The organism is Streptomyces sp. HUAS MS02 (assembly GCF_055702265.1).
Map to the genome: position 1 here is coordinate 7,465,615 of NZ_CM146747.1, position 909,721 is coordinate 8,375,335.

General features: G+C 71.4%; 789 protein-coding genes, 9 tRNA genes, 6 rRNA genes, 16 pseudogenes and 3 riboswitches (1 of these 823 cut by a window edge). Of the genes and pseudogenes, 493 read left to right on the plus strand and 327 right to left on the minus strand.

All coding sequences use genetic code 11. From position 1 onward, the window contains the following. Positions 1–478 precede the first annotated feature (478 nt). Together ACZ9QC_RS32105 and ACZ9QC_RS32110 are read left to right on the plus strand one after the other, a co-directional pair. Complete coding sequence (locus ACZ9QC_RS32105) at positions 479–1,402, plus strand: DMT family transporter (RefSeq protein ID WP_472921870.1); 924 nt, start codon at positions 479–481, stop codon at positions 1,400–1,402. Between the two features lie 185 nt (positions 1,403–1,587). Next, the gene (locus ACZ9QC_RS32110; protein ID WP_472916300.1) at positions 1,588–1,833 is read left to right on the plus strand and encodes a hypothetical protein; all 246 of its coding nucleotides are present in this window, start codon (positions 1,588–1,590) and stop codon (positions 1,831–1,833) included. 150 nt (positions 1,834–1,983) lie between these two features. Here ACZ9QC_RS32110 and ACZ9QC_RS32115 read toward each other — a convergent pair. Next, positions 1,984–2,175, minus strand: a pseudogene (locus tag ACZ9QC_RS32115) (MBL fold metallo-hydrolase); the annotation flags it as partial. A 246-nt stretch (positions 2,176–2,421) separates the two neighbouring features. Beyond that, positions 2,422–2,844: a RidA family protein gene (locus ACZ9QC_RS32120; RefSeq protein WP_472916301.1), complete on the minus strand. Its 423-nt coding sequence runs from the start codon at positions 2,842–2,844 to the stop codon at positions 2,422–2,424. 72 nt (positions 2,845–2,916) lie between these two features. Here ACZ9QC_RS32120 and ACZ9QC_RS32125 point away from each other — a divergent pair, with 72 nt between their 5' ends. Next, a complete protein-coding gene (locus ACZ9QC_RS32125; RefSeq protein WP_472916302.1) occupies positions 2,917–3,819 on the plus strand; it encodes a LysR family transcriptional regulator in 903 nt (300 codons plus the stop codon). Between the two features lie 80 nt (positions 3,820–3,899). Here the strand turns inward: ACZ9QC_RS32125 and ACZ9QC_RS32130 are convergent, their stop codons facing one another. Continuing rightward, complete coding sequence (locus ACZ9QC_RS32130; protein WP_472916303.1) at positions 3,900–4,556, minus strand: MBL fold metallo-hydrolase; 657 nt, start codon at positions 4,554–4,556, stop codon at positions 3,900–3,902. Between the two features lie 9 nt (positions 4,557–4,565). Then, positions 4,566–5,294 (minus strand): maleylpyruvate isomerase family mycothiol-dependent enzyme, encoded by a 729-nt coding sequence (locus tag ACZ9QC_RS32135; RefSeq protein WP_472916304.1) that lies wholly within the window; start codon positions 5,292–5,294, stop codon positions 4,566–4,568. Positions 5,295–5,519: 225 nt separating this feature from the next. Between ACZ9QC_RS32135 and uvrA the strand changes: the two genes are divergently transcribed. Beyond that, positions 5,520–8,597, plus strand: coding sequence for an excinuclease ABC subunit UvrA (gene uvrA / locus ACZ9QC_RS32140; protein ID WP_472916305.1), 3,078 nt, complete (start codon positions 5,520–5,522; stop codon positions 8,595–8,597). Positions 8,598–8,723: 126 nt separating this feature from the next. Here the strand turns inward: uvrA and ACZ9QC_RS32145 are convergent, their stop codons facing one another. The 3 genes from ACZ9QC_RS32145 to ACZ9QC_RS32155 all read right to left on the minus strand — a co-directional run bounded on the left by ACZ9QC_RS32145 (position 8,724) and on the right by ACZ9QC_RS32155 (position 11,543). Continuing rightward, on the minus strand, positions 8,724–9,701 hold the full coding sequence (locus ACZ9QC_RS32145; protein WP_472916306.1) for a carbohydrate kinase family protein: 978 nt from the start codon (positions 9,699–9,701) through the stop codon (positions 8,724–8,726). Positions 9,702–9,956: 255 nt separating this feature from the next. Beyond that, complete coding sequence (locus tag ACZ9QC_RS32150; RefSeq protein WP_472916307.1) at positions 9,957–10,940, minus strand: hypothetical protein; 984 nt, start codon at positions 10,938–10,940, stop codon at positions 9,957–9,959. A gap of 228 nt (positions 10,941–11,168) precedes the next feature. Then, the gene (locus ACZ9QC_RS32155; protein ID WP_472916308.1) at positions 11,169–11,543 is read right to left on the minus strand and encodes a response regulator; all 375 of its coding nucleotides are present in this window, start codon (positions 11,541–11,543) and stop codon (positions 11,169–11,171) included. 204 nt (positions 11,544–11,747) lie between these two features. On the opposite strand from ACZ9QC_RS32155, the gene ACZ9QC_RS32160 reads away from it, so the two are divergent. From ACZ9QC_RS32160 to pgi, 16 genes are all read left to right on the plus strand, one after another. Then, complete coding sequence (locus ACZ9QC_RS32160; protein ID WP_472916309.1) at positions 11,748–13,142, plus strand: ABC transporter substrate-binding protein; 1,395 nt, start codon at positions 11,748–11,750, stop codon at positions 13,140–13,142. Then, positions 13,139–14,539 carry an ABC transporter substrate-binding protein gene (locus ACZ9QC_RS32165; RefSeq protein WP_472916310.1) on the plus strand — a complete coding sequence of 467 codons (1,401 nt, stop codon included), beginning with the start codon at positions 13,139–13,141 and terminating at the stop codon, positions 14,537–14,539. Before ACZ9QC_RS32160 ends, ACZ9QC_RS32165 begins: the two co-directional genes overlap by 4 nt. 135 nt (positions 14,540–14,674) lie before the next feature. Beyond that, positions 14,675–17,353, plus strand: coding sequence for a PAS domain S-box protein (locus ACZ9QC_RS32170; RefSeq protein ID WP_472921871.1), 2,679 nt, complete (start codon positions 14,675–14,677; stop codon positions 17,351–17,353). 308 nt (positions 17,354–17,661) lie between these two features. After that, positions 17,662–18,333, plus strand: coding sequence for a response regulator transcription factor (locus tag ACZ9QC_RS32175; RefSeq protein WP_215454519.1), 672 nt, complete (start codon positions 17,662–17,664; stop codon positions 18,331–18,333). Positions 18,334–18,399: 66 nt separating this feature from the next. Continuing rightward, positions 18,400–20,463: an excinuclease ABC subunit UvrC gene (gene uvrC / locus ACZ9QC_RS32180; protein WP_472916311.1), complete on the plus strand. Its 2,064-nt coding sequence runs from the start codon at positions 18,400–18,402 to the stop codon at positions 20,461–20,463. Further along, positions 20,460–21,530 carry an RNase adapter RapZ gene (gene rapZ / locus ACZ9QC_RS32185; protein WP_472916312.1) on the plus strand — a complete coding sequence of 357 codons (1,071 nt, stop codon included), beginning with the start codon at positions 20,460–20,462 and terminating at the stop codon, positions 21,528–21,530. The genes uvrC and rapZ overlap by 4 nt, the downstream gene beginning before the upstream one ends. Then, positions 21,527–22,606, plus strand: coding sequence for a gluconeogenesis factor YvcK family protein (locus ACZ9QC_RS32190; protein ID WP_472916313.1), 1,080 nt, complete (start codon positions 21,527–21,529; stop codon positions 22,604–22,606). Before rapZ ends, ACZ9QC_RS32190 begins: the two co-directional genes overlap by 4 nt. After that, entirely contained in the window at positions 22,597–23,586 is a 990-nt protein-coding gene (gene whiA / locus ACZ9QC_RS32195; protein WP_033526623.1) for a DNA-binding protein WhiA, read from the plus strand. The genes ACZ9QC_RS32190 and whiA overlap by 10 nt, the downstream gene beginning before the upstream one ends. A gap of 190 nt (positions 23,587–23,776) precedes the next feature. Then, the gene (locus tag ACZ9QC_RS32200) at positions 23,777–26,731 is read left to right on the plus strand and encodes a M14 family metallopeptidase (protein WP_472916314.1); all 2,955 of its coding nucleotides are present in this window, start codon (positions 23,777–23,779) and stop codon (positions 26,729–26,731) included. A gap of 269 nt (positions 26,732–27,000) precedes the next feature. Beyond that, on the plus strand, positions 27,001–28,011 hold the full coding sequence (gap, locus tag ACZ9QC_RS32205; RefSeq protein WP_215454515.1) for a type I glyceraldehyde-3-phosphate dehydrogenase: 1,011 nt from the start codon (positions 27,001–27,003) through the stop codon (positions 28,009–28,011). A gap of 136 nt (positions 28,012–28,147) precedes the next feature. Further along, a complete protein-coding gene (locus ACZ9QC_RS32210; RefSeq protein ID WP_472916315.1) occupies positions 28,148–29,359 on the plus strand; it encodes a phosphoglycerate kinase in 1,212 nt (403 codons plus the stop codon). A gap of 6 nt (positions 29,360–29,365) precedes the next feature. Further along, positions 29,366–30,142 carry a triose-phosphate isomerase gene (gene tpiA / locus ACZ9QC_RS32215; RefSeq protein WP_472916316.1) on the plus strand — a complete coding sequence of 259 codons (777 nt, stop codon included), beginning with the start codon at positions 29,366–29,368 and terminating at the stop codon, positions 30,140–30,142. A gap of 145 nt (positions 30,143–30,287) precedes the next feature. Then, positions 30,288–30,518, plus strand: coding sequence for a preprotein translocase subunit SecG (secG, locus tag ACZ9QC_RS32220; RefSeq protein WP_029181151.1), 231 nt, complete (start codon positions 30,288–30,290; stop codon positions 30,516–30,518). 276 nt (positions 30,519–30,794) lie between these two features. Continuing rightward, positions 30,795–31,082: an RNA polymerase-binding protein RbpA gene (locus ACZ9QC_RS32225; RefSeq protein WP_004002138.1), complete on the plus strand. Its 288-nt coding sequence runs from the start codon at positions 30,795–30,797 to the stop codon at positions 31,080–31,082. 40 nt (positions 31,083–31,122) lie between these two features. Continuing rightward, positions 31,123–31,257: a hypothetical protein gene (locus tag ACZ9QC_RS32230; protein ID WP_472916317.1), complete on the plus strand. Its 135-nt coding sequence runs from the start codon at positions 31,123–31,125 to the stop codon at positions 31,255–31,257. 73 nt (positions 31,258–31,330) lie between these two features. Next, complete coding sequence (gene pgi, locus ACZ9QC_RS32235; RefSeq protein WP_472916318.1) at positions 31,331–32,986, plus strand: glucose-6-phosphate isomerase; 1,656 nt, start codon at positions 31,331–31,333, stop codon at positions 32,984–32,986. Between the two features lie 66 nt (positions 32,987–33,052). On the opposite strand, the gene fabG (ACZ9QC_RS32240) is transcribed toward pgi, so the two are convergent. The 14 genes from fabG (ACZ9QC_RS32240) to ACZ9QC_RS32305 form a co-directional block, all read right to left on the minus strand. Then, positions 33,053–33,769: a 3-oxoacyl-ACP reductase FabG gene (fabG, locus tag ACZ9QC_RS32240; protein WP_472916319.1), complete on the minus strand. Its 717-nt coding sequence runs from the start codon at positions 33,767–33,769 to the stop codon at positions 33,053–33,055. Positions 33,770–33,849: 80 nt separating this feature from the next. Then, entirely contained in the window at positions 33,850–35,415 is a 1,566-nt protein-coding gene (locus tag ACZ9QC_RS32245; protein WP_472916320.1) for an MFS transporter, read from the minus strand. Then, the gene (locus ACZ9QC_RS32250) at positions 35,412–36,878 is read right to left on the minus strand and encodes a nitrosuccinate lyase (RefSeq protein WP_472921872.1); all 1,467 of its coding nucleotides are present in this window, start codon (positions 36,876–36,878) and stop codon (positions 35,412–35,414) included. The genes ACZ9QC_RS32245 and ACZ9QC_RS32250 overlap by 4 nt, the downstream gene beginning before the upstream one ends. 5 nt (positions 36,879–36,883) lie before the next feature. After that, complete coding sequence (locus ACZ9QC_RS32255) at positions 36,884–39,001, minus strand: FAD/NAD(P)-binding protein (protein WP_472916321.1); 2,118 nt, start codon at positions 38,999–39,001, stop codon at positions 36,884–36,886. Beyond that, positions 38,998–39,924: an NAD-dependent epimerase/dehydratase family protein gene (locus ACZ9QC_RS32260; protein ID WP_472916322.1), complete on the minus strand. Its 927-nt coding sequence runs from the start codon at positions 39,922–39,924 to the stop codon at positions 38,998–39,000. The genes ACZ9QC_RS32255 and ACZ9QC_RS32260 overlap by 4 nt, the downstream gene beginning before the upstream one ends. Positions 39,925–39,927: 3 nt before the next feature. Next, a complete protein-coding gene (locus tag ACZ9QC_RS32265) occupies positions 39,928–40,503 on the minus strand; it encodes a hypothetical protein (RefSeq protein WP_472916323.1) in 576 nt (191 codons plus the stop codon). Beyond that, a complete protein-coding gene (locus ACZ9QC_RS32270; protein WP_472916324.1) occupies positions 40,500–42,191 on the minus strand; it encodes a class I adenylate-forming enzyme family protein in 1,692 nt (563 codons plus the stop codon). The genes ACZ9QC_RS32265 and ACZ9QC_RS32270 overlap by 4 nt, the downstream gene beginning before the upstream one ends. Continuing rightward, complete coding sequence (locus ACZ9QC_RS32275; RefSeq protein WP_472916325.1) at positions 42,178–43,026, minus strand: hypothetical protein; 849 nt, start codon at positions 43,024–43,026, stop codon at positions 42,178–42,180. Before ACZ9QC_RS32275 ends, ACZ9QC_RS32270 begins: the two co-directional genes overlap by 14 nt. Then, positions 43,023–44,408 carry a beta-ketoacyl-[acyl-carrier-protein] synthase family protein gene (locus ACZ9QC_RS32280; protein ID WP_472921873.1) on the minus strand — a complete coding sequence of 462 codons (1,386 nt, stop codon included), beginning with the start codon at positions 44,406–44,408 and terminating at the stop codon, positions 43,023–43,025. The genes ACZ9QC_RS32275 and ACZ9QC_RS32280 overlap by 4 nt, the downstream gene beginning before the upstream one ends. Beyond that, the gene (locus tag ACZ9QC_RS32285; protein WP_472916326.1) at positions 44,398–44,748 is read right to left on the minus strand and encodes an acyl carrier protein; all 351 of its coding nucleotides are present in this window, start codon (positions 44,746–44,748) and stop codon (positions 44,398–44,400) included. The genes ACZ9QC_RS32280 and ACZ9QC_RS32285 overlap by 11 nt, the downstream gene beginning before the upstream one ends. After that, complete coding sequence (locus ACZ9QC_RS32290) at positions 44,745–45,029, minus strand: acyl carrier protein (protein ID WP_177261679.1); 285 nt, start codon at positions 45,027–45,029, stop codon at positions 44,745–44,747. The genes ACZ9QC_RS32285 and ACZ9QC_RS32290 overlap by 4 nt, the downstream gene beginning before the upstream one ends. 75 nt (positions 45,030–45,104) lie before the next feature. Next, complete coding sequence (locus tag ACZ9QC_RS32295; RefSeq protein WP_472916327.1) at positions 45,105–46,523, minus strand: class I adenylate-forming enzyme family protein; 1,419 nt, start codon at positions 46,521–46,523, stop codon at positions 45,105–45,107. A 6-nt stretch (positions 46,524–46,529) separates the two neighbouring features. Further along, a complete protein-coding gene (locus ACZ9QC_RS32300) occupies positions 46,530–47,729 on the minus strand; it encodes a 3-dehydroquinate synthase II family protein (protein WP_472916328.1) in 1,200 nt (399 codons plus the stop codon). Then, a complete protein-coding gene (locus ACZ9QC_RS32305) occupies positions 47,726–48,577 on the minus strand; it encodes a 2-amino-3,7-dideoxy-D-threo-hept-6-ulosonate synthase (RefSeq protein WP_472916329.1) in 852 nt (283 codons plus the stop codon). Before ACZ9QC_RS32305 ends, ACZ9QC_RS32300 begins: the two co-directional genes overlap by 4 nt. A 451-nt stretch (positions 48,578–49,028) precedes the next feature. Between ACZ9QC_RS32305 and ACZ9QC_RS32310 the strand changes: the two genes are divergently transcribed. Next, positions 49,029–50,411, plus strand: coding sequence for an MFS transporter (locus ACZ9QC_RS32310; protein ID WP_472916330.1), 1,383 nt, complete (start codon positions 49,029–49,031; stop codon positions 50,409–50,411). Positions 50,412–50,591: 180 nt separating this feature from the next. Here the strand turns inward: ACZ9QC_RS32310 and pgl are convergent, their stop codons facing one another. From pgl to tkt, 5 genes and pseudogenes are all read right to left on the minus strand, one after another. After that, the gene (gene pgl / locus ACZ9QC_RS32315) at positions 50,592–51,374 is read right to left on the minus strand and encodes a 6-phosphogluconolactonase (protein ID WP_472916331.1); all 783 of its coding nucleotides are present in this window, start codon (positions 51,372–51,374) and stop codon (positions 50,592–50,594) included. 407 nt (positions 51,375–51,781) lie between these two features. After that, positions 51,782–52,741, minus strand: a pseudogene (gene opcA, locus ACZ9QC_RS32320) (glucose-6-phosphate dehydrogenase assembly protein OpcA); the annotation flags it as partial. Then, a complete protein-coding gene (zwf, locus tag ACZ9QC_RS32325) occupies positions 52,738–54,270 on the minus strand; it encodes a glucose-6-phosphate dehydrogenase (RefSeq protein ID WP_472921874.1) in 1,533 nt (510 codons plus the stop codon). The pseudogene opcA and the gene zwf, both read right to left, overlap by 4 nt. After that, a complete protein-coding gene (tal, locus tag ACZ9QC_RS32330; protein ID WP_472916332.1) occupies positions 54,267–55,385 on the minus strand; it encodes a transaldolase in 1,119 nt (372 codons plus the stop codon). Before tal ends, zwf begins: the two co-directional genes overlap by 4 nt. 33 nt (positions 55,386–55,418) lie before the next feature. Next, a complete protein-coding gene (gene tkt, locus ACZ9QC_RS32335; RefSeq protein ID WP_472916333.1) occupies positions 55,419–57,506 on the minus strand; it encodes a transketolase in 2,088 nt (695 codons plus the stop codon). Positions 57,507–57,879: 373 nt separating this feature from the next. On the opposite strand from tkt, the gene ACZ9QC_RS32340 reads away from it, so the two are divergent. From ACZ9QC_RS32340 to ACZ9QC_RS32355, 4 genes are all read left to right on the plus strand, one after another. Then, the gene (locus ACZ9QC_RS32340; protein ID WP_472916334.1) at positions 57,880–58,836 is read left to right on the plus strand and encodes a heme o synthase; all 957 of its coding nucleotides are present in this window, start codon (positions 57,880–57,882) and stop codon (positions 58,834–58,836) included. A 147-nt stretch (positions 58,837–58,983) separates the two neighbouring features. Continuing rightward, a complete protein-coding gene (locus ACZ9QC_RS32345; protein ID WP_472916335.1) occupies positions 58,984–59,346 on the plus strand; it encodes a hypothetical protein in 363 nt (120 codons plus the stop codon). Between the two features lie 57 nt (positions 59,347–59,403). Continuing rightward, on the plus strand, positions 59,404–60,510 hold the full coding sequence (locus ACZ9QC_RS32350; protein WP_472916336.1) for an amidohydrolase family protein: 1,107 nt from the start codon (positions 59,404–59,406) through the stop codon (positions 60,508–60,510). 45 nt (positions 60,511–60,555) lie between these two features. Continuing rightward, entirely contained in the window at positions 60,556–61,329 is a 774-nt protein-coding gene (locus ACZ9QC_RS32355) for a nucleotidyltransferase (RefSeq protein ID WP_472916337.1), read from the plus strand. A gap of 1 nt (position 61,330) precedes the next feature. Here the strand turns inward: ACZ9QC_RS32355 and ACZ9QC_RS32360 are convergent, their stop codons facing one another. From ACZ9QC_RS32360 to ACZ9QC_RS32375, 4 genes are all read right to left on the minus strand, one after another. Then, positions 61,331–62,365, minus strand: coding sequence for a COX15/CtaA family protein (locus ACZ9QC_RS32360; protein ID WP_472916338.1), 1,035 nt, complete (start codon positions 62,363–62,365; stop codon positions 61,331–61,333). 71 nt (positions 62,366–62,436) lie between these two features. Continuing rightward, a complete protein-coding gene (locus tag ACZ9QC_RS32365) occupies positions 62,437–63,216 on the minus strand; it encodes an ABC transporter permease (protein WP_472916339.1) in 780 nt (259 codons plus the stop codon). Next, a complete protein-coding gene (locus tag ACZ9QC_RS32370; RefSeq protein ID WP_472916340.1) occupies positions 63,213–64,136 on the minus strand; it encodes an ABC transporter ATP-binding protein in 924 nt (307 codons plus the stop codon). Before ACZ9QC_RS32370 ends, ACZ9QC_RS32365 begins: the two co-directional genes overlap by 4 nt. A gap of 10 nt (positions 64,137–64,146) precedes the next feature. Then, positions 64,147–64,980, minus strand: a complete 834-nt coding sequence (locus ACZ9QC_RS32375; RefSeq protein ID WP_472916341.1) for an AAC(3) family N-acetyltransferase — start codon at positions 64,978–64,980, stop codon at positions 64,147–64,149. A gap of 161 nt (positions 64,981–65,141) precedes the next feature. On the opposite strand from ACZ9QC_RS32375, the gene ACZ9QC_RS32380 reads away from it, so the two are divergent. The 8 genes from ACZ9QC_RS32380 (at position 65,142) to ACZ9QC_RS32415 (ending at position 71,731) form a co-directional block, all read left to right on the plus strand. After that, positions 65,142–65,873 carry a helix-turn-helix transcriptional regulator gene (locus ACZ9QC_RS32380; protein ID WP_472916342.1) on the plus strand — a complete coding sequence of 244 codons (732 nt, stop codon included), beginning with the start codon at positions 65,142–65,144 and terminating at the stop codon, positions 65,871–65,873. Beyond that, positions 65,870–67,294, plus strand: a complete 1,425-nt coding sequence (sufB, locus tag ACZ9QC_RS32385; RefSeq protein ID WP_184895554.1) for a Fe-S cluster assembly protein SufB — start codon at positions 65,870–65,872, stop codon at positions 67,292–67,294. Before ACZ9QC_RS32380 ends, sufB begins: the two co-directional genes overlap by 4 nt. An 88-nt stretch (positions 67,295–67,382) precedes the next feature. Next, a complete protein-coding gene (gene sufD, locus ACZ9QC_RS32390) occupies positions 67,383–68,576 on the plus strand; it encodes a Fe-S cluster assembly protein SufD (RefSeq protein ID WP_472916343.1) in 1,194 nt (397 codons plus the stop codon). Next, positions 68,573–68,890 carry a non-heme iron oxygenase ferredoxin subunit gene (locus ACZ9QC_RS32395; RefSeq protein WP_048585098.1) on the plus strand — a complete coding sequence of 106 codons (318 nt, stop codon included), beginning with the start codon at positions 68,573–68,575 and terminating at the stop codon, positions 68,888–68,890. Before sufD ends, ACZ9QC_RS32395 begins: the two co-directional genes overlap by 4 nt. A 7-nt stretch (positions 68,891–68,897) precedes the next feature. Further along, the gene (gene sufC / locus ACZ9QC_RS32400; RefSeq protein WP_472916344.1) at positions 68,898–69,662 is read left to right on the plus strand and encodes a Fe-S cluster assembly ATPase SufC; all 765 of its coding nucleotides are present in this window, start codon (positions 68,898–68,900) and stop codon (positions 69,660–69,662) included. After that, positions 69,659–70,915: a cysteine desulfurase gene (locus ACZ9QC_RS32405; RefSeq protein WP_230214440.1), complete on the plus strand. Its 1,257-nt coding sequence runs from the start codon at positions 69,659–69,661 to the stop codon at positions 70,913–70,915. Before sufC ends, ACZ9QC_RS32405 begins: the two co-directional genes overlap by 4 nt. A 16-nt stretch (positions 70,916–70,931) precedes the next feature. Next, positions 70,932–71,402 carry a Fe-S cluster assembly sulfur transfer protein SufU gene (gene sufU / locus ACZ9QC_RS32410; RefSeq protein WP_184895563.1) on the plus strand — a complete coding sequence of 157 codons (471 nt, stop codon included), beginning with the start codon at positions 70,932–70,934 and terminating at the stop codon, positions 71,400–71,402. Beyond that, positions 71,399–71,731, plus strand: coding sequence for a metal-sulfur cluster assembly factor (locus ACZ9QC_RS32415; protein ID WP_020130530.1), 333 nt, complete (start codon positions 71,399–71,401; stop codon positions 71,729–71,731). Before sufU ends, ACZ9QC_RS32415 begins: the two co-directional genes overlap by 4 nt. 70 nt (positions 71,732–71,801) lie before the next feature. On the opposite strand, the gene ACZ9QC_RS32420 is transcribed toward ACZ9QC_RS32415, so the two are convergent. Further along, entirely contained in the window at positions 71,802–72,716 is a 915-nt protein-coding gene (locus ACZ9QC_RS32420) for an AbfB domain-containing protein (protein WP_472916345.1), read from the minus strand. A gap of 296 nt (positions 72,717–73,012) precedes the next feature. On the opposite strand from ACZ9QC_RS32420, the gene ACZ9QC_RS32425 reads away from it, so the two are divergent. The 7 genes from ACZ9QC_RS32425 to ACZ9QC_RS32455 all read left to right on the plus strand — a co-directional run bounded on the left by ACZ9QC_RS32425 (position 73,013) and on the right by ACZ9QC_RS32455 (position 77,764). Continuing rightward, complete coding sequence (locus tag ACZ9QC_RS32425) at positions 73,013–73,333, plus strand: DMT family transporter (RefSeq protein ID WP_316729457.1); 321 nt, start codon at positions 73,013–73,015, stop codon at positions 73,331–73,333. Beyond that, positions 73,333–73,869 carry a TetR/AcrR family transcriptional regulator gene (locus tag ACZ9QC_RS32430; RefSeq protein ID WP_472916346.1) on the plus strand — a complete coding sequence of 179 codons (537 nt, stop codon included), beginning with the start codon at positions 73,333–73,335 and terminating at the stop codon, positions 73,867–73,869. Before ACZ9QC_RS32425 ends, ACZ9QC_RS32430 begins: the two co-directional genes overlap by 1 nt. 308 nt (positions 73,870–74,177) lie before the next feature. Then, positions 74,178–74,318, plus strand: coding sequence for a hypothetical protein (locus ACZ9QC_RS32435; protein WP_472916347.1), 141 nt, complete (start codon positions 74,178–74,180; stop codon positions 74,316–74,318). Positions 74,319–74,466: 148 nt separating this feature from the next. Continuing rightward, positions 74,467–75,456, plus strand: a complete 990-nt coding sequence (gene dapD / locus ACZ9QC_RS32440; RefSeq protein ID WP_472916348.1) for a 2,3,4,5-tetrahydropyridine-2,6-dicarboxylate N-succinyltransferase — start codon at positions 74,467–74,469, stop codon at positions 75,454–75,456. 104 nt (positions 75,457–75,560) lie between these two features. Then, a complete protein-coding gene (locus ACZ9QC_RS32445) occupies positions 75,561–75,785 on the plus strand; it encodes a hypothetical protein (protein ID WP_472916349.1) in 225 nt (74 codons plus the stop codon). A gap of 189 nt (positions 75,786–75,974) precedes the next feature. Then, positions 75,975–76,532 carry a SigE family RNA polymerase sigma factor gene (locus tag ACZ9QC_RS32450; protein ID WP_316731840.1) on the plus strand — a complete coding sequence of 186 codons (558 nt, stop codon included), beginning with the start codon at positions 75,975–75,977 and terminating at the stop codon, positions 76,530–76,532. Beyond that, complete coding sequence (locus ACZ9QC_RS32455; RefSeq protein ID WP_472916350.1) at positions 76,529–77,764, plus strand: WD40 repeat domain-containing protein; 1,236 nt, start codon at positions 76,529–76,531, stop codon at positions 77,762–77,764. Before ACZ9QC_RS32450 ends, ACZ9QC_RS32455 begins: the two co-directional genes overlap by 4 nt. Positions 77,765–77,781: 17 nt before the next feature. On the opposite strand, the gene dapA is transcribed toward ACZ9QC_RS32455, so the two are convergent. After that, a complete protein-coding gene (gene dapA / locus ACZ9QC_RS32460; protein WP_472916351.1) occupies positions 77,782–78,726 on the minus strand; it encodes a 4-hydroxy-tetrahydrodipicolinate synthase in 945 nt (314 codons plus the stop codon). A gap of 181 nt (positions 78,727–78,907) precedes the next feature. On the opposite strand from dapA, the gene ACZ9QC_RS32465 reads away from it, so the two are divergent. Further along, on the plus strand, positions 78,908–79,369 hold the full coding sequence (locus tag ACZ9QC_RS32465; RefSeq protein ID WP_472916352.1) for a phage holin family protein: 462 nt from the start codon (positions 78,908–78,910) through the stop codon (positions 79,367–79,369). Further along, a pseudogene (locus ACZ9QC_RS32470) lies at positions 79,366–79,527 on the plus strand (DUF3618 domain-containing protein); the annotation flags it as partial. The gene ACZ9QC_RS32465 and the pseudogene ACZ9QC_RS32470, both read left to right, overlap by 4 nt. A 315-nt stretch (positions 79,528–79,842) precedes the next feature. On the opposite strand, the gene ACZ9QC_RS32475 reads toward ACZ9QC_RS32470, so the two are convergent. Continuing rightward, positions 79,843–80,949, minus strand: coding sequence for a YihY/virulence factor BrkB family protein (locus tag ACZ9QC_RS32475; RefSeq protein WP_472916353.1), 1,107 nt, complete (start codon positions 80,947–80,949; stop codon positions 79,843–79,845). A 113-nt stretch (positions 80,950–81,062) separates the two neighbouring features. Between ACZ9QC_RS32475 and ACZ9QC_RS32480 the strand changes: the two genes are divergently transcribed. The 3 genes from ACZ9QC_RS32480 to ACZ9QC_RS32490 all read left to right on the plus strand — a co-directional run bounded on the left by ACZ9QC_RS32480 (position 81,063) and on the right by ACZ9QC_RS32490 (position 83,393). Then, positions 81,063–81,779 (plus strand): antibiotic biosynthesis monooxygenase, encoded by a 717-nt coding sequence (locus tag ACZ9QC_RS32480; RefSeq protein ID WP_472916354.1) that lies wholly within the window; start codon positions 81,063–81,065, stop codon positions 81,777–81,779. A 148-nt stretch (positions 81,780–81,927) separates the two neighbouring features. Next, positions 81,928–82,581, plus strand: coding sequence for an ArsR/SmtB family transcription factor (locus ACZ9QC_RS32485; protein WP_472916355.1), 654 nt, complete (start codon positions 81,928–81,930; stop codon positions 82,579–82,581). Between the two features lie 20 nt (positions 82,582–82,601). Continuing rightward, positions 82,602–83,393 (plus strand): SRPBCC family protein, encoded by a 792-nt coding sequence (locus ACZ9QC_RS32490; protein WP_472916356.1) that lies wholly within the window; start codon positions 82,602–82,604, stop codon positions 83,391–83,393. Here the strand turns inward: ACZ9QC_RS32490 and ACZ9QC_RS32495 are convergent. Beyond that, positions 83,383–85,206: an endonuclease/exonuclease/phosphatase family protein gene (locus tag ACZ9QC_RS32495; RefSeq protein ID WP_472916357.1), complete on the minus strand. Its 1,824-nt coding sequence runs from the start codon at positions 85,204–85,206 to the stop codon at positions 83,383–83,385. The genes ACZ9QC_RS32490 and ACZ9QC_RS32495 overlap by 11 nt on opposite strands. 400 nt (positions 85,207–85,606) lie before the next feature. Here ACZ9QC_RS32495 and ACZ9QC_RS32500 point away from each other — a divergent pair, with 400 nt between their 5' ends. The 6 genes from ACZ9QC_RS32500 to ACZ9QC_RS32525 all read left to right on the plus strand — a co-directional run bounded on the left by ACZ9QC_RS32500 (position 85,607) and on the right by ACZ9QC_RS32525 (position 93,011). Then, positions 85,607–87,172, plus strand: coding sequence for a hypothetical protein (locus tag ACZ9QC_RS32500; protein WP_472916358.1), 1,566 nt, complete (start codon positions 85,607–85,609; stop codon positions 87,170–87,172). 385 nt (positions 87,173–87,557) lie between these two features. After that, positions 87,558–89,042, plus strand: coding sequence for an alkaline phosphatase PhoX (locus tag ACZ9QC_RS32505; RefSeq protein WP_472916359.1), 1,485 nt, complete (start codon positions 87,558–87,560; stop codon positions 89,040–89,042). Positions 89,043–89,085: 43 nt separating this feature from the next. Continuing rightward, positions 89,086–89,164, plus strand: a tRNA-OTHER gene (locus ACZ9QC_RS32510). Between the two features lie 314 nt (positions 89,165–89,478). Further along, entirely contained in the window at positions 89,479–91,065 is a 1,587-nt protein-coding gene (locus ACZ9QC_RS32515; RefSeq protein ID WP_472916360.1) for a TROVE domain-containing protein, read from the plus strand. A gap of 102 nt (positions 91,066–91,167) precedes the next feature. Then, the gene (locus ACZ9QC_RS32520; protein WP_472916361.1) at positions 91,168–91,968 is read left to right on the plus strand and encodes a GntR family transcriptional regulator; all 801 of its coding nucleotides are present in this window, start codon (positions 91,168–91,170) and stop codon (positions 91,966–91,968) included. A 23-nt stretch (positions 91,969–91,991) separates the two neighbouring features. Further along, on the plus strand, positions 91,992–93,011 hold the full coding sequence (locus ACZ9QC_RS32525) for a 1-aminocyclopropane-1-carboxylate deaminase (protein ID WP_472916362.1): 1,020 nt from the start codon (positions 91,992–91,994) through the stop codon (positions 93,009–93,011). Between the two features lie 78 nt (positions 93,012–93,089). Here ACZ9QC_RS32525 and ACZ9QC_RS32530 read toward each other — a convergent pair whose 3' ends face one another. After that, positions 93,090–94,316, minus strand: a complete 1,227-nt coding sequence (locus ACZ9QC_RS32530) for a TerD family protein (RefSeq protein ID WP_472921875.1) — start codon at positions 94,314–94,316, stop codon at positions 93,090–93,092. A 270-nt stretch (positions 94,317–94,586) separates the two neighbouring features. Between ACZ9QC_RS32530 and ACZ9QC_RS32535 the strand changes: the two genes are divergently transcribed. Continuing rightward, entirely contained in the window at positions 94,587–95,465 is an 879-nt protein-coding gene (locus ACZ9QC_RS32535; protein WP_472916363.1) for a thermonuclease family protein, read from the plus strand. A gap of 32 nt (positions 95,466–95,497) precedes the next feature. Here the strand turns inward: ACZ9QC_RS32535 and ACZ9QC_RS32540 are convergent, their stop codons facing one another. The 7 genes from ACZ9QC_RS32540 to ACZ9QC_RS32570 all read right to left on the minus strand — a co-directional run bounded on the left by ACZ9QC_RS32540 (position 95,498) and on the right by ACZ9QC_RS32570 (position 103,110). Continuing rightward, positions 95,498–96,379, minus strand: coding sequence for a hypothetical protein (locus tag ACZ9QC_RS32540; RefSeq protein WP_472916364.1), 882 nt, complete (start codon positions 96,377–96,379; stop codon positions 95,498–95,500). 507 nt (positions 96,380–96,886) lie between these two features. Continuing rightward, positions 96,887–97,876, minus strand: coding sequence for a zinc-dependent alcohol dehydrogenase family protein (locus ACZ9QC_RS32545; RefSeq protein WP_472916365.1), 990 nt, complete (start codon positions 97,874–97,876; stop codon positions 96,887–96,889). Next, entirely contained in the window at positions 97,873–98,796 is a 924-nt protein-coding gene (locus ACZ9QC_RS32550; protein WP_472916366.1) for a carbohydrate ABC transporter permease, read from the minus strand. The genes ACZ9QC_RS32545 and ACZ9QC_RS32550 overlap by 4 nt, the downstream gene beginning before the upstream one ends. Further along, complete coding sequence (locus ACZ9QC_RS32555) at positions 98,793–99,731, minus strand: carbohydrate ABC transporter permease (RefSeq protein WP_230214407.1); 939 nt, start codon at positions 99,729–99,731, stop codon at positions 98,793–98,795. Before ACZ9QC_RS32555 ends, ACZ9QC_RS32550 begins: the two co-directional genes overlap by 4 nt. Further along, on the minus strand, positions 99,728–101,095 hold the full coding sequence (locus ACZ9QC_RS32560; RefSeq protein WP_472916367.1) for an ABC transporter substrate-binding protein: 1,368 nt from the start codon (positions 101,093–101,095) through the stop codon (positions 99,728–99,730). Before ACZ9QC_RS32560 ends, ACZ9QC_RS32555 begins: the two co-directional genes overlap by 4 nt. 121 nt (positions 101,096–101,216) lie before the next feature. Then, entirely contained in the window at positions 101,217–101,978 is a 762-nt protein-coding gene (locus ACZ9QC_RS32565; protein WP_472916368.1) for a DeoR/GlpR family DNA-binding transcription regulator, read from the minus strand. A gap of 322 nt (positions 101,979–102,300) precedes the next feature. Beyond that, the gene (locus ACZ9QC_RS32570) at positions 102,301–103,110 is read right to left on the minus strand and encodes an NAD-dependent epimerase/dehydratase family protein (protein ID WP_472916369.1); all 810 of its coding nucleotides are present in this window, start codon (positions 103,108–103,110) and stop codon (positions 102,301–102,303) included. 265 nt (positions 103,111–103,375) lie between these two features. On the opposite strand from ACZ9QC_RS32570, the gene ACZ9QC_RS32575 reads away from it, so the two are divergent. Both ACZ9QC_RS32575 and ACZ9QC_RS32580 read left to right on the plus strand, forming a co-directional pair. Next, a complete protein-coding gene (locus ACZ9QC_RS32575) occupies positions 103,376–104,332 on the plus strand; it encodes a 5-dehydro-4-deoxyglucarate dehydratase (protein WP_472916370.1) in 957 nt (318 codons plus the stop codon). Continuing rightward, positions 104,329–105,495, plus strand: a complete 1,167-nt coding sequence (locus tag ACZ9QC_RS32580; protein WP_472916371.1) for a hypothetical protein — start codon at positions 104,329–104,331, stop codon at positions 105,493–105,495. The genes ACZ9QC_RS32575 and ACZ9QC_RS32580 overlap by 4 nt, the downstream gene beginning before the upstream one ends. Before the next feature lie 35 nt (positions 105,496–105,530). Here ACZ9QC_RS32580 and ACZ9QC_RS32585 read toward each other — a convergent pair whose 3' ends face one another. Together ACZ9QC_RS32585 and ACZ9QC_RS32590 are read right to left on the minus strand one after the other, a co-directional pair. Then, positions 105,531–106,139: a dihydrofolate reductase family protein gene (locus ACZ9QC_RS32585; RefSeq protein ID WP_472916372.1), complete on the minus strand. Its 609-nt coding sequence runs from the start codon at positions 106,137–106,139 to the stop codon at positions 105,531–105,533. 21 nt (positions 106,140–106,160) lie between these two features. Next, on the minus strand, positions 106,161–107,375 hold the full coding sequence (locus tag ACZ9QC_RS32590) for an MFS transporter (RefSeq protein WP_472916373.1): 1,215 nt from the start codon (positions 107,373–107,375) through the stop codon (positions 106,161–106,163). Positions 107,376–107,591: 216 nt separating this feature from the next. Between ACZ9QC_RS32590 and ACZ9QC_RS32595 the strand changes: the two genes are divergently transcribed. The 18 genes and pseudogenes from ACZ9QC_RS32595 (at position 107,592) to ACZ9QC_RS32680 (ending at position 126,126) form a co-directional block, all read left to right on the plus strand. Beyond that, positions 107,592–108,185, plus strand: a complete 594-nt coding sequence (locus ACZ9QC_RS32595) for a TIGR03086 family metal-binding protein (RefSeq protein ID WP_472916374.1) — start codon at positions 107,592–107,594, stop codon at positions 108,183–108,185. 90 nt (positions 108,186–108,275) lie between these two features. Then, positions 108,276–109,025: an MBL fold metallo-hydrolase gene (locus tag ACZ9QC_RS32600; RefSeq protein WP_472916375.1), complete on the plus strand. Its 750-nt coding sequence runs from the start codon at positions 108,276–108,278 to the stop codon at positions 109,023–109,025. A gap of 172 nt (positions 109,026–109,197) precedes the next feature. Then, positions 109,198–109,863, plus strand: a complete 666-nt coding sequence (locus ACZ9QC_RS32605; RefSeq protein WP_472916376.1) for a GntR family transcriptional regulator — start codon at positions 109,198–109,200, stop codon at positions 109,861–109,863. Positions 109,864–109,960: 97 nt separating this feature from the next. After that, positions 109,961–110,872: a dihydrodipicolinate synthase family protein gene (locus tag ACZ9QC_RS32610; RefSeq protein WP_472916377.1), complete on the plus strand. Its 912-nt coding sequence runs from the start codon at positions 109,961–109,963 to the stop codon at positions 110,870–110,872. Then, positions 110,869–112,608: an L-arabinonate dehydratase gene (gene araD, locus ACZ9QC_RS32615; RefSeq protein ID WP_472921876.1), complete on the plus strand. Its 1,740-nt coding sequence runs from the start codon at positions 110,869–110,871 to the stop codon at positions 112,606–112,608. Before ACZ9QC_RS32610 ends, araD begins: the two co-directional genes overlap by 4 nt. Before the next feature lie 176 nt (positions 112,609–112,784). Next, a complete protein-coding gene (locus ACZ9QC_RS32620; RefSeq protein ID WP_472916378.1) occupies positions 112,785–113,729 on the plus strand; it encodes a carbohydrate ABC transporter permease in 945 nt (314 codons plus the stop codon). Continuing rightward, on the plus strand, positions 113,726–114,628 hold the full coding sequence (locus ACZ9QC_RS32625; protein WP_472916379.1) for a carbohydrate ABC transporter permease: 903 nt from the start codon (positions 113,726–113,728) through the stop codon (positions 114,626–114,628). Before ACZ9QC_RS32620 ends, ACZ9QC_RS32625 begins: the two co-directional genes overlap by 4 nt. Further along, entirely contained in the window at positions 114,625–114,852 is a 228-nt protein-coding gene (locus ACZ9QC_RS32630; protein ID WP_472921993.1) for a hypothetical protein, read from the plus strand. The genes ACZ9QC_RS32625 and ACZ9QC_RS32630 overlap by 4 nt, the downstream gene beginning before the upstream one ends. Further along, positions 114,849–116,024: a Gfo/Idh/MocA family protein gene (locus tag ACZ9QC_RS32635; protein WP_472916380.1), complete on the plus strand. Its 1,176-nt coding sequence runs from the start codon at positions 114,849–114,851 to the stop codon at positions 116,022–116,024. The genes ACZ9QC_RS32630 and ACZ9QC_RS32635 overlap by 4 nt, the downstream gene beginning before the upstream one ends. A gap of 2 nt (positions 116,025–116,026) precedes the next feature. After that, positions 116,027–116,869 carry a DUF6807 domain-containing protein gene (locus tag ACZ9QC_RS32640; protein ID WP_472921877.1) on the plus strand — a complete coding sequence of 281 codons (843 nt, stop codon included), beginning with the start codon at positions 116,027–116,029 and terminating at the stop codon, positions 116,867–116,869. A 189-nt stretch (positions 116,870–117,058) separates the two neighbouring features. Beyond that, positions 117,059–117,596, plus strand: a pseudogene (locus tag ACZ9QC_RS32645) (beta-xylosidase family glycoside hydrolase); the annotation flags it as partial. 24 nt (positions 117,597–117,620) lie between these two features. Further along, positions 117,621–117,794, plus strand: a complete 174-nt coding sequence (locus ACZ9QC_RS32650; RefSeq protein ID WP_472916381.1) for a hypothetical protein — start codon at positions 117,621–117,623, stop codon at positions 117,792–117,794. Between the two features lie 86 nt (positions 117,795–117,880). Next, positions 117,881–119,227 (plus strand): ABC transporter substrate-binding protein, encoded by a 1,347-nt coding sequence (locus ACZ9QC_RS32655; RefSeq protein WP_472916382.1) that lies wholly within the window; start codon positions 117,881–117,883, stop codon positions 119,225–119,227. Between the two features lie 131 nt (positions 119,228–119,358). Continuing rightward, positions 119,359–120,261: a rhamnogalacturonan acetylesterase gene (locus ACZ9QC_RS32660; protein ID WP_472916383.1), complete on the plus strand. Its 903-nt coding sequence runs from the start codon at positions 119,359–119,361 to the stop codon at positions 120,259–120,261. 46 nt (positions 120,262–120,307) lie between these two features. Beyond that, positions 120,308–121,615, plus strand: a complete 1,308-nt coding sequence (locus tag ACZ9QC_RS32665; RefSeq protein ID WP_472916384.1) for a pectate lyase family protein — start codon at positions 120,308–120,310, stop codon at positions 121,613–121,615. After that, a complete protein-coding gene (locus ACZ9QC_RS32670) occupies positions 121,615–122,799 on the plus strand; it encodes a pectinesterase family protein (protein WP_472916385.1) in 1,185 nt (394 codons plus the stop codon). The genes ACZ9QC_RS32665 and ACZ9QC_RS32670 overlap by 1 nt, the downstream gene beginning before the upstream one ends. A 238-nt stretch (positions 122,800–123,037) precedes the next feature. Continuing rightward, entirely contained in the window at positions 123,038–124,657 is a 1,620-nt protein-coding gene (locus tag ACZ9QC_RS32675; protein WP_472916386.1) for an esterase/lipase family protein, read from the plus strand. Positions 124,658–124,974: 317 nt separating this feature from the next. Further along, positions 124,975–126,126, plus strand: a complete 1,152-nt coding sequence (locus ACZ9QC_RS32680) for a right-handed parallel beta-helix repeat-containing protein (protein ID WP_472916387.1) — start codon at positions 124,975–124,977, stop codon at positions 126,124–126,126. 149 nt (positions 126,127–126,275) lie between these two features. On the opposite strand, the pseudogene ACZ9QC_RS32685 reads toward ACZ9QC_RS32680, so the two are convergent. The 4 genes and pseudogenes from ACZ9QC_RS32685 to ACZ9QC_RS32700 all read right to left on the minus strand — a co-directional run. Beyond that, positions 126,276–126,554 (minus strand): annotated as a pseudogene (locus tag ACZ9QC_RS32685) (polysaccharide lyase family protein); the annotation flags it as partial. Positions 126,555–126,571: 17 nt separating this feature from the next. Continuing rightward, a pseudogene (locus ACZ9QC_RS32690) lies at positions 126,572–127,088 on the minus strand (pectate lyase). A gap of 113 nt (positions 127,089–127,201) precedes the next feature. After that, complete coding sequence (locus ACZ9QC_RS32695; protein WP_472916388.1) at positions 127,202–128,074, minus strand: hypothetical protein; 873 nt, start codon at positions 128,072–128,074, stop codon at positions 127,202–127,204. Then, positions 128,071–128,673 (minus strand): SigE family RNA polymerase sigma factor, encoded by a 603-nt coding sequence (locus tag ACZ9QC_RS32700; protein WP_472916389.1) that lies wholly within the window; start codon positions 128,671–128,673, stop codon positions 128,071–128,073. Before ACZ9QC_RS32700 ends, ACZ9QC_RS32695 begins: the two co-directional genes overlap by 4 nt. Before the next feature lie 269 nt (positions 128,674–128,942). On the opposite strand from ACZ9QC_RS32700, the gene ACZ9QC_RS32705 reads away from it, so the two are divergent. After that, positions 128,943–130,394 carry an NCS2 family permease gene (locus ACZ9QC_RS32705; protein ID WP_472916390.1) on the plus strand — a complete coding sequence of 484 codons (1,452 nt, stop codon included), beginning with the start codon at positions 128,943–128,945 and terminating at the stop codon, positions 130,392–130,394. An 85-nt stretch (positions 130,395–130,479) separates the two neighbouring features. On the opposite strand, the gene ACZ9QC_RS32710 is transcribed toward ACZ9QC_RS32705, so the two are convergent. Further along, on the minus strand, positions 130,480–131,931 hold the full coding sequence (locus ACZ9QC_RS32710; RefSeq protein WP_472916391.1) for a peptidoglycan D,D-transpeptidase FtsI family protein: 1,452 nt from the start codon (positions 131,929–131,931) through the stop codon (positions 130,480–130,482). Between the two features lie 118 nt (positions 131,932–132,049). Continuing rightward, a complete protein-coding gene (locus ACZ9QC_RS32715; RefSeq protein ID WP_215454434.1) occupies positions 132,050–132,823 on the minus strand; it encodes an IclR family transcriptional regulator in 774 nt (257 codons plus the stop codon). Between the two features lie 154 nt (positions 132,824–132,977). Between ACZ9QC_RS32715 and ACZ9QC_RS32720 the strand changes: the two genes are divergently transcribed. The 6 genes from ACZ9QC_RS32720 (at position 132,978) to ACZ9QC_RS32745 (ending at position 139,255) form a co-directional block, all read left to right on the plus strand. After that, positions 132,978–134,507, plus strand: a complete 1,530-nt coding sequence (locus tag ACZ9QC_RS32720; protein ID WP_472916392.1) for an aldehyde dehydrogenase (NADP(+)) — start codon at positions 132,978–132,980, stop codon at positions 134,505–134,507. Between the two features lie 118 nt (positions 134,508–134,625). Further along, positions 134,626–135,234, plus strand: coding sequence for a DUF1349 domain-containing protein (locus ACZ9QC_RS32725; RefSeq protein ID WP_472916393.1), 609 nt, complete (start codon positions 134,626–134,628; stop codon positions 135,232–135,234). 214 nt (positions 135,235–135,448) lie between these two features. After that, complete coding sequence (locus ACZ9QC_RS32730; RefSeq protein WP_472916394.1) at positions 135,449–136,165, plus strand: DsbA family oxidoreductase; 717 nt, start codon at positions 135,449–135,451, stop codon at positions 136,163–136,165. 191 nt (positions 136,166–136,356) lie between these two features. After that, positions 136,357–137,415, plus strand: a complete 1,059-nt coding sequence (locus tag ACZ9QC_RS32735; protein WP_472916395.1) for an aminotransferase class V-fold PLP-dependent enzyme — start codon at positions 136,357–136,359, stop codon at positions 137,413–137,415. Between the two features lie 45 nt (positions 137,416–137,460). Continuing rightward, positions 137,461–138,069: an RNA polymerase sigma factor gene (locus tag ACZ9QC_RS32740; RefSeq protein ID WP_472916396.1), complete on the plus strand. Its 609-nt coding sequence runs from the start codon at positions 137,461–137,463 to the stop codon at positions 138,067–138,069. Positions 138,070–138,145: 76 nt separating this feature from the next. After that, positions 138,146–139,255, plus strand: coding sequence for a maleylpyruvate isomerase family mycothiol-dependent enzyme (locus ACZ9QC_RS32745; protein WP_472916397.1), 1,110 nt, complete (start codon positions 138,146–138,148; stop codon positions 139,253–139,255). Between the two features lie 87 nt (positions 139,256–139,342). On the opposite strand, the gene thpD is transcribed toward ACZ9QC_RS32745, so the two are convergent. Then, complete coding sequence (gene thpD / locus ACZ9QC_RS32750) at positions 139,343–140,257, minus strand: ectoine hydroxylase (RefSeq protein WP_472916398.1); 915 nt, start codon at positions 140,255–140,257, stop codon at positions 139,343–139,345. Between the two features lie 276 nt (positions 140,258–140,533). On the opposite strand from thpD, the gene ACZ9QC_RS32755 reads away from it, so the two are divergent. Beyond that, entirely contained in the window at positions 140,534–141,754 is a 1,221-nt protein-coding gene (locus ACZ9QC_RS32755) for an RNA-guided endonuclease InsQ/TnpB family protein (protein WP_472916399.1), read from the plus strand. Positions 141,755–141,789: 35 nt separating this feature from the next. Here the strand turns inward: ACZ9QC_RS32755 and ACZ9QC_RS32760 are convergent, their stop codons facing one another. From ACZ9QC_RS32760 to ACZ9QC_RS32775, 4 genes are all read right to left on the minus strand, one after another. Further along, complete coding sequence (locus ACZ9QC_RS32760; RefSeq protein WP_472916400.1) at positions 141,790–142,194, minus strand: ectoine synthase; 405 nt, start codon at positions 142,192–142,194, stop codon at positions 141,790–141,792. A 56-nt stretch (positions 142,195–142,250) separates the two neighbouring features. After that, entirely contained in the window at positions 142,251–143,522 is a 1,272-nt protein-coding gene (gene ectB / locus ACZ9QC_RS32765; RefSeq protein ID WP_472916401.1) for a diaminobutyrate--2-oxoglutarate transaminase, read from the minus strand. A 130-nt stretch (positions 143,523–143,652) separates the two neighbouring features. After that, the gene (ectA, locus tag ACZ9QC_RS32770) at positions 143,653–144,183 is read right to left on the minus strand and encodes a diaminobutyrate acetyltransferase (RefSeq protein ID WP_472916402.1); all 531 of its coding nucleotides are present in this window, start codon (positions 144,181–144,183) and stop codon (positions 143,653–143,655) included. Positions 144,184–144,527: 344 nt separating this feature from the next. Beyond that, a complete protein-coding gene (locus ACZ9QC_RS32775; RefSeq protein ID WP_472916403.1) occupies positions 144,528–145,628 on the minus strand; it encodes a pyridoxal-phosphate-dependent aminotransferase family protein in 1,101 nt (366 codons plus the stop codon). A 174-nt stretch (positions 145,629–145,802) separates the two neighbouring features. On the opposite strand from ACZ9QC_RS32775, the gene ACZ9QC_RS32780 reads away from it, so the two are divergent. From ACZ9QC_RS32780 to ACZ9QC_RS32795, 4 genes are read left to right on the plus strand one after another with little or no spacing between them, the layout of a single operon-like run. After that, complete coding sequence (locus ACZ9QC_RS32780) at positions 145,803–146,663, plus strand: transporter substrate-binding domain-containing protein (protein WP_472916404.1); 861 nt, start codon at positions 145,803–145,805, stop codon at positions 146,661–146,663. Positions 146,664–146,665: 2 nt separating this feature from the next. Then, positions 146,666–147,499 (plus strand): amino acid ABC transporter permease, encoded by an 834-nt coding sequence (locus tag ACZ9QC_RS32785; protein WP_472921878.1) that lies wholly within the window; start codon positions 146,666–146,668, stop codon positions 147,497–147,499. Beyond that, positions 147,496–148,317, plus strand: coding sequence for an amino acid ABC transporter ATP-binding protein (locus ACZ9QC_RS32790; protein WP_472916405.1), 822 nt, complete (start codon positions 147,496–147,498; stop codon positions 148,315–148,317). Before ACZ9QC_RS32785 ends, ACZ9QC_RS32790 begins: the two co-directional genes overlap by 4 nt. Positions 148,318–148,327: 10 nt before the next feature. Beyond that, the gene (locus ACZ9QC_RS32795) at positions 148,328–149,419 is read left to right on the plus strand and encodes an amidohydrolase family protein (RefSeq protein ID WP_472916406.1); all 1,092 of its coding nucleotides are present in this window, start codon (positions 148,328–148,330) and stop codon (positions 149,417–149,419) included. Between the two features lie 34 nt (positions 149,420–149,453). On the opposite strand, the gene ACZ9QC_RS32800 is transcribed toward ACZ9QC_RS32795, so the two are convergent. Both ACZ9QC_RS32800 and ACZ9QC_RS32805 read right to left on the minus strand, forming a co-directional pair. Next, on the minus strand, positions 149,454–149,843 hold the full coding sequence (locus ACZ9QC_RS32800; protein WP_316729556.1) for a hypothetical protein: 390 nt from the start codon (positions 149,841–149,843) through the stop codon (positions 149,454–149,456). Between the two features lie 6 nt (positions 149,844–149,849). Next, complete coding sequence (locus ACZ9QC_RS32805; protein ID WP_472916407.1) at positions 149,850–156,800, minus strand: golvesin C-terminal-like domain-containing protein; 6,951 nt, start codon at positions 156,798–156,800, stop codon at positions 149,850–149,852. A gap of 310 nt (positions 156,801–157,110) precedes the next feature. On the opposite strand from ACZ9QC_RS32805, the gene ACZ9QC_RS32810 reads away from it, so the two are divergent. Next, complete coding sequence (locus ACZ9QC_RS32810; RefSeq protein WP_472916408.1) at positions 157,111–157,323, plus strand: hypothetical protein; 213 nt, start codon at positions 157,111–157,113, stop codon at positions 157,321–157,323. 140 nt (positions 157,324–157,463) lie between these two features. Here the strand turns inward: ACZ9QC_RS32810 and cobC are convergent, their stop codons facing one another. From cobC to ACZ9QC_RS32825, 3 genes are all read right to left on the minus strand, one after another. Continuing rightward, entirely contained in the window at positions 157,464–158,603 is a 1,140-nt protein-coding gene (gene cobC / locus ACZ9QC_RS32815) for an Rv2231c family pyridoxal phosphate-dependent protein CobC (RefSeq protein ID WP_472916409.1), read from the minus strand. Beyond that, on the minus strand, positions 158,593–159,534 hold the full coding sequence (locus tag ACZ9QC_RS32820; protein ID WP_472916410.1) for a sirohydrochlorin chelatase: 942 nt from the start codon (positions 159,532–159,534) through the stop codon (positions 158,593–158,595). The genes cobC and ACZ9QC_RS32820 overlap by 11 nt, the downstream gene beginning before the upstream one ends. A 129-nt stretch (positions 159,535–159,663) precedes the next feature. Continuing rightward, a complete protein-coding gene (locus ACZ9QC_RS32825) occupies positions 159,664–160,140 on the minus strand; it encodes a cobalamin biosynthesis protein (RefSeq protein ID WP_472916411.1) in 477 nt (158 codons plus the stop codon). Positions 160,141–160,279: 139 nt separating this feature from the next. Here ACZ9QC_RS32825 and ACZ9QC_RS32830 point away from each other — a divergent pair, with 139 nt between their 5' ends. Beyond that, positions 160,280–161,008 carry a ZIP family metal transporter gene (locus ACZ9QC_RS32830; RefSeq protein ID WP_472916412.1) on the plus strand — a complete coding sequence of 243 codons (729 nt, stop codon included), beginning with the start codon at positions 160,280–160,282 and terminating at the stop codon, positions 161,006–161,008. A 134-nt stretch (positions 161,009–161,142) separates the two neighbouring features. On the opposite strand, the gene ACZ9QC_RS32835 is transcribed toward ACZ9QC_RS32830, so the two are convergent. From ACZ9QC_RS32835 to ACZ9QC_RS32860, 6 genes are all read right to left on the minus strand, one after another. Further along, positions 161,143–162,507 carry a cobyrinate a,c-diamide synthase gene (locus tag ACZ9QC_RS32835; RefSeq protein ID WP_472916413.1) on the minus strand — a complete coding sequence of 455 codons (1,365 nt, stop codon included), beginning with the start codon at positions 162,505–162,507 and terminating at the stop codon, positions 161,143–161,145. A 4-nt stretch (positions 162,508–162,511) separates the two neighbouring features. After that, positions 162,512–163,111 (minus strand): cob(I)yrinic acid a,c-diamide adenosyltransferase, encoded by a 600-nt coding sequence (gene cobO / locus ACZ9QC_RS32840; RefSeq protein ID WP_467340089.1) that lies wholly within the window; start codon positions 163,109–163,111, stop codon positions 162,512–162,514. Beyond that, complete coding sequence (locus tag ACZ9QC_RS32845) at positions 163,111–165,192, minus strand: putative cobaltochelatase (protein WP_472916414.1); 2,082 nt, start codon at positions 165,190–165,192, stop codon at positions 163,111–163,113. Before ACZ9QC_RS32845 ends, cobO begins: the two co-directional genes overlap by 1 nt. A gap of 177 nt (positions 165,193–165,369) precedes the next feature. Then, positions 165,370–166,896, minus strand: coding sequence for a cobyric acid synthase (locus ACZ9QC_RS32850; protein ID WP_472916415.1), 1,527 nt, complete (start codon positions 166,894–166,896; stop codon positions 165,370–165,372). Next, positions 166,893–167,834, minus strand: a complete 942-nt coding sequence (locus ACZ9QC_RS32855; RefSeq protein WP_472916416.1) for a cobalamin biosynthesis protein — start codon at positions 167,832–167,834, stop codon at positions 166,893–166,895. The genes ACZ9QC_RS32850 and ACZ9QC_RS32855 overlap by 4 nt, the downstream gene beginning before the upstream one ends. Before the next feature lie 107 nt (positions 167,835–167,941). Next, a riboswitch (cobalamin riboswitch) is annotated at positions 167,942–168,084 on the minus strand. Positions 168,085–168,189: 105 nt separating this feature from the next. Next, the gene (locus ACZ9QC_RS32860) at positions 168,190–168,411 is read right to left on the minus strand and encodes a hypothetical protein (protein WP_472921994.1); all 222 of its coding nucleotides are present in this window, start codon (positions 168,409–168,411) and stop codon (positions 168,190–168,192) included. On the opposite strand from ACZ9QC_RS32860, the gene ACZ9QC_RS32865 reads away from it, so the two are divergent. Next, entirely contained in the window at positions 168,356–168,478 is a 123-nt protein-coding gene (locus tag ACZ9QC_RS32865; protein ID WP_472921879.1) for a DUF397 domain-containing protein, read from the plus strand. The genes ACZ9QC_RS32860 and ACZ9QC_RS32865 overlap by 56 nt on opposite strands. 271 nt (positions 168,479–168,749) lie before the next feature. On the opposite strand, the gene ACZ9QC_RS32870 is transcribed toward ACZ9QC_RS32865, so the two are convergent. From ACZ9QC_RS32870 to ACZ9QC_RS32890, 5 genes are all read right to left on the minus strand, one after another. Continuing rightward, positions 168,750–169,256 carry a hypothetical protein gene (locus ACZ9QC_RS32870; protein ID WP_472916417.1) on the minus strand — a complete coding sequence of 169 codons (507 nt, stop codon included), beginning with the start codon at positions 169,254–169,256 and terminating at the stop codon, positions 168,750–168,752. Positions 169,257–169,297: 41 nt separating this feature from the next. Further along, a complete protein-coding gene (locus tag ACZ9QC_RS32875; protein ID WP_472916418.1) occupies positions 169,298–170,155 on the minus strand; it encodes a helix-turn-helix domain-containing protein in 858 nt (285 codons plus the stop codon). 245 nt (positions 170,156–170,400) lie between these two features. Continuing rightward, entirely contained in the window at positions 170,401–170,622 is a 222-nt protein-coding gene (locus ACZ9QC_RS32880) for a hypothetical protein (protein ID WP_472916419.1), read from the minus strand. Between the two features lie 31 nt (positions 170,623–170,653). Next, positions 170,654–171,910 (minus strand): inorganic phosphate transporter, encoded by a 1,257-nt coding sequence (locus tag ACZ9QC_RS32885; protein WP_472916420.1) that lies wholly within the window; start codon positions 171,908–171,910, stop codon positions 170,654–170,656. 190 nt (positions 171,911–172,100) lie between these two features. After that, positions 172,101–172,850 (minus strand): lysozyme, encoded by a 750-nt coding sequence (locus ACZ9QC_RS32890; RefSeq protein ID WP_472916421.1) that lies wholly within the window; start codon positions 172,848–172,850, stop codon positions 172,101–172,103. A 208-nt stretch (positions 172,851–173,058) separates the two neighbouring features. On the opposite strand from ACZ9QC_RS32890, the gene ACZ9QC_RS32895 reads away from it, so the two are divergent. The 3 genes from ACZ9QC_RS32895 to ACZ9QC_RS32905 all read left to right on the plus strand — a co-directional run bounded on the left by ACZ9QC_RS32895 (position 173,059) and on the right by ACZ9QC_RS32905 (position 176,808). Then, a complete protein-coding gene (locus ACZ9QC_RS32895) occupies positions 173,059–173,808 on the plus strand; it encodes a class II aldolase/adducin family protein (RefSeq protein WP_472916422.1) in 750 nt (249 codons plus the stop codon). A 258-nt stretch (positions 173,809–174,066) separates the two neighbouring features. Continuing rightward, complete coding sequence (locus tag ACZ9QC_RS32900) at positions 174,067–175,194, plus strand: alpha/beta hydrolase family protein (RefSeq protein WP_472916423.1); 1,128 nt, start codon at positions 174,067–174,069, stop codon at positions 175,192–175,194. Positions 175,195–175,410: 216 nt separating this feature from the next. Next, entirely contained in the window at positions 175,411–176,808 is a 1,398-nt protein-coding gene (locus tag ACZ9QC_RS32905; protein WP_472916424.1) for a hypothetical protein, read from the plus strand. A gap of 22 nt (positions 176,809–176,830) precedes the next feature. Here the strand turns inward: ACZ9QC_RS32905 and ACZ9QC_RS32910 are convergent, their stop codons facing one another. Next, a complete protein-coding gene (locus tag ACZ9QC_RS32910; protein ID WP_472916425.1) occupies positions 176,831–177,244 on the minus strand; it encodes a VOC family protein in 414 nt (137 codons plus the stop codon). A gap of 254 nt (positions 177,245–177,498) precedes the next feature. On the opposite strand from ACZ9QC_RS32910, the gene abc-f reads away from it, so the two are divergent. From abc-f to ACZ9QC_RS32925, 3 genes are all read left to right on the plus strand, one after another. Then, complete coding sequence (gene abc-f / locus ACZ9QC_RS32915) at positions 177,499–179,097, plus strand: ribosomal protection-like ABC-F family protein (protein WP_184895717.1); 1,599 nt, start codon at positions 177,499–177,501, stop codon at positions 179,095–179,097. A gap of 336 nt (positions 179,098–179,433) precedes the next feature. After that, positions 179,434–179,655 carry a helix-turn-helix domain-containing protein gene (locus ACZ9QC_RS32920; protein ID WP_006123601.1) on the plus strand — a complete coding sequence of 74 codons (222 nt, stop codon included), beginning with the start codon at positions 179,434–179,436 and terminating at the stop codon, positions 179,653–179,655. Positions 179,656–179,780: 125 nt separating this feature from the next. Further along, positions 179,781–180,572 (plus strand): enoyl-CoA hydratase/isomerase family protein, encoded by a 792-nt coding sequence (locus ACZ9QC_RS32925; protein WP_472916426.1) that lies wholly within the window; start codon positions 179,781–179,783, stop codon positions 180,570–180,572. Between the two features lie 170 nt (positions 180,573–180,742). Here ACZ9QC_RS32925 and ACZ9QC_RS32930 read toward each other — a convergent pair whose 3' ends face one another. After that, positions 180,743–181,561: a nucleopolyhedrovirus P10 family protein gene (locus ACZ9QC_RS32930; RefSeq protein WP_472916427.1), complete on the minus strand. Its 819-nt coding sequence runs from the start codon at positions 181,559–181,561 to the stop codon at positions 180,743–180,745. An 86-nt stretch (positions 181,562–181,647) separates the two neighbouring features. On the opposite strand from ACZ9QC_RS32930, the gene ACZ9QC_RS32935 reads away from it, so the two are divergent. From ACZ9QC_RS32935 to amaP, 5 genes are all read left to right on the plus strand, one after another. Beyond that, positions 181,648–182,133 carry an Asp23/Gls24 family envelope stress response protein gene (locus tag ACZ9QC_RS32935; RefSeq protein WP_472916428.1) on the plus strand — a complete coding sequence of 162 codons (486 nt, stop codon included), beginning with the start codon at positions 181,648–181,650 and terminating at the stop codon, positions 182,131–182,133. A 74-nt stretch (positions 182,134–182,207) separates the two neighbouring features. Next, the gene (locus tag ACZ9QC_RS32940) at positions 182,208–182,393 is read left to right on the plus strand and encodes a hypothetical protein (RefSeq protein WP_472916429.1); all 186 of its coding nucleotides are present in this window, start codon (positions 182,208–182,210) and stop codon (positions 182,391–182,393) included. Next, positions 182,390–182,773, plus strand: a complete 384-nt coding sequence (locus ACZ9QC_RS32945) for an Asp23/Gls24 family envelope stress response protein (protein WP_472916430.1) — start codon at positions 182,390–182,392, stop codon at positions 182,771–182,773. The genes ACZ9QC_RS32940 and ACZ9QC_RS32945 overlap by 4 nt, the downstream gene beginning before the upstream one ends. Next, positions 182,770–183,555 (plus strand): DUF6286 domain-containing protein, encoded by a 786-nt coding sequence (locus tag ACZ9QC_RS32950; protein WP_472916431.1) that lies wholly within the window; start codon positions 182,770–182,772, stop codon positions 183,553–183,555. Before ACZ9QC_RS32945 ends, ACZ9QC_RS32950 begins: the two co-directional genes overlap by 4 nt. A gap of 6 nt (positions 183,556–183,561) precedes the next feature. Further along, a complete protein-coding gene (gene amaP, locus ACZ9QC_RS32955) occupies positions 183,562–184,140 on the plus strand; it encodes an alkaline shock response membrane anchor protein AmaP (RefSeq protein ID WP_472916432.1) in 579 nt (192 codons plus the stop codon). A gap of 36 nt (positions 184,141–184,176) precedes the next feature. On the opposite strand, the gene ACZ9QC_RS32960 is transcribed toward amaP, so the two are convergent. The 5 genes from ACZ9QC_RS32960 to ACZ9QC_RS32980 form a co-directional block, all read right to left on the minus strand. Then, positions 184,177–184,932, minus strand: coding sequence for an SDR family oxidoreductase (locus tag ACZ9QC_RS32960; protein WP_472916433.1), 756 nt, complete (start codon positions 184,930–184,932; stop codon positions 184,177–184,179). A gap of 5 nt (positions 184,933–184,937) precedes the next feature. After that, positions 184,938–186,740, minus strand: coding sequence for a glycoside hydrolase family 15 protein (locus ACZ9QC_RS32965; protein WP_472916434.1), 1,803 nt, complete (start codon positions 186,738–186,740; stop codon positions 184,938–184,940). Positions 186,741–186,806: 66 nt separating this feature from the next. Beyond that, positions 186,807–187,115: a hypothetical protein gene (locus ACZ9QC_RS32970; protein ID WP_472916435.1), complete on the minus strand. Its 309-nt coding sequence runs from the start codon at positions 187,113–187,115 to the stop codon at positions 186,807–186,809. After that, positions 187,112–187,819 carry a sigma-70 family RNA polymerase sigma factor gene (locus tag ACZ9QC_RS32975; RefSeq protein WP_472916436.1) on the minus strand — a complete coding sequence of 236 codons (708 nt, stop codon included), beginning with the start codon at positions 187,817–187,819 and terminating at the stop codon, positions 187,112–187,114. The genes ACZ9QC_RS32970 and ACZ9QC_RS32975 overlap by 4 nt, the downstream gene beginning before the upstream one ends. Further along, positions 187,816–189,372: a sodium:solute symporter family protein gene (locus ACZ9QC_RS32980; RefSeq protein ID WP_472916437.1), complete on the minus strand. Its 1,557-nt coding sequence runs from the start codon at positions 189,370–189,372 to the stop codon at positions 187,816–187,818. The genes ACZ9QC_RS32975 and ACZ9QC_RS32980 overlap by 4 nt, the downstream gene beginning before the upstream one ends. 195 nt (positions 189,373–189,567) lie before the next feature. On the opposite strand from ACZ9QC_RS32980, the gene ACZ9QC_RS32985 reads away from it, so the two are divergent. The 3 genes from ACZ9QC_RS32985 (at position 189,568) to ACZ9QC_RS32995 (ending at position 192,265) form a co-directional block, all read left to right on the plus strand. Then, positions 189,568–189,825: a DUF3311 domain-containing protein gene (locus tag ACZ9QC_RS32985; RefSeq protein ID WP_472916438.1), complete on the plus strand. Its 258-nt coding sequence runs from the start codon at positions 189,568–189,570 to the stop codon at positions 189,823–189,825. Positions 189,826–189,929: 104 nt separating this feature from the next. Continuing rightward, positions 189,930–192,080, plus strand: a complete 2,151-nt coding sequence (locus ACZ9QC_RS32990) for a carbon starvation CstA family protein (protein ID WP_472916439.1) — start codon at positions 189,930–189,932, stop codon at positions 192,078–192,080. Next, positions 192,077–192,265: a YbdD/YjiX family protein gene (locus ACZ9QC_RS32995; protein ID WP_472916440.1), complete on the plus strand. Its 189-nt coding sequence runs from the start codon at positions 192,077–192,079 to the stop codon at positions 192,263–192,265. The genes ACZ9QC_RS32990 and ACZ9QC_RS32995 overlap by 4 nt, the downstream gene beginning before the upstream one ends. A gap of 252 nt (positions 192,266–192,517) precedes the next feature. Here ACZ9QC_RS32995 and ACZ9QC_RS33000 read toward each other — a convergent pair whose 3' ends face one another. The 3 genes from ACZ9QC_RS33000 to ACZ9QC_RS33010 all read right to left on the minus strand — a co-directional run bounded on the left by ACZ9QC_RS33000 (position 192,518) and on the right by ACZ9QC_RS33010 (position 194,705). Then, on the minus strand, positions 192,518–193,333 hold the full coding sequence (locus ACZ9QC_RS33000) for an SURF1 family cytochrome oxidase biogenesis protein (protein WP_472916441.1): 816 nt from the start codon (positions 193,331–193,333) through the stop codon (positions 192,518–192,520). Positions 193,334–193,392: 59 nt separating this feature from the next. After that, the gene (locus tag ACZ9QC_RS33005) at positions 193,393–193,626 is read right to left on the minus strand and encodes a hypothetical protein (RefSeq protein ID WP_078853751.1); all 234 of its coding nucleotides are present in this window, start codon (positions 193,624–193,626) and stop codon (positions 193,393–193,395) included. Positions 193,627–193,706: 80 nt separating this feature from the next. Next, positions 193,707–194,705: a DEDDh family exonuclease gene (locus ACZ9QC_RS33010; protein ID WP_472916442.1), complete on the minus strand. Its 999-nt coding sequence runs from the start codon at positions 194,703–194,705 to the stop codon at positions 193,707–193,709. A gap of 190 nt (positions 194,706–194,895) precedes the next feature. Between ACZ9QC_RS33010 and ACZ9QC_RS33015 the strand changes: the two genes are divergently transcribed. After that, entirely contained in the window at positions 194,896–195,855 is a 960-nt protein-coding gene (locus tag ACZ9QC_RS33015; RefSeq protein ID WP_472916443.1) for a sterol desaturase family protein, read from the plus strand. After that, positions 195,852–196,592, plus strand: a complete 741-nt coding sequence (locus tag ACZ9QC_RS33020) for a lysoplasmalogenase (protein ID WP_472916444.1) — start codon at positions 195,852–195,854, stop codon at positions 196,590–196,592. Before ACZ9QC_RS33015 ends, ACZ9QC_RS33020 begins: the two co-directional genes overlap by 4 nt. Positions 196,593–196,628: 36 nt before the next feature. Here ACZ9QC_RS33020 and ACZ9QC_RS33025 read toward each other — a convergent pair whose 3' ends face one another. From ACZ9QC_RS33025 to ACZ9QC_RS33040, 4 genes are all read right to left on the minus strand, one after another. After that, positions 196,629–197,669 carry a CopD family protein gene (locus ACZ9QC_RS33025; RefSeq protein ID WP_472916445.1) on the minus strand — a complete coding sequence of 347 codons (1,041 nt, stop codon included), beginning with the start codon at positions 197,667–197,669 and terminating at the stop codon, positions 196,629–196,631. 100 nt (positions 197,670–197,769) lie between these two features. Further along, the gene (locus ACZ9QC_RS33030) at positions 197,770–199,197 is read right to left on the minus strand and encodes a CoA transferase (RefSeq protein ID WP_472916446.1); all 1,428 of its coding nucleotides are present in this window, start codon (positions 199,195–199,197) and stop codon (positions 197,770–197,772) included. A gap of 70 nt (positions 199,198–199,267) precedes the next feature. Further along, complete coding sequence (locus tag ACZ9QC_RS33035) at positions 199,268–200,797, minus strand: S8 family peptidase (protein ID WP_472916447.1); 1,530 nt, start codon at positions 200,795–200,797, stop codon at positions 199,268–199,270. 37 nt (positions 200,798–200,834) lie between these two features. Continuing rightward, positions 200,835–202,364 carry a S8 family serine peptidase gene (locus ACZ9QC_RS33040; protein WP_472916448.1) on the minus strand — a complete coding sequence of 510 codons (1,530 nt, stop codon included), beginning with the start codon at positions 202,362–202,364 and terminating at the stop codon, positions 200,835–200,837. Between the two features lie 431 nt (positions 202,365–202,795). On the opposite strand from ACZ9QC_RS33040, the gene ACZ9QC_RS33045 reads away from it, so the two are divergent. From ACZ9QC_RS33045 to moaA, 3 genes are all read left to right on the plus strand, one after another. Then, on the plus strand, positions 202,796–203,152 hold the full coding sequence (locus tag ACZ9QC_RS33045) for a DUF485 domain-containing protein (RefSeq protein WP_472916449.1): 357 nt from the start codon (positions 202,796–202,798) through the stop codon (positions 203,150–203,152). Beyond that, complete coding sequence (locus ACZ9QC_RS33050; RefSeq protein WP_472916450.1) at positions 203,149–204,774, plus strand: solute symporter family protein; 1,626 nt, start codon at positions 203,149–203,151, stop codon at positions 204,772–204,774. The genes ACZ9QC_RS33045 and ACZ9QC_RS33050 overlap by 4 nt, the downstream gene beginning before the upstream one ends. 185 nt (positions 204,775–204,959) lie before the next feature. Beyond that, positions 204,960–205,949, plus strand: coding sequence for a GTP 3',8-cyclase MoaA (moaA, locus tag ACZ9QC_RS33055; protein ID WP_472916451.1), 990 nt, complete (start codon positions 204,960–204,962; stop codon positions 205,947–205,949). Between the two features lie 32 nt (positions 205,950–205,981). Here moaA and ACZ9QC_RS33060 read toward each other — a convergent pair whose 3' ends face one another. Next, positions 205,982–206,221, minus strand: coding sequence for a hypothetical protein (locus ACZ9QC_RS33060; RefSeq protein WP_215454369.1), 240 nt, complete (start codon positions 206,219–206,221; stop codon positions 205,982–205,984). A 230-nt stretch (positions 206,222–206,451) separates the two neighbouring features. Then, entirely contained in the window at positions 206,452–206,847 is a 396-nt protein-coding gene (locus ACZ9QC_RS33065) for a DUF3099 domain-containing protein (RefSeq protein ID WP_472916452.1), read from the minus strand. Positions 206,848–207,095: 248 nt separating this feature from the next. On the opposite strand from ACZ9QC_RS33065, the gene ACZ9QC_RS33070 reads away from it, so the two are divergent. After that, complete coding sequence (locus ACZ9QC_RS33070; RefSeq protein WP_472916453.1) at positions 207,096–207,374, plus strand: GlsB/YeaQ/YmgE family stress response membrane protein; 279 nt, start codon at positions 207,096–207,098, stop codon at positions 207,372–207,374. 80 nt (positions 207,375–207,454) lie between these two features. On the opposite strand, the gene tyrS is transcribed toward ACZ9QC_RS33070, so the two are convergent. From tyrS to ACZ9QC_RS33085, 3 genes are all read right to left on the minus strand, one after another. Then, complete coding sequence (tyrS, locus tag ACZ9QC_RS33075; protein WP_472916454.1) at positions 207,455–208,726, minus strand: tyrosine--tRNA ligase; 1,272 nt, start codon at positions 208,724–208,726, stop codon at positions 207,455–207,457. Positions 208,727–208,776: 50 nt separating this feature from the next. Continuing rightward, positions 208,777–210,177, minus strand: a complete 1,401-nt coding sequence (locus ACZ9QC_RS33080; RefSeq protein ID WP_472916455.1) for a metallopeptidase TldD-related protein — start codon at positions 210,175–210,177, stop codon at positions 208,777–208,779. Positions 210,178–210,259: 82 nt separating this feature from the next. Further along, complete coding sequence (locus ACZ9QC_RS33085; RefSeq protein ID WP_472916456.1) at positions 210,260–211,783, minus strand: TldD/PmbA family protein; 1,524 nt, start codon at positions 211,781–211,783, stop codon at positions 210,260–210,262. Positions 211,784–212,034: 251 nt separating this feature from the next. Between ACZ9QC_RS33085 and fabG (ACZ9QC_RS33090) the strand changes: the two genes are divergently transcribed. From fabG (ACZ9QC_RS33090) to ACZ9QC_RS33100, 3 genes are all read left to right on the plus strand, one after another. Further along, entirely contained in the window at positions 212,035–212,739 is a 705-nt protein-coding gene (gene fabG, locus ACZ9QC_RS33090) for a 3-oxoacyl-[acyl-carrier-protein] reductase (RefSeq protein ID WP_472916457.1), read from the plus strand. A 5-nt stretch (positions 212,740–212,744) separates the two neighbouring features. After that, entirely contained in the window at positions 212,745–213,512 is a 768-nt protein-coding gene (gene fabI, locus ACZ9QC_RS33095; RefSeq protein WP_045560796.1) for an enoyl-ACP reductase FabI, read from the plus strand. Between the two features lie 181 nt (positions 213,513–213,693). Beyond that, positions 213,694–214,077: a hypothetical protein gene (locus ACZ9QC_RS33100; protein ID WP_472916458.1), complete on the plus strand. Its 384-nt coding sequence runs from the start codon at positions 213,694–213,696 to the stop codon at positions 214,075–214,077. Here ACZ9QC_RS33100 and ACZ9QC_RS33105 read toward each other — a convergent pair. Then, positions 214,052–214,765, minus strand: a complete 714-nt coding sequence (locus ACZ9QC_RS33105) for a FadR/GntR family transcriptional regulator (protein ID WP_472916459.1) — start codon at positions 214,763–214,765, stop codon at positions 214,052–214,054. The two genes, ACZ9QC_RS33100 and ACZ9QC_RS33105, sit on opposite strands and share 26 nt — an antisense overlap. 82 nt (positions 214,766–214,847) lie before the next feature. Between ACZ9QC_RS33105 and ACZ9QC_RS33110 the strand changes: the two genes are divergently transcribed. The 4 genes from ACZ9QC_RS33110 (at position 214,848) to ACZ9QC_RS33125 (ending at position 217,344) form a co-directional block, all read left to right on the plus strand. Next, entirely contained in the window at positions 214,848–216,161 is a 1,314-nt protein-coding gene (locus ACZ9QC_RS33110) for a CynX/NimT family MFS transporter (protein WP_472916460.1), read from the plus strand. A gap of 48 nt (positions 216,162–216,209) precedes the next feature. Next, positions 216,210–216,326: an SGM_5486 family transporter-associated protein gene (locus tag ACZ9QC_RS33115; protein WP_005477623.1), complete on the plus strand. Its 117-nt coding sequence runs from the start codon at positions 216,210–216,212 to the stop codon at positions 216,324–216,326. Positions 216,327–216,512: 186 nt separating this feature from the next. After that, on the plus strand, positions 216,513–216,728 hold the full coding sequence (locus ACZ9QC_RS33120) for a hypothetical protein (RefSeq protein WP_472916461.1): 216 nt from the start codon (positions 216,513–216,515) through the stop codon (positions 216,726–216,728). 97 nt (positions 216,729–216,825) lie between these two features. Continuing rightward, on the plus strand, positions 216,826–217,344 hold the full coding sequence (locus ACZ9QC_RS33125) for a SixA phosphatase family protein (protein ID WP_472916462.1): 519 nt from the start codon (positions 216,826–216,828) through the stop codon (positions 217,342–217,344). Positions 217,345–217,454: 110 nt separating this feature from the next. Here the strand turns inward: ACZ9QC_RS33125 and serB are convergent, their stop codons facing one another. Further along, entirely contained in the window at positions 217,455–218,663 is a 1,209-nt protein-coding gene (gene serB, locus ACZ9QC_RS33130) for a phosphoserine phosphatase SerB (RefSeq protein WP_472916463.1), read from the minus strand. 542 nt (positions 218,664–219,205) lie between these two features. Next, entirely contained in the window at positions 219,206–221,266 is a 2,061-nt protein-coding gene (locus ACZ9QC_RS33135) for a streptophobe family protein (protein WP_472916464.1), read from the minus strand. A 241-nt stretch (positions 221,267–221,507) separates the two neighbouring features. Between ACZ9QC_RS33135 and ACZ9QC_RS33140 the strand changes: the two genes are divergently transcribed. Then, a complete protein-coding gene (locus ACZ9QC_RS33140) occupies positions 221,508–224,027 on the plus strand; it encodes an ABC transporter ATP-binding protein/permease (RefSeq protein WP_472916465.1) in 2,520 nt (839 codons plus the stop codon). Between the two features lie 79 nt (positions 224,028–224,106). Here the strand turns inward: ACZ9QC_RS33140 and ACZ9QC_RS33145 are convergent, their stop codons facing one another. The 3 genes from ACZ9QC_RS33145 to ACZ9QC_RS33155 all read right to left on the minus strand — a co-directional run bounded on the left by ACZ9QC_RS33145 (position 224,107) and on the right by ACZ9QC_RS33155 (position 226,854). Further along, a complete protein-coding gene (locus tag ACZ9QC_RS33145) occupies positions 224,107–224,775 on the minus strand; it encodes a transglycosylase SLT domain-containing protein (RefSeq protein ID WP_472916466.1) in 669 nt (222 codons plus the stop codon). A gap of 325 nt (positions 224,776–225,100) precedes the next feature. Continuing rightward, on the minus strand, positions 225,101–226,162 hold the full coding sequence (locus ACZ9QC_RS33150) for an S-adenosylmethionine:tRNA ribosyltransferase-isomerase (protein ID WP_472916467.1): 1,062 nt from the start codon (positions 226,160–226,162) through the stop codon (positions 225,101–225,103). After that, a complete protein-coding gene (locus tag ACZ9QC_RS33155) occupies positions 226,159–226,854 on the minus strand; it encodes an SDR family NAD(P)-dependent oxidoreductase (RefSeq protein ID WP_472916468.1) in 696 nt (231 codons plus the stop codon). Before ACZ9QC_RS33155 ends, ACZ9QC_RS33150 begins: the two co-directional genes overlap by 4 nt. Positions 226,855–227,136: 282 nt before the next feature. Here ACZ9QC_RS33155 and ACZ9QC_RS33160 point away from each other — a divergent pair, with 282 nt between their 5' ends. The 4 genes from ACZ9QC_RS33160 (at position 227,137) to ACZ9QC_RS33175 (ending at position 229,835) form a co-directional block, all read left to right on the plus strand. Beyond that, positions 227,137–228,282 (plus strand): GAF domain-containing sensor histidine kinase, encoded by a 1,146-nt coding sequence (locus ACZ9QC_RS33160; protein ID WP_472916469.1) that lies wholly within the window; start codon positions 227,137–227,139, stop codon positions 228,280–228,282. Further along, on the plus strand, positions 228,275–228,916 hold the full coding sequence (locus ACZ9QC_RS33165) for a response regulator (RefSeq protein WP_472916470.1): 642 nt from the start codon (positions 228,275–228,277) through the stop codon (positions 228,914–228,916). The genes ACZ9QC_RS33160 and ACZ9QC_RS33165 overlap by 8 nt, the downstream gene beginning before the upstream one ends. 157 nt (positions 228,917–229,073) lie before the next feature. Next, a complete protein-coding gene (gene chpE, locus ACZ9QC_RS33170) occupies positions 229,074–229,322 on the plus strand; it encodes a chaplin ChpE (protein WP_033529228.1) in 249 nt (82 codons plus the stop codon). 273 nt (positions 229,323–229,595) lie between these two features. Beyond that, positions 229,596–229,835, plus strand: a complete 240-nt coding sequence (locus ACZ9QC_RS33175; protein WP_472916471.1) for a chaplin family protein — start codon at positions 229,596–229,598, stop codon at positions 229,833–229,835. A gap of 179 nt (positions 229,836–230,014) precedes the next feature. Here ACZ9QC_RS33175 and ACZ9QC_RS33180 read toward each other — a convergent pair whose 3' ends face one another. Then, positions 230,015–230,800, minus strand: coding sequence for a hypothetical protein (locus tag ACZ9QC_RS33180; RefSeq protein WP_472916472.1), 786 nt, complete (start codon positions 230,798–230,800; stop codon positions 230,015–230,017). A 149-nt stretch (positions 230,801–230,949) separates the two neighbouring features. Here ACZ9QC_RS33180 and ACZ9QC_RS33185 point away from each other — a divergent pair, with 149 nt between their 5' ends. From ACZ9QC_RS33185 to ACZ9QC_RS33195, 3 genes are all read left to right on the plus strand, one after another. Then, complete coding sequence (locus ACZ9QC_RS33185; protein ID WP_184895826.1) at positions 230,950–231,741, plus strand: ABC transporter ATP-binding protein; 792 nt, start codon at positions 230,950–230,952, stop codon at positions 231,739–231,741. A 145-nt stretch (positions 231,742–231,886) separates the two neighbouring features. Continuing rightward, entirely contained in the window at positions 231,887–232,318 is a 432-nt protein-coding gene (locus ACZ9QC_RS33190) for an NfeD family protein (protein WP_472916473.1), read from the plus strand. A 185-nt stretch (positions 232,319–232,503) separates the two neighbouring features. Beyond that, positions 232,504–233,451 carry an SPFH domain-containing protein gene (locus ACZ9QC_RS33195; protein ID WP_467318447.1) on the plus strand — a complete coding sequence of 316 codons (948 nt, stop codon included), beginning with the start codon at positions 232,504–232,506 and terminating at the stop codon, positions 233,449–233,451. A 162-nt stretch (positions 233,452–233,613) separates the two neighbouring features. Here the strand turns inward: ACZ9QC_RS33195 and ACZ9QC_RS33200 are convergent, their stop codons facing one another. The 3 genes from ACZ9QC_RS33200 to ACZ9QC_RS33210 form a co-directional block, all read right to left on the minus strand. Continuing rightward, positions 233,614–234,120: an HNH endonuclease gene (locus tag ACZ9QC_RS33200; protein WP_033529234.1), complete on the minus strand. Its 507-nt coding sequence runs from the start codon at positions 234,118–234,120 to the stop codon at positions 233,614–233,616. Between the two features lie 151 nt (positions 234,121–234,271). Then, entirely contained in the window at positions 234,272–234,811 is a 540-nt protein-coding gene (locus ACZ9QC_RS33205) for a YbhB/YbcL family Raf kinase inhibitor-like protein (RefSeq protein WP_217177205.1), read from the minus strand. 52 nt (positions 234,812–234,863) lie between these two features. After that, entirely contained in the window at positions 234,864–235,646 is a 783-nt protein-coding gene (locus ACZ9QC_RS33210; RefSeq protein ID WP_472916474.1) for a sporulation protein, read from the minus strand. A gap of 211 nt (positions 235,647–235,857) precedes the next feature. Between ACZ9QC_RS33210 and ACZ9QC_RS33215 the strand changes: the two genes are divergently transcribed. From ACZ9QC_RS33215 to ACZ9QC_RS33235, 5 genes are all read left to right on the plus strand, one after another. After that, positions 235,858–236,499, plus strand: coding sequence for a DNA-3-methyladenine glycosylase (locus ACZ9QC_RS33215; RefSeq protein WP_472916475.1), 642 nt, complete (start codon positions 235,858–235,860; stop codon positions 236,497–236,499). A 543-nt stretch (positions 236,500–237,042) separates the two neighbouring features. Beyond that, positions 237,043–238,568 (plus strand): 16S ribosomal RNA (locus tag ACZ9QC_RS33220). Between the two features lie 300 nt (positions 238,569–238,868). Continuing rightward, a 23S ribosomal RNA gene (locus ACZ9QC_RS33225) occupies positions 238,869–241,992 on the plus strand. 105 nt (positions 241,993–242,097) lie between these two features. Next, positions 242,098–242,214 (plus strand): 5S ribosomal RNA (rrf, locus tag ACZ9QC_RS33230). Together the 16S, 23S and 5S rRNA genes form the textbook arrangement of a ribosomal RNA operon. Before the next feature lie 1,336 nt (positions 242,215–243,550). Beyond that, positions 243,551–244,420, plus strand: coding sequence for a tetratricopeptide repeat protein (locus ACZ9QC_RS33235; protein WP_472921880.1), 870 nt, complete (start codon positions 243,551–243,553; stop codon positions 244,418–244,420). Between the two features lie 101 nt (positions 244,421–244,521). Here ACZ9QC_RS33235 and ACZ9QC_RS33240 read toward each other — a convergent pair whose 3' ends face one another. Then, on the minus strand, positions 244,522–245,814 hold the full coding sequence (locus ACZ9QC_RS33240; RefSeq protein WP_472916476.1) for a DUF1015 domain-containing protein: 1,293 nt from the start codon (positions 245,812–245,814) through the stop codon (positions 244,522–244,524). 127 nt (positions 245,815–245,941) lie between these two features. On the opposite strand from ACZ9QC_RS33240, the gene ACZ9QC_RS33245 reads away from it, so the two are divergent. The 4 genes from ACZ9QC_RS33245 (at position 245,942) to ACZ9QC_RS33260 (ending at position 250,110) form a co-directional block, all read left to right on the plus strand. Then, positions 245,942–246,970 carry an HAD hydrolase-like protein gene (locus tag ACZ9QC_RS33245; protein ID WP_472916477.1) on the plus strand — a complete coding sequence of 343 codons (1,029 nt, stop codon included), beginning with the start codon at positions 245,942–245,944 and terminating at the stop codon, positions 246,968–246,970. A 109-nt stretch (positions 246,971–247,079) separates the two neighbouring features. After that, on the plus strand, positions 247,080–248,123 hold the full coding sequence (locus tag ACZ9QC_RS33250; RefSeq protein WP_472916478.1) for a FecCD family ABC transporter permease: 1,044 nt from the start codon (positions 247,080–247,082) through the stop codon (positions 248,121–248,123). A 29-nt stretch (positions 248,124–248,152) separates the two neighbouring features. Further along, positions 248,153–249,202 carry a FecCD family ABC transporter permease gene (locus tag ACZ9QC_RS33255; RefSeq protein WP_472916479.1) on the plus strand — a complete coding sequence of 350 codons (1,050 nt, stop codon included), beginning with the start codon at positions 248,153–248,155 and terminating at the stop codon, positions 249,200–249,202. Beyond that, complete coding sequence (locus ACZ9QC_RS33260; protein WP_472916480.1) at positions 249,199–250,110, plus strand: ABC transporter ATP-binding protein; 912 nt, start codon at positions 249,199–249,201, stop codon at positions 250,108–250,110. Before ACZ9QC_RS33255 ends, ACZ9QC_RS33260 begins: the two co-directional genes overlap by 4 nt. Here ACZ9QC_RS33260 and ACZ9QC_RS33265 read toward each other — a convergent pair. After that, on the minus strand, positions 250,094–250,441 hold the full coding sequence (locus ACZ9QC_RS33265) for an SCP2 sterol-binding domain-containing protein (RefSeq protein ID WP_472916481.1): 348 nt from the start codon (positions 250,439–250,441) through the stop codon (positions 250,094–250,096). The two genes, ACZ9QC_RS33260 and ACZ9QC_RS33265, sit on opposite strands and share 17 nt — an antisense overlap. A 42-nt stretch (positions 250,442–250,483) precedes the next feature. Here ACZ9QC_RS33265 and ACZ9QC_RS33270 point away from each other — a divergent pair, with 42 nt between their 5' ends. The 5 genes from ACZ9QC_RS33270 to ACZ9QC_RS33290 all read left to right on the plus strand — a co-directional run bounded on the left by ACZ9QC_RS33270 (position 250,484) and on the right by ACZ9QC_RS33290 (position 255,931). Then, positions 250,484–250,789: a hypothetical protein gene (locus ACZ9QC_RS33270; RefSeq protein WP_472916482.1), complete on the plus strand. Its 306-nt coding sequence runs from the start codon at positions 250,484–250,486 to the stop codon at positions 250,787–250,789. Positions 250,790–250,844: 55 nt separating this feature from the next. Continuing rightward, entirely contained in the window at positions 250,845–251,660 is an 816-nt protein-coding gene (locus tag ACZ9QC_RS33275; protein ID WP_472916483.1) for a TlyA family RNA methyltransferase, read from the plus strand. Beyond that, a complete protein-coding gene (locus ACZ9QC_RS33280) occupies positions 251,657–252,562 on the plus strand; it encodes an NAD kinase (RefSeq protein ID WP_033528902.1) in 906 nt (301 codons plus the stop codon). The genes ACZ9QC_RS33275 and ACZ9QC_RS33280 overlap by 4 nt, the downstream gene beginning before the upstream one ends. Before the next feature lie 168 nt (positions 252,563–252,730). Further along, positions 252,731–254,458 carry a DNA repair protein RecN gene (recN, locus tag ACZ9QC_RS33285; protein ID WP_472921881.1) on the plus strand — a complete coding sequence of 576 codons (1,728 nt, stop codon included), beginning with the start codon at positions 252,731–252,733 and terminating at the stop codon, positions 254,456–254,458. A gap of 336 nt (positions 254,459–254,794) precedes the next feature. After that, complete coding sequence (locus tag ACZ9QC_RS33290) at positions 254,795–255,931, plus strand: glycosyltransferase family 4 protein (protein ID WP_472916484.1); 1,137 nt, start codon at positions 254,795–254,797, stop codon at positions 255,929–255,931. A 21-nt stretch (positions 255,932–255,952) separates the two neighbouring features. Here ACZ9QC_RS33290 and ACZ9QC_RS33295 read toward each other — a convergent pair whose 3' ends face one another. From ACZ9QC_RS33295 to ACZ9QC_RS33305, 3 genes are all read right to left on the minus strand, one after another. Further along, positions 255,953–257,602, minus strand: coding sequence for a PucR family transcriptional regulator (locus ACZ9QC_RS33295; protein WP_472916485.1), 1,650 nt, complete (start codon positions 257,600–257,602; stop codon positions 255,953–255,955). Positions 257,603–257,623: 21 nt separating this feature from the next. Beyond that, positions 257,624–259,006: an FAD-binding protein gene (locus ACZ9QC_RS33300; RefSeq protein ID WP_472916486.1), complete on the minus strand. Its 1,383-nt coding sequence runs from the start codon at positions 259,004–259,006 to the stop codon at positions 257,624–257,626. Positions 259,007–259,275: 269 nt separating this feature from the next. Beyond that, entirely contained in the window at positions 259,276–261,078 is a 1,803-nt protein-coding gene (locus ACZ9QC_RS33305) for a glycoside hydrolase family 15 protein (RefSeq protein WP_472921882.1), read from the minus strand. 566 nt (positions 261,079–261,644) lie between these two features. Here ACZ9QC_RS33305 and ACZ9QC_RS33310 point away from each other — a divergent pair. From ACZ9QC_RS33310 to ACZ9QC_RS33365, 12 genes are all read left to right on the plus strand, one after another. Next, positions 261,645–263,303 (plus strand): CTP synthase, encoded by a 1,659-nt coding sequence (locus tag ACZ9QC_RS33310; protein WP_472921883.1) that lies wholly within the window; start codon positions 261,645–261,647, stop codon positions 263,301–263,303. 96 nt (positions 263,304–263,399) lie between these two features. Beyond that, positions 263,400–264,026: an NUDIX domain-containing protein gene (locus ACZ9QC_RS33315; RefSeq protein WP_472916487.1), complete on the plus strand. Its 627-nt coding sequence runs from the start codon at positions 263,400–263,402 to the stop codon at positions 264,024–264,026. A gap of 333 nt (positions 264,027–264,359) precedes the next feature. Then, positions 264,360–266,459, plus strand: a complete 2,100-nt coding sequence (locus ACZ9QC_RS33320; RefSeq protein WP_472916488.1) for a tetratricopeptide repeat protein — start codon at positions 264,360–264,362, stop codon at positions 266,457–266,459. A gap of 166 nt (positions 266,460–266,625) precedes the next feature. Beyond that, positions 266,626–267,750, plus strand: a complete 1,125-nt coding sequence (ald, locus tag ACZ9QC_RS33325) for an alanine dehydrogenase (protein WP_472916489.1) — start codon at positions 266,626–266,628, stop codon at positions 267,748–267,750. Between the two features lie 402 nt (positions 267,751–268,152). Beyond that, positions 268,153–269,280, plus strand: a complete 1,128-nt coding sequence (locus ACZ9QC_RS33330) for a ParA family protein (protein WP_472916490.1) — start codon at positions 268,153–268,155, stop codon at positions 269,278–269,280. Further along, positions 269,265–269,837 (plus strand): hypothetical protein, encoded by a 573-nt coding sequence (locus tag ACZ9QC_RS33335; protein WP_472916491.1) that lies wholly within the window; start codon positions 269,265–269,267, stop codon positions 269,835–269,837. The genes ACZ9QC_RS33330 and ACZ9QC_RS33335 overlap by 16 nt, the downstream gene beginning before the upstream one ends. 18 nt (positions 269,838–269,855) lie before the next feature. Continuing rightward, complete coding sequence (locus ACZ9QC_RS33340) at positions 269,856–271,163, plus strand: segregation and condensation protein A (RefSeq protein ID WP_472916492.1); 1,308 nt, start codon at positions 269,856–269,858, stop codon at positions 271,161–271,163. Then, complete coding sequence (gene scpB, locus ACZ9QC_RS33345; RefSeq protein ID WP_472916493.1) at positions 271,160–271,825, plus strand: SMC-Scp complex subunit ScpB; 666 nt, start codon at positions 271,160–271,162, stop codon at positions 271,823–271,825. The genes ACZ9QC_RS33340 and scpB overlap by 4 nt, the downstream gene beginning before the upstream one ends. After that, a complete protein-coding gene (locus ACZ9QC_RS33350) occupies positions 271,825–272,985 on the plus strand; it encodes a pseudouridine synthase (protein ID WP_472916494.1) in 1,161 nt (386 codons plus the stop codon). Before scpB ends, ACZ9QC_RS33350 begins: the two co-directional genes overlap by 1 nt. A 217-nt stretch (positions 272,986–273,202) precedes the next feature. Beyond that, on the plus strand, positions 273,203–273,928 hold the full coding sequence (locus ACZ9QC_RS33355; RefSeq protein WP_230218777.1) for an NUDIX hydrolase: 726 nt from the start codon (positions 273,203–273,205) through the stop codon (positions 273,926–273,928). Then, entirely contained in the window at positions 273,928–274,950 is a 1,023-nt protein-coding gene (locus ACZ9QC_RS33360) for an ADP-ribosylglycohydrolase family protein (RefSeq protein WP_472916495.1), read from the plus strand. Before ACZ9QC_RS33355 ends, ACZ9QC_RS33360 begins: the two co-directional genes overlap by 1 nt. A gap of 3 nt (positions 274,951–274,953) precedes the next feature. Further along, positions 274,954–275,727, plus strand: coding sequence for a nucleotidyltransferase domain-containing protein (locus ACZ9QC_RS33365; protein WP_472916496.1), 774 nt, complete (start codon positions 274,954–274,956; stop codon positions 275,725–275,727). Here ACZ9QC_RS33365 and ACZ9QC_RS33370 read toward each other — a convergent pair. After that, a complete protein-coding gene (locus ACZ9QC_RS33370; protein ID WP_472916497.1) occupies positions 275,644–276,441 on the minus strand; it encodes a nucleotidyltransferase domain-containing protein in 798 nt (265 codons plus the stop codon). The genes ACZ9QC_RS33365 and ACZ9QC_RS33370 overlap by 84 nt on opposite strands. 22 nt (positions 276,442–276,463) lie before the next feature. After that, positions 276,464–276,889: a Rieske (2Fe-2S) protein gene (locus tag ACZ9QC_RS33375; protein ID WP_472916498.1), complete on the minus strand. Its 426-nt coding sequence runs from the start codon at positions 276,887–276,889 to the stop codon at positions 276,464–276,466. 219 nt (positions 276,890–277,108) lie between these two features. Here ACZ9QC_RS33375 and aroH point away from each other — a divergent pair, with 219 nt between their 5' ends. The 6 genes and pseudogenes from aroH to der all read left to right on the plus strand — a co-directional run bounded on the left by aroH (position 277,109) and on the right by der (position 282,004). Then, a complete protein-coding gene (gene aroH, locus ACZ9QC_RS33380; RefSeq protein WP_033528887.1) occupies positions 277,109–277,471 on the plus strand; it encodes a chorismate mutase in 363 nt (120 codons plus the stop codon). Next, positions 277,468–278,553, plus strand: a complete 1,086-nt coding sequence (locus ACZ9QC_RS33385) for a prephenate dehydrogenase (protein WP_472916499.1) — start codon at positions 277,468–277,470, stop codon at positions 278,551–278,553. The genes aroH and ACZ9QC_RS33385 overlap by 4 nt, the downstream gene beginning before the upstream one ends. A gap of 111 nt (positions 278,554–278,664) precedes the next feature. Further along, a pseudogene (locus tag ACZ9QC_RS33390) lies at positions 278,665–278,784 on the plus strand (prephenate dehydrogenase); the annotation flags it as partial. A gap of 282 nt (positions 278,785–279,066) precedes the next feature. After that, the gene (gene cmk, locus ACZ9QC_RS33395) at positions 279,067–279,729 is read left to right on the plus strand and encodes a (d)CMP kinase (protein ID WP_472921884.1); all 663 of its coding nucleotides are present in this window, start codon (positions 279,067–279,069) and stop codon (positions 279,727–279,729) included. Beyond that, positions 279,726–280,436 carry a lysophospholipid acyltransferase family protein gene (locus ACZ9QC_RS33400; protein ID WP_472916500.1) on the plus strand — a complete coding sequence of 237 codons (711 nt, stop codon included), beginning with the start codon at positions 279,726–279,728 and terminating at the stop codon, positions 280,434–280,436. The genes cmk and ACZ9QC_RS33400 overlap by 4 nt, the downstream gene beginning before the upstream one ends. 107 nt (positions 280,437–280,543) lie before the next feature. Next, positions 280,544–282,004, plus strand: coding sequence for a ribosome biogenesis GTPase Der (gene der / locus ACZ9QC_RS33405; RefSeq protein ID WP_217185137.1), 1,461 nt, complete (start codon positions 280,544–280,546; stop codon positions 282,002–282,004). 95 nt (positions 282,005–282,099) lie between these two features. Here der and ACZ9QC_RS33410 read toward each other — a convergent pair whose 3' ends face one another. Then, a complete protein-coding gene (locus tag ACZ9QC_RS33410) occupies positions 282,100–282,483 on the minus strand; it encodes a hypothetical protein (RefSeq protein WP_472916501.1) in 384 nt (127 codons plus the stop codon). A gap of 225 nt (positions 282,484–282,708) precedes the next feature. Then, the gene (locus tag ACZ9QC_RS33415; protein ID WP_472916502.1) at positions 282,709–283,479 is read right to left on the minus strand and encodes a hypothetical protein; all 771 of its coding nucleotides are present in this window, start codon (positions 283,477–283,479) and stop codon (positions 282,709–282,711) included. A 535-nt stretch (positions 283,480–284,014) separates the two neighbouring features. Between ACZ9QC_RS33415 and ACZ9QC_RS33420 the strand changes: the two genes are divergently transcribed. Continuing rightward, on the plus strand, positions 284,015–284,683 hold the full coding sequence (locus ACZ9QC_RS33420) for a LysM peptidoglycan-binding domain-containing protein (protein ID WP_472916503.1): 669 nt from the start codon (positions 284,015–284,017) through the stop codon (positions 284,681–284,683). Positions 284,684–284,763: 80 nt separating this feature from the next. Here the strand turns inward: ACZ9QC_RS33420 and ACZ9QC_RS33425 are convergent, their stop codons facing one another. Genes ACZ9QC_RS33425 through ACZ9QC_RS33435 form a run of 3 tightly spaced genes read right to left on the minus strand, consistent with a single transcriptional unit; the run spans position 284,764 to position 288,709 of the window. After that, a complete protein-coding gene (locus tag ACZ9QC_RS33425) occupies positions 284,764–285,405 on the minus strand; it encodes an ATP-binding cassette domain-containing protein (RefSeq protein ID WP_472916504.1) in 642 nt (213 codons plus the stop codon). After that, positions 285,402–288,224, minus strand: a complete 2,823-nt coding sequence (locus ACZ9QC_RS33430) for an ABC transporter permease subunit (RefSeq protein ID WP_472916505.1) — start codon at positions 288,222–288,224, stop codon at positions 285,402–285,404. Before ACZ9QC_RS33430 ends, ACZ9QC_RS33425 begins: the two co-directional genes overlap by 4 nt. Beyond that, the gene (locus ACZ9QC_RS33435) at positions 288,224–288,709 is read right to left on the minus strand and encodes a hypothetical protein (RefSeq protein WP_472916506.1); all 486 of its coding nucleotides are present in this window, start codon (positions 288,707–288,709) and stop codon (positions 288,224–288,226) included. The genes ACZ9QC_RS33430 and ACZ9QC_RS33435 overlap by 1 nt, the downstream gene beginning before the upstream one ends. A 131-nt stretch (positions 288,710–288,840) precedes the next feature. On the opposite strand from ACZ9QC_RS33435, the gene ACZ9QC_RS33440 reads away from it, so the two are divergent. From ACZ9QC_RS33440 to ACZ9QC_RS33460, 5 genes are all read left to right on the plus strand, one after another. Beyond that, on the plus strand, positions 288,841–289,419 hold the full coding sequence (locus ACZ9QC_RS33440; protein WP_472916507.1) for an MTB12 C-terminal domain-containing protein: 579 nt from the start codon (positions 288,841–288,843) through the stop codon (positions 289,417–289,419). Next, the gene (locus tag ACZ9QC_RS33445) at positions 289,394–290,686 is read left to right on the plus strand and encodes an ABC transporter substrate-binding protein (protein WP_472916508.1); all 1,293 of its coding nucleotides are present in this window, start codon (positions 289,394–289,396) and stop codon (positions 290,684–290,686) included. Before ACZ9QC_RS33440 ends, ACZ9QC_RS33445 begins: the two co-directional genes overlap by 26 nt. 172 nt (positions 290,687–290,858) lie before the next feature. Next, entirely contained in the window at positions 290,859–292,121 is a 1,263-nt protein-coding gene (locus ACZ9QC_RS33450; protein ID WP_472916509.1) for a glycosyltransferase family 4 protein, read from the plus strand. Further along, the gene (locus ACZ9QC_RS33455) at positions 292,118–292,957 is read left to right on the plus strand and encodes a hypothetical protein (protein ID WP_472916510.1); all 840 of its coding nucleotides are present in this window, start codon (positions 292,118–292,120) and stop codon (positions 292,955–292,957) included. Before ACZ9QC_RS33450 ends, ACZ9QC_RS33455 begins: the two co-directional genes overlap by 4 nt. Positions 292,958–293,012: 55 nt before the next feature. Continuing rightward, positions 293,013–294,023 (plus strand): helix-turn-helix transcriptional regulator, encoded by a 1,011-nt coding sequence (locus ACZ9QC_RS33460; RefSeq protein WP_472916511.1) that lies wholly within the window; start codon positions 293,013–293,015, stop codon positions 294,021–294,023. Here ACZ9QC_RS33460 and ctaD read toward each other — a convergent pair. After that, positions 293,932–295,662, minus strand: a complete 1,731-nt coding sequence (ctaD, locus tag ACZ9QC_RS33465) for an aa3-type cytochrome oxidase subunit I (protein ID WP_472916512.1) — start codon at positions 295,660–295,662, stop codon at positions 293,932–293,934. The two genes, ACZ9QC_RS33460 and ctaD, sit on opposite strands and share 92 nt — an antisense overlap. Positions 295,663–296,046: 384 nt before the next feature. On the opposite strand from ctaD, the gene ACZ9QC_RS33470 reads away from it, so the two are divergent. Next, complete coding sequence (locus ACZ9QC_RS33470) at positions 296,047–296,262, plus strand: I78 family peptidase inhibitor (protein WP_230218798.1); 216 nt, start codon at positions 296,047–296,049, stop codon at positions 296,260–296,262. Between the two features lie 104 nt (positions 296,263–296,366). Here ACZ9QC_RS33470 and ACZ9QC_RS33475 read toward each other — a convergent pair whose 3' ends face one another. Then, complete coding sequence (locus ACZ9QC_RS33475; protein ID WP_472916513.1) at positions 296,367–297,392, minus strand: phosphatase PAP2 family protein; 1,026 nt, start codon at positions 297,390–297,392, stop codon at positions 296,367–296,369. Positions 297,393–297,620: 228 nt separating this feature from the next. Further along, positions 297,621–298,829: a glycosyltransferase family 39 protein gene (locus ACZ9QC_RS33480; RefSeq protein ID WP_472921885.1), complete on the minus strand. Its 1,209-nt coding sequence runs from the start codon at positions 298,827–298,829 to the stop codon at positions 297,621–297,623. Between the two features lie 498 nt (positions 298,830–299,327). Between ACZ9QC_RS33480 and ACZ9QC_RS33485 the strand changes: the two genes are divergently transcribed. Both ACZ9QC_RS33485 and ACZ9QC_RS33490 read left to right on the plus strand, forming a co-directional pair. After that, positions 299,328–300,938, plus strand: a complete 1,611-nt coding sequence (locus ACZ9QC_RS33485) for an MFS transporter (RefSeq protein WP_472916514.1) — start codon at positions 299,328–299,330, stop codon at positions 300,936–300,938. Between the two features lie 132 nt (positions 300,939–301,070). Continuing rightward, positions 301,071–302,240, plus strand: a complete 1,170-nt coding sequence (locus ACZ9QC_RS33490; protein ID WP_472916515.1) for an acyl-CoA dehydrogenase family protein — start codon at positions 301,071–301,073, stop codon at positions 302,238–302,240. A 53-nt stretch (positions 302,241–302,293) separates the two neighbouring features. Here the strand turns inward: ACZ9QC_RS33490 and ACZ9QC_RS33495 are convergent, their stop codons facing one another. Continuing rightward, a complete protein-coding gene (locus tag ACZ9QC_RS33495) occupies positions 302,294–302,737 on the minus strand; it encodes a cell division protein SepF (RefSeq protein ID WP_184895921.1) in 444 nt (147 codons plus the stop codon). 303 nt (positions 302,738–303,040) lie between these two features. Between ACZ9QC_RS33495 and ACZ9QC_RS33500 the strand changes: the two genes are divergently transcribed. The 6 genes from ACZ9QC_RS33500 (at position 303,041) to ACZ9QC_RS33525 (ending at position 311,765) form a co-directional block, all read left to right on the plus strand. Beyond that, positions 303,041–304,303 (plus strand): DUF5685 family protein, encoded by a 1,263-nt coding sequence (locus tag ACZ9QC_RS33500; RefSeq protein ID WP_472916516.1) that lies wholly within the window; start codon positions 303,041–303,043, stop codon positions 304,301–304,303. 399 nt (positions 304,304–304,702) lie between these two features. Beyond that, positions 304,703–306,532 carry an FAD/NAD(P)-binding protein gene (locus tag ACZ9QC_RS33505; RefSeq protein ID WP_472916517.1) on the plus strand — a complete coding sequence of 610 codons (1,830 nt, stop codon included), beginning with the start codon at positions 304,703–304,705 and terminating at the stop codon, positions 306,530–306,532. Between the two features lie 92 nt (positions 306,533–306,624). Next, entirely contained in the window at positions 306,625–307,608 is a 984-nt protein-coding gene (locus ACZ9QC_RS33510) for an LLM class flavin-dependent oxidoreductase (protein ID WP_472916518.1), read from the plus strand. 604 nt (positions 307,609–308,212) lie between these two features. Further along, positions 308,213–309,115, plus strand: coding sequence for a trypsin-like serine protease (locus ACZ9QC_RS33515; protein ID WP_184895925.1), 903 nt, complete (start codon positions 308,213–308,215; stop codon positions 309,113–309,115). A gap of 198 nt (positions 309,116–309,313) precedes the next feature. Next, a complete protein-coding gene (locus ACZ9QC_RS33520) occupies positions 309,314–310,189 on the plus strand; it encodes a slipin family protein (protein WP_472921886.1) in 876 nt (291 codons plus the stop codon). 496 nt (positions 310,190–310,685) lie between these two features. Next, positions 310,686–311,765, plus strand: a complete 1,080-nt coding sequence (locus ACZ9QC_RS33525) for a S1 family peptidase (protein WP_472916519.1) — start codon at positions 310,686–310,688, stop codon at positions 311,763–311,765. Positions 311,766–311,808: 43 nt separating this feature from the next. Here the strand turns inward: ACZ9QC_RS33525 and ACZ9QC_RS33530 are convergent, their stop codons facing one another. Beyond that, positions 311,809–312,864 carry an ABC transporter permease gene (locus ACZ9QC_RS33530; RefSeq protein ID WP_472916520.1) on the minus strand — a complete coding sequence of 352 codons (1,056 nt, stop codon included), beginning with the start codon at positions 312,862–312,864 and terminating at the stop codon, positions 311,809–311,811. Between the two features lie 187 nt (positions 312,865–313,051). Between ACZ9QC_RS33530 and ACZ9QC_RS33535 the strand changes: the two genes are divergently transcribed. The 3 genes from ACZ9QC_RS33535 (at position 313,052) to ACZ9QC_RS33545 (ending at position 318,707) form a co-directional block, all read left to right on the plus strand. Next, positions 313,052–316,672, plus strand: a complete 3,621-nt coding sequence (locus ACZ9QC_RS33535; protein WP_472916521.1) for a DNA polymerase III subunit alpha — start codon at positions 313,052–313,054, stop codon at positions 316,670–316,672. Then, a complete protein-coding gene (locus ACZ9QC_RS33540; protein WP_472916522.1) occupies positions 316,669–317,637 on the plus strand; it encodes a DNA polymerase Y family protein in 969 nt (322 codons plus the stop codon). Before ACZ9QC_RS33535 ends, ACZ9QC_RS33540 begins: the two co-directional genes overlap by 4 nt. A gap of 200 nt (positions 317,638–317,837) precedes the next feature. Further along, positions 317,838–318,707 carry an esterase/lipase family protein gene (locus tag ACZ9QC_RS33545; RefSeq protein WP_472916523.1) on the plus strand — a complete coding sequence of 290 codons (870 nt, stop codon included), beginning with the start codon at positions 317,838–317,840 and terminating at the stop codon, positions 318,705–318,707. A gap of 64 nt (positions 318,708–318,771) precedes the next feature. Here ACZ9QC_RS33545 and ACZ9QC_RS33550 read toward each other — a convergent pair whose 3' ends face one another. Beyond that, a complete protein-coding gene (locus ACZ9QC_RS33550; RefSeq protein WP_472916524.1) occupies positions 318,772–319,812 on the minus strand; it encodes a lytic polysaccharide monooxygenase auxiliary activity family 9 protein in 1,041 nt (346 codons plus the stop codon). Between the two features lie 231 nt (positions 319,813–320,043). Between ACZ9QC_RS33550 and ACZ9QC_RS33555 the strand changes: the two genes are divergently transcribed. Continuing rightward, positions 320,044–320,814: a dienelactone hydrolase family protein gene (locus ACZ9QC_RS33555; RefSeq protein WP_472916525.1), complete on the plus strand. Its 771-nt coding sequence runs from the start codon at positions 320,044–320,046 to the stop codon at positions 320,812–320,814. A 106-nt stretch (positions 320,815–320,920) separates the two neighbouring features. On the opposite strand, the gene ACZ9QC_RS33560 is transcribed toward ACZ9QC_RS33555, so the two are convergent. Further along, on the minus strand, positions 320,921–321,055 hold the full coding sequence (locus ACZ9QC_RS33560; RefSeq protein WP_472916526.1) for a hypothetical protein: 135 nt from the start codon (positions 321,053–321,055) through the stop codon (positions 320,921–320,923). Positions 321,056–321,192: 137 nt separating this feature from the next. Here ACZ9QC_RS33560 and ACZ9QC_RS33565 point away from each other — a divergent pair, with 137 nt between their 5' ends. Then, on the plus strand, positions 321,193–321,852 hold the full coding sequence (locus tag ACZ9QC_RS33565; RefSeq protein ID WP_472916527.1) for a class I SAM-dependent methyltransferase: 660 nt from the start codon (positions 321,193–321,195) through the stop codon (positions 321,850–321,852). A gap of 17 nt (positions 321,853–321,869) precedes the next feature. Here ACZ9QC_RS33565 and ACZ9QC_RS33570 read toward each other — a convergent pair whose 3' ends face one another. Both ACZ9QC_RS33570 and ACZ9QC_RS33575 read right to left on the minus strand, forming a co-directional pair. Beyond that, positions 321,870–322,382: a ribonuclease FAU-1 family protein gene (locus ACZ9QC_RS33570; protein WP_472916528.1), complete on the minus strand. Its 513-nt coding sequence runs from the start codon at positions 322,380–322,382 to the stop codon at positions 321,870–321,872. Next, on the minus strand, positions 322,363–323,292 hold the full coding sequence (locus ACZ9QC_RS33575) for a GNAT family N-acetyltransferase (RefSeq protein ID WP_472916529.1): 930 nt from the start codon (positions 323,290–323,292) through the stop codon (positions 322,363–322,365). The genes ACZ9QC_RS33570 and ACZ9QC_RS33575 overlap by 20 nt, the downstream gene beginning before the upstream one ends. Positions 323,293–323,363: 71 nt before the next feature. Between ACZ9QC_RS33575 and ACZ9QC_RS33580 the strand changes: the two genes are divergently transcribed. Beyond that, entirely contained in the window at positions 323,364–323,732 is a 369-nt protein-coding gene (locus tag ACZ9QC_RS33580; protein ID WP_184895946.1) for a GntR family transcriptional regulator, read from the plus strand. A 186-nt stretch (positions 323,733–323,918) separates the two neighbouring features. Here ACZ9QC_RS33580 and ACZ9QC_RS33585 read toward each other — a convergent pair whose 3' ends face one another. Together ACZ9QC_RS33585 and ACZ9QC_RS33590 are read right to left on the minus strand one after the other, a co-directional pair. Next, positions 323,919–324,689 carry a DUF72 domain-containing protein gene (locus ACZ9QC_RS33585; protein WP_472916530.1) on the minus strand — a complete coding sequence of 257 codons (771 nt, stop codon included), beginning with the start codon at positions 324,687–324,689 and terminating at the stop codon, positions 323,919–323,921. A 26-nt stretch (positions 324,690–324,715) separates the two neighbouring features. Beyond that, entirely contained in the window at positions 324,716–325,810 is a 1,095-nt protein-coding gene (locus tag ACZ9QC_RS33590) for a DUF5925 domain-containing protein (RefSeq protein ID WP_472916531.1), read from the minus strand. Between the two features lie 135 nt (positions 325,811–325,945). Between ACZ9QC_RS33590 and ACZ9QC_RS33595 the strand changes: the two genes are divergently transcribed. Beyond that, entirely contained in the window at positions 325,946–327,361 is a 1,416-nt protein-coding gene (locus ACZ9QC_RS33595) for a GH39 family glycosyl hydrolase (protein ID WP_472921887.1), read from the plus strand. Positions 327,362–327,388: 27 nt separating this feature from the next. Here ACZ9QC_RS33595 and ACZ9QC_RS33600 read toward each other — a convergent pair whose 3' ends face one another. The 7 genes from ACZ9QC_RS33600 to ACZ9QC_RS33630 form a co-directional block, all read right to left on the minus strand. Beyond that, a complete protein-coding gene (locus tag ACZ9QC_RS33600; protein WP_472916532.1) occupies positions 327,389–331,264 on the minus strand; it encodes a lipopolysaccharide biosynthesis protein in 3,876 nt (1,291 codons plus the stop codon). Next, entirely contained in the window at positions 331,257–332,078 is an 822-nt protein-coding gene (locus ACZ9QC_RS33605) for a polysaccharide deacetylase family protein (RefSeq protein ID WP_472916533.1), read from the minus strand. Before ACZ9QC_RS33605 ends, ACZ9QC_RS33600 begins: the two co-directional genes overlap by 8 nt. Then, the gene (locus ACZ9QC_RS33610; RefSeq protein WP_472916534.1) at positions 332,075–333,124 is read right to left on the minus strand and encodes a glycosyltransferase family 2 protein; all 1,050 of its coding nucleotides are present in this window, start codon (positions 333,122–333,124) and stop codon (positions 332,075–332,077) included. The genes ACZ9QC_RS33605 and ACZ9QC_RS33610 overlap by 4 nt, the downstream gene beginning before the upstream one ends. Next, positions 333,121–333,954, minus strand: a complete 834-nt coding sequence (locus ACZ9QC_RS33615; protein ID WP_472916535.1) for a glycosyltransferase family 2 protein — start codon at positions 333,952–333,954, stop codon at positions 333,121–333,123. Before ACZ9QC_RS33615 ends, ACZ9QC_RS33610 begins: the two co-directional genes overlap by 4 nt. 352 nt (positions 333,955–334,306) lie before the next feature. Next, positions 334,307–335,428 (minus strand): GNAT family N-acetyltransferase, encoded by a 1,122-nt coding sequence (locus ACZ9QC_RS33620; RefSeq protein ID WP_472916536.1) that lies wholly within the window; start codon positions 335,426–335,428, stop codon positions 334,307–334,309. Between the two features lie 3 nt (positions 335,429–335,431). Then, complete coding sequence (locus tag ACZ9QC_RS33625) at positions 335,432–335,821, minus strand: hypothetical protein (RefSeq protein WP_472916537.1); 390 nt, start codon at positions 335,819–335,821, stop codon at positions 335,432–335,434. A gap of 205 nt (positions 335,822–336,026) precedes the next feature. After that, a complete protein-coding gene (locus ACZ9QC_RS33630) occupies positions 336,027–337,232 on the minus strand; it encodes a S8 family peptidase (protein WP_472916538.1) in 1,206 nt (401 codons plus the stop codon). Between the two features lie 313 nt (positions 337,233–337,545). Between ACZ9QC_RS33630 and ACZ9QC_RS33635 the strand changes: the two genes are divergently transcribed. Further along, positions 337,546–338,352, plus strand: coding sequence for an SGNH/GDSL hydrolase family protein (locus ACZ9QC_RS33635; protein WP_472916539.1), 807 nt, complete (start codon positions 337,546–337,548; stop codon positions 338,350–338,352). Positions 338,353–338,391: 39 nt separating this feature from the next. On the opposite strand, the gene ACZ9QC_RS33640 is transcribed toward ACZ9QC_RS33635, so the two are convergent. From ACZ9QC_RS33640 to ACZ9QC_RS33655, 4 genes are all read right to left on the minus strand, one after another. Beyond that, positions 338,392–340,119 (minus strand): serine/threonine-protein kinase, encoded by a 1,728-nt coding sequence (locus tag ACZ9QC_RS33640; protein WP_472916540.1) that lies wholly within the window; start codon positions 340,117–340,119, stop codon positions 338,392–338,394. 72 nt (positions 340,120–340,191) lie between these two features. Continuing rightward, the gene (locus ACZ9QC_RS33645; protein WP_472921888.1) at positions 340,192–342,039 is read right to left on the minus strand and encodes a nickel transporter; all 1,848 of its coding nucleotides are present in this window, start codon (positions 342,037–342,039) and stop codon (positions 340,192–340,194) included. Next, the gene (locus ACZ9QC_RS33650; protein WP_472916541.1) at positions 342,039–343,625 is read right to left on the minus strand and encodes a tetratricopeptide repeat protein; all 1,587 of its coding nucleotides are present in this window, start codon (positions 343,623–343,625) and stop codon (positions 342,039–342,041) included. The genes ACZ9QC_RS33645 and ACZ9QC_RS33650 overlap by 1 nt, the downstream gene beginning before the upstream one ends. Positions 343,626–343,763: 138 nt before the next feature. Continuing rightward, entirely contained in the window at positions 343,764–345,287 is a 1,524-nt protein-coding gene (locus ACZ9QC_RS33655) for a DUF4331 domain-containing protein (protein WP_472916542.1), read from the minus strand. Between the two features lie 233 nt (positions 345,288–345,520). Between ACZ9QC_RS33655 and ACZ9QC_RS33660 the strand changes: the two genes are divergently transcribed. From ACZ9QC_RS33660 to ACZ9QC_RS33670, 3 genes are all read left to right on the plus strand, one after another. After that, a complete protein-coding gene (locus tag ACZ9QC_RS33660) occupies positions 345,521–346,063 on the plus strand; it encodes a sigma-70 family RNA polymerase sigma factor (RefSeq protein WP_472916543.1) in 543 nt (180 codons plus the stop codon). Between the two features lie 34 nt (positions 346,064–346,097). After that, the gene (locus ACZ9QC_RS33665; RefSeq protein ID WP_472916544.1) at positions 346,098–346,928 is read left to right on the plus strand and encodes an anti-sigma factor; all 831 of its coding nucleotides are present in this window, start codon (positions 346,098–346,100) and stop codon (positions 346,926–346,928) included. 115 nt (positions 346,929–347,043) lie between these two features. After that, positions 347,044–347,310 carry a hypothetical protein gene (locus ACZ9QC_RS33670; RefSeq protein WP_472916545.1) on the plus strand — a complete coding sequence of 89 codons (267 nt, stop codon included), beginning with the start codon at positions 347,044–347,046 and terminating at the stop codon, positions 347,308–347,310. 40 nt (positions 347,311–347,350) lie between these two features. Here ACZ9QC_RS33670 and ACZ9QC_RS33675 read toward each other — a convergent pair whose 3' ends face one another. From ACZ9QC_RS33675 to ACZ9QC_RS33685, 3 genes are all read right to left on the minus strand, one after another. Further along, on the minus strand, positions 347,351–348,574 hold the full coding sequence (locus tag ACZ9QC_RS33675; protein WP_472916546.1) for a CaiB/BaiF CoA transferase family protein: 1,224 nt from the start codon (positions 348,572–348,574) through the stop codon (positions 347,351–347,353). Between the two features lie 106 nt (positions 348,575–348,680). Further along, the gene (locus ACZ9QC_RS33680) at positions 348,681–349,463 is read right to left on the minus strand and encodes an ABC transporter permease (RefSeq protein ID WP_472916547.1); all 783 of its coding nucleotides are present in this window, start codon (positions 349,461–349,463) and stop codon (positions 348,681–348,683) included. Further along, on the minus strand, positions 349,460–350,455 hold the full coding sequence (locus ACZ9QC_RS33685) for an ATP-binding cassette domain-containing protein (RefSeq protein ID WP_472916548.1): 996 nt from the start codon (positions 350,453–350,455) through the stop codon (positions 349,460–349,462). The genes ACZ9QC_RS33680 and ACZ9QC_RS33685 overlap by 4 nt, the downstream gene beginning before the upstream one ends. A 63-nt stretch (positions 350,456–350,518) precedes the next feature. Here ACZ9QC_RS33685 and ACZ9QC_RS33690 point away from each other — a divergent pair, with 63 nt between their 5' ends. Then, a complete protein-coding gene (locus tag ACZ9QC_RS33690) occupies positions 350,519–351,226 on the plus strand; it encodes a TetR/AcrR family transcriptional regulator (protein ID WP_472916549.1) in 708 nt (235 codons plus the stop codon). A gap of 27 nt (positions 351,227–351,253) precedes the next feature. On the opposite strand, the gene ACZ9QC_RS33695 is transcribed toward ACZ9QC_RS33690, so the two are convergent. Genes ACZ9QC_RS33695 through hmgA form a run of 3 tightly spaced genes read right to left on the minus strand, consistent with a single transcriptional unit; the run spans position 351,254 to position 354,590 of the window. After that, positions 351,254–352,474 carry a type ISP restriction/modification enzyme gene (locus tag ACZ9QC_RS33695; protein ID WP_472916550.1) on the minus strand — a complete coding sequence of 407 codons (1,221 nt, stop codon included), beginning with the start codon at positions 352,472–352,474 and terminating at the stop codon, positions 351,254–351,256. Between the two features lie 12 nt (positions 352,475–352,486). Next, positions 352,487–353,236, minus strand: a complete 750-nt coding sequence (locus ACZ9QC_RS33700) for a GntR family transcriptional regulator (RefSeq protein WP_472916551.1) — start codon at positions 353,234–353,236, stop codon at positions 352,487–352,489. Positions 353,237–353,264: 28 nt separating this feature from the next. Further along, positions 353,265–354,590, minus strand: coding sequence for a homogentisate 1,2-dioxygenase (hmgA, locus tag ACZ9QC_RS33705; RefSeq protein WP_472916552.1), 1,326 nt, complete (start codon positions 354,588–354,590; stop codon positions 353,265–353,267). 372 nt (positions 354,591–354,962) lie between these two features. Between hmgA and ACZ9QC_RS33710 the strand changes: the two genes are divergently transcribed. From ACZ9QC_RS33710 to ACZ9QC_RS33755, 10 genes are all read left to right on the plus strand, one after another. Beyond that, positions 354,963–355,580, plus strand: coding sequence for a TetR/AcrR family transcriptional regulator (locus ACZ9QC_RS33710; RefSeq protein WP_472916553.1), 618 nt, complete (start codon positions 354,963–354,965; stop codon positions 355,578–355,580). A gap of 213 nt (positions 355,581–355,793) precedes the next feature. Next, complete coding sequence (locus ACZ9QC_RS33715) at positions 355,794–358,049, plus strand: molybdopterin oxidoreductase family protein (protein ID WP_472916554.1); 2,256 nt, start codon at positions 355,794–355,796, stop codon at positions 358,047–358,049. Positions 358,050–358,170: 121 nt separating this feature from the next. Continuing rightward, on the plus strand, positions 358,171–359,643 hold the full coding sequence (locus ACZ9QC_RS33720; RefSeq protein WP_472916555.1) for a CitMHS family transporter: 1,473 nt from the start codon (positions 358,171–358,173) through the stop codon (positions 359,641–359,643). Between the two features lie 78 nt (positions 359,644–359,721). Next, positions 359,722–361,005 carry an MFS transporter gene (locus ACZ9QC_RS33725; RefSeq protein ID WP_472916556.1) on the plus strand — a complete coding sequence of 428 codons (1,284 nt, stop codon included), beginning with the start codon at positions 359,722–359,724 and terminating at the stop codon, positions 361,003–361,005. A gap of 100 nt (positions 361,006–361,105) precedes the next feature. After that, positions 361,106–361,732 (plus strand): hypothetical protein, encoded by a 627-nt coding sequence (locus tag ACZ9QC_RS33730; protein ID WP_472916557.1) that lies wholly within the window; start codon positions 361,106–361,108, stop codon positions 361,730–361,732. Between the two features lie 58 nt (positions 361,733–361,790). Next, positions 361,791–362,717, plus strand: coding sequence for a class F sortase (locus ACZ9QC_RS33735; RefSeq protein ID WP_472916558.1), 927 nt, complete (start codon positions 361,791–361,793; stop codon positions 362,715–362,717). 159 nt (positions 362,718–362,876) lie between these two features. Further along, positions 362,877–363,419, plus strand: a complete 543-nt coding sequence (locus ACZ9QC_RS33740; protein WP_472916559.1) for a DUF3574 domain-containing protein — start codon at positions 362,877–362,879, stop codon at positions 363,417–363,419. 190 nt (positions 363,420–363,609) lie between these two features. Then, positions 363,610–364,998, plus strand: coding sequence for an aldehyde dehydrogenase family protein (locus tag ACZ9QC_RS33745; RefSeq protein WP_472916560.1), 1,389 nt, complete (start codon positions 363,610–363,612; stop codon positions 364,996–364,998). A 26-nt stretch (positions 364,999–365,024) separates the two neighbouring features. Beyond that, positions 365,025–366,110 carry a Zn-dependent alcohol dehydrogenase gene (locus ACZ9QC_RS33750; RefSeq protein ID WP_472916561.1) on the plus strand — a complete coding sequence of 362 codons (1,086 nt, stop codon included), beginning with the start codon at positions 365,025–365,027 and terminating at the stop codon, positions 366,108–366,110. 258 nt (positions 366,111–366,368) lie between these two features. Further along, the gene (locus ACZ9QC_RS33755) at positions 366,369–367,694 is read left to right on the plus strand and encodes an MFS transporter (RefSeq protein WP_472916562.1); all 1,326 of its coding nucleotides are present in this window, start codon (positions 366,369–366,371) and stop codon (positions 367,692–367,694) included. A 97-nt stretch (positions 367,695–367,791) separates the two neighbouring features. On the opposite strand, the gene ACZ9QC_RS33760 is transcribed toward ACZ9QC_RS33755, so the two are convergent. Beyond that, positions 367,792–368,430, minus strand: a complete 639-nt coding sequence (locus ACZ9QC_RS33760) for a TetR/AcrR family transcriptional regulator (protein ID WP_472916563.1) — start codon at positions 368,428–368,430, stop codon at positions 367,792–367,794. Positions 368,431–368,503: 73 nt separating this feature from the next. Between ACZ9QC_RS33760 and ACZ9QC_RS33765 the strand changes: the two genes are divergently transcribed. The 5 genes from ACZ9QC_RS33765 (at position 368,504) to ACZ9QC_RS33785 (ending at position 372,457) form a co-directional block, all read left to right on the plus strand. Next, entirely contained in the window at positions 368,504–369,655 is a 1,152-nt protein-coding gene (locus ACZ9QC_RS33765; RefSeq protein ID WP_472916564.1) for an acyl-CoA dehydrogenase family protein, read from the plus strand. Between the two features lie 117 nt (positions 369,656–369,772). Beyond that, positions 369,773–370,060, plus strand: coding sequence for a YiaA/YiaB family inner membrane protein (locus tag ACZ9QC_RS33770; protein WP_033531601.1), 288 nt, complete (start codon positions 369,773–369,775; stop codon positions 370,058–370,060). Between the two features lie 125 nt (positions 370,061–370,185). After that, positions 370,186–370,812: a TetR/AcrR family transcriptional regulator gene (locus ACZ9QC_RS33775; RefSeq protein WP_472916565.1), complete on the plus strand. Its 627-nt coding sequence runs from the start codon at positions 370,186–370,188 to the stop codon at positions 370,810–370,812. 203 nt (positions 370,813–371,015) lie between these two features. Beyond that, positions 371,016–371,714 carry a glycoside hydrolase family 11 protein gene (locus ACZ9QC_RS33780; RefSeq protein ID WP_472916566.1) on the plus strand — a complete coding sequence of 233 codons (699 nt, stop codon included), beginning with the start codon at positions 371,016–371,018 and terminating at the stop codon, positions 371,712–371,714. 104 nt (positions 371,715–371,818) lie between these two features. Further along, the gene (locus ACZ9QC_RS33785; protein ID WP_472921889.1) at positions 371,819–372,457 is read left to right on the plus strand and encodes a polysaccharide deacetylase family protein; all 639 of its coding nucleotides are present in this window, start codon (positions 371,819–371,821) and stop codon (positions 372,455–372,457) included. Between the two features lie 147 nt (positions 372,458–372,604). Here the strand turns inward: ACZ9QC_RS33785 and ACZ9QC_RS33790 are convergent, their stop codons facing one another. Beyond that, positions 372,605–373,066, minus strand: a complete 462-nt coding sequence (locus ACZ9QC_RS33790; protein WP_472916567.1) for a MaoC family dehydratase — start codon at positions 373,064–373,066, stop codon at positions 372,605–372,607. Between the two features lie 107 nt (positions 373,067–373,173). Between ACZ9QC_RS33790 and soxR the strand changes: the two genes are divergently transcribed. After that, positions 373,174–373,659 carry a redox-sensitive transcriptional activator SoxR gene (gene soxR / locus ACZ9QC_RS33795; RefSeq protein ID WP_472916568.1) on the plus strand — a complete coding sequence of 162 codons (486 nt, stop codon included), beginning with the start codon at positions 373,174–373,176 and terminating at the stop codon, positions 373,657–373,659. A 29-nt stretch (positions 373,660–373,688) separates the two neighbouring features. On the opposite strand, the gene ACZ9QC_RS33800 is transcribed toward soxR, so the two are convergent. After that, positions 373,689–374,765, minus strand: coding sequence for an RNA ligase (ATP) (locus ACZ9QC_RS33800; RefSeq protein WP_472916569.1), 1,077 nt, complete (start codon positions 374,763–374,765; stop codon positions 373,689–373,691). A gap of 254 nt (positions 374,766–375,019) precedes the next feature. On the opposite strand from ACZ9QC_RS33800, the gene ACZ9QC_RS33805 reads away from it, so the two are divergent. Next, positions 375,020–375,541, plus strand: coding sequence for a hypothetical protein (locus ACZ9QC_RS33805; RefSeq protein ID WP_472916570.1), 522 nt, complete (start codon positions 375,020–375,022; stop codon positions 375,539–375,541). Between the two features lie 79 nt (positions 375,542–375,620). Here ACZ9QC_RS33805 and ACZ9QC_RS33810 read toward each other — a convergent pair whose 3' ends face one another. Beyond that, positions 375,621–376,223, minus strand: a complete 603-nt coding sequence (locus ACZ9QC_RS33810; protein WP_045557032.1) for a hypothetical protein — start codon at positions 376,221–376,223, stop codon at positions 375,621–375,623. Positions 376,224–376,578: 355 nt separating this feature from the next. Between ACZ9QC_RS33810 and ACZ9QC_RS33815 the strand changes: the two genes are divergently transcribed. Continuing rightward, positions 376,579–379,395 carry a penicillin acylase family protein gene (locus ACZ9QC_RS33815; protein WP_472916571.1) on the plus strand — a complete coding sequence of 939 codons (2,817 nt, stop codon included), beginning with the start codon at positions 376,579–376,581 and terminating at the stop codon, positions 379,393–379,395. A gap of 85 nt (positions 379,396–379,480) precedes the next feature. Here ACZ9QC_RS33815 and ACZ9QC_RS33820 read toward each other — a convergent pair whose 3' ends face one another. Together ACZ9QC_RS33820 and ACZ9QC_RS33825 are read right to left on the minus strand one after the other, a co-directional pair. After that, a complete protein-coding gene (locus ACZ9QC_RS33820; protein ID WP_472916572.1) occupies positions 379,481–380,800 on the minus strand; it encodes an alpha/beta hydrolase family protein in 1,320 nt (439 codons plus the stop codon). Positions 380,801–380,910: 110 nt separating this feature from the next. Further along, positions 380,911–382,167 carry an exo-beta-N-acetylmuramidase NamZ family protein gene (locus ACZ9QC_RS33825; RefSeq protein ID WP_472921890.1) on the minus strand — a complete coding sequence of 419 codons (1,257 nt, stop codon included), beginning with the start codon at positions 382,165–382,167 and terminating at the stop codon, positions 380,911–380,913. 238 nt (positions 382,168–382,405) lie between these two features. Here ACZ9QC_RS33825 and ACZ9QC_RS33830 point away from each other — a divergent pair, with 238 nt between their 5' ends. Continuing rightward, entirely contained in the window at positions 382,406–383,170 is a 765-nt protein-coding gene (locus ACZ9QC_RS33830; RefSeq protein WP_472921891.1) for an SDR family oxidoreductase, read from the plus strand. A 140-nt stretch (positions 383,171–383,310) separates the two neighbouring features. After that, positions 383,311–383,904 carry a TetR/AcrR family transcriptional regulator gene (locus ACZ9QC_RS33835; RefSeq protein WP_184896035.1) on the plus strand — a complete coding sequence of 198 codons (594 nt, stop codon included), beginning with the start codon at positions 383,311–383,313 and terminating at the stop codon, positions 383,902–383,904. Between the two features lie 268 nt (positions 383,905–384,172). Here ACZ9QC_RS33835 and ACZ9QC_RS33840 read toward each other — a convergent pair whose 3' ends face one another. The 7 genes from ACZ9QC_RS33840 to ACZ9QC_RS33870 all read right to left on the minus strand — a co-directional run bounded on the left by ACZ9QC_RS33840 (position 384,173) and on the right by ACZ9QC_RS33870 (position 389,249). Beyond that, positions 384,173–385,387, minus strand: a complete 1,215-nt coding sequence (locus ACZ9QC_RS33840; RefSeq protein WP_472916573.1) for an acyl-CoA dehydrogenase family protein — start codon at positions 385,385–385,387, stop codon at positions 384,173–384,175. A gap of 5 nt (positions 385,388–385,392) precedes the next feature. Next, entirely contained in the window at positions 385,393–386,427 is a 1,035-nt protein-coding gene (locus ACZ9QC_RS33845) for a phosphotransferase family protein (RefSeq protein WP_472921892.1), read from the minus strand. Between the two features lie 150 nt (positions 386,428–386,577). Beyond that, entirely contained in the window at positions 386,578–387,489 is a 912-nt protein-coding gene (locus ACZ9QC_RS33850) for an MBL fold metallo-hydrolase (RefSeq protein WP_472916574.1), read from the minus strand. Positions 387,490–387,585: 96 nt separating this feature from the next. Next, entirely contained in the window at positions 387,586–387,882 is a 297-nt protein-coding gene (locus ACZ9QC_RS33855) for a hypothetical protein (protein WP_472916575.1), read from the minus strand. Between the two features lie 102 nt (positions 387,883–387,984). Then, positions 387,985–388,317 carry a DUF202 domain-containing protein gene (locus ACZ9QC_RS33860; RefSeq protein WP_472916576.1) on the minus strand — a complete coding sequence of 111 codons (333 nt, stop codon included), beginning with the start codon at positions 388,315–388,317 and terminating at the stop codon, positions 387,985–387,987. Continuing rightward, on the minus strand, positions 388,314–388,706 hold the full coding sequence (locus tag ACZ9QC_RS33865; RefSeq protein WP_472916577.1) for a YidH family protein: 393 nt from the start codon (positions 388,704–388,706) through the stop codon (positions 388,314–388,316). The genes ACZ9QC_RS33860 and ACZ9QC_RS33865 overlap by 4 nt, the downstream gene beginning before the upstream one ends. A gap of 30 nt (positions 388,707–388,736) precedes the next feature. Beyond that, complete coding sequence (locus ACZ9QC_RS33870) at positions 388,737–389,249, minus strand: NUDIX hydrolase (RefSeq protein WP_472916578.1); 513 nt, start codon at positions 389,247–389,249, stop codon at positions 388,737–388,739. 267 nt (positions 389,250–389,516) lie between these two features. Between ACZ9QC_RS33870 and ACZ9QC_RS33875 the strand changes: the two genes are divergently transcribed. The 3 genes from ACZ9QC_RS33875 to ACZ9QC_RS33885 all read left to right on the plus strand — a co-directional run bounded on the left by ACZ9QC_RS33875 (position 389,517) and on the right by ACZ9QC_RS33885 (position 392,686). Continuing rightward, positions 389,517–391,172 carry an FAD-binding dehydrogenase gene (locus ACZ9QC_RS33875; protein ID WP_472916579.1) on the plus strand — a complete coding sequence of 552 codons (1,656 nt, stop codon included), beginning with the start codon at positions 389,517–389,519 and terminating at the stop codon, positions 391,170–391,172. A 115-nt stretch (positions 391,173–391,287) separates the two neighbouring features. Further along, positions 391,288–392,079, plus strand: coding sequence for a molybdopterin-dependent oxidoreductase (locus ACZ9QC_RS33880; protein WP_472916580.1), 792 nt, complete (start codon positions 391,288–391,290; stop codon positions 392,077–392,079). Continuing rightward, complete coding sequence (locus ACZ9QC_RS33885; protein ID WP_472916581.1) at positions 392,063–392,686, plus strand: cytochrome b/b6 domain-containing protein; 624 nt, start codon at positions 392,063–392,065, stop codon at positions 392,684–392,686. Before ACZ9QC_RS33880 ends, ACZ9QC_RS33885 begins: the two co-directional genes overlap by 17 nt. Before the next feature lie 156 nt (positions 392,687–392,842). Here the strand turns inward: ACZ9QC_RS33885 and ACZ9QC_RS33890 are convergent, their stop codons facing one another. Together ACZ9QC_RS33890 and ACZ9QC_RS33895 are read right to left on the minus strand one after the other, a co-directional pair. Further along, positions 392,843–394,240, minus strand: a complete 1,398-nt coding sequence (locus ACZ9QC_RS33890) for a GntT/GntP/DsdX family permease (RefSeq protein WP_472916582.1) — start codon at positions 394,238–394,240, stop codon at positions 392,843–392,845. 122 nt (positions 394,241–394,362) lie between these two features. Then, entirely contained in the window at positions 394,363–394,881 is a 519-nt protein-coding gene (locus ACZ9QC_RS33895) for a gluconokinase (protein ID WP_472916583.1), read from the minus strand. 143 nt (positions 394,882–395,024) lie between these two features. On the opposite strand from ACZ9QC_RS33895, the gene ACZ9QC_RS33900 reads away from it, so the two are divergent. After that, positions 395,025–395,750, plus strand: coding sequence for a FadR/GntR family transcriptional regulator (locus ACZ9QC_RS33900; RefSeq protein ID WP_472916584.1), 726 nt, complete (start codon positions 395,025–395,027; stop codon positions 395,748–395,750). Positions 395,751–395,794: 44 nt separating this feature from the next. On the opposite strand, the gene ACZ9QC_RS33905 is transcribed toward ACZ9QC_RS33900, so the two are convergent. The 4 genes from ACZ9QC_RS33905 to ACZ9QC_RS33920 all read right to left on the minus strand — a co-directional run bounded on the left by ACZ9QC_RS33905 (position 395,795) and on the right by ACZ9QC_RS33920 (position 401,965). Next, a complete protein-coding gene (locus ACZ9QC_RS33905; protein WP_472916585.1) occupies positions 395,795–396,241 on the minus strand; it encodes a YchJ family protein in 447 nt (148 codons plus the stop codon). 19 nt (positions 396,242–396,260) lie between these two features. Beyond that, positions 396,261–397,643 carry a M1 family metallopeptidase gene (locus tag ACZ9QC_RS33910; RefSeq protein ID WP_472916586.1) on the minus strand — a complete coding sequence of 461 codons (1,383 nt, stop codon included), beginning with the start codon at positions 397,641–397,643 and terminating at the stop codon, positions 396,261–396,263. Positions 397,644–397,720: 77 nt separating this feature from the next. Beyond that, positions 397,721–401,596, minus strand: a complete 3,876-nt coding sequence (locus tag ACZ9QC_RS33915) for a Pls/PosA family non-ribosomal peptide synthetase (RefSeq protein WP_472916587.1) — start codon at positions 401,594–401,596, stop codon at positions 397,721–397,723. A gap of 284 nt (positions 401,597–401,880) precedes the next feature. Beyond that, positions 401,881–401,965: transfer RNA gene (locus ACZ9QC_RS33920), tRNA-Leu, on the minus strand. Between the two features lie 199 nt (positions 401,966–402,164). Between ACZ9QC_RS33920 and ACZ9QC_RS33925 the strand changes: the two genes are divergently transcribed. The 3 genes from ACZ9QC_RS33925 to ACZ9QC_RS33935 all read left to right on the plus strand — a co-directional run bounded on the left by ACZ9QC_RS33925 (position 402,165) and on the right by ACZ9QC_RS33935 (position 404,971). Next, positions 402,165–403,490: a M20/M25/M40 family metallo-hydrolase gene (locus tag ACZ9QC_RS33925; protein WP_472916588.1), complete on the plus strand. Its 1,326-nt coding sequence runs from the start codon at positions 402,165–402,167 to the stop codon at positions 403,488–403,490. A 154-nt stretch (positions 403,491–403,644) separates the two neighbouring features. After that, entirely contained in the window at positions 403,645–403,878 is a 234-nt protein-coding gene (chpH, locus tag ACZ9QC_RS33930; RefSeq protein WP_033531632.1) for a chaplin ChpH, read from the plus strand. Positions 403,879–404,011: 133 nt separating this feature from the next. Further along, positions 404,012–404,971 carry a chaplin gene (locus tag ACZ9QC_RS33935; protein WP_472916589.1) on the plus strand — a complete coding sequence of 320 codons (960 nt, stop codon included), beginning with the start codon at positions 404,012–404,014 and terminating at the stop codon, positions 404,969–404,971. 70 nt (positions 404,972–405,041) lie between these two features. Here ACZ9QC_RS33935 and ACZ9QC_RS33940 read toward each other — a convergent pair whose 3' ends face one another. Then, complete coding sequence (locus ACZ9QC_RS33940; RefSeq protein WP_005485166.1) at positions 405,042–405,230, minus strand: DUF5703 family protein; 189 nt, start codon at positions 405,228–405,230, stop codon at positions 405,042–405,044. Between the two features lie 48 nt (positions 405,231–405,278). On the opposite strand from ACZ9QC_RS33940, the gene ACZ9QC_RS33945 reads away from it, so the two are divergent. Further along, positions 405,279–405,968: a hypothetical protein gene (locus tag ACZ9QC_RS33945; protein ID WP_472916590.1), complete on the plus strand. Its 690-nt coding sequence runs from the start codon at positions 405,279–405,281 to the stop codon at positions 405,966–405,968. A 177-nt stretch (positions 405,969–406,145) separates the two neighbouring features. On the opposite strand, the gene ACZ9QC_RS33950 is transcribed toward ACZ9QC_RS33945, so the two are convergent. After that, a complete protein-coding gene (locus tag ACZ9QC_RS33950; protein WP_472916591.1) occupies positions 406,146–408,470 on the minus strand; it encodes a helix-hairpin-helix domain-containing protein in 2,325 nt (774 codons plus the stop codon). Beyond that, positions 408,467–409,450 carry an aldo/keto reductase gene (locus ACZ9QC_RS33955; RefSeq protein WP_472916592.1) on the minus strand — a complete coding sequence of 328 codons (984 nt, stop codon included), beginning with the start codon at positions 409,448–409,450 and terminating at the stop codon, positions 408,467–408,469. Before ACZ9QC_RS33955 ends, ACZ9QC_RS33950 begins: the two co-directional genes overlap by 4 nt. Positions 409,451–409,650: 200 nt before the next feature. Between ACZ9QC_RS33955 and ACZ9QC_RS33960 the strand changes: the two genes are divergently transcribed. Together ACZ9QC_RS33960 and ACZ9QC_RS33965 are read left to right on the plus strand one after the other, a co-directional pair. Next, positions 409,651–410,706 (plus strand): LLM class F420-dependent oxidoreductase, encoded by a 1,056-nt coding sequence (locus ACZ9QC_RS33960; RefSeq protein WP_472916593.1) that lies wholly within the window; start codon positions 409,651–409,653, stop codon positions 410,704–410,706. A gap of 280 nt (positions 410,707–410,986) precedes the next feature. Next, a complete protein-coding gene (locus ACZ9QC_RS33965) occupies positions 410,987–411,775 on the plus strand; it encodes a ferritin-like domain-containing protein (protein WP_472916594.1) in 789 nt (262 codons plus the stop codon). 109 nt (positions 411,776–411,884) lie between these two features. On the opposite strand, the gene corA is transcribed toward ACZ9QC_RS33965, so the two are convergent. Further along, positions 411,885–412,880 carry a magnesium/cobalt transporter CorA gene (corA, locus tag ACZ9QC_RS33970; protein WP_472916595.1) on the minus strand — a complete coding sequence of 332 codons (996 nt, stop codon included), beginning with the start codon at positions 412,878–412,880 and terminating at the stop codon, positions 411,885–411,887. A 128-nt stretch (positions 412,881–413,008) separates the two neighbouring features. Between corA and ACZ9QC_RS33975 the strand changes: the two genes are divergently transcribed. From ACZ9QC_RS33975 to ACZ9QC_RS33995, 5 genes are all read left to right on the plus strand, one after another. Then, positions 413,009–413,695 carry a histidine phosphatase family protein gene (locus ACZ9QC_RS33975; RefSeq protein ID WP_472916596.1) on the plus strand — a complete coding sequence of 229 codons (687 nt, stop codon included), beginning with the start codon at positions 413,009–413,011 and terminating at the stop codon, positions 413,693–413,695. Between the two features lie 96 nt (positions 413,696–413,791). Continuing rightward, positions 413,792–414,382, plus strand: coding sequence for a DUF3090 domain-containing protein (locus ACZ9QC_RS33980; protein WP_033531640.1), 591 nt, complete (start codon positions 413,792–413,794; stop codon positions 414,380–414,382). Beyond that, positions 414,346–415,206, plus strand: coding sequence for an SCO1664 family protein (locus tag ACZ9QC_RS33985; protein WP_472916597.1), 861 nt, complete (start codon positions 414,346–414,348; stop codon positions 415,204–415,206). Before ACZ9QC_RS33980 ends, ACZ9QC_RS33985 begins: the two co-directional genes overlap by 37 nt. A 148-nt stretch (positions 415,207–415,354) precedes the next feature. Further along, the gene (gene mshC, locus ACZ9QC_RS33990; protein ID WP_230218940.1) at positions 415,355–416,584 is read left to right on the plus strand and encodes a cysteine--1-D-myo-inosityl 2-amino-2-deoxy-alpha-D-glucopyranoside ligase; all 1,230 of its coding nucleotides are present in this window, start codon (positions 415,355–415,357) and stop codon (positions 416,582–416,584) included. 405 nt (positions 416,585–416,989) lie between these two features. Continuing rightward, a complete protein-coding gene (locus ACZ9QC_RS33995; protein WP_472916598.1) occupies positions 416,990–417,997 on the plus strand; it encodes an SMP-30/gluconolactonase/LRE family protein in 1,008 nt (335 codons plus the stop codon). 120 nt (positions 417,998–418,117) lie between these two features. Here ACZ9QC_RS33995 and ACZ9QC_RS34000 read toward each other — a convergent pair whose 3' ends face one another. Together ACZ9QC_RS34000 and ACZ9QC_RS34005 are read right to left on the minus strand one after the other, a co-directional pair. Next, positions 418,118–419,131, minus strand: a complete 1,014-nt coding sequence (locus ACZ9QC_RS34000; RefSeq protein ID WP_472916599.1) for a PAC2 family protein — start codon at positions 419,129–419,131, stop codon at positions 418,118–418,120. Between the two features lie 158 nt (positions 419,132–419,289). Next, entirely contained in the window at positions 419,290–419,961 is a 672-nt protein-coding gene (locus ACZ9QC_RS34005) for a FadR/GntR family transcriptional regulator (RefSeq protein ID WP_472916600.1), read from the minus strand. 216 nt (positions 419,962–420,177) lie between these two features. Here ACZ9QC_RS34005 and mtnA point away from each other — a divergent pair, with 216 nt between their 5' ends. Further along, positions 420,178–421,209 carry an S-methyl-5-thioribose-1-phosphate isomerase gene (gene mtnA / locus ACZ9QC_RS34010; RefSeq protein ID WP_472916601.1) on the plus strand — a complete coding sequence of 344 codons (1,032 nt, stop codon included), beginning with the start codon at positions 420,178–420,180 and terminating at the stop codon, positions 421,207–421,209. 108 nt (positions 421,210–421,317) lie between these two features. Here the strand turns inward: mtnA and mtnB are convergent, their stop codons facing one another. The 3 genes from mtnB to ACZ9QC_RS34025 are packed head-to-tail and all read right to left on the minus strand — an operon-like array spanning position 421,318 to position 423,253. Then, complete coding sequence (gene mtnB / locus ACZ9QC_RS34015; protein WP_472916602.1) at positions 421,318–421,926, minus strand: methylthioribulose 1-phosphate dehydratase; 609 nt, start codon at positions 421,924–421,926, stop codon at positions 421,318–421,320. Beyond that, on the minus strand, positions 421,923–422,657 hold the full coding sequence (mtnC, locus tag ACZ9QC_RS34020) for an acireductone synthase (RefSeq protein ID WP_472916603.1): 735 nt from the start codon (positions 422,655–422,657) through the stop codon (positions 421,923–421,925). The genes mtnB and mtnC overlap by 4 nt, the downstream gene beginning before the upstream one ends. Continuing rightward, positions 422,654–423,253, minus strand: a complete 600-nt coding sequence (locus ACZ9QC_RS34025; protein WP_472916604.1) for a 1,2-dihydroxy-3-keto-5-methylthiopentene dioxygenase — start codon at positions 423,251–423,253, stop codon at positions 422,654–422,656. The genes mtnC and ACZ9QC_RS34025 overlap by 4 nt, the downstream gene beginning before the upstream one ends. A gap of 534 nt (positions 423,254–423,787) precedes the next feature. On the opposite strand from ACZ9QC_RS34025, the gene ACZ9QC_RS34030 reads away from it, so the two are divergent. From ACZ9QC_RS34030 to mtnK, 4 genes are read left to right on the plus strand one after another with little or no spacing between them, the layout of a single operon-like run. Continuing rightward, positions 423,788–424,897, plus strand: a complete 1,110-nt coding sequence (locus tag ACZ9QC_RS34030; protein WP_472916605.1) for a substrate-binding domain-containing protein — start codon at positions 423,788–423,790, stop codon at positions 424,895–424,897. After that, positions 424,884–426,437, plus strand: a complete 1,554-nt coding sequence (locus ACZ9QC_RS34035; RefSeq protein WP_472916606.1) for a sugar ABC transporter ATP-binding protein — start codon at positions 424,884–424,886, stop codon at positions 426,435–426,437. Before ACZ9QC_RS34030 ends, ACZ9QC_RS34035 begins: the two co-directional genes overlap by 14 nt. Before the next feature lie 52 nt (positions 426,438–426,489). Next, positions 426,490–427,536 carry an ABC transporter permease gene (locus ACZ9QC_RS34040; protein ID WP_472916607.1) on the plus strand — a complete coding sequence of 349 codons (1,047 nt, stop codon included), beginning with the start codon at positions 426,490–426,492 and terminating at the stop codon, positions 427,534–427,536. 15 nt (positions 427,537–427,551) lie between these two features. After that, a complete protein-coding gene (gene mtnK, locus ACZ9QC_RS34045) occupies positions 427,552–428,730 on the plus strand; it encodes an S-methyl-5-thioribose kinase (protein WP_472916608.1) in 1,179 nt (392 codons plus the stop codon). 342 nt (positions 428,731–429,072) lie between these two features. Here the strand turns inward: mtnK and ACZ9QC_RS34050 are convergent, their stop codons facing one another. The 4 genes from ACZ9QC_RS34050 to ACZ9QC_RS34065 form a co-directional block, all read right to left on the minus strand. Beyond that, positions 429,073–430,689 carry a glycerol-3-phosphate dehydrogenase/oxidase gene (locus ACZ9QC_RS34050; RefSeq protein ID WP_472916609.1) on the minus strand — a complete coding sequence of 539 codons (1,617 nt, stop codon included), beginning with the start codon at positions 430,687–430,689 and terminating at the stop codon, positions 429,073–429,075. 56 nt (positions 430,690–430,745) lie between these two features. Further along, on the minus strand, positions 430,746–432,284 hold the full coding sequence (gene glpK / locus ACZ9QC_RS34055; RefSeq protein ID WP_472916610.1) for a glycerol kinase GlpK: 1,539 nt from the start codon (positions 432,282–432,284) through the stop codon (positions 430,746–430,748). 100 nt (positions 432,285–432,384) lie between these two features. Next, positions 432,385–433,182, minus strand: coding sequence for an MIP/aquaporin family protein (locus ACZ9QC_RS34060; protein WP_472916611.1), 798 nt, complete (start codon positions 433,180–433,182; stop codon positions 432,385–432,387). Between the two features lie 289 nt (positions 433,183–433,471). Further along, entirely contained in the window at positions 433,472–434,236 is a 765-nt protein-coding gene (locus ACZ9QC_RS34065) for an IclR family transcriptional regulator (RefSeq protein ID WP_472916612.1), read from the minus strand. A 405-nt stretch (positions 434,237–434,641) separates the two neighbouring features. Here ACZ9QC_RS34065 and metH point away from each other — a divergent pair, with 405 nt between their 5' ends. From metH to ACZ9QC_RS34085, 4 genes are all read left to right on the plus strand, one after another. Further along, positions 434,642–438,169, plus strand: a complete 3,528-nt coding sequence (gene metH / locus ACZ9QC_RS34070) for a methionine synthase (protein WP_472916613.1) — start codon at positions 434,642–434,644, stop codon at positions 438,167–438,169. Positions 438,170–438,297: 128 nt separating this feature from the next. Further along, positions 438,298–439,002, plus strand: a complete 705-nt coding sequence (locus ACZ9QC_RS34075; protein WP_472916614.1) for an HAD family hydrolase — start codon at positions 438,298–438,300, stop codon at positions 439,000–439,002. Between the two features lie 406 nt (positions 439,003–439,408). Next, entirely contained in the window at positions 439,409–441,013 is a 1,605-nt protein-coding gene (locus tag ACZ9QC_RS34080) for an ABC transporter substrate-binding protein (RefSeq protein ID WP_472916615.1), read from the plus strand. Between the two features lie 91 nt (positions 441,014–441,104). Continuing rightward, a complete protein-coding gene (locus ACZ9QC_RS34085) occupies positions 441,105–442,688 on the plus strand; it encodes an ABC transporter substrate-binding protein (protein ID WP_472916616.1) in 1,584 nt (527 codons plus the stop codon). 96 nt (positions 442,689–442,784) lie between these two features. On the opposite strand, the gene ACZ9QC_RS34090 is transcribed toward ACZ9QC_RS34085, so the two are convergent. Both ACZ9QC_RS34090 and ACZ9QC_RS34095 read right to left on the minus strand, forming a co-directional pair. Further along, entirely contained in the window at positions 442,785–443,456 is a 672-nt protein-coding gene (locus tag ACZ9QC_RS34090; RefSeq protein WP_472916617.1) for a response regulator, read from the minus strand. A gap of 15 nt (positions 443,457–443,471) precedes the next feature. After that, positions 443,472–444,395, minus strand: coding sequence for a RecB family exonuclease (locus ACZ9QC_RS34095; RefSeq protein WP_472916618.1), 924 nt, complete (start codon positions 444,393–444,395; stop codon positions 443,472–443,474). Between the two features lie 218 nt (positions 444,396–444,613). On the opposite strand from ACZ9QC_RS34095, the gene ACZ9QC_RS34100 reads away from it, so the two are divergent. From ACZ9QC_RS34100 to ACZ9QC_RS34110, 3 genes are all read left to right on the plus strand, one after another. Then, complete coding sequence (locus ACZ9QC_RS34100) at positions 444,614–446,278, plus strand: site-2 protease family protein (RefSeq protein WP_472916619.1); 1,665 nt, start codon at positions 444,614–444,616, stop codon at positions 446,276–446,278. Positions 446,279–446,335: 57 nt separating this feature from the next. Continuing rightward, complete coding sequence (locus tag ACZ9QC_RS34105; protein ID WP_045557089.1) at positions 446,336–447,238, plus strand: tRNA (adenine-N1)-methyltransferase; 903 nt, start codon at positions 446,336–446,338, stop codon at positions 447,236–447,238. Between the two features lie 196 nt (positions 447,239–447,434). Then, positions 447,435–448,010: a hypothetical protein gene (locus tag ACZ9QC_RS34110; protein ID WP_472916620.1), complete on the plus strand. Its 576-nt coding sequence runs from the start codon at positions 447,435–447,437 to the stop codon at positions 448,008–448,010. A gap of 90 nt (positions 448,011–448,100) precedes the next feature. Here the strand turns inward: ACZ9QC_RS34110 and ACZ9QC_RS34115 are convergent, their stop codons facing one another. Further along, the gene (locus tag ACZ9QC_RS34115) at positions 448,101–448,400 is read right to left on the minus strand and encodes a ferredoxin (protein WP_472916621.1); all 300 of its coding nucleotides are present in this window, start codon (positions 448,398–448,400) and stop codon (positions 448,101–448,103) included. 269 nt (positions 448,401–448,669) lie between these two features. Here ACZ9QC_RS34115 and arc point away from each other — a divergent pair, with 269 nt between their 5' ends. From arc to prcA, 6 genes are all read left to right on the plus strand, one after another. Next, entirely contained in the window at positions 448,670–450,436 is a 1,767-nt protein-coding gene (gene arc, locus ACZ9QC_RS34120) for a proteasome ATPase (protein ID WP_472916622.1), read from the plus strand. Between the two features lie 234 nt (positions 450,437–450,670). Further along, entirely contained in the window at positions 450,671–452,182 is a 1,512-nt protein-coding gene (gene dop / locus ACZ9QC_RS34125; protein ID WP_338133446.1) for a depupylase/deamidase Dop, read from the plus strand. 188 nt (positions 452,183–452,370) lie between these two features. Continuing rightward, positions 452,371–452,586 carry a ubiquitin-like protein Pup gene (locus tag ACZ9QC_RS34130; RefSeq protein ID WP_005485230.1) on the plus strand — a complete coding sequence of 72 codons (216 nt, stop codon included), beginning with the start codon at positions 452,371–452,373 and terminating at the stop codon, positions 452,584–452,586. A 49-nt stretch (positions 452,587–452,635) separates the two neighbouring features. Beyond that, positions 452,636–453,235, plus strand: a complete 600-nt coding sequence (locus ACZ9QC_RS34135; RefSeq protein ID WP_472916623.1) for an endonuclease VII domain-containing protein — start codon at positions 452,636–452,638, stop codon at positions 453,233–453,235. Further along, positions 453,187–454,032 (plus strand): proteasome subunit beta, encoded by an 846-nt coding sequence (prcB, locus tag ACZ9QC_RS34140; protein ID WP_472916624.1) that lies wholly within the window; start codon positions 453,187–453,189, stop codon positions 454,030–454,032. The genes ACZ9QC_RS34135 and prcB overlap by 49 nt, the downstream gene beginning before the upstream one ends. A 71-nt stretch (positions 454,033–454,103) precedes the next feature. Then, positions 454,104–454,847, plus strand: coding sequence for a proteasome subunit alpha (prcA, locus tag ACZ9QC_RS34145; protein WP_184896125.1), 744 nt, complete (start codon positions 454,104–454,106; stop codon positions 454,845–454,847). 102 nt (positions 454,848–454,949) lie between these two features. Here prcA and ACZ9QC_RS34150 read toward each other — a convergent pair whose 3' ends face one another. After that, a complete protein-coding gene (locus ACZ9QC_RS34150; RefSeq protein ID WP_472916625.1) occupies positions 454,950–455,969 on the minus strand; it encodes a LacI family DNA-binding transcriptional regulator in 1,020 nt (339 codons plus the stop codon). A gap of 108 nt (positions 455,970–456,077) precedes the next feature. Between ACZ9QC_RS34150 and ACZ9QC_RS34155 the strand changes: the two genes are divergently transcribed. The 11 genes from ACZ9QC_RS34155 (at position 456,078) to ACZ9QC_RS34205 (ending at position 467,566) form a co-directional block, all read left to right on the plus strand. Continuing rightward, positions 456,078–457,337, plus strand: a complete 1,260-nt coding sequence (locus ACZ9QC_RS34155) for an MFS transporter (RefSeq protein ID WP_472916626.1) — start codon at positions 456,078–456,080, stop codon at positions 457,335–457,337. Positions 457,338–457,346: 9 nt separating this feature from the next. Beyond that, positions 457,347–458,708 (plus strand): Pup--protein ligase, encoded by a 1,362-nt coding sequence (gene pafA / locus ACZ9QC_RS34160; protein WP_013004876.1) that lies wholly within the window; start codon positions 457,347–457,349, stop codon positions 458,706–458,708. Between the two features lie 109 nt (positions 458,709–458,817). Beyond that, positions 458,818–459,762 carry an FKBP-type peptidyl-prolyl cis-trans isomerase gene (locus ACZ9QC_RS34165; RefSeq protein ID WP_472916627.1) on the plus strand — a complete coding sequence of 315 codons (945 nt, stop codon included), beginning with the start codon at positions 458,818–458,820 and terminating at the stop codon, positions 459,760–459,762. A 62-nt stretch (positions 459,763–459,824) separates the two neighbouring features. Continuing rightward, on the plus strand, positions 459,825–460,196 hold the full coding sequence (locus ACZ9QC_RS34170) for an FKBP-type peptidyl-prolyl cis-trans isomerase (RefSeq protein WP_184896133.1): 372 nt from the start codon (positions 459,825–459,827) through the stop codon (positions 460,194–460,196). Positions 460,197–460,346: 150 nt separating this feature from the next. Then, a complete protein-coding gene (locus tag ACZ9QC_RS34175) occupies positions 460,347–461,327 on the plus strand; it encodes a helix-turn-helix transcriptional regulator (RefSeq protein ID WP_472916628.1) in 981 nt (326 codons plus the stop codon). 15 nt (positions 461,328–461,342) lie between these two features. Beyond that, a complete protein-coding gene (locus tag ACZ9QC_RS34180; RefSeq protein ID WP_472916629.1) occupies positions 461,343–462,341 on the plus strand; it encodes a helix-turn-helix transcriptional regulator in 999 nt (332 codons plus the stop codon). Positions 462,342–462,541: 200 nt separating this feature from the next. Then, a complete protein-coding gene (locus ACZ9QC_RS34185) occupies positions 462,542–462,802 on the plus strand; it encodes a hypothetical protein (RefSeq protein WP_037702271.1) in 261 nt (86 codons plus the stop codon). A gap of 22 nt (positions 462,803–462,824) precedes the next feature. After that, entirely contained in the window at positions 462,825–463,019 is a 195-nt protein-coding gene (locus ACZ9QC_RS34190) for a hypothetical protein (protein ID WP_472916630.1), read from the plus strand. Between the two features lie 258 nt (positions 463,020–463,277). Then, entirely contained in the window at positions 463,278–463,565 is a 288-nt protein-coding gene (tatA, locus tag ACZ9QC_RS34195) for a Sec-independent protein translocase subunit TatA (RefSeq protein WP_472916631.1), read from the plus strand. A gap of 50 nt (positions 463,566–463,615) precedes the next feature. Further along, positions 463,616–464,566 (plus strand): twin-arginine translocase subunit TatC, encoded by a 951-nt coding sequence (gene tatC / locus ACZ9QC_RS34200; protein WP_472916632.1) that lies wholly within the window; start codon positions 463,616–463,618, stop codon positions 464,564–464,566. Between the two features lie 150 nt (positions 464,567–464,716). Continuing rightward, complete coding sequence (locus tag ACZ9QC_RS34205; RefSeq protein ID WP_472916633.1) at positions 464,717–467,566, plus strand: DEAD/DEAH box helicase; 2,850 nt, start codon at positions 464,717–464,719, stop codon at positions 467,564–467,566. Between the two features lie 153 nt (positions 467,567–467,719). On the opposite strand, the gene atzF is transcribed toward ACZ9QC_RS34205, so the two are convergent. From atzF to ACZ9QC_RS34225, 4 genes are all read right to left on the minus strand, one after another. Beyond that, positions 467,720–469,378: an allophanate hydrolase gene (atzF, locus tag ACZ9QC_RS34210; RefSeq protein ID WP_472916634.1), complete on the minus strand. Its 1,659-nt coding sequence runs from the start codon at positions 469,376–469,378 to the stop codon at positions 467,720–467,722. A 195-nt stretch (positions 469,379–469,573) separates the two neighbouring features. After that, a complete protein-coding gene (locus tag ACZ9QC_RS34215) occupies positions 469,574–473,098 on the minus strand; it encodes a 5-oxoprolinase/urea amidolyase family protein (RefSeq protein WP_472916635.1) in 3,525 nt (1,174 codons plus the stop codon). Then, the gene (locus ACZ9QC_RS34220; RefSeq protein ID WP_472916636.1) at positions 473,095–473,736 is read right to left on the minus strand and encodes an urea amidolyase associated protein UAAP2; all 642 of its coding nucleotides are present in this window, start codon (positions 473,734–473,736) and stop codon (positions 473,095–473,097) included. Before ACZ9QC_RS34220 ends, ACZ9QC_RS34215 begins: the two co-directional genes overlap by 4 nt. Further along, the gene (locus ACZ9QC_RS34225) at positions 473,733–474,557 is read right to left on the minus strand and encodes an urea amidolyase associated protein UAAP1 (protein WP_472916637.1); all 825 of its coding nucleotides are present in this window, start codon (positions 474,555–474,557) and stop codon (positions 473,733–473,735) included. The genes ACZ9QC_RS34220 and ACZ9QC_RS34225 overlap by 4 nt, the downstream gene beginning before the upstream one ends. 192 nt (positions 474,558–474,749) lie before the next feature. On the opposite strand from ACZ9QC_RS34225, the gene ACZ9QC_RS34230 reads away from it, so the two are divergent. The 6 genes from ACZ9QC_RS34230 to ACZ9QC_RS34255 all read left to right on the plus strand — a co-directional run bounded on the left by ACZ9QC_RS34230 (position 474,750) and on the right by ACZ9QC_RS34255 (position 480,385). Then, entirely contained in the window at positions 474,750–475,385 is a 636-nt protein-coding gene (locus tag ACZ9QC_RS34230) for a TetR/AcrR family transcriptional regulator (RefSeq protein WP_472916638.1), read from the plus strand. Between the two features lie 312 nt (positions 475,386–475,697). Continuing rightward, positions 475,698–477,356 (plus strand): sensor histidine kinase, encoded by a 1,659-nt coding sequence (locus ACZ9QC_RS34235; RefSeq protein WP_472916639.1) that lies wholly within the window; start codon positions 475,698–475,700, stop codon positions 477,354–477,356. Further along, a complete protein-coding gene (locus ACZ9QC_RS34240) occupies positions 477,353–477,760 on the plus strand; it encodes a roadblock/LC7 domain-containing protein (protein WP_033531682.1) in 408 nt (135 codons plus the stop codon). Before ACZ9QC_RS34235 ends, ACZ9QC_RS34240 begins: the two co-directional genes overlap by 4 nt. Then, a complete protein-coding gene (locus ACZ9QC_RS34245) occupies positions 477,757–478,206 on the plus strand; it encodes a DUF742 domain-containing protein (protein ID WP_472916640.1) in 450 nt (149 codons plus the stop codon). Before ACZ9QC_RS34240 ends, ACZ9QC_RS34245 begins: the two co-directional genes overlap by 4 nt. Further along, the gene (locus ACZ9QC_RS34250) at positions 478,187–478,825 is read left to right on the plus strand and encodes a GTP-binding protein (RefSeq protein ID WP_472916641.1); all 639 of its coding nucleotides are present in this window, start codon (positions 478,187–478,189) and stop codon (positions 478,823–478,825) included. The genes ACZ9QC_RS34245 and ACZ9QC_RS34250 overlap by 20 nt, the downstream gene beginning before the upstream one ends. Positions 478,826–478,918: 93 nt before the next feature. Further along, complete coding sequence (locus tag ACZ9QC_RS34255; RefSeq protein ID WP_472916642.1) at positions 478,919–480,385, plus strand: cytochrome P450; 1,467 nt, start codon at positions 478,919–478,921, stop codon at positions 480,383–480,385. A gap of 8 nt (positions 480,386–480,393) precedes the next feature. Here the strand turns inward: ACZ9QC_RS34255 and ACZ9QC_RS34260 are convergent, their stop codons facing one another. From ACZ9QC_RS34260 to ACZ9QC_RS34270, 3 genes and pseudogenes are all read right to left on the minus strand, one after another. Further along, entirely contained in the window at positions 480,394–481,359 is a 966-nt protein-coding gene (locus ACZ9QC_RS34260; RefSeq protein WP_472916643.1) for an RluA family pseudouridine synthase, read from the minus strand. A gap of 78 nt (positions 481,360–481,437) precedes the next feature. Further along, positions 481,438–482,349: a terpene synthase family protein gene (locus ACZ9QC_RS34265; protein ID WP_472916644.1), complete on the minus strand. Its 912-nt coding sequence runs from the start codon at positions 482,347–482,349 to the stop codon at positions 481,438–481,440. Between the two features lie 217 nt (positions 482,350–482,566). Continuing rightward, positions 482,567–482,719, minus strand: a pseudogene (locus ACZ9QC_RS34270) (hypothetical protein); the annotation flags it as partial. Between ACZ9QC_RS34270 and ACZ9QC_RS34275 the strand changes: the two are divergent. Further along, complete coding sequence (locus tag ACZ9QC_RS34275) at positions 482,696–482,920, plus strand: hypothetical protein (RefSeq protein WP_472921995.1); 225 nt, start codon at positions 482,696–482,698, stop codon at positions 482,918–482,920. The pseudogene ACZ9QC_RS34270 and the gene ACZ9QC_RS34275 overlap by 24 nt on opposite strands. 272 nt (positions 482,921–483,192) lie before the next feature. Here the strand turns inward: ACZ9QC_RS34275 and ACZ9QC_RS34280 are convergent, their stop codons facing one another. Continuing rightward, on the minus strand, positions 483,193–484,710 hold the full coding sequence (locus ACZ9QC_RS34280; RefSeq protein WP_472916645.1) for an amino acid permease: 1,518 nt from the start codon (positions 484,708–484,710) through the stop codon (positions 483,193–483,195). Between the two features lie 444 nt (positions 484,711–485,154). Here ACZ9QC_RS34280 and ACZ9QC_RS34285 point away from each other — a divergent pair, with 444 nt between their 5' ends. Next, complete coding sequence (locus tag ACZ9QC_RS34285) at positions 485,155–486,003, plus strand: N-formylglutamate amidohydrolase (protein ID WP_472916646.1); 849 nt, start codon at positions 485,155–485,157, stop codon at positions 486,001–486,003. On the opposite strand, the gene ACZ9QC_RS34290 is transcribed toward ACZ9QC_RS34285, so the two are convergent. The 3 genes from ACZ9QC_RS34290 to ACZ9QC_RS34300 form a co-directional block, all read right to left on the minus strand. Next, entirely contained in the window at positions 485,990–486,163 is a 174-nt protein-coding gene (locus tag ACZ9QC_RS34290) for a hypothetical protein (RefSeq protein WP_472916647.1), read from the minus strand. The genes ACZ9QC_RS34285 and ACZ9QC_RS34290 overlap by 14 nt on opposite strands. Before the next feature lie 445 nt (positions 486,164–486,608). Beyond that, a complete protein-coding gene (locus ACZ9QC_RS34295; protein ID WP_472916648.1) occupies positions 486,609–487,454 on the minus strand; it encodes a siderophore-interacting protein in 846 nt (281 codons plus the stop codon). A 173-nt stretch (positions 487,455–487,627) separates the two neighbouring features. Beyond that, positions 487,628–488,557, minus strand: coding sequence for a 5'-3' exonuclease (locus tag ACZ9QC_RS34300; RefSeq protein WP_472921893.1), 930 nt, complete (start codon positions 488,555–488,557; stop codon positions 487,628–487,630). A gap of 69 nt (positions 488,558–488,626) precedes the next feature. Between ACZ9QC_RS34300 and ACZ9QC_RS34305 the strand changes: the two are divergent. The 3 genes and pseudogenes from ACZ9QC_RS34305 to ACZ9QC_RS34315 form a co-directional block, all read left to right on the plus strand. After that, positions 488,627–488,834: pseudogene (locus ACZ9QC_RS34305) on the plus strand (glycine betaine ABC transporter substrate-binding protein); the annotation flags it as partial. A 735-nt stretch (positions 488,835–489,569) separates the two neighbouring features. Beyond that, the gene (locus ACZ9QC_RS34310; protein ID WP_472916649.1) at positions 489,570–490,151 is read left to right on the plus strand and encodes a helix-turn-helix domain-containing protein; all 582 of its coding nucleotides are present in this window, start codon (positions 489,570–489,572) and stop codon (positions 490,149–490,151) included. A gap of 7 nt (positions 490,152–490,158) precedes the next feature. Further along, the gene (locus tag ACZ9QC_RS34315; RefSeq protein ID WP_472916650.1) at positions 490,159–490,914 is read left to right on the plus strand and encodes a helical backbone metal receptor; all 756 of its coding nucleotides are present in this window, start codon (positions 490,159–490,161) and stop codon (positions 490,912–490,914) included. On the opposite strand, the gene ACZ9QC_RS34320 is transcribed toward ACZ9QC_RS34315, so the two are convergent. Beyond that, positions 490,841–492,037: a TDT family transporter gene (locus tag ACZ9QC_RS34320; RefSeq protein ID WP_472916651.1), complete on the minus strand. Its 1,197-nt coding sequence runs from the start codon at positions 492,035–492,037 to the stop codon at positions 490,841–490,843. The genes ACZ9QC_RS34315 and ACZ9QC_RS34320 overlap by 74 nt on opposite strands. A gap of 70 nt (positions 492,038–492,107) precedes the next feature. On the opposite strand from ACZ9QC_RS34320, the gene ACZ9QC_RS34325 reads away from it, so the two are divergent. Next, positions 492,108–493,034: a LysR family transcriptional regulator gene (locus ACZ9QC_RS34325; RefSeq protein WP_472916652.1), complete on the plus strand. Its 927-nt coding sequence runs from the start codon at positions 492,108–492,110 to the stop codon at positions 493,032–493,034. 191 nt (positions 493,035–493,225) lie between these two features. On the opposite strand, the gene ACZ9QC_RS34330 is transcribed toward ACZ9QC_RS34325, so the two are convergent. The 3 genes from ACZ9QC_RS34330 to ACZ9QC_RS34340 all read right to left on the minus strand — a co-directional run bounded on the left by ACZ9QC_RS34330 (position 493,226) and on the right by ACZ9QC_RS34340 (position 496,277). Further along, a complete protein-coding gene (locus tag ACZ9QC_RS34330) occupies positions 493,226–493,903 on the minus strand; it encodes a gamma-glutamyl-gamma-aminobutyrate hydrolase family protein (protein WP_472916653.1) in 678 nt (225 codons plus the stop codon). A gap of 63 nt (positions 493,904–493,966) precedes the next feature. Continuing rightward, positions 493,967–495,406: an ethanolamine permease gene (eat, locus tag ACZ9QC_RS34335; protein ID WP_472916654.1), complete on the minus strand. Its 1,440-nt coding sequence runs from the start codon at positions 495,404–495,406 to the stop codon at positions 493,967–493,969. A 124-nt stretch (positions 495,407–495,530) separates the two neighbouring features. Then, positions 495,531–496,277, minus strand: a complete 747-nt coding sequence (locus ACZ9QC_RS34340; protein WP_472916655.1) for a FadR/GntR family transcriptional regulator — start codon at positions 496,275–496,277, stop codon at positions 495,531–495,533. Positions 496,278–496,382: 105 nt separating this feature from the next. Between ACZ9QC_RS34340 and ACZ9QC_RS34345 the strand changes: the two genes are divergently transcribed. The 4 genes from ACZ9QC_RS34345 to ACZ9QC_RS34360 all read left to right on the plus strand — a co-directional run bounded on the left by ACZ9QC_RS34345 (position 496,383) and on the right by ACZ9QC_RS34360 (position 501,041). After that, complete coding sequence (locus tag ACZ9QC_RS34345) at positions 496,383–497,741, plus strand: glutamine synthetase family protein (RefSeq protein ID WP_472916656.1); 1,359 nt, start codon at positions 496,383–496,385, stop codon at positions 497,739–497,741. Positions 497,742–497,749: 8 nt separating this feature from the next. Then, entirely contained in the window at positions 497,750–499,123 is a 1,374-nt protein-coding gene (locus ACZ9QC_RS34350) for an aldehyde dehydrogenase family protein (protein ID WP_472916657.1), read from the plus strand. Further along, positions 499,120–499,911 carry a 3-oxoacyl-ACP reductase gene (locus ACZ9QC_RS34355; RefSeq protein WP_472916658.1) on the plus strand — a complete coding sequence of 264 codons (792 nt, stop codon included), beginning with the start codon at positions 499,120–499,122 and terminating at the stop codon, positions 499,909–499,911. The genes ACZ9QC_RS34350 and ACZ9QC_RS34355 overlap by 4 nt, the downstream gene beginning before the upstream one ends. A 200-nt stretch (positions 499,912–500,111) precedes the next feature. Continuing rightward, positions 500,112–501,041 (plus strand): DUF2510 domain-containing protein, encoded by a 930-nt coding sequence (locus tag ACZ9QC_RS34360; RefSeq protein ID WP_472916659.1) that lies wholly within the window; start codon positions 500,112–500,114, stop codon positions 501,039–501,041. 72 nt (positions 501,042–501,113) lie between these two features. Here the strand turns inward: ACZ9QC_RS34360 and ACZ9QC_RS34365 are convergent, their stop codons facing one another. Then, on the minus strand, positions 501,114–502,316 hold the full coding sequence (locus tag ACZ9QC_RS34365; RefSeq protein WP_467294571.1) for an amino acid deaminase/aldolase: 1,203 nt from the start codon (positions 502,314–502,316) through the stop codon (positions 501,114–501,116). Positions 502,317–503,224: 908 nt separating this feature from the next. Here ACZ9QC_RS34365 and ACZ9QC_RS34370 point away from each other — a divergent pair. Together ACZ9QC_RS34370 and mycP are read left to right on the plus strand one after the other, a co-directional pair. Beyond that, positions 503,225–504,997 carry a hypothetical protein gene (locus tag ACZ9QC_RS34370; protein ID WP_472916660.1) on the plus strand — a complete coding sequence of 591 codons (1,773 nt, stop codon included), beginning with the start codon at positions 503,225–503,227 and terminating at the stop codon, positions 504,995–504,997. After that, on the plus strand, positions 504,994–506,334 hold the full coding sequence (gene mycP, locus ACZ9QC_RS34375) for a type VII secretion-associated serine protease mycosin (protein WP_472916661.1): 1,341 nt from the start codon (positions 504,994–504,996) through the stop codon (positions 506,332–506,334). The genes ACZ9QC_RS34370 and mycP overlap by 4 nt, the downstream gene beginning before the upstream one ends. A 31-nt stretch (positions 506,335–506,365) precedes the next feature. On the opposite strand, the gene ACZ9QC_RS34380 is transcribed toward mycP, so the two are convergent. Beyond that, a complete protein-coding gene (locus ACZ9QC_RS34380) occupies positions 506,366–507,487 on the minus strand; it encodes a serine hydrolase (protein ID WP_472916662.1) in 1,122 nt (373 codons plus the stop codon). A 149-nt stretch (positions 507,488–507,636) separates the two neighbouring features. Here ACZ9QC_RS34380 and ACZ9QC_RS34385 point away from each other — a divergent pair, with 149 nt between their 5' ends. Beyond that, positions 507,637–508,368 carry an SseB family protein gene (locus ACZ9QC_RS34385; protein WP_472916663.1) on the plus strand — a complete coding sequence of 244 codons (732 nt, stop codon included), beginning with the start codon at positions 507,637–507,639 and terminating at the stop codon, positions 508,366–508,368. Between the two features lie 18 nt (positions 508,369–508,386). Here the strand turns inward: ACZ9QC_RS34385 and ACZ9QC_RS34390 are convergent, their stop codons facing one another. Next, positions 508,387–508,743: a DUF1844 domain-containing protein gene (locus ACZ9QC_RS34390; RefSeq protein ID WP_033531706.1), complete on the minus strand. Its 357-nt coding sequence runs from the start codon at positions 508,741–508,743 to the stop codon at positions 508,387–508,389. 371 nt (positions 508,744–509,114) lie between these two features. On the opposite strand from ACZ9QC_RS34390, the gene infC reads away from it, so the two are divergent. From infC to ACZ9QC_RS34440, 10 genes are all read left to right on the plus strand, one after another. After that, complete coding sequence (gene infC, locus ACZ9QC_RS34395; protein ID WP_472921894.1) at positions 509,115–509,801, plus strand: translation initiation factor IF-3; 687 nt, start codon at positions 509,115–509,117, stop codon at positions 509,799–509,801. 131 nt (positions 509,802–509,932) lie between these two features. After that, a complete protein-coding gene (gene rpmI, locus ACZ9QC_RS34400) occupies positions 509,933–510,127 on the plus strand; it encodes a 50S ribosomal protein L35 (RefSeq protein WP_003977225.1) in 195 nt (64 codons plus the stop codon). Between the two features lie 101 nt (positions 510,128–510,228). After that, entirely contained in the window at positions 510,229–510,612 is a 384-nt protein-coding gene (rplT, locus tag ACZ9QC_RS34405; RefSeq protein ID WP_033531708.1) for a 50S ribosomal protein L20, read from the plus strand. A 275-nt stretch (positions 510,613–510,887) separates the two neighbouring features. Beyond that, positions 510,888–511,742 (plus strand): TrmH family RNA methyltransferase, encoded by an 855-nt coding sequence (locus ACZ9QC_RS34410; RefSeq protein WP_472916664.1) that lies wholly within the window; start codon positions 510,888–510,890, stop codon positions 511,740–511,742. A gap of 53 nt (positions 511,743–511,795) precedes the next feature. After that, positions 511,796–512,932: a sensor histidine kinase gene (locus tag ACZ9QC_RS34415; RefSeq protein ID WP_472916665.1), complete on the plus strand. Its 1,137-nt coding sequence runs from the start codon at positions 511,796–511,798 to the stop codon at positions 512,930–512,932. A gap of 135 nt (positions 512,933–513,067) precedes the next feature. After that, the gene (gene pheS / locus ACZ9QC_RS34420; RefSeq protein WP_472916666.1) at positions 513,068–514,189 is read left to right on the plus strand and encodes a phenylalanine--tRNA ligase subunit alpha; all 1,122 of its coding nucleotides are present in this window, start codon (positions 513,068–513,070) and stop codon (positions 514,187–514,189) included. After that, positions 514,189–516,711 (plus strand): phenylalanine--tRNA ligase subunit beta, encoded by a 2,523-nt coding sequence (gene pheT, locus ACZ9QC_RS34425; protein ID WP_472916667.1) that lies wholly within the window; start codon positions 514,189–514,191, stop codon positions 516,709–516,711. Before pheS ends, pheT begins: the two co-directional genes overlap by 1 nt. 333 nt (positions 516,712–517,044) lie before the next feature. Further along, complete coding sequence (locus ACZ9QC_RS34430) at positions 517,045–517,968, plus strand: PP2C family protein-serine/threonine phosphatase (RefSeq protein WP_472916668.1); 924 nt, start codon at positions 517,045–517,047, stop codon at positions 517,966–517,968. Between the two features lie 211 nt (positions 517,969–518,179). Beyond that, positions 518,180–519,520: a transcriptional regulator gene (locus ACZ9QC_RS34435; RefSeq protein ID WP_472916669.1), complete on the plus strand. Its 1,341-nt coding sequence runs from the start codon at positions 518,180–518,182 to the stop codon at positions 519,518–519,520. Positions 519,521–519,617: 97 nt separating this feature from the next. Continuing rightward, positions 519,618–520,163: an NUDIX domain-containing protein gene (locus ACZ9QC_RS34440; RefSeq protein WP_467294589.1), complete on the plus strand. Its 546-nt coding sequence runs from the start codon at positions 519,618–519,620 to the stop codon at positions 520,161–520,163. Positions 520,164–520,193: 30 nt separating this feature from the next. Here the strand turns inward: ACZ9QC_RS34440 and ACZ9QC_RS34445 are convergent, their stop codons facing one another. After that, the gene (locus ACZ9QC_RS34445; RefSeq protein ID WP_184896212.1) at positions 520,194–520,451 is read right to left on the minus strand and encodes a hypothetical protein; all 258 of its coding nucleotides are present in this window, start codon (positions 520,449–520,451) and stop codon (positions 520,194–520,196) included. Positions 520,452–520,657: 206 nt separating this feature from the next. Then, positions 520,658–521,533 carry a 3-hydroxybutyryl-CoA dehydrogenase gene (locus ACZ9QC_RS34450; protein ID WP_472916670.1) on the minus strand — a complete coding sequence of 292 codons (876 nt, stop codon included), beginning with the start codon at positions 521,531–521,533 and terminating at the stop codon, positions 520,658–520,660. 178 nt (positions 521,534–521,711) lie between these two features. Here ACZ9QC_RS34450 and ACZ9QC_RS34455 point away from each other — a divergent pair, with 178 nt between their 5' ends. Then, positions 521,712–522,971 carry a glycoside hydrolase family 10-like protein gene (locus tag ACZ9QC_RS34455; RefSeq protein ID WP_472916671.1) on the plus strand — a complete coding sequence of 420 codons (1,260 nt, stop codon included), beginning with the start codon at positions 521,712–521,714 and terminating at the stop codon, positions 522,969–522,971. 54 nt (positions 522,972–523,025) lie between these two features. On the opposite strand, the gene ACZ9QC_RS34460 is transcribed toward ACZ9QC_RS34455, so the two are convergent. Both ACZ9QC_RS34460 and ACZ9QC_RS34465 read right to left on the minus strand, forming a co-directional pair. Further along, on the minus strand, positions 523,026–523,223 hold the full coding sequence (locus ACZ9QC_RS34460; protein ID WP_472916672.1) for a DUF1918 domain-containing protein: 198 nt from the start codon (positions 523,221–523,223) through the stop codon (positions 523,026–523,028). Positions 523,224–523,332: 109 nt separating this feature from the next. After that, positions 523,333–524,277 carry a DMT family transporter gene (locus ACZ9QC_RS34465; protein WP_472916673.1) on the minus strand — a complete coding sequence of 315 codons (945 nt, stop codon included), beginning with the start codon at positions 524,275–524,277 and terminating at the stop codon, positions 523,333–523,335. Between ACZ9QC_RS34465 and ACZ9QC_RS34470 the strand changes: the two genes are divergently transcribed. The 3 genes from ACZ9QC_RS34470 to ACZ9QC_RS34480 all read left to right on the plus strand — a co-directional run bounded on the left by ACZ9QC_RS34470 (position 524,276) and on the right by ACZ9QC_RS34480 (position 526,889). Then, positions 524,276–525,742 carry an aminotransferase-like domain-containing protein gene (locus tag ACZ9QC_RS34470; RefSeq protein WP_472916674.1) on the plus strand — a complete coding sequence of 489 codons (1,467 nt, stop codon included), beginning with the start codon at positions 524,276–524,278 and terminating at the stop codon, positions 525,740–525,742. The two genes, ACZ9QC_RS34465 and ACZ9QC_RS34470, sit on opposite strands and share 2 nt — an antisense overlap. After that, positions 525,739–526,182 carry a GNAT family N-acetyltransferase gene (locus tag ACZ9QC_RS34475; RefSeq protein WP_472916675.1) on the plus strand — a complete coding sequence of 148 codons (444 nt, stop codon included), beginning with the start codon at positions 525,739–525,741 and terminating at the stop codon, positions 526,180–526,182. Before ACZ9QC_RS34470 ends, ACZ9QC_RS34475 begins: the two co-directional genes overlap by 4 nt. A gap of 131 nt (positions 526,183–526,313) precedes the next feature. Beyond that, positions 526,314–526,889, plus strand: coding sequence for a histidine phosphatase family protein (locus ACZ9QC_RS34480; protein ID WP_472916676.1), 576 nt, complete (start codon positions 526,314–526,316; stop codon positions 526,887–526,889). A gap of 26 nt (positions 526,890–526,915) precedes the next feature. Here the strand turns inward: ACZ9QC_RS34480 and ACZ9QC_RS34485 are convergent, their stop codons facing one another. Beyond that, on the minus strand, positions 526,916–527,365 hold the full coding sequence (locus ACZ9QC_RS34485) for a DUF6314 family protein (protein WP_472916677.1): 450 nt from the start codon (positions 527,363–527,365) through the stop codon (positions 526,916–526,918). 97 nt (positions 527,366–527,462) lie between these two features. Here ACZ9QC_RS34485 and ACZ9QC_RS34490 point away from each other — a divergent pair. Then, positions 527,463–527,737 (plus strand): annotated as a pseudogene (locus tag ACZ9QC_RS34490) (carbohydrate binding domain-containing protein); the annotation flags it as partial. Between the two features lie 306 nt (positions 527,738–528,043). On the opposite strand, the gene ACZ9QC_RS34495 reads toward ACZ9QC_RS34490, so the two are convergent. Continuing rightward, on the minus strand, positions 528,044–528,823 hold the full coding sequence (locus tag ACZ9QC_RS34495; RefSeq protein ID WP_472916678.1) for a LysR family transcriptional regulator substrate-binding protein: 780 nt from the start codon (positions 528,821–528,823) through the stop codon (positions 528,044–528,046). A gap of 139 nt (positions 528,824–528,962) precedes the next feature. Between ACZ9QC_RS34495 and ACZ9QC_RS34500 the strand changes: the two genes are divergently transcribed. Together ACZ9QC_RS34500 and ACZ9QC_RS34505 are read left to right on the plus strand one after the other, a co-directional pair. Next, positions 528,963–529,364 carry a DUF5997 family protein gene (locus tag ACZ9QC_RS34500; protein WP_215450903.1) on the plus strand — a complete coding sequence of 134 codons (402 nt, stop codon included), beginning with the start codon at positions 528,963–528,965 and terminating at the stop codon, positions 529,362–529,364. 174 nt (positions 529,365–529,538) lie between these two features. Continuing rightward, the gene (locus ACZ9QC_RS34505) at positions 529,539–531,074 is read left to right on the plus strand and encodes a hypothetical protein (protein ID WP_472916679.1); all 1,536 of its coding nucleotides are present in this window, start codon (positions 529,539–529,541) and stop codon (positions 531,072–531,074) included. 77 nt (positions 531,075–531,151) lie between these two features. Here ACZ9QC_RS34505 and ACZ9QC_RS34510 read toward each other — a convergent pair whose 3' ends face one another. Then, positions 531,152–531,892, minus strand: coding sequence for a VOC family protein (locus ACZ9QC_RS34510; RefSeq protein WP_472916680.1), 741 nt, complete (start codon positions 531,890–531,892; stop codon positions 531,152–531,154). 109 nt (positions 531,893–532,001) lie between these two features. On the opposite strand from ACZ9QC_RS34510, the gene argC reads away from it, so the two are divergent. The 5 genes from argC (at position 532,002) to ACZ9QC_RS34535 (ending at position 536,963) form a co-directional block, all read left to right on the plus strand. Next, the gene (gene argC, locus ACZ9QC_RS34515; protein ID WP_472916681.1) at positions 532,002–533,030 is read left to right on the plus strand and encodes an N-acetyl-gamma-glutamyl-phosphate reductase; all 1,029 of its coding nucleotides are present in this window, start codon (positions 532,002–532,004) and stop codon (positions 533,028–533,030) included. Between the two features lie 109 nt (positions 533,031–533,139). Further along, positions 533,140–534,294, plus strand: a complete 1,155-nt coding sequence (argJ, locus tag ACZ9QC_RS34520; RefSeq protein ID WP_472916682.1) for a bifunctional glutamate N-acetyltransferase/amino-acid acetyltransferase ArgJ — start codon at positions 533,140–533,142, stop codon at positions 534,292–534,294. Further along, a complete protein-coding gene (argB, locus tag ACZ9QC_RS34525; protein ID WP_472916683.1) occupies positions 534,291–535,199 on the plus strand; it encodes an acetylglutamate kinase in 909 nt (302 codons plus the stop codon). The genes argJ and argB overlap by 4 nt, the downstream gene beginning before the upstream one ends. Next, positions 535,196–536,413, plus strand: a complete 1,218-nt coding sequence (locus tag ACZ9QC_RS34530) for an acetylornithine transaminase (protein ID WP_472916684.1) — start codon at positions 535,196–535,198, stop codon at positions 536,411–536,413. The genes argB and ACZ9QC_RS34530 overlap by 4 nt, the downstream gene beginning before the upstream one ends. Positions 536,414–536,420: 7 nt before the next feature. Then, on the plus strand, positions 536,421–536,963 hold the full coding sequence (locus ACZ9QC_RS34535) for an arginine repressor (RefSeq protein ID WP_472916685.1): 543 nt from the start codon (positions 536,421–536,423) through the stop codon (positions 536,961–536,963). Between the two features lie 148 nt (positions 536,964–537,111). Here the strand turns inward: ACZ9QC_RS34535 and ACZ9QC_RS34540 are convergent, their stop codons facing one another. From ACZ9QC_RS34540 to ACZ9QC_RS34560, 5 genes and pseudogenes are all read right to left on the minus strand, one after another. Beyond that, positions 537,112–537,906, minus strand: coding sequence for an FAD:protein FMN transferase (locus ACZ9QC_RS34540; RefSeq protein WP_472916686.1), 795 nt, complete (start codon positions 537,904–537,906; stop codon positions 537,112–537,114). Between the two features lie 4 nt (positions 537,907–537,910). Beyond that, the gene (locus tag ACZ9QC_RS34545) at positions 537,911–539,017 is read right to left on the minus strand and encodes an FMN-binding protein (RefSeq protein ID WP_472916687.1); all 1,107 of its coding nucleotides are present in this window, start codon (positions 539,015–539,017) and stop codon (positions 537,911–537,913) included. A gap of 156 nt (positions 539,018–539,173) precedes the next feature. Beyond that, entirely contained in the window at positions 539,174–540,511 is a 1,338-nt protein-coding gene (locus ACZ9QC_RS34550) for a ferredoxin reductase family protein (RefSeq protein ID WP_184898706.1), read from the minus strand. A gap of 168 nt (positions 540,512–540,679) precedes the next feature. Then, complete coding sequence (locus ACZ9QC_RS34555) at positions 540,680–541,267, minus strand: pyridoxamine 5'-phosphate oxidase family protein (RefSeq protein ID WP_472916688.1); 588 nt, start codon at positions 541,265–541,267, stop codon at positions 540,680–540,682. Positions 541,268–541,988: 721 nt separating this feature from the next. After that, positions 541,989–542,807 (minus strand): annotated as a pseudogene (locus ACZ9QC_RS34560) (hypothetical protein); the annotation flags it as partial. A gap of 218 nt (positions 542,808–543,025) precedes the next feature. On the opposite strand from ACZ9QC_RS34560, the gene argH reads away from it, so the two are divergent. From argH to ACZ9QC_RS34580, 4 genes are all read left to right on the plus strand, one after another. Continuing rightward, positions 543,026–544,459 (plus strand): argininosuccinate lyase, encoded by a 1,434-nt coding sequence (gene argH / locus ACZ9QC_RS34565; protein WP_472916689.1) that lies wholly within the window; start codon positions 543,026–543,028, stop codon positions 544,457–544,459. A gap of 413 nt (positions 544,460–544,872) precedes the next feature. Further along, positions 544,873–545,844, plus strand: coding sequence for an aldo/keto reductase (locus tag ACZ9QC_RS34570; RefSeq protein ID WP_472916690.1), 972 nt, complete (start codon positions 544,873–544,875; stop codon positions 545,842–545,844). A gap of 107 nt (positions 545,845–545,951) precedes the next feature. Continuing rightward, on the plus strand, positions 545,952–546,518 hold the full coding sequence (locus ACZ9QC_RS34575) for a TetR/AcrR family transcriptional regulator (protein WP_472916691.1): 567 nt from the start codon (positions 545,952–545,954) through the stop codon (positions 546,516–546,518). Continuing rightward, positions 546,515–548,038 (plus strand): MFS transporter, encoded by a 1,524-nt coding sequence (locus tag ACZ9QC_RS34580; RefSeq protein ID WP_472916692.1) that lies wholly within the window; start codon positions 546,515–546,517, stop codon positions 548,036–548,038. The genes ACZ9QC_RS34575 and ACZ9QC_RS34580 overlap by 4 nt, the downstream gene beginning before the upstream one ends. Positions 548,039–548,353: 315 nt before the next feature. Here ACZ9QC_RS34580 and ACZ9QC_RS34585 read toward each other — a convergent pair whose 3' ends face one another. Beyond that, positions 548,354–549,028: a lysophospholipid acyltransferase family protein gene (locus ACZ9QC_RS34585; RefSeq protein WP_184896260.1), complete on the minus strand. Its 675-nt coding sequence runs from the start codon at positions 549,026–549,028 to the stop codon at positions 548,354–548,356. 331 nt (positions 549,029–549,359) lie between these two features. Here ACZ9QC_RS34585 and ACZ9QC_RS34590 point away from each other — a divergent pair, with 331 nt between their 5' ends. The 3 genes from ACZ9QC_RS34590 to ACZ9QC_RS34600 all read left to right on the plus strand — a co-directional run bounded on the left by ACZ9QC_RS34590 (position 549,360) and on the right by ACZ9QC_RS34600 (position 551,726). Further along, on the plus strand, positions 549,360–550,568 hold the full coding sequence (locus ACZ9QC_RS34590) for a glycerophosphodiester phosphodiesterase (protein WP_472916693.1): 1,209 nt from the start codon (positions 549,360–549,362) through the stop codon (positions 550,566–550,568). Between the two features lie 108 nt (positions 550,569–550,676). Next, on the plus strand, positions 550,677–551,183 hold the full coding sequence (locus ACZ9QC_RS34595) for an RNA polymerase sigma factor (protein ID WP_472916694.1): 507 nt from the start codon (positions 550,677–550,679) through the stop codon (positions 551,181–551,183). Positions 551,184–551,228: 45 nt separating this feature from the next. Beyond that, positions 551,229–551,726 (plus strand): GNAT family N-acetyltransferase, encoded by a 498-nt coding sequence (locus ACZ9QC_RS34600; protein WP_472916695.1) that lies wholly within the window; start codon positions 551,229–551,231, stop codon positions 551,724–551,726. An 84-nt stretch (positions 551,727–551,810) separates the two neighbouring features. Here the strand turns inward: ACZ9QC_RS34600 and ACZ9QC_RS34605 are convergent, their stop codons facing one another. Together ACZ9QC_RS34605 and ACZ9QC_RS34610 are read right to left on the minus strand one after the other, a co-directional pair. After that, positions 551,811–552,263 carry a hypothetical protein gene (locus ACZ9QC_RS34605; protein WP_215450922.1) on the minus strand — a complete coding sequence of 151 codons (453 nt, stop codon included), beginning with the start codon at positions 552,261–552,263 and terminating at the stop codon, positions 551,811–551,813. Continuing rightward, a complete protein-coding gene (locus ACZ9QC_RS34610; protein WP_472916696.1) occupies positions 552,244–552,603 on the minus strand; it encodes a hypothetical protein in 360 nt (119 codons plus the stop codon). Before ACZ9QC_RS34610 ends, ACZ9QC_RS34605 begins: the two co-directional genes overlap by 20 nt. Positions 552,604–553,057: 454 nt before the next feature. On the opposite strand from ACZ9QC_RS34610, the gene ACZ9QC_RS34615 reads away from it, so the two are divergent. From ACZ9QC_RS34615 to ACZ9QC_RS34650, 8 genes are all read left to right on the plus strand, one after another. Beyond that, positions 553,058–554,134 (plus strand): methionine ABC transporter ATP-binding protein, encoded by a 1,077-nt coding sequence (locus tag ACZ9QC_RS34615; RefSeq protein WP_472916697.1) that lies wholly within the window; start codon positions 553,058–553,060, stop codon positions 554,132–554,134. Further along, the gene (locus ACZ9QC_RS34620) at positions 554,131–554,868 is read left to right on the plus strand and encodes a methionine ABC transporter permease (RefSeq protein ID WP_472916698.1); all 738 of its coding nucleotides are present in this window, start codon (positions 554,131–554,133) and stop codon (positions 554,866–554,868) included. The genes ACZ9QC_RS34615 and ACZ9QC_RS34620 overlap by 4 nt, the downstream gene beginning before the upstream one ends. Positions 554,869–554,946: 78 nt before the next feature. Then, positions 554,947–555,780 (plus strand): MetQ/NlpA family ABC transporter substrate-binding protein, encoded by an 834-nt coding sequence (locus tag ACZ9QC_RS34625; protein ID WP_472916699.1) that lies wholly within the window; start codon positions 554,947–554,949, stop codon positions 555,778–555,780. Positions 555,781–555,949: 169 nt separating this feature from the next. Further along, positions 555,950–556,588 (plus strand): GNAT family N-acetyltransferase, encoded by a 639-nt coding sequence (locus ACZ9QC_RS34630; protein WP_086803080.1) that lies wholly within the window; start codon positions 555,950–555,952, stop codon positions 556,586–556,588. A gap of 125 nt (positions 556,589–556,713) precedes the next feature. Beyond that, on the plus strand, positions 556,714–557,925 hold the full coding sequence (cbiE, locus tag ACZ9QC_RS34635) for a precorrin-6y C5,15-methyltransferase (decarboxylating) subunit CbiE (protein ID WP_472916700.1): 1,212 nt from the start codon (positions 556,714–556,716) through the stop codon (positions 557,923–557,925). A 347-nt stretch (positions 557,926–558,272) separates the two neighbouring features. After that, a complete protein-coding gene (gene cobT, locus ACZ9QC_RS34640; RefSeq protein ID WP_472916701.1) occupies positions 558,273–562,709 on the plus strand; it encodes a nicotinate-nucleotide--dimethylbenzimidazole phosphoribosyltransferase in 4,437 nt (1,478 codons plus the stop codon). 278 nt (positions 562,710–562,987) lie between these two features. Beyond that, positions 562,988–564,220, plus strand: coding sequence for a uroporphyrinogen-III C-methyltransferase (gene cobA, locus ACZ9QC_RS34645; RefSeq protein ID WP_472916702.1), 1,233 nt, complete (start codon positions 562,988–562,990; stop codon positions 564,218–564,220). Between the two features lie 105 nt (positions 564,221–564,325). Next, on the plus strand, positions 564,326–565,150 hold the full coding sequence (locus ACZ9QC_RS34650; protein ID WP_472916703.1) for a TrmH family RNA methyltransferase: 825 nt from the start codon (positions 564,326–564,328) through the stop codon (positions 565,148–565,150). Positions 565,151–565,244: 94 nt separating this feature from the next. Here ACZ9QC_RS34650 and ACZ9QC_RS34655 read toward each other — a convergent pair whose 3' ends face one another. Next, complete coding sequence (locus ACZ9QC_RS34655; RefSeq protein ID WP_472921895.1) at positions 565,245–566,564, minus strand: serine/threonine-protein kinase; 1,320 nt, start codon at positions 566,562–566,564, stop codon at positions 565,245–565,247. A gap of 196 nt (positions 566,565–566,760) precedes the next feature. On the opposite strand from ACZ9QC_RS34655, the gene ACZ9QC_RS34660 reads away from it, so the two are divergent. From ACZ9QC_RS34660 to ACZ9QC_RS34675, 4 genes are all read left to right on the plus strand, one after another. Beyond that, a complete protein-coding gene (locus ACZ9QC_RS34660) occupies positions 566,761–567,000 on the plus strand; it encodes a hypothetical protein (RefSeq protein WP_033532621.1) in 240 nt (79 codons plus the stop codon). 266 nt (positions 567,001–567,266) lie between these two features. Continuing rightward, positions 567,267–567,467: a hypothetical protein gene (locus tag ACZ9QC_RS34665; RefSeq protein WP_215450932.1), complete on the plus strand. Its 201-nt coding sequence runs from the start codon at positions 567,267–567,269 to the stop codon at positions 567,465–567,467. A 320-nt stretch (positions 567,468–567,787) separates the two neighbouring features. Then, positions 567,788–568,741: a phosphotransferase family protein gene (locus ACZ9QC_RS34670; RefSeq protein WP_472916704.1), complete on the plus strand. Its 954-nt coding sequence runs from the start codon at positions 567,788–567,790 to the stop codon at positions 568,739–568,741. 87 nt (positions 568,742–568,828) lie between these two features. Continuing rightward, a complete protein-coding gene (locus ACZ9QC_RS34675; RefSeq protein WP_184898708.1) occupies positions 568,829–569,140 on the plus strand; it encodes a TFIIB-type zinc ribbon-containing protein in 312 nt (103 codons plus the stop codon). An 80-nt stretch (positions 569,141–569,220) separates the two neighbouring features. Here ACZ9QC_RS34675 and ACZ9QC_RS34680 read toward each other — a convergent pair. From ACZ9QC_RS34680 to ACZ9QC_RS34700, 5 genes are all read right to left on the minus strand, one after another. Next, a tRNA-Val gene (locus ACZ9QC_RS34680) sits at positions 569,221–569,292 on the minus strand. Between the two features lie 32 nt (positions 569,293–569,324). Beyond that, a tRNA-Val gene (locus ACZ9QC_RS34685) sits at positions 569,325–569,396 on the minus strand. 40 nt (positions 569,397–569,436) lie between these two features. Next, a tRNA-Val gene (locus ACZ9QC_RS34690) sits at positions 569,437–569,508 on the minus strand. A 1-nt stretch (position 569,509) separates the two neighbouring features. After that, positions 569,510–569,583: transfer RNA gene (locus tag ACZ9QC_RS34695), tRNA-Cys, on the minus strand. A 40-nt stretch (positions 569,584–569,623) separates the two neighbouring features. Next, positions 569,624–569,696: transfer RNA gene (locus ACZ9QC_RS34700), tRNA-Gly, on the minus strand. Between the two features lie 157 nt (positions 569,697–569,853). Between ACZ9QC_RS34700 and ACZ9QC_RS34705 the strand changes: the two genes are divergently transcribed. The 3 genes from ACZ9QC_RS34705 (at position 569,854) to ACZ9QC_RS34715 (ending at position 572,620) form a co-directional block, all read left to right on the plus strand. Beyond that, the gene (locus tag ACZ9QC_RS34705) at positions 569,854–570,897 is read left to right on the plus strand and encodes a chorismate-binding protein (protein ID WP_472916705.1); all 1,044 of its coding nucleotides are present in this window, start codon (positions 569,854–569,856) and stop codon (positions 570,895–570,897) included. After that, the gene (locus tag ACZ9QC_RS34710) at positions 570,894–571,715 is read left to right on the plus strand and encodes an aminotransferase class IV (RefSeq protein ID WP_472916706.1); all 822 of its coding nucleotides are present in this window, start codon (positions 570,894–570,896) and stop codon (positions 571,713–571,715) included. The genes ACZ9QC_RS34705 and ACZ9QC_RS34710 overlap by 4 nt, the downstream gene beginning before the upstream one ends. Before the next feature lie 80 nt (positions 571,716–571,795). Next, a complete protein-coding gene (locus ACZ9QC_RS34715; protein WP_472916707.1) occupies positions 571,796–572,620 on the plus strand; it encodes a GNAT family N-acetyltransferase in 825 nt (274 codons plus the stop codon). A gap of 132 nt (positions 572,621–572,752) precedes the next feature. Here ACZ9QC_RS34715 and ACZ9QC_RS34720 read toward each other — a convergent pair whose 3' ends face one another. Continuing rightward, a complete protein-coding gene (locus ACZ9QC_RS34720; RefSeq protein ID WP_472916708.1) occupies positions 572,753–573,271 on the minus strand; it encodes a DsbA family protein in 519 nt (172 codons plus the stop codon). Positions 573,272–573,463: 192 nt separating this feature from the next. Here ACZ9QC_RS34720 and ACZ9QC_RS34725 point away from each other — a divergent pair, with 192 nt between their 5' ends. Together ACZ9QC_RS34725 and ACZ9QC_RS34730 are read left to right on the plus strand one after the other, a co-directional pair. Beyond that, positions 573,464–573,919, plus strand: a complete 456-nt coding sequence (locus ACZ9QC_RS34725; protein ID WP_215450938.1) for a hypothetical protein — start codon at positions 573,464–573,466, stop codon at positions 573,917–573,919. Positions 573,920–574,099: 180 nt separating this feature from the next. After that, positions 574,100–574,252, plus strand: coding sequence for a hypothetical protein (locus ACZ9QC_RS34730; RefSeq protein ID WP_189785967.1), 153 nt, complete (start codon positions 574,100–574,102; stop codon positions 574,250–574,252). A gap of 84 nt (positions 574,253–574,336) precedes the next feature. On the opposite strand, the gene ACZ9QC_RS34735 is transcribed toward ACZ9QC_RS34730, so the two are convergent. Further along, a complete protein-coding gene (locus tag ACZ9QC_RS34735; RefSeq protein ID WP_472916709.1) occupies positions 574,337–574,897 on the minus strand; it encodes a CGNR zinc finger domain-containing protein in 561 nt (186 codons plus the stop codon). 317 nt (positions 574,898–575,214) lie between these two features. Beyond that, positions 575,215–575,628 carry an SsgA family sporulation/cell division regulator gene (locus ACZ9QC_RS34740; RefSeq protein ID WP_004002642.1) on the minus strand — a complete coding sequence of 138 codons (414 nt, stop codon included), beginning with the start codon at positions 575,626–575,628 and terminating at the stop codon, positions 575,215–575,217. A gap of 191 nt (positions 575,629–575,819) precedes the next feature. Between ACZ9QC_RS34740 and ACZ9QC_RS34745 the strand changes: the two genes are divergently transcribed. The 7 genes from ACZ9QC_RS34745 to ACZ9QC_RS34775 all read left to right on the plus strand — a co-directional run bounded on the left by ACZ9QC_RS34745 (position 575,820) and on the right by ACZ9QC_RS34775 (position 583,764). Beyond that, positions 575,820–576,299: a TIGR02611 family protein gene (locus ACZ9QC_RS34745; RefSeq protein ID WP_472921896.1), complete on the plus strand. Its 480-nt coding sequence runs from the start codon at positions 575,820–575,822 to the stop codon at positions 576,297–576,299. A 78-nt stretch (positions 576,300–576,377) separates the two neighbouring features. Continuing rightward, positions 576,378–576,449 (plus strand) — tRNA-Val (locus tag ACZ9QC_RS34750). Between the two features lie 537 nt (positions 576,450–576,986). Further along, positions 576,987–578,276, plus strand: coding sequence for an ABC transporter substrate-binding protein (locus tag ACZ9QC_RS34755; RefSeq protein ID WP_472916710.1), 1,290 nt, complete (start codon positions 576,987–576,989; stop codon positions 578,274–578,276). Further along, positions 578,276–579,280: a carbohydrate ABC transporter permease gene (locus tag ACZ9QC_RS34760; RefSeq protein ID WP_472916711.1), complete on the plus strand. Its 1,005-nt coding sequence runs from the start codon at positions 578,276–578,278 to the stop codon at positions 579,278–579,280. Before ACZ9QC_RS34755 ends, ACZ9QC_RS34760 begins: the two co-directional genes overlap by 1 nt. Beyond that, positions 579,280–580,179 carry a carbohydrate ABC transporter permease gene (locus tag ACZ9QC_RS34765; RefSeq protein WP_472916712.1) on the plus strand — a complete coding sequence of 300 codons (900 nt, stop codon included), beginning with the start codon at positions 579,280–579,282 and terminating at the stop codon, positions 580,177–580,179. Before ACZ9QC_RS34760 ends, ACZ9QC_RS34765 begins: the two co-directional genes overlap by 1 nt. Before the next feature lie 13 nt (positions 580,180–580,192). Further along, positions 580,193–580,816 carry a hypothetical protein gene (locus ACZ9QC_RS34770; protein ID WP_472916713.1) on the plus strand — a complete coding sequence of 208 codons (624 nt, stop codon included), beginning with the start codon at positions 580,193–580,195 and terminating at the stop codon, positions 580,814–580,816. A 200-nt stretch (positions 580,817–581,016) separates the two neighbouring features. Further along, on the plus strand, positions 581,017–583,764 hold the full coding sequence (locus tag ACZ9QC_RS34775) for an exo-rhamnogalacturonan lyase family protein (protein ID WP_472916714.1): 2,748 nt from the start codon (positions 581,017–581,019) through the stop codon (positions 583,762–583,764). Positions 583,765–583,868: 104 nt separating this feature from the next. Here the strand turns inward: ACZ9QC_RS34775 and ACZ9QC_RS34780 are convergent, their stop codons facing one another. Then, on the minus strand, positions 583,869–586,370 hold the full coding sequence (locus tag ACZ9QC_RS34780; RefSeq protein WP_472916715.1) for an SCO7613 C-terminal domain-containing membrane protein: 2,502 nt from the start codon (positions 586,368–586,370) through the stop codon (positions 583,869–583,871). Positions 586,371–586,472: 102 nt separating this feature from the next. Here ACZ9QC_RS34780 and ACZ9QC_RS34785 point away from each other — a divergent pair, with 102 nt between their 5' ends. Together ACZ9QC_RS34785 and ACZ9QC_RS34790 are read left to right on the plus strand one after the other, a co-directional pair. Then, positions 586,473–586,931, plus strand: a complete 459-nt coding sequence (locus ACZ9QC_RS34785) for an SRPBCC family protein (protein WP_472916716.1) — start codon at positions 586,473–586,475, stop codon at positions 586,929–586,931. Positions 586,932–586,970: 39 nt separating this feature from the next. Next, positions 586,971–587,042, plus strand: a tRNA-Val gene (locus tag ACZ9QC_RS34790). Positions 587,043–587,082: 40 nt separating this feature from the next. Here ACZ9QC_RS34790 and ACZ9QC_RS34795 read toward each other — a convergent pair. After that, on the minus strand, positions 587,083–587,811 hold the full coding sequence (locus ACZ9QC_RS34795) for an exonuclease domain-containing protein (RefSeq protein ID WP_472916717.1): 729 nt from the start codon (positions 587,809–587,811) through the stop codon (positions 587,083–587,085). A gap of 168 nt (positions 587,812–587,979) precedes the next feature. On the opposite strand from ACZ9QC_RS34795, the gene ACZ9QC_RS34800 reads away from it, so the two are divergent. The 3 genes from ACZ9QC_RS34800 (at position 587,980) to thrS (ending at position 591,903) form a co-directional block, all read left to right on the plus strand. Further along, on the plus strand, positions 587,980–588,546 hold the full coding sequence (locus tag ACZ9QC_RS34800; protein WP_472916718.1) for a DUF4365 domain-containing protein: 567 nt from the start codon (positions 587,980–587,982) through the stop codon (positions 588,544–588,546). Positions 588,547–588,596: 50 nt separating this feature from the next. Further along, positions 588,597–589,820 (plus strand): hypothetical protein, encoded by a 1,224-nt coding sequence (locus ACZ9QC_RS34805; protein WP_472921897.1) that lies wholly within the window; start codon positions 588,597–588,599, stop codon positions 589,818–589,820. Positions 589,821–589,926: 106 nt separating this feature from the next. Further along, the gene (gene thrS, locus ACZ9QC_RS34810; protein ID WP_215450950.1) at positions 589,927–591,903 is read left to right on the plus strand and encodes a threonine--tRNA ligase; all 1,977 of its coding nucleotides are present in this window, start codon (positions 589,927–589,929) and stop codon (positions 591,901–591,903) included. Between the two features lie 70 nt (positions 591,904–591,973). On the opposite strand, the gene ACZ9QC_RS34815 is transcribed toward thrS, so the two are convergent. Continuing rightward, positions 591,974–592,630: a potassium channel family protein gene (locus ACZ9QC_RS34815; RefSeq protein ID WP_472916719.1), complete on the minus strand. Its 657-nt coding sequence runs from the start codon at positions 592,628–592,630 to the stop codon at positions 591,974–591,976. Between the two features lie 67 nt (positions 592,631–592,697). On the opposite strand from ACZ9QC_RS34815, the gene ACZ9QC_RS34820 reads away from it, so the two are divergent. Continuing rightward, positions 592,698–593,258, plus strand: a complete 561-nt coding sequence (locus ACZ9QC_RS34820) for an HIT family protein (RefSeq protein ID WP_472916720.1) — start codon at positions 592,698–592,700, stop codon at positions 593,256–593,258. Positions 593,259–593,414: 156 nt separating this feature from the next. Here the strand turns inward: ACZ9QC_RS34820 and ACZ9QC_RS34825 are convergent, their stop codons facing one another. Then, positions 593,415–595,085, minus strand: coding sequence for a hypothetical protein (locus tag ACZ9QC_RS34825; RefSeq protein ID WP_472916721.1), 1,671 nt, complete (start codon positions 595,083–595,085; stop codon positions 593,415–593,417). 282 nt (positions 595,086–595,367) lie between these two features. Continuing rightward, positions 595,368–597,566 (minus strand): elongation factor G-like protein EF-G2, encoded by a 2,199-nt coding sequence (locus ACZ9QC_RS34830; RefSeq protein WP_472916722.1) that lies wholly within the window; start codon positions 597,564–597,566, stop codon positions 595,368–595,370. A gap of 229 nt (positions 597,567–597,795) precedes the next feature. On the opposite strand from ACZ9QC_RS34830, the gene pgsA reads away from it, so the two are divergent. From pgsA to ACZ9QC_RS34905, 15 genes and pseudogenes are all read left to right on the plus strand, one after another. Beyond that, positions 597,796–598,548: a phosphatidylinositol phosphate synthase gene (gene pgsA / locus ACZ9QC_RS34835; RefSeq protein WP_472916723.1), complete on the plus strand. Its 753-nt coding sequence runs from the start codon at positions 597,796–597,798 to the stop codon at positions 598,546–598,548. Next, positions 598,545–599,546 carry a phosphatidylinositol mannoside acyltransferase gene (locus ACZ9QC_RS34840; protein WP_472916724.1) on the plus strand — a complete coding sequence of 334 codons (1,002 nt, stop codon included), beginning with the start codon at positions 598,545–598,547 and terminating at the stop codon, positions 599,544–599,546. The genes pgsA and ACZ9QC_RS34840 overlap by 4 nt, the downstream gene beginning before the upstream one ends. Then, complete coding sequence (locus ACZ9QC_RS34845; RefSeq protein WP_472916725.1) at positions 599,543–600,703, plus strand: glycosyltransferase family 4 protein; 1,161 nt, start codon at positions 599,543–599,545, stop codon at positions 600,701–600,703. Before ACZ9QC_RS34840 ends, ACZ9QC_RS34845 begins: the two co-directional genes overlap by 4 nt. A 101-nt stretch (positions 600,704–600,804) precedes the next feature. Then, complete coding sequence (locus tag ACZ9QC_RS34850; RefSeq protein WP_472916726.1) at positions 600,805–601,344, plus strand: LemA family protein; 540 nt, start codon at positions 600,805–600,807, stop codon at positions 601,342–601,344. A 365-nt stretch (positions 601,345–601,709) separates the two neighbouring features. Further along, entirely contained in the window at positions 601,710–602,558 is an 849-nt protein-coding gene (gene pdxS, locus ACZ9QC_RS34855; protein WP_230220229.1) for a pyridoxal 5'-phosphate synthase lyase subunit PdxS, read from the plus strand. 6 nt (positions 602,559–602,564) lie between these two features. Beyond that, positions 602,565–603,173 (plus strand): pyridoxal 5'-phosphate synthase glutaminase subunit PdxT, encoded by a 609-nt coding sequence (pdxT, locus tag ACZ9QC_RS34860; protein ID WP_472916727.1) that lies wholly within the window; start codon positions 602,565–602,567, stop codon positions 603,171–603,173. A gap of 48 nt (positions 603,174–603,221) precedes the next feature. Continuing rightward, a complete protein-coding gene (locus ACZ9QC_RS34865; protein ID WP_184896346.1) occupies positions 603,222–603,974 on the plus strand; it encodes a YebC/PmpR family DNA-binding transcriptional regulator in 753 nt (250 codons plus the stop codon). A 117-nt stretch (positions 603,975–604,091) separates the two neighbouring features. Beyond that, complete coding sequence (gene ruvC / locus ACZ9QC_RS34870; RefSeq protein WP_472916728.1) at positions 604,092–604,622, plus strand: crossover junction endodeoxyribonuclease RuvC; 531 nt, start codon at positions 604,092–604,094, stop codon at positions 604,620–604,622. Further along, a complete protein-coding gene (gene ruvA / locus ACZ9QC_RS34875; protein ID WP_472916729.1) occupies positions 604,619–605,224 on the plus strand; it encodes a Holliday junction branch migration protein RuvA in 606 nt (201 codons plus the stop codon). Before ruvC ends, ruvA begins: the two co-directional genes overlap by 4 nt. Before the next feature lie 87 nt (positions 605,225–605,311). Beyond that, positions 605,312–606,382 carry a Holliday junction branch migration DNA helicase RuvB gene (ruvB, locus tag ACZ9QC_RS34880; RefSeq protein ID WP_472916730.1) on the plus strand — a complete coding sequence of 357 codons (1,071 nt, stop codon included), beginning with the start codon at positions 605,312–605,314 and terminating at the stop codon, positions 606,380–606,382. A gap of 175 nt (positions 606,383–606,557) precedes the next feature. Further along, positions 606,558–607,067: a preprotein translocase subunit YajC gene (yajC, locus tag ACZ9QC_RS34885; RefSeq protein ID WP_472916731.1), complete on the plus strand. Its 510-nt coding sequence runs from the start codon at positions 606,558–606,560 to the stop codon at positions 607,065–607,067. 133 nt (positions 607,068–607,200) lie between these two features. Continuing rightward, the gene (secD, locus tag ACZ9QC_RS34890) at positions 607,201–608,979 is read left to right on the plus strand and encodes a protein translocase subunit SecD (protein ID WP_472916732.1); all 1,779 of its coding nucleotides are present in this window, start codon (positions 607,201–607,203) and stop codon (positions 608,977–608,979) included. Between the two features lies 1 nt (position 608,980). Next, positions 608,981–609,829: pseudogene (gene secF, locus ACZ9QC_RS34895) on the plus strand (protein translocase subunit SecF); the annotation flags it as partial. A gap of 251 nt (positions 609,830–610,080) precedes the next feature. Beyond that, entirely contained in the window at positions 610,081–610,611 is a 531-nt protein-coding gene (locus ACZ9QC_RS34900; protein WP_472921898.1) for an adenine phosphoribosyltransferase, read from the plus strand. 306 nt (positions 610,612–610,917) lie between these two features. Continuing rightward, complete coding sequence (locus tag ACZ9QC_RS34905; RefSeq protein ID WP_472916733.1) at positions 610,918–613,479, plus strand: RelA/SpoT family protein; 2,562 nt, start codon at positions 610,918–610,920, stop codon at positions 613,477–613,479. A 69-nt stretch (positions 613,480–613,548) separates the two neighbouring features. On the opposite strand, the gene ACZ9QC_RS34910 is transcribed toward ACZ9QC_RS34905, so the two are convergent. Both ACZ9QC_RS34910 and ACZ9QC_RS34915 read right to left on the minus strand, forming a co-directional pair. Continuing rightward, on the minus strand, positions 613,549–614,778 hold the full coding sequence (locus tag ACZ9QC_RS34910) for a DUF349 domain-containing protein (protein WP_184896362.1): 1,230 nt from the start codon (positions 614,776–614,778) through the stop codon (positions 613,549–613,551). A gap of 134 nt (positions 614,779–614,912) precedes the next feature. Next, a complete protein-coding gene (locus ACZ9QC_RS34915) occupies positions 614,913–615,758 on the minus strand; it encodes a peptidylprolyl isomerase (protein WP_472916734.1) in 846 nt (281 codons plus the stop codon). Between the two features lie 167 nt (positions 615,759–615,925). Here ACZ9QC_RS34915 and ACZ9QC_RS34920 point away from each other — a divergent pair, with 167 nt between their 5' ends. The 18 genes from ACZ9QC_RS34920 to nusB all read left to right on the plus strand — a co-directional run bounded on the left by ACZ9QC_RS34920 (position 615,926) and on the right by nusB (position 634,600). After that, positions 615,926–616,642, plus strand: coding sequence for an MBL fold metallo-hydrolase (locus ACZ9QC_RS34920; protein ID WP_472916735.1), 717 nt, complete (start codon positions 615,926–615,928; stop codon positions 616,640–616,642). A 13-nt stretch (positions 616,643–616,655) separates the two neighbouring features. Then, on the plus strand, positions 616,656–617,918 hold the full coding sequence (hisS, locus tag ACZ9QC_RS34925; RefSeq protein WP_472916736.1) for a histidine--tRNA ligase: 1,263 nt from the start codon (positions 616,656–616,658) through the stop codon (positions 617,916–617,918). Between the two features lie 146 nt (positions 617,919–618,064). After that, on the plus strand, positions 618,065–618,703 hold the full coding sequence (locus ACZ9QC_RS34930; RefSeq protein ID WP_472916737.1) for a vitamin K epoxide reductase family protein: 639 nt from the start codon (positions 618,065–618,067) through the stop codon (positions 618,701–618,703). Positions 618,704–618,784: 81 nt separating this feature from the next. Beyond that, the gene (locus tag ACZ9QC_RS34935; protein WP_472916738.1) at positions 618,785–620,140 is read left to right on the plus strand and encodes a replication-associated recombination protein A; all 1,356 of its coding nucleotides are present in this window, start codon (positions 618,785–618,787) and stop codon (positions 620,138–620,140) included. Positions 620,141–620,443: 303 nt separating this feature from the next. Next, positions 620,444–621,058, plus strand: a complete 615-nt coding sequence (rpsD, locus tag ACZ9QC_RS34940; protein WP_033532580.1) for a 30S ribosomal protein S4 — start codon at positions 620,444–620,446, stop codon at positions 621,056–621,058. 229 nt (positions 621,059–621,287) lie between these two features. Beyond that, entirely contained in the window at positions 621,288–621,734 is a 447-nt protein-coding gene (locus ACZ9QC_RS34945) for a DUF948 domain-containing protein (RefSeq protein ID WP_472921899.1), read from the plus strand. A gap of 7 nt (positions 621,735–621,741) precedes the next feature. After that, positions 621,742–622,116 carry a hypothetical protein gene (locus ACZ9QC_RS34950; protein WP_472916739.1) on the plus strand — a complete coding sequence of 125 codons (375 nt, stop codon included), beginning with the start codon at positions 621,742–621,744 and terminating at the stop codon, positions 622,114–622,116. Next, positions 622,116–624,788 carry an alanine--tRNA ligase gene (gene alaS, locus ACZ9QC_RS34955; RefSeq protein WP_472916740.1) on the plus strand — a complete coding sequence of 891 codons (2,673 nt, stop codon included), beginning with the start codon at positions 622,116–622,118 and terminating at the stop codon, positions 624,786–624,788. Before ACZ9QC_RS34950 ends, alaS begins: the two co-directional genes overlap by 1 nt. 38 nt (positions 624,789–624,826) lie before the next feature. Further along, the gene (gene ruvX / locus ACZ9QC_RS34960) at positions 624,827–625,291 is read left to right on the plus strand and encodes a Holliday junction resolvase RuvX (RefSeq protein ID WP_472921900.1); all 465 of its coding nucleotides are present in this window, start codon (positions 624,827–624,829) and stop codon (positions 625,289–625,291) included. A 124-nt stretch (positions 625,292–625,415) separates the two neighbouring features. Next, positions 625,416–627,230, plus strand: a complete 1,815-nt coding sequence (gene mltG, locus ACZ9QC_RS34965) for an endolytic transglycosylase MltG (protein ID WP_472916741.1) — start codon at positions 625,416–625,418, stop codon at positions 627,228–627,230. Then, positions 627,227–628,066: a shikimate dehydrogenase gene (locus tag ACZ9QC_RS34970; protein WP_472916742.1), complete on the plus strand. Its 840-nt coding sequence runs from the start codon at positions 627,227–627,229 to the stop codon at positions 628,064–628,066. The genes mltG and ACZ9QC_RS34970 overlap by 4 nt, the downstream gene beginning before the upstream one ends. 235 nt (positions 628,067–628,301) lie before the next feature. Then, positions 628,302–629,486, plus strand: coding sequence for a chorismate synthase (gene aroC / locus ACZ9QC_RS34975; RefSeq protein ID WP_472916743.1), 1,185 nt, complete (start codon positions 628,302–628,304; stop codon positions 629,484–629,486). 32 nt (positions 629,487–629,518) lie between these two features. Next, complete coding sequence (locus ACZ9QC_RS34980) at positions 629,519–630,001, plus strand: shikimate kinase (RefSeq protein WP_472921901.1); 483 nt, start codon at positions 629,519–629,521, stop codon at positions 629,999–630,001. Continuing rightward, a complete protein-coding gene (gene aroB / locus ACZ9QC_RS34985; protein WP_472916744.1) occupies positions 629,998–631,089 on the plus strand; it encodes a 3-dehydroquinate synthase in 1,092 nt (363 codons plus the stop codon). The genes ACZ9QC_RS34980 and aroB overlap by 4 nt, the downstream gene beginning before the upstream one ends. A gap of 177 nt (positions 631,090–631,266) precedes the next feature. After that, positions 631,267–632,259, plus strand: coding sequence for an AAA family ATPase (locus tag ACZ9QC_RS34990; protein WP_472916745.1), 993 nt, complete (start codon positions 631,267–631,269; stop codon positions 632,257–632,259). A 171-nt stretch (positions 632,260–632,430) separates the two neighbouring features. Continuing rightward, positions 632,431–633,537, plus strand: a complete 1,107-nt coding sequence (locus tag ACZ9QC_RS34995; protein ID WP_472916746.1) for an aminopeptidase P family protein — start codon at positions 632,431–632,433, stop codon at positions 633,535–633,537. A 59-nt stretch (positions 633,538–633,596) separates the two neighbouring features. Continuing rightward, positions 633,597–634,163, plus strand: coding sequence for an elongation factor P (efp, locus tag ACZ9QC_RS35000; RefSeq protein ID WP_220650011.1), 567 nt, complete (start codon positions 633,597–633,599; stop codon positions 634,161–634,163). A 2-nt stretch (positions 634,164–634,165) separates the two neighbouring features. Beyond that, complete coding sequence (gene nusB / locus ACZ9QC_RS35005; RefSeq protein WP_472916747.1) at positions 634,166–634,600, plus strand: transcription antitermination factor NusB; 435 nt, start codon at positions 634,166–634,168, stop codon at positions 634,598–634,600. Between the two features lie 207 nt (positions 634,601–634,807). Here nusB and bldD read toward each other — a convergent pair whose 3' ends face one another. Continuing rightward, positions 634,808–635,308 carry a transcriptional regulator BldD gene (bldD, locus tag ACZ9QC_RS35010; protein ID WP_045557247.1) on the minus strand — a complete coding sequence of 167 codons (501 nt, stop codon included), beginning with the start codon at positions 635,306–635,308 and terminating at the stop codon, positions 634,808–634,810. 219 nt (positions 635,309–635,527) lie between these two features. On the opposite strand from bldD, the gene pyrR reads away from it, so the two are divergent. The 14 genes from pyrR (at position 635,528) to ACZ9QC_RS35080 (ending at position 652,256) form a co-directional block, all read left to right on the plus strand. Next, on the plus strand, positions 635,528–636,124 hold the full coding sequence (gene pyrR / locus ACZ9QC_RS35015; protein ID WP_215450985.1) for a bifunctional pyr operon transcriptional regulator/uracil phosphoribosyltransferase PyrR: 597 nt from the start codon (positions 635,528–635,530) through the stop codon (positions 636,122–636,124). A gap of 89 nt (positions 636,125–636,213) precedes the next feature. Next, positions 636,214–637,194: an aspartate carbamoyltransferase catalytic subunit gene (locus ACZ9QC_RS35020; RefSeq protein WP_045557249.1), complete on the plus strand. Its 981-nt coding sequence runs from the start codon at positions 636,214–636,216 to the stop codon at positions 637,192–637,194. A 4-nt stretch (positions 637,195–637,198) separates the two neighbouring features. Beyond that, positions 637,199–638,485, plus strand: coding sequence for a dihydroorotase (locus tag ACZ9QC_RS35025; RefSeq protein WP_472916748.1), 1,287 nt, complete (start codon positions 637,199–637,201; stop codon positions 638,483–638,485). After that, the gene (locus ACZ9QC_RS35030; RefSeq protein WP_472916749.1) at positions 638,482–639,048 is read left to right on the plus strand and encodes a PH-like domain-containing protein; all 567 of its coding nucleotides are present in this window, start codon (positions 638,482–638,484) and stop codon (positions 639,046–639,048) included. The genes ACZ9QC_RS35025 and ACZ9QC_RS35030 overlap by 4 nt, the downstream gene beginning before the upstream one ends. Next, positions 639,045–640,187 carry a glutamine-hydrolyzing carbamoyl-phosphate synthase small subunit gene (carA, locus tag ACZ9QC_RS35035; RefSeq protein ID WP_472916750.1) on the plus strand — a complete coding sequence of 381 codons (1,143 nt, stop codon included), beginning with the start codon at positions 639,045–639,047 and terminating at the stop codon, positions 640,185–640,187. Before ACZ9QC_RS35030 ends, carA begins: the two co-directional genes overlap by 4 nt. Then, on the plus strand, positions 640,180–643,488 hold the full coding sequence (gene carB, locus ACZ9QC_RS35040; RefSeq protein WP_472916751.1) for a carbamoyl-phosphate synthase large subunit: 3,309 nt from the start codon (positions 640,180–640,182) through the stop codon (positions 643,486–643,488). Before carA ends, carB begins: the two co-directional genes overlap by 8 nt. A gap of 55 nt (positions 643,489–643,543) precedes the next feature. Then, positions 643,544–644,650, plus strand: a complete 1,107-nt coding sequence (locus tag ACZ9QC_RS35045; protein WP_472916752.1) for a quinone-dependent dihydroorotate dehydrogenase — start codon at positions 643,544–643,546, stop codon at positions 644,648–644,650. Further along, positions 644,647–645,498 carry an orotidine-5'-phosphate decarboxylase gene (gene pyrF, locus ACZ9QC_RS35050; RefSeq protein ID WP_472916753.1) on the plus strand — a complete coding sequence of 284 codons (852 nt, stop codon included), beginning with the start codon at positions 644,647–644,649 and terminating at the stop codon, positions 645,496–645,498. Before ACZ9QC_RS35045 ends, pyrF begins: the two co-directional genes overlap by 4 nt. 254 nt (positions 645,499–645,752) lie before the next feature. Further along, entirely contained in the window at positions 645,753–646,076 is a 324-nt protein-coding gene (locus tag ACZ9QC_RS35055; RefSeq protein WP_003977346.1) for an integration host factor, read from the plus strand. Between the two features lie 60 nt (positions 646,077–646,136). Continuing rightward, entirely contained in the window at positions 646,137–646,730 is a 594-nt protein-coding gene (gene gmk, locus ACZ9QC_RS35060; protein ID WP_472916754.1) for a guanylate kinase, read from the plus strand. Between the two features lie 64 nt (positions 646,731–646,794). Further along, complete coding sequence (gene rpoZ, locus ACZ9QC_RS35065) at positions 646,795–647,064, plus strand: DNA-directed RNA polymerase subunit omega (RefSeq protein ID WP_005485492.1); 270 nt, start codon at positions 646,795–646,797, stop codon at positions 647,062–647,064. A 146-nt stretch (positions 647,065–647,210) separates the two neighbouring features. Continuing rightward, positions 647,211–648,413, plus strand: coding sequence for a bifunctional phosphopantothenoylcysteine decarboxylase/phosphopantothenate--cysteine ligase CoaBC (gene coaBC / locus ACZ9QC_RS35070; protein ID WP_472916755.1), 1,203 nt, complete (start codon positions 647,211–647,213; stop codon positions 648,411–648,413). Positions 648,414–648,653: 240 nt separating this feature from the next. Beyond that, positions 648,654–649,877, plus strand: coding sequence for a methionine adenosyltransferase (gene metK, locus ACZ9QC_RS35075; RefSeq protein ID WP_472916756.1), 1,224 nt, complete (start codon positions 648,654–648,656; stop codon positions 649,875–649,877). A 186-nt stretch (positions 649,878–650,063) separates the two neighbouring features. After that, the gene (locus ACZ9QC_RS35080) at positions 650,064–652,256 is read left to right on the plus strand and encodes a primosomal protein N' (RefSeq protein WP_472916757.1); all 2,193 of its coding nucleotides are present in this window, start codon (positions 650,064–650,066) and stop codon (positions 652,254–652,256) included. A 79-nt stretch (positions 652,257–652,335) separates the two neighbouring features. Here the strand turns inward: ACZ9QC_RS35080 and ACZ9QC_RS35085 are convergent, their stop codons facing one another. Then, complete coding sequence (locus tag ACZ9QC_RS35085; RefSeq protein ID WP_215450997.1) at positions 652,336–652,905, minus strand: hypothetical protein; 570 nt, start codon at positions 652,903–652,905, stop codon at positions 652,336–652,338. 394 nt (positions 652,906–653,299) lie between these two features. Here ACZ9QC_RS35085 and fmt point away from each other — a divergent pair, with 394 nt between their 5' ends. Further along, positions 653,300–654,232 (plus strand): methionyl-tRNA formyltransferase, encoded by a 933-nt coding sequence (gene fmt, locus ACZ9QC_RS35090; RefSeq protein ID WP_184896410.1) that lies wholly within the window; start codon positions 653,300–653,302, stop codon positions 654,230–654,232. A gap of 146 nt (positions 654,233–654,378) precedes the next feature. Next, complete coding sequence (locus ACZ9QC_RS35095; protein ID WP_472916758.1) at positions 654,379–655,806, plus strand: RsmB/NOP family class I SAM-dependent RNA methyltransferase; 1,428 nt, start codon at positions 654,379–654,381, stop codon at positions 655,804–655,806. 12 nt (positions 655,807–655,818) lie between these two features. On the opposite strand, the gene ACZ9QC_RS35100 is transcribed toward ACZ9QC_RS35095, so the two are convergent. Further along, complete coding sequence (locus ACZ9QC_RS35100) at positions 655,819–657,972, minus strand: MMPL family transporter (protein WP_472916759.1); 2,154 nt, start codon at positions 657,970–657,972, stop codon at positions 655,819–655,821. 161 nt (positions 657,973–658,133) lie between these two features. On the opposite strand from ACZ9QC_RS35100, the gene rpe reads away from it, so the two are divergent. The 5 genes from rpe to ACZ9QC_RS35125 all read left to right on the plus strand — a co-directional run bounded on the left by rpe (position 658,134) and on the right by ACZ9QC_RS35125 (position 663,981). Next, complete coding sequence (rpe, locus tag ACZ9QC_RS35105; protein WP_215451001.1) at positions 658,134–658,820, plus strand: ribulose-phosphate 3-epimerase; 687 nt, start codon at positions 658,134–658,136, stop codon at positions 658,818–658,820. 159 nt (positions 658,821–658,979) lie between these two features. Further along, on the plus strand, positions 658,980–660,023 hold the full coding sequence (locus ACZ9QC_RS35110) for a sugar-binding transcriptional regulator (RefSeq protein ID WP_467294776.1): 1,044 nt from the start codon (positions 658,980–658,982) through the stop codon (positions 660,021–660,023). 247 nt (positions 660,024–660,270) lie between these two features. Further along, positions 660,271–661,713, plus strand: coding sequence for a GuaB1 family IMP dehydrogenase-related protein (locus ACZ9QC_RS35115; protein ID WP_472916760.1), 1,443 nt, complete (start codon positions 660,271–660,273; stop codon positions 661,711–661,713). Between the two features lie 338 nt (positions 661,714–662,051). Continuing rightward, positions 662,052–663,518 carry an amino acid permease gene (locus ACZ9QC_RS35120; RefSeq protein ID WP_472916761.1) on the plus strand — a complete coding sequence of 489 codons (1,467 nt, stop codon included), beginning with the start codon at positions 662,052–662,054 and terminating at the stop codon, positions 663,516–663,518. Positions 663,519–663,528: 10 nt separating this feature from the next. Continuing rightward, positions 663,529–663,981, plus strand: coding sequence for an Lrp/AsnC family transcriptional regulator (locus tag ACZ9QC_RS35125; protein WP_045557267.1), 453 nt, complete (start codon positions 663,529–663,531; stop codon positions 663,979–663,981). Between the two features lie 92 nt (positions 663,982–664,073). Here the strand turns inward: ACZ9QC_RS35125 and ACZ9QC_RS35130 are convergent, their stop codons facing one another. Continuing rightward, positions 664,074–664,814: a GntR family transcriptional regulator gene (locus ACZ9QC_RS35130; protein ID WP_319105963.1), complete on the minus strand. Its 741-nt coding sequence runs from the start codon at positions 664,812–664,814 to the stop codon at positions 664,074–664,076. A 227-nt stretch (positions 664,815–665,041) separates the two neighbouring features. Between ACZ9QC_RS35130 and ACZ9QC_RS35135 the strand changes: the two genes are divergently transcribed. The 8 genes from ACZ9QC_RS35135 (at position 665,042) to ACZ9QC_RS35170 (ending at position 674,772) form a co-directional block, all read left to right on the plus strand. Beyond that, entirely contained in the window at positions 665,042–666,196 is a 1,155-nt protein-coding gene (locus tag ACZ9QC_RS35135; RefSeq protein ID WP_472916762.1) for an ABC transporter substrate-binding protein, read from the plus strand. Further along, the gene (locus ACZ9QC_RS35140; RefSeq protein ID WP_472916763.1) at positions 666,193–667,095 is read left to right on the plus strand and encodes an ABC transporter permease; all 903 of its coding nucleotides are present in this window, start codon (positions 666,193–666,195) and stop codon (positions 667,093–667,095) included. The genes ACZ9QC_RS35135 and ACZ9QC_RS35140 overlap by 4 nt, the downstream gene beginning before the upstream one ends. Then, positions 667,083–667,931 (plus strand): ABC transporter permease, encoded by an 849-nt coding sequence (locus ACZ9QC_RS35145; RefSeq protein WP_472916764.1) that lies wholly within the window; start codon positions 667,083–667,085, stop codon positions 667,929–667,931. Before ACZ9QC_RS35140 ends, ACZ9QC_RS35145 begins: the two co-directional genes overlap by 13 nt. Before the next feature lie 3 nt (positions 667,932–667,934). Continuing rightward, positions 667,935–669,017, plus strand: a complete 1,083-nt coding sequence (locus ACZ9QC_RS35150; RefSeq protein ID WP_472916765.1) for an ABC transporter ATP-binding protein — start codon at positions 667,935–667,937, stop codon at positions 669,015–669,017. A gap of 66 nt (positions 669,018–669,083) precedes the next feature. Beyond that, positions 669,084–670,544: an HAD-IA family hydrolase gene (locus ACZ9QC_RS35155; protein ID WP_472916766.1), complete on the plus strand. Its 1,461-nt coding sequence runs from the start codon at positions 669,084–669,086 to the stop codon at positions 670,542–670,544. 221 nt (positions 670,545–670,765) lie between these two features. After that, positions 670,766–671,962 carry an MFS transporter gene (locus tag ACZ9QC_RS35160; RefSeq protein WP_472916767.1) on the plus strand — a complete coding sequence of 399 codons (1,197 nt, stop codon included), beginning with the start codon at positions 670,766–670,768 and terminating at the stop codon, positions 671,960–671,962. A 268-nt stretch (positions 671,963–672,230) separates the two neighbouring features. Further along, a complete protein-coding gene (locus tag ACZ9QC_RS35165) occupies positions 672,231–673,019 on the plus strand; it encodes a carbon-nitrogen hydrolase family protein (RefSeq protein WP_472916768.1) in 789 nt (262 codons plus the stop codon). Between the two features lie 55 nt (positions 673,020–673,074). Continuing rightward, positions 673,075–674,772, plus strand: a complete 1,698-nt coding sequence (locus ACZ9QC_RS35170) for a flavin monoamine oxidase family protein (RefSeq protein WP_472916769.1) — start codon at positions 673,075–673,077, stop codon at positions 674,770–674,772. Here ACZ9QC_RS35170 and ACZ9QC_RS35175 read toward each other — a convergent pair. Then, entirely contained in the window at positions 674,769–675,506 is a 738-nt protein-coding gene (locus ACZ9QC_RS35175; RefSeq protein ID WP_472916770.1) for a DUF5995 family protein, read from the minus strand. The two genes, ACZ9QC_RS35170 and ACZ9QC_RS35175, sit on opposite strands and share 4 nt — an antisense overlap. 209 nt (positions 675,507–675,715) lie before the next feature. Between ACZ9QC_RS35175 and ACZ9QC_RS35180 the strand changes: the two genes are divergently transcribed. Further along, complete coding sequence (locus ACZ9QC_RS35180) at positions 675,716–676,879, plus strand: glycoside hydrolase family 6 protein (protein ID WP_472921902.1); 1,164 nt, start codon at positions 675,716–675,718, stop codon at positions 676,877–676,879. Between the two features lie 64 nt (positions 676,880–676,943). On the opposite strand, the gene ACZ9QC_RS35185 is transcribed toward ACZ9QC_RS35180, so the two are convergent. Then, the gene (locus ACZ9QC_RS35185; protein WP_472916771.1) at positions 676,944–678,155 is read right to left on the minus strand and encodes an MFS transporter; all 1,212 of its coding nucleotides are present in this window, start codon (positions 678,153–678,155) and stop codon (positions 676,944–676,946) included. Between the two features lie 480 nt (positions 678,156–678,635). On the opposite strand from ACZ9QC_RS35185, the gene ACZ9QC_RS35190 reads away from it, so the two are divergent. Continuing rightward, positions 678,636–679,850 carry an ROK family transcriptional regulator gene (locus tag ACZ9QC_RS35190; RefSeq protein ID WP_472916772.1) on the plus strand — a complete coding sequence of 405 codons (1,215 nt, stop codon included), beginning with the start codon at positions 678,636–678,638 and terminating at the stop codon, positions 679,848–679,850. Between the two features lie 88 nt (positions 679,851–679,938). Here the strand turns inward: ACZ9QC_RS35190 and ACZ9QC_RS35195 are convergent, their stop codons facing one another. Then, positions 679,939–680,697, minus strand: coding sequence for an SDR family oxidoreductase (locus ACZ9QC_RS35195; protein ID WP_472916773.1), 759 nt, complete (start codon positions 680,695–680,697; stop codon positions 679,939–679,941). 357 nt (positions 680,698–681,054) lie between these two features. Then, positions 681,055–681,185, plus strand: a riboswitch (FMN riboswitch). Positions 681,186–681,339: 154 nt separating this feature from the next. On the opposite strand from ACZ9QC_RS35195, the gene ACZ9QC_RS35200 reads away from it, so the two are divergent. The 9 genes from ACZ9QC_RS35200 (at position 681,340) to ACZ9QC_RS35240 (ending at position 688,947) form a co-directional block, all read left to right on the plus strand. Continuing rightward, positions 681,340–681,960, plus strand: coding sequence for a riboflavin synthase (locus tag ACZ9QC_RS35200; protein WP_184896457.1), 621 nt, complete (start codon positions 681,340–681,342; stop codon positions 681,958–681,960). Beyond that, positions 681,957–682,589: a nicotinamide mononucleotide transporter family protein gene (locus ACZ9QC_RS35205; protein ID WP_472916774.1), complete on the plus strand. Its 633-nt coding sequence runs from the start codon at positions 681,957–681,959 to the stop codon at positions 682,587–682,589. The genes ACZ9QC_RS35200 and ACZ9QC_RS35205 overlap by 4 nt, the downstream gene beginning before the upstream one ends. Continuing rightward, complete coding sequence (locus tag ACZ9QC_RS35210) at positions 682,586–683,875, plus strand: bifunctional 3,4-dihydroxy-2-butanone-4-phosphate synthase/GTP cyclohydrolase II (protein WP_472916775.1); 1,290 nt, start codon at positions 682,586–682,588, stop codon at positions 683,873–683,875. The genes ACZ9QC_RS35205 and ACZ9QC_RS35210 overlap by 4 nt, the downstream gene beginning before the upstream one ends. A 58-nt stretch (positions 683,876–683,933) precedes the next feature. Further along, positions 683,934–684,419, plus strand: coding sequence for a 6,7-dimethyl-8-ribityllumazine synthase (ribH, locus tag ACZ9QC_RS35215; protein ID WP_033532534.1), 486 nt, complete (start codon positions 683,934–683,936; stop codon positions 684,417–684,419). Between the two features lie 34 nt (positions 684,420–684,453). Then, positions 684,454–684,726 (plus strand): phosphoribosyl-ATP diphosphatase, encoded by a 273-nt coding sequence (locus ACZ9QC_RS35220; RefSeq protein ID WP_003988914.1) that lies wholly within the window; start codon positions 684,454–684,456, stop codon positions 684,724–684,726. Positions 684,727–684,826: 100 nt separating this feature from the next. After that, complete coding sequence (hisG, locus tag ACZ9QC_RS35225) at positions 684,827–685,684, plus strand: ATP phosphoribosyltransferase (RefSeq protein ID WP_184896465.1); 858 nt, start codon at positions 684,827–684,829, stop codon at positions 685,682–685,684. Between the two features lie 20 nt (positions 685,685–685,704). Further along, entirely contained in the window at positions 685,705–686,169 is a 465-nt protein-coding gene (locus ACZ9QC_RS35230) for a PH domain-containing protein (protein WP_472916776.1), read from the plus strand. A 220-nt stretch (positions 686,170–686,389) separates the two neighbouring features. Beyond that, positions 686,390–687,862 carry a hemolysin family protein gene (locus ACZ9QC_RS35235; RefSeq protein ID WP_472916777.1) on the plus strand — a complete coding sequence of 491 codons (1,473 nt, stop codon included), beginning with the start codon at positions 686,390–686,392 and terminating at the stop codon, positions 687,860–687,862. Then, entirely contained in the window at positions 687,859–688,947 is a 1,089-nt protein-coding gene (locus tag ACZ9QC_RS35240; RefSeq protein ID WP_472916778.1) for a hemolysin family protein, read from the plus strand. Before ACZ9QC_RS35235 ends, ACZ9QC_RS35240 begins: the two co-directional genes overlap by 4 nt. A 238-nt stretch (positions 688,948–689,185) precedes the next feature. On the opposite strand, the gene ACZ9QC_RS35245 is transcribed toward ACZ9QC_RS35240, so the two are convergent. Both ACZ9QC_RS35245 and ACZ9QC_RS35250 read right to left on the minus strand, forming a co-directional pair. After that, positions 689,186–691,063 carry an AAA family ATPase gene (locus tag ACZ9QC_RS35245; RefSeq protein ID WP_472916779.1) on the minus strand — a complete coding sequence of 626 codons (1,878 nt, stop codon included), beginning with the start codon at positions 691,061–691,063 and terminating at the stop codon, positions 689,186–689,188. A gap of 434 nt (positions 691,064–691,497) precedes the next feature. Next, the gene (locus ACZ9QC_RS35250) at positions 691,498–692,151 is read right to left on the minus strand and encodes a uridine kinase family protein (protein WP_472921903.1); all 654 of its coding nucleotides are present in this window, start codon (positions 692,149–692,151) and stop codon (positions 691,498–691,500) included. Between the two features lie 195 nt (positions 692,152–692,346). Here ACZ9QC_RS35250 and ACZ9QC_RS35255 point away from each other — a divergent pair, with 195 nt between their 5' ends. The 3 genes from ACZ9QC_RS35255 (at position 692,347) to ACZ9QC_RS35265 (ending at position 694,792) form a co-directional block, all read left to right on the plus strand. Beyond that, complete coding sequence (locus tag ACZ9QC_RS35255; RefSeq protein ID WP_472916780.1) at positions 692,347–693,732, plus strand: peptidase C39 family protein; 1,386 nt, start codon at positions 692,347–692,349, stop codon at positions 693,730–693,732. Between the two features lie 150 nt (positions 693,733–693,882). Beyond that, positions 693,883–694,029, plus strand: coding sequence for an SCO1431 family membrane protein (locus ACZ9QC_RS35260; protein WP_184896477.1), 147 nt, complete (start codon positions 693,883–693,885; stop codon positions 694,027–694,029). 103 nt (positions 694,030–694,132) lie between these two features. After that, positions 694,133–694,792, plus strand: coding sequence for a TetR/AcrR family transcriptional regulator (locus ACZ9QC_RS35265; protein ID WP_472916781.1), 660 nt, complete (start codon positions 694,133–694,135; stop codon positions 694,790–694,792). A gap of 87 nt (positions 694,793–694,879) precedes the next feature. Here the strand turns inward: ACZ9QC_RS35265 and ACZ9QC_RS35270 are convergent, their stop codons facing one another. Continuing rightward, on the minus strand, positions 694,880–696,127 hold the full coding sequence (locus ACZ9QC_RS35270; protein WP_472916782.1) for a glycoside hydrolase family 18 protein: 1,248 nt from the start codon (positions 696,125–696,127) through the stop codon (positions 694,880–694,882). A gap of 279 nt (positions 696,128–696,406) precedes the next feature. On the opposite strand from ACZ9QC_RS35270, the pseudogene ACZ9QC_RS35275 reads away from it, so the two are divergent. Next, a pseudogene (locus ACZ9QC_RS35275) lies at positions 696,407–697,099 on the plus strand (DUF4158 domain-containing protein); the annotation flags it as partial. Positions 697,100–697,154: 55 nt separating this feature from the next. Next, positions 697,155–697,391: a Tn3 family transposase gene (locus ACZ9QC_RS35280; RefSeq protein WP_472921904.1), complete on the plus strand. Its 237-nt coding sequence runs from the start codon at positions 697,155–697,157 to the stop codon at positions 697,389–697,391. A gap of 60 nt (positions 697,392–697,451) precedes the next feature. On the opposite strand, the gene ACZ9QC_RS35285 is transcribed toward ACZ9QC_RS35280, so the two are convergent. Together ACZ9QC_RS35285 and ACZ9QC_RS35290 are read right to left on the minus strand one after the other, a co-directional pair. Next, the gene (locus ACZ9QC_RS35285) at positions 697,452–698,840 is read right to left on the minus strand and encodes a hypothetical protein (RefSeq protein WP_472916783.1); all 1,389 of its coding nucleotides are present in this window, start codon (positions 698,838–698,840) and stop codon (positions 697,452–697,454) included. Between the two features lie 254 nt (positions 698,841–699,094). After that, positions 699,095–700,068, minus strand: a pseudogene (locus tag ACZ9QC_RS35290) (site-specific integrase). A gap of 420 nt (positions 700,069–700,488) precedes the next feature. Here ACZ9QC_RS35290 and ACZ9QC_RS35295 point away from each other — a divergent pair. Further along, positions 700,489–701,667, plus strand: a complete 1,179-nt coding sequence (locus tag ACZ9QC_RS35295; RefSeq protein WP_472916784.1) for an acyl-CoA dehydrogenase family protein — start codon at positions 700,489–700,491, stop codon at positions 701,665–701,667. Here the strand turns inward: ACZ9QC_RS35295 and ACZ9QC_RS35300 are convergent. Next, positions 701,630–701,929, minus strand: a complete 300-nt coding sequence (locus ACZ9QC_RS35300; protein ID WP_472916785.1) for a hypothetical protein — start codon at positions 701,927–701,929, stop codon at positions 701,630–701,632. The genes ACZ9QC_RS35295 and ACZ9QC_RS35300 overlap by 38 nt on opposite strands. 133 nt (positions 701,930–702,062) lie before the next feature. Beyond that, a complete protein-coding gene (locus ACZ9QC_RS35305; protein ID WP_472916786.1) occupies positions 702,063–702,521 on the minus strand; it encodes a hypothetical protein in 459 nt (152 codons plus the stop codon). A gap of 268 nt (positions 702,522–702,789) precedes the next feature. Here ACZ9QC_RS35305 and ACZ9QC_RS35310 point away from each other — a divergent pair, with 268 nt between their 5' ends. From ACZ9QC_RS35310 to fxsA, 4 genes are all read left to right on the plus strand, one after another. Continuing rightward, positions 702,790–703,230, plus strand: a complete 441-nt coding sequence (locus ACZ9QC_RS35310; protein WP_033532524.1) for an Lrp/AsnC family transcriptional regulator — start codon at positions 702,790–702,792, stop codon at positions 703,228–703,230. 232 nt (positions 703,231–703,462) lie between these two features. Further along, positions 703,463–705,067, plus strand: a complete 1,605-nt coding sequence (locus ACZ9QC_RS35315; RefSeq protein ID WP_472916787.1) for an amidohydrolase — start codon at positions 703,463–703,465, stop codon at positions 705,065–705,067. Positions 705,068–705,660: 593 nt separating this feature from the next. Then, a complete protein-coding gene (locus ACZ9QC_RS35320) occupies positions 705,661–706,479 on the plus strand; it encodes a polyprenol monophosphomannose synthase (RefSeq protein ID WP_316730200.1) in 819 nt (272 codons plus the stop codon). A gap of 46 nt (positions 706,480–706,525) precedes the next feature. Then, positions 706,526–707,125 (plus strand): FxsA family membrane protein, encoded by a 600-nt coding sequence (gene fxsA, locus ACZ9QC_RS35325; RefSeq protein WP_472916788.1) that lies wholly within the window; start codon positions 706,526–706,528, stop codon positions 707,123–707,125. A 345-nt stretch (positions 707,126–707,470) separates the two neighbouring features. Here fxsA and ACZ9QC_RS35330 read toward each other — a convergent pair whose 3' ends face one another. From ACZ9QC_RS35330 to yczE, 4 genes are all read right to left on the minus strand, one after another. Next, entirely contained in the window at positions 707,471–707,845 is a 375-nt protein-coding gene (locus ACZ9QC_RS35330; protein WP_003977404.1) for an RNA polymerase-binding protein RbpA, read from the minus strand. 266 nt (positions 707,846–708,111) lie between these two features. Further along, entirely contained in the window at positions 708,112–709,467 is a 1,356-nt protein-coding gene (locus ACZ9QC_RS35335) for an MFS transporter (protein ID WP_472916789.1), read from the minus strand. 41 nt (positions 709,468–709,508) lie between these two features. Next, on the minus strand, positions 709,509–710,276 hold the full coding sequence (locus ACZ9QC_RS35340; protein ID WP_472916790.1) for a glycerophosphodiester phosphodiesterase: 768 nt from the start codon (positions 710,274–710,276) through the stop codon (positions 709,509–709,511). Continuing rightward, the gene (yczE, locus tag ACZ9QC_RS35345) at positions 710,273–710,893 is read right to left on the minus strand and encodes a membrane protein YczE (protein ID WP_472921905.1); all 621 of its coding nucleotides are present in this window, start codon (positions 710,891–710,893) and stop codon (positions 710,273–710,275) included. The genes ACZ9QC_RS35340 and yczE overlap by 4 nt, the downstream gene beginning before the upstream one ends. A 214-nt stretch (positions 710,894–711,107) precedes the next feature. On the opposite strand from yczE, the gene ACZ9QC_RS35350 reads away from it, so the two are divergent. Next, a complete protein-coding gene (locus ACZ9QC_RS35350; protein WP_472916791.1) occupies positions 711,108–712,607 on the plus strand; it encodes an SCO1417 family PLP biosynthesis transcription factor in 1,500 nt (499 codons plus the stop codon). 72 nt (positions 712,608–712,679) lie between these two features. On the opposite strand, the gene ACZ9QC_RS35355 is transcribed toward ACZ9QC_RS35350, so the two are convergent. Then, positions 712,680–714,230 (minus strand): hypothetical protein, encoded by a 1,551-nt coding sequence (locus ACZ9QC_RS35355; RefSeq protein WP_472916792.1) that lies wholly within the window; start codon positions 714,228–714,230, stop codon positions 712,680–712,682. A gap of 37 nt (positions 714,231–714,267) precedes the next feature. Further along, positions 714,268–714,462, minus strand: coding sequence for a hypothetical protein (locus tag ACZ9QC_RS35360; protein ID WP_005485586.1), 195 nt, complete (start codon positions 714,460–714,462; stop codon positions 714,268–714,270). A 272-nt stretch (positions 714,463–714,734) separates the two neighbouring features. Here ACZ9QC_RS35360 and ACZ9QC_RS35365 point away from each other — a divergent pair, with 272 nt between their 5' ends. From ACZ9QC_RS35365 to ACZ9QC_RS35385, 5 genes are all read left to right on the plus strand, one after another. Further along, positions 714,735–715,127, plus strand: a complete 393-nt coding sequence (locus tag ACZ9QC_RS35365) for an ankyrin repeat domain-containing protein (RefSeq protein WP_472916793.1) — start codon at positions 714,735–714,737, stop codon at positions 715,125–715,127. Positions 715,128–715,429: 302 nt separating this feature from the next. Then, positions 715,430–716,848: a HEAT repeat domain-containing protein gene (locus tag ACZ9QC_RS35370; RefSeq protein ID WP_472916794.1), complete on the plus strand. Its 1,419-nt coding sequence runs from the start codon at positions 715,430–715,432 to the stop codon at positions 716,846–716,848. A 139-nt stretch (positions 716,849–716,987) separates the two neighbouring features. Further along, on the plus strand, positions 716,988–718,112 hold the full coding sequence (locus tag ACZ9QC_RS35375; RefSeq protein ID WP_472916795.1) for a glycosyltransferase family 4 protein: 1,125 nt from the start codon (positions 716,988–716,990) through the stop codon (positions 718,110–718,112). Beyond that, positions 718,109–719,293: a glycosyltransferase gene (locus ACZ9QC_RS35380; protein WP_472916796.1), complete on the plus strand. Its 1,185-nt coding sequence runs from the start codon at positions 718,109–718,111 to the stop codon at positions 719,291–719,293. The genes ACZ9QC_RS35375 and ACZ9QC_RS35380 overlap by 4 nt, the downstream gene beginning before the upstream one ends. Further along, complete coding sequence (locus ACZ9QC_RS35385; protein ID WP_472916797.1) at positions 719,290–720,138, plus strand: SGNH/GDSL hydrolase family protein; 849 nt, start codon at positions 719,290–719,292, stop codon at positions 720,136–720,138. Before ACZ9QC_RS35380 ends, ACZ9QC_RS35385 begins: the two co-directional genes overlap by 4 nt. Before the next feature lie 43 nt (positions 720,139–720,181). Here ACZ9QC_RS35385 and ACZ9QC_RS35390 read toward each other — a convergent pair whose 3' ends face one another. From ACZ9QC_RS35390 to ACZ9QC_RS35410, 5 genes are read right to left on the minus strand one after another with little or no spacing between them, the layout of a single operon-like run. Beyond that, a complete protein-coding gene (locus ACZ9QC_RS35390; protein WP_472916798.1) occupies positions 720,182–721,054 on the minus strand; it encodes a 5-oxoprolinase subunit C family protein in 873 nt (290 codons plus the stop codon). After that, positions 721,051–721,662 carry a 5-oxoprolinase subunit B family protein gene (locus tag ACZ9QC_RS35395; protein ID WP_472916799.1) on the minus strand — a complete coding sequence of 204 codons (612 nt, stop codon included), beginning with the start codon at positions 721,660–721,662 and terminating at the stop codon, positions 721,051–721,053. The genes ACZ9QC_RS35390 and ACZ9QC_RS35395 overlap by 4 nt, the downstream gene beginning before the upstream one ends. After that, the gene (locus ACZ9QC_RS35400) at positions 721,659–722,417 is read right to left on the minus strand and encodes a LamB/YcsF family protein (RefSeq protein ID WP_472916800.1); all 759 of its coding nucleotides are present in this window, start codon (positions 722,415–722,417) and stop codon (positions 721,659–721,661) included. The genes ACZ9QC_RS35395 and ACZ9QC_RS35400 overlap by 4 nt, the downstream gene beginning before the upstream one ends. A gap of 26 nt (positions 722,418–722,443) precedes the next feature. After that, the gene (locus tag ACZ9QC_RS35405; protein ID WP_472921906.1) at positions 722,444–723,319 is read right to left on the minus strand and encodes a putative hydro-lyase; all 876 of its coding nucleotides are present in this window, start codon (positions 723,317–723,319) and stop codon (positions 722,444–722,446) included. 5 nt (positions 723,320–723,324) lie between these two features. Beyond that, positions 723,325–724,644, minus strand: coding sequence for an MFS transporter (locus tag ACZ9QC_RS35410; RefSeq protein ID WP_472916801.1), 1,320 nt, complete (start codon positions 724,642–724,644; stop codon positions 723,325–723,327). A gap of 139 nt (positions 724,645–724,783) precedes the next feature. Here ACZ9QC_RS35410 and ACZ9QC_RS35415 point away from each other — a divergent pair, with 139 nt between their 5' ends. The 4 genes from ACZ9QC_RS35415 (at position 724,784) to ACZ9QC_RS35430 (ending at position 733,040) form a co-directional block, all read left to right on the plus strand. Beyond that, positions 724,784–725,482 carry a GntR family transcriptional regulator gene (locus ACZ9QC_RS35415; protein ID WP_472916802.1) on the plus strand — a complete coding sequence of 233 codons (699 nt, stop codon included), beginning with the start codon at positions 724,784–724,786 and terminating at the stop codon, positions 725,480–725,482. Positions 725,483–725,584: 102 nt separating this feature from the next. Beyond that, positions 725,585–727,108, plus strand: a complete 1,524-nt coding sequence (locus ACZ9QC_RS35420) for a hypothetical protein (RefSeq protein WP_184896515.1) — start codon at positions 725,585–725,587, stop codon at positions 727,106–727,108. Between the two features lie 148 nt (positions 727,109–727,256). Then, positions 727,257–728,135, plus strand: a complete 879-nt coding sequence (locus tag ACZ9QC_RS35425) for a hypothetical protein (protein WP_472916803.1) — start codon at positions 727,257–727,259, stop codon at positions 728,133–728,135. Positions 728,136–728,270: 135 nt separating this feature from the next. Next, the gene (locus ACZ9QC_RS35430) at positions 728,271–733,040 is read left to right on the plus strand and encodes a hypothetical protein (protein ID WP_472916804.1); all 4,770 of its coding nucleotides are present in this window, start codon (positions 728,271–728,273) and stop codon (positions 733,038–733,040) included. 71 nt (positions 733,041–733,111) lie between these two features. Here the strand turns inward: ACZ9QC_RS35430 and ACZ9QC_RS35435 are convergent, their stop codons facing one another. The 4 genes from ACZ9QC_RS35435 to ACZ9QC_RS35450 form a co-directional block, all read right to left on the minus strand. Further along, a complete protein-coding gene (locus ACZ9QC_RS35435) occupies positions 733,112–734,662 on the minus strand; it encodes a GMC family oxidoreductase (protein ID WP_472916805.1) in 1,551 nt (516 codons plus the stop codon). Between the two features lie 68 nt (positions 734,663–734,730). Continuing rightward, positions 734,731–736,323 (minus strand): APC family permease, encoded by a 1,593-nt coding sequence (locus ACZ9QC_RS35440; protein ID WP_472916806.1) that lies wholly within the window; start codon positions 736,321–736,323, stop codon positions 734,731–734,733. 66 nt (positions 736,324–736,389) lie between these two features. Beyond that, positions 736,390–737,856, minus strand: coding sequence for an aldehyde dehydrogenase family protein (locus ACZ9QC_RS35445; RefSeq protein WP_472916807.1), 1,467 nt, complete (start codon positions 737,854–737,856; stop codon positions 736,390–736,392). A gap of 221 nt (positions 737,857–738,077) precedes the next feature. After that, positions 738,078–738,629 carry a hypothetical protein gene (locus ACZ9QC_RS35450; RefSeq protein ID WP_472916808.1) on the minus strand — a complete coding sequence of 184 codons (552 nt, stop codon included), beginning with the start codon at positions 738,627–738,629 and terminating at the stop codon, positions 738,078–738,080. 419 nt (positions 738,630–739,048) lie between these two features. Here ACZ9QC_RS35450 and ACZ9QC_RS35455 point away from each other — a divergent pair, with 419 nt between their 5' ends. From ACZ9QC_RS35455 to ACZ9QC_RS35470, 4 genes are read left to right on the plus strand one after another with little or no spacing between them, the layout of a single operon-like run. After that, positions 739,049–741,832, plus strand: a complete 2,784-nt coding sequence (locus ACZ9QC_RS35455; protein ID WP_472916809.1) for a sensor histidine kinase — start codon at positions 739,049–739,051, stop codon at positions 741,830–741,832. Beyond that, a complete protein-coding gene (locus ACZ9QC_RS35460; protein ID WP_472916810.1) occupies positions 741,829–742,263 on the plus strand; it encodes a roadblock/LC7 domain-containing protein in 435 nt (144 codons plus the stop codon). The genes ACZ9QC_RS35455 and ACZ9QC_RS35460 overlap by 4 nt, the downstream gene beginning before the upstream one ends. A gap of 9 nt (positions 742,264–742,272) precedes the next feature. Continuing rightward, entirely contained in the window at positions 742,273–742,668 is a 396-nt protein-coding gene (locus tag ACZ9QC_RS35465; protein ID WP_472916811.1) for a DUF742 domain-containing protein, read from the plus strand. A 58-nt stretch (positions 742,669–742,726) separates the two neighbouring features. Next, positions 742,727–743,332, plus strand: a complete 606-nt coding sequence (locus ACZ9QC_RS35470; protein WP_472916812.1) for a GTP-binding protein — start codon at positions 742,727–742,729, stop codon at positions 743,330–743,332. A gap of 108 nt (positions 743,333–743,440) precedes the next feature. Here ACZ9QC_RS35470 and glpK (ACZ9QC_RS35475) read toward each other — a convergent pair whose 3' ends face one another. The 4 genes from glpK (ACZ9QC_RS35475) to ACZ9QC_RS35490 all read right to left on the minus strand — a co-directional run bounded on the left by glpK (ACZ9QC_RS35475) (position 743,441) and on the right by ACZ9QC_RS35490 (position 747,808). After that, a complete protein-coding gene (gene glpK / locus ACZ9QC_RS35475; RefSeq protein ID WP_472916813.1) occupies positions 743,441–744,961 on the minus strand; it encodes a glycerol kinase GlpK in 1,521 nt (506 codons plus the stop codon). Positions 744,962–745,007: 46 nt separating this feature from the next. Next, positions 745,008–745,793 carry an MIP/aquaporin family protein gene (locus ACZ9QC_RS35480; protein WP_472916814.1) on the minus strand — a complete coding sequence of 262 codons (786 nt, stop codon included), beginning with the start codon at positions 745,791–745,793 and terminating at the stop codon, positions 745,008–745,010. A 402-nt stretch (positions 745,794–746,195) separates the two neighbouring features. Next, positions 746,196–747,386: a lipid-transfer protein gene (locus ACZ9QC_RS35485; protein WP_472916815.1), complete on the minus strand. Its 1,191-nt coding sequence runs from the start codon at positions 747,384–747,386 to the stop codon at positions 746,196–746,198. Continuing rightward, positions 747,383–747,808 carry a Zn-ribbon domain-containing OB-fold protein gene (locus ACZ9QC_RS35490; RefSeq protein WP_472921907.1) on the minus strand — a complete coding sequence of 142 codons (426 nt, stop codon included), beginning with the start codon at positions 747,806–747,808 and terminating at the stop codon, positions 747,383–747,385. Before ACZ9QC_RS35490 ends, ACZ9QC_RS35485 begins: the two co-directional genes overlap by 4 nt. 260 nt (positions 747,809–748,068) lie before the next feature. Here ACZ9QC_RS35490 and ACZ9QC_RS35495 point away from each other — a divergent pair, with 260 nt between their 5' ends. Continuing rightward, entirely contained in the window at positions 748,069–748,605 is a 537-nt protein-coding gene (locus tag ACZ9QC_RS35495; protein ID WP_472916816.1) for an NUDIX domain-containing protein, read from the plus strand. 30 nt (positions 748,606–748,635) lie between these two features. Here the strand turns inward: ACZ9QC_RS35495 and ACZ9QC_RS35500 are convergent, their stop codons facing one another. Continuing rightward, positions 748,636–751,002, minus strand: coding sequence for a glycoside hydrolase family 31 protein (locus ACZ9QC_RS35500; protein WP_472916817.1), 2,367 nt, complete (start codon positions 751,000–751,002; stop codon positions 748,636–748,638). A 214-nt stretch (positions 751,003–751,216) separates the two neighbouring features. Between ACZ9QC_RS35500 and ACZ9QC_RS35505 the strand changes: the two genes are divergently transcribed. Beyond that, positions 751,217–753,184, plus strand: coding sequence for an acetoacetate--CoA ligase (locus tag ACZ9QC_RS35505; protein ID WP_472916818.1), 1,968 nt, complete (start codon positions 751,217–751,219; stop codon positions 753,182–753,184). A 78-nt stretch (positions 753,185–753,262) separates the two neighbouring features. Next, entirely contained in the window at positions 753,263–754,171 is a 909-nt protein-coding gene (locus tag ACZ9QC_RS35510; protein WP_472916819.1) for a hypothetical protein, read from the plus strand. Between the two features lie 62 nt (positions 754,172–754,233). On the opposite strand, the gene ptsP is transcribed toward ACZ9QC_RS35510, so the two are convergent. Further along, positions 754,234–755,904: a phosphoenolpyruvate--protein phosphotransferase gene (gene ptsP / locus ACZ9QC_RS35515; protein ID WP_472916820.1), complete on the minus strand. Its 1,671-nt coding sequence runs from the start codon at positions 755,902–755,904 to the stop codon at positions 754,234–754,236. A 78-nt stretch (positions 755,905–755,982) separates the two neighbouring features. Then, a complete protein-coding gene (locus ACZ9QC_RS35520; protein WP_472916821.1) occupies positions 755,983–756,432 on the minus strand; it encodes a PTS sugar transporter subunit IIA in 450 nt (149 codons plus the stop codon). A 567-nt stretch (positions 756,433–756,999) separates the two neighbouring features. Between ACZ9QC_RS35520 and ACZ9QC_RS35525 the strand changes: the two genes are divergently transcribed. The 13 genes from ACZ9QC_RS35525 (at position 757,000) to ACZ9QC_RS35585 (ending at position 772,493) form a co-directional block, all read left to right on the plus strand. After that, positions 757,000–758,525: ribosomal RNA gene (locus ACZ9QC_RS35525) — 16S ribosomal RNA — on the plus strand. Positions 758,526–758,825: 300 nt separating this feature from the next. Beyond that, positions 758,826–761,949, plus strand: a 23S ribosomal RNA gene (locus ACZ9QC_RS35530). Between the two features lie 95 nt (positions 761,950–762,044). Continuing rightward, positions 762,045–762,161: ribosomal RNA gene (rrf, locus tag ACZ9QC_RS35535) — 5S ribosomal RNA — on the plus strand. Positions 762,162–762,272: 111 nt separating this feature from the next. Next, a complete protein-coding gene (locus ACZ9QC_RS35540; protein ID WP_472916822.1) occupies positions 762,273–762,881 on the plus strand; it encodes a CDP-alcohol phosphatidyltransferase family protein in 609 nt (202 codons plus the stop codon). A 112-nt stretch (positions 762,882–762,993) separates the two neighbouring features. Next, the gene (locus ACZ9QC_RS35545; RefSeq protein WP_472916823.1) at positions 762,994–765,489 is read left to right on the plus strand and encodes a sugar phosphate nucleotidyltransferase; all 2,496 of its coding nucleotides are present in this window, start codon (positions 762,994–762,996) and stop codon (positions 765,487–765,489) included. A 98-nt stretch (positions 765,490–765,587) separates the two neighbouring features. Then, complete coding sequence (locus ACZ9QC_RS35550; protein ID WP_472916824.1) at positions 765,588–766,493, plus strand: DUF881 domain-containing protein; 906 nt, start codon at positions 765,588–765,590, stop codon at positions 766,491–766,493. Beyond that, a complete protein-coding gene (locus ACZ9QC_RS35555) occupies positions 766,490–766,822 on the plus strand; it encodes a small basic family protein (RefSeq protein WP_009343209.1) in 333 nt (110 codons plus the stop codon). The genes ACZ9QC_RS35550 and ACZ9QC_RS35555 overlap by 4 nt, the downstream gene beginning before the upstream one ends. Positions 766,823–766,827: 5 nt before the next feature. Continuing rightward, complete coding sequence (locus tag ACZ9QC_RS35560; protein ID WP_472916825.1) at positions 766,828–767,703, plus strand: DUF881 domain-containing protein; 876 nt, start codon at positions 766,828–766,830, stop codon at positions 767,701–767,703. 61 nt (positions 767,704–767,764) lie between these two features. Then, positions 767,765–768,736, plus strand: a complete 972-nt coding sequence (locus tag ACZ9QC_RS35565) for an FHA domain-containing protein (protein WP_215451069.1) — start codon at positions 767,765–767,767, stop codon at positions 768,734–768,736. A gap of 42 nt (positions 768,737–768,778) precedes the next feature. After that, complete coding sequence (gene ftsR, locus ACZ9QC_RS35570) at positions 768,779–769,534, plus strand: transcriptional regulator FtsR (RefSeq protein WP_472916826.1); 756 nt, start codon at positions 768,779–768,781, stop codon at positions 769,532–769,534. 84 nt (positions 769,535–769,618) lie between these two features. Continuing rightward, positions 769,619–770,092: a bifunctional nuclease family protein gene (locus ACZ9QC_RS35575; RefSeq protein WP_005475662.1), complete on the plus strand. Its 474-nt coding sequence runs from the start codon at positions 769,619–769,621 to the stop codon at positions 770,090–770,092. A gap of 302 nt (positions 770,093–770,394) precedes the next feature. Beyond that, positions 770,395–771,039, plus strand: coding sequence for a MerR family transcriptional regulator (locus ACZ9QC_RS35580; protein WP_472916827.1), 645 nt, complete (start codon positions 770,395–770,397; stop codon positions 771,037–771,039). 92 nt (positions 771,040–771,131) lie between these two features. Beyond that, positions 771,132–772,493, plus strand: a complete 1,362-nt coding sequence (locus tag ACZ9QC_RS35585) for a DNA polymerase IV (protein ID WP_472916828.1) — start codon at positions 771,132–771,134, stop codon at positions 772,491–772,493. Positions 772,494–772,642: 149 nt separating this feature from the next. Here the strand turns inward: ACZ9QC_RS35585 and ACZ9QC_RS35590 are convergent, their stop codons facing one another. Continuing rightward, positions 772,643–773,011, minus strand: a complete 369-nt coding sequence (locus ACZ9QC_RS35590; RefSeq protein WP_316730258.1) for a PRC-barrel domain-containing protein — start codon at positions 773,009–773,011, stop codon at positions 772,643–772,645. A 124-nt stretch (positions 773,012–773,135) separates the two neighbouring features. Further along, positions 773,136–773,232: riboswitch (glycine riboswitch) on the plus strand. 172 nt (positions 773,233–773,404) lie between these two features. On the opposite strand from ACZ9QC_RS35590, the gene gcvP reads away from it, so the two are divergent. Continuing rightward, complete coding sequence (gene gcvP / locus ACZ9QC_RS35595; RefSeq protein ID WP_472916829.1) at positions 773,405–776,290, plus strand: aminomethyl-transferring glycine dehydrogenase; 2,886 nt, start codon at positions 773,405–773,407, stop codon at positions 776,288–776,290. A gap of 116 nt (positions 776,291–776,406) precedes the next feature. Here gcvP and ACZ9QC_RS35600 read toward each other — a convergent pair whose 3' ends face one another. Both ACZ9QC_RS35600 and ACZ9QC_RS35605 read right to left on the minus strand, forming a co-directional pair. Further along, positions 776,407–776,607, minus strand: a complete 201-nt coding sequence (locus ACZ9QC_RS35600) for a DUF5999 family protein (RefSeq protein ID WP_013005137.1) — start codon at positions 776,605–776,607, stop codon at positions 776,407–776,409. A gap of 409 nt (positions 776,608–777,016) precedes the next feature. Further along, the gene (locus tag ACZ9QC_RS35605) at positions 777,017–777,601 is read right to left on the minus strand and encodes a hypothetical protein (protein ID WP_472916830.1); all 585 of its coding nucleotides are present in this window, start codon (positions 777,599–777,601) and stop codon (positions 777,017–777,019) included. 568 nt (positions 777,602–778,169) lie between these two features. Here ACZ9QC_RS35605 and ACZ9QC_RS35610 point away from each other — a divergent pair. Further along, on the plus strand, positions 778,170–779,684 hold the full coding sequence (locus ACZ9QC_RS35610; protein ID WP_472916831.1) for a glutamate-cysteine ligase family protein: 1,515 nt from the start codon (positions 778,170–778,172) through the stop codon (positions 779,682–779,684). 143 nt (positions 779,685–779,827) lie between these two features. Further along, on the plus strand, positions 779,828–780,628 hold the full coding sequence (locus tag ACZ9QC_RS35615) for a CPBP family intramembrane glutamic endopeptidase (RefSeq protein WP_472916832.1): 801 nt from the start codon (positions 779,828–779,830) through the stop codon (positions 780,626–780,628). Between the two features lie 34 nt (positions 780,629–780,662). On the opposite strand, the gene ACZ9QC_RS35620 is transcribed toward ACZ9QC_RS35615, so the two are convergent. The 3 genes from ACZ9QC_RS35620 to ACZ9QC_RS35630 form a co-directional block, all read right to left on the minus strand. Then, positions 780,663–781,472, minus strand: coding sequence for a PhzF family phenazine biosynthesis protein (locus ACZ9QC_RS35620; RefSeq protein WP_472916833.1), 810 nt, complete (start codon positions 781,470–781,472; stop codon positions 780,663–780,665). Between the two features lie 256 nt (positions 781,473–781,728). Continuing rightward, complete coding sequence (locus ACZ9QC_RS35625) at positions 781,729–782,508, minus strand: SDR family NAD(P)-dependent oxidoreductase (protein WP_472916834.1); 780 nt, start codon at positions 782,506–782,508, stop codon at positions 781,729–781,731. Between the two features lie 157 nt (positions 782,509–782,665). Beyond that, entirely contained in the window at positions 782,666–783,886 is a 1,221-nt protein-coding gene (locus ACZ9QC_RS35630; RefSeq protein WP_472916835.1) for a metallophosphoesterase, read from the minus strand. Positions 783,887–784,150: 264 nt separating this feature from the next. On the opposite strand from ACZ9QC_RS35630, the gene ACZ9QC_RS35635 reads away from it, so the two are divergent. Further along, positions 784,151–784,795: a PadR family transcriptional regulator gene (locus ACZ9QC_RS35635; protein WP_472916836.1), complete on the plus strand. Its 645-nt coding sequence runs from the start codon at positions 784,151–784,153 to the stop codon at positions 784,793–784,795. Positions 784,796–784,895: 100 nt separating this feature from the next. Here the strand turns inward: ACZ9QC_RS35635 and ACZ9QC_RS35640 are convergent, their stop codons facing one another. Both ACZ9QC_RS35640 and ACZ9QC_RS35645 read right to left on the minus strand, forming a co-directional pair. Next, positions 784,896–785,324, minus strand: coding sequence for a type II toxin-antitoxin system Rv0910 family toxin (locus tag ACZ9QC_RS35640; protein ID WP_472916837.1), 429 nt, complete (start codon positions 785,322–785,324; stop codon positions 784,896–784,898). A 113-nt stretch (positions 785,325–785,437) separates the two neighbouring features. Further along, on the minus strand, positions 785,438–785,626 hold the full coding sequence (locus ACZ9QC_RS35645; protein WP_472916838.1) for a hypothetical protein: 189 nt from the start codon (positions 785,624–785,626) through the stop codon (positions 785,438–785,440). Between the two features lie 198 nt (positions 785,627–785,824). Between ACZ9QC_RS35645 and ACZ9QC_RS35650 the strand changes: the two genes are divergently transcribed. Continuing rightward, positions 785,825–786,349 carry a peptidase gene (locus ACZ9QC_RS35650; protein ID WP_472916839.1) on the plus strand — a complete coding sequence of 175 codons (525 nt, stop codon included), beginning with the start codon at positions 785,825–785,827 and terminating at the stop codon, positions 786,347–786,349. Positions 786,350–786,460: 111 nt separating this feature from the next. Continuing rightward, positions 786,461–787,468, plus strand: a complete 1,008-nt coding sequence (locus ACZ9QC_RS35655; RefSeq protein ID WP_472916840.1) for an EamA family transporter — start codon at positions 786,461–786,463, stop codon at positions 787,466–787,468. Positions 787,469–787,606: 138 nt separating this feature from the next. On the opposite strand, the gene ACZ9QC_RS35660 is transcribed toward ACZ9QC_RS35655, so the two are convergent. Next, positions 787,607–788,308 (minus strand): pyridoxamine 5'-phosphate oxidase family protein, encoded by a 702-nt coding sequence (locus ACZ9QC_RS35660; protein WP_472916841.1) that lies wholly within the window; start codon positions 788,306–788,308, stop codon positions 787,607–787,609. Between the two features lie 35 nt (positions 788,309–788,343). Between ACZ9QC_RS35660 and ACZ9QC_RS35665 the strand changes: the two genes are divergently transcribed. Next, a complete protein-coding gene (locus tag ACZ9QC_RS35665) occupies positions 788,344–789,675 on the plus strand; it encodes an aminotransferase class I/II-fold pyridoxal phosphate-dependent enzyme (protein WP_472916842.1) in 1,332 nt (443 codons plus the stop codon). A gap of 150 nt (positions 789,676–789,825) precedes the next feature. Here ACZ9QC_RS35665 and ACZ9QC_RS35670 read toward each other — a convergent pair whose 3' ends face one another. Next, entirely contained in the window at positions 789,826–790,755 is a 930-nt protein-coding gene (locus ACZ9QC_RS35670; protein ID WP_472916843.1) for a DMT family transporter, read from the minus strand. A 74-nt stretch (positions 790,756–790,829) separates the two neighbouring features. Between ACZ9QC_RS35670 and ACZ9QC_RS35675 the strand changes: the two genes are divergently transcribed. Continuing rightward, positions 790,830–791,738, plus strand: coding sequence for a LysR family transcriptional regulator (locus ACZ9QC_RS35675; RefSeq protein WP_472916844.1), 909 nt, complete (start codon positions 790,830–790,832; stop codon positions 791,736–791,738). Between the two features lie 33 nt (positions 791,739–791,771). Here ACZ9QC_RS35675 and ACZ9QC_RS35680 read toward each other — a convergent pair whose 3' ends face one another. Next, positions 791,772–792,239, minus strand: a complete 468-nt coding sequence (locus ACZ9QC_RS35680; RefSeq protein WP_472916845.1) for a pyridoxamine 5'-phosphate oxidase family protein — start codon at positions 792,237–792,239, stop codon at positions 791,772–791,774. A 107-nt stretch (positions 792,240–792,346) separates the two neighbouring features. Here ACZ9QC_RS35680 and ACZ9QC_RS35685 point away from each other — a divergent pair, with 107 nt between their 5' ends. Beyond that, positions 792,347–793,033, plus strand: a complete 687-nt coding sequence (locus tag ACZ9QC_RS35685; RefSeq protein WP_472916846.1) for a cysteine hydrolase family protein — start codon at positions 792,347–792,349, stop codon at positions 793,031–793,033. Here ACZ9QC_RS35685 and ACZ9QC_RS35690 read toward each other — a convergent pair. Then, positions 793,030–793,530 (minus strand): Rieske (2Fe-2S) protein, encoded by a 501-nt coding sequence (locus tag ACZ9QC_RS35690; RefSeq protein ID WP_472916847.1) that lies wholly within the window; start codon positions 793,528–793,530, stop codon positions 793,030–793,032. The genes ACZ9QC_RS35685 and ACZ9QC_RS35690 overlap by 4 nt on opposite strands. A 201-nt stretch (positions 793,531–793,731) precedes the next feature. Here ACZ9QC_RS35690 and ACZ9QC_RS35695 point away from each other — a divergent pair, with 201 nt between their 5' ends. The 7 genes from ACZ9QC_RS35695 (at position 793,732) to ACZ9QC_RS35725 (ending at position 799,931) form a co-directional block, all read left to right on the plus strand. Next, the gene (locus ACZ9QC_RS35695; protein ID WP_472916848.1) at positions 793,732–794,487 is read left to right on the plus strand and encodes a HipA family kinase; all 756 of its coding nucleotides are present in this window, start codon (positions 793,732–793,734) and stop codon (positions 794,485–794,487) included. Beyond that, positions 794,484–794,894 carry a DUF3037 domain-containing protein gene (locus tag ACZ9QC_RS35700; protein ID WP_472916849.1) on the plus strand — a complete coding sequence of 137 codons (411 nt, stop codon included), beginning with the start codon at positions 794,484–794,486 and terminating at the stop codon, positions 794,892–794,894. The genes ACZ9QC_RS35695 and ACZ9QC_RS35700 overlap by 4 nt, the downstream gene beginning before the upstream one ends. Positions 794,895–795,041: 147 nt before the next feature. Further along, positions 795,042–795,803: a 3-oxoacyl-ACP reductase FabG gene (gene fabG / locus ACZ9QC_RS35705; RefSeq protein ID WP_086801416.1), complete on the plus strand. Its 762-nt coding sequence runs from the start codon at positions 795,042–795,044 to the stop codon at positions 795,801–795,803. Between the two features lie 12 nt (positions 795,804–795,815). Then, complete coding sequence (locus ACZ9QC_RS35710; protein WP_472916850.1) at positions 795,816–796,583, plus strand: SDR family oxidoreductase; 768 nt, start codon at positions 795,816–795,818, stop codon at positions 796,581–796,583. A 186-nt stretch (positions 796,584–796,769) separates the two neighbouring features. After that, positions 796,770–798,350 carry an ABC transporter substrate-binding protein gene (locus ACZ9QC_RS35715; protein ID WP_472916851.1) on the plus strand — a complete coding sequence of 527 codons (1,581 nt, stop codon included), beginning with the start codon at positions 796,770–796,772 and terminating at the stop codon, positions 798,348–798,350. Positions 798,351–798,482: 132 nt separating this feature from the next. Further along, positions 798,483–799,166, plus strand: coding sequence for a uracil-DNA glycosylase (locus ACZ9QC_RS35720; RefSeq protein ID WP_472916852.1), 684 nt, complete (start codon positions 798,483–798,485; stop codon positions 799,164–799,166). A gap of 219 nt (positions 799,167–799,385) precedes the next feature. Further along, a complete protein-coding gene (locus ACZ9QC_RS35725) occupies positions 799,386–799,931 on the plus strand; it encodes a hypothetical protein (protein WP_472916853.1) in 546 nt (181 codons plus the stop codon). Between the two features lie 106 nt (positions 799,932–800,037). Here ACZ9QC_RS35725 and ACZ9QC_RS35730 read toward each other — a convergent pair whose 3' ends face one another. Then, on the minus strand, positions 800,038–800,544 hold the full coding sequence (locus ACZ9QC_RS35730; protein ID WP_472916854.1) for a hypothetical protein: 507 nt from the start codon (positions 800,542–800,544) through the stop codon (positions 800,038–800,040). Between the two features lie 716 nt (positions 800,545–801,260). After that, on the minus strand, positions 801,261–801,773 hold the full coding sequence (locus ACZ9QC_RS35735; protein WP_472916855.1) for a DinB family protein: 513 nt from the start codon (positions 801,771–801,773) through the stop codon (positions 801,261–801,263). Between the two features lie 73 nt (positions 801,774–801,846). On the opposite strand from ACZ9QC_RS35735, the gene ACZ9QC_RS35740 reads away from it, so the two are divergent. Further along, positions 801,847–802,755 (plus strand): Gfo/Idh/MocA family protein, encoded by a 909-nt coding sequence (locus ACZ9QC_RS35740; RefSeq protein ID WP_472916856.1) that lies wholly within the window; start codon positions 801,847–801,849, stop codon positions 802,753–802,755. On the opposite strand, the gene lnt is transcribed toward ACZ9QC_RS35740, so the two are convergent. Both lnt and ACZ9QC_RS35750 read right to left on the minus strand, forming a co-directional pair. Then, positions 802,676–804,280, minus strand: coding sequence for an apolipoprotein N-acyltransferase (lnt, locus tag ACZ9QC_RS35745; RefSeq protein ID WP_472916857.1), 1,605 nt, complete (start codon positions 804,278–804,280; stop codon positions 802,676–802,678). The two genes, ACZ9QC_RS35740 and lnt, sit on opposite strands and share 80 nt — an antisense overlap. 285 nt (positions 804,281–804,565) lie before the next feature. Beyond that, complete coding sequence (locus tag ACZ9QC_RS35750; RefSeq protein WP_472916858.1) at positions 804,566–805,060, minus strand: nuclear transport factor 2 family protein; 495 nt, start codon at positions 805,058–805,060, stop codon at positions 804,566–804,568. A 476-nt stretch (positions 805,061–805,536) separates the two neighbouring features. Between ACZ9QC_RS35750 and ACZ9QC_RS35755 the strand changes: the two genes are divergently transcribed. Beyond that, positions 805,537–807,123: a M48 family metallopeptidase gene (locus ACZ9QC_RS35755; protein ID WP_472916859.1), complete on the plus strand. Its 1,587-nt coding sequence runs from the start codon at positions 805,537–805,539 to the stop codon at positions 807,121–807,123. Here the strand turns inward: ACZ9QC_RS35755 and ACZ9QC_RS35760 are convergent, their stop codons facing one another. From ACZ9QC_RS35760 to ACZ9QC_RS35775, 4 genes are all read right to left on the minus strand, one after another. Then, positions 807,124–807,279: a hypothetical protein gene (locus ACZ9QC_RS35760; protein ID WP_472916860.1), complete on the minus strand. Its 156-nt coding sequence runs from the start codon at positions 807,277–807,279 to the stop codon at positions 807,124–807,126. Positions 807,280–807,459: 180 nt separating this feature from the next. Beyond that, complete coding sequence (locus ACZ9QC_RS35765; protein WP_472916861.1) at positions 807,460–808,053, minus strand: DUF4291 domain-containing protein; 594 nt, start codon at positions 808,051–808,053, stop codon at positions 807,460–807,462. Between the two features lie 161 nt (positions 808,054–808,214). Further along, a complete protein-coding gene (locus tag ACZ9QC_RS35770; RefSeq protein ID WP_472916862.1) occupies positions 808,215–809,381 on the minus strand; it encodes a hypothetical protein in 1,167 nt (388 codons plus the stop codon). Between the two features lie 169 nt (positions 809,382–809,550). After that, a complete protein-coding gene (locus ACZ9QC_RS35775) occupies positions 809,551–809,946 on the minus strand; it encodes a hypothetical protein (RefSeq protein WP_472916863.1) in 396 nt (131 codons plus the stop codon). Positions 809,947–810,088: 142 nt separating this feature from the next. On the opposite strand from ACZ9QC_RS35775, the pseudogene ACZ9QC_RS35780 reads away from it, so the two are divergent. Beyond that, positions 810,089–810,415: pseudogene (locus ACZ9QC_RS35780) on the plus strand (DUF4291 family protein); the annotation flags it as partial. A gap of 12 nt (positions 810,416–810,427) precedes the next feature. On the opposite strand, the gene ACZ9QC_RS35785 reads toward ACZ9QC_RS35780, so the two are convergent. Continuing rightward, the gene (locus tag ACZ9QC_RS35785; protein WP_472916864.1) at positions 810,428–811,708 is read right to left on the minus strand and encodes a serine hydrolase domain-containing protein; all 1,281 of its coding nucleotides are present in this window, start codon (positions 811,706–811,708) and stop codon (positions 810,428–810,430) included. A gap of 316 nt (positions 811,709–812,024) precedes the next feature. Continuing rightward, on the minus strand, positions 812,025–812,993 hold the full coding sequence (locus ACZ9QC_RS35790) for an expansin EXLX1 family cellulose-binding protein (RefSeq protein WP_472916865.1): 969 nt from the start codon (positions 812,991–812,993) through the stop codon (positions 812,025–812,027). Between the two features lie 195 nt (positions 812,994–813,188). Here ACZ9QC_RS35790 and ACZ9QC_RS35795 point away from each other — a divergent pair, with 195 nt between their 5' ends. Beyond that, positions 813,189–813,929, plus strand: coding sequence for an SDR family NAD(P)-dependent oxidoreductase (locus ACZ9QC_RS35795; protein ID WP_472916866.1), 741 nt, complete (start codon positions 813,189–813,191; stop codon positions 813,927–813,929). A 79-nt stretch (positions 813,930–814,008) separates the two neighbouring features. Here ACZ9QC_RS35795 and ACZ9QC_RS35800 read toward each other — a convergent pair whose 3' ends face one another. The 3 genes from ACZ9QC_RS35800 to ACZ9QC_RS35810 all read right to left on the minus strand — a co-directional run bounded on the left by ACZ9QC_RS35800 (position 814,009) and on the right by ACZ9QC_RS35810 (position 815,769). Next, positions 814,009–814,602: a chloramphenicol phosphotransferase CPT family protein gene (locus tag ACZ9QC_RS35800; RefSeq protein WP_472916867.1), complete on the minus strand. Its 594-nt coding sequence runs from the start codon at positions 814,600–814,602 to the stop codon at positions 814,009–814,011. Beyond that, complete coding sequence (locus ACZ9QC_RS35805) at positions 814,599–814,778, minus strand: hypothetical protein (protein WP_472916868.1); 180 nt, start codon at positions 814,776–814,778, stop codon at positions 814,599–814,601. Before ACZ9QC_RS35805 ends, ACZ9QC_RS35800 begins: the two co-directional genes overlap by 4 nt. A gap of 115 nt (positions 814,779–814,893) precedes the next feature. Then, a complete protein-coding gene (locus ACZ9QC_RS35810; protein WP_472916869.1) occupies positions 814,894–815,769 on the minus strand; it encodes an undecaprenyl-diphosphate phosphatase in 876 nt (291 codons plus the stop codon). Positions 815,770–816,126: 357 nt separating this feature from the next. Here ACZ9QC_RS35810 and ACZ9QC_RS35815 point away from each other — a divergent pair, with 357 nt between their 5' ends. The 3 genes from ACZ9QC_RS35815 to ACZ9QC_RS35825 are packed head-to-tail and all read left to right on the plus strand — an operon-like array spanning position 816,127 to position 819,043. After that, entirely contained in the window at positions 816,127–817,404 is a 1,278-nt protein-coding gene (locus ACZ9QC_RS35815; RefSeq protein WP_472916870.1) for a Gfo/Idh/MocA family protein, read from the plus strand. Then, positions 817,401–818,336, plus strand: coding sequence for a DUF6807 domain-containing protein (locus ACZ9QC_RS35820; protein ID WP_472916871.1), 936 nt, complete (start codon positions 817,401–817,403; stop codon positions 818,334–818,336). The genes ACZ9QC_RS35815 and ACZ9QC_RS35820 overlap by 4 nt, the downstream gene beginning before the upstream one ends. Then, positions 818,330–819,043, plus strand: a complete 714-nt coding sequence (locus tag ACZ9QC_RS35825; RefSeq protein ID WP_472916872.1) for a cupin domain-containing protein — start codon at positions 818,330–818,332, stop codon at positions 819,041–819,043. Before ACZ9QC_RS35820 ends, ACZ9QC_RS35825 begins: the two co-directional genes overlap by 7 nt. Before the next feature lie 108 nt (positions 819,044–819,151). Here ACZ9QC_RS35825 and ACZ9QC_RS35830 read toward each other — a convergent pair whose 3' ends face one another. Beyond that, positions 819,152–819,619, minus strand: a complete 468-nt coding sequence (locus tag ACZ9QC_RS35830) for a winged helix-turn-helix transcriptional regulator (protein WP_472916873.1) — start codon at positions 819,617–819,619, stop codon at positions 819,152–819,154. Between the two features lie 112 nt (positions 819,620–819,731). Between ACZ9QC_RS35830 and ACZ9QC_RS35835 the strand changes: the two genes are divergently transcribed. After that, complete coding sequence (locus ACZ9QC_RS35835) at positions 819,732–820,901, plus strand: thiolase family protein (RefSeq protein WP_472916874.1); 1,170 nt, start codon at positions 819,732–819,734, stop codon at positions 820,899–820,901. Between the two features lie 97 nt (positions 820,902–820,998). Here the strand turns inward: ACZ9QC_RS35835 and ACZ9QC_RS35840 are convergent, their stop codons facing one another. Then, on the minus strand, positions 820,999–821,781 hold the full coding sequence (locus tag ACZ9QC_RS35840; protein WP_472916875.1) for a TVP38/TMEM64 family protein: 783 nt from the start codon (positions 821,779–821,781) through the stop codon (positions 820,999–821,001). A 512-nt stretch (positions 821,782–822,293) separates the two neighbouring features. Here ACZ9QC_RS35840 and tuf point away from each other — a divergent pair. Further along, entirely contained in the window at positions 822,294–823,463 is a 1,170-nt protein-coding gene (tuf, locus tag ACZ9QC_RS35845) for an elongation factor Tu (RefSeq protein ID WP_472916876.1), read from the plus strand. Positions 823,464–823,560: 97 nt separating this feature from the next. Further along, positions 823,561–824,406, plus strand: coding sequence for a spermidine synthase (locus ACZ9QC_RS35850; RefSeq protein ID WP_472916877.1), 846 nt, complete (start codon positions 823,561–823,563; stop codon positions 824,404–824,406). Here the strand turns inward: ACZ9QC_RS35850 and ACZ9QC_RS35855 are convergent. Together ACZ9QC_RS35855 and ACZ9QC_RS35860 are read right to left on the minus strand one after the other, a co-directional pair. Further along, positions 824,368–825,747 carry an MFS transporter gene (locus ACZ9QC_RS35855; RefSeq protein WP_472916878.1) on the minus strand — a complete coding sequence of 460 codons (1,380 nt, stop codon included), beginning with the start codon at positions 825,745–825,747 and terminating at the stop codon, positions 824,368–824,370. The two genes, ACZ9QC_RS35850 and ACZ9QC_RS35855, sit on opposite strands and share 39 nt — an antisense overlap. Positions 825,748–825,903: 156 nt before the next feature. Continuing rightward, on the minus strand, positions 825,904–826,959 hold the full coding sequence (locus tag ACZ9QC_RS35860) for a DUF8017 domain-containing protein (protein WP_472916879.1): 1,056 nt from the start codon (positions 826,957–826,959) through the stop codon (positions 825,904–825,906). Positions 826,960–827,208: 249 nt separating this feature from the next. Between ACZ9QC_RS35860 and ACZ9QC_RS35865 the strand changes: the two genes are divergently transcribed. After that, positions 827,209–827,646: a DUF4442 domain-containing protein gene (locus ACZ9QC_RS35865; protein ID WP_184898743.1), complete on the plus strand. Its 438-nt coding sequence runs from the start codon at positions 827,209–827,211 to the stop codon at positions 827,644–827,646. Positions 827,647–827,905: 259 nt separating this feature from the next. Next, the gene (locus ACZ9QC_RS35870; protein ID WP_472916880.1) at positions 827,906–828,556 is read left to right on the plus strand and encodes a DedA family protein; all 651 of its coding nucleotides are present in this window, start codon (positions 827,906–827,908) and stop codon (positions 828,554–828,556) included. Between the two features lie 129 nt (positions 828,557–828,685). On the opposite strand, the gene ACZ9QC_RS35875 is transcribed toward ACZ9QC_RS35870, so the two are convergent. After that, a complete protein-coding gene (locus ACZ9QC_RS35875) occupies positions 828,686–829,228 on the minus strand; it encodes a gamma carbonic anhydrase family protein (RefSeq protein WP_472916881.1) in 543 nt (180 codons plus the stop codon). A gap of 130 nt (positions 829,229–829,358) precedes the next feature. On the opposite strand from ACZ9QC_RS35875, the gene ACZ9QC_RS35880 reads away from it, so the two are divergent. The 3 genes from ACZ9QC_RS35880 (at position 829,359) to ACZ9QC_RS35890 (ending at position 831,458) form a co-directional block, all read left to right on the plus strand. Beyond that, positions 829,359–830,102 carry an acyltransferase gene (locus tag ACZ9QC_RS35880; protein WP_472916882.1) on the plus strand — a complete coding sequence of 248 codons (744 nt, stop codon included), beginning with the start codon at positions 829,359–829,361 and terminating at the stop codon, positions 830,100–830,102. A 178-nt stretch (positions 830,103–830,280) separates the two neighbouring features. Further along, positions 830,281–830,853 carry a helix-turn-helix domain-containing protein gene (locus ACZ9QC_RS35885; RefSeq protein WP_184896732.1) on the plus strand — a complete coding sequence of 191 codons (573 nt, stop codon included), beginning with the start codon at positions 830,281–830,283 and terminating at the stop codon, positions 830,851–830,853. Positions 830,854–830,897: 44 nt separating this feature from the next. Beyond that, entirely contained in the window at positions 830,898–831,458 is a 561-nt protein-coding gene (locus ACZ9QC_RS35890) for a YbaK/EbsC family protein (RefSeq protein WP_472916883.1), read from the plus strand. A gap of 78 nt (positions 831,459–831,536) precedes the next feature. Here the strand turns inward: ACZ9QC_RS35890 and ACZ9QC_RS35895 are convergent, their stop codons facing one another. Continuing rightward, positions 831,537–832,097, minus strand: coding sequence for an NAD(P)H-dependent oxidoreductase (locus tag ACZ9QC_RS35895; protein WP_472916884.1), 561 nt, complete (start codon positions 832,095–832,097; stop codon positions 831,537–831,539). A 160-nt stretch (positions 832,098–832,257) separates the two neighbouring features. On the opposite strand from ACZ9QC_RS35895, the gene ACZ9QC_RS35900 reads away from it, so the two are divergent. From ACZ9QC_RS35900 to ACZ9QC_RS35910, 3 genes are all read left to right on the plus strand, one after another. Further along, positions 832,258–832,914: a TetR/AcrR family transcriptional regulator gene (locus ACZ9QC_RS35900; RefSeq protein ID WP_472916885.1), complete on the plus strand. Its 657-nt coding sequence runs from the start codon at positions 832,258–832,260 to the stop codon at positions 832,912–832,914. An 82-nt stretch (positions 832,915–832,996) separates the two neighbouring features. Then, positions 832,997–833,953, plus strand: coding sequence for an AAA family ATPase (locus ACZ9QC_RS35905; protein WP_472916886.1), 957 nt, complete (start codon positions 832,997–832,999; stop codon positions 833,951–833,953). Positions 833,954–834,054: 101 nt separating this feature from the next. After that, positions 834,055–835,554, plus strand: coding sequence for a VWA domain-containing protein (locus ACZ9QC_RS35910; RefSeq protein WP_472916887.1), 1,500 nt, complete (start codon positions 834,055–834,057; stop codon positions 835,552–835,554). A 4-nt stretch (positions 835,555–835,558) separates the two neighbouring features. On the opposite strand, the gene ACZ9QC_RS35915 is transcribed toward ACZ9QC_RS35910, so the two are convergent. Continuing rightward, on the minus strand, positions 835,559–835,930 hold the full coding sequence (locus ACZ9QC_RS35915; protein ID WP_472916888.1) for a VOC family protein: 372 nt from the start codon (positions 835,928–835,930) through the stop codon (positions 835,559–835,561). A 76-nt stretch (positions 835,931–836,006) separates the two neighbouring features. On the opposite strand from ACZ9QC_RS35915, the gene ACZ9QC_RS35920 reads away from it, so the two are divergent. The 4 genes from ACZ9QC_RS35920 (at position 836,007) to ACZ9QC_RS35935 (ending at position 844,491) form a co-directional block, all read left to right on the plus strand. Further along, complete coding sequence (locus ACZ9QC_RS35920; protein WP_472916889.1) at positions 836,007–836,969, plus strand: universal stress protein; 963 nt, start codon at positions 836,007–836,009, stop codon at positions 836,967–836,969. Positions 836,970–837,210: 241 nt separating this feature from the next. Then, positions 837,211–840,387, plus strand: coding sequence for an FtsX-like permease family protein (locus tag ACZ9QC_RS35925; RefSeq protein ID WP_472921908.1), 3,177 nt, complete (start codon positions 837,211–837,213; stop codon positions 840,385–840,387). A gap of 71 nt (positions 840,388–840,458) precedes the next feature. Next, positions 840,459–843,350: an ABC transporter permease gene (locus tag ACZ9QC_RS35930; protein ID WP_472916890.1), complete on the plus strand. Its 2,892-nt coding sequence runs from the start codon at positions 840,459–840,461 to the stop codon at positions 843,348–843,350. A 97-nt stretch (positions 843,351–843,447) separates the two neighbouring features. Continuing rightward, on the plus strand, positions 843,448–844,491 hold the full coding sequence (locus ACZ9QC_RS35935) for an ABC transporter ATP-binding protein (protein ID WP_472916891.1): 1,044 nt from the start codon (positions 843,448–843,450) through the stop codon (positions 844,489–844,491). A gap of 11 nt (positions 844,492–844,502) precedes the next feature. Here the strand turns inward: ACZ9QC_RS35935 and ACZ9QC_RS35940 are convergent, their stop codons facing one another. Together ACZ9QC_RS35940 and ACZ9QC_RS35945 are read right to left on the minus strand one after the other, a co-directional pair. Next, entirely contained in the window at positions 844,503–845,195 is a 693-nt protein-coding gene (locus ACZ9QC_RS35940) for an ABC transporter ATP-binding protein (RefSeq protein WP_472916892.1), read from the minus strand. Between the two features lie 127 nt (positions 845,196–845,322). Continuing rightward, positions 845,323–845,730, minus strand: a complete 408-nt coding sequence (locus ACZ9QC_RS35945) for a CoA-binding protein (RefSeq protein ID WP_472916893.1) — start codon at positions 845,728–845,730, stop codon at positions 845,323–845,325. 208 nt (positions 845,731–845,938) lie between these two features. On the opposite strand from ACZ9QC_RS35945, the gene ACZ9QC_RS35950 reads away from it, so the two are divergent. Both ACZ9QC_RS35950 and ACZ9QC_RS35955 read left to right on the plus strand, forming a co-directional pair. Next, positions 845,939–846,688 carry a hypothetical protein gene (locus tag ACZ9QC_RS35950; RefSeq protein ID WP_472916894.1) on the plus strand — a complete coding sequence of 250 codons (750 nt, stop codon included), beginning with the start codon at positions 845,939–845,941 and terminating at the stop codon, positions 846,686–846,688. After that, positions 846,685–847,272 carry a SixA phosphatase family protein gene (locus ACZ9QC_RS35955; protein ID WP_472916895.1) on the plus strand — a complete coding sequence of 196 codons (588 nt, stop codon included), beginning with the start codon at positions 846,685–846,687 and terminating at the stop codon, positions 847,270–847,272. The genes ACZ9QC_RS35950 and ACZ9QC_RS35955 overlap by 4 nt, the downstream gene beginning before the upstream one ends. A 227-nt stretch (positions 847,273–847,499) precedes the next feature. Here ACZ9QC_RS35955 and ACZ9QC_RS35960 read toward each other — a convergent pair whose 3' ends face one another. Further along, positions 847,500–848,009, minus strand: a complete 510-nt coding sequence (locus ACZ9QC_RS35960) for a GNAT family N-acetyltransferase (RefSeq protein ID WP_472921909.1) — start codon at positions 848,007–848,009, stop codon at positions 847,500–847,502. 163 nt (positions 848,010–848,172) lie between these two features. Between ACZ9QC_RS35960 and ACZ9QC_RS35965 the strand changes: the two genes are divergently transcribed. Both ACZ9QC_RS35965 and ACZ9QC_RS35970 read left to right on the plus strand, forming a co-directional pair. After that, complete coding sequence (locus ACZ9QC_RS35965; protein WP_472916896.1) at positions 848,173–848,799, plus strand: YigZ family protein; 627 nt, start codon at positions 848,173–848,175, stop codon at positions 848,797–848,799. Positions 848,800–849,044: 245 nt separating this feature from the next. Continuing rightward, on the plus strand, positions 849,045–850,910 hold the full coding sequence (locus tag ACZ9QC_RS35970; protein ID WP_472916897.1) for an ABC transporter ATP-binding protein: 1,866 nt from the start codon (positions 849,045–849,047) through the stop codon (positions 850,908–850,910). 735 nt (positions 850,911–851,645) lie between these two features. Here the strand turns inward: ACZ9QC_RS35970 and ACZ9QC_RS35975 are convergent. From ACZ9QC_RS35975 to ACZ9QC_RS35985, 3 genes are all read right to left on the minus strand, one after another. Beyond that, entirely contained in the window at positions 851,646–852,590 is a 945-nt protein-coding gene (locus ACZ9QC_RS35975; RefSeq protein ID WP_472916898.1) for a fumarylacetoacetate hydrolase family protein, read from the minus strand. Further along, positions 852,587–854,188 carry an MFS transporter gene (locus tag ACZ9QC_RS35980; protein ID WP_472916899.1) on the minus strand — a complete coding sequence of 534 codons (1,602 nt, stop codon included), beginning with the start codon at positions 854,186–854,188 and terminating at the stop codon, positions 852,587–852,589. The genes ACZ9QC_RS35975 and ACZ9QC_RS35980 overlap by 4 nt, the downstream gene beginning before the upstream one ends. 125 nt (positions 854,189–854,313) lie before the next feature. Then, the gene (locus tag ACZ9QC_RS35985) at positions 854,314–855,252 is read right to left on the minus strand and encodes an MBL fold metallo-hydrolase (RefSeq protein WP_472916900.1); all 939 of its coding nucleotides are present in this window, start codon (positions 855,250–855,252) and stop codon (positions 854,314–854,316) included. A gap of 141 nt (positions 855,253–855,393) precedes the next feature. Between ACZ9QC_RS35985 and ACZ9QC_RS35990 the strand changes: the two genes are divergently transcribed. Next, complete coding sequence (locus ACZ9QC_RS35990) at positions 855,394–856,041, plus strand: TetR/AcrR family transcriptional regulator (protein WP_472916901.1); 648 nt, start codon at positions 855,394–855,396, stop codon at positions 856,039–856,041. 890 nt (positions 856,042–856,931) lie between these two features. Here the strand turns inward: ACZ9QC_RS35990 and ACZ9QC_RS35995 are convergent. The 4 genes from ACZ9QC_RS35995 to ACZ9QC_RS36010 all read right to left on the minus strand — a co-directional run bounded on the left by ACZ9QC_RS35995 (position 856,932) and on the right by ACZ9QC_RS36010 (position 862,350). Then, positions 856,932–858,467 (minus strand): carotenoid oxygenase family protein, encoded by a 1,536-nt coding sequence (locus tag ACZ9QC_RS35995; RefSeq protein WP_472916902.1) that lies wholly within the window; start codon positions 858,465–858,467, stop codon positions 856,932–856,934. Positions 858,468–858,522: 55 nt separating this feature from the next. Then, on the minus strand, positions 858,523–859,992 hold the full coding sequence (locus ACZ9QC_RS36000; protein ID WP_472916903.1) for a benzaldehyde dehydrogenase: 1,470 nt from the start codon (positions 859,990–859,992) through the stop codon (positions 858,523–858,525). A gap of 93 nt (positions 859,993–860,085) precedes the next feature. Next, the gene (locus tag ACZ9QC_RS36005; protein ID WP_472916904.1) at positions 860,086–860,625 is read right to left on the minus strand and encodes a DoxX family protein; all 540 of its coding nucleotides are present in this window, start codon (positions 860,623–860,625) and stop codon (positions 860,086–860,088) included. Between the two features lie 90 nt (positions 860,626–860,715). Then, positions 860,716–862,350: an MFS transporter gene (locus ACZ9QC_RS36010; protein WP_472916905.1), complete on the minus strand. Its 1,635-nt coding sequence runs from the start codon at positions 862,348–862,350 to the stop codon at positions 860,716–860,718. Positions 862,351–862,572: 222 nt separating this feature from the next. Here ACZ9QC_RS36010 and ACZ9QC_RS36015 point away from each other — a divergent pair, with 222 nt between their 5' ends. From ACZ9QC_RS36015 to ACZ9QC_RS36030, 4 genes are all read left to right on the plus strand, one after another. Next, positions 862,573–863,067 (plus strand): VOC family protein, encoded by a 495-nt coding sequence (locus ACZ9QC_RS36015; protein WP_472916906.1) that lies wholly within the window; start codon positions 862,573–862,575, stop codon positions 863,065–863,067. Between the two features lie 5 nt (positions 863,068–863,072). Beyond that, positions 863,073–864,737 carry a bifunctional 3-(3-hydroxy-phenyl)propionate/3-hydroxycinnamic acid hydroxylase gene (locus ACZ9QC_RS36020; RefSeq protein WP_472916907.1) on the plus strand — a complete coding sequence of 555 codons (1,665 nt, stop codon included), beginning with the start codon at positions 863,073–863,075 and terminating at the stop codon, positions 864,735–864,737. Further along, positions 864,734–865,576, plus strand: a complete 843-nt coding sequence (locus tag ACZ9QC_RS36025; protein ID WP_472916908.1) for a fumarylacetoacetate hydrolase family protein — start codon at positions 864,734–864,736, stop codon at positions 865,574–865,576. The genes ACZ9QC_RS36020 and ACZ9QC_RS36025 overlap by 4 nt, the downstream gene beginning before the upstream one ends. Positions 865,577–865,641: 65 nt before the next feature. Beyond that, the gene (locus tag ACZ9QC_RS36030; RefSeq protein WP_472916909.1) at positions 865,642–866,427 is read left to right on the plus strand and encodes an IclR family transcriptional regulator; all 786 of its coding nucleotides are present in this window, start codon (positions 865,642–865,644) and stop codon (positions 866,425–866,427) included. A 191-nt stretch (positions 866,428–866,618) separates the two neighbouring features. Here the strand turns inward: ACZ9QC_RS36030 and ACZ9QC_RS36035 are convergent, their stop codons facing one another. Together ACZ9QC_RS36035 and ACZ9QC_RS36040 are read right to left on the minus strand one after the other, a co-directional pair. Next, positions 866,619–866,957 (minus strand): hypothetical protein, encoded by a 339-nt coding sequence (locus ACZ9QC_RS36035; RefSeq protein ID WP_472916910.1) that lies wholly within the window; start codon positions 866,955–866,957, stop codon positions 866,619–866,621. Further along, a complete protein-coding gene (locus ACZ9QC_RS36040; RefSeq protein WP_472916911.1) occupies positions 866,954–867,262 on the minus strand; it encodes a hypothetical protein in 309 nt (102 codons plus the stop codon). The genes ACZ9QC_RS36035 and ACZ9QC_RS36040 overlap by 4 nt, the downstream gene beginning before the upstream one ends. Positions 867,263–867,971: 709 nt before the next feature. Here ACZ9QC_RS36040 and ACZ9QC_RS36045 point away from each other — a divergent pair. Together ACZ9QC_RS36045 and ACZ9QC_RS36050 are read left to right on the plus strand one after the other, a co-directional pair. Beyond that, complete coding sequence (locus tag ACZ9QC_RS36045; protein WP_472916912.1) at positions 867,972–869,135, plus strand: exonuclease SbcCD subunit D; 1,164 nt, start codon at positions 867,972–867,974, stop codon at positions 869,133–869,135. After that, positions 869,132–872,122, plus strand: coding sequence for an AAA family ATPase (locus tag ACZ9QC_RS36050; protein ID WP_472916913.1), 2,991 nt, complete (start codon positions 869,132–869,134; stop codon positions 872,120–872,122). The genes ACZ9QC_RS36045 and ACZ9QC_RS36050 overlap by 4 nt, the downstream gene beginning before the upstream one ends. Before the next feature lie 56 nt (positions 872,123–872,178). Here the strand turns inward: ACZ9QC_RS36050 and ACZ9QC_RS36055 are convergent, their stop codons facing one another. Further along, on the minus strand, positions 872,179–872,634 hold the full coding sequence (locus ACZ9QC_RS36055; protein WP_472916914.1) for an Lrp/AsnC family transcriptional regulator: 456 nt from the start codon (positions 872,632–872,634) through the stop codon (positions 872,179–872,181). 132 nt (positions 872,635–872,766) lie between these two features. Between ACZ9QC_RS36055 and ACZ9QC_RS36060 the strand changes: the two genes are divergently transcribed. After that, positions 872,767–873,252, plus strand: a complete 486-nt coding sequence (locus tag ACZ9QC_RS36060) for a rhodanese-like domain-containing protein (protein WP_472916915.1) — start codon at positions 872,767–872,769, stop codon at positions 873,250–873,252. A 94-nt stretch (positions 873,253–873,346) separates the two neighbouring features. After that, positions 873,347–873,877, plus strand: a complete 531-nt coding sequence (locus ACZ9QC_RS36065) for an immunity 21 family protein (RefSeq protein ID WP_472916916.1) — start codon at positions 873,347–873,349, stop codon at positions 873,875–873,877. 156 nt (positions 873,878–874,033) lie between these two features. Here ACZ9QC_RS36065 and ACZ9QC_RS36070 read toward each other — a convergent pair whose 3' ends face one another. Together ACZ9QC_RS36070 and ACZ9QC_RS36075 are read right to left on the minus strand one after the other, a co-directional pair. Beyond that, entirely contained in the window at positions 874,034–875,725 is a 1,692-nt protein-coding gene (locus tag ACZ9QC_RS36070; protein ID WP_472916917.1) for a DUF885 domain-containing protein, read from the minus strand. Between the two features lie 140 nt (positions 875,726–875,865). Then, positions 875,866–876,357 carry an Lrp/AsnC family transcriptional regulator gene (locus ACZ9QC_RS36075; protein ID WP_472916918.1) on the minus strand — a complete coding sequence of 164 codons (492 nt, stop codon included), beginning with the start codon at positions 876,355–876,357 and terminating at the stop codon, positions 875,866–875,868. 60 nt (positions 876,358–876,417) lie between these two features. Between ACZ9QC_RS36075 and ACZ9QC_RS36080 the strand changes: the two genes are divergently transcribed. Then, on the plus strand, positions 876,418–877,644 hold the full coding sequence (locus ACZ9QC_RS36080; protein WP_472916919.1) for a trans-sulfuration enzyme family protein: 1,227 nt from the start codon (positions 876,418–876,420) through the stop codon (positions 877,642–877,644). A gap of 238 nt (positions 877,645–877,882) precedes the next feature. Here ACZ9QC_RS36080 and ACZ9QC_RS36085 read toward each other — a convergent pair whose 3' ends face one another. From ACZ9QC_RS36085 to pdxR, 5 genes are all read right to left on the minus strand, one after another. Then, positions 877,883–879,193 carry a GNAT family N-acetyltransferase gene (locus tag ACZ9QC_RS36085; protein ID WP_472916920.1) on the minus strand — a complete coding sequence of 437 codons (1,311 nt, stop codon included), beginning with the start codon at positions 879,191–879,193 and terminating at the stop codon, positions 877,883–877,885. 136 nt (positions 879,194–879,329) lie between these two features. Further along, the gene (locus ACZ9QC_RS36090; RefSeq protein ID WP_472916921.1) at positions 879,330–881,990 is read right to left on the minus strand and encodes a DUF7824 domain-containing protein; all 2,661 of its coding nucleotides are present in this window, start codon (positions 881,988–881,990) and stop codon (positions 879,330–879,332) included. Then, a complete protein-coding gene (locus ACZ9QC_RS36095; protein WP_472916922.1) occupies positions 881,987–883,390 on the minus strand; it encodes an SWIM zinc finger family protein in 1,404 nt (467 codons plus the stop codon). The genes ACZ9QC_RS36090 and ACZ9QC_RS36095 overlap by 4 nt, the downstream gene beginning before the upstream one ends. 81 nt (positions 883,391–883,471) lie before the next feature. After that, positions 883,472–885,067 carry an alkaline phosphatase D family protein gene (locus ACZ9QC_RS36100; protein ID WP_472916923.1) on the minus strand — a complete coding sequence of 532 codons (1,596 nt, stop codon included), beginning with the start codon at positions 885,065–885,067 and terminating at the stop codon, positions 883,472–883,474. A gap of 365 nt (positions 885,068–885,432) precedes the next feature. After that, on the minus strand, positions 885,433–886,890 hold the full coding sequence (pdxR, locus tag ACZ9QC_RS36105; RefSeq protein WP_472916924.1) for a MocR-like pyridoxine biosynthesis transcription factor PdxR: 1,458 nt from the start codon (positions 886,888–886,890) through the stop codon (positions 885,433–885,435). A gap of 47 nt (positions 886,891–886,937) precedes the next feature. Between pdxR and ACZ9QC_RS36110 the strand changes: the two are divergent. Next, positions 886,938–887,759, plus strand: a pseudogene (locus ACZ9QC_RS36110) (DMT family transporter); the annotation flags it as partial. Positions 887,760–887,870: 111 nt separating this feature from the next. On the opposite strand, the gene ACZ9QC_RS36115 reads toward ACZ9QC_RS36110, so the two are convergent. Then, positions 887,871–888,704, minus strand: coding sequence for an alpha/beta fold hydrolase (locus tag ACZ9QC_RS36115; protein WP_472916925.1), 834 nt, complete (start codon positions 888,702–888,704; stop codon positions 887,871–887,873). Between the two features lie 160 nt (positions 888,705–888,864). Here ACZ9QC_RS36115 and sigJ point away from each other — a divergent pair, with 160 nt between their 5' ends. Both sigJ and ACZ9QC_RS36125 read left to right on the plus strand, forming a co-directional pair. Further along, positions 888,865–889,755, plus strand: a complete 891-nt coding sequence (gene sigJ / locus ACZ9QC_RS36120; protein ID WP_472916926.1) for an RNA polymerase sigma factor SigJ — start codon at positions 888,865–888,867, stop codon at positions 889,753–889,755. A 162-nt stretch (positions 889,756–889,917) separates the two neighbouring features. After that, entirely contained in the window at positions 889,918–890,679 is a 762-nt protein-coding gene (locus tag ACZ9QC_RS36125) for a GntR family transcriptional regulator (protein WP_472916927.1), read from the plus strand. 87 nt (positions 890,680–890,766) lie between these two features. Here the strand turns inward: ACZ9QC_RS36125 and ACZ9QC_RS36130 are convergent, their stop codons facing one another. Further along, a complete protein-coding gene (locus ACZ9QC_RS36130) occupies positions 890,767–891,924 on the minus strand; it encodes an ROK family transcriptional regulator (RefSeq protein WP_215451192.1) in 1,158 nt (385 codons plus the stop codon). 267 nt (positions 891,925–892,191) lie between these two features. Here ACZ9QC_RS36130 and ACZ9QC_RS36135 point away from each other — a divergent pair, with 267 nt between their 5' ends. Then, the gene (locus ACZ9QC_RS36135) at positions 892,192–892,632 is read left to right on the plus strand and encodes a hypothetical protein (RefSeq protein WP_472916928.1); all 441 of its coding nucleotides are present in this window, start codon (positions 892,192–892,194) and stop codon (positions 892,630–892,632) included. Between the two features lie 12 nt (positions 892,633–892,644). Here ACZ9QC_RS36135 and mug read toward each other — a convergent pair whose 3' ends face one another. The 12 genes from mug to ACZ9QC_RS36195 all read right to left on the minus strand — a co-directional run bounded on the left by mug (position 892,645) and on the right by ACZ9QC_RS36195 (position 908,879). Next, positions 892,645–893,142 (minus strand): G/U mismatch-specific DNA glycosylase, encoded by a 498-nt coding sequence (gene mug / locus ACZ9QC_RS36140; RefSeq protein WP_472916929.1) that lies wholly within the window; start codon positions 893,140–893,142, stop codon positions 892,645–892,647. Between the two features lie 44 nt (positions 893,143–893,186). Further along, positions 893,187–894,629: an adenylosuccinate lyase gene (purB, locus tag ACZ9QC_RS36145; RefSeq protein ID WP_184896805.1), complete on the minus strand. Its 1,443-nt coding sequence runs from the start codon at positions 894,627–894,629 to the stop codon at positions 893,187–893,189. A 92-nt stretch (positions 894,630–894,721) separates the two neighbouring features. Continuing rightward, the gene (locus ACZ9QC_RS36150) at positions 894,722–896,359 is read right to left on the minus strand and encodes an FAD-dependent monooxygenase (protein WP_472916930.1); all 1,638 of its coding nucleotides are present in this window, start codon (positions 896,357–896,359) and stop codon (positions 894,722–894,724) included. Positions 896,360–896,493: 134 nt separating this feature from the next. Then, positions 896,494–897,336 (minus strand): 3'-O-demethyl-staurosporine methyltransferase StaMB, encoded by an 843-nt coding sequence (gene staMB, locus ACZ9QC_RS36155; protein WP_472916931.1) that lies wholly within the window; start codon positions 897,334–897,336, stop codon positions 896,494–896,496. Positions 897,337–897,493: 157 nt separating this feature from the next. Next, complete coding sequence (locus ACZ9QC_RS36160) at positions 897,494–898,114, minus strand: dTDP-4-dehydrorhamnose 3,5-epimerase family protein (protein ID WP_472916932.1); 621 nt, start codon at positions 898,112–898,114, stop codon at positions 897,494–897,496. 55 nt (positions 898,115–898,169) lie between these two features. Then, positions 898,170–899,279 carry a DegT/DnrJ/EryC1/StrS family aminotransferase gene (locus ACZ9QC_RS36165; protein ID WP_472916933.1) on the minus strand — a complete coding sequence of 370 codons (1,110 nt, stop codon included), beginning with the start codon at positions 899,277–899,279 and terminating at the stop codon, positions 898,170–898,172. A gap of 70 nt (positions 899,280–899,349) precedes the next feature. Continuing rightward, positions 899,350–900,336, minus strand: a complete 987-nt coding sequence (locus ACZ9QC_RS36170) for an NAD-dependent epimerase/dehydratase family protein (protein WP_472916934.1) — start codon at positions 900,334–900,336, stop codon at positions 899,350–899,352. 1 nt (position 900,337) lies between these two features. Further along, positions 900,338–901,756: an NDP-hexose 2,3-dehydratase family protein gene (locus ACZ9QC_RS36175; RefSeq protein WP_472916935.1), complete on the minus strand. Its 1,419-nt coding sequence runs from the start codon at positions 901,754–901,756 to the stop codon at positions 900,338–900,340. A 19-nt stretch (positions 901,757–901,775) separates the two neighbouring features. Beyond that, positions 901,776–902,606: a 3'-O-demethyl-4'-N-demethyl-staurosporine methyltransferase StaMA gene (gene staMA, locus ACZ9QC_RS36180; protein WP_472916936.1), complete on the minus strand. Its 831-nt coding sequence runs from the start codon at positions 902,604–902,606 to the stop codon at positions 901,776–901,778. Positions 902,607–902,706: 100 nt separating this feature from the next. Continuing rightward, a complete protein-coding gene (locus ACZ9QC_RS36185) occupies positions 902,707–903,966 on the minus strand; it encodes a cytochrome P450 (RefSeq protein WP_472916937.1) in 1,260 nt (419 codons plus the stop codon). 39 nt (positions 903,967–904,005) lie between these two features. Continuing rightward, a complete protein-coding gene (locus tag ACZ9QC_RS36190) occupies positions 904,006–907,368 on the minus strand; it encodes a ferritin-like domain-containing protein (RefSeq protein ID WP_472916938.1) in 3,363 nt (1,120 codons plus the stop codon). Beyond that, positions 907,365–908,879 (minus strand): flavin monoamine oxidase family protein, encoded by a 1,515-nt coding sequence (locus ACZ9QC_RS36195; RefSeq protein WP_472916939.1) that lies wholly within the window; start codon positions 908,877–908,879, stop codon positions 907,365–907,367. The genes ACZ9QC_RS36190 and ACZ9QC_RS36195 overlap by 4 nt, the downstream gene beginning before the upstream one ends. A 412-nt stretch (positions 908,880–909,291) precedes the next feature. Here ACZ9QC_RS36195 and ACZ9QC_RS36200 point away from each other — a divergent pair, with 412 nt between their 5' ends. Continuing rightward, positions 909,292–909,721: the 5' end (the start) of a glycosyltransferase gene (locus tag ACZ9QC_RS36200; protein ID WP_472916940.1), read on the plus strand. Its footprint extends 830 nt past the window's final position; only the first 430 of its 1,260 coding nucleotides appear in the window; it begins with the start codon at positions 909,292–909,294; its stop codon lies off the right edge, out of view.

Sequence of the window (909,721 nt, forward strand, 5' to 3'; positions counted from 1 at the left end):
GGCGTGGTCGCGCCCCCTGCCGTTGGCCTCACCAACTGGCTTGCGGCACCGCAGAGTTCACCAGCCCCGTGCGCGCCACTCCGGCAGGTACGGCCTACACCCCGCCCGGCCCGTACGACAGCGCGCTCCGTCTTGCTTCGGATGGCCTCTCACGGTGCTTGAAGAACGCGTGGGTCACACGAGGGGATCGGCCCCCGAGCGGTGGGCGGGTCCAGGTCCGTGCCGGGACGCCCGCCCTTTGCCGGGTAGCGTGATCACATGCAGCTGATTCTGACGCCTCCGCCGCCCGCCGCTTGAGGCGGGCAGTCATGCAGAGCCGTCCCGGGGTTGCCGGGGTGGCTGCGCGGGTTGCCCACGGAGACATCGTGATGGCAATCGACCGAGGAGATCTCAGTTGCAGTCCTCTTCTGCCCTGCCCGTTCGGCAGGGTGTTCTCTATGTCGCGATCGCGGCCACAGCATGGGGCACTGGCGGTGCGGTGGCCGCCGAACTGTACGGCGTCGGCGGAGTCGGTCCGATCTCTGTTTCCTTCTGGCGGTTCCTGACCGGACTCGGGCTGCTCTTGGCGGCTCACCTGGCGCGACGGTGCCGGCGGCCCGAGACGGCGCTGTCGCTGCGTGCAACGTTCGCCGCGAACCCGCGGCGAGCCTTGATCACAGGCTTCGGGCTGGCGGTGTACCAGACGGCATACTTCGCCTCCGTACAACAGGCCGGGCTGACCGTGGCCACGGTGGTGACCCTGGGCTCGGGTCCGTTACTGGTCACCGTCGGAGCCCGGCTCGCGCTGGGCGAGCGCACCGGCGTCGCCGGAACCGCCGCGGTGACGAGCGGCGTCGCCGGTCTGGTGCTGCTGATGGGGGGTGCGGACGGGAGCACTGGCCCGGCTCCCCTCCTGGGCGTCGGATACGCGTTGCTCTCCGCCGTCGGCTACGCGGGCGTGACGTTGCTGGGCCGCTTCTCCGGCCGAGAGAACGCGGGTGGCGCGTTCGAGTCCACGGTGACCGGCTTCGCGGTGGGCACGGTCTGCCTGCTACCGATGGCTCTGCTGGAAGGCCTGCTGCCCGACATGGAGCGTCCGGCATGGACCCTGGGCCTGATCCTCTACCTGGGGGCCGTGCCGACGGCGCTGGCGTACACGTTGTTCTTCTTCGGCCTCGGCGTCGTACGGGCGACTACGGCCTCCGTCGTCGCCTTGGTGGAACCGCTCACCGCGGCAGTCATCGGCATCCTGGTCTTCGGCGAGCGGCTCAACGCGATCGTCCTCACCGGCACGGCTCTTCTGCTGTTCGCCGTGCTGTTCCTCGCCGCCGGGGAGGGGGGCGGTCGAGCGGTTTCCCGAAGGACGCCGAGTGCTGACCAGGGTCGGCGCACGTCGCCTCCGGCGATGCGGGCCAGGGACTGACGACAGCGAAGGGGCCATGCGCAAGGCGGGCGACGGGTCAGTGCTTTCTCGTGATCGTGCAGACCGGTGCGGATGCGCTCTGCCTCTGCCGGGGTGAGGCTGGCGGCATGGCTTCCGCCCGTGGTCGTACCCGCCCGACGAGGACGGCAGGCCGGAAGAGTGGGGTTACCACCAGGGAGACAACCATGACTGTCCGTACCTACGTCTCGACGACTGTGCGAAACGACCGTGTCGACGACGTTCTCCACGCGCTGGAGGATGTGGATCCGGATGCGATCGTGGCTGCCGTCAACCGCTCGGACGCTCCCGACGTCCCCGCCGGGGTATCGGTCTCGCTGACCGGTGATGCCCGTGAGGCGGTGACGAAGCAGCTTGAAGTGATTCCCGATCTGGAGTGGGAGATCGACGTGCGGGACACCGAGGATCTGTGAGCCGGACATGCGGATGGCCCCCGCCCGGTCTTGGTGACCAAGCGGGGGGCATCCGCCACGGCGACCAGGAAGACTCGGCGCGCCGACGGGCCTGGACGCGCGGCCGTCCCCGCTTCGGGTTGGAAGCGGAGACGGCCGCGCGTTGGACGGTCACCAGCCCCGTGCGCGCCACTCCGTGAGGTGGGGGCGTTCCGTGCCGAGGGTGGTGTCGTTGCCGTGGCCGGGGTAGATCCACGTCTCGTCGGGCAGGACGTCGAAGAGCTTGGTCTCCAGGCCGTCCATCAGGGAGTTGAACTCCTCCGGCTGTATTGTCCGACCAGGCCCCCCGGGAAGAACGCGGTCACGGGCCACACCCTTCCTCGTCGCTGGTGTCCCCGAGCTTGAAGCCTGCCGACGCCGGGGGTGCGGTGCACTCCGCCCGGTTCCACGGTCGGTCTTTCGCCAGCTCTTTCCCCTCCCGCTTGGGTGCGGATGCGCCGTCCGGGCGATCTACCGCCGCCGCGATCCGGCTCCGGCACCACCCGGGAAACGCCAGCCCGTTCGATATGAGGCTGTGGCGGGGCGGTCGCTGAGCTGGTGTCGCCCGCGCTATTGCGCCGCGTGGTGCGCGGCGTCGGTCCGAGGCGGGATGCGACGCCGCGCGTACACCTCTATCTCGATCTTCATCCGCGGGTCGGCGAGACCGCACACGAGCATCGTGGCTGCCGGCCGAACCTCGCCGAAACAGCGGCGCAGGACCGGCCAGCAGGGTTCGAAGTCCTCGCGACAGGGCAGCAGGTAGCGCACACGCATCACGTCGGCGAAGCCGCATTCCGCCTCGGCCAGTGCGGCCTCGATGTTGCGCAGGCACTGCTCCGCCTGCTCCACCACGTCGTCGGAGATCGTCATCGTGACGTAGTCGAACCCGGTCGTGCCGGACACATGCACCCAGTCGCCGTCGACCACAGCGCGGGCATAGCCGATCTGCTCCTCAAAGGCCGAGCCACTGAGGATCGCGTGTCGCTCTGTCATGCGCCGAACGCTAAATGGCCAGCAATGATACGTCTAATACGGCTGCATGCATGACCTGATATCTCTGAGCGTATGGAACGCCCCGAACTTCCCCTGCTGCAACTGCACGCCTTCGTGGTGCTCGCGGAGGAACTCCACTTCGGGCACGCGGCCGCCCGTCTCGGCATCGCCCAGCCGCCGCTGAGCCAGCAGATCCGCCGCCTGGAGGACAAGGTCGGCCACGCACTGTTCACCCGCGCTCCAGGGCATGTCACCCTCACCCCGGCCGGCAGCGAGCTGCTGCCCGCCGCCCGGCGGGCCCTGGCCGACCTCGCGGACGGTCTGGCCGCGGCGCGAGCCGTCGGCGATGGCCGGGCCGGGCGCCTGCGGATCGGTTTCGCAGCCTCTGTCGCCCTGACGGTCCTGCCCGGGCTGCTGCGCACTTTCCGTCACCGGTTTCCTGACGTGCACCTGGACATCCGCGAGATGACCACCACCCCGCAGATCGCCGCCCTGCATGACAGGACCATCGACATCGGTCTCCTCCGCGAACCTCCCGCCGACGAGACGGAGCTCCGATTCAGAACGGTACTCAGCGAGCCTTTCGTGGCCGTGCTGCCGTCGACCCACCATCTGGCAGCCCAACGGTCCGTACAGCTTGCGCAGTTGGCGGACTCGCCCTTCGTGCTGCTTCCCCGCGTGGTCGGACCGCCACTGCACGACCAGATCATCGGCCTGTGCATCGCAGCGGGGTTCACACCGCAAGTGGTCCAGCACGCGGTGGAGTGGCAAACCGTATGTGCCCTCGTGGAAGCCGGCCTGGGCGTCTCCCTGGCCCCGGCGAGCATCCGACGCATCCGCCTCACGGGCGTCGCCTTCCGCAGGATCGAGCCCGGCACCGCCCGTACCCGAGTGGCTGTTGCCTGGCGGGACAACGACCATCATCCCCTGGTTGCACACCTGCTGGCGACCATCAGCCAGGATCCGCCGGCATGACGCTGCCCAAGCGCCGACGGGCCTGAACGCGCGGCCGCCCCCGCTTCGGTTGGAAGTGGGGGCGGCCGCGCGTTGGACGGTCACCAGCCTCGTGCGCGCCACTCCGCGAGGTGGGGCCGCTCCGTGCCGAGGGTGGTGTCGTTGCCGTGGCCGGGGTAGACCCATGTCTCGTCGGGCAGGACGTCGAAGATCTTCGTCTCCACGTCGTGGATCAGGCTGGCGAACGCCTCCGGGTCCTTACGGGTGTTGCCCACGCCGCCAGGGAAGAGGCAGTCCCCGGTGAACACGTGCGGATGTCCGTGCGGGTCGTCGTAGACCAGGGCGATCGAACCCGGCGTGTGTCCCACCAGGTGGCGCGCGGTGAGCTCCACGCGCCCCACCCGGATCGTGTCGCCGTCGTCGACCGGTACGTCGGTCGGCACCGGGATGCCCTCGGTGTCCTCCCGGCCGGCGTACGTACGCGCGCCGGTGGCCGCCACGACCTCGGCGAGCGCCTGCCAGTGGTCGCCGTGCCGGTGTGTGGTGACGACGGACGCGATCCCGTCGTCACCGATCAGGGTGAGCAGCGTGCCGGCGTCGTTCGCGGCGTCGATCAGCAACTGCTCGTCGGTGGCCCGGCAGCGCAGCAGATACGCGTTGTTGTCCATCGGGCCCACCGCGACCTTGGAGATCATCAGGTCCGGCAGCTCGTGCACATCCGCAGGACCGCCGACCTTCACCGCTCCGCTGTACGTCATGGGGGCAGCCTATAGCGGGGGCAGCGAGGGGAGCGTGCCTCCTTCGACGCGCAGGCCGGTGCCGTCGCGGCGGCCGGCCAGCCAGCCGAGGAGGTCGGCCCGGGTGCCGGTGACCGTGAGATCCGGCAGCGGTGGCCGGTAGCCGCTGTCGAGCTGTTCGGCCGTGACGCCCTCGACGGCTCCGGTGAGGAGCAGACGCCCGTCGTCCTGCTTGATCGTCAGGGCGGGGACGTCGGGGTGCTTCGAGAACCGGTGGGCGAGGAAGTTGATCTCGCGCTGCGCGAACTCCCCCGGCAGATCCTCCAGCTCGTACCCGGTCCCCAGGTCCACGTGATGCAGCTCCACCTCGATCCAGCGCCGCCAGGGCAGCCAGTCCGCGGTGTCGAGGACCCCGTTCCGCAGCTCGACCGTGCGGGACCAGTCCTGGGAGAGCGAGGCCGCGTCCTGGAAGCGGTGCGCGCTGTCGCGCACGTCGGCGAGGTGGGTCTTCAGGGGGCGCGGCGCGTCCCGCTCGATGTCGGCGTCCCGGGCCTCGCCGGAGACGTACATGGGGCGCCCCTCGAAGACGTTCACCAGGGCGTCCGCGTTGCGGGCGAGGTGGGCGAGGACGTGACCACGGGTCCAGCCGGGCAGTCGTGACGGCTCGGTCACAGCCGCCTCGTTCAGGTCGGCGACCGCGCTGAGTAGCCGGTCCGTGGCTTCACACACAGAGGCCAGGTCACGAGCGTGATCCATCATGCCGCCGACCCTAGCCCCGGCCACACCTTCGGGTGAAGTGGGCGGACCAGGGCCGTAAATCGAATGCACGTGCTATATGGTCGGAGGCGGCGTCGGGCATGCTGGAAGGCCCGGGATTGTTGTGGAACGGGGAAACAGGACCGGCGCTGTCAGTGGCTCCCCCTAGTCTGTGGAGGACGGGGGCTTTGGCCCCTGTCACTTCACTCAAGAAAGGTGCGGACCGGCGTGGCCGACCGTCTCATCGTCCGTGGCGCGCGCGAGCACAACCTGAAGAACGTCTCGCTCGACCTGCCACGCGACTCGCTCATCGTCTTCACGGGCCTGTCGGGGTCGGGCAAGTCCTCGCTGGCCTTCGACACGATCTTCGCCGAGGGGCAGCGTCGGTACGTCGAGTCGCTCTCCTCCTACGCCCGGCAGTTCCTCGGGCAGATGGACAAGCCGGACGTCGACTTCATCGAGGGTCTGTCCCCGGCGGTCTCCATCGACCAGAAGTCGACCTCGCGCAACCCGCGCTCGACGGTCGGCACCATCACCGAGGTCTACGACTACCTGCGTCTGCTCTTCGCGCGCATCGGCAAGCCGCACTGTCCGCAGTGCAGCCGGCCGATCTCCCGCCAGTCGCCCCAGGCGATCGTCGACCGGGTGCTGGAGCTGCCGGAGGGCAGCCGCTTCCAGGTGCTGTCCCCGCTCGTGCGGGAGCGCAAGGGCGAGTTCGTCGACCTCTTCGCGGACCTCCAGACCAAGGGGTACAGCCGGGCCCGGGTGGACGGCGAGACCGTTCAGCTCTCCAACCCGCCCACGCTGAAGAAGCAGGAGAAGCACACCATCGAGGTGGTCGTCGACCGCCTCACGGTGAAGGAATCCGCCAAGCGCCGCCTCACCGACTCCGTGGAGACCGCCCTCGGCCTCTCCGGCGGCATGGTCGTGCTCGACTTCGTCGACCTCCCGGAGGACGACCCCGAGCGCGAGCGCATGTTCTCGGAGCACCTGTACTGCCCGTACGACGACCTGTCCTTCGAGGAGCTGGAGCCCCGCTCCTTCTCCTTCAACTCGCCCTTCGGCGCCTGCCCCGACTGCTCCGGCATCGGTACGCGCATGGAGGTCGACCCCGAGCTGATCGTCCCGGACGAGGACAAGTCGCTCGACGAGGGTGCCATCCACCCCTGGTCGCACGGCCACACCAAGGACTACTTCGGCCGCCTCGTCGGAGCCCTCGCGGACGCCCTGGGCTTCCGGACCGACATCCCCTTCGCCGGTCTCCCGCAGCGCGCGAAGAAGGCCCTGCTGCACGGCCACAAGACCCAGATCGAGGTCCGCTACCGCAACCGGTACGGCCGCGAGCGCGTGTACACCACGGCCTTCGAGGGCGCCGTCCCCTTCGTGAAGCGCCGGCACAGCGAGGCCGAGAGCGACGCGAGCCGTGAGCGCTTCGAGGGCTATATGCGCGAGGTGCCCTGCCCCACCTGTGAGGGCACCCGCCTGAAGCCGATCGTCCTCGCGGTCACGATCATGGAGAAGTCGATCGCCGAGGTCGCCGCCATGTCGATCAGCGACTGCGCGGACTTCCTGGGCGAGCTGAAGCTCACCGCCCGCGACAAGAAGATCGCCGAGCGGGTGCTGAAGGAGGTCAACGAGCGGCTGCGGTTCCTGGTCGACGTAGGCCTGGACTACCTGTCGCTGAACCGCGCGGCCGGCACGCTCTCCGGCGGCGAGGCCCAGCGCATCCGCCTGGCCACCCAGATCGGCTCCGGCCTCGTCGGTGTGCTCTACGTCCTCGACGAGCCCTCCATCGGTCTGCACCAGCGGGACAACCACCGGCTCATCGAGACCCTCGTCCGGCTGCGCGACATGGGCAACACGCTCATCGTCGTCGAGCACGACGAGGACACCATCAAGACGGCCGACTGGATCGTCGACATCGGCCCCGGCGCGGGTGAGCACGGCGGCAAGGTCGTGCACAGCGGCTCCCTGAAGGAACTGCTGGGCAACGCCGAGTCGCAGACCGGGCAGTACCTGTCGGGCCGCAAGGCCATCCCGCTGCCCGACGTCCGCCGCCCGCTCGACCCGACCCGGCAGCTCACGGTGCACGGCGCCCGGGAGAACAACCTCCAGGACATCGACGTGTCCTTCCCGCTGGGTGTCTTCACCGCCGTCACCGGTGTGTCCGGCTCCGGCAAGTCCACGCTGGTCAACGACATCCTGTACACGCACCTGGCCCGCGAGCTGAACGGCGCCCGCAGCGTCCCCGGCCGCCACACCCGCGTGGACGGCGACGACCTCGTCGACAAGGTCGTGCACGTCGACCAGTCGCCGATCGGCCGTACGCCCCGGTCCAACCCGGCCACGTACACCGGCGTCTTCGACCACGTCCGCAAGCTGTTCGCCGAGACCACCGAGGCGAAGGTCCGCGGCTATCTGCCCGGACGCTTCTCCTTCAACGTCAAGGGCGGCCGCTGCGAGAACTGCGCGGGCGACGGCACGATCAAGATCGAGATGAACTTCCTCCCGGACGTCTACGTCCCGTGCGAGGTCTGCCACGGCGCCCGGTACAACCGGGAGACGCTGGAGGTCCACTACAAGGGCAAGTCCATCGCCGATGTGCTGAACATGCCGATCGAGGAGGCGACCGACTTCTTCGAGGCCGTCCCCGCGATCGCCCGCCACCTCAGGACGCTCAAGGACGTCGGCCTCGGCTACGTCCGCCTCGGCCAGTCCGCGACCACCCTGTCCGGCGGTGAGGCGCAGCGCGTCAAGCTCGCCAGCGAGCTGCAGCGCCGGTCCACCGGTCGCACGGTCTACGTCCTGGACGAGCCGACCACCGGTCTGCACTTCGAGGACATCAGCAAGCTCCTCAAGGTGCTGTCCGGCCTGGTCGACAAGGGCAACACGGTGATCGTCATCGAGCACAACCTCGACGTCATCAAGACCGCCGACTGGGTCGTGGACATGGGGCCCGAGGGCGGCGCCGGAGGCGGCCTCGTCATCGCGGAGGGCACGCCCGAGCAGGTCGCCGGGGTTCCGGCCAGCCACACGGGCAAGTTCCTGCGGGAGATCCTCGGCGCCGACCGGATCAGCGACGCGGCCCCGGTGAAGGCCCCGCGCAAGGCCACGGCGAAGAAGGCCGTCGCCGCCGGTTCGACGGCGCGGAGGACGGCGACAGCCCGGACCACCACGGCCGCCGGGACCACGTCGGCCGGAACCACGGCAGCCAAGAAGGCCGCCGCTCCCGCCAAGAAGGCTGCCGCGACCGCCACCAAGAAGGCCGCTCCCGCCAAGAAGGCCACGCGGGCGCCCAAGGCCTGAGTGAGGCGGCCCGGCGACAGCAGTCGCCGCTTCGAGCAGAACACGGCGGCCCGCGGGAACTCCCCGCGGGCCGCCGCCGGTCGACTCGTCGGCCTGCGCGGCGACCCGCCGTGTTCCGCGCGACCGTCAGCCCTCGTGCACCTCGTGCACCTCGTGCACCTCGTGCACCTCGTGCACCTCGGGTACGAGGGACCACGGCTCGCCCACCTCCGCCGCGTACGGCGGTTCGGCGCCCGCCCGGGAGCAGGTGATCGCCGCCGCGCGGGCCGCGAAACGCAGCAGGCGGATCCAGTCGTCGGCGCCCAGCGTCGCGAGGGCGGAGTCGGAGAGCGCGTCCTGGGCCGCCAGGCCGTGCAGGAGGGCCGCGTTGACGGTGTCACCGGCGCCGATGGTGTCGACCACGTCGACCTTCTCACCCGGTACGGAGTACTCCGCGCCGGTCCGGGTGTGGACGGTCAGGCCGTCGCCGCCGTGGGTGACGACGACGGCGGCGGGGCCGGATTCCAGCCATAGACGCGGGGTGCCGCCCAGCCACCGCGCGTCCTCCTCGGAGAGCTTGAGCAAGGACACCGACGGCAGCCAACTCAGGAAGCGGGCCCGATACGCGTCCGCGTCCGGGATCAGACCCGGCCGGACGTTGGGGTCGAGGGCGGTGAAGACGCCCTGGGCGGCGGTCGAGTGCAGCAGCTTCTCGTACGCGCTCGCGCCGGGCTCCAGGACGAGTGAGCAGGTGCCGAAGGAGACGGCCCGGGTCCCCCGGGGAAGCCGGTCGGGGGTCTCGAACAGGCGGTCGGCGCTGCCCTCGACGTAGAAGGAGTACCGGGCCGAGCCGTCCGTGCCGATCGAGGCCAGGGCGAGGGTCGTGGGCTCGGAGCCCCGCTGCACGGCGGCCACGTCCACGCCGGCCTCGCGCAGGCCGTCCAGCAGGGCCTCTCCGTAGACGTCGTACGACACCCGCGAGCAGAAGGCGGTGGGGGAGCCGAGGCGGCCGAGCGCCACGGCCGTGTTGTAGGGGCCGCCGCCGCGGGCCGGCCGCAGATCCACGAGCGCGCCCGCGCCCTGCGGGACGAGGTCGATCAGGGCTTCACCGGCGACGACGATCACGGGACGATCCTCTCTGGGGGCTCTCGGCCGGAAAGTATCGCAAAGGCTCCCGTCTCACGCCGGGCTCCCGCCCCACGCTGGGCTGCCGCCCCCGCCCCCGCCCCCGCCCCCGCCGCCGGGCCCGTCCGCCCCGCCCCCGCTCACCCCGGCCGTGGACGCCCCGGCGCAAGCCCAGCTCAGCCTCCGTGACCGCTCGCCCTCCGGCCCGACAATGGCCTCAGCCGCCGCGAGGCCCTCACCCCCCGGTCGGCCCGCTCACTCCCAGTCCCAGCCGATGCCGACGATGCCCGTGCGTACCCGCGGTTCGACGAGGTGCACCGAGCGGTGGAGGTCGCTCAGGGCGAGGTTCTGCCGGCCCCCGCGCGGGGCCGCGGCGGAGTGCTGGCTGAAGCGGTGGCAGCGCAGCGGCAGGGCACGTTCGTCGAAGCGGACCTGGAGGGCGTACTGGCCGCCGGTGGAGCGGAACCCGCGGACGTACTCCGTGCAGACACCGGCCGTGCCGTCGTCGAAGCCGTAGCGGAAGAGGTGGGTGTCGCCGCTGCGCAGCCGGGTGTCGAAGAGCAGCTCGGCGACCAGAACACCGGTGTCCTGGTCCCAGCGGACCCGTCCCCTGCGGCAGTTCTCCAGGGCGCGGACGGCGATCCGCTCCGGTGCGCAGCCCGGATCGCCGTGGTGGACGGCCACATAGCGGTCCACGCCGTCCCGGTGGGAGCGCACGATCTGCTGCGACTCGCGGCCGAGCAGCTCGCGGCGGGCGCCGATGCGGACCCGTTCGTGGTGGCCGACGGTGTGCACCCCGCCGTCGCGCGGCGCCCCCAGTTCGGCGAGCAGCCGTTCGAGGACGCCGGTGGCCTCCACGACGGAGCGGTACGAGCGGCCGGCGGGCCGGGCCGGACCGGACTGCTCGTCGGCCCGGGCGAGCAACCGGATCAGCGACTCGTCCGGGAGCTGGAGGATCTCCTCCAGGGCGCGCACGGCCCGCAGCGACTCGGGGCGCTGCGGACGCCGGGCGCCCTGCTGCCAGTAACTGAGGCTGGTGACACCGACCTTGACGCCGTGCCGCGTCAGATGGTGCTGCACGCGCTGCAGCGGCAGTCCGCGGGCGGCGATCGCGGCGCGCAGGGCGACATGGAAGGGGCCGCCCCGCAGGACCGACTCCAGCTCCGCCGTGGCGACGTCCGCGACGGCTGCGGCGTCCGTGACCGCCGCGACGTCCGCGTGCTCTGTGGCGTGCCGCATGCAGGAACCTTTCCGTAGACGAGTGCTGTGCGCGACGTGTGCTCGGGACCGCGCGTGCCGATCGGGCGCCCGGCGGACGCTCGGGGCTCCAGGAACCCTCGGCGACCGTCCGTCTTCACATCCGTACGGCCGCGTTCCTCACCCCGAGTTCCTCCGCATTGAAGCGTGTTGACCAAAGTCCCGACAACACCTGCCGTGCGACATGGCCGGACACCGTCGCCGAGTTCCTCACAGCGCCGGCGGCCCCGGATCGGGCCCCGACAGGTCCCGCAGCGCCTGGCCCGAGAGCTTCGACTTGTGCAGAAAACCGCGGGCGGGACTGGCGGCGACGAGCTCCTGGATGTCGTCCAGCGGGTGCGTGGAGATGAGGACGATGACGGAGGCGGCCGAGCGCGCGAGCCTCGGCGCGAGCTCCAGTCCGCTCTCGCCGTCGAGGTCGACGTCCAGCAGCACCAGATCCGGGGCCAGCTCCACGGTCCGTGCCAGCGCCTCCGCGCCCGTGGACGCCACGCCGACGACCTGCACGCCGTCGTGTTCCAGCAGCGTACGGGCGGACTCCAGGAACCGGGCACTGTCATCGACGATGAGACAGCGCATGGACATGGGCACAGCCTCCCAAGGGGGTCAGGGGCATACATTCCGGCTAGCCGTAAAGTGTCGTCGCCGACGGACGCCCGTCGGCGGGAATGTGCTGAAGTCCTGTGCCGGGTGGACGGGTTCACTCTCACTCAGGGAATCGCACACGACACGAGGAGTAGCATGTCGTCGCCCTGGGGGCCGTACCGTCCGGTCGAGTGGGGGTGTGCGATGCAGACGCAACGCCGGGACCTCGGAAAACGTCCTCTCCGCCGTGCCCTGATGTCGGGCGCGGCGGCCGCCCTGCTGCTCCTGTCCGGCTGCGGCGCGGGCGACGGCGACGGCCGGGTGGACGAGAAGGACAAGGCGGCGGGCGACACGACCTGCGACGGCAGGATCGACGGCACCGCCCACATCACGATGTGGTTCCACGCGGGCCAGAGCGGTGAGCAGACCACGCTGAAGAGCCAGGTCAAGGAGTTCAACCGAGCCCAGGAACAGGTGCGGGTCGAACTGGTCACCCTGCCCGAGCAGCGCCCGTACACCGAACTGGTGCTGTCCGCGGCGGCCAGCGGCGATCTGCCGGACCTGCTCGACTTCGACGGCCCGAACCTCTACAGCTACGCCTGGTCCGGCACCCTCAGGCCGATCGACTCCTGCGTGCCCGCGAGGACCAGGAAGGACCTGCTGCCCTCCCTGCGGGAACAGGGCACGTACGACGGGCGGTTGTGGGGGATCGGTACGTTCGACTCCGGGCTCGGCCTGTACGTACGGCCGTCGGTGCTGGAGGACGCGGGCGTGCGCATCCCGAAGGGCGTCGACGACGCCTGGACCGCCGACGAGCTGACGGAGATCCTTCGTACGCTGCGCAAGGCGGGCTACGAGGCGCCGCTCGACCTGAACTTCACCGACTCGAAGCTCGCCGACGAGTGGAACACCTACGCCTTCGCCCCGGCCGTGTGGTCCGCCGGCGGTGACCTCATCGACCCCGAGGAGTTCCGCACGGCCGACGGGTTCCTCAACGGCCCCGAGTCCGTCGAGGCGCTCACCACCATGCAGCGCTGGGTGGAGGAGGGGTACGTCGACAGGGACCGCGAGAAGGACAAGAGCGCCTTCGTCAAGGGCCGCACGCCCATCTCCTGGATGGGGCACTGGAAGTACGGCGAGTACAGCGAGGCGCACCCCGGCGACGTGGCGATCGTGCCGCTGCCCGACTTCGGCACGGGCACCGTCACCGGCATGGGGTCCTGGCAGTGGGGCATCCCCTCCGGGGAGGCCGACGGCGACGCGGTGTGGCGCTTCCTGGAGTACCTGCTGCGACCTGGACAGGTGGCCAGGATGAGCGAGGCCAACGGCGCGATCCCGGGGACCGAGGGAGCGGTGAAGCGCTCCCCGCTGTACGGCGAGAACGGCGCGGAGCGGCTGTTCATCGAGCAGTTGCGCGGCGGGACCGCCCGGCCCAGGCCGCAGACACCGGCGTACCCGGCGGTCACCGCCGCCTTCTCGCACGCGGTCGCCGACATCGTCTTCTCCGGAGCGCCCGTCGAGAAGACGCTGGACAACGCGGTCGAGGCCATCGACCAGGACCTCGCCGCCCACGACGGTTACCCGAAGAGCGGTCCGTGAGGCGCGCCGCCCGGCCCCGGCGGGGCGCTCCCCGGGGCACCGGGTGGCTCGGCGCCCCGAGGACGTCCCGCGCCCGCGCGGCGCTGCTGCTCTGCATGACCCTGCTGCTCTCGGGCTGTGAGGCGGGCGGGGGCGACGGCGAGCGCCCCCGACGGGCCGCGGACGCGACCTGCGACGGACGGATCGACGCCCCCGCGCAGATCACGATGTGGTTCCACCAGCCGTCGATGCCCGGTGAACTGGACGCCGTGCGCGCCCAGGTCCAGGCGTTCAACACCGGCCAGGACGAGGTGACGGTCCGCCTCGTCGACCTCCCCCGGGGCGACTACGACGACCTGGTCCGCACGGCCGCCGCCGACGGCGAACTGCCCGACCTGCTCGACTTCGACGCGCCGAAGCTGTTCAGCCACGCCTGGTCCGGCCACCTCCGGCCGATCGACTCCTGCCTCCCGAAGTCGCTGCGCGCGGACCTGCTGCCGTCCGTCCTCGAACAGGGCACCTACCGGGGCCGGCTGTGGGGCCTCGGCACGTTCGACTCCGGACTCGGCCTGTACGTACGGCCGTCGGTGCTGAAGGAGGCAGGGATACGCATCCCGAAGGGCGTCTCCGACGCCTGGACCGCCGACGAGTTCACCGGCATCCTGAAGAAGCTGCGCGCCCTGGGCTACGACAGGCCCCTCGACCTCCAGCTGTCATGGGCTGGCACCGAATGGGGCACGTACGGTTTCGCGCCGGCCGTCTGGTCGGCGGGCGGCGACCTGATCGAACGCTCCACCTATCGCACGGCCGACGGAGTGCTCAACGGGCCGCGCACGGTCGAGGCGCTGACGACGCTCCAGGGCTGGGCGAAGGCGGGATACGTGGACGCGAACAAGGACTCCGAGGCCTTCCAGAAGGGCCGCAGTCCCGTGTCCTGGACCGGCCACTGGTGGTACGGGCACTACACCGAGGCCCACCCGGGCGACGTGGCGATCGTGCCGCTGCCCGACTTCGGCACGGGCAGCGCCACCGGGATGGGGTCCTGGCAGTGGGGCGTTCCCGCGGGCGCGGCCGACGGCGACGCCGTCTGGCGCTTCCTGTCCTTCCTGCTGAGCCCCGACGAAGTGCTGCGGATGACGGACGCCAACGGCGGCATCCCCGCCACCGGCACCGCGATCGAGCGCACCGACGCGTTCGCCGAGGGCGGGCCCGCCCGCCTCTACATAGAGCAGCTGCGCGGCGGCACCGCCCGCCCCCGGCCGCAGACCCCCGCCTACCCGGCGATCACCGACGCCTTCGCCGAGGCGTTCACGAAGATCATGCGGGGAGCGGCGGTACGGCCCGCCCTGGACGAGGCCGTGCGCGCCGTCGACAAGGACCTGGCGGACCACGACCACTACCCCCCGACCGGACCGTGAGGCCCGGCCGTGCTCCGCCCCCCGCCCAGCCGACCGACCCCCGCCCCGCACCCAGCGGCGGAGCCGGCACCCCGCCGCGCCACGGCCGTGGACCCCGTCCCGTTCCTGGCCCGGCTGCGCGTCGGTCCCAAGCTGATGCTGCTCGTCATGCTGCCGGTCACCGTCCTGCTGGCCGTCACGGCGTTCGCCGCCGCCGCCCAGTGGCAGGAGGCGCGGACCCTGGGCGACTTCGACACCGCGATCGAGGTGTCCTTCGAGATCAGCGAGGCCGCCGACGCCGTCGCCCGCGAGCGGATCGTGGCCGTGGAAGCCCGGCTGAACGCCGAACCGGACACCCTGGGCGCGCGGGCTGAGGCCCAGCGGATCACCGACCACGCGCTGCGACGGGCCTTCGAGGAGACCGTCGGCCGGACCCGGTCCGACGACGCCGGGATCCTCGACGCCGTACGCCGTCAACTGCACGCCGTGCGGGTCCAGACGGGCACCGGGTCGCTCCCGGCGCAGACCGTCGCCCAGCGGTACGAGGCCATCGAGAACAAGGTTCTCGACATCGTCGCCGACCTCGAATCCGGGCGTCCCACCAGGGCCTCGGGCCGGGCGGCGGACGCCCACATCGCCATGCTGCGGGCCGTCGCCGCCGCCGAGAGCGAACGCGCGGAGCTCGCCATCCTCTTCCACTCGCCCGGCGACGGACACGCCACCGCCGCCGCCGGCCGCTGGACCGAACTGGAGAAGGCCCAGTTCAGGGCGTTCCAGCAGACCGCGTCGGACACGCTGAAGGCCGAACTGCACACCGTGAAGTTCCGGGCTCCCGGACGCGCGGTCCGTAACGCCCGCGACCTGGTCGCCGACCCCGCCCCCCAGCCCGTCGAATGGCCCTCCTACGACGACTGGCTCAGCGAGTCCGCGCGGTACACCGACGCCCTGCGCGGCATCCGGGACCGGGCCGCCCGGGAACTCGACGACACCGCCCACCGCGACCTGCGCGCCACCCGCGCCCGGACCTACACCGAACTGACGATCTGTGTCGTCGTCCTGGCCCTCGTCACCTTCCTCGCGCTGGCCCTGCGCCGCTCGATCACCCGCCCCCTCGGCCAGGTCTCCGAGGGCGCCCGGGCCCTGTCGGACGGCGACCTCTCGTACGACATCCGCTACGCCGGACGCGACGAACTCGGCGACGTCGCCGACACGTTCCGCGAGCTGCGGGTGACCAGCGAGCGGCTGGCGGGCGAGATCCGGGACATGAACACGGCGATCGACGCGGGCCGGCTCGGACACCGGGCCGACGTCGACTCCTTCGACGGCACCTGGGCCCAGCTGCTGGGCGGGATGAACGGCACCATGGCGTCCTTCGCCGCGGCGCACGGCCGGCGCCGCCGGGCCGAACGGGAACTGGAGGGCATCTTCAACCTCTCCCTGGACCTGCTCTCCATCAGCGGCGTCGACGGCTACTTCAAGCGCGTCAACCCGGCCTTCGAACGCACCCTGGGCTATCCCGTCCGGACCCTGACCTCCCGGCCGTTCCTCGACTTCGTCCACGAGGACGACCGCGACCGCACCCGGGCGGCCGTGGCGCTGCTGGCGAGCGGCGCCGAGGTCGCCGAGTTCGAGAACCGCTACATCCGTGCCGACGGCAGCGAACGCTGGCTCCAATGGAGCGCCCGGTCGGTGCCGGAGGAGGGCCTCATCTACGCCGCCGCCCGCGATGTGACCGAGAGCCGCCGGGCCGCGCTCGAACAGGCCGCGCTGCGTCGGGTCGCCACCGCTGTCGCGCGCGGCGTGCCGCCGTCCGACGTGTTCGCGACGGTCGCGGAGGAGGTCGCCTCGCTGCTGGGGACGGCGGCGGCCGTCATCCGCTACGAGCCCGACGGCAGCGTCAAGGTCCTCGGGATCGCGCACGCGCGCGTGGACGACGGCGACGACTGCCTGACCCGCCGGGGAACGTCCGCCAGGACCATCGACGAGGTCGCCAGGACCCGGCGCGCGGCCCGGTCGGAGACCTCCGTGGGCGCCCCCATCGTCGTCGACGGAAGGATCTGGGGAGTGGTCGTGGCGGCCTCGCTGATCGATCCGCTGCCCCGCGGTGCCGAGGCCCGGCTCGCCGACTTCACCGGACTGATCGCCACCGCGATCGCCAACGCCGACAGCCGCGACCAGCTGACCGCCTCACGCGCGCGCGTGGTGGCCGCCGGGGACGCCTCTCGGCGCCGCATCGAACGCGATCTGCACGACGGCGTCCAGCAGCGGCTGGTCTCCCTCCAGCTGGAGCTGCGGATGACGGAGAGCCTGGTGGACGACGCCTCCTCGGAACTCGCCCGGCGGCTGGACCAGCTGGCCAAGGGCCTGGACGACGCCTTCCAGGACCTGCTCCAGGTGGCCCGGGGTATCCACCCCTCCGTCCTGTCCAAGGGCGGCCTGGGCCCCGCCCTGCGCGCCCTGGCCCGCCGTGCCGCCGTCCCCGTGGAGCTCGACCTCGGCTTCACCCGCACCCGATTCCCCGAACAGGTCGAGGTGGCCGCGTACTACGTCACCTCCGAGAGCCTCACCAACGCCGTCAAGCACGCGCGCGCGAGCGTGGTGACCGTGACGGCCGAGGAACGCTCGGGGGTGCTGGAGCTGATCATCCGGGACGACGGCGTCGGAGGAGCCGAACCCGGCAAGGGATCGGGCCTGATCGGGCTCATCGACCGGGTGGAAGCGATCGGCGGCAGGTTGACGGTCACCAGCCCGCCCGGCGGCGGGACCACGCTGAACGTGCGGCTGCCGGTCAGCCCGCCCGAGGAGGCCGCGACGGCCGTCGCGAAGCGCCCGTGACCGCCCGAAGCGCACGCGGTGAGGCCCGTTCAAGGGGGGAGTCCGGGTCTCGGTACGGGTGTGCGTTCCGGGCGGTCGAATCGGACGGCGGAGACGGCCGTCCGGCTCTGCGGGCATGCGGATGTCTCGCCGTCTCTCGTCAGAGGCGCCGGTTCCCACCCGCGGCTGCGCTTCTTCGAGCATCGCGGCCAAACGTTCAGGTGTCTTCACGGCCCGCCCCCAACTAGGCTTCCTGCTAGCCGTAAGACCGAGTTCAGGCAGGCTGTCGGGACGAACAGGACAGGTCGGGCAAGGGGGAGACCGAGACCATGGAGGCCGATCAGCATCCGGTGCGCGGGCGGGTGGTGCTCGCGGACGACGACGTGCTCCTGCGGGAGGGCCTGGCGAGCCTCTGCGAGCGCGTCGGCTACGAGGTGGCCGGGCAGGCCGGCGATGCCGCCGGGCTGCTGGAGCTGGTGGAGAACGAGCTGCCGGACATCGCGATCGTCGACATCCGGATGCCGCCGACGCAGTCCACGGAAGGGCTGAAGGCCGCGCGGGAGATCCGGGAGCGATATCCGTCGGTCGGGATCCTGGTGCTGTCGGCGTTCGTCGAGGTCGAGGACGCGCTGGAGCTGCTGGCCGGCGGGCGCAGCATCGGATACCTGCTCAAGAGCCGCATCACCGTCGTGGACGAGTTCCTGGAGACACTCGACCGGATCCGGCGCGGGGGATCGGTGGTGGATCCGTCGCTGGTGCAGGAGCTGGTCGCCGCGCAGCGACGCGACGATCCGCTGTCGATGCTCAGCAACCGGGAGCGGGAGGTTCTCGGGCTGATGGCCGAGGGCCGGTCCAACGCCGGGATCGGCCGTCGGCTGTGGGTCACCGAGGGGACGGTCGAGAAGCATGTGCGGAGCATCCTGGGGAAGCTGAGGCTCCCCGAGGAGCCGGACGACCACCGCCGGGTACTGGCCGTGCTGACCTTCCTGGAGACGCGCTAGGGGACGGGATCGGCGCTTGTCCACAGGGCGCCCGGGTTGTCACTCCCCGCCAGTAGGGTGTGGAGCATGGCCGATCCCTCCAGCTACCGCCCCAGTCCGGGGCAGATCCCGGACTCCCCCGGGGTGTACAAGTTCCGTGACGAGCACCGCCGGGTGATCTACGTCGGGAAGGCGAAGAGCCTGCGCCAGCGTCTGGCCAACTACTTCCAGGACCTGGCCGGCCTCCATCCGCGCACCCGCTCGATGGTCACCACGGCCGCCTCCGTGGAGTGGACCGTGGTGTCCACGGAGGTCGAGGCGCTTCAGCTGGAGTACTCCTGGATCAAGGAGTTCGACCCCCGGTTCAACGTCAAGTACCGCGACGACAAGAGCTACCCGTACCTCGCGGTCACGATGAACGAGCAGTACCCGCGCGTGCAGGTGATGCGCGGTCACAAGAAGAAGGGCGTGCGGTACTTCGGGCCGTACGCGCACGCGTGGGCGATCCGGGACACCGTCGACCTGCTGCTGCGCGTCTTTCCCGTGCGCACCTGCTCGGCCGGGGTGTTCAAGAACGCGGCCCGCACCGGCCGCCCCTGTCTGCTCGGCTACATCGGCAAGTGCTCGGCCCCCTGCGTCGACCGGATCTCCGCCGAGGACCACCGCGAACTGGCCGACGAGTTCAGCGACTTCATGGCCGGCCGCACGGGCACCTACATCCGCCGGCTGGAGAAGCGGATGACGGACGCGGCCGAGGAGATGGAGTACGAGCGGGCCGCCCGGCTGCGCGACGACATCGAGGCCCTGAAGAAGGCCATGGAGAAGAACGCGGTCGTGCTCGCCGACGCGACCGACGCCGACCTGATCGCCGTCGCCGAGGACGAGCTGGAGGCCGCCGTCCAGATCTTCCACGTCCGCGGCGGACGGGTGCGCGGCCAGCGCGGCTGGGTCACCGACAAGGTCGAGGCCGTCACCACCGGTGACCTGGTCGAACACGCGCTCCAGCAGCTGTACGGCGAGGAGACCGGCGACTCCGTGCCCAAGGAGGTCCTGGTCCCGGCGCTGCCCGACCCCGTCGGGCCCGTGCAGGAGTGGCTCACCGAGCGGCGCGGGGCCCAGGTGTCCCTGCGCATCCCGCAGCGCGGGGACAAGAAGGCGCTCATGGAGACCGTCGCGCGCAACGCGCAGCAGTCGCTCGTGCTGCACAAGACCAAGCGCGCCTCCGACCTGACCACCCGCTCCCGCGCCCTGGAGGAGATCGCCGAGGCCCTCGACCTGGACAGCGCCCCGCTGCGGATCGAGTGCTATGACATCTCCCACCTCCAGGGCGACGACGTCGTGGCCTCCATGGTCGTCTTCGAGGACGGGCTGGCCCGCAAGAGCGAGTACCGCCGCTTCCAGATCAAGGGCCGGGTCGGGGACACCCAGGTCTGGCACGGCGAGGGCCAGGACGACGTCCGCTCCATGCATGAGGTCATCGCCCGCCGCTTCCGGCGCTACCTCGCGGAGAAGGAGAAGACCGGCGAGTGGGTGGAGGAGGAGAACGCCTTCACCGAGGAGGACGGCCGCCCCAAGCGGTTCGCCTACCCGCCCCAGCTCGTCGTCGTCGACGGCGGACAGCCGCAGGTGGCCGCCGCGCGCCGGGCGCTCGATGAACTGGGCATCGACGACATCGCCGTCTGTGGCCTCGCCAAGCGACTGGAGGAGGTCTGGGTGCCCGGCGAGGACGACCCGGTGGTCCTGCCCCGCACCAGCGAGGGCCTCTATCTGCTCCAGCGCGTGCGCGACGAGGCCCACCGCTTCGCCATCACCTACCAGCGGACCAAACGTGCCAAGCGTTTCCGGGCGAGCCCCTTGGACGACGTGCCCGGCCTCGGGGAGGCTCGCAAGCAGGCGCTGCTGAAGCACTTCGGCTCGCTGAAGAAGCTGCGTTCGGCGACGATCGAGCAGATCTGCGAGGTACCCGGCATAGGGCGCAAGACGGCCGAGACGATCGCCGTGGCCCTCGCCCGGACGGCTCCGGCCGCCCCCGCCGTGAACACGGCGACCGGAGAGATCATGGAGGAAGAGGAGCCCGGTACGACGGCGGACCCCTCTGGGGAGCCCGTGGCCGCGGGCACCCCGGACCGGCGGCGAGGGCAGGAGACATGACCGAGCACGACGAGCGCCCGGGACTCCCGGAACACGCGCAACCCCCGGAGCGCGAAGAGCGTCCGGAGCAACAGCACCACGAGCACACAGCGGAGCGCGGGGAGGCCCACAGCGCGGTGGGCGACGATGTCCCCCGCCCCCCAGCGCCACAGGAAGACGGAGCACACGTGAGTACGGGCATCGAAACAGCCGGGGTCCCCGAGGCGGCCATCCCCGAGCTGGTCATCATCTCCGGCATGTCCGGCGCCGGACGGTCCACGGCCGCCAAGTGTCTGGAGGACCTCGGCTGGTTCGTCGTCGACAACCTGCCACCCGCGCTGATCCCCACCATGGTGGAGCTGGGCGCCCGCTCCCAGGGGAACGTGGTCCGGATCGCGGTCGTCGTCGACGTCCGAGGCCGCCGCTTCTTCGACAACCTGCGTGACTCCCTCTCCGACCTGGAGACGAAGAACGTCACCCGGCGGATCGTCTTCCTGGAGTCCTCCGACGACGCCCTGGTGCGCCGCTTCGAGTCGGTGCGCCGCCCGCACCCCCTCCAGGGCGACGGTCGCATCACCGACGGGATCGCCGCCGAGCGGGAGCTGCTGCGCGAGCTGCGCGGCGACGCCGACCTGGTCATCGACACCTCCAGCCTGAACGTGCACGAACTGCGCGCCAAGATGGACGCCCAGTTCGCGGGCGAGGAGGAGCCCGAGCTGCGGGCGACCGTCATGTCCTTCGGCTTCAAGTACGGCCTCCCGGTCGACGCCGACCTGGTCGTGGACATGCGCTTCCTGCCCAACCCGCACTGGGTCCCCGAGCTGCGCCCGTTCACCGGCCTCAACGAGGAGGTCTCCGCGTACGTCTTCAACCAGCCCGGCGCGAAGGAGTTCCTCGACCGCTACACCGAGCTGCTCCAGATGATCGCCGCCGGCTACCGCCGCGAGGGCAAGCGGTACGTGACCATCGCGGTCGGCTGCACCGGCGGCAAGCACCGCTCGGTCGCCACCTCCGAGAAGCTCGCCGCCCGCCTCGCCTCCCAGGGCGTCGAGACCGTGGTCGTGCACCGGGACATGGGGCGCGAGTGACCGGACCCACCGTGCCGCGGCCGAGCAGACTGAGCAGGCTGCGCCGGGTCGTCCCCGAGGGCCGCGAGAGCAGGCCCGTCGAGGCCCGCGGCGCCCGCCCGCGCCGCCGGGGCGCCCAGCCCAAGGTCGTCGCGCTCGGCGGCGGCATGGGCCTGTCGGCCTCGCTCGCGGCGCTGCGCCGGATCACCGGCGACCTCACCGCCGTCGTCACCGTGGCCGACGACGGCGGCTCCAGCGGACGTCTCCGGGACGAGCTGGGCGTCCTGCCTCCCGGCGATCTACGCAAGGCGCTGGCCGCGCTCTGCGGCGACGACGACTGGGGCCAGACCTGGGCCCGCGTCATCCAGCACCGCTTCCAGTCCCAGGGCGACCTGCACGAGCACGCGGTCGGCAATCTGCTGATCGTGGCCCTGTGGGAGCAGCTCGGCGACCACGTCCAGGCACTCGACCTGGTCGGCAGGCTGCTGGGCGCCCAGGGCCGCGTCCTGCCCATGTCGGCCGTACCCCTGGAGCTCCAGGCCCTGGTCAAGGGCCACGACCCCGCCCGCCCGGACGAGGTCGACACCGTGCGGGGGCAGGCGACCGTCGCGCTCACCCCCGGCGAGGTGCAGTCCGTGCACGTCGTGCCGCACGACCCGCCCGCCGTCCCCGAGGCGGTGACGGCGGTTCGCGACGCCGACTGGGTGGTCCTCGGCCCCGGCTCCTGGTTCTCCTCGGTGATCCCGCACCTGCTCGTGCCCGAGCTGCTCGACGCCCTCACCGAGACCAAGGCCCGGCTCGTGCTGTCGCTGAACCTCGCCCCGCAGCCGGGAGAAACCGATGGCTTCTCCCCGCAGCGTCATTTGGAGGTTTTGGCACGACACGCCCCTAAACTCGCCCTGGACGTGGTGCTGGCCGACGAGGCCGCCGTGCCCGACCGCGACTTGCTGACCGACGCCGCCAAACGGTTCGGCGCCGCGGTCGAGCTGGCGCCGGTTGCCCGGACCGACGGATCTCCGCGGCATGATCCGGAGCTGTTGGCCGCCGCGTACGACCGTATTTTTCGGATGCATGGAAGGATCGGCCCATGGCGATGACGGCAGCGGTGAAGGACGAGATCTCCCGGCTACCCGTCACCCGGACCTGCTGCAGAAAGGCGGAGGTCTCGGCGATCCTGCGGTTCGCGGGCGGGCTGCACCTGGTGAGCGGCCGCATCGTGATCGAGGCGGAGCTGGACACCGCGATGGCGGCCCGCCGCCTCAAGCGGGACATCGCGGAGATCTTCGGGCACGGCTCCGAACTGATCGTGATGGCGCCCGGCGGTCTGCGCCGCGGTTCCCGTTACGTCGTCCGGGTGGTCGCCGGCGGTGACCAGCTGGCCCGCCAGACCGGTCTGGTGGACGGCCGGGGCCGCCCGATCCGCGGTCTGCCGCCCCAGGTGGTCTCCGGTGCCACCTGCGACGCGGAGGCGGCCTGGCGCGGTGCCTTCCTGGCCCACGGCTCGCTCACCGAGCCCGGTCGCTCCTCCTCGCTGGAGGTGACCTGCCCGGGTCCGGAGGCCGCCCTCGCGCTGGTCGGCGCCGCCCGTCGGCTGTCGATCGGGGCGAAGGCCCGCGAGGTGCGGGGAGTGGACCGGGTCGTCGTACGGGACGGGGACGCCATCGGCGCGCTCCTGACCCGGCTCGGCGCCCACGAGTCGGTGCTGGCGTGGGAGGAGCGGCGGATGCGCCGCGAGGTCCGGGCCACCGCGAACCGGCTCGCCAACTTCGACGACGCCAACCTGCGCCGCTCGGCCCGTGCCGCCGTCGCCGCCGGTGCCCGGGTCGGCCGCGCCCTGGAGATCCTCGCCGACGACGTCCCCGAGCACCTCGCGGCCGCCGGACGCCTGCGTATGGAGCACAAGCAGGCATCCCTGGAGGAGCTGGGCGCGCTCGCCGACCCGCCGCTGACCAAGGACGCCGTGGCGGGCCGGATCAGGCGGCTGCTCGCCATGGCCGACAAGCGCGCGTCGGACCTCGGCATCCCGGGGACCGAGGCCAGCCTCACCGAGGAGATGGCCGAGAATCTCGTGGGGTGACAGAACGACCGGAGACCTCCCGGAGATCTCAACTCGCCGGTGCCGAAGCTCATTTGGAGCTGTCGGCACCGGCTTCCGGCTTTCTGCGTGAATTCCGTGATTGGCTGGTGAGGCCTCCTTGACTTGTCCCAGATCTGACATGAGCCTGGCGTCTGTTCGCTACTGGGGCGAACCACTGCAAGGGGGGCTCATGAGACGAAGAGCGAGATCGATCCTCGCTGCCGGCGCGCTCCTGCTGGGCGGTGGTGCGGGACTCGCACCGCTCGCTCAGGCGGCCGAGAACGACGGCTCGGACGCGGAAGAGGTCAAGGTCTTCCGGGCCGAGGTGACGAAGAAGCAGATACCGCTGCTGCTCGCGGCCGGGCAGGACGGGCACGAGCTCAGCGAGCAGGCGCCGGAGAAGGGCACCGCCTCGGTCGAGGTCTACCTCACCGACAAGCAGGCGGACGCCCTGGAGGAGCAGGGCGTCGAGCTGACGGAACACCGCCTCACCAGCAAGGCCGAGGCCCGCGTCGAAGCCGCGGGCGACGGGGTCTACCGCCCCTACAGCGGCGCGGGCAACCTCAAGGAGGAGATCCTCCGGACGGGTCAGGAGCACCCCTCCCTGACCAAGGTGGTCTCCCTCGGCAAGTCCCTGCGGGGCCAGGACATCCTCGCGGTCAAACTGACCAAGAACGCGAAGAAGACCAAGGACGGCGCCAAGCCGTCGGTGCTGTACCTGTCCAACCAGCACGCCCGTGAGTGGATCACGCCGGAGATGACCCGGCGTCTGATGCACCACTACCTGGACAACTACAAGACGGACAAGCGGATCAAGAAGATCGTCGACTCCACCGAGCTGTGGTTCGTGATCTCCGCCAACCCGGACGGCTACGACTTCACCCACCGGGCCGACGGCAACCGCCAGTGGCGCAAGAACCTGCGGGACGTCAACGGCGACAACGCCATCACCGTCGGCGACGGCGTCGACCTCAACCGCAACTTCGCCTACAAGTGGGGCTACGACAACGAGGGTTCCTCCCCGTTCCCCACCAGCGAGACCTACCGCGGCGACGGCCCGAACTCGGAGCCCGAGACCAAGGTCCTGGACGCCTTCGAGAAGCGCATCGGCTTCGAGTACGGCATCAACTACCACTCGGCCGCCGAACTCATCCTCTACGGCGTCGGCTGGCAGGTGGCCAGCCCCAGCCCGGACGACGTGCTCTACAAGTCGCTGGCCGGCACCCCGGAGAACCCCGCGATCCCCGGCTACCACCCGCAGCTCTCCTCCGAGCTGTACACGACGAACGGCGAGGCGAACGGCCACGCCTCCAACGTCAACGGCGCGGCGTTCTTCACCCCCGAGATGTCGACCTGCCAGACCGCGTCGAACATCGACCCGGACGACGCCTGGAAGCCCGAGGACTGCGCCTCGGTCTTCACGTTCCCGGACGACGAGAAGCTGATCCAGCAGGAGTTCGAGAAGAACATCCCGTTCGCGCTCTCCGTCGCCGAGTCCGCGGTCAAGCCCGACCAGCCGAAGTCCTCGGTCGGCATCGACGCCCCCGACTTCACCCCGGCCGCCTTCACCACGTCGTACTCGCGCGGCGCCGACCAGACGATCTCCGTCGTCGCCCGCAAGTCCGTGCGCGACAAGGAGCTGAGGTACCGGATCAACGGCCGCGGCCCCACGTACGACCAGACGCTCAAGGCGTGGAAGGGCGGCGAGACGTTCGGCGGCGCGGACAACCTGTACTTCGACGAGTACCGGGCCAAGGTGCAGGACGGCGAGCCGGGCGACAAGGTCGAGGTCTGGTTCACCGGTGAGACCAGGAGCGGCAAGCCCACGAAGAGCGAGCGCTTCACCTACACGATCGCCGAACGCCCCAAGGCCGACACGCTCGTCGTCGCCGAGGAGGGCGCGACCGCGACCCAGACGCAGGTCTATGTGGACGCGCTGAAGGCCAACGGCAAGAAGGCGCTCGTCTGGGACGTCGCGCCCCAGGGCGCGCCCGACGCGCTCGGCGTACTGAAGCACTTCAAGCAGGTCGTGCACTACACGGGCGCCGTCCGGCCGGGCGTCGCCACCCAGCTCGCCCTGCGCGCCTATCTCAACGAGGGCGGCAAGCTGATCGAGGCGGGCGAGAGCGCCGGCGGCTCCGTCGACCTCGGCGGCGGCACCCTGTCGAACGATTTCAGCCAGTACTACCTGGGTGCCTACAGCCGTACCTCCCTGCCGAACGCCACCGCCTTCGCCGGTCTCGCGAAGCTCGACGGCTTCTCGGGAACCCTCGGCGACGCGCCCGGCAACCCGCTGAACACCGCCGGATCGTTCGGCGTCACCTCCGACGCGCTGCCCGTGGAGACGTTCCCGCAGTTCGCGAGCGCCGGCGCGGGCCAGTACCCCGGGACGGTCAACCCGTACGGCCCCTACGAGGGCGCGTCCATGGCGGCCGCCACGCACACCGACTACGCGTGGAACCGCCTCACCCGCACCGTCGACCTCACCTCGGTCACCGCGGCGGACAAGCCGACCCTGCGCACCCAGCTGCTGTGGAGCACGGAGGAGGGCTACGACCACGCCCTCCTGGAGGCGCACACCGTCGGGGCGGACGACTGGACGACGCTGCCGGACACCGGCGGCGCCACCTCCACCGCCGTGCCCACCGAGTGTGAGGCCGGGTTCTTCGTCCAGGGTCACCCGGCGCTGAAGCGGTATCTGACCGTGGGCTCCGGGGGCTGCACGCCCAGCGGCACCAGCGGCTCCTGGAACAGCTTCACCGGGGCCTCGGACGGCTGGCAGCAGGTCGAGTTCGACCTGTCCGCGTACGCCGGCAAGAAGGTCGAGGTGTCGCTCAGCTATGTCACCGACCCCGGCAGCGGCGGCCGCGGTCTCCTCGCCGACAACGCCACCGTCGTCATCGGCGGCACGCCCGGCACGGTCGAGGGCTTCGAGACCTCGCTCGGCGCCTGGAGCACCCCCGGCCCGCCGGCGGGCAGCCCGGCCGTCGTGAAGGACTGGGGGCTGTCGGGTGAACTGTTCAAGACCTTCGGCGCGGTCACCACGGACGACACGGTGCTGCTGGGCTTCGGTCTGGAGCAGGTCGTCTCGGCGGCCGACCGCAAGGCACTGGTCGGCAAGGCGCTGGCGGCGCTGAGGAACTGAGCGCCGACTGGGCCGAACGGCTGAGGAACGACCTCGTGGGCGGCCCTCCGGACGTCTGAAATCAGATGATCGGGGGGCCGCTCAAAAGGTAATCACCTTGTAAAACCCGGGCGGTCCGTACCCCTACCGGTGAGTACGGACCGCACCGGCATGTATAGGGCATCTCGATGTCACTCGACGGGTGTCGGGGAGGTAGGGTCGTAGGCGGTCGGGGACATCCCATACAGCTCGCCGGCACTGAGCCGGCGTACCAACGAGGAGATCGGTTCGTGACGATCCGCGTAGGCATCAACGGCTTTGGCCGCATCGGTCGTAACTACTTCCGCGCGCTGCTGGAGCAGGGTGCGGACATCGAGATCGTGGCTGTCAACGACCTGGGTGACACCGCGACCACCGCTCACCTGCTGAAGTACGACACCATCCTGGGCCGTCTCAAGGCCGAGGTGTCGCACACCGCCGACACGATCACCGTGGACGGCCACACCATCAAGGTCCTCTCCGAGCGCAACCCCGCGGACATCCCGTGGGGCGAGCTGGGCGTCGACATCGTCATCGAGTCCACCGGCATCTTCACGAAGAAGGCCGACGCCGAGAAGCACCTCGCCGGCGGCGCCAAGAAGGTCCTCATCTCGGCTCCGGCCAAGGACGAGGACATCACCATCGTGATGGGTGTCAACCAGGACAAGTACGACCCGGCGAACCACCACGTCATCTCCAACGCCTCCTGCACCACCAACTGTGTGGCGCCGATGGCCAAGGTCCTCGACGAGAACTTCGGCATCGTCAAGGGTCTGATGACGACGGTCCACGCCTACACCAACGACCAGCGCATCCTGGACTTCCCGCACTCGGACCTGCGTCGCGCCCGCGCCGCCGCCGAGAACATCATCCCGACCACCACGGGTGCCGCGAAGGCCACCGCGCTGGTCCTGCCGCAGCTGAAGGGCAAGCTCGACGGCATCGCGATGCGCGTCCCGGTCCCGACCGGCTCGGCCACCGACCTGGTCGTCACGCTGCAGCGCGAGGTCACCAAGGACGAGGTCAACGCCGCGTTCAAGAAGGCCTCCGAGGACGGCGACCTCAAGGGCTACCTGGCCTACACCGAGGACCCGATCGTCTCCTCGGACATCGTCAGCGACCCGGCCTCCTGCACCTTCGACTCCTCCCTGACCATGGTCCAGGAGGGCAACTCGGTGAAGATCCTCGGCTGGTACGACAACGAGTGGGGCTACTCCAACCGCCTCGTCGACCTCACGGTCTTCGTCGGCGGCCAGCTCTGATCGGCAGAGCGGGCACTTCCGTGTGAGAGCAGGGCTCGGGCGGCGCAAGGACGCGTCGCCCGAGCCCTGACTCACGTACACAAGCTGTTCCTCCTACGATCACGAGCACCACAAGTCCTCCTCGGGAGCCCTCTCCATGAAGACGATCGACGAGCTCCTCGCCGAGCCAGTCGCCGGCCGGCGGATCTTCGTCCGCGCCGACCTCAACGTGCCGCTCGCCGGCACCACCATCACCGACGACGGCCGGATCCGCGCCGTCCTGCCCACCGTGAAGGCACTGGCCGAGGCGGGCGCCCGCGTGGTCGTCGCCTCGCACCTGGGCCGCCCCAAGGGCGCCCCGGACCCGGCCTTCTCCCTCGCCCCGGCCGCCGCCCGCCTCGGTGAACTCCTCGGCGCCGACGTGGCGTTCGCGACCGACACGGTCGGCGAGTCCGCCACCGCCACGGTCGCCGGTCTGACCGACGGTCAGGTCGCGGTCATCGAGAACCTCCGCTTCAACGCCGGAGAGACGAGCAAGGACGACGCCGAGCGCGGCGCCTTCGCCGATCAGCTGGCCGCCCTCGCGGACGTCTACGTCGGCGACGGCTTCGGCGCGGTGCACCGGGGGCACGCCTCGGTCTTCGACCTCCCGGCCCGGCTGCCGCACTACGCCGGGTACCTCATCGCCACCGAGGTCGGCGTCCTGAGGAAGCTCACCGACGACGTCCAGCGGCCCTACGTGGTCGCCCTCGGCGGCGCCAAGGTCTCCGACAAGCTCGCCGTCATCGACCAGCTGCTCGGCAAGGCCGACCGCATCCTCATCGGCGGCGGCATGGCCTACACCTTCCTCAAGGCCAAGGGCCACGAGATCGGCAGCTCGCTCCTGCAGGAGGACCAGCTCGACGCGGTCACCGAGTACCTGGAGCGGGCGGAGAAGACCGGTGTCGAGCTGGTCCTGCCCGTCGACGCCGTCGTCGCGCCCGCCTTCCCGGACCTGAAGAGCAAGGCCCCGGCCGACGCCACCTCGGTCGCGGCGGACGCCATGCCCACCGATCAGATGGGCCTGGACATCGGTCCGGAGTCCCGCAAGCTCTACGCCTCGAAGATCGCGGACGCCGCCACCGTCTTCTGGAACGGCCCCATGGGCGTCTTCGAGCACCCCGATTTCGCCGAGGGCACCAAGGCCGTCGCCCAGGCGCTCCTCGACTCGGACGCCTTCACGGTCGTCGGCGGTGGCGACTCCGCCGCGGCCGTACGGATCCTGGGCTTCGACGAAAACGCATTCGGCCACATCTCTACCGGTGGCGGCGCCTCCCTCGAATACCTCGAGGGCAAGACGCTCCCCGGCCTCGCCGCACTGGAGGACTGACCCTCAATGAGCACGCGTACGCCCCTGATGGCGGGCAACTGGAAGATGAACCTCAACCACCTCGAGGCCATCGCCCACGTCCAGAAGCTCGCCTTCGCCCTCGCCGACAAGGACTACGAGGCCTGTGAGGTCGCGGTCCTGCCGCCCTTCACCGACCTGCGCTCGGTCCAGACCCTGGTCGACGGCGACAAGCTCAAGATCAAGTACGGCGCCCAGGACCTCTCGGCCCACGACTCCGGCGCCTACACGGGCGAGATCTCCGGCCCGATGCTGGCCAAGCTCAAGTGCACGTTCGTGGCGGTCGGCCACTCCGAGCGCCGCCAGTACCACGACGAGACCGACGAGATCGTCAATGCCAAGGTCAAGGCCGCCTTCAAGCACGGCCTCACCCCGATCCTGTGCGTCGGCGAGGAGCTGGAGGTCCGCGAGGCGGGCAACCACGTCTCCCACACCCTCGCGCAGGTCGAGGGCGGCCTGAAGGACGTTGCCGCCGAGCACGCCGAGACCGTCGTCATCGCCTACGAACCCGTCTGGGCCATCGGCACCGGCAAGGTCTGCGGCGCCGAGGACGCCCAGGAGGTGTGCGCGGCCATCCGCGGCAAGCTCGCCGAGCTGTACGGGCAGGAGCTGGCCGACCGGGTCCGCATCCAGTACGGCGGCTCCGTCAAGGCCGGGAACGTCGCCGAGATCATGGCCCAGGCCGACATCGACGGCGCCCTCGTCGGCGGTGCCTCGCTGGACGCCGACGAGTTCGTCAAGATCGTGCGCTTCCGCGACCAGTGAGTCACCGGATCGGAGCGCCCCGGCGGCGAACCGAAGACCAGTGAGTAGGCGGTAGCAGCGAGACGTCGTACTCTTGCGGGGACCGGCCGCCGCGGCCGGTCCCCGCAGTCCATCAGAATCCGAGGAAGTTGGTCCAGCCGTGGTTATGGGGTTCTCGATCGCCCTGATCGTCTTCAGCCTGCTGATGATGCTGCTGGTGCTGATGCACAAGGGCAAGGGCGGCGGCCTCTCCGACATGTTCGGTGGCGGTATGCAGTCCTCCGTCGGCGGCTCCTCGGTCGCCGAGCGCAACCTCGACCGGATCACCGTCGTGGTCGGTCTGCTCTGGTTCGCGTGCATTGTCGTACTCGGCATCCTGATGAAGGTCAACAACTGACCCTCAGGCCGACACCGGCGAACAACGCGTCACGGACGCACCATTCCGCACGTAAAGCCCCATGCCGGGTACGCGACTTCGAGCGCGGCCTATCATGGGGCTTGCGTCTGTGGGCGGGATGTAACTCCAATCACTGGACGCGCGTTGGGCCTTACGTAGACTGAGGCGCTCGCAGCGAAGCGAAACGCCGACTCGCTTCGCCGCACCATCACGCAGGGAGTTACGACCGTGGCAAGTGGCAACGCGATCCGAGGAAGCCGGGTCGGGGCGGGGCCGATGGGCGAAGCCGAGCGCGGCGAGTCCGCACCCCGGCTGCGCATCTCCTTCTGGTGCTCCAACGGACACGAGACCCAGCCGAGCTTCGCCAGCGACGCACAGGTCCCCGACACCTGGGACTGCCCGCGCTGCGGCTTCCCGGCCGGACAGGACCGGGACAACCCGCCGGACCCACCGCGCACCGAGCCCTACAAGACGCACCTCGCGTACGTCCGTGAGCGGCGCAGCGACGCGGACGGCGAGGCGATCCTCGCCGAGGCGCTCGCCAAACTGCGGGGCGAGATCTAGCAAGTGACACCGGCCGGGCACCGAGGGTGCCCGGCCGGATGTGTTCGGGGCGGTCGACCTGCTCGCCGCCGCCTTCTTCGTCCTGTCCGTCGTCGCGCTGACACCGGTGCTCCAGGCGGACGTATCTGTTGTTGTGCCGTACGACCGGGGTACGACAGCTCGTGTTCCGTCGTGATCAATTAGGTTGGAACGGCAGCGGGGCAAGGTACGCAGGCAGGACCAGGTAGGAAAGAAGGCTGAAGTCCGAGATGAACGCAGAAAGCCGTACCAGGCTCAACCAGACGCCCGAGTGGACCGCGCTGGCCGAGCACCGGGAGCAGCAGGGCGACGTCCAGCTGCGCGAGCTGTTCGCGGCCGATCCGGGACGCGGCGCCGGGTACACACTGGAGGTCGGCGATCTGCACGTCGACTACTCCAAGCATCTGGTCACCGACGAGACACTGCGGCTGCTGCGCGAGCTGGCCGCCGCGACCGACGTGTTCGGGCTGCGGGACGCCATGTTCCGCGGCGAGAAGATCAACACCACCGAGGACCGTGCCGTCCTGCACACCGCGCTGCGCGCCCCGCGCGACGCGGTGATCGAGGTCGACGGCGAGAACGTGGTGCCCGGTGTGCACGCCGTGCTCGACAAGATGGCCGGCTTCGCCGAGCGCATCCGCTCCGGTGAGTGGACCGGCCACACGGGCAGGCGCATCAAGAACGTCGTCAACATCGGGATCGGCGGCTCCGACCTCGGCCCGGCGATGGCGTACGAGGTGCTGCGCTCCTACACCGACCGCGATCTGACGGTCCGTTTCGTGTCCAACGTGGACGGGGCCGATCTGCACGAGGCGGTGCGGGACCTGGACGCCGCGGAGACGCTGTTCATCATCGCCTCCAAGACGTTCACCACGATCGAGACGATCACCAACGCGACCTCCGCGCGCGACTGGCTGCTCACCGAGCTGAAGGCCGGCCCCGAGGCCGTCGCCAAGCACTTCGTGGCGCTCTCGACCAACGCCCAGAAGGTGTCGGACTTCGGTATCGACACGGCCAACATGTTCGAGTTCTGGGACTGGGTCGGCGGGCGGTACTCCTACGACTCGGCGATCGGGCTGTCCCTGATGATCGCGATCGGTCCCGACCGCTTCCGGGAGATGCTCGACGGGTTCCACCTCGTCGACGAGCACTTCCGCACGGCACCCGCCGAGTCCAATGTGCCGCTGCTGCTGGGCCTGTTGGGGATCTGGTACGGCAACTTCCACGACGCCCAGTCGCACGCCGTGCTGCCGTACAGCCACTACCTGTCCAAGTTCACGGCCTACCTCCAGCAGCTGGACATGGAGTCCAACGGCAAGTACGTGGGCCGGGACGGGGTGCCGGTGGAGTGGCAGACCGGGCCGGTGGTCTGGGGCACGCCGGGGACGAACGGGCAGCACGCGTACTACCAGTTGATCCACCAGGGCACGAAGCTGATCCCGGCGGACTTCATCGGATTCGCCGAGCCGGTCGGTGAGCTCAGCGACCCGCTCAAGGCCCAGCACGACCTCCTGATGGCCAACTTCTTCGCGCAGACCCAGGCGCTGGCCTTCGGCAAGACGCCGGAGGAGGTGCGGGCGGAGGGCGTGCCGGAGGAACTGGTGCCGCACAAGACGTTCAAGGGCAACCACCCGACGACCACGATCCTGGCCAAGGAGCTGACCCCGTCGGTCCTCGGCCAGCTCATCGCGCTGTACGAGCACAAGGTGTTCGTCCAGGGTGCCGTCTGGAACATCGACTCCTTCGACCAGTGGGGTGTCGAGCTGGGCAAGGTCCTCGCCAAGCGCGTCGAGCCGGCGCTCACGGAAGGCGCCGAGGTGCCGGGTCTGGACGAGTCCACGAAGGCCCTGGTCGCCAAGTACCGGGCGCTGCGCGGGCGGAGCTAGCGGGATGTGGGGTGGGGAAACGGGCGGCCGCGCGACGTCCGCTTCCCCACCCGGTTCCGGTGGGCCTCAGTGGCCCATGCCGGCGCCCCCGTCGACCGGGATCACGGCGCCGCGTACGTAACCCGCGCCGGCCAGGAAGGCCACCGCGTCGGCGACCTCCTCCGGGGTGCCCAGGCGCCCTGCGGGGGTGGTGCTCAGCAGTGCGCGGCGCTGTTCCGGGGTGAGGGCGCGGCTCATGTCCGTGTCCGTGAGCCCCGGGGCGACGACGTTGCAGGTGATGTCCCGGGGACCGAGCTCCCGCGTGAGGGAGCGGGCGAAGCCGACGAGGCCGGCCTTCGCCGCCGCGTAGTTGGTCTGGCCCGGCGAACCGTTCAGGGCGGCCGTGGACGAGATCAGCACGATCCGGCCGTGGCCCACCCGCAGCATGCCGCGCACCGCCCGCTGCGTGACCCGGAAGGCCCCGGTGAGGTCGGTGTCGACGACGGAGGTGAAGTCCTCCTCGGACATCCGCAGCAGCAGCCGGTCCCGGGCGGCGCCCGCGTTGGCGACCAGGACGGTGACCGGGCCGTGGGCCGTCTCGGCCTCCTTGAACGCCTGGTCGATCCCGCCGCCGTCGGTCACGTCGCACCGTATGGAGAGGAAGCCCTCGGAGGCGGGCGGCGCGTCGTTGCGGTAGGTCACCGTCACCCGGTCCCCGGCCCCGGCGAAGCGGCGGGCTATGGCGAGTCCGATGCCTCTGTTGCCACCGGTGACGAAGACCGAGCGGGGGGTGGGCCGTGTCATGGAATGCTCCCTTCTGGTATGTGCGGGGGCTCAGGTTCGTCGGTGTACGTGGCTCGGGTTCGTCGGTGTACGTGCGGAGCTCAGGTGTGTCGTCGGGGGTGGCCCGGCGGGGAGCGCAGGCCCGCCACCGCCACCGCGCAGCCGACGAGGGCGAGGGCGGCGACGGAGAGCGTTGCCGCGTACATGGCGTCGAGGAAGGCGCGGTCGGCCGTGGTCGCCAGGGAGGGCAGGTTCAGGGAGTCGGCCAGGGAGCGGGCGGCCTCGGCGGAGGTGCGGGCCTGTTCCTCGGCGGCGGGCGACAGGCCCTGGGTGGGGGAGGGCAGTTCTGCGTCGGCCATCCGGTGCCGGTAGACCGCCGAGAGGATCGAGCCGGCCATGGCCACGCCCAGGGTGCCGCCCACCTGCCGGGTGACGCTGTTGACGGCGGAAGCGGCGCCGGCGAGCTGGGGCGGCACCCCGCGCATCATCACGGCCGTGACCGGGGTACCGACCAGACCCATGCCGAAGCCCTGGATCCACAGCAGTGCGGCGACGCACCAGAGCGGGGTCCGCCCGTCGAGCCAGGCGTACGCGACATAGGTGACGGCGGTGGCCAGGACCCCGGCGGCGACGGTCCAGCGGGCCGACAGCCGACGGCTCAGCGCCGGAGAGGCCTGGCTGCCCAGGACGATGCCGATCGCGGCGGCGATCATGACCGTCCCGGCGTCGGCGGGGGAGAGGCCCCGGGGGCCCTGGAGATAGAAGGCCGCGTAGAACAGGTGACCGGCCAGCGCCATGAAGGCGATCAGCAGGACCACGCTGCCGGCCGTGAAGCCGGGCTGCCGGAACAGCCGCAGATCCAGGCTGGGCGTCGCGGACCTGCGCTGACCGGCGACGAAGACGGTCAGCACCACACCGCCCAGCACCAGGGGCAGCAGCACGTGCGGGCCGTACCAGGCGCTGCCGCCGCCGAGTTCGATGATGCCGTAGACCACCCCGCCCAGGCCGAGCACCGACAGGACGAGACCGGGCAGGTCGAGCACACGGCGTCGGGAGCCGCCCAGGTCGGGGACGACGGCCAGGACCGCCGGCAGGCACAGGGCGACGATCGGCACGTTGACCAGGAACACCGAGCCCCACCAGAAGTGGCTGAGCAGTGCCCCGCCCACGACCGGGCCGATGGCCACGCCGAGACCGCTCGACGAGCTCCAGATCGCGATCGCCCGGGTGCGTTTCTCCTCCGGGGTGCTCTGCACGATGACCGTCAGCGTCGCCGGCATCAACAGGCCGCTGCCCGCGCCCATGAAGGCGCGGGCCACGATCAGCCACGCCGGGCTGTCCACGAACGCGCCCGCACCGGAGGCCACGCCGATCAGCGCGAGCCCGGCGAGCAGGGTGTTCCGGGGGCCGAAACGGTCCGCGAGCGCGCCGCCCGCGAAGAGGGTGCAGGCGACGACCAGGGTGTAGGCACTCGCCACCCACTCCAGTTCGCCGGGGGTGGCGCCCAGGCCGGCCACCGGGTCGGCGAGGGTGGTGACGGCCACGTTGAGGATCGAGGTGTCCAGCCAGATCAGCATCTGCGCGCAGACCACGACCACGAGGACCGGCCAGGAGCGGGTGGGTGGGGCGTCCTGCGGGGTCCCGGTCGTCCGGCTCACGGTGCTCACAGGGTTCCTCCGCCGGTCGTCTCGTGGTCGCGCACGTCGTCGTATCTGCGCAGGGCGCGGTCGATCAGGGCGTCGGCCGCGCCGGTGTAGCGGGCCGGGTCGAGCAGTTCCGCCAGGTGGGCGGAGGGCAACCGGGCGGACAGCTCGGGGTCGGCGATCAGCAGTTCGCTCAGGGGCCGGCCGGTGTCGGCGGCCTCGGCCGACGCGGCGGTCAGCAGCTTCTTCGCGCGGGCCTTGCCGAGCGCCGGGGCCAGGGCCACGGCCAGCCGTTCGGCGACGATGGCACCTCCGGTCAGATCGAGGTTGGCCCGCATGCGCTCCGGGTGGACGACCAGGCCCTCCGCCAGCTCGACGGCGGTGTGCGCGGCCCCGCCCGCCAGCCGCAACGCCTCCCGCAGCGGCTGCCATTCGGCGTGCCACGCCCCGGCGGGCCGTTCGTCCTCGGCGAGCAGACACTGCGCCAGCACGAGCGCGTGCGCGGGTACCTGCCGGGCGGCCGACACGATCAGGGTGGCCAGCGCGGGATTCCGCTTCTGCGGCATGGCCGAGGAGGCCCCGCGTCCGGCCGCCGCCGGCTCTGACAGCTCACCGATCTCGGTACGGGACAGCGTCTGCACGTCCAGCGCGAACTTCCCGAGCGCCCCGGTGACGAGCTGCAGCACGGCCCCGAGCTCGGCGACGGGGGTGCGGACGGTGTGCCAGGGGAGGGTGGGTTCGGCGAGGCCCAGAGCCGAGGAGAAGGGGCCCAGCAGCTCCAGACCGCCCGCGTCGGGGGTGCGATCGGCCCTCGCGGGCCCGCGGCCGTCCCTCTCCCGGCGGCCCGCGCGGTCCACCACCGCGTACTCCCGGTACGCGGCCAACGTCCCACCCGCTCCGCCCAGTTGAGCCGGAAGCCCGGACGCCACCGTCCGCACCCGTACCGCCGCGTCGACCACCAGCTCCAGCCACCCCGCGGCCTTCAGCCCGAAGGTCGTCGGCACGGCGTGCTGGGCCAGGGTGCGCCCGGCGAGGACGGTGTGCCGATGAGCGTCGGCCAGTGCGGCGAAGGCCGCGGCGACACGAGACAGGTCCCCGCCGATCAGCCCGAGGACCCGGCGGGCGATCACCATCGCCGCCGAGTCCAGGATGTCCTGACTCGTGGACCCCCGGTGCACATACTCCGCGGCGCCCGGATCCTGCGCGGCGACGACCTCGGTGAACGCGGTCACCAGCGCGACCACCGGATTGGCGGCGGCCCGGGCGGCACGGGCCAGGGCGGGCAGGTCGAGCCGTTCCACCCGGGCCGCCGAGGCGATCGTCTCCACCACGGCCGCCGGTGTCAGCCCGACCGCGTGCTGGGCGCGGGCCAGCGCCACCTCGGCGTCCAGCATGGCCTGCAGCCACGCCTCGTCGGTCACCTCCGCCGCGGCGGGCGTACCGGCCCAGGTGGGGGCGAGCAGGCCCGCGTCGGTGCCCACGGACATCGCGTTCACGCTCCTCGACTCCCTCCACCTGCTGTCCGGCCTGCCGCCGGGGCGAGCCCGAGCGCCGCCCGGGCGATCGCGTCCGCGTCCTCCAGCGTCACCGAGCCCACGCCGGGCCTGATGCCGACCGCCGTCACCCAGCGCACGCCCTCCACCGGCACCCCGAAGGCATACCGGCGCGGATGCGGTCGGCCCCCGGCGTCCACGAGCCGGGGCGGGCCGTCGGTCACCGCCAGCCCGCCGGGCTCGTACCCCGCGTCGCCGCCGAGCCGGTACGGCGCGCACGCACCGGCCCGGAACAGCGCCCGCAGCAGCGGGTCGGTGCTGCGCCGCAGATCGACGGCGGGCAGCCGCGCCTCGATCAACGCGGCGACCCGGACCGGGGGTTCGTCCACCAGCTCCGCGTCCACCAGGAAGCAGCCCGGGCCGGGGCCGCCTCCGTCGGAACCGGGTCCGTCGGAACCAGGTCCGTCAGGGCCGGGTCCCTCGGGACCGGGTTCACCGGGACCGCCGTCGGACGACCAGGCCCGGACGCGGATGCCCGGGCCCAGCACGTGCAGCACGTCCGCCTCGATCAGCGCGATCAGCTGCTCGATCCGGAAGGCGGGCGGGCCGATCGAGGTGAAGGCGTTCAACGGGGTGTACCAGTCGTCGAGTTCGGCGCGGTACGAGTCGCCGGAGACCCCACCGTGGTCGACGACGAGCCGGATCTCGTTGCGGAGGTCCCGCAGTGCGTCCAGCGCGGCCTTCAGCGGACCGCTCACATTGCCCAGGCGGGCCTCGGCGACATCCCGGCGCAGATGGTCCAGCAGCCACTGCCGGAAGTCGGCCCGGTCGCTGAACATCCGCTCGCCGTAGGGCTGTTCGATCCGCGCCCAGTCCCACCGCTCGTCGGCCGGGACGCCGTGCTCGTCGAGCAGAGCCGCCTCCGCGCCCTCGTCACCCGGGGCCGCGAGGTACGACCGTACGAACGCCGCGGCCGCCTCCGGCCCCCGGGTGGCGCGGATGCGGGCCTCGTGGTGGACGGTCCGTACCTCGCGGTCGACGAGGGGCCAGAGGGCGTCGCGGAAGCCGAGGGGGTGGCCGGCGGTCACGCGGTGCCGTAGCTCCGCGATGACGTCCGGCGTCAGGAAGCGCGGCTCGTGGCGGCCGAGGGCGCCCTTCTCGTTCTCGCCCCGGGCGTGGTACGGGACGCCACGCCGCGAACCGGCGTACAGGACGGGCTCGTTGCCGCTCGGCAGATAGACGAGACCGGACTCGCCCTCCTTGAACGTGCCGCCGCGACCCTCGGTGAGCAGGGCCAGGCAGTCGAAGAAGTTCAGGCCCAGGCCGCGCAGGGCGACCGGGGTGCCCGGGGCGATGCCGCTCAGGTCGATGTCGGCCGGATTGGCGGGGGCCACGTAGGTGAGGCCGTGGCGGTCGGCGAAGGAGCGCAGCGCGCGTTCCTCCGGCGACGGGGTCAGGGTGCCGTGGCCGAGGGCCAGCACCACGCCGGACAGTCCGGTCAGCCGTTCGCCGTTCGCCAGGGTCACCGTCTGCGGCCCGTCCGGGATGTCCTCGCCGAGGCCGATCGCGGTGGTCCGGTGCGTGTGGACGGTGACATGGGCGGGAGCCGTGCGTAACAGGTGGCTGAGGACCCACTCCAGGTAGTGGCCGTGGAACGCGCGGGTCGGATAGGTGTCCGGGCCGAGCCGTCGGGCCTCGACCAGGACGCGGGCCGGGAGATCGTGGCCGACGCCCCCGTCCCGGACCGCGCACGCCCACTCGTACAGGCTGGGGCCCGGCACCGTCGGCCCCGCGCAGTCCACGCTCGCGTCGGTGAACAGGGTCACCTGGGAGGCGACCGTGTTCATCAGCAGTTCGCCCGGCTGGTCCGTCCGCCAGACCGCGCCCGCGCCCGGCGGGTACGGGTCCACGAGGTGCACCTCGACCGGCCGGACCATCCCCCCGGCGTTGGCACAGATCCGCTCCAGCACGGACAGCCCCCGGGGGCCGGCACCGACCACACAGACGGTGAGGGGGCCGTCGGGGCCGGGGCCGGGGGCGCCGGGCGGTGCGGCGGCCGTGTCGGTCCCGCCGGGCAGGGGCGTGTCGGGTGCGGCGGTCTCGTCGGGGCCGGTCATTCCTGACCCAGTCCGTCGCGCCAGCTCGGTCTGGCCGGCTTCCAGCCGAGCGCCGTGCGGGCCCGGTCGTTGGCGGCGCCGTGCGCCGAGGTGAGCTGGTGGGCCATGAACCAGCCGAGGAGACGGGGCGCGAGGGCCGCGGGGACCGTGCGCGGGGAGGGCGCGGCGAGCATCCGGGCGAGGTGGGGCAGCCACTGCGCGGCCGGCGCCGGATCGGCGTCCGTCACATGGAACACCCCGCTCGCGTCGGCCTCGACGGCCGTCACCGCTGCCCCCACGGCGTCCTCGACGTGCAGGAACGACATGATCCCCGCCCCGCTGCCCGGCAGCGGCAGCCGCCCGGCCCGAACGGAGTGCGCGGTCGCGCCGGTACGGGCGTACGCGGTGCGGGGGCCGTACAGCGTGCCGTAGCGCAGCACCACGCCCTCCAGGCCGTTGTCCCGGTCCGTCACCCGCTGTTCCAGCTCGGCGACGGCCCGCACGGTCGAGGCCCAGCCGGGGTCGGGGGCGTCCACGTACAAGGGCGCGTCCTCGTCGAGGACCGGGTCCCCGGCCGGGGCGGCGGCGAACGCGATGGACTGGGCGACCAGTCGGCGTGCGCCGGCCGCGCGGGCCGCCTCGACCAGATGGGCGGTGCCCTCGGTGCGCAGCCGGGCGGTGAGGGCGAAGGCCCCCGGCGGGTCGTCGCGCAGCAGCCGCAGCGCCGTCATCTGGTGGACGACGACCTCGGGCCGGGCGGCCGACACCGCCGCCAGCACGGCCTCACGGTCCAGGGCGTCGGCGACCACCACCTCGTCCGCCTCCGGGACCCGGTCCCTGGACCTCTGCCGGACCAGTGCGCTCACCTGGTGGCCCCGGGCCCGTAACGCGCCCACCAGCGGATGGCCGACCACTCCGGTGGCCCCGGCGACGAGTACACGCATGCCTCAGCCCTCCGAACCGGGTGCGACGGGAGCGGCGACGCGCATCAGCAGACGGCACGCCGCGTCGCCGTTCCGCAGACAGCTCTCGGCCCTGTTCTCCGTGAGGGTCACGCCGAGCCCCTCGGACCAGCCGGCGTGGACGGCCGTGCACGGGCAGCGGTAGCCCTCCAGGGAACCGGCCATCCGGACCATCGTGATCGCGAAGTTCCGCTTCAGCGTCAGCACGATCAGGTCGTCGTCCTCGACCTCGGTGGCGGCGTTGCGCAGCTCCGGCGGGAACATCCGGTCGCCGCAGTCGTCGTAGCGGCGGCGCAGCTCCTCCAGGTCCTTGCGGACGTCACCGGTGTCGGGGAGCGGCCCGTACAGCCGGGCGACCCGCTGCCCGACGTGCAGGGCGACCTTCCCCATCGCCTCCGCGTTGATCTCGTTCGCGGCCTCCTGCCCGAACCGCGCGGCCACGCCCTGGTACCAGTTGGCGTCGTGCTGCCACCACAGCCGGTACGCCTCGCTCGCGCGGGCGCGGTGGTTGACTCCGTCGCCGCCGGCCGCGCCCCCGGTCGCTGTCGTCGTCGTGCTCATGCGTGCTGCTCCTCGGCGGCGACGGTGTCGGCCATGTCGGCGGCCAACCGGTCGCGCATCACTCGTTTGAGAACCTTGCCGGTGGCCCCCTTGGCCACGTCGTCGGGCTTCATCCGCAGGGCCCGGGACACGGGCGGGAAACCGGCCTCCGTCAGCACGGAGTTGACGCGCCCGGTCCACTCCTCGTCACCGGTGTCGCCGTTCTCCTCGGCCGGCTGGAGCAGCACATACGCCTCGGCCTCCCCGTCTCCGTCCCAGTCCGCGCGGACGCCGTCCGGGGCGACCGCGACCACCGTGCAGTCGGCGAGGCCCGGCAGCTCGGCCAGGAGGAGTTCCTCGGTGCGGGTGCTGAAGACGATCCCCGCGCGGGTGCGGATGGCGTCCGGGGCCCGGTCGAGGTGGTAGAAGTTGCCCGCCTCGTCCTGGCGGGCGAGGTCCCCGGTGAGCCAGTAGCCGCCGAGCCGCATCCGGTTCCAGGTGAGCGAGTCGTTCCAGTAACCGGGAGTCAGGGTGGGCGACTTGAGGCCCAGGCGGCCGATCTGCCCGGGTGGCAGCGGGGTGCCGTCCTCGGCGAGCACGGCGGCTTCGGCGAAGCTGATCGGCTTGCCGACGCAGCGGGAGTAGGCGGAGGTGTCCTTGGTGTGCCGGTTGTGGAAGACCGAGTAGCCGGCCTCCGACGAACCGAGCCCGTCCACGAAGACCGAGCCCTCGACCCGGACACGGCTCAGGTCGCGCCGGATCTCGATCCGGCTCCCGTGCCGGACGAGCGCCCGGATGTGCGCCTCGTGCGCCGCGTCCCCGGTGTTGAACCACACCTGCACGCTGGACAGATCACGTGCCGTCAGATCCTCCGCCGCCATCTCGCCGAAGGTCCCGGCGAAGGCCAGCACGGTCGTCGGCCGGAACTCCTCGATCGCGTCGAGGACGTCCGCGCCCCGCTGGCTGGAGAGCAGCCTGATGTCCGTGCGCAGCAGCAGGCAGTACAGCAGCGTCGCCACCATCGCGTTGTGCGCGCCCGGCAGCCCGACCAGCGTGCGTTCCATGTCGGCGCCGGTCGAGAACCGCAGCCGGTGCAACTGGGCGTACATCAACGTCCGGTGGGTGTGCGGCACCCCCTTCGGCAGACCGGTCGTGCCGGAGGAGTGGGAGATCAGAACGGGGTCGGTCGGATCGTGCCGGTACGGGTACGCCGGCGGCAGCGACGCGCGGTGCTCCGGCCGGATCAGGTCGGCGGTCGCGTGGAAGCCGAGAACCGACTCGCCCCCGGCCAGCACCTCCCGGTGCGCCTCGTCCGTGAAGGCGCCCACCGCGCCCTGGCGGCGGACGTACTCCCGGGCGATCTCCGGCGACAGGTTGCCGTTGACGAACGACGGGATCGCGCCGAGCGAGGTCAGCGCCAGGAAGTTCACCGCGAACTCGGCGGCCGAGAAGGAATGGATGGCCACCGGGTCGCGGGGGCGTACACCGTGGGCCGCGTACCAGCCCGCGTAGGTCTCCACCACCTCGTACAACTGCCCGAGTGTCAGCACCTCGGGCCGGCTGCCGTCCGGTGCGCGCCAGGTGCCGTCGGTGCGCAACACCGGCTCGTCGAGCGGGCGTTCGTACGCCCGCAGCCGGTGCAGGACGTTGCCGGCGCCGAGTTCCGGGTCGGAGCAGATCCGCGCCCGCTCCTGCCTACTGATGAGCATGGGTCTCCGTCTCGTCTCGATCGCCGTCCCGCAGGAGCCGACGATGGGCGGCGGCCAGGTCGAACAGGCCTTGCACGCTGCCGGTGTGCGGAGCCGCCGCCGGGTGTTCCCCGGCGTACGTCTCCGTCGGCACGGTGGTGATGGGGGCGCCGGAACCGGGGCGGCCGAGCAGGACGGCCGCGGCCACGGCGGCGGAGGCGGGCAGGTCCGGGACCGGGCGGCCGTGGTCCGCGGACAGCTCCCGGTGCACGGCGGCCCATCGCTCGCCGCCGCCCAGTTCCACGCCCACCACCAGGACCCGGTCCAGCTCCGGGTCCTCCAGGAGGAGGTCGGCCATGGCCAGCAGCTCGGTCACCGGGTCGTCGAGCGTGGACAGGCTGAACATCTGCCCGGTGATCCCGAACTCCCGGCTGAGGTGCCCCAGCACGGAGTTGGCGGTGGCCTGCATGAACAGCAGCGGGTTGTGCACCCGGCCCGAGACCACCCGCCGGCTCGCGAGATCGGCCGTGGTGGTGTCGCCCATCAGGCTCGCCAGCGCGACGGCCGTACGGGAGCCTGCCCCGCTCTCGGCCTCGCCCGAGCGGGAGGTGTCCCCACCGGGCCGTTCGGTCAGGCACCGCGCGGCGACCTCGTACACCAGTGGGCTGAACGCCGACTCCACGAACCCGGGCAGGCGCGGCAGCGGGATGTCGCCGTCCCGCCCGGTGCCATGGGTCGCGGTGGCGGCGGCCAGGACCCCGAGCGCCGGACGCGACGCCGTCACGTCGGCCGCCGGGGTCTCGGTCCGGTCGGCAGCCCGGGTCTCGGCTTTCCTTTCCAGGTCCGTCTTCGTCACGGTCGCTCCAGGACGAGTGCGGTGTTGGCGCCCCCGAAGGCGGCGTTGATGGTGAGGGCCCGGCGGAGGTCGGCCCCGCGGGGGCTGTTCGGGACGTAGTCCAGGTCGCACTCCGGGTCCGCCCGCGTGAAGTTGGCGGTCGGCGGCAGCACGCCCTCCGTCAGGGCCAGCATCGTGATCACGAACTCCACGACTCCGGCGGCCTCCAGGAGATGGCCCGTGGTGCTCTTGGTGGAGCTGACCGGGATCGACTCCGCTCGCTTCCCGAGGGCGGCGCGCAGCCCCCGGGTCTCGGCGCCGTCGTTGTACTTGGTGCCGGTGCCGTGGGCGTTGACATAGCCGAGGCTCGCCCCGTCGGGGTCCCCGGCCAGCCGCAGGGCCTGGCGGGTCGCGTGGGCCAGGCCGACGCCGTCCGGGTGCGGCTGGGCGATGTGGTGGGCGTCGGTCGCCGCACCCCAGCCGACCACGTTCGCGAGCGGCAGTGCCGCGCGCCGCCGCGCGTGCTCGGCGGACTCCAGCACGACCGCCGCGACCCCGTCGCCGAGCAGCAGTCCTGTGCGGTCGGCGCTGAACGGCCGCACCGTACCGTCGCGCGACAGCGCCCGCCCGGAGTCGAACTTCCCGAACGTCTCCTCCTCCACCAGATAGCCGCCGGCGCACACCGCCACGTCGATCCGCCCGCTGGAGATCAGCCGGCAGGCATGGATGATCGCGGCGGCGGAGGCCACACAGGCGTTGGTGAAGGTGAGCCGGGGCCCGGTCAGCCCGAGGCCCCCGGCCAGCGACTCGGCGAGATGGGCGGGGACGGCGTCCGCGAGCCGGGCTGCCGCCGCGTCGGCCGACGCCACGGCGAGCCCCGCCGCCCCGACGGATCCGGCTCCGGCGCTGGCGACGGATCCGGCTCCGGAGAGGCCGCGCTCCGGGGCGGTGCCGGTGAGCCCGGCGGCTCGGGTCGAGTCCCGGCCCGTACTGATGCGCCCCGGGGCTCGGATCGCGTCTCGGCCCGTGTCGGTGCCGTCGTTCTCATCGGTCCCCGCTCCCGCTGCCCCCGCTGCCGCCGTCTCCCGCCAGTACCGCGTGATGCTCGTGCAGTCGCCCGCGATGCCCAGCAGGACCGCCGCCTCGGTGCCCCTCGGGAGGCCCGCCATGTCGAGGGCCTCCGCGCCGCATCGGGCGAGGGCGGGACGCAGCGCCCAGTGCTCCGTCCCGTCGGGGCCGTCGGGGGCGGCGCCGGCCATCGGGGTGCGGTAGGGGCCGGTGTCGAACCGGGTGGTGGGGGCGAAGGAGGGGACACCGGCGAAGACACCGCGCCGCAGGGCGTCCGGCCCCGTGCCGAAGGCGGTGCGCACGCCGAACCCGGTCACCGTCACCTCACCGGCCAACGCGCTCACCCCCGTCCGCCGCCTCCGGCGTTCCCGCCGCGCCCAGGAACTCGGTGAGCCGCCGGAGCGAGGTCAGGTCGGCGATGTCCTCGTCGCCGGGCTCCACGACCAGGCCGTACCGTTCCTCCACCACATGCAGCAGCCACACCAACCCCAGCGAGTCCAGGACCAGTTCGGCGTCCTCGTCGAGATCGTCCGGGACACCGGGGAAGATCTTGCGGTCGGACAGCAGCTCCCGGACGAGCCCGGTGGTGAGGACGGTCGGGCCGACGGCGGCCGACGGGGACGCGCCCCGCGCGGCCGCTTCCGTGACGGACGACGTGGTGGTCTCCGCGTTCATGCCTTCGCCCCGCGCCCGACGACCTCGGCGACGAGCCCGCCGAGGGTCAGCGAGGCCAGCGGCTCGATGTCGGTGTCCGGGATCTCCACGCCGAACCGCGATTCCAGCCGCAGCGTCAGCTCGATGAGACTCAGGGAGTCAAGCTCCAGACCGCCGACGGTCACCGGACTCTCGTCGGTGATGCCGTCCCGGCTCAGCAGGATGTTCATCTCGTCGATGACCGTGGTCAGGACGAACTCGCGGATCTCGTTGTCCAGGGTGGACGTGCTCATGATCGCCATCTCCAGGAAGAATGTCGTGAGAAGGTCGTGCGAAAAGTCATCGGGGCTGTGCGCCCGGGGCTGTCTGCCGAGCCGTCACACGCCGCCGCCCGCCGCCGCCTGGAGCGTCGCCGCCCGGCGGACCAGCTTCCCGTTCGACGTGCGGGGCAGGTTCTCCAGCAGCCGGATCACCCGGGGCAGCTTGTAGTCGGCCAGCCGCTCCCGGCACCAGCGCAGCAGCTCCTCCGCCGACGGACTCCCCGCCCCGGCGGCGAGGGCCACGTACGCCTCGGTGACGTCCTCGTGGACCAGGACCGCCTGCTCGACGGCCGGGTGCGCGCGCAGCACGTGCTCGACCTCGGTGAGGTCGACCTTGAGGCCGCCGATGACGACGAGGGAGTCGGCGCGGCCGCCCACGGTGACCGTTCCGTCGGGGCCGACCGTCGCCCGGTCACGGGTGTGCAGCCAGCCGTCGGTGTACTGCGTGCCGCCGGAGTCGAAGAGGTACGGCGACTCGGCGAGCGCGACGTCCAGTTCGCCCTTGTGCGCGCGGACCACCACCCCCGGCGCGGGCCGGCCCACGGAGGGCCGCAGCGTGCCGCCGACGTCGATGGCGACGATGCCGGTCTCGGTGGTGCCGTAGGCCTCACCGACCGTGACGCCGTACCGTTCGGCGAACCGCGCGGCGACCTCGGGAGGCATCAGCTCACCGCCGGAGACGGCCGTCCGCAGCGCGGGCAGCGCGGGCGGATCGAGGGCGGACGCGAGCAGTTCGTAGTGCATCGGCACCCCGAACAGGGCGGTGATCCGGTGGTCGAGAGAGGTCCGCAGGATGTCGCGGGCCGAGACCCGGGGCGCGAAGACGACGGAGACCCCGGCCGCCAGCGCGTGCAGCAGCCCGCCGACCAGCCCGAAGCTGTGCGCGGTGGAGCTGAGCAGCAGCAGCCGGTCGCCCTCGACCGGCATCCCGGCAACCGCCGCGAACGACTCCAGCTCGGCGGCGATCGACCCGGCGCTCCGGCCGATCACCTTCGGCCGCCCGGTCGACCCCGAGCTGAACTGGACCAGCCGGTGCCCGCCGTCGGCCGCCCGCCCCGCCCTGCGGCACTCGGTGGCGACCTCGTACTCGGACCGGAAGCCGAACGCCGCCCGGACGTTGGCGCCGGCCCGGACCATGAACTGCGGCCGGCAGACGGCGCACAGCGCGTCGACCTCGGCGGGCTTCAGCCGGAAGTCGAACAGCATCACCTGCGCGCCCAGCCGCCACAGCGCGAGCAGGACCTCGACCTGGGTGAAACTGGGCGGGGTCCGCAGCCCCACCGTGCTGCCGGGGCCGATGTCGTAACCGGCGAACACGGCGGCCTGCTTGGCCACCCGCTCCCGTAACTCCCCGCGGGTGACGGTCTCCCGCTGGTGCGTCAGATAGGGCAGACCGTCGTCCCGCGCGTCGAACAGCCGCTGGACCAGGGCACCCATCCCGTCCTCGCCGGCCGCGGCCGCCACGAGCTCGCCCATGGGGTCTCAGACCTCCTTGCAGAACTCGCCGATGGGCAGGCCCACATGGCGCTTGTCCTGGGCCAGATACCCGAGCAGCTCGTCGCCGGTCCGCAGCTCGGTGACGTTGAGGACCTTGCCGCCCGGCCCGAGGACCCGGACATGCCAGTCGTCCTGCACGGTGAGGCTCACCAGCCGCCCGTCCTCCGCGTGGGTGCGGATCTCCAGCAGCGGCCGGGACTCCAGCTTGGCCCGCCCGACCACCACGCGCCGGGTGCGGCCGTCGGCGCCGACCGCCAGCAGGGCGCTGCCGGAACCGACCTCGCTGAGGTAGTTGGTGCGGTTGTCGGGACCCAGCGTGTACGAGTGCAGGGCACCGGCGTTGACCCGGAAGGGCCGGGTCGGCATGTACGGCAGCGGGTGGGTCTCGCTGCAGCAGAGCACGAACCCGGAGGAGTACGAGCCGACCAGGATGCCCTCGTCCTCCTCGAAGTGCGAGCAGGTGTCGACGCAGACCCGGTCGCCGAGCCCGACGTGCCGGATGCTCTCGACGGTGAGCGTGGACAGCTCCAGCTGCGGGGTGGTCGCCTCCAGCAGCCGGGCCAGCGCGAACACGTCGTCCGCGCTCCGGGGGGTGAACAGGATGCCGTCCGAACCGCGTTCGAGGACGTCGAAGACGATGGCCGCCTCCTCCAGGTCCCCGACGACGGTCACCAGCTTCCCCTCGGCCGACTCGGCCGCCGCGAGCACGATCTCCAACGGGATCTTCGTCGGATCGGCGAAGTGGATCACCGTGTACGGCAGTGCCATCGCGCCCACGCACGACAGCTGGAGGGTGCGGTCGTCCCGTACGTCGACGAAGCCGGCGACCGGGGTGCCGCTCGCGCCCCGGTTCTCCGCGGCGAGGGCGTCCAGCTCGTCCTGGACGGTGAACTTCCGCAGCAGGAGGTCGACTCCGGCGCCGGCGGGGGTCTTGTCCGCGGACTTGGCGTCGGCCGCGGCCTTCGCCTCCTTGTCGCCCCTGTCGCCCTTGTCGGCGGGCTTCTTCGCGGGAACGGCGGCCGGGGCTCCGCCCGCCAGCACCCGGGTCACCGTCGGCGGCAGCGTCCCCAGCAGCTCGGCGTCGGCGGAGACCACCCCCGCCATCCGGGCGTGGACGGCCGCGTCCACCACCGCCTGGAGCTGCGGACGGGGGACTTCACGGAGATCGATCCACGCGAACCTCATGCGACACCTGCCACGATCGTCGAGTAGGGGGAAGGGGTCGTGCCTGTATGTGCCATGCTCATGCCATCCATAGGGTCCGTGTCGCCGTGCCCCTCCCCGTGCACCACGGCGGCGAGCCGGGACACCAGGGAGGCGGGGGAGGCGGAGGAGAAGACGCGGCGGCCGACGGCCAGACCGCGGCAGCCGGCGGCCATCACGGCGGTGCCGTACTCGATGAGGTCGGAGCCGTCGGGCGGGCCGCCGGCGGCGAGAACGGGGATGGGGCTGTGGGCCACCACCTCGGCCATCCGGTCGAGCGGCAGGGCCACCGAGGTCTTCACCATGTCGGCGCCCAGGTCGGCGGCGACGTTCACGATGTGCGCGAGGAGCGCGGGATCGTGCGGATTCTCGATCCGGGGACCCCGGGGGTAGACCATCGCGATCAGCGGCATGCCCCAGGTGTCGCAGGATCGGGCCACCGCGCCCAGGTCCGCGAGCTGACGCCCCTCGGTGTCCGAGCCGATGTTCACATGGACGCTGACCGCGTCGGCGCCGAGGGCCACCGCCTCCTCCACGTCGCCGACCAGCACCTTGGCGTCGACGTCGGCGGAGCAGGCCGTGCTGGCGCTCAGATGCACCACCAGCGCGCAGTCCCTGAGGAGGGCGGGGTCGAGGGTGCGGGCCCGCCCTTTGTGGACGACGATCCCGTCGGCGCCGCCGGCCACCAGGGCCTTCAACAGCTCTTCCCACTGACCCGCAGGAGCGACCGGACCGTCCGAGACACTGTGGTCGAGCGGTATCAGCAAATGCCGGTCGTCGCCGGCCAGGGAAAGTCTTCTCCAACGTAATGGCTTGCCACTTTTCAGCATGGGAAAAGCCTTCCGCTCCATGTCCGAAAAACGATGGTCGTAGAACTTTCAAGTTCTGCCGGGCGACAGCATTCCCTGCGTGATCGGCCGTTGGCAAGGCGTGACCGTCGGCAAATTTTTATGCGTCCTTCCGCATGAATATTGACAGTGATCTGACAGGAGTTACGGGCTTGACGGGCCCCAAGGGTGCTGTTCGTGACGTATTTTGACGATCTGTCAGCACGCATAGCGGGATCACAAGTTTAAATGGGCGTTGTCCCGTGTAATCGACGCGTATTCCGCCTTCGAAAGAATTCGACGAAGTCGGCGGGCGTTCTTTCCCGGGGTTCCTTGTGGGATTCGAATTTCCCGGCCTAGGGTGACAGCCGCACTCCGGTTCGTGTTTCATGCGTGGCCGTCCCCCATCTGGGCCCGGACCATTCGTCTCCGGGCGTACCGGAAGTGAGCCCCCATGCCCGAATCCCCGTCCAGGACCGTCGCCGAGGCCGCGGCCCCCAGCCCCGCCGCCTTACCCGCCTCCCCGTCGGCCGGGTCGAGCAAGCCGTCCCGGGTCGCCGCCGCGAGTCTCATCGGCACGACCATCGAGTACTACGACTTCGCCGTCTACGGCACGGCCTCCGCGCTCGTCCTCGGCCCCGCGTTCTTCCCCTCCGGCAACCCGACCGTCTCCACCCTCGCCGCGTTCCTCACCTTCGCCGCGGCCTTCCTGTCCCGCCCCCTCGGCGTCGTGCTGTTCGGCACGATCGGCGACCGGCTGGGCCGACGGCGCGCCCTGGTCGCCTCCCTCCTGCTCATGGGCGTCGCGACGGTCGGCGTCGGCCTGCTCCCGACCTACGAGACCGCCGGACTCCTCGCCCCCGTCCTCCTGGTGACCCTCCGTCTGCTGCAGGGCGTCAGCATGGGCGGCGAGTGGGGCGGCGCGGTCCTGCTGGCCGCCGAGCACGCCCCGCCCGGCCGGCGGGCCCTGTACGCCGCCGTCCCGAACGTCGGCCCCTCCCTCGGGTTCCTGCTCTCCAGCGCCGTCATCCTCCCGACCCTGAACATCGTGGGCCGCGACGGCTTCGCCGACTGGGCCTGGCGGGTGCCGTTCCTGCTCAGCGCGGTGCTCGTGGTGGTCGGGCTGTGGGTGCGCTCGACGGTGTCGGAGTCGCCGGTCTTCCAGGGACGGTCCTCGGCGGGAACGTCCGCGGGGTCGTCGGGGTCCCCGGCGGCACCGGTGTCACGCTTCCCGCTCGGCACGCTCGTCACGCGCCACCCCGGGCGGCTGCTGCTCGGCACCGGCGCGGCGATCGGCGGGTCCGCCGTCTACTACCTGACGATCGTCTACAGCCTGTCCTACGGGCCGAAGTCGCTCGGCATCCCGCAGAACACGATGCTCACCGCGGCGAGTGTGGGGGCGGCGGCGGGGATCGCGATCACCCTGCCCGTCGCCCGGCTGGCCGACCAGGTCGGGCGCCGTCCGCTGATGCTGGCGGGCGCGGCCGGGTCCGTCGTGTGGGCCGTGCCGATGTACGGGTCGCTCAGCACGGGCAACGCGTTCTTGATCACCGGTGCGTACACGGTGGGTCTCGGGCTGCTCGCCCTGATGTTCTCGCCGATGGCGGCGTTCCTGGCGGAGCTGTTCCCGGCATGGCTGCGCTACACCGGGGCGTCGGCGGCGTTCATCCTGGCCAACACGCTCGGGGGCGGGTTCGCTCCGCTCGTGGCGACGTGGCTGAACAGTCAGTGGTCGTCGCCGTTGGTGCTGGGGTTCTACTCGGGTGGGCTGTGCCTGGTCAGTCTGGTGTGCGTGGTGGCGCTGCCGGAAACCCGTGAGGACGACTTCACCTCCTGAGACTCGCGGCTCCGCCCCGGACCCCGTTCGCGCGGTTCCCCGCGCCCCTGTCAGGGGCGCGGGGAACCGCGCGAGAAGCCCCACCGGACCCGCGGACGAACCACACGCGAGCGGGGCCGAAGGGGCGCAGCCCCTGGAGATGGGAACGGGTAGGGGGCGGCGGGGGCGAGAGCCGACCCCTTACGGCGAGGCCGGCGGATACAGCGAGCGTGGCAGGCGGGACGCCGCCGCCGCGTCGAGCAGCCACAGCGTCCGTGCCCTCCCGCTCGCCCCGGCCGCCGGCGCCTGGATCTCCCCGGCTCCGGACAGCGCGATCGCCGCCGCCCCGGCCTTGTCCTCCCCGGCCGCGAGCAACCACACCTCACGCGCCGCCCGGATCGCCGGCAGCGTCAGCGTGACCCGCGTCGGCGGCGGCTTCGGCGCTCCGCGCACCCCCACCACCGTCCGCTCGGTCTCCCGCACGGCGGGCAGCTCGGGGAAGAGCGAGGCCACATGGGTGTCCGGCCCGACCCCCAGCATCAGCACGTCGAACGTCGGCACCGACCCGTGGTTCTCCGGCCCCGCCGCCCGCGCCAGCTCCTCGGCGTACGCCGAGGCCGCCGCGTCCACATCGGCACCCCACGGCCCGTCCGAAGCCGGCATGGCGTGCACCCGCTTGGGGTCCAGCGGCACCGAGTCCAGCAGCGCCTGACGGGCCTGGGTGACATTGCGCTCGGCGTCGCCCTCGGGCAGGAACCGCTCGTCGCCCCACCACAGGTCCAGCCGGCCCCAGTCGATCGCGTCCCGGGCGGGCGCCGCCGCCAGCGCGGCGAGCAGGCCGTTGCCGTTGCGGCCACCCGTGAGGACGACCGAGGCGTAGCCGCGCGAGGCCTGCGCGTCGACGACCTTGGTGATCAGCCGGGCCGCCGCGGCCTGCGCCATCAGCTCCTTGTCGCGGTGCACGACCAACTGCGGGGTGCTCATGACGTGGTCGCCTTCTTCACGGGTGGCATCTGCGCCGGAGTGGGCCGTTCGGAGTCACCGTCACCGTCACCGGCGGACCCGGTCGATCCCTCCGTCCCCGAAGGGGTGGACGACGGAGCGGCCGGCGGCAGCGCCGCGGCAGCCCGCGCCGCGGAAGCGGCCGACGCGACGGCCGCACCCAGCCCGGGACCCGAGCCGGAGACGGCACCCGGGACGGACGCCGAGACATCCCCGGGCCGGCCGGCCGAGGCCACCGACCCGGAACCCTGCGCCCCGGCACCCTCGGAAGCCGTGCTCACAGAGGCAGTCCCGCCAGCGGCACCACGCGCCACCCCACCGGAGGCAGCGCCCCCAGCCGTGGCCCCGGCACCCGCGGACCCTGAGCCCACGGATCCCGCCGCGGTCGCCGCCGACGACGCGCTGCCCGGCGCAGTGCTCAGCCCGCCGCCCAGCCGGTCCACCCCGAACCGCAGGGCCGACGCGTACGTGTCGTCGGGGTCGAGCCTGCGCAGCTCCTCCGCCAGCAGCTCGGAGGTCTCGCGGCGCTTCAGCGCCACGGCCCGGTCCGGCTGGCCCTCCAGCGTGAGCAGCGCCAGCCCGCCGTTCGGCCGGTAGAGCCGGATGGGGCCGGTGCTGGTCAGCATCCGCACCTCGTTGAGGCCGGGCCCGGCCGACACCCCACGCCGTACGTGCACATGGAGCCGGTCCGCCAGCCACATGGCCAGCAGTTCCACGCTCGGGTTGTACTGCTCGCCCTGCACCTCCGCGGAGATGACCTCGCAGTCCACCTGGTCGAGCGCGGCGGCCAGCATGGAGCGCCAGGGGGTGATCCGGGTCCAGGCCAGGTCCGTGTCGCCGGGCTCGTAGTTCTCCGCGCGGGCCCGCAGCTCGTCGATCGGCTTCTCCGCGGCGTAGCTGTCGGTGACCCGGCGCTGGCCGAGCGCGCCCAGCGGGTCGCGGGCCGGGTCGAGCGGCGCGTTGACCGGCCACCAGACGACGACCGGCGCGTCCGGCAGCAGCAGCGGGAGCACGACCGACTGGGCGTGGTCCGCGACCTCGCCGTAGAGCCGCAGCACGACCGTGTCACCGGTGCCGGCGTCCGCGCCCACCCGTACCTCGGCGTCGAGCCGGGACTTCGTACGGTCGCGCGGCGAGCGGGAGACGCGCTTGATCACCACGATCGTGCGCGAGGGGTGCTCGCGGGAGGCGTCGTTGGCGGACTTGAGCGCGTCGTACGCGTTCTCCTCGTCCGTCACGATGACCAGCGTCAGCACCATGCCGACCGCCGGGGTGCCTATCGCCCGGCGGGCTTTCACCAGCGCCTTGTTGATCTTGCTGGCCGTGGTGTCCGTGAGGTCTGTCTTCATGGCCGGCGCCAGCTCCGTCCGTCTCGCTCGAGCATCTCGTCCGCCTCGACGGGACCCCAGGTGCCCGCCTGGTACTGCGCGGGCCTGCCGTGCTTGTCCCAGTACTCCTCGATCGGGTCGAGGATCTTCCAGGACAGCTCGACCTCCTCGGTGCGCGGGAAGAGGTTCGAGTCGCCCAGGAGGACGTCGAGGATCAGACGCTCGTACGCCTCGGGCGAGGACTCCGTGAAGGACTCGCCGTAGGCGAAGTCCATCGACACGTCCCGGATCTCCATCGAGGTGCCCGGCACCTTCGAACCGAAGCGGACCGTGACACCCTCGTCCGGCTGGACGCGGATGACGATCGCGTTCTGGCCCAGCTCCTCGGTGGCGGTGGAGTCGAAGGGGGAGTGCGGGGCGCGCTGGAAGACCACCGCGATCTCGGTGACCCGACGGCCCAGCCGCTTGCCGGTGCGCAGGTAGAAGGGGACGCCCGCCCAGCGGCGGTTGTCGACCTCGACCTTGATCGCCGCGTAGGTGTCGGTCTTCGACTTGCGGTCGATGCCGTCCTCTTCGAGGTAGCCGATGACCTTCTCGCCGCCCTGCCAGCCGGCCGCGTACTGCGCGAACACGGTGTCCCGGCCCAGGTCCTTCGGCAGCCGCACCGCGCCCAGCACCTTGGTCTTCTCGGCGGCGAGCGCGTCCGCGTCGAAGGAGGCGGGCTCCTCCATCGCGGTCAGCGCCATCAGCTGCAGCAGGTGGTTCTGGATGACGTCACGGGCCGCGCCGATGCCGTCGTAGTAGCCCGCACGGCCGCCGATGCCGATGTCCTCGGCCATCGTGATCTGCACATGGTCGACGAAGGACCGGTTCCAGATCGGCTCGAACATCGTGTTGGCGAAGCGCAGCGCCAGGATGTTCTGGACGGTCTCCTTGCCCAGGTAGTGGTCGATGCGGAAGACCTGGTCCGGGGCGAAGACCTCCGCCACGGTCGCGTTGAGGTCCTCGGCGGACGCCAGGTCGTGGCCGAACGGCTTCTCGATGACCGCGCGCCGCCAGGACCCGCCCGACTGGTCCGCCAGCCCGTGCTTCTTCAGCTGCTGGATGACGACCGGGAACGCGGACGGCGGAACGGAGAGGTAGAAGGCGAAGTTGCCCCCGGTGCCCTGGGCCTTGTCCAGTTCCTCGATGGTGTCGCGCAGGCGCTCGAAGGACTCGTCGTCGTCGAAGGTGCCCTGGACGAACCGCATGCCCTGGATGAGCTGCTGCCAGACCTCCTCGCGAAAGGGCGTCCGAGCGTGCTCCTTGACCGCGTCGTGCACCTCCTGCGCGAAGTCCTCGTGAGCCCATTCCCGGCGCGCGAAGCCGACGAGCGAGAAGCCCGGCGGCAGCAGTCCGCGGTTGGCGAGGTCGTACACGGCAGGCATCAGCTTTTTACGTGACAAATCGCCTGTGACGCCGAAGATGACCAGGCCCGACGGCCCCGCGATACGCGGGAGCCGTCGGTCCGCGGCGTCACGCAGCGGATTGCTGCTCGACAAGGTGTTCAGCCCTCCGAGGGTGCGAGGCGCTGCAGCTCCGCCTCGGTCGACTTGAGCAGGTCGTTCCAGGACGCCTCGAACTTCTCGACGCCCTCGTCCTCCAGCAGCTGCACGACCTCGTCGTACGAGATCCCGAGCTTCTCGACCGCGTCCAGCTCGGCACGCGACTGCTCGTACGTACCCGCGATCGTGTTGCCGCGGATCTCACCGCTCGCCGCGGTGGCCTCCAGCGTGGCCTCCGGCATGGTGTTCACCGTGTTCGGCGCGACCAGCTCGTCGACGTACAGCGTGCTCTTGTACGCCGGGTCCTTGACGCCGGTCGAGGCCCACAGCGGACGCTGCTTGTTGGCGCCCGCGCTCTCCAGGGCCGCCCAGCGGCCGTCCGAGAAGACCTCCTCGTACGCCTGGTAGGCGAGTCGGGCGTTGGCGACGCCGGCCTTGCCGCGCGCGGCCTTGGCCTCGTCGGTGCCGAGCGCGTCGAGGCGCTTGTCGATCTCGGTGTCCACCCGGGACACGAAGAACGACGCCACCGAGTGGATCTTCGACAGGTCCAGGCCGCGCTCCTTGGCCTTCTCCAGACCGGCCAGGTAGGCGTCCATGACCGCGCGGTAGCGCTCCAGCGAGAAGATCAGCGTGACGTTGACGCTGATGCCGAGACCGATGGTCTCGGTGATCGCGGGCAGGCCCGCCTTCGTCGCGGGGATCTTGATCAGGGTGTTCGGACGGTCCACCAGCCACGCCAGCTGCTTGGCCTCGGCGACCGTCGCCTTGGTGTTGTGCGCCAGGCGCGGGTCGACCTCGATGGAGACCCGGCCGTCCTGGCCGCCGGTCGCGTCGAAGACCGGGCGCAGGATGTCGGCGGCGTCACGGACGTCCGCCGTCGTGATCATGCGGATGGCCTCTTCGACGGTGACCTTGCGGGCGGCGAGGTCGGAGACCTGCTGCTCGTAGCCGTCACCGCTGCTGATCGCCTTCTGGAAGATCGACGGGTTGGTGGTGACGCCCACGACGTGCTGCTGGTCGAGCAGCTCGGCGAGGTTGCCGGACGTGATGCGCTTGCGCGACAGGTCGTCCAGCCAGATCGCCACGCCTTCCTCGGAGAGGCGCTTGAGTGCGTCTGTCATGGAATTACATCTCCTACGTGTCGTGTGTAAGCGTCAGCGCTGAGCGGCGGCGAGGGATTCCTGCGCGACCGCTGCCACGTTCTCGGCAGTGAAGCCGAACTCGCGGAAGAGGACCTTGCCGTCGGCCGAAGCGCCGAAGTGCTCCAGCGAAACGATGCGGCCGGCGTCCCCGACGTACCGGTGCCAGGTCAGCCCGATCCCGGCCTCGACCGCGACACGCGCCTTGACGGACGGCGGCAGAACGCTGTCCCGGTACCCCTGGTCCTGCTCCTCGAACCACTCCACGGACGGCATGGACACGACGCGGGTGGGCACCCCGTCGGCCTCCAGCCGCTCGCGGGCCTCGACGGCCACGTGCACCTCGGAACCGGTGGCGATGAGCAGCACCTCCGGCGCACCGTTCGACGCCTCGAAGAGCACGTAACCACCCTTGGCGGCGCCCTCGTTGGCCTCGTACGTCGGCACGCCCTGACGGGTCAGCGCCAGACCGTGCGGGGCGCCCTTGCCGAACTCCTTGGTGTACCGCTTGAGGATCTCGCGCCAGGCGATCGCGGTCTCGTTGGCGTCGGCCGGGCGGACCACGTTCAGGCCCGGGATCGCCCGCAGCGCGGCCAGGTGCTCGACCGGCTGGTGCGTCGGACCGTCCTCGCCCAGACCGATGGAGTCGTGCGTCCACACGTACGTCACCGGCAGGTGCATCAGCGCGGACAGCCGCACCGCGTTGCGCATGTAGTCGGAGAACACGAGGAACGTGCCGCCGAAGATACGGGTGTTGCCGTGCAGCGCGATGCCGTTCATCTCCGCGGCCATGGCGTGCTCACGGATGCCGAAGTGGATCGTCCGGCCGTACGGGTCCGCCTCCGGCAGCGGGTTGTCCGCCGGCAGGAACGAACTCGTCTTGTCGATCGTGGTGTTGTTCGACCCCGCGAGGTCGGCGGAGCCGCCCCACAGCTCGGGGATCACCGCGCCCAGCGCCTGGAGGACCTTGCCGGACGCGGCACGCGTCGCGACGCCCTTGCCGGTCTCGAACTCCGGCAGATGCGACTCCCAGCCCTCGGGCAGCTCGCCCGCGCTGATCCGGTCGAACTCCGCGGCGCGCTCGGCGTTGCCGTCCCGCCACTCCTGCAGCTGCTTCTCCCAGACGGCACGGGCGTCACGGCCGCGCTCGCCCAGGGCACGCGTGTGCGCGATGACCTCGTCGGCGACCTCGAAGTCCTTCTCCGGGTCGAAGCCGAGGATCCGCTTGGTGGCGGCGACCTCGTCCGCGCCGAGCGCCGAGCCGTGCGCGGCCTCGGTGTTCTGCGCGTTCGGGGCGGGCCAGGCGATGATCGAACGCATCGCGATGAACGACGGCCTGTCGGTGACGGCCTTCGCGGCCTCGATCGCCGCGTACAGCGCGGCCGGGTCGAGGTCGCCGTTCGCCTGCGGCTCGACGCGCTGCACGTGCCAGCCGTACGCCTCGTACCGCTTGACCGTGTCCTCGGACACGGCCGTCTCGGTGTCGCCCTCGATGGAGATGTGGTTGTCGTCCCACAGCAGCACGAGGTTGCCGAGCTTCTGGTGACCCGCGAGCGAGGAGGCCTCGGCGGAGATGCCCTCCTGGAGGCAGCCGTCACCGGCGATCACGAAGACATGGTGGTCGAACGGAGACTCGCCGACGGCGGCCTCCGGGTCGAACAGACCGCGCTCGTAGCGGGCGGCCATCGCCATGCCCACGGCGTTGGCGACACCCTGGCCGAGCGGTCCGGTCGTCGTCTCGACGCCCTTGGTGTGCCCGTACTCGGGGTGGCCCGGGGTCTTCGAGCCCCAGGTCCGGAAGGCCTCCAGATCAGCCAGCTCCAGGCCGAAGCCGCCCAGGTACAGCTGGATGTAGAGGGTCAGCGAGGAGTGGCCGGCGGACAGGACGAACCGGTCACGGCCCACCCAGTCGGGGTCGGCGGGGTCGTGGCGCATCACCTTCTGGAAGAGGGTGTACGCGGCGGGCGCGAGGCTCATCGCCGTGCCCGGATGGCCGTTGCCGACCTTCTGGACGGCGTCGGCGGCCAGGATCCGGGCGGTGTCGACGGCCCGCTGGTCCAATTCGGTCCACGCGAGGTCTGTAGTGGTCGGCTTGGTGCTCACCCTGGGTCAGGGCTCCTCTCCACATGTCTCGTGCCGGTGTTCTTCACGGCACCGGCCGTTGTCGAGCCTACCCCCGTGGGAACGCGCATTTTTTCGAGTCATTCCAGACTGCCGGGACTGGGTCCGGTCCGCCTCCCGACCCGTGTTCCGCATGGTGAGACCTGGGGGTTCCGTTGTTCGACATCTGAATACGGAGCCGCTCATCCGACTGCTCAACCGAAGTGTGTTCGGCTCGCCGGAGGCCGCCTCCCAACACGACCCCACCCCCTTGAAAGGCTGGCTCTGGGCAACGTCTACAGTGGCGTGGTACGCGCGAGCCGTCACGGGGAGTTCACATCCCAAGGCTTGCTGGGAGTCTCTGTCAGGGGTGTGCGTGACGGCCGTCGAATCCCGTCCACCGGGAGTGCTGGGCGCGAGCAACACGAGCAGCAGCCGGGGTCAGCGGCCGATCGGGGCCCGCGTCAAGGCGTTCGTGGCGCTGACGAAGCCGCGGATCATCGAACTGCTGCTGATCACCACCGTTCCGGTGATGTTCCTGGCGGAGCAGGGTGTCCCGGACCTCTGGCTGGTGCTCGCCACCTGTGTCGGCGGCTACCTCTCGGCGGGCGGCGCCAACGCGCTCAACATGTACATCGACCGCGACATCGACGCCCTCATGGAGCGCACCTCCCAGCGTCCGCTGGTCACCGGCCTCGTCACCCCGCGTGAGGGCCTGGTCTTCGGCATCACCCTCGCGGTCGTCTCCACGGTCTGGTTCGGCGTCCTCGTCAACTGGCTGTCCGCGTGGCTGTCGCTCGGGGCGCTCCTCTTCTACGTCGTCGTCTACACGATGATCCTCAAACGGCGTACGTCGCAGAACATCGTCTGGGGCGGCATCGCCGGCTGCATGCCGGTCCTCATCGGCTGGTCCGCGGTGACGAACTCGATGTCGTGGGCCGCGGTCATCCTCTTCCTCGTCATCTTCTTCTGGACCCCGCCGCACTACTGGCCCCTCTCCATGAAGGTGAAGGACGACTACGCCCGTGTCGGCGTCCCCATGCTCCCGGTCATCGCCTCCAACAAGGTCGTGGCCCGCCAGATCGTCCTCTACAGCTGGGTGATGGTCGCGGTCTCCCTCCTGCTCACCCCCCTCGGCTACACCGGCTGGTTCTACACCGCGGTCGCCCTGGTCACCGGCGGCTGGTGGCTCTGGGAGGCGCACGCCCTCCAGACCCGCGCGAAGAACGGCGCGACCGGCGCCAAGCTGAAGGAAATGCGCCTCTTCCACTGGTCGATCACGTACGTCTCCCTGCTGTTCGTGGCGGTGGCGGTGGACCCCTTCCTGCGCTGAGGCCTCGCCCTGAAGGGGCGCGGGGAACTGCGCGAGCAACCACGACGCACCCGAACGCGCCCACTCGCCGCAACCCACAACGGCGAGTGGCAAAGCCCACTCACCCCACCATCGCCGCCCGCCCTACCCCTCGGTAGCATCCTGACCATGTCAGACACCAAGCAGGCAGACGAGGCCAAGGACGCCAAGGCCGCCGCGAAGGCGGACCGTAAGGCGGCCAAGCTCGCGCAGCAGATCGGCGCCTTCGCCAAGGCCCACGGAGGCGCCGAGGCCCAGGTCGCCCACATTGGCCAGCTCGGCGCACGCGTCGTCCTGGTCGGCGAGGACGGCGGCTGGGGCGACCTCGTGGCCCCGACGTACGCGATCGCCGAGGCGGCCGTCGCCAAGGCCGGCGTCACCGTCCACGAAAACTTCGACGGCGAGTTCGCCGCCAAGGTGCGCACCGGCCCGTACGAGTGGTCGCGCATGGCCGGAATCCAGGTCGGCGGCCCCAGCAACAGCAACACCTGAGCCCGGCTCACCCGTTAGGACCTGTGGGAGTTCACAGGTCCAGCCTCGGGGAGCCCGATGATCGACACGCCGTCCCTCGTGGACCAGTACTGCCACGGCGTACTGCGCACGGAGCTGGGCCTCGGCACCTTCGAGGCCCACCTCGCCCGCAGCGAGGGCCCACCGGCCCCCGGCACCACCTTCTTCGACACCCAGACGGGCTTCGCCGTCCGCCGCTGGTGCCCGCCCCTGCTGGGCCTCGAACCGCACTGCCCACCGGCCCGCTATCTCGCCCGGCGCCGCGAGCTGGGCGTCCTGGAAGCCGGCCGCAGACTCCTGCGCGGCAGCGGGGTCACCACCTACCTCGTCGACACGGGCCTGCCGGGCGACCTCACCGGCCCCCGCGAGATGGCCTCCACCGCGGACGCTGACGCACACGAGATCGTCCGACTCGAACTCCTCGCCGAACAGGTCGCCGACACCTCCGGCACCGTCGAGTCGTTCCTGGCCAATCTCGCCGAGTCCGTGCACGCGGCCGCTGTGAACGCCGTCGCCTTCGCGTCGGTCGCGGGTGTGCGGCACGGCCTGGCGCTCGCGCCCGAGCCGCCCGGGCCCGGCGAGGTGCGCGGCGCGGTGGGACGCTGGCTGGCCCACCGGCCGGTCGGCGGATCGCTCACCGACCCCGTCCTCCTGCGCCACCTGCTGTGGATCGCCGTCGCCTCGGGCCGCCCCCTCCAGCTCCACGCGGGCCTCGGCGAACCGGGCCTGCGGATCGACGCCACCGACCCCGTCCTGCTCACCGACTTCGCCCGCGCCACGGCGGGCCTCGGCACCGACCTGATCCTGCTGCACGGCTACCCGTACCACCGCCACGCCGCCCACCTCGCCGCCGTCTTCCCGCACGTCTACGCCGACCTGGGCGCCGAACTGGTCCGCACCGGCGCACGGGCCACCGCCGTGCTCGCCGAGGTCCTGGAACTCGCCCCCTTCGGCAAGCTCCTCTTCTCCAGCGGCGCCCACGGCCTGCCAGAACTGCACGTGGTCGGGGCCCGGCTGTTCCGCGAGGCGCTGGCACGGGTGCTGGGGACGTGGGTGGCGGAGGGCGCCTGGGCGCTCACGGACGCCCAGCGCGTGGCGGGACTGATCGCCGCCGACAACGCCCGACGGGTGTACGGGCTGGAGTGAGCCGTCGGGTGTACGGAGCCCCCACCGGCTGTACAGACTGGGCGCATGACACGCAGCGACGCGACCGCCGGCTTACCCGGCCAGGTCACCGACACCGACACCGCGGCTCTGCTCGGGCACTTCCTCGACGAACTCCGCGCGCTCGCCCCGCTCGCCGTCTGGGCCCACGGCTCGCTCGGCGGCGGCGACTACCGGGAGGGCCGCAGCGACCTGGACCTGATCGCCGTCCTGGACGGCCCGGTCACCGCCCGCACCGCCTGGCGGGTCGGCCGGCTGCACGCCCGGCTGCGCCACGAGCGCCTCGCCGCCCTGCTGCACTGCACCTATCTGACGCCCGCCACGGCGTCCGACGCCGAGCGCAGACACCTCACCTGGGCGCACGAACAGCTGTTCCGGCGGACGGTCACCCCCGTCACCCGGCGTGAACTGCACACCTTCGGCCTCGTCCTGCACGGCGAGGCGCCCAAGGCCCTGCTGCCGCCCGTCTCCGACATCGAGCTGGACGCCTTCGTCGTCCGCGACCAGAAGGAGTTCTGGCGCCCGGCCGTGGACAGGGCCCCTCTGTGGGAGCGGGACGTCTGGGTCGACCTCGGCCTGCTCACCTTCGCCCGCGCCACGGCCACCCTGCGCGAGGGCCGTCTGATCTCCAAGCGGGAGGCCCTGGACCTGCTGCCCACGCTGGGCGCACCCGCCGAGGTGGTCGAGGACGTCCGGCGGCGCCGCTACGGCGGACCGGGCGAGCAGGTGCCCCACCGGGCCGAGCTGACCCGGCTCTTCCTCGGACCCGCGATCGACGACCTCGTGGCCGCGTACGGCTGACTCAGCCGCGCGCCGCGACCGGCGCCTCGGCCGCCGCGGCGGGCACGTCGACCCCGTCCACCGGCCGCTCCCGCAGCGACAGCAGCACCCGCAGGGTCGCGATCCAGACCAGGCAGGAGCCGAACATGTGGGCGCCGACCAGCACCTCGGGGAGGTCGGTGAAGTACTGCACATAGCCGAGGAGGCCCTGTGCGAGGAGGATCAGGAACAGGTCGCGGGTGCGGCGCAGCGGTGCGGCGGAGGCGTCCACGGCCTTGAGGACGAACCACAGGGCGAAGGTCAGCGTCACCACGATCCAGGCCAGCACGGCGTGCAGCTTGGTGACGTTCTCCCAGTTCAGCGGGATCCGCTCGACCTCGCTGGAGTCACCCGCGTGCGGGCCCGCGCCGGTGACGACCGTGCCCACCGCGATCAGCAGCAGCGTCACGCCGACCAGGACCCACACCAGCTGCCGCACCGCCTGGCCGACCAGCGGACGCGGGGCCGTGTCGCCCTCGCCGGTGCGGTGCCACATCACGGCGGCGACGGCGATCAGCGCGGTCGACAGCATGAAGTGCGCGGCCACCGTGTAGGGGTTGAGGCCGACCAGTACGACGATGCCGCCGAGCACCGCGTTGCCCATGACGACCCAGAACTGCGCCCAGCCCAGCCGGGTCAGACTCCGCCGGTACGGCTTCTGGGAGCGCGCCGCGACGATGGCCCAGCCGACCGCCGCGCACAGCACGTACGTCAGCATGCGGTTGCCGAACTCGATGGCACCGTGCACGCCCATCTCACGGGTGGCGGTGAGCGAGTCGTCGGTGCACTTGGGCCAGGTCGGGCAGCCGAGGCCCGACCCGGTGAGCCGTACGGCGCCGCCGGTCACCACGATGACCACCGCCATGACGAGGGCGGCGAGAGCCGCGCGCCGGACCGTTCTGGGGTCCGGGGTCCAGCGTTCGGCGATGAAGGCGAGCGGGTTGCGCGCAGCGGAGACGAGGTCGTCGCGGGTCACTTTCGGCACGCCCCCATCGTAGGCCGCCGCTTGTGCACGCATTCACGAGGGGTGTGGCCCCGAGGTGCGGCGGGCGTGACCTGCCGCAGTCCGCACGCGGGGGTGACCTACCGCTATTCCCAGCGGAAGAAGCGGGCCGCCGCGCCCAGCCCGAGCACCGCCCACCCGGCGAGGATCCCGAGGTCGCCCCACGGCATCCCGGCGCCGTGCTGGAGGACGTCCCGCAGCCCGTCCGACAGGGCCGCGATCGGCAGCAGCCCGAGCACGCTCTGCGCCGCGTCCGGGAACTTCTCCAGCGGGACCACGACACCACCGCCCACCAGCAGCAGCAGGAAGACGAGGTTCGCCGCCGCCAGCGTCGCCTCCGCCTTGAGCGTGCCCGCCATCAGCAGCCCGAGGCCCGAGAACGCGGCCGTGCCGAGGACCAGCAGGAGCAGCACGGCGAAGGGGTTGCCGTGCGGGTTCCAGCCCATCGCGAAGGCGATCACCGTGAGCAGGGCGACCTGGAGGACCTCTGTGACCAGTACGGACAGGGTCTTCGCCGCCATCAGGCCCCAGCGGGGGAGCGGGGAGACCGCCAGCCGCTTCAGCACGCCGTAGCGGCGCTCGAAGCCCGTGGCGATGGCCTGCCCGGTGAACGCCGTCGACATCACGGCGAGCGCCAGGACGCCGGGCGCCAGGAAGTCGACCGCCTCGCCCTCACCGGTGTCGACGATGTCCACCGAGCCGAACAGCACCAGCAGCAGCGTCGGGATGACGACGGTCAGGAGCAGCTGCTCGCCGTTGCGCAGCAGCATCTTCGTCTCCAGCGCCGCCTGCGCCGCGATCATGCGGGGGAGGGGGGCGGCACCCGGCTTCGGTGTGTAGGAGCCCGTGCCCGTACGCGCGGTCATGAACGCAGCTCCTTGCCCGTGAGCTCCAGGAAGACGTCTTCGAGGGTGTGCCGCTCCACCGAGATCCGGTCCGGCATCACCCCGTGCTGGGCGCACCAGGAGGTGACGGTCGCCAGGAGCTGCGGATCGACCTTGCCGGTCACCCGGTACACACCGGTGGTCAGTTCGACGGCGGTGGAGTCCGCCGGGAGCGCCTTCAGCAGGGAGCCCACGTCGAGGGCGGGCCGGCCGGTGAAGCGCAGGGTGTTCTCGGCGCCGCCCCGGCACAGCTCCTCGGGCGAGCCCTGGGCCATGACCCGGCCGCCGTCGATGATCGCGACGTCGTCCGCGAGCTGCTCGGCCTCGTCCATGTAGTGCGTGGTGAGGATGACCGAGACGCCGTCCGCGCGCAGGTCCCGGATCAGCTCCCAGGTGGCCCGCCGGGCCTGCGGGTCCAGGCCCGCGGTCGGCTCGTCCAGGAAGACCAGCTCGGGCCGGCCGACGACGGCCATCGCGAGGGCGAGCCGCTGCTGCTGACCGCCGGAGAGCCGTCGGTACGTCGTACGGCCGCAGCTGCCGAGGCCCAGGCGCTCGACGAGGGCGTCCACGTCGAGGGGGTGGGCGTGCAGCCGGGCCACGTGGCGGAGCATCTCCTCGGCGCGGGCGCCCGAGTAGACACCGCCGGACTGGAGCATCACGCCTATCCGGGGGCGCAGTGCGGCGGCCTCGCGGACCGGGTCGAGGCCGAGGACGGACACCGAGCCGGAGTCCGGCTCGCGGTAGCCCTCGCAGGTCTCGATCGTGGTCGTCTTGCCCGCGCCGTTCGGGCCGAGCACGGCGGTCACGCCCGCCCCGGCCACCAGGTCCAGGCCGTCCACCGCGGTCTTGTCGCCGTACCGCTTCACCAGGGACCGGACCTGGACCACGGGGTCACTTCGCATGGGCCCGAGTCTAGGTACGCGGCCGGGTGCCGAGACCGGCGGGTCCGGAGATCTCCTCCTCACGGGGACGGTGCACGGGGAGCCAGCGCTCGGCGTACGCCACGGCGTCCACCACCGGGAACAGACGTACGTCCGCCCCGCCCACCCTGGTCCGGCGGATGCCGCGGTCGCGCTCGAAGTCGTACCCGAGCTCGTCGAAACGGTCCGAGTCGATGGACACCTCGGTCACCACCTCCCAGCCGTCCGGCCCCGGCCGGCCGACCTCGACCAGGGGTGCGGGGATCCGGTACTCGGCCAGGTGGAAGCAGGTGCAGCAGTCGTAGCCCGCGCCGAGCAGCAGCACCCGGGCGCCCGCCGCCTCCAGCCGGGCCAGGGGGCTGCGCTCGCCCAGGCGGCAGTCGGGGGCGTGGTCCGCGAGGATCGCCGCCGCGCCCGGGCCGATCGCCGCGAAGGAGGTCTGCGGGTGCGCGCTGCGCAGGGCGCCCGGCCAGGTCCGTACCGTCTCGGGGATCACCCCGACCCCGCGGGTGGGGGTGGTCGCCGGGTCGTAGCGGGGCATGGTCGCCCGAATGGTCTCCCACCACTCCTCGGGCACCGGCGGACGCCCCCAGAGCGCGGGGTCCGAGAGGTCGCCGGACTGGCTGGGGACGACCAGGGTGCCGTCCGGTCCGAGGGCGTCGAGCAGCGCGTGCACCACCGTCACGGGGCCTCCACAGACCCACCCGAGCGAGCTGAGCGAGGAGTGCACGAGGAGGGTCTCGCCGGGCTCGACACCGGCGGCGCGCAGGTCCGCCGCCAAGCCGGCGCGGGTGACAAGAGGGCCGGTGGGAGGGGTTGTCGACATGGTGTGGCAGTCTTCCCGAGCGGCTTCGGCGACGCCACCGGTTTGATCGATCAGTGATCGTTTCCCCAGGTCATCTTAGGTATGCCTAAGTGATGCACGGCACCGCCCGCCCGTCCGGGCGCGGCTTGCCCAGCTCTGAGGAATTACGCAACAATGGCGTTGTGAAAAACGTCGGCGAGGCTCCGCAGGAGGAACTCGCGACCGGTGAGCGGTCCACCCGCAACCGGGTCGCGCGGTCCATCCTGTCCCACGGCCCGTCCACCGTGGCCGACCTCGCCGGGCGTCTGGGGCTGACTCAGGCGGCTGTCCGCCGACACCTCGACGCCCTGGTCTCCGACGACGTCGTACAACCCCGTGAACAGCGCGTCTACGGCACGCGTACGCGTGGGCGCCCGGCCAAGGTGTTCGCCCTGACGGACTGCGGACGGGACGCCTTCGACCAGTCGTACGACAAGCTCGCCGCCGACGCGCTCCGCTGGATCGCCGACCAGGAGGGCGGGGAGCAGGCGGTCGCCGCCTTCGCCCGCGCCCGGGTCGCCGCCCAGGCCGGGGCCTACCGCAAGGCCGTCGAGGCCGCGGGGCCCGATGAGAAGACCGAAGCCCTGGCCAGGGCCTTGAGTGCCGACGGGTACGCTGCTACGGCACGCAGTGCCCCCCACCCGCACCAGGGTGAGCAGCTCTGCCAGCACCACTGCCCGGTGGCCCATGTGGCCGAGCAGTTCCCGCAGCTCTGCGAGGCCGAGACCGAACTCTTCGCCGAACTGCTCGGTACACACGTCCAGCGGCTGGCCACCATCGCCCACGGCGACGGCGTCTGCACGACGTTCATCCCCAGAATTTCCAAGACAGCCACCAACGCATCCACAAGCACGGCCGGGAGGAACCCCGCATGACTCTCCCCATCGAGGAGACAGCCCACCCCGAGCTCGAGGGCCTGGGTAAGTACGAATACGGCTGGGCGGACTCCGACGAGGCCGGCGCCTCTGCCAAGCGTGGCATCAACGAGGACGTCGTCCGGGACATCTCCGCCAAGAAGAACGAGCCGGAGTGGATGACCAAGCTCCGTCTCAAGGGCCTGCGCCTGTTCGAGAAGAAGCCCATGCCGAACTGGGGCTCGGACCTGTCGGGCATCGACTTCGACAACATCAAGTACTTCGTGCGCTCCACGGAGAAGCAGGCGGAGTCCTGGGAGGACCTGCCCGAGGACATCAAGAACACGTACGACAAGCTCGGCATCCCCGAGGCGGAGAAGCAGCGCCTCGTCGCCGGTGTCGCGGCCCAGTACGAGTCCGAGGTCGTCTACCACCAGATCCGCGAGGACCTGGAGGAGCAGGGCGTCATCTTCCTCGACACCGACACCGCGCTGAAGGAGCACCCCGAGCTCTTCAAGGAGTACTTCGGCACCGTCATCCCGGTCGGCGACAACAAGTTCGCGTCGCTGAACACCGCGGTGTGGTCCGGCGGCTCCTTCATCTACGTGCCGAAGGGCGTGCACGTGGAGATCCCGCTCCAGGCCTACTTCCGTATCAACACGGAGAACATGGGCCAGTTCGAGCGGACGCTGATCATCGTCGACGAGGACGCCTACGTCCACTACGTCGAGGGTTGTACGGCCCCGATCTACAAGTCGGACTCCCTGCACTCCGCGGTCGTCGAGATCATCGTGAAGAAGGGCGCCCGCTGCCGCTACACGACCATCCAGAACTGGTCGAACAACGTCTACAACCTGGTCACCAAGCGCGCCGTGGCGTACGAGGGCGCGACCATGGAGTGGATCGACGGCAACATCGGCTCCAAGGTCACCATGAAGTACCCGGCCGTCTACCTGATGGGCGAGCACGCCAAGGGCGAGACCCTCTCCATCGCCTTCGCGGGCGAGGGCCAGCACCAGGACGCCGGCTCCAAGATGGTCCACATGGCGCCGAACACCTCCTCCAACATCGTCTCGAAGTCGGTGGCGCGCGGCGGTGGCCGTACGTCCTACCGCGGTCTCGTCGAGATCGGTGAGGGCGCCGCCGGATCCAAGTCGAACGTGCTGTGCGACGCGCTGCTCGTCGACACCATCTCCCGCTCGGACACGTACCCGTACGTCGACGTCCGCGAGGACGACGTGTCCATGGGCCACGAGGCGACCGTCTCCAAGGTCTCCGAGGACCAGCTCTTCTACCTGATGAGCCGTGGCCTCAGCGAGTTCGAGGCGATGGCGATGATCGTGCGCGGCTTCGTCGAGCCGATCGCGAAGGAGCTGCCGATGGAGTACGCGCTGGAGCTCAACCGGCTGATCGAGCTGCAGATGGAAGGCGCGGTCGGCTAAGCACCGCCCTCCGGTCCAGCAGCAGGCGGCCCGCCTCTCCGGGGCGGGCCGAAGATCGAAAACGTAGGAAGAGAGCAGACCGACAGCCATGGCTGAGGCTCAGAACATTCCGGTGGGCTCCACCACCGCCGGCTCGATCGCGGTGGCCGCCGAGTCGACCGTCGCCACGCGCATGAGCGCGCCCCCGTCCTTCGACGTGGCGGACTTCCCCGTGCCGCACGGCCGCGAGGAGGAGTGGCGGTTCACCCCGCTGGAGCGCCTGCGCGGGCTGCACGACGGCACCGCCGTCGCCACCGGCGACGGCCTGAAGGTCGACGTCCAGGCACCCGAGGGCGTCACCGTCGAGGCCGTCGGCCGCGACGACGCCCGCCTCGGCAGGGCCGGCACCCCGGTGGACCGCATCGCCGCCCAGGCCTACTCGGCGTTCGAGAAGGCCGGCGTCATCACCGTCCCCAAGGAGACGGTGCTCGCCGAGCCGATCCGGATCGCCGTGCACGGCGAGGGCGGCACCGCCTTCGCCCACCAGGTGATCGAGCTGGGTGCCTTCGCCGAGGCCGTCGTCGTCATCGACCACACCGGTGACGCGGTGCTCGCCGCCAACGTCGACTACGTCCTGGGCGACGGCGCCAAGCTGACCGTCGTCTCGGTCCAGGACTGGGACGACAAGGCCGTGCACGTCGCCCAGCACAACGCCCTCATCGGCCGCGACGCGAGCTTCAAGTCCGTGGTGGTGACCTTCGGCGGCGACGTCGTGCGCCTCCACCCCCGGGTCGCCTACGCCGGCACCGGCGGCGAGGCCGAGCTGTTCGGGCTCTACTTCACCGACAAGGGGCAGCACCAGGAGCACCGCCTCCTGGTCGACCACAACACCCCGCACTGCAAGTCGAACGTGGTCTACAAGGGCGCGCTCCAGGGCGACGGCGCCCACGCGGTCTGGATCGGCGACGTGCTGATCGAGGCCAAGGCCGAGGGCACCGACACCTACGAGATGAACCGCAACCTGGTCCTCACGGACGGCGCCCGGGTCGACTCGGTGCCGAACCTGGAGATCGAGACCGGCGAGATCGTCGGCGCCGGCCACGCCTCGGCGACCGGCCGCTTCGACGACGAGCAGCTCTTCTACCTGATGGCCCGCGGCATCCCGGCCGACGAGGCCCGCCGACTCGTCGTCCGCGGGTTCTTCGCCGAGCTGGTCCAGCAGATCGGTGTCGACGACATCGAGGAGCGCCTCCTCGCGAAGATCGACGAGGAGCTGGAGACCGTGTCTGGATCAGGCCGATGACCTTCGTACGCGCCTGTGGGCTGAGCGAGCTGGAGGAGGACACCCCGAAGCGGGTGGAACTCGACGGCACGCCCGTCTCGGTCGTACAGACCGAGGGGGAGGTGTTCGCCATCCACGACATCTGCTCCCACGCGAACGTCTCGCTCTCCGAGGGCGAGGTGGAGGACTGCCAGATCGAGTGCTGGCTGCACGGCTCCAGCTTCGACCTCCGCACCGGCAAGCCGTCCGGCCTTCCCGCGACGCGCCCCGTCCCCGTATACCCCGTAAAGATCGAAGGGGACGACGTGCTCGTCTCCCTCACCCAGGAGTCCTGAGGCACCCATGGCAACGCTTGAAATCCGAGACCTGCACGTCACCGTCGAGGCCGACAACGCCACGAAGGAGATCCTCAAGGGCGTCGACCTCACCGTGAAGCAGGGCGAGACGCACGCCATCATGGGCCCCAACGGCTCCGGCAAGTCGACCCTCGCCTACTCGCTCGCGGGTCACCCGAAGTACACGATCACCGGCGGCACCGTGCTGCTCGACGGCGAGGACGTCCTGGAGATGTCCGTCGACGAGCGCGCCCGCGCCGGCCTGTTCCTGGCGATGCAGTACCCGGTCGAGGTCCCGGGTGTGTCCGTGTCGAACTTCCTGCGGACCTCCGCCACTGCCATCCGCGGCGAGGCCCCCAAGCTGCGCACCTGGGTGAAGGAGGTCAAGGAGGCCATGCAGCGCCTCAACATGGACCCCTCCTTCGCCGAGCGCAACGTCAACGAGGGCTTCTCCGGCGGTGAGAAGAAGCGCCACGAGATCCTCCAGCTGGAGCTGCTCAAGCCGAAGGTCGCGATCCTCGACGAGACGGACTCCGGTCTGGACGTCGACGCGCTCCGGGTCGTCTCCGAGGGCGTCAACCGCGTCCGCGAGACCGGCGAGGTCGGCACCCTGCTGATCACGCACTACACGCGCATCCTGCGCTACATCAAGCCCGACCACGTGCACGTCTTCGCGAACGGCAGGATCGTGGAGTCCGGCGGCCCCGAGCTCGCCGACAAGCTGGAGAACGAGGGCTACGAGGCATACACGAAGGGTGGCGCATCCGCGTGACACAGCTGCCGGGCCTCCTCGACACCGAGGCGATCCGCAAGGACTTCCCCATCCTGGACCGTCAGGTCCACGACGGCCGGAAGCTCGTGTACCTGGACAACGCGGCGACCTCGCAGAAGCCGCGCCAGGTGCTGGACGCCCTGAGCGAGTACTACGAGCGCTACAACGCCAACGTCCACCGCGGTGTGCATGTGCTCGCCGAGGAGGCCACGGCGCTGTACGAGGGCGCGCGGGACAAGGTCGCGTCCTTCATCAACGCGCCCAGCCGCGACGAGGTGATCTTCACCAAGAACGCCTCCGAGTCGCTGAACCTCGTGGCGAACATGCTGGGCTGGGCCGACGAGCCCTACCGCGTGGACTCCGAGACCGAGATCGTCATCACGGAGATGGAGCACCACTCCAACATCGTGCCGTGGCAGCTGCTCTCGCAGCGCACCGGCGCGAAGCTGAAGTGGTTCGGGCTGACCGACGACGGCCGCCTCGACCTCTCCAACATCGACGAGATCATCACGGAGAAGACGAAGATCGTCTCCTTCGTGCTGGTGTCCAACATCCTCGGCACCGTGAACCCCGTCGAGGCGATAGTGCGCCGCGCCCAGGAGGTCGGTGCCCTCGTCTGCATCGACGCCTCGCAGGCCGCGCCGCACATGCCGCTGGACGTGCAGGCCCTGCAGGCCGACTTCGTGGCCTTCACCGGCCACAAGATGTGCGGTCCGACGGGCATCGGCGTGCTCTGGGGCCGCCAGGAGCTCCTGGAGGACCTGCCCCCGTTCCTCGGCGGCGGCGAGATGATCGAGACGGTGTCGATGCACTCGTCGACGTACGCTCCCGCCCCGCACAAGTTCGAGGCGGGCACCCCGCCGATCGCGCAGGCGGTCGGCCTCGGCGCGGCGATCGACTATCTGAACTCCATCGGCATGGACAAGATCCTCGCCCATGAGCACGCGATCACCGAGTACGCGGTGAAGCGGCTGACGGAGGTTCCGGACCTCAGGATCATCGGCCCCGCCACGGCCGAGGACCGGGGCGCGGCGATCTCCTTCACCCTCGGCGACATCCACCCGCACGATGTGGGCCAGGTGCTCGACGAGCAGGGCATCGCGGTCCGGGTCGGCCACCACTGCGCCCGCCCGGTCTGCCTGCGGTACGGAATTCCCGCGACCACCCGAGCGTCGTTCTATCTGTACTCCACGCCGGCCGAGATCGACGCCCTGGTCGACGGTCTGGAGCACGTACGGAACTTCTTCGGCTGAGGGGACGAGCGATCGCATGAAGCTGGACTCGATGTACCAGGAAGTCATCCTGGACCACTACAAGCACCCCCACGGGCGGGGCTTGCGGGACGGTGACGCCGAGGTACACCACGTGAACCCGACGTGCGGCGACGAGATCACCCTGCGAGTGAAGTACGACGGCACGACCATCGAGGACGTGTCGTACGAGGGCCAGGGCTGTTCGATCAGCCAGGCCTCGGCCTCCGTGCTGAACGACCTCCTCGTCGGCAAGGACCTTGACGACGCGCGGAAGATCCAGGAGACCTTCCTGGAGCTGATGCAGTCCAAGGGGAAGATCGAGCCGGACGACGCGATGGAGGAGGTGCTGGAGGACGCGGTCGCGTTCGCCGGTGTCTCCAAGTACCCCGCCCGGGTCAAGTGCGCCCTCCTCAGCTGGATGGCGTGGAAGGACGCGACGGCCCAGGCGCTGGGCGCCGACGCCGACGTCGAAAGGAAGACGGCATGAGCGAGACCCTGGAGATGAAGCCGGCCTCCGAGGAGGAGGTCCGCGAGGCCCTGTACGACGTCGTCGACCCCGAACTCGGCATCGACGTCGTCAACCTCGGCCTGATCTACGGCATCCACATCGACGACGCGAACATCGCGACGATCGACATGACCCTGACCTCGGCGGCCTGTCCGCTGACGGACGTCATCGAGGACCAGGCCAAGTCCGCCACGGACGGCCTCGTCAACGAGCTGCGCATCAACTGGGTCTGGATGCCCCCGTGGGGCCCCGACAAGATCACCGACGACGGCCGTGAGCAGCTTCGGGCGCTCGGGTTCAACGTCTGAGACGTGACATGGGTGTGGCCCCCGGCGATTCGCCGGGGGCCACACCCATGTCCGCGGTGGTGTCCTCCGGTCAGGAGAAGCCCTTCACCAGGTTGAACGTGGCGTCCGCGTAGAAGGAGCCGCTGTTTTCGGCGCGCTCCAGGCGGAGCTGGAAGCTGCGGTGGCGGACGAAGTGGCCGGGGTAGTTCACCGACTCCAGCAGGATCGAACCCGAGTAGCCCGAGCGGGGGCAGAAGGTGGCGTCCTGCTGGAAGAGGCGGGAGCCGTCGTTGCCGGACGCGCGGAGCACGAAGTTCTGGTGGCGCACATAGCGGCCGTCGGCCATGCGGAACGAGTAGCAGGAGGAGTTCGCGAGGCCGGAGACGACCTTGAAGGAGGAGTCCTCCTTGGTCTCGCTGCCGCTGCGGGAGCTCACCTGGTCCAGCTGGATCACACCGTCGCGCAGATGCCAGTAGCGGTCCGGGTAGTTGACGGACCGTACGGACTTGCGCGTGGTCGAACTGGACGGCGGCTTCTTCGTGGGCGCCTTCGACGGCTCGGAGGTCGGCTTCGCGCCGCCCTGCTGCTTGTCGTCGGACGCGCCGGAACCCTTGGAACCGTCGGCGCCCTTGTCCTTGCCCTCGCCGTTCTTCGCGTCGGCCTCGGAGCCCTGCGGCTCCGACAGGCCGCTCTTGCCGTCCGGTGCCGAGGTCGCGGGGGGCGACGTGGGCGGCAGCGAGAGGGCGGGGAGCACCCGGTCGTCGGCGGCGGTGGTGCGCCCGTTCTTCTCCGACGAGTCGTCAGGTCCGTTGCCCTGGAGGGTGATCGCGGTGACGCACGACGACACGACGGCGAGGGCCAGGGCGCCGGCCAGCCAGAGGCGGCGCGTGCCCGGTATTCGGGTGTCGTTCGGGGTGACACCCGTCTCCCACACCTTCGCGGATCTGAGCACCGGAAGGTGGGGCGTGGTCTGTTCCGGATCAGGTCCGGGCTTTCTTGGCGGCATGCGCGGTTCCTTCGGCGTCGCCAAAGTGCGGACGCGAATCGTCATGCGGATCAGGGAGGGTGGTACGTGTCACCCGTGTGTGCAAACCCTGGCGGTCGTCACACAATCGGGAGATTGACCGTTGAAACAGTAGTGGACCAAGGGGTGTGCGGGGAGCCCTTTCCGAGAGCGCTTCCATAACGGAACGGCCCCGAATCCAGGGCCTCTTGGGCTTCCGTGGCGGTCAATTCCGCCCATAAGCGCGCCTGTGCCGCGCGATGTGTACAGGCGTACGCATCATGTGTACGATCGTACACATGGGATATCTGTTGCTCGCCGCGGCCATAGCCGCCGAAGTGGCCGCCACCACCGCCATGAAGTACAGCGAGGGCTTCAGCAAGCTGTGGCCCTCCCTGGTGACCGGGGTGGGGTACCTCATCTCCTTCGTCCTGCTCGCCCAGGCGCTGAAGTCGATGTCGATCGGCACCGCGTACGCGATCTGGTCCGGCGTCGGCACCGCGACGGTCGCCGCCCTCGGACTGGTGCTCTTCGGGGAGGCGTTGAGCTTCGCCAAGGTCGCCGGGATCGTGCTGATCATCGCGGGGGTCGTGGTGCTGAACCTGGGAGGCGCCCACTGATGGCACGGCGCTACGATCCCGAGCGGCGACAGCGGATCATCGACGCGGCGATCCGCGTCGTGGGGGAGAAGGGCATCGCCGGGCTGAGCCACCGCACCGTGGCCGCCGAGGCGGATGTCCCGCTCGGCTCGACGACGTACCACTTCAAGACCCTCGACGACCTCATGGTCGCCGCGCTGCGACAGGCCAACGAGCGGTACGCGAAGGCCGTCGCCGCCCGCGAGGCCCTGCGGGACCCCGGCACCGATCTCGCCGCCGAACTGGCCGCGCTGGGCGGCGAATGGTTCGCCGGCGACCGTACGGGCCTGGAGGTGGAGTACGAGCTCTACCTCGCCGCCCTGCGCCGCCCCGCCCTCCGGCCCGTCGCCGACGAGTGGGGCCGGGGCTTCGCCGAGTGCCTCGCCGAGCGCACCGACCCGGTCACCGCGCGGACCCTCGTCGCCCTCGTCGACGGCATCTGCCTCCAGGTCCTGCTGACCGGGGCGCCCTACGACGAGGAGTACGCGCGGGAGGCGCTGGCACGGGTGATTCCCTGAACCGCGAACCTTTTCCGGCTCATCGGCGAACAGGGGGTGACACGGAAGCCGGCGGGGGAGAGCGGTTGTGACGAGCGGGGGGAGGACCCGGTGAGCGGACCTCCGCCTCGGGCAGGCGGCACGGCGGACGGGCGGCACGGCGGGTGGGCGGCACGGCGGGTGGGCGCGAGGCGAGGCGGACGCCGCCGGGATCGCCGCCCTCCTTGACGCCGACGTCAAGCAGCCCCGGCTTCAAGCAGCCCCGCCTTCAAGCCGTCCCGGGGTCTGGCCGGCATCGCGGGCGCCGTGCCATCGCGCTGAGCCAGGGCATGGCCGGCGGCCGGCGCTGGCTGATCGACCCGGAGACGTACGACGTTCTCGGTACACAGCACATCGAGGACGGCAAGGTGCTCGGCGGCGACTCGCGCATCGCCACAGCCGTCGTGGACGAGGCGGGCGAGCGCGGCTGACGTTCGCCGCCCGGGCCGGGCGGCCCGTCCCACGGGGGTGGGCGGGCCGACCGGCTCCGTATGTCCGTATGTCCGTAAAGTGCCCGGCCCCTGAGATGTCCCCGGCGCGGGTTGGCCCGGATGCGCCCCGGGCGGTTAGGTTGCCCTCATGACCGACACGACTGCTCCTCGTACCACCGGCGCCGTGGCCGCCGGCCTCGCCACGATCGCCGCCGACGGCACCGTCCTCGACACCTGGTTCCCCGCGCCCGAGCTCGCCGCCGAGCCGGGCCCCTCCGGCACCGAGCGGCTGACTGCCGAGCGTGCCGCGGAGCTGCTGGGCGGCGGCGCGACCGCCGCGATCGGGCAGGACACGCGCCGCGGTGTCGAGGTCGTCGCGGTCCGCACGGTCATCTCCTCGCTCGACGAGAAGCCGATCGACACGCACGACGCGTACCTGCGCCTCCACCTGCTCTCCCACCGCCTGGTCAAGCCGCACGGCCAGAGCCTGGACGGCATCTTCGGCCTCCTCGCCAACGTCGCCTGGACCTCGCTCGGCCCGGTCGCCGTGGACGAGCTGGAGAAGGTGCGCCTCAACGCGCGCGCCGAGGGCCTGCACCTCCAGGTGACGTCCGTCGACAAGTTCCCGCGGATGACGGACTACGTGGCCCCCAAGGGCGTCCGGATCGCCGACGCCGACCGCGTCCGGCTCGGCGCGCACCTCGCCGAGGGCACCACGGTCATGCACGAGGGCTTCGTCAACTTCAACGCGGGCACCCTCGGCACATCGATGGTCGAGGGCCGGATCTCCGCCGGTGTCGTCGTCGGTGACGGCTCGGACATCGGCGGCGGCGCCTCCACGATGGGCACGCTCTCCGGCGGCGGCAACGTCGTCATCTCCATCGGCGAGCGCTGCCTGGTCGGCGCCGAGGCGGGCGTCGGCATCGCGCTGGGCGACGAGTGCGTCGTCGAGGCCGGCCTCTACGTCACCGCCGGCACCCGTGTCACCATGCCCGACGGCCAGGTCGTCAAGGCCCGCGAACTCTCCGGCGCCTCGAACATCCTCTTCCGCCGCAACTCGGTCACCGGCACGGTGGAGGCCCGCCCCAACAACGCGGTCTGGGGCGGCCTGAACGAGATCCTGCACAGCCACAACTGACCCCGTAAGGGTTGCTTGGCGTGACTTTCGCGCGGTGTAGGCAGATGAACTGTCGGACGCAGTGTCCGATGAGTCGCCGAACCGATGAGATGAGGGGCCGAGGGATGAGGAACGACCGGGCGAGGACCGTGGCGCGAGTGGTCATGGCAGGGCTGGCCGCGGTGCTGGTGTGCGGGGTGTCGGCCGGGACCGCGCACGCCGACGAGACCAACCACGCCTCGCACAACGGTCCCCGGATCGGACTCGTCAACGTCGGGCAGGTCGACGACCCCATGGAGGACGTGCTGGAGCACACCCTGCTGTTCGGCGACGGGTACCGCTGGGGCTGATCGCACGCCGGTACGGCCGGCACGGCTTGCCGTCACAGGGTCAGGGGCCCGTACGCGTTCACGCGCGTACGGGCCCCGAGCCGTTCCCCGGTACTTTTCTTCGCCGGCCCGGCATAGCGGTGGGCGGGGCGGCGCGTCTCAAGGGGCACAGGGCGGACACAGGGGCCGCCGGGGGAAGAGAAGGTGACGATGGATGCCGCGGGGCAGGAGAGTTTCCGGGAATTCGTGGCCGGGCGGTCGTCGGCGCTGCTGAAGACGGCCGTGCTGCTGAGCGGCGGGGACCGGCACGCCGCCGAGGACCTGTTGCAGAACGCGCTGATCAAGGCGGCCGGGCGCTGGCAGCGGATCGACGAGCCGGAGGCGTACGTACGGCAGATCCTCTACCGGCAGCAGGTCAGCCGCTGGCGGCTGAAATGGCGGCGGCGCGAACTGACCGTCGCCGAGCCGCCGGAGAGCGGCGGCGGTGTCGACGGCGTGGCCGGTGTCGAGCTGCGGCTGGTGATGCGCGGGGCGCTGGCCCGGCTGACCGCCCGGCAGCGGACCGTACTGGTGCTCCGCTACTTCGAGGACCTGCCGGAGGGCGAGGTGGCCCGGATCCTCGGGTGCTCCGTGGGGACCGTACGGTCCACGACCCACCGCTCGCTCGCCCGACTGCGCGAACTCGCGCCCGAACTGGCCGCGCTCGGATTCGCCGCGGCCGAGCAGCAGCCGTCCCGTGACTTCTCGCCCGTGGAGGTGCGTCCGTGAACGTCGATGAACTGGTGCGCGACTCGCTGCGCGAGCAGGCCGCCGAACAGCCGCCCCTGGCAGTGGACTTCGCCGAACGGGTGCTCACCGTCCGGCGCCGCCGCCGGACCCGCAGGCTCGCCACCGTCGCCGCGGCCACCGCCGCCGTGGTCGCCGTCGCGGTGGCCGTGCCCCTGCTGGACTCCGGCAAGGACCAGGTACGGCTCGCCACCGAGATGAACAAGAGCGACATCATCGCCCACCCCGACCAGTCGCCGCCGCGCGACCTGATCGCGGCCGGGGACGTGGCGCTGGCCGCGTACTGGACCTGGGACACCCTGATCGACAAGAAGAAGGACACCGGCGTCCGGAAGCGTTCCTACTCGATCCTCGACCAGAAGACCGGCAAGTACGTAGCGGACTCCCGCTGGTCCATGATCGCGGTCGCCCCCGGCATGCGAACCGCCGCCGTCCTGGAGACGGAACTGCCCGCCAAGCGGATCGGGTTGCTCGACCTGCTCACCGGCGAGGTCGAGCGCTGGATCCCGGTGGACCGGGGCGTGGCCAGCGTGGAGTTCTCGTCCGACGGCACCACGCTCGTCGCCACCACCTACAGCAAGAACCCCGATGTGCTGACCAAGGCGGCCAACGACGCCGACGGCGACGGCAAGAAGAACGACTACATGCCGGTGTTCTCCGAGTCGTACCGGACCGGCTTCTACATCGTCGACGTCGACTCCGGTAGCAGCGAGTGGAGCGCGGTCCCGCCGGAGAAGGAGGAGGACCTGTTCTTCGTCAACTCCCGTCAGGACTTCTCCTTCAGCGGTGACGGCAAGCTGGTCCGCTCCGGGCTCAGCATGGAGCCGCACGACCAGTACTACGACCTGAAGGGTGACAAGGTCGCCAAGCCGGCCGACGAGAAGTACCTGAGCTGGTCGGTGGAGGCGCGGCTCTCCCCGAACGGCAAGCTCGCCGCCGGTGGTTTCGCGGGCGGCGCCAAGACAACCGCCTCCGAGATCCTCGACCCCCGCACCGGCAAGCGGCTCCACAAGGTCCGCGGTCAGCAACTGCTCGCCTGGGTCGACAACGAGCGGCTCATCGCCTGGGACATCGCGGCCGACGGCAGCAACGAGTTCCACAACGGTCTGGTCCTCGTCACCATCGGCAGCGACAGGACGATCCCGCTCAGCGGCGCCCGCAAGGGCAACGACGGGGCTCCCGGGCGCTGGAACCCGGTCTTCGCCACCCGCTGACCGACCGGCGTCGGATCTCAGGCGTTCACCAGCCGGTCGTACGCCGCCTGCAGCCCGTCGGTCACTTCCTGACCGGCGGGCCGCAGCGGTGCGCGGACCGGGCCGGAGGGGAGACCGAGTCGGCCGAGGAGCGCCTTGGCCGTGACGGAGCCGGGCAGGCCGGAGGCCATCATCAGCTCGGTGAGCGGTAGGGTCAGCCGCTGGAGGCGGGCCGCCTCGCCCGCCTCGCCCGCGTCGAACGCGTCGAGGATCGAGCGGAAGTGGCGCGGCACCGCGTTCGCGACCGTCCCCACGTAACCGGACCCGCCGATCGCGTAGAGCGCGAGGACGTACTCGTCGCAGCCGGTGTAGTACGCGAGCCCCGTCTCGGCCAGCACCCTCTGGGTGCCGAGGAGGTCGTACGCGCAGTCCTTCACCGCCACGATCCGGGGGTCGTCCGCGAGCCGGATCATGGTCTCCGGTTCGATGCGGGTACCGGTGCGGCCAGGGATGTCGTACAGGGCCACGGGCAGCCCCGTGGCGTCGGCGAGCTCGCGGAAGTGGGCCTCGACGGCGTCCTGCGGGGGCCTGCTGTAGTACGGCGTGACCGCCAGCAGGCCGTCCGCGCCCGCCTTCTCGGCCGCCAGCGCCAGCTCCACCGTGTGCCGGGTGTCGGCGGTGCCCACCCCGGCCACGATCGCGGCCCGCTCGCCCACCGCCGCGCGCACCGCGCGGATCAGCTCCGCCTTCTCCGTGTCCGTCGTCGTCGGCGACTCGCCCGTCGTACCGGACAGCACCAGCCCGTCGCACCCCTCCCGCACCAGCCGGTCGGCCAGCAGCTGGGCCCCGTCCAGGTCGAGCGCGCCGGACGCCGTGAAGGGCGTGACCATCGCGCAGAGGGCGCGGCCGAAGGGGGTGGGGCGGTGGACGCGAGCCAGAGGAGCCGTGAAAGCCGTGGGAGCCAAGGGAGTGAAGGGAGCCATGGGGGTAGTCTCGGCGGGCCCATTGTGAAGCTCCACTTAATTCTCCTACGAAATATGCGGAAGTCTTGCTACGAGGAGGAGGGTCGGCTGCCTGGCCACGGGTGGATGTGCTGGTGAGCGGAGGGGTAGTGCGAGCCGGTGGGGGTACTCGGGGCGTCCCGATGTGTGAGGAGGCGACACCGTGACCGGGACCACCGAGACCAGGCCCACGCGATTCGTGCGCTCTGTGCGATCCGCGCGTCCGGGGCCGACGGAACACGACCATCACTCCGTGGGCGAGCTCGTGGGGCAGGCCACCGAGCAGCTCTCCCAGCTCGTACGACAGGAGGTCGCCCTCGCGAAGGAAGAGCTGGCCGAGAAGGGGCGGCGCGCGGGGCGCGGCGGTGGGCTCCTCGGCGCCGCCGGCGCCGTCGCCTACGTGGGGTTCATGACCCTTGCCGCGGCCGGGGTCGCGGCGCTGTCGCTGGTGCTGGACGTGTGGGCCGCCGCGCTCATCGTCATGGCCGTGCTGTTCGTGATCGCCGGCGTACTGGCCGCCTTGGGGCGCGCGCAGCTGCGTCGGGCCACACCGCCCCGGCCGGAGCTGGCGCTCGACAGCGTCAAGGCCGACGTGGACGAGATCAAGGGGAGGGCCCGGCGATGACGCACGCATCCGGTACGGCCGGTGCTTCCGGCGGCGCGACCAATGGTTCCGTGGGCGCCAAGGGGCCCGACGAACTGCGGCGGCAGATCGAACAGACCCGGGCGCAGCTCGGTGACACGGTCGAGGAGCTGGCCGCCAAGGCCGATGTGAAGGCGAGGGTGCACTCCGCGTGGGAGCGGGTGCCGCGGGAGGCGGTGGTGGTGGGCGGCGCGACCGTCGCGGTGGCCGCGGCGGGGGTGCTGGCCTGGCGCCACTACCACTAGGGCGGCGGCTGACTCCCGGCTGGCTCTTCCGGCGGGGGTGACTGACGTCTGCGCCGCATGGCTTGCGGCGCGGACACCTGACGCCTGCGCGGCTCACCCCGGCGGCTCACCCCGGTGGTCGCCCGACCGGTGGTCGCCCGACGCCTGCGCGGCTCACCCCGGTGGTGGCCGGTGGTGGGCATGCGCGGGCGTCGGGCGGTGGCTGTTGGCTCACTCCTCGGCCGACGAGCCCGGCGTGCCCGTCGTGCCCGTCGTGCCCGTCGCGCCCGTCGTGCCCAGCGCGCCCGTCGCGCGAGCGCGGGCCTCGCGCAGGGCGCGTAGGCGGGGCGGCCAGGTGCGGGTGTCGCGGGGTTCCACGTAAGGCTCTTCCATGGGGGAGCGGCCGTCGGCGATGGCGCGTTCCCGGGAGAGTTCCGCGTCGAACTCCAGGCCCAGGAGGATCGCCAGGTTGGTGAGCCAGAGCCAGATCAGGAAGACGACGGCTCCGGCGAGCGTGCCGTAGGTCCTGTTGTACGAGCCGAAGGTGGCGGCGTAGACGGCGAAGCCCGCGGACGCGGCGAGCCAGATCAGTGTCGCGAGGACTCCGCCGGGGCTCACCCAACGGAAGCCCCGGCCACGGACGTTGGGCGCGGCCCAGTACAGCAGCGCGATCATCAGCGTCACCAGGACCAGCAGGACCGGCCACTTGGCGATGTCCCACAGGGCGATGGCCGCGTCGCCGAGCCCGATCGTCGTGCCCGCGCGTTCGGCCAGCGGACCCGTGAAGACGACGATCAGCGCGCTCGCCGCCAGCATCAGCATCAACACGAGGGTCAGGACGATCCGCAGTGGCGTGAGCTTCCACACCGGGCGGCCCTCCGGCAGGTCGTACACCGCGTTGGACGTACGGATGAACGCCGCCACATATCCCGACGCCGACCACACCGCCGCCAGCAGACCGACGATCGCCAGCACCCCGCCCGTACCGCCGCTGTCTCCCAGTTGCACGACCGCGTCCCGCAGGATGTCCCGCGCGGGGCCCGGGGCGAGGTCGCCGATGTTGTCCAGGATCCTGTCCGTCGCGCGCTGTCCGACGACCCCCAGCATCGACACCAGCACCAGCAGCGCGGGGAAGAGCGACAGGACACCGTAGTACGTCAACGCGGCTGCCCGGTCGGCGAGTTCGTCGTCCTGGAACTCCTTGACGGTGCGCCGCACCACCGCCCACCACGAGCGCCCCGGCAGTCCGGTGAGACCGCCCTCCGCGCCCTCCGCGCCCTCCCCGCCGGTCCCCGGCGCCTTTCCCACCCGCTCGGCCTCCGGCCGCCTCTGCTCCATGACCGGCGGGTCTCCCGAAACCCGGCCCCGAATCGCGGACTTGACCTGAATCTTGGTTGAGGTTGAAGGGTGGTCGGTGCGCGCACGCCGAGTACCGATCATGGGAGAGCAGCATGAGCACGACCCGTCGTACGGACCTCCACCCCGCCCTCGACCGCCCCGACGTCGGGGCGTCCCTCTTCAGCACCTGGGAGGTGGGCACCCCCGAGCGGCAACGCCGGACCGTCGAGGCCATCGCCGACACCTGGGAGCGGCGGCCGTGGCCGACGGAAGGGTTGTTGGGGTACTTCGTCTACACCGCCGAGGACGGTTCCGGCCTGCTGCACCATTCGCAGTGGGCCGACGAGCAGGCGTACGAGGCCTTCGTCAAGACGCGGCGGCAGGAGCGCAACGACGCCATCGACACCGCTGTCCCCGGGATCGAGCGGGTGTGGCTCGGGCGGTACCGGCGGTACCGCAGCCTCACGGGCGGCGAGGGCCGTGCCGCACGCGTGCCGGGCTGCGTGGTGATCGTCGACGTCGAGTTCGACGGTCCGGACCCGGCGCGGCAGCGTGCCTGGGTGGACGCCGTGGCGGAGGCGCTCGCCGCCGAGCCGGACGCGCATCCCGGCGGTATCTCCGCCCACTTCCACCTCGGCACCGACGGCACCCGCGTCCTCAACTACGCCGAGTGGGAGACCGCCGAGCATCACATCGACGCCATGGCGGCGCCCGGCGAAGGCGTCGGCTCGCTCTCGCCGCTCTGGCAGCGCGTACAGACCTGGCCCGGACTGCTGGAGACCGGCTCGGTCAAGCGGTACGCGTACGCCCTCGGCCTCGTCCCCGACTGAGTCCGGCGGCTCCCGTCCCGGAGTCGACGGGCGTGTAGCGACCGGCGGCGATCGTCAGCCGGTGGTCGCCGACCGGGACCACCGCTCCCTCACTCACCGAAAACTCGAACAGTCTGGACAAAAAAGTTTTCGGTGAGACGGTGGAGCCATGTTGGACGTCACCGTGATCGAGGACCCCGAGGCAGCGGCCGTCTCGCTGGACCCCATACGCGCCCGGCTGCTCGCCGAGCTGGCGGCCGGGCCCGCGTCGGCGGCCATGCTGGCCGGGAAGGTCGGGCTGCCCAGGCAGAAGGTGAACTATCACCTGAAGGCACTGGAGAAGCACGGTCTGGTCGAGCTGGCGGGGGAGCGCCGCAAGGGCAACGTCACGGAGCGGCTGATGCGGGCCACGGCCGCGTCGTACGTGATCTCGCCGCTCGCGCTCGCCGCCGTACAGCCGGATCCGGACCGTTTCCGGGACCAGCTCTCCGCGCGCTGGCTGCTGGCACTCGGCGCCCGGCTGGTCCGGGACGTCGGCACGCTGATCACCGGCGCGGCCAAGGCCCGCAAGCGCCTCGCGACCTACGCCCTCGACGGCGAGGTCACCTTCGCCTCGGCCGCCGACCGGGCCGCCTTCGTCCAGGAACTGACGGCCGGGGTGAGCGCGCTCATCAGCAAGTACGACGCCCCCGACGCCCAGGGCGGCCGGGGCCACCGGATCGTGGTCGCCGTCCACCCGACGGTCAGGCCGCAGCCCGCCGATGAGACCGACCGGCCCGACCGGCCCGCACTCCCCGCCCAGCCCGAACCGCCCGCCCGGTGAGACCCGTTGAGGAGCACGTCATGCCCAAGGAATTCGAGATCGCCCGTGAGTTCGAGGTCGACGCCACCCCCGAGGAGGTGTGGGAGGCCGTCACCGCCGGAACCGGCGGGTGGCTGTGGCCGATGGAGGCACCCGAGCCGCGCGTCGGCGGCAAGGGGCCGTTCGGCTCCGAGGTGACCGCGTGGGACCCGCCGCGCCGGTACACCAACCGCGTCGAGGACGTGGAGGGGATCTCCGAGCAGACCCTCAACCAGCTCGACTACACGATCGAACCGCGCGACGACGGCCGGCGCGCCTGGGTGCGGTACGTGCACAGCGGCGTCTTCGTCGACGACTGGGACAACCAGTACGACGGCGCCGCCAAGCACACCGCCTTCTACCTGCACACCCTGCGCCAGTACCTGACGCGCTTCGCCGGCCGGAAGATCACCGCGTTCGCCACCTTCGACGGCCCCGAGGCGTCCGGCGGCGCGGACGCGCTCGCCGTCGTGGGAAGGGCGCTCGGCCTCGCGGACGACACCGCCGAGGGCGCCCGCGTCCAGGCCGAGGGGCCCGGCGGGCAGCGCTTCGAGGCCGTCGTCGACTATCGCGACCCGTACTTCATCGGTCTGCGCACCGACGACGCCCTCATCCGCTTCTTCGGCCGCAACCACTGGGGCCACCGCGTCGGCATGAGCGTTCACGACTTCGCGCCGGGCGCCGACGCGCAGGCCGACGAGACCGCGTGGAAGGGCTGGCTGAACGGAGTGTTCAGCCAGCCCCGAGAACCGGTCGCCGCTGTGCCGGCCCGACGCGCCGCCGTTACGGCCTGAAGCGCAGCACCTGCGGGTCGTGGTCGCTGATCTGGTCGTTGAACTCCGCGTTGGTGTGCACGCTGTCGTACGTGAAGTCGCACGAGCGCCGGATCGACGGACTGATCAGGATCTGGTCGAGGACCTGTGTGTTGCCCTGGAAGACGTACGAGTAACGCTCGCTCCTCGGCAGCGACTTGACCGCCGACCACAGGGCGCCGTCGTCCTCCAGCAGCTCGGTGGTCTCGGAGAACTCGAAGTCGTTGATGTCACCGAGGGCGATGACGTCCGCGTTCCTCTCCTTCGCCAGGATCTCCTTGACGAAGGTGTTCACGGCGGTCGCCTGAAGGTGACGCTGGGTCTCCGAACTCCGCTTCGGCGGCTGGAATTCCGAGTGCAGCGACTGGTCGCCGCCCTTGGACGCGAAGTGGTTCGCGATCACGAAGACGGACTTGCCGCGGAAGGAGAACTCGCCGACCAGTGGCTTGCGGCTGTCCGTCCAGGCGGCGTTCGCCGGGTCGATACGGCCGGGGGAGACCGTCAGCCGTGCCTTGCCGTACGCCTTCGTCACCCCGACGGCGGTCGTCGCGTCGCCGCCGGCACGGTCGGTGAAGGAGACCCGCTCGGGGTTGAACAGGAAGACCTGGCGGATGTTGCCGCCGGGCGCACCGCCGTCCGCGAGGTTCACCGGGTCGATGGAACGCCAGTCGTACGTCGGGCCGCCGGCCGCCGCGATCGCGTCGATCAGCTTCCGTACCGTCTGGTCGGCGGCGACCGTACCGTCGTTGGTGGCGCCGTTGTTGTCCTGGATCTCCTCCAGGGCCACGATGTCGGGCGACTGCAGGTTGTGCACGATCGCCGCCGCGTGGTCCGCGAACGAGGCGTCCGAGGGGTCCAGGTTCTCGACGTTGTACGTCGCCACCGCCAGCTCGCCACGCCCCTGCTTACGGGTCGTCTCGCGCTCCAGCCCGCCCTGCTCCAGCGTGCCGAGCCGGCCCGCGACCAGGGTGTAGCCGCCGAACTGGTTGTAGTCCAGGGGACCGGCCGTGGCGCCCTTCAGGGTGTCTCCGACGTTCGCCTTCGGGAAGTCGGCGACCGCGCCCAGCGACTGGATCTGCAGCCGGCCGGTGTTCTGGGAGGTGTAGGAGCTGTACACCGTGCCGCCGCGGCGGTTGGCGTTCTCCCAGGGCTTGACGGTGACCCACAGCTCGGTGAACGGATCGGTGGCGCCCACCACCCGGGCGTCGGCGACCTGGACGTTCATGCCCTCCAGGGACTCGTAGCGGTCCAGGGCGTACGTGCCGGGGGCGAGGGTGAGGCCGTTGACCGAACCGTCGGCGGCGGTGTCACCTGTCGGGGCGTACCGGTTCGGCACCGTCCTGGCGTCGACGACGGTCGGGGCGGGGACGGCGTTGCCCGTGGAGACCACCGTGATCGTCGGGCGGGTGATCTGCGTCACGGACTGGTTTCCGGACGAAGTGCCGCCCGGCACGAACTCGGAGACCGTGCCCGCGACCGACACCGCGTCGCCCACGGAAACGGTCGGCCGGGAGCTGGTGAAGACGAAGACGCCCTCACTCGTGGCCGGGTTCGAGTCCGCCTGGGTGTCCTGGATCCAGAAGCCGCGCGAACCGTAGGTGCGGACGCCCGTGACGATCCCCTCGACCCCGGTCACCTGCTGGCCGGCGAGCGGGGACGTCCGGGTCGTGCCCTGGATGTCGTGGATGCGTATGGAGTCCGCCTCGGCGGGCGAGGTCAGGACCACGGCGGACACCGTGGAGCAGATGGTGGCGACGGTCAGCGCGCCGATGCGCGCGGTTCTCTTGCTCGGCAAGGGGATCCCTCCGGGGACGTACGTGAGCGCCGGGACGAGAGTGGACGGGGGGTGGCCTGCGACCTGTGGGGCGGTGCGACGCGCGTAGAACCCCGACGGACGCCGACGGGGTTCGGTGAACCCGGGCGGTCGCGCCAGTGGGCGGCCCTGTGATCCGCGCAGGGCTACCCGTGAGTTTCTACGCGCGTCAATCTCCTGCCTGGTCACGCCAGTTGTCAAGGTTTCAGCCACACCCAACTCCTGGCAGGTACATGAACCGGGCGGCATGGGTTCAAATCCGTCTAGGCTGAGCGGCTGCGTACTCGTACACGTATCGCCCTCGGGCGCCGTCTCCCGGCGGCCCCGAACCGCTCGGCCGCTGTTCGTCACTTGTTCCGATGTTCCGAGGAGATCCCCGCCGATGTCAGACAGCTCGCCTCTCCCGCCGGTGCGGCTCCTCTCCGAAGCGGAACTGGCGCGGGAGGCGCTCGCCACGCCGCTGCTCTCGCGCGCCGCGCGACTCGCCCGCTGGGCCGGACCGGACACACGGGTGGGCGCCGGGGGCGAACTCGTCGACGAGCAGCTGCCGGCGGCCGCCGGGGTGCTCGGGCTCACGGGTGAGAGTGCGGGGAGCGTCAGGAACGCGGGGAGCTCCGCGAGCGCCGGGGACACCGGGAGCGCCGGCGGTGGCGTCGGAGGCGCCGGCGAGGTGGACGGTGAGGACGCGGCGGCCCTGGCGAGCGAGGCGTGGCGGGTGGCCATGGACACCGGGCTCGTCGAGATCGTGGACGAGGAGGCCGGGACGGTCACCGTCGGCGAGGACCTCGCGCTCCTCACCGCGGGCGGACCGCAGGACGTGCTCGGCATCTGGCTCACCGCCCTGGAGACCACCCTCGCCGACGCGAGCGTGCCCGACCTCGACGGCCTGGTCGAGGCCATGGACTCCGGCGGCGAGATCGACTTCACCCAGCTGGACTGGGACCCCGACGCCGAGGCGGACTTTCTCGACGGGGTGCTCCGCAACCTCTACCTCCTCACCGTCAGCGAGGACGGCCCCGAGGGGCCGGTCCCGCTGCCCGCCCTCGCCGCCTCGATGATCGTCCCCGACGACATGGGCGAGCCCACCAACGACGTCCTGGAACAGGTCTCTGACGCCATGATGCGGCTCGACGACCAGTTCAGGGTGCTGGAGCCGATCGGGCTGGTGGAGTACCAGCCGGTGGACGAGGCGCTGATGAGGGACGCGGAGGAGGCCGTGGCCGCCGCCGAGGGGCCGGGCGCGCCTGTCGTCGACGACACCGATGTCACCCGGTACGGCATGGTCCGGCTCACCCCGCTGGGGCTGTACGGGGTACGGGCGCGGCTCCAGGAGGCCGGCGTGGTGGCGCCCGCCGTCGGGGACCTCGTGGACAAGGGCGCGGACGTGCTGCTCGACGGCACCGCCGCGTTTCCGCCCGCGGCGGCCCAGGCCGAGACCGAGCAGTGGCTCGCCCGTCGTGAGTCGCTGGACGCGGCGCGGGAGCTGCTGGCCGCGGCGCGTGGGTCCGACGCGGGTGCTCCGCTGCGGCGGCTGCGCTGCCAGCAGGCACTGTCCCTCGTGGGGGCGGTGGCCGAGCCGGCCCTCCGGGACGTGCTGGACGACCCCGAGCTGGGCGGGCTCGCGCGGGTGTGGCTGACCGAGCGCGGTGCCGCGGACGTGCCGACGCCGTCCGAGGCGATGGTCTTCTGGCTCACGATCGACACGGTGGCCGCGCAGTTGGCCGCGGAGGGGAACTCGGCGGAGCTCCGGGCGCTGGTGGAGGGGCTGGCCGCGCAGCACGGGTCGTTCTTCGCGGCGGCGTGGCGGGTGGATCATCCTGCGACGCCGGATGTGCTGGAGGCGATGGGGAGGATCCACCCCGACAAGAAGGTGGCGAAGGAGGCCCGGAAGGCGGCGTTCAAGGCGCGGTCGCAGATGGGGCCGGGGGGTGGGGGCGCGGGCGCCTGACAGGTCGGGGGTGCGGGTGATGTCTGTGGGGTGCGCCTGACAGCTCGGGGTGTGGGTTCGTCGGCGGGTGCGGCTCCGGTGGGGCCTCTCGCGCAGTTCCCCGCGCCCCTGAAAAGCCGGGGCTGCCCCCCGTGCTTTTCAGGCCCGCAGGGCCTGGTCTTTCAGGGGCGCGGGGAACTGCGCGACCAGCCCCCACGCACCCGCACCCGACGACGAACCCGAACCCCGCACCGAACCCCGCCCCCGGCAACGCACCCAGAGCCGCCCACGCCCCGGCACCCCCGAGCCACGGCGTGTTCAACCGGTGTTCAGGCGGGAGCGCGAGCGTGTGGCTCGATACCCCGGGTCCGCCCCCATGGTCAGCCCACGCCACGCAGGAGACAGCATGTCGCTCACCCGCAGGGACTTCGCCAGACGATCCGCGGCCACCACAACCGGTGTCGCCCTGGCCGGCAGCGTGGGCGCACTCGCCACCGCGCCGAACGCCCTCGCGTCGACGGACACGGAGACCGACGACACGGCCCTCGACGGCGACGGCGACGGCAACGGCGACACCGCGCGCGGGGCGGACCGCGGCGGCGTCGGCTACGGCCCCCTCGTGCCCGACCCCCAGGGCATCCTGGCGCTGCCCGCCGGGTTCACGTACCGGATCATCACGTACAGCGGAAAGACGAAGCTGGAGTCGGGCGAGTTCACCCCGGGCAAGCACGACGGCACCGCCGCCTTCCCCGGCCCGCGCGGCACCACTCTCCTCGTCAACAACCACGAGCTGAAGGGCCCCCGGGCCAACTGGCAGTTCCCGGTGCCGCTCACCGAAGGGCTCGTCTACGACCCCGCGGCGGCCGGCGGCTGCACCGTGGTGGAGGTACGGCCCGACGGCCGGGTCGCCGAGTGGGTCGGCATCGCGGGCACCTCCACCAACTGCGCGGGCGGCAGCACTCCTTGGAACACCTGGCTCACCTGCGAGGAGAACTCCGACCGGGCCGGCGTCAACGGCATGACCAAGGACCACGGCTACGTGTTCGAGGTCGACCCCTGCGACCGCCGCGCCAACCGCGCCCCGAAGCCGCTGAAGTTCTTCGGCCGCTACGACCACGAGGCCGTCGTCATCGACCCCCGGCGCGGCCACGCCTACCTCACCGAGGACGCGGCGGGCCCCAACGGCCTCCTCTACCGCTGGACCCCGCCCAAGGGCTTCACCTACGGCCCCGGCAGGTTCCGTACCCTCGCCGACGACGCGGGCGTCCTCCAGGCCCCCCGGTGCTACGACTCCGGCGGCCGGTTCGTCGACGACCTGTCCCGCGCCACGCGGATCGGCACGGTGTACGGGGTCGACTGGATCGACGTCCCCGACCGCGACGCCAAGTCCGTCGCCGTGCGCAAGCAGTTCGGCGACACCGAGATCACCCGCGCCCGCAAGTTGGAGGGCATGTGGTGGGGCGACGGCGGCGCGTACGTCGTCTCCTCCTACGCCCGGGCCGAGAGCCCCGGCGCCGCGCACGACGGCCAGGTCTGGTTCTACGACCCCAAGCGCCGCACCCTCACCCTGAAGATCCTCCTCGGCGTCAACCCGGACCCGTCCGCCGACGGCGCCCTCGACGGCCCCGACAACATCACGGTCTCCCCGTACGGCGGCATCGTCCTCGCCGAGGACGGCGAAGGCGTCCAGCACCTGTTCGGCGCCACCGACAGCGGCCGCACCTACCCGATCGCCCGCAACGACCTGAACATCGGCACCGACGAGGAGCCGGAGTACAGCGAGTTCGCCGGTGTCACCTTCTCGCCCGACGGAAAGACGCTGTACGCCAATATCCAGACCCCGGGAATCCTGCTCGCCATCACCGGGCCCTGGAAGCGGCAGAAGCGGTGAATTAATTGGTTGGCCCGGCCCGTGACCCCGCTCCTAGAGTGATGCCTGTCCAGGTGCGAAGGCAGGACCTACTTCCACTCATAATGGGGCGCGCGCGGGTTCGAGTCCCGCCACCGGCACCAACACGCCGGTGTAGCTCAGGGGTTAGAGCACCTACGTCGGTTCCGCCGAATTCGATCTCTGGACACCCAAAGCTTTACGCACCTCCCGGTGCGACACGATCTCGGGAGGCGCGGCAGATGGTGGGTGCCCGGTGCGCAGGCAGCGGATACTTCGGGAACTGGTGGGGAGAAATCCCCGTGCGGGTTCGAATCCCGTCATCGACCAAGGGTCGGTGTGGCGGAACGGAAGACGCGCCAGTTATAAGCACCGCCGCCGAATTCGACCTCGGTCACCCTCCATCTGCCGCGCCTCGAAGAATTCGGGGGAATTCATCATGGCGCGATTCAACACGAAGGCAGGCAAGGCACAGCCCACCTCCCGGGTCACCTCGACGGGGCGAGTGCTCCGTACGTACGAGGGCGGCCGGGGCCGTGAGCGGGACGAGCGCTCGGAGCTGTTCCTGCTCTCGCTCGCCAACTTCGTCGCGCAGAAGACCTTCTACGAGAGCGGTGAGACCCGCGACGACCGGTTCGCCGCGCTCGTACGCCGACTCGCCGTCACCGACCCGGTGTGGACGGCCGGCCTGCTCGGCTGGCTGCGTGGGGAGGGAAACCTCCGTACGGCCTCGATCGTGGGCGCCGCCGAGTACGTGAAGGCACGGCTCGACGCGGGCGTCACCGACGGGCCCACCAACCGCCAGGTCGTCGACTCGGTGCTGCGGCGTCCGGACGAGCCCGGCGAGCTGCTCGCCTACTGGACCTCGCGGTACGGGCGCGCCCTGCCCAAGCCCGTGAAGCGTGGCGTCGCCGACGCCGTGCGACGGCTCTACCACCCCAAGTCGCTGCTGAAGTACGACACCGCGTCCAAGGGCTACCGCTTCGGCGACATCCTGAACCTGGTGCACGCGGCGCCGGACCCGGCCAAGCCGTGGCAGGGCGACCTGTTCCAGTACGCCCTCGACCGGCGCCACAACCCGGACACGGCGGTCGTGCCCAGGTCGCTGCCCGTGCTCGCGGCACACCGTGACCTGATGGAGCTGCGGCCCGCGAAGCGGCGCAGGGTCGTGACCGGCTCGGGGGGCGCCCAGCGGCTCGCGGACGCGGGCATCACCTGGGAGGCGCTGGCCGGTTGGCTGCAGGGGCCGATGGACAGGGCGGCCTGGGAGTCGGTCATTCCGTCCATGGGGACCATGGCTCTGTTGAGGAACCTGCGGAACTTCGACGAGGCGGGCGTCTCCGACGAGGTCGCGGCCCAGGTGGCGGCGCGGATCAGCGACCCGGCGGAGGTCGCGCGGTCGCGGCAGTTCCCGTTCCGCTACCTCTCGGCGTACCGGCACGCGCCCTCGCTGCGGTGGGCGTACCCCCTGGAGCAGGCGCTCGGCCATTCGCTGGCCAACGTTCCCGCGCTCCCCGGCCGGACCCTGGTCCTGGTCGACCGCTCGGGTTCGATGTTCTACTCGCGGCTGACCGACCGCTCGTCGCTCACGTACGCCGACGCGGCGGCGATCTTCGGCACGGCGCTCGCGCTGCGGGCGGCCGACGCGGATCTCGTCGAGTTCGGGAGCACGAGCCGGGTGGTGAGGTTCGACGCGGGCGAGTCCGTGCTGAAGATCATCGGCCGCTTCGGCGATCTGGGCGGCACCGACACCACCGAGGCCGTCCGCCGCCACTACAGGAAGCACGACCGGGTGCTCATAGTCACCGACGAACAGGCCACCTACAGCCACTACGGCGACCCGACCGCGCAGGTGCCGGCCGACGTCCCGGTCTACACCTGGAACCTCGCCGGGTACCGGGCGGGCCACGGCCCCTCGGGAAAGGCGAACCGGCACACCTTCGGCGGCCTCTCGGACGCCGCCTTCCGGATGGTTCCGCTGCTGGAGGCGGCTCGGGACGCCGACTGGCCGTGGGCGGTCGACTGACCTCGGTCCGCCGGCCGACGGGGAGAGTGTGGCCCGTGTCCCAGTGGGGGCACGGGCCACACTCTTGTTCGTAGCCCGTACTGACATCTAACATTTCAGTTCATGGAGGCCATGCGACCGGTCGGGCGGACCCTGCTCAGGGACCGTGCCTACCAAGCCATCCGGGACGCCATCGTGGCCGGGGAGATCGAGCCCGGTGCGGTGGTGCGCGACGCCGAGTTCGCGGAGTTGCTGGGGCTGTCCCGGGCGCCGGTGCGGGAGGCGTTCTCAAGGCTGGTGGACGAGGGGCTCCTGGAGAGCAAGCCGCAGAGCTACACGCGGGTCACGCCCGTCGTGGCCGCCGATGTGCGGGACGCCGCGGCCGTGGTCGGGGCCATGCACGAACTGGCCACCCGGACGGCCGTGCCCCGGCTGTTCGCGGCGGACGTCGAGACCATGCGCTCGGCCAACGAACGGTTCGCCGCGGCCGTCCGCACCGGAGACGTGGACGCCGCCCTCGTCGCCGACGACGAACTCCACGACGTCCTCGTCCGGGTCAGCGGCAACCGCGCCGCGGCCGCCACCATCGCCCGCTACACGCCTCTCATCCGCCGGCTGGAGCGCCGACGCTTCGGCGAGGGCGGCAACTGCCGCTCGGCCGGACTGCACGAGCAGCTGATCGAGGCCTGCGCGGCCGGCGAGACCGACGAGGCGGTCCGTGTGACGGCGGAGATCTGGCACGGCCTGGCCGCGCTCGTCGACGAGGTCGACGAGGTCCACGAGCGCGACGAGGCCGAGAAGGCCGAGAAGGCTGAAGAAGCCGAGAAAGCCGAAATAGCCGAGGAAGCCGAGGAAGCCGAGGGAGCAGGCGGACCCCGGGCCGAGGCCGTCGACCAGCAAGCCGCCGGCGCGGCGGACCACTGACCCACTCCACCCCGGGAGGACCCGTGTCCCTTTCTTCCTTCGAGCGCTATCCGCTCCTCTTCGGGCCCTCACCGGTGCACCCGCTGGAGCGCCTGACCGCCCATCTGGGCGGCGCCGCCGTCTGGGCCAAGCGGGAGGACTGCAACTCCGGTATCGCCTACGGCGGCAACAAGACCCGCAAGCTGGAGTACCTGGTCGCCGACGCGCTCGCGCAGGGCTGCGACACCCTCGTCTCCATCGGTGGTGTGCAGTCCAACCACACCCGTCAGGTCGCGGCCGTGGCCGCCCGCGCCGGGCTCAAGTGCGTGCTCGTGCAGGAGAGCTGGGTGGACTGGCCGGACGCCGTCTACGACAAGGTCGGCAACATCCTGATCAGCCGACTGGCGGGCGCCGACGTACGGCTCGTCCGGGCCGGCTTCGGCATCGGCTTCAAGGAGAGCTGGGAACTGGCGCTCAGGGAGGTCGAGGAGGGCGGCGGCAAGCCGTACGCCATCCCGGCCGGCGCCTCCGACCATCCTCTCGGCGGCCTGGGCTTCGCCGGCTGGGCGTACGAAGTGGCCGAGCAGGAGCGGGAGTTGGGCGTCTTCTTCGACACGGTGATCGTGTGCTCGGTGACCGGCTCGACCCAGGCCGGCATGGTGGCCGGCTTCGCCGCGCTGGAGGAGGCGGGTGGGCGGTCGCGCCGGGTCATCGGCATCGACGCCTCGGCCAAGCCGGACAGCACCCGTGAGCAGATCGCGCGGATCGCGCACAACACCGGACAGCTCATCGGTCTCAAGCGGGAGTTGACCGTCGCCGACGTGGAACTGGACGAGCGGTACCACGCCGGGATCTACGGCGTCCCGGACGACGCCACACTCGTCGCCATGCAGCTCGCGGCACGTACCGAGGGCATGGTCACCGACCCCGTCTACGAGGGCAAGTCCATGGCGGGGATGGTCGACCTGATCGAGCGCGGCGAGATCGACGCGGACTCCACCGTGCTCTACGCGCACCTCGGCGGGCAGCCGGCGCTGAACGCGTACAGCGGGGTGATCCAGTAGCCGGGCGGGGCCCGGCCTTTCTCGACGAAACGCCGGGCGCCCTCCGTGTGGGGGCGCCCGGCGTTTCGTACGCGTGCCTCAGAGGGCTTGGGCCGCCGGCTTCACCATCCCCCTGACCGTGCGGGACTTCACGAAGTCGCCCATGGCCGTCATGTCCCACTCGCCGGAGAACTGCTTGATCAGCTTGGCCATCATCACGCCGGTCTGGGCCTCGGCGTTGGTGAGGTCGAAGCGGACCAGCTCCTCGCCGGTCGCGGCGTCGAGGAGGCGGCAGTAGGCCTTGGCGACCTCGGTGAACTTCTGGCCGGAGAAGGAGTTGACGGTGAAGACCAGCCCGGTGACCTCCTGGGGGAGCCGGCCGAGGTCGACCACGATCACCTCGTCGTCGCCCCCGCCCTCACCGGTGAGGTTGTCGCCGGAGTGCTTGATCGCACCGCCCACGATGGACAGCTTGCCGAAGTAGCAGCTGTCGATGTGGTTGCGCTGGGGGCCGTACGCGATGACCGACGCGTCCAGGTCGATGTCCTTGCCCCGGTACGCCGGCTCCCAGCCGAGGCCCATCTTGACCTGCGAGAGCAGCGGGCGGCCGCCCTTGACCAGGGAGACCGTCTGGTTCTTCTGGAGACTGACGCGGCCCTTGTCCAGGTTGATCTTCCCGGCGCCGGGCGCGGGCGGGGCCGGAGGGGCGGGGGGCGCCGGGGGCGCGGCGACGCGGGGGTCCATGGCCGGGGCGGCGGGCGGGGCAGGCGGGGCGGCAGGCGGCCGCATGGCGGGGGCGGGCGGGGTGACGGGCTGGGCCGGGGTCGGGGCGGGTTCCTCCACGCTGACGCCGAAGTCCGTCGCGATGCCCGCGAGGCCGTTCGCGTACCCCTGGCCGACCGCGCGCGCCTTCCACGCGCCGTTGCGCAGATAGACCTCCACGATCACCAGGGCCGTCTCCGAGCCCAGCTGCGGCGGGGTGAACGTGGCGATCACCGCGCCGCCTGCCGCGTCGCGGATCGTGGCCGTCGGTTCGATGCCCTGGAAGGTCTGGCCGGCCGCGTCGGGGCTGGCCGTGACGACGATCTTCTCGATGCCCGGGGGCACGGCCGCCGTGTCCACCGTGATCGAGTCGGGGGTCGTGCCGCCGCCGGAGCGGTACGTCACGCCCGGGCCGCTCGGCTGGTTGTAGAAGATGAAGTCGTCGTCCGAGCGCACCTTGCCGTCGGCGGTGAGCAGCAGGCACGAGACGTCGAGCCGCACGGGCGCGGCGACGTCCACCGCGACGCGGGTGACGGGCAGCGGGATGTTCGAGCCGGGGGTCATAGCGGTCATGCCGGGTGAACGATTCAAGCCGCTTTACCGTTCCCTTACCGAACGGGTTGGGGCCGTGTGGGTGGGGCGCTGTGGGTGAGGGCTCCCCGGAGGGTGAAGGGCCCCTGTGCGAGGGCGGCGGGATTCGGCCGCTGGGAGACGCGATCGGTCCACCGGGAGAGCCGGTTAGTGACTCTTGTCCTAGTTTGGGGATCGCGTCACGGGCGTGTGCCGTCCGTGATGAATGGACACCCCGGTGACATCGCGAGGAGAGGCGCCGCCATGGCCATGCTGCTGATCAGAGGAAGGTTCAAGGTGGAGGGGGGCGCCAAGCCGGACGGTGACACCCTCCCCTTCATCCCGGACGACGTGGACGACTGGAAACTGGTCCCCGGGGACACGCGGATCGTGCCCAAGGCCGACGGGCGCGCGAACATCCGGCTCGAAGGGATCGACGCCCTGGAGACCCACTACGGCGAGGGGCCGCGCCCGCAGCACCAGCCACGGGGCCTCGCCCACGAGGCCGCCGACCAACTGCTGAGGTTCCTCGACTTCAAGACCGTTCTCCGGGACGACGACGAGACGGTCGCCACCGTGCCGGACAGTGTGCCCGGCTGGATCCTCACCCGGGGCGCCGATGCCTACGGCCGCTGCGTGGCCTTCGTCGGCAGGGGCACCCCGCCCGTCCACAGCGGCTACTGGACGGGCGTCGACGACGACCTGTTGGAGCGCACCGCCAACCACCGCCTGCTGCTGCTCGGTCTGGCCTACCCGACCTTCTACTCGGGCCTGCCCGAGTACCTGCGCGAACTGCTCACCGAAGCCTCGGAGAAGGCGAGGGCGTCCGCGAGCGGGGTGTGGAAGGTCGACAGGACCCTCGACGGCGTGAAGGTCATGGGCATGGCCTCGCTGACGGACGATGCGACCGGCGCGGTGATCCTGCCGAAGCTGTTCCGCCGGCTGAAGGACTACCTGGACTTCAAGGGCAAAGACCCCTCACTGGAGTGCTTCCGCGCCTTCCTGGCCGGGGTCCAGGACGAGTACCGCCTCCCGGACTCCGGCCGACTCCACCGAGGCCTCCACCACATCGTCGAGGTCACCGAAGACAACACGGTGAAGATGACCCGCCCGGCCAGGGACATCGTCTTCGTGGAGAAGTGAGCACGGGGTGGGCCGCGGGCGACGACATGCCTCTACCGCACGCCCGGCGTGAGCTCGATGCGCACCCCTTCGCTCTCTCTGAGGACGTAGACGTGGTCGGTCCGTGCCTGCCAGCCGACGGGCACGGCGTAGTAGCGCCCCCCACGCTCCACGATGAGCCGTAGTCCCCAGTAGCGGTGGCGGAGGTGTGTGCCCTCTTCGAGGAGCCGGTACCGCAGTCCGGGCGACCGTGACGAAAGGCTCAGCGGCTCGGCACTGTGAACCACCAGGCCGGTGCGCAGGATCACTTCGCGGGCATCGTTCCTGGCGTTCCGTTCGCCGAGCTGGCCGGAGACAAGGGTGACCGCCCAGAGGAGGAACAGCCCGGAGGCGAGAACGAGCACCGCCGTCTCCCACGGGTTCGCGGGGTGGACGGGGCCGGTGCGGCGCACCACGCCGAGCAGCAGTCCGAAGCCGACGAGGAGTGGGCCGGCCCAGCGGTACGGCAGGAGCACCTGCCACTGCCACCACAGGATGAGCAGGAGCAAGCCCACGGCCACCATGATCAGATGGTGGCGCGCCACGGCCGACACCCCGCGGGCGACGCCGTGCATCAAGCCGCCGTGCGACTGCGCGGGCCGCTGTCCGGCGACCGCGACCACCAGTAGCAGAGCGGCGGCGCCGACAAGCACCGGAAAAGTGACCAGGTGCAGGCTGTACAGCACGAATTCACCGAAGCCGAAGCCGAGCGCGAAGGGGGAGAGGTGGAAGTGGCCGTAATACGCGCCCGCGTAGATCACCCCCACGTAGAACATCAGTGCGGCGATGAATGACGCCTGCGCGACCACGAGGTTGATCAGCGTGGTCGGGGGCGTCTGGGAGGCCTGGTCCGTGTCGCCGAGACGCTTAGGCGGAGAGGGCGCCGGTTCGTTCACGTACCGTCCGGTGAGGGCGGGCAGCCCGGGTCACCCGGGCAGACCGGGGCGAGCGTTTGAGACGGTGTGACGCCGGGGCCGTCGGTTTTCGAAGGGCCGGTGTTCGACGGCACGCGGTCGGGCGGATCGATCGGCTCACCGCCGTGAGAGGGAGATCCCTCGGGCGGCGACGACGATGGTGACGGCGTCGGTGACTGGGAGGAGGGTGTGGGACTCGAGGACGAAGGAGTGGAGGTCGCCTCCGGGGCGTCGGACCCTCCTTCCGACCCGCACGAGACGAGCAGTCCGAGGACCGCCGCGCACACGCTCAGGCGGGCTGCCGAGCCAAGTCCGTGCCTCATACCTCTCCCCGTGTCACGTGCCCGTGCCCTGCTGGTGCGGGCAGTCAGGGAGCGTAGTGACGAGCCCGCTCATCGTCGGGGGCCCGGCAGGAGAGTCGGCTCCGTACCACTCGGCCGGAGTACCGCCCGCCCGCCCCACACACTGCCCGGGGCGGGCGAGTCAGGTTCACGGCACCACGACGATCTTCCTGCCCACCCCCGACGCGAACTGCTCCAGTGCCTGGGGGTACTCCTCCAGCGGTACCCGGTCGCTGATGAAGATGTCCGGGTCCAGGACGCCGGCCGCGAAGAGTTCCGCCGCGCGTTCGAAGCTGTGCAGGACGGCCATGGAGCCGGTGATGGTGATCTCCTGGTTGTAGATGCGGTAGGGGTCGATCGTGACCCGGGTCGCGTAGTCCGCCACTCCGAACTGGAGGAACGTGCCGGCCTTGGCGACCCGGTCCAGGCCGTCCTGGATGGCGGCGGCGTTGCCCGTCGCGTCGATCACCACGTCCCAGCCCTGGGGGCGGTCCAGTTCGTCGGGGCCGGCGGCGGACGCCGAGACGCCCAGCCGGCGGGCGGTCTCCAGCCGGGAGGGGTTCACGTCGACCACGTCCACGCTCGCCGCGCCCGTCCGCTTCGCGAGCTCCAGCATCATCAGGCCCATCGTGCCCGAGCCGTAGATGAGGACATGGGCGCCGAGGCGGGCGCGCAGGACGTCGTAGCCGCGTACGGCGCAGGACAGCGGTTCCACCAGGGCCGCGTCCTGGGTGCGGACGTGCTCCGGGAGCCGGACGCAGTTGGCCACCGGCGCCACCGCGTACTGCGCGGCGCCGCCGGCCGTGGTGACCCCGATCGCGGCCCACCGTTCGCAGAGGTTGTTGTGGCCGGTGCGGCAGTAGCGGCACTCGTGGCAGTACAGGGACGGGTCGACGGCCACCCGGTCGCCCACGGAGAGTTCCGTGACCCGGCTGCCCACGCCCACCACCTCGCCCGCGAACTCGTGCCCCGGCACGATCGGGAGCTTCGGGGCGAACTCGCCCTGGAGGATGTGCAGATCGGTGCCGCACAGACCGCACGCGGCGACCTCGACGACGACCTCGCGGGGTCCCGGTGTCGGGTCCGGGACCTCGGCGACGACGGCCTTGCCCACGGACTCGATGACGGCGGCCTTCATTTGACGGCTCCCAAGGAGAGGCCCTGGACCAGCTTGTCCTGGGCGGCGAACCCCGCGGCGAGCACCGGCAGGGAGATCACGAGCGAAGCGGCGCACACCTTGGCCAGGAACAGGCCCTGGCTGGTGATGAAGCCGGTCAGGAACACGGGCGCGGTCTCGGCGACCACGCCGGTCAGCACCCGTGCGAACAGCAGCTCGTTCCAGCTGAAGATGAAGCAGATCAGGGCGGTCGCGGCGATGCCGGGGGCCGCTATCGGCGCCACCACCCGGGCCAGCACCGTGGGGAGCCGGGCGCCGTCCAGGTGGGCGGCCTCGATCACCGCCACCGGGACCTCCGCGAGGAAGGACTGCATCATCCAGACGGCGATCGGCAGGTTCATGGAGGTGTAGAGGAGGACGAGGAGCCAGATGTTGTCCAGCAGGCCCGTGTTCTTCGCGAAGAGGTAGAGGGGGAGCAGGCCCGCCACCACCGGCAGCATCTTCGTGGAGAGGAAGAAGAACAGGACGTCCGTCCACTTCTTCACCGGGCGGATCGACAGCGCGTACGCCGCCGGGAAGGCGAGCAGCAGGACCAGCAGCGTCGAGGCGAGGGACGCCACCGTCGAGTTGATCAGGGCCGGCCAGGGGCTGGCGCCGCCGTCCACGCCGAAGAACTCGCGGTAGCCGTCGAGGGTGAGGGAGGCCGCCCAGGACGGCGGGTTGGTCGCCGCGTCCGGCTCCGAGTGCAGCGAGGTCAGGGCCATCCAGGCGATGGGGAGGAAGAACAGGAGACCGAGCAGCCAGGCGGCCACCCCGAGGCCGGCGCCCCGGGCTCCGCGGGCACGCGCCGGACGTGTCCGCCTCGTCGTGCGGCGCGCGGTCGGCGCCGTGCCGTCCGCATCCGCCGTCGTGTCGCGTATGTCTGTCGTCGTGTCGCTCATCCGCGCGACACCTCCTCGCGGAACAGCGACGACACCACGCGCAGGGCGAACGTCGCGATGATGATCGAGCCGATGACGACCAGGACCCCGGCGGCCGAGGCGAGGCCGTTCTCGTGGGCCTGGTAGAAGGTCTGGTAGACGGTGTACGGCAGGTTCGCGGTGCCCAGGCCGCCCGAGGTGATCGTGAAGACCGCGTCGAAGTTCTGCACGATGTAGATCGAGCCCAGCAACGCGCCCAGTTCGAGGTAGCGGCGCAGGTGCGGGAGGGTCAGATGGCGGAAGATCTGCCAGTCGCTCGCCCCGTCGACCCGGGCGGCCTCGATCTGCTGGTGGTCCCTGGACTGCAGTCCCGCCAGCAGGATCAGCATCATGAACGGCGTCCACTGCCACACCAGGGAGGCCTCGACGGCGAGCAGCGGGGTGTCCGAGATCCAGTCCGGCTGGGGCCCGCCCACGTAGTGCAACAGCCCGTTGAACAGGCCGTACTCGGGGTTGTAGAGCACGTGTTTCCAGAGCAGGGCGGCCGCCACCGGGACCACCAGGAAGGGGGCGATGAGGAGGGTGCGGACGATGCCGCGGCCCCGGAATCTCCGGTCCAGCAGCAGGGCGAGCAGCAGACCGAGGACCAGGCTGGCGAGGACCACGGCGACCGTCAGCAGGATCGTCGTCCACACCGAGCGGCGCAGGTCGGGATCGGTGAGCACCTCGCCGTAGTTGGCGAAGCCGGCGAAGGAACGGGCGTCCGGGTAGAGGGAGTTCCAGTCGAGGAAGGAGATCACCAGCGTGGCCACGAACGGGAGTTGGGTCACGGTGATCATGAAGATCAGGGCGGGCAGGAGCGGGGCGCGGGTGGCCCAGGCGCGCAGCCGGGCGTTCGGTGTGCCCTGGGTGCGTACGGGGGTCGCCGCCCTCGGTGCTGTCGTGGTCGCGGTCATCGTCCCTCGTACTCCTCGGAGATCTGCTCGGCGAGCTCCTGCGATTTCCTGAGGGCCGACGCGACGGACTGGCGTCCGGCGATGGCCGCGCTGATCTCCAGGGAGACCTTGGTGCCGAGGTCGGTGAACTCGGGGATGCCGACGAACTGGATGCCGGGCGCGGGGCGCGGCTGCACCCCGGGGTCGGTGGGCCGGGCGCCCTCGATGGCCTCGCGGGTCATCTCCTGGAAGGCGGCGGCCTCCTGGCGGTAGTCGGGGTTCGCGTACGTCGACTCCCGTTTGCCGGCGGGGACGTTCGACCAGCCGATCTGTTCGCCGACCAGTTCCTCGTACTCCTTGCCGGACGCCCAGGAGACGAACTTCCATGCCTTGTCGGGGTTGCGGGAGGCCTGCTGGATGCCCCAGGCCCAGGTGTAGAGCCAGCCGGAGGACTCGGTCTTCTCGACCGGCGCCGGTGCGTATCCGACCTTGCCCTTCACCGGGGAGTCGTCCGCCTCCAGGGAACCGGCCGCGGACGTGGCGTCGTACCACATGGCGACCTTGCCCTGGGTCATGTTGTTGAGGCACTCGGCGAAGCCGGCCTGGGCGGCGCCGGATTCGCCGTGCTCGCGCACGAGGTCGACGTAGAACCTGGTCGCCCGCTCGAACTCGGGGGAGTCGAGCCGGGCTTTCCAGTCCTTGTCGAACCAGGTGCCGCCGAAGGTGTTCACGACGGTGGTGAGGGGCGCCATGACCTCGCCCCAGCCGGGCAGTCCGCGCAGACAGATGCCCTTCATGCCGTCCTCGGCCCCGTCGGTCTTCGCGGCGAGGTCGGCGACCTCCTGCCAGGTGGGGTGGTCGGGCATGGTGAGCCCCCGCTCGGCGAAGACGTCCTTGCGGTACATCAGGAAGGACGACTCGCCGTAGAACGGCTCTCCGTAGAGTTTGCCGTCGTCGCCGGTCAGGGACTGGCGCATCGGCTTCAGGACGTCCTGCTGGTCGAAGGCCGGGTCCTTCGCGACGTACGGGTCCAGCTGCTCCAGCCAGCCGTTGCGGGCGTAGATGGGGATCTCGTAGTTGCTGAGGGTGGCCACGTCGTACTGGCCCGCCTGGTTGGCGAAGTCCTGGCTGATCTTGTCGCGGACGTCGTTCTCCGGCAGCACGGTGAAGTTCACCCTGATGCCGGTCTTCCTGGTGAAGTGCGTGGCGGTGAGCTTCTGCAGCTCCTGCATCTGGGGGTTGTTGACCATCAGTACGTTGATGGCGTCGCCGCCGGATCCCGCCCCGCCCGCCCCGGTCCAGCAGCCGGAGAGAAGCGGGGCGAGCAGCGTCCCTGCGGCGACCGCGGCGAGTGCGCGCGGCCTCCGTCGGCTCGGGATTCGCATGGATCGCTCCTGGACGTATGGGGACATAAGGGGCATGGGGAGGTAGGGGAGGCTGTGCGGGGAGGTAGGGGGGCGGTGCGGGCAGGGAGGGAAGGGGCCGTGGAGTCGGTCGGTCCTGGGGTCAGACGCGGATGACCTGGGGCCCCAGCAGCGAGTACCTGTGGGCCTCGGAGGTCGGCAGCAGCGTGCTCGTGACGATCGCGTCCAGGCCGCCGACCTCGGCGAACCGGCAGAAGCTGACGGCGCCGAACTTGGTGTGGACGCCCGCGAAGACCGTGCGCCGGGAGGCGCGGATCGCCTGGGCCTTGACCTCGCTGACGGCCGGGTCGGGGGTGGTGAGGCCGTGTTCGCGGGTGATGCCGTTGGCGCCGATGTACGCCAGGTCGATGACGAAGCCGGCCAGCATCCTGGTCGTCCAGTGGTCGACGGTGGCGAGGGTGCCGGGGCGCACCCGGCCGCCGAGCAGCAGAACGGTGGTGTTGCCGGCCTCGGCGAGGGCGCCCGCCGTGGCGAGCGAGGCGGTGACCACGGTCAGCGGCCGGTCCCGGGGCAGCGCCTCGGCGATGAGCTGCGGGGTGAAGCCCTCGTCGACGAAGACGGTCTCCGCGTCGCCGAGCAGTTCGGCCGCAGCGGCGGCGATCCGGCGCTTCTCGGGCACGTGGCTGGTGGCGCGGAAGGCGAGCGTCGTCTCGAAACCGGCGCTCTCCACGGGATACGCGCCGCCGTGCGTACGCCGGACCAGGCCGTGGTCCTCCAGGGCGCGCAGATCACGCCGTACGGTCTCCTTGGCGACGCCCAGCGTGACCGCGAGTTCGGCGACGTCGACCGCGCCGGTGCTGCGGGCGGCCCTGACGATCTCGCGCTGCCTTTCTTCCGCGCTCATGGCCGACACCTGCTCTCCTCGCCGTAGTGCTGCCCGTTCGGGCCCGGTGCGGGCCTTGAGGGAAGTTCTACAGGGGGTGCGCGGCGCCGACCAGGTCTGTCACGGGTCCGATGCTGCCCGTCCCTGACCGTTTCGCGGGGCCGCCGCCCGTGGCGGACCTGGGGCGGACGTGGCATCGGGCAACGGGCGTGCCCGAATGCGGGAGCGGGCGGGCCCGTTCGGTGCCCGCCCGCCCCTTCCGTACGACGCACGGCCCTCGTTTCCCGTGCGACGCACGAACCCGCAGAAACCCTCGGGAACCCTTGGGTCCTCGCCGGTCCGGTCAGTACGGCCAGATCGGGGGGTCGCTGACGAAGTGGCCGCCGAGGTGGGCGTGAGCCTCGTTCCCGGGGGACAGTTCGCCCTGGTCGGCGATGAGTTTCTCGGCGTACTGCTCGGAGTCGTCCTGCGGCTCGTAGCCGAGGGCGCGGGCGGTGGAGAGGTCCCACCACAGGCGGGTGTTGGCGGAGGAGCCGTAGACGACGGTGTGGCCGACGTGCTCGGCGGTCAGAGCCGCGTGGAAGAGGCGGGCGCCGTCGGCCGGACTCATCCACAGGGAGAGCATGCGGACGCTGGTGGGTTCGGGGAAGCAGGAGCCGATGCGCACCGAGACCGTCTCCAGGCCGTGCTTGTCCCAGTAGAGCTGGGCCAGGTCCTCGCCGAAGGCCTTGGACAGGCCGTAGAAGGTGTCGGGCCGGTGCGGGGTGTCGATCGGGATCAGCGGGTCGCCGTCCCCGGGGCGGGGGGTGAAGCCCACCGCGTGGTTGGAGGAGGCGAACACGATCCGGGGCACGCCCTCCGCGCGCGCGGCCTCGTACAGGTGGTAGGTCCCCTCGATGTTGGCCTTGAGGATCTTCTCGAAGGAGGCTTCCAGCGAGATGCCCGCGAGGTGGATGATCGCGTCGACGCCCCGTACGGCCTCGCGCACGGCCTCCCGGTCGGCGAGGTCGGCCGTGATCGCGTCCGGCGCGCCCTCGACGGGCAGCAGGTCCATCAGGCGCAGTTCGTAGCCGTATGCCGGGAGCAGGTCCCGCATCAGGGTGCCGAGGCCACCGGCGGCGCCGGTGAGCAGAACGGTGCGGGGAGCGGGCATCCGTGGATCTCCTTGCATCGCCAGCTGTGCATATGGGCGTCCGATATTCACATTCATGGACACGCTAGGGAGCGCGGTCGCGGGCGTCAAGTGTGGCGCGAGGGCGGGAAATCGCTGGTGCGGCGGCGGGTGTCCGGCTTGACCGGCGTCGCGGGGGCGCCTTAGCGTGCTCTTGTTCAGAAATGTAAACATTGATCAGTGACATGGACCTGCGCGTCGAGGTCGACTCGGACGATCGACTTCGGCTCGGACTTGGGAGCGCCCCGTGACGTCAGCCCCTCTCACCGCCCGGCTCAGGGTCCCCAGCGGGCCGCTGTTCTTCCCCGTCACGGCGTACGGCCCGGACGGCGCGGTCGATCTCGACGCCTGCCGCGCGCACGTCCGCCAGGGCGTCGACGCCGGGGCGGCCGCCGTCTTCGTCTGCTGCGGCACCGGCGAGTTCCACGCGCTCACGCCCGAGGAGTTCCAGAGCTGCGTCCGGGCCGCCGTCGCGGAGACGGCCGGCCGGGTGCCCGTGGTGGCCGGCGCGGGCTACGGCACCGCCCTCGCCGTGCGCTACGCGCGCCTCGCCGAGGAGGCCGGCGCCGACGGTCTGCTCGCCCTGCCGCCGTACCTCGTCGTGGCCGCCCAGGAAGGGCTGCTGCGCCACTACCGGGAACTGGCCGCCGCGACCTCCCTGCCGGTCGTCGTCTACCAGCGCGACAACGCGGTCCTCACCCCGGAGACCGTCGTCGAACTGGCCCGCACGGAAGGCATCGTCGGCCTCAAGGACGGCGTCGGCGACCTGGACCTGATGACACGGATCGTCAGCGCGGTACGCGCCGAGGGCCCGGCCACCGCCGACTTCCTCTACTTCAACGGTCTGCCGACCGCCGAGCTCACCCAGCCCGCGTACCGGGCTGTAGGGGTCCCCCTGTACTCGTCGGCCGTCTTCTGCTTCGTCCCGGAGATCGCCCTCGCCTTCCACCGGGCGCTCGAAGCCGGTGACCGTGCGATCGTGGAACGGCTCCTCGACGGGTTCTACCGGCCCTTCGTGGAACTCCGTGCCAAGGGCCGCGGCTATGCCGTGTCACTGGTCAAGGCCGGGGTACGGCTACGGGGACTGGACGTGGGCGGGGTACGGCCGCCGCTGCACGAGCCGGCCGAGGAACACGTCAAGCAGCTGGGCCAGTTGATCGAGCGCGGACACGCGCTGCTGGAAGAGCGCCAGGAGGACATGTGAAGGCGTCGACGTTCGTCTACCCGTGGGACGTCAACGGGGACCCGGCCGCCGCGGAACGCATCGCGGGGCTGGGCGTCCGACAGGTGACGCTCGCCTCCGCCTACCACTCCACCCGCGCGCTCACCCCCCGCCACCCCCGGCACCGCATCGTCACCGCCGAGCACGCGGCCGTGCTGTACCCGCCCGGGGTGCGCTGGGAGGGCCGGACGCTGCGGCCCCACCCGGCGGGGGACTGGGCGCCGGGTGACGCGTTCGGCGAGGCGGCGACGGCACTCGCGCACGCCGGGCTCGACGTGCACACCTGGGTCGTCCTCGCCCACAACTCCCGGCTCGGCGCCGAGCACCCCTCGACCTCCGTGGTCAACGCCTACGGCGACCGGTATCCGTGGGCCCCGTGCGTCGCGCAGGAGGCCACCCGCGAGTACCTCGTCGACCTGGCCGTGGAGGCGGCGGTCCGGCCGGGCGCCCGCGGCACGGAACTGGAGTCGCTCGGCTGGTACGGGATCTCCCACCTCCACGCCCACGACAAGACGGGCGGCGTCGGGCTCGGGGATGCCGGGCAGTACCTGATGTCGCTCTGCTTCTGCGTGACCTGCCGCGCCGGTTACGCCGACGCCGGGCAGGACCCCGACGAGCTGGCCGCGGCCGTCCGGGACGCGCTGGAGCCGCTGTGGCGGGGGGAGGCGGTCGACGAGGGCTGGCCGGCCGTGGAGAAGCTGCTCGGCGCGGACCGGGCGGCGGCCACGCGCGTGTGGCGCGACGCGATCGCCCGCTCCCTCCAGGAGACGGCGGTCGAGGCGGTACGGGCCGCCGCGCCCGCCGGGTTCCAGATCCTGCTGCACGCGGACCCGGTGACGTACCACTGCGGGGCGAACCCCGGGGTCGACCCCGCGCACATCCTCGGCGTGGCGGACGGCGTGGTCGTCCCGTGCGCGGGCGGCCCGGGACTGCTGCCGGCCTTCGCCGAGGCCGGGGCGGAGGGCGCCGTCCTGGCCGCCAACCTCGGCATCGTGTCGGGCATGGGCGGCAGCCCGGTCACCCTGGCCGAGGACGCAGGCCGCGCGGCGGAGCTGGGCGCGACGGAACTCCGCCTCTACCACGCGGGCCTGGCGTCGGACCAGGACCTGACGGCGGTGAGGGAAGCACTGAGGGCGGTGGGGTGAGCCGGGGGCCGGGTGGATCGCGGCGCCCTCCCCTCTCAGCGCAGCACCTGGTAGGTCAGGTGGGTGACCAGGCTTGTCGGGCGGGCGGTCAGTTGTCTCAGGGGCAGTGGGGGGACGCCGTCGAAGAGCCGGGTGCCGGAGCCGAGCGTGAACGCGGCGATGTGCAGCCGTAGTTCGTCGACGAGGCCGGCGGTCAGGTACTGGTTGACGGTGGTCGCGCCGCCCATGACCGTGACATCGCCGTCGCCGGCCGCCGCGCGGGCCCGGTCCAGCGCGGCGGTGACCCCGTCGGTGACGAAGTGGAACGTGGTGCCGCCGTCCATCGGCTGCGGGTCGCGCGGGTGGTGGGTGAGGACGAACACCGGGGCGTGGAACGGCGGATCGTCGCCCCACCAGCCGTTCCACGGCCGGTCCCACGCGCCGCGCACCGGACCGAACATGTTGCGCCCCATGACGAAGGCCCCGGCGGTGTTCAACCGGTCGATCTCGATCCGGTTCTCCTCGGGAGCGTCGAACATCCAGGCGTGCAGCGCGGCGCCGGAGCCGTCGCCGCCGTCGTCGCCGAACGGCCGTTCCTCGGTCTGGTGGTGCCCCGCCGCGTAGCCGTCGAGCGAGATCGTGATGTCGCAGATCACCTTGCCCATGCGTCCAGGGTCTCCCATGGGTCAGCGATGGCGCAGCAGTACGGCCGCGGGAAGCAGGCAGACGGCCCCCACCGTCACCGCCAGGACCCGGAGGTCGACCGGTCCCACCAGGGCGGCGCCGATCGCCATGCCCACCGCCGTCGGGGCGAACAGCAGGGTCTGGGCGGTGGCCGTGGCGCGGCCCAGCAGGTGGGGTGGGGTGTCGCGCTGGACCGCGGTGAGCGTGGCGACGAGGACGCACGGCAGCCCGGCGCCGATCGCCGCGCCGCACACGAGGGCCACGGTGTCCTCCGGTACGGCGCGCAGTGCCACGGCCACCCCTGTCAGGGCGATCCCGTACGCGGCGAAGCGGCGTTCGCCGAGGCGGCGCAGGAGGGGGCCGGTGGTCAGGCCGACGGCGATCGACCCCACGCCCTGGGCGACGTGGAGGAGGCCGGCGTAGGCGGGGGAGCGGCCGAGGGCTTCCACCACCGCGAAGACGAGGGAGCCGTTGATGCCGGACAGCAGCATGGTCAGGCCCCCGGCCAGGACGAGCGGACGCAGGCGCGCGTGGGCCAGCAGGTGCCGGGCGCCTTCGGATGTGCGGGCGGTCAGGGAGGTGGGGTCGGCCTGGGTGGTGGGGTCGGCGCGAGTGGCGCGGCCGGCCCGCTCCCGTACCAAGCCGTACAACCCCGCCGCCGCCACGAACGTCACCGCGTCCAGCAGGGCCACCGTCGCTCCGCCGTACGCCGCGTACAGGCCCGCCCCCGCCAAGGGGGCCAGCAGCTTCATGCTCTCGTTCGCCGTCATGCGCAGGCCGTTGAAGTCGCCGAGGAGGGAGGGGGCGACGGTGGTGGCGACGAGGGCCGACTCCGCCGCGTCGTGGACGACGCCCGCCGCGCCGTAGACGAGGAGGACCGCGTACAGGAGCCACAGGTCACCCGGGGCGTCGACGGTGAAGAGGGTGAGGAGGAGGGCGGCCAGGGCGAGGTCGGTGGTGATGAGGAGAGCGCGGCGGTGGGGGCGGTCCGCCAGGGCGCCCAGCAGGGGGCCGGCCAGGAGCGGGGCCCACAGGGCGAAGGCGCACAGCGCCGCCAGCGCGTCCGAGCCGGTGAGGTCCTTGACCCAGACCCCCGCGACCAGCCACAGCGCGGTCGAACCGAGGCCCGAGACCACCACCGCGGCCAGATACAGCCCCGCGTCGCGGTCCCGCAGCACCCGTCCCACCGCCCACGTCGTCGGTGTCGTCGATGTCATGGCTGGTGAGCGTGGTGCTAAGGACCCGGCGCGCGGATCGGGCGGATGCCCTGGGAAACGTCACCGGGAAAGGTGGGTGCTCCCTCGGCGATGAGTTCTCGGGATGCCGGGGGTCTACCGAACAAGAGCCACGCACCACGCACACGCACCACGCACACGCACCACGCACCACGAACACGCACCACGAACGAGGACAGACCGGTGAAGGAGTACCGCATGACCGACCACGGCCCGATCCCCCTCGACCTCGGCCCGCAGACCCGGGCCGTCGCCCGGCTCGTCGCGGCCGTCCGGGACGACCAGCTCGCCGGCCCCACCCCGTGCCCCGAGTACGCGGTGCGCCACCTCCTCGGGCATCTGCTCGGACTCGCCATCGCCTTCCGGGACGCGGGCCGCAAGGATCTGGGACCGACGACGGACACCGACCCCCAGGCCGCGCTGCCCGACATCGGGCCCGGCTGGCGCGAGGCTCTGCCGCAGGTGCTCGACGAACTGGCGGAAGCCTGGCGGGACCCGGCCGCGTGGACGGGTGAGACCCGGGCGGGCGGGGTGTCGCTGCCGGGGGCGGTCGCCGGAGCCGTGGCGACGGACGAACTCGTCGTGCACGGCTGGGACCTCGCACGGGCGACCGGGCAGCCCTACGAAGCCGATCCGCCGGCGCTCACCGCGACGCACGCCTTCCTGGAGGCGTCGGTCGACGACCCCTCGCGCGGCGAGATCTTCGGCCCCGTGGTGCCCGTCCCGGACGACGAGCCGCTGCTCGACCGCGTGATCGGTCTGAGCGGACGTGATCCCGAGTGGAAGCCATAGCGGCAGCCCCGCGAACAACACCATGAGCGACCCACGAAAGAACGCACAAACCCGGCGCGCGCCCCCGTCCGCGTCCGTACGCTCCCGAGCATGCCCCTGAGCCTCACCGTCCTCGGCACCGCCTCACCGCACCCCGGCCCCGGCAGGCCCGCCTCCGGGTATCTGCTGCGCGGCGGCGGCGCCGAGGTATGGGTGGACGCGGGCTTCGGCACGTTCGCCGAGTTGCAGCGGCACACCGATCCCACCCGGCTCACGGCGATCTGGATCTCCCATCTGCACGCGGACCACAGTGCGGATCTGGTGGCCGCGCTGTACGGGTTCGCCCACGGCGGACTCACCCTGCCGGCGCCGCTGCCGGTCTACGCGCCCGGCGGCTGCGCGGCTCGCGTCGCGGGGTTCCTCGGACGGTCGGACCCCGCCCCCCTGAACGGGGTGTTCGACTTCCGCCCCCTGTACGACGGCCACACCGTCCGGCACTGGAACCTCACGCTCACCGCCCGCGCGGTCGTCCACGACGTGGAGGCGTACGGCCTGCGCGCCGAGTGCCAGGGGCGGGTCCTCGCCTACTCGGGGGACAGCGGGCCGTGCGACGCGCTGGGCGCTCTCGCGGGCAGCGCCGACCTGTTCCTGTGCGAGGCGGACGTCGACACGCATCGCGAAGGCGAACGCCAGGTGCATCTCACTCCGGAGGAGGCCGGGTCGTACGCCAAGGGCGCGAGCCGGCTGCTGATCACCCATGTGGGGCCCACGCTCACCCCGGAGGGGGCGACCAGCCGGGCTGCCGTCGTCTTCGGCGGCCCGACCGAGAGCGCGCGCGTGGGTGACACCAAGACCGTGTGACGGCGCGATCGCAAGATCATGTGACGGCAGGCACATCTATTTCTGTCGGAAGCGTTGACGAACCACGGGCCCCCTCCTACCTTCAACGCGTCGTACTTCGTACGTCATATATGAGACGCGATATGGGAGATCCCATACGTGAGATCGCATACGTGAGATCCGAGAGGCGCGCATGACCGCTGTGCCCACGCCGATCCCGTCCCGCACGCAGTTCGTGCTGGAGGGGATCAAGCACCGCATCCTCACCGGGCAGCTGACGCCCGGTCAGGCCCTGGTCGAGACCGAACTGGCCGCGCAGTTCGGGGTGTCCAAGACGCCCGTGCGCGAGGCCCTGAAGACACTGGCCGGGACCGGGCTCGTCGTGATGAGTCAGTACAAGGGCGTCACGGTGCGCATGGTGGACGCGGACATGGCGCGCGAGGTCTACGACGTACGGCTGCTCCTGGAGCCGGAGGCGTTGCGCCGCTCGGTGCGGCGCGGTGCCCCGTGGGACGCGGCGAGCGACGCGCTGACCAGGGCCGACGAGGCCACGGACACCGCCGAACGCTCGCTGGCCAACCGGGAGTTCCACCGCGCGCTGTACGTACCGTGCGGCAATCCGCTGCTCGGCCGGATGCTCGACGAGGTGCGCGACCAGGCCGCCCTGGTCTCGGCCGTCGCCTGGGCCGCCGACCCCTCCTGGGAGCGGGAGGCCGCCGAGCACCGGGAGATCCTGCGGCTCGCCCTCGACGGCGACGCCGACGGTGCCGCCGCCGCCCTGTACGCGCACATCGCCTCCTTCGTCGAGCGGGCCTTCCCGGAGGCCCGAGTGGAAGCACAGGGCCCACCGGCCCGGTGAGCCCCCGAGTCCACGAGGCACGGCGGAGCCGCCCGACGTGGTGGCCCCGCCCGCCCTCCGCAGTCCTCCAAGAACTCCTTGCAGAGGAAGGTCATCCATGGGCAGCGTGACGTTCGAGACCCAACGGACGGCTCTGGCCGACGTGGTGGCGATCCCGGTGACTCCGTTCGCCGAGGACGGCACCGTCGACCAGGTCGCCCACCGGGCCCTGCTGCGTCGGCTGCTCGACGGCGGGATCACCACCCTCACCCCGAACGGCAACACCGGCGAGTTCTACGCGCTCACCCCGGACGAGCGCCGCCTCGTCACCGAGCTGACCATGGACGAGGTCGGCGACCGCGCGGTGCTCCTGGTCGGCGTCGGACACGACATCCCGACCGCGATCGCCTCCGCCGAGCACGCCCGCGCGATCGGCGCCCAGATGGTGATGGTCCATCAGCCGGTGCACCCCTACGTCTCGCAGAGCGGCTGGGTCGACTACCACCGGGCGATCGCGGAGGCCGTGCCCGAACTGGGCGTCGTGCCCTACATCCGCAACGCCCAGCTCACCGGTGAACGGCTCGCCGAACTCGCCGACGACTGCCCGAACGTGATCGGCGTCAAGTACGCCGTGCCGGACGCCGCACGCTTCGCCGCCTTCGCCCGCGACGCCGGCCTGGAGCGCTTCGTCTGGGTGGCCGGACTCGCCGAACCGTACGCGCCCTCCTACTTCTCGGCCGGCGCCACCGGTTTCACCTCGGGGCTGGTGAACGTCGCCCCGGCCGTCTCGCTGAACATGATCGAAGCGCTTCGATCGGGTGACTTCCCGGCCGCCATGAAGGTCTGGGAGCAGATCCGCCGCTTCGAGGAGATGCGCGCCGCCAACGGCTCCGCCGACAACGTCACCGTCGTCAAGGAGGCCCTCGCCTCCCTCGGCCTCTGCCGCCGCGACGTCCGGGCCCCCAGCAGGCGGCTGCCCGAGGACGAGCGCGCCGAGGTCGCCGCCATAGCCGCCGGATGGTCGATATGAACAAGCCCGTCGACAGGAAGAAGCCCGAGGACCTCCGCAGCCACCAGTGGTACGGCACCGACGGCCTGCGCTCCTTCAGCCACCGGGCCCGTACCCGTCAGCTCGGCTATCTCCCCGAGGAGCACCTCGGCAAGCCGGTCATCGCGATCCTCAACACCTGGTCGGACATCAATCCCTGTCATGTACACCTCCGGGATCGCGCGCAGGCGGTCAAGCGGGGTGTCTGGCAGGCGGGCGGATTCCCGCTGGAGTTCCCGGTCTCGACCCTCTCCGAGACCTTCCAGAAGCCGACCCCCATGCTCTACCGCAACATGCTCGCCATGGAGACCGAGGAGCTGCTGCGCTCCTACCCGGTCGACGGGGCCGTGCTGATGGGCGGCTGCGACAAGTCCACGCCCGCGCTGCTCATGGGTGCCGCCTCCGTCGACCTGCCGACAGTGTTCGTGCCCGCCGGGCCCATGCTGCCGGGGCACTGGCGAGGCGAGGTCCTCGGCTCCGGCACCGACATGTGGAAGTACTGGGACGACAAGCGCGCCGGGCTCATCGGCGACTGCGAGATGACGGAGCTGGAGTCCGGTCTCGCGCGCTCGCCGGGGCACTGCATGACCATGGGCACGGCCTCCACGCTCACCGCCGCCGCCGAGGCCCTCGGGGTCACCGTCCCGGGCGCCTCCAGCATCCCGGCCGTCGACTCGGGGCACGACCGCATGGCGGCCGCCGCCGGTCTGCGCATCGTCGAACTGGTCCACAGGGAACGGAAGTTGAGCGACATCCTGACCGCGGACGCCTTCGAGGACGCCGTCACCACCGTCCTCGGACTCGGCGGCTCCACCAACGCGGTCATCCACCTCATCGCGATGGCCGGCCGCGCGGGCGTCGAGCTCACCCTCGACGACTTCGACCGCATCGCCCGCACGGTCCCGGTGCTCGCCAACGTCAGGCCCGGCGGGCAGACGTACCTGATGGAGGACTTCCACTTCGCGGGCGGCCTCCCGGGGTTCCTGTCCCGGATCACCGATCTGCTGCACCTGGACCGGCCGACCGTCTCGTACGACACGATGCGCGAACAGCTCGACGGCGCGCTCGTGCACGACGACGACGTCATCCGGACCCGCGAGAACCCCGTCGCCACCGAGGGCGGGGTCGCCGTCCTGCGGGGCAACCTCTGTCCGAACGGCGCGGTCATCAAGCACATCTCGGCCGAGCCGCACCTGCTCAAGCACACCGGCCCCGCGGTCGTCTTCGACGACTACAGGACCATGCAGCGGACCATCGACGACCCCTCGCTCGACATCACCGCGGACACCGTCCTGGTGCTGCGCAACTCCGGTCCGAAGGGCGGGCCGGGGATGCCCGAGTACGGGATGCTGCCCATCCCCGACCACCTGCTGAAGCAGGGCGTCCGGGACATGGTGCGGATCTCCGACGCCCGGATGAGCGGCACGAGCTACGGCGCCTGCGTCCTGCACGTCGCACCGGAGTCGTACGTCGGCGGGCCCCTCGCCCTGGTCCGCACCGGCGACTCCATCACCCTCGACGTCGAGGCCAGGACCCTGCAACTCAACGTGGAAGACGATGAGTTGGAGCGCCGCCGGGCCGAGTGGACGCCACCGCCCACCCGCTACGAACGCGGCTACGGCGCCCTCTACAACGACCAGATCACCCAGGCCGACACCGGCTGCGACTTCGAGTTCCTGGCCAGACCGGGCAAGGTCCCGGACCCGTACGCGGGCTGAGCGCCCCGTAAGGGGCGCGGGGAACTGCGCGAGAAACCACAACGCTCCCGCACTCGCCGACGCACCACACGTGGCACCCCGTACCGCGCACCCAAGCACCCCTGCGCATCGAGAAAGCGCTTCCTGCAGGCCGCAGGACCAGGCACCACGACGTACCCAGAAACGGAGCCCCAGTCATGGCCCAAGCCGCAGCCGTGGCGAAACCCCCTACGCCACCCCGGCGGAGCCGTGCGCGCCGTGCTTCTGCGACCCCGCGCAGGCTGCCGTACCTGCTGATCGCCCCGGCCGCCCTGCTCATGCTGGGCTTCATCGCCTACCCGGTCATCAGCGTCTTCTACTACAGCCTGCAGCACTACAACCCCACGAAACCCTGGCGGAACGGCTTCGCCGGCTTCGAGAACTTCGTCCACGCCTTCACCGAGGACCCCCTCTTCTGGGACACCCTCGTCTTCAGCGCCAAGTGGGTGATCGTCGAGGTCTCGCTGCAGCTGCTCTTCGGTCTCGCCCTCGCGCTCATCGTCAACCAGACCTTCGTCGGCCGGGCCCTCGGCCGCGCCCTGGTCTTCTCCCCGTGGGCCGTCTCCGGCGTGCTGACCTCCGCGATCTGGGTGCTCCTCTACAACTCCCAGACCGGCATCACCCGGTACCTCGCGGACATGGGCATCGGCGAGTACGGCACCAGCTGGCTCTCCGACACCTCCACCGTCTTCTCGGCGGCGATCGTCGCCGACCTGTGGCGCGGTGTCCCCTTCTTCGCGATCCTCATCCTCGCCGACCTCCAGTCCATCTCGAAGGACCTGTACGAGGCCGCCGAGGTCGACGGCGCCAGCCGTATCCGGCAGTTCGTGCACATCACGCTGCCGCACCTGAAGGACGCGATCATCCTCTCCACGCTGCTGCGCGCGGTGTGGGAGTTCAACAACGTCGACCTGCTGTACACCCTGACGGGCGGCGGACCGGCCGGAGTGACCACGACCCTCCCGCTGTACATCGCCAACACCTCCGTCGACGCCCACAACTTCGGCTACGCGTCCGCCCTGACCACGGTCGCGTTCGTGATCCTGCTCTTCTGCTCGATGGTCTATCTGCGGCTGAGCAAGTTCGGAGGCGAGTCCAAGTGATCACCAAGGACGCCGAGAGGACCGTACCGGTCACGCCCGCGCCCCCGGCCGAGGAGCCCCCGCAGCGGCCCGGCAAGGCCCGCCGCGCCTGGGACGAGGTCCCCCGCTGGCAGATCTACCTGCCGCTGTCGATCTACCTGGTCTTCACCCTCGTCCCCTTCTACTGGATCCTGCTCTTCGCGCTCCGCAAGCCCGGCTCGACCTCGCTCGTGCCCTGGCCCGTCACCTTCGAGCACTTCGAGAAGGTGTGGAACGAACGCAGCTTCGGCACCTACTTCCAGAACAGCGTGCTCGTCGGGGTCGTCACCCTGCTGATGACCACGCTCGTCGCGCTGGCCGGCGGCTACGCCCTCGCCCGCTTCGACTTCAAGATCAAGCGCGGGTTCATGCTGGCGCTGCTCTGCTCCCAGTTCGTGCCGGGCGCGCTGCTCCTGGTCCCGCTGTTCCAGATCTTCGCCGAGCTGCGGATGATCAACTCGCTCGGCAGCGTCATCCTCGCCGAGACGGTCTTCCAGCTGCCGCTGTCGATCATCCTGATCAGCAACTTCATCAAGAACGTGCCCTACTCCCTGGAGGAGGCGGCCTGGGTGGACGGCTGCAACCGGTTCACCGCGTTCCGGGTGGTCGTGCTGCCGCTGCTGCGGCCCGGTCTGATCGCCGTCGGCTCCTTCGCCTTCGTGCACTCCTGGAACCACTTCCTGTTCGCCCTGATGTTCCTCAGCAACCAGGAGAAGCAGACCATCCCGGTCGGCCTGAACACCCTGCTCAGCGCGGACAGCGTCGACCTCGGCGCACTGGCGGCCGGCGGCATCATCGCCGCCGTCCCGGTGGTCATCGTGTTCGCCTTCATCCAGAAGTGGCTGATCACGGGCTTCAGCGCGGGGGCGGTGAAGGGATGAGAAAAGTCCAACCGGTCGTCGTGCTCGGGCTGTTGGGCGTCCCGCTCACCACCCCGGCCGGGGCCGAGGCCCAGGGTGCCGGGCGGGACACCGGCCGCGACATCAGCCGGGACACGCTCGCGGCGGACGTCGGCTGGACGCCTACCCTGCACCAAAAGATCGACAGCGCCGGGGAGGCCGACCGAGAGGTGGCACGCGGCGCGGGCGCAGGGAGGATCCCATGAAGACCACGACGCACGAAAGCCCGCTTCCGCTCGTCCTCGCCGGGGCCCGCGGCCACGGCCGCTGGCACCTGGAGAACATCCGGCGGCTGGCGGACAAGGGGATCGTCCGGCTCGCCGGGATCTGCGAACTGACGCCGCTGGACGCGGACGAGATCCCCGACGGACTCGGCACGCCCGAGCAGTCCGCCGACTTCGGGGCGCTCCTCGACTCCACGGGCGCGGCGATCGCCGTGATCTGCACGCCCATCCCCACCCACACCGATCTGGCGCTGACGGCCGCCGAGCGGGGCGTCCACGTGCTGCTGGAGAAGCCGCCGGCCCCGTCGTACGCCGAGTTCCGCCGGATGGCCGACGGGGTGGCGGCGGCCGGAGTGGTCTGCCAGATCGGCTTCCAGTCGTTGGGCTCGCACGCCCTGCCCGCCATCCACACGATGGTCGCCGACGGACTGATCGGCGAGGTCGTCGGCGTCGGCGGCGCCGGCGCCTGGGCCCGCGCCGAGGCGTACTACCGGCGCGCGCCCTGGGCCGGGAAGCGGCGCCTGAACGGCGTGGACGTCATCGACGGGGCGCTCACCAACCCCCTCGCGCACGCCGTCGCCACCGGGCTCGCGCTCGTCGGCGCACCCCGTGCCGAGGACGTCGCCACCATCGAGACCGAGCTGCTGCGCGCCAACGACATCGAGTCCGACGACACCTCCTGCGTACGGATCACCACCGCCGACGGCGGCCGGGTCACCGTCGCCGCGACGCTGTGCGCCGAGGACCCGGACGAGCCGTACAACGTCGTCCACGGCACCAGCGGCCGGATCACCTTCTGGTACAAGCAGGACCGCGTGCTCGTCCAGCGCGCCGGACACGGTCCGGAGGAGATCGAGTACGGCCGCACCGACCTGCTGGAGAACCTCGTCGACCATCTCGTCGACGGCACCGACCTGCTGGCCCCGCCGGAGCTGACCGGCGCGTTCATGAAGGTCGTCGAGGCGATCCGGGTCGCCCCGGACCCGGTCGCGCTGCCGGCCGACGCCTGGCACCGGCTGCCCGACGAGGATCGCCGGGTCGTCGACGGGATCGACGGCCTGGTCGCGGCCGCCGCCGACGACCTCGCCCTCTACTCCGAACTCGGCGCCCCCTGGGCGCTCCCCGAAGCACCGGCGAAAGAGGTGAGCACGTGACGATCACCGGCGACTCCCTGGTCCTGCGGGTGGCGGGCCGCCCCGTGGGCCGCCACCTCACCCGGCCCGAAGTGCCGGACCGGCTCTCCCCGCGCCCCTGTCTGCATCCCGTCACCACCCTGTCCGGTACGGCGGTCACCGAGCTGAGTCCCGCCGACCACCTCCACCACCTCGGCGTCGGTGTCGCCGTTCCCGACGTCGAGGGGCACAACTTCTGGGGCGGGCGGACCTATGTCCGCGACCAGGGGCCGACCGAGCTCGACAACCACGGCTCCCAGCGCCACACCGCCTTCCCGCTGCGCGACCCCGACGGCTTCGTCGAGGAGCTGCGCCGGGTGGCGGCCGGCCGGGAGCTGCTGCGCGAGCGCCGCACCGTCGCGGCCACCGAACTCACCGACTCCGCCTGGGCGCTGGACTTCACCTTCTCCCTCACCAACATCACCGACGCCCCGGTGTCGATCGGCAGCCCCGCCACCAACGGCCGCCCCGGCGCCGCGTACGGCGGCTTCTTCTGGCGGGCCCGCAAGGAGGCCGCCGCACCCCGTGTCTTCACCGCCGGGGCGGAGGGCGAGACCGAGGTCCACGGCAGCCGCGCCGACTGGCTCGCCCTGGTCGGCGACACCTGGACGCTCGTCTTCGCCGGGGCCACCGACATCACCCGCCGCGACCCCTGGTTCGTCCGCGCCGACGAGTACCCGGGCGTCGGCTACTCCCTCGCCCACACCTACCGCCTGCCGATCGCGCCGGGCGGCACGGTCGTACGCCGGATCGTCACCGTCGTCGCCGACGGCACCCTCGACCGGGGCGGGGCCGCGGCCCTCGTACGGAAGGCGGTGAGCCCGTGACCACCTCGGTGAGCGCACCCGCCTTCTCCGCCGGCCTGGGCGACGGCACCTACCGCACCCCGGTCCTCGACGCCGACTGGTCCGACCCCGACGTCCTGCGGGTGGCCGACGACTTCAACCTGACCACCTCCGGCTTCGGCCGGGTTCCGGGCCTTCCGCTGCCGCACCCCCGGGACCTGGTCAGCACTCGGGGACGGGCTACGGCTCATGAGCGTGCTCCGTGCACGCGCACGACCTGCGGAAACTGGCGAATGAGCTCACACAGCGGCTGCCGGGGACCCCGGCCGTGATCGAGGTGGGGCTGAGGCTCGACAGCGAGGAACCGGGGGCCCGCGCCGGGCTCGCCGTGCTCGGGGACGCCTTCCGCTGGATCGGGTTCCAGCGAGGCCCCGACGGGACCGTGCACCTCGTCCACCGGTTCGCCGAGACCGTCGCCACGGGGGCACCTCCCACGCCTCTCGGGCAGCGGGGGAGGGAACGGGACGCCGATCACGCGTGCCCGGCGCCCGGGGGACGCGCCCGCCTGCGGATCGAGACCTCGGCAGGGGCACGCTGCCGGTTCTCCTACGACGTGGGGGAGGGGTGGCAGCCCTCGGGACAGGTCTTCGCCGCCACCTCCTGGCGCTGGGTCGGCGCCCTGCTCGGCCTCTTCGCGGTCGCACCCACCGGCGGGGGCCACGCCGGAGCGGCCACGTTCACGCAGTTCAGGATCACCCCTTCCGCGTAACTCGTACGCCTGTTTGGAGCCGCAATGACGCACCTCCGTAGCAAGCGCTTGCCAGGTGGGAGGAGGACCCTGGCCGCCGACGGCACGGGCGGCGACCGGCCGCCGCTCGACCGCGCGGACGCCTCGGCCCGCACGGTCGCCAAGTACCTCGCGGGGAAGGACGGCCGGGCGTCGCACCGCGGTCGCGCCGGCCACTGAGTCCGCCCCGGAGACAGCACAGATCCCCCCACAACGCCCCCCCGGCAACTTCATAACCCTCGTATCCAGAAGAAGAGAGCCGTTCAATGAAGATCAGCAATCGCAGAAGCAGGCGTGCCGCCGTGGCCGTCGCCCTCGGATCCGTCCTCGCCCTGACCGCCACCGCCTGCGGTGACGACGGCAGCGGCACGGGCGGGGACAACGGCTCCGAGGGCAGCGGCAAGGGCGAGATCGTCTTCTGGGACAACAACGGCGGTGTCCGCACCGAGATCTGGAAGGAGGTCATCGCCGACTTCGAGAAGGCCCACCCGGACATCGACGTCCAGTACGTCGGGATCGCCTCCACGGAGTACCAGTCCAAGGTGGACACGGCCATCCAGGGCGGCGGCCTGCCGGACGTCGGCGGTGTCGGCGCGGCCATGGCCGCCGGATTCGCCGCGCAGGGCGCGCTGGAGCCGCTCGACGACCGGCTCTCCAAGTCCTCCCTCAGCGGCAAGCTCAACGCGTCGATGGTCGAGTCGCTGAAGTCCGCCGGCGGCGGCGACGCCCTCTACTCGATCCCGACCTCCGCCAACAACGGTGTCCTGTACTACCGCACCGACCTGTTCAAGGCGGCGGGCCTGGCCGAGCCGACCGACTGGGACAGGTTCTACGACGCCGCCGAGAAGCTCACCGACAAGGACAGGAACAAGTTCGGCTACACCATCCGCGGTGGCGCCGGCTCCATCGCGCAGGCGCTGGACGCGATGTACGGGCAGTCGGGGATCACCGCGTTCTGGGACGCGAGCGGTGAGCAGACCACCGTGAACGACCCGAAGAACGTGGAGGCCCTGGAGAAGTACGTCGGCCTCTACAAGAAGGTCACGCCCGCGGCCGACCTCAACAACGACTTCACCAAGATGGTCGCGCAGTTCGACTCCGGCACGATCGGGATGCTGAACCACAACCTGGGCTCCTACCAGGACCATGTGAAGGCGTTCGGCGACAAGTTCCGCGGCATCCCGCAGCCGACCGGGCCCGGTGGCAAGCGGGTCCAGGTGTCCAACCCGGTCGACGGGCTCGGTCTGTTCAAGAGCTCGAAGAACAAGGAAGCCGCCTGGAAGTTCATCGAGTTCGCCACCTCGCACGAGGAGAACTCCAAGTTCAACAAGTCGGCCGGGCAGGTGCCGTCGAACAACGACGCCGCGAAGGACGCGTGGATCTCGCAGGCCGAGCCGACGAAGCTGGCCGCCGCCGCGCTGACCGACGGGTCGACGACGATCGTGCAGCTGCCGTACTACCTGCCGGACTGGAACACGATCTCGAAGGCCGACAACGAGCCGGCCTTCCAGAAGGTGATGGACGGGCAGAGCACGGCGAAGGACTTCCTGGACACGCTGGCCGAGCAGCTGAACAAGGCGCAGGCCGAGTGGAACGAGCAGAAGAAGGGCTAGGAACTCGGGCCGGTTCGCTCGTGGCCGGCCGCAGGTTCGTTGTGGTCGATCGCGCCCACGCGGCGGAGCCGCATATGTGACAGTCCCGCGCCCCTGTGGGGCGCGGGGCCCTACTGGAAAGGCACCCGCACGTGTCACTCACCCGTAGACAGGTCACCACCGCGGCGCTCGCCGCCGTTCCGCTCGCAGTCGCCACCACCGGGCCCGCCTCGGCCGCGTCCTCGCCCGGCGGGGCCCGGCGTGCGCGCACCCTCTACATCGCCGGCGACTCCACCGCCGCGCAGAAGTACGCCGACGCCGCGCCCGAGACCGGCTGGGGGACGGCGCTGCCGTTCTTCCTCGGGAAGGGGCTGGCGGTCTCCAACCACGCCGTGAACGGGCGGAGTTCGAAGAGCTTCATCGACGAGGGCCGGCTGGACGTGATCCTCGGGGCCCTTCGGCCCGGGGACTTCCTGGTCGTCCAGTTCGGGCACAACGACTCCAAGATCGCCGATCCCACGCGGTACACCGAGCCGTGGACGACGTACCAGGATCACCTGCGCCAGTACATCGACGGTGCGCGGGCGCGGGGCGCCCGGCCCGTCCTCGCCACCTCCGTCGAGCGCAGAAGGTTCGACGCGAGCGGCAACGCCGTGCCGACGCACGGCGACTATCCGGCAGCGGCGATCGCTCTCGCCGCGCAGGAGGGTGTCGCCCTCCTCGACATCCAGGCGCTGTCGATCGCGTTGTGGCAGCGGCTCGGGGTCGAGGAGACCAAGAAGTACTTCAACTGGACACCGACCGAGCAGGACAACACGCACGTCAATCCGCCGGGGGCCATCGCCGTGGCCCGGCTCGTGGCGGGTGAGTCGCTGCGTCGGCGGGTGCTTTCGCCGCGGGACGTTCGTCGCTTGGGCGAGGAGATCCCCGAGTCGTGGATCACCTGGCCGGAAGCGCCGTGCTCCGCTCTTGGACCGGTTGCCGGCTGCGGGTCCGTTGTGGCTGGTCGCGCCCACGCGGCGGAGCCGCATACGGCCGCAGCCCCGCGCCCCTGACGGGGCGGGGCTCACCATCTCCCCTGCTTTGAAAGGAACCGCATCCATGCGTCCTCGTATATGGCATGCCCATGTCATGACAGCCGTCGTCGGCTGTACCGCGCTCGTGCTCGGGGTCACCGGTACCGGGGTCGCCCAGGCCCAGGGGAGCGACCTCGGCCGCCAGGTCCTCGGCGCCGGTGACGGCTGGGGCTCGGCCGAAGGCGGAACCACCGGCGGCTCGGCGGCCGACGCCGAGCACGTCTACACCGTCACCACCTGGGCGGAGTTCAGGGCCGCGCTGCGGGACGGCGGTGACGCGCCGAAGATCATCAAGGTGAAGGGGATGATCGACGCCGTCTCCGAGGGCTGCGCGGCCTTCGTCACCGGCGGCTACGACCTTCAGCAGTACCTCAAGGACTACGACCCGGCCGTCTACGGCAACGACCAGGTCGCCAAGGGGCCGCAGGAGGACGCGCGGGTCGCGTCCATGGCCAACCAGGACTCGGCGATCAAGGCCGACATCCCGTCCAACACCACCATCGTCGGCGTCGGCAGGAACTCCGGCATCCTCGGCGGCAGCCTCCAGATCAAGGGCGTCTCGAACGTCATCATGCGCAACCTCACCATCGAGGCGCCGCTCGACTGCTTCCCCAAGTGGGACCCGACCGACGACGACAACACCGGCAACTGGAACTCCGAGTACGACGCCGTGGTCGTCTTCGGCACCGACCACGTCTGGCTCGACCACAACACCTTCACCGACGGGCGCTACCCGGACAGCGAGCGGCCGGTCCACTTCGGCAAGGTCTTCCAGCAGCACGACGGCCTGACCGACATCGTGCGCGGCTCCAACTACGTGACCGTCTCCTGGAACCGCTTCCAGGACCACGACAAGAACATGCTGATCGGCAACAGCGACAGCACCGCCGCCCTCGACGCGGGCAAGCTCAAGGTCACCCTGCACCACAACCGCTTCGACGGGATCCTCCAGCGTTCCCCGCGCGTGCGGTTCGGCCAGGTCGACGTCTACAACAACCACTACGTGGTGAGCGAGGAGCAGAAGGACGACTACTACATCTTCGGTGTCGGCCTCTCCTCGCAGCTCCACGCCAGCGACAACGCGATCACCCTGCCGGCGGGCGCGAGCGTCGGCAAGGCCCTGAAGAGGTGGAACGACTCCCCGCTCACCGCCGAGAACAACCACGTCAACGGCAGGCCGACGGACCTGATCGCCGTCCACAACGCCGAGATCCCCTCGGAGTTCCTGCGGTCGGGTGCCGGGTGGACGCCCACCCTGCGGACCAAGGTCGACTCGCCGCGCGCCGTGCCCGGCATCGTCGCGAACCGCGCGGGCGCCGGGAAGGTCTGCTGATGACCGGGCGCCAACCGGGGCCCAGCAGACGGTCGTTCGTGGCCGCCGGGGTCGGAACCGCGCTCGCGCTCGCCGTCACGACCCCGGCCCAGACCGCCCAGGCGGCACCGGAGACCCGGGCCGACCGTGCCGCCCGTGACCGCCGGGCCTTCGGGCGGTACGGATCGCCCGCCGCCCGCCTCGACGAGCGGACCCTGTACGTGGACGCCGGCGGCGCCGGCGACTTCACCACCGTCCAGGCCGCCGTCACCGCAGCTGGGGGTACCTCCCAGGCGTTCAGCACCGGGGGAGGTTCCGGATACACCCTGGTCCTCGCGCCCGGCGTGTACCGGGAGACCGTCGCCGTCGGCGTCGCCCGTACGGAGATGACCTGGATCGGGGCCTCCGGGAACGCCCGGGACGTCGTGGTCGTGTACGACAACGCGGCCGGCACCCCGAAGCCCGGCGGTGGCACCTACGGCACCACCGGATCCGCCACCACCCTGGTGCAGGCCGACGGCTTCACCGCTTTGGACATCACCTTCGCCAACGACTGGCTGCGCGCCGACCACCCCGGGATCAGCGGCACCCAGGCCGTCGCCCTCAAGGTGCAGGGAGACCGGTCGGCGTTCCTGCGCTGCCGGTTCCTGGGGCACCAGGACACCCTGTACGTCGACTCGATGGCGCTCGGCACCTTCGCGCGGCAGTACTTCCGCGACTGCTACGCCGAGGGAGACGTGGACTTCGTCTTCGGACGGGCCACCGCCGTCTTCGAAAGCTGCCACTTCCACACCCTGACCAGGACCGACCTGGCCTCCGCGCCCTACGGGTTCGTCTTCGCGCCCTCCACCGCGGGCGCCAACCCGCGCGGCTGCCTGGTGACCCGGAGCCGGATCACCAGCGAGGCCCCGGACGCCTCCTACAAGCTGGCCCGGCCCTGGGTGCCCAGCTCGGACACCACCGCCCGGCCCATGCTCACCGTGCGCGAGACCCGCCTCGGTGCCGGGATCGACGCGGTCGCGCCCTACACCGACATGTCGTCGGGCTTCCCCTGGCAGGACCAGCGGTTCGCCGAGTACCGCAACACCGGACCCGGCGCCGTCGTCTCCGTCCCGGAGAACCGGCCCCAGCTCACGGACGCCGAAGCCGCCTCCGCCACCCGTGAGGCGTACCTCGGTGACTGGACCCCGTGGGAGGGGTGCTGAGATGCGCCTACGCACCCTGCTCGGCGGAATCGCCGGCGGCCTGGGGCCGTCGAGCGGCACCCTGCCCGCGCCCACCTTCCTCACCACGGGCAGTACGACGATCGGCCGGGCGATGAACTGACCGGTGCGAAGCTCTCCGGCACGCCGGGCAAAACGATTCTGTCGACTCGGAGCGGGTGCGACCCCACACAGTGTTCCGCGACGAACAGCGCATGCGCACTTGAGTGGAGTGGTCCTCGTGGTCGGTAGTCCTCGCCCGCTGATCCTGATTCGCGGATTCGGCGGCCCCGGTGTGTCGGACGAGCGGCGTGACGCCTATCAGGGATTCAACAACGGCACCGTCTACGGAAAGCGCTACGGCGAGAACTTCATCTACGAGGGCTTCGTCCTGCGCGCCCTCAAGTCGTCGCTCCACCCGTACCGGGACGCCACCAACGTGGTCGGCTACTACGAGGAGGAACAGAAGCCCGGACCCGGAGAGCGCGACGGATGGCCCGAGCACCTGCTCACCGGGACGATGGTGGTGGACGTCCCCATGGCGCGCGAGGTACTGGGTCAGGGCGCCATGGGAACCCTGTGGATCTACCGCTACTACGACCTCGTCCCCCGCAAGATCGACCGCTTCGGGGAAGGGCTGGTCAGGCTCATCGAGATCATCCGGCACGGCATGCGGCCGGACGAGGAGTTCACCGGCGTGGACATCGTCGCGCACAGCATGGGCGGCCTCGTCACCCGGGCCGCCCTGAGCCGTCTGGGGGACCAGAGCGCGGACGTCATCCACCGCATCGTCACCCTGGGCACACCGCACCGGGGGATCGCGTTCCAGTACATGCCCGACGCGCTGGTCAAGTGCCTGCCCGACTCGGTCGCGGACGAGATCGCCGCCTTCGACCCGGACCGCACGGACATCCGGGCCATCCCGTTCCCCGTCAGGAGGATCCTGACGGTGGTCGGCACGGACTACCGTTCCTACGGAGCCAAGTTCGCCACCCTGGGCAACCGTATCGCCGGCCTGATGGACGAGGGCACGCTCACCTACAACCGCAGCGACGGCCTGGTCAAGCAGTCCTCCGCCCAGATCCCGGGCGCGCCCCGGACCTTCGTCCACAAATGCCACGGCGGCAACGACTCGCTGGTGACCTCGCGCGAGGCGTACGAGATCGCCATGCGCTTCTTCCACGGCACGCACCACGTACAGCTGCGACTGGACCGGGCCGAGGTGACCCGGGGCCGGGACCTCTTCGGCCGCAGCGAGTTCTACTTCGGGGTGTCCGTCAAACCCCGCTTCGTCGACTTCGAGCTGTGCCACCAGAGCAGCGACGCCGAGAACTACTACGGCCCGTTCCGCAAGGACGACCTCACCGACGAACTGCCCGACCTCGCCGAGGAGTTGAGCAAGCCGCTCTCGGCACCGGGGGACGCCACCACCGGGTGGGCGGACGGGAACCGGCTGATCTGGGAGGGCTGGGTCGATGCCGCCGCCAAGCCCGAGGGCGCGGGCGACCGGTCGGTCGTCCTCCGCCTCGGCGTCCATGTGTACGAGCGGGACAGCCTCGGTATCGGATTCTCCGACAACGAGGTCTTCCGCAAGCAGTACTACGTCCAGGCGGTGCCCGGCGACGACGGGGCGTGGTCGCTGTACCTCCACACCACCGAGCGTTACCTGGCGCCGGGAGTGAGCACCGAGGAAGGGCACGCCGCCGCGGAGGACAAGGAGATCGCGGAGGTGTGGCCCATGCGGCCCACCGACAAGGGCGGGCCCGGCACCTGGGCCTTCGAGGTCGGAGGGACCGGCTTCAAGGCGGACCTGCTGCTGACGGTGACCGACGAACGGACCACGGGCGCCGCACCGGCCTGATCGGCCACGGGGATCGGCTGCGGGGTCGGCAAAGCCCCGACCGTCCGGACGCGCTTCGTGTCGTCGGCCGCGGTGACCGTGCACTTCCGCGGCCCGCGGAAGTCACGGCGGTGCCCGACCCCGGGAAACCAGTGCGGTTCCGGGCGTCAATCGGTGTGCGTGTGAAGACTCCCAGCGAAACTTTCGCGTGATTTCGCGGGGCGCGGCAACCCTTTCCCCGTGGGCGGCAACCAGTGAACAGAAGCGGGCCGGGGTGGGCCCTCCGGCCCGCTTCGTTCCTCGTCTCCCGAAGACGCCTCCCCTGCGAAAGGAACCCCGTGCGTCAGACCTACGGACGCCATCGACGGACCCGGACCCTGTCGATCGCCGCCGCCGTGTCCGTCGCCGCGGGGGCGGGCGGCGTCCACCTCGGCCTCGCCCAGGACGGCGCCCAGGCCGCCACCACCGTCACCGTCTCCAGCACCGCCGCGTTGGAATCGGCCGTGGCGAACGCCGTCGCCGGTACGACGATCCAGGTGCGCGGCGGCACCTACAAGCCGACGAAGACCCTGAAGTCCACCGCGAACGGCACCCCTTCCGCCCGGATCACGCTCACCGCGTACGGCAGCGAGAAGGTCGAGGTCGACGGGTCCGCACTGCCCGCCGGCTCCTGGCTCGCCGGGATCTACGGCGACTACTGGACCGTCTCCGGCCTCACCTTCCAGAACTCCCCGGCCCAGGGCTTCGTCGCCACCTCCTCGGTCGGCGGCGTCTTCCAGAACCTCGTGACCGCGAACAACGGCGACTCCGGCTTCACCCTGCGCGGTGACGGCACCACGGACAACCTCGTGCGCAACCTGGACAGCCACGGCAACTACGACGCCGCGAACCACGGCCAGAACGCCGACGGCATCGCCGTGAAGTTCGGCTCCGGCACCGGCAACAGGATCACCGGGGCGCGCCTGTACGACAACGCGGACGACGGGCTCGACCTCTGGCAGTTCTCCTCGCCCGTCACCGTCGACCACTCCTGGGCCTTCGGCAACGGCAGAAACCGCTGGAAGGACCCCGCGTTCGAGGGCAACGGCAACGGGTTCAAGCTGGGCGGCGGCGGAGCCTCGGTCGCGCACTCCGTCAACAACAACGCGGCCTGGGACAACACGCTGCACGGGTTCACCGAGAACTCCAACACCGGCGCGATCCTGCTGAACCGCAACACGGCCTACGCCAACAAGGAGAACGGGTTCTCCTTCGCCGCCGGCAAGGCCCGGCTGGCGCGGAACCTCGCGGTGGGCAACGGGACGGGGAAGGCGAAGCTGGGCTCGGGCACGGTCTCGGCCGCCAACAACTGGGACAGCGGCGTCACGGCGCCGGCCTTCCGTTCCAGGGACGCGGCCACCGCGTACGCGGCCCGGCGGACGGACGGTTCCCTGCCGATCACGACGTTCCTCACCACGGGCTCCAAGGCCATCGGCGCGACGATGAACTGACCTGCCGCGCGGGGCGAGACTCCGGGAAGAGGCGAGGACACAGGGAGCGAGAAGAAGGCGCCCCCCGCCGGTCGTCACCGGCGGGGGGCGTTTTTCGTGCCGACCCCGAGGGGGGCTCCGGTCGGCACCTGCTGCTGGCCGAGGGGGGCTCAGGCCAGCAGGTCCACGCAGTCGAACGAGGTGCCCGGGCTGAGGAAGCCCGTGCCGCTCGAACCACTGCCGATGTCGAGTGTCAGTACGCTGTACTCACTGGTGTTCGACTTCCACGCACTGGAAGGGACGCTGTAGAGGAAGGTGTGGTTGTTTCCCCGGTACGAACCCGTGGTGAGCGAACGGGTGGACGGCTGTCTCGGGGTCGCCGGGAACGGCGAGACCCGGTCATTGATGGATACCCGCGGTCGCCCGCCCGTGAACGCGTCCGTGACGCCGTCGTTCGAAGCCCGGATCATTTGTACGTGACGGCAGTTGACGAGAACTTGCAGGTGGTTCCGTCCGCGCCCACACCGGTCCGGGCCGGCTCCCTGCCCGAGCTGTCGCCCTTGAAGCGCACGCAGGTCTTGACCTTCTTCTTCGGGTCGCCGTGGATGCGGATCCTCGACAGCGTCGCGGTGTCGCCGTGGTCGGCGTTCACGCCGACCGATGATCACGTTCTTCAGCACGGCGCCGTCCGCCAGTTCGAAGATCGGGTCCTGGCCCTCGTCCTGGCTGCCGTCGCCGAGCGCGCCCTTGCCGAAGAATTTCCTCAGCCTGCCGTCGTACGTGCCCTTCACCTCGATCGTCGAGGAGACCGCCTTGCTGTCCTTGGCCGTCGGCCAGGTGGTGGCGGCGCCGGCGGAGGACAGCGGCGACGTCGTGGCGCGCGCCCCGCCCGTGAGGGCGAGGGCGGCCACCGACCCGATCACGGCCCGCCGGCCGGTGACCCGACGGCGGTGCCGGACGCGCTGTTCTGCAGGTGCGGTCATGTACCCGGTTCCTCGCTGGTGGTGACTCTTGCGCCTACTGGTCGCCACCGGCGGAGAAAGGGTTGCCGCGCTCGCGGATTTTTTTCGAGCCGCGCCTCGCCCTCGACCGCGAGTTACGAATCGCCCTTGTCCGAGGGGTCGTCGACCTCGTCCCGGGCCTCGAAGTCGCCGCCGACCGTGAGGTCCTCGCCGCCCGCCTGCGCGGTGATCGTGTAGCGGTCGCCGCTCGCGTCACGGCCGCCGCGCTCGTGGTTGTACTGCCCGGCGAAGACGAACTCGCCCTTCGGGACCGTGCGTCCGTCCTTGAGCACCCAGGTGTAGACCAGGAACCCGTCGCCCTCCTCGACCGTGAGGTCGAAGTCCTGCTCCGGCAGCGACCGCCAGGCACCGGACGAGGAGACCCCGCCGGTCTGGGCGACCCTCAGCTGGACGGTCAGCTCGGTGAGCTGTTCGCTCGTCCTCAGGGTGAGGTTGCTCTGCGCCCAGAACTCGTTGCTGTGCGGGTCGACCGAACCCTCGGACCAGAGCGGCCCGTCCTCCTCGTTCTTCGAGGTGGGCAGGTTCGGCGCCGTCGTGCCCTTGGGCGACGCGCTCTTCGACGGCGTCGAGCTGGGCTTCTCCTCGCGCTTCCCGTCGACGCCGGGGGTCGGGCGGTCCGGCGGGGCCGGGGCCCGGCTGGTCGCGGCGGGGGAGTCGACCGGAGTCGGGGAGACCACGACCGTCCGGTCGGCGGGGGGCGTCGGTTCGCCCTTCACCGCGGAGGCGACCGCGTAGCCGCCGACCGCGAGCACGCCCGCGACACCGGCCGTGGCGGTGACCACCCGTACCCAGCCCCACAGCGGCGGCCGGGTCGCCCTGCGGCTCCGGTGCTCCTCGGGGGCGGCCATACCGCGCTCGATCCGGGCCAGGATGCGGGCGCGGTCGGGCTCGTGCGCCTCGGCCGACTCGCGCAGCCGGGCGCGCAGCTCCTCGTGCACGTCCCTCATCGGTCCCTTCCTCCGGTGCCGGTCACTCCCGCGCGGGTCACGCGCGGTTTGGTGACGCCCCCGCCCGCGATGCCCGCGTGCGTCCGCTTCGGCGAGTCCTCGGTGCCGAGCAGCTTCTGCAACTCGGCCATCCCCTTGGACGTCTGGCTCTTCACCGTACCGACCGAGACGCCGAGGGCGAGCGCCGTGTCCTTCTCCGAGAGGTCGAAGGCGTGGCGCAGGACCACACAGGCCCGCTTGCGGAACGGCAGCCTGCGCAGCGCCGACTGGACGTCGACCACGCCGGGCACATCGGGATTCTCCGTCTTCTCCTCGCGCTGCGACCAGAACAGCGTGACCCTGCGGCGCTCACGGACCGCGCTGCGGATCCGGGTGCGGGCCAGGTTGGCGACGACGCCACGGGCGTACGCAACCGGATGATCCGCCGCGCGGACCCGGTCCCAGCGGTGCCACATCGCGAGCAACGCGTCCGCGGCCAGGTCGTCGGCGGCGTCCGCCTCACCCGTCAACAGGTGTGCGAGGCGCGACAGTTCGGCGTAATGCCGTTCGAAGAAGGCGTGGAACTCCACGGAGGCTGCGTCGTCGACGACTGTGCCCACGGGGACCTCTCTTCTCGCTGCGGCCACAGCAGCCGAGCCGGCTGACTGTGCGTGTCACGTGGATGACATGTGATCGTCCGGGGTCGACCCCCGACGAGATCCGGAAGAGTAGCAGTGATCGTGAAGGAGGTTCGTACGCGGCTTCGAACGCCGTCTTGCAGGGAGAACTCCGATTCCGTAACACGGAGAAAACCTGAATCGGGTTCAACGGGGGAACAATCCAGCCAGCATCCGCGCGTAGTCCACGCACGTCACTAGGAGCACCGTTCATGTCCGACGCACAGAAGGTGGCCGACCGCCCCGCGACCGAGCCGCCCGGGGCGAACAGCGTCGATCGCTTCTTCAAGATCAGCGCCCGAGGGTCCACCTTCGCCCGTGAGATACGCGGCGGCTTCGCCACATTCTTCACGATGGCGTACATCCTTGTCCTGAATCCCATCATTCTGGGCAGCGCGAAGGACAAGTACGGCCACACCCTCGACGGCGCCGAACTCGTCACCGCCACCGCCCTCGTGGCGGCCGTGATGACGATCATCATGGGCGTCGGAGGAAACCTTCCTCTCGCGCTCGCCGCGGGCCTCGGCCTCAACGCGGTCGTCGCCTTCCAGATAGCCCCGCTGATGAGCTGGTCCGACGCGATGGGCCTGGTCGTCCTGGAGGGCCTGCTGATCTGCGTCCTGGTGGTCACCGGCCTGCGCGAGGCCGTGATGCACGCCATTCCGCAGCCGCTGAAGCAGGCGATCAGCGTCGGCATCGGCCTGTTCATCGCCTTCATCGGCTTCGTCGACGCCGGGTTCGTCACCCGCATCCCGGACATCGCGAACACCACCGTGCCGGTCCAGCTCGGCGCCGGCGGCGCGCTGTCCGGCTGGCCCATCCTGGTCTTCTGCGCCGGCGTGCTGCTGACCGTCGCGCTCCTCGCCCGCAAGGTGAAGGGTGCCATCCTGATCAGCATCCTGACGATGACGGTCGTTGCGATCGTGATCAACTCGGTGGCCGACATCAAGAGCTGGGGCCTGACCACCCCGAAGGTCCCCGACGACATCGTCGCCGCCCCCGAGTTCGGACTGATCGGCGACTTCAGCCTCTTCGGCTCGTTCGGGGAGACCACCGTCATCACGGTCGTCCTGCTGATCTTCACGCTGCTGCTCTCGGACTTCTTCGACACCATGGGCACGGTCGTCGGCATCACCGCCGAGGCGGGCCTGCTCGACGAGGAGGGCAAGGTCCCGAACCTCGGCCGGGTCCTCCTCATCGACGGCGCGGCGGCCGTCGCGGGCGGCGCCTCCTCCTCGTCCTCCGCGACCTCCTACATCGAGTCCGCGGCCGGCGTCGGCGAGGGCGCCCGCACCGGCTTCTCCAACCTGGTCACCGGCGGCCTCTTCGCGGTGGCGCTCTTCCTCACCCCGCTGCTGACCATCGTCCCCATGCAGGCCGCCGCGCCCGCGCTCGTCGCCGTCGGCTTCCTGATGATGACCCAGGTCAAGAACATCGACTGGGACAAGTACGAGATAGCCATCCCGGCGTTCCTCACCATCGCGGTCATGCCGTTCACGTACTCCATCACCAACGGCATCGGCGCGGGCTTCCTCGCCTTCGTCCTCATCAAGACGGTCCTCGGCAGGGCGAAGGAGATCCACTGGCTGCTGTGGGCCACCTCGGCGCTGTTCCTGGTGTACTTCGCGATCAACCCGATCCAGCAGCTGTTCGGCGTGAAGTAGCCGAGACGAAGACGAAGGGCCGCCCTCCGGGGGGAGTGAGGGCGGCCCTTCCTATTCAGGTGGTTCCTGGTGGACCCGTGGTCCTTCACCCCTTCAACGCCGCCTCCATCACAGCCCTCGCGACCGGCGCGGCCAACCCGTTGCCGCTGACCTCCGAGCGCGCCGCGTTCGACTGCTCGACGACGACCGCGACGGCGACCTCCTTGCCGCTGGCCTTCGCGTACGACGTGAACCAGGCGTACGGCGTCTTGCTGTTGTTCTCGCCGTGCTGGGCCGTACCCGTCTTGCCGCCCACCGTCGCCCCGCTGATCCGCGCGTTGGTGCCGGTGCCGTCCTCGACGACCGTCCGCATCGCCGACTGCAACTGCTCGGCGGTGTCGGAGCTCATGATCTCCTTCGAGCCCGCCTCGGAGTCGTAGTCCTCCAGGACGTCGCCACCGCCGTTGGTGATCTGCGACACCATGTGCGGCGCGACCAGCTCACCGCCGTTGGCTATCGCCGCCGACACCATCGCCATCTGGAGCGGCGTCGCGGTGACGTCGTACTGACCGATGCCCGTCAGAGCCGTGGAGGGCTTGTTCATGTCCGACGGATAGACGCTCTCGTACGCCCGCACCGGCACGTCCTGCGTGTTGTCGTCGAAGCCGAACTTCTCGGCCGTCTCCCGCACCTTGTCCTGACCGAGGTCGACGGCCATCTTCGCGAAGACGTTGTTGCACGAGTACTGCAGCGCCGTACGGATCGTGGCGTTCTCGCAGGGCGCGCTCGGGTTCTCGTTGGACAGCTCCGTCTCGGTGTCCGGGAGCGTGTACGGGTCCGGGCTGACCGTCCTCTCGTCCACTGACGAGTACAGCCCGTCCTCCAGCGCGGCCGCCGCCACGACCAGCTTGAACGTCGACCCCGGTGGCAGCGGCTGGCGCAGCGCCCGGTTGGTCAGCGGCTTGTCCGGGTCCGCGTTGAGCTTCTTCCAGGCATTGCCGGCGGTGTTGGCGTCGGTGAGCGAGGACGGGTCGTACGAGGGCGTCGACACCACCGCGAGGATCCGCCCCGTCGACGGGTCGATCGCGACGGCCGCGCCCTTCTTGTCGCCCAGCGCGTCGTACGCCGCCTTCTGCACGGCCGGGTCGATCGTGGTGATCACGTTGCCCGGTTCGGCGCGCTGCCCGGTGACCGTGTCCATCACGGTCTGCAGCCGCAGGTCGGTGCCGTCGAGCAGGTCCTGGTAGACGCCCTCCAGTTGGGTGGGGGCGTAGGCCTGCGAGGCGTACCCGGTGACCGCCGCGTACAGCTCGCCGTCCTTGTACGTGCGCTTGTACGCGAGGTCGCTGTTCTTGGCGCGGGCCGAGCCGGTGATTGAGTCGCCGGCCACGATGATGTTCCCCAGCGGGTCGGCGTAGGTCCGGATCGCGTTGCGCCGGTTGTCCTGGTCGTCCGCGAGCGCCGTCCCCTCGTAGAACTGCACCCATGTCGCCCTGGCCAGCAGGGCGAGCACGAGCAGCAGGGTGAAGACGGCGGAGCGCCTGATCGTCTTGTTCATCGCACCCGGAAGGACGAGCGGGATGCGATCAGTCGTTCCCTTCGCCCGGTTTTCTCATGGGGTCTTCATGAAACCGGGCTTGCCATCGGCGCGCCGGGCGGGGTCGCCCGGCGCCGGATCAGAGTCTGCGGGTCGCCAGGGTCAGCCGGTCGCGGGCGTCGAACAGGGCGTCCTTGACCAACTGCTCGTGCGCCGGGGTCAGCCGGGCCACCGGGACCGAGCAGCTGATCGCGTCGCGGGCCGGGGTGCGGTAGGGGATCGCCACCCCGAAGCAGCGCAGCCCGAGGGTGTTCTCCTCGCGGTCCACCGAGAACCCCTGCTCGCGGATCTGGCGCAGCTCCTCGATCAGCTGTTCCCGGTCGGTGATCGTGTGCTCCGTCAGCGCGGGCAGGGTTTCCGGGAGCAGCTTGCGGACCTGCTCGTCGGTGTGGGTGGCCAGCAGCGCCTTGCCGAGCGAGGTGGAGTGGGCCGGCAGCCGGCGGCCGACCCGGGTGAAGGGGCGCAGATAGTGCTGGGACTGGCGGGTGGCCAGATAGACGACGTTGGTGCCGTCGAGCCGGGCCAGGTGGATCGTCTCCGTGGTGTCGTCCGACAGCCGGTCCAGCGTCGGCCGGGCCAGCGCCACCACCTCGTCGCCGTCGATGTACGACGTGCCCACGAGCAGCGCGCGCACGCCGATGCCGTACCGCGTTCCGGTCGCGTCGGTCTCCACCCAACCCAGCTCCACAAGGGTGCGCAGCAACATGTAGAGACTCGACTTGGGATATCCGACGGCTTCCTGGACCGCGGCCAGGGAATGCATACCGGGGCGCCCGGCGAAGTATTCGAGCAGCTCAACGGTCCTTACCGCCGATTTGACCTGTGCCCCGCCGCCCGTCTCCACTGCCGACATCGCCCTTGACCCCTTCGTTCGGCGAGAAGCTGAAGATATAGTCTCCGACAGAATATTCATCATCAGAGACGGTGTTCAGCATATCGAACGCCGCTGGTGAATGACCCAGATATACCCCTGGGAATCGACCCAGAAATACGTGGAGGAACCCGCGGTGGCAGCAGCACCAGTCTGGAGTGTCGACCCCCGAACCGGGAAGCAGCGCGAGCAGGTTGCGGTGGAGGCCACAGCCCAGGAGGTCGACGCCGCCGTCCGCGCGGCGCACGCCGCCCGCGCCTCCCTCGCCGACCGCACGGTCCGCGCGGCCTTCCTGCGCACCGCCGCCGACCAGCTCCAGGCGGCCAAGGACCAGCTCGTCGAGGTCGCCGACGCCGAGACCGCGCTCGGCCCGGTCCGGCTCACCGGCGAACTCGCCCGCACCTGCTACCAGCTGCGGGCCTTCGCCGACATCGTCGACGAGGGCGCCTTCCTCGACGTGGTGATCAACCACCCCGACGACACCGCCACCCCGCCCATCCCGGACCTGCGCCGCTACAAGGTCCCCCTCGGCGTCGTCGCCGTGTACTCGGCCTCCAACTTCCCCTTCGCCTTCTCCGTCCCCGGCGGTGACACGGCGAGCGCGCTGGCCGCCGGCTGCCCGGTCGTCGTCAAGGCCCACCCCGACCACCCGGCCCTGTCCGAGCTGGTCGCGATCGTGCTGCGCCGGGCCGCCGCCGAACACGGCATCCCCGAGGGCGTCCTCGGCCTCGTGCACGGCTTCGAGGCGGGCGTCGAGCTGGTCAAGCACCCGCTCGTCACCGCCGCCGGCTTCACCGGTTCGGTACGCGGCGGCCGTGCCCTCTTCGACGCGGCGGCCGCGCGCCCCGTGCCGATCCCGTTCCACGGCGAGCTGGGCTCCCTGAACCCCGTCCTCATCACCGAGGCCGCCGCCGCCGAGCGGGCCGAGGCGATCGGCACCGGGCTCGCCGGGTCGATGACGCTCGGCGTCGGCCAGTTCTGCGTCAAGCCGGGCCTGGTGCTGGCGCCCGCCGGTGACGCCGGCGACCGGCTGCTCAAGTCGCTCACCGACGCGGTCAGCGACGTCGACTCCGGGGTCCTGCTGGACCACCGGATGCGTGACAACTTCCTCGCCGGTGTCGCCGAGCGCGCTGAGCTGCCGGACGTCGAGTCGCCGGTGACCGCCGGCGCGGGCGGCGAGCACACGGTCAGCCCCGGGTTCCTCACCGTGCCCGCGCGGAAGCTGGCGGTCGAGGGCGAGCACGACCTGCTCCTGGAGGAGTGCTTCGGGCCGCTCACGGTCGTGGCCCGCTACGAGGACGAGGACGAGGCCAAGTCGGTGCTGTCCCGCCTGCCGGGCAACCTCACCGCGACGGTGCACGTGTCGGGTGAGGAGGCGGCCGAGGGCGGGCGCGGGCCGGAGCTGTTGGCCGAGCTGACGCCGCTGGCCGGGCGCGTGCTCGTGAACGGCTGGCCGACGGGTGTGGCCGTGGCGGCTGCCCAGCACCACGGTGGGCCCTACCCGGCCACGACGTCGACGTCCACGTCGGTGGGCGGCACGGCCATCGAGCGGTGGCTGCGGCCGGTGGCCTACCAGGGTGCGCCCGAGGCGCTGCTTCCGCCGGAGCTGCGGGACGAGAACCCGCTGGGGCTGCCGCGGCGGTTCAACGGCGTTCTGGAACGGTGACGGCAGCGCCGTAGGGGTTCGGTTCGGTTTCGGGCTGCGCGTGCGTCGTGGTTGCTCGCGCAGTTCCCCGCGCCCCTGAAGGGCGCGGTAGTGGGCCGGGAGCTGCGAGAATCCCCCAATGGACGTCGAGATCCCCGAACTCCCCTTCCCTCTTCGCACCTATGGCCCCGACGGGCACTGGTCCTACGAGGACGGGGTGCTCACCGGGTGGGCCGGTGCCCGGCAGGACCGGTTCGTGCCGCCCACCGGCGAGGGGCTGGACCCCGCCTCGGACGCGCCCCGGCTGCTGGGCTCGCCGGAAGGGGACTTCCAGCTGATCGCCCGCGTCACCGTCGGCTTCGCCGCCGGGTTCGACGCGGGCGTGCTGTACATACACGTGGGGGAGCGGGCCTGGGCGAAGCTCTGCCTGGAGAACTCCCCCGACGTGCCGACCGTGTGCACGGTGGTCACCCGGGGGCACTCGGACGACGCCAACTCCTTCACCGTCGAGGGCAGTTCGGTCTGGCTCCGGGTCAGCCGCACCGGCCGCGCCTTCGCCTTCCACGCCTCCCGCGACGGCAAGCGCTGGACCTTCGTCCGCCTCTTCACCCTCGCCGGCGAGCGGGAGAGCGGCGCCGCCCTGATCGGCTTCATGACGCAGTCCCCGATGGGCGAGGGCTGCGTGGTCACCTACGACGAGATCGAGTTCCGCCCGAACTGGCCGGAGGACCTGAGAAACGGCAGCTGAGGCCGCGCCCCGAAGGGGCGCGGGGAACTGCGCGACCAGCCCCCACCGGACGGACGTCCGGGGTCGAAGGGGCGCAGCCCCTTCAGGACGGGACGGGTGGGGGCGGCGGGGGCGAAAGGCTCCCGGCCGGGAATGACCGCCGCTGCTTGAACGTTCATCCACCGTAGAAGCGGAGGCCGTCTCCGTACCCGTACGACCTGGAGAGAGCTGAACCATGCGCGTCGAGATCTGGAGCGACATCGCCTGCCCCTGGTGCTACGTGGGCAAGGCCCGCTTCGAGAAGGCGCTCGCGGCCTTCCCACACCGTGACGGCGTCGAGGTGGTGCACCGCTCCTTCGAACTCGACCCGGGCCGCGCCAAGGGCGACATCCAGCCCGTGCTCACCATGCTGAGCAAGAAGTACGGCATGAGCCAGGCGCAGGCCCAGGCCGGTGAGCACAACCTCCGGGAGCAGGCGGCGGCCGAGGGGCTCGCCTACCGGACGGAGGGCCGTGACCACGGCAGCACCTTCGACATGCACCGCCTGATCCACTTCGCCAAGGAACAGGGCCGGCAGAGCGAACTGCTCCAGGCCTTCTACCGGGCGAACTTCGCCGAGGAGCGGTCCGTGTACGCCGACGCGGACGACTACCTGATCGAGCTGGCCGTCGAGGCCGGGCTCGACGAGGAGGCCGCGCGCAGGGTGCTGGCCGACCCCGACGCGTACGCGGACGCCGTCCGCGCGGACGAGCGGGAGGCCGCTGCGCTCGGCGCGAACGGAGTGCCGTTCTTCGTGCTGGACCGGAAGTACGGGGTGTCCGGGGCGCAGCCCGCTGAGGTGTTCGAGAAGGCGCTCGCTCAGGCCTGGGGGGAGCGGCCCGCGCCGCTCACTGTCGTGGCGGCGGACGGTGCGGAGGCTTGTGGGCCGGAGGGGTGCGCGGTGCCTCAGTAAAGGGCGCCGGGCAGGCCGTAGGAGTGCGGTGGCTCGCGGGCCGCGGGTCCGTAGTGGTTGCTCGCGCAGTTCCCCGCGCCCCTAAAGGGGGCGCCGCGGCGCAGGTCAGGCGCCATGCATAAGCGTTGCTTGGGGACAGGGCGCAAAACTTCTCAATGGACGTGGGATGCGCCCGGCCCCACAGTGGTCCCATGGAAACCTTCGAGAGCCTCGTTCGTGCCGAGTTCGTCCCGAAGAACACCTATCTGAACACGGCCAGCACCGGCCTGCTGCCCGCCCGAGCGGTCGACGCGATGAAGGCGGCCGTGGAGTCCGTGGCCGCCGGGCAGCCGCAGGACATGTTCGCCGACGTGGAGGCCGCGCGGGCGGCGTTCGGCCGGATCACCGGAGTGCCGGACCGCCGCGTGGCGGCCGGCGCCTCGGTCGCCGTCTACAGCGGTCTGGTCGCCGCCGCGCTGCCGGCGGGAGCCGAGGTGCTGACGGCCGAGGGCGAGTTCGCGTCCCTGGTGAACCCCTTCCACGTGCGCGGCGACCTCAAGGTGCGCCAGGTGCCGCTGGAGCGCGTCGCCGAGTCGGTGCGGCCCGGCACGGCACTCGTCGCGGTGAGCGCCGCGCAGTCCGCCGACGGCCGGGTCGCCGACCTGGACGCGATCCGCGCGGCGGCCCGGGAGCGGGGAGCGCGTACGTTCGTCGACGCGTCGCAGTCCGCCGGCTGGCTGCCGATCGAGGCGGACGCGTACGACTACGTCGTCGCCGTCGCCTTCAAATGGCTGCTGTGTCCGCGCGGGGTCACCTTCCTCGTCGTCCCGGAGGACCTCGGCGGGCTCACCCCCCTCTTCGCCGGCTGGGTCGCGGGGGAGAGGCCGTGGGACAGCTGCTACGGCCCGGTCGAGGAACTCGCCCACTCCGCCCGTCGGTTCGACGAGAGCCCCAGCCTGTTCTCGTACGCCGGCGCCCGCCGCTCCCTGGCGCTGATCGAGGAACTGGGCGTGGCACGGGTTCGGGACCACGACCTCGCCCTGGCCGACCGGTTCCGCGCGGGTCTCGCCGCGCTGGGCCACGAGCCGGTGCCCGCGCCCGGGTCGGCGATCGTGTCGGTGCCCGGACTCGGGCGGTGCCAGGCGGAATTGAGCCGCGCGGGGATCGAGGTCTCCGATCGCGCGGGTCATCTGCGGGCCGCCTTCCATCTGTACAACACGCCGGCGGACGTCGACCGGCTTCTGGACGTCCTGTCCGACCGACTTCCCTGACCCACTGGCGCGGACCGCCCCAGGACGCTAGGAAGGCATCACGAGGTGGTGGTGCCGGTGGAGCCGACGCTCGAACAGCCGTCCATCGATGTGGAGTTGCATCGGCGGCTGGTGTACGGGGACGAGTCCGCGCTGCGTGAGGTGTACGCGGCGTACGGGGGACTCGTCCGGCGGGTGGCCGCCCGGGTCACCCGCAGCCCGGCGGCCGCCGAGGACGTGGCGCAGGAGGTCTTCGCCCAGCTCTGGAGCAGGCCGTACGGCTTCGACGCGCGCCGGGGCTCGCTGCGCACCTGGCTGTCCATGGTCGCCCACCGGCGGGCCGTGGACTGGGTGCGCGGCGAGGCCCGGCAACGCAAGGACGTCCGCGCGGACGACTCGGCGCTGCACGCCATCCCCGACGCGAGTCCCGACCCGGCCGAGGCGCTCGTCGAGCGCGAGCGCTCCCTGAAGCTGCACACCGCCCTCGCCGAACTCCCGCGCCCCCAGCGGGAGGTGGTCCACCTCGCCTACTTCGCGGGCCGCACCTACCGCCAGGCCGCCGTCGAGCTGGGGATACCCGAGGGCACCGCGAAGACCCGCCTCCGCTCGGCGCTGCGCAAACTGGCGGAGTCCCTCGCGGACCCACCGGACCCGGCAGCGGCAAGGGGCGCGTGATGGGGGCGCACGCGACCGTCCGAAGCGCGCGGCACCTGCGTATCGTGGACGTGGCAGGGCGAAAGGGCGGCGCGCGATGACCAACGACCACGACGGCGTACGGGAGTTGCTGGCCGCCTGGGCCGTCGGCGCGCTCCCGCCCGGCGACCTGCGCAGAGTCACCCCGCACCTGGACGCCTGCCCGTCGTGCGCGGCGGAGGCGGAACGCCTGCGCGACACGGTAAGACTGCTGGACGGATCGGCGGACGGGCACCCGGGCGGTGCGGTGAACGGGCAACCGGACGGCGCGGCGGCCGGGCACTCGGGCGGTGCCGTGGCCGGTCGCCCGGGCGTGGACGCGGGCCCGGGCGGTGGCGTGGGCGCGGGCGCCGACGGCGTCCTCTCGCTCGCCCTCCGCTCCCGCCGCCCCCGGGCCGCCGAGATCGCCCACCACGCGGCGCCCTACGCCGCGGCCGTGGCCGGACTCCAGGCGCTGGTACCGGAGGTGGAGGGCCGCTGGGGCGTCCCGGTCGTGCACGACTGGGACGCGCAGGCGACCGTCGCCCACCTCATCGCCGCCGACGAACACCTGGCCGTATGCCTGGGCGTCGACACAGGGCTGCCCGTCTCGCACATCCCGGAGCAAATCCCCGCCGGGGAGGCCTGGGCCCGGCGCACCGCCGACGTCATCGCCCATGAGCACCGGCGCACGCCCGCGCAGACGGTCGCCACGTGGGCCGCGCAGGCCGCCGCGCTGCTCGCCACCCCCGAGGCCGCCGACCCCGAACTCGCCGCCCGCCCCGTCACGGTGCTGGGCCTGCGGCTGCCGGTCGCCGACCACTTCGTGATCCGCGCCTTCGAGGCCTGGATCCACACGGACGACATCGGCCGGGCCCTCGGCCTCCCCGTGCCGCCTCCCCCCGACGAGCACCTGTGGTCCCTGGTCCGGCTGGCCGTCCGCATCCTCGGCCCGGCCCTGCACGACGCGCCGCCCGTCCTCTTCGAGGTCACCGGCCCCACCGACACCAGCTGGATCCTCGGCGACGACACCGGCCCCGTGCTCGCCGAACTCAGCCTGGATCCGGTCGACTTCTGCCTCCTCGTCGGCGGCCGCCACACCCCGGATGAGGTACCGAGGGGCATCACGGGCGACGAGGACGCGGCACGGAACGTACTGGAGCGGGCGGCGTCGTTGGCATGGCTCTAGAGAGGCGGGGCCGCGCAGGCATGCGGAAGGGGCCGGGCGGTCGCTCAGGTGTTGCGATCGCCCGGCCCCGTGAGGGGGACGGTGGACTCACCGCACCGGGGTGAAGTCCCGTGCGCCGATGAACTCCGGCCGGCGTACCGGCGCGGCGAACGGCTCCACGGCCGCGTTCTCCACGCTGTTGAAGACGATGAAGACGTTGCTGCGCGGGAACGGTGTGATGTTGTCGCCGGACCCGTGCATGCAGTTGCAGTCGAACCAGGTCGCCGAACCGGCCTTGCCCGTGAACAGCTTGATGCCGTACTCGGACGCCATGGCCGTGAGCGCCTCGTCGGACGGGGTGCCGGCGTCCTGCATCTGCAGCGACTTCTTGTAGTTGTCCTTCGGGGTGGCGCCCGCACAGCCGAGGAACGTCCGGTGCGACCCCGGCATGATCATCAGACCGCCGTTGGTGTCGTAGTTCTCGGTCAGCGCGATCGAGACGGACACCGTCCGCATGTTCGGCAGCCCGTCCTCGGCGTGCCAGGTCTCGAAGTCGGAGTGCCAGTAGAACCCGGACGCGCCGAAGCCCGGCTTCACGTTGATCCGCGACTGGTGGACGTAGACGTCCGAGCCGAGGATCTGCCGGGCCCGCCCGACGACCCGCTCGTCCCGCACCAGCCCCGCGAACAGCTCGCTGATCCGGTGCACCTCGAACACCGACCGGATCTCCTGCGACTTCGGCTCGACGATCGAGCGCTCGTCGGCGCGGATCGCCGGATCGGCGACGAGCCGCTCCAGCTCCTGCCGGTACACGGCGACCTCGTCGGGCTCGATCAGCTGCTCGACGGGGAGGAAGCCGTCGCGCTCGTACGCCTGGAGCTCGGCGAGGGAGACGGGGCCGGGCGTGCCGGGGGAACCCCAGACGACCGGGTCCTGACGCGGGACCGCCACCTCGGTGGCCCCACGGCTGGGGTAGAGGTCGGGGACGGTGGTGGCAGTGTGCGTCGTGGTGGTCGTGGTCATGGTGATGTCACCTGCTTTCTTGCGAGGAGGCCCCGGCGTCCGTGCCGGGACGGAATCGCCTCGGGGGTGTCGCGACGCGGAGCGTCGTCGTGTCAGGCCTGGGCCCGGGTTGGCCTTAGGCGCTGTCGGTATTGCCGGGATGACACGAACGTGTGTGCCTGTGGTCGCTGGTCGGGGTGGTGGTCGTGGGATCGGGGGGCGTTTGTGCGGCTGTCGTACGTATGGTCCTTCGCAGGGTTCGGGACGTGTCCCGGACGCGGGCTGTGAGGGGGCGAGATGACACAGGTGGGGGCGGCTGCGGAGGCGGGACATGCCCGTTATACGTACCGGCTTCGCGTGTCGTCCTCTGCCCATGCCGCGCTCGCGGCGGAGTGGGACCGATGCCGGTGGGTGTGGAACGAATGCGTCGCCAAGTCCAGGGCCGTGCACCTGCACAACAGGGCCACCGGCCAGAAGGCCACGTGCGGCCCGGCTCAGCTCGACAGGATGCTGACCGAAGCCCGGGCCCGTACGCCGTGGCTGCGTGAGGGCTCGTCGGTTGTCCAGCAACAGGTCATCCGCGACTTCGGCCGCTCCCGAGCCAAGGCACACAAGGACATCGGAGCGCGTCTGCCCATGGCACGCCGGGCGGGGATGCCCACGTACAGGAAGAAGCGCGAGGCGCTGCCGACCCTCAACTACACCAGGCGCGGGTTCCGGCTGAAAGACGGCCGGCTCCACCTGGCGGGCGGCACCGTCGTAGCGGTGGTGTGGTCGCGGCACCTGCCGGCGGAGCCGTCCTCGGTGCGCGTGTACCAGGACAGCCTCGGACATTGGTACTGCTCGTTCGTCGTCTCCGCCCAGGTCCAGCCCCTGCCGGAGACCGGCCACGTACTCGGCGTCGACTGGGGGGTGAAGGAGGCCGCGACCACCACGTCCGACGCGCACGATCTGCCGCACCCACAGCACGGCAGGAAGGCGCAGGCGAAGCTGACCCGGTACGACCGGATGATGGCCCGCCGTAAGCCGAAGAAGGGCAGGCCCGGATCGAAAGGCTACCGGGCGGCGAAGAAACTGCGGGCGAAGGCGCACAAGAAGGTCGCGAGGCAGCGTGAGGACACGGGGCGCAAGTGGGCCAAGAAGGTGGTCCGTGACCACGATGCCATCGCGGTCGAGGACTTCCGCCCGAAGTTCCTGGCCAAGAGCACCATGGCCCGCAAGGCCGCTGACGCCGCCATCGGCGCCACCAAGGCCGCTCTGATCGAGATGGGCCGCAAGCACGGACGGGACATCCGCCTCGTCCACCCCGCGCACACCACCATGGACTGCGCATCGTGCGGAGCGAGAACCAAGCACGCACTGCCTCTTTCGGAACGTACCTACACCTGCACCGCGTGCGGAGCCGTGTCCCCACGGGACGAGAACTCCGCACGTGTGATGCTCGTCCGGGCTGGTCTCAACCCGGCTGGCGCTGATGGCGGAAGACCTCCTGGAGCGCTGCTCCAGGAGGCGGCCTGAGCCAGGAATCCCCTTCCCTTCAGGGAGGGGAGGATTCAAACCTCCTCGCGCTCGGTGAGCAGCGGGTAGACGCCGTTCTCGTCGTGGTCCTCCCGTCCGGTCACGGGCGGGTTGAACACACAGATGCAGCGGAAGTCCTCCTTGATTCGCATCGTGTGCCGCTCGTGCCCGTCGAGGAGGTACATGGTCCCGGGCGTGATCGTGTACGTGCGCCCGGTCTCGTCGTCGGTCAGCTCGGCCTCGCCCTCGACGCACACCACGGCCTCGATGTGGTTCGCGTACCACATCGACGTCTCCGTGCCCGCGTAGAGGACCGTCTCGTGCAGGGAGAAGCCGACCCTCTCCTTGGCGAGGACGATGCGCTTGCTCTCCCACGTGCCGGACGCGGCTTTGACGTGCCGGTCGGTGCCTTCCAGGTCCTTGAAAGAACGGACGATCACGGTGCTGCGATGCCTCCTGGCTAGATGAATTCCCGTACGGGGTCGGATGGTTCGCGTCAGACGGTTTCCCGTACGGCGCGGGCGAGGACGCGCAGGCCCTCGTCCAGCTCGTCGGGGGTGATGGTGAGGGCCGGCAGCAGTTTGACGACCTCGCTCTCCGGGCCGGACGTCTCGATCAGCAGCCCGAGTTCGAAGGCCCGCTTGGCCACCCGGCCCGCGCGCTCCTTGTCGTGGAACTCCAGCCCCCACACCAGACCACGGCCCCGGTACTCCTTCACGTCGGCGAGGTTCTCCTCCGTGATGGAGATGAGCGCCTGCTCGATCTGCTCACCGCGCTTGCGGGTCTGCTTCTCCATGACGGAGCCGTCGGCCCAGTACGCCTCCAGGGCGGCCGTCGCCGTCACGAACGCGGGGTTGTTGCCGCGGAAGGTGCCGTTGTGCTCGCCCGGCTCCCAGATGTCCAGCTCCGGCTTGAACAGGCAGAGAGACATCGGCAGCCCGTAGCCGCTGATGGACTTCGAGACGGTGACGATGTCGGGCGTGATGCCCGCCTCCTCGAACGAGAAGAAGGCGCCCGTACGACCGCAGCCCATCTGGATGTCGTCGACGATGAGCAGCATGTCCTGCCGCTCGCACAGCTCGGCGAGCGCGCGCAGCCACTCCGGGCGGGCGACGTTGATGCCGCCCTCGCCCTGCACGGTCTCCACGATCACCGCGGCGGGCTTGTTGAGCCCGGAGCCCTGGTCCTCCAGGAGCCGCTCGAACCACAGGAAGTCCTCGACCGCGCCGTCGAAGTAGTTGTCGAACGGCATCGGGGTGCCGTGCACCAGCGGGATCCCCGCCCCGGCCCGCTTGAAGGCGTTGCCGGTGACGGCGAGCGAACCGAGGGACATGCCGTGGAAGGCGTTGGTGAACGACACGATGGCCTCGCGCCCCTTCACCTTCCGCGCCAGCTTCAGCGCCGACTCCACCGCGTTGGTGCCGGTCGGCCCCGGGAACATGACCTTGTACGGCAGGTCGCGCGGCCGCAGCACCAGGTTCTGGAAGGACTCCAGGAACGCCCGTTTGGCCGTCGTCGACATGTCGAGCCCGTGGGTGACGCCGTCCCGTTCCAGATAGTCGATGAGGGCGCGTTTGAGCACGGGGTTGTTGTGGCCGTAGTTGAGTGAACCGGCGCCGGCGAAGAAGTCCAGGTACGTGTGGCCGTCCTCGTCGAACATCCGGCTGCCCTGCGCGCGGTCGAAGACGGTGGGCCAGCCGCGGCAGTAGCTGCGCACCTCGGACTCCAGGGTCTCGAAGACGCTCAGGTCGGGCTGGGTGATGGTCACGTCGAATCGCTCCTCGGTGCGTGGGGGGTGAGGGGAGAAGGGGGAGTGGGGGTGCGGAGAAGGGGGCGGGTCCTCCGGCGGCGGGGATCCCGCACGGGCCTCGGGCGGAGCCCCCGGACGGACGGCGTGCTCAGGGGGACAGCGGGCCGATGCGGTGGAGCACCTCGGGCTGGTGCGGGCCGTCGGGGAAGTCCCCCGCCTCGAACAGGACCTTCCGCTCGACGCTCGCCCCGTGCCGTTCGGCGAACGCGGCGAACAGGCGCTCGGACGCGGTGTTGCCGGGGGTGATGGTGGTCTCCAGGGTGGTCAGGGGGTGCCGTCGCGCGACCCGGGCGGTGAGCCCGTCCAGCAGCGCGCCCGCGAGCCCCAGCCCCCGGTGCGCCTCGTCGACGGCCACCTGCCACACCAGCAGGGTGTCGGGCCGCTCCGGCCGCACGTACCCGGTCACGAACCCGACCGGCTCCCCGGACTCGTCCCGCGCCACCGCCGAGGTGTCCGCGAAGTCCCGGCACCACAGCAGATAGCTGTACGAGGAGTTCAGGTCCAGGGCTCCGGAGTCGCCGGCGATGCGCCACAGCGACGCGCCGTCCGACACGTCCGGGCGATCGATCCGAATCCCTTCCGCGATTTCCGTCAGTGGTTCTGCTTGTGCGGCAGTCATGGGGCTTGAATTTACCCATGGGAATTTCGAATTGCATCGCCGCGTGGGGTTACGTATGCGCCGTTCACGTGTTATCACGCGGGCGTGAGGGACCCCCGAACCACTGGTCGTTATGGTGGGTTTCGCCCGTAAATTACCGCACAAAACGGGCGCGTTGTGGAGTCGGTCACACGTACGTAACCCTCACGACTTCTGCTCGAATCGGCCCCACCGGTGTTCGCGAAATCTTTGCGTTTAGACGGGGGAGGAGCGGGCAGAAGAATACGGGATCCTGTTCTTCGAATTCCACCTGTATTTCTGCCGGAAAAGCCTGAGCAATTCCCCCGGTGCAGTGCAGCGCTCTTCTACTCCCAGGCCGCCGCGGCCGCCCGCCGGGCCCCCTCCAGGTCCACGCTCGCGCCGAACTCCGCCAGGGCCGCGCCCAGCCCCGCGAGGGCGGAGTGCACGACGCCCGGGGTGGCGTCGGGGCCGTAGTGATTCACCCGGATCATCTCCGCGGCCAGAGCCCCGCCGCCGGCGGCCAGCGGCAGCGCCGGATCCGTGGCCAGCGCCTTGGCGACCAGCTCGGAGGCGTCGACCCCGGCGGGCGCCCGCAGGGTCGTGGCGACCGGCGCGGCGTCGGCCGCCTCGCGCACGTACGGCTCCAGGCCGCCGCCCAGCGCGAGCGCTCCCGCCCGGGTCGCCGTGGCGGCGGACGCGTGCCGGGACATCAGGGTCTCCAGCCCCTCCGCCTCGATGCGTTCCAGGCAGGCCTCCAGGGCGAGCATCTCCAGCTGGGCGGGGGCGTGCAGAAGAGCCCGGCGGCCGCCGTCGATCCAGCGCTCCTTCCAGTCCAGCAGCGAGAGGTACGAGCGGCGCGGCGCCCGCGGGTTGGCTGCCATCCGCGCCCACGCCCGCTCGCTCACGGAGATCGCCGACACCCCGGCAGGCCCGCCCATCGCCTTCTGCGCCCCGATGACGCACAGATCGACACCCCACGCGTCCGGCAGCACCGGCTCGGCGCCGACGGAGGCCACCGCGTCCAGGTAGAACAGCGCCCCGTGCGCACGGACGACCTCGCCGATCTCCGCAACGGGGTTGGTGTTGCCGGTCGCCGCCTCCGCGTGGACCAGCGACACGAAGTCGATCGCCGGGTGCTCGGCGAAGGCGTCCCGGATCTGCCCGGCCGTCACCGCCGTGTGGAAGGGCACCGCCAGGTCGACGACCGTCGCCCCGCAGTCCCGCAGCCAGTTCCCGAAGGTCTGCCCGTACGGACCGGTGATCACGTTCAGCGCGGTCGTGCCGGGCCCGGCGGCCCCGCGGATCGCGCCCTCCAGCGGCAGCAGCGCCTCACCCTGGGTGATCACGACGTCCTGCTCGGTGGAGAGCAGCCGGGCCACCCGGTCCTCGATCGAGGCGAAGTGGGACGCGCTCAGCGGGGCCAGATCCAGAAACGGGTGTGTCACGGGGTGCTCTCTTCACCGACGGGGTAGATGGTGTCGAGGGTACCGACGGCACCCGTGCGCCCCTCACCAGCGACATCGGAGGCCAGAGTGCCCGGTAGCCATCGGAATAGTTTGAGCAGGCCAAAGATTTCCTTATCATCGGTTGTCTCAGTTTTCTCAGCAGGAGGTCTCCCCGTGAACTCGGTCCCCGGACGCCGGACCCGCATCCTGGCCGCCACCACCGCCGCGGCCGGACTGCTGCTCGTGGCCGGCTGTTCCTCGGACGACGGCGGCAGCGGCGGCACCAAGACCGCGGCCGGCGGGGTCGAACTGGTGAAGGCCGGTCAGCTCACGACCTGCACCCACCTGCCCTACCCGCCGTTCCAGTCCGAGATCGACGGCAAGGTGCAGGGCTTCGACGTGTCCCTGATCGACCTCGTCGCCGAGGACCTGGGGGTGAAGCAGGACATCGTCGACACCCCGTTCGAGAACTTCAAGACGGGCGCCTTCCTGAACTCCGGCCAGTGCGACCTCGCCGCGGCCGGTATGACGATCACCGAGGAGCGCAAGAAGAACGTCGACTTCTCCGACCCGTACTTCGAGGCCACGCAGGCCGTGCTCGCCGCCAAGAAGGCCGACATCCGTTCCTTCGCGGATCTCAAGGGCGACGGGGACTACAAGGTCGGGACCCAGGCACAGACCACCGGCGAGGACTACGCCAAGAGCAAGGGCCTCGACCCCGTCTCCTTCGAGTCCTCCGACGCCGTCCTCAACGGGCTGCGCACCGGCCAGGTCGACGCCGTCGTCATCGACTACCCGGTCGTCCAGGGCTGGCTCAAGGACGCGGTTCTCGCCGACGCCTACACGGTGGCCGAGCAGCTCAACACCGGCGAGCAGTACGGCTTCACGGTCAAGAAGGGCAACACCAAGCTCCTCGCCGCGATCAACAAGGCGCTGGCGGAGGCCAAGGCCGACGGCACGTACAAGGACCTGTACGAGCAGTGGATCGGCCCGTACGACGAGAGCGCCGCCTCCGCCTCCCCGTCCGCCTCATGAGCGTGACCGACCCCGACACACCGCTCCAGCCGAAACGCAAGGGCCTCAGCCGGAGCCGCAAGCGTGCCCTCTCCCGGGGCGCGCAGTACGCGCTGTTCGTCGCCGCCGTCGTCGCCTTCGCGGTGTCGGCGGACTGGGCCCGGCTGAAGAACCAGTTCGCCCAGTGGGACATCGCCGAGCAGATGTTCCCCGACGTCATCACGCTGGCCCTGAAGAACACCGTGCTGTACACGCTGTCCGGCTTCGTGTTCGGACTCGTCCTCGGCATGCTCATCGCGCTGATGAGGCTGTCGTCGGTGGGCCCGTACCGCTGGTTCGCCGGCGTGTACATCGAGATCTTCCGGGGCCTGCCCGCCCTGCTGATCTTTATCTTCATCGGCGTCGCCGTCCCGCTGGCCTTCCCCGGCACGGAGATCCCCGGCGGCACGTACGGCAAGGTGGCGCTCGCGCTCGGTCTGGTGGCCGCCGCGTACATGGCGGAGACGATCCGGGCGGGCATCCAGGCGGTCCCCAAGGGGCAGCTGGAGGCGGCCCGTTCCCTGGGGTTCTCGCCCGCCAGGGCGATGGTCTCGATCATCATCCCGCAGGCGTTCCGGATCATCCTCCCGCCGCTCACCAACGAGTTGGTCCTGCTCTTCAAGGACTCGTCGCTGGTGCTGTTCCTCGGCGTCACCCTGGAGGAGCGCGAACTGTCCAAGTACGGCCGTGACCTGGCCAGCACCACCGCCAACTCCACGCCGATCCTGGTCGCCGGCCTCTGCTACCTGCTGGTGACCATCCCGCTCGGCTTCGTCGTACGCCGTATGGAGGCGAAGGCCCAGGAGGCCGTGAAATGAGCGAGAAGTCTCTCGGCGACGGCCCCGAGATCCAAGTCCGGGGCCTGCACAAGTCGTTCGGCGACAACGAGGTGCTGAAGGGCATCGACCTGGAGATCACCCGGGGCGAGGTCGTCTGTGTCATCGGCCCGTCGGGATCGGGCAAGTCGACCCTGCTCCGGTGCGTGAACCTCCTGGAGGAGCCGACGAAGGGGCAGGTCTTCGTCGGCGGCACCGAGCTGACGGACCCCGACGTCGACATCGACGCCGTACGCCGCCGCATCGGCATGGTCTTCCAGCAGTTCAACCTCTTCCCGCACCTCACGGTGACCGAGAACCTCACGCTGCCGCAGCGCCGGGTGCTCAGGCGGGACAAGGCGACGGCGGCGAAGGTCGCGGCGGAGAACCTGTCCCGGGTGGGCCTGTCGGAGAAGGCGGACGCCTACCCCGCCTCCCTCTCCGGCGGCCAGCAGCAGCGTGTGGCGATCGCCCGCGCGCTGTCGATGGGCCCCGAGGTGATGCTCTTCGACGAGCCGACCTCGGCGCTCGACCCGGAACTGGTGGGTGACGTCCTGGCGGTCATGCGCATGCTCGCCCAGGACGGCATGACCATGATGGTGGTGACCCACGAGATGACCTTCGCGAAGGAGGTCGCCGACCGGGTCGTCTTCATGGACGACGGCGTGATCGTCGAGGACGGCACCCCGGCCCGGGTCATCGGCAGCCCGAGCCACGAGCGCACCCGCCACTTCCTCTCCCGCCTCCTGGACCCGGCGATGGCGGAGGTGGAGGAGGAGACCTCGGACCAGGTGGGCAAGGCCGAGCAGCCGGGTGGCTAGTCTGCGGTGCATGAGCGATGAGCCGGTGCTGCATGTGAAGGGCCGGGTGCTGGTCGGCCCCGAGGCCGTCCGCGACGAGCTGTGGGTCGTGGACGGCCGCATCACCTACGACCGTCCCGTGAACGCCAGGGACATCCGCACGGTGTCGGGCTGGGCCCTGCCCGGCCTGGTCGACGCGCACTGTCACGTCGGCCTCGGCCCCCAGGGCCCCGTCGATGTCGACGAGGCGGAGAAACAGGCCCTGACCGACCGCGACGCGGGCACCCTCCTCATCCGCGACGCGGGCTCCCCCTCCGACACCCGCTGGATCGACGACCGCGACGACCTGCCGCACATCATCCGGGCCGGCCGCCACATCGCCCGCACCCGGCGCTACATCCGCAACTTCGCCCACGAGATCGAGCCGGACGAACTGGTCGCGTACGTCGCCCAGGAGGCCCGGCGCGGAGACGGCTGGGTGAAGCTGGTGGGGGACTGGATCGACCGGGGGCTGGGCGATCTGGCGCCGTGCTGGCCGCGTGAGGCGGTCGAGGCGGCGATCACGGAGGCGCACCTGCTGGGCGCCCGGGTGACGGCCCACTGCTTCGCCGAGTCGTCCCTGCGCGACCTCGTCGAGGCGGGCATCGACTGCATCGAGCACGCGACGGGCCTGACGGACGACCTGATCCCCCTCTTCGCCTCCCGGGGCGTCGCGATCGTCCCGACCCTGGTCAACATCGCCACCTTCCCGACGATGGCGGACGGCGGCGAGGCCAAGTTCCCGAACTGGGCCGCCCACATGCGCCGCCTGCACGAACGCCGCTACGACACCGTCCGCAACGCCTACGACGCGGGCATCCCGGTCTACGTGGGCACGGACGCGGGCGGCTCCCTGGCCCACGGCCTGGTCGCCGCCGAGGTCGCCGAACTGGTCACCGCCGGAATCCCGCCGACCGAGGCGGTGGCGGCGACCACCTGGCACGCCCGCGAATGGCTGGGCCGCCCCGCCCTGACCGAGGGCGCCCCCGCGGACCTGGTGGTGTACGAACGGGACCCCCGCACGGATGTTCGCGTGCTGGGGGCCCCGTCGAGGGTGGTGCTGAACGGGCGGGTTGTCGGCTGAGGTCCTGCCGGATCACCTCCGGCGGGACCTCAGCTCAGGGGGCCGGGCTCCCTGTCTTCTGAAGCGCCGCACAGATCGCCCATCCCACAGCCTGCACGTTCTCGCTGTAGAAGCCGTATCTGTGGTGAAACGCCTCTTCCGACGAGCGATTCAAGAAGGCGAATGCCAAGGCGCCGTACAGGATGCGAAGGTCGGAGTGGCTCACGTGCACCTCGATATTCCTTCGGGCCTGGAAATCTGTCTCCCGCCCCCTCAGTTCGAGTAGTTCCGCCGAGGCTTCGCCGACCACGACGGCAATCACCTCCGGAGCGTGACTACCGCCGTATAGATCGAGAAGAATCCTCCTGACCAGCTCGAACTGAGTCGGTGTGAGGGAGAGGAGGTACCCGTCGTCCGAACTCCTGAGGCCGACTCTGCGGTACATCCGATCTCACCTCAGTATGTTGAAGATGCTGTTGAACTCGTCCAGTGACTGATGGTAGGCGTGCACCATGTAGGAGTTCTGGACGATCGTGACGCCTCGACCGTTGGCGTCCACTGTGCTCTCGTCGCGCCGTGCGGTCGTCCCGGGCTTCCTCCGGTCGACGTGTGTCATACCCAGATTGCGCTGACCCGCCAGGTACTGGGCCAAGCGGTCCGCGTTGGCACCGATTCCCTGGAGAGTGTGATCGGCGGCATCACTGGCCGAGTTGCACGTCGGGCACATGCGCTGGAGGTTGTAGTCGACTCCGTCGGCGATGTCGTTCCCCAGAGAGTCCTGGATCCGTGCATGAGCGGCATCGTCGAGTCCTCCGCAGTTGTGGACGAGGACTGAAGTCCGTCCCGCCAGCACATGGTAAGTGTGGAGACCTTCGACGGTCAGGTTGTGGACGGTCGCCTGTGCTTTCCGCTCCTTGACAGCCGTGATGCGAATCCAGCTGCCGCTGCCCGTGCTGAGCCACTGGCCGGGCTCCAGGTCGCCGGCTTCGACCCACTGACCCACGTCGGGCAGCCAGAAGGGGTGGTTCTCCGTGGCCGTGATCGTGGAGGTGACGTCGCCCGACCGGCCGTCCGTGTCGACCGTGATCGTCACCAGGCGCTTCTTGCCCTCACCCTTGATCGTGCGGGTCACCGTGCGGGCTTGCGCGTCGTCCGTCTCCACGTCCGACGCCGTGACCTCGTCGCCCGTGTCGACGTCCTCGATCGGCTTCGTCGTGCCGTCGGCCATCAGGACCTTGGTGCCGGGGACGAAGCTGTTCTTGCAGGCCGGCGGCGCGTCCGGGGCCTTCGGGGCCGCTGGAGCCGGGGCGGGTGCCGGGTCGGCCGGGGCCGGGTCCTTCGGCGTCGCCGGGGCGTCCGGGGTACCGCCCGTCGGGGGCGGGTCCGCCGCCCGCCCCGCGTCCGCCACGTTGTCCGCCGCGCGGGCCGTGTCGCTCGCCGTGTCGATGGCGTCCAGCGCCTTGTCGCCGTACCGCGCCGCCTTCGCTGCCGTCGCCCCGTACCCCGCGAACGGGATCGCCGAGGCGCAGGACAGGGCCGCGTCGACGTATTCGCCCTCGGCCGCGTACCAGCCGCAGTTGGCCAGGTCCGCGGCCTCGCCCACGACCGGGATCAGGCCGACCACATCCAGCGCCGCGTGGCCGATGTCGGACCAGGAGAGGCCGAACAGGTGGCCGTCGATCTCGATGAAGGAGATCGGGTTGCCGCCGGCGAACGCGTAGCGGTTGCCGGTGTACGGGTCCATCGTCAGGCCCATGTCGGCCAGGGCCCCGCCGTACATGTCACGGGTGAGGAAGCGGTTCAGGCCCGGGTCGTAGGTGCGGAAACCCATGTCGTACGTGCCCGACGCCGTGTCGTAGCGCTTGGAGTTGAAGCGGTACGAGTTGTACGGCTCCGACGGCTCCTCGCCGCCAGCCCCCGGCTTGTCCGCGCCCGTGAACTGGGCCGTGTCGTTCTTGCCGTACGCCGTGTAGCCGTACGTCGTCTTGGTGTTGCCGTCCTTGTCCGTCAGTGCCTCCACGTCGCCGTGCGGGTGGTAGAGGTACTGCGTGGTCTCCGGGTCCTTGTCCTCTTCGTCCTTGATCTGGGTCAGCTTCTGGCCCCAGGAGGCGTACTGGAAGGACGTGACACCCTCGTCGGTCACCTCCTCCCTCAGGGAGTTCGAGGTGATGCCCAGGTAGGTGAAGAGCGTGGTCTTCGCGTCGTCGCCGCTGCCGACCGACTCCTTCACCGTGCGGTCGAACGCGTCGTACGTCAGACGGGTCGTCCGCGCCGCGCCACCGGCGCCCGACGTGATCGACTCCGGCCGGTCGAAGCCGTCGTAGCGGTACTTCTGGATCGTCTCGCCGCCGAAGGAGACGGTGTCGAGGCGCCCGAGGGGGTCGTAGTTGTACGTGGACGACGCGCCGTCCTCCGTCGACGTCAGGAGGCGGTTGCGGTCGTAGCGGTGGGTCGTCGTCGTGTCGTCGACCGTCTGCCGGACCACGTTGCCGGCCGCGTCGTGCCGGTACTCCTCCGTCTTCTCGTCGTCGCCGGTCTTGGCGACCTTGGCGATGCGGTCCTGCGGGTCGTACGTGTACGCGTACGTGTTGTCGATCGTCGAGCCGTGGTCGTCGGCGTCCATCAGCTTCAGGACGTCCTCGACTTTGTGGCCGTTGGCGTTGTACTTCAGGGTGTGCTCGGCGACGAGGGCGTCGTCGGACTGCCGCTCCGTGGTCTTCCTCGTCGCGCCGTCGAGGTAGTAGTCGACGGTAAGGACGTTGCCGTTCGGCTTCGTCTGCTTCGCCAGCTCGCCCCGGGCCGTGTACTCCACCGAGGTCACCTGGCGGTCGTCCGCCGTCGGCGACGCCGCGTTGGTGATGCGCTCGACCCGGTCCAGCTCGTCGTAGTCCAGTTTGCTCCAGGTCAGGTCATGGGTCGTGGTGAGCGTGTTGCCGTTGGCGTCGTAGGTCAGCGCGGTCGTGTCGCGGACGCTGTCCCCGTCGTGCTCCACCACCTCGGTGAGCTGGTTGAGTTCGTCGTAGGCCAGGGTGTAGCGGTCTGTCTCGACGCCGGGACTGTTGTCGACGATCTCGATCTGGTTGCCGTTGGCGTCGTAGCGGTAGGAGAAGTCCTTCTTCTCGTTGTCGGTGTCGCCCTCGTAGTCCCGGACCAGCCGCACCGCGTCCGCGACCACCGTGCCGGTCGCCTTGTCGGTGAGGGTGATGGCCTGACCCGTGTCCTCGGCGAAGGCGTACTTGCCCAGGGAGCGCCACTCACCGGGGAGTTCGCTCTGGTCGAGGATTTTGGTCTCGGCGCCGTCCTTGTGCTTGATCTCGTACGCGGCGTCCTTCGCCGCCCCGTCGACCTTCGGGTACCGGACGTAGACCGTGTAGTCACCGGCCTGCGGAATCGTCAGCTGCCAGACGAAGCGGTCCTCGCCCGCACCGGCCGCGTGCGTCTGCGCGTCGTAGCCGTACGAGCCCTCGGCGTCGACCGCGGCCCATGTGCCCTGCTGCGCCGTGTTGTTGATGTCGCTGTTGTCGACCAGGGCGACCTGGAGGCCCACCGGGACCCCGTCGTCCGAGCGGGACTTGAGGGCGCCGCTCGGGTAGAAGGAGGAGTCGAGGGTGCGGGAGACCGCGCCGCCCGCGCTGCTCAGGGTGTTCTGGATCTGCTGGCCGAGGTCGTTGTACCGGTAGGAGTTCTTGATGTCGAAGGCGTCGACCGACGTCCTGATCCAGCCGGTGTCGAAGTAGGTGTACTCCGTCTCGTTGCGGACGCTCTGTCCTTCGGACGGCGGGGCACTGACCTTCTTCACCCGGCTCAGCGCGTCGTACTCGTACGTCGTACGGTCGGGGGTGTTGTAGCGGTCGTCGTCCGGGTCGAAGGGGCTCAGGGTCTCCTTGACGCGGTTCAGCTCGTCGTAGACGGTCTCGGAGGCGAAGTCCTTCGGGTCCTCGGTCTCCATGCCGCGCGGGGTGACGACCCGGGTCTGGTTGCCGACCTCGTCGTACTCGAAGCGGGTCCTGCGCACCACGCCGTCGTCGTGCGGGACCCGTGCCTCGGCCAGGGCGCCGCGGGCGTCGAGGACCAGCTCGGTGCGGTTGCCCTCGGCGTCCGTGGTGGCGGTCGTCAGACCGTCCCAGTCGTAGGTGCTCGTCGTCGACTTGCCGATCGCGTCGGTCGTCTCCAGGAGCCGGTGGTCGAGGTCGTAGCGGAACCTGGTGGTGTAGTCGTCGGGGTCCTCGGTCTCGTTCTTGCGGGCGTCGACGACCTTCACCAGGTCACCGACGTCGTTGTAGACGGCGGAGGCGCGCCTGCCCGCCGCGTTGACCGCCTCGATCGGCTGGTACACCTCGTCGTAACGCGTCGTCGAGGTGAAGTCGCCGGGCTCCTCGGTCAGGTTGCCCTTGGGCTCCGTCGAGGTCAGCTGGTTGCCGACCTTGTCGTACGTGAAGGTCGACACCCGTGCGGGCGCCCCCTCCTCGTCACCCGGCTGGCTGGACTTCAGCAGCTGGTCGGCCGCGTCGAACGCGCTGCTGCTCGACACCCCGTTGGGGGCGGTGAACACGAGCGTGTTGTCGTTGGCGTCGTACTTCGGCGCGGGCGTGACGATGAACTCGCCCGCCTGCTGGTCCTTCGGCCTGCGGTTCTCCAGCGGACGCGCGAACACGTCGTACGTCTGTGTGGTCGTCGCCCCGTCGGCCTCCTCGACCTCGATGACGTTGCCGCGCACGTCGTACGTCGTCAGCGTGCGGTTGCCGAGGGCGTCGACGATCACCCGCGGATAGCCGGACGGGTCGTAGTCCTCGAACTTCGTGGTGTGCTCGTTCGCGTCGGTCGCGGAGACGAGCCGTCCCCGGGCGTCGTAGGCGTTGGTGGAGGTGTAGTCGTCCGCGGGCTCGCTCGCCACGCCCTTCGGGTCGGTGACCGAGGTCATGTTGCCGCGCGCGTCGTAGCCGAACCGCCAGGTACGGCCCTCCGGGGAGACCCGGCTCACCAGGTCGGCGATGTAGCCGTTCTCACCGGTCGCGTAGGTGAGCGTGGCGGCGGGCCGGTCGTTCTTCACCGACTCCGCGTCCCGGCTCTCCAGCGGATAGCCCGTCTTCGGGTCGTACTTCCAGGTGCGGGCGGCGCCGTTGTTCTCCTCCAGGCGCGTGACGTTGTTGTCGGCGTCCCAACCCAGCTTCGTGGTCCGCTTCTTGGCGTCGGTGAGCTTCACGGGCCGGCCGTAGCCGTCCAGCCGCTGGGTGCTGGGGTTGCCCTCGGCGTCGGTGACGACGGTCTCGGTCCCCTTGCCGTCATGGCCGTCGGGGTCCTTGTAGCGGTACTCGGTCACACCGCCGAGCCGGTCCGTGACCGCCTTGGTGTACCCGAGGTAGTGCAGCTGGTCCTTGTCGTCGTGCGGGCCGACGTAGTCCACCTTCGAGGAGTTGCCGCGCGGGTCGGTGACCTCGACCAGCTTCACGCCGGGGTGGTCGAACTCCTTGCCGTACTGGAACGTGAAGACCTTGCGCAGCTTCTCGGTTGCGTTCGCGCCGTCCGTCAGCCGCGCCAGCAGGCCCTTCTCCGTGAAGGTGAAGTCGACCCGGCGCCCGGAGACGTCGGTGACCGAACGGACCTTGTCGATGATGAACGGATTGAGGAGGTGCTTGCCCTCCTTCACCTTCCCGTCCTTGTCGACGTACGAGTACGCCTCGCCCTTCTGCCAGTAGTCGACGGCGAGTGTGCGCCGGCCATCGGCGTCGGTGACGTACTTCAGCAGCTTCGACGGGTGCCCGAGCAGCCGCTCCTCGTACGTGAACTCCATCCGGTTGCCGTTCTTGTCCACCTGGGCGCTCGGGTAGCCCTGGCAGTCGAAGAGGAACCGGGTGCGGTCCGGGCGCAGGAACTCCCAGGCCTCGCGCTGGTGGGGGTGGAGCAGACAGTCCTTCTCCAGCTGCCTGACCCGGAAGTGGACGCCGGCGGGGGAGTCCCACTCGCCCTTCTTGTTCTTGCTGAAGACGTGGCTGGTGCCGTCGCCGTCGGTCAGCGTGATCTGCTTGGGCAGCAGCGCGGCCGGGTGGAAGTCCAGGGGACTGCCCAGCCGGACCGGCGAGGAGGCCTGCAGCGACCAGCCGTAGCCGGCCGGAGTGCTGGACGCGTCCTGCGAGTTGTAGGCCAGCCGCAGGAAGGTCGAGAAGCCGAGCGACGGGTTCGAGAAGGCGTTGTACGACCACACCGCGTTGCCCGCGTGAAGGTTGCTCATCAGCGCCGAGCCCGCGCCGGTGTTCTTGCCGGCGTAGGAGTGGAAGTCCTCCAGGCCGAGCTGGTCGGAGGTCGGGTACTCGGCGGTGACCTGGTGCTCGGAGGGCGGCACCCCGTCCGTCTCGGACAGCCAGTCGCCGGTGGCCCTGTCCCTGAGGTCCCACTCCAGGCCGAACGTCAGCCGCTTGTCGAGCGGGTCGACGAGTACCGGGGACTTCAACTCCGCGTCGAAGGTGACTGTTTCGCCGGGGGCCACATCATCGGGCAGCCCGGTCGCGTCCTTGCTGAGGAGGTTGGTGACGTCCTTGCCGTCCAGGTACCAGCGGTACGAAAGGGCCCGCTCGCCCTTCTTCCACACCGTGTCCGTGGTGTTGGTGAGGGTCGCCTCGACGGTTGCCTTCTCGCCGGGGATCATCCGCGCCGGCGTGTAGGGCAGGAAGTAGGTCTCGTCCTCGGGGGCGGCGAGCAGCTTCGCCCCCTCGGCGACCTGGCCCGGCGGCGGCAGTTCGACCGTGCGGGCGGGGCCGGCGAGCAGCTGGTCCTGCTGGGTGCGGACGACGATCCGGTAGTGGTACGTCTTGCCCTCGGCCTTGCCCGCGCCGTCGGTCGCCGGGGGCGCGGTGCGGTCGGCGAAGGTGCGGGTGTCGCGGTCGACGGGGGCGAGGAGGGTCTCGTCGGTCGGGGTGAAGTCCTTCTTCGTGGCGCGGTGGACCTCGTACTCCCGCAGGTCCTTGCCCCGGTACGCGCTCCAGGAGAGGTCGGCGCCGGTGGCGTGCCTGGTGCGGGGCGCGGCGATGCGGACACCGTCGGCGTCGCCCGAGACGCCCCGGTGGGTCAGGGAGGACGAGCCCCGGGAACGGTCCAGCCGGATGCGGGGCGGCTTGTGGTCGTCGCCTCGGTCGATCTCCTCGCCGTCCTCGTCGTCACCGAAGAGACGATCGAGGAGGCCAGGGTCGTCCTCGTCCTCGGCGAGTTCGCTGGCGGGTCTCCAGCCCTCGCGGGGGTCGCTGCTGTCGGGTTCGGCCGCGGCGGCGGGTCTCACCCCGCCGGTCCCGGCGGGGGTGGCCGGTGCGCTGCCGATGATCAGGGCCGTCGCCACGGTACCGACCAGGGCGGCGCGGAGGCGGAGGCGGCGGAGGCGGATACGGACGCGGGTGTGGTCTAAGGCTGCCATGAAGGGCTCCTTGTTCCCCGTGAGCACAGGGGTCGCACAGGAATCGCCGGGCGCAACTGTCTACCAAGGTCACCCAAAGCCGTGTCAATGACATGTCAAATAGAGGGGCGAGTTCCGGACTGCGAACGTTGCGGAGAAGTTCTGGACGGACAGGTGAGGCGGTGTGAAGCCGAGGTGGCGGGGTGGACCGGCCACTCCCTCAGGGGCAGTGGCCGCAGGGACAATGTCGGCGAACCCGACGACTGGCGCTTCCACGTGAAGCCCAACAACGCCAAGTACATCGGCCGGCCGTGGAAGGCTCAGTGAGCCGATGCAGGAGCGAAATCGGTGCTTCAACTGCGCGTTCCCGGTGGAGAACGCGCCGAAGAAGCACCCCGAGGAGGGTCGGCTGATCAAGCTGAAGGCCTGCGCGGCCGGGCCCTTCGGCTGCCGGAACGCGCCGGTGAAGTTCTACACGAAGGGCGTGAAGAACAGCTGGTACTTCGTCGCACAGAAGGGCCACTTCGACGGCGCGGGCTCCTAGGTTCCTTCCAGTTCTGCAACGACAAGATGGGCGTGAAGATGCACTGCAAGCACAGCTCGCAGGGCTGACCCTCGCCCCGCTCACGCCCTGACACCCGAACCACCCGGCCGTCGAGCCGGCGGAGCGCTGAGCCCCTCCGCTCAGCGGTCCGCCAGCGTCATCGCCTGGTCCAGTGCCTGGAGGAACCCGTTGACCGTGGCTCGGTCGCGGACCGCCAGGCGCAGCCATGCGTCGTCCAGCCCCGGGAAGGTGTCACCACGCCGGACGGCGAAGCCGAGAGTGCGCAGATGCCGTCGTACGGCGGTCGCGCGGGGCAGCCGGATCAGCACGAACGGGCCCTCGGCGGGCTCGGCCACGACCAGGCCGTCGGGCGCGAACTCCCGCAGCCCGGCGACCAGATGCGCCCGGTCGGCGACGATACGGTCGGCGACCTCGGCGGCCTCCGCCAGCGCCCGGTCCGAGACACACGCCTCGGCCGCCGCGAGGGCGGGCGTGGACACCGGCCACAGCGGCTGGGCGCGCTGCAGCCCGGCGATCGTCCCGGGCTCGGCGAGGACGTAACCGATCCGCAGCCCGGCCAGCCCCCAGGTCTTGGTGAGGCTGCGCAGGACCACGAGGCCGGGCACGTCCGTCCGCCCGGCCAGCGCCTCGCGCTCACCCGGCACCGCGTCCATGAACGCCTCGTCGACCACCAGCGTCCGCCCCGGCCGGGCGAGCCGGGCGAGGGACTCCGCCGGGTGCAGCACCGATGTCGGATTGGTCGGGTTGCCCACGACCACCAGGTCCGCGTCCTCCGGCACGGCCGCCGGATCCAGCCGGAAGCCCTCCGACTCCCGCAGCAGCACGCGGTCCACGGTGTGCCCGGCGTCCCGCAGCGCGGCCTCGGGTTCGGTGAACTGCGGGTGCACGACCACCGGATGGCGGACCCGCAGGGCACGCGCCAGCAGGACGAAGGCCTCGGCGGCGCCCGCGGTGAGCAGGACCCGCTCGGCCGGCAGCCCGTGCCGGGCCGCCACCGCCGCCCGCGCCTCCCGTCCGTCGGGGTAGGCGGCCAGCCCGGTCAGCGACCCGGCTATCCGCTCCCGCAGCCAGGCGGGCGGTGTGTCGGCCCGGACGTTCACGGCGAGGTCGATGAGCTTCGCCCCGTCGTCCCGCACCTCGGCGTCGCCGTGATGCCGCAGGTCATGACCGGCGATCGGCAGGTCCCTGCCCGCGTTCGGAGACTCGTCGTCTCCGTCGTGCAGGCCGTGCCTGCTCCCGGAGTCGGATTCAGTGTGCATGGGAGTGTGTGTGTCCCCATTGGTGATGATCGTGACCGTCGTACCCGTTGTCGTCCGGGCGGACGCGTGGCTGCCGAGGCAGCCCCGGGCTGTTCCCGCCGCCGGGCGGAGTGCCGCCGGGGCCGGCGGGGCCGTGGGAATCGCGGTGCATGCGCGGGTCGCCCTCCAGCGCCTCCCGGTACCGCTCCACGATCAGGTCGAGCAGCTCCGGCTCCGGTCCGATGACATCGGCCGACCGTACCTCGATCTCCGGGCGCGCGGCAGCCCAGCCCTCGGTCTGCTGCCGCACCCGGTCCGCCGGCCCGCCGTCGAGCGCGAAGTAGGGCAGGACGACGATCCGCCGCGCGCCCAGCCGTACGCACCGGTCGAGACCGCTCGGCACGTCAGGCGCCGCCGACGACAGGAACGCCGTCTCCACACCCGCGTACCCGCGCCCCTCCCACAACAACCGGGCCACCCTGTGCACCTCGGCGTTGGCCTCGGGATCGGTGGACCCGTGCCCGACGAGCAGAACGGTCACCTCGGCCCGGTCGCCCGGGGTCCTCGGCGCGGACGACCCCAGCGCCTCCTCCACCCGCCGCTCCAGCAGGTTCAGCAGCGCGGGGTGCGGACCCGGGGGACGGCCGCGGCCGTACGACACCTCCGGGTGCCGCTCCCGTACGCGGTCCAGCGCCGCCTCGACGTCCGCGTCCGCGCGCCCGGCGGTCTCCCACGCCAGCGGGACGACGACGAACCGCCGTACGCCGTGCTCCACCAGCTCGGTCACGGCCTCGCCCAGCGGCGGCCGGAACGGCTCGGCGAAGCCGCCCCCGACGGGCAGCCCGGGGTGGCGGCGGCCCAGCTCGCGCAGTAAGACGCGCAACACCTCGGCTCCGGAGTCGTCCCGGGTGCCATGACCGGCGATGAGCAGGGCGGGCGGCGGGGTGGTCACGGTGTCTCCTCGGAAGCGGTGGGTGTGGGGGCGGGGGCGAGCGTGGGGGTGGGGGCGGGGCGGGTGCAGAGGCTCGGGCGGTCGGGACTCGGGGGCGTTCGGGGCGGGTCGGCGGCGGTCACACGCTCATCATGTCTCGTGACGGCCGCGGCCACTGCCACGACGATCATCATGCCGACCCCCGCCGGGCCCGGTGCGGCCAGGGCTGGCGGTCGCGACGGCACACGTCACCCTCCCCGCCCGCCCGTCCACCGGCTCCGACTTCCGCTTCGGCACGAGGAGTTCACCCCCGCCGACGAGCGCGGCGGCCTCCGCGACGGACCGGGTACCGACGGCGGCGAGAGCCAAGTCGGAGGGGTTGGGCACCGTCACGGCGGCCAACTCCGCTGCGGAGTGGGTGACCAGGGGGACCCCGATCCGCTCGGCGGCCTGGACGATGCCCGGTTCACCGGCCCTGGACTCGACGGTGACGAGCGCGACGACCGCGTCGGGGGACAGCCCCGCATCCCGCAGAGCCCTCTCGACCAGGGAGACAACCTCTGCCACCGGCACACCTCGGGCAGCACCCACACCGACCACCAGCGCCTGGAACCCCCGATCAACCACGACCGCCCCTGTCTTTGAGGGGCGCGGGGAACTGCGCGACCAGCCCCCACCGACCCGCGGCCAAAACCCGACCTTCTCGCCGATCACTCACCCGGGGCGCCGCTGCCACCACCGTCCACTCATCCGGTAGCAAAGACCCATGGCGGTCTTCGTGGCACTCGGCGCGTTCCTGATGACCCTGCTCGGCGGCTGGACGGCACAACGCGTGACGGACCGCCGTCACCTCGTGCTCGGCCTGGCCGGCGGCCTGATGCTGGGCGTGGTCGGCCTCGACCTGCTCCCCGAGGCACTGGAGGCCGCCGGCGACGAGGTCTTCGGTGTCCCCGCCGCGCTGCTGCTGTTCGTCGCCGGGTTCCTCCTGGCCCACCTGGTGGAACGCCTGCTGGCCGTCCGCCAGGCGGCACACGGCGCGGAGGAGCACAACGGCCGTACGCCCCAGGTGGGTCTGACGGCCGCGGCCGCGATGGTCGGACACAGCGCCATGGACGGCGTCGCGATCGGCGCGGCCTTCCAGATCGGCGAGGGCATGGGCATCGCCGTCGCGCTCGCGGTGATCGCCCACGACTTCGCGGACGGCTTCAACACGTACACACTCACCAGCGTGTACGGCAACGCCCGTCGCCGTGCGCTCGCGATGCTGTTCGCGGACGCGGCGGCCCCGGTGGTGGGAGCCGCCTCCACGCTGCTGTTCACGATCCCGGAGGGCCTGCTCGGCTGCTACCTCGGCTTCTTCGGCGGCGCCCTGCTCTATCTCGCCGCCGCCGAGATCCTCCCCGAGGCCCACCACGCACACCCGGCCCACTCCACCCTGCTGTGCACGGTCGCCGGAGCGGCGTTCATCTGGCTGGTGGTGGGCGTGGCGGAGTGAACGGGACGGTCCACCGGGACCTCTCGCCGACGAACCACTCGCTCCGCCGCTCACGACCCCCGGCGAACCGCTCACAAGGCCCGAAGTACCGCTCACAAGGCCCGAAGAACCGCTCACCACCCCCGACCGACCGCTCACGACACCCGGCATCTCTCCACGAACCGCCGTGCGACCCCTGGCTCCGCCGCCCAGTGCGTGTGCAGATAGCTCGCGTGCACCCCTCCCCGCACGAATCCCTCGACCCGCGGCCGAGGGGACCGTATGCCCCAGGCGGGAGCGGGCCCGGCCCCCGGCTCGACGACCGTCCGGTGGAACTCGTGGGCCCGCATCCGGGTCCCGGCAGGCGCCAGCACACTGTCGCCCACGGCGACGGCGTCGCGGTACCCGAGGGTCAGCCGCTCGTCCATGCGCGCCGTCGCGTCGAGCACACCGCACATGGGCCGCCCGTCCAGCTCCCGGCACAGATAGAGCAGCCCGGCGCACTCGGCGGCCACCGGAGCCCCGCCGAACGCCAGCTCGGCGACGGCCTTGCGCAGCGGCTCGTTGGCGGACAGCTCGGCGGCGTATATCTCGGGGAACCCGCCGCCGATCACCAACCCGCTCGTCCCGTCGGGCAGTTGCTCGTCGCGCAGCGGATCGAAGACGACCACCTCGGCACCCGCGGCGGTCAGCAGCTCGGCGTGCTCGGCGTAGGAGAAGGTGAACGCGGGCCCACCGGCGACGGCGACCACCTCCCGTCGGCCCGTGGCCGCGACGGGCGGCTCCCACGCCGGCCCCGACAACGCCCCGGCACTGCGGGCGAGCGCCACCAGTGCCTCCAGATCGCACCCGGCCCGGACCTGCGCGGCCATCGCCGCCACGGCCTCCAGCGCGGCGGCCTGCCGCTCGGCGACCGGGACCAGTCCCAGATGCCGGGACGGGGTGTCCACCTGCGGAGCGCGCCGCAGCACCCCCAGCACGGGCACACCGGTCGACTCCAGGGCGTCCCGCAGCAGTTCCTCGTGCCGGTCCGAGGCGACCTTGTTGAGGATCACGCCCCCGATCCGCACCTCGGGGTCCCAGGAGGCGAACCCGTGCACCAGCGCCGCCACCGACCGCGACTGCGACGACGCGTCCACGACCAGCACCACCGGCGCCCGCAGCAACTTCGCCACATGCGCGGTGGACGCCAGCTCCCCCTGCCCGGAGGCGCCGTCGAACATCCCCATCACACCCTCGACGACGGCGATGTCGCAGCCGCGCGCGCCGTGCGCGAAGAGCGGCGCGACCAGCTCGGGCCCGCACAGGTACGCGTCGAGGTTGCGCCCCACCCGCCCGCTCGCGAGCGCGTGGTAGCCGGGGTCGATGTAGTCCGGCCCCACCTTGTGCGGGGACACGGCGAGCCCCCGCTCGGTGAGCGCGGCCATCAACCCCGTGGCCACGGTGGTCTTGCCGCTGCGCGACGAGGGCGCGGCGATCACCAGCCGGGGCACGGAGGCCGTCGAGGCGAAGGAGGTCACGTCGTCACCACTCGATGCCCCGCTGGCCCTTCTGGCCCGCGTCCATGGGGTGCTTGACCTTCGACATGTCGGTCACGAGGTCCGCGAAGTCGACGAGCTTCTCGGGCGCGTTCCGCCCCGTGATCACCACATGCTGGGTGCCGGGACGGTTGCGCAGCACGTCGATCACCTCGTCGGTGTCGATCCACCCCCAGTGCAGCGGGTACGCGAACTCGTCGAGCACATACAGCTTGTACGTCTCGGCCGCCAGGTCCCGCTTGACCTGCTCCCAGCCCTCCCGGGCCTTCTCCTCGTTGTCCATCTGACCGTCGCGCTGGACCCACGACCAGCCCTCGCCCATCTTGTGCCAGTCGACGGACCCGCCCTCACCGGACGCCCCGAGCACCCGCAGCGCGTTCTCCTCGCCGACCTTCCACTTCGCCGACTTGACGAACTGGAACACCCCGATCGGCCACCCCTGGTTCCAGGCCCGCAGCGCGAGCCCGAACGCGGCGGTCGACTTGCCCTTGCCGATCCCCGTGTGCACGAACACCAGCGGACGGTTGCGGCGCTGACGCGTCGTCAGCCCGTCGTCCGGTACGACACTCGGCTGTCCCTGCGGCATTACGCGGCCCTCCTCGAAGTCCCCTGCGATCCCTGCACATCCCGTACCAGCCCGGCGATGGAGTCCGCCCGCAGCTCGTCCAACGTCACCGCCGTACCGCCCAGTTCACCCGCCAGCCGCCCGGCGAGCCCCAGCCGGACGTGGCCCGACTCGCAGTCCACGACCACGGACGCGAGGCCCTCGGCCGCGAACAGCCGTGCCGCCCGCCCGGCGAGCGCGACGGGCTCCGGCCCGCCGGTCGCCCGGCCGTCGGTGACCACCACGAGCAGCGGCCGGCGCGCGGGGTCCCGCAGCCGCTCGACCCGCAGCACGTCGTGCGCCTTGAGCAGCCCGGCCGCCAGCGGCGTCCGCCCGCCCGTCGGCAGCGACTCCAGCCGGGCCGCCGCCGCGTCCACCGACGAGGTCGGCGGCAACGCCACCTCGGCGGCCGACCCACGGAACGTCACCAGGCCCACCTTGTCCCGCCGCTGGTAGGCGTCGAGCAGCAGCGACAGCACCGCGCCCTTGACGGCGCCCATCCGCTGCCGGGCCGCCATCGATCCGGAGGCGTCGACCACGAACAGCACGAGATTGCCCTCGCGCCCCTCCCGGGTCGCCTGCCGCAGATCGTCCCGGCGTACCACCAGCCCCGGTCCGGACCGCCCCCGGGTCCGCTGATGCGGGGCGGCGGCCTGCACGGTCGCCGCCAGATGCAGCTTGGTCAACGTGCCACGGGGCCTGCGCGCCCCGGTCGTGCGCCCGTGCTCGGTCCGCGCGCGCGAACGCCGCCCGGCGGCACCCTCCCCGAGCCCCGGCACACTGAGCACCTTCGTACGGAACGGCTCGGCGGCCCGTACGGCGGACTGCTCCCCGGCGGCCGGAGCCTGCGCCGGCACGCCCTCGCCGGACTCGGGCGGCGTGCCACCCTCGCCGCCCTGCGGCCCGTCGGACTCCGGAGCGGGCGGTCGTCCGCCGCCACCGGGCCCGTCCGGCCCGGGGTCGGGATCCTCGTCCGGCGAGTCGTCAGGGTCGCCGGAGTGGTCGTGGTCGCTCGGGTCGGTCGAGTCGCTCGGATCGTGCGAGTTCTGCGGCGGCTCCGCGAACTCCTCCAGCGTCTCGTCGAGCTTGTCCTCGTCGAGCCCCGGCGCGTCGAACGGGTTCCGGCGGCGCCGGTGCGGCAGCGCGAGCAGCGCCGCCCGGCGCACGTCCTCCGCGAGCACCTCGGTCCGCCCGGCCCACGCGGCCAGCGCGGTCGCCGTCCGGGCCATCACGATGTCGGCCCGCATCCCGTCCACCTCGAAGGCCGCGCAGGTCGCCGCGATCTGCAGCAGCGCCCCGTCGCCCAGCACCACCGACGGCAGCAACTCCCGTGCCGCGACGATCCGTTGCCGTACGTCGGCCTCCTCGTCCGCCCAACGGGCCGCGAAACCGGCCGGATCGTCGTCGTAGGCGAGCCGCCGCCGGACGACCTCCACCCGCTGGTCCGGCTCCCGCGAGGCCGCGACCTCCACGGTCAGCCCGAACCGGTCGAGCAACTGCGGCCGCAGCTCGCCCTCCTCGGGGTTCATCGTCCCGACCAGCAGGAACCGCGCGGCATGCCGTACGGAGACGCCCTCGCGCTCCACGTACGAGGCACCCATCGCGGCCGCGTCGAGCAGCAGGTCGACGAGGTGGTCGTGGAGCAGGTTCACCTCGTCGACGTAGAGGATGCCCCGGTGCGCGTCCGCGAGCAGCCCGGGCTCGAACGCCTTCACGCCCTCGGAGAGCGCCCGTTCGATGTCGAGGGCGCCGACGAGCCGGTCCTCGGAGGCGCCGACGGGCAGCTCGACCATGCGGGAGGGCCGGGTCTCGAACGCCGGCTCGTGCGGCCCGTCCGGACAGGCCGGGTCCGGCTTCACGGGGTCGCAGGAGAACCGGCAGCCGACGACGACCTCCACCTCCGGCAGCAGCGCCGCGAGCGCCCGCACGGCGGTGCTCTTGGCGGTGCCCTTCTCACCGCGCACGAGCACACCGCCGATGCGCGGGCTGATCGCATTGAGGAGCAGGGCGAGTTGCAGGTCGCCCTGCCCGACGACGGCGGTGAAGGGGAAGTGCGTGCTCACGCGGTGGGCCCTCCTACGGGTGAATGGGTGAGATGCGGGCGGCTCGACGGCTCGTGCGCGGTCAACCTGGTGCTGTGCTCCCCGCCTGAGCGGGGATGGCCCGGCGATGAGCCCGCGCATGGGCGGCGTTCTGGTGTCTCCCCGCCCCTGCGGGGACAGCCGGAGACGGCGGCGCCCTCATCCCGGCACCCCCGGCACCCCCGGCGCCCCCGGCGGAACGAACGGCAGCCCGCTGGGCGCACCCGACTCGATGAGCCGCCACAGCGCGTCCGTGTCCGCGTGCTCCTCGATCAGGTCGCCGAGCCGGTCGAGCTGCTCCTCGCGCAGCGCGGCGAACGAGGTGTCCGGGGCCGGTACGAACCGGCGCCCCGAGGCGGCGGCCACCTCGCGCAGGAAGGCCCGCCGGAACCCGTCCGACTCCAGCGACCCGTGCCAGTGCGTGCCCCAGGTCTGCCCGACCCGGCACCCGTCCAGGAACGGCTCGCCGCCCAGCACCTCGGCGACCCCGTGATGGATCTCGTACCCCTCGACCCGCTCCCCGAGGGCCTCCCCGACGGGCCGGGTGAGCGTCTTCTCCGGGGCGAACCGCACCCGGACGGGAAGCACCCCGAGCGCCGGGACATGCCCCCGGCGGCTCTCGACGTCGTCCTCGATGTGCTCCCCGAGGACCTGGAAGCCCCCGCAGATGCCGAGGACCGGCCGCCCCTCGGCGGCCCGGCGCAGCAGCGCCTCGGCGAGTCCCCGTTCCCGCAGCCACTCCAGCGCCCGGACCGTGCCCCGGGTCCCCGGGACGACGACGAGATCGGCGTCGGCCAGTTCCTCGGCCCGGTCCACGAACCGCACGACCACACCGGGTTCGGCGGCGAGCGCGTCCACATCGGTGAAGTTGGACATCAACGGCACCGCGCACACGGCGACCCGCAGCACGTCCTCCCCGACGGGCGGCGCGACGTTCGACTCCCGCACCGTCCCCCGCAGCGAGACCCGCAGCCCGTCCTCCTCGTCGATGCCGAGCCCGTGCCGGAACGGCAGCACCCCGTACGTCCGCCGCCCGGTGAGCCCGTGCAGCATGTCCAGCCCCGGCTCCAACAGGGAGACGTCGCCCCGGAACTTGTTGACGAGGAACCCGGCGACGAGGGCCTGGTCCTCGGGGGAGAGCAGCGCGACCGTCCCGAAGAACGACGCGAACACCCCACCGCGGTCGATGTCGCCGACCACGAGCACGGGCAGCCCGGCGTTCCGGGCGATCCCCATGTTGACGATGTCGGTCCGCCGCAGATTGATCTCGGCCGGAGAGCCGGCCCCCTCGCAGATCACCGCGTCATACGTGCCCCGCAGCTCGGTGAGACAGTCCAACACGGTCCCGAGCAGCCGCTGTTGCCGCCCGCCGTGATAGCCGCGCGCACTCATCTCGCCCACGGGCTTCCCCAGCAGCACCACTTGACTGCTGCGCTCGCCCCCGGGCTTGAGCAGCACGGGGTTCATGAGCGCGGTGGGCTCCACCCGGCAGGCCTGGGCCTGCATGGCCTGCGCCCGCCCGATCTCGGCTCCCTCCTTCGTCACGAAGGAGTTGAGCGACATGTTCTGCGCCTTGAACGGCGCGACCTTGACGCCCCGGCGCACCAGCCACCGGCAGATCCCGGCGGTGACCACGCTCTTCCCGGCGTCGGAGGTGGTCCCGGCGACCAACAGCCCGCCACTCATCCCTGACTCCTCGACCGCAGCAGCGACACACCCGCACCGATCCCGAGCGCCAGCCATCCGACCCGCCGGGACAACCGCACGGCCCGCTCGATGTCGCCCACGTCGACGGCGCGTCCCTCCCCATTGAGCACAGGCCGATGCTCGACCCGCCCCCCGTACGACAACGTGCCCCCCATCCGTACTCCGAGCGCCCCCGCGAACGACGCCTCCACGGGCCCCGCGTTGGGGCTCGGATGTCTGTGCGCGTCGGCGCGCCAGGCCCGTACGGCCCCCCGGGCATTCCCGCCGGAGGCCGCGGCCAGCATCGCCGTCAGCCGTGCTCCCGGCCACCCCACCACGTCGTCCAGCCGCGCGGAGGCCCATCCGAACCGCCGGTACCGCTCCGACCGGTGGCCGACCATGGCGTCCAGCGTGTTGACGGCCCGGAACCCCAGCAGCCCGGGCACACCCGCCACGGCTCCCCACACGAGCGCCCCCACCACGGCGTCCGACGTGTTCTCGGCGACGGACTCCACGACCGCCCGCGCGATCCCGTCCGCGTCGAGCGCCTGGGGATCCCGTCCGCACAGATGCGGCAGGCGGTCCCGCGCGCCGTCGACGTCCCCCGCCTCCAGGGACCGCCCGATCGCCCGGGCCTCCCGCCCGAGCGAAGTCCCCCCGACGACGGCCCAGGTGGCGGCGGCGGTCAACGCGACGGAGGCGGTACGCGACTGCCGTACGGCGGACGAGGCGACGGCCCCGAGCGCCACGGCGCCGCCCGCGCACACGGCGGTGTGCAGCGCGCCCCACCCCCGGTGGTCCCGCCACAGCACCCGCTCCACGGCGCCGGCGGCCCGCCCGAACGCGGCGACCGGATGCCCCCGGCGAGGATCACCGAGCAGCAGGTCACCGAGGACTCCGGCGGTGGCGCCGTACGCGAACACGCGATCGGCACGCACGGGTTCAGCCGTTCACGGGGTCGGGCAGGGGGCGGGCGTCGAGCCCCGAACGGCAGCCGCGCATGGCGCACATGGCGTTGTGTCCTCACTCAGGGTGTCCACGCCCTGGTTCGACGAGACCGACGGCGAGAGTTCCTGGCTCCCGGGAGGTTCTTCCCCGGTGACAGTGGCGGGACCGCGCCGGACTCGCACCGGCTTCCTCTCCTGCCGTCGTAGATGGCCCCGGCAGTCCACCACGCTCCCGGAAGACCCGTCAACTTGCTGTTGACCTGCGAAGCAACGGTGTGCCGAGCCCCACACCGCTGAAATCGCGTCACTCGCCCGAATCGGCTCTTTCCGTGCTCTTCCCCGGCGCTCAAGCTGGGAACACTTGAGGGAACGACAGGGTGGACGCCGTGTCGGTGCGCTGACTCGTGGGCTGGGAGGAGGTCGGTGTGATCGGCAGGGAGTCGCCCGGACCGGTGTGGATCAGGAGCAGCCATTCCGGCAACCAGGGCGGGGAGTGCGTCGAGTTGGCCGTCTTGGACACGCGGGTGATGATCCGTGACTCGAAGTCGAACCAAGACGCTGTGCTCACCTTCCGCTACGCGGCGTGGTGTGGTTTTCTGGCGGGGCTTGTGGACCCGGGAGCGGGCGGCTCGTGACGATCCGCCCGGGGGACGGGAGGTACGCACATGGGAAACCGGTCGAAAGGCTCTTCCTCGGCGCGCACGGGAAAACCAAGCACGAGGGGAACACGTGTCGCGGCCGCCGCGCCGTTGGCGCTCTACTGCTCGGTGATGGGTGTCCTGGCCGTCGGGGCCGGTGCCGTCGCCGCGCTGCTGGTACCCGCCGGTGAGGCCCGCGGACTGGTCTGGTTGGCGGTGACCGTGCTCATCGCCGGCGGCGCCGGTCTGTGGTGGGGGATCACCCCGGTCACGGAGCGGGTCCGGGTTCTGAACCGGGCCCTGGCGTCGGCTCAGCCCCGGAGGTCGCAGCGCCACTGACCGGAGCGCCCGGTGCGCCCCCGGAGCGGTGACGCAGCGCGCTGCCCAGCCCCGCGCCGAGCGCGGTGACCAGGGCGGCCCCGAGCGCGCCGATCACGACCGTGGCGAGCGGTGTCGCGGCCGCGAAGGACACACCGGGGGCGACGCGTGCCGCCGCGGCGATGCTGAACAGCAGGATGCTGCCGCATGCCGTGCCCAGCAGGAGCCTGGTCGACAGCAGACGTATCTCCCCGTCCACCCGGGCGTTCTCCACCCGGATCAGTGAGTCCGCCCAGTCGGACCGCTGCATGGCGTACGCCTTGAGGGTGCAGTCGTCGACGGGAAGCGGTTCTTCCTCTTCCATGGACTCGGGAGGGACTCGGGAGGCCTCGCCCGCCGGAACGGCGCGGGCCGTGCGGAGCCGGCGCCACCACTCTCGTATCTCGAAGACCGCCATCGGCCCTCCCCCGAATCCGCCCGGGCCGTGCCGCCCCGGGATCAGCTATTGTCCAGACTCTCCTTGACCGTGTCGATCAGCTCGATCATCCGGTCACCGTGATAGGCGATGGTGCTGATTTCCTCGAAGCACTCCTGGTAGCGGGCCGTGAGGTCGAGGTCCTCGCGGCTGGTGAGCCCGCCCTGCGGACTCTCCAGGTACAGCAGGTCGTCGTCGTCCTTGAAGCCGAGCAGGATGAACGTGGCGGTGATGCTGAAGTGCGCCCCCGCCGAGAAGGGCAGCACCTGCAGGTTCACCCGGGGGTGTTCCGTCAGGGTCTTCAGGTGTTCCAGCTGGCGGCGGTGCACCGATGGGCCGCCGATGACGCGCCGAATGGACGCCTCGTCGAGGACCACGTCCACGTGCGGCCCCCCGTCGCCGTCGAAGTAGCGCTCCTGGCGGGTCGCCCGCAGCTCGATCTGCCGCCGTAGGGTCGGGCCCGGGTCGCCGGTGGAGATCACCGCGGCCGCGTAGTCCTCGATCTGCAGCAGGCCGGGCAGCAGGATGGGGTTGTACATCCGGATGCTGTTGGCGGCCCCCTCGTAGCCGAGGTATCGGGCGTACTGGGTGGACACGACCTCGCTGTACGGAGCCCACCAGGACGGCCCCTTGGAGCCCCGGGCGGCGTCCTCGAGCTCGGTGACCAGAGCCGGCTCCGAGACGCCGTACTGCTGCAGCAGGGCCCGCAGATCCGTGACGCTGACGCTGACGATGCCGTTCTCGATCCGGATGAGTTTGGAGAGTGACCATTCCAGGCCATTCGCGGCATCCTGCTGGGTCAGTCCGGCCCGCTCGCGGGCCTTCCGCAGCTCGATTCGCAGCCTGCGTCGATTCAGGCTCGGATCGATGTCCCTGGCCATGGTGCTCCCTGCCACATGTCGTCGTTGACTCGTCAGGCGGCCACCGTCGAACAGCAACTACCCCATCAGAGTAGGGCAGTTGAGCGGGTGCCACCAGCCGTCGTCAGTATGACATGTGGCTTTCCGGCAGGGTCGTTCTGCTGCTCCGAATGCAGAGAAAACCCCCGTAAGCGTCACAAGACGCCCACGGGGGTTGAATCTGAAGTTGTCGGTGTCGGCCCTAGGGGACCCTGGGATTTCCGGTCTCAGGTCATGATCAGGGAAATTCCGTACGCCACTGCCGCCGCGCACAGCGCGAAGCACACGTACGCCCCAGTGGTCGCGAGCGCCACCGAGTCGCCCCGGGTTGACGCCGCCTCCCGCTTGGAGAGGCCGACGATTCCCAGGGTGAAGAGGCCGACGAGGGCCACGGTGACCACGAGGCTGACTCCGAAGACGGAGCCGAGGGCTGCCCAGTCGATGTGCATGGTGGTGTTCTTCCTCAGGAGGTCGCGGGGCTCAGACGGCGGGCGTCGGCGTGGACGAGTTCGCCGGGGCCGTGGTCTCGGCGGCGACCGCGGGCGCGGGGACGGTCGCCGTGAGGTGCTCGGTCACGGTGCCGAGGGGCGGCGGTGTCACGGCGGCCATCGCCGTGGTCACCACACCGGGCGGCTCCTCGGTGTCGTTCACGTTGGTGTGGTCGACGACCTCGCGGCGGGAGATCACCCAGATCGCGGCGCTGGAGGCGATGAGGAAGACCGCGACGACGGCCGTGCCCCAGCTGCCGAAGGACGTCACCCACTCGGCGAGCGCGGCGACCAGCGCGGCGGCCGGCAGGGTCAGACCCCAGGCCACGAACATCCGGGTGGCGGTGGACCAGCGGACCACGCCGCCCTTGCGGCCGAGACCCGCGCCCATCACCGCACCGGAGACCGAGTGCGTCGTGGAGAGCGAGAAGCCGAGGTGCGAGGAGGCCAGGATGACCGTGGCCGCGCTGGTCTGGGCGGCGAAGCCCTGCTGCGGCTGGAGGTCGGTGAGGCCCTTGCCCATCGTGCGGATGATGCGCCAGCCGCCGAGGTAGGTACCGAGCGCGATGGCGACACCGGCGGAGACGATGACCCACACCGGCGGGTCGGAGTCGGGCGCGAGGGCGCCGCCGGCCACCAGGGCGAGGGTGATGATGCCCATCGTCTTCTGGGCGTCGTTCGTGCCGTGGGCCAGGGAGACCAGGCCCGCGGAGGCGATCTGACCGGCGCGGTAACCCTTGCCGGAGGCCTTCTCGCTCGTGTGCTGTCCGAGCTTGTACGTCAGCCGGGTGGCCAGCATCGCCGCGATGCCGGCGACCAGCGGGGCCGCGACGGCGGGGATCAGCACCTTGGTGACGAGCACGTCGCCGTGCACACCCCCGAGGCCGACCGAGGCGATGGTGGCGCCGACGAGACCGCCCATCAGGGCGTGCGAGGAACTGGACGGGAGCCCGACCAGCCAGGTCAGCAGGTTCCAGAGGATGGCGCCGACGAGCGCCGCGAATATGACCTCTGGCTGGATCCCGGACTCGTCGACGAGTCCCTTGGAGATGGTATTGGCGACCTCGATGGACAGGAACGCGCCGACAAGGTTGAGCACGGCGGACATGGCCACCGCGACCTTGGGCTTCATGGCGCCGGTCGAGATGGTGGTGGCCATCGCGTTGGCGGTGTCGTGGAAACCGTTCGTAAAATCGAACGCGAGCGCGGTGATGACCACGATCGCGAGGATCAGCGAGAAGTTTTCCATTTACCCGGGCTTCTTTCGGACGTCAGTGGCATGTCGACCGTAGGCAACCTGGGTGAACGGAAGATGAACTGAGGCAGGCGTGCGGGTGTAATGAACGAGGTGTCGCCACTCCGCTTGGCGGCCGGCGGGAGGCCGGGGCTGCGCGGAGTGGCGGTGCGGCCTTCGAACGGAGGCGGAACACCGGGGTCCGCTACCCCCGGGCGAACTCCTTCAGCCGGTTCGTGGACCCGTTGAAGAGATTCTGGTCACCCGGCAGGCTCCCGCTGCCGTTGTCGTACTGCCAGATCGTCCAGAACTTCCACCCCGCGGGCAGTTCCCCCGCCCCGGCGGAGTCGTACCGGGCCAGCCACAGCGCGTGATTCCCGCCGAACGCCGGGCTGTTGCCGGTGCAGGTCTTCCACCAGTGGGTGGTCGTGTAGATCACCGGACGGCGGCCCGTGAGGCGCTTCACCTCGTCGCTGAACGACCGGATCCAGCCGACCATCGCGTCGTCGCTCAGTCCGTAGCACTTCCTCTTCCGGTCGTACGGGTTGTATTCGATGTCGAGCGCCGGCGGCAGCGTCCAGCCGTCCGCGCGCCAGCCGCCCCCGTTGCCCACGAAGTAGCGGGCCTGGGTCTTCCCGGACGACTGGTGGGGCAGGGCGAAGTGGTACGCGCCGCGGATCAGGCCCGCCTCGCGCGAGCCGTTGTACTGCTGGGCGAAGTACGGGTTGCGGTAGGTGGTGGACTCGGTCGCCTTGACGTAGACGAACCGGGCGCCCTTCGACTTCGCGCTCGACCAGTCCACCTTCTTCTGGTGCGAGGAGACGTCGTGCCCCCTGGGCTTGGCTGCGGCCGAGGCGGGCGGCTCGACGAGCGCGGTTCCCCCCAGGGTCAGGGCCGCGACGGAGACGGCGAACACGCGGTTGCGGAGACGGGACGACTTGGGATCGGTGGCCATACTTCCCCCCGGAATGGCGTTTGTGCGACAAAACACCCGGAGATTACTGGAAGATCACTGGATCCCGGTCGATCATCGGCCAATCACCAACTCCACGTGAACTATGCGCATATGGACCCGTTGCCGGACCGCGTACCGCTGCGTACACAGGCCTGGCCCTCCGCCGGGCCGGGACCGGCCGTCGCCGGCCGCCTGGCAGGATCGCGGCATGGTCGAGCAGCAGGGGAACGCCCGCGGCGAGCGGGGCGATGCGGTCGAGGGTCCACGGGGCGCGCGGGAGGTGCGGCGGGGCGGAGTGCCGGACGACGTGGCGCGCGCCTGGGACGACCTCGTCGGGACGGCCCGCCGGACGGTGGCCGACGGGCTGGTCGTGGGCACCTCCGGGAACGTGTCCGTGCGGGTCGGGGACACCGTCCTGGTCACCCCGACGGGAGTGCCGTACGACCGTCTGACGCCGGACGACGTGACGGGCGTGGACCTCTCCGGCCGACAGGTCCTCGGTACGCTCCGCCCGACGAGCGAGCTCCCCATGCACCTGGCGATCCACAACACCACCGACGCGCGGGCCGTCGTCCACACCCACGCGGTCCACGCGACGGCCGTCTCCACCCTCGTGAGCGAGCTGCCGCTGATCCACTACATGTCCGCCGCCCTCGGCGGACCGGTCCGGGTCGCCCCCTACGCGACCTACGGCACCCCGGAGTTGGCCGAGAACATGCTCCGCGCATTGACAGGGCGCACCGGCTGTCTCCTCCAGAACCACGGCACGATCACCTACGGCCACACGCTCGCCGAGGCCTACGACCGCACGGCCCAGCTCGAATGGATGTCCAGAGTCTGGCTGACGGCGTCCTCCGTCCCGGGCCGCACCCCGCACCTCCTGACCCCCGCCCAACTGACGACAGCCGCCGCCCGCCTCCACGACTACGGCCAGCCGAACGAGACCTCCAGCACCTGACGGCCCTCCGGCCGCCCAGGTCCGATCTCGGTCGCAGCCAACGACCCCTGTGGACCAGTTCGACGTGAACCAGTTCGACGATGCGCGGACCGGCGGCGGCCGCCACGCGGTCGTGGTCGGCCCGGCTCGTTCTGCCCTCTCGACGGCCGTCGGCCCCCGCGGGCGCACTCGCGCCTCAGGTCCGCGCACCCGCCACCCCGGTCACTCCGGTGTCGGTGCCCACTGGCCGGGGGCGGGGTCGGCCAGGACACTGGAGGTGTGGGTGCAGTCAAAGCGGCGGTCGCCGCGGTCGGGGTCGCGTTCGCGGCCGGTGCGGCCAGTGTCGCAGCGGGCCGGCTGGCGAGCGACGTCGCGCTGAAGGCGCCGCCGGGCGAACCGCTGCCCACGGAACCCCGGCTGACGGTGCACTCCACCGCCGCCGGCCGCATCACCCTGACCCGCGCGTTCGCCTCCCAGCGCCCCGGCACCTACGGCCTCACCGGCGGCGACTCTCACGCGGTCGTCGGCGCCGTCCTGGACGGCGCCCCGCACGCCCCCGACACGGTCGTACGCCGCCTGGAGCGCGTCACCCACGGCACCCTGGAACCCGGCGACAAGGTGTGGCTCACCCCCGCCCTCCACCGCGGCGACCCGCGCACCGCGCTCGGCCTCGACCACGACGACGTCGAGATCCCCGGCGAACTCGGCACCCTGCCCGCCTGGTTCACACCCGCGCACCGGGACATCTGGGTGATCGCCGTGCACGGCCTGGGCACCACCCGCGAACACCCCCTGAACCTCCTGGAGTTCCTGCACCGCCACCGCTTCCCGGTGCTCACCCTCGCCTACCGCGGCGACCCGGGTGCCCCCCGCTCCCCGGACGGCCTGAACCACCTCGGCGAGACCGAGTGGCGGGACGTGGACGCCGCCCTGCGCCACGCCGTCCGGTTCGGTGCCGAACGGGTCGTGCTGCTCGGCTGGTCCACCGGCGCCACCATGGCCCTGCACGCCGCCACCCGCTCCGCCCTGCGCGACCGCGTCACCGGACTCGTCCTCGACTCACCGGTGCTCGACTGGACCGCCACCCTCCGCGCCCTCGCGGCCGCCCGGCGCACCCCCGGTGCCCTGCTGCCCCTCGCGGTCCGCGCCGCCCAGGGCCGCACCGGACTGCGCGCCGCATCCGGCGACCAGTGCTCCGACATCTCGGGGCTCAGGACCCCGACCCTGCTCTTCCACGGCCCCGACGACACCGTCGCCCCCTGGGACCCCTCCCGGCGCCTCGCCGCCCGCCGCCCCGACCGGGTCAGCCTCCGCACGGTCCGCCACGCCCCGCACGGCGCCATGTGGAACGCCGACCCCCAGGCCTACGAAGAGGCCCTGCGCCGCTTCCTCACCCCACTGATGTAGGTCCACTGAGGTAAGCCCACGGCACGGTCGGCGCGGGACCGGGGGAAAGGCCGCGGCCGGACCGTCAGGGAGAGGTACGCCACATTCCGTTTAGCGTTGCATCAAGGCGATCCGCCTCGGTGCGGACCCCTGGGAGAACCCGTGCGTTGGCCACCCCTGTCGCCCGCTGTGACATTCCGTTTGGGTTTTCGGACCGTCAACCGGAAGACTGCCCCCGTGACGTCCCGTAATCCGCGCGACTCCAGGCTCCGACTCGTCAGCCCGCGAACCCTGGCCGCCGCTCCCCGAGCAGCAGTGACCCAGCGCCGCCGACCGGCTCCCCGGCCCCCGGAGGGCACACCGCCGCCCGTGGAACTCGCCCGCATGGCCCGCGCCGTCCTGGCGGACGCGGCCCGCGTCGCCCGCTGGGCCGATGCCGCCCTGCGCCCCGGCCGTGAGGGCGCGAGCCCCGACGGCAAGGGCACCCTCTCCGCCGCGACCGCCGAACGGGCCGCCGCCGACCTGGGGCTGACCCCGGATCAGGTCCGCCACGACTGGGACACGGCACGCCTGGCCGGGCTCGTCGAGGTGCACGGCGACAGCGCGCGCCCCGGCTGGCGCCTGCGTGCCTGGAACCGCGACGACAGCGCCGTACTGCGCGGCTGGGTCGCGTTCTTCGACGCCTGGTCCATCGCCTATCCGGAGCCCGAGGACCGGGAGCCGGCGGCGGTCGCCGAGGTCGTCTCGGCCATGCCCCAGGTCCTCTCGTTCCTCCAGCTCTCCGCAGGGCCCGTCCCCGTGGAGCAGCTCCTCGACCTCCTGGAACAGCGGGTCACCGAACTGCGCACCGAGCGCTGCGAGGTCCCCTACGGACCGCAGCCCGAGCCCGGGGCGGAACCCGCCGCCGAGGACACGCCCCTCGCCCCGCTCCTCGACTGGTCGCTGCGCGCCCTCGCCTCCGTCGGCGCCCTCACCTACGGCGACGGCCAGGCCACCCTCACCCCGCTCGGCAGCTGGGCGGTCTGGGTCAAGCTCGAACAGATCTGTGTCGCCGCGCAGAGCCCCGCCGGGAACATCGAGGTCTCCGCCGAGGACATGCTCAGAGGCTGCGCCCAGCTCCGCCCGAACGCGGCCCGCGCCGAATACCGCGCCTGGCTCGCCGCCCGCCCCGTCGGCGGCGCCGTCACCGAACTCATCGACGCCGCCCGGGGCGAGGACGCCCTCATCCGGGGCCTCGCCTTCGAGGCCCTGCGGGTCGTCGGCGCCCCTGCGGAACCCGACGTCCGCACCGTCGCCGACGAGACCCCGCTGCGCCCCTACGCCCTGCTGTGGCTCGCCGAGCACGACGGCGCCGACCCCGAGGACGCGCACGAGGTCCTCACCCGGGAGGAGTCCACCTGGCTCTGGGTCGACACGGCCGCCGCCGTCGCCGACCACGGTGAGGCCCCCCTGCTCGTACGGCATCTGGAGTCCGCCGTGCAGCCCACGGTCCCCGCGCTGCTCGACGAGGTCCGCGCGGTCGGCCACCCCCGCACCGTCCAGGTCCTGGTGGCCCTCGCCGCGGCCCACCCCGACCCGGCCCTCGCCAAGGCCGTGCGCCGGGCCGCCTTCCAGGTGCACACCGGGGGCGGTTGACCCGGAAGGGGGCGGGAGGGCGTCAGCCGCCGGTCTCGGGGGCGTACGTGCCGAAGCTCCACACATTGCCCTCGGCGTCCCGGGCCATGTAGTCCCGCGAGCCGTAGTCCTGGTCCGTCGGGGGCATCAGGATCTCCACGCCGTGCTCCACGGCCCGCCGGTGGTGGGCGTCCACGTCGTCCACGACGACGTACACGCCGGTGGGCCCCGCGCCCTTCATCGCGCCGTCGAAGACGCTGCCGCTGCCCTTGGAACCGATCATCACCGCGCCGTTGCCCTGGGTGAGTTCGGCGTGCCGCACGATGCCGTCCTCGCCCTCGTACACCGAGAGCTCGGTGAAGCCCAGCGCCTCCGTGAGCTGCCTGATGGCGGCCCGGGCGTCCGCGTAGAGCAGCGTCGGATAGATGCTCGGGAGTTCGTCGCCCCTGCTCGTCATACCGATCACATCCTCTTCTGTCGTCCGGAAAACGACTCACTGCCCAGCTTTGCACCCGCCACTGACAATGCCCCGCCGAGCGGACGCGGAGGCGGGTCCGGTGACCGAGACCACGTGATCCCTTGTCGCACGGGCGGAAAACCGCTTGCTGCCCCCAGTTAGAATCGGCCCATGGCCATTCTCCTCGCGCATTAGACGGCGGGAACGTCCTCAGCCGTCCACACCCGCCACCCAATCCGCCCTGGAGTCTGTCCGTGATCTCCGCCTCCGCCGTCGAGCTGCGCGCCGGTGCACGCGTTCTGATCGAGTCCGCCACCTTCCGTATCGCCAAGGGCGACCGCATCGGCCTGGTCGGCCGCAACGGCGCCGGCAAGACCACCCTCACCAAGTGCCTGGCCGGCGAGGGCATCCCGGCCGGCGGCACCATCACCCGCTCCGGCGAGGTCGGCTATCTCCCGCAGGACCCCCGCACCGGCGACCTCGACGTCCTCGCCCGTGACCGCATCCTCTCCGCGCGCGGCCTCGACGTACTGATCCGCAAGATGCGCGACAACGAGCAGAGGATCGCGAACGGCCAGGGCGCGACCCGGGAGAAGGCGCTCAAGCAGTACGAGCGCCAGGAGACGGAGTTCCTCACCAAGGGCGGGTACGCCGCCGAGGCCGAGGCCGCCACCATCGCCGCCGCGCTGAACCTGCCCGACCGGGTGCTCGGCCAGCCGCTGCACACCCTCTCCGGTGGTCAGCGCCGCCGTATCGAGCTGGCCCGGATCCTGTTCTCCGACGCCGACACCCTGCTCCTGGACGAGCCGACCAACCACCTCGACGCCGACTCGATCGTCTGGCTGCGCGACTACCTCAAGACCTACCGCGGCGGCTTCATCGTGATCTCCCACGACGTCGACCTGGTCGAGACGGTCGTCAACAAGGTGTTCTACCTGGACGCCAACCGCGCCGAGATCGACGTCTACAACATGGGCTGGAAGCTCTACCAGCAGCAGCGCGAGGCCGACGAGAAGCGCCGCAAGCGCGAGCGGCAGAACGCCGAGAAGAAGGCCGCCGCCCTGCACTCGCAGGCGGACAAGATGCGCGCCAAGGCCACCAAGACCGTCGCCGCGCAGAACATGGCCAAGCGCGCCGACCGGCTGCTGGCCGGCCTGGACGCCGTCCGGGTCTCCGACAAGGTCGCCAAGCTGCGCTTCCCCGAGCCCGCGCCCTGCGGCAAGACCCCGCTCACCGCCGAGGGCCTGTCGAAGTCCTACGGCTCGCTGGAGATCTTCACCGACGTCGACCTGGCCATCGACAAGGGCTCCCGGGTCGTCATCCTCGGCCTCAACGGCGCGGGCAAGACCACCCTCCTCCGCCTCCTCGGCGGCGTCGAGAAGCCCGACACCGGCCAGGTGATCGAGGGCCACGGCCTCAAGCTCGGCTACTACGCGCAGGAGCACGAGACCCTCGACCCCGAGCGCACGGTCCTGGAGAACATGCGCTCCGCCTCGCCCGACCTGGACCTGGTCGAGATCCGCAAGACGCTCGGCTCGTTCCTGTTCTCCGGCGACGACGTCGACAAGCCGGCCGGGGTCCTCTCCGGCGGCGAGAAGACCCGTCTCGCGCTCGCCACCCTGGTGGTGTCCTCCGCGAACGTCCTTCTGCTCGACGAGCCGACGAACAACCTCGACCCCGCCAGCCGCGAGGAGATCCTCGGCGCCCTGCGCACCTACAAGGGCGCGGTCGTCCTCGTCACCCACGACGAGGGCGCGGTCGAGGCGCTCCAGCCGGAGCGGATCATCCTGCTGCCGGACGGTGTCGAGGATCTGTGGGGCGCGGACTACGCGGATCTCGTCGCGCTCGCTTGATCGAATACGTTGATCAACTGCCGCTGGATCATTCGGCCCATCGGTGATCCATCATCTGTGTGAGATCTCCTCGTACCGAGGTGTGTCCTACATCGATTTCACGGCCGAGTCCTTCTGCGCGAAGGGCTCGGCCGTCGTGCGTCTCTGACCTGGGGCTTCACGGAACAACCCGTTCGGCCGTACGGACACGGCCGGGCGGAATCACAGGTTCCGATCGTGGGGACGCGCTCCTGTCGTCAAAACCTTGTCGCACGGACCTTGCCGAATGGGTGGCCAACCCGCCCCGGAGGGGTGATCATGAGGAGACCAGAGCGCACTTCCCATGAGGAGGACCGGGTGGCCGAGACTCTGAAGAAGGGCAGCCGGGTTACCGGCGCCGCGCGCGACAAGCTCGCGGCAGACCTGAAGAAGAAGTACGACTCCGGTGCGAGCATTCGGGCGCTGGCCGAGGAAACCGGCCGCTCGTATGGCTTCGTACACCGGATGCTCAGCGAGTCGGGCGTCACGCTCCGAGGGCGTGGCGGCGCGACGCGGGGCAAGAAGGCCGCGTCGGCCTGACGCCGGGCGGCCCATCGGCTTCGATGGTGGCCACCCGGTCGGTCGGCTGATCGACCGGGTGGTTACTGTGCAGTCACTTAGTGATGTTCCATCGCTCTGCTGACCGCACTCATCGGAGGCGCCCCATGGCTTCGCTCGAACCGCTGCTCGACAAGGACGGCGTACGGCTCACCGTCGACGACGCCATCGCCACGGTGACGCTGACCAATCCGGACAAGCGCAACGCGCAGAGCCCTGCTCTGTGGCGGGCGCTCACCGAGGCCGGGCGGTCGGTGCCGGGCTCCGTCCGCGTGGTCGTGCTGCGTGCCGAGGGCAAATCGTTCTCCGCCGGACTCAACCGGCAGATGTTCACGCCCGAAGGCATCGAAGGGGAGCCGTCGTTCATCGAGCTCGCGCGTCGTGACGACGCCGGGCTCGACGCGACCATCGCCGAGTACCAGGAGGCGTTCACCTGGTGGCGGCGCAACGACATCGTGTCCGTCGCCGCCGTGCAGGGACACGCCGTCGGAGCGGGCTTCCAGCTTGCCCTCGCCTGTGACCTGCGCGTCGTCGCCGACGACGTGCAGTTCGCCATGCTCGAAACCAGCCTGGGACTCGTGCCCGACCTCACCGGGACGCACCCCCTGGTGAGCCTCGTCGGGTACGCCCGCGCGCTGGAGATCTGTCTCACCGGACGGTTCGTCCAGGCGGACGAGGCCCAGCGGATCGGCCTCGCGAATCTCGCGGTGCCCGCCGACCAGCTCGACGACGCGGTGCGCGACCTCGCCGGTGCGCTGGTGACCGCGCCCCGGGACGCGGTCGTCGAGACCAAGGCGCTGCTGCGCGGTGCCCAGGGCCGCGACTACGACGAGCAGCGGGCGGCGGAGCGGGCGGCCCAGGCCCGACGCCTGCGGGACCTCGCGGGCATCGGGGAGTAGACGGTCGGGTCCCCTGGGACTCAGGGGCCGACCGCCACGCTTCGGGAGCACGCGCCGATCGCCCGATGCGAGATCATGCTCCGACCGTCCGACGCGAGATCACGCGCCGACCGTCCGACGCGGTACGCGGGATCAGGCGCGGGATGCGGGATCGGGCGCGGTACGCGGGATCAGGCGTCGACGGCCGTGATGAGGACCGCCACCGACGGGTGGTCCGGCAGCGCGTCGCTCACCGCCGCCCGTACCTCGCGGGCCACGTCCAGGGCACGGCGTTCCCCCGTCACCGCCAGTTCCACGCGGACATGGCGGCGGGGGAGGGCCGGCCCGGCGGCGATGTCGACCGCACGACCGAGACCGCCGATACCGCCGAGGCCATCCGGGACACCGGCACCCCCGAGGCCGGCGGTCAGACGCGCGACGCCCGGGACGGCCAGCGCCGCCGCGGCCACCCGGGACTCCTCGTCGTCGCCCGTCGGCGCCACCGCGGCGGCGGGCGGTGGTCCGGGCGCCGGGCCGGACGGCGTCGCGTCTGCCTCCGGCGGGGACGCCCCCGCGTCATCCTCCACCAGATGCGTCACCCGGAGATCAACCTCGGCCACCGCCAGCCCGAGGCGTTCCCCGGCAGCCGTGAACAGGGCCGTCCGCAGCCGGGCCGCCGTGGCCGGGAGGGGCTCGGCGGCCGGGCCCGCCGAGGCCGCGAGGTCGGCCGTGACCCGGAGCGGACCGGGCGGCAGGGCACTCGGGGGCGGGGGCACCGCTGTCTCGTGCCCGGAGCCTGCCGCGTCCTCACCCCTCTCCTCACCGGCGCCGACGGGAGAGATCCGGAGTCCGCCGAGCGTCAGCCCGCGCAGGGACGCGGTCGCGCGGCGCAGGGCCGTCCCCGCAGCGCTCTCCGTGATCCACGCGCCGTCGTGCGGGCCGCCCAGGGGGAGTACACGGCCGAGCCCGAGCTGTCGGCGCACCGCCTTCGTCCATCCGTCAGCCGTCATTCCTCCAGCCTGCCGCATCCCCGGCGCGCGGTGCCGCAACCGCGCTTACTGTGGCTTGAGGGGGACGACCGGAAGGGACTGACGGCATGACTGACATGACGGAGCGGAACCGGACGGAAGGGCCCGACACCACCAAGGAGCCGACGCAGGTCGGACGCAGGGCTACCCGGCGCGGCGGCGGTGATCCGGCGGAACGGGGGCGCACCACCATCGCCGACGGCGTCGTGGAGAAGATCGCCGGTATGGCCGCGCGGGAGGTGGTGGGCGTCCACGCCATGGGCAGCGGACTGTCCCGGACCTTCGGCGCCATGCGCGACCGGGTCCCCGGCGGGGCCAAGTCCGTGACCCGGGGTGTGAAGGTCGAGGTCGGCGAGGTGCAGACCGCGCTCGACCTGGAGATCGTCGTCGACTACGGGGTGTCCATCACTGATGTGGCCCGTGATGTGCGCGAGAACGTCATCGCGGCCGTCGAGCGGATGACCGGCCTGGAGGTGGTCGAGGTCAACATCGCCGTCAGCGATGTGAAGCTGCCGGACGAGGAGGACGAGGAGCCGGAGTCCCGGCTGCAGTGAGCCGTCTCCACCGCCAAGGGGTCGCGAACCCCGTCCTTCCATGACAGGAGTCTCCGAGTCGCTAGGAGCGCAGCATGAGCTTGGCCGTGATCTGCATGGTCGCCGGGATGGCGCTGGGCTTCGCCGGATACTTCGGCGGATTCGGGGCCTTCCTGCTGGTGGCCGCGCTGGGTGCCGTCGGCTTCGTCGTAGGCCGGTTCCTGGAGGGGGACCTGGACCTGGGCGACTTCTTCCGCCCGCGTGACGACCGACGCCGATGAACCCGGTGGACGGCGGGCATCCCCCCAAGACGCGGGAGACGGGCACCGTCGCGCCCGGTGGACGCGGGGCGACCCGGATCGCCGACCGGGTGGTCGCGAAGATCGCCGCCCAGGCGGCGCGCGAGGCACTGGAGGCGCCGGCGCCCGCCTCCGCGCCCCCGAACGCCACCGTCGTGGTCCATCACGAGACCGCGCGCGTCCGCGTCACGCTCGGGCTTCCCTACCCCTCGGACATCGGTGGCCAGTGCGCTGCGGTGCGTCGCCATGTCGTCGAGCGGGTAGGGACGTTGGCGGGAATGCGCGTGACGGAGGTGGCCGTCCAGGTGGAACGGCTGCACCTGGCACACGCACACGACGTGGCACAGGGGAGGACGCGATGAGCGAACCCCAGCGCACCGAAGGCACGACGCGACGACTACCCGTCATCGAGAAGGCCGCAGAAGAGGCCACGGAGAAGGCCGCCGAGAGGACCGCCGAGCAGCGGCCCGAGGAGCGGGGCGGCGACCCGGTCGACGCGACCGTCGGCGACAAGGCGGCCGGCCGCGATCCGGACCAGTCCGCGTCCGCCTCCGCCTACCACCCGCCGCCCGCACCGGACGGCGAGAAGGGCGAGAACGGCGGCGAGCGGCGCTTCTGGTCCGCGCGCAGAGTCCCCGCGGGCGTCCTCGCGGTACTGCTCCTCGCGGGCGCGGGCCTCCTCCTGTACGACGTCGTCGCCGTCCGTGCCGACCGGCCCGCCATGGCGTGGCGCCGCTCGCTCGCCCGGGAACTCGCCGAGCGGCCCCTCGACGACACCTGGGTGCTCGCGGGCGCCGCGCTCGCCGTGCTCCTCGGTCTCTGGCTGCTGGTCCTGGCCACCACCCCCGGGCTGCGTGACATCCTGCCGATGCGCCGCGTCCACCCCCACGTACGGGCCGGGCTGCACCGGGGCGCCGCCGCGCTGGCCCTGCGCGACCGGGCCATGGAGGTGTCCGGCGTGCAGTCCGTACGGGTCCGGGCCGGGCGCAAGCGGGTCGACGTCCGCGCGGTGTCCCACTTCCGGGAACTCGACGACGTACGGGCCGACCTGGACGTCACGCTCGCCGACGGCATCCGGGGGCTGGGCCTGTCCCGGCCACCGGCGCTCTCGGTGCATGTCCGCCGCCCCGGCCGGAAGGGGTGACGCGCGATGCTGAGGATCGTCAACCGGGTACTGCTCGGACTCGTCGGGCTCGTGCTGGTCGTGGTCGGCGGCGCCGTCCTCACGGTCGGGCTCGGCGTGCACCCGCCCTCCTGGTGGCCGTACGACGGCCGCGGGGACGTGCTGCTCAGCGACGCCGACCGGACGCGCTGGCGCGACTCCGGCTGGTGGTGGCCCACCGTGATCGCGGTGCTCGCCGTCCTCGTCCTGCTCGCCCTGTGGTGGCTGACGGCCCTGCTGCGCCGCCACCGTCTCGCCGAGGTGCTCGTCGACACGGGCGACGGCGAGGGCGCACTGCTGCGAGGGCGCGCGCTGGAGAACGTTCTCACCGCCGAGGCTGCCGACTCGGACGGCGTCGAACGCGCCCACGCCCGGCTGACCGGCCGCCGCAACGCGCCCGAGGCCCGGGTCCGCCTCCTCCTCCAGCCCCATGTGAACCCGGGGGACGCCCTCCACACGCTGACGACGGAGGCACTGGACCACGCCAGGGAGTCGGCGGGACTGGCCGCGCTGCCGGCGGAGGTCCGGCTGCAAGGAGCCAAACACCGTGCGGAGAGGGTGAGTTGAGGGTCGGCCGGTCGGCCGGCCCGCCCCGGCCGCGGTTCAGAATCCGTGCCGCATCCCGCCGTCGACCGGCAGCATGATGCCCGTCAGATAGGAAGCGGCGGGAGAGAGCAGGAAGGCCCCCGCGCGCCCGAACTCCTCCGGGCGCCCGTACCGCCGCAGCGGGATCCGCGACTCGTGCGCCGCCCGCGTCGCCTCCGGATCGGCCGACATGCCGTCCAGCTCGCGCACCCGGTCCGTGTCGATACGGGCCGGGAGCAGGCCGACCACGCGGACACCGCGCGGCCCCAGCTCGTCGGACAGCGACTTGGCGAACCCGGCGAGCCCCGGCCGCAGCCCGTTCGAGATGGTCAGGCCGGGGATCGGCTCGTGCACGGACCCGGACAGCACGAAGCCGATGACGCCGCCCTCGCCCAACTCCTCGGCCGCGGCTCGCGCCAGGCGCACCGCCCCCAGGAACACCGATTCGAACGCGGCGGTCCACTGCTCGTCGGTGTTGTCGGCGACGAACCCCGGCGCCGGTCCGCCCACGCTGACCAGGATGCCGTCGAAGCGCCCGAAGTGCTCACGGGCGGCGGCGATCAGCCGCCCCGCGGTCTCGGGGTCCGCGTTGTCCGCGGCCACCCCCACCGCGTTCGCCCCGAGCGCGGCGGCCGCCGCACCCACCTTCTCCTCCTCGCGGCCCGTGACGACCACCTTCGCGCCGTCGGCGACGAGTTCCCGCGCGACCGCGTTGCCCAGTCCGCGGGTCGCACCGGTGACGATGTAGACACGGTCCTTCAGCCCAAGATCCATGGCCCCTATCCTGCCTTCTTCCCGTCGTAGAGGGCGAGGGCGGTGCCGACGAGTCCGACGTGGCTGAACGCCTGCGGGAAGTTCCCCAGCTGACGGCCCGCGACGGGGTCGTACTCCTCCGCGAGCAGGCCCACGTCGTTGGCCAGTCCCACCAGCCGCTCGAACAGGTCCTGCGCCTCCCGCGTGCGGCCGGTCAGATGCAGGGCGTCCGCCAGCCAGAACGAGCAGACGAGGAACGTGGCCTCGCCGCCCGGCAACCCGTCGACGGAGCCCGTCGCCGCCGTCAGGGGGTCGGCGCTGTAACGGCGGACGAATCCCTCGTGGCACAGCTCCTCGCGGATCGTGTCGACCGTGCCGACGACCCGGGGATCGTCCGGCGGCAGGAAGCCCATGAGGGGGATGAGCAGCAGCGCGGCGTCCAGTTCGCGGGAGCCGTAGGACTGGGTGAACGTGCCCCGGTCGGCGTCGTAGCCGCGTTCGCAGACCTCGCGGTGGATCTCGTCGCGCAGCGCCCGCCAGCCTTCGAGGTCCCCGCCGTCCAGGGTCGGGTCGTCCTCCAGGGTGCGCACGGCCCGGTCGGCGGCTACCCAGCACATCACCTTGGAGTGCGTGAAGTGACGGCGCGGCCCGCGCACCTCCCACAGCCCCTCGTCCGGCTTCCGCCAGGCCGTCCGCAGGTACTCCATCAGCGCGCACTGCATCCGCCACATGTCGGGCTTGTCCGGGAGGCCCGAACGCCGGGACACGAACAGGGAGTCGATGACCTCGCCGTACACGTCCAGCTGCAACTGCCGTACGGCGTCGTTGCCGATCCGGACCGGGCGCGAGTCCTCGTAGCCGGACAGCCACGGCAGTTCGTACTCGGGGATCCGGCGCTCACCGGCGAGGCCGTACATGATCTGCAGGTCGGCCGGGTCGCCCGCGACCGCGCGGAGCAGCCAGTCGCGCCAGGCCTCGGCCTCCTCGTGGTAGCCGCAGGACAGCAGCGCGCCGAGGGTGAGCGTGGAGTCGCGCAGCCAGCAGTGCCGGTAGTCCCAGTTGCGGACGCCGCCGATCTCCTCGGGCAGGGAGGTGGTGGCCGCCGCGACGATGCCACCGGTCGGGGCGTAGGTGAGGGCCTTGAGGGTGATCAGCGAGCGGACCACGGTGTCCCGGTGCGGGCCGTCGTACCGGCAGCGCGCCGCCCACGCCCGCCAGTCGTGCAGGCTGGACCGCAGCGCCTCGTACGGGTCGACCCGGCGGGGGCGGGGCTCGTGCGAGGGGTGCCAGGTCAGCACGAACGCGACCCGCTCGCCCGGCTCCACCGTGAACTCCGCGTACGTGGCCCGGTCCTCGCTCCACGACCGCACCCGGGGTTCGCTGCGCAGCCACACCGAGTCGGGGCCGGCGACCGCCACCCGGTGACCGTCCGACCGGCGCATCCAGGGAACGGCCGAGCCGTAGTCGAACCGCAGACGCAGGGTGCTGCGCATCGTGACCCGGCCGGACAGGCCCTCCACGATCCGTACGACGTCGGGGGCGCGGTCGCGTTGCGGCATCAGGTCGGTGACGCGTACCGCGCCCTCGTCCGTCTCCCACTCGGTGTCGAGCACGAGCGAGTCGTGCCGGTACGACCGCCGGGTGCAGACGCCGCCCTCGCCGGGCGCGATCCTCCAGTGGCCGTTCTCCTCGTCACCGAGCAGCGCGGCGAAGCACGCGGCCGAGTCGAACCGCGGCAGGCAGAGCCAGTCGATGGAACCGTGGCGACTCACCAGCGCGGCCGTCTGGTGATCGCCGATCAGGGCGTAGTCCTCGATGTGGGGATGCACGAGGTGCGGGTTCCCGGGGTGGGGGGTGATCAGTCCCGGCGAATGAAAGGGCGCAGCCCAGCCCCGTCAGCCCGGCCCGGTGCCCGCCGTCGTCCCTCCCACCCCCGAGAAGATCACCCCGGAGCTGGAGGGTGCCTGGTTGAGGACCCAGAGGCCGAGCAGCGTGGCCAGGGCGAAGACGACCAGGACGAGGACGGCCAGGACCAGCCGGCGGCGGCGTTCCCGGCGCAGCCAGTCCCCGCGGGCCGTGCGGTAGGCGTCGGGCGCGGCGTGCACCCCGCCCGCCAGCGCGGCGAGCGCCGCGGCCAGTTCCCGCTCGGTGCGGTCCTGACCGGTGTCGTGGCCGGTGGTGTCATTGCCGGTGGTGTCGTTCATCGCCGGGCCTCCATCGCCTGGGTGAGGGCGGCGAGGCCGCGTGCGGTGTGGGTCTTGACCGAGCCGCAGGAGATGCCCATCGCGGCCGCGATCTCGCTCTCCTTCAGCCCGAGCCAGTGGCGCAGCACCAGCGCCTCCCGCTGCCGGGCGGGCAGCTGCTGGAGCGCGCCGATCAGCACCCGCTGGTCGTCGTGGAGCAGCGCGGTGCTCTCGGCGGAGGCGACCGGCTCCTCCACCGCCGGCGTCTCCACATGCCTGCGGGCGACCTGGAGGTGCCGTATCCGCATCCGGGTCAGGTTGCAGACCGTGGAGCGGAGGTACGCCTCCGCCGCCTCGGCGTCCCGCAGGCGCCGCCATTTCCGGTAGATCTGGTAGTACGCCTCGGCCACCACGTTCTCCGGGTCGTCGGCACCCAGCAGCACCGCGAGCCGCAGCATCGAGGAGTAGTGCAGCTCGAACAGCCGGGCGACACCCGCCTCGCGCTCCACATCGGCGGGGTCCCCGAGCGCACCCGGCGGCAACGCGGGGTGCGGGACCGGAGGGGAGTCCGGGCCCGGCGCCGGACGGGGGAGCAGGGCCTCGGCACGGGGGGCCGGGGTTTCGGCCGCGGCCGGAGCCGGTACCTGCCCCAGCGGCTCGGCGGCGGTCAGCGGTGCGGAGGCCGCCGGGGTGACCGGCATACGCATGTGCGGTCTGCGTCTCACGGGTTGCTCGCTCCCGTCTCGGGGCGCCGCCTGACGGTCAGGCGGGACGGTAGGTCGGTCGCGTCGGCACCACGCGGGACACCGAGCCGTTCGAGGACCGTGGTGCCGAGCACGGCCAAGGTCAGATTGAGGAGGAGGGCGAGCAGACCGGCGTAGATCTCCAGAGAACCGCCGCCCAGCAGGACGATGGACGAGAACCCCTCGCGCACCACCAGGAAGGTGCCGGTCACCATGCCGGCGCCCCACCCCGCGAGCAGCGCCCGGGGATGCAGCCGCCCGGTGAACAGGCCGACCGCCACCGCCGGGAAGATCTGCAGGATCCACACCCCGCCCAGCAGCTGGAGGTTGATGGCGTCCTGGTCGCGCAGTCCGAACACGAACGCCACCGCCCCCACCTTCGCGGTCAGCGACACCACCTTGGCGATGCGCACCTGACGCTTGGGTGTGGCGGTGGGCTGGAAGTACTCGACGTACACGTTGCGGACGAAGCCGGTGGCCGCCGCGATGGACATCACCGCCGCCGGGACCAGCGCGCCCACGGTGATCGCGCCGAACACCAGTCCGGCCAGCGGGCCCGGCATCAACCGGTCCACCAGCATCGGCACGGCCGCCTCGGCACCGCCCTCGGGTGCCCGGACCCCCGACGCGAGCGCCGCGACCCCGAGGAAGCCGAAGAGGGCCAGCAGCCCTGTCCAGGCGGGCAGCGCCACGGCGACCTTGCGGACCGTGCGCGGCCCGTCGGCGGCGAACCCGGCGGTCAGTACGTGCGGGTACATCAGCAGGGCCAGTGCCGAGCCGAGCGCGAGGGTGGCGTAGGCGGGCTGCTGGCCGGGGGAGAGGAGGAGCGCGGAGTCCTCGACGCTCGTGCCGCCGAGCCGTCGTGCCGCACCCTCGAAGACCGCGCCAGGACCGCCGAACCGTTTCAGCACCAGCCAGCACACGGCGGTCAGCGACACGAACACGGCCACCGCCTTCAGCGCCGAGATCACGGCCGGTGCCCGCAGTCCGTGCCGGTACGTGGCCACCGCGAGCCCCGCGAACAGTGCGACCATCACCAGATCACCGGCCGCACCCCTCGGATACAGCCCTCCGGCCGTCAGCACCGCCCTTATGCCGAGCAGCTGCAACGCCAGGTACGGCATCGTCGCCAGGATCCCGGTCAGCGCCACCACCAGGGCGAGCGGCGCCGACCCGTACCGGCCGCGCACGAAGTCCCCGGCGGTCACGTACCCGTGCCGCCGGGCCACCTCCCACAGCCGGGTCAGCAGGACGAAGGCCAGCGGGCAGACGATCACCGTGTACGGCACCGCGAAGAACGCGGGCGCCCCGTTGCCGTACGCCAGTCCCGGTACGGCGGTGAAGGTGTACGCGGTGAAGATCGTGCCGCCGAGCAGCAGCCAGGTCCACACCGGGCCGAGGCCGCGGTCGGCCAGCGCCCAGCTCTCCAGCGAGGGCAGGCGGTCGGTGGGGCGCAGCCGGCGCGCGGTGACGGCGAGCAGCGACGCTCCGCCGATCACGGCGAGGAACGTCGCGGTCATGGCAGCGTCCGCCATGGGTCACCGTCCTTGGTGTGCCTGGGCCCCCGGCTGTACCTCGGCCCTCGCGTGTTGGTTGCGTGGACGGCCGGTTCGGATGACACGAATCGGCGGGAAATCTTTCGGAATTCTTCTGAAATTCGCTGTCAACCGGATCCGCCGGGTGGGCAACTCTTGCACAGACCCCCAGCGATCGGGAGAGGAGCAGAGCCCATGGCACACCACGCTCACCAGCGACTACGGCGCGTCGCGACCGCCGTCCTGCTGCTCGCCCCCGCCGCGGGACTGCTCTGGGTCCCCTGGTACGCCGGTGCGGAGCCACGGCTCGCGGGAACGCCGTTCTTCTACTGGTACCAGCTCGCCTGGGTCCCGGGCTGCGGTCTGTGCCTGCTCGCCGCGTACGCGCTGACGGCCCGACATCGCCCGGACCGCCGCCGCCCGGGCGGGCCGCGCCCGGACCGACATCGCTGAGCCGCACACCCCCGCCCCCTCACCCTTCTCTCCTTCTCCCAGTCGCTCTTCCTTCCTTCGTTCTGCCTCTCTCGCCGCACATCCGTCGAATTGCAGGAGCCGCCATGTCTACGTCAGCCATGCCCGAATCCGGTCCCGGGACGCCGGAAAGATCCCGAATGTCGCCGAAATCGATCGCGCTCTGGATAGCCGTCGCTCTAGTCGGAGCGGTCGGCTGGGCCGTGCTCGCCCTCTCCCGGGGCGAGGAGATCTCGGCCGTCTGGCTGCTCATGGCGGCCCTCGGTTCGTATGCGATCGGCTACCGCTTCTACTCGCGGTTCATCGCCCGCCGGGTCCTCCAGGTCGACGACACCAGGGCCACCCCGGCCGAGCGGCTGGAGGACGGCGTCGACTATCACCCGACCGACAAGCGGGTGCTGTTCGGCCACCACTTCGCGGCCATCGCCGGCGCGGGCCCGCTGGTCGGACCGGTGCTCGCGGCCCAGATGGGCTATCTGCCGGGCACCATCTGGATCATCGCGGGCGTGATCTTCGCCGGCGCGGTCCAGGACATGATCGTCCTGTTCCTCTCCATGCGCCGGGACGGAAAGAGCCTCGGCCAGATGGCCCGGGACGAGATCGGCAGGGTCGGCGGCGCCGCCGCGCTGATCGGTGTCTTCGCCATCATGATCATCCTGCTCGCGGTGCTGGCGATGGTCGTCGTCAACGCCCTCGCCGAATCCGCGTGGGGCACCTTCTCGGTCACCATGACCATCCCGATCGCCCTCTTCATGGGCTTCTACCTGCGCTATCTGCGGCCGGGCCGGGTCGTGGAGACCAGCTTCATCGGCGTGGCCCTCCTCCTGCTCGCCATCCTCGGCGGCGGCTGGATCCAGGACTCCTCGCTCGCCGAGTACTTCGTCTGGAGCCCCGAGACCCTGGTCTTCTGCCTGGTCGGCTACGGCTTCGTCGCCTCCGTGCTCCCCGTGTGGATGCTGCTGGCCCCGCGTGACTACCTCTCCACCTTCATGAAGGTCGGCACCATCGTCCTGATGGCCGTCGGTGTCGTGGTCGCCGCCCCGAACCTCCGCGCCGAGTCGGTCACCGAGTTCGCGCACACGGGCGCCGGACCGGTCTTCGCCGGCTCCCTCTTCCCCTTCCTCTTCATCACGATCGCCTGCGGCGCCCTGTCCGGATTCCACGCCCTGGTCTCCTCCGGCACCACGCCGAAGCTGATCCAGAAGGAGTCCCAGGTCCGCATGATCGGCTACGGCTCCATGCTCACGGAGTCCTTCGTCGCGGTGATGGCCCTGATCGCCGCGTGCGTCCTGGAGCCGGGCCTCTTCTACGCCATGAACTCCCCGGCCGCGCTGCTCGGCCCGACCGTCGACACGGCCGCCGAGGCGGTCAGGAACCTCGGCTTCACCATCACACCCGAGCAGCTCACCGCGGCGGCCAAGGCCGTCGAGGAGGAGACCCTCGTCGGCCGCTCCGGCGGCGCGCCGACTCTGGCGGTGGGCATGTCGGAGATCTTCGCCGGGGTCTTCGGCGGCGCCGGGATGAAGGCCTTCTGGTACCACTTCGCGATCATGTTCGAGGCGCTGTTCATCCTCACCACGGTGGACGCCGGCACCCGCGTCGGGCGCTTCATGCTCCAGGACATGCTCGGCAACGTCTGGAAGCCCATCGGCCGCGTCACCTGGAAGCCGGGCATCTGGATCACCAGCGCCCTGGTCGTCGGCGCCTGGGGGTACTTCCTCTACGCCGGTGTAACCGACCCCCTCGGCGGAATCAAGCAGCTGTTCCCGCTCTTCGGCATCGCCAACCAGCTGCTCGCCGCGGTCGCGCTGGCCGTGACCACGACCGTCCTCATCAAGTCGGGCAAGCTGCGCTGGGCCTGGGTCACCGGCATCCCGCTGGCCTGGGACGTGGCCGTCACGTTCACGGCGGGCTGGCAGAAGATCTTCTCCGACAACCCGGCCATCGGCTTCTTCGCCCTCCGGGACAAGTACGCGGCGGCCATCGACAGGGGCGAACTCCTGCCGGGCGCCACGACCATGGACGACATGCACACGATCGTCACCAACAACACGGTCGACGGCGTGATCATGGCGATCTTCCTGCTGCTGGTCCTCACGGTCCTGGTCAACTGTGCCGTCGTCTGCGTCCGCGCCGTTCGCTCCCCGGCCCCTCTCCCCTCGACCGAGGCCCCGTACGTCGAGTCCCGCATCGACGAGGAGGGCTCCGAGAAGGAGCTGGTGGGGGCCCGAAGGTGACCGTCCGGAACTGGGTGCGTGGGGTCCGCTGGTACCTGCGGGAACTCACGGGAGAGGCCGAGTACGACCGCTACTGCGACCGTCACCGCCGACACCACCCGAAGGCCCCGCTCCCGACCCGCAGGGAGTACGACGCCCAGCGGACCCGGCGGAGAGAGGAACACCCGGAGGGCCGCTGCTGCTGAGAGCCGCGGCCTGCTGAGCCGGCCCAAGGTGCGTTGTCGGGTGCGGGGGCGTGGGGGCTGGTCGCGCAGTTCCCCGCGCCCCTGAAAAGCAGGGGCTACGCCCCATGCTTTTCACCCCGCAGCCCCGTGGCCTTTGAGGCCCGCAGGGCCTGGTCCTTTAGGGGCGCGGGGAACTGCGCGAGAAGCCCCACCGGACCCGCACCCGACAACGCACCCGAACCAACCCGAACCCACCCGGGGGCTGTTGCGCACCTACACCGGAGCCGCCGCGGTCTCCTTCTCTCCTTCGGCCTCTCCCTCGGCCTCCGCCGAGGCCGCCGCCTCCGCGCGGTCGCGGCGCTCCCGGCGGGCGAGGACGACATAGCCGACGGGAACGCCGAGGGCGAAGAGCCACCACTGCAGGGCGTAGGCGTAGTTCAGCGCGGCGTTCTCGTCGCCGGGGCTGCCCAGCTGTTGCGGGGTGTCGCCCTTAGGGTCGGGCGCGGTCTGCGCGAGATAGCCGCCGAGCACCTGGACCCCGAGGCGCTTCGCCTCCCGCTCGCTGTCGATCAGCATGATCTGCCGGTCCGGCAGGCCCTGGAGGTCCTTGATGCCGCTCGCCTCGGTCGTCTCGTCGGGCATCAGGCGCCCGGTGACGGTGACCTCGCCGGCGGGCGGGGCGGGGATCTCGGGGAACGCGCTCTGGCTCGGACCGTTCGCGGGGATCCAGCCCCGGTTGACGAGCAGCACCCTGCCGTCGTCGAGCACGAACGGGGTCAGGACGTGGAAGCCGACCTCGTCGTCGGCGTTGACCCGACGGCGGACGACGACCTCGTCATCGGTGTCGAACCGGCCCTTCGCGGTCACCGTGCGGTAGCGCTCGGCGCTGGTGACGGTGTGCCCGGGCGAGGTCAGCCGCTCCACGGGCACCGGCTTCGCGGCCAGCGCGTCGGCGACGAGCTGGTTCCGCGCGCTGCGCTCCTCGTAGCGATCCATCTGCCAGAAACCCAGCCTGACCATGGTCGGGATCAGGACGAGGGCGACCAGCGTGAGGATCACCCACTGCCGGGACAACAGGAAGCGGTACACCCCACGACCGTACAACTCGGTCGTGGGGCGTGTTCGGGCGGGTGCGCACTCGGAGGTGCTCAGACTTTGTCGACGATGCCCGCCTTCCCCTCGGCCCGCGCGCAGTGGGCACCGCAGTACCAGTGGCCGTCGACGTCGACGCCCTGGCCGATGATCTGCACCCGGCAGTGCTCGCAGATGGGGGCCATGCGGTGGATCGCGCAGGAGAAGCAGTCGAAGACGTGCACCGCGCCCTGGGCGTGGACCTCGAAGGTCATTCCGTAGTCATTGCCGCAAACTTCGCATCTCGCCATGCGCCACAGGGTGAGCCGTCGTCACCGCGTGGGCGAGCGGACGCCGGGCGAGTCGCCCGGCAATCACCCGTCCGTACGGGTCACTCGTCGGCGGGCGCGACATCGCGGAGCAACTGCCCGAACGCGGCCTCGTCCACCACCGGCGTCCCGTACTGCCGGGCCTTGACCACCTTCGACGTGTTCGAATCGGGGTCGTTGGTCACGAGCAGACTGGTCACCCGGGACAGGCTCGTCGCCACATGCAGCCCAGCCTCGATCGCACGGTCCTCCAGCAGATCGCGCTCGACCGACGTGTCCCCGGAGAAGGCGACCCGCATGCCCTGTTTGAGCGGTTTGCCGTCCTCGAAACGCCCGGGGTTGGGGTAGGGGCACGCGGGCCGCTTCCGCGCGGGCCGCCAACTGGTGGGCCGGTAGCCGCCGTAGCCGCCACCGTGGCCCGCCTGCTGGCCGATGCGGGGCGCGGCGGGGCTGTCCCGCCACTCGGTCAGCGGCCGGCACTCGTGCAGCGGCAGCCGTACACCGCTCGCGGCGGCGACCCGCAGACTCGGCCGGAACGCCTCCGCCAGCACCCGGGCGTCGTCCAGCGCGTGGTGCGCCCGCTGCTGCACGACCCCGAAGTGCGCCGCCAGCGACTCCAGCTTGTGGTTGGGCAGAGGCAGCCCCAGCTCCTTCGACAGTGCGATGGTGCACAGCCGTTGGCGCACCGGTGCCTCGGTCTCCGCGCGCGCGTACTCCCGGGCGATCATCGACCAGTCGAACACCGCGTTGTGCGCGACGAGCACGCGGTCCGCGAGCCGCGCGGAGAACTCCTCCGCGATCTCCTTGAACAGCGGCGCCCCTTCGAGCACATCACTCGTCAGCCCGTGGATCCACACCGGCCCCGGGTCCCGCTCCGGGTTCACCAGCGTGTACCAGTGGTCCTCGACCTCGCCCCGCGCGTCCAGTCTGTACACAGCCGCGGAAATTATCCGGTCGTCCCGGGCCAGCCCGGTCGTCTCCACGTCCACGACCGCGTACCCCTGTGGGTACGCGGCCGGCCAAGGCGCTTGCGACGCTGCGGTCGTGTGGTCTTCGAGCATGGTCCCTGAGGATACGGGCCCCGACTGACAGCTCGTTACCCGGCGCCGGAGCCGCACAAGTGACGGAGCGACAGCTGCCGCCCCGTCCCCCGGTTTGGTGGAGAACGCCAAGAAGCAAGCGCGTACCCCTGGAAATACTTGTCAGTAACAACGTCTAGCCCCCGTCGACCAGCGGTTCTACCGTGCCCCCATGCCGAACCTGCCCGATGTCGTGCTCTGGTCGATACCCGCCTTCGTGCTGCTCACCGTCATCGAGGTGATCAGCGTCCGGATCCATCCGGACGAGGATGCCGCGGGGTACGAGGCGAAGGACGCCGCGACGAGCGTCGGTATGGGGCTCGGGAGCCTCGTCTTCGACTTCCTCTGGAAGATCCCGATCGTCGCGATCTACACCGCGATCCACGAACTGACCCCGCTGCGCGTCCCGGTCCTGTGGTGGACGATCCCGCTGATGCTGCTCGCGCAGGACTTCTTCTATTACTGGTCCCACCGCGGCCACCACGTGATCCGGATCCTCTGGGCCTGTCACGTCGTCCACCACTCCAGCCGGAAGTTCAACCTCACCACCGCCCTCCGGCAGCCGTGGACGACCTGGACGGTCTGGCCCTTCTACGTCCCGCTCATCGCCCTCGGCGTGCACCCGGCCGCGCTCGCCTTCTGCTCCTCCGCCAACCTCGTCTACCAGTTCTGGATCCACACCGAGCGCATCGGGAAGCTGCCTCGCGCCTTCGAGTTCGTCTTCAACACGCCCTCGCACCACCGGGTCCACCACGCCTCCCAGGGCGGCTACCTGGACCGTAACTTCGGCGGCATCCTCATCGTCTGGGACCGGCTCTTCGGCTCGTTCGTCGAGGAGACCGAGCGGCCGGTGTACGGCCTGACGAAGAACATCGACACGTACAACCCACTGCGGGTCGCCACGCACGAGTACGTCGCCATCGCCAAGGACCTGAGGCGGGCGAACGGTTGGGGCGAGCGGGCGGGCCGGGTCTTCGCGGGCCCCGGCTGGAAGCCCGCACAGCCGATCCCGGCCCCCACCCCGTCCCCGAGCCCGACCCAGGCCCCGGCCCCGACCCTGCCCTCTTCCTCGTCCTCTACTTCGTCGTCCTCGCCTTCGTCTTCGTCCTCGTCCTCGAAGACCGTCGCGTGAGGCGGGGCAGGGAGTCCGTCCTCCTCATCGCCTTCGGGGTCGTCGCCGGCGTCGACCTCGGGTCCCTGGCCGCCGGGTTCGACGTGGGGCACCTCGTCGCCAAACCCCTGCTGATGCCCCTGCTCGCGGCGTACGCGTACACGCGCGGCGCACCCCGCCTGCTGATCGTCGCCCTGCTGTTCGGCTGGGGCGGCGACGTTCTGCTCCTCTCCGACGCCGAACCGGCCTTCCTCGCCGGGATGGCCTCCTTCGCGGCGGGACACGTGTGTTACCTCTTGCTGTTCGCCGGACTCGGCAGGGAGCGCACAGAACGCACAGAACGCAGAGTGCGCAGGGACCCTGGGCCCGGCCAGCCGGCGCACGCTGCCGCCTTCGGTGTCGCGTTCGGTGTCGCGTACGGCCTCGCCCTGGTCGTCGCCGTCGCGAGTCTGTGGCCCGGTCTGCCGGCCGAGCTGCGCCTCCCCGTCGCCGGGTACAGCGCCCTGCTGACCACGATGGCGTGGGGCGCCTCCCGGCTCGGGCTCGTCGCGGGGCTCGGCGGCGCGCTCTTCGTGGTGTCGGACATGCTCATCGCGACCGGCGTCGCCGAGTGGCCGCAGCCGCCCCGCCCCGACCTGTGGATCATGCTCACCTATCTGGCGGCGCAGTATCTGCTGACAAGGGGCGTCCTCGGTACCCCCGGCGCGCGCCCCGAGGGCACCCCGGCGGAGGGGGAGGTGTCCCGGCCCACGGTGTGACCGGCCCGCGCGGCGCACCCCCGCCGTGTGTCGCCCTCACCAGCGGATCGGCAGCGGCAACGCCGTCAACAGCGCCGACACCGCGACGACCGCGCCCAGCACCACCACCTCCGCGCGCGCGGGAGCGCATGCGTCGAGGGGATCGTCGCTCGCGCGGCGCAGCCGCAGCCGCGCCCAGAGGGCCAGCACGGCGACGCCGACCACGAGCAGGACCTTGGCGAACAGGGCGCGCCCGTACGCCGTCTCCGTGAGCTGGTCGAGGACCGTGCCCGGCGGCATCCGGCGCAGCGTGCTCCACACCCCGGTGGCGGTGACGGCGGCGAGCAGAACGGCGGCCACGCGCGCGTAGAGCCCCAGCAGCGCGGTGCCCCGCCCCGACGAGTGCCACGCGCGCGTGCGCAGGGTCCGCAGCACGTGCGGCAGCCCACCCGCCCACAGTGCCGCGCACGTCAGGTGAACCACGGTCAGGGCGGTGCCGACCAGCGGGTCGTGGTGGTCCGTGGTCGGGTGGGCGCGCAGTGCCTCCGCGACCACGACGGCGGCCAGGGGCAGCGCCTGGGCGGCCGGCCGACGGGACAGCGCCAGCAGACCGGCCGCCGCGAAGGCGTTGACCTCCAGGAGGGCGAGCTTGCCGTCCCGGGTCTCGTAGAGGCCGCCCACGTCGATGTCGGCGGGGGAGTCCGGCACCAGATTGCCCGTGGCCACGACCGAGGCGAGCCCCAGCGAGGCCAGGAGACCGGCCCCGGCGGCCCAGGGCGCCCAACTGCGCGGCGTCTGCCCGGGCGCGCCGGGCACCCGCCGCACCAGCAGCGCCACGAACAGCTCACCCGCCGGTACGCACAACGCCGCCAGCAGCACGGTCCGCAGCAGGGCGATCCCACCGGCCCCGGGTGCCCCGGCCTCACCGGTGCCGTCCAGCGCCACCCGGGGCCCCAACAGGGGTATCAGCGCCCCCGCGGCGACCAGGACGAGCATCACGGCGGCCCGCCAGGTCCCTCTCCCGGTCCGTTCTGACCGCCGCTCAGGCCCCTCCGTCTCCGCTTCCGTCGCTGCCGCTGTGCGTCTCGTCAGGTTCACCCCGGAAAGTTCACCAGCCCTACCAGAACAGGGCAAGTGCCGGAAAGCAATCGTCAGTTCGATATTTCGCCCATGTGTGCGGTTCCGGGCTGCGGGTGACTCAACGCCGGCTCGGCTCGACGCGACCCCAGCGCGCCTCGTCCGCTCCCCAGACCCCGGGCGGCCGTGTCCAGTCCTCCGGCCCGCCCTCGAAGGAGACCGGCGACCGCGCGTACCGCAGCCGTCCCAGCGGGCTGTCCCGCTCGGCGAGCCACGCCCCAGGGCCCTCGTAGCCCGCGTGCTCGTCACCGCTCCCGTGGCTGTCCGGGCCGGGCTCGACGTCGTCCGTCAACCAGGCCGCCGTACGCGCGAGCGCCAGCCGCACGACGCGACCGCCGCCCCCGTCCACCCGCTCGGAGAGCGCTCGCAGCACGGCCGCCGCCAGCAGATAGCCCGTCCCGTGGTCCAGCGCCTGCGCGGGCAGCGCGCCCGGCTGTTCCCGGGACCCCTCGACCGCCGCGATGCCCGTGGCCACCTGCACCAGACTGTCGAAGCCCCGCCGCCCCGCCCACGGCCCGTACGCGCCCCACGCCGAGAGCTGGGCCACGACCAGCCCGGGCCGCCGCTCGACCAGCGCCTCGGGCGACAGCCCGAACCGGTCGAGCGCGCCGGGCCGGTACCCGGTGACGACGACGTCCGCCTCCGCGAGCAGTGCCTCGAAGGCCTTGGGGTCCGTGGTCAGATCGAGCGTCGCCGACCGCTTCCCGAAACCGGTGTCGGCGTGCTGGTCGAGGATCTCGGGCATCCCCGGCGGGTCGATCCGCAGCACGTCCGCGCCCAGCAGGGCGAGCGTGCGGGTGGCGACCGGGCCCGCTATGACCCGGGTCAGGTCCAGGACACGCACCCCGGCGGTCGGCGCGGACACCTCCGCCCCGGTACCGAACACACACGCGCGTGACGCGTCGGCGCCGTCCCACCGCCGCCACTCGACCAGCGGACGCTCCCGCACGGCCGCCGCCTGCTCGTGCGCCGCCCACTCCTTCGGCGTCCGCAGGGCGAACGCCAGACCCCCGGCCGCGCACACGGCCTCCTCGACCTCCAGGGACGACCGTTCGGCGAGTGCCGACCCGACGGCGGGCACCCCCTCGTCAGGCAGCTCACCGACACGCACCCCCAGCGCGGACAGCAGCCGCTCCCGGTGATGCGGATAGTTCGCGTGCGTCCGCACCCAACCGTCCGCCGTCCGCCAGAACCGCGACAGCGGCGCGAAGTTGACCGGCGCCCGCCCGTCGACCAGCAGATGACGTTCACTCACGAAGGCGGTGCCGACCGCGCCGTCGTCCACCCGCACCCGGGGGACCTCGGCGAGCCCGGCCCGGCGCGCGCCCAACTCGGCCGCCGCCAGCGCGCACACCCCGACGCAGGTCCGCGCCAGCTCCCGTACCGGCAGCCGGGCGTCGAGCACCCCGCTCCGTACGACGGTCGAGACCCTCGGCAGCAGAGCGGGATCGCCGCCCAGGGCCGCCCACACACCATCCATGTCAGTCATGATCCGAACCTACGCAACGAAAGGGCCGGGCGGTGTACCACCGCCCGGCCCGACTTCCGTGGAGAGATCCCTACCTGGTCACCGCGTCCAGCGCGTCCGTGGTGCCGAAGCCGTAGAAGCCGTTGTAGTTCCTCGGCCCCTCGCAGACCGCGTCGACCTTGCCGTCCCCGTCGATGTCGTACGGGTCGGTGCAGGGCGTGGCGTCGGCCTGGGCGTACAGCAGCGCCTTGACCAGGGCGGCCGGAGCGTGCGGGTGGGTCGACTTGATCAGGGCCGCGACGCCCGCGACGTGCGGCGACGCCATCGACGTACCGGCCATGTAGCCCCACCTGCCGCCGGGCAGCGGGCCCAGGATCAGTCCGCTGGTGGCGGGCGGGGCCGGGGTCTGGAAGCGGGTCGAGTCGCCGCCGGGTGCGGCGATGTCGATCACGCCCAGACCGTGGTTGGAGAAGGACGACTTGATGCCCTTGGCGCCGGTCGAGGCGACCGTGACGACACCCGGCAGCTGGGTCGGGATGTCGAGGCACTCGGACGGGTCGATCACCCGGTCCGACGGCGTCGAGTCGTTGGGGGAGACCGGGTCGGTGATCTCGTCGGCCGCGAGGTCGTAGTTCTCGTTGCCGGCCGCGGCGACATTGACCGCGCCCTTCTTCTCCGCGTACTTCGTCGCCCGGGCCAGGGCCTCCACCAGCGCCTTCTGGTCCGGGTCGTTCTTGCAGTTGAAGTACCACGGGTCGGTGTAATAGCTGTTGTTGGTGACGTCCACACCGTGCTCGGCCGCCCACATGAAGCCGCAGACCACGGCCTCCGTGTAGAAGTAGCCGGCGGTGGTCGACACCTTGATGCCGGACACCTTCACCCCGGGCGCCACGCCCGTGACACCGACGCCGTTCTTCGCGGCGGCGATCTCACCGGCCACATGGGTGCCGTGCGCGCTTTCCGTGGGCCCCGGCCGCCAGGCCCCGTCGCTGGTGTCGGGCTTGCCCGTCACACAGTTGACGGAGGCGTCGCGGTCGAAGTTCGGCGCGATGTCCGGGTGCGTGTCGTCGACCCCGGTGTCGATGACGGCGACCGTGACATCGCGGCTGCCGAGCGACACCTCGTGGGCCTTGTCGGCCTTGATGGCCGGCAGGTCCCACTGCAACGGCTCCAGCGGGTCCTGCCCCTCCGCCGCCTCGACGTCCGCGACCTCCTCGGCGGTCAGCACCTTGGGGGTGCCCACGTCGGTGGTCGACTGGGCGGGCAGCGGCGCGGTGCGGGTGGCACCGGCCGACTGCACCCCGCGCACCTCACGGATCTCCGCGGCGAAGCCGGGGTTCGTGGAGTGGACGACCACGACCCCGATCCGGTCGTACGACGTCACGATCGTGCCGCCGGCCTCCGCGATCGCCTTCTTCACGTGCGCGGAGGGCCCGTGCCCGGCGCGCACGTTGACGACATAGCTGAGCCCGGGCGCGTCGGCCTGCCCGGCCGTTGCGGCCGATCCTGCCGACTCGGCCGCCGAGGCCGTGACGTTCGGTACGACGACCAGCGCGGTCGCCATGGCCATCCCCAGCGGGATCGCGGTCAGACGACGGGAGCGCTTGAGAGGCGCTGTCATGCTGTCTCCAGTTCGCCGTGGCTGCTCGCCGCTGCGGTTACTTGACGGCCTTCAGTGCGTTGACGATGCCGAACCCGTAGAAACCGTTGACGCTGGGGCTGCCTTCGCAAACCGCGTCCTGGACGCCGTCGCCGTTCTGGTCGTACGACGTCGGGCAGGCCTGCTCGTCCGCCTGGGCCTTCAGCAGCCACTGCAGCTGCTTCGGGGAGGCCCACGGGTGGGTGGACTTCAGCAGAGCGGCGACACCGGCGGCGTGCGGCGACGCCATGGAGGTGCCCTGGAGGTAGCCGTACTCGCCGTTCGGCATGGTGGACAGGATGCGGCCGTTCTTCGACGGCGTGTCCGGGATCTGGTAGCGGCTGTCGCCACCCGGGGCCGCGATGTCGACGACGCCGTTGCCGTACGTGGAGTAGAACGACTTCTCGTTCTTCACGCCCGTCGCGCTGACCGTGACGATGCCCGGCAGCTGGGTCGGCACGTCGAAGCACTCGCTCGGGTCGATGGTGCGCTCGACCGGCGTGGTGTCGTTCGGGCTGGACGCGTCCAGGATCGCGTCGGAGGCGAGATCGTGGTTGGAGTTGCCGGCCGAGGCCAGGTGCAGGGTGCCCTTCTTGGTGGCGTACTTCTGCGCCCGGTTCACCGCGTCGACGATGGCTTCCTGGTCCGGGTCGTCCACGCAGTTGTAGAGCCACGGGTCCACGTAGTAGCTGTTGTTCGTGATCTCCACACCGCGGTCGGCGGCGAAGACGAACGCGCAGACGACCGACTCGGCGTAGAAGAGGCCGCTGGCGCGGTCGGTCACGTTGATGCTGGAGACCTTCACACCCGGCGCGACACCGGCGACACCGACGCCGTTGCGGGCCGCGGCTATCTCACCGGCCACATGGGTGCCGTGGTAGTCCTGCGGGGTGTACGGCCGCCAGGAGCCCTCGCTGGTGTCCGCGACACCGCCGTTGCAGTTGGCGGACTGGGACTTGGAGAAGTTCGGCGCGAGGTCCGGGTGGGTGTCGTCGACGCCCGTGTCGATGACGGCGACCGTGACCTTCTTGCTGCCGTCGTCGATCTTGGCGGCCTTGTCGGCGCCGATCGAGCGCAGGTCCCACTGGTCGGCCTCAAGAGGCTCGGCGTCGGGGATGTCCGCCGAGGCGGCCTTCACCTTCGCGGCCTCCGCGCCCGTCAGCATGTCGACGGCGCCCAGGTCCGTCGTACCGGCGGGGGTCAGCGGCGAGGTCCGGGTGGCACCGGCGGACTGCACCCCACGCACCGCGCGGATCGTCGCACCGAACGCCGGGTCGGTCGAGTGGACCACGATCACGCCGATCTTGGCGTAGGTGACCACTATCTTGCCGTCGGCCTCGGTTATCGCCTTCTGCACGGAGGCGATCGTGTGCTTGTCCGTCTTCGTGTTCACGACGTACGACAGGTTCGGGCCCTCCGCGGTCGCGGCGGTGGACTCCGTGACCGGGGCCGCCGAGGCGACACCCGGCAGGAAACCGAGCGAGGCGGTCAGCGACAGGACGACCGGCACCGCGAGTGCGAGCTGTCGCCTGGAGCGCAGATGAGCCATGGGATCTCCACATCATCCTCAAAGAAACCGGCCCGAGACACACGGGTGCCCGGGCAGGTACATGACGTTGGTGGTGCAGCCCGAAGCTATCCCTGGTCGTCGCCGGCCAGCAATGACTTCACGGGCGGGAGGCCGAAGTAGAGGGGTAACCCTCGAAGTCACCGCACCTCCCGGCCGTTTCCCCACGGCCGTGTGCCGAACGTGTACGGCTCCCGCGGCGCTTTCCGAATCGGTTTTCGAAAGAAACACGCACGGTTGAACCGGTCCTCGTGCGCCGCCGTGACGTTGAGCAGGGAGCGCGAGCACGATCGCGCACCCGTCATCGAAGGAACAGAGCCGACCCCATGTCCGAACCCAGTCCGTCCCCCGATCCGACGGCGAAAAAGTCACCGCCCACCGTCGCGAAGGCGGCTCAGACGCGAGGAGACTCCGTGGCAACCGACGCACCGCCCCCAGCGAAGGCTGAGCATCACCTCCCCTCACCCGAGGAGTTCGCCGCGGTCCAGGAGAGCGCCGAGTTCGCCGAACTGCGCCGCTCCTACCGCTCGTTCGCCTTCCCGCTGACCGTGGGCTTCATCGCCTGGTACCTGCTGTACGTCCTGCTCTCCAACTACGCGGGCGACTTCATGGGCACCAAGCTCTTCGGCAACATCAACGTCGCCTTCATCCTCGGCGTCGCACAGTTCGTCACCACGTTCCTCATCGCCTGGTGGTACTCGAAGCACGCCGCCGCGAAGCTCGACCCCAAGGCCGAGGCGATCAAGTCCCGGATGGAGGGCGGCGCATGAGCTCCGTACAGCAGACGTTCCTCGCGGCCAACGAGGCGAGCCAGCACCGGCCGCTCATCATCACCCTGTTCGCGCTGTTCGTCCTGGCGACCCTCGGCATCACCATCTGGGCCGGCCGCCAGACCAAGGACGCCGCCGACTTCTACGCGGGCGGCCGCCAGTTCAGCGCCTTCCAGAACGGCCTCGCCGTCTCCGGCGACTACATGTCCGCCGCGTCGTTCCTCGGTATCGCGGGCGCCATCGCCCTCTTCGGCTACGACGGCTTCCTCTACTCCATCGGCTTCCTGGTCGCCTGGCTGGTCGCCCTGCTCCTGGTCGCCGAACCGCTGCGGAACTCCGGCCGCTACACCATGGGCGACGTGCTCGCGTACCGCATGCGCCAGCGCCCCGTGCGCACCGCCGCCGGTACCTCCACGATCGTCGTGTCGATCTTCTACCTGCTGGCCCAGATGGCGGGCGCGGGCGTCCTCGTCTCGCTGCTCCTCGGCATCACCTCCGACGCGGGCAAGATCCTCATCGTCGCCCTCGTCGGCATCCTGATGATCGTCTACGTCTCCATCGGCGGTATGAAGGGCACCACCTGGGTCCAGATGGTGAAGGCCGTGCTGCTCATCGGTGGCACGCTCCTCATTACGTTCCTGGTGCTGCTGAAGTTCAACTTCAACATCTCCGATCTGCTCGGCACCGCCGCCGAGAACAGCGGCAAGGGCGCCGCCTTCCTGGAGCCCGGCCTCCAGTACGGCGCGACCGGCACCTCCAAGCTGGACTTCATCTCCCTCGGCATCGCCCTGGTCCTGGGCACCGCGGGTCTGCCGCACATCCTGATCCGCTTCTACACGGTGCCCAACGCCAAGGCCGCCCGTAAGTCCGTGAACTGGGCCATCGGCATCATCGGCGGCTTCTACCTGATGACCATCGCCCTCGGCTTCGGCGCCGCCGCGCTGATCTCCCAGGACGAGATCATCGCCTCCAACCCATCGGGCAACACGGCCGCCCCACTGCTCGCCCTGCACCTGGGCGGCGTCGACTCGGCCTGGGGCGCGATCCTGCTCGCCACCATCTCGGCGGTGGCCTTCGCGACGATCCTTGCCGTGGTCGCCGGCCTCACCCTCGCCTCGTCGTCCTCCTTCGCGCACGACATCTACGCCAACGTCATCCGCAAGGGGCAGGCATCCGGCGCCGAGGAGGTCCACGCGGCCCGCTGGGCGACCGTCTTCATCGGCATCGTCTCCATCGGCCTGGGCGCCCTCGCCCGCGACCTGAACGTGGCCGGCCTGGTCGCCCTCGCCTTCGCGGTCGCGGCCTCCGCCAACCTGCCGACCATCCTCTACAGCCTCTTCTGGAAGAAGTTCACGACCCAGGGCGCGCTGTGGTCGATCTACGGCGGTCTCATCGTCGCCGTCGGACTGGTGCTGTTCTCGCCCGTGGTCTCCGGCGACCCGAAGGCGATGTTCCCGGACGTCGACTTCGCCTGGTTCCCGCTGAAGAACCCCGGCATCATCTCCATCCCGTTCGGCTTCCTCATGGGCTTCCTCGGCACGGTCCTGTCCAAGGAGAAGGCAGACGAGGCCAAGTACGCCGAGCTGGAGGTCCGCTCCCTCACGGGCACCGGCGCGCACTGATCCGGCCCACCGCGCACGGGGCCGCCGTAGATCCCTACGGCGGCCCCGCGTGCTGTCCGCGTCGTAGGGATCTACGGCGATTACTCGCCGCGTCTCGTGCGATCGGGCCGGTGATGTTGTCAGCGCGGTCACGTAGGCTCGCAGATGTCGAACGATTGTGATCCGCCGCGAGGGAGGGGGCCCACGTGCTCATCGACACCTACGGCCGAGTGGCCACCGACCTGAGGGTCTCGCTGACCGACCGGTGCAATCTGCGCTGTACGTACTGCATGCCCGAGGAGGGCCTGCAGTGGCTGGCCAAGCCCGACCTGCTCGACGACGACGAGATCGTCCGTCTCATCGACATAGCCGTCCGCGTCCTGGGAGTCGAGGAGGTCCGCTTCACCGGCGGTGAGCCGCTCCTGCGCCCCGGCCTGGTCGGCATCGTGGAGCGCGTGGCGGCCCTCGCCCCCCGCCCCCAGATGTCCCTGACCACCAACGGCATCGGCCTCAAGCGCACGGCGCCGGCCCTGAAGGCGGCCGGCCTGGACCGGGTGAACGTCTCCCTGGACACCCTGCGCCCGGACGTCTTCAAGACCCTCACCCGCCGCGACCGCCACCGGGACGTCCTCGACGGCCTCGAAGCCGCCCGCGACGCCGGTCTGACCCCGGTGAAGGTCAACTCGGTCCTGATGCCCGGCCTGAACGACAACGAGGCCCCGGACCTCCTCGCCTGGGCCGTCGAGCACGACTACGAGCTGCGTTTCATCGAGCAGATGCCCCTGGACGCCCAGCACGGCTGGAAGCGCGACGGCATGGTGACCGCCGGCGACATCCTGACCTCCCTGCGCACCCGCTTCGCCCTCACCCCCGAGGGCCAGGACGAACGCGGCTCGGCCCCGGCGGAACGCTGGCTGGTCGACGGCGGCCCCCACCGCGTGGGCGTCATCGCCTCCGTCACCCGCCCCTTCTGCTCCGCCTGCGACCGCACCCGCCTCACCGCCGACGGTCAGGTCCGCACCTGCCTCTTCGCCCGCGAGGAGACCGACCTGCGCGCCGCGCTGCGCTCCGGCGCCCCGGACGAGGAGATAGCCCGTATCTGGCGCCTGGCGATGTGGGGCAAGAAGGCGGGCGCGGGCCTCGACGACCCCTCGTTCGTCCAGCCCGACCGCCCGATGTCGGCGATCGGAGGCTGACAGCCGCGCCCCAGCCCCCTGTCCCTTGGGCGCTACCCCTTGGGCGCTTCCCACTTCTCCAGCTCGACGACATCCTTCAGAAAGCCCCGCACACCCAGGAACTGCGACAGATGCTCCCGATGCTCGTCGCACGCGAGCCATGTCTTGCGCCGCTCGGGCGTGTGCAGCTTCGGGTTGTTCCAGGCGAGCACCCAGACCGCGTCGGCCCGACAGCCCTTGGCCGAACAGATGGGGGAGGACGGATCGGAGCCGGGGACGTTGAGGATGTTCACACGTCGACCCTAGCCGCAGGGATCCGGCCGTAGAAAAGGCGACGCCGAGCAGCCACGGGGGGAGCTGCCCGGCGTCGGTCTGTCGCTCCGACGGGGGATGCGGAGCGCGTACGAAGTATGTCACGGGTAGGCCTCTGCCCGGCACAGGAACTACATGATTGATCTGAGCATTTCTTGAGCTTGGCGGGTGGCCGGATTCCGCTTCGTACGGACGGTCTCAGGGCCCGAGCTCAGGCCCGCTCGCGCGGCTCGCTCCGCCTGCCCGCCGCGCGATCGGCCGCGGGGTCGGTCGCAGGGTCGGTCGCGGAGTCCTCCGGGACGGATTCCGCGGGCGGCGTGATCATCGGTCGCATGGGCGCCCTCACGAACGTGGACGGCAGCGAGGGCGCGTTCTCCCGGCCCGCGTTGGCGATCACCACGGCGATGTACGGCAGCACCGCGCCGAGCACCAGCGCGACGACCGCGACGTGCCGTTCGACGTTCCAGAGGACCGCGGCGGCGATCACCGCGAGGGTGCGCACGGACATCGAGATGATGTAGCGACGCTGACGGCCGCGGACGTCCTCGGCGAGGCCCTGCCGGGCACCTGTGATCCGGAAGACCTCGACGTCGCTCTGCTTCCGCATCGCGTTCCACCACCCGCTCTGTATCGGACGCACCCCGGCCCGTGCCCCGCCCGTGTCCGCTCCAGGGAACGCGGTCCGGACAGGCTCAACGTTACGCCGCGTCTGCGTCGCCTACGAGACCGGGTCACCTTCCACGGAGAGTGCGCGAAATGCGCCGTAGCGCGTACAGCGCTGCCCGACATGCGGCGTACCGCAGGCGGGCCGACACTGGGCGTAATGCTCACGTCGAGCCGTACGAGGAGGCAGCCATGGGCTGGTTGTGGGCGATCATCGTGGGATTCGTACTGGGCCTGCTGGCCAAGGCGATCCTCCCGGGCAAGCAGCACAGCCCGCTCTGGCTGACGACGATCTTCGGCATGCTGGGCGCCGTCGTCGGCAACGCGATCGCACGCGGCTTCGGCGTCGAGGAGACCTCCGGCATCGACTGGAGCCGCCACATCTTCCAGCTGGTCGCCGCCATCGCCATCGTGGCCCTGGGCGACATGGCGTACATGGCAACCCTGGGCAAGAGAAAACAACGCACCTGAGCCCCGTAAGGGGCGCGGGGAACCGTGCGAGCAACCACAACGCAGCGGCACTCGCCGACTCACCCACGCCCCTACGGTGCCTAGGCCTCGGCGGCCACCTCGACCGCGGCCAGGTTCTTCTTCCCCCGCCGCAGCACCAGCCACCGCCCGTGAATGAGGTCCTCCGACGCCGGCACGGCGTCCTCCGCGGTGACCTTCACGTTGTTCACGTACGCCCCGCCCTCCTTCACGGTCCGCCGCCCCGCCGACTTGCTCGGCACCAGCCCGACCTCCGCGAGGAGATCCACGACCGGCGCCAGCTCGCTCACCTTCGCGTGCGGCAGCTCGGACAGCGCCGCGGCCAGTGTCTTCTCGTCCAGCTCCGCCAGCTCGCCCTGACCGAACAGGGCCCGGGACGCGGCGATCACGGCGGCCGTCTGCCGCTCCCCGTGCACCAGCGTCGTCAGCTCCTCGGCCAGCGCCCGCTGCGCGGCCCGCGCCTGCGGCCGCTCCTCCGTCTGCTTCTCCAACTCCTCAAGCTCCGTACGGGACTTGAAGGACAGGATCCGCATGTACCGGCTGATGTCCCGGTCGTCCACGTTCAGCCAGAACTGGTAGAACGCGTACGGCGTGGTCATCTCCGGGTCGAGCCAGACGGCGCCGCCCTCGGTCTTGCCGAACTTGGTGCCGTCCGCCTTGGTCATCAGCGGGGTGGCCAGCGCGTGCGCCTCCACCCCGGGCTCCAGCCGGTGGATCAGGTCCAGGCCGGCCGTGAGGTTGCCCCACTGGTCGCTGCCGCCCTGCTGGAGCGTGCAGCCGTACCTGCGGTAGAGCTGGAGGAAGTCCATGCCCTGGAGGATCTGGTAGCTGAACTCGGTGTAGCTGATGCCCTGGTCGGACTCCAGGCGGCGGGCGACGGAGTCCTTCGTCAGCATCTTGTTGACGCGGAAGTGCTTGCCGATGTCCCGCAGGAACTCGATGGCGGACAGGCCCTCGGTCCAGTCGAGGTTGTTGACCATGACGGCCGCGTTCTCGCCCTCGAAGGACAGGAACGGTTCGATCTGGCCGCGCAGCTTCCCGACCCAGCCGGCGACGGTCTCCGGGTCGTTCAGCGTGCGCTCCGCCGTCGGCCGCGGGTCGCCGATCAGGCCCGTCGCACCGCCGACCAGCGCCAGCGGCCGGTGACCGGCCTGCTGGAGCCGGCGCACGGTGAGCACCTGCACCAGATGTCCGACGTGCAGGGACGGCGCGGTCGGGTCGAAACCGCAATAGAACGTGACGGGACCGTCCGCGAGCGCCTTGCGCAAGGCGTCCTCGTCGGTGGACAGGGCGAACAGGCCCCGCCACTTCAGCTCGTCGACGATGTCCGTCACGGTTCTCGTGTCTCCTCGAGTGGGTCGCACCAGGTGAATCAGGTACGAGGTTATACGCCCTGGCTGACAGAACTCATATTGAAATCCGGCACCCGCAGGGCGGGCATCGCGGCCCTGGTGAAGTAGTCGCTCCACTCGCGCGGCAGCGTCTTCTCCGTGCGCCCCGCCTCCGTGGCTCGGCCCAGCAGGTCCACCGGCGACTCGTTGAACCGGAAGTTGTTGACCTCGCCCGTCACCTCGCCGTTCTCCACCAGGTAGACGCCGTCCCGGGTCAACCCGGTCAGCAGCAGCGTCGCCGGGTCGACCTCGCGGATGTACCAGAGGCAGGTCAGCAGCAGCCCGCGCTCGGTGTCCGCGACCATCTCCTCCAGGGAACGGTCCGCGCCGCCGTCCAGGATCAGGTTGCCGATCGTCGGCACCACCGGCAGGCCCGTCAGACCCGCGCTGTGCCGGGTGGTCGGCAGGTGCGCGATCTCGCCGCCGCTGATCCACTCGGTCGCCTTCAGCGGCAGCCCGTTGTCGAACACCGAGCTGTCGCCGCCGGAGGAGTGGGCCAGCACGAAGGGCGCGCATTCCAGGCCCGGCTCGTCCGGGTCGCTGCGCAGGGTCAGCGGCAGCTCGGTCAGCCGCTCGCCGATCCGGGTGCCGCCGGGCTTGCTGAACACCGTCCGGCCCTCCGCCGCGTCCCGTGCCGACGCCGACCACATCTGGTAGATCAGCAGGTCGGCCACGGCCGTCGGCGGCAGCAGCGTCTCGTACCGCCCGGCGGGCAGCGGCACCCGCCGCTCGGCCCAGCCCAGGCGCACGGCCAGCTCCGCGTCCAGGGCCGCCGGGTCGACGTCCTTGAAGTCCCGCGTGGAACGCCCCGCCCAGGCGGAACGCTTGCGGTCCGGGGACTTGGCGTTCAGCTCCAGCGTCCCGTTCGGCTGGTCGTGGCGCAGCCGCAGCCCGGTGGACGTGCCGAGGTAGCTCGACACCAGCTCGTGGTTGGCGAAGCCGTACAGCTCACGGCCGCCCGCCCGCGCGCGTGCGAAGGACTCGCCGAGGGCCGGCGCGAAGTCGGCGAACACCGCGGAGGAGGTCTCGGCGGGCGCGTCCGTGAAGTCGGGGGAGTGCCGCACCCCCGTGACCAGCGGCTGGGCGTCCTCGGCCGGACCGGCGCCGCGTGCGGCGGCCTCGGCGGCCCGCACCAGAGGCTCCAGCTCCTCGGCGGTGACGGCGGCCCGCGACACGACGCCGGAGGCGGTGCCCTCCTTGCCGTCGACGGTGGCGACGACGGTCACCGACCGGCCCCGGGTGACCCCGTTCGTGGTCAGCGCGTTGCCGGCCCAGCGGAGGTTCGCCGTCGAGTACTCGTCGGCGATCACCACACAGCCGTCGGCCCGGGAGAGTGCGAGGGCCCGCTCGACGATCTCGTGCGGCTTGTGCGCCTTGCTGTTGCGCGCGCTCATCGACCGGCCTCCTGCGTGGTGTTCAGGCTGTGCTCGCCCGGGGGACGACCCCCGGACCCCCAGCAGATCCCGTGGTGCGCGCTCATCGACCGGCCTCCTGCGTGGTGTTCAGAATGTTGACGCCCTTGAAGAGGGCCGACGGGCAGCCGTGCGACACCGCGGCGACCTGACCCGGCTGGGCCTTCCCGCAGTTGAACGCGCCGCCCAGGACGTAGGTCCCCGGCCCGCCGACGGCCGCCATGGAGCCCCAGAAGTCGGTCGTCGTCGCCTGGTAGGCGACGTCCCGCAGCTGCCCGGTGATCCGGCCGTTCTCGATCTTGAAGAACCGCTGCCCGGTGAACTGGAAGTTGTACCGCTGCATGTCGATGGACCACGACCGGTCCCCGACGACGTACACGCCCCGGTCGACCCCGCCGATCAGATCCTCCGTCGACATCCCGGCCGGATCGGGCTTCAGCGACACATTGGCCATGCGCTGCACCGGAACGTGCCCGGGGGAGTCCGCGTACGCACAGCCGTTGGAGCGGCCGAGGCCCGTCAACTTCGCGATGCGGCGGTCGAGTTGGTAGCCGACCAGGGTGCCGTCGCGGACGAGGTCCCAGCTCTGGCCGGCCACGCCCTCGTCGTCGTACCCGATGGTCGCCAGACCGTGCTCGGCGGTGCGGTCACCGGTGACGTTCATCAGCTCGGAGCCGTACCGGAGCTTGTCGAGCTTGTCGAAGGTGGCGAAGGACGTGCCGGCGTACGCGGCCTCGTAGCCGAGCGCCCGGTCCAGCTCGGTGGCGTGGCCGATGGACTCGTGGATGGTCAGCCACAGGTTGGAGGGATCGACGACCAGGTCGTAGACGCCCGCCTCGACGCTCGGCGCCCGCATCTTCTCGGCGAGCAGCTCCGGGATGCGCGCCAGCTCGTCGTCCCAGTCCCAGCCGGTGCCCGTCAGGTACTCCCAGCCGCGCCCGACCGGCGGTGCCAGCGTCCGCATCGAGTCGAACTCGCCGCTGGACTCGTCCACCGACACGGCGGTCAGCGACGGGTGCAGCCGTACCCGCTGCTGGGTGGTGACGGTCCCCGCGGTGTCCGCGTAGAACTTGTTCTCGTGGACGGTGAGCAGCGAGGCGTCGACGTGGTTGACCCCGTCGGCCGCCAGCAGCCGCGTGCTCCAGTCCGCCAGCAGCGCGGACTTCTCCTCGTCGGGGACGGTGAACGGGTCGATCTCGTACGAGGAGATCCAGGTCTTGTCCGCGTGCACCGGCTCGTCGGCGAGTTCCACCCGCTCGTCCGAGCCGGCGGCCTTGATGACCTGCGCGGAGAGCTTGGCCATGGCCACGGCCTGCGAGGCGACCTTCGCGGCGGCGTCCATCGTCAGGTCCACCCCGGACGCGAACCCCCAGGTCCCGCCGTGCACCACCCGCACCGCGTACCCGAGGTCGGTCGTGTCCGACGATCCGGCCGGCTTCGCGTCCCGGAGCCGCCAGGACGCGCTGCGCACCCGCTCGAACCGGAAGTCGGCGTGATCGGCGCCGAGGGCACGGGCGCGGGCGAGCGCGGCGTCGGCCAATGCCCTCAGCGGTAGTGCCGTGAAGGCTTCGTCGATGGAATGAGGCACCGAGGTCTCCCTGTTGCCGAACGGTGGTGGTGGCCTGTCGGGTCCGATCATGTCGCGCCCACGGGCGGCCGGACCACATCTTTCCGGCTGCGGCCGGCCGGCTTTCTGTAGGGACCCCACAGTGACTCCCCCGAGCCACTGTCACAGCTGGAATGCCCGCCGGAAGAAGCGGACCGATAGGTTTCGAGGGAAGGCGCCTGCCGTCCAGGCATGTGGGCAGGCGTTCAGACCGCTAAGGAAAGGGTGATCCGTTGAGCCGCTCGGTTCTCGTCACCGGAGGCAACCGGGGCATCGGCCTCGCCATCGCCCGCGCGTTCGCCGACGCCGGCGACAAGGTCGCCATCACCTACCGCTCGGGGGAGCCGCCGGCCGGCTTCCTGGCCGTCAAGTGCGACATCACCGACTCCGAGCAGGTGGAGCAGGCCTACAAGGAGATCGAGGCCGAACACGGCCCGGTCGAGGTCCTGATCGCCAACGCCGGCGTCACCAAGGACCAGCTCCTGATGCGTATGTCCGAGGAGGACTTCACCTCGGTCATCGACACCAACCTCACCGGCACCTTCCGCGTCGTCAAGCGCGCCAACCGCGGCATGCTGCGCGCCAAGAAGGGTCGGGTCGTCCTCATTTCCTCGGTCGTGGGCCTCTACGGCTCGCCCGGCCAGGCCAACTACGCCGCCTCCAAGGCGGCCCTGGTCGGCTTCGCGCGCTCCCTCGCCCGTGAGCTGGGCTCGCGCAACATCACCTTCAACGTCGTCGCCCCCGGCTTCGTCGACACCGACATGACCAAGGTGCTCACCGACGAGCAGCGGGCGGGCATCGTGCAGCAGGTGCCGCTCGGCCGGTACGCGCAGCCCGAGGAGATCGCCGCGACGGTGCGGTTCCTCGCCTCGGACGACGCCTCGTACATCACTGGAGCCGTCATCCCCGTAGACGGCGGACTGGGAATGGGTCACTGATCACCATGAGCGGAATCCTCGAGGGCAAGCGCGTCCTGATCACCGGTGTGCTGATGGAGTCCTCCATCGCCTTCCACACCGCCAAGCTGGCCCAGGAACAGGGCGCCGAGATCATCCTCACGGCCTTCCCCCGGCCCACGCTGACCGAGCGCATCGCCAAGAAGCTCCCCAAGCCCACCAAGGTCATCGAGCTCGACGTCACCAACGACGAGCACCTCGGGCGCCTGGCCGACATCGTCGGCGAGGAGCTGGGCGGTCTCGACGGTGTCGTCCACTCCATCGGCTTCGCGCCGCAGGACGCCCTCGGCGGCAACTTCCTGAACACGCCCTTCGAGTCCGTCGCCACCGCGATGCACGTCTCGGCGTACTCCCTGAAGTCGCTGACCATGGCCTGCCTGCCGCTGATGCAGAACGGCGGTTCGGTCGTCGGTCTGACCTTCGACGCGAAGTTCGCCTGGCCGCAGTACGACTGGATGGGCCCGGCCAAGGCCGCCCTGGAGGCCACCAGCCGTTACGTCGCCCGGGACCTGGGCAAGCAGAACATCCGCTGCAACCTGGTCTCCGCCGGTCCTCTCGCCTCCATGGCCGCCAAGTCCATCCCGGGCTTCGGCGAGCTGGCCGCCGTGTGGGACGACCGTTCGCCGCTGGAGTGGGACCTCAAGGACCCCGAGCCGGCCGGCCGCGGTGTGGTCGCCCTGCTCAGCGACTGGTTCCCCAAGACCACCGGCGAGATCATCCACGTGGACGGCGGGCTGCACGCGATCGGCGCGTGAGCGTCGCCGCTCCACGCTCCGCCACGGTTCGAGGGCGCGCATCCATTCGGGTGCGCGCCCTCGGCGTACTCCTGTCCGCCGGGATCATCACTCGTTCGGCTCATCCGGCGGGCCTACGGGACCGGTTGCCGCGCACGCTGGACGTGCACCGCTCAGCCACTCGGCCGAGGAGGTCCCCCTTGTGCGCATCTCCCGCAGCATCGCCCCAGCTGTCGTCGCCCTGGTTCTCGTCCTCACCCTCCCGTCCGAATCGGCACCGCACGCGCGCGAGGAGGCCGGGCAGCGGCACACGCGCGTAGTGGTGGACGACAAACCCGAAGAGCGCGATTCGTTCGGGGCGGCCTGCTACAGCACCGTCACCGGTTCCCAGGTGGTCGGGTACTGCTTCAACCCCCACTCGGTCATCGACCACGTCCGTCTGCACATCGAGTGCGCGCGGTGGTGGGACATCGACAGCGACAGCGCCGCGGTCGAGACCGCTCCCGCGCGGACGGTACGGCTCACCGGCCGCTGCTGGAAGGAGGTCCGCTCGGTGTGGTTCAGCCACCAGCGGGGGGAGGGCTGACAGCGGGCGGAGGGCCGACCCGGCCGGGACGGCAGTGGAACGGATAGCCGGCCGCCTCCGCCGCGGCGGTCCGCGCGTCACCCGCGCGGATCGCGTCCACCAGCCGGGCGTGGTCCAGGTACGCCTCCGGCGTCAGCTCCTCGCCCACGTCACCGCGCAGCCAGTCCCGCAGGACCTCGCCCAGGTCCGCGTAGACCGTCGTCACGACGTCGTTGTGGGACGCGGCCACGACCGCCATGTGGAAGGTCGCGTCGGCGGCCACGAAGGCCTCCGTGTCGCCCGAGGCCCACGCCTGCTCGCGGCGCGCCAGGAGCGCGTCGAGCTGTCTGAGGTCCTTGTCGGTGCGCCGCTCGGCCGCCAGCTTCGCCGCGCTCGACTCCAGGGCGGAGCGCAGCTCGGCGATGTGGCTCGGGTCGGCGTCCGCGAAGCGGCGGTGCATCACGCCCGCGAGCTCGCTGGTCGCGACGACGTAGGTGCCGGAGCCCTGGCGGATGTCCAGCAGGCCGTTGTGCGCGAGCGCGCGGACGGCCTCACGGACGGTGTTCCGGGCGACGCCCAGCTCCTCGACCAGCTCGGGCTCGGTGGGGATGCGTGAGCCGACGGGCCACTCGCCCGAGGTGATCTGGTTCCGCAGCGCGGCGATGACCTGCTCGGACAGCGCCGATCGGCGGGGATGGCTCAGCGGCATGGCACACCTTCGCACGAAGTGACCGGCCGGGAGCAGCCGACCCATGGACAACCAATCATCCTATGATTCTATGATGGGTGCCATGGTGAGCGAGGAGACTTCGACGACCTTCACACCGGAGCGGGCACCGTCCGGAACACCCGTGTCCGACCGCGCCGCGGCCGATCCCCCGGCGTCCTCCACGCGCGCGTGGACGACCCGCCTGATGGTCGTCGGCATCGTCCTGACAGCCCTCAACCTCCGCCCCGCCATCACCAGCCTCGGCGCCCTCCTCGAAGAGGTGCGCGCCGGGCTCGGCATGAGCGGCACCGTCGCCGGGCTCCTCACCTCCGTGCCCCCGCTCTGCTTCGCCCTCTTCGGCGTCATGGCGCCCCGGCTCGCCCGCCGGTTCGGTCCGGCCACCGTCGTCTGCGCGGGCATGGCCGCCGTCGCCGCCGGCCTGCTGATACGGCCGTACGTCGGCGGCACGGCCGGATTCGTGGCCGCGAGCGCCCTCGCCCTGATGGGCATCGCCGTCAGCAACGTCCTGATGCCGGTCATCGTCAAGCGCTGGTTCCCCGACCGGGTCGGCTCCATGACGGGCCTCTACTCCATGGCCCTGGCCCTCGGCACCTCCTCCGCCGCCGCCGTCACCGTGCCCATGACCGAGGCGCTGGGCGGGAGTTGGCGGACCGGGCTGGCGGTGTGGGCGCTGCTCGCGACGGCGGCCGTGGTGCCGTGGCTCCCCTCGCTCCGGGACCGCGACCGGGGCGCGCGCCCCGCGGAGCACCCCGGGGGAGCGTCGCGCACCGCGCGCGAGGCGGCGCCCGCCCTGCGGATCACCCGGAGCCGTACCGCCTGGGCGCTCGCCGTCTTCTTCGGCCTCCAGGCGACCGCCGCCTACATCGCGATGGGGTGGATGGCGCAGATCTTCCGCGACGCCGGGGTCCCGGCCGGCACGGCGGGGCTGCTGCTGGCCGTCACCATGGTGATGGGCGTGCCGCTGGCCTTCGTGATCCCCCGGCTCGCCACCCGCCTGCCCCACCAGGGGCCGATCGTGGTCGTCCTGGGCGTCTGCGGCCTCCTCGGGTACGGCGGCCTGCACCTCGCCCCGGCGGAGGGCGCCTGGGCGTGGGCGGTGCTGATCGGTATCTCCAACTGCTCCTTCCCGCTCGCGCTCACCATGGTCGGCATGCGGGCCAGGACCGGCGCGGGCGTCGCTCAGCTGTCCGCCTTCGCGCAGAGCACGGGCTACCTGATCTCCATCCCCGGCCCGCTCCTCGTCGGCGTCCTCTACCAGCACAGCGGCGGCTGGGGCCTGCCCCTCGCCCTCATGGCCGCCCTGATGCTCCCGCAGATCGCCGTGGGCGTCCTGGCGGGCCGCGACCGGGTGGTGGAGGACGAGGCGGCCCGCTGAGGCGGACCCGGCGCCCCCACCCGGGGACAGGGGTGCGAGACTGGGCGCATGCCAGTGCTCGACCCGAACCCCCAGAACGGCCAGAAGAAGATGCTCCTGGTCTTCGGCTCGTTCCTCGCCATCTTCGTCGTCATCGGGATCATCGCGGCCATCGCGTCACCCTGACCGCTCGGACCCCCGGTGGTGGGGATAACCCCCCGTCCCCTAGGGGGCGAGTCTCAGGGTGAAGTGGGTGGATCACCGGATGGGGCTGACCGCCCCCGTTCCGTAACGTCGAGATCGTGGCCGCAGGGGACCCGCGAGGGCCCACGGAGGACCCGGCCACGAGGACTCGCAGACCACGGAGGCGGCATGTCGGCCCGTACGCACCCCCGGCCCCACCCAGCGCCCACGAGCGGCGTCGGCGTCCGCCTCCCCTGGTGGGCGGTCGCCCTGCCCGCCCTCGCCTTCGTCACGCTCCTGCTGCTGATCTCGGACCCCGCGCAGGCCCAGGCGGCGAGCGGAGACCCCGTGATCGCCGACCTCCTGGAGCGCATACGGAACGCCCTGGCGAGCCACACACCGTGACGAGCGTCCGGCCCACCGGAAGCACATGTACCGGTGTCGGGTATCCGCACTTCAACTCCCTGCGCCCCGTGGCCTGTTTCGTGCGAAGCTGGGACGCATGAGCGTCGCAGAATCCCGCAGGATTGTCCTCTTCCGGCATGCGAAGGCCGACTGGCCCCAGGTTTCCGACCACGAGCGGCCGCTCGCCGACCGGGGCCGCATGGACGCCGCCGTCGCCGGGCGCAAGTTGGCCGACTCCGGAATCCCCTTCGACCTTGCCCTCTGCTCCACCGCCGTCAGGACCCGCGAGACCTGGAAGCTGGCCGTTCATGAACTGCCCGAGCGGCCGAAAACGGTCTACGAGGAGCGGATCTACGAGGCCTCGCCCGGTGAGTTGATCGCCCTGCTCAACGAAACCCCGGACGACACGCTGAACGTCGTGCTGATCGGCCACAACCCCGGAATCCAGGGCCTCGCCGACATCCTCGCCGGCAGTTCCGAGGGCGACGCACGCGAGCGCATGAACCGCCACGGGTTCCCGGCCGCCGCCTTCGCCGTGCTCACCTTCGAGGGAGCCTGGAAGAGCCTGGAACCGGGCGTGACCACCCTGGCCGACTACTGGGCGCCCACCGAGTAACTCCGTCGCGTAGCCGACCCCCGGCACGCGGGACCCGGCACGACAGGGGCCCGGCACCATCTGGTGCCGGGCCCCTGTCGTGCGCCTCGTCTCGTCTCGCCCTACTCGCCCTACTCGTCGTGCGTGTCCGCCGCCTCGACCTCTTCACGGGTCACCCCGAGGAGATACAGCACGGTGTCGAGGAAGGGGAAGTTCACCGCGGTGTGCGCGGCCTCGCGCACGACCGGCTTGGCGTTGAAGGCGACGCCCAGACCGGCCGCGTTGAGCATGTCGAGGTCGTTCGCGCCGTCGCCGATCGCCACGGTCTGGGCCAGCGGGACCCCCGCCTCGGCGGCGAACCGGCGCAGCAGCCGTGCCTTGCCCGCCCGGTCCACGATCTCGCCCACGACCTTGCCGGTGAGCTTGCCGTCGACGATCTCCAAGGTGTTGGCCTGCGCGAAGTCGAGGCCCAGCCGCTCCTTCAGGTCGTCCGTGACCTGGGTGAACCCGCCCGAGACGACACCGACTTGGAAGCCGAGCCGCTTCAGTGTACGGATCAGCGTGCGCGCGCCCGGGGTGAGCCGGACCTCGCTGCGCACCTTCTCCACGACCGAGGCGTCCAGCCCCTCCAGCAGCGCCGCGCGCGCGTGCAGCGACTGCTCGAAGTCCAGCTCGCCGCGCATCGCCTTCTCCGTGACCTCGGCGACCTCCTTCTCGCATCCGGCGTGCGCCGCGAAGAGCTCGATCACCTCGTCCTGGATGAGCGTGGAGTCCACGTCCATCACCACCAGCCGCTGGGCCCGGCGGTGCAGCCCCGCCGCGACCACGGCGACGTCCACGCCGAGCGCCACCGACTCGGTGACCAGCGCGGTCCGCAGCGTCTCCGGCTCCGTGCCGGACACGGCGAACTCCACTGCCGTGACCGGGTACTTGGCGAGCCGGAAGATACGGTCGATGTTGCCGCCGGTGGCCGTGATCCGGGCGGCGATCCGGGCGGTGGACTCGGCGGTCAGGGGGTGGCCGAGCACGGTGACGTGGGAGCGGCCGAGACCGCGGGGCCGGTTGTCGCCCAGGCCGGAGATGATCTCCGCCTGCATCTTCATCGACTCGGCCCAGCTGTGCACGGTCGCGCGCAGGTCGCCCTCCTGCCCGGCGGGCGGCTCGGTCACAAGCGCGCACAGCACGATCCGGCCACGGGTGACGACCTGCTCGATGTCGACCACGTCGACGGAGTACGCGGCGAGGGTGTCGAACAGCCCGGCGGTGATTCCCGGCCGGTCCTTGCCGAAGATCTTGACGAGGAGGGTGGGGATGTCAGAGGAGGTCTGCGAAGCGCTCATGATGTGCCAACCGTATCCGGCGCCCTGTGCCTTTTGCCCCTGAGGTCCGCCCAGCGGACGGAGAACACTGGGTTACAAGCGGCTGAAGCGCACCGGGATCCCGCACGACACCTCGGAGGCCGACCTCCGCTCGAGCACGGCTCCTGGCCCGCAGGGGCGCGGCCGGGCGGTCGCCGCAGGCCGGAGCGCATGCCTGACGTGGCTCCGTACGTGCCTCCGGCCCCGCCTCGTGCGGCCCCGTTCGTGGCCGGGGGCCCGTCCGGCTGACCGTGCCACCCGTAAGGGGCCGGTCGGGCCGACCCAGCCACTGTAGGGCGCCCGTCCGGCCCACCCCCGCCGCTGGAAGCAGGGGCCCGTCTGCCGACCCGCCGCCGCGGAGGGCCTGGCGGCGTGACTCCGCCGCGGAGGGTCTGCCCGGCGTGACTCCGCCGCCGTTGGGCACGACTGGCTGACCCCGCTCCGTCCGGCTGGAGGCTCCGTGCCCCGCGGGGCCAATCGCCCCCGGCCCCGGAGGCATGTCCCCGCGACTCTCTCGGGGCCTCTCACCGCCCGCGTGGGCCTCGCGGCGGGGGCGGCCTCTCCTCCGGTGGAGGCGGCGGTGCAGGCCAGGTGCCTGATCCTGATCCTGAACGCGACCCTGATCCCGAGCCCGTCCCTGATCCCGAGCCCGTCCCAGATCCTGATCCCGACCCTGATCCTGAGCCCGTCCCGGACCCAGAACCAGCCCCCGAGCCCGGCCGCTGCCCCGGCCGTCGGGGCGGCGGTGTGAACCGCCGGGCCACCGTGGGCGCCCCGTACACATCGGGAGGCTCCGGTACACCCTCCGACGCTGAGCCCCCGGAGCCCCCCGCACCCCGCCCGCCCCCTCCTTGCCTGCCCCGGCTCTCCCCGCCCGACCCGTCGCCGTCCCGCCCAGCCGACCCCGGCCCGGACTGGCGACGCTCCCCGTACTCCCCGTACTCCCCGGGCCCCCGGAAACCCCGAGCCCCCGGCGCCCCCTGAGCCCCAGGCGTCCCCAACGGCCCCCGCAGCTCCTCCGGCAGTCGCAGGTACGGATTGGTGTCCGGGTTCGGCGGGCGGTACGGCGTAGCGGGCGTGTACGGTCCGGACGGCGTGCCGACTCCGTGGGACCCGGCGGTCGCCGCCGCCCCGCCCGCACCTCCGTCCCCACGAGCCAACGGCGACGCCCGCAGCCCGGCTGCCCGTGTCGCGCAGGCCAGTACCGCTCCGACGGCCCCCGCCCCGGCACCCCACAGCGCGCCCAGCACCACCGCCGTCGCCGCCCGGCCCCGCAGCTCCACCCCCGCGTCGAACGCGTCGATGCCGAACAGAGCCAGCGAGGCGTCCACCGAAACCTGCGTCAACCACACGAGCAGCGGCAGTGCCACCGCCGTCGCGACCCCCAGCCGAAGCGCGCAGCGCCCGATGAAGCCGAGCACGCTCCCGCCCCGTGCATCCGCACCGGACACACCTCCGGCAGCGGCGGCAGCCGGCCCCCGTACGAACGGCGTACGCACGGCGGTCAGCACCCCCGCGTACAACATCATCAGCGCCGCCGCGAGGCCGAGCAGCCAGAGCCGCCCGTCCAGTTCGGCGAGGCGGCCGAGGGTGACGGGTTCGCTCGCGTCGACGCGCAGCAGTTCCCCGAGCGGGTCCGGCAGGAGGTCGGCCAGCCCCCCGGTCGCGCCGCCGTCCCAGGGGACGAGGAGGCCGAGGGTGACGCCCAGCCAGACCCCGTTCGGAGCGCCGAGGAGGGCCGCGCCGGCGATCCGCCTCGGGTGGGGGTCGCCGACCGCCGCGTACACCGCCGCGGCAAGCCCGGCCAGGACCGCCACCAGGAGCACCGTGACCATCGCGGACACGGCGGGCCGTACGACCCGGTGCATCCAGTCGAGTCCGGGCGGCAGGGGAGTGCGGCGCGAGGCCAGCAGGGCGATGAGCAGCACGCCGAGGCACCAGGTCAGGCCGCCGAGGACGGTCGGCACGGTGTCGACCGTGAAACCGACCTTGGCCTCGGTCGCGGCGAGGTCGCCCAGCCGGTCCGGCAGCAGACCGCCGCCCAGGTCGCCGAGGTCGCCGAGCCCGGGGATCTCGACGTTGTCGAGGTCGCCGCCGCCCGGCAGCTGTTCGTCGATGCCGAGGCGGCTGCCGTCGAGGGTGATGACCGCGTTGCCGGCCCAGGCCAGCCCGCCCATCAGGGCCACGAACAGCGCGAGCACCGCGCCCGCGCGCGCGATGAGTTCGCCGACCGGGACGACAACTCCCGTGCCGCGCAAGGAGCGTAGGAAGAACCAGGACAGCAGGAGCGCACCCACGAGGCTGACACCCAGTGGCGTGATCTCGATGGCGGTGGTCGCCTGAGCCCCTTCCAGGCCCATCACGGACACATCGCCGGACGGGGTCACCGACCCACCCGCCCCGAGTGCCACAACCGCCGCGGTCATGGGCCCGAGTTGGCCCGCCGCGTCGGCGCCCAGCAGATGCAGACCGAGCGCCGCCGCACCGGCCATGCCGATCAACGCCCAGCTCACCGCCGCGATCGCGGAGAACACCACGTCCCCCCACGGCACGCGCCTGCCATGGTCAACATACCGGTCGCTCATGGTCGGACCCCCCGATCCGCATCGCGGTGTTGCACCGCTGATGTCCCCCTCGTGGGGGATTACCACTCTCCGGCCCGGTTTCAACCCCGTCAACGGGACGGGGAGATGCCCTCGTACGTTCTCTTCACAAGGCCCGACTTTCGGTCAGGGGGCCGAGCCTGAAATAGTTCCCCCCGATGTTCGACATCCCTAGACTCCCTGTGATGGGGGTAATTCGGGGGACAACTCAGTGGGGCATGGAGTGCCGGAACTCGTACTGGAATTGAACGGACAAACCTGGACGCTCGATCCGTCCAGGGCATACACCCTCGGACGTGATCCGCAGGGGGACATCGTGTTCGACGACGCCAGGGTGTCCTGGCGTCACGCCACGATCAGCTTCGGCGGCCGTAGTTGGGTGATCGAGGACCACGGCAGCACCAACGGCACCTTCGTGCAGGGGCAGCGGATCCACCAGCTGGAGATCGGCCCTGGCTCGGCCGTGCACCTCGGCAACGCGACCGACGGACCGAGACTCAGCCTCTCGGGCACCGCCGCGTCCGTCGCGCAGCCCCAGCAGCAGCCGTACGCGGCGCAGGGCGCGAGCGCCGGATACGCCGGCCAGCAGACCCCGCAGCCGCAGGCGCCGCAGGCGGGCTGGCAGCAGCCGCCGGCGGCACAGGTCCCGCAGCAGCAGGGCTTCCCGCAGCAGGGCCCCGGTGGTGGCGCGGGGGCGCCGCCGGTCTACGGCGACCGCAGCCCGACCACGTTCCACCAGCTGGCCCTCGGCCGGGTGATGCGGATCGGTCGTGCGCTGGAGAACGAACTGGTGGTCTCCGACCTCCAGGTCTCGCGTCACCACGCCGAGTTCCACGCGACGCCCGACGGGCGCTTCGAGATCCGCGACCTCGGCTCGCACAACGGCACGTTCGTCAACGGTATGCCGATCGCCAAGGGCGGCTCGGCCCTCCTCGGCCCGAACGACATCGTCGGCGTCGGCCACTCGACGTTCCGTATCGTCGGCGACCGACTCGAAGAGTTCGTCGACACCGGTGACGTCTCCTTCTCCGCACGCCATCTGACGGTCACCGTCGACGGCGGCAAGCAGATCCTGAAGGATGTCTCCTTCGGTGTCCCGGAGAAGTCGCTCATCGCGGTCATCGGACCGTCCGGTTCCGGCAAGTCCACCCTGCTGAAGGCGCTCACGGGCTACCGCCCGGCCAACCAGGGTGACGTCCTCTACGACAACCGGAACCTGTACAAGCAGTTCGCCGAGCTGCGGCAGCGCATCGGTCTGGTCCCGCAGGACGACATCCTGCACAAGGAGCTGACCGTCAAGAAGGCCCTCAAGTACGCGGCCAAGCTGCGCTTCCCGGCCGACACCACGGCCGCCGAGCGCGACGCCCGGATCGACGAGGTGCTGCGCGAGCTCAAGCTCGACATCCACAAGGACAAGAAGGTCACCTCCCTCTCCGGCGGCCAGCGCAAGCGTGTCTCGGTCGCCCTGGAGCTGCTGACCAAGCCGTCGCTGATCTTCCTGGACGAGCCGACCTCCGGCCTCGACCCGGGCATGGACCGCGACGTCATGCAGCTGCTGCGCGGCCTCGCCGACGACGGCCGTACGGTCCTGGTGGTCACCCACTCGGTGGCCGAGCTGGCGATCTGCGACAAGCTCCTGGTGATGGCCCCGGGCGGTTCGGTGGCGTACTTCGGTCCGCCCGAGGAGGCCCTGAACTTCTTCGGCTACGAGACCTGGGCCGACGTCTTCTCCGCCTTCGAGAACTACCGCGACTACGACTGGGCGGGCCGCTGGAAGGGCTCGCAGCACTACCAGATGTACGCCGCGGACATCGACGCCGTCGCCCCGCAGTCGGTGCACATGCCGCCGCCGCAGGCGATGCGTCCGCCGAAGCCACAGGGCTGGTTCTCCCAGCTCGGCACCCTGGTCCGGCGCTATGTCTCCGTCATCGCGTCCGACAAGGGCTTCCTGGCGCTGACGGTGATCCTGCCGGCCGTCCTCGGCGCGGTGAGCCTGCTCATCGACCCGGACAAGGACCTGCTGGTGCGGGGGGTGAACAAGGCGACCGGCCTGCCCGTCCCGAACGGCACGGCCACCACGGTGCTGCTGATCCTCGCGGTCGGCGCGTGCTTCGCGGGCGCCGCCAACTCCGTCCGAGAGCTGATCAAGGAACGGGTGATCTACGAGCGGGAGCGGGCCACCGGTCTGTCTCGCTCGGCGTACCTGATGTCCAAGGTGATCGTCCTGGGCGCAGTGACAGTGTTCCAGGGCGCCATGGTCGGCGCGATCGGGTTCTCCAGCCGGACCATCCCGGACGAGGCGCTGATCTTCGGCGAGGGCAAGGTCGCCGTGATGCTCGAACTCTCCATTCCGATCATGGGGCTCGGCTTCACGTCCATGATGTTCGGCCTGGTCATCTCCTCGCTGGTGAAGACCGCCGAGAAGACGATGCCGCTGCTGGTCATGTTCGCGATCGTCCAGGTCGTCTTCACCGGCTGCCTCTTCGCCCTGCACGGCAGCCCCGGTGTCAACGAGTTCTCGTACCTGATGCCGTCCCGCTGGGCGGTCGCCGCCGCCGGTGCCACGCTGGACTTCAACAACATCAGCCCGCCGAAGGAGGCCGGCGACACCGACCCGCTGTGGGACCACACGGTCGGCGCGTACAGCCTCGACATGATCGCCCTCATCGTGCTCGGCGTGATCTGCGGCTTCCTCGTGGCACGCTTCCTGCGCCGCCACGAGCCCGAGGTCATGCGGAAGTAGTCCACGGGCAGTGACGTACGAGGGGCGGCACCCGTACCGGGTGCCGCCCTTCCGCGTTCTCAGAGGTCCCGCGCGGGCCTCAGTACGCGCTGTTGACGTTGTCGATCGAGCCGTAGCGGTCGGCGGCGTAGTTCGCGGCGGCCGTCAGGTTGGCGACGGGGTCGTACTGGCTCTTCTTCGTGCCCGGGACGTGGTAGGCGTCGAAGGTCGGCTTGATGACCTGCAGCAGGCCGATCGACGGAACGCCGTTCTGGGCGTTGATGTCCCAGTTGTTGATGGCGTTCGGGTTGCCCGAGGACTCCCGCATGATGTTCTTGTGCAGGCCGTTGTAGGTGCCCGGGATCTTGTGCTTCTTCATGATGTCGAGCGCCTCGCGGATCCAGCCGTCGAGGTTGTTCGGGTACGACTTCGCGGCGGCGGCCTTGACCTGGGCGGCGCGCTTGGCGGACCGGCTCGCGGCTTCCTTCTTGGCGCGCTCCTGCGCGGCCTTCTTCTGCGCGGCAGCGGCGGCGGCCTTCTTCTCGGCGTCGGCGGCCTGGTTCGTCACGCTGGCCTTCGCGGCAGGGGCCGGGTTCTGGCTGAACGCCGCCGGAGCCGCGGACACCGTCTGCGTGGCGGTCTGAGCCTCGGCCGGCACCAGCGAGAACGCGAGGGCGGCGGCGCCGAAGGCGGCCACTCCCGCGAACGAGAGCTTGTGGGTCTTGGTCAGCGCGAGACTGTGGCCGGGGATCTTGGCGTTCTTGAGCATGAGTGATGGACCTCTTCGAATAGCGCGGAGGTCGCTCTGCGTGCCGGGTGGGGGACACAGCTCTTCCAGCACAAACGCCGCGGGATGACCCACGGCGCCGAGCGACGGTTGCCATTCTTAGCGGCCGCAAAATCGCGTGGCAAAGGTGTGACGTACGATGCCGCTTAGTTGTACGGGAACCGGCAAAACGGGACAGACCGCACCGTCCTTCCCGCTCATACCGCCCGTATGCATCTCCTAGGCTCCTTCGTACGTGATGTGTGCCCTATGGGGGGCCTCACACGGCCCGGACGCTTTGTTCACAGTCGGTTGCTGACGCAATGCTCTACGTGAGGCCCGTCTCCGGCAGGATCAGATGCACGTCCCCGAACTCGTGCCACAGATAGCGCCCCGCGACCGCGGCCTCGTACGCGCCGTCGATCGCCGCCCGCCCCGCGACCGCCTCCAGCATCAGCAGGTGCGAGGCCTCCGGCTCGTGCAGCCCGGTCAGCAGTCCGTCGACCGCCCGCACCCCGCGCTCCGGCGTCACCACCAGATCCGTCCAGCCCTCCCGGGCCCGTACGACACCGTCGGACCCGGCCGCCGACTCCACGGCCCGCACCGCCGTCGTCCCCACCGCCAGGACCCGCCCCCCGCCCGCCCGTGCCGCGTTGATCAGCCGCGCCGAGACCCCGGACACCGCGAACCGCTCCGGGTACGGCGGCTCGTGCGCCTCCGCCGAAGCGACCCCGGTGTGCAACGCAACCGGCGCGAACAGCACCCCCCGGCTCACCAGCTCCGCCACCAGCCGGGCCGTGAACGGCCGCCCCGCACTCGGCATCTCCGCACTGCCCGCCCCGTCCTCGGACGGCAACGCGAACACCGTCTGGTACACGGACATCGGCTGGTCCCGCTCGGTGTAGGAGTAACGGATGGGCCGCCCGTGCTCCCGCAGCAGCCCGGCGACGGCCGACGAGGACACCCGGGCCCACCACAACCGCTCCCCCCGCCCGCTCAGGGGCTCCTCCAGGACCAGCCGAACGCCACGGGGCAGCCGCACCTCCGTCCCCGCCGGACCGCCCGCACGCGCGCGCGTGGTGCCGCGCCCGTCCGGATCCCGCAGCTCCACCGCCCACCGCCCGTCGTCGCCCCGCGTGGAGAAGTGCACCACCACGCGCGCGTGCCCGATCCTCCCGTCCACCGCCGCCGCCAGCGTCGGCGAGGTGTTGACCACCAGCACATCGCCCGCCGACAGCAGCCCCGGCAGCGCCGCGAACGCGTGGTGCGACACCCGCGTCCCCCGCGACACCAGCAGGCGCACGCCGGCCCGGTCGAGGCCCGGCCCCCGCTGCTCGGCGGGCACACGCGCGTGCAGCTCGTCCGGCACCCGCACCGCCACCGTCGTCATCGCCCCTCCAGCAGCGAGGCCGCCCCGTAGCGGCCACTGGCCGGCCGCTCGTCGAGCAGCCGCAGGAAGGCCGGCACCACACCGGCCGGCGCCGGCCGTGGATCGTCGTCCTCCGGTACGGCCGCCGCGTACAGGTCCGTGGCCATGTCCCCGGGATCGACGGCCCACACCCGCAGCCCCGGCTCCTCCTCCGCCAGCACCGCCGACAACTGGTCCAGCGCCGCCTTCGAGGCCCCGTACCCACCCCACGTCGCGTACGCCTCGGCCGCCGCGTCCGAACTGACGTCGATCACCGTGCCCGCACCCGAGGCCCGCAGCAGCGGCAGCGCCTCCTGGACCAGCCCCAGCGCCGCGACCACATTCACCTCCAGCGCCCGCCTCAGCCCGTCCAGGGGCAGCTCCTCCAGCCTTACGAGCGGCTCGGCGCCCAGCGCACTCGCGTTGTTCACCAGCAGGTCCACCCCGCCCAGCGCACGCGCGGCCGTCACCAGCTCCGCCCGGTGCCCGGCGTCCGTGACGTCCCCCGCCAGGGCCTCCACCCGCGTCCCGTGGGCCGACAGCTCCGCCGCCGTCTCTTTCAAGGGCCCGGCGGTCCTGGCGTCGAGCACCAGATCCCACCCGCGCTCCGCCAGCGCCGCGCCCAGTGCCCGGCCCAGCCCCTTCGACGCCCCCGTGATGATCGCTACCGGCATGACAACCGTCCCCTCGTCCTCACCCGCCTCCGAACCCGGCGGCGGTGATCCCAACGTAGGAACCGCACCGCCCCCACCGCCTCGTACGCGGGCCGCAGAGCCCCGGGGCCATTCGCCCTAGGCCACCGGGCCGGGCCCAGGGGCCTAGGCCCGGTCGCAGGCCGCCCGACCCGGCCCCCCGGACCTAGGTCCGGTCGTAGGCCCAAGGCCTAGGTCCGAGGCCCCGGTGAGGCCTCCGGCGGTCCGATCCGCGGTGTCGGACCCCGCCGGTACGGTGAGGTCATGAGTCAAGGTCCACGGTCCGGCCTCGCCGCGGTGAGCAGTGCCCTGCTGGCCATGAGCAGGCACCTGGAGGTGCGCGACGTCCTCAAGACGATCGTCGCCTCCGCGCGTGAGCTGCTGGACGCGGAGTACGCCGCGCTCGGCGTCCCCGACGACCACGGAGGCTTCGCCCAGTTCGTCGTCGACGGCGTCAGCGACGCCCAGTGGAAGGCCATCGGCCCGCTGCCGCGCCAGCACGGCATCCTCGCCGCGATGCTCCACCAGGCCACCCCCGAGCGCCTGGCCGACGTCCGCGAGGACCCCCGCTTCGAGGGCTGGCCCAGCGCCCACCCCCACCTGATCGACTTCCTGGGCCTGCCCGTCCGCGACGGCGACGAGGTCATCGCCGCCCTCTTCCTCGCCAACAAACGCTGCCCCAAGCCCGAGGGCGGCTGCGGCTTCACCGAGGAGGACGAGGAACTGCTGTCGATCCTCGCCCAGCACGCCGCCATCGCCCTGACCAACGCCCGCCTCTACGAGCGCAGCCGCGAGCTGACCATCGCCGAGGAACGCTCCCGGCTCGCCCACGAACTCCACGACGCCGTCAGCCAGAAGCTGTTCTCCCTGCGCCTGACCGCCCAGGCCGCCGCCACCCTGGTCGACCGCGACCCCTCCCGCGCCAAGGGCGAACTCCAGCAGGTCGCCGCCCTCGCCGCCGAAGCCGCGGACGAACTGCGCGCCGCCGTCGTCGAACTCCGCCCCGCCGGGCTCGACGAGGACGGCCTGGTCGCCACCCTGCGCACCCAGGTCCACGTCCTGGACCGCGCCCACAGCGCCCGCGTCACCTTCTCCGGCCGCGGCGCCCGCGCGCTGCCCGCGGCCCAGGAGGAGGCCATGCTGCGCGTCGCCCAGGAGGCCCTGCACAACGCTCTGCGGCACTCGGGGGCGAAGCGGGTCGACGTCACGCTGGACCGGCACGGAGGCGGCGCCGTCCTGCGGGTCACCGACGACGGCGACGGCTTCGACCCCCAGGCCGTCCGCCGCGCGGGACGCCACCTGGGCCTGGTGTCCATGCGTGACCGGGCGAGCGGGGTCGGCGGGAGGCTGGCCGTGGAATCGGCGCCCGGCAAGGGCACGACCATCGAGATGGAGGTCCCCGGTGGCTGACGCGATCAAGGTGCTCCTCGTCGACGACCACCAGGTGGTCCGCCGCGGACTGCGCACCTTCCTGGAGGTGCAGGACGACATCGAGGTCGTGGGCGAGGCCGCCGACGGCGCCGAGGGGGTCGCCCGCGCCGAGGAGCTGAGGCCCGACGTCGTCCTCATGGACGTCAAGATGCCCGGCATGGACGGCGTCGAGGCGCTCCGCAGACTCCGCGAACTCGACAACCCCGCGCGCGTGCTCATCGTCACCAGCTTCACCGAGCAGCGCACGGTCGTCCCCGCCCTGCGGGCCGGGGCCGCCGGGTACGTCTACAAGGACATCGACCCCGACGCCCTGGCCGGCGCCATCCGCTCGGTGCACGCCGGACACATCCTCCTGCAGCCCGAGGTCGCCGACGCCCTGCTGTCCCAGGAGGAGGCGGGCTCCGGGCAGGGGAGAGGCGGTTCGCTGACCGAGCGGGAGCGCCAGGTGCTGGGCCTGATCGCCGACGGCCGCTCCAACCGCGAGATAGCCCGTGCGCTGGTGCTGTCCGAGAAGACGGTGAAGACCCACGTCTCGAACATCCTCATGAAGCTCGACCTGGCGGACCGGACCCAGGCCGCACTCTGGGCGGTACGCCACGGTGTGACCGGATGATGTGCGGATTGTCCGGCAACACGGAGGGTTCCGCTCCGGGCCGAGATTCATACTGTCGGGTGTATGTCCCCCGGGTGGCGCATCCTGCCGGGACCCCCGGCGTTCTTCAGTGCGTGCTGCGTGCGACCGCCGCAGTGATCGCAAGGAAGGGCTCAAAGTGAAGAACCTGAAGAAGGCCGCCGCTGTCACGATGGTGGCCGGTGGCCTCGTCGCCGCCGGTGCCGGTATGGCCTCCGCCACCGACGGCGGGGCGCACGCCGACGGCAAGGCCATCGGTTCGCCGGGCGTCGTCTCGGGCAACGTCATCCAGGCCCCGGTCCACATCCCCGTGAACGCGGTCGGCAACAGCGTGAACGTCGTCGGCATCCTGAACCCGGCCTTCGGCAACCTGGGTGTCAACCACTGACGTTCCCTCCCCGGAACACCCGTGACCACCGGCCTTCCAGGCACTCCCTGGAAGGCCGGTCAGGTTTGTCCGAAGTCGTTCTCTTCCTGTGGTCGTTTTGTCCTGTGGTCGTCTCGGCCCGCAGTCGTCTCGTCCTGTGGTCGTTCCATCGCCCCAATGCGCCGAAGGGGCCGTTCCCGTCCTTCGCGCGTACCACCGCGGACCCACCGGGCGTTGATCAGCGCACGGCCCGTGGGCGGGCCGGATCCGTACGACGCAGGAGGAACGCAGCTCATGAACTTCGCCAAGAAGGCCGCCCTGACCGTCACCGCCGCCGGTCTCGCCGCGGGCGCCTCGTCCGGTGCCGCCGTCGCCGACTCCTCCGCGGACAGCGCTGCCGTACATTCCCCCGGTGTCGGCTCCGGCCTCGACGTCCAGGTCCCCGTCGACGTCCCCGTCACGGTCACAGGCCTCAGCGCCAACCTCATCGCCGCGCTCAACCCGACGTTCGGCAACGTCAGCGCCAACCACTGACACTCCGCCGCGCTGGGCCCACCCAGCCGTCCCAACTGCGGGCAGTCGTGCCGCTGGGGAGATGGGGGAGGGTGGGCGCAGGCGGCACCTCGTAGCGCCGAGTTGCGCAGCCGACCCCCGCTCAGCCGCAGCCGCCGGGCACCACACAGCCAAGGGCCCAGCTCACCCACCCCGCCGAGCTACCGCCCCCGCTCCCGCTCCTCCACGAACGCGTTGTACGCCGCCACCTGCGCCCGCCGAGCCGTCCGCTCCACCGGCCGCAGCGCCGCCGTCCGCGAGGCCATCTCGGAGGCGCTCACCGCCCCGCCGTGCCCGTTCTCGAACGCCACGGAGATCAGCAGCCCGATGCGCTGCGCCAGCTCCAGCACCCGCACCGCGCGCGGCGGATACCCGGGCGCCAACACCTCCCGCCCCAGCTCGGCCCGAGCCCGGTACGCGTCGATCGCCGCCTCCGCCACCGGCCCCGAGGCCGCCACGTCCAGCCGCGACAGCACCGCCGTCGCCTCCCGCAGTGCCTCCGCCAGCTCCCGTTCGGCCTCCCCGAGCGAGGGCACATCGGCCGGCGGCGCCTCCCGTACCTCCAGGCAGTGCCAGACGACCTCGACGTGCTCGTCGCCCTCGGGCCCCACCGAGGACACCTCCGGCACCAGCCCGAGCGCACCACCGTGGCAGACGACCGCCTCCTCCGCCTCCAACGCCAGCTTGTTGAACTCCGGCGGACCGCTCAGCCCCAGCGGATGCCCCGGCGCCGGCAGCGCGACCCGCAGTCCGGTCGCCCCGAGCGCCCGCAACCGCCCCAGCCCGAGCGTCAGCCCGACGGGCCCCGACTCGCCGGGCAGCCCTTCCACCCGGTGCACCGCGTCCTCCCCGACGATCGCGAGCACGGCGTCATCCGGTGAGACAAGTCCGGCAATAAGGGCATTTCCCCATGAGGCGAGGCGTCCTGAGCGTGGTTCGGAGAGCATGCCCCCACCCTAAGGACGACCGAGGCGATGGGTGGCCCGACCGGTGGCGTAGATTTCCCTATGGGCTGCGCCCACCCGGCGGTGGCTCCAACCACAGGCGTACGCGACAGCCGAGACAGGCCGACACTGCAAGGGGAGACAGCGCGCTCATGAGCGATGTTCTGGAGCTGGAGGACGTATCCGTGGTCCGCGAGGGCCGGGCTCTGGTGGACCAGGTCTCCTGGTCGGTCAAGGAGGGCGAGCGCTGGGCCATCCTCGGACCGAACGGCGCGGGCAAGACCACCCTCCTGAACATCGCGTCCAGCTACCTGTACCCCAGCAAGGGCACCGCCACGATCCTCGGCGACACCCTGGGCAAGGTCGACGTCTTCGAACTGCGCCCCCGCATCGGCATGGCCGGCATCGCCATGGCGGAGAAGCTCCCCCGGCGCCAGACCGTCCTGCAGACCGTGCTGACCGCCGCGTACGGCATGACGGCCACCTGGAACGAGGACTACGAGGAGGTCGACGAGCTGCGCGCCCGCGCCTTCCTCGACCGCCTCGGCATGACCGAGTACGTCGACCGCAAGTTCGGCACCCTCTCCGAGGGCGAGCGCAAGCGCACCCTCATCGCCCGTGCCCTGATGGCCGACCCCGAGCTGCTCCTCCTCGACGAGCCCGCCGCCGGCCTCGACCTCGGCGGCCGCGAGGACCTCGTACGCCGCCTCGGCCGCCTCGCCCGCGACCCGATCGCCCCCTCCATGATCATGGTCACGCACCACGTCGAGGAGATCCCCCCGGGCTTCACCCACGTCCTGATGATCCGTCAGGGCAAGGTCCTCGCCGCGGGCCCCCTGGAGCTGGAGCTCACCTCCCGCAACCTCTCCCTCTGCTTCGGCCTCCCCCTCGTCGTCGACCAGCTCGGCGAGCGCTGGACCGCCCACGGCCTGCCGCTCACCTGACCTCCAACTCCCACCCGACTTCCGCCGGCCGGACGCGCCGGGGCCACAACCCGGCCCGGGCGCACCCGACTTGGGAGCCCCCTGTACGCGATCTTTGACCGTGCGCTCTGTTCGGCGGCCCGATCGCGGTTCTACCATTGCCGATGTGGACAGCATCGACGCATGGGTGTGGTGGCTGATCGGCGCGACCGGGCTCGGGATCGCCCTCGTCGTGACCGCGATGCCCGAGTTGGGAATGCTCGCCCTGGGCGCGGTCGCCGGAGCCGTGGTCGCGGGGCTGGGCGGTGGGGTCGTACTCCAGGTCGTCGTCTTCGCGATCGCCTCCGTCGCGCTCATCGCCGTCGTCCGGCCCATCGCGGCCCGGCACAGATCGCAGCGACCACAACTCGCCACCGGGATCGACGCGTTGAAGGGCAAACACGCCGTCGTCCTGGAACGGGTCGACGGCGCGGGCGGCCGCATCAAGCTGGGCGGCGAGGTCTGGTCCGCCCGCGCGCTCGACACCGGCCAGGCTTTCGAAGTGGGCCAGGAAGTGGACGTCGTCGAGATCGAGGGAGCCACGGCGATCGTCATGTGACCTCGCACGACGTGGTCACGAGGCGATGACGCTATGGCGTGAACGCCCCACCGGGCAGGCGGTGTTCTGCCAGACTCGACCACAAGATCCTCAACGGCCTCGACAGGCATAGGATCTTCAAGATCTTGAGGACCTTCAAGATCTTCAGGAAGCGACACGGCGGAGAAGGGCTCGGGGAGCAATCGATGGAACCGATCATCATCGTCCTGATCATTCTGGTGGTGTTGGTCTTCATCGCCCTGATCAAGACCATCCAGGTGATCCCACAGGCCAGCGCGGCCATCGTCGAGCGGTTCGGCCGCTACACGCGCACACTCAACGCGGGCCTCAACATCGTGGTCCCGTTCATCGACTCCATCCGCAACCGCATCGACCTGCGTGAACAGGTCGTGCCGTTCCCGCCGCAGCCGGTGATCACCCAGGACAACCTGGTCGTGAACATCGACACGGTCATCTACTACCAGGTCACCGACGCCCGCGCCGCGACCTACGAGGTCGCCAGCTACATCCAGGCGATCGAGCAGCTCACCGTCACCACCCTGCGCAACATCATCGGTGGCATGGACCTGGAGCGGACCCTGACCTCCCGCGAGGAGATCAACGCGGCCCTGCGCGGCGTCCTCGACGAGGCCACCGGCAAGTGGGGCATCCGCGTCAACCGCGTCGAGCTGAAGGCGATCGAGCCGCCCACCTCCATCCAGGACTCGATGGAGAAGCAGATGCGCGCCGACCGTGACAAGCGCGCCGCGATCCTCACCGCCGAAGGTACGCGCCAGGCGGCCATCCTCACCGCCGAGGGTGAGAAGCAGTCCCAGATCCTGCGCGCGGAGGGCGAGGCCAAGGCCGCCGCCCTGCGCGCCGAGGGCGAGGCCCAGGCGGTACGTACGGTCTTCGAGGCCATCCACGCCGGCGACCCGGACCAGAAGCTCCTGTCCTACCAGTACCTCCAGATGCTCCCGAAGATCGCCGAGGGCGACGCCAACAAGCTCTGGATCGTCCCCAGCGAGATCGGCGACGCCCTCAAGGGCCTCTCCGGCGCCATGGGCAACTTCGGCAACCTCGGCGGCGGCCCGACCGTCCCCAGGCCGACGGACGGCAACAGCGAACGCCGCGAGAAGCCGGCGATCGACTAGGCACACGACATCGGGCCCACCCTCGAAGCAGAGGGTGGGCCCACGTCTTTGTCTCATGGCTGTCAGGGGCGCGGGGAACCGCGCGAAGCCACGACGCACCCGCAGTCCGCACACAGCAGAAGCCGAACGACGCTGGAGAGGACGGCGTTTCCGGGCGGAGCCCTACGCGGCGCCCTGCGAGAGCCAGGCGGGCAATGCATCGAAGTCATCGTGCCCCAGAGACAGCAGCATCGCATCCGCCGGCGTCGGCTCGAACGGCTGCCTCAGCAACGGCATCCCCGCCTGCTCCGGAGTCCGGTCCGCCTTGCGGTGATTGTCCTCGGCGCAAGAAGCCACCGTGTTCAGCCAGGTGTCCCCACCGCCCCGCGACCGCGGCACCACGTGGTCCACGGTCGTCGCCCGACGGCCGCAGTACGCGCACCTGTGCCTGTCCCGTACCAGCACACCCCGCCTCGACCACGGCGCTTGTCTTCGGAACGGCACCCTCACGTACCTGCAGAGCCTGATCACCCGGGGCGCCGGTATGTCGACCGCGGCTCCGCGCATGCGCAGCTCGGGGTGGGTCTGCTCGACGACGGCCTTGTCCTGCAGTACCAGCACGACGGCTCGGTTGAGCGTCACCGTCGACAGCGGCTCGAAGCTCGCGTTCAGTACCAGCGTGTCCCGCATTCCAGCCCACCTCCTGTGCCAGCCCACCCCCCGGCGGGCTTGGATCAACTCTGGCCGGGCACGCCGAGATGGACAACGCAATAAAAAATGCCCGTCTCTGATCACTTCCAAGACCAGAGACGAGCAAACGTTCAATGAACGTCCGGCTTCGTTACTTTTCCGCCACGGCGGCGTACTCACCGATGAGTTGGGCGCGGGCCAGCGTGTGGAACCGCAGGTTGAACCCGACCACCGCGGGAGAAGCGTCCGAATCCGGACCGAGCTTCTCCTGGTCCACGGCGTACACCGTGAACACGTACCGGTGCGCCGGATCGCCGGGCGGCGGCGCGGCTCCGCCGAAGTCCTTCGTCCCGTAGTCGTTGCGCGCCTGGACGGCGCCCTCGGGCAGTCCCTCGAACTTCCCCGAGCCGGCGCCCGTCGGCAACTCCGTCACCGACGCCGGGATGTCGAACACGACCCAGTGCCAGAACCCGCTCCCCGTGGGGGCGTCCGGGTCGTAGCACGTCACGGCGAAGCTCTTGGTCTCCGGCGGGAAGCCCTCCCAGCGCAGCTGCGGCGAGGTGTTCCCCTCCGCGTAGACCTGGGCGTCCTTGAGCGTGGAACCCGCCTCGACGTCCTCGCTCGCGACCGTGAAGGACGGCACGACCGGGTGGAAATCGTGGGGGAGCGGCGGCCTCTTCGGCTCGGTCACCTGGATACCTCCTGATGGATCCGGGATGGGTGTGGTTCCGGTGGTACCGAGCCTAGAACCAGCTGCGCTTGCTGCCGACCTCGGACAGCCACTGGTTGAGGTACGCCGCCCAGTCCGTGCCCTGGTAGTCGTGCAGACCCACCCTGAAGGAGCGGAACGAGTCGCTGCCCTCGCTGAACAGACCCGGCTTCTTGTCCATCTCCAGCACGACGTCCATCTCGCGCTCGTCGGCGACGAAGCTCAGCTCCACCTGGTTGAGGCCGTGGTACTGCTGCGGCGGGTAGAACTCGATCTCCTGGTAGAACGGCAGCTTCTGCCGGGTCCCCCGGATGTGCCCGCGCTCCATGTCCGCGTTCTTGAACCGGAAGCCCAGCTGGATGAAGGCGTCCAGGAGAGCCTGCTGCGCGGGCAGCGGGTGCACGTTGATGGGGTCCAGGTCACCGGAGTCGACCGCGCGCGCGATCTCCAGCTCGGTGGTCACACCGATGTGCATCCCGGGCAGCGGCTGCCCCTGGATGGTGGTGATCGGCGTCTCCCACGGGATCTCCAGCCCGAACGGCACCACGTGGACGGCCCCGGCCTTCAGCTCGAAGGCGCCACCGAGCCGCTGCTTGGTGAACTCGATGTCCTGCTTGTACTCCGCGTCCTGACCCTCGACCTCGACCTTCGCCTGCAGTCCGACGGACAGCGCCTCGATCTGCTGGTCCACGGAGCCGCCCTGGATCCGCACCTCACCCTGGACGACACCACCCGGGACGACGTTGATCTCGGTCAACACCGTCTCGACCGAAGCGCCACCGGCTCCCAGGCTCGCGAGCAGCCGCTTGAACCCCATGTCTGTTCCTCCCGTCAGGCGAAAGCCTGCGTATCTGCGTGGTTCTGTGTTCTCTGTGGTGTGGATCGCTCTGCGTGGCGCGGAGCCTTGATCCCTACAAACGCAAACCGACGACGCCCGGTTCCGCGCCCTCCAGCTCCTTCACCCTTCCAAGGAGGACGCCCCCACGCCACCCGTCGGCACGCACCCGTCTGGACTACGCTCGTACGCCATGATCGCGAGCCCCGACCGTACGCCCCTCGCCCGCGAGTTCTTCGACCGCCCCGTACTGGAGGTGGCGCCGGACCTCCTCGGGCGCATCCTCGTCCGCACCACCCCGGAGGGTCCGATCGAACTCCGTCTCACGGAAGTCGAGGCCTACGACGGAGCGAACGACCCCGGCTCCCATGCCTACCGCGGTCGCACGGCCCGCAACGGCGTGATGTTCGGCCCGCCCGGACACGTGTACGTCTACTTCACCTACGGCATGTGGCACTGCATGAACCTCGTGTGCGGCCCGGAGGGCCGGGCGAGCGCGGTCCTGCTGCGCGCCGGCGAGATCACCGAGGGCGTCGACCTCGCTCGCAAACGTCGAATCTCAGCCCGAAATGACATAGAACTGGCCAAAGGCCCGGCCCGGCTGGCCACGGCCCTGGAGGTGGACCGAGCCCTGGACGGCACGGACGCCTGCGCCCCCGAGCCCACGCCCCTGACCGTCCTGACGGGTACTCCGGTCAGCTCTGACCAGGTACTGCACGGCCCCCGCACCGGAGTCTCCGGCGACGGTGGCGTCCACCCCTGGCGCTTCTGGATCGCCAATGACCCGACGGTCAGCCCTTATCGGGCCCATGTCCCCCGCCGGCGCTCAACTTGACTCGCCCCCGGGCGATCCGTAACGTAGCCCGAGCCGCTTGAACCGGTTACGGCGATCAGCCAGCAGCCGAGAGCGGCCAACCCACTACCTACGACATCCCCTCGGCGGGGGCGAATTAGGCGTGCCCTGATTCCAGCCCGCACCACTCAATTATGAGTTGCCGAGGGAATCGGCTAACGTAGTGAATGTCGAAAGGCCGCAAGGGAAACCGCGAGGCCAATAGGCAGCCGAAAGGCAAATCCCGCCGACAGGGAATCGGATCGGAAAAGGATCTGATAGAGTCGGAAACGCAAGACAGCAAGACCGAAGGGAAACTGCCCGGAGGAAAGCCCGAGAACAGCTTGGGTGAGTACAAAGGAAGCGTCCGTTCCTTGAGAACTCAACAGCGTGCCAAAAATCAACGCCAGATATGTTGATACCCCGTCTCCAGCATCTGCTGGGACGAGGTTCCTTTGAAACAAACACAGCGAGGATGCTGTGAACCATCGGATTATTCCTCCGGTGGTTCCGCTCTCGTGGTGTCGACCCGATCACGGGTAAACATTCACGGAGAGTTTGATCCTGGCTCAGGACGAACGCTGGCGGCGTGCTTAACACATGCAAGTCGAACGATGAACCACTTCGGTGGGGATTAGTGGCGAACGGGTGAGTAACACGTGGGCAATCTGCCCTTCACTCTGGGACAAGCCCTGGAAACGGGGTCTAATACCGGATACGACACTCTCGGGCATCCGATGAGTGTGGAAAGCTCCGGCGGTGAAGGATGAGCCCGCGGCCTATCAGCTTGTTGGTGAGGTAACGGCTCACCAAGGCGACGACGGGTAGCCGGCCTGAGAGGGCGACCGGCCACACTGGGACTGAGACACGGCCCAGACTCCTACGGGAGGCAGCAGTGGGGAATATTGCACAATGGGCGAAAGCCTGATGCAGCGACGCCGCGTGAGGGATGACGGCCTTCGGGTTGTAAACCTCTTTCAGCAGGGAAGAAGCGAAAGTGACGGTACCTGCAGAAGAAGCGCCGGCTAACTACGTGCCAGCAGCCGCGGTAATACGTAGGGCGCGAGCGTTGTCCGGAATTATTGGGCGTAAAGAGCTCGTAGGCGGTCTGTCGCGTCGGATGTGAAAGCCCGGGGCTTAACCCCGGGTCTGCATTCGATACGGGCAGACTAGAGTGTGGTAGGGGAGATCGGAATTCCTGGTGTAGCGGTGAAATGCGCAGATATCAGGAGGAACACCGGTGGCGAAGGCGGATCTCTGGGCCATTACTGACGCTGAGGAGCGAAAGCGTGGGGAGCGAACAGGATTAGATACCCTGGTAGTCCACGCCGTAAACGGTGGGAACTAGGTGTTGGCGACATTCCACGTCGTCGGTGCCGCAGCTAACGCATTAAGTTCCCCGCCTGGGGAGTACGGCCGCAAGGCTAAAACTCAAAGGAATTGACGGGGGCCCGCACAAGCAGCGGAGCATGTGGCTTAATTCGACGCAACGCGAAGAACCTTACCAAGGCTTGACATACACCGGAAACGGCCAGAGATGGTCGCCCCCTTGTGGTCGGTGTACAGGTGGTGCATGGCTGTCGTCAGCTCGTGTCGTGAGATGTTGGGTTAAGTCCCGCAACGAGCGCAACCCTTGTTCTGTGTTGCCAGCATGCCCTTCGGGGTGATGGGGACTCACAGGAGACTGCCGGGGTCAACTCGGAGGAAGGTGGGGACGACGTCAAGTCATCATGCCCCTTATGTCTTGGGCTGCACACGTGCTACAATGGCAGGTACAATGAGCTGCGATGCCGTGAGGCGGAGCGAATCTCAAAAAGCCTGTCTCAGTTCGGATTGGGGTCTGCAACTCGACCCCATGAAGTCGGAGTTGCTAGTAATCGCAGATCAGCAGTGCTGCGGTGAATACGTTCCCGGGCCTTGTACACACCGCCCGTCACGTCACGAAAGTCGGTAACACCCGAAGCCGGTGGCCCAACCCGTAAGGGAGGGAGCTGTCGAAGGTGGGACTGGCGATTGGGACGAAGTCGTAACAAGGTAGCCGTACCGGAAGGTGCGGCTGGATCACCTCCTTTCTAAGGAGCATCTAGATCTCGCAAGAGATCCAGGGCCACAACGTCGGCGAACGTCCGACGGTGGTTGCTCATGGGTGGAACGTTGATTATTCGGCCGGTTTCACGGGCCGGAGGCTGTTAGTACTGCTCGCAAGAGCGTGGAAAACATGATCTCCGGACGGGACCCGGTCGGGCACGCTGTTGGGTGTCTGAGGGAATGAACTTCCTTCAGTGCCGGCCCCAGTGCACTCGAACCGCTGGTTCGGGGTGATGGGTGGTTGGTCGTTGTTTGAGAACTGCACAGTGGACGCGAGCATCTGTGGCCAAGTTTTTAAGGGCGCACGGTGGATGCCTTGGCACCAGGAACCGATGAAGGACGTGGGAGGCCACGATAGGCCCCGGGGAGTCGTCAACCAGGCTTTGATCCGGGGGTGTCCGAATGGGGAAACCCGGCAGTCGTCATGGGCTGTCACCCGCTGCTGAACACATAGGCAGTGTGGAGGGAACGCGGGGAAGTGAAACATCTCAGTACCCGCAGGAAGAGAAAACAACCGTGATTCCGGGAGTAGTGGCGAGCGAAACTGGATGAGGCCAAACCGTATGCGTGTGAGACCCGGCAGGGGTTGCGTATACGGGGTTGTGGGATCTCTCTTCTGTTGTCTGCCGGCAACAGGACGAGTCAGAAACCGTTGATGTAGGCGAAGGACATGCGAAAGGTCCGGCGTAGAGGGTAAGACCCCCGTAGCTGAAACGTCAACGGCTCGTTTGAGAGACACCCAAGTAGCACGGGGCCCGAGAAATCCCGTGTGAATCTGGCGGGACCACCCGCTAAGCCTAAATATTCCCTGGTGACCGATAGCGGATAGTACCGTGAGGGAATGGTGAAAAGTACCGCGGGAGCGGAGTGAAATAGTACCTGAAACCGTGTGCCTACAAGCCGTGGGAGCGTCGGACATCAAGCTTGCTTGGTGTCTCGTGACTGCGTGCCTTTTGAAGAATGAGCCTGCGAGTTTGCGGTGTGTTGCGAGGTTAACCCGGGTGGGGTAGCCGTAGCGAAAGCGAGTCCGAACAGGGCGGTTTTAGTAGCACGCTCAAGACCCGAAGCGGAGTGATCTAGCCATGGGCAGGTTGAAGCGGAGGTAAGACTTCGTGGAGGACCGAACCCACCAGGGTTGAAAACCTGGGGGATGACCTGTGGTTAGGGGTGAAAGGCCAATCAAACTCCGTGATAGCTGGTTCTCCCCGAAATGCATTTAGGTGCAGCGTCGTGTGTTTCTTGCCGGAGGTAGAGCACTGGATAGGCGATGGGCCCTACCGGGTTACTGACCTTAGCCAAACTCCGAATGCCGGTAAGTGAGAGCGCGGCAGTGAGACTGTGGGGGATAAGCTCCATGGTCGAGAGGGAAACAGCCCAGAGCATCGACTAAGGCCCCTAAGCGTACGCTAAGTGGGAAAGGATGTGGAGTCGCAGAGACAACCAGGAGGTTGGCTTAGAAGCAGCCACCCTTGAAAGAGTGCGTAATAGCTCACTGGTCTAGTGATTCCGCGCCGACAATGTAGCGGGGCTCAAGCGTACCGCCGAAGTCGTGTCATTCCAGCATGAGGGCCAACGCCCGCTGGGATGGGTAGGGGAGCGTCGTGTGCCGGGTGAAGCAGCCGCGGAAGCGAGTTGTGGACGGTTCACGAGTGAGAATGCAGGCATGAGTAGCGATACAAACGTGAGAAACGTTTGCGCCGATTGACCAAGGGTTCCTGGGTCAAGCTGATCTGCCCAGGGTAAGTCGGGACCTAAGGCGAGGCCGACAGGCGTAGTCGATGGATAACCGGTTGATATTCCGGTACCCGCTGTGAAGCGTCAAACATTGAACCAGGCGATGCTAAGTCCGTGAAGCCGCCCCGGATCCTTCGGGTGAAGGGGAGTGGTGGAGCCGACGAACCAGACTTGCAGTAGGTGAGTGATGGGGTGACGCAGGAAGGTAGTCCATCCCGGGCGGTGGTTGTCCCGGGGTAAGGGTGTAGGACGGTGTGTAGGTAAATCCGCACGCCATTAAGTCTGAGACCTGATGCCGAGCCGATTGTGGTGAAGTGGATGATCCTATGCTGTCGAGAAAAGCCTCTAGCGAGTTTCATGGCGGCCCGTACCCTAAACCGACTCAGGTGGTCTGGTAGAGAATACCGAGGCGTTCGGGTGAACTATGGTTAAGGAACTCGGCAAAATGCCCCCGTAACTTCGGGAGAAGGGGGGCCACACCTGGTGATCCGATTTACTCGGTGAGCTGGGGGTGGCCGCAGAGACCAGCGAGAAGCGACTGTTTACTAAAAACACAGGTCCGTGCGAAGCCGTAAGGCGATGTATACGGACTGACGCCTGCCCGGTGCTGGAACGTTAAGGGGACCGGTTAGTCACTCTTCGGGGTGGCGAAGCTGAGAACTTAAGCGCCAGTAAACGGCGGTGGTAACTATAACCATCCTAAGGTAGCGAAATTCCTTGTCGGGTAAGTTCCGACCTGCACGAATGGCGTAACGACTTCTCGACTGTCTCAACCATAGGCCCGGTGAAATTGCACTACGAGTAAAGATGCTCGTTTCGCGCAGCAGGACGGAAAGACCCCGGGACCTTTACTACAGTTTGATATTGGTGTTCGGTTCGGCTTGTGTAGGATAGCTGGGAGACTGTGAAGCTCGGACGCCAGTTCGGGTGGAGTCGTCGTTGAAATACCAGTCTGGTCGTGCTGGATGTCTAACCCGGGTCCGTGATCCGGATCGGGGACAGTGTCTGATGGGTAGTTTAACTGGGGCGGTTGCCTCCCAAAGGGTAACGGAGGCGCCCAAAGGTTCCCTCAGCCTGGTTGGCAATCAGGTGGTGAGTGTAAGTGCACAAGGGAGCTTGACTGTGAGACCGACGGGTCGAGCAGGGACGAAAGTCGGGACTAGTGATCCGGCGGTGGCTTGTGGAAGCGCCGTCGCTCAACGGATAAAAGGTACCCCGGGGATAACAGGCTGATCTTCCCCAAGAGTCCATATCGACGGGATGGTTTGGCACCTCGATGTCGGCTCGTCGCATCCTGGGGCTGGAGTCGGTCCCAAGGGTTGGGCTGTTCGCCCATTAAAGCGGTACGCGAGCTGGGTTTAGAACGTCGTGAGACAGTTCGGTCCCTATCCGCTGCGCGCGCAGGAATATTGAGAAGGGCTGTCCCTAGTACGAGAGGACCGGGACGGACGAACCTCTGGTGTGCCAGTTGTTCTGCCAAGGGCATGGCTGGTTGGCTACGTTCGGGAGGGATAACCGCTGAAAGCATCTAAGCGGGAAGCCTGCTTCGAGATGAGTATTCCCACCCACTTGATGGGGTAAGGCTCCCAGTAGACGACTGGGTTGATAGGCCAGATATGGAAGCCTGGTAACGGGTGGAGTTGACTGGTACTAATAGGCCGAGGGCTTGTCCTCAGTTGCTCGCGTCCACTGTGTTAGTTCTGAGACAACGAACAGTTGTCGGCTAGAGCTGAACCACACAACAGAAGAGTGTGCTTGTTCGCTCGAAACCATTAGGGTTTCGGTGGTCATAGCGTGAGGGAAACGCCCGGTTACATTTCGAACCCGGAAGCTAAGCCTTACAGCGCCGATGGTACTGCTGGGGGGACCCTGTGGGAGAGTAGGACGCCGCCGAACAATCTTTGGAAAGGACCCCTGGTCCCAGCGTTCAGCTGGGACCAGGGGTCCTTTTGTTTCTAGAATGTCTGCAGTACCGAAGACAGGAGTCACCATGTCCACCAACTCTCCCGACGATCGACCGGAGCGCGACCAGCGGCGACGGGACAGTGGTGACCGTGGCGGCTATCGCGGTGGACCGCGCCGAGACAACGACCGGCGCGACAACGACCGTGGTGGCTACGGCCGGCGTGACGATCGTCGTAGCGACGACCGCCGTGGGGATGACCGTCGGGGTGACGATCGAGGCGGGTTCCGGCGCGACGACCGGCGCGACGACCGTGGTGGCTTCCGCCGTGACGACAACCGTGGTGGCGGGTTCCGTGGCCGTGACGACCGTCGGGACGACCGCCGTGAGGGCGACCGGGGGCCTCGCCCCGCGTTCCGCCGCGACGACCGCCCCGGGGCGCCCCGTCGTGACGACCGGGATCGCGATCGTGGCTTCCGCCGCGACGGCGACCGGCCGGCCTTTCGTCGCGACGACCGCCGTGACGACCGTCCCCCGTTCTCTCGTGACGATCGTCGTGACGACCGGCGGGACAGCGGGGACCGTGGTGATCGTGGCGGCTTCCGTCGCGACGACCGGGACCGTGGGTTCCGTCGTGACGACCGCCCGGCTCGTCCCGAGCGTCGTGAGGGTGACCGTCCCTCGTACCACCGCGATGACGACCGCGGTGGTTTCCGCCGTGACGACAGCCGTGGTGACCAGCGCGGCGGCGGCTTCCGCGGACGCGACGACCGCGGCCGTGACGAGCGCCGTGGCGACGACCGCGGTGGGCGTCCGCCCTTCCGGCGTGACGACCGCCGCGACGGTGACCGACCGCCTTTCCGGCGTGACGACCGCCGCGACGACTTCCGTCGTGACGACCGCCGTGACGGTGACCGCGGTGACCGGCCGGCCTTCCGTCGTGACGACCGGCGTGACGACCGTCCCGCGTTCTCTCGTGACGACCGTCGTGACGACCGCCCGGCTCGTCCCGAGCGTCGTGAGGGTGACCGTCCCTCGTACCGCCGCGATGACGACCGCGGTGGTTTCCGCCGTGACGACAGCCGTGGTGACCAGCGCGGCGGCGGCTTCCGCGGGCGCGACGACAGCCGTGGGGGTGAGCGCCCCGGCGGGTTCCGTGGGCGCGACGACCGCGGCCGGGACGACCGTGGCCGTGGTCCCCGGCGGGACGACCGTGGGGGTCGGCCCGGTGGCTTCCGTGGCCGCGACGACCGGCGCGGCGGCGACGACCGACGTGGTGACGGGCGTTTCCGCGACGAGCGGGACCGGGACCGTGAGCCGATCAAGCGGCTGCCCATCCCGGAGGACGTCACCGGTGAGGAGATCGACAAGGATGTACGGCAGGAGCTCCAGAGCCTGCCGAAGACGCTCGCGGACGACGTCGCCAAGAACCTGGTGATGGTCGCGCGGCTCATCGACGAGGACCCCGAGGGCGCGTACGGCTACTCCAGGGTCGCGCTGCGGCTTGCCTCGCGTGTGGCGGCCGTACGGGAAGCGGCCGGCTTCGCCGCGTACGCGAACCAGAAGTACAGCGAGGCGCTCGCGGAGTTCCGTGCGGCCCGGCGGATGACCGGCAACGTCGAGCTGTGGCCCGTCATGGCGGACTGCGAGCGTGGTCTCGGGCGGCCCGAGAAGGCGCTCGACATGGCCGGGGCGCCCGAGGTGCACAAGCTGGACAAGGCGGGTCAGGTCGAGATGCGGCTCGTCGCGGCCGGCGCTCGGCGTGACATGGATCAGCTCGACGCGGCCATCGTGACGCTGCAGAGCCCCGAGCTGGCCTCGAACTCCGTACAGCCGTGGACCGCGCGCCTGCGGTACGCCTATGCCGACGCGTTGCTCGCGGCCGGGCGTGAGGACGAGGCCCGGGAGTGGTTCGCCAAGGCCGTCGAGGCCGACAAGGACGGCAGCACGGACGCGTCGGACCGGCTGGCGGAGATGGACGGTGTCGAGTTCGTGGACGTCCTCGTCGAGGACGAGGACGTGGACGACGACGAGGACCAGGACGACACCGCGGCCGAGAGCGTCGACGAGGACCACCGCGCTGACCTCAAGGACCACGAGGATGACGGGGACGCCGACGTGAAGGACGCGGACGCTGACGTGGACACGGACCAGGACACGGATGTCGACGTCGACGTCGACGTCGAGGGCAAGGACTGACGTCCCGGGAAGACGGTGAAGGGCGGGATCCCGTGCAGGGGTCCCGCCCTTTTGTATGGTCCGAATCGCCCGGCTCCCCGGTCACCCCGGAAGCCGCCGCTTCAGCACTCCAGCGCGCGCAGGACCAGCCCCGACGCCGGCTTGGGGCCGAACGACGTGGACTTGCGGGGCATCGTGACCCCCTGGCGGGCCAGCTCGCGTACGACCTCCTCGCGGACCGGGTGCATGAGGACGGCCGTGCCGCCGTCGCGTCGGGCCTTCTCCACCGTCGCCGCCGTGTCGTGGATGTAGGCGACATGCGCCGGGGAGTCCTCGGGGATGTGCCACACGTGGTCGAGGAGGGTGGCGTGCAGGACCGTCGCGTCCAGGGTGCGCCAGGCCGGTGGGCGGTCGGCGGGGATCGTACGGGCGAGGAGGTCCGGGTCCGGGCGGTCGACGAGGTGGAAGGGGCCGTCACCCGCGAGGACGAAGGCGTTGCCGGTGGCGGCCGCGTCCGCCAGGGCATCGAGGGCCTCGGGGAGCGCGACGTCGAGACGGCGCACGCGGAACAGGCCGTCCAGGGCGGTGAGGGCGTCCGGGAGCGGGAGTTGATGGAGGAGGCGGTGGATCGCGCGCACACGCAGGGGGTAGCGGGCGGTGTCCACCAGCAGGACCAGGCCGTAGTCCCAGGGGCTCGGGGACGGGTGCTCCGTGCGGAGCCGGAGGTAGGTCGCCCAGCGGTGGTGGCCGTCGGCTATCAGGGCCTGGTGGCGGGCCAAATCCGACTGGATCTCGGCGACGTCGGCGGGGTCGGTGACCGCCCAGAGGCGATGGCTGAAGCCGTCCTCCGTGGTCGTGGCGAGGAGCGGGGTGCGTTCCGTGGTGCGTTCGACCACGGCTGTCGCTCCGGCCCCGGTGCCGTCCCCCCGGTACGTGAGGAGCAGGGGCTCCATGTTGGTGCCGGTCGCGCGCATCAGGGCCGCGCGGTCCGCGATGACGTGGGGGATGACGTCCTCGTGGGGGAGGACCACGCCGGCGGAGGGCTCGGAGAGGCGCAGGGCGCCTATGAGACCGCGTTGGAGGATGCTGCCGTCCGCCTGCTCGTACACGTAGAGGCCGGGCTCGGGGTCGGCGGCGAGGACACCGTCGGCGAGCCAGCGGCGCAGTGTGTCGGCCGCCTGTTCGTCACGGGCGCCGGGGGTACTGGCCTGGGGGAGTATCAGGCGGACGATGTTGTGGGGATCGGCGGATTCGAGGTGGAGCAGACCGTCCGGCCGTACGACGACGTCGTACGGCGGTGATGTCACGGCGGCCAGGCTGCCGACCCGGTCGGGGTCGTAGCGAAGCCCCCGGAACGGGGTCAGTTCCAGGCCGCTGCGCGCCGGGATCTCCTCCGCGGGACCTGCGTAGTTCATTGATGCATCGTATGGGTGTCGGTGCCGTGAGGGATGATCGGGGAAAGTGACCTGACCGATTGTCGACCCATGGCCGTCCGACCCGGCCAGTGGGGCGACCGTCGGACCGAGCGAGGAGCGGAGCACGATGAGCCAGGCAGTCAGGACGCGGCCCGACGGCAGTGGGCAGGCCCTGAGCGAGGCGTACGACACGGCTCTGCTCGATCTGGACGGTGTGGTGTACGCGGGAGGGAGCGCGATCGCGTACGCCGTGGAGTCGCTGAGCACGGCGCGCGCCGGTGGTATGCACCTCGCGTACGTCACCAACAACGCGCTGCGGACGCCCGACACGGTCGCCGCGCATCTGACGGCCCTCGGCATACCGACCGAGGCCGGTGACGTCATCACCTCGGCGCAGGCCGTGGCCCGGCTGATCAGCGAGCAGCTGCCGGCCGGGGCGCGGGTGCTGGTCATCGGTGGTGAGGGGCTGCGCGTGGCGCTGCGCGAGCGGGGTCTGGAGCCGGTCGAGTCGGCGGACGACGATCCGGCGGCGGTGGTGCAGGGGTACGGCGGCCCCGAGCTGCCCTGGGGGCGGTTCGCGGAGGCCTGCTACGCCATCGCGCGCGGGGTGCCGTGGTTCGCGTCCAACACCGACCTGACGATCCCGAGCGCGCGCGGGATCGCGCCGGGCAACGGGGCGGCGGTGCAGGTGGTCCGGATCGCGACGGGCGCCGAGCCGCAGGTGGCGGGCAAGCCGCTGCCGCCGATGCACCGCGAGACGATCCTGCGGACCGGTGCCGAGCGGCCGTTGGTGGTGGGGGACCGGCTGGACACGGACATCGAGGGGGCGTTCAACGGCGGGGTCGACTCACTGCTGGTGCTGACGGGTGTCACCGACGGGGCACAGCTGCTGGCCGCGCTTCCGCAGCACCGGCCCACGTACGTCGACGCCGATCTGCGGGGCATGCTCACCGGGCAGCCGGAGGTCGTCGAGGCGGGCACCGGGTTCCGCTGCGGTGGCTGGACGGCCACGGCGGGACCGGAGCGGCTGGAACTCGACGGCGAGGGTGGGGCTCTGGACGGGCTGCGGGCGCTGTGCGCGGCGGCCTGGACGGCGGCGGGCGAGGGCTCGTGCGAGCTGGACGGGGAGAAGGCGCTGGCCCGGCTGGGACTGTGAGGGGACAGGAGGGGCTGGGACCGTCGACCGTCGTCCGTCCTCCGCGCCGCGTGCGGGGTGTTCGTGGACGCGGTCGAGCCATGAAGGGAGGGTAGGCTAACCTAACCGGGTGTTGGTCGACAGTCCTCCTGAACCGCGCGCGGAGACCGCCCCCGCGCCACCGAATCGCCGGGCGGTACGAGCCGTCGGGCTTCTCGTGGCCCTCGTGATCCTCGCCCTGGTCGCCCTGACGAGTATCGCGATCGGCGCGAAAGAACTCTCCCTGGAGCAGGTCTGGCACGGCCTGTTCGAGGACACGGGGACCTACGGCGACGCCGTGGTCGGGGAGCGGATCTCGCGCACGCTCCTCGGTCTGCTCGCGGGAGCCGCGCTCGGGCTGGCCGGTGCTGTCCTCCAGGCACTCACCCGGAACCCGCTGGCCGACCCGGGCCTGCTCGGCATCAACGCGGGCGCGTCCGCGGCCGTGGTCACCGCCATCACCTACTTCGGCGTCACCTCGCTGAGCGGGTACGTGTGGTTCGCGTTCGCCGGCGCCGCCCTGGTCGGGGCGCTGGTCTGGTTCCTCGGCGGCAGCCGCGGGGCGACTCCCGTGCGGCTGGCGCTCGCGGGTACGGCCATCAGCGCCGCGCTCTACGGCTACCTCCAGGCCGTGATGATCATGGATGACGCGGCACTCTCCAAGATGCGTTTCTGGACGGTCGGTTCGCTGGCCTCGGCGACCGACGAGACCATCACCCAGGTGCTGCCGTTCCTGGCCGTCGGTACGGTCGTCGCGCTGCTGCTCGCCCGCCCGCTGAACGCGATGGCCATGGGCGACGACACCGCCCGCGCGCTCGGCGCCAACCTCAGCCGCACCCGCGCGCTCTCCATGGCCGCCGCCACCGTGCTGTGCGGCGCCGCGACGGCGGCCTGCGGGCCGATCGTCTTCGTCGGGCTGATGGTCCCGCACGTCGTGCGGTCCTTCACCGGGCCCGACCTGCGCTGGATCCTGCCGTACGCGACCGTCCTGTCGCCGGTGCTGCTGCTCGGCGCCGACGTGCTCGGGCGCATGGTGGCGCGGCCCGCGGAACTGCAGGTCGGCATAGTCACCGCGATCCTGGGCGGTCCGGTCTTCATCTTTCTCGTACGACGGCGGAGGACGGCCCAGCTGTGAAGACGCAGGCCACGAGGGAGACCCACGTCATGAACGAGCCCGCCGGGCGCGGCCGCGCGCTCCGTACGCCCGGCGGCCTGTCCGTCCGGCTGGACGTGCGGGCGTTCACGGTCGTCGTCCTGCTGCTGTTGGCGGCGCTGACCGCGAGCGTCGTGCTGATCGGGACCGGCGACTTCCCGATCCCGGCCGACGACGTCCTGAGGACGCTGCTGGGCGACGGGGACGCGGGCCAGGAGTTCATCGTCAACGAGCTGCGGCTGCCGAGGGTTCTGGTCGGACTCCTCGTCGGGGCCTCGCTCGGGCTCGGCGGGGCGCTGTTCCAGTCCGTCTCCCGCAATCCGCTGGGCAGTCCGGACGTGCTCGGTCTCTCCCAGGGAGCCACCGCCGGGGCCCTGGTCGTGATCGTGCTGTTCTCCGGCAGCGCGAACCAGGTCGCCCTCGGGGCGCTCGTCGGCGGTCTGGTCACCGGCATCGCGATCTATGTGCTGGCCTGGAAGCGGGGCGTGCACGGCTATCGGCTGGTGCTGGTCGGCATCGGTGTCTCCGCGATCGTCACGGCGGTCAACGGCTATCTGATCACCAAGGCCGACCTCGTCGACGCGGGCCGCGCGGTCGTCTGGATGACCGGTTCCCTCGACGGCCGTGACTGGGCCCAGGTCCGGCCGCTGCTGATCATGTGCGCGATCCTCGTCCCGCTGGTGCTCGGCAACGCGCGCGGGCTGCGGATGATGGAGATGGGCGACGACGTGTCGTACGCCCTCGGGGTGAGTGTCGAGCGTGTACGGCTGCTGCTGATGGTGTCGGCCGTGCTGCTCACGGCCGGGGCCACCGCCGCCGCCGGGCCGGTCAGCTTCGTCGCCCTCACCGCGCCCCAGCTCGCCAAGCGGCTGACCCGTTCCCCGGGCCCGAACCTGGTGCCCGCGATGTGCATGGGCGCGACCCTGCTGGTCGTCGCCGACCTGGCCTCGCAGCGGGCCTTCGGGGCCGACCGGCTGCCGGTCGGCGTGGTCACCGGCGTACTCGGTGGCGTCTATCTGCTGTGGCTGCTGGTCACCGAGCGGAAGGCCGGGCGGATATGAACGAGATCGACGGTGTGTCGGCGCATGCGAACGACGGCGCTTCGGCGCATGTGAACTACAAGAGGAGCACCGTGAACCGCCTGTCCGCCGAGAACGTCACTCTCGCCTACGACCAGCGGGTCATCGCCGAACAGCTGTCGGTGGAGATTCCCGACAACTCGTTCACCGTGATCGTCGGCCCCAACGCCTGTGGCAAGTCCACGCTGCTGCGAGCCCTCTCCCGGATGCTGAAGCCGTCCCAGGGGCGGGTGCTGCTCGACGGGCAGGTCATCCAGTCGATGCCCGCGAAGAAGGTCGCCCGGACGCTCGGGCTGCTGCCGCAGTCGTCGATCGCGCCCGACGGGATCACCGTCGGCGACCTCGTGGGCCGTGGCCGGTACCCGCACCAGGGGCTGCTGCGGCAGTGGTCGGCCGAGGACGAGCGGATCGTCCGGGAGTCCATGGAGTCGACCGGGGTCGCCGAGCTGGCCGACCGCTACGTCGACGAGCTGTCCGGAGGGCAGCGCCAGCGGGTCTGGATCGCCATGGCGCTCGCCCAGCAGACCCCGCTGCTGCTGCTCGACGAGCCGACCACCTTCCTCGACATCCAGCACCAGATCGACGTGCTCGACCTGTGCGCCGAACTCCACGAGGAGCAGGGGCGCACGCTGGTCGCCGTACTGCACGACCTCAACCACGCCGCCCGCTACGCCACCCACCTCATCGCCCTGCGCGGCGGCTCGGTGATCGCCGAGGGCGCCCCCTCCGAGATCGTCACGGCGGAGCTGGTCGAGGAGGTGTTCGGACTGCGCTGCCAGGTCATCGACGACCCGGAGACGGGCACCCCCTTGGTGGTACCGGCGGCGCGCAAGGCACGGTCCGGCGAGTCGAGGGCCGAGAAGGTGACGGCCGCTAGAGGAGCTTCCTGAGCTGGAGCAGGTCGCGGAAGCCCGCCTCCAGCTTGACTCGGCCCGAACCCCAGGCCTTGGCGAAGTTCAGTTCCCCGTCGACCAGGGCCACCAGGTCGTCGCCCGTCATCGCGAGCCGGATCTGCGCCTTCTCGGCGGGCGGTCCCTGAAGGGTGTCGTGCACCTCGATCCGGCCCTCGCGCATCCGGCCCACGAAGGTGACGTCGAGATCCTTGATGTGGCAGCTCACCGAACGGTCGAGGGCCGTCGCCTCGCGCACGTGTCCGTCGGCGCCTGCCATGTTGTCCGAGAGCTTTTCGAGCGCGGCGCGGCACTCATCGATCGTTGCCATCGCGACCGACGGTACCCCAGAGCTTCGCGGTAGCGTCTGGGCATGAGCGACTCTTTGCGCGAGGTCGTGGCGGAGGCGGACGCGGCGGTTCCGGAGCCGCCGGCGGAGGTCGGGCCCGAGGACGACCCCGCCGCCCCGGCCCCGCTGGACGTTCCCCGCACCGCCACCGGCCACCCGGAGGTCGACACGGCCCTCGACCGGCTGGCCGACACCGACCACCTCGCCACCGACGGCCATGTGGAGGTGTACGAGGATGTACACCGAGGGCTGCGCGACGCGCTCACCGCGCTCGACGCCCGCCCGGGACCTCCGGTTCCCACCCGTCACCCGACCACCACCCCTCAATGAGACCCTTCGGGTCACACCTATCGATCGCCGCACGAGAGCAGGAGCTGAACCGAACGTGGCAGGAGTCGCACGCCGTCGTCTGGACGCCGAACTGGTCCGGCGGAAGCTCGCGCGGTCGCGTGAGCACGCGAGCCAGCTGATCGCCGCCGGTCGGGTCACCGTCGGCAGGACCGTCGCGACCAAGTCCGCCACCCAGGTGGAGACCGCCGCCGCGATCGTGGTCGTGAGCGACGACAGCGACCCCGAGTACGTGTCCCGGGGCGGTCACAAGCTCGCGGGCGCGCTGGAGGTCTTCGTCCCGCGGGGGCTGGCCGTCGAGGGGCGGAGGGCGCTGGACGCCGGAGCCTCCACCGGCGGGTTCACCGACGTACTGCTGCGGGCCGGGGCCGCGCACGTCGTCGCCGTGGACGTGGGATACGGACAACTCGCCTGGACCTTGCAGAGCGATGAACGCGTCACCGTCAAGGACCGTACGAACGTACGCGAGTTGACGCTCGAAGCGATCGATGGGAAGCCTGTGGATCTTGTCGTGGGGGATCTGTCCTTCATCCCGCTCGGCCTGGTGCTGCCCGCCCTGGTGCGGTGCGTGAAGCCGGACGCCGATCTGGTGATGATGGTCAAGCCGCAGTTCGAGGTGGGGAAGGAGCGGCTGGGCAGTGGGGGAGTCGTACGGAGTCCGGAGCTGCGCGCCGAGGCGGTGCGCGAGGTGGCCCGGCGGGCCGGGGAGCTGGGGCTCGGGGTGAAGGGTGTGACGGCCAGTCCGCTGCCCGGTCCCTCGGGCAATGTCGAGTACTTTCTGTGGCTGCGTGCCGGGGCACCCGCGCTGGACCCGGCCGACGTCGACCGAGCAGTGGCGGAGGGGCCGCGGTGACTCAGGACCGATCTCGAACTGTCTTCCTGCTCACCCACACCGGGCGGCCGGCGGCGATCCGCAGTGCCGAACTCGTCGTCAAGGGGCTGCTGCACCACGGCATCGTCGTGCGCGTCCTGGAGTACGAGGCCGAGGACATCCCGCTGCCGGAGGAGGTGGAACTCGTCAAGGAGGCCACCCCGCAGTGCCTCGACGGGTGCGAGCTGCTCATCGTCCTGGGTGGTGACGGCACGCTGCTGCGCGGCGCCGAGTTCGCCCGCGCGTCCGGGGTGCCGATGCTCGGCGTCAACCTCGGCAGCGTCGGCTTCCTCGCGGAGGCCGAGCGGGACGACCTCGACAAGGTCGTCGACCGCGTGGTGACCAAGTCCTACGAGGTCGAGGAGCGGATGACCGTCGATGTCGTCGTTCACCAGAACGGGGACATCGTCCACACGGACTGGGCGCTCAACGAGGCGGCCGTGCAGAAGGCCGGCGCCGAGAAGCTGCTCGAAGTCGTCCTGGAGATCGACGGGCGGCCGGTGACCGGGTTCGGGTGCGACGGCATCGTGCTGTCGACCCCGACCGGGTCGACGGCGTACGCGTTCTCGGCGGGCGGGCCCGTGGTGTGGCCCGAGGTCGAGGCGCTGCTGATGGTGCCGATCTCCGCGCACGCGCTGTTCGCCAAGCCGTTGGTGACGTCGCCGAACTCGGTGCTGGCGGTGGAGGTGCTGCCGCACATTCCGCCGGGCGTGCTGTGGTGCGACGGGCGGCGGACCGTCGAGCTGCCGCCGGGGGCGCGGGTGGAGGTGCGGCGGGGGGCCGTGCCGGTGCGGCTGGCTCGGTTGCACCACGCGTCGTTCACGGATCGGCTGGTGGCGAAGTTCGCGCTGCCCGTTTCCGGGTGGCGGGGGGCTCGGCACTAGCGCGACGTGGGGGGCGGGGACCGTCAGTGGCTGCGGGTTTGTCGTGGTTGCTCGCGCAGTTCCCCGCGCCCCTGAGGGCGCGCTGTAGCTCGCCGGGGTGACATAGGTGCCGGGGGGCGTCGCGGTCTCCCTCCCCGACCTCGTAAGGTCGTGTCCGTGTTGGAGGAGATGCGGATACGGTCGCTCGGAGTCATCGACGACGCTGTCGTCGAGTTGTCGCCCGGCTTCACCGCCGTGACGGGTGAGACGGGCGCGGGCAAGACCATGGTGGTCACCAGCCTCGGCCTGCTGCTCGGCGGGCGGGCGGACCCGGCGCTCGTGCGGATCGGTGCGAAGAACGCCGTCGTGGAGGGCCGGATCGCCGTGCCCGAGGGCGCGGCGGCGGCGGTCCGGGCCGAGGAGGCCGGGGCCGAACTCGACGACGGGGCGCTGCTGATCAGCCGTACCGTGTCCGCCGAGGGACGGTCCCGGGCGCACCTGGGCGGGCGGTCCGTCCCCGTGGGCATGCTCGCCGAGCTGGCCGACGAACTCGTCGCCGTGCACGGGCAGACCGACCAGCAGGGGCTGCTGAAGCTGTCCCGGCAGCGGGCTGCGCTCGACCGGTACGCGGGCGACGCGGTGGCCGTACCGCTCACGAAGTACGGCGAGGCCTACCGGCGGCTGCGGGCCGTGGCGACCGAACTCGACGAGATCGTCACCCGTGCGCGGGAGCGGGCCCAGGAAGCCGACATGCTGCGGTACGGCCTGGACGAGATCGCCGGCGTCGAACCCCGGGCCGGCGAGGACGTGGAACTGGCCGAGGAGGCCGAGCGGCTCGGGCACGCGGAGGCGCTGGCCTCCGCTGCGGCGGCCGCGCACGCCGCGCTCGCGGGCAATCCCGAGGACCCGGAGGGCGTGGACGCCACCACCCTCGTCGCGGGCGCGCACCGCGCGCTGGAGGCCGTGCGGGCGCACGACCCGGCGCTGGCCGTGCTCGCCGAGCGGATCGGGGAGGTCGGGATCCTGCTGGGCGATGTGGCGGGCGAGCTGGCGGGGTACGCCGACGACCTGGACGCCGACCCGCTGCGGCTCGCGGCCGTCGAGGAGCGGCGGGCCGCGCTGACGGCGCTGACGCGCAAGTACGGCCGGTACGGAGAGGACATCGCCTCGGTGCTGTCGTGGGCCGAGGAGGGCGCTCAGCGGCTCACCGAACTCGACGGCGACGACGAGCGCATCGAGGAGCTGACCGCCGAGCGGGACGCGCTGCGGGGCGAGTTGGGGGGCCTCGCCCAGGCGTTGACGGACGCCCGTGCCGAGGCCGCCGAGCGGTTCGCCGCGGCCGTCACCGCCGAGCTGGCCTCGCTCGCCATGCCGCACGCGCGCGTGTCGTTCGAGATCCGGCAGACGGACGACCCCGAGGGCGTCGAGGTGGGCGGGCGTACGGTCGCGTACGGGCCCTCCGGCGCGGACGAGGTCGAGCTGCTGCTCGCGCCGCATCCGGGGGCGCCGCCGAGGCCCATCGCCAAGGGCGCGTCCGGTGGTGAGCTGTCGCGGGTGATGCTGGCCGTGGAGGTGGTGTTCGCGGGGACGGACCCCGTGCCGACGTATCTCTTCGACGAGGTCGACGCCGGTGTCGGCGGCAAGGCCGCGGTCGAGATCGGCCGGCGGCTCGCTCGTCTCGCCCGATCGGCGCAGGTCGTGGTGGTCACGCACCTGCCGCAGGTGGCGGCCTTCGCGGACCGGCAGTTGCTGGTGGAGAAGACCAACGACGGTTCGGTGACCCGGTCCGGTGTGAAGATCCTGGAGGGCGAGGAGCGGGTGCGCGAGCTGTCGCGCATGCTCGCCGGCCAGGAGGACTCGGAGACGGCCCGGGCCCACGCGGAGGAACTGCTGGCGGCGGCCCGCGCGGACGCCTAGGCGGGACGGGCAGGCGCCCGGACGGGAGGAGTCGATGCCCGGAGACGGGACGGTCGGTGACGCCCTGGCGGGACGCGAGTCGTGTGGAGGGGCAACCTCGTGCGGGAGTTCACTCTTGTGGGTGACGCTGGGTCCGGGGTTGCCCGCCCCTCCGGCCCGTGCCCCGTCCGGCTGTCCCGGAACACCCTTGCGGCCTGGCATCCTTGGACAGGAACGACGTAGCGGGACGTGCTGCGTGGACCGTGCGGAAGCACCTCGTACGGGCCACTCCCACCGCGGGACCCTTCTGCACGTTCCTTCGTGACCGTCCGACCCCGAACCAGGAGCCCCGGCCACGTGAGCCACGTGAGCAGCCACTCACCACACGGCCAGTCGCCGCTGCGGACCGTGCAAGTGCTCGGCGGCGGCAGCGCGGTGAGCAGCGCGCATGTGCGATCGCTGGCCTCGGGGCTGGTCGCCAGGGGCGTGCGGGTCACCGTCTGCGCCCCCAGTGAGACGGACGGGCAGTACGACTTCACCGGCGTCGGCGCCCGCCACGTCCATGTGCCCCGCAGCAGCGACCCGGCCTCGGTGGCCAGTCTGCGCGGCGCCTTCGCCGACGCCGACCTGGTGCACGCGCACGGACTGCACGCCGGCTTCCGCGCCACCCTCGCGCTCGGCCGGCGCACCACCCCGCTCGTCGTCACCCTGCACACGCGGTCGTACGCCGAGGGCGCGCGGGCGCATCTGCTGCGGCTGCTGGAGCGGCGGGTCGCCAAGGCCGCCGCCGTGGTGCTCGGCACCTCCTCCGACCTGGTCGACCGGGCCCGCAGCCGGGGCGCGCGCGACGCCCGGCTCGCCGCCGTCGCGCTGCCGGTGCCGCGCCCGACCGTCCCCGGTGGGGATCCGGACCGGCCCGCGTCCAAGGTCAGGGCCGAACTGGGCGCCACGGAACGCCCGTTGCTCATGGCCGTCGGCACGCTCGACCGCCGACGGGGGTACGACACCCTGCTCGACGCCGCCCGTCGGTGGCGCGGTCTCGACCCGGCGCCGCTGGTCGTCGTCGCGGGCGAGGGGCCGCTGCGGGGCACGCTGCAGCGGCGTATCGAGGACGAGGAACTGCCGGTTCGGCTCGTCGGGCGGCGCGACGACGTCTCCGAACTGATCGCGGCCGCCGACCTCGCGCTGCTGCCCGGTGGTGCCGAGGGCCGCTCGGTCCTCGCGCAGGAGGCGCTCCACGCGCGCGTGCTGCTGGTCGCCGCCGCCGTCGGATCGGTGCCCGACCTGGTCGGCGACGGCGCGGAACTCGTCCCGTACGGCGACGCCGAGGCGCTGGCCGGGGCCGTCGAGCGCCTCCTCTGCGACCCCGCCCGGTGCGAGACGCTGCGGGAGCGCGGCACCCGGCAGGCGGCCACCTGGCCGACCGAGGACGAGACGGTGGCCCAGGTGCTCAGCGTGTACGACGAGTTGACGCGGCTCAGGCCCCTGACCTGACGGTCGCGAGGGGCCGGGGCCTCAGCCGACGTGTCTGCGTGCCCGCAGGGCCAGGCTCAGAGCCAGCACCGCCTGGGGGTCGTCCAGGTCGGTGCCGAGCAGTTCACCGATCCGCGCGAGGCGGTTGTAGAGGGTCTGGCGGTTGAGATGCAGTTCGCGGGCGGTCTCCGCCTTGCGGCCCGCGTGCGCGAGATACGTCTCCAGGGTGGGCAGCAGCGAGGGCTTGGCCCGGTCGTCGTGGTCGCGCAGGGGGCCGATCGCGCGGTCCACGAAGGCGGCCAGGTCGGGGTGGTCGCGCAGCCGCCACAGCAGCAGGTCGATGTCCAGGCGCCGGGCGTCGTACCAGGGGCGGTCGGCCAGGCCCTGTGCGGCCGTCGCCGCCTCCGCCGCGTGCCGCAGGCCCGCCGAGGCGGCCGCCCAGCCGCCGGGCACCCCGACGACCACCACGGGAGGCCGCCCGCCCGGCCGCAGCGTCCCGGCGCGCTCCACGCCGGCCCGCAGCGCCGCCGCGACCTTGTCGGCCACCGCGGTGCGCTCCGACTCCGCGCGCAGGGCCAGCAGCAGCGGTACACGGCCCTCGACGGGGCGCACGCCGAGCAGCGCGGGTACGCCGACGGAGGCCAGCTCCTCGGCCACCGCGCGGGCCAGGACGGCCCAGCCGCCGCCGGGGGAGAGGCCGTCGGCGAGCCGCATCACGACGGGCAGCAGGGGGCCGGACCCCGGCTTGAAACCGAGGACGCGGGCCTGCGCGGGGGCGTCCTCGGCCTGGACGCGGCCCTCGGCGAGGTCGGTGAGGAAGTCGCCGCGCCCCCGCGCGGCCAGCTCCTCCTCCTGACGGGCCTGCATCAGGACGACGGCGAGGATGCCGGCCGCGCGTTCGGCCGCCATCCGGTGGACGGGCGCCAGGGGTGCGACGACGGGCAGCAGGACCAGCCGGGCCCGTACGGCGCCGGTGCCGGGGCCGCCGCCCGGTACGTCGACGAGGGTCGTCCCGGCCGGCGGCTCGTCCTGGTGCCGGCCGCGCAGCCCCTCCCACACCTGGAGGGGATCGGTGTCCGCGGGCCCGGTCCCCGCGGCGTACAGGAGCTGTCCGTCAGGGGTCTCCAGGAAGACCGGGTTGCCGCTGAAGTCGGCCAGGATGCCGAGGACCTGCGGGACCCCGCCGCCGCCGAGCAGGGCCTCGGTGCAGCGGCGGTACACCTCCTCGGCCCGCTGGAGGAGCGCGTAGTGGCCGTTGACGATCTCGGTGTGGATCTCCTCGGTGACCGTCACGAAGGCCACCTCGCGGTGGAGTTGGACGAGCGGGAGCCCGGCCGCGCGCGCTGTCTCGACAAGGGCCGCCGGGAGCCGGGCGAAGCGTGGGCCCAGTTCGACCACCAGGGCCGAGATGCCGCGTTCGGCGAGGGTCCGGACGAACGCGCGCTGGTCGGCGGGGCGGGTGCCGAGCCCGTACCCGGTGGTCAGCAGCAGCTCGCCGCCCTTGAGGAGCGAGGCGATGTTCGGGACCTCGCCCGCGTGCACCCAGCGCACGGTGCGGTGCAGCCGGTCGGCGCCCGCGAGGATCTCCGGCAGCCCGCCGCGCAGTCCGGGCAGCTCCAGCGCCCGCCGCACGGTGATGCCGCCCTGCGCCTCACGGCCGTGACCTGCTTCGCGGCCTCCACGGGTGTCCATGGAGCGGACGGTACCCGGTCGTCAGGCCGGCGGGATGTTGTGGTTGAAGCGGAAGACGTTGTCGGGGTCGTAGGTGGTCTTCACCGCCGTCAGCCGCCGGTAGTTGTCGATGCCGAGTCCGGCGACGACCCGGTCGGCGCCCTCGTCGCCGACGAAGTTGAGATAGACGTCGCCGGTGCTCCAGGGCCGGGCGTCGGCGCGCACGTCCCGTACCCACCGCATGCACCGGTCGTCGTCCTCGGGGTCGGCCCAGACGCCGAAGGGATGCACGACCCAGGGGGAGTCCCGGTAGGGCACGGGGTAGTGGGCGGGGCCCTCCGCTATCGCGCCGCCGAGCGGGAAGAGCACGTGCTGGGTGCCGGTCGGCACGGGCATCGACCAGGCGCGGTCGGCGAGCACGTCCACCAGCTCGTCCGGCAGACCGGTCAGGTACTCCGCCGACCAGTAGTTCCGCATCCCCGGCGGGTCGTCGATCATGCACTGCACGTCCGCGTACGGCATCGCGCCGACGATCTCGGCCTCGTGCGGCATCGCCAGGAGTGGCTGGGCGACCTTGCGCATGTCCTCCTCGGTGCCCGCGTACGTCAGGAGGATCGCGCAGGCGAGCCCGCCGACCAGATGCTCGGGGACGAACTCCTCGGGCGGGGCGGTGAGATAGAGGACGCCGCCGCCCGCCTCCCGCGGGCCGGCCTCGATGACGTCGCGGTACACGCGCATCACCTCGGGGCCGTGTTCGGGGCGGTAGAGGAGCAGGGCGATGGCGAAGGCGGGCAGCTCGTGCAGCCGGAGGGTGAGCGCGGTGGCCACGCCGAAGTTCCCGCCGCCGCCGTGCAGCGCCCAGAACAGGTCCGGGTTCTCCTCGGAGTTCGCGCGGACGGTGTGTCCGTCGGCGGTCACCAGGTCGACGGCGAGCAGGTTGTCGACGGCGAGCCCGAAGGTGCGGTCCAGCCAGCCGCTGCCGCCGCCGAGGACGAAGCCGCCCACCCCCGTGGTCGAGGCGCGGCCGCCGGTGGTCGCGAGGCGGTGGGGCTCGGTGGCGCGGTCGAGGTGGCTCATGGTGGCGCCGCCGCCGACGCGTGCGGTCCTGGACGCGGGGTCGACCGTGACCTCGTGCATCCGGCGGAGGTCGATGACGAGCCCGTTGTCGTTCAGTGCCATTCCGGCCACGCTGTGGCCGCCGCCGCGTACCGCGATCGGCAGGTCGAGGTCGCGGGCGAAGCGCACCGAACGGACGACGTCGGTCTCGTCGGCGCACTCGGCGATCACGGCCGGACGCCGGTCGATCATGGCGTTGAAGACCGTGCGGGCGTCGTCGTACCCGGGGTCGTCCGGCGCGTACACCTCGCCGGACAGATCCTCGCGCAGTGCGGCGAGGGCCGCCCGCGCCTTCGAGAGGGGAGCCATGGTGAGCCGCCCCCTTTCGGTCGGGGGACAGGGCTCCTTCCAGGCTAGGCGGGGGCGGCGGACGGGGCCTGTTCGGGGCTCGTGCGGCACCCGCGGCGGGGCCTGCGGCCGGCAGGCGGGTCGGCGCGAGCACCCGTACCAGCGAGCGCAAGCGCTTGCCGTGTGCGCCTGCGGACGCTCCGGTCCGCCGCCGTGCGCGCCGGACCGGAGGGCGCGCACGGCAGGCCGTACGCCCCCCGGCGCTCGGCCGCCGTGGGCCCCGGACGCGGTCAGCCGCCGTACGCCCCCGACGCGGTCAGCCGCAGGGCCGTGTCGATGAGGGGGACGTGGCTGAACGCCTGCGGGAAGTTGCCCACCTGGCGCTTGAGCACCGGGTCCCACTCCTCGGCGAGGAGGCCCAGGTCGTTGCGGAGGGAGAGCAGCTTCTCGAAGAGCTTGCGGGCCTCGTCGACCCGGCCGATCATCGCCAGGTCGTCGGCCATCCAGAACGAGCAGGCGAGGAACGCGCCCTCGTCGCCCGGTAGCCCGTCGACGCCCTCCTCCTCGCCGGAGGTCGGGTAGCGCAGGATGAAGCCGTCCGGGGTCGACAGCTCGCGCTGGATCGCCTCGATGGTGCCGATGACCCGCTTGTCGTCCGGCGGCAGGAAGCCCATCTGCGGGATCAGCAGCAGCGAGGCGTCCAGCTCCTTCGAGCCGTACGACTGGGTGAAGGTGTTGCGCTCCTTGTCGTAGCCCTTCTCACACACGTCCCGGTGGATGTCGTCGCGCAGCTCGCGCCACTTCTCCAGCGGGCCGTCCGCGTCACCGGACTCGATGAGCTTGATCGTCCGGTCCACCGCGACCCAGGCCATGACCTTGGAGTGCACGAAGTGGCGGCGCGGTCCGCGCACCTCCCAGATGCCCTCGTCGGGCTCGTCCCAGTGGTCCTCCAGGTAGCGGATCAGCTTCAGCTGGAGGAGCGAGGCGTAGTCGTTGCGGGCCAGCCCGGTCATGTGGGCCAGGTGCAGGGCCTCGGTGACCTCGCCGTAGACGTCCAGCTGGAGCTGGTGCGCGGCGCCGTTGCCGACCCGGACCGGCGCGGAGTTCTCGTACCCGGGCAGCCACTCCAGCTCGGCCTCGCCCAGCTCCCGCTCACCGGCGATGCCGTACATGATCTGCAGGTTCTCCGGGTCGCCGGCGACCGCGCGGAGCAGCCACTCGCGCCAGGCGCGGGCCTCGTCCCGGTAGCCGGTGCGCAGCAGCGAGGAGAGGGTGATGGCCGCGTCGCGCAGCCAGGTGTAGCGGTAGTCCCAGTTGCGGACGCCCCCGATGTGCTCCGGGAGGGAGGTCGTCGGGGCGGCGACGATGCCGCCGGTCGGGGCGTACGTCAGGGCCTTGAGCGTGATCAGCGAGCGGATCACGGCCTCGCGGTAGGGGCCGTGGTACGTGCACTGCTCCACCCAGTCGTGCCAGAACTCCTCGGTGGCCCGCAGCGACGGCTCGGGCTCCGGCAGCGGCGGGGGCTGCTTGTGCGAGGGCTCCCAGGAGACCGTGAACGCGATCCGGTCGCCCGGCGTCACGGTGAAGTCGGCGTAGGTCGTCAGCGCCTTGCCGTAGGTCTCGCACTCGGTGTCGAACCACACCGAGTCCGGCCCGGCGACGGCCACCGTGCGCCCCTCGTGCTTGTGCACCCAGGGCACCACCCGGCCGTACGAGAAACGCATCCGCAGCGCCGAGCGCATCGGCACCCGGCCGCTGACGCCCTCCACGATCCGGATCAGCTGCGGGGCGCCGTCACGCGGCGGCATGAAGTCCGTCACACGGACCGTGCCGCGCGGGGTGTCCCACTCGGATTCCAGGATCAGCGAGTCGCCGCGGTACCGGCGGCGGGAGGCCGTGGGCGGCTCGGCGTCGGCCGCGTGCGCGGGACCCAGTCTCCAGAACCCGTGTTCCTCGGTGCCGAGCAGTCCCGCGAAGACGGCGTGGGAGTCGAAGCGGGGCAGGCACAGCCAATCGACCGTGCCGTCCCGGCAGACCAGCGCGGCGGTCTGCATGTCTCCGATGAGTGCGTAGTCTTCGATGCGCCCGGCCACGTGCAACTCCAGTCGAACGGCCACGTCGTCGCCCCCCGAGGGGCGGTCGCTGTGCGGTGTGCGGTCAAGGGACCCAAGGGATCGACAAAGAAACCATGTTTCCAGAGTGATCCAAGGGACGGTGTCATGCGATGTCGCTCAACGATCCTCAACGCAAATGAGGCGATCGTTGCTCAACGCACTGACGAGCTCTCATGATTACCGGAGACGGGCTGGGGTGGTGCCGTCGCGCCGGCCGCGCTCGGCAGCGAGTGTCCGAAGAGGATACGACGCACCGGAGGGCTCCGCGTGCCGCTCCGGACAACACGGGTGGGCCGAACGGGTGAGCTAATGGTGAAGGTCGGGCGGGATTCGCCGACAGTCGTACGAGGTCCGTGTCGGCCCGTGCGCGGAGCGTGGCCGGAAGCGATCGTGTCCTGTCGCTGATACCCTGGTAGCCCGTGGACCGGTGGGCGCCCCGACGCAACAGGGACCCCCGAACCGCAGCGAAGGCACCCCCGACGGATGAGCTCGGGCGGCGGCCGACCCGCACACCGAACCGCGACCACGGGAGCCCCCTCTTGGCCATGCCGCCCGCTGCTTTTCGAAACTCGACGACAAAGCACATCTTCGTCACCGGGGGTGTCGCCTCCTCTCTCGGCAAGGGTCTGACCGCCTCCAGCCTCGGCATGCTGCTCAAGGCCCGCGGCCTGCGCGTCGTGATGCAGAAGCTCGACCCCTACTTGAACGTCGACCCCGGCACGATGAATCCCTTCCAGCACGGTGAGGTGTTCGTCACCAACGACGGAGCCGAGACCGACCTGGACATCGGACACTACGAGCGCTTCCTCGACCGTGACTTGGACGGCTCCGCCAATGTCACTACAGGCCAGGTCTACAACACGGTCATCGCCAAGGAGCGGCGTGGCGAGTACCTGGGCGACACCGTCCAGGTCATCCCGCACATCACCAACGAGATCAAGCACCGCATCCGGCGCATGGCCTCCGACGAGGTCGACGTCGTCATCACCGAGGTCGGCGGCACCGTCGGCGACATCGAGTCGCTGCCCTTCCTGGAGACCGTCCGCCAGGTCCGTCACGAGGTCGGCCGCGACAACGTCTTCGTCGTCCACATCTCGCTCCTGCCGTACATCGGGCCCTCGGGGGAGCTGAAGACGAAGCCGACGCAGCACTCGGTTGCGGCTCTGCGCAACATCGGTATTCAGCCAGATGCGATCGTTCTGCGCTGTGATCGTGAAGTTCCCGCCGCGATCAAGCGCAAGATCTCCCTGATGTGCGACGTCGACGAGGCCGCCGTGGTCGCGTGTCCCGACGCCCGCTCGATCTACGACATCCCGAAGACCGTGCACGGCGAGGGCCTGGACGCCTACGTGGTCCGCAAGCTGGACCTGCCGTTCCGTGACGTGGACTGGACGACCTGGGACGACCTGCTCGACCGCGTCCACAACCCGCTCCACGAGATCAACCTGGCGCTCGTCGGCAAGTACATCGACCTGCCCGACGCCTACCTCTCGGTCACCGAGGCGCTGCGCGCGGGCGGCTTCGCCAACAAGGCCCGGGTGAAGATCAAGTGGGTCACCTCCGACGACTGCAGGACCCCGGCCGGCGCCGCGGCCCAGCTTGCCGACGTCGACGCCATCTGCATCCCCGGCGGCTTCGGCGACCGGGGTGTCTCCGGCAAGGTCGGCGCCATCCGGTACGCCCGCGAGAACCGGATCCCGCTGCTCGGCCTCTGCCTGGGCCTGCAGTGCATCGTGATCGAGGCCGCGCGCAACCTGGCCGACATCCCGGACGCCAACTCCACCGAGTTCGACTCCGCCACCGCCCACCCGGTCATCTCCACCATGGCCGAGCAGCTGGACATCGTCGCCGGTGAGGGGGACATGGGCGGCACCATGCGGCTGGGCATGTACCCGGCCAAGCTCGCCGAGGGATCGATCGTGCGCGAGGTGTACGACGGCAAGGAGTACGTCGAGGAGCGCCACCGTCACCGCTACGAGGTGAACAACGCCTACCGCGCGGAACTGGAGAAGAAGGCCGGTCTGCAGTTCACCGGGACCTCGCCCGACGGCAAGCTCGTCGAGTACGTCGAGTACCCGCGCGAGGTCCACCCGTACCTGGTCGCGACCCAGGCGCACCCCGAGCTGCGCTCCCGTCCGACCCGCCCGCACCCGCTGTTCGCGGGGCTGGTGAAGGCCGCCGTGGAGCGGAAGACCGGCAAGTAAATCCGAGCGGCGCGAGAGCTGTACGGTGACCGGGGTGCGCGTCTTTCGGGATGTGTGCCCCGGTTTCTTTTCGCATGTGTGGGAGGACGAGTCGACATGACGATCAAGGACACCGCCGAGGAGTGGGAGATCCGGGCGAGCGAGACCCCGTTCGTCGGCAAGAAGACCTCCGTGCGCACGGACGACGTGGTCATGCCCGACGGGTCGGTCGTCCGCCGCGACTACCAGGTCCACCCCGGCTCCGTCGCCGTCCTCGCCGTCGACGACCAGGACCGGGTGCTGGTCGTCCGCCAGTACCGCCACCCGGTCCGAGAGCGGCTCTGGGAGATCCCGGCGGGCCTCCTCGACGTGCCCGGCGAGAACCCGCTGCACGCCGCCCAGCGCGAGCTGTACGAGGAGGCGCACGTCAAGGCGGAGGAGTGGCGGGTGCTCACCGACGTCTACACCACGCCCGGCGGTTGCGACGAGGCCGTGCGGATCTTCCTGGCCCGGGATCTCTCCGAGGCCGAGGGGCACCGGTTCGAGGTGGAGGACGAGGAGGCCGACATGGAGTTGGCCCGGGTGCCGCTGGAGGAGCTGGTGCGGGGGGTGCTCGCCGGGGAGCTGCACAACAACTGCCTTGTGGTGGGGGTGCTTTCGCTGGTGGCCGCGCGCGGTGGTGACGGGGTGGAGTCGCTGCGCGCGGCCGAGGCGCCGTGGCCCGCGCGGCCGTTCGAGGTCTAGGGCGTGTTTCGGAAGTCCCTTCGTCGCCCGAAGGGCCTCAGAGCAGAAGGGACTTCCGAAACACGCCCTAGGGCCGGTTCAGGTCGTGGGTGAGGCGCGGGTCCGCCGTGGCTTGTCGCGCCCACGCGGCGGAGCCGCGTATCGATACGGCCCAGTGCCCTCACGGGGCTTGATGCCGACCTCACACTCCCAGTCCTACGATCGTTTGATCCGATCGAGCGACCTCACCGCCCCGCTCCGCCCGGATCGTCGCAGAGCGTGAACTAGGCTCGGGAAACGCCCGAACCGGAGTCCCGGCGGGCTTGCTCGTGCGGTGGGACGGGAGCGTGGCCCGTGGCGGATCAGGCGGTGGACCTCGGGGGTGCCCGGGTGTCCGGAACGGGGCGGCCCCCGGCTGTCGAGGCCGCCCCCACGGACAGTCAGTTCCTGGGCCGTACAAGAGAGTTGAAGGAGCTGCGGGCCGACATCGACCGGGCCGGGCTCAACACCCTCGCGGGCCGCAAGGCCCCCCACGCGCGCGTGCTGCTCGTCGCGGGCCGCCCCGGCTTCGGCCGCACCGCGCTCGCCGAGGAACTCGTACGACAGGTTACCGATGGTTACCCCGACGGGGTGCTGCGGACCCGGCTCACCGAGCCCGACGGCACCCGGGTCCCGGTCGAGCGCGCGGCGCGGGACCTGCTCGGGGGCCTCGGGCTGCCGGCGCCCGCCGGGGCCGACGAGGACGACCTCAGCGAGACATTGCGCCAGGCGCTGGCCGACCGCCGGGTGGTGCTCCTGCTCGACGACGCCGCCGACGCCGAGCAGGTCGACGCGCTGCTGCCGGACACCCCCGACTCCCTGGTCGTGGCGGTCTCCGGGGGGCCGCTGACCGGCATCTCCGACGTCCGCCCGTGCACCCTGGGCGGACTGGACACCAAGTCCGCCGTGGAGCTGCTGGAACGCTTCAGCGGCTCGGTGCGCATCACCGTGGACCCGCGCTCGGCCGAGGGGCTCGCCGAGGTGTGCGGGGCCCAGCCCGCCGCGCTGCGGCTCGCCGGGGGCTGGCTGGCCGCCCGGCCCTCCGCCGCCGTCTCCGACCTGGCCAAACAGCTGCGCGCCGACGAGGGCGACAGCCCGCCGCTCACCAGGATCTTCAAGCTGTCGTACGCCGCGCTGCCGACCGCCGCCGCCCGGATGCTGCCCCTCCTCGCCCTGGCCCCCGCCGGCCTGGTCGACCCGCACATCGCCTCCGGTCTCGCCGGCTGCTCGGTCGACACGGCCCGCGGCACACTGGACGACCTCGTGGCCCTGGGCTTCCTGCACGAGGTCGACTCGCCGCTGCCGCAGTACGAGGTCCCCGGCTGTCTGCAGCCGCTGCTGCGGGCCCTCGCCGAGAGCCAGGAGCGGCCGGGCGAGCTGCAGCTGGCCCGCGCGCGGATGCTGGAGCGGACGGTACGGCTGCTGCAGTCCTGCCGCGCCATCACCGAGACCGACAGCCCGCTGGCCCGCGAGAAGCTCCTGGCGATGCCCAAGGCGCTGCGGTTCCCTACGCCCCGGGCCGCCGAGGAGTGGCTGCGCGTGCGCCGGCCCGCGCTGCTCGCCGCGGCCCGGCTCGCGGTCGCCGACGGCGAGCTGGACACCCTCGCCCGGCGTCTGATGTCCCAGCTCGTCCGGGCCCTGGTGGCGCACTTCGGTACACAGGCCGCCGCTCCCGACCTGTACGACCTGCACGGGTTGGTCCTCGATGTCGCCGAGCGCCGTGCACTGCCCCGCGAACAGGCGGCCGCGCTGCTGAACCTCGGCGACCTGGACGCCCGGACCGGCCGTACGACGGCGGCACTGGCCCGCTACCGGGCCGCGCTCGACGCCGGACGCCGGGCGAACGACCCGTACGCGACCGGCCGCGCGATGGAATCCGTAGGCGCCGCCCATCAGGAGCTGGAGGACTACGAACGGGCCGCCGACTGGTACGGCAGGGCGCTCGCCCAGCGGCTCGCCCGCGACGAGCGCGAGGACGCCGTCCGGCTGTACGGCCGGATCGCCGCCGTGCACACCTTCGCGGGCCGGTACGGCGAGGCGCTGCGCAACTGGAGCTCGGCGCTCACCGGCCACCGCCGGCTCGGCGATGTGGCGGGCCAGGCAAGGGCGTTGAGCGAGATGGCACGCGTCCAGGAGTACGCGGGCCGGCCCGAGGAGGCGCTGCGCACCTGCCAGGAGGCGGCGGAGTGGGCGCGGCGTGCCGACGACGTCCGGCTGCAGGCCGCGATCCAGCTGCGGATCGCCGACACCCTGGAGCGGCTCGGCGACCCCGCGGCGGCCCGGTTGCACCGGCAGGCCGCCGAGCGACTGCTCGACGACGTCGACGACGGGTCCCCGGCCCTCCAAACCCACGAGATCGAGCCGGAACAAGGTGCTAACGCCTGCGAAATCCGTAGTGCATCCGCGAAAGATTGATGCATTGAAAGGCTAGACAGCGGGGATACCTTCATTAGACTGGCTGCGCCGCCGGTTCTCCTGCGGTGTCTCCCGGTGCGCTCAGATGCGTACGGGTATGTCCTGTATTGCGTGGGCATGTTCCGCCTGTGCGTGCGAGCCCCCACACCCCTCCGAGCCAAGGACCGTGATCGACGTGAAGGTCGGCATCCCCCGCGAGGTCAAGAACAACGAGTTCCGGGTGGCGATCACCCCCGCCGGCGTGCACGAGCTCGTGCGCCACGGCCACCAGGTCGTCATCGAGCAGGGCGCCGGAGTCGGCTCGTCGATCCCGGACGCCGAGTACGTCGCCGCCGGCGCCGAGATCCTGGCCACGGCCGACGAGGTGTGGGCCGCGGCCGACCTGCTGCTCAAGGTCAAGGAGCCGATCGCCGAGGAGTACCACCGCCTGCGCAAGGACCAGACGCTCTTCACCTACCTGCACCTGGCCGCCTCCAAGGAGTGCACGGACGCCCTCGTCCAGTCGGGGACGACCGCGATCGCGTACGAGACCGTCGAGCTCCCGAACCGCGCGCTGCCGCTGCTCGCGCCCATGTCCGAGGTCGCGGGCCGGCTCGCCCCCCAGGTCGGCGCGTACCACCTGATGCGGGCCAACGGTGGGCGCGGGGTGCTGCCCGGCGGTGTGCCGGGCGTGCTGGCCGGGCGGGCCGTCGTCATCGGCGGTGGCGTCTCGGGCTGGAACGCGGCGCAGATCGCCATCGGCATGGGCTTCCACGTGACCCTGCTCGACAAGGACATCAACAAGCTCAAGGAGGCCGACAAGGTCTTCGGCACCAAGATCCAGACCGTCGTCTCCAACGCCTTCGAGCTGGAGAAGGCGTGCCTGGAGGCCGACCTCGTCATCGGCGCCGTCCTCATCCCGGGGGCCAAGGCCCCGAAGCTGGTCACCAACGAGCTCGTGTCGCGGATGAAGGCGGGAAGTGTCCTTGTCGACATCGCGATCGACCAGGGCGGCTGCTTCGAGGACTCCCGGCCCACCACCCACGCCGAGCCGACCTTCCCGGTCCACGAGTCGGTCTTCTACTGCGTCGCCAACATGCCCGGCGCGGTGCCCAACACCTCGACCTACGCGCTGACCAACGCCACGCTGCCGTACATCGTGGAGCTCGCCGACCACGGCTGGGCCGAGGCCTCGCGTCGCGACCCGGCGCTGGCCCGGGGGCTCAACACCCATGACGGCAGGGTCGTTTACCGCGAGGTGGCCGAGGCGCACGGCCTGGAGCACGTCGAGTTGGCGTCACTGCTCGGCTGACCGGCTGTTTTTAAGTCACCTTTCGGTAAAAGGCGATACGTCAACACAGGTCGTCAACAGCACCTTCCCGGCCGGATCTTGCCCGACAAGGTCCGGCCGGATGTGTGTATGGTCACTTTGCGACACTCGCGCAACTCGCCTCGAACGTAACCGTTCGGATGTTTCGCGCACCGGTGAAACCTGCCGTGCGACGGCCCTACGCCCTTGACAGCCGCATGTTTCATTGCCGACACATCGGGCCGGGTCCGGCGGATTGTGTTGCTGCGGACCGCCGACACGCCATAGAGTCGCCAACCGTCGGCATGGTGCCACGCTGACCTATCTAGAAGTTTCCTGGTCACCAAGGAGGTAAGACGACTTGTGAATGAGTCGACATTTACTCCCGGGGGTGGTCAACCAGGAATGCCTGCGCCGGTCTCGGGCCCCACGGGGTTCGCGGCTGTCGGCTCCGTCGCTGTCCGCACCTTCGCAGCCCACCAGAGTCAGCAGGCAACTCCGACAGCACTCCAGAGCATGGATGGCCAACACGTGAACGCCATGGCCGGCGACGGAAGTGGCGGGGTCCACAACCACTTCGCCGACTACGACGAGCTGCCCGACGGGCACTTCTACGACCCCGACGCCGAGTACGAGCCCGATCCGGAGTACGCGGCCACGCTCGCGCCCGACGCGGCCCGTCAGCGCCGCGAGCGCATCGGTCCCACCGGTCGCCCGCTGCCCTACTTCCCGATCCCGGGTCCGCTGACCGACCACGGTCCCGCGAAGATCATCGCGATGTGCAACCAGAAGGGCGGCGTCGGCAAGACCACGTCGACCATCAACCTGGGTGCCGCGCTCGCGGAGTACGGCCGCCGGGTCCTGCTCGTCGACTTCGACCCGCAGGGCGCCCTCTCGGTGGGCCTCGGGGTGAACCCGATGGAGCTCGACCTCACGGTCTACAACCTGCTCATGGAGCGGGGCATGTCGGCCGACGAGGTCCTGCTGAAGACCGCGGTCCCCAACATGGACCTGCTGCCGAGCAACATCGACCTGTCCGCGGCCGAGGTCCAGCTCGTCTCCGAGGTCGCGCGCGAGTCGACGCTCCAGCGCGCCCTGAAGCCGCTCATGGCCGACTACGACTACATCGTGATCGACTGTCAGCCCTCGCTCGGCCTGCTCACGGTCAACGCCCTGACGGCCGCGCACAAGGTGATAGTGCCTCTGGAGTGTGAGTTCTTCGCTCTGCGTGGTGTCGCGCTGCTGACGGAGACCATCGAGAAGGTCCAGGAGCGGCTCAACCCCGAGCTGGAGCTCGACGGCATCCTCGCCACGATGTACGACTCGCGCACCGTGCACAGCCGTGAGGTCCTCGCGCGGGTCGTCGAGGCGTTCGACGACCACGTCTACCACACGGTCATCGGGCGCACGGTCCGCTTCCCGGAGACCACGGTCGCCGGTGAGCCGATCACCACGTACGCCTCCAACTCCGTCGGCGCCGCCGCCTACCGTCAGCTCGCCAGGGAGGTGCTCGCCCGGTGTCACGCCGAGTGAGTCTGCCGGGGGCCGACGAACTCTTCCGTACGACAGGGGGAATGGCGCTGCAGCCGTCCACTCCCCGGCGGGGGGCCAACGGAGAAGCCCGTGTGCCCGCTCCCGCCGGGGAGAGCGACGGGGCCGCCGGCGCGGAGGACGCGCCGCCGTCCGTGCCCGTGCAGGGCGGTGACGGCGAGGGGTCCGAGCATGTGGCCGCCGACGCCGAGTCCGACGGCGAGCAGCCGCGCAGCCGTGGCGCCGCGACGGGGGCCGAGCGGGCCGCCGCCGGGCGGCAGTCGAAGCCGCAGGAAGGTTCTGCCGCGGCGCCCCGCAAGCGGGGGCGGGCCTCCGGGCGCCGGCCCAGCGGGCGGGAGCGGCACGACGAGAAGATCACCGTGTATGTCTCCGCCGAGGAGCTCATGGACCTCGAACACGCGCGGCTGGTCCTGCGTGGCGAGCATGGGCTGGCCGTCGACCGGGGGCGGATCGTGCGAGAGGCCGTCGCCGTGGTGCTGGCGGATCTGGAGTCCCGCGGAGACGCGAGCATCCTCGTACGTCGGCTGCGGGGGCGGTAGGGGTAGCCTGCCAGGGCTATGACCTCGTACGACTCCTCTGGCTCGGCTTCCGGTGGTTCCGGGGGCCGTCGCCGTGCGCTGGGGAGGGGGCCGCTGGCTCCGCCGACCGAGCCGGCGGCGCGGGCCGAGGGTGACTCGGCGGGCGGCGCTGACGAGAAGCCGCCGTCGGCTGCCGCCCTGACCGAGACCGACCCCACGCCGGAACCCGCGGCAGGCGGGGCCGAGCCCGTAGCCGAAGCCGAGGTGGAGTTCGGAGCGAGGGTCGAGGCCGGAGTGTCGGCCGAGGTCTATCCGAGAGCTGTGGCCGGGGCCAAGGCCGAGGCCGGCGGCACGGCTGTGGCCGGAGCCGGGCCTGGAGTCGGAGGCGCGTCCGGAGCCGTAGCCGAGTCCGGGGCCCCCGTCGAGTCCGGACCCGGCGTCGGTGCCGAGGCCGAGCCGGAACCCCAAGCCGAGCGCGAGCCTCAACCCGAACCCGAACCCGAGCCCGGCGCCGCAGGCGAGGCCGAAGCCGGTGCCGGCGGGGGGTTCAAGGTTCGGCTCGCGAACTTCGAGGGGCCGTTCGATCTGTTGCTTCAGTTGATCTCGAAGCACAAGATGGACGTCACCGAGGTGGCGCTGTCCAGGGTCACCGACGAGTTCATGGCGCACATCCGGGCCATGGGGCCGGACTGGGATCTCGACGAGACGACCGAGTTCCTCGTCGTCGCCGCGACGCTGCTGGACCTGAAGGCCGCGCGGCTGCTGCCCGCCGCCGAGGTCGAGGACGAGGCCGACCTCGCGCTCCTCGAAGCCCGGGACCTGCTGTTCGCCCGGCTGCTGCAGTACCGCGCGTACAAACAGATCGCGGACATCTTCAACCGCCGGCTGGACGAGGAGGCCCGGCGCTACCCCCGGACCGTCGGTCTGGAGCCGCACCACGCCGAACTGCTGCCCGAGGTGGTCATCAGCATCGGGACGGAAGGATTCGCCAGGCTCGCGGTCAAGGCGATGCAGCCGAAGCCGAAGCCCCAGGTGTACGTCGATCACATCCACGCGCCGCTGGTGAGCGTGCAGGAGCAGGCCGGGATCGTCGTCGCGAGGCTGCGCGAGCTGGGGGAGGTGTCCTTCCGCGTGCTCGTCGAGGACACCGACGACACCCTGACCGTCGTCGCCCGCTTCCTGGCCCTGCTGGAGCTCTACCGGGAGAAGGCCGTGGCGCTGGACCAGGAGACCGCCCTCGGGGACCTGATCGTGCGCTGGACGGGCGGGGACGGGGATGCCGAGCCCGTGGTCACGGACGAGTTCGACCGGCCGCCCGAACCGCCGAAGGAGGAGACCAAGGCATGAGCGAGGAGACGCCCGAGGGGGCGACCGGGGCGCCCGCGGGGTCGCGTACCGTCGCCGACCTCGATCTCAAGCCCGCCCTGGAGGCCGTCCTCATGGTCGTGGACGAGCCCGCGACGGCCGAGCACCTGAGCAAGATCCTGGAGCGGCCGAAGCGACAGATCTCCAAGGCGCTGCGGGAACTGGCCGACGAGTACGCGGTCCAGGGGCGCGGCTTCGAACTGCGGCTGATCGCCGGGGGCTGGCGGTTCTACACCCGGCCCGAGTACGCCGCCGCCGTCGAGCGGTTCGTGCTCGACGGGCAGCAGGCCCGGCTGACCCAGGCCGCGCTGGAGACGCTGGCCGTGGTCGCGTACCGGCAGCCGGTGAGCCGGAGCCGGGTCTCGGCCGTACGAGGGGTCAACTGCGACGGGGTCATGCGCACCCTGCTCCAGCGGGGCCTGGTCGAGGAGGCGGGCGCGGAACCCGAAACAGGTGCGATCCTGTACAGGACGACGAACTACTTCCTGGAGCGGATGGGCCTGCGCGGTCTGGACGAACTCCCGGAGCTCGCGCCCTTCCTCCCGGAGGCGGAGGCGATCGAGGCCGAGACCCAGGAAGCCGTACCGTCGTTCGATCCGGATGCTCCGGATTCCGAGGACACAGACGACAAGACGGAACTTTGATGCGAAGCAGCAGCGGCAGGAACAGCAGCGGAAACAACGGCGGGAGCCGTGGTGGCAACAGCGGCGGCCGCGGCGGAAGCGGTGGTGGACGCGGCGGGAGCGGTGCCGGACGCGGCGGGAGCGGCGGTGGCCGCGGCAACTACCGCGGTGCGGGGAACGACCGCGACGACAGGCAGGGCGGCCGGCCGAAGAAGCCCCGCCCCGAGGAGCGCCGTTACGACGTGGGCCCCGGCGGCTCGCCGGACGGTCCCAAGTCCGGGCGCGGCGCCTCGGCGCGCGGCGGGGCCAAGGGCGGCCCGAAGCAGTCCCAGCAGCAGCGCGGGCGGTGGGCCCCGGCGACCTCGCGCGAGTACGACGCGCGGGCCGAGGAGCGCAACCGGGAGCGCTACGCGGGCAAGAAGGACGTCAAGCTGCCCAAGACCTTCCCGGGTGCCGAGCAGGAGGGCGAGCGGCTGCAGAAGATCCTCGCGCGCGCGGGATACGGCTCGCGGCGGGCCTGCGAGGAGCTGATCGAGCAGGCGCGGGTCGAGGTCAACGGCGAGATCGTCCTGGAGCAGGGCAAGCGCGTCGACCCGGAGAAGGACGAGGTCAAGGTCGACGGTCTGACCGTGGCCACGCAGTCGTACCAGTTCTTCGCGCTGAACAAGCCCGCCGGAGTCGTCTCCACCATGGAGGACCCCGAGGGCCGGCAGTGCCTCGGCGACTACGTGACCAACCGTGAGACGCGGCTGTTCCACGTGGGCCGGCTCGACACCGAGACCGAGGGCGTCATCCTGCTCACCAACCACGGCGAGCTGGCGCACCGGCTGACCCACCCCAAGTACGGCGTCAAGAAGACGTACGTCGCGCACATCGTGGGCCCGATCCCGCGCGACCTGGGCAAGCAGCTCAAGGACGGCATCCAGCTGGAGGACGGGTACGCGCGCGCGGACCACTTCCGCGTGGTGCAGCAGACCGGCAAGAACTACCTCGTGGAGGTCACCCTCCACGAGGGGCGCAAGCACATCGTGCGCCGGATGCTGGCCGAGGCCGGCTTCCCCGTCGACAAGCTCGTCCGCACCGCCTTCGGGCCGGTCTCCCTCGGCGACCAGAAGTCCGGCTGGCTGCGCCGGCTGTCGAACACCGAGGTCGGGATGCTGATGCAGGAGGTCGACCTGTAGGTCCTGGAGCCTTCGGGCTCAGCCGCGTGCGCGCGGCGCGTTGGAGCACGAGCCGGTCCCGGGTTTGCCGTCGGGGCCGGCTCTTTGCCGTTCCCGGCGCCGCCCTTGACGCCGTTCTTGGCGTTCCTTTCCTCGTAAAGGGGTTGTGCGCCCGGAGCGCGCGGCTTTATAGTCGTCATGACTATTAGTCATGGTGACCATTAAGGGGGCGACGGACATGACCTCACCCGAGGGCTACGACAAATACGCCTTCGAACCCTTCGCCGTCACCGTCGACCTGGCCGTCTTCACCGTCCGCGCGGGCACCTTGCAGGTGCTGCTCGTCGAGCGCGGCCAGGAGCCGTACGCGGGCCGCTGGGCGCTGCCCGGCGGGTTCGTGCTGCCGGACGAGTCCGCGGAGGAGGCCGCCTGGCGGGAACTCGCCGAGGAGACCGGCCTCAAGGACGACTCCGGGCTCCACCTGGAGCAGCTGCGGACCTACAGCGAGCCCGGCAGGGACCCCCGGATGCGGATCGTCACCGTCGCGTTCGCCGCGCTGCTCCCGGACCCGCCCGTCCCGCACGGCGGAGGCGACGCCGCACAGGCCCAGTGGCTGCGCTTCAACGCCATCGGTCCGCTCGCCTTCGACCACGACCGCATCCTCGCCGACGCCCATGAACGCGTCGGCGCCAAGCTCGAATACACCTGTCTCGCCACCTCCTTCTGCCCGCCCGAGTTCACCCTCGGCGAGCTGCGGCAGGTCTACGAGACCGTGTGGGGCACACCGCTCGACCGGCCCAACTTCCGGCGCAAGGTGCTGGCCACGCCGGGCTTCGTCGAACAGGTGCCCGGCGCCGCCCGCCTGACCGGCGGTCGCGGCAAGCCCGCCGCGCTGTACCGCGCGGGTGGGGCCACCGCCCTGCACCCGCCGCTGCTGCGACCCACCACGGAAGGACGGTCCTGATGACCATGACGCTCCGCACGAAGCGCTCCGCCACCGGCTCCCTGATCGGACTCGCCCTCGGAGACGCCCTCGGCTTCCCGACGGAGTTCAGCGACGTCCCGTCGATCCTCGCCAAGTGCGGCCCCTGGCGGAAGATGGGGCTGCCGAAGCCGGCGATCGTCACCGACGACACCCAGATGACACTGGCCCTGGGGCACGGGCTGCGGGCCGCCATGGACCGGGGATCGCTCGGCCCCGACGCCCTGGTGCGCGCCGTCCGCAAGGAGTTCGTGGACTGGTCCCGCTCCCCGGAGAACAACCGCGCCCCCGGCAACACCTGCCTGGTCGCCTGCGACCTCCTCGCCGTCGAGCGCCACCCCTGGCAGTTCGCCAGCCAGATCCACTCCAAGGGCTGCGGCGCCAACATGCGGGTCGCCCCGCTCGGCCTGATCGGCCCGCTCAGCGACGAACAGCGCGCGGGCGCCGCCCAGTTGCAGGCCGCCCTCACCCACGGCCACCCCACCGCGCTCGCCGCCTCCGATCTCACCGCCCACGCGATACGGCTGCTCTCCCAGGGCGCCGAACCGATGGGCCTGGTCGGCCGGCTGCGCTCGTACGCGTACGAGAACCGCTCCCGCTACCACGCCCGCTGGCTCGGCGACCTGTGGACCTACAGCCAGGACCCCTCGCCCGAGCACTACATCGCCCGGGGCTGGGACGACTGCCTGGAGGCCCTGGACCGGGTGCAGGCGGCCCTGCGGCTGCCGTCGCCCGAGACCGACCCCTGCCTGGCCACGGGAGAGGGCTGGATCGCCGAGGAGGCCCTCGCGACCGGGCTGCTGTGCTTCCTGCTCTTCGTCGACGAGCCCGTCACCGCGCTGCGTCGCGCCGCCTGCACCTCGGGCGACTCCGACTCCATCGCCTGCCTCGCCGGTGCCTTCGCGGGCGCCTACCACGGGCCGGACGTCTGGCCCGCCGAGTGGGCCGACCGGATCGAGTACCAGGGCGACCTCGTCTCGCTGGGAGCCCTCTGGGACGCTTGAGGGATGACCGACGCGCTCACCGACGCCCTCGACATCGACCTGGCCTCCGTGGTCGCCGAACAGCCCCACTCGCTGCTGTTCGCGACCGTCTCCGGAGCGCACCTGTACGGCTTCCCGTCGCGCGACTCGGACGTGGACCTGCGCGGTGTGCACCTGCTGCCCACGGCCGAACTGGTCGGGCTGCGGGAGCCGGAGGAGACCCGGTCGCGGATGTGGGACCGGCACGGTGTCGAGATGGACCTCGTCACGCACGACCTGCGCAAGTTCGCGCGGCTGATGCTGCGCCGCAACGGCTATGTGCTGGAGCAGCTGCTCTCCCCGCTCGTCGTGCACACCGGCGAGGCGCACCGCGAACTGGTCGCGCTCGCCCCCGGGGTCCTCACCCGGCACCACGCCCACCACTACCGGGGGTTCGCCGTCACCCAGTGGCGGCTCTTCGAGAAGACCGGCGAACTCAAGCCGCTGCTCTACACGTTCCGGGTGCTGCTCACGGGCATCCACCTCATGCGCAGCGGCGAGGTGCAGGCCCATCTGCCCACCCTGGTGCCGCAGGTGGACGAGGCGCCCCGGTATCTGCCGGACCTCGTCGCGGCGAAGGCGGACCTGGAGCACGGCAAGGCGGACGTCGACCGGGAGCGCGTGGCGCAGGACGTGGAGCGGCTCCAAGGGGTGCTGGAACAGGAGCAGGCGCTGTCAGCCCTCCCGGAGAGCCCGTCCGCGTACGACGCCCTGCATGATTTCGTCGTGCGGGTCCGCCTCGGCGGTGCGTGGGTCTGAGGCGGTCCCGAGGTCCGCTCGGGCCCGCAGGGCGGACGCGTGCCGGGTGCGTACGACGAAGTCCTCGACCCGGGCCCGGTCCGGCTCCGCCGGCAGCGGGCTGCGGTGCACCGCCTCCTCGGCCTCCGTCGCCAGCCGGACCATCCAGGACTCGACCCTGGCCCACGTCACCTCGCCCTGCTTCACCGCCAGCAGGGGCTCGCGCTGATCGCCCACGTCGACGGTGAGCGTGCCCGTGCGCAGCAGATCACGGCAGCTCATCAGGAGGCGGAGGAGATGCATGGCGTGCTTCCAGCGCGGGGCGCCGTGCGTGCGGATGTCGGCGTCGAGCTTCTTGCGCTGGCCGAGGGCGTAGCGGGCGAAGGTCTCGTGGGCCTGCCGGGAGAGGAACGCCTCGCGCAGCGCGAGCAGTTCCCGGCCGGTGGCGTCGATGTGCTCCACCAGGGGGGAGTGCAGGCACTCCAGGATGTTCGGGTTGGCGCGCAGGGCCAGATTGCAGAAGCGCTCCAGCTCCCAGCCGAACTGCTCCGCCGCCGGACCCTCCACATGGGTCGGCGGCTTCTCGAAGCGCCAGAACAGCTCGGTCGGGGCCAGGAAGACGCCCCGCCGGTCGGTGTCGCTGTCGTCCGTCGCGAGACCGAAGGCCCGCGACCCCATCACACAGGCGTAGATCGTGTGGTCACGGACCAGGCTGTGCGGGTGCGGGGGTTGCATGCCCGGGAGCGTACGTGGTGGCTCAGACCGACTGAATCGAATTTCCCGAGACCTCGATCTCCTCGGCGGGCAGGGGCTGGGTGGCCGGGCCCCGCACCACCGCGCCGTCCGTGATCTTGAACCTGCTGCCGTGGCAGGCGCAGTTGATCGTCCCGTCCGAGATGCTGCTGACGATGCAGCCCTGGTGTGTGCAGACCGCCGAGAAGGCCTTGAACTCGCCCTCCTGCGGCTGCGTCACGACGATCTTCCGATCCTTGAAGATCCTGCCGCCGCCCACCGGGATGTCGGCCGTGGCGGTCAGCTCCTCACCGCCACCGCCCGTGCCGGCGTCCCCGGGTGAGGTCTCCTCCTGGGAACCGCTGTCGCCGCCGCCGCACCCCACCAGGAGCGCCGCCGTGCCCGCCGCGCCGGTCGTGAGCACCGTGCGCCGCGTCGAACCCATCGCCATGTCGTCACTCCGAACGTGCGGAAGAACCCAACCCAGGAGAGAGTGCCACAAAACGTGCGATTCGCATGTCTGGTGGCCCAAGGTGTTCGGGACAGTCGTTCCGCCGCCGGCCTTCCCTCGCGGGCGTCTCGGCAGGCGGGCGCCGCGTACCGGCCGGGGGCGGGCTGACTAGGCTGGTCGTACAACGAGTCGGCATGTACATCAGCGAGGAGCAGTGTCGTGGCGGTACGAGCGGTCCGGGGCGCCGTCCAGCTCGAACGGGACGAGGCGGGGCACATGGACGAGCAGGTGGGCGAGCTGCTCACCGCGGTCCTGGAGCGCAACGGGCTCGGTCCGGACGACCTGATCAGCATCTGGTTCACGGCCACCCCCGACCTGCACAGCGACTTCCCGGCCGCCGCGGCGCGCAAGCTCGGCATCGTCGACGTCCCCCTGATCTGCGCGCAGGAACTGGACATCGAGGGCGCCATGCCCCGGGTCGTACGGATCCTCGCGCACATCGAGTCCGACCGGCCGCGCTCCGAGATCGCGCACGTCTACCTGGGCGCCGCGGCCGCGCTCCGCAAGGACATCGCCCAGTGAGAACCGCACTCGTCATCGGCACCGGCCTGATCGGCACCTCCGCCGCCCTCGCCCTCGCCCAGCGCGGGGTGACCGTCCACCTCGCCGACCACGACCCGGAGCAGGCCCGCACGGCCGCCGCCCTCGGCGCCGGCAGCGACGAGGCGCCCGGCGGCCCGGTCGATCTCGCGATCGTCGCCGCCCCGCCCGCGCACGTGGCCGCGACCCTCGCCGACGCCATGCGCCGAGGAGTCGCGCGCGGCTACCTCGACGTGGCCTCCGTGAAGGGCGGGCCCCGCCGGGAGCTGGAGGCGCTGGGGCTCGATCTCTCCTCCTACATCGGCACCCACCCGATGTCGGGCCGTGAGAAGTCGGGGCCGCTGGCCGCCACGGGTGACCTCTTCGAGGGCCGGCCCTGGGTGCTCACCCCGACCCGGGACACCGACACCGAGGTCCTGAACCTCGCCCTGGAGCTGGTCTCGCACTGCCGGGCCGTCCCGGTCGTCATGGACGCGGACGCCCACGACCGGGCCGTCGCCCTGGTCTCGCACATGCCGCACCTGGTGTCGAGCCTGGTCGCCGCGCGGCTGGAGCACGCCGAGGAGTCGGCCGTACGGCTGTGCGGGCAGGGCATCCGGGACGTGACCCGGATCGCGGCCTCCGACCCCGGCATGTGGATCGACATCCTCTCCGCCAACCCCGGCCCGGTCGCCGACCTCCTCGCCGACGTCTCCGCCGACCTCGACGAGACCGTCCAGGCCCTGCGCGCCCTCCAGGCCTCCGACGAGGCCAAGCGCCGCGAGGGCGTCACCGGCATCGAGGACGTCCTGCGCCGCGGCAACGCCGGCCAGATCCGCGTCCCCGGCAAGCACGGGTCCGCTCCGCGGCGCTACGAGGTGGTCGCGGTCCTGATCGACGACCAGCCGGGCCAGCTGGCCCGCATCTTCGCCGACGCGGGCACCGCCGGCGTCAACATCGAGGACGTCCGCATCGAGCACGCGACCGGGCAGCAGGCGGGTCTGGTGCAGTTGCTGGTGGAGCCGAAGGCGGCGGTGGTGCTGACGGGGGCGTTGCGGGAGCGGGGTTGGGCGATCCGGCAGTAGCGGGGTGTGTGGGGTGCGGGTGGGTCGGCGGTCGGAGGCCGCCGCAGCTGTCCCGATGCCCGGGAGGCGCCTTGGCGCCGAGTGGTGTGAGGGCGGCGTCGGGGACGGGTCGTCCGCATCGAGCACGCGACCGGGCAGCAGGCGGGTCTGGTGCAGTTGCTGGTGGAGCCGAAGGCGGCGGTGGTGCTGACGGGGGCGTTGCGGGAGCGGGGTTGGGCGATCCGGCAGTAGGAGTGGGCGTGCTGTGTGGGGTGGCCCGGGAGGGGTCTTCTCGCCCCCGCCGCCCCTACCCGTCCCATCCCCGGGGCTGCGCCCCGGATCCCCGTCGAGGGCTGTGCCCCTGTGCCCCCGTTCTCGCCGTCCAGCGTTCGACGGTGGCCGCAGGGGCGGTGGGAGCCCTGTCGGAGGGGCGGGCGGATGGGGTACGGGCAACCAGTACCCTTGTCCGGGGCGCTTTCCGTCCCGCCCCACCCTCTCGGACCAGGAAGGTGCTCCCCAGTGGAACGCGCCACAGTGATCGTTGCCATCGACGGCCCCTCCGGCACGGGCAAGTCGAGCACCTCGAAGGCCGTGGCCGCGCAGCTCGGGCTGAGCTACCTGGACACGGGCGCCCAGTACCGGGCGATCACGTGGTGGATGGTCAACAACGGCATCGACATAGACGACCCCTCGGCGATCGCCGCCGTGGCGGGCAAGCCGGAGATCGTCTCGGGGACCGACCCGTCCGGGCCGACCATCACCGTCGACGGCACGGACGTCGCCGGGCCGATCCGCACCCAGGAGGTCACCTCCAAGGTCAGCGCGGTGAGCGCCGTCCCCGAGGTGCGGGCCCGGATCACCGAGCTGCAGCGCTCCATCGCGTCGGGTGCCGAGAACGGCATCGTCGTCGAGGGCCGGGACATCGGCACGACCGTCCTGCCGGACGCCGACCTGAAGATCTTCCTCACCGCCTCCCCGGAGGCCCGCGCGGCCCGCCGCAGCGGCGAGCTGAAGGGCTCCGACGTGCAGGCGACCCGCGAGGCGCTCCTCAAGCGGGACGCGGCCGACTCCAGCCGCAAGACCTCCCCGCTCGCCAAGGCGGACGACGCGGTCGAGGTGGACACCTCCGACCTCACCCTCCAGCAGGTCATCGAGTGCGTGGTGACCCTCGTCGAGGAGAAGCGGGCCGGGAAGTGAGCGGGGCGTCGACGGACCGGGGGGCCTCGGCCGGGGCTGCCTCCGCCGGGAACCCCGCGGCCGCGGCGCCCTCCCTGCGCGGTGCCGAGGTCGGCCGGCGCATCGGCGTCGGCCTGATGTACGGCCTGTGGAAGCCGCGGGTGCTGGGCGCCTGGCGGGTTCCCACGGCCGGCCCGGTCATCCTCGCGGTCAACCACTCCCACAACATCGACGGCCCGATGGTCATGGGCGTGGCGCCCCGCCCGACGCACTTCCTGATCAAGAAGGAGGCGTTCATCGGTCCCCTCGACCCCTTCCTGCTCGGTATCGGGCAGGTCAAGGTGGACCGGTCGACCGCCGACCGCACCGCCATCACCCAGGCGCTCGCCGTCCTGGCGGGCGGCGGTGTGCTGGGCATCTTCCCGGAGGGCACCCGGGGCGAGGGCGACTTCGCCTCGCTGCGCGCCGGGCTCTCCTACTTCGCCGTGCGCGGCGGAGCGCCGATCGTCCCGGTCGCCGTCCTGGGAAGCACCGAGCGGCGCGGACGGTTGATCAAAGGGCTGCCCCCGCTGCGCTCGCGCGTCGACGTCGTCTTCGGCGACCCGTTCGACGCGGGCGACGGCACCGGGCGGCGGACCCGCAAGGCACTGGACGAGGCGACCGTGCGCATCCAGAAGCAGCTCGGCGCGCACCTGGACAACGCCCGGCGGCTCACCGGCCGCCGGTAAAACGCCGGGCGTCCGATCGGGCGCTGGGCGACACTGAGTAGTGGATCAGCCGGTCGAAGGCCGGGTGCTCCACCGATCACCACGATGAACTACGAGGTACGGACTTCATGAACGACCACTTTCCCTCCGAGCACGAGCACGGAGAGCTTGGCGACGCCGAGTACGCGGAGTTCATGGAGCTCGCCGCGGAAGAGGGCTTCGACGTCGAGGACGTCGAGGGCGCGATCGAGGAGGCGGGCCACGGCCCGCTGCCCGTCCTCGCCGTCGTCGGCCGCCCGAACGTGGGCAAGTCGACCCTGGTGAACCGCATCATCGGCCGCCGTGAGGCGGTCGTCGAGGACAAGCCCGGCGTCACCCGCGACCGCGTCACCTACGAGGCCGAGTGGGCGGGCCGCCGCTTCAAGGTCGTCGACACCGGCGGCTGGGAGCAGGACGTCCTCGGCATCGACGCCTCCGTCGCCGCCCAGGCCGAGTACGCCATCGAGGCGGCCGACGCGGTCGTCTTCGTCGTCGACGCCAAGGTCGGCGTCACCGACACCGACGAGGCCGTCGTCCGGCTGCTCCGCAAGGCCAACAAGCCCGTGGTCCTGTGCGCCAACAAGGTCGACGGCCCGAGCGGCGAGGCCGACGCGACCGCCCTGTGGTCCCTCGGCATCGGCGAACCGCACCCGGTCTCCTCGCTGCACGGCCGTGGCACCGGCGACATGCTGGACGCCGTTCTGGAGGCCCTGCCGGAGGCACCCGCGCAGAGCTTCGGCACGGCCGTCGGCGGCCCGCGCCGCATCGCCCTGATCGGCCGCCCGAACGTCGGCAAGTCCTCCCTGCTCAACAAGGTGGCGAACGAGGAGCGCGTCGTCGTCAACGAGCTCGCGGGCACCACCCGCGACCCGGTCGACGAGCTGATCGAACTCGGCGGCGTCACCTGGAAGTTCGTCGACACCGCCGGCATCCGCAAGCGCGTCCACCTCCAGCAGGGCGCCGACTACTACGCCTCGCTGCGCACCGCGGCCGCCGTGGAGAAGGCGGAGGTGGCGGTCATCCTCATCGACGCCTCCGAGTCCATCTCCGTGCAGGACCAGCGCATCGTCACGATGGCCGTCGAGGCCGGCCGCGCGATGGTCATCGCCTACAACAAGTGGGACACCCTCGACGAGGAGCGCCGCTACTACCTGGAGCGGGAGATCGAGACCGAGTTCGGTCAGGTCGCCTGGGCGCCCCGGGTCAACGTCTCGGCGCGGACCGGCCGTCACATGGAGAAGCTGGTCCCTGCGATCGAGACTGCCCTCGCCGGCTGGGAGACCCGGGTCCCGACGGGTCGGCTGAACGCCTTCCTCGGCGAGCTGGTCGCCGCCCACCCGCACCCGATCCGGGGCGGCAAGCAGCCCCGCATCCTCTTCGGCACCCAGGCCGGCACCAAGCCCCCGCGCTTCGTCCTCTTCGCCTCCGGGTTCATCGAGGCGGGCTACCGCCGCTTCATCGAGCGGCGCCTGCGCGAGGAGTTCGGCTTCGAGGGCACCCCGATCCACATCTCGGTGCGGGTGCGCGAGAAGCGCGGCAAGAAGAAGTAGGCAGCGGCACGACGAAGTGGGCAGCGGTCCCACGACACGAGGAGGCGGCCACCCCGATGTCCGGGTGGCCGCCTCCTCGTGTGCTGCGCTCCGCTTCAAAGACCTCGGCGTGGGCCCGGGGGCAGCGGCGACGGGATGTGGTGCATCCCGGTGTGTCCGGTGGGGATCCGCCCCACCGGCTGCCACACGGCGGTCGTCGTGGTCGTGTGACCGGGCTGGGGCTCGCGCTGGGTGGCGAGATGTCCCGCGGCGTGCCGGGCGCCGTACGGGCCGGTGGCGAACGACCCGGTGGCGAACGACCCGGTGGCGCGCTGGCCGCCGGAGCCGTGCGACAGGCTCCCGAAACCCGTGAACCCCAGCTCCTCCTCCCCGTGCCGGTCGCCCGGCAGGGTCCGGTAGGTCCTGACCCACTCCGCGTAGAGCGAGTCGTAGATGGGCGTGGCCGATGGCCCGCCCGACGGATCCTGAGTCGGCCGCATGGACGGGATCGGCTGATAGGACTGGCGGCGAGGTACGTCGTATGCGTGCACGTCTGTGCCAACGACCCCACGGGAGAAGAGATGCGCTACCTCCACCATTCAGCCTCCGGCCCGGGGGAGCGCCCTGATAGGGGCGCGGGGAACTGCGCGACAAGCCCCCGACTCGCAGCCGACTGACCAGCCGCATTCCTACGGCGGGCTGTCACGGCCGGCCGAGCGGAGCGATCAGGTGCCGGCCAGCGGCAGGGTCGCCGCCACCAACTTCCCGTTCGCCGCGGCCTTGTCGAGCGCGTCCCGCAGCAGATCCTCCCGCGGCTGCCGCCCGATGGACCCCACCGGCGCCGCGAACATCAGCACCTGCTGGTGCTTGTTGGCGGCCGCCCGCCAGGCGTCGGCGACCTGCAGTGCCTGATGGGCCTGCCACCACGCGACCGGCGAACCACCGGCGGTACCCGGCTGCAGGATGGCGTGCAGCTGCCCCATGGCGAGCAGCACGGACCAGCCGTGCAGCACGGGGGGCACGGAGTCGATCTGGGGGAGCGGCATGAAGCCCTGCTCGATGAGCAGCGGCAGGAAGTCGTCGCCCGCGCCGGTCGTGCCCGGGCGCGCGATGGGGGCGGTCGGCTCGACGACGAGGGCCGGGTGCAACTCGCCGCTGAGCAGGATCAGTCCGCTGGTGACACCGAGCACGGCCTGCTCGGGCGCGGCCTGGGCCGGGTTGTCCCCGGCGATGGAACGGGCGGCGCCCTGCAACTGCTCCTCGGTGACCTGGACGACCTGGGAGGGCAGACAGGTGGCGTGGGCGAAGGCGAGCACGGCTGTCTCGTCGCCGACGAAGAGGACGGTGCTGGTGCGCTCCTGCTCGGAGTCGCCGGGGGTGCGGCACGACGTGCAGTCGTAGCCGCCGGGGGCGTTCTCTCCGGCGAGCAGCCGGTCGGCTTCTTCGTCGCCGATCTCGGCGCGTACCTCGTCGCTGACCTCGAGCATGCGCGGCACGGGTGGCTCCTCGGGATGCGGTGCGTGTCGGTGCCGGGTGGCGCCCGGCCCATGAGCACGGAGGTTCCGGCTCATGCAGAAGACAACGGGTGATCTGTGGCGGGAGTCACGCCCGAGGACGAACGGAATCGAACCAACCGGAGCACAGGGTGAATCCCTGGGCGGAATCGGTTACTCCACGCCAACTTCCCGAGGGTCCGGCGAAGTTGATCCGGTGAAGTGGGTCACAGGCCGTCGAGGTCGCTGGCCGACATATCAGGAAATCGGGGAATGAAATGGGTGGCTGAAAATGGTGGCTACTTCGGGTAACGGTGAACTGGCCTCGCACGACAGGCCATCCCTTGCTGACAACCCGTCAACCTCCCTACATTTCCCGGCCGTGTGCAACGAGCACCGCTCGGGTACGTCCGCCGGCCGCGCAGAGCCAGACAGCGCGCAGCACCACCTCCGGCGGACGGGGCGGAGCGCGACACCCGCGTCCATGCGCGGGAAGCGCCCCGCTCGGGGGGCCCCGGGTCCGTGGAGAGGGATCTTCATGTCCGAATGTGCTGATACCACGCGCGGCAGCGCCCGGAAGAGCCGTACGACGGCGGTTCTCGCCGGGGCGGCCCTGCTCGCCCCGCTCGGGCTCCTGGCCGTCACCGGCAGCGCCGCAGCGGCCGACAGCGGAGTGTGGGACCGCATCGCCAAGTGCGAGAGCGGCGGCAACTGGCACATCAACACCGGCAACGGCTACTACGGCGGCCTGCAGTTCGCCGCCTCCACGTGGCGTGCCTACGGCGGCACCGCCTACGCGGCCACCGCCGACAAGGCCTCCAAGGCCCAGCAGATCGCGATCGCCACCAAGGTCCAGCGCGCCCAGGGCTGGGGAGCGTGGCCCACCTGCTCCGGCCGCGCCGGGGCCTCCGGCAGCGCGCCCGCCGCACCCTCCACCGGCTCGGCCTCCACCGGGTCGTCCGGCAAGGCCGCCTCCTCCGGGGCCGGGAAGTCGGCCAAGTCCGCTCCCGCGAAGACGCCGTCGCGCTCCGTCGGTCACCCGGACCGCAGCGCGTCGCGCGGTGACTACACCGTCCGGCAGGGCGACTCCCTGAGCGGCATCGCCGCCCGGCACGGGACCACCTGGCGGCAGGTCTACGCCGCCAACAAGGGCGTGATCGGCGGCGACCCCGACCTCATCGTCCCCGGGCAGCGCCTCGATCTGTGACCGCTGAGCCCAGTCGGCTGAGCCTGCCCTGTCGGCTGAGTCCTGTCGGCTGGGCGCCGTCGGCTGACCGCCGTGCGGCGTCAGGGCAGTTCGGTCGCCTCCCCGCCGAACGCCAGTGCCCCGCGCCGGAGTTCGTACACGAGGACGCCCGGTACCGCGCGCAGCCCCGGCGGCAGGCGCTGCTCGGCCACGATCACACAGGCGTCGAGGCCGCCCAGCAGTTCGTACGTGCGGGCCGCGACCGCGGGTGACATGCCCTGGGCGGGTTCGTCGACGAGCACCACGCGCGGCCGGGCCGACAGGACCCGGGAGAGGGCGAGCATCCGCTGCTCGCCGCCGGAGAGGGTGCCCGCGCGACGGGGGAGCAGGGCTTCGAGCTCCGGGTAGGCGCGCAGGGCGTCGGAGAGGTCGGGTGCGGCGAGTTCGAGGTTCTCGCGCACGGTGAGCGAGCCGAAGACGGCCCGTCGTTCCGGTACGAGGACCAGGCCCCGCCGGGCCCGCTCGTACGCGGGTGTCCTGGTGATGTCGGCCCCGTCCCACACCACGGCACCCGCGGTGAGCGGGACCGTCCCGGCGAGCGCCCGCAACGCGGTCGTACGACCGGAGCCGTTGCGGCCGAGCAGCACGGTGAGGCCGGGGCCCGGAGCGGCGAGGGTGAGGCCGTGCAGGGCCTCCAGCGGGCCGTAGCGGACGCGGACGCGGCGGAGGGAGACGAGGGTCATCGTCCCGCCTCCGGGGCGAGGACGTGGCCGGCCGGGCCGGAGGTGACGATCCGGCCCGCCGCCATGACGTGGACGACGTCCGCGAGTTCCATGACGAGGTCGAGGTCGTGCTCGACGACGAGCAGGGCCGTGCCGTCGTCGGCGAGGGCCCGCAGGACGCGAGTGAGGGAGGCCACCTCGGCCGAGTCGAGGCCGGCGGCGGGCTCGTCGAGCAGCAGCACGCGGGGGCTGCCGGCGAGCGCCCGCGCCAGCTCGACCCGTCGCAGCGTGCCGGTCGGCAGCCCGGCCGCCGGTGCCGTCCGCACCGCCCCGTCCAGCCCGAACAGCCGCAACGCCCGCTCCACGGCCCCGGGGTCGACGACCATCCCCTGCTCGGCGCCCACCCGTACGTTGTCCGCCACGCTCAACGACGGGAAGACCGCGAGCTGTTGGAACGTGCGAGCGACGCCGAGCCGGGTGCGGGCGTGCGCGGGCAGCCGGGTGATGTCCCGCTCGCCGAGGCGCACCCGCCCGCTGTCCGGCCGCAGCGTGCCGGCGAGACAGTGGAAGAGGGTGCTCTTCCCGGCGCCGTTGGGACCCACGACCGCGCTGACCCGCCCCGGAAGGACATCGAGGTCGACGCCGTCGAGGGCGGTGAACTCGCCGTAACGGAGCCGGAGCCGGCGGGCTCGGAGGGAGGGAACAGGGGGAGGGGACGGAGGTGGGGACGGAGGCGGGGCGGGACCGCGCCGACCAGGTGCAGCGGGGAGGGGAGGGACGCCCGCGCGACCGCCGGACGTGTGGCCGGTGCCCGTGCGGGTGTCGGCGGTGCTGGTGCCCGCCCTCGTGCTGGTGCCGGCCCTCGTGCCGGTGCCGGCGGCGTCGGCCCCGGGCGACTGGTGCGCGGCCCCGGACGGCTCCACGACGCGGCCCACGGGGCGTGCCTCCACCAGCCCCCTCCGCCGTGCCCCTGCCGCCCCTGCCGCCGCCCCCGCGCGCACCCGGTCCCGAGCGCGCAGCCCCGTCGGTGTGAGCGCGCGTCGCCCCGGCCGCAGTCGTGCGAACCCCTCCCGCACCGCCTCGTACGGGCCGCCGGGGAAGCGGCCGACCAGGACGGCCAGGACCCCGATGACCGCGACGGCCACGCCGCCCTCGGTGCCCGCGTCCAGGCCCACCAGCAGGGCGGCCGCCGCGAGGGCGCCGAGGGAGCTGTCGGCGCCGAGGACGACGACCGCGGCGAACCAGAGGAGGCTGCGGACGGGGTCGTAGGCGACGGGGTCGAAGGCGCGGACCCCCATCGCGAGCATGCCGCCGCCGAGCGCGGCGAGGGCGGCGCCCGCGACGAAGGCCGTGAGTTTCAGCGACGGGACGCGTACGCCCGCCGCCGACGCGCCCGGCTCGTGGTCCCGCACGGCGGCGAGCGCTCTGCCCGTGCGGCCCCGGCGCAGGGCGTGGGTGGCGAGGAGGGCGAGGCAGAGGAGGCCCAACTCCAGGACGTAGTAGGCGCGGTCTCCCTCGAAGCCCGGGGGCCGGGAGACGGTGAGGCCCGAGGTCGCGTACGGCTGGGCGAAGACGAAGCGGCTCACGCCGACGCCCACGGCGAACGTGGCCAGTGCCAGCGCCAGTCCGTGACGGCGGATGGCGGGCCGGCCGGTGAGCAGGCCGAGGGGGGCCACCAGGAGGACGGCCACCAGGAGCGCGGCCGGTTCGGGCAGGCCGGGGAGGAACGGGAAACGGCCGGCTGCGAGGAGGGCTGTGAACAGGGCGCCCAGCCCCGCGTAGGCCGCCTGGCCCAGGGAGATCTGGCCGCCCCGGCCCGTCACCACCACCAGGGAGAGCAGGACCACGCCCAGCGCCGGCACCTGGACGGCCGTGTGCAGGTCCTGGCCCGCGAAGCCCAGCGGGATCAGGAACAGCAGGAGCGCCACGAGCCACGCGGCGGCGGGCGGGCCGGTCCGCGCGGTCGCCGGGCGGGGCAGCGCGTCGCGATCGCCCACCCCCGGCAGGACCAGGGCCGCCACGAGGAGGGCGACCACGAAGAGGTTGGCGCCCACGGCCTGGAGCAACGGCTCCGCCCAGCCCGAGGGATGGAACCGGGTCAGCTGGGCCTGCACGACCGCGATGCCCAGCGCGACCAGCACGGCCACCGGCAGGCTCCGCATCCGGGCGGCGACCGCCACGGCCACCACCTCCATCACCAGCAGCGGCATGCCGTACGGGTCGAGGCGTACGTACGGGGCCAGCAGGACGCCCGTCAGGCCCGCCGTGAAGGAGCCGAACGCCCAGCCCGCGGCGGCGACCCGGTCCGCGTCGACGCCGCCGAGCACGGCGAGGGAGCGGTCGTCGACGACGGCCCGCAGCTCCCGGCCGAACCGCGTCCAGCGCGTGAGCGCGCCCACGGCCGCCGCGACGGCGAGCGCCACCGCCAGGTGACCCCACGGGTCGGCGGAGATCAGCGTCGGCGCGTCGTCCCGCGCGCCCTGCCCCCACAGCAGCGCGGTCACGCCGACGAGGAGGACGAAGACGCCGATGGACGCGACGAGGGTGCGCGCCGGGTCACCGCCGAGCACGGCGAGCGGACGGAAGACGACGCGTTCCAGGACCAGGCCGATCGAGGGGGCCACGACCAGCAGGGTCACCGCAGCGGCCGCCCACAGGGGCCATCCCCACTCCACGGTGAACTGGCGCAGCAGATACGCGCACACCACGGCGATCGCCCCGTGCGCGAAGTTGAGCACGCCGGTCGCCCGGTAGGTCACGATCAGGCCGATCCCGGTGAGGGCCGCCGCGCTGCCGACCGACAGCCCGGCCAGCGTGAGGTCGTACGTCAGCGACGCCATCAGCCCTCCGCGGAGTCGCCCCGGGAGGGTGCCTCGCAGATCGGGCACGGTCGCAGGGCGCCGCTCGTCAGCACCCGGGAGTCCGCCGGGACCGCCTCCGCCTTCCCGGCCACCAGCGGGCAGTCGGCGCGGTGCCAGAGCGTGCCGCCCGGCACCATCAGCAGGGTGCCGCTGGTGGCGAGGGGGCCGACCGGAGCCTGCGCGGACCCGTCGTCGTCGGGCTCGGCGGCGACCAGGAGGCCGTACAACTCCTCGACCCGCGAGGCGGCCCGGGCGTTGCCGCCGTGGGCGAGGAGGACCGCGCCCGCGACGATCAGCGCGGCGCCGGGGATCGTGCAGGACGTCAGATAGGGGAGCTGCCGTTCGGCGAAGCGTTCACCGGAGACGCCGTACCAGCCGACGACGCACAGCACCGCGCCGCCGGCGAGCGCGGCCCAGCCGGCCCAGAGGACGGGGTGGGCGGTCCGTGGTCGGCCTGTGCGCATACGGGGCATCGGGGCTCCCACACGTCGTGTGTCTGTCCATCGCAGCCGATGGCTTGCACTATGCCTTCTGCAAGCTGACCCTGAAAGAACCGGGCGCATGCCGCCCGGACCGACACCCGGTGGTGAGCCAGATGGTTCTCGGGAGCGACCTCAGGCGGGCGAACGGACGCGGATCCGGGGCGGCGGGACGGGGAACGGCCCTGGCGGCCGCCCTGGTCCTCCTCCTCGCCCCGGCCCTCGCGGCGTGCAGCGACGACAGCGGTGGCGGCGGCGACAGCGCCCCGCCGACCCCCACGGTGGAACGGACGGCGAGCGAACCCGCCGAGGAGACCACCAGCGCGAGCGGGCCCGCGGACACGGCGGCGGCCGAGAAGGAGATCAAGGAGAACTGGAAGGCGTTCTTCGACCCGGGCACCTCGACCGAGGAGAAGCAGGCCGTTCTGGAGAACGGCGAGAAGATGGGCCCCGTCCTCGCGGCGTTCAGCGGTGACGAGCGCGGCGGACAGGTCGAGGCGGAGGTCAAGAAGGTCGAGTTCACCTCCGCGACCGGCGCCGACGTCACGTACACCCTGCTGCTGGAGGGCGCCACGGCGCTGCCGGACGCGGCGGGCACGGCCGTCGAGCAGGACGGCACCTGGAAGGTGTCCGTCAAGACCCTGTGCGGGCTGGTCGCGCTGAGCGGCAATGCGACACCCGGCCCGGGCTGCTGAGACGGCCGCCGTCGGCCTGCTGCTCCTGCTGGCCACGGCCTGCGGCAGCCGGCTCCCGGAGAGCGACTTCGAGCGGGGGAGCGCCACGTCCGCCCCGTCGAGCCGTGAGCCGCTGCGCGTCGGGATCATCACCAGCGTCACCAGCCCGGTCGGCGGCACGGCGTTCACCGGGCCGCGCGACGGCGCGAAGGCCTGGTTCGCCGCGCTCAACGCGCGCGGCGGCATCGACGGCCGCCGCGTCGAGGTGCGGGAGTGCGACGACGGGGGCAGCGGTGTCGGCAACAACGAGTGCGTGCACCGCCTCGTCGAGGAGGACGGCGTGGTGGCGCTGGTCGCCACCACCGCCCTCGACTACGCGGGCGCCGCCCGGGTCGCACGCGCGCGCGTGCCCGACATCGGGGGCCAGCCCATCGGGCCGGCGTACGACACGTACCCGTATCTGTACAGCGTCTACGGCAGCCTCGCGCCCCGGGACGGCACGACCGGCTGGGACGGGAAGCAGTACGGCGGCACCGAGGTCTACCGCTACTTCCAGCGCGAGCACGGCGCCCGTACCGCCGCCGTGGTCTCCTACAACCAGTCGGCGTCGGCCGCGTACGCCCGCCTGATCGTCCAGGGGCTGCGGGCCGAGGGGTACGAAGTGGTGACCGAGCAGGTCGACTTCGCGCTGCCCAACTTCCGGGCGGCCGCCGCCGACATCAAGGAGCGGGGCGCCGACCTGGTCTTCGACGCCATCGACGGCCACGGCAACGCCCGGCTCTGCCAGGCGATGGACGACGTGGGAGCCGAGGTCACCGCCAAGGTCACCAACGTCCAGAACTGGACCTCCGAGGTCGCCGAGGAGTACAAGGACGCCCCGCGTTGCCGCAACGCCCTGTGGGCCACCGGCTCCAGCCGTAACCACGCGGACGTCGGCGACCCGGCCGTACGGGAGTTCCGGGACGCGACGAAGGACCTGAAGACGCACTCCCAGTGGCAGTTGGAGGGCTGGGCGGCCGCGATGTGGTTCACGGACGCGGCGAGATCGTGCGCGGGGAGCGCGGAGGGCGTCACCCGTGCGTGCGTCGACCGGTTCATGAACCGCGACGAGCCCTACAGCGCCGACGGGCTGCTCGTCCCCGTGCGTTTCGAGCGGCTCGCCGAGCCGCCGACGACGCGCCGGACCTGTGTGTCGGTGGCCCGCTGGCGGGACGGCGAGGGGTGGGTGAGCCAGGGCGACATGAACGACACCTGCTTCGACGTACCCCAACTGCCCTACAGCCCCTGATGCGTTATGAGGCGAAGAGGTTGCCTCTCCCGGCTATCGATCACGCAACCGTTCAAAAACAAGTTGATGATGAGGTCCAACCATTCCCGGGGAGGCCGGGTCTAACCGTACGGCGCTGGACCAGCAGCGCCATTGACGGATGACCAGGTAAAGCAGGGGGTTCGGGGGACGCATGCACATTTCTTTCCTGATACACAACGCGTACGGGATCGGGGGAACGATCCGCACGACGTACAACCTCGCGAACACCCTGGCCGAACAGCACGACGTGGAGATCGTCTCCGTCTTCCGTCACCGTGACGAGCCGGTGTTCGACGTCGATCCGCGGGTCCGGCTGCGCGGCCTCGTCGACATCCGGGCGGGCGGCGCCGACAAGGGCCACGCCGACCTGGAGCGCCCCGCCAAGGCGTTCCCGCGCGCCGAGGGCCGCTACGGGCAGTACAGCGTCATGACCGACCGGCGCATCGCCGAGCACCTCGCCTCGGTCGACGCCGACGTCCTGGTCGGCACCCGGCCCGGACTGAACGTGCACATGGCGAAGCAGACCCGCCGCGGTCCGATCCGCGTCGGCCAGGAGCACCTCACGCTCGACAGCCACTCACCGGCGCTGCGCGCCACCCTGCGTGGCGTCTACCCGAGGCTCGACGCCCTCACCACGACCACCGAGGCCGACGCGCGCGCCTACGGCTCGAAGATGCGGCTGCCCGGCGTCCGCGTCCAGGCCGTGCCCAACCCGGTGCCCGCACCCGGCATCGACCCGGCGGACGGCACCGGCAAGTGGGTCGTCGCCGCCGGACGGCTCGCCCCGGTCAAGCGGTACGACCTGCTGATCAAGGCCTTCGACAGGGTGCGCGAGGAGCGGCCCGACTGGCGCCTGAGGATCTACGGCGGCGGCAAGCAGAAGGACAAACTCCGCGCCCTCGTCGACAAGTTGGGCCTCTACAACCACGTCTACCTGATGGGTCCCGCCAACCCCATCGAGCCCGAGTGGGCCAAGGGCTCCGTCGCAGCCGTCACCTCCAGCCTGGAGTCGTTCGGCATGACGATCGTCGAGGCCATGCGCTGCGGTCTCCCGGTGGTCTCCACCAACTGCCCGCACGGCCCCGGCGAGATCATCGACGACGGCGTCGACGGCCGCCTGGTCAAGGTCGGCAGCGTCAAGGCCATCGCCGACGGTCTGCTGGAGCTCATCAACGACGACGACCGGCGTCAGCAGATGGCGCACGCCGCGCTCAAGGACTCCGAGCGCTTCGACCCGTCCCGCATCGCCGAGCGCTACGAGACGCTCTTCGGCGACCTCGTCGCCCGCGGCGGCGCCTCCTCGGTGGGCCGGATGCGCGGCTCGCTGCACCGCACCCGGGGCGCTCTGCTCGGTGGCGCGTACGCCGTGCGGGATGCCGGACGCTCGGCCCTCAAGAAGGGGCGCACCGCATGATGACGCTGGCTCCCAAGTCGCCCACGCACAGCGACGGCCAGGAGGAGAGGGACACGACCCCCCGCACCGACTGCGTGGCCGACTTCGCGGGCGGCCTGACCTTCGAGCTCCCCGACCACGGCGTGTCCGGCCCCGCCCAGCTGCTCCTCGTGCGCCGCGACGACGACCAGCGGGTGCGGCTGCCCCTCACCCCGGCCGGCGACGGCCGGCTGCGGGCCGCGCTGCCGAGCAGCGTGGACGTCCCCGAGGGCTTCTGGGACGTCCACCTGCAGACGGCCGGGAACGAGCCCCGGCGCCTGGCCCCGGGCGTCAACGACCTGCGCTCCCTGGTCGACCGATCCCCGGCCGCCTCGTCGGAGCGGATCGTCGTCCGCATCCCGTACGGCACCAGGCACGGCAACCTCACCATCCGCAGCTGGGAGCGCTCCCCGCACGCCGAGGCCGGCGCACTGAACATCGGCGACGGACGGCTGGAGGTGACCGCCCGGCTGTACGGCACCGAGGCCACGCCCGACGGGTACGCCGAGCTCACCGACCAGAACGGCGTGCTGGCCGCCGTACGGACCGACCTCACCGCGCACGACGACCGGGGCGAGGTCCGCTTCACCGTGACCTACGGCGACCTGCGCCCCGGCCACTGGGACCTGTGGCTGCGGCCCCGGGGCGAGGACGGCCCGAAGGTGCGGGTCGCACGGCTGCTCGACGACGTCGTCGACAAGCACCCGGTCTTCGTCTACCCCAGGGCCCGTGCCGAGTCGGCGCACGGCCCGGTGGAGGGCGTCCCGTACTACACGGCCCACAACGACCTCTCCGTCACGGTCGTCGCCGCCCCGTGAATCGGTCGGCGGTCGAGGACACTCCCTGTCCTCGACCGCTGGCAGACTCGCCCCCATGTTGGAGACATCGGCACGGCTCCTGCGGCTGCTCTCGCTCCTGCAGGCCCACCGCGAATGGTCCGGCCCGGAACTCGCCGACCGGCTCGGCGTCACCGCGCGCACGGTCCGCAGGGACGTCGACCGGCTGCGCGAACTGGGCTACCCGGTCAACGCCAGCCCCGGCACCGGCGGCGGCTACCAGCTCGGCGCCGGCGCCGAACTGCCGCCGCTGCTCCTCGACGACGAGGAGGCCGTCGCGGTGGCCGTCGGGCTGCGCTCGGCCGCCGGCCAGGGCATCGACGGCATCGGCGAGTCCTCCGTACGCGCCCTCGCCAAGCTCGAACAGGTGCTGCCGAGCCGGCTGCGCCGCAGGGTGGGCGCCCTGAACGCCTTCACCGTCCCGATGATGCGCGGCCCGCAGCTCTCCGCCGTCGACCCGGCGGTGCTCACCGAACTCGCGAACGCCTGCCGGGACGCCGAGCGGCTGCGGTTCGAGTACCGCGACCACGGGGGCACCGCCACCCGCCGGACCGTCGAGCCGCACCGTCTGGTGTGCACCGAGCGCCGCTGGTACCTGGTCGCCTGGGACGTCGACCGCGCCGACTGGCGCACCTTCCGCGTCGACCGCCTCACTCCCAAGCCGCCCCACGGGCCGCGCTTCCCGCCCCGCGAGCCACCGGCCGAGGACCTCGCCGCGTACGTCTCCAAGGGCGTCTCCCGGGGCGCGTACGCCTCGCAGGCCGTCGTACGGCTGCTGGTGCCCCTCCAGGAGGCCGCCGAGCGGATCTCGCCCTCGGCGGGCACCCTGGAGCCCTACGACGAGCACAGCTGTCTGCTGCGCACCGGTGCCCCGAGCCTCGACGTGATGGCCATCCACGTGATGATGACCGGCGTCGACTTCGAGGTCGTCGAACCGGAGGGGCTGACCGAGACCGTCAGGACCCTTCGGGACCGCCTGTCGGCCGCTCTTGACCGAACCGGGGGTGCGGCGTCCGCTCCTGGCCCCTCCGGGTCTGCGGCGGTGTGATCGCCGCGAACCTCGGATGGTGCAGGTCGAACGCCGGGGACTCCGAACGCACCCGGGGCAGCGTCACGAAGTTGTGGCGCGGCGGCGGACACGAGGTCGCCCACTCCAGCGACCGGCCGTAGCCCCACGGGTCGTCCACGTCGACCTGCACGCCGTACCGGGAGGTCTTCCAGACGTTGTAGAGGAACGGCAGCGTGGACAGGCCCAGCAGGAAGGAGCCGATCGTCGAGACCGTGTTGAGGGCCGTGAACCCGTCGGCGGCCAGATAGTCCGCGTACCGCCGGGGCATGCCCTCGGCGCCCAGCCAGTGCTGCACCAGGAACGTGGTGTGGAACCCGACGAAGAGCGTCCAGAACTGGATCTTGCCGAGCCGTTCGTCGAGCAGCTTCCCGGTGAACTTCGGCCACCAGAAGTAGAACCCCGCGAAGGTGGCGAAGACGACCGTGCCGAAGACGACGTAGTGGAAGTGCGCGACCACGAAGTACGAGTCGGTGACGTGGAAGTCCATGGGCGGCGAGGCCAGGATGACCCCGGTGAGCCCGCCGAAGAGGAACGACACCAGGAAGCCGGTCGCCCACAGCATCGGTGTCTCGAAGGACAGCGAGCCCTTCAGCATCGTCCCGGTCCAGTTGAAGAACTTCACCCCCGTCGGCACGGCGATCAGGAAGCTCATGAACGAGAAGAACGGCAGCAGCACCGCGCCCGTGGCGAACATGTGGTGCGCCCACACCACCACCGACAGCCCGGTGATCGCCATCGTCGCCCCGACCAGCGTCAGATAGCCGAAGATCGGCTTGCGGCTGAAGACCGGGATGATCTCCGTGATGATCCCGAAGAAAGGCAGGGCGATGATGTAGACCTCCGGGTGCCCGAAGAACCAGAAGAGGTGCTGCCACAGCAGCGCGCCGCCGTTGGCCGCGTCGAAGACCTGGGAGCCGAAGCGCCGGTCCGCCTCCAGGACCAGCAGCGCGGCGGCGAGCACCGGGAACGCCATCAGGATCAGGATCGACGTGAACAGCGTGTTCCAGGTGAAGATCGGCATCCGGAACATCGTCATCCCGGGGGCGCGCATCCCGATGATCGTGGTCAGGAAGTTCACCGCGCCGAGGATCGTCCCGAAGCCGGACAGCGCCAGCCCCATGATCCACATGTCGGCCCCGATCCCCGGCGACCGTTCCGCGTTGTTCAGGGGCGCGTAGGCGAACCACCCGAAGTCGGCGGGCCCCGACGGCACCAGCAGCGAGCCCAGCACGATCAGTCCGCCGAACAGGAACAGCCAGTACGACAGCATGTTCAGCCGGGGGAAGGCGACGTCGGGCGCGCCGATCTGGAGCGGCATGATCTCGTTGGCGAACCCGGCGAAGGTCGGGGTCGCGAAGAGCAGCAGCATGATCGTGCCGTGCAGGGTGAACAACTGGTTGAACTGCTCGTTGTCCACGATCTGGGTGCCCGGCCGGGCCAGCTCGGCGCGCATCACCAGCGCCATCAGCCCGGCGGCCAGGAAGAACAGGAAGGACGTCACCAGGTAGAGGTGGCCGATCTTCTTGTGGTCGGTCGTGGTCAGCCAGTCGACCACCAGCCGCCCCGGCGCCTTCGCCCCCGCGGGTCGCGCCGGCGCCTGTACGGTCTCGGTCCCCATCGCTCGCCCCTTCGCTGCCGCGTCCTGGGCCCGTGATGCACGCACGCCATGATGCTCGTGCCCCGGTCGCTCCGACAGGGGGCGTACGGCGGAAGTGTGTGGGAACCGTGTATTTCCCATGAGGTGGGGGCTTCCGGGAGCCGTCCGGGAATCGGTGGGAAAAGGCTGGACATGCACCGGACACACACGGCCCCGGACATGCTTTCCGACGGGCTATTCGCGATGGTGTCGAAGCGCCCGGGAATTACGTTCGGCAGCACGCGGAAGGCGTAAGGAACCGCTCGTACGTGTGACTGCGTTGGGCCGAAACGGGTGTCGTGGTTCTGTGACAGAAGCGTGACTGCGGGGGGACAGCGGGGCCCCGGGCCGCCTACCGTGGCGGTCATGGCACCCTTTCCCACTCCTTCCGAAGAGCCCCGGGACGACCCCGACGCCTACGTCGGTCTGGAGGCGTCGCAGGCCGAGCGCCGCGCCGCCGACCGCGGCTGGTCCACGGTCAGAAAGCTGCCGCCGGGCGCGATCATCACCATGGAGTACCGCTTCGGCCGGCTGAACCTGGAGGTCGAGGAGGGCCGGGTGAAGCGAGCCTGGAAGGGCTGAACCCGAGCGTCGGGTCGAGGACGGGCGAAGGCCCGGCTCCCTCGGGAGCCGGGCCTTCGCCGTGCGGGGCATGGGCTGTGCGTACCGGGCCCCGCTGTCTCGTGTCAGCCGCCCGCGACCGGTCGGGCCGAGGTCGCGTTCCGGGCCACCCGGTCCGCGTGGGGCGGCCGCCGGGTGCCGAGCGGGGTCACCGGGGTCCGCTCCGACCTGGTCAGATGCGGGCCGGGGGCCAGATGCAGCGGCACGATCGGGGGCTGGGCCGCACGGGCCGCGATGCCGGTGTCCCGGGCGGTCGCGGGCTCCTCGGCGGGCGCCCGCAGCGGGGCCGTGCCCACGGCGGGCGTCGGCGCGGACACCGGTGCCGGTGTCGCACGGCGGTCGCGCCAGGCGTCCCGCAGCGAGAAGAGCCCCACCTCGGCGCGGGCGATCAGCGGCTCGAACCAGGGCAGCGCCAGCATGATCAGCAGGCCGGCGGCCCAGCCCAGCAGGACGTCGCTCAACCAGTGCGTACCGAGGTAGACGGTGGTGAGACCGACGCCGAGCGAGATCACGGCGGACAGCGCGGACAGCCAGCGCCTGGCTCTCGGCGTGGACGCCAGATAGGCCAGGATGCCCCAGGTCACCACGGCGTTGGCGGTGTGTCCCGAAGGAAATATGTCGCCGCCCAGCCACATCTCGTTGGAGCCGATCTCGGTGGCGTAGTGCGGGCCGAGCCGGCCCATGCCCAGCTTGGCGGCGCCGACGGTGATGTTGAGCAGCAGCAGCGAGACGCCGAGCGCGAGCATCGGCCGCAGGGTGTGCTGTCTCCAGGAGCGCCAGCCCAGCCAGGCGGCGACCATCACGGCGGTGGGGCCGCGCTGGCCCAGGACGACGTAGTAGTCGAGGAAGGCGTGGATCTGCTGCCACTGCTGGTACGGCCGGAAGAACATGATCTGCCAGTCGAGCCGGACCAGCCAGGAGGTGATGACGACGGCCCACACGATGGCGACGTAGAAGGCCAGGGTGGAGGCGAACAGCACCACCCGGTGGCGGGTCATCACCGGTACATCGATGTGGGCCGGTCGTTCCGGCTCACGGTCCAGCCTGGAGAAGACCCGGTCCAGACGGGTCGGCTTTAGTTCGGTACGCACTCAATCGACGTTACAGCGAGTGAGCTCCGACGCGGCGTGAATCACCGGCTTTGTGATGACGCCGTGATGTGGGATTCCTCTCAGAATGATGTTTATTTCTGCTGAATGACGAATCGTTGCGCCACTCGGCCTTCAATTCCATGGCCTAATACTGGGCGGTCGTTCTGTGGCGCTTTTGAATTCGTTCACCGATTGCTCGCGTGGAATTACCCGGCCGCTCGCCGTCCGTCACGGCGGACCGGAGCCATTCAGCCAGAACGCCCCGTAGACGGCCGACACCGCCGTGACGCCCCCGAGGATCGCCGCTGACCTGGGGGTACGCGCGCCTGCGAGGGCGCGCGCGAGAGGCAGCAGCAGGGGGAAGGCCGGCATCAGCAACCGGGGCTTCGAGCCGAAGTAGCTCGACGCGCACAGGGCCAGAGCGGTGACGACCCCCGCGTAGACCAGCAGCGGGAGCGGCTGCCCCTGACGTACACAGACCGCGTACAGCCAAATGATCAACGCCACTCCGATGATCAGGCCGACGCCCGCCAGGGCCGAGGGGAACGACGTGAACTTGTCGGCGACGAAACGGGCGAAGGCGTAGCCGCCGTCGAAGCCGTTGCGCCACCCCGCCTGCACGTCGAGATAGCCGAGCGGGCCCCCGCCCGTGCGGTGGCCGACCCATAGGACGTACCCGAGGGCACCCAGAGGCGCGAGGAGCATCCCGAGGGCGCGCACCCCTGGACGGGCGCCTCCCGATGATTCGGCACTCCGGTTTCGTACGAACGGGGGAGTGGGGCCGGGGTCCCCGGTGCGCGGGAGGGTGCGTCGGCGCTCTCCCGCGTACGACGCGATCGCCGCCGCCCACACCGCCGCCACCACCGCGAGCCCCACCGGGCGGGTCAGCCCGGCAAGCGCCGCGAGGACGCCCGCCGTCACCCAGCGGCCGGTGAGGACGGCGTACAGCGACCACGCGGCCAGCGCGGTGAACAGGGACTCCGTGTACGCCATCGACTGCACGACGCCGACCGGCAGCACCGCCCACAGCAGCACCGCGCACACGCCGACCCGGCGCCCGTACACCCGGTCCGCGACCGCGAAGATCCCCCAGGCCGCGGCGAGCGAGGCGAGGGTGCCGACGGCGAGACCGGCGTGGGCGTACGACAGCGGGGTCACCGCGGACACCGCCCGCTCCAGCCAGGGCAGCAGCGGGAAGAAGGCCAGGTTCGAGTGGACGTCGCCGTTCGGCAGCCGCACCTCGTAGCCGTAACCGAGCTCGGCGACGCGGGTGTACCAGAGCGAGTCCCAGCGGGCCGACAGCAGCGTCAGGGCGCTCTTGTCGCGTGCCGCGCTCCAGACGGCGAGGACGACGAGGCCCAGGGCGCGCACGGCCGCGTACCCGAGGAGCGCGGGGGCGGCCCGCCTCAGGAGGGGCGCCGCCGGGCGCGTGGCCAGGGGGTGCTTTGAAAGTCCCGCACAGCACCCGCGGCGCCCGGCACGCACCCTCGCCGCACCGGCCAAAGACCCAAGTAGCTCCGCTACGAGGGCCTTCGTCCGGCACGCCGAGGGCACGCACCGGACACCGCAGGCACCACACTGGACTTTCAAAGCACCCCCTGGATCGGTCACGCGCTCGATTATCGACGGCGCCAGGAACCGGCCGGGACGCCGTCACGTGGTGGTTCGTGATGGACCGTGACCGAGGAACCACGGACGAGTGATGAAGGAGCCATGGAGAACCGGTGGCGGCCCGGGGCGTGGCGTATGCCACACGTCACATGAGGGTTCCATGAGACACCCACCACGTTCCACCGGCGGGAACTCGCGTACGCTGACGGCTCGCTCGCCTTTCGTTGCGCGGGCCCGGGACCCCGCTCCGCCCGGGCCGTGACCACCGGGGAGTCCCCGCCCCGCTGGTTCCGCCGAACGCGAGAGCATCTGGGAGGTACGTACATGTCCGGGACGCCCACGGCCGTTTCGCGACGCCGTCGGGACACCGGGGCCGGTGCAAACCGCTGGGTCGTCCTCGTCGTCCTCTGCGTCAGCCTGCTGCTCGTCGCCGTCGACGCCACCGTGCTGCACGTGGCGATGCCCGCGGTCACCGAGGACATCAAGCCGAGCGCCATGGAGCTGCTCTGGATCGTCGATGTCTACCCGCTGGTCTGCGCCTCGCTGCTGATCCTCTTCGGCACACTCGGCGACCGGGTCGGCCGCAGACGGATCCTCCTCCTCGGCTACGCCCTCTTCGGCGTCGCCTCCGCCCTCGCCGCCTTCGCGGACACCCCGCACGTGCTGATCGCGGCCCGCGCCCTGCTCGGCGTCGGCGGCGCGATGATCATGCCCGCGACGCTGTCGATCCTGCGGCAGGTCTTCCCCGACCGCCGCGAACGGGCGCTCGCCATCGGTGTCTGGAGCGCGGTAGCCGCCGTGGGCGCGGCCGTCGGACCCCTTCTCGGCGGCTTCCTGCTGGAGCACTTCTGGTGGGGTTCGGTCTTCCTCGTCAACATCCCGCTGATGCTGGTCAGTCTGCCGATCGGACGGCTGCTGCTGCCCGAGTCGACGGGTGACCGCGACGGCCCCTGGGACGTCGTCGGCGCCCTGATGGCCGCGCTCGGGCTCTTCGGCGTCGTCCTCGGCGTCAAGCGGCTCGGCGGCGGCCACCCGCCGTTCGACCCGGGCACCGCGCTCGCCCTCCTCGGCGGCGCCGCCCTGCTGATCGTGTTCGTGCGACGGCAGCGGCGCCGGAGGCATCCGCTGGTCGACCTGCGGATGTTCGCGCGGCCCGCGTTCAGCACCTCCGTCGGCTGCATCGTCCTCGCCATGCTCGCGCTGGTGGGACTCGAACTGATCGCCGCGCAGTATCTGCAGCTGGTCCTCGGCCTGTCCCCGCTGGAGACGGGGCTGCGCCTGCTGCCGCTGACCGTCGCCGCGATGGCCGCCGGGCTCGTCGGCTCCCACATGCTGCACCGCTTCGGACCGCGCCGCATGGTCTCCCTCGGCTTCTGCCTCACCGCCTTCGCGGTCGTCCTGCTGACCGCGATGGGACGCCACGACAACGCGGGGCTGCTGCTCGCCGGGTTCGTACTGCTGGGCTTCGGCCTGGAGACGACCCTGTTCGGGGCGTACGAGTCGATGCTGAGCGAGGCGCCCGCGTCCTCGGCGGGCGGGGCGGCGGCGATCGGTGAGACCTCCTACCAACTGGGCGCCGGCATCGGGATCGCGCTCCTTGGCAGTGTGATGAACGCGGCGTACGCGCCCGGACTGTCGTCCGTGCCGGGAGTGCCGAGCTCGGCCTCCGACGCCGCCGGGCACTCGCTGGGCGAGGCGTACGAGGTCGCCGACCGGCTGGGCGGGCCCTCGGGCGAGGCCCTGCGGCACGCCGCCCGCGACTCCTTCGTCCACGGGCTGCACGTGACACTGCTGGTGAGCGCGGCGCTGCTCGTCCTCGGCGCGGTGATGGCCCTGCGGCTGCCCCGGGGCATGGAGTGCGGGAGCTCCGCGGAGGTGCCGGGGCAGCGGGAGGCGAAGCCGACGGCGCCTGTACGTGCGGAGTCGATGCGCTGAGCTGTTCCGGGAACCGGGCGCCGTGAGGGGCCCGGGGAACCGCGCGAGGCGGTCACGGACGGCCCGCAGCCGAGACGGCGATGAGTGGGTACGGTGGTTAGCGTCGCTAGTTTTTGAGCCGGAGGTGCACCCATGAGCTTCGACCCCGCCGATCTCCTCGGCCTCGACGATCTGCTCGACCCCGAGGATCTCGCCGTGCGGGACACCGTGCGCAGCTGGGCGGGGGACCGGGTGCTGCCGTACGTGGCCGACTGGTACGAGCGGGGGGAGCTGCCCGAGATCCGGGAGCTGGCGCGGGAGTTGGGGGCGATCGGCGCCCTCGGGATGTCGCTGGAGGGCTACGGGTGCGCGGGGGCGAGCGCCGTGCAGTACGGGCTCGCCTGTCTGGAGCTGGAGGCCGCGGACTCGGGTATCCGATCGCTGGTGTCCGTGCAGGGGTCGCTCGCGATGTACGCGATCCACCGGTTCGGCAGCGAGGAGCAGAAGCGGACCTGGCTGCCGCGCATGGCCTCCGGTGAGGTCATCGGCTGCTTCGGGCTGACCGAGCCCGACCACGGGTCCGATCCGGCGTCGATGCGTACGTACGCCAAGCGGGACGGCTCCGACTGGGTCCTCGACGGGCGGAAGATGTGGATCACCAACGGGTCCGTCGCCGGGGTCGCCGTGGTGTGGGCGCGGACCGAGGAGGGTGTGCGGGGTTTCGTCGTGCCCACCGACACGGCAGGGTTCTCCGCGCCGGAGATCAAGCACAAGTGGTCCCTGCGCGCGTCGGTCACCAGCGAACTCGTCCTGGACGGTGTGCGGTTGCCCGCCGACGCGGTACTGCCGGAGGTGACGGGGCTGAAAGGCCCGCTGAGTTGTCTCTCGCACGCCCGCTACGGAATCGTGTGGGGCTCGATGGGCGCCGCGCGATCCTGTTTCGAGTCGGCTGTCGCCTACGCGAAAACGCGGGAGCAGTTCGGGAAGCCGATCGGGGCGTTCCAGCTCACCCAGGCCAAACTCGCCGACATGGCGGTCGAGTTGCACAAGGGGATTCTGCTCGCCCACCATCTGGGGCGGCGGATGGACGCGGGACGGCTCCGTCCCGAGCAGATCAGCTTCGGCAAGTTGAACAACGTACGCGAGGCGATCGAGATCTGCCGTACCGCCCGGACGATTCTCGGCGCGAACGGGATCTCCCTGGAGTACCCGATCATGCGGCACGCGACGAATCTCGAGTCCGTGCTCACCTACGAGGGCACCGTCGAGATGCACCAACTCGTGCTGGGCAAGGCGCTCACCGGACTCGACGCCTTCCGGTGAGCCGCGTCGGGTGACCCGGGCACCGCAAGGACGGGCCGGCGAGCGGCCCTGCCTCAGCTCTGGTTGAAGAAGCCGTCCACCGGGCGGCTCGCGACCTCGCCGCTGACGATCTCCGTGTCGGCGGGGGTCAGCAGGAACACGCGGTTCGACACGCGCTCGATCGAACCGCGCAGACCGAAGATCAGACCGGCCGCGAAGTCGACGACACGCTTGGCGTCGGCGGGCTCCATGTTCGTGAGGTTCATGATGACCGGGACGCCGTCCCGGAAGAGCTCGCCGATGTGCCGGGCGTCACGGAAGCTGTCCGGCGTGACCGTACCGATCCGGCGGCCGTGCTCCTGCGCGGACTCGGACGCGACCTTGACACGAGGGTCGGTGACCCAGGCCTCGCCGGAGCCGGACTCCCGCTCATCGGCGTAGTCGTCGTCGTAGTAACGCTCGTCATCGTTGTCGTCGACGAGGCCAAGCCAGGCACTCGCCTTGCGCACCGATCCCATGGACGCCTCCTCTCGCAGCGGTCTTTCGTGCTTTCCGCATCCCTATCGTCGTCCATGATGCGGATGTCTCGCCAAGTGGATAGACGCCGCACGGGGGTTTCGTGACGGTACTGGTGCAGAACGAATTCGTCGAGAGTCCATGTGCCCCAAGGGCTCCGCTGTACACACCTGCTGACAGGGAGTGAAATAATATTGTTCGCGGCGTTTGGGTGAGTCCTGCTGCGTCCGAGTGAACGTTCCGGCGGCTACGATGCGGCGACGCCGACGGGCGTGCGAAGGCGCCGGGAGACACGGGGGAGTGTCGTGTTCGGAATTGTGAGGCCCTGTGGCCATCGGCTGGGCGAGGGGCTGCGGACGCAATGGATGGCGCATCTGTGCGGGCTCTGCCTCGCACTGCGCGGCGATCACGGACAGTTCGCTCGGATCGTCACCAATTATGACGGTTTGCTGGTCTCGGTTCTGACGGAGGCTCAGGCCGGGCGCACCGCCGACCGGCGGCGCACCGCCGGACCCTGTCCGCTGCGCGGGATGCGCACCGCCTCCGTGGCGCGGGGTGAGGGCGCGCGGCTCGCCGCCGCCGTCTCGCTGGTGCTCGCCTCGGCCAAGGTCCGTGACCATGTCGCCGACGGGGATGGACTGCTCGCGCGCAAGCCGGTGGCGCACGCCGCGCGCCGGATCGCGACGAACTGGGGGCGCGCGGGGGCGCGTACGGGGGCGGACATCGGGTTCGACACGGCGGTATTGGTCGACTCCGTGGACCGGCAGCTCGGGATCGAGGCGCTCGTCGGCCCCGGCACCCCGCTGCTGACGGTCACCGAGCCGACCGAGACGGCGACCGCGGCGGCGTTCGCGCACACCGCGATCCTGGCCGGACGGCCGGGCAACGCCGAACCGCTCGCCGAGGCCGGACGCCTCTTCGGGCGGCTCGCCCATCTGCTGGACGCGGTGGAGGACCGGGCCGCCGACGCCGCCGTCGGCGCGTGGAACCCGCTGACCGCCACCGGCACCTCCCTCACCGAGGCCCGACGGCTCGCCGACGACGCCCTGCACGGCATCCGCCTCGCCCTGCGCGAGGCCGAGTTCGTCGACGGCAAGCTCGCCCATCTGCTCCTGGTGCACGAGCTGCGCAGGTCGGTGGACCGGGCGTTCGGGGCCGTGCCGACGTGCTCCGCGCACCAGCCGGGCGGGGCGCACCAGCAGGGTGGGGCGGTGCCGGGCAATCCGTACGCGGGCGGCACCGGTGACCCCTATGCCGGGGGCGGGGGCAATCCGTACGCGGGGAGTGGCGGGCATCCGTATGCCGGTGGTGGTGGGAATCCGTTCGGCGGCGGTGGCGCGGGCCACGGCGGTGGCGGGGGTGGGGGGTTCGGTGGTGGACCGGCGCCGCAGCCCCCGCGGCGGCGGGGCTTCTGGGCGGGGTGCGGGATGTTCACGCTGCTGTGCTGCACCTGCCAGATGTGTTGTGCGAAGGAGTACGAGGGTCCCTGGTCCCGGAAGAAGCGCGAAGGCATCTGCCGGGACTGCGACTGCTGTGACGCGTGCGAGTGCTGTGGCTGTGACTGCTGAGTGGGCAGCTGCGCGGGACCGGTAAAGAAGGGAACGCGAGGGGAGGGGCGCGTGTGTGAAGGCCGGGGGAAAACGCGAACGGCGCCCCTCGGAATCGGGGCGCGCAGTGGGATCGGCTCAGCTCAACAGGAGGAGGACCACACTCGACCGAGGTCGATGTGGGAGCGCTTGACCAGCCACCGCTGCGGATGCATGGACCCAGTGGAACAGGCATACGAAAGCGCGTCAACCGACTTGAGACGTGACGCTCACAGTTCGGACAGCCTTGACAGCGAGGGGAAAGACCGCCGTACTCTCGGCGCAGACCGCTGCTGAGGGGCTCGGTCGCCCGCGTCCGTCTCGCCGGACGCGCTCGTGTGAGGGCACCCGTGTTCGACTCGGACTCACGGAGCCTTTCGCATGCCGTCTGCCTCTTCCTCCCACCCGTCCCTGCCCTTCTCCCGTCCGTCCCTGGTGATCGTCGGGGCCGGGCCGCGCGGCACCGGGCTGATCGAGCGGATCGCCGCCAACGCCGACGCGCTCTACGCGGGCACGGGCTTCGACATCCACCTCGTCGACCCCCATCCACCGGGCGCCGGGCGTATCTGGCGGGCGGAGCAGTCGCCGTTGCTGTGGATGAACTCGCAGGCCGAGGACGTCACGATGTTCACCGACGAGACGGTGAGCATGGAGGGGCCCGTACGGGAGGGGCCCACCCTGCACGAGTGGGCGGGCCTCGACGGGCGGGTCTTCCCGGACCGGCGGACCCAGGGCGCGTATCTGCGCTGGGTGCATGAGAGCGCCGTGGCCGGCCTGCCCGAGGAGATCACCGTCCACCATCATCCGCGCCGGGCGCTGCGGGTGAGCGGTCCGCCCGAAGGGCGTCAGCAGGTGTGGCTGGAGGGGCGCCCCCGTCCGCTCGCCGCTGACCTCGTCGTTCTGGCGCTCGGCCATCTGGACGCCGAACTCGACGACGAACAGCGCAAGTTGGCGGAACACGCCCGCACCCACGGGCTCGTCCATCTGCCGCCCGACTTCACCGCCGACAGCGACCTGTCGTCGCTGGCGCCCGGGGAACCGGTGCTCGTGCGGGGCTTCGGGCTCGCCTTCGTCGACCTCATGGTGCTGCTGACGGAGGGGCGCGGGGGGCGGTACGAGGCAGACCCCGACGATCCCGACGGGGAGTTGACGTACCACCCCTCGGGCCGGGAGCCCGTGCTGTACGTCGGGTCGCGGCGCGGGGTGCCGTACCACTCGAAGATCGGCTACGACCTGGAGGGCGAACGGCCGCCGCTGCCGCGCTTCTTCGGGCCCGCCGAGGTCGACGCGGTGCTGGAGCGGAGGGCGCGGACCGGCGGGGTGGACTTCCGGGGTGATGTCTGGCCGTCGGTGGAGAAGGAGCTGGGGTTCGCGCACTACCACCGGCTGTTCCACGCCCATCCCGAACGGACCGCCATGGCCTGGGCGGACTTCGAGGAGAAGTACGCGGCGGCGGACGCGGGGGAGCGGGCGGCGCTGGTGGCCTCGGCGGTTCCGGCCCCGGCCGACCGGCTGGACCTGGCCGCGCTGGACCGCCCGTTGGAGGGGGTGCGGTACGGATCGTACGAGGAGTTCCAGGGCGGTCTGCGGGGCTACGTCGAGGCCGATCTGAAGCGCCGTCATGATCCCTCCTTCAGCCCGGACCTGGGGGTCTTCTTCGGACTGCTCTCCGTCTACGGGCAGTTGATCCGGCTCGGTGACGTCGGGTCCTGGTGGCACGGCTTCTTCAGCTACCTCGCCTCGGGGCCGCCCGGTCCCCGGTTGCGGCAGCTGCTCGCGCTGTCGCGGGCCGGTGTCCTGACCTTCGTCGGGGCGGACATGACCGTGGCCACCGGGGACGGGGTGTTCCGGGCGTCCGGCGCCACCGTGCCCGGCTGGTCGGTCGAGGCGAGGGCGCTGGTCGAGGCACGGCTGCCGGAGCCGACGGTCGCGCGGGTCCGCGACGGACTGCTGCGCGAGCTGTACGAGGAAGGGGGCGTCGTCGAGACGGCGGAGGGGCTGGTCGCCGTCGACCCCGGGGACGGGCGCGTCCTGGACCGGGCCGGGCGCCCGCACCCCAGACGCTTCGCCCTCGGCCCCTACACGAACAGCCGTACGCCGGGCGCGTTCACCCGGCCGCGTACGGGTGGGCCGGCCTTCCGCCAGAACGACGCGACGGCCCGGGCCGTCCTCGCGTTCCTGCGGGACCTCGGGCACCGCGCGGCGGCGTGAGCGCGACGCGGTGCCGGGGTGCATGCGGTGCCGGGGCGGTGGGTGGAGGGGACGTCCGTGTCCGTGGTCGCAGTGGAGAGAGGTCGGTCGGTATGGGGTCTTCGTACGGTCGGGGGCGGTTGCACCTGGCCGCAGCCATTGATCGGGGGGCGGAGGGCGACGCGGAGGCGTTCGTCGAGCTCGCCCGCCTCGCGGAGCGCGGGGCGCTGGATTTCGTGACGGTCGGGGACGCGTCCGCGCGGCCGGGCCCGGCCGCGTCGGCGGGCCTGGACGCGCTGGCGGTGTCGTCCGGGGTGGCGTCGCAGACGGACCGGGTCGGGCTGGTGCCGGTGGTGACGGCGACGCCCGCCGAGCCGGGCCGGGTACGGGCGGCCGTGGCGGCGCTCGACCGGGTCAGCCGGGGGCGGGCCGGGTGGTGGATCGAGGCGCCGGGCGCGGACGACACGGACGAGGAGGGCGGGCTGGTGAAGACGTGTCACGCCGGCTCCGGGGGTGCCGCGGATGCCGAGGCTCGTGGGGTCCCGGCCCAGCGGGCTTCGACGCGGGTCCCGTCGCCGCAGGGGCAGCCCGTGCGAATCGTCGACGCGACCGAGGAGGAGAGTCGTGGGGCCGCCGCCCGGTACGCGGACGTGGCACTCCTGCGGATCGCCGACCCGGCCCACGCCGACGCCGTACGGACGGAGCTGCGGGACGGGGCGGCCGGGGCCGGGCGGGACCCCGACGAGCTGCGGGTGCTGGTGAGTCTGCGCGTGGATCTCGGTGGCGGGGAGCACGCGGCCGAGCCGGGCCACGGCGGGGGAGGGCCGCGCCGGACCACGGACGGACCGCTGTACCGGGGCGGCCCCGTCGCCCTCGCCGAGCTGATCGCCGACTGGCACCGGGCCGGGGCCACGGACGGCTTCCATCTCGTGCCCGTCGAGCCGCGCCGTGACCTGGAGCGACTCGTCAACGGGACGGTGGCGCTGCTCCAGCACCGTGGACTGTTCCGCACCTTCTACCCGGGCCGCACGCTGCGCGAGCACCTGGGCCTCGCCCGGCCCGTCCACCGGCACGTCATGACAGGGGGAACGTCATGACGGACGGCCGGCGCGCGGGGCGCCGGGAGGGCGCCGCCTGCTCGCCAAGTGGTCCGTGATCCATGAGGTTGCGGTCATGGACCCGAGACCGGTCCCTTCCCAAGGGCATGCGGGCAGCCGCGCGCCCAGGTGTCCGGGCGGTTCGGGAGGTCGATCCGCCGCCCCGGGACCCGGGTGGCGGTACCGAACGGCTGAACGGCCCAACGCATCAGTTCCGGACACCCCCGCGCGGTGGACCCGGGTACTCCGACCGGGCGCCTCGGGCGGTGGCCTCCACCGCGGCCGACGATAGTGGTGATCAACGCTTCCGGGCCCTGCGGCCTGCTCCGACGACCCGTCAGCCGATCCCTCCGGGAGCCGACAACGATTCACACAGAACCCGCACATATGGCCTGGTGGGATCAACTGGCATGGAGGGCGCGCCGGTTGGGATCCGAGAGGCCGAAAGGCACCCTTGCGTGGGTCGGCGGTACGGCCGAATACTTCCCCCCAGCGCCTTGTCAGGGACACGGCGTGTCCGGAATCCGGACCGATGCCCCTGATCTGCGCCTCACGGGCCCCGACCCCACGCGGGCCCCCGACTTCCCTTTGGAGGGAACGAACAGTGAGGATCAAGCGCACGACCCCCCGCAGCGGCATAGCGAGACGGACCCGGCTGATCGCCGTGACCGCCGGACTCGCGGCCGCAGCCGCCGTCACGGTCCCCACCGCCAACGCGGCAGGCACCCAGACGTTCAGCGCCTCCGAGCTCAAGAGCGCCAGCTCATCGGTGCTCAAGGCCGATGTCCCGGGCACCGCCTGGGCGATCGACCCGGCGACGGACAGGCTCGTCGTCACCATCGACAGCACCGTCTCCCAGGGCGAGCTCGCGAAGATCAAGAAGGCGGCGGGCGAGAACGCCGACGCCCTGACGATCAAGCGGACCCCGGGCAAGTTCAACAAGTTGATCAAGGGTGGCGACGCCATCTATGCGAGTAGCTGGCGCTGCTCCCTGGGCTTCAACGTCCGCAGCGGGAGCACGTACTACTTCGTGACCGCCGGTCACTGCACCGACGGCGCGGGCACCTGGTACTCCAACTCCGGCCGCACCACGGTCCTCGGCCCGACCGCCGGGTCGAGCTTCCCGACCAACGACTACGGTCTCGTGCGCTACAGCAACACGTCCATCGCCAAGGACGGCACCGCGGGCAACGTGGACATCACCAGCGCGGCCACCCCGAGCGTGGGCACCAACGTCATTCGTACCGGCTCCACCACCGGTACCCGTACCGGACGCGTGACCGCTCTCAACGCGACCGTGAACTACGGTGGCGGCGACATCGTCTACGGCATGATCCAGACCACGGTCTGTGCCGAGCCCGGCGACTCCGGCGGCCCGCTCTACGGCAGCAACGGTGTGGCGTACGGTCTGACCTCCGGCGGCAGCGGCAACTGCAGTTCCGGCGGCACGACCTTCTTCCAGCCGGTCACCGAGGCCCTGAGCGCGTACGGCGTCTCGGTCTACTAAGGCCGGTAGGCCGACGGATCGACAGGCTGAACGGGAGCCGGCGCTCTTCCCCCCGGCGCCGACTCCCCACCCGGCCGCAGTCGGCAGCAGCGAGCCCCCGCACACATGGTGTGCGGGGGCTCGCCCTCGTTCCGGCGGCGGGGTTACCGTCGACCTGTACTCCCTCTCATACGCCCACTTCGGACCCTGGGGGCCGTGATGGTCGAGGAGCTGGTGACGGCGGGGGTGGCCCTCGCGTCCGTCGGCGCGGTCTACGTGGTGTCGGCGGCCCGGGTCGTGAAGCAGTACGAGCGGGGGGTGGTCTTCCGGCTCGGCCGGCTGAGGCCGCAGGTGCGGGAGCCCGGCTTCACGATGATCGTGCCGTTCGTCGACCGGCTCCAGAAGGTCAACCTGCAGATCGTCACGATGCCGGTGCCCGCGCAGGAGGGCATCACCCGTGACAACGTCACCGTGCGGGTGGACGCCGTCGTGTACTTCAAGGTGACCTCGGCGGCCGACGCGATCGTGCGCGTCGAGGACTACCGGTTCGCCGTCTCCCAGATGGCGCAGACCTCGCTCAGGTCCATCATCGGCAAGAGCGAGCTGGACGATCTGCTCTCCAACAGGGAGAAGCTCAACCAGGGGCTGGAGCTGATGATCGACAGCCCGGCGGTCGAGTGGGGCGTCACCATCGACCGGGTCGAGATCAAGGACGTCTCGCTGCCCGAGACCATGAAGCGGTCCATGGCGCGGCAGGCCGAGGCCGACCGGGAGCGGCGGGCGCGGGTCATCAACGCCGACGCGGAGTTGCAGGCGTCCAAGAAGCTGGCGGAGGCGGCCCAGCAGATGTCCGAGCAGCCTGCCGCGCTGCAACTGCGGCTGCTGCAGACGGTGGTGGCGGTGGCCGCCGAGAAGAACTCCACGCTCGTCCTGCCGTTCCCGGTGGAGCTGCTGCGGTTCCTGGAGCGGGCGCAGGTGGCTCCGCCGGTTCAGGGGACGTCGCCGGTTCAGGGGATGTCGCCGGTTCAGGGGACGCCGACGGTTCAGGGGGCGACGGGTGGGCCGGGGGTGTCGGAGCCGCCGGTCGTGCCGTAGGGGGTGGGGCGGTCGGGGGCGGTCGCGGGTGGGTGGGGGTTCTCGCGCAGTTCCCCGCGCCCCTGAAAAGCAGGGGCTGCGCCCCGTGCTTTTCATCCGCCGCGGCCCCGCCGTCCTCCAGGCCCGCAGAGCCTGGTCTTTCAGGGGCGCGGGGAACCGCGCGAACATCCCCACTCGGTCGTGGACGATTTTCGGCCAGGACTAGACCTCACCCGTTGTGGACGAGGTCGTTGCTTCGCGTGTTTGCAGTGCGAATTCCTGTGATCGCCAGGTGGGGCGTTACCGGACGGTAATGACATACGGGGCGTGCGCCCTTGGCGTGCGCTCGGCCTGAAGTCGACCTTGTGTGCTCCCTGTGCGCCTAGGAATAGTTGTCGCCGCACAGTTGGCATGGACGCGGCGTTTTTTACCGTATGCCGCCTCCTTGCCCGTACACCTTCCGGCCGAGCGGGGCCCCCACGCCCTTCTCGGTCAACCCCCCACAGGAGGACGCGAGTTGAAGCACCGACGCATACCCAGGCGCCGTGCCGTCGTGACGGGTGCGGGTATCGCCGCACTGGTCGCCGCGGGAGTGACCTTCCAGACTGCGAACGCGAGTGAGACCGCACCGACCCCCGAGCCGAAAGCGCTGTCCATCACGGCGGCCGGAAAGCTCGCACTGACCCTCGACGCGGACCTCGGCGCCGACGCGGCCGGCACGTACTACGACGCGAAGAGCAAGCTCCTCGTCGTGAACGTGCTCGACGAGGCCGCCGCCGAGACCGTCGAGGCGGCCGGCGCCAAGGCCCGCATCGTGGAGAACTCCCTCGCCGAGCTGAAGAGCGCCCGGACGACCCTCAAGGCGGACGCCACCATCCCCGGTACCGCCTGGGTCACCGACCCGACCACCAACAAGGTCGTCGTCACCGCGGACCGCACCGTCTCCAAGGCCGAACTGGCGAGACTGACCAAGGTCGTGGACGGCCTCGGCGCCAAGGCCGAACTCAAGCGCACCAAGGGCGAGTACAAGCCCTTCGTCGCGGGCGGCGACGCCATCACCGGTGGCAGCGGCCGTTGCTCCCTCGGCTTCAACGTCGTCAAGGGCGGCGAGCCGTTCTTCCTGACGGCCGGTCACTGCACCGAGGGCATCTCCACCTGGTCGGCCGGCGGTCAGGTCATCGGCGAGAACGCGGACTCCAGCTTCCCCGGCGACGACTACGGCCTGGTGAAGTACACCGCCGAGGTCGACCACCCCAGCGAGGTCAACCTCTACAACGGCTCCACCCAGGCCATCTCCGGGGCCGCCGAGGCGACCGTGGGCATGAAGGTCACCCGCAGCGGCTCGACCACCCAGGTCCACAGCGGTACGGTCACCGGCCTCGACGCCACCGTGAACTACGGCAACGGCGACATCGTCAACGGCCTCGTCCAGACCGACGTCTGCGCCGAGCCCGGCGACAGCGGCGGCTCGCTCTTCTCGGGGGACAAGGCCATCGGCCTCACCTCCGGCGGCAGCGGCGACTGCACCTCGGGCGGCGAGACGTTCTTCCAGCCCGTCACCGAGGCGCTCTCGGCGACCGGCACGCAGATCGGCTGACAGCCGGTCCGCCGGTCCGCCGGTCAGCCGATCGGCCGATCGGTCAACCGGCCGCCGGTTTCTTTCTCAGGGCCGCCATCACCACGGTGATGGCGGCCCCCGCCACTGCCCAGGCGGAGAGCACCAGCAGCGGGCCGGTGACGTCGTTGCCCTCGAAGTACGCGATCGAGCGGGCCACCCAGACGCCCGCTCCCGGCGGCAGCGCCGGGCCGATCGCCGCCCAGAACGGCGGGAGCAGCGGCGGCGGCAGCGCGCCGCCCGCGCTCGGGTTGCCCGCGACCACCACCAGCAGGACGGCCACGCCGATGCCGGCGATCCCGAAGACGCACTGGAGCGCCAGGGTGGCCGCGCCCACCGCGAAGACGACCAGTGCCCCCAGCCCCCACAGCGCCGCCACACTGCCCGGCAGGGCGCCCAGGACGGGGCCGGCGATGACCGCGCCGCCGAGTCCGCCGAGGACCGCGAACAGCGCGAGGGCGCCGAGGCGGATGACCCCGCGCCGGATGTTGGTGGGCCGTGCCCCCGCGCTCATCGCCAGCGCCGACGCGCACAGATAGCCGCCCACGCACCAGCCGACGACCAGGTAGAAGGACGTGAGCCCGCTTGCGTCCCCGAGGTCGGCCGGGGCCACGTCCACCGTGCGCACCGTACGGCCCTCGGACCGCTCCAGCGCGGTGACCAGGGTGGCCAGCGCGTTGGCCAGGGTGCGCCCGCCGCCGGAGGCGACCAGCAGGGTGTCGGTGGTGCCGGCCGGGTCGATCAGCAGGGCGCCGTCGATCTCCCGGTCCAGGATCTGTTCCCGGGCCGCCGCCCGGTCGGCCACCGTACGCGGGTCCAGCGGCTCGCCCGGCAGGCCCTCCAGCCGGGTCACCGCCTGCTCGGCCGCCGCCCGTGGCGCGACCACACCGAACGGCACGTCCCTGAGCTTCGGGTGGTGCAGTGCCCCCACGTACGAGGCGATGAAGAGCAGCTGCAGGGCGAGCACCCCGACGACGAGCAGGGTGGCCCGTGGGGTGACCCCGTCCTTGAGCTCGTCGAGGAAGGACCTGGGGGCGGGGCCGGGGCCGGGGCCGGAGCCGGGTGCGGCCGTCTGTGTCATGTCCCCACGGTCGGAGCCGGGTGGCGTTTGCGCAGGTGGGGCGGGGCCGAATGGTTGTCGTACAGAAGTTCGAAAAGTGGTCTATGGTGGAGGCGAGGAGGCTGTGAACTGATGTTCGAGCCGAGTGGCTGATCGAGTGACTGAGCAAGTGACTGGGCGACTGGTGGGTCGAGTGTGGGAGGTGCGTGTGCCGGGGTTCACGCATCTGCACACCGTCTCCGGGTTCTCCCTGCGGTACGGGGCCTCGCACCCGGAGCGGCTGGCCGAGCGCGCCTCCGAACGGGGCATGGACGCCCTCGCGCTCACCGACCGGGACACCCTCGCGGGCGCCGTCCGGTTCGCCAAGGCCTGCGCCGGGGCCGGGGTCCGCCCGCTGTTCGGGGTGGAGCTGGCGGTGGGGGCGCCCGCTCCTTCCGGACGGCAGGCGCGGCGGCGGGCCCCCGTGCGCGGCGGTGCCTTCCTCGACGAGTCGACCCCCCGGGTGACGTTCCTCGCCCGGGAGGGGGGCAAGGGCTGGGCCGAGCTGTGCAGAATCGTTTCGGCGGCGCATGCGGGCCGTGGTCCGGAGGGGAACAGGAGCGAGGTCCCACCCCTGCTGCCCTGGTCGGAGTGTGCCGCCGAGGGCCTGACCGTGCTTCTCGGCCCCGCCTCGGACGTGGGGCGCGCACTGGCCGCGGGCCGCCCCGATCGCGCCGCGAAGCTGCTGCTGCCCTGGCGGGAGACGTACGGCGACGCCCTGCGCCTCGAAGCGATGTGGCACGGCCGCGAGGGCACCGGCCCCGGTTCGCTGCGGCTGGCCGCCCGGACCGTCGGCTTCGCAGCCGAGCAGCGGGTACGGCCCGTGCTCAGCAACGCCGTCCGGTACGCCGACCCCGGCATGGGCCCGGTCGCCGACGTGCTGGACGCGGCCCGGCGGCTCGTCCCCGTCGACCCCCGGGGCGAACTGGACTCCGGCGAGGCCTGGCTCAAGGGCGCGGACGCCATGCTGGGCGTCGCCGAGCGGGTTGTGGAGGCCGCCGGGTACCGCCGCGACACCGCGTACCGACTGCTGGAGCAGACCCGGGCCACGGCCGCCGAGTGCCTGGTCGACCCGGAGGACGACCTGGGCCTCGGCACCGTCCACTTCCCCGAGGCGCACCTCGTCGGCGCGGGCCGCCGCACCGCCCAGCGGGTGCTGGCCTCGCGGGCGGCGGCCGGGATGGTGCGGCACGGCTACGCCACCCGGCGCGCGTACTGGGAGCGGATGCACCGGGAGCTGGACGTCATTGCCCACCACGGCTTCGCCTCCTACTTCCTGACGGTTGCCCAGGTTGTCGACGACGTACGGAAGATGGGGATCCGGGTCGCCGCGCGCGGCTCCGGCGCGGGCTCCCTGGTGAACCACCTGCTGGACATCGCGCACGCCGATCCCGTCGAACACGGTCTGCTGATGGAGCGGTTCCTGTCCAAACGGCGGGTCGTGCTGCCCGACATCGACATCGACGTGGAGTCCGCGCGCCGTCTGGAGGTCTACCGCGCGATCATCGACCGCTTCGGCACCGAGCGGGTCGCGACCGTCGCGATGCCCGAGACGTACCGCGTCCGCCACGCCGTCCGGGACGTGGGCGCGGCCCTCTCCCTGGATCCCGCCGACATCGATCGGATCGCCAAGTCCTTCCCGCACATCAGGGCGCGGGACGCGCGGGCGGCGCTCGAAGAGCTGCCCGAGCTGCGGCGGTTGGCGGGGGAGCAGCAGAGGTACGGCCGCCTGTGGGAGCTGGTCGAGGCGCTGGACGCCCTCCCGCGCGGAGTCGCCATGCACCCGTGCGGGGTGCTCCTCTCCGACGCGTCCCTGCTGAGCCGTACGCCGGTGATGCCCACCAGCGGTGAGGGGCTGCCCATGTCCCAGTTCGACAAGGACGACGTCGAGGACCTCGGGCTGCTCAAGCTCGACGTGCTGGGGGTGCGGATGCAGTCGGCGATGGCGCACGCGGTGGCGGAGGTGGCGCGGGCGACGGGGGAGCGGGTCGACCTGGACGCGCTCGACTTCGAACGGGGCGCGGGTGACCCGGCGACGTACGAACTCATCCGCTCCACCGAGACCTTGGGCTGCTTCCAGATCGAGTCGCCGGGCCAGCGGGATCTGGTGGGACGGCTCCAGCCGGCCACCTTCCACGATCTCGTGGTGGACATCTCGCTGTTCCGGCCGGGGCCGGTCGCCGCCGACATGGTGCGGCCGTTCATCGCGGCCCGGCACGGGCGGGCGCCGGTCCGCTATCCGCACGAGGATCTGGCGGAGCCGCTGCGGGAGACGTACGGCGTGGTCGTCTTCCACGAGCAGGTCATCGACATCGTGCACCGCATGACCGGTTGCGGCCGGGACGAGGCCGACCGGGTGCGGCGCGGGCTGTCGGACCCCGAGTCGCAGGGGCGGATCCGGGTCTGGTTCGCGCAGCACGCGGCGGCGAAGGGATACGACGCCGAGACGATTCGGCGGACCTGGGAGATCGTCGAGGCCTTCGGGTCGTACGGCTTCTGCAAGGCGCACGCGGTGGCCTTCGCGGTGCCGACGTACCAGTCGGCATGGCTGAAGACACATCATCCGGCGGCCTTCTACGCCGGGCTGCTCACCCACGATCCCGGGATGTACCCCAAGCGCCTGCTGCTGGCGGACGCGCGGCGGCGCGGGGTGCCGATCCTGCCGGTGGACGTGAACAGGTCCGCGGTCGCTCACCGTATCGAACTGGTGTCCGAGTCAAAGGAGTCGGGGAAGGCGGGAAAGGCGGAGGAGACCGAGGGGACGCGGGGGCCGACGGGCTCGGCCGAGGAGAAGGTGTGGGGGATCCGGCTCGCGCTCTCCGACGTGCACGGCATCAGCGAGGCCGAGGCGGCGCGGATCGCGGACGGGCAGCCCTACGCCTCGCTGCTGGACTTCTGGGAGCGGGCGCGGCCGAGCAGGCCGCTCGCCGGGCGGCTCGCCCAGGTCGGCGCGTTGGACGCGTTCGGCGCCAACCGGCGTGACCTGCAACTGCACCTGACCGAGCTGCACCGGGGCGGCCGGGGTGCGGGCGGCGGTCAACTCCCGTTGTCCGGCGGGCGGCGGACCGCCTCGGCCGGCCTGCCGGACCTGTCCTCCGCCGAGCGGCTCAGCGCCGAGCTGGGCGTGCTGTCGATGGACGTCTCCCGCAACCTGATGGACGACCACCGGGCGTTCCTCGACGAGCTCGGCGTGGTGTCGGCGCGGCGGCTGCGCTCGGCGCGGCACGGCGAGACGGTGCTGGTCGCGGGCGCCAAGGCGGCGACCCAGACCCCGCCGATCCGCTCCGGCAAACGGGTCGTCTTCACCACCCTCGACGACGGCACCGGCCTGGTCGACCTCGCCTTCTTCGACGACTCCCACGACACCTGCGCCCACACCGTCTTCCACTCCTGGCTGCTGCTGGTGCGCGGCGTGGTGCAGCGACGTGGGCCGCGCAGCCTCAGCGTGGTGGGCGCCGCCGCCTGGAACCTCGCCGAACTGGTGGAGCTGCGGCGCGAGGGCGGCCTCGACGCGGTGGCACCTCGGCTGGCGGAGCCGGAACCCATGAACAGCGGGGACACCGGGGGCAGCGGGGGCACCGGGGACACCGGGGACACCGGGGGCAGCGGGGACGGCGGTGCGCCCGAGGGGGACGGCGGACGGCGCGGCGACACCGGGCGGCGGATCCGGATGCCCACCGGTTACGAGATGCATCCATGGGCCGATCTGCGGCCCGCGGGCGAAGAGCCCTCTCAAGGTCCTTCTCGGATACGGAAGTTGTGGCACCAGAGTCCAGGGAGTGCGGGATGACCATCCTCTGCGTACGTTTCCAGCTGCCCTCGGGGTACGAGGCCGCCCTGCCCGGTCTCCTCAATCTGGTCGAGGACTTCACCCCGGTCGTGGAGGCGCTGCCCCCGGACGGCGCGCTGGCCGATCTGCGGGGCGCCGAACGGTACTTCGGCCGGGACGCCGAGGAACTGGCCCGGCTGATCCGGATCCGCGCCCTCGCGCTGTACGGCGTCGACTGCGTGATCGGCGCCGGGCCCGGACCGCTGACGGCGCGGCTGGCGCTGGGGGCGGCGGCGCCCGGGTCGCCGTGCGCGGTGCCCGAGGACCTCGTCGTGGACTTCCTCGCCGAACTGCCCGTCGGCGTACTGCCCGGCGTCGGTGCCGCGACCGCCCGCACCCTGCGCGAGTACGGCCTCGAGACCCTCGGCGGGGTCGCCTGCGCGCCGCTGTCCACGCTGCAGCGGCTGGTCGGCGCGCGGACCGGGCGCGAACTGCACGAGAAGGCCAACGGCATCGACCGGGGACGGGTCGTACCGAACGCCGCCGCCCGCTCTCTCGCCACCGAACAGGCCTTCCCGTACGACGAGTTGAACCCCGACCGGCACCGCCGTGCCCTGCTCGCCGGCACCGAGGAGCTGGGCTCGCGGCTGCGTGCCCTGGAGAAGGTCTGCCGCACCCTGACCCTCACCGTCCGCTACGCCGACCGCTCCTCGACGACCCGCACCCGCACGCTCAAGGAGCCGACCGCGCACTCCCCGGCGCTGACTGCGACCGCCTACGCCCTGTACGAGGCCCTCGGCCTCCAGCGCGCCCGCGTGCGCGCGGTCGCCCTGCGCGCCGAAGGGCTCACCCCCGCCGACCAGGCCTCGCACCAGCTCGCCTTCGACCCCGTCGACGAGAAGGTCCGCCGTATCGAGGAGGTCGCCGACCTGGTCCGCGCCAAGTTCGGCCCGCACGCGGTGATGCCGGGGACGCTGGCCGCGTGAGCCGCCCCCGCCGGTCCCGTCCGGCGACGGTCGGGCGGCACGTGTCAGTGGCCCCCATCATCACTTGAAGTTTTTACTGACGCGTAACTTCCCACTTTTTCTACTCGCCCGTAACTTGGCGAATAAGAACAGCATCCTCGTGATCCGGATCACAGGGCGAACGTCGTCGCACGTCCCTTGAGCCGCAAGGAGATCACCCGATGCTGCCCTGGAAACGCCTGATCAGACCGTTGGCCGCCCTGTGCCTGGCCGCCGCGGCGACCCTCGTCCCCGTCACCGCCGCGGAGGCCGCCGACTCGGCCGCCGCGACCAGCCGTGGCTGGAACGACTACACCTGCAAACCCTCCAGCGCCCACCCGCGCCCCGTCGTCCTCGTCCACGGAACGTTCGCGAACTCCGTCGACAACTGGCTGGGCCTCGCGCCGTACCTCGTGAACCGCGGCTACTGCGTCTACTCCCTCGACTACGGCCAACTCCCCGGCGTCGCCTTCTTCCACGGCCTGGGCCCCATCGAGAAGTCGGCGGAGCAGCTCGACGCCTTCGTCGACCGGGTGCTCGCCGCGACCGGCGCCGCCGAGGCCGACCTCGTCGGCCACTCGCAGGGCGGCATGATGCCCCGCTACTACCTCAAGTTCCTCGGCGGCGCCGCCGAGGTGAACGCGCTCGTCGGCATCGCGCCCTCCAACCACGGCACCACCCTGAACGGCCTCACCCAGCTCCTCGACCACTTCCCCGGCGCCGGCGACCTGCTCTCCACCGCCACCCCGGCCCTCGCCGACCAGGTGGTCGGGTCCCCCTTCCTGACCAAGCTGAACGCGGGCGGTGACACCGTCCCCGGTGTCACCTACACGGTCCTCGCCACCCGGTACGACGAAGTGGTCACGCCGTACCGGTCCCAGTTCCTCGACGGGCCGAACGTACGCAACATCGTCATCCAGGACCTCTGCGCGCTCGACCTCTCCGAGCACGCGGCGATCGGGCTCCTCGACCGGATCGCGTTCCACGAGGTCGTCAACGCCCTGGACCCGGCCCACGCCACTCCGACGACCTGTCTGTCGGTCGTCGGCTGACACGTGCCGGTACGTTCCGCCGGGGCCTGTCCGGCCTGAGCCGCCCGACAGGCCCCGGAAGTCGTCAGCGGCCGTGCCGCCCACCGGTCGTCGCGCGGCGGCGGGCCGCTGCGAACAGGAGGGAGGAGCCCGCCGCCAGGACGGCGGCGCCGCCGAGGGCCAGGTACGGGGTCACGCCGTCGCCGCCGGTGTCGGCGAGGCCGTCCTTGCCGCCGGCGGGTTCCGCGAGGCCGGCGGAAGCGGCCTCCACGGCCGGCCTCTCGTCGGTCGTGGACCTGGCGGTCGGTGACGTGTCGTCGGAGGCGGTGTCCGCAGCGTCCCCGGTGTCCCCGGCGTTCTCGGCGTCCCCGGTCTCCTCGTCCTCCTCGGCCGAGGTCCGTTCCGTCGCCTTCGCCGAGGTCTTCGGCGTCGGGTCGGTCGTCGTGCTCGTGTCGTCGTCGCCGCCGAACGAGACGTCCGAGCAGGAGTAGAACGCCTCCGGGCTGTCCGAACGCTGCCAGACCGCGTACAGCAGATGCTTGCCGGAGCGCTGCGGGAGGGAGCCGGAGAACGTGTAGAACCCGCCCGACGCGGCCGGGTCGGTGGCCGTCGCCACCGGGTTCGCCAGATCGAGGTCGTCCCAGGCCAGCGGCCGGGACGGGTCGTAGCCGCCCTTGGTGACGTACACCGTGAACGTCCCCTTGTGCGGGGCCGTCACCCGGTACTTGAAGGTGTACGACCCGGCGCGCACGCTCGTCGCCGGCCAGTCGGGACGGGCGAGGTCGAGGCCCTTGAACGCCTCGCCGCCCGCGCTGCACAGCTCGCCGTCCGGGATCAGCTCCCGATGGCGGCCGGCCGCGTCGCCGATCCGTACGCCGTTCCAGTCGTAGAGCGCCTGGGTGCCGCCGGCCGCGACCGCCGCCCCACAGGCCGCCGACCTCGGGCTCTCGGGGCCCTCCGCGTGGCACCGCGCCACCCGGCTCACCGGGTCGCCCAGCGAACCGTGCGCCGCGGCCGGCCCGGCGGCGCACAGGCTCAGGGCGAGCGGGGCGACACCGACCGCGCCCATCGCACCGACGGCACGTGCGGTGGCGGACGCGGTGGCCTTGCGGCGGGCAGCGGGCATGGCGGGGCACTCCTCAAGGCGGGGACGATCAGCAAGCTAGCCCCAAGAGACCGTGGAATCGCCTGCTGAGGGCGGGCGCGCGCGATCCTTATGGTGGCGTTAAGGGTGGGCTAACCGAGGGCTCAGGAAAGCGCGTTGAGGAGGGTCGGGATCCGACCGGAGATCTGGTTCTTACCTCGGTGCGTGAGACTGGGGACCGTTCGTGTCCGCCGCAGAGAAGGGACCTCACGCATGACCGCCGTACGCGGAACATCCGTGGACATCGCCACCGAGGACGGCACCGTCGACGCCTACTTCGTCCACCCCGACGACGACGCCGCGCATCCGGCGGTCCTGTTCTACATGGACGCGTTCGGGCTGCGGCCGCATCTGAGGGCGATGGCCGACCGGCTGGCCGGTGCCGGATACACGGTCCTCGTGCCCAACGTCTTCCACCGGTCGGGGCGGACCCCGGTGTTCGACCTGCCCGAGTTCATCGACCCGGCCGCGCGTCCGGAGATGTGGGACCAGATCCTGCCGGTCATGCTGGCGCTGACGCCGGATCTCGCCCTGCGGGACGCGGCCGCGTATCTGGGATGGCTGGCCGACAGCCCCCGGGCCGCCGACGGGCCCGTCGGGACCACCGGGTACTGCATGGGCGCCCGGCTGGCCCTGCGCACCGCCGGCGCCTTCCCCGAACGGGTCGCCGCCGCGGCCGGCTTCCACGGGGGAGGCCTGGCGACCGACGCCCCGGACAGCCCGCACCTGGCGGTGGCGCGGATCACCGGCGAGGTCTACTTCGGCCACGCAGACGGGGACCCCTCCCTGCCCCCGGAGCAGATAGACCTGCTGGACAAGACACTGACCGAGGCTGGCGTCCGCCACCGCACCGAGGTCTACCCGGGCGCCTCGCACGGCTACACCCAGGCCGACACCGCCGCGTACGACGCCGAGGCGGCGGAACGCCACTGGACGGCGCTGCTGGACCTGTTGGACCGCACCCTGAAGCGGCCGAGGTCATGACGGTCCGGCCGGCCGGGGCGGTTGCCGTTCGGACGGTCTGACGGACTCTGGCGGTCGGTGGACGGGTGGCGGCGCGGGTGGTCGGCGGGGCGGGAGCGCGGAACGCTCAGCCGTCCGGCCACCACGTGCGCGCGATGTCCTTACGCACTTCCCGGCGCTCGGCGGGGCGTTCGTCGGCCTCGTCCCGTACCCGGCGGGACGTGGACTTCCTCAGGGGCTTCTGCACGGTCGTACGGCGCATGGCTGCCTCCTTGCGTCTACTGGGTTCCGCGTTTTCACGGAGGTAGACCTTTTCCGGGAGCGTTACTCATCGTTCGTGCTCTGTCAGTGGCGGCTGTCACCATCTGGACTGTCAGTGGCAGGTGTCACTCTGGCGGCATGACCAACATCGACGACGGCGAAACCTCCCCGGCCCCGCGAACACCGAACAACCCGGCGGCAGATGACCCTCCCGGGGCCGTCGACTGGGACGCGGAAGCCCCCGCTTTCGACGACGAACCCGATCATGGCCTGCGGGAACCCGTCGTCCGGGAGGCCTGGGCGGCCCGGCTGCGCGACTGGCTGCCGGGGCGAGCCTGCGACGTGCTCGACGTCGGTTGCGGCACCGGCAGCCTGTCACTCCTCGCGACCGAACAGGGGCACCGGGTGACCGGAGTGGACTCCTCCACCGCCATGGTCGCCCTGGCCCGCGCCAAGCTCGCCGGGCGACCCGCCGTGTTCCTCGTCGGCGACGCGGCGGCCCCGCCCGTGGGCGAGGAGCGGTTCGACGTGATCCTCGTCCGCCATGTGCTGTGGACCCTGCCCGACCCGGGCCGTGTGCTGCGCCGCTGGTGCGGACTGCTGCGGCCCGGCGGCCGACTCGTGCTGGTCGAGGGCGTGTGGGGCACGGTCAGCCCGGTGGGCATACCCGCCGAGCGGCTGTACGGGCTGCTCGCGCCCCTCGTGTCCGAAGCGGAGCTGGTGCGGCTGGGGGACGACCCGCTGCTGTGGGGGAAGGCGGTCGATGACGAGCGGTACGCCATCGTGGGCCGCCTCTGACCCCCAGCCGGTACCGGCTAGGACAGCAGCGACTCCAGGCCGCCCTCGGTGGTCGCGAGCGCCTCCAGCGTGTCGAGGGCGGCGACCGCGGCGGCCGCGGCCTCCGGGTCGCTCCGCGCGAGCCCGCTCTCCTCGAACTCGTCCTCGTCCAGCCGCAGTACGGTCCCGCCGTCGGCGGACCGCCACAGGTCCAGGTCGAGGTCCTCGACCACGACCTCCCCACCGGAGCACACGGCGGGCCTGGTGATGTCGCAGTACCAGCCCTTCAGCACGCCCCGGGGATCCCGGACCTCCTTCACCGCGTACCACCGGTCGCGCCAGTAGTACTCGGTGAACACGTCACCCGGGCCGAAGCGTACGAAGCCGAAGTCCCGTACGCCCTCGGTCGCCCAGTCGGCCCGGACCACGATCCGGGTGCCGTCGTCGCTCACCAGCCGTGCCGGGTAACGGATCTTCGTACGGCCCGCCTTGAGCAGGACGACGTCCACCTCGCGCCCCTCCTCCCGGGGCTCAGCCGAGTTCACGGACATACCGCACCTCCGTCGCGCACACCTCGTACCCGAACCACTTGTTGACCGCGAGCATCGGCCCGTTGCCGGCGTCGTTGCCCGTGAACGCCTCCGTGCAGCCGGCGGCGCGGGCGCGGTGCAGGGAGTCGTTCTTGGCGAGCTTGGCGAGGCCGCGGCCCCGGAAGGCGCGGGCCGTGCCCGTCATCACGGTGAAGTAGCGGTCCCGGCCGTCCGTGTGCACCGCGGTGAACGCGGCGGGGGTGCCGTCCACGACGACCACCGTGCTCAGGGCGTGGTCCAGCAGAGGGTGGCCGTAGATCTCCTCGACCCACTGCCCGTAGTCGTCCAACTCGGCCTCGACGTCGCCCGGTTCGTCGGCCGTGGTCTCCGCGTCCAGGTCGAACAGGGGGCGCGGGTCGTCGGCGAAGTCGGCGGCCGTACGCAGTTCCACGTCCCCGGGAGGGGAGTGCAGCGGAGGGAGGGTGCCGTGGGCCAGGTCCAGGCGCAGGAAGTGCGCGGAGCGGCTCGGGGCGTAGCCGCGGCGGGCGGCGAACGCGCGGTTGTCCGGGGTGTCCAGCACCCAGGACAGCAGGCGCCGCGCGCCCACCGCCGTCAGCCGCTCCTCGGCGGTGCGCGCCAGCAGGGCGCCCGCGCCCCGGCGCACGTGCGCCGGGTGGACGTACACGGTGATGTCGCCCTGGCCCGGTTCGGGGCTGTCGTGGGCGATGGACAGCTGCGCGGTGCCGATCACCTCGCCGTCGGCCTCGGCGACCAGCTGCTGGTGGTGGGCCTCGGGGGGCGCGAGCGTCGCGTCGTGGAGCAGGGACGCGGCGGTGCTGACCATGAAGGGCAGGGCGCGTCGGCGTACGTCGGCGAAGGCCTCGGCGTCCGCCGGGTCGGCGGCGCGGAGGTCGCGCACGATCAGAGTCATGTGAGCGCACGCTACGCGGGCGGCGCCGGGCGTCGCCTCCGATTTTCCGGTGGGTACGGGACAATCGCCGCGTGACCTTGAAGATTCGCATCGTGGAGGGGGGCGCACCCTACGAGCAGGTGCGCGCCCAGATCTCGGAACAGGCCCGCTCCGGAGCGCTGCCCGTGGGGTACCGGCTGCCGACCGTACGGGGGCTCGCCGAGCAGCTCGGGCTGGCGGCCAACACCGTCGCCAAGGCGTACCGGGCGCTGGAGACCGACGGGGTGATCGAGACACGCGGGCGCAACGGGACGTTCGTGGCCGCGGCCGGCTCCGCCGCGGAACGGGAGGCCGCGGTGGCGGCGGGGGCGTACGCGGAGCGGGCGCGCCGCCTGGGCCTGAGCGAGACGGAAGCACTGGCAGCGGCCCGCGACGCCCTACGGGCCGCGTACGCGGAGTAGAGCCGACGGGGCACGAGGCCGGTTCGGTGCCGCCGAGATTCACCGCCGTGGTTGAGCGCCGCTGCGGCGGAGATTGTGTGCGGCGGCAGGGACGGTCGTGGGGAGACCCGGACGGAAGGGCTGTGGCTGAGGGACGGGCACAGTAGAGGCTCGGCGACAGGGGGAGCCGTCGGCCGTGGGAAGCCCCTACCTCCCCGTCAGGTGTCCCGGTGTCCGGGTGGGGTGCAGGCCGGTTCTACGGGCCGCGTTCGCGAAGGTCGTCGCGTCCTTGACCGCCGCCGCGTGGGGGTCGTTGTTGAAGTAGACGTACGCGTCGGCGGTGGCGGGCCAGGTGTCCGCCAGGCGGTGGGCCCAGGTCGTCAGGGAGCGGCTGCCGTAGTGGGGCCAGGGGCGGGCCCGGCCCTGGTGGAGGCGGAGGTAGCACCAGTCGGTGGTGCGCCAGAGCGGGGTGGCCGGGCGGGAACGGCTGTCCGCCCAGCACAGGGCGGCGCCCCGGGACTCCAGGACCTCGCGGACCTCGGGGGTCCACCACGAGTCGTGCCGGGGCTCGACCGCGACCCGGGTGCCGGAGGGGAAGCAGCCCAGGCAGGCCTCCAGGAGAGCGGCGTCGGCTCTCAGCGTCGGGGGGAGCTGGAGCAGGACCGGGCCCAGGCGGTCGCCCAGGCCCTCCGCACGGGTCATCAGACGCCGCACCGGCTCCTCGGGGTCCCGCAGCCGCTTGATGTGGGTCAGGTACCGGCTCGCCTTCACCGCGACCAGGAAGTCCCCCGGCACCCGGTCCCGCCACGCCTCGAAGTTCTCCCGCGTCGGCAGCCGGTAGAACGCGTTGTTGAGCTCGACCGTCGCGAACCGCGCCGCGTACTCCTCCAGCCACAACCGGGTGGGGCAGCCCTCCGGGTAGAAGGCGCCCCGCCAGTCCTTGTACTGCCACCCGGACGTGCCGACGTAAAGGGTCATACATCCAGGAAACACCCGGGGCGTGCCTACAGGTACAGGCCCGCGTCCGCCCCGCCCCGCGGCTCGGGCAGCGACGTCGGTGACGTGCCGCGGCGCAGCGCGTACAGCTCGGCCAGGGTCGCCCCCTCGCGGCCCACCCCCGCGTCGGTGCCGAGCCAGCCCACCGCCTCCGCGCGGGTCAGCGCGCCCACCTCGATCCGGGCGAGACAGCGGCCGGGGCGGACCACGGCCGGGTGGAGGCGCTCCAGGTCCTCGTTGGTGGTGACGCCCACCAGGACGTTGCGGCCCTGCCCGAGCAGGCCGTCCGTCAGGTTCAGCAGCCGGGAGAGCGCCTGGCCCGCCGTGTGCTTGGCCTCGCCCCGGATCAGCTCGTCGCAGTCCTCCAGCAGGAGCAGCCGCCAGCGGCCCTTGCCCGCCGCGTCCTCCTCGCCGATCGCGATGTCCATGAGATAGCCGACGTCGGAGAAGAGTCGCTCGGGGTCCAGGACGCAGTCGACCTGGCACCAGTCCCGCCAGGAGCGCGCCAGCGTGCGCAGCGCGGAGGTCTTGCCGGTCCCGGGCGGGCCGTGCAGCAGCAGAAGACGGCCCGCGATGTCCTCCGGGGTCGTCTTCATCAGGCGGTCCATCGCGTCCGCCACGGGGGCCGTGTAGTTCGGCCGCACCTCTTCCCAGGTGCCCGCCGAGATCTGCCGGGTGGTGCGGTGCGGGCCCCGGCGCGGCGAGACGTACCAGAAGCCCATCGTCACGTTCTCCGGCTGTGGCTCGGGCTCGTCGGCCGCGCCGTCGGTGGCCTGGCCGAGGACCTTCTCCGCCAGCTCGGCGGTGGTCGCGGTCACCGTGACGTCCGCGCCCCGGTTCCAGCGGGAGATGAGCACCGTCCAGCCGTCGCCCTCGGCGAGGGTCGCGCTGCGGTCGTCGTCCCGCGCGGAGCGCAGCACCCGGGCGCCCGGCGGCAGCAGGGTGGCCCCGGACCGTACCCGGTCGATGTTCGCCGCGTGCGCGTACGGCTGCTCGCCCGTCGCGAAACGGCCGAGGAACAGCGCGTCGACGACATCGGACGGGGAGTCGCTGTCGTCGACGTTGAGCCGGATCGGCAGTGCGTCGTGTGGGTTGGCAGACATGTCGCCATGATCCGTCACCGAGGGCTCCCCGTGCATCCGCTTTCCGTGGCGTGCCGGTGGTGTCGGCGCGATGGCCCGGGAGTTCACGGCCGGAAGCTCCCCCGGCAGGGGTTCGCGCGGTTACTGTTGCCCATGATGGGACGTCATGGGTGGATTGCGGGGGACCGGCGGTGGCGGCTCACCGCGCTCGTGGGCGTGGGGGTGGCGGCGCTGGCCCTCGTCGTGACCCTGCTCAGCACACTGCCCGGGGGCGGCAGCACCGCCGGCACCACGCCCGACGGCGACAAGGTGCACGGCACGCCCGCGACCCCGCCGGGGGACATCGGACCCAGTGTGGGCTGGGGTTTCACCCACACCCAGTACAGCGCGGACGTGGGCAGCGGGACGGCTGTCGAGCGCGTCGAGGAGCGGCTCGGTGAGCGGCCCCTGCCGCAGATCCAGCACATCATGGGCTGGGGCGCGGGCAACCCCGAACCCGTCGAGGGGCGTTACGACTTCGAGGAGATGGACCGGCGCATCGACTTCGTCCGCGCCACCGGCGGCACCCCCGTCGTCACCCTGTGCTGCGCGCCCGACTGGATGAAGGGCGGCAGACCGGGCGCCGACCGCACCGACTGGAGCCAGACCGCGCTGGAGACCGCGCCGGAGCCGGAGCACTTCGCGGACTACGCCGCCCTCGCCGCGACCGTCGCCAAGCGCTACCCGGACGTACGGCACTTCATCGTCTGGAACGAGTTCAAGGGCTTCTGGAACGACGCGGAGGCCCGCTGGGACTACGAGGGCTACACCGAGCTGTACAACCTCGTCTACCGGGCTTTGAAGAAGGTCGACGAGGACATCATGGTCGGCGGGCCCTATCTGGTCATGGACAGCGTCGATCCACGGCAGAAGCAGGACGCGTCGACCTCCCTGAAGGGGCCGTGGGGCTCCCTGGACCAGCGGGTCCTCGACGCCTTCGACCACTGGAACGAGAACAAGGCCGGCGCCGACTTCGTGGTGGTGGACGGCTCCAGCTACACCCGGGACGACGAGCTGGTCCCCGACGAGTTCGCCGCGACGGACAAGTTCACGGCCGTCAGCCGGTGGGTGCGGGAGCGGTCCGGTGATCTGCCGCTGTGGTGGGCCGAGTACTACGTCGAGCCCGCCGACGCCGACGACAACCGGCACGGCTGGTCCGAGAACCGCCGCGTCGCCGTCCAGGCCTCCGGGCTGATGGCCATGGCCAAGGGCGGTGCGACCTCCGGCTTCTACTGGAACCCGGAGGAGAGGACCGGGGAGTGCCCCGGGTGCCTGTGGACGCCGACCGACAAGAATGACGGGGGCGAGGAACTGCCCATGTACGGGCTGCTGTCCCGGTTCGGCGAGGAGTTCCCGCCGGGGACCGGGTACGAGACGGTGGCCGTCGCCGACGACGACAAGCCCAACGTCCGGGTGCTCGCCGACGACAAGGCGGTGCTCGTGGTCAACACCCTCGACCGCAGGATCAGCGCCGACATCGACGGCCGGAAGTTCGACATGGCCGCCTACGAGGTGAAGTGGCTGGAGAGGTGAGGCTCAGGGCGTCCAGAGAGGTGAGGCTCAGGGCGCGCCCATCGTCAGGAAGCGCTGCACCAGTGAGGCCAGCAGGAGCGCCAGCAGCGGCAGACTGAACCAGAAGCTGCTCTGGAGCCACCGGAGTTGCCGGACGCCGGGGCGGACCGCCACCCGGACCATCTCGCGCACGCTCAGCAGCACGATCAGGGCGATCGCGGCCAGGCCGCCCACCACCGACCACGGGGTCCAGGTGACCTGCGGGCCGATCGGCCCGGGATCGGGCTCCGGGGCCTTCCCCGTCTGGTCGCGCAGCGCGAAGATCGTGGCGTCCTTGTTGGAGTAGACCTTCTCGATGTCCGCGCGCTCGTCGAGGTTCCGGACGAGCCGGGACTCCCAGTTCGCGGAGTAACCGGCGTCCATCTGGAGGTTGGTGACCTGGCTGCGGTTGACGATCAGGAAGGAGCCCGCGCCCGCGTCCTTCAGCGCCTTGGCCACACCGGACACCAGGACCGGGTCGACCGGCGCGAGCGTCGGCACGTACTCGACCTTCTCCATGTCCCGGGCGCCCCACGGCATCGCGGGTGTCACGTTGTTCACCGGGTCGTCGCTGAGCCAGAGCAGCCGTACCGTCGGGTCGTCGTGGGCGTAGACGTACTCCATGGCGGCGACCTCGCCAGGGCGGACGCGCTCGAAGGGCTCGTTGCCCCAGCGGGCGACCAGGAAGCCGCCGATCAGGACGAGACCGGCCATGAGGGCCGCCAGCGGGGCGAGGCTCACCCGGTCCTTCTCGCGTTCCTGGTCGGTGACGCCGGTGCGCGGGAACAGGGCGAGCGCGGCGAGCAGCGCGGCGCCCGGCAGGGCGAACATGAAGACCCGCAGCGCCATCTCACCGCCGTACGACTGCATGCCGAAGCCCAGGAACGGCACGAACGTCAGGACGAGCAGGGAGCGTTCGCGGTACTTGTACGCGCGGCGGCGCCAGAAGCCGTAGCAGGCCAGGAGCATGACCGTGCCGGCGAGGGCCACGCGCGCGTACAGCACGAGCTTGTGCGTCGAACTGCCCTCGCCGATCCGGCCGGAGACCGAGGACGTGACGTTCCCGCCCACCCCGCCGACCCCGCCGAAGAGTTCGTCGAAGTGGCCCGACCAGTACGGCTCGGCGAGGAAGCCCACCCAGACGGCGACCAGCACGGCGAACAGGATGGGCAGGCCGCGCAGTTCCGAGCGGCCGATCAGGGCGAGGGCCGCGAGGACGCCCAGCATCACGAACGGGGTGAGCTGGTGGGCCGGGACCGTCGCCGCGTACAGCGCGATCAGGACCGCCAGGAGGACCGCCCGCTGCCGGCGGTCGGTGGGTTCCACCTCCGCCTCGCCGGGGCGCACCTTGCCCCACAGCATGTGCGGGGCGCGGAACCAGACCAGCAGGATCGCGACGAAGACCAGATAGAGGAGGTAGGTGAAGCCCTGGGGGGAGAAGTAGTCCTGGCCCACCCAGCCGCTCAGGACGAAGATCCAGACGCCCGTCCACCTGGCGCGCCAGCTCGCCCGCATATGGCGGGCGAGGAGGAACATCGGTGCCAGGTAAAGGAGTTGGACGGCCGTCGGCCACCAGCGGATGATCTCGGTGAAGTCGGTGACCCCGCAGGCCTCGGCGACGAACGCGGCCGCCGCGAAGAACCCCGGCCAGCTCCAGCGGGCGTCCAGGTCGGGTACGGCGGAGCCGGTGCGGTCGATGTAGTCGATGAAGCCCAAATGCTGCCAGGCCGTCGCGAACCGGGGTTCGGTCTCGATCACGGCCGGCAGCGCGTGCAGCGAGAACACGGTGGCCAGCAGGGTGATCAGCAGCAGTGCGCGGTGCTCCCGGGCCGGCCACAGCAGCGAGGCGAACACGACGGCCAGCAGGGCCGCCCCGATCAGCGTCGGCGTGGGCAGCACGGAGATCAGGCCGAGGCCGCCCATGCGGTCGAGGTCGGAGTCGTCCAGCGCCAGCGCGGGCACCCAGTACAGCAGCAGCGCGGCGAGCAGCAGGAAGCCGAGGACGATCCCGGTGGTCGTGGGGTGCAGCAGTCGTTCGCGCAGGGGCGCCCGAGGTACGTCCTGCGCGGACGGCGTCTCCTCGGCCCCGGGACTCACCGGCTCCCGTACGGACTTCTCCAGCGTCTCGGCCTCTCCTGCCGCGTCCGGTTCCCCCGCGGCCTCCTCGAACGGGGCGTCCACCTCCGGGGACGGCGCCGGGCCCAGGGAGGACTCCGAGCCCGGCTCGCGGGACTCCACCGGCAGGCCCAGCCCGGACGGCGGCAGCAGCGGGCGCGTCGGCCGGTCCTGGGCCCAGGCCGGCCGGTGGTCCCCGCGCGGCACCGCGGTTCCGGCGGGCGGGGTGCCGGGGCCGGGCCGTACGTCCGGGCGGCGCTCCAGATGGTCGAAGTCGACGTGGACGCCCAGGGCGAGGGTGTCGGAGTCCAGACGCCGGGACCAGGCGCCGCTCTGCTTCTTCGCGGCGGAGGCCACCCGGCCCAGGTCGGCGAGATCCCCGTCGGGCGCCGCGTCGGCGGGCACCTCGGCGGGCCCGGCGGTCCGCAGGATCCGGTACAGCCGTGGCGCGGCGATCAGCACGATCACCGTGAGGCTGGAGATCTCGGCGACGCCCGCGCCGGTCAGGCCCATCCGGGGGAGCAGGGCCAGCGTCAGGCCGAGGACCAGGGCGCACAACAGGCCCTGCAGCAAGGCGAGTCCGGCCGTGCGGCTCTGCGCGCGCAGCACCGCGAAGTACGTCTCCATCACCACCCGCAGGACCGCGCCCACCGCGAACCAGCGCAGCAGCGGGGTCGCCGCGTCCGCGTAGCCCTGCCCGAAGACGGCGAGGATCCACGGCGCCCCGAAGAACAGCACCGCGCACACCGGCAGCATGATCCGGGCCATCCGCTTCAGCGCGGCCCGGGTGTTGGCGGCCAGACGTGCCGGGTCGTGGGCGCCCTCGACGGTCAGCGAGGCGCCCATGTTGATGGCGAGCAGATTGACCGTGCCGCCGATGGTGGTGGTGATGTAGAAGTACGCGTTGTCGGCGGAGCCGACCTGGGCGGCGACGATCACCGGGACCGCGTAGACGACCGCGAGGGAGAAGAGGGACCCCGTGTAGTCGCCGGCGAGGAAGCGGCCGATCTCCCGCCACGACGGAGGATGCGCGTGCTCGGCGGTGGCCTCGACGTGCCTCGGGATCAGCCGCCGGAACACCAGCCAGCCCAGCGGCAGCACGGACATCGCGATCGCCGCGACCCAGGAGACGAAGACGCCCATGGTCGGGACCGCGGCGGCGAACACCACCAGGAGCACCAGCTTCACCGCCGAGAACACGGTGTTGCCGACCGGCACCCACACCGCGCTGCGCAGCCCGGTGAGCACCCCGTCCTGGAGCGTCAGCGTCGACCAGGCGACCACCGCGAGCACGAAGAACACGGCGTAGAGCGGATCGTGCAGAAAGCTGTAGGACGACCCCCACAGGCCCAGCGTCAGCAGGAACACCCCCGCCGCGAGCGCCACGACCACCGCACTGCCCGCGTACGTGCGGAAGATCAGCCGTCCGGTGTCGCGCCCCGCGACCGGGATGAACCGGGCCAGGGCACCCGTCAGCGTCAGCGCGGTGAGCCCGGCGAGGAGCTTCATCGCGGCGATCGCGGCGGAGCCCTGACCGACCGAGGCCTCGGTGTAGTAGCGGGCGGCAGCCAGCCAGAAGCCGAGACCGAGCACGGCCGAGATACCGGTGTTCAGCATCAGGGCGTAGGCGTTGCGGAACAGCTGGTCGCCGCCCGCGCCCCGGCCCAGCCCGGGCAGGCGCAGCCTGCGGCCGGGGCCGGGCGCGGGCCCGGTCTCCGCGGCCGGGGTGCTCTCGGCCTCGTGAGCCGTGGTGGTCGTCGTGTCAGACACGGGAACGGATGGCCTTCCGGACCTGTCGTGCTCTTCGGACCATGGCGTACCCCTTGGTGAGGGCACGGTCCCTGGCGAAGGTGCGGGCGATCGCGCGGCCCTCGACGAGTCGCTCGAACTCCGCGATGCCCGTGGAGCGCCGCACGGTCACCCGGCGCAGCGCGTACGGGCCCTGCGCGCGCCGGGCCAGCGCGTTGCCGACGGCGAGCGACTGGGCAAAGCCCGTCTCCCGCACCGCGACGCGCACCCGGCGGCTGGAGTAGCCGTACGGGTAGGCGAACGAGACGGGCGGGGTGCCCAGCTCGTCGGCGACGATGCTCCGGCAGCGCCGCAGCTCGGACCGGAGCCGGTCGTCGTCGAGCATGTCGAGCTGCGGGTGGCTGTGGCTGTGCCCGCCGATCTCCACGCCGCCCGCGGCGAGTTCGCGGACCTGGTCCCAGCCGAGCATGGTGTCGAGGGCCTCGCCGTTGTCGAGGGGGCCCTCGATCCAGCCCGTGGTGACGAACAGCGAGGCCGTGAAACCGTGCTTGGCGAGGACGGGCAGGGCGTGCCGGTGGACGCCCGCGTAGCCGTCGTCGAAGGTGATCAGCACGGGCCGGGCGGGGAGCGGGCGGCCGTCCCGCCAACTCGCCGCCAGGGCCGCGGTGTCGACCGGGGTGAGGCCCAGGTCGTCGATGACCGCCATCTGTTCCGCGAAGGCCTCCGGGGTCACCGACAGGTCCCTGGTGGCGTCGTTCGGTGCGGTGGACACCGCGTGGTACATCAGGATCGGTACGGCCGCCGTCGTCTCCGTCGTCCCCGTCGTCTCCGTCATGACGAGCCCCCCTCGCCCCCCTTGTCGACCGGGCCGACCGGGCCGGCCGGGCTGTCCGTGCCGTCCGGGAGTGCGCCGACCGAGAACGTGACCTCGCCCCTGCGGGCCCGGACGCTCCCGACAACGTACCCCCCGGCGGCCGCCGCCACCCCCAGGACGATCGCGCCCGCACGGCCCGCGCCCCCCGCGCGCCCGAGCAGGGCGTCGCGCAGCCCGCGCGCGACCCCGGCGGGCAGCACCCGGGTGGTGTACCGGCGCTCCGACTCCAGCCCCCTGGCCGCTCCGACGCTCCGCGCCACCAGCGCCTTCGACAGGCCCTCGGCGTAGGTGCGCGCCCGGAAGTACGCCAGACGCTCCCGTGCGTCGGGCACCCGGTGGTGGATCACCGCCCGGTCGTCGAGCAGCAGCACCGCCCCCGGCAGGGCCCGGGAGAGCCGGATGCACAGCTCCGTCTCCTCGCAGCCCAGCGGGCGCTTGTCCCCGTCCCGGCCGATACCGGTGGCGAAGCCCCCGGCCGCGTCGAAGGCGCCGCGGCGGAACGAGGCGTTGCCGCCGAGGACGTTGCGGACCTCGGCGACCCCGCCGGGCAGCCCCTTGTAGGCGCAGCCCACCACCCAGTCGAACTCCTCGGGGAACCAGGCCGGGCGGCGGCCGGACGCCCACACGGGCACCGTACGGCCGCCGACGGCCATGACGTGGGGGTCGGCGTACCCCTCGGCGAAGTACCGCAGCCAGTCGCGCTCGGCCACGGCGTCGTCGTCGAGGAAGGCGATGATCTCCCCGTACGAGGCGGCGATGCCCGTGTTGCGGCCCGCGGACAGCCCCCGGGGACCCGCGTTGGCGAGCACCCGGACCTCGCCGCTCTCCTGGTGTTCCTTGTACTCCCTGGTCAGACGCTCCAGCAGGGTCCGGTTGTGGTCCACCACCAGGAGCGTCTCCAGGGCCGGCCGGGACTGCGCGCGCACCGAGGAGACCGCCGCGAGGATGTCCTCCCAGCGGTCCTCGGTGTACACACAGATCACGACCGAGACGGTCGGCTCGTTCAAGACGCCTCTCCCCGCCCTGCGGTGAGCATCGTGGCGTGCGAACGGCGGCTCAGGGCACGCCGGTTGGAGCGCTCCTTAAGGATCACCTTCAGCACCCGCAGTCCGTCGCGGACGGCACGCAGGTTGCTCGCGCCGTGGATGCGCAGGTACTCGTGGCTGGGGATCTCCTGCACCTTCAGGCCCGCCTTGACGACCCGGATGTTCATCAGGGTCTCCACCTCGAAGCCGGTGCAGTCGAGGTCGATCTTGTCGAGGCAGTGCCGCCAGAACGCGTTGTAGCCGTAGCACAGGTCGGTGTAGCGGGCGCCGAACTTGCGGTTCACGGTGGTGCACAGCGCCCAGTTGCCGAGCTTGCGGATCAGGGTCATGTCGTCGGTGGCGCCGCCGTTGGCGAAGCGGGAGCCCTTGGCGAAGTCGGCGCCCGAGACGAGGGCGGAGACGTACGAGACGATCTCGTGGCCGTCGGCCGAGCCGTCCGCGTCGACCATCACGATGATGTCACCGGTGCACGCCTCGAAGCCGGTGATCAGGGCGTCCCCCTTGCCCTTTCCCCGCTGCGGGACGACCTTGACGTCCGGCCACAGTTCGCGGGCCACCTCGACGGTGTCGTCGGTGGAGTTGCCGTCGACCAGGACCACCTCGTGGATCCAGCCCGGCAGTGTCTTGAAGACGTACGGAAGGTTCTCCGCCTCGTTCATGGCGGGGATCACCACGCTCACCGGTGGTGCGATGGCCAGGTGGTCGGAGATCGGCCGGTACTTCGCGAGCGCCGACGTCCCGGCGCTGCCGGTATCGGACTCGGATATCGCCGGGCGCAGAACTGAGCTCATGAGTCTGGTCCCTCTCGTCCGGTGAACCACCCGCCCCTGGGTGGTCCGGAATGTTGTCCGGTTCGAAAGGGGGGTTCTCACTCAGGGCACGGCGAAGTCGATGTCCGTGCATGCCGGGTGAGCTGGCAAAGCCGGCCGACTGTCGCGGCTCGGCAGTCGGTCGCGCGGCACGACTCGGTGATCGGTGCGGTCACCGAGCACGGCACCCCCCTACCGCGCCCCGCGCCGGGGCCGCCGCGCTCCTTGAGCCCTCCCCTAGGAGCATGTGCCGACGGACCGATGCGGGTTTATTTACAACGATGCAAGACGGTATTGATGATTGAGACCATATGGCAAGACCTCTTACGAGGACTCACGTTTTTGTTGATGTGTCCGTTAGTTGACCCCCCGACCGGAATTTCCCCATCCGCTTCAACAATTTATCGGCAGGCTCGAACAGTTCCGGTCGCGCCAACACCGTGTTGCGCAAGGCCCGGACCGGTGCCCGTCGAGCCCGGTGCCCGAGCGCCACCGGATGGCGCCGGGTGACCCACCCCTCCGACACGGAGATCTCCCGGGTCTTCAGGGAATCCTTGTACTGCTTCTGCCCCCGGCCCAGATCCAGGTAGGCGATGCCGTCGGCGGCGCCCTCCTCGGCCATGTGCAGATGCAGGAGCAGGCCCGGCGAGAACCTCGCGAACGCCGGGTCGTACGCCGGGAACCAGCAGGTCAGCACCCGCTCGGAGCGCAGCCCGAAATGAGCCGCGACCGGCTTGCCGTCCGCGTACAGCACGGACAGCTGGCCGGCGAAGGAGGCGGAGCGGGTGTGGAAGAGGCGGTGCACCAGGCGGGTGATCCACGGGTGCGCGAAGCGGTCGCTGCGGCCCGTCCTGCGGTACTGCGCCGACTTCCAGGCCATCAGGGTGCGCAGCACCCTCGGGTCGCGCTCGTCGTGCACATAGCGCACCTCGTCCACCGCGCGGCCGAGCCTGCGCTCCTTGGCGAACGTCGAGCGGACGAACTTCGGCGAACGGGTGCGCAACTGGCCGAGATAGGCCTCGTAGCCCTGCTCCAGGTCCATGACCGGCGACGGGAAGCTTTCGGTGACGTGCGCGGCGAACGGCGTCTGGCCCTGCGCCAGGTGGTCGAACTCCCACACCGCGAGCCCGCAGGCCCGCAGCAGCTCCTGGGCGTCCCAGGTGAAGCCGGGGCGGTGGACCACGCCCTGGCAGTCGGAGAGGCCGAGACCGACGGCTCTGCCCACCCCGACGGTGGATCTCTGGTACGGGAAGAAGGCCGCCGGCTCGCCGCCCTCCCGTACGACCGCGATCCGTACGCCGCGTCGGCAGCTGCCCACCGCGAGGGCGAACTCCGGGGACAGAAACGGGTTGGCCAGCTCGGGAGCGCCGTGGAGATGGGCCTTCGACTGCAAAGCGGTCCAGGCCGCCCGGTCGGCGGCCGTCAGTTCGCCTGGGCGGTACACACTGATGTCCACGTCTCAGGTCCGTCTTCTCTCCGTACGGCCGTGCAGGAGCCGTACCAGACTCGGCAGGATGACGAGCGAGCTGATCACGGTCACGGCCGTGATCCCACCGGTCACCGACCACGAGTGGGTGGCGATCATGCCCTGGGCGACGAGGAGGTTCACCGCGATCGCGCCCGCGAGGGACGTCACGACCCGGCCGAACGGCTCCAGCCCGCGCAGCACGGCCCCGATGGCGGCTCCTGGCGCGACGAGGAGGAAGAACAGGGCGAACGGGCCGCGCAGCACCGAGTCGGAGCCGGCGAACACGAGCACCGCGCCGACCCCCGCCACGGCCGCGGCCACACCCGCCAGCAGCGGCCCCCCACTGCCTGGCGACGATGGCTTGATACGTAAGGTCTGCATTGGCGACTTTGCCCCCTGAAGCGCCGGATGCCGGGCTTCAATGTCGCTCAGTCGGCGCGGGGGAGTCAATACGTCGAGACCCGCCACGCCCGACCGTACGTCCAATTGTCATACGTCGGCGGGGGAGTGCGCGGGTGCACACGAGAATCCCCGGAGGCGACCCGCGCCTCCGGGGAAACATCTCTTCAGGGTGTGGCGGCCGCCCTTACGGGACGATCTGCAGCAGACGGTTCGGGGAACCGGTGCCGGGGCTGGTGACCTTGCCGGTGACGGCGCCGGCGGTCAGGGCCGAGGCGACCTGGGCCGGGGTGGCCGAGGTGTGGCCGGCCAGATAGATCGCGGCCGCGCCCGCGACGTGCGGGGTGGCCATCGAGGTGCCCGAGATGGTGTTGGTCGCGGTGTCGCTGGTGTACCAGCCCGCCGTGATCGACGAACCCGGGGCGAAGATGTCCAGGATCGACCCGTAGTTGGAGTAGCTCGCCCGGGCGTCCGTGTTGGTGGTGGCGCCGACGGTGATCGCCTCGGTGACGCGGGCCGGGGAGTACGAGGAGGCGTTGGCATTGCTGTTGCCGGCCGCGATGGCGTAGGTCACGCCGCTGGCTATGGAGTTGCGGACGGCCGTGTCGAGCGCGGTGGAGGCGCCGCCGCCGAGGGACATGTTGGCGACCGAGGGGCCGCTGTGGTTCGCGGTCACCCAGTCGATGCCCGCGACGACACCGGCCGTGGTGCCCGAGCCGGAGTTGTTGAGCACGCGCACGGCCACGATCTTCGCCGACTTGGCGATGCCGTAGGTCGAACCCGCGATGGTGGAGGCGACGTGCGTGCCGTGGCCGTTGCCGTCCTGGGCCACGGTGTCGCCGTCGACGGCGTCGTAGCCGTTCACCGCCCGGCCGCCGAACTGCGAGTGCGAGATGCGTACGCCGGTGTCGATGACGTACGCGGTCACCCCGCTGCCCGCGCTGTCCGGGTAGGTGTAGGTGCCGGAGAGCGGCAGCGACGCCTGGTCGGAGCGGTCCAGACCCCAGGGGGCGCTGGTCTGGGTGGCGTCGGCCGTGAAGATCTGGTTCTGCTCGACGGAGGCGACCGCCGGGTCGGCGGCCAGTCTCTTCGCCTCGGTGGCGGAGAGCTCGGCCGAGTAGCCGTTGAGTGCGGACTTGAAGGTCCGCTTCACCGTGCCGCCGTACTCCTCGACCAGGTCCTTGCCGGCGCTCGACGCGGCCTTCAGGCCCGCGCTCTTCTTGAGCGTGACGATGTAGCTGTCCTTGACGGCGGTGGGGGAGTCCGCCGCGAGCACCTTGCCCTCGGCCGGGGCGGCCTGGGCGGGGAGCGCGGTCAGACCGCCGAGCAGGGCGGCGGTCGCCATGGTGGTGACGGTGGCGACGCGGAAGTTCTTGATACGCAGGTGTGCCATTACGAGGGTTTCCTCCTCATAGGCGACGCACGCCTGGGTGGAGCGCGCGTCCGTGGGGGGTGCGTGCGGGATCGCACTCACGACCGGGAGCGTCGCGTTCCGCTCACGGCTGTAAGCAGACTGGGTGATCTACGGGTGTAGCTCAAGAGAGTTGAAGGGTTGTCATGTTTCTGTCACACAACTGAAATTGAACGAGGGGGGAACGCGTGGGTACAGATGCTTGCGGTCGGGAAAGTATTGACATGGACACTTCCGATCAACACGCGTAGTTGCTACGACGGTTGAGGCAGAGATCCTGCTAAAGGGAGGTTCCATGAGACGTTCCCGACTTGCGGCATACATGACCTCACTCCTCCTCGCCGTCGGCGCGGGCCTGACCGGGGCCGCGACGGCGCAGGCGTCCCAACAGGCCGCCGCCACCGGCTATGTGGCGCTCGGCGACTCCTACTCCTCGGGTGTCGGCGCGGGGAGCTACCTCTCCTCCAGCGGCGACTGCAAGCGCAGCACGAAGGCCTACCCGTACCTCTGGGCGGCCGCCAACGCTCCCTCGTCCTTCGCCTTCACGGCCTGCTCGGGCGCCCGAACGGGTGATGTTCTGGCGAGTCAACTGGGGCCGCTCGGCGCGGGCACGGGGCTGGTCTCCGTCTCCGTCGGCGGCAACGACGCCGGCTTCGCCGACGTCATGACCACCTGCGTCCTGCAGTCCGACAGCGCCTGCGTCTCCCGCATCAACACGGCGAAGGCGTACGTCGACTCGACGCTCCCCGGCCAACTCGACAAGGTCTACTCGGCGATCAGCGCGAAGGCACCGTCCGCCCATGTGGTGGTGCTCGGCTACCCCCGCTTCTACCAGCTGGGCGGCACCTGCCCCGGCCTGTCGCAGGCCAAGCGGACCGCCATCAACAACGCCTCCGACTATCTGAACACCGCGATCGCCAAACGCGCCGCCGACCACGGGTTCACCTTCGGCGACGTCCGCTCCGCGTTCACCGGGCACGAACTGTGCTCGGGCAGCGCGTGGCTGCACAGCCTCAACCTGCTGAACATCGGCGACTCGTACCACCCGAAGGCCGCGGGCCAGTCGGGCGGATATCTGCCGGTGTTCAGGAACGCGGCCTGAGGCCGGGAACGGCCCGGGGCCGGCCAGGACGGCCTCAGGTCAGGAACGCGGCCTGACGGCCCCGTTCAGGGCTCCGGCCTCGTCGTCGTAGTCGGCGGCGGAGTCGCTGTAGCCGTCCGGGTTCTCCGAGTCGTCGGAGGGGGAGGTCCCGCCCGTGGTCGGGGCCTCCGACTCGCACGTCACCGAGAACGCGACCTTGTTCGACTCCGTCTTCACCGGACCGCGCACCTCGACGCCGATCTCGTCCGAGTGGCTCCCGTTCGTCGAGACGACGACCCGGTCCTGCTTGGTCTTTCCGCCGCCGGACGCGAACGACAGGGTCTTCCAGCCCTCGTCCTCGACCTCGCCGCTCCTCGCCACCCACCGGTAGTCGACGTCCACGGGGACGCTGCCCACGGTGAACGTCGCCGTGAAGGTGGGCGCGTCGGCGTCCTGCGGCGGACAGGTGCCGGAGTAGTCGGTGTTCACGCCCTCGACGGACACCTTGACCGATTGCGCGGGCGGCTTGGTGGTCGGCTTCTCCTCGGTGGGCGTGTCCGAGGGCGATGCGTCGGCGCTCGTCTCGTCGCCCCCGCCGGGCTCATCGCCCGTACCGCCGTCGCCCGTCTGGTCGTCGGTGCCGCCCACCGTGCCCGCCCCGTTGGTCGGACTGCCGTCCTTCCCGCCGTCGTCCCGGTTGACCAGGGCGTACGTCAGGCCGGCGATGGCGAAGGCGATCGCGGCGATCCCCGCCACCAGGAAGACCAGGGCCCGGCGGTTGCGGTCCGGCTCGCGGGTGGGCACCGGGGAGGGGTGGGTGGCGGCCGGGGTGGGACGAGGCGGGGTGGGCGGCCCGTACCGGTTCACGTCCGGTTCCGGGTGCGTGCCCGCGCCCGCGACCGGGAAGGCGGCCACCGTCGGGCTGTACGGGGTCGTCGCGTCCGCGTGCGGGGTTCCCCCGGCACCGATGATCCGTAGGTCCCGCTCGGCCTGCTCGGCGGAGATCCGTTCGGCCGGATCCTTGCGCAGCAGCCCCTCGATCACCGGGGCCAGCGGACCGGCCCGGTGCGGCGGCGGCAGCTCCTCGTCGACGACCGCGCGCAGGGTGCTCAGCGGAGTGTTCTGCCGGAACGGCGAGTTGCCCTCGACCGCCGCGTACAGCAGCACCCCGAGCGACCACAGGTCCGACTCGGGGCCGAACGCCCGGCCGAGCGCCCGCTCGGGGGCGAGGAACTCCGGGGAGCCGATGACCTCACCGGTCATGGTCAGCGCGGAGCTGCCCTCGACCGTGGCGATGCCGAAGTCGGTGAGCACGACCCGGTCGTCGTTGGAGATGAGCACATTGGCCGGTTTCACGTCCCGGTGCAGCACCCCGGCCTCGTGCGCGGCGCGCAGCGCGGACAGCACCTCGGCGCCGATGTGCGCGGCGCGCTGCGGGGACAGGGGCCCCTCGCCGTCCAGGAGATCGGCGAGCGACAGACCGCGCACCAGCTCCATCACGATCCACGGGCGGCCGTCCTCCATCGCCACGTCGTACACCGTGACGACATTGCGGTTGGCGACCCGGGCCGCCGCCCACGCCTCCCGCTCCAGACGGGCGTACATCCGCTCGACGTCGGAGACCGCGATACCGCCCGGCGCCCGCACCTCCTTGACGGCGACCTCGCGGTGCAGCACCTCGTCGCGGGCCCGCCACACGGTTCCCATGCCGCCCTCGCCCAGCGGGGTCAGCAGCCGGTAGCGGCCCGCGATCACCCGTTCACCGCCCGGTTCTTCGGACACGGCCATCCCCCGTCACTCGCATCCGTACGCGCATCGGCCCGGAATCTCCACTCCGTGCTATTTCTTCCCAAAAGTAGCTCAGCCGAGTGCGGATGTTGCCCCCCTGAACACCAGAACGGCCCCGAGCACGACGACCAGCAGGGCCGACGCCAGCGGTACGGTCCTGCGCACCAGCGCGGCCGTCGGCCCGCCGAGCCGGCCCTCGCCCCGGTCCATCACCCGTGTCACCCAGCCGCCCGCCTTCACGACGGCGTAGCCGGCCGCGGTCAGCGTGAGCGCGAGGCCGATGCCGTACGCCAGCACGAGCAGCAGTCCGAACCACGCCTTCCCCAGCGCCGCCGCGCCGACCAGGACGACCACGGCGGACGGGCTCGGCACCATGCCGCCCGCGAAGCCGAGCAGGATCGTGCCGCGCAGGGTGGGCGCGGTGGGGTGGGTGTGGGTGAAGCCGCCGTGGGTGTGCGTGATCCCACCGCCGAAGAGGGAGCGCTTCTCCTGGGGGGCGTCGTCGGGGCTGTGCTGGTGGTCGTGGTCGTGGTCGTGGCCGTGGGTGTGGTCGTGCTTGTCGCCCTGTTGGTGGTCGTGTTGGTGGTCGTGGGTGTGGGGGGTGACCGGCGCGTGGGTGTGCGTGTGGGGCTCGCTGTGCGCGTGGGTGTGTGAAGGAGCGGCCTGGGCGAGTACGAGCTCCCGGCTGGGCTCCGGCTCGTGGTCGTGCGCGTGGGTGTGGCCGTCTCCGTGGCTGTGGCCGTGGCTGTGCCCGTGCGCATGGCTGTGGTCGTGGCCATGGTGGTGCTCGTGCTCGTGCTCGTGGCTGTGGTCATCGCCGTGGCCGTGGCCGTGGTCGTGTGAGTGGCCGTGCCCGTGGCCGTGCCCGTGTGCGCTCGCGTGGGTGAGGGCCAGTCTGCGGTTGAGCCATGCGCGGCGGGCGAGTGTGACGCCCGCGCCCATCACGAACAGGCCGCTCGCGATGCCGAGCCAGGTGATCACGGACGGGGCGGCGGCGGAACCGGCCAGGACGAGCAGGCCGAGGGCGACGACGCCCAGGGTGTGGGTGACCGTCACGGACGCGGCCATGGGCAGCACGTCCCGCATCCGGGCCCGGTCGCGCGCGGCGGCCGTCGCGGCCATCAGGGTCTTGCCGTGACCCGGGCCGAGCGCGTGCATGGCGCCCAGGAACAGGGCGATACCGAAGGCCAGGGCGCCGAAGCCGAAGGTGAGGTCCTGGCTGGAGACCAGATCGTCGAGGGCCCTGGTCCAGCGGTCCGCGCCGCGCGGGAGGATCGAGGCGCCGGGCGCGGCGCTCTCCCCCTCGGCCAGCGCGGGACCGCCCGGCCGCACCTGGAGCGAGGCCGTGGCCGTGTCCTCCGGCGACTGCAACAACTCCGCGGGGTAGTCGGTGAGTCGCTTCGACACCGACTCCTCGGGCACATCCGACCCTGCCAGGGTCATCCGGTCGCCCTGGGCGGTGACCTCGCGCCAGCCGGGGCCGGAGTCCACGGCGGCGTGGAAGCGTACGTCGGCGGCCCGGTCCGGCAGGGCGGCCGTCAGCCGGCACTCCACCCGCAGCGTCTTCAGCCCCGCCTGACCGGGCCGTTCCTCGGCCCGGCTCGACTTCAGCGCCATCTCGGCGGCGTTCCCGTCGACGGTGACCTCACTGCCCTCGGCGGCCTTCTCGCACCGCTCCCGGGCCCAACTCTCCACGCCCTGCCGCTTGATGGCTGGCGCGGCCTGGGTCGCCGGGATCTCCGCCAGGTCCTCGACGTGGAGGATCCTCAGCTGCCCGGGGGCGGCGACCAGGCCGTCGTACCGGTTGACGGTGAAGTTGCCGAGCGGGTGGGCGCTCGCGGTCTCGGCGGGGCCGAGGACGAGCGCGCAGGCGGCCGCCAGGACCGCCGTTCCGGAGGCGAACACGCGCCGGGGAGAGATCACTTGGCGGTCTCCAGAGCCTGCAGTGCCTTCAGGGTCTCGCGGGCCTCGGCCGCGCCGAGCGGCGAGAAGCCGGCGTTGAGGTCGAGCGCCGCCTTCAGGGTCTTGCGGGCGTCCTTCTTGTCGCCGGCCGCGTACTCGACCATGCCGCGGTGGTACAGGAAGGTCGCGTCCTTGTAGCCGGTGGCGGTGGCCCGGCGGGCGTACGGCAGGGCCTCTTCGTCGCGGCCGTTGACGTGCAGCGCCCAGGCGAGGGCGTCCGCCGTGTGCACCGTCTCGCGGCGCTTGAACTCGGCCTCGGCGGCCCGCAGCGCGGCCTTGGTGTCGCCGTGGTCGGCGGCGGCCAGCGCGGTGTCCAGGTCGGCGTTGACGCCGTTCGCGCGAGCGATGGCGGTGTAGGCGTCCACCAGCGCGTACTGGTCGTTCGCCTTGGTTTTGTCGCCCTTGGCCTCGTACAGCTCGCCGAGCACGACGAGCGGTCCCGGCAGCGGATAGGAGGACACCACCTGCTCCAGGCCGCGGATCGCCTCCGCGCCGTCGCCGCTCGCAGCCTGGGCGCGGGCACGGCCCTCCAGGGCGGGGAGATAGGTGTCGTCGGCGCCGAGGGCGCGGGCGTAGTGGTCGAGCGCGGTCTTGTAGTCGCCCTGCTTCCAGGCGAGTTGGCCGAGCTGGGTGGCCACGTAGGCGATGTCGCCGCGGGTGGCCGCCGAGTCCAGGGCCTGCTCCAGGACACGTCGGGCGGTCTTCACGTCGCCGCGCAGCTCGTACACGTAGGCGTAGCGGGTGAAGACGGGGATGCCGGGGCGGCGGGTGTCGGCCAGGCGGACCGCCGTCAACGCGTCGTCGTAGCGGCCGAGTTCGACGAGGGCGTCGACGCGGCTGCACAACGCCCGCTCGCTGTACGGGTTCTCCTTCAACGCCCGGTCCGCGAACCGCAGGGCGTCCTCGAACTCGTGGCGGGCGGCGGCGAGGGCGGCGAGGCCCGCGAGCGCAGGGTCGTTGTCCGGGCGCAGCTTCAGCGAGCGCTCCAGGGCCTTCTCGGCCTGCGGGTAGCGGGAGGGGTCACCCTTGACCCGGGCCTGCTCGACATAGGCGAGGCCGAGCGTGGACCAGGAGCCGAAGTCCTTGGGCTGTTCTTTCAGATGGGCCTGGAGCCGTTCGACCGCCGCGTCGAGGTCACCGCCGGCGAGCTGGGCCGCGGACACACCCGGCGAGGAGGACATGGCCACCGTCCGGTCGTCGTCCCGGGCACCGAGCGCCACCGCGAACCCGGTGAACGCGACGGCGAGCGCCACCGCACAAGCACCGACCCGCACCAGCCGCCGCCCGGCCGACTCGGCCACGGGCCTCCGCCCGGACCGGAACGCCGACCCACGACCGGCCACCGGCGCGGGAGCCGGGGCCCCTTCGCCTTGTGACGCGGCCCCGGACACGGCTACTGCGTCTGAGTCGGCGCGTGCGGATTCGGCGGGTGTGTCCGTCGGTCCGGCGGATGTGGTGAGTTGGGGTCGGTCCTCGTCGGGAGCCCCCTCGTCGGGACGCGGACGCCCGTTTCGGGGCGCGTTGTCGGTCGTACGCGGGGACATGCCCTCTCCTCAACATCCTTGCCGAGTGCGGTGTTCGTGGTCGTGGGGCGCGGCCCGCGCCGTGGGGGATGGATACGAGCGGGCCGCGCCGGTCACGTCGGCCGGGCCCCATGGGGAAGGGCCCGGACGAGGGATCGGCTAGTAGTACGCGCGGTCGTTGCGACGGCGCCACCACAGCAGGCCCGAGCCGATCAGCAGGACACCGGCCGCGCCGGCGCCGGCCGAGGCGGCGATCAGCGTGGTGTCGTCGGTGCCGCTCTCGACACTGCCGCCCAGCGCGCTGCGGACGTTGTTCGTGGTGTTGCCCTTGACCGTCTTGCCCCGCGAACCGGCCGTCGGCAGACCGACGTACGGGAAGGACTTGCCGAACTTCTTGTCGTTCTTGTCGACCGCGTCACCCAGGTCGTTGGGTGCGTCGACCAGTTCGCCCTCGACGACCTGGAGCGCGATGTCGATCACGTCGTCGGTGAGCCGGCGCCCGTTCGGGAAGCCCTGGTTGTCACCGTCCAGCACACCCAGCCGCTTCGGCTTCTTGGTGGGTGCGATGGAGGTGTTGAGCCGCAGCTGCTCCGAAGGCGTCACGTGCGGGGGCTGGTTGAGCCCCTCGACGCCCTTGAGGAAGACGTCGACGAGGTCGTTGCGCGGCTCCTTGGGCGCCGGGATCTTGTAGATCGCCTCGATGAGCTTGGGCAGCTCGGGCTCGGTGACGTTCTTCAGGAACTGCCCGTCGTCCACCGGCGAGGACGCGTTGAACTTGTCCTTGTCGCCGATGGGGTTGACGACCTCGTTCACCAGCGGCATGCCGAGGCGCGAGACCTGGTGGTACCGGCCGTCGGCGCCCTGGCGCTGCGTGGTGGACCAGATGCCGACGATCGGCTGGTCCTTGGACTGGACGAGCGCGTCGCTCGGGATCTGCAGGGCTATCGAGTTGACGTTGTAGCCCTTCAGCGTGTCCCGCCCGACCTCGGAGAGGTCACCGCCGTAGAGCAGGTCGAAGACGCGCAGGTCCAGGAAGAACGGGTCGTCGGCCTGACCGGCGTACGTGGTCACGCCGCTCGCCGTCTTGTAGACGGCCTCGTCGCGCAGCTTCTTGAAGTTCGGCATCGACGCCTTGCCGACGTTCGACGGCGCCACCCACACGTCGTCCGCGAGCTTCGTCTTGGAGACCGCCCGACGGTTCTTCAGCTTGATGAGGTCGATGTCGTACGTCTGCGTGATGTTCAGGTCCGGGTCGTCGAGGCTCTCCACGACGCCCGTGTTGTACAGGAAGGTCCTGTCGTTCTTCGTCTTCGTCTTGAACGTGTACCGGAAGATCAGGTCTTCCTGGGCGTCGCCGTCCTGGTCGACACGGATGTCGTACTCCGCGTCCTCGGAGAAGGTGAAGAAGTTCGGGCCGCCCGCGGGCTCCTCGAAGGGGATCCAGTTCGCGATCACCGTCGTCGTGTCCGGCTTGTCAGGGCTGACGAACGCGTACACGTCGGTGTTGTCGAACTGGGGCTCCCCCGAGATCAGCGGGGCCTCCCGGTGGCTGGAGGCGGAAGCCGCCCCCGGCACCAGCACGGTGACTCCGGCGGCCGCGAGTCCTCCGGCGGCCAGCGAAGCACAGATGAGGGACGCGATGCTCCGCCGTCCCGCGCCGCTCCTGGAAGTAGGTGTCGTCATGCCGTCCGTCCTCTGTCCCAACTTGCCTGACGAACGCCATTCGGAGCGGTCGGCAGGGTGGATTGGTCGAATCCCAAACGTTCTTACGGCGCGTTTGAAAGGTTGTTTCAGCGGAGAGCGGGATTTGTTGATCCGGATCTCTTCCGGATCCGTAACCCCATCCGGAGGTGGGTTGGTTGCGAATGCCCTACGCGCGAGGATGGCCGTGCTCGGCAGGAGGCGAGGGGGAGCGAGTGGAGGCGGACAGGCTGCTGGTCCGGGTGGCCGGGGGCGATCAACGGGCGTTCGAGGAGTTGTACGCCGTGGTGTCCGGCCCGGTGTTCGGGCTGGTGCGCCGGGTCGTACGCGACCCCGCGCAGTCGGAGGAGGTGGCCCAGGAGGTGCTGCTCGAACTCTGGCGCTCCGCGGGCCGGTTCGACCCGGCGCGGGGCAGCGCGCTGTCCTGGATACTCACCCTCGCGCACCGGCGCGCGGTGGACCGGGTGCGCAGCGCCCGAGCCGCCACCGAGCGCGAGCAGCGCGAGGGACGACGCAACCACCACACCGCCTTCGACCAGGTCGCCGAGGAGGTCGAGGCCGGCCTCGAACGCCAGTGGGTGCGCCACTGCCTGGAGAAGCTCACCACCCTCCAGCGCGAGTCCGTCACCCTCGCCTACTACGACGGCTACACCTACCGTGAAGTGGCCGAGCGGCTCTCCCTGCCGCTGGGCACGGTCAAGACCCGTATGCGCGACGGACTCACACGGCTGCGCGAATGCCTGGGAGGAGTCGCATGAGCGCCCTGTACGGCCGGCCCGAGGGAGGTGCCGAGTGAGCCTGTTCCGTCGCGAGGACCTCCACTCGCTCGCCGCTCCCTACGCGCTGGACGCCCTGGAGCCCGACGAGCGGCGCCGCTTCGAGCACCATCTGGAGAGCTGCGACCGCTGTCCGGCCGAGGTACGCGCCCTGACCGAGGACGCGGTCCGGCTCGCCTGGTCGACGGCCGCGCCGGCCCCCGCCGCGATGCGCGACCGGGTCTTCGCCGCCGTACGCAACACGCCGCAGGAGAGCGGCACGCCCCAGGAGAACCAGTCCTGGAGCGCCCAGCCGCCGCGGTCCCAGCATCTGCCGCGGCATGTGTGGGGGACCGAGCCGCCGCCGAGGTCGCGCGCCCGTGCGCCCCGGTTGCGCTCTTGGCTCGTCCCGCTGGCCACCGTCACGGCCGCCGCCGCGCTCGTGGTGGCCTCCCTCTTCGCCGTCCAGGCCGACCGCACCCGCGACGAGCTGGCCGCCGAGCGCGCGCGGGCGAGTGAGATCGCCCACGTTCTCAACGCGCCGGACGCCCGCGCGACCAGCGACCGGGACGCGGACGGCCTCAGAATCGGAGTGATCGCTTCCGCGGAGGAGGGGAGTGCGATCGTGACCCTCGGCGGATTCGAGGACCTCCCGAAGAACCGGGTGCACCAGCTCTGGCTCATGCGCCCCGACGTGCAACCACGCTCCCTGGGTCTCTTCGACGGCGACACGCCCTTGGTCGCGAGCGGAATGAACACCGACGCGACGTCACTCGCCGTGACCGTCGAACCCGACGGCGGGTCACCGCAGCCCACCAGCCAGCCAGTTGTCCAACTCGCCCTGGAATCGGTCGGATTCGGAGAGTAATCGGCAACACCGTTACGGGGTAGGTGAATAGCGGGACGGTGATTCCCGAGTGCTCCAACGGGGCGATATGGTTACGCTGCCCGGGCCGGGTGGACTCGTACGGGTGGGGAGTGACATGGAACAGATAACAGTGCGCAGGGCGCGAGTCCCTGCGATCACGTGCGGGAGCAGCGCGACCAGTTCGCGCCTCGACCGACATCTCTCGGTGCTGAGCGGCCCCGCCGTGCCACAGCGCGAGGCCGCCGAGGCGACCTCGCTGATGCGCGAGATAACGTCACGTACCCCGCAGGAGCGCGGCAGCCGCAAGGACACGCGCGTCGGCAGGGTCTCGCTGTTCGCACCCCTGAAGAGGCTGCGCCGCTCGCTGTTCGGCAGCCGCTAGCACCACCGCACCAAGGGCTTTCCCCGCAGGAGGCCCGCGCTCAGGCCACCACGCCGTCCCGGCGCAACGCTGCGATCTCGTCGTCCGTCATCCCCGCGGCACGCAGCAGCGAACCGGTGTGCTCCCCGAGCGCGGGCACCGCACCCATCCGCGCCTCGTCCCCGCCCGGCAGCGTGATGGGCGGCAGCAGCGCCCTGAGCGGCCCCACCGGTGAGTCCACTTCCCGCCACCGGTCCCGGGCCGCCAACTGCGGGTGCTCCGCCACCTCCGTCACATCCCGTAGCCGCGCGCAGGCGATCCCCGCCGCCTCCAGCCGCGCCAGTGCCTCGTCGGTGTCCAGCAGCCCCAGCGCCGACGCGACGAGCTCGTCCGTACGGTCCCGGCGCTCGACCCGCGCCGGGTTCGTCGCGAACGCCGGGTCGTCCGCCAACTCCGGCCGTCCCAGCACCTGTTCGGCGAGCCGCCGCCACTCCCGGTCGTTCTGCACCGACAGCAGCACCCGCCCGCCGTCCGCCGTCGGATAGGCGTCGTACGGCGCGATCACCGCGTGCCCGAGGCCCGTGCGGGCCGGCGCGCTCCCGCCGTGCATCGCGTGGTGCAGCGGATGCCCCATCCATTCGGCCAGCGCCTCCAGCATCGACACCTCCACCGGCCCGCCCCGCCCGGTCGTACCCCGCCGGACGAGCGCCGCGAGCACCCCCGAGAACGCGTACATCCCGGCGGCGATGTCCGCCGCCGGGATGCCCGCCTTCACCGGCCGCTCCGGTGTCCCCGTCACCGACACCAGCCCGGCCTCGCACTGCACGAGCATGTCGTACGCCCGCTTGCGCGCGTACGGGCCCGACGCCCCGTAGCCGGAGATGTCCACGGCGATCAGCCGGGGGTGCGCGGCGCACAGCGTGGCCGCGTCCAGGCCGAGCCGGGCCGCCGCGCCGTGCGCGAGGTTCTGCACGAACACGTCCGCGTCCGCCACCAGCCGGCGTACGACGGCCAGGCCGCGCGGGTCCTTCAGATCCAGCGCGAGGGACTCCTTGCCCCGGTTGCACCACACGAAGTGCGAGGCCAGGCCCCGGGCCGCCGTGTCGTAGCCGCGGGCGAAGTCACCACCGTCCACCCGCTCGACCTTGATCACCCGGGCGCCGAGATCAGCGAGCTGCCGGGTGGCGAAGGGGGCCGCGACGGCCTGCTCGACGGCGACGACGGTGATGCCGTCGAGGGGCAGGGGATCACCGGCGCGAGGGAGTGGACGCATGCCGTGGATCATGTCCCCGCCGGGGCGCGGTTGTCACCAGGGAGTGCCGCGTGTCACGGGCCCGACGGCGCGCCCCGGGGCCGGCGCCCTCCGGCCCGTCCCCCGAACGGGCCGGAGGTCACCGGGGCCCCGCCGCGTAGGTGCGGACCGCGAGCGGTACGAACACCACGAGCAGCAGCGCGCACCAGAGCAGCGACCCGGCGACGGGATGCGTCACCGGCCAGGCGGCCCCCTCCGGCACGGCCGCGTTCCCGAAGAGGTCGCGCAGGGCCGTGGCGAGGGCGCTGATCGGGTTCCACTCGGCGGCCGTGCGCAGCCAGCCCGGCAGGCCCTCGGTCGGGATGTACGCGCTGGAGAGCAGCGGCAGCAGGAAGGTCGCGCCGCCCAGTTGCCCGGACGCCTCCTCGTCGCGGGTGAGCAGCCCCAGGAAGATGCCGATCCACACACACGCGAACCGGAACAGCAGCAGCAGCCCGAACGCGCCGGCGGCCGCAAGCGCGCCCCCCTCGACCCGCCAGCCCACCGCGAGCCCCACCAGCAGGAACAGCACCGTCCCCGCCACCGTGACCACCAGGTCCGCCAGGGCCTGGCCCAGGGGCACGGCGGCCCGGCTCATCGGCAGCGTCCGGAAGCGGTCCATCACGCCCCGGTGGGTGTCCTGGGCGGCCTGGAACATCCCGGTCATGATCCCGCCGGAGGCGGTCGCCACCAGCAGACCGGGCACCAGGAACCGCCGGTACTCCTCGCCCGGCACGGCCAGGGCGCTGCCGAAGACGTACCCGAAGAACAGCAGCATCGAGATGGGCATGATCTGCGTGAGGATCAGCAGCCCCGGATTGTTGCGGACCCGCCGCAGCTGCCGCCCCAGCATCGCCGTGCCGTCGTACGCCAACGCGCTCATGCCGCACGCCCCTTGAGGGCGCGACGGTCGGGGCGGTCGTGTCGGTCGCGGAGGGCCGCCGGTGAGCCTTCGGTGAGGCGGAGGAACACGTCGTCGAGGGTGGGCGGGCGCAGGCTCGCGTCCAGCAACGGCACGCCCGCCGCGTCGAGTTCCCGCACCAGCCGGGGGAGCGTGAGCGTCGGGTCGAGTGCCACCGCACCGACCGCGTGCCGGGCGTGGTCGAACGAGGGCTCCGCGCCGGTCAGCTGGTCGAGGACGCCCGCCGCGGCGGTCAGCGCGTCCGGGTGGGCGACGACGACCTCCGCGTACGACCCGATGAGCGCCTTGAGCTGGGGAGGCGAACCGCTGTGCGCGATCCGGCCCCGGTCCATCAGCACGATCCGGTCGGCGAGTTGGTCGGCCTCCTCCAGGTACTGCGTGGTCAGCAGCACGGTCGTCCCCTCCTCCTTCAGGGCGCGCACGGCGTCCCAGGTCCGGTTGCGGCTGACCGGGTCGAGTCCGGTGGTGGGCTCGTCGAGGAAGAGCACCGCCGGGCGTCGGACGAGACTGGCCGCGAGGTCGAGCCGGCGCCGCATACCGCCCGAGTAGGTGGAGGCCGGGCGGTCGGCGGCCTCGGTCAGACCGAAGCGGTCGAGGAGTTCGGCCGCGCGCGCCCCCGTGTCGCGGACCCGGTGCAGCCGCGCGAACAGCCGCAGGTTCTGCCGTCCGGTGAGATCGCCGTCGACCGACGCGTACTGCCCGGTCACCCCGATCACCCGCCGCACGGCGGCCGGCTCCCGCACGAGGTCGTGGCCCGCGATGCGCGCCGACCCGGCGTCCGGCCGCAGCAGCGTGGCCAGCAGCCGTACGGCCGTCGTCTTGCCCGCCCCGTTCGGACCGAGCATCCCGACCACCGTGCCCTCCTCCACGGCCAGATCGAGACCGCGCACGGCACGGACGTCGCCGAAGCTCTTCTCCAGACCCTCACTAAGTACAGCGTACGTAGTTGTCATGGGTCGACCATAGCCCATTACGTACGCTGTACGTAACTAGGATGGTGGCCGAGGTGATGATCGATGGCTGGCCGAGCGGCCCGACCCGAAGTGATCTGGGCACGCCCCGAGCGCACCGGCCGGGGGCCGAGGCCCGCGTTCAGTCGCGCCGACATCGCGGCGGCGGCCGTGCGGCTCGCCGACGCGGGCGGCCTCGACGCCGTGTCCATGCGCCATGTGGCCACCGAGCTGGGCTGCGGAACGATGTCGCTCTACAACTACGTCCCCCGCAAGGAGGACCTGTACGAGCTGATGGTCGACGTGGTCGCCGGGGAGCACGAGCTGTGGGAGCCGGGCGGGGACTGGCGGGCCGATCTGCGCCGGGTGGCCCACCGGACGCGTGACCTGCTGCGCCGGCACCCCTGGATGCCCCGGCTGATGTCGCCGGTCTACGGCTTCAGCCCCAACAGCCTGCGGTATCTGGAGCACTGCATGACCTGCATGGACTCGCTCGACGCGCCGTACGGGACGAAGATGCAGCTCCTGGGGATGCTGAACGGGTGCGTGACGGTGTACGTCGCGAACGAACTGGCGACCGCCGAGCGGGTGCGTTCACTGCCGTGGTCGGAGGAGCGGGAGAACGAGATCCGGATCGCGTACCTCGGGGGGCAGATCGCGAGCGGGGCGTATCCGCGGCTGGCCGCGGCGTTCATGGAGGACTCCGGACCGATCGATCTGGAGGCCGCGTTCGAGTGGATGCTGGACAGGGTCCTGGACTCGTTCGCGCCGTAGCGAGTGCCTCGCAGCACTCCTGGGGCCCTACAACAGGGTGAACTGGCCCTCAGGGCCCTCCTCCCGGTGGTCCAGGATCGAGGCCGGCCTGCGGGAGGAGTCCGGGACCGGGAGTACTCCCGCCCGGCGCAGGTCCGCTGTCGTGATCGCGTCCTCGACCGTCAACTCGGCCTGTCGCGGCCGCAGTTCGGACAGCAGCGCGAGGACGGTGATCAGTTCGAGCAGCTCCGACGTCCAGGCCTGCGGCCAGGTCGTCGGGCGGATCGCCTCCAGGGTGCCCGGCTCCGCCGGTTCCGTTCTGCGGGTGAACCACTCCTCCAGCACACGGACGCCGCCGACGTGGAAGTCCCAGGCCTCGGCCGGGACGGGGGAGATACGGCCCTCGTCCACGAGGAGGCTCTCCTCGTCACGGTCGTAGCGGACGTCGACCGGGCGGGAGGGGAGCGGGGCACGCACATAGGGACGACGGCCGCCGGGGAGCTTGGGGCGGTCGCCGTCGCGGCGCATGAGCCACAGGGCGCGGCGGCCCAGCTCGACGCCGCGCGACCAGACGTCCGGGTCGGTGGGGAGGGGCACCTCGACACCGTCGGGGCCGGGGCGCGCGGCCACCAGCATCCAGGCGAGGACGTCGACCGGATCGACCGGATCGACCGGACCGACGGGATCGACGGGGCCGGTGCCGAGGCGCTCGCCGAGGTACGCCGTCAGCCCCGGCGCGAGGTTCGGTTCGGCGGCCCCGGGGCGGCGGTACAGCGGGTGGACACGGCCGACGCGGGGCCCGTGGAGCGGGGCGAGCGGGAGGACGGACGACGCGAGGAGCAGAGGGCCGGAGGGCTCCGGGGCCGGCGTCTGCTCGACCACGAAGACCTGCCGCTCGTCCGCCACCCGCCACAGCTCGGGACGGGCCGAGTCGATGAGGCGGTGGTCGGGGATGAGCCACTGCTCGTCGAAGGGGGCGGCCAGCACGCGCACCGGCTCCGGACAGGGGCCCGACTCCCGGACCAGCCGGCCGGTGCCGGTGGAGCGGCCCGGCAGCTGCGCCACCGCGGACGTGAGCGTGCGGGAACGCGTGGGGACGAACAGGGTTTCCCGGTCCGGGCCCTCCGCCTTCACCAGGGCGTCCCAGCGGGCCTTCAGGGATGCGGCGTCGGGGGCCGTCGGCCACCCCCGGCCCAGCCGTGGCGGTGCGACGGACCACGGCATGAGGTCCGCGAGTCGCGGAGCGTCGTCGGGCGTCACGCTGGGCATCGTACGGCCTCGTCAGGGGGCGTCGAGGGTCACGGTGAACGAGAAGCGGTCGCCGCGGTAGTGGATGACCGCCACGTCCAGGACGCGGCCGGACTCGTCGCGGGTGACGCCCGTGTAGTGGAGGATCGGGCTGAGCAGCGGGACCTGGAGCAGGCGCGCGGTCTCCGGGTCGGCGATGCGGGCCTCGACCGTGTCGGTGATCCGGCCGATGCCCACGCCCACGACATCGCGCAGGATCTTGGTCATCGGCCAGCGGAGCAGGTCGTCACGGTCGATGCGTTCGGCCAGCTCGGGGCGGACGTAGTTGCGGGCGTGGTTGGTGGGCTCGCCCGTCCGCTCGTCGCCGCGCAGCCGGTGGTAGGTGGCCACCTCGGTCAAGTCCGGGAAGTACTGCGCGAGTTCACCCGACAGGGGGGTGCTGCCGTGGTCCAGCAGTTCGGTCGTCATCCCCGACTGCTGGGCCACGATCGCGTCCACGGAACCGAGCAGCCGCACCGGGGAGCCCCGCTGGGCGCTCGGCTCGATGAACGTACCGCGCCGGCGGTGCCGGCTGATCAGTCCCTCGTCCTCCAGCTCCTTCAGCGCCTGCCGCATGGTCAGCACACTCACGCCGTAGTGCCCGGCCAGCTGTTCCTCGGTCGGCAGCCGCAGCGACTCCTGCGGCGACCGGCCGAGTATCGAGGCGCGCAGCGACTGCGACACCTGATACCAGAGCGGCAGTTTGCGGTTCAGGACGATCGAGTCCGGAGCGAATGAGGTCACGACGGTATCCGTACCCGGCCCCAGGCCCTCAGTGCAACGGGCCGAAGTGGCGCCGGAGGCCGGACCACACGTCGTCGTACCCCCGCTGCAGCCGCTCCGAGCGGGCCGCCTGCTCGGTGGTGAGGACGGGCCAGCGCGTCTCGAACATGAACGCGAGTCCGTCGTCCACCCGCTGCGGCTTCAGCTCCGCCGCGCTCGCCCGGTCGAACGTCTCCCGGTCCGGGCCGTGCGCCGACATCATGTTGTGCAGCGAGCCGCCCCCGGGCACGAAACCCCCTTCTCCTGCCGTCTTCGCGTCGTACGCGCCCTCGATCAGGCCCATGTACTCGCTCATCACGTTCCGGTGGAAGTAGGGCGGCCGGAACGTGTCCTCGCCCACCAGCCAGCGCGGCGCGAACACCACGAAGTCCACCGCCGCGAGACCCGGGGTGTCGCTCGGCGAGGTCAGCACCGTGAAGATCGACGGGTCCGGGTGGTCGTACGAGATCGTCCCGATGACATTGAAACGGCGCAGGTCGTAGACGTACGGGGTGTGGTTGCCGTGCCAGGCGACCACGTCGAGCGGGGAGTGGTCGTAGGTGGCCGTCCAGAGGTTGCCGCAGAACTTGTTCACCACCTCCACCGGGCCCTCGACGTCCTCGTACGCGGCCACCGGCGCCCGGAAGTCACGGGCGTTCGCGAGGCCGTTGGCGCCGATCGGGCCGAGGTCGGGCAGCCGGAAGGGGGCGCCGTAGTTCTCGCAGACGTAGCCGCGGGCGGAGGCGTCGAGGAGGTCGACGCGGAAGCGGACGCCCCGGGGGATCAGGGCCACTTCACCGGGTTCGGCGCACAGCAGGCCGAACTCCGTGCGCAGGAGGAGGCCGCCCCGTTCCGGGACGATCAGGAGTTCGCCGTCCGCGTCGCCGAAGACCCGCTCCATGGCGGAATTGGCGTGATACAGGTGCACGGCCATGCCCGAGCGCCGCGCCGCGTCCCCGTTGCCGCCGAGGGTCCACAGGCCCGAGAGGAAGTCGGTGCCCGCCGGGGGCTCCGGCAGGGGGTTCCAGCGCAGACGGTTGGGGTCGGGGACGGTCTCGGTGAAGGGGGCCGTGCGCAGCGCGCCGTTGGCCGTGCGCGTGAACGCGGGGTGCGCGGCGGACGGGCGGATCCGGTACAGCCAGGAGCGGCGGTTGTGCGGCCTCGGTTCGGTGAACGCGGTGCCGCTGAGCTGCTCCGCGTACAGGCCGAGCGGGGCGCGCTGCGGGGAGTTGCGGCCGTGCGGCAGCGCGCCCGGGACCGCCTCCGAGGCGTGTTCGTTGCCGAAGCCGGTGAGGTACTCCAGTGCCTCGGCCGTCTTCCTCGCGTCCCCGTTCATGCCCGCTCCCTCGCGATCCTGATTCCTGTGCTTCACCGTAGGATTCGGTCGGGTCGGGTGCAAGGGGACCGAGGCGGGCGCGGGGCGCCGACGGGCGACAACCGGACGCGGGCGGGGCGGCAACCGGACGCGGGCGGGGCGCCGACGGGCGACAACCGGACGTCGGCCGGGCGTCCGCGGATCGGGTGCATCGGGCGGAGGAGGAGAACCGGACCGTGAGGAGATCCGTCCTGTCAGTGCGGTGCTCTAGTCTCCCGGCAGGCTGAGGGCGTGCGGATGTTCGGTGTTCGCACGGTCCAGCGCTGAGCGGGAGCTGCGGTACCGGCCGTACTGATATTCGGACAGCTCATCGGACCTAGGCGGAAAGGCATCATGAAGCCCGTGTCCCAGGCGACCTCCCTGCGCCGTGCCCCCGTGCAACGGCGCAGTGCCGAACGACTGACCAGGATCCTCGACGCCTGCGCCGACCTCCTCGACGAGGTCGGCTACGACGCGCTGAGCACCCGTGCCGTGGCGCTGCGCGCGGGTGTGCCCATCGGCTCCGTCTACCGCTTCTTCGGCAACAAGCGCGCGATGGCCGACGCGCTGGCCGAACGCAACCTGGACCGTTTCACCGACCGGGTCACCCGCCGCCTCCAGGGGACGGGTGGCCGGGACTGGCGTACCGCGATGGACGCCGTGCTCGACGAGTACCTCGACATGAAGCGCAACGCCCCGGGCTTCGCCCTCATCGACTTCGGCAACCAGATCCCGGTCGGCGGCAGTCGGCAGGAGCCCAACCACCGGGTCGCCGACCGTCTGTCCGACCTGCTCTCCGCGGTCATCGGCCGCACCCCCGACGAGGACCTGCGCCGCACCTTCCTGATCGCCGTCGAGACCGCCGACACCTTGGTGCACCTGGCCTTCCGGGTCTCCCCGGAGGGTGACGAGCGGATCATCCAGGAGATGCGGGAGCTGCTGCGGGCCTATCTCGCGCGCGTGCTGGACTGAGCCCCGCCCAGGTGCCCGGGGTGTCCCGCCGGCCCCCCGGGCGCCGACCGCCGTCGTGCGGCCGCGCCCTCGTTCTCGCCGTTTCCCGACAAGACCCGCGGCAGCCCCTCCCCGTGATGCATACCGGTCGGTATGCTCGGCCTCGGTGCCGCGTGCTCGCACGCGGCCCTCGTCCGAGCGTCACCGTCGCCGCCGCCCCCTCCGGGAGGACCCGTGTCCACCACCACCGACGCCCGCACCGCCCTGCGAATCTGCCCCCTCTGCGAGGCGACCTGCGGGCTCACCCTCACCATCGAGGGCACCCGGGTGACCGGGGCCCGCGGCGACCGGGACGACGTCTTCAGCAAGGGCTTCATCTGCCCGAAGGGCGCCTCGTTCGGGGCGGCCGACGGCGACCCCGACCGGCTGCGCGCCCCGCTGGTCCGCAAGGAAGGGGAGCTGCGGGAAGTCACCTGGGCGGAGGCCTTCGACGCCGTCGCCGCCGGACTGCGGCCCGTCGTCGAGGCGCACGGCCCGAACGCCGTCGGTGTCGTCCTCGGCAACCCGAACGTCCACACCATGGCCGGCGCCCTCTACCCGCCGGTCCTGCTCGCCGGGCTCGGCACCCGCAGCCTGTTCACCGCCTCCACCGTCGACCAGATGCCCAAGCACGTCTCCAGCGGGCTCCTGTACGGCGACGCCCACGCGATCCCCGTCCCCGACCTGGACCGCACCGACCATCTGCTGCTCCTCGGCGCCAACCCGCTGGAGTCCAACGGCAGTCTGTGCACCGCTCCCGACTTCCCCGGCAAGCTCAAGGCGCTCAAGGCGCGCGGCGGCACCCTCACCGTCGTGGACCCCCGGCTGACCCGCACGGCCAAGCTCGCGGACCGGCACATCGCGATCCGGCCGGGCACGGACGCGCTGCTGCTGGCGGCGATGGCCCAGGTGCTGTTCGAGGAGGGGCTCACCGACCTCGGGGACCTCGCCCCGCATGTGCAGGGGGCCGACGAACTCGCCGCGGCCATGCGGGAGTTCACCCCCGAGGCCGTCGCCGGCGCCTGCGACGTCGACGCCGGGACCATCCGCGGGCTCGCCCGCGAACTGGCCGCCGCGCCCACCGCCGCCGTCTACGGCCGCATCGGCAGCTGCACCGTCCCGCACGGCACCCTCGCCAGCTGGCTGGTCGACGTCCTCAACATCCTCACCGGCAACCTCGACCGGCCCGGCGGCGCGCTCTTCCCGCACTCCGCGACCGACAAGACCCCCCGGCCCGCCGGACCCGGCCGGGGCTTCGGCCTCGGCCGCTGGCACAGCCGGGTCAGCGGCCACCCCGAGGCCAAGGGCGAACTGCCGCTGTCCGCGCTCGCCGAGGAGATCGACACCGCCACCCCCGAGGGCAGCCCCGTCCGCGCCCTCATCACGATCGCCGCCAACCCGGTGCTCTCCGCGCCCGACGGCGACCGCCTCGACAAGGCGCTCGACTCGCTGGACTTCATGGTCAGCGTCGACCCCTACCTCGGTGAGACGGCCCGCCACGCCGACGTGGTTCTGCCGCCGCCCCCGCCCTCGCAGGCCCCGCACTTCGACTTCGCGTTCAACGCCTTCGCCGTGCGCAACCAGGTCCGCTACAACCGCGCCGCCGTCCCCCTGGAGGACGGCCGCATGGCCGAGACCGAGATCCTCGCCCGCCTCACCCTCGCCGCCACCGGGATGCACGGCGCCGACCCGTCCGCCGTGGACGACCTGGTCATCGGCCAGACCCTGGGCAAGGCCGTCAAGGAGGCCCACTCGCCCGTCCACGGCCGCGACCCGAAGGAACTCGCCGGCCTGCTCACCGGCGACACCGGCCCCGAGCGCCGCCTCGACATGATGCTGCGCCTCGGCCCGTACGGCGAGGGCTTCGGCGCGAAGCCGGACGGACTGACGCTGGACAGGCTCCTCGCCCACCCGCACGGCATCGACCTCGGTCCGCTGAAGCCCCGGCTGCCGCAGCCGCTGAAGACGGTCAGCGGCAAGGTGGAGCTGCTGCCACGACCGATCGTCGACGATCTGCCGAGGCTCCGCACCGCCCTGCGCGAGCGCCCGGACGGCCTGGTCCTCATCGGCCGCCGCCATCTGCGCTCCAACAACAGCTGGCTGCACAACATCCCCGCCCTCACCGGCGGCACCAACCGCTGCACCCTGCACATCCACCCCGACGACGCCGACCGCCTCGGCCTCGCCGACGGCGACGCCGTACGGATCAAGGGCGCCGGGGGAGAGGTCACCGCTCCCGTCGAGGTCACCGACGTCGTACGACGGGGTGTCGTGAGCCTTCCGCACGGCTGGGGCCACGACCGTCCGGGCACCCGGATGAGCCACGCGGCGATCGACCCCGGGGTCAACGTCAACCAGCTCCTCGACGGCTCCCAGCTCGACCCGCTGTCGGGCAACGCGGTCCTCAACGGAGTGCCCGTGGAACTCGCCCGAGCAGGCGCAACGCTGTGACCTGGAGTTCTGCGCTTATTGCTCGCATGTCAACGTCTTGTTAACGCTTGTGGAGCCGCCCTAACGTCGTCGCACCGCCGGTGCCCTGGTGGGAGTTCAAGGGCGAACGTTAGGTATCCACATGTTGACCATCCTCGGCTTCGCCATGATCGCGACCTTCCTGGTCCTGATCATGATGAAGAAGATGTCGCCGATCGCGGCGCTCGTGCTGATCCCGGCACTCTTCTGCGTGTTCGTCGGAAAGGGAGCCCATCTCGGCGACTACGTCATCGAGGGGGTGGGCAATCTCGCGCCCACCGCCGCGATGCTGATGTTCGCCATCGTCTACTTCGGCCTCATGATCGACGTCGGGCTCTTCGACCCGATCGTCCGAGGCATCCTGAAGTTCTGCAAGGCCGACCCGCTGCGCATCGTCGTGGGCACGGCCCTGCTCGCCGCGATCGTCTCGCTGGACGGCGACGGCTCGACCACCTTCATGATCACCGTCTCGGCCATGTACCCGCTGTACAAGCGCCTGAAGATGAGCCTGGTCGTGATGACCGGTGTCGCCGCCACCGCCAACGGCGTGATGAACACGCTGCCCTGGGGCGGCCCCACCGCCCGCGCCGCCACCGCGCTCAAGCTCGACGCCGGCGACATCTTCGTCCCGATGATCCCGGCGCTCCTCGTCGGCCTGCTCTTCGTCTTCGTCCTCGCCTACTTCCTCGGTCTGCGCGAGCGCAAGCGCCTCGGTGTGCTGAGCCTCGACGAGGTCCTGGAGCAGGAGAAGATCGTCAAGGACGAGGAGAAGTCCGGGTCCGAGGAGACCGTGCTCGTCGGCGCGGGCGCCGCGTCGGCCGCCGGCTCCGGCGACGGCAAGGTCCGTACGACGAAGGCCACCGGCGGCGCGGGCTCCGGCACCGGCACCGACGCCGACGCCGACTCCGAGGACGACGACGTCGAGGACGTCCGCCTCCAGGGCCTGGACCCCAACCGCCCGACGCTGCGCCCGAAGCTGTACTGGTTCAACGCGCTGCTCACGGTCACGCTGCTGACCGCCATGATCATGGAGTGGCTGCCGATCCCGGTGCTCTTCCTGCTCGGCGCCGCGCTCGCGTTGACGGTCAATTTCCCGAACATCCCCGACCAGAAGGACCGGCTCGCCGCGCACGCGGACAACGTCCTCAACGTCTCCGGCATGGTCTTCGCCGCCGCCGTCTTCACCGGCGTCCTCCAGGGCACCGGCATGGTCGACTCGATGGCCAAGTGGATCGTCGACGCCATCCCGGGCGGCATGGGCCCGCACATGGCCCTGGTCACCGGCTTCCTGAGCCTGCCGCTCACCTACTTCATGTCCAACGACGGCTTCTACTTCGGCGTCCTCCCGGTCCTCGCCGAGGCCGGTGCCGCCCACGGGGTCTCGCCGCTGGAGATCGCCCGCGCCTCCCTCGTCGGGCAGCCGCTGCACATGTCCAGCCCGCTGGTCCCGGCCGTCTACGTGCTCGTGGGCATGGCGAAGGTCGAGTTCGGCGACCACACCAGGTTCGTGGTGAAGTGGGCGGCGGCGACCTCGCTGATCATCCTCGGCGCCGGTGTGCTGTTCGGCATCATCTGAACCAGGGAACCCGACTCCCAGGCACCGGAGCGGAGTTCGCTCGCACCGGCGTGAACTTCCCCCAGGAGGACCCGCATCGTGAGGCCCGGTAGGAACCGCGGCTGGCTGCTCCGCCTCGTCATCGCCTTCAGCTTCGCGCAGGGGGCGGTGTCGATGGCGCGGCCCGCCGTGTCCTACCGGGCCCTCGCGCTGGGCGCCGACGAGCGGGCGGTCGGTGTGATCGCGGGGGTCTACGCCCTGCTCCCGCTGTTCGCCGCCGTCCCGCTCGGCCGCAGGACCGACCAGGGCCGGTGCGCGCCCCTGCTGCCGGTCGGTGTCGTCCTCATATCCGGCGGCTGCGTCCTGAGCGGTCTGGCGAACTCCCTGGTGGCGATGGCGGTCTGGAGCGGGGTGATGGGTCTCGGTCACCTCTCCTTCGTCATCGGCGCGCAGTCCCTGGTGGCCCGCCAGTCCGCGCCGTACGAACACGACCGCAACTTCGGCCATTTCACCATCGGTGCTTCCCTCGGCCAGTTGGTCGGCCCTATCGCCGCGGGCGCCCTGATCGGCGGCCCGGACATGGCCCGGACCAGCGCCCTGGCACTGGTGGTCGCGGGCGCCGGTGCGGCGGTCGCGTTCACCTCGTTGTGGCGGATAGAGCGTCCCGTCGAGCCCAAGTCCCGTGCGGGGCAGGGCGAACGCGTGCCGGTGCACCGCATCCTGCGCACCCGTGGCGTGCCGGGCGGCATCTTCATCAGCCTCGCCGTGCTGTCGGCGACGGACATCCTCACCGCGTATCTGCCGGTGGTCGGTGAACACCGGGGCATCGCGCCCTCGGTGATCGGTGTCCTGCTGAGCCTGCGGGCGGCGGCGACCATCGCGTGCCGACTGGTGATGACACCCATGCTCCGTCTGCTCGGCCGGACCGCGCTGCTCACGGTCACCTGTGTGCTGGGGGCCGTGCTGTGCGCCGGGATCGCGCTGCCCGTGCCGGTGTGGGCGCTCGCCCTGATCCTCGCCGCCCTCGGGTTCTGCCTCGGGGTCGGGCAGCCGCTCTCCATGACGACGGTGGTGCAGGCCGCGCCGGACGACGCCCGCTCCACCGCCCTCGCGCTGCGACTGACGGGGAACAGGCTGGGGCAGGCCGGGGCGCCGGCCGCCGCGGGTCTGATCGCCGGGGTCGCGGGCGTGGCCGCGCCGTTCGTGATGCTGGGCGCGCTGCTGCTGGTGTCGTCGGCCATCGCCCTGCGCTCACCGGCGGAGCCGGGGCGGGCGGGGAGGGCGGGACGGGACCGGAGGCGTGGCACCTCGGCGAAGCGGAGGGAGAACGGCTCGCGGTCGGCCGCGTCGGACGAGTCCCTGAGCCGTAAGGGGGACATCTGACGGGTCGTCGGGCGCGGCTCCCCCCGCGCCCGGTGTGATGTGACAGAGAGTCAGGCGAAAGAGCGATTTGTGTGAAAATCGTCTGACTCGGAGGTTCTGCATGTCCACCTCGTCCCGCCCGCGCCCCGCCGGAGTGCGCGCGAGTGCCGCCGCCGTCCTCGCGGCCCTCACCGTCACGGGAGCCAGCCTGATCGCGGCACCGGCCGCCGTCGCCGCCCCGGGCGACCCCGACGTCGTGATCCACAAGGTGGGCTTCCCGTTCGACAACCAGCGCAACCAGCCGCTGGTCTGCGACTTCTACCTCTCCGCCTTCAACTTCCCCGAGGACCCCACGCCGTCGCAGCGCATCAGCTGGACCATCGACCGCCAGCCCCCCGCGCCGCGCACCGACCCCGTCGCCACGGGCGAGATCACCCTCGCGGCCGACGGCACCGGACACAGCACCCCCGTGGCGCCCCCGAACGCGGCGCGCCTGCCCAACGGCAACTACGTGCTGACCTGGCGGACCATCGGCGGGACGCTGGAGGAGGGCCGCCGGGACATCAACGTCAACTGCCCGCTCAACGGACTCGCCGGGCCCGAGGGCGCGGTTCCGGCCGGTGGCGGCGGCCTCGCCCTCACCCAGAACTTCTCGCCGGTCGCCGGCGCGGCCGCCGTGGGACTCGCCGCGGTCGGTGGCGTGGCCTATCTGCGGCTGCGCCGTCGCCGCGCCGATGGCGCCGCGTAGACGCCGGCGCAGGCCCTGGCACCGGACGCGCGCCTACCGCCTGACGCGGACGGTCGTCATGGCCACCGCGCTGGTGGTGGGCGGCGTCCACATCGCGGAGAACAGGGAGCAGCGGACCGGGACCGCCGAGGCCGGCGCCGCCTGGGCCGACTCCGGGGCGCGCGGCGCGGAGGACCCGCGCGCCCGGGCCTCCCTGTACTTCACGCCCCCGCCGCCCGAGGAGCCCGTACCCACCCCGCCCCCGACAGCGGCACCCGACCGACGGGCGGAGGGCGGCGAACCGGCCGCGTCCACCGAGCCGACGCGGCCGGTCAGCCAGGCACCCGCCCGCCCGACCGTGCCCACCCCCGCGGCCGTGCCGACGGGGCCGGCGCCCGCCGCGCCCACGACGCCGACGGCCGCCGCGCCCGCCGGACAGACACCCGTCCAGCCCGCCACCACCGCGCCCGTGCGGCCCGCGTCCACGCCCGGGCCCGCCGAGCCGAGGAAGCCGGCCCGCCCCCGTACGCTGCCGCCCTCTCCGGCGAAGACCGTCACCATCCCCTACCTGGGCATCGAGGCACCGGTGACCGCCCTCCGCCTCGACGCCGGTCGACGCCTCCCCGCGCCGCCGGACGACAAGCCGAAACTGGTCGGCTGGTACGCGGAGGGGCCCTCGCCCGGCGGACCGGGCACGGCGGTCGTCGTCGGTCACAAGGACACCAGGACGGGCCCCGCCGTCTTCGCGGCGCTGGACGTGATCAAGCCCGGCCGACTCGTCGAGGTCCTGCGGGCCGACGGCCGTACCGCCGTCTACACCGTGGACGCCGTGAAGTCGTACGAGAAGGACCGCTTCCCCAGCCAGAAGGTGTACGGCCATCGCGGACGCCCCGAGCTGCGCCTGATCACCTGCGGGGGGACGTACGACCGGCGGAAGGGCTACGCGAGCAACGTCGTCGTCTTCGCCCACCTCACCGCGACCCGGGAACCGGCGCGCAGACCCTGACCCGCTCGCAGCCCCGGAACGGGCGCGCAAGCCCTGAACCGGCGCCCAGGGCGCGCGCCGCCCGCCTCGGCGAGCCCCGGGGGCGTACGGGCGCACGCGCGGCCCGGTCCCGGCGCGGCCGACGGATCCGGAACCGGCGGTCCCGCTAGAGCTGGACCCATGACCTCGCACCCCCCTCGGCCGAGCGCCTCCGCCAACGCCCGGACCCGCACGCGCCCCCACGCACACCCCCACCCGCGCCCCCTCCGCTCCCTCCGTGCCCGGGGCGCCCTCGCGGCCACCGCCTGTCTGCTGGTCGTGGGCGCCCCGACCGCGTACGCGACCCTCGCCGAGGACGCCCCCGCCGGTACCGTGATCGCCCCGGCGCGCGGCACGCCCTACATCGAGACGCGGCTCCTCTTCGGCACCGAGCGGCCCGACGGCGGCCCGGCCGTCACCGACGCGCAGTTCACGGCTTTCGTCGACCGCGAGGTCACCCCCGGGTTCCCGGACGGGCTGACCGTGCAGGAGGGGCGCGGGCAGTGGCGGGACGCGAGCGGGACGATCGAGAAGGAGCGGTCCTACGAGCTGATCCTGCTGTATCCGGTGTCGTCGGCCGCCGTGAGCGACCGGAGGATCGAGGAGATCCGCGGCGACTACCGCGCGGAGTTCGCACAGGAGGCCGTGGCGCGGGTCGACGACAAGAAGCGGGTCGACTTCTGAGACGAGGCGGCTCCGAGCCCGGCGGAGAGCGCCGACGGCGGTGTCGTCGGCGACGCGTCCCGCCCCGCGGCCGGCACGTTCTGCCTCGTTGCCGACGAGTCCTGCCTCACTCCCCGGAGACCTGGTGCCTGAAAACTATCAGGGCTAGTTTTTGGGGCGGAACGACGACGCCCGCCCCGGAGGCAGCACGATGAAGGCACACGACGGCATGTACATCGGCGGTACCTGGCGCCCCGCCGCCGGGACCGACACGATCGAGGTCGTGAACCCGGTCGACGAGCAGGTGATCGGCCGTGTCCCGGCGGGTACCGCCGAGGACGTCGACGCCGCCGTGGGCGCCGCCCGCGCCGCTCTCCCCGGCTGGGCCGCGACCCCGCCCGCCGAGCGGGGCGCGATCATCGGCGCGCTGCGCGACGCGCTCGCCGCGCGCCGGGAGGAGATCGCCGAGACGGTGACGGCGGAGCTCGGCTCGCCGCTGCCGTTCTCCCAGAAGGTGCACGCGGACCTGCCGGTCGCGGTCGCCGGCTCCTACGCCGAACTGGCCGCCGAGCACGCCTTCGAGGAGAAGGTGGGCAACTCCACCGTCCACCACGAGCCCATCGGCGTCGTCGGCGCCATCACCCCCTGGAACTACCCGCTGCACCAGATCGTCGCCAAGGTCGCCCCGGCCCTCGCCGCCGGTTGCACGGTGGTCCTGAAGCCCGCCGAGGACACCCCGCTGACCGCCCAGCTCTTCGCCGAGGCCGTCCACGACGCGGGCGTGCCCGCCGGAGTGTTCAACCTGGTCACCGGTCTGGGCCCGGTCGCCGGTCAGGCGCTCGCCGAGCACGACGGCGTCGACCTGGTCTCCTTCACCGGCTCCACGGCGGTGGGCCGGCGGATCGCCGCGACCGCCGGCGCCGCCGTCAAGAAGGTGGCCCTGGAACTCGGCGGCAAGTCCGCCAACGTGATCCTCCCGAGTGCCGACCTCACCAAGGCGGTCGGTGTCGGTGTCGCCAACGTGATGTCCAACTCCGGGCAGACGTGCAGCGCCTGGACCCGGATGCTCGTCCACACCTCCCAGTACGACGAGGCCGTCGAGCTGGCGGCGGGGGCCGCAGCGAAGTACGGGGACCGCATCGGCCCGCTGGTCAACGCCAAGCAGCAGGCGCGGGTGCGCGACTACATCGACAAGGGCGTGGCCGAGGGCGCCCGTCTGGTCGCGGGCGGCCCCGAATCCCCGCGCGAGCGGGGCTACTTCGTCAGCCCCACCGTCTTCGCCGACGTGACCCCCGAGATGACGATCGCCCAGGAGGAGATCTTCGGCCCGGTCCTGTCGATCCTCCGCTACGAGGACGAGGCCGACGCCCTGCGGATCGCCAACGGCACGGTGTACGGGCTGGCCGGCGCGGTCTGGGCCGGCGACGAGAGCGAGGCCGTGGCCTTCGCCCGCCGGATGGACACCGGCCAGGTCGACATCAACGGCGGCCGCTTCAACCCGCTGGCCCCGTTCGGGGGTTACAAGCAGTCGGGAGTGGGGCGCGAGCTGGGCACGCACGGCTTGGCGGAGTACCTCCAGACCAAGTCCCTGCAGTTCTGAGCCCCCTGTAGGAGGAGAGTCGTACCATGGCCGTTCGAGCCGCCGTACTGCCCGCCGTCGGTGCCCCGTTGGAGATCACCGAGATCGAGCTGCCGGACCCCGGGCCCGGCCAGGTCCGGGTGCGGCTCGCCGCCGCCGGGGTCTGCCACTCCGACCTGTCGCTGTCCGACGGCACCATGCGCGTGCCGGTGCCCGCCGTGCTCGGCCACGAGGGAGCGGGCACCGTCCTGGCGGTCGGCGACGGGGTCACCCATGTCTCGCCCGGCGACGGCGTCGTCCTCAACTGGGCGCCCTCCTGCGGGAGTTGTCACGCCTGCTCGCTCGGTGAGGTCTGGCTGTGCGCGAACGCGCTGCTCGGCTCCGGGAACGTGTACGCCCGGCGCGCCTCCGACGGCGCAGACCTCCACCCCGGGCTGAACGTGGCCGCCTTCGCGGAGGAGACGGTCGTGGCCGCAGGGTGTGTGCTCCCCGCGCCGGACGGGGTTCCGCTCACCGATGCGGCCTTGCTCGGCTGCGCCGTCCTCACCGGCTACGGCGCGGTCCACCACTCGGCGCGGGTCCGAAAGGGCGAGACCGTCGCCGTGTTCGGGGTGGGTGGCGTCGGGCTGGCGGCGCTTCAGGCCGCGCGGATCGCCGGCGCGTCCAGGATCGTCGCCGTGGACGTCTCCCCGGCGAAGGAGGAACTGGCCCGCGCGGCGGGGGCCACGGAGTACGTGGTCGCGTCCGAGAACACCGCCCGCGAGATCCGCGCCCTTACCGACAAGCAGGGGGTGGACGTCGCCGTGGAGTGCGTCGGCCGCGCGGTCACCATCCGGACGGCCTGGGAGTCGACCCGGCGCGGCGGCCGTACGACCGTCGTCGGCATCGGCGGCAAGGACCAGCAGGTCACCTTCAACGCGCTGGAGATCTTCCACTGGGGCCGCACCCTCTCCGGGTGCGTCTACGGCAACTCCGACCCGGCACGCGACGTGCCGGTCCTCGCGGATCACATCCACGCCGGCCGCCTGGATCTGTCCGCCCTGGTGACCGACCGCATCTCCTTGGACGACATCCCCGTGGCCTTCGACAACATGCGAGCCGGCAAGGGCGGCCGGGCCTTGGTGACGTTCTGATGCGGCTGCGGCTGCGGCTGCGGCTGCGGCTGCGGCTGCGGCGCGTGAGTGGGGGCTGGTCGCGCAGCTCCCCGCGCCCCTGAAAGAGTCCGGACGCGCCCCGTGCTCGTAAGGGGCGCGGGGAACTGCGTGAGCAACCCCCACCCACCCCGGGCAAGAAATCCCTCCCCGAACTGATACCCGCACGACCGTTGACCTCCATACCGTCCGGTCAGTACGTTCCCGGGAACGTCCCCGCACCCACCGGAGTGTGCTCGTATGGACACCGCTCCCGTTTCCGCCCCCGTCACCACCTCCCCTCCCCAGAGCCACCGCAAAGTGGCCACCGCCGCGGCCCTCGCCTCGGCGGTGGAGTGGTACGACTACTTCGTCTTCGGCATAGCCGCCGCCCTCGTCCTGGGCGACCTCTACTTCCCGGCCGGCAGCTCCTCCGCAGGAGTCCTCGCCGCGTTCGCCACCTTCGCCGTCGGCTTCCTCGCCCGCCCCCTCGGCGGCGTCGTCGCAGGTCACCTCGGTGACAAGCGGGGCCGCAAGCCGATGCTGGTCCTGGCGCTGACCCTGATGGGCCTCGCCACCACCGGCATCGGCCTCCTCCCCACGTACGAGACGATCGGGATCGCCGCCCCGGTCCTGCTCGTCCTCCTCCGTGTCGCCCAGGGCGTCGCCGTCGGCGCCCAGTGGGGTGGCGCGATGCTGCTGGCCACCGAGTACGCCCCCGAGGGCAAGCGCGGGGTGTACGGCAGCTTCGTCCAACTCGGTGTCCCCATCGGCGTGGTGAGCGCCAACACGATGTTCCTCGTCGTGGGCGCGGCCACCAGCGACTCGGCCTTCGCCGCCTGGGGCTGGCGCGTGCCCTTCCTGGTCGGCCTGTTCGTCCTCGGCCTCGCCTGGTACATCCACCGCCATGTCGAGGAGACCCCCGAGTTCCGCGCGGCGGAAAGGGAATTGGCGGAGAAGGAGAAGGGCGAGAAGAGCTCCCCGCTCAGGACGATCCTGCGCGGACATCTCGGCACGGTCTTCCTGGCCGGCGGCTCCTTCGCCGTGAACACCGCGACCTTCTACATCCTCATCACCGGCGTCCTCGACTACACCACCCGCGAACTCGACATGAAGCGCAGCGCCGTCCTCGCGGTCTCCCTCTGCGTCAGCCTCACCCAGCTGGTGCTGATCCCCGCCGCCGCGGCCCTCTCCGACCGCGTCGGCAGGATCCGGATCTACGCGATCGGCGCGGCCGGCATCGCCCTGTGGGCCGTCCCGCTGTTCCTGCTCATCGACACCGGCTCCCTGCTGTGGCTCGCCGTCGGCACCTTCGTCGCCAGCTGCTTCCTCAGCATCATGTACGGGCCCCAGGCCGCCCTGTTCGCCGAGCTGTTCACCCCCGAGATGCGGTACACGGGTGCCTCCCTCGGCTACCAGATCGCCGCGGTGCTCGGCGGCGGCCTCGCCCCGTTCCTGATGGTCATCCTCCTGGAGGCCACCGGGACGTCCATGGCGGTGTCCGCGTACATCATCGGGCTCTCGGTGATCGCCCTCGTCTCGATCAAGATCCTCGCGGGGAGGGCGAGTTCACGAGCGGAGGATTAGGCCGGCTCGTCGCCGACGGCCCGGGTCGCGGCTCCGGAACCCCATCCGGGGCCGCGACCCCGAGGTGTTGGTGCCCGTGCGTGCGGTTCCCCGCCGCCTATCGGGGCCCGACCCGCTCGTACTGCTGCTCCAACCCGTCCAGCAGCGCCCGCAGCCCCACCTCGAACGCCCGCTCGTCGACCTTCTGCTGCTGCTCCGCCAGCAGGTGGGCCTGCCCGAGATGCGGGTAGTCGGCGGGGTCGTAGGCGCTCTCGTCGTCCACGAACCCCCCGGCGAACGACCCGATCGCGGACCCCATGATGAAGTACCGCATCAGCGCCCCGATGGACGTGGCCTGGGCCGCCGGCCACCCCGCCTCGACCATCGCCCCGAACACGACGTCGGCGACCCGCAGTCCCGCCGGACGGCGCCCGGGTCCCCGCGCGAGGATCGGCACGATGTTGGGGTGGTCGCGCAGCGCCGCCCGGTACGACACGGCCCAGTCGTGCAGCGCGGTCCGCCAGTCCCGCCCGTCCCGGAACATCGACAGGTCGACCTGCGCGCTCACCGAGTCGGCGACCGCCTCCAGGATCTGGTCCATGGTGCGGAAGTGGTTGTAGAGGGAGGGCCCGCTCACTCCGAGCTCCGCGGCGAGCCGCCGCGTGGAGACCGCCGCCAGCCCCTCCGCGTCCACCAGCGCCCGCGCCGTCTCCACGATGCGGTCGGTGCTCAACAGAGGCTTGCGTGGTCGGGCCATGGCGCACATAGTAGGGCTGCACCCTAAAACTAGCAGTGGTAATTAAATGGGGGACTGACGAGAGGCGGACCGTGTGAACCTGGAGCTCAGCGAGGAGCAGACCGCCGCGCGCCGGCTCGCGAGCGACTTCGTGGAGCGCGAGATCGCCCCGCACGTCATCGAGTGGGACCGCGCGGAGAACGTCGACCGGGCGATCGTGAAGAAGCTCGGCGAGGTCGGCTTCCTGGGGCTCACCGTCGACGAGGAGTACGGCGGCTCCGGCGGCGACCACCTGACGTACTGCCTGGTCACCGAGGAGCTCGGCCGCGGCGACTCCTCCGTGCGCGGCATCGTCTCCGTCTCCCTGGGGCTGGTCGCGAAGACGATCGCGGCCTGGGGCGACGAGGAGCAGAAGCGCCGCTGGCTGCCGGGGCTCACGGCGGGGGAGTACGTCGGCTGCTTCGGTCTCACCGAACCCGGCACCGGCTCGGACGCGGGCAACCTCGCCACCCGGGCGGTGCGCGACGGCGGCGACTACGTCATCGACGGCACCAAGATGTTCATCACCAACGGCACCTGGGCCGACGTCGTCCTCCTCTTCGCCCGCTCCACCGACGCCCCCGGCCACCGGGGCGTCTCCGCCTTCCTCGTCCCCACCGACACCCCCGGCCTGACCCGGCGCACCATCCACGGCAAGCTCGGCCTGCGCGGCCAGGCCACCGCCGAACTGGTCCTGGAGGACGTCCGCGTCCCTGCCTCCGCGATGCTCGGCCCCGAGGGCAAGGGGTTCACGGTCGCCATGTCCGCGCTCGCGAAGGGCCGGATGTCGGTGGCCGCCGGCTGCGTCGGCATCGCCCAGGCCGCGCTGGACGCGGCGGTCCGGTACGCGGGCGAGCGTGAGCAGTTCGGCAGGCCCATCGCCCACCACCAGCTCGTCCAGGAGCTCATCAGCGACATCGCGGTGGACGTCGACGCGGCCCGGCTGCTGACCTGGCGGGTCGCCGATCTCGTCGACCGGGGCCGGCCCTTCGCCACCGAGGCCAGCAAGGCCAAGCTCTTCGCCTCCGAGGCCGCCGTCCGCGCCGCGAACAACGCCCTTCAGGTCTTCGGCGGTTACGGCTACATCGACGAGTACCCGGCCGGAAAACTCCTGCGCGACGCCCGGGTGATGACCCTCTACGAGGGCACCAGCCAGATACAGAAACTGCTCATCGGGCGGGCGCTGACGGGCGTTTCGGCGTTCTGAGCCCGGCTCCGCGCTCGCCGCGGCCCAGGTGTGGGGCCGCGGCTCTGAGTACGCGGCACCGCCGGCTGAGTATCCCGACGGATGTGGTTCGCGCCACAACCGTCGAACCATGTCCCCATGAGTGAGACACCGGTCAAGCAGCAGAACACGGCGGCCTTCTACGGCCAGGCCGTCGCCTCGTTCGCCGTCGCCATGGCGGCCACGACCGTCGGCATCTACAACCTCGACGCCGACACCTGGGTCCGGGCCTTCCTGGCCATCGCGGTCCTCTACCTGGTGACCTCGTCCTTCACCCTGGCCAAGGTGATCCGTGACCGCCAGGAGGCCGGGCGGATCGTCAGCCGGGTCGACCAGGCCCGGCTGGAGAAGCTCCTCGCCGAGCACGACCCCTTCGAGAAGCTCTGAGGCCGGGCGCGACCCCCGGCGCGCGACCCCCGCCACCGAGGGGCACAGCCCTGAGCGGGCCTTCTAAGCGCCCGCTCACCTTCGGCGGTATGGTGGTGCCCAGCCATCGAAGGGACGAGCGAGCGATGAGTACGGCGGAGGAAACGGCGGGCGGCGAGCCGCAGCCGTGGGGCGAGGTCAGTCCGGAGGCGGCCCGGCGGCTGCTGATGGCCGCCGTGGAGGCCTTCGCCGAGCGTGGCTACCACGCGACGACGACCCGGGACATCGCGGGCCGCGCGGGGATGAGCCCCGCCGCGCTGTACATCCACTACAAGACCAAGGAAGAGCTGCTCCACCGGATCAGCCGCATCGGTCACGAGAAGGCCCTCGACGTCCTGCGGACGGCGGCCCGCTCCGAGGGCGGCCCGGCCGACCGGCTCGCCGAGGCCGTGCGCTCCTTCGTCCGCTGGCACGCGGGGCAGCACACCGTCGCCCGCGTCGTGCAGTACGAACTCGACGCCCTCGGCCCCGAGGCCCGCGCCGAGATCGTCGCCCTGCGCCGCGAGAACGACGCGGCCGTGCGCGGCATCATCGAGGACGGCGTCGCCTCGGGCGACTTCGACGTCCCCGACGTCCGCGGGACGACCGTCGCCATCCTCTCCCTCTGCATCGACGTGGCGCGCTGGTTCAACGTCAACGGCCCCCGCACCCCCGACGAGGTCGGCGCGCTCTACGCCGACCTCGTCCTGCGCATGGTGGGCGCGAAGAAGTGACTCCCGCGATCGGCCCCGCCTTCGAAACATTCGAAGGCCGGGGCCGTTGCTCTTGTGCCGTCCACTGACCTTTTGGCGGATTGTCGCTGGTGTGGAGCGCGAATGTTTCGGGGTCGGTGCCGAATGTATTGACAGTTGGCAGGGGCAGGCCAACACTCCCGGGGTGACAGGGCAATCCACGAGCCCGAGGAGGACGCGAGCGTATGGACGACGCACCCGCACCCACTCCCACCCCGCCCCCGAGCCGCAGGCTCTTCATGAGCGGTGTCTGCGCGACCGCGATGGCCGCGGCGACCACGCTGGCCCTGCCCGGCACGGCCCGCGCGGACACGGTGGTCACCAGCAATCAGACCGGCAGCAACAACGGCTTCTACTACTCCTTCTGGACCGACGCCCCGGGCACGGTCTCCATGACCCTGGCCTCCGGCGGCACCTACCGGACCTCCTGGCGCAACACCGGCAACTTCGTCGCCGGCAAGGGCTGGAGCAACGGCTCCCGCAGGACGGTGACCTACTCGGGCTCCTTCAGCCCGTCCGGCAACGCCTATCTGACCCTCTACGGCTGGACGGCCAGTCCGCTCGTCGAGTACTACATCGTCGACAACTGGGGCACCTACCGGCCCACGGGCGCGTACAAGGGCACGGTCACCAGCGACGGCGGCACGTACGACATCTACCGGACCACGCGCTACAACGCCCCCTCCGTCGAGGGCACCCGCACCTTCGACCAGTACTGGAGCGTCCGCCAGCAGAGGCGGACCGGTGGCAGCATCACCACCGGCAATCACTTCGACGCCTGGGGCCGTGCCGGAATGCCACTGGGCAACTTCCGCTACTACATGATCATGGCGACGGAGGGCTATCAGAGCAGCGGCAACTCCAGCATCACGGTCGGCGGTTGACGATGACCGCTCCGTTCCCGGCCCAGCCGTCGGCACGTCCGTCGGCGCGGCCCTCCCGACACCGGTCCCTACATTCCCTGGTGGCGCTCCCGGCCGCCGTCGTGATGGCCGCCGTGGGCGCCCTCACCGCCGGCGCCGCGGCACCGGCGGGGGCCGCCGGGGCCGTCGCCTGCAACGGGTACGTCGGACTCACCTTCGACGACGGCCCGACCGGCAACACCTCGGCCCTGCTCAACTCGCTGCGGCAGAACGGGCTGCGGGCCACCATGTTCAACACGGGCCAGAACGCGGCGGCCAACCCCGCCCAGGTTCGCGCCCAGGTCTCCGCCGGGATGTGGGTGGCCAACCACAGCTACACGCACCCGTATCTGACCCGGCTCTCCACGGCGCAGATCGACTCGGAGCTCGCCCGCACCCAGCAGGCCGTGGCGAACGCGGGCGGCGGCACTCCGCAGTTGTTCCGGCCGCCGTACGGGGACACCAACGCGACGGTGAAGTCCGTCGCGGCCAGGCGCGGCCTGACCGAGATCCTGTGGAACGTCGACTCGCAGGACTGGAACAACGCCAGCGCGGACGCGATCGTGCAGTCCGTCGGCCGGCTCACCAACGGGCAGGTCATCCTCATGCACGACGGGCCCGCGAACACGCGTGCGGCGATCCCGCGCATCGCGCAGACGCTGGCCGCCCGCGGTCTGTGCTCCGGGCGGATCTCGCCCCAGACCGGACGCGCCGTGGCGCCCTGAGCCCGGTGACGGTGGTCCGCCCCGGCGGGCAATGCCCGACCGGTGCGCACAGCAGTACCCGTGGCGCGGCGGATTCTCGACTCCGCCGCGCCACATCACGGGCTGGGCGAAGCCGCGTCACCGGCTCTGCAGCGCCCCGGCGCCCGCTCAGAAGTAGTAGCGCGACACGGACTCCGCCACGCACACCGGCTTCTCCCCGCCCTCGCGCTCCACGACGACCGCGGCCGTGACCTGGACGCCGCCGCCGGCCTCCGTGACGTCCTGGAGGGTCGCGGTGGCGCGCAGCCGGGAACCGACCGGCACCGGCGCCGGGAAGCGGACCTTGTTCGTGCCGTAGTTGACGCCCATCCTGACGTTGTCGACCTTGAGGATCTGCGGCACGAGCAACGGCAGCAGGGACAGGGTCAGATAGCCGTGGGCGATGGTCGTCCCGAAGGGCCCGGCCGCCGCCTTCTCCGGGTCCACGTGGATCCACTGGTGGTCACCGGTGGCCTCGGCGAAGAGATCGATCCGCTTCTGGTCGACCTCCAGCCAGTCGCTGTACCCCAGCGACTCGCCCACCGCCGCCTTCAGCTCCTCGGCGGACGTGAAGATCCTCGGCTCTGCCATGTCTCGGCCTCCCTGCTCCCGATGTCTAAGCGACTGCTTAGCATGGTCGGCCGCACGATCCCTGTCAACGGACCGTGACCCTTTCGGGTATGGGTAGGCTCGGAGGGGTGCCCCAGATCCCTGAGAAGATCCACGAGTTGACCGTCGGCCAGCTGTCGGCCCGTAGCGGTGCCGCCGTCTCCGCGCTGCACTTCTACGAGTCCAAGGGGCTGATCAGCAGCCGCCGCACCTCGGGCAACCAGCGCCGCTACAGCCGGGACACCCTGCGCCGGGTGGCCTTCGTCCGGGCCGCGCAACGCGTCGGCATCCCGCTCGCCACGATCCGCGAGGCACTCGCCGAACTGCCCGAGGAACGCACCCCGAACCGCGAGGACTGGGCCCACCTCTCCGAGGCCTGGCGGTCCGAACTGGACGAACGGATCAAGCAGCTGAACCGGCTGCGCGACCACCTCACCGACTGCATCGGCTGCGGCTGTCTGTCCCTGGACACCTGTGTGCTCTCCAACCCCGACGACGTCTTCGGTGAGCGGCAGAGCGGTTCCCGCCTCCTGGTCGAGCGCCGCACGACCGAACGGCGCGAACCCGGGAGCTGACAGGGCGGCTCCCGGGTTCGCGCCGGGCGTCACTCGTACTCCGTGCCGCCCTTACGGGTCAGGTACGCCGGGCTGACCGCCTTGGCGACGGCCCGCCCGCCGGTCACGGGGCTGTACCGCTCGGTGACCGGCCGGATCACGACCCCCTCGCGCAGGTGCAGTTCGCGCCCGGAGACGGTCTCCCGTCCTTCGGCCACCTCCAGGACGAGGTCCGCTGCGTACGGACCCTCGTACAGCCGTGGCACCAGCGGCAGTTCGCCGTCGAGCAGCGCGGACAGCTCCGCGGAGTCCAGCCAGCGGACCCGGCCGTCGATGTCCGCGCAGACGTCGAACACGGCGTACCCGAGGGTGTCGCGGCGGCCGTCCGCGCCGTACGTCAGGTCCTGCACCCCGGCGCCGTAGACCTCGCCGAAGATCCCGATCCGCCGCGCGCCGAGCCGCTCGGCGAGCCGGGCGGCGGTCTCGCCCACCCGGTGGCCCTGGACGGCGCGCCAGTACAGATTGCGCGGATCCTCCTTCAGGGCGAGGGACTTCGAACCGAAGCCCTTCGAGGACACCAGCACCCGGCCGTCCTCGGCCAGATACGTGACCAGGCAGGCCGTGCCGTGCAGCTTCTCCGTCAGGACGACCGGTTCGCCGGGCGTGAAGATGCCGGGGTGGCGCTGGATGTTCTCGATGTCGACCCAGGGCAGCAGATCCGGCGCCGACTCGACCTCGCCGCTCATCGTGGGCGGGATCGACGGCACCCATTTGACGATGCCGAGCCGCTCCGCGAAGTCCGTGCCGTCGGTGACGGCGGCCCTCAGATCGACGTCCGCGAGGGCCCGTGGGCGGCAGACGATGCCCTGCGACAGCTCGCCCCGCAGCCGTACCGCCTTCACCCGGTCCGAGTTGCCTCCCGCCAGCCGGCCGGTGAGTCCCAGTTCCTCGATCAGCGGCGCGGGGAGCACGGACTGCTCCGGGATGTACACGGCGGTGTCACCGGTGCGGTACGCCCCCTTCGCCACGACGGCCCGGTACAGGCCCACCTGGGCCAGTTCGAGCGCGTCGGCGTTCGGGTGTTCGTGGATCGTCAGCACTTCGGCGGTGACGCGCAGCGTCGACATCGGCCTCTCCTCGTTCCTGGGACTCAGGGCTGTCTCATCGCCCCCAACTGTCCGCACGGGAAAGGGGTGGAGCGAGCGGATTTCGCCCTGGTAAGAGCGCGCCCCGCACGCGCCGGGCGCCACCCGTGCCGTGCCGCGCGCACGCCACGGAGTGCAACCGCTTTCGTGGCAACGGTGTCATGGACACGGAGGGGTGGCGCGGCGCGTCCCCCGGGCATTGACACGGCAAGGGCACAGCAGGGCGAGGAGCGCCGATGAGCGTCGTCATCTGTTCGCTGAAGTGGGAGAAGGCCCACTCGGGGACGCAGCGGATCACCTACGACTCGGACGGCTACCATCTGGTGCGCTTCCCGTACGAGGCTACCGAGGAGTCGTACGACCCCTGGAAGATGCACGACCCGGCGAACGGCGGTGGCGCCGCCGCGAAGTTCCCCGACCCGCGCTCAGGACTGATCTGGCCCAGCCATGACGGCTGGGGCGTGCTGTCGGCGATGGTGTTCTGGGAGGCGGACGCCAGGACGCTGGAGTACCGCACCCGTTTCGTGCGCGATCCCCTGAACCTGACCAAGAAGAAGTACGACTCCACGGGCACGACGGACAGCGTGCGCACCCGGGGCGGCCAGTACCGGACCTGCGTGTGGCAGATGTTCGTGCACAAGGGCATGCCGCTGGGCCTGAAGATATCCGCGCGGGGGGCGGGGGACACCAGGCGGGCCACGGCGATCACCCTCGCCGAGTTCAAGCTCGCCATCCACACGGACGTCAAGAAGCCGTAGCCGTCACGCGGTACCGGAACGGAACCTCGTCGACCACACATGCACGGGGGTGCGGCATCCCCGGCGCACCCCCGCCGCGCTAGGCCGAGACCAGCAGTCGCCCGCGCCTGGACTCCGCCAGGGCCTCGGGAGTGAGTACCGGTCGTGGCACCACGATTCCGCACTCCGTGCAGACCGGGCCCGAGGACGGTTCATGGGCCAGGTCGTACATCCAGACGAGGCGCTCGCCCTCGCACACCGGGCAGGTCGAGCCCGGTTCGCGCTCCAGCGCGGCGATGAGCCGGCGCAGCACCTCCGCCAGTGGTTCCCGGGGGTGGACCTTCGGGTCGTCGCACCACGCGACACCGAAACCGCCCCAGGTCAGCCGGTGCCAGTCGTCGACACTGCCCGGCCTGCGCAGCCCGTCGTACTTCTCCTTCTTGCGGCGCCGCGCGAACTGCACCTCGTAGTCGAGCCAGACGGAGCGGGCCTCTTCCAACTCCTCCAGTGCGGCCACGAGCCGCGCCGGGTCGGGGTTGCGGTCCTCGGGGCCGAAGCCGGCCCGCGAGCACAAGTGGTCCCACGTCGCCCGATGCCCGTAGGGGGCGAACCTCTCAAGGCACTTGCGCAGTGAATACCGCCGCAGTGCCAGATCGCACCTGGGATCTCGCACCTGTCTTGCCAGACTCCGGAAACCGGCCATCGCCCTGCACCTCCGTCACACCTGCACCTGAACTTCGGTCACTTCGGCGTCGTCGTCGGGACGTCGTCGAATAGACGTATCGACACGCGATTCGGCTCCATCCGATTTCCGATGACCTCCATAAGTCGTCTCCTGGGTCGTTCACGGACCGCTCCTGTCTTCGTCCGACTGTCTCTGACTTCTTCTCGCGCTCTTGTTGAGCTTCTTCTTGGGCTTACGACTACTTCTGAGTACCTGTTCACGCTGTCCGTCACCTGTGTGCCCGCGGTGTTCCGGAAAACGTGACGCATGTTCATCTTCAAAGTCGGGGATACCGGCGGTAACATCCCGCCCACCCCTGTCAGGAGGAGCTGCCATGCCCTGGCGCACCCCACGCACCTCACGCAACGCACCGGACAGACTGAGAACTCCCCGCAGATTCCCGGAGTTCCTCAAGGCCGCCTCCCTATGCGCACTGGTTGCCGGTCTTTTGTCGCCTCTTTCCCCGGCTTCCCCGGCGGCGGCCGCCGACACCGGCGCCGTACGGGCGGCGGCGGCCGCGACCGACCACTGCGGCGGACAGTGCTCCGACATCCTGCCGCCCGGCCAGAACGGCAACGCCACCCTCGCCCAGATCCTCCTCAACCAGGCGTTCGGCTCCATGCCGGAGAACGCGAGCAACCAACTCGGCCCCTACAACAACCTGGCCACCGGCTACCCGGGCCTCACCAACTCCACCATCAACACCTTCTTCAACGACGCCTCCTTCGGCGTCGCCTCCGACCAGGTCGCCTCCACCCTGAGGCCGGCCGGCCGCACCGACGTCACGATCGTCCGCGACAAGAAGACCGGTGTACCGCACATCACGGGCACCACCCGCTACGGCACCGAGTTCGGCGCCGGCTACGCCGCCGCCCAGGACCGGCTGTGGCTGATGGACGTCTTCCGCCACGTCGGCCGGGGCAAGCTGACCCCGTTCGCGGGCGGCGCCCCGTCCAACCAGGGCCTGGAGCAGGAGTTCTGGCGCCACGCCCCCTACACCGAGGCCGATCTGCAGGCCCAGATCGACAAGGCCGTGGCCGCCAACGGCGAGCGCGGGCAACTGGCCCTGGCCGACGTCAACGCCTACGTCGCCGGCATCAACGCCTACATCGACGCCTCCGACAGCGGCCGTTACTTCCCCGGCGAGTACGTCCTGACCGGCCACAAGGACTCCATCACCAACGCCGGCACCATAGAGAAGTTCAAGCCCACCGACCTGGTCGCCCTGGCCTCCGTCATCGGCGCCCTCTTCGGCTCCGGGGGCGGCGGCGAGGTCAACAATGCCCTCTCCCTGCTGGCCGCCCAGGAGAAGTACGGCGTCACCGAGGGCACCAAGGTCTGGGAGTCCTTCCGCGAGCGCAACGACCCCGAGGCGGCCCTCACCGTCCACGACGGCAGCTTCCCGTACGCCACCAAACCCGCGGACCCGCAGGGCATGGCCCTCCCCGACGACGGCACGGTCGCCGAGGAACCCCTCGTGTACGACCGCACCGGCAGCGCGGCCACGTCGGCCTCCACGAGCCTGTCCGCCAAGGCCACCGACAGCGCCCTCAGCTCCGCCCGGCGCGGCATGTCCAACGCGCTCGTCGTCAGCGGCGAGCACACCGCGAGCGGACACCCCGTCGCCGTCTTCGGCCCGCAGACCGGTTACTTCGCCCCGCAGTTGCTCATGCTCCAGGAGATCCAGGGCCCGGGCATCAGCGCCCGCGGCGCCTCCTTCGCGGGCCTGAGCATGTACGTCGAACTGGGCCGGGGCCAGGACTACGCCTGGAGCGCCACCACCTCCGGTCAGGACATCATCGACGCGTACGCGGTCGAGCTGTGCCAGGACGACGTCCACTACCTCTACCACGGCACCTGCACGGCCATGGAGAAGGTCGAGCAGACCAACGCCTGGAAGCCCACCACCGCCGACTCCACCCCGGCGGGTTCGTACCGCATGCAGGTCTGGCGCACCAAGTACGGCCCCGTGACACACCGCGCCACGGTCGACGGCAAGAAGGTCGCCTACACCACCCTGCGCTCCTCGTACCTGAACGAGGCCGAGTCGATCATCGGCTTCCAGATGCTGAACGACCCGGACTACGTCAAGGGTCCCGAGAGCTTCCAGAAGGCCGTCCAGAACATCAACTACACCTTCAACTGGTTCTACGCCGACTCCACCCACACCGCGTACTACAACAGCGGTGACAACCCGGTGCGCGCCACGAGCGTCGACCCCGAGTTCCCGGCCTGGGCCCGGTCCGCGTACGAGTGGCGGGGCTGGAACCCGACCACCAACACCGCCGACTACACCCCGCCCGCCGAGCACCCCAACTCCATCGACCAGGACTACTACATCTCCTGGAACAACAAGCAGGCCGCCGACTACACCGCCGCCCCCTGGGGCAACGGCTCCGTCCACCGGGGCAACCTCCTCGACGACCGGGTGAAGAGGCTGGTCGCCGCGGGTGGCGTCACCCGGGCCTCCCTGACGAAGGCCATGGCCGAGGCGGGCCTCGCCGACCTGCGGGCCGAAAACGTCGTCCCCGACCTGCTCAAGGTCATCAACAGCAGCACGGTCACGGACTCCGCCGCCGCGGCGGCGGTCACCAAGCTCCAGACCTGGGTGACGTCCGGCTCGAAACGCACGGAGACCTCCGCCGGTTCCAAGACCTACGCCCACGCCGAGGCGATCCGCATCCTGGACGCCTGGTGGCCCCTGCTGGTGAAGGCCGAGTTCGAACCCGGCCTCGGCACCGACCTGTACGGCGCCATCACCGCCAACCTGCCCATCGACGAGTCCCCGTCCGCCGCGCACGGCCCCACCGGATCCCACGCCGGCAGTTCTTTCCAGTACGGCTGGTGGAGCTACGTCGACAAGGACATCCGCGCGGTGCTGGGCGAGACGGTGCGGGGCCCGCTGGCGAACACGTACTGCGGCGGCGGCAGTCTCAGCGCCTGCCGCACCCTCCTGATCAACACCCTCAAGGAGGCGGCCGGCAAGACCGCCGCGCAGGTCTACCCCGGCGACGCGAACTGCTCGGCCGGCGACCAGTGGTGCGCCGACTCGATCATCCAGCGGACCCTGGGCGGCATCAAGCACAACAAGATCAGCTGGCAGAACCGGCCGACCTACCAGCAGGTCGTGGAGTTCACCTCACACCGGTGAGCGACGCCCCGTACCGGCGCCACCGGTGCGGGGCGGTGTGCACGCCGGTGAGAGCCGGTGAACGCGTGACGGCGGCGGGCCCGGATCAGGCGACACGGCCCGCCGCCAGCACCACCCGGGCCAGCTCACGGTGGCAGATGTCGCTGTGGGCCCCGGACGGCGCGCCGCCGCGCCGCACCACGGCCGAGGCGTCGACGTTCACGCACCCCGTCGCCGGCAGCCGTGCCTTGAGCGCGTCGGCCAGCTCGAACGACCGCGTCCCCTTGACCGCCTGCACCCCGCCGTAGCCGAGGGCGCCCCACTTCCTGCCCAGCACGCTGTTCACGCTCAGGCCCAGTACCGTGCGCGCGTCGCCCGCCATCCGGGAGGCCAGCGGGTAGATCGTGCCGAGCGCCGAGTCGTGCCTGGAGTGGCAGCACACCAACGGGCCGTCGATCCGCTTGTGCTGCCCGTTCAGTACCCCGCTCGCCCGTTCGTCGTGCGGCAGCCGGGACGCGAACGCGTAGTGCGAGAAGGCCGCCTGAAGGAGCGTCACCGATTTCACGGACCGCACACCCTCCGGCAGCCCGCGCAGCGCGAACGACACCAGACGGGCGCCGAAACTGTGCCCGACGAGGTGCACCCGCACGTCCGGCGAGGTCTCCGCGAGCTGTCCGAGCAGCCGCCCGAGCCCTCGCTCACCGACCGTTCCGGCCCGCCGCTTCATCGCGAAGTAGGTGGCCTGACGCAGGAGTTCGTGCGCGCCGTCCCACGCCTGGGGAGGGGTGACGGCGGCCCCGGTCGGCACACCCGGGGTCTCGACCTCCGCCAGCGCGGCCGCGAAGTCCGCGCACACCGTCGCCGTGTCCCCGCACAGCATCCCGGGTGTGCCCTCCGGCGCACCCGCCGCGACGGTGTCCGCCGTGAACGCGTCCTGCGGCGCCCGTGGCTCCACCTCGACCAGCAGGCGTACGAGCCGTCCGAACTCCTCCAACGAGGCGCCCTCGTCCGGCCGTCGCTCCAGCAGCCGGGCGAGCTGTTCGACGACGGTGGCCCGCCCGGGGAAGACCTCCGCCAGCGCGTGCCGGGTGTTCTTGTCGAGCGCCGGGCGACCGGGCGCGAGGGCGGGCACCGGCCTGAAGTCCGGGATCGGCTCGTCCGAGAACCGCATAGAGGGCCACAGCACGCCGACGTACCCCAGCCTCGCGGTCGGCGCGAGCACCGGGAACGGCTCGAAGAAGCGGCTGTAGTGCCCGGTCGCGCCGGACCGGTCACTGTTCCAGCCGTGCGCGAAGACGACCAGATCCGCCACCCCGCGCCCGCCGACCCCGGTGAGCAGCCGGTCCCGCTGACCGGTGTCCACGTCCCCGTCCGCGTCGAAGGTCAGTTCCCAGTAGGGAGTCACGCTCATTTCCGGAACCGCCATGACGAGCCCCCTTCGGCCCCCGTTGGTGGTGCGCTCAGGCGCATGGTCCTGCCAACGGCGAAAGATGGCCATACGTCACGTACGGCCGGACTCGTGATCCGAACGTCCGGCTAGCGGTAGAGCAGATACTCCTTGCGCACCCTGCGGAACGCGGCCAGTTCCTCCTGCCAGCCGGCCACGACCTCGTCCGTGTCCGCGCCCGCGTCGATCATCGTCCGCACCCGCGCCGAACCGGTCAGCTTGTCGATCCAGTTGTCCGGTCGCCAGGCGAAGCCGCTCCACACCTTCCTGGCGGTCACCAGAAGGCCGATCCCCGTGCGCACCGGGTCGTACGCGGCCCGGTCGTGGACATGGATCTGCACACCCCCGATGGTCCTGCCCTGGAACTTGGAGAACGTCGGCGCGAAGTACGCCTCCCTGAAGTGTGCGCCGGGCAGACCGAGTTCGTTCGCGGCGGCCGCCCACCGTCGGTCGATCCCCTCCGCGCCGAGCAGCTCGAACGGCCGGGTGGTGCCCCGTCCCTCGGACAGGTTCGTCCCCTCGAACAGACACGTCCCGGAGTACACGAGCGCGGTGTCCGGCGTCGGCATGTTCGGGCTCGGCGGCACCCACGGCAGCCCGGACGCGTCGTGGAACCGCGACCGCTTCCACCCCGACATCAGTACGGTCTCCAGCGGTACCGGCGCGGTGAGGAACTCGCCGTTGAACAGCCGGGCCAGCTCCGCCACCGTCATCCCGTGCGCCTGCGCGATGGGCTGCCGCCCGACGAACGTCGCGAACTCCTTGTGCAGCACGGGCCCTTGGGCGCTGCGCCCGGTCACCGGGTTCGGCCGGTCCAGCACGACGAAACGCTTCCCGGCCAGCTGGGCCGCCTCCATGCAGTCGTACAGCGTCCAGATGTACGTGTAGAAGCGGGCGCCCACGTCCTGGATGTCGAAGACGACCGTGTCCACGCCGGAGGCGGTGAAGATGTCCGCGAGGGGGCGGCCGCTCTTCTGGTACGTGTCGTACACGGGCAGTCCCGTCGCCGGGTCGTCGTGGCGGCCCTCGGAGCCGCCGGCCTGGGCGGTGCCGCGAAAGCCGTGCTCGGGGCCGAAGACGGCCCTGAGGTCCACGCGGTCGTCGGCGTGCATCACGTCGACGATGTGGCGGGCGTCGCGGGTGACGCCGGTCGGGTTGGTGACGATGCCGACCTTCTGGCCGCCGAGGATCTTGTAGCCGTCCCCGGCCAGACGCTCGAAGCCGGTGCGCAGCCGTTGGCGGGTTGCCTCGGCCGGGGGTGCGGTGGTGAGGCCGGCGGTGGAGGCGCTGGCGGTGGCCGCCGTGGCCGTGGAGGCGGCGAGGAAGGTGCGGCGGGAGAGGTGCATGGGGGTGACCTCCGTCATCGCTGAGCGGTGTTATGGGCAGGCTAAGCGCTTCCGCGGCTGGTTTGTCGTCCGCGGGACGTGTGGGGCTGGTCGCGCCCACGCGGCGGAGCCGCAAATGTCACAGCCCCGCGCCCCTGACGGGGCGGGGGTCGGTGGCACCCTTCCTCTCGACATACCGACCGGTTAGTCTGACCGTCTTGGTGGACTGATTCTTGATACGTCGCGTCGAAGGAGACCGATCGTGGGAGCCGTGCAGGGTGCTGGTGTGGTCGTCACGGGAGCCGGTGGTGGGATCGGGGCCGCGCTGGCGCGGCGGTTCGCGGCGGAGGGGGCCCGGGTCGTCGTGAACGACCTGGACGGGGACCGGGCGAAGGCCGTGGCCGACGAGATCGGCGGGATCGCGGTGCCCGGGGACGCCTCGGCGATCGTCCCGGCGGCGCGTGACGCGCTCGGCGGGACCGTGGACGTGTACTGCGCCAACGCCGGGCTCGCCTCCGGGGGGACCGAGGCCGCCGACGAGAAGGTGTGGGCGCTCGCCTGGGACGTCAACGTGATGGCGCACGTCCGGGCGGCCCACGAGCTGCTGCCGGCGTGGCTGGAGCGCGGCAGCGGGCGTTTCGTGTCCACGGTCTCGGCGGCGGGCCTGCTGACGATGATCGGCGCCGCGCCCTACAGCGTCACCAAGCACGGGGCGTACGCCTTCGCCGAGTGGCTGTCCCTCACCTACCGCCACCGGGGCGTCAAGGTGCACGCGATCTGCCCGCAGGGGGTGCGCACCGACATGCTGACGGCCTCCGGCAGCGCGGGCGACCTGGTGCTCGCGCCGACCGCGATCGAGCCCGAGGACGTGGCCGACGCGCTCTTCGAGGGCATCGAGAAGGACCGCTTCCTGATCCTGCCGCACCCCGAGGTGGCCGCCTACTACCAGGCCAGGGCGGCCGACCCGGACCGCTGGCTGACGAACATGAACCACATCCAGCAGAAGTGGGAGACCACGGGCTGACCGCCCTGCCCGGCGGACGGGCGCCGGAGAGTGGGATGATCCTCCGGCGGGAGCGCCCGATTCCGCCCGATCGGGAACCGGTCGAGGCCGGACGGGCGACCAGTAGGCGACGACAGAACCTCGGAAGGCAGGTGGCGGCAGTGCCCAGGACGACGGACGGAGACGGTACGCCCGTCCCGCAGCGGCTGCTGGCCGCCGCCACCCGGCTCTTCGCCGAGCGGGGGTACGACCGCACCTCCGTGCAGGAGATCGTCGAGGCCGCGGGTGTCACCAAGGGCGCGCTCTACCACTACTTCGGCTCCAAGGACGACCTGCTGCACGAGGTGTACGCGCGCGTGCTGCGGATCCAGCAGGAGCGGCTGGACGCGTTCGCGGGGGCCGACGCGCCGGTGGAGGAGCGGTTGCGGGGGGCCGCGGCGGACGTCGTCGTCACCACCATCGACAACCTCGACGACGCGATGATCTTCTTCCGTTCGATGCACCACCTGAGCCCCGAGAAGAACAAGCAGGTCCGCGCGGAGCGCCGCCGCTACCACGAGCGCTTCCGGGCGCTCGTGGAAGAGGGCCAGGAGACCGGGGTCTTCTCCAAGGCGACCCCGGCGGACCTGGTCGTCGACTACCACTTCGGCTCGGTCCACCACCTGTCGACGTGGTACCGCCCCGACGGCCCGATGACCCCACAGGAGGTCGCGGACCACCTGGCGGACCTCCTGCTGAGAGCACTGCGCCCGTAGGGCGCCTCATGGCTCGGGGCCGCCCTGTCTCGTGGGCGGGTGCGGGTGAGTGGGGCTTCTCGCGCAGTTCCCCGCGCCCCTAAAAGACCAGGCCCTGCGGGCCTAAAAGACCAGGGCCCGGCGGCCTTGAGAGGCGACGGGGCTGCGGGTTGAAAAGCACGGGGCGCAGCCCCTGCTTTTCAGGGGCGCGGGGAACTGCGCGACCAGCCCCCACTCACCCGCACCCGCCCACGAAACCCGCACCCCCGAGCTACAAGGCGCCCCGCCCTCACACGTACCGCTTCAGCTCCCGCCGGGCCAGCGACCGCTGATGCACCTCGTCCGGCCCGTCCGCGATCATCAGCGTCCGCGCCCCCGCGTACAGCTCGGCCAGCGGGAAGTCCTGGCTGACACCCCCCGCTCCGTGCAGCTGGATCGCCCGGTCGATGATGTCCACGACCGTCCGAGGCGTGGCGATCTTGATCGCCTGGATCTCCGTATGGGCCCCCTTGTTGCCCACCGTGTCCATCATCCAGGCCGTCTTCAGCACCAGCAGCCGCAGCTGCTCGACGGCGACCCGCGCGTCGGCGATCCAGTTGTGCACCACGCCCTGCTGCGCCAGCGCCTTGCCGAAGGCCTCCCGGGCCACCGCCCGCCGGCACATCAGCTCGATCGCCCGCTCGGCCATCCCGATGAGCCGCATGCAGTGGTGGATGCGCCCCGGACCCAGCCGTGCCTGCGCGATGGCGAACCCGCCGCCCTCCTCGCCGATCAGGTTCGACGCCGGCACCCGCGCGCCCTCGAAGATCACCTCGGCGTGACCGCCGTGGTAGTGGTCCTCGTACCCGAAGACCCGCATCGCCCGCTGCACGGTGACACCCGGGGTGTCGCGCGGAACCAGGATCATCGACTGCTGACGCCGGATGTCGGCGCCGTCCGGGTCCGTCTTGCCCATCACGATGAAGATCTGGCAGTCGGGGTTCATGGCCCCGGAGATGTACCACTTGCGTCCGGTGACGACGTAGTCGTCGCCGTCGCGCTCGATCAGCGTGGTGATGTTGGTGGCGTCGGAGGAGGCCACCTCGGGCTCGGTCATCGCGAACGCCGACCGGATCTCACCGGCGAGCAACGGCTCCAGCCACTGCTTGCGCTGGGCCTCGTCACCGAACTGGCTGAGCACCTCCATGTTGCCGGTGTCGGGCGCGGCGCAGTTCAGCGCGGTCGGCGCCAGCTGCGGGGACCGGCCGGTGATCTCGGCGAGCGGCGCGTACTGGAGGTTGGTGAGCCCCGCGCCGTACTCGGAGTCGGGCAGGAAGAGGTTCCACAGGCCCTGCCTGCGGGCCTCGGCCTTGAGCTCCTCCACCACGGCCGGTGTGTCCCACGGCGAGGCCAGCTCGGCCCGCTGCTCCTCGGCCACGGCTTCCGCCGGGTACACGTACTCGTCCATGAAGGCGAGGAGCTTGGCGCGCAGCTCCTCCGTACGCGCGTCGAATGCGAAATCCATGGGGATCAGCCCTCCTGGGAGCCGGTACGAAGAGTCGTCAGGCCGTGTTCGATGAAGACGGGGACCAGGTCGCCGATGCGGTCGAAGCCGCGGCCGACCGTCTGGCCGAGGGTGTACCGGTAGTGGATGCCCTCCAGGATCACGGCGAGCTTGAACCACGCGAACGCCGTGTACCAGGACACCGAGGAGACATCGCGGCCCGAGCGCGCCGCGTACCGCTCGACGATCTCGCTCGGATCCGGGTGCCCGGCGGCCGCCGCGGTCGTCGAGACGGGGGAGTCGGGGGTGGCCAGCGGCACGCTGTACATCACCAGCAGGCCCAGGTCGGTGAGGGGATCGCCGAGCGTGGACATCTCCCAGTCGAGGATCGCCTTGATCGCGTCGTCGTCGCCGAGCAGCACGTTGTCGAGGCGGTAGTCGCCGTGGATGACCGTCGCGGCGGGGGAGCGGGGGAGCCGGCGGCCCAGTGTCGCGTGGAGTTCGTCGATGCCGGGCAGCTCGCGGTTGCGGGACGCGTCCAGCTGCTTGCCCCAGCGCCGCAGCTGTCGGTCCAGGAAGCCCTCCGGGCGCCCGAAGTCGGCGAGGCCCACCCCGGCCGGGTCCACCGCGTGCAGTTCGACCAGGGTGTCGACCAGGCCCAGCACGGCGGCCCGGGTGCGCTCCGGCCCCAGCGGGGCCAGCTGCTCGGCGGTGCGGTACGGGGTGCCCTCGACGAAGTCCATGACGTAGAAGGGCGCGCCGAGCACGTTCTCGTCCTCGCAGAGCAGGACGGGACGCGGCACGGGCACGTCCGTCGGGTGCAGTGCGCTGATCACGCGGTGCTCGCGCTTCATGTCGTGCGCGGTCGCCAGCACATGGCCCAGCGGCGGCCGCCGTACGACCCACTTCGCGGTGCCGTCCGTGACCTCGTACGTCAGGTTCGACCGCCCGCCCTCGATGAGCCGGCCGGTGAGCGGGCCGCTCACGAGTCCGGGCCGCTCGGCGTCGAGCAGGGCGCGGAGCCGGTCGGGGTCGAGACCTGGCGGGTGGTCTGGGTGCATCATCGCTCCTACACGCGAACGCGTTCTACCGGGACCCGTCTCATGATGCCGACCGGTCGGTATGTCGTCCAGTGGGTGGCACGAAAGTGATCGGTGTCTCCACGGGATCCGGCCGGAGACGCCCGGATCCCGGAACGAACCGCGCGACCCTCACGCGTGGCAGGTCATCATCTCCCCGCCGTTGAGGGTCGCCATGTCCATGAACCCGGCGAACGGGTCGACGCCCTCGCCCTCCGGCTCCCCGTCCAGCTCGGCGTAGGCCCGCCGCAGGTTCGCCACCAGCCGCTCGCTCTCCGGCAGCGCGGCGTACTCCCCGAGATCCGTGCTCCGCGCCGCCTCCAGCGGGGTGAGCCCGGCCGCGCGCGACTTCTCGGCGACCTCGGCCACGAACCGCGTGTACCGCTCGGCCCGGTCGAACGCCGACGGGTCGGTCACCGGCCCGTGCCCGGGGACGACGGTCTCGGCGCCCAGCTCGCGCAGCAGCGCCAGCGCCCGCAGCGAACCGCTCAGCGACCCCATGAGGAAGAACGGCGTCCCGCCCTCGAAGACCAGGTCCCCCGCGAAGAGCACCCGGCGGTGCGGCAGCCACACCACCGAGTCGCCGACGGTGTGCGGTACGCCCGGGTGGATGACCTGTGCCTCGATGTCCCCGACATGCAGCGTCACCCGGTCGTCGTACGTCAGGTCCGCGCCCTGGATGCTCACGTCCCCGAAGTCGGTCCGCGGCCAGAGCAGGTGGAGGTGCTGTCCGCTTGCGAGGGCCTCGCGGCGGCAGGCCGAGTGCGAGACGAGGGTGGCGGCCGGCGTGAAGAAGCCGTTGCCGTAGGTGTGGTCGCCGTGGTGGTGGGTGTTGACCAGGAGGCGGGGCCTGGGGACCCCGGTCGCGTCGAGCGCGGCGCCCAGCGCGCGGGTCCGGCGCTCCGTCGCCGCGGTGTCCACGAGCAGGGTGGAGGTGCCGTCACTGACGAAACCCGAGTTGTTCAGACACCAACCGCCGTCCGGCTGCACGTACGCGTACACGTCGCTCGCGAGTTCGACGGTGTACGGCTCTTCCGCGGTCACGGTGACCCCCTTCATCCCCCGGATCGTCGCCAACTGGTGGTCAGAGCCTGCCAGTCGGCCACGATCCGGTGGCATCCGGGGGTCCGGGAACGCGGGTCAGTGGTCGTCCCAGTGCCCGTCGTGGGCCGCGTGCCGGTGTCCGTCGTGCACGTAGTCCACATGGTCCCCGTGGGTGACCGCCTGGTGCCCGCAGTCCTCGCCGTGCACGTGGGCGTGCCCGTCGTGCGCGGTGTGCCCGCTCGGCTCGCACTCGTCCCAGTGCCCGGAGTGCGCGCGGTGCAGATGCCCGTCGTGCGCGTAGTCGGTGTGGTCACCGTGCGTCACGGCGGTGTGCCCGCAGGTCGGACCGTGGTCGTGGTCGTGGACGGGGTGTTCCTGGTGAAGGGTGGTCATGGTGCTCGCCTTCGCTGGTACGAGGGGTGACTTGTCCAGGCTAGGCACAGAAGTCTCAATTCTTCCTTTCCGAAACTCCATGCACATACCAAGAGTTGCCCTTCAGAACACCAGTGCCGCCCCGCACGCGGCGAGGGCGATCACGCACAGCGCGGCCGTCGTGGCGGCCGGAGGCGCGAGGGCAGGGGGGCGGGCGGCGGCCAGGGCGGCGATACGTCGATGGGCGAGCGCCAGGAGGGCCAGCCACAGCACCGCGCACAGGGCCGCGGCCAGCACGCCCGCCGTCGACGGCCCGCCGTGCAGCGCGGACTTCGCCGCGAGGACGGCGACCACGGCTCCCGTGAGGGTCGTACGGCGCCAGGCGAGCCGGGTCCGTTCGGGCTGGAGGCCGGGGTCGCGGTCGGGGGCGGCCGGGGGAGCGGGCGCCGGGCTCACCCCTCCCACCCGAGCAGCACGACGACGACCATCGCCACGGCGACCACGGCGACCACGACACCGAGCAGCGCCGGGAAGCGCGACACCGGCAGGTCCTCCCCGCGCCGCATCGCCTGTTCGCAGCGCACCCAGTGGTTGACGGCCCGCAGCGCGCACAGCACCCCGGCCGCCAGCAGGGCGAGCGCGAGCCCGACCCGCCAGCCCCAGCGCAGGTCCGGCAGGAACTGGTCCACGGCGAAGCCGCCGCCGACGAGCGCGAGTGCGGTGCGCAGCCAGGCCAGGAACGTCCGCTCATTGGCCAGGGAGAACCGGTAGTCCGGGGTCCCGCCGTCCTTCCGGACGTCCTCGGGGACGAACCAGAGCCGGACGTTCCGTACAAATTCGATCACATGCCGGACACTACCGGTCGACTTCGCGCGTCAGGCGCCCCGGTCCTCCTTGAGCCGCTCGTACGCGGCTGTCCCGTCCGGCACCCACTCCCACTCGCCCAACCGCCGCTCCAGCTCGGCCTCCGTCAGGAACCCGTGCCAGGCCACCTCCTCGACCTGCGGGCTCACCGGCGACGTGCAGCGGACCTCGTACACGGCCGACCACCAGCTGTGTCCCGCGCCGTCGTCGTACAGGAACTTGAACAGCGGCTCGGGGCGCGGCAGTCCGGGGACGCCCAGCTCCTCCTCGGCCTCGCGCAGCGCCGCGTCGTCGTAGGACTCGCCCGCCCCGACGACCCCGCCGACGAACATGTCGTACAGCGACGGGTAGACCAGCTTCGTCGCCGTCCGCCGGTGCACGAAGATCCGCCCCTCGGCATCCCTGGCCAGCACGAACACGGCCCGATGTCGCATCCCCCGCGCATACACCTCCCCCCGCGGTGCCTGCCCGATGACCTGGTCGTTCTCGTCCACGATGTCGAGAATCTCGTCGGCTGCGCTCATGGCCCCATCCAAGCAGGGGGTGGGGCGAGAGAGGGTTTCGGCCGCCGGCCCGGTGGGCTTCCCGCGCGGTTCCCCGCGCCCCCGAAACACACGGCCCTGCGGGCCGATGAAAGAGGAGACCCCTCTCGGCAGTTGACTAGGTCACGTCTTCTGCCGAAGGATCTGATCCCCAAGCTGCTGACCGGCCGGTAACAACGCGCGGGGCCGTGCCCGGCCCGTTTCGGCGTGCCCCCGGTTGCCTCACCCGTTCCCGAGAGGACGTCCTCCATGTCGTACGACGCAGATGTGATCGTGATCGGGGCGGGCCTCGCCGGGCTCGCGGCGACCGCGGAGCTCGTCGACGCGGGCCGCAAGGTGATCCTCCTCGACCAGGAGCCGGAGCAGTCGATCGGCGGCCAGGCGCACTGGTCCTTCGGCGGGCTCTTCTTCGTCGACTCGCCCGAGCAGCGCCGTCTGCGGATCAAGGACAGCCACGCCCTCGCCCTCCAGGACTGGATGGGCACGGCCGCCTTCGACCGCGAGGAGGACCACTGGCCGCGCAAGTGGGCCGAGGCGTACGTGGACTTCGCGGCCGGGGAGAAGCGGTCCTGGCTGTACCAGCAGGGCGTCCGGTTCTTCCCGGTGGTCGGCTGGGCCGAGCGCGGCGGCTACGACGCCAACGGCCACGGCAACTCCGTCCCCCGCTTCCACATCACCTGGGGCACCGGCCCCGGCCTCGTCGCGCCTTTCGAGCGGCGCGTACGGGAAGGCGTACGCCGGGGGCTGGTCCAGCTGAAGTTCCGGCACCGGGTCACCGGACTGTCGCGCAGCGCGGGCTCCGTCGACACCGTCACCGGCGAGATCCTGGAGGCCTCGACGACAGAACGCGGCCGGCCGAGCAGCCGCGAGGTCACCGGTGCCTTCGAACTGAAGGCCCAGGCCGTGATCGTCACCTCCGGCGGCATCGGCGGCAACCACGACCTGGTCCGCGCCAACTGGCCCGAGCGCCTCGGCAACCCCCCGGAGAAGATGATCTCCGGTGTGCCCGCGCACGTCGACGGCCGGATGCTCGGCATCGCCGAGGAGACGGGCGCGCGCCTCATCAACCGCGACCGGATGTGGCACTACACCGAGGGCATCCAGAACTGGAACCCCATCTGGGACAACCACGGCATCCGTGTCCTGCCCGGCCCGTCCTCGCTCTGGCTGGACGCCCGCGGCAAGCGCCTGCCCGTGCCGCTCTTCCCCGGCTTCGACACCCTCGGCACCCTCGAACACATCATGAAGACCGGGTACGACTACACGTGGTTCGTGCTCGATCAGAAGATCATCGGCAAGGAGTTCGCCCTCTCCGGCTCCGAGCAGAACCCCGACCTGACGGGCAAGTCCATCAGGGACGTCTTCATCCGGGCCCGCGCGGACGTCCCCGGCCCGGTGAAGGCGTTCATGGACCACGGCGTGGACTTCGTCGTCGAGAAGGACCTCGGCTCCCTGGTCCGCGGGATGAACGCGCTCACCAAGGACCCGCTGATCGACGAGGCCGAGCTGCGCCGCGAGATCGTCGCCCGGGACCGTGAGGTAGCCAACCCCTTCACCAAGGACCTCCAGGTCATGGCGATCCGGGGGGCCCGCAAATACCTCGGCGACAAGCTCATCCGCACCGCCGCCCCGCACCGCATCCTCGACCCCAAGGCCGGCCCGCTGATCGCCGTCCGCCTGAACATCCTGACCCGCAAGACCCTCGGCGGTCTGGAGACCGACCTCTCCTCCCGGGTCCTCACCGAGGGCGGCGACCCGCTGGAGGGCGTGTACGCGGCGGGCGAGGCCGCGGGCTTCGGCGGCGGCGGCGTCCACGGCTACCGCTCCCTGGAGGGCACGTTCCTCGGCGGCTGCCTGTTCTCGGGCCGCACGGCGGGCCGGGCGGCGGCCAAGGCGACGGGCTGAGCGGCGATCTGAGCGGCGGGGCGAGGGCTGAGCGCGGCGCCGCACTCATGACGGAATTCTGACGAATACCCGCCGCCGCTGGCCCAGTCGGGGCCGCGGGTGTTCGAATCGATACGTGAACCCTGAACACCCCCAAGCACGGGAAGCGCCGCCGGAGCCCCCGGACCCGGCGGCCCCCACCGACCGGGCGGACGCCTCCGAGGGCCGCGGCGCGCCCATCGGCCGCCGTGTCCTCCTCGGCACCCTCGGACTCGGCGCCCTCGGCGTCGTCTCCGCGCCGGTCCTCCAGCGTGGCATGGAGGCGTTCCTCGGCGAGGCGGCCCAGAAGGACCCCACCGGCCTGACCGGCCTGCTCCCCAACGGCGGCGGCTTCCGCTACTACTCGGTGACGTCGTCCGTCCCCCGCAAGACCGCCGCCGACTACCGCCTCACGGTCGACGGGCTGGTCGACAAGCCCGGCTCCTACACCCTCGCCGACCTGCGGGCCCTCCCGCAGACCCGGATGGTGAAGGACGTCCAGTGCGTCACCGGCTGGCGCGTGCCGGACACCCCGTTCGAGGGCGTACGGCTCTCCGTGCTGCTGGACGCGGCCGGGGTGCGCTCCTCGGCGGGGGCGGTCCGCTTCACCTGCTTCGACGGGGCGTACAGCGAGAGCCTCACCCTGGAGCAGGCCCGCCGCGCGGACGTCCTGGTGGCCCTGCGGATGCAGGACAAGGACCTCAGCCACAACCACGGCGGCCCGGTCCGCCTGTACGTCGCCCCCATGTACTTCTACAAGTCGGCGAAGTGGCTCTCCGGCATCGAGGTCACCGAGGAGGTCGAGCCCGGATACTGGGAGGAGCGGGGCTACGACGTCGACGCGTGGGTCGGCCGATCGAACGGGCGGGACGATGCACCGACGACTTGAGGAACGGCCGGTCGTCACGGCCTCCCGCGTCCCGCGCTTCACCGCCGTCGAACGCTGGATCCACCGCACGACGGCGGCCCTGATGGGCGTCTGTGTGGCGACGGCGGCCTGCCTCTACCTCCCCGCCCTCGCCGAACTGGTCGGCCGCCGTGCCCTGGTGGTCATGCTTCACCAGTGGACGGGTCTTCTCCTGCCCCTCCCGGTCCTGGCGGGTCTGGTCTCCCGCGCGTTCCGCGCGGACCTCGGCCGCCTCAACCGCTGGGGCCCGCACGACCGCCTCTGGCTCCGCGCCGCCCGCCGCCGGCTTCCCGGCCCGCGCCCCGCCGCGAAGTTCAACGCCGGCCAGAAGCTCTACGCGGCCTGGATCGCCGGTGCCACCCTCGTCATGCTCGCCACGGGCCTGATGATGTGGTTCACCCACCTCACCCCCCTGATGTGGCGGACCAGCGCGACCTTCGTCCACGACTGGCTGGCCCTGACCATCGGCATCGTCCTGGCGGGCCACATCGGCATGGCCCTGGGCGACCCGGAGGCCCGGCGCGGCATGCGTACGGGCTCGGTGAGCCGGGAGTGGGCGGACAGCGAGCACCCGCTGTGGCGGCCGTAGACCGTGGACGGTGAGCCGTGGACGGTAGACGGTGATCCGTGGACGGTAGACGGTGATCCGTGGACCGTAGGCCGTCGGTCACGACGGGGGGGCGGGGAGCCGGACCTCCGGCTCCCCGCCCCCTGAACGACCAGCGCTCCTCGCCTGCCCGCGCCCCTAGATGATCAGCGACAGCAGCAGCACGATCGCCCCCGCCACCACCGAGATGATCGTCTCCATCACCGACCAGGTCTTGATGGTCTGGCCGACGCTGAGCCCGAAGTACTCCTTCACCATCCAGAAGCCTGCGTCGTTGACATGGCTGAAGAAGAGGGAGCCGGCGCCGATGGCGAGGACGAGCAGGGCGGTGTGGGCCGTCGACATGTCCGCGGCCAGCGGTGCCACCAGACCCGCCGCCGAGATCGTGGCGACCGTGGCCGACCCGGTCGCCAGCCGGATCGCCACCGCGATCAGCCAGGCCAGGACGAGCGCGGGGATCGACCAGTCCTCGGAGATCTCCAGGATCATCTGCCCGACCCCGGAGTCGATGAGCGTCTGCTTGAACCCGCCGCCCGCGCCGACGATGAGCAGGATGCCCGCGATCGGCGCGAGGGACTTCTCGACGGTCGACCCCAGCCGCTCCTTGGTGAACCCGGCGGCCCGCCCCAGCGTGAACATGCCCACGATCACGGCCGCGAGCAGCGCGATCAGCGGCGAGCCGGCCACGTCGAAGACCCGCTGCACCATGTTCTCGGGGTCGTCCACGACGATGTCCACGAGCGCCTTGGCCAGCATCAGCACCACCGGCAGGAGGACGGTCGCCACGGTCGCGCCGAACGCGGGCCGCTTCTCCAACTCCTCCGAGGGCCTCGCCTGGATCATGCGCTCGGGCACCGGTACGTCCACCCACCGTGCCGCGTACTTCGAGAACAGCGGCCCGGCGATGATCACCGTCGGTATCGCGACCACCAGCCCCAGCGCCAGCGTCACACCCAGGTTGGCCTGCACCGCGTCGATCGCGACCAGCGGGCCGGGGTGCGGCGGGATCAGCCCGTGCATCACGGACAGACCCGCGAGGGCCGGGATGCCGATGCGCATCAGGGAGTAGTTGCCGCGCTTGGCGACCATCAGCACCACCGGGATCAGCAGCACGATCCCGACCTCGAAGAACAGCGGCAGCCCGATCACCGAGGCGATCAGCACCATCGCCCACGGCATCGCCCGCCCCTGGGCCTTGGCGAGGATGGTGTCGACGATCTCGTCGGCGCCCCCGGAGTCCGCGAGCAGCTTGCCGAGGATCGCGCCCAACGCGATGAGCACACCGACGCCGGCCACGGTCGTCCCGAGCCCGGTGGTGAAGCTGGCGATCGCCTTGTCCAGCGGCGCCCCGGCGAACGCGCCGAGCGCGAGCGAGCCGATGGTCAGCGCCAGGAAGGCGTGCACCTTGAACCTGGTGATGAGCACGACGATCACGGCGATGCCCGCCAGGACGGCGATGCCCAGCTGCGCGTGCCCCGCCGAGGTGATCGGCTCGACGGGGTCCGCTGCCAGCAACTCGACGTTGAGTCCGGTCACGGTGATTCCTTGATTGAGGAGGTGTCAGGGGGAGGTGGGGGGGTGGGAGTGGGAGTGGGAGTGGGGGAGGGAGCTGAGGTGAAGCAGGAGGCAGCGAGCGGCAGGAGCCGGCGGCCGAGGGCCTACGACGACGCCGGATCGAACTCCCGCAGCGCCGCGACCGCCCGCTCGGCGATCTCCTCGGGCGCGCCCGCCACGTCGACCGCGACGCCCGCCTCGTCCGCCTCCAGGGGCTGCAGCGTGGCGAACTGCGAGTCGAGCAGCGCGGTGGGCATGAAGTGGCCCTGCCGGTGGGACATCCGGTCCTCGATGAGGGTCCGGTCACCGGTGAGATGCACGAAGACGACACCGGGCGCCGCCGCCCGCAGCCGGTCCCGGTAGGACCGCTTCAACGCGGAACAGCTGACCACCCCGCCTAGCCCGGCCCGGTCGTGCGCCCAGGCGCCGATGGCGTCCAGCCACGGACCTCGGTCCGCGTCGTCCAGCGGTGTCCCGGCCGACATCTTGGCGATGTTGGCCGCGGGGTGGAAGTCGTCGCCCTCGGCGTACGGAACGCCGAGCCGTGCCGCGAGCAGGGGACCGATCGTGGTCTTCCCGGTCCCTGCCACGCCCATCACCACGACGACATGAGGGGTACGCATCACTACCTCGCTGTCTTCGTCGACATCTGAGACGTCACCCGACGTCGACGACACTGAAACCCATTAGGTACGACGAATTCAAGCCCTCGACATCAATAAGTCTGACTTTTTCTTCACGCCCCCCTCCTCGTACCCTGATCCCCATGACCACACCGGGCCGGGGGCTGCACGGCCGAGTTCTGGAGACCCTCGGACCGGCGATCACGGCGGGCGAGTACCCGCCGGGCAGCGTGCTGCGCACGGACGAACTCGCCCAGGCCTTCGAGGTGTCCCGCTCCGTGATGCGCGAGGCGGTGCGCGTGCTGGAGTCCATGCACCTGGTCGAGTCCCGTCGCCGGGTCGGCGTGATCGTCCGCCCGCCCGCCGAGTGGAACGTCTACGACCCGCAGGTCATCCGCTGGCGGCTGGCCGGCGCGGACCGCCCCCGTCAGCTGCGCTCCCTCACGGTCCTGCGCTCCGCCGTCGAGCCGATCGCCGCGGGCCTCGCCGCGCGCAACGCCACCGCCGAGCAGTGCGCCGCGCTCACCGAGTGCGCCATCGGCATGGTCGCCAACTCACGCGGCCACCGGCTGGAGGGCTACCTCCGGCACGACGTCGCCTTCCACCGCCTGATCCTCGACGCCTCCGGCAACGAGATGTTCGCCCGCCTCGGCGACGTCGTCGAGGAGGTCCTCGCCGGCCGCACCCACCACGCCGTGATGTTCCACGACCCCGACCCCGCAGCCGTCACCCTCCACGTCCAGGTCGCGGAAGCCATCCGCGAGAAGGACGCCGCCCGGGCCGAAGAGCTCACCAGGGAGATCACGGTCGGCGCCCTCCAGGAACTGGACATCCTGGCCCCCAACGGCCAGGCGCCGACCACCGGTTGACCCGGGGCTCGACCACCGGTCGACCCAGGGCCCGGACGGGCCCGCTAGGCCCCGTCGTCCGCGGGGAACTCCCCGTCCACGTACGCCCAGGCCCCCGCCACCCGCTCGAAGCGGCTTCGCTCGAGCATCGAGCCACCGCGGTACGAGGCGCGGAACGTGACGGTGCCGGTGGTGTGGAAGGCGGAGCCGTCCCGGGTCTCCAGGATCTCCAGGCCGGTCCAGCGCATGGTCGTGTCGAAGGCGACGTCGGCGGGCCGGGTGCGGGGATGCCAGCTGCGCAGCAGGTACGCCTCGTCGCGCATCACGAACGCGCTGTAGCGGGACCGCATCAACGCCTCGGCGGTCGGCGCGGCGGCGCCCCCGGAGTGGTAGCGGCCGCAGCAGTCCTCGTACGTCCGCGGCAACCCGCAGGGGCACGAAAGGGGAGCCGGCGACGAAGCACGGGAAACACTCTTCGACCTGGCCCTGGAACCGCTGCGGCGCGACGACATGGCAGTCATTGTGCCCGCTCTACGCCGAGCCCGCGTTCGTCGGCGGATACGGCGGCCGCGCCGGCACCCCGGAACCCCTCGGGGACGGCAGCGGCGGCAGCGCCGGTTCCCGCAACCAGGCCCGGAACAGGGCGTCCAGGGGCCCGTCGGCGTAGCGCCCGGCGTGCGCGGTGAAACCGGCCGTGGTCACCGCGCCGCCGCGGTGGACGGTCGCCCAGCCGCGCAGCATCCGGAAGAACGCCTCGTCACCGAGGGCACAGCGCACGGCGTGGACGGTCAGCCCGCCGCGCTCGTAGAGCCGGTCGTCGAACATCAGCTTGCGGCCCGGGTCGGCCAGCCGCAGATCCTGCGGCAGCGCGGCGAGCTTCTGGTGCGCGGCGGCGGCCAGTTGCTGCGCGCTGCGCCCGCCCGAACGCTCCGACCACAGCCACTCGGCGTACTTGGCGAACCCCTCGTTCAGCCAGATGTGCCGCCAGTCGGCGATGGACACGCTGTTGCCGAACCACTGGTGCGCCAGCTCGTGCGCCACCAGCCGCTCCGAACCCCGCGCCCCGTCCACGTGGTTGGCGCCGAACAGCGACAACCCCTGGGCCTCGACCGGGACATCGAGCTCCTCCTCGGTCACCACCACCGCGTACTCCCCGAACGGGTACGGCCCGAAGAGCTCCTCGAACAGCTCCATCATCGCCGGCTGCCGCGCGAAGTCCCGCGAGAACTCGGTGAGCAGGTGCGCCGGGATGTGCCCGTGCTGCGGCACCCCGCCCGGCCTCGGATCGCCCAGCAGCACCGTCTGGTACCTGCCGATCGACAGCCCCACCAGATAGCTCGACGTCGGCGCCGACTGCTCGTACACCCACGTCGTCGTGGACGCCTTCGTCGTACGGGTCAGCAGCCGTCCGCCCGCCACCACCTGGTACGCCGAGGGTGTCGTCACCGAGATCTGGTACGAGGCCTTGTCGGCGGGCCGGTCGTTGCACGGATACCAGGACGGCGCCCCGACGGGCTGGCTCGCCACCAGCGCCCCGTCGGTCAGCTCCTCCCAACCGAGTCCGCCCCAGGGGCTGTTCACCGGCTTCGGATTGCCCGACCAGTGCACCTCCACCGTGAACGCGGCGCCGGGCCGGATCGGCTTGGCCGGCCGGATCCGCAGCCGGCCACCCCGGTGCGAGTAGTGCGGCGCCCGCCCCTCGACCCGCACCCGCCCGATCTTGAAGTCGGCGAGGTTCAGCTGGAACTCCGCTAGAGGGGCCCGGCCCGCTATGGCGTTGAGCCTCGCGGTGCCCGACAGCCGGTTCGGCCCTGGTCGGTAGTCCACAGCCAGCTCGTACCGATGCACCCGGTAACGGGGATCACCGTTCGCCGGGAAGTACGGGTCCGGACCCACTGACTGCTGAACCGCCACTGCCGCTTCTGCTCCCCGCTCCGCTCTCGTACGACGTCCATCGTCCCCCGAGTCCCCCGACGCCGCACGAGCCGCGGTCAGCGGCGCCATGACTCGATCGGGTTGCCCAGCCACCGGGTGTCGTCGGGAACGGACTCCGCGGCCATGACCAGCGACGCCGGACCCAGCGTGGTACGGGCCCCGACCACGCTGCCGGGCAGGACGATTCCGCCCGGGCCCAACGTGGCGCCCTCACGGAGCTCAACAGTATCCGTCCGCAAGATCCGGTCGTGGAAGAGGTGGGTCTGCAGGACGCATCCCCGGTTCACCGTGGCCCCGTCGCCGAGCGTCACGAGGTCGGTCTCGGGTAGCCAGTAACTCTCGACCCACACCCCCTTGCCGATCCGCGCCCCCAGCCCGCGCAGCCACACGTTCAGCACCGCGGTCCCGGGCACCGACCCGGCCAGCCACGGCACGGCCAGGACCTCCACGAAGGTGTCCGCCAGCTCGTTGCGCCACACAAAACCGCTCCACAGCGGATGCTCCCCGCCGCGGTGCCGCCCCACGAGCAGCCACTTCGCCACGACGGACACCAGGCCCGCCAGCACACCCGCCCCCAGCAGCACGAGACCGCCCACCGGCCACGCCCAGCCGCCCAGCGCGCTCAGCGCCGCCACCGTCAGCAGCGCGAGCCCCGCCGAGCAGAACACGGGCACGATCCGGCACAGCTCCACCAGCGCCCGCGCCCACAGCAGCCGCGCCGGCGGCTCGTAGGTCAGGCTCTGGTCACCGTCCGCCGCCGCCCGGGGCAGCCTGACCGGCGGCAGCCCCAGGTACGAGCTGCCCTTCTTCGCCTTCTTCGGCGTCGCCGACAGCACCCCCACCAGCCCGCCGTCCGGCACGGAACGCCCGGGCGCGGTCATCCCGGAGTTCCCCAGGAACGCCCGCCGCCCGATCTCCGCCCGCCCGATCCGCATCCAGCCCCCGCCCAGCTCGTACGGCGCGGTCAACGTGTCGTCCGCGAGGAACGCCCCGTCCCCGACCGTCGTCAGACTCGGCAGCGCGAGCACCGTCGACACCTCCGCGCCCCGGCCGATCCGCATCCCGAGCAACCGCAGCCACACCGGCGTGACCAGCCCCGCGTACAGCGGGAACAACGTCTCCCGCGACCGGTCCATCAGCTGGGTGACCGTCCACGCCTGCCAGCCGACCCGGCTGTGCGTGGGATGCGTGCCCTCCCGCAGCCCGAGGCTCAGCAGCCGCACGGCGACCAGCAGGAGCAGCGCGTACGCCGCCCCGAACGCGAGCGTGGCCGGCACCAGCCCGAGCACCGCGCCCCGCAGGGCACCGCCCAGCCCGGCCTGCGGATCCACGAACAGACTCAGCACCGCCAGCGCGGCGAGCCCGGCGAGCACCGGCAGCGCGGTCAGCCCGAACCCGGTCACCCCGTACGACACCCGCCAGAACAGGCCCCGCCGCGGCCGCTCCCTGGGCCAGTTCCGCTTCGCCTTGCCCAGCTTGACCGCGGGCGCCCCGGCCCAGCGCTGTCCGGTGGGGACCTGCCCGACCACGGCCGACCCGGGCGCCACCTCGGCCCGCTTGCCGACCCTGGCCCCCGGCAGCAGCATGCTCCGCGTCCCGACGACCGCGCCGGCGCCCACCTTGACCGGCCCGATCTCCAGCAGGTCCCCGTCGAGCCAGTACCCGGAGAGGTCCACCTCGGACTCCACGGCCGCGCCCCGCCCGAGCTTGAGCATCCCGGTCACCGGCGGCAGCGCGTGCAGATCGACATCGGCGCCGACCTTGGCGCCCAGGGCCCGCGCGTACCGCTCCAGCCAGGCCCCGGTCAGCGAGGTGGCCCCGCTGAACTCGGCCAGCCGCTCGGCCGCCCACAGCCGCAGGTGCACGCTCCCGCCGCGCGCGTACCGGCCCGGCCGGACCCCGCGCAGCAGCAGCCGCGCCCCGACGGCCGCGACCGCCAGCCGCCCCGGCGGGGTGAAGAGCAGCACCGCCCCGGCCCCCACGGCCCACCAGGGTGCGGTCGGCAGCCAGGCGTAGGGCGCGAGCAGATTCCCGAGCGCGGCCAGCGGGACGACCCACCGCAGACCGAGCAGGGTGAACAGCGGCACCAGCATCAGCGACTGGACCAGCCGCGCCCGCAGGGGCACGGGTGCCACCACGCGCCGGGGCCCTTCCTGCCCGCCGGACTCCTCCAGATACCGGGCCAGCTTCCTGAGCGTGGGCCGCTGGTAGACGTCCACCACCGCGACGCTCGGATACCTGGTCCGCAGCCGTGTCGTCAGCTGCGCGGCGGCCAGACTCCCGCCGCCGATCGCGAAGAAGTCGTCGTCCGCGCCGCCGACCGGGATCCCCAGCACCTCGGCCCACTGCTCGGCGAGCCACGCCTCGGTCCCGTACAGCTCCTCGGCCGGACCGGCCGTCTCCAGGTCCGCCAGCGGCCACGGCAGGGCGTTCCGGTCCACCTTCCCGGACGTCCGGGTCGGCAGCTCCGCCACCGGCGCCAGCAGCGGCACCAGCGCGGCCGGCAGCTCCGCCCGCAGCTTCGCCACGGCCGTCGCGTGGTCCCACCCCTCCTGGGTGACCACGTAACCGACCAGCAGCTGGTTGCCGCTCCGCGCGGTCCGTACGGCCGCCGCGGCGCCCGCGACCCCGGGCAGGGCCTGCAAGGCGGCGTCGACCTCGCCCAGCTCGATCCGCCGCCCGCCGAGCTTGATCTGCTCGTCGGCCCGCCCGAGGAAGACCAGCCCCTCGGGCTCGGCCCGCACCAGGTCACCACTGCGGTAGGCGCGCTCCCAGCCCAGCGACTCCAGCGGCGCGTACTTCTCCGCGTCCTTCTCGGCGTCGAGATACCGCGCGAGCCCCACGCCGCCGATCACCAGCTGCCCGCTGCCGCCCATCGGCACGGGCTCCCCGCTCTCGTCCACGACGGCCAGCTCCCACCCGTCGAGCGGCAGCCCGATCCGGATCGGCTCCGCGCCGGTCATCAGCGAGGCGCAGGCGACGACGGTGGCCTCGGTCGGCCCGTACGTGTTCCAGACCTCCCGCCCCTCCGTCACCAGCCGCTGCGCCAGCTCCGGCGGGCACGCCTCACCGCCGAAGATCAGCAGCCGTACGTCGCTCAGGGTCTCGGGCTCCCAGAGCGCGGCCAGCGTCGGCACGGTCGAGACCACCGTGATCTCCTGCTCGACCAGCCAGGGCCCCAGATCCGCGCCGCTCCTGACCTGTGCGCGCGGCACCGGCACCAGACAGGCGCCGTACCGCCAGGCCAGCCACATCTCCTCGCAGGACGCGTCGAAGGCCACCGAGAGACCGGCCATCACCCGGTCCCCGGGTCCGATCGGCTCCTCGGTCAGGAAGAGCGCCGCCTCGGCGTCCACGAACGCGGCGGCGCTGCGGTGGCTGACGGCCACCCCCTTGGGCCTGCCCGTCGACCCGGAGGTGAAGATGATCCACGCGTCGTGCTCGACCCCGGGCCGCGCGGCGGGGGAGTCGGACGCGCCGTGCACGGTCAGTTCGTGTCCGGCCCCGACGACCGCCCGCACCTCCGCCTCGCCGAACACCAGTTCGGCTCGCTCGTCGGGGTCCTCGGCGTCCACGGGCACGTAGGCGGCTCCGGCGGCGAGGACCGCGAGGATGGCGACGTACAGCTCGCTCGTGCCCGACGGCACCCGCACCCCGACCCGGTCCCCGAGTCCGACCCCGGCGGCTCCCAGCCGCCGCCGCAGGTTCTCCACCTCGACGGCCAGCGCGCGATAGGTCAGCCGCCGCGTCCCGTCGTCCAGCGCGGGCTCGTCCGGGTACGACCGCGCGGACGCCTCGAAGACATCGACCAGCGTGCGGGGGGAGGCCGCGGGACCGGCCGAGAAGCGCGCCGCCCCGCCGAGCCGCCCGGCTTCCTCGGCCATCTCCTCGTCGAGCAGCGTCAGGTCGGGACTCTCGTACACGGCGGCCATCGGATCCTCGCCTCTCGAACCCGGACCATCCGGGGGCGCCGGAGGGCCGCAGGTCTGCCTGGGGATATTTCCGTACCGGTGCCGAACAAGCCCCATACTCTAGTGCTCGGGTGACTACTGCCTGTCGTGTCGGCCAAGCGGAGGCATCCGGAGGGCGGCCCACGGGGGTCGGCCGGACGGCTGTGACCTGGGGTTTCTCGGACGAGGCGAGATATGTCCCACATTTCGCCGCCGGTAAACGCACGAAGGCCACGACCCGGAGGGTCGCGGCCTTCGCCACTGTGTGTCCGAGGGGGGACTTGAACCCCCACGCCCGATAAAGGGCACTAGCACCTCAAGCTAGCGCGTCTGCCATTCCGCCACCCGGACAAGGTGTCTGTCGCGCGGGTCTCCCTCGCGGCGACGAAGGAAACATTACCAGGCTTTCGAGGGCCCCCGATCACACCCCGTCCCCGGGGACGGCCGGGCGTGAACGGCGTGTGACGGGCCGGTCCCGGTCTTGGGGCGGGCGCGGAAGCAGGAGGAGGATGTGGGGGAACCACCAGCAGCGACAGCGGGAGGAACCAGCGTGAGTGAGACGGACGCAGGCAGGCGCGTGACCGGTGAGGACGAGGTCGTCGACCTCTGCAGCGAGCTGATCCGGATCGACACCAGCAACTTCGGCGACCACTCGGGCCCGGGTGAGCGCGCGGCCGCCGAGTACGTCGCCGAGAAGCTCGCCGAGGTGGGGCTGGAACCGAAGATCTTCGAGTCGCACCCGGGCCGCGCCTCCACGGTGGCCCGGATCGAGGGCGAGGACCCGTCCCGGCCCGCGCTGCTCATCCACGGCCACACCGACGTCGTCCCGGCCAACGCGGCGGACTGGACCCACCACCCCTTCTCCGGCGAGGTCGCCGACGGCTGTGTGTGGGGCCGGGGCGCGGTCGACATGAAGGACATGGACGCCATGACGCTGGCGGTCGTCCGCGACCGGCTGCGCAGCGGCCGCAAGCCCCCGCGCGACATCGTGCTCGCCTTCCTCGCGGACGAGGAGGCCGGCGGCACGTACGGGGCGAAGCACCTCGTCAAGAACCACGCCGATCTCTTCGAGGGCGTCACCGAGGCGATCAGCGAGGTCGGCGGGTTCTCGTTCACGGTCAGCGAGCAGCGGCGGCTCTATCTGATCCAGACGGCCGAGAAGGGCATGCACTGGATGAAGCTGACCGTGGCCGGAACGGCGGGCCACGGCTCGATGATCCACCGCGACAACGCCATCACCGAGCTGTCGGAGGCGGTCGCGCGCCTCGGCCGCCACCAGTTCCCGGTACGGGTCACCAAGACCACCCGCGCCTTCCTCGACGAACTCGGCGACGCGCTCGGCACCACGCTCGACCCGGAGGACATGGAGGGCACCCTCGCCAAGCTGGGCGGTATCGCCAAGCTCATCGGCGCGACCCTGCGCAACACCGCCAACCCCACCCAGCTCGGCGCCGGTTACAAGGTCAACGTCATCCCGGGCGAGGCCACCGCGCACGTCGACGGACGGTTCCTGCCCGGGTTCGAGGAGGAGTTCCTCGCCGATCTCGACAAGATCCTCGGCCCCAAGGTGCGGCGCGAGGACGTGCACTCCGACAAGGCGCTGGAGACCTCCTTCGACGGGGCGATCGTGGACGCCATGCAGTCCGCGCTGCTCGCCGAGGACCCGGCCGCGAAGGCGGTCCCGTACATGCTCTCCGGCGGTACGGACGCCAAGTCCTTCGACGACCTCGGTATCCGGGGCTTCGGCTTCGCGCCGCTGAAGCTGCCCCCGGAGCTGGACTTCGCGGGCATGTTCCACGGTGTCGACGAGAGGGTGCCGGTGGAGGGCCTGAAGTTCGGTGTGCGCGTACTCGACCGTTTCATCGACGCGTCCTGACCTGTTCGGCACCGATCGGTACTTATTCGGCCGCGCGTACGAAGATCGACCGTGACGGGTGAATCCGACCATAAGCTCGTAGCTCCATTAGCCCCTCCTCGTTACAGGTGATGCGACTCGCTACTTGGAGTCGCTTTGCCAACAAGGAGGAACAATGCTCAAGAAGGTCGTCGCCGCTGCGGCTGCCACCGGTGGTCTGGTTCTCGCGGGCGCGGGTCTGGCCGTCGCCGACGCCGGGGCCCAGGGTGCCGCCGTCGGCTCCCCGGGTGTCGCGTCCGGCAACGTCGTCCAGGTGCCGGTGCACGTCCCCGTGAACGTGTGCGGCAACACGATCTCGGTGATCGGGCTGCTGAACCCCGCCTTCGGCAACACCTGCATCAACAAGTGACGTTGTGCCTCACCCGGTGAGGGTCTGAACAAACCGTCGGCCCCGGAGTGCGCGCCATGCACTCCGGGGCCGTCCGGTCTCCCGACAAGGTGTACAAGATCACAACATAGGGCTTAAGGCAGGTAATTCAGCAATGCGACAGGTCACCCGCAAAGGCCTCATGACGGTGGCGGCCGCGTCCGGAGTCTTCGCCGCGGCCGGAGGCATGGCCCACGCCGACTCCGGCGCGCAGGGGTCCGCCACCAACTCGCCGGGCGTGCTCTCCGGCAACACCGTGCAGGCGCCGGTGGAGACCGAGGTCAACGTCTGCGGCAACACGGTGAACGTGGTCGGGCTGCTCAACCCCGCGGCCGGCAACAAGTGTTCCAACGGCGGAGGCGGCAAGCACGCACGCGGCGACCAGGGCCACGGCTCCTCGCACGGTGGCTCCCAGGCCCGGGGGCACGCCAGTGACTCGCCGGGCGTGGCCTCCGGCAACGTCGTGCAGGCCCCGGTGAACGCACCGGTCAATGTCTGCGGCAACAGCGTCAACGTCGTCGGAGTCGGCAACACGGCCGTCGGCAACGACTGCTCCAACGGCTCAGGCGGCGGTGGTTACGGCGACGACGGCCACGGCCCGTCGTACGGCGGCGGGTCCCACGCCGACGGTCACACCGGTGACTCGCCGGGCGTGGCCTCCGGGAACCACATCCAGGTTCCGGTGCACGTGCCGGTCAACGTGTGCGGCAACAGCGTCAGCGTGGTCGGCATCGGCAACGGGGTCGCGAACGACGACTGCGGGAACTCGGGCGGCGGAGGGGCGCACGAGAACCCGGGCGGCGGCTCGCAGAACCCGCCGGGCGACTCCGAGGAGGCGTCCCCGCAGACACCGAGCAAGCCCGGTGGGCCGGGCGGTCCTGGCAGGCCCGGCGGCGAGGTCCCCGGCGGTGACACCAACACCCCGGGTACGCAGACCGTCACCCAGCCCGACGGCCTGGCCCAGCTCGCCCAGACCGGCGGCGACCTGCCGCTGGGGCTGATGCTTCCGGTGGGCGCGGGCGCACTGATCGGGGGCGCCCTGATCTACCGCAAGGCACGGGCCGCCGCCCTGTAGCCGGACCCGGCGTCCACCGAACGGAGCGGGCCCCGCAGCAGCGGGGCCCGCTCCGTTTCGTTGCGCCCAGTCACCATGTGGCGCGCACCTGGCGGATGATCCGTCGGCGCAACCGCACCCTGCGGCTGCCGTCACGCAGCAGGCTCAGTCGGTCCAACTCCCAGTGTCCGTACTCGGCATGGTCCGTCAGCAGGCGTGTGGCGTCCTTGCGGGAGACCCCGCGCGGTACGTACACGTCGACAAATTCGTATTCCGGCATCGGTATCTATTGTGCGGGCTGGGGCCCGGTACGGATAGCGTCTGCACTATGTCTGATGCTGCTCAGCCCACCGCTGCCGAGGTACGCGCCGCCGCCGAGGCGGTCAAGACCGCGCTCGACCGTCACCTGGCGGCGGTCGAACGCCGGTCGGGGGAGGACGACCCGGCCGTCTACGAGGCGTTCAACGAGCTGGCCGCGGCCGCCGAGGAGTACGACGAACTGCTCTACGACCGCTATGACGAGGTCACTCCCTTCGAGATCCCTGGCACCGAGGACAGGCCGCCGTACATCGGCCCCGACGAGCCCGGCGCGCTCAGTGTGCTGATCCGCCGGGACTACACGGTGGGCGAGCCGCAGCGGCTGCTGGCACAGGCGCAGCGCGTGGAGGCGGCCGAGGAGCCGGCCGGCACCGACGGGGCGGCGAGCACGGTGCTCGGCGCCCTCGGCGTGCTGTTCGGGGAGTTCGAACCGGACGAGATCGCCTCCCGGCACAAGGAGTTCGGTCTGGAGGAGGGGGACTCCACGCTCTGGGTGACCGCCGCGGACGACGCCGCCGAGCCCGGTGAGTGGCTGGAGGCGCCCTTCGAAGGGGTCGACGGGCAGCAGGTCGTCTGCCGCTTCGACGTCAGCGCGGTCTTCGACGACGAGCCGGACGACGACGACCTGGACGACGACGTCACGCTCGCGGCGGAGCTGGACGAGGACGAGGATCTGGAACCGCTGGACGTGGACCGATAGGGGCCGGGGCCCAGGGGGCGGGGCGCCTCGGAACTCGGGGCCGTCCGCCGTCGGGCGGCCTCGGGTCCGCGTGGTCGCTCGCGCAGTTCCCCGCGCCCCGACGGCGGCCCCGCGTCCCTGAAGGCGGCCCCGCGCCCCTGAAGGCGGCCCGGCGGGCCGCCCTGGGGGCGCGCGCCGTCAATCGGCCGACGGCATCTGGGCCTTCAGCAATGCCGGCAGTCGTGTCGTCCGCGGCTTCGGGGGGATCTCGGCGACCGCGCGGGGCAGGGCCTGCTCCACCCCGTGCACGACGGACAGGTGCCGCTCGGCGCGGCCGAAGGCCGTGTAGACCCAGGGGCGCGTGAGGGCCTGCGCCGCGTCACCCGGCAGCACCACCACCGCCGCCGGCCACCGGTGCCCGACGGCCTGGTGCGCGGTCAGCGCCCACCCGTGCCGCACGGTCTGCTCCACCCGCTCCTTCGGTACGACCACGGCCGCACCCGCGCACTCCAGGTGCAGCCCCTCGGCGTCGGCCTTCACCACCCGGCCGGGGGTCGTGCGGCCCGGCGCGGGGGAGTGGGCCACACGGTCGCCCGGGTCGAAGCCGCCGAAACGGCCCGGACCGGGGTTCAGCCGCTCCTTGAGCGCGGCGTTCAGCGCACGCGTACCGGCGGCGCCCCCGTGCCCGGGGGTGATCACCTGTACCTGCTCGGCCGGGATCCCGAACGCCCTGGGCACCGAGTCCACGACGAGCTGCGCGGTCCGGTGCACCGCCTCACCGGCGTCCCGCACCGGCACGATCACGACCTCCTTGCCGGGCGCGTCGACCTGGTTCAGCTCGCCGATGCCGATGCCGGAGACCAGTTCACCGATCGGCCCGGGGTCGGGTGTCCGCGAGGCCACCTGCGGGCAGGTCCGGGCGGCGAGCAGATCGGCGAAGACCCGGCCGGGCCCGGCGGACCAGAGCACTCCCGGGTCGCCGCTGAGCACCAGCCGGGAACCGTCGGGCAACGACTCGACGAGCAGCGCGGCGGTCTCGACGTCCAACTGGGGCGCGTCCAGCACCACGAGCAGATCCAGGTCGAGCGCGCCCTCCACGTCACGGCCGGGTCCCTCGGCGCCGGACAGCAGCCCGGCGAGGGTCGCCACGGCGGTGTCGCCCCCTTCGGCGGTGTCCCCGCCGTCGGCGGAGCCCAGCTGTGCGGCGAAGCGGCGCACGCCGTCCGCGCTGTGCGTCGCCGCGTACGCCCGCAGCCCGAGCGACCGGGCGGCCGCGACGAGCGCCGCCGGTTCCGCGCGGGCCGCCTCGCCGCCGGTGTGCAGCACGAGCCCGTGCCCCGCGACGGCGCGGATCAGCTCGGCGGCGGAACGCGGTGCCGACGCGGCCGCCGAGGACCAGTCGGCTGGATCGTCCTTGGGCAGGGAGTTCATGACGCGGGCGAGGCCGTCGGCGAGGCTCTCCTCGGCGAGGGCGTACCGCTCCAGCCCGATGAGGACGCGGACCGGGCGCTCCTCCTCGGCCTCGTCGCCCTCGCCCTCGTCGTCGGCGGGGGAGTCGGCGGTCGGTCCGGGGGCCGGCGTGGACCGTGGCGCGGCCGGGGTGTCGTCCAGGGCGTCCTGGAACACCAGGGCCTCGCCCTCGGCCACGGTGCTCTGGACGGCCTCGTCGGGATCGGGGACGGAACGCTGACCGAGCGCGCCGACCAGGGCCGGGGCCTCCAGCGCCGTGTGCCCGGCGACGGCGGCCTGCTCCAGCAGCCAGACGGTGACCGCGCGGCCCCGCCGCTCGTCGTCCGGGCCGCACTCCGCGCCGAGCAGGGCCCGCGCGAACCCGTCCGCCTGCTCGGGCCGCACGCCCGGAACGCGCAGCAATTGCCAGGGATCCTCACGCAGCAGGGCGCCCGCGCTCTCGCCGAGCGCCTCGGCGACCTGCGGCACCAGCGCCTCCGGCGCACCGCCCTCGGCCAGCACCGCGCGCACCGCCTCGACGGTCTCGCCCGACGGAACCGCCGCACCGACCGGGGGTGCCACGGGCTGCGGTCGCCGCACCGGTTCCTGTGCGGGCCGACGCGGCGCCGGCTCCGGCTCGTCGAAAGCGGTGGCCGTGGGCTTCCGGCCGCCCTCCACGGCCCGTACGGCGGCCAGCAGATCGGCGGCCGTCCCGCTGAGCTTGGCCCCGCTCGTGATCGGTTCCCTCTTCTCCGCCTTGCGCCGCTCGATCCGCTCCCGCTCCAGCCTTTGGGCCGCCAACTCGGCCTGGGCCTCGGAGACTTCGGACGCGCCTTCGGACGGGTCCTTGGAGGCCTCGGAGGCGCCCTCGGACGGGTCTTCGGAGGTTTCGGATGCGCCTTCGGACGCGTCCTCGGAAGCTTCGGAGGCGCCCTCGGACGTGCCCGAGTCGTCGGTGCCGGCGGAGCCTTCCGGAGTGCTCCCGGCGGTTGCGTCGTCGGGCGCGTCGGAGCGCGTGGTGTCGCCCTGGCCTCCCGGCCCGTCCGTCCCCGTGGTCGCGGGCTCCGTGCTCACAGCGTGCTCCAGTCGTGATCGGGATAGCGGTGCACGGGCGCCGACACATCGTCGAGAGCCCGGCAGATCTCGTCAGGAAGACTAAGGGTCTCCACTGACAATGCCCCCGTGAGCTGCAGCGCGTTGCGCGCGCCGACGATGGGCGCGGCCACGCCGGGCCGGTCGCGCACCCAGGCGAGGGCCACCTGGAGCGGGGTCACAGCGAGACCGTCCGCGGCGGTCTGCACCGCCTCCACGATGCTGGTCGCCGTCTCGTCGAGGTACGGCGCGACGAACGGTGCCATGTGCTCGGAGCCGCCCCGGGAGTCGGGGGGCGTGATGTGGCGGTACTTGGCGGTCAGCACCCCGCGCCCCAGCGGCGACGAGGGGAGCAGACCGACGCCCAGGTCCAGCGCGGCGGGCAGCACCTCGCGCTCGACGCCGCGTTGCAGCAGGGAGTACTCCAGCTGCGTACTGGCCAGGCGGGTGCGTATACCGGGGGCCGCGAGCTGCCAGGTGGCCGCCTTCGCCAGCTGCCAGCCGCAGAAGTTGGAGACGCCGGCGTACCGGGCCCGGCCGCTGCTGACGGCCAGGTCGAGGGCCTGGAGCGTCTCGTCGAGCGGCGTCTCGGGGTCGTAGGCGTGGATGTGCCAGAGGTCGACGTAGTCCGTGCCGAGGCGGGCGAGGGAGGCGTCCAGGGCGGCGAGCAGATGGCCCCGGGAACCGTCGAAGCGGCGGTCGGGGTCCGGGACGCTGCCGGCCTTCGTGGAGATGACCAGGTCACGGCGGGGCACCAGCCCGTCCATCAACTGCCCGAGCAGATACTCGGCTTCGCCGTCACCGTAGACGTCGGCCGTGTCCACGAGGGTGCCGCCCGCCTCCCAGAACACCTTCAACATGTCCGCGGCGTCATGCTCGTCCGTGTCGCGGCCCCACGTCAGGGTGCCGAGCCCGATCCGGGACACGCGCAGGCCGGTACGGCCGAGATGCCTCTGCTCCATGAACGCCGAGATTACTGGCCAGGGTTCGCCGCGTGGGGGCCTGTGGACAACCGATTTCCACAGGGTGGACTCGTCGTCCGCGGCCGAGGGGGTACTGCGCGAGCAACCGCAACGGACCCGCACTCGCCCCACAGCGGCATGCCCCCGGTATGGTCGGCGGGACCAAGACGTTACTGATCGGTAAAGGAAGGCGGGTCTATATGAAGCTCGGGATCAACCTCGGCTACTGGGGCGCCGGAATGGACGGGGACAACCTGGCCGTGGCCCAGGAGGCAGACCGCCTGGGGTACGCGGTCTGCTGGGCGGCGGAGGCCTATGGCTCGGACGCCGCCACCGTGCTCAGCTGGGTCGCCGCCAAGACCGACCGCATCGACGTGGGCTCCGCCATCTTCCAGATCCCGGCCCGCCAGCCCGCGATGACCGCGATGACCGCAGCGACGCTGGACTCGCTCTCCGGCGGCCGTTTCCGGCTCGGCCTCGGCGTCTCGGGGCCGCAGGTCTCGGAGGGCTGGTACGGGGTCAAGTTCGACAAGCCGCTCGCCCGCACCCGCGAGTACGTGGAGATCGTCCGCAAGGCGATGACCCGTGAGCGTCTGTCGCACGACGGCGAGCACTGGACGCTGCCGCTGCCCGGCGGCCCCGGCAAGCCGCTGAAGCTGACCGTGCACCCCACCCGCGAGCACATCCCGCTGTACATCGCCGCGATCGGCCCGAAGAACCTGGAGCAGACCGGCGAGATCGCCGACGGCGCCCTGCTGATCTTCCCCTCGGCCGCGCACCTGGAGGACACGGCGATCAGGTACCTGCGGGCGGGACGGGAGAAGGCCGGCAAGACCCTCGAAGGGTTCGACGTCTGCCCGACCTTGCCCCTCGCCGTCGGCGCCGACAAGGACGTGGCGACGCTCGCCGACACCTTCCGCCCGTACACCGCGCTGTACGTCGGCGGCATGGGCAGCCGCAAGCAGAACTTCTACAACCAGCTCGCCCAGCGCATGGGGTACGAGAAGGAGGCGGCCGAGATCCAGGACAAGTACCTGGCGGGTGACAAGACCGGGGCCGCGGCGGCCATTCCGCACGAGCTGATCGACCAGACCACGCTGCTCGGGTCGGTGGAGCGCATCGCCGACCGGATGAAGGCCTACGCCGAGGCCGGGGTCACCACCCTCACCCTCGCCCCCGCGGGCTTCACCCTGGACGAGCGGATCGCCTCGCTCCGGGCCGGCACCGAGGCCATGGAGCTGGCCGGGCTCGCGTAACCCGAACGGAGCAGCGGCCGACATGCGCCGGAACCGGCCGGAATCGGCCGGACCGGGGGCTCGGAAAGTTCCGCGGCCGTGGTGGGGGCTCGGGGGTCTTCCCCGCCACGGCCGTCACGGAGGACAACGCGGCGCATCCCGCTCGGTTACGCGTTCGCGCCGCCCCGGCATCCTTCGTTCGGCGGATTTGTCCGACACAGCTGTTGCCCGGCTCCTGTCACCCCATTTGACTCGTTCTCTGCAGGACCCCTGCCAGGACCCCTGCAGAGAGGTGCCTCAGATGCTTTCGGCCAAGAGTCTCTTCCAGGAGATCGTCGACAACGACGAGTCGTTCCGGCTGTTCTGTTCGATCGCCGCCAGCGGCGAGACACAGGGCGGCTGGGAGAACGCGCGCATCGCGGCGCTCGTCCCGCAGAGCGAGCGCGCACTCGTACCGAAGATCACCCGCCACGGTGCCGACGAGGACAAACACGGGCGGATCTTCAACGCCCTCATGAAGAAGCGCGGCCTCCGACCGGTGGAGGTCCCGCCCGAGACCGACTACACGATGCTGCTCGAACGCCGCGGCATCGGCCTCGCGCACGAGAAGCTCAAGGCCGACCAGGCCCTGACGCTGCGGGACATCATCGTCTACCTGTCCCACAGCCGGGTCACCGAACAGCGAGCCGCCGACCAGATGGTGATGCTCCGCAAGCACTTCGCGGACCACCCCGAGATCGGCAAGGCCGTCCGGATGATCTCCGACGACGAGGACAACCACCTCGCGTACACCCACGAGGAACTGCTGCGCTACGCGGCCGCCGGACACGGCCGCCTGATCCAGCGGACCCTGCGCGAGTGCGCCCTCGCCGAGATCGCCGTGTACCGGGACGTCAGCCTCGCCGTGATGGACCGCATGGGGCGCGTCCTGGGCTGGCCGAAGGCGAAGGCCGCCGTCCTCGCGGCGGGCATCCACGCCGTGTACGCCTACGAGCGGGCCTTCGGCTGGCGCCGCATGGTGACCCTGACGATGCCGGAACGCCGCGACGCCCTGGGCGGACCGGCGACCGCGGCCCCGGAGTTCGCCTGAGCACCTCGCACACCCGTACGCGCGCGTGGGGCGCCGCCGTTCGCCCACGCGCGCATACGGCACGCCGTACGGCCGAGGAGCGGCACACCGCGGCGCGCCGCCCCGAGGGCTACAGCCAGCCCCGCCGCTTGAAGAGCCGGTACACCAGCACCTCCGTCATGACCATCAGCGCCATCAGCGCGGGGTACGACCACACCCAGCGCAGTTCGGGCATGTGCTCGAAGTTCATGCCGTAGACACCGGCGGCCATCGTCGGGATCGCGGCCATCGCCGCCCAGGCCGAGATCTTCCGCATGTCGTCGTTCTGGCGGACGCTCATCTGCGCCAGATGCGCGTTGAGGATGTCGGAGACGAGCCGGTCCAGGCCCTCGACGGACTCGTTGACGCGGGTGAGGTGGTCGTTGACGTCACGGAAGAAGGGCTGGGCCTTCTCCTCGACGAAGGGCACCGCGAGCGTGGAGGTGCCGGTGCCCGACAGCCGGGCGAGCGGGGCGGCGAGCGGGCCGGTGGCCCGGCGGAACTCCAGGACCTGGCGTTTGAAGGTGTAGATCCGGGACGCCGTGTTCCGTGAGCCGCCGACGTCGGGGGAGAAGACCTCCGTCTCCAGTTCCTCCAGGTCGGTCTGGAGCTCGGTCGCCACCTCCAGATAGTGGTCGACCGTGGCGTCCGTGATCGCGTACAGCACGGACGTGGGCCCCTTCCCGAGCAGTTCGGGCTCCTGCTCCAGGCGACGTCGTACGACACCCAGGGGGGAGCCGTCGCCGTGGCGGACGGTCACGACGAAGGCGTGGCCGAGGAAGACCATCACCTCGCCGCTGGTCACGGTGTCACTGGCCGGCTCGTACACGACCGGCTTGAGGACCATGAACAGCGAGTCGTCGTACACCTCCAGCTTGGGCCGCTGGTGGGCCTTCAGGGCGTCCTCCACGGCCAGCGGATGCAGTGCGAACTCCTCGGTGACCAGGGCGAACTCCTTCTCCGACGGCTCGTGCAGGCCGATCCACACGAAGCCGCCCGAGGCGCGGGCGGCGGCCAGGGCGTCGGAGAGGTCGTCGGGGCCCTCGGTGCGGTGCCCGTCGCGGTAGACGGCGCAGTCGACGATCACGGGGAGTCCTTTCGCAGGGCCTTGTCCACAGAGCCTTGTCCACGGTGCCTGGTCCGCAGAGCCCGGTTCACGGAGCGTTGTCCACAGGCCCGGGGGAGTGCGTCGGGCGGGCGTCTAGGCTGGGGCGCATGCCCACGTTGATCCTTGTCCGGCACGGACGTTCCACCGCCAACACCGAGGGTGTGCTCGCCGGGTGGACGCCCGGGGTCGCGCTCGACGAGCGAGGCGCCGCGCAGGCCGCGGCGCTGCCCGGCCGCCTCGCCGGGCTGCCGATCGCCGAGGTCGTCACCAGCCCGCTCCAGCGCTGCCAGGAGACGGTCCGGCCGCTGCTGGACGCCCGGCCCGGTCTCGCCGCGCACACCGAGGAGCGCATCGGCGAGTGCGACTACGGGGACTGGTCCGGCCGCAAGCTCGCCGAATTGAACGACGAGCCGCTGATGGAGGTGGTCCAGGCGCATCCGACAGCCGCCGCGTTCCCCGGCGGTGAGTCGATGCGGGCCATGCAGCACCGGGCCGCGGAGGCGGTCCGCGAGTGGAACGCGCGCGTGGAGCGCGAGCACGGTGCCGACGCCGTGTACGTGATGTGCTCGCACGGCGACATCATCAAGTCGCTCGTCGCGGACGCACTCGGACTTCATCTGGACCTCTTCCAGCGGATCTCTGTCGAACCGTGTTCCATCACCGCGATCCGTTACACCCGACTCAGGCCGTTTCTCGTCCGTCTCGGCGACACCGGGGACTTCTCGTCCCTGGCGCCGCGCGAGGAGCCCCCGAGCGGTGACGCGACCGTGGGGGGCGGTGCGGGGGCACCGTGATCGTCAACCGCAGTAGGGTGAAGCGGTCGCGGCGGCGCTGAACCCCTCAGCAGCCGACGCGGCCGGTCCCGACGTCGATTCCAATGGAGACAGGACGTGTCCCGTCAGGTGTTCCTCTACGACCCCCCGGACCGCTTCGTGGCCGGTACGGTCGGGCTGCCCGGGCGCCGTACCTTCTTCCTGCAGGCCTCCTCCGGGCAGCGTGTCACCAGCGTCGCCCTGGAGAAGACCCAGGTCGCCGCGCTCGCCGAGCGCATGGACGAACTGCTGGACGAGGTCGTGCGGCGCAGCGGCGGCAGCGCCGCGGTGCCGGCCGTCGCCCCCACCGAGGTGTCCGACACGGCACCGCTGGAGACCCCCGTCGAGGAAGAGTTCCGGGTCGGCACCATGGCACTGGCCTGGGACGGCGACGAGGAGCGGATGATCGTCGAGGCCCAGGCCCTGGTCGAGCTGGACGCCGACTCCGAGGAGGACCTCGCGGAGGCGGAGGAGCGGATGCTCCAGGACGAGGAGAACGGCCCGCCGATGCTCCGCGTCCGTCTCACCGGCACCCAGGCCCGTGCGTTCGCCAAGCGCGCGCTCGACGTCGTCAACGCCGGGCGCCCGCCGTGCCCGCTGTGCAGTCTGCCGCTCGACCCGGAAGGACACGTATGTCCGCGCCAGAACGGATACCGGCGCGGGGAGTGACCCCCTCCGCCGAGCCGTCGCCCACACCCCCGGTCGTCGAGCCGTCGGTCACCTTGCTGGCCGAGGGCGAACTGACCGTGCGCGGCCAGGTGCGGGAGGCGTCCAACGCGGTGCTGTACTGCACGGTCGCGCACGAAGGCCGGGAGGCCGCCTGCGTCTACAAACCCGTCGCCGGGGAGCGGCCCCTGTGGGACTTCCCCGACGGGACGCTCGCGCAGCGGGAGGTCGCCGCGTACGAGGTGTCCGAGGCGACCGGCTGGGGGCTCGTCCCGCCCACCGTGCTGCGGGACGGGCCGTACGGGCAGGGCATGTGCCAGCTGTGGATCGAGGGCGTGCCCGGGTCCGAGCTGCTGGCCCTCGTCGACGGCGAGGAGGCCGGGGAGGGCTGGAAGGCCGTCGGCTTCGCGGAGGTCGGGGAAGGCGAGACCGCGCTCCTCGTGCACGCCGACGACCAGCGGCTGCGGCGGCTCGCCGTCCTCGACGCGGTCGTCAACAACGCCGACCGCAAGGGCGGGCACCTCCTGCCCGCCGCGGAGGGACGGCTCTACGGCATCGACCACGGAGTGACCTTCAACGTCGAGAACAAGCTGCGGACGCTGTTGTGGGGCTGGGCGGGGGAGCCGCTCACCGAGGAGGCCGTGGACGTCCTGGAACGGCTGCGGGACGCGCTCGGGGAGGGCGGGGCGCTGGCGGCGAAACTCGTCGCGTTGATCACACCGGCCGAACTGGACGCCACACGCGAGCGGGTGGCCGCGCTCCTGAAGAGCGGACGCCACCCGGAGCCGAGCGGCGAGTGGCCGGCGATCCCCTGGCCCCCGGTCTGAAGGCACCCGCGCCGGCCCCGCGCCCCGTTCAGGGGCGCGGGGAACTGCGCGATCAGCCACCTACCTGGGCGCGGTCGCAGAACAGGGCGTACCCCCGAGTGCTCAGGCGCCCGGCATAGTGGCGCGGCGATCGGGTTAGGCTCGTGGCATGCATGCCTGGCCCGCTTCTGAGGTCCCCGCCCTGCCCGGCAAGGGCCGCGACCTTCGGATCCACGACACCGCGACCGATGGGCTCATCACCCTTGACCCCGGTCCCGTCGCCCGTATCTACGTCTGCGGCATCACCCCGTACGACGCGACCCACATGGGTCACGCGGCGACCTACAACGCGTTCGACCTCGTTCAGCGCGTGTGGCTCGACACCAAGCGGCAGGTTCACTACGTCCAGAACGTGACGGACGTCGACGACCCTCTGCTGGAGCGGGCCGAGCGTGACGCCATCGACTGGGTGGCCCTCGCCGAGAAGGAGACCGCCCTCTTCCGCGAGGACATGACCGCCCTGCGGATGCTCCCGCCCCGCCACTACATCGGCGCGGTCGAGGCCATCCCCGGCATCGTTCCGCTCGTCGAGCGGCTCCGTGACTCCGGCGCCGCGTACGAACTCGAAGGGGACATCTACTTCTCCGTCGAGTCCGACCCCGACTTCGGCAAGGTCTCGCGCCTCGACGCGGCCACGATGCGGCTGCTCTCCGCCGAGCGCGGCGGCGATCCGGACCGGCCGGGCAAGAAGAACCCTCTCGACCCCATGCTCTGGATGGCCGCACGCGAGGGCGAGCCCAGCTGGGACGGCGGCTCCCTCGGGCGCGGCAGGCCCGGCTGGCACATCGAGTGCGTCGCCATCGCCCTCGACCACCTCGGCATGGGCTTCGACGTGCAGGGCGGCGGCTCCGACCTCGCCTTCCCGCACCACGAGATGGGCGCCTCGCACGCGCAGGCGCTGACCGGCGAGTTCCCCATGGCCAAGGCGTACGTCCACGCCGGAATGGTCGCCCTGCACGGCGAGAAGATGTCGAAGTCCAAGGGCAACCTGGTCTTCGTCTCCGCGCTGCGCCGCGACGGGGTCGACCCGGCCGCGATACGGCTCGCGCTCCTCGCCCACCACTACCGGTCCGACTGGGAGTGGACCGACCAGGTGCTCCAGGACGCCGTGGCCCGCCTCGACCGGTGGCGCGCAGCCGTCTCCCGGCCCGACGGACCGCCCGCCGAGGCCCTGGTCGAGGAGATGCGCGAGGCCCTCGCGAACGACCTGGACGCGCCCACCGCGCTCGCCGCGGTCGACCGCTGGGCCGCCCTCCAGCAGGAGCGGGGCGGCACGGACGAGGGCGCGCCCGGTGTGGTGTCGCGCGCCGTGGACGCGCTCCTCGGCGTGGCCCTGTGAAGCCGTTGCAGTAACGACTCTGCACAGGCGTCACCGAAGAACGACCCCGGCACAGGCGTCGCCCACGCCCCACGCGCCGGAGGGACATCGACGGGGCGCGTCCTCCGACCGGAGGACGCGCCCCGTCGCCATGCGGCAGGGCCGTTCGCGGGGCGGGCGGCGGGATCCCGCCGCTCCGGACACGAAGACGCGGTGCCAGGACGGCAGTTCGGGGGGACGGGGGAGGAGCTGATCGGGCGAGCCGACCGGACCGTCCCATCCCGGCCGCGCGTCGTCCCCGGGCTGTCAAGGTGCTGTCGGCCGACGGGCGAAGCGCTGCGGGGCCGGTCGGCATGTGATGAGGTGACAGACGTCAGTTGAAGCCGGACCGGCCAGCTGCCGGTCCCTTCGTGGAAGGGACGCACAGTGGCACCCCCGCTCCCCCCGCACTCCCTCTCGGCTCGCCCCGCCCCCCACCTCAGTAGGCGAAGACTGCTCACGACGTCGGCCGCGACCGCCGGCGCGCTGCTCGTCGGGGCCTCCGCCGCGTCCACCGCCTCCGCCACCGGCTCGGCCACCGGGCACCCGTGGCCCGACGTCATCCCCCTGCCGAACGGCTTCCGCCCCGAGGGCATCACCATCGGCACCGGCCCCTACGCCTACCTCGGCTCCCTCGGCGACGGCTCGATCTACCGCGCCGACCTGCGCACCGGCGCGGGCCGCATCGTCTCGGCGGGCCCCGGTACGCCCTCCGTGGGGCTCAAACTCGACGACCGAGGGCGGCTGTTCGTCGCCGGGCGCGGTCAGGGCGCCCGGGTGGTGGACGTCCGTACCGGCGCGATCATCGCGTCGTACACGCTCACCACCAGGACGCCGACCTTCGCCAACGACGTCTTCCTCACCCCGGGCGCCGCCTGGTTCACCGACTCGTTCCAGCCCGCCCTCTACGCCCTGCCGCTCGGCCGTGACGGCCGGCTGCCGGGTCCGGACGAGGTCGTCACAGTCCCCCTGAGCGGCGCCTGGACCCAGACGCCGGGCGAGACGGTCAACGCCAACGGCATCACCCGCACCCCGGACGGCAAGGCCCTCCTGGTCGTCCAGTCCGGCGTGGGCGGACTCCACCGGGTCGACCCGAGGACGGGCGTCACAACCCTCGTCGACCTGGGCGACGCGGCACCCCTCACCAACGGCGACGGCCTGCTGCTGCTCGGCCGGCGGCTCTACGTGGTGCAGAACCAGCAGAACGCGATCGACGTGTTCCACCTCTCCGCCGACGGCCGCAGCGGCATCTTCGAGGGCCGCCTCAGCGACGCCGACTTCGACGTCCCGACGACGGTCGCGGCCCACAAGAACCGCCTGTACCTGCCCAACGCCCGCTTCACGACCACTCCGACCGCGGACACGACGTACGCGGTGGTATCGATCAAACGCTGAGCACCTGGTGCCTCCGGGCCCACCTCCCCGCGCCCCGAAGGGGCGCGGGGAACTGCGCGACCAGCCACAACAAACCCGCAGATCCCGCGCAGCGTCACAGCAACGGCATCCCCAGGAGCACTACTCCTCCGACGAATCCTCGCCCTCGCCGCCCTCGTCCGCGGCCTCCGGCCGAGTTGGCTTCGGCGGCCGCGTCCGCCCACCGGGGTTCTCCTTCGGGTTCCACGCACCGGCCCCCGCGTCGCCCCCGTCAGCCGTGGCATGCCCCCCGGCCGGACCGGCGGAGCCGGGCCCACCGTCACGGCGCCGCAGATACCGTTCGAACTCCCGAGCGATCGCCTCGCCCGACGCCTCCGGCAGCTCCGCCGTGTCCCGGGCCTCCTCCAGCGTCTGCACGTACTCGGCGACCTCGCTGTCCTCCGCCGCCAGCTGGTCCACGCCCACCTGCCAGGCGCGCGCGTCCTCGGGAAGCTCGCCCAGCGGGATGCGTACGTCGATGAGGTCCTCCAGGCGGTTCAGGAGGGCCAGCGTCGCCTTCGGGTTCGGCGGCTGCGACACGTAGTGCGGCACCGCCGCCCAGAGCGAGACCGCGGGGACACCGGCGTGCGTGCAGGCCTCCTGGAGGATGCCGACGATGCCCGTGGGCCCCTCGTACTTGGTCTCCTCCAGATCCATCCGCTGCGCCAGGTCCGGGTCGGACGTGACACCGCTGACCGGGACCGGACGCGTGTGCGGGGTGTCGCCGAGCAGCGCGCCCAGCACGACCACCAGCTCCACGCCGAGCTCATGGGCGAAGCCCAGCAGCTCGTTGCAGAACGAGCGCCAGCGCATCGACGGCTCGATACCCCGGACGAGTACGAGATCGCGGGGCTTGTCGCCGCCCACCCTGACCACCGACAACCTTGTCGTCGGCCAGGTGATCTTCCGTACACCGCCGTCCAGCCACACCGTGGGACGGTTCACCTGGAAGTCGTAGTAGTCCTCGGCGTCCAGCGCCGCGAACACCTCACCCTTCCATTCCCGGTCCAGATGCGCGACCGCGGTGGAGGCGGCGTCGCCGGCGTCGTTCCAGCCTTCGAACGCGGCCACCATCACTGGGTCGATCAGCTCGGGAACCCCCTCCAGCTCGATCACCCAGCGCCTCCTTCCGACGTGCCCTCGCGTACGCCCCAACCTTACGGCGTACCGAGGGGGCCTCCGCAGCCCCCTTGCACGGGGGAGTGAACGGATCACTGCCCCGTTCGCACGGCTCAAACACGCGTCGGCGACCGGAGCATCAGGTGATCAACTTCTCACAGCGACGATCGCAGCCACTGTTCCACGCTCGCGATGTGCACCGTCGCCCAGGAGCGCGCGGCGTCGGCGTCGCGGTCGCGCAGGGCGGCCAGGATGGCCCGGTGCTCGTGCAGGGTCCGGCTGACGGCGTCCTCCTGGGTCAGTCCGCGCCAGATACGGGCCCGTGTGGTGGGGCCCGAGAGGCCGTCGAGCAGCGAGCAGAGCACGGAGTTCCCCGAGCTCTGCACGATGCCCCGGTGGAACTCCAGGTCGCAGGCGACCAGTTCCTCCACCGACGGATCGGTGCCGAGCTTGTCCAACTGGGCGTCCAGCGCGTCCAGTTGCTGCTCACTGATCCTCAGGGCGGCCATCGCCGTCGCCGCCGGTTCGAGTATCCGGCGTACGGCGAGGAACTCCAGGACCGTGTCGTCGCGGTGGAAGTCGACGACGAAGCTCAGCGCCTCCAGCAGGAGTTGCGGATCGAGGCTGGTCACATAGGTGCCGTCGCCCTGCCGTACGTCCAGGATGCGGATCAGCGACAGGGCGCGCACGGCCTCGCGCAGGGAGTTGCGGGACAGCCCGAGGTCGGCGGCGAGCTCGCTCTCCTTCGGCAGCCGGTCGCCGGGGCGCAGCGCGCCGGAGACGATCATGTCCTTGATCTTCTCGATCGCCTCGTCGGTGACTGCCATGGCGGACCCTCCTCGTCGTGTCAGGCCGTTCCGGTTGTCCCGGCCGTTCCGGTCGCTCCGGCTGATCCGGTCGTTCAGACATCCGATGTATCAGCCCATTATGAAGGCACCGGCGTGACTCTTCGGCCGATGGCGGCGCCGCCCCTCGTGATTCCGGCCGTTCTTCGAGGTCATGTACGGTGTCGGGCACCTTCGGAACACCAGGAGTGCCCCGCTATGCCCCAGGAACTGCGCGCCGTCGACTGGACCGGAAGCAGTCTCGCCCTCATCGACCAGACGGTTCTGCCGCACCGTACCGAGACGGTCGAGATCCGTGACGTCGACGCCCTGGTCTCCGCCGTCCAGCGCCTCGTCGTCCGCGGCGCCCCCGCGATCGGGGCGGCCGGCGCGTACGGGGTGGCGGTCGCGATCCTGGAGGGCGAGCGGGAGGGGTGGTCGGCCGAGGAGACACGGGCCGCCGTCGCCCGCGTCCGCGAGGCCCGGCCCACCGCCGTGAACCTGATGGTGTGCGTCGACCGGGTCATGACCCGCTTCGACGAGGGACTGGACGCGGTGCTGGAGGAGGCCGCCGCCGTCCAGCGCGAGGACGTCGAGGCGAACCGGGCCATGGGGGTCTTCGGCGCCGACTGGCTGCTGAAGCGTGTGGGCGTCGACCGGCCGCTTCGCGTGCTGACGCACTGCAACACGGGGGCGCTCGCAACCGCGGGATGGGGGACGGCACTCGGCGTCATCCGCGAACTCCACGCGCGGGGCCGGCTCGAAGTCGTCTACGCCGACGAGACGCGACCCCTGCTCCAGGGATCCCGCCTGACCGCCTGGGAGTTGGTCCAGGAGGGTATCCCGCACTACGTCCAGGCGGACGGTGCCGCCGCCGGCACGATCCTGCGGGGCGAGGTCGACGCGGCGATCGTGGGCGCGGACCGTATCGCCGCCAACGGCGACACCGCCAACAAGGTCGGCACGGTGGGCGTCGCCCTCGCCTGCGCCGACGCGGGCATACCGTTCCTGGTGGCCGCCCCCACGACGACGGTCGACCTCGCCACCGCCTCGGGAGCCGACATCCACATCGAACTCCGGAGCGAGGACGAGGTGTTGGAGTGGAGCGGCGTCCGGACGGCGCCGGCCGAGTCCCGGGGGCACAACCCGGCCTTCGACGTGACACCGGGCCGCCTCGTGACCGGACTGGTCACGGAGCGCGGCGTGCTGGAGGTCTCGGCGGGCGAACTGCCGGGCGGGCACTGGGGTTAGGCCCGCGTACGAACCGCCCGCCGCGGCGACCCAGGTTCCGTACGCCGTGCTCACCCACCACGACAAGGCGGCCCGGTCACCGTGACCGGGCCGCCTGGTGACGTGCCGTCACCGCTGCGACAGCTCCAGCTCCAGCAGCCACTCGACCACTTCGGTGTGGTGGCGGGCCTGGCGGGGCGTCGCGCCCCAGACGTACAGACCGTGCCCGGCGACGACCACCGCCGGCATACGGGGGTCGCGCGCGGCCTCCAGGCGGTCGCCCAGCACCTTCATGTCCTGGCTGTTGCCGATGACGGGAAGGGTGACCTCGACGTCGTGGGCGGGCTGGCCGACGCCCTTCAGCATCTCCAGGTCCTTGAAGACGATGCCGTCGGGCTCACGACGCCCCATGGCGACCGAGGCGACCGTGTGGACGTGGACCACGGCACCCGCCCCGGTCAGCGCGGCCACCCGTGCGTGCAGCTCGGCCTCGGCGGACGGCCTGCCCCCCTGCAGGGCCGCGCCGTTCCCGTCGACCAGCACCACGTCCGCGGGCGTCAGTTCACCCTTGTCGTGGCCGCTCGCGGTCACCGCCAGCCGCAGCGGGTCGCGCGAGAGCACCACCGACAGGTTGCCCGAGGTGCCGCGCATCCAGCCGAAGGAGGCGAAGCGGGCCGACTCGGCGGCCAGCACGGCGCCCGCCTCCTCCAGGTCGAGTGCCGAGATCTCGGTGGTCATGCGGTGCTCCTCGTGAGGGTGATCTCGTCGAACGTCCCCGCCTGCGCGTGGTCCCCGACGCCTTGCTCGTAGTACGGCTCCCCGGGCCGCCGGATGCCGACGGCCCGCCAGCCGGCCTCGCGTGCCGCGTCCAGCTCGCCGGGCCGGTCGGAGAGGAAGAGGATGCGCTCGGGGGTCGCGGCGAGCCCGAGGGCCGACGCGATCGTGCGGTACGACTCCGCCTCCTGCTTCGGCCCCGCGTTCTCCGTGTCGTACAACCCCTCGACCAGCGGCAGCAGGTCCCCCTCGGGGCTCGACCGGAACCAGGCGCGCTGGGCGGCCACGGAACCCGAGGAGTACACGTGGAGGCGGACGCCCGCCGCGCGCCAGGCCCGCAGGGCCGGCAGGACGTCGTCGTAGAAGTGGGAGACGAGGTCGCCGCGCGCGAAGCCCTCGGACCAGATGATGCCCTGGAGGGTCTTCAGCGGGGTCGCCTTGCGGTCCTCGTCGAGCCACTCGTCGAGCGCCTTCTCGACGCGGGCGGCGTCCGCGTCCGGCTCGGCGATCAGGTCCCGCACCTGCGCGACCGCGCGCGCCACGTCCGGGTCCCCGCTCCGCTCCGCGAGCAGCGCCCCGAAGCGGGAGCGCGAGTACGGGTAGAGCACGTCGACGACGAACCCCGTGGCGCTCGTGGTGCCCTCGATGTCGAGCACCACGGAGTCGAGGGAGTCGATGTCGAAGTCCACGCTCACGCCGCTGCCTTGTCCTGCCGGTACCCGGCGTCGATCGTGTCGTAGTCCGGGAAGCGGGAGGCGATGGTGGAGCCGGTGAAGTTGCCGATCCAGCCGTCCTCCTCGTGGAAGAAGCGGATCGCGGTGAACGACGGGTTGGTGCCCATGTCGAACCAGTGCGTGGTGCCGCGCGGCACGCCCAGCAGGTCGCCCTTCTCGCAGTAGACCGCGTGCACCTCGCCGTTCACGTGCAGATAGAAGATGCCGGAGCCGGAGACGAAGAAGCGGACCTCGTCATCGTCGTCGTGGGTGTGCTCCTGGAGGAACTTCTCCCGGGCGGCCTTCGCCTTCACCGGGAACTCGGGGTCGTCGCTCGGGTGGAGGCCGAGGACGTCGACCGTGGTGAAGCCCTCCTCGGCGTTGAGCCGCTCGATCTCCGGGCCGTACGCGGCGAACACGGTCTCGCTGTCCGCGTCGAAGGGGACGTCCTCGCGGATCGGCCACTGCTCGTAGCGCACCCCGAGCGGTGCCAGCGCGGCCGCGATCTCGACGGGGTCGGCGGTACGGCGCACCACGGTCTCCGGTCCCGACTCGGGCCAGGTGGTCAGCAGGGTCATGGGAGCAACTCCAGGAGGCTGGAAGGGATGTCCGGATACCGAGACGGGCACCCGGGCAGCTGGAAAGGGGGCAAGGGGCGGGGGCGAGCGACCGGTCAGGCGTGACAGGGCGCGCCGGGACAACAGCGCATACGGGGCATGCGCTGCGCCGTCGCGTCGGATGTCGTCATCGGGGCCTCACTTGGTGCCGGTCGGGTGCCGGTACCGCGATGGTAACGCCGGTCCATGGACGGCCCATGTGTGACGTAGTCGTTGTCTCACGTGCTGAGAAACCGCTCTCATTGCTTTGACGCATGGCTGAAATCGTTCTCATGATCTGCGTATGAAGACGCTGCTGCTCGTGCGGCGGCTGTACGTGGACCTGCTCCGGTCGACCACGGCCAGCTGTCGCTGACCACTCCCGGAGCCCTGACACGCCCTGATGTTCCGGGCGTTCGCCGTGCGCCCGATGACGGGCACAGTGGCGCGTTTTCGCCCCCGCTCCGGGTCGAGCCCTCCCTTTCTTCCTCCCTTCGCACCACACCTGGAGCCGTCATGTCCCGCTCGTCCCGCCGTACCCGCCTTCCGCTCGCCGCGCTCTCCCTCGCCTCCGCCTCGGCCCTGCTGCTGTCGGCCTGCTCGCAGTCCACCGACGCCTCCAAGGACGCCGGCGACACCGCCGCCAAGGCCTCGGCCGCCACCGGCAAGAAGCCCGCCCCCTTCAGCGAGGGCGCGGTCAAGGTCGCCCTGGTCCGGCAGAGCGGCGCCGGCGACTACTTCGAACAGTGGGGCAACGGCGCGAAGGCGCAGGCCAAGGCGCTCGGCATCGACCTGACCGTGTACGACGCCCAGGCCGACAACGCCAAGCAGGCCACCGACCTGTCCTCGGCGATCAACTCCGGCGCCAAGGCGATCATCATCGACCACGGCTTCCCGGCGACGATCCAGCCGGAGATCGACAAGGCCGTGAAGAAGGGCATCAAGGTCGTCGTCTACGACGTCGAGACGTCCACCAAGGGCGTCGTCTCCACCAAGCAGGACGACGCCAGCATGGCCCAGGCCGTCCTCGACGTGATGGCCAAGGAGGTCGGCAAGGGCGCCAAGGTCGGTTACGTCAACGTCGCCGGCTACGCGGCCCTCGACAAGCGGGACACCGTCTGGAAGTCCACCGTCGACGCGCAGGGCTGGAAGCAGGCGTTCAAGGTCGGCAAGGTCACCGACTCCACGGCCACCGACAACGTTCCCCTCGTCTCCGCCGCCCTCACCCAGAACTCCGACGTGGCGGGCATCTTCGCCCCCTACGACGAACTGGCCAAGGGCACCGTCCTCGCCGTGCAGAACAAGAAGCTGCAGGACAAGGTGAAGGTCTTCGGTGCCGACGTCTCCAACGCCGACATCCAGGCCATCACCGCCGAGGACAGCCCCTGGGTCGCCACCGCGGGCACCGACCCGTCCGCCGTGGGCGCCGCCGTGGTCCGCACCACCGCCCTCGAACTGGCCGGTCAGCTGAACAAGACCTCCGTCGAGTTCCCGGCCGTCGCCATCACCCAGGACTTCCTGCGCGAGAAGAAGATCGAGAACATGGACCAGCTGCGGAAGGCGCTGCCCGCGCTGAACCTGTCGCAGGTCTCGACCGCCGACTGGATCTCGAATGTCGCCCACTGACACCGCCTTCGTGAAGGCCGACGGCGGCGAGAGCGTCGCCGCCGTCAGCCTGCGGGACGTCAGCATGGCCTTCGGCGGCAAGACGGTGCTCGCCTCCGTCTCGCTGGACATCGCACCGGGCAGCGTGGTCGCGCTGCTCGGTGCGAACGGGGCCGGCAAGTCCACGCTGATCAAGATCCTGTCGGGCGTCCACACGGGCCACGGCGGCGAGGTGCGGGTGGCCGGTCGAGCCGCGGCTCTCCAGTCGCCGCTGGCCGCCCGGCAGTTGGGCATCCAGACCGTGCACCAGCGCATCAGCGAGGGCGTCGTCCCCGGCCTCACCGTCGCCGAGAACCTGGTCTTCGAGGAACTGGCGCAGCGCCGGGGCAACCCGTTCCTCAACGGGGGCCGACTGCTGGTCCGCGCCCGGGAGATCCAGGCCGCCCTCGGCCTCGACTGGTCCGACGCCGTCCTCAAGCAGGACGTCACCGACCTCGGCATCTCCGACCGTCAGTTGCTGATCCTGGCCCGCGCCCTGGCCACCCGCCCCCGGCTGCTGATCCTGGACGAGCCGACCTCCGCGCTCTCCGCCGCCGAGGCCGAGCGCCTGTTCGCGCTGGTCGAGCGGATGCGAGCGGACGGCATCGCGGTCCTCTACGTCTCCCACCGCCTCGGCGAGATCGACGCCCTGGCCGACCGGCTGGTCGTCCTGCGGGACGGCCGTCTCACCGAGGACCAGGCCCGCCCCTTCGACTGGGACACCGCCCTGCGCGCGATGCTCGCCCAGTCCCAGGAGACGACCACCGCCCGCCCGGTCCGCGAGGGCGACCAGGGCGACGTCGTTCTCTCCCTGCGCGGGGTGCGGCTCCTCGAGGGCCGCACCCCCCTGGACCTCGACCTCCGCGCCGGTGAAGTCACCGGTGTCGTGGGCCTGTTGGGCGCGGGCAAGACCGAACTGGCCCGCGGCCTCTTCGGCGCCGAGCCCTTCACCACCGGCACGGTCGAGCTGGACGGCAGGGCGTACGCGCCCCGCCGCCCCGCCGACGCCATCCGCGGCGGCGTCCACCTCGTCCCCGAGGACCGTCACGCCGACGCCCTCGTCCCCGGCTGGTCGGTGGCCCAGAACATCTCCCTGCCGTTCCTGAGGTCCCTGTCCCGGCTGGGCCTGATGAACTCGGCAAGGGAGAACGCCCTCGGCCGCGACACGATCGACGCCCTCGGGGTCGTCACCCGCGACGAGCACAGCACCGTCGAGGAGCTGTCCGGCGGCAACCAGCAGAAGGTCGTCGTCGGCCGCTGGCTCGCCGAGACCCCCCGCGTCCTCATCCTGGACGAGCCGTTCCGAGGTGTGGACATCGGCGCCCGACGGGACATCGGCCGCCGGGCCCGCGCGCTCGCAGCCGAGGGCGCCGCCGTGCTCGTCCTGTCCGCCGACGTCGACGAGGTCCTGGAGGTCGCCGACCGGGTCGTCGTCCTCGCCGCCGGTGAGATCCACCTCGACGCGTACGGCGAGGACGCGGAACGCGACCGCGTCATCCAGACCATCTCGGCGTCCGTGTGACCCCGGCCCGCCCCGAGGAAGACCCAGGACCAGGAAGTCCGAGGAAGCACCCATGACCACCACCCAGAGCACCGAGGTCCCCACCAAGGTGGCGATCCCGCCGGGCACCTCCACCGCCGTGCGCGTCCAGAACGCCGTCATCAAGTACGGCTTCATCTTCGTCACGGTCGCGCTCTTCGCGTACTTCGCGCTCAGCGAGGGCTCCTTCCGCGAGTCGGCGACCCTCCTCGACACCCTCCGCTACGTCTCCGTCGCCGCCATCCTCGGCCTCGGCGTCACCCTCACCATGGCCGTCGGCGGGATGGACATGTCCGTCGGCGCGGTGGCGGGCCTCGGCGTCTCCGTCGCCGCCCACACGATGGTCGTCCTGAACCAGGTCGGCACGGTGGCGATCCTCGCGGTCCTCGTCGCGGGCGCCCTCGCGGGGCTCCTCAACGCCCTGCTGATCGTCGTCCTGAAGATCCCCGACATGCTGGCCACCCTCGGCACCATGTTCGTCATCCAGGGCACCAAACTGATCCTGGTCGACGGCCAGTCGATCACCCCCGGCATGACCCTGGAGGACGGCACCACCGCCCCCGGCAGGTTCACCGCCGGCTTCCTGAAGATCGACCGGGGGACGGTCCTCGGCATCCCCATCTCGGTACTCGTCTTCGGCGCGCTCACCGTCGCCGCCTGGGTCTTCCTGGCCCGCACCCGCTGGGGCCGCGTCTTCTACGCCATCGGCGCCAACCCGGAGGCCTCCCGCCTGGCCGGCATCCGGGTCGGCGCGTACCGGGCGCTGGCCTACGTCCTCTCCGGCGTCCTCGCCTCCGTCGGCGGCCTGATCCTGGCCTCCCGCATCGGCCAGGGCGACGTGAGCGCGGGCACCTCCCAGCTGCTGGAGGCGGTCGCCGTGGCCCTCGTCGGCACCTCGGTCCTCGGCCGGGGCCGCCCCAACGTCTGGGGCACCGCCCTCGGCGCGGTCCTCATCGGCATCATCACCACCGGGCTCACCATCAAGGGTCTGCCGTACTACACCCAGGACGTCGTCGAGGGCGCGGTCCTCATCCTCGCCCTGGTCTTCAGCTTCACGTTGTCCAAGCGCCGCACCGCATAAGGGAGTTCACCGACCATGGGCTACCGCATCCTGGAGACCGACGACATCCCCGCCCATCTGCGCGAGCGGGGCCACTGGGACGACGTGGACGACATCACCGTCCGCGAGGTGTCGGACGGCAACGTCAACCGGGTCTTCCTCGCCTCGAACCGCGACGGCACCCGCAGCCTCGCCCTCAAGCAGGCCCTGCCCTGGGTCCGTGTCGCCGGGCCGTCCTGGCCGCTGAGTCCTGAGCGGGCGGACGCGGAGGCGCGCGCGTACGAGCAGCTGGGGAAGGTCGCGCCCGAGGAGATCCCCGCGATCCACGGCTACGACCCCGAGAACTTCGCCCTCGTCATGGAGGACCTCTCCGATCTGCAGGTTCTGCGTACGCTGCTGAACGAGGGCGCGTCGTACGGTCCGCACACCTCGCCGCAGATCGGGCGGTTGGTGGCCCGGCTGTCCTTCGCGACGAGTGACTTCGGCATGGAGTCCGCCGACCGCAAGGCGCTGCTCGCCGCCTCGGTCAACCCCGAGCTGTGCAAGATCACCGAGGATGTCGTCCTCTCCGAGCCGTACATCGAGCACGAGCACAACCACTGGCATCCGGGCCTGGACGACCTGGCCGCCGCCTTCCGCGCGGACGCCGCGCTCCGCACCGAGGTCGCCGACCTGCGCCATGTCTTCATGACGAGCGCCCAGGCCCTCCTGCACGGGGACCTCCACTCCGGCAGCGTCATGGTCGGGACCCGCGAAGGCGCCCATGTCGTCCGGGTCTTCGACCCCGAGTTCTCCTTCGTCGGCCCCATCGGCTTCGACCTCGGCCTGTACTGGGCCAACGCGCTGGTCTCCGAGGAACGGGCCCGTGCCCTCGGGACGCTGACGGACCACGGCGACCAACTCCGGCTCTCCTGGGAGGCCTTCGAGGCCGAGTTCCGCCGGCTGTGGCCCACCCGCGTGGACACCTTCTTCGACGACGCCTATCTGGACCGTTTCCTCGCCCGGGTCTGGACGGAGTCGCTGGGCTTCGCCGGTACGGAGATCATTCGCCGCATCATCGGCTTCGCCCACCTGACGGATCTGACGACCCTGCCCGATCCGGTGCCGGCGTCCCGGCGGGCGCTGCTGCTGGGGCGTGAACTGATCGTGCGCCGGGCGGAGTTGGGGGATGTGGCGTCGGTGCGGGCGGTTGTGGAGTCGGGTGCGGCCGGGTAGGGCTTCCCGCGCAGTTCCTCGCGCCCCTGAAGGGGCCTTCTCGCCGTACGCCACCGACCCGCCGTACGGGGTGCCTCTCCTTCCCTCCCTGCTTCGGCTGCGGGCAGTCGTGCCGCCGGGGCGATGGGGGCACCACCCGCTCGAGCCAAGCCGAGAGCCGGGGGAGGGTGGGCGCGGACGGCGCCCCGTGAGCGCCGGGCCGCGTGACCAGGTCCGGCTCAGCTCCGGGCGCCGGGTGCCGGACACGGAAGAGGCGGGCCCCAGGTGCCGTATCGGCTTGGGGCCCGCCCTGGCGCGCTCGGTCCGGCCCCGGTCAGGGGGAGGGGCCGGACCGAGAGTCGGTCACTTCTTGTCGAGCACGTCCTGGACCTTCGTACGGATCTCGTCCGTCGCCAGGCCCCGTATCGTCAGCGTCGTGCGGCGCCGCAGGACGTCGTCGGCCGTCTCGGCCCACTCGGTGTCGCGGGCGTAGACGACCTGAGCCCAGATCTCGGGCGCGTCGGGGTGGACGCGCTCGCCCAGCTCGGGGTTCTCGTTGGCCAGACGGGCGATGTCGAAGGCCAGGGAACCGTAGTGCGTGGCCAGGTGCCGTGCCGTGTCGGCGCCCATCCGAGGGCCCGGGGCCGGACGGTCCACCAGCAGCCGGTGGGCGACCGCGCGCGGGTTGGCGACACCCGGCAGCGGCAGCTTCTTCGGCAGCGTGGAGACCGGCTCGAAGTCCTCGCCCAGCGGGTGCCCGGGCAGCGCCTCCAGCTTCTTCATGATGGTGCGGCCGATGTGCCGGAACGTCGTCCACTTGCCGCCCGCGACGGACAGCATGCCGCCCCGTCCCTCGGTGACGACCGTCTCCCGCTTGGCCTTCGCGGTGTCACCGGGGCCGCCCGGCAGCACCCGCAGACCGGCGAAGGAGTAGGTGATGAGGTCGCGGGAGAGCTGCTGGTCGCGGATGGAGAAGGCGGCCTCGTCCAGGATCTGGGATATGTCCTTCTCGGTGACCGCGACGTCCGCCGGGTCGCCCTCGTACATCTCGTCGGTTGTACCGAGCAGCAGCATGTCCTCCCAGGGGAGGGCGAAGGTGATGCGGTACTTGTCGATGGGGGTGGCGAGCGCGGCCTTCCAGGGAGCCGTCCGCTTCAGCACCAGGTGCGCGCCCTTGGACAGACGGATGGAGGGGGCCGCGTTCGGGTTCTCCATCCGGCGCAGGTGGTCGACCCACGGGCCGGTCGCGTTCAGCACCAGCCGCGCGTCGACACCGAACTCGTCCCCGGACAGCCGGTCGCGCAGCTCCGCGCCGGTGACCCGGCCCCTGGTGAAGCGCAGCCCGGTGACCTCGGCGTGGTTCAGGACCACCGCGCCCGACTCGACGGCCGCGCGGACCGTCATCAGAGCCATCCGGGAGTCGTTCATCTGGTCGTCGCCGTACACGGCCACGGCCTTGAGGTTGTCGGTGCGCAGTTCGGGCACGTCCTGCGCCGCCTTGGCGGGGGAGAGCAGGTGACCGACGCCGTCACCGAAGGCGGAGAGCGCGGAGTAGGCGAAGACGCCCGCCCCGAGCTTCGCCGCGCCGTGCGGCCCGCCCTTGTACACGGGGAGGTAGAACGTGAGCGGGTTCGCCAGGTGGGGGGCCACCTGGCGGGAGACCGCACGGCGCTCGAAGTGGTTCTCCGCCACCAGCTTCACCGCGCCGGTCTGCAGGTAGCGCAGACCGCCGTGGAGCAGCTTGGAGGAGGCGGAGGAGGTGGCGCCGGCGAAGTCGCCGGCGTCGACCAGAGCCACCCTGAGCCCGGACTGCGCGGCGTGCCAGGCGGTGGAGATGCCCAGGATGCCGCCGCCGATCACGAGGAGGTCGTACGACGCCTTGGCGAGCTGCTCCCGGGTCTCGGCACGGCTCGGGTTCGAGCCGGACGCCGGGCGCGTCCCCAGGGCAGGCAGGGTCTGCAGGGTGGTCTGACTGGTCATGTCGGGTTCTTACTCCTCATCAGAGCCGGAACGAACGGAGCCTTCGCAAGCCCCGCTCAGCTCTCGTCCTCGATCCAGCCCATGGTCCGCTCGACGGCCTTGAGCCAGCTCTTGTACTCACGGTCGCGGGTGTCCGCGTCCATCCGGGGGGTCCACTCGGCGGCCCGGCGCCAGTTGGCGCGCAGGTCGTCGGTGCTGGTCCAGAAGCCGACGGCGAGACCGGCGGCGTAGGCGGCGCCGAGGCAGGTGGTCTCGGCGACCATCGGACGGACCACGGGGGCGTCCAGGAAGTCCGAGAGCGTCTGCATCAGCAGGTTGTTGGAGGTCATGCCGCCGTCGACCTTGAGGGCCGCGAGCTCCACGCCCGAGTCCTTGGTCATGGCGTCCGTGATCTCACGGGTCTGCCAGGCGGTGGCCTCCAGGACGGCGCGCGCGAGGTGCGCCTTGGTGACGTACCGGGTGAGACCGGCGATCACACCGCGGGCGTCGGAGCGCCAGTACGGGGCGAACAGACCGGAGAAGGCCGGCACGAAGTACGCGCCGCCGTTGTCCTCGACCGTGAGCGCGAGCGTCTCGATCTCGGCGGCGGTGGAGATGAGACCCATCTGGTCGCGCATCCACTGCACCAGCGAGCCGGTGACGGCGATCGAGCCCTCCAGGGCGTAGACCGGCTTCTGGTCGCCGATCCGGTAGCCGACCGTGGTCAGCAGGCCGCTGTAGGAGTTGATGATCTTCTCACCGGTGTTCAGCAGCATGAACGTGCCGGTGCCGTACGTGGACTTGGCCTCGCCCTCCTCGAAACAGGTCTGGCCGAACAGGGCCGCCTGCTGGTCGCCGAGCGCGGAGGCGACCGGGATGCCGCCGAGCAGGTCGCCGAGGCGGCCGCCGGTGACCTCGCCGTAGACCTCGGCGGAGGAGCGGATCTCCGGGAGCATCGACAGCGGCACGCCGATGGACTCGGCGATCTTCTCGTCCCACTCCAGGGTGTGGAGGTTCATCAGCATGGTGCGGGAGGCGTTGGTGACGTCGGTGTAGTGCTTGCCGCCGTTGACACCACCGGTCAGGTTCCAGATGACCCAGGTGTCCATGGTGCCGAAGAGGATGTCGCCGGCCTCGGCGCGCTCCCGCAGGCCCTCGACGTTGTCGAGCAGCCACCGGGCCTTCGGACCGGCGAAGTACGAGGCCAGCGGCAGGCCGGTCTCACGGCGGAACCGGTCCTGGCCGACGTTGCGGCCGAGCTCGCGGCAGAGGGCGTCGGTGCGGGTGTCCTGCCAGACGATGGCGTTGTGGACGGGCTCACCGGTGTTCTTGTCCCAGAGCAGCGTGGTCTCGCGCTGGTTGGTGATGCCGATGGCCTTGATGTCGTCGCGGGTGATGCCGGCCTTCTCGATGGCCCCGGCGACGACCTCCTGGACGTTCGTCCAGATCTCGGTGGCGTCGTGCTCGACCCAGCCCGGCTTCGGGAAGATCTGCTCGTGCTCCTTCTGGTCGACGGAGACGATGCGTCCGTCGCGGTCGAAGACGATGCAGCGGGACGAGGTCGTGCCCTGGTCGATCGCGGCGATGAACGGGCCGGCGGTGTGGGCGTCGGTCACGGTGTGCTCCTGAAAGGTCAACTGGTCAACGGGCTGTACGTACGGCGCGTGCTGAGCGTTCCGCGGGAGCGGCCCGCGGAACGGCGGCTCAACGGGTTTCTCAGACGAATGCGACGTTGTAGAGGCCTGCGGCGATGGCGGCACCGATCAGCGGGCCGACCACCGGGACCCAGGCGTAGCTCCAGTCCGACCCGCCCTTGTTGGGCAGGGGCAGCAGGGCGTGCACGATGCGCGGACCGAGGTCACGGGCCGGGTTGATCGCGTAGCCGGTCGGGCCACCGAGGGACAGACCGATGGAGACCACGACGAGCGCGGTGATCAGGGCACCGAGGGTGCCGAGGCCCTTGCCCGAGTCGTTCAGACCCTGTGTGAGCACCGCCAGGACCAGCACGATGGTGCCGATGACCTCGGTGGCGATGTTCAGGACCGCGTTGCGGACCTCCGGGCCGGTGGAGAAGATGCCGAGCACGGGGCCGGCGCCCTGCTCCCGGGCCTCGACCGACTTGGCCTTGGCCCGTGTCTCCGCGTCACCGACGATCTCCTCGTCGGTCAGGTGGGCGTGGAACTGTCCGTAGTAGGCGATCCAGACCAGAGCGGCACCGATCATGGCGCCGAGCAGCTGCCCGCCCCAGTAGATCGGGACGTCGCCCCACTCGATGCCGTCCTTCTTCAGCGCGAGCGCGAGGGTGACGGCCGGGTTCAGGTGGGCGCCGGAGAGCGGCGCGGAGGTGTAGACGGCGGTGAGAACGGCAAAACCCCACCCGAAGGTGATGGCGAGCCAACCGGCGTTACGGGCCTTGGAGGCCTTCAGCGTGACGGCCGCGCAGACGCCGCCGCCGAGCAGGATGAGTATGGCGGTACCGATGGTCTCGCCGATGAAGATGTCGGAGCTGGACACCCGCGACTCCTTTGTCCTTCGTCCAGGGGAAAGAGTTCGGCCCGTGGCGTTGTCACACTCTAGCGCGTATTGCCGGTAGGTGTTCGACAATGTCGACCGATGGACGGGAGTCTTGCTCCGGCGTTACGGGCACGTCAAGAGCTGGGTTGTCGAAAACGCGATCGTTATTGATCGAACAGGCCCATCGATCTTGGGGCGGCTGCTACGGGCGCGGCGCGCACGCGGGGTACGGCGAAGGCCGGGACACGGTGATGTGTCCCGGCCTTCGCCGTACTCGTGCCAAGGGGGGTCAGAACCGCCCGGCGCCCAGGTCCCGCGACACCGCGCGGGCGCAGTCCCGTACGGCCGCGATCAGCTCGGGGCGCAGCTCGCCGTCGCGGCACAGCCGCTCCACGGCGCCGGTGATGCCGACCGCGCCGACGGGCATCCGCCGCCGGTCGTGGATGGGGGCGGCGATGGACGCCACGCCCTCCCAGGTCTCCTCGACGTCGGCCGCGTACCCGCGGGCGCGGGTGATGTCCAGGACGCCCTCGAAGTCGGCCAGCGCGTGCACGGTCCGGTCGGTGAACGCCTTGCGCTCGCTCTCCAGCACCTCGCTGTGCGCCACCGGGTCGTAGGCCGCCAGGACCTTGCCCAGGGCCGTGGAGTGCAGGGGCTGCATGGCGCCTATCTCCAGGACCTGCCGGCTGTCGTCGGGCCGGAAGACGTGGTGCACGATCAGCACGCCCTGCTGGTGCAGCACCCCGAGGTGGACGCTCTCGCCGCTGGAGCGGGCCAGGTCGTCCGTCCAGACCAGGGCGCGCGCCCGCAGCTCGTGGACGTCGAGGTACGTGGTCCCGAGCCGCAGCAGCTCGGCCCCCAGCTGGTAGCGCCCCGAGGCGTCGTCCTGCTCGACGAACCCCTCCTGCTGGAGCGTGCGCAGTATGCCGTGGGCCGTGCCCTTGGCGAGGCCCAGCGACGAGGCGATGTCCGACAGGCCGAGCCGCCGTTCGCCGCCCGCGAGCAGGCGCAGCATCGCGGCCGCCCGTTCGAGCGACTGGATGTTCCGTGCCATCGCCGTCCTGCCTCCGTCCCCTTCGGCCGCCGTACGCGACTGAACTTCCATCGTTCGGCAATGTCGAACACTACCGGTCGTTGCCGACCTCTCGCTAACGGCCGTCACCAGCTTTTCGGCCACGTGCACCGTGCAGTGGCATTCTCGTGCCCCCGCGGTGTCCGTCCGGTGCCCGCGGTGTGCCCACGGTGTGCCCGATGCGTCCACGCGGTGTCCGAAGGGTGCCGGAGTGGTGTCCGTCGTTGTTTTCGTCGTCGGAGTAAACCGCACCCGAGCGGGTGCGCCACGCCGGTCCGCCCCGTGGACGCCCCTGACCATCCGCGCCGCTCCGGGCTAGGCTTGCGGCGTGCGTCTTCCGTGGGAAGGCGCAAAGCCGACAGCCGTCGCACTCCAGGGAGCAGCTCCATGGCCTCGTCGCCGCACACGTCCCTCACGTCCGCCGCCGCAGGCCGGGCCCGATCCGAGGCCCTCCGCGAGGCCCTCGCCACCCGTGTGGTGGTCGCCGACGGCGCGATGGGCACGATGCTCCAGGCGCAGGACCCCACACTGGAGGACTTCCAGCAGCTGGAGGGCTGCAACGAGGTCCTCAACGTCACCCGCCCCGACATCGTCCGCTCCGTGCACGCCGCGTACTTCGACGCGGGCGTCGACTGCGTGGAGACCAACACCTTCGGCGCCAACCTCACCGCACTGGGCGAGTACGACATCCCCGAACGCACCGCCGAGCTGTCCGAGGCCGGTGCCCGCATCGCCCGCGAGACGGCCGACGAGTACGCCGCCCGCGACGGACGGCAGCGCTGGGTGCTCGGCTCCATCGGCCCCGGCACCAAGCTGCCCACCCTCGGCCACACCACGTTCACCGCCATCCGTGACGCCTACCAGCAGAACGCCGAGGGCCTGCTGGCCGGCGGCGCCGACGCGCTCCTGGTGGAGACCACCCAGGACCTGCTGCAGACCAAGGCCTCCGTCATCGCCGCCCGCCGCGCGATGGAGACCGCCGGATACGAGGTCCCCCTGATCGTCTCGGTGACGGTCGAGACCACCGGCACCATGCTCCTGGGCTCCGAGATCGGCGCCGCGCTGACGGCCCTGGAGCCGCTCGGCATCGACATGATCGGCCTGAACTGCGCCACCGGCCCCGCTGAGATGAGCGAGCACCTGCGCCACCTGGCCCGCCACTCCCGCATCCAGCTGTCCTGCATGCCCAACGCCGGACTGCCGGTGCTGACCAAGGACGGCGCCCACTACCCGCTGACCGCCCCGGAGCTGGCCGACGCCCAGGAGAACTTCGTCCGCGAGTACGGCCTCTCCCTCGTGGGCGGCTGCTGCGGCACCACCCCCGAGCACCTCCGGCAGGTCGTCGAGCGCGTCCGGGACCTCTCTCCCACCGCCCGCGACCCGCGCCCGGAGCCCGGTGCCGCCTCCCTCTACCAGAGCGTGCCGTTCCGTCAGGACACCTCCTACATGGCGATCGGTGAGCGGACGAACGCCAACGGCTCGAAGAAGTTCCGCGAGGCCATGCTGGAGGCCCGCTGGGACGACTGTGTGGAGATGGCCCGCGACCAGATCCGCGAGGGCGCCCACATGCTCGACCTCTGCGTCGACTACGTGGGCCGCGACGGGGTGGCCGACATGGCCGAACTCGCCGGCCGCTTCGCCACCGCCTCCACCCTCCCCATCGTCCTGGACTCCACCGAAGTGGACGTCATCCGGGCCGGGTTGGAGAAGCTCGGCGGCCGGGCCGTGATCAACTCCGTCAACTACGAGGACGGCGACGGCCCCGAGTCCCGCTTCGCGAAGGTCACCCGTCTGGCGCAGGAGCACGGCGCCGCGCTGATCGCGCTGACCATCGACGAGGAGGGCCAGGCCCGCACCCCGGAGAAGAAGGTCGAGATCGCCGAACGGCTCATCGACGACCTCACCGGCAACTGGGGCATCCACGAGTCGGACATCCTCATCGACACCCTGACCTTCACCATCTGTACCGGCCAGGAGGAGTCCCGCAAGGACGGCGTCGCCACCATCGAGGCGATCCGCGAGCTCAAGCGCCGCCACCCGGACGTGCAGACCACGCTGGGCCTGTCGAACATCTCCTTCGGCCTGAACCCGGCCGCCCGCATCCTGCTGAACTCCGTCTTCCTCGACGAGTGCGTGAAGGCCGGCCTGGACTCCGCCATCGTCCACGCCTCCAAGATCCTGCCCATCGCCCGCTTCAGCGAGGAGGAGGTGCAGACGGCGCTCGACCTGATCCACGACCGCCGGGCCGAGGGCTACGACCCGCTGCAGAAGCTGATGGCCCTGTTCGAGGGCGCCACCGCCAAGTCCCTGAAGGCGGGCAAGGCCGAGGAGCTGGCCGCCCTGCCGCTGGAGGAGCGCCTCAAGCGCCGCATCATCGACGGCGAGAAGAACGGCCTGGAGGCCGACCTCGACGAGGCGCTTCAGACCCGCGCCGCCCTCGACATCGTCAACGACACGCTGCTGGACGGCATGAAGGTCGTCGGTGAACTCTTCGGATCCGGCCAGATGCAGCTGCCGTTCGTGCTGCAGTCCGCCGAGGTCATGAAGTCCGCCGTCGCCCACCTCGAACCGCACATGGAGAAGTCGGACGCCGAGGGCAAGGGCACCATCGTGCTGGCGACCGTCCGCGGCGACGTCCACGACATCGGCAAGAACCTCGTCGACATCATCCTGTCCAACAACGGCTACAACGTCGTCAACCTCGGCATCAAGCAGCCGGTCTCCGCGATCCTGGACGCCGCCGCCGAGCACCGCGCCGACGTCATCGGCATGTCCGGCCTGCTGGTCAAGTCCACGGTGATCATGAAGGAGAACCTGGAGGAGCTCAACCAGCGCGGGCTGGCCGCCGACTACCCCGTCATCCTCGGCGGCGCCGCGCTGACCAGGGCGTATGTCGAGCAGGACCTGCACGAGATCTACGAGGGCGAGGTCCGCTACGCCCGCGACGCCTTCGAGGGCCTGCGCCTGATGGACGCCCTCATCGGCGTCAAGCGCGGGGTCCCCGGCGCGCAGCTGCCCGAGCTGCGGCAGCGCCGGGTGCGCCCCGTGGCCGCGGCCACCGTCGTGGAGGACCGCCCCGAGGAGGGCCACGTCCGCTCCGACGTCGCCACCGACAACCCCGTGCCCACCCCGCCGTTCCGCGGCACGCGCGTGGTCAAGGGCATCCAGCTCAAGGAGTACGCGAGCTGGCTGGACGAGGGCGCCCTGTTCAAGGGCCAGTGGGGCCTGAAGCAGGCCCGCACCGGCGAGGGCCCCACCTACGAGCAGCTCGTGGAGAGCGAGGGCCGGCCGCGGCTGCGCGGCCTGCTGGACCGGCTCCAGACCGAGAACCTGCTGGAGGCGGCCGTCGTCTACGGCTACTTCCCCTGCGTGTCCAAGGACGACGACCTGATCATCCTGGACGACGACGGCAACGAACGCACCCGGTTCTCCTTCCCGCGCCAGCGCCGCGGCCGCAGGCTCTGCCTGGCCGACTTCTTCCGCCCCGAGGAGTCCGGCGAGATCGACGTGGTGGGCCTCCAGGTCGTCACCGTCGGCTCCCGCATCGGCGAGGAGACCGCCAAGCTCTTCGAGGCCAACTCCTACCGCGACTACCTCGAACTGCACGGCCTGTCCGTGCAGTTGGCCGAAGCCCTCGCCGAGTACTGGCACGCCCGCGTCCGCTCCGAACTCGGCTTCGCCGGTGAGGACCCGGCCGAGATCGAGGACATGTTCGACCTCAAGTACCGGGGCGCCCGCTTCTCCCTCGGCTACGGCGCCTGCCCCGACCTGGAGGACCGCGCCAAGATCGCGCAGCTCCTCGAACCCGAGCGGATCGGCGTCCAGCTCTCGGAGGAGTTCCAGCTCCACCCCGAGCAGTCCACCGACGCCATCGTCATCCACCACCCCGAAGCCAAGTACTTCAACGCGCGATAAGGCCCCGGCCGGGGGCTCGACCCTGGCGAAAGGCGTTTCCGCGCGCGGCGTCGTAGACTGGTCGGTCCACCGCAGGCCGGTTCCCCACCCGGGAACCGGCCTGCTCGTCCCCCAAGGAGGTGCGCCGGATGACCACGACGATTCCCGCGCCAGGAACCCGTACGGCCGAAGGCTCGGCCCTCCAGGCCGTGCTCCTCGACATGGACGGCACCCTGGTGGACACCGAGGGCTTCTGGTGGGACGTGGAGGTCGAGGTCTTCGCCGGCCTCGGGCACACCCTCGACGACTCCTGGCGGCATGTCGTGGTCGGCGGACCCATGACCCGCAGCGCGGGCTTCCTGATCGAGGCCACCGGCGCCGACATCACGCTCGCCGAGCTCACGGTGCTGCTCAACGACGGCTTCGAGGCCCGGATCGAGCGCACCCTGCCGCTGATGCCCGGTGCCTCCAGACTCCTCGCCGAACTCGCCGCCCACGGCGTCCCCGCCGCCCTGGTCTCCGCCTCGCACCGGCGCATCATCGACCGTGTCCTGACCTCTCTCGGCCCCCAGCACTTCGCGCTGACCGTCGCCGGCGACGAGGTCGAGCGGACCAAGCCGTTTCCCGACCCCTATCTGCTCGCGGCCTCCGGTCTCGGCGCTGACCCGGCCCGGTGCGCGGTCATCGAGGACACCGCCACCGGTGTCGCCGCCGCGGAGGCAGCCGGCTGCCATGTGGTCGCCGTCCCGTCCGTGGCCCCCATCGCCCCCGCCGTCCGGCGCACCGTCGTGACCTCGCTGGAAGAGGTCGACCTGCCATTTCTGCGCGGCCTGATGGCGATCACGGCCAATTGAAAGCGCAACGAATTCCAAGATCGCGCGACACCGCCCGGGACAGGGAATTCACCCGGCCGCGATGACTGAATTCCCACCCGGGGGAATACCTTTCCACCTGTGACGTTGACCACTTCACAGGGCCTCCGAAATGGTCGCCCGACGCCCCCGAACCCCCGGTTCAGGGGCGTTCGGCGTGCCTTTGTGTCCTGATTGACGAACGGTGCCCCAAACATTCCGTGGGTACTACATCGTTTGTGTCCACACGCGGTTCCGCAGCGTGATGGGAACTCAACTCCGGTGTGCGCGAGCCCCTCTGGCCGTGCGGGCTAATCTCGACGCGAGAACATCGCCGTACTTCCCAGGACGCGCTCGCACCACCCCGCCAGCACCCGTCCTGGAACCCAGTTGTGGAGAACAAGCGCGCATGAACCGCAAGACCCTGGTGCTGCCGGCCGTGATCGGTCTGCTCACCCCGGTACTCGCCGCCTGCGGTGCCACCGAGAGCGCGGGCGGCAGCGGGGACGCGATCGTCGTCGGCACCACCGACCGGTTCACCGCCTCCAAGCAGGCCCCGGCCCCGATCGACCCGGCCTACGCGTACGACGTCGGCACCTGGAACATCCTCCGCCAGACCGTCCAGACCCTCCTGGTCCAGCCGCGCGGCGACGGCGAACCGGAGCCCGAGGCCGCCTCCAGCTGCTCCTTCACCGACACCGGCAACGAGCGCTACGCCTGCACCCTGCGCGACGGCCTGAAGTTCGCCGACGGCGACCCGATCACCGCCGAGGACGTGAAGTTCTCCATCGACCGGGCCCGCTCCCTCAAGGCCGACAGCGGTGTCTTCGCCCTGCTGTCCACCATCGACCTCGTCGAGACCAAGGGCGACAACGAGGTGATCTTCCACCTCAACGGCCCCGACGCGACCCTCCCGTACAAGCTGTCCACACCCGTCGCCGGCATCGTCAACCCGGACGACTACGACAAGGACAGGCTGCGCGACGGCTTCCAGGTCGACGGCTCCGGCCCGTACACCCTGGACGCCGAGGTCGAGAACAACGAGCTGGTCCGGGCGGTGTTCACCAAGAACCCCCACTACAAGGGCCAGTTGGACCCGAAGAACGACAAGGTCGAGCTGCGCTCCTTCGACGGCGCCGACGCCATGGGCACCGCCCTGAGGAACGGCGACATCGACCTGATGACCCGCACCATGACCCCGGAGCAGATCACCAAGCTCTCCGACGCGGCCGACAGCGACATCGACGTCATCGAGTCCGCCGGCCTGGAGATCCGCTACCTCGCCTTCAACACCGAGGCCTCGCCGGTCAGGAGCACCGCCGTCCGCCGGGCCATGGCCGAGGTCATCGACCGCGGCGAACTCGTCGCCAAGGTCTACGGCTCCCAGGCCGAACCCCTCTTCTCCCTGGTCCCCGCCGGCATCACCGGCCACTCCAACTCCTTCTTCAACAAGTACGGCGACCCGGACGTCGCCAAGGCGAAGTCGACCCTGGAGACGGCCGGCGTCACCGCCCCGGTGAAGCTGACCCTCCACTACACGACCGACCACTACGGCGCCGCCACGAAGAAGGAGTTCGAGGTGCTGAAGAAGCAGCTCGACGACAGCGGCCTCTTCGACGTCACCATCAAGGGCACCCCCTGGTCCACGTTCCGCCCCGCCGAGCAGGAGGGCGAGTACGCGGTCTACGGCATGGGGTGGTTCCCGGACTTCCCCGACGCCGACAACTACCTCGCGCCCTTCCTCGACAAGGACAACTTCCTCGGCTCGCCCTACGCGAACAGCGAGATCCGCGGCAAGCTGATCCCCGAGTCCCGCCGCGCGGCCGACCGTCTCTCCGCCGCCGAGAGCCTCACCGGCATCCAGGACATCGTCGCCGACGACGTGCCGATCCTGCCGCTGTGGCAGGGCAAGCAGTACGTCGCCACCCGCGACGACGTCACCGGCGCCGAGTACGCCCTCAACGCCGCCTCCACCCTCCAGCTCTGGGAGCTGGGCCGCGGCAGAAGCGACTGACCGGACCTCACCATCCCTCCAGGCAGGGGCCGTTCGGCCTCGGGGGAGCCCGGAGTGCCCGCAATGCACCGACGACACAAGGCATCCATACGTGAACATACGCACCCAGTGGCCCGTCCTGACCATCGCGACAGGGCTTGCCGCCGGCCTGCTGACCGGTTGCGGCTCCGACTCGGGGGGATCCGGGGGCTCCGGTTCCAACGTCGTGGTGGGGATGTCCGACGACGTCCTCGCCACCGACCCCGCCTCCGGCTACGACCCCGGCTCCTGGCTGCTCTTCAACAACGTCTTCCAGTCGTTGCTGAGCTTCCCCAACGGCGCCACCGAGCCCGAACCGGACCTCGCCAAGGAGTGCTCCTTCGAGGAGGGCGGCACCAAGGTCTACGAGTGCACCCTCAAGGACGGCCTGAAGTTCAGCAACGGTGAGGCGCTCACCGCGAAGGACGTCAAGTTCTCCTTCGACCGCATGCTGAAGATCAACGACGACGCCGGCCCCGCGATCATGTTCCCCATGCTCGACAAGGTCGACACCCCGGACGACAAGACCGTCCGCTTCGAGCTGAAGTACGCCGACGCCACCTTCCCCAGCAAGATCGCCTCCGGCGCCGGCTCGATCGTCGACGAGAGCTCCTACGACGCCGACGGACTCCGCGAGGACGGCGAGGCCGTCGGCTCCGGCCCCTACAAGCTGGAGTCCTTCGGCGAGGACGAGGCCGTCTTCAGCGTCAACGAGAACTACAAGGGCCCCGCCGACATCGAGAACAGCGGCGTCACCCTCAGGTTCTTCCACGGCGACCAGGACGCCCTGAAGAAGGCCCTGCTGGAGGACGACCTCGACGTCACCTACCGCGGCCTCAGCGCCTCCGACATCTCCGACATCGAGACCGACACCTCCACCGCCAGCGGCGTCGAGATCGTCGACGGCACCGGCGCCGAGGTCCAGCACCTCGTCTTCAACATGGACGACCCGGTCACCGGCAAGCTCGGCGTCCGCCAGGCCATCGCCTACCTTCTCGACCGCGAGGCCCTCGTCGACGAGGTCTACCAGGGCACCGCCACCCCGCTGTACTCGATCATCCCGGCCGGCATCACCGGCCACAACACGGCCTTCTTCGACACCTACGGCGCCCGCCCCTCCAAGGCCAAGGCCGAGGCCGCGCTCCGCGCCGACGGCATCAACGACAAGGTCGAACTGACCCTCTGGTCCACCCCGTCGCGCTACGGCCCCTCCACCGACCAGGAGTTGGAGGCCATCGCCAAGCAGCTCAACGACAGCGGCCTGTTCGACGCCGACGTGAAGTCCGTCTCCTTCGACCGGTACGAGAAGGACATCGCCGCCGGCAAGTACGGCGTGTACGTCAAGGGCTGGGTCCCCGACTACCCGGACCCCGACAACTTCACCGGCCCCTTCTTCGGCAAGGGCAACGTACTGGGCAACAACTACAACAACTCCACCATCACCGGTGAACTCCTCACGAAGACCGCCGCCGAGAGCGAGCGCTCCTCCACGGAGAAGGAGTACGCCGAACTCCAGAACATCGTCGCCAACGACGTCCCGCTCATCCCCATCTGGCAGGCCAAGCAGTACGCCGTCGTCCGCGACGACGTCTACGGCCTGGAGTACTGCCTGGACGCCTCCACCGTCTTCCGCTTCTGGGAGATCAGCAAGGACTGACACGAGCACGGGCCGACACCACGGCCCCGTACGACCGAGGGCGCCCCCTTCCACAAGAAGGGAGCGCCCTCGGGGCGTTGCGCAGGTTGCCGTCGACTACTGCGCGCCGGGGCGCACCAGCCCGCTCTCGTACGCGTACACCGCCGCCTGCACCCGGTCCCGCAGCCCCAACTTCGTCAGCACATGGCCCACATGCGTCTTGACCGTGGTCTCGCTGACGAACAGATCGGCGGCGATCTCCGCGTTCGACAGCCCCCGGGCCACCAGCTTCAGCACCTCGACCTCACGGTCCGTCAGCGTGTGCAGCGTGTCCGGCACCTGCTCCTCGCCCGACGGCAGATGCACCGCGTACTTGTCCAGCAGCCGACGCGTGATGCTCGGCGCGAGCATCGCCTCCCCATTGGCCACCACCCGGATCGCCTGCACCAGCTCATTGGCCGGCGCGTCCTTCAGCAGGAACCCGCTGGCCCCCGCCCGCAGCGCCTCCACCACGTACTCGTCCAGGTCGAACGTGGTCAGCACCAGCACCTTGGCCGGACCGTCCCGCCCGGGACCGGTGATCTGACGGGTCGCCTCCACCCCGTCCATCCGGGGCATCCGAATGTCCATCAGCACCACATCGGGCTGCAGCGCCCGCACTTGGTCGAGCGCCTGGAGGCCGTCCCCGGCCTCCCCGACGACCGCGAGATCCTGCTCCGCCTCCAGAATCATCCGGAACCCGGTACGCAGCAGCGGCTGGTCGTCGACCAGTAGGACGCGGATGGCCACGAAAATCTCCTTCGGCTAGTCCGGCCCCATTCTGCCCTGCCCCTCGCCGGCCGACTCCGGTGACCTCACCTGGAGGGGGTACGGCGGGGGAGTCCCACCGAACTCCGGGCACACCGACCGGTGGTCGCACCAGCCGCACAGCTTCGTCGGCCGCGGCCGCCAGTCACCGGTCTCCGTGGCCAGCCGGATCGCCTCCCACAGCGCCAGCAGCTTGCGCTCCACCCGCTCCAGATCGGCGACCACGGGGTCGTACGTCAGCACGTCCCCACTGCCCAGATAGACCAGCTGAAGCCGGCGCGGGACCACCTGCTTCAGCCGCCACACCACCAGCGCGTAGAACTTCATCTGGAACAGCGCGCCCTCGGCGTACTCCGGTCGCGGGGCCTTCCCCGTCTTGTAGTCGACGATCCGCACCTCGCCGGTGGGCGCCACATCGACCCGGTCGATGATCCCGCGCAGCCTGAGCCCCGACTCCAGCTCCGCCTCGACGAACAACTCCCGCTCGGCGGGCTCCAGCCGCGTCGGGTCCTCCAGCGTGAACCAGCGCTCCACCAGCCGCTCGGCCTCCGCCAGCCAGCTCGCCAGCCGCTCACCCTCCGCGTCGTCCGCGAACAGCTCCACGACCTCCGGCCTGGTCTCCCGCAGCCGGTCCCACTGCCCCGGCACCAGCGACCTGGCCCGCGGCGCCGTCCGCTCGGCCGCCGGCGCGTCGAAGAGTCTCTCCAGCACCGCGTGCACCAGTGTGCCGCGGGTAGCAGCCTCGCTCGGCTTCTCCGGCAGCCGGTCGATCACCCGGAACCGGTACAGCAGCGGGCACTGCATGAAGTCGCTGGCGCGCGACGGCGACAGCGAGGCAGGCGGCGCGGCGGCGCGCACGACAGGACGGTCGCCCTCGCCACCCACGGGAACGGCGGGGGTGCCGTCGGTGCTGGTTTCCATGACCACAGACCATACGGCCCACCACTGACAGTGACCGTCACGGGGCCCGCAGGACCACCGTCCGACACCGCGCCCGCCGACCCCGTGTGCCTCGTGCGACGCGGGGGAAAACAGAGGGGGTGCCGGGGCGGAACGCGCCCCGGTGACGGCATAGCATCGACGACAGACCCTTCCGCCCGGCCACCGGGTGCGGAAGACGCTTCGAACGAGGGGACATCGTGGAGACGAGCGGCGGGAGCGGGCAGCCGCGGTCCGACAGCGAGCAGGCGCCCGAGAGCGCCCACCGCGACGCGACCCGGACACCGGCGAACCAGGACGCCCCCACCCCGCCCGACCCCGACCCCACCGCCGACCGGTCCGAGGAGACCTCCGCGAAGGACCCCGCCACCCACGCGACGCACGACGCCGAGAAGCCCGTTGCCGCGCCCCCCGCCGACGACGAGACGGCCGACACCGGCCAGACCCCCGACACCGGCAAGGCGCCCTCCGACACCGGCGAGACACCCGTCAGTGCCGAGACCCCTGACAGCGGCGAGACGCCCGACAACCGGGTGCCGTCCGAGAGCGCCGAGACTTCCCGTGACCGCGCGCCCACCGACCCGGCGGAAACACCCGCACCCGCCGACCTGACCAAGGCGCCCACCCCGGCGGACGAGCCGGAGCGTACCGCCACGTCCGCGCGCCCCTACGCCCACTCGGACGGCGCCCCCAAGCCCCCCGAGCGCCCCAAGGAGCCCGGTGGCGGCATCCTCATGGGCCGTCCCTTCGGCGTGCCCGTGTACGTCGCGCCCAGCTGGTTCCTGGTCGCCGCCCTGATCACCTGGGTCTTCGGCGGCCAACTCGACCGCGTCCTGCCCGAACTCGGCGCCGCCCGCTACCTCGTCGCCCTCTTCTTCGCGGTCGCCTTCTACGGCTCCGTACTCGTCCACGAACTCGCCCACACCATCGCCGCCCTGCGCTACAAGCTGCCCGTGCGCCGCATCCAGCTGCAGTTCTTCGGCGGTGTCTCCGAGATCGAGAAGGAGTCCGAGACCCCGGGCCGCGAGTTCGTCCTCGCGTTCGTGGGCCCCCTCCTCTCCCTGATCCTCGCCGGCGTCTTCTACGTCTCCCTGCTCGCCGTCGAACCGGGCACCGTCCCCGGCGTCCTGCTCGCCGGCCTGATGATCTCCAACCTGATCGTGGCCGCGTTCAACCTCCTCCCCGGCCTGCCCCTCGACGGCGGCCGCATGCTCCGCGCCGTCGTCTGGAAGATCACCGGCAAGCCCATGAGCGGCACCATCGCCGCCGCCTGGGTCGGCCGGGCCCTCGCCGTCTCCGTCCTCATCGGCCTGCCGCTGCTCACCCAGTCCGGCGTGCTCGGCTCCGCCGCCGAGGACAGCGTCGGCATGGACACCGTCCTCGACGCCCTGCTCGCCGCCATCCTCGCCGCGATCATCTGGACCGGCGCCGGAAACAGCCTCCGCATGGCCCGCCTGCGCGAACACCTGCCCGAACTCCAGGCCCGCGCCCTCACCCGCCGCGCCGTCCCCGTCGAGACCGACACCCCCCTCTCCGAGGCCCTGCGCCGCGCCAACGAGGCCGGGGCCCGCGCCCTCGTCGTCGTCGACCCCGACGGCGAACCCCTCTCCCTCGTCCGCGAGGCCGCCATCGTCGGCGTCCCCGAACACCGCCGCCCCTGGGTCGCCGTCAGCGGCCTCGCCCAGGACCTCACCGAGGGCATGCGCGTCTCCGCCGAACTCGCCGGCGAAGAGCTCCTCGAAGCCCTCCGCGCCGCCCCGGCCACGGAGTACCTCGTCGTGGAGGAGTCCGGGGAGATCTACGGCGTCCTGTCGGCGGCCGACGTGGAACGGGCCTTCGTGAAGGCGATGGCCAGGCCCAGCTGAGAGCCCCTCCCCGGACCATGGTCGGCGCGCCCTCCGGGGACCGGTACGCTGGGTCACATGTCCGAACCGACCGGTGCCGCCCGCCGTCGCGGGCCCTTCAAGGTCGGGGACCAGGTCCAGCTCACCGACCCCAAGGGACGCCACTACACGTTCACGCTCGAAGAGGGAAAGAACTTCCACACCCACAAGGGTTCCTTCCCGCACGACGAGCTGATCGGCGCTCCCGAGGGCAGTGTTGTCCGCACCACGGGGAACGTCGCCTACCTGGCGCTCCGCCCCCTGCTCCCCGACTACGTCCTGTCCATGCCCCGCGGCGCCGCCGTGGTCTACCCCAAGGACGCGGGGCAGATCCTCGCCTTCGCCGACATCTTCCCCGGCGCCCGCGTCGTCGAGGCCGGCGTCGGCTCCGGCTCGCTCAGCAGCTTCCTGCTGCGCGCCATCGGCGACCAGGGCATGCTGCACAGCTACGAGCGCCGCGCCGACTTCGCCGAGATCGCCCAGGCCAACGTGGAGCGCTACTTCGGCGGCCCCCACCCCGCCTGGCAGCTCACCGTCGGCGACCTCCAGGACAACCTCAGCGACACCGAGGTCGACCGCGTCATCCTCGACATGCTCGCCCCCTGGGAGTGCCTGGAGGCCGTCTCCAAGGCCCTCGTCCCCGGCGGCATCGTCTGCTGCTACGTGGCCACCACCACCCAGCTCGCCCGGACCGTCGAGTCCATCCGCGAGATCGGCTGCTTCAACGAGCCGAGCGCCTGGGAATCGATGATCCGCAACTGGCACATCGAGGGCCTCGCCGTCCGTCCCGACCACCGGATGATCGGCCACACCGGCTTCCTGCTCACCGCCCGCCGCCTCGCCGACGGCGTCGAGCCCCCCATGCGCCGCCGCCGCCCCGCCAAGGGCGCCTACGGCGAGGACTACGCCGGACCCAACGCCGACGGCGGCTCCGGCCGCTGACCGCGACGCCCGACGAACGCGCCCCCGCCGTGGCCGAGTTCCCCGCAGCGCCCGGGAACTCGGCCACGGCGCTCTCCCGTTGACGCACCACCGGAAAAGCTGCGGGAACCACGTACCCCGCCGTTCCGCCCCACTGTGACGTGTGGCACCATGCGGGTCATCCCAACCGGCACAGCACCCTCAGGAGACGCTCCTAGTGCAGCAATCCGCCGTCCCGGAACTGGCACACGCGCACACCCGCCCCATCCACTGGCTCGCCACGGCCACCGCCCTCGCCGGCGTCGTCGCCCTGTCGTCCGCCCTCCAGCCCGACGCGGCGAGAGCGGCCCAGCCTGCCCCCGCGACAGCCCCGGCCCCCGCCGCCGTGGCGCCCCCCGACCCCGCCGAGGTGGACCTCCCGCTCGACTGCGGACCCGTCGGCGTCGTCGTGAAGAAGCAGGGCTCCGGGGACCTCGACGGGGACGGCCGGCCCGAGACCGTGGCCGTCGTGCACTGCGACGCCAGCATGGGCACCCCGCCCGACGGCGTGTACGTGCTCACCCGCTCCACCGACGCGGCGCAGCCCCGGGTCGTCGCCACCCTGGTGAACCCCAAGGACCGCACCACCGTCTCCGACTTCGCCGTCCGTGACGCCACCGTCACCGCCACCCTGCACGGCTACTCGTCGGCCGAGGTCCCCAACTGCTGCCCGGACGTCACGAACCCCGTCAAGTGGCAGTGGAAGAACGGGGCGTTCGTACGCTCCACCCCCGCCGGGGTGCAGAGCGTCTGACACCGGTCGCCTCCGGGCGAACGGGACGTGATCACCCGGCAAACGCGGTGTGAGAAAGCAGACACGAGGCGACGCGGAGTGCTCCCAGGGTCACTCCGCGTCAGGCCCGAAGACCTCGACCCTGTCCGAAACGCGACGTACATGGATGCACTCGCCCGGACACTCCTTCGCGGAGTCCACCACATCCGTGAGAAGCGGCAGCGGAACGGGCGTTGTCGCCCCCGGGGTCTGCAGCAACTCGTCGCCCGGACTCTTCACATAGGCCAGTCCGTCGATGTCCAGCTCGAACACCTCGGGCGCGTACTGCACGCAGATACCGTCACCGGTGCAGAGGTCCTGGTCGATCCAGACCTCGAGCGCCTCGCCCGCGGCCTCCTGCTGCACGCTCATTTCTCCTGCCGCCTCATGTGTCGGGTCATCCGTCGAGTCGTCCGTCGAGCCGATCGGGAACGATGCAGGCTCTGACGGGTGTTGAACACTTCGACCCTACCCGGGGCGGCTTCCCCATCATGTTCGGTGGGTATCCCCTTGACGTGAGGGAGAGCGCAAGGGTGAAGATCGGACACACCCCGACCGTCTTTGTGATCTAGGGGTTTCAATCGACACCCACCCAGGTAGGGTCTGGAAGCGTCCAGCTCCCCTTGGAGGAGGTGAGGACCGTGGCAGCCCACGACGACGACATGAACCGCGGCATCCGCCCGGGACGAGGGTCCGACGACCCGGCCGGGCAGATTGCCTACCTTGAGCAGGAGATCGCCGTCCTGCGACGCAAGCTCGCCGACTCTCCGCGACACACGAGGATTCTCGAAGAGCGGATCGTCGAGCTGCAGACCAATCTGGCCGGCGTGTCCGCGCAGAACGAGCGGCTCGCCAACACGCTCCGTGAGGCCCGCGACCAGATCGTGGCCCTCAAGGAGGAAGTCGACCGGCTCGCACAGCCGCCGGCCGGCTTCGGTGTCTTCCTCACGGCGAACGAGGACGGCACGGCCGACATCTTCACCGGAGGCCGAAAGCTCCGGGTGAACGTCAGCCCCAGCGTCGACCTGGAAGAGCTCCGGCGAGGCCAGGAAGTGATGCTCAACGAAGCTCTCAACGTGGTCGAGGCCATGGACTACGAGAGCGTCGGCGACATCGTCACCCTCAAGGAGATCCTGGAGGACGGCGAGCGCGCCCTCGTGCAGGGGCACACCGACGAGGAACGGGTGGTGCGGCTCGCCGAGCCACTGCTGGACATCACCATCCGCCCCGGCGACGCCCTCCTGCTCGAACCCCGCTCCGGCTACGTCTACGAGGTCGTGCCCAAGAGCGAGGTCGAGGAACTCGTCCTCGAAGAGGTCCCCGACATCGGGTACGAGCAGATCGGTGGCCTCGGCAACCAGATCGAGATGATCCGCGACGCGGTCGAGCTCCCCTACCTCTACCCGGACCTGTTCAAGGAGCACGAACTGCGCCCGCCCAAGGGCGTCCTGCTCTACGGACCCCCCGGATGCGGCAAGACGCTCATCGCCAAGGCCGTCGCCAACTCGCTGGCCAAGAAGGTCGCCGAAGTCACCGGCCAGGCCCAGGGCAAGAGCTTCTTCCTCAACATCAAGGGCCCCGAGCTCCTCAACAAGTACGTCGGCGAGACCGAGCGACAGATCCGCCTCGTCTTCCAGCGTGCGAGGGAGAAGGCCAGCGAGGGCACCCCCGTCATCGTCTTCTTCGACGAGATGGAGTCCCTCTTCCGCACCCGCGGATCCGGCGTCAGCTCGGACGTGGAGAACACCATCGTCCCGCAGCTGCTCGCCGAGATCGACGGCGTGGAAGGCCTGCAGAACGTCGTGGTCATCGGCGCCTCCAACCGCGAGGACATGATCGACCCCGCCATCCTGCGCCCCGGCCGGCTCGACGTGAAGATCAAGATCGAGCGTCCGGACGCCGAAGCGGCCAAGGACATCTTCCAGAAGTACCTCACCGAGCGTCTCCCGCTGCACACGGACGACCTCGGCGAACACGGCGGCTCCAAGACCACCACCGTCCAGAGCATGATCCAGACGGCAGTGGAACACATGTACGCCGAGTCCGAGGAGAACCGCTTCCTGGAGGTCACCTACGCCAACGGCGACAAGGAAGTCCTCTACTTCAAGGACTTCAACTCCGGCGCCATGATCGAGAACATCGTCGGCCGCGCCAAGAAGATGGCGATCAAGGACTTCCTCGACAAGAACCAGAAGGGCCTCCGCGTCTCCCACCTGCTCCAGGCCTGCGTGGACGAGTTCAAGGAGAACGAGGACCTGCCCAACACCACCAACCCGGACGACTGGGCCCGAATCTCCGGAAAGAAGGGCGAGCGGATCGTCTACATCCGTACGCTGATCACCGGAAAGCAGGGCGCCGACACCGGACGCTCCATCGACACGGTGGCGAACACCGGACAGTACCTGTAAAACACAGGGCGGCTGCGGGTGCCCTCAGTGGGTACCCGCAGCCGACTGTTTTCCAGGCACCAGCCGGAGCGAGGCAATGACGCAAATGATCTCCCCACCAGCGCGAAGCCGTTCTAGGCTCGTTCCTACCGCCGAGTCGCGCAGTGCGGGGACGGGCACCGCACACGCACGGGAGCGCCAGCGGTACTTGAGCGGCGTCCCCGACCGAGGGCGCCGCCGGGCAAGGAGGGCCGCATGACCGTACGGCGAGTAATGGGCATCGAGACGGAGTACGGGATCTCCGTCCCCGGCCACCCCAATGCCAATGCCATGCTCACCTCGTCCCAGATCGTCAACGCCTACGCAGCGGCGATGCACCGGGCCCGCCGGGCCCGCTGGGACTTCGAGGAGGAGAACCCGCTGCGGGACGCGCGAGGCTTCGACCTCGCCCGCGAGGCCGCCGACTCCAGCCAGCTCACCGACGAGGACATCGGCCTCGCCAATGTCATCCTCACCAACGGCGCGCGGCTCTACGTCGACCACGCCCACCCCGAATACAGCGCCCCCGAGGTCACCAACCCCCTGGACGCCGTCCTGTGGGACAAGGCCGGCGAGCGCATCATGGCCGAAGCCGCCGAACGCGCGGCACAGCTCCCCGGCGCCCAGCCGATCCACCTCTACAAGAACAACACCGACAACAAGGGCGCCTCCTACGGCACGCACGAGAACTACCTGATGAAGCGGGAGACCGCCTTCTCGGACATCGTGCGCCACCTGACCCCCTTCTTCGTCTCCCGCCAGGTCTTCGCCGGCGCCGGCCGCGTGGGCATCGGCCAGGACGGCCACGAACACGGCTTCCAGCTCAGCCAGCGCGCCGACTACTTCGAGGTGGAAGTCGGCCTGGAGACCACCCTCAAACGCCCCATCATCAACACCCGCGACGAACCCCACGCCGACGCGGAGAAATACCGCCGCCTCCACGTGATCATCGGCGACGCGAACCTCTCGGAGATCTCGACCTACCTGAAGCTGGGCACGACGGCCCTGGTGCTCTCGATGATCGAGGACGGCTTCATCGCCGTCGACCTGGCCGTCGACCAGCCCGTACGCACTCTCCACCAGGTCTCGCACGACCCGACCCTGCAACGCCTCATCACGCTGCGCAGCGGGCGCACCCTGACCGCCGTACAGCTCCAGATGGAGTACTACGAGCTGTCGCGCAAGTACGTGGAGGAACGCTTCGGGGCCGACGCGGACGACCAGACCAAGGACGTCCTGAGCCGGTGGGAGGACACGCTGAACCGCCTGGAGAACGACCCCATGAGCCTCTCCGGAGAGCTGGACTGGGTCGCCAAGCGGGAGCTGATGGAGGGCTACCGGCGCCGTGACGGCCTCGACTGGGACGCCGCCCGGCTCCACCTGGTCGACCTCCAGTACGCCGACGTGCGCGCCGAGAAGGGCCTCTACAACCGTCTGGTGGCCCGCGGCAAGATGAAGCGGCTGCTGACCGAGCAGGGCGTCGACGAGGCCCGTACGAAGCCGCCGGAGGACACCCGTGCGTACTTCCGCGGTCGTTGTCTGGAGCAGTACGCGGACGACGTCGCGGCGGCCTCCTGGGACTCGGTGATCTTCGACCTCCCGGGCCGGGACTCGCTCCAGCGCGTTCCAACCCTCGAACCGCTTCGCGGAACGCGAAATCACGTCAAGGAGCTGCTGGACCGCTGCCGCACGGCAGAAGACCTGGTCAGGGTACTTTCCGGCCACTGAACCGCGCTTCAATCGTGATCAGCGGGGCAGGGTGGAAACACCGCCGTCCGGGAATCATCGAGGTGGTCCCCGGACGTTGTGGAAACAACAGGGCCAATGTCAGACCCGGCTTGTAGGGTCTGATCATCACCGATCGGCAGGAATGCCGACCTGCCGACCATGTCGGGCAACAGAGCGGGGTGAGGGTTATGGCGACCAAGGACACCGGCGGCGGCCAGCAGAAGGCCACCCGTTCCACCGAGGAGACCGAGGCGGCGCCGGAGGCGCAGGCCTCGGAGGACCTCAAGGAACGCCAGGAGAAGCTGAGCGACGACGTCGACTCTGTGCTCGACGAAATCGATGATGTACTCGAGGAGAACGCAGAGGATTTCGTGAGGTCCTTCGTGCAAAAAGGTGGAGAGTAAAGGCTCGCGTCGGCTTTCGTCTTCGAATTGAAGATTCGGGTTGCGGGGGATGGAAGAGGCCGAGAAGCGGTGCAGCGGGTGTCGGCGAGAGCTGCCTGTCACCGCCTTCGCCAAGGACAAGAACCGTAGCGACGGCCTTCAGGTGAGGTGCCGGGAGTGCGTGGCCGAGTACAGTGCCGCGCACTATCGGCGTCGCCGGGAGGCCATGGGGAAGCCCGTGCGGGAGAAGGCGGACGTCCCCGCCGGGCACAAACTCTGCCGGACATGCGGTGAGATCAAGCCGCACAGCGAATGGCATCGCAACGCAACGGCGTCCGACGGCCTGTCGACGCGATGCAAGGCGTGCCGGGCTGTCCAGGGCAGGCAGAGCCACCTGAAGCGCGAGTACGGCATCACCGAAGCCGAACGCGACGGGCTGATCGCCTCTCAAGGGGGCGTCTGCTGTATCTGTTTGGCTGCTTTGCCGGCGCATGTGGATCACTGCCACGAGACGGGTAGGGTCCGAGGCGTACTGTGCTTCAGCTGCAACGCGGCGCTGGGGCAGTTCAAGGATCGGCCCGACGTCATGAGGCGGGCTGCGACATACGTGGAAGGAAACGCGTGGAAGCCAACACTCGTAGCACCGGGCGTCTACCAGCTGCCTTCCTGACGCCTGGGTCGTCGTCCTTCATGGACTTCCTGTCGGACCACCAGCCGGAGCTGCTCCCCGGCAAGCGGCAGCTGCCGCCGACCCAGGGTGTCATCGAAGCTCCGCACGGCACGACGATCGTGGCCGTGACGTTCCCCGGTGGTGTGGTGCTCGCCGGTGACCGCCGGGCCACGATGGGGAACATGATCGCCCAGCGGGACATCGAGAAGGTGTTCCCGGCCGACGAGTACTCGGCCGTCGGGATCGCCGGCACGGCCGGTCTGGCCGTGGAGATGGTGAAGCTGTTCCAGCTGGAGCTGGAGCACTTCGAGAAGGTCGAGGGCGCGCAGCTCTCCCTGGAGGGCAAGGCGAACCGGCTCTCCACCATGATCCGTTCCAACCTCGCCATGGCGATGCAGGGCCTGGCCGTGGTCCCGCTCTTCGCGGGTTACGACGTGGACCGGGAGAAGGGCCGCATCTTCTCGTACGACGTGACGGGCGGCCGTTCCGAGGAGAGCGGTTACGCGGCCACCGGCTCGGGCTCGATCTTCGCGCGCGGTGCGATGAAGAAGCTGTTCCGGGGCGACCTCTCCGAGGACGAGGCGACGACCCTGGTCATTCAGGCCCTGTACGACGCGGCAGACGACGACTCGGCGACCGGTGGTCCCGATGTCGCCCGCCGGATCTACCCCATCGTCACCGTGATCACCGAGGACGGCTTCCGTCGGCTCACCGACGAGGAGTCCTCCGAGATCGCCCGTTCGATCCTGGAGCGGCGTCTGGAGCAGCCGGACGGCCCCCGGGCCGCGCTGCTCTAGCCGGTCCGGCCTCGACGGCCCCTCTTTATCAAGGTGATCCAGTGACTTCGACAGAAAGGGACGGATAACCGGTGTCGACGCCGTTCTATGTCTCACCCCAGCAGGCGATGGCCGACCGGGCGGAGTACGCCCGTAAGGGCATCGCCCGTGGCCGCAGCCTGGTCGTGCTGCAGTACGCCGACGGCATCGTGTTCGTCGGCGAGAACCCGTCCCGCGCGCTGCACAAGTTCAGCGAGATCTACGACCGGATCGGCTTCGCGGCCGCCGGCAAGTACAACGAGTACGAGAACCTGCGGATCGGTGGTGTGCGCTACGCCGACCTGCGTGGTTACACCTACGACCGTGACGACGTGACCGCCCGTGGTCTCGCCAACGTCTATGCCCAGACCCTGGGCACGATCTTCTCCTCGGCGGCCGAGAAGCCGTACGAGGTGGAGCTGGTCGTGGCGGAGGTGGGGGAGACCCCCGAGGGTGACCAGATCTACCGGCTGCCGCACGACGGGTCGATCGTGGACGAGCACGGTTCGGTCGCGGTGGGTGGCAACGCCGAGCAGATCAGCAGCTATCTGGACCAGCGGCACCAGGACGGCATGTCCTTGGCGGAGGCGTTGAAGCTCGCCGTCCAGGCCCTGTCGCGCGACACCAACGGCACGCAGCGGGAGATTCCCGCGGAGCGACTGGAGGTGGCGGTTCTGGACCGTACGCGTCCCCAGCAGCGCAAGTTCAAGCGCATCGTGGGCCGTCAGCTCGACCGTCTGCTGGAGGCGGGCGGCGCCTCCACGGAGGCCGAGAGCTCCGAGGAAGAGGACGAGTAGTACCAGCGTCCGCAGGATCCGTCCGTAGTGCGCCCCGGCCGGCCCAGGCCGGGGCGCGCGGCGTTCGGTGCGGTTGGCGGCGCGCCCTGAAGGGGCGCGTGTTCAGCCCCGTGCCCGTGCCGTGGAACCCCGCACCACCAGCTCCACCGGGATGTCCCCTTCCGTCGGTGTGCGCCCCTCCAGGACGGCCAGCAGGGCCTCCATCCCGCGCTCCCCGAACAGCTCCGCGTCCAGTCGTACGGTCGTCAGCTCGGGGTCGAGGGCGGTGGCGAGGGCGAGGTCGTCGAGCCCGGTGACGGACACGTCCTCGGGGATCCGCAGCCCGAGGCGCCGTACGGCCTTGTAGACCCCGGCGGCCAGCTTGTCGTCGTCGCACACCACGGCCGTGGGGCGTCTCCCGGTGCCGGTGTCGGTCAGGGCCGCCTCCGCCGCGGCCAGTGCCCCTTCGATGGAGATCGGCGCCGCGGCCGTGCGCAGGGACGCGCCCGGCACCGAGGCCACGCGTGCCGCGAGTTCCCGTGCGCGGACGTGGAAGGTCCAGGAGGGGATGTCCGCGGCGAGGTGCAGGAAGTCGCGGTGTCCCAGGGTGAGCAGGTGTTCGGTGACCTGGCGGATGCCGTCGCGGATGTCCAGGTTGACGGTCGCGGCTCCGAGGCTTCCGTCGGGGTCGCTGTCCAGCATGACGAGGGGCAGTTGGTCGCCGCGGATGGCGGTGAGCGCGTCCGCGGCCATGGAGGAGGCGATCACGCCGTCGAGGGCGGCCTGGGCGGAGGCGAAGGGGTCGCGGGCGGGGCCGACGCCCTCGGGGGAGGGGTAGAGGACCACGCCGAAGCCGTGGCGGGCGGCGACGCGGGCGGCTCCCGTGTAGACGCCGGCGAAGAACTCGGTGGTGAGGGCGGGGACCACCAGCAGGACGGTGCGGGTGCGGCCGAGGCGGAGGTTGCGGGCGGCGAGGTTGGGTCGGTAGCCGAGTTCGCGCGCGGCCTGTCGTACGCGTTCCGCGGTGGTCTCGGAGACGCGGCCGCGCCATTTGTCGCCGAGGACGAGGGAGACGGCGGCCTGGGAGACGCCGGCGGCCTGGGCGACGTCACGGCTCGTGGGCCGGGTACTACCTCGTGCCACCGTCGGCCTGCTCCCTCGTCTGGACTCGCGGTCAGGGCACATGGTACGTATGACCCAGAGACGTTATACGTAACACGTCGCTCGCGAGAGCCCGTCGAGAGGCAGGACATGGCCGCCGGATATCTCGAGATCCTCAGGACGCGGCACGCCGCGCGGCTGCTCGCCGGAACGCTGGTGGGCCGGCTGCCCAACGCCACCGCCGCCGTCGCGATCGTGCTCTTCGTCCGCGCGGAGGGTGGCACCTACAGTCTCGCGGGCGCGCTCGCGGCGGTGTACGGCCTGGCCAACGCCGTCGGGCAGCCGTTGCTGGGGCGCTTGGTGGACCTGTACGGGCAGCCGAGGGTGCAGTTCCCCGCGGCGGTCGTCTCCGCGCTCGCCATGGTCGTCTTCGCGCTGTCCGGGCTGGATCCGCTGGGTGTGGCGTATCTCGCGATGGCGGTCGCGGGGCTGTGCACGCCGCCGCTGGAGGGCGGGCTGCGGGCCCTGTGGTCCTCGGTGCTGCGCAGGGAGGAGCAGGTGCACACGGCGTACGCGATGGACGCCGTGGCCCAGGAGCTCATGTTCACCGTCGGGCCGCTGCTGGTGACGCTGTGCGTGGCGCTGTGGTCGGCGTCGGCCGCGCTGGTGGTGCTGAGTGTCATCGGGGTGCTGGGGGCGCTGTGGGTGGTCGTCTCACCGCCTTCGAGGGCCTGGCGGTCCGCCCCGCGGGAGGCGCACTGGCTGGGCGCGTTGCGTTCGCCCGGGCTGCTGTCCCTCCTCGCCGCCTTCCTCTTCGTCGGTGTCGCGCTCGGCTCGATCACCGTCGCCGCCGTGTCCTACGCGGACGACCACGGCGGGGACGCGGTGTACGGCTGGCTGATGGCGGGTGTGGGACTGGGGGCGCTCCTGGGCGGCACGGCGTACGGCGCGCGGCAGTGGAGCGGGGCGCCGGAGCGGCGTCTGCAGGTGCTGGTGGCGCTTCTGGCGGTGTGTTACGTGCCGCTGACGCTGATGCCGGGTCCGGTGGGGATGACGGGGCTGACGACCCTCGCGGGGGTGTTCCTGGCGCCGGCGATCGCGTGTGTGTTCGTCCTGGTCGACCGGCACGCGCCGCGGGGCACGGTCACCGAGGCGTTCTCCTGGATCGTGACGACGTTCACGGTGGGCCAGTCGGTCGGAACGGCCGTCGCCGGGCCGGTCGTCGAGTGGGGCGGGACGCTGTGGGGGTTCGTCGTGCCGGGTGCGGCGGGGGCCGTGGCGTTGCTGGTTCTGCTGGCCACGGGGCGGGTTCTCGCTGTTCCTTCCGGGGGTGCGGTGGTTGCGGTCTCCTCGGAAAATGATCCAAACCGTGCTGCCGAACCCCGTTTCAGCTCGGTGGATCGGGCGTAATGTTCAGTCATGGACCGCCGCATTTTCGGGCTGGAGAACGAGTACGGCGTCACGTGCACGTTCAGGGGACAGCGCCGTCTGTCTCCTGACGAGGTGGCGCGGTACCTCTTCCGCCGTGTCGTGTCATGGGGCCGCAGCAGCAATGTGTTTCTGCGGAACGGGGCCCGCCTCTATCTCGACGTGGGCTCACATCCGGAATACGCGACACCCGAATGTGACAACGTGACCGAACTGGTCACTCACGACAAGGCCGGCGAGCGCATTCTCGAAGGACTGCTGGTCGATGCCGAACGCCGCCTGCACGAGGAGGGAATCGCGGGCGACGTCTACCTCTTCAAGAACAACACGGACTCCGCCGGCAACTCCTACGGTTGCCATGAGAACTATCTGGTGGCGCGGCACGGGGAGTTCTCCCGTCTCGCGGACATCCTGATTCCGTTCCTCGTCACCCGGCAGCTGCTGTGCGGCGCGGGCAAGGTTCTGCAGACCCCGCGTGGTGCGGTGTACTGCGTGAGCCAGCGCGCGGAGCACATCTGGGAGGGCGTCAGCTCGGCGACCACCCGCTCCCGGCCGATCATCAACACCCGTGACGAACCGCACGCGGACGCCGAGCGGTACCGCCGTCTCCACGTCATCGTGGGTGACTCGAACATGTCCGAGACGACCATGCTGCTCAAGGTCGGGGCCACCGACCTGGTGCTGCGCATGATCGAGGCGGGCACCGTCATGCGCGACCTCACCCTGGAGAACCCGATCCGGGCGATCCGCGAGGTCAGCCATGACATCACCGGCCGTCGCAAGGTGCGGCTGGCCAGCGGCCGGGAGGCCTCCGCGCTGGAGGTGCAGCGCGAGTACTACGAGAAGGCCGTGGACTTCGTGGAGCGCCGCGGTATCCGTACGGGCACCGTGGAGCAGGTGCTGGAGCTGTGGGGCCGCACGCTGGACGCGATCGAGGCGGAGGACCTCGACCGGATCGGTACCGAAATCGACTGGGTGATGAAGTACAAGCTCATCGAGCGGTACCGGGCCAAGCACAACATGACCATGTCGCATCCGCGGGTCGCGCAGATAGACCTCGCGTATCACGACATCCACCGCCGTCGTGGCCTCTACTACCTGTTGGAGAGGAAAGGTCAAGCCACCCGCATCTGCAATGACTTGAAGATCTTCGAGGGCAAGTCGGTTCCGCCGCAGACCACTCGGGCCCGGTTGCGCGGCGACTTCATCCGGCGCGCGCAGGAACAGCGCCGGGATTTCACGGTCGACTGGGTGCATCTCAAGCTCAACGACCAGGCGCAGCGGACGGTGTTGTGCAAGGACCCGTTCCGTTCGGTGGACGACCGGGTGGAGAAGCTGATCGCGGGAATGTGACCTCCGGTTGAGGAAACCGGCCCTCGGGCCCCGTACGTTCTCGTACGGGGCCCGAGGCACGCCCTAGAGTGGCGGGCGACAAGAGTGCCGTCTGAGATCTGAGGAACACGTGCGCCGAATTGCCGGCCTTCTCGTCGTGCCGCTGCTGCTGCTCTCCGCAGCGGCCTGCGGTAGCGACGACGACAAGGGCTCCGACTCCACCTCCACGAAGAACGGAGTGCCCGCGATCACCAAGGGCACCGAGTTCGGGGAGAAGCCGACCCTCGCGAAGGGGGAGGGTGACCCGCCGAAGGAGTTGAAGGTCGAGGTCATCAGCGAGGGTGACGGCGCGAAGCTGAAGAAGGGTGACGTCGCCGAGGTGAACTACCTCGGCCAGGAGTACGACGAGTCGGAGCCCTTCGACAACAGCTACGACAAGAAGCAGACCTTCCCGGTCACGTTGGGTGCGGGTGGTGTCATCCAGGGCTGGGAGAAGGGCCTGGAGGGCCAGAAGGTCGGCAGTCGGGTGGAACTGGTGATCCCCCCGGATCTCGGGTACGGGGCGCAGGGGCAGGGCGACATCAAGGCGAACGCCACCCTGGTCTTCGTCGTGGACATCGTGAAGGGCACGACGATTCCCGCCTCGGCGAAGGGCACTGAGGTCGCCCAGGACAATATCGACCTGCCGAAGGTCGGCACGAACACCGACGGCAAGGAGCCCGCGGTGACCATGCCGAAGGACGCCGCCCCGCCGACGAAGCTCGTCTCGAACTACGTCCTGGAGAGCGATGGCGCCGTCGTGAAGGACACGGACAGCGTGGTCGTGAACTATGTCGCCCTGTTGTGGGAGGGGGGCAAGAATTTCGACAGTACGTACAAGACGGGCAAGACGGCGACGCTCCCCCTGGACCAGGTGACGCTCAAGGGCCTGAAGGACGGTCTCGTGGGCAAGAAGGAGGGCAGCCGGGTGCTTCTCGTCCTGCCGCCCGACCAGGCCTTCGGTGACAAGGAGCAGCAGGGCATCCCGAAGAACTCCACGCTGGTCTTCGCCGTCGACATCCTGGCCGTGATGTAAGACTGGGCAGGTTGCCCATCAGGCATCGCGCATGACGTTCGTACGACAGAGGAGCCACTGCAGTGAGCATCGAGAAGCCCGAGATCGACTTCCCCGAGGGCCAGCCGCCGGCGGATCTGGAGATCAAGGACATCTGGGAGGGCGACGGCGAGGTGGCCCAGGCGGGCCAGACCGTCACCGTGCACTACGTGGGCGTGTCCTTCTCCACCGGCGAGGAGTTCGACGCCAGCTGGAACCGCGGGACGCCGTTCCGTTTCCCGCTCGGTGGCGGTCGTGTCATCAAGGGCTGGGACCAGGGTGTGCAGGGCATGAAGGTCGGTGGCCGTCGCCAGCTGACCATTCCGGCCCACCTCGCCTACGGGAACCAGAGCCCGACTCCGGCGATCAAGCCCGGTGAGACGCTGATCTTCGTGGTCGACCTCCTCGGGGTCTGATCCGTCGGATCCCGGTTCTGCGGCGATCGTGCCGTGACCGGTCCCGACTGTCTGGGGTCCATGCCTTTTCGGGCATGGGCCCTCGGCTTTTGCCGCGACGCTTCGTAGCGGTACGGTCGTGCCGCGGAAACACCCGGAGGAAGGGCGTCGATGGCCATTGCCAAGGCCGAGCGGTTGATGAACCTGGCGCTGTGTCTGCTGGGGACGCGGCGGCCGCTCAGCAAGCGCGAGCTGCGGGATTCGATCGAGGCGTATGTCGAGGCCGCCGGGTCGGGAAGTGGCGCAGCCGGCTCCGACGACTCCTTCAACCGCATGTTCGAGCGGGACAAGGACGATCTGCGCGAACTCGGCCTGGTCATCGAGACGGTGGAGAACCTCGACGGCGAGGTCGGCTATCTGGCCCGACGCGACAGCAACAGCCTCCCGCCGATCACCCTCGACGCCGAGGAGGCCGCGGCCCTCGGGCTCGCCGCGAAGGTCTGGCAGCAGGCCCGTCTCGCGGGGGCCGCGAGCGGCGCCCTGCAGAAGCTGCGCGCGGCCGGGCTGCCCGAGGACGTCGACCCGTACGAGACCCACCATGGAGCGCTGGAGCCGCGCATTCCGGTGCACGAGGCCGCCTTCGAGCCGCTGATGCTGGCCTGCCGTGACCGGCGCCCCGTCGTGTTCGAGTACCGCAAGGCGACCGCCGCGCGCCCCGAGCCCCGTCATGTGGAGCCGTGGGCGCTGGAGTGCTGGCGCGGTCACTGGTACCTGGCCGGCTTCGACCGGGACCGGGGTGCCGAGCGGGTCTTCCGGCTCTCCCGGATCACCGGCAAGGTCCGCAGCCGGGGTGCCGCGTTCACCGCCGAGGTCCCCGACGTCGTCACCGTGCGGGAGACGGTCGCGAGCTGGGCCGGGGAGACCGCCGACCGTTCCGCGCTGATCCGGCTGCGTTCCGGCGCCGGCTACCCGCTGCGTGCGAAGGCCTCCCTCGTACGGGAACTCGGGGACGGCTGGGACGAGTTGGAGATTCCGTACGGGCACGGTCTGGATGCCTGGCTGGTCGAGTTCGGGCCCGACGTGGTGGTCCTGGAGCCCGCCGAGCTGCGGGCCGACGTGGTGGACCGGCTGCGTGCCGTGGCCAAGGGTTGAGGGGGACGTAAGAACGTGGTGGGAAAACCGGCCCGGCCGGCGAACGCCATCGACCAGACCCGGCGGATGCTCTCCCTGGTGACGTATCTGCGGGAGCGGCCCGGCGCCCGGATCGAGGACGTCGCCCGTGCCTTCGGGATCACCGAGGACGAGCTGGTCTCGGACCTCGATGTGCTGCCCATGTGCGGGACCAGCTTCCGCGGCGGTGATCTGCTCGACATCGACACCGACGGCGAACGCATCTGGTGGCACAACCCGGCCGCCCTGGGCGCGGAGGCCGCCGAGCCGCTGAGGCTGGCCGCCGACGAGGCGACCGCCCTGCTGGTGGCCGCCCGGGCGGTGGCCACCCTGCCCGGACTGCGCGAGAGCGACCGGCAGGCCCTGCTGCGGGCCACCGCCAAGGTGGAGACGGCGGCCGGGGAGGCGGCGGGCGCCAGCTCGCGGCTGTCGGTCACGTTCGAGGCCGAGGGCGGGGTCTTCGCGGATGTCGACCGGGCCATCTCGGAGCGCCGGCGGCTGTGGATCCGCTACTACTCGCCCGCCCGCGACGAGCTCACCGAACGCGAGATCGACCCGATCCGCCTGGTCAGCGTGGGTCACACCTATGTCGAGGCCTGGTGCCGTCGCTCCGAGGCCCGGCGTACGTTCCGGCTGGACCGGGTCGCCGAGATCAAGATCCTCGACGAGCCGTCCGCGCCGCCCGAGATCGAGCTGCGGGACCTGTCGGAGGCGCTGGTGCAGCCGGCCGCCGAGGATCCCGAGGTGGTGGTCGAGGTGGGTCCCGGCGGGCGCTGGGTCGCCGAGTACTACCCGCACGACAGCGCCGAGGAGCTGCCGGACGGCGGGCTGCGCATCAGCCTGCGCACCCCCGACCCCGCCTCGCTGCGGCGCTTGGCACTGCGGCTCGGCCGCGACGGCCGGATCGTCTCCCCCAAGGACCTCGCCGACAGCGCCCGCCGGGCGGCCCGCGAGGCGCTGGCGGCCTACGACGAGGCCGAGCCGACCAGACCGTGACCGCAACACCGCGGGACCGCGGGACCGCGGGACCGCCTGAGGGCGGCACCGAGGGCGGCGAGACGTGACGACGACGGCGAGACGACGACGGCGTACGACCGGAAAAGGGAGATACGAGGGCTGTGAGCGGCGGGTCTGTTGTGTCGGGTGTGAAGTCCGGTGTGAAGTCCGGGGTGCAGGAGATCCAGGAGATCCGGGAGATGACCGTCGCGGTCGCCTTCGCGGGGATGAAGAAGGCGGTCGACGTGGTGTTCAGGGCCGGCTGCCCCGACTGCCGGGCCAACTTCGAGCTGGGGGCGAGCGCGCTGCGGCTGGCCATCGGCGCCACCAGCAAGACCACCTTCTACTCCTTCACCTGCCCCGAGTGCGGCACCGCTGTCCGCAAGCCGGCCGGTGAGCGCATCGTCGAGCTGCTGACCGGCGGCGGTGTGCGGACCCTCAGGCTGCATTCGGCGGGATAGGGCCAGGGGCTAGGGTCGGCTCATGTTCTGGGCGATGTTCGCGGTGGCTGTGGGTTTTGTCGGGCTGGTCGTGCTCGGGGTGCTGGCCGTGCGGGTCTTTCTGGAGGCCCGGCGGCTGGGAGCGCAGGTCGCGGAGTCGGCGCGGAGGATCGGCCGGGCGGCGGAGGATCTGGAGCGGGCGACGGCGAGCGCGGCCCGCTCTGCGGACGCTCTGTGAAGGGCGGCGGAGGCTCCTGTGAGTTGACAGCGCGGTGCGTTTTGCGCCACTTCGCCCTGTCACCTTCTCACCTTTGGCAGGTACGCTGCCTGTCGCGGCACGGAGAACGAGGCCCGGGTCGCGAATCGGGAGTACGCACGGGGATTGCCCAGCGTTCACCCCTGAGCGTTACGATCGCTGCCAGTACGATCGTTCGGACACTTGTCCGACTGGTCGGACAGCCCCCACCCGCCGCCTCGGTGAAGAAGGTAGACAGCTATGGGTAGGCTCGGCCCCACCGAGATCATTCTGATCCTCGTCGTCATCATCCTGCTGTTCGGTGCGAAGAAGCTTCCGGACATGGCGCGCTCGCTGGGCAAGTCCGCCCGCATCCTCAAGAGCGAGGCCAAGGCCATGAAGTCCGAGGGTCAGGACGACACCAACGCGGCGGCAGCGCCCCCGCACGCCGGCGGCGAGACCCCCGCGCAGCGCACCATCCAGGCCGCTCCCGGCGACGTGACCAGCTCGCGCCCGGTCACCGAGCCGACGGACACCACCAAGCGCTGACGCAGGGCCGGACCAGACTTCCGGCCTGCCGCACGAGATGAGGACGTGGGTTGCTCAAGTCTGCCCGCAACAAGGAGAAGGATCCCGAGGGGCGGATGCCCCTCGTGGAGCACCTTCGCGAGCTCCGCAACCGGCTGGGCAAAGCGCTCCTGGCGATCGTCGTGGCCTCTGTGGTGGGTCTGGTCTTCTACCAGGAGATCATCAACTTCCTCACCCGGCCGGTCCAGGAGTCCGTCGGGTGCACGCGCGACTTCACCGAGCTCGCCAAGGAGAGCAAGGGAGCCTGCGGCAACATCACGATGTCGGGTCTGATGGGCCCGTTCACTCTGATGATCAAGGTGTCCCTGACGGCCGGTGTGGTCATCGCCAGCCCGGTCTGGCTCTATCAGCTGTGGGCCTTCATCGCGCCCGGCCTGCACCGGCACGAGAAGCGCTACTCGATGGCCTTCGTGGCCGCGGGCTTCCCCCTGTTCATGGTGGGCGCCTACTTCTCGTACCACGTGCTGCCCGCGGCCGCCGAGGTCCTGCTCGAGTTCACCCCTGACGACACGGTCAACCTGCTGCCGCTGGACGAGCTGCTGGACCTCGTGACCCGCATGGTGATCGTCTTCGGCCTCTCCTTCGAGCTGCCGCTCGTGCTCGTCATGTTGAACATGACCGGCATGGTCACCGGCCGGCGGATGCTGGGCTGGTGGCGGGCCATGATCATGTGCGTCACCGTGTTCGCCGCGTTCGCCACCCCGACCGTCGACCCGGTCTCGATGCTCTCGCTGGCCGCGCCGATCATCCTGCTGTACTTCGTGGCCACCGGCTTCTCCCTGCTGAACGACAAGCGCAGGCGACAGCGCGACGCGCTCGGCCCCGCCGACGACGAGGCCTCCGAGCTGGATCTCACCCCCGAGGACATCGGCGAGGTCGAGACCGTGTCAGCGGCCAAGGCGCTCCCCGCGCAGACCGAGCCCGAGCGGGAACGGATCAACGGGTACGACGACGTGACCTGAGCACCGGCACACGGCACGCAGCCGAGACGAGACGGCGGTGGGCCCCGCCCGGCATCCCGGGCGGGGCCCACCGCCGTCGTACGTCCGTCCGCCGTGCTTCCTTTTCGGACGGTGGACGGTCCTGATCTCGACGGTGCCACGATCCGGATAATGATCGTCCTGTTGTCAGTGGGGCCCGGTACGCTCGAAAGCACGATGACAGAGGACCTCTCACCGGCCGAGCGGTACGCGGCAGCACGTAGGCGCGCTGCCGAGCAGGCCACCGCGCTCGCCTCCTTCCGCGAGATGTACGACTTCGGTCTCGACCCCTTCCAGATCGAGGCCTGCCAGGCGCTGGAGGCGGGCAAGGGCGTCCTGGTGGCCGCCCCCACCGGCTCGGGCAAGACGATCGTCGGCGAGTTCGCCGTCCACCTCGCCCTGCAACAGGGCAAGAAGTGCTTCTACACGACACCCATCAAGGCCCTGTCGAACCAGAAGTACGCCGACCTGTGCCGCCGTTACGGCGCCGACAAGGTCGGTCTGCTCACCGGGGACAACAGCGTCAACTCCGACGCCCCCGTGGTCGTGATGACCACCGAGGTGCTGCGGAACATGCTGTACGCGGGCTCCCAGACCCTCCTCGGCCTCGGATACGTCGTCATGGACGAGGTGCACTACCTCTCCGACCGCTTCCGGGGCGCCGTCTGGGAAGAGGTGATCATCCATCTTCCCGAGTCGGTCACCCTGGTCTCGCTGTCCGCCACCGTGTCGAACGCCGAGGAGTTCGGCGACTGGCTGGACACCGTGCGCGGCGACACCGACGTGATCGTCTCCGAACACCGGCCGGTGCCGCTGTTCCAGCACGTGCTCGCCGGACGGCGGATGTACGACCTGTTCGAGGAGGGCGAGGGCAACAAGAAGGCCGTCAACCCGGACCTGACCCGGATGGCGCGGATGGAGGCCAGCCGGCCCTCCTTCCAGGACCGCCGGCGTGGCCGTGCCATGCGCGAGGCCGACCGTGAGCGCGAGCGCAGACAGCGGTCGAGGATCTGGATCCCGAGCCGCCCCGAGGTCATCGAACGGCTCGACTCCGAAGGCCTGTTGCCCGCCATCACCTTCATCTTCAGCCGCGCCGCCTGCGAGGCCGCCGTCCAGCAGTGCCTGTACGCGGGCCTCCGGCTGAACGACGACGAGTCCCGGCACAAGGTGCGCGCCCTCGTCGAGGAACGCACCGCCTCCATCCCCCGCGAGGACCTCCACGTCCTCGGCTACTACGAGTGGCTGGAAGGCCTGGAGCGCGGCATCGCGGCCCACCACGCGGGCATGCTGCCGACGTTCAAGGAGGTCGTCGAGGAGCTCTTCGTACGCGGCCTGGTCAAGGCCGTGTTCGCCACCGAGACCCTCGCGCTCGGCATCAACATGCCCGCCCGCTCGGTGGTGTTGGAGAAGCTCGTCAAGTGGAACGGCGAGCAGCACGCCGACATCACCCCCGGTGAGTACACCCAGCTGACGGGGCGTGCGGGCCGGCGCGGCATCGATGTCGAGGGTCACGCCGTGGTGTTGTGGCAGCGGGGCATGAACCCCGACCACCTCGCCGGGCTCGCCGGCACCCGGACGTACCCGCTGCGCTCCAGCTTCAGGCCGTCGTACAACATGGCGGTCAACCTGGTCGAGCAGTTCGGGCGGCACCGCTCGCGCGAGTTGCTGGAGACCTCGTTCGCGCAGTTCCAGGCGGACAAGTCGGTCGTCGGGATCTCCCGGCAGGTGCAGCGCAACGAGGAGGGCCTTGAGGGCTACAAGGAGTCCATGACCTGCCACCTCGGGGACTTCGAGGAGTACGCGCGCCTCAGGCGGGACCTCAAGGACCGCGAGACCGAGCTGGCCAAGCAGGGGGCCGCGCAGCGGCGCGCCGAGGCCGCCGTCGCGCTGGAGAAGCTGAAGCCCGGCGACGTCATCCATGTGCCCACGGGCAAGTACGCCGGGCTCGCGCTGGTGCTGGACCCGGGGCTGCCCGCCGGGCGGTCCAACGGCCACCGGGGGTTCGAGCACCACGACGGGCCGCGTCCGCTGGTGCTGACCGCCGAGCGGCAGGTCAAGCGGCTGGCGTCGATGGACTTCCCGGTGCCGGTGGAGGCGCTGGAGCGGATGCGGATCCCGAAGTCGTTCAACCCGCGTTCGCCGCAGTCGCGCCGGGATCTGGCGTCGGCGTTGCGCACCAAGGCCGGGCATCTGGTTCCGGACCGGCACCGCAAGCGGCGGGCCGCCGCCGCGGACGACCGGGAGATCGCCCGGCTGCGCGCCGAGCTGCGGGCGCATCCGTGCCACGGGTGCAGCGACCGTGAGGACCACGCGCGGTGGGCCGAGCGGTACCACCGGCTCAGGCGGGACACCGTGCAGCTGGAGCGGCGTATCGAGGGCCGTACGAACACGATCGCGCGGACCTTCGACCGGATCGTCGCCCTGCTCACCGAGCTGGACTATCTGCGGGGTGACGAGGTCACCGAGCACGGCAAGCGGCTCGCCCGGCTCTACGGCGAGCTGGACCTGCTCGCCAGTGAGTGTCTGCGCGCGGGTGTGTGGGAGGGGCTCGGGCCCGCGGAGCTCGCGGCGTGCGTCTCGGCGCTGGTCTACGAGGCGCGCGTCGGGGACGACGCGATGGCGCCGAAGCTGCCGTCCGGGAACGCCAAGGCCGCGCTCGGGGAGATGGTGCGGATCTGGGGGCGGCTGGACGCGCTGGAGGAGGAGTTCCGGATCACGCAGAGCGAAGGGGTCGGGCAGCGGGAGCCGGATCTCGGCTTCGCCTGGGCCGCGTACATGTGGGCTTCGGGGTCGGGGCTCGACGAGGTGCTGCGGGAGGTGGAGATGCCGGCGGGTGACTTCGTGCGGTGGTGCAAGCAGGTGATCGATGTGCTGGGGCAGATCTCCGCGGCGGCGCCCGCCGGGTCGACCGTGGGGAAGAGTGCGCGTAAGGCTGTGGATGGGGTGTTGAGGGGGGTTGTGGCTTACTCGTCGGTGGGGTGAGGCTTCGCCGGGCGAGAGGTGGGGTGGGTTGTCGGACGGGGGCGGGTGGACGGGGGTTCTCGCGCAGTTCCCCTCGCCCCTGAAGGCTTGTGGGGGTTCTCCTGCGTGGTTCCCCGCGGCCCGCAAAGACATCAGCCCGGTGTGCAGTCCGGTTCAGTGGGTCACGTAGGTGCGCCAGCTGCCGTATTCCGTGATGTCCTCGGTGTCTGTGAGGGCTGACGGTTCGCAGAGGAAGCCTGGGGTTCGGGTGCCGTCGGCGAGTTCGACGGTGCCCAGGGTCATGGGGCGGGGGAGGGTCGTCAGGAGGCGGCCCAGGCCTTCTGCCGGGAGGCGCCAGACCTCCGTCTCGATCGGGGCGCCGCCCTCGCCCACGTGGACCAGGCCCGGCTTCGGCGGGGTCGTGCGCAGGGCGTGGAGGCGGTAGACGGGCGCCGTCGTGGTGGTTCGTTCCAGTCGGGCGCCCAGGGACAGCAGTTGGGGGTTCAGGGGCTGGCCCGAGAGGTGGGCGCCCACCACCGCCAGACGGGTCTCCGGCTGGAGTACGGAGGCGAGGCGGGCCAGGCGGTCGTCCGTGAAGGCCGGGCCGACCAGCATCACGCCGAAGGGGAGACCGTTCACCTCACCGGCGGGGACGGCCACCGCCGCCAGGTCGAAGAGGTTCGTGGAGTTGGTGAAGCGGCCGAGGCGGGCGTTGGCGCCCAGCGGGTCGGCGGCCACCTCGGCGAGTGTGGGGTGGCCCGGTGTCGTCGGCAGCAACAGGGCGTCCGCGTCGGCCAGTTCGGCGAGCGCGCGGGTGCGCAGGGCGGACAGGTGGTCCTGGTCGGCGAAGAGCCGGTGGGCCGGGATGTCCCGGGCCCGGGTGATGATGCCCGTGACGGTGGGGTCGAGGGAGTCGACGCCGTCCGCGATCGCCTTGTCGACGAAGGCACCGACCGCCGTGTAGCGCTCGGCCACGAAAGCGCCCTGGTAGAGCATGGCCGCCGCCTCGGTGAACGGGGCGAGGTCGAGGGTGCGTACGTCCGCGCCCGTGGCCCGCAGACGGGTGACGGTCGCCTCGTACGCCTCCGCCCAGCCCTCGTCGAGTTCGCCCAGCTGAGTGCGTGAGGGGACCGCGACGCGCCAAGGGCCCGGGGCGCGCGGGGGGAGGGACGGGAGGGCTCGGTCGGGCGGGGAGGCCATGTGGGCGATGGCCTGTTCCGCCTCCGGGAGGGTGCGGGCGAACACCGTCACGCAGTCGATCGAGGCGCAGGCCGGGACCACGCCCGTGGTGGGGACCAGGCCCCGGGTGGGCTTCAGGCCGACGATGCCGTTGAAGGCGGCCGGCACCCGGCCGGAGCCCGCCGTGTCGGTGCCGAGGGCGAGGTCGACGAGGCCGAGCGCGACCGCGACGGCCGAACCCGCGCTGGAGCCGCCGCTGACGCGGGACGGGTCGTGGGCGCCCCGGACCGCGCCGTACGGGGAGCGGGTGCCGACCAGGCCCGTGGCGAACTGGTCGAGGTTGGTGGTGCCGAGGACGAGGGCGCCGGCCGCGCGGAGGCGGGCGACGGCAGGGGCGTCGGCGTCCGGGGTGTACGCGTAGGCGGGGCAGCCGGCTGTCGTGGGGAGGCCGTGGACGTCGATGTTGCCCTTCACGGCGAGCAGGCGGCCGGCGAGGGGGAGATGGGCGCCGGCGGCCAGACGGGCGTCGATGGCCTCGGCTTCGGCCTCCGCGTCGGCGCGGGGGCGTAGGTCGATCCAGATCTCGGGGCGGTCCACGGCTTCGATGCGGGTGTAGGCCATGCGGACTCTGGTGAGGGTGGGGGAGGGGGGCATCTTTGCTCCTGGGGGTGGGGTGCGGTGGTTGGGCGGCGGGGGATTTTTCGCCCCCGCCGCCCCTACCCGTCCCGTCCTTCAGGGGCTGTGCCCCTTCGACCCCCTTGCGCCATCGGGGGTGGGGGTGGGGTGCGTCGGCGGGTGCGGGTGGGTGGGGGTTCTCGCGCAGTTCCCCGCGCCCCTTGCGGGGCGGGGTCAGGTGTTGTCCGGGGTCAGGATGATCAGGGGGGTGCCTGGGGACACCTGGGTGCCCGGGGTGGTGAGGATTCTGTCGATGACGCCGGCCGTGGGGGAGGGGACTCGGGACTCCATCTTCATGGCCTCCAGGGTCAGGAGGGGCTGGCCGGTGGTCACGCGGTCGCCCGGTCGGACGTTCACCTGCCAGACCGACGCGGTGAACTCGGCCTCGATCAGACGGGCGCCCTCGGGCACGTGGACCTCGGCGGGCGGTACCGGCTCGGCCGCCCCCGTCTCCGCTCTGTCGAACTCGCCGGCGGCCTCCCAGGCGGCCCTCTCCGCCGCGAACGCGCTCTGCTGCCGACCTCTGAACTCGGCCACCGAATCGGCGTGTTCGGACAGGAACGTCTCGTACTCGGCCAGGGAGAAGGTGCCCTGCTCCACGCGCGGGACGAAACGGCCCGAGACGATGTCCGCGCGCAGGGCCAGCAGTTCGTCGGCGTCCACGGGATACCACTTGATGCGGTCGAAGAAGCGGAGCAGCCAGGGGGAGCCGGGCTCGAAGGCGCCGCGCTGCTGCCAGGGGGACCACACCTGGGTGGTGCGGCCGACGAACTGGTAACCGCCGGGCCCTTCCATGCCGTACACACAGAGGTAGGCGCCGCCGATGCCGACCGAGTTCTCCGCCGTCCAGGTGCGGGCCGGGTTGTACTTCGTGGTCACCAGGCGGTGGCGGGGATCCAGCGGGGTCGCCACGGGCGCGCCCAGGTAGACGTCGCCGAGGCCCAGGACCAGGTACTCGGCGGCGAAGACGGTGTCGTACACCTCGTCCACCGTGTCCAGGCCGTTGACGCGGCGGATGAACTCGATGTTCCAGGGGCACCAGGGCGCGTCGTCGCGGACCCCCGCCATGTAGCGGGCGATGGCCTCGCGGGTGGCGGGGTCGTCCCAGGAGAGGGGGAGGTGGATCGTGCGGGAGGGGACGACCAGTTCGTCGGTCGGGGGGAGCGACGCCACGATCCGGCGTACCGCTGCGAGGAGTTCGGGCTGGGGGAGCAGGGCCGGGTCCGTCCGGATCTGCAGGGAGCGGATGCCCGGGGTGAGGTCGGTGACACCGTCGAGGCCCGCTTCGGCGACCGCCTCCATCAAGGCGTGGACGCGCATCCGCAGGGCCAGGTCGAGTCGCATGGGCCCGAACTCGACCAGGAGGTTGTCGTCGCCGCTGCGGCGGTACGTCACGTCGCCGTCGCGGGCCAGGACGCCGCCGTCGACGATCGGGGGGCGGGGCGAGGCGTCGTCGGCGACCGGGAGGAAGCGGACGGTGTCCCCGGGGCGCAGCTGGCCGAGCTTCCAGCGTTCGGTGGAGACGACCGTCGCCGGGCAGACGAACCCGCCGAGGGAGGGGCCGTCGGGGCCCAGGAGGACCGGCATGTCCCCGGTGTAGTCGACGGCGCCGACCGAGTACGGGGTGTCGTGGATGTTGGACGGGTGCAGGCCGGCCTCGCCGCCGTCGGCGCGGGCCCAGCGGGGCTTGGGGCCGATCAGGCGTACGCCGGTGCGGGCGGAGTTGAAGTGGACCTTCCAGTCGGCCGCGTAGAACTCGTGGATGTCCTCCTCGGTGAAGAACTCCGGTGCCGCGTGCGGGCCTTCGAGGACGGCCACCCGCCAGGAGGTGGGGAAGGCGGGGCGGGCGTCCGGCGGGACGGGCGCCGCGTGTTCGGTGGCCGCTCCGCCGTGCAGGACGTCGCCCGTGCGCAGGGCCCGGCCGCCGTGGCCGCCGAAGTGGCCCAGGGTGAACGTGGCCGCGCTGCCCAGGAACGAGGGGACGTCCAGGCCGCCGCCCGCGAAGAGGACGTAGGTGCGCAGGCCGTGGTCGGTCGGGGCGCCGACGGCCAGTACCGCTCCGGCAGGCACCGTCACCGGTTCCCACCGGGCGACCGGTGCGCCGTCCACGGTCACCGGGGCGGGCGCGCCCGTCACACAGACCGTGGTGGCGTGCGTGAAGCGCAGGGTGGGCCCCTGGAGGGTGCATTCGAGACCGGGGGCGCCCTCGGGGTTGCCCAGCGCCCGGTTGCCGAGGCGGAAGGACAGGTCGTCCATGGGGCCGCTGGGCGGGACGCCCACCTGCCAGTGTCCGGTGCGGCCGGGCCAGTCCTGCACGGTGGTGAGCGTGCCGCCGGAGACGACCTCGACGCGGGGCGTCGGGTCGGAGACGGCGGCGAGGGTCGCCGTGGTGTGGTCGGCCCGTCGGAAACCGGGGTCGGTGAGGGCCGCCCGGAGCTGGCCCAGGTTCGTCTCGATGCCGTCGATCCGGGTCCTCGCCAGCGCCTCGTCCAGCCGCCGCAGCGCGTGGGCGCGGTCGGAGCCGTACGCGACGAGCTTCGCCAGCAGCGGGTCGTACGACGTCGTGACCTCTGTGCCCGTCTCCGCCCAGCCGTCGACGCGGACGCCCGGCGGGAACTCGACCCGGGTCAACAGGCCCGCGCTCGGCCGGTGTTCGCGACAGGGGTCCTCGGCGTAGATCCGGGCCTCGACGGCGTGGCCGCGCGGCTGGCCCGGGGCCCGGACGACGGCGGTGTCGCCGCGGGCCAGGCGCAGCATCCAGGCGACGAGGTCGACGCCGTAGACCTCCTCGGTGACCGGATGTTCCACCTGGAGGCGGGTGTTGACCTCCAGGAAGTACGCCTCCTCGCGTGCGGCGTCATACACGAACTCGACGGTTCCGGCGGAGCGGTACTCGACGCTCGCGCACAGGTCGCGGGCGGCGGCGGTCAGCCGTGCGCGGACGTGGTCGGGCAGGCCGGGGGCCGGGGCCTCCTCGACGACCTTCTGGTGGCGGCGCTGGAGGGTGCAGTCACGGTCGCCGAAGGTGACGACGAGGCCGTCGCCGTCGCCGAAGACCTGCACCTCGACATGGCGGGCCCGCTCGACGAGCCGTTCCAGGTAGACCCCCGAGGACGCCGTGGCGAAGGAGGCGGCGGCGACGCGCCGCACCCGCTCCCAGGCGTCGGTGAGTTCGGCGGCGGATCGACATGCCGACATACCGATACCGCCGCCCCCGCCGGTGGCCTTGAGCATCACCGGGTAGCCGATCTCCGAGGCGTGGCCGAGGGCCTCGTCGAGGGAGGCGAGCAGGTCGGTGCCGGGCAGGAGGGGCACGCCGGCGGCCTCGGCCGCCGCCCGCGCGGTGTGCTTGGCGCCGAACAGCTCCAGTTGGTCGGGGGTCGGGCCGACGAACACGATGTCGGCCTCCGCGCAGCGGCGGGCGAAGTCCGCGTCCTCGGAGAGGAACCCGTACCCGGGGTGGAGGGCGCCCGCGCCGGTGTCCTTGGCGGCCTTCAGGACCAGGTCCGCGTCGAGGTACGACTCCTTCGCGGGCGCCGGGCCGAGCCGTACCGCCTCGTCGGCGAGCCGGACGTGGGCGGCGGAGCGGTCGGCGTCGGAGTACACCGCGACCGTGCGCAGGCCCAGTTCGCGGGCGGTGCGGATGATCCGGACGGCGATCTCGCCCCGGTTGGCGACCAGCAGGGTGTCGAAGGTCATGTGCCGGCTCCGGTGGTCGTCGCTTCTCCGGTGTCCGGCACCCGGCCGGTGATCGTCACCTGCACGGCCGTCGGGTCGAAGCCGTTGCAGGGGTTGTTGATCTGGGGGCAGTTGGAGACCAGGACGAGCACGTCCCGCTCGGCGCGCAGGGTGAGGGCGAGACCGGGGGCGGAGATCCCGTCGACGATGCCGAGGGTGCCGTCCTGCTCGACCGGGACGTTCATGTACCAGTTGATGTTCGACACCAGGTCGCGTTTGCCGAGGCCGTGCCTCGCGCCCTCTGCGAGGAAGTTGTCCACGCAGGCGTGCTGCGACCAGGTGTGGTGCCCGTACCGCAGCGTGTTCGACTCCTTGGAGCAGGCGCCGCCGACCGTGTCGTGCCGGCCCACGTCGTCGGCGGTCACGGTCATCAGCGGGGTGTGTTCGTTCGACATCAGCACGCTGCCGGTGGTGAGGAAGATGCCGCCCTGGGCGTGGATCGTGTCGGGCGCGCTGTAGCGGACGGCCGTGTCGTGGGCGTCGTACACCAGGAAGTCGACGGCCTGGTTGCCGTGCAGGTCGGTGAGGGTGAGGGTCTCGCCGGCGCGGATCACCGACGACCAGGCGGCGCGGGCCGGGACCACGGTTCTCGTGCTCATGCGGTCCCCCTCGCGGTGAGGAACTCGGCGGTGTTCGAAAAGGCCCGGCGGCCCTCGGGCGTGGCGTCCCACAGGGGGTCGCCCGGCTCGGTCGGCCGGGCCCGCCAGGCGAGCACCTCCAAGGGGGTGCTGACGTACTCGGGGCGCGGGTCGGCCGGGTGCGGCACATTGGCGATCAGCACGGTCACGTCCTGTTCGGTGCGCAGGGTCACGGCGGCGCCGGGGCCGGCGGAGCCGGTGAAGTCGAGGGTGCCGTCCTCGCGTACCCGTACCCCCTGGAAGAAGGAGAGCGAGGGCGGGAGGTCCCGGGGTTCCAGACCGTTCTTGGCGGCGGCCAGCTTGAACAGTTCACGCCCTGCGGGGGAGGCGGAGTGCGGGGTGCCGTCCCCGTACCGCTCGGTGTTGCGTACGAGGGTGGAGGTGCCGCACAGGGCGTCGTGGCGGCCCGAGGTGTCGGCGACCACCGAGGCCAGGACCCGGCCCTGGTCGGACAGGAGCAGGACGCCCTCGCCCAGGTAGGCGTTCCACTGGACCTTGACGGTGTCGGCCACGTTCAGCCGCTCCCAGGGGCGGTCGGCGTGGTGCAGCAGCAGATGGGCGCAGGCGTCGCCGCGCAGGTCGGTCAGCCGGAGCTCGGTGCCTCGGGCGAGCACCCGGTGCGTGTAGTTGCCGCCCGCCACCGTCTCGGCCCAGACCAGCCGTGCGGGCTCGCAGGGAGGGGCGGGCCAGTCGCTCGCGGGCACCACGGGCATGGCCTCGGTCGAGGAGCCCTCCTGGGCGCGGGCGTGATCACGTGCTCCGTACGTCGTCGATGTCGCCATCGTGGGACCTCCGGGTGCGGCGTGTATTTCTGTCGTGCGACAGAAATTAGGAGCGGAGCGCGTCCGTGCCATGTCCCTCGCGTTGCCGGGTGGTTACCGCCCCCTCACGATGATCGTGCCCGGCCGGGGGCCGGGGAACAGGGCGATCGTGCCTGAGCCGGAGTCCGGGTGCCGTGTGCGAGGATCGAACACATGGGAAGCGCGGGCGGCGGCGGTGGGCGGCGGGTCGGCAGACCGCGTGCCGAGGGCCGGCCGGAGAGCGGACTGTCGCCCCGGGACGAACTGCTCGCCGCCGCGGCCGAGTTGTTCACGACGCGGGGGTACGCGGCCACCACCACCCGGGCCGTCGCCGAGCGCGCCGGCATGCGGCAGGCGTCCATGTACCACTACGTCTCCGGCAAGGAGGAACTGCTCGCCGAGCTGCTGGAGTCCACGGTCACGCCGTCGCTCACCTGTGCCCGTGACCTCCTGGCCCGGGACGCCGTGCCCGCCGAGGAGCGGCTGTGGGAGCTGTGCCGCGCCGACGTCGCGCTGCTCTGCGGCGGCCCGCACAACCTCGGCGGCCTCTACCTCCTGCCCGAGGTCCGCGCCGAACGCTTCGCGGGCTTCCATGCCGTACGGGCCGAACTCAAGGACGCCTACCGGCAGTTGATCGCCGCGACGGCCGTGGGCGGGACGCTCGCCAAGAGCGAGCTGGAGCTGCGGACGGACCTCGTCTTCGGGCTGATCGAGGGTGTCATCCTCGTCCACCGCTCGGAGCCCGACCGCCCCGTCTCGTTCTTCGCGGAGGCGACGGCGGACGCCGCGCTGCGCATCGCCGGAGTCTGACCTTCACCCTGTCAAGAGGCTCTTCTCGTATGCCCGTTCGCTGTTACCCGGTGTGTGCGAACCGCGACCCGGCGTGTAAATGACCAGAGCGTACTCCTTGCGCGAGGGTGATTTCAGGCGGTTGCTGAATATGACACAGCGATGATCCGGTCGGACTAAGCTCGCCCGCAGCGCACCGAGTTGAGATGTATTCGGGCGCTTGTTCCAAAAAATACCGAAGATCCAGTTTGATTCGCGGATGAACCAGAGCAACCTCCAGCAACTCCCCGCAAGTCCCCCGACCATCAGCCGAACCGTCTTTAGAGGGCATACATGGTGAGTGTTCAATCGCCTCCCGGTGGCCGTGAACTTCCCTACGCGCGCGTGCTGCCGCTACCGGCGATACTGATGGCCGCGGCGACCGGGACCACCGTCTTCCTGGTGACGGGTCCGGCCCGGCTCGCCGTCGGCTTGTGCGGAGCCGTCGCGACGCTCCTGCTGCTCACGGTCGCCCTCGTCGCAGTCCGCGGCGGCCGTCGTACGGTCCGGGAACTACGCGCCGAACAACAGCGCCGGACCGCCTTCCTCGAACAGCGGATCGCCGCCCACGACGAGGAATTCACCCGGCTGGGCAAGGAGATCCTGCCCGCCGCGCTGTACCGGCTGCGCACCGGAGAATCCCCCTCAGAGGTGATTCGTCACGTCGTCGACGGTGACGCCGAGTGGCGCGAACTTCCGGAATCCCAGCGAGACTTGCTGCTCACCCTCCTCACCATCGTCGACCGTGAGGAAGCGCTGCGCGACTCCTCGCAGCGGTCGTTCGTCAATATCGCCCGCCGCGTCCAGGCGATCGTGCACCAGCAGAACAACGAACTCCGCGAGATGGAGGAGGACCACGGGCGCAACCCCGAGGTCTTCGACGACCTGCTGCGCATCGACCACGGCACCGCCCTGATCGGCCGCCTCGCCGACTCCATCGCCGTCCTCGGCGGCAGCCGCCCGGGTCGCGTGTGGTCCCGGCCCGTGCCGCTCTACAGCGTGCTGCGCGGCGCCATGTCCCGCATCCTGGAGTACCGCCGCATCGAGCTCGAATCGATCGCCAAGGTCAACGTCAACGGCGTCGGTGTCGAACCGGTCATCCACGCCTGCGCCGAACTCCTCGACAACGCCACCCGCTACTCGCCGCCCCACACCAAGGTGCACGTCACCGCCGTGGAGGTGCAGACCGGTATCGCCATCGAGATCGAGGACGGCGGCATCAGCCTCAGCGAGGAGAGCCGGGCCAAGGTCGAGGACATGCTCGCCAAGGCCCAGCAGGGCATGGACATCCAGGAGATGGGCGACACCCCGCGCCTCGGCCTCGCCGTCGTGGGCCGTCTGTCGACCATGTACAAGATGCACGTCTCGCTGCGGCCCTCCGCCTACGGCGGCGTCCGTGCCGTGATCATCGTCCCCCGCGACCTGCTGACCGACGAACCCGCCCCCGGCCTCGCGCACGGCATCGGCGCCGGCGCCGTGACGACCATCGACAACGGCGGCGTCCCGGGCCCCGACCGCAAGCCCAAGCGCCGCCGCCCGACCACCGGCCCGCGGATCCCGAGCTCCGCGGAGGAGATGAGCCGGGACATGGAGGACGACGTTCCCGTCGTCACCGAGTGGACCGCCAACGGCCTGCCGCAGCGCCGCAGCCGCAGCAAGATCCCGCTCAGCCAGCGCTACGCCGAGGCAGCCGCCGCGGAGGCCGCCGCCGAGGCCGCCATGGCCGCCGCCCCCGTGTGGCAGCCGGAGCCCGAGCCGGAGAAGGAACTGCCGCCGCCCGGCATGTGGGTCGAGGCGTTCATGGCCGGGCTCAAGGGCGACCCCGACCCGAACGCCCGACGCAACCCGGACGACCCGACGGCGTCCAGCGCACCCATCGCGAGCAATGACGCTCTCACCGCGAACACCGAGCCGGCCCGCACCGAGGCCGACGACGAGGGGGACCTCAAGTGATCCAGCAACGAGCCAATTTCGACTGGCTGCTGAAGGATCTGGCCGACGGCGTACCCGGTATCCAGCAGATCGTCGTGCTCTCCGCCGACGGTCTTCGGATCGCCCGCCACGGCGGTGACCCGGACGCCGCCGACCGGGTCGCCGCCGCCTGCGCGGGACTGCAGAGCCTGGCCGGCGCCGTGGCCGGTGAGATCCCCCAGAGCGACGGCCACATGCGGATGGTCATCATCGAGATCAACGGTGGCTACTTCTACATGATGGCCGCCGGAGCCAACGCCTACCTGGCGGTCCTCGCCAACGAGGTCGCCGAACCCGGCCTGATGAGCAACCGCATGCGCGACCTCGTCGACCGGATCGGCTCCCACCTCACCAGTCCGCCGCGGCGGAACGGGCAGACCGTATGACGCCTCCGCAACGCCGACGGCGCCAACCCAGGCACGAGCCCTTGCCTCCGCCGCCCCCGCCGCCCCTGCCGTCCTCGTCCTCCTCGCAGGCCGAGGGGGAGGAGCCCGCGGGCGAGTCGGGCGGTCGCCCGCCCGAGCGGCTCTACATCCTCACCGGCGCGGAGGGCGAGCGAGCCCCGATCGACCTCGTCACGTTAATCGTGGCACGCGCCGACCCACCGCCGTCCGCCGCTCCGGAGCAGTCGGCATTGCTCCGGATGTGCCAGGCCCCCCTGTCCGTGGCCGAGATCTCGGCCTATCTCAACCTGCCGATCAGCGTGGTGACCGTCCTGCTCACCGAGCTGCTGACGGCCGAACTGGTTCAGGCACGCGCACCGGTCGTCCGGCAGGCGCGGGCAGACCGTTCCCTCCTCGAAGCGGTGATGCATGGACTTCAAAAGCTCTGACACCATCACGGGTCCACGGACCGAGGACCACCTGCCGCACACCGCGCAGGCAGCGGCGAAGATCGTGATCGTGGGCGGTTTCGGCGTCGGCAAGACGACCATGGTGGGGGCCGTCAGCGAGATCAGGCCGCTGACGACCGAGGAGACCATGACCCAGGCCGGCATCGGGGTCGACGACAACTTCGGCTCCAAGTCCAAGACCGCCACCACCGTGGCCATGGACTTCGGCCGCATCAGCATCACGGACGAGCTGGTGCTCTATCTGTTCGGCACCCCCGGACAGGAGCGCTTCTGGTTCCTGTGGAACGGCCTGTTCGAGGGCGCCCTCGGGGCGGTCGTCCTGGTCGACACCCGTCGGCTGGAGGTCAGCTTCGACGTCATGGGCCGCCTGGAGGAGCGCGGTGTGCCCTTCGTCGTCGCCGTCAACGACTTCCCGGACGCGCCCCGCTACGCCATCGATGAGCTGCGTCAGGCCCTCGACCTGGCCGAGGAGATCCCGATCATCCGCTGCGACGCACGCCGCCGGGCGTCCAGCCGGGACGTCCTGATGACCCTCATGACCTTCCTGCACTCCCTGGCGATGTCGGGGGCGGCGGCACCGGGAGCGGCCACGGCCTGACCGGCGCCCGCCCGCACCGGGCGCCTCCCGTCACCCTCCCCGCAATTCCCTCACCTTCAGACACCGGATCCACCTCAGTTCGGAGCGAGCACCGTGACGCCTGAATCAAAGTCCCTGACCGGCACGGACGACCCCACACTCGGGCCGCCCCCCGGTTGCCCCGCCCACGGCACGGGCCCCGGCGGGCTCCGCCGCCTGTACGGCCCCGAGGCGGAGGACCTGGGAGCCGTGTACGAGAAGCTTCGCGCGGAACACGGCCCGGTGGCCCCCGCCCTGCTCCACGACGACGTACCCATCTGGGTGGTGCTGGGGCACGGCGAGAACCTGCACATGGTGAGCACACCGTCGCAGTACTCCCGGGACACCCGGCTCTGGAACAAGCTCCAGGACGGCACGTTCAAGCCCGACAACCCGCTGATGCCGCACATCGCGTGGCAGCCCATCTGCTGCCACGCCGAGGGCGACGAGCACCTGCGGCTGCGCGGCGCGGTCACCGGCGCCATGTCGACCATCAACTTCCGGGGCATCCGCCGCAGCATCAACCGCTACACCCAGCAGCTCGTCAACGAGTTCTGCGAGGAGGGCGAGGCGGACCTCGTCAGCCAGTTCGCCGAACACCTGCCGATGGCGGTGATGTGCGAGATCCTCGGCATGCCCGAGGAGTACAACGACCGGCTGGTGCACGCGGCCCGCGACATGCTCAAGGGCACCGAGACGGCCATCGCCAGCAACGCCTACATCATGGAAGCCCTGATGGGGCTCACCTCCCGCCGCAGGGCCCGCCCCCAGGAGGACTTCACCAGTCACCTGATCAACCACCCGGCGAAGCTCAACGATGAGGAGGTGAGCCAGCACCTGCGCGTCGTGCTCATCGCCGCGTACGAGGCCACCACCAACCTCCTCGCCAACGTGCTGCGCGTGGTCCTCACCAACCCCGGGTTCCGTGCCCAGCTCAAGGGCGGCCAGATGACGGTGCCCGAGGCGGTCGAGCAGTCCCTGTGGGACGAGCCCCCGTTCAGCACCCAGCTCGCCTACTTCGCCAAGCAGGACACGGAGCTGGGCGGTCAGCGGATCCGCAAGGGCGACGGTCTGCTCTTCGGTATCGCACCGGGCAACGTCGACCCGCGGGTACGGCCCGATCTCACCGCCAACATGCAGGGCAACCGCTCCCACCTCGCCTTCGGCGGCGGCCCGCACGAGTGCCCGGGCCAGGACACGGGCCGAGCCATCGCCGACGTCGGCGTCGACGCCCTGCTGGCGCGTCTTCCGGACATCCAGCTCAACTGCGAGGAACACGAGCTGCGATGGCGGGCCTCGATCTCGACCCGGCATCTCGTCCGGCTTCCGGTGCGCTTCGGGCCGAAGGAGAAGGAGGCCCTGGAGCCGCGGCCCCTCGGCCGTCCGGTGCCGGCCCAGCGTGAGGGCCACCAGGCCACTGTGTCGAGCCCGCCGCCCGGGTGCCCCGCCTCCGGGATCGCGCAGGCGGCGCCGACGACAACCGAAGCGCCCGCCCGTCCCGGGCTCCTGCGCCGCGTGCTGCTGTGGCTGAGCGGCCGATAGCCACACCCTCAGGCCCGGGCGTCGTACGGTGTGCCCGCCCACTCCTCGTACGACGCCCATGCCTGAAGCACCCGCCCGCTCACGAACCGGTGCTCGCGCCCCGTGACCGGATCGGTGAACTCCAGCACCCGCGCCAGCAGTTGCAGCGGGCGTCTGAAGTCGTCGGCCGGCACGGGCTCCCGCACGTCCGGGTACAGCGGGTCACCGAGGATCGGCACGCCCGCCGCGGCCATGTGCACCCGCAGTTGATGTGTCTGCCCGGTGCGGGGCGTGAGCCGATAGAGGGCCAGGCCGTCGTCCCGGTGCCGCAGCAACTCCACCCCGCTGACGGCGTTGGGTTCGCCCTCGACCTCTCGGGCCGCCATGACCCCGCGCTCCTTCACGATCCGGCTGCGCACGGTGCGGGGAAGGGGGAGCTCCGGGTCGTACGGGGCGACGGCCTCGTACTCCTTGGCCACGAGGCGGTCGCGGAACAGCGACTGGTAGGCGCCGCGCTCCTCGGGGCGCACGGTGAACAGCACCAGCCCGGCGGTGAGCCGGTCCAGCCGGTGGGCGGCGCTCAGCGCGGGCAGCCCCAGCTCGCGGCGGAGCCGGGCGAGCGCGGTCTCGGTGACATGGCTGCCGCGAGGTGTCGTGGCCAGGAAGTGCGGCTTGTCGACCACGACGACGTGCTCGTCGCGGTACACGACGTCCAGCGCGAACGGCACCGGCACCTCGCAGGGCAGGTCCCGGTGGAACCACACGTACATGCCCGGCACATACGCCGTGTCACGCGGCACGGGCCGCCCGTCGGCGTCCACGATCAGTCCCGCGTCCAGCATGCCGTCGATCACGCCCGGCCCGGCCGCCAGCCGCTCCACCAGGTGATCGCGCACGGTCGCCCACGCCGCCCCTTGCGGCAGCCTGACCCGCACCGGATCGATCCCGTCGCGCTGCGGCAGGGGGGAAGGGGGGACCGGGCTTCTGCGTCTCATCACGGTCAAGCGTACGAGGGGACCGGCCGCGCCGGTGCGGTCCGGTCCCCTTTCAGGGCGGGCCTTCGGCCGATGGCGTCAGGCGGCGCACCGGTAACGGTCGGTGTCCTCGTGCCAGTGGTAGGAGCCCGCGGCCCAGCCCTGGATGGCGCGGGCGTGGCGGAGCACGGCGCGCTGGGTGTGCTGGTTCGTACGCAGGTCGTGCAGGGCCTGCGGAAGGTCCGACCTGACCGTCTCCTCCAGCGTCCTGACCCGCCCCGTCAGGATGCGGTTGACGAGGGAGACCGCCTCGCGGAGGGAGACGCCGTGCAGTTCCTGGGTGACGCGCACGATGTTGTTCTTGGCAACGCCTTCGCGCACCTCCTTGGGGTAGGACACGATGTCGTTGTGCAGGTCGACGGTGTCGCGGAACGCGTTGATCAGTACGGAGAAGGGGCGGGTCGCGCGGATGTCCTCGGTTATCTCCCAGCCGAGCGAGTGCTCCATCAGCAGGGCGCTGCACCCGGCCGCGCCGTAGTCACGGCGCATCTCCGTCTGCTCGATCAGGTCGGGGAACCGGGGGCGGGTGAGGTTCTCCGTCTCCCAGAGCGAGGCTTTCAGGAACTGTCGTACCGACCTGGTGTACAGGGTCTGCCACGAGAGCGATGCCGCGGGGGCGGTGCGCTGCCACAGGTCCGCCAGCGCGAGTTCCAGCGGCTCCTTCGGATCCGGGACCGGGGCCGGGAAGTCGGCCGTCACCGGCAGGAAGGACATCAGGTGCTCGATGTGGTCGAGGATCTGCTCCCGTTTTCCGAGAGCCTCGCACCAGGGCAGGAAGATGTCGTCGAGGCACCAGATCACACTGTGCCAGCAGGACAGCAGTTCCAGCTCACGGGCCGACGCGTGCGGGTAGGTCAGGGCGGTGAAGCGAGTGAAGTCCGCCCGGTCGAAGACCTCGGCGCTCCACCCGCCGTGGTGCGAATCGGTGTGCTGCGGTTCGAGTAAACCCATGGAGTGCGCCCACGCGCGAACACGTGGACGGGTCTCTTCCAAGTGAGGGTTCACCCTGGCCGGGAACGGCATGTAGAACGAGGGTATTTGGAAGGTGTCCGCCACGGCTGCCTCCTGTCAGTGACGACGTGCCTCTGCACCGCCCTCTGTCCTGGTCGACGGCGTCCAAGCCGCCTACCGGGTCCATGAATGACGCGCTGTGCTCCCTACGCTGCGACGGCGGAGCCGCCGACCCGCGTACGAACCGGGCCTGCTGGTCGTGCCGGCGGAACCGGTCGAACGGGGCCTGGCTGCCTGCGTGCCGGGCGGTGTCGTCGGCCGTGACCTTCGAGGTGACGTACGGACGGTGCAGAAGATCCGTGATCACCATCGCCGCGACCGAGCCGTCGGTGACCAGGCCGTGTATCGCCCCGCCTTCCTCTGGACGCTCTCCTGGGAATTGACCTTCCAAACCACCATCCGCTCCACGTTGTCCCGCGTCAACCTCGGCGGACTCGTCCAGAGACGCGAGCAGGACAGCCCTATGGTGATTTGTCAATCGTTTGGCTTGAATTTTGGGTGGGAGATGTGAAGACAGGCCACTCTCTTGCGAAAGGTGTATAACACCGTCGAACGCTCTCTCGTTCCGGCCCCTTGACGCGGCGGCAACCCGCCCTGACAGCCCACCACTTCGCACCATGCGATGGCTTCAGGGCGACCGAAAGGGCGTACGACCCCGGCGCATGGAGCGGCCCTCGGCCCCGCCCTGCCCGGCGCGCCGTCTGTGCCGGGCCTGTGTGCCGGGCGGGCAGACGGTGCGGTGCCGAGGCGGGACGGGGTGAAGGTGCGCGGCGGGGGCCAGCGTCAACCGGTGCGTGTGCGGTGCTTGTTGAGGAGGTGGTACGCGGTGCCCGCGGCCATCGTGGCCAGGAGGAACAGGACCGTGAACCACTGGAACCACCAGTGGCCGCCGGCCGGGTCGTAGACCTCCGCTCGGGGCCAGGCCAGGTTGACGGTCATGAAGAGGCCGTAGAGGAGGGCGAGGGCGTTGACAGGCATGCCCCAGCGGCCCAGGGAGAAGAGGGGTTTGCCGGTCTCGTCGGTGCCGGCGGTGGGGAACGTGCCCTTCAGCCGGCGGATCAGGAGCGGGCCGGTGACCATCGCGTACGCCAGGTACAGCATCACGATGCAGGTCGTGCCGATGGCCAGGAACGCCTCCGGTGAGGCGAAGTTGAGGAGCAGCAGGGCGGCGGCGAGGACACCGACGACCACGGCGGGGGCGGTGGGCATGCCGGTGCGCGGGTTGACCTCGGCGAGCCGTGCGGCGAAGGGGAGCCTGCCGTCACGGGCCATCGAGAAGAGCATGCGGCAGGCCGACGTCTGGATCGCGAGCGTGGCCACGATGATCGCCACCACCACGTCGGCGAGCAGGAGGCGGCCCACACCGTCACCGAGGCTGCTGGTCAGCACATAGCTCAGGCCGTCCACGCCGAGCCTGCCGTCGGTCAGACTCGGCGCGGCGAGCAGACCGCCGAGCACGATCAGACCGCCGAGCAGACCGGCCGCCCCGAGGGCCGTGAGGATCGTGCGGGGCGCGGTGCGGCGCGGTTGGTGGGTCTCCTCGCTCATCTCGCCCGCGCTGTCGAAACCGATCATCACGTACGCCGCCATGAACGAGCCCACCAGCAGGGCCCCCAGCAGATCGGTACTGCCCTCGGCCATGTGGAACGTGATGCCGGGGGTGCGCTCGGAGTGGGTGAGCAGCAGGACGATGATCAGGATCGCGCCGATGATCTCGGCGGTCACGCCCACCCGGTTGACCACGGACAGCACCCGGTTGTCGAGGACGTTCACGAACGTCGTGAGGGCCAGCAGGAGCACGCCCAGGACGGCCGCGTTCGCCGCGCCCGTCGACGACGTGGGTGCCGGATCGCCGCCCACGACCTGGAAGCCCGACCAGATGGCCGGCAGCACCATCTGGAGCGCCAGCGCGGCCGCCGCGACCACCACGATCTGTCCGATCACCATGATCCAGCCGGCGAACCAGCCGAAGGTCCGGTTGGACAGGCGCGAGGACCACTGGTAGATCGAGCCCGATATCGGGTAGCGCGCCGCGAGTTCCGCGAAGCAGGCGGCCACCAGCAACTGGCCGACGAGCACCGCCGGCCAGGTCCAGAAGAACACCGGGCCGCCGAACGCGTATCCGAAGGCGAAGAACTGGAAGACGGTCGTGAGGACCGAGATGAAGGAGAAACCGGCGGCGAACGAGGCGTATCGGCTCAGGCTGCGGTGCAGTTCCTGGCGGTAGCCGAACTCGGTCAGGGAGCGGTCGTCGGGGGACTGGGGTGGCTCCGGACGGAGTTCGGGGGCGGTGCTCGTCATGGCGGCAACCTGCTTTCGCAACAAGCGGCGCGAGCCTTCGCGCCCGGGGGAAGCGAGCTCTCGCGCACGAGCGGCGCGCATTCCTGTCGGGCGACAGAAATTAGGGGAGGCCTGTGTCGCGCACGTCACGCGGCCGTGTCCGGGGCGAGCCCAAATCCTCACGACCACGGCGGGGGTGGATGGCTGGGGCAAGGCGGGACCGAGACACGTGTGAAACGGCCGGGACGCGGGCCCCGGCCCTGCGCGAAGGCCGAAGGCCGAGGGCCGAGGGGGCGGTGCTTCGGCGCGAAGGCCGAGCGGCGGCGGTCCGGCGCGAAGGCCGGGGCGTGGTCGTGGAGCACGCCGGGGCGGGAGGCCCGATGGGGGCCGGTGGAGTGTCGCTTCTATGCTGAGCGGCTGCGGGCAGCGGGCCCCGCCCCGACGACCGCGGTGAGGAACCTCCGGATGAACGACGCGCCGCCGCCCTCCCACCTGCTCCACCCGGGCGCTCCCGAGTCGCCCGTGCTGCTGCACGTGCCGCACGGTTCGCGCGAGATCCCGGCCGCCGTCCGGAGCGGGATCGTGCTCGACGACGCCGCGCTGGCCCGGGAGTTGGACCACATCACCGACGCGTACACGGACCGCATCGCCGAGTCGGCCGCCGGGCGGTCGGCCGTGCGCCCGTGGCGGTTCGTGAACCGGTTGTCCCGGCTCGTGGTCGACCCCGAGCGGTTCCCGGACGAGCGGGAGGAGATGCTGGCCGTGGGCATGGGCGCCGTGTACACGCGGACCACGCACGGCGAGGTGCTGCGTCCGGCCGACCACGACGGTCTGCCCCTCGACGGGAGCGGGAGGTCGCTCGTCGAGGGCTACTTCCGTCCCTACGCCGACGCCATGACCGACGCCGTCACCGACCGGCTGGCGGCCGCGGGGCGGGTGGTGGTCGTCGACGTCCACTCGTACCCGAGCGAGCGCCTGCCCTACGAGCTGCACGGCGACGGTCCCCGCCCGCCCGTCTGCCTGGGCACCGACCCCTTCCACACTCCGGCCGGCCTGCTCGCCGCCGCCGAGGAGGCGTTCGGCGGGTTCGGTGGGACGGGCGTCGACAGCCCGTTCGGGGGCGCGTACGTCCCGTTGAAGTACTACAGGCGGGACCCCAGGGTGAGCGCACTGATGATCGAGATCCGCCGGGACGTCTACATGGCCGAGCCGGGCGGGGCGCCGGGCCCGGGGGTGGTGACGCTCGCGGAGGCGCTGGCGCGGCTGGTGGACCTTCTCCCTGACGTGCTCCCGGATCTGCTCACGGACGTCTGAAGGTCCCCGGCCCGTTCGCGTCGAACGCCTCGATCGCCACCGAGGTCACCCGGCCGTGCTCGTCGCCCTTGAAGGTCACACCGGAGGGGCCGGTCGCGTTCTCGCCCACGGTCTCGAAGACGAAGGTGGTGCCGTCGTCGTGGGTCAGACGGAACGTCACTGACCGACGTGCCGCTTGCCGTAGCCCTCCAGGTGGACCACCCGGTCCTTGCGGACGACGGCGACCGCGATGCCCGGCACCCCGGTCCGGTCCATGCCACGCTCGTCGAGGCCGTCGACGGCCTCGACGAGCGCGGCCGACGTCCTCCTGCGTGAGCTGGGGCGGCGGCTGCGGCGGGGGAGCGGCCGAGGCGGCGCCCATGCCGTACGGGACCCCGCCGAGGACCAGCAGCGACGAGGCGACGGCGGCCGAGCCCCAGGCCCTGCTTCCGCCCCGGGTCCGGTCTGCGCGGCGTGCCTCGCCGGCCGCACAGCCATGGTTCATTCAAACGGGTGAACCGGGCTTTGTCCCGGGGAAGCCGCGGCCGCCCGGGGCACGGGGCTTGTCCCGGGGAAGCCGCGGTCCGGCCGGGCAGGGCGCGCGGTCGGGGCGTCGGGCGTGGTGGTCACACCGTCCTGGGCGTGCTCTCCTGCTCGGCCTCCACGCGGGCGTTCCACTCCTTCTTCGAGGCCTGCCAGCCGTCCTCGTCGTGGCCGAGGCGCCAGTAGCCGGAGACGGACAAGTCCTCGCGGGGAACCGCCAGTTCGACGCGGAGCAGCCGACGCAGCTCCTTGACGAAGCCGGCCTCGCCGTGGACGAAGGCGTGCAGCCGGCCCTCGGGGAACTCCAGCGCGCGTACGGCCTCGACGAGGGCCGCGCCCACGGGACGGTCGCCGCGGTGCAGCCAGACCACCTCCACATCGGAGTTGATCTTCTGCTCCTCCTCGGCGCCGGCGACCTCGACGATCGCGTGCGCGCGGGCGCCGTCGGGCAGGGCCTCCAGCGAGGCGCCGATCGCCGGCAGGGCGGACTCGTCACCGACGAGGAGGTGCCAGTCGGCCTCCGGGTTGGGCGCGTACGCGCCGCCGGGGCCCAGGAAACGGATCAGCTCGCCCGGCTGGACGCGGGTGGCCCACGGACCGGCGATGCCCTCGTCGCCGTGCAGCACGAAGTCGAGGGTCAGCTCGCGCAGTTCGGGGTCCCAGGCGCGCACGGTGTACGTCCGGGTCACCGGCCACTGGTCCCGGGGGAACTCCGCGCGGATCCGCTCGATGTCGAAGGGCTCCGGGTAGGTCACACCCTCGGGGCCGAACAGGAGCTTCACGTAATGATCGGTGCTGCCGCGCAGGGAGAACTCGGCGAGGCCGTCGCCACCGAGTACGACGCGCTGCATATGCGGAGTGAGTCGCTCGGTGCGGACGACTCGCGCGGTGTGGGGCTTCGGGGTCCTGCGTTCCGGACGCTCTGCCATAACGGCCTCCCAAATACCTAGCTAAGGCTTACCTAAGTTATCATCTCCCCCTGATGAACACCCCACGCTCGGAGCGTGTAAGAGGCCTTCTCGATGTGAATCGCGCCTCAGAACCCTCACTACCGAAGTGTCACCCCGCCCTCCGGCGTTACGCCCCGTCCGAGGCGCACTTCTCATGTTCCGAGCGTCGCCAGGAGCCTCTGCAACGATCCGCCGAGCCCCCAGCGCGCCGCGATCGCCTCCAACGCCGCCGGATCCCGCGGTTCGCGCGGCAGCGCCGTGTCGACGTCCGGCAAGGGTACGTCGGCCGCCACCAGGACCACCTTGGGCGCGACCGCGACATAGGCCCGCGCCTCGTCGAGCCTCTTGCGCTGCGACGGGGTCAGTTTCGCCGCCGGGTCGTCGACCGCGGCCATGATCCCGGCCAGGTCGCCGAACTGGTCGAGCAGTTTCGCCGCCGTCTTCTCGCCGATGCCCGGCACACCGGGCAGACCGTCGCTCGGGTCGCCGCGCAGCAGGGCCAGGTCCGCGTACCCGCGTCCGACCACCCCGTACTTCTCGCGCAGCCACGCCTCGTCGGTGAGCTGCAGCGTGCCCACGCCCTTCAGCGGATAGAGCACCCGCACCTCGCGCTCGTCGTCGACCAGCTGGTACAGGTCGCGGTCGCCGGTGACGATGTCGACCGGGTCCTTCGCCCGGGCCGTGAAGGTGCCGATCACGTCGTCCGCCTCGTACCCGGCGACGCCCACGCGCGCGATGCCGAGCGCGTCCAGCACCGCCTCGATGACCGGCACCTGCGGCGAGAGGGTGTCCGGCACCTCCTCCTCGTCCGGTCCGGCCTCGTGCTCCTCGGCGACGCGGTGCGCCTTGTAGGAGGGGATGAGGTCGACCCGCCACTGCGGCCGCCAGTCGGCGTCCATGCAGGCCACCAGGTCCGTCGGCCGGTGGTCCTTGACCAGCCGGTCGATGAATTCGAGGAGCCCGCGCACGGCGTTCACCGGGGTGCCGTCCGGGGCCTTCACGGATTCCGGCACCCCGAAGTAGGCGCGGAAGTACAGCGAGGCGGTGTCGAGGAGCATCAGGCGTCGGGTCACGCCCCGCATCATGCCGTACACCACAGACACACGGCCTCGCGCAACAGCCGACGGCTTCGGCACGACAGCGAGCCGCCATGGGAGAACGTCCTGGAGAAGCGCGGCTACCGACCGAAGAAGACCAGGCTCGACATCGGCCCGCTGTTCACGGGCCTGTCCACCGGCCAGGTTCGACGTCGAGTTCGACGCCTGGCCGCCGGTCGCGCAGAAGTCGTACTGGGACAAGTACAAGAACGATCTCGTCGACCTCGGCGCCTGGTACGACAGGACGTCGCTGGAGATCGCTGAACGGCCGGCCGAAGAACTGGTACATGACCCCGGACGAGCTGATGAGCCCGGAGCAGGCCGTCCGGAAGGCCGGGCGGGGCCGGGAGGGCGAGGGCGCCGAGAAGTGGATCGACGCGACGGCCGTGTGAAGCGGCGGAGTGAGGCAGCAGGACGCGACTTTCCGAACGGATGAGGGGAGTCGCGTACTGGCGTGCGAGTAGAGATCCGGACAACCCTGGAGCGGTCCGCATCCACCCGGCCCGGCGGCCCGTCGGGCGGTGGGACGGTCCGCTCTCGGTTGGGTAACTGCCTTTCGCGGTGCGTGACTTCATGGTCGGCAGGTGGTCCGGCGGAGGCGCCCGGGACGGTGTCCTGGCTGCGCGGGACGGGTGTCGCGGGCGGCGGAGTCGCCAGGGAGAGTCGGTGACCGGGTGTACGGACCGTGTCACGCCGCGCGTTCTCCGGGGCTGCCTCTGCGCCCTCGTGCGGCACGAGGAGGCCGTGGGAGGGGAAGGTGGAAGGGTGGCGCGGCTGGCGAGAAGTGTGAGCATGGACCCCCCGCCGGTTTACAGGGATGTGACGGGCGCGTGAAACGGTTTGCCGAACATGCGTAGGGTGCAGAGAACTCATCAGGAGAAGCGCGCCCGGTGAGTGCCGGACGGGTGGGCATCCGTAACCGGACCGATGAGCGTTCGCGGGCCCGCCCGGCGGGTGTCCGCGAGCCGACCGACGAGCGAAGGAGGGAGCCGGAGCTATGGGCGACCACAAAGAACAGCCCCTTCGGGTGGGCGCGGCCGTCCGGCGGCGGCGCCGGGCACAGGAGCTCACCCTCGCCGCCGTGGCCGAGCGCAGCGGCCTGTCGGTCCCCTTCCTCAGCCAGGTCGAGAACGAACGGGCCCGCCCCAGCAGGCCCTCCCTGGAACGCATCGCGGACGCCCTCGGCACCACCGCCGTCGAACTACTCGCCGCGGCCGATCCGGCGTGCAGCGTCGACGTGGTGCGCGCCGCCGACGAGGACGGTTTCACGCCCCCGGACTCCTGCTCGCGCTCCTTGGTGCGCGGTCACCACCAGTTGCACGCCATGGAGTTCACCGGCGATCACGACGAGGGCCGTGAGGTCCAGCACCGCAACGACGAGCTGATGTACGTCGTCGACGGCGCCGTCGAGGTCGAGGCCGAGGGCCGTGCCCACCGCCTCGGACGCGGTGACACGCTGTACATGTCCGGTGGCGTACGGCACCGTTGGCGGGCCACCGAGCCCGAGACCAGGGTGGTCGTGGTCGCCGTCGCGGACCACATCGAGGCCCTGGAAGACCGTCACCGCAAGGGCGCGTGAGGTCACGATGGGCTCCGTCCCCCGGGTCGTCTCCCTCGTCCCGTCGCTGACGGAGGCCGTCGCCGTCTCGCTGCCCGGCGTGCTGGTGGGCGCCACCGACTGGTGCGACCACCCGGGTGATCTCGACGTGGCCCGGATCGGCGGCACCAAGAACCCCAGGACCGACGACATCGCCCGCCTCGCCCCCGACCTCGTGATCGCCAACGAGGAGGAGAACCGCCCGGCGGACCTGGCCGCCCTGCGGGAGGCGGGGGTCGAGGTCCTGGTCACCGAGGTACGGGACGTGCCGGGCGCCTTCGCCGAACTGGACCGGGTGCTGCGTGCCTGCGGGGCCCGGTCCCGGCCGCGCTGGCTGGACGAGGCGGAGTCGGCGTGGGCCCGGCCGCCGGCCGCCGCCGAGGACGGTCCGCTGACGCCCGGCCGCCGGACGACCGCCGTCGTGCCCGTCTGGCGTCGGCCGTGGATGGTTCTCGGCCGGGACACCTTCGCCGGTGACGTGCTCGCCCGGCTCGGCGTGGACCATCTGTACGCCGGGCACGCCGAGCGCTATCCCCGGATCCCCGTGGAGGAGCTGCGGGCCGCCGCGCCCGATGTCGTGGTCCTGCCCGACGAGCCCTACCGCTTCACCGCCGACGACGGCCCCGAGGCGTTCGGCGGGCTGCCCTGCGCGCTGCTCAGCGGTCGGCACCTCACCTGGTACGGGCCGTCGCTGGCCGAGGCTCCACGGGTGCTGGACGCGGCGCTGCGAGCAGCCCTCCGCTGACCAGACCGCGCACGGTGCCCACGGCGGCCGTGGCCCAGGCCGCCAGCAGCAGCGCGTACAGCGCGACGGCGAGGACGTCCAGGGCGACCAGTCCCGTGTGCCGGGCCAGTCCCGTCGCACCGGTCGCGCAGGTGCCGACCGGGAAAGTGAAGGCCCACCAGGCCATCGAGAACCCCATGCCCCGCCGCCGGGCACGGACGACCAGGGCGGTGGCGAGCGCGAGCCAGAGCAGCGCGAAGCCGAGGACGGGGACACCGTAGAGGACGGCGAACGGGGTGAAGGCGTGCGCGTAAGGGGCCGGCACGGCGCCGGGGGCCGCGTCGGCGAGGTTGCCCACGGCGGTGGTCGACTGGCCGAGCGGGCCCAGGACCAGGAACAGGCTCGGCGTCAGCGCGAGCGGCAACGGTCCCGCCGCGACGAGGCGGCCGCACACCGCAGGCAGGACGAGCAGGGTGGCCAGCAGACTCAGCCCGAACAGCGCGAGACAGCCCAACAGCAGCGTCTGCCGGGGCTGCCCGGGCGGCAGGTGCGGCGCGAGCAGCGGACCGAGCGCGGCGGAGACCATCGGGGCGACGAGGGGGAGCAGCAGGGCCGGAGTGATCCGGTCCGCGTCGATCCGATGCCGGACGATCATCAGATACGGCACGACCACGACGGCGACGAGGCCCACGGCCGTCCCGGCGGAGAAGAGCACGACGTCCAGGGCGACGGCCGCCCGCACGCCGATCCAGTCGCGGCCGACGACCAGGGCACCGCCGCCTACGGCCAGCAGGGCCATGGCGAGGCAGCCGTGGAAGGGGGCCACGGCCGGGTCCAGGAGGTGGGCGCGGGCCTGGTCGCGGTGGTGGGTCCAGTGCAGGGCGCGGGCACCGAGGACGGCGACCAGGGCGACGAGAGCGAGCACCCACACCGCCGCGCAGGCCGTCCGCAGACCCGGCAGGTCCAGGGGGAGTCCGGCCCCGGCGGAGGCCACGACGGCGGTGCCCATGACCGGCGCATACCAGTTCGGGCCGAGGTGGCGCAGGGCGGGGAACGGGAGCGGGCGGGACGCGGGCGCACCCGGACGGGGGCGGGGGTGAGGGTGGGGCGTGGACGGACGGGCTGGGCGGACTGCGGTGGCCATGTGTCGAGCTTCCAACCGCCGTGCGGGGCCCACCAGGGAGTCCGGTTGTATGGGGACATAAGCTGGGGTTATGAGCGAGACGAACGGGGAGCGGGGCGGGCTGGCCCATCGGGTGCCGGATCTCGGGGCACTCGAACTGCTGCTGGCCGTGGCCCGGCTGGGCTCGCTCGGGCGGGCGGCGCGGGAGCTGGGCATCACCCAGCCCGCCGCGAGCAGTCGTATCCGCTCGATGGAACGACAGCTGGGGGTGGCGCTGGTCGACCGGTCGCCGCGCGGGTCCCGGCTCACCGACGCGGGGGCGCTCGTCACCGACTGGGCCCGGCGGATCGTGGAGGCGGCCGAGGCGTTCGACGCGGGCGCGCAGGCGCTGCGGGACCGGCGTGATTCCCGGCTCAGGGTCGCCGCGAGCATGACCATCGCCGAGTACCTGCTGCCCGGCTGGCTCATCGCGCTGCGCGCCGCGCGCCCGGACACGGCGGTCTCGCTCCTCGCGGGCAACTCGACGGTCGTGGCGGAGCGGCTGCTCGCGGACGAGGCCGACCTGGGGTTCGTCGAGGGGCCGACCGTTCCGGCCGGGCTGGACGCGGCCGTGATAGCGCACGACCACCTGATCGTCGTGACCGCGCCGAGTCACCCCTGGGCGCGCCGCCGCAACCCCCTGGAGGCGGCCGAGCTGGCCTCCACGCCGCTGATCCTGCGCGAGAAGGGCTCCGGCACGCGGCAGGTCCTGGAAACGGCCCTGGGCGGCCTGGCCCGCCCTCTCATCGAGCTCTCCTCCACCACGGCGGTCAAGTCCTCGGCGCTGAGCGGCGCGGGCCCGGCGGTGCTCAGCGAACTCGCCCTCGGCGAGGAACTCTCCGCCCGCCGTCTGGTCCGCGTCCCCGTGAACGGCGTCCGCCTGCGGCGCGCCCTACGAGCGGTCTGGCCGACGGGCCACCGCCCGACGGGCCCGGCCCGGGACCTGCTCGGCCTCACACGGGGGCCCACGGCCGTCTGACCGCGCCGAGGGGTGCGGTGTCGGGTGCGGGTGCGTGGGGCTTCTCGCGCAGTTCCCCGCGCCCCTGAAGGATTCAGGGGCGCGGGGAACTGCGCGACCAGCCCCCACCGGACGGACGTGTGGGGGTCAAAGGGGCGCAGTCCGTTGAGGATGGGACGGGTAGGGGCGGCGGGGGCGAGGACGGCGGGCGCTCAGGGCGTCGCCGCCACCAGCGCTCGCATCACCCGTACGTCCTCGCCCATCTCCGGATGCCACTGCAGGCCCAACGCCCAGGCGGGGGCGGGCAGTTCGATGGCCTCGATCGTGCCGTCGGAGGCGTGGGCCGAGGCCAGCAGGCCGGTGCCCAGGCGGTCCACGGCCTGGTGGTGGTAGGTCGGCACGTCCGTCTCCTCGGGGACGAGGTCGCCGTAGCGCGTGCCCGGTACGGGCTTCACCGCGTGGCGGCCGAAGACACCGATCCCGGCCGCGTGGTCGTCGATGTGCTGGATCAGCGTGCCCCCGAGGGCGACGTTCAGCAGCTGCATGCCGCGGCAGATGCCGAGGAGCGGGGTGCCTGTGTCCAGCGCCGCCCGGATCAGCGCCAGCTCCCACGCGTCGCGCTCGGGCGCGGCCGGGCCGCAGCGCGGGGACCGCTCGGCGCCGTAGCGGGCGGGGTCCACATCGGGCCCGCCCGCGATGACCAGGCCGTCGAGGCGGGCGACCGCCCCGGCGGCGTGCGCCGGGTCGTCCGGCGGCAGCATCGCCGCGATGCCGCCGGCCGCCTGCACGAGCCGGGGGTAGCCGACCGGCAGCAGGGCCGCCTCCAGCTCCCAGACGCCCCAGCGCGCGTCTGCCAGATACGTACTCACACCGATCAACGGCCTGGTCACACTTGCTCCTCACGCGTGCGAGCGATGAACACCGCGCCCCACGCAACCCGTGGAACGCGACACTCAGTCCCGTGCCAACTCTGCCTCGGCTGCGGCCAGCGCCGCGAATTCCTCCTCCGGTGCCTTCGCCACCAGGTGCTTGCGGCTGTAGAGCCCGAAGTACGCCGCCGCGACCGCGTACACGCCGAGCGCGATGAACGCCGCCGTCACATCCACCAGGAACGTCGCCACCAGCGCCGAGCACGCGAGGACGAGGGCGACCGAGGAGGTCAGCACCCCGCCCGGCGTACGGTACGGCCGTTCGAGACCCGGCTCCCGGCGGCGCAGCACGATGTGCGACAGAGCCATCAGCGCGTAGCTGATGGTGGCGCCGAAGACGGCGATGTTCAGCATCCGGCCGCCGTCCCCGGTCGCGGCGGCCAGCGCGAAACCGATGGCGCCCGGCACCAGCAGCCCCAGGTACGGGGCCTTGCGGCCGCTGGTGAGGGACAGGACCCGGGGAAGGTAGCCGGCCCGGGAGAGCGCGAAGAGCTGGCGCGATCCCGCGTAGATCAGCGAGAAGAACGAGGCCACCAGACCCGCCAGACCGGCGTAGTTCACGAAACGGCTGAGCGCCGTGGCCTCGCCGTCCGGCTGGAGCGCCTCGACCAGCGGGTTGCCGGCGTCCTGGATGGCGGCGGAGCCGCGCGCCCCGGCCGCGGCGACGAAGGTGATCACCGCCAGCACCACCAGGACACCCATCGACCAGCGGATGGCCTTCGGCAGCGTGCGGGCCGGGTCCCTGGTCTCCTCGGCGGCCAGCGGCACACCCTCGACGCCCAGGAAGAACCACATGCCGAACGGGAACGCCGCCCAGATGCCCAGCAGCCCCATGGGCAGCCAGGAACTCGCGCCGAACGCGCCGGTGTCCACCGGGATGTCGTCGAGCGCGGACACGCTGAAGTCGGGCAGCGCGCCCAGGGCGAACACGATCAGGGCGAAGACGGCGATGCCGGTGACGACGAAGCTGGCGATCAACGCCTCACCGACGCCCCAGAGATGGATGCCGATGAAGATCGCGAAGCAGGCGAAGTAGACCGGCCAGCCGGACTCCAGGCCGAACAGACCCAGCGACTCCACATAGTCACCGATGAAGATCACGATGGCGGCCGGGGCCAGCACGTACTCGATCAGGATCGCGGTGCCCGTGAGGAAGCCGCCCCACGGGCCGAGCGCACGGCGTGCGAAGCCGTAGCCGCCGCCCGCCGTCGGCAGGATCGCGGACAGTTCGGCGAGGGCGAAGACCATACAGGCGTACATGGTGCCCATGAGCACCGTGGCGATCGCCAGGCCGCCGAAGCCGCCCTCCGCCAGGCCGAGGTTCCAGCCGGAGAAGTCGCCGGAGACGACGTAGGCGACGCCGAGACCGGTCAGCAGGACCCAGCCGGCGCTGCCCCGGCGGAGCGTCCGGCGCTCCAGGTAGTCGTCCGCCGAGCCGGCGGTGTCGGTGGCTTTCAGGGACATGACGCACTCTCCCCACTCAAAGGAATGGATCCATACCTTTGTGGGAGGGGTGGCCGAAAAGCAATACCCCTGCGTTACGCGGCCGTAAATCCATGAGATTCGTGTCCGGTCGTCGGGTCCGTCCTCACCCCAGGAAGCCGCGCAGCAGCGCCGCCGTGCCCGAGCAGTGTTCGCGCATGATCTCCCGCGCCGCCTCGGCGTCCTCGTCGAGCACGGCCTCCACCAGCGCCGTGTGCTGCTGCTGCGAGTGCTCCAGGTTGCGCACCAGCAGCGGGATGCAGTCGAGCAGGTCGTTGACCCCGGCGCGTACGCCCGCGTACTGGGCGGCGAGCGAGGGGGAGCCCGACAGTTCGGCGATGGTGAGGTGGAGCAGGGTGTCCAGCCGCCGGTACTCCGTGAGCGGCGCGTTGTGGGTGCGTGCCAGGGCCCCGCGCAGCCGCTCGGTCTGGTCGTCGCTCAGGCCGTGTGCCGCGCACAGTCCCGCCGCGCCCACCTCCAGCACCTCGCGGAAGCGCAACGTGTCCTCGACGTCGATGCCCTTCAGGCGCCGGCGCAGCTCGTCCTCGCCCGGGGTTTCCGCGCGCGGCAGCACGAACGTTCCGCCGTACCGTCCGCGCCGGGCCTCGATCAGGCCCTGGTCCTGGAGCACCTTCAGCACCTCGCGCAGCGTGACCCGGCTGATCCCGAGCCGCTCCGCCAGCTCGCGCTCGGCCGGCAGCCGTTCGCCGCCGGGCACCAGGCCGAGCCGGACCACTTGGAGGATCTGCTCCAGCGCCTCCTCGAAGCCGTTGCCCGCCCGGACCGGACGCAGGACGGACGCCAGTCGGTCGTCGGCCCACGGAGTCTCCGGTTCCGCCCCTGTCCGCGACATGTGACCGTTCCCCCTTCCCAACTAATGGTTACGGGTAATACCTTATGGCTCCCGGATGGCTGAATGGCTCCGGGGTGGCCGAAGAAGCCCCTAGGAGGCTTTCCCGTGGCAGACCACACACCCCCGCTCTCCGTCGAGGAACTGCACACCCTCGTCGCGGGCGGTGAGATCGACACTGTCGTCCTGGCCTTCCCCGACATGCAAGGGCGACTTCAGGGCAAGCGGTTCGCCGCGCGCTTCTTCCTCGACGAGGTGCTCACCCACGGCACCGAGGGCTGCAACTACCTGCTCGCCGTCGACACCGAGATGAACACCGTCGACGGCTACGCGATGTCCTCCTGGGACCGCGGCTACGGCGACTTCGCCATGCACCCCGACCTCTCCACCCTGCGCCGGGTGCCCTGGAACGAGGGCACGGCCATGCTCATCGCCGACCTCGCCTGGAACGACGGATCCCCGGTCGTCGCCGCGCCCCGCCAGATCCTGCGCCGCCAGCTGGAGCGCCTCGCGGAACTGGGCTACACGGCCAACGTGGGCACCGAGCTGGAGTTCATCGTCTTCAAGGACACCTACGAGCAGGCCTGGGACGCCGGCTACAAGGGCCTGACCCCGGCGAACCAGTACAACATCGACTACTCGGTCCTCGGGACGGGCCGTATCGAGCCCCTCCTGCGAAGGATCCGCAACGAGATGGCGGCCGCCGGGCTGACCGTCGAGTCCGCCAAGGGCGAGTGCAACCCCGGCCAGCACGAGATCGCCTTCAAGTACGACGAGGCCCTGGTCACCTGCGACCAGCACGCCATCTACAAGACCGGCGCCAAGGAGATCGCCGCACAGGAGGGCGTCTCGCTCACCTTCATGGCGAAGTACAACGAGCGCGAGGGCAACTCCTGTCACATCCATCTCTCCCTCGCGGACGCCGACGGCACCAACGTCATGGCCGACGGGCATGAGATGTCCCAGGTCATGCGGCACTTCCTCGCCGGACAGCTGGCCGCCCTGCGGGACTTCTCGCTGCTCTACGCCCCCAACATCAACTCCTACAAGCGGTTCCAGCCGGGCTCCTTCGCCCCGACCGCCGTGGCCTGGGGGTACGACAACCGCACCTGCGCCCTCAGGGTCGTCGGCCACGGCCGCTCGATGCGCTTCGAGAACCGGCTCCCCGGTGGTGACGTCAACCCGCACCTCGCCGTCGCCGGCCTGATCGCGGCCGGTCTGTACGGCATCGAGCAGAAGCTGGAACTGCCGGAGGTGTGCGCGGGCAACGCCTACACCGCCGAGTACGACCATGTGCCGACCACCCTGCACCAGGCCGCCGAGCTCTGGGAGCACAGCCCCATCGCCAAGGCCGCCTTCGGCGAGGAGGTCGTCGCGCACTACCTGAACATGGCCCGCGTCGAGCTGGCCGCCTTCGACGCCGCAGTGACCGACTGGGAGCTGCGCCGCTCCTTCGAACGTCTGTGAGGCATCCCTTGTCCCAGCACCACATCCTGGACGTCCTCAATCCGGCGACGGAGGAGGTGATCGCCGCCGTCGCGGGCGCCGCCGAGCACGACGTCGACGCCGCCGTACGCCGGGCGGAGAAGGCGCAGCACGCCTGGGCCGCCGTGGCCCCCGCCGACCGGGCCCGGCTCCTGCGCCGTTTCGCCGCCGTGGTCGACGACCACATCGAGGAGCTCGCCCTCCTGGAGGTCCGCGAGGCCGGACACACCATCGGCAACGCCCGCTGGGAGGCGGGAAACGTCCGGGACCTGCTCGACTACGCCGCCGGCGGCGTCGAACGGCTCTCCGGCCGGCAGATCCCGGTGCCCGGCGGCATGAACGTCACGATCCTCGAACCGCTCGGGGTCGTCGGCGTCATCGCGCCCTGGAACTTCCCCATGCCGATCGCCGCCTGGGGCACCGCACCCGCACTCGCCGCCGGCAACGCCGTCGTCCTCAAGCCCGCCGAGACCACGCCGCTCACCGCGCTGCGCCTCGCCGAACTCGCCCTGGAGGCAGGGCTTCCGGAACACCTCTTCCAGGTGCTGCCCGGACGCGGCGACATCACCGGCGAAGCCCTCGTCAGGCACCCCGGCGTCGCCAAGATCGTGTTCACCGGCTCCACCCGGACCGGCAAGCGCGTCATGGAACTCTGCGCCGACCAGGTCAAGCAGGTCACCCTCGAACTCGGCGGCAAGAGCCCGAACATCGTCTTCGCCGACGCCGACCTCAAGAGGGCCGTCGACCCGTTCTCCTTCCTCGACAACGCCGGCCAGGACTGCTGCGCCCGTACCCGCGTCCTGGTCCAGGAGTCCGTTTACGACGAGGTCGAGAGCCTGCTCGCCGAGTCGCTGGCCGGCGTGGTGGTGGGCGACCCGGCCGACGAGAAGACCCAGATGGGCCCGCTGATCTCCCGTCAACAGCTGGACCGCGTACGGTCGTTCGTGCCCGAGGAGGCGGCCGGGCTGCGGGGCGGCGCCCCCGACGGGCCTGGCTTCTGGTTCCCGCCGACCGTCCTCACCGGGGAGCGGCCCGACTCAGCCGCCGCCCGCGAGGAGATCTTCGGACCCGTAGCCGTCCTGCTGCCCTTCACCGACGAGGCGGACGCGATCCGGCTCGCCAACGACACCCCGTACGGCCTCTCCGGCTCCATCTGGACCCGGGACGTCGGCCGCGCCCTGCGGGTCTCGCAGGGTGTCCGCGCGGGCAACCTGTCCGTCAACTCCCACTCCAGCGTCCGCTACTGGACCCCCTTCGGCGGCTTCAAGCAGTCCGGCATCGGCCGTGAGCTGGGCCCGGACGCGCTCGCCGCCTTCACCGAAACCAAGAACGTCTTCATCAGCACGGAAGGCCCCGCACAGTGACCTCGACGTCCCCTGAGAACATCTGCCGCCGCCTGGTCGGCCGCACCGCCGTCATCACCGGTGCCGGCAGCGGCATCGGCCTCGCCACCGCGCGCCGGCTCGCCGCCGAGGGTGCCCACATCGTCTGCGGCGACGTGGACGAGGCGCGCGGCAAGGCGGTCGCCGAGGAGGTCGACGGGACCTTCGTGAAGGTCGACGTCACCGACCCCGAGCAGGTCGAGGCGCTCTTCAAGACCGCGTTCGACACCTACGGCAGCGTCGACATCGCCTTCAACAACGCGGGCATCTCCCCGCCCGACGACGACTCCATCCTGGAGACCGGCCTGGAGGCCTGGAAGCGCGTGCAGGAGGTCAACCTGACCTCCGTGTACCTGTGCTGCAAGGCCGCCATCCCCTACATGCGCCGCCAGGGCAAGGGCTCGATCATCAACACGGCGTCCTTCGTGGCCCGCATGGGCGCCGCGACCTCCCAGATCTCGTACACGGCCTCCAAGGGCGGTGTGCTGGCGATGTCGCGGGAGCTGGGCGTGCAGTTCGCCCGGGAGGGCATCCGCGTCAACGCGCTCTGCCCGGGGCCGGTGAACACCCCCCTCCTCCAGGAGCTGTTCGCCAAGGACCCGGAGCGGGCCGCGCGCCGGCTCGTGCACATCCCGGTCGGCCGGTTCGCCGAGGCCACCGAGATCGCGGCCGCCGTCGCGTTCCTCGCCAGCGACGACTCCTCGTTCGTGAACGCCACCGACTTCCTGGTCGACGGCGGTATCTCGGGCGCGTACGTCACCCCGCTCTAGGCGGGCCGTGCGGTGACGCTCCGGGCGGTCCGTCCGATGAGTATCCGGGCAGACCGGCCGGTGAGGATCCGGGCAGACCGGCCGGTGAGGATCCGGGCGGTTCGTCCAACGAGTATCCGGGCGGTCCGTCCCGGCGTCGCTCTCGGTGGTCCGTCCCGGGACCGGAACACCGACCCCGTCGGTGTGATTAAAGTGCCGGGATGAGCAGTTCGCCGCCGCCCGGCTGGTACCGCGACCCGTCCTACCCGCTCACCGAACGCTGGTGGGACGGGACCGCGTGGACCGACCACCGGCGCCAGCCGGAACAGCCCGTCCCGCCGGTGCTCCAGCCCCAGCCGCCCACGCGCCGGGGCCCCGGCCGCACCAAGGTCGTGGCCCTGGCCGCCGTCGGGGCCGTCCTGGTGGCCGGGGCGGTCACCGGCGGTGTCCTGCTCCTCGGCAAGGACGGTGACGGCGGGCAGGAGACGCGGACCACCACGGCGTCCCCGACCTCCGGGGCCGACGGGAAGAACAGCCCCTCCCCGACGAAGTCCGCCGGCCCGTCCCCCGCCGAGGACGCCGACCGCGTCGCGGACGAGCTCAACGGCATCACCTTCCCGATCCCCGAGGGCTGGGAGGACGGCGACCGATCCGGTGAGGAGGACGCCGTCCTGGTCACCGACGGCACCTTCGACTGCCCCGGCGAGGGCAGTGTGTGCCGCGGTGGCGTCGTCGTCTCCCGGACCGTCACCGGCAGCGACGAGACCTCTCCGAAGATCCTCGCCGAGAAGGACATCGAGGACGCCGCGAACGACGCCTTCGACCGCGACGTCCTGGAACAGCAGCCGTACGGCGGCATCACCGGCCATGAGGTCGTCGGCTCGGGCTCGGTCGCCGTCGCGGGCCGCGCCGGCTACTACGTGCGCTGGCGGGTGACCACGGGGGCCGGCGCCGGCGGCTACGTCCAGTCCCTCGTCTTCCCCTCCAGCATCGGCTCCGAGGCCCCGGTCCTGGTCCGGTTCGCCCTCGACGCGGGCGACGACGGCCCGCCGCTCGACGACATCGACGAGATCGTCCGGGGCATCCGCCCTGCGGGCGACGCGGAGGCCGACACGGGCGGGGGAGTGGGCAGCAGCCTCGGCCCCTCGTGAGCCCCGTCGAGCCCGAGCCCCGCCCGGGTACGGGGCCGGGAACCCGCGCGGGGCTCCCGGCCGCTCCCCGCGCTACAGGAACGTGTGACCCTCACCGCGGTACGTCGGCACGGTCGCCGTCACCTCGTCGCCCTCCACCAGGTGCAGCACGTCGAACCGCTCGCACAGCTCACCGGCCTTGGCATGCCGGAACCACACCTTGTCCCCGAGCAGCAGATCGTCGGCGGGCGCGCCGAGCAGCGGGGTCTGCACCTCGCCCGGCCCCTCCTGCGGGTCGTACTTCAGCCCCTCCGGCAGATACGGCACCGGCAGCCGGTCGGGGCCGGGAGCGCCGGAGGCCGGGTAACCGCCGCCCAGGACGGTGACGACGCCGACACCCGGACGCCGTACGACCGGCATCGCGAACAGCGCGGCCGGACGCCCCGTGAACGAGGTGTAGTTGTCGAAGAGCCGAGGCACGTACAGCCCGGAGCCCGCGCCGATCTCGGTGACCGCGTCCTCGGCCGCCGTGTGCTGCACACTGCCCGTGCCGCCGCCGTTCACGAACTCCAGGTCCGGCGCCACCCGCCGGACGGCCCGCACCACTTCGGCCCGCCGCGCGGCCAGCTCCTTCTTCGCGGTGGCCTGCATCATGCGCACCGCCCGCGACCGCAGCGGCCGGCCGGCCACCGAGTCGCCCACACCGGCGATATGACCCTCGTAGGCCATGATCCCGACCAGCTTGAACCCCGGGCGCTCGGCCACGGCGCGCGCCATGTCGGCGACCTGCGCGGGGGAGTGCAGGGGGGAGCGCCGCGCGCCGACGCGCACCCGTCCGCCGAGCAGCTTCAGCGAGGTGTCCAACTCCAGGCAGACCCGGACGACTTCGGTGCCGCCGCGTCGGGAGTTGTCGATCAGCTGGAGCTGGGCGGGGTCGTCGACCATCACGGTCACCGCGGCGGCGAGCTTGGGGTCGCCCGCGAGTTCGGCGAACGCCTCGTGGTCGGCCGACGGGTAGGCGAGCAGGACGTCCTCGAACCCGGAACGGGCCAGCCACAGGGACTCGGCGAGGGTGAACGACATGATGCCCTGGAAGCCCTCACGGGCCAGGACCCTCTCCAGCAGTGCCCGGCAGCGAACGGACTTGCTCGCGACGCGGATCGGCTTGCCGCCGGCCCTGCGGACGAGGTCGTCGGCGTTGGCGTCGAAGGCGTCGAGGTCGACGATCGCCAGCGGGGCGTCGAGATGAGCTGTGGCCCGGTCGTACCGGGCCCGGTCGGCGGCGCGCGCAGTCATGCACGAAGCCTGCCAGACATGATTACCGCAGGGTAGGGGGACGTTCCGGGCTTAAGCCGCGGTCCCGCGGGACTGGTTCCCGTTCGACCGGGGCCAACCCGTAGAGTGACGCGCACGCAGGGACGACCTCGACGGGGATGCCGATCCGCTGCCACGGGTATGGCTTGCCCGAGGTGCGGGCGGCGTCGGCGGGCGACGCCCACGACATGTGTGACGACCGCTTTCCACGGGTGGTCGGACACCCGGACGGCCTCCGGGTGCGCACGGAACGAAGACCTCCGGGTCTGCGGGAGAAGCCGACCTCCGGGTCTGCACGGAACGACGACCTCCGGGTCTGCAAGGGACGAGGAAACGGGGGGTGCATGAGCACGGAAGCGCGGCGCGCCTCCATTCCCCCACGGCCCCCGGTCCCACCTCGCCCCTCCATACCCCCGGGCCAGGACCCCTCGGCCCCGCCCCCGAGCGGTTCGACACCGGACACCCCCGCACCGGACACCCCGACGGACTCCGTCGCCGGAGGTTCGCGATCGGTGCCGCCGCCTCGTCCTGACCGCGCGCCGTCCGCCGCAGGCGGACCCGGCGTGCCACGCCGCCCGCAGCGGCCGCCGACGGCAGGTGTGCCCGCGCGACCCGGCACCCCGCCCCGCCCCTCCTCGGCGCCCGCGTCGACGCCGGGCGCGGCCCGTGACGTACGGCACCCGGGTACGGCCGAGGGGCCGAACTCCGCAGGGAGCGGCCGGAGTTCCGGCGGTCAGGGCGAGCCCGGACCTTCTGGTACCCGAGCTTCCGGCCCGGCGGCCGGTCGTGCTCCCGGACGTGACCCGGGGCAGAGCGGCCACGGGCGTGGCCCCGCGCCCGCGCGAGGCTCCGGTCAGTCGTTCGAACAGAGCGGGGGCCAGGGTCCCGCCGTGGACGGTGGTGGTGACCGGCGCCGCGCCGAACACCCGCGCTTCGCGGACTTCCGGCGCACCGCGAACCAGAACGCCGGCACCCCGGCCACGCCGCCCCCGCCCCCGGCGGCCTCCGCCCGTTTCCCGGACACGCCTCCGAGGGCCTCGGCCCGTTTCCCGGACACCCCTCCGACGGGGGCCCCCGTCCCGGAGACCCCTCCCACGGCGGCCCCCGCCCAGGAGACCCCTCCGACGGCGTCGCCCCGCTTCCCGAACGACCGACGAGCGGCCTGGGCCCGTCACTTGAACACCCCGCCGCCCTCCACGACCCGCTTCACGGAGAGCACCCCCTCAGCCTCGGCCCGTTTCCCGGACGGCCCGCCCACGGCCTCTGCTCGCTTCCCGGACCGCCCGCCCACCACGTCCGCTCGCATCCCGGACGAGCCGTCGGCCGCCCGGCGCCCGGACGACGCCCCGCCCCCGCCCTCGGCGCGCTTCCCCGACGCCCCGCCCGCCGGCGGGCGGCGTACGGCCACCTCCGCGCAGGCCCCGGGTGCCCGGACCGACGACTCGGGCGCGCCCCTCGGCGACCGTGCGTCCCGGCCCACCGGCCCGTCCGGGTCCACCGCCGACGGCGCACCCCCTCGTCCCGCTCGTCCCGCAGGGCCGGGCTCCGACGGCACCTCGTCCCGCCCCGGCGACTCCGGCCCCCGCGACTCGTCCCCCCGCCCGCAGGGCCGGCCCTCGACGTCCGCGCCGCGCGACCGCGTACCCGCTCCGGGTGCCGCCGTGCCGCCCCCGCCCCTCCGGCGTCCGCTGCCCGAGGAGACCGGCCCCGAGGGGACGCCCAGGCCGCGTCCGCTCACCCCCGAGCGCCCCGGCGGCTGGCAGCCCCCGTCCACCTCCTCCCGGCGGTCGGCCGAGGCCATCGACGGTGTGCTCGGAACGTCTCCCGCGCGGCCCTTCGTCACGTTCGCGCAGCCGGACACCTCTCCCTGGACGCCGCCCGAGCCGCGGGACGCGCGGCGCCGCCCCCGCCCCACCAAGGCGCGCGCGGCGGCCGTGGCCGTCTGCGTGGTGCTCGGCTTCGGACTGATCGGCGGTGCGGCGGCCGGGAGTTGGCTCACCGGGGACTCCGGTGCGGACGACTCCCGCGACACCTTCGCCGCGGCCGGTGAGCTGTGGCACGGCGTACCCGTCGACGCGCTGTTCCCGCCCACCGTCCAGGGCGAGGGCGCCGGCCCCGGCGGCACCGACCGCACCTGGACCCGGATCGCCGTCGCGCCCGACAGCGGCTGCGCCGACGCCTTCGACCCGCTGCTGCGCAAGGTCCTCGCCCCGGTCGGCTGCATGCGGCTGCTGCGCGCCACCTACACCGACGCGACCCGCAGCAACGTCACCACCGTCGGCCTGCTGTTCACCAGGACGGACGCGGCCGCCATGACCGCGCTCAAGGCCCGCTTCACCAAGGACGGCCTCGACCGCCGCACCGATCTGATGCCCCGCCCGTACGCCGCCGAGGGCACCGTCGCCGCCGGCTTCGGCGACGAGCAGCGTGCCTCGTGGACGATCTCCGTCCTCACCGACGTCCCGGTGGTCGTCTACGCCGTCTCCGGCTTCGCGGACGGCCGTACGGTCACCGAACCGCAGGCCGCCGAGGACGCGATGAGGCCCGGCGCCACCACCGCCCCGGCCCAGTCCGGCCTCGGCCACGAGGCGAAGGGCCTGGCCGACCGCATCGAACGCGGCCTGCGCAAGACCGCCGCGTCCGCCACGGAGCAGCCCTCATGAAAGCCGACGAATCCGAGACCGCCGCACCACCCGCCGACCCCGCAGACCCCGCCGGGCCGGACGCGCCGTCCGAGACCGCCGCCGCCGCGCGGACGGCCGAGAAGCCGCTGCGGACCGAAGCCCCCGACGCAGCCGGCCGACGACACGGGCCGCGTCGCCGTCGGCGCCTGCGGACCGGTCTGCTCAGTGCCCCCCTCGCCGCCTCCCTCGCGCTCCTGCCGTCCACCGCCGCACACGCCGACGGCATCCGGGACCAGCAGTGGGCGCTGGACGCGATGCGCACGCAGGAGGCCTGGCGAACGACGAAGGGCGCCGGGATCACCGTCGCCGTGCTCGACACGGGCGTCGACGACGAACACCCCGACCTGGCCGGCAACGTCCTGCCGACGAAGGACATGGTGGGCTTCGGGGCGTCGCGCGGCGACCGCTCCTGGGCCCGCCACGGCACCGCCATGGCCGGCATCATCGCCGGCCACGGCCACGGCGCGAACCGCTCCGAAGGCGTCCTCGGCATCGCCCCCGAGGCCAAGATCCTCCCCGTCCGCGTCATCCTGGAGGACGGCGACCCGTCCCGCTCCAAGGCCCGCAGCACCCGTGGCAACGCCCTCGCCGACGGCATCCGCTGGGCCGCCGACCAGGGCGTCGACGTCATCAACCTCTCCCTCGGCGACGACTCCGAGTCCGCCCACCCGGAGCCCTCCGAGGACGCCGCCGTCCAGTACGCCCTGGCGAAGGGCTCGATCGTCGTCGCTTCCGCCGGCAACGGCGGCGAGAAGGGCGACCACGTCTCCTACCCGGCGGCCTACCCGGGCGTGATAGCGGTGACCGCGGTCGACGAGGACGGCGACCGCGCCCCGTTCTCCACCCGCCGCTGGTACGCCACCGTGAGCGCCCCCGGCATGGACGTCGTCATCGCCGACCCGGACCGCAAGTACTACGAGGGCTGGGGCACCAGCGCCGCCGCGGCCTTCGTCTCCGGCGCCGTGGCCCTCATCAGGGCTGCCCATCCGGGCCTGACCCCCGCCCAGGTCAAACGGCTCCTGGAGGACACCGCCCGCGAGGCGCCGGTCGGCGGTCGCGACGACTCCCGGGGCTTCGGCTTCGTCGACCCGGCCGCCGCCATCGAGGAGGGCGGCAGGCTCGAACCCGACGACCTCAAGGCCGCGTCGTACGGCGGCAAGTACTTCGGCTCCGGCCCGGACCCGGCCGAGGAGGAGGACCCCACCGTCGGCTGGACGGCCCCCGTCGCGGGCGGCCTCGGTGTGGTCCTGCTGATCACAGCGGTGGTCGTCTGGCGCGGCCGGGGCCGCGGCCGCCCCGACGAGTTCATCGTCTGACGCCCACGCCCTCATCGTCCGACGCCCGCGCCTACGAGCCGCCGGCCACCCCGGCCGCGTCCGTCGCCACCGCGTCCGTCCCCACCTCGGCGTCCGCCGTGCCCGCCCGTTCCGCGGCACCCGCCGTGCCCGCAGCCTCCGCCGCGCCCTCCGTGCTCTCCGTCCCCGTCGTGTCCGCGAAGACCGACACGGCCGCCCCCGCCGCCGCCTCGACCGCGGCGACGCCCCTCGCCTTCGTCGTGTGCCCGTCGGACACCACGGCCACGAGGAACTCCCGCCCGTCCACCTCGACCCGTCCGACGCTGTTGATGTCCCACAACCCGGTGGCGGTCCGAGGCAGCCACCCGTTCTTCAGGGCGAAACCGGACCCCGAGGCCCCACCGTTCGCCGCGGCCGAGACGCCCCAGTCCTGGCCCTCGGCGATCCGCCCCATCAGATCCTGGACGTACGCCCGTGAGGCCGTGCTCAGCTCGGAGGTGCCGTCGTCCCCGAACACCTGCCGCAGCAGCACGAGTTGATCGGCCGCCGTGGTCTGGGTGAGGCCCCAGTACAGCCCGTCGCCGCCCTCGGTGGCCGTCAGCCCGAACCGCTTGTTCGCCGCGTCCAGTCCGGCCGCCTGCCCGATGACCTTCCACAGCGCCGTCGCGGAGGCGTTGTCGCTGTCGCGGATCATCGCCGAGGCGTACGTCCGCTCCTGCGCGGTGAGCCGCCGGTCCGCGTCCTGCGCCTGGAGCAGCAGCGTCGCCAGGATGTCCAGCTTGACGATGCTCGCGGTGTCGAACGAGGCGTCCCCGTACCCGGCCGAGTCCCCGGACGCCACGTCGAGCACGGCGACGGAGATCGCGGCCCCGTTCTCCACGGTCACCTCCGCCATGGCCGTCGCGAGCAGTTCGTCGTGATCCACCTCGGGCGCCGCCACCGGTTCCACCGCGGCCTCCTCCGGTTCCACCGCGGCCTCCTCAGCGGCCGCCGACGAGGGTGCCGAGGCCGCGGACGACGATACGGCGGCGGGGGCGCCGTCCTGCGCCTGGGCCCTCATGAACACCGTCCCCGCGGCCGTGCCGCCCACCAGGACCACAGAGGCGAGCGCGAGGTGGACGAGCGGACGGCGCCCGGACGGACGGGCACGGCGACAGGCTTTGCGACAGGGCATGCCGTGATGGTTCTGCGCCGCGCTGTGCGTGTGGTTAGGCGATTGTTAGATGCTTGTCAGGGATGGCTGAGAAAACCGTGAGTGAGGTGACGGTCACGTTTCGGGCCTGGCGAACGCCCTGGAGACTTCCCCCGATAGGGTCGAGGACCGTGGCGAACAAGAACATTCCCGACCCCGGCTTCTCCGACGACGACGGCTCGGCCGACCCCCGGCTGAGCGCCGCGCTCGCCGCCTGGGCCGACGACCGGACCGCCGTGGGGCCCGTCCTCGAAGCGCTCAAGGGCGCCCGACTGCTCGTGCCCGTCGTGGCGCTGCTCGGCGAGGTCGAGGTGGACGAGAACGGACTGCGCCGCGAGAAGACCAGCGACATGGCCGTGCCCACCCTGAAGGCCGGCGACCGCACCGCCCTGCCCGCCTTCACCTCCACCGACAGCCTCGCCCGCTGGGACCCCGCCGCCCGCCCCGTCGCCGTACCGCTGCACCAGGCCCTGCAGGCCGCCGCGCACGAGAAGGTCGACACGATCGTCCTCGACCTGGCCGGCCCCGTCCCCTACGAGCTGACCGGCCGGGCCCTGCTCGCGCTCGCCGAGGGACGCACCACCATCGACCCGCTCGCCGACCCCGCCGTCCTCGACGCCGTACGCGCCGCCGTCGCGGCCGAGCCGGCCGTGCTCCGCGCGCACCTCGGTCCCGGACAGGCCGACGGCACCCTGGCCCTGGTCCTCGACGCGACCGCGCCCCCGGCCGAGACCGCGCGGGCCGTCGCCGGGCGCATCGCCGCCGACGAGACACTGCGGGCCCGCCTGGTACGGGGCCTCGACCTGGCACTGCTGCCGACCGGGACGACCCCACCGGGCGAGCCCCTGTACGTACGGGCGTAGCCCTCGGGACGGACGGCCCTAGCCGTAGATCGGGCCCGTGTACTTCTCGCCCGGGCCCTGGCCCGGCTCGTCCGGGACGAGCGACGCCTCGCGGAACGCCAGCTGCAGCGACTTCAGACCGTCGCGCAACGGGGCCGCGTGGAAGGAGCTGATCTCGGTCGCGGACGCGTCCAGCAGACCGGCGAGGGCGGTGACCAGCTTGCGGGCCTCGTCCAGGTCCTTGTACTTGTCGCCCTCCTCGGTCAGACCGAGCTTCACCGCGGCGGCGCTCATCAGGTTGACGGCGACCGTCACGATCACCTCGACCGCGGGGACCTCGGCGATGTCGCGGGTCATCGAGTCGAAGTCGGGGTTCTCAGGAGGGGTCTCACTCATGCCCCACACGATAGGCCCCGCCACGTACCTCCCGACCTGCGGGAGTCCGCCGCGGCCCGATTGGCACGGGAGGTTTGAACCCGGTATGGTTGTGTCAACGACCGGCTGGACACCTGTGTGTCCGGCCCGCAAGTGGAGGCTCCGCACTCCCACCTGACTGTCCTCCGGGGCGGCAGGTCACCCGGTCAGGCGGCCCCCACCGTTCCGTACGGACGGTGGAGTCGTCCGATATTGCGCCCCGCGGCACACCCGCGGCGGTGCTCCGGCAGTTCATGGAGCCCCGCCTGTGTTCCGTCAGGGGCATTTTTCATGGCTCCCGGTGGTTGGTCCCTATGTCAACCAGACATGACGCGGCGGTCCGCCAGACCGTCGTGTGGTGCTACCGAGGAGGATCCATCAGCGCCGAGCCCCGCATCAACGACCGGATTCGCGTTCCCGAGGTGCGACTTGTCGGTCCCAGCGGCGAGCAGGTCGGGATTGTTCCGCTTGCCAAGGCCCTGGAGCTTGCGCAGGAGTACGACCTCGATCTCGTCGAGGTGGCCGCGAACGCCCGTCCGCCGGTCTGCAAGCTCATGGACTACGGGAAGTTCAAGTACGAGTCGGCCATGAAGGCCCGTGAGGCGCGCAAGAACCAGGCGCACACGGTCATCAAGGAGATGAAGCTCCGGCCGAAGATCGACCCGCACGACTATGACACCAAGAAGGGTCACGTCGTCCGGTTCCTCAAGCAGGGCGACAAGGTCAAGATCACGATCATGTTCCGTGGTCGCGAGCAGTCCCGGCCCGAGCTGGGCTACCGACTGCTGCAGCGTCTCGCGGAGGACGTCCAGGAGCTCGGGTTCGTCGAGTCGAACCCGAAGCAGGACGGCCGAAACATGATCATGGTCCTCGGTCCGCACAAGAAGAAGACCGAGGCGATGGCCGAGGCCCGTCAGGCTCAGGAAGCCCGGAAGGCGGAAGCGAAGGCCAACCCCGGCAAGTCGCAGAACGCCGCCGACGCCGAGCACGCCGAGCACGTCGAGGTCGAGGCGCCGGCCGAGGAGCCTGCCGAGGCGTAAGTCCCCGGGACGCGAGTCCGGGGGAAGCCCTGGACACCGGTCCAGGGTGTCAACCGATAGAAATGACGTTCCGTCGTGCCCGGTTTCGCGACCGGGCACCGGAGCGCCACTGACGAGGAGAGAACGGCGCTATGCCGAAGAACAAGTCGCACAGCGGTGCCAGCAAGCGCTTCAAGATCACCGGCTCCGGCAAGGTGCTCCGCGAGCGCGCCGGCAAGCGCCACCTGCTCGAGCACAAGTCGTCCCGCGTGACGCGTCGCCTCACCGGCAACGCCGAGATGGCCCCGGGCGACGCCGCGAAGATCAAGAAGCTTCTCGGCAAGTGACGTCCGCGGCGCCCCCTGTGAGCGCCGTACGTCAGGACCGGGACCCCATCGATTTCGGGTCGTGTGACGACAACCACGGCCCCGCTACAAGGAGTTAAAAAGTGGCACGCGTCAAGCGGGCAGTCAACGCCCACAAGAAGCGCCGGGCGATCCTCGAGCAGGCCTCCGGCTACCGCGGTCAGCGTTCGCGCCTGTACCGCAAGGCCAAGGAGCAGGTCACCCACTCGCTGGTCTACAACTACAACGACCGCAAGAAGCGCAAGGGCGACTTCCGTCAGCTGTGGATCCAGCGCATCAACGCCGCTGCCCGCGCCAACGGCATCACCTACAACCGCTTCATCCAGGGTCTGAAGGCCGCCAACATCGAGGTCGACCGCAAGATCCTCGCGGAGCTCGCCGTCAACGACGCCACCGCGTTCGCCGCGCTGGTCGAGGTCGCGCAGAAGGCGCTGCCGGCGGACGTCAACGCGCCCAAGGCAGCGTGACGCTGCGCTGGCTCTGAGCCGCGTACGACCCGGGCCCGCAGGTGCAAGCTGCCTGTGGGCCCGGGTCTTTTGGGTGCGTCGTCGGGTGCGGGTGCGTGGGGCTTCTCGCGCAGTTCCCCGCGCCCCTAAGGGCCTACGGCCCTTTCGGGCCGAAAAGGCACGGGGCGCAGCCCCTGCTTTTTCAGGGGCGCGGGGAACTGCGCGAGCAACCACGAACTACCCGCACTCGCCGACGCACCGAACCCCCCCGAACTCTCCGATCCATAAGGTGACCCATGCCCACCCCCGAGTTGATCTCCCCCCGCTCCGCCCGTGTCTCCGCGGCCCGGCGGCTCGGGAAGCGGAACTTCCGGGGGAAGGACCGGCTCTTCCTCGCGGAGGGACCGCAGGCCGTGCGCGAGGCCGCCGGGCACCGGCCGAACGGCACACCGACCCTGGTCGAGCTGTTCGTCACGGTCGACGCCGCGGAGCGGTACGCCGACATCGTCGGCGACGCCCGCGCCGCGGGCGCCCGCGTCCACCTCGCCGACGAGTCCGTCATCGCCGACATCTCCACGACCGTCACCCCGCAGGGCCTCGTCGGGATCTGCCGGTTCCTCGACACCCCCTTCGCGGAGATCCTCGACGGCCGCCCCAAGCTCGTCGCCGTACTCGCCCACGTCCGCGACCCCGGCAACGCCGGCACCGTGCTGCGGTGCGCCGACGCCGCCGGAGCCGAGGCCGTCGTGCTCACCGACGCCTCCGTGGACCTCTACAACCCCAAGTCCGTGCGCGCCTCCGTCGGGTCGCTGTTCCATCTGCCGGTCGCCGTCGGCGTGCCCGTGGACGAGGCCGTCGCGGGGCTCAAGGGCATCGGCGTACGCGTCCTCGCCGCCGACGGCGCGGGACAGGACGACCTCGACGACGAACTCGACAAGGGCACGATGGGCGGGCCCACGGCCTGGGTGTTCGGCAACGAGGCCTGGGGGCTGCCCGAGGAGACACGGGCACTGGCCGACGCCGTCGTCCGGGTACCGATCCACGGAAAGGCGGAAAGCCTGAACCTGGCGACCGCCGCCGCCGTATGTCTCTACGCGTCCGCCCGTGCGCAGCGCGCCTTCGGAGGGTGCCGCACCGTCACGCCCAGCTAGTAGGGTGACGGGCTCGGGGGCCCACTGCACAGAGCGAGAGGTGGGGTACGGGGATGAGGGTCGGCACCAGCGGCACACCGGCGGCACGGGACGTGCGCGCCACATCCGCGGCCCGGCAGGGCGATCTCGCCGAACTGGGCATCGACCCCGACGACCTCCCCGACGGACTGGTCGTGGCCGACGAGAACGGCCGCGTGATCTGCTTCAACGCCGCCGCCGTCCGGATCACCGCCACCCCCGCCGCCGAGGCCCTCGGCCGCCCCCTCGAATGGGCCCTTCCCTTAGAAGACCTCGAAGGCCGCCGCTGGTGGCAGCTGACCGACCCGTACGGGGGCCTCGCCATCCGCGTCGGACAGCCCGAGCGGAACCTGCTGCTGCCCGGGGCGCGCGAGATCCTCGTATCGGCCCGCTACATCCGCAGCGAACCCACCGGCCCCGTCCGCCGCGTCGTCGTCTGCCTGCGCGACACCGAGGCCCGGCGCCGTACCGAACGCAGCCACGCCGAACTGATCGCCACCGTGGCCCACGAACTGCGCTCACCCCTGACGTCGGTCAAGGGGTTCACCGCGACGCTGCTCGCCAAGTGGGAGCGGTTCACGGACGACCAGAAGAAGCTGATGCTGGAGACCGTCGACGCCGACGCCAACCGGGTCACCCGGCTCATCGCGGAACTGCTCGACATCTCGCGCATCGATTCCGGGCGGCTGGAGGTGCGACGGCAGCCCGTCGACATGGGCGCGGCCGTCGGGCGGCACATCCAGGCCTATGTCGCCGCCGGACAGCCCGCCGACCGGTTCCTGCTGCGGATCGAGCAGCCGCTGCCCGCTCTGTGGGCCGACCCCGACAAGATCGACCAGGTGCTGAGCAACCTGCTGGAAAATGCGGTGCGGCACGGCGAGGGAACCGTCACGATTGACGTCACGGCCACGGAGTCCCCCCGGGAGGGTGAGGACACCGCCACGTCGGTCACGGTGAGCGACGAGGGCAGTGGCATTCCGGAGGAGTCCATGAACCGCGTCTTCACCCGCTTCTGGCGGGGCAGCAAGCGCGGTGGTACCGGTCTCGGGCTGTACATCGTCAAGGGCATCGTCGAAGCCCACGGCGGCACCATCACCGTCGGACGTGCCCCCGGCGGCGGCGCCGAGTTCCGATTTACGTTGCCCGTGGCGACGCCGGCCTGTCTGGCCTGAGCACCACGGGCGCGTTCGTACACCTCCACCCCGTTAGACTCGGCCTTTGGCACCTTTGTGTCCCAAAAACCGTGACGATCTGTCCACGAGTCGGTACGGGGACCATCCGCCAGCCAATCGGAAGCACGGGAAGAGATGTCGGCACCGAATAAGTCGTACGACCCTGTAGAGGTCGAGGCCTTGAAACCGGAAGAGATCGAGCGCATGCGGGACGAGGCGCTCGCCGCCTTCGCCGCCGCGGACTCCCTCGACGCGCTCCAGGAGGCCAAGGTCGCCCACACCGGGGGCACCTCCCCGCTGGCCCTCGCCAACCGCGAGATCGGCGCGCTGCCCCCGCAGGCCAAGGCCGCCGCGGGCAAGCTCGTCGGCCAGGCCCGGGGCGCGGTGAACAAGGGCCTCGCCGCCCGCCAGAACGAGCTGGAGGCCGAGCGCGACGCCCGGGTGCTGGTCGAGGAGGCAGTGGACGTCACGCTGCCGTACGACCGCATCCCCGCAGGCGCCCGCCACCCGCTCACCACGCTGTCGGAGCGCATCGAGGACATCTTCGTGGCCATGGGCTACGAGGTCGCCGAGGGCCCGCAGGTCGAGGCCGAGTGGTTCAACTTCGACGCGCTCAACATCGGCCCGGACCACCCGGCCCGGGGCGAGGCCGACACCTTCTTCGTGCAGGGCCCCGAGGGCGGCACCGAGTCCGGCGTCGTGCTGCGCACCCACACCTCGCCCGTGCAGATCCGCTCCCTGCTCGACCGTGAGCTGCCGGTGTACGTGATCTGTCCCGGCCGCGTGTACCGCACGGACGAGCTGGACGCCACGCACACCCCGGTCTTCCACCAGGTCGAGCTGCTCGCCGTCGACGAGGGCCTGACCATGGCCGACCTCAAGGGCACCCTCGACCACATGGTCCAGTCGCTGTTCGGCGAGGGTATGAAGACCCGGCTGCGGCCGAACTTCTTCCCGTTCACCGAGCCGTCCGCCGAGATGGACATGCTCTGCTACGTCTGCAAGGGCACCTCCGTCGGCAACCCCGACCGCCCCTGCCGCACCTGCTCCAGCGAGGGCTGGATCGAGCTGGGCGGCTGCGGGATGGTCAACCCCCGGGTCCTCACCGCCTGCGGCGTCGACCCCGAGAAGTACAGCGGATTCGCCTTCGGGTTCGGCATCGAGCGGATGCTGATGTTCCGCCACAACGTCGAAGACATGCGAGACATGGTCGAGGGTGACGTCCGGTTCACCCGGCCGTTCGGGATGGAGATCTGATGCGGGTCCCGCTTTCCTGGCTGCGGGAGTACGTCGACCTGCCGGCCACCGAGACCGGTCGTGACGTCCAGGCCAAGCTCATCTCGGCCGGCCTGGAGGTCGAGACCGTCGAGCAGCTCGGCGACGGCCTGAAGGGCCCCCTCGTCGTCGGTCAGGTGCTGACCATCGAGGAGCTGACGGAGTTCAAGAAGCCCATCCGCTTCTGCACCGTCGACGTCGGCACCGCCAACGGCACCGGCGAGCCCCAGGAGATCGTCTGCGGCGCCCGCAACTTCGCCGTCGGCGACAAGGTCGTCGTGGTCCTCCCGGGCGCCGAACTGCCCGGCGGCTTCGCCATCTCCGCCCGCAAGACCTACGGCCGCAACTCCCACGGCATGATCTGCTCCAGCGACGAGCTGGGCATGGGCGACGACGGCACCAAGGGCATCATCGTGCTGCCGCCGGAGACCGAGGTCGGCAAGGACGCGATCGAGCTCCTGGAGCTGGTCGACGAGGTCCTCGACATCGCCGTCACGCCCGACCGCGGCTACTGCCTGTCGATCCGCGGTGTCGCCCGCGAGACCGCCATCGCCTACGGTCTGCCGCTGCGCGACCCGGCCCTCCTCGACGTACCCGGCCCGAACGCGTTCGGGCACCCCGTCCAGGTCTCCGACCCGCTCGGCTGCGACCGCTTCACCGCCCGCACCGTCACCGGGCTCGACCCCGAGGCGCGCTCACCGATCTGGCTCAAGCGCCGGCTGCAGAAGGTCGGCATGCGCCCGATCTCCCTCGCCGTCGACATCACCAACTACGTGATGATGGAGCTGGGCCAGCCGCTGCACGCCTACGACCGGGCCCTCGTCCAGGGCACCATCGGCGTCCGCCGGGCCGAGGAGGGCGAGAAGATCGTCACCCTCGACGGCGTCACGCGGAAGCTGCACGCCGAGGACCTGGTGATCACCGACGAGCGCGGCCCCATCGGCCTCGCCGGGGTCATGGGCGGCGCCAACACCGAGATCGCCGACCACGACGCCACCGAGAACGGCGGGAACGCCTCCACGGACGTCGTCATCGAGGCCGCCCACTTCGACCAGGTCGCCATCGCGCGCACGGCCCGCCGGCACAAGCTGTCGTCGGAGGCGTCCCGCCGCTTCGAGCGCGGCGTCGACCCGCTGGCCGCGGCCGCCGCCGCCCAGCGCACCGTCGACCTGCTCGTGCTCCTCGCGGGCGGCACCGCCGACGCGGGCGTCACCGAGGTGATCGCCCCGTCCGCGCCCCGCACGATCACGATCCCGGCCGACCACCCGGACCGGGTCGCGGGCGTCGAGTACGGCCGCGAGACCGTCGTACGCCGCCTCCAGGAGGTCGGCTGCGACGTCTACGGGCAGGACGACCTGATCGTCACCGTGCCGTCCTGGCGGCCCGACCTCACCGACCCGAACGACCTCGCCGAAGAGGTCATCCGGCTGGAGGGCTACGAGAACCTGCCCTCCACGCTGCCCAAGCCCCCCGCGGGGCGCGGCCTCACCCAGCGCCAGCGACTGCACCGCCGGGTCGGGCGGGCGCTGGCCGGTGCCGGATACGTCGAGGCGCCGAACTACCCCTTCATCGGCGAGCAGGTCTTCGACCAGCTCGGCCTGGAGGCGGACGACCCGGCCCGCCGCGTCGTCAGGCTCACCAACCCGCTCAACGACGAGGAGCCCGCGCTGCGCACCTCGCTGCTGCCGGGTCTGCTGGGCGCGCTGCGGCGCAACGACGGCCGGGGCACGCACGACCTCGCCCTGTTCGAGACCGGCCTGGTCTTCCTCCCCCGTGAGGAGCAGCGGGTCGCCGTCGCGCTGCCGGTCGACCGCCGGCCCACCGACGAGGAGATCGCGACGCTGAACGCCGCGCTGCCCGAGCAGCCGCGCCACGTCGCCGTCGTCGTCGCCGGGGCCCGTGAGCAGGCCGGCTGGTGGGGCAAGGGCCGCCCGGCCGACTGGGCCGACACCGTCGAGGCGGGCCGCACGGTCGCCCGCGAGGCCGGTGCCGAACTGGTCGTCCGCAAGGGCCAGTACGGTCCCTGGCACCCCGGCCGCTGCGCCGAGTTCGTGGTCGTCGCCGACGGCACCGAGCGCGTCGTCGGCCACGCGGGTGAGCTGCACCCGCGCGTCCTGAAGGCGCTCGGGCTGCCGGCCCGGACCGCCGCGATGGAGATCGACCTGGACGCCCTGGAGCGGGTGGGGGACAGCATCCCGCAGGCGCCGAGCATCTCCACGTTCCCGGTCGCCACGCAGGACGTCGCTCTCGTCGTCGACGCGTTCGTGCCGCACGCCGACGTGGAGGCCGCGCTGCGTGAGGGCGCGGGTGAACTCCTGGAGGGCATCCGGCTGTTCGACGTGTACGAGAACGCGGAGCAGCTGGGCGACGGGCGGAAGTCGCTGGCGTACGCGCTGCGCTTCCGGGCCGCGGATCGCACGCTGACCGTGGACGAGGCGTCGGCGGCCCGGGACGCGGCGGTCGCCCTCGCGGGCGAGCGTACGGGGGCCGTGCTGCGTAGCTAGGGCGCCTGAGGGGTGGGGGACTGCGGTTGTACGGCGGCTGCGGTTCGTTCGCGGCTTGTCGCGCAGTTCCCCACGCTCCTTGTGAGGGCGCCAGCACCCCCCTCGGACCCCCCAGCGGTCACCTCACTCATTCGGGTGACAATCTCGGGTGATCTACCCGAACAGGGCACCTGGTCGACAGAATCGGACCGGCCTCTCTGGGCCGTACACGCTGTCCGGGCCTGATGGGGGGCCAACGGCATGATTCGCAACAGGGCTGGGGTTCCTCGTCGGGCGTGGCCCCGAGGGCGCCGCCTGTCCAGTCGGCTCGGCGCCGGGATCGTCGGCGGTGCCGTGTTCCTCGCGGCCGGCACCGGGATGATGCTGCACGTCAGGCGGCTGATGCTGCGCGAAGTGCGGCAGGCGCGGGCCGTCGCGGGCGTCGCGCGCGGCGTGCTGCTCCGGCCGCTGCCCGCACGGATCGACGGGCTCGCCACCGCCGCCGCCCAGCTCTCCGCCGACCGGGGCGCGACCGTCGGTGGCGATCTGTACGAGGTGATCGCCACCGAGCACGGCGTACGGGTCGTGATGGGCGACGTACGCGGCCACGGCCTCGCCGCCGTCGGAACCGTCGCCGCCGTCCTCGGCTGCTTCCGCGAGGCCGTCCACGACGAGGCCGAACTCGCCGGCGTCCTCGCCCGCCTCGACCGTGCCCTCGCCCGCCATCTGCGGGACCGCGCCCGCACCGAGGCCATGGAGGAATTCGTCACCGTCCTCCTGCTGGAGATCACCCCGGACGGCGAACTCCGCGCCCTCAACTGCGGCCACCCCTGGCCCTATCTGCTCAGCGTCGGCCGCGCGTCGCCCGTCACCCGCGCCGACCCCCTGCCCCCGCTCGGCCTCTTCCCGCTGCCCGCCGAGCTCCCGGTCACGCCCTGCGGACAACTCCTCCCGGGCGAGGCCCTGTTCCTGCACACGGACGGAGTGGAGGACGCGAGGGACGGCCGGGGCCGTTTCTTTCCCTTGGCGGCCACGCTGAGGGAAGCCGTACGCGGCCGACCCGTCTCGCCCCACGCGGTGCTCCGAGCCGTCTTCACCCAGCTTCTCCGGCACACAGCGGGAAGGCCCAAGGACGACATCGCGATACTGCTCCTCCGCAACGAACGCCCGCTCGTCTTCAGGGGCGCGGGGCTGTGTAAATCTGCGGCTCCGCCGCGGGGCGCGATCAGCCACGACGCACCCGCACCCGACAACCCACCGGTCGCCCCCACCCCATAGTCGCCCCTGTTCCGCCCGGCAGGGCCACCGCACTGTACGAGGGGGAGCCGGCGGCCCGGCCGGCCTCTTGGCGAGGGATCCCAGTCAACCTGTCCGAAACTCTCTGCGACAGCGCGCACACAGCCCGAATTCGGGCGTTCCCTTCACACCCCGTGTGAAGAGGGAGGCGCTACGCTGCGATGCGCCGGCACCGAGCCACCGGAGGGCCTCCATGCAGCCCAACACCCTGCTCGACGCGATCCTCGACGAGGCCGGTATCTCCCACGCCGGTCTCGCCGCCCACGTCAACCAGGCGGGGCGGGCCCGGGGGCTGGCGCTGAGATACGAACACACCGCCGTGGCACGGTGGTTGAAGGGGCAGCGGCCGCGAGGACAGGTGCCCGACCTGATCTGTGAGGTGCTCGCCGGACGGCTGCGCAGGACCGTCACCCTCGACGACATCGGGCTCGGTGTGCCGGGCGAGGCCGCCTCGCCGCACGGCGCCGGGCTCTCCGGTTTCGTGGAGCGCGCCACCGCCCTGTGGCGCTCCGACGAACAGCAGCGCCCCCATGTCCTGGGCGCCCCCGCCGTCACCGGGACCCCCGCCGTGATGCCCGTCTGGGAGTGGGAGAACCCGCCGGAGGACGTCGACGTCTCCCGCGGGGGACGGCATCAGGTCAGCATGGCCGACATCGAGATGCTGCGCGCCGCCCGCGCGCACTACGAGCAGATGTACCGCAAGGCCGGGGGTGTCGCCACCCGCACCAGGATCGTCGGGTTCCTCAACGCCGAGGCCGCGCCGCTGCTGCGGGGCAGCTACACCGACGCCACCGGCCGCCAACTGCACCGGGCCACCGGGGGGTTGGTCGCGATCGCCGGGATCTGCGCGTACGACTCCGACGCCCATGGCCTGGCCCAGCGCTACTTCCACCAGGCGCTGCGGCTGGCCAAGGCCAGTGGGGACCGGGGCCTGGGGGCGTATGTGATCGCGCTCCTGGTCAACCAGTCGCTGTTCATGCGGGAGTACCGGCAGGCCGTCGCCTTCGCCGAGGCGGCGCTGCGCACGGCCGGCACGGACATCACCCCGGCGCTCGCCTCCGATCTGTACGCGATGCAGGCGAAGGCGTACGCGCACCTGGGCGACGGAACGAGCGCGCTGTCCTGCATCCGGCGGGCGGAGCAGGCCGCCGAGCGCATCCGGCGCGGACGCGAACCCGATGAGACCGGCTATGTCCAACCCGGCCTGGTGAACGTACAGGTGGCGGAGGCACTGCTCAGTCTCGGTGACCTGACGGCCGCGGCGGAGCACGCCAGGGCGGCCGTCGACACCCCGGCGCACGACCGGGGGCGGGTGCACCGGCTCGCTATGTTCAGCCAGATCGAACTGCGGCAGGGCAACGCGGACAAGGCGGCGGCCACCGCCGTCGAAATGGCCGAGCGGGCGCGCGGAATGGAGTCCATGCGCCTGCGTGACAGACTGCGGGCGGTCCGCGAGCACCTCGTGCGCAGCGGCTGCGCGGGGACCTCCGAGGCCGCCGAACTCATCGACGGGGCACTGCGCGTACCGCTCTGACGCCGTCCCGGGGCGCGGCCGTGCACCGGTTGTGCGCCTGCTGTCACCAAGCTCCTGCTGCGATATTGCCACTTACTCGGCGGAAGGTGGCAGAACCGTGCAGTGGACGAAACAGAGCGAACAAACTGTGTACTCGAACCGCTGGTTCAGCGTCAATCTCGCAGATGTGGCGCTGCCGGACGGGCGGCACCTCGACCACTTCCTGATACGGCTGCGGCCTGTCGCCGTGGCCACCGTGGTCAACGAGTCGAACGAGGTGCTGCTCCTGTGGCGGCACCGCTTCATCACCGACAGCTGGGGCTGGGAGCTCGCGGCGGGCGTCGTCGAGGACGGCGAAGCCATCGCCGAGGCGGCGGCCCGTGAACTGGAGGAGGAGACCGGATGGCGGCCGGGACCCCTGCACCACCTGATGAGCGTCGAGCCCTCCAACGGGCTCGCCGACGCCCGGCACCACATCTACTGGGCCGACGAGGGCGCGTACGTCGGTCACCCCGTGGACGACTTCGAGTCGGACCGTCGGGAATGGGTCCCCCTCAAGCTCGTCCCCGACATGGTCGCCCGCGGCGAGGTCCCGGCCGCCAACATGGCGGCCGCCCTGCTCCTGCTGCACCACCTGCGACTCGGACAGGACGCCCAGCCCTGACTCCCCCGTCGCGTCCCGCCCGAGGGGCCCTCACCGGCCCAGCGCCTGCCAGATGGACACCACCAGGGCGCCCAGGGCGGTGAGGGCCGCCACCGCGGGCAGCGGCCAGCGGGCGTGCTCCAGGCTGACGACCCGTGCGCTCAGATCGTCCAGTTCCTTTGCGGTCTGCTCGGCGCGATGGCTCAGCAGGGTGTGCCCGCCTTCGACGCGCGCGTGCGCCACGTCCAGACGGCGGCGTAACTCTGCGAGTTCGCCATGGAGCACGGGATGCTCGGGGTCGATGGCCACGAGTCCGCTCCTTTCTGTAGTCGTCCTCATCCCTTGCATGCGCACGTGAAGTCAACTCGCCTGGTGGACGGGTGGGGAGAGTGTGCGAGCGGCATATGCGGGTCCGCCGCGCACACGGTGTGTGAATACGACGGGCCCGGCACCGTCTCCGGTGCCGGGCCCGCGCGTGAAAGGAACTGACCGTGCGTAGTCGGACGGCCGGGGGATCAGGCGTAGGCGTAGAAGCCCGACCCCGTCTTGCGGCCCAGCCGCCCCGCGTCCACCATGCGCTGGAGCAGCGGGGGAGCGGCGTACAGCGGCTCCTTGTACTCCTCGTACATGCTGTTGGCGATGGAGACGATGGTGTCCAGGCCGATCAGGTCGGAGAGCTTCAGCGGGCCCATCGGGTGGGCGCAGCCCAGCTCCATGCCGTTGTCGATGTCCTCGCGGCCCGCGATGCCCGACTCGAACATCCGGATCGCGGAGAGCAGGTACGGCACCAGCAGCGCGTTGACGACGAAGCCCGAACGGTCCTGGGCCCGCACGGCGTGCTTGCCGAGCACCTTCTCGGCGAACAGCTGCGCCCGGCTGAGCGTGCCCTCGGAGGTGGTCAGCGCCGGGATCAGCTCGACGAGCTTCTGCACCGGGGCCGGGTTGAAGAAGTGGATGCCGATGACGTGGTCGGGCCGCGACGTGGCGACCGCGAGCTTCACCAGCGGGATCGAGGAGGTGTTGGAGGCGAGGATCGCGTCCGGGCGGGTCACCACCTGGTCGAGCACCTGGAAGATCTCCGTCTTCACCTGCTCGTTCTCCACGACCGCCTCGATGACGAGGTCACGGTCGGCGAACTCGCCGAGATCGGTGGTGAAGCTCAGGCGCGCCTGGGTCCCGTCCCGCTCCGCCTCGGTGATCTTGCCGCGCTCGGCGGCCTTGGACAGGGAGTTGAACAGCCGGGTACGGCCGATCTCCAGGGCTTCGCCGGTGGTCTCGGCGACCTTGACGTCCAGTCCGGCGCGGGCGCACACCTCGGCGATGCCCGCTCCCATCTGGCCGCAGCCCACGACTCCGACGCGTGCAATGTCTCCCGCCGGGATGTCCGTCACATCGTCCCTTTCACTGGTTTTCGTGCCTGGCAGATACCCCTGGTGGGAGCCTGCGCCAAACCTGCACGTTACCCGCGACGCCTACTGATCAGTATTCCGGGTGTCACATGGAAGGCTTGGTGCGGGAACGGTCCGCGACGGGGCGGACACGCGGGACGCGGTACGCGGAGGTACGAGGATGCATCGCAAGCCACGGATGTCACGGCGGGCCTTCTGGGCGACCGCGGCGGCGACCCTCGTGGCGGCCGGCGGAGTGGCGGCGGGCACCGCCATCGCCGGCGGCGACCCGAGCCCCCGCCGCAGGGCGGGCGAGGGCGAACTGCGCGGTATGTGGCTGGCCTCCGTCCTCAACCGGGACTGGCCCTCGAAGGCCGGTCTGACCGCCGCCGAACAGCGCGCCGAACTCCTCGCCCACCTCGACACGGCCGTGGACCGCCGCCTCAACGCGGTGATCTTCCAGGTCCGCCCCAGCGCCGACGCCCTCTGGCCCTCACCGCACGAGCCCTGGTCGCAGTACCTCACCGGCACCCAGGGCAAGGACCCCGGGTGGGACCCGCTGGGCACGGCCGTCGAGGAGGCGCACGCCCGGGGGCTCGAACTGCACGCCTGGTTCAACCCGTACCGGGTCGCGGTCCACACCGACCCGAGCCGGCTCGTCGCCTCGCACCCGGCCCGGCAGCACCCCGACTGGGTCGTCCCCTACGGCGGCAAGCTCTACTACAACCCCGGCATCCCGGCCGTCCGCGCCTTCGTGGAGAAGGCCATGCTCGACGCCGTCCGCAGGTACGCCGTGGACGCCGTGCACTTCGACGACTACTTCTACCCGTACCCGGTGGCCGGACAGGTCTTCGACGACGACGCGGCCTACGACCGGTACGGCGCGAGCTTCCCCAACCGGGCCGCCTGGCGGCGCGCCAACATCGACCTGCTGGTGCGGGAGACGGCGGCCCAGATCAAGACGATCCGGCCCGGCACCCAGTTCGGGATCAGCCCCTTCGGCGTGTGGCGCAACGCCGAGACCGACGCGTCGGGCTCGGACACCCGGGCGGGCGTGCAGACCTACGACGACCTGCACGCGGACACCCGGAAGTGGGTCCGGGAGAACTGGATCGACTACATCGTCCCGCAGCTGTACTGGAACATCGGCTTCGCCGCCGCCGACTACGCCAAGCTGCTGCCCTGGTGGGCGGAGACCGCCCGGGGCAGCGGGACGCGGCTGTACATCGGGGAAGCCCTCTACAAGGCGGGCGACCCTGCGCAGCCCGCGGCCTGGCAGGACCCGGCCGAGCTGTCGGCGCACCTCACCCTGGCCCGCGACTTCCCCGAGGCGCGCGGACACGTCTTCTTCTCGGCCAAGGAGGTCGGCCTCGACAAGATCGGCGCGATGGCCCGCGTGGTCGCCGACCACTACCAGCGGCCGGCGGAACCACCGCGCTGACGGAACCCGGGGGAGGGATCGCGCTACTGGGTCCGAGGGCGCCGGGAAGGACGGTTACCTGGGGTCCCCGGGGTGGCGGACGACCGTGTCCGGGCCGGGGGACATCAGCGCCTCGTGCCCGTCGTCGTCGAACCTGACCCGGTAGGGCGGATTGCCGTCCTGACCGAGCACCTCGAGGACCTGAGCGGTCCGGTCGTGATGCCCGACGGTCCTGCCGTGCACCAGCAGGGTGTCGCCTACAACTGCTCGCATCGGGGGCCTCCTCGTTCTGCACGGGAGTGGCTGTCCGTGCCCGCAGTCTATTGCGGGCGGCGCCGGATGGACCGGTGTGCGTACGGCTCTCACGTGTTTCCCGCGCTCCTCAGGCGGACGAGCGCTGGGTGACCGCGATGCAGACCAGCACGGCGGCGGCCGTCAGGGGCGCGGCCGGGGTGAGCTGCTCGCCGAGGAGCAGCACCGACCACACCAGTGTGAGCAGCGGCTGCGCCAGCTGCAACTGGCTGGCCTTCGGTATGCCGATCGCCGCCATGCCCCGGTACCAGACGACCAGCCCCAGGAACTGGGACCCGGCCGCCACCCACAACAGCCCGGCCACGCTGTGCACGGTCAGCCGGGCCGGCTCGTACGACAGGGCCAGCAGCGTGCCCGGCACGCTCAGCGGCAGACAGAGCACCAGGGCCCAGCCGATGACCTGCCAGCCCGGCATCACCCGGGCCAGCCGGCCGCCCTCGGTGTAGCCGGCCGCGCACACCAGCAGGGCGCCGAAGAGAAAGAGGTCGGCCATGGTCAGGGCGCCGCCGCTCTGGGTCACGGTGAACGCGAGCACCGCGGCGGCTCCGGCGAGGGCGGCGGTCCAGAACGTGCGCGAGGGACGGGTGCCCATGCGCAGGGCCGAGAACAGGGCGGTCGTCAGCGGAAGCAGCCCGACCACGACCGCGGCGTGCGCGGTGGTGGAGGTCTGGAGCGCGAGCGTGGTCAGCATCGGGAAACCCAGCACGACACCGGCGGCCACGACCGCGAGCCCCGCCCAGTGCCGACGGCTCGGCAGGGGGACCCGCAGGGCCAGCAGACAGACACCCGCGATGACGGCGGCCAGCACGCTGCGCACGCCGACCAGGGACCAGGGGCCGAAGCCCTCCAGGCCCCAGGCGGTGGCGGGGAAGGTGAGGGAGAAGGCGGTGACACCGAGGGCGGCCTGGAGCGTGCCGCCGGCGCGAGGACGTGGACCGGGCGTGGCCGCGGTGGGGCCGTGGTGGCCGCCCACCGCTACTGAAGTTCCGGTGATAGCGCTACTCTCTACTCTCATGCAAGAGCGTAGCAGTGTCGCGGAACTGGCGGAACAGCTCAGAAATGAGCTCGACCGCTACTCTGTCGGTGGAAAGCTGCCGTCGAGCCGGGCCCTCGTCGAGCGGTTCCGGGTGAGCCCGGTGACCGTGTCGCGGGCCCTGGCGCAACTGGCCGCCGAGGGGCTCGTGGTGACCCGGCCGGGTGCGGGAGCTTTCCGGGCGAGCCCGCGCGAGAGCGGCACAGCCCCGGTGGGGGACACCTCCTGGCAGGAGGTCGCGCTGAGCGCGGACGGCAGCGCCGAGCCGTCGCCCCGCACGGTGGACGCCTCCGGGGTCCTGGTCTCGCTCGCCTCTCCTCCGCCCGGCGTCATCGAGTTCAACGGCGGCTATCTGCACCCGTCCCTCCAGCCGGAGCAGGCGATGGCCGCCGCCCTGTCCAGGGCCGGGCGGCGGCCCGGGGTGTGGGCGCGGCCGCCGGTGGAGGGGGTGCCGGAGCTGCGTGAGTGGTTCGCGCGGAGCATCGGCGGGGCGATCACCGCGGCCGAGGTGATCGTCGCGGCGGGCGGCCAGTCCGCCCTCACCACAGCCCTGCGCGCCCTCGCGCCGCCCGGGGCGCCCGTCCTCGTCGAATCGCCCACCTACCCAGGCATGTTGGCGATCGCCCGGGCGGCCGGGCTGCGCCCCGTACCGGTGCCGGTGGACGCGGACGGGGTCAGACCCGCTCTCCTCGCCGACGCGTTCAAGGCGTCCGGGGCGCGGGTCTTCGTCTGCCAGCCGCTCTTCCAGAACCCCACCGGCGCCGCCCTGTCGGCCGACCGCAGGGCAGAGGTGCTGCGGATCGCCCGCGAGGCGGGGGCCTTCGTCGTGGAGGACGACTTCGTACGCCGACTCGTGCACGAGGACGCCGGGCCCCTGCCGCGGCCACTGGCCGCCGACGACCCCGACGGCGTCGTCGTGCACGTCTCCTCGCTGACCAAGGCGACCTCGCCCAGCTTCCGGGTGGGGGCCCTGGCGGCACGGGGCCCGGTCCTGGAACGGCTGCGCGCCATCCAGGTCGTCGACACCTTCTTCGTGCCGCGCCCTCTTCAGGAGGCCGCACTCGAACTCGTCGGCTCGCCCGCCTGGCCCCGTCATCTCCGCTCCGTTTCAAGGGAGTTGAAGCTCCGTCGGGACGCCCTCACGTCCGCGCTGCGGTCGCGTCTGCCCGAACTCGCCCTGCCCCACATCCCCTCCGGCGGCTACCATCTGTGGCTGCGCCTGCCCGACGGCACGGACGAGGCGGCCCTGGTCGCCGCCGCCCTGCGGGCGGGCGTCGCCGTCACCCCCGGCCGCCCCTACTTCAGCGCCGAACCCCCGGCCGGGCACCTGCGGTTGAGCTTCGCCGGGGTCGCGGGCGCGGGCGAGATCGCGGAAGGGGTGCGGCGGCTGGAGGAGGCCGTAAAAGGTTCGACAGCGGGTGCCCGGACTGCGAACGTCCGGCCATGAACGACGAGTTGAAGCCCGCCGTCCCGAAGGGCTACGAAATCTCCGACGATCCCGGACGCATCGACGTCGGACGGGTCCACCGCTGGCTGTCCACCGACGCCTACTGGGCCCTCGGCCGCGCCCGCGAGAAGCAGGAGAGCGCGATCCGGGGATCCCTCAACTTCGGTGCGTACGAGGCGGGTTCGGGGGATCAGGTCGCCTACGCGCGGGTGGTGACCGACGGGGCCACCTTCGCCTGGCTCTGCGATGTGTACGTCGCCCCGTCGGCGCGGGGGAACGGGCTCGGCACCGCGCTGGTCGCGGCCGTGCGCGAGCACCTGCGGCCCTGCGGGCTGCGGCGCCTCCTGCTCGCCACGCACGACGCGCACGGCGTCTACGCCAAGCTCGGGTTCGAGCCGCTCGCCAAGCCCGAGCAGTACATGGCGCTGCTGTTCGACTGAGGGGTCGGGTGCGGGGCCAAGTGCGGCCTCGGGTGGTGGTGCCGCGTGCGCGGAGTGCGTCATGGAGTACCCCGGGTAACTCCTGAGTAACGCCTCTTGACCTGCGCAGGACCCCGTTCCACCATCGCCGCATGCATCTTCGGGTCACGTTCGTCGCCGCCGCGCGCTGCTCCTCGCTGCTCGCGGAGCGATTCGAGGACGACCGGCCGCTGGACCAGGCCGGCTGGGACGAGGTGCAGCGCGCCGCCCATGAGCTGGTGCCGCTGGCGGCGGCCGAGCTGCGCTACTGCTCGCCGACGCCCCGCAGTCGGGCCACCGGGGACGCCCTCGGCTACGCGCCGCTGGCCCAGCCCGCGCTGCGGGACTGCGACATGGGCCGGTGGCGCGGCTTCACGCTCGGCGAGGCCATGGCACGGGAGCCCTCGGCCGTGGACGCCTGGCTCGCCGACCCGCGCGCGACCCCGCACGGCGGGGAGTCGCTGATCGGCTTCATCTCCCGCATCGGCGACTGGCTCGAGACCCGGCCGGTGGGCGCGGACGGCCGGGTCGTCGCGGTGGCCGAGCCGTCCGTGCTGCGTGCCGCCCTGGTCTACGCCCTGAAGGCCCCGCCGACGTCGTACTGGAACATGGACATCCGTCCCCTGTCGACGGTCACGGTCGCGGGCCACGCGGGCCGCTGGAACCTGCGGCTGGGCGCCGCGCAGTGAGCGAGTGAGCGAGTGGGCGGACGGGCTCAGGCCGGAGGGTCCCGGGTGTAGTCGGTGACCAGGAGCTGGTCCTTCGCGGGGCCGCCCACCCGCCAGGTCGCCCGCCAGTGGTCCTCGTCGTACACCGCGAACTCGCCCCGGTAGAGGTCGGCGGCGCAGGGGTGGTCCGTGCGCCAGTGGCCCGTGGTGAGATCCAGGTCGTGGAAGGGGCGGCCGTCGGCGAAGCGGACGTCCGCCGTGCCGGGCGCGGCCCCCGGCAGGAAGCGCAGCGTGCGTTCGGCGGGACGCGGGACGCCCTGCCAGACGAAAGTTCCGGTCTCCCGGTGCAGGAGACCGCCGCCGTCCAGCGGGCCGAAAACGGTCGTCCCGGAGAACTGCCCTTCCGCGCCGCTCGCCAGATCCCGCACGGACCGCAGGACCCGCCACTCTCCGCGGAGATACGCCAGCCCATCGGGAACTGGCAGGAAACCGCTCATCCGTCCTTCTTCTCCGAGACTTTCGGTGCCGTGCGACCCGTTGACGGTGTCTTGGTCACCTCCCATCTTGCCGTTCGACTCCCGGTGGAGACTCGGCCGGCCCTTCGAGTCCGCGACCGCCGACTACCGCGCCTACCCCCTCACCTCGTCGGCCGTGGACGGCACCGCGCAGGTCGTGAACGACGTCGGCCGGCTCAACGAGCGCAAACCGCAACTACCTCTCCCCGGGCGCCGGTTCTACCGTCACCATCGCCGGCCACAACACCTACGTCCACGTCGAGGGGCAAGAAGTACGACTTCTCGACATGGGCGCGCGCCGACGGCCGTACGGCGCCGACCGTCACCCTCCAGGACGCCGACGGCACGTTCGCCGAGCCGTTCGGGCCGTTCGGGCCGTTCGCGACGCGGGACGCGAAGACGGGCGACCTGGTCCTCAAGGTCGTCAACGCGCAGGGTGTGGCCGCGCGTGTGGCGATCGACCTCGGCGGTGCGAAGGTGCGCTCCAAGGCGCGCGTGACCCCGCCACGGCCGCGCAGGCCGCGCCGGACGCGGTGGACACGGAGACGGGCCGGGTGCGGGGGCGTGGGTGAGGGCTGGTCGCGCCCACGCGGCGGACTCGCAGATCGACACGTCCCGCGCCCCTGGGACGGGCCTCCGGTCCTGCCCAGGGGTGACGTCTCAGGAGCGGCGGCGGGGCTTTCCGGGCCTGCCGCCGCTCTTGGCGTTCCTGCCGCCGGACGAGCCGCCCCGGGCGGTGCGGGCGGTCGGCTTGCCGGTGCCGGGGCGCTTGGGCTTCTGTTGCGCCTTCTGCTGTGGCTTCTTCTCCTCCGGGGGCTTCGCCCGGCCCCGCGAGCTGTTCACCGTGCGGCCCCGGACGATGCCGATGAAGTCCTCGACCATGTCGGTGGTCGCGTCCTGGGGCCAGGACAGGGCGACACGGGACTCGGGGGCGTCCGTGACGGGCCGGTAGGTGAGGTCCTTGCGGTGGTGGAGCCGGGCCAGCGACTGGGGCACGACGAGCAGTCCGATTCCGGCCGCCACCAGCTCGATCGCGTCCGCCGTGGTGGCGGGACGCTCGAACGCGGGCTCTCCCGGCGGGCGTTCCCAGTCGAGGGTGTCGTCCAGGGGGTGCAGCACGACCTCGTCCGCCAGGTCCTCGGTGGTCACCTCCTCGACCGCCGCGACGACGTGGTCCTTGGGGACCACGACCACCGTGGTCTCGGTGTAGAGGGGGATCGCGCTGAGGTCGGTGTCGTCCACCGGCAGCCGTACGAAACCGGCGTCGGCCCCGCCGTCCCGCAGCACACCGAACGCCTCGGCGGCGGACACCTGGAGGAGGGTCAGGGGGATGTCGGGCAGCCGCTCGTTCCAGATCCGCACCCACTTGGCGGGCGTCACCCCCGGGACGTAGGCGAGCCGGAACGAAGGGAGCGAGGAGGATGCTTCCGAGCCTGTCACGTGACCAGGCTAACGGGCGGGGCGACGGGCCCGGTCCTCGCCGCCGGGCAGCGGGGTCCCCGGCGCGGGCAGTGGTGTGGTCGGGGGCCGCGCAGCGGTGTGGTCGGCGGTCGCGCACGCGCTCGATACCCTTGACCCCATGACGTCGCACCAGACCACCCAGACCATGAAGCCCGCCACCGCGGCGAAGAAGCTGGGTGTGTACCTCCAGGCCACGCCCGCCGAGTTCCAGGAGGGCGTCGTCTCGCGCGCCGAGCTGAGCGCGCTCCAGACGAACCCGCCGGCCTGGCTGGAGGAGCTGCGCCGCAACGGCCCGCACCCCCGCCCGGTCGTCGCCGAGAAGCTGGGCGTCTCCATCGCGGGACTGGCGCGCGGCGGAGTCACCGAGCCCCTCACCACCGAGCAGATCGAGGCGCTGAAGCAGGACAGCCCCGAGTGGCTGCAGAAGGAGCGCGCCACCCAGGCCGAGGTCCGCAAGGAGGGCGCCCGCATCAAGAAGCGCAACGCCGAACGAGCGGCCCAGGCGGACGACCGACGCTAGGTCGCGACGCGGCGGGCGGACGTGGACTGCCGAGGCACCACGACAGCCGCGCGGCGGTGATGCCGGAAGCCGCGCGGCGGTAGTGGAACCAGGCCGCGCGGCGGTGAAGGAACCAGCCCGCGCGGCGGTAAAACCAGGAGCCGTGCGGTGGGGGCCCGGGGCAGGATGCCCCCTGTGGATCCTCTCCTGTGCGGGCTCGCCGGAAATCCGGCGCTGCCGGTCGCGCTGGTCGACCGGCTGATCGCGCTCGCGGACCCCGACATCGACGACGAACTCGCCCGCCGCGACGACCTGGGCCGGGCCCAGGCGATCACGCTGGCTGCGCGGGACGAGGCCAACGGTGTGCTGCTGGCGTACGAGGGCGCGCTGACCGCCGCCGACGTCGATCCCACGGCACAGCCACGCGTGGCCCTCGCCCTGCTGGACGAACGCGTCGGCGACCCCGCGTGGGCCCGCCTCCTCGCCGCGTCCCCGGTCGTCGCTCACCGGGAGCGGCTGGCAGCCTGCCCGGGACTGCCGCCGGATGTGGTGGAGACCCTTGCCGCGGACCCGGACGTCGGGGTCGTCGTGGAGCTGGCCCTGTGGGGCGAGCCGGACGTGGCCGCGCGGCTCGCCCGGCATCCGCACGCCGAGGTCCGCCGCGCGGTGGCGGCCAACGAGGCGACGCCACCGGAGGCGCTGGCCGCACTCGTCGGCGGCGAGGCGCTGCCTCCGGCCCGGCACTGCCTGGTCTGCGACCGGGAGGAGCCGCCGTTCGTACACAGCCCGGACTGCCCGCGGCCCGACTGCGATCTGCGGCCGGGCGCCTCCTGCGACGGCTCCCACGAGTCCACCGCCCTGGACATCCTGCAGGCGGCCCTGGAGAACCCGGCCACACCGGCGGACGCGGTCGCGGGCTTCGCCGACCACCCCTCCATGCTGCTGCGCTGGGCGCTCGCCGCCCGCCCCGGTCTGCCCCCGCAGGCGTACGCGCGGCTCGCCGTGGACCCCACGCCCGGTGCGCGCGCCGACCTCGCCGCGAACCCCGCGATCGACGACACCCTGATCCGCGCGCTGGCCGGCGACAGCTCGCCCGACGTGCGGCGCGCGCTCGCGCACAACCCGCGCGTGCCGCTCGACGTCCTCGCGGAACTGACCGCCACCACCCGGATCGGTGCCACGCCGCTGCCGCGGATCGCCTCCGCCACGACCGCCGAGGTCGAGGAGCTGGCCCGGTCGCCGCACGCCGCCGTACGCGCGCTCCTGGCGCGACGGCGCGATCTGCCGGCCGGTATCCGTGACGCGCTGGCCGACGATCCCGACGCCAAGGTGGTCGCGGCCGTCGCCGCCCACCCCGGTCTCTCCGAGGCCCGGCTGCACGCCATGGTCGACCTGCACAGCGTCCAGGTCCTCACCGGCACGGCGGCCAATCCGGACGCCACCCCGGCCGTCCTGGAGCGCGTGGCCCGGCACCGGCCGCCGGTGCGGAAGGCGCTCCGCGAGATCGCCCGGCACCCTCGGGCGACGGCCCCCGCGCTCCTGCCGTGCCTGGCGGACGAACGGTTCCGGCCCCTCGCCGCCCGCCACCCGGCACTCCCGCCGGAGGTGGTCGTCGAGCTGCTCTCCGACTCCGCCGCCCCGGTGGCGGAAGCCGCGGCCGCCAACCCGTCCCTGCCGCTCGCCGTGATGGAGGAACTGACCAGGAGGGCGACCGACGGGCGGGCCTCCTGAGAGGGAGGGCCCCGTCAGCGAGGTGCCGGGGTGCCGGGGTGGCGGGGTGACGGGTCCGGGGCGATCGCGGCCCGGCGTCAGGACAGCGCGAGAACGCAGAACTCGTGGCCCTCCGGGTCGGCCAGGCACGTCCACGGGACCTCGCCCTGACCGACGTCGAGGTCGGTGGCGCCGAGGGCGCGCAGCCGGGCCACCTCCGCCGCCTTGTCGTCACCGGGGTACGGCAGCAGGTCGAGATGGACACGGTCCGGCACGGGAGCTGTGGCCGGTGTGCGGAGGAACTCCAGGTAGGGGCCGACCCCTTGCGCGGAGCGCAGCACGGCCTGGTCGTCGGTCACCTCATGCACGGCCCAGTCCGTCGCGCCGCCCCAGAACCGAGCCATGGCCCGGGGGTCCGCGCAGTCGACGACCACCGCGGCGATCGGGCCGGTGTCCCGGTAGATCTCCCGGGGCTCCAGCACACAGAACTCGTTGCCCTCGGGGTCGGCGAGGACGGTCCACGGGACGTCGCCCTGACCCACGTCGACGGGCGTCGCGCCGAGAGCCCTGAGCCGCGCGACCAGCTCCGCCCGATGCGCCTCGGAAGCGGTGGCGAGATCGAGATGCGTACGGTTCTTCGTGGCCGTCTTGCCTTCGGGGACGGGAACGACGTCGACGCCTAGCGTGACCGGGTGCGGCCAGACCAGGCCCCCGGCGGGCCCGACATAGGTGGTCACGCCGGGGCTGTAGGCGGTCCAGCCGAGCGCCTCCGCCCAGAACCGTCCGACCGCCCCGGCGTCGAGAGCCTTGATGTTCACTTGAACGGGTCGCAACGCCATGCCGGCGATCTTATGCGCCCGCTCGCGCCGACCCTCGCGCGTGCGCGGAGGCAAGATTGCATAAACGTGCATCGAAACGTATAGTCATGCCATCCAAGAGGAGGGTTCCATGGCGGTACGCGTGGCGGTGGCGGGAGCGAGTGGTTATGCGGGCGGCGAAGTGCTGCGCCTGCTGCTCGCCCACCCCGAGGTCGAGATCGGTGCACTGACCGGCAACTCCAACGCCGGCCAGCGCCTGGGCGCGCTGCAGCCGCACCTGCTGCCGCTGGCCGACCGGGTGCTCCAGGAGACCACCGCCGACGTGCTGACGGGCCACGACGTGGTCTTCCTCGCCCTCCCGCACGGGCAGTCCGCGGCCGTGGCCGAGCAGCTCGGCCCGGAGGTGCTCGTGGTCGACATGGGCGCCGACTTCCGGCTGAAGGACGCCTCCGACTGGGAGAAGTTCTACGGCTCGCCCCACGCCGGCACCTGGCCCTACGGCCTCCCCGAACTACCGGGTGCCCGCGCCGCGCTGGAGGGGTCCAAGCGCATCGCGGTGCCCGGTTGCTACCCCACGGCCGTCACCCTGGCCCTGTTCCCGGCCTACGCGGCGGGCCTCGCCGAGAACGAGGCCGTGATCGTCGCCGCCTCCGGTACCTCCGGCGCGGGCAAGGCGCCCAAGGCGCACCTGCTGGGCAGCGAGGTCATGGGGTCGATGACCCCCTACGGCGTCGGCGGCGGCCACCGGCACACACCCGAGATGATGCAGAACCTCGGCGGTGTCGCGGGCGAGCCGGTCACCGTGTCCTTCACACCGACCCTCGCACCGATGCCGCGCGGCATCCTCGCCACGTGCAGCGCGAAGGCGAGGCCCGGCGTCACCGCCGAGTCCGTGCGCGCCGCGTACGAGAAGGCCTTCGCCGACGAGCCGTTCGTCCACCTGCTCCCCGAGGGGCAGTGGCCCGCGACGGCGTCCGTCTACGGTTCCAACGCCGTAGCGGTGCAGGTCGCGTACGACGAGGCCGCGGGCCGCATCATCGCGATCAGCGCCATCGACAACCTCACCAAGGGCACCGCCGGTGGCGCCCTGCAGAGCATGAACATCGCCCTCGGACTCCACGAGACGACGGGGCTTTCCACGATCGGAGTCGCACCGTGAGCGACGCACGTGCAGCCACCGGGCCGCAGACGACGATGGCCGCACCGCTGCGCCGCACGGGCGACAGTGACATCAGCCGCTTCCGCGGCGGGGCGAACGAGGAGATGCAGTGAGCGTGACGGCAGCCAAGGGATTCACGGCGGCGGGCATCGCCGCCGGGATCAAGGAGAACGGCAACCCGGACCTGGCCCTCGTGGTCAACAACGGGCCCCGCCTCGCCGCCGCGGGCGTCTTCACCTCCAACCGCGTGAAGGCCGCACCGGTCCTCTGGTCCGAGCAGGTCCTCAAGGGCGGCCGGGTCTCGGCCGTCATCCTCAACTCCGGCGGTGCCAACGCCTGTACGGGCCCCAAGGGCTTCCAGGACACGCACGCCACAGCCGAGAAGGTCGCGGAGGTCCTCGCAGGGCACAACGCCGGTGAGGTCGCCGTGGCCTCCACCGGGCTCATCGGCGTCCTGCTGCCGATGGACAAGCTGCTCCCCGGTGTGGAGACCGCCGCCGCGCAGCTCTCCGAGCACGGCGGCGAGAAGGCCGCCATCGCCATCAAGACCACCGACACCGTGCACAAGACGTCCGTCGTCACCAAGGACGGCTGGACCGTCGGCGGCATGGCCAAGGGCGCGGGCATGCTCGCCCCCGGCCTCGCCACCATGCTCGTCGTGCTCACCACCGACGCGGAACTGGAGAGCGACGTCCTCGACAGGGCCCTGCGCGCCGCCACGCGCACGACCTTCGACCGGGTCGACTCCGACGGCTGCATGTCCACCAACGACACCGTCCTCCTGCTCGCCTCCGGCGCCGCCGAAGTCACCCCGGAATACACGGAGTTCGCCGAAGCCGTACGCCAGGTCTGCGACGACCTCGGTCAGCAGCTCATCCGGGACGCCGAGGGCGCCAGCAAGGACATCAAGGTCGAGGTCGTGAACGCGGCGACCGAGGACGACGCCGTCGAGGTGGGCCGCTCCATCGCCCGCAACAACCTCCTCAAGTGCGCCATCCACGGCGAGGACCCCAACTGGGGCCGTGTCCTGTCCGCCATCGGCACCACGTCCGCCGCCTTCGAGCCGGACCACCTCAACGTCGCCATCAACGGCGTCTGGGTCTGCAAGAACGGCGGTGTCGGCGAGGACCGCGACAACGTCGACATGCGCTACCGCGAGGTGCACATCGTCGCCGACCTCGCCGCCGGGTCCGAGACGGCCACGATCTGGACCAACGACCTCACCGCCGACTACGTCCACGAGAACAGCGCGTACTCCTCATGAGCACCACGCGGAAGCACACCGCCCTCCCCAAGGCCCAGATCCTCATCGAAGCGCTGCCCTGGCTGACCCGCCACAACGGCAGGACGGTCGTCATCAAGTTCGGCGGCAACGCCATGATCGACGAGGACCTGAAGGCCGCCTTCGCCCAGGACGTCGTCTTCCTGCGGCACGCCGGCCTCAACGTCGTCGTCGTGCACGGCGGCGGCCCGCAGATCAGCGCCGCCCTCGACCGGCACGGCATCGTCAGCGAGTTCAGGGCCGGTCTGCGCGTCACCACCGAGGACGCCATGGACGTCGTACGCATGGTGCTCGCCGGACAGGTGCAGCGCGAACTGGTCGGGCTGCTCAACCAGCACGGACCGCTCGCCGTCGGACTGACCGGCGAGGACGCGCACACCATCACCGCCACCAAGCACCAGCCCGAGATCGACGGCGAACTGGTCGACATCGGACGGGTGGGCGAGATCACCGCGATCGACACGGGCGCGATCGAGGCACTCCTCGCCGACGGCCGCATCCCGGTCGTCTCCTCGATCGCCCGTAGCCAGGACGACGGACATGTCTACAACGTCAATGCTGATACGGCGGCTGCGGCACTCGCTGCTGCGCTGGGCGCCGAGACCCTCATGGTCCTCACCGACGTCGAGGGCCTCTATGAGGACTGGCCCAACTCCGACGAGGTGATCAGCCGCCTCACCGCTTCCCAGCTGGAGAAGCTGCTGCCGGAGCTGTCCTCCGGCATGGTGCCGAAGATGCAGGGCTGCCTGCACGCCGTCCGGGGCGGCGTCCGGACCGCGCGCGTCATCGACGGCCGGGTCCAGCACTCGATCCTGCTGGAGATCTTCACCGACGAGGGCATCGGCACGATGGTCGTGCCGGATGCGGAAGAGGGGGACGCCGAATGACCGCCAACGAGGAGCTGGCCCAGCGGTGGCGGGGCTCGCTGATGAACAACTACGGCACCCCGAAGCTCTCCCTGGTCCGCGGCGCGGGCACCAGGGTGTGGGACGCCGACGGCAACGAGTACGTCGACTACGTCGGCGGTATCGCGGTCAACGCGCTCGGCCACGCCCACCCGGCGATCGTCGAGGCGGTCAGCACCCAGATCGCCTCCCTCGGCCATGTCTCCAACCTGTTCGTCGCCGAGCCGCCCGTCGCCCTCGCCGAACGGCTCCTGGAGCACTTCGGCCGCGACGGCAAGGTCTTCTTCTGCAACTCGGGCGCCGAGGCCAACGAGGGCGCGTTCAAGATCGGCCGGCTGACCGGGCGGACCCACATGGTCGCCACCGAGGGCGGCTTCCACGGCCGGACCATGGGCGCCCTCGCCCTCACCGGCCAGCCCGGCAAGCAGACCGGCTTCCACCCGCTGCCCGGTGACGTCACCCACGTCCCCTACGGCGACGCGCAGGCCCTCGCCGCGGCCGTGACCGAGGAGACCGCGCTCGTCATCATCGAACCCGTCCAGGGCGAGAAGGGCGTCGTCGTCCCGCCGGCCGGCTATCTGAAGGCCGCGCGGGCCATCACGGCCGCCACCGGCTCGCTGCTGGTCCTCGACGAGGTGCAGACCGGCGTCGGCCGGACCGGGCACTGGTTCGAGTACCAGGCCCACGAGGGCGTCCTGCCGGACGTCGTCACCCTCGCCAAGGGCCTCGGCGGCGGACTGCCGCTCGGCGCGACCGTCGCCTTCGGGCGGGCCGCCGAGCTGCTCCAGCCCGGCCAGCACGGGACCACCTTCGGCGGCAACCCGGTCGCCTGCGCCGCCGGCCTCGCCGTCCTGGAGACCATCCGGGCGGAAGGGCTGCTGGAGAACGTCAAGCGGCAGAGCGAGAAGCTGCGCGACGGGATCGAGTCCCTCGGCGACCCGATGATCGACCATGTCCGTGGCGCGGGCCTCCTGCTGGGTATCGTGCTCACCGAGCCCCTCGCGCCCTTGGCGCAACAGGCCGCTCAGGACGCCGGTTTCCTGGTGAACGCGCCCGCCCCCGATGTCGTACGGCTGATGCCCGCGCTCAACATCGGTGACGCCGAGGTGGACGCCCTCCTCCAGGCCCTGCCCGGCATCCTCGACGCGGCGCGGGCGGCGCACGAAGCCAGTGGGGACGGACGAGCCGGAGAATGAGACGACGATGAGCCAGGCGCAGGAGCACGACCAGGCGGGGCCCGCGGTGCCGCAGACCCGTACCGCCCGCCACCGGCGGATCGTCGACATCCTCAACCGGCAACCGGTGCGGTCGCAGAGCCAGTTGGCGAAGCTGCTGTCCGACGACGGGCTGAACGTCACGCAGGCGACGCTCAGCCGGGACCTGGACGAGCTGAACGCGGTGAAGATCCGCAACACCGACGGCGACCTCATCTACGCGGTGCCGAGCGAGGGGGGTTTCCGGACGCCCCGGGCGCCGCTGGGGGAGTCGGCGAAGGAGGAGCGGATGCGGCGGCTCTCCGCGGAGCTGCTGATCTCCGCCGAGGCCTCCGCGAACCTGGTCGTGCTCCGCACGCCGCCGGGCGCGGCCCAGTTCCTCGCCTCGGCCATCGACCAGGCCGAACTGCACGACATCCTGGGCACGATCGCGGGCGACGACACGTTGCTGCTGATCAGCCGGGATCCGGTGGGGGGCCAGGCGTTGGCCGACCATTTGCTGCGGTTGGCCCAGAACGGGAACGGCCACTGACGGGGGGCGTTGCGGGGGGACGGCGACGGGGAGGGGCGGGAGCCGTCGTGTGCCGACCGCGGGTCCGTCGTGGCCGGTCGCGCAGTTCCCCGCGCCCCTGAAAGGACGGGCTGCGCCCGCCTTTCGGACCCGCCCGCCCCACCTCTGCTCAGCCCAGGCGCGCTGCCAACCCTCTCGTGCAGCGGACCTCGTCCCCCGCCGTGATCAGCAGCGCTTCCGCGTCGTCGAGGGACTCCAGCCACGCCAGGCCCTCCCGCGAGCCCATCGCGAACGCCGCCGTGGCCCAGCAGTCCGCCCAGGTGAGGCTGGGGGCCACGACCGTCACCGAGACCAGGTCGGTCACGGCGGACTTGCCCGTGCGGGGGTCGACGATATGCGCGCCCCGCTCCGCCGTACCGGACGTGGCGACGGCCAGGCGATCCGCACCGGCGGCCGTGACGACCGCGGCCAGCCCCCCGGGCCGGAGCGGATCGGCGACGCCCACGCGCCACGGCCGGTCAGGTCCGGGGACACCGCACAGCTGCACGTCGCCGCCCCCGTTCACGCTGACCCCGACCGCCCCGGCGTCGACCAGCCGCAGCGCGGCCCGCTCCGTGGCCCACCCCTTCACGAGGCCGGTCGGATCGAAGCGGCCCTCGTACGTCGCGCTGAACCAGCCGTCGCTCACCCGCTCGGCCTCGGCGCACAGTTCGAGCACCTCGGCGACCTCGGCGTCGCACTCCTCGATCGTCACCTCGCCCCGGGCAAGCCGGGAGATCTGGCTGTGCTCGCGATAGGTGCTGAACACCTCGTCCACGGCGTGGAGTCCGGCCACCGCCTCCGCGAGCGCGGCCCGGACCGCCGTGGGCTCACCTCCCCGGATGTCGAAGGAGAAGACGGTGCCCATGATCTCCTCGGCGTGACGCAGCGGGGAGGGCGCGGCGGCCCCGGCGGGTTCGGCCATAGGATCAGCCGGCCTGGTCCAGCGCGGACTGGAGGGACTGCTTGTAGCCACCGCTGGTGTACGTGGCGCCTGAGACAGCATCGATGTCAGCGCTCCCTGCCGAGACGGCGTTCTGGTTGAGCTTGGGGATGGCGGTGCCGCTGATCTGGGTCGAACGGCCGCCGCTGGGCTGCTGCAGCGCCTCGGCGCCTGTGATCTTGCCGTCGGTGACCGTGACACGGACCTGGACCGGGCCGTAGTCCGTCTGGATCGTGGAACCGGTGAGCACCTGGGTGCCCGTCGCCTGCCCGGCCCCGGAGCCCCCGCCGTCCTCGGCGCCGCCACCCGCGTCCGCGGAGCCGCCCGCGTCCTGCGAGCCGCCCGCCTCGACCTCGGACCCGGAGCCCTGCGCGTTGCCGGCCTGATCCAGTGCGGACTGGAGGGATTCCTTGTAGCCGGCGCTGGTGTAGGTGGCGCCCGAGACCGCGTCGATCTCGGCGCTGCCCGCGGCCACGGCCGCCTGGTTGAGCTTCGGCACCGAGTCGTTGGTGATCTGGGTGGAGCGGCCGCCGCTCGGCGCCTGGATCGCCTCGGCACCTGTGATCTTGCCGCCGCTGACCGTGATCCGGACCTGCACCGGCCCGTAGTCGGTCTGCACGGCGGTCCCCGTGAGCACCTGGGCGCCCGAGTCCTGCGCGGTGCCGGCCTGGTCCAGTGCGGACTGGAGGGATTCCTTGTAGCCGGCGCTGGTGTAGGTCGCGCCCGAGACCGCGTCGATCTCGGCGCTGCCGGCCGCCACGGCCGCCTGGTTGAGCTTCGGGATCGCGTCGTTGCTGATCTGGGTGGAGCGGCCGCCGCTGGGCTGCTGCACGGCCTCCGCGCCTGTGATCTTGCCGCCGTTGACGGTGATCCGGACCTGCACCGGCCCGTAGTCGGTCTGGACGGCGGTGCCCGTGAGGGTCTGCGCGCCGGCCGCCACCCCGCCCTGTGCCGAAGGAGCGCCCCCGGCCGCTCCCGCCTGTACCGAACCGGCCGGGTCGGAGGCCGGCTTCAGCGACAGCAGCAGCACGATGCCGGACACGGTGGCGGCGGTGGCGAGCAGGGTCCGCCGGATGGGGTGGCTCTTCTTCATCGCTCCTTCAGCTCCTGAAGTGTGAAGTCTCGCGGGGGAGACCCGTCGGGCGAACCCGCGGGAAACCATGGTCGGAAGTCGGTGTGGGGCAGGTGGTGGCGACCGGCGGTCGGAACGGTCGGTCGGATGGGGATACGCGGCGAGCGGCCCCGCCGCTCACATCTCGAACGACTCGTGGTGGATACGCCGGGTCGGAACACCCGCGCCGCGCAGGGCCTCGTACACGCCCTGGGCGAAACCGGGCGGCCCGCACAGGAACACGTCGTGGCTCTCGATGTCCGGGATCTTGCGGCGCAGCGAGTCCGGGGAGATGTCCGGGCGCTCGCCGTCGGGGCTGTTCACCGCGTACATCAGCCGGGCCCCGCGCTCCTCGGCGATCAGCGCCAGTTCGTCCCACAGGGCCAGGTCCTGGGTGGTGTTGGCCCGGTAGAGCAGGGTCAGGTCACCGGCCGCGCCGGGCAGCGTCTCGAACAGGGCCCGCATCGGCGTGATGCCCACACCGCCGGCCACCAGCAGCACCTTGCCCCGGCTGCGCTTGCCGGCCGTCAGCGCCCCGTACGGGCCCTCGGCCCACACCCGGGTACCGGGCTCCAGGTCGCGCAGGGCCGAGCTGTGGTCGCCGATCGCCTTGACCGTGATCCGCAGCATGTTGGGGCGGGGCGCCGCCGACAGCGAGTACGGGTGGGAGCTGAACCGCATGCCGGGGGCGAGGAACCGCCAGCGGAAGAACTGCCCGGCCTCCGCGCCCATCCGGTGCAGCTTGCGCCCGCTCATCAGGACGGAGACGATCCCGGGCGACTCCTCGATGACCGCCTCGACCCGCAGCCGATGCCGCATGTTGAGCCGGATCGGTGTGATGATCCGGTACCACAGCACCAGCGCCGTCACCGACCCGTACAGCGCGTACCAGCCGGTCTTCGCGGCGGGTGTGACGGCGAACTCGTTGCCGGTGGAGATCTGGTGCCAGAACGTCAGGAACGTGGCCGCGTAGGTCAGCAGGTGCGTGTGGTACCAGAAGTCGTACGGGATCCGCTTGCGCACCGGGCCGATCGACATCAGCCCGATGAGTACCAGCAGCCCCGTGCCGATGGCGGCCTTGCCCATGTCGGGCAGCTGGTTGATGGAGTCGATGGTCTGCTGCAGGATCGCGGTGTGGGTGAGACCGGCCTGCAGCGCGTACCCGTACATCGTCAGGACGACGTGCGCGACGACCAGGCAGAGCGTGTAGCGGCCGGTCATCGCGTGCCAGCGGGCGACCCGGTCGGAGCCCACCCGGCGTTCCAGCGCGGGCACCCGGGCCATCTGGAGCACCACCAGGGCCATCATGTAGCCGCCGAGCAGACCGGTGATCCGCCCGGCGTTGACCATCTTGCTGCCCTGGTCCGCGATGGACGGCGTGTTGTCCCACCACAGCCACACCACCGCGGCCACGCCCGCATAGAAAACGATCAGCAGCGGGACGGCGGGGGAGCGGCGAGGTCGGATGCGGCGCATCGTCTGGCGGCGCGCGGCGCGACCTCCGGCGATCGTGGACACGGTTCCTCCGTGGTGGGCTGGACCCTTGGCCCACACGTACGTGCTGCGAGTGCCGTGTGTTCAACCGTGTGAACAACTGTCTTGCGGAACGATCGCTACCGCAGGGCGCGCCCGCGTCCCCTGCCGTCAGGCGACGGACGGCGGCAGCGGCAGGGGCAGCCCCGGGAGGCCGTCCATGCTGGTCGCGATGTGTTCCTTGGAGTCGAAGTAGGCGCTGAGCGACTCGTCGTCCTCGCGGGCGAAGCGCCGCTCGTGCAGGTCGCGTTCGTCCTCGTACGCCATGAACGGTACGGCGTAGCCGCAGCTGTCGCGTATGTGCTCGGCGCGGACCACGATGATCGCGCGCAGGCCGTGCGGGGTGGGGTCGATGTCGGGGAAGCGGGCGAGGAGTCCGGCGAAGCGCGGGTCGTCGCGGAAGACGGCCTCGCCCGTGCCGTGCACGCGCACGATGCTGGGCGGGCCCTGGAAGGCGCACCACATCAAGGTGATCCGGCCGTTCTCGCGCAGGTGCGCGATCGTCTCCGCGTGGGAGCCGGCGAAGTCCAGGTACGCCACGGTCCGTTCGTCGAGGATGACGAACGAGCCCTTCAGACCCTTGGGGGAGAGATTGATCGTGCCGTCGGCGGACAGGGGCGCCGTGGCGGTGAAGAACAGCGGCTGTGCCTCGATGAACGTCCGCAGGCGGCCGTCGATGCGCTCATAAGTCTTTCCCATGTCTAACGATTATCGACGGAAAAGCTTTGCCTGTCTAAGGAATTGGGGCCGGGAACACGGATTCCGGGTGGACCTCCCAAGGAGATCCACCCGGAATCAGGTCTTCCGTGCCCACCCCGGCCGGCGCGCGGGGCGGACACGGCCCCTGTCGCCCACAAGGGGCGCAGGAGGTCACTCGGTCACTCGCCGAGTGAGGGGGCCCGTCGCGGACGGCTCATCGCGACCGGCCCCTCGCCTCGGGCCCCTCGTGCACCGACGGAGCTCCGGCCCGCCGGCGTGGCGGACCGCCCGCTCGTCCGGACTACTGGTTGAGCTGGCAGGGCGCGAGGGCTTCGAGGCCTTCGGGCTTGGCGGCGGCGCGGCCGATGGCGGTCTCGATGCGGTTGAGCGTCGCGATGCGCTTGTCCTCCAGCGGGCCGAGGATGGCGTTGTTGACGAAGTTCGGGCCGCCCTGGCCGACGGTGTCGATCAGGCGCTGGTTGGCTTCCTGGATCTGGGTGTCGAGGAGGGCGAGGTTGCGGTCGACCTCGGCCTGCGCGGAGGCGGGGATCGCGGGGAGTTCGCCCTCGACCTCGGGGCAGGTGATGGTGCCGGCGGCACCCGCGTCGCCGGCGTCGGCCGCGTCCTCGCCGGCGCCCGCCTCGGCGCCCGCACCGGCCTCGGCCTCCTCGCCGGCTCCGGCTCCGGCGTCGGCCTCCTCACCGGTGTCCGCGGCGCCGCCCTGGTTGAGCTGGCAGGGCGCGAGCGCCTCCAGGCCCTCGGGCTTGGCGGCGGCGCGGCCGATGGCGGTCTCGATGCGGTTGAGCGTCGCGATGCGCTTGTCCTCCAGCGGGCCGAGGATGGCGTTGTTGACGAAGTTGGCGCCGCCCTGGCCGACGGTGTCGATCAGGCGCTGGTTGGCTTCCTGGATCTGGGTGTCGAGGAGGGCGAGGTTGCGGTCGACCTCGGCCTGCGCGGAGGCGGGGATCGCGGGGAGTTCGCCCTCGACCTCGGGGCAGGTGATGGTGCCGGCGGCACCCGCGTCGCCCGCGTCGGCGGCACCCTCGCCCGCACCGGCCTCGGCTCCGGCGTCGGCCTCCTCACCGGTGTCCGCGGCGCCGCCCTGGTTGAGCTGGCAGGGCGCGAGCGCCTCCAGGCCCTCGGGCTTGGCGGCGGCGCGGCCGATGGCGGTCTCGATGCGGTTGAGCGTCGCGATGCGCTTGTCCTCCAGCGGGCCGAGGATGGCGTTGTTGACGAAGTTGGCGCCGCCCTGGCCGACGGTGTCGATCAGGCGCTGGTTGGCTTCCTGGATCTGGGTGTCGAGGAGGGCGAGGTTGCGGTCGACCTCGGCCTGCGCGGAGGCCGGGATCGCGGGGAGGCTGCCCTCGACGGCCGGGCAGGTGATGGTGCCCGGCGAGGCGTTCCCCGCGGCGTCCTCGTTGTTGGCACCCTCGCCGGCGAGGGCGGAACCCGCGATGACCGCTCCGGAGAGCACGACCGCGGCGGCGCCGCCGATGATCCCTACGCGACGCTTGTTGTACTTCGGAAGAGCCCTGGACATGCGGATGCCTCACTCGGGTCGGGTGTGGTCGGTGTTTACGAACGCGGCGCCTGCGTCCGGTGTGAGTTACGCGAAAGCGGTTTCGTTTGTTCAAAGGTTTCTCGGTGTCCCTCAAACTTCTCTCAGATTGACGATTCATGCAGAGTTCTGCATACTCATGCATGACAGGAACGCGGTAAGCAGTGAACGCAGTAAGCGGAGATCTAGGAGCAACGCGAGTGAGCAGCAACAGCGGTGACGTACGGCTCTGGGGCGCCCGTTTCGCCGACGGACCCGCCGAGGCCCTGGCGAAGCTGTCCGCCTCCGTCCACTTCGACTGGCGGCTGGCCCCGTACGACATCGCGGGCTCCCGCGCCCACGCGCGCGTGCTGCACAAGGCGGGCCTGCTCACCGAGGACGAGCTGTCCCGGATGATCGCGGGCCTGGACCAGCTCGAAGCGGACGTGGCGTCGGGCGAGTTCGTCGGCACGGTCGCCGACGAGGACGTGCACACCGCCCTGGAGCGCGGTCTCCTGGAGCGCCTCGGCCCGGACCTGGGCGGCAAGCTGCGCGCCGGCCGCTCCCGGAACGACCAGGTCGCGACCCTCTTCCGGATGTACCTGCGGGACCACGCCCGCACGATCGGCGGTCTGATCGCCGACCTCCAGGACGCCCTGATCGGCCTGGCGGAGGCCCACCCGGACGTGGCCATGCCCGGCCGTACCCACCTCCAGCACGCCCAGCCGGTCCTCTTCGCCCACCACGTCCTCGCGCACGTCCAGTCCCTCTCCCGGGACGCCGAGCGGCTGCGGCAGTGGGACGAGCGCACGGCGGTCTCCCCGTACGGCTCGGGCGCCCTCGCGGGCAGCAGCCTCGGCCTGGACCCCGAGGCGGTCGCCAAGGACCTGGGCTTCGAGCACGGCAGCTCCGCGAACTCCATCGACGGCACCGCGTCCCGTGACTTCGTCGCCGAGTTCGCCTTCATCACCGCGATGATCGGCGTGAACCTCTCCCGGATCGCCGAGGAGGTCATCATCTGGAACACGAAGGAGTTCTCCTTCGTGACCCTCCACGACGCCTTCTCGACGGGCTCGTCGATCATGCCGCAGAAGAAGAACCCGGACATCGCGGAGCTGGCCCGGGGCAAGTCCGGCCGCCTGATCGGCAACCTGACGGGCCTCATGGCCACGCTCAAGGCGCTGCCCCTCGCCTACAACCGCGACCTCCAGGAGGACAAGGAGCCGGTCTTCGACTCGATCGACCAGCTGGAGGTCCTGCTCCCCGCCTTCACCGGCATGATGGCCACCCTCACTGTCCACCGTGAGCGCATGGAGGAGCTGGCCCCGGCCGGCTTCTCCCTGGCCACCGACGTCGCCGAGTGGCTCGTCAAGCAGGGCGTCCCGTTCCGGGTCGCCCACGAGGTCGCCGGTGAGTGCGTCAAGGCCGCCGAGGCCGAGAACAAGGAACTGAACGACCTGACGGACGACCAGTTCGCCAAGATCTCCGCCCACCTCACCCCCGAGGTCCGCACCGTCCTGAACGTCCCGGGCGCCCTGGCCTCCCGCAACGGCCGCGGAGGCACGGCCCCCAGCGCGGTGGCGATCCAACTGGCGGACATCAAACAGAACGTGACGACCCAGCACGCATGGGCCACAGCCAAGACCGTCAAGTAACCAACGCCCCCCGCGCCCCGCTTTTCGGGGGCGCGGGGAACTGCGCGAAAACCCCCACCGACCCGCACTGACGTCCCACCCCGCACCCCCCCCACCTGGGGTGCAAGCGGGGGAACCTCTCAACGAGCCCACGCCCCGTCCCCCTAGGGGCGCGGGGAACTGCGCGAGAACCCCCACCGAACCCGCACCCATCCACTGGCCCGCTCACCCCGCGCGGAGCGCGATGGGAGTCGAGGGAGCGCAGCCCCCTGGGTGGGGGCACCTCCCGCTCGAGCGAAGCCGAGAGCGGGGGAGGGACGGGTAGGGGCGGCGGGGGCGGAAAACTCCCGGAAGCCCCCGCACCGCACCACGAAGGTCATCACGGGTTACGTTGGCTCAGGAACCGCAAGGAGCCGACCCGAACGGAGCCCGCGATGCCCTTCGCCCGACTGGCCGCAGCCACCACCCCCACCTGCCACATCGGTTTCGGCCTCGCCGCAGTCGCCCGCCCCGGCTACATCAACCTCGGCCGCGACGCCGACCTCGGAGAGACCCGCACCGTCGAGGCCCTCCGCACCCGCACCCACGAACTCCTCGACGCCGCCTACGCCCAGGGCGTCCGCTACTTCGACGCGGCCCGCTCCTACGGCCTCTCCGAGGAGTTCCTTGCCGACTGGCTCCGCACCCGCCCCGGCCTCGACGACGTGGTCATCGGCAGCAAGTGGGGCTACACCTACACCGCCGACTGGACCACCGACGCCGAGCAGCACGAGGTCAAGGACCACAGCCTCCCGACGTACGAGCGGCAGCGCGCCGAGACCGCCGAACTGCTCGGCGACCGGCTCGACCTCTACCAGATCCACTCGGTGACCCCGGACAGCCCGGCCCTCACCGACAAGGAACTCCACGCCAAACTGGCGGAGGCGGCCGCCCAGGGCGTCACCGTCGGCTTCTCCACCAGCGGTCCGGCCCAGGCGGACGCCATCCGCACCGCCCTCACCGTGACCGTCGACGGCGAACCCCTCTTCCGTACCGTCCAGTCGACCTACAACGCCCTGGAGACCTCCGCCGCCCCCGCCCTCGCCGAGGCACACGAGGCCGGTCTGACCGTGATCGTCAAGGAGGGCATGGCCAACGGCCGGCTGGCCGGTCCGCACGCCCCGGACGCCCTCAAGGCCGTCGCCGAGCGGAGCGGCCTCGGCTGCGACGCGGTCGCCCTGGCGGTGGTGCTGCGCCAGCCGTGGGCCGGAGTCGTGCTCTCCGGCGCCGCCACCACCAACCAACTCGCCTCCAACCTGCACGCGGCGGTCGTCGACCTCGACGACGACCAGCTGACCCGCCTCGCGGACCTCGCCGAGGACCCGCGGACGTACTGGGAGAAGCGCGGCAGCCTCCCCTGGCACTGACCACGGCGGTTCCGGCGCGGGGAGAGAACCTCTGCACCCACCCACGGCCATGAGACGCTCATGCCCGCAGTGAGACACGAATGTCTCACGTGGGCTATGGTTGTCTCATGGCCGTCGATCGTGAACACGTGCTGCGCAGCGCAGCCGCCCTGCTGACCCGCAAGTCCACCGCGACCATGGACGAGGTCGCCAGGGCCGCCGGGATCAGCCGGGCCACCCTGCACCGCCACTTCGCCGGACGCGACGCGCTCGTACGGGCGCTGGAGGCGCTCGGCATCGAGGAGTGCGAGGCCGCGCTGGACGCGGCGCGCCCCGACGAGGGCCCGGCGCGCGACGCCGTACGCCGGCTCGTGCGCGAGATCGAACCCGCCGCGGGCCTGCTCGCCTTCCTCTACACCGAGAACCAGCTGTTCGAGGGGGAGGGGCAGCACGAGGGCTGGGCCCGGATCGACGACCGTGTCGCGGCCCTCTTCAAACGCGGCCAGGCGGCCGGCGAGTTCCGCATCGACCTCACACCGGCCTGGCTCACCGAGGCGCTCTACGGCCTGCTGGCCTCCGGTGCCTGGGCGGTCTCAGAAGGCCGCGTGGCCGCCAACGACTTCACTTTCATGATCACCGAGCTGCTGCTCGGCGGCGCCCTGCGTCACCCCGAACAACCGAGAGAGGAATCATGACCAGCACCCTGCGGCCGGCCCGCACCGTCGAGGCGGAGAAGAGGCCGGGCCGCTGGCTCGCGCTCGCCGTCCTGGTGCTCGCCGTGCTGCTGGTGGCCGTCGACGCGACCGTCCTCGGTCTCGCGACCCCCTACATCAGCGAGGACCTGAAGCCCTCGGGCACCCAGCTCCTGTGGATCGGCGACATCTACTCGTTCGTCATCGCGGGCCTGCTCGTCTCGGCGGGCAGCCTCGGCGACCGCATCGGCCGCAAGAAGCTGCTGCTCATCGGCGCCACGGCGTTCGGCGCGATATCCGTGCTCAACGCGTACGCGACGACACCCGAGATGATGATCGTCGCGCGGGCGCTGCTCGGAGTCGCGGGCGCGACGCTGATGCCCGCCACCCTGGCCCTGATCCGCAACCTCTTCCACGACCCGCGCGAGCGCAGCCTCGCCATCGGTGTCTGGGGTGCCACGGCCTCCGCCGGTACGGCCGTCGGACCGGTCGTCGGCGGTTTCCTGCTCGAACACTTCTGGTGGGGCTCGGTCTTCCTCATCAATCTGCCTGTTATGGCCGTGCTCGTCCTCGTCGGCATCAAGCTGCTCCCCGAGTCCCGCCACCCGAACCCCGGCCCGTGGGACGTGCTCAGCGTCGGCCTGTCGCTGGTCGGCATGATCGGTGTCGTGTACGCGGTGAAGGAGACCGCCACCCACGGCGTCGACGGCATCGCGCTCGCCGCCGGCCTCTTCGGTGTCGCCGGGCTGTTCTTCTTCGTGCGCCGTCAGCTCACGCTGCCGCACCCGCTGCTGGACATGCGCCTGTTCCGCAACCAGGGCTTCTCCGGGGCCGTCCTCGCCGACCTGCTGACCATCCTCGGCCTGTCCGGGCTGGTCTTCTTCCTCTCCCAGTTCCTGCAACTGGTCCAGGGCCGGGGCCCGTTGGAGGCGGGTCTCGCCGAGCTCCCGGCGGCGATCGGAGCGGTGGCCGCGGGCCTGGTCGCCGGAGCGGCGGCCCGCCGGTTCTCCGTCCGCTCCGTGGTGGCGGGGGGCCTCGCGGCCATCGGTCTGGCCCTCGCGCTGCTCACCCTGGCCGACCGCTCCACCGGCTACCCGCTGATCGGCTTCGCCCTGCTGGTCGTCGGCATCGGTGCCGGCTTCTCCTTCACCGTCACCGCCGACGTCATCCTCTCCAGCGTCCCCAAGGAGCAGGCGGGCTCGGCCTCGGCGGTCTCCGAGACGGCGTACGAGCTGGGCGCGGCCCTGGGCATCGCGGTCCTGGGCTCGATCGTGACAGGCGTCTACCGAGGCTTCCCGGCGCCCGCGGGCACTCCGGAAGGTGCGCACGAGTCATTGGGCGGCGCGGTCGAGGCGGCGGCGGGAATGCCGTCGGACAAGGCGGAGGCCCTGCTGTCCTCCGCGAGGGACTCCTTCGTGGACGGCCTCACGATCGCGTCGGGCGCGGGCGCTGCGGTCCTCCTGACCACAGCGGTGGCAGCGTGGTTCATGCTGCGCAACCAACACCTGGAAAACCCCGCCTGACACCAGCACCCCCAGGGGCGTGGGGAACGGCGCGAGAAGCCCCCACCAACCGGCACTCGACAACCGACCGCAGTTCCCGGCACCCCCGGATCCTGGAGAGCCCCGCTCAGGGATGGCAAGGGGCGCGGGGAACTGCGCGACCAGCCCCCCCCGACCGCACTGGACCAACGACCGAAGCCCCCCGGCACCGGAGCTACCAGCGCCTAGTGAGCCCCGCCCAGGAGCAGCAGCCCCAGGGGCGCGGGGAACTGCGCGACCAGCCCCCACCGACCCGCACTGGACCAACGACCGAAGCCCCCGGCACCCCCGGCGGAGCTAAGCCGCTTCCTTGGCCTTGGACGCGTACATGTCCACATACTCCTGCCCCGACAACCGCATGACCTCGGCCATCACAGAGTCGGTCACCGCCCGCAGCACATACCGGTCCCGGTCCATCCCCTCGTACCGAGAGAACTCCATCGCCTCACCGAAGCGCACGGTGACCCGCCCGGGGCGCGGCAACCCCGCCCCGCCCGGCTGGAGCTTGTCCGTCCCGATCATCGCGAAGGGAACCACCGGCGCCCCGGTCATCAGCGTCAGCCGCGCGATCCCGGTCCGTCCCCGGTACAGCCGGCCGTCGGGCGACCGCGTCCCCTCGGGGTAGATGCCGAACACCTTGCCCTCGTCCAGGATCCGCCGCCCGGTCATCAGGGCGGCGACCCCGCCCCGGCCGCCGTCGCGGTCGACGGGGATCATGCCGACCCCGGTGAAGAACCAGGCCATCAGTCGGCCCTTGATCCCCTTGCCGGTGACGTACTCGTCCTTGCCGATGAAGAAGACCTGCCGGTCGCAGACCAGCGGCAGGACCATCGAATCGATGAAGGTCAGGTGGTTGCCGGCGAGGATCACCGGGCCGTCCCCCGGAATGTGCTCCGCGCCCTCCACCCGGGGGCGGAACATCAGGCGCATGATCGGTCCGAGCACTGCCTTGATGAGCACGAAGCGGGACAACGGGCCCTCCCATGTCAAGCGTTCCGGTACAAGTCTGTGCAGGTGAGGACGATACTCCCGGCCCACGGGGCGGCGCACGTCGGGTTCACCGAGTGGATACCAACTGTTGACGCTGTTTTACCTGCGGTGACGCTGCGGTGGCGGGATGTCACCCGGGTGCGTCGTGTGACGGACATCGCGTCACCCGACCGACACTCCGTCAAATTCCGCCTCCCGTGCGACACAAGGCGTCTTCCGCGTGTTCGGTCGCAGGACTCCCAACGGTCACCTCATGACACCTACGATCGTCCCGCTTTGACAGGTGCAGGGCATCACGGTGGAGGAGCCGGTCATGGGGACGCAGGAGTCGCGGCAGTCGCAGGACGCGAAGGACGCGAACGAACAGGGCCGCACAACGGGCCGACGGGCGCTGCTCGGTGCCGCGGTGCTCTGCGCGGGCGGAGCGGTCCTCGGGCTGCCGGCCGCGGCGAGAGCCGACGAGGCGGCGCCGCAGGCCAAGGCGGCCGGCCACTCGGGCGGCTACCGGAGCCTGCCGGTGCCGACGGTCATCGCGCACCGCGGAGCCAGCGGCTACCGCCCGGAGCACACGCTCGGCTCGTACCAGCTCGCCCTGGACATGGGCGCGCACGTCATCGAGCAGGACCTCGTGCCCACCAAGGACGGCCATCTCGTATGCCGTCACGAGAACGACATCACCGGGACGACCGATGTCGCCGCGCACCCCGAGTTCGCCGACCGAAAGACCACCAAGGTCGTCGACGGCGTCACCTACACCGGCTGGTTCACGGAGGACTTCACCCTCGCCGAGCTGAAGACGCTGCGCGCCAAGGAGCGCATCCCGGGCAACCGCCAGGAGAACACCCTCTACGACGGCCGCTGGGAGATCCCCTCCTTCGAGGAGGTGCTGCGCTGGGCCGAGAAGGAGGGCAGGAAGCGCGGCAGGCGCGTCTGGCTGCACGTCGAGACCAAGCACCCCACCTACTTCCGCAAGCTCGGTCTCGGTCTGGAGGAGCCGCTCGCCAAGCTGCTGCGCAAGTACGACCGGCACCGGAAGAACTCGCCCGTCTTCCTGCAGTCCTTCGAGCCGAGCAGCATCCAGCGGCTGAACCGGCTGGTCGACAGCCCGCTCGTCGTCCTGCTCTCCGGTGCCGCCACCCGCCCCTGGGACTTCGTCGAGGCCGGCGACCCGCGCACCGTCGCCGACCTGGTCAAGCCGGCCGGACTCGCCTGGATCGCCTCGTTCGCCAACGGCATCGGCCCCACCCTCGACCTGATCATCCCGCGCGACTCGGGCGGCAACCTGACCACGCCGACCACCCTCGTCGCCGACGCGCACGCCGAGAAGCTGATCCTGCACCCCTACACGCTGCGCAACGAGAACACCTTCCTGCCCGCCAACTTCCGCAAGGGCACGGACCCCAACGCCTACGGCGACTCCTTCGGCGCGCTCAAGGTGTACTTCGACACCGGTATCGACGGCATCTTCACCGACAACCCGGACACCGGGCTGCTGGCCCACGCGGACTTCGTCGGCGACTGACCGCACGGCACATCGGTTCGAACGTCAACGGTCGAGCCCCGAGCCCCGATTGGGGTGACTCCCGTCCGCCCCGGCAACCCCTGCCGGGGCGGCGGCGTCCCGGGGCATATGACACACGACATGCTCGACGGCCTCCGCCCGCTGCTGGTCGCGGAGGTCTCGGCGGAGGCGTACGCGGCCGGGGCCGAGGCGGGGGACCTGGAGCAGGCGGTCTGGCTGCGCCTGCTGGAACGGCTCGACGCCGACGGCCCACCCGAGGATCCCGAGAGCTGGCTGCGCAGCGCCGTCCGCTTCGAGGCCCGCCTCAGCCGTCGCACGGCCCGGCTCGAACGCCCCTACGCCGCCGAGCCCCCCGACGAGCACGCGCCGGGTCCCGAGCAGCAGGCGCTGACGGCGGCCCGCCGCCGCGCGCTGTACGCGGCCGTGCGCCGGCTCCCCGGTCGCTGCCCCCGGCTGCTCGCCGCCCTGCTGTCCCCGAAGGACCTCACCTACCGTGAGATCGCGGGCGAGTTGGGTATCTCACAGGGCAGCCTCGGTCCGGAACGTTCCCGATGTCTGGGATGTCTTCGTCGATTGCTGACGGCGGAGGTTGCGGCACGCGAACCACGGGGATAGGAGTGAAGGACATCGGGTGAGCAGGTGAGCGGGAGGCGTGCACACATGGGCATGAGCGTGACCATCTCGGTGGCGACCGAGCAGGACGCCGAGCAGATCTTCAGGCTGCAGTACCTGTGCTTCCAGAGCGAGGCGGCACTGTACGGCAACTACCGCATCGATCCGCTCGTCGAGAGCCTCGACTCCGTCCGCGCGGAGGTCGCCTCGGACTGTGTCTTCGTGGCCAGGCTCGGGGACGAGGTGATCGGCTCCGTGCGCGGCGCCCTCGACGCCGACGGCACCGCCGCCATCGGCAAACTCTGCGTCCACCCGCGCCTCCAGGGCCACGGCATCGGCGCCCGGCTCCTGCGTGCCGCCGAGGCGGCCCTCGCCGAGGAGCGCGGCGCGACCAGGTTCCGCCTCAGCGCGGGCCACCGCAGCGAGGGCAACCTCCGGTTGTACCGCCGGGTGGGCTACGAGACGGTCGGCACCAGCCAGGGCCAGGACGGCGTACCGATGGTGGTGCTGGAGAAGCCGGCGGAGGCGTACGCCACGACGGCGTGAAGGGGCGCCCGGTGGAGGGTGCCGCGTCAGGTCGCTGCGGCGGCACCCGGTCCGTGGTCGCTTCTCGCGCAACTCCCCGCGCCCCTACCGGGGCGCCCGCGCGCCCTTCGTGAGCCAGTACATCGCGGTGATCGGCAGCAGCACGGGAATGAACAGGTACCCCATGCCGAAGTCGGACCAGACGGTCGCGTCCGGGAAGGCGGACGGTTCGACCATCGTCCAGGTGCCCACGACCAGCACGCCCAACAACTCGGCCGCGCAGCACAGCCGCGCGGCCTTCCGGGCGAACTCCCCGCCCCGCACCAGCGAGTACGTGATGAACCCGTACACGACACCGGCGAGCGCGGACAGCGAGTAGGCGAGCGGCGCGTGCTCGAACTCCGTCGAGATCTGCACGGCGGACCGCGAGACGGCCCCGACGACCATCACGCCGTACAGCCACACCAGCAGCATCCCCGGCCCGCCGATGAGGCGCGTCGGCCTCTCCCGCTGCGGCACCTCGTCCGTGGCGGTCACGTCAGCCTCCCCAGATGTCATAGAGCCGCACCTGCAGCACGGCGAGCACCACACCCCCGGCCGCGACGGTCGCACTGCCCCAGCGGGTGCGCTCCGCCAGTGACATGAACCCGGTCACGGGGACACAGGCGAACGCCCCGAGAAGGTAGGAGACGAAGATCGTGGTCCCCTGCTCCGGCTCCTCCCCGCGCGCCAGCTGCACGATCCCGACGACCAGCTGGACGAGGGCCAGCACCGACACCACGGCCATGCCGATGAAGTGCCAGTCCTTGGTCGGCTGATCGCGATACGCGGCCCAGCCGCACCACGCGGCGAGCAGGAGCGCGGCGACGGCGGTCGTCACCGTCAGGGCAACAAGCATGCCGCGACCCTATTACGGCCCAAAACCCCCGCCGCGCCCGGCCCCGGGCCGGGAAGCCCCCAGAACGCCCATCGTGGCCTTGGCCACAGCACCGGATGCCCACAGGGTGGACGACACCAGTCCGCACCTGCGGAAACGTGCCGTATCCGCGTCCGGCATGCGGACAATCCTTTTTCACCTGCTCCATACATCTGCTTTACTGATCTCATGACCACGACGAGCTGCCGCACCCTTGCGACCGAGGCGACGATGACGCCCGGTGCTCGTTGTATGTGTCGAATGTGCGCCTTCTAGAAGGCCCCGCGCGCTGCCGCGCGTGACGGAACAGAGCCTCCCCGCGCACCCGTTCTCCTCCGGTTCCCTCGCCACCGCGAGAACCGTGTCGCGTCCCTGACCGCTTGCACCCGTGCCCGGGCACACCCATGCCCGCGCACTCGACAGTGACGGAAATCCAGTGATCACCACATCGGGCCTGACGAAGATCTATCGGGCCGACCGAGGTCGTGGCCGCGAGGTCACCGCCCTCGACGGCGTCGATCTGCATGTCCGCGAGGGCGAGGTGTACGGCGTCATCGGCCAGTCCGGCGCCGGCAAGTCCTCGCTCATCCGCTGCGTCAACCTCCTCGAACGCCCCACTTCCGGAACCGTGACCGTCGCGGGCCAGGACCTCACGGCCCTGGCAGGCCGCGGCCCCCGCGCCGGACGGCAGCTCCGGCAGGCGCGCAGCCGGATCGGTATGGTCTTCCAGCACTTCAACCTGCTCTCCTCCCGCACCGTCCAGGAGAACGTCGAGCTGCCGCTCGAGATCCTGGGCAGGTCGGGCCAGGAGCGCTCCCGCAAGGCCCTGGAACTGCTCGACCTCGTGGGCCTCGCCGACAAGGCCAAGGCCTATCCGGCCCAGCTCTCCGGCGGCCAGAAGCAGCGCGTCGGCATCGCCCGCGCACTGGCCGGCGACCCGAAGGTGCTCCTCTCCGACGAGGCCACCAGCGCCCTCGACCCGGAGACCACCCGCTCGATCCTGACGCTGCTGCGCGACCTGAACCGGCAGCTGGGCCTGACCGTCCTGCTCATCACGCACGAGATGGACGTCGTCAAGAGCATCTGCGACTCCGCCGCCCTCATGGAGAAGGGGCGCATCGTCGAGTCCGGCACGGTCAGCGAACTGCTCGCCACCCCCGGGTCCGAACTGGCCGCCGCGCTCTTCCCGGTCGGCGGCGAGGCCACCGGCGACGACCGCACGGTGCTCGACGTCACCTTCCAGGGCGAGGCCGCGACCCAGCCGGTCGTCTCGCAGCTCTCCCGCACGTACAACATCGACATCTCGATCCTCGGCGCCGCCATCGACACCGTCGGCGGCCTCCAGATCGGCCGGATGCGCATCGAACTGCCCGGCCGCTACGAGGACAACGTGGTCCCCGTCGGCTTCCTGCGCGAGAAGGGCCTCCAGATCGACGTGGTCGGCCGGGACACCCCGACGACCGCCCCGACCGCCGTGCCGACGTCCACGCCCGCGAAGGAAGGTGCCAAGTGACCTGGTCCGAGATGCGACCCCTGCTGGAGCAGGCGTGTTGGGACACCCTCCACATGGTCGGCTGGTCCACCCTCATCGCGATCGTCGGCGGACTCCCGCTCGGCATCCTGCTGGTCCTCACCGACCGCGGCGGCCTGCTGCAGAACGTCCTCGCCAACAAGGTCATCGGGCAGATCGTGAACATCGCCCGCTCGATGCCGTTCATCATCCTGATGGTCGCGCTGATGGGCTTCACCCGCTGGGTCACCGGCTCGACCATCGGCCGCGAGGCCGCCATCGTGCCGCTCGCCATCGGCGCGATCCCGTTCTTCGCGCGCCTCGTCGAGACGTCCGTCCGCGAAGTGGACCACGGGCTCGTCGAGGCCGTACAGGCCATGGGCGGCAACACCTGGACCGTCGTCCGCAGCGTCCTCGTCCCCGAGTCCCTGCCCTCGCTGATCTCCTCCGCCACCACGACCGTCGTCGCCCTCATCGGCTACTCGGCCATGGCCGGCACCGTCGGCGCGGGCGGCCTCGGCGACATCGCCATCCGCTACGGCTACCAGCGCTTCGAGACCGAACTGATGTGGATCACCGTGGCGGTCCTCGCGGTCGTCATCTCCGCCATCCAGTTCGCGGGCGACTACGCGGCCCGCGCCCTGCACCGACGTGGCGGCCGGTCCGGCCCCGCACCGGCACTCCGGCTGCTGAGGGCCAAGGCCGAGCCCACCGCGCCCGAGGCCACCAAGGTCTGAACACGTTCCACGGCCACCCACAGTTTTCCCGTCCCACCCAAGACGGGACCGCTCCACCCAAAAGGAAAGGCACTTTTCGTGCGTAACACCGCCAAGCTCACCACCGCCGTGCTCGCCGCCGGAGCCCTCACCCTCGGACTCACCGCCTGCGGCGCGGACAAGACCGACGGCGCGTCCGACACGAGCGGCCCCCTGGTCGTCGCCGCCAGCCCCACCCCGCACGCCGAGATCCTGAACTTCGTCAAGGACAACCTGGCGAAGGACGCGGGCCTCGACCTGGAGGTCAAGGAGTTCACCGACTACGTCCTGCCGAACACGGCGACCGAGGACGGCTCCGTGGACGCCAACTACTTCCAGAACCAGCCGTACCTCGACGACTTCAACAAGAAGCAGGGCACCCACATCGTGCCCGTCGTCACCGTGCACCTGGAGCCGCTCGGCCTCTACTCGAACAAGGTCAAGAGCAAGGACGACCTCAAGAGCGGCGCGACCGTCGCCGTCCCGAACGACACGGTCAACGAGGCGCGTGCCCTCAAGCTCCTCGACTCCGCCGGGATCATCACGCTCAAGGACGGCGTGGGCACCGACGCGACCCCCGCCGACATCGCCGAGAACCCGAAGAAGATCGAGTTCAAGGAGCTGGAGGCGGCCCAGACCCCGCGCTCCCTGGACGACGTCGACGCCGCGGTGATCAACGGGAACTACGCACTGGAAGCCGATCTCTCGCCCGCCGACGACGCCCTCGCCGTCGAGCCGGCCAAGGACAACCCGAACGGCAACTTCCTCGCCGTCAAGGAGGGCAACGAGGACGACCCGCGCGTCGAGAAGCTGGCCGAGCTCCTCACCTCGGACGAGGTCAGGAAGTTCATCGAGGACAAGTGGAGCAACGGCTCCGTCATCCCGTCCTTCTGACCGGTCGTCGATCCGTACATATTCCGACCGCACGTATACGGCGTATCGCCACGCATGGGGTCCGCTCCCTCACGGGGAGTGGACCCGTGTGGTGCGATTCAGTGCTTTCATGCTGCATGCTGGGCAGTTCAGCAGGCTCTCAAAGTTTTCGAAGGTTACGGAGCGGCGCATGACGAGCACCTTTCCCGACATCTCCATCAGCACGGATCGGTTGGTTCTGCGCCCGTTCGACGAGGACGACATCCAGGCGTTCACCGAGATGATGAACGACGAACAGGTGATGGCCTGGACCGACGTCCCGCAACCCTTCACCGAACGTGAGGCGCGTACCTGGATCGCCGAGTACGCGCCCACCGAACGCACCTCCGGTCGCGGCCTCGACCTCGCGGTGACCGAGTTCCTCACCCAGCGGCTGGTCGGCGTCATCCAACTGACCAGGACGGACTGGCACGTACGGGCCACGGAACTGTCGTACGTCGTCGCCCCCTGGGCGCGTGGCGAGGGCTACGCCTCCGAAGCCGCCCTCGCCACCGCCCAATGGCTGTTCCGCGAGCAGAAGTTCGAACGCATCGAGCTGCGCACCGCAGCCGACAACACCGCCTCCCAGCAGGTCGCGCAGAAGATCGGCTGTATCAGCGAGGGAGTGCTGCGCAACGCCTGCATAGCGCGGACCCGCACCGCCGAGGACGGCTGGACCGAGATCCGCACGGACTTCATCGTCTGGAGCCTGCTCCCCGAGGACATCGAGGGCGTCAGCGAGGAACTGGCCGGCAGCGGTGGTTTCGGCTCCTACCCGGACTGGAACTGAACAACCCACGGGTAAGCGCGAGGCCGCCGCCCGGCCGCCGGCGCCCACCCCGTCACCAGGTACCCTCACGGGACCCCGAGCGGGCAAACCGACGACCTGCGAAGACCCTCTGGAGACTGACGACGATGGCCGACCGGGTCACGGTGATCGGCTGGGACGGCTCCCCCCTGACCGCCGCGGCGCGCTCCGCCCTCGCCGCCGCCACACTGGTGGCCGGCGCCGCCCACCATCTAGCCCTGCCCGAGGTGCCCCCGGCCGCCGAACGCATCCGCCTCGGCAGTGTCGCCCTCGCCGCCCGTCGCATCGCCGGCCACCGGGGCACCGCCGTCGTCCTCGCCGACGGCGACCCGGGCTTCTTCGGTGTCGTCCGTACCCTCAGGGCCCCCGAGTTCGGCCTGGAGGTCGAGGTCGTCCCCGGTGTCTCCTCGGTGGCCGCCGCCTTCGCCCGCGCGGGCATGCCCTGGGACGACGCCCAGGTGGTCGTCGCCCACCGCCGTACCCTGCGCCGCGCGGTCAACGTGTGCCGCGCCCACGCCAAGGTCGCCGTCCTCACCTCGCCCGGCGCCGGACCCGCCGAACTGGGCCTGCTGCTCGAAGGAGTTCACCGCACCTTCGTGGTCTGCGAGGAACTCGGCACGGAACGCGAGCGGGTCACCGTCCTCAGCTCCGACAAGGCCGTCGACCGCACCTGGCGCGACCCCAACCTCGTCATCGCCATCGGCGGCCCCGCCACCGCGGCCGAGGGCGGCGGCTGGCTGGCGGGCCGCGACCCCGCCTCCGGACCGCGCGGCTGGGCGCTGCCGTCCCATGTCTACGGCGCCGCTTCGGGCGAGGGCGAGGCGGAACTGCTGCGCTCCTCCCAACTCGCCCGCCTGGGCCCGCGTGTGGGCGACCTCGTCTGGGACATCGGCTCGGGCAGCGGCGCCTTCGCCACCGAGGCCGCCCGCAGCGGGGCCGCCGTCATCGCCGTCGACCGCGACCCCGAGGCCTGCGGCCGTACGACCCTCGCCGCCCGCCGCTTCGGCGTCCAGCTGCAAGTGGTCCACGGCGCCGCCCCGCACGTTCTGGAGAACCTTCCCGAACCCGATGTCGTCCGCGTCGGCGGCGGGGGAGCGGCGGTCGTCTCCGCCGTCGCGGACCGCCGCCCCCAGCGCATCGTCACCCACGCGCTCACCCGCCCCGCCGCCGAACGCGTCGGACGCGACCTGACCGAGCACGGGTACGAGGTCCGCTGCGAGTTCGTCCAGTCCGTCGAACTCGATACAAGGGCCTGGACGGAGAGGGAACGGAGCGTCGCGTTCCTGCTCAGCGCGACGCTGCCCGAACGTTCCCTGTGATCCGGTTGTCGTACCGGCGCGGTAGGCTGGCCGACTGTCGTACCGCACTTCGACACCCGGCACTTCGTCGGTCAATGTCCTAAAAGCGCGCCCGGTTTGGGAGCGTGTGTGGTAAGGCGCAACGGGGAGGACGCGCAACGTGGCGCAGTCCACAGCGGACCGTCGCGGATCAAGCTGTCGCGACGGCGGGACGACCGGGACAATGGCCCTTCAATGGCTTTGTCGACATGCAGGCGGGTCGTCACGTGCCGCTGGGCACGCACGCTCGTTCTCCACAGTGGGGCGGTAGGTGCGCCGTTCCCGGGCCAGCTGGCATGGAGGCACTAACCGATGGGCGAGGGGTACGCATGACCGACACCGGCCAGGTCCCGGGCGAGGGACTGCCGGAGAGCGCAGGCATGGTGGAGCAGCCGGGCGTCCCCGCGCCGGGTGCGTACACCTACCTCTCCGAGACCGCCGCCGAGGACGAGGACCTCCTGCTGCCGGGCGCCCAGGGCGCGTGGGGCAACGAGATGCCGCCGCCCGCCCCCGAGCCCGTCGTCCAGGTCGTCCACGAGCCGGGCCCGCACGAGATGTCCGGCCGCGACAGCGGCGCGCACGACCTCAGCGCCGTCCGTACCCCCGTCGCGACGCCCGTCCCGCAGCCGCCGGTGGCCCGCCGCCCGCTGCACCTCGGCCCGCCGACCCCCGACGCCTCCGCCAGCCCGGTCCGCTCCCTCGCCGACCGGGGCCCGGCCGGCGCTCCCGTACCACCGGGCGCCGCACGCCACGCCGGTCCCTCCACCACCGGTCCGGAGTACCTCGACGGACCCCCGCAGCCCGTGTCGCAGTGGGTGGGTGCCCCCGCCCAGGCCACTCCCGCGCCGGGAGTCGGCGCAGGGGGAGCGGCTGCAGAAACGGTCGTTCCGCAGGAGGCGCACCTGTCCGTGGCCGTGGCCGAGGCGCCCCTGGCGGCGGAGGTTCCGCAGGGCGCGGCGGCCGAGGAGGAGATCCAGGACCCCGAGGCCCTCCACCAGGCGCAGGACGCCGCCTACGCCCTGGCCCAGGAGGCGGCGGCCGCGCAGTTCCGCACCCCGGAGGCGGTCGGGACGCCGGTCGCGGCACACCTCCAGGCCCCCGAGGCCACGGAAACGCCGGAGACGGTCGACGAGCAGCTCCCGGAGACGGCCGAAGCGCCGCCCGCCCATGTCGAGGCCCCGGTCGCCGATGCCGGCGTCACGGCCGCCGAGGTTCCGCATGCGGCCCAGGTGACGGCTGAGGCCGAGGCCCCGCAGTTGGCCGAGGCACCCAGAGTCGTCGAGCCCGCTCAGGTCCCGGAAGCCACCGAAGCACCGGCCGCCGACCAGCACCGGATCCCCGCCCCCGAGGCCGCCGTCGAGCCCACGGTGGCGGAGACGGCCGCAGCCGCGGCTGGGGCCGTCGAGGAGCCCGCGCAGGCTGCGCAGGCCGCGACGCCGCAGCCCGAGCCGGCCGCGATGACTCCCGAGGTCCAGGCTTCCGAGGTCCAGGCTCCCGAAGCCCAGATCGCCGAGGTCCCGGCCGGCGAGGAGACCGCCGCTGCCGCCGAGGCCGCACAGGCACCCGACGCGACACCTTTCCCCCCGGCCGCCCAGGACCCCGAGCCGATCGCGGCACAGACCGCCGACGAGACACAGGACGCCCCCCAGGCCGCTCCGGAGACGGAGGCCGCCGCCCCGGTCGACGCTTCCGCCGAGGACCGGTCCGCCGAGACGTCCGCGCCGTCGCAGCCCGAAGCCGCGACCGCCGACCCGGCGATGCCACCGGCCGAGGCAGCGGGCCCCGAGCAGGCCGCCACCGCTCCCGAGCAGCAGACGCCGACTGCCGTGACCGACGAGCCGGCTTCCACCGACGCACCGGACCCGCAGACCGCGACCGTCGCGCCGGACGAGGAGAACACCGCCGCGTCCTCGGCCGAGCAGACCGCCGAGCTCCCGCCGGACACGGCCCCGGACACCGCGCTCGCGCAGGACCCCGCGCAGGCGGCGCAGACCCCGGCCGCCGAGGAGCCCCAGCCGACGGAGACCGACCAGCCGGGGCCGCACCCCACGGGCCAGGACCCGCAGGTCACCGAGCCGGACGTGCCCGCCGCGAACACGGCGGACCAGGAACAGGGCCCGGCCCAGGGCCAGACCCAGGACCAGGACCCGAACCAGGACCAGGCCGTGGCGGCGCAGGCCGCCGTGACCGTCCCGCAGCCGGAGCCCGCGCAGCCCCTCACCTCCGACGCCATCGCCGAGCCGGGGGCCGCGGAAGCGGACGCGGCGGCCCAGCCGACCGACGACGCGGACGCCCAAGCCGCCGCCCCCGCCGACGAGTCGACCGGCGAGGTCCCGCCTCCCGCCGACCACGCCGAGCCCGTGGCCGACCCCGCGCCCGTGGACCCGGCCTCCGTGGGCCCCTCCGTCGCCGAGCCGCTCGCCGCAGACGCCCAGATGGCTCCGCCCTCCGGGATCGACGCCCCGCAGGGCGCCGTCATCCAGCCCCCGGCCGAGCCCGAGGCCGACGCCGCGGCCCTCGCAGTGAGCTCCCAGGAACCTGCGCCTGAGACCGAGGCCGACACCGACCGGTCGGCGGGACATCCCGCGCCCGCCGACGGCTCCGTGCCCACCGCCGCGCAGCCGGCCCCGCCCCAGGGGCTGGTGGTTCCGCCGCTCCCCGAGGACGGCACCCCGCCGCCCGCCGCTGCCGAGTTCCCGGCCGCCGAGGGACAGCCGGACGCGCCCGAGGGGCAGACGGAGACGGCTGCCGAGGGCGCGCCGGAGACGGAGGGCGAGCCCGTGGCCGCCAGGGTCCCCGCCCCCCGGGACTCCGAGGCCGAGACGATCGTCGTACCGCAGCCGCTCGCGGCGGCCGACGCCCACCCGGACGTCGTCCAGAACGCCGAGGACCTCGACACCAGGGCCGCCGGCCAGGAGGACGACGAGACGACGGCGCCGGAGACAGAAGCAGTGGAATCAGCAGCCGAAGAGAGCGCGGCCCCGGTGGACGAAGCACCCGAAGACGTGAGGGACGAAGTGCGGCAGCCCACCGGTCCGGCCGCGCCCCCCTACGACGACGCCGAGCGCGAGGCCGTCCTGAAGGTCATGCGGGAGCGCCGCGACATCCGTAACGGTTTCCGCGCCGACCCCATCCCGCACGACGTGCTGCTCCGTGTCCTGGAGGCCGCCCACACGGCCCCCTCCGTCGGCCACTCGCAGCCCTGGGACTTCGTGGTCATCCGGTCGGCCGAGACCCGCCGCACCATGCACGAACTCGCCCAGCGCCAGCGCGAGGCGTACGCCAAGTCGCTGCCCAAGGGCCGGGCGAAGCAGTTCAAGGAACTGAAGATCGAGGCGATCCTCGACACCCCGGTCAACATCGTCGTCACCGCCGACCCGACCCGCGGCGGCCGCCACACCCTGGGCCGCCACACCCAGCCGCAGATGGCGCCCTACTCCTCCGCGCTCGCGGTCGAGAACCTGTGGCTCGCGGCCCGCGCGGAGGGCCTGGGCGTCGGCTGGGTCAGCTTCTTCGACGAGCGCGAGATGGTCCGCACCCTCGGCCTGCCCGAACACCTGGAGGTCGTGGCGTACCTGTGCGTCGGGTACGTCGACGAGTTCCCCGAGGAGCCCGAGCTGATGCAGGCGGGCTGGGCCAAGCGCCGCCCGCTGTCCTGGGTCGTCCACGAGGAGACGTACGGCCGCCGCGCCCTGCCCGGCGCCGAGCCGCACGACCTCCTCGCCGAGACCGTCGCCGGGATCCGCCCGCTGGACGCCAAGGCGCTCGGCGAGGCGTGGGAACGGCAGAAGCGCATGACCAAGCCGGCCGGTGCCCTCGGCATGCTGGAGATCATCTCCGCCCAGCTGGCCGGGCTGTCCCGCCAGTGCCCGCCGCCGATCCCGGAGCCCGCGGCCGTCGCGATCTTCGCGGGCGACCACGGTGTCCACGCCCAGGGCGTCACCCCCTGGCCGCAGGAGGTGACGGCCCAGATGGTCGCCAACTTCCTCGGCGGGGGAGCGGTCTGCAACGCCTTCGCCGCCCAGGTGGGCGCCGAGGTCTGCGTCGTGGACGTGGGCGTGGCCAGCGACCTCCCGGCCACCCCGGGGCTGCTGCCGCGCAAGGTCCGCGCCGGCACGTCCGACATGACCACCGGCCCCGCGATGACCCGCGACGAGGCCAAGCACGCCATCGAGGTGGGCATCGAGACGGCCCGCGACCTGGTGGCGGCCGGCAACAAGGCGCTGCTCACGGGCGAGATGGGCATCGCCAACACCACGGCCTCCGCCGCCCTGATCGCCGTCTTCACCGGCGCCGACCCCTCCGAGGTCACCGGCCGGGGCACCGGCATCAACGACGAGACCCTCGCCCGCAAGACCGAGGTCGTCCGTCGTGCCATCGAACTCCACCAGCCGGACCCCGCCGACCCCATCGGCGTCCTGGCGGCCATCGGCGGCTTCGAACACGCCGCCATCGTCGGCCTGCTCCTCGGCGGCGCCTCCCTCCGTACGCCGGTGATCCTCGACGGCGTCAGCGCCGGCGCGGCCGCCCTGGTGGCCCGAGCCATCGCTCCCGAGGTCCTCGCCGCGTGCATCGCGGGCCACCGCAGTGCCGAGCCGGGCCATGTGGCCGCCCTCCAGAAACTGGGCCTGCGCCCCCTGGTCGACCTCGACCTCCGCCTCGGCGAGGGCACCGGCGCCCTCCTCGCCCTCCCGGTGGTCCAGAGCGCGGCACGAGCCATGCACGAGGTGGCGACGTTCGACTCGGCGGGGGTAACCGAGAAGTAGGAGAAGCAGGCAGGGGGTGGGCGCCGGGTTCCTCTCCGACCCGGGTCAGGCTGTGGGCAGTCGTTCCGCAGGGGCGATGGGGGCACCTCCCGTTCGAGCGAAGCCGAGAATGGGGGAGGGTGGGCACAGCCGCCCACCGGGCCGCACCCGGCCACGGTGCTCAGCCGACCACCTGCTGAGCCGCACCCCCCACCCGCCCCTTAGAATCCGCACGTCAGGGCGCTCCACAGCCGCAGCGCACCTCACCCGCACAGAGCCCCGCAGGGAGCCGCACCCTCATGGCCGAACACCCCGCCTACCCCGTGGGCCTCCGCCTCGCCGGACGCCGAGTGGTCGTCATCGGCGGCGGCCAGGTCGCCCAGCGCCGTCTGCCCGCCCTCATCGCGGCCGGCGCCGACATCGTCCTCGTCTCGCCGAGCGCGACACCCTCCGTGGAGGCGATGGTGGACGCGGGCGAGCTGACCTGGGAGAAGCGCCGGTACGCGGAGGGCGACCTCGCCGAGGCCTGGTACGTCCTGATCGCCACCGGCGACCCGGAGGCGAACGCCCGCGCGTCCGCCGAGGCGGAGCGCCACCGCATCTGGTGCGTGCGCTCCGACAGCGCCGAGGCGGCCACCGCCTGGACCCCGGCGACCGGCCACAGCGAGGGCGTCACGGTCGCCGTCCTCACCGCCCGCGCCGAGGGCCGCGACCCGCGCCACACCGCCGCCATCCGTGACGCGGTCGTCGAGGGCCTGCGCGACGGCACCCTCGTCGCCCCCCACCACCGCACCCGCACCCCCGGCGTCTCCCTCGTCGGCGGTGGTCCCGGTGACCCGGACCTGATCACCGTGCGCGGGCGCCGCCTCCTCGCCGAGGCCGATGTCGTCATCGCCGACCGCCTCGGCCCCCGCGACCTCCTCGCCGAACTCCCGCCCCACGTCGAGGTGATCGACGCGGCGAAGATCCCGTACGGCCGCTTCATGGCGCAGGAGGCCATCAACAACGCGCTGATCGAACACGCGAAGCAGGGCAAGTCGGTCGTCCGCCTCAAGGGCGGCGACCCCTACGTCTTCGGTCGCGGCATGGAGGAGCTCCAGGCCCTCGCCGAGGCCGGCATCCCGTGCACCGTCGTCCCCGGCATCTCCAGCTCGATCTCGGTCCCGAGCGCGGCCGGCATCCCGGTCACCCACCGGGGCGTCGCCCACGAGTTCACCGTGGTCAGCGGCCATGTGGCCCCCGACGACGAGCGCTCCCTGGTGGACTGGCCGGCCCTGGCACGCCTCACCGGCACCCTCGTGATCCTCATGGGCGTCGACAAGATCGGCCGGATCGCGGAGACCCTGGTGGCGAACGGCAAGTCCCCGGACACCCCGGTCGCCCTGATCCAGGAGGGCACCACGGCCGCCCAGCGCCGCGTCGACGCGACCCTCGCCACCGTCGCCGAGACCGTGCGGACGACAGAGGTCAAGCCGCCGGCGGTCATCGTCATCGGCGAGGTGGTGAAGGTGGGCCCGGGGACGCACGCGTAAGCCCCGGGAGACGCCCCCGGATCAAGGGGAGCGGAATTGTAACCACCGGTAACCCACCCGTCCCGAGCCGTTGGCACCACACCCAGGACAAGGCAGTATCACCCTGTGGCCGATCTCATCACCGTTGAGGACCCCGACGACCCGCGCCTGCGCGACTACACCGGCCTGACCGACGTGGAGCTGCGCCGCAGGCGCGAACCCGCCGAAGGCCTGTTCATCGCCGAGGGCGAGAAGGTCATCAGACGGGCCAAGGAAGCCGGCTACGAGATGCGCTCGATGCTGCTCTCCGCGAAGTGGGTCGACGTCATGCGGGACGTCATCGACGAACTCCCGGCCCCCGTCTACGCGGTCAGCCCCGAGCTCGCCGAACAGGTCACCGGCTACCACGTGCACCGGGGCGCCCTCGCCTCCATGCAGCGCAAACCGCTACCGACCGCCGACCAGCTCCTGGGGGCCGCCCGCCGGGTCGTGATCATGGAGTCGGTCAACGACCACACCAACATCGGCGCGATCTTCCGCTCCGCCGCCGCCCTCGGCATGGACGCGGTCCTGCTCTCCCCGGACTGCGCCGACCCGCTCTACCGCCGTAGCGTCAAGGTCTCCATGGGTGCGGTCTTCTCGGTTCCGTACGCCCGTCTCGACACCTGGCCCAAGGGCCTCGACGCCGTGCGCGACGCCGGTTTCACCCTTCTCGCCCTCACCCCGGACGAGAAGGCGAAGTCCCTGGACGAGGCCGCCCCGCACCGCATGGAGCGTGTGGCCCTCATGCTGGGCGCCGAGGGCGACGGCCTCTCCACCAAGGCTCTGATGTCCGCCGACGAATGGGTCCGCATCCCGATGGCCCACGGCGTCGACTCCCTCAACGTGGGCGCGGCGGCGGCGGTCGCCTTCTACGCGGTGGCGACGGGCCGCCCACACCCGGCCTCGTAAGGGGCGCGGGGAGCTGCGCGACCAGCCCCCACGCACCCGCGGCGAGCAACCGAAAGCAGCCCGAGCTCTGTCTTCCGACCGCCCGGAGCACCTCTCAACTGCCGCCCGACTCCACAACCGCCCGCTCGGACCGGAGGCCGTCGTCCCCGAGCCCCCGCGACGGCCCCTGACACCCTTGGGCCGTGGCGATCCCGAGCGCGGCCAGCAACGTCACCACGACGAAGACGACGAGCCGCTGCCGGAGCAACCGGGGATTGGCGGGCCGCCGACCGGTCCCGTTGGTACGCGGCCCCGGCCTCCCCGCACCACTGCGCGGCGCGGGCCGCTTCCCCGACCCGGCGGTGTTGCGCGACGGCACGGGCCGCGCCCCCGACCGCGAGCCGCCACCGGTGCGTGAACCGCCACCCCCGCCCGTCCGGGAGCCACCCCCGGTCCGCGGCGACGGCGAACCCGCCGCACCCGGCTGCGCCCGACGGGTCTCCGGCGGCTGCCGCAACGTCCGCTGGTCGACGTACTGCTCCGCGAGCCGCCCCGAGGGCCGGTCCGGATCGCCGCGCGGCGCGGGCGGGCGGACATCGGCCAGCCCCTGCGCCTCGCGTGCGGCGATCTCCTTGAGCCGCAGCGACAGTTGCAGGGTGCTGGGCCGCTCGTCCGGGTCCTTCGCCAGACAGGCGCGGACCAGCGGGGCGAGCGCGTCGGGCACCCCGCGCAGCTGCGGTTCCTCGTGCACCACCCGGTAGAGCATGACCTCCGAACTGCCGTGTCCGAAGGGCGAGTCGGAGGTCGCCGCGTACGCGAGGGTGGCCCCTAGGGAAAAGACGTCCGTGGCCGGTGTGACCGCGGCCCCGCGCACCTGCTCGGGCGCGAGGAACCCGGGCGACCCCACGGCCGTGCCGACATGGGTCAGAGTGGACGCCCCGGTCGCCCAGGCGATGCCGAAGTCGATGATCCGCGGCCCCTTCGGGGACAGCAGGATGTTGGACGGCTTCAGATCCCGGTGCACGACCCCGGCCTCGTGCACGGCCACGAGCCCCTCGGAGAGAGCGGCACCTACGGCGGCCACGTCGGCGGCCGACATGGGCCCCTCCTCGGCGACCTTGTCGTGCAGCGACGGCCCCGGCACGTACTGCGTGGCGAACCACGGACGGTCCGCCTCCAGATCGGCGGCGACCAGCCGGGCGGTGCACCCGCCCCTGATCCGCCGCGCCGCCGACACCTCGCGCGCGAACCGCGATCGGAACTCCTGGTCCTCCGCCAGATCCGGCCGGATCACCTTGAGCGCGACGCGCTGTCCACGCCGGTCGGATCCCAGGTAGACGACGCCCATTCCGCCCGCGCCGAGCCGTCTGTGGATCCTGAACGAGCCGACGACGCGCGGGTCCTCGCGCCTCAGGCGCATCATCGCCATGTTCATCCCCGCTGCCCGTTCCGTCTGACGAGCCACAGCTTACGTTTCCACGGCCGGGCGTGCGCAGAGGCCGCGCCCTCACGACCCGATCGATTGTCAGTGCCGGGTGGGAAACTTGAAGGGTGGTCAGGGAACAGGAGTTCGGGCCGGTGTTGGGCTGCCTGTGATCCCAACCACCCACCACAGAAGGGGGATTGAACCCGTGAAGGGTGACCGTGTGGAGATAGTCGTCGACGCCGGGGACACGACGCGCACCTACGAGGTGATCGCGAGCAGGGCGGGCCGCCGGGTGGAGACGGCGGTGCGCCGAGGTGTAGTGGAAGTGAGCGAAGTCACCCGCAATGGATCGGTGGTACGCACGGCCAGGTTCATGGCGAACAGGGTCCTGGCCCTGGTCGAGCAGCCGGTGCCCCGGGAGGACGGCTCGGAGCGAACGGCGTGACGACCGAGTGACAACAGGGGGCAGACCGGACGTCCCTTCCGGGAAGACCCCGAGACCTAGGACCCCGTCTCCACCCTGGGGAGTACATCGCAGGTCACCGCTCATCCTCGGGGAGGCCCGGCAATCGGTACGAGGGCATGACGACCCGGACGGGCCGCGCGCCTAGATTTGAGGTCAAGCGGCGGGTGCAGCACTCGTCCCCCGAGGTCAGACACCCGCCGCTGCCAACGACAGAGCAAGACCTACGAGAAGTCAGAGGAGGGACCATGGCCCACACGGCACCGCGGACCGCGATCCGCACACGGGAGCGCAGGGTGTTCACCGCCGACCGCCGCGCGGGTCGTCGCCACCCCTTGGTCGCGACCGCGATGGTCCTCCCCCTGGCGGCCCTGCTCGTGTACGCCTTCGGCGGCTGGGAAGCAGTGGTCACACAAGCGTCGTCCGTGGGTGTGATGCTGGGGCGCTGAGCGGCGACCCCAGGCCCGGAAGAGCGGTCCGGGCGGGGACATCCACCCATGAAACCCCGTGGGGACGGGGGTGCGGCGGACGGCAAATAGACGCCCGCGCAGCTGGGGAGCTGCGCGGGCGTTGTCCTGCCCAAAACCAACCCCCGCCGCGCTCCACCCCACCCCCCACCCCCCTGCGCCCACCCGTGCCGCTGGGGCGGCACGGGTGGGCGCAGGCGGCGCCTCGTGACCGCCGAGCAGCGGGCCCCCGGCCCGCCCCACCACCCCGCACCCGGACGTACGCTCACCCGCAGCGCCGTACGACATCCGCAGGGGGACCCATGACCGCCACAGCCGACGCCGACGCCGACGTACTCCCCGCCCTCAGGGCCAAGGTGCGACGCACGGCCCACCCCCACCCCACCCCCTGCGCCCACCCCGACACGGTCCTCGCGGCACGCGCCGACGGCACGGTCGTCCGCCACGCGAACACCGTCGCCAAGGCCCACGCACCCGACACCGACCCCACCCGGCTGGCCCTCAGTCTGACCGTCGCCGCCTCCCACCCGGACACCCTCCTGGCGCCCCTCGACCCCACCCCCACCCCCCTCCACGGCCGCCTCGTCACGTTCTGGCCGTACGGCACCCCAGTCGACCCCGACACCCCGGAGGCCGCCCCGTGGGAGGAGGCGGCCATCCTCCTCGCCCGCCTCCACCGGCAGACCCCACCCCCGGGCCTGCCGCCCATGCGCGGCCCGGCCAAGGCCGCCCGGGCCATCGCCCGCCTCGAAGCCACGGCACCCCACCACCCCGCCACGCCATCGATCCTCCGCGCCTGGCGCACCCTCCCCGCCTGGGCCAGGAACGAGGCACCCATGCCGGACACGACCACCCTCTGCCACGGCGATCTGCACCTAGGGCAACTGGTCCGCCACCCCGCGACCACCGGCCCCTGGCGCCTCATCGACGTCGACGACCTGGGCGTGGGCGTCCCCGCCTGGGACCTCGCCCGCCCGGCGGCCTGGTTCGCCTGCGGCCTCCTGCACCCCGACGAATGGACCCGCTTCCTCACCGCGTACCAGCGTGCCGGCGGCCCCGCGGTCCCCCCGCACGGCGACCCCTGGCCCTCACTGGACGTACCGGCCCGCGCACTGACCGTGCAGACCGCGGCCCTGGCGATCGCGAAGTCCACCGCTGCCGGTCACCCCCTCGACGACGCGCAGCAGTCCGTTGTGGATGGATGTGACCGAATGGGAAGCATCCCGCCGGAGTTGGTGGAGCCTTTCCCGAAGTAGGGTGCAACCGACCGTAGCCGGACAGTGTCTGTCCTGGCGTAACGCGAAGCAGCACCGAACGGCGAGGAGTTGAGCCGAACCATGCACATGCAGTGTCCGAAGTGCCATGCGCCGATGCACACCTACAACCGCAGTGGCGTCCAGATCGAGCAGTGCAGCGGCTGTCGCGGGATCTTCCTCGACTACGGCGAGCTGGAGGCGCTGACCCGCCTGGAGGGGCAGTGGGCCGGTGGCCCGGGCGTCCCCCCGCCGCCTGCCGCTCCGCAGTACCCGGCGGGTGGCGGCCACAACGCCCCGGCCTGGGGCGCCCCGCACGGCGGTCACCATGGTGGGCACCACGGCGGCCACCACGGGGGTCACCACAACCGAGGCTTCGGCCACATGCTGTTCTCCAGCTGAGGCGCGCGGGGCGCACCCGCGCCCCGCGCTCGCACGACGAAGCCCCCGGCCGTACGAGACGGCCGGGGGCTCGGTGTGTGTGGACGATACTGGGATTGAACCAGTGACCTCTTCCGTGTCAGGGAAGCGCTCTCCCGCTGAGCTAATCGTCCTCGGGATCACAGCCGGGGCTGTGGATCTTGCGTGCGCGATACTGGGATTGAACCAGTGACCTCTTCCGTGTCAGGGAAGCGCTCTCCCGCTGAGCTAATCGCGCGGGGCGAAGCCGTACGGCTCCAGAGGCCGACAGGCCTCAGTGGACGATACTGGGATTGAACCAGTGACCTCTTCCGTGTCAGGGAAGCGCTCTCCCGCTGAGCTAATCGTCCTTGGAGGTGGAGACGGGATTTGAACCCGTGTAGACGGCTTTGCAGGCCGTTGCCTCGCCTCTCGGCCACTCCACCAGGAGTGCGGGGGTTCGTGAAGATCCCCCGCGTTCCTGCGAGCGGACGACCAGGTTCGAACTGGCGACCTCAACCTTGGCAAGGTTGCGCTCTACCAACTGAGCTACGTCCGCTTGTCGTTTCCGTTTCGCTTCCGCGTCCCGGCGACGAGTTGAACTCTAGCGGATTCCGGGGCCAGTACAAAAACGCGTTTGTGCAGCGTGCTGCGCTGCGTCCAGTCCGGGACCCGGCCGGGCCCGCCCGCGAGGCACCCGTCCTAGACTCGACTGCGTGCCCGACCTCCCTCCGCTCGCCCGCTTCGGCAACCTCGTGGCCACCGGTCTCACCGATGTGACCAGCGACGCCGCCGCCCTGGACTCCTCCGGCTTCTGGGCCGTCTGCGCGGACTACGAGGGTGGTCTGGTGTGCGCGCGCTTCAGTGACGTACGTCGCGCGCCCGCGCCCGCCCCCGTGCGGGGAGAGTGGCACGGCCCGCGCGTCGACGACTGGACGTCCTCGCTCGACCGCGCCGCGTACACGGCGGGTGTACGCCGGATCCGTGAGCACATCGCCGCCGGCGAGGTGTACCAGGCGAACCTCTGCCGGGTGCTGTCGGCGCCCGTCGCACCGGACGCCGACGTGGACGCCCTGACCGCGCTGCTGGCCCGCGGCAACCCGGCCCCCTTCGCAGGAACGATTCGCCTCCCGGCGCACGGCGTCGAGATCGCCACCGCCTCCCCCGAACTCTTCCTGCGCCGTGACGGCAAGCTCGTCGAATCCGGTCCGATCAAGGGCACCGGAGCCACCGAGGCGGACCTCCTGGAGAAGGACTACGCCGAGAACGTCATGATCGTCGACCTCGTCCGCAACGACATCGGGCAGGTCTGCGCCACCGGCACCGTCACCGTCCCCGACCTCTGCGTCGTCGAGAAGCACCCGGGACTGGTGCACCTGGTGTCGTTGGTGCGCGGTGAACTGCGCGAGCACGCGGGATGGCCCGAACTGCTCGCCGCCGCCTTCCCACCCGGCTCCGTGACCGGGGCGCCCAAGTCGAGCGCCCTGCGGATCATCGACACCCTGGAGACGGCCCCGCGCGGCCCTTACTGCGGGGGAGTCGGCTGGGTCGACGCCGACCGGGGCACCGCCGAGCTGGCCGTCGGCATCCGCACCTTCTGGATCGACCGGGCGGCGGGCGAGCTGCGCTTCGGCACCGGCGCGGGCATCACCTGGGGGTCGGACCCCGAGGCGGAGTGGCGCGAGACCGAGCTGAAGGCCGCCCGGCTGCTCGCGGTAGCGTCGGGGACGTACGAGGCGAGTGGGAGGACCCTTACGTGAAGATCTGGCTCGACGGCGGACTGCAGGACACCGACTCCGCCCGTGTCTCCGTCCTCGACCACGGACTGACCGTGGGCGACGGCGTCTTCGAGACCGTGAAGGTGGTCGGGGGCCGGCCGTTCGCGCTGACCCGCCACCTCGACCGGCTGGCCCTCTCGGCACGCGGACTCGGCCTGCCCGAGCCCGACCTCGACGAGGTGCGCCGCGCCTGCTCCGCCGTCCTGGAGGCCGAACCGGTCGCGCTCGGCCGGCTGCGCATCACCTACACCGGCGGCCTCTCCCCGCTCGGCTCCGACCGCGGCGACCACGGCCCGACGCTCGTCGTCGCCCTCGGGGAGACCGCCCGGCGGGCCGACTCCACCGCCGCGATCACCGTCCCGTGGACCCGCAACGAGCGCGGCGCCCTCACCGGCCTGAAGACCACCTCGTACGCCGAGAACGTCGTCGCCCTCGCCCGCGCCCACGAACAGGGCGCCACCGAGGCGCTGTTCGCCAACACGGTGGGGCAGCTCTGCGAGGGCACGGGCTCCAACGTCTTCGTCGTCCTCGACGGGGAGCTCCACACACCGCCGGTCGCCTCCGGCTGCCTCGCGGGCATCACCCGCGCCCTCGTCGTCGAGTGGACCGGCGCCCGCGAGACGGACCTGCCGCTGGACGTCCTGGACCGCGCCGACGAGATCTTCCTGACGTCGAGCCTGCGCGACGTGCAGGCGGTGCACCGTGTCGACGCCCGCGAGCTGTCGGCCGCCCCGGGCCCGGTGACGGCCAAGGCGATGCGCGTCTTCGACGAGCGGTCCGGCGACGACCTGGATCCGTGATCCGGACCCGTCGAGGCGGCCCCGAGAATGCTGACGATATTCGGCGGACTCCATGCGCCGCGGCGGGTAGAACACCCCTGATGACCACCACCCTGCGGCCCATCGAGCCGCTTCAGCAGGCCGCCGACGGGACGCGCTCACGTCGTTACCAGGTATGTGTCAACAGCCGTCCCGTCGGCGAGATACACCTCGGCACGCGCCCCGATCCCGGATCCACGGCCGCGTGCATCCTGGACCTGCGCATCGACGAACCGGACCGTCGGCGGGGCCGGGCCACCGTGGCGGCGCTCGCCGCCGAGGAGGTGGCCCGCGGCTGGGGCTGCCGCCGGATCGAGGTGTCCGTACCGGCCGGGGCCGAGCCCGCCCTGCGGCTGGTCCAGACGCTCGGGTACGTCCTGCGCAACCGGAACATGAGCAAGGCCCTCGGCGGCACCCCGCCCGAACTGCCCGAGGGCAGCAGGGGCAGGCCCATGACGGAGGCCGAGTACGGGCCCTGGAAGGAAGCCGGGCTGGAGGGCTACGCCCAGGACTGGATCGCCCGTGGCATGCCCGAGGCGGAGGCGTACGCGAAGGCCGCCCTGGACTACGAGCGCTGTCTCCCGCAGGGCGTGGCCTCCGCGAACAACCTGTGCAGCGTGCTGGAGCACGAGGGCACGAGGGTCGGCACCCTGTGGCTGTGGCTGACCGACGACCGGGCCTTCGTGTACGACGTCGAGGCGGACGCCGCCCACCGGGGCCGGGGCCACGGCCGCACACTGATGCTGCTGGCCGAGGCCCAGGCGATAGCGGCTGGTAAGCCCGCGATCGGGCTCAACGTCTTCGCGGGCAACTTCCGGGCCGAATGCCTCTACGATTCCCTCGGCTACGAGACGACCAGCCACCACCTCTCCAAGCCGCTGCTCTGAACGGTCCTGGGGCACATGGGTCCCGGCCCGGCAATGGGGGGAGCGTTGCCCCGGCTGGCGGCCCTCCAGGGCGCGTGCCCCCCGAAAGCGGGCCGCCTGGATCACGGGCGCCCCGCCGGCGGACGGCGGTGCTCAGGCGCTCTCGGCCAGCAGCCGGTCGGCGATCTCCTCGATGCGCTCGCGCAGCCCCTCCTGGCTCTTGCCACCGTCGAGACGCTCGCCGCCGATGACGTACGTGGGCGTGCCCGTCACGCCGATCGCCTTGCCCTCGGCCTGGTCGGCGTCGACGATCAGGATGTGTCGGCCGTCGATCAGCGCCGTGTCGAACTCCTCGGCGTCCAGACCGAGTTCACGGGCCGCCTCGACCAGGAACGGCTCTCCGGCCCGGCCCAGCTCCTCGACCCGGCCGAGCACCGCCTCGACGTAGGGCCACGCCTGCCCCTGTTCCGCGGCCTCCTCGGCCGCCTGCGCGGCGGCGAAGGCGTGCTTGTGCTTCTCCAGCGGGAAGTGCCGCAGCCGTACGTCGAGCCGGTCGCCGTAGCGGGCCCGCAGCGCGCGGATGTCGTCGAGGGCGCTGCGGCAGTCGGGACACTGGAGTTCGCACCAGACGTCCAGGACGACGGCGGACGGCACGGGGGAGGAGTCGCTCATGGGATCAGTCTCCCAGCTTCCGGGCCCGCGCCGGACGTGGCCACGGTCGCGGCCCGGGCGTGAACACCGACCCCGAGACGACCCGGAGATGTCCCTGAGGTCTCCCCGGACCATGGCATATCGGACGCCTGGCGGTGCAGGATGGAAGGGACGCAACGCGAACGCCCGACCGAGCACTGCCTGGAGGACCGGATGATTGCCGAGACAGTCTGCGCCGCCGTCTCAGCGGCGGGCCTGGGCATCGCCGCGATCACGGCGTATCGGAAGCGGTTCCTCCGGGCGGCCCGTATCGCCGCCTACTCGCTCGTTCCGCTCGGCCTGGTGATGACCGGAGTCGTCGAGTGGCTGGCCGACACCGCGTTCAGCCCCACCGCGTGGGCCGGCTTCGGTGTGCTCGGCGCCGCCTGGTTCCTGTTCATGACCACCCGCGCCGTGGAGCGGCGCCGCGGGGTGACTGGCAAGGAGCGCAAGGAGGCCAAGGCGTCCCGTACGGAGGCGATAGCCCCGACGGCCTCGGCGCCCTCGCTCGGCCAGGGCGCCCGGCCGGCGGCGCGCCCGGCGGCGACCCCTCGGGCGGCGGGTTCCGGTGCGTCCGGCGCGGACGACTTCAGCGACATCGAGGCGATCCTGAAGAAGCACGGCATCTGACCACGGCGGCACCGCCTCCGACCCTTGTGAAGGGGTGCGGACTGAAACGACACAGAAGGTCGGGCAGCGGCGCCGAAGTGATCACGTTCGCTCCGTACATTGTGGATATTGGCGAACTCTCCGTCATTCCGGGTTGGTTGATCGCGCGGAGGGTCTCCGCTGCGTCATCATCGCGGCGAGATGCTGGACACAACACAGAGCGACACCGCCGCCCCGCCCGAGGAGCGACGAGGTTGTCTCTTCGCGCTCTCCCAGCCACCGCTGATGATCTTCCTAGCGGTGATCGGCTGCCTGCTGCTCATGGCGTCACTGCACGACCTGCTGATGCTGTGAGCTGTAAACGGAGCCCCTGACGTCACCCGTCGAGGGCTCCGTCAGCCCCCGTACGCGCACCCGGGCCGAGGGCCGGCGATCCGCTCAGCCCGCCGCCTCCTTGCGGCGTGCCCGGTAGGCGGCCACATGCAGGCGGTTTCCGCAGGTACGGCTGTCGCAGTAGCGGCGCGAGCGGTTGCGGGAGAGGTCCACGAAAGCCCGTCTGCAGTCGGGCGCCTCGCAGCGGCGCAGCCGCTCCTGTTCCCCGGCGACCACGAAGAAGGCGAGCGCCATGCCGCAGTCGGCGGCGAGGTGGTCGGCCAGCGACGCGCCGGGGGCGAAGTAGTGCACATGCCAGTCGTAGCCGTCGTGGTCGGTGAGCCGGGGCGTGGTGCCCGCGGCGGCGATCAGTTCGTTGATGACGGCGGCGGCCGAGGCCGGGTCGGAGGCCGCGAAGACCTCCGCGAACCGGCCACGGATCCTGCGCACGGCCGCGAGGTCGAGCTCCGTCAGCACTCCGACCTCGCTGACCTCGTGGTTTCGTACGAAGTCGGCGAGCGCCGCGACGGTCGCGAGCCCGTCGGTCGCCGTGTCGTTCTCCGGCACGGTGTTCACCAGATCGACCACGGCGTCGAGGGAACACCGGGTGTCGTGGGTGATCAGCACGTTTCGCTCCCTGGCCTGCGAGGGTCGGGCGGGCGCCCGCCGATGCTGGCCGATGGTAATGGTTCGGCGGGCGGCGGGCCGGTGTGGACCGTACTGGAGCTCCCTGGAGGACCCCTGGTACGAGCGGAACGGGCCAGGGTCGCGAATCGTGCCCGGTTCGCCTGTTCGCCGGTTCGTGCGGCCACGACACGGCGACGCCGCCGCGCGGAGATCCGCGACGACGGCGTCGATGGGTCGGCCTGAAGCCGTATTCGGTTGTACGGGCCCGAGCCGTCTCCCCGAGTGGACGGCGCCGGGCGGCTCTGGGGCCCTCGGCCCTAGCTTTCCGCCAGGATGTGCGAGAGCTCCTGATCGAGGTCGAAGTGCCGGTGTTCCGTGCCGGGCGGCACGGCGGCGTCTGTGCGCTTCAGGAAGGACTCCAGGGCCCGCGCCGGGGCTTCGAGGAGGGCTTCGCCCTCCGGGGAGCTCAGGGCGATGCACACGACGCCCTGGCCGTGACTGCGCGACGGCCAGACACGGACGTCACCGGTGCCGGTGGGCCGGTGCAGCCCCTCGGCGAGGAGGTCGCGGGCGAACACCCATTCGACGGTTTCCTCTGCTCCGGTGTGGAAGGTGGCGTGCACGGCGTAGGGATCGGCCGTGTCATACCGCAGTCCCGCGGGAACGGGCAGTGAGGACTCGCTCGACACAACGAGGCGCAGGTGCAGCTCGCAGCTGACCGTGGTGTTCATAAGCGCCAAGGCCTTTCGCTCAGTGTGCGCTCGGGGATTCGCACGTCGGCGAAATCGACATGCCACCTACGGTGCCGTTGTAAACCCCTCTGGGAGTTTTGCGTCGCTTTTGGTAGCTCATCCGGCCGAGACCGTCTTCTGTCGGTACGACCATTCCGGTGACCGGTTTCTCTCCGGTAGGGTTTGGCCGTATGGACACGGGGAGTTACGGACCGAGGGAGGCCGCCCTGGCGGCCGACGGAACGAAGAGTGACATCGACGTAGCGAACAGTGAGGCCGGTGTGGCCAAGAACGAAGCGCCGCTCGGATCCCGCGCGCCGGAATTCATCAGAGCGCGGCGGATGCTGCACCTGAGCTGGCAGGTGGCCATCTTCGTCGTCGGTCTGGCGGTGGTGGTCGCGGGCGTGATCATGCTTCCGCTTCCCGGTCCCGGCTGGGTCGTGATCTTCGCGGGCATGGCGATCTGGGCGACGGAATTCGTCTGGGCCCAGCTGGTGCTCCGCTGGACCAAGCGGAAGGTCACCGAGGCCACGCAGCGCGCGCTCGACCCCAAGGTGCGACGCCGCAACATCATTCTGACCTCGATCGGCCTGGTGATCGTGGCCGGCCTCGTCGGTTTCTACGTCTGGAAGTTCGGCTTCGAGATGCCCTGGAACATCAAGAACCAGTGAGCCCCGCCGGGGCGGCAGCGGGATTCCAGGTGTGGTCGGAGGCACCCCCTGACATGGGGTAATGTTCTTCCTGCGTCCGGGCGATTAGCTCAGTGGGAGAGCGCTTCGTTCACACCGAAGAGGTCACTGGTTCGAACCCAGTATCGCCCACCGGATGATGGCGACCCGGTCCACGGAAACGTGGGCCGGGTCGTTTTTCGTGGTGGCGCCGTGGGGTGCGCGGTGTGCTGCCCGGAGCGTCCGGTCCGCGGAGGGCCGGGTGCCGCGAGAGGCGGGCCGGCGGTCGCGCGCGGCCTCGGGGGCGCCTTGGGCACTTCGGCAGTTGGCCGAACTCCGGTGCTTCCGCGTCCTCGCGCGGTACTCGTGCTCGGACGGCCAGCCGTGCTTCGCAGGCGGTGCTGGGACAGGGGGCGGGCCGCGCCCCGCTGACTCCTTTCAGCTTCGTCCGTCAGCCGCGTGACGGCCCTCTTCGCGTTCGACCCGCCGACCACAACTCGCCCACCTGCGCTTTCAGTTGAGCGGCCGTCATCTGCGGGGCCGCAGCGCCGGGCGCGTCGCCGACTCCGCTTTCCATCAATTCCTGTCCGAATCATTGACGTCTCCTGAGGGGCTCCGTACCTTGTGCCAGCAAGCGCTTACTTGAAACGATTCATGGCGCGGGACGCAACGTCGCGGGGAGGCTCAACCATGCAGCAAAACAGGAACGTTGAGAGGCGGACGGTCCTCAAGGCGGCCGGAGCCTCACTGGCCGTCGCGGGGCTGGGGGCGACGGCCACGGCTTGTGGCGGCGACAGTGGCGCGGGGGACGGGACGGTGACGATCCGTTACGCGTGGTGGGGCGCCGAGGACCGCGCGGAGCGCATCAAGAAGAGCATCGCGCTTTTCGAGAAGAAGTACCCGAAGATCAAGGTGAAGACGGACTTCCAGCCGTACCTCGACTTCTGGAAGAAGTTCAACACCCAGGCCTCCGGTGGAAATCCGCCGGATGTGTTCCAGAATGCCATCGGTTTCCTCCGGAAATATGACGCCAAGAATGTGCTGCTCGATCTCGGCCCACAGGTCGAGGCGGGCAATCTCTCCCTCGACGGCTTCAGAGCCGGCCTGGAGAAGTTCGGCGAGGTCGACGGAAAGCTGCTCGGCATCCCGGTCGGGTCCAACTCGATGGCCCTGGTGATCGACAAGCCCGTCTACACCAAGTCCGGCGTCAAGCCCGAGCAGGGGTGGACCTGGGACGACTTCGACGCGGCGATGAAGAAGATCCGCGACAAGGCTGGGCGCGCCGGAGACAGCGGCATGTACGGGGTGATGTACCTCTACGACCTCTACCTGCGCCAGAACGGCAAGGCGTTCTTCACCGAGGACGGGCTCGGCTTCACCGAGGCGGACCTGAAGGCCTGGTGGTCGAAGGCGGAGAAGGGCATCGAGGAGGGCCTCTTCGCCGACCCCAAGAAGGTCGCGCAGATCAAGCCCAAGTCGGCGGTTGCCGCGGAGCTCGCCGCCGGTGAGTTCACCTGGGACAACTTCACCGTCCGCTACACCTCCGAGGGCAAGAGCGAATACGGTCTGGCGCCCATCCCGACCACCGACGGCAAGAAGACCGGCCAGTACCTCGGTTCCCTCATGCTCAGCGCGTCCAAGGGCACGCAGCACCCCAAGGAGGTCGCGCAGTTCATCGACTTCATGGTGCACGAGCCCGAGGTCGCCAAGATCATGGGCTATGACCGCGGGGTGCCCGCGACGCAGGCCCAGTACGACGCGTTCCAGCCGACCGACCCGGTCAACAAGGCCATCGCCGAGTACGAGGCGTCCCTCGTCTCGGCGGGCGTGCTGGAGCCCATCACCCCGCACCCGAACGGCGCGGACATCTGCGAGGCGGCCTTCCTGCGCATCGGTGAGGAACTCGGTCTCGGCACGCGCTCGGTCGACGACGCCGTCAAGCAGTTCTTCACCGAGTCGAAGACGGCTCTCGGCACCTGATGGGAACCACCGTGACGCACGCCCCTGCGACGGAGGGCCTGTCCGAGGACGAGCGCTCCGAGCCGCGGCAGAGTCCGGCCGACACCCCGAGCCCCGCCGCACTCAAGCGGCGGGGCCGCCGGGAGAACCTGGCCGGCTATCTCTTCATGTCCCCGTGGATCGCCGGATTCCTGCTGCTCACGGCAGGTCCGATGGTCGCTTCGCTCTACTTCGCGTTCACCGACTACAACCTGTTCGACGCGCCCAAGTGGATCGGCCTGGACAACTTCTCCGAGATGTTCGCCGACCCGCGCTGGCGTCACTCGGTGCGGGTGACGCTGTGGTACGTCGTCGTCGGCACCCCGCTCAAGCTGCTGCTGGCCCTCGGCGTGGCGTTGCTGCTGGCCCAGAAGCGGCGTGGGCAGGCCTTCTACCGGGCCGCCTTCTACGCGCCGTCGCTGATCGGGGCCAGCGTCTCCATCGCGATCGTCTGGAAGGCGATCTTCTCCGACGGCGCGATCGTCGACCGTACGCAGAAGATCTTCGGGATCGACGTCGGCGGCTGGACCGGAGACCCGGAACTGATCATCTACAGCCTGGTGGCGCTCACCGTCTGGCAGTTCGGCGCTCCCATGGTCATCTTCCTCGCCGGGCTCAAGCAGGTGCCGCGTGAGCTGTACGAGGCCGCCGAGGTCGACGGGGCGGGCCAGTGGCGGCGGTTCTGGAACATCACCCTGCCGATGATCTCCCCGGTCCTCTTCTTCAACGTCCTGCTGGAGACGATCCACTCGTTCCAGATCTTCAGCTCGGCGTACATCGTCGGCGGCGGCGCCGGCGGCAACGCCTGTGGTCCTGCGGACGGTTCGATGGTCTATACCTGCTATCTCTACGTCCAGGGCTTCGAGAACAGCCGCATGGGTCTGGCCTCCGCCATGGCGTGGCTGCTGCTGATCGCGGTCGCCCTGGTGACAGCGGTGCTGTTCTGGTCCCAGAAGCGCTGGGTGCACTACGAGGAGGGTGCCTGATGAGCGCACAGGCCACCGAGATCACCCCGGCCCCGGCACCGTCAGGGCGGGCGAACGCCCTGCGGCGCAGACTGCCCGGTTCCCTGGCCTGGCACATCGGGTCGCTCGCACTCCTCGCCGTGATCCTCTATCCCGTGATCTGGGTCGTCGGCGGCTCGTTCAAGAAGAGCGAGGACATCGTCGGCAGTCTGGATCTGCTGCCGACCGACCCGATCATCGCCAACTACACCCGGCTCTCCGACGGCATCGCCGACATCCCGATCTCCACCTTCTTCCTCAACTCGGTCGTGCTCGCGCTCGGCTCGGTGGTCGGGATCCTGGTGTCCTGCTCGCTGACCGCGTACGCCTTCGCGAAGATCAAGTTCGCGGGCCGCAACCTGCTCTTCACGCTGATGATCGGCACGCTCCTGCTGCCGTACCACGTCCTGCTCATCCCGCAGTACGTGCTGTTCCGCAACATGGAGATGATCAACAGCTACACCCCGCTGCTGCTGCCGAAGTACCTGGCCACGGAGGCGTTCTTCGTCTTCCTGATGGTGCAGTTCATGCGGAACCTGCCCAAGGAGCTCGACGAGGCGGCCCGGCTCGACGGGTGCGGGCACTTCCGGATCTACTGGTCGATCGTGCTGCCGCTGTCCCGGCCCGCGCTCATCACCAGCGCGATCTTCACGTTCATCAACTCCTGGAACGACTTCATGGGACCGTTGATCTACCTGAACGAGCCGGACAAGTACACGGTCTCGCTCGGTCTGAAGATGTTCGTGGACCAGGACGGCGTGGCCAACTACGGCGGCATGATCGCGATGTCGCTGGTGGCCCTGCTGCCGGTGCTCGCCTTCTTCCTCGCCTTCCAGCGCTATCTGATCGACGGTATGGCCACGTCCGGTCTGAAGGGCTGAGGTGAAGCCGACCATGGCCCTCGCCCGCACCCGCAGTCGTACCCGCGACCGCGCCAAGTCGGCCGCGCCCCGTGAGGAGTCCCCGCTCGCCGAACGGTTCGCGCTGTTCGCCGAGTGTCTGCTCACGGGGGTGTGGATCGCGCTGGCCGCGCTGCCGCTGGTGACGTACCCCGCCGCGTTCGCCGCGGGCTCCCGGCACCTGCGACGCCGTACGGCCCATGTGGGCGGCGGGTGGCGGGAGTTCGTGGCCGACTTCCGGGCGGCGGTGCGCGGCGGCTGGGTCGTCGGGCTCGTCGGCTGGGTGGCGCTGGCTGCGGTCTGGGTGGATGTCCAGGCCGTACGCGCCGGTCTCCCGGGCGGGCCGTTGGTCGGCGCGATCGGGGTCCTCGCGCTGATCGGAGCCGCCGTCGCCGGGCTCCGCGCGGCGGCGGTCTGGCGGCCCGGGACCACCTGGCGGGGCCTGCTGGGCGCGGCCGGGCGGCGGACCGTGCTCGATCCCGCCGGATCCTTTCTGCTCGTCGGCGGGCTGGCCGTGGTGGCCTGCTCCGCCTGGTTCGTCGCGCCGCTCGCGGTTCCCGTGCTCGGGGCCGTCGCGGCGGCGGCCGTCGCCGTGGAGGAGCGGTACCGGCGCCGCTGACCGGCCGGGCCCGCCCCCTACCGGTCGTGGCCACGCGCCGGTCGGGGCCGCGCGCCGGTCCGGGCCCGCATCGGACGGGGCCCGCATCGGACGGGTTCGGCCGCTCGCGGCGCAGGGCGGCGCCCCGGAGGTGCCGCATCTTCCTCTGTCATGCCCCTGACCACCCGCACGTACGACTTCCCGTTCGGAAAGGAAAGGCCATGTCCCCCATCGACCGCAGGTCCCTTCTCAAGGCGGCCGCCGTCGCAGGAGCCGCCGCGCAGTTCAGCTGGGCGCTAGGGAGCTCGAACGCGCAGGCCGCGCCCAGAGCCGAGGCCGCGGCGGCGGAGCCGGTGACCCTGGACTGGCTGGAGGACGGTGGACTCGGCGCCGCTCCCGGTTCGACCGTGGGTGTGCCGTGGCCGAAGGGCGCCTACGAGAAGGAACAGTCGTTCTCTTTGAAGGACGCGGACGGCAAGGACATCCCGGTCCAGTCCTGGCCCATCGGCTACTGGCCCGACGGCTCCGTGAAGTGGACCGCGCACGCGGTGGGCGCGGGCGCCGGCTCCGGCAAGCTCACCCTCGCCGCCGGTACGCCGGCCGCGCCGGAGAAGAAGGTCACCGTCGACAGGAGTGGCGGCACCATCGACGTCTCGACCGGCGTCATCACCGCCAGGATCGGCAGGTCCGGCTCCACCCTGGTGAAGTCCGTACGGCGCGGCTCCACCGAGATCGCCCACACCGGCCGTCTGGTCCTGCTGCGCCAGCCCGAGATCGAGGACGGCGACCAGGGCACCGAGAAGTACGAACGCTTCGAGAGCGTCATCGACGAGGTCGAGGTCGAGCAGGAGGGCCCGGTCCGCGCGGTCGTCCGCATCGACGGCAAGCACCGCAAGGGAAGCCGCAGTTGGTTGCCCTTCTCGATCCGTCTCTACTTCTACGCGGGCGCCGAGTCGTTCCGCATGGTGCACACCATCACCTTCGACGGCACCCAGGAACCCGGAAAGGCCGGCGGCGACTTCATCCGCGGCATCGGCGTCCGCTTCAAGGTGCCGATGCGCGACGCCGCGTACGACCGCCACATCCGTATCGGCGGCGAGGGCACCGGTCTGCTGCGCGAGGCGGTCAAGGGCGTCACCGGACTGCGCCGCGACCCCGGGGCGGCCGTGCGCACCGCCCAGTTCGAGGGCAAGAAGCTGCCCGACCCCTCGACGTGGGACCAGCGGGTCACCACACGCCTGCAGTACATCCCCGAGTGGGGCGACTACACGCTCTCGCAGCTGTCCGCCGACGGCTTCGGGGTCCGCAAGCGCACCAAGAAGGGCCACGGCTGGATCCCGGCCGGCGGCGGCCGCAGGGCGAGCGGCTTCGGGTACGTCGGCGGCGCGTCCGGCGGGTTCGCCTTCGGCCTGCGCGACTTCTGGGAGAAGTTCCCCGCCCAGCTCGACATCCGTGACGCCCACACCGACACCGCCGAGATCACTCTCTGGCTCTGGTCGCCCGAGGCGCAACCCATGGACCTGCGCTTCTACCACGACGGCATGGGCCAGGACACCTACCCCGAGCAGCTCGAAGGCCTCAACATCACCTACGAGGACTACGAGCCGGAGTTCGGCACCCCCTACGGCATCGCCCGCACCAGCGAACTGCTCTTCTGGGCCCACGAGTCCACGCCCGGTGCCGACGACATGGCCAAGCAGGTCGAGGCCGTCCGCACACCCGCGCAGCTCGCCGCCCCGCCCAAGCAGCTGATCAAGGCCGGCGTCTTCGGCAAGCTGTTCTCCGAGCCCGACCGGTCCACCGCCGCCAAGGCGAAGATCGAGGACCACCTCGACTTCCTCTTCACCTACTACAAGGACCAGGTGGAGATGCGCCGGTGGTACGGCTTCTGGGACTACGGCGACATCATGCACAGCTACGACCCCAGCCGTCACCAGTGGTGCTACGACGTCGGCGGCTACGCCTGGGACAACTCCGAGCTCTCGCCCGACCTGTGGCTGTGGTTCGCGTACATGCGCTCCGGCCGCGCCGACATCTTCCGCTTCGCCGAGGCCATGACCCGGCACACCGGCGAGGTCGACGTGTACCACCTCGGCACGTGGGCGGGCCTCGGCACCCGCCACGGTGTCCAGCACTACGCCGACAGCGCCAAGCAGCAGCGGATCGCCAACACCACGTACCGCCGCTACTACTACTTCCTCACCGCGGACGAACGCGTAGGCGACCTCATGCACGCCAACGTCGACTCCGACGAGACGTTCCTCGTCCTCGACCCCATCCGCAAGATCCGCACCGAGCCGTACACGCCCGACCGCAACGCCCTGTCGATCGGCTTCGGCACCGACTGGTCGGGCCTGGTGTCCGCGTGGCTGACCGAGTGGGAGCGGCGCGGCCCCAAGTGGGAGAAGGCCAAGGCCCGCGTCCTGTCGACCATGGAGACGATCGCGGCCCAGCCCAACGGGTTCGTCCAGGGCACCGGCCTCTACGACTTGGACACGGGCAAGTTCGCCGTCGCGGACAAGCCCGTGGTCGGGGTCTCGCACCTGTCGGCGATGTTCGGTCTGGTCGAGATGTGCGCGGAGCTCATCGACCAGGTCGACATGCCGAAGTTCAAGGAGGCGTGGCTCGACTACTGCCGCTACTACAACGCCACGCGGGCCGAGCAGACCGCCCGTTACGGCTCCCACTTCGGGACCCTGCTGCTCTTCCAGGGCCACTCACGGCAGGACGCGTACGCGGCGGTCCACCTGCGCGACGACAAGCTGGCGGCGCGGGCGTGGCGGCAGTTCTACAACAGCGCCGACACCTGGGACTACAAGGAGTCGACCGACTGGTCCACGAAGAAGATCGAGGGCCCGACGGCGCTCGTGCCGGGCAGCGAGGCGGCGTGGGTGTCGACCAACGCGACGGCGCTGTACGGGTTGGCGGCCATTCAGAACCTGGCGCTGGTGGGCGACAGGATGCCGTGACGCTCCGCTGGGGGTGCCGGGGGACAGGGGGTGCCTGGGGTTTGTGGGGAACTGCGGGTTCGTTGGGACTGGTCGCGCAGTTCCCCGCGCCCGTTCAGGGCGCTTCAGCTGAGCTTGCCCAGGAGGTTCCGCATGCGGCGTGCGTCGCTCAGGCGTCGTTCGTAGGTGGCGCCTGCCGCCAGCAGGGCCAGACCGGCGAGTGCGGGAGGTACCCAGCGGGGGAGGGCGTCCACGACCTGGGCGACGTAGGGGGCCAGTTCGTGCAGGGCGACCAGGGCGAGGGTGGCACCGCCGAGGAGGAGCGGGGCCTGGAGGCGGTGGCGGGCACCCAGCAGGGTGACCGCCAGGGCGGCGGCGCCCAGCAGCAGGGGCCGGAGCCAGTGCGTGTCGCCCCAGGCCGCGAAGAGGCTCGGGACCAGCGTGACGGCGAGTCCCGGGCCGTACGCCGTCCAGGACGAGGCCGTCAGGTCCCGGCGCCGGCGCAGCAGGCCGACGACCAGGGCGGGGAGGGTCACCGGCAGGGTGTACGCCTCGGGCGAGCCGACCTCCCAGACCGCCAGCCGTACCCATGAGGCGGTCACGAAGAGCGCGGCGGCCAGATAGCCGAGGTGGCGGCGGTCCGGTCGTACGGCCCTGCCCGTGACGATCACCCCGCAGAGCGCGAGGGTCAGGGCCAGCAGAGGCGGGTGCGTGGCCGAGAGGGCGATGGCCAGCAGGCCGGCCGCGGCCCCGGCCGCCTCGACCGGGACCGTCATGGGCGAGTCGCCGAGGCGCGCCGCGAGCAGGGCCGCGATCGCCGGGACCACCAGGACGAGCAGGGCGGTGTGCTGCGGCTCCCAGCCGACGGACGCGCCGATCGCGCAGGTCAGGGCCGTGGCGTGGACGATCGAGGCCGGTGCGGCGAGGGGACCGAGGTCGGTGCGCCATGCGGCCGCCGCGAACAGGACGGTCGAGGTCGCGAGGGCCACGAGGGTCGTGGGCTCGGTGGCCAGGGAGAGGAGGACCAGGCTCACGGAGGTGACCAGGGCCAGAAGGGCACCGGTGAGCGGCAGCGGCGACCGAAGACGATCGGACAGCTGGGAGGGCTGGGAGGGCTGGGACCGCTCGGACGGCTGGGAGGGCTGGGGCGGGTCCGAGGGCTCGGGTGCCGTCGGTCGTACGAGTCCGGCCAGGGTCAGGGCCGCCGCCATGAGGAGGCCCTGGGTCATCAGCCCGGCCAGGTACGGCAGCTCCAGGACGGCCGGGAGGACCAGGACCGCGGCCCAGGCGAGGACCGAGGCGCCGGCCAGGGCCGGGGTCCGCCACGCGGCCGTGCGTCCGGTCAGGGCCAGTACTCCGGCGACGACGGCGAGCACGAGGGGGACGGTCGCCGTGTTCGGGGGCCACGGGGCGTCGAGCGTCACCGCCGCGCGGGCGCTCCCGGGCGCGCCGGACCAGATCCGCTCCAGCAGGCTGACCGGGCCCAGCAGCGCGATCGCCACCACCGGCACCGTCGTGGCCAGCGCGAGGCCCTGGACGACGGCGGACGCGTGGACGAGACCACGCCGTACGGGCTCGGGGGCCTGGGCCCGTACGGCAGTCAACAGGGCGAGCCCGCAGAGGAGATGGGCCGGAACCGTCCAGACCTCGGGCAGGACCGCGCGGGCGACGCCGCCGAGGCCCGTCACCGTGAGAAGCCCGCCGGCGAGGGCGGTTCCGAGGGCCAGAGCGGGCTTCGGGGCGAGCCAGGCCGTCGTCAGGGCGACCGCGGCGGCGAGGGCGAGGAGCGCCGCCGCACGGGCGGCGGCGCCCGGGCCGGTGGCGGCCCACGAGAGCCACCCGGCCGCCAGTACACCCCAGGCACCCCAGCCGGACGCGCCGACCACGGCGACGATTCGTACCGGCTTGAGGGAGACCCGGAGCGCGATCGCGGTGTCGGCCGCCGCTGTCACCAGCAGCACGGCCGTGACCGTCTCCACGCTCGCGTTCACCGCGAACGACCAGAGGAGGAGCGGGAGTTGAGCGGAGCACAGGGCGAGGGGGAGCGGGAGGCCGAGGGCCGTGCGGGGTGAGGTCGCGCCGGACTCCGCCACTCCGGCCGGCAGTGCGCCGAGCCCCAGCCCGTAGGCCGCCCACACCGTCGCGAGCACCGCCGTCGCGGCCGCCGCGTACCCCGTACCGTCCGCCCCGGTGAACGCGACCTCGTGCAGGGCGTACGCGTCCAGGACCGTCAGGGCGAGGCCCAGACCGGCCACCGCCTCAGCCGTCGAACGCAGGCCCCGTCGCAGGAGGAGCACGGGAGCGCCGAGCGCGGCCACCGTCACCGCGCCGAGTACCAGAGCCCGGCCCGCGATGCCCAGGTGGCCCCAGCTGACCAGGGTGAACGCGATCGCCGCGACCGTCAGCAGGACGCCCCCGAGGACCAGCAGCACGTTCTGGACGCGAGGCGCCGTCGCCTCGGGGCGTCGTACGGGCGGTGCGGCGGGCGTGGACCCGGGCGCGGAGGTGTACAGGGCGTTCAGCAGCCATGCGCGGCGGCCCAGCAGGAAGGCGCGGCGGGCGTCGAGGTGCCGCAGCTCGGCGTCGAGGGCCCGCAACTCCTCGGCAGGGGACGGAAAGGGCGTCATGCAGGGGAGTGTGGTCCGCGTCACGGCGTACGACATGAGTGCGGATACTCAGGACGTACTCACTTCCCGAGTGAAACGGCCCTGTGCAGGCAGAATCCGACCATGGACTGGTGCCACTACCGCTTCCTCAGCCACTGGAACCTGCCCGCCCGCCCCACCGCCGTGTACGACGTGCTTCAGCGGGTCGACGACTACCCGCGCTGGTGGCCGCAGGTCCGCGAGGTGACCCGGCTCGACGCCACCACCGGCACCGTCCGGGTCCGCTCGGTCCTCCCCTACGACCTCGCCTTCACCGCGCGGGAGGTACGCAGCGACCGGGCGGCCGGGGTCCTGGAGATCGAGATGACCGGCGACCTGGACGGCTGGGCCCGCTGGACACTCACCGCCGACGGCACGGGCACGCTCGCCCGTTACGACCAGGAGGTCGACGTCTCCAAACCCCTGCTGCGGCGGTTCGCCGTACCGGGACGGCCGCTCTTCCGCGCCAACCACGCGCTGATGATGCGGGCGGGACGACGAGGACTCCTCGCGTACCTCACGGCGGACGGGCAAGCGGTTTGAACCAGACCCGTCGGGACCTGTATTGTTCAGTCCGTTCCCGGGCGATTAGCTCAGTGGGAGAGCGCTTCGTTCACACCGAAGAGGTCACTGGTTCGAACCCAGTATCGCCCACCGGGAAAAGGGCCGGTCCGCAGTCGCGGACCGGCTTTTCTCATGCCGCCGCGGCCGGCAGATCCGGACGCAGGGGCCAGGCCGGGTCCACCGACTCCTCCGTGCCGCTGCGGGCGAACCAGGCCTGCAGCCCCCGGGCCTGGGCCGCGTGCCACACGGCCTGCAGCGTGTGCAGTTCGGCGGGGGAGAGGCGGGCGAGCCGGGTCGCGAAACGGTGGCCCACCGCGCGGACGACATCCATCGCGGCCTGCGCGTCGGCCGCCGCGTCGTGCGCGCCGTCCAGGGTCACCTCGTAGTGCGCGCACAGATCGGTGAGCGTGCGCCGACCCTTGCGGTAGCGGTCCAGATGCTTGTCCAGGACCCGGGGATCGAGGACCCGCAGCGGCGTCGTCTCGAACCAGCGGTCCAGCGACGAGGCGCGATGCCGCCGCAACTCACGGTCCAGCAGGGTCAGATCGAAGGGCGCGTTCATCACGACCAGCGGGCGGCCACGCACCGCCTGCTCGGCCAGCGCCCTGGCTATCTCCTCCATCACCGGCGCCGGCCACCGGCCGTCGCGCTGCAACTGATCGTCCGTCAGCCCGTGCACCGCCGTCGCCGCGGCGGGCACCGGCACCCCCGGATTCACCAGCCACCGGGTCACCCGGGGGCGGGTGCCGGGCGCGTCCTGGACGACGACGGCGGCCGACACGATCCGGTCGGTCTCGACGTCCACGCCCGTGGTCTCCGTGTCGAACGCCGCCAAGGGCCCCTCGTACCAACACGTCATGTGTCCACAACTCCTCGTTCACCCACGGCAGCTGACGTCCCGTCTTCTGCCAGTTTGGTGATACCCGGGCTGTTTGCGCCGTACGCCGGACGGAGACAACAGAAGTACGGGTCCGTGCAGTTCAGGGGCCCGGCACGGGGAAACACCTGTAGGGGAAGGCTGTTGGTCATGGCCATTGCGCAGCCCGAGCGGGGCGGGCTGCTGCCCGAGCACGCGGCACCGCTCCGCGGCTCCCTCGCCACCACCGCCTGCATGGAGACCCTGCAGGTGGGCTATCTGCACGCGGTGGCGGCCGCCGCCGGCTGCTCCCTGTCCCAGCCCTTTCCGGACAACGGCATCGACTGGCACGTCAGTCACGGCTCGCCCGGCCACACCGTCGACGACGAGGTCACCATCAAGGTGCAGCTCAAGGCCACCTACCAGCTCGCGCCGAACCCCCCGGGCCGCTTCTTCTCCTTCACCCTCGACAACGACCACCTGGCGAAGCTCGCCCGCACCCCCGTCTCGGTGCACAAGATCCTGGTCGTGATGATCGTCCCCAGGTCGCAGGAGCAGTGGCTGCGGGCCGGCCACGACCGGCTCGACCTGCGGCACTGCTGCTACTGGATCAATCTCGCCGGACACCCGATCACCGGTCGGCGCCGCACCACCGTGCGCATCCCGACCTCGCGCATCTTCGACGACCGAGCGCTCTGCGAGATCATGACGCGGGTCGGAACGGGAGGCAGACCGTGACCCACGGCCCCATCGACGACGGCCGCGGCCCGCGGCCCGCGGGCGCGTCCGTGCGCCGCCCCATCAACCAACCCGTGGGCCCCGCCCGGCCCCACCCCACCGAACCCGTCTGGACCCAGCCGCCCGACCCCGCGCAGGTCGACCCCGCCGTACTGGGCACCCTGCTGCGACGGCACGGGTGGCAGCGGCGCGGCGGAGCCACCGGGCGGTACGGGCGCTGGACCCCGCCCGAGCCGGCCGGGCGGGCCATGAGCCTGCTCGTGCCGGAGAACCGGGCCTTCCCCGACAGCGACGACCTGCTCGGCGAGGCGCTCACGGCACTGTCGCGGAGCGGTTCGCCCGCCGCCCGGGACGTGCTGACCGCCCTCACGGTACCGAGCGACGAGATCCACTGGTGGCGGGACGTCCCCACCGGCCCGCTGGGCACCGCCTCCTGGGTCGTCGAGGACCAACTGCGCTCCGCCGCCCGCCAGATGCTCCTCGCGGCGGCCCTGGCCACCCGCGCGCGGGCCGGCTACCACGGCGCCCGGCACCGCCTGCCCGCCGCCGCGTCGCTCGACGGTGTCCTCGTCGGCGCGGCCGCCGGCGGCCGTCGGCTGACCGCCTTCGTCCCCGTCGCCCAGGGCCGCTCCCTGGCCTTACGACTGCACCAGGCCCTCTACGCCGCCCGCGAAGCCATCGACTACCAGCGCGCCACCGGCGGCATGGACGCCTTCGACAGCGCCGTCGAGGCAGGGGTCAGCCATGAGCTGACCGAGGCCCTCGTCGCCCTCGTCCGCGGCACCGAGGGCGCCCGCGTCGCCGTCGACTGGGCGCCCGCCGCGGGTGTCCCCGAGGGCGGTGCGACACCGGCCGACCCTGTCGAGTTCTCCCCGGGCGACCTGCCCGTGCTGCGCGAGGCCGGCGCCCGCTACCTCCGCGCCGAGCCCCCGATGCCGGTGCGGATCACCGGAGCCGTGGTGCGGATGCGCAGGTCGGCGGCGCGCGGCGAGGGCACGGTACGGCTGCGGGTCATCGCCGGCGCCGAGGTCCCGCACGTCCGGATGACCCTGGACGAGGAGTCGTACCGGATCGCCGGCCAGGCCCATCTCGTCGGTCTGCCGGTCCGGGTGCACGGCAGGCTGGAGAGCCGGGGCGGTTTCCGGCGGCTGACGAACGCCGACGGGATCGCACCCGTGCAGGTCGACGAGGCCGAGCGGGACCGGCTGATGAAGTCGCTGCAGGAGACCGCGGAGATCACCGCCTTCTTCGAGGAGGCGTGCGGAGGCGACTGACCGCGTCCGCCCATCAACCGTTTCGCAGAGGGCACCCCTGGCTCGGTACGATTCGGGGACCACCTACGAAAATCCGTAGGTGGTCCCCTTCAGTCAGGAGAGACCGGTGTCCGACGTCCGTGTGATCATCCAACGCGATTCCGAGCGGGAAGAGCGCGTGGTGACGACGGGCACTACGGCCGCCGACCTCTTCGCCGGCGAGCGGACCGTCGTTGCGGCCCGTGTGGCCGGGGAGCTGAAGGACCTCGCGTACGAGGTGCGGGACGGCGAGACCGTCGAGAGCGTGGAGATCTCCTCCGAGGACGGCCTCAACATCCTGCGCCACTCCACCGCGCACGTCATGGCCCAGGCCGTGCAGGAACTCTTCCCCGAGGCGAAGCTGGGCATCGGCCCGCCGGTCCGGGACGGGTTCTACTACGACTTCGACGTGGAGAAGCCGTTCACGCCCGAGGATCTCAAGGCCATCGAGAAGAAGATGCAGGAGATCCAGAAGCGTGGTCAGCGCTTCTCCCGCCGGGTCGTTACCGACGAGGCCGCACGCGAGGAACTGGCGAACGAGCCGTACAAGCTGGAGCTGATCGGCCTCAAGGGCTCCGCCTCCTCGGACGACGGCGCGGACGTCGAGGTCGGCGCCGGCGAGCTGACGATCTACGACAACCTGGACGCCAAGACCGGTGACCTGTGCTGGAAGGACCTCTGCCGCGGTCCCCACCTGCCCACCACCCGCAACATCCCGGCGTTCAAGCTGATGCGCAACGCCGCCGCGTACTGGCGCGGCAGCGAGAAGAACCCGATGCTCCAGCGCATCTACGGCACCGCCTGGCCCTCCAAGGAGGAGCTGAAGGCCCACCTCGACTTCCTCGCCGAGGCCGAGAAGCGCGATCACCGCAAGCTGGGCAACGAACTCGACCTGTTCTCCATCCCGGACGAGATCGGCTCCGGCCTCGCCGTCTTCCACCCCAAGGGCGGCATCATCCGCCGGGTCATGGAGGACTACTCGCGCCGCCGGCACGAGGAGGAGGGCTACGAGTTCGTCTACACCCCGCACGCCACGAAGGGGAAGCTCTTCGAGGTCTCCGGTCACCTGGACTGGTACGCCGACGGCATGTACCCGCCCATGCAGCTCGACGAGGGCGTGGACTACTACCTCAAGCCCATGAACTGCCCGATGCACAACCTGATCTTCGACGCGCGCGGCCGCTCGTACCGTGAACTGCCGCTGCGCCTCTTCGAGTTCGGGACCGTGTACCGGTACGAGAAGTCGGGCGTCGTGCACGGTCTGACCCGGGCCCGCGGCTTCACCCAGGACGACGCGCACATCTACTGCACCCGCGAGCAGATGGCGGACGAGCTCGACAAGACGCTCACCTTCGTCCTCAACCTGCTGCGCGACTACGGCCTCACCGACTTCTACCTGGAGCTGTCCACCAAGGACCCGGAGAAGTTCGTCGGCTCGGACGAGGCGTGGGAGGAGGCGACCGAGACGCTCCGCCAGGTCGCCGAGAAGCAGGGCCTCCCGCTGGTCCCGGACCCGGGCGGCGCCGCGTTCTACGGCCCGAAGATCTCCGTCCAGGCCAAGGACGCGATCGGCCGTACCTGGCAGATGTCCACGGTGCAGCTCGACTTCAACCTGCCCGAGCGCTTCGACCTGGAGTACACCGGCCCGGACGGCTCCAAGCAGCGCCCGGTCATGATCCACCGCGCGCTGTTCGGCTCGATCGAGCGGTTCTTCGCCGTGCTCCTGGAGCACTACGCGGGTGCCTTCCCGGCGTGGCTGGCGCCCGTCCAGGCGGTCGGCATCCCGATCGGCGACGCGCACGTGGAGTACCTGCGGAAGTTCGCCGCCGAGGCGAAGAAGAAGGGGCTGCGCGTCGACGTCGACTCCTCCTCCGACCGTATGCAGAAGAAGATCCGCAACGCCCAGAAGGCGAAGGTGCCCTTCATGGTCATCGCGGGCGACGAGGACATGGCGGCCGGCGCCGTCTCCTTCCGCTACCGCGACGGCTCGCAGGAGAACGGCATCCCCGTCGAGGAGGCCATCGCGAAGATCGCGCAGGTCGTGGAGGACCGCGTCCAGATCTGAGGCGGGACCCGGCAGGACGGCCGTGTCCGTACGTGAGCGCGTGAGCGCCCGCGTCGCAGGCCCCCGGAGCTCAGCTCTCCGGGGGCCTCTGCTCGTCCTCCCGTGCGAACACCTGGATCAGCCACGACCCGAACGACCCCGTGACCGTGCCGAGCAGGGCGAGACCGCAGGCCATGAGGAAGACGGCGATCGTCCGGCCCATCGGGGTCACGGGGGTGACGTCGCCGTACCCCACCGTGGCGAGTGTGGCGCAGGTCCACCACACCGAGTCCCCGAAGGTCACGATCGACGCGCCCGGCGCCGTGCGTTCCTGCTGGTAGACGGCGAGGGCGCCGGTGAAGCCGAGCAGGGTCACCGACAGGCCCGCGTAGACGGCGACGCGCGCTTGCAGGGAGAGCCGGGGCCGGTCGTGGTGGCGCTGCACGGCGTCGTGGATCTGCACGACGCGCACCGGCCGCAACAGCGGCAGCACGAGGACGACGGTGTCCAGCCAGTGGACCCGTACGAACCTCGGGCCCAGCCCGCTCAGCCGCCAGCGCACCCCGTAGTCGACGATGAAGACCACCCAGCACAGCAGGGTCACCGTGAGGCAGAGGTCGAGCCATGCCCGCGGGAGGTCGTGGGCCAGCACCCGTACCGCGTACGAGGCGAGGAAGAGGGCCGACGCCCCGGCGAGAACACGTCCCGTGCGGTGTTCCCAGCGGGAGATCCGGCTGTCGTGGTCCATCGCCTCAGCTTGGCCCGGGCCGCCCCGCGCCGGTACCCGGCGACACGCCGCGAACGGGCGAAGCCATATGCTGCACTGCATGACGAGTGAGCCGGAGCAGCAGATCGGAGTGGGAACGCAGGACGCGTTCCAGCGCCTGTGGACGCCTCATCGGATGGCGTACATCCAGGGCGAGAACAAGCCGACCGGTCCTGGCGCCGACGACGGCTGTCCGTTCTGCTCGATCCCGACCAAATCGGACGAGGACGGCCTGATCATCAGGCGCGGGGAGCACGTGTACGCGGTGCTCAACCTCTACCCGTACAACGGCGGCCACCTCATGGTCGTGCCCTACCGGCACGTCGCCGACTACACGGATCTCACCGGACCGGAGACCGCCGAGCTGGGCGAGCTGACCAAGCAGTCCATGACCGCGCTGCGCACCGCCTCCGGCGCCCACGGCTTCAACATCGGCATGAATCAGGGCTCGGTCGCGGGGGCGGGCATCGCGGCCCACCTCCACCAGCACATCGTGCCGCGCTGGGGCGGGGACACCAACTTCATGCCGGTCGTCGGCCACACGAGGATCCTGCCGCAGCTGCTGGCCGACACGAGGAAGATGCTCGCGGAGGCGTGGCCCACGGTGTGACTGCCGTCGTGGTGGGGCTGCGGATGAGAAGCACGGGGCGCAGCCCCTGCTTTTCAGGGGCGCGGGGAACTGCGCGAGAAGCCCCACCGGACCCGCACCCGACATCGGCCCCCACCCCCCCCACGCACCCCCCGTCGGCCAAGGCCAGCGCAGCGCTCACGCGTCGTAGAGGTCCGCCTTCCGCGGCGTGGGATCCTGCACCGCCCCGCTGAGGAACCCGGCCCGCGACCCGAACTTCTCGGTGTCCACGCCGTTCTCCTTGAGCACCTTGATCGCCGCGTTGTGCACCACGCGCAGCACCGGCGTGGCCGCCCGCAGCGCGTCGTCGGCCATGAAGCGGTGCCGCCACGGCTGGTCGGCCCACGCGTGCCGCAGGCCGAACGGCTCGGGCAGTCCCATGGAACCGCCGAGCCAGTTGAGCAGCGGCGGGTACCAGGTCAGAGGGGCGCGCGCGGCGAGCCGTACGACCTCGTCGGCGTCGACGAGCGGGAGCTTGATCTTGCGCGTCTCCCAGAAGCGCAGCGACTTCTGGACTTCCTTCTCCTTGGCCGCGGGGCCGGTCGTGAACAGGCCGTGCACCGGCCCCAGCGCGTGCCCGGTGACCTCGATGCGCAGCGTCTGGTGCAGCACGGTGACCGTGACCAGCATGGTGATGATCAACTGGCCGTCCCAGAGGGTCCATTGGACCCCCAGGTAGTGGCGGTTGCCGCTGCCGAAGTGCTGCTTGTTGCAGATCTCCTGTATGGCGTGCGTCTTGTACTGGTAGGCGTCCACGTCGGTGCTGTCGGGCCGGGCCACGGCTCCGGCGCCCTCGCCGATGGGGCTCACGATCCAGTGCTTGATCGAAGGGGCCGTGAAACCACCGGTGTTGAGGGGCGTGCGCTCCAGCATGCGCAGCTGGTCGTGGATGGCGCGTATGACGTCCCAGCTGCGGAACGGGTGGATCTCCTTGCCCGCGTCGGCCGGCACGAGGTCCTCGGCGAGCTGCCAGCTGCCCCACCGGGTGCCCATGCCGAGGATGCCCTTGGGGCCGGCGTAGAAGACCAGGTTGGAGCGCTGCTCGGCGCTGAGCCGGGCCAGTTCCTTGCGTAGCTGCTCGGCCTTGGTCTCGCCGGGGCTGCCGGGCACGGCCTCGGGGATCTTGGCGCCGATGCCACCGCCCGCCAGCAGGCCGGACCAGCGGTCCCGCAGGTCCTTCGCGGCGCGCTCGCAGACCTGCTTGGCCCAGAACCAGCCGACCACCGGCAGCACCACGCACGCACGCGCGTACCAGGCCCAGAAGCCGTCGAAGGGCGTCCTGAGCAGGAAGATCACGGCGAGGGCGCCCACCGCGACCAGCAGGGTGGTGCCGAGAGCGCCCGCCCGCTTGTCGTCACGCTTGGCGACCGTCGTACGGATCTGGAAGACCAGCAGCCACAGCAGGAGCCCGGGCAGGAAGAGCAGGCCGCACAGGACCATGATCGCCGAGAGCCAGTTGTCGCGCTCCCGGCGGATGTTGTTCGCCGCGAGGCAGTGCTCGACCACGACCTGCGGCTCCATGCCGAAGGACTGGATGAGCGGTTTGCGGCCCGCGCCGACCATCCGGTCCCGCACCGCGAGGGAGAAGGCCTCCCCGAGGTTCGGCCGGAAGATGGTGGCCCACTTGCGGCCCGGTTTGACCGTGGACTTGTGCCAGTCGTTGTTGGCCTTGAGGATCTCCGCGATCTCGTTGTCCCGATAGGCCGCGGACGCCAGGGCGTACGTCGCCGCGGTCTGGCCCGCGGTGCCCGTCAGCGGCACCTGTGCCCCGGGAGAGAAATCGAATTCGTCCGCCACCGCCGCCCCCATCGCCGCACACTCGCTCCTGCGGCTCTTCCCGACTTCCGTGCTCCGCACACCTGTTGATCAGGTCATAGCCTGATCTGGACCTGATCGAGCCATACTTGTCGATCAGGTGATCAGCGTATCCGCAGCCGCGGGCAACGTGCGGCGCCGGGAACGGACATTCACGGAACCCACCGGTGGACGGCCGGGGCCGCCCACCGTGAGGTCACGGGTGTCTTCCGCGCCTTCTGTGCCTTTCTGTCCCTCTGATCCCAACTCCTCGGTCAGTTCCCCCTCAGTTCTCCCTCAGTTCTCTTTCGTCCGTTCCCGGAGCTTGTCGGCGACATGGGACGGCATCGGCTCGTGCCGGGTGTACCGGCGGCCGAAGCGCGCGGTGCCGTGGGAGAGCGACCGCAGGTCGACGGCGTACCGGTCGATCTCGATCTCCGGCACCTCGGCCCGGACGAGGGTGCGCCCGCCGCCCGCCTGCTCGGTGCCGACGACCCGGCCGCGCCGCCCGGACAGATCGCTCATCACCGGACCGACGTAGGAGTCGCCGACCAGCACCGACACCTCGGCCACCGGCTCCAGCAGGTGGATCTTCGCGTCGGCGGCCGCCTCGCGCAGCGCCAGCGCGCCCGCCGTCTGGAACGCGGCGTCCGAGGAGTCCACCGAGTGCGCCTTGCCGTCGCGCAGCGTGATCCGTACGTCGATGAGCGGATAGCCCGCCGCGACGCCCTTCGCCGCCTGCGCCCGCACGCCCTTCTCGACGGACGGGATGAACTGCCGGGGCACCGCGCCGCCGACGACCTTGTCGACGAACTCGATGCCGGAGCCGCCGGGCAGCGGCTCCACCTCGATCTCGCAGATCGCGTACTGCCCGTGTCCGCCGGACTGCTTCACGTGCCGGCCCCGGCCCGCCGACCTGTCGGCGAACGTCTCCCGCAGGGAGACCCGGTGGGGTATCACGTCGACCTGGACGCCGTAGCGGCTGCGCAGCCGTTCCAGGGCCACGTCGGCGTGCGCCTCGCCCAGGCACCACAGGACCACCTGGTGCGTGTCCTGGTTCTGTTCGAGCCGCATCGTCGGGTCCTCGGCGACCAGCCGGGCGAGGCCCTGGGAGAGCTTGTCCTCGTCGGCCTTGCTGTGCGCCTGGATGGCGAGCGGCAGCAACGGGTCCGGCATCTCCCACGGCTCCATGAGCAGCGGGTCGTCCTTGGCGGACAGCGTGTCCCCGGTCTCCGCGCGGTTGAGTTTCGCCACGCACGCCAGGTCGCCCGCGATGCAGTGGGTGAGTGTCCGCTGCTGCTTGCCGAACGGGGCGGACAGGGCGCCGATCCGCTCGTCGACGTCGTGATCCTCGTGTCCGCGGTCGGCCAGCCCGTGCCCGGAGACGTGCACCGTCGCGTCGGGGCGCAGCGTCCCGGAGAAGACCCGGACCAGGGAGATCCGGCCCACGTAGGGGTCGCTGGCGGTCTTCACGACCTCGGCGACCAGCGGCCCGTCCGGGTCGCAGGCCGACGGGATCTCGCGGGGGCGGCCCTCGGGGGTGGTGACCGTGGGCGTCTCGCGCTCCAGGGGGGTCGGGAAGCCGCCGGTGACCAGTTCGAGGAGTTCGACCGTGCCGAGGCCCTGCTTGGCGCCCTCGGCCGCGGGGGCGGCGGCCAGCACCGGGTGGAAGACCCCGCGCGCGACGGCCCGCTCCAGGTCGTCGATGAGCGTCTTGACGTCGATGGCCTCGCCGCCGAGGTAGCGGTCCATGAGGGTCTCGTCCTCGCTCTCGGCGATGATCCCCTCGATGAGCCGGTTGCGGGCCTCCTCGATCGCCGGCAGCTGCTCCGGGCCCGGCTCGGACTCCTTGCGCTCGCCGGAGGAGTAGTCGAAGAGCTTCCGCGTCAGCAGCCCGGTCAGCCCGGTCACGGGCGCGTGCCCGTCGGGACCCTGGGGGCCGTGCAGCGGCACGTAGAGCGGCAGGACGGCGTCGGGGTCGTCCCCGCCGAACGTCTCCGCGCAGATCCTGGTCATCTCCTCGAAGTCCGCCCGCGCGGCCTCCAGGTGCGTGATCACGATCGCCCGCGGCATGCCCACCGCCGCGCACTCCTCCCACACCATGCGCGTCGAGCCGTCGACGCCGTCCGAGGCCGAGACGACGAAAAGGGCCGCGTCCGCCGCTCGCAGACCGGCCCTGAGTTCCCCGACGAAGTCGGCGTATCCGGGGGTGTCCAACAGATTGATCTTGTACCCGCCCCATTCGACGGGGACGAGGGAGAGCTGCACCGAGCGTTGCTGCCGGTGTTCGATCTCGTCGTAGTCGGAGACGGTGCCGCCGTCCTCCACGCGGCCCGCCCGGTTCACCGCTCCCGCGGTCAGCGCGAGAGCCTCCACCAGAGTCGTCTTGCCCGAACCGGAGTGGCCGACCAGCACCACATTCCGTACGGACGCGGGGTGGTCGGCCGCCGTAGCCCTGCCGGCGGCTCCGGGATGTGCGTTCGCCTTGTCGCCCATGATCCTGCCTCCCGTGCACGGTGAGGTCACTGTGGGCGCGGACATGCGGATCCGCGTGCGGTGCGGCTCCGATGACGCCCGCGGTGTCTTCGAGCTTTGCACTCGCGTCACGGTGCGTCCATACGAACGACGTGATCGCTCCTCGCGGCCCCGGTCGTGCCCGGGGGACACGGCGGGCTGGTGCCCGACGGTCGCACACGCGCACGCGTGGCTACGATGGGCCAGCCGGATGGCCAACAGGGGCCACGCGGCGACACCGACCCTCGGGAAGGCCATGCTGAACAAGTACGCGCGTGCATTCTTCACGCGTGTCCTCACACCGTTCGCCGCGTTTCTGATCCGCAGGGGTGTCAGCCCCGACACGGTCACCCTCATCGGCACCGCCGGAGTGATCGCGGGCGCGTTGGTCTTCTACCCCCGGGGCGAGTTCTTCTGGGGCACGATCGTCATCACGCTGTTCGTGTTCTCGGACCTCGTCGACGGCAACATGGCCCGTCAGATGGGCCGCTCCAGCCGCTGGGGAGCCTTCCTCGACTCCACGCTCGACCGGGTCGCCGACGGCGCGATCTTCGGCGGTTTCGCCCTCTGGTATGCGGGCAAGGGCGACGACCTCGCCCTGTGCGCCGTCTCGATCTTCTGCCTGGCGAGCGGCCAGGTGGTGTCGTACACCAAGGCGCGCGGCGAGTCGATCGGCCTGCCGGTGGCGGTCAACGGGCTGGTGGAGCGCGCCGAGCGCCTGGTGATCTCGCTGGTCGCGGCCGGCCTCTCCGGGCTGCACGCGTTCGGGGTGCCCGGGATCGACGTCCTGCTGCCCATCGCCCTGTGGATCGTCGCCGTCGGCAGCCTCGTCACGCTGATCCAGCGCGTGGTCACCGTCCGCCGCGAATCCGCCGAGGTCGAGGCGGCCGCCGAGGCGGAGGCCGCCGCCTCGACCGCCCAGGACACCCCGGACACCTCCCGCAACAGCGAGGCGACCCCGTGAGCGCTCTGCGGGAACGGCTGACCGACGGGCTGTACGGCCTGGGCTGGAGCACCGTCAAGAAGCTCCCCGAGCCCGCCGCCGTCCGCCTCGGCCGGACGATCGCCGACGCCACCTGGAAGCGACGCGGCCCCCTCGTACGCCGACTGGAGGCCAACTACGCGCGCGTGGTCCCGGACGCGGGCCCGGATCGCCTCGCCGAGCTGTCCCGCGCGGGCATGCGTTCGTACCTGCGCTACTGGATGGAGTCCTTCCGCCTCCCCGCCTGGAGCGAGCAGCGCATCAGGACCGGCTTCGTGCCCCAGGACCTCCACCACCTCACCGACGGCCTCGCGGCCGGGCGCGGAGTCGTGCTCGCCCTCCCGCACCTGGCCAACTGGGACCTCGCCGGGGCCTGGGTCACCACCGAGCTGAAGACCCCGTTCACCACCGTCGCCGAGCGCCTCAAGCCCGAGACGCTCTACGACCGCTTCGTCGCCTACCGCGAGGGCCTCGGCATGGAGGTGCTGCCGCACAGCGGCGGCTCCGCCTTCGGCACCCTCGCCCGGCGGCTGCGCGACGGCGGCCTGGTCTGTCTGGTCGCCGACCGCGACCTGTCCGCGTCCGGCGTCGAGGTCGACTTCTTCGGCGAGCCCACCCGGATGCCCGCCGGACCGGCCCTGCTCGCCCAGCAGACCGGCGCGCTGCTGCTGCCGGTGACGCTCTGGTACGACGACTCGCCCGTCATGCGGGGACGCGTACACCCCCCGATCGAGGTACCCGGGACAGGTACCCGCGCCGAGAAGACGTCTGTCATGACACAGGCGCTGGCAGACGCCTTCGCCACCGGCATCGCCGACCACCCGGAGGACTGGCACATGCTCCAGCGCTTGTGGCTCGCGGACCTCGACCCCGCGAAGAGTCCTGGCGGGCCCACGCCGCCCGCACCGAGACCGGCCGCGGATCCCGCTCCGAGCTCGGCCGCCGACGCCGCGACGGATTCCGAGAAGGGGCGCCCGTGAAGATCGGGATCGTCTGCCCGTACTCCTGGGACGTGCCCGGGGGAGTCCAGTTCCACATCCGTGATCTGGCCGACCACCTCATCCGCCTCGGCCACGAGGTGTCGGTGCTCGCCCCGGCGGACGACGACACACCGCTGCCGCCGTACGTCGTCTCGGCGGGCCGCGCGGTCCCCGTGCCCTACAACGGCTCGGTCGCCCGCCTGAACTTCGGGTTCCTCTCGGCCGCCCGGGTACGGCGCTGGCTGCACGACGGCACCTTCGACGTGATCCACATCCACGAGCCGGCCTCCCCGTCGCTCGGTCTGCTGGCCTGCTGGGCCGCGCAGGGCCCGATCGTGGCCACCTTCCACACCTCCAACCCGCGCTCCCGGGCCATGATCGCGGCCTACCCGATCCTCCAGCCCGCGCTGGAGAAGATCAGCGCGCGGATCGCGGTGAGCGAGTACGCCCGCCGCACCCTGGTCGAGCACCTGGGCGGCGACGCGGTCGTCATCCCGAACGGCGTCGACGTCGACTTCTTCGCCCGCGCCAAGCCCAACCCCGACTGGCAGGGCGACACGCTCGGCTTCGTCGGCCGCATCGACGAGCCCCGCAAGGGGCTGCCGGTGCTGATGAAGGCCCTGCCGAAGATCTTCGCCGAGCACCCCGGGGCCAGACTGCTGGTCGCGGGACGGGGGGACGAGGAGCAGGCGGTGGAGAGCCTGCCCGCCGAGCTCCGCTCCCGCGTCGAGTTCCTCGGCATGGTCAGCGACGAGGACAAGGCCCGCTTCCTGCGCAGCGTCGACGTCTACGTGGCCCCCAACACCGGCGGCGAGAGCTTCGGCATCATCCTCGTCGAGGCCATGTCCGCCGGCGCTCCCGTCCTCGCCTCCGACCTCGACGCCTTCGCCCAGGTGCTCGACCAGGGCGGCGCGGGCGAACTCTTCGCCAACGAGGACGCCGACGCCCTCGCTACAGCCGCCGTACGCCTGCTCGGCGACCCGGACCGCCGTGCCGAACTCCGTGAACGGGGCAGCGCCCACGTCCGCCGGTTCGACTGGTCCACCGTCGGCGCCGACATCCTCGGTGTCTACGAGACCGTCACGGAGGGCGCGGCGTCGGTGGCGGCGGACGAACGGGTCGGACTGCGGGCGCGGTTGGGGCTGGGCCGGGAATGACTCCGCTCGGTGCGGGGGCCGTTCGCACGGTTCCCGCCCGTCCCGTGCGGGGCTGAGCTGGGGCGTGGTCGTGGTGGGCACCGGTAGTAGCCTTGCCGCCCGTGACTTCGACACTCATCTGGATCGCTGTCGTCCTGTTCGCGATCGGCCTCTATCTGAGCTGGACCGCGGGACGCCTCGACCGGCTGCACGCGCGCATCGACGCCGCCCGGGCCGCGCTCGACGCGCAGCTGCTGCGCCGCGCGTCGGTCGCCCAGGAACTGGCCACCTCCGGAGTGCTGGACCCGGCCGCCTCGATCGTCCTCTACGAGGCGGCACACGCGGCCCGGCAGGCCGAGGAGGAGCAGCGCGAGGTCGCCGAGAGCGAGCTGAGCCAGGCGCTGCGGGCCGTGTTCGCCGACGCGCAGCAGGTGGAGGTGGTGCGCGAGGCACCGGGTGGTGAGGACGCGGCGAACGAGCTGGCCCAAGCGGTGCGCCGGGTGCCGATGGCGCGGCGCTTCCACAACGACGCGGTGCGGGCGGCGCGGGCGTTGCGCCGGCATCGCACGGTCCGCTGGTTCCGGCTCGCCGGGCACGCGCCGTTCCCGATGGCGTTCGAGATGGACGACGAGCCGCCGGGGGCGTTGGCTTCGGGCGCCTAGCGGCTCGGGGGTGCGGGGTCGTGGGCGACCACGGGCCGGTGGGACTTCTCGCGCAGCTCCCCGCGCTCCTGAAAAGCAGGGCTGCGCCCCTTGCCTTTCGGCCCGAAAGGGCCGTGGGCCCTCAAGGGGCGCGGGGACCTGCGCGACCAGCCCGCACCGGCCCGCACCCGACCACTTACCACCACGCACCTCACGAAAACGATCCACCGCCTCCCCATTGGCCCTTGCCGTGGCCCGCTCCCCTCGCGTTTCCTCGGTGATTGCAGAAACCCCCTTCCCCGAGCGAGGTCAAACCCGTGTCCAGCACGCTCTCCAACTCCGCCGCCCAGACCCCCGAGACCGGCACCGCCCGCGTGAAGCGCGGCATGGCCGAGCAGCTCAAGGGCGGTGTGATCATGGACGTCGTCACCCCGGAGCAGGCCAAGATCGCCGAGGACGCGGGCGCGGTCGCGGTCATGGCCCTGGAGCGGGTCCCCGCCGACATCCGCAAGGACGGCGGCGTCGCCCGGATGTCCGACCCCGACATGATCGAGGGCATCATCGAGGCCGTCTCCATCCCGGTCATGGCCAAGTCCCGCATCGGCCACTTCGTCGAGGCCCAGGTCCTGCAGTCGCTCGGCGTCGACTACATCGACGAGTCCGAGGTCCTCACCCCGGCCGACGAGGTCAACCACTCCGACAAGTGGGCCTTCACCACCCCCTTCGTCTGCGGTGCCACCAACCTCGGCGAGGCCCTGCGCCGCATCGCCGAGGGCGCCGCCATGATCCGCTCCAAGGGCGAGGCCGGCACCGGCAACGTCGTCGAGGCCGTCCGCCACCTGCGCCAGATCAAGAACGAGATCGCCAAGCTGCGCGGCTTCGACAACAACGAGCTGTACGCCGCCGCCAAGGAGCTGCGCGCCCCGTACGAGCTGGTCAAGGAGGTCTCCGAGCTGGGCAAGCTGCCGGTGGTCCTCTTCTCCGCCGGTGGTGTGGCCACCCCGGCCGACGCCGCGCTGATGCGCCAGCTCGGCGCCGAGGGCGTCTTCGTCGGCTCCGGCATCTTCAAGTCCGGCGACCCGGCCAAGCGCGCCGCCGCCATCGTGAAGGCCACCACCTTCTACGACGACCCGAAGATCATCGCGGACGCCTCCCGCAACCTGGGCGAGGCCATGGTCGGCATCAACTGCGACACCCTCCCCGAGGCCGAGCGCTACGCGAACCGGGGCTGGTAAGCACCCATGAGCGACACCCCGGTCATCGGCGTCCTGGCGCTCCAGGGCGACGTACGGGAGCACCTCGTCGCCCTGGCCGCGGCCGACGCCGTGGCCAGGCCGATCAGGCGCCCCGAGGAACTCGCCGAGGTGGACGGCCTCGTCGTCCCCGGCGGCGAGTCCACCACGATCTCCAAGCTGGCCGTCCTCTTCGGCGTCATGGAACCGCTCCGCGCGCGCGTCCGCGCGGGCATGCCCGTGTACGGCACCTGCGCCGGCCTGATCATGCTCGCCGACAAGATCCTCGACCCGCGCTCGGGCCAGGAGACCATCGGCGGCATCGACATGATCGTGCGCCGCAACGCCTTCGGACGCCAGAACGAGTCGTTCGAGGCGGCGGTCGACGTCAAGGGCGTCGAGGGCGATCCCGTGGAGGGTGTCTTCATCCGCGCCCCGTGGGTCGAGTCCGTGGGCGCGGAGACGGAGGTGCTGGCCCAGCACGACGGTCACATCGTCGCCGTACGACAGGGCAACGCCCTCGCCACGTCCTTCCATCCGGAACTGACCGGCGACCACCGGCTGCACGCCCTCTTTGTCGACATGGTGCGCGCGAACCGGGTGGCGGAGTCCTTGTAGGATCTCTGGGGTTCGTACGGAGTTGGGTAACGCGAAGGAGACAGGCAGATGTCCGGCCACTCTAAATGGGCTACGACGAAGCACAAGAAGGCCGTGATCGACGCCAAGCGCGGCAAGCTCTTCGCGAAGCTGATCAAGAACATCGAAGTCGCGGCCCGGATGGGTGGCGTGGACCTCGAGGGCAACCCGACGCTCTACGACGCCGTGCAGAAGGCCAAGAAGCAGTCGGTCCCCAACAAGAACATCGACTCCGCGATCAAGCGCGGCGGCGGCCTCGAGGCCGGCGGCGCCGACTACGAGACGATCATGTACGAGGGCTACGGTCCGAACGGTGTCGCGGTGCTCATCGAGTGCCTCACCGACAACCGCAACCGCGCCGCCTCCGACGTCCGGGTCGCCATGACCCGCAACGGCGGCTCGATGGCCGACCCGGGTTCCGTCTCCTACCTCTTCAACCGCAAGGGCGTCGTGATCGTCCCCAAGGGCGAGCTGTCCGAGGACGACGTGCTGGAGGTCGTGCTCGACGCGGGCGCCGAGGAGGTCAACGACCTGGGTGAGTCCTTCGAGGTGCTCAGCGAGGCCACCGACCTGGTCGCGGTCCGCTCCTCCCTCCAGGAGGCCGGCATCGACTACGACTCGGCCGAGGCCAACTTCGTCCCGACCATGCAGGTCGAACTGGACGAGGAGGGCGCCCGGAAGATCTTCAAGCTGATCGACGCGCTGGAGGACAGCGACGACGTCCAGAACGTCTTCGCCAACTTCGACGTCAGCGACGACGTGATGGCCAAGGTCGACGCGTAGCGCTGCCGCGAACCGAGCGGATCGGGCGGGCCGGTGGGACACACCCACCGGCCCGCCGCCGTTGTCGGTGGCAGCAGATAGCCTGCACAAACAGGCGATCGAGTGGGAGGGGGCGCGGTGCGTGTACTCGGGGTGGACCCCGGACTGACGCGGTGCGGCGTGGGCGTTGTCGAGGGAGTCGCGGGCCGGCCACTGACCATGCTCGGCGTCGGTGTCGTCCGCACCCCGGCGGACGCCGACCTCGGCCACCGCCTCGTCGCCGTGGAGCAGGGCATCGAGCAGTGGCTCGACGAACACCGCCCCGAATTCGTCGCCGTGGAGCGGGTGTTCAGCCAGCACAACGTCCGCACGGTCATGGGCACCGCCCAGGCCAGCGCCGTCGCCATGCTGTGCGCCGCCCGCCGCGGCATCCCCGTCGCCCTGCACACCCCCAGCGAGGTCAAGGCCGCCGTCACCGGCAGCGGCCGGGCGGACAAGGCCCAGGTCGGCGCCATGGTCACCCGTCTCCTCAGGCTCGACGCCCCACCGAAACCGGCGGACGCCGCCGACGCCCTCGCCCTCGCCATCTGCCACATCTGGCGGGCCCCCGCCCAGAACCGCCTCCAGCAGGCCGTGGCCCTGCACGCATCGAAAGGCCGTACGTCATGATCGCCTTCGTCAGCGGCCCGGTCGCCGCCCTGGCTCCGGACTCCGCGGTGGTCGAGGTCGGTGGGATCGGCATCGCGGTCCAGTGCACGCCCAACACGTTGTCCGGGCTGCGCATGGGGCAGCCGACCAAGCTCGCCACCTCCCTGGTCGTCCGCGAGGACTCGCTGACGCTGTACGGCTTCGTGGACGACGACGAGCGCCAGGTCTTCGAACTGCTGCAGACCGCGAGCGGGGTCGGACCGCGCCTGGCGCAGGCGATGCTCGCCGTGCACACCCCCGACGCGCTGCGCCGAGCGGTCGCCACCGGCGACGAGAAGGCGCTCGTCGCCGTCCCCGGCATCGGCAAGAAGGGTGCCCAGAAGCTCCTGTTGGAGCTGAAGGACCGTCTGGGCGAGCCCGTCGGCGCCCCCGCGATCGGGGCTCCGGTCACCCAGGGCTGGCGCGACCAGTTGCACGCCGCCCTGATCGGCCTCGGGTACGCCACCCGCGAGGCCGACGAGGCCGTGTCGGCCGTGACCCCCCAGGCCGAGGCCACCGAAGGCGCGCCCCAGGTGGGCCAGTTGCTGAAGGCCGCACTCCAGACCCTCAACAGAGCCCGCTGACCGCCCTGTTGAAGCGCTCGTGCACCACTCGCACGGGCCGCCGCCCCCCTTCCGCTCCATCCGACCGCGACCCGCGAGGCACACGCAATGAACTGGGACGACACGACCGACGACACCGCCGCCGACCGCCTGGTGGGCTCCGTCGCCGACCGTGAGGACCAGGCCGTCGAGGCCGCCCTGCGCCCCAAGGACCTGGACGAGTTCATCGGCCAGGAGAAGGTCCGCGAACAGCTCGACCTGGTCCTGCGGGCCGCACGCGCGCGCGGGGCCACCGCCGACCACGTCCTGCTCTCCGGCGCCCCGGGCCTCGGCAAGACCACGCTCTCGATGATCATCGCGGCCGAGATGGGCGCCCCCATCCGCATCACCTCCGGCCCCGCCATCCAGCACGCCGGCGACCTCGCGGCGATCCTCTCCTCCCTCCAGGAGGGCGAGGTCCTCTTCCTCGACGAGATCCACCGCATGTCCCGGCCCGCCGAGGAGATGCTGTACATGGCGATGGAGGACTTCCGCGTCGACGTGATCGTCGGCAAGGGCCCCGGCGCCACCGCGATCCCCCTCGAACTGCCGCCCTTCACCCTGGTCGGCGCCACCACACGTGCGGGACTGCTGCCGCCGCCGCTGCGCGACCGCTTCGGCTTCACCGCGCACATGGAGTTCTACGAGCCCGTCGAACTGGAGCGCGTCATCCACCGCTCGGCGAACCTGCTCGACGTCGAGATCGACACGGACGGCGCCGCCGAGATCGCGGGCCGCTCCCGCGGCACCCCCCGTATCGCCAACCGCCTGCTGCGCCGCGTACGGGACTACGCGCAGGTCAAGGCCGACGGCGTCATCACCCGTGAGATCGCCTCCGCCGCCCTCGCCGTGTACGAGGTCGACGCCCGCGGCCTGGACCGCCTCGACCGGGGTGTCCTCGAAGCCCTGCTCAAGCTCTTCGGCGGCGGACCGGTCGGCCTGTCCACCCTCGCCGTCGCCGTGGGGGAGGAGCGCGAGACCGTCGAGGAGGTTGCCGAACCCTTCCTCGTCCGCGAGGGGCTGCTCGCCCGCACCCCCCGCGGCCGGGTCGCGACCCCCGCGGCCTGGGCCCACCTCGGACTCACCCCGCCACGCGGCACGACCGGCGGAAACGGACAACAGGACCTGTTCGGGGCGTGACCGTCTCGTGACGGCGCGGTACTCGCCCGGCATGGAACCCCGGTGACATGCTGTGCGTTGTTCCATCACGGTGGACTCGCTTAGACTCCGCCGATGCCGCCCTCTGTCGGCAGCACACATACCCCCAACCATCAGGCCGCTCGCCATCGCGGTCGTGTGAAGGAAGTTCCGACCCGTGAGTCTCGTGACCCTCCTCCCGTTCATCGTGCTCATCGGGGCCATGATCCTGATGACCCGATCGGCCAAGAAGAAGCAGCAGCAGGCCGTCGACATGCGGAACCAGATGCAGCCCGGTTCCGGCGTCCGCACGATCGGGGGCATGTACGCGACCGTCAAGGAGGTCAGCGAGGACACCGTCCTCCTCGACGCCGGGCCGGGCGTCGAGCTGCTGTTCGCCAAGAACTCCATCGGTGCCGTCCTCAGCGACGAGGAGTACAACCGCATCGTCCACGGCATCGAGCACGACCTGAAGTCCGACGTCGTCCCGGACGACGCCTCCTCCCTCACCGAGACCGACGAGCCCTCCGACGACGCTTCCGCCGCTTCCGACGACAAGCCCATCGACCTCGGCAAGAAGGACGCGCCCGACGACGCGGCCGACGAGACCGCCGAGGCGAAGGCCGACGAGGCCAAGGCCGAGGAAGCAGAGCCGAAGAAGACCGACGGCGAGTCCGACGCGAAGTAGTCACGTCCCGGGAGTGCGAGCGAGAACCGCCCGCGCCCCGGGCACGTGCCGTTTTCGCCCGGCTTCCCGACACAAGTCATGGCCGTCCCCGCGCTGACCCCGCGCAAGACGGCCCGAGAGGGAGTACGAGAAGGTGGCAGCACCGAAGAAGGGCCGGAGCGCGAGCACCCAGAGCAAGCCTGGGCGCGCGCTGGCCCTCATCCTGATCGCCCTTGTGGCGCTCACCGGGGGAATGTTCGCCTCCGGACACACCACTCCGCGTCTCGGCATCGACCTCGCTGGTGGTACGAGCATCACACTGACGGCGGTCAACGAGCCCGGCCAGCCCAACGCCATCAACAAGACCAACATGGACACCGCGGTCGAGATCATGAACCGCCGTGTCAACGGTCTGGGCGTGTCCGAGGCGGAGGTCCAGACCCAGGGCAATGAGAACATCATTGTCAACATCCCCAAGGGCACGGATTCCGAGGAAGCCCGGGAACAGGTCGGCACCACCGCGAAGCTGTACTTCCGTCCCGTCCTCCAGAGCCAGGTCGGTACCGGCGCGACGGAGAACCCCACCGCCTCGCCGAGCACCAGCCCCAGCGGCAGCGGCTCGCCGAGCCCGTCGAGCTCCGACGGCAAGGACGAGGCCACCGAGCCCGGGGCCGGTGACTCCGCGAGCCCGTCGTCCTCCGCCACGTCGCAGGGCCGTGCGCTCACCGACGCGCTGAAGGCCGACCCCACGCCGTCCGGCAGCGGTTCCGCATCCGCCAAGGCCTCCGACAGCGCCTCCCCGCCCGCGAGCCCGGGCGCCGACAAGGCGACCCAGGCGATCCAGGCCAAGTTCGCCGCCCTCGACTGCAACGACCCGAAGCAGCGTGCCGAGGCCGGCAAGGGCAAGACCACCGACACCGTCGTGGCCTGCGGCCAGGACAACGGCAGCTGGAGCAAGTTCGTCCTCGGCCCGGTCGGGGTCGACGGCACCGAGGTCGAGAAGGCCCAGGCGCTGCTCGACACGCAGAGCGGCACCGGCTGGCAGGTCGTCATGGACTTCGACTCCAAGGGCGCCGACAAGTTCGCCGACATCACCGGCCAGCTCGCGACGCAGACCTCCCCGCAGAACGAGTTCGCGATCGTCCTCGACGACGAGGTCGTCTCCCACCCCTACGTGCAGGCGGCGGTCACCGGCGGCAAGGCCGAGATCTCCGGCAGCTTCACGCAGGAGGAGGCCCAGAACCTCGCCAACATGCTGTCGTACGGCGCGCTCCCGCTGACCTTCAAGGAGTCCAGCGTCACCACCGTCAGCCCCGCGCTCGGCGGTGAGCAGCTGCAGGCCGGTCTGATCGCGGGTGCGATCGGTCTGGCCCTGGTCGTGATCTACCTGGTCGTCTACTACCGCGGCCTGTCGTTGATCGCGGTCGCCTCGCTGCTGCTCTCCGCGGCTCTGACCTACCTGATCATGTCGCTGCTCGGCCCGGCCATCGGCTTCGCCCTGAACCTGCCGGCGGTCTGCGGCGCGATCGTCGCGATCGGTATCACCGCGGACTCGTTCATCGTGTACTTCGAACGCGTCCGGGACGAGATCCGCGAGGGCCGCACGCTGCGCCCCGCCGTCGAGCGGGCCTGGCCCCGTGCCCGGCGCACCATCCTGGTCTCCGACTTCGTGTCCTTCCTCGCCGCCGCGGTGCTCTTCATCGTCACCGTCGGCAAGGTGCAGGGCTTCGCGTTCACACTCGGCCTGACGACCGTGCTCGACGTCGTGGTCGTCTTCCTGTTCACCAAGCCGCTGTTGACCCTGCTGGCCCGCACCAAGTTCTTCGCCAACGGCCACCGCTGGTCCGGCCTCGACCCGAAGCGTCTGGGCGCCCAGCCGCCGCTGCGCCGCACCCGCCGTCCCGCCGTCCCCGCCGACCCGAAGGAGGCCTGAGATGTCGAAGCTCGGTGACCTCGGAGCCCGACTCCACCGTGGCGAGGTCGGTTATGACTTCGTCGGCAACCGCAAGCTCTGGTACGGCCTCTCCATCCTGATCACCATCACGGCCATCGTCGGTCTCGCGGTCCGCGGCCTGAACATGGGTATCGAGTTCCAGGGCGGCGCGGTCTTCACGACGCCGAAGACGAGCGTCTCGGTCGCCCAGGCGGAGGAGTACGCCACGCAGGCCTCCGGCCACCAGGCGATCGTCCAGAAGCTGGGCAACGACACCCTGCGCATCCAGATCTCCGGTGTGGACACCAGCAAGTCCGACGAGATCAAGGAAACGCTCGCCGGCGACCTCAAGATCGACGCGGAGAAGATCAACGCCGATCTGGTCGGTCCCAGCTGGGGTGACCAGATCGCCAACAAGGCATGGCAGGGTCTCGGGATCTTCATGGTCCTCGTGGTGATCTATCTGGCGATCGCCTTCGAGTGGCGCATGGCCATCGCCGCGTTCGTCGCCCTGGTCCACGACATCACGATCACGGTCGGTGTCTACGCCCTCGTCGGCTTCGAGGTGACGCCGGGCACGGTGATCGGTCTGCTGACCATCCTCGGTTATTCGCTCTACGACACGGTCGTCGTCTTCGACAGCCTCAAGGAGCAGACGAAGGACGTCACCAAGCAGAACCGCTGGACGTACGCCGAGATCGCCAACCGCTCGATCAACAGCACCCTGGTGCGGTCGATCAACACCACGGTGGTGGCGCTGCTCCCGGTCGCCGGCCTTCTCTTCATCGGTGGCGGGGTCCTCGGCGCGGGCATGCTCAACGACATCTCGCTGTCGCTGTTCGTCGGCCTCGCGGCCGGTGCGTACTCGTCGATCTTCATCGCCACGCCGCTCGTCGCCGACCTCAAGGAGCGCGAGCCGCAGCTGAAGGCCCTCAAGAAGCGCGTCCTCGCCAAGCGGGCCCAGGCCGAGCACGACGCGGAGAGGGCTAAGGACGGTCCCTACGACGACGAGCCCGCCGACGCCACCCCCGCGGTGGTCGGCCCGCGTGCCCAGTCCGGTGGCCGTACCCGGGGCCGGGGCGGGAAGCGGCGATGACCGACATCAAGGAGCTGCTGCTCAGCCGTATCCGTGACGTCGCGGACTACCCGGAGCCGGGAGTGATGTTCAAGGACATCACCCCGCTGCTGGCGGACCCGGCGGCGTTCACCGCGCTGACGGACGCACTGGCCGAGCTGACCGTCCGGCACGGCGCCACGAAGATCGTCGGCCTGGAGGCCCGGGGCTTCATCCTGGGCGCCCCGGCCGCCGTCCGCGCCGGCGTCGGCTTCATCCCCGTGCGCAAGGCGGGCAAGCTCCCCGGGGCCACGCTCGGCCAGGCCTACGACCTGGAGTACGGCTCCGCCGAGATCGAGGTGCACGCCGAGGACCTGACCGCGGGCGACCGCGTCATGGTCATCGACGACGTCCTCGCCACCGGCGGCACCGCCGAGGCCTCCCTCCAGCTGATCCGCCGCGCGGGCGCCCAGGTCGCCGGCGTCGCGGTCCTGATGGAGCTGTCGTTCCTCCCGGGCCGACAGCGCCTGGAGACGGTTCTGGCCGGGGCCCCGCTGGAGGCCCTGATCACGGTCTGAACCCAACGGACAGCCATGCGGCGGGCGCCCCGGGATCCCTTTCCCGGGGCGCCCGCCGCGTTGCGTGCCCCGCAGGACGCGCGCCCCGAAGGGGGGCGGGGAACTCCGCGAGCAACCACACTCCACCAGCACCGGACCCCAAACCGCACACCCCGATGTCGGCCCTCGGAATCCGCCGCGCGCTCCCCGTGTTGCACGGGTAGGCCGCCCTCAATGTGGCCTGAAGGCGATCCTGGGGCGGGGGATCGCTACCATGGGTGCTCCGGAGCCTGACCGGGGGACCCGGATCGCGCACGAGGAGCCCTCTTGGCAGACGAGGCCCAGCACCTGACCGCCGCCAAGCCCGAGTCCGCCTCGGGCCCCGCGGCCAAGCCCGCGCAGCACGCGACGAAGGCGAACCCCGAGAACACCGCCCCGTCCGCGCAGGGCTCCGTCGAGCACTCCCAGTCCGCGCCCGCCGACAAGACCGACGGCCCGGCGCGCCCCAAGCCGGCCCCGCCCGAGCGCACCGCGCCCGCGCCCGCTCCGGCGCCCCCGGCCCGCCCCGCCGGAACGGGCCAGCCCGCCCGTTCCGGTTCCTCCAACCGCGTACGCGCCCGTCTCGCCCGGCTCGGCGTGCAGCGCTCCAACCCGTACAACCCGGTCCTGGAGCCGTTGCTGCGGATCGTGCGCAGCAACGACCCGAAGATCGAGACGTCGACGCTCCGCCAGATCGAGAAGGCCTACCAGGTCGCCGAGCGCTGGCACCGGGGCCAGAAGCGCAAGAGCGGCGACCCCTACATCACGCACCCGCTGGCCGTCACCACCATCCTCGCCGAGCTGGGTATGGATCCGGCCACCTTGATGGCCGGTCTGCTCCACGACACGGTCGAGGACACCGAGTACGGCCTCGACCAGCTCCGCCGCGACTTCGGCGACTCCGTCGCCCTCCTCGTCGACGGCGTCACCAAGCTGGACAAGGTCAAGTTCGGCGAGGCCGCGCAGGCCGAGACCGTGCGCAAGATGGTCGTCGCCATGGCCAAGGACCCCCGTGTCCTGGTCATCAAGCTCGCCGACCGCCTGCACAACATGCGCACCATGCGCTACCTCAAGCGCGAGAAGCAGGAGAAGAAGGCGCGCGAGACCCTGGAGATCTACGCGCCGCTCGCCCACCGCCTGGGCATGAACACCATCAAGTGGGAACTGGAGGACCTCGCCTTCGCGATCCTCTACCCCAAGATGTACGACGAGATCGTCCGCCTCGTCGCCGAGCGCGCCCCGAAGCGCGACGAGTACCTGGCCATAGTGACCGACGAGGTGCAGCAGGACCTGCGCGCGGCCCGCATCAAGGCGACCGTCACCGGCCGTCCGAAGCACTACTACAGCGTCTACCAGAAGATGATCGTCCGCGGCCGGGACTTCGCGGAGATCTACGACCTGGTCGGCATCCGCGTCCTGGTGGACACCGTCCGCGACTGCTACGCGGCCCTGGGCACCGTCCACGCCCGCTGGAACCCGGTTCCGGGGCGGTTCAAGGACTACATCGCGATGCCCAAGTTCAACATGTACCAGTCGCTGCACACGACGGTCATCGGACCCAACGGCAAGCCCGTCGAACTCCAGATCCGTACGTTCGACATGCACCGCCGCGCCGAGTACGGCATCGCCGCGCACTGGAAGTACAAGCAGGAGGCCGTCGCCGGTGCCTCCAAGGTGCGCTCGGACCAGCCGAGGACCACCGGCAAGGACGACCACCTCAACGACATGGCCTGGCTGCGGCAGCTGCTGGACTGGCAGAAGGAGACCGAGGACCCCGGAGAGTTCCTGGAGTCCCTGCGCTTCGACCTCTCCCGCAACGAGGTCTTCGTCTTCACCCCGAAGGGCGACGTCATCGCGTTGCCGGCCAGCGCGACCCCCGTCGACTTCGCGTACGCGGTCCACACCGAGGTCGGCCACCGCACCATAGGCGCCCGGGTCAACGGCCGCCTGGTCCCGCTCGAATCCACTCTCGACAACGGCGACCTGGTGGAGGTCTTCACCTCCAAGGCGGCCGGCGCGGGCCCCTCCCGCGACTGGCTCGGCTTCGTGAAGTCGCCGCGCGCCCGCAACAAGATCCGCGCCTGGTTCTCCAAGGAGCGGCGCGACGAGGCCATCGAGCAGGGCAAGGACGCCATAGTCCGCGCGATGCGCAAGCAGAACCTGCCGATCCAGCGCATCCTCACCGGCGACTCGCTCGTCACCCTGGCCCACGAGATGCGCTACCCGGACATCTCAGCGCTCTACGCGGCCATAGGCGAAGGCCATGTCTCCGCGCAGAGCGTGGTCCAGAAGCTCGTCCAGGCCCTCGGCGGCGAGGAGGCCGCCACCGAGGAGATCGACGAGGCCGTACCGCCCACCCACGGCCGCAGCCGCAAGCGGCGCGGCAGCAACGACCCCGGTGTCGTGGTCAAGGGCGTCGAGGACGTGTGGGTCAAGCTCGCCCGCTGCTGTACGCCCGTCCCAGGCGACCCCATCATCGGCTTCGTCACCCGGGGCAGTGGCGTATCGGTTCACCGCAGTGACTGCGTCAACGTCGAGTCGCTCTCCCGTGAACCCGAGCGCATCCTCGACGTCGAGTGGGCCCCGACCCAGTCCTCGGTCTTCCTCGTCGCCATACAGGTCGAGGCGCTGGACCGCAGCCGTCTGCTCTCGGACGTCACGCGCGTCCTGTCCGACCAGCACGTCAACATCCTGTCGGCAGCCGTCCAGACCTCCCGCGACCGCGTCGCCACCTCTCGCTTCACCTTCGAGATGGGCGACCCGAAGCACCTGGGCCACGTCCTGAAGGCCGTACGCGGTGTGGAGGGCGTCTATGACGTGTACCGGGTGACGTCGGCGCGACGGCCGTAGGCACGACACATGTGAGAGGGGCTCCCGTACGAACCGTACGGGAGCCCCTCTCACATGCGTCTTCGGACGTCAGCCGCCGAACTCCTGCAGACCCTTCAGCGCCTGGTCCAGCAGCGCCTGGCGGCCGTCGAGCTCACGCTGGAGCTTGTCGGCCTTGGCGTTGTTGCCCTGGGCACGGGCGGCCTCGATCTGCGTCTTCAGCTTGTCGACGGCGGCCTGCAGCTGGCCCGTGAGACCGGCCGCACGGGCGCGGGCCTCCGGGTTGGTGCGGCGCCACTCCGCCTCCTCGGCCTCCTGGATCGCCCGCTCGACCGCGTGCATCCGCCCCTCGACCTTCGGACGGGCGTCACGCGGCACGTGGCCGATGGCCTCCCACCGCTCGTTGATCGAGCGGAAGGCGGCACGTGCGGTCTTGAGATCCGTCACCGGCAGGATCTTCTCCGCCTCTCCGGCCAGCTCCTCCTTGAGCTTGAGGTTCTCCGACTGCTCCGCGTCACGCTCGGCGAACACCGAGCTGCGGGCGGCGAAGAAGACGTCCTGGGCGCCGCGGAAGCGGTTCCACAGGTCGTCCTCGTGCTCGCGCTGGGCGCGGCCGGCGGCCTTCCAGTCGGCCATCAGCTCGCGGTAGCGCGCGGCCGTCGGACCCCAGTCCGTCGAGTTCGACAGCGCCTCGGCCTCCGCGACCAGCTTCTCCTTGGTCTTGCGGGCGTCCTCGCGCTGCGCGTCGAGCTGCGCGAAGTGGGCCTTGCGACGCTTGGAGAACGCCGAGCGGGCGTGCGAGAAGCGGTGCCACAGCTCGTCGTCGGACTTGCGGTCCAGACGCGGCAGGCCCTTCCAGGTGTCCACCAGCGCCCGCAGCCGCTCACCGGCGGCCCGCCACTGATCGGACTGGGCCAGCTCCTCCGCCTCGGTGACCAGCGCCTCCTTGGCGTGCCGGGCCTCGTCGGACTGCTTGGCCCGCTGCTGCTTGCGCTCCTCGCGGCGGGCCTCGACGGTCTCGACGAGCTTGTCCAGCCGCACCTTGAGCGCGTCCAGGTCACCGACCGCGTGGTGTGCGTCGACCTGCTCGCGAATGTGGTCGATCGCGGCCTGGGCGTCCTTCGCCGACAGGTCGGTGGTCTTGACGCGCTTCTCGAGGAGGCCGATCTCGACAACCAGGCCTTCGTACTTGCGCTCGAAATAGGCCAGCGCCTCCTCGGGGGAGCCCGCCTGCCAGGAACCGACGACCTGCTCGCCGTCGGCCGTACGCACGTACACGGTCCCCGTCTCGTCGACGCGGCCCCACGGGTCGCTGCTCACAGCGCCTCCTCCACATGATGCCTGCGAGGGGCCTCAGCGCCCCCGGCATCGTCCACAGTTTCGTCACGGCCAACATAGGCGACCGGCGGGTTGCCTGTCCGCATCCCGCGCGACCGAAATTTCACTGGTGGCGGTCAGGATTTCTTGACAGTCGCCTTGTTGATGACCACGGTCGCGTTGGGTGCCGTGTTGCCGGTCTGGGGGTCCGCGGGCTGGGCACCCGCGTCGGCGATCTTCTTCAGGACCTTCATGCCGTCCTTGGAGACGGTGCCGAACGGTGTGTAGTTGGCCGGCAGCGGACTGTCCTGCGTGACCAGGAAGAACTGGCTGCCACCGCTGTTCTTGCCCTCGCCCGTCTGCGCGTTGAACTGGTTCGCCATCGCGACCGTGCCCGCCGGGTACACATCGCCCTTCAGACGCGAGTCCTTCAGGTTCTCGTCCGGGATCGTGTACCCGGGACCGCCCATGCCGGTGCCCTGCGGGTCACCGCACTGCAGGACATAGATGCCCTCGGTGGTGAGACGGTGGCACTTGGTGTGGTCCAAGTACCCCTTGTTCACCAGGAAGTCGAAGGAGTTGACGGTGCGCGGGGCCTTCGCCGCGTCCATCGTTATGGGGATGGAACCACACGTCGTCTGCAGATCCATCGTGTACTTCGCGGTCTTGTCGATGGTGAGCGCGGGTTCCTTCTTGAAGGTGAGGTCCTTCACCTTGCCCTCGGCCGGCTTCTCGCACGGGTCCGGCGCCTTGCTGGGCGACGCGCTCGCGCTCGCCTCCGCGCTCACGTTGTCCTTCTTGTCGTCGCCCTTGAGGACGTCGGTCGTGTAGAGCGCCACACTGCCCACCAGGATCACACCGAGCACCGAAGCGACCACCGCGTTGCGGACTCGTGCCTTGCGTCGCGCGGACGTGCGCCGCTGCTGCTGCCGCAAGAACTTCTCCCGGGCGAGCTGACGCCGCCGCTGATCCTGGCTGACCACGGGGTTCTCTCCTCATGCGTCTCGTACGTCGACGGGTGCGTCGCGCGTCCGTTGAGTGGACTGATTGCGTGTGACCCGTACCGTATATGGGTTCGCTGAGGAAACGGCAGCGCCGGTAGGCTCTGATCCACAGCAACCCACCCCCGTACGCCACAAGAAGGACGATCGTGCTCATTGCCGGGTTCCCCGCCGGGGCCTGGGGGACCAACTGTTATCTGGTCGCCCCCGCCGCCGGTGAGGAGTGCGTGATCATCGACCCGGGCCACCAGGCCACCCAGGGAGTCGAGGAGACGCTGAGGAAGCATCGGCTCAAGCCCGTCGCGGTCGTCCTCACCCACGGCCACCTCGACCATGTGGCCTCGGTCGTCCCGGTGTGCGGCGCGCACGACGTACCGGCGTGGATCCACCCCGAGGACCGGTACATGATGAGCGACCCGGAGAAGGCGCTCGGCCGGTCCATCGGCATGCCGCTCATGGGCGAGCTGACCGTGGGGGAGCCGGACGACGTCAAGGAGCTGACCGACGGCGCCAAGCTGGAGCTGGCCGGTCTGGAGCTGTCCGTCGCGCACGCGCCCGGCCATACCAAGGGGTCGGTGACCTTCCGGATGCCCGAGAACACGGAGATCCCCTCCGTGTTCTTCTCCGGGGATCTGCTCTTCGCCGGCTCCATCGGACGCACCGACCTGCCCGGCGGTGACATGGCCGAGATGCTCGACTCGCTGGCCCGCGTGTGCCTGCCGCTCGACGACTCGACCGTGGTGCTGTCCGGCCACGGCCCCCAGACGACCATCGGCCAGGAGCGCGCCACCAACCCGTATCTGCGGCAGGTGGCGGCGGCCGGCCAGGGAGAAGGTCCGACGACCCCTCCCCGACGAGGAATGTGACGAGAGACCTTCCGTGAGTACCTTCCAGGCCCCCAAGGGCACGTACGACCTGCTGCCCCCGGACAGCGCCAAGTACCTCGCCGTCCGCGAGGCCATCGCCGCGCCGCTGCGCGACTCCGGCTACGGGTACATCGAGACGCCCGGCTTCGAGAGCGTCGAACTGTTCGCGCGCGGTGTGGGCGAGTCCACCGACATCGTGACCAAGGAGATGTACGCCTTCGAGACCAAGGGCGGTGACAGGCTCGCCCTGCGGCCCGAGGGCACCGCCTCCGTGCTGCGCGCCGCCCTGGAGGCCAACCTCCACAAGGTCGGCAACCTCCCGGTCAAGCTCTGGTACTCCGGCTCGTACTACCGCTACGAGCGCCCCCAGAAGGGCCGCTACCGCCACTTCTCCCAGGTGGGCGCCGAGGCGATCGGCGCCGAGGACCCGGCCCTGGACGCCGAGTTGATCATCCTGGCGGACCAGGCGTACCGCTCGCTGGGCCTGAGGAACTTCCGCATCCTGCTCAACAGCCTGGGCGACAAGGAGTGCCGTCCCGTCTACCGGGCGGCGCTGCAGGAGTTCCTGCGCGGCCTCGACCTCGACGAGGACACGCTCCGCCGCGCGGAGATCAACCCGCTGCGCGTCCTCGACGACAAGCGCGAGTCGGTCCAGAAGCAGCTCGGGGACGCACCCCTGCTGCGCGACTACCTCTGCGACGCCTGCAAGGCGTACCACGAGGAAGTGCGCGAGCTGATCACGGCGGCGGGCGTCGCCTTCGAGGACGACCTCAAGCTGGTGCGCGGCCTCGACTACTACACCCGGACGACCTTCGAGTTCGTCCACGACGGTCTGGGCTCGCAGTCCGCGGTGGGCGGCGGCGGCCGCTACGACGGCCTCTCCGAGATGATCGGCGGCCCCGCGCTGCCCTCGGTCGGCTGGGCGCTCGGCGTCGACCGGACCGTCCTCGCCCTGGAGGCGGAGGGCGTCGAGCTCGAACTACCCGCCGCCACCACCGTGTTCGCCGTCCCGCTCGGCGACGAGGCCCGCCGGCTGCTGTTCACCAAGGTCACCGAATTGCGCAAGGTGGGCATCGCGGCCGACTTCGCCTACGGCGGCAAGGGCCTGAAGGGCGCGATGAAGAACGCCAACCGCAGCGGCGCGCGCTACACGATCGTGGCTGGCGAACGCGACCTCGCCGAGGGCGTCGTCCAGCTCAAGGACATGGAGTCCGGGGAGCAGGTCGCCGTCGGCGTGAACGAGATCGTGGCCGAGCTGGAGGCCCGACTGGGCTGAGTTCGAACCGTTGTCGCCCTCGTCGCCCTTTACGGGTGGCGGGGGCGACTTTTACGTCCAGCGAACGCCGCGCGCGCGAGGGTGTACGGCACAATGACCGTGCCCAGCGGCCCCTTCGACGCCATGGAATCGACGGAATCGACGTGATGAGCAAGACGACAGTCAGGGACGTCTCGACCACCGCCCGGGAACACACCGAGGCCCCGCGCACGGTGGGCGGAAGCCGGGCCTTCGCGATCCTGCTGCTGATCACCGGTGCGGCCGGGCTGCTCGCCTCCTGGGTCATCACCCTCGACAAGTTCAAGCTGCTGGAGGACCCGAACTTCACCCCCGGGTGCAGCCTCAACCCGGTCGTCTCCTGCGGCAACATCATGAAGAGCGACCAGGCATCCGTCTTCGGGTTCCCCAACCCGATGCTCGGGCTCGTCGCGTACGGCATCGTCATCTGCGTCGGCGTGAGCCTGCTCGCCCGTGCCACCTACCCGCGTTGGTACTGGCTGACCTTCAACGCGGGCACCGCCTTCGGCGTCGGCTTCGTGACCTGGCTCCAGTACCAGTCGCTGTACAACATCAACTCGCTCTGCCTGTGGTGCTGCCTCGCCTGGGTCGCCACCATCCTGATGTTCTGGTACGTCACGTCCTCCAACATCCGCAACGGGTTCCTGCCGGCCCCCGGCTGGCTGAAGGGCTTCTTCGCCGAGTTCACCTGGGTCCTGCCCGTGATGCACATCGGCATCATCGGCATGCTGATCCTGACCCGCTGGTGGGACTTCTGGACCAGCTGACGGCGGCTCCTCCGGGGGGCGGCCGCCGGGCCGGCCGCCGGGCCGACCGGACTGTCAGTGGCGTGACATAGGGTTTTCCGTGTGGAGCCCGATCTGTTCACCGCCGCAGCCGAAGAACGCCAGGAGAAGGACCCGGCCGCCAGCCCCCTGGCCGTACGGATGCGCCCGCGCACCCTGGACGAGGTCGTGGGCCAGCAGCACCTCCTGAAGCCCGGCTCGCCCCTGCGCAGACTGGTCGGCGAGTCCGGCGGCGGCCCCGCCGGCCCCTCCTCGGTGATCCTCTGGGGCCCGCCCGGCACCGGCAAGACGACCCTGGCGTACGTCGTCTCCAAGGCCACCAACAAGCGGTTCGTGGAGCTCTCCGCGATCACCGCGGGGGTCAAGGAGGTCCGCGCGGTCATCGACGGCGCCCGCCGCGCCACCGGCGGCTTCGGCAAGGAGACCGTCCTCTTCCTCGACGAGATCCACCGCTTCAGCAAGGCCCAGCAGGACTCCCTCCTCCCGGCCGTCGAGAACCGCTGGGTCACCCTCATCGCGGCGACCACGGAGAACCCGTACTTCTCGGTGATCTCCCCGCTCCTGTCCCGCTCCCTCCTCCTCACCCTCGAACCGCTCACCGACGACGACCTGCGCGGCCTGCTCCAGCGCGCCCTCACCGACGAGCGCGGCCTGAAGCGCGCCGTCACCCTCCCCGAGGACACCGAGGGGCACCTCCTGCGGATCGCCGGCGGAGACGCCCGCCGCGCCCTGACCGCCCTGGAGGCCGCGGCCGGCGCGGCCCTCGACAAGGGGGAGGCGGAGATCGGTCTCCAGACGCTGGAGGAGACCGTCGACCGCGCCGCCGTGAAGTACGACCGCGACGGCGACCAGCACTACGACGTGGCCAGCGCCCTGATCAAGTCCATCCGCGGTTCCGACGTGGACGCCGCGCTGCACTACCTGGCGCGGATGATCGAGGCCGGTGAGGACCCCCGGTTCATCGCCCGCCGACTGATGATCTCCGCCAGCGAGGACATCGGCCTGGCCGATCCGAACGCGCTGCCCATAGCCGTCGCCGCCGCCCAGGCCGTCGCCATGATCGGCTTCCCCGAGGCCGCGCTCACCCTCAGCCACGCCACCATCGCCCTCGCCCTGGCCCCGAAGTCGAACGCGGCGACGACGGCCATCGGCGCGGCCATGGAGGACGTGAGGAAGGGCCTGGCCGGTCCGGTGCCCCCGCACCTGCGGGACGGGCACTACAAAGGCGCGGCCAAACTCGGGCACGCCCAGGGGTATGTGTACCCGCACGACCTCCCCGAGGGCATCGCCGCCCAGCAGTACGCACCGGACGCCATCAAGGAGCGGGAGTACTACACCCCGACCCGGCACGGCGCCGAGGCCCGGTACGCCGACGCGGTGGAGTGGACCAGGAAGAACCTCGGTCGGAAGCAGTCCTGAACCCCCTGTAGACTCCTCCACAGTGCTGCGTCCCGTGTCCGGCTCCGGTCGGCGCCTCAGGCGGGACATCCAGCCGGATCTTCGGATCCAGGAGCGTCGCGCACCGTCGTAGGTGTCGCGGGCAGCCCACCACCACTCGGATTCCCGGGACCGGTCGGTGGGCCGTTCGTGTGCTGCACGTATGTGCCCAGACCAGGGGAGCGGCTACCCGACATGTCCCTCGCGGGCCTGACGGGATTCCCCGGCTGCGGATGCGACCTCCCGTAACCCTGAGGCAGCCGAAGAGAAGGAAAAGGAAAAGAAGTGGCGAACCAGTCCCGCCCCAAGGTCAAGAAGTCGCGTGCCCTCGGCATCGCGCTGACCCCGAAGGCCGTCAAGTACTTCGAGGCCCGCCCCTACCCGCCGGGTGAGCACGGCCGTGGCCGCAAGCAGAACTCGGACTACAAGGTCCGTCTGCTCGAGAAGCAGCGTCTGCGCGCGCAGTACGACGTGTCCGAGCGCCAGCTCGTCCGCGCCTACGAGCGTGCCTCCAAGGTCCAGGGCAAGACCGGTGAGGCCCTGATCATCGAGCTCGAGCGCCGTCTCGACGCGCTGGTCCTGCGTTCGGGCATCGCCCGCACGATCTACCAGGCCCGCCAGATGGTCGTCCACGGCCACATCGAGGTCAACGGCCACAAGGTCGACAAGCCGTCCTTCCGTGTCAAGCCGGACGACGTCGTCATGGTCCGTGAGCGCAGCCGTCAGAAGCCGCTGTTCGAGGTCGCCCGCGAGGGTGGCTTCGCCGCCGACGGCGAGACCCCGCGCTACCTCCAGGTGAACCTGAAGGCCCTGGCCTTCCGCCTGGACCGCGACCCGAACCGCAAGGAGATCCCGGTCATCTGCGACGAGCAGCTCGTCGTCGAGTACTACGCCCGTTGATCCTCTTTCGACGGACGTAGTACATACGCACCGAGCGTCAGCCCGTCGTCCCCCCGCCCTCCTGGGCGGGCGGGACGGCGGGCTCTCGCCTTGCTACGGCGAGACCGCGGCGGGCCGGCGGCGGTCTCCGCGCTGCGCCTTAATGCGGTACAGAGCGATCGCCGCGGCGCGATAGGCTCGGGACACGACTTTCGACGTTCAGGCATGTTCCAGGGAGCGGGTGCAGACAGTGTCCGGTGGAGAGGTGGCCGGGATCCTGGTGGCCGTCTTCTGGGCGATCCTGGTCTCCTTCCTCGCCGTCGCGCTGGCGAGGCTGGCCCAGACGCTCAAGGCGACCACCAAGCTCGTCGCGGACGTGACCGACCAGGCCGTCCCCCTCCTCGCCGACGCGTCCACCGCGGTCCGCTCCGCGCAGACCCAGATCGAGCGGGTCGACGCCATCGCGTCCGACGTCCAGGAGGTCACGTCGAACGCCTCGGCGCTCTCCACGACCGTCGCGTCCACCTTCGGCGGCCCCCTCGTGAAGGTCGCCGCCTTCGGCTACGGCGTACGCCGGGCCATGGGCGGCCGCCGGGAGGGCGAGCCCGCCAAGGAACAGCGTCGTACCGTGATCGTGGGACGCACCGTTCCGGGCACGCGCCGAAGCAGGCGTGACACCCGTGGAAAGAAGGACTGACCGAGCGATGTTCCGCCGTACGTTCTGGTTCACCACAGGGGTCGCCGCCGGAGTGTGGGCCACCACCAAGGTCAACCGCAAGCTGAAGCAGCTCACCCCCGAACACCTCGCCACCCAGGCCGCGCACAAGGCGGTCGAGGCGGGCCACAGGATCAAGGACCGGGCCGTCCACTTCGCGCTCGACGTCCGCGACAACATGGCCCAGCGGGAGGCCGAGTTGGGCGAGGCACTCGGTATCGAGGCCAACCCCGACACGTACCCGGAGCTTCCGGCCCCCCGGCGCGTGGTCGCCATCGAGAACAGCAACACCCCGAAGTACAGCAGGAATCCGAGGTACGTCGACAACTCGTCGTACCCGTACAACCGGAATGAGGACCACTGATGGAGTCGGCCGAGATTCGTCGCCGCTGGTTGAGCTTCTTCGAGGAGCGCGGTCACACCGTTGTCCCTTCGGCGTCGCTCATCGCGGACGACCCGACTCTGCTCCTGGTCAACGCGGGCATGGTCCCCTTCAAGCCCTACTTCCTCGGTGAGGTCAAGCCGCCCTTCGCCCGCGCCACCAGCGTGCAGAAGTGTGTCCGTACGCCGGACATCGAAGAGGTCGGCAAGACCACCCGGCACGGCACGTTCTTCCAGATGTGCGGCAACTTCTCCTTCGGCGACTACTTCAAGGAAGGCGCCATCAAGCACGCCTGGGAGCTGCTCACCAGCCCCCAGGACAAGGGTGGTTACGGCCTGGAGCCGGAGAAGCTCTGGATCACCGTCTACAAGGACGACGACGAGGCCGAGCGCATCTGGCACGAGCAGATCGGCGTGCCGAAGGAGCGCATCCAGCGCCTCGGCATGAAGGACAACTACTGGTCCATGGGCGTCCCCGGCCCGTGCGGCCCGTGTTCCGAGATCAACTACGACCGCGGCCCGGAGTTCGGCGTCGAGGGCGGCCCCGCCGTCAACGACGAGCGGTACGTGGAGATCTGGAACCTGGTCTTCATGCAGTACGAGCGCGGCGAGGGCACCTCGAAGGAGGACTTCGAGATCCTCGGCGAGCTGCCCAGCAAGAACATCGACACGGGCCTCGGCCTGGAGCGCCTCGCCATGATTCTGCAGGGCGTGCAGAACATGTACGAGATCGACACCTCCATGGCGGTCATCAACAAGGCCACCGAGCTGACCGGCGTCCGCTACGGCGACGCCAAGGCCTCCGACGTCTCCCTGCGCGTGGTCACCGACCACATCCGCACCGCCGTGATGCTCATCGGCGACGGCGTCACCCCCGGCAACGAGGGCCGCGGCTACGTCCTGCGCCGCATCATGCGCCGCGCCATCCGCAACATGCGCCTCCTCGGCGCCACCGGCCCGGTCGTCAAGGACCTCATCGACGTCGTCATCGGCATGATGGGTCAGCAGTACCCCGAGCTGATCACCGACCGCGAGCGCATCGAGAAGGTGGCTCTCGCCGAGGAGAACGCCTTCCTCAAGACGCTGAAGGCCGGCACCAACATCCTCGACACCGCCGTGACCGAGACCAAGGCCACCGGTGGCCAGGTCCTCGCCGGCGACAAGGCCTTCCTGCTCCACGACACCTGGGGCTTCCCGATCGACCTCACCCTGGAGATGGCCGCCGAACAGGGCCTCTCCGTGGACGAGGACGGCTTCCGCCGCCTGATGAAGGAACAGCGGGACCGCGCCAAGGCCGACGCCCGCGCCAAGAAGACCGGCCACGCCGACCTCGGCGCCTACCGCGAGATCGCCGACGCCGCCGGCGAGACCGAGTTCATCGGCTACTCGGACACCGAGGGCGAGTCCACGGTCGTCGGCATCCTCGTCGACGGCCTCTCCTCGCCCGCCGCCACCGAGGGCGACGAGGTCGAGATCGTCCTCGACCGCACCCCGTTCTACGCCGAGGGCGGCGGCCAGATCGGCGACACCGGCCGGATCAAGGTCGACTCCGGTGCCGTCATCGAGATCCGCGACTGCCAGAAGCCGGTACCGGGCGTGTACGTCCACAAGGGCGTCGTCCAGGTCGGCGAGGTGACCGTCGGCGCCAAGGCCCAGGCCTCGATCGACGGCCGCCGCCGTACGGCCATCGCCCGCGCCCACTCGGCCACCCACCTCACCCACCAGGCCCTGCGTGACGCCCTCGGTCCGACGGCCGCCCAGGCCGGTTCCGAGAACCAGCCGGGCCGCTTCCGCTTCGACTTCGGCTCCCCGTCCGCCGTTCCGACGGCCGTGATGACCGACGTCGAGCAGAAGATCAACGAGGTGCTCTCCCGCGACCTGGACGTCCACGCGGAGATCCTGAGCCTCGACGAGGCCAAGAAGCAGGGCGCCATCGCCGAGTTCGGCGAGAAGTACGGTGAGCGCGTCCGCGTCGTCACCATCGGCGACTTCTCCAAGGAGCTGTGCGGCGGCACGCACGTCCACAACACCTCGCAGCTCGGCCTGGTCAAGCTGCTCGGCGAGTCCTCGATCGGCTCCGGTGTGCGCCGCATCGAGGCCCTGGTCGGCGTCGACGCCTACAACTTCCTCGCCCGTGAGCACACGGTCGTCGCCCAGCTCCAGGAGCTGATCAAGGGCCGTCCCGAGGAGCTTCCGGAGAAGGTCTCCGCCATGCTCGGCAAGCTCAAGGACGCCGAGAAGGAGATCGAGAAGTTCCGCGCCGAGAAGGTGCTGCAGGCCGCCGCCGGTCTTGCCGAGTCCGCCAAGGACGTCTCCGGCGTGGCTCTCGTGACCGGACAGGTCCCGGACGGCACCACCGCCGACGACCTCCGCAAGCTCGTCCTCGACGTCCGCGGACGCATCCAGGGCGGCCGGGCCGTCGTGGTCGCCCTGTTCACCGTCGTGAACGGCAAGCCGCTGACGGTCATCGCCACCAACGAGGCCGCCCGCGAGCGCGGCCTCAAGGCCGGTGACCTGGTCCGTACGGCCGCCAAGACGCTCGGCGGCGGCGGTGGCGGCAAGCCGGACGTCGCCCAGGGCGGCGGCCAGAACCCGGCCGCCGTCGGCGAGGCCGTGGACGCGGTCGAGCGCCTGGTCGCCGAGACGGCCAAGTGAGCACCACGGATCCCACGAGCGAAGGCGACGGTCCGGCCATGCGCCGTGGCCGTCGCCTCGCGATCGACGTCGGGGACGCCCGTATCGGGGTCGCCTCCTGCGACCCCGACGGGATCCTCGCCACCCCCGTCGAGACGGTTCCCGGACGCGATGTCCCCGCAGCTCAGCGTCGACTGAGACAACTGGTCGACGAATACGTACCCATCGAGGTAATCGTCGGCCTGCCACGCTCTCTCAAAGGGGGAGAAGGCCCGGCCGCAGTCAAGGTGCGGGGTTTCGCCCAGGAGTTGGCCCGCATGATCGCGCCGGTTCCGGTCAGACTCATCGACGAGAGGATGACCACAGTGACAGCCGGTCAAGGACTTCGTGCCTCAGGTGTGAAATCCAAGAAGGGCAGGTCGGTCATCGACCAGGCAGCGGCCGTGATCATTCTGCAACAAGCGCTGGAATCCGAACGGGCGTCAGGCAATGCACCGGGCGAGGGCGTCGAAGTGGTCATCTGATCGCGATACGGTAACGTTCCGCGCGATGTGGTGGCCTTCGAACAGCCACCGCACAAATAGAGGCGGGGACGACAGCCGAGCCACAGGCCCCGCGTGACCGCCGCCTCGCGGCTCTAGGGGATCGATGACTGAGTATGGCCGGGGCCCAGGCTCCGAACCGTGGCATCCGGACGACCCGTTGTACGGGGACGGCGGATGGGACGGACAGCAGGCCCAGGGAGGCCAGCAGTCCGCCTACGGCGGCCAGCCGCAGCAGCACTACCCGGAGCAGCAGCAGTACCAGCAGCACTACGACAACGGCAACGGTCACGGCGGCTGGGGCAACGGCCATCAGGACGCCTACACCCAGCAGCAGTACCAGCAGGAGTACGGCGACCCGGGGCAGCAGTACCCCGGCCAGCAGCAGCCACAGCACCACCAGCAGTACACCGGCCATGGTGAGCAGCAGTACGGCCAGGGCAACGGGGGCTGGAACGACGGAACTGCCCAGCACCAGCAGGGCACTTACGCCGCCGACCCGAACGACCCCTACGGGGGGCAGCAGCAAGCCATGGCCTACGGCGGCGGCCAGCAGGACTTCTACGGAACGCCGGACGCGTATCCGCCGCCGGAGCCGCCGTCTCGCCGGGGCACGGAAACTCCGCCGGCGCCGGCCCCGGCTCCGGAGCCCGAGGCGGAGAAGCAGCCGGCCACGGACCGGACGGACTGGGACCCCGGGCCGGACCAGGGCGAGCACGCGTTCTTCGCGGGCGGCGGCGGTGACGAGGACGATGACGACGAGGCGGAGGGCCGCGGCGGCCGCGGTGACCGGAAGAGCCGCGGCGGAAAGCCCAAGAAACCGGGCAAGGGCGGCAAGAAGCGCCGCAGCGGGTGCGCCTGCCTGGTGGTCGTCATGGTCTTCGGCGGCGGATTCGCCGGTGTGAGCTACTTCGGCTACCAGTTCTTCCAGAGCCGCTTCGGCGAGGCCCCTGACTACTCGGGCAACGGCACGAACGAGACGGTCACGATCACGGTCGCCAAGGGTGAGTTCGGGTCGGCGATCGGGCAGAAGCTGAAGACGGCCGGGGTCGTCAAGAGTGTGGATGCTTTCACTGCCGCGCTGGCGCAGAATCCCGACAGGCCCGATATTCAGGCGGGCGTTTATCTCCTCAAGAAGGAGATGTCCGCTGAAAGCGCTATCGCCCTCATGCTCGATCCGAAGAGTCAGAACAACTTCACCGTCACCGAAGGTGAACGGAACAACTCGGTCTATGCGAAGATCGACACGGAGTTGGGCCTCGACAAGGGGACGACCAAGGAGATCGCGGAAAAGAAGTTCGACACCCTCGGCCTCCCCAAGTGGGCCAACGACAACGACGACATCAAGGATCCGCTGGAAGGATTCCTCTACCCGTCCACCTATCCGGTCGCCAAGGACATGAAGCCCGAGCAGGTCCTCAAGGAAATGATCGACCTTGCGAAGGCGAAATACGAGCAGTTCGATCTGGTCGGCAAGGCCAAGGGGTTGAAGCTGGAGAATCCGCTTCAGGTCCTCACTGTCGCGAGCCTCGTACAGGCCGAGGGAAACAACAAGAAGGACTACAAGAAGATCGCGCGAGTCGTCTACAACCGCCTTGAGCCCAACAACGCGGAGACGGCCGGTCTGCTCGACTTCGACTCGACGGTCAATTACCTGCGCGGTGAATCCAAGTTGGCGACCGGCTCGGTCGACTCGCTGCGGCGGATCGACGACCCGTACAACACGTACAAGGTGTATGGATTGCCGCCCGGGCCGATCGGGAATCCCGGCGACGAGGCGATCGAGGGAGCCCTCAAGCCGGCCAAGGGCGACTGGTACTACTTCGTCTCGATCAACGAGGACGAGACGCTCTTCGCCGTGACCAACGAAGAGCACAACAAGAACCGCAGGAAGTACCAGGAAGCGCAGAACGCACAATGAGCCGCACCGCCAGCAAGAACCGTGCCGCCGTGCTCGGTTCGCCGATCGCCCACTCGCTCTCGCCGGTGCTGCACCGGGCCGCCTACGCCGAACTCGGGCTCACCGACTGGTCGTACGACCGTTTCGAGGTCGACGAGGAGGCGCTGCCCGGGTTCGTCGAGCAGCTCGGGCCGGAGTGGGCGGGTCTGTCGCTGACGATGCCGCTCAAGCGGGCGGTCATTCCGCTGCTGGACGAGATCACCGAGACGGCCACCTCCGTCGAGGCCGTCAACACGATCGTGTTCACCGAGGACGGACGGCGCGTCGGCGACAACACGGATATCCCCGGCATGGTGGCCGCCCTGCGGGAGCGCGGCATCGAGCAGGTGGAGTCGGCGGCCATCCTCGGCGCGGGTGCCACGGCCTCCTCCGCGCTGGCCGCGCTCGCCCGGATCTGCACGGGTGAGGTCGTGGCGTACGTCCGGAGCGAGGCGCGGGCCGCCGAGATGCGGCAGTGGGGCGAGCGGCTGGACGTCGAGGTGCGTACAGCGGACTGGGCGGAGGCCGAGCGGGCGCTGCGCGCCCCGCTGGTCATCGCCACGACTCCGGCCGGGGCGACGGATGCGCTCTCCGGAGCCGTGCCTGAGCGGCCGACGACGCTGTTCGACGTGCTGTACCACCCGTGGCCGACGGAACTCGCCGCGCGCTGGTCGGCCTACGGCGGTGCCGTCCTCAGTGGGCTGGATCTCCTCGTCCACCAGGCGGTTCTGCAGGTCGAGCAGATGACGGGGTGCAAGACGGCGCCGGTGGCGGCGATGCGGGCCGCGGGGGAGCGGGCGCTGGCTGAGCGGGGCTGAGTCTCCCTAGTGCGCTGAGCGCGGTGGCGGAGACGGGACGACCTGGCGCGGTCCCCGCCACTCGGCGCCCGTCGCCCCCGTCCGTCTGCTGGACCCGTGACCGGCTCGCGCCCCGGACGTGGGAGGATCGGAGGTGGCGGGCCGGGGCCGCGCACCCGGTAGCCGTCGCCGTACGCGAGGACGCGCGTACACGCAGGCAGGACGCAGTACCGGGCGCGAGCACTGAGGAGCACCGTTGAGCAGGTTGCGCTGGCTGACCGCGGGGGAGTCCCACGGTCCCGCACTTGTCGCGACGCTGGAGGGCCTTCCCGCCGGCGTGCCGATCACCACGGAGATGGTGGCGGACCACCTGGCCCGGCGGCGCCTGGGCTATGGACGCGGTGCCCGGATGAAGTTCGAGCGCGACGAGGTCACCTTCCTCGGCGGTGTACGGCACGGCCTCACCATGGGCTCCCCGGTGGCGATCATGGTCGGGAACACCGAGTGGCCGAAGTGGGAGCAGGTCATGTCCGCCGACCCGGTCGACCCGGAGATCCTGGCCGGACTCGCCCGCAACGCTCCGCTGACCCGCCCCCGGCCCGGTCACGCGGACCTGGCCGGTATGCAGAAGTACGGCTTCGACGAGGCCCGGCCGGTGCTGGAGCGGGCCTCCGCCCGGGAGACCGCCGCCCGCGTGGCCCTCGGTGCCGTCGCCCGGTCGTACCTGAAGGAGACGGCCGGGATCGAGATCGTCAGCCACGTGGTCGAGCTGGCAGGCGCCAAGGCCCCGCAGGGCGTGTACCCGACCCCCGCGGACGTGGACAGGCTGGACGCGGACCCGGTGCGCTGCCTGGACGCCGACGCGTCGAAGGCGATGGTCGCGGAGATCGACCAGGCCCACAAGGACGGCGACACCCTCGGCGGCGTCGTCGAGATCCTGGCCTACGGCGTGCCCGTGGGCCTCGGCTCGCACGTCCACTGGGACCGCAAGCTGGACGCCCGACTCGCCGGGGCGCTGATGGGCATCCAGGCCATCAAGGGCGTCGAGATCGGCGACGGCTTCGAGCTGGCGCGGGTGCCCGGCTCCAAGGCGCACGACGAGATCGTGAACACCCCCGAGGGCATCCGCCGGGTCTCCGGCCGCTCCGGCGGCACCGAAGGCGGGCTCACCACGGGCGAGCTGCTGCGCGTCCGCGCGGCCATGAAGCCGATCGCGACCGTGCCGCGCGCACTGCAGACCGTCGACGTGACCACGGGCGAGGCCGCGCAGGCCCACCACCAGCGCTCCGACGTCTCCGCCGTGCCGGCGGCCGGCATCGTCGCCGAGGCGATGGTGGCCCTGGTGCTGGCCGACGCGGTGGCCGAGAAGTTCGGCGGCGACAGCGTCACCGAGACGGCCCGCAACGTCCGCTCCTACCTCGACCACCTCGCGATCCGGTGAGCCCGGTGCCTCTGGTCGTCCTCGTCGGCCCCATGGGCGTGGGCAAGTCCACCGTCGGACAGCAGCTCGCCGAGCGGCTCGGCGTCGCCTACCGCGACACCGACGACGACATCGTGGCCGAGCAGGGCCGCGCGATCGCGGAGATCTTCGTCGACGAGGGCGAGCCCGCTTTCCGCGCCATCGAGAAGCGGGCCGTGCACACGGCGCTCGCGGGCCACGACGGCGTCCTCGCCCTCGGCGGCGGCGCGATCCTCGACGCCGACACCCGGGCCCTGCTCGTGGGACAGCGCGTCGTGTACCTCTCGATGGACGTCGAGGAGGCCGTCAAGCGCACCGGCCTCAACGCCGCCCGCCCCCTGCTGGCCGTCAACCCCCGCAAGCAGTGGCGGGAGTTGATGGAGGCCCGGCGCAACCTCTACGAGGAGGTCGCCACGGCTGTCGTCGCCACCGACGGCCGCACGCCCGAGGAAGTCACCCGGGCGGTCCTGGACGCACTGGAGTTGAAGGAAGCATGAGCGAGACAGTGACCCGTATCCAGGTCGGCGGTACGGCGGGCACCGAGCCGTACGAGGTCCTGGTGGGGCGTCAACTCCTCGGCGAACTGGGTGGGTTGATCGGCAACCGGGCCAAGCGGGTCGCGGTGATCCACCCCGAGGCGCTGGCGGACACCGGTGAGGCGCTGCGCGCGGATCTGGCGGAGCAGGGCTTCGAGACCGTCGCGATCCAGGTGCCGAACGCGGAGGAGGCCAAGACCGCCGAGGTCGCCGCGTACTGCTGGAAGGCGCTCGGCCAGTCCGGGTTCACCCGCACCGATGTCATCGTCGGTGTCGGCGGCGGCGCCACCACGGACCTGGCCGGCTTCGTGGCGGCCACCTGGCTGCGCGGGGTCCGCTGGATCGCCATCCCCACCACCGTCCTCGCCATGGTGGACGCCGCCGTCGGCGGCAAGACCGGCATCAACACGGCCGAGGGCAAGAACCTGGTGGGTGCGTTCCACCCGCCGGCCGGGGTGTTGTGCGACCTGGCCGCGCTGGACTCCCTGCCGGTCAACGACTACGTCTCCGGCCTGGCCGAGATCATCAAGGCCGGTTTCATCGCCGACCCGGCGATCCTGGACCTGATCGAGTCCGACCCGCAGGCCGCCCGCACCCCCGCCGGGCCGCACACCTCCGAGCTGATCGAGCGGTCGATCCGGGTCAAGGCCGAGGTCGTCTCCGGCGACCTCAAGGAGTCCGGGCGCCGCGAGATCCTCAACTACGGGCACACCCTGGCCCACGCGATCGAGAAGAACGAGCGCTACCAGTGGCGGCACGGCGCGGCCGTGTCCGTCGGTATGCACTTCGCGGCCGAACTGGGCCGTCTGGCCGGCCGGTTGGACGACGCCACCGCCGACCGCCACCGCACGGTCCTGGAGTCCGTCGGGCTGCCGCTGACCTACCGCTACGACCAGTGGCCGAGGCTGCTGGAGACGATGAAGGTCGACAAGAAGTCCCGGGGCGACCTGCTGCGCTTCATCGTCCTGGACGGTCTGGCCAAGCCCACCGTCCTGGAAGGACCCGACCCGGCGATCCTGCTCGCCGCCTACGGCGAAGTGGGCCAGTAACGCCCGCTCGGGCACCAGTTGCCCGATTCGCCTTGTGTCCCTGGCCACTTGGGCACTTCGGGCTGCCCCCGGCCGTTCACCAAAGGGCGGCCGGGGACGGTACCGTTCGGTGAGGGCGGGGTCGTAAGACCCCGCTCGCCAGTGTCGATGTGACTGTACGAGACGGAGTGGCACCGGATGCAGCACGCAGTGGGAGCTCCGCTGCCGCCGCCCCATCGGCCGGGGCAGGACCCGGCGGCCCCGTGGTCGCCGACCGCGAACCACCAGGGACACCCGGCACCCCCGCACCCCGGAGCACCGGGCGCGAACCCGCCGGGGCACCCCGGTGCGGGCCACCCCGTTCCTCCGGGCACGCACCCCGGCGCCGTACCGTCGCCCCCGCCCGCGCCGGCGGCTCCGCCCACCCCGGCCGCACCGCCCGTCTCGGCACCCCCACCCGCCCCTCCCGGCTCGGTGCCCCCCGCGCCGGGCTTCGCCGGCGGCCCCGGGCACCCGCACCCCGCCGCCCCGCAGCAGACGGCGATGCCTCGGGACACCACCGGACACGTGCAACTGCCGCCGGGCGGCCCCGTCACCATGCCGCCGCCCGCCACCGGCGCCCCCGACGTCACGACCACCACACTCGCGGTCCTGCTCATCGGGCCCGCCGGAGCGGGCAAGACCAGCGTCGCCAAGTACTGGGCGGACCACCGCCGGGTGCCCACCGCGCACATCAGCCTGGACGACGTGCGCGAGTGGGTGCGCTCGGGCTTCGCGGACCCACAGTCCGGGTGGAACGACAACTCCGAGGCGCAGTATCGTCTCGCCCGCCGCACCTGCGGCTTCTCCGCCAGGAACTTCCTGGCCAACGGCATCTCCTGCATCCTCGACGACGCCGTCTTCCCCGACCGCCCGGTCGTCGGCCTCGGCGGCTGGAAGCGGCACGTCGGCCCCGGCCTGCTCCCGGTCGTCCTCCTCCCGGGCCTGGAGATTGTCCTCGAACGCAACGCCGAGCGCTCGGGCAACCGCCGTCTCACCGACGAAGAGGTGGCCCGCATCCACGGCCGGATGGCGGGCTGGTACGGCTCGGGCCTCCCGATCATCGACAACTCCCAGCTGGATGTCCCGGCCACGGCGAGGGTCCTGGACGAGGTCCTGGCGAGGTCGATCGCCAGCCCTCCGAAGTGGTGACCACGTCCCACTGAAGCCGCGCCCCGAAAGGGGCGCGGGGAACTGCGCGACAAGCCCCCAGCGGCGTGCGGACGGCACTCAACCCCTGGCCGCACCCCCGAGCTCCGCGACGCACCCCCACTCGGCCCCGCTCGACCGGCGGCTGTCCGCCGAAGCTCATACGCTCGGCACATGTCAGAGGTGTACGCGGCCCGCCGCGCCCGGCTCAGGGAGCGCTGCCATTCCAGCGGCAGCGCCACCGCACTCGTCACGCTCCCGGCCAACATCCGGTATCTGGCGGGCGCGGCACCCGCGGGAGCCGTCCTTCTGCTGGGCGGCGGCGAGGACGTCCTGGTCTGTGGCGCACCCCCGCGAGGGGAGATCGGCGAGGGCCGAGCCGACGAGGCCGTACGCGTCCAGGTGCTGCCGAGCCCGGGTGGCGATCCGGCGGTCGCCGCCGCCGACCTGGTCACGGCGCTCGACGCCGAGTCGCTGGCCGTGGAGGAACACCACCTCACCGTGGCCCGCCACCGGGCGATCCGCTCGGTCGCACCCCGGCTGCGGCTGGCCGACCTCGGCGGCGCGGTCGAGCAGCTGAGAGTGATCAAGGACGAGGAGGAGATCTCCTGTCTGCGGATCGGCGCGGAGATCGCCGACCAGGCGCTGGGCGAACTCCTCGAATCGATCCTCGTCGGCCGTACCGAGCGCCATCTCGCCCTCGAACTGGAGCGCCGCCTCGTGGACCACGGCGCGGACGGCCCCGCCTTCCCGACCTCCGTCGCCACCGGCCCGAACTCCGGCCGTCCCGGTCACGTCCCCACGGACCGACGGGTCGAGGAGGGCGACTTCCTCTCCGTCTGCCTCGGCGCGACCTATCGCGGCTACCGCTGCGAGATCGGCCGTACGTTCGTGATCGGCACCTCGCCCGCGGACTGGCAGATCGAGCTGTACGACCTGGTCTTCGCAGCCCAGCGGGCCGGGCGGGAGTCACTCGCACCCGGTGCGGCCTACCGTGCCGTGGACCGGGCGGCCCGCCAGGTCCTGGACTCGGCGGGGCACGGTGAGCGCCTCCCGCCGCTGATGGGGCACGGGGTCGGACTCGAAATCGACGAGGACCCGCAGTTGGGCCCCGCGGCCATGGGTAAACTGGACGCTTGCGTGCCGGTCACCGTCGAACCGGGGGTCCACCTCCCGGGCAGGGGCGGCGTCCGGATCGATGACACGCTCGTCGTACGCCCCGAGGCGGACGGCGGACCCGAGCTACTCACCATCACGACCAAGGAGCTGCTCGCGCTCTAGCTCATCGGCTGGACGCGTGGCCCGGGGTCGTCCACGTCAGTCCAGGAGATTCCGCAACCGTGGCTTCCACGAACGACCTCAAGAACGGCCTGGTGCTCAAGCTCGAAGGCGGCCAGCTCTGGTCCGTCGTCGAGTTCCAGCACGTCAAGCCCGGCAAGGGCCCGGCCTTCGTGCGCACCAAGCTCAAGAACGTGCTCTCCGGCAAGGTCGTCGACAAGACGTTCAACGCCGGCGTCAAGGTCGAGACGGCCACTGTCGACAAGCGCGACATGCAGTTCTCCTACATGGACGGCGAGTACTTCGTCTTCATGGACATGGAGACCTACGACCAGCTCATGGTCGACCGCAAGGCCGTCGGCGACGCCGCCAACTTCCTGATCGAGGGCTTCACCGCCACCGTCGCGCAGCACGAGGGCGAGGTGCTCTTCGTGGAGCTGCCGGCCGCCGTCGAGCTCGTCATCCAGGAGACCGAGCCGGGCGTCCAGGGCGACCGCTCCACCGGCGGCACCAAGCCCGCCATCCTGGAGACCGGCCACCAGATCCAGGTGCCGCTCTTCATCACCACCGGTGAGAAGATCAAGGTCGACACCCGCACGAGCGACTACCTCGGCCGGGTGAACAGCTAACCGTGGCTGCCCGTAACACGGCCCGCAAGCGCGCCTTCCAGATCCTCTTCGAGGGCGACCAGCGCGGAGTCGACGTCCTGACCGTCCTCGCGGACTGGATCCGGCACGCCCACAGCGACACCCGTCAGCCGCCGGTCAGCGAGTACACCATGGAGCTGGTCGAGGGGTACGCCGAGCACGCCAAGCGGATCGACGAGTTGCTCGCGCAGTACTCGGTGGGGTGGACGCTCGACCGGATGCCGGTGGTGGACCGCAACATCCTGCGGCTCGGCGCGTACGAGCTGATCTGGGTCGACGCCACTCCGGACGCGGTGGTGCTGGACGAGATGGTGCAGCTGGCGAAGGAGTTCTCCACGGACGACTCACCGTCGTTCGTGAACGGGCTGCTCGGCCGGTTGAAGGACCTCAAGCCTTCGCTCCGCCGGGAAGGCGAGTAGGAACCGGGGAGCGCCGTCGGGGTGCTGTGCGGAGTCGGCCGCGCGTGGTCCGTGGCCGGTCGCGCAGTTCCCCGCGCCCCTTTCGGGGTGCTGCCCCGCTCCTCTGTGACCACGCGCCTTACGACAAGCACAAAAATCGCCGGGGTGCCTCGAACCAATCGGTTCGAGGCACCCCGGCGGCACGTTTCTGCTGGTGTTTCCCGGAGGTCAGTTGTCCTCGTGGGAGACGGCGCGGCGCGCGTCCGCGTCCAGGACACCCCAGCTGATCAGCTGCTCGGTGAGGACCGAGGGGGACTGGTCGTAGATGACGGCGAGTGTGCGCAGGTCGTCCTGGCGGATCGAGAGCACCTTGCCGTTGTAGTCACCGCGCTGGGACTGGATCGTCGCCGCGTAACGCTGGAGCGGGCCCGCCTTCTCGGCCGGCACGTGCGCCAGGCGCTCCAGGTCCAGGACGAGCTTCGGCGGCGGCTCGGCGGCGCCACCAGGGGTCGTACCAGGAAGCAGCTCCTGCACGGGAACCCCGTAGAAGTCCGCCAGCTCCGCGAGGCGCTGCACGGTGACGGCGCGGTCGCCGCGCTCGTACGAACCGACCACGACCGCCTTCCAGCGTCCCTGGGACTTCTCCTCGACACCGTGGAGGGATAGGCCCTGCTGGGTGCGGATGGCCCGGAGCTTGGCCCCGAGCTGTTTGGCGTATTCGCTGGACATATAGCTCCCCGGACGAAGGCTGGTGACTCACTGTGAGGTTACGCAGCGTGACTCTGCCCCGTCAAGCCGAATGGTCCGGACCGACTCTTCCGTGGCAACCGCGTTCCCTTGGGCCAGGGGGGTGATCAGGGGCGTTACGGGGGCCTGCTAACGTTGATGGCGCAAATCCGACGTCCTTTAAGGTCCGTCCCGTGAGGCGGAGAAGGAGGTCCGTTTCGTATGGACACGCATGACCCGCAAGCGAACCTGCCCCAGGACGCGCCGTCGTCCGATGCGCGGCCCGTTCTCGAAGGCCCCGACATCGCGCGCGTACTGACCCGCATCGCCCACGAGATCGTCGAACGCGCCAAGGGCGCCGACGACGTGGTGCTCCTCGGCATCCCGACCCGGGGCGTCTTCCTCGCGCAGCGGCTCGCCGCCAAGCTCGCGGAGATCACCGACCGCAAGATCCCGGTCGGCTCGCTCGACATCACCATGTACCGCGACGACCTGCGTATGCACCCGCCGCGTGCGCTGGCCCGCACCGAGATCCCCGGTGACGGCATCGACGGCCGCCTGGTCGTCCTCGTCGACGACGTGCTCTTCTCCGGCCGCACGATCCGCGCGGCGCTCGACGCGCTGAACGACATCGGCCGCCCGCGCGCCGTCCAGCTCGCGGTCCTCGTCGACCGGGGCCACCGCGAACTGCCCATCCGCGCCGACTACGTCGGCAAGAACCTCCCCACGTCGCTGCGGGAGACGGTCAAGGTCCAGCTCGCCGAGGAGGACGGTCGGGACACCGTCCTGCTCGGCGCGAAGCGGACCGCCCAGCAGTAGCACGCGAGCGTGCGGCCTGGTGCCGTACGTCTCCTCGCGATGCCCCTGACTGCCCGTAATCTCCCGAACTGCCTTACGGAGCCTGAAAGATGCAGCGTCATCTCATCTCGGCCGCCGACCTCACCCGTGACGACGCCGTCCTGATCCTCGACACCGCCGAGGAGATGGCCCGGGTCGCCGACCGGCCGATCAAGAAACTGCCGACACTGCGCGGCCGGACGATCGTCAACCTCTTCTTCGAGGACTCCACCCGCACCCGGATCTCCTTCGAGGCCGCCGAGAAGCGCCTCTCGGCGGACGTCATCAACTTCACCGCCAAGGGGTCGAGCGTCTCCAAGGGCGAGTCCCTGAAGGACACCGCCCAGACCCTCGAAGCGATGGGCGTGGACGCCGTCGTCATCCGGCACGGCGCCTCGGGGGCCCCGTACCGGCTGGCGACCTCCGGCTGGATCGACGCCGCCGTGATCAACGCGGGCGACGGCACCCACCAGCACCCCACCCAGGCCCTGCTCGACGCCTTCACCATGCGCCGCCGTCTGGTCGGCCGCGACGCCGGGCTCGGCCAGGACCTGTCCGGCAAGCGGATCACGCTCGTCGGCGACGTCCTGCACAGCCGGGTCGCCCGCTCCAACGTCGACCTGCTGCACACCCTCGGCGCCGAGGTCACCCTCGTCGCCCCGCCCACCCTGGTCCCGGTCGGTGTCGAGACCTGGCCCTGCGAGGTGTCGTACGACCTCGACAGCACGCTCGCCAAGTCCGACGCGGTGATGATGCTGCGGGTGCAGCGGGAGCGGATGAACGCCGCGTTCTTCCCCACCGAGCGCGAGTACTCGCGGCGCTACGGCCTCGACGGCGACCGGATGGCGCGGATGCCCGAGCACGCCATCGTGATGCACCCGGGCCCGATGGTCCGGGGCATGGAGATCACCGCCGAGGTCGCCGACTCCGACCGCTGCACCGTCGTCGAGCAGGTCGCCAACGGCGTCTCCATCCGGATGGCCGTCCTGTACCTGCTGCTCGGCGGCAACGAACCCGCCGTCACCCACACCCGCACCACCGAGGAGAAGTAAGTCCATGAGCAAGATCCTGATCCGTGGTGCGAAGGTGCTGGGCGGCGAGCCGCAGGACGTGCTGATCGACGGCGAGATCATCGCCGAGGTGGGCACGGGCCTGTCGGACGAGGGCGCCGTCGTCGTCGAGGCCGACGGCAAGGTGCTCCTGCCGGGCCTGGTCGACCTGCACACCCATCTGCGCGAGCCCGGCCGCGAGGACTCCGAGACCGTGCTGACCGGCACCCGCGCGGCGGCCACCGGCGGCTACACGGCCGTCTTCGCCATGGCCAACACCTTCCCGGTCGCCGACACCGCCGGCGTGGTCGAGCAGGTCTACCGGCTCGGCCAGGAGCACGGCTACTGCGACGTGCAGCCCATCGGCGCCGTCACCGTCGGCCTGGAGGGCAAGAAGCTCGCGGAGCTGGGCGCGATGCACGAGTCGGCCGCCGGGGTCACCGTCTTCTCGGACGACGGCAAGTGCGTCGACGACGCGGTGATCATGCGCCGGGCCCTGGAGTACGTGAAGGCCTTCGGCGGTGTCGTCGCCCAGCACGCGCAGGAGCCCCGGCTGACCGAGGGCGCCCAGATGAACGAGGGCGTCGTCTCCGCCGAGCTGGGCCTCGGCGGCTGGCCCGCGGTGGCCGAGGAGTCGATCATCGCCCGGGACGTCCTGCTCGCCGAGCACGTCGGCTCCCGCCTCCACATCTGCCACCTCTCGACCGCCGGGTCCGTCGAGATCGTCCGCTGGGCCAAGTCCCGCGGCATCGACGTCACCGCCGAGGTCACCCCGCACCACCTCCTCCTCACCGACGAGCTGGTGCGGTCGTACAACCCGGTGTACAAGGTGAACCCGCCGCTGCGCACGGAGCGCGACGTGCTGGCGCTGCGCGAGGCGCTCGCCGACGGCACGATCGACATCGTCGCCACCGACCACGCCCCGCACCCGCACGAGGACAAGGACTGCGAGTGGGCCGCGGCGGCCATGGGCATGGTCGGCCTGGAGACCGCGCTGTCGGTGGTCCAGGAGACGATGGTCACCACCGGTCTGCTCGACTGGGCCGGCGTCGCGGACCGTATGTCGTTCAAGCCCGCGAAGATCGGCCGGGCGGCCGGTCACGGACGTCCCGTCTCGGCAGGTGAGCCCGCCAACCTCACGCTCGTCGACACGGCATACCGTGGGTCGGTGGATCCCGCGGGCTTCGCCTCGCGCAGCCGCAACACCCCCTACGAGGGCCGCGAGCTGCCGGGCCGTGTCACGCACACGTGGCTGCGGGGCAAGGCCACGCTCGTCGACGGGAAGCTCACGTGACACCTGTAATTCTGCTGGCCGCGGAGAAGGAATCGGCCGAGGTCACCGACTGGGCCGCGCGCATCGGCTGGGTCGTCGGACTCGCCCTCTTCGTCGCGCTCGTGTACTGGCTGATGCGCGAGGGCTGGAAGTGGCGCGGCACGCTCCAGAGCGATCTGCCCGCCCTGTCCACCGCGCCGGACGAGCCGGGCGAGGCCAGACTGAGCATGAGTGGCCGCTACCACGGCTCCACCACCGCCGGGCAGTGGCTCGACCGCATCGTGGCGCACGGCCTGGGCACCCGCAGCCGGGTCGAGCTGACGCTGACGGACGCGGGCCTGGACGTCGTACGCCCGGGGGCGACGGACTTCTTCGTCCCGGTCGCGGCGCTGCGCGAGGCCCGGCTCGACAAGGGCATCGCCGGCAAGGTCCTCACCGAGGGCGGCCTGCTGGTCGTCACCTGGGAGCACGGCGGCAAGCTGCTCGACTCCGGATTCCGCTCCGACCGCGCGGCCGAGCACAACGAGTGGGTCGAGACCCTGAACCAGATGATCAACAAGACGGAAACGGAAGGCGCACGATGACGACCTCCACCCGGGGAGCCACCAGGGTTCCCGCCGTACTCGTCCTGGAGGACGGCCGGATCTTCCGCGGCCGTGCCTACGGGGCCGTGGGGGTGACCTTCGGCGAGGCCGTGTTCTCCACCGGGATGACCGGCTACCAGGAGACCCTCACCGACCCGTCGTACCACCGCCAGGTCGTCGTCATGACCGCCCCGCACGTCGGCAACACCGGAGTCAACGACGAGGACCCCGAGTCCAAGAGGATCTGGGTCTCCGGCTACGTCGTCCGCGACCCCGCGCGCGTGCCCTCCAACTGGCGCTCCCGCCGCTCCCTGGACGACGAGCTGCGCGCCCAGGGCGTCGTCGGGATCTCCGGTATCGACACCCGCGCCCTCACCCGCCACCTCCGTGAGCGCGGCGCCATGCGCGTCGGCATCTTCTCCGGCAACGCGCTGCCCGACGAGGGCATCATGCTCACCGAGGTCCGCGAGGCCCCCGAGATGAAGGGCGCGAACCTCTCGGCCGAGGTCGCCACCAAGGAGACGTACGTCGTCCCCGCGATCGGCACCAAGAAGTTCACCGTCGCCGCCGTCGACCTCGGCATCAAGGGCATGACCCCGCACCGCATGGCCGAGCGCGGCATCGAGGTGCACGTGCTCCCGGCCACCGCCACGGCCGAGGACGTGTACGCCGTCGACCCCGACGGCGTGTTCTTCTCCAACGGCCCCGGCGACCCGGCCACCGCCGACCACCCGGTCTCCGTCATGCAGGCGGTCCTGGAGCGCGGCACCCCGCTCTTCGGCATCTGCTTCGGCAACCAGATCCTGGGCCGCGCGCTCGGCTTCGGCACCTACAAGCTGAAGTACGGCCACCGCGGCATCAACCAGCCGGTGCAGGACCGTACGACCGGCAAGGTCGAGATCACCGCGCACAACCACGGTTTCGCCGTCGACGCCCCGCTCGACCAGGTCTCCGACACCCCCTACGGCCGCGCCGAGGTCTCCCACGTCTGCCTCAACGACAACGTGGTGGAGGGGCTCCAGCTCCTCGACCGGCCGGCGTTCAGCGTCCAGTACCACCCCGAAGCGGCAGCGGGCCCGCACGACGCCGCCTACCTGTTCGACCGCTTCGTATCCCTGATGGAGGGCCAGCGTGCCTAAGCGCACCGATATCCAGTCCGTCCTGGTCATCGGCTCCGGCCCGATCGTCATCGGCCAGGCCGCCGAGTTCGACTACTCCGGCACCCAGGCGTGCCGCGTGCTCAAGGCCGAGGGCCTGCGCGTCATCCTCGTCAACTCCAACCCGGCGACGATCATGACCGACCCGGAGATCGCCGACGCCACCTACGTCGAGCCGATCACCCCGGAGTTCGTCGAGAAGATCATCGCCAAGGAGCGCCCGGACGCCCTCCTGCCCACCCTCGGCGGTCAGACGGCCCTCAACACGGCCATCTCGCTGCACGAGGCCGGGACGCTGGAGAAGTTCGGCGTCGAGCTGATCGGCGCCAACGTCGAGGCCATCAACAAGGGTGAGGACCGCGACCTCTTCAAGGAGGTCGTCGAGGCCGTCCGCGCCAAGATCGGGCACGGCGAGTCCGCCCGCTCGGTCATCTGCCACTCCATGGACGACGTGCTCGGCGGCGTGGAGACGCTCGGCGGCTACCCCGTCGTCGTCCGCCCCTCCTTCACCATGGGCGGCGCCGGCTCCGGCTTCGCCCACGACGAGGACGAGCTGCGCCGCATCGCCGGCCAGGGCCTGACCCTCTCCCCGACCACCGAGGTGCTCCTGGAGGAGTCCATCCTCGGCTGGAAGGAGTACGAGCTGGAGCTGATGCGCGACAAGCACGACAACGTCGTGGTCGTCTGCTCCATCGAGAACTTCGACCCCATGGGCGTGCACACCGGCGACTCGATCACGGTCGCGCCCGCGATGACCCTGACCGACCGCGAGTACCAGGTGCTGCGTGACGTCGGTATCGCGATCATCCGCGAGGTCGGCGTCGACACCGGCGGCTGCAACATCCAGTTCGCGGTCAACCCCGAGGACGGCCGGGTCATCGTCATCGAGATGAACCCGCGCGTCTCGCGCTCCTCGGCGCTGGCCTCCAAGGCGACCGGCTTCCCCATCGCCAAGATCGCCGCCAAGCTCGCCGTCGGCTACACGCTCGACGAGATCCCGAACGACATCACCGAGCAGACCCCGGCCTCCTTCGAGCCGACGCTCGACTACGTCGTCGTCAAGGCCCCGCGGTTCGCCTTCGAGAAGTTCCCGTCCGCCGACTCCTCGCTGACCACCACCATGAAGTCGGTCGGCGAGGCCATGGCGATCGGCCGCAACTTCACCGAGGCGCTCCAGAAGGCGCTGCGGTCGCTGGAGAAGAAGGGCAGCCAGTTCACCTTCGTCGGTGAGCCCGGCGACAAGGACCGCCTCCTCGACGAGGCCGTCCGCCCCACCGACGGCCGGATCAACACCGTCATGCAGGCCATCCGGGCGGGCGCCACGCCCGAGGAGGTCTTCGAGTTCACCAAGATCGACCCGTGGTTCGTCGACCAGCTCTTCCTGATCAAGGAGATCGCGGACGAGCTGGCCGAGGCCGACAGGCTCGACCCCGAGCTGCTCGCCGAGGCCAAGCGGCACGGCTTCTCCGACCAACAGATCGCCGAGATCCGCGGGCTGCGCGAGGACGTCGTGCGCGAGGTCCGGCACGCGCTGGGCGTGCGCCCGGTCTACAAGACGGTCGACACCTGCGCCGCCGAGTTCGCCGCGAGGACGCCGTACTTCTACTCCTCCTACGACGAGGAGTCGGAGGTCGCCCCGCGCGAGAAGCCGGCCGTGATCATCCTGGGCTCCGGCCCGAACCGCATCGGCCAGGGCATCGAGTTCGACTACTCCTGCGTGCACGCCTCCTTCGCCCTGAGCGACGCGGGCTACGAGACCGTGATGGTCAACTGCAACCCGGAGACCGTCTCCACGGACTACGACACCTCCGACCGGCTGTACTTCGAGCCGCTGACGCTCGAGGACGTGCTGGAGATCGTCCACGCCGAGTCGCTGGCCGGTCCGATCGCGGGCGTCGTCGTCCAGCTCGGCGGCCAGACCCCGCTGGGCCTCTCGCAGGCGCTCAAGGACAACGGCGTGCCCGTCGTCGGCACCTCACCGGAGGCCATCCACGCCGCCGAGGACCGGGGCGCCTTCGGCCGCGTCCTCGCCGAGGCAGGCCTGCCCGCGCCCAAGCACGGCACCGCGACCACCTTCGCCGGCGCCAAGGCCATCGCCGACGAGATCGGCTACCCGGTCCTCGTCCGCCCGTCCTACGTGCTCGGCGGACGCGGCATGGAGATCGTCTACGACGAGGCCCGCCTGGAGGCGTACATCGCCGAGTCGACCGAGATCAGCCCCTCCCGGCCGGTCCTCGTCGACCGCTTCCTCGACGACGCCATCGAGATCGATGTGGACGCCCTGTACGACGGCCACGAGCTCTACCTCGGCGGCGTGATGGAGCACATCGAGGAGGCCGGCATCCACTCCGGCGACTCGGCGTGCGCCCTGCCCCCGATCACCCTCGGCGGCTTCGACATCAAGCGCCTGCGCGCCTCCACCGAGGCCATCGCCAAGGGCGTCGGCGTGCGCGGCCTGATCAACATCCAGTTCGCGATGGCCGGCGACATCCTCTACGTCCTGGAGGCCAACCCGCGCGCCTCCCGCACCGTCCCCTTCACCTCGAAGGCGACCGCGGTGCCGCTGGCCAAGGCCGCCGCCCGGATCTCCCTCGGCGCGACCATCGCCGAGCTGCGCGAGGAGGGGCTGCTGCCGAAGAACGGCGACGGCGGTGAGCTGCCGCTCGACGCGCCGATCTCCGTCAAGGAGGCCGTCATGCCGTGGTCGCGCTTCCGCGACATCCACGGGCGCGGCGTCGACACCATCCTCGGCCCGGAGATGCGCTCCACCGGCGAGGTCATGGGCATCGACTCGGTCTTCGGCACGGCGTACGCCAAGTCGCAGGCGGGCGCGTACGGGCCGCTGCCCACCAAGGGCCGCGCGTTCATCTCGGTCGCCAACCGCGACAAGCGCTCGATGATCTTCCCGGCCCGCGAGCTGGTCGCGCACGGCTTCGAACTGCTGGCCACGTCCGGCACGGCCGAGGTCCTCAAGCGCAACGGCATCAACGCCACCGTCGTCCGCAAGCAGTCCGAGGGCACCGGCCCGAACGGCGAGAAGACGATCGTCCAGCTCATCCACGACGGCGAGGTCGACCTCATCGTCAACACCCCGTACGGCACCGGCGGCCGCCTCGACGGCTACGACATCCGTACGGCCGCCGTGGCCCGCTCCGTGCCGTGCCTGACGACCGTCCAGGCCCTCGCGGCAGCCGTCCAGGGCATCGACGCGCTCAACCACGGCGGAGTGGGCGTGCGCTCGCTCCAGGAACACGCCGAACACCTGACCGCGGCCCGCGACTAGCAGCCGAAGAGGGGGACACCGGAAACGGTGTCCCCCTCTTCGTGAGGACACCATCATGTACAAGCTCTTCTTCCGTCTGGTCTTCACACGGATGGACCCGGAGGAGGCCCACCACCTGGCCTTCCGCTGGATCCGCCTCGCCTCCCGCGTCCCCGTGCTGCGCACCTTCCTGGCGGCGGCGCTCGCGCCCCGCTACGAGGAGCTGCGCACCGAGGCGTTCGGGCTGCGGATGCACGGCCCCTTCGGACTCGCCGCCGGCTTCGACAAGAACGCGATCGCCATCGACGGGATGTCGATGCTCGGCTTCGACCACGTCGAGATCGGCACGGTGACCGGCGAGGGCCAGCCCGGCAACCCCAAGAAGCGGCTGTTCCGTCTGGTCGCCGACCGCGCGCTGATCAACCGCATGGGCTTCAACAACGAGGGCTCGCTCGCCGTCGCCGCCCGCCTGGCCTCCCGCACCCCCGTCTTCAGGACGGTCGTGGGCGTCAACATCGGCAAGACCAAGGTCGTGCCCGAGGACGAGGCCGTCGGGGACTACGTGAAGTCCACCGAGCGCCTCGCCCCCTACGCCGACTATCTCGTCGTCAACGTCTCCTCGCCCAACACGCCCGGCCTGCGCAACCTCCAGGCCACCGAGGCGCTGCGGCCGCTGCTGACCGCCGTCCGCGAGGCCGCCGACCGCACGGTCCGCACCCGTCGGGTCCCGCTCCTTGTGAAGATCGCGCCGGACCTCGCCGACGAGGACATCGACGCCGTCGCCGACCTCGCCGTGGAGCTGGGTCTGGACGGGATCATCGCCACGAACACCACCATCGCGCGCGAGGGACTCGGCCTCACCTCCGCACCCTCCCTCGTGAAGGAGACGGGCGGCCTCTCCGGAGCCCCCCTCAAGGCCCGCTCCCTCGCGGTCCTGCGCCGCCTCTACGCGCGCGTGGGCGACCGGATCACCCTGGTGGGCGTCGGCGGCATCGAGAACGCCGAGGACGCCTGGGAGCGCATCCTGGCGGGCGCCACCCTGATCCAGGGCTACAGCGCCTTCGTCTACCAGGGGCCCTTCTGGAGCCGCGCCCTCCACAAGGGGCTCGCCGCGCGGCTGCGCACGAGCCCGTACGCCACCCTCGCCGACGCGGTCGGCGCCGACGTGAGGAAGACGGTATGACCGAGCCCTTCGGCGCACGGCTGCGCCGAGCCATGGACGAGCGCGGACCGCTGTGCGTCGGCATCGACCCGCACGCCTCCCTGCTCGCCGACTGGGGCCTGAACGACGACGTCACGGGCCTGGAGCACTTCAGCCGCACGGTGGTGGAGGCGCTGGCCGACCGGGTCGCCGTCCTCAAGCCGCAGAGCGCGTTCTTCGAGCGCTTCGGGTCGCGCGGCATCGCCGTACTGGAGAAGTCGGTGGCCGAGGCGCGGGCGGCGGGCGCGCTGGTCGTCATGGACGCCAAGCGCGGCGACATCGGCTCCACCATGGCGGCGTACGCCGAGACCTTCCTGCACAAGGACGCGCCCCTCTTCTCGGACGCGCTGACGGTCTCGCCCTACCTGGGCTACGGCTCGCTGAAGCCCGCCGTGGAGCTGGCGCGCGAGAACGGGGCCGGACTGTTCGTGCTGGCGCTGACCTCCAACCCGGAGGGCGGCGAGGTGCAGCACGCGGTCCGCACCGACGGCCGGAACGTCGGCGCGACCATGCTGGCGCACCTGGCCGCCGAGAACGCGGGAGAGGCGCCCCTGGGGTCCTTCGGGGCCGTCGTCGGCGCCACGCTGGGTGACCTCTCGTCGTACGACCTGAACATCGGTGGACCTCTCCTCGCGCCCGGCATCGGGGCGCAGGGGGCCACGCCGGCCGATCTCCCGGCGGTCTTCGGGTCCGCCGTGGGCAATGTGGTCCCGAACGTCAGTCGGGGTGTCCTTCGTCACGGTCGCGACATCGTCGCGCTGCGTGACGCCTCAGATCGTTTCGCGGACGAGATCCGCACCGCGACGGCGACCGTCCGAGACCTCCGATGAGTGTGTGAGGGGCGGTTACCGGACGCCTTGAGTCTGAATACATTCTCAAATCCGGGGCAATATGCCGGTTATGTCCGACTCCAGGGAGGCTGACCAGGACTTTTCCGCTGTTCTCGCTGACTCTGGCGGAGTTGGCCGCTAGTCTCCGAGCAGGGTGAACGGGCGAGCGTGTTGCTCGTGGCACCCCAGGTGTGGGGCGACTAGGTTCCTCACCGGTCCGTATCCGACAGTTCGACATCCGAGGTGACGTAGGCGTGGCTCTTCCGCCCCTTACCCCTGAACAGCGCGCAGCCGCGCTCGAAAAGGCCGCCGCGGCTCGCCGGGAGCGGGCCGAGGTCAAGAATCGACTCAAGCACTCCGGCGCCTCCCTGCACGAGGTCATCAAGCAGGGCCAGGAGAACGACGTCATCGGCAAGATGAAGGTCTCCGCCCTGCTCGAGTCCCTGCCGGGCGTGGGCAAGGTCCGCGCCAAGCAGATCATGGAGCGACTCGGCATCTCCGAGAGCCGTCGTGTACGCGGCCTCGGTTCCAACCAGATCGCTTCCCTGGAGCGTGAGTTCGGCAGCACCGGTTCCTGATCCCGCCCCCTGACGGGAAGGGAGTCCCGGGCACTCCGGGATTGCTGGAATAATCGCTGCATGGCTGCAACATTCCGGGGGACGACCCCCGAGCCCCCGGACGTACGTCCGCGGCTGACCGTGCTCTCCGGCCCCTCCGGGGTCGGCAAGAGCACGGTCGTCGCCCATATGCGCAAGGCGCACCCCGAGGTCTGGCTCTCGGTGTCGGCGACGACCCGCAAGCCGCGCCCCGGCGAGCAGCACGGCGTCCACTACTTCTTCGTCACCGACGAGGAGTTGGACAAGCTGATCGCCAACGGTGAGCTGCTGGAGTGGGCCGAGTTCGCCGGCAACCGCTACGGCACTCCGCGGGCCGCCGTGCTCGAACGCCTGGAGAAGGGCGAGCCGGTCCTGCTGGAGATCGACCTCCAGGGCGCGCGGCAGGTCCGCGAGACCATGCCGGACGCCCAGCTGGTCTTCCTGGCACCTCCCTCCTGGGAGGAGCTGGTGCGTCGGCTCACCGGGCGGGGCACCGAACCGCCCGAGGTGATCGAACGCCGCCTGGAGGCGGCGAAGGTCGAGCTGGCGGCCGAGCCGGAGTTCGACGTCACCCTGGTCAACACCTCCGTCGAGGACGTGGCCCGCGAGCTGCTAGCCTTGATGGATGTTGTGTGATCACGGGGTCTGTCCGTTTTCTGTGATCACGACCGATCTTTTCCCATCCATCGGAAGGTAGAGCGTGTCCTCTTCCATCTCCGCGCCCGAGGGCATCATCAACCCGCCGATCGACGAGCTCCTCGAGGCAACCGACTCGAAGTACAGCCTCGTGATCTACGCGGCCAAGCGCGCTCGCCAGATCAACGCGTACTACTCGCAGCTCGGCGAGGGCCTCCTCGAGTACGTCGGTCCCCTCGTCGACACCCACGTCCACGAGAAGCCGCTCTCGATCGCCCTGCGCGAGATCAACGCGGGTCTGCTGACGTCCGAGGCCGTCGAGGGCCCCGCGTAAGTCATATCGGCAGATCGCAGTAGGTTTTTCCACAGGCCCGGCAGGGGGCACCTCCCAGCGTTAGCTGGGGGAGCGACTGTCGGGCCTGTGGTGTGTCATTGAGGCGTCACGCAGAAGGCGTACACATCCGAGTGCGGGGAGGCCCGGTGGGCAAGCCGAAGGTCGTTCTGGGGGTCAGCGGTGGGATCGCCGCCTACAAGGCGTGCGAGCTGCTGCGTCGGCTGACCGAATCCGGTCATGACGTACGGGTCGTGCCGACCGACTCCGCACTGCACTTCGTCGGCGCCGCCACCTGGTCCGCGCTCTCCGGCAACCCGGTCTCCACCGAGGTCTGGGAGAGCGTCCACGAGGTGCCGCACGTGCGCATCGGGCAGGAGGCCGACCTGGTCGTCGTCGCCCCGGCGACCGCCGACATGCTGGCCAAGGCCGCCCATGGCCTGGCCGACGACCTCCTGACCAACACCCTCCTCACCGCTCGCTGTCCGGTCGTCTTCGCCCCCGCCATGCACACCGAGATGTGGGAACACCCGGCCACCCAGGAGAACGTGGCGACCCTCCGCCGCCGCGGCGCCCTCGTCATCGACCCCGCCGTCGGCAGACTGACCGGCGTCGACACCGGCAAGGGCCGACTGCCGGACCCCGCGGAGATCTTCGAGGTCTGCCGCCGGGTGCTGGCGCGGGGCGTCACCGAGCCGGACCTCGTCGGCCGGCACGTCGTGGTGACCGCCGGCGGCACCCGGGAGCCCCTCGACCCCGTCCGCTTCCTCGGCAACCGCTCCTCCGGCAAACAGGGGTACGCCCTCGCCCGTACGGCCGCCGCGCGCGGCGCCCGGGTCACGCTGATCGAGGGCAACACCGGACTGCCGGACCCGGCGGGTGTGGACGTCGTCCGGATCGGTACGGCGGTCCAGCTGCGCGAGGCGGTGCTCAAGGCGGCGCCGGACGCGGACGTCGTGGTGATGGCGGCGGCCGTGGCCGACTTCCGCCCCGAGACCTACGCCAGTGGAAAGATCAAGAAGAAGGACGGCCAGGAGCCCGAGCCCGTCGTCCTGGTGCGAAATCCGGACATCCTCGCGGAGATCTCGGCGGACCGTTCCCGCCCCGGCCAGGTGGTCGTCGGCTTCGCCGCCGAGACCGACGACGTTCTCGCCAACGGCCGCGCCAAACTGGCCCGCAAGGGGTGCGATTTGCTGGTGGTGAACGAGGTGGGGGAGCGCAAGACCTTCGGCTCCGAGGAGAACGAGGCCGTGGTGCTGGGAGCCGACGGAAGCGAGACACCGGTCCCGTACGGCCCCAAGGAAGCCCTGGCGGAGACGGTCTGGGACCTCGTGGTGAGCAGACTCGGGTGACGGTGGCATTCGCGTCAGCCCTCACCCGAACCGCTGACATTGGGGCGTGGCGACCCTGGCGGACCGCGGCGGCCATTGGGCAGAATGCAGGTGCCGCAGGTCACAGAGCTCCCGAGAGGCGAGACAGGTGGGCCGGTGGTTGAGCCCGACCGATAAACTGTTCTCGGACGACGCCGGGCGCAGCCCCCGACCGCGTCCGCCAATGATCAGCCAGCAGCCGCTGCAACCCCAGGGAGCGTTGTGTCCCGTCGTCTGTTCACCTCGGAGTCCGTGACCGAGGGTCACCCCGACAAGATCGCCGATCAGATCAGCGATGCCATTCTCGATGCGCTCCTGCGCGAGGACCCCACGTCCCGCGTCGCAGTGGAGACGCTCATCACGACCGGCCTGGTGCACGTGGCCGGCGAGGTCACGACCAAGGCGTACGCGCCGATCGCCCAGCTGGTGCGCGACACCATCCTGAACATCGGCTACGACTCGTCGAAGAAGGGCTTCGACGGCGCCTCCTGCGGTGTGTCGGTGTCGATCGGCGCGCAGTCCCCGGACATCGCTCAGGGCGTGGACACGGCGTACGAGTCCCGGGTCGAAGGTGCCGCCACAGGTGAAGAAGGCGACGAGCTGGACAAGCAGGGTGCGGGCGACCAGGGCCTGATGTTCGGCTACGCGTCGGACGAGACGCCGACGCTGATGCCGCTCCCGATCTTCCTGGCGCACCGTCTGTCGAAGCGCCTGTCCGAGGTCCGCAAGAACGGCACCATCCCCTACCTCCGTCCCGACGGCAAGACCCAGGTCACCATCGAGTACGACGGTGACAAGGCGGTCCGGCTGGACACGGTCGTGGTCTCCTCCCAGCACGCCAGCGACATCGACCTGGAGTCCCTGCTCGCCCCGGACATCCGCGAGTTCGTGGTGGAGCCGGAGCTGAAGGCCCTCCTGGACGACGGCATCAAGCTGGACACCGAGGGCTACCGCCTGCTGGTCAACCCGACCGGCCGCTTCGAGATCGGCGGTCCGATGGGTGACGCCGGCCTGACCGGCCGCAAGATCATCATCGACACCTACGGCGGCATGGCCCGCCACGGCGGCGGTGCCTTCTCGGGCAAGGACCCGTCCAAGGTCGACCGTTCGGCGGCGTACGCGATGCGCTGGGTCGCCAAGAACGTCGTCGCGGCCGGCCTCGCCTCCCGCTGCGAGGTCCAGGTGGCGTACGCCATCGGCAAGGCCGAGCCCGTCGGCCTCTTCGTGGAGACCTTCGGCACCGCCAAGGTCGACATCGACCGGATCGAGAAGGCCATCGACGAGGTCTTCGACCTCCGTCCGGCGGCCATCATCCGTGACCTCGACCTGCTGCGCCCGATCTACGGTCAGACCGCCGCGTACGGTCACTTCGGCCGCGAACTGCCCGAGTTCACCTGGGAGCGCACGGACCGCGTCGAGGAACTGCGCAAGGCCGCGGGTCTCTGAGCCCTCCGGCTCGGCACTTCTCCGGTTCTCCGACGAGGCCCGGCACTCCTTCGGGGGTGCCGGGCCTCGTCGCGTTCCCCGACCCCGCGGCCGCCGGACCGCCGCGCGTGCCTCGGACGGTCCCACCGCCGTCGCGCGCGCTCCTGGGCGGCGTCGGCTGTCAGTGGGGTTTGGGAGGATGGGCGTGTGAGCAGCGAGGACGGTACGAGGGGCGGGGGCGCGGCGGGGGACGGCGAGCCGGAGCAGCTGGCTCTCGTCCGGGAGGCCGTGCGCAGGGCCAAGGTGCCGCGGGCGAAACCGCGGACCTGGCGGGGGGCGGCGCTGGCCAAGGAGCTGCCCGTGGCCCGGGTGCTGGTCGACAAGGGCGTGCTGCACCTCGACCGGTACTTCGACTACGCGGTGCCGGAGGAGCTGGACGCGGTCGCCCAGCCCGGCGTGCGGGTGCGGGTGCGGTTCGGCGCCGGGGGGCGCAACGTCCGTGCAGGGCGACGGGAGGGCGGCTCGCTGATCGACGGCTTTCTCGTCGAGCGGGTCGCGGAGTCGGACTACTCCGGGCCGCTGGCCGCGCTCGCGCAGGTCGTCTCCCCGGAACCGGTGCTGGGGCCCGAGCTGTTGGGGCTGGCGCGGGCCGTGGCGGACCGGTACGCGGGGAGCCTCGCCGATGTGCTGCAGCTGGCCGTTCCGCCTCGGCACGGTCGGGCGGAGGCGGTGCGGATGGGTGAGCCGGCGTCCCCGCCGCCCGCACCCGAGCCGGGGTCGTGGCTGCGGTACGGCCGGGGGAGGGAATTCCTGCGGGCGCTGGCCGAGGGCGGCGCGCCCCGGGCCGTGTGGACCGCGTTGCCGGGGCCCGAGTGGGCCGAGGAGATCGCGCGGGCTGTGCAGGCGACGCTGGCGTCGGGGCGCGGGGCGCTCGTGGTCGTACCGGCCGGGCGGCCCGCCGCGCGGGTCGACGAGGCGCTCGGCCGGCTGCTGGGGGAGGGGCGGCACGCGCTGCTGACCGCCGACGCCGGGCAGGAGAGGCGGTACCGGGAGTGGCTGGCCGTGCGGCGGGGGGCTGTACGGGCTGTGGTGGGGACCCGCGCGGCCATGTTCGCGCCGGTGCGGGACCTCGGGCTGGTTGTCGTGTGGGACGACGGCGATGCGAGTCACAGTGATGACAACGCCCCGTTCCCGCATGTGCGGGAGGTCCTGGAGCTGCGGGCGTCCCGGGACAAGTGCGGCTTCCTGTTGGGGAGTTGGACTTGTACGGTCGAGGCCGCCCAGCTCGTCGAGAGCGGCTGGGCCGCGCCGATCGTGGCCGGGCGGGAGCAGGTCCGGGCCGCCGCGCCGCTGGTGCGGACCGTGGGGGACGCGGACCTCGCGCGGGACGAGGCCGCCCGGGCGGCGCGGTTGCCGAGTCTGGCCTGGCAGGTCGCGCGGGACGGATTGCGGGACGGCCCCGTGCTGGTGCAGGTGCCCCGGCGCGGATATGTGCCGCGGATGGCCTGCGCGCGCTGCCGTGAACCCGCGCGGTGTCGGCACTGCGCGGGACCGCTTCAGGCGCGGGACGACTCGGGTGCGCTGCGGTGCGGATGGTGCGGGCGTGAGGAGGGCGGCTGGCACTGCCCCGAGTGCGGGGGGCACCGGCTGCGGGCACAGATCGTGGGAGCGCGGCGGACCGCCGAGGAACTGGGGCGGGCCTTTCCCGCCGTGCCCGTGCGGACCTCCGGCCGGGAGCAGGTGCTCGACACCGTGCCGGGCACGCCCGCGCTGGTGGTGAGCACGCCCGGGGCCGAGCCGGTCGCGGAGGGCGGGTACGCGGCTGCCCTGCTGCTCGACGGCTGGGCGATGCTCGGCCGACCGGATCTGCGGGCCGGGGAGGACGCGCTGCGACGGTGGATCGGCGCGGCCGCGCTCGTACGGAACCAGGGGGACGGTGGCACGGTCGTCGTGGTGGCCGAGCCGACGCTGCGGCCCGTGCAGGCGCTCGTGCGGTGGGATCCGGTGGGGCACGCGGTGCGGGAACTCGCCGAACGGGCCGAGCTGGGGTTCCCCCCGGTGTCACGGATGGCCGCTGTGTCCGGCCCGGCCCAGGCGGTTGCCGATTTCCTCACCGCTGTCGAACTGCCCTCGGACGCGGAGGTGTTGGGGCCTGTGCCCGTGGCCGGCCCGCCGGTTCCCGGGGCGGGCGGAGGGCCTGCGGCAGGTGCGGGACGGGCGCGGCGGGCCGGGGTGCCGACACCGGGGGAGCAGTGGGAGCGGGCGCTGATCCGGGTGCCGCCGGGGAGCGGGGCCGCGCTGGCCGGCGCATTGAAGAGTGCACAGGCGGCGCGGATGGCGCGCGGGGTGAACGAGGGGGCGCGTGTGCGGATCCGGGTGGATCCGTTGGACATCGGGTGAGCGGCACGGGGGTCCGGGCGGCTCCGGCATGCGTCTGCCTCCCGGTCGGTCGGAGACCGGGAGGCAGACGTGGGGCGGGTCAGCCGTTGCGAGGGCCGGGGAACGCCGTGGGTCTCACGTCCTCGCGGAGGGTGGGGCTGCCCGCTGTCGGCTGCGTCGGCATGTGCGCGGGCACCGGGGCGGGCAGGGGAGCGGGCATCGAGCGGGCCGCCGGGACCGTGGGGATGCCGGAGCCGACGTTGACGGTGCGGGTGCCCTGGGGTTCCCCCGTGCGTTCCGCCTCGGCGGCGGCCTGCGCGGCGGCGCGGCGGGCGCCGTAACGGCGGTGTACGGCCTGCTTGGTGACCCCCAGGGCCGAGCCCACCGCGTCCCATGAGAAACCGAGCGAGCGGTCGAAGTCCACGGCTGCCGTGACGAGGGTCTCGACACTGTCCCGCAGCTCCTGGGCGAGGCGGACGGTCGGGGCGGGGGCGCGCCCGTAGACGACGAAGCCCGTGGAGGGGCCGGAGCGGCGCGGGCGGTAGACGTTGCCCAACTGGGCTGTGAGGGTGCGCAGTGCGTCCACCTGCCGGCGGACCCGCTCGATGTCCCGCACCAGCAAGTGCAGGCTGGCCCGAGCCTGGGCGTCGTGGGTTGCGTGGTCGGCCATGAACAAGCCTCTCGAACCGGCGTTGGAAAAGGGGAGGCGCCGCGATTGCGGCGCGTATCGGTCAACTCTTTCTTGACCAACGCGAATTCGCTCCGCTGGTAACGGGGTGGGGGCGTGGGGGCATATGCGTGGGGCGCGTGGGTGGGGGTGCGCCCCCGCTGGCGCTGGGCTCGGGCCTTGTTCTCCCACCTGTGCACCGCCCGCGCGGGGTGGGCCGGCAAGTGCGGGTCTCCCGCGGGGGTGCTCCGCCGTCGGCGACTGCGGGCCGTGGCGTGTGTTTTGGGGCGTTGAGTGGGTGGGCGGCTGCGGGAAGTGTGGAACATAGACTGGGCTGTTGTCCCGCGTTGTCGCGTGAGGGCGTACGAACTTTCGTCCGAGAGGCCGTCAGACATCCATGAAGCTCGTCTTCGCCGGTACCCCAGAGGTCGCTGTTCCCGCGTTGGACGCCTTGATCGCGTCGGGGAGGCATGAGGTGGCCGCGGTCGTGACGCGGCCGGACGCTCCGGCGGGGCGGGGGCGACGTCTGGTCGCGAGCCCGGTGGCGCAGCGGGCGGAGGAGGCCGGCATCGAGGTGCTGAAGCCCCACCGGCCCCGGGACGAGGCGTTTCTCGCGCGGCTCCGGGAGATCGCGCCCGACTGCTGCCCCGTCGTCGCCTACGGGGCCCTGCTGCCCCGGGTCGCCCTCGACGTGCCTGCGCACGGCTGGGTCAACCTGCACTTCTCCCTGCTGCCCGCCTGGCGGGGCGCCGCTCCCGTGCAGCACTCGATCATGGCCGGGGACGAGATCACGGGCGCGTCCACCTTCCTGATCGAGGAGGGGCTCGACTCCGGGCCCGTGTACGGAACGGTCACCGAGGAGATCCGGCCGACCGACACGAGCGGGGACCTGCTGACCCGGCTCGCCTTCGCGGGCTCCGGGCTGCTCGCCGCCACGATGGACGGGATCGAGGACGGCACCCTGAAGGCCGTGCCCCAGCCCGCCGACGGGATCACCCTCGCGCCGAAGATCACCGTGGAGGACGCCCGGATCGACTGGGCCACCCCCGCGCTGCGCGTCGACCGGGTCGTGCGCGGCTGCACACCCGCGCCGGGCGCGTGGACGACGTTCCGTGGGGAGCGGCTGAAGCTCGTCCATGTCGCGCCGGTGCCCGAGCGGACCGAACTCGCCCCGGGCGCGCTCGACGTCGGCAAGAACAACGTGTACGTCGGGACCGGATCGTACGCCGTCGAACTGCTCTGGGTGCAGGCGCAGGGCAAGAAGCCGATGCGGGCCGCCGACTGGGCGCGCGGGGTGCGGATCGAATCCGGCGAGTCGGTCGGAGCCTGAGCGACTCGGTTCTCGGTCCTCGATTCTCGATTCCGCCGGGCACGTCGCCGCCCCGACCGCAGGTCTGCGCGGCCGACGCCCGGTGGTCCGCCCCCGCGGCGTACCCTGGCCGTGATGTCTCGTCCCGTATCCGGAGCACCTTTTTCGTGAGTGAGCAGTCCCGTCCGGGCAAGCCGGGCAAGCCGTACCGCCGTCCCCAGAAGGACCCCGTCCGTATGCTCGCCTTCGAGGCGCTCCGGGCCGTGGACGAGCGGGACGCGTACGCGAATCTCGTCCTGCCGCCGCTGCTGCGCCGGGCGCGGGAGAAGGAAGGGCCCGAGAAGTTCGACGGGCGGGACGCGGCGCTGGCGACCGAGCTGGTGTACGGGACGCTGCGGCGGCAGGGGACGTACGACGCGGTCATCGCGGAGTGCGTCGACCGGCCCTTGCGTGAGGTCGACCCGCCCGTGCTCGATGTGCTCAGCCTCGGTGCCCACCAGCTGCTGGGCACCCGGATCCCGACGCACGCCGCCGTGTCCGCCTCCGTCGACCTCGCGCGCGTCGTGCTCGGCGACGGACGGGCGAAGTTCGTGAACGCCGTGCTGCGCAAGGTGGCGCGGCACGACCTCGACGGCTGGCTGGAGCGGGTCGCGCCGCCCTACGAGGACGACCCGGAGGACCACCTCGCGGTCGTGCACTCGCACCCCCGCTGGGTCGTCTCCGCCCTGTGGGACTCCCTCGGCGGCGGGCGGTCCGGGATCGAGGAACTGTTGGAGGCCGACAACGAGCGGCCCGAGGTCACGCTCGTCGCCCGGCCCGGACGGTCCACCGCCGAGGAACTGCTTCGGGAGGAGTCCGCGGTGGCGGGGCGCTGGTCGCCGTACGCCGTGCGGCTCTCCGAGGGTGGGGAGCCGGGTGCCGTGGACGCCGTACGGGAAGGCAGGGCGGGGGTGCAGGACGAGGGCAGCCAGTTGGTGGCGCTCGCTCTCGCCCACGCGCCCTTGGAGGGTCCGGACAAGGCCTGGCTCGACGGGTGTGCCGGGCCCGGCGGCAAGGCCGCGCTGCTGGCCGCCCTCGCCGCCGAGCGCGGGGCCGTGCTGCTCGCCTCCGAGAAGCAGCCGCACCGGGCCGGGCTGGTCGCCAAGGCGCTGAACGGCAATCCAGGCCCGTACCAGGTGATCGCCGCCGACGGCACCCGCCCGCCCTGGCGGCCGGGGTCGTTCGACCGGGTGCTGATGGACGTGCCCTGTACGGGGCTGGGGGCCCTGCGGCGGCGCCCCGAGGCCCGTTGGCGGCGACGGCCCGAGGACCTGGACGGGTTCGCCCCGCTCCAGCGGGCGCTGCTGCGGACCGCGCTGGAGTCCGTGCGGGTCGGTGGAGTCGTCGGCTACGCGACCTGCTCGCCGCACCTCGCCGAGACCCGCGCGGTCGTCGACGACGTGCTCAAGCAGTACGGCGACGCGGCCGACCTGATCGACGCGCGGCCCCTGCTGGAGGGCGTACCGGCGCTGGGCGAGGGGCCCGACATCCAGCTGTGGCCCCATCTGCACGGGACGGACGCCATGTACCTGGCCCTCATCCGCCGGGTCGCGTGACGTTCCGCCCTGTCAGCCGTGCGGCCCGGCGGCGCCGCCCACCGGTTCCTTCGGCGGCGGTGGCGGTGTTCCGCCGTCCTCCCGGGCCAGTCTGTGGGGCCACCACACCTTCGGGCCGACGTCCAGGAACAGGGCCGTGACCAGCACGGAGCGGACGATGAAGGTGTCCAGGAGCACGCCCAGGGCGACCGCGAAGCCGATCTCCGCGAAGGCGACCATGGGGAGCGTGCCGAGGGCGGCGAAGGTGCCGGCGAGAACCAGGCCGGCCGAGGTGATCACCGCGCCCGTCGTCGCGAGGCCCGTCACCACGGCCTTGCGGGTGCCCTGCCGGGCGGCCTCCTCGCGGATGCGGGTGGTCAGGAAGATGTTGTAGTCGATGCCCAGGGCGACCAGGAACACGAAGACGAACAGGGGGAAGTCGGTCGACTCGCCCGCGTAGTCGAAGAGGTGTCTGAACGCGAGCGCGCTGATGCCCAGCGCGGCGGTGAAGGAAAGGATCACCGTCCCGATCAGCAGGAGCGGGGCGACCAGGGCGCGGAGCAGGGCACAGAGGATCAGCAGGACCACGACCAGCACCAGCGGGATGATCAGGATGTTGTCGTGGACGGTCGCCCTGTCCATGTCCAGCAGGGCCGCCGTACCGCCGCCCACCTGGGCGTCGGCGTCCGGCACGGCGTGCACGGCGTCCCGGACCCGCTCGACGGTCTGCTTCGCCGCCTCGCTGTCGGCCGGGTCGGACATGGTCGCCTCGAAGAGGACCCGGCCGTCGTGGGCGGGTTTCGTGCCCGGTGGCAGGCCGAGGGAGTCCGGCACGACCCCTTCCGTGTCGGCGACGACCCGGCCCACCTCCCGGGCCTGCGCCTGATTGCTGATGATCACCAGAGGATCGCCGCTGCCCGCGGGGAAGTAGCGCGCGGAGATCTCCTGGCCGACGATCGAGTCCGGCTTGCCGGTGAAGGCGTCCGCGTTGCTGATGCCTTCCGCGCGCAGCTGGATCAGGCCCAGTGAGCACAGCGCGAGGGCGGCCGCCGTCGCCACCCAGACCGTGCGGGGGCGGCGGGAGAAACGCTGGCCCATCCGGGCCCACACACCCCGCTCGGTCGGGTCGGCGGAGCCCAGGTGCGGGATCACCGGCCAGAAGATCCAGCGGCCGAAGATCACCAGCAGGGCGGGGAACAGCGTCAGCATCGCGAGCAGCGCGATCGCGACACCGATGGCCGCCACCGGACCCAGACCGCTCGTGGAGTTCATCTCCGCGGCCAGCAGCACCAGCATGCTCAGCACGACCGTCGCGCCGGACGCCAGCACCGCCGGGCCCGCCCGGTGCAGGGCGAGGGCCATCGCCTCGTGGCGGTCCTCGTGACGGCGCAGCTCCTCGCGGTAGCGGGCCACGAGCAGCAGGGCGTAGTCGGTGCCCGCGCCGAAGACGAGGACGGTGAGGATGCCCGCGCTCTGGCCGTTCACGGTCAAGCCGGCGTGTTCCGCGAGCAGATAGATCAGGGCCTGGGCCGTGAACAGGGCCGCGATGACCGCGAGGAGCGGCACCAGGATGAGGGTCGGACTCCGGTAGGTGAGCAGCAGCATCACGATGACGACGGCCATCGCCGACAACAGCAGCGTGGAGTCGATGCCCTCGAAGGCTTCCGAGAAGTCGGCGGACGTACCGCCGGGGCCCGTGATGTGCACGGTGAGCCCGTCGCCGCCCTCACCCACGTCGTTCCTGATCGAGTCCACCGCGGGCGCGATCCGCTCCCAGCCCTTCTCGTCCATCGTGATCGGCACCAGGACCTGGGCGGCTCTCGGGTCGACCGCGCGGTCGTAGACGGGACCACGGGTCTGGTCGCCGATGATCTTGTGGGCGGTCAGCTGCTTGAGCTCCCGTACGTCCGCCTCGATCGTCGCCCGGTCCTCGGCGGTCAGACCGCTCTCCCGGGCGTAGATCACGACCGCCGGGATCTGTTCCGGCCGGAAGTCCTCGGAGATCTCCAGGACCTGGGTCGACTCGGCCGAGCCCGGCAGCCAGGAGGCGGCGTCGTTGTCCTGGGCGTCGGTGAGCTTCGTGGCGAACGGCGCGACCACGAACAGCACCACCAGCCACAGTCCCAGCACGACCCACTTGGCCCGCCGCCCGCAGACGAGATGGCCGATGCCGCGGTTCCCTGTCATACCGACCTCCACAACCGCGCCCTGCCAGGGGCGCGGGACGGTGACATCTGCGGCTCCGTCGCGTGGGTGCGAGCAACCACGACGGGCCCGTGGCCGACGTACCACCGTCTACACCCCGGACCGATGCCCGCAACCCCCGGAGAGCATGGCAGTCTTGGCCCATGGCCGCGCAGATCAACCCCAGCATCCTGTCCGCCGACTTCGCCCGTCTCGCCGACGAGGCGAAGGCGGTCGAGGGAGCCGACTGGCTCCATGTAGACGTGATGGACAACCATTTCGTCCCGAACCTCACGCTCGGTGTGCCGGTCGTAGAGTCCCTGGCCCGTGCGACGGAGACGCCGCTGGACTGCCATCTGATGATCGAGGCCCCCGATCGGTGGGCACCCCAGTACGTGGAAGCGGGTGCCGGTTCCGTCACCTTTCACGTGGAGGCCGCCGCCGCGCCGGTGCGGCTCGCCCGCGAGATCCGGGCCAAGGGCGCCAGGGCCTCCATGGCGCTCAAGCCCGCGACGCCGATCGAACCGTTCGAGGACCTGCTCCCCGAACTCGACATGGTGCTGATCATGACGGTCGAACCGGGCTTCGGAGGCCAGGCCTTTCTCGACATCATGCTCCCGAAGATCCGCCGGACCCGCGAGTTGATCAGCAAGCACGGCCTCGACCTGTGGCTCCAGGTCGACGGCGGCGTCGCCGCGTCCACCATCGAGCGCTGCGCCGAGGCCGGCGCGGACGTCTTCGTCGCCGGTTCCGCGGTCTACGGGGCGCAGGACCCGGCCGAGGCGGTCCGCGCGCTGCGGGCCCAGGCGGAGGCCGCGACGGCGACCGCGGGCTGGGCCTGCGGCCACTGAGTACCGGGCCTGCGGCCACTGAATTACGGAGGAACGCCCGGGCGAACGCCGAGGCCGGCGGGGCACGTCGTGCGTCCAGAGGGCCAAGGAAACGTGAACGGCGTTCCTTCGGGCTGATCGAAAACGTCGGATCTGCAAGGATGAACGGCGTATCCATGTGTGAAGAGCAGTGAGGAGATGACCGTGTCGGGTATGTCGGCGGGCCGGTCAGCCATGCGGATGGGACCCGCTGAGCTGGTTCAGGCGGCGGCCATGGCACGCCGTTTCTACCTCGAGGGCAAGTCCAAGATCCAGATCGCCGAGGAGTTCGGCGTGAGCCGCTTCAAGGTGGCCCGGGTCCTGGAGACCGCCCTCGAGCGGGATCTCGTACGGATCGAGATCCGTGTCCCGGCGGAGCTGGACGCGGAGCGTTCCGACGCACTGCGGGCCCGGTACGGCCTGCGGCACGCCGTGGTCGTCGAGTCCCCGGCCGACGCCGAGGAGTCCCCCGACCCGGAGAACCTCGGCGAGGTCGCCGCGGACCTGCTCGGTGAACTGGTCAACGAGGGCGATGTCCTCGGCCTCGCCTGGGGCCGCTCCACCATCCACATGGCGGCCGCCCTGGACCGGCTGCCGCCCTGCACGGTGGTGCAGCTGACGGGCGTGTACGACGCCGGGACCGCCGAGCGCGGCTCGGTCGAGGCGGTACGGCGGGCCGCCCAGGTGTCCGGCGGCGACGCCCACCCCATCTACGCGCCGATGCTGCTGCCGGACGCGGCCACCGCGGCCGCGCTGCGCCACCAGACCGGGATCGCGCGGGCCTTCGAGTACTTCGACAAGGTCACGGTCGCCTGTGTCTCCATCGGTTCCTGGGAGGCGGGCATCTCCACCGTGCACGACATGCTCAGCGACGAGGAGCGGGGGCACTACGCCTCCCTCGGGGTCGCCGCCGAGATGTCGGCGCACCTCTTCGACGCCGACGGCCGCAGGGTCGGGCGCGACCTCGGCGAGCGGTGCATCACGGTCAAGGCCGACCAGCTCCGCCGTATCCCCGAGGTCGTCGCGATCGCGGGCGGGCAGCGCAAGGCGGCCGCGATCGACGCCGTCCTGCGTTCGGGGCTGGTGACCAGCCTCGTCACGGACACCTCGGCCGCGGACTACCTGCTCACGGCCGGTCAGACGCCGCGTCCGGCACTCAACCGGGCGGACCCGGACGGGGTGTGACGCCGTCACGCTCCGCTGTGGCCTGTCGCGCGGTTCCCCGCGCCCCTGACGGGGGCGGGGGTGACGGCATCGCCAACGGGCCGCGGACCGGATTCGCTCTCGGAGGATCCTCCGAGGCGTCCCACCGCCCCTCTGGATGATCCGTGGGGGCCGCTCATACCCGCCGACATGGGACAATGAGGTACGTGCTCTTCCCCCTGGCGGTCCTGTCAGGGGGTCACCTCTGATCGACTGGGATGTGCGGCACGTGCGTTTCCTCAATGACATCCAGCCCGCGTACGACCTGACGTACGACGACGTCTTCATGGTCCCGAGCCGTAGCGCCGTCGGATCGCGGCAGGCCGTGGACCTGGCCTCCCCGGACGGTACGGGCACCACCATCCCCCTCGTCGTCGCCAACATGACCGCCATCGCCGGCCGCCGGATGGCCGAGACGGTCGCCCGCCGCGGCGGCCTGGTGGTCATCCCGCAGGACATCCCGATCGAGGTCGTCACCGACGTCATCTCCTGGGTGAAGAGCCGCCACCTCGTCCTCGACACCCCGATCGTGCTGAACCCCCACCAGACGGTCGCCGACGCGCTGGCCCTGCTGCCGAAGCGCGCGCACAACGCGGGCGTCGTCGTCGACGAGGGGCTCCGGCCGGTCGGCGTCGTCACCGACACGGATCTCACCGGTGTGGACCGCTTCACCCAGCTCGAAGTCGTCATGTCCCGGGACCTGTTGCTCCTCGACGCCGACATCGACCCCCGTGAGGCCTTCAACCGGCTCGACGCGGCCAACCGCCGGTACGCCCCGGCCGTCGACCGGGACGGCCGTCTCGCGGGCATCCTGACCCGCAAGGGCGCGCTCCGCGCCACGCTGTACAGCCCCGCCGTCGACGCGAACGGCAAGCTGCGGGTCGCCGCCGCCGTCGGCGTCAACGGCGACTTCGTGAGCAAGGCCAAGCAGTTGCTCGACGCGGGCGTCGACACGCTCGTCATCGACACCGCGCACGGCCACCAGGAGTCGATGATCAACGCGATCAAGCTGGTGCGCGATCTCGACCCCCGGGTGCCGATCGTGGCGGGCAACATCGTCGCCGCCGAGGGTGTGCGGGACCTGATCGAGGCCGGCGCGGACATCATCAAGGTCGGTGTCGGGCCCGGCGCGATGTGCACGACCCGCATGATGACCGGGGTCGGGCGGCCGCAGTTCTCCGCCGTCCTGGAGTGCGCGGCCGAGGCGAAGAAGTACGGGAAGCACGTGTGGGCCGACGGCGGTGTGCGCCACCCCCGCGATGTCGCCATGGCGCTCGCCGCGGGCGCGTCCAACGTGATGATCGGGTCGTGGTTCGCGGGGACGTACGAGTCGCCCGGCGACCTCCAGCAGGACGCCGGCGGGCGGCTGTACAAGGAGTCGTTCGGGATGGCGTCCGCGCGGGCCGTCCGCAACCGGACGAGCGAGGAGTCGGCCTACGACCGGGCGCGCAAGGCGCTGTTCGAGGAGGGCATCTCGACGTCGCGGATGTTCCTGGACCCGGCGCGGCCGGGGGTCGAGGACCTGATCGACTCGGTGATCGCGGGGGTGCGGTCCTCTTGCACGTACGCGGGGGCCGGGTCGTTGGAGGAGTTCGCCGAGCGGGCGGTCGTCGGGGTGCAGAGCGCTGCGGGGTACGCGGAGGGGAAGCCTCTGCACGCCAGCTGGAGTTAGGGCGCCTGCCGGTTCGGGGGATCCGCAGGGCGGCGGGTGCGGGTGCGGCGTGGCTTGTCGCGCGGTTCCCCGCGCCCCTGGCCATGCTGCCGTTTCCCCTGTCCGGACCGTGCGCGCAATGGTCCGAGACGACCCGTGCAACGAACCTTCGCGCACCCGTGAGCAACGCAACGATCTTGCGTCGGCGCGCAAGGTTGCCGCATTACGCTCGTGAAGCTCTGGCTCATAGGGTCATGCGCTGTACGTGGCGTGGCGGGGACCTCCTGCTCGGTGGCCCCCTGCTGTTCGGTGCTGTCGGTCCTCACCCGCCCTGACCGGCAGCGATGAAGGAGCCACGCGTGCTCGACCAAGGCGCACCCCCGCAGCATGAGAATCGGTCCGCCCCGCCCTCCGTGGGCCTCGGGGCGGGGCTGATGCGCCGCAAGCCCGTGGAACGCCTGGTCGCGGAGGGCGGCCAGGGCGAGGGAGGGTCGCTGCGGCGGTCCCTCGGGCTGTGGCAGCTGACGATGATCAGCATCGGAGCCACGCTCGGCACCGGCATCTTCGTCGTCCTCGGCGAGGCCGTCCCCAAGGCCGGTCCCGCCGTCACCCTCTCCTTCGTGATCGCGGGTCTCACGGCGTTGTTCTCGGCGCTGTCCTACGCGGAGCTGGCCGGCACCATCCCGGTCTCCGGGTCCTCCTACTCGTATGCGTACGCAACGATGGGTGAGCTGGTCGCCTGGGTATGCGGCTGGTGTCTGGTGCTGGAGTACGGGGTGTCGGTGTCCGCCGTCGCCGTCGGCTGGGGCGAGTACCTCAACGAGCTGCTGGACGGGACGATCGGCGTGACCATCCCGGCCGCGCTGTCCGCGCCGCCCGGCGACGGGGGCATCTTCAACCTGCCTGCGCTGATCGTCGTCCTGCTGGCGATGGCCTTCCTGCTGGGCGGCGCCCGGGAGTCGGCCCGGGCCAACACGATCATGGTCGTGGTGAAGATCGCCGCCCTGCTGCTCTTCTGCCTCATCGGCCTCCAGGGCTTCCGCTCCGGCAACTACGAGAACTTCATGCCGCTCGGCATGGCGGGCGTCAGCGCGGCCGGGGCCACGCTCTTCTTCTCGTACATCGGGTTCGACGCGGCCTCGACCGCCGGTGAGGAGGCGAAGAACGCACAGCGCGACCTGCCGCGCGCCATCATGCTGTCGCTGGTCGTCGTCACCGCGCTGTACGTGCTGGTCGCCGCCGTCGCGATCGGGGCGCGGCCCTGGGAGGGGTTCGGCGAGTCCGAGGCCGCGCTCGCCGGGATCATGAAGGACGTCACCGGGGACGCGTTCTGGGGCACGCTGCTGGCGGCCGGTGCCGTCATCGCCATCGCGAGCGTGGTGCTCACCGTGCTGTACGGGCAGACCCGCATCCTGTTCGCCATGTCACGCGACGGGCTCGTGCCCAAGGTGTTCTCGCGCGTCCATCCGAAGACCGGGACACCCCGTGTCAACACCGTGATCGTGTCGCTGTTCTGCGGTGTCCTCGCCGCCGCCATCCCGCTGGGGCAACTCGCCGACGCGACGAGCATCGGTACGCTGTTCGCGTTCGCCCTGGTCAACGTGGCGGTCGTGGTGCTGCGGCGGACGCGGCCCGACATGCCGCGCACCTTCCGGGTGCCGCTGTCGCCGGTGCTGCCCGCTCTGGGATTCGCCTTCTGCGTCTGGATGATGGGCAGCCTCGACACCGTCACCTGGGTCGTCTTCGGGGTCTGGATGGCCGCCGGGCTCGTGTTCTACTTCAGTTACGGCTATCGCCGTTCCCGTCTCGCGACTCCAGAGAAGTGATCCACCCGCAGTGCTGAACGATCTCGACGAACGCATCGTGCACGCCCTCGCCGAGGACGCCCGCCGCTCCTACTCCGACATCGGCCAACTCGTGGGGCTCTCCGCGCCCGCGGTGAAGCGGCGGGTGGACCGGCTGCGGGCGACCGGGGCGATCACCGGATTCACCGTCCGGGTGGACCCCGCCGCGCTCGGGTGGGAGACCGAGGGGTTCGTCGAGATCTACTGCCGGCGCAACACCTCGCCGGAGACGATCCAACGGGGGCTGGAGCGGTATCAGGAGGTGGTGGCCGCGTCGACGGTCACCGGTGAGGCCGATGCCGTGGTGCAGGTGTTCGCTTCCGACATGCGGCACTTCGAGCGGGTGTTGGAGCGGATCGCCGGGGAGCCGTTCGTCGAGCGGACCAAGTCGGTGTTGGTGCTGTCGCCCTTGTTGCGCAGGTTCTCGTCCGGGTCGCCCGCCTGAGATCTCGGGGCGGGTGGTTCGTCGGCGGGTGCGGGTGTGTGGGGGCTGTTCGCGCAGTTCCCCGCGCCCCTTGAAGCGCCCGGTTTCTCAAGTCACTCCGCGGTCTTTCTGGCCAGGGCGTTGTTGCCGATCGAGTTGTGGACGCTGAAGCTCACCGCGTCCGGGCGGTAGCGGTCGTCGGACCACTCCACCGGGCGGCCCTCGCGGGTGGTGGTGACCCGCCGGACCCGCAGGAGCGGGCTGGTGCGGCGCACGGTGAGGAGTTCGGCGTCCCGGGCGCCCGCCGCCACGGCGTCGATGACGTGCTCCCCGTAGGCGAAGACCAGGCCCGTGTCGTCGAGCAGGCGCTGGGTCACCGAGGGGCAGTCCTCCTCGATGGGCTCGACGGCCGGGGAGATCCAGTCGGCGTAGACCGTGCGCTCCAGCAGGACGGGCTGCCCGTCCAGGCCGCGCAGCCGCAGCACGTGCAGGACCTGGGCGCCCGGGGCGAGCTGCAGGCGTACGCGGTCCTCGGCGGTGGCCGTCCGGTACTCCTGGGTGATCACCCGGCCCGTCGCCTCGCGGCCCATCGCGCGCGCCCACTGGGCGAAGCTGCGCAGCTCCGCGAAGCTCTGGCTGCGGCGGCCGGCCAGCACCACCCGGCGGGCACCCTGGCGTGAGCCGATGAGGCCCTCGGCGGTCAGGGTCGCCACGGCCTGGCGGACCGTGCCGCGTGAGACGCCGTAGCGGGCCGCGAGTTCGGTCTCCGGCGGCAGCAGACTGCCCACCGTGTACTCCTCACGGTCGATCGCCCGCCGCAGTGCCTCGGCGATCTCCTCGTGTCGCGCCGCCATGGTCCCCCTCCGCTCGTCCGGTCGCCCGCTGTGCGCAGCACGACCAGCCTAACGAGGTGGGGAAGGGGGCGGCGAACGCGGCCTTCGGGCGGGAATTGTGCGGGAAAACGTGCACGAGTATTTCGCCGTTGTTTACGTGCGTGATATGAAGCGCGGACCTAATGAGGCCAACTTGTTCAGACAAGTGCTCCACCCAGATCGTCCCTGCGCGTACCCCTGGAGAGCTCGTGAACCTCTTCCTGCCGAGAACCGCCGTACTCGGCGGCAGCCTCGCCGTCGCCGCCGCACTCACCCTCAGCGCCTGTGGCGCCGCCCCCGAGAGCACGACCACCGCCGACGGCAAGAGCGCGGCCACCGCGACCTCGGCCGAGGACTTCGGCGGCATGGACGCGCTGATCAAGGCGGCCAAGAAGGAGGGCAAGCTCAACGCGATCGCCCTGCCCCGTGACTGGGCCAACTACGGCGCGCTGATCGACGGCTTCGAGAAGAAGTACGGCATCAAGATCGAGGTGGAGAACCCGGACGGCGCCAGCCAGGACGAGATCAACGCCGTCACCTCGCGCAAGGGACAGGACCGCGCGCCCGACGTGCTCGACCTCGGCAGCTCCTTCGCCATCAGCGCCGCCCAGCAGGGGCTGCTCGCGCCGTACAAGGTGGCCGCGTTCGACGACATCCCCGAGGGTCAGAAGGACCCGAAGGGCCAGTGGTACAACGACTACGGCGGCTACATATCCATCGGGTGCGACGCCAAGCGGGTCAAGGAGTGCCCGGAGAGCTTCGCCGACCTGCTGGAGCCGAAGTACAAGGGGCAGGTCGCCCTCAACGGCAACCCCACCAAGTCCGGTTCGGCCTTCGGCGGCGTCTGGGCGGCATCGCTGGCGAGCGGCGGTTCGTTCGACGACATCCAGCCCGGCCTGGACTTCTTCGCCAAGCTGAAGAAGAACGGCAACTACACGCCCGTCGAGTCGACCCCCGCGACCGTCGAGAAGGGCGAGACGCCCATCAGCATCGACTGGGACTACCTGAACGCCGGGTACGCCGACGAGTTCAAGTCCAAGGGCGTCGACTGGAAGGTCGTCGTCCCGGAGGACGGCAAGTTCTCGCAGTACTACTCCCAGGCCATCAACAAGGACGCCCCGCACCCGGCCACCGCCCGGCTCTGGCAGGAGTACCTCTACAGCGCGGAGGGCCAGAACCTGTGGCTCGCCGGCTACGCCCGCCCGGCCCTGATGCCCGCCATGGAGAAGGCCGGCACGCTGGACGAGACGGCCGCCGCCAAGCTGCCGAAGGTGTCGGGCACCCCCGAGTTCCCGACCGAGGAGCAGCAGACCAAGGCCAAGGACGCGCTCGCGCAGGGCTGGGCCAAGGCGGTCTCCGGGTGACCGCCGTCGTCACCGAGGCCGACCCGGCACTCGTGGCCGCCGCTTCCGTGAAGCGGCGGCCACGCCCCGGCGGCTGGCTCGCCGTGCTCCCGCTGCTGGCCTTCGTCGCGATCGCCTTCGGACTGCCCGCCGTCGCCATGCTGAACGGCGCGTTCACCGTCAAGGACCCGGCCACGGGCGCCACGTCGTACACCACGGCGAACATGACGGCCTCCGTGCAGGGGGCCTACCTCACGGCCATGCTCGGCAGTGTGAAGCTGTCCGCCGTCGCGGCCGGGCTCGCCGCCGTCCTCGGGCTGCCGCTCGCCCAGGCCGTGGTGACCTCCCGCTTCCCGGCGCTGCGCGAGGCCGTGCTCACCGCCTCCGGGGTGCTCGCCAACTTCGGCGGTGTCCCGCTCGCCTTCGCGTTCGTCGCCACCCTCGGCAACTCCGGTGTGCTGACCAGGCAGTTGGGCCTCACGGACAAGGGCTGGGACCTCTACAGCTTCTGGGGACTGGTCATCGTCTACCTGTACTTCCTGATCCCGCTGATGGTCCTCACCATCACCCCCGCCCTCGACGGGCTGCGCGTCCAGTGGCGGGAGGCCGCCCAGAACAACGGCGCCACCGGACTCCAGTACTGGCTCCACGTGGCCCTGCCCGTCCTCGCGCCCTCACTGCTCGGCGGACTCGTGCTGCTCTTCGGCAGCGCCTTCGCCGCGTACGCCACCGCCGCGGCCATGGTGGGCAGCTCGATCCCGCTGGTGACCCTGCAGATCGCCGACGCCATCTCCGGCAACGTCCTGGTCGGCCAGGAGAACGTGGCGCTCGCCCTCAGCCTCGACATGGTCCTGATCGCCGGACTGGTCATGGCCGTCTACCTGCCCCTGCAACGACGGAGTGCGCGATGGCTGGCCTGAACCCGGCGCGACCGGCGTCGCGCCGCCCGGCCCTGTGGCGTCCGCTCGTGTTCGCCTTCGCCGGGCTCTACTTCCTCGTCCCGCTCGCCGCCTCCGTGATCTTCACGGTCGACGTGCCCGGCGAGGGCGTCACCTTCGACGCCTACACGCAGATCCTGAGCACCGACGGCTTCGTGACCAGTCTGCTGCTCTCGCTGGAGCTGGCCGCCGCGACCATCGCCGTCGTGCTGCTGCTGATGGTGCCCGCCATGGTCGCGCTGCGGCTCGGCGCCCCCAGGCTGCGGCCCGTCGTCGAGGTGGTGTGCGCCCTGCCGCTGGTGGTGCCGCCGATCGCGTTCGTCGCCGGCCTCGGCACCGTGCTCAAGTGGGGGCCCGAACACCTCTCCAGGACCCCGCTGTTCCAGACCTTCGTCGCGGTCCAGAACCCCGACTTCCCCGTGGTGCTGGTCCTCGCCTACGTCGTCATGGCGCTGCCCTTTGTGCACCGCGCGCTGGACGCGGGGCTGCGCGCCATGGATGTCCGCACCCTCGTGGAGGCCGCCCGCAGTTGCGGGGCGAGCTGGCCGCAGGCGCTGGTGCGGGCCGTGCTGCCCAATCTGCGCGGGGCACTGCTCAACTCCGCCTTCCTCACCCTGGCGCTCGTGCTCGGCGAGTTCACGGTCGCCCAGCTGCTGGGCTTCCGGCCGTTCGCCGTGTGGATCGTCAACGTCAGCGGCTCGCAGGCCCAGCTGTCCGTGGCCGTCTCGGTGCTCAGCCTGCTCGTCACCTGGGCCATGCTCCTCGCGCTCGCCTCCTTCGGCGGACGTACCCGAACCGCTTCCGCCTCCGGGGGATGAACCATGACCGTGCTCGACAAACCTGAGAAGACGGCGACCGACACCGCCGCCACCGTCGAATTCCGGGGTCTGCGACGGGAGTTCGGCGCCACCGTCGCCCTCGACGGCCTCGACCTGACCGTCCGCCCCGGCGAACTGCTCGCCCTGCTCGGCCCCTCCGGCTGCGGCAAGACCACCGCCCTGCGGATGCTCGCCGGCTTCGAACACCCCGACGCCGGCGAGGTGCTGGTCGACGGGGAGGACGTCACCCGCGTCCCGGCCCACCGGCGCGACGCCGGGATGGTCTTCCAGTCGTACAGCCTCTTCCCGCACCTCAGCGCCCTCGACAACGTGGCCTTCGGCCTGCGCATGCGCAAGGTGCGCACGGCCGAACGGAGGTCCCGCGCGGCCGAGTTGCTCGACCTCGTGGGCCTCGCCGACAAGGGCGCCCAGTACCCCCACCAGCTCTCCGGCGGCCAGCAGCAGCGCGTCGCCCTCGCCCGGGCGCTGGCCCTGCGCCCCCGCGTGCTGCTGCTCGACGAACCGCTCTCCGCCCTCGACGCCAAGGTGCGGCTCACCCTCCGCGAGGAGATCCGCCGCCTCCAGCAGGAGCTGGGCATCACCACCCTCTTCGTGACGCACGACCAGGAGGAGGCCCTGTCCATGGCCGACCGGGTCGCGGTGATGCACGCCGGACGCCTCGAACAGTGCGCCGCCCCGGTCGAGTTGTACGGCCGTCCGGCCACCGCCTTCGTCGCCGAGTTCGTCGGCACGATGAGCCGGATCCCGGGCCGGCTCGACGGCACCACCGTCGAGGTCCTCGGCCGGCGGCTCCCCGTGGACGGCACGGCACCGGACGCCGTGGACGTGGACGTCCTGGTGCGGCCGGAGGCGGTCGGCGTACGGGCGGACGACACCGGGGACGCCCGGGTCGTCGCCACCGCGTTCCTCGGCGCCGCCACCCGCCTCACCGTACGGCTCGCCGACGGCACCGAGGTCAAGGCCGACCTGCCCACCCACGAGGCGGCGGTCCTCGGCGCCGGAAGCTCCGTGACCGTCAGCCTCCCCGAGCGGCCGGTGCTCGTCGCGGCCCGCCCCACCCGCTGAGACACGGGCACCCGCCTCCCCACGGCGGGACCCGCAGTCCCGACACCCCCACGGAAAGAGAGTCCCGTGTCCCGATCCGCGCTCCAGGCCGCCCTGTTCGACATGGACGGCACGCTCGTCGACACCGAGCGGCTGTGGTGGGATGCGGTGGCCGAGGTGGCCACCGGCCTCGGGCGCGCGCTGACCGAGGCCGACCAGCCCGACGTACTGGGCCGCCCCGTCGAGCACACCGCCGCCTGGCTCGCCGCCCTGACCGGCGCCGACGGGGACGCGCTCGCCGCCGAGCTGCACCGGGAGTTCGCCGAACGGGTGCGCACCGGGATCGTGCCCCGCCCGGGCGCGCTGGAGCTGCTGCGGGCCCTGGCCCGCGAGGGCGTCCCCACCGCCCTGGTCACCGCGTCGCCGCGTGCCGTCGCCGACACCGTCCTCGACGTCCTCGGCCGCGACCTGTTCGCCGTCTCCGTCACCGCCGACGACACCGAGCACACCAAGCCCGCCCCCGACCCCTACCTCGCCGCCTGCCACGCCCTCGGCGTCGACCCCGCCGCCTGCGTCGCCGTCGAGGACACCCACACCGGCGTCACCTCGGCCGAGGCCGCCGGGTGCGTGGTCCTCGCCGTTCCCTCGCTCGCCCCCATCGAGGAGGCCCCGGGCCGGACCGTACGGGAGAGCCTGGAGGCCGTGACACCGGCGAGCCTGCGGCTGCTGGTCGCGCCCGACGGCCCCGCCCTGCGCGTGATGACCTGGAACCTCTGGTACGGCGGCACCAAGGTCCGCGACCACCGGGCCAAGCAGCTCAAGGTGATCACCGAGACCGGTGTCGACGTGGTCGGCCTCCAGGAGACGTACGGCACCGCCGCCCAGGAACTCGCCGACGCCCTCGGCTGGCACCACCACCGGGCCGGCGACAACCTCGGCATCATCAGCCGCCACCCGATCACGGCCCGCCTCGGTGACCCCGACGTCGGCTTCTACGGGGCCGCCGGCGTCCGTATCAGGACCGACTCCGGCGCCGAGGTCGACATCTGGACGGTCCACCTCGACTACCAGCCCTACGGCCCCTACGAGGCCGCCTTCGACGGGCTGCCGGCCGCCGAGCTGATCGCCCACGAGGAGGTGCGGCTGGCCCAGCTGCGGGACTGCCTGCGCCGGCTCGACGACACCGCGCCCGCCGTGCCCGTCGTGCTGGTCGGTGACTTCAACAGCCCCTCGCACCTCGACCGGCCGGACGTCGACTGGCCGGTGACCAGGGCCGCCGAGGCGAGCGGACTGCGCGACTCCTACCGCGAGGCCCACCCCGACCCCGTGCGGCAGCCCGGCCACACCTGGTCGCCGATCCACGTCGCCCACGAGGACGGCAGCGGCCGGCCCGAGCCGCAGGACCGGATCGACTTCGTCCTGCACCGGGGCCTCGCGGTGCTCGACTCCCGGACCCATGTCAGCGGCACCCCCCGCCCGTGGCCGGACGTCGAGGACAACGACTGGCCGTCGGACCACGCCGCGGTGATCACCACGTTCGCCCTGTAGCCGGAGCCGGAGCCGGAGCCGGAGCCGGAGCCGGAGCCGGAGCCGGCACCGGCACCGGAGTCGGACGCCGGGCGCGATCCCGATAACCCCTGGGCCGGAAGGTGCGGCCGGGCTAGCATCGATGCCATGACCTGGCGACATTGATCCACCGGCCACGCCTCCCGAGGACCGCCTCGGACGCCGTACCGACGACGTCCGATCCGCCCCCTCGGGAAGGCCTCATGACTCTCTCACCCGCGCGTGCGCCCGGTGCCGCGACCACTGGTGTCCGGCGGCTCACGGCCACGCTGTACGCCTATGCGTTCCTCGACGAGTTCGTGCTGCTCTACCCGGTGTACGCGCTGCTGTTCAGCGACACCGGCCTGTCGATCTGGCAGATCTCCTCCCTGTTCGCCCTGTGGTCCGTCACCGGGATCGTGCTGGAGGTGCCCTCCGGTGCCTGGGCCGACGCCGTCTCGCGGCGACTGCTGCTGTGGGTGGGGCCGCTGCTCACCGCCGCCGGCTTCGCCCTGTGGGTGATCGTTCCCTCGTACTGGGCCTTCGCTCTCGGGTTCGTCCTGTGGGGAGTACGCGGCGCGCTCGGTTCCGGTGCGCTGGAGGCGCTGGTCTACGACGAGCTCGACCGGCTGGGCGCCGCCGACCGGTACGCGCGGGTCGTCGGCCGCGCCCAGGCGGTCGGCATGGTCGCCGTGATGGCCGCGATGGGGCTGGCCGGTCCGGTCCTCGACCTCGGCGGTTACCCGGCCGTGGGCGCGGCGAGCATCCTGGCCTGTGTGCTGACCTCGGTGACGGCCACACGGTTCCCCGAGCACCGGGAAGCGGTGCCGGGGCCGAAGCACGCCTCCACCATCGCCACCCTGCGGGCGGGGCTCACCGAGGTCCGCCGGGACCGGTCCGTACGGGGCGCGATGCTCCTCGTGCCGGCCGTCGGGGCGGTCTGGGGCGCGCTCGACGAGTACACGCCGCTGCTGGTCAGGGACACCGGGGTGGCCGAGCAGACGGTTCCGTACCTGCTGCTGGTGGTCTGGGTGGGGCCGGCGATCGGCAGCCTGCTGACCGGCGTGGGGGAGCGGTGGGGCACGGCCCGGCTGGGGGCGGTGCTCGCGGGCTCGGCGGTCGCGCTGGCCGTGGGAGCACTGATGGGCACGCCAGCCGGCATCGGGCTGGTGGCCGTCGCCTTCGGGGGCTTCCAGCTGGTCAACGTGCTCGCCGACGCGCGGTTGCAGGACCGGATCGACGGGGCCCGGCGGGCGACGGTGACGTCGGTGGCGAGCATGGGGACCGAGACGGCGACGGTCGCCGTCTTCGCCGCCTACGCGGCGATCGGCGCGGGGTACGCGCACGGGGTGGTGTTCGCCGTGTTCGCGGTGCCGTATCTCGTGACCGCCGGGGTGTTGGTGGTGCGGAGGGGCGCCTAGGGGGCGGGGGTGTGGGGTCTGTGGGCGGCCGCGGGTTCGGTGTGGCTTGTCGCGCGGTTCCCCGCGCCCCTTGACGGGGAGCGGGTGGTGCCCTTTCTCAGGTGCGCAACGAATCGTCGTGCGGACCGGCACCTGCGCAACGAATCGTTCCTCGGTGCGCAATGGCCGCCGCTTGTCCGGGTCGGCGCGGCGGCCGTACCGTCTTCCTGGCCCCCTTTCTGGGCCCCTTCGGCCCCCGAACACCCCTTTGTCCCGGTGAGGAACACGCATGCGTACCGCCCTGCTCCAGAGCTCCGGTCTGCCCGGCTCGGTCGTCGGGAACCTGAAGGTGCTCGACGAGGCCGCGGGACGGGCCGCCGACGCCGGTGCGGGGCTCGTGGTGACGCCGGAGATGTTCCTGACGGGGTACGCGATCGGCGACGACGTCGCGCGGCTCGCCGAGGCGGCCGACGGCGACTCGGCCGACGCGGTCGCCGAGATCGCGGGACGCCACGGCGTCGCGATCGTCTACGGGTACCCGGAGCGCGCCGGTGCGGCGGTCTTCAACTCGGCGCAGCTCGTCTCCGCCGAGGGCGTCCGACTGGCGAACTACCGCAAGACCCATCTCTTCGGCTGCTTCGAGCGCGACCACTTCGCACCCGGCGAGCGGAGCGTCGTCCAGGCCGACCTGGGCGGGCTCCGCGTGGGACTCCTGATCTGCTACGACGTGGAGTTCCCGGAGAACGTCCGCGCCCACGCGCTCGCCGGCACCGATCTGCTCGTGGTGCCGACGGCCCAGATGCATCCCTTCCAGTTCGTCGCCGAGTCGATGATCCCGGTGCGGGCCTTCGAGAACCAGATGTACGTCGCCTACGTCAACCGGGTCGGCCGGGAGGGGGAGTTCGAGTTCGTCGGGCTCTCCACGCTGGCCGGGCCGGACGGGGTCGCGCGCACCCGCGCCGGACGCGAGGAGGACCTCGTCCTCGCCGACGTCGACCCCGCGTTCGTCGCGGCCTCCCGCGAGGCGAACCCGTATCTCCAGGACCGTCGCCCCGGTCTCTACGGCTCCCTCGTCTGAGCCCCGCCCCCGCCCCACCCCGCACACCCGCTTCACCGCAAGGAGTCCGCACCCCATGACGTCCACCGTGCCCAACGCCGTCGAGCACGCAGACGAGCAGCAGCCGCCGATCACCATGTTCGGCCCGGACTTCCCGTACGCGTACGACGACTTCCTGGCCCACCCGGCCGGTCTGGGCCAGATACCGGCCACCGAGCACGGGGCCGAGGTCGCGGTCATCGGGGGCGGGCTGTCCGGCATCGTGGCGGCGTACGAGCTGATGAAGATGGGGCTCAAGCCGGTCGTGTACGAGGCCGACCGGATCGGCGGGCGTCTGCGGACGGTCGGCTTCGACGGGTGCGATCCGTCGCTCACCGCCGAGATGGGGGCCATGCGCTTCCCGCCGTCCTCCACGGCGCTCCAGCACTACATCGACCTGGCGGGACTGGAGACCCGGCCGTTCCCCAACCCCCTCGCGGAGGCCACGCCGTCGACCGTCGTCGACCTCAAGGGCGAGTCCCACTACGCCGAGACCATCGACGACCTGCCGCAGGTCTACCGGGACGTGGCCGCCGCCTGGAAGGCCTGCCTCGAAGAGGGCGCCGACTTCTCCGACATGAACCGGGCGCTGCGTGAGCGGGACGTGCCGCGCATCCGGGAGATCTGGGCGAAGCTCGTCGAGCGGCTCGACAACCAGACCTTCTACGGCTTCCTCTGCGACTCCGAGGCGTTCAAGTCCTTCCGGCACCGTGAGATCTTCGGCCAGGTCGGCTTCGGCACCGGCGGCTGGGACACCGACTTCCCCAACTCCATCCTGGAGATCCTGCGCGTCGTCTACACCGAGGCCGACGACCACCACCGGGGCATCGTCGGAGGCAGCCAGCAGCTCCCGCTGCGGCTCTGGGAGCGCGAGCCCGAGAAGATCGTGCACTGGCCCTACGGGACGTCCCTGAGGTCCCTGCACGCCGAGGGGGAGCCGCGGCCCGCCGTCACCCGGCTGCAGCGGACCGCCGGCAACCGGATCACGGTGACGGACGCGAACGGTGACATCCGTACGTACCGGGCGGCGATCTTCACCGCCCAGTCCTGGATGCTGCTGTCGAAGATCGCCTGTGACGACTCGCTCTTCCCCATCGACCACTGGACGGCCATCGAGCGGACCCACTACATGGAGTCCAGCAAGCTCTTCGTGCCCGTGGACCGGCCGTTCTGGCTCGACAAGGACGAGCAGACCGGGCGGGACGTGATGTCGATGACGCTCACCGACCGGATGACGCGCGGGACCTACCTCCTCGACGACGGCCCCGACAAGCCCGCCGTCATCTGCCTCTCCTACACCTGGTGCGACGACAGCCTCAAGTGGCTGCCCCTGTCGGCGAACGAGCGGATGGAGGTCATGTTGAAGTCGCTCGGCGAGATCTACCCGAACGTCGACATCCGCAGCCATGTCATCGGCAACCCGGTGACCGTCTCCTGGGAGAACGAGCCCTACTTCATGGGCGCGTTCAAGGCGAACCTTCCCGGCCACTACCGCTACCAGCGGCGCCTGTTCACCCACTTCATGCAGGACCGGCTGCCCGACGACAAGCGGGGCATCTTCCTCGCCGGCGACGACATCTCCTGGACGGCAGGCTGGGCGGAGGGCGCGATCCAGACGGCGCTCAACGCGGTCTGGGGTGTCATGCACCACTTCGGCGGCGCCACGGACGCGACCAACCCCGGCCCGGGAGACCTCTACGACACGATCGCCCCCGTCGAACTCCCCGAGGACTAGGGGCCGGTTCGGGGCCAGTCCGCTCGCTCGGGCAGCGGTGTCAGCAGCATGCGGCCCGCCAGGCCCACCGCCGCGTCCAGCCGGTGGGCGAACTCCTCGGCGAGATCCGGGAGTCCGCGCAGCGCCCACAGCGCGCGGGCGGCCGACCAGCTGGCCTCACGGGCGCGTTCCAGGCTCCACGCGCCGATCAGATGGGTGAGCGGATCGGCGATCTGGAGCAGATCGGGACCCGGCATCAGCTCCTCGCGGATACGTTCCTCCAGTGCGACGAGGACATCGCCCACCTGCTCGAACTCGTCCTCCAGATCGGCTGGTTCGCAGCCGAGCGTACGACAGCTGTCCACGACGGCCAGCGCGAGATCGTGCCCGATGTGAGCGTTGATGCCACAGAGGGCGAACTGCAGCGGACGTACCCCGGGGTGACGCCGGAACTGCAGCAGCGGCCGCCAGCACGCGGGTGCGCGGCCGCCCTCGGCGACGCTCAGATACCGCTCGGCGAAGAGCACGTCCAGAGTGATCGCGGCCTCGGCGTCCGGGAAGTGACCGGTGTCCAGGCGCCGGCCGATGGCCTCCGTGACGGCGAGGTAGACCCGGTTGAAGACCGCGATCCCGTCCCGCTCGGGAAGGACCGCGCCCAGGGCCCGCATACGGCGGACGACGGTGTCCACCGCGCCGGCCGCGACCGCCGTGCCCGTCGCGTCCACGGAATTGGTGAAATGTTCCAACTGCGCCATAGGGGGCAGGGTCGCAGGCCTACGCTGACACCGGTGCCGCCGTGCCCGGCGCGTCCCCGGAACGGGGTAACGCGGGCGCGGCGGGAAGAGCCGGGGAGCCGACGCAGCGCGGCCCGGGGAGCAGGGGGGAGCACCACGTGTCAGGCTTACGCGCCCAGCGTCTGGCCGCGCGCCGGGCCGCACGTCGGCGGGCGGCGCGGCGCGCTGCCATGACGGCCGCCGCGGCGATCGTGGCCGTCGTCGGAACGGTCACCGCGATGGTCGCGGCGACGGGTGGCGAGAGAGGCGACGAGGCCCGACCGCCGACGAACCGCTCAGGGGGCCACCCGTCCGGTCTCTCCGTGCCCTCCGCGCTCTCCGGTCCGACCGGACCGGCTCCCGGCCCTTCCTCCCCGCGACACACCTCGCCCTCGCCGTCGCCCTCGCACTCGCGCGGGCCCTCGGTCAAGGCCGGAACGGACCTCTCGGCGGAGCGGACCGAACGGCGGGCGGCACCCGGGACCGGCCCCGGCGAGCTCTACCGCCACCCCGACTCGCAGGTCCTCGACTGGGTCCGTGACCACCCCGACGACCCGCGCGGCGCCGCCATCGAGACGGGCATCGCCGACCGCCCCGCCGCCGTCTGGTTCACCGACCCCGCCCCCGCCACGATCACCTCCCAGGTGTCGGCGGTCGCCTCCGGGGGCGCCGCACGGGACCAGGTGCCGGTCCTCGTGGCGTACGCGATCCCCGACCGGGACTGCGGCGGTGCCTCGCAGGGCGGGGCGCCGAACCTGGACGTCTACGACGCCTGGATCGACGCGTTCGCCGCCGGGCTCGGCTCGGACGACGTCATCGTGATCCTGGAACCGGACGCGATCGCCCAGTCCGACTGTCTCTCCGCCGGCGGCCGCGCCGACCGCTTCGCCTCACTCGCCCGCGCGGGCCGGGTCGTCAAGGCGGCCAACCCGAGCGCCCGCGTCTACTACGACGCCGGACACTCGGAATGGAACACCCCGGTCGAGCAGGCCGCACTCCTGCGGCAGGCGGGCGCCGCCGCTCCCGACGGCTCCGACGGTGTCTTCAGCAACGTGTCGAACTTCAACCGCACGGAAGCGGAGGTCGCCTACACCCGCCGGGTCCTCGACGCCCTCGGCGCTCCCGCCGGCCTGGGCGCCGTCATCGACACCAGCCGCAACGGCAACGGCGCCCCGGCCGACGGCGCCTGGTGCGACCCGGCGGGCCGCGCCCTCGGCCGCCCGCCCACCCTCACCACCGGCGAACCCCGCGTCGACGCCTATCTGTGGGTGAAACTCCCGGGCGAGTCCGACGGCTGCCGGGGGAGGGCGGGGGCGTTCTCGCCGGGGTACGCGTACGAGCTGGCGCGCGGGTGAGGGGGAGCCCGGCGCCGGGATCAGGGCTTCGGGTCGGGCAGCGGGTGATCCGGGCGCGGCCGGATCACGGCTTCAGGTCGGGCAGCGCGACGTCCGGCCGGGGCACCTGCGGGCGGTCGCGGTCGCTGGTGCGCAGCACGCCCGCGAAGACGACCAGGCCGCACGCCAGCACGGTCACCAGGCCGAACGAGACGACCAGGCTGGTCAGCTGCGCCAGACCGCCGATCGCGCTGGGCGCGACGAGCCCGGAGGTGTAGGTGATGGTCGCGACCCCCGCGATGGCCAGACTGGGGTTCGACCCGCTGCGGCCCGCGGCGGCGAAGCAGAGCGGCACGACGACCGCGATGCCGAGGCCCATCAGGGCGAACCCGGTCATCGCCACCGCCGGCGCGTCCGCGACGACGATGAGGACCCCGCCGAGTGCGGCCAGCACGCCGCCGGCCCGGACGGTACGGACCGAGCCGAAGCGGTTGACCACGGCGTCGCCCCCCAGCCGGGCCACCGCCATGGTCAGCATGAACCCGGTGGTGCACGCCGCCGCGAGCCCGGCCGAGGTCTCCAACTGGTCCCGCAGGTAGACCGCCGACCAGTCCAGGGCCGCCCCCTCCGCGAACACCGCGCAGAACCCGACCGCGCCGATGAGCAGCGCCGACTTCGGCGGCAGCGCGAACCGGGGCGGCGGCTCCTCCTCCTCGGTGGGCCGCAGATCCAGGACCCACTGGCAGGCGATCAGGCCGAACGCGGTGAGCGAGGCCGCGGCGAGCGCGTGGTGCAGCCGGGCGTCCGACCCGAGGTGCGCGGCGAGCGTGCCGGCCGCCGAACCGACGAGGGCGCCCGCGCTCCACATGCCGTGCAGCCCCGACATGATCGACTTCCCGAGGCGGTTCTCCACGTCGACACCGAGCGCGTTCATGGCGACGTCCGCCATGCCCGCCGACGCGCCGTACACGAACAGCGCGAGACAGAGGGTCCAGAGGTTCGGCGAGAGGGAGGGCAGGACCAGGGCGAGCGTCCACAACGAGAGCAGTCCGCGCAGCGCCGTCCGGGCGCCGAACCGGTGGCTGATGCGTCCCGCGAGCGGCATCGCCAGCGAGGCGCCGATCGCGGGGAAGGCGAGTGCGAGACCCAGTTGGCCCGCGCTGACGCCCGCATGGTCCTGGATCCACGGCACGCGGGTCGCGAACGAGCCGGTGACGGCGCCGTGCACCGCGAACACGGCCGCCACGGCGTACCGTGCCCGCCTCACCTCGCGCCGCTCGTAGATCACCGCACTCATTCTCCGCCTCCGTGAATCCTCGGTATGCCGCGAGGCGCCGCGCCTCGGCTGTCGTTTCGTTCGCCACGAGGGCACCCGGCAGGCCCTCGGCCCTCGGCCGTCGTACGGACGGCGGCCCACTCCACTTCGCCGTCATGGGACGGCGTCGCTCTCCTCCGTCGCGGGACGGCGGTGCGCCCGGCGGCCTCGGCCCGCACAACTCGCGGCGGCCCCGGTCGGCACCGCTCCCAGCGTCTCCCGTGCCCGCGCCACGGATACGTCCTGTTCGGGGCCCGCCCCCGCGCTTCGGTCCTCAGCCGCCTGCCCGCCTGCCCGCCTACCACCCTCGGCTCTTCGGTTCCCCGATGTCCTCGGCCCACCCGGATTCCATGGCGCTGAAGTAAACTATCAGGAACCCTGCCTGATAGATAGGAGGCGGGTGGGCGCGGGTGCTCCAGGCCCAACCGCCCCTGAGCGCCGCCTTTCTGGGAGGATCCCGGCATGCCCGCATCACCCAGCACCGCCCGAGCCATCAACGACCGGCTCGCCCTGCGGCTGCTGCAGCAGGAAGGGCCGCTGACGGCTGGGCGGTTGAAGCAGCTCACGGGGCTGTCCCGGCCCACCGTTGCCGACCTCGTGGAGCGCCTCACGGCCGCCGGGCTGATCGAGGTGGTGGGGGAGTCCGGGGAGCAGCGGCGCGGGCCCAACGCCCGCGTCCACGGCATCGTCGCCGACCGCGCGCACCTCGCCGCCCTCGATGTGCGCACCGAGGGTGTCTCGGTCGTCGTGGCCGACCTGATCGGTACGGAGCTGACGCGGGCCTCCGTCCCGATCGCGGACGACACCGGCACCGGGCCCGCGGTGGAGCAGGCGGTCACCCTGGTGGAGCGCGCGGCCAAGGAAGCGGGCGCCGACCGGCTGCACACGATGGTGATCGGCGCCCCCGGCCTGATCGACCCGGCCACCGGTGAACTCCGTGACTCCAGCGGCCTGCCCGCATGGCACCGCCGCCTGGTCGCCGCCCTCGGTGAACGGCTCCCCGCCCGCGTCCTCGTCGAGAACGAGACCAACCTCGCCGCGCTCGCCGAACAGCGCGACGGTGCCGCCCGGGACCGCGACACCTTCGTCCTTCTCTGGCTGGGCCTCGGCACCGGAGCCGCCGTGGTCCTCGACGGCCACCTCCGGCGCGGTGCCTCCGGCGGCACCGGGGAGATCGGCTTCCTCCCGGTCCCGGGCACGGCCACGGTCCCCTCGGCCGTCGACTGCGAGGGCGGCTTCCACTCCCTGGGCGGCGCGGCGGCCGTGGCAGCGCTGGCCGCCGCACACGGCCTCACGGCCGAGGCCGCGCCGCACGAGCCGTACGCGGCGACGCTGGTGCGGTCGGCGGTGACCGTCCTCGCCACGAACGACGCGGCGGAGGCGTCGGCGCCCGCGCCCCAGGCCGCCTTCCTCGACGCGCTCGCCGACCGCCTGGCCATCGGCGCGGCCTCGGTCGTCGCCGTGCTCGACCCCGGGTGTGTGGTGCTCGGGGGCGAGGTCGGGCAGGCCGGCGGGGAGGAACTCGCCGTCAGGGTGGGGGAGCGGCTGGCGGCCATGTCGCCGCTGCCGACGGAGGTGCGGGCCGGCGGCCTCGGCGGGACCGCGGTCCTGCGCGGCGCGTTGCTCATGGCCCGGGACGCGGCCCAGGACGACCTGTTCGGAGCGCCTGTGCGATAGGCCGGACGTTCAGGCCGCGCGACAGCCGGATGTTCGACAGTTCAGGTCGGTGGGATTGGCCCTCGCGACTGGCCCCCATCCCCGGCCTTCACCGCTTGCCCGACCTCGTCCCGAACCGCCGCTCCAGGTGCTCCGCGAACGTCCCGTTCCCCACGGCCCGCTCCGGTGCGAGGTGGCCGCCGTCCCGGAAGCCCCGGTAGGCCCTGCCGAACAGGGGGACGTTCAGGAGCGGGCGGCGGCGGCCGGTCGCCGTCAGGTAGGCGCGGGCCAGCTCGGGGAAGGAGAGGATCTCCGGGCCGCCCAGGTCCTCCACCCGGCCCGCGGGGGCGCCCGCGGCAAGGTCCGCCAGACGGTCCGCGACCTCGGTGACGGCGACGGGCTGGTCGCTCACCCCGGCGGGGAGCATCATGACCGGCGGCTTCGAGAGAACATCGAAGAGCAGCACGAGAAGGTCGTGGAACTGGGTCGCGCGCAGGATCGTCCAGCCCAGCCCGGACCCCTCGACCAGGCGCTCGACGGCCAGCTTGGACCGGTAGTAGCCGAGCGGCACCCGGTCCACACCGACGATCGAGATGTAGACCAGATGGCCCACCCCGGCCTGCCGCGCCGCCTCGATCAGGTGCTCCGCCGCCCTCTCGTCGCCTCCGCGCGGCGACGTCGCGCAGTGCACGATCGTGTCCACCCCGGCCACGGCCTCGTCCAGCCCGCTCCCGCCCGCGACGAGATCGACGGCGTACGGCCGTGCGTGCCTGCTGAGCACCCGCACCTCGTGCCCGTCCGCGCGCAACCGCTCGGTGAGAGGCCGGCCGAGAACGCCGGTGCCACCGGTCACCAGGATCGTGGTCATACTGTCCGTCCCCTTCGCGTCGACGCGTCGCCGTCCCGAGGACACCAGGGTGCGGGTCACGGCCCCGGCCGGCAGCGCGGGGGACCCGGCGGCGGGGCAAGGGCCGTCGTCACCGCCGCCGGGCCGTTCGAGGCGGGTACCGCGACCGCAGACTTTAAAAGGACTAGACCAAGGTGGTCAATGGGTCGGGCCCCTTTCGGGAGGGGCCGCCGTGACGGAAATTGACCCTAGGTCAGTGATAGCCGAATCCCGTCGGTGTTCGCCGGAGAAGTCCAGTGATGCCGCCTGTGAGCCACCCCACAGCCCTCACCCGCATGGGTGCCGACCGGGCGTGGCACACTGGCCATGTACCAGAAGCAGCGCACTCCGGGGTCGGTGAAAGTCCGAACCGGCGGTTACAGTCCGCGACCCGGTCGCTTCCAGCGGCCGGTTGACCAGGTGAAATTCCTGGACCGACGGTTAAAGTCCGGATGGGAGGCAGTGCGCGGCGGGCGGGCATACGTGCGCGCCGCCGTCTGTTTTCGGTCTGCCTCGACAGGGGTGGGCCTACACACGGCGTCGCCCCCGGTGCCGCTGTCCGCTCTGTCTGTCGTCTTCGACAGCCCCGGAGTCCGTGCCCCACGAGGCAGGAGGACCCGGGAAGTGTTCACCGGAATCGTCGAAGAGCTGGGTGAGGTCACCGCCGTCGAGAACCTCGGCGACTCCTCCCGCTTCCGTCTGCGCGGCGCCGTCGTCACCCAGGGCGCGAAGCACGGCGACTCCATCGCCGTCAACGGCGTCTGTCTCACGGTCGTCGAGCACGAGGACGACTGGTTCACCGCCGACGTCATGGCGGAGACCCTCGAACGCTCCAGCCTCGGCGCCCTCGCCGTCGGCTCCCGAGTCAACCTCGAACGCCCGATGGCCGTCGGTGAGCGCCTCGGCGGACACATCGTGCAGGGCCACGTCGACGGCACCGGCCAGGTCATCGAGCGCAAGCCGTCCGAGAACTGGGAGATCGTCAAGATCTCGCTCCCGGCGGACCTCACCCGGTACGTCGTCGAGAAGGGCTCCATCACCGTCGACGGCATCAGCCTCACCGTCGTCGACGCCGGCCCCGATTACTTCACGGTCAGCCTCATCCCGACCACCCTCGACCTGACCACCCTCGGCCGCAAGCAGCCCGGCGACCCGGTGAACCTGGAGGTCGACGTCATCGCCAAGTACGTCGAGCGCCTGCTGGGCAGCCAGGGGACGGCGGGCACCCCGGGAGCGGGACGGTGAACTCCCTGAACAGCGTCGCCTTCACCGCGTTCGGCCAGCAGATCCTCTGGTCGGACATGATCGGCAACGTCCTCGGGCTGATCGCCCTCGCCCTCGGCGCGATCCGCTCCCTGTGGAACTGGCCCGTGCAGTTCCTCTCCGGCCTGGTCCTCTTCGGCGCCTTCGTCGGCCACCTCACCGGCAGCGCCGGCAAGCAGGTCATCGTCATGGCCGTCGCCGCGTACGGCTGGTGGCAGTGGAACCGCACGAAGGGCCGGTCGGCGGACGGCGCCATCACCCCGCGCTTCGCCACCTGGCGCGAGCGCGGCTACCTCATTGCCGGCGCCGTGCTCGGCACCCTCGCCGTCGGCGGTCTCTTCACCGCCGTCCCGTCCCTGTCCTGGGACCCCTGGCCGGACGCCTACATCTTCACCGGCACCATCGTCGCCATGTACGCCCAGGCGCGCGGCATGGTCGAGTTCTGGTTCGCCTGGCTGCTCGTCGACCTCGTCGGCGTCCCCCTGAACTTCGCCAACGGATACGCGTTCTCCGGATTCGTCTACATCATCTACGGCGCGCTCGTCCTGTGGGGCATGCGCGACTGGTGGCTGCGCTCCCGCAAGCCCGCCCTGGAAGGAGCCCACGCATGAGCACGGCGCCGATCCTCTACAGCACCGACGACATCGAGGACTTCCGGCTCGACCCCGTCGAGCAGGCCATCGCCGACATCGCGGCGGGCCGTCCCGTCGTGGTCGTCGACGACGAGAACCGCGAGAACGAGGGCGACCTCGTCATCGCCGCCGAGAAGGCCACCCCCGAGATCGTCGCCTTCATGATGAGCGAGTGCCGGGGCATGATCTGCGCCCCCATGGAGGGCGACGAGCTGGACCGGCTCGAACTGCCGCAGATGGTGCAGCAGAACACCGAGTCCATGCGCACCGCCTTCACCGTCACCGTCGACGCGGGCCCCCGGCACGGCGTCACCACCGGCATCTCCGCCTCCGACCGCGCCACCACCCTGCAACTCCTGGCGAGCGGCACCGCCGAGCCCGGCGACTTCGTCCGCCCCGGCCACATCTTCCCGCTGCGCGCCCGCACCGGCGGAGTGCTCGTGCGCGACGGCCACACCGAGGCCGCCGTCGACCTCGCCCGCCTCGCGGGCCTGCGCCCGGCCGGCGCGATCGTCGAGATCGCCGGCGAGGACGGCCGCATGCTGCGCCTGCCCGAACTGATCCCGTTCGCCCGCAAGCACGGCCTGACGATCATCTCCATCGAGGACCTCATCGCCTACCGGCGCAGCTCCGAGCCCACCGTCAGGCGCGAGGCGAAGACCCAACTCCCCACCGCCTTCGGTGACTTCACGGCCTACGGCTACCGCTCCACCGTCGACGGCGTCGAACACGTCGCCCTCGTCCACGGCGAGATCGGCGAGGGCGAGGACGTCCTCGTCCGGGTCCACTCCGAATGCCTCACCGGCGACATCTTCCACTCGCTGCGCTGCGACTGCGGCCCCCAGCTGCAGACCTCGCTCCAGCGCATCGCCACCGAGGGCCGCGGCGTCGTCGTCTACCTGCGCGGCCACGAGGGACGCGGCATCGGCCTGCTGTCCAAGCTGCGCGCGTACGAACTTCAGGAGCTCGGCCGCGACACCCTCGACGCCAACCTGGAGCTGGGCCTGCCCGCCGACGCCCGGGACTACGGCGCCGGGGCGCAGATCCTCCAGGACCTCGGCGTGCGCAGCCTGCGCCTCATGACGAACAACCCCGAGAAGACCGACGCCCTCGTCCGGCACGGCCTCGCCGTCACCGACCGCGAGCCGATGCCCGTCCGCGCGGGCGAGCACAACCTCCGCTACCTGCGCACCAAGCGGGACCGGATGGGCCACGACCTGCCCTGGCTGGACACGGCCACCACGTCCACCTGCGGCAACCAGTAACACCGAACGACCAGCGGCAAGATTCAACGAGCAAGAGATCCAGGAACCAAGGAGCAACGTGAGCGGCAAGGGCGCACCCGAACTGTCCGTACGCAACTGCGGCGACCTGCGCGTCGCGGTCATCGCGGCCCAGTGGCACGAGAAGGTGATGGACGGCCTCGTCGAAGGCGCCCTGCGCGCCCTGCGGGACCTGGGCATCGACGAGCCGACCCTGCTGCGGGTCCCCGGCAGCTGGGAACTCCCCGTCGTCGCCAAGGTCCTGGCCGGCCGCGGCTATGACGCGATCGTCGCCCTCGGTGTCGTCATCCGCGGCGGCACGCCCCACTTCGAGTACGTGTGCCAGGGCGTCACCCAGGGCCTCACCCAGGTCTCCGTCGACACCGGAGTCCCCGTCGGCTTCGGCGTACTGACCTGCGACACCGAGGAGCAGGCCCTGGACCGCGCCGGTATCGAGGGCTCGAACGAGGACAAGGGCCATGAGGCGGTGACCGCGGCGGTGGCGACCGCCGCGACCCTCCGCTCAGTATCTGAACCCTGGCGCTGAGGCACGGCCGGTTGCGCGTAGGCTGAGCCTCACCATGTCCAAGAAGACGTTCGAGGAGCTCTTCACCGAGCTCCAGCACAAGGCCGCCCAGGGCGATCCCGCCACTTCCCGCACCGCAGAACTGGTCGAGAAGGGCGTCCATGCCATCGGCAAGAAGGTCGTCGAGGAGGCCGCCGAGGTCTGGATGGCCGCCGAGTACGAGGGCAAGGAGGCAGCCGCCGAGGAGATCTCGCAGCTGCTCTACCACGTCCAGGTGATGATGGTCGCCCGCGGCATCTCCCTGGACGACGTGTACGCCCACCTCTGAGCCGTACCCCCGCACACCACCCCGTACGGGACCGAACGTGCGAAACCGAACGCACGAGACCGAACGTACGAAACCGAAACGAACGAAGGAAGCTCGCCTCATGCTGCGCATCGCCGTCCCCAACAAGGGTTCCCTGTCCGGCCCTGCGGGGGAGATGCTGCATGAGGCCGGCTACCAGCAGCGCCGGGAGTCCAAGGAGCTGCGGATCGTCGACCCGGCCAACGAGGTCGAGTTCTTCTACCTCCGCCCCCGCGACATCGCGATCTACGTCTCCTCCGGTCGCCTCGACATCGGCATCACCGGCCGGGACCTGCTCATCGACTCCGGCGCCAAGGCCGAGGAGATCCTCCCCCTCGGCTTCGCCCGCTCCACCTTCCGCTTCGCCTCCAAGCCGGGCACGGCCGACGGCGTGGCGGACCTCAAGGGCAAGACGGTCGCCACCTCCTACGAGGGCATCGTCGCGGGCCACCTCGCGGACAACGGCATCGACGCCTCCGTGGTCCACCTCGACGGAGCCGTCGAGACCGCGATCGAACTGGGCGTCGCCGAGGTCATCGCCGACGTCGTCGAGACCGGCACCTCCCTGCGCAACGCCGGCCTGGAGGTCTTCGGCGAGCCGATCATGAAGTCCGAGGCCGTCGTCATCCGCCGCGTCGACGCCGACACGACCTCGGAGAACGAGCCCAAGGTGCAGCAGTTCCTGCGTCGCCTCCAGGGCGTCCTCGTGGCCCGGACGTACGTGATGATGGACTACGACTGCCGCGTCGAGCAGCTGGAGAAGGCCGTCGCGCTCACCCCGGGCCTGGAGTCACCGACCGTTTCGCCGCTGCACAACGAGGGCTGGGTCGCCGTCCGGGCGATGGTCCCGGCCAAGGAGGCCCAGCGGATCATGGACGACCTCTACGACATCGGCGCTCGGGCCATCCTGACCACCGCCATCCACGCCTGCCGCCTCTGACGGCCGCGGAGTCGCACGCCATGCCGGACCAGTCCCCCCTCCCCGCCCTGCCCGTCACTTTTCGGCCGGGTCGCACCCGTGCCGTGCTGCTGACCGCCGCCGGCGCGATCTTCGTGGTCATCACGGTCGTCGCGCTGCTGCTGCCCACGCTAGGCCCGGGGGAGCGGCTCAGCTTCGTCTTCACGGCGGCCATGCTCGCCGGGGTGCTGTGCATGCTCTCCCGGCCCAAGGTCGTCGCCGACGAGACCGGGGTCACCGTCGTCAACATCACCGCGCGGCGCCGGCTGGGCTGGGCCGAGATCGTGCAGGTCAACCTGCGGGTCGGCGACCCCTGGGTCTTCCTCGACCTCACCGACGGCACCAGCCTGCCCGCGCTCGGCATCCAGCCGGGCATCGCCAAGCAGCGCGCCATCGAGGACGCCCGGACCCTGAGGGCGCTGGTCGAGGCCCGGTCGGTCACCGAGCCCGAGCAGCCTCAGGGCTGACCGGACCAAGATCAGGGCCGACTCGGGGCCGCCGCCCCTGCCGCACCGGGCCCTGTCTTGATTAATCTGTTGGCGGAGGCGTTTTCGTCGCGCCTCCGCCTCTGTCGTTCCACCCGGAAGGCAGGGGCTCCCTGCTATTCGAGGAGTGACTCCCTCCAGCGATGGACGGATCGTCCTGTAGTACCTGCGCCGCCCCCTCCCGGCACACCGAGGCGGCGGCATGACCATCCCCCTGCTGCTTCTCGGAGCCGCGTTCCTTCTGATCCTCGCCAACGGCTTCTTCGTGGCCGCCGAGTTCGGCCTCGTCACGGTCGAGCGCCCGGAGGCCGAGAAGGCCGCCGCCGAGGGCGACCGCCGGGCCCACAGGGTGGTGGGCGCGCTCAAGGAGCTGTCCTTCCAGCTCTCCGGCACCCAACTCGGCATCACCATCACCTCCCTGGTCGTCGGCATGCTCGCCGAACCGGCTCTCGCGGAGATACTCCACGGCCCCTTCACCGCCATCGGCATACCCGAAGGCGCCGTGTCCGGGGTGTCCGTGGTCGTCGGCATGCTGCTGGCCTCGGCCGTGCAGATGGTGATCGGCGAACTGGTCCCCAAGAACTGGGCGGTGTCGAAGCCCATGCAGGTCGCCCGCTTCGTCGCGGGCCCCCAGCACGTCTTCTCCCGTCTCTTCCGCCCGGTCATCGCCGCTCTCAACGCGGTCGCCAACCACCTGGTCCGCGCCTTCGGCGTCGAGCCCACCGACGAGCTGGCCTCCGCCCGCACCCCCGGCGAACTGGTCTCCCTCGCCCGGCACTCGGCCCAGGCCGGCGCCCTGGAACAGGACACGGCCGACCTCTTCGTCCGTACCCTCTCCCTGGGCGACCTGACCGCGGAGAACGTGATGACACCGCGCGTCAAGGTCAGCGCCCTGCAGTCCTCGGCCACCGCCGAGGACGTGGTCAACCTGACCCGCGCCACCGGCCTCTCCCGCTTCCCCGTCTACCGGGAGCGGATCGACGAGATCGTCGGCATGGTCCACCTCAAGGACGCCCTCGCGATCCCCGCCCACGAACGACTGCACACCCCGGTCGGCCGGATCGCCAGGACCCCGCTGCTCGTCCCCGAGTCGCTGCCCGTGCAGCCGCTGCTGGCCCGGCTGCGCAGCGAGCAGCCCATCGCCGTCGTCGTCGACGAGTACGGCGGTACGGCCGGGGTGGTGACCCTGGAGGACATCGTCGAGGAACTGGTCGGCGAGGTGCGCGACGAGCACGACGTGCACGAGCGGCCCGAACTCGCCGCCGCCCCGCCCGAGGACGGCCGCCTCGCCTGGGACGCCGACGGCAGTTGCCGCGTCGACGTGCTCCAGCGCATAGGTCTCGACGTCCCGGAGGGCCCGTACGAGACGGTCGCCGGCCTGGTCGCCGATCTGCTCGGCCGTATCCCGGCCCCCGGCGACCACGCCGAGCTGCCCGGCTGGCGGCTGGCGGTGCGCCAGGTCGGCCACTACCGCGCGGAGCGTGTCCGCCTGGTCCGCACCACACCCGCCACGGACACCGTCCCCGGCCGGGAGGCGGCAGCCCTCGGCAGGGAAACCACCCCCGCCGCGGAGGCGGCCGACGTGAAGGCGACCATCCCCGTCACGGAAGCGGCCCGCGTCACGGGCACCACTCCCGCCACAGACGCCGCCTCGGCCGTGGAGGCCACCCGATGAGCATGCTCCAACTCCTGTTCGCCCTGCTCCTCGTGCTGGCCAACGGCTTCTTCGTCGGCGCCGAGTTCGCCCTGGTCTCCGTCCGCCGCAGCCAGATCGAACCCCTCGGGACCACCCGGTCCCGCCAGGTCCTCTACGGCCTGGAGAACCTGCCCCAGATGATGGCGGCTGCCCAGTTCGGCATCACCGTCTGCTCGCTGACGCTGGGCGCGGTGGCCGAACCGACGGTGGCCGGGCTGCTGGAGCCGGTCTTCGAGGCCATCCACCTGCCGCACGGCATGATCCACCCCTTGGGCTACGTCATCGCGCTGGCCGTGGTCGTCTTCCTCCACCTCGTCATCGGCGAGATGCTGCCGAAGAACCTGGCGATGGCGGCGCCGGAGAAGACGGCGCTGTGGCTGAGCCCGGCCCTGGTGGCCTTCGCGCGGCTGTGCAAGCCCGTCACTGCCGGTCTCGGTGCCTGTGCCCGCGTGGTCCTCAGGCTCTTCCACGTGGAGCCCAAGGACGAGGTCGAGGCCGTCTTCACCAGCGTCCAGCTGGGCCGGCTGGTCGAGGACTCCGGTCAGGCCGGGCTGCTCGACCCCGAGGAGCAGGAGCGCCTGGAGGACGCGCTGGAGCTGGGTTCCCGCCCGGTGACGGACGTCCTGCTCAAGCGGGACACCCTGGTGACGGTGGCCCCCTCGGTGACGCCCGCGCAGGTCGTGGCCCTGACCGCCCGCACGGGCTACTCCCGCTTCCCGGTGGTCGCGGAGAACGGTGCCTTCATGGGCCGCTACCTCCACGTCAAGGACGTCCTCGACCTGGAGGACTCCGACCGTGCCGTCCCCCAGCAGATCTGGCGGCCCATGACCACCCTCCGCGCGGAGCTGCCGCTGGACGACGCGCTGACGGTCATGCGGCGGGCCGCCACGCATCTGGCGCAGGTGGCGGACGCGTCCGGCAAGGTGCTCGGTCTGGCGGCGTTGGAGGACGTCCTGGAACTGCTGGTGGGCGAGGTCCGCGACCCGGCCCACCGGGAGGTTCCCCCGACCCGGGTGACAGAGCCAAGGCTCAGCGAACCCCCGAAGCAGGCCCTCGCCACCTGATTCCCGCCCCTGCCGCCCCTACCCGTCCCGTCCCAGGGGCTGCGCCCCTTCGACCCCGCTCGGTCGTCGGTCGTCTGCGGGCCGGTGGGGCTTCTCGCGCAGTTCCCCGCGCCCCCATCAGGGGCGCGGGGAACTGCGCGAACGGGGTCCGGGGCGGAGCCCCGAATCCGTGACGCGGGGGTCGAAGGGGCGCGCAGCCCCCGGGACGGGACGGGTAGGGGCGGCAGGGGCGAAGAAGCTACAACGCCGACGGATCCTGCGGCCCCCGCCCCGACAACACCTCCCCGTACGCCTGCATCAGATCCGGCAGCCGCAACGTCGACAGATCATCCCGGGTAGGAATCGACGGATACCCCGACAACCGCAGATCCCGGTACGCACAGCTCTTCTCGTACAACGTCCGCAGGAACCGCCCGTTCCCGAGCTCGTCGATCCACCCCTGCTCCACGACATGCCCGGAGATGGACCGCAACTCGTCGAGCGCCTCCTCGTCCCACACGTCCCCGTTCTCCGCCGCGAGCACCTCCCCGATGGAGGTCAGCTCCAACGGCCGGTACGAGGGAAAGTCGACCCGCGTCGTGAACCGGGACGACAGCCCGGGGTTCGCCGCCAGCAGCCGGTCCATCCCCTCCGGGTAGCCGGCCAGGATCACGACCAGATGGTCCCGGTTGTCCTCGGCCCGCTTCAGCAGCACCTGAAGCGCCTCGTCCCCGTACGCGTCCCCCTTGCCGTACCCGGAGTTGGACAGGGAGTACGCCTCGTCCACGAACAGCACCCCGCCGATCGCCGAGTCGATCAGCTCGTTGGCCTTCACGGCGGTCTGCCCGAGGTACTCGCCCACCAGATCCGCACGCTGCGCCTCGACGAGGTGATCGCCGCCGAGCAGCCCGAGGGCGTAGAAGACACGGCCCAGTATTCGCGCCACGGTCGTCTTCCCGGTGCCCGAGGGCCCGGAGAAGACGAAGTGCCGCTTGGGCGGCTGCACGGGCAGCCCCTGCCCGGCCCGCAACCGCGCCATGTTCAGCTGCGCGGACAACGCCTTGACCTGCCGCTTCACCGGCTCCAGCCCGACCATCCGCTCCAGCTCGGCCAGCGCCTCCTCCAGCAGCTCCGGATCCGTCGGCCCCGCCGGCAGGGACAGCGGCTCCACCGGTACCACGGAGGACTTCTCCCGTACGAAGGTGTCGCCGGCCTCGGGCGGCAGTCCGCCCGACGGCGGCGGTCCGGGGTCGGACACCTTCAGGTCCCGTCCCTCGGCGTCGAAGAACGGCTCCAGCCCGTCGCCGTCGAGCACGTCCTGCCCGATCCCGGCGAGCGAGATCGCGGCGAAGTCGCTCGCGTCGTCGTCGTACCCGTCCCCCTCGGCGATCGCGGCCAGCCGGGCGGAGGTGTCCATGAAGGCGGGGTCGACCCGGTGCACGGCCCGGTACAGCGGCAGCGCGGCGGCGCTGCGCCCCGTGCCCTCGTGGGCGCGGGCCAGCCAGTACCGCAGCTCCTTGCGCTGCGGCTGCTCGCTGCGGCAGCGCATCAGCGCCGCGGAGAGCAGCGGCTCGGCCTGCCCGTACGTCTCCAGCCGCACCCTGGCCATCCCGCCGAACAGGCCGGCCTCGATCCCCAGCAGGGGATCGTCGAGCAGCGGATCGGTGTGCCGGACCAGTTGCTCCCAGTCCTTGACCAGATAGGCGCGGCAGGCGTGCAGAAACCGCACCTGGTGGTCCGCGTCGACCGGGGGAAGCCCGGCGAGCGCCCGGTCCAGCTCGGGCACATGGCGTCCGTCCAGCCAGTGCGAGGCGTGCGCGAGGAGCAGATCACGCGGGCTCTCCAGCACCGGCTGCACCCACCAGCCCAGCCAGTACCAGGAGTTGAGGGTGCGACGGTGTCGGGTGCGCTGCTCCCCGAAGCGTTCCCGGTGCCGGAACATGCGCAGCAGCGCGGTCGTCGTGTCCACCCGTAGCGCGTGCAGGCCGAGCCAGCCGTCCGCCATGCCCGGATCCATCCGCACCGCGGCGCGGAACTCCTCCTCCGCCTGCGGATAGGCGCCCATGGTGTAGGCGTCCACGCCTCGCAGCCAGGCGAGGTCGGCCGGGGCCTCGGGGCCCCGCGAGCCGAAGTCCATCACGTCCCCCACAAACCGTGCCCCCGCTGGAAACCGAACGGGCCGGTGCCCGTCGGCAGCCTTCGTCGAACCGCTGTGCCGCGGACGGGAGTTGCGCCGGTGCGTTGCTGCAGCCGTCCGAAGGTCGCACCTTGGGCATCGTACCTGCGGGTCGGGCGCCCTTCGAAGGGTGCCGCAGCCCTCGTCCTGCGAGGTGGGAGCAGACGGGGCGCATTGCGGACGGTGACCGAGGGTGAAGGAATGGTGTCCCTCGGGTGCCGGAAAGCCGCGAAGAAGGCAGAACGAAGCCCCCGATCACGGGGGAACAACCGGGGGCTTCGCGTATCTGGGCGGTATCGAATGACCGCACATTGAGAACGTAAGACCTGTACGGCCCCCCGGTCAAGCCGAGTTGGGGCCCTCCGGCAACTTCTCGGACAGTCGCCTTCACAAGTTCAGCACATTGCGGATGGCCCGTCACCCTGAGTGAGGTGCGGTGCCGATCCGGGAGCCGTCAGGGGTCCCGTGAGCACCTCGTACCCCGTGTTTCCCGGCCGAATCAGCAGATCGGCGAACGGCCGAGAAGGATCCTCGGCGAAATGCCGACGCTCCGCCCGGACCCAGCCGGCCCAGAAGTCGTCCTGCTCCGCTCCGTCCCGCGCCCGCCCCCGCGACCAGGCCTCCCCTTCCGCCACTTCCATCCACACCAGCCATGCCAGAAACGGCCGCAACATCCGTCGGCCCGCCCCCACCCCTTCGACGACGACCACCGGCGCGCTCGGCAGCACACGCGCCGGGCCGAAGCCGCGTTCACGCCAGTCGTAGGGGGCGTACCGAGCGCTCCGCCCGTGGCGCAGCGGCTCGATCACCTGGTTCAGCAGGCGATCCGTCCACGCGAACAGCTCCTCGTGTGTCGCGATGTCGTCGAGGTGCAGCACCGGTGCGCCGCCGAGCGCGTCCGCCAGCCGTCCGGCGAAGGTGCTCTTCCCGGAACCGGCGTGCCCGTCCACCCCCACCAGCCGGACCGGTCCGCAGGAGGGCGGCAGCCGCCGCAGCCGCGCGGCGAGGTCGTCGACGGCCGGGTCCACGGAAGCGGGGGAGTCGTGCATACGTGGATTGAACACCGTGCCGCGCGGTCGCGGATACGCCACCGGTGTCGACCAATATTGGCGGGCGTGGCGCGGCGCGAGGTGCTGGCAGAAGTCGTTCCCCGGCGTCCATAGTGGGCGAACAGCCGTGCGTCTGAACCGTTCCTTCCGGACCATCTGAACCGTTCCTTCCGGACCACTGGGGGTCACCCGCAGATGACGAGCCTCTCCGAGCCGTCCCGCAGGACCGTCCTGACCGCAGCCGTCGCCACCGCAGCCGCCGCGGCGGCCGCAGGAGCGGCGGGTCAGGCGGTGGCAGACACCACGAGCGGCCGGGGCGAGGCCCCCGTCCGCCCCGCGCGAGCACCGGAACGTTTCACCGACTTCCGTGCCTGGACCTCGTACGCCGACTGGTGTTCGGGCAGTGCCCGGGGCACCCTGGCGAAGGCGGGGACGCGGCCCGGGCTGGTGATCGACTCGCCGCTCGGGACCACCGACTACACCGACCCGCACACCGGGCGTACGGCCGCCTGGGAGTACGGGACCTGGACCTCGCCGGTCCACCGGCTCACGGTGCCCGCCACCGAGGCCGTCGCGTCCTGGAACGCGCACACCCCCGAGGGCACCTGGATCGGGATCGAGCTCAAGGGCACGTACTCCGACGGCACCGACACGCCCTGGTACGTGCTCGGCCGGTGGGCGGCCGGGGACCGGGACATCAGACGGACGTCCGTCGACGGCCAGGAGGACGGCAGAAGCAGTGTCTGGACGGACACCTTCGCGATCGACGACCCGGCGACGGGCCTGCGCCTCGCCTCCTACCGGCTGCGCCTGACGCTGTACCGCACGCCCGGCACCCGACTCACCCCGACGGTCTGGCGGATCGGCGCGATGGGCTCCGACGTCCCCGACCGCTTCACCGTCCCCGCCTCGACGCCCGGGCTCGCGCGGGAGCTGGACGTCCCGCGCTACTCGCAGGAGATCCACAAGGGTCAGTACCCCGAGTACGACAACGGCGGCGAGGCCTGGTGCAGCCCCACCTCCTCGCAGATGGTCATAGAGTTCTGGGGCAGGAAGCCCACCGCCGCCGACCTGGCCTGGGTCGATCCGGCGTTCGCGGACCCGCAGGTGTGCCACGCGGCGCGGTTCACCTTCGACTACCAGTACGAGGGCTGCGGCAACTGGCCCTTCAACGCCGCGTACGCCGCCACCTACCGGGACCTCCAGGGCGTGGTGACCCGGCTGGGCTCGCTCACCGACCTGGAGACACTGATCGGGGCGGGCATTCCGGCGATCACCTCGCAGTCGTTCCTCGCGGAGGAGCTGACGGGGGCGGGCTACGGCACCGCGGGGCACCTGATGACGGTGATCGGCTTCACGGCCGAGGGCGACATCATCGCCAACGACCCGAACTCGCCGACCAACGAGGCGGTGCGCCGGGTCTACCGGCGGCGCGAGTGGGAGAACATCTGGCTGCGGACCAAGCGGTACAACGCCGCCGGCAAGGTCGTCTCCGGCACCGGCGGCGTCTGTTACGTGTACTTCCCGGCGCGACCCACCGCCCGCCAGCGCGCGGCGCTCACGGCGGTGGGCATCCACTGACGCGGCAGGCCAGGCGCGGCGCGGCTCCCGGACGACCGGGGCCGCGCCGACGTGTGACCAAGGTCTCGGCCGTGAGCCGCCCCTGCGGTGGCAAGGTGGACGCAACGGTGGGGGGAGCCCACCGCACACCGATCACACCAGCGAGCTGCCATGACCGCGACCTCCGCCACCGCCACCCGCGTCCGGACCCGCACGGGCGGGCCCGGGGACGACGGCCCGAAGATCGTCGAGCACGTGATGGGCTGGACCCTGGTCGTGGTCGTCGCGATGCTGGTGGCCCAGCTGGGTCTGCTGTGACCTGATCCGCCGGTCGATTCTGTCGATCAGAGTCGAACAAGCTGGTGGTGAGGGTCTGCGATACTGCGGTTGTCCCGCTGGCAGTTGGAGACCAGGACCGAAATTGAATAGCAGTCAACAGCGTGGAGTCGAACCGCCGCGGGCTCGCGGCACCGACCGTTCGCTGGCGCGCCGCGCCGAACTCATCTCCATCGGGCGCAAGTTGTTCGCCGACACGTCGTACGACACGTTGTCCATGGACGACATCGCGCGACAGGCGCACGTGGCCAAGGGACTGATCTACTACTACTTCAAGTCCAAGCGCGGCTACTACCTCGCGATCGTCGAGGACTCGGTGGCAGATCTGATCACGTTCGCGGCGAGCGGGCTCCAACTGCCGCCCGTGCAACGGGTGCACCGGACCATAGACTGCTATCTGCGCTACGCCGAGGACAACCAGGCCGCCTACCGCACGATCGTCAGTGGCGGTGTCGGCTTCGACACCCAGGTGCACGCGATCAGGGACGGCGTCCGCGAGGCGATCGTGGCCACCATCGCGGAGGGCGCGTACGGCAGGACCGACATCGAACCGGTCGCCCGCATGGGCCTGTTCGGCTGGGTGTGCGCGGTCGAGGGTGCCACGCTGGACTGGATCGACCGCCCTGAGCTGCCCCGCGACACGATGCGCGACCTGCTCGTCAAGATGCTGGGCGGCTCGCTGCGCGCCATCGAGGAGCTGGCCCCGGCCTATCTCGCGCCGGAGCCCGCCCGCCGGGACGTCTGAGGGCTTCCAGGGCCGACGACACCCGGGGACGCACTCGGGGTGGGGGTCCGCCGACCGACCCCCACCCCAAGTCCCCCGTCGCGGCGGTTACTTGATCGCCTTGATCAGCTCACCGTCGGCGGTGTCGCCGCTCAGCTCCCAGAAGAAGGTGCCGCCGAGGCCCTGCGCGTCCTTGTACGCCATCTTCCCCTTGATGGTCCGCGGGGTGTCGTAACTCCACCAGTCGTCACCGCACTTGGCGTACGCGGTGCCGCCGACGATCCCGTTGGCCGGGCACGTCTTCTTGAGTACCTTGTAGTCCTCGTAGCCCGCCTCGTACGTCCCCGCGGCCGGGCCGGTCGCCGTGCCGCCGGGCGCGGACTGGGTCACCCCGGTCCAGCCGCGGCCGTAGAAGCCGATGCCGAGCAGCAGCTTGGCGGACGGGATGCCGAGGCCCTTCAGCTTCCGGATGGTGGCGGCGGAGTTGAAGTGCTTGTCGGCGATGCCCGGGTACGGGTACAGCGGCGAGTGCGGGGCGGTGGTCGCGTCCCAGGAGCCGAAGTAGTCGTAGGTCATCGGGTTGTACCAGTCGACGTACTTCGCGGCGCCCGCGTAGTCCGCCGCGTCGATCTTGCCGCCGGGCTTGGCGTCGGCCGTGATGGCCGCGGTGACGAGCTCCTTCTTGCCGAATCGTTTGCGCAGTGCGGCCATCAGGTCCTCGAAGGACTCGCTGCCGCTGGTGTCGCAGGTGAGACCGCAGGCGTTGGGGTACTCCCAGTCGATGTCGATCCCGTCGAAGACGTCCTTCCAGCGGGAGTTCTCGACGAGGTCGTAGCAGGAGTTCGCGAAGGCCTCAGGGTCCTTCGCGGCCTCACCGAAGCCGCCGGACCAGGTCCAGCCGCCGAACGACCAGACGATCTTGAGGTTCGGGTGCAGCTTCTTCAGCTTGCGCAGCTGGTTGAAGTTGCCGTTCAGCGGCTGGTCCGCGGTGTCAGCGACGCCGTCCACGGACTCCTCGGCGGTGAAGGGCTTGTCGGTGTCCGCCCAGGCGTCGCCGAGGGAGCACTTGCCGTCGACGACGTTTCCGAAGGCGTAGTTGATGTGCGTGAGCTTCTTCGCCGAGCCGGAGGTCTCGATGTTCTTGACGTAGTACTTGCGGCCGTAGATGCCCCAGTCGATGAAGTAGCCGACGACCTTGGAAGGGGCCGCGCCCGGCGTGCGCTGCGGGGAGCCCGCCTCCGCCGGGGTGGCGGTCGCGGTGCCCGCTCCGGCGAGCAGTCCTGCGCCGAGGGTGGCGCAACACGTGGCGGCGACAAGCGTCCTGACGGGGACGCGGGGGCTGTGCGGTCTGAGCATCGTGACTCCGGGGGAGGGGAGCGGGACGGGGAGGTTCCTGCCTGGACCTGCTGTGCCGAGGGGGGTGAACGCGGTGGCGCGTTTGTTGGGGGAGAACGTAGAGGACTAGACCACTGGGGGTCAATGGTTCGGACCAATTCGTGCGAGGGTGCGGGGGGTGAGGAACATCCGTGTCAGCTCGTGCGCTAAGTCGTCCCTGGGCTAACTGTGCCTTTGACCTGGGGTGATTGAGCGTCGGAGCCTTCGTGGGTCGTTGTTGTCGATCTTCGGAGAGCTGTTGTGGCGGTCGAATTCCTGACGGACGAGCAGGCGACCCGGTACGGGTCATTTCACGAGGTGCCCTCGCGGGCGGAGCTGGAGCGGTACTTCTTCCTGGACGATGCGGACCGGGAGGTGGTGCAGGCCGAGCGCCGGCCCCACAACCGGCTCGGGTTCGCGGTCCAGCTGACGAGCGTGCGGTTCCTGGGCCGGTTCATGCCGGACCCGCGGCAGGTGCCGGCGGAGGTGGCCGAGTACCTGGCCGAGCAGTTGGAGATCGCGGACGCCTCGTGTCTGAGGCTGTATGGCGAGCGGGACGGTACTGCCCGGACGCATGCCGGGGAGATCCAGGAGTCCGGGGGCCGGCGGGACTTCGCCGAGGTCCGCGAGGAGCTGGTGGTCTGGCTGGACGCGCGGGCGTGGACGACTGGGGACGGGCCGAAGGCGTTGTTCGACTCGGCGGCGGGCTGGCTGCGCGAGGAGCGGGTGTTGCTGCCGGGGGTGAGCCGTTTGGCTCGGTTGGTGGGCACGGTGCGGGAGGCGGCGAACCAGCGGCTGTGGAACACGCTGTTCGGGCTGCTGAACACCGGGCAGCGGGCGGTGCTGGACTCGCTGCTGACGGTGCCGCCCGGCGAGCGGGTCTCGGAGCTGGACCGGCTGCGGCGCGGTCCGGTGCGAGTGTCCGGGCCGCAGATGAAGTGGGCGCTTCAGCGCCCACGGCCGCGCCGGACAGCTCTACCAGCGCTACCAGGACGGCACGGAGGACCAGATCGGCGCGCTCGGCCTGGTCCTCAACGCGCTCGTGCTGTTCAACACCCGCTGCATGGACTCAGCCGTCACCCAGATGCGTGCCGACGGCTTCGACGTCCGCGACGAGGACGTCGCCCGCCTTTCCCCGTTCGTCCGCCACCACGTCAACATGCTCGGCCGGTACTCCCTTCAGCTTCCCGAACTGCCCGGCGGCCTGCGTCCCCTGCGCGATCTGGGCTCCACCGAGGTGGAGTGACGGCGCAGAGCGCCGTACTGGGCTCTGCCCCAAGGTGCGAGCCCAGTACGACGGGATTGCTCAGCCGCTGCAGCCGGGGACGGCGTTCGGCGGGGCGCAGTTGTTCGGGGTGTTCGCCCTGACCGCGGTGTTGTTCAGGGTGACCGTGCCTGCGGCTTCGAAGATGCCTCCGCCGTCGCCGGCGCGGTTGGTGGTGACGGCACTCTGGTTCAGATTCGTCGTGCCGGCGTTGTAGAGGCCGCCGCCCTGGGCGGTGCCGCCGGGAGCAGTAGCAGTGTTGTTGCCGATGTTCACCTGGTTGGCGGTCAGGGTGCCGCCGGCGTTGCCGATCCCGCCGCCCTGGGCGGTGCCGCCGCCGGTGGCGCTGGCGGTGTTGCCGCGCACGGTGGTGCTGCCGAGGGTGAGTGTGCCGGAGGCGGCGATGTGGATGCCGCCGGACAGCGCGGTACCGCCGTCCGGGGCAGAGGCGGTGTTGCCGGTGATGACGCTGCTGGTCATGGTCATCGGGAAGTTGGTGGCGGCTCCGGCGCCGGCCGCGAGGCCGCCGGGAGCGCTGACGGTGTTGTTGCGGACGATGGTCGCGCTCACGGTCATGGTGGAGGCGTCCGCGAGAGTGCCCCGCGCGATACCGCCCTTCGCGGTGGTTTGGTTGTCGCTGATGGTGCTGTTCCTGACCGTGGTCTGGGCGAAGCCGACGAGGGCGGCGCCGAACGCGACGCTGTCGGTGTCATCGGTGACGGTGACGGTGTTGTGGTGCAGTCGGCTGTTGTTCACGGTCAGCGGCCCGTCGTTGGCTACGCCACCGCCTGCGGCGGCGCTCGGGTCGGCACCGGTGTAGCTGGCGGAGTTGCCGCTGAGTTCGACGTTGTTCAGGGTGCCGGTGCCGGCGCTGTCGATGCCGCCGCCCTGGGCGAAGACATCGGACGTGGCGGTGTTGTCGCGCACCCGGCTGTTGTTCACCGTCAGGGTGCCGAGGCTGGCGATACCGCCGCCGCACGAGATCCCCTGGAAGTTTTGGCAGTCGCTCTCCGCCCGGCCGCCGCTGATGGTGGCGTTGTTGAGCGTCAAGGTGCCCGTACCGGCGACGAACAGGATGCGGAAGGCCGGGGCGGACGCGGCGCGTGTGATCGTCGCACCGTTGCCGCTGATCGTGATGTTGCTGCCGATGACCGGCAGGCCGTTGGCGGCGTTGTCGGCGGCCGTCAGGGTGTAGGTGCACCCGCCCGCCAGGCTGAGCGTGTCGGCGCCCGGCTGGCTGTTGGCCGTGTTGATCGCCGCCACGAGCGCCGGGACCGAGCAGGTCACCGGCAAGGTGGCCGCGTGGGCGAGCGGGACAGGCAACGCCACCACAGCGCCCGCTGCCAGGCCGGCCACGGCCAGCCACCGCTCCGGACGCGCTCGTTGGACACCGGTGATCGGCCCCGTCGCCCGGGAGTTCTGCCAAGCCATCAGGGGCTCTCCTTCTCGATGCGGGAGGCTCCCATTGGGCGCGCTCCGACCAGGGGCCCGGACCGCGAGGGAGCACGGACCTTCGACCGTGGTTGCTGTAGCCAGCCGACCACGCTTTGCTGCCGCTAGCTCTCCGACCTGGCCCGTTCGGACGCCGCCGTAGTGTTTCCGGGCGCGTGTGGAGGCACGCAGGGTGATCCGCGCCCTTCACGTCAGCGCCGCGATCCGTGCTCGCCACGGACACAATGCGTCGGTCACCGCCTCGTGCTGCCCGGGGCGAGCAGGCTGGTGAGCTCGGCGATTGCCTCGGGGGAGGGCTTGAAGTAGCGGCGGACGTTCTCCGGCTTCTTGTGCCGGGACTTCGCCATCAGCATCAGCAGCGACGCGCCCTGCTCGCCGAGGTGGGTCAGGGAGGAGTGGCGGTACTCGTGCAGGTCCCAGCCGGTGCCTGGCCCGCGTACGGCGGTGTGCTCGTCCAGCAGGGCCCTGGTCTGCCCGTACGACAGCCGGGCGAACCCGGTGTCCGGGCAGACGTCGCGCGGGCTGACGACCTTCCCCGGCCCCGGGCGGCGGTGTGTGACGAACACCGGCCCGCGGATGCGGCCCTTCAGGAGCCGGGGCAGGAGCCGGGCGGTGCCCGCGTCCCAGTACACGGTCTCCAGCACGTAGTCCTCGCGGACCTGACCCCGTCGGCGGGCCTTGGTACGGGCGCCCTTGGCTTTCACCGGGCATCGGCGCCCGGCCAGGTCCAGGTCCGCTATGTTCACACCGAGGATCTCCTCCGCCCGCCCGGACGTCTCGTACAGCATCCGCCACAGCGTCTTCTCTCTCAGGTGCACCTCGCGCCGGGCGATCAGCCGGTCGATGGCCACCTTCGAGCGTGCCGGGGTCTCGGAGTCCGGCACCGCCGGCCGCTTCGCCCAGGCTGGCACCGCAGGACCCTCGTAGCCGCGCTCGCGGCACCAGCTGAGCCAGGACAGCACTCCGGCCGGCGGGAGTTCCAGGTGTGGACCGCCGCGGTGCCCCAGAGCAGTTCGAGTGCTTCGCCGATCTCGTCGTCCGCAACCGACGCCAGCGGCCGGCCCTCGCCGATCCGCTCGGCGGTCTTGCCGACCCCGATCCCGTAGTTCCGGACCGTGTTCGGGTTGCCAAGCGAGTCGAGGAACACATCCGCCGCCGTCCGGACGGTCAACGCCTTCCCGGCTGGCAGCTGTACGACGGTGGACACCACTTCCCTCTTGGCGCAGATAACAGGGCCGCTTCACGTAGCCGCCGGAGAACGTCACCGCAGGTGACACATCAAGCCACCGCAGATATTGGGGTGTTATCTGGGGGACGACTTCAGCCCCGTCCCGCCGCCGGCGGCGGGACGTCAGCTGCCCACCAGCGGCGACGGAGGCTTAGCGCACGATCTGACACCGATGTTCCTCAGACCCCGGTACGGCGGGCTCGGAAAGTGCCCGGATGAACGGTCGTTAACCGGTGACCCGCTGCTCCGGATCGGGCATACTCCAAGCGCCACCGCCGCTGATCAGCGGCTTCCGTGATCCGGAGGAGGACCATCGGCTGTGGCACGTGTGACCCGGCGGCACCACCTCATCCCCGGTGCGTGTCCGCCGCCGTGCCCTACAGGGAGGAGAGCGTCGCCATGCCCGAGCGCGCCGCGCAGCCGGTGGACCGTCAACTGCCCACGGAGGAGGCCCGGGATCTGATCTCGCTCGTCCGCGAGATCGCGCAGCGGGAGATCGCCCCGCACGCGGCCGCGGAGGAGGAAGCCGGCCGCTTCCCTCGCGAACTCTTCGGTCTGCTCTCCGAATCGGGACTGCTCGGCCTGCCGTACGACGCGGAACACGGCGGCGGGGGCCAGCCGTACGAGGTCTATCTGCAGGCGCTGGAAGAGCTGGCCATGGCCCGTCTCACGGTCGGCCTCGGGGTCAGCGTCCACACCCTCGCCTGCCACGCCCTCGCCGACTACGGGACCAAGGAGCAGCGGGCCGAGCATCTGCCGGCGATGCTGGGCGGCCGTCTGCTCGGCGCGTACTGCCTCTCCGAGCCCTCGTCCGGCTCGGACGCCGCGTCCCTGCGGACCAAGGCGGTACGGGACGGCGAGGAGTGGGTGATCAGCGGCACCAAGGCATGGATCACCCACGGTGGCATCGCCGACTTCTGCACGGTGATGGCCCGAACGGGCGGCGAGGGCTCCGGTTCCCGGGGCATCACGGCCTTCCTGGTCCCGGGGGACGCCGCGGGGCTGAGCGCCGCGGCGCCGGAGAAGAAGATGGGCATGAAGGGCTCACCCACCGCGCAGCTCCACTTCGACGGGGTGCGCGTCGCCGACAGCCGGCGCATCGGTGAGGAGGGGCAGGGCTTCGCCATCGCCCTGTCCGCGCTCGACTCCGGACGGCTCGGCATCGCGGCCTGCGCGATCGGCGTGGCCCAGGCGGCACTGGACGAAGCAGTCGCCTACGCCACCGGGCGACAGCAGTTCGGACGCCCGATCGCCGACTTCCAGGGGCTGCGCTTCATGCTCGCGGACATGGCGACGCAGGTGGAGGCGGGCCGCGCGCTCTACCTCTCGGCCGCGCGACTGCACGACGCGGGCAGGCCGTTCTCCAAGCAGGCGGCCATGGCGAAGCTGCTGTGCACCGACGCCGCGATGAAGGTCACCACGGACGCCGTCCAGATCCTCGGCGGGTACGGCTACACGGCGGACTTCCCCGTCGAGCGGTACATGCGCGAGGCCAAGGTGCTCCAGATCGTCGAGGGCACCAATCAGATCCAGCGGATGGTCATCGCCCGTCACCTCGCGGGGCCCGAGTCACGCTGAACGAACCACGGAAGAAGTCGGGCGCCCCGAACGGGTCCGCGCGGGTGCCGAACTGGTCGAGACCGCTCGGCGGCGTCGCCAGTCGCACCCACTCCGGATCGTGACGCCCCGGCAGAGTGCGGCCCCGGTCGGCCCAAGTCCGCAGCAGCGCACGGTAGATGGGCGGGTCCTGAGGCGGGGCCGACCCTTGCGGAAGCGATTCTGCCGAAGCCGGTACGAAGATGTGACGCCGACTCCCGGTCACCGAAAATGGTGGGGTCATACCGGGCCAACGCGCACGAGGCCGCGCCGGTCACCGTTCCCGGGAATCGTGTCTGAGTTCGCGCCGGGACCGAACGGGGCAGGACGGGCCTGCCCGCCGGGCACGGAGGCGCTGGGCCCGACCGGGCCCGGAATCAGGCGGCTTGGCGCTGATCGGCCTGGCTCTGCTCGGGCTGCTGACGCCGCATCACCGGCACGCGCATCGGGCGCGAGCCCGGGCCGCCGACGTGCGAGAAGGGCTGGGTCCGCCAGTCGAGGCCCTGCGGGAGCGTCAACAGCAGCGCGGTGTCCTGCTCCTGTGCCTCGACGGACTCGTCCGCCGACCGGGCCTCGCTCGCCGAACGGCCGGTGCCGGCACAGGCCGTGAGCCCGAAGGGGTTCCACGGCGACACGACGCGCGCGTGCTCGGGGAGGCTGTCCTCCTCGGACAGCAGGGCGATGGGCTGAGCGCAGTCCGGGCAGATCACCCGGAACATCTCGAAGGTGTCGTACGCGTCGAACTCGTCGTCCGGTTCGACGCCCTCCGGCTCGGGCTCGACGACCGCCTGGAGTCGCTTGGGTGCGGTACGACCAGGGCGCTTAAGACTCTGCATGGGATTCTCCCCCTCGGGCTGGGCCGTGAAGGCACTGCGGCCTCGACCACAGCAAGCACTTCCCGCCCCGTCTCGGAGGTAATCACGAGATCATCACGAAGCCTGTTCGGCCGCTGTGGTCTTCGTCACATGCCGCTCGCAGGTGCCCGAGATGGTCCGGCTGTCACCCGTATGGCTCACAGGCGGCTCTCGGGCACATCACGAACCGGGCATGACCTGCGCCGCTCAGGTATCGGAGGAGATCAACCGCCCTGTAGGTTCTTGCGCCATGGAGGAGCTGGACCGACAGATCGTGCAGCTGCTCGTCGCGGACGGGCGGATGAGCTACACCGACCTGGGCAAGGCCACGGGCCTGTCCACGTCGGCGGTGCATCAGCGGGTGCGCCGACTCGAGCAGCGTGGCGTCATCCGGGGCTATGCCGCGGTCGTCGACCCGGAGGCCGTCGGGCTGCCGATGACCGCGTTCATCTCGGTCAAACCGTTCGATCCCAGCGCCCCCGACGACATCGCCGAACGCCTCGCGGGCGTCCCGGAGATCGAGGCCTGCCACAGCGTCGCCGGCGACGAGAACTACATCCTCAAGGTCCGCGTGGCGACCCCGCACGAGCTGGAGGAGCTGCTGGCGCGCCTGAGGTCGCTCGCCGGCGTCTCGACGCGGACGACGGTGGTGCTGTCGACCCCGTACGAGGCGAGGCCCCCGAGGATCTGAACGGCTCGGCTCGGCCGCCGCCCGACTTCTCCTCGACCGCCTGCCGCCTGCCGCCTGCCGCCTGCCGCCTGCCGCCTGACTGCCGTGTGTGCCGTCTGCCGGTCCACCGCCCGTCTGTCCGCTGCCGGAGCGAGGTCGAGAGTGGGGAGGGTGGGCACTGCCGACAGCAACGGGTGCCTTGAAACACCGGCCCAAGTACGTCGCGGCAGCCGCCGCACGCGAGACTGTCCCCATGAGTGATCGCACCGCCCCGTCGAACACCGTGTTGCTCCGCGGTGGAGAAGTCCACAGCCCCGCCGACCCGTTCGCCACCGCGATGGTCGTGGAGCACGGCCAGATCGCCTGGGTCGGCTCCGAGGGCGCCGCCGACGCCTTCGCGGCCGGCGTCGACGAGGTGGTCGACCTCGAAGGGGCCCTGGTCACCCCGGCGTTCACCGACGCCCACGTGCACACCACCGCCACCGGTCTCGCGCTCACCGGCCTCGACCTCTCCGCCGCCCCGTCCCTGGAGGCCGCGCTCGTTCTCGTACGGGAATTCGCGGCCGCCCGCCCCGGCGATCGCGTCCTCCTCGGCCACGGCTGGGACGCCGCCCGCTGGCCCGGGGGCCGCCCCCCGACCCGCGCCGAACTCGACGAGGCCACCGGCGGACGCCCGCTCTACCTGAGCCGGATCGACGTCCACTCGGCCGTCGTCACCACCGCCCTGCTGGACCTGGTCCCCGGCGCCGACGCCTTCGAGGACGGCCCGCTCACCCGCGACGCCCACCACGCCGTACGCGCCACCGCCCTCGGCGCCATCACCCCCGCCCAGCGCATCGAGGCCCAGCGCGCCGCCCTCGCCCACGCCGCCTCGCTCGGCATCGGCTCGCTCCACGAGTGCGCGGGCCCCGAGATCTCCTCCGAGGACGACTTCACGGGGCTGCTTCGGCTCTCCGCCGAGGAGCCCGGCCCGCGCGTCGTCGGCTACTGGGCGGAGCGCGACGTGGAGAAGGCGCGCGCCCTCGGCGCGGTCGGCGCCGCCGGCGACCTCTTCGTCGACGGCGCCCTCGGCTCGCACACGGCCTGCCTGCACGAGCCGTACGCCGACGCCCACCACACCGGCACGGCCTACATGGACGCCGACGCCGTCGCCGCCCATGTGGTCGCCTGCACCGAGGCGGGCCTCCAGGCGGGCTTTCACGCCATCGGGGACGCCGCGGTGGCCTCGGTGGTCGAAGGTGTGCGCGCGGCGGCCGAGAAGGTCGGCCTGGCCCGGGTGCGTGCTGCCCGGCACCGGGTCGAGCACGCCGAGATGCTCACCCCGGACACCGTCGCCGCCTTCGCCGAACTCGGCCTCACCGCTTCCGTCCAGCCCGCGTTCGACGCGCTGTGGGGCGGGGAGGAGGGCATGTACGCCCAGCGGCTGGGTGTCGACCGTGCCCGCACCCTGAACCCGTTCGCGGCGCTGCTGCGGGCCGGGGTGCCCCTGGCGTTCGGCTCCGACAGCCCGGTCACGGCTCTCGACCCCTGGGGCACCGTCCGGGCGGCGGCCTTCCACCGCACGCCGGAGCACCGGGTCTCCGTGCGCGCTGCGTTCACGGCGCACACACGGGGCGGCTGGCGGGCGATCGGACGCGACGACGCGGGTGTCCTCGTGCCCGGCGCTCCCGCGGACTACGCGGTGTGGCGCACCGGCGACCTCGTCGTCCAGGCCCCCGACGACCGCGTCGCCCGCTGGTCCACCGACCCCCGTTCCGGCACCCCCGGCCTGCCCGACCTGAGCCCCGGCTCCGACCTGCCCGTCTGTCTGCGGACCGTGGTGGCGGGGCGCACGGTTTTCGTACGGCCGGGCGAGTGATCTCCCTGGAGGACGCGGAGCCGATCATGGCCCGCCGGGGCACCGCGCGACCTGCGCATCCTCCCCTCCCACCAGGCATGGGAGGCAATCTTCGCAGGTCAAACGGTGGTTGACAGTTGGCGGCAGGGGGCGGGTAGGTTCTGCCGGGTCCACCACCGGACGTCCGACCGGGGAACTTCCGCGCGGTCGTCGAAGCGCCGCTGGGTCAGGGGCGGTGTGCCGCACCGGCGCACCATCACTGGGAGCCAGGCCCAGGGTCCGCGCTCCGGCGAGGGAACGTTCCGGCCCGGTCGGGTAGGTGCGACCCGGGTGGGGCCCGGACGCTCAGTAGACAACGGCTTTCGGTCGACCCGCAGCCAGCGGGCCCCAGGTCGGCCCGAAGGGCGTCGGGCCCCCATCCGCCGCGGGTGATTCCCCGCCCGCCGCCTCGCAGGATGGTGCGAGGTCCTCTGTGGCGGCGCACAGGCTACGCAGAGCGCGCTCCCGCACACCCCCTGTTGAATCGACACCCCTCTGGACGCCGGCCGACACTCCAGCGCAGGCCGCGGCCACTATGGTGGTCCCCTGCGTACGGAGGACTTGAAGGGGCAGCAGTGAACGACGGCGACGGGACCCTCGCGGCTCAAGGCCAGGAGAGGCGGTTCGGCCCGCTCGGCACGGCCTTGGTGATCATCCCGACCTACAACGAGGCGGAGAACATCAAGGCGATCGTGGGCCGGGTGCGCAAGGCCGTTCCCGACGCGCACGTCCTGGTGGCCGACGACAACAGCCCCGACGGCACCGGCAAGCTCGCCGACGAACTGGCCGTCGAGGACGACCAGGTCCAGGTGCTGCACCGCAAGGGCAAGGAGGGCCTCGGCGCGGCCTATCTCGCGGGCTTCCGCTGGGGCATGGAGAACGGCTACGGCGTCCTCATCGAGATGGACGCCGACGGCTCGCACCAGCCCGAGGAACTGCCCCGGCTGCTCACCGCGCTCAAGGGCGCCGACCTCGTCCTCGGTTCCCGGTGGGTGCCGGGCGGGCGCGTGGTGAACTGGCCCAGATCCCGCGAGTTCATCTCCCGCGGCGGCAGCCTCTACTCCCGGGTGCTGCTCGACGTGCCCGTGCGTGACGTCACCGGCGGCTACCGGGCGTTCCGCCGCGAGACCCTCGAAGGGCTCGGCCTGGACGAGGTCGCCTCCCAGGGGTACTGCTTCCAGGTCGACCTCGCCCGCCGCGCGATCAAGGCTGGCTACCACGTGGTCGAGGTGCCCATCACCTTCGTCGAGCGCGAGCTGGGCGACTCCAAGATGAGCCGGGACATCCTCGTCGAGGCGCTCTGGCGGGTCACGGCGTGGGGCGTGGGGGAGCGGGTCGGCAAGGTGCTGGGGCGGGACGGGAAGCTGCCGGGGCGGGACGACCGAAAGCCCTGATCATCCCCTTATCCCGTGCTGAGCCCGGTCCAGGCACACTGGGAGCATGACGACTGGCGTTCCGTCCTCGACCCACCCTGCCCGGCCCCGGCGTTCCCGGCTGCGCACGTTCCTGCCGCTGGGCGTCGCCGCATGGCTGGTGCTGGAGATCTGGCTGCTCACGGTGGTCGCGGGCGCGGCCGGCGGGTTCACGGTCTTCCTGCTGCTCGTGGCCGGCTTCGTCGGCGGCTCGGCCGTGGTGAAGCGGGCCGGGCGGCGGGCGTTCCGGGTGCTGTCCGAGACGCTTCAACAGCAGCAGGGCGGGGCCGGCGCCGCGGGGCCCGGGCCAGGGTCCGGCTCAGGGAAGAGCGAGGGCAACGGCTTCCTGATGCTGGGCGGCCTGTTGCTGATGCTGCCCGGGCTGGTCTCGGACGCGGTGGGGCTGGTGCTGTTGATCCCGCCGGTGCAGAGGGCGTTGGGGCGCTACACGGAGCGGACCTTCGAGCGGAAGATCCGTGAGGCGAGTTCGGGTTCTCTCGGGGACGCCTTCCAGCAGGCGCGGATGCACCGGCCCGACGGCAAGGTCGTGCAGGGGGAGGTCATCCGGGACGACGAGGGCTCCGGGGGTTCCGGAGACCTGCCGCCCCGTCCGCCGCTGAACCGCTGAGACGCGTCCTCGCCCCCGCCGCCCCGACCCCGTCCCCAGGGGCTGCGCCCCCATGACCCCCATCCGCGGGTCCGGTGGGGGCGGGTCGCGCAGTTCCCCGCGCCCCTGAAAGGCAGGGGCTGCGCCCCGTGCTTTTCAGGGGCGCAGCCGTTCGCTTTCTGGGGCCGTGGGTGCCTGCAGCTTTCAGGGGCGCGGGGAACTGCGCGACCAGCCCCCACCCACCCGCACTCGACAACGCACCACGCATGACGCACATCGCACGTCAAAGACCGCGGGCGCCGTACAGGTTCGTACGGCGCCCGCGGTCATCGGTTGCGCTGTTGGTCCGCCCGGCCCCCGGAGGGGTTACGCGGACTTGCGGCTGTCTCGCGGATGTACCGCGATGTTCATCGCGCCGGAGCGGAGAACCGCCAGGCGCTCTTCGAGGACCTCTTCGAGTTCCTCACGGGTGCGCCGCTCCATCAGCATGTCCCAATGCGTACGCGCGGGCTTGGCCTTCTTTTCCTCAGGGCCGTCGCCGTCCACGAGGAGTGCCTGGGCCCCGCAGACCTTGCACTCCCACTCCGGCGGAATCTCCGCCTCGACCGAGAAGGGCATCTCGAAGCGGTGCCCCTTCTCGCATGCGTACTCCACGGCCTGGCGCGGAGCCAAGTCGATGCCGCGGTCCGTCTCGTAGCTGGTCACCACGAGGCGCGTGCCGCGAAGAGCTCGCTCACTCATGAATCGTGCCTCCCGGGCTTGTCGCCCACAGGACAGGTGTCGCTGTCGTCGTCATCCGGTCAACGTCCGGTCGGCGGTAAAGATTCCCGTTCCGTGTCCCGTTCCGGGTCATGCGTCGCCGTCGTAGCCGCCCTTGTTGTACCCACCCGCGCCCGGTTTGTCACATCTGACAGCAGATGTGACCCAGCGTTTCGGCATCTTTGACGCGCAGTAACGGTACGCCTGGCAGGCCAAACGCGTACACTACAGCTCTTTCGCTTCCGGCGCTAAATCCTGTCCGGCACGGGATTGCCCGCGTCGCTGACCGCCCGGCGCACCGGAACCCTCATGAGCAGGGCGAAGCCCAGGACGAAGAAGGCCACCAGCGAGATGATCGCGTCCCGATAACTTCCGGTCAGCTGGTAGGTCACCCCGAACAGCAGCGGGCCCAGCCAGCTCATGCCGCGGTCGCTCATCTCGTACGCGGCGAAGTACTCGGCCTCCTTGCCCGGCGGGACGAGATGGGAGAAGAGGGAGCGGGACAGGGCCTGGCTGCCGCCGAGGACCAGACCGATGCCCGAGGCGAGGACGAAGAACCACAGCGGGGCACTCGCCGGGAGGAAGTAGCCGGCGGCGAGGATCAGGGTCCAGGCGACCAGGGAGCCGAGGATCGTGCGCTTGGCGCCGTAGCGGCGGGAGAGCCGGCCCATGCCGAGGGCGCCCCCCACCGCCAGGATCTGCACCAGCAGCACGGCCGCGATGAGCGTGGACTGCTCCAGGTCGAGTTCCTCGGAGCCGTACACCGAGGCCTGGGAGATCACCGTCTGGATGCCGTCGTTGTAGACGAGGTAGGCGAGGAGGAAGCTCAGCGTCAGCGGGTGGCGCCGCATGTCACGGACGGTCGCCGCCAGTTGACGCAGTCCCGGGGCCGTCGCCCCCGCGGACTCGCCGGCCGGGCGCCGACGGTCGCGCAGACGGTTCAGCGGGATCAGGGTGAAGGCGCCCCACCACAGGCCGGCCGAGGCCAGACAGATGCGGACGGCCATGCCCTCGGAGATGCCGAAGGACTCGTGGGCGGTGAAGAGGATCAGGTTCCCGACCAGGACCAGGGAGCCGGCCGCGTAGCCGAAGGCCCAGCCCCGGGAGGAGACGGCGTCGCGCTCCTCGGGCGGCGCGATCTGCGGCAGGTAGGAGTTGTAGAGCATCATCGCCACGGACTGCGCCGCGTTCGCCACGACCAGCAGGACACCGCCGAGCAGATAGCGGTCGCCGTCCAGGAAGAACATCCCCGCGGTCGCGGCGGCGCCGACGTAGGCGGTCGCGGCCAGCAGCGGCTTCTTGCGGCCCGTACGGTCGGCGGCCGCGCCCACCAGCGGCATGATCACCACGGCGAGGATCACCGACAGGGACACCGAGTACGCGAAGAAGGAACCGGCGCGGACCGGTATGCCCAGCGGATGGACGTAGCCGTCCGGGTCGGCGGCGGACTTGGCGACCTCGGTCAGATAGGGGCCGAGGAACACGGTCAGGACGCTGGTCGAGTAGACGGAGCAGGCCCAGTCGTAGAAGTACCAGCCGCGTTGTTCGCGCCGTCTGCCCGCGGCCGCGTCGGCCGCGTCCGTCCGCACGGTGTCGGTGCCCACCCGTGCCCCTCGCTTCCCCGTGAACGGGCCGCGCGAGGGCGTCAGACCCAGGTCCCCCGGTCCTCAAGCACCTTGCGCAGCGTGTCGATGTGATCGGTCATGATGCCATCGACGCCCAGGTCCAGCAGTCGGTGCATACGTTGCGGTTCGTTCACGGTCCAGACGTGCACCTGCAGCCCGCGCGCATGGGCCGCGCGCACGAACCGGTGGTCGACCACGGGCACCCCGACGTGCGACTCGGGCACCTGCGCGGCGACCGCCGAGCGGCGCACCGTGGCGGGGACGCCCCACGAGCGCAGCCGCAGCCCCAGCACACCGCTCGTGCCGTACGAGGTGGCCAGGCGCGGACCGGCCAGGCGCTGGGCGCGGGCCACCCGTGACTCGGAGAAGGAGCCGACGCAGACCCGGTCCCAGGATGCGGTGCGGGCGATCAGGTTGAGCAGCGGGTGCAGCGCGGGCTCCGCCTTGACGTCCACGTTCCAGCGGACGTCGGGGAACTCTTCCAGCAGCTCCTCGAAGAGGGGGACCGGCTCGACGCCCGCCACACGCGCGCTGCTGATCTCCCTCCACGGCAGATCGGCTATCCGGCCCGCCCCGTCGGTCATCCGGTCCAGGGTCGAGTCGTGGAAGGCGACGAGCTTGCCGTCGAGCGTGGCGTGGACGTCGGTCTCGATGTAGCGGTAGCCCGACTCCACCGCCCGCCGGAACTGGGCCGTGGTGTTCTCCAGGCCGTCGGCCGCCCCGCCCCGGTGGGCGAAGGCGATCGGGCCCCGGTGGTCGAGGTAGGGGTGGCGTATGAGGGCGGTCACCCGGGAAGTATCGCCCGCTTCGATGGACCGGTGGCAACGACCGTGCTGCCGGATTCCGAGGGCACGGCGAACACGCGCAGGAAGAACTGGGCGAGGGGACCTATGCAGAGGGCGTAGAGAAGGGTGCCCACCCCGACCGTGCCGCCGAGGGCGAAGCCGGTCGCCAGCACCGCGACCTCCACGGCCGTCCGCATCAGCCGCAGCGAGCGCCCGGTGCGCCGGTGCAGCCCCGTCATCAGGCCGTCACGCGGGCCCGGGCCGAAGCGGGCCGCGATGTAGAGACCGGTCGCCGCGCCGTTCAGCACGATCCCGGCGGCCAGCAGGGGGATCCGTACGGCCATGGTGTGAGCCTCCGGCACCAGCGCCAGGGTGGCGTCCATCGCGATGCCCACCACGAAGACGTTGGAGACCGTGCCGAGGCCCGGGCGCTGACGGAGCGGGATCCACAGGAGCAGCACCGCCGCGCCCACGACGATCGACACCACCCCGATGGTCAGCCCGGTCAGCTCCGCCAGCCCCTGGTGCAGCACGTTCCAGGGCTCCAGGCCGAGCCCCGCCCGGACGAGGAGCGCGGAGCTGGCGCCGTACAGCGTGAGCCCGGTGTAGAGCTGGACCAGCCGGCGCCCCCGATGCGGCCGTGCGGGTTCCCGTCCGTCCTGCCGTGTGTCCTGCTGTGGTTCGTGCCCCGGTTCGTGCCGTGGCTCGTGCCGTGGCTCGTGCTGTGTGGGCAAGACGTTCCCCCCTGGTGGTGCCGGTGGCCTGACGCATGACACTCTGTGGCTTGGAGAGAGATGGCATCCATGGCCAATTCGCGGAAGGTGGACTGGGAACATGGCGCAGTGGACTTCGGCGGTCGGCGCGGCTCAGCTCGCCCGGCTGCTCACCTCGCAGCAGGAGCGCCCCGCCGGCCCGGGCACCCGCCGCCCGCCCGCCTACCGCGCGCTCGCCGACGGGATCCGTCTGCTGGTGCTGGAGGGCCGTGTGCCCGTCGCCGCCCGGCTGCCCGCCGAGCGTGAGCTGGCGCTCTCCCTCTCCGTGAGCCGTACGACCGTCGCGGCGGCCTACGAGGCGCTGCGCACGGAGGGGTTCCTGGAGTCCCGGCGGGGAGCGGGCAGTTGGACCGCCGTGCCGGCGGGGAACCCGTTGCCCGCGCGCGGTCTGGAGCCGCTGCCGCCCGAGGCGCTCGGATCGATGATCGACCTGGGCTGCGCCGCCCTGCCCGCGCCCGAGCCCTGGCTCACCCGGGCCGTGCAGGGCGCGTTGGAGGAACTGCCGCCCTACGCCCACACGCACGGCGACTACCCGGCGGGGCTGCCCGCCCTGCGCTCCATGCTCGCCGACCGGTACACCGCGCGCGGCATCCCGACGATGCCCGAGCAGATCATGGTCACCACCGGGGCCATGGGGGCCATGGACGCCATCTGCCACCTCTTCGCCGGGCGGGGTGAGCGGATCGCGGTGGAGTCGCCGTCGTACGCCAACATCCTCCAGCTGATGCGGGAGGCGGGGGCGCGGCTGGTGCCGGTCGCCATGGCCGACGGGCTCGCCGGGTGGGACATGGACCGGTGGCGGCAGGTGCTGCGGGACGCGGCGCCCCGACTGGCGTACGTCGTCGCCGACTTCCACAACCCGACCGGGGCCCTCGCCGACGAGGACCGGCGGCGGGGGCTCGTCGACGCGGCTCGGGGCGCCGGGACGGTGCTGGTCGCCGACGAGACGATGAGCGAGCTGTGGCTCGACGACGACGTGAAGATGCCGCGGCCCGTGTGCGCCTTCGATCCGGCGGGGTCCACGGTGATCACGGTCGGGTCCGCCAGCAAGGCGTTCTGGGCGGGGATGCGGATCGGGTGGGTGCGGGCGGCGCCGGATGTGATCCGGAGTCTGGTCGCGGCCCGGGCGTACGCGGACCTGGGGACGCCGGTGTTGGAGCAGCTGGCCGTGAACTGGCTGATGAGTACCGGGGGTTGGGCGCAGGCCGTGGGGGTGCGCCGGGAGCAGGCCAGGGAGAACCGGGACGATCTGGTGGCCGCGGTGCGCCGGGAGTTGCCGGACTGGGAGTTCTCGGAGCCCCGGGGCGGACTGACGTTGTGGGTCCGCACCGGGGGGCTGTCGGGGTCGCGGCTCGCGGAGGTGGGGGAGCGGGTGGGGGTCCGCGTGCCCTCCGGACCCCGGTTCGGGGTGGACGGGGCGTTCGAGGGGTATGTGCGGCTGCCGTTCACCGTGGGGGGAGCGGTGGCCGAGGAGGCGGCGGTGCGGTTGGCGGCGGCGGCGCGGTTGGTGCGGGACGGGGCGTCGGGCGGGAGCGAGGGGCCGCGGACGTTCGTGGCGTGAGGGCCGGTCGGTGGGTGCGCGGCGGTCCCCTCGGCTCGTTGCTCAGCTCATCCGTCCGCTCGATCCCTCCGCTCATCCCTCCGCCGGGGCCGCCTTGGTGAGGGCGTCCGCCAGGGTCGTGTGGGGCGGGAGCAGGTCCAGCACCGCCTGGCGGTGGGGCTCGGGGGTGGTGTCGTCGTAGGGGTCGGGCGTGGTCGGGACCTGGAGGCGGAGGGCCGGGGCGGGGCCCAGACGGGCGTAGCCGCGGCCCGGGGGCATGTCCGGGGTGGGCGTCGTGGGGGGTGCGGCGCCCAGGACCGCCTCGACCTGGGCGGGGGAGGCGGGGCCCAGTACGACACGCGCGCGCGTGTGCTGGCGTACCACCTCCGTGAGGGCGTCCAGGTGGTCGAACTGTTCGGTGATCACGACGGTGACGTCGACCGCGCGGCCGTGTCTGAGGGGGATCTGGAGGAGGGACTGCGGGTCGGGCCTGCCCTCGGCCGTGGCGAGGTGGGTGAGCACGGTCGGGCGGTCGAGGAGGAGCCACAGGGGCCGACGGATGTCGTCCGGCGCCGGAAGGCCCGCCTGACGGGCGCGGTTCGTGGCGATCAGCCTGCGCTCCGTCTCCTGGGACGCCCACTCCAGGCTCGCCAGGGCTCCGGAGATCCCGCTCTCCACCGCGAGGACCCCGTCGCGGCCGGTCAGGCACGCGTACTCGCCGCTGCCGCCGCCCTCGACGATGACGACGTCGCCGTGCTGGAGCGCCTGGAGGGCGATCGAGCGGAGCAGGGTCGTGGTGCCGCTGCCGGGCTCGCCCACGGCCAGCAGATGAGGCTCGGTGGAGCGGACGCCCGTGCGCCAGACGACCGGCGGCACGTCCCGCTGCTCCTCGCCGGAGGAGAGGGGGAGCGTGCGCTGGACGTGGGTCTCGTCGGTGAAGCCGAGGACCGTCTCGCCCGGTGCCGTCACGAAGCGCTGGGCGGTGATGTCGGTGGCGAGCGGGGGGAGGACGGCGACGGTGAGCTCGTTGCCCTCCTCGTCCCAGGTGAAGCGGTACTCGCGGCCGCGGCCCGCCTTGGTGTGCAGCAGCTGCTCGACGCGTGCGCGGGCCTCCGCCTCGCCGTCCGCGAAGTAGGCCGGGTAACGGATCAGCAGATGGCAGATCCGGCCCGTGCCGTCGAAGGCGTACGTGGGGAAGGCCTTGTCCCAGGCGCCGCCGTGCGCGTAGAGCGGCTCGGGGTCCTCGGAGGCCGAGAAATAGGGGACCAGGGCCTCGTAGAGGGAGCGCAGTCGCTGGGTCTGGGACTCGTCCGGGCCGACGGGTTCGGCGACGGCGCCCTCGCGGCCCGCCCAGGCTGCCGCCGCCATCAGGGCGATGACGGCGAGCAGCAGGCCGTACGGCACCAGGGTCACGACCAGGACGATCGAGGCCGCGAGGAAGAGCAGTGACCCGCGACGGTCCTTCGGGGTCTCGGCCCATCTGCGGCGCCCGGCGGCGACCAGCCGGCGCAGTCCACGCGTGATCGTGATCAACGGGTGGAGGACGTCGGTGGCGCCGTCGGCCGCAGTCCGGGTCAGCTCCCGGCTCCTGGCGAGGTGCGCGCCACCGGTGCTCAGAATGCGGGGGAGGGGGACCCGGGCCACGGCTGTCTCCTGGGGGTGCGTGCGGATGGGGGCGGGGTCAGAACTTGATCCCGCCGAGGAGGCTCGCGAGGCTCTCGCCGCCCGCTGTGATGCTCGGGGCGATGCCCGTGCTGGCGAGGTAGAAGCCGAACAGCGTGACGACGATGCAGTGCGATGCCTTCAGGCCGTCCTTGCGGAAGAACAGGAAGACGATGACGCCGAGCAGGACGACGCCTGAGATGTTCAGGATCATTTGGGCTCTCCTGGTTGATGGGGACAGTCACCATGAGTTCTTCCAAGGTCACAGGATGTATCCATACGATAAAAGGTGCATATGGGTGAAATCCGATGGAATTCGCCCTGATGGTCGAATCGAGACTGGGCCGTCCGAGCTGGGCTGTTGCGCGCGACGGGACTCGGTGTGATCTTTGCCTCGACTCTGTCCGCTGATGTGTGCGTCGAGCCAGTACCCTGGCGATTCACCCGTTCGGCTACGAGGCGTGTATGTGAGAGGTGGTCCCGGCGATGAGCGAAGCCCCCGACCCCGAGGTCGTGGAGCTGGCGACCAAGATCTTCGATCTGGCCCGCAGGGGCGAGACCGAGGCGCTCGTGGCGTACGTCGACGCGGGTGTTCCGGCCGACCTCACCAACGACCGCGGCGACTCCCTCGTGATGCTCGCCGCGTACCACGGTCACGCCGACGCGGTCCGGGCCCTCCTGGCCCGTGGCGGGGAGGCCGACCGGGTCAACGACCGCGGCCAGACACCCCTCGCCGGGGCGGTTTTCAAGGGCGAGGAGAGCGTCATCCGGGTTCTCCTGGACGGCGGGGCCGACCCGGCCGCGGGCACTCCGAACGCGGTCGACACCGCCCGGATGTTCGGCAGGACGGAACTGCTCGAACTGTTCGCAGCACACTGATCAACATGTTCTGACCAGGTAAAACACGAAAGACGGGGGAGGCGGTACGGGGCCGCCGGATATTTCGGTCGCGGCAGCGAGAACCGCCGGGTCATCATGACGTCGTGATTCACGGACATGATGGCTGGGCAGGTGTTGCCGCACCGCGTGGGCCGTGACGCGGTCCGCATGGGCCACCGACGAGAGGCAGAGGAAGATGGTCTTCAGCAAGCAACAGACGGCGGGCGCTCCGACGTGTTGTCACGCGGCCAGGTAATGCAGGACTCCCGGTTGCGTCGACGCTTGATGTGAGGCTGTTTCCCATGTTCGAACCGGTCATAGCGCCCAGCGGTACGCTGCTCGGCCTGCTGCAGAGGGGCCGCGGCGACGGCACCCTGCACGCCCTCACCGCCCCGCGGGCCGAGGCGCTCGCGGCGCTGAACCACTGTGTGCTGAGCGACCCCCGCCACGACTGGCAGGTGGAGAACCGCTCGCTCTACTACGCCCGTCTCTACCTCGACCTGAGCGGTGAGCTCGACGAGATCGAGCGGCACCTCTTCGACGCCGAGGACGTGCTCGACACCGACGAGTCACGCACCGGCCTGGCCCTCGCGGTCCTCGGGCACCTGGCCTCGTACGGCAGGCGGGACGCGCTCGAACTGCTGCGCAGGTACGCCGCCGTGGGCACCAGCTGGGCCTGGGCCCTGGACGAGCTGGCCCTCAGGGACGACGACGAAGGACTGCGCTCCCTCGCCGAACCCGTCCTGGCCCGCTTCACCACCGATCCGGAGGGTGAGGCCGAGCTGGCCGCCGCCGTCCGTGACGCCTTCGAACCCCGGCCCTGGCGGCTGTGGGCCGACGACCCCCGCGAGGCGATCGCCACCCGCGTGCGCGCCGCCCACGAGACCGGCTGTTTCGACCGCTGGCAACGGCAGATGCGACCCAGCGGGCCTCGGCCCGGGTGGAGCGTCAAGGCCGTGTTCGAGTGGGCCCAGCAGGGCATCGAACGCGGAGCGGTCCTCCATGTGCCCGCGGCGCGGTGTCTGACCGCCGTCGCCGGCCCCGAGGACCGGCCCGAGATCCTCTCCGCCGCCCGGTCGGGCGACGACGGCGCCCGCTGCACCGCCTTGCGCTACCTCGCCGACGGCAACGATCCTGACGCCCTCGACCTGATCGAGGGCGCCGTGGCCGACGGCACGACGATGGTCGTGGAGGCCGCCGTCGACGCCTTCGAACGGATGCGCACCATGGCCGCCGTGGACCGGGCACGTGGCTGGGTGCACCGGCCCGACCCCCTGGGCGCCGCCGCCGGACGCATGCTCGCCTGTCTCGGCGGGACCAAGGACCGCGACTTGGTGCTGGGCGCGCTGCGCGAGGCCGTACGCGGCGAGGGACCGGACGCGCCGACCCTGTGGACCCTCGTCGACGGCACCGGACGCCTCGGCATCGTCTGCGCCGCGCCCGTCCTGCGTCACATCTACCGCGAGACAGCCTCCTCCCACCTCCGCGGTCGCGCCGCCCGCGCGCTCGCCGCCACCGATCCCTCCTTCGCCGCCGGCTTCGCCGTCGAATGCCTCTGGGACTGCGAGGAGACCACTCGCGAGATCGCCGCCCGGCACGCCGAGACGGGAGACGCGCGCGTCGTCGAACAGCTCCGCAGGCTCGCCGCCGACCCGGCCGAGGAGGCCGAGGTCCAGACAGCCGTACGCAGCAGAATCGGTCCTGACATGCCCGCAATGTGAACACGGGGTGACCCGGACATCAGGCGGGCATGGACACGGTCCGACCAGGGCAGGTGGGCAGCGCAACGCTCATGGGACGTTCCCCGTGCGGAAAGATCCACGTTGACGCGGCCACGTCCAGCACGACGACAACACCGGTATGCGTGTCGTCATAGTGACCGAGTCCTTTCCCCCCGATGTGAACGGCGTGGCCCACTGCGCCCTGCAGACCGCGCGGCACCTCGTCGCGCGGGGGCACGCCCCGCTCGTCGTGGCCCCGGCCACCGCCCAGGGAGCCGGAGCCGATCTCCAGGCGCCGTGCCCGGTCGTCCGCGTCCCCTCCCTCCCGCTCCCGGGCTACCCCCAGGTCCGCGTCGCCCTGCCCAGCCGCCGGGTCGCCGCGGCGATCGTCGAACACCGGGCCGACATCGTCCACCTGGCCAGCCCCTTCGTCCTCGGCGTGCGCGGCATGGCGGCCGCCGCCCGCCTCGGCGTCCCCGCCGTCGCCATCTACCAGACCGACCTCGCCGGATACGCCCGCACCTATGTGCACGCCGGTGAGGCGGCGGCCTGGCGGCGCATCCGCTCCGTGCACGCCGCCGCCGACCGCACCCTCGCTCCCTCCAGCGCGGCCCTGCGGGACCTGGAGGCACACGGTGTGCCCCGGGTCAGCCTGTGGCCGCGCGGTGTCGACACCGTCCGGTTCCGCCCCGACCTGCGCGACGAGGCACTGCGCCGCGAACTGGCCCCGAACGGCGAGCTGATCGTCGGCTACGTCGGCCGTCTCGCCCCCGAGAAGCAGATCGAACTGCTCGCCGGAGTGTGCGGCCTGGAGGGCGTGCGGGTCGTGGTCGTGGGCGACGGGCCGAGCGAACCCGGGCTGCGCGAAGCGCTGCCGGGAGCTGTCTTCCTGGGCCGTCGCACCGGCGACGAACTCGCGCGGATCTTCGCCTCGTTCGACGTCTTCGCCCACACCGGCCCCTTCGAGACCTTCTGCCAGACCGTGCAGGAGGCCATGGCCAGCGGGGTGCCCGTGGTGGCGCCCGCCGCCGGGGGCCCGCTGGACCTCGTCGCCCACGGGCGCACGGGTCTCCTGGTCCCGCCGCGCGACGCGGCCGCCGTACGCGACGCCGTGTGGTCGCTCGCCGCCGATCCGGGACTGCGGGCCGCCTACGGGGCCGCCGGACGGGCCATGGTCGAGGGGCGCACCTGGGCGGCCGTCGGAGACCAGCTCATCGGGCACTACGCCGACGTGCTGACGGCGCGGACGGCGGTGGCGGCATGAGCACGGCTGCCGACGGGGAACCGAGGAACGGCGCCCGGACGGGGCTGCGGATCGTGCGGCTCGCCAATTTCGTCGCACCCTCCTCCGGCGGACTGCGGACAGCGCTGCGGGAACTGGGCCGCGGCTACGAGGCTGCCGGGCACGAGGCCGTGCTGGTCGTGCCCGGAGAGCGGTACACCGACCGCGCGACCGAGCAGGGGCGGGTGATCACCCTGCCCGGGCCGCTGCTGCCGGGCACCGGCGGCTACCGCGTCCTCATGGACAGGCGACGGGTGACCGGACTCCTGGAGTCGCTGGAGCCCGACCGGCTGGAGGTCTCCGACCGGACCACGCTGCGCTGGACGGGGAAGTGGGCCCGGCGGGCCAGGGTGCGCGCGGTGATGGTCTCGCACGAGACCGCCGACGGGGTGCTGCGGACCTGGGGGCTCTCCGAGGGCATGGCCCGGCGGGCCTCGGACGCCCTCAACGTCCGTACGGCCCACACCTACTCGCGGGTGGTGTGCACCACCGAGTTCGCCGAACGGGAGTTCGTGCGGATCGGCGCGCGGAACGTCGTCCGGGCACCCCTGGGCGTCGACCTCGTGGGACGTCACCCCGCCCTGCGCGACCGGGGACTGCGGGAGCGGCACGCGCGCGTGGACGAGATCCTGCTCGTGATGTGCTCGCGGCTGTCCGTGGAGAAGCGGCCCGGCACGGCCGTCGACGCCCTGGAGGCGCTGCTCGCGCGGGGGCGGCGCGCCGTGCTGGTCGTCGCCGGGGACGGGCCGCTGCGCGGCAGGCTCGAACAGCGCGCCCGAGGGCTGCCGGTGACCTTCCTGGGCCACGTCGGCGACCGCGGGACGCTGAGCGCCCTTCAGGCGTCGGCCGATGTGGCCCTGGCACCCGGCCCCGCCGAGACGTTCGGCCTGGCCGCGCTGGAGGCCATGGCCTGCGGTACGCCCGTGGTGGCCAGCTCCTCCTCCGCGCTGCCAGAGGTCATCGGACCGGCCGGCGCCACGGCGGCGGACAACGGGGAGTCCTTCGCGGACGCCGTCGAACTGCTGCTGGACCGGTCCGAGGGCGAGCGCAGGGAGGCGGCACGCGCGCGTGCCGAGTGCTTCGGCTGGCAGGCCGCGGTGGACGCCTTCCTCGCCGCGCACGACGCGACCGTCGGACGCCCGGTGCGGGAGGGCGTGGGATGAGAGCCCGGCGGTTCGTGGCCCTCGGAGACTCCCTCACCGAGGGCGTGGGCGACCCCGTCGCGGGCGGCCGGCGGGGCTGGGCCGCGCTGCTCGCCGACGGGCTCGGACCCGGCGTGGAGTTCACCAACCTGGCCGTCAGCGGTTCCCAGACGCGCGACGTCCTGGACCGGCAGCTGGCCGCCGCGCTCGCCCTCCGCCCGGACGTCGCCTCGGTCGTCATCGGCGTCAACGACACCCTGCGGTGCACCTTCGACATCCACGCCGTCGCCGCCCGTCTCGACACGGTCTACGGCGCCCTGCGCGCGTCCGGAGCCGTGCTGCTCACCGCCTGTCTGCCCGATCCCGGGGCGATGCTCGGCCTGCCCGGGGCGCTCGCCCGGCCCCTCGCCCGGCGGCAGCGGGCCGTCAACACCGTCGTGCACGCCCTGTCCGAGCGCCACGGCGCCGTCCATCTGCACGCATCGGAGGGCGCCTGGCTGGCGGACCGCGCGATGTGGAGCGCGGACCGGCTGCATCCCGGCGAGCGGGGGCACCGGCAGCTCGCCCTCCGCTTCCACGCCCTGCTCGCCGGGGCGGGAGTCGCCACAGGCCCCGCGCCCTCCGCCGAGCCCGACTCCCCGGCCCCCACCCGCGGCGCCGGCCTCTGGTGGCTGGCCACCGCGGGGACGGGCTGGGTCGCCCGGCGCTGCACCGACCTGCTCCCACAGCTCCTCGCCCTCGCCGCCGCCGAGGTGCGCCACAAGGCGCGCGGCACCAGCGCACGGTTGGACCTGTCCGCCTCCCACGCGGTGGCGTCCGCCCTGGCCGCGCTGTCCGCCGCCGAGCAACGGCCGGAGGTGGCGTGAGGCGGCCCGGGGCGCCCGCTCCGCCGCCGGGCGCCGCCCACGGTCAGCGACGGTGCCGAACGGCGACGAACCGCACCGGCGTGCCCGGCGTGGCCTGGGCCGCGCCGGGCAGGTCCGCCGGGTGGACGACCGCGATCACCGGATAGCCCCCGGTGGTGGGGTGGTCGGCGAGGAAGACGACCGGGCGGCCGTCCGGTGGCACCTGCACGGCGCCCAGCACCATTCCCTCGCTGGGGAGTTCACCCGGCCGGGAGCGCTCGAGGGCGGGCCCCTCCGTGCGCAGCCCGATGCGGTTGCTCGCGGACGACACGGCATAGGGACGCCGGGTGAGGGTGCGCAGCGCCGCGTCGGTGAACCAGTCGTCGCGCGGGCCCAGGGTCACGCGCAGCACCAGCTCCGAGGGCGGCGCCGGATGCGGGACGACGTCCACGCGCGCGTGCGGGCGGCCCGGGCGGCCGAGCGGGAGCACGGTGCCGTCCGTCAGCGGGGGCGGGCCGAGGCCGGACAACAGGTCCGTGGAGCGGCTGCCCAGCACCGGTTCGACGGCCACCCCGCCGGAGACGGCCAGATAGCCGCGCACGCCGAAGCGGGCGGGGCCGATGTCGAGGAGGGCCCCGCCGGGGACCCGTAGCGGTGCGCCCCACGGGGCCGGGCGGCCGTCCACCGTGACCGGACCGGGTGCGCCGGTCACGGCCACGGTGACCGGCGAGCGCGGGCGCACCGAGCAGCCGTTGAGGGTGGTCTCCAGCACCGCCGCGTCCGGGGCGTTGCCCACCAGACGGTTGGCAAGGGCGGCCGCGGGTGCGTCCAGGGCGCCCGACCGGGGCACGCCGAGGTGGGCGTGGCCGGGGCGGCCAAGGTCCTGGACGGTGGTCAGGGCGCCCGCGCGGACCACCACGAGGGCATCGTCCGTCACGGCGTCTCCAAGGGGGTGAAGCGGACCAGGGTGCCCGGGGCCAGCAGCGCGGCCGGTACGCGCTGGTGGTCCCACAGCACCGCGTCCGTCGTACCGATCAGCTGCCAGCCGCCCGGGGACGTGCGCGGGTACACACCGGTGTACGGGCCCGCCAGGGCGACCGACCCCGCCGGGACCGACGTGCGCGGGGTGGCCCGGCGCGGGACCTCACGGGGCAGCCCCGTGAGATAGCCGAAGCCGGGGGCGAAGCCGCAGAACGCCACGCGGTACTCGGCACCGGCGTGGATACGGGCCGCCTCGGCCTCGTCGACACCCCAGTGCGCGGCGACCTCCGGCAGATCGGGGCCGTCGTACCGCACGGGGATCTCGACTACGTCCTCCGTGCGCGGCGGGACGGGCGGGACGACCCAGGAGGCGAGGCGTTCGGCGAGGAGGGACGGGGCGTCGAGGCCGTCCAGGAGAACCGTGTGGGCGGCGGGGACGATCTCTCCCACCGTCAGTTCGCCCGTGGCGCGGCGGCGCAGCAGCTCGGCGTGCAGGGCCTCGGCATCGTCGCCCGTGGCCACCTCGATGAGCAGCGCACGGGCCCCGACAGGCAGCGCTCTCATGAGAACGCCTCCACCCGCACCCCCGCGGCCGCCAGCTCGGCCCGCACCCGCCGGGCCAGCTCCACCGAGCCCGGTGTGTCACCGTGCAGGCAGAGGGAGCGGGCCCGGACGAGAATGCGTTCGCCCGAGTGGGCGACGACCGTGCCGGAACACGCCAGCCCGACGGACCGCTCGACCACGGCGTCGGCGTCCGTGATCACGGAACCCTCCTGGTCGCGCAGGACCAGTGTCCCCTCGTCGGTGTACGCACGGTCCGCGAACGCCTCGGTGACGGCGGCCAACCCGACCCTCTCGGCCAGCTTGAGGAGGTGCGAGCCGGGCAGACCGAGGACGGGCAGCGTGGCGTCGGCGAGGATCACTCCCTCGACCACCGCCGCCGCCTGCTCCTCGTCGTGCACGACGCGGTTGTAGAGCGCGCCGTGCGGCTTCACGTACGACACGCGCGTGCCCGCCGCGCGTGCGAAGACCTCCAGGGCACCGATCTGGTAGGCGACCTCGGCCGCCAGCTCGGCGGGCGGCACGTCCATCGCGCGCCGCCCGAAGCCCGCCAGGTCGCGGTACGAGACCTGGGCGCCGATCCGGACGCCCCGCTCGGCCGCCAACTCGCAAACCCGCCGCATGGTGACCGCGTCCCCCGCGTGGAAGCCACAGGCCACGTTGGCGCTGGTGACTACGGAGAGCAGCCGCTCGTCGTCGGTCAGCGTCCAGCGGCCGAAGCCCTCGCCGAGGTCGGCGTTCAGATCGATGGAGCTCATGGAACCCATTCTCCCGCTCGGGTGTGTCAGAGGACGCGGTACTGCTCGTCGCGGGCGTCGGTCAGGAACATCTGGCCCGGCGCGTGCGTGATCGCGAACGAAGGGCGTGAGGCCGTCACGGCGGCCTGCGGTGTCACCCCGCAGGCCCAGAACACCGGGATGTCGTCCGGTTCGGCGTCCACGGGGTCGCCGAAGTCCGGACGGGACAGGTCGGCGATGCCGAGGCCGGTCGGCTCGCCGCAGTGCACCGGGCCGCCGTGCACGGCCGGGAGCAGACTGCTCTCCCGGATCGCCGCCGCCAGGTGCGCCGGCGGCACCGGACGCATCGACACCACCATCGGGCCGTGCAGCCGCCCGGCGGGCCGGCACATGCGGTCGGTGACGTACATCGAGACGTTGCGGCCCTGCTCGACGTGGCGCATCGGCACGCCCGCGGCGGTCAGCGCCGACTCGAAGGTGAAGCTGCAGCCGATCAGGAACGACACCAGGTCCTTCCGCCAGACGTCGAGCACGTCCGTCGGCTCGGCCACCAACTCGCCGTGCTCCCAGACGCGGTAGCGCGGCAGATCGGTGCGCAGGTCCGCGCCAGGGGCCAGCGGGGTCGTCCACGCTCCGGCGTCCGTGACGTCGAGCACGGGGCACGGCTTGGGGTTGCGCTGGCAGAAGAGCAGCATGTCGTAGGCCCAGTCGGCGGGCACCGAGATCAGGTTCGCCTGGGTGTGCCCGGCGGCCACCCAGGCGGTGGGGCCCGCGGCGCCCGAACGGAACCGGGCGCGTGCCTCCTCGGGGCTCCACGCGTGCGCGCGCGGGTCGACGGCGGCGAAGGGGCGGTCGTACGAGGTGGCGGGGACGGCCGGACGGTCGTGCGCGGTGGCGGCCGGGCCGGCGTGCCGCGTGGTCATGTCGTTCACACGAGTTCCCTTCCACGTGTCTCCGGGAGGCCGAGCAGGGCCACCGCCGCCAGGCCGTAGCCGAGCGCGCCGAAGACCAGCGCGCCGCCCACGCCCCAGCTGTCCGCGAGGAAGCCGACCGTGGTCGGGAAGACGGCACCGACCGCGCGCCCGGTGTTGTACGTGAAGCCCTGCCCGGTGCCCCGGACGGCCGACGGGTACAGCTCACTGAGGAACGAACCGAAGCCGCTGAAGATCGCCGACATGCAGAACCCGAGCGGGAAACCGAGCACCAGCAGCAGGGTGTTGGCGCCGTCGGGGATGTTCGCGTACGCCAGGATGCACAGCGCCGAGAGCACGGCGAAGAGCCAGATGTTCCGGCGGCGGCCCAGCACGTCGGTGAGATAGCCGCCGGTGAGATAACCGATGAAGGCACCGGAGATCAGGAACGTGAGGTAGCCGCCGGTGCCGACGACCGACAGACCGCGCTCCGTCTTCAGATAGGTCGGCACCCAGGTCGCCAGGGTGTAGTAGCCGCCCTGGACGCCGGTGGAGAGCAGCACCGCGAACACCGTGGTGCGCAGCAGCCCCGGCGCGGAGGCCGTGCCCGGCCGGAAGATCACGGCGAACGAGCCCTTCTCGGCGCTCCGCTCGCGTGCGGCCTTGGCCTTCGGGGCGTCCTCGACCGAGCGGCGCACCCAGATCACGAGCAGCGCGGGCAGCGCGCCGGTCCAGAACATCACGCGCCAGGCCAGGTCGTCGTCGAGGAAGGAGAAGACCATCGTGTAGACGATCACGGCCAGACCCCAGCCCACCGCCCAGGAGCTCTGGATCGCGCCGAGCGTACGCCCCCGGTGCTTGGCGCTCGCGTACTCGGCGACGAGGATCGCGCCGACCGCCCACTCACCGCCGAAGCCGAGCCCCTGGAGGGCACGGAAGACCAGCAGGGTCTCGTAGTTGGGCGCGAAGCCGCAGGCCACGGTGAACACGGCGTACGTGATCACGGTGATCATCAGCGCCTTCACCCGGCCTATCCGGTCCGCGAGCACACCCGCGCCGGCACCGCCGATGGCCGAGACGACCAGGGTGACCGTGGTGAACAGCCCGGTCTGGCCGTTGTCCAGGCCGAAGTAGGCCGTGAGCGCGACCATGCTCAGCGGCAGCGTGAAGTAGTCGTAGGAGTCGAGGGCGTAGCCGCCGAACGCGCCGCCGAAGGCGCGGCGGCCGCGCGGGCCGAGGGCCCGCAGCCAGCCGAAGGGGCCGTCGTCGGCGACGGGGCCGTCGGGGTGGGGTTCGCTCGTGGAGGTCAGGGCCTGGGAGGGAGGGTTCGTGCTCATGAGCACCTCGCGGTGAGGGGGAGAGTGCGTGAGGACCGAGCCGTGAAGAGAGGGCGCCTGTCCAGCAAGGTAGAGGATCGTTGAACGATCCTTCAATACCCCTGTTGTTTCGTTCTCGTGTCTGCGCTTGAATTCCGGCATGGCCGCCGAACTGACGGGACTTGCCGACGACCGCGCCCTCCTGGGACGCACCAGTACCGCCGAGCGGGTTGCGGACATCCTCCGCAGCCGCATCGCCGAAGGCTTCTTCCCACCCGGGACCCGGCTCTCCGAGGACAGCATCGGCGGCGCCCTCGGGGTCTCCCGCAACACCCTCCGAGAGGCGTTCCGCCTGCTCACCCATGAACGACTCCTCGTCCACGAGCTCAACCGGGGCGTCTTCGTCCGGGTGTTGACCGTCGAGGACGTGGAGGACATCTACCGAACCCGCCGCCTCGTCGAGTGCGCCGTCGTGCGCGGGCTCGGGGATCCGCCGTACCGCTTGGAGGGGCTCGCCGAAGCCGTCGCGGAGGGTCAGCGGGACGCCCGCGAAGGTGACTGGAAGGGCGTGTCCACCGCCAACATCCACTTCCACCGCGAGCTGGTCGCGCTCGCCGGCAGCGCCCGCACCGACGAGCTGATGCGCAGCGTCTTCGCCGAACTCAGACTCGCGTTCCACGTGGTGGACGATCCGCGCGCGTTGTACGAGCCGTACCTGGCGCGCAACCTGCTCATCCTGCGGACACTGCAACGGGGGGAGCGGGCCGAGGCCGAACGCATGCTGGTCGAGTATCTCGACGACTCGCTGCGGCGCATGGTCGAGGTCTACGGGCGGAGGGTGCGGGACAGCGCCCCGTGAGCGGCCGCCCCGTGAGCGGTGCCGCGGCTCGTCCGGCGGCCCGGCGGCTCGTCCGGCGGCGCGTTTGGGTCGTTGTCAGACCCAGGACCTAGTCTGTGCACCGTGACTTCACCCGCATCGACGGACAGTGTTCCGCCCCAGCTCAGCGCGGGGCCGCGCCCCGCGCAGGGGCCGGCCGCCGACGAGGGACTGGCGCGGCGGCTGCGCGCGCTCGCCTGCACCGCGCCGCTGCACGACCTGGACGCGCGCAAGGCGAACCTCGCCGGTGAGTACACGGTGTACGGCATGGCCGAGGTCGCGCTCGCCGCCATCGACCTGGTCACCCTGAACATGGACTTCGACACGGGCGCGGACCACGACCAGATCGTCGCCCGCCTCATCCCGCGCATCGCCGCCCAGGCACCCGGGCGACCCGTCGAGGAGCACGAGCGGGTGGCCCGCTGGGTCCTGGAGAACCTGATCAACGTCGGCAGTGTCGACCGCGGCTTCCGGGCGGTGTACGGGACCTTCACCCCCGACGGCACCTACGTCCGGCGCGACTACGACTTCAAACTGATCGAGGAGGTCCCAGGCTACGGCGGCGGTGTCTACCTCCGCACGACCGACGAGGCCGTCAACGTCCTCGTGGGCGCCCTCGACACCGACGTCACCAGCGCCCAGATCGCCGCCGAGGTCAAGCTGGAGGTCCTGATCAGCCGGGGCCGCCTCGCCGACGCCCAGCTCGCCGCCGAGCAGGCCCGCTACCGGACCGTGCAGTACTCCGAGACGCTGCGCAAGGCCCTGGACGCCACCCGGCGCAACGTCCGCGCGGTCGACTGGCTCCAGACCGTGCCCGACATGATCGCCGAGGCCCTCGACCACGTCGCCGACCGCTACCGCCACGAGAACGCGATCCTCACGAACATCCGCAAGGCCCGGGACGAGTCGGAGGACCCCGAGCAGAAGCGGCGCGCCGCCGAGCTGGTCGACATCGTCAAGGACTGCATCCGGCGGCACACACAGCTGCAGTCCCGGCTGCTGGAGGCCGGCCCGCTGTTCCGCGCCGAGCAGGACCGGCAGGCCTTCGCCACCCCGATGACGACCTCCGGGATAGACCTGTACGGGCATCTCGTCGGACCCCTGCTGCCCCTGCCCGTGGAGCAGGCGCGGCGGGTGACCGACGCGTTCTTCGCTCGCGGCACCGGTTTGCGCACACCCGGATCCGTGCGGGTCGGGGACCTCGTGGAGCTGCTGTTCACCCCGCCCGTCGAGCGGGAGCACCTCGGGGTGGAGATGCCGGAGCCCGATCTGATCGCCACGCCCGACGACAGCCGGTTCAGCGAGGAGCAGCTGGCGGCGGCGAAGGTGCTGCTGGATCTGCCGGCGGACGCGCCCCGGCGGTTGTCCGGGCTGTTGGCGCAGGCGCGGCTCCAGGACCCCGAACTGCCTTATCTCGTCGCCCTGTTGGCTGTGCACGCGGCGAGTCCGCCGGTCGGTACGGCCTATCGGCAGGGGGAGGAGAGGCTGCTGTTCGCCGTGGACGACGGGACGGAGCTGGACGACCCCGAGTTCGGTGGGGCCGATCTGATCGTGGGCATGGCTCTGCTGGATTCCGCGGGCATGGCGGCGGACAGGGAGGCGGTGTGAGGACGCCGTCGGCTTTCCGCCCGTGGTCGGTGTGCGGCTGGTTCGTGGCTGACCGCGTTCACGCGGCCGGGCCGCACATGTCACCGTCCCGCGCCCCTGCGCGGGCGCTTGCCGTACCCCCTGGTTCCGAGATCGAGGAGTTCTTGTCGTGAGTGAGCCTGTCGAGTGGAGTGAGCCGGAGACGGCGGCCGCTCCGGTGGCTGCCGCCCTCACGCCCGCCGACGCCGCCGACGCCGCTCGGCTCGTCTCCTTCGGGCTTCAGCCGAAGCTGCAGCCCGCCCGGGACCAGGAGTACGGGGAGCTGTTGCGCCGGTACCGCGAGGATCCGCCGTTCGCCCGGCTCGCCGACGCCGTCGCCACCGGGCTGGGACTGGTCGTCCTGGAGGTGTCGCCGCGGGCGGGCATGGCGGTGACGGCCGCCGAGGACTCGGTCTTCGCGGTGCGGATGGGCGAGTACGCACGGCGGACGTCGGCGGACTCGGTGGACCGCTTCCTGCACGGGCTGGCGCACCTCGCCGTGGCCGCGATGGCGTTCCCCCGCCCGGAGGACCTCGCGGACGACGGATACATCGGACGGGTCTCGGTCAACGGGGTCGACGCCTTCGTACGGCAGGCCTGTCGGCGCCTGGAGGAGCGGGCCGAGGAGCAGGGCGAGAACACCGACCCGGCGACCGACGCGCCCGGCCTGGAGTCGGCCTGGCGGATCTGGGCGCGACGCAGCTCCACCGGGGCCACCAAGGACGCCCGCCGGCTCGCCGGGTCCACCACCGGAATCATCGGCAAGGCGGTCGGCTTCCTGACCGACTCGGGCTTCCTCCAGCGCACCGGCGACGACAACGGCGGTACGTATCGCACGACCGCGCGTTATCAGCTCCAGGTGCGGGACATGGCGGGCAGCGCCGCGATGGCGGAACTGCTGGAACTGGGTGTCGTACCGGTCACCGACGGTTCGGCCACCCTGCTGCCCGCCGAGGACACCGACGACCTGGAGCTGGTGGCCGACGCCGGACTGCCGTTCCACTCCTGACCCCGACCACCGTCCTCGACCTCCGTCCCCGACCTCCCCCACCACCCCCTACGACCGACCACCCCCCGCCGGCACGACCAACCGTCCCTCCCCGCCCCGCACGATTTACCGTCACGACCGCGAAAGTCCGCCGCCATGTACGAGCTGTCCCGGGTCCGCCTCTACTCCATCGGGCCGGCCGGTGCGCGCTACGCCGACACCGTGCTGGACCTGAGAGGTGTGGGCGAGTACGTGCCCGACCCCGCGCCGCAGCAGGCGGAGTTCTTCGAGGACGAGCCGACCGAGCCGCCCCGCAGGCCCGCGCCGGCCGGGGTGCTCTTCCTGGAGAACGGCGGCGGCAAGTCCGTACTGCTCAAGCTGATCTTCTCCGTGATGCTGCCGGGACACCGGAACACGCTGGGCGGCGCCAGCTCCGGAGTGCTGCGGAAGTTCCTGCTCGCGGACGACTGCGGGCACGTCGCCCTGGAGTGGCAGCACACGCTGACCGGCGAGTGCGTGGTCGTGGGCAAGGTGAGCGAGTGGCGGGGGCGGCAGGTCTCCAACGATCCGCGGAAGTTCGCCGAGGCCTGGTACTCCTTCCGGCCCGGCCCGGGTCTGAGCCTCGACAATCTGCCCGTCGCCGAGTCCACCGCCGTACGGCCGTCCGTCGAGGGCGCGTCCGGTGCGCGGGGGCGGCGGCGGACCATGAAGGGGTTCCGGGACGCCCTCACCGACGCGGGCAAGGCGTATCCGCACCTCGAAGTGCACTGGGAGGAGATCCACGACCGCTGGAACGAGCATCTGACGGACCTCGGTCTCGACCCCGAACTCTTCCGCTACCAGCGCGAGATGAACGCCGACGAGGGCGAGGCCGCCGGACTCTTCGCGGTGAAGAAGGACTCCGACTTCACCGACCTGCTGCTGCGGGCCGTGACCGACACCCGGGACACGGACGGACTGGCCGATCTCGTCTCCGGATTCGGCAACAAGCTCGGGCGGCGGGCGGAGCTGATCGCCGAACGGGACTTCACGGCCGGGTCCGTGGATCTGCTGCGCCGGATCGTGGAGGCGGCCGAGGGGCGGTCCAGGGCCCGGGACGTCCACGCGGGCGCCGAGCGGCGCACCCGCACCCTGGCGCGGCGGCTGTCGGCGCGTGCCGCCCGGGAACGACTGCGGGGCACCGATCTCGCCCAGCGGGTCACCGCGGCCGCGTACGCGGTCACGCACTCCGAGGCCGCCCGGGACCGCAGCGCCCACATCGCCGCCGAACTGGCCTACCGGCACGCCTCGTTGGCGCTCGCCGCCGCCGAGAAGTCGGCCGCGGCACAGAAGCGGGAGCTGGCCGACGCGCGCACCCTGCACTCCGCCTGGCAGGCCGCCGAGGCGGTGCTCAGGCACCGGGCCGCCGCCGACCGCGTCGCCCGGGTGGCAGCCGCCATCCAGGAGGCCGAACGGGACGCCGCCCCCGCGCTCGCCGCCCGCGCCAGGGCCGCCGTCGATCTCGTACGCGCCCTGCACGCCGCGGCCCAGAGCGCCGAGGACCTCGCGAACGAAGGCGAGGAGAAGTCGGCCGCCCTGCAAGAGGTCGGCGAGGCCGCCTACCGGGACTCCACCGTCGCCGCCACCGAGGCACAGCGCGCCCGCAGCGAGGTCGGACACCTCAAGCAGCGGCTCAGCGAGGTCGAGCAGGAGACCGCCGAGGCGGTCCGCGCGGGCTGGCTGGACGACAGCGCGCCCGACGCCGACCCGGCCCGGGCCGCGCTCGCCGCCAGCGACGCCGAGAAGACGGCCGTCGCCGCCTGGGACAGCGCGCGCGAGGCCTCGCGCCGCGCCTCCGAGCACGCCCGGGAGGCGGCCGCCGCCGAGTCCCGCGCGGAGCTCACGGCCGCCCGCGCGGCGGACGCGGCGATCGCCGCGGAACGCGCCTACGACGGGGAGCGACGCACGGCGGAGGCCCTCGCGGCGGAGGAGCGGCTGGCGGAGCTGCTGAGTCTGCCGGGTGCCGTGGGCCGGGCTGCGGGCGGGGCGTCGGGCGCGGTGCCGGGTCCTCGCAGGGGTGGGGCCGAGGCCGACGTCGACGGCGCGGCCGGCGCCGGTGCTCGGTCGTCCGGCGCGGACGTCGCCGGCGGATCGGGCGGTCCCGGTGGTTCGGGCGGTTCGGGCGGTTCAGTCGGCTCGGTTGGGTCGGGCGGTGAGGGCGGCCCCCTCACCCCCGAGGAGCTGGACCGCTTCGCCGACGAACTGCGCGAACTGCTCGACGAGAACGTGTCGTCCGCCGAGCGCCACCTCTTCGAGCTGCGGACCGCCGCGGCCGACGACTCCCGCATCCTGGGCGCCCTCGGCGACGGCGGACTGCTGCCGCCCGGCCCGGACGTCCTGGCCACCGTCGAGTTCCTCGGTGAGCACGGCATCCCCGCCCTCCCCGGTTGGCGCTACCTCGCCCAGGCCGTCGACCCCACCGACCACGCCCGTGTGCTCGCCGCGCGCCCCGAGCTGGTCGACGGTGTGATCATCACCGACCCGGACTCGCACGCCCGGGCCCGCGAGGCACTGAGCGACGCCGCACTGCTCCCGAGGTCCGCCGTGGCCGTCGGCACGGCCGCGGCCCTGCTGGCCCCGACGCCGCCGATGGGCGCGGGCGACGGGCACGCCTCCGACGTCTTCCTCGTCCCGCCGAACCCGGCCATGCACGACGAGCACGCGGCGGACGAGGAGCGGCAGGCTCTGCGCGCGCGGGCCACCGAGCGGGACGAGGAGATCCGGGAGCTGGCGGCCCGCCTCGGCAAGGACCGTGAGCTGGCGGCCCGGCTCTCCTCCTGGCGCACGGGCTGCCCGGCGGGACGGCTCACCGAGCTGGCCGACACCGCGCGGGAGACGCGCGCGTTCGCCGAGGAGGCCGAGGCGGAGCTCGCCGAGGCGCGGACCGTGCGGGCCGAGGCCGAGGAGGCGGCCGCCGAGGCGGCTCAGGTGCGGGACGAACGGCAGGAGGCCGCACAGAAGTCCCGTCGTGCCGCCGACGCCCTCGCCGGACTGGCCTTCCGGCTGCGCGAGCGCGCCGGCTGGCAGGTCAAGCTCCGTGAACTCGCCGACGAGGCCGCCGAGTCCGAGGCCCGCGCCCAGTCCTGCCTGGAGCGGGCCCGCGCCGCCGACGAGGACCGGCGCGCCACCCAGCGCGGCGCGGACGATGCCCGCCGCACGGCGCGTGCGCTGCGCGCCGAGCGCGCCGAGATCGCGGGCGCCCCCGACGACGTACCGGAGACGGACTCCGACGCGCCCAAGCAGCCCCTCGCGGCCCTCCGCGAGGCCTACCGCGCCGCGTCCCAGGTCTACGAGAAGGTCGGCGTCGGTGCCGACCTGCGGGCCGAACAGGCGCGGGCCGAGAGCGACGAGAGCGCCGCGATCGCCGAGCTCGACCGGCTCACCAACAAGGTCCGCAACCGCGCCGAGCAACTGCTCCAGTCGCCCGACGGCTCCGACGGGCCGTCGCGGCAGGCGGCGGCCGCGCGTGCCGAGGAACTCGTCCAGCTCCTGGAAACCCGGATGTCCACCGCGAGCGAGCAGCTCGGCCGGTTGCGCGGCGAGGCCGAGCGGCACGCGCCGGAGGACGGCGAGGCGCACACCGAACTGCCCGAGGAACTGCTCCCGCGCGACGCCGAGCACGCCCAGGCCCTGCTGCGCACGGCCACGGCCGAACTGGCCGCTCGCGCCGAGGCGTTGACCCAGGCCCGGGAAGCCCACGCAGAGCTGCTGGAGTCCCACCGCGCCGCCGAGGACGCGGCCGGCGGCTTCGACGAGACCGCCGCCCTCCTGCGGGACCTCCTGCGCGACCACTCCGCGGACGACGATCAGGACGAGCCCGAGCCGTACCCCGGAGGGCTCGAGGAGGCCCGCAGGGCCGCCGCGGAGGCCCGCCGCTCCCTGCGCGGCTGCGCCGCCGACCTCTCCGCCGCCGAGGGCTCCGTGCGCGAGGCGAGCGACGTCCTCGTACGCCACGCCAACTCCACGCGCTACGAACAGGTCCGCACGCCCGCCCGCCAGCAGATCCGGGAGCTGCCCGCCGCCTCGCTCCCGGAGCACGCGCAGAAGTGGGCCGACGCGTTCGCGCCCCGACTCCGGGTCCTCACCGACGAGTTGGCCCAGCTGGAGCGCAACCGGGACTCCATCGTCGACCGGCTGCGGGGCCTCGTGGAGTCGGCCCTCGCGACGCTGCGCTCCGCCCAGCGGCTCTCGCGGCTGCCCGAGGGCCTCGGGGAGTGGTCAGGCCAGGAGTTCCTCCGGATCCGCTTCGAGGAGCCCGACCAGGCCACCCTCACCGAACGTCTGGGCGAGGTCGTCGACGAGGCGACCCGCGCGGCCGTGAAGAAGAACTCCGACATGCGCCGCGACGGCATGTCCCTGCTGCTGCGGGGCGTCAGTGCCGCGCTCCAGCCCAAGGGTGTCGCCGTGGAGATCCTCAAGCCGGACGCGGTGCTGAGGGCCGAGCGCGTCCCCGTCGGCCAGATGGGCGACGTCTTCTCGGGCGGCCAGCTGCTCACCGCGGCCATCGCCCTGTACTGCACGATGGCGGCGCTGCGCAGCAACGACCGGGGCCGGGACAAGCACCGTCACGCCGGCACCCTGTTCCTGGACAACCCCATCGGACGCGCCAACGCGACGTACCTGCTGGAACTCCAGCGCGCGGTCTCGGACGCCCTAGGCGTCCAGCTCCTCTACACCACCGGCCTCTTCGACACGACGGCCCTGGCGGAGTTCCCCCTGGTCATCCGGCTGCGCAACGACGCCGACCTACGAGCGGGCCTCAAGTACATCAGCGTGGAGGAACACCTTCGCCCGGGCCTGCCCCAGCAGCCCCAGCCGGGAGAGACGGCCCACACGGAGATCACGGCGACACGCATGTACAAGAGGCCCACCACGACCGCGCCCTGAAAGGGGCGCGGGGAACTGCGCGACCCGCCACAACGGACCCGCGGTTCCCCACGGCCCTGCCAGTGCGGCGACTACGCGTCGGCCTTCAGGAGATCCGCACACTTCTCGCCGATCATCATCGTCGTGATGCACGGATTCACGGTCACCAGATCCGGCATCACCGACCCGTCCGCCACCCGCAGCCCCTCGATCCCCTTCACCCGCAGCCGCGCGTCCAGCGGGGCAGAGGCGTCGTCGTCCGCGCCCATCTTCACCGTGCAGGCCGGGTGGTAGACGGTGTTGTGGGTCTTGCGGATGTAGTCGAACAGCTCCTCGTCGGTCCGTACGTCGGGTCCGGGCGCCAGCTCGGCCCCGGCCCACCCGCTCAGCGCCGGCTGCGCCGCGATCCGCCGGGCGAGCCGCAGACCGTACGTCATCACGCGCACGTCGTGCTCGTGCGTGAAGTAGCGCGGGTCGACCTTCGGCTTGTCCCGGTAGTCGCGGGTGCGCAGCCGCACGGTGCCCCGGGACTTCGCCCGCGTCACGTTCGGCGTCAGACAGAACGCGTTCTCGGACGTGGGGTAGCCGTGCCGGGCCGTGTTCATGTCGAACGGCACGGACCCGTAGTGGAACATCAGGTCCGGCCGGTCCAGGCCCGGTTCGGTGTCGTAGAAGATGCCCGCCTCCCACCACTGGTTGGACGTGGTGGGCATCGGCTGTGCGGCCTCCCACATGATGACGCCCTCGGGGTGGTCCTGGAGGTTCTCGCCGACGCCCGCCGAGTCCACGACCACGTCGACACCCACCTCGCGCAGCTGTTCGGCGGGGCCGATGCCGGAGAGCATCAGGATCTTGGGGGTGTCGATGGCGCCGCAGGAGACGATGACCTCACGCCGCGCGCGCACCGTCCGGGTGTGGATCAGGTCCGGGTCCAGATACTCGGCGCCGACGCAGCGCCGCCCGTCGAGCACCAGCCTCTTGGCGCGGACCCCGGTGCGCACGTCCAGGTTCGGACGCCGGCCCATGATCGGGTGCAGATACGCCACCGACGAGGACTGACGGATGTTGTTCTCGTCGGAGTTGATCTGGAACCAGTTGGCGCCGCGGATCACCGTCGTGCCCGTGTTGAACGGCGTCGTCGGGATACCCGCCTGGACGCACGCCTCCAGCAGGGCGTTGCCGCACGGGTCCTCGCTCTTGATGGTGCGCAGCTTCACCGGTCCGGAGCGGCCGTGGTGGTCGCCGGGCGCGTCGTTGGTCTCCAGCCGCTGGTAGAGCGGGAAGAGATCGGCCGCCGACCAGCCCGTACAGCCCGCGGCCGCCCAGTCGTCGAGGTCCTCCGCCGGTGCCCAGAAGGCGATGCAGGAGTTGTGGGACGAGCAGCCGCCGAGGACCTTCGCCCTCGCGTGCCGCATGAAGCTGTTGCCGCTGTCCTGCGGTTCCACCGGGTAGTCCCAGTCGTAGCCGGACTCCAGCAGGCCCATCCAGCGTTCCAGCTTCAGGACGTCGTCGTCGCCGACGTCGCTGGGACCCGCCTCCAGGACGCACACCGTGACCGACGGGTCCTCGGAGAGTCTGGCCGCCACCACGTTGCCCGCGGTGCCGCCGCCGACCACGACGTAGTCGAACTCGTCTTCGAACATGGGGAGTTGACCTCCTGGGTGCTGTGCTGTCGAGCTGCAGTGCTGTGCTGTGCTGTGCTGTGCGGCGCTCAGTCCGCCGCCGGGGTGGCGAGCGGGGCGGCGGGCGGCGCGGGCGGCGTGGTGCCGCCGGCCTCGGCGACCACGCGGTGCTCGGCGAGCACGCCGGTCTTGTGCCGCTGGACGAACCAGTAGTAGGCGAAGCCGCCGCCGGCGATGATCCCGACGAAGAGGACCGCGCCCCACTGCAGGTACCAGTGGAACGGGGCGGCCGCGTTGTAGACCGCGGCGCGCGGCCAGATCAGGTTGAGGGTCATGCCCGCGCCCCACAGCACGGCGAGGATGTTCACGGGCAGGCCCCAGCGGCCCAGCGAGAACCGGCCGTCCCCGGCGGGCTGCCACGTGCCGCGCAGCCGCGCCACCAGCATCGGCACGGTGACGCCCAGATAGGCCAGGTAGATCATGATGATGCCGATGCTGGTCACCACGGTGAAGATCTGCGGCTGGCGGATGTTGACCACGAGGATCGCCAGCGCGAGCACGCCGATGATCACGGTCGGCAGTACCGGCGTCTGGAAGCGCGGGTGGCACTTGGCCAGCTTCGAGGACGCGGGCAGGTTGTTGTCGCGGGCCATCGCGAACGCCAGCCGGACGGCCGCGGTGTGGACGGCCAGGGCGCACACGGTGACCGCGATCAGGACGCACCACAGCATGGCCTTGCCGGCCGTCGGGCCGAGCACGTTGAGCACGACGTACTGCAGGCCGTCCGTGGACAGCTGCTCGCCCTTCAGGCTGGAGACGCTCATCAGCGCCAGCAACAGGATCAGACCGCCGAGGACGAACGAGGCGACGATCGCCCGGATGATCGCGCGAGGGGCGTTGCGGGTCGGGTCCAGCGACTCCTCACCGAGCGAGGCGGCCGTGTCGAAGCCGTACATGACGTACGCCGACGCCAGCGACGCCACGAGGAAGGCGCCCAGATAGCCGTTGCCGTAGCCGTCCCCCGTGCCGTTGGTCTCCAGGACCACCTGCGGGCCGCGGGTGATGTGGACGGCGAACAGCACGATCAGGACGACGGTGGCGATCAGCTCGATGAACACGCCCGCGGTGTTGATCCGCGCCATCAGCTTGACGCCGAAGGCGTTCACCAGGGTGGTGAACAGGATCAGCACAGCGGCCAGGATGACCGCGTTGGTCGCCACGTCGTACTTGCCGGTGCCGTCCCCGACGAACTGGAACACGTCGGAGATCTGCGGCAGCGTCAGCTGATAGGCCAGCGCGACCGCCGCGATCGACACGACGGAAGCGGCCAGCATCATCCAGCCGGCGAGCCAGCCCAGATGCGGATTGCCTATCTTCTTCGACCAGTTGTAGACCGAGCCCGCGACGGGATAGCGGGCCGCCAGCTCGGCGAAGCAGAGCGCGACCATGAACTGGCCCACGAACACCATCGGCCACGACCACCAGTAGGCCGGGCCGCCACTGGCGAAGCCGAAGTAGAACAGCTGGAAGGTGCCGGTCAGGATCGAGATGTAGCTGATCCCGGCGGCGAAGGTGTGGAAGTTGCCCAGAGTGCGCTTGAGTTCGGGCTTGTAGCCGAACTCGGTGAGTTCGGTGTCGTCGGAGGAGTTCTTCGGTCCGGTGGGTTGCTCGATGGTCGTCATGAGCGGACTCCTGATGGGCCTGGGGAGGGGAGGGGGAGTGGCTCTGCGGGTGCCGAGAACAGCGGACTAGGCGAACCAACCCTGCGGTGCCGGGGCCGTGTTGCGCCAGATGTGCTTCGCCTCGCGGTACTCGGCGAGTCCCGCCGGCCCGAGCTCACGGCCGAATCCGGACTGCTTGTAACCGCCCCACTCGGCCTGCGGCACATATGGGTGGTAGTCGTTGATCCACACCGTGCCGAGCCGCAGCCGGGCCGCCGTCCGCCGGGCCCTGGCCTCGTCCGTCGTCCATACGGCGCCGGCCAGACCGTAGATGGTGTCGTTGGCCAGCCGTACGGCCTCGTCCTCGCTGCTGAACCGTTCCACCGTCAGCACCGGCCCGAACGACTCGTCCTGGACCACGGACATCGAGGCCGTGCACTCGTCCAGGACGGTCGGCAGGTAGTAGAACCCCTGGTCGTACGCGTCGCCGCTCGGCCGCTCGCCGCCGCAGCGCAGCACCGCGCCCTCGGCGATGCCCCGGGCGACGTACTCCTCGACCTTCGCGCGGTGGGCGGCGGAGATCAGCGGGCCGGTCTGCGCCCGCTCGTCGAAGGGCCCGCCCAGCCGGATCTCCCGCGCCCGGCGGACGACCTCGTCGACGAACCGGTCGTGCAGCGAGTCCTCCACCAGCAGACGGGCGCCCGCCGAGCAGACCTGCCCCGAGTGCAGGAAGACCGCGGTCAGCGCCATGTCGACGGCCGTGTCGAAGTCGGCGTCCGCGAAGACGATGTTCGGGTTCTTGCCGCCGAGCTCCAGGGCGACCTTCTTCACGCTCGCGGCGGCGTTGGCCATCAACCGACGGCCGGTCTCGAGGCCGCCGGTGAACGAGACCAGGTCCACGTCGGGGTGGTCCGACAGCGGGGCACCCGCCTCGGGACCGGCGCCCAGGACGAGGTTGGCCACGCCGTCCGGCACGCCGGCCTCCGTCAGCAACCGCATCAGATGGATCGCGGTGTGCGGGGTCAGCTCGCTCGGCTTCAGCACGAACGTGTTGCCGGCCGCGAGCGCCGGAGCGACCTTCCAGGCCGTCTGGAGCAGGGGATAGTTCCAGGGGGTGATCAGCGCGCACACCCCGACCGGCTCGTACACGACCTGGCTGTCGACGCCCGGCTGACCGGTGTCGACGACCCGGCCCGTCTCGGCGGTCGCCGCACGCCCGAAGTAGCGGAAGCAGTTCGCGATGTCGTCGATGTCGTACTCGCTCTCCACCAGCCGCTTGCCGGTGTCGAGGGACTCGGCGCGGGCGAGCGCGTCCTTGTCGCGTACGAGGAGATCCGCCACCCGAAGCAGCAGGTCACCGCGGTCGGCGGGGGAGGTGGTGGGCCACGGGCCCTCGTCGAAGGCGCGCCGCGCGGCGGCGATGGCCTCCACGGTGTCCTTGGCGCCGGCCTCGTCGACGACCGCGACCAGGCTGCCGTCGGCGGGGCAGCGGATCTCACGTGTCCGGCCGTCGAGCGCGGATCGCCATGCTCCGCCGATGAAAAGTTCGGGCATGTCTTTCGTTCCTCCTGGTCAGCGCCGTACGGCAGGCGCCCTCGCGGCTGAGCACCTAACCGGAAGACCGCGTTCTATGCCCAAGAGGGGGTCAAATGTGACAGCCAACACGCCTGGTCAGGAGCATCGCCCTCGGCGAGGGGCGACAGGAGGAGGCGGTCGGGCGGCGGAATCGCCGCCCGAGGGGGCGGGCCCTTCTCGAAAGGCCCGCCCCTGCCGCCCTACGGGTGCGACAGCTGCCCGGCGCCACCCCGACGGCGTATTCGCGCCTGCGCACGCTCGGCCGCCCGTGCCTCGCGGCGGGCCCGCCGCCGTTCCCGGCGCAGCGAACGCGCCGTGCTGCTCGGGGCGGAGACCACCCCGTTGCGCTGCTTCCACACCTGGCGGGTCACCCAGACGTCCAGGACGCCCCAGGTGGCCGCGATCGTGCTCGCCACGCTGCTCAGCACCATGGGGAACGCCAGCCAGGAACCCGCGAGGGTGCACAGGACCGCCACCATCGCCTGAAGCAGTGTCACCGCGATGATGAGGACCGCGCGCACCGCCGCCGTCCGCACCGGATCGGGCAGCCGCCGCCTGCGGGCCGGCTCCTCGATCCACAACGGCCGGTAATGCACCTGCTCTTCGTCGCCACGCGCGGAGAGCCCCCGTTCTTCCACCGCGACGCCGACCCCCGTCAGGAGGCCGCGGTCCGGTGTGCGAGCGCTCCGCGCCGCCACCTCGGGCGCCGCCGCTCCGTCACCGGACGCTGCGCGCCGCTCCGCCGTGCCCATCAACTCGTCACTCCCCACCGCCGGTGGACCAACAGATCCGGATCCATGGACCCGGCCCCCCACTGGTGCCCGACTTCCTCTGGTTTACGCCGCCTGAGAGCGGCCTGCGGGATCTGTGGCCGATTCCGCCCCCGATTCCCGTACTGAAAGACGATCGAGGTCCGTCGAAGATTCCCGCGGAACGAAAAAATCCGGCCAACCGGCAGACTTCCCCGACGGGATGTCATTGGTTCAAGTGCCGGACGGCAGGCGGCAATCTCCCCCAATGAACGGACAACTCCCCCTGTCCGGTTCGCCCCTGGTGCCGTGGGCGCCCGGCCGCCCCTTCGAGATAGGTGTGAGTCGGTAGTAGGCTCACGCCGGTTTGTTGACGCACATGTGTACCCCCGGACCTGGCGGGGGTCGAGCTGGGGGAGGCCATGCGCTTTCGCGGGAAATCGATCCGCCGGAAGATCGTGGCGCTGTTGCTCGTGCCCTTGGTGGCACTGACGGGTGTCTGGACCTTCGCCACCGTGCTGACGGGTCGTGAGGCGAGCGATCTCTTCAGGGTCGCGGACATCGTCGAGCAAGTCGGCTTCCCCACCGAGGACACCATCCGTGTGCTCCAGCAGGAACGCCGCCAGACCCTCGTCTACCTCGCCGACCCCCGGTCCGACGAGGCGGTCACGGCACTCGACCGCAGCCGGGCCGCCACGGACAAGGCCGTCGAGGAGTTCCGCAAGCACGCCGGTGACGCCGACCTGCGGGACGAGATGGGCGAGTCCACCTCGCTCGGGCTGACGACGATCCTGGACGCCCTCGACACCCTGCCCTCCCTGCGGACCACCGTCGAGAGCGGCACCGTCACCGTCACCCAGGCCCTCGGCCACTACAACGAACTCGTCGACCCCTGCTTCACCCTGCTGTCCAACCTGCCCGCGCTCGACAACGTGGAGATGGACAAGCAGGGCCGCGCGCTGGTCAACGTCGGCCGCGCCCGCGAACTCCTCTCCCGCGAGGACGCGCTGCTCAGCTCGGTGCTCGTCGCGGACCGCATCACCAAGGAGGAGATCCGCGACTTCTCCGACCTGGTCGCCCAGCGCACCCTGATGTACGACATCAGCCTGCCGCAGCTGCCCACCGCCGACCGCGACCGTTTCGCCGACTACTGGAAGAACGCCAGCACCGCGCCCCTGCGTTCGGTCGAGCAGGCCGTCATCGCCTCCGACCCCGGCAGGCCCACCAAGTTCACCGCGAAGAGCTGGGACACCTCGGTCGAGCCCGTGCTCGCCGACCTCCGCGAGCTCAGCATCGAGGCGGGCGACAGCTACCAGGACCGGGTCCGGCCCCTTGCCACCAACGTCATCCTGAAGGCCGCCGTCGCCGGTGTCCTCGGCCTCTTCGCCCTGCTCGTCTCGCTCTTCATGTCCGTCCGCATCGGCCGCGTCCTCATCCGCGACCTGCGCCGGCTCCGCCAGGAGGCCCACGAGACCGCCGGGGTCCGGCTGCCCAGCGTGATGCGCCGGCTCGCCGCGGGCGAACAGGTCGACGTGGAGACCGAGGTGCCGCTCCTCGAGTACGACAAGAACGAGATCGGCGAGGTCAGCCAGGCCCTCAACACCCTGCAGCGGGCGGCCGTCGAGGCCGCTGTCAAGCAGTCCGAACTCCGCAGCGGCATCTCCGAGGTCTTCGTCAACCTCGCCCGCCGCAGCCAGGTCCTGCTGCACAAGCAGCTCACCCTCCTCGACACCATGGAACGCCGGACCGAGGACACCGACGAACTCGCCGACCTGTTCCGTCTGGACCACCTGACGACCCGTATGCGCCGCCACGCCGAGGGTCTGGTCATCCTCTCGGGCGCCGCCCCCTCCCGGCAGTGGCGCAAGCCGATCCAGCTGATGGACGTCGTCCGCGCGGCCGTCGCCGAGGTCGAGGACTACGAGCGGATCGAGGTCCGCCGGCTGCCCCGGGTCGCCGTGACCGGTCCCGCGGTCGCCGACCTCACCCACCTGGTGGCCGAACTCCTGGAGAACGCCACGGTGTTCTCGCCCCCGCACACCGCCGTCCAGGTGCACGGCGAGCGGGTCGCCAACGGCTTCACCCTGGAGATCCACGACCGAGGCCTCGGCATGTCGGCCGAGGCGCTCCTGGACGCCAACCTCAAGCTCGCCGAGACCCCTGACTTCGAACTCTCCGACACCGACCGGCTCGGGCTCTTCGTGGTCAGCCGGCTCGCCCAGCGGCAGCAGGTCCGGGTCTCCCTCCAACCCTCCCCGTACGGCGGCACGACGGCCGTGGTGTTCATCCCGGACGCCCTGCTCACCGACGACGTCCCCGACACCAACGGCATCGGCTTCCGGCTCGACCGCGCCCACCCCACCCGCGAGGCAGAGCTGGAGGAGGAGCGCAACGCGGCCCTCTCCCAGGTGCCGGTCCGGCTCCCCGGGCTCACCGCGGGCATCCTGGACGGCCCGGTGGAGCTGGAGGCACCGGTCGACCTGGAGCCCCTGGGCGGCTTCCCGGCCACCCTCGGCGACGAGGAGACCGAGCAGGGCGGGCTGTTCCGTCCCCGCCGTTCCCTCACCGGGATCACCGACGACCAGCAGTCGGCACGCGACGGCGAAGGACGGCAGGCCCCCTTCACCGACCCCGACCCGACGCTCGGCCCCGTTCCGCTGCCCCAGCGCCGGACCCCCCATCTCGTCAGCTCGCACGGCCGTTCGGTGACCGGAGCCAGGACCAGGCATCCGGAGGACGAGCCCGCTCAGGGCCGCCCGGCGGGGCCCGAGGGCACCGCGGACACCCGCCCGCTCACCGCCCTGCCCCCCGGCGGCCACGACGGCCCCGCGCTGCCCCAGCGCCGCCGTACGACCGCGTCGGGCGGCCCGGCCCCGACGACCTCGCCGTACGGCGCGGGCGAGCCCACCCCGCGCGCGGACACGACGACCGACCAGGCAGAATCAGCTCCGAGCCCGCTGCCCCGTCGTGTCCGACAGGCCAGTCTGGCACCGCAGTTGAAGGAGGGCCCCGACTGGCGTACCGAACGCGAGAGGTCCCGCCCCGAGCGGCACCAGGACCCGGCCGAGCGCGACGCAGACGAGGTACGCAGCCGTATGGCCTCGCTCCAACGTGGTTGGCAGCGTGGCCGCGAGGAGAACGCCGAGGGCGACGGCGCCCAGGGCGTCTCAGCACCACGAGGAACGACTAAGGGGGACGGTCGATGACCGCACCGAAGGCCGAGAGGACCGCGACCAGCACGTCCGGGGAGCTGAACTGGCTCCTGGACGACCTGGTGGAGCGTGTCGCCAGCATCCGCAAGGCGCTCGTGCTCTCCAGCGACGGACTGCCCACGGGCGTCTCCAAGGACCTCACCAGAGAGGACAGCGAGCACCTGGCCGCCGTCTCCTCCGGATTCCACAGCCTCGCCAAGGGCGTCGGCCGCCACTTCGAGGCGGGCAGCGTCCGGCAGACCGTCGTCGAGCTCGACGAGGCCTTCCTCTTCGTCACGGCCGCCGGTGACGGCAGCTGCCTCGCCGTCCTCGCCGACTCCGACGCCGACATCGGCCAGGTCGCCTACGAGATGACCCTCCTGGTGAAGCGCGTCGGTGTACATCTGGGATCCGCCCCGCGCACCGACGTGGCCCAGGGCGGGTAGTGGGATGGCATGAGCCGAGACGGTCAGGGAAGAAGCCACTGGTTCGATGACGAGGCCGGACCAGTGGTGCGTCCGTACGCGATGACACGCGGCCGGACCAATCACGCGATCCAGCACCGCCTCGACCTGATCGCCGTGGTCGTCACGGAACCGGACGTGGACGACCCGGAGGAGGACCACTCCCTCTCCCCTGAGCACGTCCGTATCGTCGAGCTCTGCCGCGACACCCCTCAATCGGTGGCCGAACTGGCCGCCGACCTCGACCTCCCCGTCGGGGTGGTCCGCGTCCTCGTCGGAGACCTCGTGGACGAGGAACTCGTCCACGTGACCCGCCCCGTACCGCCTGCCGAGCTGGTGGACGAGAGCATCCTGCGCGACGTCATCAACGGCCTCCGGGCGCTCTGAGCGGCGCGGAGGCGGAGCGAACACGTGACAGACACCCCTTCCAGCAGGAGAAAGACCGATGATCCTCGGGCGCTCTGAGCGCGGCACACCCCCGGTCGAGCCCGTCACGCTCAAGATCCTCGTGGCCGGCGGCTTCGGCGTGGGCAAGACGACCTGCGTCGGCGCGGTCAGCGAGATCAAGCCACTGCGCACCGAGGAGGTGCTCACCGAGGCCGGCCGCCCGGTCGACGACACCAGCGGTGTGGAGAACAAGACGACGACCACCGTCGCCATGGACTTCGGCCGCATCACCCTGCGCGAAGACCTCGTCCTGTACCTCTTCGGCACCCCCGGGCAGGACCGTTTCTGGTTCCTCTGGGACGAACTCGCCTCCGGCGCCCTCGGGGCCGTCGTCCTCGTCGACACCCGCCGCCTGGAGGACTGCTTCGCCGCCGTCGACTACTTCGAGCGGCGCTCCATACCCTTCGTGATCGGCGTCAACTGCTTCGACGAAGCCGCGCGTTACCCGGCCGAGACGGTCCGCCAGGCCCTCGACCTCGACCCCGACGTACCGGTCGTCCTGTGCGACGCCCGTCAGCGGGACTCGGTCAAGGACGTCCTCGTCGCCGTCGTCCGGCACGCGATGGCCCACGCCTCGGGGCAGCGCCAGTCCGTCACCACCTGAGGCACGGCCCGTACCCCCGCCGACAGGGGTACGGGCCGTGGCTTCATGGGCACGCGCGCGGGGAACCCCGTCCGACGCCGACGCCGTACGCGCGCGTGGGTCTCGCCGTCAGTTCGCGTCGTCCTCGTGCCAGCCGAGGCTCTTCTCCACCGCCTTGCGCCAGTTGTGGTACTCGCGGTCACGCACGGAGGCATCCATGGCGGGCGTCCACTCGACGTCCCGCTGCCAGTGCGACTTCAGCTCGTCCAGGTCGTTCCACACCCCGGTCGCGAGACCGGCGGCGTACGCGGCCCCCAGACAGGTCGTCTCCGAGACCCTGGGCCGGATCACCGGTACGCCCAGGACGTCCGCCTGGTGCTGCATCAGCAGGTTGTTCTTGGTCATACCGCCGTCGACCTTGAGCGTCGTGATGGGCACCCCGGAGTCCTGGAACATGGCGTCCACCACCTCCCGCGTCTGCCAGCTCGTCGCCTCCAGCACCGCGCGCGCGAGGTGCGCCTTCGTGACGTACCTCGTCAGCCCGGTCACGACGCCCCGCGCGTCCGAGCGCCAGTAGGGGGCGAACAGACCCGAGAACGCGGGCACGATGTACGCCCCGCCGTTGTCGTCGACGCTCGCCGCGAGGGACTCGATCTCGTCGGCGCTGCGGATGATGCCGAGCTGGTCGCGGAACCACTGGACCAGGGCGCCCGTGATCGCGATCGACCCCTCCAGGCAGTACACCGGCGCCTCCGAGCCGATCTTGTACCCCATGGTGGTGAGCAGCCCGCTCTTCGAGGGCACGGGCCGGTTCCCGGTGTTGAGCAGCAGGAAGCTCCCGGTGCCGTAGGTGTTCTTCGCCGTGCCCACGTCGTAGCAGGCCTGGCCGAACACCGCCGCCTGCTGGTCGCCGAGCGCCGAGGCGACGGGCACGCCGGCGAGGGGGCCGACCGCGGTGCCGTACACCTCGGCGGAGGACCTGATCTCCGGCAGCACCGCCTCCGGAACGTTCATCGCGGAGAGGATCGACGCGTCCCACTGGAGGGTCTCCAGGTTCATCAGCATGGTGCGTCCGGCATTGGTGACATCGGTGACGTGCCGGCCGCCGTCCGTACCACCGGTCAGGTTCCAGATCAGCCAGGAGTCGATCGTGCCGAACGCGATCTCGCCGCGCTCGGCACGTGCGCGCAGACCGGGCACGTTGTCGAGCAGCCAGGCGGCCTTCGGCCCGGAGAAGTAGCTGGCCAGGGGCAGCCCGGTCTGCTCACGGAAACGGTCCTGCCCGTCCGTGCCGCCGAGTTCGTTGCACAGCGCCGACGTGCGGGTGTCCTGCCAGACGATCGCGTTGTGCACGGGCTTGCCCGTCGCCCGGTCCCACAGGACCGTCGTCTCCCGCTGGTTGGTGATGCCGAGCGCGCTGATCTGCTCCGCCCGCAGGCCCGCCTTCGCGATGGCCCCCGCGACGACCGCCTGCACCTTCGACCAGATCTCCGTGGCGTCGTGCTCCACCCACCCCGGCTTGGGGAAGATCTGACGGTGCTCGCGCTGGTCGACGGCGACGATGGCACCGCCCTGGTCGAAGATGATGCAACGGCTCGAAGTGGTGCCCTGATCGATGGCGGCGACGTACTTCTGGGCGTTGTCCGGCATGACATCCCCTCACGTCTTGCGTCGATTCACGTCTTACGGCGGTGCGTCAGAAGGCTGCGTTGTAGACGAGGCCCGAGAGGACCCCGCCGACCAGGGGGCCGACCACCGGGATCCAGGCGTAACCCCAGTCCGAGGTGCCCTTGTTGGGGATCGGCAGGAAGGTGTGCACGATGCGCGGGCCGAGGTCACGGGCCGGGTTGATGGCGTAGCCCGTCGGGCCGCCCAGGGAGAGGCCGATGCCGACCACCAGGAACGCCACCAGCAGGACCGAGATCCCGGAGCCGTAGATCCCGGCCTCCTCGCCGGGGATCTGGCCGATGCCGATGCCCGTGTTCCGGCCGAACGCGAGGATCGGCAGCACCAGGGCGATCGTCGCGATGATCTCGGTGATCAGGTTGGCGACCGGGTTCCGGATCTCCGGGATGGTCGAGAAGATCCCGAGGGTCGGCGTCGGTTCGTCCGCCGTGCCCTCCGTGGTGCCCTCCTTGCGGACGTTCGCCTGGAACTGCGCGAGATAGACGAGGTAGGCGAGCAGGGCGCCGATCATCGCGCCGACCATCTGGCCGAGCAGATACACCCACACCTTGTCCCAGGTCTCCGTGTCGACCGCGATCCCGAGGGTCACCGCCGGGTTGAGGTGCCCGCCCGACAGGGGAGCGGCGGTGTAGGCGCCCGCCAGCACCGCGAAGCCCCAGCCGAACGCGATGACGATCCAGCCCGACGCCCTCGCCTTCGAGAACCTGAGAGTGACGGCGGCGCACACACCGGCGCCGAAGAGAATCAGGATCGCCGTACCGATGACCTCACCGACGAATATGTCTCCGTTGCTCATGGCGGCTCCTTGGCCCCGGCCCGGAGCGATCGGCCCCGGACCTCGTGACGAGCGTGCCGTCGCGGCCGCATCGCCCGTGGGGGATGGCCCGTTGCAGGCGGGGAGCCCGAGCGGCGCGGTGCACAAAGACGCCCGAATCCGGCGATGCCGACCGACACCCGGAAGTGTTCACCGGCACCCAGGGGGCGTCAAGAACATGCACAACAACGGTTGAAGGTGCCTACGGGGCGCACACGTCGGCGCGCACGGCACGCGGCATCGCACGCAGCACGGCACGACCGCCCGGTGACCGCGCACAGCGCCACAGACGATCACGCGCCCACGAACACGGACCGAACCGCCCTCACCGAACCGCCGCGATCACCGAGCCGCGATCACCGAGCCGCGATCACCAAACGGCGATCACCGAACCGCGATCACCGCCGACCCGTGCCCGAACAGGCCCTGGTTGGCGCTGATCCCCACGCGCGCCCCCTCGACCTGCCGGTCCGTCGCCTCGCCGCGCAACTGCCGGACCAGCTCGCACACCTGGGCGATCGCCTGCGCCGGGACGGCCTCCCCGAAAGAGGCCAGCCCTCCGCTGCAGTTCACCGGCACACGGCCGCCCAGCGCCGTCGCACCGTCCCGCAGCAGCTTCGCCGCCTCGCCCTCACCGCACAGCCCCAGATCCTCGTACCACTGCAACTCCAGTGCGGTGGACAGGTCGTAGACCTCGGCGAACGAGAGATCCCCGGGCCCGATCCCCGCCTCCTCGTACGCCGCCCGCGCGATCGACGCCCGGAACGTCTCGTCCGGCGGCGCCACCGCGACCGCCGAGTCCGTGGCGATGTCCGGCAGATCCAGCACCGTGTTGGGGTAGCGGGGCGTCACCGTGGACACCGCCCGTATCCGCACCGGCTCGGCCACCCCGTGCCGCCGCGCGAACTCCATGCTGGACAGCACCAGCGCCGCACCCCCGTCCGAGGTCGCGCAGATGTCCAGCAGCCGCAGCGGATCGGCGACGACGGCCGAGGCCGCGACCTCCTCCGCGGTGACCCGCTTGCGATAGCGCGCGTACGGATTGAGCGCCCCCGCCACCGAGTTCTTCACCTTGACCCGCGCGAAGTCCTCCGTCGTGTCCCCGTGCACCGCCATCCGCCGCCGCGCGTACAGCGCGAAGTACGTCGGATTGGTGGCACCGAGGACCCGGAACCGCAACCAGTCCGGATCGTCCGCGCGGTCCCCGCCCGCCGGCCGGAAGAAGCCCTTCGGAGCCGAGTCCGCGCCCACCACCAGCACCACGTCCGCGAGGCCCGCGAGGATCTGGGCCCGCGCGGTGCCGACCGCCTGCGCCCCGGACGCGCAGGCCGCGTACACGCTCGTGACCCGGGCCCCCTGCCAGCCCAGCGCCTTGGCGAAGGTCGCCCCCGCCACATAGCCCGGATAACCGCCCCGTACCGTGTCCGCGCCGACGATCGAGCCGACATCCCGCCAGTCGAGGCCCGCGTCGGCCAGCGCCGCGCGCGCGGCCACCGTCCCGTACTCGACGAAACTCCTGCCCCACTTGCCCCACGGGTGCATGCCCGCGCCGAGCACCGCCACCTCGCCCGTCATGCCGTCACCCCCGTCGGCCGCCACCGCCAGGTCGTCCAGACCGTCTCCGCGTCCTCGTTCAGCACCCCGGGGACGACCTCCACCTCCATCCCCACCGCCAGATCGGCGACGGTGACCCCGGGAACCGCCTGTCCCAGCACCACGAGACGTTCTTCGGCCAGTTCCACAGCGATCAACGCGTACGGCTCCCACGGAAGTTCCGGATCGGACACGTAGGGTGACGGAGGCCGGTACCGGCCGTCCGTGTACGACCACACCCGCCCCCGGCGCGACAGCGGTACCTCGCGCAGCTCACCCCCCGGACAGCCCGGATTGCGACAGAAGGCGTCCTCGCGGGGGAAGAACACCGAGGCGCACGCGGCACAGCGTGTGCCGAGCAGCCGGAACTCCTCGCCCTCCCCGGTGAACCAGCCCGCGACCACAGGCGTGCGACTCCGCGACAAAGCCCCTCCCGGCGTACGGATCTGATGAACCGTCAGAAAGTCTGGCACGGGCATCCGGAATTGGGCAGGCTCTTCGGCGAACCAACGAGCCCCTCCCGGCGTCGCTGTATCGGGAGGGCCGGCCGGGGCCCACGGGGGTGGTTCCGGCCGGCCCTCACCCGTGCGGGCGGGCCCCACGGCGTTGCGCGTACAGCCGCCCCGACGAGACGACCAGCAGATGATCGGATACAGTCCGCCGCGTGTCCGCTAATCAACACCCACCCGCCAACTTCGCACCGGACTCGCACTGTTCGAGCTGCGGAGCGCCCTACGGAGAGGGCGTTTCCGGCTGGCCCCGCACCTGCGAGGCCTGCCACTCAGTGGCCTACCGCAATCCGCTCCCCGTCGCGGTGGCCCTCCAGCCCGTGTACGACACCCAGGGCACCGCCCTCGTGGTGATCACACGGACCATCGCCCCCGCGCGCGGGGGCACCGCCCTGCCCGGCGGCTTCATCGACCACCGAGAGGACTGGCGCCACGCCGTCGCCCGTGAACTCAAGGAGGAGACGGGTATCTGCGTGGCCGACCGCGACGTACGCCTCGCCGACGCCATGAGCTCGCCCGCCGGTCATCTCCTGCTCTTCGGGCTCCTCCCGGAGCGCCCGGCCGCCGGCCTCCCGGCGCCCGTCGCCACCGACGAGACGGAGGGCTGGCACCTGCTGCGCAGACCCACCGAACTCGCCTTCCCCCTGCACACCCTGGCCGTCCAGGCGTTCTTCGACGGCCGCTACATCTGAGCCGAAGCCACGCCTGAGCCACCACCGGGCTCACCCCTGGTCGAGCCCGCGCACCTTCACGGGATACGCGGGCTCGACCGGACCCTCGTCCCCCTCCCGCTCCACGACCAGCCGCGACCCCTCCCAACGCGCCGTGTACCGCTCGACCTCAGGCTCGTCCCAGCCGTCCCCGGCGTCCGGCACCACGAGCCCGCCCCCCGTCCGCCCGCGCGCGGGTGCCCACACCTCCAGTTCCAGGCCGCCGTCGGCGCCCCGGACCGGCACCACGGCACCCGCGCGCGCGAGTACCGGCACACGCGACAGCGGCGCGTCCAGCAGCACCTGTCCCGGCCCCTGGTACGCCCGCCCCGTCACCGTGTCGTACCAACGGCCGCGAGGCAGCCGCACCGCACGCCGCTCCACGCCCGGCTCCAGCACCGGCGCCACCAGCAGACCGTCCCCCAGGAGAAACGCGTCCTCACAGTCGCGCAGCGCCCGGTCCTCCGGCGCGCTCCACCACAACGGACGCACATACGGCGCCCCCGTACGACGCGCCACGTGGGCCAGCGTCATGAAGTAGGGCGACAGCCGCCGCCGCTCGACGAGCGCGACGCGCGCGTGCTCGACGATCTCGTCCCCGAACTCCCACGGCTCGCGCCGCCCCGCCCGCAGACTCGCGTGCGTACGGAACAGCGGCAGATACGCGCCGAGCTGGAACCACCGCAGATACAGCTCCGGCGAGGGACTCCCGTCGAACCCGCCCACGTCCGGCCCCGAGTACGGCACCCCGCACAGCCCCAGCCCCAGCACCAGAGCGAGCGACGCCCGCAGCCCCGGCCAGCCCGTCGCCACGTCCCCGGACCACGTCCCGCCGTAGCGCTGCATCCCGGCCCACCCGGAGCGCGAGAACACGAACGGCCGCTCCTCGGGCACCAGCTCACGCAGCGCCTCGTACCCCGCGCGGGCCATGCAGAGCGCGTACACGTTGTGCGCCTCGCGATGATCACCGCCCCGGCCCTCCAGATCGTGCCGGACCGAGCGGGGCAGCGTGTTCTCCCCGAACGCCGTGAACGACGTCGGCTCGTTCATGTCGTGCCAGAACCCCGCGAAGCCCTGCGCCAGCCGCTCCTTGTAGAGACCACCCCACCACGCGCGCGTACGCGCACGCGTGAAGTCCGGGAAGACCGACTCCCCGGGCCACACGAGCCCCTCCGCGACCTTCCCGGTGGCATCGCGCACGAACGCGTCCTCGGCCGTCCCGCTGTCGTACACCACGTCGCCCGGCCGCGCACCGACCGCCGCGTCCACGATCGACACCAGCCGGATGCCCTCCCGCCGCAACTCGTCGGCGAGCACCGGCAGCTTCGGGAAGTTCTCCGTGTCGACCGTGAAGACCTGGTGGGCGTCGTAGTGGTCGATGTCCAGATGGACCGCGTCGAGCGGCAGTCCGTGCTCCCGGTAGCCCGCGACGATCCGCCGCACCTCCTGCTCGCTCCCGAAGCCCCAGCGCGCGTGATGATGGCCCAACGCCCACGCCGGCGGCAGCGCCGGAGCCCCCGTCAGCGCGGCCCAGGCGTGCAGCACGCGCGCGGGCGTGCCCACTATCACCCAGCAGCGCAGGGGCCCGCCGTCCATCCGCAGCTCCGACGTCCCGGCCCGGTCGTGCCCGGACCCTGCGCCCTCCTCGCCCTCCCGCAGCGTCACCGTGCCGTCCCAGGTGGTGTCGTGGAACACCAGATGCGTGGCCGCGTCCGCCACCACCATCTGCACCGGCATCGTGATGTACAGCGGGTCGTCGCCCGGTGCGAACGGCCCACCGGGGTCCGTGTTCCACAGCCGATACGTTCCGCCCCGCAGCCGGGGACCCGACGCCCGTCCGCCCAGACCGAAGAACCGCGCGTCGGCCGCCACCTCCGACCGTTGCACCCACCGCGCCCGGCCCCCACCCACCGGCTCCCACCACCGGGGCGGCAGGTCACGCCGCAGGACCACTCCACCGGGCGTACGCACCTCCACGGCGCCCAGCCGCGACACCACGACCGTGACGCGCTCGGACACGACCCGCCAGGCGCCGTCCTTGTCCGGCTCCAGCACGGCCCGCGGATCCGGCTCCGGACACCGGCCCGCCAGCGCGTACGACGGCTCGGGGCCCGCTCCGTCCCAGCCCCAGAAGACCGCGCCGTGCACATCGACGGTGACCCGCAGCTCGGACCTGCTGAATCGGACGACCCCGCCGCCGGGCCCAGGCTCCACACCCACCACCGACCCCGGCACCCTGGCACGCTCGGCACCCCGCGCCGGCAGAGCGGCCGCGTCGGCACGCCTCCTGCGCCATGCGGCCCGCACGGTGCGCAGCCCTTGCGCCACCCCCGCCGAACCGATCGTTTTCACCGAACGCACCAGGTCACGACCGTTCATGACGCTCACCATGCCATCCACCGGACGATTCGTGTGAACCGTTCAACTTCCGTTCACCCACCGTGCCGTCACATGTTCACGTCGCCGTCCGGCAGCGAATCACCCTGGTGCGGAAGTCGATCACATGGCATCGTCCGTGTCAGCCGCGTGACGCGCACAGCCCTGCCCGTGCGTGCCCGACGCACACCATGCGCACAGTCCCGGGAGCCGCCCCATGACCTCAACGAACCCCTCGCCGCTCTGGCAACCCGACGCGGACCGCATCGCCCGGGCCCGGATCACCGCGTTCCAGTCCTGGGCGGCCGAACACCACGGAGCCCCCGCCGAGGGCGGATACCCGGCCCTGCACCGCTGGTCCGTCGACGAGCTCGAGACATTCTGGACAGCCGTCACCGAATGGTTCGACGTACGGTTCTCCACCCCCTACACGCGCGTGCTCGGCGACCGCACCATGCCCGGCGCCGCGTGGTTCCCCGGCGCCACCCTCAACTACGCCGAACACGCCCTGCGCGCAGCCGACGCCCGCGCCGACGAACCGGCCCTGCTCCACGTCGACGAGACCCACGAACTCCGCCCCGTGACCTGGGCGGAGCTGCGCCGCCAGGTCGGCTCCCTCGCCGCCGAGCTGCGCGCCCTCGGCGTACGCCCGGGCGACCGCGTCAGCGGCTACCTCCCGAACATCCCGCAGGCCGTCGTCGCCCTCCTCGCCACGGCCGCCGTGGGCGGCGTCTGGACCTCCTGCGCACCGGACTTCGGCGCCCGCAGCGTCCTCGACCGCTTCCAGCAGGTCGAGCCCGTCGTCCTGTTCACCGTCGACGGCTACCGCTACGGCGGCAAGGAACACGACCGCCGCGACGTCGTCGCCGAACTCCGCCGCGAACTGCCCACCCTGCGCGCCGTGGTCCACATCCCCGTCCTCGGCACCGACGCCCCCGAGGGCGCCCTGGAATGGTCCGCCCTGACCTCCGCGGACGTGGCACCCACCTTCGAACAGGTTCCGTTCGACCACCCCCTGTGGGTGCTCTACTCCTCCGGCACCACCGGCCTGCCCAAAGCCCTCGTCCAGTCCCAGGGCGGCATTCTGGTCGAACACCTCAAACAGCTCGGCCTGCACTGCGACCTCGGCCCCGAGGACCGCTTCTTCTGGTACACCTCCACCGGCTGGATGATGTGGAACTTCCTCGTCTCCGGCCTCCTCACCGGCACCACCGTCGTCCTGTACGACGGCAGCCCCGGCTACCCCGACACGGGCGCCCAGTGGAGCATCGCCGAACGCACCGGCGCCACCCTCTTCGGCACCTCCGCCGCCTACGTGATGGCCTGCGGCAAGGCCGGCGTCCGCCCCGGCCGGGACTACGACCTCTCCCGTGTCCAGTGCGTCGGCACCACCGGCTCCCCGCTCCCGCCCGACGGCTTCCGCTGGCTCCACGAGGAGGTCCGCGAGGACCTCTGGATCGCCTCCGTCAGCGGCGGCACCGACGTGTGCTCCTGCTTCGCGGGAGCCGTCCCCACCCTCCCCGTCCACATCGGCGAACTCCAGGCCCCCTGCCTCGGCACCGACCTGCAGTCCTGGGACCCCAGCGGCAAACCCCTCGTCGACGAGGTCGGCGAACTCGTCGTCACCAACCCCATGCCGTCCATGCCGATCAGCTTCTGGAACGACCCCGACGGCACCCGCTACCACGACAGCTACTTCGACACCTACCCCGGCGTCTGGCGCCACGGCGACTGGATCACCCTCACCTCCCGGGGCTCCGTCGTGATCCACGGCCGCTCCGACTCCACCCTCAACCGCCAGGGCGTCCGCATGGGATCGGCCGACATCTACGAGGCCGTCGAACGCCTCCCCGAGATCAAGGAGTCCCTCGTCGTCGGCATCGAACAGCCCGACGGCGGCTACTGGATGCCCCTCTTCGTCCAACTCGCCCCGGGGGCAACCCTCGACGAGGCCCTCCTCGCCCGCATCAAACGCACCATCCGCGAACAGCTCTCACCCCGCCACGTCCCCGACGAGGTCATCGAGGTCCCCGGCGTCCCGCACACCCTCACCGGCAAACGCATCGAGGTCCCCGTCAAGCGCCTCCTCCAGGGCACCCCACTGGAAAAGGCGGTCAACCCCGGCTCCATCGACAACCTCGACCTCCTGCGCTTCTACGAGGACCTGGCCCGCCGACGCCCCTGACCCCGCTCGCGACCGCGTTGTCAGTGCCCTCGATTACTGTGAGTGAGCATTGATCGACCGTTCGCACAGGGGGAAGACATGGCACACACCAGCCACCAGAGCATGCGCCGCGTCCTGCGCCGCGAGATCGCGGGCACCATCGGCCTGCTGGCCGACGAGCACGACTTCACCGCGATGCGCCGCTACCGCAGCTTCGCCTTCGACGACCACACGACCTACCTCCGACAGGTGGAAGCCCTGCTCCGGACCCTCTCCGCACAGGGCAACCACACCACGGTCGCCCTCTTCGACCCCGAGGAGTACGCCGAGTTCTGCGCCGACACCGGCCTCGAACCCGACACCCCCTCCAGCCGCACCCGCTTCACAGCGGAGCTGGCCGCGACGGGCGCCGCCGTCCCGTACGAAGGACAGCCCCTCGCCGAGCTCGTTCCCGACCTCATCGACGAAGCCGTCCGCCTCGCCACCTGGGAGTACGCCACCACACGCCTCGCCCAGATCGGCGACTGCGCCTCCTGCGGCGAGGACATCGGACGCGCGGCCTTCTCCCGCGCCATGCACCTGCTCAAGCGCATCCTCGACACCGCGGGCCCGGGCGAACGCCACCTGGTCTGCAGCGTCTCTGCCGAACCCCAGGCACTGGCCGCCGTCCTCCACGTCGACCAGAGCACCGAAGGAGCCACCCGGCTCGACGAGGCCGAAGCCCTGGAGTTCGCCACCGTCCTCGCCCTCGGCCTCGCCACCCGGAGCCCCGGCGGACTCGTCATGCGCACCACCGCCCCGGACCGGACCGACCGCGTCTACGGCTGGCGCCTGTGCGGCGACGACCTCGCGCCCCTCACCGCGGGAGAGGTCTTCGACGCCTACTGCACCGACATGGAATCCGGAGACCTCGTCTCCCCGGAGTCCGGCGTCGACTACTGCACCCCACCCGACCTCGGCGACGACCTCGGCAGGGGAGGCCCGACCCCGCACGGCCACACCCACTGAACGGGCGAGGGGCGCCCCACCCAAGGTGGAGCGCCCCTCGACGCCGACCGAATCCTCCCGGGCTACTCGCCCGACAGCACCGCCTGCGCGGCGCCACGCGCCTCCTCGGCCGTGTCCGCCGCTCGCGCGGCGGCCGCCGCCCGCTCGCACTGCGCCAGCGTGTATTTCGCCAAGGTCGCCCGCACATACGGAATCGACGCTGCGCCCATGGACAGGGAGGTGACACCCAGACCGGTCAGCACACAAGCGAGCAGCGGATCCGACGCCGCCTCGCCGCAGACACCACAGCTCTTGCCCTCGGCCTTCGCCGCCTCGGCGGACAGCGCGACGAGGTCGAGCAGCGCCGGCTGCCACGGGTCCTGGAGCCGCGACACCGCCCCCACCTGCCGGTCGGCCGCGAACGTGTACTGCGCGAGGTCGTTCGTCCCCAGGGAGAGGAACTCCACCTCCCGCAGGATCGACCGCGCCCGCAGCGCCGCCGACGGGATCTCCACCATGGCACCGAACTTGGCCCGCAGCCCCGCCTCGCGACACGCGTCGGCGAACGCCTTGGCGTCCGTGCGGTCCGCGACCATCGGTGCCATGACCTCGAGATGGACCGGCAGACCCTCGGCGGCCTTCGCGAGCGCCGTCAACTGCGTCCGCAACACCTCGGGGTGATCGAGAAGCGTCCGCAGCCCACGCACACCGAGCGCCGGGTTCGGCTCGTCGGCCGGGGTGAGGAACTCCAGCGGCTTGTCGGCGCCGGCGTCCAGCACCCGCACGACCACCCGCCCCTCGGGGAAGGCCTCCAGCACCTTGCGATACGCCTCGACCTGCTTCTCCTCGGACGGCGCCGCCTTGCTGTCGTCCAGGAAGAGGAACTCGGTCCGGAACAGCCCGACCCCCTCGGCCCCGGCTTCCACGGCCGCCGGCACATCAGCGGGGCCGCCCACGTTGGCCAGCAACGGAACCCGGTGCCCGTCGGAGGTCGCACCGGGCCCGCTCGACGCGGCCAGCGCGGCCTTCCGCGCCGCCGCGGCGGCCTCCAGCTCGGCCTTCTTCTCCGCACTCGGGTTCACGAAGATCTCACCGGTACTGCCGTCCACGGCGATCACGGTGCCCTCGGCGAGCTCCCCGGCCCCCGGCAGCGCCACCACGGCCGGCACCCCGAGCGCCCGCGCCAGGATCGCACTGTGACTGGTCGGCCCGCCCTCCTCGGTGACGAAACCGAGGACGAGCGTCGGGTCGAGCAGCGCCGTGTCCGCGGGCGCCAGGTCACGGGCGATGAGGACGTACGGCTCGTCGCTGTCCGGTACTCCCGGCATCGGAACCCCGAGCAGCCGGGCGACGATACGATTCCGCACATCGTCGAGGTCCGCCACGCGACCCGCGAGGTACTCGCCGGCCCCGGCCAGCAGCGCCCGGTACGCGGCGAAGGCGTCATAGACGCCACGCTCCGCCGTGCTCCCCACGGCGATACGTCGCTCCACATCCGCCATCAGCTCCGGGTCCTGGGCCATCAGCGCCTGGGCCTCCAGAACGGCCTGCGCCTCGCCACCGGCCAGATTGCCGCGCGCGATCAGATCGGCGGCCACGGCGTCCACGGCCTTACGGGCTCGTCCCTGCTCGCGCTCCGCTTCCTCCGCCGGAATCTGCTTTGCGGGCGGCTCCAGCACCGCCGTTCCCATGTGCCGAACCTCGCCGATCGCCACACCGTGGCTCACACCGACGCCTCGCAGCGTTGACTCCATCTCACCTGTCTCCGTTAGTGCGACGGTTTTCGCCGCCGCGGTGGTTGTGGAACTCGGGGTCCGGTACGGCCTCTGGCCTCATCGCCAGCCGAAGAGGGTGTCGCCGGCCTTCACCTCGCCGTCCTCGCGGAGCTCGGCGAGGGAGTCGGCCGTGGCTTCCAGGGCCACCACGGGGCAGACCGGCGACTTGCCCGCGGCCTCAACGGCGGCGGGGTTCCAGCGCACCACGGCCTGACCCCGTCGCACGGTGTCGCCCTTGTTCACGAGCAGCTCGAACCCCTCACCGTTGAGCTGCACGGTGTCGATCCCGAGATGAGTCAGCACGCCGTGCCCCTCGCCGTCCACCACGACGAACGCGTGCGGGTGCAGGGAGATGATGACCCCGTCGACGGGAGCGACGGCCTCTCCTGCCTCACGCTCGGGGTCGATCGCCGTGCCGGGGCCGACCATCGCCCCCGAGAAGACGGGATCCGGTACGGCGGCCAGTCCGATGGCGCGTCCGGCGAGAGGGGACGTCACGGTGGTCATGGGAAGCCTCCCAGGTGGAGATCTATGAGGACACCGTCCCCGCTTGTCCCGGGGGCGGCGCTCTGAGCAGCAGGGTAGTCAGTTGAAGTACCCGATCCGCACGATAGCTTCGCATGAGAGGTCTAGACCACCCCTCGAAGCGATTTGCACGGGCTCCGCGGCCCGTTGTAGAGTCTTAGACCTGCCTCGGGGCGAGCGGCACTGTGTGTCCGACCCCGGCAAAACCGAACTCGTTCAGATGGTTCAGATCCTATCCTGGGATCATTTTCTGCATGCCTGCAGGATGGTGGTCAGGGGGCCGGAAAAACACTGATAGAGTTTGGAACACCGAAGGGAAGCGCCCGGAGAAAAGCCCAGGAAATTACTTGGGTGAGTACAAAGGAAGCGTCCGTTCCTTGAGAACTCAACAGCGTGCCAAAAATCAACGCCAGATATGTTGATACCCCGTCTCCAGCATCTGCTGGGACGAGGTTCCTTTGAAACAAACACAGCGAGGATGCTGTGAACCATCGGATTATTCCTCCGGTGGTTCCGCTCTCGTGGTGTCGACCCGATCACGGGTAAACATTCACGGAGAGTTTGATCCTGGCTCAGGACGAACGCTGGCGGCGTGCTTAACACATGCAAGTCGAACGATGAACCACTTCGGTGGGGATTAGTGGCGAACGGGTGAGTAACACGTGGGCAATCTGCCCTTCACTCTGGGACAAGCCCTGGAAACGGGGTCTAATACCGGATACGACACTCTCGGGCATCCGATGAGTGTGGAAAGCTCCGGCGGTGAAGGATGAGCCCGCGGCCTATCAGCTTGTTGGTGAGGTAACGGCTCACCAAGGCGACGACGGGTAGCCGGCCTGAGAGGGCGACCGGCCACACTGGGACTGAGACACGGCCCAGACTCCTACGGGAGGCAGCAGTGGGGAATATTGCACAATGGGCGAAAGCCTGATGCAGCGACGCCGCGTGAGGGATGACGGCCTTCGGGTTGTAAACCTCTTTCAGCAGGGAAGAAGCGAAAGTGACGGTACCTGCAGAAGAAGCGCCGGCTAACTACGTGCCAGCAGCCGCGGTAATACGTAGGGCGCGAGCGTTGTCCGGAATTATTGGGCGTAAAGAGCTCGTAGGCGGTCTGTCGCGTCGGATGTGAAAGCCCGGGGCTTAACCCCGGGTCTGCATTCGATACGGGCAGACTAGAGTGTGGTAGGGGAGATCGGAATTCCTGGTGTAGCGGTGAAATGCGCAGATATCAGGAGGAACACCGGTGGCGAAGGCGGATCTCTGGGCCATTACTGACGCTGAGGAGCGAAAGCGTGGGGAGCGAACAGGATTAGATACCCTGGTAGTCCACGCCGTAAACGGTGGGAACTAGGTGTTGGCGACATTCCACGTCGTCGGTGCCGCAGCTAACGCATTAAGTTCCCCGCCTGGGGAGTACGGCCGCAAGGCTAAAACTCAAAGGAATTGACGGGGGCCCGCACAAGCAGCGGAGCATGTGGCTTAATTCGACGCAACGCGAAGAACCTTACCAAGGCTTGACATACACCGGAAACGGCCAGAGATGGTCGCCCCCTTGTGGTCGGTGTACAGGTGGTGCATGGCTGTCGTCAGCTCGTGTCGTGAGATGTTGGGTTAAGTCCCGCAACGAGCGCAACCCTTGTTCTGTGTTGCCAGCATGCCCTTCGGGGTGATGGGGACTCACAGGAGACTGCCGGGGTCAACTCGGAGGAAGGTGGGGACGACGTCAAGTCATCATGCCCCTTATGTCTTGGGCTGCACACGTGCTACAATGGCAGGTACAATGAGCTGCGATGCCGTGAGGCGGAGCGAATCTCAAAAAGCCTGTCTCAGTTCGGATTGGGGTCTGCAACTCGACCCCATGAAGTCGGAGTTGCTAGTAATCGCAGATCAGCAGTGCTGCGGTGAATACGTTCCCGGGCCTTGTACACACCGCCCGTCACGTCACGAAAGTCGGTAACACCCGAAGCCGGTGGCCCAACCCGTAAGGGAGGGAGCTGTCGAAGGTGGGACTGGCGATTGGGACGAAGTCGTAACAAGGTAGCCGTACCGGAAGGTGCGGCTGGATCACCTCCTTTCTAAGGAGCATCTAGATCTCGCAAGAGATCCAGGGCCACAACGTCGGCGAACGTCCGACGGTGGTTGCTCATGGGTGGAACGTTGATTATTCGGCCGGTTTCACGGGCCGGAGGCTGTTAGTACTGCTCGCAAGAGCGTGGAAAACATGATCTCCGGACGGGACCCGGTCGGGCACGCTGTTGGGTGTCTGAGGGAATGAACTTCCTTCAGTGCCGGCCCCAGTGCACTCGAACCGCTGGTTCGGGGTGATGGGTGGTTGGTCGTTGTTTGAGAACTGCACAGTGGACGCGAGCATCTGTGGCCAAGTTTTTAAGGGCGCACGGTGGATGCCTTGGCACCAGGAACCGATGAAGGACGTGGGAGGCCACGATAGGCCCCGGGGAGTCGTCAACCAGGCTTTGATCCGGGGGTGTCCGAATGGGGAAACCCGGCAGTCGTCATGGGCTGTCACCCGCTGCTGAACACATAGGCAGTGTGGAGGGAACGCGGGGAAGTGAAACATCTCAGTACCCGCAGGAAGAGAAAACAACCGTGATTCCGGGAGTAGTGGCGAGCGAAACTGGATGAGGCCAAACCGTATGCGTGTGAGACCCGGCAGGGGTTGCGTATACGGGGTTGTGGGATCTCTCTTCTGTTGTCTGCCGGCAACAGGACGAGTCAGAAACCGTTGATGTAGGCGAAGGACATGCGAAAGGTCCGGCGTAGAGGGTAAGACCCCCGTAGCTGAAACGTCAACGGCTCGTTTGAGAGACACCCAAGTAGCACGGGGCCCGAGAAATCCCGTGTGAATCTGGCGGGACCACCCGCTAAGCCTAAATATTCCCTGGTGACCGATAGCGGATAGTACCGTGAGGGAATGGTGAAAAGTACCGCGGGAGCGGAGTGAAATAGTACCTGAAACCGTGTGCCTACAAGCCGTGGGAGCGTCGGACATCAAGCTTGCTTGGTGTCTCGTGACTGCGTGCCTTTTGAAGAATGAGCCTGCGAGTTTGCGGTGTGTTGCGAGGTTAACCCGGGTGGGGTAGCCGTAGCGAAAGCGAGTCCGAACAGGGCGGTTTTAGTAGCACGCTCAAGACCCGAAGCGGAGTGATCTAGCCATGGGCAGGTTGAAGCGGAGGTAAGACTTCGTGGAGGACCGAACCCACCAGGGTTGAAAACCTGGGGGATGACCTGTGGTTAGGGGTGAAAGGCCAATCAAACTCCGTGATAGCTGGTTCTCCCCGAAATGCATTTAGGTGCAGCGTCGTGTGTTTCTTGCCGGAGGTAGAGCACTGGATAGGCGATGGGCCCTACCGGGTTACTGACCTTAGCCAAACTCCGAATGCCGGTAAGTGAGAGCGCGGCAGTGAGACTGTGGGGGATAAGCTCCATGGTCGAGAGGGAAACAGCCCAGAGCATCGACTAAGGCCCCTAAGCGTACGCTAAGTGGGAAAGGATGTGGAGTCGCAGAGACAACCAGGAGGTTGGCTTAGAAGCAGCCACCCTTGAAAGAGTGCGTAATAGCTCACTGGTCTAGTGATTCCGCGCCGACAATGTAGCGGGGCTCAAGCGTACCGCCGAAGTCGTGTCATTCCAGCATGAGGGCCAACGCCCGCTGGGATGGGTAGGGGAGCGTCGTGTGCCGGGTGAAGCAGCCGCGGAAGCGAGTTGTGGACGGTTCACGAGTGAGAATGCAGGCATGAGTAGCGATACAAACGTGAGAAACGTTTGCGCCGATTGACCAAGGGTTCCTGGGTCAAGCTGATCTGCCCAGGGTAAGTCGGGACCTAAGGCGAGGCCGACAGGCGTAGTCGATGGATAACCGGTTGATATTCCGGTACCCGCTGTGAAGCGTCAAACATTGAACCAGGCGATGCTAAGTCCGTGAAGCCGCCCCGGATCCTTCGGGTGAAGGGGAGTGGTGGAGCCGACGAACCAGACTTGCAGTAGGTGAGTGATGGGGTGACGCAGGAAGGTAGTCCATCCCGGGCGGTGGTTGTCCCGGGGTAAGGGTGTAGGACGGTGTGTAGGTAAATCCGCACGCCATTAAGTCTGAGACCTGATGCCGAGCCGATTGTGGTGAAGTGGATGATCCTATGCTGTCGAGAAAAGCCTCTAGCGAGTTTCATGGCGGCCCGTACCCTAAACCGACTCAGGTGGTCTGGTAGAGAATACCGAGGCGTTCGGGTGAACTATGGTTAAGGAACTCGGCAAAATGCCCCCGTAACTTCGGGAGAAGGGGGGCCACACCTGGTGATCCGATTTACTCGGTGAGCTGGGGGTGGCCGCAGAGACCAGCGAGAAGCGACTGTTTACTAAAAACACAGGTCCGTGCGAAGCCGTAAGGCGATGTATACGGACTGACGCCTGCCCGGTGCTGGAACGTTAAGGGGACCGGTTAGTCACTCTTCGGGGTGGCGAAGCTGAGAACTTAAGCGCCAGTAAACGGCGGTGGTAACTATAACCATCCTAAGGTAGCGAAATTCCTTGTCGGGTAAGTTCCGACCTGCACGAATGGCGTAACGACTTCTCGACTGTCTCAACCATAGGCCCGGTGAAATTGCACTACGAGTAAAGATGCTCGTTTCGCGCAGCAGGACGGAAAGACCCCGGGACCTTTACTACAGTTTGATATTGGTGTTCGGTTCGGCTTGTGTAGGATAGCTGGGAGACTGTGAAGCTCGGACGCCAGTTCGGGTGGAGTCGTCGTTGAAATACCAGTCTGGTCGTGCTGGATGTCTAACCCGGGTCCGTGATCCGGATCGGGGACAGTGTCTGATGGGTAGTTTAACTGGGGCGGTTGCCTCCCAAAGGGTAACGGAGGCGCCCAAAGGTTCCCTCAGCCTGGTTGGCAATCAGGTGGTGAGTGTAAGTGCACAAGGGAGCTTGACTGTGAGACCGACGGGTCGAGCAGGGACGAAAGTCGGGACTAGTGATCCGGCGGTGGCTTGTGGAAGCGCCGTCGCTCAACGGATAAAAGGTACCCCGGGGATAACAGGCTGATCTTCCCCAAGAGTCCATATCGACGGGATGGTTTGGCACCTCGATGTCGGCTCGTCGCATCCTGGGGCTGGAGTCGGTCCCAAGGGTTGGGCTGTTCGCCCATTAAAGCGGTACGCGAGCTGGGTTTAGAACGTCGTGAGACAGTTCGGTCCCTATCCGCTGCGCGCGCAGGAATATTGAGAAGGGCTGTCCCTAGTACGAGAGGACCGGGACGGACGAACCTCTGGTGTGCCAGTTGTTCTGCCAAGGGCATGGCTGGTTGGCTACGTTCGGGAGGGATAACCGCTGAAAGCATCTAAGCGGGAAGCCTGCTTCGAGATGAGTATTCCCACCCACTTGATGGGGTAAGGCTCCCAGTAGACGACTGGGTTGATAGGCCAGATATGGAAGCCTGGTAACGGGTGGAGTTGACTGGTACTAATAGGCCGAGGGCTTGTCCTCAGTTGCTCGCGTCCACTGTGTTGGTTCTGAAACCACGAACAACCCCATGCCTCATGGTCACGAGGGATGGTGCGGTATTCATAGTTTCATAGTGTTTCGGTGGTCATAGCGTGAGGGAAACGCCCGGTTACATTCCGAACCCGGAAGCTAAGCCTTACAGCGCCGATGGTACTGCAGGGGGGACCCTGTGGGAGAGTAGGACGCCGCCGAACTCCTTTTAGAGCTCTGGCTCTTGGGCACACAAGCCCAGGAGCCAGAGCTTTTTTTCGTTGAGGTAGGGTCAGGGGGCATCGTTGGCTCATTTTCTCCCAGGAGGCACCCGGGTGGAGGTCCAGGAGACACGGGTCCAGACGGACCGGGTCCTCACCATCCCGAACATCCTCAGCATGGCGCGGCTCGTTGGCGTTCCCGTCTTCCTGTGGCTGATTCTCTGGCCCGAGTTCGGAGGCCCCAAGGTCGACGGCTGGGCGTTCCTGGTGATCGCTCTCAGCGGCGTCAGCGACTACCTGGACGGCATGCTGGCCCGACGCTGGAACCAGATCAGCAGCCTGGGCCGGCTTCTGGATCCCGCGGCGGACAGGTTGTACATTCTGTCCACTCTGGTGGGACTCACCTGGCGCGAGATTCTGCCATTGTGGTTGACCGCTGTACTGCTCCTGCGTGAGCTGGTCCTGCTGGTGATGGTGGGCATCCTCAGACGGCACGGCTATCCGCCACCCCAGGTGAACTTCCTCGGCAAGGCGGCTACGTTCAACCTGATGTATGCCTTCCCGTTGCTGTTGCTCAGTGACGGAAGCGGATGGACCTCGTCACTCGCTGCTATTTTCGGATGGGCGTTCGCAGGATGGGGTACAACGCTGTACTGGTGGGCAGGGATCCTCTACGTGGTTCAGGTCCGCCGACTCGTCAGTGCGGACGCCATGGCCGATTGAGCCCGCCCAGTGGGCGCCCGTTAGCGGCTCGATGGCCCGCTTCGGAAAAGTGCGGGACAATCTGGACGGGTGAAGTCGGCTAGACCGTCTCTTCAAGGAGGACGCTTCCGACATGAAGGCCGTCGTGATGGCCGGAGGCGAAGGCACACGCCTTCGCCCCATGACCTCGAGCATGCCCAAACCGCTCCTGCCCGTGGCGAACCGCCCGATCATGGAGCACGTACTGCGGCTGCTCAAAAGGCATGGGCTCAACGAGACCGTCGTTACTGTCCAGTTCTTGGCGTCACTCGTCAAGAACTACTTCGGGGACGGCGAGGAGCTCGGGATGGAGCTCACCTATGCCAACGAGGAGAAGCCACTCGGTACCGCCGGGAGCGTCAAGAACGCCGAGGAGGCGCTGAAGGACGATGCCTTCCTCGTCATCTCCGGCGATGCCCTCACCGACTTCGACCTCACCGAGCTCATCAATTTCCACAAGGAAAAGGGCGCACTGGTCACCGTCTGTCTGACTCGGGTGCCGAACCCGCTGGAATTCGGTATCACGATCGTGGACGAGGAAGGCAAGGTCGAGCGATTCCTGGAGAAGCCCACCTGGGGCCAGGTCTTCTCCGACACCGTCAACACGGGCATCTATGTGATGGAGCCCGAGGTCTTCGACTACGTCGAGGCCGACGTTCCCGTCGACTGGTCCGGCGATGTCTTCCCGCAGCTGATGAAGGAGGGCAAGCCGGTCTACGGCTATGTCGCCGAGGGCTACTGGGAGGACGTCGGCACGCACGAGAGCTATGTGAAGGCTCAGGCCGACGTGCTGGAGGGCAAGGTCGACGTCGACATCGACGGTTTCGAGCTCTCGCCCGGTGTGTGGATCGCCGAAGGCGCCGAAGTGCACCCCGACGCCGTGCTGCGCGGCCCTCTGTACATCGGGGACTACGCCAAGGTGGAAGCCGGCGCCGAAATCCGTGAGCACACGGTCGTGGGCTCGAACGTCGTCGTCAAGAGCGGGGCCTTTCTGCACAAGGCCGTGGTCCACGACAACGTCTACATCGGGCAGCACAGCAATTTGCGTGGCTGCGTGGTCGGCAAGAACACCGACATCATGCGCGCCGCGCGGATCGAGGACGGCGCGGTGATCGGCGACGAGTGCCTCGTCGGAGAAGAATCGATCATCCAGGGGAACGTGCGCGTCTACCCCTTCAAGACGATCGAAGCCGGCGCCTTCGTCAACACCTCGGTGATCTGGGAATCCCGAGGGCAGGCCCACCTGTTCGGTGCTCGGGGCGTCTCCGGCATCCTGAATGTGGAGATCACCCCCGAGCTGGCCGTGAGGCTCGCGGGAGCCTACGCCACGACCCTCAAGAAGGGTTCCACGGTCACCACCGCCCGCGACCACTCCCGAGGCGCCCGCGCACTGAAGCGGGCGGTCATCTCGGCGCTGCAGGCCAGCGCCATCGACGTACGGGACCTGGAGAACGTCCCGCTGCCGGTGGCTCGGCAGCAGACCGCCCGGGGCAGCGCCGGCGGGATCATGATCCGGACGACACCGGGTGTTCCCGACTCCGTCGACATCATGTTCTTCGACGGGCAGGGCGCCGACCTGTCGCAGGCCAGCCAGCGCAAGCTGGACCGGGTCTTCGCCCGGCAGGAGTACCGGCGCGCGTTCCCGGGCGAGATCGGGGACCTGCACTTCCCGGCCAGCGTGTTCGACTCGTACACCGGGTCGTTGCTGCGCAACGTCGACACGACCGGGATCGCCGAGTCGGGGCTCAAGGTCGTCGTGGACGCTTCCAACGGCAGCGCCGGCCTGGTGCTGCCGAGTCTGCTCGGCAAGCTGGGTGTGGACTCGCTGACGATCAACCCGGGTCTCGACGAGTCACGCCCGACGGAGACGGGCGACATGAGGCGCTCCGGCCTGGTGAGGCTGGGCGAGATCGTCGCGTCCTCGCGGGCCGCGTTCGGCGTCCGGTTCGACCCTGTCGGTGAACGGCTGTCACTCGTCGACGAGAAGGGCCGGATCGTCGAGGACGACCGGGCCCTGCTGGTCATGCTCGACCTGGTGGCCGCCGAACGGCGGAGCGGACGGGTCGCGCTTCCTGTCACCACCACCAGGATCGGCGAGCAGGTCGCCGCATACCACGGCACGCAGGTCGAGTGGACGACCACCTCGCCCGACGACCTGACGCGGGTCGGCGGGGACGAGACGACCATCTTCGGCGGCGACGGGCGCGGCGGTTTCATCGTGCCGGAGTTCAGCAGCGTCTTCGACGGGACGGCGGCCTTCGTACGGCTCATCGGGCTGGTGGCACGCACGCAGCTCACGCTCAGCCAGATCGACGCGCGGATTCCGCGGGCGCACGTCCTGAAGCGGGATCTCGCCACTCCGTGGGCCGTCAAGGGCCTGGTGATGCGGCGGGTCGTGGAGGCGGCCGGGGACCGTTTCGTGGACACCACCGACGGGGTGCGGGTCGTGGAGACCGACGGGCGGTGGGTGATGGTCCTGCCGGACCCCGCCGAGGCCGTCACGCATCTGTGGGCCGAGGGGCCCGACGACGCCTCCGCGCAGGCCCTGCTGGACGAGTGGGCGGCGGTCGTGGACAGCGCCGGCCGCTGATTCACCTCGCACGCGCGCGTGCCGGACAAGTGCCCCCAACGGGGCCTGTCCGGCACGCCGGTGGGGCCATTCGGAGGTAGTGGTCGCGACGTGCGACGATGTGCGGCATGCCGCAGCAGCCCCCCGTTCGGAGCACACCCGCGCGCCCGCCGCGTCCGGACGCCTCCATGTCGCTGCTCAACAACGTCATGGACCACAGCCTCGACGACGGATACGCCGAGGCCGCCGCCCGCAAGGAGGCCGCCGGCACCGCGGGCATGCCGAAGACGGTGCGGGCCAAGCTGGGACTCGCGGTCGGTCTGGTCCTCGCCGCCCTGGTGGTGACGGTGGGTGCCGCGCAGGCGCGCATCAGCGCGCCCGTGGTCGCCAAGGAGCGCGAGGAGCTCATCGACCGCATCCAGGAGGAGACCGCCGCCGCGGACGAGCTCGAGGACTCCGTGGACGAGCTCCGGGACGACGTGAGCGCACGCCAGCGCAAGGCCCTCAAGGACGACGGCGGCAGCGAGGGGAACGACCTGATGGGCATCCTGTCGGGCGCCGTCGAGGTGCACGGCCCCGGAGTCCGTCTCGTCGTCAACGACTCCAAGGGCGCAGGTCAGGGCGGTGACGGCGACCCGCGGGAGACCTCCGGGTTCTCGGACACGGGCCGGGTGCGGGACCGGGACATGCAGCGGGTCGTCAACGGGCTGTGGGAGTCCGGCGCCGAAGCCATCTCGATCAACGGCCAGCGGCTCACCGCGCTGTCGGCGATCAGGGCCGCGGGCGACGCGATACTGGTCGACAACAAGCCGCTGGCACCGCCCTACACGGTCCTCGCGGTGGGGGACGGGCAGCGGCTGAGCACCAGGTTCCAGAACAGCCCCGACGGGCTGTATCTGCATGCCCTCCAGGAGAACTTCGGCATCCGCACGAGCATCTCCGTCGAGGACGACCTCAAGGTGCCGGCCGCGCCGAGCGTGATCGTACGAACAGCAGAACCCAGCACAGAGAAGGGCACATCGTGATCGCCGTACTGGGCCTCGTCCTCGGAGTCGTGGCCGGACTGTTGGTCCGGCCCGAGGTACCGGCGGTGGTAGAGCCGTATCTCCCCATCGCCGTGGTGGCGGCGCTGGACGCCGTCTTCGGCGGTCTGCGCGCGATGCTGGACGGCATCTTCGACGACAAGGTCTTCGTCGTGTCGTTCCTGTCGAACGTGGTCGTGGCCGCCCTGATCGTCTTCCTCGGTGACAAGTTGGGCGTCGGCGCCCAGCTGTCCACGGGCGTCGTGGTCGTTCTCGGCATCCGCATCTTCTCCAACGCCGCGGCGATCCGCCGGCACGTGTTCCGGGCGTGAGGCCGATGAGCGACCAGGACCGCACGCCCGATCCGAAGCCGACTCCCGGTGCGGGAGAGGACGACGCGCCCACGACCCGGCTGCGCCGGGAGCTTCCCCAGGAAGTGCCCCCCACGGCCGCCGAGGAGCCCGGTGAGGCACCTCAGGAGGAGGAGAACAAGCTGACCGGGCGGCAGCGGCTGGCCCAGGGGCTGTGGCCGCCGCGCTTCACCCGTGCCCAACTCATCGTGGCCCTGCTGCTGTTCGGCCTCGGCTTCGGACTGGCCATCCAGGTGGCCTCCAACAACGACGACAGCGCGCTGCGCGGAGCACGCCAGGAGGACCTCGTTCGCATCCTGGATGAACTGGATGACCGTACGCAGCGTCTGGAGGAGGAGAAGCAGGGTCTGGAGGATCAGCGCACCGAGTTGGAGAACAGCTCGGACCAGGCTGAGGAGGCGCGTAAGCAGACGGTCGAGAAGGAGCGGCAACTCGGCATTCTGGCGGGCACGGTGGCGGCGCAGGGGCCCGGCATCACACTGACGATCGACGACGCGAAGGGGACGGTCGAGGCGGACATGTTGCTCGACGCGATCCAGGAGCTGCGCGCGGCCGGCGCGGAGGCGATCCAGGTGAACGGTGTGAGGGTCGTGGCCAGCACGTATCTGACCGATTCCGACGACGGAATCAGTGTCGACGGGAACAAGATCACCCAGCCGTTTCGTTTCAAGGTCATCGGCAACCCGCAGGATCTCGAGCCGGCCCTGAACATCCCCGGAGGCGTGGTGCAGACACTGGAGAAGGAGCAGGCCACCGTGACCGTGCGGCGGGCGGAGAAGATCGTTGTGGACGCCTTGCGAGCGGCGAAGCGGCCTGACTACGCTCGGTCGTCCTCCCAGTGAACCGCAGGTGCATGGGGCCCGTCCGGCGAGGGCATGAGGTTGCGGGGGGTCGGCGCACCGAATGGGTGGTGCGTGGTGGAAACTGTCCGGTGGGTACGGACGTTGTGAGGTTGTCCGGCTCGGCCGGTGTGTTCAGTCAGGGTTCGTCCTGCCCCACGGGCGGGTCTGTTTCGGTCAAGGGGAATCGCCCGTGAAGTTGTTTGCGAAGTTGTTCGGCAAGAGCGCGCGAGAGGGTAGCGACAACGCGACCTCCCGCCATCGCGCGCAGCCTTCGGAGGCGGAGGGCCAGGGCGGTGAGCGCCCCATGTTCCGGGACCAGGTCGCTGGTCCGGGAGGTGACATTTCCGGAGGTCAGGGCGCGCCGTCTGTTGACCCTGCCCAGTCGGGCCGCATAGGTTTCGGGGATCCGTCAACCTCAGGTACGGGTGGAGGGTTCGCTTCAGACCCGTATGCGTCCAATGCCCCGGCGGGGCAGCCGCGGCAGGAGGATCCGTCGATGTCGGCCCTGGTGTGTACGAGGTGCGGTAACCGCAACGCGGAGAACAGTCGCTTCTGCTCGAACTGCGGTGCTCCGCTGCGGGCCGGCGCGACCCCCGAGCGTCCGTCCGAGACGACCTCCACGATCTCCATCTCCGGCCTCGAGGCCTATGACTCCGAGGTCACCGGTCAGACCCAGCTGCCGGCTCTCTCTCCCGAGGCCCAGGCCGCCGTCGACGCCCTGCCGCTCGGCTCGGCACTCCTCGTCGTGCGTCGCGGCCCGAACGCGGGCAGCCGCTTCCTGCTGGACGGCGATCTGACCACGGCGGGCCGTCACCCGCAGAGCGACATCTTCCTGGACGACGTGACCGTGTCGCGTCGCCACGTGGAGTTCCGCCGGGGCCAGGACGGCTCGTTCACGGTCGCCGACGTCGGCAGCCTGAACGGCACGTACGTCAACCGTGAGCGGATCGACCAGGTCGCCCTGCACAACGGCGACGAGGTGCAGATCGGCAAGTACCGGCTGGTCTTCTACGCGAGCCAGCGGGGCTACTGACCCTCCCCCGGACCGCGTCCGGGGGGACCCCAGGGAAGGTCCATGCTTCGAACAACGAGCGGTGGTGCCGCCCACGGCACCGCCGCCGCGGACAGTGGCCTGATGAGCATCGGCACGGTGCTGAACGCACTGCGCGAGGAGTTCCCCGAAGTAACCATCTCCAAGATCCGTTTCCTGGAGTCGGAGGGGCTCATCGAGCCGCAGCGGACCCCCTCGGGGTATCGCAAGTTCAGCGCCGAGGACGTCGAGCGCCTGGGACACGTTCTCAGGATGCAGCGGGACCACTATCTGCCGCTCAAGGTGATCCGCGAGTATCTGGAGGCCCTGGAGCGCGGCGAGGACGTACGGCTGCCGTCCGTGGGGCGCCAGCGTGATGTCGGCGACGGAGAGCGCCTGAGCGAGCTCTTCGGGGAGCCGGAGGAGGCGCCGGCGACCCGGATCGGGCGCGATGAGCTTCTGGCCGGCGCCGGGATCGACGAGGAGCAGCTGGCGGAGTGGGAGTCGTACGGGCTGGTGGCCGCGCTGCCGGACGGTTCGTACGACGCCGAGACGCTCACCGTCGCCACGCTTGTGGTCGAACTGGGGCGGTTCGGTATCGAGCCTCGGCATCTGAGGGTGATGCGGGCCGCCGCGGATCGCGAGGCGGGGCTCGTGGATCAGGTGGTGGCGCCGCTACGTCTGCATCGCAATCCGCAGACCAGGGCCCATGCCGAGGATCGCACGCGGGAGCTGGCGGGGCTCACGGTGAAGCTGCACGCGGCTCTGGTGCGCAGCGCGCTGGGCGTTCGAATCCGCTGAGGCGCGGTGTTCGCCTGTGGCGGATCGGGCGGCCGATCTGTGCCCGACTACCCAAACATCCCGAGCACGGCCTAGGGTTGCTGTGTGAACGAGCTCGATGTCGTAGGTGTCCGGGTCGAGATGCCCTCCAACCAACCGATCGTGCTCCTGCGCGAAGTGGGAGGCGACCGTTACCTCCCCATCTGGATCGGGCCGGGGGAGGCGACGGCGATCGCTTTCGCCCAGCAGGGCATGGCCCCCGCGCGGCCGCTGACCCACGACCTGTTCAAGGACGTGCTGGAGGCCGTCGGCCAGGAGCTCACGGAAGTGCGCATCACCGACCTGCGTGAGGGCGTCTTCTACGCGGAGCTGGTGTTCGCCAGTGGGGTCGAGGTGAGTGCACGGCCGTCCGACGCCATAGCGCTGGCGTTGCGTACGGGTACGCCGATCTTCGGCAGTGACGGGGTGCTCGACGACGCGGGCATCGCGATCCCGGACGAGCAGGAGGACGAGGTGGAGAAGTTCCGCGAGTTCCTCGACCAGATCTCGCCCGAGGACTTCGGTACGAACAGTCAATGAGCCGGGTGGGCGGTGGTGCGGGGCCGTGCGGTCTCGACGCCGCCCGTCGTGGATGTCCGCGCATGTATCCAGGTGGTGGGGCGGCTGCGCTGAGGGCGTCCGAGCGGGGCTCCGCACGTGCCGTGGGCCTGTGCGCCGTCAGTCGGCTCCGCCGGAGAGCATTCGGCTAGCCTTTCCCCGCGGGAGGGCACGCGAAACCACTCTCAGGGTGATTATCACTCGGCGTGGCGAGTGCGGTGGTCGTTGACGCACCCCTGGTGGCTGCCTACCGTCGATAAGGCAGGTCAAGGACGGAGGTCGGCGTGAGAAGCAGCGGCGACGGTACGGCTGGGGGTGCCCCCGGACGCAGGCTGGGGGACAGCGGCCCGTACCCGCTTCACAGCAGCGCGGCCGGTCACGTCCCGCAGCGGCCCGCGGTCGTGCAGGACAGCGCGGAGGCGGAGTCCGAACCGCATGAGAACGTCGGCTACCGCGGTCCCACCGCGTGCGCGGCCGCCGGCATCACCTACCGGCAGCTGGACTACTGGGCCCGCACCGGTCTCGTGGAGCCGAGTGTGCGCTCCGCGCAGGGCTCCGGGACTCAGCGCCTCTACAGCTTCCGGGACGTCGTCGTCCTCAAGATCGTGAAACGGTTCCTCGACACGGGGGTGTCGCTGCAGAACATCCGCACCGCCGTCCAGCACCTGAGGGAGCGGGGCTTCAGTGATCTGGAGCGGATGACGCTGATGAGCGACGGGGCGACGGTCTACGAATGCACCTCGCCCGACGAGGTCCACGCCCTGCTCCAGGGCGGCCAGGGGGTCTTCGGGATCGCCGTGGGGGTCGTTTGGCGTGATGTGGAAAGCGCTCTCTCCCAGCTGCACGGAGAGCGGGTCGACACCGGGGAGACACTCGTGGGCCACAACCCGTCGGACGAGCTCGCGCGGCGACGCAACCGGGCGGTCTGAGGGGCCGGCGCGGGGCCGGCGGTGTGAGCGGCGATGCCGCCGTCGACGCGGGACATGGGGCATTGTCAGTGGCGTAGGGCAGCATCGGACATGTGAGAACCGCGCCCACCATCCTGCATCTCGACATGGATGCCTTCTATGCCTCGGCGGAGCAGGCGTCCAAGCCGAGTCTGCGCGGGAAAGCCGTTGTGGTGGGCGGGTTGGGGCCCCGGGGAGTGGTCGCGACCGCGTCGTACGAGGCGCGGGTCTTCGGGGTGCACTCGGCGATGCCGATGGCGCAGGCGCGTCGGCTCGCTCCCAACGCCGCGTATCTCACGCCGCGCTTCACGTTCTACCGGGCGATCAGCGATCAGGTCATGGGGCTGTTGCGGGATCTGTCTCCGCTGGTGGAGCCGTTGAGTCTGGACGAGGCGTTCGTGGACCTGGAGGCCGGGGGAGCGGCTTGGGACGAGGAGTCCGCGCGGCTGGTGGGGGTGCGGTTGCGGGCGGACATACGGGCGGTGACCGCGCTCACCGGCTCGGTGGGGCTCGCGGCCTCCAAGATGCTCGCGAAGATCGCCTCCGAGCAGGCCAAGCCGGACGGGCTGGTGCTGATCGAGCCCGGGACCGAGCGGGCGTTGTTGGGGCCGATGTCCGTACGGATCCTGCCGGGTGTGGGGCCGGCGACCGGGGACCATCTGCGGCGGGCCGGGATCACCACGGTCGAGGAGATCGTGGAGGCCGGGGAGGACGAGGTCGTCCGGCTGCTGGGGAAGGCGCACGGGCACGGGCTGTACGCGATGGCGCTGGCGCGGGACGACCGCGCGGTCGTGGCCGAGCGGGACACCAAGTCGGTCTCGGTGGAGGACACGTACGACGTCGACATCCACGACCGGGTGCGGGTGCGGATGGAGGTGCAGCGGCTCGCGGACCGGTGTGTGCGGAGGTTGCGGGGGGCCGGGCTGTCGGGGCGGACGATCGTGCTGAAGGTTCGGCGGTACGACTTCTCGACGCTGACCCGGTCCGAGACGTTGCGGGGGCCGACGGACGACCCCACGGTGGTGCGGGAGGCTGCGGGGCGCCTGCTGGAGGCCGTGGACACGACGGGCGGTGTGCGACTGCTGGGGGTGGGCGTCAGCGGTCTCGCCGACTACACGCAGGAGGACCTGTTCGCGCAGGCGGCCGGTGAGGTGGGTGCTGCCGAGGACGACGCCGGGGCCGCCGGGGTCGCTGTGGATGCGCCCGCTGTCGAGGAGCGTGCGGGTGGGGAGCGGCAGTGGAGGGCCGGGCATGACGTGCGGCATGCCGAGTACGGGCACGGGTGGGTGCAGGGGAGTGGGCTGGGGCGGGTGACCGTGCGGTTCGAGACGCCGGACGACGTGGAGCCCGGGCGTGTGCGGACGTTCCGGACCGACGATCCGGAGCTGGAACCGGCTGAGCCGTTGCCCTTGGTGCCGGGCGGGGTGCGGGGCTGACCACGGCTGGGTACCGCCGGGCCGCGCTGTCAGGGCTGAGCGCCGTCGCGGTGGGGATCAGGGGCAGGCCGGGACTGAGCGGGTCGCCGGCTCGCGGGAGGGCCGGGCGGGCGGTTGGCTCGGTGGAGGGTGGGCTCGGGAAGGGGCGGTCAGGTGTCGTCCTTGCCTGCCGTGTTGCCGAAATCGTGGTCCAGGGGTGGGGGTGGGGCCGTGTCCAGGCCGTAGTGGTGGTAGAGCTGGAGTTCCTGTTCCGGGGAGAGGTGGCGGCCCACGCCGAAGTCGGGGGCGTCCTTGATGAGGGAGCGCTCGAAGGGAACGCGGAGAGTGCCCTCGACCAGTTCGCTGGGCTCCAGGGGGACGAAGGCGTCGCGACCGAAGAAGCCCATGCGTATGGCGGCCCACTCGGGGATGCCGGTGGCGTCGTCGAGGTAGACCTCGTCCACGGTGCCGATCTTGCTGCCCCTGCGGTCGAACGCCTTGCGGCCGATCAGGTTGCGCGGATCGATGTCGGTCTGCACGGGCCCTCCAAGTGGTCGCACAACGGTCGCACATCGTGTCTCATGACTACGAAAAGGCACATCGGGGGCGGCGGCCACTCGAAGGTGAGTGCGTTGACCGCGCTGATACGCTGGCAGCGGCTGTTGACCCCGTGCGGGAGAGTCCTCCGGACACCATCCGGAGGCGCCGAAGGAGCAAATCCTCCCCGGAATCTCTCAGGCTCACGTACCGCACGGACGAGGTCACTCTGGAAAGCAGAGCGGGTGTCACGGCTCCCGCTCTCACCGACGGTGAAAGCCGGTCCGAACCAGGACCGGTGAAGCTCTCAGGTTGAGATGACAGAGGGGGAGGCCGTTCGGGCACCCGTGCCGTGGTGCCCCTCGAAGGTCGTGTCAGACCAGGAGGCCTCCGTAATGACCGCCCATCGCATTCCGCTCTCCGAGCTCGAACAGGGAATCCCCTTCGAGCGGCGCCACATCGGCCCGGACGTCGAGGCCCGGGCCAAGATGCTCGCGCACGTCGGGTACGGCTCGCTCGACGAGCTGACGGCCGCCGCGGTGCCCGATGTGATCAAGAACGCCGAGGCGCTCGATCTGCCGGGCGCCCGCACCGAGGCCGAGGTACTGGCGGAGCTGCGTTCGCTGGCGGACCGCAACCAGGTGCTCGGGTCGATGATCGGGCTCGGGTACTACGGGACCTTCACGCCGCCCGTCATCCTGCGCAACGTCATGGAGAACCCGGCCTGGTACACCGCCTACACGCCGTATCAGCCCGAGATCTCCCAGGGGCGGCTGGAGGCGCTGCTCAATTTCCAGACGGTCGTCGCCGAACTGACCGGACTGCCCACCTCCGGGGCCTCCCTGCTCGACGAGGGCACCGCCGCCGCCGAGGCGATGGCGCTGTCGCGGCGCATGGGGAAGAACAAGAAGGGGCTCTTCCTCGTCGACGCGGACGCTCTGCCGCAGACGATCGCCGTGATCCAGACCCGTGCCGAACCGACCGGGGTCGAGGTCGTCGTGGCGGACCTGAGCGAGGGGATCCCGGCCGACATCGCCGAGCGGGAGATCAACGGGGTGCTGCTGCAGTACCCCGGCGCCTCCGGTGCCGTACGCGATCTGAAGCCGGTCGTCGAGCAGGCGCATCAGCTCGGCGCGCTGGTCACCGTCGCCGCCGACCTGCTCGCCCTCACGCTGCTGGCGTCGCCCGGTGAGCTGGGTGCCGACATCGCGGTGGGCACGACGCAGCGGTTCGGTGTGCCGATGGGCTTCGGCGGTCCGCACGCGGGCTACATGGCCGTACAGGAGAAGTTCGCGCGCAGCCTGCCCGGGCGGCTCGTGGGCGTCTCCGTGGACGCGGACGGGCACAAGGCGTACCGACTCGCCCTGCAGACGCGGGAGCAGCACATCCGCCGGGAGAAGGCGACCAGCAACATCTGTACGGCTCAGGTGCTGCTCGCCGTGATGGCCGGGATGTACGCCGTCTACCACGGGCCGGAGGGGCTGCGGACCATCGCCCGGCGTACGCACAGGTACGCCACCGTGCTCGCCGCGGGGCTCGCCGCGGGTGGGATCGAGGTCGTGCACGGCGCGTACTTCGACACGCTCACCGTGCGGGTGCCGGGGAGGGCCGGTGAGGTCGTGGCCGCCGCGCGGGAACATGGCGTGAACCTGCACCCGGTGGACGCGGACCTGGTGTCGATCTCCTGCGACGAGACCACCACCCGGGCGCAGCTGGGCGCCGTGTGGACCGCGTTCGGGGTCGAGGGGGATGTCGAGGCCCTGGACGCCGCGGCCGAGGACACGCTGCCCGAGGCGCTGCTGCGGTCGGACGACTACCTCACGCACCCGGTGTTCCACGAGTACCGCTCCGAGACCGCGATGCTGCGCTATCTGCGCCGGCTCGCCGACCGGGACTACGCGCTGGACCGGGGCATGATCCCGCTCGGCTCCTGCACGATGAAGCTCAACGCGACCACCGAGATGGAGCCGGTGACCTGGCCGGAGTTCGGGCAGCTGCACCCGTTCGCGCCCGCCGGGCAGGCGCAGGGGTACCTCACGCTCATCCGTGAGCTGGAGGAGCGCCTGGCGGAGGCCACCGGGTACGACAAGGTGTCGCTGCAGCCGAACGCGGGCTCGCAGGGCGAGCTGGCCGGGCTGCTGGCCGTACGCGGGTACCACCGGGCCAACGGCGACGCCCAGCGGACCGTGTGTCTCATCCCGTCCTCCGCGCACGGCACCAACGCGGCGAGCGCCGTGATGGCCGGCATGAAGGTCGTCGTCGTGAAGACCGCCGAGGACGGCGAGATCGACGTCGAGGACCTGCGGGCGAAGATCGAGCAGTACCGTGACGAGCTGTCCGTGCTGATGATCACGTACCCGTCCACGCACGGTGTGTTCGAGGAGCACGTGGCCGACATCTGCGCGCAGGTGCACGACGCCGGTGGTCAGGTCTACGTCGACGGGGCCAACCTCAACGCGCTGGTGGGGCTCGCCAAGCCGGGACACTTCGGCGGCGACGTCTCGCACCTGAACCTGCACAAGACCTTCTGCATCCCGCACGGCGGCGGCGGTCCGGGTGTCGGGCCGGTGGCCGTGCGCGAGCACCTGGCGCCGTTCCTGCCCAACCACCCGTTGCAGCCCGCGGCCGGTCCGGAGACGGGCGTGGGCCCGATCTCGGCGGCGCCGTGGGGCTCGGCGGGCATCCTGCCCATCTCGTGGGCGTACGTCCGGCTCATGGGCGGCGAGGGGCTCAAGCGGGCCACCCAGGTGGCGGTGCTCAGCGCCAACTACATCGCCAAGCGGCTGGAGCCGCACTACCCGGTGCTCTACACCGGTCCCGGCGGGCTCGTGGCGCACGAGTGCATCGTCGACCTGCGGCCGCTGGCCAAGGCGACCGGGGTGAGCGTCGACGACATCGCCAAGCGGCTGATCGACTACGGCTTCCACGCGCCGACGATGTCGTTCCCGGTGGCCGGGACGCTGATGATCGAGCCGACCGAGTCGGAGGACCTCGGTGAGCTGGACCGGTTCTGCGACGCGATGATCGCCATTCGGGGCGAGATCGAGAAGGTCGCCTCGGGCGAGTGGCCGGCGGACGACAACCCGTTGCGCAACGCGCCGCACACCGCGGCCGCGCTCGGCGGGGAGTGGGAGCACGCCTACACCCGTGCGGAGGCGGTCTTCCCGGACGGGGTCTCGCCCGCCGACAAGTACTGGCCGCCGGTGCGCCGGATCGACCAGGCCTTCGGCGACCGGAACCTCGTCTGCTCCTGCCCGCCGTTGGACGCTTACGCGGAGTAGTCGCCCGCTGATACGCGTCGGGGCCGGTTCGGAGAGTGTGCTCTCCGGCCGGCCCCTCTTCTGTCGGGCGGACGTCCTGTGCGGGGACGTTCACCCTGTGCGCACGTCTGTGCGGCTCAGGCGGCTGTCACCACGGTGCCCATCGGGCGGTGTGGTGCGATGATCTGGCCGTCCGGCAGGAGCTCACCGGTGTCCTCGAAGAGCAGAACGCCGTTGCAGAGCAGGCTCCATCCCTGCTCAGGGTGGTGCGCCACGAGTCGGGCGCCCTCTCGGTCGGCGGATTCGGCTGTCGGGCACAGTGGCTGGTGCTGGCACATGGTTGTTGGGATCTTTCGGCTTGTCGTGTGGTCTGAGTCGGCTGGTTTGTCCGACCCGCGGCTTGAAGCCTCGTTCATGGCCGCCCCCCGTTGTGATAAATCGGTCCGGTCCCAGTGTTGCCCCACGGGCGTCAATCCGCAGGCATTTCGCAGCACGGCTTCTTCACAGGTTGATGACGCATCCCTCGCGCGGACGGTTCATCCCCGCCCCCCTGTCCCTTCGGGTGGTTCGCCATGGTCGGATGGGGCTAGTCCGGTGGTCGGGATAGCGAGCGAATAGCTCGTACGAGCGTATTGCCGCCCGAAAGAGCGCGCATTCTCGGTGAGGTGCAGAGGGAAAACGAGCGCCCCGCCGCCGGGAAATCGGCAGCGGGGCGCGAGGGGTGCGAAGAGACGAGCCGGCCTTGGTTCAGGCGGGTGACCCCAGCAGCGGTGCGGGCGTGAGCCGGGTGGTCAGCACCGGGAGGAGATCGGCGGCCCGGTGCGGGCGGTGGGCGGCGATACCGGGCGGTGCCGGCGCCAGGGGGACCAGCAGGTCGTCCGTGGCCGGATGGCCGGAGGTGCCGTCGGTGGTGGGGTCGGTGTGCAGCCACAGCGTGAGCATGTACAGCTCGGGCACGGACAGCAGGCGCGGCTGGTAGGGCAGCTGCATGACCTCGGCCTGGCGCAGGGCGCGCTCGGTGGAGGTGATGTACGGGCCCTCGAAGAAGTGCGAGAACACCCAGCCGTCCGGGGTCAGCCGGGTCTCGGCGGCGGCCACGGCGCGGTCGCCGCAGCGGATCAGGAACCGCCATCCGGTGAGCCGGGCGGTGCCCGTGCCCTCCGGGGTGATCCGGTCGAGGACGTGGACGGGCAGTGGAAGTTCGGGCGTGGCGGGGCCCGAGGCGTTCTTCAGCGACGGGGTTCGCGCCTCGTGGACGGCGGTGAGAGAACCGAGTGCCATGAGGACGGTGCGCAGGGCGGGCGCGGGAGCCGGGGGGACATGCAGCGGCATGGTGGGTCGCCTCTCCATTCGACAGGCACGGTGGCGCGAGGGCGGGGGCGGACGGCGCTGTCAGCTCGCGGGGATCGGAGAGACGGGTGCCCGGGGTCCGGGTGCGTGGGTGGGTCCGCCGCGCGTGGCCTGACGGCGGGACCGAGGACCGCGAGTGCCGCTCTCAGCCTCGTTTGCAGAGTTTATACGACACGTGTTCACGCAAGGTTTCGTCTAGCTGTTCCCCATATGAAGAACAAGGCGGTATCAGGTCGCCGGGAGCTGCTCATCAACCCGCTTTTTCAACGGGGACCGCCGGTGACCTCGTAATACCGGTGCGTAGTGGACGGCCTGTTCTCGTCGACGCTTTTCATGAAACACGACAGGCGGAAAGCGCATGCACATTCATGCCCGCTGAATGTGCCAGAAGCACGCCGAGTGAATAGTGCCGTAGGTGACCGCGTTCAGCCTAGCGTGCGCAGGTCGCGGCCGGGACGTTATCAGCGGCTCCATCGGGGCATCATCATTCGTGGACCCGAGTCAGCAGTGGCCGGATCGTCGGCCTGCCCATCCAAGGAGGGACCCCTAGATGGGAGAGAAGGTCGTGGCGGGGCCGTTCGGCCTCTCCGATCGCCAGCAGTACCGCGACAAGTTGAGGCAGTGCCTGGCGGGGCTGGCGCGGCTGCTGGAGGAGAAGCGGTTCGACCGCCCCAAGAACCTGATGGGTGTGGAGATCGAGCTGAACCTCGTCGACGGTGACGGGCTGCCCAGAATGATGAATGCGCAAGTACTGGAGAGGATTGCGAGCCGAGATTTCCAAACAGAACTCGCCATGTTCAACCTGGAAGTCAACATCGCTCCACATCGGCTCGGCGGCCGGGTATTCGACCAGCTTTCCGAGGAGCTGCGCACCTCCCTCGCGTATGCCGACCGCAAGGCGATCGAAGTCGGCGCCGGAATCGTGATGATCGGCATTCTGCCGACCCTGGGCCGGGACGACCTGGTCTCCTCGAACCTCTCCGCGGGCGACCGCTACACCCTGCTCAACGATCAGATCGTCGCCGCCCGGGGCGAGGACTTCACCCTCGACATCGACGGGGTGGAGCGGCTCGTCTGCACCTCGAAGTCCATCGCGCCCGAAGCGGCCTGTACGTCGGTGCAGTTGCACCTCCAGGTCACCCCGGGCCGGTTCGCCGACGTGTGGAACGCCGCCCAGGCGGTCGCCGCCGCGCAGGTCGCCATCGGCGCCAACTCGCCGTTCCTGTTCGGGCACGAGCTGTGGCGCGAGTCGCGACCGCCGTTGTTCCAGCAGTCCACCGACACCCGGCCGCCCGAGCTGCAGGCCCAAGGGGTGCGGCCGCGCACCTGGTTCGGGGAGCGCTGGATCTCCTCGGCGTTCGACCTCTTCGAGGAGAACCTGCGCTTCTTCCCGGCTCTGCTGCCCATCTGTGACGAGGAGGACCCGATGGCCGTCCTCGACGCGGGCGGCGTGCCCTCTCTCGCCGAACTCACCCTGCACAACGGCACGATCTACCGCTGGAACCGGCCCGTGTACGGCATCGCCGACGGGGTCCCGCACCTGCGCGTGGAGAACCGGGTGCTGCCCGCCGGGCCGACCATCACGGACGTGATCGCCAACGCCGCCTTCTACTACGGCGTGGTACGCGCTCTCGCCGAGGAGTCGCGGCCGGTCTGGACGCGGCTGCCGTTCGAGGCGGCCGCCGCCAACTTCGACGAGGCCTGCCGGCACGGCATCGACGCGCGGTTGCAGTGGCCGCGCGGGCGCTACGGCGGGGTGGGGCCGGTGGACGCGGTGAACCTCGTACGGGACGAGCTGTTGCCGCTCGCCGAGGCGGGGCTGGACGCGTGGGGGGTCGAGCCGGTCGATCGCGACTTCTACCTCGGAGTGATCGAGGAGCGCTGCCGGCGCCGGGCCAACGGGGCGTCCTGGCAGGTCGAAACGTTCCACCGGGCCCTGGCCAAGGGGCTGGGCCGGGATGAGGCGCTGGCCGCCACGACACGGCGCTACGGCGAGCTGATGCACTCCGGGGAACCGGTCCACAGCTGGCCGGTCGGGCTGCCGGAGCCGGTGCCGCTGTGCTGATGGGCGGCCTTCGCCGGGCCGCCGGCCCTCTCCCGGGCGTCGCGTCCGTTCGGGTGGGCCGCTGAGAAGGGACGCCGACGGAATGTCGCGGACCGCCGCGGGTGATGATGGACCCTCGGCGGGCCGGACAACGGGAGGCGTGGGTGCAGGGGCAGGCGGAGTCGGTGGAGGGCGCGGTACCGGAGGGGCGGCCGGGCCGACGGATTCTGAGGGACGAGACGCTCCTCGTGCTCGCGCTCTCGCTCGGCGCGAGCGGGGTGTCCGCGCTGATCAGCTTCATCGGGTCGGTGACCGAACCCGGTGGGCTCAAGGACCAGGCGGCCACCATGAACGCCTCGGCCGCGCCGGGCCGGCCGTGGCTCGACCTCGCGTGGCAGCTCTTCGGCATCACGACCGCCCTGGTGCCCGTCGCGCTGGTCGCGCACTTCCTGCTGCGTGAGGGCGCCGGGCTGCGGACCCTCGGCTTCGACCGGACGAAGCCGTGGCCCGATCTCGGCCGGGGTGCGGCGATCGCCGCGGTGATCGGCAGCACCGGGATCGCCTTCTACCTGGCGGCACGCGGCCTCGGCTTCAACCTCACCGTGGTGCCGGAGGCGCTGCCCGAGGTGTGGTGGAAGTACCCCGTGCTGATCCTCTCCGCGATCCAGAACGCGATCCTCGAAGAGGTCATCGTGGTCGGGTATCTGCTGCGCCGGCTCCAGCAACTGGGCTGGTCGCCGGGGAGCGCGCTGGCCGCCAGCTCGGTGCTGCGCGGCTCGTACCACCTCTACCAGGGCATCGGCGGCTTCGTCGGCAACATGGTGATGGGCGTGGTGTTCGTCTACCTGTACCGGCGGTGGGGGCGAGTGGGCCCGCTGGTCGTGGCCCACTCGCTGCTCGACATCGGGGCGTTCGTGGGTTACGCCCTGCTGGCCGGGAAGGTGGACTGGCTGCCCACGCCGTGAGCGGAATGCGGACGGAGTGGGCGAAGGCCGTCTGTCAGGCGAGGAGTTCGCCGTCGATGACCGTGACCGCGCGGCCGGAGAGCAGGGTGCGGTCGCCGCGGAGTCCCGTCCGGACGTGGCCGGAGCGGGGGGAGGCCTGGAGGCCGGTGAGATCCGGGCTGCCCAGGCGTGCGGACCAGAAGGGGGCGAGGGCGGTGTGGGCGCTGCCCGTGACCGGGTCCTCGTCGATGCCGATGTTCGGGAAGAAGCAGCGCGAGACGTAGTCGTGGCCGGCGGCGGCATCCTCGGCGCGGGCGGTGGCGATGATGCCGCGCTCGGAGTAGCGGCCGAGGGAACGCGGGTCGGGGGTCAGACCGAGGACCGTCTTCTCGTCGGCCAGCTCCAGCAGCAGGTCGCCCACCTGCGGGCCGGTGTCGAAGGCGCTCAACGGCTCGGCGCCGAGGGCCTCCGCGACGCCGTCCGGGACGGCGACCGGGGTGAGGGGCGCGGTCGGGAAGTCGAGGGTGAGGGAACCGTCCGGCTGGGGTGTGGCGATGAGGACGCCGCTGCGCGTGGCGAACCGAACCGGGCCCTCGTGGGTGTGCGTGCTGTTCAGGACGTGCGCCGTGGCCAGTGTGGCGTGGCCGCACATCGCCACCTCGGCGACCGGCGTGAACCAGCGCAGCGCCCAGTCGGCCTCGCCGCCGGCCGGGAGGGGGTGGGCGAAAGCGGTCTCGGCGTGGTTGACCTCTTTGGCCACGTTCCGGAGCCAGGCGTCGTCCGGGAAGGCGTCGAGGAGGAGGACTCCGGCCGGGTTGCCGGAGAAGGGGCGGTCGGTGAAGGCGTCGACGATACGAATGCGCATGGGACGACGCTAGGCGGTTCGGCGAGCCACGGGCCAAGGCCAATTCCGGGACGGTGGACTGGGTGGACCGGGTTTCATGGGCCACTTCGCCGGACGGGTGGGCTGGTGGACGGAGAAGCCGCCTTGGTGGACGGGATCGGCCTGGCAGCCGGGGGCTCCGACTGTCGGACCGGGATCGGCCTGGCAGACGGGGCTCCGCCTGTCGGACCGGGATTCGCCTGGCAGACCGGGGTCCGCCTGACAGTCGAGGGTCCGCCTAGTGGACGGAGAAGCCGCCGTCGACGAAGATCGTCTGCCCGGTGATGTAGCCGGCTGAGCGTCCGGACAGGAACACCGCGGCGCCGGCGAAGTCGTCGGGGAGACCGTTGCGGCCGGTCAGGGTGCGGGCGGCGAGCGCCGCCACCTGCTCCGGGTCGGACGACAGGCGGGTGTTGAGCGGGGTCGGGACGAAGCCGGGGACCAGGGTGTTGCAGGTGACGCCGTACGGCGACCACTCCTCGGCCTGAGAGCGGGCCAGTGACTCCAGGGCGCCCTTGGAGACGCCGTACGCGCCGCTGCGGACGAACGCCCGGTGCGCCTGCTGGGAGGTGATGTGGATGATGCGTCCGTAGCCCCGCTCGGCCATGCCGGGCCCGAAGCGCTGGCCCAGCAGGAAGGGCGCGTCCAGGTTCACCGCCATGGTGGTGTCCCACACGTCCTCGCCCAGGTCGCTCAGCGGGGGACGGAGGTTGACGCCGGCGCTGTTGACGAGGATGTCGGGTTCACCGAACGCCTCCGTCGCCTGCTCCGCCGCCGCGCGCACGCCGGCGCGCGTGCCGAGGTCGCCGCTCACCCAGGCCGCGCGGCAGCCGTCCGCCGTCAGCCGCTCGACCGTGGCCGCCAGTTCCGTCTCCCCGCGCGCGACGATCACCACGCTCGCCCCGGCCCGGGCGAGCGCCGTGGCGATGGCCTTGCCGATGCCGGAGCTGCCGCCTGTCACCACGGCTACCCGGCCGTCGAGGGAGAACAGTTGGGAGAGGTAGCTGTCGGAGATCATTCCCGCACCCTAGGGGGAGCGTCGGCGGATGCGGTGCACGGGGTGATCGGATTCGGGTCCGGGAGGTGCTCGGCTGCCTGGCCGCGGTCATGACGGGCCACGCCGTGCCGGTCGCGGGTGTGCCGAGATGGACTCCTACCGAGCCGGCCGTTCCGAGCTACATCGAGGTCGGCGGGTGCGGGGAGCGGAGTACCAGCAGGGTGATCTCGCTGGGGGCGAAGACGCGGAAGGGCGGGCCCCAGAAGCCCGTGCCGCGGCTGGTGTAGAGGAGGGTGCGGCTGCCGTGCCGGCTGAGACCGGCGAGGGCGGGCTGGTCGAGGCGGACCAGGTGGTGGAAGGGCCAGATCTGGCCGCCGTGGGTGTGGCCGGAGAGCTGGAGGTCGATGCCGGCTGCTGCCGCCCGGTCGATGAACTTGGGCTGGTGGGCCAGGAGCAGGACGGGCAGGTCGGGGTCGGCGCCGTCGAGGGCACCGGTGAGGTGGGCACGGTGGCCCGCCAGGCCGGAGGATTCCGCGGTGACGTCGTCCACGCCGGCGACGACGAGGGTGTCGCCGCCCCGTTCGAGCAGCACGTGGCGGTTGCGCAACGGTTCCCAGCCCAGCTCGTCCATCAGGTCGACCCAGCCCTGGGCCTGGCTGTAGTACTCGTGGTTGCCGGTGACGTACACGCGGGCGTGGGTGGCCCGCACGGTTGCGAGTGGGGCGGCCTGGGAGCGGCGGCGTTCGGCCGTGCCGTCCGCGATGTCGCCGGTGTGGCAGACCAGATCGGCTTCCAGGGTGTTCACGGTCTCGCACACCCGTGCCGACCAGCGGGCGCGGTCGAGCGGGCCGTAGTGGGTGTCGGTGATGAGGGCGACGCGCAGGCCGTCCAGCCCCGCGCCCAGCCGAGGGAGTCGCACGTCGAGGCGGCGCACGCGTGGCACGCGGCGGGCTTCGGCGTATCCCCAGGCGAGGAGTACGGCGGTGATGCCGAGGACGGCCCAGGTGACGACGCGGGCCCGGTCCTGGCTCTCGCCGACGCCGGTCACGGTCAGGGCGAGCCGCAGGAAGAGGCCGAGCAGAACGGACCAGGTGAACAGAACCCAGCTGGCGCCGAGCAGGGTGTCGCCGATGATCGCCGCCCTGTCCTGCTGGCGACGGCCGTGGCCGCGCGCCATCGCGAGCGGCATGCCGATGAGGCCGAGGACGAACAGCGCGGTGCCGGCCAGCGTGACGGACAGCGGCCAGTGCTGGCCGGCGTACAGGAGCACCCAGCAGGGCACGGTCCACAGGAGGACGGGGGCGATCAGCGGGAGATAGCGCATCAGGCGGTGCAGTCGGCTCTGCCGCGGAGCTCGCGCGTCGCTGTCTGCGGGTCGGGTGTTGCTGGTGTCGGTCACGCTTCCCCTCCCTGACCATCCTGCTGTCTCGCGCAGGGTATCCGGTCGCCCTTGGGCTCGTGTACGCACTGCTGTGCGACCCCGGCTCGTGAACTGACGGCTCGTGCAGGGTGTTTGAGCCCCCCAGCCGATCGCACCGCGTGTCGCGACCCCTTCTGGCTGGCTCTGTCCCGCCCTCGTGTCAGGGGGTTGTCATGCGATCGGTTCCGATATATCGTTGAGGCATCGCGACAGATTCGCGACAGGTCAACGATGGATGGAGTGATGGCAGTGAATTCCCGTGGACAGGACTTCGGATTCGAGCATGGGCATGGGCGACGCGGTGGGGAGCACCGCCGCGGACGAGGTGACGGCGAGGCGCTGCGGGCCGCCTTCGGGCCGTTCGGGCCGGGCCATGGTGGTCCCGGGCCGTTCGGGCCCTTCGGCGGTGGCCCGTGGGGTGGACGCGGCCGAGGCGGACCCAGGGGAAGGGCGCGGCGGGGCGATGTACGCGCCTCGATCCTGGCCCTCCTCAAGGACAGGCCCATGCACGGCTACGAGATGATCCAGGAGATCGCCGAGCGCAGCGGTGGGGCGTGGAAGCCCAGTCCCGGCTCGGTGTACCCCACCCTCCAGTTGCTGGAGGACGAGGGGCTGATCGCCAGCGCGAGCGAGGGCGGCAAGAAGCTGTTCTCGCTCACCGAGGCCGGCCGCACCGCGGCCGAGGAGGGGCTCGAGGCTCCTTGGGAAGAGGCCTCGCGCGGGGTCGACTGGGAGGCGCTGAGCGAGATCCGGCAGGCCGGCTTCGGTCTGATGGAGGCGTTCGGCCAGGTCTGGAAGACCGGCGACAAGGACCAGCGCGACAAGGCGCTGACGGTGATCAACGAAGCCCGCAAGAAGCTGTACCTGATCCTCGCCGACGAGGACTGACAGCGGTGAGTGGGTGAGGTGAGGTGCGGGAGCGCCCCCGGAGTGAACCGGGGGCGCTCTCGTGTGTGCCGGGCGCGTGGGTGGCGGGGGAGGGCTTCGGTCAGACGACGAGTGCGCCCAGCTTGCGCAGGGATTCGTCGAGCGCGGCCGTGGCGGAGTCCTTGAGTTTGCCCGCCATCAGGGAGACCGCGGCGCCGGTGAACCGACCGTCGACGCGGACCGTGGTGGCGTCGCCGTCGGGGGTGAGGGTGTAGCGGGTGGTGAGGTCCACGGCCATCGGGCCCTTGCCGCGGATGGCCAGGGTGCGGGCGGGTTCCAGCTCGGCGATGGTCCACTCGACCTCCGCCGGGAAGCCCATGAGCCTCAGGTTCTCCTGGAAGGTGCCGCCCACTTCGAGGGTCCGCGGGCCGCCCTGGGGGAAGCCGGTGTGGGTCGTGTTCCACTCGCCGTACGCGGACCAGTCGACGAGCCGGGCCCAGACCTGCTCGGCGGGCGCCTCAATGCGTGCCTCCGCGCTGACATCGGCCATGCGACAACCCCTTCGTCTCGGACGGTGGTGTCGCGGAACGTAGTCCCGGGCCCCTGAACATTCAATATTGATGAACCGTCAGGAAGGGTGGGGGCTTCCGGACGGTTCGGTGTCTAGGGGGCCTGGCGGATCAGTGCCGCGTCGAACAGGTCCCATGCACGGGGCAGCCGGCTTTCGTCGTGGCAGTGCCAGGCCTCCCAGAACAGGTCCGCGGGCAACGCGGTCTCGGGGGCGTACACCCGGTACACGTACTGTCTGCCGTCGATCGCCGGCAGGGTCACCAGCCAGCACCCGCTCTCCATGGGGTGAGGGACGAGCGCCGGTGCCACGCGGTTGCGTGCGGGGCGTGGGGCGAGGGGTCGCGCGCCCCTGGGGCGTGATCGCCCCCATCTCATCCCCAGGGAGGAGAAGCGGGTCCTCCCTACGCAACCTGTGTGGGACGCGAAGATGCTTCCTGCCGTGGATGCCCCGGGGGTGGTGGGACTGATGGGGTGGAGGGCGTGCGACCCCCCATTCCCCGGCAGTCGGCCGTAGATCATGGTCCGGACCACGTGGAGATCGAGGGCAGCCTCACGGACGAGCTGACCTCCGTGATCGCCGCTGCGCGCAGACGGGCCCTCCGGGACGGGGACCGGCAGATCGACACCGCCCATCTGCTGCACGCGCTCCTGGAGTCCGATCCCGACGTCCGCGACGTCTTCGACGGACCGCAGGTCGCCAGGCTGCTCGGCTATCTGGTGCAGCGCAGCATCGGCTACGGACTGCGCTGGCAGATCGGGGTCGAGGACGCCGGAGTCGTCCCGGGTGCCCCGGGCACGCCCGGCTGGTCTCCGGTCGCGGCCCGCGCGATGGGCCAGGCGTACGACCGTGCCGTACGGCGGGGTGAGCGGTCGGCCCACGGCGTTGACCTGCTCGCCGCGCTGGTCGCGGCCACCGGGTCGAGGGCCGTGGAGGTGCTGGCCACCGTCGGTGTCGACGTCGGAGCCGCGGCGCGGCGGGTCGTGCGGACGGGCGAGGCCCTCTGACCCCGGCTGTCTTCAGGGTGGCTGCGGTTCAGTCGGCCGCAGCCCGCCTGCGGTCCAGTCGGTGAGACAGGTGTCAATGGGGGTGACGCTCCTGTCGTCGGCTGTCATCATGTGCCGGTGCATACGTCTCAGGGGAGTCACGGACAACGCGGTCGGGGTGTCGGGCTGGTGCTCGCGCTCGGGTCCGCCGTCGCCTTCGGCGGATCGGGCACGGCGGCCAAGCCGCTCATCGAGGCGGGGCTCGATCCGTTGCACGTGGTGTGGCTGCGGGTCGTCGGCGCCGCGCTGGTGATGCTGCCGTTGGCCGTCCGGCACAGGGGCCTGCTGCGGCGGCGGCCCGCGCTGCTCGTCGGTTTCGGACTGTTCGCCGTGGCCGGTGTGCAGGCCTTCTACTTCGCGTCCATCTCCCGTATCCCCGTCGGAGTCGCCCTGCTCGTGGAGTACCTCGGCCCGGCGATCGTCCTCGGGTGGGTGCGCTTCGTGCAGCGGCGGCCGGTGACCCGGGCGGCGGCGGTCGGGGTCGTCCTCGCGGTCGGCGGCCTCGCCTGCGTCGTCGAGATCTGGTCCGGGCTGAGCTTCGATCCGCTGGGGCTGCTGCTCGCGCTGGGCGCCGCCTGTTGTCAGGCCGGGTACTTCGTCCTGGCCGACCAGGGGAGCGAGGCCGGGGCCGAGGCACCGGACCCGCTCGGTGTCATCGCCTACGGACTGCTGGTGGGGGCGGTCGTGCTCACGGTGGTGGCCCGGCCGTGGGGGATGGAGTGGAAAGTGCTCGGGGGCACCGCGCTGATGGACGGGACGGCCGTTCCGGCCTGGATGCTGCTCGGGTGGGTGGTGCTGATCGCCACGGTGCTCGCCTATATGACCGGGGTGGTGGCCGTGCGGCGGTTGTCTCCCCAGGTGGCCGGGGTGGTGGGGTGCCTGGAGGCGGTGGTGGCGACCGTGCTCGCGTGGGTGCTGCTGGGTGAGCACCTGGGCGCGGCGCAGATCTTCGGGGGGCTGGTCGTGCTGGCCGGGGCGTTCGTCGCGCAGCGGTCCGCGCCGGGCAGGCGGGCGCCGAGGAAGGTGGCGTCCGGTGGGGAAGGGGTGGGGGCCGGCATATCGGTGGGCCGGGGGCGATGAGGTGGCCGGGGCCCGGTGACATGCGGCCGATGAGGCGGTTCGGGGCCTGAAGTCCGCGGGGTGCGGTCCATTGTGGTTGCTCGCGCGGTTCCCCGCGCCCCCTCGGGGCGCGGGTCAGGGGCGCGGGTTCGCCGGTGGCTACAGGGTCTTGAGGTAGGCCGGGAGTGCGGTGCCCGGGGCCAGGTCGGGGTCCGGGATCGGGGTTCCGTAGCCCTTGCGGAGGGGAACGACGCCGGCCCAGTGGGGGAGCGTGAGGTCCTCGGGCTCGTCGTTGACGCCGCCGGTGCGGGTCTTGGCCGAGACCTCGTTCAGGTCGAGGCGGATCACGGCCGTGGCCGCGAACTCCTTGCCGTTGGCGGGCCGGGAGTCCAGCGAGCGGCCCGGTACGACATGGTCGACCAGGGCGTCCAGGGCGATCCGGCGCTCCTCCGGGTCGGTCACCTGGTGCGCGGTGCCGTGCACCACCACCGAGCGGTAGTTGATCGAGTGGTGGAAGGCGGAGCGGGCCAGGATCAGCGCGTCCACATGGGTGACCGTCAGGCACACCGGGAGGCCCGGGTCGGCCTGGCCCGTCATCCGTAGCGGGCGCGAGCCCGTCGAGCCGTGCACATAGAGCGTCTCGCCGACCCGGCCGTACAGCGTCGGCAGCACCACCGGGGCGCCGTCGCGGACGAAGCCGAGATGGCAGACGTACCCCTCGTCGAGTATCGAGTGCACCAGTTCCCTGTCGTACGAGGCCCTCTGGGCGGCCCGGGTGGGGACGGTGCGCTCGGTGGGGGTGTAGGCGGCGGGCGGTGGTGTCGTCGGCTCCGATGTCGTCGACCGCGGGGTCCCCGTCATTGCGCTCTCCATTGCACTAGTGCATAATTGGATTTGTGCTAGGAGAATACCTGATCGCCGGTCGACGCGCAGTCGAGATTGCGGCGAGCGTCGAGCAGGCGGTGGCGGAGGGCGGGCTGGAGCCCGGTCAACTGCTTCCGCCCATGCGGGAGTTGGCGGACCGGCTCGGCGTGAATCCGAACACCGTCGCGGCCGCCTATCGCACACTCCGGGAGCGCGGGGTCATCGAGACCGCGGGGCGCCGGGGCAGTCGTGTGCGGTCCCGCCCGGCGACGACGGGACGGGAGTACATCCGGGTCGAGGTCCCCGAGGGTGTGCGGGACCTCGCCGACGGCAATCCCGATCCCGCGTTGCTGCCGCGCCTGGCGGAGGCGTTCGCGGCCGCCGCCGAGCAGGGCGACCGCGAACCGGTCCTCTACGGGGCGGCGGCCGTGGAGCCCGAACTGGCCCGGATCGCACGGGCCGACCTGGACGCCGACGGGGTGCCGGACGGGCCGGTCGCCGTCACCTCGGGGTCGCTCGACGCCATCGAGCGGGTGCTGGCCGTCCACCTCAAGCCGGGGGACACCGTCGCCGTCGAGGACCCCGGGTGGGGGAGCGTGCTCGATCTGGTGCCGGCGCTCGGACTGCGGGTCGTCCCCGTCGGCGTCGACGACGAGGGACCGCTCCCCGACGACGTACGAGGGGCGCTGGCGGGCGGGGCGCGTGCCCTGATCGTCACCGACCGGGCGCAGAACCCGACCGGCGCGGCCGTGAGCGCCGCTCGCGCGCGTGCCCTGCGGTCCGTGCTGGCTGAGCATCCGGAGACCCTGCTCATCGAGGACGACCACGGCTACCGGATCGTCGACCAGCCTCTGCATCCGCTCGCCGGGGGCACCCGCAGCTGGGCCTTCGTGCGGTCGGTCGCCAAGGCGTACGGCCCCGACCTGCGGCTCGCCGTGCTCACCGGTGACGCGGCCACCGTCGACCGGGTGCGGGGCCGGCAGCGGCTGGGGCCCGGCTGGGTGAGCCGGCTGGTGCAGCGGGCCGTCGTCCGGCTGTGGTCCGGCGGTGCGGTGGACGCGGAGGCGGTGGCGACGGCGTACGGGCGGCGGAGGGACGCGCTGATCGATGCCCTCGCGCGGCGCGGGGTCGAGGCGCACGGGGTCAGCGGCATGAACGTGTGGATCCGGGTGCCGGACGAGACCGGCGCGGTCGCGCGGCTGCTGCACGCCGGCTGGGCCGTCGCGCCCGGGGCGCGCTTTCGGATGAGCGCCCCGCAGGGGATCCGGATCACGGTCTCCACCCTCACCGAGGAGGAGATCGGGAGGGTGGCGGACGCGGTGGCCTCGGCGATCGGGCCGGGGGCCGGAGCGGGATATGTGTGAGGTCGGGTCACGGCGGTCGGGACGTGAGTGGGATGCGTGCGACGGCACGGCGGTCGGGACGCGAGCGCGATGCGGGTGACGGCGCGGCGGCCGGGGCGTCGGCGCGGCGTGTCCGCCGGGACGCCCGCCGGGATGCCCGCCCCCGCCGGATCAGGTGCGCGGCCTGGCCTGTGTCAGTGCTGCCCCCGCCAGGACGATCGCCGCGCCGACCGGGGTCGACCAGGTCAGGGACTCGCCGAGGAGCGCGACGCCGGCGGCCGTGGCGATGACCGGGATGAAGTAGGTGACCATCTGGGCCGTCGTCGGGCCGACCTCGGAGACGAGCCCGTACTGGACGAGCATCGCGACCCCCGTGCCCAGGGTGCCCAGCGCGACGACCGCCAGCAGGGGCAGCACCGGGAAACTGCTCGGCACACTCGTGAACAGCGGGGTGACGATGGCCAGTTGGGCCGTGGCCAGCAGCAGTTGGGCGCCGGTGAGGGAGAGGTGCGACGCGGTGGTGCCGGCCAGGGTGCGGCGGACGTAGATCCAGCCGACGGGATAGCTGAGCGAGGCCAGCAGCGCCAGCGCCGTGCCGGTGGCGTCCACGCCCTGGAAGCCCTGCCAGGCACCGAGCACGGTGAGGACCCCGAGGAAGCCGAGGCCGAGACCGGCGACCCGCACCCGGGTGGGACGGTCCTCGGAGAGCGCGACCAGGGAGAGGGCCATGCCCCACAGGGGCGAGGTCGCGTTGCAGATGCCGGCCAGCGTGGACGGTACGGTCAGCTCCGCGTAGGCGAACAGGGAGAACGGCAGGGCGTTGAGGAAGAAGGCGGCCACGGTGAGGTGACCCCAGATGCGGGCGCCGCGCGGCAGCCGCTGCCGCCTCACCGCCATCGCCACCCCGAGGATCAGGGTGCCGAACAGCAGCCGTCCCAAGGTGACCTGGAAGGGCGCGTAGGCCTGAGTGCCCACCTTGATCAGGAGGAAGCTGAAACCCCAGACGAGGGAGAGGAAGGCGAAGCGCAGCCGCCAGTCGACGATGGCGCGGGAGCGGTCAGGGGCACGACCGGGGGCTCGGGTGGGCGTGGCGGTGGTCATGCGCACCACGATGGCGCCGGTGATCTCGTAGCACAAGCGAGAATTGGTGAGTCGATTCTCGTAGTATCGCTTACATGTTGAACCTGGAGCGCCTGCGCACCCTGGACGCCCTCGCCCGGCACGGCTCGGTCAGCGGGGCGGCCGAGGGGCTGCATGTGACGACCTCGGCCGTCTCGCAGCAGATGGCCAAGCTGGAACGCGAGGTGGGGCAGCGGCTCCTCGCCAAGAACGGGCGGGGGGTGCGCCTCACCGACGCGGGGCGGCTGCTCGCCGAGCACGCCGCGCGCATCCTGTCGCAGGTCGAGCTGGCGCAGTCGGCACTGGAGGAACAGCGGGGACAGGTCGTCGGCGAACTTCGGCTGGCCGCGTTCCCGACGGCCGTCCGGGGGCTGTTTCCCACCGTCTTCCGCGCGTTGCGCGAGAACCACCCGGCGCTGCGCGTGCGGTCACGGGAACTGGAACCCGAACTCGCCGTCAACGCCGTGATCCGAGGCGACGTCGACCTGGCCGTGGTCCTCGACTGGTACAACAAGCCGCTGCCCGTGCCCGCGGGGCTGGCCAGGGCCGCGATCCTCGACGACCCGGTGGAGGTGGCCCTGCACGAGGACCATCCGCTCGTCGCCCGGGACGAGATCGACCTGCGGGAGCTGGCCCAGGAGCCGTGGGTCGCCTGGCCCGAGGGCGAGTTCTGCCACGAATGGCTGCTCTACACGCTGCGGGCCAACGGCATCGAGCCCCACATCGCCCACCGCGCGGGCGAACACCACACGCAACTCGCCCTGGTCGCCGCGGGGTTGGGTGTCTGTATCGCGCCCCGGCTCGGCCGGGACCCGATGCCGGCCGGGGTGCGGACCGTGCCGGTGCGCCACCGGGTCCACCGCAGCGTGTACGCGGTGTGGCGCTCGGACGCCGACCGACGGCCGTCCATCAGGGCGGCGGTGGAGGCGCTGCGGACCGCGGGCGACGGGTGCGGGGCGGGCTGAAGAGCGGGAACGTTTGCTCGCGCAGGGGGCCGGTCACGGCGAGCCCAGTTTGCGGAAGTCCCAGGACGTGACGGCGTCCGGTGTCAGACGCAGCCAGGCGTGCCTGCCGTCGTGGGGCATCTCGTCGATGCCGAAGTTCTTCCGGGTGAACAGCCGCTCCACCTCGACGAGTTCGGGGACCGGCTCGCCCGTGCGCGGCACCTCGCCGACGAAATCGACGGTGCCGGACAGTTCGACGCCGCGCAGTTCGCCGTACTCCTCGCCCGCGTCGACCACGACGGCCACGCGCGGGTCGCGGCGCAGCGCGGACCAGCGTCTGCTGCGGGTGATCGAGTAGAGCCAGAGCGAGGTGCCGTCCCAGACGAACCAGAGCGGGCTGACGTGCGGGGCGCCGTCGGACCCTACCGTCGCCACCCGGCAGGTGCGCTGCGTGCTCAGGAACTCGTCCAGTTCGGCGGGTTCCATCATGATCTTCCGGCCCCGGCGCTGGGTGACGGTCATGGAGTCCTCTCTTCTGACGTGACGTCAGAAGAGCATCGGTCGTCTTCCGTCCATGTGCAAGGGGCGTTACGCTCCACCGCCCGATCGCCGGCGACAGGGGGAGCGTCATGCCCGCGTACGCGAGTGAGTCCAAGCGCCGACGGGAGTTGGGCGGACTCCTCGATCCCGCCAGTACCGTCCTGCTCACCGTCGAGTGCCAGCAGGGTGTCGTCGGACCCGACGGCGCGCTGCCCGAACTCGCCCGGGAGGCCCGGTCGTCGGGCGTGCTCGCGCGTGTCGCGCGGCTGGTCACCGCGGCCCACGGGTGCGGGGCGCAGGTCCTGCACGCCGTCGCCGAGCGGCGGCCCGACGGCCGGGGCGCCAACCGCAACGCACGGCTGTTCCGCGCGGCGGAACGGCTGCCCGTAAGGCAGTTGACGGGCACCGAGGCCGTACGGGTCGCACCGCCCATCGAGGTCGCCGAGGAGGACCTGGTCGTACGGCGGCTGCACGGGCTGTCCCCGCTGGCGGGCACCGACGTGGACGCGCTCCTGCGCAACCTGGGCTGCCGCACCCTGGTCGTCGCCGGCGTCTCGGCCAACGTGGCCGTGCCGAACGCGGTGTTCGACGCGGTCAATCTGGGCTACACGGTGGTCGTGCCCGGCGACGCCATCGCGGGGGTGCCTGCCGACTACACCCCCGCGATGATCCGTCACACCCTCGCGCTGGTCGCCACGGTCGCGACCACGGACGAGGTGGTGTCGTGCTTCGAGCGGCCCGCGGGGCCGTCCGACTGCTCGACCGGCGAGCGCTAGGCCAGGGTGATCGAGTCCCCGGACACGGTGACCTCCTTGGCCGGCAGTGCCTTCGTCGCCGGTCCGCTCTTCACGCTGCCGTCCGCGATCGAGAAGTTGCTGTTGTGACAGGGGCAGTTGATCACGCCGTCGGCGATGGTCTTCACCGCACAGCCCTGGTGGGTGCACACGGACGAGAACGCCTTGAACGTGCCCGCCTCGGGCTGGGTGACGACGACGCCCTCGCTCTCGAAGATCTTGCCGCCGCCCTCGGGGATGTCCGCGGTCTTCGCGATCTCCTTGCCGCCCGCGTTGCCCCCGGTCGTGTCGCCTCCCGTGCTGCCGCCGGAGTCGGCGTTCGAGTCGCCCCCGGCCCCGGCGCCGGACGAGCTCGACGTCGACGCGTCGTCGTCCGATCCGCACGCGGTCAGCGCGACGGCGAGCCCCGCCACGCCGGCGGCCGCCATGACGGTGCGACGGCCCGGGATCGAAGCGGGTTTGGTCGTTTCGCTGGTCATGCTGACGGTTCCTTCCGAGATGGCTTCGCACTTTCGCCCATGGATACGGCGGGTCCGTGCTTGAACGTTCAGACAGGGTCCACATCTTGACCTGTCCGGGATCACGACAGTGTCAAAAGCAGCTGTCCGAAAGCTGTCGGTCGGCGGCGCCGCCGGACGGGGCGCCTCCGGGGGCCGTCGGTACGCCGGTAGCCTGGGCCGATGCTCAAGGAAGTCAGCGCGACCCGGTACATCACGCCGTTGCGGGAGGGCGGCTCGCTGCCCGGTCTCGTCGAGGGCGACGACCGCGGGACGTACGTCCTCAAGTTCACCGGCGCGGGGCAGGGCCGCAAGACGCTCGTCGCGGAGGTGGTCTGCGGGGAGCTGGCCCGGCGGCTCGGACTGCGCGTGCCCGGCCTCGTCACCGTCGACCTCGATCCCGTGCTGGGCCTCGGTGAACCCGACGAGCGGGTGCAGGAACTGATCAAGGGAAGCGGCGGCACCAACCTGGGCATGGACTTCCTGACCCGGGCCATCGGCTTCGATCCGCTGGCCTTCGAGGTGAGCCCCGAGGAAGCCGGGCGGATCGTCTGGTTCGACGCGCTGATCAACAACGTCGACCGCTCCTGGCGCAACCCCAACCTGCTGATGTGGCACGGCGACCTGTGGCTCATCGACCACGGCGCCACCATGATCTGGCACCACAACTGGCCCGGCGCCCGTGCCTCCGCCGCCAGGCCGTACGCCGCCGCCGACCACGCCCTGGCACGCTTCGGCCCCGACGTCGCGGCGGCCGCCGCCGAGCTCGCGCCCCTGGTCACCGAGGAACTGCTCGCCGAGGTGACCGCCGAGATCCCCGACGTCTGGCTGACGGACGAGCCCGGCTTCGAGACACCGGACGCGCTGCGGCGGGCGTACGCGGAACCCTTGCTCGTCCGCGCCGCCGACGTGCACGAACGCATCGAGGGGATCAAGTGAGCGACCGCTTCCTGGGGACCGGCGCGACCGGGCAGGACGTCTACGAGTACGCGCTGCTGCGGATCGTGCCCCGGATCGAGCGCGGCGAGTGCTTCAACGCGGGCGTCCTCGTGTACAGCCGTTCCCGGGCCCTCGTGGCGGCCCGTACCCATCTCGACGAGGCCAAGCTGCTCGCCCTCGACCCCGGGGCGGACGTGGCCGGCGTACGCGCCGCGCTGCGCGCCGTGGAGGGCGTGTGCGCCGGGGGACAGGCGGCCGGGCAGGCCGCCGGCGACGACGCCGGACGGCGGTTCCGCTGGCTTGTCGCGCCCCGGTCGACGGTCGTCCAGGCGGGGCCCGTGCACACTGGGCTCACCGCGGATCCGGCGGCGGAGGCCGAGCGGCTGCTCGCCCTGCTGGTGAAGTGACCGGGTCGAGGTAAGGGATCACACCTGGTGGAACGTTGACACCGGGTGCCAGGACTTCTAGCGTCACGTGTGCTGAAGGTACTAAGCGGTCGCTCACCAGATGGGGGCGCCGCAGGAGCCGCATCCCAAGGGCGAGGAGAACCAGCAATGTCCACCACTGAGCAGCGTGTCGCCGTGGTCACGGGTGGCGCGCGCGGCATCGGCGCCGCGACCGCCGTACGACTGGCCGCCGAGGGGCGGGCCGTCGCGGTGATCGACCTCGACGAGGCCGCGTGCAAGGACACCGTGGAGAAGATCACCGCCGCCGGCGGCAGGGCGCTCGCGGTCGGCTGCGACGTCTCCGACGAGGCCCAGGTCGAGGCCGCCGTCACCCGGATCGCCGAGGAGCTGGGCGCCCCGACGATCCTGGTGAACAACGCGGGCGTGCTCCGCGACAACCTGCTGTTCAAGATGAGCGCGTCCGACTGGGACACGGTCATGAACGTGCACCTGCGCGGCGCCTTCCTGATGGCGAAGGCGGTGCAGAAGTACATGGTCGAGGCCAAGTTCGGCCGGATCGTGAACCTGTCCTCGTCGTCCGCGCTCGGCAACCGGGGCCAGGCCAACTACTCCGCCGCCAAGGCCGGTCTGCAGGGCTTCACCAAGACCCTGGCCATCGAGCTCGGCAAGTTCGGCGTCACCGCCAACGCGGTCGCCCCCGGCTTCATCGTCACCGACATGACCGCCGCCACCGCCGCCCGCGTCGGCATGGGCTTCGAGGACTTCCAGGCCGCCGCGGCCACCCAGATCCCCGTCCAGCGCGTGGGCCGCCCGGAGGACATCGCCGGAGCCATCGCCTACTTCACGGGCGAGGACGCCGGTTTCGTCTCCGGCCAGGTGCTGTACGTCGCCGGCGGACCGCTCAACTAAGGGACCCAGAACATGACTTCGGTGGAACTCCCCGAGCTTTCGGGCAAGGTCGCGCTCGTCACCGGCGCCAGCCGCGGCATCGGCTACGGCATCGCCGAGGCCCTCGTCGCACGCGGCGACCGGGTCTGTATCACCGGCCGCAACGAGGACGCGCTCAAGGAGGCCGTCGAGCAGCTCGGCGCCGACCGCGTCATCGGCGTCGCCGGCAAGGCCCACGACGAGGCCCATCAGGCCCTCGCCGTGGAGCGCACGATGGAGGCCTTCGGCCGCGTCGACTACCTGGTCAACAACGCCGGTACGAACCCGGTGTTCGGCCCGATCGCCGACCTCGACCTGAACGTGGCCCGCAAGGTGTTCGAGACCAATGTCGTCTCCGCGCTCGGCTTCGCCCAGCGGACCTGGCACGCCTGGCAGAAGGACAACGGCGGCGCCATCGTGAACATCGCCTCCGTCGCCGGTCTCTCCGCGTCGCCGTTCATCGGCGCGTACGGCATCAGCAAGGCCGCCATGATCAACCTGACCGTCCAGCTCGCGCACGAGTACGCGCCCAAGGTCCGGGCCAACGCGATCGCGCCCGCCGTGGTGAAGACCAAGTTCGCCCAGGCCCTCTACGAGGGCCGGGAGGCCGAGGCGGCCGCGTCCTACCCGCTCGGACGGCTCGGCGTGCCCTCCGACATCGGGGGTGCCGCCGCGTTCCTCACCTCCGACCAGTCCGACTGGATCACCGGACAGACCCTTGTGGTCGACGGCGGCATCTTCCTCAACGCCGGGGTGGGCTGACAGAGTGAGGCGGGCGCCGGTACGCCATTCACCGAACATCTCCGGCGCCCGTCCGCACCCCTCACGGGGCCTCGACAACGCCGTCACACGCGGACCGGCCAAGGGCTCTGCCGACCGAGCGGGAACGGCTCGGGGGGCCTGCGGTATCGTTCGGCCACTCTGTACGGCATTTCGAGGAGCATGCACGTGTTCAACCGGAACCGATACTTGCCGCCACTCGCGGTCATCGCGTCCATATCCATGGTGACCGGGTGTGGTGTGTTCTCCTCGGACGCCTCCGACGACGCGGACCCCATCATCGTGGGGACCACCAGCACGCCGAGCACCCTGGACCCGGCCGCGGCCTGGGACAGCTCCTGGGAGCTGATGCGCAACGTCTTCCAGCCCCTCCTCGGCTACTCGCCCGGCGGGTCCGAGCCCGAGCCGGACGCGGCCGAGAACTGCGAGTTCACGGACAGCTCCAGCACGGTGTACAGCTGCACGCTGCGTGAGGGCCTGAAGTTCTCCAACGGGCACACGCTGGACGCCAAGGCCGTCAAGTACTCGTTCGACCGGATCAAGAAGATCAACGTCAACGGTGGCCCCGCCGGCCTGCTGACCACCCTCTCCCGAGTGCAGACGAAGGGCGACCGCGAGGTCGTCTTCCACCTCAGCCAGCCCGACGCGACCTTCCCGCTGGTGCTCACCACGCCCGCGATGTCGATCGTGGACCCTGAGGAGTACCCCGCGGACAAGCTCCGCGAGGGCGGGGACATCGCGGGCTCCGGGCCCTACAACCTCGCCTCCTACGACGAGGGCAAGACGGCCGAGCTGGTCCGCAACGACAACTACAAGGGCATCGCGGACCACAAGAACTCCGCCGTCACCATCCGGTACTTCACGCAGTCGGACGAGATGGTCAAGGCCCTCAAGAGCAAGGACATCTCGGTCATCTACCGGGGTCTCGGCGCCTCGGACATCGTGGACATCCAGGCCAACCACGACGAGGACGGGCTCCAGATCGTGGAGAACGCCACCACCGAGATCAGCTATCTGGTGTTCAACCCCAAGGACCCGTGGGCGAAGAACCCCGCTGTCCGCAAGGCGGTCGCCCAGGTCCTCGACCGGCCGGCGCTCGCCCACAACATCTACAAGGACACCGTCGAGCCGCTCTACTCCATGATCCCCCGGGGTCTGGTCGGCCACACGACGGGCTTCTTCGACGACTACGGCAACCCCAGCGCGACCAAGGCGAAGTCCATCCTCACCGAGGCCGGCATCACCGAAACGGTTCCTCTCCAGCTCTGGTACACCACCGACCGGTACGGCTCCCAGACCAAGCCGGCCTTCGAGGAGCTGAAGCGGCAGCTGGAGGCGTCCGGACTGTTCGAGGTCACGCTGAAGAGCCGCCCGTGGAAGACCTACTCCGAGGGCTACCAGAAGGGCGAGTACCCGGTCTTCGGGCGCGGCTGGAACCCCGACTTCAACGACGCCGACAACTTCATCGCCCCCTTCGTGGGCAAGCAGAACGCGCTCGGCACGCCCTACGACGCCCCCGAGATCACGGACAAGCTGATCCCGGCGTCGCGCGCCGAGAGCGACCGCGGCGCAGTGGGCGAGGAGTTCGAGGAGGCCCAGCAGATCCTCGTGGACGACGCCCGGCTGATCCCGCTGTGGCAGGGCAAGGCGTACACGGCCGCCAACGAGGAGATCGCCGGCCTCGAGAACGTCATCGATCCCGCGACGATGATGATCATGTGGCAGCTGTCGTGGAAGACCAGCTGGTAATTCCGGGTGCCCGGTCCCGTTGTCAGTGGGCGCCTGTAGGTTCTGTGCTCTGACGGCGGTCGCGCTTCGCGCGGCCGCCCATGGCCGCGTGTTCCGTGGCCGTGAAGTGAGCGCACACCGGAGGAAGTTGACGTGACCGACATCGCGATGCTGCCCGAGTCCTGGCGCGGGGTCCTGGGGGACGAGCTGCAGCAGCCCTACTTCAAGGAACTCACCGAGTTCGTCGAGGAGGAGCGAGCCAAGGGTCCCGTCTACCCTCCCCGTGAGCAGGTCTTCGCCGCGCTCGACGCCACCCCGTACGAGAGCGTGAAGGTGCTGATCCTCGGCCAGGACCCGTACCACGGCGAGGGCCAGGGCCACGGGCTGTGCTTCTCCGTGCGGCCCGGGGTGAAGACCCCGCCCTCGCTGCGGAACATCTACAAGGAGATGCAGGCCGAGCTGGGCACCCCGATCCCGGACAACGGCTATCTGATGCCGTGGGCCCAGCAGGGCGTGCTGCTGCTCAACGCGGTCCTCACGGTCCGCTCCGGCGAGGCCAACTCGCACAAGGGCAAGGGCTGGGAGAAGTTCACCGACGCCGTGATCCGCGCGGTGGCCGACCGGCCCGACCCGGCGGTCTTCGTGCTGTGGGGCAACTACGCGCAGAAGAAGCTCCCGCTGATCGACGAGGAGCGCCACGTCGTGGTGAAGGGCGCGCACCCCTCGCCGCTGTCGGCCAAGAAGTTCTTCGGCTCCCAGCCGTTCACGCAGATCAACGAGGCCGTCGCCCGGCAGGGCCACGAGGCGATCGACTGGACGATCCCGAACCTCGGCTGACGGACCGCCCGGCCCCGGCCTCGCCCCGGCCTCGGTTTCGGTCGAGACCGACCGGCCGCTCGTCCCTCCGTACGTGTAGGTCCGTCCGTCCGGCTGCTCGCCGTACGGCCGCCGGGGCGCCCCCGCGGCTGTACGGAGCGGCCTGACCGGGATTGCCCGTGCCTGCCGTTAGCGTCGGGAGGGACAGACGGGCAGGGGGCGAGGAGTGCGGAGGACGCGGTGGTGGAGCGACAGGAGCGGGTGGCGCCGGACGCCGTGCTGACCCGGATCGGGCAGGCGGTCATGCTGCACCACGGGGGTGATCGCGAGGAGGCCCGGGACCGTCTGCTGCGGCTGTGGGCGGAGATCGGGGAGGACGGCACACCGCTCCACCGCTGCACCCTGGCCCACTACATGGCCGACACCCAGGACGACCCGGACACCGAACTGGCCTGGGACCTCAGGGCGTTGTCGGCGGCCGACGAACTCGGCGACGGCCGGTCGGCGCAGGACCGGGACGAGCTCGCAGTGCGGGACCGGGACGAGCTCGCGGTGCGGGCCTTCTATCCCTCGCTCCACCTCAACCTCGCCGCCGACTACGCCAGGCTGGGCCGCCCCGACGCGGCCCGCAGCCATCTGCGGCTCGCCCGGGGAGCGCTGGCCTCGCTGGCGGACGACGGCCACGGCGACGGTGTCCGCACCGCCCTGGCCCGTCTGGAGGCCCGGCTCGACGAGACGGGCCCCGCGGGAGGGGAGACACCGGGGCCGCCACGACAGCGGCCCTAGGGTCCCAGCGGCGAAGGGATCGGCCGGGGGCGGGGAGGGGCAGGTCGGGGCGGTGCGGGCTGGGGTGTGCCGGCTGGGGTGTGCCGGTTCGTGTGCCCGCCGGGGGTCAGCGGCCGTAGACGTCCTTGCAGATGACCGCCTGGGGGGTGTCCTTGCCCCAGCCGCCGTATCGGTGGCCGAGTGCGCACACGTCGGAGTTCTTCGCCGGCGTCGTCGGGACCGCCTTGGGGAGGGGCGGGATCTCGACGTGGGTGCGGGAGCCCGGTGGCGGGCCCTGCCGCTCGCGGGAAGCCGGCCGCTCGTCGCGGGGTGGCGGGGGTGCGGCGGGGGTCGGGGCGGCGTCGCCGCCGGTGACAGGCGGAGCGGACGTGGGCTTCTGCTCCGGGGGCGCGCTCGGGGTGGGTTCCCGGGGCGGGCCGACCAGCCTCAGGGCCTCGCGCGCCGGGGCTTCCACGATCTGGGTCTCGGTGGTGCCCTCCGGGCGGGGCTCGGACGGCCCGGACGGGAGGGGCGACGGCTGCCGCGGGGGCGGGTGGTGCGGGGTCACGCAGCCGGTGAGAGCCGAGAAGGCCACGGTGACCAGGAGCGTTGCGGTGGTGGTCGGTCGATGCACGCGCGCAACTCTGCTGTGTCCGGGCCGCTTTGGGGAGGGGGCGGACGGATGATGCCCCCACATGGGTGACGCCCGCGGCCCCTGGACGACGCCACGCGCCCTACTTCGGGGAGAACGCGGTCGCAGGCCCTGGCTCCCGGGCCCTCGCCGCACCGGGCCCTGGCCGCACCGATCGCTCGCCCCGGTTCCGGGTGCGTTCCGGCTGAGGTCGCTCGCCCGGGCTTGGGCCGCCCGCTGCGGCTGCGGCCGGTCGCTCGCCGCAGCGCGGATCGCTCGCCCCGGTTCCGGTCGCTCGCCCCGGTTCCGGTCGGCCGCTTGGTGCGGCTGCGGTCGCTCACCCCGCCACCGGTCGCTCGCTCGGGCCCCGGCCTCTTGCCCCCGGCCTCGGTCGGCCGCTCCGGTCCCGGTTGCCCTGCTCCGGCCTCGGTCGGCCGCTCCGGTTCCGGTCGCTCACCGCAGCTTGGATCGCTCGCCCCGGCTCCGATCGCGCGTCCGGCTGCGGTCGGCGGCTCCGGCTCGGATCGCTCGCCCGGCCCCGGTCGCTCTCTCGTGCCCCGGTCGCTCTCTCGTGCCCCGGTCGACCGCCCTCGGCCCGACCGCCCTCGGCCCGACCGCCCTCGGCCCGACCGCCCTCGGCCCGACCGCCCTCGGCCCGACCGCCCTCGGCCCGACCGCCCTCGGCCCGACCGCCCTCGGCCCGACCGCCCTCGGCCCGGTCAGTATCCGGTGGCCCCGTCGATGCGCTCCCGGAGCAGGTCCGCGTGGCCGTTGTGTCGGGCGTACTCCTCGATCATGTGGGTGTAGAGCCACCGCAGGCTCGGTGCCTCGCCCGACCGTCCGTGCACGGCCTTGGCGACGTCGTCCAGGGCGAAGCCCTCGGCATTCCGGCGGGCGATCGCGATCTCCGCCTGCCAGGTGCCGTACGCCTCCTCCCAGGTGTCGGCCTCGGTGAGGTGGAACTCCCCGTCCGGGTCCGCGTCGCTGAAGTAGATCGGGCCCCGGTCGTCGTCCACCAGCACCTTGCGGAACCAGATCCGCTCGACCTCCGCCATGTGCCGTACGAGCCCGAGGAGGGAGAGCTGGGAGGGCGGCACCGAGGCGGTCCGCAACTGGGCGTCGTCCAGCCCCTCGCACTTCAGCGCGAGCGTTTCCCGGTGGTAGTCGAGCCAGCCCTCCAGCATGGCCCGTTCGCCGGCGGTGACGGAGGGTTCGGTGCGCAGATCGGTCATGTGGGCCATCCTCGCAGCCCCCGTATGCTGCCGACGAGGCATTTCGACAGCACACCGTGGACGGGAGACCCCAGTGAAGGTCGGCTGCGTCGGGCTCGGCGACATCGCGCGGAAGGCGTACCTGCCGGTGCTCGGCACCCAACCGGGGCTCGAACTCCATCTGCAGACACGCACGCCCGTAACCCTCACCCGCGTCGCCGACAGCCTCCACCTTCCGCCCGGCCGACGGCACACCGACCTCGATTCGCTGCTGGCCCAGGACCTCGACGCGGCCTTCGTGCACGCACCCACGCAGGTCCACCCCGAGATCGTGGAACGCCTGCTGAAGGCGGGTGTGCCGACGTACGTCGACAAGCCTCTCGCGTACGAACTCGCCGACTCCGAACGGCTCGTACGGCTCGCGGAGGAGCGCGGCATCGGGCTCGCCGTGGGGTTCAACCGGCGGTTCGCGCCCGGGTACACGCAGTGCGCCGACCATCCGCGCGAGCTGATCCTGATGCAGAAGAACCGCATCGGTCTGCCCGAGGTGCCGCGCACGATGGTCCTGGACGACTTCATCCACGTCGTGGACACCCTGCGGTTCCTGGTCCCGGGAGAGATCGAGGACGTGACCGTACGGGCCCGGACCGAGGACGGCCTGCTGCACCACGTCGTGCTCCAGCTCTCCGGGGCCGGATTCACCGCGCTCGGTGTCATGAACCGGCTCAGCGGCTCTGCGGAGGAGATCCTGGAGGTCTCCGGACAGGACACCAAGCGGCAGGTGGTGAACCTCGCCGAGGTGATCGACCACAAGGGACAGCCGTCCCTGCGGCGGCGGGGCGACTGGGTGCCGGTGGCCCGGCAGCGCGGCATCGAGCAGGCGGTGCTCGCCTTCCTCGACGCGGTGCGCGCGGGCCGGGTGCTCAGCGCGCGGGACGCGCTGGCGACCCATGAGCTGTGCGAGCGGGTGGTGCGGGCGGTGGAGGACCGCTCCGCCGCCTGAGCCGGAGGGTCCGTACGCCCTCGAAGGCGCCCCACGCGAGCAGGGTCAGCAGCGCCGCGTCCACCGGCCAGTCGCCGAAACGGGCAAAGAGCGTCGTACCGCTCGCCAGCGGCACGACGTACACCGCCGTCGTGCTCTCGTCCGTGCCGAGCCGGGGGCCGACCGGCCCGCCTTCCGGGCCGTACACCGCCGAGACGCCGGTCAGGGTCGCGTGGGCCATCGGGCGGCCGGTCTCGGCGGCCCGCAGCGCCGCCAGCGAGGCGTGCTGCTCGGGGGCCCAGCTCTGCTGGAACGTCGAGGTCGCCGACTGCGCTAGCAGCAACTCGGCGCCGTCCCGGGCGAGATGACGGCTCATGTCGGGGAACGCGGACTCGAAGCAGACCATGGGGCCGATCCGCAGCCCCTTCCCGGAGTCGAACACGACCTGCTCGGTGCCGCGCCTGCGGTCCTCGCCGGCCGCCTCGCCGACGGAGGTGGCCCAGCCGAGCAGCGAGCGCATCGGGATGTACTCGCCGAAGGGGACCAGACGCATCTTGTCGTAGCGGTCGCCGGTCGGGCCGTCGGGACCCACGAGCACGGAGCTCTTGTAGATGCCGGGACGGTCGGAGCGGCGGGCGTCCACGTTCACCAGGATGTTCGTGCCCGTCTCGCGGGCGAGCGCGGCTATCCGGTCGGAGAGATCGGGGCGGTCGGCGAGGTCGTGGCCGACGCTGCTCTCGCCCCACACGATCAGGTCGAGGTCCCGCCCGGCGAGGCTTCGGGTGAGCGCCTCCTCACGGTCGAACCGGTTGTCGGGGCCGTCGGTCACGCCGGGCTGCACGACGGCGATCCGCACCTCGCCCCGGACGTCGGGGCGCGGCGACCACAGCCACACCGCCGAGGTCGCGGTGGCCGTCGCGACCAGACCGGCGAGCGCCGGCGCCCGCGACCGGCGTACGGCGACCAGCACGGTGACCGCCACGTTGACGGCCACCAGCAGGAAGCTGATCAGCCAGACCCCGCCGACCGAGGCCAGCCGCAGCGCGGGCTCCACCTGCCACTGGCTGGAGCCCAGCAGACCCCACGGCCCGCCGAGGCCCTGCCAGGAGCGGACGAGTTCGATCGCCAGCCAGCCCGACGGCACCACCAGCAGCGCGGCGGCGACCCGGCCCGGTGACGGCGTCCCGGCCAGGAACCGGCGCACCAGCCAGGCCCAGGGCGCCCACAGCGCGCCCAGCAGGCCGGCGATGACGAAGGTGAACACATGGAGGTTCGGCAGCAGCCAGTGGTGCATGGCCAGCATGAACGCGCATCCGCCGAGCCAGCCGTCGTACAGTGCCCGGCGGGCGGTCGGGGCGGTGCGGACGATGAGCATCCACGGCACCAGCGCCCCGTACGCGAACCACCACAGGCCCGGCGCGGGGAACGCGAGCACGGGCAGGGCTCCGGCCACGACGAGGGCCGCTCGCCGCCGCCAGGGGGAGGCCGTCCATACCGCCGTCCGCCGCCGCCATGGGGAGGCCACCCACTCCGCCGCCGTTCGCATCCAGCGCCTCCCTCCCCACCGGTGAGTCCTTCCAGTGTGCGCGCCGGAGACGATCTCCGACAGAGGGCCTGGGCGGGGTGGGGGTGGTGCGCGGGGCGGGGTACGGGTGTGGTGGCAGCCGGCGGGGGGATGGCAGCCGCTGGCGTGGCGGAGGGGCGGAGGGGCGGAGGCGCGGAGGCGCGGGGGCGTATGGCGTGGCGGTGGCGCGGTGGCGCGGTGGCTTGGCAGAGGCGCGAGGGCGAGTGGTCCGGTCAGGCGGGTGGTCCGGTCACGCGGGTGGTCCGGTCAGGCCGGTGAGGGGTGCTGTGCGGGGGTGAGGCCCTCGGGGGCGCGGCGCCATTTCTCCTGGACCACGACTTCACGCAGGCGCCAGCCGTCCGGCGTGCGGACCAGGGCGAAGGCGTAGCGGCCGCCGCAGACGAAGTCGGGGGCGGTGGATCCCCCGTCGTGGCCGGCGAAGCGCATCGGGTTGATGTAGTCCGCCTGGACCCGGGCGGTGTCGCCGGTGTCCTGCTCCAGGAGTTCGAACCGCACCCGTCTGTTGACGATGAGGTGCTGGCGCATGGGGAAGAGCTCCATGCTCCGCGCCAGCCACCCGGCGACCTGCCTGGCGTCGCCCTCGATGCCGCCGGCCGAGCGGTAGTCCGCGCGGCCGCGCGGTGCGAACAGGTCCCGGTACGCCGCCCAGTCGCCGTCGTCCACCGCCACCGCGTACTCGGTGATCAGGCCGTCGACGGCGAGCCGGTCCATCACGGTCGCGAGCTCCACACGCTGCGTCATCGGCTCAGTCTTGGGGCAGGACCCGCGCCACGCCAAGGGGTGTGCGGTCGGATGGGGGATATTTCCGGGCCGGCGAAAGCCGTCGCACCGGCGACCGGCCGCGCTTTCGCCGCGCTGCGGCGTGCCTCGGCCGAGGTTCGGCCGTGCGTCGGCTGCTCTTCGGCGGTCGTTCGGCCGGGCCTCGGCCGGGGATATCCAGTGGCTCGACGGCGTCGCCGTGACCGACCCTGGTGTCCGCGGCGGCCCGGCCGCACGGCACGGTCGTTTCCCGGCCGCGTGGAAGCGGGACCGGATGATCTGGATCATCAAGGCACGTTCACAGACCGCATCGCGTCGCTGTAGCGCACATCCGTCCCGGCCGATGTGGCGATCGGACAACCGGGATCGGCGGACACCTGCCAGAAGCCTGTCGGTAGTATCCGCGAGCGCATCTGGCCCGTTCGGGCTGGTGAACCATGTGGGTGGGGGATTTCTCGATGACGTTTCGACTGCGTGCCGTCAGCGCGTTCGCGCTGCTGCTCGGCTTCTTCCTCGTGGGCGTGGTTCTGCTGTCGGCCATGGCGGTGCTCGACTGGCTGGTGATGACACGGGTGGTCACCGCGGAGGCGGCCTGGGTCGGGGGCACGGTCCTGACCGTCACCGTCCTGCTGGCGGCGGCGATTCTCCGTGGCTTCGTCGTCTTTCTACGGGCCGGGCGCCTGGGGCCGGTCCCGGACGGCGTGGCGGTCACTCCTCGGGACCAGCCCGAACTCTGGGAGCAGGTGCGGGCCGCTGCCGAAGTGACCGGACAGCGGCCGCCGGATGAGCTTTACCTGGTCGCCGAGGTCAACGCAGGGGTAGCCGAACAGAGCCGACTGCTGGGACTGCTGCACGGACGACGCCGTATGCTCCTGGGCCTGCCGCTGCTCGCCGGGCTGACCGTCCCGCAGCTGCGCGCCGTCCTCGCCCATGAGTTCGGGCACTACGCCAACCTTGACACCCGGCTCGGGAGTGTCACGATGCGCGGTCGGGCAGCCCTGTTGCACACGGCGGAGGCTTTTCAGGACGGCAGTACCCAGCTGCACCAGGCGATCGGTTTCTTGTACGTCGGCTACGCCAGGATGTTTCTGCGGACCACACAGTCCGTGGCTCGCCACCAGGAAGTCGCCGCAGACCAGATGGCGGCCCGGTACGCGGGCCGTGACACGACGGCCGCCACACTGCGCACCCTTCCGGTACTCGACGGCGCGTACACCCACTACCTGGAGACATACGCCGCGATGGGCAGCTCGTTGGGCGCGCTGCCGCCCGTCGGCGAGGTGTACGGCGGTTTCTGCCGGTTGCTCACCGCCCGAACCGGGGAGCAGCTCGCTGCGCTTTCCGCCGGGCAGCGGCCGCCGCGGCCGCACCCGTACGACTCGCACCCTCCGACAGCCGAACGGATCGCCCTGATCGAGAAGCTGCCCGCCGACGACCGGCCGGATCAGTTGCCCGATGAGACGGCCGGGCTGTCCCTGTTGCGCGACTCGGACCAGCTGTTCGCCGCGCTGGAGTCGCGGGCACTGTCGCAGGAGTCTGCAGGGCTGCGGCGCATGAGTTGGGACGACCTCGCGATGGCCCGCGCAGTCGCCGACGCCGAGAGCTGGTCCCGGCCGCTGCAGGTCGCCCTGGCCAGGGCGCTGCGCTCCGCGGAACAAGACGCAGGCGGCACGGTGACCGACGACCTTTTGCCCGGTTTGGAGGAAACACTCAACGCGTTCGACCGCGGCCTGCTGTGGATGGAGGTCGCCGACCGGTTGCCCAAGCCGCATCAGGCGGCACGACTGACCGGGCCGTCCGCACGCAACTTCATTCGGCCCAGGATCTTCGACGGTCTCGCGGGCCTGATCCACCTGCGCCTCGCCGAATCCGGCCACGCCGAACCGGACATCGCCTGGTCAGGTCAGCCCGGCCTGGTCCTCCCGGAGTCGTGGGAGAAGGGCATGGACAACGCCATCGACGCGGCCGTCGCCGACACACCGGACACCGCTCCGCTGCGCGCCCTGCTCGCCGACCTCTCGGATTCCGAAACAGTCGTGGGCTGATCAACACATACGCTGCGTGCCATTCGACGTTCTGTGACGGGTGTCCGGATGTCGTTCGACCGAGGCCATTGTTCCCTGGTGGTGGCTGCCGTTGGCGCTGTGTTTGCAGCCGCTGAGTGCCGTCAGATCGTCAGTCTGCTGGTTCTCGCTGGTCACGAAGCAAAGGCTACGACGGACGCTCAAGATGTGACATCGGGCCTCGTGCGCGTCAGGGATGCGTGGCGCCGGCACTAAGGGTTTTTGAGCACGGCTTGACTTGGTCATCAAGCCGTGTTCACAGACCTGTGCCGCCATGTGGCCCGTGGGTGCTCGTGACGGCTGTGCCCGGAGTGCCGGTCAGGGACGCAGGTGGGCCAGGAGTTCTGCACTGGCGGGGTACTCCTGTTCCTGGGGGAGCAGTCGGGCAGCTGAGTCCAGTTCGCTGCCCCTGACGAGTGCGTGGATCTCGTGGGCGAGCGGGGTGACGTCGCTGATGGACACGATCCACTCGTCCGCGTAACGCGACGATGCCTCACCGGAGAGCCCCAGTTGCAGCGAGCGGTACGGCAGGGGACGCAGGTGCAGGTCGCGTTCGGGATCCCACTGGACGCGGGACGGTGCGTGCTTGAGGTCACGCTGCCAGGTGTCGCGATCGGGGTGCAGTCCGCGGACGTAATGCGACAGGCAGGCATGGCGCAGCGCCCAGTCGAAGCCGTCGCGAGTGATCTCGACGGCGAGGACGGTCTCCTGACCGTCCTTCATGCCCCAGCCGGAGCGGTACATCATCCACATGAAACTGGGCTTGATCCACGTCATGCGGTCAGGCTTCCACGCGGCCGGAAAGCGGCGGTCTCGGACGGCAGGCAGTCCTATCTCTGGGGAGTACGCCTGGTAGACGGTGATCGTGGAGGCCGTGTGGAGCGCACGGATTCTGCGGAGCGGTTCTTCCATGGCGCACAGCGTGGACTCGGTCGGCTCAGGTGGCCACCGATTTTCTGTCCTGGGTGGCAGTGCCCAGACGACCGGCGTCCGCAGGGTCGATTTCTTCAACGATGGCGGTAGCCGCCCTGCGTCCATGTCTTGTGGCGGGGCGACGACGGGACGAAGTGAGGTCACCCGTCGAACTGGTTCCACTCGATCGCCGCATCGGCCAACGGGGCGAGGGCGCTGCGGTGGGTGGCGCCGGCCCAGACGCTGAAGCTGTCGCCACCTGCTGGGCCCGAGACGTGCAAGATGAGCCCCGGGGCCACATGGAACCGAGTGGGGTACCAGGGGCAGAAGGGACGCAGGGGCACGGGGTGCAGTCCTGCGGTGAGCCGCTGGACCTGTTGCGCGGTTGGTTCGTGGGGGAGTGCCAGGTAGTCGGCTCCCATGGCGGCTTCGAAGAGGGCGAACTGGAGGAGGAAGCCGCTGAGCGGCTCCTGTTCGGCGGTGGGAGGTTCGTCGTACCCCCGGAACCAGACGGTCGGATCGGCCGCGTCACCATCTGACGTCTGCGGCACTGCCCAGACGAACCCTCCCTGGTTCTCTTCGCCGAAGACGATCAGCCCGTCCTGGTCGGTCCGGAGCCTGGCCATGGGATGGATTCGGTTCTGCACTCCGAGGGCATCAGGACGACGCTGCGACAGGTCGTAGAAGTGCCTCAGTCCTTCCGGCAGGTCGAGCGCGGGAGCCTGTACCGATGGTGGTTCGGGGTCCTCGGACCTCGGGGGATACCAGCCGGTCAAGAACTGTTCGAGTGCGGTGCCTCTGTCGCCGCTCACGTTGCTCAGCCACTCCAGGCCCGGGAGATCCGACGGAGGAAGGACAGGACGGACCCGGTCCAGGTCGAACCTGCTCAGTGGGGTGTCCAGCCGAAAAACGCAGTCGGTGAGAATGTGTTCGTCATGGCCCGGACGCAGTTCCGTTCCGGCTTGGGCCACAGTGCCGGTGCCGAGATACACGAGGCTTTGCGGTAGCCGGGCCAGCAGATGGACCGGCAACCTCGCGTCGATCGTGCCCCATTCCCCTGGCCGATCCACAAGTCTTTCCCTGACTGGCGTCGGAGCCGGGCCGAGCAAACGGACCTCCTCGGCGTTCCAGACGCTGCTTCTGTGGAGTGCGTCTCCCGCCTCCACGATGATCACCGTTCCGGCGTCACCGATGACGGCGGTGGCGCTGCCGAAGGTGAAGCTGTCTCTGGTCGCCGCGTCACCGGAGAGCGCAACCGCCTGCATGTCGTCCAGGAGTGACATGAGAGGTAGCGCGGAATTGTGATCAACCATGCGCACATCCTCCATGAAGGGCTCGCCGAGCGATCGCGGAGCATTCGCCAAGCTGAGAGCAGAGTGTGGTGGACGAACCGGGCTCGCCAGCCTGCTCGTCAGATGTCGCACACTGCGCGCTAGCCTCTCGAACCGTGTCCGACCTACCCGACTTTCATGACGCGGCCATCGACGCGATAGTGAGTCACGCCGGCCGCTCGACGCTTCCCTTCCAGCGAGCGCATCGGGAGGAACACCACGCCACGGCCTTCTGGTTCAACGAGCTCGTGGACATGGCATCGCCGCCAGGGAGGAGGACATCGCCCACCTCGGTGAGGCTCCGATCGCGGCCTATGTGCTGGGTCACATCACCGAAGACGGTGACCGGGAACAGGCTGTCGTGGTCGGGCAGGTCGTGCGCACCGGCGACGGCACCATCCAATGGGTCGGAGATCTGCCGCACGGGTGCGTGGGTGCATCGGTATTCATCGGCGCTCGTCTCGGTGGCAACAGTTTCAAGCTGGTCTGCGTCGGCGTGGCGCTGCCCTCCGAAGGTCAACACGCGATTGCCCCCTTTGATCGCATCCGCGCCGCTCTGCACTTGCTCCCCTCGAACATCTCTCCAGCCTTTGAGGGGACCGCAGCTCGTCCTCAGGCGTCCGAGCCGAAGCGGCGCTGGTGGCAGCGACGCGGCTGATGCTGCCCGATGTCCTCAGCGGTATGACGACGGATGCCGGCTCGAACACGAGAGCCGGGCCGCCTGGCAGCGGGAGGTCCGGCGGTCGCCCGCCCGTGTTCAGTGGGACCCCGAGCGCGACCTGCGGCTCGCCCCGCTGCCCTACCGCTCGTTGCAGCTGGGCCTGTCGGGCGAGGCGGCGGCGCGGTACGCCGACGAGTGGATCGTCGGCATCGACGACGTGACGCCGCTCGCCAGGCAGAACCACGGCCTCGGCCGGGCACGTGAACTGGACGCGGCCCCTGCCTTGCTGCCGGAGGATTCGCCGTATCCGGTCGCGGACGACGTGCCGGCCCATCTGCGGCGCCGAGTGCCGGACCGCGCGCCCGGATGAGGTAGGGCGTGTTTAGCCGCGGCGGGGGCCGAGCAGCGCGCAGACCGCGTTCTCCTCGATCGCGCGGAGCCGCTCCACGAGGTCGGGGTCGATCGTCCTGTTCACCTGGGTGGTGAGCGAGAAGGTGAGGGACCTGCGGCCGTCGGGGGTCGCGGCGATCAGCTGGGTGTACCCGGGGAAGTTCCCGGTGTGGCCCAGGACCACCCCGCAGCGTGTGTCGTAGCGGAAGATGGCCAGTCCCGCCCTGTTGCGGCCCGGACCGGCCGGTTCGGACGCCCCCCGGATCCAGCTCCGCTGTTCGTGCAGGATCTCTCTCGACGTCAGCTCCCCGGCGGCGTAGCCCCGGATGAACCGCGTCATGTCCCGCGGGGTGGAGACGATCCCGCCCGAGGCCCACACACCGGACGCGCTGAGCGCCTCGCTGACGTCCTCCGGCGGCGCGGGCGGCTCGACGGCGTACCCGTGCATGTACGGCTCCGGCATCTCGTACCCCAGGGGGAGGCTGGTGTCGGTGAGCCCGAGGGGTCGGTAGACGATCCGGCGCAGGAGGTCCTCGTAGGGCTTGCCGGTCGCGGCCTCCGCCATCAGGGCGACGGCGATGTTGTCGGAGTTGGAGTACTGGTACCGGGAGCCCGCCGGGAACCGCAGTCCTTGGTCCGCCACGAAGTCCAGGAGTCGGCGGGGGTCGAAGGTGCGGCGGGGGTCGGCGAGGAGCAGGTCCAGGAACTCCTGGTCCTCGCTGTAGTCCGGCAGTCCGCTGGTGTGGTTGAGCAACTGCCGCAGGGTGACCGGCCACCAGGCTCTCGGAAGTCGGGGCAAGGTTTCGCCGATGGTGCTGTCGAGGTTCAGCTCGCCCTGCTGCACGAGGCGGAGCGCCACCGCGCCGCTGAACGCCTTCGCCGTGCTGGCGATGCGCATGTGGTCGGTGATCTCGATCGGACGGCCGGTCTCCAGGTCGGCGACACCGGCCCGCAGGACGCGTGGACTGCCGTCCCGTTGCAGTACGACGATCACCCCGGGCGGACCTCCGGGGGTGGCGACCAGCTCTTCGAGCTGCCGTTGGAGGGCTCGCTCGCCCCGGCCGTCGGCACCGCCGTCGGCGGCGGCGCCCGCGGTCGGGGCGAGGAGCAGCCCGCCGAGGCAGGAGGCGCCGAGCAGGGCGACGAGGGAGGGGCGCCGCAGATGGGGCCGGACGCGGAGACGCGGACCGGGGCGAAGGCCAGGGCGGAGACGGAAGCGGCCGGCACGCGCACCGGCATCGGGGTGCGGGCGGGGAGCGGGCGTGAGTGGCATGAGGGTCCCGGGAAGATCGGCGGGCAGGGGCACCCTCAGCATCGGCCGGGACCGCGACGACGCGCGCGCGAGCTTGCGCTATCCGGCGGATCGGCGGCGCGCGAGCCGTGTCGGTGAGCCGCCCCCCCGGTGGGCTCCCGTGGGCTCCCGTGGGCCCCGTGACCCCCGTGGGCCCCCGTGCCCCCTGATCCGCCCTCCCGTGATCCGCCCTCCCGTGATCCGCGCTCCGCGACCGGTCTCTGCGACCGCTCTCTGCGATCCGCCCGCTTGATCCGCCCGCTGTGACCGTTCCCCGTGAGGTCAGGGACGGCTGCCGTCAGCGTGCCGCGAACTGCACGCTCGCCCGCTGCACGACGTCCGGTCGCACCGCGAGGCCCTCGACGGTCAACCGCTCCCCGTAGATGTCGGTGATCCGGAGCGCGCCGCCGCACCCGCGGCCCTGCTCGGAGAGGAAGTAGTTGTACGAGGTACGCGGCAGCGGGGTCCAGGTGCCGCCGACGCGGACCTCCAGCCGGGCCACCGGGTTGCGGTGCCCGATCACCTGGATGCCGCACCAGTACTGGCTGGAGCCGGTCTTGTAGCGGATCGAGAGCGGGCCGGAGGTGGCAGGGCTCACCAGACTCCAGGTGATCGGGATCTCGCCGCGCGAGGGTTCGGCGAGCTTGGCGAAGGCCTCGGCGCTGAGGTCGAGTTGGCCGGGCCTGCACGGTGACGGGCACTCGTTGGTGATCCGGACCGTGATGGCGGCGCCGCCCGCGCGGACGCGCACGTACGCCCCGCAGGCCTTGGACACCTCGTAGTCGGTGGTGTTCATCGCCGCCGTCATGACGTCGTCGCTCGCGCCGAACAAGCAGGCGCCGTCGCCGTTGGAGTCGTAGAAGGTGGCGACCCCCTTGTACTCGACGCCGGGGCGGATCCGTCCGGCCAGCTGTCCCGAGGCGGAGCCGGACCGGCCGGAGGCGGCGGTCGTCGGCCGGGTGGGCTCGCTGGTCGGGGTCGCCGACGGGGTGGTCTTCGAGGCCGACGGGGACGGGGACTTGGACGCGGTGGGCGACGGCTTCTTCCGTTCCGGGGTGCCGGAGGGCGGGACGGACGTCCGGGTGGTGTCCGTGACGGGGGTGGCCTTGGTCTTGCCGGCGGCCTCGGTTCCGGTGTCGCGGTCGGGGCCGTAGGCGATCACGAGCGACGCCGCGAGCCCGACGGCCGCCACGGCGGCGACGGCGGCGGATATGACGGTGGTGCGGCGCCGGGGTCGGCGGGCGGAGCGGTGGGAACGGGCTGCCACGTTCAAGTCCTTCGGTTCCGTCCCTGGTTCGGGAGAAGAGTTCGGGAGAAAGGGTGATGCGTTCGGGGCTCGCGTGAAAAGGAGCTTGCCACTCATCTGTTGCCGCCGGGGCCGGAAAGGTTGCCCTCGATGCGAGGCGGGGGCGAAGCTGCGATCGTAGGATGATCGATCGTTTGGTGTGTCGGGGAGGTTGGGATGTCACGTCCGGTCACGGTGGTCACGGGTGGGAGCCGGGGGATCGGTGCCGCGACCTGCCTACGCCTCGCCGCGGACGGGCACGACGTGGTGGTGGGCTATGTGAACGACGGTGCGGCGGCCGAGTGGATCGCGACGGGGGTGCGGGCCAACGGGGCGCGCTGTGTCACGGTGAAGGCGGACACCTCGGTGGAGGCCGATGTGGACCGGCTGTTCGAAACGGCGGCGGATCGGCTCGGACCGGTGACCGGCCTGGTCAACAACGCCGGGGTGACGGGGCCGTTCGGGAGGCTGGCGGACACGGACACGGAGGTGCTGCGGCGGGTGGTGGAGGTCAACCTCCTCGGTGTGCTGCTGTGTTCGCGTCGGGCGGCGAAGGTGATGGCCGCCTGGGGGAGCGGTGCCATCGTCAACGTGTCCTCGGCCGCGGCCACGCTGGGCAGTCCCGGTGAGTACGTCCACTACGCGGCGACCAAGGCGGCGGTCGACACGCTGACCATGGGGCTGGCGAAGGAGCTCGGGCCGGACGGCATCCGGGTCAACGCGGTCGCGCCCGGGGTGATCGACACGGAGATCCATGCGCGGATGGGCGACCCCGAGCGTCCCGACCGGATCGCCGCGTCCGTGCCGCTGCGCCGCCCCGGCCGCGCCGACGAGATCGCCTCGGCCATCGCCTGGCTCCTGTCGGCGGAGGCTTCGTACACGACGGGGGCGGTGCTGCGGGTGTCCGGGGGCCGGTGAGGTGTGTGGGGGCGCTGTCGTCGGCCGGGTGCGGGTTGTCCGTGGTTGCTCACGGGGTTCCCCGCGTCCCTGAGGGCGCTCAGCGGGCCGGTGAGTGAACGCCGTCCCTGTCGGCGATCAGTCTCTGGAACGCGGTCGGCATGGGTCGGTCGGCCAGGAACTCCCTGATGAGGGCGGCGCATTGGAGCGGGTCCGACCGGCTCGTGTCGCACTCGACGTCGTAGACGCCGTGGGCGTGCACCTGCTCCGACTGCCGTGCCGCGAGCCCCGGCGGCCGGTCACCTCGCTCCCGCTCGCGTCGCTGGAGCTCGTCCGGGTCACAGTGCACACCGACGAAGACGACGTCCTCAGGCACGAACAGGTCGAGGCAGTCCCGCAGCCGCCATTCCGCGCTCAGGACGTGGTCCATGACGACGTTGTTGCCCGCGGCGGCCATGCCGGCGACCGCGCGGTGGTAGCCCCGCCAGGTGCGGTGCAGGACTGTGGTGAGCTGGTCGGGCGGCATCTCCTGGCGGGTCCGCATCGCGTGGAACGCGTCGACCGGCATGTGGAAGTACGGCTCGTCGAGGATGCGGAGCAGCTCCGTCGCGATGGTCGACTTGCCCGAACTGGACGTACCGTTCAGGAAGATGATCGATCCGTTGGGCGTGCCGTCCTGAGGAGTTCCGGTCACGCGGCCTCGATCACGTCTCCCCGGATCGCCGCCGCCCATTCCACGACCAGCAGTTCGTACTCCGCCCGCTCCTGCGCCGACAGCGACGCGCCCGCGTGGCGCCACAGGGCTCTGATCCGGTCGTTCAGGTCGTCGGCGGACCGCACGGAACCACGGGCGGGGGAATCGGGGGACATGCGGACAAGAGTAGGCGCCCGGACTGACAGTGCGCTACTGGGCGGCTACGGACGCCGTATGTGCTTGGTCACTGAAGGGAGTTGGGGAGGCGCGGGCCGTCCGAGGCGGGCCCGGTCAGTGGCCCGACTCGCCCGCGTGCGGGCTCAGTACGCCCATGGAGACCAGGACGACGATGACGATGCCGAGGGCGATGCGGTACCAGACGAACGGCATGAAGCTCTTGGTGGAGATGAACTTCATGAACCAGGCGATGACCGCGTAGCCGACGAAGAACGCGATGACCGTGGCGAAGATCGTCGGGCCCCAGGAGACATGGCCGCCCTCCATCGCGTCCTTGAGCTCGTAGCCGCCCGAGGCGATCACGGCCGGGATGGCGAGGAGGAAGGAGTAGCGGGCCGCGGCCTCGCGCTTGTAGCCCATGAGGAGGCCGCCGCTGATGGTGGCGCCGGAGCGGGAGACGCCGGGGATCAGGGCCATGGCCTGGCAGAGGCCGAAGATCAGGCCGTCCTTGACACTGAGGTGTTCGAGGGTCTTGCGCTCCTTCGCCGCGCGGTGCTTGCCCCCGGTCTCGTCGCGTGCGGCGAGCCGGTCGGCGACGCCCAGGACGATGCCCATCACGATCAGCATCGTCGCCGTGAGGCGCAGATCGCGGAACGGGCCCTCGATCTGGTCCTTGAGGGTCACCCCGAGGACACCGATCGGGATGGAGCCCACGATCACCAGCCAGCCCATCTGGGCGTCGTGGTCACTCCGCATCTCCTTGTTGAACAGGGAGCGGGACCACGCCGAGATGATGTTGACGATGTCCTTGCGGAAGTAGATGAGCACCGCGGCCTCGGTGCCGATCTGGGTGATCGCGGTGAAGGCCGCTCCCGGGTCCTCCCAGCCGGAGAAGGCTGCCGTCAGGCGCAGGTGCGCGCTGGAGGAGATGGGGAGGAATTCGGTCAGCCCCTGGACGAGTCCGAGGATGAGGGATTCAAACCAAGACATGAAGTTACGTGGTCCAAGCGCTGATCGTGGAGGGCCGACGGAAGACGTGCCGCGCCGCGGGGCGGGTGATCACAGGTGCTGGGGGCAGCCTAGCGCCCCTTGGTGACGGGGCTGCCACAGGGGTTTGGCAGGGCAGGGCAGGGCCGGGACGGAGGGTGTGCGGGGGACGGGTGGAGCGCGGGCGTTCCGAGGCGTGGAACGGCCGGATCCGTGGTGTTGACCAGTCACTATGTCCGCACATACTTTGCTGACGAGGGAAAGCGCTTGCCGTGTGAGGGTCGCCGTTCCGCCGGAACCCCCGCCACCAGGCGCCCGCCGCCGTCCGCTGTCACGTTCGATGGAGTGCTGATCACGTCCATGCCCACACCCAGCAACGACCCGAGCCCGACTCCGGACCAGCGACCCGACCGTCCCCCGGCCCCGCTGTCCGGCCGCCGCGTCCGGGCCGCGATCGTCGGCATCGGCGCCATCGGCGGCGGCTCCCATCTGCCCGCGCTGGAGCGCCTCGCCGAGGAGGGCGAGACCGAGGTCGTCGCCGCCGTCGACATCGATGCCGAGGCCGTGGCCAAGTTCTGCGCGGAGCACGGCATCCCGCACGGCTACACCGATCTGGACCGCATGCTGGCGGAGCAGCGGCCCGACCTGGTCAGCATCTGCACCCCGCCGACCCTGCACCGCGACCAGACGATCGCCGCGCTGCGGGCCGGCGCCTGGGTGTGGTGCGAGAAGCCGCCGGTACCGACGCTCGCCGACTTCGACGCGGTCGAGGCCGAGGAGGGCGCGGAGACCGGGGGGCCGTACGCCTCGATCGTCTTCCAGCACCGCTTCGGTTCCGGCGCGCGGCACGTCCGCGAGCTGCTCGCCGAGGGGAGCCTCGGACGTCCGCTGGTCGCGCACTGCCAGACCACCTGGTACCGCGACACCGCCTACTACGCCGTCCCCTGGCGCGGCCGCTGGGCCACCGAGGGCGGCGGGCCCGCCATGGGCCACGGTATTCACCAGATGGACCTGCTGCTCGACCTGCTCGGCCCGTGGAGCGAGGTCCGGGCCATGGCTGGCCGGCTGGTCCACGACGTGGAGACCGAGGACGTCTCCACGGCCCTCGTCCGCTTCGAGAGCGGCGCCCTGGCCACCGTCGTCAACAGCGTCCTCAGCCCCGACGAGGTCAGCCGCATCCGCATCGACTGCGAGCGCGCCACCGTCGAGCTGACCCATCTGTACGGCCACTCCAACGCCGACTGGTCCGTCACCCCCGCCCCCGGCACCCCTGAGGCGGACGCGGCGGCCTGGCGGGACTTCGGCGCGGACGTGCCCAGCTCGCACCTCGCCCAGCTGCGCGAACTCGTGGCGAGCATGCGCGCGGGCGAACGGCCGCGCAGCAGTGGCGCCGACGGACGGACGAGCCTGGAGCTGATCGCGGCTCTGTACAAGTCGGCGTTCACGGACGCGACCGTACGGCGTGGCGAGATCGGACCGGGGGACCCGTACTACACGGCCATGCACGGAGGTGCCCCCGGCTGGGCACCCGGAACCGTCCAGGTGCCCGCCGACGCGAGCCCCGCCGGTACACGCCCCGTCCGTACGAGCCCCGCCGGCACCGGCGCCGCCGGCACGAGTGAGGAGATCACCGCATGACCTTCCACGACGGGCTGCGCGTGGTCCACGCACACGGCGACCGGATCACGGTCACCGAACCGACCACGGGCGTCGAGCTGTTGAGCTACGTCTACCGGCCGGAGGCGGACTGGGAGGCCCCGAAACCGTATCTGCACCCGATCCGGACGCTGGCCGGGGACGTCGTCACCGACTTCCGGCCCAACGACCACCGTTGGCACAAGGGTCTGCAGCTGACGGCCTCGCACCTGTCGGGCCAGAACCTGTGGGGCGGCAACTCCTACGTCCACGGCGAGGGTTATCTGCCGATCCCGGAGCGGGTCGGCTCGATGGCGCACGTCGGCTTCGACGTCGTCGAGTCGGACGGCGAGCGGGTCGTGATCGCCGAGCGGCTGACCTGGCACCCGTACACCGGGGAGCTGTGGGCCGACGAGGAGCGCCGGATCGAGATCCACGACGTGGACACCGAGTCCGGATCGTGGGCGCTGACCTGGACGAGCGCGATCACCAACCGCCGGGACGAGCCGCTGCTGTTCGGCAGTCCGACCACCGCGGGGCGCGAGATGGCCGGCTACACCGGTCTGTTCTGGCGCGGCCCGCGTGCCTTCCGCGACGGGCGGATCATCGGGCCCGACGCCGAGGGACCCGGACTGATGGGCGAGCAGGCGCCCTGGCTGGCGTACTCGGGCGAGCACGACGGCACCGACGGCCACGCCACGCTCGTCTTCGCGCACGCCCCCGAGAACGACCACACCGGAGCCGAGGGCGCCCATCCTGCGCACTGGTTCGTCCGCAACGAGCCGTTCGCCGCCGTCGCGCCCTCCTGGGCGTTCTTCGAGGAGCTGGAACTGGCTCCCGGCGAGACGCTCACCCGCCGTTACCGTGTCGTCGTGGCGGACGGTTCCTGGGAGCGGGAGGAGATCGCCAAGTACCTGGAGGCGCACCCGTGGTGAGCGGCTACGAGGGACTGCCGGGCGGGGTCGCCGTGTCGCACCTGTCCGTGTACGACTGGCCCGCGACGGACGGGGTCTGCGGTGGGACCCCCCATATGCACCTGACCTGCTCGGAGGCGTACGTCGTCACCGGCGGGCGTGGCGCCGTGCAGACGCTGACGACCTCGGGGTACGAGGTCACGCCGCTGGCGCCGGGGACGGTCGCCTGGTTCACGCCGGGCACCATCCACCGGCTGGTCAACGAGGACGAACTGCGCATCACCGTCCTCATGCAGAACAACGGGCTACCGGAGGCGGGCGACGCGGTCCTCACGCTGCCCCCGCAGTACCTGACCGATCCGGAGACGTACGCCGCGGCCACCCGTATCCCGCCGAACGCGCCGGAGGAGGAACGGGAGCGGGTCACGCGGGCCCGGCGCGACCTGGCCCTGGAGGGCTACCGGACGCTGCGCGAAGCGTCCGGGCCCGAGCCGCTCGCCGCGTTCCACCGGGCCGCCGCCGCGCTCGTGCGGCCCCGGCTCGCGCAGTGGCGGGCGAGGTGGGAGCGGGGGGCGCGGGTCGCTGCCGCGGCGACCGGGGAGCAGCTGGGCCGACTGGAGCGGGGGGACGTGTCGCATCTGGCCGAGGCCGGGGTGTGGGCCCAAGAGCCCGCGGTTCTTGGGAAGTTCGGGATGTGTGGGCGGTTGGACGTCTATACGGGGGACTGAGGGGCGCCTCGGAGCCCGGGGGGACCTGTTGTGCGGCGGCTGCGGGTATTTCGTGGCTTGTCGCGCGGTTCCCCGCGCCCCTTCGGGGCGCTCGTGCGAGCCGGTGGATCAGAGTGCCGGGCCCTTTACCGTCCAGCCCGGGGTCTGGGGGTGGGCCCTGAGGTCCTCGTGGTGGACCTCTGTGCCGCAGGCCGTGCAGGTGACCGCCGGGACCAGGGTCTTGCCGCAGGCGTGCTCGACCACCATGGGGCGGTCGTCGTCCGTGCGGAGGTGGCGGTCGCCCCATGCCATGAGGGTCATCAGGACCGGCTCCAGTTCGAGTCCCGCCTGGGTGGGCCGGTACTCGAAGCGCTGAGGGCGCTCGTTGTAGACGTGCTTGGCCAGGACACCCGCGTCCACCAGGCGCCTCAACCGGGTCGCCAGCACGTCGCGCGGTGCCCCGATGTTGCGGACCAGCTGGTCGAAGCGGCCGTTGCCGAGGCAGACCTCACGCAGGACCAGCAGGGAGTACTTCTCGCCGACGATCGCGAGGGTGTCGGCGATGGAACAGGGGCGCGGATCTCCGGAGGCTGGCATGCGCCCAGTCTAGGGGAGGGTTTGTTTTTCCAACTTCGAGGACTATGGTGAGTTTGGAATTCCTACTCGCTGGTAGTTCCCCTGGTCCCTGACAGTCGTGGAGGCCCGACCCATGCGTGACGCCGTGATCGTCGAAGCCGTACGCACGCCCCTGGGCAGGGGGAAGCCGAACGGCGCCCTCGCCCATGTCCACCCCGTCGAACTCCTCGCCCACACCCTGCGCGCCCTCGTCGACCGTTCCGGCGTCGATCCGGCGCTGATCGACGACGTCATCGGCGGCACCGTCGACCAGGTGGGCGAGCAGGCCATGAACACCACCCGCTACGCCGTCCTCGCGGCCGGCTTCCCGGAGACGGTCCCCGCGACCACGGTCGACCGGCAGTGCGGCTCCTCCCAGCAGGCCGTGCACTTCGCCGCCCAGGGCGTCATGTCGGGGGCGTACGACCTGGTCGTCGCCTGCGGGGTGGAGTCGATGAGCCGGGTGCCGATGTGGTCCAACGTGCCGCCCGGCGCGGACCCGTTCGGACCGGGGGTCGCCGCGCGCTACCCGGAGGGGCTCGTACCCCAGGGCATCAGTGCCGAGCTGATCGCCGCGAAGTGGTCGATCGGGCGGGAGCGGATGGACGAGTTCGCGGTGTCGTCCCACCTCCGGGCCGCGGCAGCCTGGGAGGGCGGCCTCTTCGACGCCGAGGTCGCGCCGCTGGACGGGGTGACCCGCGACGAGTGCGTACGGCCCGGCAGCACACCCGAGATCCTGGCCGGACTCAGGCCCGCCTACCACGACCCCGCCTTCGCCGAGCGGTTCCCGCAGATCGAGTGGAACATCACCGCGGGGAACGCCAGCCCCGTCAACGACGGGGCGTCGGCCGTCCTCGTCACGTCCGGTGAGACGGCGGCGCGGCTGGGGCTGCGCCCCCTCGCCCGGCTGCACTCCTTCGCCGTCACCGGCTCGGATCCGCTGCTGATGCTCACGGGGGTCGTCCCCGCCACCGAGAAGGTGCTGCGCCGCGCGGGGCTGGGCCTCGACGACATCGATCTCTTCGAGGTCAACGAGGCGTTCGCCAGTGTGGTGCTCGCCTGGCAGCAGGAGACGGGCGCAGACCTGGACAAGGTCAACGTCCACGGCGGTGCCATCGCGCTGGGCCATCCGCTGGGGGCGAGCGGCACCCGGCTGACGACGACGCTGGTGCACGCGATGCGGGAGCGCGGCGCCCGCTATGCGTTGCAGACCATGTGCGAGGCGGGTGGGCTCGCCAACGCGATGGTGCTGGAGGCGGTTTGAGGTGGCGGCGGTTTGAGGCGGGGGTCGATCGGGTCGGGGGTCGGGCGCGGGTGGGTGGGGGCTGGTCCCGCAGTTCCCCGCGCCCCTGGAGGGGCCCTCAGCGGGCCCGTAGGTGGTGGCGTTTGCGCCAGGCCACCGTCGCGCCGATCAGGGCCGGGATCGCGATGCAGGCCATGGCGATCAGGAACGCCGGAGAGGTCGGGGACGAGGCACGGGCGCCGGCCACCGCGTAGGCGGCGGTGTTCGGGATCGAGCCGAGCGCGGTGGCCAGGAGGAAGGGCAGATAGCCCATGCGGGAGACCGAGGCGCAGTAGTTGGCCGCCCAGAAGGGCACTCCGGGGAAGAGACGGGCCGCGAGCATCGAACGGAAGCCGTGCCGGCTGAGCTGGCCGTCCGCCGACTTCAGCCAGCGGTGGCGCAGCAGCGGACGCAGAGCGTCCTGCCCGAGGACCCGCCCCAGGCCGAAGGCGAGGCCGGCCCCCAGGACCGTGCCCGCGAGCGCCGACGCCAGACCGAGCTGGGAGCCGAAGAGGGCACCCGCCGCGATGTTGAGGATCGGCCGGGGCACGAAGGCGACCGTGCACAGCCCGTACGCCACCGCGAACGCCACGGCCGCGGCCGCACCGCTCAACTGGGGTGGCCAGCCGTCGGCCAGCAGCCGCTGCGGCTCGAACAGCAGCACCGTGGACACGGCGGACAGGAGCAGCGCGACGAGCAGCGAGAACCGCGCCCACGGCGAGAACAGCACTCTGCCCCAGCGGGCGGCACGGCCCGGGGGCACGGCCGGGACCGTGACAGGTGCGGCGACGGCGAGCTCCGTGGCGGCGGTCCGGGGAAGGACCGTGGCGGTGCCCCCAGAGCGGGTGGTGGCATCGAGCATTCGACGACGGTAACCGACCCGTGTCCGTGTATGCCGTACGGAACGTCTCACGGGCGTCACAGCGAGCGGAACAACAGGCTCGTCAGGCACGGTGCGCCCCGGCATGAGCGAGGCATCGCACACCGTGCCGCCTGCGCCTTCCGGAGCACGGACCCCGCCCGCGCACCGTTCATCCCGTGCGTCGTCCTGTGAAGCATCTCTCTTCCGCTCCCTCCCGGAACTCCCGCGTACCGAAAACCATTCGACGCGGGCCGACTCGTCGGCGATGATCGATGTCATGTTCCGGCACGCCTTCGCTCTCGACGCATCCGCGACAGTCGCGGATGCCCCGAAGGCTGCCCTTCTGATCGTCGTGGCCGCCGCGGACGGCGCCCGAAGCTGACCCTTCCCGGACATTCCGGCGGACCCCGCAGGGGGAGGGTCGGCAAGTCCTCGGGGTCCCCGTCCCGGCCGCCGCTGCGTGCCGCCGGGGCCATCACTCAGTACCGCTGAAGAGGCTTCGAGGTACCGCCATGTCCAAGACTGCTTACGTCCGTACGAAACCGCATCTCAACATCGGCACGATGGGTCACGTCGACCACGGCAAGACCACCCTGACCGCCGCCATCACCAAGGTCCTCGCCGAGCGCGGGGCCGGTACGTTCGTCCCGTTCGACCGTATCGACCGCGCCCCGGAGGAGGCGGCGCGCGGCATCACCATCAACATCGCGCACGTCGAGTACGAGACCGACACCCGGCACTACGCGCACGTCGACATGCCCGGCCACGCCGACTACGTCAAGAACATGGTCACCGGCGCCGCGCAGCTCGACGGGGCGATCCTCGTCGTCTCCGCGCTCGACGGGATCATGCCGCAGACCGCCGAGCACGTGCTGCTCGCCCGGCAGGTGGGCGTCGACCACGTCGTCGTCGCCCTCAACAAGGCCGACGCCGGGGACGAGGAGCTCACCGACCTTGTCGAGCTGGAGGTCCGCGAGCTGCTCACCGCGCACGGGTACGGCGGTGACTCGGTACCCGTCGTCCGGGTCTCCGGGCTTCGGGCGCTCGAAGGGGACCCACGGTGGACGGCGTCGATCGACGCGCTGCTGGACGCCGTGGACACCTATGTCCCGATGCCGGAGCGGTACCTGGACGCGCCGTTCCTGCTGTCCGTGGAGAACGTGCTGACGATCACTGGGCGGGGGACCGTCGTCACCGGCGCCGTCGAGCGGGGCACCATCCGGGTGGGCGACCGCGTCGAGGTGCTCGGCGCGGGGATCGAGACCGTCGTCACCGGCGTCGAGACCTTCGGCAAGCCCATGGAGGAGGCGCAGGCCGGGGACAACGTGGCACTGCTGCTGCGCGGGGTGGGGCGCGACGCCGTCCGACGTGGGCACGTGGTCGCCGCGCCCGGCAGCGTCGAGCCCCGGCGGCACTTCACCGCCCAGGTGTACGTGCTCTCGGCGCGGGAGGGGGGTCGCACGACCCCGGTGTCCAGCGGGTACCGGCCCCAGTTCTACATCCGCACGGCCGACGTGGTGGGGGACATCGACCTCGGCGAGGTCGCCGTCGCCAGGCCGGGGGAGCGGGTCACGATGAGTGTGGAGCTGGGCCGGGAGGTTCCGTTGGAGCCGGGGCTCGGGTTCGCCATCCGTGAGGGCGGCCGGACTGTGGGGGCGGGGACCGTGACGACCGTTCGGTAGACGGCTCGCCGCGGGCGGGGGACCGCGGGCCGGCGCACGGCCGGTCGCGCGGTTCCCCGCGCCCCCGCGGGCCGCTCCCTGCACCAGAATGGGGAGCGTGAACGAAGCCATACCCGTGTCCCGTGCCATCGACCGGGGCACCGCCAAGCTCATGCCCGACGTCGACCGGGAACGGGCCTGGCTGTTGACCGTGGACGGGGCGCCGCAGTCGTACGTCGATCTGGACGAGCCCACCCATCTGGAGTTCGAGTACGCGCGGCGGCTCGGGCACGTGCTGGACACGGTCGCGGAGCCGGGGCTGCCGCTCGACGTGGTGCACCTCGGCGGGGGCGCGCTCACCCTGCCCCGCTACGTCGCCGCCACCCGGCCCGGGTCCCGGCAGCAGGTCGTCGAGTACGACCGGGGGCTGCTGGGCCTGGTCGTCGAGCAGCTGCCGCCGCCCGACGACGCGGACATCGCGTTGCACGGGGCGGACGCGAGGGAATGGCTCGAAGCGGCCCCCGCCGACTCCGCCGACGTCCTCGTGGGCGATGTGTTCGGCGGTTCACGTGTCCCGGCGCATCTGTCGACCGTGGGGTACGCGCGGGCCGTCGAACGGGTGCTGCGCGCGGACGGTGTGTACCTGGCGAACCTGGCCGACGCCGCGCCGTTCACCTTCCTTCGCTCCCAACTGGCCACGCTGGCAACGGTGTTCGAGGAGCTGTCGCTGATCGCAGAACCGGCCGTGCTGCGCGGCCGGAGGTTCGGCAACGCCGTGCTGGTCGCCGCCCATCGACCGCTCGACACCGCCGTCCTGGCCCGGCGGACCGCCGCCGACGCCTTCCCCGCGCGGGTCGAGCACGGCACGGCGCTGCGCGCGTTCATCGGCGGCGCCGCGCCCGTGCGCGAGGAGGACGCCGTACCGTCACCCGAGCCGCCCGACGGGGCCTTCGGCATCGGCTGAACCGGGCTCGCCGTCGGTCGTACGACCCGGCTCGGGCCGCGGGGCGGCGGCGGACCCGGTCTCGTCCCCGGCAGCGGGTTCGAGGCCGGCGTCGGGTTTGGTCAGGACCACCGGCGTGCTGTGCCGGGTCAGGTTGCGCACGTCCCGTACGCACAGCACGGCGGCCGTCGCGGCCACGCACAGCCCGGCACAGCCCCACAGGGCAGTCGTCCGTCCGAAGGCGCTCTCCGCCGGGCCCGCCAGCGCGGCGGCGAGCGGCACCATCGCCACCGAGCCGAACCAGTCGTACGCGGAGACCCGGGACAGCTTGTCCTCGGGGATCTCCTGGTGCAGCGCGGTCATCCAGGAGACCCCGAACACCTCGATCGACAGACCGCTGACGAACATGGTCAGGCAGAGCACCGCGATCGGCACGGGCACGGCCAGCGCGGCGGAGGGCAGGGCGAAGGGGAAGACGCACAGGACGCCCACGAGGAGGAGACGGCGTGGTTTCCAGCGGGCCATGAGCAGCGCTCCGGCGGCGTTGCCGGCCCCGAAGAAACCCAGGGCCAGGCCCCAGGGGCCCGGCCCGCCCAGGCTGTCCCGGGCGACCTGCGGGCCGTAGACCGCGTCGGCGGCGACGATCACCGCGTTCACCAGGGAGAACTGGACGACGATCGCCCACAGCCAGGTACGGCCGGTGAACTCCCGCCAGCCGTCCCGGAGATCCGCGAGCAGTCCGCCGCCCGCCCCGCGCTCCGGTATGTGGCTCACGTCCAGGAAGGCGCGCAGGGCGCCGGCCAGGGCGAACGCCGCCGCGTCCACCGCGAGCACCCAGCCGGGGCCGATCACCGCGATCAGGGCGCCGCCGAGGGCCGCGCCGCTCATGGTCGCGCCCTGCGAGGCGAAGCGGAACAGTGCGAAGGCCCGGCCCGCCTGCTCGGCGGTGACGGAGGACAGCAGCATGCCCTCGGCGGCCGGGCTGAAGAACGCGTGGCCGACGCCGCCGAGCGCGGAGAGCAGCATCATCTGCCACAGCCGTGCCTCGCCGGTGAGGACCAGGACGGCGAAGGCGGCCTGGGAGAGACAGTTGAGGACGTTTGCCGCGACCATCACCCGGTGCCGGGGCAACCGGTCGGCGATCGCACCGCCGACCAGCAGGAACAGCACCAGGGGCAGGGTGCGCGCGGCCGCGACGAGGCCGACGTCCCCGCCGTCGCCGCCCGCCTCCAGGACCGCGAACGCGGCGGCGATCAGGGCGCCGTTGCTGCCCAGGTTGGTGACGACCGCGGCCGTCGTCAGCAGGGTGTAGTTGCGGCCGGCCCAGGCGGGGCGGCGACGGGGAGCGGCGGGAGTGGTCACCCGCCGACTATCGCCGCCCCGACACCTTCTGCCAAACCGTTTCCTCACCTGATGCGGCGGGATCGGGCCAGGTGAGGCCGACCCCTGGCGGCGGGCCCTGTGCGGTGGGCGGCGGCCTCACCGGAGTTCGCCGGCGAGGGCCGGCCGCGTGGCCGCTCAGCCGCCTGTCGGGTCGCCGTAGAGGCGTACCGTGCTCAGGATCTTCTGCACCGTCGCGTCCGGGACCTCCTCCTGCACGTCCTTGTCACCGTGGAAGGTCCAGGAGACGTAGTCACCGGCCGAGTTCTTGAAGGCGAACGTCGTCGCCTTGCCGTCGGTGTCGCACTTACCCTTCTTGGCGACGCCCGTCGAGTACGTGGTCGCGACACTGCCCTCGACGCCCGACGCCGTGGTGTACGCCTTGGGCTTGCCGATGGTCAACTTCTTCTTCGAGGCGGGCTTCTGGTCGGTGTACCCGCCGAAGACCCACCACGCCGAGTCGTTGCGGGCGATGTCCTCGGTGCCCTTGGCGCCCTGCTGGCCCTTGGTGCCCGCGGCGGCGAGGGAACTCGACTCCTTGCGGCCGTCCTTGTCGTCGTCGGAGGTGCAGTACTTCTCCTTGAGGACGGCGGGCGCCGACATCCCGATGAGGACCGAGCCGTCGCCCTTCTCGGAGTCCTCGAAGCCGATGAAGGTGTCGGGCGACTGCACCTCCCAGTCGGCGGGCACGTCGAAGGCCGTACCCCACTTGGGGTTGACGACGACCTTCCAGCCCTCGACGGTCGGCTTCGCGCCGGCGTCCTCGCCGCGCGGGTTGTCCTCGCTCTCGGACGCGGTCGGCGTCGGGGAGCCCGAAGGAGCGGACTGGGTCTGCGACTTGTCCTTGTCGCTGTCGGCGCCGAGCACCAGGAAGCCCGTCACACCGGCCGCCACGACCACGGCCGTGGCCGCGATGATCGCGATCAGCTTCGTCCGGTTGCCGCCGCCTCCGCCCGGCGGCACCGGCGGGCCCGCGGGGGCCTGCGCGCCCCACTGCGGTTGCTGCCCGTACTGGGCCTGCTGACCCGTCGACTGGTATCCGGGCTGCTGGTAGGGGTTCGGCTGCTGGTACCCCTGCTGTTGGTATCCCGGCTGTACCGGCTGTCCGGACTGGTCGTACCCCGGCTGCTGGTACGGGTTCGGCTGCTGCGGTTGGTGCTCGCCCCCGGGCGGCTGCTGCTGTCCTGGCCACATGGCTCGTAACCATAGATGCGCCGGGGGGCGGGGTGCCACGGGAGTCCGCGAAGCTCCTTTGCAGTCGGGACGAACGGCTCCAAAACGCCCCGGGGCGGCGGCCTTTGGCCCGACGTCCCCCGCGCCGCCGGGAGGTGCTCGGCCGATCACGGAGGTGCCGGGTTCTCGGACGTGAACGCCTCCGCCCGGCGAGAGCCCTGGTCATGGCTGCCTACTGGTGGGTAACATCGCGCCATGAGCGCAGACCAGATGTCGATCGGCGAGATGCTCGCCGCCACGGTGCCGATGGCCAGGACCCTGAAGCTGGAGTTCCTGGAGGCCACCCCGGAGAAGGCCGTGGTGGCGCTGCCGGACCAGGGTGAGTTCCACAACCATGTCGGCGGACCGCACGCCGGTGCCATGTTCACCTTGGGGGAGACGGCGAGCGGGGCGATCGTCCTCGCCGCCTTCGGGGACCAGCTCTCGCGCGCCGTGCCGCTCGCGGTCCGCGCGGAGATCGCGTACAAGAAGCTCGCGATGGGGCAGGTCACGGCCACCGCGACCCTCGGCCGCCCCGCCGCCGAGGTCGTGGCCGAACTCGACGCCGGGCAGCGCCCGGAATTCCCCGTCACCATCGCGATCCGACGCGCCGACGGAGCCGTGACGGGAGAGATGACGGTCGTCTGGACCCTTCGCCCCAACGCGTGATCCGGTGGTGCCCCGGTGGTGCCGACACCGGGCACCGGCGTGCTCCAGCGCCTGGCCGCACAGGGCGGCGACGCACTGAGCGCGGCCGTGCGCGGTGTCACCGGTGCGACCCGTGGGGCAACCCGGGGGACCCCGTCGCCGTCCGAGTAAGCGGGTAGGCTGCCCCGGCGCGCGCTCCGTCGAGAGCGGGCGCCGGGGGTCATGAGTACCGCCTCACCCACTTGATCCACTTGATCCGCTCGCACGGGAGGAACCGGCTTTGCACGTCCAGGAGTGGCTCGAAACAGTGCCTCCGCTCAGCATCTACCTGCTGGTGGGGCTGGTCATCGGCCTGGAGAGCCTGGGCATCCCGCTGCCGGGCGAGATCATCCTGGTCTCCTCCGCGCTGCTCGCGTCCCAGCACGGAGAGATCGACCCCTTCGTCCTCGGGGCCTGCGCCACCGCCGGCGCGATCATCGGCGACTCCATCGGCTACGCCATCGGCCGCCGGGGCGGACGCCCCCTGCTGGCCAAGCTCAATCGACGGTTCCCCAAACACTTCAGCGAGAGCAACATCGCCGTCGCCGAGCGCTCCTTCGACCGGTGGGGCATGTGGGCCGTCTTCTTCGGCCGCTTCATCGCCCTGCTCCGCATCTTCGCGGGCCCCCTCGCCGGCGTCCTCCAGATGCCCTACTGGCGCTTCCTCGTCGCCAACGTCCTCGGCGGCATCCTCTGGGCCGGCGGTACCACTGCCGTCATCTACTACGTCGGCATCGTCGCCGAGGCCTGGCTCAAGCGCTTCTCCTGGCTGGGTCTGGTCCTGGCCGTCCTGGTCGGCGTCACCTCGATGCTGGTGATCAAGCGCAAGGCGAAGAAGGCCGCGGAGAACGCGGAGCCGGCCGAGGGGGAACTGGTCACCGCCGCGGAGTGAGACATGCGACGGGAGGCGCGCGGCCGCCGAGTGCCGGCCCGCCGGGCACACCACCCGCGGGCGGTCCGCGCCCCGTGCCGACCGCGGGCGGTCCGCGCCCCGTGCCCCTCCCGCGCTCGCGCGCCGGTCCTACGCCCCGTACTCCTCCTGTGCCTTCCGGTGCGCCTTGGCCAGCTCCGTGTAGTGCGTGCCGTTCAGCGTCACCAGCTCCCGCTCCTCGTCGGTGAGCGGTCGCTTCACCTTCGCGGGCACCCCCGCCACCAGCGACCCGGGCGGCACCCGCATCCCCTGCGGGACCAGGGCCTGCGCGGCGACCAGGGACCCCGCGCCGATCACCGCGCCGTTCAGCACCGTCGCGCCCATCCCGATCAGACAGTCGTCCTCGACGGTCGCCCCGTGCACCACCGCGTTGTGCCCGATCGACACACGCTCGCCGATCGAGATCGGAAAGCCGAGGTCGACGTGGAGCGTGCAGTTGTCCTGGACGTTGGTGTCCGCGCCGATGACGATCGGCTCGAACTCGGCCCGCAGCACCGCCCCGTACCAGACGCTCGACCCCGGCCGCAGGGTCACGTCGCCGATCACCGTCGACGTGGGGGAGACGAACGCGGCCTCCTCCACCTCCGGCTTCTTGCCGTCGAACGTCGTGATGAGGGCCCGCTGCCGGTTCATCGCCGCCTCCAGATGCTGGGTGAAGATCAGTCCTCACCCGCACCGTAAGCCATGGGGTGCGCGTCGCGTGGGGTGAAGATCACAGCCGTACGACGTCCTGCGGGCGCCGCCCGGTGAGTACGGTGAGCGGGTGCCGAAGAAGAACACGTTCTCGTCCTGGTCGGGCCGCCTCGCGCAGCGCGCCGTCCACGCGGGCTGGGCGTGGCTGCAGCGCACGGGGTCGGTGACGGCCGAGCGGCCCGGCCGCTTCCGCTTCGGCGCGATGGGAACGGGTACCAGGCTGGCCTTTCCGCTCGGCACGGTCTTCGGGGAGCCGTGGATCCACCTGGGCTCCCACTGCATCATCGGGGAGCAGGTCACCCTGACCGCCGGACTGATGCCCGATCTGGACCTCGGTGCGGAACCGATCCTGCGCATCGGGGACGGCGTCGTGCTCGGGCGCGGCAGCCATGTCATCGCCGACACCACCGTCACGATCGGCAGCGACTGCTACTTCGGGCCGTACGTGTACGTGACCTCCACCAACCACTCCTACGACGACCCGCACCAGCCGATCGGCAAGCAGTGGCCCCGCATGGACCCGGTGTCGATCGGGCCCGGCTGCTGGATCGGCACCGGCGCGGTGATCCTGCCGGGGGCGCGGGTCGGGCGCAACGTGGTGGTCGCGGCGGGGGCGGTGGTGCGCGGGACGGTGCCGGACCACTCGGTGGTGGCCGGGGCGCCCGCGCGGGTCGTGCGCCGGTGGGACCCGGTGGCGGGGTGGCAGCCGCCGATCCGGACACCCGCGCCGGTCCCGATCCCCGACGGGGTCACACCGGAGCAGTTGCTGGCGCTCGCCGAGTGGGACGCGGAGGCGGCGGAGGAGTCCGCCTAGAGAACGCGCGGGCGTCGTACCTCGACCACGCCCCACGGGCCCTGGAGGGGTGCCGCCGTCGCAGTACAGTTCGGTGAACGTCGGGTGCACCCACGTCGTTCAACGTGTTGGACTCTGTCACTGAGACAACTGAGACAACTGAGACAACTGAGACGGCGACTGAGACTTTGGACGGAACGTGTCGGATCTCGACCTGCTGACCCAGTCCCTGGCGCGGAACGTCAAGCGCTGGCGCACCGAGCGGGGGTTCACCCTGGACACCCTGGCGGCTCGCGCCGGAGTCAGCCGCGGGATGCTCATCCAGATCGAGCAGGCCCGCACCAACCCCAGTCTCGGCACCGTCGTCAAGATCGGCGACGCCCTCGGTGTCAGCATCACCACCCTGCTCGACTACGCGCAGGGGCCCAAGGTCAGGGTCGTTCCGGCCGAGCAGGTGGTCCGGCTGTGGCACACCGAGGCGGGCAGCTACAGCCGGCTGCTGGCCGGTACGGAGGCGCCCGGTCCGCTGGAGATGTGGAACTGGCGGCTGATGCCGGGGGAGGGCAGCCGGTCGGACCCGCACCCCGGGGGCACGGTCGAGATCGCGCATGTCACGGCGGGCGAGCTGACCCTCACCGTGGAGGGTGCCGAGTACCGGGTCCCGGCCGGCGCGAGCGTCACCTTCGAGGCCAACGCGCCCCACGAGTACGCCAATCGGGGCGAGGTGCCGACCGAGATGGTGCTGACGGTCTCGGTGCCCGGCGTGCACTGAGGCGGCGGACCAGGGCGTCCACGGGCTTTGTTACCGTGCGGCCCATGCGCGCACCCATCGGAGACTTCGACCACGCCACCCCCGCCCCCGACTGCCTGGACGATCTCGTCCGCCCGGTCGCCGACGCCGTACGCCGCTGGTCCGGCAGCGTGCCCGCCGACCGGTTCCTGTACGTCGAGACGGACCCCGAGTGGGCCGACACCGCGGTGTTCGTCCAGCACTACGGGCAGGACCTGCTCGAACGGTCCGCGAACTGTGTGGTCGTCGCGGGCAAGCGGGGCGGCGAGTCGAGCCTGGCCGCCTGTGTCGTGCTCTCCACCACCCGCGTCGACGTCAACGGCGTGGTCCGCCGCCAACTGGGCGCCCGCAAGGCCTCGTTCGCGTCGATGGACACGGCCACCGGGGAGACCGGGATGGAGTACGGCGGCATCACGCCGGTCGGGTTGCCGGTGTCGTGGCCGGTCCTGGTCGACGCGGCCGTGGTCGACCTGCCGTACGTCCTGGTCGGCAGCGGACGGCGGCGCGGCAAGCTGCTGTTGCCGGGGAAGGCGTTCGCGGAGCTGCCGAACGCGGTGGTGCTGGAGGGGCTGGGCGTCACCGTCTGAGGGCATCCTCGCGGGAACGCCGACGTCGAGCCCCGGGCGGCGGCCCGGAACCCGACGAGGTGTGGCTGAGGACCAACCTCAGGCGGCGGCGGTGCCGGCCTTGGTGCTGAGCTGGGCCAGGACCTCGGTGAGGCCGGTGACGACCTCGGCGTCGTCGGCCGGGTGGGTCTCGGCGAAGCGGACGACCGAGCCGGGGATGGAGAGCTTGGCCTCCTCCAGGACCGTGGCGCCGGCGATGCCGGCGGCCTTGCGGGTCTCGTCCTGCGCCCACACGCCGCCGAACTGGCCGAACGCGGTGCCGACCACGGCGACGGGCTTGCCGGTGAAGGCGCCGGCGCCGTACGGGCGGGACAGCCAGTCGATGGCGTTCTTCAGGACGGCGGGGATGGTGCCGTTGTACTCGGGGGAGAAGAGCAGGAAGCCGTCGGCCTGGCCGGCCGCCTCGCGCAGCCGGGCGGCGGTGGCCGGGAGGGCGGCCTCGTTGTCGATGTCCTCGTTGTAGAACGGGACGTCGGCCAGACCCTCGTACAGCTCGATCTCGACGCCCTCGGGGGCGTGCTTCACGGCTGCCTCGGCGAGCTGGCGGTTGTGCGAACCGGCGCGAAGGCTGCCGACGAGGGCGAGGATGCGTACGGACATGAGCTGACTCCTAGTAAGGATGTGCACGTAGCGAACACGTGAGGAAGAGCCGACGGACCGAGGCCCGCGGGAGAAGATAAACGGACCGGGGTCCGTTAAAGTTTGTACCAGCTATCCGGACCGCGGTCCACTTGTCTGTGGTGAGCGTTACGCTCTTTTCATGAAAGAGTCGCTGCCGCCCTTCCCGGCGTCTCAGGCCCCCGACCCCCTCGACGGACTGCTCGACCTCACCTGCACCGCCCCTGACCAGCCCCGGCTGCGCGCGGACGCGGCCCGCAACCGCACGCGGCTGCTGGAGGTCGCCGCCCGGCTCGCGGCGGAGTGCGGAGCCGCCAATCTGACGATGGAGGCCGTGGCGACCGCCGCCGCGGTGGGCAAGGGCACCGTCTTCCGGCGGTTCGGCGACCGGTTCGGGCTCCTGGTCGCGCTCCTGGACCACCATGAGCGGGAGTTCCAGGCCTCCTTCCTGACCGGCCCGCCGCCGCTCGGCCCCGACGCGCCTCCCGTCGAGCGGCTCCGGGCCTTCGGCGCAGCCGCCATCCGCCACGAGTACGCCCACCGCGACCTCTACCTCGCCGCCCGCGCGGACGCCACCCGCAGGCACGCCCACCCGGCCGCCCAGCTCCGCCTCAGCCACCTGTGCATGCTGCTGCGCAGCGCCGGGACGCAGGGCGACATCGAACTGCTGGCGCAGACCCTGCTGGGCTACCTGGACATCAACCTCGTCGACCACCTGGTGGAGCGGCGCGGGATGTCCCTCGACCGGCTGGAGCTCGGGTGGGGGGACCTGGTCACGCGGCTGGTCGTGACGGCATAGGACAGCCCAAGCGACCGCTTGGTAACTTTGGCGAGGGTGTCGGGGAGGTGCCTCGTACGCCGGGCGGAGCGGGAGGGGCCACATGACCGACACGAACGTGGTGAACGGCGTCGGCGGCACGGGCGACGAAGGCGGCACGCGCGGCCCGAGCGGCGGGCGGGAGGGGGCGGACTTCGTCGGTACCGGCTTCTTCTCGTCCGTGGACGACGTCTCCGCACAGCTCGCCGAAGCCGGCTATCTGGCCTCCACCGCCGTCGCCACCACGGTCTTCCTGGCCGACCGGCTCGGCAAGCCCCTGCTGGTGGAGGGCCCCGCGGGCGTCGGCAAGACCGAGCTGGCCAAGGCCGTCGCCCAGGTGGGCGCCGCCCGCCTGGTCCGGCTCCAGTGCTACGAGGGCATCGACGAGTCCCGCGCCCTGTACGAGTGGAACCACGCCAAGCAGCTGCTGCGCATCACGGCCGGGCGCGACGAGGCCTGGGACGAGACGCGCTCCGACATCTTCAGCGAGGAGTTCCTCCTCACCCGCCCCCTGCTGACCGCGATCCGGGGCGACGAGCCGACCGTGCTCCTCATCGACGAGACCGACAAGGCGGACGTCGAGGTCGAGGGGCTGCTGCTGGAAGTGCTGAGCGACTTCCAGGTCACCGTTCCCGAGCTGGGCACGATCGCCGCGACCCGGCGCCCCTTCACCGTCCTCACCTCGAACGCCACGCGGGAACTCTCCGAGGCGCTCCGCCGCCGCTGCCTCTTCCTCCATCTCGACTTCCCCGACGCCGAGTTGGAGCAGCGGATCGTACGGCTCAGGGTCCCCGGCCTGGACGCCGCGCTCGCCGACTCGCTGGTCCGGGTGGTCGGCGCGCTGCGCGAGATGGAGCTGCGCAAGGCACCCTCCGTCGCCGAGACCATCGACTGGGCGCGCACCCTGCTGGCCCTCGGCGCCGGCACCCTGGACGAGACGGTCGTCCGGGACAGTCTCGGCGTGATCCTCAAGCACCAGGACGACATCGAGAAGGCCGCGCGGAAGCTGACGCTGGTATGAGCGGTTCTCCCGCCTCTCCTGCCTCTCCCGCCTCACCCGGCTCATCTGACTCCCTCGACTCTTCGGCTTCGCCTGGCTCTCCGGCTTCGCCCGTCTCTCCGGTGTCTTCCGCCTCTCCGCTGGCCGAGCGGCTGACCGCGCTGGTCCGGGCGTTGCGCGGCCACGGGATACGGATCGGACCCGGTGAGACCGTGGACGCGGCGGCCGTGCTGGAGGTGCTGGGGCTCGCCGACCGGGAGCGGATCCGCGAGGGGCTGGCGGCGGCGCTGCTCCGCGCTGACCGGCAGCGCCCCGTCTTCGACGCGACCTTCGAGCTGTACTTCCCGCTCGGCGTGGGGGAGTTGACGGGGGCGCGGGGTGCGTCGGCCGGGGACCGGGACGAGTTGCGGGAGCGGCTCGCCGAGGCGCTGGCCGCGAACGACACGGCCGCGCTCACCCGACTCGCCGCCGAGGCTGTGGAACTGCTCGGCCGCTACGGCTCCCCCGGCTCCGACGGCTGGTCCGCCCACCAGACGCTGGACCGCCTCCGCCCGCAGACGCTGCTGGCCCGGATCCTGGCGGGTGCGAGGGAACAGGGGGCCGGCGGTGAGCCCGGGCTCACCGGTGCCGGTGCCGGTGCGAGCGGGGGAGGCGGGGCCGGTGGCGCGTTGCGTATGGGGTTCGGTGGAGGGCTCACCCTCGGCCCGGGAGGAGGCTCCGCGGCCGGGCTCGGTTCGGCGGGGTTCACCGAGCGGCTGGACGCCGACGAGGTCCGGCGCCGTATCGAGGACTTCCGTGACCGGGTACGGACCGAGGCGCGGCGGCGGGTCGCCGAGCGCCGGGGCGCGGACATGATCGCCGAGCGGGGTGTCGCGCGGAGCGCCGACCAGGTCGACTTCCTCGTCGCGAACCGTGAGCAACTCGTCGAACTGCGCCGTACCGTCCAGCCGTTGGCCCGTAAGCTCGCGACCCGGCTGGCCGCCAGGCGGCGCCGGGCCGCGCGCGGCCAGATCGACATCCGGCGCACGCTACGGCGCTCGCTGTCCACCGGGGGCGTACCGCTGCGCCCCGCCCATCGACGGCAGCGGCCGGCCCGCCCGGAGATCGTGCTGCTCTGCGACGTCTCCGGGTCGGTCGCCGGGTTCGCCAACTTCACGATGCTCCTGGTGCAGGCGATGCGGGACCAGTTCAGCAAGGTGCGGGTCTACGCCTTCGTCAATCGCGTCGACGAGGTCACCTGCCTCGTCACCACCGGGCAGGCCGACCCGGCCGAACTCGGCCGCCGGATCGCCTCCGAGGCCGCCCTCACCGGTTGGCACGGCAGCAGCGACTACGGGGCCGCGCTCGGTGAGTTCGCCGAGCGCCATCTCGACGCCGTGGGCCCCCGTACGTCGGTGATCGTGCTCGGGGACGCCCGCACCAACGGGTTCGACCCCAACGCGGAGGCCCTGCGGCGCATCGCGGCCCGGGCCCGCCGCGTGCACTGGCTGAACCCCGAGACGCCGAGCACCTGGGGGGTGGGCGACTCCGCCGCCCCGGTCTACGCCGGGATCGTCGACATGCACACCTGCCGGAACGCGCGGCGGCTCGGAGAACTGGTGACGCGGTTGCTGCCGGTGTGAGGGATCACTCCCGGCCGCCGGTGTCGATCACACAGAAGCGGTTGCCCTCCGGGTCGGCGAGGACGACGAAGTCGGCGTCCTCCGGGTAGGCGTCCCAGTCGACGCGGTGCGCCCCGAGACCGACCAGTCGCTCGACCTCGGCGGCCTGGTCCCGAGCGTCGCCCGCGTAGAGGTCCAGGTGCACCCGGGGCCGATCCTGCACGGGCGTCTCGCTGAGGCCCAGGGAGATCTGCGCGCCGACGCCCCGCGGATCCACCAGGACGACCCAGTCGTCCTCCGGCTCCTCGCGGGGGACGTATCCGAGGGCACCCATCCAGAACGCCGCCGCCCGCCGTACGTCGGACGCGCCCAGCACCACGGAACCGATTCTCAGCACGGTCCGATTCTCGCCCCTGCGGATCCGCCGCCGCGCGGCGATGCTGGGAAAAGGCCTCGACCTCAGGAGGTGCGCCATGTCCCGCACCGTCACCGTGGGCATCGACGGTTCGCGCGAGAGCCTCGCCGCGGCCGAGTGGGCGGCCCGGGAGGCACGGCTGCGGGCCCTGCCACTGAGGCTGCTCAACGTCTGGGAGCCGGTTCCCGAGCCGATGGGGCGGGCGCCGGTGCCGGGGGCGGAGGGTGAGTCGGAGTCGGAGGAGGGCCGGGACCGTGAGGGGGACCAGGGCGCGGGGATCGGGAAGGTCCTGAGGGAGGCGGCCGACGGGATTCGGCGGCGCCACCCCGGTGTGGACGTCGGCGTCGACCAGCTGACGGGGCGTGCTTCCGAGCAGCTGGTGAAGGCGGCGCCGGAGGCCGAGCTGGTGGTTCTGGGCTCCCGGGGGCTCAGCGGGATCGCCGGCTTCCTGCTCGGTTCCGTGGGGCTGCATGTGGTAGCGCACACCGAGCGGCCCGTCGTCCTCGTGCGGGCCAGGGAGCGGGCGGCGGACGAGAACGCGCCGGGCCCGGCGCGAGCCCCGGCCGGGGCTCCGGCCGCCGCGAGGCCGTTCCGGCCCGTCGTGCTCGGCGTGGACCTCGCGCACCCGGACCCCACGCTGATCCGGTTCGCGTGCGAGGCGGCCGCCGCGCGGGGGACCGCGCTGCGCGTCCTGCACGACTGGAGGCCGCCGCCGCGATCCGGACTGCGGGAGAGGCCGGGCCTGGGCGAGGATCTCGATGCCGACCTGGGCGGTATGGACGCCGCCGGGCTGAGTGCGGCGCTGCGTCCCTGGCGGCTGGAGTATCCGTCCGTCGAGGTGGTGGAGGAGTCGCGGCGCGGGAAGGCGGCCGAGCATCTGCTGGAGGCGTCCCGGGACGCCTCCCTGCTCGTCGTCGGGCGCCGCGTCCGCCGTTCGCCGCTGGGGGCGCACATCGGTCCGGTGGCCCATGCGGTGCTGCATCACGCCGGTGTACCGGTGGCGGTCGTTCCGCACGACTGAAGACATCGGTCCTCTCAAGAAGCACCGATATCGATCACAAGACGACCAAAGTCAGTCCTAGAATGCCCTCTTGCAGTCGCACGCTACCGACGCGGCATCGCGTTCCGGTCCGTGTGGTTGCAAACGGGGGCAACGGGGGGCAACGGGGGGTTCGGTGCGGGAGAGAGCTGTGCCTGCGGGCTTACTGCGGTTCATCGTGCTGCGAGCGTGGGCGTATCGCGCCCTTCTCGGCGCGGTGCTGATGACCGTGCTGCTGACCACGACCGTGCTGGCCGCGCTCACCGCCTACTCGGGCGCGATAGGCGACGCGGCCCTGCGGCGGTCGCTCGCGGAGCAGCGCACCGCCGCCGAGGCCGCTCTGGTGCTCAAGGCAGACGTGCCGGCCGACGAGCGGCAGGCGGCCGACGACGCCGTACGGGCGGGGTCCCGCACCGTGTTCGACGGGCTGCCCGTGCGGGTGCGCACGTTGCTGCGGTCCGGGCCGTACGCCCTGCCGAGGGAGCTGCGGCCGTCCGCCGAGCGGGGCGGGAACCCGGACCTCACGTACTTCGCGGCCCTGGACCGCGGCCAGGTCCGGACCGTGGCCGGGCGGCTCCCTCGCGAGACGGCCGCCTCCGGGCCCGTCGAGGTCGCCCTGCCGCAGAGCGCCGCCCGGCGGCTCGGCGTCGCCCCCGGCACCCGGCTGACCGTCGACGACCAGCTGGACGGCCCGGCGGTGCCCGTGGTGATCACCGGCGTGTACCGGCCGGTGGACGTCCGGGCCCCCTACTGGCAGCTGGACGACCTGGGCGGCCGCGGGGTGAAGGCGTCGAGCTACACGACGTACGGCCCCCTGCTCACCGCCGCCGGCGTGCCGACGTCGGGCCGGGTGAGCGTCGGCGCGTCGGGCTGGCTGGTCTCGGCCGACTACTCCTCGCTGACGACGGACCGGATCGGCCCGCTGCGCGAGGCCGCCCGCTCGGGCAGCGCGCAGCTGCGCGAGCACCCCGCGCTCAGCAGCGCCACGACGGCGGCCACCGCGCTCCCCGAGGTGCTGGACCGCGTCGAACGCTCCCTGCTCGTCACACGGGCCGGCATGCTGATCGTCGCCGGGCAGCTCGCCCTGCTCGCCGCCTGCGCCCTGTTGCTGGTCGCGCGGCTGCTCGACTCCGATCGCATGGGCGAGACGCGGTTGCTGCGTGCACGCGGTGCCACCCGGGCCCGGCTGGCGGGCCTGGCCGCGCTGGAGGCCCTGCTGATCGCCGCGCCGGCGGTGGTGCTGGCGCCGTTGCTGTCGGGCCCGTTGACCCGACTGCTGGCCGCGCAGGGTGCGCTGGGCCGCACCGGGGTGCGCGTCGACGTGCCGGCCGGGGGCCGACCGGAGGTGTGGGCGGTCGCCGCGGCCGTGGCCGGGCTGTGCGCGCTGGCGGTGGCCGTCCCGGCGTGGCGGGCGACGCTCGCGGGCACCGTCGCGGTGCGGGCGGGAGCGCTGTCGGCACCGCTGCGCGCCGGGGCGGACGTCGGGCTGCTGGCCGTGGCCGGTGTCGCCTTCTGGCTGCTCGGCAGCCAGGACTCCGGTGCCGTCACCGCCGACCGCGACGGGGTCCTCGGTGTCGACCCGCTGCTGGTGGTGGCGCCCGCCCTGGTGCTGTTCGCCGGAACGGTTCTGGTGCTGCGGCTGCTGCCCCTGCTGGCGCGGGTCGGCGAGCGGCTGCTGACCCGTGGGCACGGGCTGACCGCGGCCATGGTCGGCTGGCAGTTCAGCCGCCGGCCGCTGCGCGGGGCCGGTCCGGTCCTGCTCCTGGTCATCTCCGTGGCGCTGGGCGTGGTGGCGATCGGGCAGCACGCGTCCTGGCTCCGTTCCCAGGCCGACCAGGCCGACTTCCGCGCGGGCGCCGAGGTGCGCGTCGTGGCCTCCGGGGGCGGTGTCGTCGGCCGTACGGACGTCTACGCCGGCCTCCCGCACGTGGACGCGGTCGCCCCCGCGGCCCGGGGCACGATGTCGCTCTCCGGCAGCCGCAAGGCGACCGTCGTGGCGCTGAACACGACGGAGGCCGCCGGGACGGTGCTGGCGCGGCGCGACCTGTCGGACGGTCCGCTGCTCGCCGGGCTCGCGCCACGCGTTGCCCCTGCGGGGATCGCGATACCCGAGGGCACCACCCGGCTCACCCTGACCGCCGCCCTGCACAGCACCGCGCCGGGGACGGAGGCGGACGTCACGCTCACGGTGCGGGACCGCCACGGAACCTCCTACGACCTGCCGTCCGGCCACCTTCCCGCCGACGGTCGTGAGCACCGGCTGACCCCGGACCTCAACGGGGCGCGCGGCCCCCTGGCGCTGACCGCGCTCCGGCTGAGCACCTCGCAGCCGACCGAGCGTCCCGACCGGCACCGCCTGGTCATCGGCGGGCTCACGGCGACAGCGGGCGACGGTGACGTCCGCGAGGTGACCCTGCCGACGAAGTGGACGACCACCGTCGAGGCCGACTCCGGCTCCGCCCCGCCCGAGGACGAGGCCCGGCCGACCCTGCCCCGGCTCACGTCGACCGCACCCCTCACCCTCACCTACGACACCGGGTACCAACTGCCCGACCTGATGCCGCCCGCCCTGCCGCTGGAGGTCCGGCTCAAGGTCGTCCAGCCCGCGGCGCCCGAGGTCGTCGCGGTCGCCACCGACCGGTTCCTCGCCGCGTCCGGTGCCCGCGTGGGGCAGCGCGTGGAGGTCACGTTCGACGGCCGTTCCGTGCCCGTACGCATCGTCCGCACCGCGAGCGCCCTGCCCACCACGGAAGCCACCACACAGGACGGCGGGGCCCTGTTCGTCGACCTCCGGGCCGTAAACCAGGTGCTGCAGGCCCGCTACGGAACCAGCCTGAAGCCCACCGAGTGGTGGCTGGGCACCGACGCGCCCGGGGCCACCGCGGCAGCAGCGCGCGCCTTGCCCGACGTCGATCCCGACCAGGTGACGGTGCGCGACGAGCTGGCGGCGAAGCTGCGCGACGACCCGTTCGGGGCGGCCCCGGAAGCGGCGCTGATCGCGGCGGCGGTGGTGACGGTCCTCTTCGCCTCCCTCGGCTTCGCGGTGAGTGCGGCAGGGGCCATGCGCTCCCGGGACGGCGAGTTCGCCGTGCTGCGCGCCCTCGGGACACCACGCCGCCGGCTGGCCCGGCTGGTCGTCGTGGAACACGGCGTCCTGGTGACCCTGGCGCTGCTGGTCGGCACGGCCCTGGGCACGGTGCTGACGCACGCGCTGGTGCCCCTCGTCGTCCTCACCGGGCAGGCCACCCGGCCGCTCCCGCCCGTGCTGGTCGAACTCCCGCTCCTGCGACTGACCGCCCTGCTGGCGGCCCTCGCGGCGGGCCCCGCCCTCGTGACCGTGGCCCTCGCTCTCCGGCGGGCGAAACCCGTGACGGCTCTACGAGACGAGGTGGCACAGTGACAGCGCGGCCGGTGCCCCCTCGGGACGGAGAGCCGAACGGAGTGCCCCCTCGGGACGGAGAGCCGAACGGAGTGCCCCCTCGGGACGGTGACGCGAACGCGGTGTCCGCTCGGGGCGGTGACGCGAACGCCGTGCCCCTACGGGACGGTGACACCTCGGCGCCCGCTCGGGACGGTGACACGAACTCGGTGCCCGCTCGCGACGGGGAGACCAGGGCCGTCCCACGGCCCGTACGGGCCGTACGGGCCGTACGGGCCGGACTGCGGACCCGGCTCAGGGCCTTCGCCGGTACGTCCGTGGCCCTCGCGCTCCTGGTGGCCGTGACCGCCGCGCTGGCCGCCGCGTACCCGCGCGCCGTCGACCGGTACGGGGACGCCGGGCTGCGCCGGGCGGTCGAGCAGGCCCTGCCCGACCAGACAACCGTGCAGATGCAGGTCCCGCTGCCCTGGATGGACTCGGTCGAGGAGATGGAGGCCGCCCTGCGCGCCGCACCGCTGACCGAGGCACGCGCCGAGATCCTCGCCACCGCCGAGGCGCCGCTGGTCCCCGACCTCGCGCAGTCGTCGTACGGCGTGCGCACCACCGTCGGCCTGGAGGCGTCCGACTCCTGGCTCCCCCAGCCCGCCGGCCGGCCCGCCCAGATGGTGCTCGCCGCCCAGCAGGATCTGGGCTCCCATGCCCGGCTCAGCGCGGGCCGGTTGCCGCGCACCACGGGCGCGCCGGTGACCGCGGCGACCGAGCAGGTCGAGGGCGCCGTCACCGTGGAGACCGCCCGCACCCTCGACATCCGCGTGGGCTCGGTGATCCACGTACCGGGCTCGGGCCGTGCCCCGCTCGCCGTCCGGATCACCGGCATCGTCGTCCCCCGCGCCCCCGAGGGCGCCTACTGGTCGGCCCTGCCGGTGCTGCGCACCCCCGCGCTGAGCCGCCGGCCGGACCTCCCGCCGTCGGAGGTCCACTGGCTCGCCGGCCTGCTCCTCGCCCCCGACGCCGGCCCGGCCCTCCTGGGCACCCCCGGGCGGCCCGAGCGGTACTGGCACGTGGCCCCCGACGTCGCCACCCTGCGCGGCCACGACCTCGACCGGCTGGCGTCCGCCGTGGCCGCCCTGGAATCGGGGCCGGGGGTGCAACGACTGCGGACGGTCGTGGACGACGGCCTGGAGGCCCAGACCAACCTCGACGAGGTCCTCGCGGACCATGCACGGCTCCGGTCGGGGATCGACCCGCTGCTGCTCCTCGCCGCCGTCGGCACCGGCAGCCTCGCCGTGATCGTCCTCGCCATGGCGGGCGGCGTGGCGGCCGATCGACGGCGCACGGAGCTGGCCCTGTTGCGCGCCCGCGGAGCCGCACTGCCCGGCCTTGCCGCGCGCCTGCTGGCGGAGACGGCGGTGGTGGCCGTGCCCGCCGGCGCCCTCGGACTCGCCGCCGCGCTGCTCGTCCTGCCCGGTGCCCGCACCGCGCCCGCGGTCGTCACCGCCCTCGCCGTCACCCTCTTCGCCTGCCTCGTGCTCCCCGTGCGCGCCGTGGTGGCGCACCGCACGGTACGGACGCACGACGGACGGGAGGACCTCACCGCCACCCGGCCGTCACGGCGCCGCACAGTGGCGGAACTGACCGTCCTGGTGATCGCCGTGGGGGCGGTCGCCGCACTGCGCCGCCAGGGATCCGGCAGCACCGGCCTGGTGGCCGCCGCCCCGCTGCTGACGGGCGTCGTCGCGGCTCTGCTGCTGGCACGCCTGCACCCCCTGCCGCTCCGTGCGCTGAGCGGGGCCGCCGCGCGCCTGCGCGGCCTGGTGATCCCGCTCTCGCTGGCCCATGTGGCCCGCGCCCCCGGCTTCGCCGTGCTGCCGCTGCTCGCCCTGCTCAGCGCCCTGACCACGGCCGCGTTCGGCGGTTCGGTCCTGGCGGGCGTCACGGCGGCCCGCGACCAGGCCGCCCTCCACGAGGTGGGGGCGGACGGCCGGATCGAGACCACCACCGGTGAACTGCCCCGAAGTCTGCCCGACCGCGTCCGCCGACTGCCCGGCGTACAGGACATGACGGAAGCGCACGTCACCTACGACGCCAAGCCCGAACAAGGCAGCCGGCTGGTACCGCTGGCCGCCGTGGACCCCGAGAGCTACGCCAGGCTCTCGCACCGCACGGGCACGGGACGATTCGACGCGGCGACCCTCCGGCAGGCGGACGCCGGGACGGCGGGCGGCGCCGACCGGCCCCTGCCCGCGCTGGCCTCACCCCGCGTGGCGGACGAGTACGGCACCGGCCCCTACGCCGTCCTGCTCCCGGACGGCACCTCCGTCACCGTCCGGATCGTCCTGGTCCGGGAACGCACCCCGGCCGTGTCCGGTGAGGAGTTCCTGATCGTGGACCGAGCCGGCCTTCCGCGCGGCGAGGCGCGTGCGACGACCCTGCTGCTGACCGGTGACGCCCTGGACGGCCGGGCGCTGCGCTCGGCGGCCGACGGCACCGCGACCGTCCGGCTGCGCGCAGAGGAACGCACCCGGCACGTCGACTCACCGCTCCAGTCGGGCGCGGAACGCCTGTACGGCGTCGCGGTCGCCGCGGGCGCCGGGTACGCGATCCTCGCGCTCGTGCTGACCGTGCTGCGCACCGCGCCCGAACGCGGCGCCCTGCTCGCCCGGTTGCGCACGATGGGCATGACCCGGTCCCAGGGCCGCCGACTGCTGATCCTCACGGCCCTCCCGCAGGCCTTCCTGGCCGCGGCGGGCGGCGTACTGACCGGCTGGGTCGCCATCCACCTGCTGGCGCCCGGCGTCGACCTCACGGCGATCGCCCTGGCCTCCCCGTCCGCTCCGGAAGGGGCCGTGCTGCGCACCGATCCGCTCTCGCTGGCGGTTCCGGCGCTCGCCGTGCTGCTCCTGGCCGTCGGGGTGCCCGCCGGCCAGGCCTGGTGGACCAGCCGACGTGGCTCGGTGCGCGAACTGAGGCTGGGTGACACCTAGGGTCCAGCCCTCCGCGACCGACCCCCTCCGACCGCCCCCTCCGACCGAGCCCCCTCCGGCACCGGCCCGTGCCCCTCCGACCGCCCAGGAGCAGCCGATGACCAGCAGCCCGACCTTCCACGAACTCGCCGACCGTGCGCTCGCCGCGCGTGACGCCGCCGCCTACGGCCAGGACGCCCTGATCAGCTGCGACCGACTGGTGCGCATCTTCACCGCCGACGGCGTGGAGGTGCAGGCCCTGCAGGGACTCGACCTCCTCGTGCGCAGGGGGGAACTGCTGGCCCTGGTCGGCGCCTCCGGCAGCGGCAAGTCCACCCTCATGAACATCCTCGCGGGACTGGACAGACCGACCGCCGGCGCGACCCGCGTCGCGGACCACGACCTGGTCACGATGTCCGCCAAGGAACGGCTCGCCTACCGCCGCAGGACCGTCGGCTTCGTCCGGCAGCAGACCTCCGCCAATCTCCTGCCCTATCTCACCGCCGCGCAGAACGTCGCCCTGCCCCTGCAACTGGCCCGTGCCCGAGGCGGACGCCGAGCCAGGGCCGAGCGCTCCCTGGAACTCCTCGACCTGCTGGACGTCGTCGAGTGCCGCGACCGCCGGCCGCACGAGATGTCCGGCGGCCAGCAGCAGCGCGTCGCCCTCGCCGTCGCCCTCGCCAACGATCCCGCGGTCCTGCTCGCGGACGAGCCCACCGGCGAACTGGACTCCCACACCGCCGAACAGGTCTTCGCCGCGTTCCGCACCGCCAACGAGGAGCTGGGGACGACCATCGTGATCGTCACGCACGACCAGTCCGTCGCCGGCGAGGTCCGCCGTACGGTCGCCATCCGGGACGGACGCACGGCCACGGAGGTCCTGCGCCACAGCGAGGTCGACTCCGCCACCGGCCAGGAGAACCTGGTCGCCCGCGAGTACGCCATGCTCGACCGGGCCGGCCGCCTCCAGCTCCCCGCCGAGTACACCCGGGCCCTGGGGATGCGCGACCGCGTCGCCCTGGAACTGGAACCCGACCACATCGCCGTCCGCCCGGACGACGCTCGCAACGGCCGCGACGGCAGTGACGCCCGCGACGGCAGTGGTGGCCGCAACGGCAGTGACGGCCGGGGCTCGGCCGGGGAAGGGCCAGAGGGCTGCTGAGCCGGGGCCGGTCAGGACTCGGTGATCTCGCCGTCCTTCAGCTCCAGCACACGATCGGCGAGGTCGAGGAGCGTCGTGTCATGGGTGGCCACGAGCGCCGTGATCCGTTCGCTGCGGACGACCGCGCGCAGCAGTTCCATCACGGAGTGCCCGGTCTCCGCGTCCAGCTGACCGGTCGGCTCGTCGGCGATGAGAATCGAGGGACTGTTGGCCAGGGCACGGGCGATGGCGACCCGCTGGCGCTGCCCGCCCGACAACTCGCCCGGCCGCTGCGCCGCGTGGTCCGCGAGCCCCACGAGGGACAGCAACAGCTCGACGCGCTCCCGCCGCTCGCGCGGGTCCGCCCCGCGCAACCGCAGGGGCACGCCGACGTTCTCGGCGGCCGTGAGGATCGGGATGAGCCCGAACGACTGGAAGACGAAGCCGATGCGCTCCCGGCGCAGCGCGAGAAGGGCGTCCTCGCTCTGGTCGCCGAGGTGCAGACCGTCGACGGTCACCCGTCCGCTGTCGGGTTCGTCCAGACCGCCCACGATGTTCAGCAGCGTGGTCTTGCCCGAGCCCGACCGCCCCTTCAGAGCCACGAGTTCCCCCCGGGGGACCTCGAAGGAGACGCCGCGCAGCGCGTGCACGGCGCCGGCGCCCCGGCCGTAGGACTTGTGTACATCCGCCACCCGCAGCATGGCCGCGGTCACCGCCTGGCCCATCGTGCCCCCGTATGCTCCGCCGATTCCGCAGCGCACCAGTGTCGCACCCGGTGCAACGCCCGGCAAAGTCACCTGTGTTGGGGCCGCACCGCCGCGCGGAGACCGCGTCCGCACGGGTCCGGCGGCGTCAGCCCAGGCGGGGGATCTCGATCGCCGGGCAGCGGTCCATCACCATGTCCAGCCCTGCCTCGCGCGTGCGGCGGTAGGCCTCCTCGTCGATCACACCGAGCTGGAACCAGACCGCCTCGGCACCGATGCGGACCGCCTCGTCGGCGACGGGACCGGCGAGGTCGCTGTTGACGAAGACGTCGACGACGTCCACGGGGAAGGGGATGTCGGAGAGGGAGGCGTAACCCTGCTCGCCGTGGACCGGCTCGGCCTTGGGGTGCACCGGGACGACGCGCTTGCCGTAGCGCTGGAGGACCTGCGCGACGCCGTACGCCGCCCGGTCGCGGTTGGTGGACAGGCCGACGACCGCCCAGGTGTCGCCGAGTTCCGTCAGGATCTTGCGGATCGTGGCGGGATCGCCGTACATGTGCCGTCTCCTCTGTCCGTCCGTCCTTGCGAGGCGCCCGGTGGCGGGGCCTGCCTGCGCCAACAGCGTGCGGTGTCCGGCGATTCCCGGCACCGGGCCCCTCACGGGTGCGTCCATGAGCGTGTTCACGGTGCGCTCACGGCGGCCCGTGGACCGGAAGGCCGCCCTCCGCACTGCGTCCGGCCGTTTCCGCGCCTACGCTCACCCCGTGCTGCGTATCACCGACGCCCGGACCGGCCAACCCGCCGAGATCCGCAGGGCGCTCACCCGGGTCCACGCCCATGTGCCGGGGGAGGACACCTCGGCCCTGCGGGTCCTGCTGGTCGCCGACGTCCTCGCCCGCGCCCTGGAGCTGGACGGAAGCCCCGTCCTCCTCGTCGCCGACCCGCCCGCCGAGCTGCGGCGCCGCGCCGACGACCTCGGCGTCCGGCCGAGCGAGAGCACCGCGACGAGGGGCGGGCAACGGGTGCTGCGCGTGACCGGCTCGGCGGAGTCGGGGCGCGATGACCACGGTGACGGCGCAGGTGACGGTGGCGAGGGCGCCGTCGGTGCCGAGCGCGCCGGCACCGACGTCACGGTCGAGGTCGCCCCGGTGCGGGGCACCGAGGCGCCGACGGCGTCGGGCACCGCCCTCCGGCTCGCCCTGCTCACCCACCCCCGCCGGACGCCCGTGACCCTGGACGCCACCGCGCTCACCGTGGCCGCCGAGACGCTCGACCACTGGCGCACGGCGGTGGCGGCGTGGGCGACGCGACCGTCACGGCCGGTTCCCGAGCCCGTACGGCAGGCCCTGCGCGCCGCCTGGGAGGACGACCTGGACGTCAGCGCGGTGCTCGGCGTACTGCGGGACGTGGAGGGCGCCCCGGACGTACCGGACGGGGCGCGGTTCGAGACGTACGCCTACGCGGACCGGCTCCTCGGACTGGAGCTCACTCGTCAGATCGGAGCATCGGCATGATGGCGCGCGCCGGAGCGGGCCCGCTGCGCAGACTGATCGTCCTGCGGCACGCCAAGTCCGCCTGGCCGGTGGGCGTCCCCGACCACGAGAGGCCCCTGGCACCACGGGGCCGCCGGGACGCCCCCGCCGCCGGGCGGGCCCTCGCCGACGCGGACTGTCTGCCCGACCTGGCGGTGTGCTCCACGGCCGTACGGGCACGGCAGACCTGGGAACTGGCCGCCGCGGAGTGGGGCACGCCACCGCCCGTCCGGCACGACGCGCGGGTGTACGCGGCCGAGGTGCCCGAGCTGCTGGAGGTGGTGCGCGAGACCCCCGACCGGGTGCGGACGCTGCTGCTCGTCGGCCACAACCCGGGTCTGGAGGAGCTCGTCCTCGACCTGGCCGGTGACGCCCTCGACGACGCGCTGGACGAGGTGCGCACCAAGTTCCCCACCTCGGCGATCGCCTTCCTCTCCTGGCACGGCCCGACCTGGTCCGCACTCGCCCCGGGCACGGCCCTGCTGACGGACCTGATCGTGGCCAGGGGCAGAAAGCAGACCAAGGGGGGCAAGGGAACCAAGGGGGGCAAGGGAACCAAGGGGTGAGGGCGTGACGGGCGCCCGCGCCCCGGCCCGCACCCCGTGCCGACCTGCTTCGGGCTGCGCAGGGACATCTCAGGGGGGCGAGGAAGGCAAGCTGAACCCGGCCCGGCTCAGCAGCTCAGCGAGCTGGTCCGGGGGCAGTCGGCCGCCACTCTTCCGGGTCCGCAGCGCAGGTCCGCGACCGGTCCTCGGTCCATGAACCGACCCGGACCGACATCATTCTCATCCCGTCACGGCGACGGGGAGTTCAGGGCTTTCGGACGGCCGTCAAGCACAGACAGACTGGCAACGACCTCGTCACCGGAAGAGACTGCCGTCGGCTGGAAGCCCACGGAGGCGTACAGCCTCGCGGCCACGGTGTTGTCCGGGTGGTACGACAGACGAAGCTCCCGGCAGCCCTCACGTTGGGCCAGCCATTGCATGAGGGTTCGCACCGCCGCCCGCCCGACCCCCTTGCCCTGCTCGGTGCCGTCGATCACCATGCCCCCGAGCCAGTACGAGCCGTCTTCGTCACGACCCCACATGATGTGACCCACCACCGTGTCATCGGCGCAGACCGCCATCGAGTGCCAGATACCTTCCCGCGATGACAGAAGCAGGTAGCGCGCCGCCAACGCGGGCACGTATCGGCGCTGGTCGTCCAGCGGAGCGACATCCGCGACAGCACGCCAGTTCTCGTCGTTCACCTCGTGCAGGACAACACATCGCCCCGCTCTGTCGGAAAGCCCAAGAGTGATCACGGAGGTCAGGCTACGAACCAAACGGTTGACCCGCGAACCATTTGGCTTCACGAACCCCACCACCACAGGCTCGGCCAACGGCTTCCACTGTTCGTCGAGGCCGCCCGCCGGCCCCTTGTGGGGACCGGATCGAACCGCCTACACCCTGGATTAGGCTGGCCGGATGCAGGACGAGTACCGCACCGTCGCCCACGCGGGAGTGCATGAGACCGAGGTCAACCGCTCCCGTTTCCTGTGCGCGCTCGCCCCGGCGGCCACCGAGCAGGAGGCGCAGGAGTTCGTCGCGGCCGTCCGCAGGGAGCACGCCGACGCCTCGCACAACTGCTTCGCGTACGTCGTCGGCGCCGACGCGGCCGTCCAGAAGGCGAGCGACGACGGCGAGCCCGGCGGCACCGCCGGCGTCCCGATGCTCCAGATGCTGCTGCGACGGGACATGCGGTACGTCGTCGCCGTCGTCACCCGGTACTACGGCGGGGTCAAGCTGGGCGCGGGCGGACTCATCAGGGCGTACGGCGGTGCCGTCGGCGAGGCGCTCGACGCGCTCGGCACCCTCACGCGCCGGCGCTTCCGGCTGGCCACGGTGACCGTCGACCACCAGCGCGCCGGCAAGGTGCAGAACGACCTGCGCTCCACCGGGCGCCAGGTCCGTGACGTCCGCTACGGCGAGGCCGTCACCATCGAGATCGGACTGCCCGACGCCGACGTGGACGCCTTCCGTGCCTGGCTGGCCGACACCACCGCGGGCACCGCCGGGTTCGAACTCGGCGGGGAGGCGTACGGGGACGCGTGAGCGCCGACCCGCTCCCGCTCCTCGTCCCGCCGGTCGCCGCACTTATCGGACTGGCGTTCTGAGCCCGTCGTGCGACGGAGCCCGAGCGGGGTCGCCGCCGCGTCCGCCGTCGCAGTCTCACCAGCACGGACGCCCACCACGCCGACCCGGCCACGATGTCCGGTTATCGCCGGTCCGCGTTAAATGCGTGGACTGCGAGCCTCCGTCAACGGGACACTTCCGACTTCTCAACCTCCGGGAGTGTGATGGGGACATCAGATACGCGAGGGTCGACGCCGGGCAGGAGCGCGGTCGTTCTGGCGCTGCGCCGCTACGGTCTGGAACTGCTGCGCCTACGACGACTGGCCCTGCCGGCACTGCTGCTGCCGGCTGTCGGCAACATCGGCATCCGCTACGTCGCCCCCCTGCTGATCGCCAAGCTGGCGGGGCAGGCCGCCGACGAAGGGGGTCTCACCCTCGGTTCGGCGCTGCCGTACGTGGTGGCGTTCGGGGTGACGCTGCTGCTCGCCGAGGCCGTGTGGCGGGTCGGGCAGCACTGCCTGAACCGGGTGGACGCGCTCGGCATGGAACACCTCTACGTGAACGGCATGGACGAACTCCTCGCCAAGGACGCGGCGTTCTTCCACGACAACTTCGCCGGCTCCCTGACCAAGCGGGTGCTGAGCTTCGGCAAGCGCTTCGAGGACTTCGTCGACACGCTGACCTTCCGGATCGTGGGCAGTGTGGTCCCCCTGCTGTTCGGGGCCGTGGTGCTGTGGACCTACGAACCGATGCTCGTCGTCGTCCTGCTGGCGATGATCGCGGTGACCGTGGTGGCGGCGACACCGCTGATCCGGCGCCGGCAGCGGCTCGTCCACGACCGTGAGGCGGCGGTCGCCCGGGTCTCCGGTCATGTCGCCGACAGCCTCGTGAACATGGAGACCATCAGGGCGTTCGCGGCCGAGGCACGGGAGGCCGAGGAACACCGCGACCGTGTCGCGGACTCCCGGCGCCTGACCCTGCGGTCGTGGGACTACGCCAACCTGCGCGTCGACACCCTGATCGCGCCCATGTCCGTCCTGACCAACGTGCTGGGTCTGGTGGTCGCCATCGCCCTCGGGGGCTCGGGCAGGGGAGTGGAGGAGGTCGTCGTCGCCTTCACCTACTTCTCCAACGCCACCCAGATCATGTTCGAGTTCAACCAGATCTACCGGCGTCTGGAGAACTCGATGACCGAGGCCGCGCAGTTCACCGAGCTGCTGCTGGATCCGCCCACCGTGCTCGACCCGACGGACCCCGAACCGCTCGCATCCCGCGACACCGGCGTCCGCTTCGAGAAGGTGCGCTTCGCCCACGCGGGCGCGAAGCCGATCTTCCAGGGGCTCGACCTGGACGTGCCCGCGGGCGCGCGCATCGGACTGGTCGGCAGGTCCGGCGGTGGCAAGACCACACTGACCCGGCTCCTGCTGCGGATGTCGGACATCGACGACGGACGCATCCTCATCGGTGGGCAGGACATCAGCCGGCTGCGCCAGACCGATCTGCGCTCACTGATCGCCTACGTCCCGCAGGAACCCGCCATGTTCCACCGCAGTCTGCGGGACAACATCGCCTTCGCCCGGCCCGGCGCGAGCGACGAGGAGATCCATGCCGCCGCCGAGGCGGCGCACGTCACGGAGTTCGTCGGCCACCTCCCCGACGGCTTCGCCACGCTCGTGGGGGAGCGCGGGGTGAAGTTGTCCGGTGGCCAGCGCCAGCGCGTCGCCCTCGCGCGGGCCATCCTGCGCGACGCCCCCGTCCTGCTGCTCGACGAGGCGACCAGCGCGCTGGACTCGGAGAGCGAGATCCTCGTCCAGGACGCCCTGTGGCGGTTGATGGACGGCCGGACGGCCCTCGTGGTCGCCCACCGGCTGAGTACCGTCGCCGGCATGGACCGTCTCGTGGTCCTCGACCGCGGGAGTGTCGTCGAGCAGGGCTCGCACGAGGAACTGCTCGCGGCGAACGGTGCCTACGCCAAGCTGTGGCAGCACCAGTCGGGCGGCTTCCTGGGCGAGAACGCCGAGCCGGACCTCACCGGACCGGTCCCGGAAGCCGGCCTCGACGGACTGCCGGCGCCGGCACCGGCGACGTGACGGAGTAGCGCCGAGGGGGAGCCCCGCCCGCCCCCGGCGGGGCTCCGCGGCACCGTGTGGTCGCGGCATCACTGGATCACTGGATCGCGCGACCTCGGATCGAGGCCCGTGCGGGACCAGGGGTCGACAGGCGTTGGCGTGGTCGGTGCGAGAGCCGGGGCCGGCGGGTCCGGTGCCGGGGCCACGGGTGAAAGAGGGGGACGTATGCAGGTCGGAGCAGTTTCTTGAGAATTCTGCACAAATTTTCAGGGCGCCGTTTATCATGACCGTTCCGATTTCGGTAAATGTGCAGGTCGCGGCATTGCAGGTTCACCCAAGAGGAGCTCGCCGCTGATGCCGGTGCTGGTTTGGTGCTGACCTGTCGGCATCCCTCGTCATCCCTGGCCACCTGTCCCGTGCTGGTTTCGTGCTGGGTCCTGCGAGGTGCGCTTCGATTGCGCGGAGCGGGCACGTATTTCACGAGTTCGTTGGCGACGACTCGTTGCGGCGCGCAGCACGCAAGTCCCGCCGGTCCAGGGGTTCTCTGGTGAGCTGGGCTTTCAACTGAAATCGGGCGCGGACTGCAATCGTCATGGCTCGTAACACGATCATGTAGCGGACGTGGACTCGGCGGCGCGACTCGGGGCCCAACCTCGTCGGCCGAGGCTATGACTTTATCCGCGTTGTTCATGCCTTTCTCCGGTGCCGGACGCGGTGTCCGGCACCGGGGTGGTGTCAGAGCTCATCGCATGGTGGTCATCGCCTGCGGCGGGCAGGTGGCAGGGGCACCGGGGCGACGCCCTCGACGACGGTGTTGCTGATGGTGCCGATGCCCTCGACTGTCATGGTGACGCTGTCGCCGGGGACGAGCGGCGAGGGTTCAAGGACACCGCCTCGGCCCCAGAGTTCAGCCAGGCAGCCGCCGTTGCCGCAGGTTCCGGAGCCCAGGACGTCGCCGGGGCGGATCCAGGTGCCGCGGGAGGCGTAGGCGGCCATCTCCTCGAACGTCCAGGCCATGTTGGCCAGTCGGTCCTGTCCGGTCGTCTCGCCGTTGACGGTGACGGTGAGGGTGAGGTCGAGGAGGCCGTCGGTGTCGCGGTGGCGTTCGAGTTCGTCGGCGGTGACGAGCCAGGGGCCGAGGGTGGTGGAGGTGTCCTTGCCCTTGGCCGGGCCGAGTTTGACCCTCATCTCGTGGCCCTGGAGGTCGCGCGCGGACCAGTCGTTGAGGATCGTGTAGCCGAGAATGTGGTCGCGTGCCTGCTCGGGGGTGAGGTCCCGGCCGGCCTTGCCGATGACGGCGGCCACTTCGAGTTCGTAGTCGAAGCGCCCGCAGCCCGGCGGTACCGGCACGTCGTCGTGGGCGCCGATCATCGCGTACGGGTTGGTGAAGTAGAACGCGGGTGCGGCGTACCACTCCTTGGGCACGGTGTCGCCGTATCCCCGGGCGACGCCCGCGACATGGCTCTCGAAGGTCATGTAGTCGCGAACGGTGGGTGGCTGCAGCGGAGGCAGCAGCCGTACGTCGGTCAGGGGCACGGGCAGGGAGGCGGTCAGGGCGCGTTCTGCCGCCCCGCGCAGAGCCGCCTCGCCCTCCACGATCAGGCCCAGGAGGTCAACGGGGTGTTCGAAGGGGTGGAGTTGGTCGTCGGAGACGACTCCTGACCGCCGTTTCCCGTCGTGGACGAAGGTTGCAAACTTCACGCCGTGCTCCCCTCCGCCCCGGCCGGCGCGGCGCCGCTGCGTCGGAAGCCGACGAAGACGGCGGCGATCACGGCGGCGGTCACGCAGGCGGCGGCGGTGAGGATCAGCCCGTTGTTGTAGCCGCTTGCCAGGGCGTGCTCGGTGAGCGGGGCAATCTTGGCACTGAGCGGGCCCAGGTCGGCGCTGTGCAGGGCGAGCGGGCCGCCCTCGTGCAGGACGGCGGAGGCGATGCCGTGCTCTTTGGGGGTAAGGCCCGCGTCGGCGAGGCTGCCGGTGAGCTGACTCGCGGCCATGCCGAGGGCGACGGCGCCGACGATGGCCGGGCCGAGGGTCTGGCCGAGGTCGCGGACCAGGCTGGTGGTGGCGCTGGCCATGCCGGTCAGGGTGGGCGGTACGACGTTGACGGCAGCGGCGGTGAGGGCGGCGACGACCAGGCCGAAGCCGACACCGTTGAGCACCAGCGGCCCGAGCAGGGGCACCAGGCCGGTTTCGTGGATCGGCACCGCCCGCAGCCACAGTTGGGCGCCGGCCAGCGAGACGAACCCGGTGACCAGCATGGGGCCGGGGCCGACGTGGCGCAGCAGGCGGACCAGCAGCGGCCAGATGAACGGGGTGATGCCCTGAATGACCAGGAAGGGCACCGCGGCCTGGAAGGGGCTCTGGTGCTGGATGACGCCGAGGCGGATGCTCAGGTCGTACGCGCCGCCGAGGAAGCCGAACATGCCGATCACCGCCATCGCGGCCGACGCGGCGAAGGCCGGGATGCGGAACAGCTCCAGGCGCAGCATCGGGTACGTACTGCGATGTTCCACCATCACGAACGCGGCGATGAACACGGCGAAAGCGACGAAGGACGCGACGACGGGTGCCGAACTCCAGCCGTCGGAGGGGCCCTGGATGATGCCGTACAGCAGGGTGAGCATGGCGACGGCGATGGTGATCTGCCCCGGCCAGTCGAGCGAACGGCCTTCGGGGGCGCTGGACTCGGTGGCCAGGAGCCAGGCCGCCACCGCGGTGATCACGGCGAGCACTCCGGTCACGCCGAACGCCCACTGGAAGGAGGCGTGCTCGACGATGCCGCCGGACATCAGCGGGGCGATCAGGGCACCCAGCGACAGGGCCGTGGTCCAGGAGGCCAGGGCCTTGGCTCGCGCCGCCGGCGTCGGCGTAATGGCGGTGACCATCGACAGGGATGCGGGGAAGAGCGCGGCTGCTCCGATGCCGGAGATCGCCTGACCGGTGATCAGCTGCGCTGCCGAGTCGGAGGTGGCGGACACCAGGTAGCCGACGGCGGACAGCAGCGCCGCGCCGACCACCAGTTTCTTGCGGCCGTACAGGTCGCCCAGGACGCCGAAGGTCAGCGCGAGGACGGCGGCGGGAACCAGGAAGGCGTCACTGATCCAGGTCAGTTCTCCGCCGGACGTCTGGAGGGTGCGCTGCATGACGCCGTTGATCGCGGCGGGCAGGACGAGCCCGATCTGGGCCAGGCAGACGGCCAGACAGCCGGCGATGATCGTGCCGGTGTGGCGTGCCGTAGCAGCCGGTTCGGCATCGGACGGCGGGGCGGCGGGTGGGTCGTAGGCAGGGGTGGAGACCATGTCTCCTCCTTGGAGAATCGGCGGGACGTACGGCCCGAGGGGATGGTGGGGAGCTGCGCGTACCGGAAGGGCGGTGCGCCGGTCGGCGGAGGGTGGGGCCTCGTCGGGGCAGGCGGGGAGCGTCCTCAGACGCAAGGGCAGAGCTCGGCCATGCAGCCGAACAGCCCGGGGCCGTCGAGCGGGGGCAATGAGGGGTCGAGCTCCCGGTAGACGGTGTGCACGTTGACGGCCAGGCGTTCGTTCTCGTGCAGGTCTGCGAAGCGGCCGAGGCGGATGTCGCGGGCCGCGTCCATGGCGGGCATGCCGGCGGTAAAGCGGGTGGTGGCCTGCTCGTGGACGTATTCCAGGTAGTCGCGGATCTCGCGGACGGCCTGTTTGGTGGTGACGGGGCCGTGGCCGGGTACGACGACGTCCGCGTCAAGGCCCAGCAGCAGGTCGCAGGCGGCGAGCCAGCGAGCGAAGGGGCCATGCCAGACGACCGGCGCCGCCCCGGCGAAGACGATGTCGCCGGTGTAGACGGTCCGGGCCTGCGGCACGTGGACGATCGTGTCGCCGGCGCTGTGCGCGGGCCCCACGTCGATGAGGCGGACCTCCACCCCGCCGATGTCGAGGACGGTCTCGCCGTCGAAGACCCGGTTCGGGAGGACGGGTTCGATGTCGGTGTAGTCGAAGCGGCCGAAGATCCGGCCAGCGAAGTGTCCGGCCGGGCTGTCCATGCCGGTCAGCGCCCGCATCTCGGCGGGGCCCACCTGCCGCATGTCCGCCACGGACCCGCGGGCCGCGATGATCTCGGCGTGGGAAACAAGCTGGTTGCCGAACCAGTGGTCCCCGTTGCCGTGGGTGTTGACCACGGTGGAGATCGGTGCCGGGGCGGTCAGCGGCGCCAGCGCGTCGAGCATGGTCTTGGTCAGCCGCAGGTCGTAGAGGGTGTCGACGAGGAGCGACGCGCCCCGGCCGGTGATCAGCCCGGCGTTGCTCATGCCCCATCCGGCATCGCCCGCGATCCAGGCGTAACAGCCGTGTCCGAGCTCGACACAGCCCGTATGGGATGTCACGGAAGCCACGTTGCCTCCTTGTCAGCGTCCCGCGATCAACAGCGCGAGACTTTCATCCACTGCTGGACTGGAGTCCAGCAGTGGAGAGGAATCTAGATAAGTGCTGGGGAGGGGTCAAGAGCCGTGCGGCCTTGTGTTGTACTGGGGGCCATGAAGATCCGGGACGCAGCAGCCGCCCCAGAGGGCGGCGCGACCGTGGGGCGCCAGGAGCGCAGGCGTCGGAAGCTGCACGACCAGCTGTATGAGACGGCGGTCGGGCTCTTCGTCGCCCAGGGGTACGAGGCGACCACCATGGACCAGATCGCCGAGGCCGCCGATGTCGCCCGGGCCACCGTCTTCAACCACTTCGCACAGAAGGTCGGCTTCCTCGAGGAATGGGGAATCCGCCGCCGCGCCCGCGTCGCTGAGATCCTCGGCGCGGAGCACGCCGAGGACCTGCCGGTCGGCGACCGGCTGCGCCGCTACCTGAAGGAGATGGGCGACCTCAACGTCGCGTCCCGTGCAGAGACCACCGTCCTGATGGACGCCTCAGCGCGGTACGGGCACCTCCTGCAGGATCCGTCCCTGGAAATCGAACTCGCCAGGATCGTCGAGCAAGGGCGGCAACGCGGGGAGATCAGGTCCGGCGTCGACTGCGACCAGGCCGGCCAACTGCTGGCCGCCTGCTACTTCTCGACGATCCTGCGCTGGATCCGCGAGGAACCGGCCCCCTTCGACCTGCACGAGCGCCTCGCCGGGGCGCTCGACATCATCCTGCTGGGCCTTCTTGCCGACGAAACACGCGCCGGGGAACCCTGACGGTTCTCCTCATCGCCGCCTTGAGGCAGAAGACCGGTGGGCCCGTCGATCGAGCAAGTTCGTGGCAACCTGCGTGATCGTTCTGCGGAGAGAACTGCATGCTGTCCGGGTCGATCCACTGGGAGAGCGCTCGTGCTTCGGCGGTGCGCCAGACCGTGGCCGGGAGCCCGGCCAGCCGCAGGCGGGCTGACTCTCCCAGGATCTGCAGTTCGATCGCGGTCTGGTCGCGACGGGTGATGCGCAGTCAGGGGACGCCGTGAACTTCGTGATCGGAGACGTATGACGGCAGGAGGTTGAAGAGGAGTTCAGCCGCTCGGAGACGCATCCGAAACTCCCTGGTCGGAGCGACTTCCCAGGCCACGACCGACGGCTTCAGGCTGGCGCCTGACCTCTCAGCGGCTGCGTCACGGGATCCCGGTCCGAGCGAGAGCCGGATACGGCTGGCGAGCCCCGGCGACAGGACCCGGTTTCGGTGCCTTGCTGGAGCTGGCCACGCCGGACATCGAGCGCGCACACGTGGGGGAGTCACAGAAGCGCTGTGGCGACTGGCTGCTCGACGCGCGCGGCATTGACAGTCAGTCCCTGACCTGCCCGACATGCGCCTGACACTCCATCAGAACGAGCGTCATTTCAGCGTCAGGACGTCGCCCGTGACGCCCGCATCGCACATAGTGCACGCGCATAAAACCGCAGGTCAGGGCCTTTCTCGGCCGGTTCCAGGGTGGCCGCGAACGCCACACGGTGCGCCATCGGGAAGATGTCGGCCTGAGTGAGATCCAGAGAACATGCAGGTCAGAGGCAGTCTTTCGGTTCTGTCTGGCGCGTCGGAAGCGCGGAGCGTCAAACGGGCGGCACGGCGGAGAAGCGGCGACGCCGCACGGGCAGCCCCGCTACTGTCCGTCGCCGCGGTGGGCGGCGATAGCTCGGTCCAGGGTGAGGTGGTCGGCCCAGCTGCCGTGGAAGCCGAAGGGCACTCGGCTGGGGAGCTTGACCCGGGCCAGCGGGGTGCGGCGCAGGTCGGCGGCGTCGTGGATGAGCAGTTCGCTGAGGTTGGTGGTGCGGTTCCACCACAGGGTCAGCAGGTAGCCGTCGTCCTCGCTGCGGGCGTTCTCGCGGGCGACGAAGGCCGGTTCGCTCGGGCTGGTGAGGCCGTCCGGTCCTTCGACGACGGTGGTGTGGTCGAGGAGGTAGTCGTGGCGGGCCAGTCCGTCGGACATGGTGTCGTCGGCCAGTCCGCGTGTCGTGACGTAGTAGCCGTAGCGGTACGGGCGGCCGGTGTATGCGTCGTTGATCTTGGGGAACTCTCCGAAGATGCCGCTGATCATCTCCTCCGCGGCCCGTCCTGTGGCCAGGTCGACGCGCCACCGGTAGGGCTGGGCCGGGGGGAACCACTCGTGGGAGCCCAGCGGCGTGGAGAGGCGGTCGACGGGGTTGCCGAGCCGGTGGATGCGGTGCCCGTCGATGATCAGCTCGCCGTCGTGCTCGTAGGCGTTGAAGAAGTGGGTGTTGGCCCAGTGGCCGCCGAGTTCGTGCCAGGTGACCTCGTGGGTGTGGCGGTTCATCAGGACGATCTGGACGCCGTGTTCGAGGGAGTTCTCGTCCCAGACCACGCCGGGCCTGCTCTGCGCCACCAGGTCGAGGCGGAACTGGGCGGGGGTGACGAAGAAGATCGCGTAGGTGTCGCTGACGGCGAAGTCGTGCATGAGGACCGGCAAGCCGATGTCGAAGGAGTGCGAGTCGATGATCTCGGCCGTCTTCACGTCGGCGCGGTACCAGGTGATGGTTGCTCCGGTGGCGGCGAAGAAGAGCATGTCGCCGCTGTCGGGGTCGGTCTTGTAGTGGCCGGTGCACAGGACGTCGAGGCCGCCGTGGAAGTCGTACGTGCCGAGGGTGCGCAGGGTCTCGGGGTCCAGGGCGTGCGGCAGTCCGCCCTCGAAGTAGACGATCAGGTGGTCGTCGAAGAGGCCGGCGTTGATGTTGGCCACGTTCTTGGCGTGCGGGGCGCCTGCGGGCAGCCGGCCTGGGGTACCGCCGTTGACGAAGCCGCTGTAGACCGCTTCCCCGGCCTCCACCTCGACCTTCATCGAGTCGGTCTCGACCCAGCGGGTGCGGTAGGCGGCCTTGCCCTCCCGGAGGTAGATGCCGCACACCATGCCGTCGCCCTCCCACCAGTGGTAGCGGTCGGTGTTGCGCGGCTCGAAGCGGGAGTTGGAGGAGACGCGGAACAGTGCGCCCGCGAGGTCGGACGGTATCTCTCCGTCCACCTCCAGGTCGTACGCCTCGTTCTCTTCCGTCCAGGGCGCGAACGGGCCACGCAGGAACTTGTTGTCGGTGGGCCAGTCGACTCCCGCGGAGGCGGAGGCAGTGGCAGCGGCGGCGGTCTGTCCGGTCTGGCGGGGGACGACGGTCATGGGGTTCGGGGGCATCGTTGCTCCTGTCGGGTGGGGGATGGTCTGGGTGCGGGTGTCGGAAGGGGCCCCGTCAGAAGGGGTAGTCGGGGAGTTCGCCGCGTACGGTGACCCACTGCTGTTCTGTGAAGGCTTCGAGGTTGGCGGCCGTTCCGCCGTGGCGGGAGCCGGTGCCGGAGTCGCCGACCCCGCCGAAGGGGATGAGCGGTTCGTCGTTGACCGTCTGGTCGTTGATGTGGACCAGGCCGCTGGGCACGCGCTCCGCCAGGGCGAGACCCTTCATGACGTCCCGGGTCAGGATCCCCAGGGACAGCCCGTATTCGGTGCCCGCGGCGAGCCTGGCAGCCTCGTCCAGGTTCTGGAAGGGGACGACGGGTGCGACCGGCCCGAAGATCTCCTCGGCGTAGGCGGGCGCGGTGAGCGGTACCTCGGCGAGCACGGTCGGCCGGTAGAGCAGACCCTCGTAGCCGCCGCCCGCGGCCAGCCGGGCACCGGCCGCGACCGTTTCCGTGACGATGCGGTGGACCTGGTCACGCTGCCCGCCGTCGATGAGCGGTCCGACGGCGACGTCCTCGGCGGCCGGGTCGCCGACCGGGAGCGCGTCGGCGTGCTGGGCGAGCAGCGCCGTGTACTCGTCGGCGACCGAGGCGTGGACGAGGTGGCGGCTGCTGGCCATGCAGATCTGGCCGGCGTGCACGAAGGATCCCCAGGCACCCACCGAGGCCGCCTTCCCCAAGTCGACGTCGTCCATCACGACGAGCGCTGAGTTCCCGCCCAGTTCCAGATGGACCCGCTTGAGATGCCGGGCCGCGGCGACACCGATCGCGCGTCCGGCCCGGGTGGAGCCGGTGAACGCAATGACGGGGACCTGTGGATGCTCGACCACGGCGGCTCCGACGTCCGCGCCGCCCGGCAGGACGTGCAGCAGACCGGCAGGCAGGCCCGCCTCCTCGAAGACGCGGGCGAAGACCACACCGCCGCTGATCGCCGTGCGGGGATCCGGCTTGAGGACGACCGCGTTGCCGAGAGCGAGCGCGGGGGCGACCGCCCGCATGGCCAGGGTGACCGGCACATTGAACGGGGCGATGACGCCGACCACCCCGACGGGCTTGCGGCGGGCGAACGACAACCGCTCCTGCCCGGAACGCAGCAGCTCGCCGTAGGGCGCCCCGGCGAGGGCGGCGGCCTCGTGGCACTCCTCCGCACCGCCGCTGCTGACCTGGAGGGCGGCGAACGGCCGGGTCGCGCCGGACTCCCGTACCAGCCAGGTCTCGATCTCCTGCTGGTGCTCCTCGAACATCCGCGCGGCTCGGCGCATTACGGCCGCACGGTCGGAGTACGGTCGGGCCGCCCACTCCCGCTGGGCCCGTACTGCCCGCTCCACCGCCTTGTCCACGTCGGCCGGTGTGGCGGAACCGACGCGGCCCAGCGTCTTGCCGGTGGCAGGCTCGACGGCGTCGTACACCTCGCCCGCGCCGTTGATCCACTTTCCCGAGCCGGAGAAGATGCGGCCTTCCCAGGTGCTGCTGTCCAAAAAGGTCATGGTGTCCCGATCCAGAGGTGCGTCGTGGCGCGGAGGTTACGTTTCATGTCGCGAAGGTGGTGAGGTGGGGTGTTTCTGGCCTCGATCCCGTTTTCATCCCGCGGACGCCCCGGTGAGAGCCTTGCCCTTGCCCTTGCCCTTGCCCTGGTCCGGGTCCTTGTCCTGGCCCCGGTCGCGCGAGGCTCGCTCCAGGCCGAGCAGAGAGTCGGTCGCCAGCACACCCGGGCCGGCGGCGAAGATGACCAGGCACATCGCGAGGAAGAGGAAGTCGACCTCGGCTCCGCCGGCGCCCTGCGGGCCCAGAACGCCCGTGTGCCAGACGCCCAGCTTGATCCAGAACCCGGTCAGCAGCATCTCCGCGCAGACGATGAGGGCGATCACCCGGGTCAGCAGCCCGGCCACCAGCAAGGCACCGGCGGCGATCTCGAAGGTGGGGATGAGCCAGCTGAGCAGGCCGGTCGCGGGCAGCCCGAGAGGCATGAGCACTCCGAGCTCGAAGCCGGTGAGGCCGGAGTCGTACTTGTACAGGCCGTGCAGGACGAGCAGCCAGACGGTCACGGCTCGCAGAACGAGCAGTGCGGCACCCTGGAGCCCGGCCGTCCGGGAGGTGATGCTGCGGTACAAGCGGAACACGGGGAGTCTCCTAGGGGAGCGTCCGGGGATGTGAACGGGGGGCGGCTGTGCTGCGGTCGCCGGGTGAGTCGCGATTGCTGCTCGAGGCGGTCAGTGGCTGGGCAGTGCCTTGGCCTTCGGGGCCGCGGTGTCCGTGTCCTCGTGGAGCACGGAGGTGCCGGCCGCCTCTTCGCCGCCCAGACCGCCAGGTGAGTCCGCGGCGGAGCTGTGCTGCAGGGCGAGTACGGCGATGAGCGCGGCAACCAGGCTGGCGCCGGCGCAGAGGTACAGGCCGAGGTCGAGGCCCGCTTCGAGGGTTTCGCGGGCCAGCGGGATCAGGGTGTGCGACAGCTCTCCGAGGTCGGCGTTGGCGACCGCGACCGCACCGCCCTCCGCGTTGACCCCCTGGGCCACGCCCATGACCTCGGCGGGAAGATTCGCGGCGCCGAGCTTCGCGGCGAGAGCGCTGCTCGCCGTACCGAGGGCGACGGCGCTGACGATCGCGGGACCAAGGGCCTGCCCGGTCTCGCGGACCAGGCTGGTGACCGCGCTGGCCATGCCGGCGTGCCGGATGTCGACGGTGCCGACCGCCACGGCCGTCAGCGCGGAGAACATCGTGATGAAGCCGATCCCCAGCAGCAGGATGGATCCGGCCATCGACGCCAGGTCCGTGGCGTCGCCCGGGAGCAGCGCCATCCAGATCTCGCCTGCCGCGAGTGACAGCAGGCCGCCGACTAGCAGGGCCCTGGGGTGCACGCGCTGGAGCAGGTTCGGCAGGACGGGGGTCAGCAGCAGCGGGATCGCCTGGATGAGCGCGAAGGGCAGAGCGGCCTGGAGCGGGGAGAGGTGGTAGACGGCCTCCAGCTTGATGCTCAGGGCGTAGGCGGTGCCGATGAAGCCGAACATGGCGAGCAGTCCGATGGCGGCGGCCGCGGCGAAGGAGGGGGTCCGGAAGAGTTCCAGCCGCAGCATCGGCGTCCGGGACTTGCGTTCCGCGACGAGGAAGCCCACGAATGCGGCGACGGCGATGGTGAAGGCGAGCACGATGTGCGTTGCGGTGTAGCCGTCGTTGGCTCCCTCGATGACGGCGTAGAGCAGCGCCAGCAGCGACACGGCGACGGTGATCTGGCCCGGCCAGTCGAGTCCGCGCCCGGTCGGCTCCCGGGAGTCGACGATGCAGCGCGCGCTGACGGCCGCGGTGACCAGGCCGAGCACCGCGAGCGGCAGGTAGGCCCAGTGCCAGTCGGTGTGCTCGGCGGTGAATCCGCTGATCAGCGGGGCGATCATGGCGCCGAACGCCAGGCTGACGGCCCAGTACGACAGGGCACGCGCGCGGGCGGCAGGCTCGGGGGTGCCCGCGACGATCACCGCCAGCGAGGAAGGGAAGATCCCCGCGGCGCCGAGTCCGGCGACCGCCTGGCCGACGATGAGCTGGGTCAACGAGCCCGAGGTCGCGACGACCAGGCAGCCGGCCGTGATCAGCAGTCCGCCGAGGACGAGCAGGCGCTTGCGTCCGAAGAGGTCGCCGAGAACGCCGAAGTTCAGCTCCAGGATGGCCGTCGGCAGGATGAACGCCGCGGGGATCCAGGCGAGCGCGGCGGCCGACGCGCCGAAGTCCCGCTGGATCTCTCCGATGATCGGGGACGCGAGCGGGATACCGATCTGGGCCACGCAGATGGCCAGGCAGGCGGCGATCAGGGTGGCGCGGCCCAGCGACGGTGGGCCCTCAGCGGCGGAACGGGTCATGGGGTGCCTCCAGTAGCGGCTTGAGCGGTCCCCGGTGACCCAGCAGAGCCGGACGGGTGTCCCTCATAGTCGGACGCATGTGCTGCAAGACAGGACGCTGCACCCAAAATGCTTGAACCGTCAAGAGGTCGTTTCCTGGAATTTACCTGTTGACGTTGACTCGCCCAGCGATTTAGCGTCCCACTTGACAAGACGACAGTCCTGAAAAAGGAGACACCTGCCATGGCGATCACTGGCCTCGGTCACACCGGCTTCTGGGTCGACGATCTGGAGACGATGCGCGACTTCTACTCCCGCGTCCTTGGGCTGACCGTCACCGACGAGGACGAGGAGCGGGGCATCGTGTTCTTCTCCTCGTGCCCCGAGGAGGAGCATCACGAATTCGTCCTGCAGCGGGGCCGCACCGCCCCTCCCGGTGCCAAGCTCACCCACCAGGTGTCGTGGCGCGTGGACTCCCTGGAGTCGATCATCGACTTCCACCACCGGTTCCGCGCCGAGGGCATCAAGGTCCAGCAGGAGGTCACCCACGGCAACGCGATCGGGATCTACTTCTTCGACCCCGAGGGCAACCGCAACGAGGTCTACCTCAGGCTGGAGCGTGACGTACGCCAGCCCTTCCGCAAGACCATCGACCTCGACCAGGACCCGGCGGACGTGTTCGCCGAGGCCGAACGGCTGCTGACCGAGGGCGGCCCGGCCTACCAGCCGGTCCAGTAATCGCCGTGGCCACGACATCCACGGCACCACCGGTCCTGGTCGTCGGCGCGGGCCCGACCGGACTGATGGCCGCCCATCTGCTGGGCTCGCGGGGCGTGCGGGTGTTGCTGGTGGAACGCAACGCCACCACCAGCGACGATGCCAAGGCGATCAGTCTCGACGACGAGTCGCTGCGCACCCTGCAGTCGGCCGGCGGCCTGGACGAGGCGGTCTACCCGATCCTCGTGCCGGGCACCGGGACGAGGTACTTCGGCATCGGCGGGCGACCGCTCGTACACGCCCGAGGCACCGGCGACCAGCGCTTGGGGCATCCGTTCAAGAACCCCTTCGCCCAGCCCGACCTGGAGCGCGTGCTGCGCGAGCAACTGCGCCGCCACCCCAGCGTCGACGTCCGCTTCGACACCCGGCTGACGGCCCTCGTCACCCAGCGACCCGACCGGGTGCGCGTGTCGTTGCGCACAGGCGGACAGGACGGACCGGTCGAGGAGATGGACGTCCGTTACGTCCTCGGCTGCGACGGCGGCCGCAGCACCGTACGCGACCTGCTGTCGATTCCCATGCGCGGTCGCAGTTTCCCCGACGTGTGGCTGGTGGTCGACACCCTTCAGGACACGCACGACCAGCGCTACGGCATGCACCACGGCGACCCCGACCGGCCCGTCGTCATCGTCCCCGGGCGGGACGGCCGTTGCCGCTACGAGTTCCGCCTGAAGCCGGGCGAGTGCGAGGCAGGGGCCCCTCCCGCGTTCTCACTGGTGCGCCGACTCCTGCGGCCCTACCGGGAGATCACGCCCGAGCAGGTCGAGCGCGCGGTCGCCTACAGCTTCCACGCACTGCTCGCCGACCGACTGCGCGACGGGCACTGCTTCCTGCTCGGCGACGCCGCGCACATGATGCCGCCGTTCGCCGGCCAGGGCCTCAACTCCGGTGTCCGGGACGCGGCCAACCTCTGCTGGAAGATCGAAGAGGTCCTGGCGGGACGGGCCCGCGACGCGCTGCTCGACACCTACGACACCGAGCGGCGCCCCCACGCCCGAGCCGTGATCGACCTCTCCGTACGGCTCGGCCGGATCGTCATGACCACCAGCCGCCCCCGCGCTCTGCTGCGCGATGTGCTGGTGCGCATGGCCATGCACACCCCGCCGGGACGCCGCTATCTCACCGAGATGCGCTACCGCCCCGAAGCCCGAGTCAGATCAGGAGCCGTCGTCTCTCTCGACGGCCCTGGGGATGAACTCGTCGGCACGATGCTGCCACAGCCGCGGGTGCTGCACGGCCCGCGCCATCTCCCCGCTCGGCTCGACGACGTCCTCGGACCGGGCTGGAGCCTGCTGGGGATCGGCGTGAGCGACGCCGACTGGGCCGCCGTCGCACGGGCCGGCCTCCCGCAGGCCACCGCGGTGGACGTCTTCCTGGACGACCGCGCACCGCGTGACCGTGCCGGCCGGACCGGGATCGCCGACGCCGACGGCCGGCTCGACGCCCTCCTTGCCGGGCTGACGGAGTCCTTCGTTCTCGTACGCCCCGACCGTCTGGTGGCCGCCGTGTTCACCCCCGAGCAGGCCGAGTACGTCGGTGTGAAGCTGCGGCACTTCGCAGCCGACGGCCCGACCACGGCCCCCGCCCCGGATCCCGAGATCCACCACGACTCCATGGGAGTTGCCCGATGAGGCTCAGCACCGTCCGTCTCGCCGACGCCCACCAGACCGCCGTCGCCCGGCAGGAAGGCGACGAACTCGTCCTGCTGCCCTACTCCGACATCGGCGCACTGCTCGCCGCCGGCGACGACTGGCCGACACGAGCGACCTCAGGGAACGGCGAGCGCCTGCCCCTGGCGGAGGCGTCACTCGCTCCGCTCGTCCCCCACCCCAACAAGATCATCTGTCTGGGTCTCAACTACGCCACCCACATCAAGGAGATGGGCCGCCCGACCCCCGCACATCCGACCCTGTTCGCCAAGTACGACGGCTCCCTGGTGGGCGCGCACGACGCCATCCACATGCCGCCGGTCAGCGACGACCTCGACTGGGAGGCCGAGTTGGGAGTCGTCATCGGACGCTCCGGCCGCCATGTCCCACGCGAGAAGGCGTTGGAGTACGTCGCCGGCTACACCGTCGCCAACGACGTCACCGTACGAGACTGGCAGCACCGCACCCGGGAATTCCTCTCCGGCAAGACCTTCGAGGCCACCACCCCCGTCGGACCCGCACTCGTCACTCCCGACGAACTCCCGCTCGGCGCCTTGGGGTTGACCATCACCTGCAGCGTCGACGGCCACACCATGCAGAAGTCCAACACCGCCGACCTGCTCTTCGACGTGGCCGACACCATCGCCTATGTCAGCACCATCATCACGCTGCTGCCCGGCGACCTCATCCTCACCGGAACCCCGGGAGGAGTCGGCGCAGGCCGCGACCCGAAAGTGTTCCTCCGGCCCGGACAGGAACTCGTCACGGCCGTGGAGGGCCTCGGTGAACTGCGCAACACCGTCGTCAAGGACGAACTGTAGGCCGGACAAGCGGGCGGCCGGGCGCAGTCACCCTCTCCCCGCACCCGCCCGCTACAGTGTCTCGCATGTCAGGAAACACGTCCCCCAGTTACCGCGACCGCAACTCCACGGCCGACCGGGCACTGGACATCCTGACCATGTTCGACGACGCCCACCTCGTCGTCTCCGGAACCGCCGTGGCCGAACGGCTCGGTGTGGCACGCTCCACCGCCTACCGCTACCTGCAGAGCCTCGTGGCCGGGCGATATCTCGAAGAAGCCCCCGGCGGCGGCTTCCGGCTCGGCCTGCGGGTGCTGGAGATCGCCCGGCTGGCCCGCCGCAGCTACGGACTCTCCGAAATCGCGCAGCCGTCGATGGAGGCGCTCGCCGAGGACGTGCACGAGACCGTCCTGCTGACCCGGCGCACCGGGGACCTGGTGGTGTGCGTGGACCGCGCGGAGAGCACCCGCGCGGTACGCATCTCCTACGAGCGCGGCAGCGCCCTGCCCATCAACGCCGGCGCCTCCGCCCTGGTCCTGCTGGCCTGGAGCCCGGAGGAAGAAGCCCGCCGACTGCTGGAGGCCACCGAGCTGCGCCGCTTCACCGCGGCCACCCTCACCGACGTCGACGCCCTGATGGAGCGCCTCGGCCGGATCCGCCGTCTCGGCTACTCCGTCACCCGCGGCGAGCTGGACCCCGACGTGGTGGGCATCGCCGCGCCGATCCGGGACGAGAACAAGCAGGTGGTCGCGGCGGTGAGCGTGGCCGCCCTCGCCTCCCGGGTCTACCCGGAGGCCGAGACGGAGATCGCCCAGAAGGTCCTGGCCACAGCAGTCGAGATCAGCGACCGGATGGCAGTCGTCGCGGGGTGACCCCGCTCGCGCGAACGGCGACCGGCCCCAGCCGTTCCCTGACCAAGGACGTGGAACTGGTCAGGTGTCCAGGGCCCGCCGGGACAACCTGATCGAGCTGAAGGCATCCCTCCTGCAACGGCTGCTGCCCACACCGGAGTTTTGCGCGAGAAGGCATGAACCCAGCGCAGAAGCCCGCAAGCCCGGAGCCTTCACCCGCACCGGCCGCTGCTTCCACGATGAAGCGGGTGCGGGTCAAACTGCCTTCCCCGGTGAAGGTGGTTCCGCGGGTCGTAGGGCTTCTCGCGGCACCGGGTGAGCACGCCGTTCTGGCTGCACTGGCCTTCCTCCAAGACGAAGTTGCCGTCCCGGACTGCGATGGGGTTTTTCTGTACGCGGATGACGGAGGCCGGCAGGTTGGGTGTGCGGACGTAGGGGACGGTGCCGATTCCGGCGTGGTCAGGGTCGGCGAAATCCCAGACCGACTGAATCCCGGCGCGGCGCCGGAACCCCTCCCGCCCACGCATCCCGCGGGCCGTCTGGATGCTCAACTGAGGCTCGTATGAGGCTCGTAGCCCAGGACGATGCCGTTGGCGCCATCGATGCGTACGTCGAGGCGCGCGTGTCCGTCGGGGGTCTGAGACTCGATATCGGCGTGGAAACCATGATCCTCGGAATCCTTCGCAACGCGTTCCGGGACACGTCCCCACATACCCAGAAGCACGTTCAGGAGGTCTTCGCCTTGCGGGACACCGAGGTCGGGGCGGTCCAAGTCAAGGTTGCGGCCGGCCGGTTCGTAGTAGACCGGGTTACGAAAAAGGTCTTCGTCACTGTCGACCTGAGAGTCGTCGTCCATGCGTGCTCCCCTAGCCGTCACCAGCAGGACTTACAAAACTACGGGGAGGTTCAGACAATCGGTACGGAGCTGAGGAGAGGGCAATGCTGGGAGGCGCAAGAGGAGTGGGTCAACAGGAATTCAGGCCTTGGAGCCCACCGTAATGGGCTGACGCGACCGCGACTGGTACCTCGATCCTGCCCACGTCCCCGAACTCTTCGACCGCCAGGGCAACATCTGCCCACCGTGGCAGCGGCCGCATCATCGGCGGCTGGGGACAGCGAGAGAACGGCCGGATCGTCACGGAGCTCCTCACCGCCGGACCGGAGCACCGCCTCCGCGCCGCAATCAACGCCGAGGCGGAACGGCTCAGCGCTTTCCTCGGCGACATCCGCATCTGTCCCCACCTGCGCACCCCCTGGTACGCCGCCTCAGCGGATAGCCCGCCAACGGCGCCGAGCGGCGGTGCGTTGCGGACCAGTGCGGTCAGGCACTGCCACGCCGTGGAGTGCAGGGGAAGCGTGAACTCGTCGGGCTCAGCATTTCGACTATGCGTCTGCTCGACCAATTCCACCGGCGCGATGCCTAATGTGAGATCGCGATGTGAGGTCCGTGGTGGATCAGGTGCCTCCAGGCGTTAGCGTGGTGGGTGTCAGCCCGGGATTCCCGTGCTGACTTGTGCTGGTTTTTGGGGCATTACCGAGAGAAACATGCAGGTCAGAGCCGTTTCATGAAATTGCTGCACACATCCGACTGGCATCTCGGTCGGTCGTTCCACCGGGTGAACATGCTCGGCGCGCAGGCCGAGTTCATCGGTCGTCTGGTGGCGACCGTGCGGGAGCGCGACGTCGACGCGGTGGTCGTGGCCGGGGACGTGTACGACCGGGCGGTGCCGCCGCTGGCCGCGGTCGAGCTCTTCGACGACGCCCTGCACCGCCTGGCCGAGCTGGACGTGCCCACCGTGATGATCTCCGGGAACCACGACTCGGCGCGACGGCTCGGTGTCGCGGCGGGCCTCATCGGCCGGGCCGGCATCCATCTGCGGACGTCGGCCTCGGCCGCCGGCACCCCCGTGACACTGTCGGACGCCCACGGCGACGTCGCCTTCTACGGACTGCCGTACCTCGAACCCGCGCTCGTGAAGGACGAGTTCGGGGTCGAGAAGGCCGGCCACGAAGCGGTGCTCGCCGCCGCCATGGACCGGGTCAGGGCCGACCTCGCCACCCGTGCGGCGGGTACCCGTTCCGTCGTCCTGGCCCACGCCTTCGTCACCGGCGGCGAGCCCAGCGACAGCGAGCGCGACATCGCCGTCGGTGGCGTCTCCGCCGTGCCCGCCGGTGTCTTCGACGGCGTCGACTACGTGGCGCTGGGACATCTGCACGGCAGCCAGACCCTCACCGAGCGCGTGCGCTACTCCGGTTCCCCGCTGCCGTACTCCTTCTCCGAGGCCGACCACCGCAAGAGCATGTGGCTGGTGGACCTCGGCGCCGACGGTGCGATCGACGCCGAGCGGATCGACTGCCCCGTGCCGCGCCCCCTCGCCCGGCTCCGGGGGCGACTGGACGACCTGCTCGCCGACCCGGACCTGGCCCGGCACGAGGACGCGTGGGTCGAGGCCACCCTCACCGACCCCGTCCGGCCCGCCGAGCCCATGGCAAGGCTCTGCGAACGCTTCCCGCACACCCTCAGCCTCGTCTTCGACCCCGAACGGGCCCCCGGCGACCCGGACGTCTCCTACGCCCGGCGCCTGGCCGGCCGGGACGACCAGCAGATCGCCGAGGACTTCGTGGCCCATGTCCGCGGTACCGGCCCCGACGCACACGAACGGACCGTGCTCAGGGACGCGTTCGACGCCGTACGGGCCGACGAGACGGTCCGGGAGGTCGCCCGATGAGGCTCCACCGGCTCGACATCGCCGCCTTCGGCCCCTTCGGCGGCACCGAGTCCGTCGACTTCGACGACCTCTCGGCCGCCGGACTGTTCCTGCTGCACGGCCCGACCGGCGCCGGCAAGACCTCGGTCCTGGACGCCGTCTGCTACGCGCTGTACGGCTCGGTGCCGGGGGCCCGGCAGAGCGGCCAGGGCATGAACCTGCGCAGCGACCACGCGGCACCCGCGGACCGCACCGAGGTCCGCCTCGAACTCACCGTCGCCGGGCGCCGGTTGGAGGTCACCCGGCAGCCCCCGTGGGAGCGCCCCAAGAAACGCGGTGCGGGCACCACGGTCGAGAAGGCACAGAGCTGGCTGCGCGAGTACGACGCGGCCGCCGACGCCTGGAAGGACCTCAGCCGCTCCCACCAGGAGATCGGCGAGGAGATCACCCAGCTCCTGGGGATGAGCCGGGAGCAGTTCTGCCAGGTCGTGCTGTTGCCGCAGGGCGACTTCGCGCGGTTCCTGCGCGCCGACGCCGAGGCGCGCGGGCGGCTCCTCGGCCGCCTCTTCGACACCCACCACTTCGCCGCCGTCGAGAAGCGGCTCGCCGACCGCCGCCGGGAGACCGAGGCCAGGGTGCGCGAGGGCGACGCCGCGCTGCTCGCCGACGCCCACCGGATGCAGCAGGCGGCGGGGGACGCCCCGGACCTGCCCGAGCTGTCCCCCGGGGACCCCGGTCTCGCCGACGCGGTCCTCGCCTGGGCCGCCGTGGCCCGCAGCACCGCCCGCGAACGGCTCACCATCGCCCACTGCGCGCGGGCGGCGGCGGAGTCGGCCCGGGCCGCGGCCGACCGCGTCCTGGACGACGTACGCGAAGTGGCGCGGCTGCAAAGGCGGTTCGCGGAGGCCCGGGAGCGTGCCGCACGGCTGGAGGAGCACGCGGACGCCCACCGGGAGGACCGGACGCGGATGGAGCGCGCCCGCAAGGCGGAGGCCGTGGCCCCGGCACTGGAGCTGCGCGACGCGGCCGAGGCCGAGCACCGCAGGGCGCGGTCGGAGGAGGAGGCCGCGCGAGCACGCCTGTCGGGGGAGTACGCCGACGCCGGAGCCGCCGGACTCGCCGCCGCCGCCCGCAGGGCCTCCGAGGAGCTGGGCGCGCTGGAGTCGGCCCGCCGTGCCGAGCGGCGACTCGCCGTACTCCGCACCGAACAGGCCGAGTTGGACAGCGAGGAGCGGGCGGACGAGGGCGTCCTCCAGGACGCCGAGGGCTGGCTCGCCGAGTGGGAGACCACCCGGGCCGCGCTGCGCGGCCGTATCGAGTCCGCACAGGAGGCCGCCGCCCGCGCCGAACAGATCGCCGTGCGGCGCGAACCCGCCGAGCGACGGCTCGCCGCCGCCCGTCAACGCGACCAGCTCGGCCGCGACACCGACGCCGCCCAGGCGGAGGTGCTCCGGCTCGCCGATCGGGCGGCCGAGGCCCGCACCCACTGGCTGGACCTGAAGGAACAGCGGCTGTCGGGGATCGCGGCGGAGCTGGCCGCCGGCCTCGTCGAGGGGCGGCCGTGCGCGGTCTGCGGCGGCACGGAGCACCCCGCGCCCGCCCGGAAGGTCGCGGGCCATGTGGACCGCGAGGCGGAGGAGCAGGCACTCGCCGCGTTCCAGCGGGCCGACCAGGAGCGGGCCGGTGCGGAGCAGCAACTGGGTCTCGCGCAAAGGGCGTTGGCCGCCGCGAGCGCCGAGGCGGGCGACGCGCCGACCGAGCGGCTCGCCGCGACGGCGGCGGAGCTGGAGCGGGAGCACACGGAGGCCCGGCGGCGCGCCCTCGACCTGCACCCCGCGCAGGAGGCGCTGCTCCACGCCGAACAGGAACGTGACCGACGGGCCGCCGCACGACAGGAGGCGGCGGTCAGGGCCGCGTCCCGCGACACCCGGCGCGACACCCTGGAACGGGAACGCACCACCCTGGAGGCCGAGTTGGCCGAGGCCCGGGGCGACGCCGAGAGCGTGGCCGAGCTGGCCGGCCGGCTGGAGGCGTGGGCCGCCAAGCTCGACGGGGCCGCCGAGGCCGCCCGGGCGGCCGACGACACCGCGCAGCGCCTGAAGGACGCCGACGCGCGTCTGGCGGACGCGGCGTTCCGCGCCGGGTTCGACACCCCGCGGGAGGCGGCCGCCGCCGTGCTCGACGACGCCGCCCACCGGGATCTCCAACACCGCCTCGACGCCTGGCAGTCGGAGGAGGCGACCGTGCGGGCCGTGCTGGCGGAGGCGGAGACGGCCGCCGCGGCCCAGCAGCCGCCCGCCGACCTCGGGGCCGCCGAGCGGGACGCCGAAGCCGCCGCCCGACGGCTCCAGCACACCGTCTCCGCGTGGGACGCCGCCGAGCGCAGCCGCGTCGAACTGGACCGGCTGTCCGCGCGGGCCACCGCCTCCGTACGCAGGCTGGCACCGCTGCGCGAGGAGTACGACCGGGTCGCGCGGATGGCGGGGCTCGCGGCCGGCACCTCCGCCGACAACGAGCGCCGGATGCGGCTGGAGGCGTACGTCCTCGCCGCCCGGCTGGAACAGGTCGCGGCCGCAGCGACCGTACGGCTCCAGCGGATGTCCTCCGGCCGCTACACCCTCGTCCACTCCGACGACCGGGCCGGACGCGGTCGCAGCGGGCTCGGGCTGCACGTCGTCGACGCCTGGACGGGGCGGGAGCGGGACACGGCCACGCTCTCCGGCGGCGAGACGTTCTTCGCCTCCCTCGCGCTGGCCCTCGGTCTGGCCGACGTCGTCACCGACGAGGCGGGCGGCGTACGGCTCGACACCCTCTTCATCGACGAGGGGTTCGGCAGCCTCGACGACCAGACCCTCGACGAGGTCCTCGACGTCCTCGACGCGCTGCGCGAACGCGACCGGAGTGTCGGCATCGTCAGCCACGTCGCCGATCTGCGCAGGCGGGTCCACGCCCAGCTGGAGGTCGTGAAGGAACGGACGGGATCGGTCGTGCGGCAGCGGGGTCACTGACCAGCGGGCGGGGAGAGGCCGTGCGGCAGCGAGGTCGGTGGCGCCGCGAAGCGAGGTCAGCGCCCCAGCGGGCGGCGGGGCAGCGGTGAGGAGTAGACGACGCTCGTGGTCACCGAGCCGAGCGCGCCGATCTTGCCCGACACCTCCTCCAGGTGACGCATCGAACGGGCCGCGACCTTGATCACGAAGCAGTCGTCGCCCGTGACGTGGTGCGCCTCCAGGATCTCCGGCGTGACGGCCACCAGATCGTGGAACGGCTTGTAGTTCCCGGTGGGGTAGCGCAGGCGGACGAACGCCAGGATCGGCAGCCCCAGCCGCTCCGGGTCCACGACGGCCGCGTAGCTCTGGATCACACCCGCCTCCTCCAGGCGTCGCACCCGCTCGGTCACGGCGCTCGCCGACATCGACACGGCACGGGCGAGCTCGGCGAAGCTGGCCCGGCCCTCGCGCTGGAGGACCTCCAGGATGCGCCAGTCGGTGGCATCGGGCAGATACGGGGAATTCGCGGCCATCCCCGATGAATAGCAGGGGAATCCCCGGCCGAACAAGGTCAGAGCCGTGGATCGCCCCTTCAGGGACAGTGATCGTCCGCCGTAGATTTCCGGTGCGGGGAACGAGGGCTTCCCCGAGGGAGAGGCCAGCTCATGACCATCGCCACCGCGTCCGCCGCCAACGCCGTCCTGCGGGTCGCCCCCGCCACCCCGGCCGAGGCCGCCGCGTACTTCCGGGCCGGTCTCGCCTTCCACGCCGACGTCTCCGACGTGGCCGCCGCGCTCGCCGCCGACGGCGACCCCGGCTTCGTGGTCCTCGACTCCCGTTCCACCGCGTCCTGGGACCAGGGACACGTACCGGGTGCGGTCCACCTCCCCACCGCTCTCATCCCCGAACAGGCCGAGCGACTGCTCGACAAGTCCGTGCCCGTCGTCACCTACTGCTGGGGCCCCGGCTGCAACGGCGCGACCCGCGCCGCCCTCGCCCTCGCCGAACTCGGCTTCCAGGTCAAGGAGATGCTCGGCGGCTTCGAGTACTGGGCGCGCGAGGGCTTCGCGTACGAGACCTGGGAGGGCGAGGCGCGACGCACGGCGGACCCGCTCACCGCGCCCGTGGACGCCGAGCACTGCGGCTGCTGACCCGGTGCTGCCGTCCGGACCGTTGCTGACAGTTTGTCAAGAGGCGCTCGGGGGCGCCGAGTTCGTCTCGACGGCCGCCGTGTAGCTTCTGGGCATGGCTGGATACGCGGACGCGGCGGTGGTGCCCGATGTGGTGCGGTGGGTGGAATCGAGCGGTGGACCGCTCATCGCGATACCTGAGGCGGTGCTGCCGTTCTGGGCGGGCGCCGACGGTGACGAGACGTCCTCGGACTACGACCGGGCCTGCGAGGTCGACGGAGACGCCGGCCTGCTGCCCGTCGGCGACACGCGCGCCCTGGTCCTCGGTGACGAGCCCGCGTCCACCGCGTATCTGCCCGAGCACGGCGTCTTCGTCCGCTGGTACGCGGCAGACTCCGAGACCGAACTCCTCTCGGGTGTTCCGGCGGCCCTCGACAGCGCGGTCTGGGGGCCGGAGCTGAGCTGGCGGGTGCCGGGTCCGGTCGTCCTCCTGGACGCCGTCTGGCCCGGCAGGTCGCTGAGGGAGACCGACCATGTACGGGTGGAGCTGGCACCCGGCCACTACGGGGTCGGCGCCGCCCGGGTCTCGACGGGCCCGGAGACCTGGCTGGGCCTGGTCAGGGTGAGACCCCTGGCCGGCATGTGAGGGAACCGGCGCGACGGCCGGGCCCGCCGTAGCGGCCGGGCCCCGCCGTGGTGCGCGGGCCCCGCCGTAGCGGCCGGGCCCCGCCGTGGTGCGCGGGCCCCGCCGTAGCGGCCGGGCGCCGCCGTGGTGGGCGGCGGTGGGCCCGGCCGGACCGGATCACAGCCGGGACAGCTCGTCCACCAGGTCGTCCAGGCCCAGCGACCCCTGGGACAGCGCGGCCATGTGCCAGGCCTTGGCGTCGAAGGCCTCGCCGTGGCGCCGCCGGGCGTTCTCCCGGCCCAGCAGCCAGGCCCGCTCGCCCAGCTTGTAGCCGATGGCCTGCCCCGGCATCGTCAGATAGCGCGTCAGCTCGCTCTCCACGAAGTCCGCCGGCCGGCTGCTGTGGGCGCCGAAGAACTCCTGGGCCAGATCCACGGTCCAGCGCTCGCCCGGGTGGAAGGGCGAGTCCGCCGGGATCTCCAGCTCCAGGTGCATGCCGATGTCGACGATCACCCGGGCCGCGCGCATCATCTGCGCGTCCAGATAGCCCAGCCGCTCCTCCGCGTCCTTGAGGAAGCCCAGCTCGTCCATGAGCCGCTCCGCGTACAGGGCCCAGCCCTCAGCGTTGGCGCTCACCCCGCCGATCGTGGCCTGGTAGCGGGACAGGTCGTCCTTGACGTACACCCACTGCGCGAGCTGGAGATGGTGGCCGGGAACGCCCTCGTGGTACCAGGTGGAGACCAGGTCGTACACCGGGAAGCGGGTCGCCCCCATCGTCGGCAGCCAGGTGCGGCCCGGGCGGGAGAAGTCCTCGGTCGGGGCCGAGTAGTACGGGGCCGCCGCGCCACCGGGCGGGGCGATGCAGGACTCGACCCTGCGCACCGGCTCGGCGAGGTCGAAGTGGGTGCCGTCCAGCGCCTCGATCGCCTCGTCCATCAACGACTGCAGCCAGGCGCGCACCTCGTCGACGCCCTCGATGTGCCGCCCGTGCTCGTCCAGGTGCGCGAGCGCCACCCAGGGCGTCTCGGCGCCGGGCAGGATCTTCGCGGCCTCCTCCCGCATCTCGCCGAGGAGACGGTGGAACTCGGCCCAGCCGTACGCGTACGCCTCGTCGAGGTCCAGGTCCGAACCCGTGAAGTAGCGGACCAGCCTGCCGTAGCGCTCCCGGCCGACCGTGTCCGGCGCCCCCTCCACCGCCGGGGCGTACACGTCGCGCATCCAGTCGCGCAGCTCCACCACGGCCCGGGTCGCCCCGCGCGCGGCCTCGTCCAGCTCGGCACGCAGCGACTCGGGCCCGGCCGCCGCGAAGTCCTCGAACCAGCCGCGCCCCGAACCGTCCGTGTCCGCCCACTCGGTGAGCTGGCCGATGAAGGTCGCGGTCGGACGGGGACCCGCGTACAGCTTCCGCTCCAGGCCGAGCGCCAGGGACTCGCGATAACCGGCGTACGCGGCCGGCACCGCGCGCAGCCGCTCCGCGATCGCCGCCCAGTCCTCCTCGGTCTCCGCCGGGGTGATCGTGAACACCTCACGCACCTCGTGCGGCGGCGTGACCATGTTGCCGACGGCGCGCAGCCCCTCCTCGGCCTCGTGCACGGCCAGCTCCGCCGTCAGCCGCTCGCGCAGCAGGCGCGCGCACCGGCGCTCGACGTCACTGTCCGCGCCCGGTCGCCGCTCCGCCTCGTCGAGGCGCGCGAGCGTCGTCCGGATCAGCTCCGCGCGGGCCTCCTGACCGGCCGGCGAGGTGTCCGGCAACTTGCCGGAGCTCTCCTTCACACCCAGATACGTACCGGTCACGGGGTCGAGGGCGATGAGGTCGTCGACGTACGCGTCGGCGACCTCACGGGGCAGGGGGCTCTTGGTGTCAGACATGCCGACAATCTTGGTACGGCCACGGGATCGGCGTCAGCTGCTTAACCCGCGCTTGAGCCTTACGTCGGCCGGATTCCGCTCAGGGCGTCATGCGGGTGACGTGTGTGAGGCGCGCCGGGGGCCGGACGGTGTTCGCCGGTTCAGGGTGTGGGCCGGTCCGTGTCCGGAGGCAACAGGGGCCCGCACTCCCACTGCTGGAAGATCAACCGGGTCTCCACCCGCGCCACCTCGCGCCGCGACGTGAACTCGTCGAGGACCAGGCGTTGCAGATCCGCCATGTCCGCGACCGCGACGTGCACGAGATAGTCGTCCGGCCCGGTGAGGTGATACACGGTCCGCGACTCCGGCAACGCCCGGATCCGCTCCACGAACGGTCCCACCAACTCCCGCCGGTGCGGCCTGACCTGCACCGACAGCAGTGCCTCCAGCCCTCGCCCCAACTTGGCCGGATCCAACCGCAGCTGGTGGCCGAGGATCACGCCCGCACGGCGCAGCCGTGTCACCCGGTCCAGACAGGTGGACGGCGCCACCCCGACCTGCGCCGCGAGATCGCGGTACGTCGCCCGGGCGTCGTTCTGCAACAGCCGCAGCAGATGGAGGTCCACCGGATCGAGTACGACAGAATCGGCCATTGTTCGAACGTAACACGGTGCTCGCACCCCGGGACCCGGTCGATGTTCACTCTGACCTCCATGAACTCTGCGAGCACGCACGCGTACGACCACGCACGCACCACGCCGAGAGCACTGGCCACCGAGGCCGTGCACGCCGGCCGCGACGACCTCGCGCGCCAGGGCCTGCACGCCCCGCCGATCGACCTGTCGACCACCTACCCCTCGTACGACAGCCGCGGCGAGGCCGCCCGCATCGACGCCTTCGCCGGCGACGGCGCCCAGCCGGAGGGCCCGCCGATCTACGGACGGCTCGGCAACCCGACCGTCGCCCGCTTCGAGACCGCCCTCGCCCGCCTCGAAGGCACCGAGAGCGCGGTCGCCTTCGCCAGCGGCATGGCCGCCCTCAGCGCCGTCCTCCTCGTCCGCGCCTCGATGGGCCTGCGCCACGTCGTCGCCGTACGCCCGCTCTACGGCTGCAGCGACCATCTCCTCACCGCCGGGCTGCTCGGCACCGAGGTCACCTGGGTCGACCCGGCCGGCGTCGCGGACGCGCTGCGCCCCGACACGGGCCTGGTCCTGGTCGAGTCCCCGGCCAACCCGACGCTCGCCGAGATCGACCTGCGGGCCCTCGCGCACGCCTGCGGCTCGGTCCCGCTCCTCGCGGACAACACCTTCGCCACGCCCGTCCTGCAACGCCCCGTCGAACAGGGCGCCCGGCTCGTCCTGCACAGCGCCACCAAGTACCTCGGCGGGCACGGGGACGTGATGGCCGGGGTCGTGGCCTGCGACGAGGAGTTCGCCGGACGGCTCCGCCAGGTCCGCTTCGCCACCGGCGGCGTCCTGCACCCGCTCGCCGGCTACCTCCTGCTGCGGGGCCTGTCCACGCTCCCGGTCCGCGTCCGGGCGGCGTCCGCGACCGCCGCCGAACTCGTCCGCCGCCTGGCCGCCGACCCGCGTGTCGCCCGGGTCCACTACCCGAGCATCGGCGGCGCCATGATCGCCTTCGAGGTCCACGGCGACCCGCACGAGGTCATCGCAGGCGTCCGCCTCATCACCCCGGCGGTGAGCCTCGGCAGCGTGGACACGCTCATCCAGCACCCGGCCTCGATCAGCCACCGCATAGTGGAGGAGTCGGACCGCCGCGGCGCCGGGGTGAGTGACCGTCTCCTGCGTATGTCGGTGGGCCTGGAGGACACGGACGACCTGTGGGCGGACCTGGACCACGCGTTGGGAGAGACGGCCACCGCCCTGCCGAGAGAGTGGAGCAAGGACGAGGGGCCGGCGTTCTCGACGGGGCGCGCCTAGCGGCAGGGTGGCGGGTGGGCTACCGGGCAGGCCGACGGGGCCTGGGCCGAGTCAGTTGGGTGGGGGCCGAGTCAGGTGGCCAGTCGGGCCCGGTGGCCGGCCCCGAACCCCCGTGCCATGCAACCACCGCCTGGCAACCGCGCCCCCTCAGGGGCGCGGGAAACTGCGCGACCAGCCCCCACTCACCCGCGCCCGACCCACTCGGTAGGTCACCCCACCCGCTCGGTCACCCCACTCGCTAGACCCGCCGCCGCCCCTCCACCGCTTCGGAGACCCCCGCTTCGGAGCCCCCCGCCTCGGACAGCCGCGCGGTGATCACCAGCGTCCCCTCCTCGATCTGGTAGTCGAGCGGCAGCGCGAGCCCCCGCATCGCCGCGACCATCCCCGTGTTGGACGCCTGCGTCACCACATACACGTTCTCGCAGCCCGTCTCGGCCGCCATCTCCACCAGTCGGCGAAGCAGTTCACCGCCGATGCCCCGCCGCTGCCACTCGTCCTCGACGAGCAGCGCGATCTCGGTCTCGTCGCCGTCCCAGAGGAGGTGTCCCAGCCCGACGAGGCGCCCCGAGGCCGTCTGCACGGCGAGCGTCCGCCCGAAACGTGGGCTGAGCAGGTGCTTGAGATAGCGGTCGGCGTCCCCCACGGGCCCGTGGTACCGCATGGTCAGCGTGCGCGCGGAGCACCGCTCGTGCATGGCCCTCGCCGCCCGCAGGTCGCCGGCGTCGGCGCGGCGCACCATGATGTCGTTGCCCTCCGGCAGGGTCAGCACGTCCTGGCTGCGCGGGATGCGGGGCCCCAGCCGCGCGTCCAGCTCCACCAGCGCCCGGGCCCGCGCGAACTCGGTCGGCGTGAACGGCAGATACGGCCGCTCCACGGTGATCACGCCGCCCTCCGGAGCCCGCAGCCGCATCACCGTGTCCTCCAGGATGCCCTCGACCGGGACGCCTTCCAGGGCCCGCCCCGAGCCGGGGGCGGTGGCGGGCAGCGAGCGGATCGTGCAGCGGCCGAGCAACTGCCGCAGCGCGAGCGGGAGTTCCGCCGCGTCCAGCGCCGTGCGGGTGGCCAGACCGAGGATCCGGGTGGGCGCGTCCATCAGGTCGTGGGCGTCGCCGCGCTCGATCCAGGTCTCGGTGCCGCCCGATTCCGACACGGCCCGGCCGATCTCGGTGGCGGACAGTTCCTCGGGCGCCCTGAGCAGGAACTCGTCGACCGTGCCCTCGGCCAGCGGATGGGTCTGCAGGCTCAGGATGTCGACCCTGAGTTCCGCGAGCGCCGTGCACAGCGCGGCCAGCGAACCCGGTTCGTCCTTCACCGTCGTCCGCATGCGCCACATCAACGTCGCACCTGTGACCACCGGGGCGAGCGTCTCCGACGGCCCGGCCTGCCGCCCCTCGGCGAGCGGCGGCAGGGCGTCGGTATCCTTCGGCGGCGGCGCGTGACCGTGGCGCCGTTCCCACCAGCCGCGAACCCCGGTGAGGGCGGAGCGCAGCGGGTGGTGCGTGGGGCGGCCGTGGCTCGCCCGCGTCACATCGGACATGTCCTGAGTCATGTGGCCACTGTGGACGAACGGTGTTGCGTGATCACGAACGCTTTGTGACTGACCGGTAAAAGCATCGTTCCGCACCTTTTGTTGCTTTTTCTATGACTGATGCTGTCGGAACCGATGTCAACGGTGACCGGAGAGGTCAGACCAGCGCCGCACGCAACCGCCGCGACTGGATCACCACCCGCGACGAGCCCTTCCTCTCCGCCACCTCCGCGAGATGTGGCAGCATCCCCTGTGCCCCGGACCGCTCCGCGCATTCGGCGGCGACCGCCACCAATCCCCCGAGACCGCGCGCCGGCGTCTTCCCCTGCGCCGCTCCCTCGCCCACGAGTTCGCCCAGCAGCGGCGGCAGCGCCTCCCGCAGCACCGACCAGGCGGTGCCGTACGCCCCGGTGGCCGCCACCGCGCGTATCGAGTCGGCGAGGCGCGTCGGCCTGACGCTCGCCACCACCGCGAGCCGCCCCAGATCGGTGCCCAGCCGCTCCGCGTCCAACCGGCCCCGTGCCGCCAGCACCAGCAGGGCGTCGACGGCGGCGAGCCGGTCCTCCGGGCGCCGCGCGCCCAGGCCGTACGCGACGCAGAGGTGCACGGCATCGCCGGCCTCGCCCTCCGCCTCGGCGAGAGCCGGCAGGAACGAGAACCCCGTCCTGGTGTCCTCGATGACCGCCTGCGACAGGTCACGGAGCACACGCCCCGCCATCAGTTCCGGTCGGTCCGGCACCACCGCCAGCCAGTGCCGCCAGTCCCGGTGGCTCCAGTGGGGGCAGCGCCAGCTGCCCCGGTACACGGAGAGGGGGCGGCCGAGGCGCCGGAACTCGGGCGGGAAGAAGGCGCTCCGCAGCTCCGGAAGCTCGCCGAACTCCACGAGGATCCTCGGCCCGGCCGTACGGCAGCGCTCGACGGGCTGGGACGGTATGTCCGTCCGCAGCCACTCGGCCAGCCGGTCGCCCTCCTGCGTCCCCAGCCGCCCGGCCGCCGCCGCGGCGGACGCGAGCGCGGCCGTGTCCTCGCGCCGCACACGCAGCAGCGCCTGCGCGAAGTCCGCTTCGCCGGGCCGGGACCCCGACTGCCGATACACGTCGAGCCGCGCCACCAGCTCCGCCGCCTCCAGCGCCCCCGTGCTCCAGGTGGGCGTCGCCAGCAGGAACGGCATCGGGTCGGTCCGGACGCGGTACGCGATCTCCCGCAGCCGGGCTTCGAACACCCCGGCCAGGCCGCTGTGCACACAACCGTGGGAGTCGGTCGGCCCGCTGTGCGCCGGAAGCAGTGCGGGGGTGCGTACCCGCTCGACGAGAGCCGCGACGACGATCTCCAGGCCGTACGGGGACTCGCGGAAGTACCTGCCGACGGACTCCGGGTCCAGGTCCGCCCACCAGAGCCGCGACACCGCCGGACGCAACGCTTCCACGAGCGCCTCCCGGTCCCGGTACGCGTGGCGTACGAGTCCGTCCAGCGCCCGCTCGAACGCGCCGACCTCGCCGTCCGCGACCAGCAGGGCGCCGACCTCCTCCGCCACTTCGGCCACCGACTCCGGTGCGGGCGCGAGGCGTGTCGGCGAGGGAACGGGCGGGAGCAGTTCCTCGTACGCCTCAGGGGTGGACTCCGCCATCGAGGCGCCGAGGAGCTGCTGCGCCCGGGCGCGGAGTCCCGGGCTCAGCCGGGAGGCATGGTCGGCGATCTCCTCACGTGCCCCCGAGGCTTCGACGTTCCGGCCGAGGTCGCCCAGGTCACCGAGATGGCGCTCCACCAGCTTCAGCGCCCGCTCCTGCACATCGGTGTCCTCGTGAGCGAACGCCCGGGCCACCGCCGGCAGCACGTCGGCCGCGAAAGACGGGTCCTTCTTCAGCGTCCTGCCCAGGAGCACGAGCTGGGCCCGGACCAGCTTCTTCTCGGTGCGGAAGAGCACCGCGTCGGTCAGCTCGGCGAGCCGGCGCGGCCCCAGCCCGCCGTCGAGCGCGAGGCCCGCCAGGACTGCCTGGGCGTGCGCGGCCACCGTGGACGACGCGTCCGCGCACAGCGCCGTCCAGTCCGCGATCCGCTCCAGCCGCTCGTCGCGGGTGAGGTCGAGCGCGGCCAGCAGCCCGACGAAGACCTTGTCGTCCGCCGTGGAACCGCCGCCGCGCAGCAGCCGGGCCACGCATCCGTCGACCATGGCCTTGCGGTCGAGGAGGCCCTCACGGGTCAGCTGGGTGAGGGCGTACGTCCAGTCGTTCGGTCCGACGCCGTACCGCCAGGTGCTGCGGGCGCCGACCTCCTCCGTCTCGAACAGCGCGGCGACGAGCTCCGCCAGATGCGGGTCGCCGCGCAGGTTCCCGATGACCGTGCCGGTCGGGCGGCGTGCTCGCCCGATGTGGTCCATCCAGCCCCGCACGTAGGCCTCCGAGGTGGGCACCGGGCAGCCCGCGAGGCGCACGAGGCCCGCCATCAGCTCGTACCGGACGCCGGCGGAGAGCGGACGCTCCGCGAGCCGGCACACCACGTCGCCGAGCCACTCGGGGTCCCGGTCCCCGAGCACCTCGATGAGCACCGCCGGAGGGGCCTGCCGCCACCGCAGCTCGGACCCGGTGAGCCAGGCCGCCACGGCTGCGGCACCCGTCTGACAGGCCGCGCCGGCGACATGCAGCGCGGGATACGCCCGCTGGGCCGGAGACCGCCACGGCTCCGCCCGCAGCTCCCTGCGCAGCTGCTTCAACTCCGGTACGCACGCGCGCCGTTCGGTGTCCGTCATGCCGTCCACCAATGCGACGACATCGGCCACCTTCCCCGCGCGCACCGCCCCGATCAGCGTCTGCGTACTCATCGCGCACCCCCGTCGATCCCGGCCCCGCTCGCTTCCGCCGCCGCGCCCCGGCGGACCATCCGTACCGCCAGCGCGTGTTTGCACGGGCCGCGTCCGCCCCGGTACTTCGCCCACCAGAGGCAGGAGCAGCTGAGAGTGCCCGCGCTGTCCCGCACCCGGTGGACATGGCCGTCCTCGGCGGTGACCGTGGCGAGGTCGCCGTCCAGAGCGACCGCCCCTGCGGCCAGCAGGGCGCGGGCCGCGCGCAGACGGGGGTTGTGGCGCTCGACGCGGTCGACCTCGTAGGGGAGTTCGCGATGGAAGTACGCCGCCTCGGCCGTGTCGTAGCCGACGCGGCCGGAGGTGCCCAGCCGGGTCAGCGCCGCCCGGACCCGGTCGGCGGGCAGACCGGAGGAGACGGCCAGGTCACCGATGTCGACACGCGGTTCCCAGGCCAGGAGCACCGCGATCAGTTCCGCGTCCTCGGCGGCCTCGTCGGTCGCCAGCGCGTCGAGGACCCCACCCTCGCCGGAGAAACCCCGCCCGGCCTCCGGGGACAGGGTGAGGGTGAGCCGCATCCCCGGGAGCACGATCTCCCAGGCGCCGGGCAGGGCGGTGGCGCCGGTGGCCGGTGGGCCGTACACGCGCAGGGCCGTGGCATGGCGCAGCACGCGCTGCAGGGCTACCAGCCGCTCCGGGCCCGGCAGGCACACCGCGCCCGGGACGGGCCGTGTCGTCAGCCGCAGGGTGCGCCCGGCGGGCACGACCCACTGGGCACCGCGTGAGGCCCCGCGCGCGCCCCCACGCGGCAGCGACCGCAGGAAGCGCACGGCCTCGGCGGCCGGCAGCTCGGCCCGCAGGTCGAACCCGGCCGCGATCACCTGCGCCTCGGCGAAGCCGCGCAGCCAGCGGTCCGGCAGCGGCACCTTCTTCTCCACCACCGGACCGGCCGTCGTGGTCACCGCCAACTCCTCCGGGCCCACCCGCAGATGGAGCGGGTCGTCTCCGCCGACCCGGGACAGGGCCTGCCGCAGGGGGTTGTTGACGTCCACATTGGTCGTGCCGTGTCCCACCTCGCCACCGTCTAGGCCCGGCCCCAGCACGTCCAGACGGGCGTAGACCCCTCCGCAGCCCGAGAACGACTCGAACCGCAGCCGGTCCCCGTTGCCCGTCACCACCGGATCCAGCGAGGACCGCAGCTGCTGCTGGTGGTACCGCGCCGCCGCCACGTCGGCCACCGCCAGCAGCCCCGCCGCGGCCACCTGAGGAGAGGTCAGGAAGCCGGTGAAGAACCGTGGATGGTCCTCGACCCCCGTCGGGGTCGCGCCCCGCGAGGTCTCCAGCCCCAGCCGGTGTCCGCCCGTCACGGACTCCAGCACGGAGGGTCGCGTGTAGGCCACGGACTGCAAAGATCGCGTCATGGGAAAACGGTAGGGGCGACCACTGACAATCGCCCTTGACCTGCTAGAACGCGACCTCGGGCCGATCTTGCGCGGCGTCGGTCACTGCCCGACGAGACCCGGCTGGAGCACCTTCGTGTACAGCACGGTCCCGTCCTGCTCCCGCAGCCGGACCGTCAACTCCCCGCTGTGGCCGTCGATGTCGACCTCGCCGAAGAACTGGTAGCCGCCCGCCGGAGAGACGTTCGCCGTCGTCGGTGCCTTGACGAAGACCCGCTCGGGACCGAAGGTGCCGTCCAGCGCGTTCGCCGGGAAGGCACCGGCGTTGAGCGGCCCGGAGACGAACTCCCAGAACGGCTCGAAGTCGGTGAAGGCGGCCCGCGAGGGCTGGTAGTGCTGCGCCGAGGTGTAGTGCACGTCCGCCGTCAGCCACACCGTGCCGGTGATCCGGCGGTGCTTGATGAACCGCAGCAGCTCGGCGATCTGCAGCTCCCGCCCCAGCGGAGCGCCCGGGTCGCCCTGCGCCACGGCCTCGATGTTCGGCTTGCCGTCCCCGGTGTCGGGCACGACCAGACCGAGCGGCATGTCGGAGGCGATCACCTTCCACACCGCGCGCGACCGTGACAGCTCCCGCTTGAGCCACTCCAACTGCTCGACGCCGAGAATGCCCACCGGGTCGGTGGTCTGCGTACCGGGCGAGTTGGCTTCTCGGAACGTCCGCATGTCCAGCACGAACACGTCCAGCAGGGGACCGTGGCGCACCACCCGGTGCACACGGCCCTCCCGGGAGCCCGGCCGCAGCGTGGAGATCGGGAAGTACTCGCCGAACGCCCGCCGCGCCCGCGCCGCCAGCACGTCCACGCTCTTCTCGGTGTAGCGGCCGTCGGTGAGGATCTCGCCCGGGTACCAGTTGTTGGTGACCTCGTGGTCGTCCCACTGCACGATCGCCGGGACCTGGGCGTTGAACCGCTTGAGGTTCTCGTCCAGCAGGTTGTAGCGGAAGTTGCCCCGGAACTCGGCGAGGGTCTCGGCGACCTTCGACTTCTCCTCGGTGGTGATGTTCCGCCAGGTGCCGCCGCCGGGCAGGGCCGCCGTCGCCGCGATCGGGCCGTCCGCGTAGATGGTGTCACCGCTGAACAGGAAGAAGTCCGGGTCCAGCGCGCCCATCGCGTCGAAGATCCGGTAGCCGCCCCGGTCGGGGTTGATGCCCCAGCCCTGCCCGGCCAGGTCGCCCGACCACACGAACCGCGCCCCGGAGCGGCGTTTCAGGGACGGCGTACGGAACGTCCCGGTGACCGGTTCCCCGGTGCGGCGCGGGTCGTCGGGGTCGGCGAGCAGCACCCGGTAGTGGATCTGCTCGCCCGAGGGCAGCCCGCGCAGCCGCGTCGTACCGGTGAAGTCCGTGCCGGTGTCCAGCAGCGGGCCGTGCCATCTGCGCGGGTTGCGGAACGACTCGGTGGCGGACGTCTCGACGATCATCCGCGCCGGACGGTCCGACCGCACCCACACCAGCCCGGAGTGCGCGGTCACGTCCCCGGCCTGCACACCCCAGCCGGCCCTGGGCCGCCCGGAGAGGGCCAGCGCGGGGGCCGCGCCGAGCGCGACGGAACCGGGCAGCGCCAGCGCCGCCGACGCGGCGAACGTGCCGCGCAGCACGCTGCGGCGACCGGGCAGGGAACTCGGCGGACGGTGTGACATGAATGCGCCTCCAGCGACGGATCCGGCCAATGTGCACAGCCACAACTACGCGTACGCCGCAGCGCACACGGAAACGACAAGTGAACAACTGCGCGGGGTACGGGGGAAGCCGACACCGCGTGCCGCTCGGGGGTACCTGCGCGTCGGGCAGGTGCGGCTCCGGTGGGGGCTGGTCGCGCAGTTCCCCGCGTCCCTGAAAAAGCGGGGCTGCGCCCCTGCGTTTTCAGCCCGAAGGGGCCGTAGGCCCTTCAGGGGCGCGGGGAACTGCGCGAGAAGCCCCCACCGGGCGGAAGTCTGGGGGTCGAAGGGGCGCAGCCCCTGGGAACGGGAAGGGTAGGGGCGGCGGGGGCGAAAAACCGGCGGACTCACCCCACCGCGGCCGCCAACAACCGCACCCCCTCCCGAATCCGCCCGGGAGACAAATGCGCGTACCCCAGAACCAACCGCACCCGCCCGTCCACCGCCCGCCCCTCCGCCCCCCGCCCGTACTCCACCACACCCCGCACCCCGACCCCACCCGCCCGAGCCCGCTCCAGAAACCCCTCGACCGCCCCGTACCGGTCCGGCAGCGTCACGATGACATGCAGCCCGGCGGCGATCCCGGACACCTCCGCCCCCGCAAAGTGCTCGGCGAGCGCCGCCACCAGCACGTCCCGCCGCTCCCGGTACGCCCGCTGACACCGCCGCAGCTGCCGGTCGTAATCCCCCCGCTCCACGAACCGCGCGAACAGCGCCTGGTCGATGGTGGGATGCCCGAGATCCATGGTCCGCTTGCGCTCGACGACCTCCTCCGCCAGCCACGCCGGCACGAGCAGCCAGCCGAGCCGCAGCCCCGGCGCGAGGGACTTGCTGACGGACCCCGTGTAGGCGACCCGCTCGGGGTCGAGGCCCTGCAGCGCCCCCACGGGGGCGCGGTCGTAGCGGAAGTCCCCGTCGTAGTCGTCCTCGACGATCAGCCCGTCCATCGCCCGCGCCCAGTCGAGCAGTTCGCCCCGCCGCCGCGCGGAGTACGCGATGCCGGTCGGGAACTGGTGCGCCGGCGTCGTCACCACCGCCCGCACCCCGGCCTCCCGCAACGGCCCGACCGCGAGCCCCTCGTCGTCCAGCGGCAGCGGCACGGTGGCGAGCCCGCTGGCCGCGTACAGCGTCCCGTGCTCCGGGCTCCCGGGGTCCTCGACACCGACGACGCGTGTCCCGCGCGCGTGGAGCACGGCTCCGAGCAGCGTGGTGGCCTGAGCCACCCCGGAGACGACGACGATCCGCTCCGGGTCGGCGACCACGCCCCGCCGCCGGGCGAGCAGTTCGGCGAGCGCGACGCGCAGCCGGGGCAGCCCGCGCGGATCCGGGTAGCCCAGCTCGTGGTGCGGCAGCTCCGCGAGGACCCCACGCTGGGCCGCCGCCCACGCGGCCCGGGGGAACAGCGACAGGTCGGGCGTCCCGGGCACGAAGTCGGCGCGGGCGCCCGGCGGACGCGGAGCGAGGTCCCGCGCGCGTGGCGGCGCCGTCGTGCGCACGGCGGCGCCCACCCAGGTCCCGGCGCCCCGGCCGCTGCGCAGGTACCCCTCCGCGACCAGTTGCTCGTACGCCTCCGTCACCAGTCCGCGCGAGACGCCGAGGTCGGCGGCCAGTTCCCGGCTCGCCGGCAGCCGCGTCCCCCGCGCGAGGCGCCCCGACCGGATCGCCTCCCTCAGCGCCGCCTGCAACGTGCGTCCACGCGCGCGTGCGGGCGCGTCCGCGACGGGCAGCAGCAACTCCCAGGCGGCGGCCCAGGGGGCGGCCCCGGAGAGCGCGCCACGGTCGGAATTGGTCCCCGATGACGTCATGGAAGTGGACCTTAAACCGGACCGCCCGGCTCCCTAGCGTCACGACGATGAAGCCCACGCCCACCGCCCCGCCCACCACCCGGCCCCCTTCCGCGATCACCGGGTCCCTCCTCGCCGCCCTCGCCTGCGTGCTCGTCGGCAGTTCCTTCACCGCCAACAGCGTCCTGGGCGACTACCCGTACGCGGGCGGCCAGTTCCTCCGCTACGGCCTCGCCTGTCTCCTGCTGCTCCCGCTGCTGGGCCGGGGCGGCACGGCACCCCTGCGCCGGCTCACCGCACAGCAGTGGGCACGGCTGGGGCTGCTCGCGGCGGTCGGCATGGTCGGCTTCAACATCGCCGTGCTCGCGGCCGAACGCTCGGCGGAACCGGCGGTACCGGGGGTCTTCGTGGGCTGCGCCCCGGTGGCCGTGGCGATCCTCGTCCCGCTGTCGGAGGGCCGCCGCCCCCGGCGGACGGTCCTGCACGGGGCGCTGCTGGTGGCGGCCGGCGCGTTCGCCGTCCAGGGCTGGGGCCGTACGGACGGAGTCGGCATCGCCTTCTCGGTGTGCGCGCTGGCGGGCGAGATCGGCTTCGCGGTGCTGGCCGTGCCCGTGCTGCGGCCGCTGGGCCCACGGCTGCTGTCGGCGACCGTGTGCGCGGTGGCCGCGATCGAGTCGGCCGCCGTCGGCCTGGCCGTCGACGGCGGCGCGTGGCTGGAGCGCCCGGACGGCACGGAGGCCGCCGCGCTGCTGTGGCAGGCGGCGGTCGTCACGGTCGTCGGGTTCGTGTGCTGGTACATGGGAGTGCAGCGCATCGGTGCCGAGCGCGCCACCCTCTTCTCCGGACTCATTCCGGTGGCCGCCGCCTGCACGGCTCCCCTCGTCGGCACGGGCTCCTACGGCGCCGCGCAGGCCGTCGGCAGCGTGCTGGTGGGAGCCGGTGTCGCCCTGGGCTCCGGGGCGTCGGCCCGCCGCTCGGCTCCGGGCCGACGGCCGGCCCGGTCAGCGGCTGCCGTCGAGGATGACGCGGGCGACCAGGGCGGGGTCGTCGTTCATCGGGCAGTGGCCGCAACCGGGCAGCCGCACCAGCCGGGCGCCGGGGATGACCCGCTTGGCGCGGACACCCTGGCGGCGGACGAGCAGCCAGTCCCGGGTGCCCCAGGCCACGGTGACGGGCAGACCGGGGACGTCGTCGGTGAACAGGACGCTGCCACCGGCCCGGAGTGTCTCGTCGAACCCGGTGGCCCCCGCCAGGGCGAGCGTCTCGGCGACCACCGCCTCGGGTGAACGGCGGCCCGGGCGGGCGTAGATGGTGCTCGTCAGGGCGGTGCGGCCGGCCGCCGACCGGGACAGCCGCTCGACCAGCGGGAGCGGCAGGCGCCGTGAGATGTGCCGCATGGTGAGCAGCACGCCGAACGCGTAACGTCGCTCGGCCTCGTTCCAGAACCCGGCCGGGGACAGCGCCGTGACGGACCGTACGAGCTTCTCGCGGCCCAGTTCCAGGGCGAGCAGGCCGCCCAGGGAGTTGCCCGCCACATGGGGCCGGTCGAGTTCCAGCGCCTCGCAGAAGGCGCCGAAGACGGCGGTCGTCGTGGGCAGGTCGTAGGTGAGACCGTCCGGCAGCGCGGGTGAGGCGCCGAAGCCGGGCAGGTCGACGGTGATGACCTCGCGCTCGGCCGCCAGGATGTGCGTCACCGGGTCCCAGGCCTGCCGGTGGTGGCCGATGCCGTGCAGCAGGAGCAGCGGTTCTCCGGTGCCCTCGCGGGTGTAGGAGACCGTCACGGACCGCGGACCGAGCGGGGAGGGGACCTGGAAGGAGACCGTGGCGGCGGACATGGTGCAGCTCCTCGTGTGGGCGGACGGACGGGCCGGCGTGCGGCGGTCGTAGACAGCTTGTCAGCAACTGCTACCGGCGGGTAGCCCCCAGGAGCAACGAGCCGCGCGCTTCGGGGGGAACGCCTGGACACGGCCGCGCCCCTCGGGTTGGGATGGAACGGTGACCACCGACATCGCGATCGACGTCTTCGAAGAGCACCGTTCCGTCCTGATGGGAGTCGCCTACCGGATGCTCGGCCGGGTCGCCGACGCCGAGGACGTGGTCCAGGAGGCCTGGTTGCGCTGGTCCGGCGCCGACCGCTCCGACGTGTGCGAACCGCGTGGCTACCTGGTTCGGATCACCACCCGGCTCGCCATCGACCGGCTGCGCCAGGTGCAGTCGCGCAACGAGGCCTACCCCGGCCCCTGGCTCCCGGAGCCCTACGTCACCGACTACGCGGCCACCGTCCCGGACACCGCCGAGCGGGCCGTCCTCGCCGACACCGTCTCCCTCGCGCTCCTGGTCGTCCTGGAGTCCCTCTCGCCCCTGGAGCGCGCCGTGTTCGTGCTCCGGGAGGCCTTCGGCTACCCGTACGCCGACATCGCGGCCATGATCGACCGCGCCGAGCCGGCCGTGCGCCAGCTCGCCGGGCGGGCCCGCCGACACGTCGACGAGCGGCGCCCCCGCTACGAGGTCGACCCCGGCGAACGGCGCGCGCTGACGGAGAAGTTCCTCGCCGCCGCGGAGAGCGGCGACCTCGACGGACTCATGGCGCTGCTGGCCCCCGACGTCCGCCTGGTGGGCGACGGCGGCGGCATCGGCAAGGCCCCGGTGCGGGTCCTCGAAACCGCCGACAGGGTGGGCCGGTTCGTGCACGGCGCGGCCGGCAAGGGGCCGCTGGACGTCTCGTTGCGGTTCATGGAGATCAACGGTGCTTTCGCCGTGGTCCTGGTCTCCGGCGGCGAGGTCGACAGCGTCTTCCAACTCGACGTCGCCGACGGGCTCGTCCAGTGCGTCTACATCGTGCGCAACCCGCAGAAGCTGCTCTCCGTGGCGGCCGTGAAGCCTTGATGAACGCTGTCGGGCGTCCGGCCTGTCGGATGCCCGAGGGTTCGAGGATTGGTCTTGACCAAGGGTGGGGGCACGCCTATGGTCGCAAGAAAGTGCAACAACCTTTAATAAACAAGGGCGCTAAAAACGCCGCCGGGCCACGGCGAAGCAGCGGAGGACAGGGTGGGGACCCAGCAGCTGGAATCGGTGCCGGAACCGAAGTACTGGCATCTGAAGACCGTGCTCAGTGAGGCATTGGACTCCGAGTTCTCGGTGGGAGAGATCCTGCCCAACGAGCGTGACCTCGCGGCCCGCTTCGGCGTCGCCCGGGCCACCCTCCGCCAAGCGTTGGAGCAGCTCGAACTGGAGGGCCGGCTGCAGCGCCGCCGTGGCGTCGGCACCACCGTCGCGCCCCCGCGCGTGGGTGTCGCCGTCGGCACCGAGGAGCACGCGTGGCCCGGCACCGTCGGCGACGCCTGGCAGGCCGTGGACTGCGCGGCCTCCGCACCGCCCGCCGCGGTCGCCGACATCCTGGAGAGCGTCCACGGCGAGCAGGTGCATGTCGTACGCCGCTCCCGCGTGTCGCACGGTCAGCCCGTCGCCGCCGAACTGCTCTACGTCCCGGCGGACTCGGTACCCGCCCTCTCCGCCATAGACGCGCCCTCCGGTGCCGCACGCGCGCGTGCCGTCCTGCGCGAGCTGCAGCGCCTGGAGCTGGAGGGACAGGAGCGCTCGGTGGAGCTGGGCTCCGCCCGTGCGGACGACGCCAAGGAACTCGACCGGCTGCCGGGCGCGCCCGTCCTGGTCGTCACCACCCGCTTCTTCGCCGAGGGGCGCACGGCGGCCGTCTCCCTGGCCACCTACCGTGCTGACACGTGCCGACTGACGTTCGGAGCCTCGGGCGGCGTCGAGATCCACCACGGGCCGGAGAGCCGCGCGTCCTGACGGCGCCGACAGCGTTGTCTCCCGCCGCTCCATGACAGACGCCGCGCCCCCGCTCGCGGGGCGCGGCGTACTCGCGGCCGGCGTGGTTCAGCGCCGGGCCGTCACCGTGCCCTCCACCGCGAAGAGCTGTTCCTCGACGTGGTCGAGGGCGAGCCGGAGCGCGCCCATGGCGACGGCCGCCTCGCCCAGCCGGGAGAGGGCGACCCGGGGCGGCCGCAGACAGTAGCGGGCCAGCTCACGGTGCAGGGGGTCGAGGACGTCGTCGATGCCGGCCGCCCAGCCGCCGACGACGACCAGCTCGGGATCCAGGGCGAGGACCAGGGCCGTCACGTCGTGCACGAGCCGCTGTATGAAGCGGTCGACGGCCTCACGGGCCCGCGGGTCGCCCTCGCGCGCGTGCTTGAAGACCTCGGCGACCGCCTGCTCGTCCAGCGGGTGCAGGGGCTCGCCCGTGGTCGACAGCAGCGCCTCGGGGGTTGCCTCCCGGCCCAGCAGGTGCAGCGCGCCGATCTCCCCGGCCGCGCCGCCGTACCCCCGGTGCAGCCGCCCGCCGATCAGCGAACCGGCGCCCGGGCTCAGCCCCGCCAGCACGAACACCACGTCGTCGGACTCGGTGGCGGCGCCCTTCCAGTGCTCGGCGACGGCTGCCGCGTTGGCGTCGTTCTCGACCAGCACGGAGCACTTGAAGGAACGGCTCAGCCGCTCGCCCAGGTTCAGTCCCGTCCACTCCGGCAGGGCCGCGCACAGGCGTACGGCGCCGTCGGCCTCGATGACCCCCGGGCTGCCCACGCCGACCGCGCGCAGCGAACCGCGTGACACACCTGACCTGCGCAGCAGCTCGGCGACGGTCGAGCGCAGCCGCTCCAGCCGGTCGTCCGCCGACGCGGACTCGGAGACCTCCTTGGACAGCGAGCCCAGGACCCGCCCGTCGAGGTCGGCGAGCAGCGCGGCCACCCGGTGCGAGCCCACGTCCAGGCCCAGCAGATGGCCGGCCTCGGCCCGGAACCGGTAGCGCCGCGCCGGGCGGCCCTGCCGCCGGGCAGCCCCCTCCTCGGCGGCCCGCTCGACCACCAGCCCGGCCTCGACCAACCCCTCCACGACGCCCTCGACCGTGGGCCGGGACAGCCCGGTGACCCTGGTGATCTCGGTCAGCGTCGCGTGATCCGTGGCCCGCAGCGCGTGCAGCACCACGGCCGAGTTGATTCTTCGAAGCAGAGAAGGATCCCCGCCGGTCAGTGGCCCCAACGCCCGTCCTCCCAGCTCGCGCCCGTGTCTGCCGGATCGTACTCGCCACGACGCACCCGGGCGAGTGCCCGCCGCCTCCGACCTGCGGGATCCCTGACGACCCCCGCACGAGGGCCCGGGCCGGCCACCTGCCACCTGCCACCTGACGCCGGAGCCCGGTCGCGGGACTCCGGTCGCGGGACTCCGGTCGGGACCTCGGTCGCGGGACCCCGGCACCGACTCCTGACGCCGTGCCAATTGTCAGTGGTGACCGCTTTACTGGACCGCATGAGCAGCCTCACCCACCACCTCGCCGTGATCGACCGGCTGTGCTCCGAGGAGTTCCCCGCGGAGCCCGGCCGGTCGGACGTCGGCACGGCCGGACCGGGGTACCACGTCGCCGAGTTACGGACGAGCGCCGACTTCTGGGAGGACGACGGCTCACGGCGCGAGGAGACCGAGGAACAGTACGAGGCGGAGCGGGACGCCCTCTCGGAGCTGCTCACCGCACGCTGGGGCGCCCCGGCGGTGTTCAGCCTGTGGAGCGTCCTCGACCGGTCGATGGAGGGCGAGGACATACCCGAGCCATGGGCTGTGCTCAGCTCGCACGTCCCCGACCTGCACCTCTGGCAGGTCGACGGACGCTGGGTCGCCCTCGGCGTCTCCCAGTGGGACAAGGAACTGCCGTTCCAACTCGTCGCACTGATAACGGAGACGGACCCGCCGTGACCGCCCGGCCGGTCAGTCCTCCGCCGCCACCCGCAGCCGGGCGAACTCCTCCGCCATCGTCGCCGCCGTCCAATGGGCGTTCAGGCCGCTCGGGTTGGGCAGCACCCACACACGTGAGGCCCCGATCGTCCTTTCCTGCGGTCCGACGCCGGCCTTGCGGTCGCCGAAGGCGGCGCGGTACGCGGTCACACCGACCACCGCGAGCCAACGCGGGCGCAGCCGCTCCACCTTGGCGGTCAGCAGTCGGCCGCCCTCCAGGTACTCGTCGGCGGTCAGCTCGTCGGCCCGTGCCGTGGCCCGGGCGACGACGTTGGTGATGCCGAGCCCGTACGACGGCAGCTCGCCCTGTTCGGACGGCTTGAGAAGCCGTGGCGTGAAGCCGGACAGGTGCAGCACCGGCCAGAAGCGGTTGCCGGGGCGGGCGAAGTGGTGGCCCGAGGCCGCCGTCATCAGCCCCGGGTTGATGCCGCAGAAAAGGACCCGGAGGCCGTCCGCGAGGACGTCCGGCACCAGCCGGTCGCGGGCGGCCTCCAGCTCGGCCTGGGTGTAGCGGGTCAGAGGATCGCTCCCGGCGTGTAGCCGGCGGCCTCCGGGCGCTGCTTGACGATCTCCTCGATCCGGCCGACGACGACGGCGACCTGGTCGGCGGCGGCGCCCGTGAAGGAGAGCTTGTCGGCCATGAGCGCGTCCAGCTGGGCCCGGTCCAGCGGGATGCGGTCGTCGGCGGCGAGCTTGTCGAGCAGTTCGTTGCGCTCGGCGCCCTGCTCGCGCATGGCCAGCGCGGAGGCGACGGCGTTCTCCTTGATGGCCTCGTGCGCGACCTCGCGGCCGACGCCCGCCCGGACGGCGCCCATCAGCACCTTGGTCGTGGCGAGGAAGGGGAGGTAGCGGTCCAGCTCGCGCGCGACGACCGCCGGGAACGCGCCGAACTCGTCGAGGACGGTCAGGAAGGTCTCCAGCAGACCGTCCAGCGCGAAGAAGGCGTCCGGCAGCGCGACCCGGCGCACCACGGAGCAGGACACGTCGCCCTCGTTCCACTGGTCGCCGGCCAGCTCACCGGTCATCGAGGCGTAGCCGCGCAGGATGACCATGAGGCCGTTGACGCGCTCGCAGGAGCGGGTGTTCATCTTGTGCGGCATGGCGGACGAGCCGACCTGGCCGGGCTTGAAGCCCTCGGTGACCAGCTCGTGCCCGGCCATCAGCCGGATCGTCTTGGCCAGCGAGGAGGGGGCCGCCGCCAGCTGCACCAGCGCGGTCACCACGTCGTAGTCCAGCGAGCGCGGGTAGACCTGGCCGACCGAGGTGAACGCCTGCGCGAAACCGAGGTGCCCGGCGATCCGGTCCTCCAGCTCCGCCAGCTTCGCGGCGTCCCCGCCCAGCAGGTCGAGCATGTCCTGGGCCGTGCCCACCGGGCCCTTGATGCCGCGCAGCGGGTACCGGCCGAGCAGCTCCTCGACCCGGCCGTACGCCACGAGCAGTTCGTCGGCGGCGGTCGCGAACCGCTTGCCGAGGGTGGTGGCCTGCGCGGCCACGTTGTGCGAGCGGCCGGCCATGACCAGCTCGCCGTACTCCCCGGCCAGCTTGCCGAGGCGCGCCAGCACGGCCACGGTACGGTCGCGGACCAGCTCCAGGGAGAGCCTGATCTGCAGCTGCTCGACGTTCTCCGTGAGGTCCCGGGAGGTCATGCCCTTGTGCACGTGCTCGTGCCCGGCGAGGTCGTTGAACTCCTCGATCCGCGCCTTCACGTCGTGCCGCGTGACCTTCTCGCGCTCGGCGATGGAGGCCAGGTCGACGGTGTCGAGGACCCGCTCGTAGTCGGCGAGCGCCTCGTCCGGCACCTCGATGCCGAGGTCCTTCTGGGCCCGCAGCACGGCCAGCCAGAGCTGCCGCTCCAGCCTCACCTTCTGCTCGGGCGACCAGAGCGTGGCGAGCTCGGCGGAGGCGTAGCGTCCGGCGAGGACGTTCGGGATGCGGGGCTTGGCTGGCGCAGAAGTCACGTGTACGGAGTTTACCGGGCGTCCCTACAGGGTCCGCACCGCGCACGGACTGTAGGAACATACAGGTCAGAGGCGGGAAGTCCGCGTGGGCCTCAGCCCCGCGGCTCACGGGGCGCGGCCTCACCCCGCACCGTGTCGACCAGGGCCGTGGGGTCGCCGGGCAGGTCGTCGCCACGCCAGGCGACGTGACCGTCGGGGCGGACCAGGACGAAGGAGCGTGCGTACAGCTTGGCGATCTCCGTGTCGTGTCCCTGGTGCACGGTCAGGGGTACGCCCTGCTCGGTGAACGCGCGCTCGATCGCCGGGAGGCCGTCGTGGTCCGCGAAGCGGAGCAGGACGAAGCCATGGCCGAAGAGGTCGAGCGTGGAGGTCGTGGAGTCCCACCAGGCGTGCGCTGCGCGGTACCCGGGCTCGCTGCCGGGCCGCCAATCGGCGTCCGGCTGCCCCTGGCGGATCGGTACGTCGGGGTCGTCGATGATCGCCGGGGAGCGGTAGCGCAGTCCGAAGTGGATCTGCGGGGCGTCGAACTCCCGCCGCGCACCGCTGTTCTCCAGTCGCCTCGCCATCACGGCGCGGGCCCGCTCGCCCTCGGGTCCGTCGAGGTGGATCTCCGGCGGGACCTCCCGATTCATGGTGCGCCGCAGATTGTCGTGGGCCTCGTTCAGGCTCTCCTCGGCGATCGGTCGACGCTCGCTGTCGTAGGTGTCGAGGAGGTGCCGTCCCGCCCAGCCGTCCAGGGTGGCGGCGAGCTTCCAGCCGAGATCGGCGGCGTCGCCGATGCCGGTGTTGAGTCCGAAGCCGCCGGAGGGCGACAGGGTGTGCGCGGCGTCGCCGGCGAGGAAGACCCGTCCGGCCCGGTAGCGGTCGGCGACACGGTGGGTGAGATGCCATTCGCTGTCGCCGAGCAGTTCCACCGGGGTGTCGAGGGCCAGGGCGTCCCTGATCAGGGCCAGGGCGTCGGGTCGGGCGCCGGTGTCGTCGTCGGAGCCCACCACCAGGTTGTACAGGTCGCTGCCGTTCAGCGAGCGCAGGGGGAAGCGCAGCGTGGACGACAGCATCAGGAAGTAGACCAGGGCGGCCCGCTCACCCAGGCGGTCCTTGAGTTCGGGGGCGCGGAAGAGGACGTTGCGGAAGACCTGCGTACGGTGGCGGGCCGGTGCCTCGATGCCGCAGGCCCGGCGGATGGGCGAGGAGGCGCCGTCACAAGCGACCAGGAAGCGCGCCCGGACGGTGCCGGTGGTGCCGGTGGTGTGGTCGGTGAGGGTGGCCTCGACGTGGTCGTCGGTCTGGTGCACGCCGTCGACGGTCGTACTGAGTCGCAGGGGGCCGTCCGGGTGGACGCCCACGGCCTCGATCAGCACCGGGTTGAGCCAGTGGGCGGGGCAGATCTGATCGGGCTCGGGGGTATGGACGAAGGCCGGGCGGTTCGCGGCCGTGCCCCGCCGGTAGCGGTGGATCTCGTGGCCGCCGACCTTGGTCACCCAGGCGATGTCCAAGGGATGGTCGGCGGGCCAGCCGGCGTTCCGTATCGCGTCCGCGGCGCCCCAGCGGCGGAAGAGTTCCATCGAGCGGGGGCCGATGGTGCTGACCTTGGGGTGCCGGACCTTGCCGTCACCGGCGTCGACGACCAGACATTCGATGCCCCGGTACGTCAGATCCAGCGCCAGAGCCATCCCGACCGGGCCGCCGCCCACGATCAGCACATCGGTCCGCTCACCGGAATGCGTCATCTCGTTCCTGCCTCTCCTTGTGGGTCCGTGTCGCGGACGCGTGGGCTCGCGGCCCGGGGGATGCGTGGGCTCGTGGCCCGGGGGACGGGCGCCGGGAGGGCAGGTGCCCCTGGGCCTCCCGGCGATTCAGCGGGTCAGGGGCGCTCGGCGGTGACCAGGAGGCAGCCGAAGTCGTCGACGCCCGCCAGGTCGGAGGGCTTGAAGGAGTCGTCGCCGAAGTCGAAGTTGCCCTCGTCCATGGCCACGGGGCGCTCCTCGACGGCCGCGAGCCTGCCGATCTCGTCGGCGAGGCGCAGCGTGGTCTGCTCGGTGACGTCGACGATCTCGCGCAGCCGCAGCCCGGAGCGGTGCAGCAGCGCCACGTAGTCGTCGATGTCCGCCGTGGTCGACATCAGGTCGCGGCAGAACTTGTCGATGCCGGGGTGTCGTACCGCCTTGCGCGGGTGGCGTTCGAAGATGTCGGTGAGAACGATCCGGCCCCCGGGGCGCAGCACCCGGCACACCTCGGTGAACACCTGCTGCCGGTCGGGCATGTGGCAGATCGACTCCAGCGCCATCACGGCGTCGAACGAGGCGTCGGCGAAGGGCAGTTTCATCGCGTCGCCATGCTGGAACACGGCACGGTCGGCCACCCCGGCCTCGGCGGCCAGCCGGTTGGCGGTCCTGATCTGCTCCTCGCTGATGCTGATGCCGGTGACCCGCGCCCCGGTGCGCGCCACGACCCTGAGGCCGGGCCCGCCCACCCCGCAGCCGAGGTCGAGGACGTGGGAGGTGGCGTACGCGTTCAGCCGTTCGATGAACACATCGGTGAGCCGGTCCATCGCCTCCTCGATGGTGGCCTCGGAGCCCGGGGTGTCCCAGAAGCCGATGTGCACATTGGGGTTGAACGAGCCGTCGTTCATCGCGCTCAGCGTCAGCCGGTCGTACAGCTCACCGACGGCTTCCGGCACGGGCAGGGTCTGGTTGGAGTCGGTCATGGGAACGGCCTTTCGGATCGATCGACAGTGAGGAAGAGACAGTCGTCAGGAAGGGACAGTCGTCAGGAAGGGACAGTCGCCGGGAAGGGGCGGTCGCCGGGGGTGGTCAGGGGCGATGCGGAGCGGCGGCCACGCCATGCGCTTCGGCGGTGCGGGGCTACGCCACGGGCCTAGCCCGGGGGACGAGTCCCCGCTCGATCTCCTGGCAGCGGGCGTAGTCCGGCAGCAGGCCCTTCTCCTGGGCCTCGGCGAGGGTGACGGCCGCGCGGTCGCGTCCGGAGAGGATCGGTTCGACGTCCGTGGGGATCGGCAGCCCGAGGGCCGGGTCCAGGACGGACAGGGAGAGTTCGTGCTCGGCGACATAGCTCTCGGAGAGCATGTACGACATGACGGTGTCGTCCTCCAGGGCCACGAAGGCATGGCCGACCCCGACGGGAAAATAGCTGGCCCGGTGATCCCGCTGGTCCATCAGCACCGCGTCCCAGCGGCCGAAGGTGGGCGAGCCGACTCTGATGTCGACGACGATGTCTAGCGCCCGGCCCCGGGCGCAGTAGACGTACTTGGCGGTGCCGGGGGGCGCAGCCGTGTAGTGGACGCCGCGCACGACACCACGCCGGGACACGCTGTGGTTGGTCTGCGCCACGGGGAAGAGCGGGGCGCCGTGGGCCTCGGTGAACGCCGCCTCCTGGTACGGCGAGACGAACTTGCCCCTGTCGTCGGGGAAGACGCGGGGGGTGAACTCGACGGCTCCCTCGACGGTGAGCGGGCGTGCTTTCACTTCTTCTCCAGTGACTCGGCGAACGACGTGCTGCGGAAAGAGAGTTGACGGTCAGTCACAACGTGGCGAGCACCTCGCGTACGGCTTGGATGACCTTGTCCTGGAGGTCGGGGGCGAGCGAGGGGTACATCGGCAGCGAGAAGATCTCGCCGGCCAGTGCCTCGGTGACCGGGAGCGAGCCCTTGGCGTAGCCGAGGTGGGCGAAGCCCGTCATCGTGTGGACCGGCCACGGATAGCTGATGTTGAGGTGGACGTCGTGAGCCCTGAGGCGCTCGATGATGGCGTCACGCCGGGGGTGGCGGACGACGTACACGTAGTAGACGTGCTCGTTGCCGGGGACCGTGCGCGGCAGGACGAGGTCGGTGTCGGCGAGCCCGTCGGCGTAGCGTTCGGCGACGGCGCGGCGGCCCTTGACGTAGGTGTCGAGGCGCCGAAGTTTGCGGCGGAGGATCTCGGCGTGGAGTTCGTCCAGGCGGCTGTTGTGGGCGGGGGTCTCCAGGGTGTAGTAGCGCTCGTCCATGCCGTAGTAGCGCAGGCGTCGCAGTCGTGCGGCCACGGACGCGTCGCCGGTGATCGTGGCACCGCCGTCGCCGTACGCGCCGAGGACCTTGGTCGGGTAGAAGGAGAAGGCCGCGGCGTCCCCGGTGGCGCCGGCCATGGTGTCGCCCTGCCGGGCGCCGTGGGCCTGCGCGCAGTCCTCCAGGACGACCAGCCCGTGCCGGACGGCGATCTCCTTCAGCGGCGCCATGTCGACGCACTGGCCGTACAGATGGACCGGGAGCAGACAGCGGGTGCGTTCGGTGACGGCCGCCTCGATCTGGCTCGTGTCCATGAGGAAGTCGTCCTCGCGGACGTCGACGAAGACGGGCGTGGCGCCGGTGGAGTCGATGGCGACGACGGTGGGGGCGGCGGTGTTGGAGACCGTGATCACCTCGTCGCCGGGGCCGACACCGAGGGCCTGGAGACCGAGCTTGATGGCGTTCGTTCCGTTGTCGACACCCACACAGTGGTCCACCCCGTGGTAGGCGGCGAACTCCTCCTCGAAGCCGCGCACACTCGCGCCGAGCACCAACTGGCCCGACTCGAAGACCGTTTCGACGGCGTCGAGGATGTCCGCCCGCTCGGCTCGGTACTCCGCCAGGTAGTCCCATACACGCGTGGTCATCGTTCAGCCTTTCCAGTGCTGCGGCGCACGGTCGTACGCCTGTGGTGAGTAGGGGTCGGGGGTGCTGCCGTCACCGGCTCCCGGTCCGCTCCCGGGCCAGGGCGGTGACGGTGCGGCGCACTGCCTCGGGCAGGGAGATCCGGGGTCGCCACCCGGTGGCCGCGCGGAACGCGGAGGAGTCGAGGGTGACGCTGCGGAAGTCGGTCACGGGGGCGTGCGCGGGTGGTTCGACGGAGACCACGTCGACCGGGGGCCGCCCGAGGACATCGGCCGCGGTGAGGGCGATCAGCCGGAAGACATCGCCGAGCGCGTCGCCCCGGCCGGCGCCGATCAGCCAATGGCCGCCCACGAGCGCGTCCGGATGGTCGAGGGCGGCCGTGAACGCCGCCGCGACATCGTCGACATGGACCAGGTCGCGGCGCACGGTGCCGTCGTGCCACATGGTGAGCGTCTGCCCGTCGAGGGCCTTGCGCGCCATGGCCGACACGACGCCTCGGTCGCCGGTGCCGGACGCCGTGCTCTCGCCGAACACGGTGGGCAGGCGCAGGCCGATGCCCCGTACCCGGCCCTCGGCGGTGGCCTTCAGCAGGAGGTGTTCGGCGGCCAGTTTCTGCCGGTCGTAGGCGGTCTCGGGGCGGTCGGGTTCGCTGCCGTCGAGGGGCTCCCGGGGCGGCACCCCGACCTGCGAGGCGGCACCGGCGTACACCACCAGCGGGGGTGCCGCGTCGCCGGGCGCGGGCCGCAGTACGTCGACGAGGTCCCGCATGACCCCGACGTTGACGTGCTCGGCACCGGGGTCGGACTCGGCGGCCCGCCAGCCGCCCTCACCCAGCAGCAGATGGATCACCGCGTCCGAACCGTGAACCGCCCCGGCCAGCGCGGCCCGGTCGGTGAGATCGGCGGTGACGACATCGGTCTCGGCCGTGCCGGGGGAGTGGACGCAGGGCCGGCGGGAGACGAGCCGGAGCCGGACGGGCCGGGACGCCAGCGCCCGGGTGACGGCCGACCCGACGAAACCCGAGGCACCGAGCACGGTGATCAGCGGTGTGTACCCCATGTCACTGTCCTCCTCGCGGCCGTGCGGCCGTCGCGTTGATGCAGGCCAGCAGCGTGCGGGCCTCGACGTTCAGGTAGTGGCCGTGCCGGGTGAGGGTCCTGAGCTGGCCCGGCGTGGCCCAGGTGTAGCCGGGGGGCGGGGCGAGGGGGACGTCGTCGGCGTCGACCAGCAGATAGCGGCTCCTGGCGTTGAGGAAGCGTCCGCCCTCCTCGGAGTGGACGGCCTCGTAGCGGATGCGCTCGGGGCGGGCGTCGAGGACGGTGTCGAGGAACGGCGGGCGGTGCTCGACGGTGAGATGGGCGTGGTTGCCGGGTGTGCACTGGACGGTCGGAGCCAGCTCGACGGTGTCCAGGAATCCACCCTCGGCCCGGGCGTGGACCAGGACATGGGGTACGCCCTCGATCTCGCGCACCAGGAAGGCGCTGACCCCCAGGCCGACCGGCTCCAGCAACGGCTGGTCCCATGCGACCACTTCGCGGTTGCCGGCCCGCACGGAGACGGCGACGACCTTGAAGTAGCGCCCGTCCTCGTGCTCGATCGCCTCGACACCCTGCTTCCAGCCGCGCACGGAGGCGAGCGGGACGCGCTCCACGCGTATGTCGTGCCGGGAGCGCTCCCCGGTGAACCAGGACAGGAGCTGGGCGTCGGAGAGCAGCGCCCCGGGGGAGGCGTCGGGATACTGCACGCACGACAGCACGGTCCTGGCGTTCATGTTGACCAGGTCGTCCTCGTGCAGCAGTTCGGCGATCTGGCCGAGGGTGAGCCAGCGGAAGTCGTCCAGTTCGGGAACGTCGTCGACGGTCTCGACGATCATGTTGCGATTGGACTTGCGGTAGAACCACGAGCCCTGTTCGGACTGGAGGACATCGACGAGGACTCGGTCGGGGTCCGGTCGGAAGAAGTGGTCGATGAGCTTGACGTCCGTGCCCCGGTGCGCCCGTGTGTAGTTGCTGCGGGTGGCCTGCACGGTCGGGGAGAGCTGGAGCAGATTGGGATTGCCCGGCTCCATCTTGGCCTGCATCAGGAAGTGCAGCACTCCGTCGAACTCCTTGGCGAGAATGCCGAGGATGCCCACTTCGGGCTGGCGGACGACGGGCTGCTGCCACTCCTGGTACGGGCCGTCACCGAAGGGCCCGTCCGACTCGACGACATGCATGCCCTCGACGGTGAAGAACCGTCCGCTGCGGTGCACGAGATTGCCGGTGCCCTCCTCGAACCGCCACTGCCGCAGCTCCGCAAACGGTATCCGCGTCACCTCGAACACATGGGCACGGCGCCGCTCGGCCAGCCAGGCCCGCACCTCCTCGGTCCGCGACCGGGCTCCGCGGGCGGTCGCGGCGGACAGGGCGACACGGTCGGCCGTCGCACGGTCCTCACGCGGGCGTACGCCGGCGGACGGCGGGCCGAGACCAGAAGACATCACAGGTCTCCCCGTCCGGTCAGGACCGCTGCGCGGTGATCAGGACATAACCGGCGTCCGGATGCCCACCGAAGGTCTCCATCAGGTCGGCCGCCGCGTTCATCTGCTGCGCCGCCCCGGCGTCGAGAGCCCCGGCGAGACTCCGGAACGCGGCGGCGGCATGCCCGTAGCTGGCGCGGACCTGCTCACCGATGTCCGTCAGCTCCAGCAGTTCCCAGCCCGCCTCCGCCAGTCGCGCGTGGTGCTCGTCGGGTGTGTTGATCCCGGCGATCTCGTACATCCGCAGCATCCCGTCGAGCACCACCTCGTCGGCGCCGGTGAACGGCTGTCGCTGACACAGGTCGGCGATGACGAGCCGGCCGCCGGGGCGGACGACACGGTGGATCTCCTTGAGCGCGGGTGTCTGGTCGGGCAGATGCAGCAGCGACTCGATGGCGAACGCGCCGTCGAAGGAGACGTCCTCGAAGGGGAGATCCATGGCGTCCGCCAGCCGGAAGGAGACCCGGCCCCCGGCATCGGACTCCACCGCCCGCTCGGCCGCCTCGGTGACCTGCTGCTGGCTGACGGTGATCCCGGTGACCCGGACGTCGTGCGCTCCGGCGATCCTGAGAGCCGGTACGCCGATGCCGCAGCCCACGTCCAGCAGATGCCGGTCGGGGTGGAGCGCGAGGCGCTCGGCGACGAGATCGGTGAGCCGGTCGGTGGCCTCGGAGATCGGCACCTCGGGGTCGTCGTCGTCCCAGTACCCCACGTGGATGTTGCCGCCCATCGCGGTGCTGGCGCCGGCGTCGGCGAACTGGTCGTACACCTCACCGACCGAGTCGGCGGTGGTGTCGGACTGCTGCGTCATGGCTGTGCCTTCCTGCTGGTGCGGGCCGAGAGGGCCCGGGTCGAGAGGGCCGAGGCCGAGGGCGGCCAGGGGTCACACGGAGTCGTGGAGTCGCCGCCGGTCACCCGGCGTCGGGCAGGTCGAGGAGGAGCCGCGTCGGGCCGTGGAAGACCATGTCGTCGGCGTACTCGACCTCGTGGGCTCCTCGGCCGAGGTCGGGGATACCGTCCAGCAGGGCCCTCAGGCCGATCTCGGCCTCGGCGCGCGCCAGGGTCGCGCCGAGGCAGTAGTGGATTCCGAGGCCGAAGCCCAACTGCCGTTCGGCGGCGCGGTGGACGTCCAGCACATCGGGATCCGGGAAGCGCGCCGGGTCCCGGTTCGCAGAGCCCAGCAGGGCGACCACCCGGCTGCCGCGTGGGATGTCGTGGTCGCCGAGCCGGATGTCCTCGTACGCCCAGCGCGTCACCGCCTGTACCGGCGGGTCGTACCGCATCAGCTCTTCGACGGCGGCCGGTGTCGACTCGGGTGTGGTGCGCAGCTCGTCGAGGACGTCGTGGTGGGCGCGCAGGGTGAGGACCGCCTTGGCGAGGAAGTTGGTGGTGGTCTCGTGGCCGGCGGTGAGCAGATGGACGCAGGTGCCGACGATGCCGTCCACGCTCAGCTGTGATCCGGTGTCCCGGGCCCGGACGAGGAGGGTGAGCAGATCGTCGCGGTCGTCGCCGCCGCGCCGGTCCACCTCTCGCCGGAAGTAGCGGGTGAACTCCTGGGAAGCCGCCTCGGCCCGTGCGTAGCCGCGGCCGTCGCGCGACCGGGTGGTGCTGGCCTCCTGGAGGGCCACCGCGTTGGCGCGCAGCCAGGTGTGGTCCTCCTCGGGGATGCCGAGCAGTGCGGAGATGACGAGGATGGGGAGGGGCGCCGCGAAGCCCTCGACGAGATCAGGTCGGCGGTGTGCTCGGAGCCGGTCCAGGAGCTCGCTCGCGAGTTCGGCGATGCGGGGGCGCAGGCCGGTGACGATCGAGGGGGAGAACTCGGTGGTGAGCAGGGAGCGCAGTTCGGTGTGGTGCGGGGGGTCGAGGAACACCAGCCAGTTCTGGACGACGGTCCGCAGGGCGCGGTGCTCGGCCGGGATCGGGACGGGCGCGGTGTCGGGGCCGGTGTCGCCGGAGGCCACGCGGGCGTTGCGGCCGAGCCGCCGGTTGGACAGGACGCGGACCACGTCGTCGTAGGTGAACACGTAGTAGGTGTCCGGCTTTCCGGGGCCCGACGCGGTGCGATGGACCGGGGCGTCCTCCCGGTAGCGCCGGTAGACCGGGTAGGGGTGGGCGATGTCCTCCTTGTCCCAGCCCATGAGGTCGAACCGCGGCAGCGTCGCGGATGGCATGCGTCTCCTTCGGTCGGAAGTGCTCGGCCGCAACAGGCCCTAACGGCTCGGCGGGCGGAAGTGGTCGGCCCAGAAGGCGCTCATCTCCGCCACGCGTGGGGGGACGAGCGGATGCTTGGCGCACCGCGCCGCGAGGTCGTCGAGGCGGCGGGCGATACCGCGTCTGGCCACGTCCGGCCGGGAGACGGGCGCGGGCTGCTCGGGCAGTTCGAAGGAGGGTCCGGCGGTCATGCCCCGGCGCCCCGACGGCATGGTGACGAGCAGTTCCGCCAGCGGCCGCATCAGGCCCGTCATCATGTCGATCGCCCCGTTCATCAGGTCCGACCGCCGCAGACTGGCGTCCGGGCACTCGCCGAAGTGCTGGGCCATCAGCTGCAGCGCCATGAAGTAGGCGCGATCGAACAGCTCCATGACGGCGCGGGCGTCGGGGTCGGTGACCGTCTCCATCGCCGGGTTCCCGTGCCCGAGCGTGGGGTTCCGTACGACGGGGTAGGCCGGGTTCCAGCGTTCGCCGCCCGGCCGTCCGCCGAGCGTCGGGGCGCCGCGCAGCAGGTCGGAGATGCGCAGGAACGCGTGGTAGTGGGACGTCTCGTCGGCGCGCGGGTCGAGGACGCCGCCCTCGCCCTGTTCGGTGATGACGTCGATCGCGAACAGTGCGCTGGAGAGATCGTCGACCTCGAGCTGGTAGTCGGGGTGGCGCCGGTTGAGGGACTCGCGCAGGAAGAGATGGTGTTCGCCGCCTCCTCTGCCCCTGTCGACCAGGAAGAGGCCCGGGAGGCTCTCCAGCCCCTCCCGGATGTCCGCGTACAGCTCGCTCAGCGAGGCGTACGGGTGCCGCTCGTCGTACGCGGCGGGGGACGCCGGAGCGTCGCCGCGCCGGACCTCGTCGACGAGGTCCTCGGGCCGTTCGATCTGTACGAACCGCTCCACGCTGCCGGGCCCCAGGCGCTCCAGGGCGAAATCCAGCGGGACGGCCAACCGTTGGTTGACGGTGCCGAAGTCGATCCGGGGCGCGTGGAAGGGTTCGCCCACTGCCATGAGGATGTTGTTGACGAGGAGGAAGTGGATCATCTCCTCGCGGGCGATGGTCAGCAGCATGCTGCGGATGCCCTCGTCGAGGGTCTCCCCGCCGTCACCGCACGCGAGCCGCAGTTGCCCGGGCGTCCACAGGCCCCGTCGTACGTACTCCGCGCCGGCGCCATGGGTGGGTATCGAGTAGGCGGCGTACAGGTACTGGAGCATGACGGCGAGTTCGATCGCGGCGGCGTCGCGCAGCACCTCGACGAGTCGACCGCGTGTGGTGATCCGCCGGCCGCCGCGCCCGACGGCCGGCGTCGTCAGCAGTACCTCGTCGGGCTTCTGCTGGGCCCGCAGGAACGTCAGCAGGAGACGGGCCTTGGGTGCGGACAACTCCCGCGTCGGCGGCATGTAGTACGTCCTCGCCTTGTTGCGCGGGTCGCACATCTGCCAGATCAGCTTGGCGTACGTCTCCACCTTGCAGCGGTCCGCGAGGCTGAAGACCTCGGCCTTCATGAACGAGTGGACGTGCTCGTAGTAGGCGAAGACCTCCCGGTAGACCAGGTCGAAGGTGACCTCGTCCTCGCCGATACCGGCCAGCCGCCAGTCGTCGGGCAGCACCCGCACCGACAGGTGTCCGGCGCCGGGCCAGTAACCGAGCGTGTTGTCCTGGTCGTGGCCGAGGGCGGCGGAGCCCGGCGTGTCCGGGTCGCACGGCACGTCGTCGGGCCCGGTGGACAGCAGGACGCGGGCGGTACCGGCCGTCGCACCGCGCAGGGTCAGCCATCCCCGGCCCTCGTCGTCCGTGCTCAGGAGGCAACCGTTCGACCACGGTCCGTCGTCGTCCCGCCGTCCCGCCCGCAGCCGGACGATGTCCACGTCGGACGACCGGGCCTCGGGGGCGCTCGCGATCGGATCGCGGGGAAGCGCCCGGGGGTTGAAGAACTGCCGTACGCCGATCTCGTCGACGGCGGCCGGACGTCCCCGTACGAAGGACCGGACGAGCACCTCGACGTCGTGCTCCGCGTCGGCCGTGTCCCGGGGGTGCTCCAGGATGAGGGAGGCGTCGTCGACCTGGACGTTGATCTCCTTCTCGACCAGATGGACGACCGGGCCGTCGGGTCCGGTGCCCAGCAGGCGCAGTGCCTCGTGGGCGGCCTCGTGCGCCGGCATCTCGGCAGGCACGGTGACCAGCCCGCCGGCCAGGGCGTACGCGTCCCCGAGATAGGCGTGCCGGGGCAGTCGGGCGACCAGCCGATCGGTGTCCGCCGTACGCAGTTCGAGGTCACCGAGGTCGAGCGGTGCGGCCTCGGGGCGGCCGTCGCCCGCTGTCCGGTCGGACGTGGGCAGCGCCGTGATCATGTTGAACGTGGCGTGGTCGTCCGCCAGCCGCACGGTCAGGTTGTGCAGACCACGGACGGCGAGGTGGTGCGGCCCATCGGTCGCCCGGCGGTCGGACGCTCGACGCTCGGTCGCCCTGCGGGCCGCGTCCCTGCCGTCGGTCTCCCGGTGGCCGGGCGTCAACAGCCGTCCCGCCGGATAGGTGCGGGTCTCGTGCGGGAGCCAGGGGGCGATGGTTCCGCGCAGCCGTAGGCGGCTCGGGCGGTCGGGGGCCTCGGGGGCGGCCCGGTGGCTGAGCGCGAACTGCACGACGAGACCGCCGACCCCCTCCGTGGCCACCGTGTCCCGCAGCCGCCGTACCGCCGGTGAGGCGTCGGTCCCGTCGAACCAGGTCAGTTCGTCGTCCTCGGACGCCACGAACTGGTGGACGACGGACCGGCGCAGACGTTCGGCCAGCCAGTGCCCCTCGGCCTCCCCGAGGTCGCGCACATGACCGGGGTTGTGCCATCTCGGCGGTTGGAAGCCGTGGACGGTGCCGGTCAGCAGGTAGCCGACGTCGTGGGAACGTCCGTCGCGTCCGAACCCGAACTGTCCCACCATGAGGGTCGTGGTCCACTCGGAGGCCGGGTCGAGGTCGAAGACGCGGGCGCGGTTGACGGTGGTGGCGAGGTATTCGTTGTAGTGCCCCCACATGTCGACGCTCCGTCCCACCACGGGGTCGGCGGTGTCGAGTTCGCCCGCGCGGCACTCCACGCCGACGATCCGGGCGTCGACGGCGAAGTGTCCGTTGCCGGCGAAGTCCTCGCCCTTGGCCTCGATGAAGGGCCCGTCGGGCGCGGGCCGGCCGGTCGTGTCGTAGCGGGGGCCGAGCCGGTCGAGGTGGTCGTGGTACTCGGCGGGCGGGCGGTGGGCCGGGAAGGGCCGGCCGTCGGCCGTGAGGGCCGTGTTGGTGGCCAGGTCGACGAGGCCGCTGCGGGCGCCGGTGGGCAGGTGGGTGGTGGCCGTGCCGGCGAAGTGCAGCCGGGGCAGGTCGAAGACGCTCACGCCGACCGCTCCGAGCGGCTGAGGCGGGAGGCGGCGAAGACGCGGCTGGCGCGCGGCTCGTACCACTCGATCTCGTGTGCGGCGTCGATCGCGGACTCGATGGCCCCCTCGATCCAGGCCGGCTTGGAGGAGCAGTGCTCGCCGGCGAAGAACAGGCCCTTCTGCGGTCGTGCGCACTCACGGCGCTCGGCCTCGCGCAGGGCGGCCTCCTGGCCCCAGCGGACGGTGGCGGCGCCCCGGGACCATCGGCGGGCGCCCCAGTCCCGGCCCGCGACTGCGAGGACCATGCCGGGCCTGCGCAACTCGGGGTGCATCACGCTGAGTTCCTTGGTGACGAGGGCGTCGCGCTCGGCCTCGTCCATCCGGGCCAGGGCCTCGGCGTCCGGGCCGATGGTGTAGCTGGCGAGGAGGACCGCGCCGAGGGCGGGGTCGCCCTCGGTGGGCGGGTAGTAGGTCTGCCGGACATGGCCGCCGGTGAAGGAGGCGCCCCCGCTGATGCCGTCCTTCTCCCAGAAGGGCTCTCGGCAGTGGAAGGCGATCTTCGTCGCCGGCCAGTACTTGGTCTGGTGGACGATGTCGAGCTTGTCCTGGTCGAAGCCGGTGAGCCGCAACGTCCTCAGGACGGTGAACGGGATGGTGCACACCACGTAGTCGCACGTTCTGGTGACCGTCCTGAGGCCCTGTCGGACGGTCAGGGTCACGGTGTCGTCGTGCACGTCGATGCCGGTGACCTCCTGGCCCAGGGAGATCTTCCCCCGGATACGGGAGGCGAGCCGGCGGGGCAGTTCGTCCATGCCGTCCTTGAGCCGCACGATGCTGGAGCTGGTCTCGTCCAGCACGTCGTCGAGGAAGCGTTCGAGCCGGGGCGGGCAGGACGCCCGTACCCGGGGATGATCGGCGAACAGGGCGTGCAGATCGATCCTGTTGCGGGCGGTGCCACAGCGATAGGGCGTCAGATCGATGTCGTCCACGAGATTCAGCAGTTCCACGCCGATGTCGCTGTGCAGTCCGTCGTAGAACTGGCGTGGGGCGATGGCCCGGATACTGGCATCCAGCCAGGCACCGAACAACAGGGTGTCCTGGCGGTAGTGCGCGCTCGGCAGTCCGGTGGCGAATTCGTCCACCAGCGTGTCGTGTGCCTCGCGCACCCGGAGGTATCCGGCGGAACTCGGCAGATATGCGGCGTCGTCGGAGAACAGCGTCCGGAATTCCCGTACCTGGTTCTGCAACCCGAGTTCGGCGATGTAGTGCATGGTCAGCCGGTGTCCGGCGGGGATACGCATGGCCCCCATCTCGGCGAACGGGCCGGGCTCACCGGCACCGGAGAAGCGGTGGGTGTGAATGCGGCCGCCTATCTCGTCACTGCCTTCGAGGATCTGCACGTGATGTCCGAGGCGTTCCAGTTCATAGGCCGTCACCAGGCCGGCGATACCGGCGCCGATGACGGTGACCTGCTTCGGTCCGCCGATGGCGTCGTCCGGCCCGTCACTGTCCTGCAAGGGTGCCGTCACAGGTTTCCTCCAGTAGGCGAAGTCCGAGGCCGGGGCATGTCCTGGATGAACGCGGGGCCTTTCCTCGTTCCGGGAAAGGGCGATGCGGGGAATGTGCTCCGGAGGCAATCCTTCGTCGTGCCCCGGCGCCTTCGTATCCCCCGGCGGACCTGCGCACGCATGGTTCGACGGGCCGTCGGCCCACGTGATCGGCGCGGCAGGGCGGTGTCACCCTGCGCGAGTACGTGGGGTTTTGCCGTCGCCGCCGTTCCAGCCGCCGGGCGAGGCGATGCTGGCGTGCGTGTCAGGTCGATCCGAGCCCGCTGGACCATCGGGCCGACCGGCGCGATCGGTGATCACGAGACCCCTCGCGGAGGCGACGTTGACGCGTGTTTTGATCGCTACCACCCCGGCACCGGGACACGTCGTGAGCATGCTGGAGGTCGCATGCGAACTGGCCCGGCGCGGCCACGAGGTGCGGTGGTACACCGGACGGGCCTTCCAGCAGCAGGTGGAGCGGGCCGGGGCGCACTTCGAACCCATGAGCCCCGAGCTCGACTTCAGCGGCAGAAGCCGCGAGGAGGCGTTCCCCGAGCACGCGGGGCTGAGCGGAATGGCGAACTTCAAGATCGGCGTCCGGGACATCTTCTACCGGACCGCGCCCCGCCAGATGGACGACCTGTTGAAGGTCCTCGAACGGTTCCCGGCCGACTGCATCCTCGCCGACGACATGTGCTACGGCGCCTGCTTCGTCGGCGAACGCACCGGTATCCCCTTGGCGTGGCTGGCCAACTCCGTCTACATCCTGGGCAGTCGGGACACCGCACCCCTGGGCCGGGGGCTCGGACCCAGTTCGTCACCGC

What these genes read in the sequence shown, in the direction of transcription:
- ACZ9QC_RS32110 (WP_472916300.1), top strand. Translation starts at nt 1,588, where the DNA reads ATGACTGTCCGTACCTACGTCTCGACGACTGTGCGAAACGACCGTGTC.
- ACZ9QC_RS32120 (WP_472916301.1), bottom strand. Translation starts at nt 2,844, where the DNA reads ATGACAGAGCGACACGCGATCCTCAGTGGCTCGGCCTTTGAGGAGCAG.
- ACZ9QC_RS32125 (WP_472916302.1), top strand. Translation starts at nt 2,917, where the DNA reads ATGGAACGCCCCGAACTTCCCCTGCTGCAACTGCACGCCTTCGTGGTG.
- ACZ9QC_RS32130 (WP_472916303.1), bottom strand. Translation starts at nt 4,556, where the DNA reads ATGACGTACAGCGGAGCGGTGAAGGTCGGCGGTCCTGCGGATGTGCAC.
- ACZ9QC_RS32135 (WP_472916304.1), bottom strand. Translation starts at nt 5,294, where the DNA reads ATGATGGATCACGCTCGTGACCTGGCCTCTGTGTGTGAAGCCACGGAC.
- ACZ9QC_RS32150 (WP_472916307.1), bottom strand. Translation starts at nt 10,940, where the DNA reads ATGCGGCACGCCACAGAGCACGCGGACGTCGCGGCGGTCACGGACGCC.
- ACZ9QC_RS32155 (WP_472916308.1), bottom strand. Translation starts at nt 11,543, where the DNA reads ATGTCCATGCGCTGTCTCATCGTCGATGACAGTGCCCGGTTCCTGGAG.
- ACZ9QC_RS32160 (WP_472916309.1), top strand. Translation starts at nt 11,748, where the DNA reads ATGCAGACGCAACGCCGGGACCTCGGAAAACGTCCTCTCCGCCGTGCC.
- ACZ9QC_RS32170 (WP_472921871.1), top strand. Translation starts at nt 14,675, where the DNA reads ATGCTGCTCGTCATGCTGCCGGTCACCGTCCTGCTGGCCGTCACGGCG.
- ACZ9QC_RS32175 (WP_215454519.1), top strand. Translation starts at nt 17,662, where the DNA reads ATGGAGGCCGATCAGCATCCGGTGCGCGGGCGGGTGGTGCTCGCGGAC.
- uvrC (WP_472916311.1), top strand. Translation starts at nt 18,400, where the DNA reads ATGGCCGATCCCTCCAGCTACCGCCCCAGTCCGGGGCAGATCCCGGAC.
- rapZ (WP_472916312.1), top strand. Translation starts at nt 20,460, where the DNA reads ATGACCGAGCACGACGAGCGCCCGGGACTCCCGGAACACGCGCAACCC.
- whiA (WP_033526623.1), top strand. Translation starts at nt 22,597, where the DNA reads ATGGCGATGACGGCAGCGGTGAAGGACGAGATCTCCCGGCTACCCGTC.
- ACZ9QC_RS32200 (WP_472916314.1), top strand. Translation starts at nt 23,777, where the DNA reads ATGAGACGAAGAGCGAGATCGATCCTCGCTGCCGGCGCGCTCCTGCTG.
- ACZ9QC_RS32210 (WP_472916315.1), top strand. Translation starts at nt 28,148, where the DNA reads ATGAAGACGATCGACGAGCTCCTCGCCGAGCCAGTCGCCGGCCGGCGG.
- tpiA (WP_472916316.1), top strand. Translation starts at nt 29,366, where the DNA reads ATGAGCACGCGTACGCCCCTGATGGCGGGCAACTGGAAGATGAACCTC.
- secG (WP_029181151.1), top strand. Translation starts at nt 30,288, where the DNA reads ATGGGGTTCTCGATCGCCCTGATCGTCTTCAGCCTGCTGATGATGCTG.
- ACZ9QC_RS32225 (WP_004002138.1), top strand. Translation starts at nt 30,795, where the DNA reads ATGGGCGAAGCCGAGCGCGGCGAGTCCGCACCCCGGCTGCGCATCTCC.
- pgi (WP_472916318.1), top strand. Translation starts at nt 31,331, where the DNA reads ATGAACGCAGAAAGCCGTACCAGGCTCAACCAGACGCCCGAGTGGACC.
- fabG (WP_472916319.1), bottom strand. Translation starts at nt 33,769, where the DNA reads ATGACACGGCCCACCCCCCGCTCGGTCTTCGTCACCGGTGGCAACAGA.
- ACZ9QC_RS32250 (WP_472921872.1), bottom strand. Translation starts at nt 36,878, where the DNA reads ATGTCCGTGGGCACCGACGCGGGCCTGCTCGCCCCCACCTGGGCCGGT.
- ACZ9QC_RS32255 (WP_472916321.1), bottom strand. Translation starts at nt 39,001, where the DNA reads ATGACCGGCCCCGACGAGACCGCCGCACCCGACACGCCCCTGCCCGGC.
- ACZ9QC_RS32260 (WP_472916322.1), bottom strand. Translation starts at nt 39,924, where the DNA reads ATGCGTGTACTCGTCGCCGGGGCCACCGGAGTGGTCGGCCATCCGCTG.
- ACZ9QC_RS32265 (WP_472916323.1), bottom strand. Translation starts at nt 40,503, where the DNA reads ATGAGCACGACGACGACAGCGACCGGGGGCGCGGCCGGCGGCGACGGA.
- ACZ9QC_RS32270 (WP_472916324.1), bottom strand. Translation starts at nt 42,191, where the DNA reads ATGCTCATCAGTAGGCAGGAGCGGGCGCGGATCTGCTCCGACCCGGAA.
- ACZ9QC_RS32285 (WP_472916326.1), bottom strand. Translation starts at nt 44,748, where the DNA reads ATGAACGCGGAGACCACCACGTCGTCCGTCACGGAAGCGGCCGCGCGG.
- ACZ9QC_RS32290 (WP_177261679.1), bottom strand. Translation starts at nt 45,029, where the DNA reads ATGGCGATCATGAGCACGTCCACCCTGGACAACGAGATCCGCGAGTTC.
- ACZ9QC_RS32295 (WP_472916327.1), bottom strand. Translation starts at nt 46,523, where the DNA reads ATGGGCGAGCTCGTGGCGGCCGCGGCCGGCGAGGACGGGATGGGTGCC.
- ACZ9QC_RS32300 (WP_472916328.1), bottom strand. Translation starts at nt 47,729, where the DNA reads ATGAGGTTCGCGTGGATCGATCTCCGTGAAGTCCCCCGTCCGCAGCTC.
- ACZ9QC_RS32305 (WP_472916329.1), bottom strand. Translation starts at nt 48,577, where the DNA reads ATGCTGAAAAGTGGCAAGCCATTACGTTGGAGAAGACTTTCCCTGGCC.
- ACZ9QC_RS32310 (WP_472916330.1), top strand. Translation starts at nt 49,029, where the DNA reads ATGCCCGAATCCCCGTCCAGGACCGTCGCCGAGGCCGCGGCCCCCAGC.
- pgl (WP_472916331.1), bottom strand. Translation starts at nt 51,374, where the DNA reads ATGAGCACCCCGCAGTTGGTCGTGCACCGCGACAAGGAGCTGATGGCG.
- tal (WP_472916332.1), bottom strand. Translation starts at nt 55,385, where the DNA reads ATGACAGACGCACTCAAGCGCCTCTCCGAGGAAGGCGTGGCGATCTGG.
- ACZ9QC_RS32345 (WP_472916335.1), top strand. Translation starts at nt 58,984, where the DNA reads ATGTCAGACACCAAGCAGGCAGACGAGGCCAAGGACGCCAAGGCCGCC.
- ACZ9QC_RS32350 (WP_472916336.1), top strand. Translation starts at nt 59,404, where the DNA reads ATGATCGACACGCCGTCCCTCGTGGACCAGTACTGCCACGGCGTACTG.
- ACZ9QC_RS32355 (WP_472916337.1), top strand. Translation starts at nt 60,556, where the DNA reads ATGACACGCAGCGACGCGACCGCCGGCTTACCCGGCCAGGTCACCGAC.
- ACZ9QC_RS32360 (WP_472916338.1), bottom strand. Translation starts at nt 62,365, where the DNA reads ATGCGTGCACAAGCGGCGGCCTACGATGGGGGCGTGCCGAAAGTGACC.
- ACZ9QC_RS32365 (WP_472916339.1), bottom strand. Translation starts at nt 63,216, where the DNA reads ATGACCGCGCGTACGGGCACGGGCTCCTACACACCGAAGCCGGGTGCC.
- ACZ9QC_RS32370 (WP_472916340.1), bottom strand. Translation starts at nt 64,136, where the DNA reads ATGCGAAGTGACCCCGTGGTCCAGGTCCGGTCCCTGGTGAAGCGGTAC.
- ACZ9QC_RS32375 (WP_472916341.1), bottom strand. Translation starts at nt 64,980, where the DNA reads ATGTCGACAACCCCTCCCACCGGCCCTCTTGTCACCCGCGCCGGCTTG.
- sufB (WP_184895554.1), top strand. Translation starts at nt 65,870, where the DNA reads ATGACTCTCCCCATCGAGGAGACAGCCCACCCCGAGCTCGAGGGCCTG.
- sufD (WP_472916343.1), top strand. Translation starts at nt 67,383, where the DNA reads ATGGCTGAGGCTCAGAACATTCCGGTGGGCTCCACCACCGCCGGCTCG.
- ACZ9QC_RS32395 (WP_048585098.1), top strand. Translation starts at nt 68,573, where the DNA reads ATGACCTTCGTACGCGCCTGTGGGCTGAGCGAGCTGGAGGAGGACACC.
- sufC (WP_472916344.1), top strand. Translation starts at nt 68,898, where the DNA reads ATGGCAACGCTTGAAATCCGAGACCTGCACGTCACCGTCGAGGCCGAC.
- sufU (WP_184895563.1), top strand. Translation starts at nt 70,932, where the DNA reads ATGAAGCTGGACTCGATGTACCAGGAAGTCATCCTGGACCACTACAAG.
- ACZ9QC_RS32415 (WP_020130530.1), top strand. Translation starts at nt 71,399, where the DNA reads ATGAGCGAGACCCTGGAGATGAAGCCGGCCTCCGAGGAGGAGGTCCGC.
- ACZ9QC_RS32420 (WP_472916345.1), bottom strand. Translation starts at nt 72,716, where the DNA reads ATGCCGCCAAGAAAGCCCGGACCTGATCCGGAACAGACCACGCCCCAC.
- ACZ9QC_RS32425 (WP_316729457.1), top strand. Translation starts at nt 73,013, where the DNA reads ATGGGATATCTGTTGCTCGCCGCGGCCATAGCCGCCGAAGTGGCCGCC.
- ACZ9QC_RS32430 (WP_472916346.1), top strand. Translation starts at nt 73,333, where the DNA reads ATGGCACGGCGCTACGATCCCGAGCGGCGACAGCGGATCATCGACGCG.
- ACZ9QC_RS32435 (WP_472916347.1), top strand. Translation starts at nt 74,178, where the DNA reads ATGGCCGGCGGCCGGCGCTGGCTGATCGACCCGGAGACGTACGACGTT.
- dapD (WP_472916348.1), top strand. Translation starts at nt 74,467, where the DNA reads ATGACCGACACGACTGCTCCTCGTACCACCGGCGCCGTGGCCGCCGGC.
- ACZ9QC_RS32445 (WP_472916349.1), top strand. Translation starts at nt 75,561, where the DNA reads ATGAGGAACGACCGGGCGAGGACCGTGGCGCGAGTGGTCATGGCAGGG.
- ACZ9QC_RS32450 (WP_316731840.1), top strand. Translation starts at nt 75,975, where the DNA reads ATGGATGCCGCGGGGCAGGAGAGTTTCCGGGAATTCGTGGCCGGGCGG.
- dapA (WP_472916351.1), bottom strand. Translation starts at nt 78,726, where the DNA reads ATGGCTCCCTTCACTCCCTTGGCTCCCACGGCTTTCACGGCTCCTCTG.
- ACZ9QC_RS32475 (WP_472916353.1), bottom strand. Translation starts at nt 80,949, where the DNA reads ATGGAGCAGAGGCGGCCGGAGGCCGAGCGGGTGGGAAAGGCGCCGGGG.
- ACZ9QC_RS32480 (WP_472916354.1), top strand. Translation starts at nt 81,063, where the DNA reads ATGAGCACGACCCGTCGTACGGACCTCCACCCCGCCCTCGACCGCCCC.
- ACZ9QC_RS32485 (WP_472916355.1), top strand. Translation starts at nt 81,928, where the DNA reads ATGTTGGACGTCACCGTGATCGAGGACCCCGAGGCAGCGGCCGTCTCG.
- ACZ9QC_RS32490 (WP_472916356.1), top strand. Translation starts at nt 82,602, where the DNA reads ATGCCCAAGGAATTCGAGATCGCCCGTGAGTTCGAGGTCGACGCCACC.
- ACZ9QC_RS32500 (WP_472916358.1), top strand. Translation starts at nt 85,607, where the DNA reads ATGTCAGACAGCTCGCCTCTCCCGCCGGTGCGGCTCCTCTCCGAAGCG.
- ACZ9QC_RS32505 (WP_472916359.1), top strand. Translation starts at nt 87,558, where the DNA reads ATGTCGCTCACCCGCAGGGACTTCGCCAGACGATCCGCGGCCACCACA.
- ACZ9QC_RS32515 (WP_472916360.1), top strand. Translation starts at nt 89,479, where the DNA reads ATGGCGCGATTCAACACGAAGGCAGGCAAGGCACAGCCCACCTCCCGG.
- ACZ9QC_RS32520 (WP_472916361.1), top strand. Translation starts at nt 91,168, where the DNA reads ATGGAGGCCATGCGACCGGTCGGGCGGACCCTGCTCAGGGACCGTGCC.
- ACZ9QC_RS32530 (WP_472921875.1), bottom strand. Translation starts at nt 94,316, where the DNA reads ATGACCCCCGGCTCGAACATCCCGCTGCCCGTCACCCGCGTCGCGGTG.
- ACZ9QC_RS32535 (WP_472916363.1), top strand. Translation starts at nt 94,587, where the DNA reads ATGGCCATGCTGCTGATCAGAGGAAGGTTCAAGGTGGAGGGGGGCGCC.
- ACZ9QC_RS32545 (WP_472916365.1), bottom strand. Translation starts at nt 97,876, where the DNA reads ATGAAGGCCGCCGTCATCGAGTCCGTGGGCAAGGCCGTCGTCGCCGAG.
- ACZ9QC_RS32550 (WP_472916366.1), bottom strand. Translation starts at nt 98,796, where the DNA reads ATGAGCGACACGACGACAGACATACGCGACACGACGGCGGATGCGGAC.
- ACZ9QC_RS32555 (WP_230214407.1), bottom strand. Translation starts at nt 99,731, where the DNA reads ATGACCGCGACCACGACAGCACCGAGGGCGGCGACCCCCGTACGCACC.
- ACZ9QC_RS32560 (WP_472916367.1), bottom strand. Translation starts at nt 101,095, where the DNA reads ATGCGAATCCCGAGCCGACGGAGGCCGCGCGCACTCGCCGCGGTCGCC.
- ACZ9QC_RS32565 (WP_472916368.1), bottom strand. Translation starts at nt 101,978, where the DNA reads ATGAGCGCGGAAGAAAGGCAGCGCGAGATCGTCAGGGCCGCCCGCAGC.
- ACZ9QC_RS32570 (WP_472916369.1), bottom strand. Translation starts at nt 103,110, where the DNA reads ATGCCCGCTCCCCGCACCGTTCTGCTCACCGGCGCCGCCGGTGGCCTC.
- ACZ9QC_RS32585 (WP_472916372.1), bottom strand. Translation starts at nt 106,139, where the DNA reads ATGGGCAAGGTGATCTGCGACATCACGATCTCGCTCGACGGCTACGCG.
- ACZ9QC_RS32590 (WP_472916373.1), bottom strand. Translation starts at nt 107,375, where the DNA reads ATGACATCGACGACACCGACGACGTGGGCGGTGGGACGGGTGCTGCGG.
- ACZ9QC_RS32595 (WP_472916374.1), top strand. Translation starts at nt 107,592, where the DNA reads ATGACCGACCACGGCCCGATCCCCCTCGACCTCGGCCCGCAGACCCGG.
- ACZ9QC_RS32600 (WP_472916375.1), top strand. Translation starts at nt 108,276, where the DNA reads ATGCCCCTGAGCCTCACCGTCCTCGGCACCGCCTCACCGCACCCCGGC.
- ACZ9QC_RS32605 (WP_472916376.1), top strand. Translation starts at nt 109,198, where the DNA reads ATGACCGCTGTGCCCACGCCGATCCCGTCCCGCACGCAGTTCGTGCTG.
- ACZ9QC_RS32610 (WP_472916377.1), top strand. Translation starts at nt 109,961, where the DNA reads ATGGGCAGCGTGACGTTCGAGACCCAACGGACGGCTCTGGCCGACGTG.
- araD (WP_472921876.1), top strand. Translation starts at nt 110,869, where the DNA reads ATGAACAAGCCCGTCGACAGGAAGAAGCCCGAGGACCTCCGCAGCCAC.
- ACZ9QC_RS32620 (WP_472916378.1), top strand. Translation starts at nt 112,785, where the DNA reads ATGGCCCAAGCCGCAGCCGTGGCGAAACCCCCTACGCCACCCCGGCGG.
- ACZ9QC_RS32630 (WP_472921993.1), top strand. Translation starts at nt 114,625, where the DNA reads ATGAGAAAAGTCCAACCGGTCGTCGTGCTCGGGCTGTTGGGCGTCCCG.
- ACZ9QC_RS32635 (WP_472916380.1), top strand. Translation starts at nt 114,849, where the DNA reads ATGAAGACCACGACGCACGAAAGCCCGCTTCCGCTCGTCCTCGCCGGG.
- ACZ9QC_RS32650 (WP_472916381.1), top strand. Translation starts at nt 117,621, where the DNA reads ATGACGCACCTCCGTAGCAAGCGCTTGCCAGGTGGGAGGAGGACCCTG.
- ACZ9QC_RS32655 (WP_472916382.1), top strand. Translation starts at nt 117,881, where the DNA reads ATGAAGATCAGCAATCGCAGAAGCAGGCGTGCCGCCGTGGCCGTCGCC.
- ACZ9QC_RS32665 (WP_472916384.1), top strand. Translation starts at nt 120,308, where the DNA reads ATGCGTCCTCGTATATGGCATGCCCATGTCATGACAGCCGTCGTCGGC.
- ACZ9QC_RS32670 (WP_472916385.1), top strand. Translation starts at nt 121,615, where the DNA reads ATGACCGGGCGCCAACCGGGGCCCAGCAGACGGTCGTTCGTGGCCGCC.
- ACZ9QC_RS32695 (WP_472916388.1), bottom strand. Translation starts at nt 128,074, where the DNA reads ATGAGGGACGTGCACGAGGAGCTGCGCGCCCGGCTGCGCGAGTCGGCC.
- ACZ9QC_RS32705 (WP_472916390.1), top strand. Translation starts at nt 128,943, where the DNA reads ATGTCCGACGCACAGAAGGTGGCCGACCGCCCCGCGACCGAGCCGCCC.
- ACZ9QC_RS32710 (WP_472916391.1), bottom strand. Translation starts at nt 131,931, where the DNA reads ATGAACAAGACGATCAGGCGCTCCGCCGTCTTCACCCTGCTGCTCGTG.
- ACZ9QC_RS32715 (WP_215454434.1), bottom strand. Translation starts at nt 132,823, where the DNA reads ATGTCGGCAGTGGAGACGGGCGGCGGGGCACAGGTCAAATCGGCGGTA.
- ACZ9QC_RS32725 (WP_472916393.1), top strand. Translation starts at nt 134,626, where the DNA reads ATGGACGTCGAGATCCCCGAACTCCCCTTCCCTCTTCGCACCTATGGC.
- ACZ9QC_RS32730 (WP_472916394.1), top strand. Translation starts at nt 135,449, where the DNA reads ATGCGCGTCGAGATCTGGAGCGACATCGCCTGCCCCTGGTGCTACGTG.
- ACZ9QC_RS32735 (WP_472916395.1), top strand. Translation starts at nt 136,357, where the DNA reads ATGGAAACCTTCGAGAGCCTCGTTCGTGCCGAGTTCGTCCCGAAGAAC.
- ACZ9QC_RS32745 (WP_472916397.1), top strand. Translation starts at nt 138,146, where the DNA reads ATGACCAACGACCACGACGGCGTACGGGAGTTGCTGGCCGCCTGGGCC.
- thpD (WP_472916398.1), bottom strand. Translation starts at nt 140,257, where the DNA reads ATGACCACGACCACCACGACGCACACTGCCACCACCGTCCCCGACCTC.
- ACZ9QC_RS32755 (WP_472916399.1), top strand. Translation starts at nt 140,534, where the DNA reads ATGACACAGGTGGGGGCGGCTGCGGAGGCGGGACATGCCCGTTATACG.
- ectA (WP_472916402.1), bottom strand. Translation starts at nt 144,183, where the DNA reads ATGACTGCCGCACAAGCAGAACCACTGACGGAAATCGCGGAAGGGATT.
- ACZ9QC_RS32790 (WP_472916405.1), top strand. Translation starts at nt 147,496, where the DNA reads ATGAGCGAGAAGTCTCTCGGCGACGGCCCCGAGATCCAAGTCCGGGGC.
- ACZ9QC_RS32795 (WP_472916406.1), top strand. Translation starts at nt 148,328, where the DNA reads ATGAGCGATGAGCCGGTGCTGCATGTGAAGGGCCGGGTGCTGGTCGGC.
- ACZ9QC_RS32800 (WP_316729556.1), bottom strand. Translation starts at nt 149,843, where the DNA reads ATGTACCGCAGAGTCGGCCTCAGGAGTTCGGACGACGGGTACCTCCTC.
- ACZ9QC_RS32805 (WP_472916407.1), bottom strand. Translation starts at nt 156,800, where the DNA reads ATGGCAGCCTTAGACCACACCCGCGTCCGTATCCGCCTCCGCCGCCTC.
- ACZ9QC_RS32810 (WP_472916408.1), top strand. Translation starts at nt 157,111, where the DNA reads ATGCAGGAGCGAAATCGGTGCTTCAACTGCGCGTTCCCGGTGGAGAAC.
- cobC (WP_472916409.1), bottom strand. Translation starts at nt 158,603, where the DNA reads ATGCACACTGAATCCGACTCCGGGAGCAGGCACGGCCTGCACGACGGA.
- ACZ9QC_RS32830 (WP_472916412.1), top strand. Translation starts at nt 160,280, where the DNA reads ATGGCGGTCTTCGTGGCACTCGGCGCGTTCCTGATGACCCTGCTCGGC.
- cobO (WP_467340089.1), bottom strand. Translation starts at nt 163,111, where the DNA reads ATGCCGCAGGGACAGCCGAGTGTCGTACCGGACGACGGGCTGACGACG.
- ACZ9QC_RS32850 (WP_472916415.1), bottom strand. Translation starts at nt 166,896, where the DNA reads ATGAGTGGCGGGCTGTTGGTCGCCGGGACCACCTCCGACGCCGGGAAG.
- ACZ9QC_RS32870 (WP_472916417.1), bottom strand. Translation starts at nt 169,256, where the DNA reads ATGGCGGTCTTCGAGATACGAGAGTGGTGGCGCCGGCTCCGCACGGCC.
- ACZ9QC_RS32875 (WP_472916418.1), bottom strand. Translation starts at nt 170,155, where the DNA reads ATGGCCAGGGACATCGATCCGAGCCTGAATCGACGCAGGCTGCGAATC.
- ACZ9QC_RS32880 (WP_472916419.1), bottom strand. Translation starts at nt 170,622, where the DNA reads ATGCACATCGACTGGGCAGCCCTCGGCTCCGTCTTCGGAGTCAGCCTC.
- ACZ9QC_RS32885 (WP_472916420.1), bottom strand. Translation starts at nt 171,910, where the DNA reads ATGGAAAACTTCTCGCTGATCCTCGCGATCGTGGTCATCACCGCGCTC.
- ACZ9QC_RS32890 (WP_472916421.1), bottom strand. Translation starts at nt 172,850, where the DNA reads ATGGCCACCGATCCCAAGTCGTCCCGTCTCCGCAACCGCGTGTTCGCC.
- ACZ9QC_RS32895 (WP_472916422.1), top strand. Translation starts at nt 173,059, where the DNA reads ATGGTCGAGCAGCAGGGGAACGCCCGCGGCGAGCGGGGCGATGCGGTC.
- ACZ9QC_RS32910 (WP_472916425.1), bottom strand. Translation starts at nt 177,244, where the DNA reads ATGACGAGCAGGGGCGACGAACTCCCGAGCATCTATCCGACGCTGCTC.
- ACZ9QC_RS32925 (WP_472916426.1), top strand. Translation starts at nt 179,781, where the DNA reads ATGGCTTCGCTCGAACCGCTGCTCGACAAGGACGGCGTACGGCTCACC.
- ACZ9QC_RS32930 (WP_472916427.1), bottom strand. Translation starts at nt 181,561, where the DNA reads ATGACGGCTGACGGATGGACGAAGGCGGTGCGCCGACAGCTCGGGCTC.
- ACZ9QC_RS32935 (WP_472916428.1), top strand. Translation starts at nt 181,648, where the DNA reads ATGACTGACATGACGGAGCGGAACCGGACGGAAGGGCCCGACACCACC.
- ACZ9QC_RS32940 (WP_472916429.1), top strand. Translation starts at nt 182,208, where the DNA reads ATGAGCTTGGCCGTGATCTGCATGGTCGCCGGGATGGCGCTGGGCTTC.
- ACZ9QC_RS32945 (WP_472916430.1), top strand. Translation starts at nt 182,390, where the DNA reads ATGAACCCGGTGGACGGCGGGCATCCCCCCAAGACGCGGGAGACGGGC.
- ACZ9QC_RS32950 (WP_472916431.1), top strand. Translation starts at nt 182,770, where the DNA reads ATGAGCGAACCCCAGCGCACCGAAGGCACGACGCGACGACTACCCGTC.
- amaP (WP_472916432.1), top strand. Translation starts at nt 183,562, where the DNA reads ATGCTGAGGATCGTCAACCGGGTACTGCTCGGACTCGTCGGGCTCGTG.
- ACZ9QC_RS32960 (WP_472916433.1), bottom strand. Translation starts at nt 184,932, where the DNA reads ATGGATCTTGGGCTGAAGGACCGTGTCTACATCGTCACCGGTGCGACC.
- ACZ9QC_RS32970 (WP_472916435.1), bottom strand. Translation starts at nt 187,115, where the DNA reads ATGAACGACACCACCGGCAATGACACCACCGGCCACGACACCGGTCAG.
- ACZ9QC_RS32980 (WP_472916437.1), bottom strand. Translation starts at nt 189,372, where the DNA reads ATGGCGGACGCTGCCATGACCGCGACGTTCCTCGCCGTGATCGGCGGA.
- ACZ9QC_RS32985 (WP_472916438.1), top strand. Translation starts at nt 189,568, where the DNA reads ATGGCACACCACGCTCACCAGCGACTACGGCGCGTCGCGACCGCCGTC.
- ACZ9QC_RS32990 (WP_472916439.1), top strand. Translation starts at nt 189,930, where the DNA reads ATGTCTACGTCAGCCATGCCCGAATCCGGTCCCGGGACGCCGGAAAGA.
- ACZ9QC_RS33005 (WP_078853751.1), bottom strand. Translation starts at nt 193,626, where the DNA reads ATGGCGAGATGCGAAGTTTGCGGCAATGACTACGGAATGACCTTCGAG.
- ACZ9QC_RS33010 (WP_472916442.1), bottom strand. Translation starts at nt 194,705, where the DNA reads ATGCTCGAAGACCACACGACCGCAGCGTCGCAAGCGCCTTGGCCGGCC.
- ACZ9QC_RS33015 (WP_472916443.1), top strand. Translation starts at nt 194,896, where the DNA reads ATGCCGAACCTGCCCGATGTCGTGCTCTGGTCGATACCCGCCTTCGTG.
- ACZ9QC_RS33030 (WP_472916446.1), bottom strand. Translation starts at nt 199,197, where the DNA reads ATGACTGACATGGATGGTGTGTGGGCGGCCCTGGGCGGCGATCCCGCT.
- ACZ9QC_RS33035 (WP_472916447.1), bottom strand. Translation starts at nt 200,797, where the DNA reads ATGACAGCGCCTCTCAAGCGCTCCCGTCGTCTGACCGCGATCCCGCTG.
- ACZ9QC_RS33040 (WP_472916448.1), bottom strand. Translation starts at nt 202,364, where the DNA reads ATGGCTCATCTGCGCTCCAGGCGACAGCTCGCACTCGCGGTGCCGGTC.
- ACZ9QC_RS33050 (WP_472916450.1), top strand. Translation starts at nt 203,149, where the DNA reads ATGAGCTCCGTACAGCAGACGTTCCTCGCGGCCAACGAGGCGAGCCAG.
- ACZ9QC_RS33065 (WP_472916452.1), bottom strand. Translation starts at nt 206,847, where the DNA reads ATGCGGAAGCAGAGCGACGTCGAGGTCTTCCGGATCACAGGTGCCCGG.
- ACZ9QC_RS33070 (WP_472916453.1), top strand. Translation starts at nt 207,096, where the DNA reads ATGGGCTGGTTGTGGGCGATCATCGTGGGATTCGTACTGGGCCTGCTG.
- ACZ9QC_RS33080 (WP_472916455.1), bottom strand. Translation starts at nt 210,177, where the DNA reads ATGAGCGCGCGCAACAGCAAGGCGCACAAGCCGCACGAGATCGTCGAG.
- fabI (WP_045560796.1), top strand. Translation starts at nt 212,745, where the DNA reads ATGAGCGGAATCCTCGAGGGCAAGCGCGTCCTGATCACCGGTGTGCTG.
- ACZ9QC_RS33105 (WP_472916459.1), bottom strand. Translation starts at nt 214,765, where the DNA reads ATGCCGCTGAGCCATCCCCGCCGATCGGCGCTGTCCGAGCAGGTCATC.
- ACZ9QC_RS33110 (WP_472916460.1), top strand. Translation starts at nt 214,848, where the DNA reads ATGGTGAGCGAGGAGACTTCGACGACCTTCACACCGGAGCGGGCACCG.
- ACZ9QC_RS33115 (WP_005477623.1), top strand. Translation starts at nt 216,210, where the DNA reads ATGCCAGTGCTCGACCCGAACCCCCAGAACGGCCAGAAGAAGATGCTC.
- ACZ9QC_RS33120 (WP_472916461.1), top strand. Translation starts at nt 216,513, where the DNA reads ATGTCGGCCCGTACGCACCCCCGGCCCCACCCAGCGCCCACGAGCGGC.
- ACZ9QC_RS33125 (WP_472916462.1), top strand. Translation starts at nt 216,826, where the DNA reads ATGAGCGTCGCAGAATCCCGCAGGATTGTCCTCTTCCGGCATGCGAAG.
- serB (WP_472916463.1), bottom strand. Translation starts at nt 218,663, where the DNA reads ATGAGCGCTTCGCAGACCTCCTCTGACATCCCCACCCTCCTCGTCAAG.
- ACZ9QC_RS33135 (WP_472916464.1), bottom strand. Translation starts at nt 221,266, where the DNA reads ATGAGCGACCGGTATGTTGACCATGGCAGGCGCGTGCCGTGGGGGGAC.
- ACZ9QC_RS33145 (WP_472916466.1), bottom strand. Translation starts at nt 224,775, where the DNA reads ATGCTCAAGAACGCCAAGATCCCCGGCCACAGTCTCGCGCTGACCAAG.
- ACZ9QC_RS33150 (WP_472916467.1), bottom strand. Translation starts at nt 226,162, where the DNA reads ATGACGACGGTGGCGGTGCGGGTGCCGGACGAGCTGCACGCGCGTGTG.
- ACZ9QC_RS33155 (WP_472916468.1), bottom strand. Translation starts at nt 226,854, where the DNA reads ATGCCGGTAGCGATCATCACGGGGGCGTCGAAGGGGCTGGGCCGGGCA.
- ACZ9QC_RS33160 (WP_472916469.1), top strand. Translation starts at nt 227,137, where the DNA reads ATGAGTCAAGGTCCACGGTCCGGCCTCGCCGCGGTGAGCAGTGCCCTG.
- ACZ9QC_RS33175 (WP_472916471.1), top strand. Translation starts at nt 229,596, where the DNA reads ATGAACTTCGCCAAGAAGGCCGCCCTGACCGTCACCGCCGCCGGTCTC.
- ACZ9QC_RS33180 (WP_472916472.1), bottom strand. Translation starts at nt 230,800, where the DNA reads ATGCTCTCCGAACCACGCTCAGGACGCCTCGCCTCATGGGGAAATGCC.
- ACZ9QC_RS33185 (WP_184895826.1), top strand. Translation starts at nt 230,950, where the DNA reads ATGAGCGATGTTCTGGAGCTGGAGGACGTATCCGTGGTCCGCGAGGGC.
- ACZ9QC_RS33195 (WP_467318447.1), top strand. Translation starts at nt 232,504, where the DNA reads ATGGAACCGATCATCATCGTCCTGATCATTCTGGTGGTGTTGGTCTTC.
- ACZ9QC_RS33200 (WP_033529234.1), bottom strand. Translation starts at nt 234,120, where the DNA reads ATGCGGGACACGCTGGTACTGAACGCGAGCTTCGAGCCGCTGTCGACG.
- ACZ9QC_RS33210 (WP_472916474.1), bottom strand. Translation starts at nt 235,646, where the DNA reads ATGGGGTTCAAGCGGCTGCTCGCGAGCCTGGGAGCCGGTGGCGCTTCG.
- ACZ9QC_RS33215 (WP_472916475.1), top strand. Translation starts at nt 235,858, where the DNA reads ATGATCGCGAGCCCCGACCGTACGCCCCTCGCCCGCGAGTTCTTCGAC.
- ACZ9QC_RS33240 (WP_472916476.1), bottom strand. Translation starts at nt 245,814, where the DNA reads ATGAACTACGCAGGTCCCGCGGAGGAGATCCCGGCGCGCAGCGGCCTG.
- ACZ9QC_RS33245 (WP_472916477.1), top strand. Translation starts at nt 245,942, where the DNA reads ATGAGCCAGGCAGTCAGGACGCGGCCCGACGGCAGTGGGCAGGCCCTG.
- ACZ9QC_RS33255 (WP_472916479.1), top strand. Translation starts at nt 248,153, where the DNA reads ATGAACGAGCCCGCCGGGCGCGGCCGCGCGCTCCGTACGCCCGGCGGC.
- ACZ9QC_RS33260 (WP_472916480.1), top strand. Translation starts at nt 249,199, where the DNA reads ATGAACGAGATCGACGGTGTGTCGGCGCATGCGAACGACGGCGCTTCG.
- ACZ9QC_RS33265 (WP_472916481.1), bottom strand. Translation starts at nt 250,441, where the DNA reads ATGGCAACGATCGATGAGTGCCGCGCCGCGCTCGAAAAGCTCTCGGAC.
- ACZ9QC_RS33270 (WP_472916482.1), top strand. Translation starts at nt 250,484, where the DNA reads ATGAGCGACTCTTTGCGCGAGGTCGTGGCGGAGGCGGACGCGGCGGTT.
- recN (WP_472921881.1), top strand. Translation starts at nt 252,731, where the DNA reads ATGCGGATACGGTCGCTCGGAGTCATCGACGACGCTGTCGTCGAGTTG.
- ACZ9QC_RS33295 (WP_472916485.1), bottom strand. Translation starts at nt 257,602, where the DNA reads ATGGACACCCGTGGAGGCCGCGAAGCAGGTCACGGCCGTGAGGCGCAG.
- ACZ9QC_RS33300 (WP_472916486.1), bottom strand. Translation starts at nt 259,006, where the DNA reads ATGGCTCCCCTCTCGAAGGCGCGGGCGGCCCTCGCCGCACTGCGCGAG.
- ACZ9QC_RS33310 (WP_472921883.1), top strand. Translation starts at nt 261,645, where the DNA reads ATGCCGCCCGCTGCTTTTCGAAACTCGACGACAAAGCACATCTTCGTC.
- ACZ9QC_RS33315 (WP_472916487.1), top strand. Translation starts at nt 263,400, where the DNA reads ATGACGATCAAGGACACCGCCGAGGAGTGGGAGATCCGGGCGAGCGAG.
- ACZ9QC_RS33330 (WP_472916490.1), top strand. Translation starts at nt 268,153, where the DNA reads ATGCCTGCGCCGGTCTCGGGCCCCACGGGGTTCGCGGCTGTCGGCTCC.
- ACZ9QC_RS33340 (WP_472916492.1), top strand. Translation starts at nt 269,856, where the DNA reads ATGACCTCGTACGACTCCTCTGGCTCGGCTTCCGGTGGTTCCGGGGGC.
- scpB (WP_472916493.1), top strand. Translation starts at nt 271,160, where the DNA reads ATGAGCGAGGAGACGCCCGAGGGGGCGACCGGGGCGCCCGCGGGGTCG.
- ACZ9QC_RS33350 (WP_472916494.1), top strand. Translation starts at nt 271,825, where the DNA reads ATGCGAAGCAGCAGCGGCAGGAACAGCAGCGGAAACAACGGCGGGAGC.
- ACZ9QC_RS33355 (WP_230218777.1), top strand. Translation starts at nt 273,203, where the DNA reads ATGACCTCACCCGAGGGCTACGACAAATACGCCTTCGAACCCTTCGCC.
- ACZ9QC_RS33360 (WP_472916495.1), top strand. Translation starts at nt 273,928, where the DNA reads ATGACCATGACGCTCCGCACGAAGCGCTCCGCCACCGGCTCCCTGATC.
- ACZ9QC_RS33365 (WP_472916496.1), top strand. Translation starts at nt 274,954, where the DNA reads ATGACCGACGCGCTCACCGACGCCCTCGACATCGACCTGGCCTCCGTG.
- ACZ9QC_RS33370 (WP_472916497.1), bottom strand. Translation starts at nt 276,441, where the DNA reads ATGCAACCCCCGCACCCGCACAGCCTGGTCCGTGACCACACGATCTAC.
- ACZ9QC_RS33375 (WP_472916498.1), bottom strand. Translation starts at nt 276,889, where the DNA reads ATGGCGATGGGTTCGACGCGGCGCACGGTGCTCACGACCGGCGCGGCG.
- der (WP_217185137.1), top strand. Translation starts at nt 280,544, where the DNA reads ATGAACGACCACTTTCCCTCCGAGCACGAGCACGGAGAGCTTGGCGAC.
- ACZ9QC_RS33410 (WP_472916501.1), bottom strand. Translation starts at nt 282,483, where the DNA reads ATGCGGCCGACTCAGGATCCGTCGGGCGGGCCATCGGCCACGCCCATC.
- ACZ9QC_RS33420 (WP_472916503.1), top strand. Translation starts at nt 284,015, where the DNA reads ATGTCCGAATGTGCTGATACCACGCGCGGCAGCGCCCGGAAGAGCCGT.
- ACZ9QC_RS33425 (WP_472916504.1), bottom strand. Translation starts at nt 285,405, where the DNA reads ATGACCCTCGTCTCCCTCCGCCGCGTCCGCGTCCGCTACGGCCCGCTG.
- ACZ9QC_RS33430 (WP_472916505.1), bottom strand. Translation starts at nt 288,224, where the DNA reads ATGGCGTCGCTGACGTACGACCTCACGCTGGCCGGGCTGTCGGTCGGC.
- ACZ9QC_RS33435 (WP_472916506.1), bottom strand. Translation starts at nt 288,709, where the DNA reads ATGCGCACAGGCCGACCACGGACCGCCCACCCCGTCCTCTGGGCCGGC.
- ACZ9QC_RS33440 (WP_472916507.1), top strand. Translation starts at nt 288,841, where the DNA reads ATGGTTCTCGGGAGCGACCTCAGGCGGGCGAACGGACGCGGATCCGGG.
- ACZ9QC_RS33445 (WP_472916508.1), top strand. Translation starts at nt 289,394, where the DNA reads ATGCGACACCCGGCCCGGGCTGCTGAGACGGCCGCCGTCGGCCTGCTG.
- ACZ9QC_RS33450 (WP_472916509.1), top strand. Translation starts at nt 290,859, where the DNA reads ATGCACATTTCTTTCCTGATACACAACGCGTACGGGATCGGGGGAACG.
- ACZ9QC_RS33455 (WP_472916510.1), top strand. Translation starts at nt 292,118, where the DNA reads ATGATGACGCTGGCTCCCAAGTCGCCCACGCACAGCGACGGCCAGGAG.
- ACZ9QC_RS33460 (WP_472916511.1), top strand. Translation starts at nt 293,013, where the DNA reads ATGTTGGAGACATCGGCACGGCTCCTGCGGCTGCTCTCGCTCCTGCAG.
- ctaD (WP_472916512.1), bottom strand. Translation starts at nt 295,662, where the DNA reads ATGGGGACCGAGACCGTACAGGCGCCGGCGCGACCCGCGGGGGCGAAG.
- ACZ9QC_RS33470 (WP_230218798.1), top strand. Translation starts at nt 296,047, where the DNA reads ATGGCACCCTTTCCCACTCCTTCCGAAGAGCCCCGGGACGACCCCGAC.
- ACZ9QC_RS33485 (WP_472916514.1), top strand. Translation starts at nt 299,328, where the DNA reads ATGTCCGGGACGCCCACGGCCGTTTCGCGACGCCGTCGGGACACCGGG.
- ACZ9QC_RS33490 (WP_472916515.1), top strand. Translation starts at nt 301,071, where the DNA reads ATGAGCTTCGACCCCGCCGATCTCCTCGGCCTCGACGATCTGCTCGAC.
- ACZ9QC_RS33495 (WP_184895921.1), bottom strand. Translation starts at nt 302,737, where the DNA reads ATGGGATCGGTGCGCAAGGCGAGTGCCTGGCTTGGCCTCGTCGACGAC.
- ACZ9QC_RS33505 (WP_472916517.1), top strand. Translation starts at nt 304,703, where the DNA reads ATGCCGTCTGCCTCTTCCTCCCACCCGTCCCTGCCCTTCTCCCGTCCG.
- ACZ9QC_RS33510 (WP_472916518.1), top strand. Translation starts at nt 306,625, where the DNA reads ATGGGGTCTTCGTACGGTCGGGGGCGGTTGCACCTGGCCGCAGCCATT.
- ACZ9QC_RS33520 (WP_472921886.1), top strand. Translation starts at nt 309,314, where the DNA reads ATGGTCGAGGAGCTGGTGACGGCGGGGGTGGCCCTCGCGTCCGTCGGC.
- ACZ9QC_RS33530 (WP_472916520.1), bottom strand. Translation starts at nt 312,864, where the DNA reads ATGACACAGACGGCCGCACCCGGCTCCGGCCCCGGCCCCGGCCCCGCC.
- ACZ9QC_RS33540 (WP_472916522.1), top strand. Translation starts at nt 316,669, where the DNA reads ATGACCATCCTCTGCGTACGTTTCCAGCTGCCCTCGGGGTACGAGGCC.
- ACZ9QC_RS33545 (WP_472916523.1), top strand. Translation starts at nt 317,838, where the DNA reads ATGCTGCCCTGGAAACGCCTGATCAGACCGTTGGCCGCCCTGTGCCTG.
- ACZ9QC_RS33550 (WP_472916524.1), bottom strand. Translation starts at nt 319,812, where the DNA reads ATGCCCGCTGCCCGCCGCAAGGCCACCGCGTCCGCCACCGCACGTGCC.
- ACZ9QC_RS33555 (WP_472916525.1), top strand. Translation starts at nt 320,044, where the DNA reads ATGACCGCCGTACGCGGAACATCCGTGGACATCGCCACCGAGGACGGC.
- ACZ9QC_RS33560 (WP_472916526.1), bottom strand. Translation starts at nt 321,055, where the DNA reads ATGCGCCGTACGACCGTGCAGAAGCCCCTGAGGAAGTCCACGTCCCGC.
- ACZ9QC_RS33565 (WP_472916527.1), top strand. Translation starts at nt 321,193, where the DNA reads ATGACCAACATCGACGACGGCGAAACCTCCCCGGCCCCGCGAACACCG.
- ACZ9QC_RS33570 (WP_472916528.1), bottom strand. Translation starts at nt 322,382, where the DNA reads ATGTCCGTGAACTCGGCTGAGCCCCGGGAGGAGGGGCGCGAGGTGGAC.
- ACZ9QC_RS33575 (WP_472916529.1), bottom strand. Translation starts at nt 323,292, where the DNA reads ATGACTCTGATCGTGCGCGACCTCCGCGCCGCCGACCCGGCGGACGCC.
- ACZ9QC_RS33585 (WP_472916530.1), bottom strand. Translation starts at nt 324,689, where the DNA reads ATGACCCTTTACGTCGGCACGTCCGGGTGGCAGTACAAGGACTGGCGG.
- ACZ9QC_RS33590 (WP_472916531.1), bottom strand. Translation starts at nt 325,810, where the DNA reads ATGTCTGCCAACCCACACGACGCACTGCCGATCCGGCTCAACGTCGAC.
- ACZ9QC_RS33595 (WP_472921887.1), top strand. Translation starts at nt 325,946, where the DNA reads ATGGGACGTCATGGGTGGATTGCGGGGGACCGGCGGTGGCGGCTCACC.
- ACZ9QC_RS33605 (WP_472916533.1), bottom strand. Translation starts at nt 332,078, where the DNA reads ATGACGGAGACGACGGGGACGACGGAGACGACGGCGGCCGTACCGATC.
- ACZ9QC_RS33615 (WP_472916535.1), bottom strand. Translation starts at nt 333,954, where the DNA reads ATGAGCTCAGTTCTGCGCCCGGCGATATCCGAGTCCGATACCGGCAGC.
- ACZ9QC_RS33625 (WP_472916537.1), bottom strand. Translation starts at nt 335,821, where the DNA reads ATGCAGACCTTACGTATCAAGCCATCGTCGCCAGGCAGTGGGGGGCCG.
- ACZ9QC_RS33630 (WP_472916538.1), bottom strand. Translation starts at nt 337,232, where the DNA reads ATGGCACACCTGCGTATCAAGAACTTCCGCGTCGCCACCGTCACCACC.
- ACZ9QC_RS33635 (WP_472916539.1), top strand. Translation starts at nt 337,546, where the DNA reads ATGAGACGTTCCCGACTTGCGGCATACATGACCTCACTCCTCCTCGCC.
- ACZ9QC_RS33640 (WP_472916540.1), bottom strand. Translation starts at nt 340,119, where the DNA reads ATGGCCGTGTCCGAAGAACCGGGCGGTGAACGGGTGATCGCGGGCCGC.
- ACZ9QC_RS33650 (WP_472916541.1), bottom strand. Translation starts at nt 343,625, where the DNA reads ATGTCCCCGCGTACGACCGACAACGCGCCCCGAAACGGGCGTCCGCGT.
- ACZ9QC_RS33655 (WP_472916542.1), bottom strand. Translation starts at nt 345,287, where the DNA reads ATGACGACACCTACTTCCAGGAGCGGCGCGGGACGGCGGAGCATCGCG.
- ACZ9QC_RS33670 (WP_472916545.1), top strand. Translation starts at nt 347,044, where the DNA reads ATGGAACAGATAACAGTGCGCAGGGCGCGAGTCCCTGCGATCACGTGC.
- ACZ9QC_RS33675 (WP_472916546.1), bottom strand. Translation starts at nt 348,574, where the DNA reads ATGATCCACGGCATGCGTCCACTCCCTCGCGCCGGTGATCCCCTGCCC.
- ACZ9QC_RS33680 (WP_472916547.1), bottom strand. Translation starts at nt 349,463, where the DNA reads ATGAGCGCGTTGGCGTACGACGGCACGGCGATGCTGGGGCGGCAGCTG.
- ACZ9QC_RS33685 (WP_472916548.1), bottom strand. Translation starts at nt 350,455, where the DNA reads ATGACAACTACGTACGCTGTACTTAGTGAGGGTCTGGAGAAGAGCTTC.
- ACZ9QC_RS33690 (WP_472916549.1), top strand. Translation starts at nt 350,519, where the DNA reads ATGGCTGGCCGAGCGGCCCGACCCGAAGTGATCTGGGCACGCCCCGAG.
- ACZ9QC_RS33695 (WP_472916550.1), bottom strand. Translation starts at nt 352,474, where the DNA reads ATGCCCAGCGTGACGCCCGACGACGCTCCGCGACTCGCGGACCTCATG.
- hmgA (WP_472916552.1), bottom strand. Translation starts at nt 354,590, where the DNA reads ATGAACGGGGACGCGAGGAAGACGGCCGAGGCACTGGAGTACCTCACC.
- ACZ9QC_RS33710 (WP_472916553.1), top strand. Translation starts at nt 354,963, where the DNA reads ATGAAGCCCGTGTCCCAGGCGACCTCCCTGCGCCGTGCCCCCGTGCAA.
- ACZ9QC_RS33720 (WP_472916555.1), top strand. Translation starts at nt 358,171, where the DNA reads ATGTTGACCATCCTCGGCTTCGCCATGATCGCGACCTTCCTGGTCCTG.
- ACZ9QC_RS33730 (WP_472916557.1), top strand. Translation starts at nt 361,106, where the DNA reads ATGTCCACCTCGTCCCGCCCGCGCCCCGCCGGAGTGCGCGCGAGTGCC.
- ACZ9QC_RS33735 (WP_472916558.1), top strand. Translation starts at nt 361,791, where the DNA reads ATGGCCACCGCGCTGGTGGTGGGCGGCGTCCACATCGCGGAGAACAGG.
- ACZ9QC_RS33740 (WP_472916559.1), top strand. Translation starts at nt 362,877, where the DNA reads ATGACCTCGCACCCCCCTCGGCCGAGCGCCTCCGCCAACGCCCGGACC.
- ACZ9QC_RS33745 (WP_472916560.1), top strand. Translation starts at nt 363,610, where the DNA reads ATGAAGGCACACGACGGCATGTACATCGGCGGTACCTGGCGCCCCGCC.
- ACZ9QC_RS33750 (WP_472916561.1), top strand. Translation starts at nt 365,025, where the DNA reads ATGGCCGTTCGAGCCGCCGTACTGCCCGCCGTCGGTGCCCCGTTGGAG.
- ACZ9QC_RS33755 (WP_472916562.1), top strand. Translation starts at nt 366,369, where the DNA reads ATGGACACCGCTCCCGTTTCCGCCCCCGTCACCACCTCCCCTCCCCAG.
- ACZ9QC_RS33760 (WP_472916563.1), bottom strand. Translation starts at nt 368,430, where the DNA reads ATGGCCCGACCACGCAAGCCTCTGTTGAGCACCGACCGCATCGTGGAG.
- ACZ9QC_RS33770 (WP_033531601.1), top strand. Translation starts at nt 369,773, where the DNA reads ATGAGTGAGACACCGGTCAAGCAGCAGAACACGGCGGCCTTCTACGGC.
- ACZ9QC_RS33775 (WP_472916565.1), top strand. Translation starts at nt 370,186, where the DNA reads ATGAGTACGGCGGAGGAAACGGCGGGCGGCGAGCCGCAGCCGTGGGGC.
- ACZ9QC_RS33780 (WP_472916566.1), top strand. Translation starts at nt 371,016, where the DNA reads ATGGACGACGCACCCGCACCCACTCCCACCCCGCCCCCGAGCCGCAGG.
- ACZ9QC_RS33785 (WP_472921889.1), top strand. Translation starts at nt 371,819, where the DNA reads ATGGCCGCCGTGGGCGCCCTCACCGCCGGCGCCGCGGCACCGGCGGGG.
- ACZ9QC_RS33790 (WP_472916567.1), bottom strand. Translation starts at nt 373,066, where the DNA reads ATGGCAGAGCCGAGGATCTTCACGTCCGCCGAGGAGCTGAAGGCGGCG.
- ACZ9QC_RS33800 (WP_472916569.1), bottom strand. Translation starts at nt 374,765, where the DNA reads ATGTCGACGCTGCGCGTCACCGCCGAAGTGCTGACGATCCACGAACAC.
- ACZ9QC_RS33805 (WP_472916570.1), top strand. Translation starts at nt 375,020, where the DNA reads ATGAGCGTCGTCATCTGTTCGCTGAAGTGGGAGAAGGCCCACTCGGGG.
- ACZ9QC_RS33810 (WP_045557032.1), bottom strand. Translation starts at nt 376,223, where the DNA reads ATGGCCGGTTTCCGGAGTCTGGCAAGACAGGTGCGAGATCCCAGGTGC.
- ACZ9QC_RS33815 (WP_472916571.1), top strand. Translation starts at nt 376,579, where the DNA reads ATGCCCTGGCGCACCCCACGCACCTCACGCAACGCACCGGACAGACTG.
- ACZ9QC_RS33820 (WP_472916572.1), bottom strand. Translation starts at nt 380,800, where the DNA reads ATGGCGGTTCCGGAAATGAGCGTGACTCCCTACTGGGAACTGACCTTC.
- ACZ9QC_RS33825 (WP_472921890.1), bottom strand. Translation starts at nt 382,167, where the DNA reads ATGCACCTCTCCCGCCGCACCTTCCTCGCCGCCTCCACGGCCACGGCG.
- ACZ9QC_RS33840 (WP_472916573.1), bottom strand. Translation starts at nt 385,387, where the DNA reads ATGGATTTCGCATTCGACGCGCGTACGGAGGAGCTGCGCGCCAAGCTC.
- ACZ9QC_RS33845 (WP_472921892.1), bottom strand. Translation starts at nt 386,427, where the DNA reads ATGCACCCAGACCACCCGCCAGGTCTCGACCCCGACCGGCTCCGCGCC.
- ACZ9QC_RS33855 (WP_472916575.1), bottom strand. Translation starts at nt 387,882, where the DNA reads ATGACCACCCTTCACCAGGAACACCCCGTCCACGACCACGACCACGGT.
- ACZ9QC_RS33870 (WP_472916578.1), bottom strand. Translation starts at nt 389,249, where the DNA reads ATGAGCGCAGCCGACGAGATTCTCGACATCGTGGACGAGAACGACCAG.
- ACZ9QC_RS33875 (WP_472916579.1), top strand. Translation starts at nt 389,517, where the DNA reads ATGTCGTACGACGCAGATGTGATCGTGATCGGGGCGGGCCTCGCCGGG.
- ACZ9QC_RS33885 (WP_472916581.1), top strand. Translation starts at nt 392,063, where the DNA reads ATGCACCGACGACTTGAGGAACGGCCGGTCGTCACGGCCTCCCGCGTC.
- ACZ9QC_RS33895 (WP_472916583.1), bottom strand. Translation starts at nt 394,881, where the DNA reads ATGCGTACCCCTCATGTCGTCGTGGTGATGGGCGTGGCAGGGACCGGG.
- ACZ9QC_RS33900 (WP_472916584.1), top strand. Translation starts at nt 395,025, where the DNA reads ATGACCACACCGGGCCGGGGGCTGCACGGCCGAGTTCTGGAGACCCTC.
- ACZ9QC_RS33905 (WP_472916585.1), bottom strand. Translation starts at nt 396,241, where the DNA reads ATGTCGTCGCGCCGCAGCGGTTCCAGGGCCAGGTCGAAGAGTGTTTCC.
- ACZ9QC_RS33915 (WP_472916587.1), bottom strand. Translation starts at nt 401,596, where the DNA reads ATGGCCGCCGTGTACGAGAGTCCCGACCTGACGCTGCTCGACGAGGAG.
- chpH (WP_033531632.1), top strand. Translation starts at nt 403,645, where the DNA reads ATGCTCAAGAAGGTCGTCGCCGCTGCGGCTGCCACCGGTGGTCTGGTT.
- ACZ9QC_RS33935 (WP_472916589.1), top strand. Translation starts at nt 404,012, where the DNA reads ATGCGACAGGTCACCCGCAAAGGCCTCATGACGGTGGCGGCCGCGTCC.
- ACZ9QC_RS33940 (WP_005485166.1), bottom strand. Translation starts at nt 405,230, where the DNA reads ATGCCGGAATACGAATTTGTCGACGTGTACGTACCGCGCGGGGTCTCC.
- ACZ9QC_RS33945 (WP_472916590.1), top strand. Translation starts at nt 405,279, where the DNA reads ATGTCTGATGCTGCTCAGCCCACCGCTGCCGAGGTACGCGCCGCCGCC.
- ACZ9QC_RS33955 (WP_472916592.1), bottom strand. Translation starts at nt 409,450, where the DNA reads ATGGAGCAGAGGCATCTCGGCCGTACCGGCCTGCGCGTGTCCCGGATC.
- ACZ9QC_RS33960 (WP_472916593.1), top strand. Translation starts at nt 409,651, where the DNA reads ATGAAGCTCGGGATCAACCTCGGCTACTGGGGCGCCGGAATGGACGGG.
- ACZ9QC_RS33965 (WP_472916594.1), top strand. Translation starts at nt 410,987, where the DNA reads ATGCTTTCGGCCAAGAGTCTCTTCCAGGAGATCGTCGACAACGACGAG.
- ACZ9QC_RS33975 (WP_472916596.1), top strand. Translation starts at nt 413,009, where the DNA reads ATGCCCACGTTGATCCTTGTCCGGCACGGACGTTCCACCGCCAACACC.
- ACZ9QC_RS33985 (WP_472916597.1), top strand. Translation starts at nt 414,346, where the DNA reads ATGTCCGCGCCAGAACGGATACCGGCGCGGGGAGTGACCCCCTCCGCC.
- mshC (WP_230218940.1), top strand. Translation starts at nt 415,355, where the DNA reads ATGCATGCCTGGCCCGCTTCTGAGGTCCCCGCCCTGCCCGGCAAGGGC.
- ACZ9QC_RS34005 (WP_472916600.1), bottom strand. Translation starts at nt 419,961, where the DNA reads ATGGCAGTCACCGACGAGGCGATCGAGAAGATCAAGGACATGATCGTC.
- mtnA (WP_472916601.1), top strand. Translation starts at nt 420,178, where the DNA reads ATGCCCCAGGAACTGCGCGCCGTCGACTGGACCGGAAGCAGTCTCGCC.
- mtnB (WP_472916602.1), bottom strand. Translation starts at nt 421,926, where the DNA reads ATGACCACCGAGATCTCGGCACTCGACCTGGAGGAGGCGGGCGCCGTG.
- ACZ9QC_RS34025 (WP_472916604.1), bottom strand. Translation starts at nt 423,253, where the DNA reads ATGACCCTGCTGACCACCTGGCCCGAGTCGGGACCGGAGACCGTGGTG.
- ACZ9QC_RS34030 (WP_472916605.1), top strand. Translation starts at nt 423,788, where the DNA reads ATGTCCCGCTCGTCCCGCCGTACCCGCCTTCCGCTCGCCGCGCTCTCC.
- ACZ9QC_RS34035 (WP_472916606.1), top strand. Translation starts at nt 424,884, where the DNA reads ATGTCGCCCACTGACACCGCCTTCGTGAAGGCCGACGGCGGCGAGAGC.
- ACZ9QC_RS34040 (WP_472916607.1), top strand. Translation starts at nt 426,490, where the DNA reads ATGACCACCACCCAGAGCACCGAGGTCCCCACCAAGGTGGCGATCCCG.
- mtnK (WP_472916608.1), top strand. Translation starts at nt 427,552, where the DNA reads ATGGGCTACCGCATCCTGGAGACCGACGACATCCCCGCCCATCTGCGC.
- ACZ9QC_RS34050 (WP_472916609.1), bottom strand. Translation starts at nt 430,689, where the DNA reads ATGACCAGTCAGACCACCCTGCAGACCCTGCCTGCCCTGGGGACGCGC.
- ACZ9QC_RS34065 (WP_472916612.1), bottom strand. Translation starts at nt 434,236, where the DNA reads ATGGCACGGAACATCCAGTCGCTCGAACGGGCGGCCGCGATGCTGCGC.
- metH (WP_472916613.1), top strand. Translation starts at nt 434,642, where the DNA reads ATGGCCTCGTCGCCGCACACGTCCCTCACGTCCGCCGCCGCAGGCCGG.
- ACZ9QC_RS34075 (WP_472916614.1), top strand. Translation starts at nt 438,298, where the DNA reads ATGACCACGACGATTCCCGCGCCAGGAACCCGTACGGCCGAAGGCTCG.
- ACZ9QC_RS34080 (WP_472916615.1), top strand. Translation starts at nt 439,409, where the DNA reads ATGAACCGCAAGACCCTGGTGCTGCCGGCCGTGATCGGTCTGCTCACC.
- ACZ9QC_RS34095 (WP_472916618.1), bottom strand. Translation starts at nt 444,395, where the DNA reads ATGGAAACCAGCACCGACGGCACCCCCGCCGTTCCCGTGGGTGGCGAG.
- ACZ9QC_RS34105 (WP_045557089.1), top strand. Translation starts at nt 446,336, where the DNA reads ATGTCCGAACCGACCGGTGCCGCCCGCCGTCGCGGGCCCTTCAAGGTC.
- ACZ9QC_RS34115 (WP_472916621.1), bottom strand. Translation starts at nt 448,400, where the DNA reads ATGAGCGTGCAGCAGGAGGCCGCGGGCGAGGCGCTCGAGGTCTGGATC.
- dop (WP_338133446.1), top strand. Translation starts at nt 450,671, where the DNA reads ATGACCGTACGGCGAGTAATGGGCATCGAGACGGAGTACGGGATCTCC.
- ACZ9QC_RS34130 (WP_005485230.1), top strand. Translation starts at nt 452,371, where the DNA reads ATGGCGACCAAGGACACCGGCGGCGGCCAGCAGAAGGCCACCCGTTCC.
- ACZ9QC_RS34135 (WP_472916623.1), top strand. Translation starts at nt 452,636, where the DNA reads ATGGAAGAGGCCGAGAAGCGGTGCAGCGGGTGTCGGCGAGAGCTGCCT.
- ACZ9QC_RS34155 (WP_472916626.1), top strand. Translation starts at nt 456,078, where the DNA reads ATGGCCGCCGGATATCTCGAGATCCTCAGGACGCGGCACGCCGCGCGG.
- pafA (WP_013004876.1), top strand. Translation starts at nt 457,347, where the DNA reads ATGGACCGCCGCATTTTCGGGCTGGAGAACGAGTACGGCGTCACGTGC.
- ACZ9QC_RS34175 (WP_472916628.1), top strand. Translation starts at nt 460,347, where the DNA reads ATGGCCATTGCCAAGGCCGAGCGGTTGATGAACCTGGCGCTGTGTCTG.
- ACZ9QC_RS34185 (WP_037702271.1), top strand. Translation starts at nt 462,542, where the DNA reads ATGACCGTCGCGGTCGCCTTCGCGGGGATGAAGAAGGCGGTCGACGTG.
- ACZ9QC_RS34190 (WP_472916630.1), top strand. Translation starts at nt 462,825, where the DNA reads ATGTTCTGGGCGATGTTCGCGGTGGCTGTGGGTTTTGTCGGGCTGGTC.
- tatA (WP_472916631.1), top strand. Translation starts at nt 463,278, where the DNA reads ATGGGTAGGCTCGGCCCCACCGAGATCATTCTGATCCTCGTCGTCATC.
- ACZ9QC_RS34205 (WP_472916633.1), top strand. Translation starts at nt 464,717, where the DNA reads ATGATCGTCCTGTTGTCAGTGGGGCCCGGTACGCTCGAAAGCACGATG.
- atzF (WP_472916634.1), bottom strand. Translation starts at nt 469,378, where the DNA reads ATGCCCCCCTCCCCCACCCTCACCAGAGTCCGCATGGCCTACACCCGC.
- ACZ9QC_RS34215 (WP_472916635.1), bottom strand. Translation starts at nt 473,098, where the DNA reads ATGACCTTCGACACCCTGCTGGTCGCCAACCGGGGCGAGATCGCCGTC.
- ACZ9QC_RS34220 (WP_472916636.1), bottom strand. Translation starts at nt 473,736, where the DNA reads ATGAGCACGAGAACCGTGGTCCCGGCCCGCGCCGCCTGGTCGTCGGTG.
- ACZ9QC_RS34225 (WP_472916637.1), bottom strand. Translation starts at nt 474,557, where the DNA reads ATGGCGACATCGACGACGTACGGAGCACGTGATCACGCCCGCGCCCAG.
- ACZ9QC_RS34230 (WP_472916638.1), top strand. Translation starts at nt 474,750, where the DNA reads ATGGGAAGCGCGGGCGGCGGCGGTGGGCGGCGGGTCGGCAGACCGCGT.
- ACZ9QC_RS34235 (WP_472916639.1), top strand. Translation starts at nt 475,698, where the DNA reads ATGGTGAGTGTTCAATCGCCTCCCGGTGGCCGTGAACTTCCCTACGCG.
- ACZ9QC_RS34245 (WP_472916640.1), top strand. Translation starts at nt 477,757, where the DNA reads ATGACGCCTCCGCAACGCCGACGGCGCCAACCCAGGCACGAGCCCTTG.
- ACZ9QC_RS34250 (WP_472916641.1), top strand. Translation starts at nt 478,187, where the DNA reads ATGGACTTCAAAAGCTCTGACACCATCACGGGTCCACGGACCGAGGAC.
- ACZ9QC_RS34260 (WP_472916643.1), bottom strand. Translation starts at nt 481,359, where the DNA reads ATGAGACGCAGAAGCCCGGTCCCCCCTTCCCCCCTGCCGCAGCGCGAC.
- ACZ9QC_RS34265 (WP_472916644.1), bottom strand. Translation starts at nt 482,349, where the DNA reads ATGGGTTTACTCGAACCGCAGCACACCGATTCGCACCACGGCGGGTGG.
- ACZ9QC_RS34280 (WP_472916645.1), bottom strand. Translation starts at nt 484,710, where the DNA reads ATGACGAGCACCGCCCCCGAACTCCGTCCGGAGCCACCCCAGTCCCCC.
- ACZ9QC_RS34285 (WP_472916646.1), top strand. Translation starts at nt 485,155, where the DNA reads ATGAACGACGCGCCGCCGCCCTCCCACCTGCTCCACCCGGGCGCTCCC.
- ACZ9QC_RS34295 (WP_472916648.1), bottom strand. Translation starts at nt 487,454, where the DNA reads ATGGCAGAGCGTCCGGAACGCAGGACCCCGAAGCCCCACACCGCGCGA.
- ACZ9QC_RS34300 (WP_472921893.1), bottom strand. Translation starts at nt 488,557, where the DNA reads ATGCGGGGCGTGACCCGACGCCTGATGCTCCTCGACACCGCCTCGCTG.
- ACZ9QC_RS34310 (WP_472916649.1), top strand. Translation starts at nt 489,570, where the DNA reads ATGGGCGACCACAAAGAACAGCCCCTTCGGGTGGGCGCGGCCGTCCGG.
- ACZ9QC_RS34315 (WP_472916650.1), top strand. Translation starts at nt 490,159, where the DNA reads ATGGGCTCCGTCCCCCGGGTCGTCTCCCTCGTCCCGTCGCTGACGGAG.
- ACZ9QC_RS34320 (WP_472916651.1), bottom strand. Translation starts at nt 492,037, where the DNA reads ATGGCCACCGCAGTCCGCCCAGCCCGTCCGTCCACGCCCCACCCTCAC.
- ACZ9QC_RS34325 (WP_472916652.1), top strand. Translation starts at nt 492,108, where the DNA reads ATGAGCGAGACGAACGGGGAGCGGGGCGGGCTGGCCCATCGGGTGCCG.
- eat (WP_472916654.1), bottom strand. Translation starts at nt 495,406, where the DNA reads ATGTCCCTGAAAGCCACCGACACCGCCGGCTCGGCGGACGACTACCTG.
- ACZ9QC_RS34340 (WP_472916655.1), bottom strand. Translation starts at nt 496,277, where the DNA reads ATGTCGCGGACAGGGGCGGAACCGGAGACTCCGTGGGCCGACGACCGA.
- ACZ9QC_RS34360 (WP_472916659.1), top strand. Translation starts at nt 500,112, where the DNA reads ATGAGCAGTTCGCCGCCGCCCGGCTGGTACCGCGACCCGTCCTACCCG.
- ACZ9QC_RS34365 (WP_467294571.1), bottom strand. Translation starts at nt 502,316, where the DNA reads ATGACTGCGCGCGCCGCCGACCGGGCCCGGTACGACCGGGCCACAGCT.
- mycP (WP_472916661.1), top strand. Translation starts at nt 504,994, where the DNA reads ATGAAAGCCGACGAATCCGAGACCGCCGCACCACCCGCCGACCCCGCA.
- ACZ9QC_RS34380 (WP_472916662.1), bottom strand. Translation starts at nt 507,487, where the DNA reads ATGCCCTGTCGCAAAGCCTGTCGCCGTGCCCGTCCGTCCGGGCGCCGT.
- ACZ9QC_RS34390 (WP_033531706.1), bottom strand. Translation starts at nt 508,743, where the DNA reads ATGAGTGAGACCCCTCCTGAGAACCCCGACTTCGACTCGATGACCCGC.
- rpmI (WP_003977225.1), top strand. Translation starts at nt 509,933, where the DNA reads ATGCCGAAGAACAAGTCGCACAGCGGTGCCAGCAAGCGCTTCAAGATC.
- ACZ9QC_RS34410 (WP_472916664.1), top strand. Translation starts at nt 510,888, where the DNA reads ATGCCCACCCCCGAGTTGATCTCCCCCCGCTCCGCCCGTGTCTCCGCG.
- ACZ9QC_RS34415 (WP_472916665.1), top strand. Translation starts at nt 511,796, where the DNA reads ATGAGGGTCGGCACCAGCGGCACACCGGCGGCACGGGACGTGCGCGCC.
- pheS (WP_472916666.1), top strand. Translation starts at nt 513,068, where the DNA reads ATGTCGGCACCGAATAAGTCGTACGACCCTGTAGAGGTCGAGGCCTTG.
- pheT (WP_472916667.1), top strand. Translation starts at nt 514,189, where the DNA reads ATGCGGGTCCCGCTTTCCTGGCTGCGGGAGTACGTCGACCTGCCGGCC.
- ACZ9QC_RS34435 (WP_472916669.1), top strand. Translation starts at nt 518,180, where the DNA reads ATGCAGCCCAACACCCTGCTCGACGCGATCCTCGACGAGGCCGGTATC.
- ACZ9QC_RS34455 (WP_472916671.1), top strand. Translation starts at nt 521,712, where the DNA reads ATGCATCGCAAGCCACGGATGTCACGGCGGGCCTTCTGGGCGACCGCG.
- ACZ9QC_RS34460 (WP_472916672.1), bottom strand. Translation starts at nt 523,223, where the DNA reads ATGCGAGCAGTTGTAGGCGACACCCTGCTGGTGCACGGCAGGACCGTC.
- ACZ9QC_RS34470 (WP_472916674.1), top strand. Translation starts at nt 524,276, where the DNA reads ATGCAAGAGCGTAGCAGTGTCGCGGAACTGGCGGAACAGCTCAGAAAT.
- ACZ9QC_RS34465 (WP_472916673.1), bottom strand. Translation starts at nt 524,277, where the DNA reads ATGAGAGTAGAGAGTAGCGCTATCACCGGAACTTCAGTAGCGGTGGGC.
- ACZ9QC_RS34475 (WP_472916675.1), top strand. Translation starts at nt 525,739, where the DNA reads ATGAACGACGAGTTGAAGCCCGCCGTCCCGAAGGGCTACGAAATCTCC.
- ACZ9QC_RS34480 (WP_472916676.1), top strand. Translation starts at nt 526,314, where the DNA reads ATGCATCTTCGGGTCACGTTCGTCGCCGCCGCGCGCTGCTCCTCGCTG.
- ACZ9QC_RS34485 (WP_472916677.1), bottom strand. Translation starts at nt 527,365, where the DNA reads ATGAGCGGTTTCCTGCCAGTTCCCGATGGGCTGGCGTATCTCCGCGGA.
- ACZ9QC_RS34500 (WP_215450903.1), top strand. Translation starts at nt 528,963, where the DNA reads ATGACGTCGCACCAGACCACCCAGACCATGAAGCCCGCCACCGCGGCG.
- ACZ9QC_RS34510 (WP_472916680.1), bottom strand. Translation starts at nt 531,892, where the DNA reads ATGGCGTTGCGACCCGTTCAAGTGAACATCAAGGCTCTCGACGCCGGG.
- argC (WP_472916681.1), top strand. Translation starts at nt 532,002, where the DNA reads ATGGCGGTACGCGTGGCGGTGGCGGGAGCGAGTGGTTATGCGGGCGGC.
- argB (WP_472916683.1), top strand. Translation starts at nt 534,291, where the DNA reads ATGAGCACCACGCGGAAGCACACCGCCCTCCCCAAGGCCCAGATCCTC.
- ACZ9QC_RS34530 (WP_472916684.1), top strand. Translation starts at nt 535,196, where the DNA reads ATGACCGCCAACGAGGAGCTGGCCCAGCGGTGGCGGGGCTCGCTGATG.
- ACZ9QC_RS34535 (WP_472916685.1), top strand. Translation starts at nt 536,421, where the DNA reads ATGAGCCAGGCGCAGGAGCACGACCAGGCGGGGCCCGCGGTGCCGCAG.
- ACZ9QC_RS34540 (WP_472916686.1), bottom strand. Translation starts at nt 537,906, where the DNA reads ATGGCCGAACCCGCCGGGGCCGCCGCGCCCTCCCCGCTGCGTCACGCC.
- ACZ9QC_RS34545 (WP_472916687.1), bottom strand. Translation starts at nt 539,017, where the DNA reads ATGAAGAAGAGCCACCCCATCCGGCGGACCCTGCTCGCCACCGCCGCC.
- ACZ9QC_RS34550 (WP_184898706.1), bottom strand. Translation starts at nt 540,511, where the DNA reads ATGCGCCGCATCCGACCTCGCCGCTCCCCCGCCGTCCCGCTGCTGATC.
- ACZ9QC_RS34555 (WP_472916688.1), bottom strand. Translation starts at nt 541,267, where the DNA reads ATGGGAAAGACTTATGAGCGCATCGACGGCCGCCTGCGGACGTTCATC.
- ACZ9QC_RS34570 (WP_472916690.1), top strand. Translation starts at nt 544,873, where the DNA reads ATGCCCTTCGCCCGACTGGCCGCAGCCACCACCCCCACCTGCCACATC.
- ACZ9QC_RS34575 (WP_472916691.1), top strand. Translation starts at nt 545,952, where the DNA reads ATGGCCGTCGATCGTGAACACGTGCTGCGCAGCGCAGCCGCCCTGCTG.
- ACZ9QC_RS34580 (WP_472916692.1), top strand. Translation starts at nt 546,515, where the DNA reads ATGACCAGCACCCTGCGGCCGGCCCGCACCGTCGAGGCGGAGAAGAGG.
- ACZ9QC_RS34590 (WP_472916693.1), top strand. Translation starts at nt 549,360, where the DNA reads ATGGGGACGCAGGAGTCGCGGCAGTCGCAGGACGCGAAGGACGCGAAC.
- ACZ9QC_RS34595 (WP_472916694.1), top strand. Translation starts at nt 550,677, where the DNA reads ATGACACACGACATGCTCGACGGCCTCCGCCCGCTGCTGGTCGCGGAG.
- ACZ9QC_RS34600 (WP_472916695.1), top strand. Translation starts at nt 551,229, where the DNA reads ATGGGCATGAGCGTGACCATCTCGGTGGCGACCGAGCAGGACGCCGAG.
- ACZ9QC_RS34605 (WP_215450922.1), bottom strand. Translation starts at nt 552,263, where the DNA reads ATGACATCTGGGGAGGCTGACGTGACCGCCACGGACGAGGTGCCGCAG.
- ACZ9QC_RS34610 (WP_472916696.1), bottom strand. Translation starts at nt 552,603, where the DNA reads ATGCTTGTTGCCCTGACGGTGACGACCGCCGTCGCCGCGCTCCTGCTC.
- ACZ9QC_RS34630 (WP_086803080.1), top strand. Translation starts at nt 555,950, where the DNA reads ATGACGAGCACCTTTCCCGACATCTCCATCAGCACGGATCGGTTGGTT.
- cbiE (WP_472916700.1), top strand. Translation starts at nt 556,714, where the DNA reads ATGGCCGACCGGGTCACGGTGATCGGCTGGGACGGCTCCCCCCTGACC.
- cobT (WP_472916701.1), top strand. Translation starts at nt 558,273, where the DNA reads ATGACCGACACCGGCCAGGTCCCGGGCGAGGGACTGCCGGAGAGCGCA.
- cobA (WP_472916702.1), top strand. Translation starts at nt 562,988, where the DNA reads ATGGCCGAACACCCCGCCTACCCCGTGGGCCTCCGCCTCGCCGGACGC.
- ACZ9QC_RS34655 (WP_472921895.1), bottom strand. Translation starts at nt 566,564, where the DNA reads ATGAACATGGCGATGATGCGCCTGAGGCGCGAGGACCCGCGCGTCGTC.
- ACZ9QC_RS34665 (WP_215450932.1), top strand. Translation starts at nt 567,267, where the DNA reads ATGGCCCACACGGCACCGCGGACCGCGATCCGCACACGGGAGCGCAGG.
- ACZ9QC_RS34670 (WP_472916704.1), top strand. Translation starts at nt 567,788, where the DNA reads ATGACCGCCACAGCCGACGCCGACGCCGACGTACTCCCCGCCCTCAGG.
- ACZ9QC_RS34675 (WP_184898708.1), top strand. Translation starts at nt 568,829, where the DNA reads ATGCAGTGTCCGAAGTGCCATGCGCCGATGCACACCTACAACCGCAGT.
- ACZ9QC_RS34715 (WP_472916707.1), top strand. Translation starts at nt 571,796, where the DNA reads ATGACCACCACCCTGCGGCCCATCGAGCCGCTTCAGCAGGCCGCCGAC.
- ACZ9QC_RS34720 (WP_472916708.1), bottom strand. Translation starts at nt 573,271, where the DNA reads ATGAGCGACTCCTCCCCCGTGCCGTCCGCCGTCGTCCTGGACGTCTGG.
- ACZ9QC_RS34725 (WP_215450938.1), top strand. Translation starts at nt 573,464, where the DNA reads ATGATTGCCGAGACAGTCTGCGCCGCCGTCTCAGCGGCGGGCCTGGGC.
- ACZ9QC_RS34730 (WP_189785967.1), top strand. Translation starts at nt 574,100, where the DNA reads ATGCTGGACACAACACAGAGCGACACCGCCGCCCCGCCCGAGGAGCGA.
- ACZ9QC_RS34740 (WP_004002642.1), bottom strand. Translation starts at nt 575,628, where the DNA reads ATGAACACCACGGTCAGCTGCGAGCTGCACCTGCGCCTCGTTGTGTCG.
- ACZ9QC_RS34745 (WP_472921896.1), top strand. Translation starts at nt 575,820, where the DNA reads ATGGACACGGGGAGTTACGGACCGAGGGAGGCCGCCCTGGCGGCCGAC.
- ACZ9QC_RS34755 (WP_472916710.1), top strand. Translation starts at nt 576,987, where the DNA reads ATGCAGCAAAACAGGAACGTTGAGAGGCGGACGGTCCTCAAGGCGGCC.
- ACZ9QC_RS34760 (WP_472916711.1), top strand. Translation starts at nt 578,276, where the DNA reads ATGGGAACCACCGTGACGCACGCCCCTGCGACGGAGGGCCTGTCCGAG.
- ACZ9QC_RS34765 (WP_472916712.1), top strand. Translation starts at nt 579,280, where the DNA reads ATGAGCGCACAGGCCACCGAGATCACCCCGGCCCCGGCACCGTCAGGG.
- ACZ9QC_RS34770 (WP_472916713.1), top strand. Translation starts at nt 580,193, where the DNA reads ATGGCCCTCGCCCGCACCCGCAGTCGTACCCGCGACCGCGCCAAGTCG.
- ACZ9QC_RS34775 (WP_472916714.1), top strand. Translation starts at nt 581,017, where the DNA reads ATGTCCCCCATCGACCGCAGGTCCCTTCTCAAGGCGGCCGCCGTCGCA.
- ACZ9QC_RS34780 (WP_472916715.1), bottom strand. Translation starts at nt 586,370, where the DNA reads ATGACGCCCTTTCCGTCCCCTGCCGAGGAGTTGCGGGCCCTCGACGCC.
- ACZ9QC_RS34785 (WP_472916716.1), top strand. Translation starts at nt 586,473, where the DNA reads ATGGACTGGTGCCACTACCGCTTCCTCAGCCACTGGAACCTGCCCGCC.
- ACZ9QC_RS34795 (WP_472916717.1), bottom strand. Translation starts at nt 587,811, where the DNA reads ATGACGTGTTGGTACGAGGGGCCCTTGGCGGCGTTCGACACGGAGACC.
- ACZ9QC_RS34800 (WP_472916718.1), top strand. Translation starts at nt 587,980, where the DNA reads ATGGCCATTGCGCAGCCCGAGCGGGGCGGGCTGCTGCCCGAGCACGCG.
- ACZ9QC_RS34815 (WP_472916719.1), bottom strand. Translation starts at nt 592,630, where the DNA reads ATGGACCACGACAGCCGGATCTCCCGCTGGGAACACCGCACGGGACGT.
- ACZ9QC_RS34820 (WP_472916720.1), top strand. Translation starts at nt 592,698, where the DNA reads ATGCTGCACTGCATGACGAGTGAGCCGGAGCAGCAGATCGGAGTGGGA.
- ACZ9QC_RS34825 (WP_472916721.1), bottom strand. Translation starts at nt 595,085, where the DNA reads ATGGGGGCGGCGGTGGCGGACGAATTCGATTTCTCTCCCGGGGCACAG.
- ACZ9QC_RS34830 (WP_472916722.1), bottom strand. Translation starts at nt 597,566, where the DNA reads ATGGGCGACAAGGCGAACGCACATCCCGGAGCCGCCGGCAGGGCTACG.
- pgsA (WP_472916723.1), top strand. Translation starts at nt 597,796, where the DNA reads ATGGCCAACAGGGGCCACGCGGCGACACCGACCCTCGGGAAGGCCATG.
- pdxS (WP_230220229.1), top strand. Translation starts at nt 601,710, where the DNA reads ATGGCCGAGCAGCTCAAGGGCGGTGTGATCATGGACGTCGTCACCCCG.
- pdxT (WP_472916727.1), top strand. Translation starts at nt 602,565, where the DNA reads ATGAGCGACACCCCGGTCATCGGCGTCCTGGCGCTCCAGGGCGACGTA.
- ACZ9QC_RS34865 (WP_184896346.1), top strand. Translation starts at nt 603,222, where the DNA reads ATGTCCGGCCACTCTAAATGGGCTACGACGAAGCACAAGAAGGCCGTG.
- ruvA (WP_472916729.1), top strand. Translation starts at nt 604,619, where the DNA reads ATGATCGCCTTCGTCAGCGGCCCGGTCGCCGCCCTGGCTCCGGACTCC.
- ruvB (WP_472916730.1), top strand. Translation starts at nt 605,312, where the DNA reads ATGAACTGGGACGACACGACCGACGACACCGCCGCCGACCGCCTGGTG.
- ACZ9QC_RS34930 (WP_472916737.1), top strand. Translation starts at nt 618,065, where the DNA reads ATGAGCAAGACGACAGTCAGGGACGTCTCGACCACCGCCCGGGAACAC.
- ACZ9QC_RS34950 (WP_472916739.1), top strand. Translation starts at nt 621,742, where the DNA reads ATGTTCCGCCGTACGTTCTGGTTCACCACAGGGGTCGCCGCCGGAGTG.
- alaS (WP_472916740.1), top strand. Translation starts at nt 622,116, where the DNA reads ATGGAGTCGGCCGAGATTCGTCGCCGCTGGTTGAGCTTCTTCGAGGAG.
- ruvX (WP_472921900.1), top strand. Translation starts at nt 624,827, where the DNA reads ATGCGCCGTGGCCGTCGCCTCGCGATCGACGTCGGGGACGCCCGTATC.
- mltG (WP_472916741.1), top strand. Translation starts at nt 625,416, where the DNA reads ATGACTGAGTATGGCCGGGGCCCAGGCTCCGAACCGTGGCATCCGGAC.
- ACZ9QC_RS34970 (WP_472916742.1), top strand. Translation starts at nt 627,227, where the DNA reads ATGAGCCGCACCGCCAGCAAGAACCGTGCCGCCGTGCTCGGTTCGCCG.
- ACZ9QC_RS34980 (WP_472921901.1), top strand. Translation starts at nt 629,519, where the DNA reads ATGGGCGTGGGCAAGTCCACCGTCGGACAGCAGCTCGCCGAGCGGCTC.
- aroB (WP_472916744.1), top strand. Translation starts at nt 629,998, where the DNA reads ATGAGCGAGACAGTGACCCGTATCCAGGTCGGCGGTACGGCGGGCACC.
- ACZ9QC_RS34990 (WP_472916745.1), top strand. Translation starts at nt 631,267, where the DNA reads ATGCAGCACGCAGTGGGAGCTCCGCTGCCGCCGCCCCATCGGCCGGGG.
- ACZ9QC_RS34995 (WP_472916746.1), top strand. Translation starts at nt 632,431, where the DNA reads ATGTCAGAGGTGTACGCGGCCCGCCGCGCCCGGCTCAGGGAGCGCTGC.
- bldD (WP_045557247.1), bottom strand. Translation starts at nt 635,308, where the DNA reads ATGTCCAGCGAATACGCCAAACAGCTCGGGGCCAAGCTCCGGGCCATC.
- pyrR (WP_215450985.1), top strand. Translation starts at nt 635,528, where the DNA reads ATGGACACGCATGACCCGCAAGCGAACCTGCCCCAGGACGCGCCGTCG.
- ACZ9QC_RS35020 (WP_045557249.1), top strand. Translation starts at nt 636,214, where the DNA reads ATGCAGCGTCATCTCATCTCGGCCGCCGACCTCACCCGTGACGACGCC.
- ACZ9QC_RS35025 (WP_472916748.1), top strand. Translation starts at nt 637,199, where the DNA reads ATGAGCAAGATCCTGATCCGTGGTGCGAAGGTGCTGGGCGGCGAGCCG.
- carA (WP_472916750.1), top strand. Translation starts at nt 639,045, where the DNA reads ATGACGACCTCCACCCGGGGAGCCACCAGGGTTCCCGCCGTACTCGTC.
- ACZ9QC_RS35045 (WP_472916752.1), top strand. Translation starts at nt 643,544, where the DNA reads ATGTACAAGCTCTTCTTCCGTCTGGTCTTCACACGGATGGACCCGGAG.
- pyrF (WP_472916753.1), top strand. Translation starts at nt 644,647, where the DNA reads ATGACCGAGCCCTTCGGCGCACGGCTGCGCCGAGCCATGGACGAGCGC.
- gmk (WP_472916754.1), top strand. Translation starts at nt 646,137, where the DNA reads ATGGCTGCAACATTCCGGGGGACGACCCCCGAGCCCCCGGACGTACGT.
- ACZ9QC_RS35085 (WP_215450997.1), bottom strand. Translation starts at nt 652,905, where the DNA reads ATGGCCGACCACGCAACCCACGACGCCCAGGCTCGGGCCAGCCTGCAC.
- fmt (WP_184896410.1), top strand. Translation starts at nt 653,300, where the DNA reads ATGAAGCTCGTCTTCGCCGGTACCCCAGAGGTCGCTGTTCCCGCGTTG.
- ACZ9QC_RS35100 (WP_472916759.1), bottom strand. Translation starts at nt 657,972, where the DNA reads ATGACAGGGAACCGCGGCATCGGCCATCTCGTCTGCGGGCGGCGGGCC.
- rpe (WP_215451001.1), top strand. Translation starts at nt 658,134, where the DNA reads ATGGCCGCGCAGATCAACCCCAGCATCCTGTCCGCCGACTTCGCCCGT.
- ACZ9QC_RS35130 (WP_319105963.1), bottom strand. Translation starts at nt 664,814, where the DNA reads ATGGCGGCGCGACACGAGGAGATCGCCGAGGCACTGCGGCGGGCGATC.
- ACZ9QC_RS35145 (WP_472916764.1), top strand. Translation starts at nt 667,083, where the DNA reads ATGGCTGGCCTGAACCCGGCGCGACCGGCGTCGCGCCGCCCGGCCCTG.
- ACZ9QC_RS35150 (WP_472916765.1), top strand. Translation starts at nt 667,935, where the DNA reads ATGACCGTGCTCGACAAACCTGAGAAGACGGCGACCGACACCGCCGCC.
- ACZ9QC_RS35160 (WP_472916767.1), top strand. Translation starts at nt 670,766, where the DNA reads ATGACTCTCTCACCCGCGCGTGCGCCCGGTGCCGCGACCACTGGTGTC.
- ACZ9QC_RS35165 (WP_472916768.1), top strand. Translation starts at nt 672,231, where the DNA reads ATGCGTACCGCCCTGCTCCAGAGCTCCGGTCTGCCCGGCTCGGTCGTC.
- ACZ9QC_RS35170 (WP_472916769.1), top strand. Translation starts at nt 673,075, where the DNA reads ATGACGTCCACCGTGCCCAACGCCGTCGAGCACGCAGACGAGCAGCAG.
- ACZ9QC_RS35175 (WP_472916770.1), bottom strand. Translation starts at nt 675,506, where the DNA reads ATGGCGCAGTTGGAACATTTCACCAATTCCGTGGACGCGACGGGCACG.
- ACZ9QC_RS35180 (WP_472921902.1), top strand. Translation starts at nt 675,716, where the DNA reads ATGACGGCCGCCGCGGCGATCGTGGCCGTCGTCGGAACGGTCACCGCG.
- ACZ9QC_RS35185 (WP_472916771.1), bottom strand. Translation starts at nt 678,155, where the DNA reads ATGAGTGCGGTGATCTACGAGCGGCGCGAGGTGAGGCGGGCACGGTAC.
- ACZ9QC_RS35190 (WP_472916772.1), top strand. Translation starts at nt 678,636, where the DNA reads ATGCCCGCATCACCCAGCACCGCCCGAGCCATCAACGACCGGCTCGCC.
- ACZ9QC_RS35195 (WP_472916773.1), bottom strand. Translation starts at nt 680,697, where the DNA reads ATGACCACGATCCTGGTGACCGGTGGCACCGGCGTTCTCGGCCGGCCT.
- ACZ9QC_RS35210 (WP_472916775.1), top strand. Translation starts at nt 682,586, where the DNA reads ATGAGCACGGCGCCGATCCTCTACAGCACCGACGACATCGAGGACTTC.
- ACZ9QC_RS35220 (WP_003988914.1), top strand. Translation starts at nt 684,454, where the DNA reads ATGTCCAAGAAGACGTTCGAGGAGCTCTTCACCGAGCTCCAGCACAAG.
- hisG (WP_184896465.1), top strand. Translation starts at nt 684,827, where the DNA reads ATGCTGCGCATCGCCGTCCCCAACAAGGGTTCCCTGTCCGGCCCTGCG.
- ACZ9QC_RS35230 (WP_472916776.1), top strand. Translation starts at nt 685,705, where the DNA reads ATGCCGGACCAGTCCCCCCTCCCCGCCCTGCCCGTCACTTTTCGGCCG.
- ACZ9QC_RS35235 (WP_472916777.1), top strand. Translation starts at nt 686,390, where the DNA reads ATGACCATCCCCCTGCTGCTTCTCGGAGCCGCGTTCCTTCTGATCCTC.
- ACZ9QC_RS35240 (WP_472916778.1), top strand. Translation starts at nt 687,859, where the DNA reads ATGAGCATGCTCCAACTCCTGTTCGCCCTGCTCCTCGTGCTGGCCAAC.
- ACZ9QC_RS35245 (WP_472916779.1), bottom strand. Translation starts at nt 691,063, where the DNA reads ATGGACTTCGGCTCGCGGGGCCCCGAGGCCCCGGCCGACCTCGCCTGG.
- ACZ9QC_RS35250 (WP_472921903.1), bottom strand. Translation starts at nt 692,151, where the DNA reads ATGCACGACTCCCCCGCTTCCGTGGACCCGGCCGTCGACGACCTCGCC.
- ACZ9QC_RS35255 (WP_472916780.1), top strand. Translation starts at nt 692,347, where the DNA reads ATGACGAGCCTCTCCGAGCCGTCCCGCAGGACCGTCCTGACCGCAGCC.
- ACZ9QC_RS35260 (WP_184896477.1), top strand. Translation starts at nt 693,883, where the DNA reads ATGACCGCGACCTCCGCCACCGCCACCCGCGTCCGGACCCGCACGGGC.
- ACZ9QC_RS35270 (WP_472916782.1), bottom strand. Translation starts at nt 696,127, where the DNA reads ATGCTCAGACCGCACAGCCCCCGCGTCCCCGTCAGGACGCTTGTCGCC.
- ACZ9QC_RS35285 (WP_472916783.1), bottom strand. Translation starts at nt 698,840, where the DNA reads ATGGCTTGGCAGAACTCCCGGGCGACGGGGCCGATCACCGGTGTCCAA.
- ACZ9QC_RS35295 (WP_472916784.1), top strand. Translation starts at nt 700,489, where the DNA reads ATGCCCGAGCGCGCCGCGCAGCCGGTGGACCGTCAACTGCCCACGGAG.
- ACZ9QC_RS35300 (WP_472916785.1), bottom strand. Translation starts at nt 701,929, where the DNA reads ATGACCCCACCATTTTCGGTGACCGGGAGTCGGCGTCACATCTTCGTA.
- ACZ9QC_RS35305 (WP_472916786.1), bottom strand. Translation starts at nt 702,521, where the DNA reads ATGCAGAGTCTTAAGCGCCCTGGTCGTACCGCACCCAAGCGACTCCAG.
- ACZ9QC_RS35310 (WP_033532524.1), top strand. Translation starts at nt 702,790, where the DNA reads ATGGAGGAGCTGGACCGACAGATCGTGCAGCTGCTCGTCGCGGACGGG.
- ACZ9QC_RS35315 (WP_472916787.1), top strand. Translation starts at nt 703,463, where the DNA reads ATGAGTGATCGCACCGCCCCGTCGAACACCGTGTTGCTCCGCGGTGGA.
- fxsA (WP_472916788.1), top strand. Translation starts at nt 706,526, where the DNA reads ATGACGACTGGCGTTCCGTCCTCGACCCACCCTGCCCGGCCCCGGCGT.
- ACZ9QC_RS35330 (WP_003977404.1), bottom strand. Translation starts at nt 707,845, where the DNA reads ATGAGTGAGCGAGCTCTTCGCGGCACGCGCCTCGTGGTGACCAGCTAC.
- ACZ9QC_RS35350 (WP_472916791.1), top strand. Translation starts at nt 711,108, where the DNA reads ATGGCGCAGTGGACTTCGGCGGTCGGCGCGGCTCAGCTCGCCCGGCTG.
- ACZ9QC_RS35360 (WP_005485586.1), bottom strand. Translation starts at nt 714,462, where the DNA reads ATGATCCTGAACATCTCAGGCGTCGTCCTGCTCGGCGTCATCGTCTTC.
- ACZ9QC_RS35365 (WP_472916793.1), top strand. Translation starts at nt 714,735, where the DNA reads ATGAGCGAAGCCCCCGACCCCGAGGTCGTGGAGCTGGCGACCAAGATC.
- ACZ9QC_RS35370 (WP_472916794.1), top strand. Translation starts at nt 715,430, where the DNA reads ATGTTCGAACCGGTCATAGCGCCCAGCGGTACGCTGCTCGGCCTGCTG.
- ACZ9QC_RS35375 (WP_472916795.1), top strand. Translation starts at nt 716,988, where the DNA reads ATGCGTGTCGTCATAGTGACCGAGTCCTTTCCCCCCGATGTGAACGGC.
- ACZ9QC_RS35380 (WP_472916796.1), top strand. Translation starts at nt 718,109, where the DNA reads ATGAGCACGGCTGCCGACGGGGAACCGAGGAACGGCGCCCGGACGGGG.
- ACZ9QC_RS35385 (WP_472916797.1), top strand. Translation starts at nt 719,290, where the DNA reads ATGAGAGCCCGGCGGTTCGTGGCCCTCGGAGACTCCCTCACCGAGGGC.
- ACZ9QC_RS35395 (WP_472916799.1), bottom strand. Translation starts at nt 721,662, where the DNA reads ATGAGAGCGCTGCCTGTCGGGGCCCGTGCGCTGCTCATCGAGGTGGCC.
- ACZ9QC_RS35400 (WP_472916800.1), bottom strand. Translation starts at nt 722,417, where the DNA reads ATGAGCTCCATCGATCTGAACGCCGACCTCGGCGAGGGCTTCGGCCGC.
- ACZ9QC_RS35405 (WP_472921906.1), bottom strand. Translation starts at nt 723,319, where the DNA reads ATGACCACGCGGCACGCCGGCCCGGCCGCCACCGCGCACGACCGTCCG.
- ACZ9QC_RS35410 (WP_472916801.1), bottom strand. Translation starts at nt 724,644, where the DNA reads ATGAGCACGAACCCTCCCTCCCAGGCCCTGACCTCCACGAGCGAACCC.
- ACZ9QC_RS35415 (WP_472916802.1), top strand. Translation starts at nt 724,784, where the DNA reads ATGGCCGCCGAACTGACGGGACTTGCCGACGACCGCGCCCTCCTGGGA.
- ACZ9QC_RS35430 (WP_472916804.1), top strand. Translation starts at nt 728,271, where the DNA reads ATGTACGAGCTGTCCCGGGTCCGCCTCTACTCCATCGGGCCGGCCGGT.
- ACZ9QC_RS35435 (WP_472916805.1), bottom strand. Translation starts at nt 734,662, where the DNA reads ATGTTCGAAGACGAGTTCGACTACGTCGTGGTCGGCGGCGGCACCGCG.
- ACZ9QC_RS35440 (WP_472916806.1), bottom strand. Translation starts at nt 736,323, where the DNA reads ATGACGACCATCGAGCAACCCACCGGACCGAAGAACTCCTCCGACGAC.
- ACZ9QC_RS35445 (WP_472916807.1), bottom strand. Translation starts at nt 737,856, where the DNA reads ATGCCCGAACTTTTCATCGGCGGAGCATGGCGATCCGCGCTCGACGGC.
- ACZ9QC_RS35450 (WP_472916808.1), bottom strand. Translation starts at nt 738,629, where the DNA reads ATGGGCACGGCGGAGCGGCGCGCAGCGTCCGGTGACGGAGCGGCGGCG.
- ACZ9QC_RS35455 (WP_472916809.1), top strand. Translation starts at nt 739,049, where the DNA reads ATGCGCTTTCGCGGGAAATCGATCCGCCGGAAGATCGTGGCGCTGTTG.
- ACZ9QC_RS35460 (WP_472916810.1), top strand. Translation starts at nt 741,829, where the DNA reads ATGACCGCACCGAAGGCCGAGAGGACCGCGACCAGCACGTCCGGGGAG.
- ACZ9QC_RS35465 (WP_472916811.1), top strand. Translation starts at nt 742,273, where the DNA reads ATGAGCCGAGACGGTCAGGGAAGAAGCCACTGGTTCGATGACGAGGCC.
- ACZ9QC_RS35470 (WP_472916812.1), top strand. Translation starts at nt 742,727, where the DNA reads ATGATCCTCGGGCGCTCTGAGCGCGGCACACCCCCGGTCGAGCCCGTC.
- glpK (WP_472916813.1), bottom strand. Translation starts at nt 744,961, where the DNA reads ATGCCGGACAACGCCCAGAAGTACGTCGCCGCCATCGATCAGGGCACC.
- ACZ9QC_RS35480 (WP_472916814.1), bottom strand. Translation starts at nt 745,793, where the DNA reads ATGAGCAACGGAGACATATTCGTCGGTGAGGTCATCGGTACGGCGATC.
- ACZ9QC_RS35485 (WP_472916815.1), bottom strand. Translation starts at nt 747,386, where the DNA reads ATGACGGGCGAGGTGGCGGTGCTCGGCGCGGGCATGCACCCGTGGGGC.
- ACZ9QC_RS35500 (WP_472916817.1), bottom strand. Translation starts at nt 751,002, where the DNA reads ATGAACGGTCGTGACCTGGTGCGTTCGGTGAAAACGATCGGTTCGGCG.
- ACZ9QC_RS35505 (WP_472916818.1), top strand. Translation starts at nt 751,217, where the DNA reads ATGACCTCAACGAACCCCTCGCCGCTCTGGCAACCCGACGCGGACCGC.
- ACZ9QC_RS35510 (WP_472916819.1), top strand. Translation starts at nt 753,263, where the DNA reads ATGGCACACACCAGCCACCAGAGCATGCGCCGCGTCCTGCGCCGCGAG.
- ptsP (WP_472916820.1), bottom strand. Translation starts at nt 755,904, where the DNA reads ATGGAGTCAACGCTGCGAGGCGTCGGTGTGAGCCACGGTGTGGCGATC.
- ACZ9QC_RS35520 (WP_472916821.1), bottom strand. Translation starts at nt 756,432, where the DNA reads ATGACCACCGTGACGTCCCCTCTCGCCGGACGCGCCATCGGACTGGCC.
- ACZ9QC_RS35545 (WP_472916823.1), top strand. Translation starts at nt 762,994, where the DNA reads ATGAAGGCCGTCGTGATGGCCGGAGGCGAAGGCACACGCCTTCGCCCC.
- ACZ9QC_RS35550 (WP_472916824.1), top strand. Translation starts at nt 765,588, where the DNA reads ATGTGCGGCATGCCGCAGCAGCCCCCCGTTCGGAGCACACCCGCGCGC.
- ACZ9QC_RS35560 (WP_472916825.1), top strand. Translation starts at nt 766,828, where the DNA reads ATGAGCGACCAGGACCGCACGCCCGATCCGAAGCCGACTCCCGGTGCG.
- ACZ9QC_RS35565 (WP_215451069.1), top strand. Translation starts at nt 767,765, where the DNA reads ATGGGTGGTGCGTGGTGGAAACTGTCCGGTGGGTACGGACGTTGTGAG.
- ftsR (WP_472916826.1), top strand. Translation starts at nt 768,779, where the DNA reads ATGCTTCGAACAACGAGCGGTGGTGCCGCCCACGGCACCGCCGCCGCG.
- gcvP (WP_472916829.1), top strand. Translation starts at nt 773,405, where the DNA reads ATGACCGCCCATCGCATTCCGCTCTCCGAGCTCGAACAGGGAATCCCC.
- ACZ9QC_RS35600 (WP_013005137.1), bottom strand. Translation starts at nt 776,607, where the DNA reads ATGTGCCAGCACCAGCCACTGTGCCCGACAGCCGAATCCGCCGACCGA.
- ACZ9QC_RS35605 (WP_472916830.1), bottom strand. Translation starts at nt 777,601, where the DNA reads ATGCCGCTGCATGTCCCCCCGGCTCCCGCGCCCGCCCTGCGCACCGTC.
- ACZ9QC_RS35610 (WP_472916831.1), top strand. Translation starts at nt 778,170, where the DNA reads ATGGGAGAGAAGGTCGTGGCGGGGCCGTTCGGCCTCTCCGATCGCCAG.
- ACZ9QC_RS35620 (WP_472916833.1), bottom strand. Translation starts at nt 781,472, where the DNA reads ATGCGCATTCGTATCGTCGACGCCTTCACCGACCGCCCCTTCTCCGGC.
- ACZ9QC_RS35625 (WP_472916834.1), bottom strand. Translation starts at nt 782,508, where the DNA reads ATGATCTCCGACAGCTACCTCTCCCAACTGTTCTCCCTCGACGGCCGG.
- ACZ9QC_RS35635 (WP_472916836.1), top strand. Translation starts at nt 784,151, where the DNA reads ATGGCAGTGAATTCCCGTGGACAGGACTTCGGATTCGAGCATGGGCAT.
- ACZ9QC_RS35640 (WP_472916837.1), bottom strand. Translation starts at nt 785,324, where the DNA reads ATGGCCGATGTCAGCGCGGAGGCACGCATTGAGGCGCCCGCCGAGCAG.
- ACZ9QC_RS35645 (WP_472916838.1), bottom strand. Translation starts at nt 785,626, where the DNA reads ATGGAGAGCGGGTGCTGGCTGGTGACCCTGCCGGCGATCGACGGCAGA.
- ACZ9QC_RS35660 (WP_472916841.1), bottom strand. Translation starts at nt 788,308, where the DNA reads ATGACGGGGACCCCGCGGTCGACGACATCGGAGCCGACGACACCACCG.
- ACZ9QC_RS35670 (WP_472916843.1), bottom strand. Translation starts at nt 790,755, where the DNA reads ATGACCACCGCCACGCCCACCCGAGCCCCCGGTCGTGCCCCTGACCGC.
- ACZ9QC_RS35675 (WP_472916844.1), top strand. Translation starts at nt 790,830, where the DNA reads ATGTTGAACCTGGAGCGCCTGCGCACCCTGGACGCCCTCGCCCGGCAC.
- ACZ9QC_RS35680 (WP_472916845.1), bottom strand. Translation starts at nt 792,239, where the DNA reads ATGACCGTCACCCAGCGCCGGGGCCGGAAGATCATGATGGAACCCGCC.
- ACZ9QC_RS35685 (WP_472916846.1), top strand. Translation starts at nt 792,347, where the DNA reads ATGCCCGCGTACGCGAGTGAGTCCAAGCGCCGACGGGAGTTGGGCGGA.
- ACZ9QC_RS35690 (WP_472916847.1), bottom strand. Translation starts at nt 793,530, where the DNA reads ATGACCAGCGAAACGACCAAACCCGCTTCGATCCCGGGCCGTCGCACC.
- ACZ9QC_RS35695 (WP_472916848.1), top strand. Translation starts at nt 793,732, where the DNA reads ATGCTCAAGGAAGTCAGCGCGACCCGGTACATCACGCCGTTGCGGGAG.
- fabG (WP_086801416.1), top strand. Translation starts at nt 795,042, where the DNA reads ATGTCCACCACTGAGCAGCGTGTCGCCGTGGTCACGGGTGGCGCGCGC.
- ACZ9QC_RS35710 (WP_472916850.1), top strand. Translation starts at nt 795,816, where the DNA reads ATGACTTCGGTGGAACTCCCCGAGCTTTCGGGCAAGGTCGCGCTCGTC.
- ACZ9QC_RS35735 (WP_472916855.1), bottom strand. Translation starts at nt 801,773, where the DNA reads ATGACCGATCTGCGCACCGAACCCTCCGTCACCGCCGGCGAACGGGCC.
- lnt (WP_472916857.1), bottom strand. Translation starts at nt 804,280, where the DNA reads ATGCGAACGGCGGCGGAGTGGGTGGCCTCCCCATGGCGGCGGCGGACG.
- ACZ9QC_RS35750 (WP_472916858.1), bottom strand. Translation starts at nt 805,060, where the DNA reads ATGACGCAGCGTGTGGAGCTCGCGACCGTGATGGACCGGCTCGCCGTC.
- ACZ9QC_RS35755 (WP_472916859.1), top strand. Translation starts at nt 805,537, where the DNA reads ATGACGTTTCGACTGCGTGCCGTCAGCGCGTTCGCGCTGCTGCTCGGC.
- ACZ9QC_RS35765 (WP_472916861.1), bottom strand. Translation starts at nt 808,053, where the DNA reads ATGGAAGAACCGCTCCGCAGAATCCGTGCGCTCCACACGGCCTCCACG.
- ACZ9QC_RS35770 (WP_472916862.1), bottom strand. Translation starts at nt 809,381, where the DNA reads ATGGAGGATGTGCGCATGGTTGATCACAATTCCGCGCTACCTCTCATG.
- ACZ9QC_RS35785 (WP_472916864.1), bottom strand. Translation starts at nt 811,708, where the DNA reads ATGCCACTCACGCCCGCTCCCCGCCCGCACCCCGATGCCGGTGCGCGT.
- ACZ9QC_RS35795 (WP_472916866.1), top strand. Translation starts at nt 813,189, where the DNA reads ATGTCACGTCCGGTCACGGTGGTCACGGGTGGGAGCCGGGGGATCGGT.
- ACZ9QC_RS35805 (WP_472916868.1), bottom strand. Translation starts at nt 814,778, where the DNA reads ATGTCCCCCGATTCCCCCGCCCGTGGTTCCGTGCGGTCCGCCGACGAC.
- ACZ9QC_RS35810 (WP_472916869.1), bottom strand. Translation starts at nt 815,769, where the DNA reads ATGTCTTGGTTTGAATCCCTCATCCTCGGACTCGTCCAGGGGCTGACC.
- ACZ9QC_RS35815 (WP_472916870.1), top strand. Translation starts at nt 816,127, where the DNA reads ATGCCCACACCCAGCAACGACCCGAGCCCGACTCCGGACCAGCGACCC.
- ACZ9QC_RS35820 (WP_472916871.1), top strand. Translation starts at nt 817,401, where the DNA reads ATGACCTTCCACGACGGGCTGCGCGTGGTCCACGCACACGGCGACCGG.
- ACZ9QC_RS35830 (WP_472916873.1), bottom strand. Translation starts at nt 819,619, where the DNA reads ATGCCAGCCTCCGGAGATCCGCGCCCCTGTTCCATCGCCGACACCCTC.
- ACZ9QC_RS35835 (WP_472916874.1), top strand. Translation starts at nt 819,732, where the DNA reads ATGCGTGACGCCGTGATCGTCGAAGCCGTACGCACGCCCCTGGGCAGG.
- ACZ9QC_RS35840 (WP_472916875.1), bottom strand. Translation starts at nt 821,781, where the DNA reads ATGCTCGATGCCACCACCCGCTCTGGGGGCACCGCCACGGTCCTTCCC.
- tuf (WP_472916876.1), top strand. Translation starts at nt 822,294, where the DNA reads ATGTCCAAGACTGCTTACGTCCGTACGAAACCGCATCTCAACATCGGC.
- ACZ9QC_RS35860 (WP_472916879.1), bottom strand. Translation starts at nt 826,959, where the DNA reads ATGTGGCCAGGACAGCAGCAGCCGCCCGGGGGCGAGCACCAACCGCAG.
- ACZ9QC_RS35865 (WP_184898743.1), top strand. Translation starts at nt 827,209, where the DNA reads ATGTCGATCGGCGAGATGCTCGCCGCCACGGTGCCGATGGCCAGGACC.
- ACZ9QC_RS35875 (WP_472916881.1), bottom strand. Translation starts at nt 829,228, where the DNA reads ATGAACCGGCAGCGGGCCCTCATCACGACGTTCGACGGCAAGAAGCCG.
- ACZ9QC_RS35890 (WP_472916883.1), top strand. Translation starts at nt 830,898, where the DNA reads ATGCGCGCACCCATCGGAGACTTCGACCACGCCACCCCCGCCCCCGAC.
- ACZ9QC_RS35895 (WP_472916884.1), bottom strand. Translation starts at nt 832,097, where the DNA reads ATGTCCGTACGCATCCTCGCCCTCGTCGGCAGCCTTCGCGCCGGTTCG.
- ACZ9QC_RS35900 (WP_472916885.1), top strand. Translation starts at nt 832,258, where the DNA reads ATGAAAGAGTCGCTGCCGCCCTTCCCGGCGTCTCAGGCCCCCGACCCC.
- ACZ9QC_RS35905 (WP_472916886.1), top strand. Translation starts at nt 832,997, where the DNA reads ATGACCGACACGAACGTGGTGAACGGCGTCGGCGGCACGGGCGACGAA.
- ACZ9QC_RS35920 (WP_472916889.1), top strand. Translation starts at nt 836,007, where the DNA reads ATGTCCCGCACCGTCACCGTGGGCATCGACGGTTCGCGCGAGAGCCTC.
- ACZ9QC_RS35925 (WP_472921908.1), top strand. Translation starts at nt 837,211, where the DNA reads ATGACCGTGCTGCTGACCACGACCGTGCTGGCCGCGCTCACCGCCTAC.
- ACZ9QC_RS35935 (WP_472916891.1), top strand. Translation starts at nt 843,448, where the DNA reads ATGACCAGCAGCCCGACCTTCCACGAACTCGCCGACCGTGCGCTCGCC.
- ACZ9QC_RS35940 (WP_472916892.1), bottom strand. Translation starts at nt 845,195, where the DNA reads ATGGGCCAGGCGGTGACCGCGGCCATGCTGCGGGTGGCGGATGTACAC.
- ACZ9QC_RS35945 (WP_472916893.1), bottom strand. Translation starts at nt 845,730, where the DNA reads ATGTACGGCGATCCCGCCACGATCCGCAAGATCCTGACGGAACTCGGC.
- ACZ9QC_RS35955 (WP_472916895.1), top strand. Translation starts at nt 846,685, where the DNA reads ATGATGGCGCGCGCCGGAGCGGGCCCGCTGCGCAGACTGATCGTCCTG.
- ACZ9QC_RS35965 (WP_472916896.1), top strand. Translation starts at nt 848,173, where the DNA reads ATGCAGGACGAGTACCGCACCGTCGCCCACGCGGGAGTGCATGAGACC.
- ACZ9QC_RS35970 (WP_472916897.1), top strand. Translation starts at nt 849,045, where the DNA reads ATGGGGACATCAGATACGCGAGGGTCGACGCCGGGCAGGAGCGCGGTC.
- ACZ9QC_RS35980 (WP_472916899.1), bottom strand. Translation starts at nt 854,188, where the DNA reads ATGGTCTCCACCCCTGCCTACGACCCACCCGCCGCCCCGCCGTCCGAT.
- ACZ9QC_RS35990 (WP_472916901.1), top strand. Translation starts at nt 855,394, where the DNA reads ATGAAGATCCGGGACGCAGCAGCCGCCCCAGAGGGCGGCGCGACCGTG.
- ACZ9QC_RS35995 (WP_472916902.1), bottom strand. Translation starts at nt 858,467, where the DNA reads ATGCCCCCGAACCCCATGACCGTCGTCCCCCGCCAGACCGGACAGACC.
- ACZ9QC_RS36000 (WP_472916903.1), bottom strand. Translation starts at nt 859,992, where the DNA reads ATGACCTTTTTGGACAGCAGCACCTGGGAAGGCCGCATCTTCTCCGGC.
- ACZ9QC_RS36010 (WP_472916905.1), bottom strand. Translation starts at nt 862,350, where the DNA reads ATGACCCGTTCCGCCGCTGAGGGCCCACCGTCGCTGGGCCGCGCCACC.
- ACZ9QC_RS36015 (WP_472916906.1), top strand. Translation starts at nt 862,573, where the DNA reads ATGGCGATCACTGGCCTCGGTCACACCGGCTTCTGGGTCGACGATCTG.
- ACZ9QC_RS36025 (WP_472916908.1), top strand. Translation starts at nt 864,734, where the DNA reads ATGAGGCTCAGCACCGTCCGTCTCGCCGACGCCCACCAGACCGCCGTC.
- ACZ9QC_RS36030 (WP_472916909.1), top strand. Translation starts at nt 865,642, where the DNA reads ATGTCAGGAAACACGTCCCCCAGTTACCGCGACCGCAACTCCACGGCC.
- ACZ9QC_RS36040 (WP_472916911.1), bottom strand. Translation starts at nt 867,262, where the DNA reads ATGGACGACGACTCTCAGGTCGACAGTGACGAAGACCTTTTTCGTAAC.
- ACZ9QC_RS36045 (WP_472916912.1), top strand. Translation starts at nt 867,972, where the DNA reads ATGAAATTGCTGCACACATCCGACTGGCATCTCGGTCGGTCGTTCCAC.
- ACZ9QC_RS36050 (WP_472916913.1), top strand. Translation starts at nt 869,132, where the DNA reads ATGAGGCTCCACCGGCTCGACATCGCCGCCTTCGGCCCCTTCGGCGGC.
- ACZ9QC_RS36055 (WP_472916914.1), bottom strand. Translation starts at nt 872,634, where the DNA reads ATGGCCGCGAATTCCCCGTATCTGCCCGATGCCACCGACTGGCGCATC.
- ACZ9QC_RS36060 (WP_472916915.1), top strand. Translation starts at nt 872,767, where the DNA reads ATGACCATCGCCACCGCGTCCGCCGCCAACGCCGTCCTGCGGGTCGCC.
- ACZ9QC_RS36065 (WP_472916916.1), top strand. Translation starts at nt 873,347, where the DNA reads ATGGCTGGATACGCGGACGCGGCGGTGGTGCCCGATGTGGTGCGGTGG.
- ACZ9QC_RS36070 (WP_472916917.1), bottom strand. Translation starts at nt 875,725, where the DNA reads ATGTCTGACACCAAGAGCCCCCTGCCCCGTGAGGTCGCCGACGCGTAC.
- ACZ9QC_RS36075 (WP_472916918.1), bottom strand. Translation starts at nt 876,357, where the DNA reads ATGGCCGATTCTGTCGTACTCGATCCGGTGGACCTCCATCTGCTGCGG.
- ACZ9QC_RS36080 (WP_472916919.1), top strand. Translation starts at nt 876,418, where the DNA reads ATGAACTCTGCGAGCACGCACGCGTACGACCACGCACGCACCACGCCG.
- ACZ9QC_RS36085 (WP_472916920.1), bottom strand. Translation starts at nt 879,193, where the DNA reads ATGACTCAGGACATGTCCGATGTGACGCGGGCGAGCCACGGCCGCCCC.
- ACZ9QC_RS36090 (WP_472916921.1), bottom strand. Translation starts at nt 881,990, where the DNA reads ATGAGTACGCAGACGCTGATCGGGGCGGTGCGCGCGGGGAAGGTGGCC.
- ACZ9QC_RS36095 (WP_472916922.1), bottom strand. Translation starts at nt 883,390, where the DNA reads ATGACGCGATCTTTGCAGTCCGTGGCCTACACGCGACCCTCCGTGCTG.
- ACZ9QC_RS36100 (WP_472916923.1), bottom strand. Translation starts at nt 885,067, where the DNA reads ATGTCACACCGTCCGCCGAGTTCCCTGCCCGGTCGCCGCAGCGTGCTG.
- pdxR (WP_472916924.1), bottom strand. Translation starts at nt 886,890, where the DNA reads ATGACGTCATCGGGGACCAATTCCGACCGTGGCGCGCTCTCCGGGGCC.
- ACZ9QC_RS36115 (WP_472916925.1), bottom strand. Translation starts at nt 888,704, where the DNA reads ATGTCCGCCGCCACGGTCTCCTTCCAGGTCCCCTCCCCGCTCGGTCCG.
- ACZ9QC_RS36135 (WP_472916928.1), top strand. Translation starts at nt 892,192, where the DNA reads ATGAGCAGCCTCACCCACCACCTCGCCGTGATCGACCGGCTGTGCTCC.
- ACZ9QC_RS36150 (WP_472916930.1), bottom strand. Translation starts at nt 896,359, where the DNA reads ATGACGCATTCCGGTGAGCGGACCGATGTGCTGATCGTGGGCGGCGGC.
- staMB (WP_472916931.1), bottom strand. Translation starts at nt 897,336, where the DNA reads ATGACCGACTCCAACCAGACCCTGCCCGTGCCGGAAGCCGTCGGTGAG.
- ACZ9QC_RS36165 (WP_472916933.1), bottom strand. Translation starts at nt 899,279, where the DNA reads ATGACCACGCGTGTATGGGACTACCTGGCGGAGTACCGAGCCGAGCGG.
- ACZ9QC_RS36170 (WP_472916934.1), bottom strand. Translation starts at nt 900,336, where the DNA reads ATGGGGTACACACCGCTGATCACCGTGCTCGGTGCCTCGGGTTTCGTC.
- ACZ9QC_RS36175 (WP_472916935.1), bottom strand. Translation starts at nt 901,756, where the DNA reads ATGTCTTCTGGTCTCGGCCCGCCGTCCGCCGGCGTACGCCCGCGTGAG.
- staMA (WP_472916936.1), bottom strand. Translation starts at nt 902,606, where the DNA reads ATGACGCAGCAGTCCGACACCACCGCCGACTCGGTCGGTGAGGTGTAC.
- ACZ9QC_RS36185 (WP_472916937.1), bottom strand. Translation starts at nt 903,966, where the DNA reads ATGCCATCCGCGACGCTGCCGCGGTTCGACCTCATGGGCTGGGACAAG.